This is a genomic window from Pantoea allii (genome assembly GCF_002307475.1).
Classification (GTDB): Bacteria; Pseudomonadota; Gammaproteobacteria; order Enterobacterales; family Enterobacteriaceae; genus Pantoea; species Pantoea allii.
In genome coordinates this window covers 1-753,529 of sequence record NZ_NTMH01000040.1, presented here as the reverse complement: position 1 = coordinate 753,529, position 753,529 = coordinate 1, and the positions used below count along the sequence as shown (strand labels likewise).

The window sequence follows — 753,529 nt, the reverse complement described above, 5'->3', positions numbered from 1 at the left end:
TCCTCATCTGTCATTAAAATACAAAACGCCTGATGAGGTACATCAGGCGTTTTAAAAGATAAAAAAAGTGTCAACCTATGCCAGGACTAGTCATTCCGCTTCTTTAAACTTCTCAGCGGTTTCTTTCACCAGCGGCTGCAGTTCGCCGCGCTGGAACATCTCAACAATAATGTCGCAGCCGCCGACCAGTTCACCATCCACCCACAACTGCGGAAAGGTTGGCCAGTTGGCAAATTTTGGCAGCTCTGCGCGAATATCCGGGTTCTGCAGAATATCCACGTAAGCGAAGCGCTCACCACAGGCAGACAGCGCCTGAACCGCCTGAGCAGAGAAACCGCAGCTTGGCAGTTTCGGCGAACCTTTCATGTACAGCAGGATCGGGTTTTCTGCGATCTGGCGCTGAATTTTTTCTACAGTACTCATTATTGCCTTCCTTAATTCGTCACTTCGTGTTTCTTTATTGTAGCGACTTCCCTCCAGGACTGAAAACGAGATTTTGTACCGGCCAGGGGGAAATCGCCATGTTTGTTAAGTCTGCTGGGGGTTTACTTCCGGGACAAGAATGATAGCCGGAATGAACTCATTAATAATTTGCAATAATTTTGCTGACTTAAGCTACTGAAATTGCTTATTTATGCCTGATTTTTACCCAAGTCATTAATTAATAAAAAAAGGACTTACTGTTTTAAAAAAAACTGGACTAGAATGTCTTCGGCACTGATCCTTGATCAGATTTTTCTTACCCTTGTCAGACACCTGTTGGATCTGACAGCTTAACCAGTAAACGGACTATGCGTTCAATTATTACGCTTCTTATTCTGGCTTTTGCGCAACTGTTCTTTAATGTCGCCGCGGCATCACCGCAGGCGCCGGTTAAGGCCAGCTTGCATAAGGTAGAGAAAAAAAGTGCGCGCGAAGATGAGCGGCGCAAACGACGCACGGTTAAAGCCTCGGCGAAAAAGAGCCGTCCCTCTACAGTGCAAAAAGCCAGTAAAACACTTAAAACCAGTAAAAATGCCACTCACACGGTTCCCTCTCATAAAACCCTCACCAAAACAGCGAGTTCACGTAAGGCGCTAACGAAGAAAGTCGCGGCCAACGCCACCAGTAAAAAACGTTACGGTCATCAACGTGCGGTGAAAGTGGCCAGTGCCGACAGCAAAGAAACCGGCACCATCAAAATGAGCAGTGCACACCGCCAGCGTTATCAAAAAGCGCGTGAAACCGCGATGGCGAAGCTGATGGGCCAACTGGGTAAGCGCTATCAGTGGGGCGGTAAATCACCCCATACCGGTTTTGATTGCAGCGGATTGGTCTGGTACGCGTACAAAGATGTCGTGAAGTTTAAAATCCCACGTACCGCTAACGAAATGTATCATCTGCGTGATGCTGCGCCGGTGAATCGTGAAGCGCTGGAGAAAGGCGATCTGGTGTTCTTCCGCATTAATGGACGAGGCACCGCCGATCACGTTGGGGTTTACCTGGGCAACGGTAAATTTATTCAGTCACCGCGTACCGGTAAAGATATTCAAATCAGTGCGTTAAGCGAAGATTATTGGCAGCGCCACTACATTGGTGCGCGTCGGGTTATGACGCCAAAAACCGTTCGCTAAACGTCATTATTTAAAAAGCCGGGAAAGGGAAACCTTCCCGGCTTTTTTATTAGTTCAGAATAGCGGTAAAGCTAAACGCGATAATCATCAACAGTGCTGCTGCCGTTGTCATTAATGACAGTTTCAAATCGGTACTCATCACAACTCCTTAGCCATGCGTTTTGTAGGGTTAAGGGATTTTCCCATACGCGCGGGTAAAAATCTCGTTTTATCCGTGCAGCCTTGTTAGAATCCCCCCTTTGTTGCGCAACAGCGCGCAACATCGGTTGCACCAGCACTTTTTTCAGACGTTATTTCCTGCCCCGATATCCCATTACCGGCCAGAAAAACGCTTTTTTTGCAGAAATAACCGTCCGCTGACGCAAACGTTTAACAACATGCTTATCAACATGTTAGGTAAGCCCGGGAGTTTGATTTTCATGGCAACAATTAAAGATGTGGCGAAACGCGCAGGTGTATCCACCACAACCGTTTCTCACGTGATTAATAAAACCCGCTTTGTTGCGGAAAATACTCGCGAAGCAGTATGGGAAGCGATTCGGGAATTACATTATTCGCCAAGCGCCGTGGCACGCAGCCTGAAGGTGAATCACACCAAAACGCTGGGCTTGTTAGCGACGTCCAGCGAAGCGCCCTACTTCGCCGAAATTATCGAAGCCGTTGAGAATCACTGCTTTGAAAAAGGCTATACCCTGATTCTGGGTAACGCGCATAACGACCTGCAAAAACAGCGCGCCTATCTGTCGATGATGGCGCAAAAACGCGTTGATGGGCTGCTGGTGATGTGTTCGGAGTATCCGGATGATTTGCTGCAAATGCTGGAAGCCAACCGCAATATTCCTATGGTGGTCATGGACTGGGGCGAATCACGTGCCGACTTTACCGATACCGTACTGGATAACGCTTTTCAGGGCGGCTACCTGGCCGGTCGCTATTTGATTGAGCGCGGGCATCGTGACATTGGCGCGATTCCGGGGCAGATGGAGCGTAATACCGGCGGCGGTCGTCATGCGGGTTTCCTTAAGGCGCTGGAAGAAGCTGGTATTCAGCCCCGTTCAGAATGGATTGTGCAGGGTGACTTTGAACCAGAATCCGGTTATCAGGCTATGCAGCAAATCCTGTCGCAAAAACAACGGCCCAGTGCCGTCTTCTGCGGAGGCGATATTATGGCCATGGGCGCTATCTGTGCGGCAGATGAAATGGGCCTGCGCGTTCCCCAGGATATTTCGGTGATTGGTTACGACAACGTGCGCAATGCGCGCTACTTCACGCCCGCACTGACAACCGTACATCAGCCCAAAGCGCAGTTAGGCGAGAAAGCGCTGGAGATGCTGCTGGACCGCATCACCAGCAAGCGCGAAGAGTCACAAACTATCGAAGTCCACCCGACGCTGATTGAGCGACGCTCTGTGGGCTATGGCCCTTACCGCGATTACCGTCGTTAATCCTCGCTTAACCACTCCTGATTTAGCGTTTGCGCATCACCCAGGTAATTGAGAAGCCAGCCCAATGCCGGTGATGCGCGATCTTCCGCCCAGCTGACGCAGCAAGGGCTTTCAGGAAAAGCCTGAGGCAAGGCAAGTTCGCTCACCTCGCCGCTATCCAGCAGCGGACGGGCTAAATGCCCGGGCACCATCGCCACGCAGAGTCCGGCACGGACGCAGTCCAGCCCGGTCTGCCATTCAGGCACCACCAGCCGACGTTGATTATCCAGCGCCCAGGTCATGCGGCGCGGTAAAGCACGCGAGGTGTCTTCCAGCACCAGCGACGGCCAGTTGCGCAACGCATCATCATCCAGTCTGCTCACCTGGGTTAACGGATGCTGTCGCGCGACAATACAGCGCCAGTTCAGGGTGCCCATATCGCGAAACGCAAACCGACCGCCCACCGGAATAGCCTGCGTTGCCCCTATCGCCACATCGACCCGTCCGTCTGCCAACGCATCCCAGACACCGTTAAATACTTCATAACTGATGTGCAGCTCCATATCGGGAAAGTGGCGATAGAAATCCCTGACAAATTGCCGGGTCCGCTGCGGTTTGACAATACAGTCCACGGCTATGCCTATCTGACCACGCCAGCCATTGGCTAACTGCTGACACTGTCGCCGGGTGGCATCCATTTTTTTGATGACGCTGCGCCCTTCGCGCACAAAATGTTCTCCCGCAGGGGTTAAAACCACCTCACGGTGCTGACGTTCAAACAGCGGCACGGCCAGCCAGGTTTCAAGCTGACGGACGGTATAGCTGATAGCAGAAGGCACACGGTGCAACTCCTGTGCGGCGGCACTGAAACTGCCACCGCGCGCGACGGCATCGACCACTTCAAGCGCATATTCAGACCACATATTCTGCCTTCAAATTTTTTAACAGCAACAGGCAAATTTTACCGTTTCACAGCATGAAGTACAGCTTTTACACTCCCCCGCGTTTATCCTGCAAAAAAGAGAATCAGATGTCAGCTTCAAAAGGATTCATTCCCTATCTTGCCGTGCTCAGTATGCTGGGCTTTCTGGCGACCGACATGTATCTGCCTGCCTTCGGGGCTATGCAGCAAAGTTTCAACACTTCTGCGGGTATGATCAGCGCCAGCATGAGCCTGTTTCTGGCGGGTTTCGCCTGCGGTCAACTGGTATGGGGCCCGCTGTCTGACCGTATTGGGCGTAAACCGGTATTGCTTGCCGGTCTGAGCTTGTTTGCCCTGGGTTGCGCAGGGATGCTGTGGGTGGAGGATGTGGTGCTGATGCTGGTGCTGCGCTTTATCCAGGCCATTGGCGTCTGCGCGGCCGCCGTCAGTTGGCAGGCACTGGTGGTCGATCGCTATCCTCCGTCCCGTGCCAATAAAGTCTTTGCCACCATTATGCCGCTGGTCGCGCTGTCTCCTGCGTTGGCCCCTTTGCTGGGTGCCTGGCTGATTGGTCATTTTCACTGGCGTTCGATTTTCGTTGTGCTGACCTTAATCGCGGCAGCCCTGATTGTGATCACGCTGCGCCTGCCTTCGGTGCAAAAAACAAGCCGTGCAACACCCTCACAGCCCGGGTTTATCACGCTGCTGCGTTCACGCGCCTATAGCGGCAACGTGCTGATCTATTCCGCCTGTTCCGCCAGTTTTTTTGCCTGGCTGACCGGATCGCCGTTTATCCTGGCGGATATTGGCCTGTCGCCCGCCGATATTGGCTTAAGTTACATCCCGCAGACGATTGCCTTTTTAATCGGTGGTTTTGGCTGCCGCGCGCTGCTTAATCGTTTTAACGGCGCTCGGCTACTGCCGTGGCTGCTGCTCGTCTACAGCCTGAGCGTGCTGGCGCTGTTCGCCGTCGCACTCTCAGGCAGCGTTTCACTGGCCGCGTTGCTGGTGCCGTTTTGCGGCATGGCACTGGCTAATGGCGCGATTTATCCCATCGTGGTGGCCAGTGCCCTTCTCCCGTTCCCGCATGCCACTGGCAAAGCCGCCGCACTGCAAAACACATTGCAGCTTGGCCTGTGTTTTATCGCCAGCCTGGCCGTATCGGCGGGACTGAGCCACGCGCTGTTGACCACCACGCTCATTATGGCGATAACGATTGTACTGGCGCTGATGGGCTATCAGTTCCAGCGTCGCGTCTGCGCACAAACTGATATTGCCTCCGCGGCGCATCCCTGCCAGGATAATCACTGAGGCAACGACTTTCTGTCGTCGCAGTGATCAACACGTGATGGGCCCGCCAGCGCCTCCTGTGCCGGGCCCTGACTCGCAGTATCATCATAATAAATAGTGAATCGCAGCGTCGTTGCTGTGACGGTGTCGGTGTGGGCAATGCCCTGTGCGGACATCGGCTTGATGTCATTTCTCTGTACTCTTTTGTTGTCTGGCGCAAGGCGTCATCTGTGACTTTTCTCATAACCCTGAGAAACGGCTCCTGCTTTTCCTCAGGTTCTGACAGTTCTGGTGATGGAGTGGCTATGAGTTCATCATGTGTAGCAGAAGTGGATATTGAACGAAACCATTGGTACCGCATCGTTCATGAGTTACTGCAAAAAGCAGATATCGACATTAACGGTTCGCGTCCGTGGGATATTCAGGTTAAACATCCCGATTTTTTCAAACGCGTCCTGCAAAAAGGCTCTCTCGGGCTGGGCGAGAGTTATATGGATGGCTGGTGGGAGTGCGAACGGCTGGATATGTTTTTTCATCGGGCGCTGAAACATAAACTGGATGAACAACTCCCCCATCACATCCAGGATATCGCCCGCATTGCGCTGGCGCGTCTGATTAACCTGCAGTCAAAAAAACGTGCCTGGCAGGTGGGCAAAGCCCACTATGACCTTGGTAACGATCTTTTTACCCTGATGCTCGATCCCTACATGCAATATTCCTGCGGCTACTGGAAAGACGCCACCACGCTTGAAGCGGCGCAGGAAGCAAAACTGGATATGATTTGCCGCAAGCTGGCGTTGAAACCCGGTATGACGCTGCTGGATATTGGCTGTGGCTGGGGCGGTCTGGCGGCCTTTGCGGCGAAAAATTATGGCGTCAGCGTACAGGGCGTGACCATTTCTGCAGAGCAGCAAAAGCTGGCGCAACAGCGCTGTGAAGGGTTGGATGTTACCATCCTGCTGCAGGATTATCGGGATTTAAATCAACAGTTTGACCGCATCGTGTCGGTGGGCATGTTCGAACATGTCGGCCCGAAAAATTACCCCACGTATTTTGCAACGGTCGATCGCAACCTTAAACCTGACGGCATCTTCCTGCTGCACACGATTGGCGCGATCAAAACCGATATGCATGTTGACCCGTGGATCGGGAAGTATATTTTCCCTAACGGCTGCCTGCCTTCTTTGCGCCATATCGCCGACGTCAGCGAACCGCATTTTATCATGGAAGACTGGCATAACTTTGGCGTCGACTACGACACAACCCTGATGGCCTGGCATGAACGTTTCCAGCGCGCCTGGCCAGCGCTGGCTGAACGCTATGAAGAACGTTTCCGGCGGATGTTCTCGTATTACCTGAACGCCTGCGCGGGGGCGTTTCGCGCGCGTGAGATTCAGCTCTGGCAGATCGTGTTTAGTCGTGGCGTCGAAGGCGGATTGCGTGTTGCCCGCTAGGACCGATAAAGGCGGACTGCGGCGAATGCGGTGAGGTTGTGGGCAAGTGCCGCGAGCGGCCCGGTCATACCTGTTGATCGGTTTACCGGGTGCCTCGTCCATCGCGTTCAGGACGACGGCGACGACAAACCGCTGCCGGGCGGCGGTAAAGTTTCCGTCTCCCGGCACCGCCTTATGGTTGGCTCATCCATAAGTTAGCCGTCCCGAAAGACGGCTTTTGACAGTTCATCATCGGGTCACTGGCCGTATGTCGCAAACGGCTTAGCGGCTGCTATTCATCCCGTTCCTCGTCGGGCTGATCGGCCTGATCGGCCAGCGCCTTCACTGCGGCGTTTTCACGCTGCGCCAGAACACGTTCAACCGTATCGACTATCGCCTGGGTATGAGGATCGATTTCGATATTGACCCGGTCGCCGAAGGTTTTGGCACCCAGCGTTGTTCGCTCCAGTGTCTCGGGGATCAAATGAACGCAGAATTTGGTTTTCGTCACATCACCCACGGTCAGGCTGATGCCATCAATGCCCACAAATCCCTTGTGCAGGATGTACTTCATCTGCGCGGCATCCTGGATTTTAAACCAGATTTCACGGTTGTTTTCAGAACGGATAATTTTGCAGATTTCGGCCGTGGTCATGATATGACCGGACATCAGGTGTCCCCCGATTTCATCGCTAAATTTAGCCGCACGCTCGATATTCACCACATCGCCCTGACTCAGGTCGCCAAGATTGGTCACGCGCAATGTTTCTTTAATCAGATCAAAACTAACCCGATCGCCATTAATGTCGGTTACGGTCAGACAGCAGCCGTTATGGGCGACGGATGCGCCCAACGCTAAGCCCGGCAGCAGTTCGGCGGGAAGTCTCACAACGTGAGTACGGAACAGACCTTTATCTTCAATGGACACGATTTCTGCGGTGCCCTGCACAATACCGGTAAACATAGTCTTTGCCTCTGCGAAGTTTGTGTCAGTTTACCACAGCCCTGCTTAAGTGTTAGGTTTCAACGGCCTGAGTAGCAGGCCGCAAAGGATGAAACCGCATTGCGTGACAAAGATTGGAGAAATCAGTCGCGCCAGTTACACTAGGGCTTGCTTCCGCTGAAGCATTCCTCATTTCTTTATTAATCAGACAAGTCAGGTGTTTACGTGCAGAAGTATTTAACAGAAGCGCGTCAATTGCTGGCCCTCGCGATCCCCGTTATCCTGGCTCAGGTGGCGCAAACCGCGATGGGATTTGTAGATACCATTATGGCCGGCGCAGTCAGCGCCACGGATATGGCCGCCGTCGCTGTTGGCACGTCCATTTGGCTTCCCGCCATCCTGTTTGGTCATGGTGTTTTACTGGCATTGACGCCCACCATTGCGCAACTCAATGGTTCAGGTCGCCGCGAGCGAATCGCTGAACAGCTTCGTCAGGGCTTTTGGCTGGCGTTTTTCCTCTCGCTGCTCATCATGCTGGTGCTGTGGAACGCCGGGTATTTTATCCGCTCCATGCATGACATCGATCCGCTACTGGCGGAGAAAGCCGAAGGCTATCTGCATGCCCTGCTGTTTGGTGCGCCGGGTTACCTGTTTTTCCAGGTCATGCGTAACCAGTGCGAAGGGCTATCCAAAACCAAACCCGCTATGGTGCTGGGTTTTCTTGGGCTGATGCTGAATATCCCGCTGAACTATATCTTTATCTACGGTCACTTCGGCATGCCGGCACTGGGCGGCGTGGGCTGTGGCGTAGCAACCGCTTCGGTCTACTGGGCGATGTTTTTCTGTATGCGCTTTTGGGTACGGCGGATGCGCAGCATGCGGGACATCCGCGTGGAGAGCCGCTGGTCGGCACCCTCACGCGCTATCCTGCAACGTCTTACAGGATTAGGTTTGCCGGTCGCCCTGGCACTGTTTTTTGAAGTGACCCTGTTTGCTGTGGTGGCGCTGTTAGTGTCGCCGCTGGGCATTGTTAATGTTGCCGGGCACCAGATTGCCCTGAACTTTAGCTCGTTGATGTTTGTTCTGCCGCTGTCGTTGGGCGTGGCCGCCACCATTCGCGTGGGTTATCGCCTTGGGCAGGGTTCGACAGAGCAGGCGCGCGTGGCGGCCTGGACCGCGCAAGGCGTCGGTGTCGGCATGGCGGTAATCACGGCGATCTTTACCGTGACGTTTCGCCATCAAATCGCCCTGCTTTACAACGACAATCCCGCCGTGGTGACGCTGGCTGCGCAACTCATGCTGCTGGCGGCCATTTATCAGATTTCAGATTCTATTCAGGTCATTGGCAGCGGGATTTTACGTGGTTATAAAGATACCCGTTCGATTTTCTTTATCACCTTTATTGCCTACTGGCTGCTGGGTCTGCCGTCGGGTTACATCCTGGCGTTGACCGACTGGGTTGTCCCGCGCATGGGGCCGGCGGGGTTCTGGTGCGGGTTTATCGTTGGCCTGACCTCGGCCGCCGTGATGATGCTGTGGCGGGTACGACGTTTACAGCAATTACCTGCGGCGTTGATCCTGACACGCGCGTCTCGCTAACTGACTGAACGGGCCGGAAAAGGCCCGTTACGTTCAAAAAAACGGCGCATCGTGCAGATGATGTTCATTCATTGGCAAATTTGTATTTTTCTCCTTGCCAGCCTCTTACGCTGCCGTTAATATTCGTCCCCGCTGTCGCCCTGACAGCATGTTGCGCTCTTAGCTCAGTTGGTTAGAGCACCACCTTGACATGGTGGGGGTCGATGGTTCGAGTCCATTAGAGCGCACCAAGTGCGTCCGTAGCTCAGTTGGTTAGAGCACCACCTTGACATGGTGGGGGTCGGTGGTTCGAGTCCACTCGGACGCACCAAATTTGATATGCGCTCTTAGCTCAGTTGGTTAGAGCACCACCTTGACATGGTGGGGGTCGATGGTTCGAGTCCATTAGAGCGCACCACTCTTTTACGTCCTTTCTTCTTTTGCGCAACAACCCCTTTCTTGATTTACATTACCTTTAGTGACTGTTTTTCGATTGGTTTTCGCATACTTAGTGATTATACTGGCGGCGTTGTTTACTTGAAAGGTTTCAGCGACTACGTGCTTATGACGATAACTAAGATTGTTTGCGCAACAACGTCACGGTGGTTAACCCGGCTAACCACGCAACTTCCCTGCACGCCTGGCCTTCGTCACCTATTCTTATCTTGTACCGCCCTTATCGCTTTCAACCAGAGTTCTCATTTCGGTGCGCTGTCATCGAAATCCTGTTTCTCATCCATCACAACTTACAGATAACCCGTCATGAAAAAGACTAAGATCGTTTGTACTATCGGCCCAAAAACCGAATCCGAAGAGATGCTGACCCAGCTGCTTGAAGCAGGCATGAACGTTATGCGTCTTAACTTCTCTCACGGTGACTATGCAGAACACGGCCAGCGTATTACTAACATGCGTGCCGTGACGAAAAAAACCGGTATTCCTGCGGCTATTCTGTTGGATACGAAAGGCCCGGAAATCCGCACCATGAAGCTGGAAGGTGGCAACGATGTGTCCCTGAAAGCCGGTCAAACCTTTACCTTTACTACCGACCAGAGCGTGATTGGTAACAGCGAGCGCGTTGCCGTTACCTACTCAGGTTTTGCCAACGATCTCAAAATCGGTAACACCGTGCTGGTCGATGATGGTCTGATCGGCATGCAGGTCACCGAAGTCACTGAGAACAGCGTCGTCTGTGAAGTCCTCAACAACGGCGATCTGGGCGAAAACAAAGGCGTTAACCTGCCTGGCGTTTCTATTCAGTTGCCTGCACTGGCGGAAAAAGACAAACGCGACCTGATTTTTGGTTGCGAGCAAGGCGTTGATTTTGTCGCGGCGTCGTTCATCCGTAAACGTTCAGACGTGCTGGAAATCCGTGAGCACCTGAAGCAGCACGGCGGCGAACACATTCAAATCATCTCTAAAATTGAAAACCAGGAAGGCCTGAATAACTTCGATGAAATCCTCGAAGCCTCTGACGGCATCATGGTTGCGCGTGGCGATCTGGGCGTGGAAATCCCGGTTGAAGAAGTGATCTTCGCGCAGAAGATGATGATCAAAAAATGTAATAAGGCCCGTAAAGTCGTGATCACCGCGACACAGATGTTGGATTCGATGATTAAGAACCCACGTCCAACCCGCGCTGAAGCCGGCGACGTGGCTAACGCCATCCTTGATGGTACTGATGCCGTTATGCTTTCCGGAGAGAGTGCTAAAGGTCGCTATCCGCTGGAATCGGTAACGATTATGGCCACTATCTGTGAACGCACCGATCGTGTGATGAAGCCGCGTATCGACGGTCAGAATGACAGCCGTAAGCTGCGCATTACTGAAGCTGTCTGCCGTGGTGCCGTTGAAACAGCGGAAAAACTGGAAGCGCCCCTGATTGTCGTCGCAACGGAAGGCGGTAAATCAGCCAAGGCCGTGCGTAAGTACTTCCCGAACGCAACCATCCTGGCATTGACGACTAATGCCACCACCGCCCGCCAGTTGATTCTGAGCAAAGGTATTGAGACACGTATGGTCAGCGAAATCGCCTCTACCGATGATTTCTATCATCTGGGTAAACAAGCGGCGCTGGAAAGCGGTTTCGCTCAGAAAGGTGATGTTGTGGTGCTGGTTTCCGGTGCGCTGGTCCCAAGCGGAACTACCAATACGGCGTCGGTGCACGTTCTGTAATAGCGCATTTAACGCCTCTTTTTTAAAAAGCGCCTTAAAAGGCGCTTTTTTATTGGCTAAACAATTACGATTCTGGAAAACCTCAGCCTAAAGTCACAATAAAAATGCCCTTAAAATTAAGGTTAATCCGATTAAATCTCTCTGTTTTAGCTAAATTTTTTTACGTTCCTCTTCAATTCGCTGTTTCTTTGAGCGAACGATCATGTTTAAGCATGTTCTTATCAAAAAATTATTCTCAAGTTAAAAAGCTTTGTGTAATACTTGTAACGCTACATGGAGATTAACTCAATCTAGAGGGTATAAATAATGAATCGTACTAAACTGGTACTGGGCGCGGTAATTCTGGGTTCAACTCTGCTGGCTGGTTGCTCAAGCAACGCTAAAATCGACCAGCTGTCTTCAGACGTTCAGACTCTGAACGCTAAAGTTGACCAGCTGAGCAACGACGTGAACGCAGTGCGTTCTGACGTTCAGGCTGCTAAAGACGACGCAGCTCGCGCTAACCAGCGTCTGGACAACCAGGCTCACTCTTACCGTAAGTAAGAGTTCTGGTTTTAAAAATGGTGCCCTTGTGGCACCATTTTTTTTGCCTGCTATTCAACGGTCAAGGCTCGCGCGCTCCCCTCTCCAGCCGTCTCAGGGCGACGATAAGACCGCAGCCTCATTCTGCACCGGCTCTCCTGCACTGACCAGTACAGGCATCCCTGAGCGACGTGTCAGGGTGGCTTTGATCAATGCCCCGTCACTCTGCTCGCTTTTCATAAACGTCCTGTAGCCACCACTGAGCGCGATTGGCGCGGTTTGCGGATCATCCTTCTCACTGTGCGACAGCGGCTGATGCACCTCGACATAACGTTTACCATCGGGTTCAACGCTGTATTTCACCGGCTGATTGATAATTTGTACCCGCGTGCCAACCGGCACTGCATTATAGAGCGCCTCGATATCCTCAGTACGTAAGCGAATGCATCCTGAACTCACGCGCATGCCGATACCAAAGTTCGCGTTGGTGCCGTGGATAAGGTACTGCCCCGTACCACGGGCCATACGCAGCGCATGCAGCCCCATAGGGTTATCCGGGCCAGCCGGGAACACGGCGGGCAGCGTGATGCCCTCTTTGGCGTAACGCTTGCGGATATTCGCCGTTGGCGTCCAGGTGGGATTGGGGATTTTCTGACTGATACTGGTCACCATGATGGGCGTCATTATCCCTAACTGGCCAATGCCAATGGGATACACGATGACTTTGTTTTCGCCTTTCGGATAGTAGTACAAACGCAGTTCGGCCATGTTAACCACGATGCCTTCGCGCGGCGTATCCGGCAAAATCATTTGTAGCGGAACGGTGAGTTGGGTGCCCGGCTTCGGTAACCAGGGATCGGTGCCGGGATTCGCTTCTAACATCCCCAGCAAGCCCACCTGGTAGCGCGCAGCAATGTCTTCCAGCGGGCGTTTGTTATCCGGCACCTGCGTCAGAACATTTTCACCTATCAGGCGACTGTCAGGTGGCGGTAACGGGTATTCCGTGGCAAAAACGGGTGCAGAGAGCCCAAAACAGGTCAGCAGCAATGCACCGGCTAAACACAAAGCAGGTTTCATGCGGTTTTCTCGTCAGATAGTAAAAAGACGCCGGATGGCGTCTTTGGAGTGTATCTTAGCTGAGGTTCTGAGCGGTATGGCGAATTGCCTTAATCATCGCTTCCAGCCCCTGCGAACGCGTTGGCGTGAGGTGCTGAACAAGGGCCAGTTCGCCGAACCAGTGGCGAACATCCAGTGCCACGATCTCAGCGGGTTGCAGATTTTGATAGAGACTAAATACGATAGCTATCAATCCCTTAACAATAGCTGCATCACTGTCACCTTCAAAGCCGATGGTGCCATCTGCCTGCGGGGTCATTTTGATCCACACCTGGCTCTGACAGCCGGTAATGGCATGTTCAGGCTGGTGCAGTGTTTCAGATGATTCCGGGAGTTTGGCACCCAACTCAATGATGTACAGATACTTCTCTTCCCAGTTGGCGCAACGATTGAAGTTGCGCACCAGTTTCTCTTTTTCTGGCAACGTCGCCATTAATCACTCCGTTTACTCTGCTCAACCGCCCAGCAGACGATGAATACGCGTCAACCCAGCCGCCAGACGATCGACCTCTTCTTCACTGTTATAAAAGGTGAACGACGCGCGGCACATCGCCGGGACCTGATAGTGGCGCAGTAGCGGCATAGCACAATGATGTCCGGTACGAATCGCAATACCGTACTGATCAAGGAAGCTGCCGACGTCAAACGCGTGGTGTTTGCCAAGGTTAAAGGCAATCACGCCTGCGCGCTGCTGCGGACCGTATATCTGAATATCAGGCACGGATGAGAGTTTATCAAGGGCATAGTTCATCAGGGCCGTTTCGCGCTGATGGATGGTATCCAGACCCAGCGCTTGCACGTAGTCCAGCGCCGCACCCAGCCCGATGATTCCGCCGGTGTTTGGCGTACCGGCTTCAAAACGCCAGGGCGCGGTATTCCAGGTGGTGCCGGTGGGCAGCAGCACTTCACCAATCATCGATCCCCCGCCTTCCCAGGGTGGCATCGCATCCAGAAGGGCCTTACGACCATAAAGCACGCCAATACCATTTGGGCCATAGAGCTTATGGGCGGAGAAGACATAGAAGTCGCAGTCGATATCCTGCACGTCGACCTTGTCATGCATCACGGCCTGAGCGCCATCAATGAGCGTAACCAGACCAGCGGCCTTCGCCTGCGCAACGATAGCTTTAACCGGGTTTACGGTGCCCAGCACGTTTGAAACGTGCGTAACCGCCAGCAGCCGGGTCCGGCTGTCAATTAATCCAGCCAGTTGCGCCAGGGCCAGCTCACCGTTGTCAGTGAGCGGCAGTACCCGGATCTCTGCTCCACAGCGCTCTGCCACCATCTGCCAGGGCACGATATTCGCGTGGTGTTCCATCTGGGTGATGATCAGATTATCACCAGGCTGGAGCTGACTGCCGCCCCAGCTGTTCGCGACCAGGTTGATGCCTTCCGTCGTACCCTTTACAAAGACGATCTCTTCCGACGACGATGCATTGAGAAAACGTGCCGCCTGTTCGCGAACGTTTTCCATGTCGCTGGTCGCCTGCTGGCTGAGCGTATGGATACCACGGTGCACGGCCGCATAGCCGTGCTGGTAAAAATGACTTTCGGCATTGATGACCGACAAAGGGCGCTGTGCGCTGGCCGCGCTGTCAAGATAGGCCAGCGGATGACCGTTGACCTCACGCTTCAGAACGGGGAAATCCGCCCTGATACGCTCGAGATCGAAGTGCATCATGAGTCGTCTCCTGGAAAGCGCTGCGCAATGCGCTGCAGCACAGCCTGTCGCAGCACCGGGTTTTCCAGCGTTTCGGTCAACTCGGCAGCAAAGGCATGAATGATCATGGTTTGCGCCGCGTCCTGATCAATACCGCGCGAGCGCAGATAGAACATCTGTTCGTCATCAATACGGCCCACGGTCGCGCCGTGGCTGCACTTCACATCATCCGCATAAATTTCCAGCTGCGGTTTGGTGTCGACTTCTGCCAGACGGCCTAATAACAGGTTGTTATTGGTCATCTGTCCGTCTGTTTTCAGCGCATGTTGAGCCACTTTGATATGGCCGTTAAATACGGCACGCCCTTTATCACGCACGATGGTTTTGTGCATCTGACGACTCAGGCAGTGGCCTTTGTTGTGTTCAAGATAGGTGCGGGTATCCGCCACTTCCTGATTCACCGGCAGCACCAGGCTGTTCAGGGACAGCTGAGTATTTTCACCATTGAGCTGCGTACTGGTATTGTGACGGCTTAAGCCGGCACCCAGTAAGAAGCTGGTACTGGTGACTTGCGCATCACGATTAATGACGATGTCGTTATGGGCAAAGTGATAGCTTTTGGTGCTTTCAAAGGCCAGCTTGGTGTGCTTGAGCCGGGCATTGTCCGCGACGGCAAACGTAAAACGGGCACCGGTAAAATGCGCGCTGTCGTTCAGCGTCACAAAGTGCTCGATCACTTCAGCTTCAGCGCTCTCTTCCAGTTGCAGATGGTGACGATGATGCACGGTATTCATGCCGTCGTCTTTGCCGCTGGTGATGTGCAGCAGATATAGCGGACGTGCTGCCGCCTTTCCGCGCGCCAGGCGAATACAGGTCACTTCTTCAGCCAGGCTTTCGGTCAGATGCAGGAAAATTTCTGGCTGAACAGCCGCAGGCAAATCACGACGTTCGGCCGCTACGCTGTGCTGAATCTCAAACAGTTCAGTATCACGCGTACTCAGCGCAGGCTGGAATTTACCGTCAACAAACACCAGACGGATCGCATCCAGCGCCAGGGCCAGTTCGTCAACCTGCGAGGCGCTGAGTTCATGCGCGTCGGGCAACACAAAGTGCTGCGTCAGCAGGCCATCCAGCGGGGTGTATTTCCAGTTTTCATGTTTGCGGGTGGGCAAACCCAAACGCATTAGCTGCTGCCAGTGTTGCTGAGCCTGCATTGAACGCATTTCACCGCGTGATTCAAACAGGTGGTGCCACTGTTGCAGCGCAGAATCACTCTTCGTCGGTAAGCCAGCCATAGCCCTGCTCCTCCAACTGTTTCACCAGCGAGAAGTCGCCAGATTTTATGATTTTGCCCTGATACAGCACGTGCACGAAGTCAGGCTTGATGTAATCCAGAATACGCTGGTAGTGCGTCACGATAATGAATGCACGCTTTTCGTTGCGCAGGCTGTTTACGCCGTTGGCCACGATTTTCAGGGCATCAATGTCCAGACCAGAGTCGGTTTCATCGAGAATGCACAGATCGGGTTCCAGTGCGGCCATCTGCAGAATATCGTTACGCTTCTTCTCACCACCGGAGAAGCCAACGTTAACGGAACGCGTCAGCAAATCTTCTGGCATCTGCAGTAGATCAATTTTTTCTTCAATGAAGTCCTGGAAATCAAAGCGATCCAGCTCGTCCTGCTGACGATATTTGCGCACCGCATTCACGGAGGTCTGCAGGAAAAACTGGTTGCTGACGCCGGGAATTTCAACCGGGTACTGGAAAGCCATAAAGATGCCTTCGCCTGCACGTTCCTCAGGTTCCAGCTCCAGCAGGTCTTTGCCCTTAAAGGTGACTGAACCGCCGGTCACTTCATAGTCTTCACGGCCGGCTAAGGTCGCAGACAGCGTACTTTTACCCGAACCGTTTGGTCCCATGATGGCGTGAACTTCACCAGGTTTAATCTCAAGGTTCAGACCACGTAAAATCGCTTTGTCTTCAACGCTAACCTGTAAATCTTTGATACTTAACATGCTTATTCCTTCACATTGCTTCCGGCAACGCGTGTGACGGCGTCAATCAGCCCACACTGTGCTCAAGGCTGATGGCTAACAGTTTTTGTGCTTCCACTGCAAATTCCAGCGGCAGCTCAGAGAATACGTCTTTACAGAAACCGTTCACGATCATTGAGATAGCATCTTCTTCACTGATGCCACGTTGCAGACAGTAGAACATCTGATCTTCGCCGATACGTGAGGTGGTCGCTTCGTGCTCCAGCTGGGCGGTATTGTTACGGGTTTCAACATACGGGAAGGTATGTGCACCGCAATCCGGGCCAATCAGCATGGAATCACACTGGGTAAAGTTACGTGCGTTGGTTGCCGTGGGCATGATTTTCACCAGGCCACGGTAGGTGTTCTGGCTTTTCCCGGCTGAGATACCTTTAGAGATGATGGTCGACCTGGTGTTTTTGCCGATGTGGATCATCTTGGTACCGGTGTCCGCCTGCTGGCGGCCGCTGGTCAGTGCCACCGAGTAAAATTCGCCCACCGAGTTATCGCCACGCAGAATACAGCTTGGGTATTTCCAGGTAATGGCCGAGCCGGTTTCCGACTGGGTCCATGACATTTTACTGTAGTCACCTTCGCAAAGCGCGCGCTTGGTCACGAAGTTGAGAATACCGCCCTCGCCTTCGCCACCCGGGAACCAGTTCTGAACGGTGGAATATTTTACTTCCGCGTTCTTATGAATAATGACCTCGACCACCGCCGCATGAAGCTGGTAAGTATCACGCACGGGCGCAGAGCAGCCTTCGATATAACTGACGTAGCTGTCTTCATCTGCAATCAGAATCGTACGTTCAAACTGACCAGTTTTCGCGGCATTGATACGGAAATAGGTCGACAGCTCCATCGGGCAACGCACCCCTTTCGGGATGTAGACGAAGGTACCGTCAGACGCCACGGCAGAGTTCAGTGCAGCAAAGAAGTTGTCGTTGGGTGGCACCACGGTACCCAGATACTTTTTCACCAGTTCGGGATGATCGTGGATGGCTTCGCCAAACGAACAGAAGATAATCCCCTGCTCTGCCAGCTTGCCACGATAGGTGGTCGACACGGAGACGGAGTCAAAAATGGCGTCAACCGCCACTTCTTTGCCTTCACGTACCGGAACGCCTAACTGATTAAACGCGTTCTCAACTTCCTGCGTCAGATAATCACTGGCAGGTGCGCTACCGGATGCCTGAGTCGCGCCGGGTTCGGACGCGCAGGTGTCATCGCAGTTTCCGCACGATGGCGCGGAATAGTAGCTGTAATCCTGATAATCAAGCTTTTCGTAATGGGCTTTCAGCCAGTGTGGCTCTTCCATTTCCAGCCAGGCACGAAAGGCTTTAAGACGAAACTCCAGCATCCACTCTGGCTCGTTACGCTTAGCCGAAATTGCCCGCACCACATCTTCATTGATGCCGTTGGCAAATTCTTCGGTTTGCAATTGGGTAAAGAAGCCCTCTTTGTAATTGAGCTTACCTTCCCACATTTGTACATCGTCAGATGTTTCGCTGTGTCGTGACATATTTCACTTACTCGACGCCAAAGCTTTCACCGCACCCGCAGGCGTGCTGAGCTTTAGGGTTATTGAATTTAAAAATCTGATTCAGGCCTTCGCGGACATAGTCCACTTCGGTGCCATCGATAAATGGCATTGCCTGAAGCGGCACAAACAGCGTTGCGCCGTAGTAGGAAAACTGCAGATCATCATCTTCTGGCTGCTTCACCAGATCCATCACATAACCAAAACCGGCACAGCCGGATTGTTTAATTGCTAAACGCAGGCCCTTGACTTCTGGGTTTTCTGCGGCCAGATTTAGAATTTGTTTCGCTGCGGTTTCAGTCAGCGTTAACCCTTTCCACACATAATCGTCGGGTGAGAAAGAGTCTGCATTCACGGATGACATGTTGATACCTCTTGAGTCCGGACCTTTTCAGGCTATCCCCCTATGGTAGTGATCTGACAAATCACTTCAACCTCTTGTTTTGCAGGGATAATCATAAGGTGCTGTTTTTGACAGCGCATTTATTAAGCATAGTCGTTTCAGGCAGGCTTGCAGTGGCAAGCGCTGGACGAAATACGGTGCTGTAACCTGTTAATAATTCGTGAATTTTTAAATAACCACTTTAGGATAACGCCCTTATTGATAGGTTACGCCTTTCTGGCTTGTAAACAGATTGTTATTTCCGATTATACCGACAGGTGAGATAAATCGAAAAAAATTTCTTCCCGGGTGATTGCAATCCCGTCATGGATGAATATGATAATCATTATCATTCAATATTGAGGCGCGTTATGTCGTTATCCGTTTCCGCCTGGCTTCAGCATAAACTTGATGAATACCGATTTTCGGTACGCGATCTCACCGTCGATTTCTACCTGGCTCAGGCCAAACTTAACCGGGCTGAATGTACCCTTCAGCAACTGCGTCAGTTTAATGATACCTGCCTGGATATGGCAGAGATCTGCCAGCTAAATGGCGATGACCAGAGTTATCTGCATGCGATGGGCAAACTTCACCACCGACTGGTGGACGAAATGCAAAACCCCGACCGCGATCGCCTGTTTCGTCTTCAGGCTTACCAACTGGCAAGGCTGTCTCTGACTCAGCTTTGCCACCAGCTTGCCCGCTGCGGTGAATGGGAACAGGCCACCCTGTTGCAGCGTGAATTTGTCCGTCACGCAGGCTGGATATTCTAATCCAACCTGCGATCGGCGTCGCCTACCCGTTTTACACTAATTCAAGCAGTGCCTGAAGCGGATGACGCATCCCGTTGCCCTCTACCCGTTTGACCTGACTGCGGCAGGAAAAACCGGTTGCCAGACAGCGTTGACGCGGGAGTTTTTGCAACTGTGGATGCCATGACAGCGCATAAATCCCCAGCGAATTCTCCAGATTCTGGCTTTCGTGACCATAGGTGCCTGCCATTCCGCAGCAACCCACGTTAATGTTTTCGAGCTTTGCGCCGAAGCGCGAGAAAATCGCCTGCCACTGACCGGGCGTTGCCGGAAGGGCCGTGACCTCCGTGCAGTGGGCAAACAGATACCATGATTCCCCGCCGGTGACCTGTACCTCACGTTCCTGCAGCGCATTCTGCAGCCACTCATGCACCAGCAACACAGTAAAGTCACCGCGGGCCTCGCCCAGCGTCTGACGATACTCATCGCGGTAACACAGCACCGTTGCCGGATCGATCCCCACCATCGGCATCCCCAGCTTTGCCACGCGATTCAGGAAATCGGCAGTTTTACTGGCCGTGCGGGCAAAGCGTTGTAAAAAGCCTTTCACGTGCTGCGCTTTGCCGTTAGGCGTGAACGGCAGCAGAACCGGCTGATAACCCAGTTTTTCAATCAGCGTAATAAAATCGTGCACCAGCCTGGCTTCATAGAAGCTGGTGAAGGGGTCCTGCACCACCAGCACTTTTTTGGCTCGCTGTGTGTCACTGAGCGCTTCAAGCTGCTCCAGCGTCATATTCATGGCCGGGTGCCCGCTCAACTGCTGCTTGAGCGTCGGCGATGACAGTAACGGCAAGTCGACCATGCCGATGTGCGTTTTACTGAAGGAAGAGGCCCAGGGCTGCTTCAGAAAAAAGTTAAACACGCCCGGCGCTTTTGCCATGAGTGGCGCATAGCTTTCGACCGCTGCGACCAGGTGGTCGCTGATCGGGCGCAGATAGCGCGTATGGTAGAGCTGTAAAAAGCGGGAACGAAAATCCGGGACGTCAATCTTAATCGGGCACTGGGTGGAACAGGCTTTACAGGCCAGGCAACCTGACATCGCCTCCTTCACCTCATGTGAAAAGTCATATTCCCCTTTATTCGCATACCAGGTATTGCGCATTCTGCTTATCAGCGCGCGGAGCGACAGAGTATTTTCCGGCAGCTTTTTCTCCAGCATCAGCGGATCAACCCCCTGCTCCGCCAGTAAACGCAGCCATTCCCGCGTTAAGGTCGCGCGCCCTTTGGGCGAGTGAATGCGGTTACGGGTGATTTTCATGGAGGGGCACATCGGGCTGCGGGCATCAAAATTAAAGCATAGCCCGTTGCCATTACACTCCAGCGCGCCACGCCAGGTTTCACGCACCTGAAGGGGAATCTGGCGATCGTAGCTGCCACGCTTGGTCGCATCGACCTGCATCATTGCCGCATCGCTGTCGAACGGTGTACAAATCTTGCCGGGATTAAGTCGGTTATCGGGATCGAAGGCGGCTTTAATGCGGCGCAGCTCATTAAACAGCGTTTCACCAAAAAACGCCGGGCTGTACTGTGCGCGGAAGCCCTTGCCATGTTCGCCCCAAAGCAGGCCACCATAGCGTGCGGTTAAGGCAACTACCTCATCGGAAATTTGCTTCATCATCATTTCCTGATGAGGATCGCACATATCCAGTGCCGGGCGGACGTGAAGCACGCCGGCATCCACATGACCAAACATGCCATAACTCAGGCCATGGCTGTCCAGAAGCGCACGGAACTCGACGATATAATCGGCAAGATGTTCAGGTGGAACGGCCGTGTCTTCAACAAACGGGATCGGCTTGGCACGCCCTTTGGCATTGCCAAGTAAGCCCACGGCTTTTTTACGCATGTTGTAGATGCGCTCGATCCCATCAAGATCGTCACAGAGCTGGTAGCCGATAACGCCGCCCTGCTGCGCTGCCATTAAGGTATCCAGACGGGCACAAAGCTGCGTCATTTGCCGATCGATCTGCTGGGCATCATCTCCGGCAAACTCCACAATATTCAGCCCCAGCATCTCTTTATCCGGAATATCCGTAATCAGCTCGCGAACGGAATGCCAGACAATGTCTTCCCGCGCCAGATTCAGGACTTTGGAGTCAACCGTTTCTACCGACAGCGCCTGGGCTTCTACCATCAGCGGCGCGTTACGTAGCGCGGAATCGAAAGCGTCATACTTGATATTGACGATGCGCCGCACCTTGGGCAGAGGCGTAATATCCAGACGGGCTTCAGTGATAAACGCCAGCGTCCCTTCCGCGCCACATAACAGCCGCGTCAGGTCAAAGGTCTGCATATCATCGCTAAACACATGGCGCAGATCGTAACCGGTCAGGAAACGGTTAAGTTTGGGAAACTTTTCCAGAATCAGTTCGCGATGTTCACGGCAACGACTCAGTACCTGCTGATAAATCCGGCCTTCGGGGGTTGGCGTTTGCGCCAGATGCTCTGCCAGCGCGGTGGGTACCGGCCGGGTATCCAGAATATCCCCGCCGAGCAGCACGGCCCGCAGGCCCAAAACATGGTCAGAGGTTTTGCCGTAGACCAGCGAACCCTGCCCGGATGCATCGGTGTTAATCATCCCGCCGAGCGTGGCTCGGTTACTGGTCGATAACTCTGGCGAAAAGAAGAAGCCAAAAGGTTTCAGGTAAGCATTAAGCTGGTCTTTTACCACGCCGGCTTCAACGCGTACCCATCCCTGTTCGGTATTGATCTCCAGGATGCGGTTCATGTAGCGCGACATGTCGACAATAATGCCCTGATTCAGCGACTGGCCGTTGGTGCCGGTGCCACCGCCGCGCGGGGTAAAGACCAGGCCTGAAAAGGGCGCTTCACCCGCAAGCCGTGCTATCAGGGCAACGTCTGCCGTGGAACGCGGGAAAAGCACCGCATCGGGCAGAAGCTGATAGATGCTGTTGTCGGTGGAAAGCGAAAGTCTGTCGGCGTAACTGGTGGCGGTATCGCCAGTGAAACCCTGCGCTTTGAGGGTTTCAAGAAATGTCAGCACCCGCTGGATAAGACCTGGTGCCTGAGAAATCTGTGGGATCATTATTATGTGACCAAAGATGTTGGGTAGGTTTGCGTCTGTATCTTGCTTTACGCCTCAGTTTTATCACATTTCCAACGGCGCTGTCGTTTTTTCAGGGGAAGCTGAAACCATTTCTTTACAAGCCTGTATAAACACCATGAAATGGCTCATGATTATGGGGCACCGTTATCCCCTGAGTTGACGGATTCCAATGAGGTAATGCCTAAGATGAAAAGCCTGGAACGGCAGATAGATCTTCCCCAGATGTTATTCACGTTGATGTTCATTTTACTCTTAATCGCCGCCTGTTTATGGGTGGTTCAGCCGTTCATATTGGGTTTTGCCTGGGCAAGCATGGTGGTCATCGCCACCTGGCCACTGATGCTGAAAATTCAGCGGCTGCTCTGGGGACAGCGCTTTCTGGCGGTGATTGTTATGACCATTCTGCTGCTGCTGTTGTTTATTATTCCGGTTGCCCTGCTGGTTAACAGCCTGATCGATAACAGCGCACCGGTTATCGCCTGGGCGACCCAGGGACATATGTTGCCAACCCTGAGCTGGCTTAACGATATTCCCATGGTGGGCGAGAAGCTGTATGCCAGTTACCAAAAACTGGTGGCGGGCGGCGGCGCGGCCATCATGGCAAAACTGCAGCCCTATGTGGGCCGCACCACCGGCTTCTTTGTTGCGCAGGCCGGACACTTTGGCCGCTTTATGATTCATCTGGCCGTGATGCTGCTGTTCAGCGTGCTGCTGTACTGGCGCGGTGAGCAAGCGGCGCTGGGTATCCGTCATTTTGCCTGGCGCATGGCGGGCAGACGGGGTGATGCCGCGGTTTTGCTGGCCGGACAGGCCGTACGCGCCGTCGCGCTCGGCGTGGTCGTTACCGCGCTGGTACAGGGCGTTCTGGGCGGCATCGGGCTGGCAGTTTCTGGCATCCCCTATGCCACCCTGCTGACCGTGTTGATGATTCTCTGTTGCCTGGTGCAAATCGGTCCTCTGCTGGTGCTGGTTCCCGCCATTATTTATCTCTACTGGAGTGGAGATACCACCTGGGGCACGGTACTGCTGATCTGGAGTTGCGTGGTCGGTACGCTGGATAACATTCTGCGTCCGGTGCTGATTCGTATGGGCGCGGATCTCCCCCTGATTTTGATTCTGTCCGGCGTCATCGGGGGATTAATCGCCTTCGGTATGATTGGTCTGTTTATTGGACCGGTTGTGCTGGCCGTTTCTTATCGACTGGTCTCCGTCTGGATGCATGAAGTGCCTGCCCCGAGCGCCGATCCCCTGCGGGTCGCAAAGGAATCACCGGAAGAACAGCCCTGATTCTTGATTTTATATGATTAGTAGTCGTTAAGTTGGCTGGCTGATTAAGATATCGCCAGCCATTTTTTCATTAGCGGATTTTAAGATAAAACGCATATTTCACGTCTCTGGCCCATTCCTCACGCTAAAATGATTACTTTCTAAACATAATAACGGTCCGAAACGCTCTAGCCAGTCGTCAAAATATTATTTCTTTTAAACTAATAAGAGGATTCTTAAAGACGCCAGCGAGCCGTGTGAATAACATATTTCCTATGTTGGAAATCAACTTACTGGTTTCTAAACACCCTAATTTCCCCTGAGTAGCGTAAAGAATTGCTGTGTGTAGTCTTTGCCCATCCCCTGTGATGGGCTTTTTTTTGCCTGTCGAAAAGTGAAACCAAAAAGGCCAGCATTCGCTGGCCTTCAGGCAGTAATCTTACTAATAACCTCAGGCGGTTTTGTTCAGGGCCGCCAGGCTTAACCAGGTTTCAACAACGGTATCCGGATTCAATGACAGGCTGTCAATGCCCTGCTCCATTAACCAGGCAGCAAAATCCTGATGGTCGGAAGGTCCCTGACCACATATCCCAACGTATTTCCCCTGTTTTTTCGCCGCCTGAATCGCCATGGACAGCAACGCTTTTACCGCCTCATTCCGTTCATCAAACAAAGCTGAGACGACCCCGGAATCGCGATCCAGCCCCAGCGCCAGCTGAGTCATGTCATTAGATCCAATGGAGAAACCGTCAAAGTGTTGTAAGAACTGCTCGGCCAACAGCGCATTCGACGGTATTTCACACATCATAATGACCTTAAGCCCGTTCTCTCCGCGCTTCAGCCCCTGGCGACCTAACTCCTCCACCACCGCCTGAGCCTGATCGACCGTACGTACAAACGGCACCATGATCTCGACGTTGGTCAGTCCCATCTCGTTTCGTACCCGCTTCACCGCTTCGCACTCCAGCGCAAAACAGTCACGGAAGCTTTCGGACACGTAACGGCCCGCGCCACGGAATCCCAGCATCGGGTTCTCTTCTTCCGGTTCGTAACGTTCCCCACCCACCAGATTGGCGTATTCATTAGTTTTAAAATCCGACAGGCGCACAATCACCCGTTTTGGTGCGAAAGCCGCGCCCAGCGTCGCGATCCCTTCGGTCAGACGCGCAATGTAGAACTCAACCGGATCGTCGAAGCCTTTCATCAACTGACGAATTTGCTTCTGCAACTCGGGGGTTTGCTGATCAAACTCCAGTAACGCTTTGGGGTGCACGCCAATCATGCGGTTGATGATAAATTCCAGACGCGCCAGCCCGACACCTTCGTTCGGCAGGCAGGCGAAATCAAAGGCGCGATCCGGGTTACCCACGTTCATCATGATCTTAAGCGGCAAATCCGGCATGGTATCGACCTGCGAACTGGTGACATCGAAGTCGAGCAGTTCGTCATAGACATAGCCAGTATCGCCTTCTGCACAGGAAACGGTGACGTTGTGGCCTTCTTTGAGGCGCTCTGTGGCATCGCCGCATCCCACCACCGCTGGAATACCCAGCTCACGCGCGATAATCGCAGCATGACAGGTACGGCCGCCGCGATTGGTCACAATGGCTGAGGCCTTTTTCATGATCGGTTCCCAGTCGGGATCGGTCATATCCGTCACCAGCACGTCGCCTTTTTCAATGCGGTTCATCTCGCTGATATCATGAATGACCTTAACCGGACCAGCACCAATACGGTGACCGATAGCGCGGCCCTCAATCACCACATTACCCTGCCCTTGCAGGCTGTAACGCTCCATCACCTGACCATTGGAACGCACAGTTTCAGGGCGCGCCTGGACGATAAACAGCTTGCCGGTATGGCCGTCTTTAGCCCACTCGATATCCATCGGCCGTTTGTAGTGTTGCTCAATCAGCACCGCCTGATGGGCCAGCGCCTCAACTTCGGCATCGCTCAGACAGAAACGGTCGCGCTCGGCTTCCGCAACGTCTTCGATGCGCACCTGCTCGCCATGTTCCCGTGAGTCGGCGTAAACCATCCGCACTTTTTTCGAGCCCATGTTGCGACGCACGATGGCAGGACGTTTCGCGGCCAGCGTCGGCTTGTGCACATAAAACTCGTCCGGATTCACCGCTCCCTGCACCACCATTTCGCCCAGGCCCAGCGCGGCGGTAATAAACACCACCTGATCAAAGCCTGATTCCGTATCAATGGTGAACATCACACCGGATGAGGCCAGGTCAGACCGCACCATGCGCTGAATCCCCGCCGACAGCGCCACGCCACGATGATCGTAGCCCTGATGGACGCGGTAAGAGATGGCACGGTCATTAAACAGCGAGGCATAAACGTGTTTGACCGCTACCATGACTGACTCAATGCCCTGCACGTTCAGGAAGGTTTCCTGCTGTCCGGCGAAGGACGCATCAGGCATATCTTCAGCGGTGGCGGATGAACGCACGGCGAAGGACGCGTCTGCATCATCCGCAGACAGTTGGTCATACGCCGAAAGAATGGCGGCTTCGAGTTCAGGCTGGAATGGGGTTTCGACCACCCACTGGCGTATTTGTTTACCCGCTTTCGCCAGTTGATCAACATCATCAATATTGGTGCCATCCAGCAAAGCATAGATACGCTGGTTCAGACCGCTCTGCTCAAGAAACTGATTAAAGGCCCAGGAAGTGGTGGCAAAACCATTCGGTACTGACACACCTAAAGATGACAAATTGGTAATCATCTCACCCAGAGAGGCATTTTTGCCCCCCACCCGATCAACATCATGCATGCCAAGCTGGTTGTACCAAAGTACTAAGGGCTGTTCGCCTTTATTGGACATTGAACTGATCCTTTATTAATGAATGGGCACATGGAAAATCCTGCTATTAACACATTCAGCCTGGCATAACGTCTGACGAAACACGATCTGTTGAATCGTTAAAGCAGATTCTCTGAGGCAGTTTCAGAATTGCGCCTGGTTTTTTGCAACGTTGCGCAAGGCAATCGTTTCTCAATAAAATATTGATAATAAATCACTTATTATTTTTACCGTCGCGTATGCCGCTTTTGTTGTTGCGCAACACACGCCGCCCGTGTTTATCGCCAAAGGCTAGCAGGTGAGGAAATATGCAGGCAGGAACAGGGATAGCCTTAGGGCGAAAAGGGAAAAGCGGCTGGCACAGAATGAGAGAGCTACACTTGCGCCTGAAGGCATGGTTATATTGACTGAATCATCCAATTCTTATCACGACTTCTCTGCCCGAGGCACGACTCATGACCACTGACAGAAGCGTTTTCTATATTTCCGACGGCACAGCAATTACAGCCGAAGTGCTGGGCCACGCCGTGTTATCTCAGTTTCCGGTAAATACCACCAGCGTCACCCTGCCGTTTGTTGAAAACGTGCAGCGTGCGCAGGCCGTTAAGGCGCAAATCAATGCGCTTTACCAGCAAAGTGGCGTGCGCCCGTTGGTATTTTTTTCCATTGTGACGCCTGAAGTACGCGACATCATTGTTCAGAGTGAAGGCTTTTGTCAGGACATTGTCCAGGCGCTGGTCGCTCCACTTCAGCAGGAGCTGGGCCTGTCACCGGCACCGGTCGCGCACCGAACGCACGGGCTTGATGCCAGCAATCTGGGTAAATATGACGCCCGTATCGCGGCGATCGATTACACCCTGGCGCACGATGACGGCATCTCTCTGCGCGGCCTGGAAGATGCGCAGGTGATCCTGATTGGCGTTTCCCGCTGTGGCAAAACGCCAACCAGCCTGTATCTGGCGATGCAGTTTGGTATCCGTGCTGCTAACTATCCGTTTATCGCCGACGACATGGATAATCTGAAATTGCCCCCGGCCCTGCGTCAGCATCAACACAAACTGTTTGGCCTGACAATCGACCCGGAACGCCTGGCGGCTATCCGACAGGAACGTGCGGAAAATACCCGTTATGCTTCTCTGCGCCAGTGTCGGCTCGAAGTGGGCGAAGTCGAAGCGCTGTTTCGCACTCACCAGATTCGCTATCTCAACAGTACCAATTATTCCGTGGAAGAGATCGCCACCAAAATCCTCGACATTATGGGCCTGACGCGCCGCATGTATTAATGATCCCCAGGCGGCGGGGCTGTAACGCGCCGCTGCCGCAATTTTACCGTGCATTGTCACGTTGTGGCTTGAATTCACAGGCTAATGGTTTATTGTGACCATCATCACTTCCCGGTATTTCACCGCTGCGAAGACAAAGCTTAGAGAACAACATGAATAAAACTGACGAACTGCGCACGGCGCGCATTGGCAGCCTGATTTCCCCTGCCAGTCTGGCAGCAGAACATCCGCTTTCACCTGCCATGGCCGACAACATCACCGCCGCACGCAAACGTATTGCCCGCATCCTCACAGGCGACGATCCCCGTTTACTGGTTGTCATCGGCCCCTGCTCCCTGCATGATCCGGTCGCCGCGCTGGACTACGCTCAGCGTTTAGTTGCCCTACGTGAACGTTATCAGGATCGGCTGGAAATCGTGATGCGCACCTATTTCGAAAAACCGCGTACGGTGGTCGGCTGGAAAGGCCTGATTTCCGATCCCGACCTGGACGGCAGCTTTGATGTGAATCGCGGCATCAGTATTGCCCGCAAGCTTCTGATTGATATCAACGCGCTGGGCTTGCCGACCGCCACCGAATTCCTGGATATGGTGATCGGCCAGTTTATTGCTGACCTGATTAGCTGGGGCGCCATTGGTGCACGCACCACAGAAAGCCAGATCCACCGTGAAATGGCGTCGGCGCTCTCCTGCCCGGTCGGTTTTAAAAACGGTACGGATGGAAACGTGCGTATCGCCGTGGATGCCATTCGTGCATCCCGTGCCAGCCATATGTTTCTGTCGCCGGATAAGGAAGGCCAGATGACCATTTACCAGACCAGCGGTAACCCGCATGGCCATGTCATCTTACGAGGCGGTAAGCAGCCCAACTATCATGCCAGCGACGTAGCCGACGCCGCTGCCTGTTTAAATGAATTTGGTCTGTCGCCACAGTTGGTCATCGATTTCAGTCACGGCAACTGCCTGAAGCAACATCGCCGCCAGCGTGACGTCGCCATCGACGTCGCCGAACAGATTAAAAGCGGTTCGCGCGCGGTCGCCGGCGTGATGATTGAGAGTTTTATCGAGGAAGGCAATCAGAAAGTGGTGAGCGGTGAACCCCTGACCTACGGCCAGTCGATCACCGATCCCTGCCTGAACTGGCAAGACAGCGAAGACGTGCTCGCGCTGTTAGCGGACGCCGTTTCTCACCGTCTGTAAATCAGCTGGAGCAGCTTACCTCCAGCGTTTTGCCCCAGTCCGGCGGCCGTTGACGATATTCAGCGGCCGTCGCGTCACTAAAAGGCTGTTGAAGCGCCTGATGTAAACGCGCCAGTGCCCCGCTTTCGCCCTTTTCCGCCTCGTCTATGGCCTGTTGAGCAAGATAGTTACGCAGCACCACGGCGGGATTGGCCGCTTTCATCGCCTGCTGCCGTTCAGCATCGCCGATCTGCTCCTGCAATAAGCGGTTACGGTAATGCTGATACCAACGGTCAAAGGCGGGACGATCGATGAATTCATCTCGCAGCGGCGAACGGCTCTCAGCCTGCTGGGTCTCACTCAATAAACGAAACGTCAGCGTATAATCGCTGCGTTCCTGACTCATCAGGCCGAGCAAACCGGTCAGAATGTCATTATCGCCGGCATCTGCTGTCAGCAAGCCCAGTTTTGCCCGCATCCGCTCTCCCCATTCGCGCATCAGCTCATTTTCATAACCGCTCAGCGCCTGCCGGAGCTGTTCAGTCGTCAGCAACCCTGACAGCGCATGGGCCAGACGATTAAGATTCCACAAGCCAATCATGGGCTGATTTTCGAAGCTGTAGCGCCCTTGATAATCGCTGTGATTGCAGATGTAGTATGGCTGGTAGTCATCCAGGAATCCGTAAGGACCGTAGTCGATGGTCAGACCGAGGATCGACATATTATCGGTATTCATTACACCATGAGCGAAGCCCACGCTTTGCCACTGAGCAATCAGCCGTGCAGTGCGCAGCACAATATCGGAAAACCACAGTTGATAACGATCGGCTTCGTCGACCAGGTGCGGCCAGTGATGACGAATGGCATAGTCCGCCAGCTGCCTGACCTGTTCAGGTTGCTGGCTATAGAAGAAGTGCTCAAAATGACCAAAGCGTAGATGGCCTGGTGCAATGCGCATCAACATCGCGCCGCGTTCGGCGGTTTCGCGGTAAACGGGTTCATCGCTGATGGCAACGCTCAGCGCGCGTGTGGTAGGAATGCCCAGATGATGCAGCGCCTCAGAAGCCAGAAACTCGCGCACCGTTGACCGTACAACAGCCCGGCCATCGCCCATTCGTGAATACGGCGTCAGCCCTGCGCCTTTCAGATGCCAGTCGAGCCGGCGGCCGTCGTCCAGGTATTGTTCACCCAGTAACATACCGCGGCCATCGCCCAGTTGACCTGCCCAGACGCCAAACTGATGCCCGCTGTAAACCTGAGCCAGCGGTTGCATGCCAGGCAACAGCGCGGCACCATACCAAACGCCATGCCCCTGCCCGGCAAAAAGATCGCTGTCCAGCGCCATCTCATTCGCCAGGGCTGCGTTGTGGTACAACAGTCGACCGCCTGCAAGCGGCGTAGGATGTAACGCGGTGTAGCTGCCCGGAAGCTCACGGAACCAGCTATTGTCAAAGACCATTATTTCTCCCCAACGACACCGGGTATCGTGTGATAAAACCCACAGTGTAGCGTTGATGGCCAGGATTGGACAGGCGACAGTCGTGCGGGTATCAGGGCGTGTGCAGGAATTGTTCGGAGTAGATTAAGGTCTCGAAGGCGTCTGATTTTACGACCGGAAACAGCGTGCCCTGGAGATGGACATTGCTGAGTTGACTCACCTTATCCAGTAACATTTCATCATCCACACCGCAAATAATCATCCGATCACAATGGGGCCGGAAATTATCGATGATGCTTTGCATAAATGGTAAAAAAGAAGCACGTTTAGAAAGGGCGTGAATAAAGTGTTTATCCAGCCTGATGCAGCTAAACAGATTATCGTAAACCGCTGTTGTCGATGATTTCCCTGCGCCAAAGTGGGACAAGGACAATTTAAACTCACGATTTAATGCCGCGATTAATGGATTATTTTTTCCCAAATTTAGCGAGAGAAACGTTTCGCTGATATCGAGCATTAAAAAAGGAAGCTGTTTTATTTTACGGGTCAGAAACTCACTTTCGAGAAGGGTGTTCGCCATGCCTTCATCCACAGGCATAAAAGCCAGTAGGTGATGGCTTTCGAAAAACGTCTGGTGCTTTTCCAGCAGGGAAATCTGACGCTGCAGCAGGCGCAGGCGCTGTGTTTCATCGAGCTGAGGCAACAGGACATCCTGCGGCAACGTGATCGGCGCACTCTCATGCACGAACTGTGTAGCCAGCTCAATAGCGGTTAAGTGCCCTTCCTGAGAGCAGGCAGCATAAAACCAAATTTCCGACTGATAGTCGGCAGATAGGTGAATTTTCATTTTACAGCCAGAATATGTGGCGATAGTGCATCGTATATGATTAAAAACAGGCTGGCAATAGTAGCAAAGGACTGATGAGATGGATATTTTTATCGATTCATTATCGTTAGGCTAAAAAAATAAACCTTAAGCCAAATAAATTCCCAAATAATTCTGTTAACGATGAAAAACATTCTTAGGTCCGGCGGTATAAATAAAAAGAGTAAGTTAAATCCGAATGAGTAATAATTTTTCAGGTCCGCTATTTTTCTGATTTAACCCCTACAAATCTGCTGGACTTGCAGGCAGAAAATTAGATGCGGCGCGCCTGCCAAAATACTTTTCGCCAGTAGACATTATCCAGCGAAGAGCGAATCACCCCCTGGCTGGTGGAGGCATGAATGAACGCGTTATCCGTATCATAAATGCCTACGTGCAAGCCATTCTCGCCGCTGCCGGTTTTGAAGAACACCAGGTCACCGGGCAAGAGGTCATCTTTGCTGATGCGCGTCCCAATGTCGCTTTGTGCCGCGGTGGTGCGTGGGAGTTGCAGATCAAACTTATCGCGGAATGTCAGGTAAACAAAGCCAGAGCAGTCCACGCCACCGCGGCTCATCCCGCCATAACGGTAAGGCGTTCCTCGCCAGTTACCCAGTTGATCGTTAAGTTGCGCTATTACAGTGATGGAGTCAGAGAGGCGACCATTAATGGGCGGCGCATGATGGCTACAGCCCACCAACAGCAAAACGAATAACAGCAACCCCGTGCGCATCACAGCTCATCCTTAATAAATAATAACCAAATTACTGTAGCGGCAAAGCGCGCCAGGTGGCAAGTATCAGGGCAAAACAGTCAGCAGAGGCCGACCGTCTAACATTAACTGGCGGAACGGAATGCCATACAGGGGCGAAAGCTGTTCCGGCCGAAGGACGTCTGCTGGCTCACCCTGTAATACCACCTGGCCCTGATGTAACAACCAAACCTGCGTTGCGTGCCATAAACTGTGGTTAAGGTCGTGGCTGCTGGCGACCACGCAAACGCCAGCCTGGCAGAGTTCACCAATCAGATCATCGACCGCTTTCTGCTGCGCAATATCCAGCGCCGTCATGGGTTCATCCAGGATCAGCAACTGACCATGGGCGTTGATCTGCGGATCGATTTGCATCATGACCGCAGCAATCCGCACCCGCTGCCACTCTCCACCGGAGAGCCGGGTCAATGGCCAGGTTAATTTGTCATCCAGTTGCAGCCGCGACAGTATTGAGGCTAACCGAGCGTCGTGAGGTAAAGCGGGAGACGGGAGATGCAGGCGAAGATAGTGATAAACCGGCATCTGTCCCGGGGGCAACTGTTGCTGGGGCAGCCAGCTGCGCACCCTGGCCAGCGCCGGGCCTTTCCAACTGGACAGCGGGTTATTCAGAAGCGTCGCCTTGCCGGTAACGGGTTCCAGTCCGGCCAGCGCGGAGAGCAAAGTGCTCTTCCCTGCGCCATTCGGCCCCACCAGATGCACCCACTGCCCGGCCTGCAGGGTGCCAGTTACCGGTTGCAGCCGTCCGGGAACGGCTGCATTTTCCAGGCTCAGCAACATTTATTTTGCCAGTGCCTGCTTGATGGTTTCGAGAATAATCGGATCTTCTGGTGACATATCCGGAGAGAAACGCTGAATGACACTGCCATCCCGACCAATCAGGAATTTTTCGAAGTTCCACAGGATATCGCCTGGGACTTTGGGCGCACGTCCTTTACTTTCCATGCGCTCATAAAAACCACTCTCTTCCGGGCGAACCGCCTCAGGTTTTGCCGCCACCAGCTGTGCATAAAGCGGGTGACGATGCTCACCATTGACGTCACACTTTTCGAACATCGGAAAGGTCACACCATACGTGGTGCTGCAAAAGGTTTTGATCTCTTCACTACTGCCCGGCTCCTGCTCCAGAAACTGGTTGCAGGGGAAACCCAGCACGCTGAAGCCCTGCTCATGCCAGGCTTTATGAATGTTTTCCAGCGCTTCATATTGTGGCGTTAAGCCGCACTTAGAGGCCACGTTAACGACCAGCAGCACCTGTCCCTGCCAGGATGACAGCGAGGTTTTCTCACCATCCAGTGTAACCAGTTCAGTTTGATAAATGCTCATACGGAGTTCCTGTGGTTAATGCAAGTATGCCAGCTAAAGCTGACGCGACGATTTGACTAACAGTACGATAAACAGCGGTGCGCCCAGGGTTGCCGTGACGACACCGATAGGTAACTCGGCAGAAGCCAGCACCAGGCGGGCAATAATATCGGCGCCAAGCAACACGCTGGCTCCCGCCAGCGCGGAGGCTGGCAACAAGGCACGGTGATCGTTCAGGCCTGCCAGCCGCAGCAGATGGGGAATCACCAGACCGACAAAGCCGATTGCCCCGGCAAGGGCAACGCTGACCCCGACCAGCCAGCCCATCGCTAATACCAGTAAATTACGCCAGTAAAACAGGGACAGCCCCAACTGGCGGGCTGAGGTTTCCCCCAGCGCTAACAGGTTGAGTACCCTGGCCGCCGAGGTTAACGCCAGGATAACCGGCAGCAGCGCCAGCATCATCCAGCCATAGCGCCAGTCGATGCCGCTGAAGCCGCCCATCATCCAGTACATTAACTGTCGCAGGTCGAGGCTGCTGCTGAAATACACCGCCCAGGTCATGATAGCGCTGCAGATAATGCCCAGCGCCACGCCAGTAAGCAGCAAACGCGTGACGGATAAGTGACGATGGGCAAAGTGCAGCAGGATAAGCGTGATCACCAGCGCGCCGGTCATCGCCGAAACGCTGAGGCTCCAGAGTGAACCGCCGCCAAACAGCACCGCCGCCACCAGACCAATGCCCGCGCCGTTGGAGACGCCAAGCAGCCCCGGTTCGGCCAGGGGATTAGTAAACAGCGCCTGCATGACAACGCCGCTCAGCGCCAGCGCCGCGCCAACCAGTATGACCGCAAGGCTGCGCGGCAGGCGAAGCTGACCGACGAACAGTCTGCCGCTGTCGCTAAACCACTGGGATGGGCTTATCCAGCTTTCACCCGCACACAGGCTGATCATAAATAAGACAAGCAACGTGCCACTCAGACCCAAAAGCCAGGTCCTGCTGCGACGATCGCGTTGAAGCGCAAGTTGTTCAAGCTGGGACATAAGCCGGATTAGCCAGGATAACAGAGGGTTGATTGTAAAAGGATTGCAAAAAAAAGAAATGAAAAAGGCCGCTTGCGCGGCCTTTTTAAAACACTGGGATCAGTCACTGTCTTTTGGTGTGGCGTTCTCAACGCGACTTTTAAGCTTCTGCCCTGGACGGAATGTCACTACGCGACGCGCAGTAATTGGAATATCCTCTCCCGTTTTTGGGTTTCTGCCTGGACGTTGGTTTTTGTCACGCAGGTCAAAATTACCAAACCCCGACAGTTTAACCTGTTCTCCATTTTCCAAAGCGCGGCGAACCTCTTCGAAAAACAACTCCACTAACTCTTTTGCATCACGTTTGCTCAGCCCGAGTTTTTCAAACAGGTATTCTGACATCTCAGCTTTTGTAAGCGCCATAGGTTCAATCCCTCAAGGTTGCCTGGAATCGCTCTTTTAATGCCGCAACGCATTTGGCAACCGTCGCGGCAATCTCCTCTTCTTCGAGTGTCCGGCTGGTATCCTGCAAAATCAGGCTGATTGCGAGGCTCTTATAGCCCTCGGAAACACCCTTACCTCGGTACACGTCAAACAAGTTTACGCCAACTACCTGATTTACGCCAACTTTCTTACACTCCGCGATGATATCTGCTGCAGGCACGTTTTCGGCCACAACAACAGCGATATCACGGCGGTTTGCCGGGAAGCGTGAAATCTCTTGCGCATCAGGCAGGACGCGGTCTGCGACCTTATTCCAAAGCAGTTCAAAGACTAAGGTACGACCGTTGAGATCCAGCTTACGTTCAAGTTCGGGATGAACCACTCCGATAAATCCGATTCGTTCATCGTGTAAATAAATTGCCGCACTTTGTCCAGGATGCAACGCCGGATTAGCTTCAGCGCGGAAGCTAATCGCATTCATCTTGCCGGTTAAATCCAGCAGCGACTCTAAATCGCCTTTCAAATCATAGAAGTCAACGGTCTGGCGCGCCAGGTCCCAATGTTCTTCATAGCGGTTGCCACTCAGCACGCCTGCCAGCATCAAATCCTGGCGAATACCGAGATCCGCCTGCGTATCAGGCACAAAGCGCAGGCCGCTCTCAAACAGGCGCACGCGGCTCTGCTGACGGTTCTGGTTATACACCACCGCGCTAAGCAAACCGGTCCACAGGGACAGACGCATCGTCGACATATCGCTGGAGATCGGACTTGGCAGCAGCAGTGCCTCTTCACCCGGATGCAGCAACTGCTGCACCTTCGGGTCCACGAAGCTGTATGTGATCGCTTCCTGATAACCTTTGTCTACCAGCAGCATCTTCGCCCGTTTCAGCGACAGGTTCGCTTCACGGTGCTTCGTCATCACCAGGCCAGCATGGACAGGCACATCCGGGATGTTGTTGTAACCATAAATACGGGCGATCTCTTCCACCAGGTCTTCTTCGATAGCCATATCGAAGCGCCAGGTCGGTGCCACTGCACGCCATTCACCGTTACCTACGCTGACCTGACAGCCCAGGCGCGTTAAAATGTCGGTTACCTGCTCATCGCTGACCACATGACCAATTAACCGATCCAGCTTTTCACGACGCAGCGTGATAGTCGCGGGCTGTGGTAACGCGTCCGCCGACGTCTGATCGATAACCGGCCCCGCTTCACCGCCGCAAATGGTCAGCAGCAACTGGGTGGCGCGCTCCATCGCCTTATGCTGCAGCGCGGCGTCCACACCGCGCTCGTAGCGATGGGAGGCATCGGTATGTAAGCCATGGCGACGAGCACGGCCCGCAATCGCCAGGGGTTCAAACCAGGCGCTCTCCAGTAAAACATTTTGCGTTTCCGCGTTTACACCGGAATGTTCACCGCCGAAAATGCCGCCCATCGCCAGGGCTTTCTGGTGATCGGCAATAACCAGCGTATCGCTGCTGAGTTTAACCGCGGTGCCATCCAGTAACGTCAGCGCTTCACCGTCTTTCGCCATGCGTACCACGATTCCGCCGTCAATGCGGTCGAGATCGAAAGCGTGCATGGGCTGACCCAGCTCAAGCAATACATAGTTAGTGATGTCGACCACCGGATCGATAGAGCGAATACCACAACGACGCAGTTTCTCTTTCATCCACAGCGGTGTGGCAGCGGCAACGTTAATGCCTTTAACGACCCGGCCTAAATAACGTGGACAGGCTGCGGTCGCCTCTACATTGATCGGGACAGTATCAGAAATCGTCGCCGCAACCGGCTCAATGCCAGGTGCGTTAAGCGGCAGGCTGTTCAGTACCGCCACATCACGGGCAATACCAATAATTCCCAGGCAGTCGGCGCGGTTAGGCGTGACGCTGATTTCAATGGTGTTGTCGTCCAGCTGCAGGTAGTCACGAATATCTGTGCCAACCGGTGCATCGGCGGGCAATTCGATAATGCCACTGTGATCGTCGGAAATACCCAGCTCCGAGAACGAACACAGCATGCCTTCCGACGGTTCGCCACGCAGCTTGGCCGCTTTAATTTTAAAATCGCCCGGCAGCACAGCACCCACGGTAGCGACCGCAACTTTCAGACCCTGACGGCAGTTTGGTGCGCCACAGACGATATCCAGCAGACGATCGCCGCCGGTATTAATTTTGGTCACGCGCAGTTTGTCAGCATTAGGATGCTGACCGCACTCCACGACTTCGCCAACCACAACACCGTGAAACGCGCCCGCGACCGGCTCAACGCCGTCCACTTCCAGGCCGGCCATGGTGATCTGTTCAGATAAGGCTGCACTGTCAAGGGCGGGATTTACCCATTCGCGTAACCAGAGTTCACTGAATTTCATTGGATAACCTGCCCTTACTTAAATTGTTTGAGGAAACGTAAATCATTTTCGAAGAATGCGCGCAAATCGGTCACGCCGTAGCGCAGCATGGTCAGGCGCTCCATGCCCATGCCAAAGGCGAAGCCTGAATAGATTTCCGGATCGATACCGACATTACGCAGGACATTCGGATGCACCATGCCGCAACCCAGCACTTCGAGCCACTTGCCATTTTTACCCATGACATCCACTTCCGCGGACGGTTCGGTAAATGGGAAATAGGAAGGACGGAAACGAATCTGCAAGTCTTCCTCAAAGAAGTTGTTCAGGAAATCGTGCAGCGTGCCCTTCAGGTTGGTGAAGTTGATATTTTTATCAACGATCAGACCTTCCATTTGATGGAACATCGGCGTGTGCGTCTGATCGTAGTCGTTACGATAAACTCGGCCCGGTGCAATAATGCGCAGCGGTGGCTGCTGGTTCTTCATGGTACGGATTTGCACGCCAGAGGTTTGGGTACGCAGCAGACGCGTGGCATCAAACCAGAAGGTGTCATGATCGGCGCGCGCCGGGTGATGGCCTGGGATATTGAGTGCATCGAAGTTATGATAATCGTCTTCAATTTCCGGCCCCGTAACGACCGCGAAGCCCAGTTCGCCAAAAAAGGTTTCAATACGATCGATGGTACGGGTAACCGGATGCAGACCGCCGTTCTCGATACGACGTCCCGGCAGGGAGACGTCGATGGTTTCTGCCGCCAGACGCGCGTTGAGCACCGCTGACTCCATCTCTTCTTTACGCGCGTTCAGGCGTTCCGTTACCTGCTGTTTGGCTTCGTTAATCACGGCACCTGCGGCAGGACGCTCTTCCGCTGGCAGCTCGCGCAGTGTGGTCATCTGCAGTGTCAGATGCCCTTTCTTCCCCAGATATTCGACGCGCACCGCGTCAAGGGCGGCGATATCGGTCGCCCCATCGATGGCCGCCGTGGCGTTCGCCACCAGTTCTGCTAGTTGGGACATGTTTTCCTCTTTTTCCAGTCAGGCTGGTTAGTACGTGTTGGGACCTGGCGGTCCAATATGCCAGCGCCAAAAACAAAAAAAGCCTCCACGTGGGAGGCTTTCAGCGCGATTTTTCGTTTCTTTTCTTATGCGCAAAAGCCCCTGGTTGTCAGGCGCTAAAGTAAAAAAAGAAACGGAAAATAGCAGCATTCATGCTTGCGTTACCTTGTCGTGATTCTCAACGGCACTATTGAAATGCGCAGCGGTGAAAAAGTCAATCTTTTGCTCAGGTTACAGATAATAAAAAAGGGAGCAAGCTCCCTTTTTCAACTGACTTACGCCAGCGCTGATTTCGCTTTTTCTACCAGTGCAGTAAATGCCACTTTGTCGAATACGGCGATGTCGGCCAGGATTTTACGGTCAATTTCAATGGCTGCTTTTTTCAGACCATTGATGAAACGGCTGTAAGACATACCGTTCTGACGCGCCGCTGCGTTGATACGCGCGATCCACAGCTGACGGAACTGACGCTTACGTTGACGACGGTCGCGGTAAGCATACTGACCAGCTTTGATAACAGCCTGGAAGGCAACGCGGTAAACACGTGAACGTGCACCGTAGTAACCTTTAGCTTGTTTTAAGATTTTTTTGTGACGTGCGCGAGCAACTACACCACGTTTTACACGAGCCATTTAGCTCTCCTGTTTAATATTCTGAATTAATTAAAAAATTTACTTATGCGTACGGCAGGCAGGCGATAACCAGACCCAGATCGCCTTTAGACACCATGCCTTTCGGACGCAGGTGACGTTTACGCTTAGTAGATTTTTTAGTCAGAATATGACGCAGGTTTGCGTGTTTACGCTTGAAGCCGCCAGAAGCGGTCTTCTTGAAGCGCTTAGCCGCGCCACGTACAGTTTTAATCTTTGGCATTTTTAAAAATATCCACTTCGCATTGTTGATAACATGACCCAGACAGGCGAACAACAAACCGCGCAACGCAAGCGCTGCGCGGCCATTGCTACTTGAATGCCTACTGTTTCTTCTTAGGAGCGAGCACCATGATCATCTGGCGGCCTTCGATCTTCGAAGGGAAGGATTCGACAATGGCCAAATCCAGATCTTCACACAGGTCTTTACGGACGCGGTTAAGCACTTCCATACCGATCTGCTGGTGCGCCATCTCACGACCGCGGAAACGGAGCGTGATTTTAGCTTTATCGCCATCTTCCAGAAAGCGAATCAGGTTGCGTAGTTTGACCTGATAGTCGCCATCATCGGTTCCAGGACGGAATTTGATTTCCTTAACCTGAATAACTTTTTGCTTCTTCTTCTGTTCCTTAGAAGATTTGCTTTTTTCATAGAGGAACTTGCCGTAATCCATAATTCGGCAGACCGGCGGTTCGGCGTTCGGGCTAATTTCGACTAAGTCGCCACCCGCTTCCTCGGCTTTTTCCAAAGCTTCGCGTAATGTGACAATGCCAATCGGCTCACCATCCATGCCTGTTAAGCGCACTTCGGTCGCGCGGATTTCACTGTTAATTTTGTTCGGACGCGTAGGTAGTACTCGTTTTCCGCCTTTAATACTTTATTCCTCCAATTGTTGAAGATTTCGGCTGCGAACCTCTTGTTGCAACTTCTCAACAAACACATCGACATCCATCGACCCAAGGTCTTTTCCACGGCGGGTGCGAACGGCAACTTTGCCAGCTTCCACCTCTTTATCACCGCAGACCAACATATAAGGGACGCGACGTAATGTGTGCTCGCGGATTTTAAAGCCTATCTTCTCATTTCTCAAGTCTGCTTTCACACGAATGCCAGCATTCTGCAATTTACGTGTCAAAGTCTCAACATATTCTGCCTGACCGTCGGTAATATTCATTACCACAGCCTGCATCGGTGCCAGCCAGCTTGGGAAGAAACCCGCGAACTCTTCGGTCAAAATACCGATGAAGCGCTCCATCGATCCCAGAATCGCACGGTGAATCATCACCGGGGTCTGACGATCGTTGTTTTCACCCACGTAGGTAGCATCCAGGCGTTTAGGCAGGGAAAAGTCTAGCTGAACTGTTCCACACTGCCAGGCGCGGTCAAGGCAATCGTATAGTGTAAATTCAATTTTAGGGCCATAAAACGCACCCTCACCCGGCTGATATTCAAACTCAATGTTGTTTTCATTGAGCGCCGCAGCCAGGTCTTCTTCTGCACGATCCCAGGTTTCATCAGAACCGATGCGCTTTTCAGGACGCGTGGACAGTTTCACCACGATCTTTTCAAAGCCAAAGGTGCTGTACATGTCGTAAACCATGCGGATACAGCTGTTAACTTCAGTACGCAGCTGGTCTTCAGTACAGAAAATATGGGCATCATCCTGGGTAAAGCCACGAACACGCATCAGACCGTGCAAAGCACCTGAGGGTTCATTACGGTGGCAGCTACCGAACTCAGCCATACGCAGCGGCAAATCGCGATAGGATTTTAACCCCTGGTTAAAAATTTGCACATGCCCCGGGCAGTTCATTGGTTTGATGCAGTACTCACGGTTCTCAGATGAGGTCGTGAACATCGCATCTTTGTAGTTTTCCCAGTGACCCGTTTTTTCCCACAGGACGCGATCCATCATAAACGGACCTTTAACTTCCTGATACTGGTACTCTTTTAGCTTACTACGGACGAACACTTCCAGCTCGCGGAAAATAGTCCAGCCGTCATTATGCCAGAAAACCATGCCCGGCGCTTCTTCCTGCATATGGTAAAGGTCGAGTTGCTTACCAATCTTACGATGGTCGCGCTTCGCCGCCTCTTCCAGACGCTGCAGGTAAGCTGCCAACTGTTTCTTGTCTGCCCATGCTGTACCGTAGATACGCTGCAGCATTTTGTTATCGCTGTCACCGCGCCAGTAAGCACCCGAAATTTTCTGCAGTTTGAAATGATGGCAGAAACGCATATTCGGCACGTGCGGGCCACGGCACATATCGACGTATTCTTCATGATGATAGAGCCCTGGGCGATCATCATGACTGATGTTCTCATCCAGGATGGTGGTCTTATAGACTTCACCGCGCGCAGCAAAGACATCACGCGCTTCCTGCCAGCTGACTTTTTTCTTCACCACATCGTAGTTGGTCTCGGCCAACTGATGCATGCGTTTTTCCAGCAGCTCGATATCTTCCTGCGTCAGGGTACGATCGATATCGACGTCATAATAGAAGCCGTTGTCGATAACTGGACCAATCGCCATTTTCGTATCGGGCCACAGTTGCTTAATGGCATGGCCTAACAGATGCGCGCAAGAGTGGCGAATAATCTCAAGACCCGCTTCGTCTTTTGCTGTGATAATGGCAACAGACGCGTCTTCGGTGATGGGATCAACCGCATCAACCAGTTCACCGTTAACCCGTCCAGCGATACAGGCTTTTGCCAGACCGGGACCAATATCAAGCGCGATGTCCATAACGCTGACAGGGCGATCGTACGAACGCTGACTGCCATCAGGAAGCGTAATTACAGGCATAGAATGTCCTTAGTTGCAGTGGTAAGCCACACGAAAGCTTACATACAAAATTGAGTAGTTTTATTGACCTGGCGGTATATCAGACCCACATTGTCGGAATGTCGCCAGGAGTGTAATGCGGGACGGATAATAGCAGTTTTCAGGCGCGAGCAAAACCCATGCGTTTTACGCTAACCCTCAGAGAGATCAAAAAAAAGCGGCCGGGCACTCTGCCAGACCGCGATTGATTAGTCATTCTGAACGCGCATTACATTGCGTAGGACAGCATGACTGAGGTTCGGGTATCGGTACGGTCTGGCGCAGAAGCCGGTGGGTTGTTGTTCCAGGTCACGTTATAAGCCAGTTTCAGGGCAAAGTGATCGTTGATGGCAACCTGCAAACCGGTTTCTGAGTTGACCGTGGTATCTTCGCCCAGTGAACTCAGCACAGATACGCCCTGAATAAACTTGGTCGTATCGGTCAGTTGCCACTGGTAGCTTACCGCACCGTAGGCCAGACCTTGGGTTTTGTGATCGCCGCCGCGGTAATCGTCGTAACGTACGCCCGGACCGAATTCAGCACGCAGCGAATGCACCGGACCATTCAGAATCTGACGACCGTAACCGGCGGTCAGCACATCACGGGAATCATAGCCGTTGTAACGGTCGCTTAACCAACTCGCCTGACCGAACAGATAGTCATAGGCGCTCATGTTGTAACGGGAACGTGCGCCAACGTTATAGGTTTCAGAAGAGCGCTCATCGTTAGCAGAGGTGTTTGCGGCATTGCCCCACAAGCTGTAGGCCATTGATTCTGTGTACCAGGTCATATTGCTTTGTGCGGTCAATGATGAACTGGTGGTGTTACCACTTTGTGCCAGGTAACCCGCAGAGGCAGAACCTTCAAAAGGCTTTTTAGCCGTGGATGGGTCATCCATTGCGGTAAAGACAGCATTATCGGCCAGCGCCTGGTGACAAAACGCTCCGGCAGAGAGCAAAAGAACAGCAGACAGCTTGTTAAAGGCTTTCATTAAATGTGATCCGTGCGGCAGTTTTAAAAACGAAGATTCTGAAGGGTTTCCCAATGCGATCAATGCAATTTACGGTAACTTTTGTAAAAAAACATGAATTCGCTCAGAACGGCATACATTAGCGTAACGCCGTGCATTCACTGGGCGTTAACCTGATTTCGGCGCGCATTATAGAGCCATTTTTACCAAATGGCATCTGTTCATTTACAAGATTTACATTGGGTTTCTTTCGCACCCCCACCGTGACTTGCGCACAGATTGATCTGATTTTAAGGCTCATCTTCTTCATTATTCGCCTGTTTTTTCGCCATGTACTACGCTGTGTGTTATTTAACCATGTCGAGGTGCAAAATGAGTAACGGGGATTTACACCGCTATGTCGTCACGTTTCATTATCGGGAAAGCGGACTCGCTGACGTTCTGACACTAACCGGCGCGCTGACATCAGGCGGCTTCTCTACCACGTTGATGGATGATAAGGGGAACCCCCACGAGCTTGGCACCAACAGTTTTGGCATCGTCACCACGCTTACACACGAAGATTTAAAACAGCAAGCCATTGCTGCTGGCGAAAGCGCGCTGGGACAGAAACCCGACGTTACGTTGACCACGCTTGAAGATTTTCTGCGCGACGCTGCCCGTTCGCCAGAATAGTCTGTGCGCAAGCGCAGATTTTCGAGAGAGGTTACAGGTTACAATCGAACTCAGGCAGCGAATAAAGAGGATAACCCGATGTGGTCAGCCATTAGTCGTCTGTTAAACGAGCCATTTGGTCATGCCGATATTACCCAACGTCTTGAACTTCCCGGTGGGGACGTACATCCTGCCTGGCTGATTCGCTATGGCGACCAGGATGTATTTGTGAAATGTAACAGCCGCGACAAGGTGACGCTTTTCAGTTGGGAAGCCGATCAACTCGCCCTGCTGCGCCGAACGCAGACCGTCCGCGTGCCAGAAGTATACGGCGTCGGCAGCGATCGGGATTACAGTTTCATTCTGCTGGAGTACATCAAGCCTGAGCCTCTCGACGCGCACAGCGCGCATCAGTTAGGACAGCAGCTGGCGCGCCTGCATCAGTGGAGCGAACAGCCCCAGTTCGGTCTTGATTTTGACAATAACCTGACGACCACGCCGCAACCTAACAGCTGGCTACGGCGCTGGTCTGCTTTTTTTGCAGAACAGCGCATCGGCTGGCAGCTGCAAATCGCCGCAGAGAAAGGCATTCTGTATGGCGATACCGATCTGATTGTCGACTGCGTGCAGCGAACGCTGGCATCACATCATCCCCAACCTTCTCTGCTCCATGGCGATCTGTGGCCCACCAATTGCGCAGCCAGCCAGAGTGGGCCATGGATTTTTGATCCGGCCTGCTACTGGGGAGATCGGGAATGTGACCTGGCCATGCTGAGCTGGTTTAACGATCTGCCCAGAGAAATCTTTGACGGTTATAACCAGACCTGGCCGTTACCGGATGGCTTCTCACAGCGCCAGCCGGTCTATCAGCTTTATTATCTGCTAAATCGGGCGAACGTCTTTGGCGGCAACTGGCTGGGAGCCGCGCAGCTTGCCGTAGGTCAGCTACTGGATGATGATGCACTGGCGGCCGGTCAGGCTAAACCGGCCTGACCGGTTACAGAAAACCCAGCAGAGAAAGCAGGAAATATCCCGCGATGGCAATCACCACCGGCAGAATATAGAGCGGGAAAATCTGCAGGAAAATGGTGTGGCGAGGTACGCGCACCTTCTCTTCTAACTGCTGACGTGTGCGCCCTTCACTGCCCTTAGCCTGTTCAAGAATCATCTGGTCTTCAATGCCTTCCCGCACGTGGCGCGCCTGGCGTCCCATGCGGGAACCTGAAGCTTCCAGCGCCAGGCCGACGAAGATCAAAATATAGACAAGCCAGAATCCCAGATTCATCTGCCCGTTAAAGTCCGGCACAGGTGAGTTATGCCAGAAAACGTTCAGGAACGGCGTATTAAAACGAATCATGTCGACCATAACATGAATAAAATCAAGCATAACGGCATCAATGCCAGGCTTCTTTTCACTGTGCTTAAATAAAAAACTCAGCAGTGAGATTATTGTGGATACTAACGCCAGTAAAAAAACTATCCAGCCGACGACACGCTTAAGGATGGCAATGCGGCCAGCCTGTTGATAGGTCATGATATCTCCTGAACCCAAAATCCTGTTAGCCTCTAGTCTACCTGCCCTTAAGGCGTTTTCCCAAAAAAAAGCGCGGGCTGCGCCCGTAATGCCTCTCCTGAGCGAGCCTCCCCTGTTCGTGATAAAGTAGGCCGTCATGTTTACGGGAGAGCCTCATGCCTTACCACCGCCCTGTTTATGCTGCTTTATTTGATATGGATGGATTGCTGATCGATTCGGAACCGCTTTGGGACAGAGCCGAAATGGATATCTTTTCAACCCTGAATCTCGATCTGACGCGCCGCCATGAGCTCCCCGATACGCTGGGGCTGCGCATCGACCAGACCGTGCGCATGTGGTACGAAACCCTGCCCTGGTCAGGACCGAGCCAGCAAGAAGTGACTCAGCGCATCATCGCCCGTGCGATGGAACTGATCGCCACGCAGCGCCCGCTGCTACCCGGCGTTGAATCCGCACTGACACTGTGCAAACAGCACGGCCTGAAAATCGGCCTTGTCTCGGCTTCGCCACTGTTTATGCTGGAAGGCGTGCTGGAAATGTTCAACCTGCGCCACTATTTTGACGTGCTGTCATCGGCGGAGAATCTGCCCTACAGTAAGCCGCATCCGCAAGTGTATTTACATGCTGCCGACGCGTTGCGAATCGATCCGCTTCACTGCGTTGCCCTGGAAGACTCTGTCAACGGAATGGTCGCGAGCAAAGCGGCGCGCATGCGCGCGGTTGTCGTCCCGGCTGCCGCGCATCAGGACGATGCCCGCTGGTCGCTGGCCGATGTTAAGCTGAGCAGCCTGACACAGTTGACGCGCGCGCATTTGCTGGGTTAATTGTGGCTACGCTGTAACCTGTTGCACAACCTTAAAAAATTAACGCTTCGTTACAGCGTCACGGGTTCTCATTTACTGGATAAATCCCTATACTGGATGCATCGACAGTTTTTCTTGCAGCCAGGTTTTATCATGACGGCCGAGGGCCATATCTTTTTTGCTGTTGCCAGCGCTATTTTCGCTAAACGGGCCGAACTTACCCCAGTGATGGCGCATGCCGACTGGTGGCATTTGATTCCGGCCACGCTACTGACCTGCCTGCTTCCCGATATCGACCATCCTAAATCCCTGTTAGGACAGCGGCTGCGCTGGCTGTCGCACCCTATTGCGCGGGTGTTTGGCCATCGCGGATTTACCCACAGCCTGCTTGCCGTGGCAGCCAGCCTGTGGTTGTTCCAGATCAACGTGCCGAAAAGCTGGCCTGTCCCGGCGGATGTGTTGCAGGGCATGACGCTCGGTTATCTGAGCCATATTGTGGCTGATATGCTCACCCCCGCCGGCGTTCCCCTGCTCTGGCCCTGCCGCTGGCGTTTTCGCCTGCCAGTGCTTAACAGTCAGAAAGGCAATCAGCTGGAGCGTACGCTTTGTCTTTGCCTGATTGGTTACGCCTTATGGTTCCCGCTGGGGATGCCGTCGTTTGGCGAAAATGGCTGGCCGGCCCAGGTATTTGATACGCTGCAAAACGGCGTCAGTCGTCTCATTTCTGCGCAATCGGAACGCTAAGCCGGGAGCAAAACAGTCCCGGTTATAAGCTATTCCATTTGGATATAAGATTGCGCCATTTCTAACTGTTACCATTTCCGAATACGTATCTTTACGATCACTATCTTTGCCGCTCTCCTACCAGGGAATGCTGCATAACTTCGGAGTTGCTATGGATATTCCTCTTACGCTTAACGTCGTAGCATTTGTCGTGCTGCTGCTTTTATTGTCACGCATGAGCCGCGCAAACTGGAGCCTGTCAAAAAAAGTGCTGACCGGTTTAGTGCTGGGTGTGCTTTTTGGTCTGGCACTACAGCTGATTTACGGCGGCAACAGCGATATCGTTAAAACCTCAATTAGCTGGTTCAACATCGTGGGTAACGGCTATGTACAACTGCTGCAGATGATTGTGATGCCGCTGGTGTTTGTATCCATACTCAGCGCCGTGGCCCGTCTGCACAATGCCTCTTCGCTGGGGAAAATCAGTTTTCTGACTATTGGCGTACTGCTGTTTACGACGGCCATTTCCGCCCTGGTCGGCGTTTTCGTAACCGGTTTGTTTCATCTTAACGCCACCGGCCTGGTACAGGGCGCACAGGAAACCGCTCGCCTGAGCGCGATTCAGAGTAACTACGTCGGTAAAGTCGCCGATCTGACCGTACCGCAATTAATCCTGTCGTTTATTCCTAAGAATCCGTTTGCTGATTTAACAGGGGCCAGCCCGACCTCGATCATCAGCGTGGTCATTTTCGCCGCCTTCCTTGGCGTCGCTGCCCTGCAGCTCCATAAAGACGATGAGGTTAAAGGCCAGCGCGTCCTGACCGCCATCGATACCCTGCAGTCGTGGGTGATGAAGCTGGTGCGCCTGATTATGAAACTGACACCTTATGGTGTGCTGGCGCTGATGACTAAAGTGGTGGCCGGTTCTAACCTACAGGACATCATTAAGCTGGGCAGCTTTGTGGTGGCGTCCTACTTAGGACTGACCATCATGTTTGTGGTTCATGCCCTGCTCTTATCGGTCAACGGCATCAATCCTATGCGGTTTTTCCGCAAGGTCTGGCCGGTACTGACCTTCGCCTTTACCAGTCGCTCCAGCGCCGCCAGCATTCCGCTGAATGTTGAAGCCCAGACTCGCCGTCTTGGCGTGCCCGAATCGATTGCCAGCTTCTCGGCCTCGTTTGGTGCCACTATTGGACAGAACGGCTGTGCCGGTCTTTATCCGACCATGCTGGCAGTGATGGTGGCCCCAACGGTCGGCATTAACCCTTTTGATCCGCTGTGGATTGCCACACTGGTCGGCATTGTGACGTTGAGTTCCGCAGGCGTGGCCGGTGTCGGCGGCGGTGCGACCTTTGCCGCCCTGATTGTGCTGCCCGCAATGGGGCTGCCGGTTACTCTGGTGGCACTGTTGATCTCCATTGAGCCCCTGATTGATATGGGCAGAACAGCGCTGAACGTCAATGGTTCCATGACCGCAGGTTCCCTGACCAGCCGCTGGTTGGGCCTGACCAATAAACGCGTTTTAGAACGCAGCGAACACGGTGAATTAGAACACAGTTAATCACTGCAGACCTGGCGCCAGCCGCCAGGTCTTTCCCCTCTTTCTGTCTTATCTTCTCCATATTTCTTCTTGATTATCGTGGTGCCGTTAAGAAAACGTTAAGCGTGGTAAACGGGCAATAATACAGGGTATTTCTGCTTGTCTTTATGCGGCAAAAAGAGAATTCTGCAGGTAATAACTGCAGGAGAACACTCATGAAAACGGTTATCGCCTCATTACTGGCGTTAGCGATAGTTGCGCCAGCTCACGCTTTTGGTCGTCCCGGTGACTGGGGCCCTGGCCCGCACTGGCGACCCGGCCCAGGCTGGCATGGCCCGGCACCGCGCTGGCACGGTCCCGACCACTTCCACGTTTTGCCACTGGCCGCGACGGCGGTGTTGATCGGTGGATTAACTTACTACCTGCTTAACGGCAGTTATTATCAGCGTCACGGAGAAGAATACGTGGTGGTGGAACCGCCCGTGCAAACCTATGAAAGCGGCATGCGGGTTCTGGATTTTAACGGCAGGCGTTTCTACGTGCAGGACGGTCATTATTATCAGCGGGAAATTAACGGCAGCTATATTGAAGTCCCTCGTCCGGCGGGATTATAGGCATAAAAAAACGGCTCGTCTGATGGCGAGCCGTTTCTTGTTAAAGCGGGTAGTTACTGCTTAACCTGCGGGTCAGTATCGTACTCAGCACAACTCTGGAAGCCATAGTTCATCACGCGACCGGTATCGTTATAGCTAACGAAGTAAGTCTGTGGCTTGCCTTCACGCTCGCCAATGACGTAGCTCTGGCAGGTACCACGTGCATGCACCATCGTGATTTCAGTGGCTGCAGGGCCAGCAATCTGACGAACCTGTTCGCGAGTCATGCCTTTTTTGACATCCTTAACCACAGGCTTAGTCACGAAGCTTTCCGCACGATCGTAAGTCGTACAACCAGAGAGCGCAGCCAGCGTCAGCGCTGCAGCGATACATCCCATCACTTTATTCATCTTGTTGTTCCTCGTTTTTTTGTCCATGTGCTGAGAAGCCTGGAACATAAAACGGTTTTTTTCAAGTTAATGACGTACTTAAACTCAATCTGCCCTGAAAGATTTGATAAAATGCGCCGCACTGGCCTTAACGCAGCGGTTATTCAGGCGAATAGTGGCGCTGACCGGCCTGCCTTAATGGCTAATGGCCCGCGTTTCAAGGCGGGCGAACAACACAAGTGACGTTGTCACCAATAAGCATTCTGGTTCCAGAGGATTAATGACGCTTTCATCACCAAACCGACGGGTTTACGCCATCACCCTGGGATTACTGGCTGCGTTGGGGCCGCTCTGTATTGACCTGTACCTGCCCGCCCTGCCGCAACTGGCGCAGGATCTCCAGACCTCGACCTCAACGGCTCAGCTCAGCCTGACTGCCGGACTACTCGGATTGGGTGCCGGACAGCTGTTTTTCGGGCCAATGAGCGACAAATTCGGCCGACTGCGCCCGCTAACCTTATCCCTGGTGCTGCTGTTTATCGCCTCGATAGGCTGCGCCCTGGCACAGGACATTCACCAACTGTTACTGGCCCGCCTGTTTCAGGGCTTAGCGGGCGCAGGTGGCGCCGTCCTGTCGCGGGCCGTGGCGCGTGACATGTACAGCGGCCATGAACTTACCCGTTTTTTTGCCCTGCTGATGCTGGTCAACGGCCTGGCCCCTATCGGCGCACCAGTATTAGGTGGCGCACTTATGGCCGTGCTGAACTGGCGCGGTATTTTTGTGGTATTGAGCTGTATCGCCGTTTTACTTATCCTGCTGGCGCGCTGGAAGCTGCATGAAAGCCTTCCTGCCGAACGTCGTAGTCAGGGCTCTGTATTTTCAGCCTATGCTGCGCTGGGTCAGGTTATTACCCATCGCCCTTTTATGGGATTTTGCCTCACACAGGGGCTGATGATGTCTGGCATGTTTGCCTACATCGGTGCCTCACCCTTTGTGTTGCAACAACTTTACGGCTTGTCTCCGCAGGCGTTCAGCTTCTGCTTTGCCGCAAACGGTATTGGATTAATCATCGCCTCACAGACCAGCGCCCGGCTCTGCCCACTGTGGGGAGAGTACCGCGTATTGAAAGGCGGTCTGACGCTGGCCTGTGTCGCATCGAGTGCGTTGCTGATTGCCGGGCTCAGCCATGCGCCTCTGCCGTTGGTGCTACTCGCCCTGTTCTTTACCATTGCCAGTAACGGGGTGATTGCCACGACGGCGTCGTCGCTGGCGATGCAAAGTCAGGGACAGCGCGCTGGCAGCGCCTCGGCGGTGATTGGCGTCACCGGCTTTACCCTGGGCGCTATTGCCGTGCCGGTAACGGGCATTGGCGGGACATCAGTAATCAGTATGACGCTGACGATTTTTGGCTGCTACATGCTGGCTATACTGACGTTTACCGTTCTGGCGAAAAAACCCGCAGCCGAAGTAAAAAGCGTCTGATTCTGCCCGTCTCAATAAAAACAGCGGTCGCTTTGGCTTGTTGTTTCCCGGGATGCGCGTTAGCTTTAAAACATGCTTTGTATTGTGCCAACGGGCTACAGACTTAAGGAGATGTTGATGTCACTGCAGCAGGAAATCATTACCGCACTTGGCGTTAAGCCAACTATCGATCCACACCAGGAGATCCGTACCAGCGTTGATTTCCTTAAAGCCTACTTAACGCGCCACAGCGGCCTTAAGGCGTTGGTACTCGGTATCAGCGGCGGACAAGATTCCACCCTGACCGGCAAGCTGGCTCAGATGGCGATAACGGAGCTTCGGCAGGAAACAGGCGATCACGACTACACCTTTATCGCGGTGCGTTTACCTTACGGCGTACAGGCAGATGAGCAGGATTGTCAGGACGCTCTGGCCTTTATCCAGCCGGATCGTTCGCTGGTGGTCAATATCAAAGAAGCGGTGCTGGCCAGCGAGCGGGCGCTGAAAGAAGCGGGGATCGTGCTGTCCGATTTCGTGCGCGGTAATGAAAAAGCCCGCGAACGGATGAAAGCCCAGTACAGCATTGCCGGTATGTCCAAAGGTGTGGTGGTCGGTACCGACCACGGCGCAGAAGCGGTAACCGGCTTCTTCACCAAATATGGTGATGGCGGCAGTGACATTAACCCTATCTTCCGCCTGAATAAACGTCAGGGGAAACAGTTACTGAAAACGCTGGGCTGCCCTGAACATCTTTATCTGAAGAAACCCACGGCCGACCTGGAAGATGATCGCCCTGGCCTGCAGGATGAAGTCGCGCTGGGTGTCACCTACGATATGATCGATGACTATCTGGAAGGCAAAACCATCGCGCCGGACAGCGCGAAGATTATTGAAGGCTGGTATCTGAAAACCGAGCATAAGCGTCGTCCGCCTATCACTGTTTTCGACGACTTTTGGAAATAACATCCTATAGCCTTTATCCGGCTTTAACATCGCGCCCGGTCAGCTCAGTGGCCGGGCGCGACTGCGTGATACGTCCCCCGATCAAAAACGCTGCCAGTCAGCTTCACCCGCCGCTGCCATCGGGCTGCGGACAGGCATCTGAATACGGTCTGCACGTCCGATCATGCTGCTTTGGATCGGTGCCTGGCGCTGCGTTTTGGCGAGCGTGAAGGTCGCAACCAACTGGTTAAGGGTTGAGGCCTGATCCATTAATGAACGGGATGCAGAAGATGCTTCTTCAACCAGAGAGGCATTTTGCTGCGTCACATCATCCATCTGGTTTACGGCCAGGTGCACCTGATTAATTCCCTGCGACTGTTCGTTTGCAGCAACCGAAATCTCATCGACCAAATCGGTCACCTGACGGACCGCGTCTGTCATGCGCGTAATATTATTACCCACGCCCTCGGCCTGGTTCGAGCCAGCTTCTACATGGAGCATAGAAGCTTCAATAAGCGCTTTGATCTCCCTGGCAGAAGAAGACGATCGCTGAGCCAGGTTGCGCACCTCGCCAGCTACCACGGCAAAACCGCGCCCTTGTTCACCTGCCCGCGCCGCTTCAACCGCCGCGTTAAGCGCCAGGATATTGGTCTGGAATGCAATACCTTCAATCAACGCAATGATATCAGTAATTTTTGTCGAGCTCGTCCGGATATCACCCATGGTCATCAGCATCGCCTTCACGCGTGACGCACTGTCTTCAGATATATCACGCGCGTTTTGGGCAAGCTGGCTGGCAAGTCGCGTATTTTCTGCCGTCTGACGCACTGTTTCACTCAACTCAGACATGCTGGCAGCCGTCTGCTCCAGGGAGGCAGCCTGCTCTTCCGTACGAGATGAGAGATCTTCGTTGCCTACAGAAATCTGTGCGGAAGCCGTACTGACCGACTGAGCCGCGCTTTCTACTGCGCTGAGGGACAGTGCAACATTTTCCACCAAATGATTAAATGCCTTTGCCGTCAGACCGATTTCATCTCCGCGAGAGTCATCTGCACGTAATGTCAGATCCAGATTTTCGCTCGCGGTTTCCATTGTGTGGCGCATGGTGTTGAGCTGACGACGAATAGCAAAAATTGTTTTAAGCGTAAAAAAGCCTAACAGCAATATGGCTGAAACAGAACCGGCAATCAGAATGAGTAAAGTATGACGATAGGTGCTGTCATTCTCTTTACGAAGTTGATTACCAATATCCACATTCAGTTGCAGCTGTTTCTGATAATCGTCAATCAGCTGTCGTGTTAGCGCACCAATACCGCTATTACCCTGTAGCATCGACAAAGAAATCGCGTCGTTCTGTGCGCGTGAGGCCGTGAGAAAAGCAGGCAGATCCGCCTCAATCTTTTTAATGGTGACAAATGCCTTTTCGGTCATCTGTCGATCTTCCTCACTGGAAATATCATTCTTAAGGTAATTCTGGTTGAGCATCGAAATATGGTTTAAGACGCCCTTGATTTCTTTCTCAATTTGCATCTGCTCAGCGGGATCGGTCATGCTCTGATGATGATAGAGCGCGATGATAATGGCATTGCTACCGTCAACCATTTTGGCGATATCAGTAATAGAAGGAATGGTATTTTCCTGCACATACTGGAAACGGTACTGAAAACCGTCCGCTACGGAAACCGCCACGATAACCATGGCTATCAGCGCCATGCAAAGAAGGGAAAAGGTCAGTAAAAGCCGCTGTGTTATAGTCATATTTTTCACCTGGTTCTTATTAAAAAGTTAATTCGTCTGAAAATTTCAGACGCAGACCTTAACTATCGACATAAAAATGTGATAACAGCGCCAAAAACAAGCATTGTTTATTAAGCATTTAACGTTGATTAATTTCTAAAAAAACAACAACTTATCATTATAATGATGTATAAAAAAACACATCCTTACTCACTGCAATAAATCGCTAACTAATCCTTAACACTTCACTCTGTTCCACCGCATGTGGGTGGAAAGCCATAAGACGTAATACTGTGGGCATCCCCCTTTGCCTACGCGTGGCTGATAAGCTTGCGAAGCTCGTCAACAGAGGTAAAGCCCTGACAGGTTGGATTGCGGTCGGTAAAGGGCGTTAAGCAACCTGATGATCAGGCCTTTCATGAGGTGCGTTGAGGGAAAAACGTTGCTCAGCACACAGCCCATTACAGCAAACTCAGCCTCTACCCAGACGGAATACCTGATGGACAGGGTACAGGCTTACCGTTAGCATATTTCGCGCTCGCTGCCCGCTGGCGGCCCTTTTAGACATTGAGTTTCCATGCCTGCTAACTTACCACGCGCGACCTTAGTCGGTTTGAGCGCGATTTTGCTCTGGAGCACCACTATCGGCCTGCTGCGCAGCGTCAGCGAGGCGTTTGGCCCGACTGGTGGTGCCGCGCTTATCTACTCCACCACGGCTGTTTTGCTGTGCCTCACTCGCGGCGTTCCTAACCCACGTAACATGCCGGGCCGCTATCTGCTTACAGGCGGCGTGCTGTTTGTCGGGTATGAAATTTGCCTGGCGCTGGCGGTCGGCCTTGCCCGCGATCGTCACCAGTCGCTGGAGATGGGGATGATCAACTATCTTTGGCCCTGCCTGACAATCGTGCTGGCGATTCCGTTTAACCAGCAGCGTTTTCGCCTGTGGCTGTGGCCCGGACTGCTGCTTTCACTCAGCGGTATTATCTGGGTGATGAAAGGCGCTAACGGGAATGTGACAGGTAAGATGGCGCAGAATATTGCCAGCAATCCAACAGCCTACCTGCTGGCGTTTATCGCAGCGATTGCGTGGGCGCTCTACAACAACATCACGCGCCGCTATGCTCGCGGCAGCAACGGCGTCACCCTGTTTTTTATGGTGACGGCCCTGGCGCTATGGCTCAAATTCGTGTTGTTCACGCAGCATGAAACGCTGCAATTTAGCGTGACCGCTGCAGCAGAAGTGCTGTTTATGGGCGCGTCAACGGCGGTTGCCTACTCTGCCTGGAATTACGGCATCCAGCATGGCAACCTGACGCTGTTGGCGACGGCATCTTATTTCACGCCGGTACTCTCGGCGTTGCTGGCCTCGCTATGGCTGGGGCTGACGCCACCGATAAGCTTCTGGCAAGGCGTTGCTATGATCACCGCTGGCTCTCTGATTTGCTGGCTGGCGACAAGGCGTTGATGAATCTCTGACTGGCGAACCTTTAACCTGCCTGTTACACTGTATGGACAACCAGTACAGGAGTCCGTTTTGGTCAGACGTGCAGCCACTCATCGCCTCGAATTTGACGCGGCAACCATTTATGAATACCCGGAACATTTGCGTGAATGGCTCGAAGGCCTGCCAAATCAGCCCGGCGTTTATACTTTTCATGGCGACAGCGATACCTTGCCGCTTTACATCGGCAAAAGCGTTAATCTGCGTTCGCGCGTGATGTCCCACTTTCGTACACCCGATGAAGCAAAAATGTTACGCCAGTCGCGGCGCGTCAGCTGGATTCCCACAGCAGGCGATCTCGGTGCGCTGCTGCTGGAAGCGCAAATGATCAAAACGCAGCAGCCCCTGTTTAATAAACGCCTGCGCAAAAATCGTCAGCTTTGTTCTCTGCAAATTACCGCAGAGGGTAAACCGGAAGTGGTGTATGCCCGTGATGTCGATTTTAGCCAGTCGCCGAACCTGTTTGGTCTTTATCGCAGCCGTTTTGCCGCGCTGGAACGTCTTAAGCAGCTTGCCGATGAATATCAGCTGTGCCACGGCTTGTTAGGGCTGGAAGCGTTGAGTGCTAACCGGGGCTGCTTTCGCTCTGCCCTGCGCCGCTGTGCCGGTGCCTGCTGTGGCAAGGAACCTGTGAGCGATCATCAGGACCGACTGCTCGCCGCGCTGGAAAACGTCCGGGTATTCTGCTGGCCATGGCAAGGTGCGGTGGCACTGGTAGAAGAAGGTAAACACCTGACGCAAATCCACGTTATCGATCACTGGTTCTATCTGGGTTCCGTGCAAACGATGGACGAGGCAAAGTCCCTTAAACGCGGCAAAGGCGGGTTCGATCACGACGGCTACAAAATTCTCTGCAGTCCGGTATTGTCTGGCCATTACCCCATTATTCCCCTTTAGAATAAAAAAAACCGCCGACACTGCCCACGCCAGGTGGACAAGGTCGGCGGTCTTCAACCGTCTTTACTGATTAACGTGCGGCTTATTGAGCGGGTGCAGGTGCAGGCGCCATCTTGCCGTGCATCGGACGTTTTTCAGTCAGGTGCTTTTCAAAATTCGCGTTGTACTGTTTTTTCTGCTCCGGCGTCAGCACGTTATACAGTTTATTTTGGGTTTCCATCATGGTCACCGCGTTGGCTTTGGCATTCGCGGTCATTTTATCTGCCTGCGCTTCAGCCTGGGCTTTGTCGAAGCTGTCAGAGGCGATGATGGCGTGCGTCGCACGACGTTCATCCTGTGACGGGCGCTGCATTTCATCGCGGCGCTCTTTCATAATTTCGTGCATTTTGGTTTTCTGGTCTGGGGTCAGATTCAGCCCGCCAAACATCATATCCATACCGTGACGCATCGGTTTATGCATCGGCTTTTCCGTGCCTGCCGGTGGTGGCGTCAGATTGTCGGCTTCAGCATGAACAACCGTTGCCGCGCCGAATGCCAGAGTTGAAGCCAGTAACAGAGAAGTTAATTTACGCATAACAGTGTCCTTTTTATTCACTTGTTCAGTTTCGTAACGACAGCACTCTGTCGCGTCTTCGGAAACAAGCATACGACGTTGAACGTCAATTACTGCGAGCGAGAGTAAAAGCGTGAAAGCGCAAAAGCCACAATTCAGGCAATCATGGAGGGATTAAGAAGAAAGGCGTCAGAAATTGAAAAAGAGTATGAATAATCAGGAGATTTCGGATAAATCGTGGAGAATTGTAATGCCTTTAGCAGTAAAGCGGAAGGTGTCTTCCGCTATTTTGTATCGATAACGTCAAAGGGGCAAAGCCTGGGTTTGCTCACTCTCTTCGATCAGCATGAGTCCAGCCCGCAACCCCAGAGCCACACGGGGATTGGGGAACAACACATATTCCCGCGCCTGCTGCACGAAATAGCGCCTTTCCCCGTCTTCCGCTAGCAAAGCGCCCTGCGGAAAGGCGGTAAAGTTCTTGGTGTCGTCGCTCATATGAAGCTGAAACTTTTCACTGTGGCGGGTGATCTGCTGGCTTACCCGATAGCGACGCGGAACAGATTGCGCTTCCGGCAAGGACTCGCCATACAGCAATGCTGCCAGTGCCTGAGAGACAGCGCTGAACTGCGTCAAATCGTTTTCGCCAAAAGGCCGCGCCTGACCCAGCTCCAGGGTACAGCTGGCTGCATCAAAGTGTTCACAGCTAAAATGGGTAAAGGTGCCCGCGGGCGAACGGTGAAAGACCAGCGCCTCAAGCCCGGCAACCGCCAGCCAGTGCAAAAAGGGCTCTGGCCATGGCCGATCATTCAGCGGCATTACGCCAAAACGCGTGTGGTAAGAGCCACGCAGCGCCGTGTGCATATCCAGGTGCCAGCGGGTTTCATCGCACTCACCCAGTTGCCAGAAGTTCTCCAGCATCTGTTCCAGACGGAGAACCCGGCGCGCTTCATCACCGTCGTCAATCTGCTGCCAGCGACCGCCAAACAGCCGGTTGATGTCATATCCCACATAGCGTTTTCCCGCACGCAGCGCTGAAGGATTACCTAATACCACCAGCATTCGCTGCTGAAGTGGCTTTTCGCCCTGAAGTAAAGGCGTAATAAGCTGGTTAAGGATTTCTACCGGGGCGGTTTCATTACCGTGAATCCCTGCCGAAAGTACCAACGCCTGTTTCACAGGCGTCTTTGGCTCCATGAGCAGAATACCGTGATACAACCACTGCCAGCGAAGATGCGCTGTCTCACCTCTACGCATACGCGGTGCGTCACCAGACAGCGTCTGCTGTAAAAAGTCCTGCATCGTTCCTCCTAAGACCGGAAGCAGGCAGCCCTCATGGCAACGCCTGCTTCACTGCTGAAATGCATACACATTTCCTAAGTCTAGCAGCCTGGTCAATTCATCAAGGGCAACCCGCCCTTCTTGCAGCAATTGCGGATCGCCTAAATCGTCTTGCGTTAATCTGTCACGGTAGTGGCGATCGACCCACTGATTTAGCGAAGTAAACAGGCGATCGTTCATCAGTACCGCAGGGTTAACGGCCCGTTGCTCATCTGGCGTTAATACCACGCGCAGACGCAGGCAGGCAGGGCCACCGCCATTATGCATACTTTCACGCAGATCAAACACCTGTAATGACTGTAAGGGTCCCTCGCTTTCCACCTGCTCACGCAGATAATCCCAAACGCCCTGATGCTGGCGTGACTCTTCAGGCAGCACCAGCATCATACTGCCGTCGGCACGGGTAAGAAGCTGGCTGTTAAACAGGTAAGTATTGACCGCATCCTGAACGGAAACACGTGCGCTGGGCACTTCAAGGGCGACAAAGCCCGGAACACGTTCACGAAGACGGTTCAGCAACCCGGGCTGATCGACAAAGGCCTGCTGATGGCAGAACAGCATCTGCTGATTGCTGACCGCAATCACATCATTGTGAAAAACACCCTGATCGATGACCTGGGGATGTTGCTGAGCGAAAATCACCTGGTCAGGCGCAAGCTGGTGTAAACGTGCGACGGCTTCGCTAGCCTCACGGGTTTGCCGCGCAGGATAGCGCTGCGGGGCCGCGCCAGACGAGTTATCACGACCGTAGATAAACAACTGTATTCCGGCATCGCCATAGTCCCCGCCAAGGCGGTTATGATTAGCGGCCCCCTCGTCGCCGAACATGGCCACCTGGGGCAGCGCCTCATGGACGGTGAAGTGATGGGGATCGCGAAATATCGCACGCAACAATGCCGCCGTTTCAGGCGCTTCAATTGCACGGTGAAATTTATTATTGAGATTCGCCACGGTGAGATGAACGCGGTGGTCGGCGCTGTCGGCAGAAGGCGAAACCGTGGCGGCGTTAGCCACCCACATCGCCGAGGCCGAGCTGGCCGCTGACAACAATGCGGGTGCGGTTCTCCCGGCTTTTTCCAGTACCTGCGCATCACTGCCGCTAAACCCCAACTGGCGCAGCACCGCGATATTGGGCCGCTCATGAGGCGGGATCACGCCCTGAACAAAGCCCATATCCGCCAGGGCTTTCATTTTCAGCAAGCCCTGCTTTGCCGCCAGGCGTGGATTTGAGGGCTGCCGCTGGTTGCGCGTCGAGGCTTCATTACCAAACGACAGCCCCGCATAATGGTGCGTCAGCCCGACCAGCCCGTCGAAATTCGCTTCAATGGCTTTCATGAACGCGCTCCTTGCGGCGAAAAGTCCAGGCCCGGTGACAAAACATCAGGCAACGTAAGCTGAGACGATTCCAGCGAAGCCATCGGCCAGGCGCAGTAATCGGCCGCATACCAGGCACTGGCACGATGGTTACCCGATGCACCGATACCGCCGAAGGGTGCTGTGCTGGCAGCGCCCGTCAGGGGCTTATTCCAGTTCACGATCCCGGCACGCGCTTCCAGCAGCAGCTGTTCAAACTGCGCGCGAGACGGCGAAATCAACCCGCATGACAGCCCATAGCGTGTCTGGTTGGCTAGACGAATGGCCTGCGGATAATCGTCATAACGAATCACGCCCAGCAACGGCCCGAACACCTCTTCATCGGGCATATTGTCTACCTCGGTCAGGTCGATAATCCCCGGCGTTAACAACGCCTGTTGACGATCGGGCCAACGCATCTCCAGCAGCACCTTGCCGCCCATCGCCACGCGCTGCTGCCATTCGGCATAAATCTTTTCGGCAGCGGCGCAGGAAATCACACTGCCCATAAAGGGTTGCGGATCGGCATTCCAGGCGCCGGGCTGCAGCCGGGCGGTCACCTCGACCAGACGTTGCAGAAAAGCATCGCCCGCCGCACCGCGCCGCACCAGCAGACGGCGGGCGCAGGTACAGCGCTGACCTGCCGTAATAAATGCCGACTGAATGGCGATATGTACTGCACCATCCGTGTCCGCAGGGTCCTCAACGATCAAGGCATTGTTGCCGCCCATCTCCAGCGCCAGCATTTTTTCCGGTTGCCCGGCAAACTGACGATGTAACTGATAACCGGTGTGCGCGCTGCCGGTAAACAGCAGTCCGTCAATGTCCGGTTCCGCCGCCAGTGCCTGACCCGTTTCACGACCGCCCTGAAGCAGCCCAATGACACCGGCAGGCACGCCCGCCGCCAGCCACAGCTGCAGGGTTTTCTCTGCGGTAGCTGGCGTCAGTTCACTCGGTTTAAACACCACGCAATTCCCGGCCAGTAAGGCAGGTACGATATGCCCGTTGGGCAAATGCCCCGGAAAGTTATAGGGGCCAAAGACCGCCAGCACGCCATGAGGACGGTGGCGCAGGGCGCTCTCACCCTGCTGCTGTTCACCGGTGCGCTGATGGTAAGCTTTCACTGAAATGGCGATTTTATTGATCATCGCCGTGACTTCCGTCAGGGCTTCCCAGCGTGGTTTTCCCGTTTCCTGGGCGATGATCTCGGCCAGCGCCGTTTTGTGCGCCTCAAGTTGTGCCGCAAAGCGTTCCACAATGGCCTGACGCGCGGTAAAAGGCTGTCGTGCCCATGCCGGAAACGCCGCCCGCGCCGTCTGACAGGCCGCGCTTACCTGCTCTGACGAGGCGGCTAACCCTTGCCACAGCAGGTCGCCACTCACCGGGTCCTGTTTTGTAAAGCGCCCTGACTCGCCGTTGATCCAGTGTCCGTTGATAAGGTGCGTCATGCTTTTTTCTCCTCACTGCACAGCGTGACCACGCGCAGGCTGTCGCCCGGCTGGCACTGTAATGCCTGCAGTTGTTCATCATTGAGCTGAATACGTTGCGCGGTCGGATCGACCGGTAAAAGTGCCACGCGAAACTGGTGATAATCGGTATTTGCCACTAAACAGAGCGGCGCATCCTGCTGTACATCGCCTTTTTGTACGGTAAGCAACCGGCTCTCGCGTACTGCACGAATGTCATCGATATCGCACTCCAGCGTCGGGCCGCCATCGAAGATGTCGATATACTGGCGATAGCGAAAGCCTTCGGCTTCCAGCACCTTACGCGCGGGTGCAGTTTTAGGATGTACCTGACCGATCACAGCCTGCGCTTCCGGCGTGAGGTAGTGCAGATAAAGCGGATGTTTTGGCATCAGTTCGGCAATAAAGGCTTTTTGCCCGGTGCCACTGAGAAAATCGGCTTTGCGGAATTCCATAGAGAAGAAGTGGATGCCTACGCTGTCCCAAAACGGTGAGTGTCCCTGCTCATCACTCACGCCGCGCATTTCGGCGACCACCCGCGCCATAAAGTGTTCGCGGAAATTCGCCATAAACAGAAAACGTGACTTCGACAACAGGTAACCGTTTTTGCCATCGCGGTAGTCGGCATCCAGGAACAACGTGCAGAGTTCGCTGCTGCCAGTATGATCGTTACTTAGGGATAAGGTCGGTAAGGCGGCGTAAACATTCAGCTCTTTCGAGGCGTGCACCTGCGTCCCCACGCGAAAGTTATACCAGGGTTCCTGAAGCCCAACCGCCACCTCAATGGCGCAGATCCCCACCGCGCGGTTATCGTGACTGTCGGCCAGCACAAACACATAGCCCTGCTCGGCACGCGGCAACGTGCCCTGCCAGGTTTGTAGCGAGCGTTCGATTCGTGCCTGTAAGGTGGCGCTGTCAACCGGCAACGAGGTCAATCCTCCACCCGTTTTCGCCGCCAGTTCCATCAGTTGGCTGAGATCGTCCCGCTCAACCGGACGGATCACCATCATGATGCGTTTCCCTGTAGCAGGTGTTCACAGGCCAGGGCAAAGCGTGCCATACCGGTCTTCACTTCCTGTTCGCTGATGTTCAGTGCAGGCGCGAAGCGCACCACGTTAGCACCAGCAATCAGCACCATAACGCCCTGCTCGGCAGCCGCGAGATTGATCTGTTTCGCTTTACCGGCAAAGTCGTCGCTGAGCACGGCACCAATCAGTAAGCCCAACCCGCGAACCTCTTTAAACAGGTGCAGGCGTTGATTGAGGTCGTCCAGTGCTGCCACAATCCAGGCATGACGCTGCGCGACGCCGTCCATCACTTCAGGCCGGTTAATCAGTTCCATGACTTTTCCGGCCACCGCACCCGCCAGCGGATTGCCGCCATAGGTGGTGCCATGAGTGCCTACGCCCATCACCTGAGCCAGATCTTCTCGCGTCAGCATGGCACCAATAGGGAAGCCACCGCCCAGTGCCTTGGCGCTGGTCAGCACGTCTGGTGTTACGCCATAGTGCATATAGGCGTACAGCGCGCCGGTGCGTCCCACGCCGCTCTGCACTTCGTCAAAAATGAGCAACGCCTGATGTTTATCACACAACTCACGCAACCCACGCAGGAACGCGGGTTCAGCCGGCACAACGCCCCCTTCCCCCTGGATTGGCTCAACAATCACGGCGCAGGTGCTGTCGTTAATCTGGGCAGCCGCAGAGGCAAGGTCATTAAATGTGGCATGCTGAATGTCAGCAGGCAGCGGCGCAAAATCGTTGGAATAGGCTGGCTGACCGCCTGCAGAAACCGTAAACAGGGTGCGCCCATGAAAGGCATTCTTAAACGCCACGATGCCGCTTTTATGCATTCCAACCCTGTCGTGTGCCACCTTGCGGGCCAGCTTAAGCGCCGCTTCGTTGGCCTCGGCACCGGAGTTACAAAAGAAAACCCGGTCGGCAAAGGTGGCGTCAATCAGCTGTTTGGCCAGGCGTAAAACGGGTTCATTCGTATAACCGTTGCCGGTGTGCCACAGCCGTGAGGCCTGATCCTGAAGCACCTGCTGGAGCGCCGGATGCGCATGCCCGAGAGCGTTGACCGCAATGCCGCCTGCGAAGTCGATATAGTCTTTCCCCTGCTGATCCCAGACGGTAGATCCCTCAGCACGTACCGGTACGAAACTCGCGGGTGCATAAACGGGCATCATCCATTGATCAAAATCATGACGCGAAACCTGCAGTGACATAACCCTTCTCCTGTTCCCCAGCGGGTAACGTAATTGTTTGTTAATTGTTAAAAATGTAATGAATCTGGCCCTACTCTAGTTTGCAGATAGCGTGCCAGCCAAGGACTAAAATGCATAAAACGGATTGCCTGACGAAATATCAATAGGTTACAAAATGCCATCATTCACTTTATTTGCATAAATAGTGAATAATTATCTTAGCGGGGGCCGATAGCAGAGCTTTTTAAAGCGGAATTATGCAATGGCGGGATGAAATATCGCTTTTGTGATCGCTGATAAATTATCTGCTCAAAAACGTGCAGAAACCGCCTCAAAATGGGGCAGTTGCCTGTGTGTAGTGCAGGCTGTGATCAATATCCGTAGAAAAGTAAACGCAATAAGCCGAGTAATAACCCAGGTTATTACTGGCGGGTGATTAAAATATGCTCTCTTTATTTGTTTAAATATACTTATGCGAAGCCATTAATATTGTTTCCCGGGTTATCATCAGAACATTAATAAATTATTTAGCGCTGAATAAATTATTAATAAGCGCGCTAATGATTAGATGAAAAATCTTTATTGTTTATTTATCATACAAAATGCGTTTATTATTCAAGCAAGATGGCTGGTGTTATCATTTTTTTGCCATATTGCTTTATCCCTTCCCGATGAAATCAACAATCCCCTGTTTTATATGCCTTTTTATCCTTTACATTGCTAACGGGGTCATAAGAAAAAACACTGACAGGCGCACGATGGCCGCCGAATTGGCTTTATTGAGATTTAGTTCCCCTGGGCACACATTTAGTTACACTTATTGCGCTAGGCTGAATTAACAATTTGTGTCATTTTCTTTTCACCCCAAAAGAGGGGAAATAATAATATAACCACAGGGTAAATAATAAATGATGAAGCGCACATTAGTGGCGGCATTAATGCCGTTACTGATCGGTCTGTCTACTGCTCAGGCCGCACAGATTTATAATAAAGACGGGAATAAGCTGGATTTACAGGGCAAGGTTAACGTTTCGCACTTCTTTTCTGACGATCAGTCAAATAACGGCGATATCAATTCCTATGCCCGTATCGGTTTTAAAGGCGAAACCGCCATTACCGATAAACTCACGGGTTACGGTTTCTGGCAGTACCAGTACAGCCTGAAAAACTCTGAAGGTGCGGATGCAAATACTGGCAACAAAACCCGTTTGGGTTATGCCGGTCTGAAATATGGCGAGCTGGGTTCACTGGACTACGGCCGTAACTACGGTCTGGTCTATGACGCATTAAGCTATACCGATATGTTGCCGGTGTGGGGCGGTGATTCTGCCTACAACGACGCCTTCCTGACTGCTCGCTCAGGTGGTGTGCTGACGTGGCGCAACAAAGACTTCTTTGGTCTGGTCAAAGGCTGGAACATCGCGGCGCAGTACGAAGGCAAGAACGATCGCACCACGACCAACAATGCGGGTCTGCAAGTCAGTCGTGCGAATGGCGATGGTTATGCGCTGTCTACCTCTTATGACTTTGATTTTGGTCTGAGTTTTGCTGGTGCTTACGCCAGCCTGCAACGTACTCAGGCACAAAACGCAGCCACCTTCGGTCGCGGCGACAAAGGTCAGGTATGGGCAACGTCTGTCAAGTATGATGCCAACCAGATTTATCTGGCGGCGATGTACGGTGAAACGCTTAACGCCACACCAATGCCAACAAGTGCTACTGGCTTTGCCAACAAAGCGCAGAATATGGAATTTGTTGCACAGTATCAGTTCCTGAATGGCTTGCGCCCTTCTGTAAGTTATGTGACCTCTAAAGGCAAAGATATTGAAGGGATCGGTGATGCCGACCTGTATAAATACTCTTCTGTAGGTGCGACTTACTACTTTAACAAAAACATGTCAGTGTACGGTGAATACCGTATCAACCTGCTTAAGAAAAATAATCCGTTGGGTCTGGCGACAGATGACATCACGGCAGTGGGCCTGACTTACCAGTTCTAATCGCTTTCCCTCATTGTTCAACGGCCCGGCCTGTGTCTGACGGGCCGTTTTTCTTTAGAACACGGCATATCAGCGGCAATCGATAAAAGCGATTCGGCTGCATCGGCCCGCTCCCCCCGCCTTTCACGCCTTTCACGCAGGTAGATTTCAATATCGATGCAGATTGTTCCATCGGCAGAGGGTGATTTTATCCCCAAACGGCATCCCCGGTCGTCTGCCTGCGTAGCCAGCGACAAAACAAGCAGGAAATAAACCTCGCTTCCTGTGGCGTCATCAGGTGCAGGTCAGGTGCCAGAGCAACAGGCGGCTCACCCAGAGATCGGGTAGATGACGAATCTTGTTATGCAGACAGGTCGTGTTTTTGCCGCTTCTGTGAAGGCTAGTGCGTAGTGTCCAGCAAAAAAAGCATGACGCAAATCACACTTTATTTTGCCGTTATTCCGTGAAACTCAGCCCGCTGGCGGAGGACGACATTGTTCCGCCAGGCGGTTCATCCATCGACAAAGGCGGTTTCACTTGCAGGGTGATCCAGTTTGACGTTACGCGTTGCTGTTTACTGTCTTCCACCGTGACCGACAAACGGTACTCATTGCTGGCACCTGGCGTGCTGTCCCAGGGCGGAACAATCACGCTCCAGCCGTCGGTCGCATTATTATTTGGCGGCGATGTCAGGCTCAGCGCCTGGGTGTCCCCTTGCCAGCTAAGCGACTTAATCGCGTTACTGGCGCGCAGCTGAAGCTTAAGCGGTACGCTTTCGCCAGGATTGAGCTGCCAGGGTGGCGTCGCCAGGAAAACCGATAACGTCTTACGCTGCCGGTAAGCCATCACCGGGTTTTGGCTACGCGTAACGGTGTCGTAGCGACTGCCGCGCAACGAACGCACTTCGGCCACGTTGTTGGCATCCAACTGCTTGCTCAGCGCCACACCAAAGCGATAGTTAAGCTTCAGGCCAAGCTGGTCCTGGCTCTCACCGGCACTGCTGGTTTTATGGCTGGCCGAGAAGGTCACCAGCGGCACCGGCGTATAAGACAGCCCAAGCGAAAGCGCGGCCGGATTATGGTAGCGATTGCCGCTGTTAAACAGGTCAACCTTTTCGCCAAGGTATTGCTGATAACTGAATGACACACCCAGTTGACGGTAAAACGGCAAATAGCTTTGGCTGGTGATGTCGTAGCCTTCGGCCATGCGATATTGCTGGCTGTCACCGCGATTACGCCATCCCGACAGCGGATGATAGTAGTTAGCAGACAACCGCAGATTGCTGCTCCAGGCCTCGGTGCCGACTGACGCTCGCTGAAGTCCACTGCGAAAACTGCGATCGATAAAACCGTTATATCCCACCAACCAGTTGCCCGCGTCCCAGCGCTGACCCAGCCCCGCATTGCCTACCACACCTTCAATGGAGTCATGAAGCCCGAGCTGACTGAACGTCAGAGAGTGATTTCTGTCGGCGAGCGGGCTAAACAGATTGCCGCCGGTGCCCTCAAAGTTACCGTCCATATCGACGTTTAAGTTGAACTCGGCGTTGCCATAAGGTGACAGTAGAGACTGGCCTTCATTCTCAACCCGCGTAGCCACTTCATCGCGCAGTCGTTCAAAAGCCCACTGCCCGGCCTGCTCGCCCAGGGTTAAATCACTGCTGCTTTCGCTGGCTTCCGCGATGCTTTTGGCCGCCTTCGCCAGCCTTTCGCTCCATTCGTTGTTATCTTCGACGTTGCCCAAAGAAGGAAGGTCGTCCAGTGAATGTTGAAAGCGCGCAGGATCGCCAAAGGGGGTTTCTGGCACCTGATTGTCCGTTTGCAGCGCACCGGCAGGCAGCGCTGCAAGCGTGGTCAGTGAAGCCAGAAAGAAAGTCACAGGTTTAAGCATCAAATCATTACGTCCGGGCAGAAAAATCATCAGGTGGTTTTCTGAAAGAAAAACAAAACCAGCGCTGATTATTTTAGCATAATGTGACCCAGATTCATGACTTGACTCGATATTTGTGCTGAAGGCAGCCACCGACCCTGTGCACAGCGGGCCGGTGGCGTCCCGGTTTCAGGAAAATATCAGCCCGCCATCCACATTCACGGTTTGCCCGGTAATGTAACGCGCATCATCCGATGCGAGAAAAGCCACCAGCCCTGCGACGTCCTGAGGTTGCCCGGCCCGCTTAAGAGGAATGTTCTCCACCCACTCCGCCATCAGCTCGCCTTTAGCGTAGGTTTTATGCTCCGTGCTGAGAATTTCGCCCCAGACGCGATCGTTGTAATCCCACATTTCACTTTCAATGATGCCAGGGCAAAACGCATTGACCGTAATATTCCAGCGCGCCAGCCCCAGCGCCAGACTTTGCGTAATGCCAATCACCCCCATCTTGCTGGCAGCGTAGTGCGGCGTATAGATAAAGCCTTTGCGCCCCTGGCCTGAAGAGGTATTAATCAGGCTGCCGCCGTTTTGCTGCACCATGTATTTGGCGGCTTCACGACAGCACAGCCAGACACCGGTGGTGTTCACAGCCAGCACACGTTCGAAATCGCTTTTGGGCATGTTGTCGACCGTATCAATGGTAATCACGCCTGCATTTTGAATGGAGACGTCGATCCGGCCAAAGCGCTCAAATGCCTGCTGATACACCTGCTGCACTTCGCCTTCGTCGGTTACATCCACCTGCAGGGCCAAAATCGAGGCGGCAAGGGGACGCAGACTGTCGGCGGTGGCAAATACGCGTTCGGAATTGGACAACATCACCAGGTTTGCACCCTCGCGGGCAAAGCGGGCAGCAATGCCTGCGCCGATACCGCGGCAGGCACCGGTGATCACTACCGTTTTTCCATTGAAATCTCGGGTCATTGTTCTCTCCTGTTATCCATGACGGATGTCAGCTTGCGGCGTCACTGGCTGCTTTTTTTCATGACGGCGCAGTAATATCACTTTGCTTTGTAAACGCTGCTGGAACTGGTCAATCACCACGGCGGTCACAATCACCACGCCCTTGATCACCATCTGCCAGAAATCACTGACGCCCATCATCACCATGCCATCGGCCAGAAAAACGATAACGAAGGCACCAATAATGGAACCTGATACGCGCCCGCGTCCCCCGGCCAGCGCCGTTCCGCCGAGCACCGTGGCACCGATGGCGTCCATCTCAAACATGTTGCCCGTCATGGGATGCGCGGTCTGTAACTGAGAAGCCACCACCAACCCCACTAATCCCGCGCACAGCCCGGAAAAGGCATAAACAAACACTTTCACTTTGATAATGGGCACGCCCGCCAGCCGCGCTGCCGACTCATTACCGCCGGTGGCATAGATATAGCGCCCAAGCGGCGTTTTACGCGTCAGGTACAGGCCAAGAAGTAAAAAGCCAATCATCAGCCAGATGGGAATAAACACCCCGAGCACGGTGCCAGAACCCAGTAACGAGAAGCCGGTATTGCCCAGCGCCGGAATGCCCACCAGATTGGCGTAGGTCGCACCATCGTTAAACAGCAGCGCCGCGCCGCGGGCGACATACATCATGCCCAGTGTGCAGATAAAGGGTGCTACGCCAAGCCGGGTAATCATCGCGCCGTTAACCATGCCGACCAGCATCCCGAACAGCGCCACGACGAGAATCACTTCCGGCACGTTAAGAAACAGCCGATCCCCGCCCCACAGCGGCACGCCCACAGTGAGTAAGGCACCCGCCACCATGCCACAGATCCCGGCAACGGCCCCGACCGACAGGTCGATGCCACCGGTCAGGATCACCAGCGTCATACCAATTGCCAGCAGCCCGGTAATCGCCACATGCTGGGTCATAATCAGCAGGTTCGACGGCGTAAGAAAATTAGGCACCATTACGCTAAAAAAGCCGACCACGATCAGCAGCGCAATAAAGGTGCGCGCCTTGAGTAAGTACATGTACAGCAGATATTTTTGGTTCATCTTATTCTCCAGCAACCTCAGGCTTGCGGGGTGGACGCGCTAATCAGTTTTTCGCGCGTTGCATCGGCACGGGGCAGATCGGCAGTAATGCGACCGTCGGCCATCACCAGAATCCGGTCAGCAAGCGCCATGACCTCATCCAGTTCCGACGAGGAAAACATCACCGCCAGCCCCTGCTGCGCCAGTTTGCCAATCAGGTGATAAACATCGGTCTTGGCACCCACATCTATGCCGCGGGTAGGCTCATCCAGCAGCACCACTTTTGGCCCGGTCATCAAGGCTTTTCCCAGTACCACTTTCTGCTGGTTTCCGCCGCTTAACGCACTGATGGGTAACTCGCTGTCGCTGACTTTAATCGCCAGGTGCTGAATCATTTCATTCACACGCTGCCGCTCTTTGTCAGGATGCACGATGCCCAGTGCGCGTCGAAAGCCGCGCAGGCTGAGACTGGAGAGCGTCATGTTAGCGGTGATCGACATCAGTTCGATAACGCCTTCACCTTTACGATCCTCAGGCACCAAGGTGATACCGCGCTTAAGGCGCTGCTGAAAACTGCAGTTGTCCAACCGCTGACCGCTTAACTGGATATCCCCGCTCTGACAAGGCAGTAATCCTGTAAGTCCCTTGAACAGCTCGGTTCGCCCGGCCCCCAGCAGGCCATAAATCCCTATCACTTCCCCCTTGTGCAGGCTAAAGCTCACCGCGTTGAGCCGGTAGCCACCGTTTTGATGCAGGGCGGTCAGGCCATTCACCTGCAGCACCCTGTCGCCCTGAGGAGCGGGTTGATAGTCAAAATGTTTTTTCTTGTCCCCGACCATTTGCGCAATGATCCAGGGCACGCTGACGTCGCGCACTTCACGCGCGGCGATAAAACGGCCATCCCGGAAAATCGTAATGTGGTCGCCAATCTCCATCAGCTCCTCCAGCCGATGCGAGATATAGATGATGGTGACGCCGCGTCGTTTGAGCTGTTCAATGACGTTGAACAGCACTTTGACCTCTGACTGACTCAGGGCGCTGGTCGGCTCATCCATAATCAGCACGCGTGTATCTTTCGACAGCGCGCGGGCAATCTCGACCAACTGTTGATGACCAATGCCCAACGCATCCAGCGCAGCATAGGGATCGACGTCCAGCTCAAGCCGTTCCAGCAAGGCTTTTGCCAGCTGATACTGATACTTTTCGTTGATAACGCCGCGCTGGAAGAACTCGTTGGCGATAAAGATGTTGTCCATCACATTCATATTCGGGAACAGGTTCAGCTCCTGAAAGATGATGCTGATGCCCAGTTTTTCGGCCTGTTGGGTGGAATGCAGCCTGACAGGTTTGCCATCCAGCAAAATGTCGCCAGACGACGGACTTTCCACCCCTGCCAGCATCTTCATCATGGTGGATTTACCGGCGCCGTTTTCCCCGATGAGCACATTGACCTTGTTGCGATAAACCCGATAGTTAACCTGATCAAGGGCGGTCACGCCCGGATAGACCCGCGACAGGCCCCGCGTCTCAATAATGACGTCGTCTTGCTGCTCAGTAACCTGCATGATCAACTCCTTACTGACGCGTGATGTGGGCTGGCGTGATATCGGGTAGCGTATGCGGGATATCCCAGCTGCTAAAAACGCCCACCACGTTAACCCGGTCACCGGGTTTTACCCCGGCGTTGTGCATCATGGTGACCGCCTGCTGATTGATCGCTTTGCCAAAGTCGCTGAACAGCACCTGATCGTTAAAGTCCTGATAGCTGGCCCCTTTGTAGGCATCCCGCAATGCCGTTCCGCGAATGATCGGCCCAACCTGAACCGTGACAGTGTCACCTGATGCGTCTTTAATTTTCATTTTGCCGTTGCGCGAGGCGGTATCCAGCGCGGTGACTTCCCCGCTCACGCTGACGCTAAATATGCAGGGATTCTCGCTCTGCGCCCGATAGCCCAGCGCGCGACAGGCGCTGTCCAGATCCTTCTCTGACTGCAGGCGCTGTGTGAACTCACTCAGCGGTTTCGCCTGCGCGACGATTTGTGGCACTAACGTCTGCTGCCAGAGTTGATTGATATGGGCCATATGGGGATTGGGTGGGTTCTTAAGATCCGCCAGTTCCTGCTGCGACACAATGCGACAGCCACCGAGCGCCATCACGATCGGTATCAGCCAGAGTCGGTTGTACATGACATTCTCCCTGGCGCCCGTCAGTACGGGCGCGACAACGATGGATTACGACTTGTAGTTAAAGTCCTGTACGTTTTTTGCATTTTCCGGTGTGATCAGAATGCCGCGAAACATCACGCGCTGTTTCTCCGGTTTCGTGCCTTTCTGGATATAGTTATCCAGGTCTGTCACGCCCTGAGCCGCTATCGCCTGCGCCTGTAACATCACAGTGGCTTTTAACGTTCCGGCCTGTACCGCATCGCGTTCATCGTTGCTGCCATCAATTCCCACTACTACCACGTCGTTGCGTCCGGCCGCTTTCAGGGCGGCAATCGCGCCTAGCGCCACCGGGCCGTTACCGCAGATAACCCCTTTCACATCCGGGTGAGCCTGCAGAATACTGTCCATAATGCGCTTGCCATCGATGAGTGTGCCTTTGGCATCCTGGCGCGCAACGCTCTGCATATCGGGATACTGTTCCAGCACCTGGTGAAAGGATTTTGAACGGGTGACGCAGTTGTTGTCCGCGAGGTTGCAGGTCAGCTCGGCGTATTTCCCTTTTTCCCCCATCTTCTCGACAAACACGTTGGCTACATCGGAACCGGCCTGGAAGTTATTGTGGGTAATTTGCTCCAGCGCCACATCATCCACCGGAATTTCACGGTTGATCAGCACCACTGGAATACCGGCCTGTTTGGCTTTTTGGATGGCTGCCACGCTGGCCGTGGAGTCCGCGTTGTCCAGGATAATGCCCTGCACTTTTTTGCCAATAGCCGCATCAATCAGTTCATTTTGCTTCTTCACGTCTTCCCCGTGAGAGAGCACCGAAGTCTTGTAGCCCAGTTCCTGAGCTTTCATATTTGCGCCCTTCGCCTCGGAGGCGTAATAGGGGTTGTCCAGTGAGTTAACCAAAATCATGATGGTGCCTTTTTCAACCGCCAGCGCGGTGTGAGAAAACAAACAGGCGGCAAGCGTGGTGCAGAGCAACGTCGTTTTTTTCATGGTGTGTCTCGCTATTGTCGTTATGGCAGGGGGAAACGGGCGCCTGGTGGTGGCCTTACCAGATGGTAAAGCCACCGTCGATCATCAGATCGGCACCGGTGATCATGTCGCTGCCGTTGCTGGCAAAAAACAGCACGGCAGCGGCAATCTCGTCGGTATAGGCAAAGCGACCTAAAGGGATCAGTTTTTTCATTTCGGTGCCCTTCTCGCCGCGCCAGGCTTTTTCGCCCATGGGGGTGAGCACCACGGTGGGCGACAGGGTATTAACGTTAATCCGGTGCGGGGCGAACTCTTTCGCCATCACTTTGGTCATGCCCAGCAAACCGGCTTTGGCAGAGGTGTAAGCGACGTGGTTGTCGATGGCGATGGACGCCGCCTGTGAGGCGATATTAATGATTTTGCCGCCGTTTCCGGCGTTGACCATACGTTTGCCCGCGGCCTGTGAGCAGAGAAACGGCCCGGTCAGGTTCACGGCGATCTGTTTTTGCCATTCGGCAAAATCGGTTTCCAGCACCGGCTGAAGCATCACGTAGCCGGCACAGTTCACCAGAATGTCGAGATGACCGTAGTGTTCAACAATGGCATCGAAAGCCTGCTCAACGTCGGCAGGATCGGTTACATCGCAGCAAATAAACTGCACCTGTCCGGCCAGGGCTGCGCGCGCACTGTCGACCTTATCCGCTTCAAAGGGCGGATAAAGCAGCGCCAGGCTCGCCCCTTTCTCCAGCAGCATCTGATTACTGGCCATGGCGATACCGCCCAGCCCGCCCGTTACCACGGCCACTTTGCCGCTCAGATTCATTGTGGTATCTACGCCATAGCGCAGGTTAACGTCATATTCACCGCTCATCCGCCTGTCCTCTTTGGTATTTTATTTGCCGCATTCATTTTCGAACAAAAATATAAGCTATCGAATTGATGGTTAATGTGGCTAAGATCAAATTTCGCAACACTGCCTGTCTGACGGCGTTATTCGGTTAAAAGCGCGTGATCGCGGTTGCAAACAGGCAGAAAGAGAGGGATTGCACTGCTGTAACGGATGCAAAAGTCATGAAAAGTGACGCGTCTATACTTTCGAACGAAAATAAACATCTTTATTTGCCGACTCGCAAAGGCGAAACCTGCGGGTTAAACTCTGCGACAACGCGTTATCGCCATAAGCCCGATGCGATTAAAAGAGGGAGCGTTTCGATTGAAAAGCAAAACTGAGCAGTTAGCTGAAATGCAACAGCGCCGTGAAAAGATCCTGGAGATGATTCGGGAAGACGGGACGGTGACGGTGAAAGCCCTGACGAAGACGTTCGGACTGACCGAAGCCACGCTGCGCACCGACCTGCGAATGCTGCAAAAGCAGGGCTTTGTGCAGCGTTATCACGGCGGCGCGACCCTGATGACGGGCAAGCAGAATACCGGCCTGCTGCAGCTGGAACGTCAGACCCACATGGAAGAAAAAGACGCGATTGGACGCCTGGCAGCCCAGCATATCGAAAACGGTGATACGGTGATTTTCGATTCCGGCACCACCACCACGGCTATCGCCGATGCCATCAGCCATATCCGGCGTTTATCGGTGGTGACGACCGCCGTGAATATCGCCCTGAAGCTGGGCGGCGAGCCAGGGATCAATGTGCTGCTGACGGGCGGTACGTTTAAATTTCCGACGCTTTCGACCTCCGGTGACAAGGCCGCCAGCTTCTTTGAGAATGTGCTGTCGGAGAAGCTGTTTCTCGCCACCGCCTGTATCTCGCCACGTCTCGGCCTGAGCTTTCCCAGCGAAACCGATATCAAAGTGAAAATGGCGATGATCAAATCCGCCAGCACCGTCTACGTGGTGGCCGACTCCAGTAAGATTGATAAAGTGTCGATGTTTGCGCTCCCCTGCGACTGGAGCCATATTCACTACCTGATTACCGACAGCGGGATCAGTCAGGCCCACATCAGCGCGTTTGAAGCGCTGGGCGTGAAGGTTCTGGTCGCCCCGCTACCCGCTCGCCGCGCCCCCTGATGTCACCGCGCATCCGGTCACAACCTGGCTATTACGCCTGGCGGATAGCCGCCTCTGTACAGTGTTGGGCAAGCAGATCGGCACGGTAGTAGCGGACGACATCGCCAACGATCAGCAATGAGGGGGAAACCGGTTGTTGCTGCGCAATAGTCTCCGGCAGCCCTGCCAGCGTGGTGATCAGCACCCGCTGATCCTGGCGCGTGCCGTTTTCAATAATCGCTACCGGCGTATCCTCCCTGCGACCGTACTCACACAACCGGGCGCTAATCACGCTGCTCCAGCTCAGCCCCATGTAAAACACCAGCGTCTGGTTAGTGGCTGAGAGTGCGGCGGCATCCAGTTGAGGCTCTCCGCTGCGTCCGTGTCCGGTGATAAAGCGCAGTGACTGAGCACAATCCCGATGCGTAAGCGGAATCCCGCTTGCGGCGGCGCACCCCACGGCGGCGGTGATACCAGGCACCACTTCGCAGACAATGTTGGCCTGCTGCAGGCTCACCATCTCTTCACCACCGCGACCAAAAATAAAGGGATCGCCGCCCTTCAGTCGAACGATGTTGCGCCCGCTGGTGGCCAGATCGACTAATAGTTGATTGATCTGTGCCTGTTTCAGGCCGTGATGACCGGGCCGTTTGCCGACGTCAATACAAAGCGCGCTGTCTGGCACTTCTGCCATGACCGCCTCACTGACCAGGCGATCATAGACCACCACTTCAGCACGGTGCAGCAAACGTAGCGCCTTCACCGTGAGCAGATCGACATCCCCCGGTCCGGCACCCACTAACCAGACGCGTCCTGCGCTGGACGCCTTCTCAGGCGCCAGCAGTTTATCTAAAGCGTGTATTGCCAGCGTCATAATTCCTCCGGGACAGAGACGGAAAGCAGAAGGTGTTTTAGCTCCGGCAAGCAGGAGCCGCAGTTGGTGCCGCACTGGAGCGTTTTGCCCAGAGCCTGGGTGCTGTGGCAACCCTGGCTAATGGCATGCAATATCGTTTGTTCGCCTACGCCAAAACAGCTACAGATAAGGCGGCCAGTCGCAGGGCTCTGCGCCGCCTGCCCCGCCAGCAAGGCATGACGTTCAGCCGCGTCCGCGGGGGCCTGACGAAAGGCCAGGGCAACCAGATCGTGATCTACCTCGGGTAAACGCCGATCGGCATAAAATGCCAGTTGCAGCTCGCCCTCGCGCCATGCCAGCAGCCGGTAGCTGTGATCGCCCCCGCTGGCAGTTTGCAGCTGATAGCCTTCGAGGTTGAACTGAGACGCCAGCCAACGCTGCGGCGTGGCCTCTCCGGCCACCACAAAACGTTGCGAACCGGCGTACGGCGTGCGCGCCCAGTAGCGCAGTGCGGCGGGCGCGGTACTGTCGCGCTGCCAGAGCCAGCCCTGCCAGCAGGTTACTAACGGCTGGATGCGCACTGCCGTTTGTTTAAAGGCGGGCTGGGCCGAAACCGGACAACGGGTCGATGCGACGACGCCACCGACATTGCCTTGCAGGCTGAACTGGCGGTTCCAGTGCATCGGCACAAAGAGTTCACCGCGCCGCAGGCCGCTGTCCAGCGTCACGCGCACCACCATCCATCCCCATTCTGACTGCACGCGCGCCAGCGCCCCGGCAGACAAGCCATAACGACGCGCCTCTTCGGGATGCAAGGCGGCAAAAGGCTCGTCACAGTGCTGCATCAGGCGAGGCACCAGCCCGGTGCGCGTCATGGTGTGCCACTGATCGCGTATGCGCCCCGTGTTCATCAGTAAGGGATAACGGGCATTGCGCACCAACGGCGACGGCGTGACCGGTGGCAGCAGCCGTGCCTTGCCATCGGCATGATAAAAACGCCGGTCGCTGAACAGCCGGGCACAGCCTTGCGGATGTTGAGCATTGATCGGCCACTGAACAGGCGTCAGCGCATCCCACTCGGCATCGCTGAGCTGCGCCAGACCGCTGATGTCGAAGGCGCGTTCGCCGTGGTTCTCAAAGCCGGACAGCGCTGCGTGCTCGCGGAAGATCGCCGCCGGATGGGTCCAGTTAAATGCCTGGGCGAAGCCGAGCCGCTGCGCCACCTGCGCCAGTAGCCACCAGTCGGGTTTGGCCTCCCCGGCGGGTGCAACAAATGCGCGCTGGCGGGAAATACGTCGTTCAGAATTGGTCACGGTGCCGTTTTTTTCGCCCCAGCCCTGGGCAGGTAACAGAATATGGGCAAAGGCTGTGGTATCCGTTTGCGCCAGCACGTCGGAGACGATCACCAGCGGACAGTTGGCCAGCGCCCGCGCCACGCGGTTGCCTTCCGGCATTGACACCGCCGGATTGGTTCCCATGATCCAGACAGCTTTCACCTCACCTCGCTCAATCGCGTCAAACAGCGCCACCGCGGTCAGTCCGGGCTGGCGCGCCATGGTCGGGCTGTGCCAGAAACGCTGTACACGATCGCAGTCCGCTTCGTTAAAGCTCATGTGCGCCGCCAGCTGGTTGGCTAAACCGCCCACTTCACGTCCGCCCATCGCATTGGGCTGGCCGGTGAGTGAAAATGGCCCACAGCCGGGACGGCCTATTTTTCCGCTGAGAAGATGCGCATTAATTATCGCATTGTTATTGTCACTGCCGCTCTGTGACTGGTTGATGCCCATGCACCACAACGTCAGGACACGGTCACGCCGGGCAAACAGCTGATAAAAGGCCACCACCTGCTCCTCGGTCAGATCACAGTGTTCAGCGACCTCGGCAATGCCCCACTGGCTGGCGGCCTGCAGGGTGGTTTCAACGCCGTCCAGATGTGGCAACATCGTCGCATCTATTCCCTGATGCTGCGCCAGCCAGTGCAGTAAGCCCGAAAACAGCGCCGGATCGCTGCCCGGGCGCAGCGGCAGGTGGACATCAGCGATGTCACAGCTGGCGGTGCGACGGGGATCGATCACCACCACCTGCATCTCAGGCCGTTGCTGTTTTGCCTGTTTCAGGCGCTGAAAAATCACCGGATGTGCCCAGGCTGCGTTAGAGCCGACCATGACGATCGCATCGGCCTGATCCAGATCCTCATAACAGCACGGCACCGCATCCGCTCCGAGCGCGCGCTTGTAGCCCACCACCGCAGAAGCCATACACAGTCGCGAGTTGGTGTCGATATTTGCGACGCCAAGAAAGCCTTTCATCAGCTTGTTCGCCACATAGTAATCTTCCGTGAGCAGCTGGCCTGAGCCGTAAAAAGCCACCGCCTCTGGGCCATGCTCCGCGATAATCTGCCGGAGTCCATCGGCGGCGGCATCCAGCGCTACCGCCATGCTGACCGGCTGTTGGTTAATTTGGGGATGCAGTAAGCGTCCTGTCCGGGTCAGGGTTTCCCCCAGCGCCGTCCCTTTAACGCACAGCCTCCCGAGATTGGCCGGATGCAACGGATCGCCACTCACCTGTGCAGATTCGCTGTGATTCAGTGTCACCTCGACGCCACAGCCCACGCCGCAATAGGCACAGGTGGTTTTCATGATGCCTGCGCCATGAGGTTCAGTGGACGGTTGGCGACCCAGACCTGACCGGCTTCCAGTTTCACCGGCCAGCAACGCAGCTGGTGCTGCGGGTTATCCAGACTTTGCCCGTCACGCAGGCGCACGCGCTGTTTGTAGATCGGTGAAATGACCACAGGTTCACCCGCCACATCGCCAAGGATGCCACGGGACAGGACGCTGGCATCGCTGCCTGGCTCGCGATCTTCCAGTGCGTAACAGTCGCTGCCAAAGCGGAACAGCGCAATACGGACGCTGCCAAGCCGTGCACCGATTCCCGCACCGGCGGGGATCGCCTCCAGGGAACACACCGCGCTCCAGGGGTCAGCGGGCAGATGCATCAGCGGAATGCCGGTCGCCGTATGCGGCTGACGCTGACCGCGTACGCGGGCATAGTGCAGCGTTTCATCCGGATGATCGCTGTTCACCGTCGCGGTAAACAGCGCCCGCCGCGAGGGTTCAGCCAGCGTGGTCTGCCATTCACACTGGTAGGTGTCCACGACCTGCTGCATCTCCTGCTCCAGCTGCGCCGCGATACCGAGGCTGTCGCTGATCACCACATCGCGCAGGTAATCCAGTCCGCCTTCCATGTTATCCATCCAGACGCTGGTGCGCTGCAAGCGATCTGCCGTCCGCACGTAGAACATCAGAATGCGATCGACATACCGGATCAGGGTTTCATCATCCAGATCGCTGGCAAACAGCTCCGCATGGCGCGGCTTCATGCCGCCATTGCCGCAAACATACAGATTCCAGCCCTTTTCCGTGGCGATCACCCCAATGTCTTTGCTCTGCGCTTCGGCACATTCGCGGGTACAACCCGAGACGGCCATCTTGATTTTATGCGGTGCGCGCAGGCCCTTATAACGGTTCTCCAGCGCGATGGCGAAGGCCGTCGAATCCTGTACGCCATAGCGACACCAGGTGGAGCCCACGCAGGATTTTACCGTACGCAGCGATTTACCGTAGGCATGGCCGGTTTCAAAGCCTGCCGCCAGCAGGGTTTCCCAGATGTCGGGCAGTTGATCCAGTCGCGCGCCAAACAGGTCGATACGCTGACCGCCGGTGATTTTGGTGTAGAGGTCGTAACGCGCCGCCACTTCGCCAATGGCGATCAGCCCCTGTGGGGTGATCTCACCACCCGGTACGCGCGGCACGACCGAATAGGTGCCATCTTTCTGGATATTGGCGAAGTAACGATCGTTGGTATCCTGAAGCGGCAGATGGGCCGGTTTCAGTAAATAATCATTCCAGCACGAGGCCAGCAGCGACCCAACCAGCGGTTTACAGATCTCGCAACCACAGCCACGTCCGTGGCTCGCCAGCAGATCATCAAAGGTTTTGATTTCATTGATGCGGATCAGGTGGTACAGCGCCTGACGTGAATAGGCGAAGTGTTCGCAGATATCTTTTTTCACCTCAACGCCCAGGTTTTCCAACTGGAACTCCATCACCTGCTTCACTAATGCCGAACAACCCCCACAGCCCGTTGCGGCTTTCGTGCAGCTTTTAATGCTGGCCATATCGCCACAGCCGCTCTGCACCGCGCTGCAGATATCGCCTTTACTCACATTGTGGCAGGAGCAAACCTGGGCGCTGTCGGGCAGCGTGGCCACGCCCAGCCCTTTGACCGGAGCGCCGTTCAGCGCAGGCAGAATCAACCCTTCAGGGGAATCCGGCAGCGGCATGGCGTTTAACATCATTTGCAGCAGCGTGGCGTAGTCGCTGCTGTCGCCGACCAGCACCCCGCCCAGCAGCAGTTTGCTGTCGGCGCTGACCACGATTTTCTTGTAAATGCCCTTCGGACCATCGGCCCAGTGATAGCTCAGGCTGCCTGCCGTTTTGCCGTGCGCATCACCAAAGGAGGCGACATCCACGCCCAGCAGCTTCAGTTTGGTGCTCATATCGGCACCGCTGAACCGGGCCGGCTCGTCCGCCAGATGCCCGGCCAGCACGCGCGCCATCTGATAGCCCGGCGCCACCAGACCAAAAATCTGTCCGTTCCACAGGGCACATTCGCCGATGGCATAAATGTCATCGTCGCTGGTCTGGCAGACGTCATTGATCTCAATGCCGCCGCGCGGGCCAACACCGATCCCGGCACTACGGGCCAGCTCATCACGCGGTCGGATGCCCGCCGAGAACAGCACCAGATCGGTCGCCAGTTCGCCGCCATCGGCAAAGCGTAGCACCAGGCTCCCGTCGGGCTGGGTCTCAATCTGTTCGGTCTGCTTCGAGGTGTGAACCGTCACGCCCAGTGCGTCAATTTTCTGCCGCAGCATCAGCGCACCGCCCTCGTCCAGCTGCACCGCCATCAGGCGTGGCGCAAACTCAACCACATGGGTTTCCAGCCCCAGCTGTTTCAGCGCGTTGGCCGCTTCCAGCCCCAGCAGGCCGCCGCCGATGACCACACCGCGCTGACTTTTGTCGGCACAGGCCGCTATCGCATCCAGATCGTCCAGCGTGCGGTAAACAAAGCAGCGCTCGCCCTCATGCCCCGACACTGGTGGCACAAACGCCCGTGAACCGGTCGCCAGCACCAGTTTGTCCCAGCACAGTGCTTTGCCGTCGCTGTCGCGCAGGCTGCGCTGTTGCCGATCGATCGCCTCTACCCGGCAACCGCTGCGCAGTTCAATGTCGTGTTGGGCAAAAAAGTCCTCAGCGACCAGCGAGAGCTGCGCGGCATTTTTGCCGGTGAAGTATTCAGAAAGGTGCACCCGATCGTAGGCCGAATGGCGCTCTTCACCGTACACCACGATGTGATAATGCTGATGCAGGCCACGCGCCACCAGCTGTTCAAGAAAATGGTGACTGACCATGCCGTGGCCCACGACGGCTAATACAGGTTTAGAGTGATTCATCACGGAGTTTCCTGCAGCCTGCGGCTGCGTTTCAGGTTCATCAAGGCCAAACAGGGTATTCATTGAGACCTGCCTGGCGTTATGCAGTGTGTTAAGCAACGCGGCACCCTGCTGGCTGTCGCCATACAACAGCACCCCATTCAGCCGTCCGTGCTGCAGAAAAAGACGTCGATAGTGTCCGGAAAGCGGATCGAAACTGGTGATTGACGGGGCTTCACGAATATCGCCCGCGCTGAACAGCGAAATGCCGCTGACCTTGAGACGCGTGCCGGTGGCTTCGCTGTAGAAATCGGCCTGCGGACAACCGGCCAGCTGCGCTGCCAGTACCTCTGCCTGCGCCAGACAAGGCGCAACCAGACCAAAGGTTTCTCCGCTGATTTCACAGCATTCGCCTACCGCATAAATACCAGCGTGCGCGCTGCGTAACTGTCGGTCCACCAGGATGCCGCGCTGGCAGGGAATGCCCGATGCCTGCGCCAGCGCGGTTTCTGGCTGCACGCCAATCGCGATAACGACCTGTTGCGCTGCCAGTTGACGCCCATCGTTAAGCAGCACGGACTGCGGGCCAATTGCGGCGATACTGCTATTCAGCTCACAGCGGATACCGCGCGCGCTGAGCTGAGCCAGCAGTAATTCTCCCGCCCTGGCGTCCAGTTGCCTGTCCAGTAAACGCGACTGACGATGCACCAGCGTCACCTGGCGTCCCTGCGCCAGAAGCGCTGCCGCGGCCTCAATGCCCAGAAATCCGCCACCGGCTACCACGACCGGACCGCTGCCGGCCAGCAGTGCATCCACATCCTCCAGCGTGCGGAAAGCCGTGACGTGAGGCAGATCGATACCTGCCACCTGCGGCATGCGCGGCTGCGATCCGGTCGCCAGAATCAAACGATCCCAGTGCAGCAGGCGCTGTTGGGTCCGCAAGGTGCGTCCAGCCACATCGACCTGCTCCGCTGTTTCTCCGGTCAGTAAGCGAATGCCATGGCGTGCGTACCAGTCAGGGTCGTGAATCAGGATTTGCTCAACGGTTTTTTCGCCGGCCAGCAGCGGCGACAACAGCACCCGGTTATAGTTACCCTGCGGTTCACGGCCAATGACCGTAATGTCATAACGCGTCGGCGCCAGCTGCAACAGCGTTTCCACCGTGTGCATGCCCGCCATCCCATTACCGACCACCAGCAGCCGTTGTCTCATGGTGTAATCCTTACGCCGCCGACGTCTGTTTTTCGTAGAGAAAATGCAGCACTTTCTGGCGCAGCTGGTGATAACGCGCATCCTCTGCCAGCGCCACCCGCGAACGCGGTCGCGCCAGATCGACCTTAAGGATGTCGCCAACCTGGGCGGCCGGGCCATTGGTCATCATCAGAACCCGATCAGAGAGCAGCACCGCTTCATCCACGTCGTGGGTAATCAGTACAATGGTGGTATTCAACTCCTGCTGAATACGCATCACGCTGTCCTGCAGGTGCGCGCGCGTTAAGGCATCCAGTGCACCGAAAGGCTCGTCGAGTAATAAAACACGCGGCTTCATTGCCAGGGCGCGGGCGATGCCGACGCGCTGCTTCATCCCGCCGGAGATCTCACCGGGGCGCTTGTGCATGGCATGGCTCATTTGCACCCGGTTCAGGTTATGCTCGATCCAGTCGTGCATCTCCGCCTTGTGCATTTTGCCTTTGAAGACCTGCTGCACCGCCAGCTCCACGTTCTGAAACGCCGTCAGCCACGGCAGCAGAGAGTGGTTCTGAAACACCACCGCCCGCTCAGGGCCAGGGCCGGTCACTTCACGGTTATCACACAGCAGCACGCCGCTGGTGGGTCGGGTTAAGCCCGCAATCAGGTTCAGCAGGGTTGATTTACCGCAGCCGGAATGACCGATCAGGCTCAGGGTTTCCCCCTGATGGATATCGAAACTGACGTTATCGAGCGCCAGGAAATCCCCGCCGGAGGTGGTAAAGCGCTGGCTGACCTGCTGTACGCGAATGATAGGTTGCATGGTGTTCTCCTTATTTATCCCAGCTAAAACGACGCGCCAGCAGCATCAGTCCCTGCTCAAGCAGCAGGCCAACCACGCCAATCAGCAGAATGGCAATCAGGATGTTTTCCACGTTCAGATTGTTCCATTCGTTCCAGATCCAGAAGCCAATCCCCAGACCACCGGTCAGCATCTCGGCCGCAACAATCACCAGCCAGGCAATGCCAATGGAGAGGCGCACGCCGGTAAGCACGGCAGGCAACACGGCAGGAAACAGGATGCGGCGCATAACAGTCCATTCGGAGAGCTGCAGCACGCGCGCCACGTTGAGGTAATCCTGCGGGATGCGCTGCACGCCTTCAGCGGTGTTGATGATCATCGGCCAGATCGAACAGATAAAAATGGTCCAGCTTGAGGCCGGTTCCGCGCGCTGGAACAGCAGCAGGCCGATAGGCAACCAGGCCAGCGGGCTGACCGGGCGCAGCAAGGCGATGATGGGATTGAACATCCGCGCGACAAAGGTGAAGCGACCCAGCAGAAAGCCAGCGGGAATACCCACCAGCGCCGCCAGACCAAATCCAACAGCCACACGTTGCAGCGAGGCCAGGACGTTCCAGCCGATGCCCTGATCGTTGGGGCCGTTGTTATAAAAGGGATCGGCGAACAGAATTTTAGCCGCCTCCCAGGTGGCGTAAGGCCCGGGAAAGCCCTGGCTGTATAGCGCGGCGATCTGCCACACCAGAAGCAGGAGCAGAACGCCGCACAGCACCGGAATCGCGCGCTGTAACAACGGACGTAAGCGCGCAGGCGGTCGTACTTTTTTAGGCGTAACCTGAAGGGGAACTACCGTTGCCTGGCTGGGCGCGGTTACCGGCTGCGCCAGTGGACGAGTCTGGGTTTTCATCACGGCCTCTCTTAACGTTTAATAGCGAAGCTGGCAGCGTAGGCGGCTGGATCGCTGCCATCCCATACTTTGCCATCGATTAAGGTGCTGCTGCGCATGTCGCTGCCGGGCAGCGTGACGTTGCCGACCGCGCTGGCAGCCTGTTTGTAGATATCAATACGGTTGATCTGCTTTGCGACCGCCAGGTAATCCGGATCGTTGTTCACCATCCCCCAGCGCTTCAGTTGAGTCAGGAACCACATGCCATCAGAGAGATAGGGAAAGCTGACGCTGCCGTCGTGGAAAAAGCGCATGGCGTGGGGGTCCTGCCATTTTTGACCCAGCCCGTTTTCGTACTGACCCAGCATGCGTCCTTCCAGCGTTTCGGATTTGGTGTTGATCCAGGCCCGCCCGGCCAGCACCTGGGCCGTTTCACGGCGGTTATCGTCCGAGGCATCGATCCAGCGGGCGGCCTCCAGCACCGCGGCAGTGAGCGCACGGGCCGTATTCGGGTTGGCGTTGACCCACTCAGCGCGGGTGCCCAGGATTTTTTCAGGGTGATCCGGCCAAATCTGCTGGCTGGTAGCGGCAGTAAAGCCGATATTGTCGCTGATGGCGCGTTGGTTCCACGGCTCGCCGACACAGAAGCCGCTCATGTTGCCAATCTTCATATTCATCACCATTTGCGGCGGCGGCACCACGACGGTGCGCACATCGTCAAAGGGGTTGATTCCGGCGTTGGCCAGCCAGTAATAGAGCCACATGGCGTGAGTGCTGGTGGGAAAGGTATGGGCGAAGGTGAAGCTGCCTTTCGCCTGGCCGTCGATGGCCTTTTTCAGGCTTGCACCGTCGGTTACCTGCTGGGCTTTAAGCTGGTTCGACAGAGAGATGGCCTGACCGTTGTTGTTCAACGTCATCAGGTTCGCCATATCATGCTGGGGACCGGCGACGCCCAGTTGCAGGCCATAGATCAGACTGTAGAGCACATGTGCGGCATCCAGCTCACCCGAGGTGAGTTTGTCGCGCACTGCCGCCCAACTGGCTTCTTTGCTGGCCTGCAGCGTCAGACCATATTTCTTGTCAAACCCTTTAACCGAGGCCATCACCACCGGCGCACAGTCGGTGAGGGGAATAAAGCCGACGCGCACGGTCGGTTTTTCTGGGGCATCGGAACCCGCCGCCCACACTGCGTTGCGCAATCCCGGCAATAGCCAGAGTCCACCGACGGCTGCGCCGGATAACAGCAGTTGACGACGAGAAAGTGAAACTGGCGATTTGCTCATCTTTGCCACCCTGAAGAGATAAAAAAAAGGCGTCCTCCCCACTGCTCTCACAGGGGGATGGACGCCTTTATCCAAAGCACTCGCTCTACCGCCGTTGGCAAAGCAAATACACATACTCATTAAGGTAAAGCAAACCGCGTGCCAGAGTGAGGAGTGCGGTCAAAACAGCCTTGCGCGGGCCTGTGCGATGGTTTTTTAACCGTTTTTGCACGGTAGTGACGCAGATCACGCACAAGCGTTGTGCAGCTAATACTTTCGGGTTAGCGCTTCACCGTGGCGGCAACCGTTACGATCGCCTGGGCGATTTCCGGTAAGCGTTTGTTCTGGTCCATCGCGCTTTTGCGCAGCATTTGCCACGCGTTTTCTTCACTCAGGCCATGCTGCTGCATTAACCAGTTTTTAGCCTGGTCGAGTAGCTTGCGCTCTTCCAGCGTGGCGCGCATCGCGGCCAGCTCGTTAGCCTGGCGCTGCAGACGTTGGGACTGTTCACCAATCAACGACAGTAACGATCGCCCGAGCTGGGGAGCGAGGCCCTCGCTGTTGAGGGCAGCAGGCTGATTCTCCAGCCAGTCTGCGCCTGAGACATAGAGGGTAAAATTGCAGCCTGACTGCGCCACACTTAAGGGTTCACCGGCCTGATGCTGTGCCAGGGCGATAGCGTCACGGCAGCGCGACATCAGCACGGCAGAGAGTTGATCCTCCAGCGACTTCATCTGATCGAGGCGCTCCGAAAGCAGTGAGAACCAGTGCAGTGCACCGCTGTCGTCGCGTCTGCCATCGGTGCAGGCGATGCGCCGTAGCCGTTCGATTTCCCGACCTGGCTGGGCCAGAGGCTGCCAGCTGAGAAGCACCGCCTCATCCGCAAACTGCTGAAAGGTTTTGAAGTTTTGTTCCTGCGCTTCGATTAATGCCACCATCGTACTGCGCTGTTCGGCACTAAACTGCCCGGCCGCAAATCCGGCGGCACCCTGTGCCCGCTCCTGTCCGGTCAACTCCTTGCCCTGCATAAAGCTAAACAGGGCAATGAGTGCCCGGGTAATTTCCGGGTGGCTGGATGTGTCGGCGGCTTCAAAGACCAGATTGAGCAAACTTCGGATAACCGGGCTAAACGCCATCATGGCCTGCGCGTGGGTAATCTTAAGGCCAGCGATCTGCTGGCGCAGCGCGGGCAATTCTGCCAGTGCCTGCAAGGCGGCGGCTATCAGGTTGCAGAACCGGCTGTATCCCGGCTGTGCCTCCGCCCTGGGTAGTGCCTGACAAAAGGCAAGCTGACTGCGGCTGACATCCTGTTCACTCGCCTCACGCTCCTCGCCATACAGCCGCCCCTGTGAGCAAATCCACAGGTTGCTGGCACCGCGTTCGCGCTGTAGCTGATGAACTAATTCACTCACCGTGGTAATTAATTTACCGGTCTGGCGAAGTCGCTCCAGACTGGCGATATCGCTTTGCCGTGAGGCCTGCAACCAGCTCAGTGCGTCATCCATTGCTCATCTCTCTCAATGCAAAAAAAGAATAAAGCAAAAGCCATGCCGCTTCCGGTTCACCGTCCCTAAAGATTGTGACGCGTAAACAATGACCGTTTTCATTACCGGCCAGGCATTGCGTGCCATTAAGTCGTTAAGAACGCTTACTCTTTTTTTGCCTGTCATCTGAATGTGACATTATGCAACCGGCTTGTCAGGCGGCCCTGACAGCGTCCGCTTTCTCTGCGATTCAGGGGCGGCGGAACCGGCGCATCAGGGCGGTGGGATAAGAAGATGATGAACGCGCATTACCATGCTATATCATTGGGTGCAATGGTTTGAATTCTCAAAAGTCTTAGGTAGACTGAGCGCGGTACAGGATGAATGTCATTTGCCCGTTTATCTTACCGGCTTGCCTACCCTTTTGCGCTTCCCCCGTGAAGGTGAACGGTCGTGTTCTGATGAACAACATGCAGGTATATTGATAATATCGTGAGGAAAATGGTGAAAAATAATTTAGCGTTTATCCTGTCAGTGGGACTGTTATTGTCCGGCTGCAAAACGCCACCGCCCTCGGTGAATGATGACACGCTGGTCACCAGTGATATTCAAGGCGTGAAGCTGGTACACCGCCATGCGGTAGCTGCCCCGACAACCTTTACGCCCGTCAATCAAACCTGGCGCGCCCTGTATAACGCGTCGGTGATGACCCAACCCGACTACGGCGGCAAGGTCGTCCGTTATCTTGAGGCTGGAAAACCTTTTGAGGTCCTCGGCAGCGTCGAGAACCACTGGCTGGCCATTGCCGATAAACCGGACGGGATGTTAACCGGTTACGTGCCGTTAAAGGCGGGCGTGGAAACGCATCGTTACGATGACACCTTACGCAATGACCGTCCGCGTCCGCGGAAAACGAAACAAGTGTGCGTTGACGTCGGGGGCGACAGCAAAGCCTGCCGTAATACCGCGACGGCGACCTGGATTCTGAACTAATGAAATTTAACACCTGCCGTGCTGGGCACTCTGCCAGAAACGCTACCTGTCGCGGGAAAAACACACAGTAATGAGAGTGGAATCATCACCGCGAGAGGTTACGACCTCGGGTACCGAAAATCTTTTACTTAACGCTGCCGCGCCACTGCTGAATGCGGTGGTGCAAATTCGTCAGGCCGCCACTCATGACGACCCCGCGGGTTTACGTCAGTCGCTGATGGATGAGGTGCGCGTATTTGAGCAACGCTGTAAGCAGGCGGGCCTGCCGTTTGAAATGATCATTGGTGCGCGTTACTGCATCTGCAGCGCTCTGGATGAGGCCGCCGCGCAAACGCCCTGGGGCACGCGCGGCGTCTGGTCCGGAAACGGCATGCTGGTTACGTTTCACAATGAAAGCTGGGGTGGTGAAAAATTCTTTCAGCTGCTGTCCCGTATCTCGCAAAGCCCGCAGCAGCATCTCTGGCTGCTGGAAATCATTCATTACTGCCTGTTATTAGGTTACGAAGGTCGCTACCGGGGCAGTGAAAAAGGCCGGGCACAGTGCGACAGCCTGCGGGCACGGTTAAAAGTCCTGATCGATGAAACCCGCGCCCAGCAGAGCACCGATTCCCCTCCGCTGGTGCAGGTGCATCCACTGGTCAGCACGCTTGCACGTCCGATGGTGCCGCTCTGGGCCTGTGCAATGCTCGTCGCCCTGATTGGCTGCCTGATTTACAGCGGGCTAAACTGGCGGCTGGGCAATGCGGCCGAGCCGCTGCTGCGCAGCCTGTATAACATGCCGTTGCCGCAAATCACGGTAAATCGCCGCCCTTCTTCGCCTCAGGCCCTGCTCGATTTGCGCCAGCGGCTCAATGATGTGATCGCCGCCGGCCAACTGGAAGTCAGTGACGGTGCCTTTGGCAGCAAGGTCATTATTCCTGCGGACAAGCTGTTTGCCGAGCAAGGCACGGTGATCAATCCGGTGGGCCGGGCCATTCTGGCGCGGGTCTCCAGCGCGATGAAAGATGTTAAGGGCACGATTCTGGTGTCGGTGTTTACCGATGATAAACCCGTGGACGGCAGCCGTTTTGCCTCCAGCTACGAATTTTCTTTTGCCCGGGCGCGTGCCGTCAGCCAGCTGCTTCAGGTTCAGCTTGCCGATGCGCATGTGATCCGCTCGGAAGGACGCGGTGACAGCGATCCCCTGCTGCCCAACGACAGCAGCGAAAACCGAACCCGTAACCGACGGGTTGAAATCACGCTGTTTGCCGCACCTGAAACACTGAGCACTCACCAAGGAACACACTGATGCGCGCTTCATTTCGCTTATTTTTAACGCATCGGCTGCTGTGGAGCTTTATTGGCGTCACGGCACTGAGTTGCCTGCTGTGGATGCTGGGGCCGCTTATTGCATGGGATGAAACCCGCCCGCTTGAGCCAGCCCTGCACCGCGAGATCGCGGTGAGCACCCTTTATCTGCTTTGGATCGTGCTTCAGCTGATCCCTGCGGTTTACCGTGCCTGGTATAACAGCCGTCTTCTGGATCGGCTGCAAGTCGTAGAAAGCGACGATCCCGCCGAGCGTCAGGCGACTGAAGCGCTGCTGAGCCAGCGTTTCAGCGACGCGGCCATGCGCCTGAAACGCACCCATTTTGGTCGCCGTCAGGGCAGCCTGTGGGCACGCATCAATGCCAACTATCTCTACCAGTTGCCCTGGTACCTGATGATTGGCGCGCCCGGTGCCGGTAAAACCACCGCGCTGCTGAATGCCGGACTGAAGTTCCCTCTTACCGATACCTTTGGTCACGAGGCGGTGCGCGGCGTCGGCGGCACACGTCATTGCGACTGGTGGTTTACCGACAGTGCTGTACTGATCGATACCGCCGGGCGCTATGCGCTTCAGGAAAGCCAGCGCGCCCGCGACGCCAGTGAGTGGCAGAGCTTTATTAATTTGCTGAAGCGCTATCGTGCCCGGCAGCCGATTAATGGCGTCATCATGACCATCAGCGTGGCAGATTTGCTGAGCGATTCCGCCGAGGCGCGTTTTGAGCAGGCCAACGCCCTGCGCGAACGCCTGACCGAACTGCATCAGCACACCGGCATTCACTTCCCCGTGTATATCATGCTGACCAAAACCGACCTGCTGAAAGGCTTCATGAGCTACTTCGGCACGCTGGATAAAGCCCGACGCGATGCTATCTGGGGGTTCACCTTCCCCTGGGACGCCGGCAAGCCGAATAAGCAGGACTGGCATCCGCATTTTGACCTGCAGTTTACGCAGTTAGCCCAGAAGCTTCAGTTGCAGCTTGCCGATCAGATGACCCACGAGCGCGATCTGAATGAGCGGGCAGAGTGTTTCCTGTTTCCGCAGGAGTTCTCGTCTCTGCGCCCGCTGCTCAGCGAATATCTGGATATCGTGTTTTCTCAGCGTGCTGACACCGTTGCCTGGAATCCGCGCGGCCTGTTTTTTACCAGCGGCACTCAGGAAGGATTACCTTTTGACCGTGTCATGGGCGAGTTGAGCCGCAAACTGCAGCTGCGCCAGGCCGGTTCCCATTCTATTGCCGCCTGGGATCGCGTTAACCGCAACAGCCCCATTCCCGGCAATAAAGGCCAGAGCTTTTTTATTCGCGATCTGCTGAGTAATCTGGTGTTTAAAGAGAGCGGCCTGGCGGGCAGCAACCGCCGCTGGGAATACCGTAATCAGCTTTTACACTGGATTGGCTACGGCATGCTGGCCGGTGCGCTGGTGATCATGAGTGGGTTATGGTTGGTGAGCTACTATCAAAACCAACATTATCTGCAGCAGGTTTCGGCACGAATGCCGGTTATCTCACAACAAAGTCAGCAGGTGATACATCAGCCTGCTGATAATATTTTTGATCTGCTACCCTTTCTGAATAACCTGGTGAAGTTGCCTGTGTCCGATCAGTTTTCTCTCGATAATCCGCCGTTTACTATGCGAGCGGGGTTATACCGGGGAAATCAGGTCAGCGATGCCGCCTGGGCGCTTTATCAAAATGCGCTTAAGTCTTTATTACTGCCGCGCGTTGCCCAGCAGATCACCAACCTGCTGCGTAACGACCCAGGTGATGATAACGAATACAGCCGTAACGCGCTGCGGGCCTATCAGATGCTGTACCAGCCACGAAATTATGATGGGGAATTTCTCCGCGCCTGGCTGCTGCAGAATCTGCAGCGTTCGTTACCGGATAAGGTCAGCGCCCGTGATTTGCAGCAGCTGGACTGGCATTTGAGTCAGTTGCTGGATCAGCAAATTCAGTCTTCGCCTTATGCGCGCGATAACGCGCTGATGTTGGGCAAGCTGGCTGATAATTTAAACCATGCAGGTGACAGCAATACCCTGCTGGCCGTCGCGCCCCGTAAAGCACAGCGCCTGACGACGCATAACCCATAATGGCGAGGTGAACATGCCTGCATCTCTGGCCCCTGGCTGGTACGGCAAATTGCCCTCGACGGGGGACTTTTTGCATCATCGGTTAACCGAGCAGCTTATTGCCCCCTGGAACCACTGGTTTCAGCAAGGCCTGGTGCACTGGCATCACCAGGACGGTGCGGTCAATGCCGACTTTTTACGCGCGCCGGTATGGAATTTCGTATTACCGATCACCCCAACCCGCAATCAGGTGCAGATGGGTTGTCTGCTGCCCTCCTGCGATCGGGTAGGACGCGCCTGGCCGCTGCTGGCGCTGCTGAGCTTTCCCCTGGCCCAGTGGCATCCGGCGCAGCTGACCATCTCTGGCGACTGGTTTCAGGAACTGGGTGCCACGCTGCTGAGCGCCGTGACGCAGCGCCTTACGCCGGCCCAGCTGGAGCAGCAGATTCAGGCGCTGACGCCGCTGATGATCCCGGTACAGCAGCACTCCGATATTATGGATGTAATCGGTTTCCACGATTTGCCTTGCACCCTGAGCTGGCAGGAAGTCGCCGAACGTTTCGACCCTCAGCAACACATTAGTTACTGGTGGAGCAATCGCAGTGACGGTTTCGTTCATGCCACACACAAGCATAGCGGCAACCTCACAGCGGAACTGTTCTCATTACTGTTTAATCCGGCGGCAGGTGCACAGCCGGGACGCAATGGCCTCTATCCACCGATGTTTGAGTGAGGCGTTGCTACTGTCCTCCATGACGGGATAACTCATGCAATTTACCATCGTACAATGCACGTCTGATATTCCGGTGAAAACCGTCACCTTTCATCCGCCGGGCGGCACCATTGGCCGCAGCCAGGATAACGACCTGGTGTTACCGGATGAAGCCCGTTCTATTTCGCGTCTGCAGGCGCTGGTGCACCTGTCAGGCGAAGGCGAATGCCGTTTGACCAATCAGGGCAGCGTTACGCCTGTCGAACACAACGGTGTGCCGCTTAAGCGCGGCATGCAGGTGCACCTCAAGCACGGTGACGCCCTGCGCATTGGTGACTACGCCATCGACGTGCGCGATCCGGCGTATCACGGCGTGAACAGCGATCCTCTGGCGTTTTTTTCCCATGCCGCCACACGTAGCAATCCGCTGGATATTCCCGAGCATGCGGAGGTAGAGGAAGTCACGGAAGAGCCTGTACCGAAGCGTCCTGAACGTCGCGGCGACGCCAGGCTGGCGATCGATCCCCAGATTAGCGAAACTTTTCATGCGCCCTTTGCCGCCGGGCTGGATCAGGACAAGCTGGTGGCGGCGCTGCTGGACGGAATGGGGCTGAAAAACGGCCACAGTACGGTGATCAGCGAAGAGCAAATGCGCACTACAGGCCGGATGCTAAGCCTGTTCTCTCAAGGTACGGTTGCCCTGCTGTCGTCGCGTTCCATTCTGAAACGTGGCGTCAAAGCCGAAATGACGATGATCCTGAACGAGGCCAACAATCCCTTCAAAATTCTCCCCTCAGGCAAAACCGTCTTGATGCAGATGTATCAAAGCCAGATGCCGGGCTTTATGCAGCCCGAACAGGCCGTGCGCGATGCGTTGGTCGATCTGCAGGCGCATCAGTTGGGCATGATTGCCGGAATCCGCGCGATTATCGCCGCGATGCTGCAGTCGTTTAATCCTCAGGGGCTGGAAGAACAGGCACGCGCGGACGGCGCGGTGTCGAAAACCCCCTTTTCCCCCTTTAAAAAAGCTGCCCTGTGGGACTATTTTACCCGCCGCTACCAGCGTACCGCCGGGGAAATCGAAGACGATTTCCACACGCTGTTTGGGGAAGCCTTTCTTCATGCCTATGACATGGAAGTGAATCAGTACAAAGACTCACAGACGCGCACGGATGACGCATGAATATCGCCTTTGCCAGTCAGTATCAGCAGGGGCTGCGCGCTGAGAATCAGGATCGAACCGGCGTCATAGTGGATGAACGCAAAGCCTGCTTTGTGGTGTGCGACGGCGTGGCTGGCTTGCCCGGCGGCGACCAGGCGGCGCAGCTGGTGTGCGATGTTCTGATTGAACAATTACTCACCTGCGACCAGGTGACGCCAGCCCTTACCCGGCAGGCGGTTGAAAAGTGCCGATCATTACTTGAAATAGCCCAGGGTAATAATCCGAATTTTTCCACCATGTGCACCACGCTGGCAGGCCTGTTTATCGACCGTACGCGACAGCGCGCATGGTGGGCGCACGCGGGTGACAGCAGGGTTTATCACTTCCGTCACGGGGTGCTGAATGAGGTCACGCGTGACCACAGTCTGGCGCAAAAGTTAAGCGATGCGGGCTATGAAAATACCGGAATTAACAGTAATTTACTCTATAATGCGCTCGGCATAGAACCTGCCCATCCGGTGAGCTTCTCAGAAGAAATCATGCTGGAAGATGGCGATGCGTTTTTAGTCTGTAGCGACGGTTTCTGGCTCAACCTGACCACCACGGAAATGGAGCAGGCGCTGCGCATGGTGAATGCCTGTGACGAGTGGCTGATGTTAATGGAACAGGCGGTGAGCCGCGACGTAAAGAAAGACAACCTTAGCGCACTGGCCGTATGGATTGGTGAGCCGCAAGATGCCACCCTGCTTTATACGCTGGCCGATTCAGCGCGTTTTCTGCCATCAGGTTATTGATTAAAGGAATTCTATGAAATTGTGGTTGCCCGCTATAGCCACGTTGTTTATGGCCTTTACTGCGCAGGCGGAAAATTATCGCGTGGTGTATTCACCCAGTCTTGAACTGGAAGTGTATATCGACAACGTTGCGGGCAAAACGCCGGATGAGTGGTGCCAGGAAACACTGCCGCTGCGTATTGTGTCGGGTAAAGGTCAGGATGCTGAGGTTTTAAAAACGTTTTTGCCGCGCGTGGGCACGCTGTTAGCCAATCAGTGTAACGATCTGGACGTGCTGCCCTGGCAAATGACCAATAGCGAGGGCCACGTGCTGGCCAGCGGCAGCGCCAGCAAATTGCAAAACTGGCGACTGATTGTGAATACCGATGCCAAAGCCACTGCCCCGGCACAGAGTGCGGTCTCGCCCAGCCTGTCGCGTCCGGCAGACGGCACGCCGCTGCAGCATTTCGCCTTACCAAACGGCTGCCGTTTTCGCACGGCCTGGGACGCGCGTGGGCTGGCCATGTTTGTGCCTGACATCGGTAAACAGCAGTGCTCCGCCGAGGGCTGGCTGGAAGGTAAAAGTGACATAACCCTGAGCGGTAGCGCGCAACCACAGACGCTTGCGATCAGCTTTTATCAGGGCTATCCCATTGCCAACCTGACGCTATCCGACCAGCATCTGCAAATTGTGGACGTCAATAACCAGCGCATGATTCTGGCCCGTTCCGATGCGCCAGACAGCTGGATGGTCTTGCCCTTTGATGTACAGCAGCATCTGTGGCGTTTTGACGGAACCTTATTGATCAAAGCCGATAAAACGGCGGCACAGCAGAATGCCAGCGCGCTGACCTCGCGCATTACTGCCCTGCGCAGCCGCTGGGCGACCGGTATGACATCGTCGCAAAAAGTGAATGTGTTACTTGTCGACGCCTTACGCGCGGATCGGGTCGATCCTGCTGAAGGTGCATGGCGTAACATCCATTAATTACCGCGTAGCCTGACAAGCAGGCCCCGTTCAGAGAGTCTATTATGTCGGCAAATGACAGTCAGAAAACAATACCGAATGCCTTGCCTGACGGATATCGTTTTAACGAGTTCGAAATTAAAGAGGTGATTGGCGGCGGCGGTTTCGGCATTGTCTACCGCGCATGGGATCACCAACTCGAACGCACGATTGCGATTAAAGAGTACATGCCGGTGTCGCTGGCGGTAAGAACCGAAGACTTATCACTGGCGCTGCGCGGTGAACGGTTTCAAAAGCTGTTTAACGCGGGCCTGAACAGCTTTATTCAGGAAGCCCGACTGTTGGCGCGTTTTAACCATCCTGGTTTACTTCACGTCCTGCGCTTCTGGGAACAGAACGGCACTGCCTACATGGGCACGCTCTACTACAACGGCATGACGTTAAAAGAGTGGCAGGTCACCAGCCATGAGGCGATTTCAGAAGCCTGGATACGTCGTCTGCTGCCGCCGCTGTTAGGCGCTATCAACACCATTCATCAGGCGGGCTACCTGCATCGGGATATCTCGCTGGATAACATCCAGATTCAGGAAAATCAGCTGCCGGTGCTGCTCGACTTTGGCTCCGCCCGTAAAGAGATTGGCAACCTTTCCGACGAAACTGAAATCATGCTCAAACCGGGTTTTGCGCCCATTGAGCAGTACAGTGAAGAAGGCGAAAGTGAACAGGGTCCGTGGACGGACATTTATGCGCTGGGCGCCGTGTTGCATACGTTGATTACAGGCTCTCCGCCGCCGGTCAGCGTGGTGCGCTGCATTGAAGATAATTACCAACCGCTGGTGGCACGTAAACCGCAGGGCTACTCGCTGCCGCTGCTGCACGCGATTGACTGCGCGCTGACGATGAGGCCCCACGATCGCCCGCAGAACATTGATGAGTTTGCCGCGCTGATTGATTTGCCCGTCAGCGACGTTGAGGCGGTGGTGAACAGCCTGCAACAGCGTAATGATGAGCAGTCTATCAGCGACGCCGCGTCAGCCGAGACCGTGCCGCCGGTCGTGTTAGCCATGAATCACGGTGCCACGATGGCCGAGCCGTTAACCGGACGCAACGTACGTCTCCTGTCGCCGGGATTACTGGCGCTGGCTGGCGTCGCGATGATTGCGGTGGCGGTAGTAGTCTGGATTGAGAATACGCGTACGCCTGCTGCTTCGCTCGTCGATAAGAGCCATGCGTCGTTACCGGCTACCGGCACGGTACCCGCCGGTCTGGCGATGGTCTATCTTAAGCTCACCAGCGACGAACAGGTGGTGCTGAACGGTCAGCCCGTTGCGGTGCATGCCAGCAGCAACGGTTTTGCGGTGTTGAATCTGGCCGCCGGGCAGTACCGTATTGACGTGCGGGCCGGGAACCGGCTTCGCAGTCAGTCACTTCTGATTGATAAACCCGGCACCTGGCTGATTAATCCCACCAATTAATTCGGTGCCAGCCTGGATCGGTGCATGGTTCAGGCCTGCTTCAGCCAGTCTTGTTGCAGCGCACGTACCTGATGCGCCAGGCGGATCAGATCGTCCTCTTCCATTCCGCGTTTGGTCAGCTCTTCTTCCAGCGAGAAGAGATACTGGGCATTCGAACCCAGCGGCCCGGTCGCCGCAGCAATTAACGGCGCAACCGCCTGCGGGCAGGTATCATCCTCATACAGCGGATGGCGGGGGTCCATAATAAACACCAGGGCAGAAACGCGACGTCCGTCTTCCAGCGTCAGCTCACACCAGGTAGGCAAATAGCATCCGGTGATCATTTCACGTTTCCACAGCAGTTCCAGTTCGTCATGCAGACGTTCTTCCGGCAGGCGAAACGCCAGCCCGCGGGTAATACCGCCCTCTTTCAACGCCAGCATACGTCCCGGATGCGAAGCCGTGCCGCGCCCGGCAGTCAGGCGTAAGCAAAAGGCGCGATGCCAGCCGTCCAGCGACGCCGACGCAACTTCATCAGCTTCAAAAACAGGATTCCACATCAGAGAACCGTAGCCGAAGATCCATACCGGGCTGTGATCGGGCCGACAGGCCAGGGTTGCCGCCAGCGATGCCGCGCGCTGTTCACAACTCCACAGGAGTGTCTCCTCAATATCACCAAATGATGTTTTACAATCCGCTTTTAATAAGAATTCCCGGGTTAGCAATGCGACCTCCTCGACTTTCACCACGTCCTGTGTAAGTGGCTCCTCTGCTTTGTTATGTTCAACATTCACTAATTTACGCTCTGTTCATTAAACTGACATTAATTATTAACACAATCAGTTGCAAGCAAGAGTAGGAGTAGAAAGTAAAAATTTGCCTATATTGCGGTATTAACAGAAAGGTTAATTGCACACCAAAAGGATATTTTAAAAAAACAGGAGATGTAACAGCCCGTTATTACAGGTTGCTTGCGCGCCGTCTGAATGGCTTAGCGGATGAAAAATAACGTAAAAAGGGTTACCCGCTAATGACCGTATATAGCCAGATTAACGAGCAAGGTTGTTGCGTTAAATGACCGTTTCGGCGTGAAATAAAGCCGTAAATGCCTGCACGCACCAAGACAGAAAAATGCCTTCCCGTCCATGGGAAAGACTACAGGACGACGCGGAGTGACCTGACGTTCGCGTGATAATGGCGCTGGGCACTACTTTTTAGGATGCCATTTATCATCATCGCCTTTCTGGTATTGATGTTTTACCGCCGACCAGGCCACCTTGTGCGCCACCTCTTCACGGGATTCATCACCGCGACGGTCATCGGGATGCTTGTACTCTGTCCAGGCGTGGTTAAAAGCCTGCTGATAGATGTCCTGAGCATGTGCAGGCAAAACGTTTTTCACACTCTCGGGAAGGTCGTTTCGGTTAGCGTAAGGCATCATGTCTCCTCAGTTAACAAGCGAATTTATAAGCATGGCGTAGATGAGTGAAAATGCAAACCCGCACTTATTACCGCTTTTACGGATTTTGCCTTCAATGGCAGCTTAACGACAACCTTCCCTGAACTTTTATCTTGATAAAATCCAGGATAACGCCACAGCCGTTTGATGCTTGTTACTGATTTAGTGAATAAAATACCCAATAAGATAAAGTTATCCGCCTTTCAGGCAAAATCCCTTTAAAAGTAAAAAGCGGTAAATTTTTACATTAGGTGCCATTGAAAAGTTAAACTGCGTAACCTATAAGTTTCAATGTAATGGTGGGTAAATGAATTACCCCTTTTATTCAGCAGAGAGGATGGTGAATGCCTTCACATGAAAAAACACGTCACAAAGAGTTTTCACTGATACTTCCCCTTATTGCCCTTGGCATACTCTATTTTTTTAATGCACAAACCTCACTGCCCATTGTGGTTGGTATTAACTTACTCGCGCTGGTGGCGATTCTTAGCAGCGCCTTCAGCGTGGTGCGCCATGCGGATGTTCTGGCGCATCGTCTCGGTGAACCCTATGGCTCGCTGATTCTCAGCCTGTCGGTGGTCATTCTTGAAGTCAGCTTAATCTCGGCGCTGATGGCAACCGGTGATGCCGCGCCCGCCCTGATGCGCGATACACTTTATTCCATCATCATGATCGTGACCGGTGGTCTGGTCGGCTTTGCGCTACTGCTGGGCGGGAATAAGTTTGCCACGCAGTACGTGAATCTGGCCGGGGTAAAACAGTACCTGATTGCCATTTTTCCGCTGGCCATCCTGGTGCTGGTGTTCCCGAATGCGTTACCCGGTGGGAACTTCACGACGGCCCAGGCACTGCTGATTGCCGCGATCTCCGCTGCAATGTATGGCGTTTTCTTGTTAATCCAGACCAAAACCCATCAGAGCCTGTTTGTGTATGAGCATGAAGATGAAAGCGATGATGGCGATCCCCATCACGGTAAACCCTCTGCCCACAGCAGCGTCTGGCATGCTATCTGGTTGATTATCCATCTGATTGCGGTCATTGCCGTGACCAAGATGAATGCCAACCCGCTGGAGCATTTACTGAGTGAGATGAACGCGCCTAAGCAGTTTACCGGCTTTCTGGTGGCGTTATTGATTCTGTCGCCAGAAGGACTGGGGGCGATCAGAGCCGTGTTGATGAATCAGGTACAGCGCGCCATGAACCTGTTCTTTGGCTCGGTGCTGGCGACCATTTCACTCACCGTACCTGCCGTCTCTATCATCGCAACCCTGACCGGACAAGAGTTGGTATTTGGCCTGGAGCCACCGCAGATGGTGATTATGATTGCGTCACTGATTCTGTGTCAGCTCAGCTTCTCTACTGGCCGAACCAATGTCCTGAACGGCGCGGCCCATCTGGCCCTGTTTATCGGTTACCTGATGACAATCATGCTGTAACCCGCTGACCTGAGACGAAAAAAAAGAGCGAATTGTCGCTCTTTTTTATTTTGTGCAGACAGCTTAGTTACTGGTGTCCAGCGCCGGGAAGCTCTTAACCAGATCATCAATGGCTTTCATCTGCACCAGGAAAGGCTCCAGCTTATCCAGTGGCAGCGCCGACGGGCCATCACACTTGGCACTGTTCGGTTCCGGGTGGGCTTCGATAAACAAGCCGGCAATCCCCACAGCCATACCGGCACGGGCCAGTTCGGCCACCTGAGCACGGCGACCACCGGAGGCGGCACCGAAGGGATCGCGGGTTTGCAGCGCGTGCGTTACGTCGAAAATGACCGGCGAGTTCTGAGTCACGTTCTTCATTACGTTAAAGCCCAGCATATCCACAACCAGGTTGTCATAGCCAAAGTTACTGCCACGATCGCACAGAATCACTTTGTCATTTCCGCCTTCGGCAAACTTATCGACGATGTTGCCCATCTGGCTCGGACTGACAAACTGTGGCTTCTTCACGTTAATGACCGCACCGGTTTTCGCCATCGCCTCAACCAAATCGGTCTGACGCGCGAGGAAGGCTGGCAGCTGAATCACATCAACCACATCAGCAACGGGCTGCGCCTGCGCTGCTTCATGAACGTCCGTGATGATTTTCACGCCAAACGCCTGCTTCAGCGCCTGGAAAATCTTCATGCCCTCTTCCAGGCCAGGACCACGGTAAGAGTGAATAGAGGAACGGTTAGCTTTGTCAAAAGACGCTTTGAACACGTAAGGAATGCCGAGTTTGTCGGTCACTTTTACATAGTGCTCGCAGATGCGCATGGCGAGATCGTAGGATTCCAGCACGTTCATGCCGCCGAAGAGAACAAATGGCAGATCGTTTGCGACCTTGATATCACCGATACTGACGACTTTCTGTGTCATGCCCTTTCCTTATCTGGGGTGACGCTTAATGCAGCGTCACGCGTTTTTGTTCGATTGCGTGAATCTGAACTTTGATCATCTCGCTGACCGGGTCTTCAGGACACTGTTCAACGAAGTAGGTTAAGTCATTTAACGCGATATGCTCGCACTCAAGCTGAGCGTAAATTAAACCACGGTCGCGAATCTCATAGGGATCATCTGGATCAATCCGCAGTAACACCTGGCTGACGTTCAGCGCCAGTTCCATCTGCTTCTCTTCCATCAGCGCCGCTTTCAGCGTATCCAGCATCTTGCGCATGACGCTCTCGGTTTTGGCTTCGTCCAGATCGTCATCATACAGACGCGCCAGCGGACTGATATTGCCTTTTAGCCACACTTCCAGCGTGTGCGTGTCCAGCGTGTCCCCGTTAAAGGGATTAATCAGCCATTTATCCCCGTCGAGCCAGTCGGCACGCAGAATCAACTGGGTCGGGAAAATAACCGGCATCAGGGGCAATTCGAGTTCAGCCGCGATATGCAGCAAAATCACGCCCAGCGACACAGCCGTGCCCTGACGGGTTTTCAGGACCTTATCCAGCCAGAGTGCATCTGACAGGTTATAAACCCCGCTGGCACCGCCAAATTTCCACTGTTTGTAAAACAGCTCCAGCAGCTTTTCGAGCTTTAAATCGGCATCCTGTTCCTGACTGACGTAGTCACGGGCTTCTGCCACTAACGCAGCTAACTGTGCTTCAACCGACAGCGCCGGAAAGTCAGTGCGGATGGCCATCGTGGCACCAATCACTGCCTCACACAGCGGCGTCTCACTGTAATCAAGTTGTTCGGTGGAGCTCATACTATCCCCAGTAACGGCATTTTACTCAGTGCCAGCTTAATGATCGTCACCAGCGCAATCAATGCCACGATAAAGGCGATCCAGCGGGTGCGGTCAGAACGAGGGCGGCGACTTAATGCCACCGACCCAAGGGCAATATAGATAATAACGCCTAACAGCTTCTCAGTCAGCCAGCTTCCCTGAGGCGAAAACGGATAGAAATGGGTGATCATCACCAGCGATGCGCCGCTCAGGAGCAACAGCGTGTCATTAATATGGGGAAGAATGCGCACCCAGCGCTGTTGCAGCATGGCAGAGCCCACGCGTTGCCAGTAAAAACGCAGCAAAAACAGCGAAATGGTGACTGCCACGGTCAGCAGGTGCAGATTCTTAATTAGCGGATAGTAAGCAAACATCGTTCATCCATGTTGTTCTTCAGTATTCAGTCGCGCGCTTAAGCCGGACCGGAGGCTGCCTGCCCAAACGTGACCCGGGGATGACCGCCATAATCCTTCGCCGTCGCCACGGACAGATAATGGTGCTGTTGCATCAGCTGACGCACGGCTTCATCCTGTTGCCAGCCGTGCTCAAGCAGCAGCCAACCGCCAGGCTGCAGCCAGTTGACCGCCTGTTCAATTAGCAGCCGTAAATCCGCCATGCCCGCCTCGTCCGCCACCAAAGCGCTGCGCGGTTCGAAGCGCACATCGCCCTCGTTAAGATGACGATCGTTGGCGTCGATATAGGGAGGATTACTGACGATCAGGTCGAAGCGGGCAGGCGTGAGCTGCGCAAACCAGTGGCTGTGTAAAAAAGTGGCGTTAGGGATGGCCAGATAATCGGCATTGCGTTTTGCCAGTTCTACCGCCGCAGGAATGCGATCGATGCCAATAATGTCACAATCCGGACGTTCACTGGCGATCGCCAGGGCAATCGCCCCGCTTCCGGTGCCAAGATCCAGCACCCGCGAAGGTGACGCGGGCAGATGCGCCAGCGCCTGTTCCACCAGTATTTCCGTGTCGGGCCGTGGTATCAGCGTGGCGTCGTTCACCTTTAGCGGCAGCGACCAGAACTCCCGTTCGCCCACCAGATGGGCAATGGGTTCGCCCCGGGCGCGACGCGCCAGCAGAACCTCTAGCTGTTGCAACTGGGCATCCGTGAGCAGGGTTTCATCAAAGGCCACCAGCCAGCTGCGGGATTTGCCGGTGACAAACCCCAGCAGGATCTCGGCGTCTCGTTTCGGACTGTCGCCCCCGCATAAGGTGGCGACCGCCTGCTTGAGCCAGTGACGGATATCCATTAATCCTGACCGGCCAACGCTGCCAGTTGGTCAGCCTGATATTCCTGCACGATAGGCTCAATCAGACTGTCCAGCTTGCCTTCCATGATTTCGTCCAGACGGTAGATCGTCAGGTTGATACGATGGTCGGTTACGCGGCCCTGGGGGAAGTTGTAGGTGCGAATACGGTCGGAACGATCGCCGCTGCCGAGCAGATTACGGCGCGTGCTGGCTTCGACTTCGTGACGTTTTGCCATTTCAGCCGCATGAATACGTGCGCCCAGTACGGACAAGGCTTTGGCTTTGTTTTTATGCTGAGAACGTTCGTCCTGGCACTCCACCACGATACCGGTTGGCAGGTGGGTAATACGGATCGCGGAGTCGGTGGTGTTAACGTGCTGACCACCGGCACCTGAGGAGCGGAAGGTGTCGATTTTTAAATCCGACGGATTGATTTCCGGCAGCTCGGTTTCCGGCAGTTCTGGCATCACCGCCACCGTACAGGCGGAGGTGTGGATACGGCCCTGGGATTCGGTTTCCGGTACACGCTGAACACGGTGTCCGCCTGACTCAAACTTCAGCCGACCATAGGCACCGTCGCCCATCACGCGGGCGATCACTTCTTTGTAGCCGCCGTGTTCGCCCTCATTGGCACTGACGATTTCTACCCGCCAGCGACGTGCTTCGGCGTAACGGCTGTACATGCGGAATAAATCACCGGCAAAGATGGCTGCTTCATCGCCGCCGGTACCGGCGCGCACTTCCACAAAGCAGTCGCGCTCATCGTCGGGATCTTTCGGCAGCAGTAACAGCTGCAGTTGTTGCTCCAGCAATTCGCTTTTTTCGCGCGCTTCCAGCAGCTCTTCCTGCGCCATATCGCGCATCTCTGGATCGTCGAGCAACATTTTAGCGGTTTCGATATCTTGCTGGTTCTGCTGCCAGTCGCGGAAACAGCGAGTGACATCGGTCAACTGAGCATATTCCCGCGACAAAGCACGAAAGCGGTCCTGATCGGCAATCACGCCGGCATCGCCCAGCATCGCTTCCACTTCTTCGTGGCGCTCCTGCAGCGCTTCCAGTTTAGCAACAATAGAGGTTTTCATTTAACTGTGGGATTCCCGTAACAGATGACGACAGCAGTGTGCCTAATCGAGACCCAGGCTGTCGCGTAAAATCTGCAGGCGTTCGCTATCGCCGTCGCGGGCGGCCTGCTGAAGAGATTTGGTTGGTGCATGAATTAAACGATTGGTCAGCTTATGGGCCAGTTCCTGCATCACTTTTTGCGGGTCGGCACCCTGCTGTAGCGCCTGTAGCGCACGGCCTTCCAGCTCTGCGCGAATATCCTCTGCCTGAGAGCGATACTCGCGAATGGTGTTGACCGCGCCTTGCGAACGCAGCCATGCCATAAAATCACTGCATTCCTGCACGACGATGCTTTCTGCCTGCACCGCAGCGGCTTTACGCTGGGCGAGGTTTTGCTCAATGATGGCCTGCAGGTCATCGACGCTGTAGAGATAGGCGTTGGCTAACTTGCCCACTTCCGGCTCCACGTCGCGTGGAACCGCAATATCGACCAGCAGCATCGGCTGATTACGGCGCGCTTTCAGCGCACGTTCCATCATCCCTTTACCAATAATGGGCAACGGGCTGGAGGTAGAGGTAATCACAATATCGGCGTCGGCCAGACGGGAATCGATATCGGCCAGACTGATCACTTCGGCGCCCACTTCATTTGCCAGCACTTCCGCCCGTTCACGGGTACGGTTCGCGATGATCAGCTTTTTCACCTGATGCTGGCTCAGATGACGAGCCACCAGCTCAATGGTTTCTCCCGCGCCAACCAGCAACACGTTTACCGTGGACAGCGATTCAAAGATTTGACGCGCCAGCGTACAGGCGGCAAAGGCTACGGACACGGCGTTCGCGCCAATATCGGTTTCGGTACGGACGCGTTTGGCAACGGAGAACGTTTTCTGGAACATGCGTTCCAGCTCGCTGCTGAGCGCATGGCCGCGCTGAGAGTCGGCAAAGGCTTTTTTCACCTGGCCCAGAATCTGAGGCTCACCTAACACCAGGGAGTCCAGCCCGCTGGCAACGCGCATCAGATGGCTCACCGCCTCATTATCCTGATGCCAGTACAGGCTGTTACGCACATCCGCTTCATCAAGCTGATGATATTCGCACAGCCAGCGCACCAGACGCTCCTGGAGATCGACCTGTTGCTCTACACTCAGGTACAGCTCGGTTCGGTTACAGGTGGAGAGCACGACGCCACTCTGCACCATAGGCTGAGATAACAGGCTGTTTAAGGCCTGCTCCAGCGACTCCGGCCCGAACGCAACGCGTTCGCGCAGAGCAATGGGTGCAGTTTTGTGATTGATTCCGAGTGCGAGCAGCGTCATAGCGTTTTAGTTGGGTTGTCCCAATAAATGTCAGGTTTTTGTGAAGCGCATTCTACAAGATGCAGCAGATCAAGAAAAGCCATACAAAGGCTATGACTGTAATAAGATTAAGCCGATCATAGCGTTTTTGCCGTATAACAGCATTGACGGTTAAAACGCGGATGGTTAGCGTTACCTGTTATCAATTAAAAATGTGTCCGAGGAGATGACCACTTGATGCTGACTTCTACACGCAACCTGTTGCGCCTTTTACCCCTTGCCAGCGTTCTGCTGGCTGCCTGTAGCATCAATAAACCACAAGGCCCTGGCCCAAGCGTCACCGCGCCACAGTGGCAACAGCATCAGCAAGCCGTCAGCCACGTCACGCAGTATCAGACGCGCGGCGCGTTCGCCTATCTGTCGGATAAACAGAAAGTTTATGCCCGCTTTAACTGGCAGCAGACCGCAGCCGATCGCTATCGCCTGCTGTTAACGAACCCATTAGGCAGCACCGAGCTTCAGCTGGATGCTCAGGGTTCGGTGGTGCAGATTGTGGACAATAAAGGCAAACGTTATGTCAGCAACGATGCGCAGAAGATGATCTCGCAGCTGACCGGTATGGATATCCCGCTGACCAACCTGCGCCAGTGGATGATGGGCCTGCCGGGCGATGCGACCGATTATCAGCTCAACGAGCAGTATCAGTTGCGCAGTCTGAACTATAAGCATGACGGCCAGAACTGGCAGGTGACCATTGCTGACTATGACAACAAGGTCAACCCACCGCTGCCCGCCAGCCTGGAATTAAAAGAAGGCGATCAACGTATTAAATTACGCATGGATAACTGGACGCTGAAATGATCACCACCTGGCCTGCTCCGGCAAAACTGAATCTTTTTTTGTACATCACCGGGCGTCGGCCAGATGGTTACCATAATCTGCAAACCCTGTTTCAGTTTCTGGATTATGGCGACAGCCTGGACATCACGCCCGACCAGAGCGACGACATCAGGTTGCTGACGCCGGTGCCAGGCGTGCCGGATGCGCAGAATTTGATTGTGCGTGCGGCCGAAATGCTCAAGGCGGCGGCGCGCGAAAACGGCAGCCTGCCTGCCCGGGCCGGTGCGCGCATTGCCATTGAAAAGCGTCTCCCCATGGGCGGCGGACTCGGCGGCGGCTCATCCAACGCCGCTACCGTACTGGTGGCGCTGAACCACCTGTGGCAAACGGGTTTTTCACCCGAGGCGCTGGCGCAAATGGGCGTGAAACTGGGTGCCGACGTGCCGGTTTTTGTGAAAGGCTATGCCGCCTTTGCCGAAGGCGTCGGTGAGGTGCTTTCTCCAGCATTGCCTGCGGAAAAATGGTATCTTGTTGCACATCCAGGCGTTAGCGTGGCAACACCGCTGGTCTTTAATGACCCGGCGCTCACCCGTGACACGCCCGTGCGCACTTTATCGGCACTTTTACAGGCTCCGTTCATCAATGATTGCGAATCAGTAGTAAGAAAACGTTTTCGTGAGGTTGATGAGCTTGTTTCATGGCTGCTAGAATACGCGCCGTCGCGCCTGACGGGTACAGGTGCTTGTGTGTTTGCTGAATTCGACACCGAGCATGCTGCTCGCCAGGTGCTGGAGCTTGCCCCACCATGGGTGCGCGGTTTTGTAGCCCGAGGCCTTAACGTCTCGCCGTTACAGCGCACTCTGCAAGGCGATTAGCGATAGCGTGACTGTGTCACCCCGTTCCAGACACAGCACGTTTCGCACTCACATACCCGTGTGAACGTTCACGACAGTATTCGCCGGTTACTGTCATGACGTTCATTCTCTGGACGCAAAGCCTGAGGTTCTTCTCGTGCCTGATATGAAGCTTTTTGCTGGTAACGCCACCCCGGAACTAGCACAACGTATTGCCAACCGCCTTTACACCAGCCTGGGAGACGCCGCCGTTGGTCGTTTCAGTGATGGCGAAGTAAGCGTACAGATTAATGAAAATGTACGCGGTGGTGATATTTTCATCATCCAGTCCACCTGTGCTCCCACCAATGATAATTTGATGGAACTGGTCGTGATGGTCGACGCGCTGCGTCGTGCTTCAGCTGGTCGTATTACCGCTGTTATCCCCTACTTTGGCTATGCCCGTCAGGACCGCCGCGTGCGTTCTGCCCGTGTACCTATCACGGCCAAAGTGGTGGCTGACTTCCTTTCCAGCGTTGGCGTTGACCGTGTTCTGACGGTTGACCTGCACGCGGAGCAAATCCAGGGCTTCTTCGACGTCCCGGTTGATAACGTATTCGGCAGCCCGATTCTGCTGGAAGATATGTTACAGATCGGTCTGGAAAACCCGATTGTTGTGTCTCCGGACATTGGCGGCGTGGTGCGCGCCCGCGCCATTGCCAAACTGCTCAACGACACCGATATGGCGATTATTGATAAGCGTCGCCCACGGGCGAACGTTTCTCAGGTGATGCATATCATTGGTGACGTTGCTGGCCGTGACTGTGTGCTGGTCGACGACATGATCGACACCGGCGGCACACTGTGCAAAGCCGCGGAAGCGTTAAAAGAGCGCGGTGCCAAGCGCGTCTTCGCTTACGCTACGCATCCTATCTTCTCTGGCAATGCGGTGGAAAACCTGCGTAAATCTGTGATCGATCAGGTTATCGTGTGTGACACCATTCCGTTATCTGAAGAGATGAAGTCGCTGCCAAACGTACGTACCCTGACCCTGTCAGGTATGCTGGCCGAAGCCATTCGCCGCATCAGTAACGAAGAGTCCATTTCGGCAATGTTCGAACATTAATCTTCGCAGGCCGGGTATCATGCCCGGCCTTTTCTTTTTCCCTCGCCGTTCCCCTCCGACAAAGCTGCTTGATTTACAGAAATTTTCGTTATGAGTCACCTCTGTTATTGTCACGCTCACTACGAAAAACTCTTTCGCTAAAATTATGTTATCTGGCCTTTTGCCTTTTTACGTTGAGTGGTAATTTGCCCGCACTTTTTATTGCGATCTCCGTCCACTATGAACCTCGACGTCTTTACGTTATTTATTTGCGAACTCTACGTACTGGGGTTTATGAGTCTGATTATGCTCTTTGCCTGGGTCGGTTCACACTATGACCGTATTCTGGGCTATGTCTGTGCCGCCATCGTGCTGACGCTGATCGCCTTTTTCCTCAGTAGCCTGCGCAGTCAGGGATACCATTTCTTGCCGGTGGCCGTGAGCAATGTGCTGGTCATGCTGGCTTACGGCGGATTACTCAGCGCCTTTCGGACATTTTGCGGTAAATCACCGGGGATGGCTGGCCTGGCTGGGGCGGCCTTGTGGTCACTGCTCTGCCTGATCCCGGCCTTCTATGACAGCTTATCCCTGCGTGTTCTGGTGCTCTGTCTGCTCTGTATCGCTTACACCGCTACATTCATTTACTTACTCTGGCTGGCACGCCGCGATATGGATGCTACCTTCTGGCCTGCACAATTATTGCTCTGGACACATCTGATTTTTCATGTCGCCCGCTTATTTCTGGATAACGCCCGTCCCATTGGATTACAGGGGGCGATCAGCGGTTCTGATTTTTCGGTCTATGTGATTATCGAATCGATGCTCTTTGTGATTGGCTTCACCGTAACCATTCTGGCGATGGTGAATGAACGCACGCGTAATGCATTAAAAAATGCCTCACTTCACGATCCGCTGACCAATATCTGGAATCGTCGTGCGCTGTTTTCCGGCGCGGATAATATGACCCGGCAGTGCCTGAAACAAAATAAGGCACTAACGGTCGTCTTATTCGATCTTGATCATTTCAAAGGGATTAATGATCGCTACGGGCATCAGCAAGGGGATCAGGTATTAATTGATTTTTGTCACAGGGTTTCAGGGATGTTGCCACAGGAGGGTCACTTTGCCCGACTGGGCGGTGAGGAGTTTGCCGCGCTGCTGCCCTTACCTTTTGAGCCGGCCAGAGACTGGTGCGAAGCGGTGCGCCATACCGTTCAGCTTTCGCGTCCTGGTCAGATCGACTATTCGGTCAGTATTGGTTTTGCCACCGCCGATGAGCGTTATATTGATTTTGGCGAGCTGATGGCTCTGGCGGATAAAGCACTTTACCGCGCCAAAGCCAAAGGCAGAAACCGAACAGAACCTTATCGGGTTATGTCAGAAAATCTAATGTGACGAATGATGGGTTCGGCGGCAGCGTTTATCGCCGTAATGACGGACCCAGTAATAGCGATCTTCGACTTTTTCACGACCGCTGATACAGGCACCCACCAGCCACAGTAGTGCGCCAAAGAAAATGCCGAACATTGCACTTTGAGCCAGTATCTGCGGCAGATTAAGCGACGGCAGTTGGTTAACAATCGAAAAACCGACGCCGAGAATCATGGTCATTAAACCTATGACCATCAGGGCATTACCTGCCATGCGTGAGTGATGACGTTTCATCTTTCACCTCCTGTGTGTGCGGTCGGATGAGCGCACACAATGTTAAACTGCTGATAGTGTAGGCAATGCCGTCAGGCTAATTTGTGAACTTAATCACATAAATACCAGATGATTTGTGACCAACACGTTATTCCAGCTTATTGATTTAGATGAAAAATAATTAATCACTGACACTAATAAATTCTCTGGCACAGTCTTTGTGATCCACGTCCCGGCACAGTAAACTATCGCCCTTTGGTTATAACAGCAGGATATTCCTTGTGAGCAGCATAAAACTGATTGTGGGCCTGGCGAATCCCGGCGCTGAATATGCCGCCACGCGCCATAACGCGGGTGCCTGGTATCTGGATTTGCTGGCTGAGCGTCATAATCAGTCGTTAAAAGAAGAAGCCAAATTTTATGGCTACACCGCACGACTGGCTTTAGCCGGTGAAGACGTGCGCTTGCTGGTGCCGACCACCTTTATGAACCTGAGTGGCAAAGCCGTGGCGGCCATGGCGACCTTCTATCGCATTGCACCCGAGGAAATTTTAGTGGCCCATGATGAACTCGATCTGCCACCGGGCATTGCGAAATTCAAACAAGGCGGCGGTCATGGCGGTCACAACGGCCTGAAAGACATCATCAGCAAGCTCGGCAACAACAATAACTTTCATCGCCTGCGCATTGGCATCGGCCATCCTGGCGATCGAAATAAAGTGACCGGTTTTGTGTTGGGCAAGCCCCCGGCCAGCGAGCAAAAACTGATTGATGATGCCATTGATGAGGCCGCGCGCTGCACCGAACTGTGGCTAAAAGAAGATCGCATCAAGGCGATGAACCGCCTGCATGCCTTTAAGCCTGTCTAATCGCCCAGATTGTCGCGAATCTGTGTATAATGCGCGAAAATTATCTTACGTTTCCGGTGGAGCCTGCCTAATGGCTCTGCCCATCCAGCTATAAAGGGTACTAAACCATGGGATTCAAATGCGGTATCGTGGGCCTGCCAAATGTCGGTAAATCCACTCTTTTCAACGCGCTGACGAAAGCGGGTATTGAAGCGGCTAACTTCCCCTTCTGCACAATTGAACCCAACACTGGCGTCGTCCCTATGCCAGACCTGCGTCTGGATCAGCTGTCTGAGATCGTTAAGCCGCAGCGTGTCGTACCGACCACCATGGAATTCGTTGATATTGCCGGTCTGGTGAAAGGCGCATCCAAAGGTGAAGGCCTGGGCAACCAGTTCCTGACCAACATCCGTGAGACCGAAGCGATTGGTCACGTGGTGCGCTGCTTTGAGAACGACAATATTATTCACGTAAATAATAAGGTCGATCCGGCGGATGATATTGAGACCATCAATACCGAGCTGGCGCTGGCAGATCTGGATACCTGTGAACGTGCTTTACAGCGCGTACAGAAAAAAGCCAAAGGTGGCGACAAAGACGCCAAGGCTGAGCAGGCCGCCCTGGAAAAATGCCTGCCGCATTTAGAAAACGCCGGTATGCTGCGTGCGCTGGATCTGACGGAAGAAGACAAAGCCGCCCTGCGCTACCTGAGCTTCCTGACGCTGAAGCCGACCATGTATATCGCCAACGTCAACGAAGACGGTTTTGAGAACAACCCGTACCTGGATAAAGTGCGCGAAATCGCCGAGAAAGAAGGCTCGGTGGTCGTGCCGGTTTGTGCCGCCGTGGAGTCCGACATCGCCGAGCTGGAAGATGAAGATCGCGATGAGTTTATGGCCGAGCTGGGCATTGAAGAGCCAGGTCTGAACCGCGTGATTCGCGCCGGTTATTCCCTGCTGAACCTGCAAACCTATTTCACCGCTGGCGTGAAAGAAGTTCGGGCATGGACCATCCCTGTCGGTGCCACCGCGCCGCAGGCGGCCGGTAAAATCCATACCGACTTTGAGAAAGGCTTTATTCGCGCGCAGACTATCGCGTTTGAAGACTTTATTGCCTATAAGGGCGAGCAAGGTGCGAAAGAAGCTGGAAAAATGCGCTCAGAAGGGAAAGAGTACATTGTTAAAGATGGCGACGTGATGAACTTTTTGTTTAACGTCTAAATAAAATGTGTTGTCTCATGAGGCTTCATTGAATCTCATGAGTTTCACAAAAAATGATTAAATCCACGCACTTGCGTGGATTTTCGTTTCATAGCGTCTCAAATGATTTCGTAGAAGCGCAGTCAAAAATGAGTACGCAGGTGAGTACATCAAACTTCCATCTTTATTTTTAGTGAGTACAATAACGGTATAATAAATATACAAGGAATCGTTATGCTCACTGATACTCAATGCCGCACAGCAAAAGCGAAAGAAAAGCTCTATCGTCTCAACGATTTCAATGGCTTATACCTTGAAGTTAAACCTAATGGCAAAAAGGCGTGGCGCTATCGGTTTAAACTTAACGGTAAATCCAGCATGTTTGCGCTGGGTGAGTACCCGACGGTTAAACTTGCCGAAGCTCGCGAGAAATGCGAGCAAGCGCGTAAACAAGTCGCGAATGGAGTTAGCCCTACTCAGGCTCGCCAGTTAGATAAGATCCGCAAGGTCAATGACGCATCCAACACCTTTGAGCTAGTCGCCAAAGAGTGGTTGCAGATGAAAGACTGGGCTGAAATCACCAAAACTCGCCGCCTTGATATGCTTGAGCGTGTAGTTTTCCCCGCCATCGGCAAACTTCCTATCAGGGAAATCACCCCGCATCACATTCTTAAAATTCTTCAGGAAACGGCTAAGCGCGGCGCTCCGACTGTTGCCGCTGAAGCACGTAGAACCATTTCATCGGTTTTCGAGTTGGCAGTAGCGACACTTAGAGCTGATAGTGATCCTGTCTGGCCTGTGCGCAAGGCCCTTCCGGCTAATAAGACACAGCACAAACAGGCACTAAATCCTCAGCAAATCGGGAAGCTATTAAGCTGTTTTGATAACAGCCGTGGCTCGTATCAGGTTAACTATTGCATGTGGCTGATGTGGTGGACGCTGGCGCGACCAGCCGAAGCCACCGAGGTTGAATGGGCAGAATTCGATCTTGGTAATGCACTGTGGACCATTCCGGCTGCGCGCATGAAAGCTCGCAGAGAACATGTTATTCCCCTTCTCTCACAAGCGGTCAACATGCTCAGAACACTACAGGGATTAACCGGGCATCAACAGCATATCTTCCCGGGGCGAGATAACCCGCGTGGCCCGATGACACCGCACTCACTGCGCCAGCTACTGAAAAACCTCGGCTGGAGCGGAACGTATAGCCCACATGCAACACGAACCACAGGCAGTACCCGTTTGAACGAAATGGGTTATCGACCTGATGCTATTGAGGCACAATAAATCGCCACAGGTTTAACAGACACCTCAGAGTCATTTAAGATGGCTTAAAGAGAGGTGCCCATGAGTGGTAAGCGTTATCCCGAAGAGTTTAAAATTGAAGCAGTCAAACAGGTTGTCGATCGTGGTCATTCTGTTTCCAGCGTTGCAACACGTCTCGATATCACCACTCACAGCCTTTACGCCTGGATAAAGAAGTATGTTCCGGACTCATCCACTAATAAAGAACCGTCAGATGCTCAGGCCGGGATCCGCCGTCTCCAGAAAGAACTGAAGCAGGTTACCGACGAACGGGACATATTAAAAAAACCACGACGTACTTCGCAAAGCTGTCCGACTGAGGTACGTCTTTATCCGTGACAACACCGGTAGCTGGCCTGTTCGCCTGCTCTGTCGGTTGCTGGATGTTCATCCAAGTGGCTTTTACGCCTGGCTTCAGCAACTGCATTCACAACGCTATCAGGTAGACCTGAGACTGACGGGACAGATCAAACAGTTCTGGCTGGAATCGGGATGCGTCTGTGTTTATCGCAAGATCCACCTGGATCTGCGGGACAGCGGGCAACATTGCGGAGTCAACAAAGTCTGGCGACTTATGAAACCTGCCGGGATAAAAGCTCAGGTCGGATACCGAAGCCCGCAGGCACGTAAAAGCGAGGCCAGTATCGTGTCGCCCAACAGGCTCCAGCGACAGTTCAATCCGGGTACTCCGGATGAGCGTTGCGTAACGGACATAACCTATATCAGGACTCACGAAGGCTGGCTGTATCTTGCCGTGGTTGTTGATCTGTTCTCACGCAAAATTATCGGCTGGTCAATGCAACCCCGGATGACAAAGGACATTGTCCTGAACGCATTGCTGATGGCTGTATGGCGGCGTAATCCCCAAAAACAGGTGCTGGTTCGCTCGGGTCAGGGCAGTCAGTACACAATCGTTCCTGAAATCACACGGCCTGGAAAGCAGCATGAGCCATCGCGGTAATTGCCATGATAATGCGGTTGCAGAAAGCTTTTTCCAGTTGCTGAAGCGTGAACGGATAAAGAAAAAGATCTACGGAACGCGGGAAGAAGCCCGCAGCGATATTTTTGAATACTACGAAATGTTTTATAACAGTAAGCGTCGGCATGGTTCTGGCGATCAGATGTCGCCGGCAGAATATGAAAACCAGTATTACCAACGACTCGAAAGTGTCTAGATTATCCGTGGCGATTCAATTTTGTAACCCCATCCACTGTTTATTACTTTAGGACATAATAACCTCTGTTTGTAGGGTGCAGGGGTCCCGTTTATTCCGGCCCCTGATGTTATAAGGATGTCATTACTGATTATGACGTCTGAAGCATTCTGGCCGTTTGCTGTAAGCGCTGGTACTTTTCATAGCGACGCTGATGGGTTGCGCGGTACGTTTCGCTTACCAAATAAGACTGATCTTTATGAGTAAATTGTTTCATCGCACTTACGACGGATGGTGCAATATTTGCTGCCACGGCCCCCAGAATGGCAGAACCAAGCAGAACGGGTTCGCTGCACGTGGTTGAGATGACCGGTAATTCGCATGCATCTGCCAGAATCTGACGCACCAGTGGATGACGTCCAGCCCCGCCGCTAATGACGATGCTGTCCGTTTTTATGCCCTGTGCTTCTTGTGTATCGACGATCTGGCGCAGGCCATAGCCGATACCACAAAGGCCGGCGACATAAAGCGCAACCAGACTATCCAGATCGCGTTCCATCCCCAGTCCGGCAATGATGGCGCGGGCATGTGGGTCGGCGAACGGCGCGCGATTTCCCAGAAATTCAGGCACAACATAAATGCCTTCAGCCAGCTCAACGGCAGCAGAAGTCGTCACAGATTTCTCCTGCGCCAGATTGGCGAGAAATACCGGTAATGATATGCCTGCTTTCGCGGCCATTTCCGTTGCTTTAGCCCCTATAGGGTGCATCGCCACTAGTTGATCTATTGCTGCCCCCGCAGAGCTTTGACCACCTTCATTCAGCCAGTAACCGGGAACCATTGCAGAGTAGTAAGGCCCCCACACGCCTGGTACGGCAACCGCCTCCCGGGTGCTGGTCATGGTGCAGGAAGAGGTACCGAAGACATAGGCCAGATTGCTTAATGCCCCGCCAGCAACGCCGACCGTACCGATCCCTCCCGCATGCGCATCAATCATGCCAATGGCAACCGGAGTACCGACCAACAGTCCCATTTCACGGGCCGCGTCTTCAGTCAGACCATCACCACAAGGCATACCTGGCGCGGACATTTTTTGGCCGATACGTCTGAAATCTTCATCAGCCAAATCGCCCAGTCCAATCGTACGGAAGTAGTCAGGGTCCCATCGGTTTTCATGGGCAAGCCATGTCCATTTGCAGGTGACGGTACAAATGGAGCGCGTCAGATCGCCTGTAGCGCGCCAGGTCAGATAGTCTGCCAGGTCGAAAAATTGCCAGGCGTTATCGTAAACCTCGCGGCGATTTTCTTTCAGCCAGAGAATTTTGGGTGTTTCCATCTCCGGTGAAATTTTCCCCCCCACATATTTCAGTACAGAATGTTGGGTGGCATTGATTCTTTCTGCCTGCCGGGTCGCCCGGTGATCCATCCATACGATGACATTTTGATCGGCATTACCGTCAGCACTGGTGGCGAGTGGGCGGCCATTTTCACCGACCACAACCAGAGAGCAGGTCGCATCAAAACCCAGTCCTGCCACGTTTTCAGCGCGTATTCCGGTCGTTTCAAGGGATTGTCTGACGCAATGGCAAATCGCCTGCCAGATTTCTGTGCTGGACTGCTCCACGCGGTTGCCTGAACGGCGAAAGACATTAATTTTCTGAACAGCATGCGTCAGTAGCCTGCCCTCCAAATCGAAGATGCCTGCACGAACGCTACCTGAACCGACATCGATGCCAATAACCGCTTTATTCTCGTTATTCATACTTTCTTCACCTGAAAAAATTGTTGCTGTTTGCCGGCTATGCCTGGCTCAGAGGTCGACACTGTTTGGCAGAATGACTAAATCGCGTACGGTGACTCCTTTAGAGCGTGTCACCATAAACAATACGGATTCTGCAACTTCAGTTGGTTGCATCAGGCTGCCATTAGCTAGTGCTTCGTCCATTTTGGCTTTCGGCCAGTCATCAAGCAGAGCCGTTACCACAGGACCCGGCAGCACCGCCCCGACACGAACGCCGTACTGTGCAACCTGACGACGCGTGGTGTGCACAAACGCCTGCACGGCAAATTTAGATGCGGCATAAATAGGTTCCCAGATAACAGGAACAACGCCGGCAATAGAACTGGTAAAGATGATGTCACCAGATTTTTGTTTGATCATTTCAGGCAGGACTGCGCGGACGCAACGGAAAGCAGCATTAATGTTCAGACAGAGCACCCGATCCCAGACATCAGGATCGCCTTCCGCTACGGGTCCGCCAACATAGGCCCCTGCATTGGCATGGAAAATATCCAGACGCCCAGTCAGGTTAATAATGTCGGAAAGCATATTGTCAATCTGCTCCGGTTTCATTAAATCAACCTGCAGGGCAAATGCGTTGTCGCCCAGTTCAGTAACCAGCTTGCTCAGCTTTTCGCCGTCGCGATCGATGAGAACAACTTTTGCACCTGCGGCCAGCAATGTTTTTGCACAGGCCAGACCGATGCCGGAAGCTGCACCGGTAATGGCAGCCACCTTACCTTCAAGGGAAGTAGTAATGGATGAATTTGATGAGGTCATTTTATAATCCTTTTATATGTCAAAAATCAGGTTTCTGTACGCCCATTAAGGGTGCAAAAACCGGGGGCGTACTGTTTTTTACTCGCTCAACCGATGAAGCTGTGGTATCACTTTAAAAAAAAGTGGGCAAGAGTCTTCAAAAAAATGGGGTTGGATTTGTGACACGAACAGAAAAAATCAAGAAAACGACTATCTATGATCTGGCGAAACTTACCGGCGTATCGGCTAGTGCCGTGAGCGCAATTTTGAACGGGAGCTGGGAAAAACGGCGGATCAGTAAATCACTGGCGGACAGGGTAAAAAAAATTGCCGAAGAGCAGGGCTATGCGCTGAATCGGCAGGCAAGCCTGCTTCGTAGCCAAAAATCCAACGTTATTGGTATGCTGGTTCCCAGGTACGATAACCGCTACTTTGGTTCGATAGCCGAGCGCTTTGAAGAAATGGCACGAGAGCGCAATATGCTGCCGATTATTACCTGTACTCGCAGGGATCCAGAACTGGAGCTGGAAGCAGCCCGGGTTATGCTTTCGTGGCAGGTGGACTGGATTGTGGCTACCGGGGCGACCTTTCCGGACAAAATCACCGGGCTTTGTCAGCAGGCAGGAGTGCCTGTAATTAATCTCGACTTACCCGGGACACTGGCTCCGTCGATTATCTCTGATAATTATACTGGCGCAAAAAAATTAACTGAAACCATTCTGGCTCAGAGTACTGCCCGTTACGGTACAACATCACCCCTGTACTTTATTGGGGGGCGTAAAACAGATCATAATACTGCTGAGCGTCTCAGGGGGTTTATTGATGCTCATGCAGCCCATGGACTCTGCGTGCCGGAAGAAAACCTGCTGGTAAGAGGCTATTCTCTCGGCAACATTGCCCTGACCCTGGAAGATGCTTTTGATAATAGTGAAATTCACCTGCCGGGTATCTTTATTAATTCAACTATCTCTCTCGAAGGCGTGGTAGGTTGGCTGGCGCAGCGTGGACTGATTAACAAAAAACAACCGCCATTGGGCTGTTTTGACTGGGATCCGTTTGTATCACTGCTTGGGCATAATATTTCTATGATTCGTCAGGATGTACCGGCAATGCTGGATGCTGTTTTTAAAATCATTGATACCGGAGAAGTATCTTCAGGAACGATTGAAATCCCCCCACTATTGGTGAAAGGGTGATTTTAACGAAGGAAATAGGAATAAGTTATTGGTAAGAGTTACCAATGGCGAAAGTCAAATAATTTCCGAGAAGTAAATCTCATATCTATCGTGCACAACCTCATTGATAATGCGAATAAAAAAATAAACAAAGGCGTTATTAACTTAAATATAAAATTATTAAACAACACTCTATTCATACGTGTTAGCGATACAAGTCAGGGTTTTGATATAAAGAAATTAGATTTACTTTTCTGGCCTTTTAATCAGGGAGTAAAGGAAGATACACTGCAGGGATTGGAACTGGGCCTGACCATCATAAAGCTATATTAAATCGTTACATGGCAATATCAGGATAAGATCAGTTATTGAAAAAGGATCAACATGTTTAGTCATCCTTCCTGTAAAAGGTTTACCTGATTACTGAAAATTACACCGTCTGATATAGGCGGTGAAGATAATTTTAATTCACTCTTCTTGCAGGAAATGTTTAGTTGACGCCTTGTCTTTTGCATCATTAACCTCTGACAGATTTCTGTCCAGAATTGTCTCCAGCGCCTCTTCGTTTTTTTCTCCGCGCATATTCAGGTAGATTTCTTAGACCATTGCCATTAAAATACTTATTCCTTCCCTTGTTCCTGAAACTTTACGTATGAGGTCACGGTTAAACCCCTCAGTGTCAAACTTACTGCTCTCACCCTGATGGTTCTTTACCATCAGACCGAATCCGAGAAGCTCATTGACCATTGACGAGAAATTTATCTCACAGTGTGTCGCCTCGTTCTGAACTTCCATTTCGACCAGTTCCTGTACTCCAATGTTTTAAATAAATAAAAATGCAAAATAAAATCTTGCGCGAGGTGTGATGAAAGAGAAACTCTAAAAGTGGCTTGTTGAATATGTGTCTTAAGTGGAATTTAAATAACCTCATACAGGTACTGGCAACATGCTCAAAGCGCATAGTGCGCGTCTGTAACAACTTATCTTGCACGGGATGCCTGAGAAGGTATTTTTATGCACAGACACAGCACGTCGTATTTTACGCAAACACATGAAAATTGATAAATATGAAATGGTTACCCGCCTCCGTGTTTTTTGCGACATTCACCGTACATGCTGAGCCAGAAATACGCTTCACGAAAGCCGGGCATGATTGCGGTATTTATCCACGTTTGCTGATGACTCGCTCAATTCAATAATCACGCATGCGTAATAACGCAACAAACAGCAAAACCGCACGAAACAGCACAGATGTATGCAATATGAAAATTAACAGTTCTAACTTCAATTCGTCAAAAATATTCAATATTACGCGGGAACGTTTACTGGCCGATCAGTGTAAACACAGGCGCCCCGGAAACGGCGTTGCCCCTTACATCCCGCCGTGTGTACTGGCGGGGTGCGTGGAGCGCCGCAAACGGCGCGACTGCGCGGCGCAGCCAGGACGGCTGCTGCAAGCGAAAGGTGTTGCGTCAGGATGGAAACCCGCTGCCCCGGAACGGGCCCGGGCAGAGACGGCGAGACGGCTCTGTGCGGAGCATGACAGCCGACAGCACGCCCGCATAACCGGCTATTCCGGTCACGCACCACGACAAAAAAACTGGAATGAATGGCGGTAAAAGCACCACGGAAGAATACCGTTATCAGAGGCGGTGCGGTGATCGCGCCGTCAGGCGCGCGCCCTGCCGTTCCGCCGCCGAAGGCGCAGGTTTTGGCAGGCTGACAGGCGGGCCGCAACCGCCTGAACGTTACTGATTAACCTTTGCCGCTCTGCAAAATAAAGTGGCCGCTAATATATACGGCACACTGACAGGTCATGTAATGGCAGATTTCATCTATGATCTCTTCCGTCCTGAGTTCTCTCTGACCACAGAAACGGCTGCGCTCGTTTATCAGGGCTTTGTACTGGCAAAGGATGCTGCGGTTCTGCGGTGACAGTTTCATTTTTCTTCTTATCTGTTCAGTGCCATTCTCGCCTGAGCAACAGCCTGCAAAATCGTACTGGGGTCGTCTTCTCCTCCGGTCTGGACTAAACGCCCTGCTGCTTCGGCCAGCGTCTGAAGGCTTCGTGCATCAAAGCTGACTTCGCGTACCTGATGCATCATCGCCCGAATATTACTGAGATGCTCCCATACGGTCTGTCCGTTGATACCGTGCTCAATGTAGTTTTCATCCAGTGAGATGCGTCTGAGCACCTCGACAGACTCTTGTTCGGTAATGCCCATTTCTTCGCTGCAGACTTCCACATCTTCGATTGTCCACACCAGAACGGTCAGGGTGCACCCAGGGATATAGTTTTCCAGCAGCCAGGCGCAGACTTCATTTACGTTGCCATGCATGTTTTTTTCTCCTGTAAGGGACGGTCTCACCGCCCCTGATCAATCAGTCCAGTGCGCGGAACAGCGCGCCGCCCTCGGTGTGCGTATCTGCATACGCCATCAGTTGCTCGTAACGTTCACAAAAGTGGGCGCAGAGTTCTTCCTGATCATGGTGGCTGTGCATCCAGCTACGGTGATTAAGCACCAGTGCAGTCAGAATGATGCCCGCCACCTCCGCTGAAACGATCATATCCGTCCAGTTTTCAGGGTTACGGAAACGGTACTCATCGCCAGGCGACTGCATGAATCCTCCGCCATTGGGTAACTGCACAAACTCCCAGAAACCGCCGTTGTAACCTTCCAGAAAGCGTTCTGCCTAGTGATAAACGTTGAGTTCTGAGCGCAAAAAGTCGCTGGAAAACAGCATGGGTAAAAAGCGCATTCGTGCGTCCCCGTCGACGAAACGGGCTTGATTCATTTCCTGCATACAAACGCCTCGCTTAAGGGGATGACAGATACGGCCTGTGCCGTGCCTGAATGACAGCCCGACGAAAAGCGGAGTGATCAGGAGCGACGACGAGGCCGCAGCGCAATCGAGCGGAGCCGTGATTATGCACGCGATGACGCGAAGACTGAGCGGAAGCGCGACGGGAGTAAGCCCCGTGGAGGGAGTGCGAACTGGGGAGGAGGCGAGCGAAGCGATCTCTTGATCACGCAGTGGTCGGGCTAAAGTGAAGGCACGGCAACGGCCGCAGACCGCACGGACCGGGTTTTCTGCCTTCTCCCGCGAGAGGCGGAATAAAGCGGCGCACAGCAACATCCTTGTTCTCTGTTGTCCACAGCCCGGGTGCATATCCGGCACCTAACCCTGTGGATAAACGCCCACCGGCGGCAGCATAAGCGACATTAAAAGGAGTGATCAGAAAACAACCACTTCGACATCTTAATTCAGGTGACTGCGCATCAGCGCGGCCCGCCGGTGAAGGTCGATGAGCTGTAAATCAATGTCCTCAATCAGCACCGCCGCCATTTTCTGCGCCGGCGAGGCACTGCGATAGGCCTGATGTGTTAACGCCAGTTCCGATGAGGGAATACTCACATAGTCTGCATAGGCACTGCTGCCATTCATTATCCCCTCCGGAAAGCGCACCATTGAATAGACCTCATCGCCTGGGCTGAACAGAGAGACGTTATTGCCGGCCGCTGCAACGACTCCGGATACATCAGTTCCCAGGATGAGCGGGAATGTTGGGTTTGGTCGCCTTTCAAGTGGATTAAGGCTGGCGGCGTGCACTTGAACAAGTACTTCGTCACTTCCAACAAGCTAAAAGCGAACGTTACTGGACCAATTTCAGTTGCTTTTATGAACCCTGATAACAATCAGTAATGTACCAGGCCGCCGTCTACCGCATATTGGCTGCCGGTAACATAAGATGCGTCATCGGACAGGAGAAAAAGGGCAACTGCAGCGGCCTCTGCTGCTGTTCCTGAGCGGCCCAAAGGAACCTGTTTTACCACAAAATCTTCAAACTGCTGACGCGACTCTTCTGGCAAAAAGTGCCTGAAGTTGGTTTCAATCGGACCTGGCACCAACGTGTTGGCGCGTATACCGCGTTCAGCCAGAGCAGAAGCCCAGCTTTTGACCATAGCGATAACAGCGCCTTTCGTCGATGCATACAGGCTTGTCATCGCCGCACCTTCATATACAGATGAGGATGACGTCACCAGAACGGATGCGCCTGAATTAAGTGATTTGGAGAGCGCTGCCAGCTGTAGCATTGGGCCGCGCACATTAGCGTTCATCATGCGATTAAATGAATCTGCTGTTACAGATCCCGGAGAGCTTAGTTCCGCGAAACCAGCATTAAGCCATAATCCATCAAGTTTACTCCAGCCATCAATAGCTTCCTGCAGCACATTTATGTCAGTTTCGCTTGCAGCATCGCTTTTCAGAACAAGCGATGCCACAGGAAGGATACTGCGTGCGCGTTCCAGCCTTTCTTCATTAAGCCCCGTAATAGCTACATGCCCACCTTCAGAGACAATTCGCTGAGCGCCTGCCAGCCCCATGCCGCTTGTCCCACCCGTGATCAATATACGTTTACCCTGAAACCTTCCCATGCTTACTCCCTTTATTTGGCTGTGGAATCAGCATTTACCTTGCGTAAAAAAACTATTCGTCATCTTTTTTATTATGCAACGATGGCATTGCTGTTTAAATGTCCTCTCGTGGCATAAAGCAGACTGATGTCATCCTAATCTCCCATATGAGCGAGGAGCGGACAAGAGACTTTCATGAATAGTTACGATAACTGCTCATGTATTTCAGAAAATGCTCGGCTGCTTCGAAAGAGAAAATATTGATATCAGAGGCATCACCACAGGTGCTCCGATAATGGCGGATGAGAAAGACCCGCCGCTTACCGTTGCCGGCGACAACCCCGCTCCAGCTTTTTCTGGAGACGGCGGATCCCGGCCTGAGCATCTGACGGTTCTTTATTAGTGGATGAGTCCGGAACGTACTTCTTTATCCAGGCGTAAAGTCTGTAGGTGATGATATCGAGACGTGTTGCAACGCTGGAAACAGAATAACCACGATCGACGACCTGTTTGACTGCTTCAATTTTAAACTCTTCGGGATAACGCTTACCGATCATGGGCACCTCTCTTTAAGTCATCTTAAATGACTCTGAGGTGTCTGCGATTCATATCTCCCTTTCCTCTCAAGTCGTAAAATGCTAAGAACACAACAGGGATTAACCGGGCATGGCAGCACCAAGGTCCAATGACATCGCACTCCCTGCGTCAGCTACTTAAAAGCATTGGCTGGAGTGGTATTTAGCCCACATGCTACCAGAACCAGAGGCAGTACTCGTTTAAACGTGATGGGCTATCGATCAGATGCTATCGAGGCCCAACTTGCACATGCTGACACCAACAATGTCCGCCGCACTTACAACCATGCGGCCTATATTGATGAACGTAAAGTGATGATGCAGGAATGGGCTGATATGTTGGATAAAAGTTTACACAACGTCCCCCTTTGATTAAGGATCGCGTTGCACCGCCCCCATTGAACTCACAGCTCAAACCGAATCTTACGATTGAACCGGACTGGCCTGCGCCGGTAAGAATATTTAGGCCGCAAATACCATTTAACGGATAAACATAGATCGTCAGACAGAGACATGATGGCTGCTGAGATTCCCCTGCTCATATCGGTGAATCATCATTAGGTTTTCCCTTACGAACTGAATACTCACTGACCCAGACCATAAAGCACTGGCTTGACAGACTGAACCACAGATATGAACGAGAGTCCGTACAGTTGCGGAACGGCAGTTATATGCCTGGTGAAGCCGTAAGGAAAACGCAAGGCTCTAATATGAATATTAAATTCCCTGAAGCGTATTAAGCGGACCTTAATTTTTCCAGCCCCTAAGTGCCCTGTTCTTATGGAAGTTTGCGCCGGAACCCCATATGATTGATTAAGAATGTTCAAGTAAAGGAAACTCTGATGCAACTTATAAAAACTGAATACTCCCTCAGTTCCGGGTATCCGATTGTCAGGCGCACGCTGGAGGACAAAAAGAATTTGGTGAAACAGCCTGGTTTCGGTCCTGAGTCCTGCTGTGCAGTAGTCCAGTACAGGCTACGGGGTAATATTCGTTATGCGTTCGGAAACAGTCGGATGCAGATAAGCATGCCACCAGGAATCTATACCCATAATTGGGTCAGGCTGCATGGCGAAATGGCGGCTCTCGTTGCCGCGATAAACCGCATCGAGCGCTATTCCACCGATGATGTAATACCAATCACGGCTGCCTATATTGAATTGCGGCCCTGTGAGGCCAACTGCATGCAGGCACTGCGTAATATTCTGCCTGAGGATGCTTGCGTTTATTACTCTTTTGACCACCCCACTCAGGTTGACGAATGGAAATTACGTGCTAATGAGCTTTGTAGCGTTTGAAACTTTTCACCACAACATTTTCCCAGGCAAATTAGAAGTGATATCCCCCAAAATTTAGGTGATGTGGTGAATGAATGGAAACGCAGAAACTCCCTTTAAAAGTTACCCAGCTGGTTGCTATCAGCTTAAATTGCACTGTGTTCATGTCCGTTACGAGCCAAGAGCGAACGTGGAGATCGACAGTCTCAGTTGATTTAAGGGAAGCACTTTAGTGGTTGTTGTCAAAGCTACGTTTTAAAGGTTTAAATATTGCATTACAAATATTATGGATTCTACACATGAAAAAACGATTGTTACTGCTTATATTACTCATTACTTCCCAATCGTGGGCTAGTCAGCCCTCCCCAAATGAGCAAGCTAAACAAATGGCTGAAGCAGTATGCCTATACCAATACAATGTCATTAATTCTCACTTTACTTTGGGTTTTTCTGAGGAAAAAGCAATTCAAGCATCGTCTAAAATACTAACTAATTATTTAAAGAGCCATAAATAAAATGCTGGGGATTTTTTTCTCTCATCGATTCGTAGAAGCACAATTGCACAGTTACGGGAGTTAGAAGGAAATAAAGATGCAGTACAGCGACTACACTCTCCCCCACCAGATTTTAAAGATAATTTTTTATCCTCTTGTAATGGAATGAAAAAAAAGCAGTTGGAAGCTATGCATGTTTTTGGTTAAATTCAACATACATACATACATACATACATACATACATACATACATACATACATACATACATACATACTGATGTGATTACTTTGGGGCCATCGCAATTATTATCTTTTATCCTCGCTCATAGCTGCCAGAGTCCTACTAAAGCAGCAGGCTCTTGCTAAAAGTGAAAAATGCTAAACGCATGATATGTTACTCTTTTGGGTGCTGGGCATAAAAATAATTAATAGTAACTTTTAGGCGAATCTGAGTGGATATCGGTGTCTTAGACTTGCCGCTTGTAGGTTTGTTTTGTGCTTGTGCCTTGACCTTCCCCCTGTAAACCGATCCATTCTATTTCAGAGTGCTTCCGACATACTGTTATGTACTCGGAATTGATTGCCATACGTAAAGCCCGACTCACCGAACACCAGATCATTGCCGTTCTGAAGTCCGTCGAAACCGGACGTACCGTTAAGGATGTCTGCCGCGAAGCGGAAATAACTGAGTATTCGTATTACAACTGAAAAGCGAAGTTTGGCTATATGAAAGCCTCTGATATCGAAAAGATGAAAGCTCTTGAGGAAAAAAACGCCGCTTCAAAGAGATGTTTGCCGACCTGAGTCTGGAAGATTGAGCGTTAAAAAACTCATCGAAAAAAACGTTAAAAACAATGATACAGCGTGAGCACGTCGGTTACCTGACCGCACAATTAATGGTGTTTATCCCCTTTCAACCCTCTTCATCACGAATCTCATCCCGCGCCGCATGACGGGTGGCTCTGGCGACCGTCCCTCCATCCATAAGGATTCCCTGCAACAGCAGATTATAAACCGGTGCCTGGGGACGATTCAGGCGGTTCTGCAGTAGCTGAATCGCCTCGTAGCCCAGTTCACGACAGGGCACGGCAAAGCCAGTGATGGATGTGTCTGGCGGCCCGGCTAACCGGCTCGCCAGATCGGTAGTCATCAACGACATATCCTCGGGAATACGCAACGATCGGGCACGCAACACATTTTGTACCCCGGTGATAATGCCTTTACCTACCGGCAAGATAACATCTGGCCACGCTTCACGTGGATGACTATCCAGCCAGCGATTAAGCGCGTCCTCGGTCTCACCAGAGGAATAGGCTTCGATCACAATCAGGTCTTTCTGCGGACTAAACGGAATATGAAAATGGCGGTAAGCATCTTTAATGCCTTCCAGGCGCAGAAACAGCGTCTCACGGCTCAGACAGGTCACGGTCAGCACGCGACGATGGCCCTGTTCAAACAGATGCTGCATAGCCCCAAAACCAATCGCATGGTGATCGGGTGAAACCGCATCCAGCTTCATGTCTTTGTCTCGGGAATTAATTAACACGCAGGGCTTATTGAGTGTCGCTGCCAGATTGAAAATCGCCTGGTCGTCAGTCCCGATGATAATGATAGCGTCGTTACTTTTTGCACCCGCCTTTTCAAGAAACAGCTTCACATCGGCACGCTGTTCCTCAAGCGGATAGTAGCTGATATGAACGTCGTGCGTTGCACAGGCTTCTGCGATGCCGCGCGTCACTTCGAGATAAAAATGATCGCCACGCGGGGTAAAGGTGCGCGCTGGGGCAAACACAATAAGGCTGTTGATCAACAGGCGGCTGCTTACCATTTCATGCAATACGCCAAGACGACGCGCACAACTGACGATAGCCTCACGTGCTTTATCACTGGTGTAGGATTTACCGCTCAGCACGCGCGAAACCGTACTGACGGAATAGCCCGTTTCTGCTGAAATTTCGTCCATTCTGAGCTTGCCAGCCATAATGTGATCCCCATCCCAATCATTTTTTGCAATTTTTTGCAGCTATAGTGGATTGATAATACGGTGATTTTACATTCCGTTCACAAACATCCGCCTCGCTCTGCGAACATTCTCACAAAAACAGTTTGTCCCCTCTCCAGCGCTTTTTTATGGTCTTCCGCAGGCACCACAACCCAGCGAACCAATGGAGAATAAGCATGCTAAAAATTGCAATAGTGGGCATGGGCAACATTGCCAATTTACATATTCAGGCATTTTTGCAATTTCCTGAACGCGGCAAAATTGTCGCCGTTGTTGATGTTTATCCTGACAAAGCCCGCGATAAATTACAGCGTTATGGCCTGCAGGATGTGCGCGTTTACAGCGATCATCATGCGATGCTGGCAGAAGGCGCAGATATTGATGTCGTTGATGTCTGCACCCCACCCTATGTGCACGCAGAAAACACCATTGCGGCACTACAGGCGGGAAAACATGTGTTATGCGAAAAGCCAATGGCGGCATCACTCGAAGAGTGCGATGCCATGATGGCGGCGCAAAAGGCCAGCGGAAAGGTCCTTTCCGTGGTGGCACAGAACCGTTTTACCGATGCCTTCTGGCGCTTAAAAGCCGCTGTTGATTCGGGGCTGGCAGGGAAAATCTGTCACGCACAGGTCGATTCATTCTGGTGGCGGGGCCACTCTTATTATGACCTGTGGTGGCGTGGCACCTGGGAGAAAGAAGGCGGCGGTTGTACGCTTAATCATGCGGTGCACCATATCGATGCCATGCAGTGGATGCTCGGTGCCCCCAGTGAAGTGGTTGCCATGATGGGCAACGTGGCCCACGACAACGCCGAAGTCGAGGATCTCAGCGCCGCTATTTTCCGCTTTCCGAATGGAACTCTTGCGCAGCTAACGGCCTCGGTTGTGCATCACGGAGAAGATCAAAAAATCATCCTACAGGGTGAAAAAGCGCGCCTCTCTGCGCCCTGGAAAACCGTGGCTAACCAGGCCGCGGAGAATGGCTTTCCGGAAAAAGATAACAATATTGCTCTGGAAAGCGAGCTGGAGCGCTTATATGCCGATGTGCCACCTCTGAACTGGACGCTGCATGCCGGGCAGGTGAATGACTTTTTCTGCGCCATTGAGCAACAGTGTGCGCCATTAATCGATGGCGAGCAGGGTAAACGGTCGCTGGAATTAATTACCGCCATCTATAAATCGGCCATCACCAAAAGTACGGTCTCGCTACCTATTCCTGAAGATGACGCCTTCTATTGTACCGGCGGACTGATTGCCAGTGCGCCCCATTTCTACGAAAAGCAGGCTTCAGTAGATAACTTCGCTGATGTCGACGACATCCCGTTGGGTAAAAATTTTGCGTGAGGAAACAACCATGAATAAAAAGGATGGCATGAATTACGCGCCGAAAGGCAAGCCGCAGCACGTAGTCAATCCAGGCGAGTTTATCTTTGCCGCCACAGGGCTCGATCATGGACATATTTATGCCATGTGCAATGGCCTTACCGAGGCCGGTGCAACCCTGAAGTGGGTTTATGACGCGGATGCGGCCAAGGTCGATAAATTCGTCCAGCAGTTTCCGCACGTACAGATTGCCGATTCACTCGATACGATCCTTGCCGATCGGCAGGTGCAGTTAGTGGCAGCCGCCGCTATTCCCTCACAGCGCTGCGCGCTGGGGCTGAAGGTCATGGCGGCCGATAAAGACTATTTTACCGATAAGGCTCCCCTGACCACTCTGGAACAACTCGACGATGCCAGAGCGATGTGTGTCAAAACCGGCCGTAAATATGCCGTTTATTACAGCGAGCGTCTGCATGTGGAAAGTGCGGTATTCGCCGGGCAACTGGTTGAACAAGGCGCAATTGGCCAGGTCGTCCAGACACTAGGCACGGGTCCACATCGGGAAGGCACGGGCCGACCAGACTGGTTCTACCAGCGCCGTTATTTTGGCGGCATCCTGTGTGATATCGGCAGCCACCAGATAGAGCAGTTCCTCTATTACACCGGCAACCGCGACGCCACGGTGGTCGCCAGTCAGGTCCGCAATTTCAGTCATCCTTTCCACCCGCAGTTTGAAGATTTCGGTGAGGCAATGCTGGCGGGCGAAAACGGCGCGACGGGTTATTTTCGCTGTGACTGGTTCACACCTGATGGCTTATCAACGTGGGGTGACGGACGCATGACGTTACTTGGCACCGAAGGATACATCGAAATCCGCAAATACACCGATCTGACGCGCGATGAGCAGGACGTAGTGTACCTGGTTAATAATGACGGCGAATTTCGTTACAGCGTTTCTGGCACCGTGGGGTTTCCGTTTTTCGGCCAGTTAATTAATGACTGTCTGCATCGCACTGAACAGGCTATGACGCAAGAACATGCATTTAAAGCCGCCGAATTATGCATTAAAGCACAGATGTTAGCTAACGCGGGATAACCTACCGCTGACCGACTTTATTTCCACTTCTGTCTATAACAGAGACGGCAGCATCGCGCACCTCTGCCGTTATAAAACACCTACCAGAACAGGAATTTTATCGATGGTTAAACCCACTCAGCGTCGCGTAGGTTATGGCGTGGCAATCGGCTACGGCTTAACGGATTTATTTGGCGGAGGCGCTTTTGCCGTTATCGGTGCCTGGCTATTATTTTTTTACACCACTTATTGCGGATTATCGGTATTTGAAGCGGGATCTATATTTGCCATTGCCCGCGTCATCGATTCTGTTTTAAGCCCGATAATGGGTTACATCACCGATAATTTCGGCAATACATGGGCGGGCCGTAAATTTGGCCGCCGCCGCTTCTTTTTATTAATGTCGTCACCCTTGATGCTGCTGTATGGCGCACTGTGGGTGACGGACATGAGCTACTGGTATTATCTCGGTACGTACCTCACTATTGAATTACTCTCTGCAATGGTGCTGGTCCCGTGGGAAACCCTGTCATCTGAGATGACCAACCGCTTCAGCGAGCGTACGCGTCTGTCCGGCGTGCGCCTGATGTTCTCTTCGCTCGGGAGTTTTCTGGCTGTCTCCGTGCCGGGGCTGCTCATGACCTACACCGGCAAAGATAACGCCATCACTTACACGCTGACGGGGATCATTTTTTCGGTCATTTATTGTGTTGCCGTCTTTATTACCTGGCTCACGACCTGGGAAGCGAAAGATATACAGACCGGGCAGCCTGATGAGATCCACCCGGTCAGGAAAGGTCATTTCCTGGCGCATTTTAAATATTTGTTTGTGGACCTGATTTCATCATTCAAAATCAGAGCCTTTCGCCAGCATCTGATGATTTATATCTGCTCATTTACCGCAATGGATGTCTTCCTGGCCGTTTTTACCTACTTTGTGATTTACGGTCTGAAACAGGACGCCTCACTGGCCTCTCTGTTACTGAGCAACATGATGTTTATGTCTATCCCGGGTACGTTTGTATTTATGATGCTGTTAGGCCGGTTAAATATGACGCCCTCAACCGCACTGAGAATTTCTTATCTCAGTATTCTGGTGATCTTATTCTTTCTGTTTGCCGTTTATCTCTGGCACTGGCAGGTACCGGCCCTTCTGTTCAGCGCGATATTTCTTTTTATGGGCATCGCCCGTGCCGGGTTGTTCTACATTCCCTGGAACATCTACAGTTTTATTCCTGATATTGATGAGATGGTCACCTGCAAGCGTCGGGAGGGAATCTTTGCTGGCGTAATGGTGTTAACCCGTAAAAGCTCTGTCGCCATTGCCATCTTTATGATTGGGGTCGTCCTGCAGGAAAGCGGTTTTACGAAAGGAAATGGCGCCCAACCCGAGAGTGCGATTAATGCCATTGTGGTATTGATGGTGTTTGTGTCTGGCACACTACTGGCCATCAGTTTCTGGCTGACCTATAAGTTCAAGCTGACCCAGAGCAGTCACAGGTTGCTGATCAAAGAAGTCGCACGTCGTAAGCTTGGCGGCGCACCTAAAGACTGCGATGCAGAAACGCGCAAAGTGATCAAATCGCTGACCGGGTATGAATATGACGAAGTCTGGGGCGTCACACCGGCGAAAAAAACTAACGATACCGCCGTGAATTCACCCCTGTAGGCGGAGGGTGACGGATGCGTAACCCGCCTGCCAGTGGGTTACGCATCCGTTAGCCGTTAAAGCGGCGATCGGAATAATGCGACACCAGTAAAGACACCGTTGAAATTCAGTAAGCCGTTCAGGGGTTAAACATCGGGCTTACGAGCGAACAATTCTTCTCTGTCTTCTGGCCGTAGTCTTAAGCTGTGCCCGGTATTAAGAAAATAACGCCTGTTCTGCGGGCGCGGATCTTTCGATAACTCACTCCAGCCCAGCCTTAACGTCGGATAACGGGCTCGGCGCGCCCACCTCGTCGCTTTTCCTTTGCACCCTTTTTACACCGCATCAGATTTTTTTTACGCCACTTTTACACGCCGGGCGCTTAAATCTACAGCACCGGGCGCAGATGCGTCCATGTACAAGGAAGCCGTTGATGAAATGCGTGAATGCGTCCTCTTTCCTGCCGGTTTGTGGTGATGCCGTGGTGGCGGATCTTGCCGAGCAGCAGCGCCTTCGCCTGATGTCTCCCCGTAAATGGTTCAGAGAGACGATGGAGGTTAATACCGATCCGGCCATGCTCAACCCGCGGCTGATTGCCCAGTGGCTGGGTGCGGCGATCCCTGATGCGCGCTTTCTGACGCTGGCACTGAACAGCAGTCTCTGTTTTGGGCTTTATCGCCATGCCCGCCAGATTGGCTTTGCGCGCGTGATCACCGATATGGCCGAAACCTGGATAATACAGGACCTGTTTATCTCGCCGGAATATCGCTATGTCGGGCTGGGCTCCTGGCTGCTGCACTGTTGTATGACACATCCCGGTGCCAGTGGCTGCCAGCGCATTATTGCCCTGAGTGACAGCGCGCCGGCTTTTCTGGAACGTAACGGGTTTATTTGTCATGACGCGCTGCCGGGCATTTATCTCAGGACGGTTTCACCTGATGGCCTGGGTGATTCGGTGCGTGCTGACCGCACCCAACACCATTAAGCGAACAGGACGCCTTGCCATGTGCGGCCTGCTGCAGTTTCTCATCCGACCTCCACACGACGACTGTTGGACATCGGGCACGGCGACTGATGCCCTGCCCGCCCATAAGGAAAACACCATGTCAGGTTTTATCCTGGTATCACACAATCATTCACAACGTTCCACCCTGTCCGCCATTTATGAAGGTCTTCTTTCCCGCAACGGCGGACTCTGGATCAGCTGGGATGGCGAGACGGCGGTTCTGCCTCCTGATGCGCCGAGGCCGCTGAGCGCTCAGCAGAAAGGCGCTTATGCAACCCTGACCTTTCCTCTGTCCAGGGACGAGGTGAATGAAGGTTATCACCAGTATGTTCATAAAGGGATGTGGCCGGTTTTCCACCAGCGTCCGGACCTGGCCCGCTTCTCTGCTGACGGCTATCGGGAATATAAAAAAATTAACGAAGCCTACGCACAGGTCATCAGTGAAAACGCCATGCCCGACGACGCCATCTGGATACAGGATTACCACCTGTTAGGCTGCGCCCACTACCTTCGAGAGGCCGGACTGACCAACCCGGTGGGCTTTTTCCTGCATCAACCTTTTCCCTCGGGCAAGATGTTTGAGGCGATTCCCGACTGGCGCTGGCTCACAGAATCGCTGCTGTGCTGTGACCTGATTGGCTTTCAGACCGTTCAGGACATGAACAACTTTATCGTCTGGCTGGAGAGCGAATGTCGTACCGAGCGCCTGAGCGCCGACAGCATTCGCGTGCAGGGACGGATTGTGAAGCTCGGCGTCTTTCCTGTCGGGATTGATCTTGATGATGTGCGCTGTCTGCGTGACAGCAACAGCTGTGCCTTTATGGAAATGCAGTGCCGTGAAAGCTTAGCGGAAAACACCGTACTGAGCGGCGGCCATCTTGATGAAAGCGCCGGACTGCCTTACCGCATCAGCGCGATAGAGGTGCTGCTGCGCAAACATGCGGTTTATCAAAAAAATATCACCCTGCTACAGCTGGCACCGCACGCTGCGGGCTACGCAGACCGGGCACCGGGCATCGCGCACACGTTAGAAACCCTTTGCGGCGAATTTAACGGCGTACACGGCATGATGAACTGGTATCCCGTTAACTGTCTGACTCATGCCTACAGCCGTGAGGAACAGGCGGGCATTTATCGCGCCTCACGCGTAGCGCTGGTCACGCCGCTGATGTCGGGAATGAGTTTAATGGCAAAAATGTATGTGGCGTTGCAGGACCCGGATAACCCAGGCATGCTGATTCTGTCGCAGTTTGCTGGCGCGGCAGAGCAAATGGACGGTGCGCTTATCGTCAATCCTTACGATCCGGATGCCATGGCCGATGCCATTCACAGCGCCCTGCAGATGCCATTGCGTGAACGGCGACATCTGCATGCGCGCCTGATGAAGGGCTTGCATCTGCATGACAGCCATCACTGGGCACAGGCATTTTTGTCGATGCTGAACGGCATGCCGGTGATCCCTGGCCCGGTCATGTCAGCCGTGCCCAACTTGCGCCTGGGCAGCAGCCGGGTTCGCTACTGAGGTTGTCGCCCTCCGCAGCGCCATTACGCAGGTCGGCGGTGACGCCAGAGCACCACCGCCGCAACCCTGCGCAGGACAGGGCCCTTTTCATCCGGCCCTGTCGCCCGATAACGGCCTAAGGCAGATAGAACATGGGCTGTAATGGTTCGCTGACCGGGCTGTTATCCGCATTCGTCACCATCACATCCTGCATGGATGCCCACCAGCGCTGGCACACCGCCGTCTGCGCCACCGCCAGCCAGCGCGCCTCTGATTCGATCTCCACGCTGGCAAAGAGCAGGTGGCGCGTCGTATCCAGCCAGATGGCATAGTGATGCGCACCGTGCGCTTTAAGCGTTTGTTCCAACTCAGGCCAGATGGGCGAATGACGGCGCAGATACTCATCGTGGCAGTCCGGATGCACCTGCATCACAAACGCCTTACGCAACATCACTGCGCACCGCCTGAAGCGCCGCCGGCCAGGGCTTGACATTAAAGCGTTCACCCAGCGCGATTAACTGCGCCGTCGTGATGCTCTGACGTATGCCGCCCATCGACAGGGCTTTCACGACCACTTCAGACGACTTCTCCGCGGTATCGATCAGGCCGAAGGTGTCATCCAGCGTCGGTCCTGCACCAAAGATCCCGTGGAACGGCCACATGACCAGGCTGTGAGTGGCCATTTCGTCAGCGGTCGCCTGACCGATGTCATCCGTGCCGGGCACCATCCAGGGCAGAACCCCGACGCCATCCGGAAACACCACCAGGCATTCGGTACTGCCTTCCCACAGCAGGCGAGTGAAGCGCGCGGCGTCGAGGTTGACGACATAGCTCAGCGCCATAAAGTTTGTGGCATGGCAGTGCATAATCACCCTGTCGGCCCCTTGCGTAACGCGTTTGCGTACAGCGTGCGACTGGAAATGGGACGCCAGTTCTGATGTCGGCATTCCACCGTTACTCAGCCCCCAATGGATGCGATACGACAAGCCTTTGTCATCCACCTGCAGCAGGACCAGGCTGTCCGCGGCATCAAGCTGAACGTTGCGAAAGAACTTGCCCGAGCCCGTGACCAGAAACCAGTCGTTGGCCAGGTCCGGGACAGGCTGACTTAACTCAACACAGCGCGGCTGCGCGTAAAAATCGGCAGCAAAAGGGGCTACCTCTTCCGGTAACAGGCGCAGGCTGACATTGCCGCCATTACGCTCATCCCAGCCTTTCAGCCACATATCACTGGTGACTTTCACCATCCCCTGCACAAACTCAGCGTTCAAAATAGTTTGCATAGCCTTTTCCTTAGCGTTGACGCAATGTGTGGTGTTCATAGTGACGAACCTCGCTCAGCCAGCTGGCATCGGCCGGCACATCATGGCGCAGGCACCAGGCTTCCCAGACCGCCTGCCACGGCAGAGATTTTTGCTCTTCGAGCAGTGCCAGACGCGCGGTGTAATCCCCTTCACGTTCCAGCGCTCTGAGCTGATCGCTCGGTTCCAGCAGGGCACGCAGCAAGGCTTTTTTGGTATTGCGTGTGCCAATCACCCAGGCGGCAATGCGGTTGATTGAGGCGTCAAAAAAGTCGAGACCGATATGCACTTTATCGAACAGCTTCTGGCGTGCGATTTCATGGGCAATGGCCTGGGTTTCATCATCCAACAGGACCACATGATCGCTGTCCCAGCGCACCGGACGGCTGACGTGCAGCAGCAGCCGCGGGACAAACAGCATCGCTGTCGAGATTTTGTCGGAGATCACTTCGGTAGGATGGAAATGGCCCGCATCCAGTGTCAGCGCAATCTGGCGACTGGCGGCGAAGCCCAGGCAGAATTCGTTGGAGCCTACCGTATAACTCTCTGCACCGATGCCAAACAGCTTGCTTTCAACCGCATCGATATGGTGTTGCGGGTTGTATTTTTCGCTGATAATCGCATCCAGTGAGCTGACCAGACGCTGGCGCGGTGCCGCACGATCGACCGTGAGATCTTTCATCCCATCCGGTACCCAAATATTCATAACGGAAGGCGTGACAAGCTGCTCACCAAAGTAAGCCGAAATGCGGCGGCTGGCTTTGCAGTGATCGATCCAGAACTGACGGATGCCCGCATCGGCGTGCGCCAGCGTGAAACCCTCCGCGCTGTGCGCATGGGAAAAACAGGTCGGGTTAAAATCCAGCCCGAGCTGGTTTTGCTTTGCCCATTCGACCCAGTGACGGAAATGCTGCGGTTCAATTGCATCGCGCTCAACCGGCTGATCACTTTCCAGATAGATAGCATGCAGATTGACTCTTTTCGGGCCGGGAATTAACGACATGGCTTTATCCAGATCGGCACGCAGCTCAACCGCATTGCGCGCCCGACCGGGATAATTGCCGGTTGCCTGGATACCGCCCGTCAGTTGGCCGTTGGGATTTTCAAATCCACGCACGTCGTCGCCTTGCCAGCAGTGCATGGAGACCGGGATCTCATCCAGTTGCGTCATTACCTGGTCGACATCGACGCCAATAGCAGCGTAACGGTGTTTAGCCAGCTCAAAAGCCTGTTCAATCAGCTTTGTCATAAGCACATTCCTTAGCGGGTTGGCACAGCGCGGCGAAGCGAGCCTGATGGGCTGCAAAGGCGCTGTGATTCTGCGGAGTAAAAGTTTCTAACGGGAAATTGCGGCTGATGCAGCGGCGGAGTTCAGCGACATCGCGCAGTTCTCCCAGTGCAATCAGCTGGCAGCCGACATTGCCGAGCGTGGAGGCCTCAACCGGCCCCGCCAGCACCGGCAACTGGCAGGCATCGGCGCACAGCTGGTTCAGCAGCGGGTTCTGGCTGCCGCCGCCGACAACATGCAACTGGCGCAATGGCGTGCCGCGCAACTGGCTGAGCTCCTCCATCGTCTGGCGGTAGAGCAGCGCCAGGCTGTCAAAAATCGTGCGGGCCAGTGCGGCGTCGGTATGCGGAACCGGCATTGCCTGTTCTGCACAGGCATGTTGAATGGCCTGCACCATATTTTCAGGATTGATGAATCGGGCATCGTTGGGATTGATCAACGCCTGGCAGGCTGGTTGACGGGCGGCGGCGTCAATCAACGCGCACAAATCGTGGATGCCACGTTCCGAGCAGACGCGCTGCAGCAGCCATAATCCCATAATGTTTTTCAGTACCCGGTAGCCTTCCGCGCCGCCTTCATTGGTGACGTTGGCATTCATCGCCGCGTCACTCACACAGGGTTGCAGGCTTTCAATCCCCATCAGCGACCAGGTGCCCGAACTGAGGTAGGCGGTGTTGTCCGCCAGGAGCGGCGTCGCCAGAACGGCGCTGGCCGTATCGTGGGTGGCCACGGCGATGACCGGAATCGGTTTACCGCTCGCGCTGATAAAGTGACCGACCCTGTTGCCCGGAGGCTGGGGTTTACCGAACCACGCGGGATCGACGCCCGCCCAGGCCAACAGGTCAGTATCCCACTCACCGCTGTGGATGTTCAGCAACTGCGTCGTGGTGGCATTGGTGTATTCCCAGTTCATCACGCCCGTCAGGCGATAATGCAGATAGTCCGGGATCATCAGCGCATGTTTGACCCGCGCCTGCCAGTCCGGCTGTTGCAGATGCAGAGCACGCAGCTGATATAAGGTATTAAAAGGCAGGAACTGAATACCGGTACGTTGATAAATGGCCTGCTGCCCCAGGTCCTCGATGGCCTGTTTCATCAGGCCTTCGGTGCGCGGGTCCCGGTAGCTCACCGCCTCACCGACGCGTGCTCCCTCGGCATCCAGTAACACCAAATCCACGCCCCAGGTATCAATGCCGATGCTGTCGGGCACAATGCCCTCTTCATCCAGTTGCGCCAGCCCAGCCCGGATCTCGTGCTCCAGCCTGTCCAGATCCCAGCAGTCATAGCCGGCCTGGCAAACGCGTTGATTGGTAAAGCGGCGCACTTCGCGCAGCCTGATCTGCTGGCTGGCGGCCGTCCACTGTGCAAGCATCACGCGTCCGCTCGATGCGCCTAAATCAATCGCCACACTATTACGCATGCTCATCGCCTGTTCTTCCTGAAATGACATGGCGACAGGATACGCAGCGCGCCCTGCTGTGACCTTAGCGGCACTGCCAGACGGTTAGCGGCACTGGCAGGGTGACAAAGGTGTTCGTGAGGAAGCTCACAGAACTCCCTAACGGCAGAGTTGTGAGCTTTCCCGCATTTTTATCAATCACTTAAGCGATCTTGAAAATTTCACGCATTTCCTGCGCTGCGCGGTTCAAAATTCAAGGTAAGCTGCACATCGCCTGCGTAGACTCGGTTGCAGTTTTGTTAAACGAGGGCGAATCATGACTGTTCTGCATAGTGCTGATTTCTTTCCGGCTGGCGATTACGCCATTGCCATTGAGCCGCGTGTGCCCCAGCAGGCGTTTCCTGAACATCACCATGATTTTCACGAAATTGTGCTGGTCGAACAGGGTTCAGGCATTCATGTGTTCAATGGTCAGGCGCAGACATTAAGCGCCGGTTGCGTCTGCTTTGTGCGCGATCACGATCGTCATCTGTATGAGAAAACCGACAACCTGTGCCTGACGAACGTGCTGTATCGCAGTCCGGTGGCGTTTCGTTTTCTGTCGGGCTTACAGGCGTTGCTGCCCCTGGAGGATGAGCGTGGGTGCGCGTCTCACTGGCGGATTAGTCAAAAAGCGATGGCGCAGGCCCTGCTCCTGGTGGAACAGATGACGCCGCAAGCGGTATGGTCGCTGGAGCGTCAGGCGCATCAGGAAAGGCAGTTTTTACAGTTACTCGTACTGCTGCGTGAAGCGGCGCACAACCCCAACGCGCAGGATCAGGAAGCCAGGCTGCACCGGTTGCTAGACTGGTTGAATGATCACTACAGTGAGGAGATTAGCTGGGAAGCACTGGCCGATCGCTTCTCGCTGTCACTGCGTACACTGCATCGCCAGATGAAGCAGCAAACCGGTAGCACGCCACAGCGATATCTTAACCGGCTGCGTTTATTGCAGGCTCGCCACCTGCTGCGTCACAGCGATATGCGCATAACGGACATCGCCTATCAGTGTGGATTCGGTGACAGTAACCATTTTTCTACCCTGTTCAGACGGGAATTTGGCTGCGCGCCCCGAACGGAGCGCCAGCCTATGTGGTAAGCGGAGCATTAACTATGTCACTGATCCTGTCACGTAAGGACTACTTCCCGGCCAGCAACTTGCCCATTGCTGTGGCTGAACGTATGCCACAGCCCTCCTTTCCGCCGCACCAGCATACTTTCAGCGAGATCGTTATCGTCTGGCGCGGTAACGGCCTGCATATCCTTAACGATCGCCCGTGGCTGATTACCTGCGGCGATGTTTTTTATATTTGCGACAGCGACTGCCATAGCTATGACAGCGTGCACGATCTGGCCCTTGATAACATTCTGTATTGCCGGGACCGTTTTCATCTTGCGCTTGACTGGGGCCAGCTGTTACCGCCCCAACAAGAAACCATGCCCAGTGGCTGGCGGCTCACGACTCGTGGTATGACGCTGGCACGGGGCGTCATTAGCCAGCTGGAGCGCGAGAGCCGCAAAAGTGATGCGCTCTCCGTGCAACTGTCCGAAGCGCTTTTTTTGCAGCTGGCGCTGATTTTACGTCGCCATGGTTATGCTCCCGAACGTGCCGGCTCCCTGCCTGAAGGCGAGCAACTGGATCGGCTGATGTCGGCGCTGTTAGTGGACATCAGTCGCCCCTTGAATCTGGCAGACTTTTGCGAGCAGCATCAGCTGAGTGAACGCTCGCTTAAGCAGCTGTTCCGCCAGCAAACCGGCATGACAATTGGCCACTATTTACGTCAGTTACAGCTGTGTCAGGCCAAACATTTATTGCGCACCCAGTCCGGTTTAATCAGCGAGATTGCGGCGCAGTGTGGGTTTGACGACAGTAACTATTTTTCTGTGGTATTTACGCGAGAAACCGGCCTGACACCCAGTGCCTGGCGGCAGCGCTTTCTGCCACAACGCCTGCGCACCGATAATGAAAAAGCCTGACGTCAGCGTCAGGCCTGATTTCTTTTGTTTCAGGAAGCCATGCCAAGCCCGACGATGTTGGCCGCGATAATGATAACCACACAGCCAATCGACAACACCCGAACCGGACGGCGTCCCACGTCCTTCCACTCTTTCAGCACCAGCCCTACCACGCCGCCACACAGCACATACAGACTCATATGCAGCATCCAGCTGACAAAGTCATACTGCGGCGGGATTTTGGCGTGCCCCCAGGCATAGAAGAAAAACTGCAAATACCACATGGTTCCACCCAGAATGGCGAAGGCGATATTGGCGAACAGTAGCGGTTTCGCGATGGAAAAGTCCTGCCGCACTGACAGCTCTGGCTTCAGTGCCAGCCGCACAAAACAGTACGCCAGGTTAATCACCGCCCCGCCGCCCATGATGACCACATAGCTGGGTAACGCCACGTAAAGAGGATTAATGCCCAGGCTGGCGGCCGCCTCATGCATGGGTTTCGCCGCATCCATTGCGAACGACATCCCGGCTGAAAAAATGCCGCAGATGACGGCCAGCACCAGCCCTTTCTTCAGGTTGAACTCTTCTGCGTTAATCCCTAGCGCCCGCTCTTTCAGTAACCCCGCACGCGTGACGATGGCCACGCCCACCAACGCCACCAGCACACCCAGCAGCGTCATGCGGCCGCCGGGCGAGTTGAACAGCTCGACGAACCGGCCCTGCAGCAGCGGCGTCATCAATGTGCCGACGACAAGCGTAATCCCAATCGCGATCCCGATGCCCATCGACATGCCCAGATAGCGCATGGTGAGCCCGTAGTTAATATTGCCCACGCCCCACATGGCACCGAACAGAAACACCGGCAGCAACTGCGAGGCGCTGAAGCTGGTGTAATAAGCCCAGAAGTTTGGCAGCAGTACCGCACTGACCGCCCATGGCAAGATCAGCCACGACATCACACCGCCCACCGACCACATGGTTTCCCATGACCACTTTTTCACCTGCTTAAACGGAGCATAAAAACAGGCGGCACTGGCGGCCCCCACCAGATGCCAGAAAATACCTGCAATAATGGCGCTGTTCATTGTTATTCCTTTTTCAGGTTGAGGCCAAACAGGAAACCGATGTTTCCCGATTAGCAGCAGTCTAGAGGGAGCTGCTTTCTCTCAGCCTTTGAATGGCTGCCGGGAAAATAAAGTGGCTGGCAAAATCCAGTGAGTCGTCAACATAAGGATCACAAATTCGCATTTGCCGATCTTTCGCAGGTTGTTAATTATAAGTTATTTATTATTCGGGTAATTTTCCTTTTTTGTTAAGTGAAACAGCAAAACCATCACGACACTGCCGGGATGTCCTTTAACGTGGCATTCACATCAAGTGACGCAGCCTCTGACTGCCTCGCAGCGTGAACGGCAGACAAGAACACATGCGCGGGCCAGGGAATGAACAACACTATGGATAGTCAGGAGGGAAAGCTCAGGTACGCAGTGGTCAGCGCGGTTTATTCGCGGGCTGTCTGTCGCGACAGGACAGGGTTTTCTCTCGTCATCTCATCAAGCGGGTTTATGGTAGCGCGTACAGCCACAGCAGATAGTGCGCCCCGGTGTTGAACGCGGTCTTCACACGTAAGTTCTGCACGTCAGGTTTACAGGATTAAACAGCGCGAGGTTTCGGATAGATGGCATCGGGTATTTTTACCCGATGCCATGAAAAGCAGAGAAAGCCATTGCTGACATGCACATTTTATTCTGTTCACCGTGCGTCATCTTAACGAAGTTGCACGTCTTACGCGTCCGTTGAAAAATCGCGCCTGCGTGTCATCCCAGCCCTGAGCGAAGGAGAAAACATCATTAAAAAAGCGTTTCGCTAATACATATTTCCTCGACCCGAATAATATTCGCCACAGGAAACCCGGCCATATCGTCGCGGAATGCCTGGCTACGCATATATTGCTCATTCAGATGTTGAACATGACATCCCTCCGGTAAGGTGACCACAGCCATCACCTGATTTTGCTGGTCATTTCCCCCCAGAAACACCTTGTCCACCTCTATGCCAAACTTCAGCAAACTGACCCTGTGTTTTGGCCAGCACTGTCTGAAATACTCCACAGCGCTCGCTTTATCCTTCAGTGTATAAATTCTTAACTGCTTCATAAAACCACGCCTCGCTGTCATGACCGGGAAATGAGGAGCCATAGTAAAAAACGGCGTTGGCGAAATTTATGCAAAAAAGCACATTCACGCTTTGCTTACATTTTGCTGTGACGGGTTTCGGGCGCTGAAACCTCAACCAGCGTGACGTTGGATAACGGCGGTGCCTGCGTCTGGTAGCGAGTCGGCATGGCGTCGTTCCCCTGCTGCTTCTTAATATGATTAAATCGTGTGCGATACATGTTTAAAGGCGCGAACATGACACAGACGCATCCGGGGCTGTCAGGGCCGCAGGGGTGACAGAAACGCGCTAAGCTGGATGACACCTGAACACGGTGCCTGAGATAAAGACATTTAAGCCGAAAGGATAAGGAAGAAGATGAACGAGGTGACCCGAGTACCAGATGGTACTTTGTATGATGCAAACCATGATGAACGCATTCTTCAACGCCGGGGGCTCGCTAAGATGCTTTGTTATGACTATAACCTGAGTCGGCCTGATAATAATGAAACACGCCTTGCGCTGCTCACCCGGCTGCTTAAAAAGTGTGGCAGCAATCCCGTTATCGAACCCCCTTTTTACTGCGACTATGGCGTTAACATTACGATTGGCGACAATTTTTACGCTAACCATAATCTTATTATTCTTGATGGGGCTGACGTGGTGATCGGTGATAACGTCTTTCTCGCACCCAACGTAGGTATTTATACCGCAGGCCATCCTCTTGATGCCGAACGCCGAAATCAGGGACTGGAATACGCGAGCCCTGTGACCATCGGCAATAATGTCTGGATTGGTGCGGGTGTCAGCATTGTTCCGGGCATAACAATAGGTAACAACGTTGTCATCGGGGCGGGAAGCGTAGTGGTCAAGGATATTCCGTCAGGCGTTCTGGCGGTGGGTAATCCTTGCCGCGTCCTGCGTGAAATAACCGAAAAAGATCACGCCCGCACCTCATTTTGAAAGGAGGAGCTTGTAACCTGCTGCGCCTCAGTAGAATGCTCAGGCATCAGGCTGGACGCTTCCGCTTTTTTCACAGCCACGCGGGTCGATTCATTTGACTCAGCAGCGCGCCCAACCCCGGGCGCTGGCTCTGCATTTACCTTACATGCAGAGCCGCTAAGTCAGTCCGCTTTGTGACAAAGCGGATTTGCGCCAGTCAATGATGAGCGCCGTCAGGGCATTCCGCTGAGACGCCATTCAGCCCCTCAGTCTCGTGAGAAAACGATTTGAAATGCTGCTGGTCGTCAATTTTCACAACATACAGTGAATCAAAATCTGCCGAGGGCCAGTCAGGGATTTGCCCGGCATCACCTCCCGTTTTTTCAACCAGCGTTCGGGCTGCCGTGACCAAATTTTTATGTTCCCAGGCGATAAATGTCAGCGGAACCTGTTTTTCTGAAAGCAGGTCAGAGACCAGTTTACCCGGTTTGTCAGCGTGAAAACGCAGTATCACAGGCTTCGAAATCTGGACCGCCAGGGGAATAATGGTGGAAAGTGGGCGCAGTGAACTTCCTGTTTTATCCTCTTTAGGTGCAGAAGCATAAAGCGCATCCGGGTTTCCATAGCGGCTAAGCAACACAGCAGGAAGCTTCAGGGCGCGGTTCAGCCCTTTGCAAGTCAGTTGCCCACTGGTGTTATCGGGTTTCTCCCCATGACGGAAGAAAACATACGTGTTGTCCGCGTCGGCACTCAATGGGATCATGATGGTCAGTCCAAACAGCAGCACAAAAATTTTCTTCATCCGTATTTCCTGTCAGCGTTAAAAACAGATCTTATAGCTTATTTTATGCTCATCTATGATGACAACGCGTAAATGACAGGTATTTAGTGAATTGCAGAATCTGGACCTTAAAAGCTTCTTTTACTGGCGATGCAACAATTTGCTCTTAGTTTACGCTCTTTGAATTCCAGGCAAATATAGGCCTGTTCATTTCACCAGGGCCGCCTCCCTTCCTGAAAGCGTAACGCGCCACACCCAGCTGAAACTACATGCTTAACTTCTGCAATGACTTTCACCTCTGACGCTGGAAAAGTCTACGCAATGAATTCAACGATTTCATGACCGGCACAAGTGATCGTAAGCCACTCCCCGTAGGAGTAAAATCATCCAGACGGGAGAAGTACCTGGGGGAATACAAGGACATTCTTCTCTGGGTCTCTGTTTATCGATCTGTTTTATCTTCCCCCCCGCGTTTCGCAGAATGGGAATCGGTTCAGAGATCCTTACTCGTTTCGAAAATGAAGGGCGAAAAAGAGGCTGCTCAGCTGGATTTGTGTATACGATATGCTTTCAGGCACCTGATTTTTATAAAAAGCATGGCTGGGAAGAATTTGGTCGTATCGACCGTAAAGCGGAAGGAACAAGCCGCATATTTATGAAAAAGTCGCTTTACATTTTCAACGCCATTGCAAAAAAAGAGCAGTGTGAGTTTACTGCACTTCAGGTTTTACATTTAAGGTAAAAACGCACATATGGAATTAGTGACAGAACGATGCCCCCCAGAAGAATGGGAATCCATGACGGGTATTTTTACAGAAATGGAAGAACACTATTATGGTAAAGGCATTATTCAGGAGGCGTTGATGAAGAATTATCTTCGCAACCAATTGTTTAGCCAGCTCTCAGGTACTCTGGTGCTAAGAGCGCGTTGTAATGATCAAATCACCGGGCTGGCATGCTGCAATATTCTTTACCCCTCCCCCCGATACAGCGGTCAGTTGCATATCAAAGAACTCTATGTTTCCCAGGCTGAGCGCGGCAAAGGTACTGGGAAATCCCTTATGCGATTTATCGCGCAACTTGCTTTCAAGCACCAGTGCACCAGTGTTAGCTGGCACGCCGAGAAAGCTAACGCTGATGCAAACCGATTTTATCAGTCGCTAGGTGGGAAAATAAATGACAGCATTTGGAGTTATTATCTCCATGGTGAGAATCTGAAACAACTCGCTTTCAGCTCAGAATAAAAAGTCGTTCACTCATATCAGCGCCAGGGTAATGCCAGCACATACGGCCTGATGAGAAACTGACTCACTATCGTTAATGGGGGGAAATTTTAGCACTGCAGAAAACAGAGGAAATCGGCACTCTGTGTGACGACGACTCATTAAACCGACCTGACTGAGGCCATCGCCGTTAAGGTTGCATTACTGTCAGCTTCACTGCTGGCATGGCGTTTGGCTAAAGAGGAAAGGATTTGAGTAGTGTTCTCTGTAGGTCTGCAACCGCCTAAACCTGGCTACCGACAACATTTGGTCAATTCACTCTGTGGCAAACACCATAACTGGAGCCTCCATGCCGATAAAGCGACATTTTGTGGTAGGTAAACGCTCAGAGCAGACTCTCACAGCTATGAACCGTTGCTAAGTATAAAGATTTTGCTCTGGCTAACTTTTACACAACAATTTCTGGCTGATTAGCTGCGGTTTAAGGTTTAATATAGCTCAAACAGGGAGGAGAGATAAATGCGCTACCATAAACCACGAGTATACCGCCTGAAAGATACGGTTGGTGTCTGCGGTACCAATAATCCTGAAGACGTAAAAGAATTACAGCAAATGATAATAGGTGCCGGGTATCAGTTAGCTACAGGAAGGACCATCAGTGAAAATGGCATATGCGGACCCCAAACTGAACAAGCGATAATATGGTATCAGCGTCTTTTATCACTATCTCCCGACGGGTTGGTTCATCCAACGGACAGTTTCTTTATCCAAGCTATGGAAAATGCTTATTCACCGGGGTGGAGACCACAACATACCTCCGGCTCACTGCAAGTAAGTGAAGGACAGGTAACTTTTGATTCAGAAGGCATTGATTATATCACCGCAGTGGAGCCTTTCAGACAACAACATTATCCTGCTTTTTCCAGAATTTTACACTGGCCACCAAAATTCTCATCAGGTGTAACTCTCGGAAGAGGATACGATATGGGAAGTCGTAGCAGTGGCGAGATAATGGCAACGCTCAGCCAGGCAGGTATCGAAGAGTATAAAGCTGTTATATGCTCTAAAGCAGCACACATTAAAGGTCGACATGCTGGTCAGTTCGTGAAAGTCTATGGTCCACTTGTAGGCGAGATTACTCACGCCCAGCAAATCAGGCTATTTGAAATTGTATATCGGGAAAAGCTCAATTACGCAAAGGGTGTATATTCACGAAATTCGCGTCATGTAAATAATGCTCTTACATGGGATAAGATTGATAAAAAAATACGTGATGTTTTTGTAGATACAATATACCAAGGTAATAGAACAGCACCTGAAATGGTAAAAATCATGGCGCAAGGAGATAAGCGAAATGAAATTATAAGATACCTCAAGAATGAGCCAATTTTAAATGGGGATAGACGAAGAAATGAAATCAGAATAAGGAGCCTGAGCAAATGATTAAATTCCACCCACGCAGTGTGTTTTTTGTGCTGACCTTAACCTATTCATTAAGTTCATATGCAGAATCGAATATACAGAGCATTGTGGAAAGTAAAGAGGTTACCGCATGCACTGAAAAGTATGGAGATAATAACAGTGAGTGTCTAACTTCTGTGAGTGAAGCTGCAGAAAAAAAACTGAATACAGTATACCAAGATAAGTTAAAAGAGATTTCAAATTATGATTACAGTCAGTGGTGGATGGGTGAAAAGAAGCAGAGGGAAGATATGAAAAATGCTTTTATCAGAAGCCAAGAGCTATGGTTGAAATATCGGCAGGATTACTGCAAAGCAGCCAGCGCCGGTGCAGAAGGCATTGATGGCTATAGTTCAGTAGCGCTAAGCTGTCAGATAAACATGGGTATAAGGCGTATTGAGGAAATTAAGATGGTACACCCAGATCTTTCAGACGGTTAAACCCACCAAAAAAGTCAATTATAACTATTAATAACAATAGTAATAGCGGATATCATTTTGACTTAATTACGTTGAGTTTAAGCCGTGTAGATGGCTTAAACGACTCACAGTGTACTGCGTGCCTTCCCCTTTGTGCTGGCATAAATGAAATAGCTAGCATGCATTCTATTTAGATGGTTCATGACTGGAGGTCGGCTTGCCGAGGCTCAGTACGTAACACCAGACAGATGCCAATTTTCGGGAAACGGGTTCATTGAACACAGCCCAAGCCCATAACATGGTGAACAGATTAACGGACTGCAAGATGGTGTCATTCTCTGCGGCCAGCATACCGTCATTAACATTCGAAACGTCAGTAACACATCGCGTTTTACGCCTGTATTAGTCGTCAGTACCGCGAAGTAATAAAGTCTGCTCTCACAATACCTGTTTGGTATCGTCGCCCTAATTATCTGCATCAGGTGGCAGCGTGAAACTGTCTCTTTCCAGCGGGCGCAGCTTTACTACATGTATACTTTTGAAATCAACAGGAGCAAGTCATGTTGAAAATGAATGCGCTGATTCCAGAGCTGATCGTTTCTGCTCTGCAACAAAGTTTGTGATTTTACTGCCAGATTCTGGGCTTCAGAATTGAGTACGATAGGCAAGAAGAGAAGTTTGCATTTATTTCATATTGCGGTAGCCAATTGATGCTTGAGGAAGACTACCCGAATGAGTCGCCTTGGCGGGTGGGTCCTTTGGAGCGCCCATTTGGCAGAGGTTTGAACCTGTCGATTGAATGTCCCAACAGCGCGCTTCTGGTTGCAGCAATTGAAGATGCCGGTCTCCATTTGCATAAACCTATCGAGGAACGTTGATATCGCGACCACGATCTTCTTCATGGTCAACTCAATTTCTTGGTGCTTGATCCAGATGGCTATTTATTGAGGTTCAACCAAAGCTTAGGTTCAAAGCCGCAATAAGAATTGTAAAGGTCCTCTTCGGGCACGAAGCGGACCTTTAGCCTGAATGAAGATCAGACATTAAGACTCACCAGGATTGGGGCTGGAAGCGGGTAAATATTGCTTCGGCGACTAAGCGGTGGCTAATTTGTTTCCGTCTTTCTTCATTTTCTTCTATTGAACCTTCGAAAGGGCTTGAACCTGAATCATAGATTTCTATTGAGTGTGGTAGCACCCCAAATTTAGTCATCACGTCTCTTAATTCAGAGGGATCGTTTTTCAATCCTTGACGTCACTTTCCTTAACCCGTAACACCCGGCAGTCGTCGTCACAGAAATATAAAGCGTTTGGTTCGCATTACAAATTAAAAAAGGGCTAATCTGCTGTGGGTGTACCGTGTAGCTGACGAATACCAAAATGGTGCCCGAAGGCTTTCCAGCCTGAGGGGGTTATTTTGAGCGCTCTGGATTTACCCAGACGACTCAGCCATTTCCATGAGATAAAAGCATCAAGAAGTGCAAAACCGAGTGGACCAGCAAGGTGATACTGACGCTCGGTCCAGTCGAGGCACATACGATGATTTCCTTCCCATTCTTCAGGGATTTCTATTCCCTGTTGCTCTAACCAGTGGTGCCCTGAATCGGTCAACACATAGCGCTGGCTTTCCCCGATGGCGAACAGTCCACGATTAAGCATCCCCTGCGTAATCGCTACGCCGATTTGCCCGGCCAGATGGTCGTAACAACAGCGCGCAAAACGCAGTTCACGGGCTAAACTGCTTGGTATGGTCTTCCACTGCTGACTCACCGTTCCGACTAAGGCCAAATTTTCCAGAAGCTGTGAAATGTGTGGCCCTGCCAGCCGGTAATAACGATATCTCCCAACAGATTCAACGGATATCAGTCCGCCATCACGCAGTTTAGCGAGGTGAAAACTGGCGGTCTGTGCGGTAACGCTGGCAGCCCTGGCCAGTGCACTGGCAGAAAGTGCTTCTCCTCCAGCAAGGTTAATCAGCATTATTGAACGCACCGGCTCTGCGATGAGATGCGCCACGACTGAAATGTGAAACTGGTTCATAACGTGCGCCATAAAAAGTGAAATCAGTCTAATGGTGGGATTTAACAGTTCGATACGGCTCGAAGCATTATTCAGATCGCCCAGGATATAGTCAATCCCCCTCAGAACAGACAATAACCCCGACCAATGGACATGACTTCTTCAGCTCAAAAATGGTTGTTAGCTGCTATCAGTATCAGTTACATCATCGTAATCCTCGACACTTCGATTGTGAACGTTGCACTTGCACCAGTGGCTGCCGCGCTGCACCCCGACATTAGTGGGCTACAGTGGATTGTCAGTTCCTACACTGTTACTTTTGCCAGTCTGCTGCTCAGCGGAGGTACGCTTGCCGATAAGCTTGGGGCAAAAAACGTTTACCTTACCGGCATGCTGCTTTTTGCTCTTGCTTCGGCGGGATGCGGCTTTTCTACAACGTTATCCATTATGATCGGATCGAGGATCTGTCAGGGTATTGGAGCAGCCCTGCTGGTTCCCTCGTCCCTGGTATTAATAAACAACGCATATCCGCAGCCTCAACAGCGCGCTAAAGCCATCAGTGTCTGGTCAGGTTGTGGTGGGGTTGCAATGGCAGCCGGACCGTTATTAGGGGGCGTACTGATAGAGTTTTTAGGCTGGCGAAGCATTTTTCTGGTCAATATTCCCGTCGTATTAATCGGGGTTGCGCTGGCACTGCGCATTCCTGTAAGAAATATCTCTGCCAGAGAGACATCAACAGATTTTGCCGGGCAGTTAATGGCCATTGTTGCGATGGGTGCATCTGTTGCCGTAATGATTGAAGGCTTTCATCTGGGATGGAGTGACCCGTGGATATGCAGAGGAGCGCTGGTGGCTGTAATAGCATGGGGGGCGTTTGTTTTTAACGAGTGCATAGTGAATCAGCCGGTGCTGCCGCTGAAATTGTTTCGCCTTGCTGATTTTTTAGCCTCGGTTATCGTATCGCTCATTTCAGGATTAGTGTTTTACGGACTGTTTTTTCTTCTGAGCCTTTACTTTGGCACGTTGCGCAACTGGCCATCACTAAATGTTGGTCTTGCTTTTCTTCCACTAACCCTGATGGTTACATTAGGCAGCTTTAGTGCCGGAAAGCTCAATAGCCTGTTCGGCCCTTTTAGGCTGATAGCCGGATGTTATGGGCTCTACGCTGCAGGATTCGCAGGACTCATGATACTAAATGAAAATGCATACTACTGGCAGATCGCGCTTTGCTTTCCGCCTCTCGGCCTTGCTGCCGGCATCATTACGCCAGTCGCTACAGCAACAGTCATGAATGCTGTTGTCAAAGAACAATCGGGACTTGCTGCCGGTGTACTCAATGCCAGCCGGCAAGCTGGTTCTGCGCTGGGCGTCGCCATCTTTGGTGGTCTCCTTGGTGATATAAAAACCCTCGCAGAGAATCCAGATACAGCTATTTATATCGGTACCGCTTTCTCACTTCTTGGCGGCCTGGTATGGATCATTTGCATGGGCAGACATTCTGCCTCTGTAAAAACTTAAAAAATCTGATTATTGAGATAATGTCCGCTTTATATGAGAAACGGACATTGACTTATATAACGTCCTACTCAGAACACCACTATGTATCAATGATCAATTAAATAAATTCTGCTAAATAAACCGGAACTACGGCTTCATAAAAATATTCTTTCGAGTAAGCAGCAACGTCCCGCTTGATTAAGGATAGCGTTGCATCGACCCGTTGAACTCGCAGCACGAGGCGGACTTTAGAAGGGGAACGGTTCGCTTTGAGCGAGAAGCGAAAGATAACTATTCCCTGCGTATAGCCACGATAATGTCCTTTTACAGGTCTATAGAAGCCATGGCGATTCAGTTATTAAGGGTTGTGCGTCTTTTCTATAGATATTTAACTGGCGTCTACAAAGTAGCCTTTTACAACGGATTGATTTTAATGCAGTAAGTGTTTCCCTTATACAGATACTGCATCAGTGAGACGCCACCCGCACTCTTTAACTCAAAGGTGTTGCCAAAAATTCCGGGCGCTGTTCGGCCAGCAATGTAAACCCGGTTACTTCCGGATACAGCTCACGGCTGAGGGTATCTGGCAACATCAATTCTGTAAAACTCCAGGCCACTGCGATGCTGATACCGGCCACGGACAGTATGTCAGGATGACTTTCTCGCAGCTCGTTCTCCAGCGTCTGCCATGCACCATGAAGTTGTTGAGTTACCCGATTCAACCAGGGCTGATACTGTTTTTCTTCCGGCCTGAGACGCTGTTCGTACACAATCTGCACCGCTTTTTCGCAGGCTGCCAGGGCGAAGCCGGTAAGATGCAGATCCCGGAGTTCTTCCACTCCGGACTTTGCTGTGGGTGCAGTCGAATGACCGCAATATCTCTCAAGGTAATGAATGATTAGTGTGGAGTCTATCAGCACCTGATTATCATCTGTGATAAGCGTTGGAACTTTGACAGCCGGATTAATTTTCGTTAAGACATCAAAATCGCCGAATACCGAAAGCGGCCGATGCTCGAATTGAATACCCAATACTTTCATGTAAATAGCAACCCGTCTGACATAGGGTGAATCCAGCATTCCGATCAGGATCATGGCTCTACCTCATATTATGTTGATTAACAAAATCAATTAACTGTGCGGCAACAGGCAAGGGAGCATCTTCCATTAAAAAGTGTCCGGCCTGTTCATAGATATGCAGCGAGGAAGAGACGATGTCGCGCTGCAAACGCCTTCCATACTCAACGGGTTGCCATTCATCTTCGGCGCCCCATAAAACCTGCACAGGCAGCCGGAGTTGCGGCAATTTTTCTGCAAAGTCACTGGTGTAACAGGCATTATAGTGCGCAACCTGATGCTGGTAAAATGAAGGTTGCCCTACCACACCACAAAGCGGTGCGAGATAACTTTCCAGCCGCTGCTCTGTCATCAGATGCTTATTAAAAACAGCCATCTTTAACTGGCGAGACATCGCGCGGTAATGCTCAGTGGCGGGGATCAGCGCATAATCCGCATAGTTATCCCGCATATCTTTCCATGTGGGTGAAGGCCAGGAGTCGTAGCTGGGAATATCGGCAATCGTAAGCGTCTTCAAAAGGGATGGGTTATCGAACGCCAGTCTGAGTGAAATGGCCCCGCCGATATCGTGTCCAAAAAGATGTGTTTTTTTGAGCTGCCAGTGTTCAAGCAGTTTCAGCAGAAAACCGACTTGAGCGGCAACCGAGGTATCAGCCGTCAAAGGGCGCTCTGATGCGCCAAACCCAGGCAGGTCATACAGATGAACATGAAAACCCGCATCGACAAATACCGGCACCAGTGACTGCCAGATCACTGAGTGTGCGGGCGTGCCATGAACCAGCACCAGAGGTGTTCCTGAACCATGGACCCCGGTTGCAATGCGACAACCCTGGATCAGAACGTGGTCATTCATTAATGCGTTATTAGCGGACATCAGCTTTTTCCGTTGTGTTTGTTTCAGTCAGGCTATCCGTTGACTGCATATGACACCAGTGACATTCTTTCCCGCTGTAAACCCACTTTTGTCATATAAAAATGAATAAACGACTCTCCGTTGACTCACTCAGAGTGTTCCGGACCGTGCTGCAAACGGGCAACATGAGTAAGGCCGCATTACTTCTCAACCTGAGCCAGTCCGCTGTAAGCTGGAAGCTCAGACGGCTTGAGGATCAACTTAAATGCCAGCTACTTACGCGCATCGCCGGAAAAGCCGTTGCGACAGAAAAGGGCAGCGTTCTGCTGCAACATGCGGAAAAAATACTCACTGAACACGATCTCGCCGTGGCCTATTTTTCGCCTTCGTCGCTACGTGGCAAGCTGCGAATAGGGGTTACTGAACACATCTCAATGACTGAAATATGCGAGGTGATTTCAACCTTCACTCATCACCACCCAGAGGTGGATATACAACTGGTGGTGGAGCAAAGTCATCTCCTGCGTCAGCATTTTGCTGAAGGCGGTCTGGAGATCATTTTACATCAGGATTTCACGGGCACGGCATCGACGGAAGATAAGGTATTGTGGAGTGAAAAATTAAACTGGTACGCAACGCCTGCCTGGCGGCATGAATCGGATAAGCGCCTGAAGCTTATTACCTGGGGACCGGATTGCTATTACCGAAACCTGGCTGAGGAGAAACTTCGGCAGGCAAAAATTCCATTTACTGTGATGCTGGAGTGTCCTTCAGTGGCTGGTATGCTTGCGGCGATAACCTCGGGACTGGGGATAGGAATACTCAATCAATACAGCGTTGAGAAAACAATTTGTAATGCGCATGAACTTGAGACATGGATGCCTCTGCCGTCGGTTGATTGCCTGCTACGCCTGAATAAACACCGCGTTAATCCAGCAAGCGAGGCCTTCTGCGAGATGCTGACCAGGCTGATACATAAACATTGATAGTGAATTGGCTGCAATTAATTGATGAAAATAACGTGTTGTTAGTCATGTCCGCTTCTGGCACAAAGCGGACATGCTGACTGAGCTGGAGGTCCGCTATGAGCGAAAAGCGGACCATACATAAGTACTAGCATCATCCTTAAGTAAAATGGCCGACTGTCTGAGCGGCCATACCAGATTGTCCAGTCAATTCCCGCGGTCAGAGACGGGTTAGCCATCAGTCGAAAGCGTTAATTTTTCCCATTTTTCTATTTCCCTAGACAAATCAGTGAGCTTTTGCCGCACCAGACTCAGAGCATCACTGCCTAACAACAGGTGTGTGGGTGGGTTCTGACTTTCAATCAATGTCAGGATGGCCTGCGCCGCTTTTACGGGATCACCGGGTTGATTTCCGCTTTTTTCCTGACGCGCCTTGCGAATGGGGTCAAAGAACGCGTCATAGTCTGTGATGGTTCGAGCACTGCGTGACATTGAGCGACCTGCCCAGTCGGTGCGAAACGAGCCGGGTGCGACAGCGGTGACTTTTACGTTAAACGCGGCCAGTTCCTTGCTTAAGGTTTCTGATATGCCTTCCAGCGCAAATTTGCTGCCGCAGTAATAGCTGATACCGGGCAGGGTGATGAAACCGCCCATCGACGTGATATTGATGATGTGCCCGCTGCGTCGCTCTCGCATGACCGGCAGTACTGCTTTTGTCATCGCTACTGCGCCAAACACATTCACGTCAAACTGGCGACGCATGTCTTCAAGAGAGGATTCTTCCAGAATACCTTCATGGCCGTAACCGGCATTGTTGACCAGAACATCAACAGGACCGACAGTTTCCAGAATTTCTCTGACCACCTCATCGACACGTTCAGTGTCAGTCACGTCAAGCAGACGGCCGAATGCCCGCTGCGCATCAAGCGCTTCAAAAGCATCAATGGATTCACAGTTGCGTAAAGTGCCGATAACCCGATGGCCCGCAAGCAGAGCTTCCTTCGCCAGGGCAAGACCGAAGCCGCTACTCACACCAGTGATAAAAATCGTTTTTGCAGATGTCATAATTAATTCCCATGCAGTAAAAGCTGCATGATATTGTCTGTACTGATGGATTTTCAGGCCAAATCTTATGGTTTTATTGCCTGATTTTATGAGGCTCTATAATGTCCGACATGATTACACGGGTGAAAACACTGGCAATTCAGGAGGGATATAACCTTACTGCATTGCCCGACGTGAGAATTTTGCGCGCCAACCGACCGCTTGCAAGAACGCCAGTGCTGTATGATCCCGGAATTGTTTTTGTCTTTCAGGGCAGTAAACGAGGTTACTTCGGCAAAAAGACCTATTTGTATGATGAACAGCACTACCTTGCCGTCTCAGTGCCCGTGCCTTTTACAATGGAGACTGACGCATCAGCAGAGCATCCGTTGCTGGCCGTCTATATTCATCTTGATTTTCAACTGGCCGCTGAACTGATGCTACAGATCGAACAGTATGGCGCTCTGCCCCCTTCCGCCGCGCCTGAGAGCATGATATCAAGCCCGATGGATGACACGATAAAAACAGCGGTATGGCGCGTGCTTGAGGTTCTGGACAATCCGACTGAAGCTGCAATTCTGGGGCCAGCGAGGATGCGTGAACTCTATTTCCGTGTGTTAACCGGCGCGCAGGGCAATGCAATGCGCGCGGCGCTGGCCTTGCAGGGGCAGTTCGGCAAAATTGGGAAAGCGTTACGGCGCATTCATGCCACATATGCTGAGCCTGTAACGCTCACCGAACTGGCGAAGGAAACCGGCATGAGCGTGCCGACATTTCATCACCATTTTAAAGCGATAACCAGCATGCCTCCGATGCAGTATGTAAAATCGGTCCGCCTGCACCAGGCGCGAATGCTGATGGTCCGCAAGAAGCTTACTGCTGCTGCCGCAAGCTACGCTGTTGGCTACGAAAGCCCACCGCAGTTTAATCGTGAGTTTAAACGGCTGTTTGGCCTGCCGCCGGCAGAGGAAGTAAAACGTATGCAGCGTAACTTCGCGTTTCCCTCTTTGCAGCAAACATCGACATTTGTTTCGTCGCACTGAGGTTTGGATGATATTTTGAAAATAAACTGATCAATGCAATGTCCGCTCCTGGCACAAAGCGGACAGGCTGACTGAGCTGAAGGTCCGCTATGAGCGAAAATCGGACATAGTGCTGAACTTAAATAATTATCCCTTACTAATCTTTGCGAAAAAGGCCGTTAACCCTGACCAGTAAAGACAAGGCAAAATCACGCATCCGGTCATTCAGTCGCGTCTGGTCAAGATATGATATCCTCTAGGATACTTACAGCATTGAAAGGTGAGTCCGGATGGAAAAGACCTTCACTCCTGAACAAATTGACATTATCAATCGTGTTGTCTTCAACCATATAGATAAAATGACTGAGGAAGTGGCTAACATAGTTGAAAAAACAGAGAAAGCCGCGCACCAGCAACTATCAGATCACGGTATAAATATGGCAGATTTTTATCCTGCCAATCAGCTATTTCTAATGATGACAATCGTACAAACATTGATAGACCGGGTGCATGGTGGGGACATGGCTCTTGCTCAAAAAATGATAACTATGGAAGCGAAAAGACTGAATGTCAGCGTCAGTGTCAAGGCTGTTAAATCAGGCGGACGGGCTTGAACGATTAAATTGCTAATCATGTCCGCTTCTGGCACAAAGCGGACATGATGTTCACATCCTCATTACGACGGATCGCGCTGAATGCTAAGTTCATAAACGACGCAGGGCACATCATAATGCTGTTCTGTTGCTTTGTACGTCATGCCTAATCGCTGCATCACTCGCTGAGAGGGCGCATTTTCAGGGTCGGCAACAGCCACTAAATATGTTGCGCCCATCTGCTCTGCTGCGAAATCAATAATCGCTTTAGCCGCTTCTGTTGCATAGCCTTTGCCATTGTGTTCTGGGACAAGCCGCCAGCCAATCTCTAAGGGTGCACCTTCAACGTTTGCCAGGTACTGGAGGCATGCTGCTCCAACAATGGCCCCAGAAGCCTTCTCTTTGATAGCCCACCACGAAAATCCATATTTCTGCCATCGGGCCTGAACACGCCTGATATTTTCCCACGTCTCTTCTGGTGTTTTAACAATACCGTTGCTGATATACCGCATCACGCTGGCATCGCTTTCCATTACCCTTAAGCCTTCGTAGTGTGAGTCATCATAAGGTTCAAGCCTTAAACGCACAGTTTCTAAATTCATCTGACACTCCTTTTACCTGAAGGCATTACTTTCGCTGAACTTCTCCACATAAACCACCATAGCACGATGTAAGCAGCGTCCGCTTCTGGCACCCAGGCGAACATCTGCACAGAACTGTATCCGCGATGAACCCGTTGCGGTGATGATATTAACAGCAGATTACTGCCCTTTTAGCGCGGATGATCGGCGGTCAGGTCGGCACCGGCGCCGGGCTCTGAAAAAAGAATGTCTGGTAGCACTTGTGTCAAAAAATCATAAGGACAAGTGCTCCCCTCTATGCGAATACGTATCATAATCCCTTCGTAACTGTGAATAACCAGCTTTGCCGCGCTTTCCGGCGTCATCCCTGGCGAAAGCGTCTGGGCATCATTAAACACGGTAATCAGATCGCGTTCCCAGCTGGCAAAAATTGCCCGCAGCTTTTGCCGAATCTTTTCACTGTGTACGGCCCCCGTCTGTCCAATAATCCCTGCCAGACAGCCCGCGACCTCAGGTTCACGCTCAATATACAGGCTGTGCCCGTTTAGCCAGCTGATGAGACGCAGGCGGGGATGCAGGGAGCGGTTCAGTAACGTCTCTGCCCGGAGTGCGTCAAACGTCTCGATATAAGCGTCAAGAGCGGCGCAGGCAAACTCTTCCTTACTCGGAAAGAGATTATAAAACGATCCTTTAGGCATGCCTGCCTCACTCAGAATCGTTGTTATCCCTCCCCCTTCGTAACCTTCTCTCATGAAAACCCGTATACCGGCACTCAAAAGACGTTTGCGCGTATCATTCTTTGCCATAATAATTAGACCGTTCTACTTATTTTGTCAGACTATAAGGGATAAGGATAAACGATGCCACCGATAAAGACCGCCAGCAGACACGCGTTGGGACTGATTATGGTGTTTCTTTCGGCCATCATGTGGAGCTCCGCAGGCTTCTTCGTGAGGATGCTCGATATGAACACGTGGGCGATGGTTGCATGGCGCTCGCTGTTTGCTTTTCTGTCGCTGGTTCTTCTGCTCATGGGGAGCGGCTATCTGCGCCGCTTTTCATTCCGTCATGATGTGGGCTTAAAAGGCCTGATAACCGCCACTGTTATGGCGATTTCCATGTTTTGCTACGTCGCAGCGCTGAAACTCACCAGCGTCGCAGGCGTGATGACCGTTTATGCAACAATTCCCTTTTTTGCGATGGGGCTGGGCTGGCTGATACAGAAGAAGGAAATTACAAAACGTGCGCTTATTTCCGCAGCAGTGAGCCTCACAGGGGTGATTGTTATGGCAGCCTCTGCCTCAGGGAAAGGCGATATGGCGGGTAACACACTGGCTCTGGTGATGACGGCCGGGTTTGCCGCCAGCATAGTGATGTCAGGAAAGTGGCCAGAAATGAACCTGCCGGCTGTTACGGCTCTCGCATGTGCCCTCTGTGGTGTCTTCTGTTTTGCGATGATGCCACAAGACCTTCCCCTTCCCGGTTTGCATGACATCTTATGGTTGTTCGCTTTTGCGCTGGCGACGCAAAGTATGAGCTATCTGCTGTTCATGGCAGGAAGCCGATATGTTAACCCCGCTGAGGCCAGCCTGATTGCACAAACAGATATCCTCCTCGGGCCTTTGTGGGTCTGGATATTCTTCAGTGAATTACCGACCAGCAATACACTCCTGGGTGGGGGAATCACCTTTGTTGCGGTAACGGGTTATCTGGCAGCGGAGTATTACCTGAAAAGAAAATCAGCCCGGAATAACTGAGGGCTTGCACCGCTCAAAAGCAAACCCGATGCTGAACACATCACAGCATTGACAACCTCCGCGTCTGGCCCAGAACGCGCTGCGTGCAGGCTGAACAATGATGCCTGCTATAAGCCAACAGCGGATATCTGCTGTTTTCCGGCGGCAAACAGAGGAGGGGCGTTCAGTGATTATGAATGCCTGCCTTATGCATCCTTTTGCCTCCCTGCAACGCTTTCACCTGGACGTCAGCCTGCATCCAGTTGCCGACACAGTCTACCACCATGAAACAGATGAAACTGTCGGCGTAAGCAGATGAGTTTTGATGGAAACCTCCCCGCCTTGCGCAAAGGCATAGTGGTCGAGGTAAAACATGTCGACAGCGACGTCATGGGCCAGGCGGTACAACCGCACAAATTACACATTTACAAATTTAAATGTATAAATATAATGCCGCCTTTATTTCTTCTCACAGGATAGTTGTTATGACGTCTCTTTTCGCGCCCCTGACGCTGGGTGATCTCACATTACGTAACCGCATTGCGCTCCCTCCCCTGACCCGTTGCCGCAGCGAGCAGCCGGGCAACGTCCCCGGTACGATGATGGTGGACTACTATCGCCAGCGTGCCAGTGCCGGTTTTATGGTGACCGAAGGGACACAAATTGAGCCTCGCGGACAGGGTTATGCCTGGACGCCGGGCATCCACAGCGAAGCACAAATCGCGGGATGGCGAAACGTCACCGATGCCGTTCATGCCGAGGGCGGAACCCTCTTTTGCCAGCTCTGGCACGTGGGACGCGTCTCGCACAATGAACTGCAGCCCGGGAAACAGCCGCCTGTTGCCCCTTCAGCTGTTGCCGCCAGCGGCGTACGGGTGTTTATCGAAACCGGGCCTGGTGCCGGTGTGCTGACGGACCCCAGCCTGCCGCGCGCGTTGACAACCTCAGAAGTGAAAGAGATTGTGGCGATGTACCGTACGGCGGCGGAGAATGCCAAAAAAGCCGGTTTCGACGGTGTCGAACTGCATGCGGCCAACGGTTATCTGATCAATCAGTTTATTTCTGAACACACCAACTTCCGCACCGATGAATATGGTGGTTCGCTGGACAACCGCCTGCGCTTCCTGCGCGAAATCATCGAGGCGGTGAGTTCAGTGTTTGGCAGTCACCGAGTCGGGGTACGTTTCGCGCCGCTGTTCTCAAGCACAGAGGAAGAGCGCGTTTATCTGGGGCTGGTTGAAAGCGATCCCCATGCCACTTACCTTCGTGCTGCCGAGATGCTGAACGCGCTCGAAACAGGCTATCTGTCTATCGCCGAAGCGGACTGGGACAACAGCCCGGAACTGCCCGAACGTTTTCGTATTGCGCTGCGCGAAACCTTCCGTTCACCCATTATGTATTCCGGTCGTTACACCAAGGAAAAAGCCGAACGCATGCTGGAAAAGGGATGGGGCGACCTGTTTGGTTTCGGACGTACGTTTATCGCTAACCCGGATTTACCGACACGTTTTAAAATGGGCTATCCGCTGAACGAGGTGGATGCTGGCTCGCTGTATGGCGGAAGCGAGAAAGGCTATACTGACTATCCTTTTTATCCTGCTTGAGGTTCGAAGACGGCATGACACCCGAAAATGCCATTAAATTACTGGCCAATCCAACGCGGGTTGCGGTGCTCAAATGGCTTAAAAACCCTGACGAAGCCTTTGCTGATTATGCTCAGCTCTATCCCTTCGATCAGTACGGTGTCTGTGCCAGTCTCATTCAGGACAAGGCGGGCCTCTCACAGCCCGCGACATCCTTGTGTCTGAAAGCGCTGCATGATGCCGGTCTGCTTGAGGCCAGTAAGGTGGGAAAATGGACCTACTATCGCCGGCGCGAACAGGCGGTGTACGAGATGAATGAGGCAATCATCAAGTCTCTCCAGCAGCTGTAGGCCGTTCCTCCGAGAGGATAGCCTCTTTTAAAGCCGGGCATCAGCCATCACAATCACCAGCAAAGGCTACTGTCTGCTTCTGGCACCAGACAGACAGTAGCCTGATCACTGTCCAGCATGCGCAACATGCGAGCCATGCTCATTTTACCAGGTCGATCTGAAGTGTAGTCCTTGCGACCTCGCCTGAGGTCGGTTTTCAGGCCGCGAAAGTCAGTAAACTCAACCAATTAATGTTTTTCAGCCCTGTTTAACAGGGTGAGTCCAGACTTTTTATGGCAGAGATTTCAGCACTCTACCCACACCGAACCGGCGTCGGCTGAACGTACACAGTTTTCCACCCATCTGACGCCCGCCAGGCCCGCATGCACATCGGGATACCAGAAATTGTTCAGGAAGGCATCGTCACCGCGATCGGTGGCATCCATCGCCAGCGCAAAACGTCTGTAGAGATTCGACCATGCTTCGAAAAGTCCTTCCGGATGTCCCCCGCCTATGCGGTCATCTTCACGGGCAACTGGATGAAGATAGTCCATGCCTCTCTCCAGAATGCGTACCGGCTCACCCTGAACTTCGAAGCGGAGCTGGTTCGGCTGCTCATCCCACCACTCAATACTGGCTCTGGAACCGACGATTCGGACTTTCTGTCCATGCATTGAGCCGCAGTTAACAGCCGAGGCCCACAGACTTCCTACCGCACCATTCTCATATTCCATCAGAACAAACGCATTGTCTTCAAGAGGAGCACGGCTTTTCACAAAACTCTGGCGTGAGCAAAGCAGCCGCCTGATTTTCATGGCAGGTGCCATGGTTTCAGCGATACATAATGGATGGGTCGCCAGGTCACCCAAAACGTAGCTGGGCCCGACAAAGCGTGGGTTCACGCGCCAACTGGTACTGGCGTTATTCTGTTCAACCGATTCGTTGTGAAAACCGTGTGCAAACTGCATGTTGATGATGCGGATGTCACCCAGTAATCCCTCCGCAATCATTTCCCTGGCCTGATGGATAAGCTGATGACCGGTATAACCATAAGTCACGCCGACGATCTTCTTTTTCTCCCGGCTCAGTGTCGACAGATGCTCCGCCTCTTCGACCGTAAAACACAGCGGCTTCTCACAGATCACATGCAGACCGGCCTCAAGGGCTGCGCAGCAGACGGCAAAGTGGGTGTTGTTCGGTGTGGCGATCGAGACGGCCTGAATACCATCATCGCGTTTTGCTTCTGATGCAAACAGGGTTTGATAGTCGGCATAGCACCGGTCCGGGCTAAGGCCCAGTGCTTCACCAAACGCGCGTCCCCGTGCAGCATCAATATCAAAGGCCCCGGCAACCAAAGTGAAGGTGTTATCGCGTAGCGCCGATGAGCGGTGGATGTAACCGATTTGGCTGGTTCCGCCACCGCCTACCATGCCCCACCGCAGTGATTTTTCGAGCGGTTTAATACCGTTAATCATGATTTTCTCCTCAGAAACCGACTGAATGCAGATACTGCAGACTTGCCGTGACGTCACGCAGGCTGGTATCCGCATCACGCGGGTCCCTTTCCTGTTCAATGGTTATCCAGCCCTGATAATGCCGCTGGCGCAGAAAGGCGTGGACTTGTGGATAGTCGATGGCACCGCGGCCAAGTGGGCACATAACGCCCTGCGCACAGGCGGTGAAAAAATCCAGGCCTTCGTTGATGGCACGACGCCAGACAACCTCGTTGACGTCCTTGAAGTGAAGATAATCAATGCGGTCCCAGTAACGATCCAGCGCAGCAACCGGGTCCATGCCCGCGTAATACAGATGGCCGGTATCCAGGCACAACCCGGCTACTGTATGGGGAATATCCTGAACCAGCTTTTCCAGCTCATCGGCAAACTCAATGCAACCACCCGCATGGGGATGAATGACCGGCCTGACACCATATTCTTTCCAGGCAATCTCACTCAAAACAGTGATGTGTCTGATCATTCTCTGCCAGTCACTATCCTTAAGCCGTGGGGCTTTTTCTGACTGGCCGGCGGTGGCGGCACGTTCAGGATCACCGAAGTCAATAATCACAAGATAAGGTGCAGGTTTATCCTGACCGACAGGCTCGCCTTTTTGGTAAAGGGCACTCAGGTTGTGACAGATTTTGTGAGTCAGCGCGATCATTGCCGGGAAGTTCTCTTCACTCACCAAATCGTCGAAAAGGGTGCCCGCCACGACGGTCAGCTGAAACCCGTCAAGCGCCGATTTCAGCGCATCTGGCTGGACTGGCAAATACCCCCACGGCCCCAGTTCCAGGCTTTTGTAACCTGCAAGCCGGGCCTCTTTGAGGACATTCTGCCAGGGGGGAAGAAAGGGATTCTTCGGATCGTCCACGCCCCAGCTACAGGGCGCAGTTGCGATGGACATGGTCATGATTTTTCTCCTGATGCGGCAACACTGATGAACACAGACAGGTCAGACGGCAAGCGCCTGACTCACTGCGCGCAGTATTGCGCCGGTTTTTTATTACCGGCAATCATTCGGAGTGAGTTATTTGATAGCGATCATGATTTTTTTATATCATTATTTTGATAGTTTTAAATCAAATCCAGACAGCACAAGCCTTTGCCTGATGGCCAGGGGATTTAGATATTTTCCGGAGTGATGAGATCGAAAGGCAGTGTCACGTAGACAGGATTGCGATCGGTTTCCTGATGCCTGCTGATAAAAAGTGAGACGATCTTTTCAGCCACTGCATCGATACGGTGACGTAGCATGATTTCGACATGGGCTTCGATGAGCGCCATCTCATCACCGATAAAGGGGCCATGACAGAGCATTTTTATATCCTGCCGCTTACTCTCGACGATGGCCTTAATTACGCCCTCAATGCCACCGCATGGCGCATAGATCATCGTAATCATGGGATTATTTTTTAGCAGCTGAGAGGCAGCCGAATAGCCCCCATTGATACTTTCGAGCGTCTGTAAAGGCTCCAGAACCACGACATCTTTTCTGTTTTCACGCAGATACGAACGGAAGCTTATTTCACAGCTTTCCTGACAGTTAAAACGGTGGTCACCAAGCAGAACGCCAATCACACTGTCTTTTTCAGCCATGCGTTCGGTAAACCATCCCGCCGTGCGCCCTGCTTTAAGGTTATCCAGCCCTATATAGCCAGCCTGGCCGCAGGGAGACAGATCGGAAAACAACGTGAAAATTTGCACGCCTGAAGCGGAAAGCTGCTTAATGGTATGCCGTATAAGAGGATGATCGAGCGCAACAACGCCAATAATATCAACGCGTTTTGCCAGTGACTCAAGAGAGGATACTACTTTCTCAATATCATGAATATCCGCCCACAGAAACACCGGTTCCGTTGTCAGTTTTCCCTGTGCACAGCGACTGATTTCGTCCGAAAGCACCTGATAAAAAGAATAATCATTGGGAAGAAGAATGAAGCCGGTGCGCACAGCGCTTTTGACCGCCGCGGCTTCATGGGTCATCACCTTGCGGAGGTCTTCCCGGTAGCCGAGCGCGTCAGCAGCACGCAGAACCCGATCCCGGGTTTCCTGCCTGACCGAGGCTCTGTTGTTTAACACACGATCAACCGTAGCGACGCCGACACCCGCCGCTCTGGCCACAGCTGACATAGATATTTTTTTCATTGCGCCGCCTGGAATGATAGATTTCTATCATTTTAAACACAGAAACCGTGCAGCGGCAAAATACTTGATCGCATTCTGCTGTCTCATCAGGTTTTTTATGAGATTGCTCTCTCAAAAACCTGCGCCCGAAACCCTGAGTTTTTCATCTCCATCTTCATCACATCGCCTCTCATCGATCCATAAAAGGCTGCCGGGCCTTGTTCAGCACGATGCGCCAGAGACCTGCAATCTGTACCTTGCTGTCAGTTCACTTCTGGCACAAAGCGGAGATATGTGCATCAGGTCAATGCTTGCCGTTGTTCTGTCGCAGATAACGGGGTTGCTGACGCCGCGGCGTGTATCCAGCAGGGCGCAAGCTCCGTGCTGAATAAACCTTCACACGGAGATAACCCGGTTAGCGCAAACGCTTTCAGGATGGGCTAGCGCAACACGTGGCTTTCAAGAGCGGTCAGGATGGTGGCTTCCATTTTCTCCGGGGTAGCGATCGGTGCAAAACGCTTGAGCGGTTTGCCGTCGCGTCCAATCAGAAACTTAGTGAAGTTCCATTTGATCCGCCCGCCCAGCACGCCGGGCAATTCAGCTTTCAGGTAACGAAACACCGGATGCGTTGCGGCGCCGTTGACCTCCACTTTCTCAAACATCGGGAAGCTCACACCATAATTGATGTGACAAGTCTGGGCGATGTCATCGGCACCGCCGGGTTCCTGCTTACCAAACTGGTTGCAGGGAAAACCCAGTATCATCAGTCCCTGGTCGGCGTACTTCCGGTAGAGCGCTTCAAGGCCGGCGTATTGTGGCGTGAAGCCACAGTGGCTGGCGGTATTAACCACCAGCACCAGTTTGCCTGCGTAATCACCCATAGAAATGCGTTCGCCACGCAGGCTGGTGGCATGAAGTTGATAAAAAGGGGTCATCGCGTCATCCTCAAAGTAAAACCCGGTCTGTGGCGGCATTGCCAGGCATCGCACAGGGCCAGATAGTGTGGCGCAGGGCCAGCAGGCTTACATCCCGTTCAGCGCTCACGGCTTTGCCGCAGAACGTCGTTCCATGATGTTTTTCGCATAAAGTTCTATACCGATGTGATGTTCATGACTGACTTGCGCAATGAATGTCTGCAGGCATTCTGGCGTTGAGTGAAGCGTGTTCGCAATAAGGTCATCGAAATCGTGCGGGGTAAAGCGGTCATAGCCCTTTAACGTCGAACGCTGAAGCAGCGTATGTGCCGTAATTTCGAGAACGGCGCGTCGGTAATCATCGGACAGCAGGACATCAAGATCGTCCCGGCTAATCTCAAAGGCAAATTCATAGGTGATAAAGCCGGAATCGACAGGGAGGGAGTAGATCAACGTATCCCCTTTCTGTTCGACATAGGGTTCATATCCGTCACCCATGAGGTGGACTGACTGCATATCACGCTCCTTCTTTTTCCAGCCATTCAAGAGTACAAATTCACCAAACGCGCTGGTTGCCGCTGCGGGCGAATGTCCGCCATTCGCCCAAAGCCACCGACATCACGCGCCTGTTCAATAAGGCGATGACGCAGACATGGCCCGCTTAGCCGCTATGACCAGGCTGACCATGCCGATCAGCCCTGACAGAAACGGAGCCGGTTGCCAAAGGGATCATGCACTTCCATCACGCGCCCCCAATCCTGCTCAACAATGTCCGGGCGACCGTAGCCGTACTTTTTCTCATGCAGCTCATCCCGGAATACCTGAATATTCTGCACAGGAATAAATACCGTTGCGCCAGGGCTGGCATCGCCATGATGCTCAGAGAGGTGCAACTGTAAGCCATTTCTGACTATCCCCATATACAAGGGCAAACCGGGTTCGAAACGGTGTTCGAATTCGGCACTGAAAGAGAGAAAATCCAGATAGAATTCTCGCGCCTTGCGCTCATCAAAAATTCTTAATATCGGGATGGTTTTACTGAAAGAAACGGCCGAAGGCGGGATTTGCGCGGGCAATGTGGCGGATGCCGTATTCCAGTCTCTGAAACCCAACTGATGTGCCACTGTTTCCAGGGCGGCTGAGTGAGAAAGCGTGAGGTCACGCTGCGCCAGAGAAGATTTGAGTTTTGTCGCCATTTGTTTGGCTTGTTCGATAGATAACATGGGTTCTCCTGTCGTCAAGGCTCGATGGCGCTCGCATTACCCTGCCCCGACTCTCAAGAGTTGTTAGCTATTTGATATCAGGAAACACCATGCTTTCACCTTATCCTTGCGGACGCGAGCGGCAGGCAGCATTGGCCCTGGGTGACAGTATAGCGCAACGGCGTAAGACGCAAGTTCGGGTCCTTCTGTAAAGTGTGCAGCATCTGGCGTGCCATTAACGGTTTGCCTTAGCCGCGCGAGGGTTGCCATCAATAAGAAACCGGCGCACAGCCCGCGTTTGCAGACAGCCGATCTGCGTCAACGAGCAGCTGAAGCGATCACATGGCCAGGCCAGGCAAACGATAAAGACTGGCTGGCGCAGCGCGTTTATAACCGCTGCGCCAGCGCTGCCTTAACGAGAGGTGGACAGGGTTTGCAGGACTTTCAGCTCGGCCACCGCTTCCTGCATGGCATCCATGCCCGCAGTTAAGGTGCGCAGACTATCCAGCTGCTTTGCCATACCTGCCCGTTCATGCCGGGTGCGATCACTCATCACCGCAATCGCATCGGCAGCGTGAATGCTCCGGTCAGCCATATCCGTGGCGGTTTGTACAGTGTTTGTCGCAACGTCGCGAATGCGTGAAATCGTACTCACTGCATCGTTGATATTGCTTGCCGTAGCTTCCGCCTGCTCTTTGGAGGACTGCGCCAGACGACGCACTTCTCCGGCAACCACGGCAAATCCCCTGCCCGCTTCGCCCGCCCGTGCGGCTTCCACCGCCGCATTGAGCGCCAGAATATTGGTCTGGAAAGCGATATTGCTGATGCCATGCGTAATAACGTTGATGCCATTGGAAATCGCTTCCAGATCGTCCAGCCCCTCGCCCAGGCGACTCTGCGCCTGCTGGCTCTCTTTGGCGATATCGCTGATGGCGCGGATGCTGCTTTCGGCCATCGTCAGTGCTTCGCCCTGGCTCTGGGTTGCCGCCTCAAGCACCGGCAGCGCCTGCACGATGGGCGCTAACTCCTGCTGATAGTTCACCACGCGGGCCAGCACGCCCGACTGCACTCGGTTGAGCGCCTCCCAGCGACGCAACGCGCGCTGAGCGTAATGCGCGGCATAGCTCGCATATTCCACTGGAAATTGCGCCATGGCATTGACGCTGTGATTAAAGAACACCAGCGCAGAGAGCGTCTGGTTGATCGGCACGCCAAGAATCTCACCAAAGCTGGAGAAGCCTGCGGCAGGAATCCCTTTAAAGAAATGCGCATCGTGCAGCTTATCGGCATTGCCTGCGCGACGCAGTATGCAGTCGTTCATCAGAACAGCCGCCGGTTTGCCGTGACGCTGGGTAAACGCCTGCCAGTCACGCTGCGTGGCCTGTTTAAAATCGGTCTCGCGCATTAAATAAAGCCGATCGCCAAACTCCAGATCGCAGAAAAACTGCACACTCTGGCTGTCCATCTTCGCCACTGAGCGAATAAAAAACACCTCGCCCACCTTAACGGCAAATGTCAGCCCTTTCAGCTTCTCGGTTAGCTGCTGTTCGTTGCAGCCAAGATGTTCGGCCAGTGCCTGGGTGAAAGGCTGCTGCTGCCCCTGCGGGTTGAACACCGAGGTCAGCGTACGCTTAACGGGATCGGCTTCTGCAATGAGCCAGCTTTTATTCAGCGGCTCAAAGTTCTGACTCTTGAAGGGCGAAAAAGATTTACCCGCTGCCATCTGGCAGAAAACGATAACGGCTTTGCCCTGCAGCACCCGACCACCCACGCCAATCCATGTACCGTCAAAGGTTGCGCGTCCGCCTGCGGAGCCACCAATCGCCAGGCACGGAAAACGGCCGGTGTTATACCAGGCCTGCATCAAAAATCCTTCCGATGCTGACAGGCCGTCACAGTAAATCATGGCAAAGGTGCGGTCAGCAGAGAGCGGCATACGCAACTTCAGCGCGGCCAGTTCATGTTGAATGGCGCTGATGCGATCGCTTGCCGTGTGGGTGTCATGAAGATGCAGATCGACGATGTGCGTTTCATGCTCCGCAATCAGATTGCGCGGTAGCCAAAGCCAACTGCCTTCCTGCCCTTCTCCTTTGCAGTAAGTGGTCTGCTTACCGCTGGCGCTGAGTGCGCCGTTCGAAGAGAGCGTAATGACGGTCAGATCCGCCGATGTAAAACGTTGCCATACCTGACTGACCTTCTGAAAATCTGCCTCTGGCGGCACAAACGTCAGCAAAATACCCGCAGCACGATTGCTGAGGCCTGCTGCAGAGAGCGATGTTGGTAAGCTTTCACAGTTGAAAATCCCGTCGGCGGGCTGAGCGGCCCCTGCAAAACGGGAACCGGTTAAGCTTCTGGTCATTGTCTTGATGACAGACATAGTGTTATTTCCGTTGTTATTAAAAGGAATGCACGTACTGGTGTTGTAAAAAAAAGAGGGCTACATGCCGATCCGTTCGCGATCGGTATTCGTGAGCCCTCCTCGGCACTAAAAATGAGCCGAGCAAGCGTTATCGACTCATGCGGCCATAGCTTCAGCGATTGCTGTGATTATTATTTTCGATGGGTGTAAACGGGGGCGCTGGGAAGGATGTCTGCTGACAGTCAGAAGCAGACAGCGGCTGAAGAAATGCGCTCACAGGCTTTACATGCAGGGATTGAGAGGAGGCTCGGAAAGGCAGTCGCCATTTCATCTTTTAATTGCGACTGTTGGTTGTCAGCGGTGTGCGTTTTAACCGGTTTAATCTCGCTTAAAGTAATGTTTTTGCGGTTGCTAAAGCCTCTTCTTTTGAGGGGACCATCAATAAAGGATAGCCCCAAAACTTTTCATATATCACGGCGAAAGGTCTGGCTGCCGTCCTTTTGACAATGTTTGGCTCAATCATTATGGAGGCTTTAACAAAGGTTCTTAATTCATTTTTGTGAGCTTTCATCCAGCGTGTTGTGAGCTTCATCTCATCGGCGGAATGCTCATGTTTGCTTTCAGTAAAACCTTCATCGTTAAGCAATACGAAGGGTGTCTTACGCGCCAGTAACGCTTCGAATTCACTAAACGGAGACGCAACCGGGTCCTTGCCCGAAGCATTCATGTTTATCCATACAATAGGAAAATGAGCATCATCAATTCGCATAGCAATAATCCTGTCAATCAGTTAATTAAATTTTTCAGAGCTGATGTCGCGCCGATAAACAGCCACGTCAGTGACGTGGCGCGCAGCACAGAAAGAAACCAAAACTCTTATTTAATAAAATTATCTAAATACCCCTTAGACTGCATTGCGAATGTTGGTCATAATGTTGTTTAAATCCGCCAAAAAACGCTTCGCTCAACCTTAAGGCTGAATGTATGTCCCTGGGACCGTCGCTAAATTCTGTTGTTATGCCTGATATTGACAGCATTCCGCGCGCCGTTTTTGCCATGAGCGCATCCATGGTTTCACGCGGCTGGGAAAATAAAACACACCAACATCGTAAGTCGCAATTACTCTATTCCGTCCGGGGCGTGCTCAATTGTGAGGTAGACGAGGGGATGTGGATTGTTCCACCGCAATGTGCCGTGTGGATACCGGGCAACATGCCACATTCTGCACGTGGTTCTGGAAATACAGAATGCTATTGCCTGTTTATTGAACCCGAAGCGATGCCTGGGCTGCCGAAAACCTGCTGCACACTCTCAGTGAACCCACTCATGCGTGAATTATTGCTTAAAGCAGCGAGTTTACCGAGGCTCTATGCGACAGAAGGGCCTGAAAGCCGTTTGATAGCAACCCTACTTGATGAATTATCTATAGCGCCTGTAGAAGACCTGCATCTGCCAATGCCACGTGATCGAAGGCTGCGCCAGCTTGCTGAAATGATGCTGGCCGATCCCATTAACAAATCCTCTTTAAGCGAATGGGCTCATCGCATTGGTATGAGTGAAAGAAGCATGAGCCGGCTGATGCTGCAGGAAGTCGGCATGAGTTATGGCCGTTGGCGTCGGCAGCTACATGTCATTCTTTCACTTCAGCGCCTAACCCGCGGTGAAAGCGTTCAGACCGTGGCGCTGGAACTTGGCTATGAGAACGCCAGCGGATTTATCACCATGTTCCGAAAAGCAGTCGGCAAGCCGCCAGCACGCTACCTTTTTGAAAGAACAGAGAAATTTGCAGCAGGTGTTATGCCTGGCAAAATTTATCTGGATTAAACGCACAGCCTGATCCGTCATCCCTTGCTCGTTCAGTTCGCCCAGACAACAGACGTTCCCCCCTTTTCTTGACAGATTGTTCCACCGGGGGGTTGTTGTTTATCACACTTCATTCATACCCAGTGGCATGACGCCCTGGCGGAAAAAAGCCGGCCTTTAACCGTCGTTGACGCCAAGAAACATTCAGGTGTTTCTCTGATTTCGTTGTAGCGATATTGCCGGTGAAGGCGACATCAACCACATCATTTCTGACGTTAAGTCTGGATTCCCCCCCGCTGAAAAGAAAAACTCGTCACTTTTGGCTGAAATGAAAAATTTTATGTCTGGGTTTCGCTATCGAAAAAATCATTCTCGCTATTAAATGAGAATGATTTTTATTTGTGTTGGATGTTTTACGACTGAAACGTTATGAATCCGCGTGCTGAACAGCGATAACGGCTGCGTTCCCACCGATGCGCAGCCTGAGTGGCGTTGCCTGACAACAGGGTCACAGAAGGCGCAGATGCCGCTGTTCAGGGCCGGTTTACCGTCATGGAAAGCAGACTTCTTTTTTAGAAAGTGGCGCGCGCGGGCCTGGCGCTTATTCGTTTCAGTCAAATGTATTTTATTCAAACCCTACGAGTGCATACAGACATGAAAGTACGAAGAGTCCTTGTTCCACGTTACTGTGCGGTCATCATTAGCGCATTAATGAGTTCACTGTCATTTCCCGCCCTGTCAGCAGACAGCGACGGGGCTTCACCTAAGCAGGATACACTTACGGTAACAAGCGATGGGCAGAGTAACGCTGCAGAAAATGCCTGGGGACCAGTAGGTTCCGTGGTGGCAAAACGAAGTGCGACAGCCACTAAAACAGATACGCCACTCCGTAAAACCCCCCAGTCAATTACCGTTGTCACGCGTGAAGAAATGGATTTGCTCGGCCCACAGACACTGAAAGATGCTTTTCGTTATTCAGCCGATGTGATGGTTGACAGTCGCGGTTCAGTAAGCGGGTTTAATTCAGTTAATATCCGGGGGTTCAGCCAGGTCGGCGATAATATTTATCTTGATGGACTCAAACTGCAGAGTGACAGTTTCACTTCATTCCAGGTCGATCCTTATATGCTGGAACGCGCTGAATTGCTGCGTGGTCCTGCCTCTGTCCTGTATGGCCTGAGTGACCCCAGCGGCATTATTGCATTGGTCAGCAAGCGTCCGACACCGGAAACCCTTCGCGAAGTGCAGTTTAAAGCAGGCAACCATAATCTTTTCCAGACCGGTTTTGATTTTGGCGGCGCGGTTGATGACGACAATAAGTTAACTTACCGACTGACAGGCGTGGCCAGCGATCAGGATCAGCAACAGACGGGTGAAAAAGCCAAGCGTTATTCTATCGCGCCGTCCTTCACATGGCGTCCCAGCGACAAAACCCAGTTTACTTTTTTAAGCAGTTTTCTCGATGAACCCGATACAGGATGGTTTGGCTACCTGCCTAAAGAAGGAACGGTAACCAGTGGCGCGGGTGGAAAATTACCCACCAGTTTTAACGATGGTGAACCGGGCTATAATAAAATTTCCCGTAAACAGAAGTTAGTCGGCTATGCCTTCGACCATCAACTCAATGACAGTTGGACAATACGACAGAACCTGCGCTACGGAACGGTAGATATGGATTACCGAACAATCTTTGGAAGCCAGATTTCCCCCTTTGATCCGTCGCAACTGACCCGAGGTGCGCTTAACGCTAAAGAGCATTTGTCGACCTTCGCCGTTGATACTCAGGCGCAACATACGTTTTCCACCTATGCGGTAGACCACACGTTGCTTATGGGCGTGGATTACCGGCGCACGCGTAATGATGTATGGCAGGCGCTGGGTATAGCGTCCAGTCTGAATCTGGTCAATCCTGTATATGGTAATACGGCGGTGCAGTATTTCGGTTACCGGGATCAGGTCGATCATCTGCAACAGACGGGCCTGTACTTGCAGGATCAGGCGGAGTGGAATCACTGGGTATTCACACTGGGTGGGCGTTATGACTGGTCTGAAGTAGACAGCGTCAATCGTCTTACTAACAATACCGCCGCCGGACAGGATGATAATGAATTTACATGGCGTGGAGGCCTGAACTACCTGTTTGATAACGGTATTTCACCTTACATTAGCTACAGTGAATCCTTCCTGCCAACCGCGGGATCAGACTATACAGGTAAAATGTTCCAGGCATCTCGCGCCAAACAATATGAAGCCGGGATAAAATATATTCCTGACAATCAATTGATTTCCGCAACCTTGTCGGTATTTCAGTTAACAAAAGATAAAAATCTGAGTTCAGATCCTGAGCATATTTTATATTCAATACAAAATGGCGAGCAACGCTCCCGAGGTATTGAGCTTGAGACAAAAGCAGCGCTGACAGAAAATGTCGATATTATCGGCAGCTATTCCTACACGGATGCAGAATATACCAAAGACACGTTGTATCAAGGTAATCGCCCTGCTGAAATTCCAAAAAATATGGCGGCATTATGGGGAAACTATACTTTCCATGAAACGTCCCTTAGCGGATTGACGGTAGGATTAGGCAGTCGCTATATCGGGTCAACGGAAGGTGATAACGCAAACTCCTTTAAAGTGAAGCCCTACACGATCTGGAATGCCGTCATACAGTATGATTTGGGCAGATTCAGTATGCCGGGGTCAACCATAGGGCTGAACGTTAACAATCTCTTTGATAAGAATTACGTCGCAGGATGTTACGCCACAACAGCGTGTTTTTACGGCGCGGAGCGACAGATTACCGCAACCGCTACGCTCAGGTTCTAGAGCGCACGTCCTGGAGTACATTTTTTCCGCCATCACACAGGGTTAATATTGTCCGCTTGTGGCTCATGGCGGACAGTTTTCCTGGTTCAGTCTGTTTTGTGCAGCAGCGGACGTTAATCAATAAGCGTCCATATTATATGGACGCAATAGATGAGATCTGTCAGCAAAAGCGTGAGGCTATGCAGAACGCGCTGGAAGCTGGCGATAAATATCAATGAATTCCTGGACCATTTCCCGGACTAACATCGAATTCATAATATGATCCTGCGCATGAACCAGGACCAGATTTACCTGAACTTTGCCGCATCCCTCGTCCATACCAATAAGCATTGTTTGTACGTCGTGAGCCCGCTTAGATGCGGCAAAAGATTCATTCATTTGCGCTTCGACCTCATGCCAGTCACCCTTTTTTGCAGCGCTAAGGGCCTGCATGGCACAGCTACGGGACTCACCTGCATTGATGATGAGTTCCATTACCGTTGATTCCATATCCATTTGCTACCTCAATTCTGTTATTGCTGATGATTACCGTTCGTTATTCAAAAAGAGCCAGTGCATCATTGAGGATTTTCTCTCCGCGCATCATGCCGTAATCCATGCTATTGATTACCGCTATTTTTTTTCCCGCTGATATGGCTTTAGCCTGAAACTCCTCAAATTTATACTTGATCTGTGGTCCCAGAAGACAACAGTCATACAGAGCCAGAGTCCGATCAAAATCTTCCATCGAAACCGCAACGATATCGACTTCGATGTTGTTCTTTTCTGCAGCCTGTTTCATTTTTTTCATCACCATGCTGGTAGACATACCGGCAGCACAACATAAAAAGATACGTTTCAAGTTAACTCCCTATTTTTTACAATCGAGATTTTCACTGAACCAGTGAAATAATCCCCAGAATATGTTCAATTCAATAGTGCAACTGACCTGCAATTCGTTTTTATCACGGGAATGATCCGGCATTACCCGTAGTTATTTTTTGTCCTTCAAATGGGTATCCAAAAAATTAATGATGATCTTGGTTATCTCAGGCTGATACCACATCAAACCAGCATGGTCGGCCCCCGCGACGATATAACGCGTTGAATCACGTCCATGTGCAATAAGCGCCTCATGCAAGATACCTGTCTGGCCTGGCGACACCACATTGTCGGCATCGCCGTGCATCAGTAAAAATGGCGGGGTTTTGTCGGAGATATAGGTTATAGGATTTGCCGCTTTAGCCTTGCCTGGGTTAGAAAGAATAGACCCTCCGCCCTGCCGTGGAATGCCGTTGACCAGCATTGCTTCCGGAATAGCGGGAGACTTGTGCGCCTCTATAATTTCATCAGAAAAATCTTTCCCGACCGTGGTGAGATCAGATAAGCCATACAGATCAATCGCTGCCTGCACATCGCTGCTTTGCCCGGAATATTCGGTCGTATCGAACGTCTTGATGCCGTTAGTGGTGGCGACCATTGCAGCCAGATAGCCGCCGGCTGACTCACCCATCACGGCGATCCGGGAAGGGTCAATACCCAGTTTGTCAGCATTGGTGCGTAAGAACCTGACGGCCGTTTTAGCATCTTCAAGCAGGCCTGGAAAGACCATTGTCGGGACTACCCGGTAGTTTATGCTGGCCACCACATAACCCGCCCGTGAAATATCGACACGTTGGCCAATGAACTTTGATTTCGGTGCATCAATAAATCCCCCGCCGGTGATAAATACCACTGCAGGAAGCGGTTTTGGGGAATAAGGCTTAAGAACGTCCATTGACAGTTGCAGAGGCCTGCCCATGGTATTCTGTGTAAATGAGTAAGTAATATCAGGGATCATTTCAACAGCCAGTGCATTTGGCGTTAATTTGATATTTTTACTTTCTGCTACCTGACCGGCTGCGGAAACAGATAAGGTAAAGAATGCGGTCAATGCCACAATTGATTTTCTATACATTTTTTACTCCTGAATAGCGTTAAAGACAGACACCGTCAGAACCAGACTTCCATGCGATAGCCCACTCGCCATTCAGATGCTTTCGGCAACAGGGTCACTTCACGATCTCCCCCGGCGTAGGTCAATGTCAGACTGGCAAGTGGTGCGATATAAGGGAGCACGTCCAGTTGTAGAGCCGGACCTACTGAAATTTTGTAGGCATTGCCATTAGCGCCGGCGACCCCATTCTTGTTTCTGGTATTGTTTACAATAAATTCATAGAGCATTGAAATGTTCTGATGATGAAGGTTTTGTTTTACCGTTACGCCACCAAAAATCCCCGTTTCATTTTCGTAGCCATAAATCATATCGCCACCAGAATAAGCCAGGTCGGGTATAACCGTGGTTCGGTCTGCAGACTTATCACGTTTGGTATATTCATATATAAAAGCGGGATTTACGGTAAAATCTTCAAATTGTGAAATGCTTCCATCGACAGTAAATCTGACAGATGAATCCCCTTTCTCACTGAGTACACTTATTCGGCTGGTATTCAGGTATTGCGCTATAACGCCTTTACCATACTGAATTTGTAGTGAGGATTGACCTTTAATCAGGCCCAGGTAGTTTGGCATAGTGTATTTAGCTGAGAAACTTGTGGCCTGCTGTACACCGGTACCAAGTGGGTTATCCAGTTCTTTGACATAAGTAATGCCCCACTCTGTTAATCCGAGCCGATAAGTGAGGTCGAAAATCCGGCGTGAACCTTCTGCGGCCATCGGCGCGCCAGAGCTTGACCAGTCAATCTGAGCGGTCCCTACAGCAAAATCAAAATTTTTACTGCTGTAACCTATTCCTGAATCAATGTGAACTTCTTTAGTATTATAGGCAAACACATTGATCCGCTCGTCCAGATAGCGGCGGCCCGCCCAGATATTCGACTCATCTGGCAGGAAATTCAGTCCACCAAATCTCCCATAGTTTTGTGCAGTTTCAAGAGCTTTATCTCCGTACCCTACAACCTGATAAGTGTAATCAGCCCACTGTTCAGGCGCGCCGATCCCTGTCCATTTCTTGGTAACGGCAAGAGACGTATAATAATCGTGCCAAAAGCTGTTACCGAGATCCCCCATTTTTCCTCGCGGGTCCTGATTCGGGCCAGTGGGATCTGCATGAAGCGTCATGTTTTTGGGTCTGTTGTATTCGCTCTGAAAATCGCCGGCAACCATTCCATAGCCATTTAATTGAAACGAGCCATCCTCAGAAATATTTGCAGAATAGCTTTCATTTATACAACTACAAAACAGCAATAAATAAAGCGTTATTTTATTTAAACACATTATTATAGCTCCACTGGTAATGGTAGGGTAATTTTTTAATAATAAAAGAAATCACAACCATTATATTTGACCGCCAAAGTAGAGTTATAACCAGGCTTGTGTTTTTGTATGTCGAATTTTGCATTCAATATTAAATTTAAAAAAAGCCAGACAAAAATGCCTGACTTTTCCGAACAGGGAAAGAGGGTTAGTTAAAACTATTGCGATATTCCTTGATACTCATGCCGTATTTATTCTTGAATATTTTATAGCAGTGAGTGGCATTTTCATAACCGGACATGTTGATTGCGTCAATTATTGAATAATTTGTGTTTTTTAGTAAATGCGTTAGGATATCCAACCTTTTTTCAATAAGGAGTTCACTAAAGTTCTTTCCGGTGAAGTCTTTGAGTAATTTGCTTACCTTATAATTCGGCTGATTTAACCTGCGAGAAATGTCGTTAAGTGTCGCAACCTTATAATTCTCATCAATATATCTGAGGACAGATGTTGATATCGAATTATTGTAAGTTCCATTAATGTGATAGTCACTACACTCAATATTTGCAAGTAATTCGGTCAGCAACAAACCCACTAAAAAATTAACGCGCACCTCTCTAAGTTTATTTGCGCTATAAATCTCAGTAATGATGATGTGCATAATGTTCTGGATAGAATCTATTTCACCGACTTTGAAATGAATATGTTCCCCATAACGACGCTTACCATTTATTGACGCGAGAATGAAATCCGATATCAGGTTATCCTCATCAAACAACGACATTAATTTGCCAAAAAACTCCGTTTTGATGATGAAGTTGATGATGATGTCGTTATGGCCGGCAGAATCAATTTCGTGTTTAGCAAACTGGTTGAGGAGCATAATTTCCCCTTCCTGTAATGTCATGGGCACGCCATTGACATTTTGACGCATACTTCCTTGATAGATATAGATGAGTTCTATAAAATCATGTGAATGCAAGGACACTTTTGTGAAACGAGTCTGTTTTTCAATATAAATATAGTTATCTTTAAAAAACCTACGCTCCATGCGGTTCTTAAACTTATGACTCAGCTGATAGTTAGCACGTAAAATCTCAAGTTCTCTCTCTGTATATGCTAACAGACTGTCATGTATTTCAGGATTGATCATAAAACACCTACATGGAGCTTTTAATTAATGAAGCGTTCAGGTCAGTAACACGCTGACCTCACCAGCATTTCGTATATCAAAGTATTGATTAACACCATCGGAATACTGAGGTTCATGGATGTTACCCGTGACATTATACTCTTCTGAGATAACCAGAATGCATTTTTTTAAATTAAATGGAATATTGATCACTATTTCAATACCTTTTGCAAGACGTTGCCATTTGCAAGAAATGTATCCCCTCACAGTGTGATGTGTACAGTCGACGAACTGTAATGAATCCAAAAATGCAGGTTGTATTCTTACAGTATCACTACCTCTTGCATTATCCTCAATAATAATACCTCCTGGCCCTTGAGTCATCCAGCTAGTATAAGAACTGAACATCGCATGATTGCATGAGCCATTCTTATTATCACCAAAAAATTCTTTCAGGGTAGTATCCTCGTCATGAAGCATACTTTTGAATCCCCCACAGGCGTGAAGCCATTTCATGATTACTTCATTTTCATCATAATGACGGAGAACTTCATACAGGAAGCTTTGCCCAAAAATTCCGCAGGTTACCAGGTAATTATTATCGCGGATAGCATTAGCCAGTTCACTGGCTAACTTTTTGGGGTTATCACTTAATTCCATATAGAGTGCAAAAACATAGCTTGTCTGACTTTTATCTGCAAAGCTGTCATCAGCATTTCGAAAATCAGTAATAATACGATCCCTGATTTCAAGTGTTTGTTTCGCATAAAATTCAGACTTACCGCTCAGTTTAAGAATAGTGCTGAATTTATGGAGTAGCTTTACATGCAGATAATAGATACATGCGGTCGTGAAATTGCGAGCGGGCGAACCAGACTTATAGTCAACGGCACCAGAATCTCGACTCCCCCAATCCCCGAGGCAGCAGTCGAGAAGCCCTTCATACCCGACACTGTTAAGGTGTTCAAGCTGACGCTCCAGGAATGGAAAAAACGCACGTGCGAGATCCAGCGTTCCATAGTGCTGGTAATGAATGTTAAGCAAAAAGGGAACAACAAGCTGCCATCCCAAAGGGCCGGCTGTTTCCCCGGTTCCGTTTGTTTTAATTCCCACAAATGGTGCCGTTTCAGGAAAACCACCATTTTTCCGCGTGTCGTTGATAAAGTCTGAAAGGGTTTTTTCGTACATCTTTGCAGAATTAAACTGATAAACCTGAGATTTTGCCAGAGCAACGATGTCCCCACCATACGCGAACCGCTCCCGCGCGCAATCACTGAACACGGAGTGAATATTGTTTAGTTTGGTATTACGCGCAATCTCATACAGCCGGTTTAAATACAAGTCTGAGCAAAGAAAATCGCCGGCGCTTTCGAGTTTGCTGTATGCCTTGTGCGCCATAATGCAGAGTAACTGATCCAGGTTCATTCCACTCACTTTCACATAGCGAAAAGAATGATAGGTATACTTATTAACCAGATGATTGATGCCACTTCGACAAATGAGCTGGTCGATTTGCTCTGCACGACCGGGTGATGACTCTCCACCATTTATAACAATGCCGGGTGCTACCTCTTTTCCAATGAAGCCAGCCAGCGTTGACCCGGTATTCAACGTGTAATCATCGTCGAGACACTCAGCATATGTCAGAGTGATAACTTGTCCTTCGGAGGCGCTCACCGAAAGGTCAATAAGCCCTGAAAGGGTTTCCCCAAAATCTACGATGAATTCTGATTCATTCAGAACATGGATTTCTTTAAAGTCCACACACTTAATTTTTTCTATCTTGGGGATATAACTGGACACCATCTGCCCTTGTGGCCCTTTCGCCAGGAGGACGTTATTCCATCTGGGTGATACCAGTTCTGTGGTATTGCGACCACTGAACAATCGGGAGTCTACGGTTTCGCCCAGGTAGATATTGTTGGTAAAATATGCGCCTTCAGTGCATTCCCATGTCTCATCCGTCGATAGACGTACTGACAGGCCCTCACCCTGTATAAAAATATCAGCGATCGCCTGAGTCACCCCTGAACATAACATGTCGCGAAGATTATACTTCCCGAATAGTTTCATTTCGGAGGGAGCATACCACCCATTCCCCAGTTCAATGATTAAAGTATTGCTACCCGTTTTTAAGTAATCTTTTATCTCATAGGTATCGTAATAGACGGTTTTCGAGTAATTAGTCCAGTCGGTATTAAGTTCATTCCTTGATACTTTATCCCCATTTATATATAGATTATAGAATCCAAGGCCAGCAATGTTTATTACAGCCCTATCGATTGCATTTTGGATAGGGAAACATTTCCTGAGAACCGTGTTTCGCGTACTGCTATCTTCTGGTTTATCTTTAATGTTCTGAAAAGATTTTGCTATCCAGTTGCCGTGGAAGTTACCCAGATTACCCGTAATGAATGAATTAGTCAGTGAAACCATACTACCAGCACTGTTGCATGAATTAATCCTCACAGTATATGTGCCGTATTCACTCAACTCAAAGCCAGTTAAAAGGAGATCTGTGCTATCGCCAACCCCAGTAAGTTCATGCACCACGGAATCGTCTTTTAAAATTGTTACATGGTACGATGTTTGTATATGCTTAACGCTCCAGTGACATGCAACAGGGAGTCTGTCGACAACAATTCGACTGGTCTGATAATTAATTTGCAACATTTAACCCACCGTGGCGTAGTGTATTTCTCATGGTCAACTTCCAGATTTTGATTATCTAACTCGCACAGATTTCATCCGTTTCTTCTTTACAGGCTAACGCATCAGCTATCTTGAAGAAGAAGTACCAGGCTGAAAATCTTACAAACAACCCAATAAACTGGAATGCCGCTATTTTCCAGCTACCCTGCATGAATCCTGAGATTATGATAGGCATCCCCGCAGGCGTGCTGACGCCAGCGACCCTCGGCAATATTCCAGTTACAGTTAGATAATATGCGATGCCCAACATAATCCCGTTGATAAGGATGTAGGGAATAGCTAAAGCAAAGTTCATGACCAAAGGTACACCGTAGGCCATGGGTTCACCAATTGTGAATACCGCGGGAGGAAGGGCTATTTTACCTAAAGTTTTATATCGACTACTCTTTGCAAAAAAAGCCAACATAATCGCTAATGGTAATAAATCGCCCGCAACACCATAGGTCATAAAGAATGCAAAACCTGTGATGTTAGGTAATTCAATGCCTGCAGCATACGCAGCCAGTTGCTGTGCATCCATAGCAAACCATATAGGGGCTACAATGCCTAGCGTTATGGCGTGCCCGTGAAGACCAAAGAACCAGAGCAACTGAGCAAGCACTGCAACAAAAATAATAGATCCAATGCCTGATCCAAGAGATGTGAGTGGCGACTGGATGAGTTTATAGATGATTTGATGGATGCTACCATAACCATTAATCGTTATAACCGCAGATATAACAGTAAATGTTGTCAGGATTACAATACCAGGAATGAGCGATGAAAAGGATTTTGATATAAAATCCGGGACATTCTCTGGCATTTTAATAATTAATCCCTTTCGGGTAATGCCTGTAAAAATACGGGTTGATACAATGGCAACCAAAATCCCCGTAAACAACCCCATGGCACCTAACCATTGGCTTGGAATTAAATATGATTGCCCCAGTGGACCGATCTCTCCAGGGTTATAGGGTGTAAGTATAAAGAATGAAATCATTGAAAGCAGACCGGCCATGAAGCTATCAACATTGAGGTTTTTAGCCAGCGTGTAAGCTACCGAAAATGAAACAATGACTGCCAGAAAGTTGTTGGTGAAATTGATAGGTATATCAAAAAACCTTACTAGTTCGTAGCGAACAAGAAAATCCTGGTAGGGCTGGAAAGGGAATACCTTAAGAAGCGTGGCGACGGAACTCATGATGGTTGCTGGTAACACGAGCATCATGCCGCTCATCACTGATTTCAGGTAGATATTTTGACCAACGCTTTGCATGATACTTAATAGTTTTTCTTGCATGGCAGCTGTATTTATTGGCATGTGATATTCCATCAGTGTCTATTTTTAAGTGCGTTCAAAAACTTAAATGAGATTAAACTGTCCGGCCATCATAGTAATGGCATATTAAATTGCGAGGCATGTCGGCTGTTGTCATTTAGAATGACCTTTTTTGCGAAACGGAATATTTAGTGACACAAATCACAATACTATATTTATGACTTGAATTTCTGGCCACATTTTAAGCATGGCCTGAGAAATACAGCGGAGTTTCCCCTTCTGAACTCAACTATATGCGGCAGCGGGAAGAGGAATATCTGCGGCTAAAGAGTCTGGTGCCCCGAAAAGGCGATGCTGCAGGATGTACTGGCAAAAAAGAGCTGACGCTGGCACGACTGCGGGATTGGGTCAGGGATTTACAGGCCCGATACGGTGCCAGCGAAAGACAAATTTGAGTCCTAATGGGGATGTGAACACAATGTCTGCTTAGTGCAGAAGCGGACGTTGCCAACATACGCATGAATCAGTCGATTATTAGCGTTGTTCAGCTTCAGGCTGGAGTGAAACCCTATAGCTGATTACTCGTTTTCGACCGCACTACGCGTTCTTATACTGGCAATAAAATTATCGCGAATGACATTCTCCGTGCCTGCGTTCCAGGCTATGCCAACATTCCAGCTTATTGACTTGCCTTCTAGCGGAATAATAACCCGTTCCGGTGGCGCGATATGCAGAACACTATAGGGCAAAATTGCAACGCCTGTACCCGCGATCACCAACGCGACAATAGTTTGTATATCATCAGCCAGTTGGGTGGATGATATAAAAAGACCGTTATCATGCAAAAAGCGGTCAATCTGCGCATTTAAACCCTGCCCTCGTTCAGTATGAAGACGAAATAAAGGATATTTTTTTAGCCATTCAGCAGCAGACAATGATAACGACGGCGTTGCAGGTGCTATCAGAACCAGCCGATCTGTAAATAATGGCAGGTAATCAAGCGCTATCGGTGGAGGTACCCTGACAAATCCTACCTGAAGCTCATCATTTTGCAGTAGCTGGTACTGTAAGAAGGAGGGAAGATCCGTTAAAGACATCTCTATTCCCGGACAATCTCTGCGAAAATCAGCAATACAGCGTGGTGCCAGATAAAAGCTTGAGAGGCCAAACCCGACGGCTATATGGCCCTCAATACCGACTGATACACGCTCTGCGTGTTGCATAAACAACTGAGCTTGCCTGACCACTTTTTCAGCCTCTGGCAATAAGCGTCTCCCGCCGGCGGTCAGCATTGCGCCGTGACGCCCGCGTGAAAAAAGTGACACCTTCACCGTCGACTCAAGAAGATTAATTTGCTTGGTCAATGCGGGTTGCGAAATACACAGTGCCCGTGCCGCATCGGCATAATTTCCTCTTTCAGCCAGTATCAAAAAAGCTTTTAACAAACGGATATTCAATTTTTTCATTCCAAAAGGTTATCGGAAATGGAAATCATTTGATTATACAGTTATCGGAAAGCGTTATGTAATTCAGTTTCGACAACAACTGGAGAAGCATCATGCGCGAGCCTACATTCTTAAAGGCTGCAACCGTACAGTTTCAGCATCAGGCCAATAACAAAAAATATAATCTGCTGATAATTGAGAAATTTATTGAACAGGCAGCCATCCAGCAGGTGAAGATCCTCTCGTTTCCAGAAATGTGTATCACAGGCTATTGGCATGTACCCAAGCTCACCACCGCAGAGGTTTCTGCTCTTGCAGAACCGATTGCAACCAGCCCTTCCCTGATGTTAGTTCGCTCTTTGGCGATAAAACATCAAATGCTTATTGGCGTAGGGCTCATTGAAAGAGCCGAAGATGGTCGCCTTTATAATGCGTATGTTGCCTGTATGCCGGACGGATCAATGCAGACGCATCGTAAACTTCATGCCTTCGAGCATCCAGCCATCAGCAGCGGTGACAGCTTCACCGTTTTTGATACTCCCTGGGGGGTAAAAGTAGGGATCCTGATTTGCTGGGACAACAATCTGGTGGAAAATGTGCGCGCTACGGCATTGCTTGGTGCAGATATCCTTCTTGCACCACATCAAACAGGCGGTACCGATTCCCGCAGCCCCTATGCGATGAAACCCATTCCGCTGTCACTGTGGGCAGAACGGAAAACGCGAAAAGAAGAAATTACTGCTGCATTTAAGGGGGCAAGCGGTCGGGAATGGCTGATGCGATGGCTACCTGCCCGTGCTCACGACAACGGGTTATTTCTTCTGTTTAGTAACGGCGTAGGCGCTGATGATGACGAAGTCCGAACAGGCAATGCCATGATCCTGGATCCTTATGGAAGAATCATTAATGAAACCTGGGCTTTTGAAGATGTTATGGTGAGCGCTGAACTGGATTTAAGCCTGCTTGCCATGAGTACCGGACGTCGCTGGATCCACGGTCGTCGTCCTGATTTATACCAGATTCTGACACAACCGCAGGGTTATGAACGTGATGCGATCACCGCACGATTTTCGGATGAGATACCTTAGGGATGCCTTGTCGAATGTGGTGTCAGGCATTTTGAACGAAACGTCAGCTGTTCACTCATAGCTGACATCACCTACCCACAGTCCGCTTTGTGCCAGAAGCGGACTTAGCAGACATAACTGGCGAACCCACCGTCATGGTAACTACTGGGATTTAAGCGTTTGTTTCCAAAATCCGCAGTCTGAATTGACCCTGAGTTCATCTATCAGAGGAGTTAGTAGAAATAAGGTGGCAGGACATGGGCGTTATATAGAGGAAGTTAAGCAGGACAACAGGACAGCTTGCAACGGTGCATGGAGCAGTGAAGAAAATATGCTTTATCACGTAATACTGGACAAGTCTGCAGCATCTGCATGCGCTAATCTTAGCCTTTACCCTGAACTAACTCACTGATTCAAAAAATGGAAATGAACCACTCAGAGGGGGCAAGTAAACGTCTGCCGCCATTCTTTGATATGGTCAATCAGAGCACGGAGCTTTGGCGCAATATTGCGGCGCTGGGGAAAATACAGATAGAAGCCTGGAAATTGTGGAAGATACTCATCCAGCACTGACACAAGCTGACCGCCTTTTATATATGGCCTGAATGTTTCTTGAGTAGCCATAGTGATGCCGCCACCAGCCAGAGCCAGTCTTAACATCAGACGCAGGTCATTAGTCGTAATATGCGGTTCAATCGCCAGATCGAAGGCTCTCCCGTTTTCTTCAAATGGCCAGCGATAGGGCTCAACATCCGGGGATGAGCGCCAGCCGATACACTGATGATGAACCAGCTCACGAGGATGATAAGGGCGACTATTGGCTGCAAGATAGGAAGGGGAAGCAACCACCATTTCACGTTGATCACCCGTAAGCGGAACAGCAATCATGTCTTTTTCAATCACTTCTCCGAGCCTGACACCGGCATCGTAGCCTGCAGCCACAATATCAAACTCTTTATCAGTGACAACAATATCAAGCTTCACACTGGTGTTAGCTGCCGCGAAGGAAGCGATTAACGGGCCTGAAAGAAATTCTTCCGCTATCGAGGTCACCGCGATTCTGAGAAGTCCTCTTGGCTTACTGTCAGGAGCAATATTGTCGAATGCAGCTTCGAGACTGGTTAAAGGCAATGAAAGAGATACACGCAACTGTTCTCCCGCTTCCGTCAGATGAACCGAGCGAGTCGTCCGCATGACAAGCATTGTGCCGAAAGCATCCTCGAGCCTTCTTATTCCCTGACTGACCGCCGAACGGGTCACGCCCAGCCGTGCTGCAGCTTTACTAAAATTATGCTCTTCTGCAACCGCAATAAAAACAGGTAAAAGATTGAGATCAATTTTCATTGTTTAGCACTGCTAACCACTGAGTCCAGTGAAAGCAGGATACTGCAACTTATCGTAAAGTTCTATTCTCTCTCCGAAATCAATGACAGGAGAACATCATGGACAAAGTTATATTAATCACGGGTGCATCAAGTGGCATCGGGGAAGGTATTGCCAGAGAACTTGGAACTGCAGGTGCGAAGGTATTACTGGGAGCACGTAGAGTGGAACGTATCGATGCCATTGCAGCAGACATTTGCAGCGCGGGCGGTATTGCTGATGCGCGGGCTTTGGATGTTACCGATCGACAATCCATGTCTGACTTCGTCCAGACAGCACTGGACAGCTGGGGCCGTATTGATGTCCTTATTAACAATGCAGGCATTATGCCGCTTTCACCCCTTGCCGCTGGCAATCAGGATGAATGGGAACGAACAATAGACGTTAATATTAAGGGCGTGCTTTGGGGTATTGGCGCTGTGCTACCCGTGATGGAAGCACAGAAATCGGGTCAGATAATTAATATCGGCTCTATTGGTGCCTTTACTGTCGTACCAACAGCTGCTGTCTATTGTGCATCCAAGTTTGCGGTGCGGGCTATTTCTGAAGGGTTACGACAGGAAAGTCCTAACATACGTGTAACCTGCTTAAATCCCGGCGTTGTAGAAAGTGAACTCGCGTCAACAATTACCCATGAGGAAACCATGGCGCTGATGGATGCCTACCGTTCTGTCGCACTTAAACCCGCTGACATTGCCCATGCTGTAAAGCATGTCATTGAGGCGCCTGAAACCGTTAATACATCTGAAATAACCATAAGACCTACAGCGTCTGCAAACTAGCGTTTCGGCATGGCTTCATGGTCACTTGAAGCAACGACTAAATTCCGCTTTTCGCGCATAGCAGACATTAACCTGACATCAGTCCGCTTTGCGCCATAAGCGGACGTTACCAGCATGGCTTACCCTTCACCGTTATGGCGCAACCACCTGATAAAATCCAGGCGGCGAGAAACGCCAATCTGATTGGCTATAGTGAAAGCATCAGCCTTGTCCATCTGCAGCAGAATTATTTTACCTGCCAGGCGCTGTATAAAAACCCTGCCCCGGCAATCAACAGCATGTCGTGTATCAGTAATGGAAGATGTGCCACCGTGAATCTTCGTACCAAAGCTTTACTGCTGAGGGTTCCGAGCATAATGCCACCACCGACGAAGCGTCCCATAAGGGCAATGTGGATCGAAAGCTCATCAAGAAGCTGGCAGCCGAAAACGACTTTTCGGGAACAGACGTGATGCGCCGGGTATTCAGCCGCCTGACCGGTATTACGCCTGCCGCATATCGGAAGATGATAAGCCAGGCATAAACGTCCCGTCAGCGTGATCACCTAAGAGCAATGTGCAGCACAATGGGTTACTCTTTCACCCCGTTTTACATGAGGCAAGCGAATGAGCATTGACTGGCACAGCGCGGAACTGACTCGCATGACGATGGTTGATAAAAACTATAAGAACACGCAAAACGTGCGTCGTTTTATGGTTGCGCAATGCGGGGAGACGTTCCGGTTTGATCGGGAGTTCATGGCGTGGATACGCAATGATATTGCCAAAAATCTGGGAGACGTTGTGGATGAGTGGAAGCGCAGGAAAGGCCGCTAGCCCTTATCGCCTTTACGCAGCCTGCCGCTGGGGAGGCACAACCTCGCCCGGTGAGTAAAAAAAAGACCCGATCACCGATCAGGTCTCCGTTGATGTGCTTTTACCTAACCGACGACTGGCGCGATTATTTAGACAGCAGTTCTTTGCGGACGATTTCAGCACCGGCACTTAAGGCACTCAGCTTGCCCCGGGCAACCTGGCGGGATAAAGGCGTCATGCCGCAGTTGGTCGACGGATAAAGTTTATCGGCATCCACAAACTGAAGGGCTTTACGCAGCGTATCAGCCACTTCTTCTGGCGTTTCGATAGCATTGGTTGCCACATCAATGGCCCCGACCATCACCTTTTTACCGCGAATGAGTTCGATAAGATCCATTGGAACGCGAGAGTTTTGGCATTCCAGCGAAATGATATCGATGTTCGACTTCTGCAGTTTAGGGAACACTTCTTCATATTGACGCCACTCGGTTCCCAGCGTCTTTTTCCAGTCGGTGTTGGCTTTGATGCCGTAGCCGTAGCAAATGTGCACAGCGGTTTCGCACTTAAGACCTTCAACCGCTCTTTCCAGCGCGGCAATGCCCCAGTCATTCACCTCATCGAAAAACACGTTAAATGCCGGCTCATCGAACTGGATAATATCGACACCCGCCGCCTCAAGTTCTTTGGCTTCCTGGTTGAGAATTTTGGCAAATTCCCAGGCCAGTTTTTCGCGGCTCTTGTAATGGCTGTCATACAGCGTGTCGATCATGGTCATGGGGCCAGGCAGCGCCCATTTGATCTGCTTATTGGTTAGCTGACGTAAAAATTTGGCGTCTTCAACAAATACCGGCTTCTGGCGCGCCACCTCACCGACAACGGTTGGAACGCTGGCATCATAGCGATTACGGATTTTAACGATCTCGCGTTTTTCAAAATCCACACCGCTGAGGTGTTCAATAAACGTGGTCACAAAGTGTTGGCGCGTTTGCTCACCATCACTGACGATATCGATACCTGCGCGATCCTGATCGTCAAGAATCAAACGCAGCGCGTCTTTTTTGCCATCGATGAGTTCTTCATTTTCCAGTTTCCAGGGCGACCACAGCGTCTCAGGTTGCGCAAGCCATGACGGTTTAGGCAGGCTTCCCGCCGTCGAAGTCGGTAACAAAATTTTCATAACAGATAACCTTATACTGAGTTAATCAAAGAACGTAATTAGCAGACCATTGCTCAAGAACATGTTTGTAGGGTTTGATGAAGTTCTTCTCAGTAAACTTCCCTTGTTCAATAGCCAGATGGCTACGTTCTTCTCGGTCGTAAACAATTTGCGTTAATGAAAAATCCCGATGGCTCAGGCTCGGTTGATATTCGATACCTGCCGGAGAATTTGCATTATAAATCTCAGGACGATAAATCTTCTGGAACGTTTCCATCGTGCTGATGGTACTGATGAGTTCAAGATTGCTGTAATCACGCAGCAAATCACCCGTAAAATAAAACGCTAAAGGTGCAACGCTGTGTTCAGGCATAAAGTAACGTGCATGCAGGCCCATCTTGCTGAAATATTTATCGGTCAGTGAATATTCATCCTGCTGGTATTCAATGCCCAGTACCGGATGACGGTTGCCGGTGCGCACATAGGTGTTTTTGCTTGAAACGCTCAGGCAAATCACCGGTGTTTTGCTAAAATTCGCTTTGTACGCTTCTGATTTTATGAAGGATTTAAAGATATTGCCATGCAGCTCACCAAAGTTATCCGGGATGTTAAACACGGGATTATTTTTGTTATGCTCTGACAGCAATACGCTGAAGTCGTAATCGCGCACATAAGAGGAGAAGTTATTTCCGACAATGCCTTCAATGCGTTCATCGGTTTTTTTATCGACAATATTGGTTTTTAATATTTCGATTACCGGGAAGGCATCACGATTATTTTCGACATTGATATTCATTTCGACAGAAATGATCTCAAGCTCGACAGAATAACGGTCCCCTTTTGGGTTGTCCCAATGCGCCAGGGAATTGAAACGATTATCAATCATCACCAGGGCGTTGTGCAGGTTATCCTGACGGTTCTTACCACGGGCCAGGTTAGCAAAGTTGGTGGTGATGCGCGTATTTTCTGATGGGTTGTAATTCTCATCAAAAACACTGCTCTTAATCGTAAATGTGAAGTTGTTATTCATCGTGTTTTAGATCCTGAATTCTGATGTGAAAACTGCATTGTTCGCCAGAACGGCCTGCTTTTGTCTTGTGGCTTGCGTGTTCGGCAGTCTTCAACGCGTCGGTAATCAATAAGCATATTTTATGCCAGAGTCATGGCATGAGTGAAAGCGACTTAATTTCACATCAACATGAGCCTTCTTCATATCGTCCTGCGGGTGCTGTACGCGCCGCTTTCCCAGCAGAGCGACCGGGGCAAAGCGGGCAACAATGCCCTGCATGAAAAAGAGGCAATAAAGGCTCGCCGCCTGCCCTGTTTGCACGGCAGACGGCCTTTCACCTGCCCCGCTCACGGCGTGGGACAGGTTTCACTTTTCGCTGATAACGACGGCCGAAATCTGTCCGCAGAGGATGTACCCAGCGTTATTTCTTTTTGGTAAGCATCGACTTTAAATCAGCAAAAGGATTGTAGGTGGCTGCACCCACATCGTCCTGCGCATCCTCGCCCGCCACAACGGAGGTGCCGTACTGATCGGCTTCCGTGTACTTCGAGTGTTCGTGGTCGTGGCAGTACAGGCACAGTAACTCCCAGTTACTGCCGTCTTCCGGATTATTGGTGTGGTCGTGATCGATGTGGTGAACCGTTAATTCACGCAGGTTCGAATACACAAACTCCCGCGAGCAACGCCCACAGACCCACGGATAGATTTTTAACGCTTTCTCACGGTAGCCACTTTCCAGACGCGTATAGTTTTTGGGGATCAAAGCCATGACCGACGTTACCTGTATGATGAGATATTTTCACTTGTGATAGAGCAGGCTGACCTGCCTGCCGGACTACTTTAACGGGATCTGGGGCCGTCTGGCGATGTAAGTCTGCCAGAACGGGTAAAATATCTTCCTGAAGAAAGAAACGGCCTTCGGTCTGGCCCGTCATATCCGCTTTGCCGCTTCACCGGCAAAAAGCACCCATGTTAATCTTTTTCATCTTCCGCAGGCGGCATAACCTCTGTCGAATCAGCCGTTCGTTCGGCCTGGGATGTTTTTCCTGTCCAGGCGTGAAACGCTCTGGCAAAGGAGTTGTCGTCTTCAAAACCGAGCAGGAACAAAATTTCCGCACCCGACATAGCGGTACTGCGCAGATAATGTATCGCGAGAGATTCCCTTACCTTGTCGAGGATCTGCTGAAACGAGGTGCCTTCATTCTGCAGTTTGCGCTGCAGCGTCCGGGAGCTGACTGCCAGCTTGCGACAGACCGTCTGCATTGCGGTTTCGCCAGCAGGCAAACTCTCCAGCAAGATGCAATGTACCCTTTCAGCCATACTCGCCGTTTTATCAAGGTCCGCCAGCCGCTGGCGCAGCGACGGCTCAAAAAACTGCCCGCCGCACGTCCGCAATATGTAGTGATTATGCAGACCTTTTCGTGCAGCAAGCATTCAGCGGCAGGATGCGATCCTTTCCCCTTCAGTGCGCCTACAGACCGGCTTTTTCTGACGTTCCCTTTTAAAGGCCAGGATATATCAGTCAATTCTCCCTGCAAGGGCTGAGGTGCGACGAGATGAATATGACCTGCTCACCCTGACAAAATATCAAGACCCTGCGCTGGACGAGCCTGTCTTCTCTGGCTTTTATCATATCCCTGTCAGTCTGGGTGAAACGTCGAGCCGATGATTACCCCCGAAGTTAAGCCTGACGAGATTGTCATCTGTAAAAGCGCGTGTGCGGGTTATGCAGTAGCGGTTATCGCTGTCAGGGTGAGCTGGACTTTGGGGTTTTGTTTAACTCGGCCTCAACAGAGTGAAACGATCCCAACAGAAAAAGGGGGCCGTTTATGGTAAATGTCTTTATCGGGCAACTTCACCTGAAATCTGACGGAGCAAAAAATGAGAACCCAAAAACGGTGCCTGGGTTATGTCGCCATTGTGGTTGATGACTACGATCGCGCCATTGACTATTACACTGACAAGCTGGGCTTTACGCTTGTGGAAGACACACCGCAGCCGGGTAAACGCTGGGTAGTCGTCACGCCCAATCCGGAAAGCGATTGCAATCTTCTTCTGGCCCGTGCTTCCAATGAGCGCCAGGAGAGCGCTATTGGTAATCAGTGCGGTGGCCGCGTTTTTCTGTTCCTGCAGAGCAGCGATTTTTGGCACGACTACAATGCCATGAAAGCCAAAGGTGTGACGTTCTGTGAGGAACCGCGTGAAGAAGAGTACGGCACCGTGGTGGTATTTGAAGATATTTATGGCAACCGTTGGGATCTTTACCAGAACAAGTAAAATCCAAACTGTTTGCCTGTTAAACATAAAACACAGGGTCAGAAATTAATAATAATGACTCACTCATCCGAACTAAGCGCGGTTGGTGAGTCAACGAAATGGCTGGACATTAATAACAGTAGCCTTAAAGATTGCTGGTTTTAGATCCCAGACATTCAACAGATAAAATCATATGGAAGAAAAGCTCAAATTCATGATGTTGGCGCTTGAATATTCCCGCCGGGCATTGCCAGAATGCAGACCTAATCCCCCTGTCGGCTGCGTTATTGTTCATAACGGCGTTGTCGTTGCTAAGGGTTTTACACATCCACCAGGCCACCACCATGCCGAAATCGATGCGCTCACAAAGCTTACATTCCCCATTAGCGAATGCGAAGTATATGTCACTCTTGAACCCTGCTCTTTTCAGGGCAGAACGCCCTCTTGTGCTTTAATGCTTGCAGAGCTAAAGCCGGGGCACATTTATATTGCCATGGAAGATCCGCACCCTAAAAACAGAGGCGCGGGACTCAATATTTTAAAAAATGCGGGTATCAGCCTTACATCAGGTATCGGAAAACAGGCGGTCGAGACGTTTCTTTTCCCCTATCTGGATAAGTCTTCATGATAAACACCACTTTGTGGTGGCTCACTGTCTGGTTGACCTGGACAGTACTGCCTTCTCAGTAGCAATCGACCTTTTCAATAACTACGCCCATCACGCTTGATCCAGCGCTTCCCCCCTTTTCCGTGCCTGGCCACACATATGTAAACAAGCTCATGCCCATGTGCTACTGACTTTTCCGCCCCAACAGCGCTAACTGGCAGAAAAATCGCTATATGAATGATATGATTACCCCATTCGATTCAGTCAAAAAATACAGGTCGTCACCCTGAGGGCAAGATATGAACAATGAAGTCTCACTGAAATATTATGACATTGCCGATGAGTATTCGTCGGAAACGGAAATGCCGGTAAGCGAATCGGAACGTGACGCGCTGGCGCACTATTTCCAGTTGCTGATTGGCCGTTTAATGAATAATGAAGAAATCAGCGAAGACGCGCAGAAAGAGATGGCCGTTGAAGCGGGCATTAATGAACAGCGCATTGATGAGATAGCGACCTTCCTGAATCAGTGGGGCAACGAGGACTAATTTCGATACATGATGCGCGCTAAGCCGTGCATCATTTTTTGCCTATCCACGGCCTGTCCAGTCTGCTTCCTTACACCAGCTCATCCCCAATATCGTCACTCGTGGAATCCCCCGTTCCCATCGCTAACCGGGTTGATGCGCAGGTATTTTGATCATAGCGATAATGCGCCCTCTGCATGTACACCACGTTATCCGCCTTCTTTCTGCCAAACAGGACTGCGCCATGCCCGGCAAGTGCCGACACGCGCCAATGCGGTCTCCCGGCGCGCGGGAAAGCACCTGTGCCAGGGCACAGGTGCAGGCGATAAACATTATTATGCGTGTTTGCCAAAGGAGGCGGACTCATCGTCCTCATCAGTAATGTTAGGTTTCGACAGGCTGGCTTTAACGCCCCAAAAGTAGCAGACCAGAGACGCGACAATGATGAGGATCATATCTAAGGGTGCACCAATCGCCCCGCTTCCGCCGTAGGTACCGAGCATAGAAATCACCATTACCGCGATGTAATAAGCCAGCAGCCACCATGCGCACCGTAAATCCTGACTGAACTGGCTGTTCTTTTTACCAAAAATCGCATAAGCGACCCAGGCAACAATCAGAATCGGAATGAGGATCTCATTCACGGACCAGCCGCTCCAGTAAATCAAAAGTGTACTGGCTACAAACGCCAGCGGACTGAGAAACGCCGCGACAGGCAGACGGAACGGACGCTGCATATCGGGCAGGTGATTACGGAACGCGCCAAGGGTTATCGGGCCGGGCATGTAGGTAAAGACCGTTGCCGAGGTTACTGCGCCAATTAATCCGCCCCAGACCTGAAACTCAGAGGGCAGCGTCCAGGCAATGGCCAGCACCAGCGATAGCCATAACGCGCCACGAGGTACGCCAGATTTTGCATCCACTTCACCAAACACTTTGAACAGATGACCGTTACGCGCCCAGGCAAACAGCACGCGTGCGGCTCCTGCCAGATAGATGTTGCCGGTCCCGGCAGGCGAAATCACCGCATCGATGAGAATCAGGTTAATCAGCCAGGTCAGCCCCAGGCTGCGCGCCAGGTCGGCATAGGGAGACTGGAATACCTCCTTCAACCCTGCCCAGCCATGTTGTGACAGCAAATCGGCCGGTACTGCCCCCATAAAGGCATATTGCAGGGCCAGGTAAATCACGAAGCTGACAGCAATGGCAATACCAATTGCCAGAGGCACGTTGCGCTGTGGATCTTTGGCTTCACTGGCAAAATCCACGGCCTGACGAAAGCCGAGGTAGGCAAAGACAATCCCAGCCCCCGTCAGCGAGCTGAAAACGCCATGTGCACCGCCAGGTGGTGACGGTGGCACATCAAGGTTCGGCGCATGGAAGTAAAGCAGGAGCGTGATGATAGTCAGTAACGGCACGATAAATTTGAAGGTGGTGACAATGGTGTTAACGCGACCAAAGAAGCTGACGCTCCAGTAGTTAAGCAGGAAAAACACCACCAGCAGCCCAATCTGTACAACAAACCCTAACCCCGTAGGGCTGCCGTCCGTGTGCCCCAGCGCGGGCCACCAATAGATTGCATACTGACGCACGGCCTCCACTTCGACGCCGGCAGTGCTGGTATAAGCCAGCAGAGAACTGACACCAATCACGAAGCCGACGATGTTGCCGTGGGAATAATTGGGATAGCGAACAAAACCCCCTGCGCGCGGCAGTGCCGAGGACAGCTCGGCGTAAACCAGGCCAATCATCAGCACGATCACGGCACCCAGCACCCATGCCCAGCCGGTATGGCTGCCCGCATAACCAGAGCTGTTAAGCGCGGCATATAACCAGCCCGAACCGATCATTGAGCCGATGCCAAGTAATGACAGATCGACCAACCCTAATTTCTTTTTGAGACCTGTAGATGCCATGATATGCCCTTATCTGATTATTAGATGTTGTACGTGGGAATAAAGCATATTGTGTGCCAGCACTATTTTACTGTCGTAACTGTTTATGTAAGAAACATTCTGGATCACAGAACCTGACAGATAAGGGTTTCAGGAAGGCGTTTAAACAGAAATAAAAATATCCGTCGATGTTTATGGCGATATTAAGCATGAGATCAGGGTGCAATGCGCACTGCAATGATCCAGAAAATACAACGCGACGCTATTTGAAACATTCCGTCACCAGTGCAAAAGTTGTGACATATATTCGGGCCGGGCCGCTGTCAAAACCGTGGCAAAAAAACGCGGTAATACGGCCATCCTCTGAACAGATACCGGCATTTCGTGGGTCTGCATCGCCAAAGACCCGATAGATGACATCATGCAAAATAACGCACGCGGCTTTTACCCTCCGCCACCGCTGCTCACAGGCTGTCCGCCCAGGCGCAGGCGTTACCGTGGAAGCGACCGGTTCCGGCTGTTCTGTCACACCACTGAGCGATGTCTTCGCCCATGCCAGTCACCTGATTCATGCAAAATTCGCTACCACTGAACAGGTGATTACTGAGAGCTCCGGCTCACGCCAGCAGCGTTTAAACGAATGGCTGGAGACACAGGCACACCTTGATGGCGCGGCGGCAAAAGCCATCCTCTCTGATCAACATAACGCTGCCCTGCCCATTTATCGTCTGTCACCCGACGATCCGGATGAAGAGAACACGCTTGCGACGGCCGTGTTTATTCTGGATAACGAGAAAACGACCTTGCAGGTTTTTACGCTGGATCGGCACCATGCGGCGCGACAGTACTGCATTGAATGACAGGCTGCGCCCGGGCTGGCAGCACGCGAGATAATGCGAGGTCTGACGGCAGGCAAAGTGTGGCACTGGCGACTGAGCGTTTTAAGCAACGTCGATGGATCAATGTTGCCGCTGTATTCGCGCCATCAGCAGGCTGAACATCAAGGTTAGTAGAAGCTTGATGGAGTGAAACTGACGGCGGCGACAGATAGCGTTAACGCCAGGGATAGTCGGAGCCACCGCGCCGTCCCTGTTCGGCGCGGTGGCTGGTCCCCTTCTCTCCGCACACCGCCAGAGCCGGTCAGAAAGGCGCATTGGCGATCGCGCCACAGTCAGCGGCCTTGCCGACCAAAAAGGGCCACAACCACGGCTTTTGTCAGGGCGGCACGCCGTGGGACAACATCGTCAGGTCTGTCTCTTCTCCGACACCGATGTCCGACGAGCGCGAGGCGGCTGTCACGCTGAAAACCACGATTATCAGCCAAGCACATCCTGCACGCAGGCTTTAAACACTTTCACCCCAAGCGCGAGCGCGTCGCGGTCAAAATGCATCTCCGGATGATGCAGGCCGGGCGTCAGGTTAGCGCCCAGCCCCCAGAAGCCGCCTTTGATCTGCGGACGAAGACGCAAATAGTGGAAGAAATCTTCACTGCCCGGCGTTGATTTCGGCGCTGTGAGGCCGGTTTCGCCAAACACACGGCGAATACCTCGTGCGATCACCTCGGTTGCCTCGTCATGGATAATGGCGGCGGGCATCTCTTTCAGAACGCGGATGTCCGCACGCGCGCCATACGCAGCGGCGCTGCTCTCAATTGCGCGCAGCACCTGCGGCTTGAGGACATCCATCGCTTCGTTTTCTGCGGCACGCAGATCCCAGCACACCTGCGCTTGATCCGGGATCGAATTGGTGACGCCCGCATCGCAGAGAAAACGCGTCGCTTTCGCGCTCCATGTCAGCGACGGTGCAAGATGAATGCCGTTCACCGCCTGCACCGCATGGGCAGCGGCATCCAGCGCATTGACGCCTAAGTGCGGGCGCGCAGCATGGGCCGCTTTGCCATGGAACATCACTTCAACGGTGGCGGACGCCGAGTAGTACATCGCTGGCACGGCCTGCCCCATCGGGCACTCCTCCAGCGGACGCAGGTGGAAGCCGAGCAACATATCGACATCATCCAACACGCCACCTTCGGTAAGGGCAATCGCCCCGGTGCCCAACTCTTCGGCTGGCTGGAAGATAAACTTCAGCTTGCCGTTTTTCACCAGCCCCTCCGCCATCACCTCCTGGGCAGTAGTCAATACGACCGTGGAATGGCCGTCGTGCCCACAGGTGTGGCGCGCCACATGTTGGCCGTCAATGATATGCCCCAGCGCATCCATATCGGCGCGCAGCGCCAGCGTCGGACCAGGCTTACCGCTGTCCAGTACGGCAACAATACCGGTGGTGTTATTCACCTTGCGCGTAACCTGGTAGCCCGCCGCCGCCAGCACGTCCGCGATATAGGCGGATGTTTTGTACTCTTCGAACCCCAGTTCCGGGATTTGGTGCAGGTAATTAAAGTGCTCAAGTGTACGTGACACGTCTTACTCCTTAGTGCTCAGGCAATAACGCGCATAATCAGCATGGCGATTACGGCATTGAGAATGCTGACCGCCATCAGTAACGGCCAGTACTTCTTCGGCACATCGGCCACGCCCAGCAGGCGCCCCATGTACTGGAGTTGCGATCCCATCAAAAAGATGGCGGGCGCGAGAATGGTGATCTGCCCCACATCAAGTTGGCCTTTGCTCAGCAGGCTAACGGCCACGCCGGTTCCGGCAGAGGAAGAGAGCCAGGCGGTTAACAGTACGGTGATCGCTTCGCCCGGCAGGCCGAAAAGCCCCATCAGCGGTGCGCAAACGTGTCCAATAATCTGCATCACGCCCAGTAAATTGAGCATTTCGGCGATCACATAGGCCATTAATACATTCGGCATCAAATTATTAATGGCGATATGAAAACCCTTGCGCGCGCCAATAACGAAAATATCAAACGGATTACTGGAGACTTTTGCTTGATTACTCATTGTCGAAATCTCGCTTATAAACAGTATTTAATGCCAGGCGAACCACGGCTGCGCCAACGAATTTCAGGACAAACATTAAAACCAGCGGAATAATGATCGGGATGGTTAAGGAAGCAAACATTGCCGATCCGATGGAAAAATAGTTATTAATCAACCCGGCACCGGAATACTGCCATGACCCCATAATCACCACATCTTTGCGGGTGATCTTTTCGCTGTCATAGAGTTCTTTCGTTAATGCCGCACCGGCATCGGTACTTTGCAGATCGGTAATTAATGCCAGACCGGTGTAACCTGGAATGCCGAGCAGCGGTTTTAACAGCGGCGTGAGTAATTTATGCGCCGCACGGATCGCACCGTAATGGGTGAATATTTCCAGCAGGCCGAGCGCCAGCATCACCGTTGGCACCAGCGAGAGCGCAAAAAGAAAACCGGCTTTGGCGCTCAGGCCGCCGCTGCCGATAAAGGTGTTGGTTTCCGGCGTCTTCATCGTGCCGAACGCGCCGCCAAGCGTGGTGAAATCGAACGCGCCCAGCCAGGCCATGTCATCCACTTTAAAAAAGAAGCCGGAGAAGACCAGCAGCACAATGACCAGTGAAATCCATGCGCCAGGCCCCACTTTCCACTCCTCTGCTGCCTCTTTTTCTGGCTGCTTCAGTGTTTTTGATTCGCTCATATCATCTCTCTTTACATGTATAATGGAAAAGTCCTGATACTAAGCAGGATCCATGCCTGAATAGCCCAGCCGTAAAATAAACGCCTTTCACCAGGCTGATTTTTGCAATAAAAACCCTTCCCGAAAAATAGCGAGAAATTCAAGCGCATTAGCGGGAAAATTATTTCATTGTGCGTGTGTAAAAGCGCAATGAAATACGTTATCCCCTTTTCTGGGCGCACTTTTGGTGCAGTGAGACTGATTTCCTTTTTCTTTTTTACTGACGCACCAAATTTGGCGGTTAATTTGATTATCACTATTTAAACGGCTTGATAAATAGCCATCAAGTGATGTTATTGTTGCTCTCAGGTCAACAGTAATGAGGGAATGCGGCAGATGTTCCAGGATAAACAGGTGGGTTACCTGTATGAAGTGGGTAACCAAGGCGGCATTCGCCGCGCGGCAGATATCCTTGGCGTTAACGCGTCGGTGGTCAGCCGCCAGATCGCCCAACTTGAACGTGCGCTACAGCTTCCCTTGCTGGAACGGCGCGGGCGTAATGTGGTATTGACCGAAGCGGGACGGCTGCTGGCGGAGGACTATTTTGCCAGCCGCCAGCGGCGCGAAAAGCTGGAGAGCCAGCTTAAAGATCTGCGCCATATGCGCGGCGGAACGCTTTCGGTGCGCATTGGCGGCGGACTGATCACCGCGTTTATCGAAGGGGTCATGCGCGAGTTTGCCCAGTCTTACCCGATGGTGTTTGTCGATATTGTGGTCGGCAGCATGCAGGAGATGATGAACGATATTGTCAGCGGCGAAGCCGATATGGCGCTCGCCTTTGGCCCGATTGGCACACCGGAACTGAAGCGCCACAGTTTCCAGTGGGGGCCGATTTGCGCCGTGGTCGCGCCACAGCATCCTGTCGCCGGTCACGCCAGCATCACTATTGAAGAGTTGAACGCTCATCCGCTTATCGCTCTGACGGAGAACTTTGGCTTGCAGCGCCACATGAACGCCATGTTCAAAAGCCAGGGTTTGCAATTTCACCCGGCCTACCGATGCAACCTGTTCTCCACTGCCATGAACCTCAGCCAGGCGGGGCTAGGTGTCTCATTTATGACTGCCTATGCCGCCGCCGACCCCATTCGTCAGGGGACACTTGTCGCCGTCCCGCTCGACCACCCGATCGCCAGTAGCGCCCAGTGTCACCTGTTACGGAACTCAGACAGGCGCTTTACCCCAGCCGCCCATCATATGTGGCGACTTCTGCATAATGCGTTTCGCGACAGATAAAAATAGCGACTCCCGTAAGCGTTGAGCGGCGTGATTTTTTAAATGTCGTCATGCGGGATGGGTAAATCCTGAGCGTAGCCTGTAACAGAGATGCGCTCACAAGGCACGGCATCGCCAGTGGTGTGAGCGTCGGGCCTGACAAAGACCGGTTGGCGGTCAACTTTCTGCTGAAGGTGGAACAAAATGCCTGTGTGCATAATCTCAGCCTGTTGATGAATCGAGGCTTCGGCATCAGTATGACGGGCTGACATCAGCCAGAAGATGGACTTATCGGCATTTAAAGTCGCGGTGAGCGAGGAGCGGACGTGTCACTTATGATATGTATCCAACACCTTGAGCATAACTTTCCTGAGTAGCATAAAAAACGTGAAGTTAAGAAAGGTCTTTGCACATAAACACACTCAACGGATCTGCTGCATACGGGGGGAATGCATCGCATATTTCGTACCCGCACTTACGATAAAGTGCGATGGCCGGTTGCTGATTAATCCCCGTTTCAAGCCGTAATAAGCACGGAGTCTTCTCTGAGGCCATCGTCTCGATTGCGCTGATTATCCGCTCTCCGAGCTTCCTGCCCCGGTATTCCGGTCGAATATAAACCCGTTTAATCTCAGCTGAGCCATTTTCCTGAAACAGCAAAGCACCACAACCCGCAGGTGCGCCGCCTTCATCACGTACGATAACGCAGCGGAGCTGCTCGTCATTAACGGTTGAAAGATCCAGACAGTGATTACTTTCTGCAGGATACAGTTCGCGCTGAAAGGCATCGAGCTCGCTGACCAGCCACGCCAGGTCAGAATCACTTTTATCCACTTCTGAAATGCTGAACATTCACTATCCTCGATTTAGTTTTAACTGCTAAATCTACCATGCCTGTTCACCTGGGACGGCTTTCTGTATTTAACAGAGAACCCATTTGCGGCTTAGGCTTTTGGCGCTAAGCGGACTGTCCGTAGGTGATGCCAGCTATGAGCGATCAGCGGACTAAATTCTGTCTGACAAGATCAAATGCCCAATACCTTTTCCGCGTTGTTCTGTATCCACAGATAGCATTTCAATACGTTTTTTGCTTACCCCTGTACAACCCAGGATAGAGTCGTCACAGCATCCACGAGCAATACTAATAGTTAAACCAGGAAAATAGCTATGGAGTATCAGCGGGCGCAGCACTTGAATATCCTGTTCTTGTAAAAATCATGCGTCGCACATACGGATGATTCCCAGACCTTTAGTAAAATCGGTAATGAATTTGCATACCTGCTTCAATCGTTATCGTGATTTTCCTTAGCCATTAATTACCCTTGCATCATCATGATAGCGGTGGGTTATTATTTGTCACATTGTGGCGAGTCAATGTCCGCCATGAGCGAAAAATGCCCGTTTAAATGTTTGTGTAACACCACTGGATTTCAGCTACTACTTTTCCAGGTCTTCGCGGGTGGGTCCCTGAAAGTAGATTGTACTTATATGACAACTACGAGGTTGTTTCAGCACAAAGTGAATCGTCTCCCAAACAGATCGTCCATTCATCAGACGCTCCCCCATTCTGGATTGATCATCGACAAACGTATCTAACCCAGTCAGCTCGAAATCTGGTGGGTACAGCCCGGTAACACGTATATTTTCTTCTGATAGCTGCTGGGACAGTTTTGTTGTAAACCCACTAAGACCATGTTTACTGGCGAAAAAAGCGGGATGCGCAATTGAATCTGTAAAATTCGGAATGCCACATGAAGATATTATTGAGACGATATCAGCACTGTCCGAACGTCTTAATGCAGGCAGTAATGCCTGAGTCAGTAGAATAGAACCTGTCAGGCCTGAACTGACGGTATTGATAATTTCTGTAACTGGTTGATTGTCTAATGTCCCTGACAGCCACTGAGCAGCATTGAGGATTAAAATGTCTACAGGCTTATCTGAATTTAACAGTTGTGAAGAAAACTGAGAAAGAGATTCAGGACGGGTTAAATCACAGATATACCCGTTTGCCGTGCCGCCTTCAGCACTGATGATGCTGCAGGTATCTTGTATCTCCTCTGCACGTCGTGCGCTAAAGTGCACCTCGACTCCCTCTCGCGCCAACCATACGCATAATGCCTGACCGAATCCCTTGCCTCCACCTGTAATAACCGCTCTTTTACCTCTCAGCATATTTGTGCATCCCTTTACTAATGATTATGTGGTTCAAGCTATACATGAGGAGGCGAAGTGACATCTTTCCATTAGTGCTATTTTTATCTCAGGAATACAAAAAACAGTACTACGAACTGTTGAATAGTTTGCCCGAGGGATTTGCAATCGAGCATGTCAGCATAGTGAGGCCCACTATGAGTGAACAGCACACATTTACTCATCGCGACTGAATATGTCCATCCTGGTAAACATCACATCCCTGCCGTCTCCCGCGCATGCGCGCTCAGTGTGCTTCTGACGCGAGTCGTCTTTTTCCGGCACGCTTCCTGTCCGTATACCCAGCACTACACATGGTGATTTCTGCGTCGCTGCGTGGCTGTGCACAGTGCAGTAGTGTTATGCCGTTCTGGACGTCGGAAAGTGCAGGTTTCTGCGGGCGATAAACTGATTTTTTATCGCTTATCGCGTTACCTGATTTCAGCACGTTACTCAGAAACCGAAAAGGAACTTATCGAAACTGCAGCAATTCCTGGCAATATCAGCAATATGAGGAATGATGCCTTGTTCACGATCGGCACGATAAATTGCGCTGTATCTGACAAGAGGCAGCCTGGGTTTGAAATCGAGCTCCCTGAGTATCCCTTTTTCCAGCAAAGGCATTAAAGGTTTTCGGGGAAGATAGGTAATACCCATACCGGCAACCGTCAGCCCAATCTGGGCAAAGAGATTGTTACAGACAATATTCCGGTCAAATTTAATGCCGCGCATTGAAAAATAGCGTTCATATATCAGACCTGTGCCGGACGTGGGACCCTGCACAAAAAAGGAATATTTTGCTGCTTCGTCAATATCAATTTTCTCTTCAGCGGGTATAAGTGCTGTCGACGACATCCAGGAATTTTCGACACTGCTCAGAAGGCACGCGTTGAGGCGAACGTCGTCGTACATGTCAGGTGCAATAATCAGATCGAGCTTGTCATTCTGGACGGAATCATACAGAACGGGAGAGGCATCCACGGTAGGCACTATCTGTACCCTGGGATAGACTTCACGGATTTGCTGAATCAGCTCGGGTAGCCAGGTAAGGGATGTCAGCTCAGTTACACCCAGCCGGAGTTGTGAAATCAGAACCTTCCTGTCGCTGATCCTCTCAAGCAGGTGGTTTCTTTTCTCTACCAGCTCCTGACTGTAAAAAAGAAGCTCTCTTCCCTTCTCAGTCAGCCGCGCATTTCTGCTCGACCGGTCAAATACCTCAATATCAAAAGAGACTTCAAGTTCATGTATGCGCTTTGATATAGCAGACTGCGTCATATTGAGCTTCTCCGCGGCCGCTTCAAAACTGCCGAGATTAACTATCCATATCAGCGCATCCATTTGTTTGAATGTTATCACCTGGGTTACCTCTTAAAACGACCGATAAAAAGTCCAGAATGTTGCGAAAGCCGCACCCCGTCTCTGGTGGGGCCTCGCTATAGGTGAAAAGAGACCTTTAATAGCAGGGGCGAGAAATTCCTGCTCAGATCACAGAACTGACATAGGAAATTCGTATGCCTTCGTCGAAAAGCGCCTTTATTCCCATAAAAGAGGCGAGCTTACTGCTTTTACATTCACCGCTTAATGCCATATGTTTTTGATATTTATCAAATTTATAGCTGAAGCATCTTTCTTTCATGAAAAAAAGGACTGATTAACTATATCAAAATATCGCTAAAAACAATCTTTCATGGCCGATAGTATCAAACATAACCAGTTTGTTAATTTAATGTTAAAAATCACTGAGGCCATTTATGTCCATCCCAGGAAGCCATATCAATCCGCCCGCCAGACCACTGACACGCGCTGAACGTGAATCTTTCAGAGACGTTGTGACCCCACATCTCAGCGACAACATGTCGCGAAATATCGGTATTAGCGGTCTGCAGCGCTTCAATAAAACCGGAAAACTTATCGGTACCGCATTGACCGTAAAGGTGCGCGGCGGAGACAACCTTATGGTTTACCGGGCGATGACCATGATTGAAGAAGGCCATGTGCTGGTCATTGACGCACAAGGCGATACGAATAACGCCATCATCGGCGAGCTGATTAAACTTGAGTGTCTTCGCAAGGGATGCGCAGGATTTGTTGTCAATGGCGCCATCCGTGATGTTGCCTCTTTTGAACATACCCCTCTCTATGCAAAAAGCATCATTCACAAAGGACCTTTCAAAACCGGCCCCGGTGAAATAAACGTGCCTGTGAGCATCGGCGGTCAGGTTATCTGCCCCGGGGACATCATCATCGGGGACGAAGATGGCATCGTGAATTTTGCATACGAATTTAAGGATGAACTTCTTAGGCTGGCGGCAAAACATGCGCAGAAGGAAGAGGCTGTAAAGGAAATGATTGCTTCAGGCCAGGAAGATCAAACCTGGTACACAGACCTGCTTCGTGAAAAAGGATACCTGTGATGAAACTGAATCAGCGAGTGTCTCAACGATTAAAAAGCATCAAGCCATCACCCAGCATTGCCGCGAACGAGCTTGTCACTCAGTTGCGATCCGAAGGTTTTAATATTATCAATTTCACCATCGGAGAGCCTGATTTTGATACGCCCGAACATATTATCAAAGCGACCGTTGACGCCCTTAGAAACTCGGAAACGCATTACACTCCCGCAGCAGGAACGGTGGTTCTGCGTAAGGCAATCTGTGAAAAACTGGCGCGTGATAACGGGCTTCGCTATGAGTTAAACGAAATTGTCTGTGGTAGCGGCGGAAAGCACATCATTTTTCACGCTTTCGCTTCCACGCTGGATAAAAATGATGAAGTCATTATTCATGCTCCTTACTGGGTATCTTATCCGGACCTTGCCATTCTGAATGAAGGCACACCGGTTATCGTAGAGGGTGATGAATCCAATGACTTTAAGCTCACGGCTGAGCAACTGGAAGAGAGCATAACGGCAAACACCCGCTGGGTGGTGCTTAATTATCCGAACAATCCCACCGGTGCGGTATACCGTGCTGAAGAACTCATGGCGCTGGCCGACGTGCTGCGAAAATATCCTGACGTGCTGATTATGCTTGATGAGATATATGAGCACTTTGTATACGAAGACGCTACACACCTTTCACTGGCCGCTGTCGCGCCGGATCTGAAAGAGCGGATACTTATTATTAACGGCGCCTCAAAGGGATATGCAATGACCGGATGGCGTCTTGGATTTGGCGCGGGTCCACAGTGGCTGACCAGCGCTATTACCAAACTGATTTCCCAGACAACCACCTGCCCGAGTTCGGTAAGCCAGGCGGCTGCAGTCGCGGCGTTCGCAGGTGATCAGCAGCCCGTAAAGGAGATGCTCGCCATCTATACCGCGCGCAGAAAGCGCATTGTCGAACTGCTCAGCACTTTGCCAGGCCTTAGTTTTAACCCACCAGCAGGTGCATTTTACCTTTTCATTAATGTGTCCGGGCTGATCGGTAAAATAAAACCCAATGGAAGCCGTATAACCTCTGACGATGACGTCGTGGAGTATTTTTTACGTGACGCAGGCGTCGCAACCGTTACAGGCAAAGCATACGGGCTTTCTCCTTACTTACGCATTTCTTTCGCAAGTTCAGTTGACGTCATTGAAGAAGGATGCCGGCGACTCAAAACGGCCATTGCATTGCTTCGTTAGCAGATTCTTTATTATTAACCAACACCAGGTACGAACTAAATGAAAAAGCCAGGAATCCCCCTTGTATGGCAGATTGTTGTCGGCCTTGTGGCAGGCATTGTAATAGGTTACCTACTTAATCTATATCCCGCGCACAGTGCGTGGCTTATAGAACAGATATTTAAGCCTGCCGGCGATATTTTCATTAAATTAATGAAAATGATCGTTATTCCGGTTGTTTTTTCGTGCCTGGTGGTGGGTATCGCAGGCCATTCTGACAGTAAAGCGGTGGGAAGAATGGGCCTGAAAACCATTTTTTATTTCCTGTGCGTGACAACCACCGCCATTATCGTGGGCTTGATTGTAGGAAACATGGTGAAGCCCGGCGCAGGGGCCGACCTGTCTTCGATGGTGCAGCATCAGGTCAGTGTCGCTACGCCCGCGTCAGCGAATCATGGGCTTGGTCAGGTGATCCTGAGCATTATCCCTGAGAATATTGTTGATGCTATGGCCAAAGGCAATCTGTTGCCCGTGATCTTCTTTGCCGTCATGTTTGGCATTGGTATTGCCTCGCTTGAAAATGAAAAAAAGGCGAATGTGGTCAATTTCTTTTCTGCCATTGCTGATGGGATGTTCAAAGTTACAGGCATGATCATGGCCTATTCCCCTATCGGGATATTTGGCATGATAGCGGTAACGGTGACCGATTTCGGCGTCGCGTCTCTTCTGCCGCTGGTGAAACTGATTGCCACAACTTATATTACCGCCATTCTGTTTGTTATTATTGTTTTTGGACTCATCGCCCGATCCGTCGGCATTAATATTTTTACCATTATCCGCATTATCAAAGATGAATTGATACTTGCTTTTTCAAGCGCCAGCTCAACATCTGTTCTGCCACAGCTGATTCAGAAAACACAAAAGTTCGGCGTCGATAAAACGGTTTCAGGGTTTGTCATTCCTACGGGGTATTCATTTAACCTTGACGGTGCCTCTCTTTTCCTTGGCATCGGAACGCTGTTTATCGCGCAAATCTATGGCATTCACCTGACCCTTGCCGATCAGATGATGCTTGTTGTGACGATGGTCATCACCTCTAAGGGCGCAGCCGGTGTTCCTGGTTTTATGTTCGTCATTCTTTCCGCCACGCTCTCTAGTGCTGGTATCCCGTTAGAAGGTATTGCTTTCATTGCCGGCGTTTACCGCTTAATGGATATGCCTAATACGGCGCTTAACGTTCTGGGAAATACGCTGGCCCCTATTGTCATAGCCAAATGGGAAAACAAGTTCAGCGATAAACGCTACGCTGAAACTGTGAAACAACTTTAGATTTCAGTCTTTCAGACAGGTTTACGGCGTATTTTGCTAAGTAAACATTCATACATCGACGATAAAGAGGGAACGGCGTACAGCACAGACCTTAAATTAGCTCAAACTACGCCGTCAGCATTTACCGAATGGCCGGGCGATGCGGGTGCAGAACATTCCCTATAAAGGTTGTGTAACGCACCGCCCGGCACGCCTGTCAGTATGGCCGTCAGTTATCAGGACAGCAATTGACGGGAGCTTTGCCTTAATGGCATCCCTGAAAAGAAGGCATGTGTTTTTTGTTATCGATCCCTCAGGCATACACGCTCCTTCCAGTTAAAGCCTGACCCGCGGCGCAAAATGTAAGCGCCGCCGGCAGGTTCTGATAAGGGCAAAGACTTCACTTCTGAATCCAGTAAGGCCCCGGCCTGCCAAAGAGATATCCCTGTAGCAGAGGACATTCATATTTTCTGAGCCACTCAGCCTGTGCAGGTGTCTCCACGCCCTCTGCGGTAACTTCAACCTTTAGTTGACGACAAAGTGAAAGAACGGAACTGACGATAGCTGCCGCTCCGGCATCCCGGTGCAGGTCGCTGATAAATGACTTATCTATTTTTATCCTGCTGAAAAGTCCGGAGCTGAGGTGGCTCAGGGAAGAAAAACCGGTACCAAAATCATCCAGCACCATATCAATGCCTGTCTCCCTGAATTTCCGTATCACTTCATAACTGAACTCAGGGTTGTCGAACAGCGCGGACTCGGTAATTTCGAGTTCCAGCCTGTTGGGATGCAGCCCACTATGAATCAGGACGTTTTTCACTCTGTTCGCCAGTTGCGGGTCTCTGAACTGTCGGGGCGAAATGTTTACTGCCACCCGCGCCTGTCCCGACCAGCCTGCCATGTCAGTACAGGCACGCGTAAGCGCAAATGCGCCGATATCATGGATAAGTCCGGTTTTTTCAGCAAGCGGTATGAAAACGTCAGGCGGAACGCTTCCCCTTACAGGATGATGCCAGCGCAGCAGGGCTTCATATGACACGACTTCTTCACTTACGCTGCACACAACGGGCTGATAAAAAAGCTGAAGCTCACCGTTCTCCAGCGCACCACGCAGGTCGTTTTCCAGACTGAAGCGCTCTTTCGCTGAACTGGCAAGCTCATCTGTAAAGATGACCCAGCCGTTACGTCCGGCTGACTTGGCAGCATACAGGGCGATATCTGCTGCCGATAACATGCTTTCAGCATCCCGTGCGTAGCCCGGAAAAAGACATACTCCGAAGCTGCAACCCGACGTGACCTTGCGGCCTTTCAGCATGAAGGGTTCCTTCAGCACTGCGGTGAGGCGTGATACCGTTTCGCTTGCTTCTGCTGCTGAGCTTATGCCCGGTAAGACGGCAACAAACTCATCGCCGCCTGTGCGGGCCAGGATATCTTCAGGGCGCAGGACGGACTGAAGCCGCGCTGAAACATCAATAAGCAGTGCATCCCCTGTGGGATGGCCCAGAACGTCATTGATGCTTTTAAAGCGGTCAATGTCAGAGACCATGACGGCAAAGGGGCTGTCGCCACTCAGAAGCGTCTCCAGCCTGGGCATCAGGCCACGGCGGTTAAGCAGCCCTGTCAGTGGATCATGCAGTGCCAGGTGATTAGCCCTTGCCGCTGCCTGATACTCTGCGGTGACATCCAGTATGGTATAGAGAAGATAGTCCTCTCCTCCGCCCGAATTCAGCCTTTCTGCAGAAATCCGCAGTGAAAATTCCGGTGCGGTATCGTCTGAAGAGACAGTTTCACTGAACCCTTCATCGGGAAGGAGATCATAGGCTTGCCTGAACACAGCACTCAGATCGGCTGGCAGCGCCTCAGGGATACCGGTCAGGGTATTACCGCTCAATACCAGCGCCTGCAGATGGGGCGAATTCATGGCTGTCGGGTTCGCGCGTATTATGCCACCCGATTTTACGTCACACAGAATGAGGGCGCAGGGCGTGTGGCAGAACACAGCGTCGAGCACCTTATTGGTGTCTGATAACTCCGTTTCCCTTTTCTGGATAACCTGTTGAGCGATGCGTAGCGCCGCCCTTTCCTGATAATCATGCGAAACGTCCCGCACGATTTTAATAAAAGCAGCGTGTTCTTCCTCAGATGGGTTGAGAAATTCTATTTCGACTGATGCACGGAATGTGCTGCCGTTTTTCCGGAGGCGCCAGCCCTCGCCTGTAAACTTGCCATGCTCACGTGCATACCCCAGATCGGCCTCAGGTATGTTCCTGGCCTGTTCATCTTCATCGTAAAAAACCGAAATATGTTGCCCTCTGATATCACGGCTTTCCCAGCCCTTAATTTCACGGCATCCAAGGTTCCAGCTCATCACCTCTCCGGTTGAAGAAAGAAGGTATATTGCGCAAAGCGACGTTCTGGCCACGGCGGCCCCCAGTTGGTCATTGGTTACGGATTTCATGCGGCTGTCCTTGATGAGTTCATCGACCTGCTCAGAGATGATCCTGCCTGTAAAATGAGTATCGGCCTCGCTCACCTGATATCGAGAAACAATTTTGTAAAACTTTAGCCTGAAGCATAAAGACTACCGTTAATTCACTTCTGTTTAGCCTTAGCCAGTACCAGGCTTCATGACACCACCTATGGCTCTACCTGTCGGCACCTGCGCGATTGCTACAAACATACCTTCAAATTTTGGGTTTAAGCGCTTTTTATCTCTGAGTATGTAAATAATCGAATTACGCTTTTTAAGGCAACTGTTATGCATGCCCGTCATTTTGAGTAAATAACCCACTGTCAGGAACCCTGCACCGTTAATTAACACGGACTGACGTCAGGTACATCTGTGCCTGGTACACATCTGTATGACAAAACCATATTGATTATTCAGGATTTTTACGCTCTGCAAATGGCTTATGCGCTGAGCTGATGCCCTGGCCACAGGTTATGGCAGGACGGCCCGCCGAGTTCAGCCACACCGCTGCCATTTTGAGATTTTTCTGCCTTAAAGGCTATCCGGCTTAAATACTCACTTCACCTTTCAGAGGCAGCCCGGCGCCTGCCGGACCGGTGATGCAGAAGACAATGAGCATAAATAACGTCACCAGACTCAGACGAATTTGTTCCGGTACAGGTTAGATATCTAACAGGGCTGACCAGCCCCCGCCGATGAGCACATCCCGATTTGAGCAATATGCGCTTCTTGCTCATAGCGGACTTTCTGCTTAGTCCGCTCGTCTGCTTCGTGCCAGGAGTGCACAAGGTAGTTGTGAATTTTGATAACGCTACGACTGGCGTTCGCGCGCGAGGTGACAGGACCGATTAGCCCCCTGCTGGAGGCTGCTCTTAATGGAGGTTTTCTTTAGCGCTGGCGCAAGCTGTGGGGCGCTGAGAGTAAAGGTACTCATACAGCAGCAGCATGCCTACCGGATTACCTTCGAGATTTTCGAAATCAACATGCGTTTTCTCCAGAAGATACTTTCTCAAATCCTCTGGAGAGATATTTTTATGGGAAGCCAGTGCCCGGCACAGTTGTGTCACTATCTCGCATTTTACTGCATAGGGCACTTCAGGATTATAAATTTCCGGAACAGAGTGGGTCTGATTCATTAAAATACCCTCTATAAGCGCTTGAAATGACTAGAGAGGCCAGAGTGCACGCCGATGTGAGATAAGATATAGCAAGTATCGAACCTCGTGTAAATGATCAAACTTATTGCTGTCAGGTCCGGACTCAGGACCTGGCTAGTCATCGTTTTATACCATAGAGAAGGTGCAGTAAAAAAAGTAGCTTTTGAGGCTGATTGCCCGCTTTCCGCTCACAGCGGAGGGCCACCTGGAGCTATCTGATGTCCGCTGAGTGCCAGAAGCGGAAGTCACCTAAGTAATATGACTATGCAACGCCAGCGTGCTGTAGGCATATACATTACATCAGAGAAGTTTTGGCTGGTTCAAACCAGGCAGATCGTATTTCTGGCTCATCCGTCATGTTTTATTCATAGAACTCGTGCAAATTTGTCATTTTGAATGAAGGGAGCTTTAGGATGATTTATAAAGACATGGTGGTAAGAGATACTTTTGAGTTGGACAAGCTTTACGACGCTGTAGCCAAACCTTCCTTAATGAAAGTTACTGATCATATTCATCAGGCATACCGCCCTTTTATAGAGGCATCATCTTTTGTCGTCCTTGCAACTTCAGGGCCTCATGGGCTGGATATATCCCCAAGAGGCGATCCGGCCGGCTTTATGCATATTCATGATGCGAAAACCGTTTTTCTGCCTGACCGCCGGGGTAATAATCGTCTTGACAGTCTGCGTAATATTTTAACAGACAACAGAGTAGCGCTTCTCTTCCTGGTGCCGGGAATTGGAGAAACGATACGTTTAAACGGCACTGCTGAAATCTCAATAGACCCAACCCTACTGGAAAAATTTGAAATGAAAGGCCAGTTGCCTAAAACAGTGTTACGTATTTCAGTACAGAGTGTAATGTTTCAATGCAGTAGGGCTATCATCCGCTCGAAATTATGGGATCCTGCCATTCAGATTGACAGGAAAACCCTACCCAGCACTGGCACTATTCTGAAGATGATTTCACAATCAGAAATCGATGGAGATGCATACGATAAGGCCTTGCCGGACAGGCTGAAAAACACGCTTTATTGAACATTGACTAAAATTACCACTGGTGGATTCACTGATTTCACGGCAGGTCCGCATATTTACGTTCTGAACGGTAAGCGACGACAATAAGCCCCACCTCACTAAACTTACGCTTATCAGGCCGCCCTGGTGCCTTTCTCATCAGAAAGCACCCTTCCCCAACAAGTTAATCTACGAAACCGCGCTTCAATCTCCCTATCGCATGAAAAATCCATCCCACCCGCAATAAGGCTACCAATCCCATCAGTCAACGATAAACAGGGTTGCTCCCGCCGTGGTCGTTGAACGATGTGCTTCAGCATCGTCGGCAACCTGATAACTCACACCGGGCGTTAATACAAACGTCCGTCCGTCATCCAGCTCTGTCACCAGCTCCCCTTTCAGGCACAGAAGAATATGCCCTTTTATACACCAGTGATCGGCAACGTAGCCGGGGGAATACTCGACCATTCTGACCCGGATATCGCCAAACGTTGCCACGCGCCAGAGCGCGAATCCGCTTTCCCCCGGATGCCGTTCTTCCTCGATCTGTGACCAGTCGGTTATCCCAAAGGGGATGTTTTCCATCTTCATTTTTATGCCTTATTCGCGAGGTTGAGTGGCTTAACAAACTTAAACCTTAAAAATTAAAAACCTTTCTTATCTTTTCACTTAATAAAAACCCTCATTAATACTCATTTTTTTGCCTTCTCTTAATATTTCTTAAGAGATTTATTATTTACCTTAACAACCGCACGGAATTGCGCTGCGCTAACGTAACGATCTGGCGCAGCCCTTCCAATTATCCCCGCACATCCGGGTTGATCACATGGCTTGTATCACCCTCAAAAAAGCGCACCACGTTGTCGAACGCGGTTTTGAAATACAGCCTGTAACTGTCCTTCTCGACATAGCCGATATGCGGCGTGCAGAGCACATTGGACATCGATAATAACGGATGCGCCGGGTCGTAAATCGGCTCCGCCTCAAAGACATCAAGCGCCGCAAAGCCCGGATGGCCCTGCTGGAGCGCACTCAGCAACGCATCGGCGGCCACCAGCTCTGCCCGGCTGGTGTTCACAAACAGCGCATCGGGCTTCATCTGCAACAGATCGACGAGCGTAACGTTGCCCTGAGTTTCTGCCACTAAGCGCTGATGAACGGTTATCACATCGCTGGTGGCAAAAAACGCCTCACGGCTGGCAGGCACGATCAATCCCTCCTGCTGCGCTTCCTGCCTGGCGCGATCGCTGCCCCAGACCTGCACCTGCATACCAAAGGCGTTAGCGTAAGCCGCAATGCGCTTGCCGATTTTTCCGTAGCCCAAAATCCCTAACCTTTGATTGTGCACGCCCTGCCCCAGTTCCGCCTGCCAGTGTCCGGCGCGCATGGCGTTAACGGCCTGCACGAACTTTCTGCGGGCCGCCATGATCAACAGCCATGTCAGCTCCGCCGGGGCAACGGGCGAACCCACGCCTTCTACCACGGCAACGCCAGCCCGTGAACAGGCCGCGAGATCGATATTGCGGGCGATTTTGCCGGTCTGGCTGATGAGCTTCAGATTTGGCGTGCGCTGTAAAAAGGCGTCGTCGACGGTGGTGCGCTCACGGATCAGGATCAAGGCCTGGGCACTTGCCAGCGCGTCATCCGCGCCGGAATCCCGGCTGATATCCCCAACGGCAGTGCAGTGAAATTGGGGAAGGTTTTGCAGGCAGTCGAGGCCCGTCGTGACCAGCTGATAATCATCGGGAATGCAAACCTGTATCGTCATGGGAACGCGCCTTAAGAGTGGATTTGGCTTTTAACAACCGGGTGATAACTGCCCTACATCATTAAAACACCCTCCCGATGACGTCAATGTCCTTTCGCAGGATGCGCATCATCCGAATAGCTCACCGGCAACCAGAACATACCTGTGACGGCGCATGGCACGACGTGTACTGAAATGGGTAACGATTGCAGGCCGGGCAGTTCAGCCGTTTTCTTGCCCTTCCTCTGGTGAGTGACCTCACCCAAACGCAGCGCGTTAAAAAAATATCGAATAAAAATCCGCACAGATACGTTCACTCATCATAAACCTGACTGAGAGATCGCAAGCCATGATTCAAACACAAGCCAAAAAACCCCGACAGCGCTACGACAGCATGACCCTGGCGCTGCACTGGATTACCGCTGCCAGCGTCATCTTTTTGTTTGCCAGTGCGCACATCTGGGAATGGCTGGAGCGCGGGACACCGCTCCGCAAGGGATTACAGTCGGTGCATATTTCCTGCGGGATCATCCTGGCACTGGTGATGGTGGTCCGGCCGGTCTGGCGGCTGATGAGTCAACGCTCACCGCGTTACGCGATGCCTGCCGCGGCCATTTCTCGTCCGGCAAAATTCCTTTCACACTGCGTGCACGGTGCGCTCTATCTGCTGCTGTTCACACAAATTGTATTGGGCTTTATGTTTCGCTGGGCGCAGCAGGAACCCTTTGGTTTTTTTGGCCTGTTCGATCTGACCGGGCTGGTGCATGTCGATCCCCTGCTCAAACATGCCCTGGGGGAATTACACAACAATGTCGCCTGGGCGCTGATTATTCTGGCCTCGTTCCATGCGCTGGCCGCCCTTATCCACCACTACGTTTTACGCGATAACGTGCTACGCCGCATGCTGCCCGTTCGCACCTACCGTTAACTGGAGCACTACCATGAAAAACACCTCTTCACTGCTGCGTGCCACAGGCCGTAAGCTGCTGATTCCGGCCCTGCTGTTTGTTATCCATGCCAACCCGGCCCTGGCCGCAGGCGATGACAGCACCAACAGTAACATTCCCGACTGTCCGCGTGGGCAGGTTTACGACAGCAAGAGTAAACAGTGCGTTCCCGACAAGACGGCACGCCTGAGTGACGAAGACAAGACCAACTATGCCTATCATCTGGCAAAAAAAGGCGAATATCAGGCCGCACTGACGCTGCTGGATAGCCTGAAACAGCCCAATACCGCAGAAGCCTGGAATTACCGGGGTTATGCCACCCGAAAACTCGGGCGTACCGACGAAGGTATCGGGTATTATCAACGCTCGCTGGCGCTTAACCCGCGCTATGCGAAAGTGCGCGAATACCTGGGCGAGGCGTGGCTGATTAAAGGCCGGCCCGATCTGGCAAAAGCGCAGTTGAAAACCATCGCCAGCCTGTGCGGTACAGGATGCGAAGAGTATCGTGATTTGCAGGCCGCCATTGATGGTCATCCGGAATCCTGATACGTACCATGAGGACAGTCACATCACTACCAGCGAAGTTCGTCAGCAGCTTGCTGCCCATCTGACGCGCCTGTGGCGCTACGGGCTGGTGCTGTCCCGAAACCACGACGTTGCCGAAGAACTCGTGCAGTCTACCTGTGTTCGCGCGCTCGAAAAGAGCGCGCAGTTTACGCCAGGTACCCGGATAGATCGCTGGCTGTTCTCGATTCTTCACTCCATCTGGATTTCCGATCTACGCGCCCGCCGCGTGCGGTTAGGACAGGGTTTTGTGGAAAGCGATGACCTGCTGGCCCCTGATACGCAGGAACGTGACGATGAACGCCTGCATTTTCAGAAAATCATGCAGCGCGTCAGCGCATTGCCAGAAGCCCAGCGCAATACCGTATTTTTAGTGTATGTCGAAGGATTCACCTATCAGGAAGCCGCAGAAACGCTGGCCGTGCCCATCGGCACCATTATGAGCAGGCTGGCAACCGCGCGTTCGGCGCTGGCAAAATCATTTGATGCTCAGGCCGCTGCGAAGGAGAAACGCTCATGAACAGGCTGCATTTTTCGCCCCCTTACAGTGACGAAGCCTTAGTTGCCTGGCTGGATGGCGAGATGGACCCCGAGGATGCACGCCAGTTTGCGTCGCTGCTGGAAAACGATGCGGAGCTGGCTGAACGCGTTGGTGAACTGATGAAAAGCCAGCTCGACTTTGACGCGGCCTTTGCGCCCTTACTGGATAAGGCACCGGAAGCCAAACTGCAGCGCCAGCTCGACACGCTATTAGCCGCGCCAGGGCAGGAACCCGCTGCTGCTGCCGTTGCCGCCACATCGGGCGTCAGCCGTCGTTCGCTGATTGCGGCCTCGCTGAGTTTTCTGGTGATCGGATCGGGCCTGGGCTACCTTGCTCGCCCGGCTAAAACCAGGCTGAGTGAGAGCGAGAAAATTCGCGATCTCGAAGCGCAGTACATGTCACTGTACAGCGCAGAAACCCTGCTGGATGCGGATAACTCCCCTGCCGCGCTGCAGCATGGCCTGGCGCGAACGGCGCAGGACATTGGCCTGCGTCTTCATGCCCGGCAGCTTGCCTTGCCGGATGCGGAATTAAAGATGGTGCGCATGCTGCGCTATGACAGCACGTCCATTGCACAGATTGCGTGGATTCATGCGGAATACGGCCCGATGGCGCTGTGCATTTCCCCGGACGAGCAGCCTGCCACGAGCGGCCTGCAGCGTGAACAGCGCCATGATATGCGCCTGGTCTGGTGGCATCATGGCGGCTACCAGTTTGTTCTGATAGGCCGCAACCCGGACGGGGAACTGGCCGCCAGTGCTGACGCCCTGAAAAAATCCCTCAACGCTTAACGGCCAGCGGCCTTGCTGTCTGTAACGCCGTTTCACGGCACGTGGCTGGCCTCTGCCTGGATATCAATATTGATGGTCACCGTATCATCCACCAGCGCGGTAAAGCGATCCATATGGTAGGCCGAGCGGGAAATCGTGGTCATCGCATGCAGTGATATCCTGTCCTCGCTCTGCGCAGTGCGATCGTGCTCTTCCATCGTGGCCTCCAGAATCACCGGCCGCTGCACGTCCTTGACCGATAACGAACCAAAAATTCTGAAATGGCCGTTGCCCTGCGCCACGATCCGGCTGCTGGTAAAAACGATATTGGGATAGCGCGGCGCATCAAAAAACATGCTGCTTTTCAGTTGATATGTCAGCAGATTGTTTGAGGCGATCAGCGTGGAGACTGGAATACTGACCTTCACATGATTATCCATTTCATTCGTCGGATTCAGCGCGACCTCGCCGGTCACGCCCGTTAATTTCGCATGTGAAATACCGCCAAAGGCGCGCCATGACAGCCCTATCGCGGTGTCAGGGGTGGAAATCGTGTAATAAAGTGAGGCGGCGTGGGATAACGGACTCAGCAGCAACCCAGCAACCAGAAAAGTAACAGCGCGCGTCATAACGGGATTCTCCAGTGAACAGACAACGCATAAACGCGCCAGGTAACAACTTTATTCGATTAATACTTACAGTTATATAACATTCATGGGGATGGGGATCTCGCCCGGATGTGGAAACGGCATGATGGTGTAAGAGGTGGACTTAGCATGCTGGGGAGATGAGCGGCTTTTACTGATGCTGGCGCGCGAGCGCCGTTCAGCTTATCGCGGGCTGGAGGGGGGAGTTTGCTGCTCCCCACATCCTGAAAGTGGATGCCGCTGTTCCTCGCTTGTGATAAGAAATAAAAATAACCTGTGCACGGGAGATTTAATATGTATCTGGATGATATTCCTTTACATTTTCGGCAGCATAAAAATTTTTATCTGATTGCCCCTGACATGAGCCGTACAGAAGAAATGCAGCAGAAACTGAATGCGTTCAGTTCTCTTCATCATGAATTCTTGCTCTGGTCTCCGGGATTTCATTCTCTTGATTCTGTTAAGAAAAACATGGCGGAGGCGGCTGATAATTTTCTGAATGACAGAGAAGAATATAAATTTTTAATTATTGATCGTCAGTCAGATGAACTCGTGGGCTGTATTAGCTTATTCATCAGAAATCGCGCGATTCCTTACTATGAAATCGGCTACTGGCTCGCTACCGATGTGTTGGGGAAAGGCATAATGTCTGAAGCATGCAAACAGGTCACAAACATGGCCTCAGCATTTTTGCAGGCAAAGAGACTCGAAATTCGTACGGCAGGACGTAACCTGCGCAGTCAGTCGGTTGCGTTGAAATGTGGTTTCAAACGTGAAGCCACTCTCGTGAACGAGCGCCTCGATGGCCTGGGGAGGATTGACGATACCTTTATCTACAGATATGACTGTTGACTCAAACCGCAACGCTCTCAGATCGGGCTCTTGCGCCTTATCACCTTTCAGGACGGCGACTTTTTGTTGCCGGAATTGCGTTTGATCTTGTCTCTGTCATGTACAGTTTCACTGTAAATTACCCCGAATACAGGGATGCGGGTTTGGCTTTGATTTATGCGCGGTTGGGACAATCTTGAGATTGTTATCTTGCTCTACCACCCGGAAGGTCGAGACATAGGCTTTTCTTGTAGCCTTTTTATTCTCATCCTCTGCTTTTTATTTACTTCAATATAAGTGAAATATTCTTGCCCGTTTTCAAATCTAAATTTTGCAGGCTGAATACAAAAAAGACCTGCTTTTGGTTGTTTTTCAGCCGGGAAAATGACCTGCTTATTATACGTCAGTGCTGATACAACGTCTTCGCAATACCAGTCCCGGAAATAAAGCTCGCCGTCAGGACTCATTGTGGTATTTCTTCCCTGAAGTTTGAAGGGAAAGTCACTGGCATGATGAATCCAGACGCGAGGATAAACGATGGAAGGACTAAAAACCGATCTTGCCAACGCTATCTCACCCAGTGTCATAAGCCTCTGACGCCCTTCATTATCGCTCCTGCAATCCTCCATAATTTTTCGTTTCACACGCTTAATGAGAGTTTCCGACTGGCAGCGTCTTAAGAGAACGTCCCCGATTCCTAACCTTTCGTGGACTTTAGCAAAAACAGCCAGCGTCTCTGAGATTCATCACTCTCTTCCAGCAGCGCGTTTCGGATAGCCGTTCAGCCTTCTGAACGTTCAAATAGACAGAAAAATAAAGGGTTTGCAAAATCCATTTCGCTGTGTCTTAATAGCGCATCGGTTTGGAACACAGACCTTATGAAGCAGTTTTAGTAAAGCAGTCCTCAGTTAAAGCGTTATCCAAAGATACCTTTCTTCGAGAGCCTCCTCCTAAGTGCCCAATAAGTAAATCTCAATGACAGGCCATAACCGCCGCACCTAGTGGCTCATCAATTAAGGAAATATCTATGTCTAACAAAATGACTGGTTTAGTAAAATGGTTCAACTCAGATAAAGGTTTTGGCTTCATTACTCCAGACGACGGTAGCAAAGATGTATTCGTACACTTTTCTGCTATCCAGAGTGATAACTACAAAACGCTTGATGAAGGACAGAAAGTTTCCTTCACCATTGAAAATGGCGCTAAAGGTCCTGCAGCTGGCAACGTTACGCCGCTCTAACCTGCCTTCGTTATCAGCGGCGCTGACAACCGCGAGAAAGACACTGGTCTGCTCAGAACAGCTCTGCCGATAACAAAAAAACCCGCCTTGTGCGGGTTTTTTATTGCCTTGATGTCGTCCGCCCTCTGTTCTGCTTGTCCCCGCGGTCATCATTTAGCAGGCAATCCTGTAGGTAACATTCACGCCATTCCCCATCCCGTCATCTGGTAATGTCCTGCCCTACTCGTGTTCTTGTTTTTCTCACCATCGCCCTTACCGGTCCAGGCAGGATTAACAGAGATCGCTTTATAAAGCGGTATCTTCCGGGCATGCGCCATCACCCCGTAAGCGGCACGAAGCTGTCCAGAACAGTAACCGATTTTCATGACCAGGCCAGACGAGCAGCCAGCCGGATGAATCAGATGTCCTGAGGTGCGATAACATTGTGCGCATAAGGAATCAGGCGACTCTGCCGCCTGACATAGTGAGACCAGGATTCTCCGGCAGGCTCGGGATAACGTCTGTGTCTCATTGCCCTGAGCGTTTCGGCTATCAATCCCACTGATGCAGGATGATCGTATACGCACAGTGGTGATACATCCGTCCGGCAGGTGTGGATACGTAAACATGCCCCGTCCTGTTCACATTTCACCCAGTCATCCATGGTCAGCGCCACCACATCAGTGGTGTCCCTGTTCACCCTGCGAATGTAAAGCAGGGTGCCGCGATCGGTGTCCACGCCAAAATACTGACCTCGTTTTGTATCTACCACCTGATGCGCACGTGGGCTGAAACGATGGGGACAACTCAGAAGCGCAACCATGTGGCCGAGCACCTTACGGTGACGTAATTTGCTTAATCCGGCTGAAATCAGCGGCACGGCAAAGGCAACCCAGATGGCAACGAAAAGCGACAGCGTCAGATAATCACCTTTCCTGAGCAGTGACGGGATAATGAATACTGAAGGTAAAGTGATTAACAACGCGCAGGGAAAACACGTCATCATGTAGATCCTGAATACCTTTTGCCATAGGGGCTCTTTAACAGGATTTACCCTTTCAACCTGACTCATTATGACCTCTTCTACACCTGTCAAATTGTTCGCCGGGTTACCTAACGCCCGGCAGAGAGAGTTCGGGATACTGTGAGCCAGAAACCACATCGTCTGGCCGCTTCATCACACGCCGGGAGCACGGAATGAAGCCTGACTGAGTCACTCACTGCCAACAACAGTCTCCGTATTAACAAAACGCTGCACTGCTGTCACCCTTTGACAGCTGAGCATTCAGATCATCGGCGCTTTCCACGGGCGAAAAACCACCGGCACCCGAATCGGGTCATTCTGCCCTGCTCCTGTTTCCAGGCTACGACCAGTAGCGTTTTCATGGTGATGATTTTTCCATATATTTTTCCAGATACGCAATATAACTTTCTTATTTCGTCCTTAACCGATGTCAATGAAAGGCGATAAGTCCCCGGCTGAAGAAAATAATGAGCGACGCACTGGAATGCCGGCTTCTGAAAGAATTTGATTGATGTCAAAAAAGCATCCGCCATTTTTCAGTGACGTTCGCTCTGGCCCACAGAAATAAAACATTGGGAGCATTCTTAAAGGGAGGTTTTCTATGTCACTGATAATTTAAACATGTTTTTAAAAACAGTATTGACTCGGAGAATAAAACCCGTAGATTAGGTTCCTAACAGCACAGAGAAACGAGCATCATTGTTGTACTAATTGGGGTAAGCCATTTTGCATTAAAGGCCATGAAGTCTGTAGTTTGGGATGCAGTTCGCTTTAAGGCCATGTAGTGACAGTGCTGTGCAGCAAAATGGTAGTAAAAGCGCGACGATGTAAGGCCTTGATTTACCCATCTCGTTGCTTCCCTGGATTCAGGTGAAAGCAACTGTAGTCAGGCAACGCATCAAAGAGTATATGTCGCGATGGGGAATGTACTTGTTTAAGACGCCATGCTTTAGTCATTAATAAAGATGGCAAGTGATATACCAGGATAACTAATGGGAGGTCTTCACGTTTTAATGCCCAATATTATCTGTAGCAAACGGGTGCATTTATACGCAGTATAAATTGCAGTAGTCATTTAGTAAGTTCATTAATGTCAAATCTGAAGTCTGAAGTACCTTAAAAGCCCTGACTGCAATGGTCAGGGCTTTTAACATTTCTCAGGATAGTAACCTCATCCATTTACAACCCGGCGCAGGTTTACATCAGCACCCTCGTAAAAAACGCTCAGGTGCGCGCCTTGAATATGCTTATAGCGCGAACAGCGTGATCCCCCAGACAGAATAAATCTCAGGATGCCGACCTTCCTCCTGACCTTTTTAAAAAGCTCTACAACAGTATTTTCAATAAGCTGCATGGCTGTAAGTGAGCGCATAGCTTGCTCACTCACGGATAAACTGCGCTTCGCACTGGCGGGCAATCTCCCACAGTCTGTTACGAATGACCTGCTTAAGTTGCAGCGTGGACTGCGATTGGGGGCAATCACGACGGCTGATCAGCATGACTTCAAACGGCAACGGTTGTGCGACAGGGAGCAATTTTAACTGTCCGGCATAACGGCAAGCCGTGAACAGATCCACGACACCCACGCCACCGCCCGCCAGTACCATATCCGCAATCACCGAGTAGGTTTTAATCGACAGCGACACGGCGGGATTCAGTTTTTTATCGCGCAGCGCACGGTGCAGTACGCGCCCAAGCGGGTCCTGTGTCTGCATCATCAGCAGGTTATTACTGCATAACCATTCCAGCGTAACAGGTTCGTGCTGGGGATGATTAAGTGGCAGCAGCGCCACCATCGAAGACTGAAACAGCGGTTCGGCCAGCAGATCGGCGTCCACCTGCTGACCAAAGACCAGCGCGAAATCCAGCTGATTATCCAGAATCATCTGGCACAGGGTATTAAAGTGCTCCGTGACCAGTTCGACACTGACCGAGGCCACCTGTTGCCGCCAGGTGACCAGGGCGGGAGCCAGTACCATTTGACCAAAAGCGTGAGCCGCACCGACGCGGACTGTCTGTCCTTCGCCGCGCCGCAGTTGTTCGGTGAGTTGGGTGATGGATTGTAAGCGTTGGTAGAGATCTTCCACCTCCGGCAGCAGCCGTCGCCCTTCTGCCGTGACGCTCATGCCCTGTATACGCCGTTCGAACAGCGCAAATCCCAGTTGCTGTTCCGCGTGATTCAGCACCCGGCTGACATTCGGTTGCGACACGTTAAGCAAGCGCGCGGCTGCGCTAATGCTGCCGGTCTGAACGATGGCCTGAAAGACTTCTATGTGGCGGAGCCGCATCATTATTTACCCTAAGTGGATTCATCTGCCCGCAGGCCGTTGTCAGAAGCCTTTATTAACTGTTCGCGCGCAGAACCGCCAATGTCTGAATCACAGTGTACACCTGTAACATTGTTTATCTCGTCAGGCCTACCGGCAAACCGGACCGGCGCGCTCTGTTACGCGGTTCTCCGTTCCCTGCCCTGGATGGCGCGCAATCAAATGTGTCGTGATCGCGGCATGGCAATCCCTGCTCTGTTCCTGCTTTATTGCAAAAATTGTACCGTAACGCTGGCGAAGCTACTGACTGTCGCCTTTAGCTGCCGATCGGGGTGATGTTGCCTGTATGCGCGGAAAATAATGGGGAAAGGGAGCCAGACCGGGCCGGTTTTTGCCCATCCCGGCCGACCGCACCCGTGTTGGCAATCTGGCAGGACAGGTATTCGCACCACGAGGGTGCAACGAAAGGCGCATGGCGGGAGCAACGGTGTTCAGGCGCTGTTGTGCTGCAGCGTGGCTGGCCCGGCGGTCATCCGCGTGTGCGCGTGATTAGCAGGCACGGCCTGGCGGTCGCCAGACCGTGGGGTTGCAGGAAACAGTCCAGGTGAGCGCCAGAGGGACGAACATCGTCTCTGCCCTGACGTCACGAACATCCTTCTCTACGATTGGGTACTCGCCAGATAAGAAAACGCGCTGAGCAGGCTGATCACCGTATCCATTCGCTCCGCCTGATATTCCACAGTCACCGCATCAATGCGCGTAACGCCCGGAATCAGGCTAAACAGATCGGCCAATACGGGTTTGCTGGCCTGAAGCTGCATGCAATAAGGTGCCGTCAGGCGCGTCGTGCTGACCGAAGGTTGCTGTTGTAGCGCAGCCCTTGCAGCGGCGCATATCGCACGTTGTGCCGCTTTGGGACTGATGGACTCCGCGCAGGTATGGGAAATAGCGCGTTTTACACAGACATAATCAACCGTGGGATAAAATTCTGCTATCCAGTGCTGGAGCTGATCGTCGCCCGTGACCAGCAACAGTGGCGTGCCATGCTCGGCGGCGGCGGCGGCATAAATGTCGGTTTCCCCCATCACCAGGCCATTGATATGGATACGCCAGAATGCACGGCCATTAATGGTGTGCGCCAGTACGCCAGATTCGCCTGCCGCGCTGTGATAGCCCACCAGAAATAATCCATCGAAGGTTTGCTGCTCTATCCCTTCAACCATCGAAAGGCCGCGAGGTTTGCCCTGCACCAGTCGGGCGCGCGGGTCAATATTTTCCGCACGCAGATTGGTCATTTGCGCATGGCTGTCGGCAACCACCACCTCCGTTGCGCCCCCCGCGAACGCCCCCTCAATCGCAGCATTCACTTCCTGTTCCATCAGTCCCCGGGCCAACTGATATTCCGGGTTGCCAGGCGTGCATTGCTCCGGGCGCATCACGCCCGCAATACCTTCAATATCAGCAGAGATAAAAATTTTCATGCGGTTAATTTATCCAGAATCTGAGTCAGTGAGGGGCGATGGTGACCACGAAAGCCGGTAACAGCCTCCGCGCTCAACAACGCATCCAGTACAGCCTGTTCGGTTGCATCGGCGGCGGCGGCAAGCAGCGGCTCCAGCGTGTCGTCCTGCGGCGGTTGCGGCAGAGGGTACGTTGAAAATGCCAGCGCAATATCACCCGATCCATGGCCCCAGTAACTGCCCAGCCGTCCAAGGCCGGCACCGGCACGCTTCGCGATGCGCTTCAACTGGCGCGCATCCAGCGGCGCATCCGTGGCCATAATCACAATGACAGAACCGGCATCACGCTGCGGTGCGTCACCCGCCAGTAGCGGCGCAATCCTTTCACCCAGCCGCACACCGTCAAGCGTGAGTGCGCTAAGCGTGCCAAAATTCGCCAGCACCAGCACCCCGAGCGTTGCGTTGAGCGACGGAATAACACGCGAGGCCGTGCCAATCCCGCCCTTAAGGTTAAAACAGCTCATTCCGCGCCCAGCACCGACGCTGCCGCGCGCAAAGTCTGCCGCAGCCGTGTGCAGCGCCTCCTGCGCCATCGCCTCGCTGATGGCCAGCGCCTGGATATCATTGAGCCAGCCATCGTTGCACTCCAGCGCCAGGGGATTCACCGTGGGTAACGTCCGCCCCAGCTCCGGATTACGACTAATGGCATCCCGTACCAGCGTGGTAAACAGGGTGCCCACCGCCAGCGTGTTACTGAGCAAAATCGGCGTCTGCAACACACCAAGCTCTTCGACCTGGACCAGCCCGACCGGTTTCGCAAAGCCGTTCAGGACGTCGGCCCCGCATGGCAACGGCGTGAGAAACAGATTGTCGCCCGGCGGTACGATAGCCGTTACGCCAGTCTGCCTCTCTCCGTCATTCAGCGTGTAATGTCCAACGCGCACACCAGCAACATCGCTGATTCGATTGGTGGGCCCACATGCGCTGCGCGGCTGCCCTAACGTTCGCGCATTACGCCAGCGATCCAGCAGCAGATCGCACTGCAATCGTTGAAAATCCATGGTTAGCCCTTGAGTTTCGGGTCGAGCGTGTCGCGCAGCGCGTCTCCGAGCAGGTTAAACGCCAGCACGGTGATAAAAATCGCCAGTCCCGGAAACACGCTCATGTGCCATGCGCCCGCCATCATCATGCTACGGCTCATTGCCAGAATATTACCCCATTCAGGGACATCCGGTTCCGGCCCAAGGCCAATAAAGCTTAAGCCCGCCGCGGTGAGGATACTGGTGCCAATGCGCATAGTGAAATAGACAATCACGCTGGAAAGCGTGCCGGGCAGAATATGGCGCAGGATAATGATTCTGTCTGGTGCACCGGCACAGCGCACGGCTTCAACATAGGCAGCCTGTCTTAATGAGAGCGTTGAAGCACGTACAATACGGGCAAACACGGGAACGCTAAATACCGCGACCGCGATAATCACATTGTTCAGGCCCGTACCAAGAAGCGCCACCACCGCAATGGCCAGCAACATGCCTGGGAACGCGAACAACACGTCGGCACCACGCATGATCAGCATATCAACCCAACCGCCGTAATAGCCTGCCAGTAAACCCAATACGACCCCGACAATCATGCCAAGCGTCACGGACAACACGCCAACATAGAGTGAGATTCGCGCCCCATAGATAATGCGACTGAGCAGGTCGCGCCCCAGTTCGTCGGTTCCCATCCAGTGTGCGGCGCTGGGCGGCGACGATAACGCCATCCAGTCCGGTGCCATCGGGTCCCAGGGTGCCAGCCAGGGGGCAAAGATCGCCACCAGGATCAGCAGCAGCACAAATCCGCCCGAAACCAGCGCCAGAGGGTTACGCACAAAGGCATGCAGGAAATCACGCCACGGCGAACGGATGACCTGAGGCGGGTTTTCAGTCAGCGATTGCATACTCATCTTGGCTCCTGTCGCAGACGAATGGCCGGATTGACGACCGCATACAGCAGATCGACCAGCAAATTAATCACAATAAATTCGAACACGAACAGCATCACCAGCGCCTGAATGACCGGTTGATCCTGCGCCTTGATCGACTCAATCAACAGCCAGCCTAACCCCGGCCAGTTGAAGACGCTTTCCACGACAATGGAGCCGCCCAGCAGAAAACCGAACTGCAAACCCAGCATGGTAATCACCGGGATGAGTGCATTGCGCATCACATGTTTCCACGTCACCAGGCGGTTACGCAGTCCCTTGGCTCTTGCGGTGCGCACGTAATCTTCCTGCGCCACTTCAAGAAAGGCCGAGCGGGTAAACCGCGCCATTACCGCCGCCACAGAAGCCCCCAGCGTAATGGCAGGCAGGACAATATCGCTGGCCTTGTTAAAGCCGCTGACGGAAAACACCCCAAAGGGCATCGCGACGAACTGGATAAGCAACAGCCCCAACCAGAAAGCGGGCATGGAAATACCGCCAACCGCCATGCTCATCAGCGTCCAGTCTTGCCATTTACCCCGCTTCAGTGCCGCCAGCACGCCAAGTATCAGGCCGAGAATCACGGACCAGGCGAAACCCGCTAAGGCCAGCCACAGGGTTGGCATGAAGCCCTGCTTAATCACCTGCAGCACCGGTTGCTGGGTTCGGTACGTCGTGCCCAGATCGCCATGCAACAGGCTATCGATCCAGTGGACATACTGCTGCGGTAGAGAATCGTTCAGCCCGAGATGCTGTCGCGCCGCTTCGACGGCCTCAATGGGCGCATCCGGTCCCGCGTAGATGCGCGCCGGGTCGCCCGGCAGCAGCTTGATAAAACCGAAAACCAGCAGCGAGACCACCAGCAAAACCGGGATCATCTCCAGTAATCGGCGAATGATGTATGCAAACATGCCATTCCTTGAAATGAGGTGCGACGGGCACCCTCAGGTTCCTTGCCCGCACAGGGCAAAGAACCTGAGGCGATCCGCGTCTTATTTAAACGACGCCTGAGTGAAGAGCAAATTGCCATCCGGCAGCATCGAAACGCCGTTCAGGGTGCTGCGTTTGCCAACCAGATTGTCGGGTGTGCCAAGGAAGGCCACTGGTGCATCCTTCCATAACAGCGTCTGCGCTTGCGCATAGGCAATGCCACGCTTTGCCGGATCGGCCGTCGCCAGCCCGGCGGCAATCGCTTTATCGACATCAGGATTGCTGAAATAAGAGACATTGTACGAGGTGGGCACCCAGGATTCTGTGGCAAACAGCGGACGCAGCGCCCAGTCGGCATCGCCTGTGGACGTCGACCAGCCGCCATAATAGAGGTCAAACTCTGCCTTTTTCGGGTCCTGTACGCCCCACAGCTTAGCGTTGCGCGTCCCCGAATCCATTGGTGTCACCGTGGCACGAATGCCCACCGTGGCCAGTTGCGCTTTCAGCACCTGAGCGGCGCGCACGCTGGCCGTGGCATTGGTGACCCAGAGCTTAAGGTCCAGGCCATCAGGATAGCCCGCCGCTTTCAGCAACGCTTTGGCCTTGTCCGGTGCATAGTGGTAATCCGGATCGGTTTGTTTCTGATAGAACTGAACCCCTTCCGGCATCGCGGATGTGGCCGGTTTGCCCAAACCGGCAAAGGCCACCTTCAGCCACAGATTACGGTCAATTGCATAGTTGATTGCCTGACGCACGCGAACATCCGCCAGCGGCTTGTGCTGCGTGTTAATCGCCATGTAATAAAGATAAATGCTGGGATCGCGCTGAATCGAAAGCTTGCTGTCTTGCTTCACGGCAGCGATCAGATCGGAAGGCAACGGCCAGATGGCATCCACCTGACCCGATTTTAACGCTGCCACCCGTGTGGCATCTTCCGGGCTGGGTGAAAAGATGACATGGTCGACTTTTGGCCATCCCTGCTGCCAGTAACCGTCATACTTCGCCAGCGTCACCGCTTTGCCCGGTGTCCAGTTAACAAATTTAAACGGGCCGGTTCCCACCGGATGCAGTCTAAGTTGAGCTTCGTCCGGATACTGCTTCAGAATCGACGGGCTCCACATCACCGCAGAAGGATGCGCCAGCGTGTTGATAAAGGCACCAAACGACTGATTAAGATCGATTTTGACCTGGTCGGGTGCCAACACCGTGACCTTGGCGATCATTTTGTACAGGCTGTTGCGCTTGAGCCCTTTTTTCTGGTCGGCGAGGCGATCAAGATTGGCTTTGACGGCGTCGGCATCAAACGGCGTACCGTCCTGGAAGGTAACGCCTTTACGCAGCGTCAGCGTAAATTCCGTTGCACTGTCGTTGGAGGTATAACCGGTCGCCAGCCAGGGCTGCAGCTTCATGTGGGCATCAAACTGGAACAGGCGCTCAAAGATGCCGCTCTGCACCGAGTAGCTGACATTATCGGAGGTATCGTGCGGGTCCAGTCCCGTAATATCGGCATACATTGAAATACGCAGATCCTGGGCCTGCGCAGTCATGACCAGCGTCGTCGTCAATGCGAGGGCGAGCGAAGTACGGCGAAACAGTGTTTTCATAAAATCTCCTGGTCGTTGAGGATTATCGCAATGCAATGCCGTCAGCAACCCAGTGCTGGGGCGCAACCTGCCGATAACGGGGTTTAGTGACCGTTTCACCCACCTTTCGCAACGGCGAAGGGATTTCGCTGTCATCGAAAATACGGGGCTGACGGTTCTCGGGGTCCGCTACCGGCACGGAGGCCAGCAGACGTTGGGTATAAGGATGTTGCGGCTGATTAAATACCGACTGGCGCGGCCCAAGCTCCACAATCTGGCCGAGGTACATCACCGCCACGCGATTGGCAATACGCTCAACGACCGCCATATCGTGAGAAATGAAAATCCATGCCACGCCGGTTTGCTGCTGGAGGTCCATCATCAGATTGACCACCTGTGCCTGAATCGAGACATCAAGGGCCGATACCGCTTCATCAGCAATAATCACTTTCGGTTTCAGCGCCATCGCGCGGGCAATGGCGATACGCTGGCGCTGGCCGCCAGAAAATTCGTGCGGATAACGACGCGCGTGCTCGGGCAACAGGCCGACACTTTTCAGCAACGCATCGATTTGTGAAGAAGCCTGCTCCAGCGAGGACACCATGCCATGTAACAGCAACGGCTCGGCAATGGTGAACCCCACGGTCAGGCGCGGATTCAGTGAGGCATAAGGGTCCTGAAACACCATCTGAATTTCACGGCGGAGCGGCTGGAAGGCCGCCTCTTTCAGGTGCGAAATTTCCTTTCCTTCGAAGTGAATGCTTTCGGCATCACTGTTGATCAGGCGCATCAGCGCACGCCCGGTGGTCGATTTGCCGCAGCCGCTTTCACCCACGATCGCCAGGGTTTCACCCGGCCACAGGCTGAAATCAATCTGCTCAACCGCATGCACATGATGTGTATGGGTCGAGAAAATGCCGCTGCGAATGGGATAGTAGACTTTCAACCCGCGCACATCCAACAGCGGCGCACTGTCGTAGCGAGCGGTATGCTGCTCGTCTTGTGCCGCATGCTGGGCACCGAGCAGGGGAAAGCGTTGCGGCCACGCATAGTCGCGCATATCGCCCAGTTTCGGCACGGCCGCCAGCAGCGCTTTGGTGTACGCGTGCTGCGGGGCGGCAAAAATCTCTGATACGGTGCCCTGCTCGACCACTTCGCCCCGCAGCATGACTACGACGCGATCCGCGATTTCAGCCACAACGCCCATATCATGGGTGATAAACAGAACGGCCATCTGCTTCTCGCGTTGCAAATCACGCAGAATATGCAGAATGCGCGCCTGCACGGTAACATCCAGCGCCGTAGTGGGTTCATCGGCAATAAGAAGTTGCGGATCACATGCCAGTGCCTGCGCAATCATCACTCGCTGGCGCATACCGCCGGAGAGCGCGTGCGGATAGCTCTTCATCACACGATCCACATCGGCGATACGCACCTGTTGAAGCAATTCACGCACGCGCGCATGGGCCTGTTTCTTGTCGTACTGTTGATGATCGCGTAAGGCTTCAGTGAGTTGATCATCGATGCGCAGCACCGGATTCAGCGAGGTCATTGGCTCCTGAAAGATCATCGCCATTTCACGACCACGCAACGTGCGGCGCTGAGCATCATCCAGTGTTTCTAACGCATGCACTTTCCCGCCGCGATCGCGAAACTGCATACTGCCGCGATCGATACGGCCGCTGTTCGCCAGCAAGCCCATCACGGCGAGCGAAGTGACTGATTTACCGGAGCCGCTCTCACCCACTACGGCGACAATTTCTCCCGGATTAATGGCGAAAGTGATGCCTTTCAGTGCCTGGTTCTCACCACTGCGCCCACGAAATGATACGCTGAGATCCCGAATGTCAAGCACCGGTGCTGAACAGGCGGCATCTGCAACTGGGGAAGTGTGTCGTGTGTCCGTCATGGTAGCCTCGTCGCGTTATAGCCAGATACGGCCTTCGGAGTAGTTCAAAAAGGGAGAGCTGTCGGCGGCAAGCCAAATAGGCCCATCTAAGTCGACGTGCTCTGCGTTGACCGCCACGGGCAATGCGGCTTCCATCGCCAGTGATGAGCCCAGCATGCAGCCGACCATAATGCGCATATTCTGCTTTTGCGCTTCATCGACCATCGCCAGCGCTTCCGTCAGGCCACCGCACTTATCCAGTTTGATGTTGATCATCTCGTAACGATTACGCAGTCCGGCAATATCCTCCCGCGTATGGCAACTTTCATCAGCACAGACGGGAATCGGATGATGGAAACGTTGCAGGTCATGATCCTGACCGGCGGGAAGCGGTTGCTCGACCATCGCGATGTTGTAAGCCTGAAGCGCCAGCAGCAGGCTTTCCAAATCCATACCTGACCAGGCTTCGTTGGCATCGATAATGAGCGTGGCGCGCGGTGCCGCAGCGCGAATTGCCGCCACTTTTTCCAGCACCGCATCACGGCCGAGTTTAATTTTGAGCAGGATGGCACCACGAGATACGGCATCCGCCGCCGCCAGCGCCATATTTCCCTGGGTATCGAGGCTGAGGGTTTCCGCCGTGACCACCGACGATGGCTGAGAACAGGCACTGATTTGCCACAGCGTTTGACTGGCGCGTGCGGCATCCAGGCGCCACAGCGCACAATCCAGCACGTTGCGCGCGGAACCGGCGGGTAAACGGTGTTGCAGATCGTGGCGGCTCAAGCCTGCTTCAACGTCAGCGCGTACCGCTTCAAGCTCGGCCTGAACGCTGTCTGGCGTCTCATCGTAGCGCGCCGTCGGCGTACATTCGCCTTGCCCAATGAAGCCGTTTTGCTCAAGCGTGACACGGATAACCGTTACGCTGGTACGCACACCGCGCGAGATAGCAAAGGGCCGCGCCAGCGGCAGCGCTACCACGTCAATCTGCAACTGTCTCATCTCAACCACGCTCCTGCAGCAGCGCGGCGATCTCGTCAATACCAAAACGCACCGGGTCCGTTGCCGGTAAACCAAACTCGGCGCTGATTTCGGCGCAATAGGCACGCGCTTCTTTTTCAGGGTAATTAGAGGTGTTAATGGCAAAGCCAGCCAGCTGGACAGACTCACTGGTCACCTGCGCGGCACGCAGATTGGCTTCAACGCACGCTTTCAGGCTGACCATGGGCTGATGGGGCAAATGGCGCATATGGGGGCGACCCATTTCATGACACATGACCAGCCAGTGCGGTTGTGCACCGTGCATGAGTCCCATACTGACGCCCGCATAAGAGGGATGGAACAGCGAACCCTGGCCTTCAACGATGTCCCAGTGGTCATCATCATTAGCCGGGGACAGCGCTTCCGCCGCACCGGCAATAAAATCAGCGATAACCGCATCCACCGCAATCCCTTCGCCCGCAACCAGAATGCCGGTCTGCCCCGTAGCGCGAAAATCTGCTTTCATTCCGCGCTCGCGCATCGCCGCTTCCAGCGCCAGTGAGGTGTACATTTTGCCCACTGAACAGTCCGTCCCCACCGTGAGTATCCGTTTACCCGTGCGCTTCTTACCGCTCCCCACATTGAGCTTCGGACGCATATGACGTAAGTCAAAAAGCTCCACACCAAACGTCTTTGCAAGCGTTACCAGTTCAGGTTCGTCCACCAGACGATGATGTAATCCACTGGCAACGTTCATGCCCGCTTCGATGGCACTTTTAACCGTCGCCAGCCAGTGTTCTGGCAGATAACCTCCTGCGTTGGCGGTACCCAGCACCAGGGTTTTTGCGCCGCGCGCTTTGGCGCGGGGGATGTCGAGCTCATCCAGACCCAGGCTGACAGTGCAGCCCGGCAGTTTAATTTCGCCAACGCACTGTTCCGGCCGCCAGATATGAATACCGCGCGCCGTTTTCGCCGCGAGTGGATCGGTAACATCACCAAGAAAAAGTAAATAAGGTTGTGGGATTAGCATGAGATTTCTCGTTTCAGACAAAGGTAAGGTTCTGAAACCACTATTTCATGCGTTTTGAAAGGTGACGAATGCTTGTTTAGTAGCAGGGTATAACGGCAGGCTATAGTCAGATAAAAAAGTGATGGTAACTCTGTTATTTCAACGTATCAGGATATAATTCGTTCCCAATAAAGGGCGAGCTATAGGAAAATCATCAGCCAGACCTGTGCGAAACACTCGCTATGTTCATCACCAAAGTGTCGTCCAAAAATGTTTTAGGTATTTCATCTTATTGAGGACTTAACCGAGGCAAAGAGGTTAAGCCTGATATACAGACAGGCTAAATCATGGTGAAAGCGAGGGTCTTTTTTCAACCCTGTAAGAGATTCTCTGCGATGATGTCTGCTTTGTGCCAGGAGCAAACGTTGCTGACCCAAGAATGTACTAATCTGCGGAGAGCAAGCCAGAGTGTATAGCAATGGAGTGAAACTTATGAGAATTGTTGAGATATTGCAGTACAGCCTAAAACCCGGTACCGGTCAGAAGTTTCATCAAGTCATGGTAGAAATAAGTGTTCCTCTGCATCATGAGGCGGGTATCGATGTCGTTGTATTCGGTTGCTCACTGCATGACGAGGATTCGTACTACCTGATTCGGGCATTTGATGACATTGAGCATATGGAGGCATCGCAGGAAGCATTTTACGGGAGTGAGGCTTGGCAGAATGGACCTCGAACAGCAATCATCGAACGGATCAAAACTAGCGTGAAGGCAGTCATAACTTTGCCTGAAACGGTGATTGAAGGACTGAGAAATCAAGTAACGACTGGCTTTTATTAAATACGAGCGAATGGCAAAATCGCGGCAGAAGCGCTACTCAATGTACTGGCTGAAACGCAGAAGATAACCATCCGGATCCTGCACAAGAAACTCTCGCTGGCAGGCAATTTTTTCTCCGATGTTGCAGTGATTATCACAGAAGTAGCCATAATAACACTGGGAGACATCAGAGAATTTAAACGTGAAGATGTCCTCCCCGCGTGCGCATCTTATCATGAAGACGGTTGGTTAGCCTGGGAGATAAAAACCGTCCAGAAAATCGAGAACCCTTTCTCAATCCGGGCAGCCCGGAAGCTTTACGACGTGGATGATTCAATGCTTACTTCCGCTCGCCTGATAAAGATTCGGTAAAACGCCCATATTACCGAATTCCTCCGCTGCGTCGCGGAACGCTACATGTTGTATCTCACTCGGCTGATAATACTACTATATGCCGTGCCGGACGGGGCGTTACACCTTCCCGGAGGGGCGTTGTTCTGCACCCGCGCCGTCCGGCCCATTCGGTAAAACTCCGGCACGGGCGGGTTTCCTCGGATACGATTTACCGCCAGCAAAGTTTTTTTCTCGCTTTTTACAGAATTCACAATCGCAAGTTAGAGTTAAAAATGTCATTTAGATGTCCGCTTAGTGCCAGGAGCGGACATTACTAACATCGCGGTGTGTTAATCAACGGTGAGCAGGTCAGGGGTTGTAAAGAACATCGTGCGTTACGCGAGTTTGGCCGCATATGCCGCAAGTCTTGTCAGTTACAAGGTCCCATTCCCATGATAGGACCTTCTGGTCCCACACCAATAGGCACATAGCATTCCTGTTGCTGGGCGGCTGGCGCGGTGGCTTCTGTGTGGAATCCCTCCGCCCTTGCTGAAGCAGCGTTGTCATAAGCACGTTGAGCTGCGGGGAGTTTTACATTGTAGAGTTTTTCAGAGAGATGCACATACCGGGTTCGCCATGCCGGGTACTTTGCCCAGTCCCCGGTTTTCAAAATCCGCTCGCCTTCAGGCATCATGGCGGCGATATCCTGATCAATCCTAAGCACTTCTCTTGGAAAAGCACCTTCTCCTACGAGTAATTGATCAGCTTTCATATTACCAGCCCAGCCATCAACAAGACCGACAGACCTACCTACGTCGCCAATTCCAACATCGGTAAGCCCTCTGGCACGTGCCTGATCCATGCATTTTGCAAGATTTTCGAAATTATCGCATGTTAACTGAGCTACATGTCCTCTATTTAAAGTACATCCAGTTATCATCAGAAACGTTGAAAGCACAACAATCTTCGATTTCATGTAACATATCCTTAACATGGAGAGTTCAGGAAATGTACTACACATAAATAAGTTTGCAAATTTCAGCTAAACATATGGATACAAAATCATGATTGATGCATTCAGTGATGATTTTAGTCTGGCGTTTTCTCTTTTAGTAGCCCTGGCCTGAAACAATGCGCCATACAGAAACAACAACGCTACTTGCAATTTGAGAATCTGGCTCAGGAATAATCGCCAGTTTTTCATGTAGCGCTATGTAATGTCACCGGAAAGTGCGGCAAAGCTGCTAATTAATAGTTATAGAACGAAGCACGTCTCCTTTTGACTTTCTGACGCAGACATTACCAGATTTGATTTTTCCATATCCGCTTCTTGATTCACACCATGCTAAGGAGATAAGAAAGTCCGCTCCTCGCTCATAGCGGACCTTCATCTCAGTCAGCCTGTCCGCTTTGTGCCAGAAGCGGACGTCAGTGTCCATGTTGGATAGTCGTTACCATCTCGCAGAATCTCACCGATTTTCGGGCTCCTTTAACATGTCCTTAATTTTATTGTGTCTGACCATCCAGAGGATGTTTGGCTTCAGGCACCAAAGAGTGTCAAATGCTGGCCCGGATACCATGAAAAACGTCGGTGGAAAGTCTTTTAAGCACTTCTCGCAGCGAGTCCACAAATGCGACAGAAGCGGGTGACAGGCTGGCATTTTTGAGGCGCAGAATGCAAATACTTTCCAGAGAAAGAGGTTGAAAAGTGGGCAGGCAGATAAGCTGAGAATGATGTTCTTCATTAAAGATAAATGAACCTGGCAATATACCGAGAATATCTCTTCTTTTTAATAACCCTAGCGTATTAAAGAAAGATGCAGTCTCAACAGCAGGTAACGGAGCCCTGAGGTTTTTTCGATAAAATAGATCATCAAACTGTTTACGTAGAGACGTTTCAGGCGGGGGAAGTATCCATGACTGCAACCTGAAATCCTCAAGGCTAATATTTCTCTTTGAGACCAAAGAATGGTTAGGACGCGCCACAACCAACGCCTTTTCATTAAATAAAACGTCCTTATGAAGCAGGCTATGAACGCTGACATCGGTCTGCCTGCCCAATATAAAATCAAGCTCACCTGAAATAAGGCGTGACAATATCTCACTATTAACACCTTCTACAATTTTAACCTGAATTGAGGGGTTCAGGGACAATAAATAGTCAACAGCAGCTGGCACCAGATAGCTTGAGCTGGTCTGCATCACTCCTATAGCAATATGTCCGTGATTACCCTTACCCAGTAACTCAATAGTTTCAGACATGCTTTCAATCTGGGCGAGCACTATTTTACCACGCTCAGCGAAAGCACGACCTAATTCCGTTGCGGTAACACCTCTGCGGTTGCGGTTAAAAAGCGGAGACCCTATAGCCTGTTCAAGTTCATTTAGCAATTTGCTTGCTGTGGGTTGCGAGATGTTGAGCGCACTCGCGGCATGCAGAATGCTACCGAATTCTACTAGCGCGACAGCTAAGCGAAAATGCTTAACTGTCGCCCAACTCTGCCTGTTTTTCATTTTCATCAGATATTCCATTTTCGCATACCACAGTAAATATAATTTTCATTTACGAAATTTATAAAAATTTATAGAATCGATTTTTCCTGCATTGATTCAGTTTAACAAAATCTTGAGCCACTAACGTATTTGCAGGAATCTGAATGTTTACATGAACTCCCGGAGAAAGAGAATAATCAAATTTTATGACTGAAAAAAAAGAGCTTAGCGATATTCATTTTAACAGTTGGGTTGACCGCCTCCTTCCCGCCGGGTGGAGGCCTTATGCACGCCTCGCCAGACTTGATCGCCCGGTTGGCACATGGCTGACTTTACTTCCCTGCATTGCTGCACTTGTTCAAGCCTCGCACGGCGTGCCCGATATAATTCGTCTTGGTATATTTTCTCTTGGGGCATTGATTATGCGAAGCGCTGGCTCAACAGCCAATGACATCGCCGACAGAAATTTTGATGCTCATGTTGAGCGTACACGTTTTCGGCCTTTAGCGAGTGGAGAACTGAAAGTAAAACAGGCTCTGGCATTCCTGTTTTTTGAGTTGATACTGGCAGCCTCACTTCTCATATTTTTAAATCCTCTTTCGCGCTGGCTTGCTGTTGGATTAGTACCTGTGGTTTTGATATATCCCCTATGTAAAAGATTTACATACTGGCCACAGGCTCCACTCGGCATGGCCTTTAACTGGGGGATGCTTATGGCCTGGTCAGACACAAATGGGATTGTGCCTGCTGGAGCAATTGCTATGTGGCTCGGTGCCGTCTGCTGGCAGGTTGGTTATGACTCTATTTATGCTTATGCCGACATTGCAGACGATGCTAAACTTAAACTAAAATCTACGGCATTATTATTTTCAGATAAAGGTCGCCAATGGATCGGTTCTTTTTATGCTGCCACGATAGCGCTGTGGAGTTTTGGCGGAATGCATCTTCATATGTCCACAGCTTACTTCATCGTAATTTTCCTGATAACTTTACACTTTTCCTGGCAAATAAAAACATTCAGCATCCATCAGCCAAATCAAAGCTTGAATTTATTCAGAGCGAATGTTTTAGTGGGGGTGTTATTGCTTCTTGCAGCTATATTCGGTAGCTTTTGATAAGTTAAAAAACTTTTCATATTCAGTTCCGTCTGTGAAGTGTCATGGTTTAACAGCGAGAAGACGATAAAAACTTTACACTGCATAAGCCATAAATTCAGGATCGTTATATTACGTTGGCTGCACTACCGACGCTCATAATCTTGACTGATTTATATCGCAGGAAAAAGAACGCGATTCAAAAATTGAGAAATCTGAGAAAACATTAGATCCGCGCAGCATAGTGGATTACCGCCGTTAAACAAGAGTCGTGCAATAGTCTCTTTTACGGGCTATCAGTCAGCCATTTCTGAAGAAGACGTAGTGTAGATTTCTTCATACTATTCCTGTGCCAGACCAGATAGCAGGTATGGTTGCCGCAGTCCAGCTGGCCGTTTTCCATCTCAATCAGGATAGGTATTTTGACGGCAGTCGCAGTTTTTCTATTACGAAAGAAACAGCCCTGGCATTGACTAAGTCCGCTTGTCGCTCACAGCGGACATCTTCCATTTAAACAAACAAGCATTTAAGCAAGTTCAAGACTGGATATTACGTGTTTCAGCTCAGCAACTTTGTCACCCCGGATAGGTAATAGTGGACGCGGAAGGCAGTTTTCGTCAGCCAGTCCAAGAATACTGGCCGCAGCTGAGATAATTCTAAAACCACCTCCTTGCTGATGAAAAAGCTCCCAGAGTGGGCTGAGGCGTTTGTGATTTTCCCGAATTGCAGCGTGGTCTCCCGCCGCTGCCGCATCTGTTATTTTCTTTGCCACATCAGGGAAAAGACCACCAAATACAGAATACCAGACCTCACAGCCAGCTATAAGACCGTTGGCAGCAGAGCCGTCACCACTGATACCGATTGTCACTTCAGCAGGCAGTTTGCTGCGCAGGTTTCTGACCATGGAAACTGCAGCTTCCCTGTCTGAAGGAACGGGCGGAATTTTAATCGAATGTACAGCTGGCAGCGTTGCAATTTTACAGAGCAGGTCATCTGAAAAGCTAAAATGGGTTTTTCCGGGATTGTCATAGACACAGAGGGGGACGGTGATTTGACGGGCTACCATTTCAAAGAGTTCGTATACTTCGTCTTCGTGCAGTGCCTGGTAAGAAAGCGGAGGCAGTAGCAGAGAACTTGCACCAGCTTTCTGTGCATCATCAGCCAGCCGCAGCACTTCATCTGCGCTGACTGCTCCAACACACACCATTACCGGAATATTGTCTGCATTATCTACAGCCAGTCGTGCTATTCGCTCACGTTGTTCACGAGTCATATAGGCGTAACTGCCCGTCGATCCGAGTACGCCAAGAGAATCGACTTTCGCATCTGTCAGTCTTCTCAGTATTCTCAGAAAGCTTTTCTCATCAGGAGAGCCTGATATAAATGGAGTGAGTGGAAATGCACTTAGACCTTTAAACATGATTTTTCCTCTTTAATCTGGCTTGTAGACGGATTGCCCTGCTCCCCGTTGATTCACTCATATGCTGTTAGCAATGTCCGCTCCTCGCTCATAGCAGATATCACCTACCCACCGTCCGCTTCGTGCCAGAAGCAAACATAAAAAGTCAAAAAGCCCCCCTCTTCCACTCTGCCCTTATCTAAACAGTCTGGCTGCTGCTTTTAACGTCGCCTGTCGCCTCTTTTCAATAAAAGGCGCGGCCTGCTCCTGGGCGTTTTTTAACTGTTCTTTAGATGCGGTACGGGGTGAGCCGCAGGTAAAGGGAGGTTCGGGGTCATATTCCAAATGCAGTTGAATAGTCTGAGCAATATTGCTTCCGTGAATTTCTGACACAACGTTGAGCGCAAAATCGATACCTGATGTTACGCCTGCGCCGGTGATACGATTACGGTCACGAACTACGCGCTCATTGACCGGCTCCGCACCTAACAACGCGAGTTGATCCAGAGAAGCCCAGTGCGACGTTGCTTTATATCCATTCAGAAGCCCTGCTGCGCCCAGAACCAGCGACCCAGTGCAGACAGACGTCACCAGCCTGGCGTGTTCACTTTGGGAACGGATAAATGAAAGGACGTCGTCATCGTCCATCAGGTTTATCTGTCCTGGCCCACCGGGAACACAAATTACATCCAGTTGTGGACAGGTTTTAAATGTGGTCGTTGGCTGTATAGCCATCCCACGATCGGACACGACAAGATCCCGGTTTTTCCAGATGAGATGAACCTGTGTGTTAGGTGCCCTGGCAAAAACTTCATACGGGCCAGTAAGATCAAGCTGAGTAAGCGCCGGAAACAGGAGCAGCCCGATGGATGTGCAGACAGAATCACTCATAGAAAATCCTTCTATCTTAAAAAGATATAATGGCTTTTCCTTTAATAAAGACAACCCTTTGCTTAAAAAACAGACGCGCGCCGAATTCATGTCATGCTCAACTCAGCGGTATTATGCTGGCGTTAAACGATGTCTTGCTGGCCTGACATCATGACGGCGACGACGGTCAATCATCAGCCTGCTGGCCGCAGGCTGTTCATGATCGCTCTCCGCGTCGTAGCCGTCTCAATGCCGCGTTCGTCAGGCGCAACGTCATCCGAAACATGACAAGATTTATCCGCTCGTTTTTTCACGCTTAGCCATTGGTAATAACGAGCCGCCCTGTCACATGGCCCTGCGCGCTGAGTTCGTGCGCAGCCGAAACCTCCTCAAGCGTGAAGGTTCGCTCCACCGGCAACGTGAACGCACCCGCGACAAACAACTTTGCGGCACGCTCCAGGGCTGGTGTGGCGTTACTGTCCTCAAACAACGTTCTCACCCCATACTTGGGCGCCTGGAGGTCGGAGATTGAGACAACGCTTGACGGCGTACCGGTGATCGCCACCAAATCAGGTATGACACCGGAGCCGGCGATGTCGACGGCCGCCTGTACACCGCCCATAGCTAGCGCGGCAACCCGTTCGGGAAGTCCGGGGCCGTAGGTCGTCGGAATCGCTCCCAACGATCGCAGATAGGGGTGCTTCGCCGCGCTAGCCGTGCCAATGGTATGTATGCCCGCTGCCCTGGCCAGTTGAATGACCGCAGAGCCCACCCCACCGGCGGCACCGCTGACTAAAGCGTTTCACCGGCTTTCAACGCTAACGCCTCAATGATTCGGGTGGCCGTCTCGACAGCCACCGGAAACGCCGCCGCCTCTTCAAACGAAAGGGTTGCAGGCTTGTGTGCCCATTCATAAAGGATCGCATATTCGGCCATTGTCGCATGGCCTCTGCCAAAGACCGGATCGCCGACTGAAACGCCGGTCACCTCTTTCCCCACAGCGTCGACAACGCCCGCCGCGTCGTAACCCACGCCAGCCGGAAGCTCAAGCGGCATCATCTCGCGCATATATCCCGCGCGAAGTTTCCAGTCGATCGGATTGATGCCAGCCGCTTTGACTGCGATGCGTATCTGGCCAGGGCCGGGTTCAGGTAGATCGATATCTTCTACCTTCAGGACCTCTGGGCCGCCATATTCATAAAAACGGACTGCTTTCATTTGATAACTCCTTACCCTGTGATGAGAGGCCCCATCTTCCACTGAACCATAAATGGCGTATAGTGCTTAAAAACAAAACAGTTTGTCTCAAATATGGAACGAAATATGGATCTTAGTGCACTCGCCGATTTCAATCTCGTTGCCACTCATGGCGGGTTTGGGCGTGCCAGCCGCGCGAGTGGAAGGCCGAAAGCGACCCTGTCGCGCCATGTCAGCGCGCTGGAAGAGCAGATGAAAGTAAGGCTGATCGAACGTGGTGGGCGCACGCTTCGTCTGACGCCGGAAGGCGCGATCCTGCACGCGCGTACCCTTGACCCCTTCGACGAAATTACGCAAGCGGTGGCAGAACTAAAAGCGGGCATAGGCCAGCCGCGTGGCGTATTGCGCGTTAGCGTGCCGCTGTTATTCGCCGATGTCTCGGTTGGACGCTTAAGCGCGGCCTTCTACGCCGCCTACCCCGAGATACGGCTTGATGTCATCGCGGAAGATCGCCTCGTCGATTTGGTGAGCGATGGCTACGATGTGGTGGTGCGCTTCAATCCCCGCCACGACGACACATTGGTCGGTCGCAAGTTTTTGAACGATCGCCTGGTACTTGTTGCGCCTCCACACCTGCCGCAGCAGCATTACGACGAGGAACCGCTGAAGCTGCCAGCGGTTGTACGCGCGGGTCGCGCCGTGGTTCCCGAATGGTCCATCATCGATGCTTCGGGCCGCGTGCGCACTTATCTCCCACAGCCAGTCATGTGCCTGTCGACGCCCTTTATGGCGCGCGATGCGGTACTTGCTGGCGCTGGCGTGGCCGTATTACCTCGCTCTGCCGTTGCTGACGCGTTAGCCTCGGGCCGGTTGGTCGAGTGGGGCACGGCGCAGGTGCCTGCTATCGAAGGTTGGGTACTGCACGCGTCGCGCCGACTGGTGAGTCCTAAGGTGAGCGCGTTCGTGACGTTCCTGTGCGAGCACTTCGCCTGATGCGCGCATCGACGCCGGTGGCTGTGTCCGCCCAGCCCAGACGTACTAAACTCAAGCCAGCCACGCCCCGATGGCGCGGCGTTGACGTCCGCAACCTTTTGCGCACGTCAACGCAGAAGTCACGCGTGCAGAAGCTGTCCTGAAACAGGCCGCCGCGGCATGTGTTCCGCCTACTGATCGGGAGGGATACGGCGTCAGGCACTCTCCAGATGCATCGGGAGCCAGCGTCCGTGTTCATAGCGCAGCAAACCGGATGCCTCAAAGCGCCAGAGGTGAAGCCAGCCGTTATCCAGCAGTTGCCGGATGACCTCATGCTTTGCGATTACCGCTTCAATGGCAGTTTGCGGTGCATCGATGACCACGGTCAGACGCAGCGGCTCGTGCATCCAACGCTTGCCGTCATGGAGCGACTGCCGTGACAGACCGATGCGCAGATCGCCGCCGTTGCCCTCGAAGACGCCGATGCGTCCACCTACGACGTTATGCAACACCTTGTTGCCGCTTCCCAGCCTCTGCGGATCGCAAGTGGACGCGTGATACTGCCAGTTGATCCAGTGTGTGACCAGCATCGGGGCGGTCATCAGACCTTCCAGCAGGCTACCGTCAACATCCTGACTGGCATCGTAGTCATGCAGGAAGCTGCGTCCGCTCAGGACTACGCCACGGCTGCGCTGACGAGGCGCGATCAGAAAGGCGGCGTTGCCAGCAAGCCCCCATTCAGGCCGGGTTTGTGCACCGTCGTTAGCGCGACGACGTAACTGCCCCAGTAACTCATCTTTAGGCGCTCGCGGGTCCAGTTGAAGATCAGGCGCGCGGGCGCGGCGAACCTGGTCACAGGCTTGATTAACAATGGGTTGCAACCACGCGCAGCGCTCACGCGCACCTTGTGGCAACAGGTCGAGATCAAACCACTCGATTTCATCGGTGGTGGTATTGTGCAGCGCCGCCACAAACGCCGTGGAATCCGGGACGTTCACCCCCTGCAATTTCAGCCCCTGGCGAACCGCTGGCTCGTTGAGCAACTGCGCCAGGCTGCGCGCATTCACTTCGCCGGTCTGACCACAGCATGCACCGCAGTCCAGTGCCGCTGCGTGGGCATTGTTGGCTGACTGACTGCCATGCCCAACGAGAAGCACTATCGGTGCCAGACGTTGTGTCAGGCCCATGGCATGAAGAATGCCTGCCGCCAGCTTAACTTTGGCCGCTGTATCCAGCCCAACCAGTTGAGGACGGCAGATCTCGCGGTAGCGCGCGGGCAAGCCATCCAGGTCGTCCCGGGGACGTGCTTTTTTGCCTGGCAGTAACCTGTTCATCAGCTTGACGGAGTAGCTTAACCCGGCCGCTTCCACAAAAGAGAAAGCGGCACCCGGCCAGTGGCTAATGGCATGCCACTGATCGGCCATGGCAAACCGGGTCTGACGCGATCTGCTGGCTGCGTTTTGCCGTGCGGTATCGGCTTCGCACTGCGACGAATCAGCACAGACAATACGGTCGTTGACCTCTATGGAAGGCGCAAGTAAGCCAGGTAACTGGGGACGCCGGGCTTGCGTAGCCAGCGGCGTGTAGGCAACCGGAAGGCCGAAGAATCCTGCACAGCCGATGGTCTGCACGCCAGGACTGGCGGCCTCCAGGGCGCGGCGCATCGGTTCACTACGCACATCAATGCAGAAGGCGGCCTGGACGTCGACAGCCTGCGCGCCCACCTCCTGGCCCTTTATCGAAGTCAGCCGATGCGCCAACTCACGCTGATAGCCGGTTTCCAGAGCCAGCTGCCAGACTTCGTCAACCAGCATGGCCTGTTCGGCCTCTTCCAGCACCTGAGGGGCTTGTGTCCAGGCGTGCTGAAGCGAGATAAATGCCTGCCGGGTAGCCGCATCATCTTTGCATTCTAAAAGGATCATGCCCCAGGCTAAACGAATAGCCAGCAACTCGCGCAGGTGCGTATCCTTGCCGCCCGCCAACTCAGCCTGCCAGCCCAGATATGCGCACCAGGATGCCCACCCATTGACGGTAAGTAACACCGATTCCAGATAATCTGCCCACACCGTTTCAGGCAGGCCCAAACGCTCGATGACCCAGTGCCCGGCATCCATGGCGTTATCCGGCAACGTCTTGATAGCCTTGTGGATGTTCGGTAAGCCCATTAACAAACCAATGCCATGGTCATGCTTCAGAGTATCTCGCCAGAAGGTATACAACCCCTGGTGGCGATCGGGCTGCCAGCTCGCCTGATGTTCGTCGAAGTAAGCGGCGCAGGTCTGGCTAACCTGATGCGTGATCGCTTGCCGCCAGGATAACCTTTTGTGGCGATGAGGATCGTTGTCGAGCATATCGATGAGTAGCGGTAATTGTCCCTGCCGGGCGCTTGCGTGCAGCGCCTGGGTGCACTCTTCAGTCGTCAGGCCAGCCGCTTGCGCCTCAGGTAGCTGACGCAGCGCCTGGGTCAGATCGGCCATGCTAATGCGACCTTCGCGCCAGGCCAGGCTCTGCCGATCTCGCGGTGGGAAGACCTGAATACCGCCGAGCACCGCCATCCGGGCAGCCACCTTGCGCACCGGCATGCCGATACGCGACCAATGCGGATTGACCGCGATAGCGCGATCCAGTGGCCATGCAGGTGCAATCGCATGGCAGGCCTGCTGGCAGGCTTGCTCGATCGCAACCTGCCGTGAATCTGCATTGGCTGCGGATTGCGCCAGGCTCGCCGAAACGGGTTTCTCTTTGTGGGTCAGTGTATCCATCAGGAAACTCTCCAGTTTAATGGTGTTATTCAGCGCGGCCTGTCGGCAACAGGCGCATCAGGGACATCAGGCTCAGCGGGCGTGGACGTTGCGGAAACCCCGTTCGCTGGCCATAGAAGCAGCGTCAGACGCGTATAGGCTTCGTCCAGGTAAAAACCCGCGTAGCTCCACCGACGCCAGCGCGACAAGCGTTGTGGCTGCTTTTGCAGCAACACCTGACAGACATACAGTGCTGCCATACCTGCCAGCGCGATCAGGCCCAGACGATCATCAGGAGCGTCCTGCAAACCGAGCGGCAGCGTATGCAAAGCCAGGGCAATCATCGTCAGGCCGATAACCGTGAAGAGTCCGAAGAGAGATTGCAGCGTTCGTGTCGAGCCGTCTTGCGCGTCAGGCAACCACAGCAAGGGCGCCCACGCCATGCCCAGCACAACACTCCACCACCAGGGCCAGGCGGCAAGACCTGCCAGCATCAGCACCAGAAATACCGCTGAAATCGTTAATACCGGGGCAAGAAACACGCTCACCGTGCCGGGCAAGGAAACCCGGTGCAGCGCCTGCTGGCGAGTGTGTCTTACGCCTTCTGACGCGGACAGAAAAGCATGTGCTTTGTAGAGCGAATGACCAATGAGATGCAGAGCCGCCAGGGTAGTCAGGCCAAGTGCGCACTCAAGCAGCATAAAGCCCATTTGCGCGACGGTAGACCAGGCCAGGCGTACTTTTATGCTGATGCGCGTCAACATGACCATGCCTGCCAGCACCGCGGTCGTCAGCCCAAAAACCAGTAACAAGACTCGCGCAGCACTGGCCTGTTCTACCATCGGTGCGAAGCGAATCAGCACAAAGCCACCAAGATTGACGACGCCGGCATGCAGCAGCGCAGATACCGGCGTTGGGGCTTCCATCACCTGTATCAGCCAGCCATGCACGGGCAGTAAGGCTGTGCGGAGAATAACTGCCATCACCAGTAATACGGCGCTCGCCTGCAAAGACACAGACGCACCCTGCTGGGCGATGTGCATCCACAGGGCTGACAGCGAGAAACTGCCAACATCCCACCAGGCCAGCGCGGAAGCGCCGAGCAACATCACGTCAGCCATCCGATCGGCAATGTACTTTTTGTGTGCCGCAAACAGGGCAAAGGGGCGATCCGGGTAAAAGCAAAGCAGGTGTTGCAGCGCTATGCCTACAGCGGCCCAGGCCGCGATGAGCAGCAGCCAGTTATCGGCCAGCAAGAGCAGATGGACACTGCCCAGAACAGCGGTCAGTGCGCCCATGTAGCGTCGCTGGTTGGCTTCCCCTTCAAGATAACGCGCAGAAAACGACGCGATGACGTTGCCGAGCAGCTGCACCAGCAAAGCCAACACCAGGCCAAACGTCGTGGCTTTTACTATGCCGGGCCATTGCTCGACACGGATGTCCGCGGTAAGAGACAGTCCGGTGAAGACAATGGAGCCATACGACAGAATCTGCAAAACACGCCAAAGCGTCGGTGTAGGCACCCCGCCCAACCGCGTCAGTGCCGTTAACCCGAACATTAAAATTGCCGGTGCTAAAAAACAAACCAGGTAAAAAGCTTCAAGGATATTCATCGCATAGCCCTTATGAATGTGACTGAGGGTATGTTCCTTGACGCAAACTATTCTGTAAAATATATTTATTTGATTAATTAAATACTTAAAAACGAACGATGAATCTTAACCAGTTAAATTTCCATCACCTTTTTTATTTTTGGCGCGTCGCCAAACTCGGACACCTGACGCGGGCTGCCGAAGAGTTGGCGACCTCTCAATCGGCCGTTTCGGTACAAATCCGACAGCTTGAGGAACGGCTTGGCGAAAGTTTATTAATCCGCAAAGGCCGCCGCCTGATCCTCACGGACACAGGTCAGCTGGTCATGGCCTATGCCGACAATATTTTTGGACTTAGCCAGGAGATGCTGGGACGCTTAAAAGGCCGTTCAGCCGGTGTCACACGGTTACGTGTGGGCAGCGTGGCAACCCTGTCGCGCAATTATCAGGAAAACTGGATTCGGCCTGCACTTACCGACCCTACTGTCGTGCTGACACTGGAGTCGGGATTGCTGGAAGGCCTGCTGGTCAGGTTGATGCAACATCAGCTCGATGTGGTGCTGGCCAATGAGACCGTTCCCGTGGACCCCGATCGTCCTTTGCACTTCGTGTATCTGGGCAGTCAGTCCATCTCTTTAGTCGGCCCGGCCAGCAAATGGGCATCGCGCCGTCTGCGCATCCCGGAAGATCTGGATAACGTGGAAATTGCCTTGCCCGGCCCACGTCATGCCTTGCGCGCGCAGTTTGATGTGCTGTGTTCTGCGGCGGGCGTAACGCCCAGAGTGCGCGCTGAAGTGGACGACATGGCTATGCTGCGTCTGATCGCTCGCGACAGCGGCTGGCTCACCGTATTGCCCGAGGTCGTGGTTCAGGATGAACTGCGTACCGGTATCCTTGTCACCGTAGGCCAATCGGCGGAGTTGCAGGAGCGCTTCTACGCCATTACCACGCCACACCGGCACCGTATCGACGTGCTGGAGCAACTCCTGACGGGGGCGCAAAAACGCCAGGCAGAAGGCTAAGCATCGCGCCGAGACAGGCAGCCTGACCGCTTGCAGTTGACAGGCAACCTGCGCGCGATGATCTCGCCCTTGTTTAGCGTGTTTCTCTGCCGGAAGCGGTCCGCTTCGTGAAAAAGGGTGATTTCATTTGGGATTCCCCTATTGCGTAACAGCTTGCTGTCATGCTTTTCGCAAAGCGGATCACAAATCGGCGCGTCAGATAACCCACTGCACAATTTAATATTGAATCTCCATTTTCACAGTGCCAGGATAAATCGGCATCACGCTTGTTACCGATTATCGGGCAAAACCTGAATGCAGGCTGGGGGATATTCCCTTCACCGCTGTATTTATGTTTTGCCCGATTTTGTTTCAGGAGTGAGCGATGCTGGTCAGACAAATACTGAATAATAATGTGGTCAGTGCGATTGATGATAACGGCCTTGAAGTTATTTTGACCGGACGCGGTCTGGGATTTAATACGCACAACGGTGCCAGTATTCATCCTCACGAGGCAGAAAAAATATTTCGCCTGGAAGATTCATCGATCTCTGCACGCTTTAAAGATCTGGTCAGTGAAGTGCCTATCGATATTCTCCAGCTTACCGCCGATATTGTCAGCCTGGCGCGCGAACAGCTGAATCATAAATTAAGTGAAGGGCTGTATGTTACGCTGGCCGACCATCTTCATTTTGCCCTGGAACGTCATAAAAATAACGCGTTGCTCGCGAATCCACTGGAGTGGGAAGTGCGCCACTTCTACACCACTGAGTATGCGATTGGCCGTCAGGCGCTGGGCATGGTGGTCGCCCGCACCGGCATGCTGTTACCGGAAAGCGAAGCCTGCAGCATTGCACTGCATATCGTTAACGCCGGGCTTAACGACACACTGGGAAAAACCGCAAAAATTACCCAACTCCTTTATCAGCTGCAACAAATCGTAAAATACTTTTTTACCCTTCATACGGATGAACACAGCCTGAATTACCAGCGTTTTATTACGCACCTGAAGTTTTTTGCCCAGCGGGTCATCGATGGCGAGGTGTTAAATAATAACGATGACGAGTTTTTTGCGCTGGCGCAGCAGCGTTACGCGCGCACCCTTAAATGCGTTGACGCCATTAATGAGTTTGTTAAAAAACATTATCACCACAGCATGAGCAACTCTGAAAAACTCTATTTGACAGTGCACATCGAAAATATTGTGCAGCGCAGCGCGCCCGAGGTTTTACCCCCTAAAACGTGATGAAAAACCCATTCCGGCTTGTGACTGTTCAATCAGGCAAACCCCAGAAGCCTACCCACCCGGTTAACCCCGGTCATTGTGGATGACGTCATATTGACTTCAGTCTGGAGGGATTTATGAATTATCAGGACACCGCACAGCAAATCATTACACTGATTGGCGGGAAAGATAACGTACTGTCTTTATTTCACTGCATTACTCGCCTGCGTTTTTTACTTAAAGATAACAGCCTGGCCGACCGTCCAGCGCTTCAAGCGCTGGACGGCGTGATGGGCGTTAACCTTTCTGGCGATCAGTTTCAGCTAATCATTGGCAATGAGGTTGACCCCTTGTGCAAGGCGCTGCTGAGCCAGTTGCCGTTACAGGATACCCCGCAGCGCGCCACGTCGCGCAGCCATCCCGTTTCGGCGCTGCTGGAGGGATTATCCAGCATCTTTTCGCCCATTATTCCCGCCATTGCCGGTGCCGGTATCCTCAAGGGGATACTGGCACTGTTGGTGGCGTTTCACTGGCTTGAAGCGCATAACCAGAGCTATCAGGTGCTGTTAGCCATCAGCGACGGCGTATTTTATTTCCTGCCGCTGGCGCTGGCGTTCAGTGCGGCCAGGCGGTTTGGTGCCAATCCTTACGTCGCCGTGGCGCTGGCGGCCTCGCTCTTTCACCCTGCCCTGCAAACCCTGTTCAACGCCGGTGAGCCGATCCACTTTCTGGGATTACCCGTGCCCGCGGTGAATTATGCCTCGACGGTGATTCCGGTGCTGCTGTCGATATGGCTGCTGAGCTACGTGGAACGCCTGATCGACAGCCTGATGCCCGCGGCGCTGAAAACCATGTTTGTTCCGCTCCTGAGCCTGCTGATTGTCACACCCATTACGCTTATCGCCATCGGCCCGTTGGGGATCTTTGCCGGTAATGCGCTGACCGGCGGTATTATCTGGCTGGTGGAAAACATGGGGATTGTCGCCGGCATTGTAGTAGGCGGGACATTATCGCTGATTATTATTACCGGTATGCACTATGTGCTGGTGCCCGTGATGATCCACAACATCAGCCAACTGGGTTTCGACCCGTTTAAAATCCTGTTTTATGTTGCCAATCTCGGTCAGGCAGGTGCGGCATTCGGCGTATTCCTGCGGGCCAGAGATAAAAAACTCAAGTCACTGGCGCTCACCACCAGCTTCAGCGCCGCAATGGGCATTACCGAACCCGCGATGTACGGTATCAATATTCGTTACAAACGGCCGTTTGCTGCTGCCCTGCTCGGCGGGGCCTGCGGCGGCGCGTTTGCGATGGCAATGGGCGTAAAAACCTATGCGTTTGCGCTCAGCGGACTGCCCGGCATTCCCGCGCTGGTCGGCCCGACCTTTATGTATGCCCTGCTCAGTCTGGCAATCGCCTTTGGCAGCGCCGCGCTGCTCACCGTGCTGCTGGGTTTTGATGAGTCGACCCAGCAGTCCGCCACTGATGTGACGTCCGCACCCGGCCTTCATCGTCACGATCCCGAAAAGCTCTTTGCGCCCGTGAGTGGTGAGATTACGCCGCTGAGTGCGCTGGCCGATCCGGTTTTTGCCGACGAGATTTTTGGTAAAGGACTGGCTATCTACCCGACGGTTGGCGAACTGCGTTCTCCGGTGGACGGCCGAGTCGAGTCGCTGTTTGAAACCCACCATGCGCTGGGGCTGAAGAGCGACACCGGTGCGGAAATCCTGATCCACATTGGCATCGACACCGTCAAACTCGGCGGCCTCCACTTCACCAGCCATATTCAGCCCGGGCAGTTTATCGGCACGGGCGATCTGTTAGTCACGTTCGATCTGGCCGCGCTTCAGGCCGAAGGCATCGACCCGAGCGTAATTGTGATTGTGACTAACAGCGAGCGCTATGGCGCTATCCACCCGGTCAAAGCCACCGGGAACATCGCCTGTCGCGATGCCTTTCTGACACTCACCGCCGCAGCGGTTTAAGGAGCAAAATATGACGTATCCAACAGCCTTTCCTGAGGGATTTTTGTGGGGCGGTGCAACCGCCGCGAATCAGCTTGAAGGTGCCTGGGATGTCGGTGGCAAAGGATTATCGGTTTCCGATGTGTATACTTTTGACACGGCTACCCCGCAATCACAATGGCTGGATCAGTGGCTCAGCATGACGCATGCTCAGGTCGCAGAAGCCCAGAACCCAGACAGTAAAAAGTATTATCCCAAGCGCAAAGGCAACGGCTTTTACACCCATTTCAAAGAGGATATCGCGCTGTTCGCCGGTATGGGATTTAAATGCTTTCGTATGTCGATTGCCTGGACGCGCATCTTTCCGCGCGGCGATGAGGCGGAACCCAACGAGGCGGGCCTGCAGTTTTATGATGAGGTACTGGATGCCCTGCTCGCACAGGGTATTGAACCCATTGTCTCGCTGTCGCATTACGAGATGCCGCTGGCGCTGGTGACAGACTACGGTGGCTGGCCAAACCGCCAACTGGTGGACTTTTACGTCCGCTTTGCCACCACGGTATTCACCCGCTATCGCAAAAAAGTGAAGTACTGGATGACCTTTAACGAGATCAACTGCGTGAAGCACCATCCGTATGTGAGCGTGGGCGTGATTGAGGAAGGTCATCCTCACCTGGAGCAAGCTAAATATCAGGGCGCGCACCATCAGTTTGTCGCCAGCGCGCTGGCCACCAAAGCGTGCCACGCGATTATCCCCGGTTCTCAGGTGGGCTGTATGATCAGCTATCAGATCCTCTATCCGCACACCTGCCATCCGGATGACGTACAGGCCTGTGAAGAGATGCAGCGCGTGTCGTTATTTTTTAGCGATGTGCAGGCGCGCGGTTATTATCCGGCTTATGCCGACAGAATGCTGGCGGAGAAAGGCGTGCAGCTCATTAAGGCCGTGGGCGACGATGAGATCCTGCGGCAACATCCGGTGGACTTTGTTTCCTTCAGCTATTACATGTCCAGCACCGTCAGCGCCCAGCCGGAAAAACTGACCGGCGCGCAGGGCAACCTGATTACCGGCGGGATTCGTAACCCGCATCTGGCGACCAGTCAATGGGGTTGGCAAATCGATCCCAAAGGCCTGCGGCTGGCCCTGAATCAGCTTTATGACCGCTATCAAAAGCCGCTCTTTATCGCCGAAAACGGTCTGGGTGCGGTGGATACCGTCAAGGCTGACGGCAGCATTGATGATGATTACCGTATCGACTACCTGCGCCAGCATGTGGCACAGATGAAAGAAGCGATTGCCGACGGCGTTGCACTGTTTGGCTACACCTGGTGGGGGCCGATCGACGTCGTCAGTGCCGGCACCGGGCAGATGTCCAAACGCTATGGTTTTATTTACGTGGATCAGGATGATATGGGCAACGGCACCCAGACGCGTTCATTGAAAAAGAGCTATCACTGGTATAAAAAGTTGATTGCCTCTAACGGTGAAGACACCGGCTGCTGATCCGGTTTATCGCCATGATCATGACCTGCAGGCAGGCGCTGTCGGCAGGTCATGTTATTTCAGCCTCTGCCATGCTGATGCGGCAGACAGACTGACTGCCATCTGAACCCCAAGGAGAAGGTTGATTTGAACACCCTGCATCTGGTCGATCCCGAACTGCTGCCCGCCCTGGCAAACAGCGCGCCGCTTGAGCTTACCCCGGAAACCATTATGGCGCTGCGCCGCGAACGCCAGGACGCCGCCGTAAAACAGGTTCAGACCTACCGTGACGGCGGACTGTACATTGAAGAACACAGCATCGATTCCCCCGACCATCCGCCCGTCAGAGTCTGTGTGATTACCCCGGTGAGCGCGACCCCAAGACGAATGGGCATTTTGCATATTCATGGCGGCGGTCATCTGTTTGGCAGCCCGGAGCAATCCCTTTCACTGACCAGCGTAACGGCACTGCGCCACAACTGCGTCGTGGTCTCAGTAGACTATCGTCTGTCACCGGAAACGGTTTTTCCCGGTTCGCTGGAGGACTGCTATGTGGTGCTGAACTGGATGGTGCGTCAGGCCGACATGCTGGGCATCGATCCGGCACACATTGGTTTAATGGGCGACAGCGCCGGTGCCGGACTGGCCGCCTCGCTGGCGCTGCTGGCAAGGGATCGCGATGGCCCCAAACTGGCCTTCCAGAATCTGATGTTCCCGATGCTGGATGACCGCACGGTGACGGAAACGCATCCCAATCCCGTGACCGGCGAGTTTGCCTGGACGCGCGAATATAATCGTATTGGCTGGACCGCACTGCTGGGCGAGGAACCCGGCAGCGAAACGATCTCGCCTTATGCCGCACCGGCACGCGCCAGCAACCTCGCCGGGCTTCCGCCCGTCTGGATAGGTGTAGGAACGCTGGACCTGTTTCTGGATGAGAACCTCGACTACGCACAACGGCTGATCCGTGCCGGTGTCGCCGTGGAGCTGCACGTCTGGCCCGGTGCCTTTCATGGCTTTCATGCCAGCGACACGGCGGCAGTGTCGCGACAGGCCAGGGAGCTGCGCCAGCGCTGGCTGTCGCGCTTTAACCCCTGTCCATGACGCCAGGATCAGCCCGGTCTGGCAATTGGCCTGCCCGGATTTACGACAGCCGTTAACTTACCCGGAGTCATCAATGCAAACGCTGCACATCGTGCCCCGCCTGATGAAAGCACTGCGGGCGGGGAAAAAACGCCATACGATACGCTGGCAGGAAGCCAAAATCACCCCAGGACCGCTGCGCTATATCAGCAGCGAAGACCCGGAATCCGTCGTCATCGTTAACGTTGAACGCGTGGTCACTCTGCCGCTGTCCTCCGTGGCGCAGTATCTGGGTAAAGACGATGAGTGGCCCGATGCGGTGCTGTTAGCAGGAATGCAGGCGCATTATCCGGCGATTCAGCTCGGGTCAGAGGTTGAGGTTATCCATCACTCAGCGCCGCTTGAGGATGAAACCTGACGACGCTGTTTTCACCGGAGAACGTCATGCTAGATGTGCTTAAACAGCTGGAATGCAGCCTGCATCATGAAAAGCGCCACGATTTAGCGTGGCTTGAACAGAGACTGCATCCCGAATTTAAAGAGATCACCCTTTCAGGCACGCTGCTGAACCGTGAGCAAATCATCGCGGCGCTCATGAATGAAGAGAACGCACAGGCCATTATCAGCAGCGACTTTCAACTGATGGAGGTCGGAACCCAGCATGCCATTTTGCTTTACCGCACCTCACAGCCGGACGGCAGCCGTGCCGCATTACGTTCGTCCCACTGGGTGTTATCCGCAGCGCATGGCTGGCAGATGATTTTTCATCAGGGCAGCACGGCAGCCGTCGGGTCATAGTTTGGGGTTTGGGAAAAAAGCGTGGGCTGTCCACACAGCCGTAAAACAGACCCACAACCTGTGGCAATCATGGCCGACAGGCGGCCAAGCGCGTTATTTCACCACAGGATTTTTCTGCAGCGACAGCGCATCCATAAATGCGTCATCTAACTGGAGATGCGCTTTTACCAGCTCACGCGGCGTACCGGCCAGCCACTGATTGAGTGAGATATCGGCGTAATAGTCACTTTTGAATAACTCCAGGAAACGCAGCGGCCCCTTGCCGGTGTTTTCAACATAGTGGCCCATGGCGAAGGGCACATAGCCGACATCCCCTGCCCGATAATCAAATGTTCTTGCCTGACCCGATGAGGCAAAAACGCCCATGCGTCCTTCCCCTTCCAGGTAGTATTGCCATTCATCGTTATTCGGGTGCCAGTGCAACTCGCGTAATCCGCCGGGGGCGATTTCAACCAGGGCTGCCGCGATAGTTTTGGACACCTTAAAGGTTGAGGAGTCGGTGATTCTGACCGTGCCGCCCGGTGCCTTTATGGGTTCCTGTGCCAGCATGTGGTGGGTAAAGGTGCGTTTGGCTTTGGTTGCGCCTTTCACCGCCACTGACTCCAGGCTGCCGGGCACCTTCGCGGCAAAAATATATTCATCCGCTGGCGAAGGCAGGTGGTCGAAGGTGGATACCGGGACGTTGAAGTTTTTCGCCAGAATGTCCGGCGGGATATGTTTGAACCAGTCGGATAACAGAAACGTGCTGTCCTCATCAAATCCGCCATCGTCGAAGGCCAGCAGAAATTCGCATCCATCAGGCCCGATGCCCTGAATTGAGTGCGGGATGCCCGGCGGGAAATACCATAAGTCTCCCGGGCCAATATCATCGATAAACCAACTGCCATCGGTATCAAACGCGGTGACGCGGGCGTTGCCATAGGTCATGTAGGCCCATTCGCCCTCTTTATGCCAGTGTAATTCGCGGATGCCGCCGGCATTCAGGCGCATGTCCACACCGGCAATGGTGGTCGAAATGGCTAATTCACGCTTGGTGACCTGGCGCGTCCATCCGCCGCTGCTTTTGCGCACGTGCGCATCACTGAATGAAAAACGCAGGTTCGGTAACGTCCCGCTGTCGGTCGAAGGTGGATTAACAATGTCCGGATTTTCTGCTTCGCGGATGGGATCGTGCGGCCCGGGATCGCGACCACCGGTCGGAAAGGACTGAATGCTGTCATGCGCATGAACCTGTCCAGCCGCCAGCGCCACCGTCCCGCCTGCGGCAAACGCCATAAAACTTCTTCGGGTTAATTTACTCATTAATAAAATACCTCATTCCTTGCTGATAAAATCGCCGACATGCGCTGTCATAAGGAATGTATAGCGGGCTAAGTTAAATTTTTTTAATGGTATATGTAAATTTTGATAACATCCGCACGCCCGATCTGGCGCAGAAATTATCAACCGGTGCTAACTCTTTTCAGCTGGTTGATGAAAGGTTAACTTTTCTTATCGATATCAGCCCGCAACTGGCACAAAAGGGTAATTTTCGCGCGTAATGTCAATATCGACGCCGATCATACTTCGTTACAGGCCCGCTCCGTTTCAGCCACGCTTGCGGGTTGATTGCTGGCATGGCGCAGTGCCGCAGGAAAGTATTAACCCGGTCAGGCTGACAACCGCGCACGGGAATGATTGGGGGATATTCAGGCAGGCGTCAACATCGCCGGGGTGCGGGCTAATGCATGACCGGGAAGAGGTAAAAGCCGGGAATCATACGGCGGGATTGCTGGGCTACGCAGGGGCGCTGTGCGTCCGGCCAGGCCGCATCTGCGCCAGCCAGACGACAGGGACAGGCTGTCAGAACAGGACATCCTGACGCGGCGATGAGGCTGCGGACTGCGGCGCGCGGGCTGAGAATGCTGCACCTTCAGCCTGCTGCGGACAAATCGGGTAAGCGCGGTGGCGCTCTGGCAAATTCACAATAATGATGCTGTCTTCAGGTCCATCAAGCACATCATCCATCAGGCTCAAATATTCATAAGGATTTTGCATAAATCGTCTCTGTTCCGTTATCCATAGTGAAGCAGGTCATACAGCAAACACAGGCACGATATGATCATTGCCAGGGATCGATAATAGCTGCTGAGCACCATGTCACAAGCAGATTACGCTTATATGACAGCCAACAGGCGAAAACAGCGGCGTGCGCCAGGCACGCCGCACCCGGTTAGAAGAAGCCCAGCGGCTGAATGCTGTAGCTCACCAACAGGTTTTTGGTCTGCTGATAGTGATCGAGCATCATCTTATGTGTCTCGCGCCCAATGCCTGATTTTTTATAGCCTCCAAAGGCGGCATGAGCGGGATAAAGGTGATAGCAGTTGGTCCAGACGCGACCGGCTTTAATCGCCCGTCCGACGCGATAGGCCCGGTTGATATCACGTGTCCAGACACCCGCGCCCAGGCCATAGATGGAGTCGTTAGCAATGGCGATGGCCTCTGCTTCGTCCTTAAAGGTGGTAATGCCTACCACCGGACCAAAGATCTCTTCCTGGAACACTCGCATGCTGTTGTTGCCTTTCAGCAACGTGGGCTGGATGTAGTAACCGCTGGCAAGCGAGTCATCGAGCTTCTCAACGCCCCCGCCGATCAGCACCTCGGCACCTTCCTGACGGGCGATTTCCAGATAAGAGAGGATTTTATCGAACTGCTGCTGAGAGGCCTGCGCGCCCACCATCGTCTCCGTATCCATGGGATCGCCGCGCTTGATGGTTTTGATACGTTTGAGCACCGCCGCCATAAAGGGTTCGTAAATCGACTCCTGCACCAGCGCCCGTGATGGACAGGTACAGACTTCGCCCTGATTGAGGAAGCCGAGCACAACGCCTTCCGCCGCTTTCTCAATAAAGCTCTCTTCGGCCTGCATAATGTCTTCGAAGAAGATGTTTGGCGATTTACCGCCCAGCTCAACGGTAGACGGAATCAAGCTTTTCGCGGCCAGTTCCAGGATATGGCCGCCCGTGGCCGTCGATCCGGTAAAGGCCACTTTGGCAATGCCCGGATGTGAGGCCAGCGCCTCACCGGCTTCTTTACCATAACCGTGAACCACGTTAAGCACGCCCGGAGGAAGCAGATCTTTGATCAGGTCAACAAACAGGGTGATCGACAGCGGCGTCTGCTCTGCGGGCTTAAGCACTACGCAGTTACCTGCCCCCAGTGCCGGTGCCAGCTTCCACGCCGCCATCAGCAGCGGAAAGTTCCACGGGATGATTTGCGCTACCACGCCCAGTGGCTCATGGAAGTGATAGGCGGCGGTAAATTCGTCGATCTCTGCAGCGCTGCCCTCCTGCGCTCTGACGCAACCGGCAAAATAGCGGAAGTGATCCACCGCCAGCGGCATATCAGCGGCCAGGGTTTCCCGCACCGGTTTGCCGTTGTCCCAGGTTTCATTCACCGCCATATATTCCAGCTTCTCTTCCAGCCGGTCGGCAATCCTGAGCAGCACCAGCGCGCGCTGTTGAGGCGAGGTTTTCCCCCATGCGTCCGCCGCAGCCGCCGCGGCGGCGACCGCGTTATCGACATCGGCCTTGTCTGAGCGGGGAAAGGCGCCGGCGTCAGAGCCATTTACCGGCGAGGTATTGCTGAAGTAGTTGCCATTGACCGGCGCAACGAACTCACCGTTGATGAAATTGCCATAGTGCTTTTGCAACGTGATGAGAGAACCGGGTTCTCCTGGCGCGGCATAACGCATGTTGAATCTCCTTACGCAGTAGGATGTGAAACAACTTTGAAACCTATTGTTAACATATTAGATCAGCGTCAGCCTGACAGGTTTGTTATCCCTAAACTGTGACCGCGACGAAGGAAAATCCGCGATGGGTGCACTACAGATAATTCCGACTTTTTGCCGCTTCGCCAGTTAACTGGAAACTTTTGAGCACGATGGGGTCAATATGGGGATATGTTCACTCTGGAGGTAAGTAAGCATGTTAGCTTCGGCTTTCACCTTAATGCGCGCTAAAGCAGATTTCGTCCACCAGTTCATCCGTAATCCGCGCAAAATGGGCAGCATTACTCCTTCCTCTGATGCGCTGTGCCGCACCATGGTTGAATCGGTGGAATGGAACAGTCAGTTGCGGATTGCCGAGCTGGGTGCGGGAGACGGTGTGTTAACGCGTCGCCTGCTGGCTCAGATGGCCCCGAACGCGACGCTGGATGTGTTTGAAATCAGCAGCACCCTGGCGCAAAAGCTGAGCGCGCTGGATGACGCGCGAATGACGGTGCGCACCTGTTCAGCGGAGTACCTTAACGGCAGCTATGACGCCATCTTTTCTGGCCTGCCGCTGTTGTCGTTGTCGCCGGAACTGCGCGATGCCATTCTGCAGGCGGTTTATCACGCCCTGGGACCCAACGGCGTCTTTGTGCAGTTCCAGTACACCTCACTGACCCAGCCCGATCTGTCACGTTACTTTACCTGGGAACGCCGACGGGTATTAAAAAACGTCCCGCCAGCCTGGGTTTATCGCTGTACCCGCCACTATGCGCCCTGAGCGCTGTTAACCGCCGGGCGCGTTTGTAACCAGAAATGGTATAAGACGCTGCGCGCCCAGTCCGCGCCCTGCAGTTCTTCCCCGTCGCGCTCACAGGCTTCCGGCAGGCACGCGTCCATAATGCGGCGGTCAAACTCCGGATGAAACTGCACCGACAGCGCACAGGATGAATAGCGCAATATCTGGCAGCCATCCTTTTCCGATACGGCCAGCACCTTCGCGTGAGCTGGCGGCGTAATCACCGACTGACGATGTGAAAGCCAGGCCTCAAAGGTATCTGGCAAGGTGGCCAGCAGGGGATCGTGGCGGGCCTGCGGCGTCGTGGTTAACCTAATCAGCCCGCGCTCCCAGTCATTGGGGTTATCGTCCACCTTCCCCCCTAATGCATAAGCCATAAGCTGGTGTCCGTAGCAGACGCCAAGCAGCGGTAAACGCGCCTCCATTGCTGCCCGAATCCAGGCCGCCGTGCGTTCACTCCAGTCCGCATGATCGGTCACCATCGCCCACGAACCGCTCAACACCGCACCCGAGATTTCAGTAAACTGCGGCAGCGTTTCGCCCAGATGGGGACGGACAATAAGGTAATCGTCGGGTTGTAAATTCAGGGCCTCGATAAACCATACCGGTTGTTCACCGATTTTCTCGACCACGTTGGCGGGAGGAACATCTAACTGGATAAGGGCAAGGGGCAATACAGGCGTGGAAATCATACCGAATCGAATCCTCAAAAGGGTTGGCGTTTCGGAAGATCAGTCTGACAGTAACGATTGTAAAAGTCTTATGAATTTTTTTGGCGTTATTTTCTGCTTAACTAAATAAAAAATGTTAATCATTGCCAGAACGGCGCAGGTTCGTGCCATGATTAGCAGGTATCGGGTTTATTTTTAAAGGATGACATTGTGGCAGTGCGGCATTTCTTTATGGTTCTGATGGTGGTTTGCATCTGGGCCTTTAATAACGTGGCAGTAAAATGGGGATTAGTTGAGTTACCGCCGTTGTTTCTCACGTGGATGCGTTTTGCGGTGGTGGCGATTGTGCTCGTCCCGTTTTGCCGTATTAACCGTCAGCAGCTCCCCTGGTTAGTGCTGCTGGCCTTCACGTTTGGTTTTATGCATTTCTCACTGCTGTTTGTCGGCATGCGTTATACCGATGCCGGAACGGGTGCCATTGTGGTGCAGTTGGGTACGCCGATTGCCATGCTGTTGGCGATGGTGGTGCTGAAAGAGAAGCTGCGGCTGATTCAGCTGTTCGGCATTATGATCTCGCTCAGTGGCGTGGTGGTGCTGTCCGGTAGCCCGACCATTCCTGCCTGGTGGGTGCTGTGTATACTGCTGTGCAGCGCCACCGGCTGGGCCATCAGCAACCTGATTGTGAAAAAATCGCCGCCGATTAAGCCTCTGACGCTGACAGGGTGGATCGCTTTCCTTGCCCTGCCGATTGTCGGTGCCGCCAGCTTTATGCTGGAGTCCAATCAGCTCTATGCGCTGCAGCATGCGGGCTGGCGCGGCTGGTTTGCCATTCTCTATAGTGCTATCGCCTCCTCGGTTGTGGCGTACACCTTGTGGTATGCGTTGCTGAAGAAATACAACGTTAACCTGATCATGCCCTACTCGCTGCTAACGCCGGTTCTCGCGGTATTAATGGGCATCGTGGTGTTGGGTGACAGCCTGAACAGCTTCAAAATCATTGGTGCCTCGCTGGTCATCCTGGGAACCACCATTGCGGTGATTAACCTGCGCAATCTGCGAATGCACGCCCGGTTCCCGCGCCTGCGACGCCGTTAGTTCAGGCTGCTATGCTTCAGAGAAGGTGTTAACTCTGGAGCCTGTTGCATGAATACGTTGACCAGCTCGCTGTGGCAGCAGATGTGGCAAGGATTGCATGGCAATCATGCGCCGCAGCCGCTGCCCTTATTGACCGATCCCGCCACTTTTTCTTCCGCTTATGCCGTCAGTGAACTGGCGGCGACCAGCCTGGGCTTAGCCATGCAGGGCGTGGCCGATCTGCTTAACCGCCCTGCCCGCGCACAGGTTAACGTCCGGCTGGCATCGCGCTGGTTTCAGCACAGCTTTATGCCGCTTAATCGCAGTGCGCCCGCACTGTGGGACCCTTTTGCGGGGGATTATGCCTGTCAAAACGGCTGGATTCGCCTGCATACCAATGCACCCCATCATCGCCTGGCAATGGAAAGTGTCCTTGGCCGTCACCCGGATCGGGCGGCGCTGGCGCGTGAAGTGGCTCACTGGCAGGCCGCCGAACTGGAACAGGCGGTGATTGAGGCCGACGGCTGCGCGGCGGAAATGCGCAGCGCCGACGCATGGCAGCAGCATCCCCAGGGGATGGCCGTCATACATGAACCGCTGTTCGCCCGACAAACCCTGGCCGACGGTCCCGCCGTCGCGTGGGCATTGCCCGAGGCGCGCCCGTTACTCGGCATTAACGTCCTGGATCTGACGCGCATTATTGCCGGTCCGGTGGCGACGCGGTTTCTTGCCAGCCTGGGCGCCAACGTCTTACGGATCGATCCGCCCGGCTGGCAAGAGCCCGGAGTGGACGAGGAGCTGGCCTGCGGCAAACGTCGGGCAGTGCTGGATTTAAAACAGCCTGCCGACCGGGCGCAGTTTGTCTGGTTGCTGAAACACGCGGATGTGATTGTTCACGGCTACCGCGCCGACGCACTGGAAAAGCTGGGATTAGATGCGGCATCACGACAGGCGCTCTGCCCCGGCCTGGTCGACGTCAGTTTAAACGCCTGGGGCTGGCAGGGACCGTGGCGTAACCGGCGCGGTTTCGACAGTCTGGTGCAGATGGGTTGTGGCATTGCCGAACAGGGAATGCGATGGAAACAGCATGATGCGCCGCTACCGCTTCCGGTACAGGCGCTGGATCATGCCACCGGCTACCTGATGGCCGCCGCAGTGCTGGCGGGACTGCGTCAGCGACGCCAGCACGGCAACGGCAGTCAGATGCGCCTGTCGCTGGCGCGCACCGCCTGGCTACTTGAGCAGCACCGCTACGGCGCGAACGCGCAGCAGACCGGCATTACGCCGCAGCGCAGGGACAATCAGCCCTGTTTAGAGCTGACGCCGTGGGGCATTGGTATCAGGTTGCGATCCGCCGCCTGGCTGCCTGGCACCACATTACAGTGCGCCACGCCAGGAAACCCGCCGGGTACGCATCCGGCGCAATGGTGAATCAGGCGTCGTCGCCCTGCTCGCTGGCGCTCTCCACCAGCTCATCGTACATGGCCTGAATCGCCTCACGGCTCAGTAGCGCCAGGGTACGATAAAACGCCGTGGTGGCATGGGCTTCAACTTTGCCGAGAAACGCGCCGCACCATGGCATCAGGTACTCGTCAAACAGCGCCAGCTGAGCCGCGTTTTCATCCGCTGCCGACTGATCTTCCAGCCATGACGCCGCCAGCAACAGGCCACCAAAGTGGTCGGCCGGTGCATCACCCAGCGGCATGCCGCGCGCGGTCAAAAACGCGCGGATGTCGGACTCCGGCTTTCCTTCCGGCCAGTCAGACGCAAACGGCGACACCTTGCAGTCGCTGCCAACAAACAGGGCATCGTAGTCTGCCGCCAGCGCCTGCGGATCGCTGTTTTGCTGTAAGCGCGTCAACAGCTCATCCTGCTCCAGCGGCCACTGCGCCGCCAGTTTACCTTCACGAATCAGCGTAAACAGCGGGGCCAGCAGCGCATCCTGTGGATGGCGGTTAAACAGCGAACCGATAATACGGCACAGAATGGAAAACTCATTCATGCATCAACATTCCTTGAGGGAGAGAAATTAAAAGTCCGCCAGCTCGGCGATAGGTTTGCCGGTTCGCATAGCCAGAAAGTCCAGCAGACGGCGCGGCGTGACATTTAACACGCGATCCTCGGGAAAATCCACTTCTCTGGCGATGCGCAGGCAGTGCTCGAAGTTGCCGAGGGTGAAGGCCGTGTGGGAATCGGAGCCAAAGGCCAGCCGCCCGCCCGCTTTGCCGACTGCCTCGGCAATCGCCCGACAGTTGGGTTCACTGCCGGGACGGGAATGGGTAAAGGAGGAGTTGTTGAGCTCCAGCGCCACATCGTAGTGCGCGGCGGCTTCGGCGATAGCGGGAATGTCGACGGGATATTTTGGGTTGCCGGGATGGCTGATGATGTGAACCAGTCCACCCGCCATCGCGGCAATCATCGCCTCGGTATTCTGCGTCAGATCGCGCGGGGCATAAACCGGTTCGTGAAAGCCCGCGACAATCAAATCCAGCGATTCCAGCATCGGTCCGGAGCAGTCAATCTCGCCCTGCTGGTTCTTAATATTGGCCTCGATACCGCGCAGAATCGCCACGCCATCAATGATCCGAGGCCAGATGCGCATATTGACGAAATGCCAGTAGTGCGGTGCATCGGCCATGTCCGGGCCGTGATCGGTAATGGCAAACAGCTTCAGGCCATTTAATTTAGCCTGCGCCACATAGTCATGCAGCGTGCTGTAGGCGTGGGTACTGGCAACCGTGTGCATATGGAGATCTACCGGATACATTATCTGCTCCTGCAAAAAGCCGGTTAAGGCATCAGTGATTAATAGCCACGCTGGCGATCGACGTAGCCCTGAGGATGTCCACCCGCTTCGAGCTGACCGATGGCACGGGCAATAAAGTCCATCGCTTCTTCTTTCAGCGTGACCGCCGCATTATGAGGCGTAATTGTTACGCGCGGATGGAACCATAAGGGATGATCGGCAGGCAGCGGCTCGGTCTGAAACACATCCAGTGCGGCGCCCTTCAGCTGTCCGCTATCAAGGGCGGCGAGTAAATCCGCTTCCACCACCTGATCCCCACGGGCGAGGTTAAGGAAAAACGCCCCCTGCGGCAACTGCTGTAACAGCTTATGATCAATCAAATTGCGCGTTTCCGCTGTGCTGGGCAGCAGGTTGATCAGCACCCGGGTTTCACGCAAAAAATCATCCCGCGCCGCCGGTCCGGCAAAGCTGGTCACGCCGGGGATCTGCTTCGCAGAGCGGCTCCAGACGCGCAGCGGAAATCCAAGGGCGCTAAGACTTTCGGCGACCTGTTGCCCAAGCACGCCTGCGCCTAAAATGCCGATGTGAAAGGTTTCACGCGGATATGACGGCAAAGGCTGCCACTGCGCCGACTGCTGCTGCTGTTGATAGTCGTCAAAGCGTCGGAACCAGCCTAATACGCGGCACAGCGCGTACTCCTGCATTTGCCGCGCCATGCCGGTGTCTTCCAGCCGATAGAGCGGAACGTTGTCCGTTAGCATATCCGGGTACTGTTGCAGCTGACGCAAGATCTCATCCACACCCGCGCCAAGGGCAAAAACGCCCTTAAGATCGTGGCGGCCGCGCAGCATCTCTGGCGGCGGCGAGCGCACCAGCGCATAGTCTGCCGGGGCGTTATCCCCTGGAGCCCACAGGCGCACGCGGGCCTGGGGCAAACGTTGCTGCAGGCCATGTATCCAGTCCGGTGCGCTCTGCGACGGATGAAACCAGACGATCTCCATACTGCTCTCCTTTTATTTCAGCTTCGGATAAATGTGCACAAGGGCAAGCGGTGCCCTGTAAAAGCATCTTTTTTCTAACATACCGCAAATAAATAATTCCTGCCGCTTCACATTTCCGTCGCACTGAAGGGTGAAAATTGCGGTTAAGGTCTAAAGTTGTTGGGTGGTCAATGCGTTACACAGGGCCGCATTTCGGACAAGGAGAAACACCGATGATGAACACTGAGGTAAAAACGAATAAACGGCCTCAACGCCATGCACCCATTCTGCTTAGCGTGCTACTGAGCGCCAGCGTATTCAGCACCTGGGCAGCAGAGGATTCCCGATTACTGAACACGCAACCGCAGCCGCCGGATGTCCGTTTAGGGCCGCTGTTTAATGCCGTGCAACAGGCAAAATTCTACCCCGATCAAAAAACCTTTGCCGACGCGGTACCTAAGTACGATCCCTCGTCAATTCTCGCCGACTGGCAGATGCAGAAAAACCAACGCGGCTTTGATTTAAAACGTTTTGTCGCAGCAAATTTCACCCTGCCCACCGATGGCGATAAATACGTGCCACCAGCAGGCCAGAACCTGCGCGACCATATTAATGGCCTGTGGCCGGTGTTAACGCGTACCACCAACAGCGTGGGAAAATATGACTCGCTGCTGTCGCTGCCTAAACCTTATGTGGTGCCGGGCGGGCGCTTCCGTGAGGTCTATTACTGGGACAGCTATTTCACCATGCTGGGCCTGGCAGAAAGCGGCCACTGGGACAAAGTGCAGGATATGGTCGATAACTTTGCTTCCCTGCTGGATCGCTATGGCCACATTCCTAATGGCAACCGGACTTACTACCTGAGCCGGTCACAACCGCCGTTCTTTAGCCTGATGGTTGACCTGCTGGCAACACATGAGGGCGACAAAGCCTACACGCGCTATTTGCCCCAGTTGCAAAAAGAGTACGACTACTGGATGGCAGACAGCGACAGCGTTGCGGCAGGCAATGCCAGCAAACGGGTGATCAAGCTGGCCGACGGCACGTTGTTAAATCGCTACTGGGATGCGCGCGACGTTCCGCGCACGGAATCCTGGATGGATGATATTACGACGGCGAATAAAGCCCCGCAGCGTAATAAGGCAGAGATGTACCGCGAACTGCGTGCCGGTGCCGCCTCGGGCTGGGACTTCAGTTCACGCTGGTTTACCGACGCGCACAATCTTTCCACTATCCGCACGACGCAGCTGGCACCGGTGGATCTCAACAGCCTGATGTTCCATCTGGAAAAAACCCTGTCTACCGCTTACCGCCTGAACAAGCAGGACGATCGGGCGAGGTTTTTTGCTGACCGGGCAGAGAAACGTCAGGCGGCGATCAACCGTTACCTGTGGGACAGCAAACAGGGCTGGTACGCGGACTATGACTGGAAGAAACGCCAGATCCATCCACAGCTCACCGCTGCCACGCTGTTTCCGCTCTATATGCAGATCGCCAGTGATAAACAGGCTGACAGCACCGCCAGCGCAGTGGAAAAACAGCTGCTGAAACCGGGCGGTCTGGTGACCACCACGGTGAACAACGGTCAACAGTGGGATGCGCCTAATGGCTGGGCTCCGCTGCAGTGGGTTGCGGTAGAAGGCCTGGAGCACTATAAAAAGCCCCAGCTTGCACAGCAGGTGGGCTTACGCTTCCTGCGTAACGTACAGCTGACCTATGACAAGGAACATAAGCTGGTCGAAAAATATGTGGTGGAGGGTGCGAACCTGGGCGGCGGCGGCGGCGGTGAATATCCGTTGCAGGATGGCTTTGGCTGGACCAACGGCGTCACCCTGAAACTGCTGGATAAATATTGCCCGAAAGATAAAATCTGTAACAGCGCACACGATATTCCCGAGGCGCAAAGCAACGCGAAGTAACCGATAGCTGGCCTTCGCCACGATAAAAAAAGGGCCCGCAGTCACCTGCGGGCCCTTTTTTACGTCAAGTTCTGCGTTAACTGCGCACTTTGCGGTAGATAAACAGCACAACGATGGCGCCAATTACCGCGACAACGAAGCTACCGAAGTTGAACCCGTCCACACGGCCAAAGCCGAAGAAGGTACTGATCCAACCACCGACTACGGCACCGATAATACCCAGAATCACGGTAATGATGAAGCCACCACCATCTTTACCTGGCATGATCCACTTCGCCAGGATACCGGCGATTAAACCAAAGATGATCCATGAAATAATACCCATCCGTTACTCCTTCCTTTTGTTAGTCAATGGCGATCGCCTGATTAATCAAGCGGTTCACTGCGCATAGTATAGACATGTTTTTTAAAAATGTAGCGCAAGCAGCTAATGATATTGGTTATTGTGTTAAAGCTTTATTATTCTCCGCCGATAACGTACGGGTAGTAACAGGATAATTACATGAAAAAGCGTTGCTCATCTGGAGCCAGCAAGTGAAAGAAACCGATAAAGAACAGTACCTGAAACGTGGCACGCTGGCCGTGCTTGGCGTGATGAAGGACCTGCTTCAGTTACAAACACCTTTGCTGGTGAATTTTTCACGCGGGCAGTTTATTAGCCGTATGCTCGCTGCCGATGAAACACGTATCGTTTTTGATCTGGGGAGCAATAACCTGGATAACGACTACGCGCTGCACTGCAATGAAATCACGATTTTTGCCGAAACCCACGGTGCCAAAATTGAATTCGCCCTGGGAACACTGGAAAAAACCGACTTTGAGGGACTGCCTGCTTTTCAGGCCGCCCTGCCGGACGTCCTTTGGCAAATCCAGCGCCGGGAATTTTTCCGTATCAGCGCCCCGATGGACCCGGAGTTTTGGTGCCATTGCCAGTGGCCTGACGGCTCGCCGGCTCGCCTGCGCTTGCAAGATCTGTCCCTGGGCGGGATTGGCGTGCTGGTCGAAGAGGCAATGCCGGAGGGGTTAAAAAGCGGGGATGATTTTAGCAGCCTGCAGGTCGAACTGGGTGAATTCGGTCAGTTCAACGTCAGCGCTAAGCTGATGCACATTGGTGAACGCAGCATTATTACCAATAAAAATGAGACGAAAGTGACCCCTCGCCTGAGTTTCCGTTTTACCGCGCTTGAACCCCATCAGGAACGGCAGTTACAGCAAATTATTTTTGCCTTAGAGCGCCAGGCGCGCGACAAAGCACAACGCTTCCAGTAACCCGCGATTCACCCTGCGCCGCACACCGACGGCGCATCCAGGCTATGCTTTCCCTTGCTTTCTCGTTTAACCGGAACCAGCAAGGAGAACATCCCCAATGGAAAACTGGCTCAATTCGCGTCATTTTCAGTCAATTTTTTTCAATCAAACGCTCTGGATCAACAGCGCTGTCGTCATCGTTGCCACCCTGGTCATTTACTGGTTGCTGCGCAGCCTGATTCGTTTTACCTCTAACCGTATTGCCCACTACAGCGAAGCACGCCACGTCCGTTTTACCGGCATTCTGGTCGAGATCTTACGCAGCACCAGCCAGTTGCTGCTGCTGATTTTTTCCCTGCTCATTGCCCTGCGCTTTATCGATTTACCCGACGCCTGGCGCGCCACGATCTCTCACAGTTGGTTTCTGGCCTTGATTGTGCAGATCACCCTGTGGATCGACGGCGGTATTCGTCTGTGGTTAAAAAGCCTGCTGCGCGATCCGCTGCATGTGCGCAACCCTGTCACCACCGTGATTCTGGGGATTTTGCTGCGCATGCTGGTGTGGGTGATGATGCTGTTGGCTATTTTGTCGAACATGGGCATCGACATTACGGCGCTGGTTGCCAGTCTGGGCGTGGGTGGTATTGCTATTGCCCTGGCGATTCAGACGGTACTGAGTGACGTATTTGCCTCGCTGGCGATTGGTTTCGATAAGCCTTTTGAACACGGTGATTTTATTGTGTTTGGCGACATCGCCGGGACAATTGAACACATTGGCCTGAAAACCACGCGACTACGCAGCCTGAGCGGCGAACAGATTGTCTGTTCAAATACCATTCTTCTGCAGCAAACGATCCATAACTACAAGCGCATGCAGCAACGCCGCATCGTGTTTAAGTTTGGTATCAGCTATGCCACCTCTTCTGAGCAGGTGCGCGAGATCAGCGAGCTGGTGAAAACCATCATTCAGGGCATCGAGATGACGCGCTTCGACCGCGCGCATTTTCTGGCGTTTGATGATTCAAAGCTGACGTTCGAAGTGGTCTATTTTGTGTTGAGTGCCGACTACAACCAGTACATGGATATTCAGCAGGAAATCAACCTGCAGCTAATGGCGGCGCTCGAAGAACGCAATGTACGCTTTGCCTTCCCTATCCGTCAGGTCGAATTCAGCGGGGGCAGTTTGCCGCCGGTCGATCTCAAGCCGGTTCCCGATGATGACGCGGCCCAGCTACGCCGCGCGAATCGTTAAGCGCCGGGACGAACGGAGGATCGCGGCACGCTGTCCGATCCTCCGCCCTTACCCAGGCTGATAGCGACAGCGGGCGACGGCCTGAAGCCAGCCCTGATAGCTGTCCTGCATTTTCTGCGCCAGCTGCGGGCGCGGCATCACGGCGTTACCGCCCTGTAATGCCTGCATATCACCGCCCTGCTGCCACCATCCCAACTGTTTACCTGCCAGCAGTGCCGCCCCCAGCGCCGACGCTTCAGCGGTGGGCGCGCAATGCAGCGGACGCTGCAGAACGTCAGCCTGAAACTGCATCAGCCAGCGGTTTTGTGTCGCACTGCCGTCGACGCACAGCGCAGGCAGCGGCTCACCGCTCGCCTTTTCCATGGCGAAAAAGACATCGGCAATTTGCCAGGTAATCGACTCCAGCGCCACCCGCGCCAGCACTGTCGGGGTCGCCGCATCGGTGAGGCCACAGAGCATGCCGCGAGCTTTTAAATCCCACCAGGGCGCGCCCAGTCCGGACAGTGCCGGGACAAAATAGCAGCCCTGATTATCATCACAGCTTTCTGCCAACGCCGTTAACTGCTGTGGGTCCGTCACACCCAGCATTTTTCCCAGCCAGGCCGCGCCTGAGCCGGTGTGGGTAATATTGCCTTCAAACGCAAAGCGCGGTTGCCCGTCGTGCCACGCCACGGTAGTGCTGAGGCCATTGTCGGTCAGGATTGGCGTTGCCATTGACATCATGAGCGAGGAGCCGGTGCCATAGGTTGCCTTGACCACTTCGGCCTCGCCACGCCGCTGGGCATAGAGCGCCGCGTGGGAGTCGCCAATACGTGCCAGAATTGGGGTGCCTGGCGTCAGACCGGCCATATCGGTTAAGGCGACGACGCCTGCATGACCGGCTGACGCGCTAATCTGTGGCAGCGCGGCGCGCGGCAGACTGAACAGGGACAACAGTTCATCATCCCAGTCGTTACTATGCAGACTGTAAAGCTGCGTGCGTGCCGCATTCGCATGGTCGGTGACGAAGCTTTCTCCTGCCGTCAGTTGCCAGGTCAGCCAGCTGTCCACTGTGCCAATGCATAATTCGCCCGCCGCTGCTCTGGCGAAGCCATCAGGCAAGGACACCAGCATACCGGTCAGCTTGGCGGCAGGAAACATGGGATCGACCGCCAGTCCGGTCAAGGCGGTAATCGTCGCGGCGCGGCCTGACAGATGAAGATCGCGGCAAAACGCTTCCGAACGTCGGTCCTGCCAGCTTACCAGCGGGGTTAACGGCACGCCGTCGCGGCGCTGCCAGATCAAAACGGATTCGCGCTGATTACTGAGGGCGATCGCCGCCACCGGCGATCCGGCGCACTGGGCCAGGCAGTCGGTTATCGCCTGCCTGACCGCCTGCCAGATAGCCATCGGGTCCTGCTCGGCCAGGCCGGGCTGCGGGTGCAGCAGCGTCAGGCCCTGACTGCCCCGCGCCACCACCTTTCCCTGCCGATCCACCGCCACCGCTTTAGCGTTGGTAGTGCCTTCATCGATAGCAAGAATCACCGGCTCATGCATCGTCAGCCTCCTGTGCAGAGGCGCAACGCCTGGGCCGCTACGCTGCTGGCGTCAATGCCATGACAGGCCCGGGTTGAGGCGCGATCGCCCGCTATGGCGTACTCCCCATCGGCAATGCCCAGGCGCAGCAGCCTGACCGCTAAACCATTTTCAGCCAGTACCTCTGCAACCAGGCTGCCCACGCCGCCATTCACGTTATGCTCTTCAACCGTAATCACCGCACGGTAGTGGCTCAGCAGATTATGTAACTGCTGAGTATCACAGGGACGAATGGAAGGCACGGCGATCACCGCGGCGGAAACGCCCTGAGTTTTCAGTTGCTCTGCTGCGGTAACGGCTTCGTGTACCGTCGAGCCCATGGCAACAAGGGCGATGTCATGGCCTTCGCGCAGCACATCGATCTTGCCGGGTTCAAAGCGGTAATCCTCAGCGTGGAGCTGCGGCAATGCTTTTCCATCCAGCCGGATGTAAACCGGCCCGACGTGATCAAGGGCATAGTCGATGATTTGGCGGCACTCCACCGGACAGGAAGGCGCGTAAATTTCAATATTGCCAAACCCGCGCAGGATGGCGATATCGTCAATACTGTGGTGCGTGCTGGCAAGTGGGCCATAGCTGGTCCCCGCATTCAGCCCAAACAGCTTGACGTTGGTATTGTTATAACAGACGTCGATCTTCACCTGTTCGTTGGCGCGCGAGATCAGAAACGGCGCGGCGTTGCAGGTCACGGCCACTTTTCCGCCCAGCGCCAGACCGGCAGCCGTGCCCACCAGCGCCTGCTCGGCGATACCTACGTTGACTAACCGGCCGGGAAAGGCCTTGATGAACGGCGCAATTTTGGCCGTTGAGGTGGAGTCAGCCACCACAGGAACCACATCGATACCGCGTTCAACGGCCGCCATCAGTGCCTCTACCATCACCTCAGCCAGATGTTGTGCATTACTCATCGTTTAACTCCTCCAGTGCCCGGTCGATTTCTTCCCCCTTGGGCACCCGGTGGTGCCATTCAGCTTTGCCCTGAATAAAGGAGATGCCAAAACCTTTTTCCGTGTGCGCGATAATCACCTGCGGCTTGCCATTTACCGCTGGTTGTTCCAGGGCGCTGACCACCGACGCCATGTCATTGCCGTTGCATTCACTGACCGCCAGGCCAAAGGCGCGCCATTTCTCTGCCAGCGGGTCGGTATTCATAATGTCACGTGTCGATCCCGCCAGCTGTAGCTTGTTTTTGTCGTTAATCACAATCAGGTTATCCAGCCCGTAATGGGCAGCGACCAGCGCGGCTTCCCAGTTACTGCCTTCTGCCAGCTCGCCGTCGCCGGTGACGACAAAAATACGCCGCCGACTGTTGCTCTTCTTCGCCGCCAGCGCAATGCCCACAGCCACGGGCAATCCATGTCCCAGCGCACCGGTGTTGAGCTCCACGCCGGGCGTTTTTTGCCGCACCGGATGCCCCGGTAAAGCCGAATTCGCCTGTTGATAGGTTGCCAGCCAGTCCAGTGGAAAATAACCGGCCTCCGCCAGCACGCAGTAATACCCGCCTACCGCGTGCCCTTTTGACTGAATGTAGATATCACGCTCGTCATCTTTCATACGGTCTGGTGCGCAGTTAAGGATGCGGAAGTAGAGCGCGGTCAGGATCTCCACCTGCGACAGGTCGGCCCCGGTATGGCCGCCTGCCGGGCTGCCGGCATTAAGCTGAATAATGCGACGGCGCACTGACCGCGCCCGTTTTTCAAGCTCATCTACTGAAAGCGTAAAAGGATTCATATCTCACCTTTTGAATTTTAAGTCGACACCAAATATATATTCAGACTGGGCGCAAAACGCCCATCGCTGACAGCGAACACATGCACCGATCAGCGCGATCGGAGCTGTCAGGTGAATACCCTTTCCCTTTATGAATATATATTCAATAATGATTTTATATTCATTGCCACTATGCGCTTTGCGGTCAGTCACGTCTACGGATGAAGTGATAAAAAGCGAAAAGGATCACAAATTGCCGTGGATTGTGATTTTCACGCGAGTGGTTAACAATGACGGCCAGGACACGAGAGGAAAAACTGATGGCGAAACAGGATGAACAGCGGCTCATGGTAAAAATTGCCACGCTTTACTATGTCGAAGGCAAGAAGCAGTCCGACATTGCACAGTTACTCAAGCTGTCTCAATCGTTTGTGTCGCGCATCCTGAACCGCAGCGTGAAAGAAGGCGTGGTTAAAATCAGCGTCGTTCCCCCTGCCAATGTCTTTCCGGAACTGGAAAAAGCCCTGGAGCAACGTTATCAACTGCCGCAGGCCATCGTGGTGGACGTGCCTGAACACGCCTCCGCCGGAGAGATCAAACAGGCGATTGGTTCGGCGGCGGCCCACTATCTGGAAACCCGGGTGCGCGCGGATGAACTCATTGGCATCTCCTCATGGAGCGGCACCATTCGCTGTATGGTGGACGCCTTGCATCCCCTTAATACCTCATGTAAAGGCGTGATTCAGTTGCTGGGCGGCGTGGGTGCCAACGGAAACGTGCAGGCCACGATACTGACGCAAAACCTTGCTGCACTGCTGAATTGCCCGGCCTGGCTGCTGCCCTCTCAGTCGATTGAGCACTCAGTGACAGACCGCCAGCGGCTGGCCGCCAATGCGGATGTCGCCGAGGTGCTGAATAAATTTAATGAGGTGGATTTAGCCATTGTCGGGATTGGCGATCTTGAACCCTCTGCGCTGCTACGTAATTCGGGTAACTATTACGATGCGACCATGTTACGTACCCTGGCCGGGCGCGGGGCAGTCGGCGATATTTGTCTCCACTACTTCGATGAGCAAGGTCAGCCTGTACTGGATGCCGATGAAGATCCGGTGATTGGTATGGAACTGGAACAGGTCCGACAGTGTGCGCAGGTTGTGGCGCTGGCGGGCGGTAAAGAGAAGGCGCAGGCGATTCGCGGGGCGCTGCGTGGCGGCTATGTGAATGTGCTTATCGTGGATTACCCTACCGCAAGGCTGCTGACAGCTTAACGGTTCTCTCCTCACGTGCCGGAAAGGAAGGTGAGGAGAGAACACGGGGTCAGCTGTTTGCGCGGTAAGCCGTGGTGACTTTCCACAAGTAACGGGGTGCCTGGGCGGCAGGATGTTTATTTTGCACGTGCTGATAAAACTCGTCCGGCGTCATAGAATTAATCATGGCGATTGCCCGGTCACGATTGCTGGAGAAAGTGCGCAGTAAGGCACCGGCGCCATTAGCATAGGAAACGATGGTGGCGTAACGCAGCGTGAGAGGATCGCGAATCCCTGAAAGCGCCGACTGCTGCAGAATTTTGATGTAGGCAGTACCAATATCAATATTTCTGGCCGGATCGCGCAGCTCTGCGTTGCTCGGCTGACCGTGGCGGCCCTGGGTGCGGTACACTTCCCGGCCTGCGGTCGATGCTTTGATCTGCATTAATCCCACCGCATTGGAACGGCTGACCACGCCGGGGTTTCCACCGGACTCCACATTAATAATGGCGCTGATCAGTTTTTCGTCCACACCATACTGGTTGGCGGCCGTTTCGGTAAAGAGTGACCAGGTTCCGCTGATGCGTGAAGGCGCGGCCTGAGTTAACGGCGTATTCTTCTCTTTAACGTAGGTATGCGGCGGTTCACTGGCACAGCCCGTCAGCAGCAAGGCTGAAATGACAAAGTAGCGAATTTTAAGCAATTTTTTATCTCGTCGCAGAAGTGGCGGAAGCTATCATACCGAGCCGGCAGAATTGCAAAATTACCGTTTATCCTAATTACAGCAGTCTGATGACATATTTGCGGTTTTTCGCCATTATCGTGATGTCTGTCACTGACTAATTTCAGGAATTTACTATGACGTCACGTTCCATCCGTCTTATTGCCCCTTCAGGCTATTGTCATAATCAGCCCGCTGCCCTGCTCGGGGTGGAACGCCTGCGTGCGGAAGGACATCGCGTCGACAATGACGCCGTTATCGCGCGTCGTTTTCAGCGCTTTGCCGGCACCGACGATGAGCGACTGGGTGATATTAATGAACTGGCTGATTTAGCGACCTTACCCGATATTGTGCTGGCGGTGCGCGGCGGCTATGGCGCGACTCGCCTGCTGCCGTCGGTGGACTATGCGGGCCTGAAGCGCCGTTTTGCGCATCAGCCGCTGGCGCTCTGTGGGCACAGCGATTTCACCGTACTCCAGTTAGCCCTGCTACAACATGCTGGCGTCATCAGCTTCAGTGGACCGATGCTGGCGGGCAATTTTGGCGCTGAGGTTTTATCCGAATTTACGCTGCAGCACTTTTGGCATGCGCTGACATCACCTACAGTCAAGGTGGCCTGGCAGAGCACGACGCCCGATCAGGGTCGCTGGCAGGGGACGCTGTGGGGCGGGAATCTGGCGATGATCAGCTCATTGATTGGCACGCCGTGGATGCCGCAGATTGAGAACGGCATTCTGGTAATTGAAGATGTTAACGAGCATCCGTTCCGCATTGAACGCATGCTGCTTCAGTTACATCAGTGCGGCATTCTGGCCCGGCAGCAGGCGATTATTACCGGCAGTTTCACCAGCACCGCCCTGTCTGAGTACGACAACGGATTTGATTTTTCCACGGTCTGGCAGCGCATTCGTGACATTAGCGGTCTGCCGGTCATCAGCGATCTGGATTTCGGTCACGGTCCGGATACCGTCACGTTACCTTTGGGTGCCACGGCAACGTTGCAGGTGAATCAGGGTCAGGTGGCGTTACAGGCAAGCGGACATCCCGTATTGCACACATAGCTGAAGTTGCAGGAGATCGACATTGAAGCCGCTGTATGACGATTTGTGGATCTCAACGCCGGAATTCCCGGAAGAAGATACCGAAGGCATAATGATGCATGGTTTTTTACTGCGTCATCCGCGCGGCAATTTACTGATTGGCCGGGTTGAAAACCCGCTGGATCATGAGGTGCTGGCCGATGATAACGGTGTGATCCGGCATTATCTGACCCACTGGCACGAATCCGCGCCCGGTGCGGCGCGCATTCAGCAACGCTTTAACAGCGCGCTCTATTGTCACAGCCGCTCACTGGGGCAGATTAGCCGTTTTGTGGAGCCGGACGACACCTTTACCCAGCAGGAAACCCATTTCGGTGATTTTCATCTGTTGCCGACGCCCGGTCATACGCCGGGCAGTTGCAGCTACCTTTACCATTCACCTGGCGGTCTGACTTACTTATTTGTTGGCGATACGCTGACGCGTCATCATGACCGCTGGGTCACTGTACTCGTGCCCGAGAGTAATCCTGCCGAATTAGCCGCTTCACTGGAGCTTTACCGCACCCTGCGCCCGGATGTGGTGCTGATGAGCACCACACGCGGTCACCTGTCCTGGCAGAAAGTGACCCTGCCCGGCTGGCTGGCTGCTATCGATGAGGCAGAGTTGCAACCGCTGGATCTGCGCCAGCAGGTGCTGCTGTAATCACAGGACTTTGGTCAGATAGTGACGCTGATGATGACGGATATACTGGTCGAGCGTTAAACGAACGCCGTAACCCAACTTTTCATAAAACGGCCGCGCCTGAAAACTGCCGGTATCCACCTGGGCAAAACGACATCCTCGCTGGCGCGCTTCCTGCTCGGCCGCCAGCACCAGACGGCTGCCGGTGCCCTGCCCACGAAGTGTATGACTGACCCAGAGTAAATCGATACGTAGCCAGTTACCGGTCGTAGTACCGGTCAGTCCTGCCAGCTTCTTTCCCTGCGGATCGCAGATAAACAGCCCCAGCGGTTGAATTAACGCCGCATCATAAAACTTGCTGTTATGGGCATTCAGGCCCAGCCGGAGTTCATCCAGATCTTTACTGGTCACCTTGTCAGTAACGGTAATCTGCATTGGCCTTCCTTATCGCGGCGGATCAAGAGTCGTTACGCTGGCTGTCGTCATAACGTTCCAGGCTCAGGGCGTCCACATCACGCATCGCGCTGCGGCTGCATGGCACCAGCTTGTCGCTGTCATGGTAAACGAAGAAGGTATCGAGGTTGCTTTTGTTGACGATAAGCTGGTCGCCGTTGCGAAAGCGCGTAATGGCAACATTATCGCCCCCATTAATACGGGTGTGCAGCTGTCCCGCCGCAATCTGGAAATGCTGTTGAGGCCAGGAAAGGGTACTCAGGCCATATTCCGCCCGTGAAATGGTCATGGTGGGTCGTCCGGGACAATGAAGCTGGAATTCGCTTTCGCTCCACGCTGACGCGCTGTAACAGGCCAACAGGCACAGGGCAAGACGGGCTGCTTTCATCTGATTCCTCCGCTGAATAGGTGATTCCACACAGTCAGAGGAGTTTACCACAGACAAAGCCAGGCGAAGAAAGAGCGGAAAGATTACCGCAGTGGATGGGGCATAGCGGATGGCTATGCGTTCAGATGCGCTTTGCAACAACGAAAAACGGAACCGGCGGCAGGGTAGCTGTCAGGCCACCAATGCCCTATTCTGCCGCAACTTCAGCCGCGACCAGCATCAACGCCAGACCGGCCTCTTCGCTGTCGAAGCTGCTCATGACGTCGCGAATGTCAGATGCACAGGCAATCACCTGCTGCCTTTTTTCTGCATCCAGTGCTTCGATGGCGTGGCGAATAATCATCAGGCTGGCTTCTTCTTCTTTCATCATTTATCCCTGAATTTGCTTAAGCGATACGCAAAGATGGCAAGAATAACGTTTATTCGACCTCAAAGTCATCTTTTGCATTTCTGTTGCTTAACGATTGAACAAAGCGCAAATCAGCCTGTGTAGCAGAACTGCTATGATCATGTTATTTGTGGCGTTACACGATAGAATCGTTCACCGCTTTCATGGACTCGGGCAGGAACAGGATATGTTGCGATCGCTGGTTTTCATTTTTATGGCACTGCTCACGGGCTGCTCATCGTCGCCGAAAGGCGTGGACTGTCCGGGCGAAGTCAGTACCCTTTATGGGCAGTCGCTGGGCCAGACCCAGGGCACTATTTTCGATCTGGTGACATCCTTTCGCGTCAGTCGTGACGGCGCCAGCGTGCAGAGCGGCCCGCTGCAGTCGCAGGATCGCTTTCAGTACATTCCTTCCGCCGTGACGCGCGAAGGTTACTACGCGCAACGTCTGTCGGATAAACAGTTCCGGTTGATCAATCCCTATCAGGACACCCTGATCACCTGGACCTGCCAGTAAAGGGGTGATTCCTGTCACGGGATGATATAGTGTCAGGAAACGTCAAGCGACAGGTCATCCTTCACATGGAAAAGCGTCTGGATAACAACGGCTATATCGATTTCCCCTTCCCTGCGACCCGCAATGAAGACGGCACCCTGAACCCGTGCGGCATCGATTTAACGCTGGAGACGGAACGCCTGGAAGAAATTCTTGTGCTTCGCCATTCCGCTAACCTGCAGCGCCTGGTCGAAGAGGTGAATCTTCAGGACGGGTTATTTATGACGCTGGCCTGCGACTGGCAGCAGCAGGAAAACGCCGTGTGCGGTTTTATCGATGTTGCCTTTCGTCCCGAATTGCCTGGCCATCCCCATGATGAGGCGCTGCAGCTGGAAGCCGCGTTTTATGCCTACCTGAAAGAACAGGCGCAACAGCATGCGCTGGCAGAGGATGCCCTGGTTAACTATGCCCGATCCGTGCTTGACTGGGGCTGGTCACCGCTGCAGCAACGCCAGCGCCGCTACGAAAAAATCACCATCCAGTATTACTGCCCGCAGTCTGATGATGCGGAATGGTGCTTTGACCATCTCCGCCACTTTCTGGTGAGCTGGTATCCCAAACACATCGCTTCACCCCATCGTCTCGTGGAATGAAACAGCTGGTAATGATTTTTCTCCGCCCCCATTCGCGCGGCGTTGGTCATCGCGTTTTCCCGCTTCATGCCCCTGCCTGAGCGCCTTGTGGGGTAAAAAAGGGCCCTTGCGACCGGTGTTTTCATCTGGTCATCGCGCACTCAACAGAAGATTAATGCGCCCTGGAGCAGCACGACGGCAAAGGTTTGCTACGCTTTAAGTGACTGTGATAACCAAGGAGATGAAGCATGTCAGGAAAAATTGAAGATGCAGTAAAAGAAGTCGCCGGTGCCGCAGAGCAACAATGGGGTGAGTTTACCGACTCCCCGCGTCATCGTGCCCGTGGTGCAGCTCGCCGCTACACCAACCAGGCATCCTACGCCGCTCGTGATGCCGCTGATTGCATCAAAGATCAGGTACAGTCTAACCCGTTTGCGGGTCTGGCCGTGGCCGCCGGTGTTGGCGTGGTGCTTGGCTTCCTGCTGAGCCGCAAATAAGTATCAAAAACGGGAGCGCTTGCTCCCGTTTTACCCTCACGCCAGATCCCGCAGATGATCGTCTTTATTTAACGTCATCAGTGCCGGTATAGAGACCAGCGCGGTCGCCATCATATACCACGCCGGAATATCCAGATTTCCCGTCTGCTTAATCAACCCGGTAATAATCAGCCCGGCACAGCCTGAAAAAACGGCATTCGAGAGTGAATACGCCAGCCCCAGTCCGGTATAACGCACCCGCGTAGGAAACATTTCAGCCAGCATCGCCGGCCCCGGCCCTGCCAGCAAGCCCACCACACCGCCAGCCATAAATACCACCAGCGCTTTGCTGTATAGTGTGGCCGTTTCCGCCTGCAGCACTTTCAGCAGCGGCATCGCTAATACCAGTAACAGCACACTGGCCACCACCATCACCCGACGTCGCCCCACTCTGTCACTCAACATGCCCGCCGGAATAATGGTGACCGCGAATCCCAGATTCGAGATTACGGCAATCAGCAACGCCTGATGCTGCCCGGTGTGCAGCGCGGACTGCAGATAGGTTGGCATAATTACCAGGCAGGTATAACCCGCCGCTGACCACAGCATCACGCGCGCAATCGCCAGCAGAATGCTTTTTAATGTTTGTCCCCGGTCCGCGTGAATGAACTGCTGCTGTTGCTGGCGCACAAAGCCCGGTGTTTCGTCCATAGCCAGCCGCAACCAGAGCGCGACCATCCCCAGCGGCAACGCCAGGATAAAGGGAATCCGCCAGCCCCAGACCAGCATGGCTGGCGGACTGAGCGTATACGACAGCAGCGCCACCAGCCCGATCCCTGCCAGCAGGCCGAGTGCGACGGTCAGCGACTGCCATGCGCCATACAGGCCGCGCTTGCCGCGCGGCGCAAACTCGGTCATCAGAGACACCGCGCCGCCGTATTCGCCCCCGGCAAAAAGCCCCTGCAGGATGCGCAGCCCGGTCAGCATCAGCGGTGCCGCAATGCCCACCGAGGCATAGGTGGGCACGAGGCCGATGGCCGCGGTCGCCAGCGTCATCAATACCAGCACCATAATCAGCGTGGGTTTACGACCGATACGATCGCCAATTCGACCAAACACCAGCGCGCCCAATGGCCGAAAGAAAAACGCGACCGCAAATAAGGCCCAGGTCAGAATCAGCCCGCTCAGCGCCGACTCGCCCTGTAACTGAAAAAAATTCTGGGCAATCAGCGTGGCGAGAAAGCCATAAATGGCGAACTCATACCATTCAATAAAGTTGCCCACCGAACCCGCAACCAGTGCGCGTCGGTGTTGCTTTACCTGGGGTGAAGCGGTTTCCATTTGACTCTCCTCACGTTGCCGCCTGCAAAACCAGTACGGTGATAAGAGAGATAGTATAGAATTCCAGCAGATAAGGTTATGTATCCCAGACGAGAATAATGACATCACAACATCACGCCCTTTTCAGCCACCTGAGTCGCGTGCTCAGCGCCGAGAGCAATACTCCGCTCTATAAACGTTTTACGCAGGTCATTAAAGATGCCGTGCGCGACGGATTGCTGCGTAATGAAGAGGTGCTGCCCAGCGAACGCGACTTTTCTCAACAACTGGGTATTTCACGCATCACGGTGCGTAAGGCGATGGATGCGCTTGCTCAGGAAGGGATCGTTCACCGCTCGCGTGGCTATGGCACGCAGATTTGTAGCGCACTGGAATACTCGCTGAAAGAGCCACAAGGGTTTTCACAACAGGTGGTCTTGCGCGGTAAAAAGCCCGACACGGAATGGCTGCAAAAGCATCGCATCCGCTGTGAACATGCGATCGCACAAAAGTTGCAGTTGCCGCCGGGCAGCGAGGTGTATTTGCTGAAGCGGCTGCGTTATGTCGATCAGCAGGCTGTGTCGGTGGAAACCTCCTGGGTGCCGTGCGAATTAATCAACGATGCCAGCGACATCGGCATTTCGCTGTACGACTACTTTCGCCGCCATCAGATTCAGCCGGTAAAAACGCAAAGCCGCGTCAGCGCGCAGATGCCGGATGCTGAATTACAGCGCCTGATTGCCCTGCCCGAGCTGATCCCGGTGCTGGTGATTAAGCAGTTGGCGCTGGATGCACATGAGCGCCCACTGGAATACAGCATCAGCTACTGCCGCAGTGATATGTACGTGTTTATTGCCGAGTAAGGCACTGCTGCCAGTGGCGGATCAGGGCTGCCCGATCGGGAGCGGTATCGCCGCCACGCTGCGACACCACAAAGGATGCGACCGCGTTGCCCAGCGCCACGGCGTTTTCAAGTGGCCAGTCAGATGCCAGCGCGGCCAGTAAGCCCGCGCTATGGCTGTCGCCGGCACCGATGGAATCGACCACCGTTGTTTTGAATACCGCTCGCCAGCCATGCTGTCCGTGATGGCTGAACCCGGCACCTTCACTGTCCAGCCGCACCACCAGCGGGCTGGAAAAATAGTCAGACCACCGGGCGATCAACGCCTGCGCACTAAAACGCTCAGATATCGCTAAACGCTGGTGCCAGACGTGTTCCGCTTCCTGTCGGTTAAGGGTAATCACGGGCTGCAGCGCCATCAGCCGCTGCCAGTGATGTTGGCTGATATGCGGCAGACGCGGGCCAAAATCGATCAGCAGCCGTTGCCTGTTCGCCACTTCCTCCAGCCACGGCACCAGGATTTCTGCATTTTTACCGCTGAGTTGATAACCCGACACATACAGCCAGCCGTCCCTTTGCAGGGGGACAGACGCCAGCATCGCCTCATCCCACTGGTTTTCCACCCCGGCCATCGACAGAAACGTCCGCTCACCGTCGGGTTCGACCAGCGCCAGGCACCAACCGTTGTCGCCCTTACGGGTTTCCGTGACGCTGGTCAGTCCACAGGACGCCAGTTTTTTCCGCACCTGATCGGCCCAGATGCCCTGGCCCAGCGGTAACGCGTTTACGGCATCCAGCCCCAGCCGGTGCAGGGCCAGCGCCACGTTCAGCGCGCAGCCACCCACGCTCAGGCTTTGCTGCTGAAGCTCGCTGTCACCGCCGCGCTGGGGAAGCTGTTCGGTGCGTGCGATGACATCCACGACGGCCGCGCCCAGTACACAGATTGCGGCCTTATTATGTAATGTCGCTACGCTGTGCGGATCAAGCATATGCCGCCTCCCGCTTCTGGCGAAAAGCAGTAAACGCACGGCTGTACGCTTCAAAGTCCAGTTGATTGACGCTGTCCAGCTGCTGCCTCAACGCGGGATCGATAGCGTCGATACCGTTAAGCGCGCCACAGATGGCAACGGCCATTGCACCAATGGTGTCCGTATCTCCGCCAAGGTTCGCGCAAAGAATGGCACAGCGATTGGGATCGGTCTTTGCCAGCTCGACCATGGCAATGGCGGCGGGCACCGACTCGATGGTGCTGGTGCCCGTTCCCACCAGCGCATAGATTTGATCCATAGTGGATTCAATACCGCGTCCCTGCTCAACCACCGAAAACGCCAGTTCCAGACGCGCGGCCATCGACGCACTAAAGGTGGTTATCTGCCGTTCCTGTGCCGCCCGGGCAACGGCCGGCAGCGCGTCGCGTATTTGCCCCCAGCCTGCGCCCTCCACGGCACGTGAAACAGCCCAGGCAATTACGGTCGCCCCGGCAATCGCCACATCGGCCTTGTGCGTTGGGCTGGATGCCAGCGCGACCGCATCAATAAAACCCGCTAAATCACGCGCGGGCAACAGGCAGCCCAGCGGAGAAATGCGCATGGCCGCACCATTCGTCAGGCCGTTATTTTCCAGCGCGCTAATCGGCTGACCGGCCTGTAAGGCACGCAGGGCAATTTTTGAGGTTGGCCCCAACACATTTTTATTAAAAGCATCAAACCCTTCCGCCCAGCGCAGGATATTCATCCCAATCGTTTCAGCGACGATCTCGCCATCGTGGCTGATGATGGCATCTGCCAGCGCCAGCGCCATGGAGGTATCATCGGTGAATTCGGCGCGGCCAAAATAGCAGGCTGCGTTGTTCTCCGCCGGGCCGGGCAAAAAGCGATCTATCCAGCCAAAGTGCTGTTTCACGCGGCTACGCGGCCACAGCTCTGACGGCATGCCCATGGCATCGCCAAGTGCCTGACCATAAAACGCGCCGGTAATCCGTTGTTGTGGGGTAATCATTTTTTCTTCCTTATTTTTGGCTTTCCGTCACGGCGGCAGGATCAACCACGTTGAGCTCATCGCTGCGCTTTTTGGCATCGCGGAACAGCAGAATAAACGCCACGGTGATCAAGACGATCATCACGCAACCAAACAGCCACATCCCTGCCCAGTTGAACGTCAGGCCGTTGCGCGGCTGACTATAGGCAAACATCTCCTGCATCAGGTAACCGCCCAGACGATAGCCCAGCAGGCTGCCTATTCCCTGACAGGCCAGGGTAATTAATCCCTGCGCAGCATTACGCATGCTGACCGGGGATTTTTTATCGACGTAGATGTAGGCGGTAATAAAGTAGAAGTCATAGCTGACACCGTGCAGCAGGATGCCCATAAATAACAGGCCATAGGTGAGCAGGTTCTGGTCGCTGCCGAAGACAAAAAACAGATAGCGCAACGCAGCCGTTACCAGGCCCAGCAGCAGCACGTTTCCGATCCCAAAGCATTTGATAAAAAATGGCAGCGCCAGTAAAAACAGAATTTCGGACATCTGCCCCAGCGTCATCCAGCCGGTGGCATGGGCCAGGCCGACCTCGGTCAGATATCCTTCCGCAAAGATGTAATAAAATGCCAGCGGCATGCTGAACAGGAAGGAACAGACAAAAAAGACGAGGAAGCTGCGATCTTTCAGCAGATGCAGGGCATCCAGTCCCAACGCCGTTCGCAGACTAAACCTGCCCGTGCTTTTAGGCTGGGTGGCGGGCAGCATAAAGGCGAACAGGCCCAACAATAGTGAGCTGGCGGCGGTGATCAGCAAAGGAATATTACTGGCGGAGATATCGCCAAAGCCCAGTAGTGACGGCAGAAAACCACAGACGATACCGGATGCGATCCAGCCAAGCGTACCCAGTACGCGGATGCGTGGATAATCGCGCTCGACATCTGCCACGTGTGAAAACGCAATACTGTTAGTGAGCGCAATGGTGGGCATATACGTCAGCGCATAAAGCAGCAACAGGGGAAAGAAACCACTGAAGTGCGTTTGCTGCGCCGCGAAATACATCAGCCCTGCGCCCACGATCATCAGCACGCCCAGCACCTTCTGCGCCTGAAAGAAACGGTCTGCCAGGGAACCCACCAGAATCGGTGACAGGATGGCGGCAAGGGAGGTACAGGCATAGCACCACGCAATTTCGACGGGCATGAAACCATTTTTGCTGAGAAAGGCCCAGAGCGGGACAAACCACGCGCCCCAGATAAACCATTCCACAAACATCATAAATGACAGGCTGGCCGTTTTCGTTTTCATTATAGTGTGTTCCCCGGTGTTGGTAAGGCCAATCTAACACCACGTACATAACCTTTATAATACCTTTAGCTGAAATTTTGAGCTACATCGCACTATCTTTCCTGCCGTTGGCGACCTTATACGCTGTTAAAGACGTCCTCTGGGTGAGGCGAAACATGACGGCTGATTCCGTCAACGGGCTTTGTTGCATCAGGACGCAAGCGGCGCGCGGGTCAAAGCGGTTATCCGTGAGTATGGTGCGATTAGCAGTATAAACGCTAAAACGATGGGCGATGAGTGGTAAGCAGTGGGCTGTGGGCTGTGGGCTGTGGGCTGTGGGCTGTGGGCCGTAAACATTTCACATAAAGCCCAGCCCACGCCTGGCTTCAGGCTGATGGCGGGACTTGTCAGGCTCCAGGGAAGCACCGGGTGCGGTAAAGCGCCGTCATCCACGACAGCGCCGCATCCCAGAATCAACACACCTTCAGTTGTGAAATCTGCGTGGCTTTTCCATACGGAATCCCATCCCGATGAGTCGGCCAAAAATAAAGCGCAGAAAGGGATACTTACGGATGATGTCAGGCATTTTACTTTTGCCCTCACTGCCCGGTTTCTTTTTACTGCTCATTTTGATTTGCAGGAACTGCGTTGCAACGGTGGGAAACTGGCGACGCTTCTGCACTTTTTCCAGATCCCTTAACGTGATCTTTCCCTTTAGCAACGGCCGGGTCAGCAGGTTTGCCGTGGCAACGGCATCCTGGATAGCAAGATTAACGCCAACGCCACCAATCGGAGACATGGCATGAGCCGCATCACCGATACAGAGGACGCCCGGCTTCGCCCACTGGTTCAGCCTGTCGATCCGGATAGACAGCAGTTTGAATTGATCCCAGCTGTCAATTTCCGCCAGGCGCGCAGGACGAAAGGGAGACACGCTGGCAATCTTGTGTTTCATCGCCTCAAGCCCCTCGGCCTGGAGCGCATCAAACTGCCCTTTCTCGATGGTTAGCCCGCACTGCCAGTAATCGCCCCTGTCGATGACGATAAAGTTGTTGCGCGGCCCGGTATGGCCCATGCCTGACTGGGGATCGTCAGACTTTTTGTCCAGACGAAACCACACCACATCACGCGGCGAGCCAAAATGCTGACTCACCAGGCCGGCCTGTGCACGTACGTTAGAGTTACGACCGTCAGCACCAATCACCAGACGGGTACGGATCTCAACCGGCTGGCCTGCCTGTGACGCGACAACACCGCTTACCTCACCCTCTTCTGTTAGCAGCTGCTTTAAGGTTGTGGATTTCAACAGGGTAAAGCCGGGAAACTGTGCGCTGCGTTCCGCCATGAAATTCAGGAAATCCCACTGTGGCATGAATGCGATAAAACGACACTGGAGTGGCAGACGCGAAAAATCGGCCATCGTCACCTCCTGGCCGCCCATTTCCGCCTGCAGCTTTTCTGCGCGCTGGTGAGGCAGTTTCAGCAGGTCATCCAGCAGACCCAGATGGTGCATCACCTCAAGGGTGGAAGGGTGAATAGTGTCACCACGGAAGTCGCGGAGAAAGTCGTCATGCTTCTCGATCACCACAACCTGCAAACCGGCACGCGCCAGTAAATAACCCAGCATCAGACCGGCCGGGCCGCCGCCGACAATACAGCAGTCAGACATAATGTGTTCAGTAGATGACATGGCTTACCCCTTAAAATGTACGTTGTCAGTGTAGGCCAGCACGGATGATTTAAGTACCGAGGGAGTACAGGGATATTGCACAGGTCGCAGCCAGAAACCGCGCGCTGACGCTGTCAGCCGGGGTATTCTTCTTTTATTTCAACCAGCACCAGCGGGCATTTTCTGACCTTACAGGCGTGATGGTAAGCCATGGAGCACACCGAACAATAGTCGGCAGAATCGGACTGGTATTCATACTCCTGAAAATAGCGGAAACCGCCGCTGTCCGCGTTGGCGCGTGCGCTGTAAAACGCGTGGTCAGCAAGCTGCTCATCCAGTTGCATGAACGTCAGTGCTGAAGGGTTGTGGTAACCCACTTTAATGCGATATGTCGTCATACCTCCATAATTACCCTGATGGAACCGGGTAGCAAATTGTTATCATTGTTGATTGTGATAGACAGCGGTTATCAGAACATCCCTTATCAGAGGCAGATGCACAGCTATAACATTTTAGCTGAGCAATTATCACAATAGTTACGAAGCTGCTGGGTAAGTGCGTCTTATTATGTTATTCCCTCGTTCGACCTCCATCAAAATTGATAACTTATTGTTGTTAACCTGAAAAAAATGGCGTTTAGCTCTTACATTTAGCGATCAAATAACATCTCGATAAATGACAACATTGTCAAAAAGATTAAATAAATTTCATTGAATTGTAAGTGAACACGCAAAGATCAAATCCCGTTGACTATCTCGTGCATCATTGCGTAAAAATTAAGCAAGCAACATATTGCTATCATATTTAAAATACACCATTAATATTATGATCATAATTCAAATTTAGCCTCACAGGAATTAACAGCACATTAACGCCACCTGTTATTGACATGTTGTTTTTACAAAAATTTAATCAATGGACCGTTTTTATCTTAAAGTGCGATAATTTTATTGATCGCATCCTTAATATTAATAGAAAAATCCTGGGGAGGATGAAATTATCTGAATTCATAAAAAGTACACTGTCTTTTTAAGTTCACAATAAATGGCACTGTTGTGGGATAAATTTCATTTTTGCGTTAAAAATAAATGAAACATAACACTTTAGGATTATTCCATGTCCATTGCGCCATGCAATCACCCAACGCGTTGAATTAGAAGGTTTAATAATGCTATGTTTATCTCACCTTCCTTAACGAGCAGCAAAACAAGCTTATGAGAAGGATTACGAGAGAAAGTATATATTGCTTTAGTTGTCGCTACCGATGTGAATTAGCCAATGAGCTAACAGAAGAAATTAAACGGTGCCCGATACAAAAAGTGGTTATTTGGCCAGCGCGGAACTACTACTTAATTAATGGCATTCTTTCCGTCGTTTCTGGTCGATATGAAAGCTTATTTACAAAAGGTTGTATATTTGTGGATTTTTCAACACACAACATACGCTTTTTTACCAGTCATAACTGGCTGGATTATTTGAAATCGCAGAGTTTAATTATCATCCTGGTTTGCGACCGCAGACTGGCATCCTTAGCTGCTTTCTGGAAAAAACAGGATAAAAGTATTAATACGGTCATTTACCCAGGAACAGCCATCGTCGATATTAAAAAATCAATTAACGCATGTTACTACGGTTTAAAAGGAGGTGAAAAAAAAGGGATTAATCCGTTAACCACTGATGAGGTTAAGTTTCTTGATCTGGTCAATCACGGATTTTCTCTGAGTGAAATATCAAAAAAAATGGAGCTTAGCGTTAAAAAAATTTACTGCATCAAAGATTCGGTTCGTAGGAAGACGGGAAGCAGCCTGAATCAGTTGTTCTCCAGTTAAAAATGTAAAAGGAAAATACCTCATGTTAAAAACCAAAGCTATGGCCTTATCCCTGTTAATCAGTGCGACGCTGGTATCAGGACAAGCATTCGCGAATTCTGATAACACCATTAACTTTCAGGGTGAAGTGAGCGATGAAACTTGCTCAGTCAACGTGAATGGTAATAACAGTGCACCGCTGGTGTTGATGCCGACAGTGGGCGTGAACGAACTGGATGCAAGCGGAAAAGTCGCGGGCAAAACGGACTTCTCCGTCGCTATCAGTGGCTGTACCGGCTCGACTAATTCAACGCGTGTATCCACCGTATTTATTGGTAACAACGTGAGCGACACCGGTAATCTGAAAAACAGTGGTAATGCTGAAAACGTCGAAATTCAGTTACTGGACCCCACCGGTGCAGAGATTAATTTAACCAGTACCTATATCGGTGATGGTGATTTAACCCTGAGCTCCGGCGAAACCGAAAAATCGGCCACCTATGCCGCGCAGTATCTGGCGACCGACGTAGCAACGGCGGGTACCGTTAGCGCTTCACTTCAATATGCGGTGACTTACCAGTAATACTGATCCGGTGCACGTCAGTTGTCTGGCGTGCACCATAAACTATTGAGAACTGATTTATGTTTATTCGCAGACTGTTATTGGCGTTGACGCTCTCGCTAGCAGTAATCCCCGCATTAACATTGCCCTTTTACGCAAACGCCAGCGTGACGATTATGGGCAGCCGTATTATTTACCCTGGGCAGGCGCGTTCTGTGGATGTGCAATTTAAAAATAACGATGCCATTCCCTATGTTATTCAGAGCTGGTTTGATAACGGTGACGAAAACTCACAGCCAGAAAATCGCGTAAATACGCCTTTTATCATTACACCGCCGGTATTCCGCATTCAGCCGAAGGCAGGTCAGGTCGCGAAGGTTATGGTGAATAACACCGTTGCACAGCCTCAGGATCGTGAATCTGTTTACTGGTTTAATACCCTGCAAATTCCGCCATCAAATATAAATCAGGATAAGACACAGAATGTCATGTTGGTGGTATTGCGTAATCGCATGAAGGTTTTTTATCGCCCTGAGCGTATTGGCGCACCAAAAAATATCCTGAAAGGCATAACAGTCACTCCCCTGTATCAGGCGAATAAAGGCAATGGGATTGAAATTGACAACCCACAACCCTGGCATGCTTCCCTGGTGGATGTTGTTTTAAAAGTAGGGAATCACACTTTTAAAAGTGAGGCCGATATGGTCTCGCCCTTTGCAAAGCAAACCTATTGGTTTAACAACAGCAAACGTTTGCAGGGTGCAGGCGTAGTTTCAATCTCGGCAGTTAACGATCAGGGAGCTAAAATCAGTGAAAACTTTACGGTTGACGTTAATTAGCCCGAAACTTATTGCTTTTACCGTCTCGGCCTGTTTTTCGTGTTATGCCTGCAGTGAAGATTATTATTTCGACGCCTCACTGTTTAAAGGGGCGACATTTGGGAAAAACATTGAACAATTCAACCAAAATGCAATTCCTGAAGGAAGTTATCTTGTTGATATTTACCTCAACGATAAAATAATTAAATCCGGCGTCAAAATTAACTTCAAAAAATTCAGTGACGAGGGAGAGGTGGAACCTTGCCTGCCGGAAGAGATCATCAGGTTAATGCAGTTAAAAAACCAGCGGGTGGAACAAACGACAGCCCACTGTCAGCCATTATCAGACTGGACGGAAGCAGGCAGCTGGCGTTTCGACCAGGCTTCACTTCGTTTGCAGTATATGTTCCCCCTTGCCAGCCTGAATCGGGTTCCCCGTGGCTATATCCCCGTTTCTGAATGGGATGAAGGCATTACGGCGTTATTTCTGCGTCACAACACTAACTTCACCTGGTCGGAAAACCGATCGTCTGATTATCGTTATCAATATTTGTGGAGCGGCATTACCGCAGGCACGAATCTGGACAAGTGGCAGTTTCGTCATCAGGGCAATATGCGCTATCTGCGCAACAGTCATAGCGGAAGCCGTTATCAGTATAATCAGGTGAGAAGCTGGGTGCAGCGTCCTGTGGAGAGCATAAACAGTCAGCTCTCATTAGGTGACAATTATACCAACAACTCGCTGTTCGGCAGTCTTGCCTTTAACGGCATTAAACTCGCCTCAGAAGAACGGATGTGGCCGCAGGGTAAACGGGGCTATGCGCCGGAAGTCCATGGTGTTGCCACCTCTGATGCCCGCGTTGTCGTTCGGCAGCTCAACAACGTGATTTACGAAACCAGCGTTCCCCCCGGCCCCTTTGTTATTGATGACTTATATAACACCAGCGGTCAGGGCGATCTTGACGTTGAGATTATTGAAGCCAACGGCAAGCGGTCCACTTTTACAGTGCCCTACTCGTCCGTGCCGGACTCTGTTCGTCCAGGAAACTGGAAATACGCGCTGGCGCTGGGGCGAGTGCGTCAATATTACAGCGTGGAAAACACGTTTTTTGAGGGGGTTTTACAGCGCGGCATCAGTAACCGTTTTACGGCAACGATCGGCTCGCGGCTGGCGAAAGACTACCAGGCCTGGCTGGCGGGCGGCGTATGGGGTTCACCGATGGGCGCCGTGGGGATGAACACCATTTTTTCACAGGCGCGCGTTGAGCAAAATAAAAACACCTCGGGCTGGCGCGCGGAGTTGAGTTACAGCAAAACGTTTGAAACTGGCACTAATCTGGTGTTGGCGGCCTACCGTTATTCCACCAGCGGCTTCCGCGATCTGCAGGACGTGTTGGGCGTCAGAAGGCAGAATGATACCGGCATCAGCTACTACTCCGATTCGATGAATCAGCGCAATCGGTTATCCGCCACCCTGAGCCAGTCATTTGATAACCTCGGCATGATCAGCCTGAGTGGCAGCACGGCTGACTACTATAACAACAAGTCACGCATCACCCAGTTACAGCTCGGTTATAACAATAGCTGGAAAAAGATCAGCTACGGTTTCAATGTTGCGCGTCAGCGCACCACATGGAATACGACGCGCGCCGAGCTAAACGTCTTCGATCAGCCGGATGACAGCCGCCAGCAGCGTTACACAGAAAATACCTTTTCATTTACGGTTTCGATGCCTCTCACCTGGCACAACACCGCTTCTGTTTCCTATCACTACAACCAGTCGAAGCAGACACAAAGCTCATCACTCTCCCTGTCGGGCTCAGCAGGTGACAACCGCGATATCGCCTATTCCCTTTATGGCGGTAGCGAGCACTACCGCAACGGCAACAGTGGACATGCACTGAACGTCGGTGGAAATGTTCAGCAGAATACCCGACTTGGGGCGTTCCGGGCCAATTACGGCCAGGGCGAAAGCTATCGCCAGGCTGGACTGGGTGCTTCCGGCAGCCTGGTTCTTCACCGGGGAGGCATCACACTTGGCCCTTACAGCAGTGATACTTTCGCCCTGGTGCAGGCCGATGGCGCACAGGGCGCACGCGTGCGCAATGGTCAGGGCGCCGTTATCGATCGCTTCGGCTATGCCATTCTCCCCTCCCTGAGCGCGTATCGCGAAAACAACATTAGCCTGGACACGCTGGATATGAACGCCGATGCCGAGCTAAGCGGAGGGAGTCATCGGGTTGTGCCTTACGCTGGCGCGGTGGTGCAGGTGAACTTCGCCACGATCAAAGGCAAAGCAGTCTTGATCTCGCTCACCAGTAATGAGGGGGAAACGCCACCTATGGGCGCGGAAGTCCGTGATGCGGATAACACCGTCATCGGCGTTGTTGGCCAGGGCGGCCAGCTGTACGCACGCGTACCTCATGACTCCGGCACGCTCAAAGTCATCTGGGATAACGACGGTCAACAAACCTGCCTGGTGAATTATCAAATTACCGGAAAGCACAACGATCACATGATCCATCTTCCCGGCTTGTGTAATAAGGAGTAACGCGTGTTGCTGATAATAACGCTTTTGTTGATCGCCACCGGACTGATTCCGCTTCCGTTACTGGCAAACTGTACGGTCGTATCCAGTCAGAGTCAGCTTTCTACGGCGGCTAAAAATGCTGGCTATACCGCGAAGTTATGGACCGGTGCCTGTGATGAATGCACGGGGAAACTGCCGTTACCTGCAATAATTAATATCAATACAGGTAGCCTGTTTCAGCCGGCAGGCACATTACTGGCCAGTGCGGTGGGTGATCCCGTCAACACGCCCATGCGGGATGCTTTTACGCCGAATCAGATTCTTTTCCGCTGCGATGCGGGCGATGTAGATAAACTCTATGAAATGTATTCCACCAATGGCGATTGGGATACAGCGGGCAAATATGCCACGAATGAAGTTGAAGGCGCTTATTATGATAAGGCCAAAAACGTGGCGGTCAGAATGACCAACCTCTCTACGGGGGAATATTACAGTCGCTACTGGAAAGCACGACAGCTTAATGCCAGCGACTGGTATTCTGACGGGGATAAAATCTATATTCCTGCCAGCGCGTTCAGCCGTGTGCTGTACGAAATGTTTAAAATTGATGGAACTGAGCGTTTCATGAATAGTGAGGCGTATTATCCTGATAAGAACAACCAACCTCGTGGCTATATCGCGTTTAAAGGTCCTGGACTACAAAGCGATGATCTGAAACCCGGTGACGACCATAGCACTAAGTATAGTGGATGGCATTTTAACTGGCCTGTTGGCTGGAGCTCCTTCAATACGGTCACCTACGTTCGCGGCGCTGCCTGCGAGGTGCAGGATTATCCTGCTGTAGTATCCCTGCCGGTGATCAGTGTAGGCGCTCTGGCTGATGGTGGCAGTAGTCAGGCGCCTTTTTCTGTCAATTTGCGCTGTGAGGCCGGGGCGATCTCCAGTATCAACAACTCCACCAAAACATCAGCCAACGTCGCGATGGGGTTTCTGGTAAACCAGCCCCGGGCCGTTACGATGGCCAACACACTCGGCCTGACCACCAGCAGCGGCGGATTAACCTGGCTGCTCGACACAAACTATGGTGATGACAATGACAGCGCCGCCTCGGGCGTGGGGATAAAAATTTATAACAGCGCTGGTGCCGCACTCAACCTGTTACCGGATATGACCAGCACCGGCACAGGCAATGCACGCGGGTGGTATGCCTATAAAGATCTGACCACGCTTGCGTCATCAGACAACGGCGAGATCTACAGCGGCGATTTTACTGCCTCTCTTGAGGCTATTCCCGGACAAGTTATCACTTCAGGAACCGTTAATGCACAGTTACAAGTGGTGGTCAGCTTTCAGTAGCAGCCTGTTTTTCCTCACGGCGATGCTGTCAGCCCAGGCAACGGCCGTTGTGAACATTGATAAAACACGTATTGTTTTCAACGCTAACGAAATGGCGCAGTCCATTAACCTGGTCAATAGCGAGAGCAGCCCTGCCGTTTTGCAAATCTGGACGGACGATGGCGACATTCATGCTTCGCCGGATAAGAGTCAAACACCGGTCATGGCCATACCGCCGGTATTGAAAATGCTGCCTGGCGAATTACGCTCACTTAAGCTGATGCTGACCTCGCGGGCGAAACTAAGAGCGGGTAAAGAGACGTTGTACTGGTTGAATATTTACCAGATACCCGCGCTCAAAAAATCGGATAACCCGAGCGAGCAAAAAGTGATTCTGCCGCTGCGTTTGCGCCTGAAAGTGTTTATACGGCCGACAGGGCTTGGTGCGCCTCAACCGGAAGATGCACAAAAGCTACGCTTTACCCGACAAAGCCAGCAAATCATGATTTCTAATCCTACGCCCTGGTATATGAGCCTGAACGTCAAAGTAGAAAAAGAGGTGCTGAGAGATATTATGGTAGAACCACAGTCTTATGTTGCGGTACCAGTCACCACACCGCTTAATCCTGGGGCAAACGTGGAATATGAAGTGATTGATGACAGGGGTAATGCTGATAAATATTACAGCATGCTTCACCCTACACCTGGGACGCAGGTGAATTAAGTATTTTTGGCACAAAGTTATATTATATAGAATTATAATGAGGCACTGAGACGCGGTGCCTCTAACAAGGTACGGTCCTCAAGGAAGCGCAGGTTTCATCTGATTAACTTTTCGTAAGCGGACAGAGCACAGCATTTAACCGGAAAGCATCATATTCGATATTATCTCTCTGATCCTCTTCATTTTCATACACCATGATTTCCATGACTGCCTCGGTAAATAGATAGCCATTAATTGGCAAAATAAACATATTTTCATTAATTATCCCCTGTTCAACGAGATTATGGTAAATTTTAACATTCTCCTTTTGATATTCCAGAAAATCGCCGACAGTGTCGAGCTTGTCAACCGAAGTCCCATAAGTTAAAATATTTCGCGTACCGTTGTAGTTAATGAATACATATCCGGGGCTAACAAATGGACCTCCGTGCCAGTTTATTATTCCAGTATCACATCCAACGTTTTCAAGTCGCATTGCTACTTTATATTTTTTTTGCTCTTCTGTAACGTCAGGATTGATTTCTACTGCACCTATCGAAAGAGTCTGTCCAGGAATGTTGTCGGTCAAGCTCCATGGGATCATTTTAGCATTTCTGAAAAACCACATGTATTGCTCCTTAATGTAATAATAAATCCTATTTTATAAAATTTTTACAACGACAATGTTCAACATCTCTCAACCTCATATAACCCTTTAAGTTCATATAGCGCATAAGAAATAATTATTACTTAGTCGTTTAAAATATAATTTTTTAGATAAAAAACCTCCTAATTATTACAGTTTAGCCATCCACTCTGGATGCGATTAATGTATGAATTAAATAACTGGTTAAACCTCTCTGTCTTTTACAGACGTTAAGAAGCGAAACCGTCAACATTTCATCTAACCAACATACATCATCATTTAAATTTTTTATTGTTCAAAATCAGTAAAGCCTTGTAATGATGGAAAATAAAAATGACACCCAATGATGAAAGTGGCATGAAGTACCCCCCTAAATTACTTATCCACCAGACTATCTATACAGATACCGGTATAACCAAGAAAAATCAAAACAGTCATATTGCATAGCGCAAAAGTAATGCAAATACATCACTTTTATTTGAATAAATTCTTTATAATTTCCAAAAAAAAATTCAAGATGGTAAATTGGTTTTATAGAGGTGGACTGACATTAAGCGATTAATGGGTATACAATATAGAGTGAACATGACAGATATAAAGGCTTTAGATAATCGGTCAGGACTTTACTCATGCTCGATTATAGTATTACCGGCGCATCATTTTACTCCCCTAGATGTCAATATTTCCTGGAAAGATGTAGTTAAAAAACCAATCTCCACATTCCGTTAGCTGCGAGCGCTGACCGGATAAACTGGTATATGAGCCTAAACGTTAAGTGAGTGATAACGTGCTGAAAGATCTTATGGTCGCACCTTGCGCATCCATATCCATCCCCGGTCGCGACTCTCATCACCCCAGCGATACTATTATGTGTCACGTAAGACGTGGTTGATAACTGCGATAATACGATGCATCAACAATAGGGGCTCAGACAGCGTCGTAAAGCTGATGGGGCCAGGCAGCGGGATGAACCGACCATGCCTGGCACTCAAGAGAAATTAGTGCTCAGAAAGATTACGCTCAACGGCCTCATATACCTCATTGCAGCTTATCGCACGTAATCCTGCCTGCTCTTCTGCGGGGCGCAAAACCTGATGGAGATGCGGATCTTGCAAAGGAGCTGCACCATCGATGGTGCTCTGGTTACTGAACAAGGCCACCGTCGGTGTTTGCACCGCCACGGCCAGATGCAAAGGCCCCGTGTCTCCCACCACTAACGTCGCAAAACCGGATATTTTTTCAGCCAGCTGGATCAGGTTGGTGGTACCCGCGACGTTGATGACGCGATCGCTGGATATCCCCATACCATCAATGATCCGTTGATTCAGCGCCTTTTCTCCCGGTGCCCCGATGAGTTCAATAATGAGATCGTCATGCCGGGCTATTAATTTCTCAATAAGCTGCGAATAGAAGGCTTCTGGCCAGCACCGTTCGGAACTGGACGCGCCAGCATGAATGCCAATAACCGGGACGGTATTCTGTTGACGTTTGAAGGGCGCAGGAATAAACATGGCGTCCGATGGCACATCAATACCGACCGCGGTGAGCATGTCTTTTTTCTGACGAATGAGATGAATGTTGCCGTTCTTTCTGTTGTCATAAAATGCAGATAAACAGCCGGCCAGAATAAAGTTTTCTTTGCCCTGGTAATCCGCATAGTAAACGTCTTTGAATATGTATTTTGAACGTGCCAGTGAGGCGGTGACAATGTCGTAAGGCGTGCGGGAGTGCAGGATAAAAGTAGCATCCACCTGATCTTTCCTTAAGGCCCGGGCCAGCGACAACATGCCGGGAAATTTTCCATCCCAGTACAGGACCTTATCGATCATTTCACTTTCTGCCACCAGGGCATGATTTCGCGGCTGAATAACCAGTATGATTCTGGCATCAGGCCAGCGTTTTTTAATCGCACCAATTGCTGGCGTGTTAAACAAAAAGTCGCCAAGCGCCGTATTCGAAATAATAGCGATATTTTTCAGGTCATCCTGTTCAGAAAAACGGTCAATCTTTTTGACGCGATAACCTGTCACCTGCCACAACGAAAGGAATAATCTGGCGGCTAGTTGTTTTGCAATTTTACTCATAGTAGTCCTGACTGACGCCTCATTATCCTTACTTTTTGTCACTGGAAAACCCGTTTATCACGCCGTTAAGCCGGCAACAACACGGGGGTTTTCGTGGTCACAGGCGAAAACTAAGGGCGCAGTATATATGATAAATCGCCAGGGGCGAAGCCACCCCGTCGGTGCCAGAAACCGGCCTGCTATCATTGACTGGCATTCTCAGCAAACCACACCGCCTGTGATGTCCTTAAGCAACCTTCACACACAAGCGACCGCACGATAACATCCTCATTCTGGAATTAGCCCAGGGTCAATTCAGCCTGTCTTTTTCTAAAAATTCATGGCGAGATTTACTGATAAAACACAGGAAAGAACTTTTGTTAGGGATGCGGGATGATCCCATGATGTCTGAAATCCAGCGAGCTTCCCCCCTGATTCCAAATAGGATGGGTGCATATCTTAATCAGAGGTTCAATTATCACTGTCAGGCAGAGGCTCTTAAGCGCGCTATTATTATGTAAAACAAGCGCCGCAGGATGTGCTAAGAAACGGGTCAACGAACCTGACATTTTTTGGCCTCTTCCCCCTATGATGCTGATACGATCTTCTATCGTATATTTAACCCAGAGGTGATTATTAATGCCATTAGGGGATTTTTAAATGGCTCAACGAAAAGATCCACGCAGTAGCCTGATGAGAGCCAAAAGCCAGCCCCTCAAATCCAGCTGTCTATCTTAATCCCCCATCCAGCCTCACCAGGCCGCTTCAATAAATCCTTAGGCCATCATAAATTCAGTGTGGATCACTCTCTTCGATAGCATTACTTTGCGGCCCGAGGCGCTAAAATGTACCTTTAATATAATGATCTACGAGTAACCTATGCTCATCCGCACACTTCTGCTTGAGAATGCTACGCAGGTATGGTGACCAACCAGGTAAAAATTGATGTCCGAAAAATGCCATCCTGCCTGTTCTTTACGTCACAGTCTGGCATTGACTGAAGGAAACGTGGGGAAGCTTCAGGGCTGAAGAAGTGTTTTTTCCCAGTCGGTGATTTTATCTTTACGGTAGTAGTATTCGCGTAAGTGCATGCGATTTTCACGGAAAGTTAAAAACTCTATCGATACGGGTATTACTTTGTAGCCGCCCCAGCGCGCCGGTTTCTCTACGGGTCCGTCAGCCGTCTCAGCCTGTGCTCGACGGTACATATCATAAAGTTCATCTTCCGAATCAAGAGGCTGGCTTTGTTTAAAACAAAGGGTAGCAAGCTGGGCGTCACGTGACCGCGAAGCCCATTCCTTTTTTGACTCCTGCTCACTGACCTGTTCAACCGTACCTTCAACTCTTACCTGCCAGCCTTTTTCTTCCCACCAAAAGGTTAGCGCGATTTTTGGGTTCTGGTTCAAATCCTTACCTTTGGGAGAATCAAACCACGTGCAAAATACGAACCCATCCTCATCAGCAGATTTGAGACCGACGAACCGGGCGCGCGGCGCGCCACTTTCTGAAACCGTTGATACGCATACTGCGCCCGGATGGGCAGGAGACACATCTCGTTTGTACTCTGTCCACCATTGATGAAACTTTGCCATAGGATTTTCTGCCATAACGCTTATCTCCTGACTTTTCGGGATGTTGATGTAGGTATTAGTTGTTATCTGACAGTCTGTCAGCTATTCCCTGCAGTTCCCTGTTCAGGGTTTCACTGATAGTTTCAATAACAGAGCCTTCAGCCACTGAATTGTTATATCTGATATCAATATGCAGTGCGTCCTTGTAGGAACAGTAGAAAAATGAAAGTGCATTTTTCGCGATCACCGGCCCTGCTAAATCAACCTCATGAACACCGTGTCTGCTGTCACTGAAGAGCTTAGGGCTTTCAGCCACAATCAGCGAGATTCTTCTGCGCCCGGTCAAATCAGCGGTCTCCCCCCAACTGAGCTGACATAAACGGATGTGTTCAGCTATGGCTTGTTCCATTGCAATCAACTGACGGAGGAGGCTTTCCTCAGCAGGCAGGCTGATACTGAAAGGTACTATCGTAATCATATTTGCAATGACGGCATGGTTCTCGCGATTACGGTTACCTATTGGTGAGTGAAATTCCAGCCGGTCCAGCGTGCAGAGTGCCTGATGCGCGCGCCATACTGCATAAGACACCAAAGCATGCAGCGAAATATTCGTATCCGTTAGCAGCCGGTTTAGCAGTGAAGCAGGTAGATAATCGCACACAAGCACTTTAATCATTCCTTCTGTACACCCTGACGAAACCGTGGCAGGAATCATCCCAAAAAGCATGGACGGCCTTTCAAGCACAGATTGCTGAGCCCAGAACTGTTTTATACCAGTTTGCTCATCCGGCTGCTGTTGCCAGACGCGGTTAGCATATGCATGAAGGGGGGTTACCGGAGGTGACGCCTGTCCGTCAAGTAGAGCCAGCAGTGCATTTATCAACCACCTGCATGCGTAACCATCCGCAATCACGTGTGCAAAATGCAGCATGAGTTGAGGGCCTTTACTTCCACTTTTGAGCTGGAAATAGAACAGTTTGCCTTCTTCAAAATCAAAATCCTGTGACAGTAGACTTGTAGAAGAATCCTTCAATTCATAGTTATCTACTTCGTCATGGATGTGGGCATCATATTGCCAGACGTCACCATCCTGTTCACGGATTTTCAGATGAAGAGAAGGAACATCCTGGAGCAGACTCCAGACGCCTTTTCTCAGGGATTCCTCGGAATACCGCTCGGAAAACTGTAAGGTCACAGACACCGCATCTCGGCGTATCTGATATCTAAAATAATTGTCACAGTAGTATCCCTGCGATGGCAGTGTCCGGCTGAACGTCGGTATTTCAGGGGCACCATCAGACTGCTCAACGGCAGATGTGGGTAATGTTTCACACGCTTTAGCCAGGCTATGCAGCAACTGTTTTTTATCAGGGGTGGGTAGCCTGATCCCATAGGCCATTTCCAGCTCAATTATCAGCTCAACAATCTCCAAAGAGGTGAGATGCAGGTCTCCAAGCGTATAATGTGACGGAAAGGCGTAAGCCTTGATACGTCTGGCCATCAGGCGCAGGTTTTTCTCTTCGAGCGCCTGTTCATAGTGCTTACGGAGTGCATGTTCATCAGCTTTTCCGTTGGGATTCAATGGAAGGTTATCGACCTGACAGATGTGATTAGGCAGTGCATATTCAGGCAAATGGTTTGCGAGGTGCTCATAGACCTTTTCGGCAACATCGGGTTGAGTGGACGTCACGAAAGCCACAATATGCTCAGTACGCTCATTATTTAATACTGATACATGAACATCCCGGATATGATCGACTGCTGAAATGTTCCGGGTAATTTCATCAAGATCGATACGAAAGCCTCTTACTTTTACCTGATTATCGCCACGCCCTATTATAAAGAACGAGCGACCTTCCCTATAAACGATGTCTCCTGTGTCATAGCGTCGTGTCGTGCCCTCACGACTGAAACGTTCATCCGTTGCCGCGTTCAGATAGCCGAGTGCCACAGACCTTCCCTCGACCACCAGTCGGCCAGGCTGCCCGTCTGAGGTCATCTTCTGGTTATTCTCATCCACGATATGGAGCGAATTATCTCCAAATGCCTCGCCCACTTTAGCCGCAGGACACAGGGTATCTGCGTCTGTCACCTGATGCCATGTGACAAAAACGCTACACTCAGTTGGTCCATAAATGTTGAAAACCTCGCAGCCTTGTTCAGCCACAAACGCCTCCCACCAGGGTTTCAGGGTGGCATAATTGATTTTTTCTCCGCCAAAAATGATTTTTTTATGCACACGCTCATAGCTGCCATTCTGAAGTGCGAGCATCTGGCGCCCCACTTCATAAAACCAGGAGGGGGTCATGGCCACGACTTCTGCCGGTGAGTCGAGGATGGCTTCTGCCAGCAGCCGGGGAACATCACGAGTTGACTGATCAATGATGTGCAAAAGCCTGCCATGGTAAAGATAAGGCAACGTTTCAATCACAGAAAAGTCAAAACTGCATATGCGATTTGCCATTGATGAAGACCCGAACATCGGGGTTTCAGTAAAAGCCTTGACCACACTGGCAATATTATCCCAACTCAGCGCAATGGCTTTTGGCACACCAGTACTTCCCGAGGTATGAAGTATCAGGCATTCCGCGCCAGGCTCAACATCGGCAGGGATAACCAATTCATCATTATCAATGAGATTTTCGAAAAGCTGATCAATGTTAACGCCAGGGATATCATCGGTGTGTAGATCAGTAATAATAAGGTCCAGCGCAAGCGTGCGGGTAATCTCTTCAATACGTGTTTTCGGCAAGCTTTTTGCCAGAGGGACACAGGTGATACCGGCATGATGAAGTGCCAGAACCGTTATCTGCTGACGTGGTGAAGGATCAACGAGCATTGCCACCCTGCTGAGCGTTACAGGCCAATGGTTGAGTAATTTATCTGCAAGACAGTGCGTAAGGTATCGTACTCTGTCGCGTGACAGGATCTCATTTTTATAGATGATCGCAGTGTCCTGTCCCTGCGGAAGTCTGAAAAAACGCATTCATTACCTCACTTTACTTCATTGAATATTTTTGCCTTGTTATCGACCTGAATCCTGCTAAAAATGCATGACGCGATTATCAGCGCTGCGACTGTAATCAGATACCAGCGGTCACCGATACCGGCGTGAATAAAAGCGCCCCCCAGGAGCGGGGCTAAAGCCATGCCGGTCATATATATGTTGTAAAAAGAGAAATATCCGCCCTTGAATTCGGAGGGCGTGAGTAACTCCATTGCAAAATTGGAGGTAGAGATAGCGACCAATTCGCCCAGGGTAAATATCAGAGCAAAAACCGCAACGGTAAATTCACTGTTCAGCAGATTAAAAAAAACCATCAGTTGGCTCACTATCATCACGCCTAGTGCAGCTTTCAGGCGAAAGGACAGTGTAAGATGCCTTAAGGCATGATTAAGCGGGAAATAGGCAATCAATACCATGAGCGTGTTGATTACCTGCACAGTTGCATAGTAGTGCAAGGCTGTTTTCTGAGATAACTGCTGGCTCAGCAACATCAGTAAAACAGTATCGTTACTGGCCATGACCATATAAAAAAGAACGCTGAACACACACAACATCATGAATGAACGGTCGCGAAAGATCCGTTTCAGGCTTGCTGACATGGTGGGGCTGTTGGTGTTTCGTCTTGTCTCTTGTCGGCAGTAAAACGTATATAACGCTATCAAGAGTGCCATGGCGAGAGAACCGTACAAAAGGTAGGTTCGTCCCTGTAGTCCCAGTAGAGCGACCAAAGCAGGTGCCAATGCTCCACCCACGTTGACATAGTAATATCGGGCATTGTGTGCACTCTCGGCGAGTTCACGTGTCGCGCTATTACTGAGGTTGACTTTAAAGCCCGTTTCCAGACAGCGCGTAGAGAGAACCAGAAGGTTCAGGCCGGCGACGGCTGCCGGAAGGCTCTGAACTAACAGCAGAGACAGCCCTGCCATCAGTGTCAAACTGGCTGTAGGGAATACGATATTAAGATGACCGCGGTCAATTGCCGTTCCCGCTAATTGTGTCGAAAAGAACGCCGTGAGTGTGGCAAGGAAAAGCAAGAGGCCAGTGTCAAGTGTATTGAGTCCGTAATCTTGCTGAAAGACCAAAACCATATAAGGCCATGCGATAAAATAGATTAGGCGAATAAAAAATGTTCCTGCTAACTCTTTACCGCAGCGCTTATGAACGGCAATGACAGGCTTTAGAAATGATAGTGAATTAGCTTCCATACGATTCCTGAAATTTGATGTCTTCATAGCCCGATGAGAAGAAGTGAAGCACTGCACCACCACCGGATGATGTGAATGAGAATGTCTCCGTTTCTGTCAGCGTGTCTCCTCCCATGAAAAGTCCCTGTATCCCCTTTCTTTTTAGAGCCCTGTATGCCGCATGGGCATACTGACTACCGGGCACACTGAGCGGACCTGCAGCGAAAAAGGAAATGCCATCAGGACCCGTTACATCTGCCAGAAACTCCTCGCTGAAGATAAAATCCACTATCCTGTCTCTGTCACGGACCTGCAGTAGAGGTCGTCGCACCATCCTACCTTGAGCATCAGAGACGATCAGGACCTCTGGTATGTATAAGGGCAGATTAAACGACACATTTTCAGGTAAGGGAAAACAGTCAGACTGCCCGATCTGGATACCACGCGCTTTGAGTAGACTGTTCAGAACGGCGCCTCCTGCAATGACGCGGTCAACATAAGGAAGCCGGGGATGATGGAAGAGAAACTGCAGCTTCTCCTTTTTATTCCCCCCCAGCAGCAGTATGGTGGGCCTGTGGCGGTAAAGAGCAGAATGTATCTGCTCAAGCTCCTCAAGCTGCGACAGCACCCCCTCTGAGTAACACCACGGAATGAAAGCTTTGATCGCGCAGTTCGACGCATTTTTCCTGTGTAATTTAGAAAAACCGCCGATCACCAGTCGATCTCCCGGCTTTGCCAGATCTGCTGCAAACGTCGCGTCGTTCTGTTGCTCCTCAGGATAAAAACGTGTATTTCCCATGAGCGCGACTTCGCCTTCTGACAGTCGGGCAATAAAGTCTTGCGCCTTCCGGCCCACACAGTCAGGGAAATAATGGACATGCTGCTGCAAACGTTCGCTCAGAAGGGATGCAATCCACGGGGTAGGTTCTGCTGTTTTCTTGAAATAATCTCCCTGATGGTTATAGATCAGAATGGACTGTTGGCCATTCATGAGCGATTTGATCGACTCAGCATCTTCGTTAATTCTGGGGTGCGTTCGCACCCCAGAGGAAATATTGATGCCGGCGCTGTACAGGATCACCGGTGCTCTCCTCATACCAGACGACTCATGACACGACTGAAGCGCCCCACCAGTTCATCCATCTCTTTTTCAGAAATAATGAGTGGCGGCGTGAACAGAAAGGTCAGTGCTTCTCCATCCTTACCTGATGACCGGCACGGATAAAGATTAATGCCCTCCTGGTGACCGACTTTCACAAACTCCTCTGCTCGCTGACGGCTGAGCGTTGTCTCCACAGCCCAGAGCAGTCCCTGCCCTCGGATTTCAGCCACCACGTCCTCCTTGCCAACCATCTCCTGCAGCAAACGGCCAAAATATGCCCCTCTGGACCTGACTGACGCCATTCCGATTTTATTTTCCAGCGTATCAAGCACCGCAAGTGCCACGCCTGCCGATAAAGGGTTTCCGGAATAGGTATGTCCGACGAAATGGGGGGGAGACAGGGAGGCCAGCGCATCCCCTATCTGCCTTGAAATCATGACGCCTGAGATGGGGGTGAAACCTGCTCCCAGCCCTTTGCCAATAATGGTTATATCAGATTCTGTTTTCCATGTTTTCATGCTGAACCATTCGCCCGTACGGCCAAGTCCGGTGACAATTTCATCTGCAATCAGCAGAATATCCCGTGCCTCCAGGCCTGCTTTAAGTTTTCGGAAATAGTCAGGATGCGGGATCAGCACCCCACCCGAAGACGCGGTGACAGGCTCTGCATAAACGCATGCAATATGTTCTGCGCCTACTCTGTCTATGGTTTCAAAGGTTTCATTCAGGCAAATGTCTAACCATTCATCGGATGAAATGCCTTCAGGCTTGTGCAGGTCATAATAAGGTGGTAGCCGTAAGTCGCTGATAGCAGGATCGATGACCTTATTCAGCAGGTTAACTTTTCGGGCGCGATCGTCGCCGTAAGTCAGTGACTGTATGGTATTGCCGTGGTTGGATATTCTTCGTCCTAACGCAAGCGTCTTTTTGTTATTACCCCGGCTACGGAAGTAATCAAGGGCAATACGGTACGCTGCTTCCGAAGCCTCAGAACCGCTGTTCATAAAAAACGCATAGCCTTTGTTATCATCAGAAAGTTCAACTAACCTGGTAGCCAGTAACTCCGCCTCCTGACTGCGGAAATGAAAGCGGTAGGCAAAGTGAAGTCGCTTAAGTTGATCCTCCATGGCCTCGATAATATCAGGATGGCAGTGACCCAGATTCACGGTCATGGGTCCGGATGTAGAATCAATATAATCTTTGCCATTTTCATCAAAAAGCCATATGCCTTTGCCATGAGTGACCTTGGGAACATCGGGCTGATACCCGGTAAACGGATACATATACATATTAACCGCCTTAATGAGATTGTCAGGAAAAACCGTAAATTTCACTGTTGATAATGCGTCAGTGGGTCAGAGTGGCATCCTCCTCTTGCTTGTGCAGAAGGCCCTTGAGCTCATTTTTGACCGCAGTCATGCATGCAAGCAGGTCATTGGCAACATGGTGATTGACATTGGGGCGTATAGAACCGTTCTGAAAGAACATGATCCCTTCTGAAGGCTGTCCTACGCAGAAAAAGCGCTCGCGTTTACCATCGCGGTTAATAAACTGGAAATTTCGAGTGATATTAAATCCCGAAGCCGCACACTCAACGCCACGGGTATCCTTATGTACCCAGTAACTGGCAATACCGGCGTCAATGAGATCGCGGAAAAGGCTGTTTTTGGCTTTGCGGACACTAAAATTGTGTAATTTGGCATCAATCATGGCATCAACACGGGTATATTCTCCGGCCTGGCTCAGGCTGTGTAACCAAACCTGTTCGTCATGAACCTGAATATTTGACTGCGCATAAGTGACATCCACAACCTCGGCTTCGATTAACGCTTCCATCTTTTCCATCAGCGCTATGCAGTTACCGTTAGCAGCCCGGTTATGCACGGCATAAAAATCCTTGAGCATGTTGTTATAGGAGGCGGGTGTAATACCCCCAAAATCAACTGCATAAACAACAGTTTGCCGCAAGTCGCGAAACACGTCATCACAGGCACCCTTATAGGGGTTGTCCAGATTACCCTGCTCAGATTGACGGCGATCCCAGTGCATGAATGCCAACAAACGTTCGCGCCAGGCGGTACCCGGTGCAAAATCCATATTCCGGATAGGGTTGACAACCATATCCCAGTTAAACAGGTGAGCCTCAGGCTCTGCCTTGTGCTCCCAGGGGCTTGGCCCGGAGAGTGCGGACAGAGAAAATTGCTGCAGATCGTGCTCTTTTCCTGGCTGCTGGGCGCTAATGACATAAACGTAACGTTTCACAATGGCTTCAACCGGAACCCCGTGGAAAGATGACGTAGCCCCTTCATTAAGAAAACGACGGGTAAGGAAAATGACCTCACGAGCAAGCCTGTCAGTAGCCTGCGTCAGCCAGTTAAGAGCACTTTCTTTCTGTGAATTTACGGCCCGGTTACCGGTAATGAACTGCTCAACAAGAGGGCGGCTCTCAGCAATCATGATACTCAGCACCTCGGGACCAAAAAGAATGCGGTAATAGCAAAGCTGGAGCTCTAGCATCAGAAGAGGGAATACGTGTACGTCGAAATCAAGCTGCAGAGAATGATTTTCCGGCGAACTGTCCGGGTGCGCCGGAGTGCCGAGGTTCTGTCGCATCTGATCGATTAATGAACGGGTGAAAAAATATCCCTGATGCTCATATTTTGCGAGATCAACCTCTTTGGCATTATGCGGGCGGCTGTAGGTAAAATAGCCGGAGCGGCTCAGCGCATAGAGTTTCTTCGGTTCATTTCCACTCGCGTGATAACGTAGTTTCCCTTTATCGCGAAAGAACGTACCTCCTTTGTTTTCCGTGTAGTAAAGCAGCGTATCAATCGCTGTCAGGCCCATCCCAATTACAGCAATGCTTTTCTTCTGCCAGTCAGGAACGTCAAAAAGTGGGTAAGCAAAATTATAGTACTCGGTATATTTTTTGAGTGTTCCGGCCAGATAGAAATTATCTTTTGATTCCTGATGGCCTGTCGCGAGAAGAACGATATCAAATTCAGCTGGCTGAGAATAAAATTCCCCGATCAGTTGGTATTTACCCTGAGATTTACTGATCTGCTTAATAGTATCTTTAATCAGCGATACGCCGACTCCAGCCTGTCTGACTTCATTGACCAGCGCGTCACAGATCTCAACAAGCGACTCACCATAAAGTTCACGAGTCGGGAAGTCATCAGCATTCAGCTTATATCGTTCACTGTGCGTAGCTTTATACTTTTTCTCCAGCCATTCACTGAAAGTTATGCGTGTACTTTTTGGAAAAGAATCGCTGGCATTATTGGTTTTATCAGGTGCAAAAGAAAGCTGACCTACAATCCTGTTCAGCATACTCGTTTTAGCCTGAGCAGGAGAATGAGGCCAGCCTGAACCGAAATAGCCATGACGATCATACATTGTTACGGATACATTATCGCGCACATTCAGTTCTTTAAAAATACTGTGCAGACCGTTTAAAAAATACATTCCATTTGGGCCGCCGCCCACGATAGCTATTTTGATCATTGTTTTCTCCAATATATATTACCCTCAGCATTAAGCTGATTAATAATGAGATACAACGTTAATAAATTATGTAGGATACAGAGAGTGCAATTAAATTTTATGAATTATATTTAGCCTCCAGTTCATCCATATAGCGTTCAGTGGTTAGTGAAAACAATTCATCAAGAGAAGATACATTTTTTTCAACATTGATAAGGGATTTCTCTTTGTAGATTCTGTCAGCCGTTTCTTTCATGCTACGAACTGAACTACGGATGAGATGATTTGCCCAGATAAGGTTGGTTACTCCATGTTTAACAAACTCCTGATATTCTGTGTTGTAATACTTAGTCGGGACTGCGAAGAGTGGTAATTTACCGCCCCATCGTTCAGAAAAAGTAAATACCTCTCCGGCATCCGATTTTTTTGAATGGATCAAAATGGCATCTGCTCCCGCATCTTTATAAGCTTCAGCACGTTCTAGTGCTTCTTCCATTGGATGTCCGGAGATTAAAGCTTCGATACGCGCAACTACGGTAAACTCATCACCGCCGGTGTCTTTCGCCGCTCTTATTTTATTGCAGAACTCACTCACGGGCGCGAGTGCCTGATTTTCACCAATAAAAGAATTTACTTTTGGGAACATTTTATCTTCAATGCACATAGCATTGATATTAATCTGTTTGAGTTTTTTTACAAACCGCATAACGTTCAGGTAATTACCAAAGCCAGAATCGCCGTCGACGAGAATGGGTATGCTGGTATTGTCCGCCATCTGCTCAAGAGCATTAATGACCTGAGACCACGAGGCTTCATTCCTGTCTGATAACCCCATAGCGGCGCTTATTGACAATCCAGATGCCCATATAGCTTCAAAGCCGGCATGTTCAACGATTTTAGCGCTGAGCCCGTTATGAGCTTCCATGAACTGTGTATATTCTCCACGGGCAAGACGTTTCTGAATACTCATATATTACCTCTCATGTTACTGTTGAATAAAATCAGTTTGTTAATGCATGACTGCGGGATTTTTTTATCATGTTACTGCTCTGCTGATGCTGAAGATAATCAATAATCAGCTCGGCAATTTTTTCCTGAGATTCATGGGACATTGCGCCAATGTGTGGCGTGCCAATAAAATTATTTAATGTAAAAAGCGGGGAGGGTTTTCTCTCGTGTTCAAATACATCACTGGCTGCGCCTAAAAAGGTATTTTCACTTAGCGCATTATATAAAGCTGATTCATTTACCACTCCGCCACGTGCAACGTTTATCAAAACAGCCTGCTTGCCGAGGAGTGAGAGTTCTCTTGCGTCAATCAGGTTGCGGGTTTGCTGATTATAAGGACAGCAGACCACGATAATATCGCAATGCGCCAGCAGACTGTTTAATTCACTGTGCAACGTGATGTTTCGGCTGCTCAGCTCTGTTGCCCGCTCTGAAGAGTAATCGGATACCGTGCAGTGTATACTCATATGATAACCAGCTGAAATATCGGCTATTTCTTTTCCAATGCTACCAAAACCAACCAGGCCCAGTTTTTTATTCGAAAGCTCATAACCTAGAAGGGATTTCTTATCCCAGATATTGTCACGGATTTCGTTTCCGGCACGTAAAATATGCCGATACAGGCAGTGCATCATGCCGAAGCTGAGCTCTGCTACTGCTCTGGCATTTGTGCTGGGTGTATTGTAAAAGTGGATATTTTTTTCATGTACTTTTTCCAGATCTATGTTGTCCGTCCCAGTTCCGGCTCTTATGATTGTGTGAACATTCGTTGCTTTTTCAAGCAAAAATGAATCAACCTTTGCCCCACTTCTCAATACCAGCATGTCATACCGATCGATTACCGAAATAAGTTTTTCCTGCGTAACAGGATGTTTTACTGTGACATCGTAGTTTTCTTCCAGAAATGAAAGAAGATGTTTATGCACAGGATCAACAATAAGTACTTTCTCTTTAGATTCCATAGCGACTCAACCCCGTTTCTTCGTCAAAGCCCATCATGATGTTCATATTTTGAATGGCTGTGCCGGCGGCACCTTTTACAAGGTTGTCAATGACACTTACAATGCGCAGCTCCCTTCTTTCAGGCACAACGTCTACCGAAATATGGCAAGCATTAGATCCAATCACCTTGGAGAGCTGTGGATATATACCGTAATCTTTATCTATGCCAACCGAACCTTTATGCTGTCCTGTTATTGATACGAAAGGATAGTCAGCATAGTATTCGTTAAGAATTTCAAGTATTCTTCCTCTGTCTGCTGGAATATTCTCTTGAAGCTTTGCGGCGATTAACATAAAAATGCCACGTGCAAAATTACCATGTGAAGTCATTAATGAAATTTCTGCTTCTCTGCCAGTTATTACTTTGATGAGTTGCTCAATTTCCTGTGTGTGACGGTGCCCGTTAAGGGAATAAGCAAGCATGTTGTTTGTCATGTTATAATGCAGCAATTCTTTTTTATCATTACTCCCGGCACCGGAGGTTCCGTTCACTGCGCTTATAAAAATACCATCTGTTTTTAAAACATTATTTTTAATCAGCGGTATCAGTGCACAAAGCGCTGCGTTAACGTAACAGCCGGGGTTAGCAACGTAACGACTCCTGGCAATGTTTTCGCGAAATGCTTCTGGATAGCCATACTGAAACTTATTCTGAAGCTCAGGCGCTTTATGTGGCTTGCCGTAAATTTTTTCAAAATTTTCGGGAGAACAGAAGCGAAAATCAGCACCAAGATCAATTATGCGGGCTCCGCCCTTGGCAAAATGTGCAGCCACTTCCTGAGCCTTGCCTGATGGCAGTGAAATAAATACCACGTCCGGGCTGCTGTCGGGAAGGGAATCCAGGGACCAGGTTTTCTTATTGATTCCCTGCAGATTGGGATGAACACTGTCTAGTGAGACACCGCCATCCCGTGAAACTGGATATATCTCACCAATTTCAGGATGATGCGCCAGGAGTCGAATAATCTCAGCGCCCGTCCATCCCGTTGCTCCAATAACATAAGCATTTAATTTCATGATAATACTCCAGGTTTATCGATCAACACTTTACCTTTGCTGGTTTTATTCAGCATAAAGTCACTTAGTTCAGTGAAAGTGATGAAATCGGTTATCATTTCTTTGAGTCGGGAATCTTTTATTTTTGATTGCTCAATAATCTGTATTGCTTTCGCCAAATCTTTCTGGTCACTCAAAAAAGAACCCTGAAGCGTAATTTCTTTTCTGACTATCATATTCATGTCCACCACCACGGGCGTATCAAAATAGGAAATCAGTACTATTTGGGCACCAGGTCTGAGTAAGCCGATGTAGTCATTAACATTCAGGGTTTCACCACCAGCGATCACCAAAATATCAGTCTCTGAGGGAGTCATGTCTGACATGTCCGTTCTGGCGGAGAAACCTAGCGAGTGCGCAAACGCACACCGGTCGGGTGTCTTATCGATGAGCTCCACTTTCTCAATATTTTTCACTTCACGGCAGAAGATAGCGCTGAGCAGTCCCATTGATCCGGCTCCGATGACTGTCAGGCATGGATCATTAGAAATATCAAGATTATCAAGGGCATGCACTACAATGCTTAAAGGCTCAGATAACACAAACTCATAATCATCTGCCGTTCTGCCCGGCGGTAAGGGCGCGAGAGAGCTGTGATGAACCGTCATGCTATGTGTAAATGCGCCACTGCTTCCGGCCGTGTTATAGGTGACTTTTTTCAGGCAGTGATTATTCATCCCGCGTTTGCAGTAAATGCAGTTACCACAGGAGCCATACGAAAGCCCTGTCACCCACTGCCCTTTCTTCAGATCACCTGAACCTGCGTCATCAGAAATTTTCCCGATAAATTCATGACCCAAAATTGCCGGGTACTGTTTGTAGGGGTGCGTCTGGTTCAACACCATGTAATCCGATCCACAGATGGTCGCTTTTAGGATTTCAATATGCATGAAGTCCGCAGGGGCAGGTGCGATGACTTCAGGTTCATAAGTCTGGTGGCGTTTGTCGTGACACATCAGTGAGTAAAACATGATCATTCCCCGGTTATTTCGTTCAGAAGCGCATTAACAATGCCGTTCCCGGCTTCGTTAACGAGCGGATCGTTGGCGATATTTCCCGTCACGTTCTTAATGACATTCTTACTGGACAGCTTCAGGGATGTGAGCTGTTGAGCGGCACTATCCAGTTTGATTTTCCGTAATATCGATGCCAGGTATTCTGATGCATTCAGGCCATTGCTTACCTGAGTCAGAAGAGGAGAGACTTTACCGTGAGCCATCAGCGAGTTTACCCATGTGGGATAGATCGCGGCTAAACCCCGCCCGTGGGAGAATGAATAAAACGGAGCCAATGCCTGTTCAAAGCGGTGAGGCAGACAGGTACTGTTGTGGCAGATGCAAATCCCCCCCAGTAAGGCGCTGTATGAGGCTTCGGTATAGAAGTGTTCGTCCAGCTTTCCTGCTACATAGCGGTCAATATTAATGTTAATACGTTGCAATGACTGTATGGCGAGTGACTCGGTTACAGGATTAGATTTAACGGAGTGGAGTGCTTCGAAAACATGCGTAAAACTGTCAAAAAGTGTCTCGCGCAGCACAGCATCCGGCATGGTAACGCCTAGCTCCGGATCAATCAGGGCAACATCGGGGAAAACAGAATCGCCACGCACACCATCTTTAGTCTTTGACGCTGTATCAAGAATGATGGCTCCCTTCGTCACTTCAGAACCAGTTCCGAAAGTGGTGGGAACGGCAACATGGAAAATCTTGCTCTGAATATTGTCATAGCTTTTAGCGAACAGATTATCTAAATCAACGGATTCGTCCATACTGATAGCGGCAGCTTTTGTAAAATCAATGATATTCCCTCCCCCAACTGAAACAATTGAATCATATTGTTTTCTACGAAGGTGGGACTGAATTTCACGTAAGGAATCCGTTGTGGCCTTAAAATCACTTTGGACAACCCACGGATCATATTTAAGCTGCCCAGATTTATCCGCAATCAGTTGCTGAAGTACAGGTGAACGTTCCGCTGTTGACTGGCTCATCACCAGCAAAGCATTTCTTTTACCGCCTGATAAAAGATATTCAGATAGTTTTTTCAGCGCCCCCTTTTCAAAATGTATTTTTACAGGCAATGAAAAACTGAAATTATCCAGACCTGGAAAAACTGTTTCACCAGTCATAGGTTATATCTCCTTTTAAGAAAAACCTTTAAAATCGAGATCTTTATATCCACCAGATTCATGTCGGGTAGTATTCGCCACATGTGCACAACTTGAGAGGGATAAATTGCAATCTGGTTATTGTTAACATAACTTATCATTTAATGTGTCATAAAAACATAATTTAACTTAAACACTAAAGCAACACTTATGTGATCAATGAATGATCAATTCATAACACATTGAATTACATGAATATAAATAGCCGCTTTGCTTTTTTTAGGTGATTTTGAGGCTTTTTTTAAGATTAATCCCAAGAAAATGCTTATGATTAATGCTGGACTCAGATACAGATATGTTAAATTATATTAATAAGTGTATGAAATGATTCATAAACGAAAACTTTTCAACAAAATATATATTTAAATAAAACTTTTTCCGGATAAAATAGCGCCACCATCTGTTTTTCAGCACAGAGTTAAAACTAACACTTTATTACAATTACTGGCTTGATGGCTTGCACCTTACCGTCTAAATTCCTTTTTGCCTCTCTGAACTGATTTTTACCATAGCTATAACTTTACCCATAAGTTTCAATTTTTATCAGGGATAGACAGGCTTATAGTTCCACTTTTTTATTGAAATCGATTACAAGAACACAGTTCAAAAGATATTCCCTAAGTAAACACAAATACTACACCCCCCCATGCTTTATGATTTTACTGGCTGCCATAGCCTCAGCGGCATTTTCTTTCGATTAAAAAGTGACATACGTCACCATTTGTTTAAATGGCTATAACGCCTGTCTCTTCAATGCACTTTCTTTCTCCTAAAATAGAGCATAAGAATAGTAATAAAATATTTTGATGATATCCTTTTTTTTAAATTTTTACTTTTAACGACAAAGCTGAATTTATGGATATTGATGTTATTGGCTTCGTGCCAGCGCTCTTACCCGTCGCGCTTTCTCCTGGGGCAAGCTTCACACTTGTCATGAGCAGTGCACTCGCTGGTGGACGTAGCGGTCTTCTGCGAACGCTCGCCGGTACCGCTGTGGGAATATATATTCATGCACTCCTGATTGGTCTCGGACTTACCGCCATCATTATTTCTTTACCCGGCGTTTATAACCTGCTTGAAATGGCCGGCACGGTTTATTTACTCTGGTTAGGCCTGATGCTTATCAGAAGTGGCGTGAACGCGCAGCGGGATAATACTCTGTGCAGGACCCGTTCCATTTCGGTCGGTGAGGCGTTAATGGTTAACCTACTGAATCCCAAAGCTATTGTTTTCTATCTCACAGTCGTTTCCAGATTTGCTGGCCAGCATGGCGGTGTGGGGAATTATCTGATTCTGGCATCCCTCCACGTGGTGGTGATGGGCCTGTGGCTCTGCATCGTCAGCCATATCTTGATATTTTCTGCTAAAGGTAGAAATCCGCAGAGGCTTAAAAAATATGTCAATATTTCAGGCGGTGGACTGTTAATAGTTTTCACCCTCTTCACCCTCGCGAAACGTTTTTTAAATCAGCAGGGATAGCGTTGATTTGCTGCGGTTCGTAAGCGCCTTTACCTTGATGGTAAAGGCCCGTGTCAGGTCACGTGCTGTGATTTTATAAGCGTTTCTGGCGTGCCATGTGTATAACTGTCGCCTTAGCCATATAGGGTGTTCACATCACACCTGTTCTGGACAGTATTGCGTTATTCCGTGGCTATCCGGCTGCAATAAGAACCCACCATGGCCCGGAGTTTATCTGCCGGTCAGTGGGTCAATGGGTCAGTGGTTTTTTGAGTATGGCGTGGAGCTTCGGCTGATTCAGCGGGCGAGCTAACACAGAACGGCTAATTGAGAGCGTTAACGGACAATGTCGCGATGAATGGAATAAACACGGGTTCAGCGATATTGTTGATGCCAGGAAAATCATTAACGACTGGCGGCAGCATTATAACGAGCGTCGCCCACATTCAGCACTGACTTATCAGACGCCATCAGAGTTTGCAGCACAGTGGCGAAGCGGGAAATGTGACAGTAAGAGAACAGGTATTACTAACTGACCGTTGTCGTTAATCCTGCGGGATTTCAGTCAAAAAAAGACTTAACGTTCAAGGGTGGTAGCGTAGTTTTGATAAATAATTTTGATAAACGCCAGAGCGCTCATAAAAAAACGGGAACCAACAGGCTCCCGCTCTTATTCAGTCCATAGACTAAATTACATATTCGCGATAATCGCGTCACCAAACTCTGAACATTTCAGCAGTTTAGCGCCATCCATCAGACGTTCGAAGTCATAGGTCACGGTCTTGGCAGCGATTGCGCCTTCCATGCCTTTAACAATCAGGTCTGCGGCTTCGAACCATTCCATATGACGCAGCATCATTTCCGCTGACAGGATTACGGAACCTGGGTTCACTTTATCCTGACCGGCATACTTAGGTGCTGTACCGTGGGTCGCTTCGAACAGCGCGCATTCGTCACCGATGTTTGCGCCAGGTGCAATACCGATACCGCCAACCTGCGCCGCCAGGGCGTCGGAAATGTAGTCACCGTTCAGGTTCATACAGGCAATAACGTCGTATTCAGCCGGACGCAGCAGGATTTGCTGCAGGAAGGCATCAGCGATCACGTCTTTAACAACGATCTCTTTACCGGTGTTTGGATTTTTGAACTTCATCCATGGGCCACCGTCGATCAGCTCGCCGCCGAACTCTTCTTTCACTAGCTGGTAACCCCAGTCTTTGAATGAGCCTTCGGTGAACTTCATGATGTTGCCTTTATGAACCAGGGTCAGTGAATCACGATCGTTGGTGATGGTGTATTCCACTGCCGCACGCACCAGGCGCTTGGTCCCCTCTTCCGAACATGGCTTAACGCCAATGCCGCAGTTCTGTGGGAAGCGAATTTTCTTCACGCCCATTTCTTCGCGCAGGAATTTGATCACTTTGTCCGCTTCAGCCGTGCCCGCTTTCCACTCGATACCTGCATAGATATCTTCGGAGTTTTCGCGGAAGATCACCATATCGGTATCTTCAGGACGTTTAACCGGGCTTGGTGTGCCGGTGTAGTAACGAACCGGGCGCAGACAAACGTACAGATCAAGTTCCTGACGCAGCGCAACGTTCAGAGAACGGATGCCGCCGCCTACTGGCGTTGTCAGTGGACCTTTGATCGCTACGCGGTATTCTTTGATTAAATCGAGGGTTTCTTGCGGCAGCCAGACATCCTGACCGTAAAGTTCAACCGATTTCTCACCGGTATAAATCTCCATCCAGGAGATTTTACGCTCGCCGTTGTAGGCTTTTTTCACAGCGGCATCAACCACTTTCAGCATCACTGGTGAAACATCAACACCGATACCATCCCCTTCGATGTAAGGGATAACCGGGTTATTTGGCACATCCAGTTTACCTTGATTCAGGGTGATTTTCTGACCTTCCGCCGGAACAACTACTTTGCTTTCCATTAACCTCTCCTTCGAGCGATTTTTTGTTAATGATTTGTAAGATGCGCGTCAATACTACTTGAATATTGACGCTACGCCAATCACCGCAATTTCGCGTTATAATGCGCTGAATGTTTCAGACTGCAAAGCGTATGCGAAAAACTACTCAGACTTCTCAACCAAATAAACGATTCAGCCGACAAACCCGTCCCGTACAGCGCAAGGCTGTATCCCCCCCTGCCGTCCGGCGCGTGCTCCTGTTCAATAAACCCTTTGATGTGTTGCCGCAGTTCACCGACGAAGCCGGCCGCCGCACGTTAAAAGATTTTATTGATGTCAGCGAGGTTTATGCCGCGGGTCGCCTTGACCGCGACAGCGAAGGACTGATGGTGCTGACCAACGACGGCACCTTGCAGGCCGCGCTGACCCAGCCCGGCAAGCGCACCGGCAAGGTGTATTTTGTGCAGGTCGAAGGCGTGCCGGAAGAGCAGGATCTGCAGCCACTGCGGGATGGGGTTACGCTGAAAGATGGCCTTACGCTGCCAGCCGGCATTGAAAAAGTAGTGGAGCCTGACTGGCTATGGGCACGCCAGCCGCCCATTCGTGAGCGCAAAGCGATACCGACGCAGTGGCTGAAAATCACCCTGTTTGAAGGGCGTAACCGTCAGGTCAGACGCATGACCGCCCATATCGGCTTCCCGACATTGCGCCTGGTGCGCTATGCGATGGGTGACTTTGTACTGGATAATCTGGCCCCTGGCGAATGGCGTGATATCAGCACCTTAGTCCAGGCACTGTTATCATTTCCATAACTTCAAGTTAACAATTCCGGAGGATTGATGTTTAAACCGCATGTCACCGTAGCCTGTCTGGTCCAGGCTCAGGGTAAACTGCTCGTTGTTGAAGAACGGGTGAACGGCGTGGCAACCTGGAATCAACCTGCAGGTCATCTGGAAGCGGACGAAACCCTTCTGGAAGCCGCGCAGCGTGAACTCTATGAAGAGACCGGTATCGAGGCCGCTGTGGAGTATTTTATTGGTATTAACCAGTGGATTGCCCCCGATAATACGCCTTTTGTGCGGTTTCTGTTTGGTCTGGATCTGGACACCACCCTGCCCACCGCACCGCAGGACAGCGACATTGATTGCTGCTGGTGGCTGGCGCCAGAGCAGATACTGACGGCGTCTAACCTGCGTTCGCCGTTAGTGGCAGAGAGCGTGCGCAGATGGCAACAGGGCGTGCGCTACCCGTTAGACCTGATCAGCCCGTTCAACTGGCCGTTTCATGCAGGTGCGCACCCGACTTCAGCGTGATAGAATGCGCCGCCTGTTTTATTGTTTTGCGAGCTTGTGATGTCTGATAACTGCCAGAAAAAAGTGATCGTCGGGATGTCCGGCGGCGTCGATTCTTCCGTTTCCGCCTGGTTACTGCAACAGCAGGGCTATCAGGTAGAAGGCCTGTTCATGAAGAACTGGGAGGAAGACGATGGCGAGGAGTATTGTACCGCCGCTGACGATCTGGCGGATGCACAAGCCGTGTGCGACAAACTTGGTATTAAACTGCACAAGGTAAATTTTGCTGCAGAATACTGGGATAACGTCTTTGAGCACTTCCTTGAAGAGTACAAGGCGGGTCGCACGCCAAACCCCGATATCCTGTGTAATAAAGAAATTAAATTCAAAGCGTTTCTGGAGTTTGCTGCAGAAGATCTCGGCGCAGACTTTATTGCCACCGGACACTATGTCCGCCGTCAGGATATCGACGGACGTAGCCATTTGCTGCGCGGCCTGGACGGTAACAAGGACCAGAGCTACTTCCTCTACACGCTCAGTCATGAACAAATTGCCCAAAGCCTGTTTCCGGTGGGCGAGCTGGAAAAACCCGAAGTGCGCCGCATTGCTGAACAGCTGGAATTAATCACGGCAAAGAAAAAAGACTCTACCGGCATTTGTTTCATCGGTGAACGCAAATTCCGCGAATTCCTGGCACGCTATCTGCCCGCTCAACCGGGTGAAATCGAAACCGTTGATGGCCAGATTGTCGGTGAGCACCAGGGGTTGATGTACCATACGTTGGGCCAGCGCAAAGGGCTGGGCATCGGCGGCATGAAAGAAAGCAAAGACGATCCCTGGTACGTGGTTGATAAAGATGTCGCGCGTAACCGCTTAATCGTGGCGCAGGGCGGCGATCATCCGCGTTTGATGTCGGTGGGCCTGATTGCTCAGCAGCTGCACTGGGTGGATCGTCTGCCGGTTAACGCCCCGCTGCGTTGTACGGTTAAAACCCGCTACCGCCAGACCGATATCCCCTGCGAGATTATTCCGCAGGGCGATGACAAAATTGAAGTGCGGTTCGACGAACCGGTTGCCGCGGTAACACCGGGGCAGTCTGCGGTGTTCTACCTTGGTGATGTCTGCCTGGGTGGCGGCATCATTGAAGAACGTTTGCCTTGGGTTGCCGCATAATACCGGCGCTAATAACGCGTAAACTGGAGTGACCGTGGCAAAAAACTATCAGGAAATTACCCTCGCGCTGGCGGGCATTTGCCAGGCTGCCCATCTGGTTCAGCAGCTCGCGAATCAGGGGCACTGTCAGCCTGAAGCGCTGACGGTTTCCCTGCGCAGTGTACTGGATCTTAATCCGGCATCCACGCTGGCGGTGTTCGGTAACAATGAAGCCAACCTGCGCCTTGGGCTTGAAACCCTGATGGCGGTGCTGAACAGCAGCAACCGTAAAGGTGCCAGCGCCGAGCTGACCCGTTACACGTTGAGCCTGATGGTGCTGGAGCGTAAGCTCAACGCCAACAAGCAGGCCATGACCACGCTGGCCCAGCGCATCAGCCAACTCGATCGCCAGCTGGCGCATTACGAACTGGAATCAGACACCATTCTGAGCGCGATGGCGGGCATTTATGTCGATGTCATCAGCCCGCTCGGCCCACGTATTCAGGTCACCGGCTCGCCGGCCGTCCTGCAGAATTCCCTGTTACAAAGCAAAGTTCGCGCCACGCTGCTGGCCGGTATTCGTGCCGCCGTACTGTGGCAGCAAGTTGGCGGAGGCCGACTGCAACTGATGTTTTCGCGCCAACGCTTACTGCGCGAAGCCAAAGCCCTATTATCCCGCCTGCCACTGACTTACTGAGTCCGTGCGGCAAACACCGTTAAATAAATCAGGAGTTGCACTGATGGAATTATCCTCTCTGACCGCCGTCTCACCTGTCGATGGTCGTTACGGCGATAAAGTCAGCCCGCTGCGCGCGATCTTCAGCGAATTTGGTTTGCTGAAATTCCGCGTTGAGGTTGAAGTTCGCTGGTTACAAAAACTGGCTGCGACCGCAGAGATCAAGGAAGTTCCTGCATTTGATGCGGACGCAAACGCTTTCCTTGACGGAATCGTTGCCAGTTTCAGCGAAACGGATGCGGCGCGCATTAAAACCATCGAGCGCACCACCAACCATGACGTAAAAGCCGTTGAATATTTCCTGAAAGAAAAAGTCGCTGACGTGCCTGCACTGCATGCGGTGTCTGAATTTATTCACTTTGCCTGTACCTCTGAAGACATTAACAACCTGTCTCACGCCTTAATGCTGGAAACGGCGCGCCGCGATGTCATCCTGCCCTACTGGCAGCAGTTGATCGCCGCAGTAAAAGGTCTGGCACAGGAATACCGTGATATCCCTCTGCTGTCACGCACCCACGGTCAGCCCGCAACGCCCTCTACCATGGGTAAAGAGATGGCTAACGTGGCCTACCGCATGGAACGCCAACTGCGCCAGCTGTCGCAGATTGACGTGTTAGGGAAAATCAACGGTGCCGTCGGTAACTATAACGCCCACATCGCCGCTTACCCGGAAGCGGACTGGCATCAGCTGAGCGAAGAGTTTGTGACCTCGCTGGGCATTACCTGGAATCCTTATACCACCCAGATTGAGCCGCACGATTATATTGCCGAGCTGTTTGACTGTATCGCCCGCTTTAACACCATCCTGATCGACTTCGATCGCGATATCTGGGGTTATGTGGCGCTCAACCACTTCAAACAGAAAACCATTGCGGGCGAAATTGGTTCATCGACCATGCCGCATAAAGTTAACCCGATTGATTTTGAAAACTCAGAAGGCAATCTGGGCCTGGCAAACGCAGTGATGCAGCATCTGGCAAGCAAACTGCCGGTTTCACGCTGGCAGCGCGATCTCACCGACTCTACCGTCCTGCGTAACCTTGGCGTGGGCGTCGGTTATGCGCTGATCGCCTATCAGGCGACCCTGAAAGGCATTTCTAAGCTGGAAGTGAACCGCGATCGCCTGCTCGACGAACTGGATCACAACTGGGAAGTCCTGGCAGAGCCGATTCAAACCGTGATGCGCCGCTACGGTATTGAAAAACCGTATGAGAAGCTGAAAGAACTGACTCGTGGCAAACGCGTTGATGCGGCCGGTATGCAGGCCTTTATCGACAGCCTGGCGCTACCGGAAGAAGAAAAAATTCGCTTAAAACAGATGACCCCGGCAAATTATATTGGCCGCGCGATACAGATGGTTGACGATCTGAAATAATATCCTCTTTGCAGACCGGTTCCCGCCGGTCTGCGTTAACCTGCTGTTTAGTTCATTTCGCATATACTTATTAAAATTCGTTTCGATCTGATGCTAAAGGAAATCCTATGCGTGTTCTGGTTGTGGAAGATAATGCCCTGCTGCGCCACCATCTTTCGGTACAACTGCGAGAAATGGGTCATCAGGTTGATGCTGCTGAAGATGCCAAAGAAGCCGATTATTTCCTCCAGGAACATCTGCCCGATATTGCGCTGGTTGATCTGGGATTACCCGACGAAGACGGCATGTCTTTAATTCGCCGCTGGCGCAATGACGCGGTGCGTCAGCCTATTCTGGTGTTGACCGCGCGTGAAGGCTGGCAGGCGAAAGTGGAAGCGCTGGAAGCCGGTGCAGATGATTATGTGACGAAGCCTTTTCATATTGAGGAAGTCGCCGCTCGTTTGCAGGCATTAATGCGCCGCAACAGCGGTCATGCCTCGCAGATTATTGCTATGGCCCCTTTTCAGGTCGATTTATCCCGTCGCGAACTCACCATTAACGACCATCCCGTTAAGCTGACCGCGTTTGAATATACGATTGTCGAAACATTAATTCGCAATGCGGGCAAAGTCGTGAGTAAAGATTCCCTCATGCTGCAGCTTTATCCCGATGCAGAATTACGTGAAAGCCACACGATTGATGTATTAATGGGACGCCTGCGTAAAAAAATTCTTGCGCTGCATTCTGATGAAGTTATCGCTACCGTTCGCGGCCAGGGCTACCGCTTTGATCTCTGATGATGTCGTGGTTTAAACGCTATCGCCCTGTCTCGCTGCGGACGCGCTTCTTACTGGCCTCCGCAGCCATTGTATTAATCCTCTCCCTTTCTTATGGCATGGTTGCGGTCATTGGTTACGTGGTAAGTTTTGATAAAACCACCTATCGCGTCATGCGCGGCGAGAGCAATTTATTTTTTACCCTTGCACAGTGGAAAGATAATAAGCTCACTATCGCCCAGCCTGAGCGCACTATGCTCAATTTCCCCACCCTGGTGTTTATTTACGATGAACATGGCAAGCTGCTCTGGCAACAGCGCGATGTGCCGGAAATTCGTGAAAAGATCCAACCCGAATGGCTGTTAAAGCCCGATTTTTATGAGATAGACACCAGCACCAGTACCAGCCGGGCCGCCATGGGCGATAACCTTAGCGCGCAGCAGCAGCTTCATGCCTGGGATAATGACGACGACGATCAGGACACCTTTACCCACTCGGTGGCGGTAAACCGTTATGACGCCACGACAAACCTGCCCGCCTTAACCATTGTGGTGGTCGATACCATTCCGCAGGAGCTTCAGCATTCCGATGTGGTCTGGTCATGGTTCAGCTATGTGCTGGCGGCTAACCTGATTTTAATCGTGCCGTTACTCTGGCTGGCGGCACACTGGAGTTTGCGTCCGATTGGGCACTTAACGCTTCAGGTGCGCGAGCTGGAAACCGGGCAGCGTGAAAACCTGGACGATAATCCGCCGCAGGAGTTACGCTCGCTGGTGCGCAACCTTAACCTGTTGCTGACCAATGAGCGTCAGCGTTACACCCGCTACCGCACGACGCTGGCTGACTTAACCCACAGTCTGAAAACCCCGCTGGCGGTGTTACAGAGTACGCTGCGTTCGCTGCGCGGGGGTAAAGAGCTGACGGTGGAAAAGGCCGAGCCGATCATGCTGGAACAGATCAGCCGCATTTCGCAGCAGGTAGGATATTACCTGCACCGTGCCAGCATGCAGGCCGATCACAATCCCCTGCAGCGCGATCTGCATTCGGTATCAGGTTTGCTGGACAGCCTGTGTTCGGCTCTGAACAAGGTTTATCAGCGCAAAGGCGTGGAAATCACCCTGGATATCTCGCCGGAAACCACCTTTTTTGGCGACCAAAATGATTTTATGGAAGTGCTGGGTAACGTGTTGGATAACGCCTGCAAATACTGTCTGGAATTTATCGAAGTCAGCGCCCATCAAACCGAGCACGCCTTGCACCTTTATATTGATGATGACGGTCCGGGCATTCCTGAGAGCAAACGCGACATGATTTTTGTGCGCGGGCAGCGAGCGGATACCTTGCGTCCCGGTCAGGGGCTGGGGCTGGCGGTGGTGCGCGATATTCTCGAACAGTACGCCGGTAAGGTTATCGCCTCCAGCAGTCCGCTGGGCGGTGCCCGCATGGAAGTGGTGTTTGAGCGTCAGGAAATGGAACATCGCCGCGAGTAGTTCAGGCTGTGGGCTGTTATACTGGCAGGTATTTACAGCCCTTAGCGGAATCTCTTTATGGATTATCAGCTCGATCTCAACTGGCCCGATTTTATTCAGCGTTACTGGCAAAAGCGCCCGGTGGTGCTGAAGCGTGGCTTCAAGAACTTTATCGATCCCCTCTCGCCTGATGAACTGGCGGGATTAGCCATGGAAAATGAGGTCGACAGCCGTCTGGTCAGCCAGCAAAACGGCAAGTGGCAGGTCAGCCACGGTCCGTTTGAAAGTTATGATCACCTCGGTGAAAACAACTGGTCACTGCTGGTACAGGCGGTGAATCACTGGCATGAGCCTTCCGCCGCGCTGATGCGTCCTTTCCGCTTTCTGCCGGACTGGCGTTTAGACGATCTGATGATCTCCTTCTCGGTACCCGGCGGTGGCGTTGGCCCCCACTTTGACCAGTATGACGTCTTTATCATTCAGGGTACCGGCCGTCGCCGCTGGCGGGTCGGGGAAAAAGTGCCGCTGAAACAGCACTGTCCTCATCCAGACCTGCTTCAGGTCGAGCCATTTGACGCCATCATCGATGAAGAGATGGAACCGGGCGATATTCTGTATATTCCACCGGGGTTCCCGCATGAAGGCTACTCGCTGGAAAATGCCCTGAATTACTCGGTCGGTTTCCGCGCACCAAGCGGGCGTGAGCTGATTAGCGGCTTTGCCGATTACGCGCTGGCCAATGAACTGGGCAGCCTGCGTTACAGCGATCCGGATGTGCCCACGCGTGATTGCCCGTCGCTGATTCTGCCGCAGGAGGTTGAAGGCCTGCGCAAGGTGATGCTGGATGTCGTGAATCAGCCGGAACACTTTGAGCAATGGTTAGGTGAGTTTATTTCACAGTCCCGTCATGAACTCGACGTGGCACCGCCAGAACCGCCTTACCAGCCGGATGAGATTTACGATGCGCTGCAGCAGGGTGATGTCCTGTCTCGCCTTGGCGGCTTACGTGTTCTGACGCTGGGCAATGCCGTTTATATCAACGGTGAACGAGTTGAGTGCGCGCACCCGGCCGTGATGACCGTGCTGGCACATAACCATGAAATCGCCCTTGCGGATCTGGGTGATGCGCTGGACGATCCTGCCGTGCTGGCACAGATCGCTGGCCTGGTGAACGCCGGTTACTGGTTTTTTAGCGCCGAATAAGCCCTCGTCCGTTACGACTGATGTAAAGGCCGCATTGTTCCATTCAGGACAGCGCGGCCTTTTTTATTCAGGCTTTTTTCTGTCCCGCCAGCTCGGCCAGACGGACAATCACATCCACCGACTGCGCCATAATATTCAGCGAGGCAAATTCATGTTTGCCGTGATAGTTGTAGCCACCGGTAAACAGGTTAGGACAAGGTAGCCCTTTCCATGACAGCGACGAACCGTCTGTGCCGCCACGAATCGGTTTCACCACCGGCTCGATGCCACAGTCGCGCATCGCCTGCAGCGCCAGCTCAATGATATGCGGGAAAGGTTCGACTTTTTCGCGCATGTTGCGATAGCTGTTGCTGATCTCCACGGTAACAGAGCAGTCCGGATGTAATCCCTTGTTAATGTCAGCCGCCACCTGTTGCAGCGTGTTTTTGCGCTGTTCGAAGGCTTCAGTATCGAAGTCACGGATGATGTAGTGCATTTCAGCATGCTCGACCGTGCCTTTCATCTGGTGCAAATGAAAGAAGCCCTCATAGCCGTCCGTGCACTCCGGTTTCTCGCCAGCAGGCAGCGCGGCATTGAAACGGGTTGCCAGCTCCAGCGCGTTAACCATCACGTTTTTAGCAGAGCCGGGGTGGACGTTATTACCGACCACTTTGACCAACGCCGAGGCGGCATTGAAGTTTTCGTATTCGAACTCGCCCACATCGCTGCCGTCAACGGTATAAGCCCAGTCAGCCGCAAAGCCTTCGACATCGAAATGCGATGTCCCACGGCCAATTTCTTCGTCCGGCGTAAAGGCGACTCGAATCGCACCATGCGGAATAGCGCTTTCTGCCAGCCGCGCCATCGCCGTCATAATCTCTGCAATACCGGCTTTGTCATCGGCACCCAGCAGCGTTTTACCGTCGGTGGTAATCAGCGTGTGTCCGATCAACTTATGCAATACCGGAAACATCACCGGCGACAGCACTTCATCGCCATTCCCCAGCGCAATATCGCCGCCCCGGTAATTTTCGATGATCTGCGGATTGACATTTTTCGCGGTGAAATCCGGCGACGTGTCCATGTGTGAAATAAAACCGATAACCGGCGTTGGCCAGTCAACGTTTGCCGGTAATGTGCCCATCACACAGCAGTGATCGCTCAGGCTCACATCCACAAAGCCCAACGCCAGTAGCTCTTCCTGCAGCTGACGGGCCAGCATCCATTGCCCTTCGCTGCTGGGCACCTGACGCGCCTGAGGTTTCGCCTGAGTTTCCACTGCCACATAACGCAAAAAGCGTTCAAGTAATTGCTTCATATATCATCCTTAAAAATTGCCGCCAATTATTATTAACAGACGGGCAAGAGGTCGCGTTGCGTCAAATCATTATCGTTCAGGTTAGCCCTGCTGCGGCAAATTAAGAATGCCAACGGGCATAAAAAAGCCTGCAATGGCTGTTTTTTTGCGGCACGTTGCTCAGGTTTTCCCTCGCCGCAGCCTGTTGAGTGCCAACTGTGCGAAAACAGGGCCGGTTGCACCGCGGGCAGAACGTGAGCTGAACAGGGACAGGTTAAGCACGGCGTAAACCGAATCATCGCGAGCGATAACAACATGATATGGCGGTATCGCTGAGGCGATCAGGAAAACAGAGAATGACGGAATGCTACCGGAAACGGAATAAACAGCGGGCGAACGGTCCGCTGTTTATTCCGTGGCGTGGTGCTTTATTTGTGTAGCCCGTGCAACAGTTTATGTACAAAGGCAGGCACCACGTCGCTGGCCAGCCCATAGTGACTTTCGGCAAATTCATTGCCAACCAGGCTGGGCTCCAGGTTCAGCTCTACCGTATGGGCGCCCTGCAGTTTTGCCTCGTGGACAAACCCGGCGGCCGGATAGACATGACCCGAGGTGCCAATGGCGATAAACAGGTTCGCCTGCTCCAGCGCCTGGTAGATCGCTTCCATGCCGAGCGGCATTTCACCAAACCAGACGACGTGCGGACGCAGCATCGAGGGAAACTGACAGCAGGTGCAGCGATCGTCTGGCGTCACATCTTCCTGCCAGTCGATAACCTGACCACTGCTGGCACAGCGCACTTTTAACAGTTCACCGTGCATATGCAGCACGCGGCTGTTGCCCGCGCGCTCGTGCAAATTATCGATATTCTGCGTGACCAGCAGAAAGTTATCGCCCAACACCTGCTCCAGCTCGGCCAGCGCCAGATGGGCGGCATTGGGTTGAATTTCCGGCTGCTGTAACTGCTGGCGGCGAGCGTTATAAAAACGCTGGACCAGGGCCGGATCGCGCCGGAAGCCTTCTGGCGTGGCGACATCTTCAACCCGGTGTTCTTCCCACAATCCGTCGGCGGCACGAAACGTGTTGATGCCCGATTCTGCAGATATCCCAGCACCCGTTAAGACAACGATTCGCGGCAACGGGTGCGCCGCCAGCTCGGCCTGGCGATCGCGTTCGAAAATACGCTGACGAAAGCGCTGATGCACTTTCCGGCGCGTTTTCTTCAGGCGGGCAAGTCGTAAACGGCGACGAGGTGTACGCATAAAGTCTCCTGGTGCGGTCGCAAAAAAAAAAGCCACCGCGGGTCAATATATTTAGGGCAATCGGGCCCGGTGATCGGTGTAACGTTAATTCGCCCTGCTGTCAGCGCGGATCAGTCATGCGACGCCCGGGGTGCCGCATGACGCGCTTACTGTCCGCTCAGCACGCGAGCGGGATCGATACGACTGGCGCGCCGCGCCGGATACCAACTCGCCAGCAGGCTTAGCACAATAGCGGTAATCAGCACCGAAAACACGTCCAGCCAGTGTAATTCAGACGGCAGGAAGTCGATGAAGTAGATATCGCCCGCTAACAAATGGTGACCGGTCAGGGATTCCAGCCCTTTCATCAGCGAAGTGAGGTTGAGCGCCACCAGCACGCCGACCACCACACCGCTTACGCTACCCAGTAAGCCTGCCAGCAGGCCGTACCAGATAAAAATGGCGCGGATCAGCCCGTCTTTGGCACCCAGCGTGCGCAGTACGGCAATGTCGCTGCTCTTGTCTTTCACCGCCATAACCAGCGTGGAAACGATGTTGAAACAGGCAACGCCAATCACCAGCACCATCGCCAGATACATGATGGCGCGAATCATTTGGATATCGCGGTACATATAGCCGTAGGTGCCAATCCAGCTTTTGATATAGACGTAAGAGTGCGTCACTTCTCCGGCCGCCCGTACCAGTTTTGACGCCTGGAAGGGATCGTTCATTTTCAGGGCAATGCCGGTGACGCTGTCGCCCATATCCAGATATTGCTGTGCGTCAGCAAGCGGCACTAAGGCCAGGCTGTGATCCAACATGCCGCTCAGCTGCAGAATGCCGCTGACCTGCAGCCGGATACGCTTGGGCTGCAGGAGCTTATTATCGCCATCATTGTTCGGAATCATGATGGTGATCCAGTCGCCCTGCTTGACGTTAAGCGCCTGCGCAATGCCACCACCCAGGATGATTTGCTTTTTACCCGGCGCAAAGGTCGACCAGGCATTGTCAGTGACAAACTGCGGAAGCGCGCTTAAACGCGGCTCCTGCGCGGGATCAACCCCTTTAACCTGCAGCGCTTCCATCTTTGCGCCACTTTCAATCAGTCCGGTAAAGTTAATGTAGGGTGCTGCTGCCGCAATGCCGGGAACCTGCTCAATGGGCGCAATCATCGACTGCCAGCGCTGAAAAGGCTGATTGACGGCTTCGATTTCACCGTGCGGCACGACGGCCAGAATGCGCTTGTTTAGCTCACGCTCAAATCCGTTCATGGCGCTGAGACCAATGATCAATACCGCCACGCCCAGCGCAATCCCGATGGTTGAAATAACGGAGATCAGTGAAACCATTCCTCCCCGACGGCGGCCACGGCTAAAACGCAGCCCCAACAGCAGCGATAACGACGATCCCATCAGACAGCTCCTGCAAGGATGATCCGGTCGCTTAACTGACCGTCACGCATCTCCATCTGCCGCGACATGCGTTTCGCCAGATGCAGATCGTGCGTCACCACCAGAAACGCGGTTCCCTGACGCACATTCAACTCACCTAAGAGTTCGAAAATAGCATCGGCGTTACGGGCATCCAGGTTACCGGTCGGCTCATCGGCCATGACCAGGCGCGGGCGGTTAACCAGTGCCCGGGCGATAGCCACGCGCTGGCGTTCTCCCCCGGAAAGTTCTGACGGGCGATGCGCCGCGCGATGTTCCAGCCCCACGGCCGCCAGCATCTCCCGCGCGCGGGTTTGCGCTTCGCCTTTGGTCACTTTGCCAATCAGTAACGGCATCGCGACATTTTCCAGCGCGGTAAAGTCCGGCAGCAGATGGTGGAACTGATAGATAAACCCGAGTTCGCGGTTGCGCAGCTCCGCTTTGGCAGACGATGACATACCGTTCAGTGAGCGACCGTCAAACACCACTTCGCCCGAGGTGGGCGCATCCAGCCCGCCCAGCAGGTGCAACAAGGTACTTTTCCCTGAACCCGAACTGCCGACAATCGCCATCAGTTCACCGGGTTGCACATCAAAGGTCACATTGCGCAGCACGTCGGTCTGCACGCTGCCTTCCTGATAGCGTTTGCACAGGTCACGGCACTGCAACAAAGGAGAGTTACTCATAGCGTAAAGCCTCAGCGGGTTGGACGGCGGCAGCGCGCCATGAAGGGTAAAGCGTAGAAAGCAGCGCAATAATCATTGCACTAAAGGCGATAGTGACGACCTGCCACACATTGATATCGACGGGCAGCGCCGCGCCATCCAGGAACAGGCCAATGACCGGCATCAGATGATTAAGCTGGCTGGCTAACAGCACGCCAAGCAGCGCACCGAGCAGCGTGCCGATGATGCCGGCGCTGGCACCCTGCACCATAAAGACGGCGACAATCTGACGGCGGGTTAATCCCTGCGTTTGCAGGATAGCGACTTCGCCCTGCTTCTCCATAATCAGCAGGCCCAGCGAGGTAATAATGTTAAAGGCGGCAACGGCAATGATCAGGCTCAGCAGCAGCCCCATCATATTTTTCTCCATGCGCACGGCCTGGAACAGGTCCCCTTTGCGTTCGCGCCAGTCCTTCCACACCATGCCAGGCGGTAAGGCCTGCTGAGTGACGCTGTCAACCTGTAACGGTTTATCCAGCCACAGCCGCCAGCCCGTAATGTTCCCCGCCGGATAACGCATGATGCGTGAGGCATCCTGCTGATTAACCAGAATCTGGTAACCATCGACTTCACTGTTAGCCGCATAGGTTCCGGCAACGGTAAACAGACGCTGGCTCGGTACCCGGCCCATCGGTGTAAACTGACTGACGGACGGCACCATCAAGCGCAGCATGTCACCCCGTTTGACGCCCAGTTGCGCGGCCAGCTGTTCACCCAGAATCACCTTGTATTGCCCCGGCTGTAGCACGCTTTGCTGCGTGTTCACGAGGTAAGGCGTCAGCGGATCTTTTTCATCCGGCTGAATGCCTAACATCACGCCAACCGAAACGCTGTGTGAGCTTTGCAACACCACGTTCGCCGTGGTTAACGGCGCAATGCGGTTAATCCCCTTAAGCTTCAGGTCGGATGCCGGGAATTGTTGAGGAGTAATGCTGCCTTTGTCGCTGGTCACCAGCGCCTGCGGCATCAGGCCCAGGATGTTGCCCTCAAGCTCTCGCTCGAAACCATTCATCACAGACAGCACAGTAATCATTGCCAGCACGCCAAGCGTGATACCAATGGTGGAGAGCCAGGAGACAAAGCGACCGAAACGGTCTGCAGCTCTTCCGCGCATGTAGCGCAGACCGATAAATAGCGCGACAGGTTGATACATGGAATCCAATGTACAGTTGCTGGAAAATAAGTAGAGAGGATGATAAAGGAGCGGCTCACTTTATGAAACCTCTAACCCTCTGAGTCTGCTGCAAAGTTGTATCAGAATAGGTTATCAGCGGGTTGATGCACAGGATTAGCCTATAAAGATGATGTTAATCGTACGATGATGCAGCGTAAGAGCCGATATAATCATTACCGTAAAGAGATGACGGCAATGAACGTTACTCTGATGTACCCGTTTGACTTTCCTGCGAACGTTGTTCGCAAAAAAGATTTACACACAGCAACCCTTTAGTCACGCCTGCTTTAAGGCGAAGCGGTAGAAAAAATCTCCCGCAGAGGTGATCCCCATGGCGTATTATGGAATGATTACGCCCTGGTAAAAATGGAGCAACCTCGAGATCTCATGTCCGAACCGACTCGCTATACCCTGCCCGTGAAATCTGGCGATCACCGCCAGCTCGGCCAGCTGACTGGCGCTGCGCACGCGGTTGAGTGTGCCAGCATTACCGAGCGCCATACTGGTCCGGTGTTAATGATCACACCCGATACACAAACCGCCCTGCATCTGCTGGACGAGATCCGTCAGTTTACCGACTTGCCGGTCGCGCATCTCGCGGACTGGGAGACGCTGCCCTACGACAGCTTCTCGCCGCATCAGGACATCATTTCGGCACGCCTTTCCACCCTGTACCAACTGCCCACCCTGCAGCGCGGCATGCTGATTATGCCGGTGAACACGCTGATGCAGCGCGTTTGTCCGCACAGCTACCTGCACGGTCATGCACTGGTCATGCAACAGGGCCAGAAACTGTCACGCGATCGCCTGCGCGATCAGCTTGAGCAGGCGGGTTATCGCCATGTGGATCAGGTGATGGAGCACGGTGAGTACGCAACCCGTGGTGCTTTACTCGATCTGTTCCCAATGGGCAGCGAGCAACCTTACCGCATTGATTTCTTCGATGACGAAATCGACAGCCTGCGCCTGTTTGACGTCGACAGCCAGCGCACGCTGGAAGCCGTTCCCGCGATTAATCTGCTGCCGGCCCATGAATTTCCCAGCGATAAGAACGCCATTGAGCTGTTCCGCAGCCGCTGGCGTGAAATTTTTGATGTGCGCCGTGAGGCCGAGCATGTTTATCAGCAGGTGAGCAAAGGCACCCTGCCCGCCGGTATCGAGTACTGGCAACCGCTGTTCTTTGAACAGCCTTTACCTTCGTTGTTTAGCTATTTGCCCGACAACACCCTGATTGTTAACTGTGGTGATCTGGAAGGCGGTGCAGAACGATTCTGGAATGATGCCAACGCGCGCTATGAAAATCGCCGTGTTGATCCCATGCGTCCGCTACTTGAGCCTGCCACGTTGTGGCTGCGCCCGGATGCATTAATGGGTGAGCTGAAAGCCTGGCCGCGCATCCGTATGACCCACGACGTTCTGCCAGCGAAAGCCGCCAATACCAACCTTGGTTATGAATCCCTGCCGGATTTATCGGTTCAGGCGCAGGCGAAAGCCCCGCTGGATAACCTGCGCCAGTTCCTGGAGCAGTTCAGCGGCGGTGTGGTGTTCTCCGTGGAAAGCGAAGGTCGCCGCGAAAGCCTGCAAGAGCTACTGGCGCGGATTAAAGTGCGCCCCAAGCCGATTCATCATCTGAATGAAGTCAGCGCTGGGCAGCATACCCTGATGATCGGTGCCAGCGAGCGTGGCTTTGTGGATACACAAGGCAACCTGGCGCTGATTTGTGAAAGCGATCTGTTGGGCGAGCGCATCATCCGTCGCCGTCAGGATACGCGTCGCACCATTAATCCGGACATATTGATCCGCAACCTTGCGGAGCTGCACCCCGGTCAACCGGTGGTGCACCTTGAGCATGGCGTGGGGCGCTATATCGGCATGACCACGCTGGAAGCGGGCGGCATACAGGCGGAGTACCTGATGCTCTCCTACGCCAACGATGCCAAGCTGTATGTGCCGGTTTCCTCGCTGCACTTAATCAGCCGCTATGCGGGCGGTGCCGATGAAAACGCGCCGCTGCATAAGCTGGGCAGTGATGCCTGGTCACGCGCCCGCCAGAAAGCCGCCGAGAAAGTGCGTGACGTCGCCGCCGAGCTGCTGGATATTTACGCGCAGCGCGCGGCAAAAACCGGCTATGCGTTTAAGCACGACCGCGAGCAGTACCAGCTCTTCTGCGAAAGCTTCCCGTTTGAAACCACGCCCGACCAGGCCCAGGCTATCAATGCCGTGCTGAGCGATATGTGCCAGCCGCTGGCGATGGATCGTCTGGTGTGCGGCGATGTGGGCTTCGGTAAAACGGAAGTGGCTATGCGTGCCGCCTTCCTGGCTGTGGAAAACAATAAGCAGGTTGCCGTGCTGGTGCCGACCACGCTGCTGGCGCAGCAGCACTATGATAACTTCCGCGACCGTTTCGCCAACTGGCCCGTGCGTATCGAAATGCTGTCCCGCTTCCGCAGCGCCAAAGAGCAGAATCAGATATTGCAGGACGCCAGCGAAGGCAAGATTGATATTCTTATCGGCACCCATAAGCTGCTGATGAGCGATATCAAGTGGCACGATCTGGGCCTGCTGATTGTGGACGAGGAGCATCGGTTCGGCGTTCGCCACAAAGAACGCATTAAGGCGATGCGCGCCGATGTCGATATCCTGACGCTGACCGCCACGCCCATTCCGCGTACGCTGAATATGGCGATGAGCGGGATGCGCGATCTGTCAATTATCGCCACACCGCCCGCGCGCCGGCTCGCGGTAAAAACCTTTGTGCGGGAATATGACGATCTGGTCATCCGTGAGGCGATTCTGCGTGAAGTCCTGCGCGGCGGGCAGGTTTATTACCTGTATAACGATGTCGAAAATATTGAGAAAGCCGCTCAGCGGCTGGCGGAACTGGTGCCAGAAGCACGGGTTGCCATCGGTCATGGGCAAATGCGCGAGCGCGACCTGGAGCGGGTGATGAACGACTTCCATCATCAGCGTTTCAATGTCCTGGTGTGTACCACCATCATTGAAACCGGTATTGATATCCCAACCGCCAATACCATTGTGATTGAGCGTGCTGACCACTTCGGGCTGGCGCAGCTGCACCAGTTGCGCGGGCGCGTAGGCCGCTCACACCATCAGGCTTATGCCTGGCTGCTGACCCCGCACCCAAAAGCCATGACAACCGACGCGCAAAAACGTCTGGAAGCCATCGCATCACTGGAGGATCTGGGCGCAGGCTTTGCACTGGCCACGCACGATCTGGAAATTCGTGGTGCCGGGGAACTGTTGGGTGAAGAGCAAAGTGGTCAGATGGAAACCCTGGGCTTTTCACTCTATATGGAACTGCTGGAAAATGCGGTTGATGCCCTGAAAGCGGGCCGGGAACCGTCACTGGAAGATCTCACCAGCAACCAGACGGAAGTCGAATTGCGGATGCCCGCGCTGCTGCCGGAAGACTTTATTCCGGACGTCAACACTCGCCTGTCACTGTATAAACGCATTGCCAGTGCCGAAGCAGAAGATGAGTTGCAGGAGCTGAAGGTAGAAATGATTGACCGCTTCGGGCTGCTGCCCGATCCGGCCCGTAATCTGCTGGATATTGCCGTATTGCGAATGAAAGCCAAGGCCCTTGGCGTGCGTAAAATCGAAGCCAGCGATAAAGGTGGCTATTTCGATTTCGCGCCGCAGAACTGCGTGGACCCGGCCTGGCTGATCGGCCTGCTGCAAAAAGATGCGCGGCAGTGGAAGCTTGAAGGCCCGACGCGCCTGCGCTTCACCCGTGAACTGGCAGAACGCAAGGTGCGGATGGAGTGGGTGCAGTCGTTTATGTCCCAGCTAATGGAAAACCGTATCGCCTCCTAGCCCGCCACATGGCGAACAGCACCGCAGTGCGTGCATAAAGCCGCCTTAATGAAAGGCGGCTTTTTTTTGCCTGAATTCCCGCGTAATTATTAAGCCTGTGCGGCTTTCACAGAAATTGCGCGTGTGAGGCGCTGCCCGAATCTTCTTTATCGGGCCAGCGGCGGGGCAAACTGCAGCGCACCTGCGATACGGTTCCAGGCATTGATGGCCCCAATTGCCGAGGTCAGGAACATCACCTCCTGCGGTGTAAACAGGGTGCTGAGGTTATTGTACAACGCGTCCGGCACCGGCTGCTGTGACATGAGGGTTAACGCCTCGGTCCATGCCAGCGCCGCCGCTTCACGCTCGGTGTAAATGCCTGCATCACGCCAGGTTGCCACCAGATCGATTTTAGCCGCAGCCAGCCCTGTTTTACGCGCTATGTTGAGATGAAACTGCAGGCAAAAGGCACAGCCATTAAGCTGTGACGCCCGGAGCTTAATCAATTCAGTCAATGACTTATCCAGGCCAGCGTTGTCAACCGCCTTGCCCAGCATGCTCAGGGCAGCGACAACTTCCGGCGCCGCCCGCTCAAACGTGGACCAGTCACTTCGGTTGTGAGAATGCGATGTCATAAATAATCCTGTCTGTTAATATAAGAACTCGAACAACAATATAAGAGTTCTTATATTATGCGCAAGTCAGGATCGCACAATCTGCCGCTGCCAGGCCCCGGAGAAGGTATGCGAGGCACGAAAGGCCACATTGGCTACCTGCTCCGCCAGGCACATGCTGTTCACAAGATACGGATGGAAAATGCCTTAAAAGCCACCGGCCTTACCCTGCCCCAGTTTTCGGTACTGACCATGCTCGCCGCCTATCCGGGCGCATCGGGCGCGGAACTGGCCCGGCTGTCGCTACTGACGCCGCAGACAATGAGTGTGATTGTCAGCAACCTTGAGCGGGCAGGCATGATCCACCGTCGTCCTCACGACGAGCATGGCCGAATCCAGATCATTGGTCTTACGGATGACGGATTGCAGGTGCTGGCACGCAGTAAAGCCGCCGTGCAGTCGGCAGAGGCCGGTTTGCTGTCCGGGTTGTCCCATGAGGATGAGGTGGCCGTGCGGCGCTGGCTGGTTAATGTTGCGACCTTGCCGACTAAAGAGGAGTGAAAGCTGTGTTATCCCGGCTGATCCCGCTTCGACTTATCGCAGAACCGTGCTGGCAACGGTTTTTTAACGCGCCGTGAGGCTGGCGAATCAGGCAACCTTTTCGGTTAACGTAAAATCCTCAGCCATAAAAAAAGCGCATCCAGGGATGCGCTTTTGGGTTTCATACTGTGCTGTGTGACCGCAATGCGGCAATCTTTGCCCTTGTCCCTTATGCTTTATCGCCGTTCAGGATTAACTGTCCGTTACGGTCTACCGGGATACGCGTACCGGGATCGTTTTCCATCCGGATTTTACCCTGCTGGTCGCCGATCTTGTAGGTGACGTCATAGCCCAGCATTTTTTCTTGTTTGTCGTATACGGTTTTACAACGCTGTTCAGAGGTCGTGTAAGTATCACGATCCTGCATACCGCTCTGAACCTGGTTGCCCGCATAACCGCCCGCAAGCGCACCGGCTACCGTTGCGACGTCGCGTCCACGACCACCGCCAAGCTGATGGCCCAGAACACCACCGGCTACCGCACCCAGTACTGAACCGGCGATACGGTTTTCATCCTGAACCGGACGACGGTGCGTCAGCGTCACGTTACGACACTCCTGACGCGGTTGTTTAATCGATTCTTTAATAGGTGTTGCTGACAGCACCTGTGCGTATTGAGGACCGCGATCAAACACGTTAATGCTTGCTACGGCGGCAACACCCAGTGCCGCTGCCACGCCAATACCGATACCCGCTAACATTGATTTATTCACAGGAAGTTCCTCCTGAAAGTGTTACCGCGCATTCCTGCCGCTGGGATATCCCTTACAGCTCTGGCAGAACCGACGTGCGCGACTCGCCGTTTGGTTGAGATAAGTTTTACAGATGTAAAGCTTTTGCAATATCAGATAATGGGAAGAAAATCGTGCAGGAGGGCTTAGTGCCACCTTTTAGGAGAGTTCTGAGCAGTCGATAGAGGCTAAAATACCGCGCTGATTTCATTATTTTCAGGAAAGTTAATAGTGAAATCAGCGGGTTAAATACAATCTTACTGGTGCGTTTAGTGAAGTTTCAAACGGGGACGAATGACCCGGTTAAGGCTGCCTACCACCATCATCAGCCCGGTTTTGATATAACCGTGCAACGCCACCTGGTGCATACGGTAGAGAGAGATATAGACGAACCGGGCAATGCGCCCTTCTATCATCATGGAACCTCGCATCAGATTCCCCATCAGACTTCCAACGGTGCTAAAGCGTGACAGGGACACCAGCGAACCATGGTCTTTGTAGACATACGCTTTAAGTGGCTTGCCCTGATACTGCAACAGGATGTTATGCAGCGCACAGGAAGCCATCTGATGAGCGGACTGGGCGCGCGGCGGCACAAATCCCCCACCGGGTAAGGCGCAGGAGGCGCAATCGCCGATAGCGTAGATATCTTCATCCAGGGTGGTCTGGAGCGTCTCTTTCACCACCAGCTGGTTGATGCGGTTGGTTTCCAGTCCGCCGATCGCTTTCATAAAGTCAGGGGCTTTTATGCCCGCCGCCCAGACCATTAAGTCCGCTTCGATAAACTCGCCGCTTTTGGTATTCAGGCCCAACTTTTCCGCGCTGGTCACCATCGTTTGTGTCATTACGCGCACGCCAAGTTTGGACAGCTCCTGATGTGCCGCGGACGAAATGCGCGGCGGCAGGGCTGGCAGAATACGTTCGCCCGCTTCCACCAGCGTGACGTTCAGCGCCTCACTGCCCAGCGCTTTGTAGCCGTAGCTGTGCAGTTGCTTAACCGCATTGTGCAGTTCTGCCGAGAGTTCAACGCCGGTTGCGCCTCCGCCGACAATGGCAATGTTAACCTTCTCTACCGCACCTTCGCTGGCAGAGAATTTCAGGAACAGGTTGAGCATTTCATTATGGAAACGGTGCGCCTGCTGGGGGCTGTCGAGGAAGATGCAGTGATCTTTAACGCCCGGCGTGCCGAAGTCGTTTGAGGTACTGCCCAGCGCCATCACTAACGTGTCGTAAGCTAGCTCGCGCTCAGGCACTAACACTTCGCCCTGAGCGTTGACGACTTCGGCCAACTGGATGACTTTTTTCTCACGGTTGATGTTGGTCAACGAGCCCAGTTGGAACTGAAAACCGTGGTTACGGGCATGCGCCAGATAGCTCAGGGCATCAATGCCTTCATCCATTGATCCGGTCGCCACTTCGTGCAGCAGCGGCTTCCACAGATGGCTGTGGTTACGGTCGACCAGGATAATCTCGGCTTTCTTTTTACGTCCCAGCTTATGCCCTAACTGCGTGGCCATTTCCAGGCCGCCGGCACCACCGCCCACAATAACAATTTTCTTAACAGATGTAGTCAACAAAGACCCCCTTAAATTGTGAACCAAAAGTTAATCAATGGTTAAATTAAACCTTAATAAACATAGGGTTGGCGACATAATTTCGCTATCTGCAGGCAGAATAGCATGGCGGGCAGAGCGGAGCCTCAGAAAATTGATGTACATCAAATTTAGCAGACAGTTCCTGGCAGAACCGGTCAGGCGATCGGGCACCGCCTGGGTGCCTGATACGTTAATCCGCAGTTTTGAAGGCTTTCAGACGTTGCAGATGCGGCGAGATGTTGCGGAACTTGTGGCTTTCGCTTTCGTCCCAGACAATCGGATAGTAAGGATCTAACAAGGCAGCGGTGCGCTGGCTGTCGAGAAGCTCATCATGGCGGGATAAAATCGTCAGGCAGCGGTCACGGTTGCGTTCACGAAAGTCACTCACGCACTTGGTGGCGATATCCTGGTACTCTTCCGGCCGGTCTATTTTGCCTTCCATGTTTTCATGCGGGAACAGATTGGGATTGAAAACGGCCTGGCGAATCGCACATAAAAAACCAATCCGCTCTGACCAGTATCCGCCCAGTCCGACACCACAGATAAGCGGGCTTGGGTCATCGCTCAGGCTGAGGATTTTATCGGTTTCTTTGAGCAGAAACTGCATGTCATGTTTGGGATGACGCGTACTGTAACTAATGAGCCTGACATCGGGGTCAATAAACTGCAGTTGCAGCACTTTTTCATGGTTGCCCGGACTTGAGGAGTCAAAACCGTGGAGATAAATAATCATGGTTATCCTTAAGGGTCATCATGCCGGGCAACCTGTGTTTACCGCCTGGCGTTACAAGGCTGCTTTATGCGCCAGCCAGCGTTCCTGCAGTGCACTCAACTGCTGTGCATTGTGTTTCCAGCGGCTACTGGCCTTCAGGCTGTCCCGGCTAAAGGTGCCCCGATGGTACAACTGCACAACCGGTTCCGCCTCGATCAAGGTCAAATTATCCATTACGCTCACCGCGCCCTGGCGATCGTTACAGACCAGAATCATGTCGCAGCCAGCAGACAGCGACTGCTGTGCACGTTCAGCATAGCTGCCCATTACCGCCGCGCCTTCCATTGAGAGATCGTCAGAGAAAATCACGCCCTTGAAACCCAGCTCCTGACGTAGCACCGTTTTCAGCCAGTAAGGCGAGCCGCTGGCAGGCAGCGGATCGGCTTCTGTATAGATCACATGCGCGGGCATAATGGCGTCCAGCGCCTGTTCACTAATCAGCGTGCGGAATATCGCCATGTCGTGCTCACGCAGTACGGCTTCACTGCGGTCATCACGCGGCGTCTCTTTATGGGAATCTGCGCTGACCGCCCCGTGACCGGGAAAATGCTTCCCGGTGGTTTTCATCCCCGCCTCATGCATACCGGCAATAAAACGTCGCGCCATCGCCAGCGCAATAGCCGGATCTTCATGGAAGGCGCGGTCGCCGATGGCGGCGCTGATATGGCCGATGTCCAGCACCGGGGCAAAGCTGATATCAATATCCATGGCGATCATTTCGGCCGCCATCTGCCAGCCAGCCTGCTGAGCCAGCTCGCCTGCCGTGGTCATATCATTGAGCGCCGCAAAAGACTGCATGGCTGGCAATTGAGTAAAACCGTCACGAAAACGCTGTACGCGTCCGCCTTCCTGGTCCACCGCCACCACCAGACGTGTGTGCGAGGCCGCACGAATCTGACGCACCAGTTCCGCCAACTGAGCGGGATCGTGATAGTTACGGGCGAATAATATCAGTCCCCCCACCAGCGGATGGCGGAGGATCTCGCGCTCTTCCGCATCCAGTTCGAAACCTTCAACGTCCAGCATTAAGGGGCCGGGAAAACGTGTTGTCATAACCTGAATCCTGTCTCTCGGCGTAACGCCGTTAAATCTGTGACCAGCTCTGTTGAGCCAGCTGTTGTAAATGCTCATCGCCACTCTGTTCAGCGCGCAGTTGATACCAACTGGCCATTAACAGATGCAGCCAGGGCTGCCAGCGTGAAACCTGCCGCTGCAGTGAGGCCAGCGGTAACTGCATGAGCGCCGCATAGTCACGCAGCCAGTAGATCTGTTGAGTCGGGTCCGACAAACAGACGGCGGCCAGCTCAAGCGCCACATCGCCGTCTGCGGCATATTCCCAGTCAATGAGGTGCAGCCCCTGTTCTGACTGAATCAGGTTAGCGGGATGCACGTCCATATGCAGAGGAGCAAGCCGTAATGGCCGCGGCTCGCCTTGCTGCGTTAGCCGTTGTAGCTGACGCAGCCAGCGATGATGTCGCTGCTGGCAACGCTGCCAGTATTGCCAGAGCAAGGGCAACAGAGATAAACGATAACCGGTGAGCGGCTGCTGATGAAGCTGTTGCAGTAGCGCAAGGACCTGACGCCGCCCGGCACGAAACCCGGCATCGCTCATGACCTCTCCCTCCTGCCATGGCAGAATAATGCCATGGCGGTTGGCTGCCAGCGGAGCCTGCACCAGACCGCTGGGCCGTAATTTACGCAGTAGCCGCCCTTCGCGCTGGCGATTAACAAAAGGTATCGGCGGCTGTGGCGCCGGACGGAGAAGACGTCGTCCCTGCTGGGTGACGATGTGACAGCTCTGCCCGGTTAATCCCGCTAACGGCGTTACAGTGACCTGTTGCTCACCGATAGTTGCCGTGATCAGTTGCAGAAACGCCGCATTAATTCTGGGCGACACCGTCACCAGACCAGATAATTTCGCCCGTCTGTACCAGCATGAGCTGCATCTGTAAGGTCGGTGCTTTTACATCGCCCTTCGCCGTGCTGTACAGCACGTACTGTGCGTTCAGGTTACGGGCCAGGCCAATCGCTTTACTGCGCGAGTTCAGGCTGTCGTCCGGCGACAGCCCCAGCGTTTGTTTCGCCTGCGCCAGTTGTTCTGATGACACCAGGCTGAACTTACCGTTGTTATTCAGCGCGTTCTGAATAGCGTTCGTTGCCTTTTCACCCTGCAACGCACCATTGGTGCTGTTTTTGATGCGATCGACCAGTAACACGCTGCCCGGTGTAACGGTGGCGGCACGAACCATCTGCGCAACCAACGGCTCAACGCTGGCATCCCAGTTAATGGTCACCAGCTTAGGCGGTTGTGGAACAGGTTGCGGTTGTTGTACCGGTTGTTCCGGCTGAGGAACAGGCTGAACCGGCTCCACAGGCTGAGTGGGTTCAACGGGTGCAGGTTGCTGCTGTTTTAGCACGCAGCCAGAAAGAATAAGCGCCATCAACAGCGCGCCAGTACGATTAACACTGCGAATCACGTAACAGTCCTCAGAGATAGATATAGAGACGAACCTTGCTGGCCGTCAGGTTACCCAGTTGCGAGACGGCAGCAATGCTTCCGTTCGGGGGAACCGTGACGATCTGTGCGGGTTCACGCGGCGTTATTTCAAGCCCTTTGTCGTCGTACCAGTAATAACGATAATGCACAACCACCGGCGTTTCACGCTGATTGTAAAGTACGCTGCTGGCGCGTTTCTGACCGTCGTGGTCATCCAGCGTCGGCTCGTCAGTAATAATGCCCGCCGAGAGCACCGAGGACTCCATCACCAGCGACTGCGACGTATTAATCATCGGTTTATCGCTGCTGCAACCGGTAAGGCTCAGCAGCACAACAGGCAGGCAGATCAACCATGAACGCATAGCAAGGTTCCCTTAAGGGATCAGTGTGACAGCATCGGGCCAAGCGGCTTGCCGCCCACCAGATGCATGTGGATATGGTAAACTTCCTGACCGCCATGTTTATTGCAGTTAACGATCAGGCGATAGCCCTGCTCGTCAATGCCTTCTTCACGGGCTATCTTCGCGGCAGCCGTGAACATCCTTCCCAGTGCCTGCTCGTGTGCCGCCTCAACATCATTGGCGGTCGGAATCAGAATATTGGGCACAATCAAGATATGCGTGGGCGCCTGAGGTGAAATATCACGGAAGGCCGTGACCAGTTCATCCTGATACACCACGTCGGCGGGAATTTCACGACGGATAATTTTACTGAAAATCGTTTCTTCAGCCATAGAGCAATTCCTTTAGCCTGGAGGGTAATACCTCAGTATGCGGGAGAAATTCGTTTTCTTTCAACCTCAGGCTGTTTTTTCTTATACCAACTGGCTGTGTTTAACGCATTCCGCGGTTTGCCTGGGCGCGAAAACTATTCCCCCCCTTTTCTCGCCGCCTTCCGCCCTAATTTTCACACTTTCTTTTATTGCCTGCCTGGCCGCTTATTGCTGTCGCGCAGATGGACAGCGATACACAGCAAAATGCGGCGCGGGTGGAAGAAACAGCGACGGCGACCGCAAATTTGCAACTGTTATCGGACCAGCTATTGCAGACCACGGCAAAATTTGTGACTCGCGAAGCCCTCTGATGCCTCTGAGAGCCGGTTAGCACGGCCTTCTTTCAGATCTGTCGCGCTTCCAAATGGCAAAAAAAACCGCGTTGAGCAGTGACTCAACGCGGTTCTCGCGGTGCAAAACGGCGCTATGCCTTTTTACATACTACGGATGTAATCATCCATATCGGTTTTCAGGTTGTCGGATTTTGTGCCGAAAATCGCCTGAACACCTGAACCTGCCACCACGACGCCACGCGCACCGAGGTTTTTCAGTTCAGTTTGATCCACTTTGCTCACATCGGCGACGCTGACGCGCAGACGCGTGATACAGGCGTCAAGGTTAGTAATGTTCTCTTTACCACCGAATGCAGCCACCAGTTTGCCCGCCATTTCACCGCCGGTCGCTGAAGAAGACTGTTCGCTTGCGCTGTCTTCACGTCCTGGCGTTTTAAGGTCCAGCTTAACAATCAGGACACGGAAAACGGTGTAGTAAATTGCGGCATAAATCATACCGACGATAGGGAACAGCCAGATTTTGCTGCTGTTACCACTGAGGACGATAAAGTCGATCAGACCGTGCGAGAAGCTGGTGCCATCACGCATACCGAGCAGGATACAGATAGGGAATGCCAGACCTGCCAGAAGCGCGTGAATGACATACAGGATTGGCGCAACGAACATGAACGAGAACTCGATTGGCTCGGTAATACCGGTCAGGAACGAGGTCAGCGCAGCGGAGATCATGATACCGCCCACTTTGGCACGGTTCTCAGGTTTGGCGGAATGCCAGATTGCAATCGCCGCGGCAGGCAGGCCGTACATTTTGAACAGGAAGCCACCGGAAAGTTTACCCGCAGTCGGATCACCCGCCATATAGCGTGGGATATCACCGTGGAATACCTGACCTGCGGCATTGGTGTACTCACCAATCTGCATCTGGAAGGGAACGTTCCAGATATGGTGCAGACCAAATGGCACCAGCGCACGCTCAACTACACCGTAAATACCAAATGCCACAACCGGGTTTTGGTACGCCGCCCACTGGGAGAAGTCCTGAATCGCGGAACCGACCGGAGGCCAGATAAACGACAGCACCAGACCCATCGCAATCGCCGCCAGACCGGAGATAATCGGTACAAAGCGCTTACCGGCAAAGAAGCCCAGATATTCAGGCAACTTGATGCGATAGAAACGGTTGAACATATACGCGGCAATGGAGCCGGCAATGATGCCGCCCAGCACCCCGGTATCGGCAAGGTGTTTCGCCTCAATTTCCGCCGCAGGAAGATGCAGCACTAAAGGTGCTACCACCGCCATGGTTTTCACCATGATGCCGTAAGCGACAACCGCGGCCAGGGCTGAAACCCCGTCGTTGTTGGTAAAGCCCAGTGCCACACCAATGGCAAAAATCAGGGGCATATTGGCAAAGACCGATCCACCCGCTTCCGCCATGACCTGCGAGACCACCGCAGGTAACCAGATGAAATTGGCTGAACCCACACCTAATAAAATACCGGCGATCGGCAGAACCGATACCGGTAGCATTAGCGATTTACCAACTTTTTGTAAGTTGGCAAAAGCGTTTTTAAACATAGCGTGAAACTCCTGAGTATGTGTGCGTTTTTCGCGCAGCGCGCGTGGTAAAGAGGGAGGTGCTTTACCGGTTGGCGTTATCCGCCATTTTGATTTATTACGAAGGGTAAAATAAATTACCCTTCGTTACTTTGACGGCTATCACGTTTCGCAAATCAGAACGCTAAAGCACGTAACAATAGTGATTTTATTGAGTATTTTTCAGGCAAAAAAATTGACCCTGTATAAAAAAAACAGGGTCAACCAATAATATTTCGTATTTATTACAGCACCTGAAATAAATCAGGATGCGCTGGTCAGGCGGCTCATTGGAATATGAAACAGCTCAGAGAAGTTCTGTGTGGTGGTTGCCGCTAAGGTTTCAATGTCCACGCCCTTTAGCACCGCTACATAGTCAGCAACATCTCGCGTGTAAGCAGGCTGGTTCTCTTTACCCCGGTACGGCACGGGGGCCAGATAAGGGGAATCCGTTTCGACCAGAATGCGATCGAGCGGTACATAGCGCGCCGCGTCACGAATCTGCTCTGCATTGCGGAAAGTAACAATGCCTGAGAAGGAGATGTAGAAACCCATATCCAGCAGCTTTGCCGCTGTCGCCTGATCTTCCGTAAAACAGTGTAGTACACCGCCACAACGTTCGACCTGTTCTTCCTTCAGGATGGCCAGCGTGTCTTCACGTGCATCACGCGTATGCACGATAATGGGCTTGTTCAGCGCAATCCCGGTACGGATGTGTTCACGAAACGATCGCTGCTGCTGCGCTTTGGTTTCCTGCTGATAGTAGTAATCCAGCCCGGTTTCGCCCAGCGCAACCACCTGAGGGTCGGCGGCCAGACGACGGAATAACTCGACATCATACGGCGCTTCCTGGTTCAGCGGATGCACGCCGCAGGAGAGCGCGATATTTTCACGCTCGCCTACCAGCGCTTTCAGGGTGCTAAAGCCGGGTAAGGTCGTGGCAATCGCCAGCATAAACCGGACGTCACGCGCCGCCGCTTTGGCAATAACATCATCGAGATCGTGATGGTTTTTTTCATAATCCAGGCCATCGAGATGACAATGGGAATCAACAATAAACATATTTTTCTCAGTAAATTAGCCAGGTACGTGGGGCTTCAGATGGTCCGCCCAGCTCAGTAACCGGTCAGTTAACAGGAGTTCACGATTCACTGCCGTAACCTGTAACAACGTTTCACGGCAGCGCATCCAGTCATGGGCGCTGTTATTGAGCGCCGTTTGCGAGAAATGCTGCGCCAGCATCGCCACCACGTCCTGGCGATCCACGTTGGTGAGCCACTGGCTCGCGCCCTGTTGCCATTTCATCGCATCCAGTATTAATGACAGCAGCCAGCCGATACGCGCCGCACCGTTGTCAGCGTTCAACGCTGGCAGCAATTGCAGAATGTCCTGTTGCAGGGCACTCGCCAGGGAATCGCAGAGTTTTTGCCGTGCCTGCCAGAGTCCGTCCTCCAGCAGGGCCAGCGCCGCACCGGGTGCACCGGCGCTCAGTCGCAGCGCCGCCAGTAAGTTCGCCTCATCATGCGCGCCTTGCTTTCTGAGCCAGGCCAGACTCACGTTTTCGTCCGGCGGTGGCAACGTCAGCACCATGCAGCGGCTTCGTAGCGTGGCCAGCAGGCGGGACGGTTCCCGGCTGCTTAAAAAAAACCAGCTATTCGCTGGCGGCTCTTCCAGGGTTTTCAGTAAGGCATTGGCCGCCGCTTCACTGAGCTGTGCCGCATCCGGTAGCCATACCACTTTGGCCCCGCCCTGCTGCGCATAGTGATACATTTTTTCCGTTACCTGCCGCACGGCATCAATGCCCAATGTGGCTTTGCCTTTTTCTGCTTCCAACCGGTACCAGTCAGGATGGGTATTTGCCTGCATCAGTTGGCAGCCATGGCAGTGGCCACAGCTTTTTAATCCGTCACGATGCAGACACATCAGCCAGCGGCTTATTCCCCACACCAGCGCGTCATCACCCATGCCATCAATCGCCTTAACTAACAGCGCGTGATGGGCACGGCCATCCTGATGCTGACCAATCACCTGGCGATAAGGCTGATTTAGCCAGGGATACCAGTTCATGCCTGCTGTTCCGCCAGCCAGGCCGTCAGGGTGGATTGCAGCGCGCGGGTCACCTGCTCAAGCGGCTGGGTAGCATCGATCGTCAGGATGCTGTCGTCCGCAGCAGCCAGCGCCAGATAGCGATCACGTGTGCGTTCAAAAAAGCGCAGTGACTCCTGCTCAATCCGATCTAATTCCCCGCGAGCGCGGGCACGCTGTAATCCGGTTTCCGGCGTGACATCAAGATACAGCGTCAGGTCAGGACGAAAATCCCCCAGCACCGTATCACGTAAGGTACGCATCAGTTCGGCATCCAGCCCGCGACCACCGCCCTGGTAAGCCTGGGACGAGAGATCGTGGCGGTCCCCTACCACCCAGGCACCGCGCGCCAGTGCGGGTTTAATCACCGTTTCCACCAGCTGTACGCGCGCGGCATAAAGCATCAACAGTTCCGCTTTATCGGTGACCTGCTCGCCCGCTATGCCCTGCTTGACCAGCACGCGCAGCTGTTCTGCCAGCGGTGTGCCACCGGGTTCGCGGGTAAAGACAATGTCCTCTATGCCACTGGCGCGCAGTGTTGCGACAACCGCATCGCGCGCTGTGGTTTTCCCTGCGCCTTCCAGGCCCTCAATAACGATAAACTTACTGTCCATTTTTTTCCTTTAACTCAAGCCGGTAGGCCTGCACGGCCTTGTTGTGGCTGGCAAGATTAGTGGTGAAGGTATGCCCACCTTTGCCATCCGCAACAAAATAGAGATAGTCGGTTTTTTCAGGATGGGCGGCCGCGATTAAGGAAGCTTTGCCTGGCATCGCGATGGGGCCCGGCGGCAGGCCACTGATGATATAGGTATTGTACGGCGACGGCGTCTCCAGATCTTTACGCGTCAGCGTGCCAGTATAGGCCGCTCCCATGCCGTAGATCACGGTAGGATCGGTTTGTAAACGCATCCCCACGCGCAGACGATTAATAAACACAGAGGCCACTTTGGCCCGCTCTTCGCTGACGCCAGTCTCTTTTTCGATAATCGACGCCATAGTGACCATCTCCTGCTCATTTTTATACGGCAGGTTATCCATCCGGCCCTGCCAGACTTCATCAATAGCCTTTTTCATCCGTTGATGCGCGCGTTCCAGTAAGGCGACATCGCTGGTATTGGCGGTATAAAGGTACGTGTCCGGGAAGAAGCTGCCTTCGAGTTCGTTTTCGTCCAGCTTGAGCGTGCTGGCAACGGTCGCGTACTTGTCGTCCTGCAGCGTATGTTTCACATAGGGCGCTTTGCGTAATTCACTCAGCCACTCTTGCAAACGCTGACCTTCAACAAAGCGTAGCGGGAATTGCGCCTCTTTACCGCTGGCCAGTAGCTCCAGCGAGCTGCGTACCGTCATCGACGGCTCAAGGCGATAGGTTCCGGCTTTAAATTTGGCCAGCTCTGGCTCAAGTTTAAGCAATGCACCAAACCAGATGCTGTGAGGAATGATGTGCTGGCTTTCCAGCTGCGCTTCTAAGGCGACGCGACCGGTCCCTGCCGGCAACGTATAGATCTGTTCCTGGGAAAGGGTTAAGCGGCTGGCAGCGAGTTGTTTCACCTGCCAGTAGCTTACGGCTGCCGCGATGAGCAGGATGACCAGCACGCTCACCAATATTTTTTTGCTTCGGCTCATTATGCTTCCATTATCTTTCTACAGCTTGCCTGTAGCTGGTTAAACAAGGTGCGCTGGTTGAATTCCACCGCATCAAGTTGTCGAACGGATAATACCGGCATCAGCGCATTGCATATGACGATTTCATCAGCTGCCAGTAGCTGCGCTAATCCCGCCTGTACCACCTGACAAATTTGGCCTGCGGCACGCATTTCCGCTATCAGACTCCGCCGCATAATGCCGTCAACGCCCGCCTGATCCAGCGCCGGAGTAAAAAGCGTACCGCCGCTTCGCCAGAATAAATTAGCCGCACAGCATTCCACCACCCAACCTTCAGTGTCAAGCACCAGCGCCTCATCAGCGTCTGTCTGCTCAAGATGGGCACGAATCATCACCTGCTCCAATCGGTTCAGGTGCTTAAGACCGGCAAACTGTGGCTGCCGAGCCAGACGTACCGGGCTGACGGCCAGTTTGACGCCGGTTTGCTGTAACCTTGCATAATGCGCTGGCCAGGCGGATACCGAGACGATTCGCGTGGGGCCGCTACAGCCTGTGCGGCTGTAGCCGCGCCCACCGCTGCCGGCGCTGAGGATGACTTTAAGCACTGCCCTGTCATGTCCGCTCGCCGCCTGTTGCATCTCCTGCGCCAGCGCAGACCAGTCAACACCACTCAGCCACAACCGTTCACAGCTTTGCTGCAACCGCTGCATATGCATGTCAAACAGGACGATTTTGCCCTGGCAGACGGCGGCGGTGGTAAAGCAGCCGTCGCCAAACTGTACGGCGCGATCGCTGGCCGCCAGATGGGGTTGTTCAGTGCCGTTTATCCACATTGCCCTTACTCCGGTGTCAGCATGTTGTTCAGCGATGGCCGTGATTTTATCGTTTTTTCTGGGCCACTGAATAGAAAAAAGGCCCGCATTGCGGGCCTTTACAGCAATCATAAACGCGATGTTTAGATTTTACGGAAAATCAGCGAGCCGTTGGTGCCGCCGAAGCCGAAGGAGTTACAGAGTGCGTATTCCAGTCCCGAAACCTGACGTGCGGTATGCGGTACGAAATCAAGATCGCAGCCTTCGTCAGGGTTATCCAGGTTCAACGTCGGTGGAACCGCCTGATCGCGCAGGGCCAGAATCGAATAAATCGACTCAACCGCGCCCGCCGCACCCAGCAGATGGCCGGTCATGGATTTGGTCGAGCTGACCATCACCGTCCTGGCTGCTGCACCAAAAACCGATTTCACGGCCTGGGCTTCTGCTTTGTCACCCGCTGGCGTTGAAGTACCGTGTGCATTGACGTAACCAATCTTGTCTGGCGTCATCTGCGCATCACGCAACGCGTTGATCATTGCAGCGGCTGCACCTGAACCGTCTTCCGGCGGTGAGGTCATGTGATAAGCATCGCTACTCATCCCAAAGCCCACGATTTCCGCGTAGATTTTTGCGCCACGTTTCTTAGCATGCTCGTACTCTTCCAGTACGATAATGCCCGCCCCGTCACCCAGTACAAATCCATCACGGTCTTTATCCCAGGGACGGCTTGCCGCCTGAGGGTTTTCGTTGCGCGTCGACAGCGCACGCGCCGCGCCGAATCCACCTACGCCAAGTGGCGTACTGGCTTTTTCCGCACCGCCCGCCAGCATCACGTCAGCATCGTTATACGCGATGATACGTGCAGCATGACCGATATTGTGCACGCCAGAAGTACAGGCGGTCGCAATGGAAATGCTGGGGCCTTTTAAGCCATACATGATGGTGAGATGACCCGCCACCATATTGACTATCGTGGAAGGCACAAAGAATGGGCTAATTTTACGCGGGCCGCCGTTCACCAGAGAAGTATGGTTGTCTTCGATCAGACCCAAACCACCGATGCCCGAACCAATTGCTGCGCCAACCCGGCCTGCATTTTCATCGGTCACAACCAGACCGCTGTCCTGCATGGCCTGAATGCCTGCCACGATGCCGTACTGAATGAAGTCATCCATCTTGCGTTGATCTTTACGAGAGATAAAGTCATCGCAATTGAAATCTCTTACCAGACCTGCAAAACGTGTTGCATAGGCGCTGGTATCAAAATGGTCGATCAGGTTAATGCCGCTCTGACCGGCAAGGAGAGCACTCCAGGTAGACTCTACGGTATTGCCGACAGGAGACAACATGCCAAGACCAGTCACAACTACACGACGCTTAGACACGTTCGTCCTCCAGGGAGGGATAAAAATGACTATTGAGGGGCAAACATAAAACTCAGGCGGTCAATTGACCGCCTGAAGATATTCATTAGCCTTTATGGCTATTGATATAGTCGATCGCTGCCTGAACGGTAGTGATTTTCTCAGCTTCTTCGTCTGGAATTTCAGTATCAAACTCTTCTTCCAGAGCCATTACCAGCTCAACGGTATCAAGAGAATCGGCACCAAGGTCTTCTACGAAAGATGCAGAGTTGGTCACTTCTTCCTCTTTCACACCCAGCTGCTCACTGATGATTTTCTTAACGCGTTGTTCGATATCGCTCATACTATTTAATTTCCTATCAAAACTCGCTTTCGCGATGGTTTTCGTAGTGTATAAAATGTTGAAAAAGATGCAACAAAATCCCGGCTGGTCGAACCACGATTTTACGCTATTGTGCGGTTTTATCCGCAAATAATGCAAATGATTTCGTAATTATCAGACCATATACATGCCGCCATTGACGTGCAGCGTCTCACCCGTGATGTAGGCTGCTTCGTCAGAGGCTAAGAATGCAACGGCATTAGCAATTTCCTGCGCTTCGCCTAAGCGACCCGCTGGGACCTCCGCCAGAATACCGGAACGTTGATCTTCGTTCAGTGCCCGCGTCATGTCGGTCTCTATGAAGCCCGGAGCCACGACGTTGACGGTAATGCCACGTGACGCGATTTCCCGCGCCAGTGATTTGCTAAAGCCAATCAAACCTGCTTTTGCTGCAGCGTAGTTTGCCTGACCCGCATTGCCCATGGTTCCAACAACAGAACCGATGGTGATGATACGACCCATGCGCTTTTTCATCATGGCACGCATCACCGCCTTAGAAAGACGGAATACCGATGTGAGGTTGGTATCAAGGATATCCTGCCACTCATCGTCTTTCATACGCATCAGTAGATTATCACGCGTAATGCCTGCATTATTGACTAAAATGTCCACTTCGCCAAATTCCGCGCGAATTTTCTCTAAAACACTGTTTACAGAAGCGGCATCCGTCACGTTTAACAGCAGACCTTGTCCTTTATCGCCAAGGTAATCACTGATAGCATCGGCACCACTTTGGCTGGTTGCAGTACCGACCACTTTCGCACCGCGTGCGGCCAGGGTTTCTGCAATCGCACGGCCGATGCCGCGGCTTGCGCCAGTTACCAGCGCTACTTTACCTTCAAAGCTCATGATTTTCCTCTTATTCCTGTGCAAGCGCCGCAGTCAATGACGCAGTATCGTTCACCGCTGCTGCGGACAGGCCGTCTACAATGCGTTTTGTCAGACCGGTAAGGACTTTACCTGGTCCCATTTCAAACAGCTGAGTGACGCCCTGAGCGGCCATGGCCTCGACGCTTTCTGTCCAGCGTACCGGGCTGTAAAGCTGACGAATCAACGCATGACGAATCGCGTCTGCGTCCGTTTCTGCTTTTACATCCACGTTATTAATAACCGGTACCACTGGCGCATTAAAGGTGATGTTTTCCAGCGTCAACGCCAGTTTATCGGCTGCTGGCTTCATCAGCGCGCAGTGGGAAGGAACGCTCACCGGCAACGGGAGCGCACGTTTTGCACCTGCCGCTTTGCAGGCTGCACCCGCGCGTTCAACCGCATCTTTGTTACCGGCGATCACCACCTGGCCTGGCGAGTTGAAGTTTACCGGCGAAACGACTTCGCCCTGCGCACTCTCTTCACAGGCTTTTGCAATGGCTGCATCATCAAGACCGATGATCGCCTGCATAGCGCCGGTGCCTTCTGGCACGGCTTCCTGCATCAGTTTACCACGCAGTTCAACCAGCTTGATCGCGTCCGCAAAATCCAGCACGCCTGCGCAGACCAGCGCTGAGTACTCACCCAGGCTATGACCTGCCATCAGGGCAGGCTGTTTGCCACCCTGTTGCTGCCAGACACGGTAGATAGCTACCGAAGCCGCCAGTAGCGCAGGCTGTGTCTGCCAGGTTTTATTTAACGCTTCAGCAGGTCCCTGGCTGACTAACTGCCACAGATCATAACCGAGGACGTCAGAAGCTTCACGAAACGTGGCTTCAACGGCCGGATAAGCAGCAGCCAGTTCCGTTAACATGCCCACGGTCTGTGAGCCCTGACCTGGGAAAACAAAAGCAAATTGCGTCATTTTCAGTTCCTGTCAATCAAAAGCGAACCAGCGCAGAACCCCAGGTGAATCCACCACCAAAGGCTTCCAGCAAAATAAGTTGTCCGGGTTTGATGCGGCCATCGCGCACGGCCTCATCCAGCGCACTCGGCACAGACGCGGCTGACGTATTACCATGACGATCCAGTGTGACCACCACTTTTTCCATGGTCATGCCCAGTTTTTTCGCCGTGGCGCTGATAATACGCAGGTTAGCCTGATGCGGCACCAGCCAGTCCAGCTCTTCACGCGCAATGTTATTTGCCTGCAACGTCTCATCAACAATGTGCGCTAGCTCTGTTACCGCCACTTTGAAGACTTCGTTGCCTGCCATCGTCAGATAAGCGGGTTGATCCTGATTCGCACGATCCTGATAAGGCAGGGTCAGCAATTGGGCATAGCGGCCGTCCGCGTGCAGGTGGGTTGAAATGATCCCCTGCTCTTTGCTCTGACCCAGCACCACGGCACCCGCACCATCACCAAACAGGATGATCGTACCACGATCGTCAGGATTGAGCGTACGCGCCAGGACATCAGCTCCGATGACTAACGCATGCTTTACCGCACCATTTTTAATATATTGATCGGCCACGCTTAACGCATAGGTGAAGCCAGCACAGGCCGCTGCAAGGTCAAACGCCGCACAATCTTTGATGTCGAGCATCTGCTGAATCATGCAGGCAGAGCTTGGGAAGGCATGACTGGAAGACGTGGTTGCGACAATAATCAGCCCCACATCATTGGCGTCGACGCCTGCCATTTCCAGTGCACGCTGTGCAGCCTGATGTCCCATGCTTGCGACAGTCTCATCCGGAGCAGCAATACGGCGCTCACGAATGCCGGTACGGGTAACAATCCACTCGTCCGAGGTCTCCACCATTTTTTCCAGATCGGCATTGGTGCGGATCTGGCTGGGCAAATAACTGCCCGTACCGATAATTTTGGTAAACATCTAGGCTTTGTCACTCCTGGCTAATACAGCGTCCAGACGGGCGGCAATGCGTTCAGGAACCTGCCGCCTCACCGTCTGCTCGGCCTGATTGATCGCCACGGCAAAAGCATGTTGATTTGCTGCGCCATGGCTCTTTATCACTGTCCCGCGTAATCCTAACAGACAAGCGCCATTGTACTGGTCGGGGTTGAGATGCCCGAAGCGCCTGGCCAAACGCTTTTTAATCCAGCGCCCCAGCAACGTCAGCCACCACGACCGCTTTTCACCTTCCCCTGACGACTTGAACAGGGAAAGAAACATTCTTACTACGCCTTCCATGGTCTTCAGTGTGATGTTTCCAGCGAAACCATCACAGACCAGCACATCCGTTTTGCCAGTCAGTAAATCGTTACCTTCGAGATAACCAATGTAGTTAATCTGCGGCAATGCTTTGAGACTTAACGCCGCATCGCGGATGCTTTCAAGCCCTTTGTGCTCTTCATGACCAATATTGAGAAGTGCCACACGCGGATTCGCAATGCCCAGCACTTCTTCCGCCATAACTGAGCCCATCACCGCAAACTGCACCAGCATCGCACTGTCAGAGTCGACATTGGCACCTAAATCTAAAATGACCGTTTTTCCCTTCTGCTGATGGGGTAAAACGGTCATAAGCGCCGGACGTTTAATGCCGTCCAACGGCTTAAGTAATAGTGTCGCCAGCCCCATCAGCGCGCCCGTGTTGCCGCTGCTGACGCAGGCCTGGGCCCGCCCTTCTTTGACCAACTCTAACGCCACTCGCATTGAACTGCCGCGGCTGTTACGGATGGCTTGTGCGGGTCGCGCATCACTTGCAATAACTGATTCGGCAGGCACAACCTGCAGTCGCTCCAGTAAGGAGGAATCCGCTTTGGCAAGCAATGGCGTGAGAATGTCGGGATCTCCGACAAGAAGAAGGATAATTTCCGAATGAGAGGCCAGTGCCTGCAATGCTGCAGGCACCGTCACGCAGGGGCCGAAGTCCCCGCCCATGGCATCGATAGCCAGGGTCAAACGTGCCAAGGTATCGCCTTGCTAAGCAAAGAACTTACTTAACGATAACCTTGCGACCGCGGTAGTAACCATCCGCAGTGATGTGGTGACGCAGATGAGTTTCACCAGAAACTTTATCTACTGACAGAGTGGCAGTGGTCAGAGCATCGTGCGAACGACGCATACCACGCTTAGAACGGGTGGGTTTATTCTGTTGTACGGCCATGGACCTTACTCCTATTACTTACGCTTTAAACTGGCTAATACGGCAAATGGGTTTGGTTTTTCTGCCTCTGCAGGCAACTGACCAAACACCATGTCCGCCTCGGACACTTCACAGTGTTCAGAATCGTGCACCGGAACCACAGGCAGCGCGAGAATAACTTCATCCTCGATAACTGCCAGCAGGTCGATCTCACCAAACTCGTTGACATCAACCGGCTCGTACGCTTCCGGCAACGCCTCGGCCTGCTCGTCAGACGACACAGGGCTGAAGCAATAGCTTACGTGTACATGATGTGGAAAAACCTGGTTGCAGCGTTGACACCGCAGCGTAACTTGTACTTCAGCAGTACCCGTCAGTACTGCCAGACGCTGGTTATCAACCGCAAACGACATGACACAATCTACATCACTGTCCACACTAACGACCGACTCAGCGACACGCTCAACCTGTTGAGAGGTATAAACACCTTGATAATCGAGGCGTTTCTGAGCGGTGCGGACTGGGTCCAGCGTTAGGGGTAATTTTACCTTTTGCATAGGGCGCGCATATTAACTTTGTAATCACATAGAGTCAAAGAAAAAGGCCGTTAAACAGCATCTTTCAACCACTATTCGCATCCAGTGCGGCGCACAGTTTAAAATGACTGTCACCAATTCGCTATCAATATTGAAAAAAAATGACAGCATCGATTCTTTTAGCATCAACCTCCCCCTTTCGTCAGGCGCTCCTGGCCCGGCTGGGCTTGCCTTTTACGGTCGCCTCTCCCCAAACAGATGAGACGCCGTTAGAGAATGAACGCGCAGAGGCACTGGTGACGCGACTCGCCATCGCCAAAGCACAGGCGCTGGCCGGGAGCTACCCCGACCACTGGATTATTGGCTCTGACCAGGTGTGCGTACTGGATGACGTGATAACCGGTAAGCCCCATACCGAGGCAAACGCGGAAGCACAGTTGCGTGCCGCCAGCGGTAACCGCGTCATCTTTTATACCGGGCTGGCGTTATATCACCCTGCCAGCCAGCGCTTAATGCACTGCTGCGAACCTTTCACCGTGCATTTCCGGACCTTAACCCAGCAGGAAATTCGTGCGTATATAAAGAAGGAGCAACCGCTGCAGTGCGCGGGCAGTTTTAAAAGCGAAGGACTGGGGATTTGTTTGTTTGACCGCCTGGAGGGACGCGATCCGAATACGCTGGTGGGCTTACCGCTGATTGCGCTGACCAACATGTTGCGCGAAGCAGGCATCAATCCATTAGAGGACTGATGCCCCGTGCGTCAGCTCTTCTGCTGGCGCAGCTTCGTCAGGCAGTGCTGTAACTTATCATCCAGCGGCGCTTCCATGCGCAGCGTTTCACCGCTGTTGGGATGAGTAAAGGTCAGCGCGGCCGCGTGCAGGAACAAGCGGTTAAGCCCCGTGGGAGCCAGTTGGCTGTCAAACGCCCGATCGCCATAGCGGTCATCAAACGCAATCGGATGACCGGCATGTAAGGTATGCACACGAATCTGATGGGTGCGCCCGGTAACCGGGCTGGCTTTGACCAGCGTGGCACCGTCAAAGCGCTCTTCCACTTTAAAACGGGTTTCTGAAGGTTTGCCTTCTCCGCTCACCCGCACCATGCGCTCACCGCTTTGTAGAATATTTTTCAGCAGCGGAGCCTGAACCACTTTTAAATGTGAAGGCCAGTTGCCCTGTACCAGCGCCAGATAATCTTTCTGCATGCCCTTCTCGCGCAGCTGTTCGTGCAGCGAGCGCAAGGCAGAACGTTTTTTAGCGACCAGTAAAACACCGGATGTGTCCCGGTCCAGACGGTGCACCAGCTCCAGAAAACGGGCTTCGGGACGCAACGCGCGCAGCCCTTCAATCACGCCAAAGCTTAGCCCACTGCCGCCGTGTACCGCCGTCCCGGAGGGCTTATTCAATACCAACAGGTGGTCATCTTCAAAGAGGATGGCGTTTGCCAGCGAAGCCACTTTTGCCAGCTTCGGCGACACGGCTTCGTCATCCCGTTCGGCCACGCGCACCGGCGGAATGCGGACCTCATCGCCCTCTTCAAGCTTGTACTCCGGCTTAATGCGTTTCTTGTTCACCCGCACCTCGCCTTTACGCACGATGCGATAAATCATGCTTTTTGGCACACCTTTTAAATGGGTGCGCAAAAAGTTATCAATACGCTGTCCGGCATTTTCAGCCGTGATGGCGACAAATTGTACGCCGGGATTCTCTGTTTTCATGGCGGCGATTCTAAATAGTGTCCCCTGATAGCGCCACCCCTTTTTCTGTGCTTAACTCTCTGCGTCCCCTCAGAACGGGCAATGTGATTGCTGTGATTTACAGCAGCACTGGCGCACTTTCTGTCGCAGGGTTCTTAAAATGTAAAGAAAATTGATCAGTGAGTTAAAGTCGCCTTGCTATATGAAGGTTAGCAGTGGAATAATGCTTAGGTTTCTTAGCTGAAGATTCAGAGAAGAAAACAGCGAAATTAGTTATTTTGTCGGATTGAGCAGACACGCAGCAATGGCGTAAGACGTAATGCGAAATCAGACAGTTAGCGGGCTGCGGGTTGCGGCCTGGACATGAGATGGAGTGCTCGGGTTTACTGAATTATCTCTCGCATTTCCACTATCTGGTGCTGTTGTTCCTTATGAAAAACAGGCCACCGACGTTATTTGCGCCCCTCGCGCGGTCGATAACCGTGAGGTTGACGACATTGCACTAAGTCACGGGGCCATCGGTTGATACTCGTCCAGGGTAACTATGCCCGCAGCTTTAATCACTCATGAAAGAATAACGAGTACGTCACGATGAAAAGAATGTTAATTAACGCAACTCAGCAGGAGGAGTTGCGCGTTGCCCTGGTTGATGGTCAACGTCTGTACGATCTGGATATCGAAAGCCCAGGACACGAACAGAAAAAAGCCAACATCTACAAAGGTAAAATTACCCGTATCGAACCCAGCCTTGAAGCGGCCTTCGTCGATTACGGTGCAGAACGTCACGGTTTCCTCCCCCTGAAAGAAATTTCCCGCGAATACTTCCCTGCTCACTACAACTCTCACGGTCGTCCGAATATTAAAGACGTGCTGCGTGAAGGTCAGGAAGTGATTGTTCAGATCGATAAAGAGGAACGCGGCAACAAAGGCGCGGCCCTCACTACCTTTATCTCTCTGGCCGGTAGCTACCTGGTATTGATGCCAAACAACCCGCGTGCGGGTGGGATTTCACGTCGGATTGAAGGTGATGACCGTACCGAGCTGAAAGAAGCCTTGTCGGCACTGGAACTCCCGGATGGCATGGGGCTGATTGTTCGTACCGCTGGCGTCGGCAAATCTGCCGAATCCCTGCAGTGGGATCTCAGTTTCCGCCTGAAGCACTGGGAAGCCATCAAAAAAGCCGCTGACAGCCGCGCTGCGCCTTTCCTGATTCATCAGGAAAGCAACGTAATCGTGCGCGCGTTCCGCGATTATTTACGTCAGGATATCGGTGAGATTCTTATTGATAACCCGAAAGTCCTGGAGCTAGCTCGTCAGCATATCGCTGCCCTGGGTCGTCCGGACTTTACCAGCAAGATTAAGCTCTACACCGGTGAGATCCCGCTGTTCAGCCATTATCAAATCGAATCGCAAATTGAATCCGCTTTCCAGCGCGAAGTCCGCTTGCCTTCCGGCGGGTCGATCGTTATCGACAGTACCGAAGCGCTGACTGCCATCGATATCAACTCCGCACGTGCGACTCGCGGCGGTGATATTGAGGAAACCGCCTTTAATACCAATCTTGAAGCCGCCGATGAGATTGCCCGTCAGTTGCGTCTGCGCGATCTCGGCGGTCTGATCGTTATCGACTTTATTGATATGACGCCCGTTCGTCACCAGCGCGCGGTTGAAAACCGTCTGCGTGAAGCCGTACGTCAGGATCGCGCTCGTATTCAAATCAGCCATATTTCACGTTTTGGCCTGCTGGAAATGTCCCGCCAGCGTCTCAGCCCATCGCTGGGCGAGTCCAGCCATCACGTCTGTCCGCGCTGTAGCGGCACCGGCACCATTCGTGATAACGAATCCCTGTCATTGTCTATTCTGCGCCTGATTGAAGAAGAAGCGCTGAAGGACAACACCAAAGAAGTGCATGCCATTGTGCCGGTTCCGGTTGCCTCTTATCTGCTGAACGAAAAACGTGAAGCAGTGAATGCTATCGAGAAACGTCAGGGCGGCGTGCGTGCGGTCATCGTTCCTGACGACAGAATGGAAACGCCGCACTACTCCGTTTTACGCGTGCGTAAAGGTGAGGAAACCCAGACGCTGAGCTACCACCTGCCGAAGCTGCATGAAGCTGAGATGGCGATGCCATCAGAAGAGGAACATGCCGAACGTCGCCGTCCGGAGCAACCTGCGCTGGCAGCGTTTGTGATGCCTGATGCGCCGCCGGCACCTGCGGAAGCCTCTCCGGATGTGGTTACCGCTGCTCCAGCGTCGGTTACTGAGACCGCCCCTGCTGCTTCGGCAGCACCTGCCAGTGCGGGCCTGGTAAGCCGTTTGTTAGGTGGATTGAAAAAACTGTTTGCTGGCGAACCTGCTCCAGCTGCTGCCGAGCCTGTTGCTGAGGTTTCTGAACCGCAGAAAGCCAGCGAAGAAGAAAATGGCAATCAGCGTGGCGATCGTCGTAACAACCGCCGCAACAACAATCGTCGCGAGCGTACGCCACGTAATGGCGACAGCACGCAGCAGCGTGAATCCCGTGATAACCGCGAATCTCGTGACAACCGTGACGCTCGTGATAACCGCGAGCCTCGCGACAGCCGCGAACCGCGTGAAGACAATCGCCGCAACAAGCGTCAGGCACAGCCGAATGAAGCGCGTGACGATCGTCCGGTACTGAGCGACGAAGCCCGTCAGCAACGTGATGAGCAGCAGCAACAGCGCCGCGAACAGCGTGCTGAACGTCAGCGTCGCCGTCAGGAAGAGAAACGCGCCCAGCAGGATGTCAGCACCACGGTTGAAGAAGCCGTTGAGGTTGTAGCCCCGGTCGCTGTGGATGCGCAGGAAGATGAGCGCGTGCAGGTAATGCCACGCCGCAAACCACGTCAACTGACGCAGAAAATCCGCGTTGGCGAAAACACTGACCAGCCTCAGGTGGCGGCTATTGAGTCAGCTGAACCTGTTGAAGCTCGTCAGGTTCAGCCTGTTGTTGAAACCTCGCAGGTTGAGGAGACGGAGGAACATGACGGTCGCGATAATGCCAATATGCCGCGCCGTTCACGCCGTTCGCCTCGTCATCTGCGTGTCAGTGGTCAGCGTCGCCGTCGTTACCGTGATGAGCGTTACCCGACGCAGTCCGCCATGCCGTTAGATGCCGCCTCGGCTTCTCCTGAAATGGCCTCGGGCAAAGTCTGGGTTCGTTATCCGGTCGCGCAAACGAATGAAGAGCAAACCCTTCAGGACACAGCGAAAACGACGCCAGATTACCACCGCGAAGAAACGGCACCAGCCATTGCACTGCCTGTCGTGACTGATGAAGCCCCTGCTTCCCAGGCTGCACCGGTGCAAATTGCTGAACCGCAGGCTGAAACTCCGGTTACTGTGGTGAATACTGATGATACCCACGCGATTGATGCGCCGGTGAATCATGAACCCGCGGTAATTCCAGCGGCCGTTGAAGCCCGTGCTGAAGAGATTGCGCAACAGGCACAGCCTGCTGACGTTGCCGAAGAACCTGAGGTTAACGCACCAACCGCAGTAGCATCCGCCGCAGTAGAAACGGCGCAATCTGCAACGGCAGAACATGCCGGCACCGACGTGAGCGCAGCGACCGAAGCCCAGGTGGAAGAGGTCTTAAACGCGCCTGTCGCCGCTGAGGAAACCCTCACTCCGGTTAGCGAACCTCATGCGCCGGTTGCCGCACGCGATGTTCCTGTAGAGGCGGTTAACGCCAATGTCGAAACGCGCTGGAAGCATTTTGCCTCTGCGCCGATGACTAAGGCACCTGCACCTGCATGGCAACCCGAGCCTGCGCCTCAGAGTGACTGGCAGCGTCCTTCTTTCCAGTTTGATGGCAGAGGATCGGCGGGCGGCCATAGCGCCACCCATCAGGCCACTGCACCTGCTACCAAGCCGTAAGGCCAGGTAACGGTATCGACAAACCCGGCTCCGGCCGGGTTTTTTATTGCCTGTTGTCTGCTGTATTACGAAGAGAAAGCCACTTTTGTGCCCTGGCGACTGCATGTGGAAACTCCGGGCTTTGTCGCCAGACAGTCAACCCCTCTGCCAGCCTTCGTAGCCGTCCATTGCCTGTCCCCTGCTAGCAGCCTTACCTCTTCATCGTCGGCGAGCCAGCTTTCCCCCTTATCCCACCACCAGCGTGTCGTTATGCCGGGCAGAGTATTTAGCCTCAGCCCTGACTGATACGCCACCGGACGCATCAATACCGACCTCCGTGAAAGGGCGAATATCCAGGCAAAAAAAATCCCACCATCCCTTATCGGGAAGGTGGGAAAAACTAAGCGCACCCGGTTAAAGTACGCCCAAATTTCGTTTTATGAATTTAACTGAAACAGTGACATCTGAGACATATCGGTAAAGGTCTTGTAAGAAGCCTGCAGCGCCTGCTGTTGCATGGTGTAGCTGGAGATCGCCTGGGTGTAATCAACGTCCACCAGGCTGCTCATCTGGGAATCATAAATTACCTTGCGATCGTCCCCCTGCGCATTCAACGTATCTAACTCTTTCAGCTGGGTACCGATCTCGGAACGGACGCTGAGCACGTTGTTAAGCGAGTTGCTCAGGCCACGGCTGGTTTTATCCATTGCCGCAGAAAACGTGGCTTTCGTCGCATCGTCCGCGCCGTTTTGCGGCACTTTCAGCGCACTGATGGCGCTGTCCAGCATGTTAAACACGTTCGTTTCACTGGTACCGCCGTTAGGCTCTTTCACCGCATTGCTGGTAATCGACATCACGATGCTGTTGCCGGTGTGACCGATGGTCATTGTACGGTCAGTGTCCACTTTCTGGGTAATCGCATCGGTTCCGCCCTGATAAGTGACGCCGCCCGCACCATCCACAAACGGTGGGCTATCCGTTTTGTAACCTGCAAAGATATAACGTCCGTTGGCATCTTTGCTGTTTACCTGATTGAGTAACTGCGCACGAACCCCTTCCAGCTGCGTGGCATAAGAAGCACGGTCGTCGTCGCTTAAGGAACCATTAGCGGAGGCCACAATCATCGACTGCGCGCTCATGATGCTGTTCGTGACGCCATTAAGGGTGTTTTCTTCCAGCGATAATCCCTGGTCGGCAAAGGTACGCGCGACAGAATACTGGCTTGCCTGCGCCTGCGTTTGCGACAGCACGACCGCACGAGACGCGGCAATCGGGTCGTCTGAAGGATTAGACACTCTGAGTCCGGTGGAAAGCTGTTTTCCCGCATTTAACCAAGAGGACTGCGCATCGCTAACGCCGCGAACCTGCTGGTCAAAAATCATATTTGTACTGAGTCGCATGATGTCCTCTGCTTTTAGTTGATGCTAAGCAGGGCGTCAAAAACGGTGCTGGCCGTTTTTAAAACCTGCGCATTCGCCATGTAATATTGTTGGTATTTCGTCAGGTTCGCGTACTCTTCATCCAGGTTCACGCCAGAAACAGATTGCTGGCGGTTGGTTAGCTGCGTCACCACGTTTTGCTGCGTCGTGCTGGCGGTTTTGAGTGCCTGGGTTTTGTTGCCGATGGTACTCACCATCGCGCCGTAAGCCTGGGAAATCGTCGCGTTGCCGTTAACGACTTTGGCATCCTGCAATGCCAGCAGCTTTTGCGCATTGCGGTTATCACTCTCACCGCCGGTCGCGGCCGCCGCGGCGATTTGTGATCCGCTGGTAATAGCAACCGACATGCCGTTAACCACGTTCTGAACCGGTTTCACCAGGAAACTGTCTTTGGCGTTTGGCGTGCCGTTGACCGTCAGGCTCATCCCATCCAGGTTAAGCGTCGTAGCGCCGCCCGAGGTAGTGGGTGTGAGCGTGGTTTTGGTGTTATCTGACAAACGTGTCGCTGACCAGTTTGTCCCGTCATAGCTGACGGTATAGTTTGATGCCTGCAGGGCACTGGTGTCAGTCCACGCTGCCGTCAGGGTGGCAGAAGAGGTATTTTTGCTGTTCCCCTGCACCGTAGGACTGCCGATATTAAAGAAGTCGACGCCCTGATTACCGTTGCTGTCGAAGCCTTGCTTGTGCACGGTGTTAAAACTGGTCGTAAAGGCAGCCGCTAACTGGCCCAGTTGGTTTTGTGCCAGGTCCAGATCCTGCGAACGGAAGCTCAGCATACCGCCCAGCGACCCCGTGGTCAGAGACGATTCCGGAATCTCCACGTTGCCAGCCTGAGGGTCGACATAACCTACTGTGGTGCGCGTCAGGTCACTGCTGGACGGCATGGCCACCAGCTTGGTGGACTGAAAACCATTCACCAGTGACGTGCCGTTCGCCATCGAAACCGTATAGCTGCCGTCTTGCTGTGACACTGTCACACCAACGATATTATTCAGGCCGTTCACTAACTGATCGCGCTGATCAAGCAAATCATTCGGTGTTGCACCGTTAGCCGTGCTTAGTTTGGCAATTTGCTGGTTAAGATTCGAGATCTGCGTGGTGAAGGTATTAATCTGATCGACGTTAGAGGCAATATTGGTGTTCACGCTGTTTTGCATGTTGGTCAGGTACTGCGCCTGAGTCTGGAACTGGTTAACCAGCCCCTGCGAGTTGCTGAGCATCGACTGGCGCGCCGCCGGATCGTTGGCGTTACTGACCACGTTTTGCATGTTGCTGAAGAAGCCCTGAATCGCCGTTGACAGGTTAGTGGTCGACGTCGACATCAGATCATCAATATTAGATACCTGCGAATACTGGGTATTCGCCGCATTATAATTGGCCGACGATCCGCGCAGCTGAGCGGCGATAAAACCGTCATATTCACGCTGAACACCGGTGACGTTAACACCATTGCCGTAATAGCTTTTCCCCTGCAGGGTACTGTTTGCTTCGGCCAGAATGGTGGTCTGACGCGAGTAGCCCGCGACAGTGTAATTACTGATATTGTTACTGGTCGTGCTTAAGGCGGCCTGTGCGGCACTGAGCCCGCTCATTGCGGAGTTAATTATGCTGGACATCTCGGTTCCTTACATTCCCCCGTTGAACGGGTGGCTGTCATCAGTGTGGTCGCCAACGTACGCTGGCGCGCCTGGCTCTTGTTGTTATTATCGGCATGCTTAAGTGAAACTTGAGGCCGAATAATCAGAACAGGGTGCTTAAATCCTGGCTATACGCTTTAACCACTTTTTCACCCATGCTCTTGAATTGCTGAATCATTCCAACCAGTTTCTGTGCATATTTTGGATCGGTCGCATAACCGGCAGCCTGCAATGCCTGTGCGCCCTGCTCCGCGCTCTGCGCATTCGTTACGGCCGCATAACGTGGATTGTTTGAAATCAGTTTGACGTAGTCATTCAACGCTTCGAAATACGATCCGTAAACGCGGAAGCTGGCGCGCACTTTTTTTGCTTCGCCATGCTCGTATTCCGTGGTCATGATATCGGTTGTTTCACCCTTCCAGTTGGCGCTGGCTTTAATGCCGAAGACGTTGTAACTCGGCTTACCGTCACGGGTCAGGATTTGACGTTGCCCCCAGCCGGACTCCAGCGCAGCCTGCGCCAGAATCAGGTGGTGCGGAATCCCGCTCTGCTGGCTGGCGGCCTGAGCAGGCTGCGTCAGTTGGGCAATAAAATCGCGGCTGTCGCCGGGCAGTCCCGTTGGCGAGGCTGGCGGCAGACGCGGCATGGCTTTACGCACCATCTGCTCCAGTGGCGTTGCCCCGATATTGCTCATAATGAAACTGTTATCCAGTTTCATCGGAACGGTGCCGGCGGTCTCATCCGGGGCTTTGGCGGGTTCCATCTGTTTCACGATGATATCCGCCAGGCCCAGGCCACGTTTTCCGATGTCTTGCGCAATCTGCTGATCGTACATTGAAGTAAAAAGTTTGGTCTGTTCATTGCTGAGTACGCCGTCCTGCGGTAACGCATCGCGCATACTCTTTAGCATCATCTGAACAAACATCCCTTCGACCTGCTGTGCCACCTGCAGCGCTTTTCCTTTCGGATCGGCGGTGACCTGGCGTTTAAGGTCGTTCAGTGAGCGGCTGTCAAAAGCCGCATTCATCAGCGATTGCGCATCATTCATCAGATAATTTCCAGTTTAGCGCGCAGGCAACCCGCGCTCTGCATTGACTGCAAAATAGACATCAGCTCGATAGGCGATGCGCCCAGGGCATTCAGTGCACGTACCACGCTGTTCAGGTTGGCGCTGGAATTCACCCGTTGCAGGGCACCGCCGCTCTGACGCAGGTCGATCTGTGTATTGGTGGTTGCCACGGTTTGTCCACCCGCCAGCGGTGTATCAGGCTGGCTGACGTTCTGCTGCTGATTAACCGTCACAGACAAGTTGCCCTGCGCCACTGCACAGGTGTTCAGTTTCACTTCACGATTCATCACGACAGAGCCGGTACGCGAGTTGATAATCACTTTGGCATCTTCAACCGGGACAGACACGTCGATGTTCTGAATCTCGGCCAGCAAGCGAACCTGTGCACCGTTGTTAGGTGATACGCGTACCTGAACGGTGCGGGCATCCAGCGGCTGCGCAGAGCCGTAGCCACCACGTCCATTGATCGCATCCGCAATACGTTGCGCCATAGAGAAATCGGCGGTGTTGAGCTGCAGGTTAATGGTGTTTTGCGAGCCAAAGTTGCTCTGCAATTCACGCTCAACCGTCGCGCCTTCGGTAATACGTCCGCCGTTCAGTTGGTTAACCTGAACACTACTTCCCCCGGCAGAAGCACCCGCACCACCGACCAGGATATTCCCCTGAGCCAGGGCATAAACCTGGTTATCCACGCCTTTCATCGGTGTCATTAATAAGGTCCCGCCGCGCAGGCTTTTGGCATTACCCATGGATGAGACAACCACATCCAGCGTCTGTCCCTGACGGGCAAACGAGGGCAATTTAGCCGTGACCATTACAGCCGCTACGTTTTTGAGCTGCATGTTAGTGCCGGGCGGCACGGTGATGCCCAACTGGGACAACATGTTGCTGACAGTCTGCGTCGTAAAGGGTGTCTGAGTGGTCTGGTCACCCGTACCATCCAGACCTACCACCAGCCCATAGCCCAGCAGTTGGTTGTCGCGCACACCTTGTACGGTGGTTAAATCGCGGATCAGATCGGCGTGAGCCATCAGACTTACGCCTAACAGTAACCCCAGACCGACACGCCATAATGCTAACTTTTTCATTGAAACCTCTTAGAACGGCGAGATGTTCAGGAAGAAACGCTGCAGCCAACCCATGGTTTGCGCTTCATTGATATAACCATTTCCGATGTACTCAATACGTGCATCGGCGACGGCCGTTGACAACACCGCGTTACTGGCGCTAATGGTGCGTGGGTTAACCACGCCCGAGAAGCGGATAAACTCGGTGCCCTGATTAATGGCAATCTGTTTTTCACCGACCACGTGCAGGTTGCCGTTCGACAGAACCTGATCCACGGTCACGGTGATGGTGCCGGTAAAGGTGTTGTTGGCAGACGCGCCGCCTTTACCTGCGAAATCATTTTTGCCACCTGCCGCAAAGTTGGCTTTTTCACCTGCAGCGCCTGCCAGACCGGCAAGGCCCGTAGGTACGGCGGTAATGCCCAGGCTACCGCTGCCGTTTCGGCTGGCGTTAGAGGACGAACTTTTGCTGGCGCTGACGTTTTCTTGCAGCGTGATGGTCAGCGTATCGCCGATATTACGTGGGCGACGATCCTCAAACAGCGGCTGATAACCGTAGTTGAGCGGCGCGACGCCCTGAAAAATTGAACCGTTCACCACCGGTGGTGCAGATGGCAACGGCTGAGCCGTGGTCGCCCCTTGCACCAACGGCGTGCGCGGTACCAGTGCACAACCGTTAAGAGTGAGTAGCAGGCTTGCTACTAACCAATGTCCAGGCTTGAGAATATGTTGCATCGCCACGGAGTCACGACCTTATAAATGACTATTCTTCAGGCCAGCCTGAGCCGGCCCTGTTCGCATTACAGCTGCGTTAACTTCGCCAGCATCTGATCGGAGGTGCTGATCGCTTTGCTGTTAATTTCATAGGCGCGCTGCGTCTGGATCATGGTGACCAGTTCTTCAGCAACGTTAACGTTGGAGGTTTCGGCATAGCCCTGATACAGCAGACCTGCGCCGTTCTGGCCAGGCGTGCTGTCAGTCGGTGCACCGGATGCCTGGGTTTCTTTGTAAAGGTTTTCACCTACGCTATCGAGACCGGCGTTGTTGATAAAGGTGCTCAGGGTTAACTGCCCGACCTGCGCGGCCTGAGTTTGCCCCTGCTGCGTGACACTGACGACACCATCACGCGACACGGTAATGCTGGTGGCGTTGGCTGGAATCGTAATGCCTGGCTGTACCGGGAAACCGGAGTTGGTCACTAACTGACCATTCTGATCCACCTGGAACGAACCATCACGGGTGTAAGCAGACGTACCATCTGGCATCTGGATTTGGAAAAAACCCTGCCCGTTAATGGCAATATCTTTCGAGTTGTTGGTCTGCGACAGGTTGCCCTGTGTATGCAAACGCTCAGTCGTCACCGGACGCACACCGGTACCAATTTGCAAACCTGATGGCAGCGTGGTTTGTTCTGATGACTGGGTACCCGGTTGACGCATTGTCTGGTACATCAGATCTTCAAATACCGCACGTGAACGCTTAAAGCCATTAGTACTGACGTTTGCCAGGTTGTTGGCGATAACGTCCATGTTCATCTGCTGTGCATCAAGACCGGTTTTCGCGATCCATAAAGAACGAATCATGTATTTATCCTCGTGCCTTAGCTGCCGATGCTCAGCAACTGATTGGCTTTTTGTTCGTTTTCGTTGACGTTAGAAATGACCTTCATCTGCATCTCAAAACGTCGGGCATTGGCGATCATATCGACCATGGTCTCGACCGGTTTAACGTTACTGCCTTCCAGAACGCCAGGCATCACCTGCATGGTGGGATCGGCCTGCAGCGCGGCGCCGCGTGTAGCCTGCGTCGCGGCGGTTGGACGGAACATGCCATCATCCCCGCGCTGTAACTCTTTACCTGTTGCCTGAACCAGCTTCAGACGACCCAACTGCACCGTGGCATTCGGTGAGTCGCCTGCGTTAAGTCCGGTAATAGAACCGTCAGCCGCAATGGTGACCTCTGTGCCTTGTGGGATCACAATCGGACCACCGTCGCCCATGACGGGATTGCCCTGCACCGTCAGCGTGCCGTCCGAACGGATTTGCATATTACCGTTGCGGGTATAGGCTTCGCTGCCGTCTGCCGTTCGTAGTGCAAGCCAGCCGTCCTGCTGCATCGCCACATCCAACGGACGTTCGGTGTAGTCCATTGCACCCTGACTCATATCGGCGCCCGGCGTGGACGCCGTTACCAGCGTACGCGTTGGCAGCGACCAGCCAGTAACCGGTACAGCACGCAACGCGTTCAACTGCGCCCGGAAACCGGGCGTTGATGCGTTGGCGAGGTTGCTGGCGGTAACCGCCTGCTGATCCAGTGTCTGACTGGCCGCGCCCATCGCGGTATATATCGCGTGATCCATAGAGCAATCCCGTTAGCGAATTAACGTAAGTTGACCAGGGTGTTAAGGATCTGGTCCTGCGTTTTGATGGTCTGCGCGTTCGCCTGGTAGTTGCGTTGCGCGACGATCATGTTGACCAGCTCTTTACTCATATCAACGTTCGAGGACTCCAGCGCACCGGCGGTCAGTGAACCAAATGTTCCGGTGTTCGCCAGGCCAACTGCAGCCTGTCCAGACGCATTGGTTTCCGACCAGACGTTGTCACCCTGAGATTTCAGGCCTTCCGGGTTAGAGAAGCTCGCCAGAACGATTTGTCCCAGCAACTGAGTACGTTGGTTGGAATAACTGCCGGTGATGGTGCCGTCATTGTTAATGGCGTAGCTGGTCAGGTCGCCTGGGGCATAACCGTTTTGCGTGGCGTTACCAAAGGTGGTCGCACCGGTGTTTTGCTGCAGGCTGCCCACAAAGTTCAAGGCCACGGTCGTGCCATTTGCGCCATTGACACCAGGAATGGTGATACTGGCTGTGCTTGGCGTGGTTGAACCCGCGACAACGGCGCCTGTCGCATCCAGGCTGGACACACCGGTCATTTGACCGTTGGCATCGTAGGACATCTGGTAGTTACCCACAGCGGAACCCGCGGTTGAGTCAATGCCATGAATCTTCCAGGTGTTGTTTGCCGTCTTAACAAAATACATGTCAAGCGAGTGGGCGTTACCCTGCGTGTCGTACATGGTAATCGTGTTTTTAGCACTGTACGTTGTCGGGTCAGTGGCTGAAAACTTGGTGTCATCCAGCGTTGCAGACGTTGAGTTCAGCTTTGCCACCTGGTTAGCCGTGGTGGTCGCGTTCGCAGACATCTGCGTGGTTGGGATTTTAATCGCAACCGGGTTGGCACCGCTTTGAATCGTTGGCGGCACGCCTGATGCCGGATAACCGGTTACATTCAGACCCTGGGTATTCACCAGGTTACGGTTCTGATCGAGTGTGAACTGGCCGTTACGTGAATAGGAAACCGCGCCCGCAGAGTTGGTCAAACGGAAAAAACCGTTTCCGCTCAGCGCAACATCCAGTCCACGGCTGGTGGTGGTGGTTGAACCATCGTTAAAGTTCTGGATAACGGCGGCAACTTTTGTACCCAGACCTACGTTAGAGCCGGCGAACATGTCGGCAAACGCGATGGTACTGGATTTGAAGCCCGCTGTGGCGGAGTTAGCGATGTTGTTACCGATAACGTCCAGGTTACTTGAGGCAGCGCCGAGACCGCTGACCGCTTGTGAAAATGACATTTAAACCTCTCCTGTCTACAGGTGAATCAGAGAATCTGACGTACGTCGTCAAGGGTGGCGGAGCCCATGGTGCCGAGATCCAGTGTTGCGGTATTACCCGCCGTGCTTACGCCATTGACGTAGGCATAATTAAGTGGCTGTGCTACCTGTTGACCGCTGCTGTTACTGGCAGCAATCGCAACTTTGTATTTACCGTCTGGCGCAACGCTGCCATCAGGTAATTTTCCGTCCCACGAAAAGGTGTGTACGCCCGCAGTGAGTGAACCCAGGTCCTGGGTACTGACCACATTGCCTTGTGCGTCACTGATCGTCGCCGTGGCGGTGGTCGCTGCGTTAGTCAGCTCAACGCCAAACGGTGTCGTGGTGCCTTTGCCTACCAGGATCTGGGAGCCATTGACCATCACCCCATGTCCAATCAGCGTGGAGCTCTGCAGAGACTGGCTGGTGCTGATCTGGCCGGAAATCGATCCCAGCGTGGTATTCAGTTTTTCAATACCGCTCAGGGTGTTAATCTGTGCCAGCTGCGTCGTCAGCTGACTGTTATCCATTGGATTTGTCGGGTCCTGGTTTTGTAACTGTGTGACCAGCATGGTCAGGAACTGGTTTTGCAGGTCCTGAGAACTGTTCCCCGTGCCGGTGCTGGACGAACTCAGTACCGTGGGGTCCAGCTTTTCATTAACGCCTACCGAGATAGCCATTATTTTTCTCCGTTACTGACCCAGGGTCAGCGTTTTCATCATCATCGACTTCACGGTGTTCAGTACCTCGACGTTAGCCTGGTAGCTGCGTGACGCCGACATGGTGTTCACCGTTTCGGCTACCACATCCACGTTAGGCATTTTCACGTAACCTTTGTTGTCTGCCATTGGGTTACCTGGGTCGTAGACCAGTTTTGCCGGTGTAGGATCGTCCACGACCTGCGCCACTTTCACACCACCTGTCGCGGCACCGGGAGCAGCATCGGTCTGAAAAACGACCTGTTTTGCCACATACGGCTGTCCGTCCGGGCCGGTCACGCTGTCGGCGTTAGCCAGGTTACTGGCGCTGACGTTTAATCGCTGTGATTGCGCGGTCATTGCTGAGCCGGCAATGTCAAAAATATTAAGCAAGGCCATAATTATTGCCCTTGTAACACGCTCATCATGCCTTTGATTTGGCTACTGATAAGCGTGAGGTCGGTTTGATATTTCAGGCTGTTATCCGCGAACTGCGTACGTTCGCGGTCCATATCCACGGTGTTACCGTCGGCAGATGGCTGATCCGGAATGCGATACAGCATATTCATTGACGGTGCCGAGTTCGTCTGCGCTTCAATGTGACGCGACGAAGTGACTTTGAGCGCCAGGCTACTGCCTTCAGCACGTCCATTCGCCATTGCCCGATTCAGCTCGCTGGCAAAGTCGATATCCCTGGCCTGATAGCCCGGGGTGTCGGCGTTGGCAATGTTAGATGCCAGAATCTCCTGACGTTGAGCTCGCAGGTTAAGGGCTTCGGTACCGAAATGTAGCGCCGCATCGAGTTTGTCGAGCATGCTTCCTCCGCAAATGAGAATTTCGAGTTGGCAGCTTAATCGGGAAAAAGCAAGAGTCATCGTCTGAATAACGCCTCAAATCGTCGCTATTTTTGCTCTTGAGTTTTTTTTTAAGCGCGTACACTCGTTGACATCATCAGTGAGGAAAAGCACATGCGTGGATATCCAGCCCTGTTAGCCGGCCTGCTGGCCCTGTTTGCCTTACCCGTTATGGCAGGCGATTTCAGTGCCCAACTGAACCAGTTTTTTAAGGCGCGTGATCCCCAACACGCGGCAGGCATGAATGTGGTTATCCGCACGCCGCAGACGCAGTGGCCAGCGTGTGACGCGCCACAATTTACCCTGCCGGGCAACAGCCGGGCATGGGGCAACATGAGTGTGGCGGCTAACTGCGGTGAGAATCGCCGTTATATTCAGGTGCAGGTACAGGTCACTGGGGCGTATGTGGTCGCTAAAAACGCCATTCCCCGTGGCAATACCGTTAGCAAAGATGATTTCCGCATTGAAAACGGACGTCTGGATACGTTGCCTCCGCGCACGTTGCTCAACGATGAGTCAGTAGCGGATGCGGTGGTCTTGCGTGATATCCAACCGGGGCAACCTGTAAGTCAGTCTATGTTGCGCCAGCCATGGCGCGTTAAAGCAGGCCAGGATGTGATGGTGGTGGCCAGCGGAGACGGGTTTGACGCTAGCGGTGAGGGCAAAGCGTTGAACAATGGCACGATATCGCAGTGGGTTCGGGTACGTATGGGAAATGGTCAGGTTGTGAGTGGTCGTGTGAGCGATGATGGGAAAATTCTTATAACACTATAAAACATTAAAGAAGCCTGTTTATCTGCCGATAGAAGAATCAGCTAAGCGATTACGCTATTATGATTCAGGTGGCAGACTCCCCTGACCTCACAGGAGCCCGAATATGAGCATCGACAGAACACAACCGTCTAAGCCCGCAAGCACCGTGCAAACACGTGACAGCAGCGAGCAACAAACTGCCCGAGTGCGTCAGAGCAGCAGTACTACTGCAACCACGCCTGCAGCCGCCCAGGTTAACCTGAGCAGTGCACAAGCACAGCTTATGCAGCCCAGCAGCCAGGACATTAATGTCCAGCGCGTAGAACAATTGAAAACCGCCATTCGTAATGGCGAGTTGAAGATGGATACTGGCAAAATCGCCGATGCGCTAATTGCCGACACTAAGGCGTATTTAGAGGGTAAATAATCCCCATGAGTAATTTGCTGACCACGTTAGATAAGATGCAGGAAGTGCTGGTGTCTCTGGCCACCGTGCTGGATGAAGAGCAACAACAGCTGTCGTCTGGAATGATCAACAGCAACAACTTGCAGCGCATTACAGAAGATAAAAGTGCGCTACTGAGTACGTTGAATTATTTAGACGAAATGCGTCGTAGTAACGAGAAAAGCCTGGGTACATCTGCCCCTTATCGTGGTCAGAGTGACATGGCGCGCCGCTGGGAAGGTATCCAGCAGCACACGCGTCGGTTACACAATGCAAATACTCACAACGGTATTTTGTTGCAGCATCAAATTACCTTTACCCATGACGCTTTAGACGTTCTGAAACCTCACCAGACGCAGGCGTTTTATGGCCCGGACGGGAAAGGACAAGGGCAGGCAACGCTAAGCCGTAAAGGCTGACCGGTGTTGCTGTCACTCCCCAGAGACAACCTGTTGTCTCTGCCGGGTGATGACAAACCTTAAGTCATCCGTCTTGAAAAGACCGTCATCTCACAGGGATGACGGTTTTTTTATATCCCAACGCCCGGGTCTGAACCCGCCTGCGCGCTGCCGTATCGATTCTTTCGGCGCGGGCGCCTCGCCATTTATGAAATTGCAGACTGATATCAGGCTTGCCTGAGACGTGGCAATAAACACAGGCAATTCCGTCTGATCATGGCGGCTTCACCCGCCATGTCCTTCGCGCTGGAGATAATAGCCGCTTAAGCCTGACGTGCATCTCACCTAAAGAGAAAACACGCATCCCGTCGGCCACTCTTGCTCCTGCTTAAAAGGCCTCCCAGTTTTCATGTCCGACGTCAGGCACAGTCAATACTGCGTCAACGGATTTGGCTACCGCAGAGAAAGGGGGAAGGGAATGAGTTACAGAGTGGTTTTCGATTTTGAAAACTGAAACGGCCTGGGTCAGTTTATCGGCCTGATCTTCGAGCGAAGCCGCCGCCGCCGAGGCCTGTTCAACCAACGACGCATTCTGCTGTGTCACAGCATCCATTTCGGTAACAGCCTGACTAACCTGCTGAATGCCCTTGCTTTGTTCATCGGAGGCCGCCGCGATTTCAGAAATAATGTCATTCACCCGGCGAAAAGATTCAACTGTTGCCATCATAGTACTGCCCGCGTCGCTGACAAGCGCAGTGCCGCCGTTAATCAGCCCGACAGAAGCCGAAATCAGTGTTTCGATTTCTTTTGCCGCCTGCGCGCTGCGCTGCGCCAGGTTGCGCACTTCACTGGCAACAACGGCAAAACCACGGCCCTGTTCCCCTGCCCGCGCGGCTTCTACCGCCGCATTCAGCGCGAGTATATTGGTCTGGAAAGCAATGCTGTTAATAACGCCAGTGATTTCTGCAATCTTTTTCGAGCTCCCGGAAATGTCGTCCATCGTTTTTACAACGCGGTTCACAATGTCGCCGCCCGTCTGGACTTTACCCGACGCGTCAGATGCCAGCTGACACGCGTGATGAGCATTGTCTGCGTTTTGCTTCACCGTCGCCGTCAGTTGCTCCATGCTCGCCGCCGTCTGTTCCAGTGATGCGGCTTGCTGTTCTGTCCGGGACGAAAGATCGCTATTGCCGGAAGAAATTTCTCCCGCACTCTGGAGAATCGCGATTGCGCCAGTGCGCACCGAGCCGACCGTATTCGACAAGGAGGACTGCATCAGTTGAAGACTGGACAGCAGCCGGCCCGGCTCGTTGCGTCCACAGGCGGAAGGCCTGGCGGTCAGGTCGCCATGGGCGATCAGGTCAATACGGAACAGAGACTGCCGTAACGGGGTAATCACCACCCTTTTGAGTAACACAAAAGCGAGTAGCACAACCAAAACTGACGACACAAAAGCCGCTAACATGGTGATATAACCTGTCTTAACCTGCTCTACGGCCTGCTGTTTTATATCCTGAGAGCGCTGATTCCGCATCTGAATCGCTTTCATCAGCACATCTTTATAGGCCCTGTCGAGGGTGTCGGCCTCGGTTTCATCTGCAATGATCTCTTCAAAACTGCCCTGTTTGGCCGCCTCGATCATCGGCAGCAGTCCCTTATGAAGATAATCGTTAAATCGGGACTGAAGCTGCGCATCAAGATCGATCCCGGCTTGCGTCTTAACGGCGCGGCTAAGATAAATGTTGAGTCCTTTCTCGGCCTTCTTAACGCTGGCATCGGTGGCGAGTAAAAACGCGTTATATTTGTCGGTGTCCGCAATGCGCGTGGCAGCACCCGCCTGAATGATATTCAGCCTTGCTGAACGCATGTGCGTTGAACTGTCAAGCAGCCCCTGCCGAACCTCAATTTCATCAGTCGAAACGTCAAGCGAATGCCTGCCCTGGCTCAGAAACCAGGCGGAAATACTGCTGCTTAATACGAACAGAAATAAGATGCTGCCGAAGATCAGACTGAACAATGGAATAAGCTTGAGGTTGTGCCAGAGACTTAGCTTTTCGTTTTCAGTGGCGTTGGTGTGCATTTCCCTTCTCTCCTGTTGATGATTGACTGACTGTATTCATCGGCAGTACGGGAAAGGGTTTTATGCAAAAATCTACTTTTGAATCAATTTATTACAACATTAGCATTTTCACGATCCCGCTTTTCCAGATACGAAAGATCAACGAATAAACCGTGAATTATTGATGACAAATCTCAGTGAAACGCTTTTTTCTCGCTACATCACAGGTTGTACCTTCATCACAACGCTTTATTCATCAACCCTTGCCATAACATGAGCCGGTATCACCTGCGCTTAATAGCGCAACCAGGAGCGTTGCATCATGGCTGTCATTGAGTGAGGCCGAGGGAACGCCGTACCTCACCTTGCTCTGCGCCTGGGCAGTAAAAAGCCGCAACGTGATCCGTTGCGGCTTGCATAAAGGGTTAACACATCACGCTACGCTCAAGGCATTGTTACATTCAGACGGTCGTGCGTCGCGCATAATCGCGCAGGCGAAAGCCCATCAGCCCAAGCGCCAGGAAGTAAGCGCCACCGCCAACGGCACAGACCAACGCCAGCCGCAGCAAACGCCACAGCATGTTGCCCTGCTCCCAGACAGGCATCCAGTAGAGCATCGCAAACAGCGCGGCAGCCATTATCACGACAGCCACCAATAAACGCAGTAAAAAACCTACCCATCCCGGTTGCGGCTGGAAGATTTTCTTTTTACGCAGTTGCCAGTAAAGCAGCGCGGCATTCAGACAGGCACCCAAACCAATTGAGAGCGCCAGCCCGGCATGCTTAAGAGGGCCGATAAAGGCCAGATTCATAAGCTGGGTCACAATCAGCGTTACAATAGCAATTTTGACTGGGGTTTTAATGTCCTGACGTGAATAGAATCCCGGTGCCAGTACTTTCACCACAATCAGGCCCATCAGGCCGACCGAATAGGCGATCAGGGCGCGCTGGGTCATCGCCGCATCAAAAGCGGTAAACTTGCCATACTGGAACAAGGCGATAGTCAGAGGCCCGGACAACATGCCTAACGCCACCGCACTGGGTAACGCCAGCAAAAAGCATAAGCGCAGGCCCCAGTCCATTAAGCGTGAATATTCATCATGATTGCCACTGGAGAAACTTTTCGCCAGTGACGGCAACAAAATGGTTCCCAGCGCAACGCCCAGTACGCCGGAAGGAAACTCCATCAGGCGGTCAGCATAATACATCCAGGAAACGGAACCAGACACCAAAAAAGAAGCAAAAATGGTGTTGATGATGAGCGAGATTTGACTGACCGACACGCCCAGAATCGCGGGTCCCATTTGACGCATAACGCGCCATACACCGGCATCACGCAGGTTGAGACGCGGCAGGACCAGCATCCCCAGTTTTTTGAGATGGGGTAACTGGTAGCCCAGTTGTAACACGCCGCCCACCACTACGGCCCACGCCAGTGCCATAACAGGCGGATGAAAGTGCGGTGCGGCAAAAAGGGCAAAACCAATCATGCTGACATTCAGCAAGGTTGGCGCAAATGCGGGAACGGAGAAACGGTTCCAGGTGTTCAGTATCGCCCCGGCGAGTGACGCCAGGGAGATCAGCAGAATATACGGAAAGGTCACGCGCAACAGCGCGCTGGTGAGGGCGAATTTATCTGCGGTGTCCGCAAACCCCGGCGCGGTCACCAGAATGACCCAGGGCGCGGCAACCATTCCTGCCACGGTCACCAGGGCCAGAGCCAGGGTAAGCAGCCCCGATACGTAGGCCACAAACAACCGGGTGGCTTCTTCTCCCTGCTTACTTTTGTATTCCGCCAGAATGGGGACAAAAGCCTGCGAGAACGCGCCTTCCGCAAAAATACGTCGCAGCAAATTGGGCAGTTTAAACGCCACAAAGAAGGCGTCAGTGGCCATGCCGGCGCCGAATACACGCGCCACAATGGCATCACGGGCGAAGCCCAGCACGCGGGAAAACAGAGTCATAGAACTGACCGCTGCCAGCGATTTCAACAAATTCATAATTGACGGGGCATCCTGAAAAGAATCGGCTAAATGCGTGACTTAGCACGGGTTAGGTCACAGCTCGGGCGATAGTCTACTGCCATCGTACGAAATGACCAGCGCTGAGTGTTACAAGGCATTATTCCCGTTCGGCATCGCGCCACATCGATTCGACCACGCGTTGCGCCAGCAGGGCCTGCTCGCCGCTGGTCTCCGGCTTTGTCTGATTTTCGACACATTGAATAAAATGTTCTGCCGCCCCGACAAAACCGCGTTGGGCAAGATGGCTCTGCCATGGCGCAGGCGGTGTGATGATCACGCCCGCCCCGCGCTCCTCCTGCCAGTCGCGCATATCCAGAATATCAATGCACTTGCCCTCCCCTACCGCGCTGATGCGTTCACGCTGGCTTCCTGCACGACGATGCATGCTGGTGGTTACCTGCACCTGACCGGCATTGAAATGGTGCTCAGCATAGAGCATTTGTCCCTGTTCATTGGTGGCGATATGTCCCTGCCGGGGAAGCCTGCGCCCTCCGGTCAGCCACAGCGCGGTGTCGACGACATGAAGGTAATCATCCAGTAAGGTGAAGCGAAGATCATGCGGCCCTACGCTGTCGCCGCGATGTTTCTCAATGCGCAGTGAGGCAACGGCGTCCATCTCCGCCTTGAGCTGCTGATAGCGGGGCGCAAAACGGCGGTTAAAAGCCACCATCAACCGGCGCTGTTTCTTTTCGGCCAGCGTCACCAGCATTTCAGCCTGGTTAAGGGTTTCCGCCAGCGGTTTATCCACACACACATCCTTTCCTGCCAGCAGCAGCGCATGCACCACTTCGTAGTGGCTGGCGGTACTGGTATGAACAAACACGGCATCACAGGCGGCAGCAAGATCATTCAAAGACCCGAAACACGGAATACGATAACGTTCACAGACGACCTGCGCTTTTGCCTGATTAGGGGAAAAGGCACCGACCAACTGCCAGGATTGAGCCTGAGACAGAACCGGCAGCCAGGCCTTTTGTGCAATACCACCCAACCCGACTACACCAATGCGAATCGTCATCTATTGTTCTCTTTCCAGTAAAAGCGCCAGTTGCGCCTGTAAGTCTGCAACAGACTGCTCCAGCAACGTCACGCGTTCCAGTAGCGCAGCATCATCCGGGACGGCATCAGCCTGAGAGGGTATTTGCTCCACGTCGCCGGCAAACAGGTGCATAAAACGGCTTTCACGTTTGCCGGGTTCGCGGGCCAGGCGCACCACCATCGCACCGTCCTCGCGCGATGCCAGCCCTTCCAGGGTCTGTTCGACTTCGGTGACATCTACAAACTCATGCAGGCGACCACTTCGCGTGCGCAGTTCGCCCGGGGTTTGCGCCCCGCGCAGGAACAGTAATGTGAGTACGGCGACTTCTGCACGACTCAGTTGCAAATGACCAAAAGCTGAATTGCAGAAACGCTGTTCGTATTTAACGACCCGTTGACCGAAGCCGCTGTTAGACGTGACCAGGTGTTTTTTTACCAGTAGATCGAGTTCAGCCTGCACGTCGCTTTCGCTCAGCCCCATAACCGGTTCGCGGTTTGATTTCTGATTACAGGCGGTCACTACGCCGTTTAATGAGAGCGGATACTGTTCCGGTGTAGTGATTTGCTTTTCCAGCAGGCAACCCAGAACGCGCAGGGCCTGCGCTGATAAGGCCATCTTCATTCAGCATTCCTCTTCTTACCCACGACGATTAGGTGTCCATTCTTTGCAGGTTAACGCCGTGAGGACATGATCCTGCCACTGGCCGTTAATCATTAAATAATTTTTAGCATATCCCTCTTTTTCAAAGCCCAGGCGCGCCAGCAGATCACCACTGCGCTGGTTGTGCGGCATATAGTTAGCCATGATGCGATGAATATATTGTTGCCGCTGCATGTACGGGATCGCCGACTGTAGTGCCTCAAACATCATGCCCTGCCCCTGCCACTTCTCACCGAGGGAATAGCCGAGATAGCAGGCATGAAACGCCCCACGCAGGACATTGCTAAAGTTCGCCACGCCGCGGACTTCCGTTTCGTTGCTGTCCATCAAAACAAAGTAGAAAGCTGAACCCTGTTTGTGCATCTCTGCAATCAGGCCCAGCCGGGCCTGCCAGCCAGACGGATAGCAGTGGCTGTCATCACGTACCGGTTCCCAGGGTCTGAGAAAATCGCGATTTTCAGCATAGTAGTCCGCTAATCGCCACGCATCACGTTCGTGAACCAGTCTTACCACCAGCCGCTCGGTGGTGAGTCGCACCCTCAGCGCGGCAGAACGATAGCCAAACATCATCTCTCCTGAAATCCATGGCGGGAAGGAAATGCCAGTCTTTGATAACATTCACTATAACCGCCGCCAGGTCTGCGGTAAAACGTTACACACACAATGGCCGCCGGGCTGTTTGTTTATCATCCGACACGCTGACCGATTAGGTGATCGGAATGGTTTTACGCTGACCGGCATGATAAAGGCCGCGTCTGATGTCGCCGTGGTTTTCATCCCCTCCTTGCTTTGCCTTGACAGCATCAGCCCCTGACAAAGCCGCCTGACTTGCGCCAGAAGGCGCATTTACCGGACAAGCTCAGGCCGTGCATTTATGCCTGTGGGACCTCCAGCGCCCTGGCTGAAAGGCACATACGGCAACGCCATCTCAGCCCATTCCTGATGACAGACTGCCTGCATTCAGGCAGGCTATGGCGTGATCTACTTTTTCATTTAAATGAGGGAAATATGAAGAAGGCTTTTTACGGGCTGATTGCCCTGTTTTTAGCGGTATTGCTGAGCGGCTGTAATCAGTTAACCCAATACACCATCAGCGAACAGGAAGTGAATCAGGCACTGCAAAAACACAATAATTTCGAAAAAGACATTGGTGTGTCGGGACTGGTTAATGCCCATATCGTGCTGAATAACCTCACCAGTCAGATTGGTCGTGAGGAGCCGGGTAAGGTCACGTTATCGGGTAATGCCAAGATCAATGTGTCCTCGCTGTTTGGCCCACAGCAGGCCGATATGCAACTCAAGATGCGCGCCCAACCTGTGTTCGACCAACAGCAAGGTGCCGTCTACCTGCGTGATATGGAAATCGTGGATGCGCAGGTTCAGCCAGACAAGATGGCTTCTATCATGAAAACGCTGACGCCCTACCTGAATCAGTCGCTAAAAAGCTATTTTGACCAGCAGCCTGCGTATGTGCTGAGCGCCGACCGCAGTAAAGCTGAATCGCTGGCGAAAAAATTTGCTAAAGGTCTGGAAGTTAAACCTGGCGAACTGGTGATTCCGTTCACCGATTAATGCTTTACCGATGTCTTGATCCCGCTTCAACTCCGCGCTTTTCGGCGCGGATTTTTTTTGAGATGCAAAAACAGGTGCAAACGGTTGCCTGAGTCCTTATGCTTATAACCCGGCCCAAACACGCCATTCGTTTATCCTTCATGCCGGAGCCGTATTAATGACCGCACAACCTCAGCAACTTACTATCCGCCGCCCAGATGACTGGCATATCCATCTTCGTGATGACGATATGCTTAAAACCGTGCTGCCTTATACCAGCGCGGTCAATGGTCGTGCCATCGTCATGCCTAATCTGGTTCCGCCGGTGATAAGCGTCGCAGCGGGCGAAGCTTATCGCGATCGCATTCTGGCCGCGTTGCCTGATGGTCATGCTTTTACGCCGCTGATGACCTGCTATCTCACTGACTCGTTAGATCCTGAAGAACTGACACGCGGCTTCCGTTCCGGGTTGTTCACGGCAGCCAAGCTCTATCCTGCTCATGCGACCACCAATTCCAGTCATGGCGTCACCAATATTCAGTCAATTGCCTCGGTGCTGGAGCGGATGCAAACGCTGGGCATGCCGCTGTTGGTGCACGGTGAAGTCACCGACGCGCATATTGATATCTTTGATCGCGAAGCCCGCTTTATTGAAACGGTAATGGAGCCGCTGCGTCAGCAATTTCCTGCGTTGAAAGTCGTGATGGAGCACATTACGACTAAAGACGCGGCGGAATATGTGGAAAGTGCCAATGAAAATCTGGCCGCCACCATCACCCCTCAACACCTGATGTTCAATCGTAACCATATGCTGGTCGGCGGGATTCGTCCTCATCTTTACTGCCTGCCGATCCTGAAGCGCAATACACATCAGCAGGCTCTGCGTAAGGTGGTAGCCAGCGGTCATCCACGCGTCTTCCTGGGGACCGACACGGCACCGCACTTAAGTCATCTGAAAGAGAGCAGTTGCGGCTGTGCAGGCGTCTTTAATGCGCCAACGTCCCTGCCCGCTTACGCGACGGTATTTGAAGAGCTCGATGCCCTGCAGCATTTTGAAGCGTTCTGTTCTGAGAATGGTCCACGCTTCTATGGCCTGCCGCTTAATCAGGACCAGATCACGCTGGTGCGTGAGCCGTGGACAGTGGCAGAAACCATTGAGATGGGTTCACATCAGCTGGTGCCTTTCCTTGCCGGTGAAACGCTGAACTGGCGCGTAAAATAATTTCACTTGCCTCCCGATTAATAATACTGTAGTTATATACAGTATCTTATACGGAGGCTTTTATGCGTGTTGAAATTACCGTTGCCAAGACCCAACCTCTTCCCGCTGGCGCGATGGAAGCTCTGAGCCAGGAGCTGTCGCGCCGCATTGATGAACACTTTCCGCAATTCACGAACCACGTCAAGGTGCGTTACGCCACGGCTAACCAGTTAAGCGTTCTGGGTGGTGATAAAGATACGCGTGATCAAATCAGCGAAATCCTGCAACAAACATGGGAAAGCGCTGACGACTGGTTTATTACCGATTAACCGCTACTGTGCTGTTTTTTGCCGGGTTTCGCCACCCGGTTTTTTTATCTTCATTTAAAGTCTGACTAACCGCTCGCCCCATCTGGACTCCGAATGATCAATGCCCTATGCTGGCGCTGATCATGCATAAAAGGAGTTGCATCCCATGACTACAGACAAACCAGAAGAAGCGATGACCTTTGGCGAGCTGTTAACGCTTATCGGTGAACAGCAGCGTCGTTTAACGGTGCTGGAAAATGCATTCTCCAGCCTGATTTTCTGTCTTGATGACCGGGCCAGTCAGTTACTGGTGCATAATCTTTCTCTTGAAGCGCAAAATCAAAACCATGATGAGCAGCTGCAGCAGCAGTTTGCCCGCCTGGCAGAGACGTTACAAAAGCGCAGCGGCACGACAGGCGCTGAAACCTCGCTTATCTGACGTGGTGTCAACGAGGGATAATAGGCCATTTTTATTGTTCAATTAGGACGATTACTGCCCCAGCATTCAGGTATTATATCTTCTCAGCCTTACCGTTTTAGAAACAAATATTCTGCTTTCAGGCGTTCCGTGATACGTTTAATCAGTAAATCGCTATTTTGCTGTTATAATTGTTTCGCAGTGGAAATTAAAAAGCCGCATTGAACCTCATCATGCACTTCGTTTAACGAGTAATAAGGAGGTTATAATGGACAGTCGCAAAGATGTAATTCAGACCCATCCACTGGTGGGCTGGGATATTAGTACTGTTGACAGCTATGATGCGATGATGATCCGTCTGCACTCCCTTTCGTCGCAAGATCAAACTGAAGAAGACGCAGACGTTGGCCCTACCTACTGGCTGACGACTGATGTAGCAAAGCAGTTCATCTCCATTCTTGAAGCGGGTATCGCTAAGATTGAATCTGCCGAGCAGATAGAACGACTACTAAAGAAGCATTAATACTGCTGCATCAGCAAGGCACCCTCCAGGGTGCCTTTTTTATTGGGCTTTCTGGTATGCTGTTGATTATGTAACCCTTTCAGGAGTTCCATTTTCATGATTTACGATCTTATTGTGGTCGGTAGCGGTTCCGTTGGCGCAGCCGCAGGCTATTACGCCACACAAGCGGGCCTCTCCGTGCTGATGATTGACAGCGCACATCCGCCCCATACTCAAGGCGCTCACCACGGCGAAAGCCGCCTCATCCGTCATGCTTACGGAGAAGGCGAACGCTATGTCCCTTTGGTTTTGCGGGCACAAGCATTATGGGATGCGCTGGAACAGCAGGCTGGCGAACGCATCATGCACCGTTGCGGCGTCTTAAATATCGCGCCCGCGCATTCCGAATTTATCCAAAACGTCATCAATAGCGCAAAAACCTGGCAGCTTGCTGTCGAGGTATTACAGGCCGAGGAAGTCCGAAAACGCTGGCCACAGTTTACCGTTCCCGATGGTTATCTGGGCGTCTTTGAACCTCAGTCCGGCTTTTTAAAAAGCGAACAGGCCGTACGAAGCTGGATTCAGCTGGCCGAAAAACAGGGCTGCGCGCAGCTGTTTAACTGCCCGGTGACGCAAATCAGCCGCGAAGGCGATTTACAGCAGGTCACCACTCTTGACGGCATTTATCGCGGTCGCAAGATGCTGGTGAGCGCAGGCACATGGGTGAGCAAACTGATACCTGACCTGCCGGTATCACCAACACGTAAAGTCTTTGCCTGGTATCAGGCGGATGGGCGCTACAGTGAAAACAATGCGTTTCCGGGGTTCACCTGTGAAATGGCCGATGGCAGCCAGTATTACGGCTTCCCCGCCGATAACAACGCCCTGAAGGTAGGCCGCCATGACGGTGGTCAGCTGATGACCCAACCGGAAGACCGCAAACCTTTCGGCAGCCTTGCCGCCGATGGCAGTGAAACATTTCGCTTTTTACGCCAGTTCTTGCCTGGCGTGGGCGTATGTCTGCACGGCGAAGCCTGTAGTTATGATTTCAGTCCCGATGAAGATTTTATTATCGATACCTTGCCGGGCGAACCCAATCGTCTGGTGATAACCGGCTTAAGCGGCCACGGATTTAAATTTGCCAGCGTGTTAGGTGAGCTCGCCAGTCAGTTTGCTCAGAACCAGCCTTTTGAATTTGATCTCTCACCGTTCAGGCTGTCACGTTTTCATTAAAAACGGTGCGGCGAACGGGATTAACCTGGCGCCGCGCTGACATAAATTTACACTCAGCGATTTTTTACGTTTTATTCCCTCGTTATCTCTCCATTACCGGCCAGTTTTGTCCCCTTTTTGACTTTTTCATCCATTCTGGAATTTTCTCATTCAATAATATTGTGCTTACCCGATTCACTTCGCGAGTCGATTTCATCAGTACACAAGATATTTATAGAAAAGTAAGCATTATTGCTTTTGTGTTTCATTCTGTAGATTCTTATTTCCACTTATTCTTAAGATGCCGCTGCAAAATGTCGCTAAATAATTCATCCAGCCATTATGGATTGCTCTCTGTTTTCTTACACTGGTCAATGGCATTGGTCATTTATGCCATGTTCGCACTGGGTTTATGGATGGTCGGTCTGAGCTATTACGATACCTGGTATCACAATGCGCCAGAGATCCATAAAAGCATTGGTGTCATGCTGATGCTGGCCCTGATTATTCGTCTCCTGTGGCGCGTGATTTCCCCGCCGCCCAAACCCCTGAGCAGCTATTCTGCCGCCGTACGTATCAGCGCGGTCGTCGCGCATTGGTTACTTTACAGCCTGCTTATCGCCATTTTATTCAGCGGTTATTTAATCTCTACCGCCGACGGCAAACCCATTTCCGTATTCGGGTGGTTTTCCCTGCCTGCTCTACTGACCGGCGCGGGCGAACAGGCAGATTTAGCGGGAGATATTCATTTATGGCTGGCATGGAGCATTGTGATCCTTTCAGGCTTACATGGCCTGGCCGCGTTAAAACACCACTTTATCGATCGCGATATCACCCTGAAAAGGATGCTGGGTCTGCGCATCCGATCAACCTCTGAAAAGGAAAAGTAATATGTTTAAGAAAACGCTTCTGGCCATCACAAGCGCCGGTTTACTGCTGGGTTCACTGACCGCCAACGCGGCTGATTATAAAATTGATAAAGAAGGCCAGCACGCCTTTGTTCAGTTCCGTATTCAGCATTTAGGCTACAGCTGGCTGTACGGCACCTTTAAAGACTTTGATGGCTCATTCAGCTTTGATGCCAATAACCCCTCGGCGGATAAAGTGGATGTCACCATTAACACCAACAGCGTGGACACCAACCATGCCGAGCGTGACAAACACATTCGTGGCCCGGAATTCCTGAATGTCGCAAAACATCCGACGGCGACGTTTAAGTCCACGGCAGTGAAAAAAGAGGGCGACAAGCTGGCCGTAACGGGTGATTTAACGCTGAACGGCGTGACAAAACCGGTGACGCTGGAAGCCAAAATGATGGGCGAAGGTAAGGACCCATGGGGCGGCTATCGTGCCGGCTTTGAAGCCGAAGGCGAGATTGCGCTGAAAGACTTTAACATTACCCAGGATTTGGGCCCTGCTTCTCAGAAGGTTGAATTAATCATCTCAGTGGAAGGCGTGCGTAAGTAATAACAAGCCGCCTGAAGCCAGGCTTCAGGCGGCGGCGACTATTTGCGGGTTGGCGCTGGAATAGTCATATTCAACAAACCACGCGACTTATTGAAGATTTTATTCCCGTTCTCACGTCCGGCGCGGCGGGCACGTTGTTCTTCAGGTGACAGGCGCGCTTCCTCCTGGCACAGCGGGCTACAGCAGTGCTCGTACTTTTCCGCACAACTTTCACACTGGATGAACAACAGGTGGCAACCGTCATTGACGCAGTTTACGTGGGTGTCACAAGGCGTACCGCACTGATGGCAGTTAGATAACACATCATCTGAAATGCGCTCACCCATACGTTCATCAAAAACAAAGTTTTTACCTTTGAAGCGTACCGGTAAATTTTGTTCACGTGCACGGCGGGCATATTCAATAATGCCGCCCTCGACATGGTAGACATCCTCAAAACCGTTATGCCGCATCCAGGCGCTGGCTTTTTCACAGCGAATTCCGCCCGTGCAATACATCACGATTTTTTTATCTTTCTTGTCCTTGAGCATGTCCACAGCCATGGGCAGTTGCTCGCGGAACGTATCGGCGGGCACCTCAAGCGCATTGTCAAAACGCCCCACTTCATACTCGTAGTGATTTCGCATATCGACGAAGACCGCATCAGGATCGTCGAGCATGGCGTTCACGTCTGCCGCCTTCAAATAGTTGCCAACATCGCTGGCATCAAAGGTCTCGTCATCGATGCCATCGGCAACAATGCGGTCACGCACTTTCAACCGCAGTACCCAGAATGATTTGCCATCGTCGTCGAGCGCAATATTCATTCGCAGGTTATTCAACGCCGGATCAAAGCCGTACAGAAAAGCTCTCATCGCCTCGTACTGGCTGGCGGGAACGCTGAGCTGTGCATTGATACCTTCGTGCGCGACGTAAATACGGCCAAACACCTTTAACGCGGTTAAACCGAGGTACAGTTCGTCACGAAACGCTTTTGGATCGGCAATAGTGAAATACTTGTAAAAAGAGACTGTGGTGCGCGGCTCGGTTTCAGCCAACATACGCGCCTTCAGCTCTTTATTGGAAACAAGGTTATGTAACACTGGCATGGTGTTCGTTCCTGTTATCAATAGAAGAAATTTAGCGCGCACATGATACCTGAATTGATAAAAATGCGAAGCGTATAAGAAAAATTGATAGTTAAACCTGTACATTTTCGGTGGCCCGAGTACTTATATCTCTCTTTTTTCACTCCCGGCAACAATCTGCGAAATGTTGTAACATTTCAGCAGTGGGAAAAAAAATGGCACAATAACCGCAACTGACGAAAAACAGCACCGCTGGTGCACGACGCAGGATAATAATATTTAAGATGACCCAATTGCCTCAATTTTCACGTGCGCTTCTTCATCCCCGCTATTGGTTTACCTGGCTGGGTGTCGTTTTACTGTATATCCTGGTATTGCTGCCCTATCCGCTGCTCTATGCGCTGGGTAGCGGCATTGGTCGCCTTGCCAGACGATTTATGAAACGACGCGTTGCCATTGCTCGCCGTAATCTTGAACTCAGCTTCCCGGATATGCCCGATGTCGATCGCGAAGCCATGATCAAGCATAACTTTGAATCGGTGGGCATGGGACTGATTGAAACCGGCATGGCCTGGTTCTGGCCCGACTGGCGGATTCACAAATGGCACAAACCTTCTGGTCTGGAACACATCCAGCAGGCGCATGACACCCAGCGTGGCGTGTTGTTAATTGGCATGCATTTTTTAACGCTGGAGATCGGCGCACGGATGTTTGGCATCCACAATCCCGGCATCGGCGTTTATCGGCCCAACGACAACAAACTCATCGACTGGCTGCAGACGCGAGGCCGCATGCGATCAAACAAAGGGATGTTAGATCGCAAGGATCTTAAAGGCATGATTCGGGCGTTGAAGCGTGGCGATATTATCTGGTACGCACCCGATCATGATTATGGCCCGCGCAGCAGCGTATTTGTGCCCTTCTTTGGCGTCGAAAAGGCGGCAACCACCGTGGGTACGCATATGCTCATTCGTACCGGTAAACCGGCGGTTATTCCCTTTGTACCGCGTCGTCTGCCTGAAGGGCGCGGCTACGAGTTGATTATTTTGCCTGACGTGAGCGCTGACTTTCCGCTGACCAGCGATGAAGACACCGCACGGCGCATGAATAAGGTGGTGGAAGACGGTGTGCTACTGGCACCTGAGCAGTACATGTGGCTACACCGTCGTTTTAAAACCCGTCCAGAGGGGGAACCCTCCCGCTATTGAGTCCACTGCGGCGTCGCGGTCCGTGCCTGTAGCGGACCGCGACGCCGCTGCGATGGCGCAGCCGATGACGATGACGATGATAAACGACAGTGACATAAGAGTGACATCAGCCCCAAGGGTTGTGTACGCTCTGATTCAGCAGTAGAGATCGTGTTAGCATCCTTAAGCATGGTGTTCCACCGGAAACCACGCTGATAACACCGCGAGCGCTGCCGCTTAACTGATTCATTACGGAAAAATTCATGCTCTGGCTTATCTCGAAATATGCGATCACCGCCCTGATGGTGGTGATTATTTCTGAAGCGGCCAGGCGCAGCGATCGCCTGGGTGGACTGCTGGCGGCGCTGCCGCTTGTCACTATCCTTGTGCTGATCTGGATGAAAATTGAAGGACAGACCCAGGCGAAAATTGCCGCTCATGCCTGGTATACGTTTTGGTATGTGGTTCCGACCCTGCCGATGTTTATCCTGTTTCCTTTTCTGTACCAACGCACCGGCTTCTGGCTCACGCTGGGACTCAGTTGCCTGATCACCCTCGTCCTGTTCGTGCTGTGGGCGTTATGCCTGAAAAGGTTTGGTATCGACCTGCTTTAGCCCGTCGTTCCCATCTGGTACTCAACCCAGCAGGCTTGCATACAGAGCCGTTATTCAGCCAGTAAACGCCTCTTATGGTGCAGTTTATGGCCCGAATTTCTGACCTGCGCAGCGTCCTGACTTTCCCTCCTGAAATTTTGGTCTATTCTTCACTGAAATCACGTTAATCAGGCAAGGAGAGAAGCATGAGTATGTTCACTACACTGGAAGAAGCGATTGAGGCTGCACGTGAAGAATTTCTCGTCAGTCATCCGGATATTGAGCAAGACGATGCCTCAATCAACCAGTTTGGCCTGCAAAAATATGTGATGCAGGATGGCGACATCATGTGGCAGGCAGAGTTTTTTGAAGATGAAGGGGATTCTGGCGAGTGTTTACCGGTGCGCAGTGGTGAAGCCGCTCAGGCTATTTTCGACGGCGATTTCGATGAAATTGAACTGCGTCAGGAGTGGTTAGCGGAGAATACACTGCATGAATGGGATGACGGTGAGTTCCAGCTTGAGCCCCCGCTGGACAGCGAGGAAGGTAAAGCCGCTGCACAGGAATGGGAAGACGACAACAGCGACTCTGACCGCAGTTACTCATAAGGTCCGTGGCTGGCATCCACCGGTATCAGTAAAGTATCGACCACCAGCGACAGCGGCAGGTCGAGAATCGTGATCACCCGCCATGCGCCATCCCGGATATCCCACTTTACGCCAGAATAAAACTGATTACCGTGTCCCTGTCCGGGCACGGTACGGCTGATAATACTGCCGCAGCCGCTCAGGGTGACAACAGCCAGGGATAACGCGGTTAATTTAGCGAATTTATTCACAGTTGTGACCCAGATTAAACAGCCGCTATTTTAATCACGAGTGAGGCTGGGTTGCCATCCCATTTCGGTAAAAGTGCAAAATAATGTTGCTGTCTGTAACCTGACGACAGGCATAAAAAAAGCGGCATCTCTGCCGCTTTTTAAGTATTACGCCTGATGCGGTAGCGCATCGGGGTTGAGAGGGAGTTTTTGATAACTCTCTACCCACTGATGATACTTCTCACCGTTTTCCCACAAGCGAGTATGCACACGAGCCAGCACCACCGGATCGCTGATCAGCTGCAGACGCTGCTCCCGACTCAGTTTTTCCGGTGCATCACTCAATGCCTGATCAACCCGGCGATCGCGCGCATAATCCAGCAACTGACTCTGCTTATGACGTGAGGTGGCCAGTGCCGTCGCCAGGGCGTTAAACGCCGGATGGAACAGCGCATGCATAAAGCCATTTTTCAGCGCACGTTGACGGTTCAGCTCCACATAGCGGTCTGTGTCTAACAGCTCCTTCGGCGGATCGTACTCCTCCGGTATCAGGAACAGCTTCGCGTTCTTACTCTTAATGCCAAGGCCTGAGCGGCTCGACATCACCGATACAAAAGGTGACAGAATAAGCGAGAACACGATAGGTGCCAGCCACCACAGGAAGTTGAGATCCAACCAGCCCATGCCGGCGGCCCAGACGATACCTAACGCCATTTGTGAACCGTGGCGCTTAAAGGCTTCGCTCCATGGCGTTGCATCATCGTCACGCTGTGGCGAGTTCCACACCACTTCCCAGCCCAGGAACGCGCTGACCACAAAAACGGTGTGGAACAGCATACGTACCGGCGCCAGCAGTACCGAGAACAGCATTTCCAGCAGCAGAGACACGAACAGACGCAGTGCACCACCGTAAGGTTTCGCCCCTTTGCACCAGATCAGCACGACGCTCAGCAGTTTCGGCAGGAACAACAGTACCAGCGTGGTTGAGAACAGGGCTATCGCCAGTTCAGGACGCCACTGCGGCCACACCGGGAACAGCTGTCTTGGCTGCAGGAAGTAGGTCGGCTCCATCAGCGTATGTACCACCTGAAGCGCGGTGGACAGTGCCAGGAACAGAAACCACAACGGTGCTGACAGATAGGACATCACGCCCGTCAGGAAGACGGCACGGTGAACCGGATGCATTCCTTTCACCAGGAACAGGCGGAAGTTCATCAGGTTACCATGACACCAGCGGCGGTCACGTTTAAGCTCGTCCAGCAGGTTTGGCGGAAGCTCCTCATAGGAGCCCGGCAAATCATAGGCGATCCAGACGCCCCAACCGGCACGGCGCATCAAGGCCGCTTCAACGAAGTCATGCGACAGGATGGAGCCGGCAAACGAACCTTCGCCAGGCAACGGTGCCAGCGCGCAGTGCTCGATAAAGGGTTTCACACGGATGATGGCGTTATGGCCCCAGTAGTGCGACTCACCCAACTGCCAGAAGTGCAGACCGGCGGTAAATAACGGCCCATAAACCCGGGTAGCAAACTGCTGGCAACGCGCATACAGCGTGTCCATGCCCGACGCTTTTGGCGATGACTGAATGATACCGGCATTAGGATTCGCATCCATCATGCGCACCAGCCCCGTCAGACATTCCCCGCTCATGACACTATCGGCATCCAGCACCACCATATAGCTGTAGTTGCTGCCCCAGCGGCGGCAGAAGTCATCAATGTTGCCGCTTTTACGCTTCACACGACGACGACGACGACGGTAGAAAATCTTGCCTGCGCCACCGACGTCACGGACCAGTTCCATCCAGGCTTTCTGCTCAGCAATGGCGATGTCGGCATCATAGCTGTCGCTCAGGATGTAAACATCAAAATGCTCAGCATTACCCGTGCGTACCACGGATTCCCAGGTCGCCCGTAAACCGGCGAAAACGCGTCCCACGTCTTCGTTACAGATCGGCATGATCAGTGCGGTACGGTGCTCAGGATTAAGCGGTTCATCCCCGACGGTAGAGTAAGAAATACTGTATTTATCCCGGCCAATCAGCAGCTGCAGAAAGCCCATCAATGCCGTCCAGAAGCCCGCCGACACCCAACAGAACAGAATCGCAAACAGGAACAAAATCCCGGTCTGCAACACATAAGGCAGGATCTGCATGACAGACTGCTGCCAGTTCTGGTTGATCATGTCCATGGGGTCCAGCAACGTCCAGCCCTGGTAAGGCAAAATGGTTTTCATATACCAGGTGGCGACCACGGTCTGCATGATGGTGAGGATCAACAGGATATAGCGGCGAATGGAGCCAACGTGACGCCACTTTTCTTCGGCGCGCTGCTCTTCGACCGTCGCATAACGGGGCACAGACTTATGGCCACGTAATGAGTCCCAGGCACGTGCCAGCGGATTTGTTCGCCAGGCTTCGGGGAACATCAATGAACGCTTCACTTTCGGCATCGCCTTAAGCGTGGTGCGATCAAGATAATCCTTGCCCAACTGCTGGCCGTCAGCGAGAGAATCGGACCAGGCCATTTCCACGCGTGACGATACCGACTTTAAGGGTGCATCGTCAGGACGATCGCTGGCAGCCACATCCCGGCCCAGCGATTCGTGTAACTGGTGAAACGTCTGCGCGTTTTGTAATGACGCAGCCAGACGCATTTTTCCTGCCGCATCCAGCGGCAGGGCTTCTACATAACGTTGAGGTGTAAAAGTCAGATTATTCATTGGCAGGTAACTGATAGCTCCAGGTTTCCGTCAATGTTTTGTCACCGCTCACCAGCGCTGCGCGCATCTCCGTGGCCTGCTTGTTATCTTTAACACGCAGACGCAGTACCAGACGCCAGCCTTTGGTCACCGGATTGTAGCGAACGCTTTGTTCCACCACTTCACCGTTTTTACCTACGCTGACCTGCGGTGCAACCTGGCTGTCGGCAGGCATTTCACTCATGTCTTTCCCAACGAAATCGATGGTGAAGGCCACGGTGCCATCCGGTTGACGGACTAAATTTGACTGCTTCACGTCGCCGGCTGAACGCAGAGTATCTTTCACCCAGGCAACATCGTCAGAATGCAGTTTGTTTTCATTACGGCCAAAGTGCAGACGATAGTTGAAATCCATCGCTTTGCCCGGTTCTGGCAGGTTTTCCGGTGTCCAGAAAGCCACGATGTTATCGTTCGTCTCGTCGGCGGTTGGAATCTCCACCAGCTCAACGCGCCCTTTGCCCCAGTCACCGAGTGGCTCAACCCAGCCGCTCGGGCGCAGGTCGTAACGGTCATCCAGATCCTGATAGTTATTGAAATCACGGCCGCGCTGTAACAGCCCGAAGCCTTTAGGATTTTCAATCGTATAGGTGCTCACGGCCAGATGGCGTGGGTTATTCAGCGGACGCCAGATCCACTCACCGTTGCCGCTGTGAATCGACAGACCGTCTGAATCATGCAGTTCAGGGCGGAAATTAGACACTGGCGATGGCTGGTTGCGGCCAAACAGGAACATACTGGTTAACGGTGCAATGCCCAGTTTACCGACGCTGTCGCGTAAATAGACTTTGGTCTGCACATCCACCGTGGACTCCTGGCCCGGGTGAATCGTAAAGCGGTAAGCACCGGTTGCGCGTGGCGAATCCAGCAGCGCATAGATCACCAGCTGCTTGTCCTGCGGTTTTGGACGCTCAATCCAGAACTCTTTAAAACGCGGGAACTCTTCGCCTGAGGGCAGCGCAGTATCGATTGCCAGACCACGGGCAGACAGACCATAGACCTGGCCTGCACCAATCACGCGGAAATAGCTGGCGCCGAGGAAGCTGGCGATTTCGTCATCTTTCTTGTTCTTACTGTTCAACGGATACAGGACTTTGAAACCGGCAAAGCCAAGGTTTTTAACCGCATCGGCATCGTGTTTCACATTGCCGAAGTTGAAATAATCAGGACTGTATTTGATTTCACGTACCGTATTGGCGGTGATCTCGTTAATTTTCACCGGCAGATCGAAGTACATCCCCTGATGATAGAATTCGAGTTTGAACGGCGTACGCAGTTTGCCCCAATACGCTTTATCGTGGTTGAACTGAATCTGCTGGTAGTCAGCAAATTTCATATCACGAAATTGAGAGGGTAAATTACTTTTTGGCGCTTCGAAGCTTTTTCCAGACAGATCTTTGGCTTGTTTAGCCACATCATCAAAGTTAAACGCCCAACTGTTGTTGGCATACAAAGCCAGCAGGACTGCCGCGCCAATCCAGCGCATTTTCGTCAGCCCAACATTATTTTTTACTTTAGTCAGCACATCCCCCCCTTTCGTGTGCTTAATACAAACCCGCTTATCTTAATGGATAATTCGGCTTTCCGACAGCTTATGCGCAACAATGTTCCCGATAATCCGCTACTCAGGGGGTGATTTTAGGACAATTAAACGTTACGGGCTCAACTGAGATTCAACTGATAGTAAACTCTGTTATCTGCAGCTAGAATTTCCTTCCGACATAATACGGTTTCAGGGCGAAACCGGCTAAAACGTACTAACGAACTGGAACTTTATGAGTACAATAAAAACTGAGCGTGAATATTTTCTCGACTCCATTCGGGCCTGTTTAATGTTATTGGGCGTGCCGTTTCACGTTTCCCTGATCTATTCGTCACAGAAGTGGGCCGTTAACAGCAGCGAAGCCTCGCTCTGGCTCACCACCCTCAATGATTTTATTCATGCGTTCCGCATGCAGGTCTTTTTTGTCATCTCCGGCTACTTTTCTTACATGCTCTATCTGCGCTATCAGCCTCAGCGCTTTCTGAAAGTGCGTTTAGAGCGGGTTGGCATCCCGATGCTGACAGCTGTGCCACTCATCACGCTTCCGCAGTTTTTTATGCTTAAGGCATGGACAACAAAGTACGCGGACTGGGGCACGCTTCCCCTGTACGACAAATTCAACAACCTGATGTGGGAGCTGATCTCGCACCTGTGGTTTTTACTGGTGCTGTTGATTCTTACCACATTGGGGATGATAACCTTCCGCTGGCTGCGCGATCAGAAGCGTAACATTGATTATCAGCAAGTGGGATGGAGTAAGCTGGCGCTCGGCCTGGTGGTCTGGTGTCTTCTCTGGGGCGGCTTTCGTCGTATTGTGTTTTACACTCACCCTGCGCTGTTAAGCGACGCACTGTTTAATTTTGTCGTGATGCAGACCCTGTTTTACCTGCCCTTTTTCATGTTGGGTGCGCTCAGTTGGAAACATCAGGCATTAAAACAGCTGTTTGTGCGAGTGAATCCGGTGCTGTTTATCGGCGCTGTGCTGCTGCTGGTGGCTTATATCGTCAACCAGCGGACGAGCAGCGGTGAGGGCTGGTTGTATGAGCTGGACGCGTTAATCAGCAGCATGATGGGCCTGTGTATGCTGAACGTCTGTTACAGCCTGGGGCATAAACTGCTTAACTCGCATTCTCCACGCATCATGTACCTGGTGAACGCCTCGCTGTTTATTTACCTGGTGCACCATCCCCTGACGCTGTTATACGGGATCTACGTTACGCCAGTGCTGCATAATAATACGCTGGGCTTTCTGCTGGGCCTGGTCATGGTGTTTGGTGTCTCATTTACGTTGTATGAGTTGCACCTGCGTGTTCCTGTACTGCGCTTTCTGTTTTCCGGTAAACCATAGAAGCGATAACAAAATAAGGCGATCGCTGACGATCGCCTTATTTTAGAGCAGCCACTCGATAGGTAAGCGCCACACGAGTCGAACTTGTAAACGCTGCCACCATGAGCAGCCCGGTTCATGCTTGTGAATCACCTGCTGCGCCTCGCCTGGATACTCCAGCCAGTTCACCCTGCCCCACTTATCCAGTTGTAAGGTCCAGGCGCGATCGCGCATTGAGTCGCTAAACCGCTGGTGCGTGTCGGCGGCCAGCTTTTCACTTTCGATCACCAGCCCCATTTCGGTATTGAGCACTGCGGAGCGCGGATCGAAGTTAAACGACCCGATAAACAGTATCTTTTCATCTACCGAGAACGTCTTCGCATGCAGGCTTGAACCGGAGTTACCGGTTAAGCCGCGATCGTGCGGCGCGTCGTTCAGCCCGGCCTGAGGTTTTAACTCGAACAGCGAGATACCGTGCCGCAGCAGCTTTTTCCGCCATTTCGCATAGCCCGCATGCACAATGGATACGTCGTTTGCCGCCAGCGAGTTGGTTAAAATAGCAATCTTCACACCTTTGCGCTTTAAGGCCAGCAACTGGGCAACGCCGGCGCGGGTTGGCACAAAGTAAGCGGAAATAATGTCAAACTGACGCTGGGGCGTGCCGATCACTTCCAGCATACGCTGTGGCAGGAGTGACCTACGGCGGGCTTTCCCTAGCCCTTTGCGTGGATCATCGCTTAACAATCGCGTCTTTGCCCAGACAAAGGGTAAGGTGTCCTGCGTCAGTTGGTTAATCAGCGAAGAGTGATCCAGCCGGTCAAGATAATGCTGTACTGCCTCGCTGTCTCGCCATTCCGGTGGCAGCACCACATCAGGATGCTCCATGGCCTGCTGTTCCAGTACCTCGTTCAGCGGCGAAACCGGTTTACTGTTCCAGTACCGTTCAAAGTCGTCTGCCACCTCGTTAACCACTGAACCGATAGCCAGCACGTCAAGATCGGCAAAAAGCGGCTCATTGCCTGTACCAAAATATTCGTCGCCAATATTGCGTCCTCCCACGACCGTGGTGACGCCATCTGCTGTGAAGCTTTTGTTATGCATACGCCGGTTAAGGCGAGCAAAGTCAGTGAGATAACCCAGGGCACGTAAGGTACGAAAGGAGAACGGATTGAACAGTCGGACGGTGATATTGGGATGATGATTAAGCTGGGCCAGGGTATCGTCCAGCCCCGGCGTATTGTTATCGTCCAGCAACAACCGCACGGTGACACCGCGATTCGCGGCCTCCAGCATGGCGCTAAACAGCAGCCTGCCAGACATATCGTTTTGCCAGATATAGTATTGTATATCCAGCGTCTTCGCGGCTTTCTCCATCAGCAGGAAACGGGCGGCAAAAGCATCGAGTCCGTCGCTGAGCGGATGAATACCGCTCAACCCCGGATGCTGCTGACAAAGTGGAACAAGCCGTTGTTCAAGCCAGCTCTGCTGTGATGGGCTCTGGGGCAGTTCAAACGCTTCGGTCATGGATATTCCCTAAATCATCCTGTCATTTATTATTATTCCTCCGCGCGACAGCGTATGCCAGCGTCGGTTGCACATCAGACATGCTGATGGCAGCGTTTTTTAGTCTAGACTTAGTCGAACGATCTGTGACTGAGATTTGTCTGGCAGGAGAGGAATATGAGTAACCCGCCCTTAACTGACGACCGATTACGCCATCATCCCCGCCTGTTCCAGAGTTTTTTTCAGGGCAGCTTCCCCTGTTCCACCGCCTGCCGTACACCGGGCAAACGGCTGGATATGGTGATCAGCAGTGGGCACGATATGCTGCTCAGGAAAGACTATGCCGCGCTGGTCGACCTGCGTGTGTTAACCGCGCGGGACGGCGCACGCTGGCACCTGATTGAAAAAACACCCAACCAGTATGACTGGAGTAGCTTTCTGCCCATGGTCGAAGCGGCTCGGGATAATCAGTTACAGGTTATCTGGGAACTGGCCCACTTTGGCTATCCCGACCACATTAATATCTGGAAAGCGGGCTTTGTCGACCACTTCGAACGTTATGCCCGGGAAATGGCAAGGGTGATTCTCGATCAGGGTATCCAGCAGCCTTTTTTCACCCCCATTAACCAGATCTCATTCTGGTCATGGGCAGGCGCAGACGTTGCCTGGTTTAATCCGCATGCCAGCCAGCGCGGTAAAGAACTGAAGCGGCAACTGGTTCGCGCATCCCTGGCCGCCATCCAGGCTATTCGCGAAGTGATCCCTGATGCCCGTTTTGTGCTTACCGATCCACTGGTACAAATTGCCCATCATCCTGACAATCCAGACAGCAAACCCGGGGCTGATGCACAGCACCAGGCGCAGTTTGAAGCCTGGGATATGTTAGCCGGTCGGCTTGATAAGGAACTGGGTGGGCGCGAAGATTGCCTGGATATTCTGGGGCTGAATTACTATCCCGATAACCACTGGTTCTTCCCCGATCAGCCGATGGATAAAGACGATCCCGTACGCGCCCCGCTTCATCTTCTCCTGGCCCAGTACTGGCAGCGTTACCAACGCCCGATGCTGATAGCCGAAACCGGTGACGAAGGCGAAGCCCGCGCGAGCTGGTTACAGGAAGTCAGTGAAAACGTTGCCGTCGCGCTGGACCAGGGCATTGCTATGGAAGGGATTTCGCTTTACCCGGTGGTGGAATACCCGTCATGGGCAGATGACAGGCGTTCGCCGGGTTCACTGTTGGGCCTGGCCGATCCCAATGGCAACCGCACCGTGCATGAGAACCTGGCACTGGTGCTGCGGAGCCAGCAGATAAAATTCAGTAAACGCGATCAGACCTGACGCGACGGGGGTTTGGGATAGCAGGTCTGCGTGTCAACGCCTTCCAGCGGTGGGGCCTGATGGCTGTCGTTTAGCCACGTCACCACAAACAAGAAAGTGACACCGATCAGGCAAGCCGTCAGCAAGCCAATAATTGCAATCAGTTTATCATCTCTCGATTCCATCCCTCACTCCTTTCAGGTCCGGTTGATAAACACTAGCTCATCCAAAGCGTGACGATCAGAACAAAAATGATCAGCGTTACCGACGTCACCGCAAGCACCACAATCGCAAAGTGAGCATCGGCAAGCGGCTGAACCACGGGTTCATCGTGCTCTTCTGGTGGGCTGGGTAACAACATGCTCTTCCTGGTTAACGCGTGACGCAAGGCTACATTTGCGGGTTACAGTGTAGAGCAATCTTATTCAGTAATCCGTTCTTTTACAAACCTACGCAGAGGAGACGATACGGCCAAAAAACGTTGACCGCTAATCACTGCTTCACCGGCTCGCGCGAAGACGCGTTTTCGGCAGACCAGCCGCCGCCCAATGCGCGATACAGCTCAATTTGCGCCTGCAACAGATTATTTTTGACCGTGACCAGATTCAACTGGGTTGCAAACAGGGTACGTTGTGCATCCAGTTCATCCAGATAAGAGGCATAACCGTTTTGGTAACGGTTGGTCGCAATGCGCAGCGCCTCGGCAACAAACTGTTCCTGCTTCTGCAGCGCCGCCTGCTGAGCTTCCCCCTGACGGATCGCATCCAGTGCATTATTCACCTCGGAAAACGCGTTACGCACCACTTTCTCATAGCTGTACAGGGCCTGATTCCGCGAGGCCATGGAAACATCGACCTGAGCGGTCAAGGCTTCACGATTCAGTAACGGCGCCAGAATACTGCCCCCTACACTCCACAGGCGGAAGGGATCGTCCACCAGCTGGTGCAACACGGAACTCTGCAGCGTGCCGGATGCGGTCAGGTTAATCCCCGGCAGCAGCTTCGCTTTGGAAGAAGCCAGCGTGGCATCGGCGGCCAGTAGCTGACGCTGCGCCTGCACAATATCAGGACGGCGATTTAGCAAGGCAGAAGGCAGCACGCCCGGCATGACCTGCGGCATAATGGCAGTGAATTCGCGCTGGCGAGCGATTTCTCGTGGGTTCATGCCCACCAGGATGCTGAGCGCATTTTCCTGTTGCGCAATTTGGTGCTGGAGCTGCGGCACCTGGGCTTTGGCAGATTCATATTCTGATGACGCCTGCATCCACTCAAGCCGTGACGTGTAGCCCGTTTCGAACTGGCGTTGCGCCAGCCTGAGCGAGTGACTCCGCGTTGCCAGTGTGTCCTCGGTAACGCGCAGCTGCTCATCAAGCGCGCACAGCGTCATATAACCCGATGCAATGGAACTGGCGATGGTCAGTTCGGCTGCCGAGGCGGCGGCCTGTTGTGCTTCCAGCGTTGCCTGCGACGCATCGATCGAACGGCTGCGTGCGCCCCACAAATCCACATTGTAGCTGGCCTGCAGCTGTCCCTGAAAAACGGAGGTGTCATTAGGCTGACCGGTTGCCGCGGACAGCGCACGCTGACGCGTTGCAGCCACGCCCCCGCTCAGCGTCGGGAAGTCGTCCCCCTGGGCTGCACGCAACTGGGCCCGGTATTGATCAACCCGCGAGCGGGCAATCAATATGTCTGGATTATTGCGTAATGCCTGGCTCACTAACCGATTGAGGTCTGGCTCGCCAAACGCCTGCCACCATGCCGCTTCCGGCGGCGCAGAAGGCCCAACCTGCTCACGCCATTGTGGCGGAATCGGCAAAGATGCCGGGGCTTTGTCGACCTGGGTACTGCATCCCGCAAGGACGATCGCCAGCAGGCCTGCGGCTACGCGATAGCCCATCATGGCGTTTTTTCTCCGTCTGTGCTTGCAGCCGTATCAATACTGACTTCAACCGACATGCCGGGACGAAGCTGCTGCTGAACCTCCGGCGCGACATCAATACGTACCGGAATACGCTGCGCGATTTTGACGAAGTTACCGGTCGCATTGTCCGGCGAGATGGCGCTAAATTCTGATCCCGCTGCGGGTGAGAGATATTCGACGTGACCGTGGAATGTTTTACCGTCCAGCGCATCAACACGAATCGTCACCGGCAATCCGGCACGAATATGGGCCAGTTGGGTTTCTTTGTAATTGGCGATAATCCATTTATGGTTCGGCACCACCGACGTCAGGCGCGTCCCGGCCGTCACGTAGGCACCTTTACGCACCGATAACTGCCCCAGCTGTCCTTCATCAGGTGACGTAATGCGCGTGTTAGCCAGATCGATCTCTGCCAGTTCCAGCGCCGCGTTTGCACTGGCCACATCCGCCTCCAGCGAGGCGCGGTTAACAATGACCGTTTGTAAGTTCTGCTGGGCGACGGCAACCTGTGCTTCGGCCTGATGCAACTGCGCCAGGCCCTGTGCATTTGCCGCCCGCGCCGCATCGCGCTCGCGAACCGAGAGCGAACCGTCAGCAGCCAGATTTTCGACACGTTTAAGGTCCAGGCCGCTTTTCACCGCCTGTGCTTTGGCGTTTTCCAGCGCCGCTTTATTACTTTGAATGGTTGCCTGCGCGCTGAGACGCTGCTGCTGATTATTACTCAGCGCCGCCTGCTTCATTGCCAGTTGGGCCTGGGCCTGGTGCAGGCGCTGACGATAAATACGGTCGTCAATCGTCATCAGTAACTGGCCTTTTTTTACCGGCTGCAGGTCAACCACATTCACGGCCGTCAGATAACCGCTGACCTGCGGGCTGATAAACGTGACCTGCCCTCGGACATAGGCGTTTTCCGTGCTCTGCACGGAACTGGTGAAGGGCCAGAGCTGCCAGGCATACAGAATCACCAGCACGCCAATCACCACAATACCGCTGCCTAAGGCAATGGAGAGAATACGACGGCGATTTGCCCGGTCGCGCTCTGCTGCCTGAAGTTCATCCTGCTGACTCATTATTGCTCCGTTCGTTCTTGTGCGGCGGCAAGCTGACGCTGCTCTGCCAGATTGAATGTGGCCTGTCGCCAGTCGAGATAGCGCCGGCGGGTTAAGCGCCACAGCACCCACATCAGGGTGATCAGCGCCAGCGCGGCCGTCAGCAGATAGGTGTCGTTATAGGCCAGCACGTTGGCCTGTAAGGTTGCGACTGACTGAAGCTGGCTGATGCTTTGCGCACTCAGCAGCGCACTGTCGCTGATTTGACTGTTAAACAAAGCACCATATTGATTAAGCCGTTCGCTGACATTGGGGTCCAGTAACGACAATTGATCGCCGAGCAGGCTGGAGTGATATTTTTCACGCCACGTCTGAAAGGTCCCCAGAATAGCCGAGCCGATTAAGCCGCCCAGGTTTTGGCTCATGCCGAACAGCACCACAAAACTGACCAGGTTTTTAGGCTGGGTCACTACGCTGCCGATCCCCATCAACATCGCCGGGGCCATAAAAAAGGCGCTACCAAATCCCAGTAAAAACTGACTCAAGTACATGTTATTGGCACGAGTGACCGGACTGGACTGCGCATCCATCAGAGAGGCGATGATCATCACGATGAGCGACACCACAATCGGCCAGTTAAGATGGGTAGGTTTAATGGTCAGCGCACTGGCTGCAATCCCGGCAATGACACCGGCGATGATGGCAAAGGCCAGGCCGTGCATCTGATCATTCTGTAGACCCATCTGCTGTAAAAAACCTATCGCACCGGTATTCTGCTCCGCCAGCACGATACGAATCATGATCATCACAATGCCTAAACGCACGATCGACCCGTTGCTGAGCCAGCGCGTGTTGATCAGGGGATTGCGGCGGTTATGCTCAATCACAAATGCGGAGACGATCAGCACTAATGCCAGCGCAGCGCATATCCCCAGCCACGGTGTGCTAAACCACCATTCAATGCGGCCAAGCGACAACACGCCGCACAACAGCGCCATGCCCGGAGCCAGCAGCATAAAGGTGACGAAATCCATCTTTTCGAACGCCTTGATGCGATCGCCCGGCGGCAACTTAACCACCAGCACCGCGCCCAGGGCAATCAGGGCTAAGCCCAGCTCAAACAGGTAAAGCCCGCGCCACTCTTCAAGCTGGAGCAATTCGCTGGAAAAGAGCCGGGCCAGCGGAATCGCTAACTGAGAAACGGTCAGGCCGATGACCAGCGCTTTCAGGCGATGTTTCGCTGGCCACGCCTGGACCTGATAATAGATGCCCAGCGAACTCAAAGCAGCCCCCACCATGCCATGTGCCGTGCGCACAATAATCGCCGAGCTGAGATCGTTGGCAAAGAGATGGAAAAAGGCGACCAGCACGTAAAGCACCAGAAAAGCTTCGGTAAACACCCGCAGTCCGAACTGCTGGCGAAATTTCACCAGCAGCAGGTTGATGGAGATATTCCCCATCACATACACCGCCGGTAGCCAGGCGATTTCATTCGAATAAGCCGCAAAGGTGCCCTGCAGATTCGTCAGATTGGCGCTGACCAGCGCATTGCTTAAGGCACCTGTCAGGGAGATCAACAGGCCGATTAAGCCAAATGCCAGGCGTTTAGGCGTTGAATGCAGCGGGGTGGAAGGTGACCCCGGCAGCATGGGTTTTTCATGTGGCAACCATTCACGCGCAGCGTAGGGATTGCGCCGGGCCATAATTACATCGTTCCCATTCGGGTCAGAAGCGTCTCTAACACGCGCTCAACAATCACCAGCTCCTGAGGATCGATCTCAGCCAGCAATTCAGTACGCAATGCATCGGCGTGCGTTTTGACATTCACAAAGGCTTCGTTGCCCTTTTCAGTCAGAACCAGATGGCGTTTGCGACGATCTTCAACGGGCTGTACGCGCATCAGCAGATCCTGTTTCACCAGGCGGTCTATTAGCGGCACCATGCTGGCATCCTCCAGCCCCATCCGCTGCGCCAGCTCAGTTTGCGTAAGCCGCTGAGGCTCGCTGGCGATCAATCCTATCGCCATCCAGCTGCTGGTGCTTAATCCGCTGTCTTTTAAGTGACGATCAACGGCCAGGCGCCAGGCATGGGCGGTAAGATGCAGTAAATGCGTAAAGGTACGGTTAGATGACATTTAAGTAGCAACCTAATGATTAGAGTTCTAATTAGTTGAATAAGTTATTATACGCAAAGCAAATTGCGAATGAAAAGTGCCTAATCTGTTAAATAATGGATAATCGCGGCAGAATGTTCAGGTTGATACTCTCGTAAAAGTCCTCTGGAGTAAAATGCGTGTGAAAGATTCATCAGACTGCTGGGTTGATTTACGTCGCGATCCGAACAGCGGCATTGAATCCATACGGGCGCATTTTACCGGCCATGCCTACGATCCTCACTGGCATGACAGTTATTTAATTGGCGTGACGGAACAAGGGGTGCAGCAGTTCCATTCACGACGTCAACGTCACCAAAGTCGCCCCGGCACTGTCTTTATGTTGGAACCTGAAGAGCTTCACGATGGCGATGCGATTGATGCGCAGGGCTTTACCTACCGTATGCTGTATCTGTCACCTCATCATCTGCATCAGCATCTTGCGCCCGCCAGTCTTGATGGCCCGCCTTGCGGAGAACTGCGTTTTGCCACCACGCTGCAGGATGATGGTCAACTTTCCTGGGCAGTCTGGCATGCGTTTGAAGCGCTGTGGCACGATCATCCCCAACTCATTAAAGATGCGGCGCTGGACCGTTTATTCCGGCAACTTCGTCACTATCCTGTCTGGCATGGTGCGAAAACGGATGCGGCTCTGTCGCTGGCGCATCAGGCTCGCGACTGGTTGATCGCTTATCACGCGGACAATCCCGGGATTGCACAGCTGGCACAGGCCCTCAACGTTGATCGCTTTCGTCTTTCCCGGCTGTTTCAGCAGCAATGGGGCTTACCGCCGCACGCCTGGTTAGTACAGTGGCGGCTCAGCCAGGCACGACGTCGGCTGGCTATCGGTGAATCGCCTGCACAGGTTGCAGCCGAACTGGGTTTTGCCGACCAAAGTCATCTGGGCCGCTGGTTTAAGCGTGCCTGCCAACTGACTCCCGCCCGTTACCAGCAGCTGTGCACAAATCTTCCAGACGCCTGAAAAGAGCCTTGCCACAATGGCTTTTTGTCTCAGGAGAAGAACATGACAGAATCACGATGTGTAATGATATTGAACAGCGCGCTACCCACAGGTAAAGCGGCAAATGCCGCAGCCGTCATCGCTCTGACGGTGGGCCAGCGTCATCCTTCTCTGACAGGTGAAGCCCTTGAGGATGCCGACACGCGGCGCTTTCCCGGTCTGATTCCCGTAGGTATTCCCGTGCTGGCTGCAGATGTACACCAGCTCAGTGCCTTATGGCATCAGGCTGAAGAGGCGGAATGCGACATTGTGGTATTCCCGGAAGAAGGCCAGTCGACCACGGATTACGGCGCGTTCACGGCCGCAATGAAGACACTGCCGGCGGCAGAATGGCGTTTACTGGGTATTGCGGTAGTCGGTGACAAGAAAAAGGTGCGTAAGCTGACGGCAAAACTCAATCTGTTTGGTTAACGCTGTCGGGGAATGCTGTTTTCGTGAAGAAATTGTTAGTTTGTACACATTTTGTTGTACACATTGCCTGCAAAAAAATTATCTAACCTATTAATTAATAGGCGTTAGCATTTTTTGTCTAATAATTTACTTGTACAATTAAAGTTTCATTGTATAACTTTACAGCCAACGAGTTGTGATCACGACTCTGTAACGAATGATGCATCTGCGTCGCCTCTGAAGGTGTAATGGATTTCCACCCTCAGAGGTTTCTTTTTTGACCATCTGGACCTGTTTACGGCGTTGGGTTCCATTGTATTTTATGCGATGGCTTTTAGGTCTGTTTGTCCTGCTGTCCGCCCGGATAGCTGGCTATTTGAAAGGCTAACACATGCAAAACACACTGCCCCAAACTGATAAAGAGATTGCTGAATATTTTACCGTTGCGGCACATAAGCCTGACAGTGATATGGAAATTCTTGGAATGGTGGTCGCAGAAATTCTGCAGTCAGGGATGGCCGTTAATAACAAAGCGATTATTTCTAAACTGATTCATCGTCTTGAACTGGAACGTGACGAAGTTTCACTCGATGTTTATCGTCACCTGCTGGAGCTGGTGGTCTACAAAACACCTGACGACTTAACGGTATAATCCCTGCTCCATGGATGGAGTCATTTCTCTTTCTCTGGCTTCTTCGTTTATCGATCGGTAACATCTGCCCCTCATTATATCCAGTCTGCCTTGCCTTTCGCGCAAGATGAAAATAAAAGAGCCTGCACAACATTATGATTCAACAAAATGATGTCGCCACCGCTGCGGTTGTGGAAAACGATATCAGTGTGAGGCGCGTATTGCGTTCGCCTGCACTGCTTACCCGAGAATGTCTGGCTGGCGTGATTACCGCCCTGGCATTGATCCCGGAAGTCATCTCGTTTTCTGTTATCGCGGGTGTCGATCCTAAAGTCAGCCTGTTCGCCTCGGTGGTGCTTTGCCTGACGCTGTCCATTCTTGGCGGCCGCCCTGCCATGGTGACCGCGGCAGCGGGATCGGTGGCGCTGGTGATTGGCCCGATGGTACATGTACATGGCGTGGCCTATATCCTGCCTGCGGTGGTGATGGCCGGACTGATTCAGATTCTGTTTGGTGTGACAGGCATGTCCCGGGCGATGCGCTACATCCCACGTTCCGTGATGATAGGTTTTGTTAATGCCCTTGGGGTTTTGATTTTCTTTGCCCAGGTGCCTCATGTCTGGGGCCAGTCACCCTTGGTATGGGCGCTCTTCGCCGTCACTCTGGCGATTGTGCTGCTACTGCCACGCGTGCTTAAAAGTGTTCCTTCTCCTCTGGTCGCCATTGTTGTCGTAACTGGCGTGGCGCTGTTGATGGGCTATCGCGTACCTGATGTGGGAGATGAAGGCCCGATGAGTGCCGGGCTGCCCGATTTCACGACCTTAGCCGTACCGCTCGATCTGCACACGCTGCAGATCATCTGGCCCACCGCCCTGAGTATTGCGTTTGTCGGTCTGATGGAATCGCTGCTAACGGCCAAGTTAGTTGATGACCTCACAGACACGCCTTCCAGCAAACGCCGTGAATCATGGGGACTGGGCATAGGTAATATTCTTGCTGGCTTTTACGGCGGAATCGCGGGATGTGCGATGATCGGGCAGACGATCGTTAACGTGGAATTAGGCAAAGCGCGCAGCCGGGTTTCGACGGTGGCTGCAGGCCTGGTCCTGTTACTTCTGGTCACCGGTCTGAGCCATGTTATGGCTAAAATTCCCATGGTGGTGCTGGCCGGAATCATGATGGTCGTCGCCGTGAAAACCGTCAACTGGCATAGCCTGCAACCTGCGACGCTGAAACGGATGCCCTGGTCGGAAACCCTGGTGATGGTGTTGACGGTCGGCATAACGGTGTTGACGGGTAATTTGGCTCTCGGGGTACTGGCCGGCGTTATCGTTGCGATGCTGTTATTTGCACGCCGCGTGGCGCATGTAATCCATGCCGAAAGACAGCTAAGCGAAGATGGCCAATCAGTGCGCTACTTCGTGCGCGGACCGCTGTTTTTTGCCAGCAGCAACGACCTGTTTGAGCACTTTGATTACGCGCACGACCCGCAATCTGTCACCATCGATTTAACCCATGCACAAATCTGGGATGCATCAACCGTGGCGGCACTGGACGGTATCGAATACCGTTACCAGCGCTATGGCACCCAGGTCACAATTGAAGGCCTGGATATGCGTAGCAGCGACTTTCATCGGCGCTTAACCGGCAATCTGGGCTAAGTGCCTGGCCTGCTGCTTCCGGGCAGCAGGCCGACGGTCAGGCTTGCTGCCGCCGTGCTCTGTAGCGGGCAACCATGGTGATCAGCGCCTGATAAAGCAGTCCGGCATAAAGACTCATTAAAATCGCCAGCCCAATCTCTTTACCCTGCTGCTGCCATGACATAAACCACATGAAGACGCCCCACAGAACCGAAAAAATCAGCCAGCCTCGGACGAATTTCAAAATGCCATTCATAACATCACTCCTCTTTATTGATGCGCTACCTTAGCGGGAGTTGTGGTAAAAAACCGGATCACTGTCGCGAGATGAGAAGTATCTCAAAAAACAAACAAATGGGCTTCGTCGCTTCGCTTTTATCCTCCGCCACCCTATTTTAATAACGGTCGTCTACAATTAGCTTACTGTTAATTTCATAAGGGAAATAGCATGAATCGTCGTCTGACCTTTTTCGCTGCTGTTTTTGTAACATCCACGCTCACCGCCTGCGCGCCACCGCTGCCAGGTCCGGGTTGTGCTGCGCCGCCACCACCACCGCACGATCGTCGTCCTCCGCCACCGCCTCCTGCACCGCCAGGACAGGCATTCGCGCCGCCGCCGCCCGGACAAGCTGAAGCGCCACCACCACCACCGCCTACCACGGGTCAACAGACGCCGCCGCCACCAGCGCGCACCTGGTAATCCGGCAGCAAACCATCACACAATTTATCTCTAAATCACGCATAGCCTGACCGCAGCGTACAACCATTCGGTCAGGCTGATTTACCTGAACAGAAGTGATCAGGCTGAGGAAAACGGCCTTAAATCATTCCTGATTTACTGACTGTGAGCGATAAACGCGCCTGACGTGGACGAGTTCCGCCAGGGTTATCGCCGGACGTAACAGCAACTGAAGACTGCCGACCACAAATAACCAGGTGCCGCCGGTCATCAGCGAATCGAAGAAAAAAAGAATGCTCCCCGTCAGAAACCAGATAGCGATAAAAAGATCGTTGAGTGCGCCAAGGGCGCGGTAGCGACGTTCTATTATGATGTGGTCTGAACCGAAATCGATTTCTGCTTGATGTCCGGGCACGGCCTGTCCTTATCTTTTACTGGTAAAAACGACTTATGATAAGGTTAGTGCATCGAAAGCCACAATAAATGCATCATTCCCAATATCTGCATCTTACCCTGGAAAACAGAAACCTTCGCTCGTGAAAAGTAAAGATAAGCAGCCCCCACACTCCCCTATTCTGATCTGAAAATCAGCACGAGATTGACCTGAATTTTATGTCGTTCATCATAAATAGGGAAAACTCCTGTAAAGAAACGATTAGCAGACGCATTCGAAAATGCGTCTTAAGATAGTCTCTCATAAGGAGGAAAATCTGTTCTTTACTGAATTTTATCCGCCTGAATGGTCACATTGCCTGTATTATCCGCACAGTTGTTATCGCCAATATAAGCGATGAGATAATAATTACTTCCAGCCACGTTGATCTGTTGTGAAGTGCTGCTGATCGAAGAACCCCACCTTGCCGTGCTCATTCCACCAGCCATGTTTACGTGGTCAATCTGACAAGACGTGCCAGAAGCACAATTGGCGCTGTTTGAGGTCAGGTAAATGTTATATGTACCCGCATCAAGATTGAATTTCAGTGGTGAACCGCTTTGAACTTTGCTGTTAACAGCTTCAGGATCAAAGCAGTTGTTTTTTGCATCTACGACAAAAGATGCAGCCTGACTACCAAACGACAGTGATACTAAACTTAATGCGATGAGAGTTTTGAATTTCATTGTTGTGACTCCAGTTTAATTTGACGTGAATGCCTGAGCACTGTTTGGTCTGCATTACACGGACCTTGCGCTCCATTTCATACTGCATTCAGGCTTATGCGATTGCCACGGACATACGTCCGGCTATCGATAGCACGTCACTGGGATTGGCAGGCATGACGCAAAGTACCAACCTCACGCTTCTTCTAGTGGGTTTGTTTGCGGCTTTTTTAAACCGGTTTCGGCGCTACATTACGTGGTGAAGAAATTATGTCAGGCAGGTGTTGTAAGGTCAGGCGTTGATCCGATCAACTTTCGTTTCCATTGGATGATTTAACGATAAGCATAACGTGGAGTGAAACCTGGATGACTGAGATGTGAACGCGCAACGGCAATCGAAAAACGTAACACCAATAATAAAACAGGGAATGGATAGGCGATCCTGCCGCTGTACTGCAACTGAAGCATTTGCGTTATTAGCAGAAAATTGTCACGACCTGATTAGCACGCCAGGAACAGCTGAGGGCCGGTCCACAGACCTCGGCGTAACGCTCCACAATGCGAACGTGATGAGTGTACTGAAACACACATCAGAATCAGATTTTTTTAGACAGAAAGAGAAATGGCGTCAAGAGGGGATGTCGGGACTCAGGGACTCAGGGACTCAGGGTGATACTTGAGGCACATATCCATAGCAAAACCACTTGAAATTATAGGAAATAGTAAAAATCATCGTCATCTCGCGTTTTATTATGGTCTGAGGCTTAAGCTTTCAACGTTCCTGCCGATAATCAAAATGTAATTGATAGTACCTTATATTTATAGCCCGTTTCGCTATGCCCACATCCGAGTGGGCTTTTTTATGCCTGCCGCATGCACATCGTGCCTTTTACTGATCAAAAGTCATTCAGTTATATCTAAAAGACAGGATCACTGTATGCTTGCACAGTCAGTCGAGACTGACTGCTGGATTTTCCCTTGTAACAGTTTCTGCCTGTGTAACGCAGGCCTTTTTAATTTATTGCCTTGCCTGCTCTGACAAATTCAGCTGCCATTCTGTAGACCTCAGCCTGAAGCGGATTAGTTTCCTTTTCCATCCACTCTTCAAGTATTTCAGCAAGTTCCAAATCAAAAAAATTATCTTGCACATCAAGCAGTTCTAGTACGGCTTTACCGATAGCGGTGAAGATGACATAGGGCCGTTCATCATAGTCGTCCATGTGTGCCTAAGTTGTGAAACGGATGTGCATCATAGCACATTAAATGAACAATTAATTTTATTCCTGGCATCACGGCTGCGGTGCTTTTCTGGTTCACTCCTGCTGACGCTAAACGTTATCGTTTATGCATCTGGCTTTATCCTTAACGCCTCGCACCAGTGTCTTCCGTTTCCGTTCCGGCACAGCCTGACTAAGCCTTCCACCGCGACATTTCCATGCAGCAGACCATTTACGAACGGCTCTGTGATCGATACCAAAGCGCGTTGCCGTAACCTTATGCCCTCCCACCCCGGAAAGATAATGCTGTACGACCTGAACCTTAACGCTGAGAACATACTTGTTCATAAAACTGCACCTTACTAAGTCGCGTTTCAAACTGTTGGGGTGCAGTTCACGTCTAAACCCTGGTTTAATTTTTGTATCTTTTTCGATGTTCTTTGCATACGTCGATCACTGTCCCCATAGACTTCCCAGGATAAGGATGATCTCTTACTTCAGTCTGAAACCCAGCATCTTTAGGGGGCACCAGGTGATCAACGGTAATGTTTTCCAGCTTCGTCCACATAGGCAGGCTTAACCCATCATGCTCAATAATGGCCTCGATAAACGCGACAGCAAACACAATCTCACCAGCTTCGTCCTGAATGATTTCGTACTTGAAGTATTTATCGTCCACATTGTTGATGTAGATAGTTTTAGCAACAGATAAACAAGTCATGAGCGCCTCATTTCATAAAAAAAATTAATAGATTAGCTCAACATCCATGACATGGTGAGCCTTGAACCTATCTTTTGAACTTTTTTTTATAAAAAATGTGAAAAATCACTAATGTGTATCAGTTCATAGCCAATATCGTTTCTGTAGCGCTATCTGATGGTTTTAACAGCTCTGGCTTAAAGCCAGGCAAGAAGCAAAAGCTGCTTTTCCTGGACCAGATTTCAATTTCACTTTTCGTGACTTACAAGCAAAAGGGATATCGCATCTCGATGGCAACATTTATACCAAACAGGAAATTTCAGAGCATAAGAACGTGAAACAAACCGCACGTCACAGCAGGAAGATCGTGGTTGTGCTGGTTGTCGGAGGTCAGAAACAGGATTGATATATTAGGAAGACATATTAGGACGTGGGACTTTAAAAACAAAAAACCGCCCAAAGAGGCGGCTTAAACGACATTGCTACTACTTGATTTTATTGGTGTTTCAATATGGTGCCCGGGCGGGACTTAAACCCGCACGACCTTGCGATCGAGGGATTTTAAAAGCTATTGAGGCTTCTTATCAATCATAATCTCATGATACATAGCGACTTTTAACGTAACTATGCCAGCGCATTACTGCTACATAATTTGTTTTTACCGCCACGAAAATCACCAGTCGCCAGGGCTTTCATCGTATATTTTTCGCACGGCAAACTTAAAGATATAGTACCCAATAACCAGCCCCATTAAACTCGCTACGGCAAGGTAATATTTGTATACGTTATGAGAAAAAAACAAATACCAACCCACATAGATGAGCGATAGACCACATATGCCGATACCGATGCCTTGAACAATGCGAGATATAGCAGCAAGCAGAAAATTTTTCATATTTTTACTTTCTCAAAAAAAAAGCAGCACGTTTGGTGAAATTTTTTTCTATCTGTTACCCAAAGCTGTGCAGCGTCTTCAAAGGGTCTGGTTTTATCAGCCACTAAAAAATAAAGGAGATCCATATCACCCATGCGCCTTAAGGTGTCATAGATTGAAGGGTTTCTTCGTTGTAAATCTCTCGATACGTAAATCGCACGCGACATTGCAGCCCCTAGAGACATGATACTGCCGATAGTTAGCCCGGAGGCAATACGAGGAATTAAACGTGAAGAGAAAAGATAACCCATGTTGGCAGTAGCCAATTGGTTGAATGTCATGCGGCCAACAAAATTCCCGCCTCCCTTAGCGGAAATCTCTTTCATCTTAGTGAAATCAACGTGTTGAAAAAAATTATCCATAAAAATTTTAATAACTTTTTCAAGATTATGCCTGGACGCCATCCCATGCTTTACTAATCGTATAAGTCTTTCTTTATCAAGAGAATTTACATATCGATCATCAGTATGGAAGAAATCATTGCCCAGGTAATAAAAATCGACGGGCAAGCTCATAAATCCCTGTATAAACCCCCGAAACATGTTGCTGTCCAAGTGAATAGCTTCTGCCATTTGATCAGCCAGCTTTCGCGCACTTATCATCGTTACCTCCATGTTTCCGACATAAATGACTATCTTCAAAGAAGATTATCTTAACTTTTTTATTAATAGTTTTCACACTTACGCTGACTATAAAATCATTAAAACTATAAACGCTGCTTGTTAAGCATAACCTAATGAAATATAAATTATTTTTCCTTTGAATACATCAGCGTTTGGCTAGCATGGCTCATTCGAGGTTTGTTAGCTCGAATCAAATACGTGCGCTGTAAAATTACAACCACCTCGATCCGTATTGTGCAAAAGATTGCAATGTTCTTATCATCTTTCTTATGCACCCTAGCCTCCCGCTTTTGGGCCGGAGACACAAACATCTGTAAATTATAAAGCCGCCTGCGTCAGTCAGATCCTTACGGTAATCATTTAGATCATTTTTACATCATAAGTTTATCTGCTCAGTTTACTGACGCTCGGACGCTGACTTTTGCAAACGCTTGTAAAACTGTCTAACCGTCTAAAGACAGATTATAAAAATGCCATCGCCAAGTCATCGCCATTTTGCTGCCACTGCCGAATTTCAGGCACAAAAAAACCGCCCAAAGAGGCGGCTTAAACGACATTGCTACTACTTGATTTTATTGGTGTTTCAATATGGTGCCCGGGGCGGGACTTGAACCCGCACGACCTTGCGATCGAGGGATTTTAAATCACTTTTTTTAACATTAAAAAACATAAGCTTAAGCCACTATTTCATAACTAAACAGTAATTTCCCAACCTTTAAAATCATTGACTTATGAGTTAAGTTTCGCCTAAATTATGAAAATATTTAAATATTTTCTTGGCGATATCCTGTGGATTCCTTAACCTTTCTCTCCTCAATTATTAAATCACTTGCCTGGCCATCAGTAGTAATTTTTATACTCTATTTTGGCAGAAACGATATCCTTAAACTTGTCAGAGATCTCAAATCACTAAAATACGACAAATTTGAGCTTTTATTCGAACAAAGAGTAGAAGAGGCTGCTTCCCAAGCTGATGTAATAGCAGAAGAAAACCCTGAAATACCAAACGAGGACTATCAAGAATTCAGTTTCCTTAGCCCTTTTGAGGCTGTGATGAAATCTTATAATAAACTATTTGAAGCTTCTTACTTAGCTTTTGACAGGTTATCTGACTCTGGTAGAATTCCTAATAATATATCCACTTCATTAAGAAGAAGACCTGCTTATTTATCTCGCATAGCTAAAACGTTTCGTGATTCTGATTTGATCGGTGAAGACGAATTCATATTGTTCCATGAATTGCAATCAGTTAGAAACATGGCTGCTCACAGAACAGATTTGAAGATCACGCATGAAAGCGCAAAAAGCTATGTTAAATCGGTATTCACATTAATAAATAAAATTAAGAATTTTTCTTAAAACACTGTCATGGGGTGTCAGGGGTCGGAGGTTCAAATCCTCTCGTGCCGACCAAATTACCCTTAAAAAGCAGCCTGTTACGGCTGCTTTTTTATTGCCTGCGATTTTCGATGGTAAAACAATGGCAAAATGATGGTAAAACTCTCCCTCATTTTACCACTGGCAGATCTGCAAAACGGGTCGTATAAGCAGGTGAAAGCATCTCGCGTTTCATGTCCCAGGACTTTTCAATTCCCTGCCCTGCAAAAAATAAATTAGCCTTGCCGCTCTGGTTGAGCCCATCAACAACACGCATCAGGGCTTCGCTGTTGGGCTGTGGCCTGTATTCATCAAACAGATTGAGCTGAGACACTCCCTGGCTGAAAAAGTCGCCCAGCATCACTCCTGCTTTCATATAGCGATGACCGTCGAGCCATATCTGATCCAGAGCGTCCATAGCTACCCGGATAATGTCACGGGTATCGTTAGAAGGTGTGAGCAATTTTCCGTTGGCCTGATTGCCATAAAATACTTCTCCCTCTGCATGCGGGCTGGTACGGACAAATACGGCTATCTGTTTGCAGTACTGCCTTTCTTTCCTCAGCTTTTCTGCGGCTCGTTCTGCAAAAGCACACACGGCCTGACGCATATCCATGTATTCGGTGATACGCGAACCAAACGAACGTGAGCACACTATCTGCTGTTTAGTTGGTGCGAACTCTTCAAGCTCTAAGCAGGGCTCTCCACGCAGCTCCCGGACGGTGCGTTCAAGCACAACGTTAAAATGCTTGCGAATGATATACGTGCTTTGGTCAGCCAGGTCTTTAGCCGTGGTGATACCCATGGCATTTAGCTTTTTACTGATACGGCGACCAACTCCCCAGACATCCTCAACCGGCACAAGCGCCAATAATTTTTTTTGCCGGTCTGTGTTGGACAAGTCCAGAACGCCCCCTGTCTTACTCCACTTTTTTGCGGCATGGTTAGCGAGCTTCGCAAGCGTTTTGGTTTGCGCTATGCCAACGCCGACAGTAAGGTGGGTTTCCTTTTTAATTCTGGCGCGAACCCTTCGCCCCAGAGCATCTAATGAGGTCAGGCGTTGCATGCCATCCAGGCACATGAAAGCCTCGTCAATTGAGTATATTTCTACAGCTGGAGCCATGTCCTCCAGGGTCGTCATGACGCGATTACTCATATCGGCGTAGAGCGCATAATTGGAACTGAAAACCTGCACACCATGACGTCTGAACTCATCCTTCAGCTTGAAATAGGGTGCCCCCATAGGTATCTGCAATTTCTTGGCTTCGGCAGAACGGGCTATTACGCAGCCGTCGTTGTTACTCAGAACGACAACCGGCTTTCCTTTCAGGTCTGGCCTGAATACCGTTTCACAACTGGCGTAAAACGAATTAACGTCAACCAGGGCGAACATCAGAAGCCACCATTAGGATTAAAAACCTGAAACACGCGCTCTTCGCCTTCAGAGGTTGAGATGTCGCGGAAGGTTGTTGTGTGCGTTTCTACCCACTTGTTGGCGGCGCGAAGCGTGTAATGCCAGTTAAGGAGATCTAGCTCGCGGACAAAGTCGAGTGTGCTGAGTGTGTAGCGCCCTTGGCTGTCGCGCTTAATGGCCTGGCGAAAGGCAATCATGATTTCGTAGTCACGGGGCATTGTTTTACCCTCCGATTTTTACTGTATATAATCACAGTAATATCAACCCGTGAAATTGATCAAGCCGATGTGGATGTGAGATTTGTAAAGGTGTTGGTAGGAAAGGGATTTTATTTTGAAGGGTACAGGGCGAGTGACTAAGCTTTAATCACCCACCCCGTAAACCTGCTGAGACAGGAGCGGCTGAGTCATTGCCCGGTCGCCGGGCTTTTTTACGATCCTGTTTCTTCGTTGTTGACCGGTTCTTCATTGGTAGGGACATCAAATACAGGTGGCTTCTCTTTACGGGGAGACTCCTGTTCAATACTGATATTTTTGATTTCTTCCGCCCTCTTGCGGATAACTTCCAGAGTTTTCAGTGCCTCGTCGGGTGATTCTGCAAGCTGGTAAAGAATCTCAAAAATAGTCTTGATGGCTTCAGTGTGATAGGCAGCCGCAGCGCCGGCTGTGTTGAGGTATTTGAAATCAGGGATAACTGTGCCGTCCATGAATTTTCTGTCACCATTATTGGTAATAGCCTCAGGACAAATTTTTTCCACATCCTGTGCAATAAGGCCAACCTCTCTTACTCCATCCTTTTTATCGTATGTTGTTCCTCTCCACGACAGTACCGCTGAAAGAGGATCGCTGACAGTCTTGATTTTAGTCTTATGGCGCTCATCTGAACCGTTAACCCATGAGCCAGGAGCCGACGCGTTGCCCGAGCGCTGGAATTCCCAGGAGCCCACATTCGACATCGCCATGAAGTATGACTGAATACTCGTATCACCTGCGCGTCGAATACCTGTTTGAACAAGCTCGTCATACCAGCGATAAACTGTCCAGCCCACAGGCGTACCGGTATTCCCGCCAGAACCTACGTTGTTTAATTCTACACGGTTTCTTTCTCCTGCCCCTACAGCAAGACCACCTGTAGCAGGGCCGGTGATAGGTCCTGTTGTAGTTATGGCTCCGTTTACAGTGCCGCCGGACTTTTTGTCCAGAGTATTAAGCCGTACGTCATTTCCTTGCGCCACCGTATTAGCGGAAGTTCCGTAGCCAACACCAATATTGTCTCGGGCAGCCGGTATATTAGGTAAATCAGCAAGGTTACTTGATTTATCGAGTTTATTTTTGTACTGATTCGCCATGTAACCCCAACTCGGGCCAGTGAACACAGTTCTGTCCGGGCGGATTACATCTACTGACTGCACGTCACTGTAAATTTTTTGCCAGTTCTGGAAATCGAGAATGCGTCCACGCGCTACACTGGCAAAGTCATTAAGGATTTTTTGCGTAATAGCAACCAGCAAAGAGGCCGCTACAGAATTCCAGGCTAACCCGCTGGTTGTCGGGCCATCGAAAGCTACGGCAAGCGTCATTTGGGTGTCTGATGTGATGCTAGCAGCTACCAGTGTGTATGGTGCGCCGCCTACCGTGACGTAAACGAAATCGCCCGTCTTTAGCTCTGTAGTAAAGCTGGTACCGCTTCCGTTTACTGTTGCTGAGTTGTTGGTTAATGCGATAGTGCCTGCTGCCATGGCGATCTCCGGGCAATAAAAAACCCGGCTCAGTGGCCGGGTTATTTGTGATTGGTTTGTTGCTTATTTTTCGCAAGTAGACTGCGTAAAGTTGGTTTTTGATACCCACTTCCAGCCGAAAGGGTTTCCGGCGTAATACTGTGTCTGGTTGGCCTGCTTTCTGACGCCGTAAATCTGAACAGTGGTATCCTGACCACCGATGCTGGCAGTTGCAGTGCACTGTACAGGCGGCAAAGTCTGACATCCAGAGATAAATAATAAAGTAAATAAAACAGCAATTAATTTCATTTTTTCTTCCTTAAACTGGTTTCCAGTGTTTTAATTCATTATGTATATTATTTCAAACAGAATATTCAATCATGACGATCTAATATTAATACCTTGACATATCCACAGCAAAAACTCTGTTTCGAAAGTTGGAATACGTAACATTGCTTACACCACCGGTGGGAACACCTTTGTCTAATATTGAAGCAATAGCTGAACTATTTCCATCATAAAGTGATCTGGCATAAAAAACTGACTGAAAAGGATAGGCCTGCCCACCCTGATTGATCACACCGGTAATTAATCCTGTCATTACCGGGCTTACGGCCCACCGCCCTGAGAGATTTACCGAAATTTTGTAGCCAGCATTCTCATCCCCTTCTGTTCCGAGATTCTGAACATTACTGAGTACTTTAGACTGATTATGAATGATGCAACGACGCGGAGAGGCATTATCAAAAATACCTATGCCGAATTTAGGAGGATTTTGATACTGGTATCCAAATGTGTATAGGGTTATAACGCATGATCTGTTATTGCCTCCGTATGTAAGGACTCCTCGATTTTGGGTGTCTCTGGAATAGAAAGCATAACCATCACCTCCAGATGCATCATAGTAAAACAACCTTAGAACGTTATCGTTCTCATGCACCACCGCCGATCCTAACCCACCTGAAGGTATAGAAAAAGTTTGTTTTCCCATCAGTGTTAATGGCATGGTCCCTTTAATGTAAAAGGGATTACCAGAATTATCAGAAAGAGCAACCCCGAAATCCATATTCTATTTCCTGACAAAAAAAAGAAATGTTCCTGCATAGGCCTGTAGCGTTCCTGTTGAGTAATCAGAATCGCCTGCGGAACTGATGCTGAAATTATTGCCTGAGATACTTACCCTTCGCCTTCCCTTGGGCGAAGTACCCATATTAGCCTGAAAGGTATAATCAAGATAATAGCCAGCCGGAACCTGAAAGGAAAATGATCCGCTTTGTTGACCATTTGCCACTTCGAGGGTCCCGGCTACCAGAATTCTCACTATTCCGGTATTTGTATCTCGGCCCTGAGCATCCCACGTTCCAAAACCCCAATTAGCCATCAAAACTCTCCAGTTAAACGCCCAACCTGAACCAGCGAACCATCAGCAGACAAAACTGATATTCCGGTATTTGTCTGTTTATACTTTCCTTCGCCAGAAACGGATCCATAGTTTTCAATAACACCGGTCTTGAAATTGATGCTGAGGCCCACCTGATTCTGAACGTAATTATCAGACTGGAGCACATCAGTAATATTCCCCCTTCCTATCCATGCAGTACCTATGAACGCCTGGCTGATAAGCACCTGACCGTCTTTTACAACGAAGGGTGAATACACGTTATTTCCACTGCCATTGATAACGACGAACTGGTTAGCATTGACTGCAAAACGCGTGTTGACCTGAGAGCCGTTGATGGTCACAGCAACAGACATACCCGCGTCATAGTTCACGCCCCCATAGCTGATACCCGCCTTCAGCGTGTAAATGGCCGATCCGCCGTTAGCATCTGCATATGCGGTCATTTTTTGCTGAATGGCTGCTGAATTATCCGCGATTGCCTGATTAGTGGATTTGAATCCGGCTGTAACGGTTGTGTTCAGATCAGCAACAGAGCTCTGCGCATCAGCAGCAACCTTTCTGGCCTCAATGATTCCGGCACGGTTCTCTCCGTAGTTCGCCCACTGCTGCTCTACATCGTCATAGTTGGCGAGAATGCTTTCAGCGAGTGCTTTCGGGTCGGTAATGAGCGGCGTCAGCAGCGCCTTGCCGTCTTCAGACTGAAGGTATTCTTCAACCACGCTACCTATCAGCTCGTCAGCGTTGACGTTGGACATACCCGCTTTAAAACCTGTCCAGTCACCGGTATTCCCGATTTTGTCCACCAACCGGGCGCGGTACCAGCGACGAACGCCAGCAGACATCGGTCCGTGCTGATAGCTCACACCCGGATAGGGTACATAAGCAAGGAACTGTGGATTCTGTCCATCAGCGGTTGTGGCAACCTGAATCTCGGTGTAAGCCGTGTCGCCTGAGCCATCAGGAAAGCCCCATGTGACATCAATAGCCCATACCACATTGTCTGTGGCCATCAGGTTAACCGGCGTTCCCGGTTTGCCCGCCTTGCCCGTGATTGTCGTGCTGTCGGAAAATCCCCAGGGTGAAGAGACCTCAGCGGCATTCACCGCCCTGACACGCACGTCATAAACACCGCTGTAAACGCCCCGGATGCTGAAGCTCTGTGCGCTGGTCTGGCTGACGTTAACCCAGTCGCCCTTGTCCTTGCGCCACTGAGCCACGTAGCTGATTGCACCCTCTACCCTGTCCCATGTGGCCTGCATGGAGGCAACAGACAGCCCCTGCTCAACGTAGCTGACCTCTGCCAGTTTGATATTAGCCGGAGCCTTGAGAACATTTATGGGGGTGACGGTGATCGGCGCTGGCTCAATTCGAACGCCATCATCAATATAGCGGTACTTGTTCGGGTCGTGCTGGACGCCCGCGACAGTAAACGTGCCATCGTCATTGCTGGAGATAGAAGTGACGCGGAAATACTGGATAGCCAGATTGTCACTGTCTATCGCCCAGACTGCACCGGCAACAGGCTGGGTTCTGAACGCCGTAGCAACCGTTACTGTTTTTTTATCATCACTGACGGCAGATATTGTGCGTGTCTGTGCCGTTCCGTCTGGCAGATTCGCCACAAGCCTGTCGCCGGCGGCGTAGTCAATGGCGCGGTCAAGTCCGAAGCTACGCCCGTTAACCGAACTCAGCCGCCCGCCGTTTTGCCTGCCGCTTCGGAACGGATCAGCAACGCCGATTATTTCAGCCGGAACCGGAATATAACCGTCCAGGCCAACGCCGAAGGATACCGTGCCGTCTTTGGCGTTCGACAGAATAGCCCAGCGGCCACGGCGGTGCGCTTCACTCTGTGACGTACAGCCAATCGCCGTCAGGCTCATCTCCCGGACGTCATAGCGCTGCACCAGCTCTGAATCGTAAACACCCTCAACCGTATCGGAATAATGGTTGACCGGGTCTGACCAGCTAACCTGACAGGATGAATAGCGGTTCTTGTAACTGCCTCCGGCGTAGCTGAACATGCCGTCAATGACGTTTGCGGCGTGATAGACAAAATCCACATCAACGTTGCCGTTTGAGTCCACCTGCGGCACGTCTGCGTTAATGAATATCTGGTTATTTCCCCAGAAGGTAATGCCACGAAAAATGGCAGCAATATCCTTCAGAACGGTGTAGGCGTCCTGCTGGCTCTGGATGAATACATTACAGGTAAAGCGCGGTTCTGTGCCTCCTGCGCCGTTTGAAACCGGCTCATCGCAGTACTGCGCAATGCTGTAAAGCTCCCACTTATCAATCATGGACGCATCAACGCGGTTACCCATGCCGTAAATTTTATCCAGCACCAGGTCGTAGAAAATCCATGCAGGATTGTTGGTATAAGCGTATTTAAAATCACCAGACCAGCTACCGCTGTAAGTGCGGCTTACAGGGTCATACGTGGTCGGAACGCGCACCAGCTTGCCTTTGGGCTTGCAGGTTACTTTTGGGGCCTGACCGTTGAACTGCTGCGCATTAACTTCAATATAAAGCAGGGCAGTATTGGGATAGCGCAGCTTGCTGTCGATGACCTCTGCGAACGAAAAAACTTTGAAAGCGTTAATGAGCTTTGAGGAATTCGAATCTGCAGTGATACGGCGCACGCGCACCGACCAGCCGCTTGTTGCACGCGGGAGGGTGATGCGGTGATCGCGCTGGTATTCCGATGTGGTTTTGCCGCTGAAACGACCATCCACAACCTGCACCCATGACCCGCCATCGGTTGACAGGTCGATTGCATACTGCGTCACCGTGCCGACCATGTCGCCGTTGTCTTTGTACTGATACTGCAAGGGAAGGCTGAGTTTGATGCGCACGGCATCCAGCGACAGGTTGGTATACTGGCGCGTCCAGGGCACAGACTGTGTGACGGTCACGCCAACGGACAGCTCGTTATCCACTTCCGGCATGCCCGGAATGTAGGTCTGGTCCTGCGTGCCCTTCCTCCAGTCCCACACCACGCCAGTGAAATTATAGGTGCCGTCATCATTGGCAAGCTGCGTGTCGTTCAGGTAAATCTGCTGCGCCGTTAAGTCTCCCTGAATTTCGCCTTCAGAGATTGCAACCAGCAGTTTTAATTTGGCGACGGAAAGCAGGTCGTCTGGCTGCTCAACGGGCGTGTGCGCTTCACCGCCGCCACCGCCCTTGTTACCCTGGTATATGATTTCGCCGTCAAGAAGCCGCATATTTCACCCATAAAAAAAGCCACCCGGAGGTGGCCTGTCTGATTCTGAATTTTACTGCTGATCGCTGGTAAAACTGCCCGCGCTGATGATCGCACCGCCAATTTCCCGCTGGCCGTAAAGCACCGGCACCGGATAACCCATTGCAACGGTGTTGACCGGTGCGCCAAAGGCATAGTTGGGTTTGTTATCGGTGCTGGACGATGCGCCTACGTTGTACTTCGGCTGCGGGGTCAGCATCTGCACCACGCCGCCCAGCAACATACTGATACCCAGCCCGGTTAATGCCGTGGTCACACCGGTTGCCGCTGCGGCGCTCAGTCCAAAGGCCGCCAGTGATGCGCCTGCCGTGAAATAAGCAGCAACGAGCGCAACAGCGCCGATAACGACCTGAAGCATGCCCCCGCGCTTGGAGCCTTCAATAATGGGTTCCATCTCAAACTCAGCAGACGCTGAGCACATATCAAACTCCTGTAGCGAGATATTGTCTCTGCCACTGAAAAAAGCAAAACGGACACCGTTAAGATGCGCGTTAGATACGTACTTTTTGAAGCCCGGCACCTGTGAACACATAGCGCGGATAAGTTCGCGCAGGTCTGCAACGTGGAAACGGTGAACCGGCCCAAACTTTTTTGCCATGATCCCTTTTAAACGCATCGTTTTAAGCATCAGCCAGCTCCTTTCGGCGCACGACACGCACGGTGCGGTTACGCCAGTAATCGCCATAGGGAACGCGCGTGGATAAATTGCCCGAGTTATGATGAAGAATGAGGTTGTTACCCAGATATATTGCCGCGTGGTTGGTGACGGGCGACTGAATGCGCATCATGATCATGTCGCCTTCGCGCATGTCCTGAAGTGGCACCTCGATAAAGCCCTCAGCCTGCCAGTTATCGTCATAACGGTTTTCTTTGCCGTTCAGCCACCATTCATAATCCACCGACCAGTTATTCAGCGTGATGCCGTGTTCCTGACGGTAGTAATCCATGATGAGCGTCCAGCAGTCAGCAAAGCCCAGCACCCACTGACGCCCGACCAGCTCACGTTCCCCCCGCGGGCTGATGGTGCAGAAATCGCCGTCCGGCCACGACATGATCCCCCACTCCACGCCGGAGTAATCACACTGCACACGGTCACGTTCAGACGGGATAAGCTGAGGCACATCCGGGTGAGAGTGAATAACCATCAGAACTGAACCCTGCTGCTCAGCCTGGCGTTTTTCCTCTGGAGAGATTGCAAAATGCTCGGTTGGATTATCTGAAATATTTTTGCAGGGGATGTATCTCTGCGCCCTGCCTGACTGAACCACCAGCCCGCAGGCTTCTTTCGGATATTCAGCGGCCACATGCTCGGTAATTGCCGCCATGATTTTTTCGCGCATCGCTATTTCCCCTGAAGGTTAGCAGCGGGGAAGCCGCCGAATGGCAGCGGTTCACTGTCACCAAAACGCGCCTTGCAGTCAGCCAGGCGACCACCGCAAACGTCCTTTGACGGGTCTGATGTTGCCGAACCGTCTTTGCCGAAATAACGGGTGCCTGCATAGTCACAGCCGGTTCCGGTACGGTACCAGCCACGCATACACCAGGTGCAGACAGGCGTAATCTGACGCGAAGGTAGCTGCAGGCTCTGAATGTCAAATGGAGAACAGAGCTCAAAATCGACCTGATTGCGGTTTTCGGCGGTCTTGGAATTGATGTAGAAAACCTGAAGCCGCTCTTCCTGTGGATTGGCGTTGGCGTTGCCCTCTGTCCAGTTGGCCGCATCAAGGTATTTCACCATCGTTGTGTGAATTTTTACCTTTGCCTTAACCATATCGTCGAACTGAAGGCAAAGCGCAGTGACGTAGTTACCCACGTTGCCGACAGAAAGTTTTGGCGTGGGCTGAGAACCGGAGCTGGTCATTTCAAGCCCGGTCAGCTCGTAAGGGTGTGGATCGTACTCGTTGCCCTGCCAGATGATGGAGGGCAGGTTTTCCGTAGCAAAAGATTTCCAGCCCTCGGCTGAGATGTTGTAGGCATGGAAGCGGAGAACGGTATCTAGCCCGAAGGCCGTACCGTCAATTTCTATCAGATGCACCAGGCTTCCCGGCTCCAGCGTCTGAATATCCTGATTAAAGCTCATTTTTCACCCATAAAAAAAGGACGCCGGAGCGTCCTGTTGATGCGTGACATGTCACGGCGCGAAAGCCTGCTCAAACGTGAAGGCGATCTCCGCAAAGCTGCCGTTAACAAATTTTGGATTGATGGAGTCAGCCTTAACGCGATAAAGGTTTTTCTCTCCCCAGGGGTTAGTCCACCAGAATGACGCTGTAACGTGGCTGCGTAGAAAAGTGCGAACCTCTGCCATAGCTGTTTTGTTACCGTTACACGTCAGCGACCATGATTCTGACTGATCGTTAATCCCCCGGCCTGCCACCTGTTTGTAGCCGTCTCCGAACTGCGCCTGTATGACTGAGACTGCAACCTGCTCACTGGCTTCTACCCGTGCGCACCAGGTAAATGTGTCTGTAGCCATAAATTCCCCTTAAGCGGGCCTGTAGAGCAGACCACCCGGTGATATTTCCTTTTTAATCCGTTCAGTCAGCGTGGTTTCAACGATGCCTTTAAGCTGTTTCGCCGCACTCAGGGTACCGCTGGCTGATGCATCACCCGAAGACTCGCCCTGGACGACACTCACCGATGCATTTACAACAATACCGCCGCCATTACTGCCAGCGCGATCAACGCCTGATGAGAATGCAGGTGTGCCATTACCCACCACGCCGCCATCGGCGTAGCCTTTCATCATGGAGTAAAGGTTGGAAACGCCAATGCGTTCAGTGGCTTCTTTGGTAAACACGAACTCGCCTTTATGCACCACGCCAGCAGGCTCATGTTTTCCACCCCATCCGGTAAATCCGCCACCGTCATAGCCGGTATAGCTGGTTGCAAGCCCCATGGCCCCGGTAGATGCTGCCCCTGCTGAGCCAGCCGCCACGCCGCCGAAGCTTCCCGCCACCGAGCCCAGAATACTGCCCAGTGACGAACCGCTGCTGCCGACTGCATTGACAATCGCAATCTGAAGCGCGACCTTCGATATCATCTGAAGCACAGACAGGCCCCACGACTTCCAGTCGGCTTTACTGCCAACCAGCATGGAAGACATGTTATCAAGCGCACTGCTCATGGTACTGGTAATGCCCTGGGAAACTGTGCCGGCCACATTACTGACGCTCTCAAGCCAGTTTTCGTAACCTTTACTGATACCTGAGCGCCAGTCTGCATCAGCCGCCGCGATGGCTTTATATTTGGCGTCCAGCTCATCCAGTGCGGCTTTCTGAGCGGCAACCGCCTGTGTCCCTTTGTCGGTCTTGTCGAAAAACCGGTTAATCTGCTGGGTTTCATCAAAACGGGAACGTTGACGATCGCTCAGCCCGCGGGTTTCAGTCGTCAGCGTCGATTCGTCACGAAGCTTTCTGGCGGCCTGCGTTAAATCCTTTAACGCTTCAGCCTGCTCATTCTGCTTTTTAACGTTTGCATCGGCCTTCTGCGTCCAGCGCTCAAGCTCTGTCGCATTGTCACGGATGCTTTTACGCTGCTCTTCTGTCCATTTGGTGCCTGCCTGATGAGAAGCAGCATAAAGCTCTGAGGCTTTTTCACCCTGTGTTGCCCTGACCTTCTGCACCTCAATGGCTACGCTCAGATCGGCAATTTTCCGGCTGTACTGTTCAGCGGTTGTGGCCGCTTCACGCTCTGCCTTGTTTTTTGCGTTGGTCGCGGAAGTGTCAGATTTTTTGGCTTCTGAAACTTTCTGCGTATTGTTGTACTCATCCTCCAGCGCCTTGACGTACTGCATGGAGTACTTAGCATTTTCAACGCCAGTACGTCCCATTTTTTCCAGGTCAAACTGAGCCTGTTTCCTGACTTTCGCCAGGCCAGTTAATCCGGCCAGCTCAGCGGCCTGTTGCTTCTGCTGAAGTGTCTGCTGATCCGGCGCACTCACTGCCGCCTGTGGCACAGCCATTGGTGACCTGACCAGGCCATTACGTGAGGCCAGAAGCTGGTTACCCAGCGAAAGCAGACGGTTAAACTCGGTGTTTTCGCCGTTCATGCTCACCAGCGACTGGTAAGCGGCATTCTGCCGCCATGCCTGTTCGCGTATCAGATCATTACGGCGGCGCTCAATCGCCTCCAGCGCCTGCTGAATGTCAGCAGAGCGGCCGCGAAGCTGATAAAGCCGCTCCTCCTCTACCCTGAGATTGCCCGTGAGGATCGCCATTGCACGGGTTATGTTGGCCTCATTTTCGCTGCTGAGTCCGGTACTGCCCCGTGCGCTGCTGAGGTCGGCCATCTGCTGCTTAACTTCGGCAACTTTGGCCTTCTGCTCGTCAATCAGGCGGTTTTGTTCGTTCAGCGCCTCAATGGTTTTGCCCCGGTTTTCATCGACCTGTGGCAGCGCCAGCGACTGTGCCTTTTTTCTGACCTCATCAATCGTGCTGCCGTATTCCTGCGCGGACTTTCTGGCCTGCTCCTGATTCTGATACATCGTGTACCAGGCACCGGCACCGAGCAGCACCAGCCCCGGAATGCCGCCAACCAGCGACAGCAGACCAGCACCCGCCGTTTTCATCAGCCCCACTGCCGATGTGGCGGCGTTAAGCGATTCCTGTGACGTGGTGACGGCACGGTTTGACAGCACCAGTTTCGCGTTGGCCGCAATCATCGCACTGCGCTTTTCGGTCAGGTTCTGCGTGGCGAGTGCGGAGGCGTTGGTGTTTTTGGCCACGTTAGCTTCGGCCAGCGCCAGATTAAAATCAGAGCGGGCTGCTTCGGCATTCGCCAGCGCCTTACGCTGTGCCTGCACGGCGGCAACCGCCTGGGCATCGGCAAGCGCTATCTGGTTTCTGCGGTTTTCAAGCAGCGCGGCGGTAGCACTGGCAACGCCGGCAGTCATCCCACCAAAATAGCGGGCAACGCCTACGGCAACCAGCACGCCAGCGGCGGTTGCCACGTTATTGATGTTGCCCGCAAGACCGTCAAGGGTGCGGGCCAGCGCGGCTGATGCGCCGGTTGCCTCGTTGGTGCCGCCCACCCACGCCATAAAGGCGTTTTCCACTTTCTGAGCGGAGCCGCTTACGGAAGCAGGCAGCGTGTCAAACTCTTTGCGCAGCAGTTCGACATTGGTCAGGATCGGAATAAGCTTGTCGGTCGTCAACTGACCGTTGTTCGCCATGTTGCGCAGACCGCCAATCGTGGTGTTCAGACCGGTAGCCAGCAACTTTGCCAGCCTGCCGCCGTTTTCCATGATGGCATTAAATTCTTCACCGCGCAGGACGCCGGAGCCCAGCGCCTGACTGAGCTGTGTAATAACAGAACTGGCTTCTTCCGTACTGGCACCGGAAAGCTTAAGCGAGGTCGCTACGGTTTCGGTTACTTTCGCAACGTCCTGTGACGCATACCCCGCATCACGCAGTGATGACGCGATACGGCTGTAAAGGTTGGCGTTGGCCTCAAAAGACGTACCTGTCCGCTGGCTGACGTCCATCAGCGTTTTCTGTGCGCTGGTAAAATCCTCTGTTGAGGTAGATGCCAGCTTAAGGCGACCGCTGAGCTGATTCCAGGTATCGGCATAATGGATAAGCTGGCCGGTTGCAAATGCACCGGCAAAAGCACCCGCCATGCCGGTAGCAGTGGCCCGCACTGAGGCAAGCTGTGAATTAAGTTCTGTCAGCGCCCGCTGTGATTCACGCGAGGACGCCGCTGCCCTGCGCCCTCCCTGCTCCATCGTCTTGTAATAATCGGCACCCATACGTGAAGCGCGCGAAATCTCAGACTGAAACGAGGATGAGTTTGCAGAAATTTTGATAATGAGTTCGCGGAGCGTAGCCATTTTTTACCCTTTATGTCCGGTTACGCACAGAGTTCGCCGAGAAAGTTTTCCAGCCCGTCAGATTCTTCCTGCTGCTGATCGCTGTGGCCCCACCTGAGCAGGAGATCGTCAATGCTGAACTTGCCGCCCTGAGCGTTAAGCGTGGCAGCAGCAACCTGCGCCGCCTGAATGTCGCCGCGCCTGTCACCAATCGGGCTGATGCGGTCAAACTCGATCCACATTCTGAGTTCTGAAGCCGTCAGTGAAGTCTTGAGTTCGTGCAGCGTGCGCCCCAGACGGAGCGCAAGCGTCATCAGGAAGAACATGCCGGGCGATTTTACTTTGCTTCTGCGTCTGCCTGTGACGTGCTGAGCTGAAGGGCCTGCTTCAGAAGGCGGGCATGAACGGGACCGTAAATGCCCTGAACCTGCTCACGGTCTTCAGGCAGGAATACCGGCATCATGTCTTCATCCAGGACCACGTCAATAAACAGCATCACATCGGCTTTGATGTTGCGGTGTGCGATCTGCGCCGGAGTCAGCGCGTCTTCTTCTTCGCCTTCTTTAAGAGCAGGGCGAATGACGGATTCCCACTCAAGCCACGCCTGTGACGAGGGTTCGCGGATGTTTACACGCACACCCTGCCATTCTGGCACGGTGACGCTGGCAGTACGGAAACCGGACGATGGAGCAAGCGCCAGAGCGCGAAGTGAAGCCGGTGATGCTTTGTTCTGTGCTGTTTTGGACATTTCATAATTCCTGCTGGCGTCGATGCCATATATAAAAGATGAAAAGCGCCCGCAGGCGCATCAGTGGAAATTAAGAACCGGGCTGACTGGCCTTGATCGGAACCGGCTTGCCTTTCACACGCAGGGAATAGGTCGCACTGACCACCGCCGATGTGCCCGCCGTCCAGGAACTCTGACGGACCTCAACCAGTACGTAAAAGCCGTTACCGGACGGGAACAGAATCCGCAGGGCGCGGAGTTCGTCGTTTTCATAGGCGGTCTGGAGTGACATCTGCGCCTCTTCATCGCCCACCCAGTTACGGGAAATGGACATTTCAGCCGGTGCAGCCAGGCCGTTAGTCTGCTCCTGCTCGGTCGAGCAGAGCGTGGTCACGTCAATATCTGACTTCTGACCGCCCGTGTAGGTGATCTCCTTCGTCGCACAGGCGGCTTCCAGCCACTGCGCATTGACTGGATTGGCAACCGTCACCGGGCCAGATGACACGCCAAAGGTCATCCCCTTCGTTTTTTCATACTTACTGGACATGCTTTTCTCCAAAATAAAAAAGCCACCCGAAGGTGGCATGGTGATTTGGTGTGGATCAGTTGATAATGCGCACGTCGAGCATGGCGCGGTAAAGTGCCGTGTCCGGCTCGTAGCCGTTAGTGTCGCTCATGTCGCTGTAACCGAGCGGCTCAAGCGCACTGCGGACCTCTTCACGAATTAGCCTGGCCTCATCGATACTGCTGGCGTAAACATCCACCTGAAGCGAAGCGGTTTTCTCTGCCGGACCGCACAGCACATCCGCTGAAACTTCAGTGATGATGGAAAAAACCACCCACGGCGCGGTGACTGTCGGTTCGCCCTGCGGATTGAGTGGCACAACGTAGGGATAAACCCTGCCACCTGCTATACCAGCCAGCAGCGGGTAAACGTCTGCCTCTTTCATTTTGCCAGCACCTTATCGATTGACCGGTTCGCCACCTCAAAGGCCGCTTTCGCCGCATCTTCCTGTCGGGCGTCATAGGCCGGGCGCAGAAACGGCACAGGCGGCATCTTTGACGTGCCCAGTTCCAGAAAGCGCCAGTAATAAGCATTATTGCGGTCACCCGTTTTCATCTTACCGTCACTTTTACCCGTAACCGGGTTAGTGCCGCGCACATGTACACCAGAAGCAATACCGCCATCGCGCTCCCGGAGCGTGGCCACAACGATATTACGGGCCAGCCGACCGGTTTTGCGTGGGGCGCGCTTTTTGGCTTCGTCACGGACCACCGTGGCGGCGGCGCGTGTCGCGTCACGAAGAACTTTACGATTTTCGGCTTTACTGAGCGTATTCAGGTCATCTGACAGGTCAATAAGGCCGGAAAAGTCGAGTCGCGTGTCGATCATGGTTCAACTCCCTGCTTACACAAAATTTCCAGCCTGACACCCTTGCTGTCTGGGATTGGTGGACCTGAAACGTTCAGGACCTTTCCTTTAAATGGCCCCGTCAGACATAAAATCCTTGATGCTGCTGTGATATCGCTGCGATAGCGCATCCAGACCCTGATCGTGGATTCTGCCCTTTCGGCATCGGCGGTCATCATTTCCCGCCCGCTGATACCCTTTACCTCTGCCCTGACCGTTGCAACATCAATCCACAATTTCTGCGGTTGCCCGGACAGTGAGCGTGATGTTGTGAAGTTCTGAATTGTTACGCGGTCCCTTAACCGGCCTGCCTGCATAATCCCCCCTACAGACCGTAGATGCGGTATGGCTGAAGCAGTGATTCAACCGCCAGAGGCAGCGTTGACACCGAAACACCCGTCACGCTGGCCTCACGGTTTTCGTACCAGTGACCGACAAGAAGCAGCACCACCAGCCGGATATCATCATCAAGAAGAAGGCCGTTTTCGTCGGTGGAAAATCCAGGGTCGGCGTTGGTTTCGTAAATATTACGGCGTGTCCACCGTTCAATGTGACGTTTTGCAGCACCGATATAGATGGTCAGCAGCGAATCTTCGCTGGTATCGTCAGTATCAATACGGCAATGCTCCCTGACGGTATCGATTGAAACAATCATGGCTGAATCCGTTAAAAAGCGGCCCGGAGGCCGCGTTGATATCAGCTACCTGAACCGCTCAGGCTACCCCAGACAAACGCTTCAGGACGATACACCGCCAGAGCAAGGCGCTCCTCGCAACGGATGGTGATCATGTTTTTCTCAAAGTCGTCCTGGTTTTCGCTGGAAACCACTACGTTTGCGTCTTCACGATCAAAGAGCTGCGCACCTGCATTAAAGGCACCTGTCAGAAACTTGCCCAGGAATTGCGCGGCCTCGGTCGCCACAACTGGCAGACCCCACAACGTTGGCGAGGTAAGCTGAGCCGGGTTAGCCAGGATGTAGCGGCCCAGATCGTCTTTGCTCAGTTCAATGCCAGCCCAGTCGGTAAAATGCAGGACGTGACCGGTTGCCGGGAAGCGGGCAAGCTGCGCCTGAAGCATGGCAAGACGCAGAACGTCGATGCTGGTCTGTTTTTTTACGGCAAAGGCCTGTTTGAAAGTCACCGCCTGCGGGATGATGCCTTTCAGGTGTGCGCCGGTACCGTCACCGAACAGAATTTCCTGTTCTTCGACATACTGAAGGCCGTAGCGCATTTCGGCATCCACAGTTGACTGAAGCTGTGCAAAGTCGTCCAGAATCTGCTTTGACGCCTTGAACATATGCGCAATGGTGCGAACCGGCGTAGTTTCTTCAGCAAATTTGATATCGCTGTAGGGCTTGGTGGTGTTTTCCGGCACTACGGCCGCGTTATTCGTGAATCCGGTCTGTTTCACGTAATAAATAGTGTTGGACTGCGTGCGGCCCGGCGCAATCAGGTCGCGGATGAACAGTCGCTGTTTCGGTGCGGTATCGATACCTGGCAGACGCTGTGGCGCCACAATCTGGCCCGGTACGTCAACGGTTGTCAGCGCAGCTTTTACCGGAACCGAAATGCGCTTGCTGCCTTCCAGGCTGGAGCGAATATCCTTCATGGCCTCAGCAGATACAAACTGCTGTCCCACGGACTGGATCACTTCTTTAGCTGCGTTAAGCGGCATACTGGCTACGTGCTGTTCCAGTTCGCCTACAGAAGATTTCAGGGTTTTAAACGCATCATTGAGCGCATTATGCTCAAGTGCGATTTTATCCACAGCAGCTTTGGTTTCGGTAGAAAGCTGACCTGAGTTTTTCGCTTCATTCAGTGCACTTTCGGCTTTCTGGCTGAATTCAGCAGACACTTTTTCCAGCTTGTTTGAGACTTTCGTCAACAGATCGTTTACATCAGACATGCTTTTTCCTTATTCGCCGAGCGAAGCCAGCGCGTTTTTGAGTGAGTTAAGTGCTTCAGGGTGGATTTCATCGACAGCGCCCGGCTTGTCGTTCTCTTAGGTGGCAGCGCCCGGCTTGCCACCTAAAGCCTTGAGGTGCTTCCGGCGCTCAGAGCGGGGCATCCCGCCCTTAGCCAGAAAAGCATCAATTTTTCTCAGCGCGGCGGCGGGGCTTTCGTCGTCGCTGGTAATTTCATCGGCTGACAGCAGTGAATCAGCAAAACCTTTATCAATAGCATCGCTGCCGGAAATAAAGGATTCGTTATCCATCAGGGTTTGTACTTCGCTCAGCTTCAGCCCGGAGCGGGCGGCGTAAATATCTGCCATTGCCTTATCAAAAGGCTCAAGCGAGTCCGCATAAGCGCGAAAGTCGTTGCGGTTTCCGGCTGCAATCGTCCAGCAGTTGTGGATCATCAGGAACGCACCTCGCCCCATCTGAATCTCATCACCAGCCATTGCGATTATTGACGCCGCTGAGGCCGCAATGCCCAGCACCTTGACAGTGACCTTGCCTTCATAGGTGACAAGAAGGTTATAGATAGCCAGCCCTTCCCACATGTCACCGCCTGGAGAGTTGATGTTAACCGTCACATCACCGCCGCCAATGCTTCTCAGCGCACCGGAAATCCGGCTGGCCGTAACGCCATCGCCAAACCAGTCCTCGCCAATGGTGTCCAGAATGGAGATCGTGTTATCACCAGACTGGCCCGCTGCACGAATGCCACCGTCCCACCGTTCAAAGGCTGCTGTGGGAAGCTCTGTATTCTGACGTGCAAAAGGACGCCCCTCCGGTGCAACCGGAAGCGTTTTAATCGTCATCTGGGGTTCTCCTAAGCCGCTTTTTTAAGCGGTGAATGTTCCGGTGGAATATCCGGGAAGAGGAAAGCGTGAAGCTTCATCAGGTTACTGGCCTGAACACCAGCGTTGTTTTCACGTAACTGATCCAGCGGTGTGAGGTTAAGCTGCACGGTGTAGATATCGCCACCCTCAATCGGTGGAAGATTTTCCAGACGGCGCACATCGTTACGCGACATCCAGCCATTCTGTAGCGCGGTGGTGTAGTACGCCGAGCGGCCTGCCGTGTCTGCCCGGAGCAACCCTTCAACAGAGAATTCAGCAAACACATCGTCGCTGCCGTCGAGCAGACAGCGTGATATCTCCTGCTCAATGTTGACCAGCAGCGGGCGAAGCGTGTTGGTTAGGAACAGCAGGTTCATCCCCTCAACGCTTGAAGCCCAGCTACTCTGCTTGGTGGTATGCCCGACCATGAAAGGTGGCACGCGGAACCATCGACAGATTTCTTCTATACTGAAAGAGCGCGACTCCAGCATCTGAGCAGCTTCAGGATTGATGGTTACGCCCTGATATTTCATTCCGGCTTCAAGCACCATCACCTTTCCGGCGTTTTTCGAACCGATGAATCGCTCTAAATAACCTCTAAGCCTTTCACGCTGTTTATCGTCCAGGGCGGCATCTGAAGAAAGAAAGCCGGAACTCTGCAATCCGTTTTCAAATATTTTTGCTGCCGCTTCTTCTACCGACATCGCTGCGCCGATCACATCCCGTCCGGTCATCATTGGCATCAGCCCGCAAACGCCGTCCAGGCCAAACCCACGGATATGCATAATGTTCTGAACCGGAATCTCCCGCTGCGTTTTCACTTCCGTGTAGGTGTACTGAAGACTGCCATTGTCGAGCCTTTTTACGACCATGTTTTGAGGAAGCAGAGGCACCAGCGACACCAGCTTTTTACCAATCATCTTTTTCTCAATGAAAGCGTTGCCGCGCAAACATATCGACGCAACGACTGACAGCATGAATCGCGATGGTGTCATTTCAAGGTTTGGGCGGCGGCACAACACCTGATATACGGGGTTATCCAGCGCCAGCACTCGCGATCCGTCAGGCTGACGCTGATAAACCTTAAGCGGAAGCGTGGAAACTGACTCGCTCAGCAGGCGGGTGCATGCCCAGACTGCTGACAGGCGCATTGCTTTATCTGCGGAAACCGTTTTTCCGCTGCTGCTTTTACCCCACCATTCCTCCCAGAACGTGCCGGTAGTCAGGCTGATGGGCACACCCAGCCAGTTCAGGAGCGCACTTTTAACGCGCCCCGGATGCCTGTTTTTTTTCATCAGAAACCTACCATGATCGGGTTATCAAAGAACCCCGTTAAGTCGGGTTTGTCTTCCCCACCGTTCAGTATGAGGCGGCTAAGTCCTGTAAACATGGCTACCGGACCGTCTATCTTCGCCTCCGGCGTGGACTTGTTGGGGAAAATATTCTCGTTTCTGTCAGGCTTTACGGTGACGTTACTCATCATCCAGTTCATAACCGGGTGATTGTCATGATGAATTTTTCCGGCAAAGGTCATGGCCTCGGTTTCTTTCATCGCTTCTGACAGGTTTTTTACCGTCTGTGCGACCTCAACCATTGGCACTCCTTCATCACGCATCGCGAGGCTGAACTGAACGGCTCCCCATGGGTCAAAACCTACCTCACGAAGATTTTCGCCGCTTAGCCAGGCAATCAGGTCTTCTTTAATGACGGCGTGATCCACAACGTCACCATCGGTTAGCGTCAGTGCACCGGTTTCGCTCCAGTCCCGGTAAAGCTCTGCCATCTGACGAGAACAACGCTCCAGCCGCCCTTCAGGAAGCCAGAATTTAAAGTCTGCATGAACGTGACCGCCTGGCGCACGCCAGATTTTCACTGCGGCACAGATATCAATCTTGTTGGCAAGGTCAACACCCACCCAAAGCGGGTAGGTTTTAAGCTCATGCTCAGGAGCCAGTGGCGGGCAGGCCTCCCACTTCATCATGTCAATCCACGCGGATTCAGCCGTGACCCATATATTGAGGTGCTTTGTCAGAAAGTTATTTCGTGCAGAAACCTGCTCTCTGGCTTTTTTTGCCAGGCGACGCATATCGTCCCAGCGTTTGCACACCCCCAGACCCGGATTGGCCTTCTGCCATACCGACTCATCAAAGGGATCGTCTTCATCATCCAGCGTATAAATGATGGCAAAGAAAGAATCATCCTCAACGATACCGTTAAGCACCTTAGTGGCGTAGTCGCGGGTGTCGTAACAGATTCCCTCTTTATTAAATCCGGCTGTCGTGATGGCAAACAAAAGTGGCTGTGAGCGTGCGCCGGTTGCCGTTTCAAGCACATCCCATACCGCACGGGTGCGGTGTGCGTGAAGTTCATCCACGATTGCGCAGTGAATATTCAGGCCGTCGAGATTGTTGGCATCGCTGGAAAGTGGCTCAAATTTGGAAGCTGTGCGCTCCTGAAAAATCGCCATCTTGTTAAATTCCATCAACCTGCCCAGGGCGGCTTTTGACTGCTTGATCATGTTAACTGCATCGTTAAACACGATTCGGGCCTGGTCGCGAGTCGTGGCCGCAGAATAAACCTCTGCGCCACCTTCGCCATCAGCACCTGCCATATAAAGCCCAATGCCGGAAGAAACTGTCGATTTGGCATTTTTACGCGCTACCTCGTTGTAAGCTGTACGGTAACGCCTGACCATAACCGGCCGGTTTTTTTCGTTAATAACCGGCTTTCCCGTCTGTTCGTTGATTAATGGAATTACGAAGCCAAAAATATTTATCAGAATAAAGATGTGCCAGTCCATCAGGTCAATGGGCTTACCAGCCAGATCGCCTTTGACGTGAGGCACAAATTTATAAAAGTTGAGAATATGCTGCGCACGGCTCTCACTGAAAAAGATATTGCGCTGCTCACCGTCTTTCAGGTCATTGAGGAAACGGGTGCAGGCCTGCTTTACGTATTTTCCGGCAACAATTTCCCCCGCCACAACCCTTTCGGCGTAGCGTATTCCGTCACTGACCTTTGCCATTATTCTCTCGCTTTAAGAAATTCGTCGAACGGGTCAACCTCTCCGGTACCGCCCGTATTCACTTTGCTGCGTGATGCGGGTGTCATACCGAATTCCGACATCATGCCCCTGAGCCGTTTCCACGCATCAGCCATCATGGCAACGCGGGGGTGAGCTTTTATCAGCGTGTCGCCCGTCTGTGTTTTGGTGGTGTACGTCTCGCCTTCTTCATCGAGATAATCACGATGTGTGCGCCATTCAATATAAGCCCCGATCAGAAGTTCCAGCGCCATGCCATCCAGCTTGGTAATTACGCCCATGCAGTCGAGTTCGTCACCCAGCCGCTTGAACCAGTACTTTTCCTGCTTGCTGAAATGCTTCGGAGTTGTGGGTACCCCAGAGGGCGGTTTAGGCTCGTTCTTGTTGACGGCCCGTTTCGAAGGGTTACCCCTCACCAATTGCAGATGGGTAGGGGTTTTCGGCGGTCCTGGCATAATCGAAAACTCCTATCAATCGATGCTTGGGGGAGCCCATAAAAAAGTTTTCTAACCTGCGGCGATGCGGAAAAAGGTTAGGCGGCGGTCCTTAAAGGCGAGAGGGGTGAACTTTCGACCCGCCCTCCCCCTGATAAATGATAATGGCTCTCATTTGAGGTGAGATAGTTACATTTGAAACCACTTTGATGATATTGATTCTCATTTAAGCCTTTCTTTTGCGGTTTTTCTGCGGTGGCAGGGCCAGCACAGGGCCTCAAGGTTGGTGTCATCATCGGTACCCCCATGTGCTTTGGGTACGATGTGGTCAACGGTCTTGGCTGCTGTTGGCCTTCCGCTTCTCAGGCAGTTCTGGCAGAGATGCCGATCACGCTGCAGGACGCGGGCCCTTATCGCATCCCACTTGCTGCCATAGCCGCGATCATGCCTGCTCTGCCCCTGCTGATGCTGCTCCCAACCATGATTGCGGTGAGCTTCACAGTAACCTGAGCGGTCAGTTGTGGTCTTAGCACAGCCGTGCTTCCTGCATGCTCTTGGGATCAATGCTGGCATCAAGCCTCCACGCCCTGCGGCGCTGTGTGCGTTGCTCATTGTCCGGGTGCCGCTCAACGGTGTTCGAGTCTGCATGGTCAACAAGTGAATAGCATGGATAGATAACGTCGCCGCCATAGGCATCACCAACGGCGTAGTCTGCTGGCTTTGCGCTGTCCCACCTTGTAAGAACATCACTGATACGATGTTGCGGTATGCTGTAACAGACGCCGTGTATCAGCCTGCTCATGATTATGTAGTCTGTCTGCCGCTGGTCGCTTTCAATAAGCTTTGTTGCCACCTCAAGCTGATACTGTGGTGGCCTGCCGGTGCCTAAATAGAAAGACAGCAAATCATCAGGGAATCGGTCAAGCCAGGCTGCTACCTTTTCGGTGAAGCAACCTACCAGCAGCGCATCGTCTTCCAGTATCACTACAGGGCAATCCTGCTGGCTGGCCCACTCAATGGCGCGGCGGTGATTCCAGTTTGCGCCGTGCTGGCCTTCATCAATCAGCAGGTGAGCACGCAGCGACCACGCCAACTGTTCTGCCTGATGGCGGCGCGAGTGATGGCCGACGACGACCAACTTTACATCACTCATAGTTGACCTTTTTCGCAAGCAATAAAAAAGGCCGCCGAAGCGACCTTAATGTATTTTGGTTAAATTAGAGATGCTGAGGCACTTTCATTTCATCAATTGTTTTTTCAGTTATCTCGAAATTGTCATCGGTATATTTACCACCCAATGCATCTAATGGGTGCTCAGTTAAAAATTCTTCCTTCGCAGCAGACGCCTTTTCCATCGAGGTGAAAATACCTAAAACGTGGAAGTCGTCGTAGTTAACATATTCCAATACGTAAACTTTCATAGAACCTCTACTTGTGCCGCCACCAGGCATAATCCTTACCCACACCTTCAGATTTAAACACGGTATGCACGCGCGGGCCAGTCACAAGCCTGTCAGTGTATCGATGAGCGACTATGCCGAAAGCGATCATATCGCCAACGGATGCCGCTGAGTGCTCTTTGCCCCAGAACCGCAACGATTCGATGTGGTAATACAGCCGGACAATGCCATGCGCTATTGCCATCACATCATCGCGGGTACCACCAAGCAGTCCAGCGTTTAACATCACATCATTGCGATGCTCATCAATGAATGCCTGACAGATAGCTTCGGGATGATTCTGCTTAGCCCATGTGTCGGCGTAAGTCTTGGGTTCAGAGCCAACGTAAATCTTGCCCTCTTCCATTTCCTGCCATGGCTGCTGAAGCATTTCTACATCAGTGCCATCGGTACACCAGACAAAGTGATATTCAGGGTGATCGCGTAAGTGCTGCCAGATATGCAGCCAGCGCCGGAAATAGACATTCATCTTCACATCAGGCACACGAAATAACTCCGTATCAGCCGGAACAGTGTCCAACTCATCAGCCAGTACGATGCGGCCACAACCACTGAGCGATGCCGCCCACTTAGCCAGCAGGTCATGTGAAGGTGTTATCTTTGTTCCGCGCTGTGGGTCCGGCTGGCTAGTCAGTAACGTGGTGATGACGACATTGCGTTTATCGCGGTACTCAGCATATCCGGTGTAGCCGCTATTACGGCGCTCATTGTGGATAGTCACATTGCGCTTAACCTGAGCTTCACGGTCTGGCTTTGGTACAGAACGCTCAACAGCCTGATGCTCATCAAGCGAGTAAATTAACTTTTCCGAACCAACTACATCAGCGAACGCCCATGACGTGAGCCCGGCATTGTGAATGCGTAACGCTAAATCTGAATGCTCATACATGCCGCGCTGATAGATGGGGTCAAACCCACCTACCTTTTCAATCACGCTGCGATGGTAGTAAAGCATCACGCCGCGCTGCCCCGTATAGGCAACGTGCTTATCGTCGCGGTATAACACGGCTATGTCGTTAAGCTTCTGACCTGTCGCTAAGTCCTGAAACTGATAGGCAAGATGCGGCTCAGGTGAATCGATATAGGGCAGTTCCCAACCACCAGCTACAGGGTGAGCATCGTCATCCCACAAAAATAAATGCTCGCAGCCCGCATCCATCAGCGCCTTAAGGCTGGCGTTCTTTGATGCCACGATGCCGCGTGACACGTCACGTCGAATAACTCTGACGCCAGAGGGAACAGTTACCGGAATGTTAGAACCGTCATCAATAACAACCACCAGCGCACCAGCAGGAAGAAACTTAAGCTGATGCTCGAGGGCGCGGGATAAAACGTCATGTCGGTTGTGTGTGCTGACGGCGATGCCAATATTCGATACGCGTTCAGTTATGGGCGCGTACTCAACGCCATCAATGCACACTTTCATCCAATCACCTGATTTATATTGATTACTTAATGTATGAATTTATTTCAATTTGAAATATAAGATTTCATTAATAAAATCTTATGGCCTCAATCTTGTGGCAATTCCCTTAAGGGGGTTTTATGTCTTTAAAGCCTGGTCAGAACAGTGGTAAAGATGGCGGTGTATACCAACAGATTGGCCCTCGTGGAGGTAAAACCGATAACTACACTACTATTCCTGACAATCACACAGCTCCACCAACCAGCAAACCCGGCGCAACATGGGAGCCGGTAAAGCGCACCCCTGATAGTAAGCGTTAAATATATATAACCGGTCGATAGGCCGGTTATTTATGGGGCGATAGGTGGTTGATAAAACAATTTCAGGAGAAGACTAATGGTTAGAGTCGAAATCGCCGGTATCTTTTACGACATTGGTAAAGAGAATGGCATCTACTTTGCGCGAGCCTCATCAGGTCAGTCACCTGTTGGAATGACACTTGAAGAACTCAGCAAAGGACTGGCAAACGTAACCGGGCTTAAAGAGGAAGACGTGTATCAATATTTACTCAGCCTTGACATCTAATTTCCTCATCGGGCGCATCTTTTGAGCGCCTTTTTTAAATACTCAGCAATCTGAATCAGGACGAGCAACAGCACGACAGGCATACATACATGCTTTCTTCATTGCGGCTTCCGCTTCACGGCACCATTCGTATGCATCGTAAGGATAGTCATCACGTGGAAGCTGGCTGAGATCGCTACCATGCTCGCGCATCAGGGAGATAAACTGGCGGCTCAGTTCTTTAAACTGATTCATCTTGCCAACTTCACCATGCGATAAAGTTCGGTAGCCTTTAACTGTGCTTCCGTCCTACTGTTTAGCCTCACTCATTTTTTCACTTGTAATGATTGGAATCTTGGAAGCCAACATCAAATTGTTCTTAATGGTATAATCCCTGATGTCAATTTTGACTTAACCTCCGGGACATAAAAAATGAAAATTGAAGATAAAAAAAAGTTATTAGTTTTGACAGCCCTTGCAGATGTGTTCCCCTCACCTCTTTCTGACTGGGAAAAGTTAGATGAGTCTATCGGAGATCATCTCGAACTTACTGGTTACTTAGTTTATCTGAATGATTATGGCTACATTGTTGGGGACATTAAGTTCACTCCCTATGAAACTAATTACCCATGGCACTTAGACTTGCCCACCATCCGCATTACAGCAAGCGGACTTGATCATCTTGAGCAATTGGATAACGAAGAAAAAGCAACTTCTTCAGGCTCGGGCTTGATTAGAAGAGAACGGCGCTACTAGTTTTTAATAGCCAGTTTGATAACTGGCTAATTTTCAATTTTCCGAATAGCAGCTCTATCTATAATTCCTTGGGCACAATGCCGTATAGCTCTGGATTGAGGTTTAAGCTGTCACCGAACGCTATCGGCACTGCTCTAAGATGTACCTCTGCAGATATCTTACTTTTGACTGGTCGCTGATAATTCCGGCTCGGATACTGAGAACGTTTGATCCAGCAACTGGAGAGAGTTCGACGGTTCCTGCATTGCCCATGCTGCCGGAGGTGGTGGATTGCGGTTTACATTCGCCTGTGACCCGCACCCGGCCACCAGCAGCCAGCTTAGCGCGAAGCCTGTCATTTTCAGCGTTCGCATCATCTAACTCCTTGGTATATTTCGCATCGAGGGCAGCAACGTCTCGCTGACGCACCTGCATGTCATTAATCGTGGCATTTGCCAACTTTAGTTCGCCGGAGGCCTTATCCCGCTGCGATTTAAAATCAATGGCATTGCCGCGATAATAAAAAGCCGTGCCAGAGGCTGTCAGTAACGCAATCACAAGCAGGACAATTAAAGCTATGGCTGTCTTAGATATCATCAGGACCGTCCGCCAGGCACATCGAGCGCTCCATATCGCGGCGGTTCATCAACCCGCGCCATTTCATCCCGCCCGCATAAACCCATCGGCGCAACTCTTCGCAGGCACCAACCTGATCGCCCGCGTTCATCTTTTTGAGTAGCGTTGATTTTGAAAACGCTGAAATGCCTACGTTGTAAGTGAAACTGTAAAGCGCCGCCTGCTGGTAATCATTGAGAGGCACTTTAACCATCTCATTCACAGCCTTTTCTACAGGCTTAAGGTCACGAATAAGCAGACGATCACATTCCCTGTCCGTATAGCGCTTGTTCTTAATGATGTCTGAGCCCGTATGACCATCACAGACTGTCCAGACGCCAGCAACATCCTTGTAAGGCTCGTATACCCGCCCTTCAACACCGTCTTTACCGCCAATAAAAACTGTCGCGATTAACATGGCACCGCCACCAGCAGCGGCTATCAGCTTATTACGCAGACTGCCTGATATAGCCATGCTTATTCCTCCCCAAGTTTTTCTGACGGGATGTAACCGCGTTGCTCAAGGGCTTTGATTTGGGCCAGAGAAACTTTTCTTTTGAAGTAGACGTTTATGGCAAAGGTCAGAATTGCAACCACGATGCCTGATATCACTCCTACAGCACTCCACTCATCAGGGCTAAGCCGGGTGAGCAACCCGTTAGCCACTGTTCCAGCAGAAGCGCCATAAGCAACGCCAGTTGCAAGTTTGCTCATATCGATACTCATGCTCACCTCCGCTATTACGGTCGGTGCTGTGTGGGGTTTAAAAGATTGCGCATCGCCACTGCGTCAAAGGGTAAGTGGTTGCTGATTGGCGAGCGCAAAAACGAAAAAAGGCCGCACGATGGCGACCTCTTGGATTTTGATCGGGCACAAAAAAAGCTCACATATGTGAGCTTAAATGTTTCCAAACTGTTTATTTTATCTAACCAATCCGATATGTTGGTATTGGATTTTCCCTGTGTTCGCTACTTAGCATCTCCAACTTCAGATATCTTCGCAGGATGGTGAAGTTGGGGACTTTTTTTCTAGACAGAGCCTCGAATCTTCACTTAAGAGCCATCAAGGAATCATTCAGCAAAACTAATGCTTTACCCCAACCAGAACAACTAACCTTAAGTGCAACTATAGCTATACTAAAGTTTAGTAAACTAAGAGTAAGTCATTACTTTTCAATAAGCTAAAAACGTATTCTTTCGTAATCCATCCATCATAAATCCCTGACGCATTCCGCGATAGTTTCTTTGCCCGTCGGCAACAGGGTTAATCTTGCTGTGAATATCACAATATGAAAGGCGCTACAGGTTTGCAGTCCTGGACAGAGCGGTTTAACCGTCTGCGCTCAGTGCCTTTGGTATTGTGTGGAAATGAAAAAACCCCGCCAGTTGGCGAGGTTTCTAATTTAAGAAGCTATGCGTTGTTACCACTCTTAACAGATTACACAGAGAAATTCGTAACGAAAAGCAGATTAAGCGGTTTTTTGAAAAATAGTTTTCTGAGTCGATTCATCCATCTCAAGCCGGGCATCTGTCATCAGTATGCAGGCATCAATAAACGTCTCTGCGATCATCAACTTTTGACGCACTTTCCCCTCTGAGCATTTAAGCCATCGGGCAATCGTCGATTTGGAAACGTCATAACGGTAGTGCGCCATAATCAAATCCAGTTCATCCAGGCGACCAACCTTTTTGAGCATTCCCACAGCGGTATCAATAATCATGCCGTCATTGTCACAGCACGAAGGACGGCTACTGGTGCTCTTTGGCAGCAGTGTAATAAACATGGGGCTTGTTGGATTCCAGCCCACCTGAGTACCCTCACATGCAGCCCAGCCACCCCAACGCTCTAATACCAGTTGAATGTCACGCATATTAAATCTCCTCCACACACTTTATTTTTTATCTGTCCCAATAACGCCAACTGCAATAGCGTGATCAAGAAACCGGAATAACAGTTCGATCTGACTGCCGTAATTCGACTCAAAAAGTTTTGGGTCGCGGTGTAACTCGTCGTGATGCGCCCTGCAAAGCGGAATCACGAATAAATCATGTGCCTTTGTTCCCATACCTCCCTGACCGTGTCCAATGATGTGATGCGGATCATCTGCCTGATTAGCGCAGCATGCACATTTCTGCGCCTTAACCCACTGTGTGTATTTCTGGCTCTCCCAGCGCTTACGCTTAGGCCGCCTCATGAATGACTCAGGCGATTCAGGGTCAGCGACGAGAGTGATTATCTTTTTGACCTGCTCAGCGGCCCTCTGAATAACCTGTTGAGGCTGGCTTTCTGGAGCAATATGCGATTCTTTAAGCTCACCTGAGATAATCTTTACTGGCATACGCAAAACACGTCGTGCCGGTGCTTCAGGTATCAGGTCGATAAGGTCATTCAGTGAGGCCCACCAGCACAGCTCGGGCAGAGTAAGCTGATGCTCCCCATGCAAACCGAGTTGGCTGCAAACCATCCTGATTATCCACAGCGCTGTGTTTCCTTTAGCGATGTTGTCCAACTTGCCGGGTGTGCCATGCTCCCTGAACTGATTATCGTGGCTGTAGCACAATGAAACCAGGCCGGATTCAGTTTCGTGAAGCGTGTATTCATGGTGATGCCATGTTGCATCGTCATGCCACTGGCAGCAGCCAAAGCTACGAACGAACCCAGCCAGGCCATTAGGTCCACCAGCGGCAGCTATAACGCGATCATGGCTGAAGAACGGGGTAAGGGATGGCTCGTCAAGTAGCGGCTGTGTGCCGTCATTGATCCTGCCTGATGGAAGGTCAGCCATATCCGGTGTAGGCGTGCTCACCAGAACGCGGCCACGAAACATCCCCATCAAGTCTGAGCCAGGCTTGAGCAGCACTATCCCTGTGCGCGGAGCAACCTCAGGCGTTAGCAGTGCTCTCACTCATCACCCCTTTCCGCTTTGTGAGCCGTCCACAGCCCGCCAATCCACTGAACGCCTTTGGCAGTGAAGCGTGACTGACTGAAGGCATAATTTGAATCGGTAGTGGTGCCGGTTCTGACTTCAAACCGACCGGCTTCGATGTGCTGGCTATAGGGGGTCATGACACCATTGAGTCGGTACATGATCCGGCTATCAAGCAGGAACAGACGAAGCTCTGGCTCTTTGGCCTCAAGAAGTTTTGCTACCTGACGGAATGTCATTGAACCAGTAGCCGTGACGTAACGATCCACGAAAGCGACCTTTGGCGCGGCTTCGGTAAGCTGTAGCTGCAGGCGCTCCTTCTCCTCTTCCATTTCGGCGGCCAGGCGAAGTGCCTCAGCAAAGGTCTGCGGGATTTTAGCTGGCTGGCTTTGCTCTAACTCATGCAGCCGCTTAATCACTTTCATGCGGAGAATGGCACTGTAACCGGTGATGAGGCATTCGGTATGCTCACGGTCGAGGTGATACTCAGTCTGCTGGCGGTTCATGGTATCAAAATAGATACGCTGAAATTTCAGCGCATCTTCCCCCAGGTCATCTAGCATACGGCGAATATCAACAGTGACATTCTTGTGTTCTTTGCCTGTAAGGTCGGCAATCTCACGGCTGGTCATGATTGGGGCTTGAATGGCACTGACTACAGGCGCATTAGCGCCCGCTGATTGATTTAGCATTTTGAACTCTCCACACACTTTACACGCATTATTTTTAAACGGCCCCGCCCCATCACCTGCAAGTGAACGGGACCAACCTTTACCAGAGGCATCTGCAACATATCCCCGGTATTTGCACTATAACCGCTATTTAAATTCATTTCTCCCAAAGTTGAACGGGCTGATAGTCACCTCTGCTTTGCCCTGTTTAACCTGCTCTCCCCACTCTACAGTGAATCGCTTTATCTGCCTGTCATCCACCCATACGCCAGCATGCGTAAGGCTGTCGAACAGCGCTTTCTGGTAGTTATCCAGGTCGCGATTGCGCTTGTCTGGCGGGTACAGCAACACGGAAACTTCCACGTTCACTGTAATGGGCTGAGGGCGGCGCTTGAGCTGCGTAAGGATGGCTGCGATTGCGTTGGAACGAAAAGAGCGCCCGGAGGCGCTAATTTTCATACCCGTATTCGTAGCCCGCCAGTAACCGTTAACGCTTGGTGGAAATGGCAGGGTTAATTTCATGCAGCAGTACCCTCTTCGCCTAAAAGCTCTTTGACGGCTCCACGCAACAGGCGGACGTTTTCCCAGCAGTTCGGGTCTGTCTGCTCCACCAGCTCAATGAACTCACCAACGGTGCAGGGTTTAACAAGGCGGGTTTCAACCAGCACTGAATGGAAGCGGCGGAATCGGAAGCTCTCTTCATCAGGCCCCTCAAACTTTTCAGCAACCCAAAGTTTTAATTCAAGATCGTCATGGTGCTCCTGAATGAGTCGCTTTGCCTTCTGGACGGTTTCAGGCGGAACAACCAACATCTCTGGGCTTTCAACTGAATCTGAGGCCCACACGTGCGCGTATTTTGACTCACTGAAGCTGTATTCGTGCTTCATGCCGAACGCAGCCACAACGCAGGCCATCGTCTCAACGCCGCTATGCTCAAGAATATCAACACGCTTAAGCGGTAACTCTTCGCCGCCCTGCTGCTCCTGCACCAGCTCTGGTTCCGAAGTTTTTTCAGCGCCGGGGATGCCTTCACGGTATTCCGCCAGGATAGACATGATCTCATCGGTATATCTGGAATTGTGATACAGCGCTGTCAGGCCGTCTTCATCATCTCCCGACTGCGCATCGCATAGTAACTCGACCAATCGGCGTGCCTTCTCTGCGTTAAACTTTGGCATCGCGGCGCTTTTGGTCAGTTTCTTTTTGCCCGCGGCTTTGGCCTTTTCCATCTGCTGTTGTGCAACGCTGGAAGCCTTTGCACCATGCTCACGCTGAAGGGCTAATGCAGTGGTCGCTGCTACTTCGCCAGACCTGACCATATCAATCAGCCCATCGCCAACAGTCAGAAGCTGCAGGTGCTGTTCAACGTCAGTGACCGAGCGCTTAACCTTCTTCGCTATCTCTGCAGGTTCCCAGCCCTGATTGACCAGGCGCTGATAGGCAGCGGCACGTTCAAGCGGAAGTAATGCTCTGCCCTGGCTGCTTGTCACCATGAAGGCGATGCGGTCTGCTTCACTGCCAACGAAGTCTTTGCACTCAAGGCGCAGCTCGTGACCAGCTTCCTGAGCCAGCTTTGCACCGAAGTAACGGTGATGACCGTCGATAACCTTGATGCCCTGCTCGGTGACCTGAACGGCAAGCGGCGGCACATGCTCACCAGCGATAAACGCATCACGGAATTCTTCAACGTGGGTTTGGTCGATCTCGCGGACGTTGTAGCCAGGCTCGACGTAAAGCTCATTAACGCTCAGCAAATAGGTTTTGCGGGTAGTGATGTTGGTGCCTTTTTCGTCTTTGCCTTTATAAACCTGAGATAAGTTAGTCATACTGTGTGTAACTCCATAACCAGAGAGATAATCAGTAACAGGATGATTACCAGCACTTCCGGCAATGACCTGTAGAAATATTCGTGTTCTTCAAAGTGGCGTTTAAGGGCTGGTTTCATCTGTGAACCTCCCACTGCCAGTAATCGCTGACTTTCCCACTATTGATGCCGCTATAGTTGCTGCAGCGTATAGCGCCTCTGGCCGCGCACTTGTCGCTTTTGACTTTTGCGACCTGCCGGTTGTGTTCGAAGGTTGCTGTCATCATGGCGTTCAACCAGTTATGGCTGGCGCGAAGCCACAGGCCCTTGCTCTCAAGCTCATTCGCTGTCTGAACGGCTTTGAGATAGTCACCGTTCTCTTCAGGCCGTGGTGCGGTGTTTACCGTAAAGAGCCACTTCTGATTGCGAATCAGGATGAGCTGCTCGCACATCTGAAAAACTGCATCGCGGGCTGTTGCGTACTTAATGCCTGTCTTTTCGCTGATGCGCTTCATGCTCATACCGCCATGAGTGCGGAGGCATTCAAGAATAATTTCGGCGTTGTCCATGAATCCCCCTTAAGCGCCACGGAAGCCCGGAGGCGTCTGGCTGTCTACTGGTGGCAAAGCGGTTACGTCACGCATCCACTTGCCGTTGATGCATGGCGGGCGACCGGCGCGGTCCCACTTTTGTGCTGAACTCAGATAACCGGGAAACTTTCCAGGACGGAAAATGGTTTCTGGCCGAACGAACTCGCTCATCTTCGGGTCTTCAGACCACTTGGCAATGGTGTAATCCACGGTCAGGATCAGCTCATCAGCGCTGAAGTCTTCACTAAGACGACCACGGATAGGACCAAGTGACGATTTCGATTTCTGATAACGCAATCCAGCGGCGCGATTAAGATGCTCAAGAACACGGAAAGCATCCTCGGAACAATCACTGTCGGGTTTCGCAGAAACCTGACAAGAGTCTTTACCTGTAATCTCTGTAGTATTCTCTGTTGTATTCTCTGTAAGATCGGGACAAGTTGACCCGATGGATGGGGACATGTTGGCCTTATCCATGGGGACAGATTGACCTTTTCGAGCAGGACAAACTGACCTTGTCGATGGGGTCAATTTGTCCCCATCGGTCAATAAAGGGTTTGCGTGGTTAATCGCGTAATAATTAGTCCTGTCATGCTGCGTTTTTTTAAGCTGCTCAACATAAATCAACCCCCTGCTTTTTAAGGAAGTTAAAGCCCTCTTTACCGTCTTTTCTGACCAGAACGGGAATTGCTCTGTCCACTCTTCAATGGTGTTATAAACCCAACGTTTGCCGTCATATTCGACGCCAGATGTGGTGTCTTCCAGCCAGTAGCAAATCTGTTGAAGCACAATGGCTTCATTGAGGCCAATGCGGCTGGCAAGCTCAGGGCTCACCACAAGCGGCTTGACCTTAAGCAGTAAACTCATGGTGATACCTTCCTGAACTTCTGGCTGAACAACACACGCGGCAGCATGCAATCATGGGGATAACCAGGACGGCGGAAGATCACACGGTGATTAACCGTATCAACGCCGACAGTTGTGACTGAAACTCCACGCGGATCGGTGTAGCGCTCAACCCATGGCTTAATGACTTCAGTTTCCATGATTCACCCCGGCATCTACGGGCCGACGATAAAACTCTGCCCAGGCTGATTCGACTACCAGACGAGGCACGCACTGGTAGTTGTGGGCCTTGCCTGCTGAGGATATGATTTGCTCATAGACAGGAACGCCAGCCTTATAACGGCAGCGGAATTGCCCTGACAACGGTTTCTGATTTACAATGCTCATGCGATGAGTCTCCACACACGTTGATTTACTCGCACCGAACGCCCTAGGCTGCAACCCGGGGCGTTCACCTTTTATGACCCCTGCTAAATCTGTTTTCATTTCAAATGTCCTGCGCTTCGAACTGCATACCGGCAACATCAGCCTTTCTCCCACTTGATACGAACATGTCCACGGCGTGATCCGCTGTGCCTGCGCTAAACAGTGCGATAAGGCCAAAGAAACCGTGAACCTGATGACTGATTTTCTTACGGAACAGCGCTGACAGGGTTTTGCTTTCGTGATGGTCGATGACGCCATCTGCCATAGCTGCAAGCTGTGCTGTTGCTAACTCACCCTCAGCGGCTTTCACCTTCAGTTGGGTATCAAACAAATCAACCTTGTCCATTTCGCCAGCGGCCTTGATGTCCACCAGCAGCATTCCGTGACGAACGGCCATGAACTCTGCTACGCAATGGGTGCCGGACATAACCTCCATTTGCATCAGCTCATCCAGGGTGAAAAAGCGACTGCCACACTTCTTGTAGAGATGGTTGTGGAACTGATCGATACTCATGCCTAAATCAGCAGCCATGCCTAAGCGACCGTGCTTATGTGCCTTGCACATCTGGCGTACTGCCTGGTTAATCGTGTCTACCATTTTGCTTTTCCTTGGGTAGTTAAATTATTTGTTTTCTCGGGATATCGTTGTGAATCTCTTAGGGTAAAGAATCTGCATTTCAGTGATTTTCCCTTTGAAATAGGTAGTTAGCCTTTCTGCTACATCGACAGATGCGACTTGGATTCCTCTCTCAATTCGACTCAGGTTTCCTACGTCAAGCTGAACTGCAACTGCTACCTGGCTTAAAGTCAGTCCATTCTCAAGCCGGACGGCTCGCAAAGGCGTTTGCGGGATTTGCATTTTTACCTCCTTAATTGCGTAATTCGCATATTATTAGAATGCATTAATTTGCGCAAGATAATTTGCGTATTTTGCAAATGAGATTTGTAATTGGCCTATGAATATAGGAAATAAAATTAGAAGCCTGCGTAAAGCTCGCGGCATGAAAATCGAAGAGCTTGCTGAAGCCGTTGGAGTTGACGGTGCAAATATCTCACGCCTTGAAACGGGAAAACAAAAATCATTTACGGAACAGTCAATTAACAAAATCGCCAAAGCTTTATCTGTGGATGTGAGTGAGCTTTTTTCAACTGGCACTGCTGAAACGACTGTATATAATGACAGTAGGAATATTCAAAAGCAGGAGCCAAACACTATGTATCGTGTTGAAGTCCTTGATGTGAGTGCCAGCGCTGGGCCTGGTGCATTTGCATCGGGTGATGTCATAGATGTAATTCATTCAATCGAATATGTGAGCGAGCACGCGAAGACTATTTTTGGCGGACGCCCCGCATCCTCGATAAAAATGATTAATGTTCGCGGTGATAGTATGGCCGGGACGATCGAGCCGGGCGACTTAGTTTTTGTGGATGTATCGGTACATAGCGTTGATGGTGACGGAATTTATGTGTTTGGTTTTGATGAAAAAATACACATAAAAAGACTTCAGTCTGTGCCTGATAAGTTACTGGTTCTTTCTGATAACCCCCAATACAGAGAATGGCAAATAGACAGGGAAAATGAACATAGGTTTTTTGTCTTTGGTAAAGTCATGATCAGCCAATCTCAAGCTATAAAGCGCCACGCATAACCTTCCCTCCTCAAAGTAAGAAGATGTCGTCACGCTAGGCGATGTCTTTTTTCACACTCAAAATTTGCGATTTACGCATTTTATAATTGCGTATCATGCAATTTTGTTTTAATGTTACTTCATCAGTAGCGGACAGGCAGGACGCCCACGAAGTAGCCGCCCGAGGCTTAAGAAGATCGGGATGATTCGCAAATCAGCAAAAGTTTAGGAAAGAGAGCGTGTCGTACTTGGCGGTTACTCCGGGGCTTTCATCCCATAAGGAGAGCGAAGGTAATGTTCACCCGGTTTAGCCGCACTTTTTTGCACAACGATGAGAGCATTTGGCGGGCGCATAAGGCCGCGCCGCAGAGGCGCTGAGTGTTCTCTTCGTTGTGGCATGTCACAACATCCTTCCAGTGTGTGGAGGCCCGGCTCTGGGTTGTTGCAGTAACCCAGCAGCCAATTAACTAAACCCCAAAAGTTTTATTGCCATCTAAGGCAAGGGATTAGTGCAAACAAAAATCGTGTGTGGAGTATTCATGGAAAAGTCAGACGACCCTATCACCGTTGCCCGTATCACCCTGCCCTATAGCCATCTGCTCAATGGCTGGCTGATGCCTGACGGTACCGTTATCAAAAATCCTATCAAGGCGCAGAACGAAGCTGAGCGCCTTAACTGCAACATCGTTTTTCACTGAGGGCCACCAGCATGTTATCGAATAAATCAAACAAAGAGCTTGTTGAAGCCGGCCATCAGTTCGCTAAAGCGCTTGATGCTGATATTCCACTTACTGAAATTGCAAAGCTCGTCTCTGCCCTTTCTACTCGTCTGGATTGCGCCATCGTCCGTGGTAATGAGTTGCAGCAGAAACTGGACTCAATGGCTGCGGAGAATGCGGCGCTGAAGAAAGCATTAAATCCTGCAGAAATCCCTGAAGAAGCAATCACAGCCTTTGAAGATACAGTTGAGTTTGACCACGACTTTAAAGAAGGCAATAGCTGGACGTGGGTTGATAATGAAAATGAAGTTATCCGGGCAGTATTAGCAGCGATGAGCTTGCCAGAAACCCCAGCGACCGATGCTTACCTGAACTCGGTGCGGGCGGAAGGCATTCACTTTGCAGCTAACCGCATTTTGGCAGCCTGGGAGTGCGGCTTCATCAATGATACCCCGGAGCAAGCCCACGACATTTCAGGCGCGGTATTGAGTGCTCTGGAGTTCCTGCCCAATGCCTCGCCAGAAGAGTTTAAGCGCGATTATGCCGATGAGGTGCGCGCCAGTATCGAAGCCCGCCTACGCTCCGGCACCCATGACACTGCGGATAAGGCGGGTGCCAAATGAAAGAGCACCCAATCCTCCTAAACGCCGAAATGGTTCGTGCAGTTTTGGACGGCAGGAAGACTCAGACGCGCCGGGCTATGCGTATTCAACCTCATGCCGGTGTTCGGAACTCAGTATTCGTTAAATCTGGATTTGAAGACGGGCATGGTAAAGAGCTGGTTTGCCCGTTCGGTGCAGTAGGTGATCGCCTGTGGGTGCGTGAGACATTCGCAACTCTTGGTAACGAAGATGGTTGCCCTATCGATTGGAACAACAATCTGGCCAAAGGTGGAGGCCAAGAGGCGGCGCGTATTTATCGCGCCAGTTGTGAGCAGCGCCCTGGCAATTATGGCCTATGGTCTATCCCTGACGATGCATTCTGGAAGCCTCACACCGAAAACATGCACTACGAAGGTACATGGGTGCCATCCATCCACATGCCGCGATGGGCTTCCCGCATTACGCTGGAGATTACCGGCGTTCGGGTGGAGCGGCTAAACAGCATGACGGAGCGAGATGCTATTGCCGAGGGCTGCGTTGGAGGACATAACTCAATACCCGGATATCACTACAGCGCCACGCCACATGAGCACTTCCATCATGTCTGGCAATCCATCTATGGCGATGACAGCTGGCAGGCTAACCCTTGGGTGTGGGTCATTGAGTTTAAGAGGCTCGATAATGCGGATAAGGCGGGTTGATATGGTTGTCGGCGGTTATACGCTTGATTTGTATTGCGACTGTGAGGTCTGCATACAGCAGACCCTATCAACCGAATACAGGTCAGAGCAGGAAGGATTCAGAACCTTTGCCGGGCAAACTAACGGTGAATGCGTTAGGGCAGCCAAGAAAGCAGGCTGGCTATTTTACAGCAACAGGAGCAAATGTTTCGCTCCAGGTCACAAGGTGGGTTAACCATGACAAATAATTCCCCCAATCCAGTTGATGGTGATGTGCAGGTGCTGACAGAAAGTCAGCGTGATGTAGTAATGCGCGCCTGTCGTGACACGATTAAATACGCAGCCGATTTTAACGAATTAGATGTGCTGATGGCACGTGTTGCGCTGGCAGCACTCACAACCCCACCCGCTCAGCTTTTGCGCCCGGTGGAGTTGCCAGATTGTGTCGATGACTTACACGGCATTGGGCCTGTTATGTCCGCAGATGCGGTAGTTGAAGCATTGCGCCAGCAGGGCTACGAGGTGAAAAATGATTAATTTGCCTAAGAAATGCCCGCCTGAATTTTATAAATTGATTTACGACCAGTTCGGCGGATTTGTTGATTGCCATGCAAATCCACAAACTATTTGGAACGCCGCTATCGCCGAAGTCCAGCGCCTTAACGCCACCGCACAGCCTGTAAGCGCGCCAGAATGGACCAATGAGCAATGTCTGGAGTTTCTTAGCATTGCATTCAGGCACGCTAATATCAGCGGCGATATTGAGATGGATGATATCCGAATGGGTATCAGAATGGTGAATGCAGCAGGTTCGGAGGGTCAATGAATGAGCTGGCTCTTTTCGCAGGCGCTGGCGGAGGAATACTCGGCGGGCACCTGCTTGGATGGCGCACAGTTTGCGCAGTTGAACGTGATGCCTACGCCGCACAAGTTTTGGCGCAGCGACAAAACGATAGAGCACTCCGACCTTTCCCGATTTGGTCTGACGTGTGCAGCTTTGACGGAACAGCATGGCAAGGAATTATTGACGTCATTTCTGGCGGGTTTCCATGCCAGGACATTTCAGGTGCCGGCAAGGGAGCTGGAATCGACGGAGAACGATCAGGCCTCTGGAGAGAAATGGCAAGAATCGTCGGTGAGATTCGACCTGAATACGTGTTCCTGGAAAACTCACCTCTGCTTGTGGGAAGAGGACTTGCCGTGGTTCTCGGTGACCTTGCCAAAATGGGGTTTGATGCTGAATGGTGTTGTGTTTCAGCATCAGACCTCGGAGCGCCCCATCAACGTGACCGTATCTGGCTTGTTGCCTACCCCGCGGGCCAGCATGGGCTCTCACGGAGTGGCATGGTGCAGAGCGAGAACAGGCGATCACCGGCACAACCTGGAGGACTGGTTAGCCCATCAGCACATTCAAAATGGCGGAGAGGAAACGCCTGGCCTGAATGTGAACCCAAACTATGCAGAGTGGCTGATGAAGTGGCCTGCGGGGTGGACAGACTTAAAGCCCTTGGAAATGGACAGGTTCCGCGAGTGGCAGCAAGAGCATTCAGCATTCTCAACAGTAATGGAGTGACTAATGCCTAAATCCCCCGCCGAACGCAAAGCAGAGCAGCGAGCCAGACAGGCCGCTGCCGGTGTCAGAAAGCTGGAGATTGTTCTCGATGAGCAGGAACTGGCAATGCTTGAGCAGAACTGCACCGCTCGCCGTCCGGGGCGTGAGCCCTACGAAATAGCAGAGTATATCGCTCTGCTTATTCGCCAGGACGATGCGCGGGTCCGTAGTCGGATCAAGTCGATGAGTAAGCGCAAGTGCGGTAAGTGTGGTGATTGCCTGCCTGTGCAGGATTGCCCATTGAAAGAAGAGTCGGCCTGTTGGGTTAGCCTGGGCTGGCATGAAACTAAATTGGTTATAGCGCCGTGACCTGTCACGGCTTTTCAAACCTGTTGCAGCGGGAGTGTGTGGGGTATGAATCAGAGCAATAACGAAATTATTTCCGATGCCGACATTGAACAACTGACAGGCTATAAAACGCCTTCAAAGCAATGCCAGTGTCTTAAAAATGCAGGAATATTTTTTATGGTGCGAAGGGATGGCAGACCGCGAACCACATGGCAGCACTTCAATGATCCACTGGCATCGCGTAAGCAGACCACTAATGATATGAATGAGCCAGATTTTGGAGCGTTAGACTGATGGCAAGAGTCAGACAGAACAAGGAAGATAACTGGTTACCGCCCCGCGTTTATCGGGGCCGTTCTGCTTACGAATTTAAGCCTAAAAACGGCGGCACAGTTCGGCTTTGCGACATAGACAGTACGAAGGCTCAGGTCTGGATAGCATACGAAGCACTTATTAACGAACGTAAGCGTGAAGATGCATTCGAAGGCCTGGCAGAATCCTTTTTTAATTCTCCAGATTTTTTCGAATTAGCCAAAGAAACGCAAAAAGACTACCGAAAATACTCGGTTAAAGTTTTGGCCGTCTTTGGGAAGATGCCCCCTGACTCTATTAAACCGGAACACATCCGAAAATATATGGACAAGCGCGGCTTGAAAAGCCGTGTTCAGGCCAACCGTGAGAAGGCGTTTATTTCACGTGTTTTTCGTTGGGGATATGAGCGTGGACTGGTGAAGGGAAATCCTACGAAAGGGGTAAAACAGTACAAAGAGAAGTCTCGTGATCGTTATGTAACACATGAAGAATATGCAGCCTTGTATAGCCTTGCTTCGCCTGTTGAGAAGATAGCTATGGAGCTGGCCTATTTATGTCTGGCGCGGCAGGCTGACGTTCTTTCAATGAAGAAAACCCAGCTTGTTGAGCAAGGGATATTGATCAAGCAAAGCAAAACTTCAGTTGCTCAGATAAAGGGCTGGAGTGAAAGGCTCCGTTCTGTCATTTCCTTGGCAGAGTCATTACCACTGAATAAAGGAATGAGCAGTATTTTTATCATCCACCAGCCTTCCGGTGCCGGTTATACAAGAGATGGTTTCAATGCTAGATGGAGGAAACTTAAGCAGGAAGCAAAGGAGAAATTCCCTGACATCGATTTCAATTTTACGTTTCATGATTTGAAGGCAAAAGGGGTTTCAGATTTGAATGTTGATATTTACGAGAAGCGGGCAATTTCGGGTCACAAGAATGTCGAACAGACGGCACGATATGACAGGAAAATCGCTGTGGTTCCGGTGGTTGGGGCAGAGCTGGAAGCGCTTCATATTCTGAAGCCATATTCTGAAAAGCAGAAATAAAAACAAAAAACCGCCCAAAGAGGCGGCTTAAACGACACTGCTACTACTTGATTTTATTGATGTTTCAATATGGTGCCCGGGGCGGGACTTGAACCCGCACGACCTTGCGATCGAGGGATTTTAAATCCCTTGTGTCTACCGATTTCACCACCCGGGCGAGGTATAACTGGAGGCGCGTCCCGGAGTCGAACCGAGGTACACGGATTTGCAATCCGCTGCATAGCCACTCTGCCAACGCGCCTAAAACTGATATGCTGCCAGGTTGTCCTGACCTGCTAATTTGGAGCGGGAAACGAGACTCGAACTCGCGACCCCGACCTTGGCAAGGTCGTGCTCTACCAACTGAGCTATTCCCGCATCATCTCACCATTCAGTTTGCTGCCTGCTGAAGGGGTCGATTTTTACTACGTTTCATCGAACTTACTGATTTTTCTTAGCTTCTGCAGCAGTGCTGCCGTTCGATGCGATGCATTCTACTGAGATGACGCGATGAGTCAATAAAATTATCCCCACATTGCGTCCGTTTGCTGCTTTTTAAATCGTATCGATCACGGTTCGAGCAAATCCCCACGCGCGGCACTCAAATACTGGAACATTGACCAGAAAGTCAGCACTGCAGCAATGTATAACGCAACAACACCTACGCCGACGACCATGCTGTCCGGACGCCACAGCAAGGCAAAAAGTGAGAACATCTGGGCCGTCGTTTTCACTTTACCAATCCAGGATACGGCGACGCTGCTGCGTTTGCCAATTTCCGCCATCCACTCGCGCAGCGCAGAGATAATGATCTCTCGCGCAATCATCGTTGCAGCCGGCAGGGTGATCCACCAGGCGTGAAAGTACTCCGCAACCAGCACCAGAGCAATGGCTACCATAACTTTATCGGCAACAGGATCGAGAAACGCACCAAAGCGCGTGGTCTGCTTCCAGCGGCGCGCCAGAAAGCCGTCGAACCAGTCAGTTACGGCTGCGACAATAAAGATTAACGCGGTAACCAATGGCGCCCAGTGGAACGGCAGATAGAAAGCCAGCACAAAGAACGGAATAAGAACGACGCGAAACAGGGTAAGACAGGTCGGAATGTTAAATTGCATATGCTGGTAACTGTCTGGATTGGGTGGTGTTTGGCATATGTTCCTACATTGCCCACCCTGTTTCAATGCTAGTGTTTCAACGAGTAGTAGATTTTTTCTGCCAGGGCATGCGATATGCCCGGTACATTTGCGATCTCCTCCACCGATGCATTCATCAGTGGCTGCAGGCCGCCCATGTACTTGAGCAGCTGCTGACGTCGTTTTGGCCCCACACCTTCAATGCTTTCCAGCGCACTGGTGTTTTTGACTTTAGCTCGTTTTTTGCGGTGGCCCGAAATTGCATGATTGTGAGCATCATCACGAATATGCTGGATCACGTGCAGGGCTGGTGCGTCGGGTGACAGCGAAACGCCCTCACCTTCTGCCTCAAAAAATAACGTTTCAAGTCCGGCTTTACGATCGCTGCCTTTTGCCACGCCCAGTAAAATCGGACGTGTTTTGTCCCAGGAAACGTCCAGTTCGGCAAACACCTGCTTTGCCTGGGCCAGTTGACCTTTTCCGCCGTCAATGAGAATCACATCGGGAATCTTGTCCTCCTCGATAGCTTTTCCATAACGACGACGCAGCACCTGATTCATCGCGGCATAGTCATCCCCGGGCGTAATGCCGGTAATGTTGTAGCGGCGATAGTCGGCGCGCAGGGGGCCGTTTTGATCAAATACGACACAGGACGCGATGGTCTGCTCTCCCATGGTATGACTAATATCAAAACACTCCATCCGGCTAATCTTATCCAGCTCCAGAAACTCGGCTAACGCCGTCAGACGCTGATGAATCGTCGAGTGCTGGGACAGCCGCGTTTTTAATGCCGAACCGGCATTGGTTCGTGCCAGCTTGAGATAGCGTGCACGGTCACCGCGAGGCTTACTTTGAATATTCACTCTACGCCCGGCTAATTCCGTCAGGGAGTCGGACAGCAGTTCGCGCTCAGGTAAGGTGAAATCAAGCAAAATCTCGCTGGGCAACGAGCGCATCTCACTGCCCTGCAAATAAAACTGCCCGACAAAGGTTTGCACGACTTCCGCCAGATCGGTATCGGCAGGGACCTTGGGAAAATAGCTTCGGCTACCCAGCACTTTACCCTGACGGATAAACAACACGTGCAAACAGGCCATCCCGGCGTCATAGGCCACGCCAATCACATCCAGATCGTCGCCCTGGTTAGACACAAACTGCTTCTCGGTGACGCGCCTGACGGCCTGAATCTGGTCACGCAGACGGGCCGCTTCTTCAAACCGTAGGTCGTTGCTGGCATCTTCCATGCGGCTGACCAGTAAATTCAGCACCTGATCGTCTTTGCCTGCCAGAAACAGCCGCACGTAATCCGTCTGCTGTGCGTACTCTTCCTCGCTGACCAGCCCGGCTACACAAGGCCCAAGGCAGCGCCCAATTTGGTATTGCAGACAGGGACGTGTACGGTTGCGGTAGACGCTGTTCTCGCATTGGCGAATCGGAAAGACTTTTTGCAGCAACGCCAGCGTTTCACGCACGGCATAGCCATTGGGAAAAGGACCGAAGTACTCCCCTTTTGCGTGTTTCGCGCCCCGGTGCATAGCCAGACGGGGATGGGCATCGCTGCTGAGAAAAATATAGGGATAGGATTTATCGTCACGCAACAGAACGTTATAGCGTGGTTGATAGAGCTTGATGTAATTGTGCTCAAGCAACAACGCTTCGGTTTCAGTATGGGTTACGGTGACATCAATGTGATGAATGTTACTCACCAGCGCTTCGGTTTTTCGGCTGCCTACGTTCGTACGAAAGTAGCTCGTAAGCCGCTTTTTCAGATCTTTGGCTTTGCCGACATAGATAACCGTTCCGGAGGCATCATACATCCGATAGACACCTGGCTCGCTGGTGACCGTACTCAGAAAAATTTTAGGATTAAAGAGGTCACTCACTACTGATTAACGGCTCCGCATTATACAGGCCATGTCTGATGGCCAGATGCGTTAACTCTACATCGCCACTGATATTCAGTTTACTGAACATCCGGTAACGGTAACTGTTAACGGTTTTAGGACTGAGATTAAGCTGCTCGGAAATTTCCGTCACCTTTTGTCCCTTGGTGATCATCAGCATAATCTGCAATTCCCTTTCCGACAAACAGCTAAAGGGAGATTCGGCTTTTTGCGGCTCAATCTGGCTAAGTGCCATTTGTTGAGCAATGTCCGATGCAATATAGCGCTGGCCTGCTTTGACCGAGCGAATTGCGTTCACCACTTCCTGTGGAGCGGCGCCTTTACTCAGATAGCCCGCAGCACCCGCCTGCATCACTTTCGCAGGCAGCGGATTTTCAGTATGAATGGTGAGCATGATAATTTTGATATCGGGATTGTAGCGCACGATTTTACGCGTGGCTTCCAGCCCACCGATACCGGGCATATTCATATCCATTAAAATGACATCGACCTGGTTGGCACGACACCATTTAACGGCATCTTCGCCACAACAGGCTTCTCCAGCAATCACCAGACCTTTAATATCTTCCAAAATACGGCGGATACCGGCACGTACCAGTTCATGGTCATCGACAAGAAGGACAGTGATCAACGCGAAGCACTCCGCAGCTAATTAAGAGGTAGCATTTAACGATTGCAAGCGGCAATCATACCCGTTTTTGCATTAAAAGCCCATATACAAGGTGATGTAAGGAAAGTATTCAATGATTTATATCAACTCATATGGCGGGAGATCGGTTCACAGCGATGAGAAAATGGCTGACAAGATTAAAAATTTAAAAAATATTCATTTTCAATAAGTTAAATAATATCTGATTGATTCAAATAGCACTTTTTTTCACAAAACTCAGCGCCATCACCCTCAACTATTCCCGTCCGTTATTTATTAATTTACCTGAACAAAACGGAGGCGGCATCCTTGGTTTTGTGATGCGCTCAGCAAGCTGTATCCCCTGTGATATACTCTCGGATTGCTATGCGTACAGATTGAAAAGACGACGTTAACCACCAAGGAGACATTCATGAGCGATGAAGATTTCGCTACCTCGCAGGAAACGCAAAAATTATCCGATGAAGTGGCTTGCCTGAAGATGATGATCACATTGATTCTAAAAGGAATGGGCCAGGCAGATGCCGGTAAAGTGATTATAAATATGGAACGCTACGTTAAAACCTTAGGTGACATGCCGCAGGCAGAAGTGTTTAGCAACACCATCAAACAGATCAAAGCCGCCTATCGCCAGTAACGCTAAGCTGCCCCCGTATCCGGGGGCACACATCTAACCATGCGGATGCCAGTTAACCGATACGCCGAGAGAAGGAAGCACCTCTTCCGGGCTGAATCGTCGTGTACCGCGATATTTTTCTGCCAGTGCCGGCTGGGTGACCGGAATACGAATGGCAAAAAGGTTGTCCTCAGACTGAATCAGACCCGGCGTTAATGGCTGATACACGACCTGATGCTGTTCGAACATTTTTTCCAGCATTGGCGTGGCCGAACTGATAATAAATTCAATACCGTTAAGCTCTGCAAGCTGAACGGCATGCCAGAGAATATTAAGCGGCAACTCAGGGTCCACTTCCAGCCGCGCCGAGAAACGCGACATCTCCCATACCTTTTCATGATTAAAGGGTAATACGATACCCTCGGTTTGCTCGGGTTCAGTCCAGGGCATCAACCGCGCACAGCCACTGATGCCACTGCGCACACTCCATGCAATCAACCAGGTTACATCAGAGCGATCAAAACGATCATACTCTTGACCAGGCGTGCTCAGACGCGGTGGAATCGACCAACCTTCACCCCGTGCAAACACGCTGTAACGGTAACTGCCAAGCTCGGCAAGCAAGGAGGATGGCATATCCTTTAATTGCGTTTGAACTATTTTCATCATGCGCCTCTGACATCCCCATGTTTGCAATGATTTCTTTGCGTCTGCCCAAGAACGCATCAGCGCAGGGTAGACAAGTGACCTCAACGAGGGAACTACTAAAGTTGGCAGTTGCTTTTCATTTAAATCAGTCCAATTGCTGCGGCATAGCAGGCAATTTGAGTTTTATTAGAAACATTAAAACGTTTTTTCATATTTTTTTGGTAAAAATTTACGGTGTGCTCAGAGATCGATAAAATAACTGAAATTTCTTGTGAGGTTTTTCCTTCAGCAGTCCATTTCAAAATTTCCAGCTCACGCTGACTAAAATCATTTCCCTGAACCATCAGCGCTTCATCATTCAGGCGTTCGAGCAAGTATAAGCTTTGTTCAGCCAAAAAATGCAGCCTGGCCTCGAGCTCAACTCGCCGACAGTCAGTAATAAAGGGACGCTTTGATCCTATAGATAATATACCAACGGCTCGATTTGATGCCATTGCAGAACACGAAAATCCGCTCAGTAGCCCAAAATTACATGCGTCCTGCCACATTTCTTTTGCGCAACTAAACAGTTCCGCCGTCCATTCGACCCCTCTTCCTGAGCGCTGACAAAGCTGTAGCACGGGATCGATGGCATAATAATTCTGTTCTTTATAACGTTTAATCCATAATTTAGGATAAGTATCGTGCAAATAAACGCGTGGCCGGGTAAAGGGGACGCGGTGCTGGATGAAAAAAGCGAAAAAATCAAAACCCAGTGACTGGATATAATCCTGCAAAAGCCCCTTTAATTCTTGGGTCGTGGCTAATGCCTGAAATTTATTTTCAGTTTCAGCCCGCCAGGAAAAATAATCTTCACTTGTCATATTGCCTCAAATCCCACTGCATGCTTGATATTTTTTCAACAAAAATAATTTACCCTGTGTCATGGCATCATAAAAAGCTTTATTTTCATACACTCTTCAGGTCATTTTACAGGCAAAAAGGTGAAAACAGAGTGTAGAGGAATGCCTCAGGCGATTTGAGTGGCTCGCAACAGACCAAATAATAAGATTTTTCTTATATTTTTTCAATCTTTTAACACGGCGCCTGTTAAGAAATAATACTCAATAAGTTACGATCCGCAACTTATTATCCGTCCTGAGGGCGCTATGACATCGGCGCAAATGCATGTACACATTTTCCGCATCAGCCTGACTGAGGACAGTTTTCACTCAAGCCCAAAACGTGGTATTGCCCCTAATAACAGCCAAACCCAGAGCGCTGTTTTTTACTGTACTGAGACAAGAAGAGGCTGGCTAAAAACTATTCACCGGCGCGCAAAAACACCTGCTGGCGATGCTACGGGTCAGGGTTTTAGTGGGAAGCCTCACATTAGGGGAAGGCAGAATGCCCGACAACATTAATAAGCCTGTCAGGCTCTCACTGTGTTTATAACCTAACGTGCAGCTTTAACAGAAAGGATATTTTATTGAAATAATAGCCTGTTATTATTGTCATATGAAATCCACGCCGGCAGCGATTATTTTAAAGAAAAAAGAAGATATCAACTATCAGGAAAAGCTGTAATTGTTAATCACAACTAACAAGTCACCACTGTGACGCTTTTTCATCTTCATCAATATCACAGCACGACCGTAACACACAAAAAAGCTGCGACGGAAAGTATATTTTTAAATATAAGAAAAAGAAATCAATATAATCATTAACGATTTCATCCGAAAAAAGAGATAATGCATTTTATTAAAAATAAAAAATCAGCAATTAGCATCGGCATTCGTCAGCACACTATCTGCAGAAACCCGCTCCGCGCATGCCTAAATGAAAGTGTGTGGCATGAGCCGTATTATAATCTGGCCCAAGCGCATTGCCAAAAAAGTCACAACCAGACCGCCATAATCCATGAAGCAATAAGGCTTTATCGTCGGGTTGCTGCCAGTTTTTACTCACCACCAGCCGTTGACCATTGGTCAGTCGATAGGCAGTGATATCCCAGGCATCAGCGCTGGCATGTTCACTTAATCTTCCCTGAGTACGATGATAGACATTGCGACACGAATAGCTGCCAACATGCTCAATACCCGCCAGCTTGCTGCCCGATTGCTGCAGAATCTGCTCACTGCTGTGAACGACATACATAGTCGCTGCAACGGCCATCGGACAACTGGCCAGAAAACTGCTGTTGAGAGAAACGGTGCCAAATTTTTGCACCCGGAGCGGATGCTCAAGCGGGCACCGGCCTGTAATGGGCGGCGGTTGACGAAAGTTAACGAATCCCGACTGCTCTGCGCGACGCATCACGTCCAGACAGGCTGCGGGATCATTTTGCAGCCGCTTTAATTTCAGGCGCGTCATCCAGCCAGGTGCGTCGGTCACCGAAAGGGGCGTAAACGGATTAAACTGTGCGGGTAAATGCTCTTTCAACCAGGGCAGACTCATCCACCCTAGCCCGATCAATACGAAAAGCAGGACAAGCGTGCGCATAGTGCCTCTGATGGCGAAACCAAGAATAATGAGCAAGTGTAGAAGCGCGCTGCCTTATCTGCCCTGCCGATGACACAAGGTGATGAAAGATTACCTAATCTGACGTAAAAAACGCCTGCATAAGACAAAAATGCCGCTTTGATGAGAATGTTGTCTGATATTGTTAAAAAATCATTACCGTTTTCATTCCTACTTCCTCTATCTTATGCCAAATTATTTCAGGCAGTCATCCTCAACAGCCATCAGAGCTGACACAACATCAAGACAGGAAAGACAATTTCATGGTTGATCAATCTAATCACACGCAGAGCCCACAAGGCTCAGACACCTTGCGGCGTAATCTGCATAACCGGCATATCCAGCTCATTGCTATCGGTGGCGCTATCGGAACGGGTCTGTTTATGGGCTCGGGTAAAACCATTAGCCTGGCCGGACCTTCGATCATCTTCGTCTATATGATCATTGGCTTTATGCTGTTTTTTGTCATGCGCGCGATGGGCGAATTACTGCTGTCGAATCTGGAATACAAATCTTTCAGCGACTTTGCAGCTGACCTACTTGGGCCGTGGGCGGGATACTTTACTGGCTGGACATACTGGTTCTGCTGGGTAGTCACCGGAATAGCCGATGTGGTGGCGATCAGTGCTTATTTCCAGCTCTGGTTCCCCGGCTTTTCAATCTGGATGAGTGCGCTGCTGTGCGTGTTTGTCTTCCTGGCGTTGAACATTGCCACGGTGAAAATGTTTGGTGAGATGGAATTCTGGTTCGCCATTATCAAAATTGTGGCCATCGTCGCGTTGATTATTACCGGAATTGTATTGGTTTCCATGCACTACCCTTCGCCAGGTGGCGGCACTGCATCCCTGAGTAATATCTGGGATCATGGTGGTATGTTCCCTAAAGGACTCAGCGGATTCTTTGCCGGTTTCCAGATTGCGGTCTTTGCCTTTGTCGGCATTGAACTGGTCGGTACGGCTGCGGCTGAAACACACGACCCGCACAAGGTTTTACCGCGTGCGATTAACGCCATCCCGCTACGCGTCATCATGTTCTATGTTCTGGCCCTGATGGTGATTATGTCGGTCACGCCATGGACAGAGGTGATGGCCGATCGCAGTCCCTTTGTGGAAATGTTTGTCCTGATTGGTCTGCCCGCTGCCGCCAGCATCGTTAACTTTGTGGTATTAACATCCGCTGCCTCATCCGCCAACAGCGGGATTTTCTCAACCAGCCGCATGCTGTACGGCCTGTCACAACAGGGCGTGGCCAGCCGTGCTTTTGGACGTTTATCTGCACGCGCCGTCCCCACGACGGGCCTGTTCTTTTCCTGCTTCTGTTTGCTGTGCGGCGTGGCGCTGATTTATCTGATCCCCAATGTGATGACGGTATTTACCCTGGTCACAACGGTTTCCGCCATTCTGTTTATGTTCGTCTGGACCATTATCCTGTGCAGCTATCTGGCCTATCGCAAAAAATTCCCGGAACGCCATGCGGCCTCGAACTTTAAAATGCCGTTAGGTAAATTCATGTGCTGGGTTTGCATGGCTTTCTTCGTGTTCATCCTGGTCTTACTGACGCTACAGGACGATACTCGCCAGGCATTAATGGTGACGCCATTGTGGTTTATCTTGCTGGCCGTGGGCTGGCAACTGCGCCGACGCAAACACCGTTAAGCGCCGTTAAAAACGCAAAAGCCCGACACGTGTCGGGCTTTTTTTATAGCTGGTCAGCGATATGACTGAAACTGCGTTTTAACGCGCGTTCAGTGGTCGGCAGGCGTTGCGGATGAGCATCCGGTTGTTGTGCCGTGCCCAAACCGAACGTAAAGGTGTAGCGGTTATCTTCACCCATCCGCAAATCGGCGATAGTAACCTGCCCATCATGCTCGCCCATGGCATAAAAGCCGTGACTAAACCAGGCGATGCGTTCTGCAAACGCGTTACCTTTAAATGATGAAAATAACGCAGGATGACGTGGCCGCCATGTGACCTTCACAGGGCGACCGGGCGACAGCAAAGACCAGTAAGCCTCGCCATAACGGTCCGGTATGATAATCACGCTACGCCAGACAACCGTATTTAAGGCCGTTGGCGTTACCAGCACCTTATTCGTCGCAATGCCCTGCTGTTGAAGCGACTGTTTGATTTGGCCGTCTGCGACCTGCTGAATCACAACACTCCAGACCAGATAGGCCGAACTGAATGCCAGACCTGCGCAGTTCCAGCGTAATCCCCGATCGCTTCGCCGCCATAACGCCACACATAACCCCACGATCAGCGGTAAGGTATACAGCGGATCGACGATATAGATGCTGCCAATGGCGTAAGGATGATCGGTAAGCGGCAATCCAAGCTGGGTGCCGTATACCGTCATCAGGTCGAGAAGAGGATGGGTAATAAGCGCCAGCCAGACAGCAGGCCACCAGGTTATCCATGTCGCTCCTGCACGGCAAAGCCGCGCGACCAGCCAGGCCAGTAACGGGGAAATCAGCGTCAGATAAAGCAGCGCGTGACTTTCAGTGCGGTGCAGCGTCATATTGCTGATGGCATCACCGTGATCGATAAAGACATCCAGATCGGGCAATGTTCCCGCTATCGCTCCAACAAGGGCTGCCTGCCAGGCCGGAACGCGGCGTCCCATCACCGCCATGGTGACTGATGCGCCCAGTACGCATTGTGAAACAGAATCCATCAGGCTACTCCGTTGTTTGTTCCTGTATTCAGTATGGCCGCGTTCTCTTAGCGCACCCGAATCCCTTCAATAATAATGCGCTGAACGTTCTCCACCGTCTCTTCGAAAAACAGGGGATTGCTGAGCTTGCTTCCCGTGATGGCTTCGACCTGGCTGGCAAAATCAGCATAGTGCTGTGTGGTTGCCCACAGCATAAAAATCAGGTGTTGAGGCTGAATACCCGCCAGCCGGCCTTCGGCTATCCAGCGCTGTATGATCGCTGTTTTATCGTCCATCAGCTTTTTTAAATCCCCTGCCAGCTCACCTTTTAGCAAGGGTGCGCCCTGAAGCATTTCGAGGCAAAACAGCCTTGATGCCTGGGGATGATCGCGGGACACTTCCAGTTTCAGACGAATATAATGACGAATGGCTCTTAAAGGTTCCTGATCGTGACTGAGTGCGCGCAAAGGTGCCAGCCAGACATCCAGGATCTCTTTTAACACGGCGATATAGAGCGCTTCTTTCGAGGGATAGTAATACAGCAGATTCGTTTTGGAGACGCCGGCATGTTCGGCCACTTTTTCCAGCCGCGTACCGTGAATGCCAAACTGGGAAAAAAAGCTCAGTGCGGCATCCAAAATAGCCGCCCGTTTGGCTGCAACAGCCACTGCGCGGCGCGTGGGCACTGATGTTTCCTTTTTCATAGGCTTTCCCCTTCACGTTAACTGTACGCATCATAGCAACGCACTGATTTTACGCCACTTGTGACGGTACACTTCCCTAAGCGTTAGCACAGGGCGGTAACGCTTAGAGAGCGAGCGCCGAGCGAATCCCGGCCTCTGCGGCTCTTGCAGCAGAAGATGCATTGCTTCAGGCGGTTTGCGCACTGCCCTTCGTCGCCTTCAATCATCCCGCGCGGAGGAAGGGGGAAACGCTTTGCGGCGTTTTAAACGCAGTTCACTCATTATTACGCCGCATACGATAAAGGCCGCACCGAGTATCGCTGTGGCGGGTAAACGTTCTCCCGCGATGCGCCCAACGACGCCCGCCCATACCGGTTCTCCGGCATAGATCACCGTCGCCCGCGTGGGCGACACGCTACGTTGTGCCCAGTTCATCGTCACCTGTATCAGTGCGCTGGCCGCCCCCAGGCCGATCGCACTGAGTAATAACGGTGTCGACAGTGCTGGCAACGTTTCTCCATTGGGAAGCATAAAGCAGAAGGCACACAGTGAAGCGACCGTGAGTTGAACAAAGGTCACACGACGAACATCAACATGCCCGGCAAAGCGGCTGATAAGAATAATTTCGCCCGCGATCGCCAGCGTACTGAGCAGCGTGGCAATCTCGCCCTGATTCAGCGTAACGCGTCCATCCTGCGGTCCCGCGACCAGTATTAAACCGCAAAATGCCAGTAAAATACCTAACCACGCCATTAACCGGGGTGGTCGACGCAGAAACAACCACTGCAGGAGCGGCACAACCGGAACGTACAACGCAGTAAGAAAGGCTGACTGGCTGCTGGAAATGGTCTGCATTCCCCAGGTCTGTAAACCGTAACCACCGGCGATGGTCAGGCCGATAAGCGTCCCCGCCTTGATTTCGCTTCCACTCATGGCGGTGAGATGACGGCGAAAAAAGAGCGCCAGTAATACCGCTGCCGTGGCAAAACGCAACCCGACAAAGAAAAAAGGGCCGGAATGCTGCATCGCCCGATGCACCACTAAAAAAGTCCCGCCCCAGATAACCGTAATGAAAATAAGTACCCATTCCTGACGCGTTATGCGCAGAGTCAGTCTGCGCGTCGTATCCGACATAGTTCACCTGCCTGGTTGATTCAGGCGCTATTGTGGTAAGTGATGCCGGGTAATGCAATCTCATCCGCCATCGGGCTATGAATGAAGGCCAGCAAACGGCGAATCAACCTGTTGCATTAGGTCGTGACAGGCTTTGTTCCTGCGGGGCGAACGCGTCAAGGATTTCAACATGCCACTGCGGGCCAGCATCTGACTACTTTGGCTCGCTCAGCATGCGCTGTTACGTAGCCGGGTTCGCCAGGGCTGTCAGATACCTGACTAATGAGTGTTACCCACAGATAGTGTCATAAAACGTATACCACAAGCGTCAAAATGGCTAAATAACAACCCAAATAGTGATTTTTTAGCCGGGAAGTTACATTTAGAAACAGAGTTATCACTAAGAATAGCCCTGGAAATAGAACAATAACCCCACCAAAAGCCCATTTTCAGCGTTTTTTAAACCGTTACGCTTGCGGCTCTCCAGCAGTTGCTCAAAGCTCTTCTATACTTTTGGGTGTGTTGAATAACCCCCCGGAGAGATCAATGGCTAAGATTCTGGTGCTTTACTATTCAATGTACGGACACGTTGAAACCATGGCTAACGCCGTGGCCGAAGGTGCCCGCAAGGTCCCGGATGCGCAGGTAGACCTTATGCGCATTCCCGAAACCATGGACGCCGAGCGCTTTGCAGAGGTCGGCGGCAAAACGCAGCAATCTGCGCCTGAGGCCACGCCAGAGATACTGCCGCAATACGACGCCATTATTGTCGGTACGCCTACCCGCTTCGGTAACATGTCTGGTCAGATGCGCACCTTCTGGGACCGCACCGGTGGCCTGTGGGCATCCGGGGCGCTCTACGGCAAAATCGCCAGCGTATTTGCCTCCACTGGTACAGGCGGCGGACAGGAACAAACAATTACCTCTGTCTGGACCACCCTCGCCCATCACGGCATGGTCATCGTTCCCATCGGTTATGGCACCAAAGAGATGTTCGATATTTCGCAAGTCCGTGGTGGAACACCTTATGGTGCCACCACGCTGGCGGGCGGAGATGGTTCGCGTCAGCCTTCGGAAGAAGAATTGATCATTGCTCGTTTTCAGGGCGAACACGTTGCCGGGCTGGCAACAAAACTTAAGGACTCATCTTCCTAAAGGAGATCGCTATGTCGAATAGTCAGGCAAAAGCACATCATGTTGGCGAATGGGCCAGCTTGCGCCACACCTCGCCAGAAATTGCCGAGGCCATTTTTGAAGTCGCAAACTATGACGAGCGCCTTGCTGAAGAAATCTGGCGTCAACAAGGCAGTGACGATGTTTTAATCCGCGCATTTGAAAAAACCGATGCGGATGTCCTTACCTGGGACGACAAACCCGTAGAACGCAAAAACGTCTGACAGTATGGCGGGTTATCCCGCCATGCTTTTTTTACTCGCTGACCAAGGAGAGCTGCATGTCTTCCTATCAAAGCATCAACCCTGCTAACAACCAGTTAATGAAAAGCTGGCCTTCCCACGACAGCGCGGCAGTTAGCCATGCGCTGGAAACGGCCGATCACCTGTACCACTCAGACTGGAGCAAAGGCGATATTCAGCCACGCCTCCAGGTGCTGAAAAAACTGGCTGACCTGATTGATGACCGAGTGGAAGAACTGGCAAGCATCGCCAGTAAAGAAATGGGCAAACTGATTGGCCAGAGCCGCGGTGAAGTACAAATTTGTTCTCAGATTGCCCGTTACTATGCCGAGAATGCTGAACGCATTCTTAAGCCACAGCCTTATAACAGTGAACTCGGGGAAGCCTGGGTTGAATATCACCCTATCGGTGTTCTGGTGGCCGTTGAACCCTGGAACTTCCCGTATTATCAGTTAATGCGCGTACTGGCACCTAACCTGGCGCTGGGAAACCCTGTCCTGGCTAAGCATGCCAACATTGTTCCGCATTGTGCTGACGTGTTTGAAAAACTGGTCAGGGAAGCAGGTGCGCCCGAAGGGGCCTGGACTAATCTGTTTATCTCAACCGATCAGGTGGCAGAACTCATTGCCGATGACCGTGTTCAGGGCGTGGCGCTTACGGGTTCCGAACGTGCCGGGAGTGCTGTTGCAGAGCAGGCAGGCAAACATCTGAAAAAATCGACGCTTGAGCTGGGTGGCAATGATGTTTTCGTTGTGACCGAAGATGCTGATCTTGATGAGGCGGTGCGTCAGGGCGTACAGGCGCGACTGAGCAACTGCGGTCAGGTTTGTACTGCCGCTAAACGCTTTATCCTCAATGAGAAAATTGCGGACACTTTTATTGATAAGTTCAGCGCGGCGCTGAATGCAGCAACCCTGGGCGATCCACTGGATGAGAAAACGACCCTCGGCCCCCTTTCCTCCGCGGATGCACGCGATCGTCTGGTAAAACAGGTTGATGAAGCGGTGGCGAATGGTGCGCGGCTGATTACCGGCGGCAAAGCCGTGGCGGGTGTAGGTTGTTTCTACCAGCCGACTGTATTGACCAACATTACGCGCGATAACCCGGCGTACTTCGAGGAATTTTTTGGCCCCGTCGCGCAAATGTACGTGGTGGCTAACGATGCTGAAGCGGTGGCGCTGGCCAACGATTCACATTACGGCTTAGGCGGTTCGGTGTGGACCCAGGATATTGCCCGCGGTCGTAAGCTGGCCTCTGCCATTGAAACAGGCATGGTGTTTATTAATTCGCAAAGCGACACGTCCGCTGAGCTTCCGTTCGGCGGAGTAAAACGTTCCGGTTATGGACGCGAACTTTCCGACCTTGGCATTAAAGAGTTTGCTAACCAAAAGCTGGTTGTGGTTGCAGGCTGAGCATAGCGTTGCCATAAAAAAACCCCGTATTGACGGGGTTTTTTATTTTCAGGTGCTGAACAGGATCAGTTCGCTGCCGCAGGTTGCTTCGCATCACCATTTTCAGTTTTGGCTGGCGCAGTATTGGCGGTGGCATTATTGCTTCCCGCCTGTGGTGCAGCACTGTCAGCCTTAGCCTTATCATCAGCCGCTTTCTGCGCTGCCGCCTTATCTGCCCTGGCTTTTTCGTCAGCCGCCTTCTGAGCAGCGGCCTTCTCTGCCGCCGCCTTGTCAGCATTAGCCTTATCATCGGCTGCTTTTTGAGCAGTGGCTTTGTCAGCAGCGGCTTTATCCGCTTTGGCCTTTTCATCAGCCGCTTTATCGGCAGCGGCCTTGTCAGCCTCCGCCTTTTGCGCTGCGGCACTATCGGTTGCCGCTTTGGCATCGTCAGGTTTCGCCGCTGCAGCGGGCTGTTCCGGCGCCGCAGGCTGCAGTGCTGTGCCCTGAAGCGAGCTGTTTAATACCTGGGCAAACTGATCCCAACTGCAGTAACCGTTAGCGTCTGTCTGGCAACCTGCCAGTTGCAGCGTCACGCGCTTAGGTGGCTTCTTCAGGCTCAGTACTTCTGCATCGCGCAGTTGATCGGCTGTTTGATAAACGTATTCGATTTTCAGCAAATCTTTGTTGTTTTTCGCATCGTGCCAACGCTCAAACACCACCTGCCCGCCGATCGGCGTTTTTTCGTAGGTATCAGGTAATTCATAAGGCTTAACCTGTAACGCACTCAGCAGTGACGCAATGTTGGAATCATGCCCAACCATCAGCGTGACTTTTGGCGAGTCTGACTTTTCCTGATCGATAAGCTGGCTGCGAATGTAGTCCACCAGCGGCGCAGCGACATCGCGTGCCACATCTGGCGTGGTGAACAGCACATCCTGATAGCCATTTTTAATGGCTGAAAGCGCCTGCCACTGTTCAGGCGTTTTGATTTGTCCCCAGGCAACCTGATCCAGCGGGAAGCCTTCGTAATATTGCAGCGTAAAGGCATCCATGAGTGAATTGCCCACTTTAAGTGGCCCGTTCACGCCAGGCTCTTTGCCGTTTTCCGCGATAAATGTGTTCTGACCCGTGCTCAAATCGCACTGCTTTTTGTTGTTACAGGCGGGAGACGATTTGTAATCAACAATCTTCTCAAGACGCTGGAATGCAGGTTTCAGTGACAGTTTTTCATTGGCTGCGGTCATGCCCGCCAGCGCTTTTTTGATGAATTCTTCATTACCCTCAGTGATAACCGGATTAAATACCGGGTCCATGCTACCCATTTCATCCTGATGGGTAACAGCAATATCACAACCTGGGAAAGCACCATTCACAAAGAACTGCGCCGTCGCCACGGTGCGCTGCAGACTGTTTGCATAAACAAAGACGCTGTTGCTGTCCGGGCAGACGCCGTTCTTAACCAGTCCCTGCTGCGCAAGCCACTGACGCGTATAATTACCCATATACACTTCCAGCACACCGCCTTTCGTGGTCAGTTGTCCACCCGGAACATCCCATTCCGGCCAATTTTTTTTCGTGGACTGTGCCAGCACGCTGCCGTTATCCGCAAGCGGTGCACGCAGGTTATGGCGGCTGAACATCAGCACCTGTTGTAACTGCATATCGTTGTCAGCGGCGTGTGCCAGCGTCCCAAGCGGTAATGCAGCAAGTACCGACAATGCGCAAAGACTCAGTTTCTTGATCATTGTGCCTATTCCATTCATTCAGTAAAAAAACACTCTGGCTATCAACCGATTAGCACGCATCAGAGCGACGTGGCGAATAGTGTAACTCAGCTTGCCCCCGAAAAGCGCCAGGCAACAGTAAAAACAATTAATGGACTATAGCAGAGATGCTGGACGCCGTTCAAAACCGTACAGTTTGCTGAAAACGAAGAGATAATTAATGACAGGTGGGGAGGAAGGAATAAAACGAAACAGGCCAGCACGCTGTGCTGGCCTGTAAAATGTGGCGGAGGAAGAGAGATTCGAACTCTCGGATGGTTTCCCATCGGCGGTTTTCAAGACCGCTGCCTTAAGCCGCTCGGCCATCCCTCCGGATTGTAACACTACTGCAAAGGCAAGATGCTATTACTCTGTCTTGCCGCTTCATGCCTGACTGGTCAATGAAGTGGCGGAGGAGGAGAGATTCGAACTCTCGGATGGTTTCCCATCGGCGGTTTTCAAGACCGCTGCCTTAAGCCGCTCGGCCACCCCTCCGCAATGACGCGCACTATAAACATCCCCTATGGAGATGTAAAGCCTGTGATAATCCGTTCGCCTGAAAAACAGCCAAATTCGCGTTATTCGTTGGCTAAATCGCCATTCTGCTCAAAGAATTAACGCGTTAACGCGTAAAGAAGGGTAAAACGGCTTTTCCCTCTCTATAGTGCTGCGTATTCTCAGCACATATTTGGTGTTCTGCCTTACAGGAGCGCAACATGGACAGAATAGTTTCTTCATCATCGCGACAGTCATTACTCAGCACACATAAAGTGCTGCGTAACACCTATTTTCTGCTGGGCCTTACGCTTGCCTTCTCTGCGCTAACGGCTACCGCCAGTACGCTACTGGCATTACCGGCTCCCGGCTTGATTCTGATGCTGGTGGGCTTCTATGGTCTGATGTTCCTGACCTATCGCCTGGCTGACAGCCCTATGGGCATTTTAGCCGCGTTTGCCTTTACAGGCTTCCTGGGTTACTGCCTGGGGCCCATCTTAAGTTCCTTCCTGACCGCGGGAATGGGTGACGTGATCGCGCTGGCATTAGGGGGAACGGCGCTGGTGTTCTTCTGCTGTTCAGCCTACGTGCTGACAACGGGTCGTGACATGTCCTTCCTGGGCGGCATGATGATGGCGGGCTTCGTGGTGTTGCTGGTTGCCGTTGTGGCTAACCTGTTCCTGCAACTTCCGGCGCTGCACCTGGCGATCAGTGCGCTGTTTATCCTGTTCTCTGCCGGTGCGATTTTGTGGGAAACCAGCAACATTATTCATGGTGGCGAAACCAACTATATTCGTGCCACGGTAAGCCTCTATGTTTCCCTTTATAACATCTTTGTTAGTCTGTTAAGCATATTAGGTTTTTCCCGCAGCAATTAATCGCCGCAGTTGAAGCGATGAAAACCCCGCCCCGGCGGGGTTTTTGCTTTTTCTGCGCTGTCAGTTTGGTAAACTGCAGCCCAAATAACGATGAGGAAGCACGATGAACTACAACGGTGACGAAATCGCTGTCGATGCCGAAGGCTATTTGAAAAACCACCATGACTGGAGTGAAGGGCTGGCCCGGCAGATTGCGGAAAGTGAGGCTATCGTGATGACTGATGCCCACTGGGAAGTGGTGCACTTTGTGCGTGACTTTTATCTGGAATTTAATACCTCGCCCGCCGTACGTATGCTGGTAAAAGCCATGGCGAAAAAGTATGGCGAAGAGAAAGGGAACAGCCGCTATCTGTTTCGCCTGTTCCCGGAGGGCCCAGCTAAACAGGCGACAAAAATTGCCGGCCTGCCCAAGCCCGCAAAATGCCTTTAATCAGCCAGTGGTAAAACGCTGTGGGATGTCGGCGGGCTGATGCGGCTCCACCCACACGTTTTCCACCTGTGCCGTGCGCGGCCCTCCGGCCTTTAACCAGGCCACTAAAGCCTCCACCTGCTCTGCTTCACCACTGGCCAGCACTTCAACGCGGCCATCATCGAGATTACGCGCATAACCCTTTACGCCGAGCGCATTGGCTTTCGCCTGCGTGCTGTAGCGGAAACCCACGCCCTGCACGGTGCCCTGTACCCAGGCTTTGTAACACACCATCGCCATGGTTCTCTCCTGCTGTTCGTTGCAATTTGCCGTTATCCACTGGACAATAGCGCCTCATTTTTTCAGGTAAGCATAGCAAACTATGACAGTTCGATTGATTCTCGCCAAGGGACGTGAAAAGTCCCTGCTCCGTCGTCATCCCTGGGTTTTCTCTGGGGCGGTCGCCCGTCTTGAAGGTAAAGCCCAGCAGGGGGAAACCATTGATGTTTGTGACAGTAATGGTAAATGGCTGGCGCGTGCCGCTTATTCACCTCAGTCACAAATTCGCGCTCGCGTCTGGAGCTGGCAGCAGGACGAATCTATCGATATCGCTTTCTTTGTCCTCCGTTTTCAGCAAGCACAAATCTGGCGCGACTGGCTGGCGGCACGCGACGGACTGGACAGCTATCGCCTGATTGCCGGCGAGTCCGACGGCCTGCCTGGCGTAACCATCGATCGCTTTGGCCACTTTTTGGTGCTTCAGTTGCTGTCTGCCGGGGCCGAGTATCAGCGCCCTGCCATTATTTCAGCGTTGCAGCAGTGTTTTCCGGATTGCGCTATCTACGATCGCTCCGACGTCGCGGTTCGTAAAAAAGAAGGGCTGGAGCTGACGCAGGGAACCGTAACCGGTGAACAACCTCCCGCGCTGTTGCCGATTACGGAACATGATATGAAGCTGCTGGTGGATATCCAGGGCGGCCATAAAACGGGCTATTACCTGGATCAGCGCGACAGCCGCTATGCAACACGACGCTATGCAAAAGACGCTCGCGTGCTGAACTGCTTTTCGTATACCGGGGGTTTTGCCGTCTCGGCGTTAATGGGCGGTTGTAGAGAAGTGATTAGCGTTGATACATCACAGGATGCGCTGGATGTGGCACGTCAAAATGTTGAGCTGAACGGATTAGATGTTTCCCGTGCTCAGTTCCAGCGCGATGACGTCTTTAAACTGCTGCGCCGCTATCGTGATAATGGTGAGAAATTCGATCTCATCATCATGGACCCGCCAAAGTTTGTTGAAAATAAAAATCAGCTTATGGGCGCCTGCCGTGGCTATAAAGACATCAACATGCTGGCGATTCAGTTGCTGAATCCCGGCGGAATGTTACTCACGTTCTCCTGCTCGGGCTTAATGGCTACTGATCTGTTCCAGAAAATCATCGCCGATGCCGCACTGGATGCAGGCCGTGACGTACAGTTTGTTGAGCAATTCCGTCAGGCTGCGGATCACCCAGTGATTGCCACCTATCCGGAAGGCCTTTACCTGAAAGGTTTCGCCTGCCGCGTCATGTGACTTGAAAAGACTGTTCTCGCCCCCATCTATGATGCAGGACAGTATTTTTCGGAGGTCATCATGATTGCCAGTAAATTTGGTATTGGTCAGCAGGTTCGTCATCGGTTATCCGGCGTGCTGGGTGTGATTGTCGATGTCGATCCTGAATACGCGTTAGATGAGCCACAGTTGGATGAGATCGGAGCAGTCGATACCATGCGTAGCGCGCCCTGGTACCATGTCGTGATGGAAGATGAGCAAGGCAGTCAGGTACATACCTACGTCGCCGAAATTCAGCTTGCTGGAGAAACCAGCCCGGAACATCCCGAGCAGCCGTCGATGGATGAACTGGCTGCATCTGTGCGTCAGCAGCTTCAGGCGCCGCATTTGCGTCACTAACAGCAGGCGGCAATCTGTTTGCCGCCGCTGCATTTAATGCCCCAAACCCAGCCGTGGGATCTCAATTTTGGGGCAGCGATCCATAATAACCGTCATCCCCGCATCCTGGGCCAGCACCGCAGCCTGCTCATTGATCACACCCAGCTGTAACCAGAGCGTATCTGCTCCCACTGCAATGGCATCCTGCGCCACGCCCCAGGCCGCTTCTGAATTGCGGAACACATCCACCATATCAATTTTTCCAGGGACTTCCGCCAGTGAACCATAGGCGGTTTGTCCTAACAGCGTTTGGCCTGCCAGCTTAGGACTTACCGGAATCACCTCATAACCCTGGTCGAGCAAATACTTCATTACGCCATAACTGGGACGTTCCGGGCGATCGCTGGCACCGACTAAGGCAATACGCTTTGTCCGGGTCAATACGTCGCGAATAGTCTGATCATTCATGCGCTTCTCCTTTGAGTCTGCTCTTCATTGTAGATGAGCCTTGATACTCATGACGTGAGTTGCAAAGACATATTGTGCCGCTTCGTTAGAATAAATATGTATAATTGTAAACTTAATGCCATAATGTAAGAATTTGCTACATCCATCCACTGTCAACCGGAGTCGAAATGAAGCTGTCAATGGCTGTAACGGGGTTCATTGCTCTCCTCGTTTCGGCATCCTGCTCTGCAATTACCCTGAAACTTGATCCCCAGATCACCTTGATGGTTTTAGATGGTCGGAAGATTTCTGGTTCACTGCTGAAAGGGGCTGACAGTTTAGAACTGGAGCGTGGTCAACATCAGTTTTTATTTCGGGTAGAACAACAGCCGGGTGACAATAAAACCGTTGCGCAACGCTATCAGTCTGTCCCGATGATTGTGACCTTCTCAGCCCAAGCAAAAACCATTGCCATCCGCCTGCCGCAGCTCAACAATCCAAGGGAACGTCATAATTTTGACCGTTCACTGGCCTTCAGGCTGGTGGATGAAAAAGGCAAAGAGGTTTTTAGCGTGCGCGACCGTCTGCCTGTCACAGCCGGTGCGGATGTTGAAAAAGCGATGGTCGATTACAATCGTATGGGATTAGCGGCTTCTGTACCGCAATTTGCCAATCTCGCCTCGCCATCCCCGTCTGCACAACTCACCGCCGACCTTGCCTGGTCTGTTGACACCACGACTCCGTCACTTCAGCACTGGTTTCAGCGTTTCGATGAGGCCACTCGTCAGCAGTTTATAAATCTGGTCAAAATGTTGCGGGCAAGTTGATAGTCTGAAATAGCACGAGGTAAACTGCTGCAACGGGCGATTTGCTCCTTTGCATCAGGATGCTGTTATGGAATACACCCTACGTACCCTTGGAAAACAAAAACATATCGCGCTGGTCGCCCATGACCACTGCAAAGCCTCTCTGCTGGACTGGGTCACACGTAATCAGCCAGCGCTCGAACCCCATATTCTCTATGCGACAGGCACCACGGGTAATCTGATAAACCGTCACACCGGCCTGAACGTCAATGCGATGCTGAGTGGCCCAATGGGCGGAGATCAGCAGGTTGGCGCATTGATTGCCGAGGGTAAAATTGACGCACTAATGTTTTTTTGGGATCCGTTAAATGCGGTTCCTCACGATCCTGACGTCAAAGCCCTGCTGCGTCTGGCCACGGTATGGAATATTCCGGTTGCAACCAATCGGGCAACTGCCGATTTTATTATTCAGTCGCCGCTGTTTGCTCAGTCCGTCGATATACGCATTCCAGACTATGAACGCTACCTGGCTGAACGTCTGAAATAACTCAGGCTTTGCGCAGCACCGGCACGTCCAGTTCACGAAATGCCTCGACAAAGACCGACGGTTGCTGCTTATCGAAGAGCAACCAGACCTGCTGTCGCGCGCGCGTGAGCGCGACGTAAGCCAGCCTGCGCTCTTCTGCATCGGGAAAGGCTTCAGGCTGAGGCAGCAAGCCTTGCTCAATAATTGACTCGCGCTGAGCCGCGGGAAAGCCCTCTTTGCCTTGTTGAAGCCCCAGCAGAATCACGTAATCGGCCTGCTGGCCTTTGCTGGCATGAATAGTCAGAAAGTCGATGTTTAATTTTGGCCAGCGGGTTTTGGCTTTATCCAGTAAATCCGGGCGCAAATAGTGATAGCGTGCCAGTAGCAGCACTCGCTCATCGGGTTTTGCATAACCACTCAGTTTATTCAGCAGCGCCTCCAGCTGATCCTGGGGCAACAGCGCTATAGACTTTTTATTGCCTTTAATCAGGCTGTTTAAGGGCTTACGCAACTGATGCGGATTTTGCTGAATAAAGCGATTGGCAATCTCGCCAATACGATCGTTGAAGCGGTAAGTGGTGTCCAGCACGCAGCGGTCGCCCTCACCGAAATAGTGATGAAACGCCGTTGTCAGGCTCATTTCAGCCCCACTGAAGCGATAAATCGCCTGCCAGTCATCCCCCACAGCAAACAGCGTGGTACGCTTGTTTTGCTGGCGCAGTGCGCTCAGTAAGGCCGCGCGTTGCGGGGAAATGTCCTGGAACTCATCCACCAGAATATGCTTCCACGGGCTGATAAAACGGCCCTTTTCCAGAATCGCGACGGCCTGGTGAATCAGCCCTGAAAAATCGACGGCGCCCTCATCCTTAAGTGCACTCTTCCAGGCTTTGAGCAGCGGTGCCATCAGTTTGATCCGTTTACTGAACAGGTCGCGTAGCGCGTCAGGGACATCCGCAATCATGGCGGCCTGCGCGCCGCCGTGCATGCGCATCAGACTCAGCCAGCGTTCAAGGCGGGGAGCCAGGCGCTCAGCTAACCGATCATCTTGCCAGAATGCACCTTCGCTGATCTCCCACTCCAGTTCATCACGCAGCCATTGCCGCCAGCCATTGGCCTGAGCCTTCTTTTCGTTACACTGTTGCCGCCAGTGCTCGACCAGCAACGCCCGGCGTGCGCCGGCGTCGCTTTCCAGTTTACTGATAACAGGCTGTTTATTGCTGCCTTCGCGAATGATATGCAAGGCCAGGGAATGAAAAGTACGCGCCTGCATATCGGCCACATCTAGCCGACGTTGAATGCGGTCATTCATTTCTTCAGCCGCGTGACGGCCAAACGCCAACAGCAGAATTTGATCGGCGGAGGCGAGCCTGCGCGCTAATAACCAGCCCGCGCGGGCAACCAGCACGGACGTTTTACCGCTGCCCGCACCGGCAAGCACCAGCACCGCATCTTCACCATTGACCACGGCTTCGGCTTGTGAGGTATTAAGTGGTGTGGACTCAACCGTGGCGAAGAAATCCTGATAGCGGGTTAACATCGCGGCCGTCCAGTCGCGGTTGCGCTGGCCGATTGCCGCGTCACCCTGCTGTAACCAGTGTTGGCAAAATGCCCAGTTTTCACGGCAGGAATCAAAACTCTCAATGCGGGATAGCGGCAGGGGTAAGGCATCGAACTGCTTAAGTATCTGGTTCTTAACGGCCTGCAGTTCACTGCGCTTTAACCAACGGTCCTGCTCGCTGAAACCTTGAATTTCCTCACGCAGATCCTGTAATACCGCCGCGCATACCTCACTCATTTCATGGCTCCATGCCTGCCATGACTGCATAAGGTAGTGGTAGAAACGTTGGGTCTCCTGCCATTCGGTACCATGCAAACGCACAACTTTACCGTCCGCCAGCAAAAACTCCAGCTCTCCCCAGACCATGCCACGCTTACAGGTAATGTCGGACAGTTGGTTAAAGGGGAGCAGATATTCGTGTTTATCACCGCTGACTTCAACGCCAGCGGCCAACAGGCGAACCCGATTGTAGGGATGCTGGGCAAGCCGTTTGCCCATGGATGTTGCTTTAAGTTCCACGCCGACACCAACGACCGATATAAAGAGTAATCGGAGTTTACCTGTCAGACTCTTGACGCTCCAGCCTTAAAACACGGTAAACTGCGACATATCTTGCGGAGTGCAAAAGGAAAAGCGGGTTATGCGCACTGTTTTAAATATTCTCAATTTTGTTTTAGGTGGATTCTTCACCACGCTCAGTTGGTTGTTCGCAACGCTTATCAGCATTGTACTGGTATTTACCCTGCCGTTGACGCGCTCCTGCTGGGAAATCACCAGGCTCTCGTTTCTGCCGTTTGGCAATGAAGCGGTGCATGTGGACGTCCTGCGCCCCGACAGTAAAAGTCACATCATGAATACGGGGGGAACCTTCCTGAATATCTTCTGGCTGATTTTTTTCGGCTGGTGGCTGTGCCTGTCCCACATTTCAGTCGGTATTGTGCAGTGCATCAGCATCATTGGCATTCCAGTAGGTATCGCAAACTTCAAGATTGCCGCCATTGCACTCTGGCCGGTAGGTCGTCGGGTTGTCTCTGTCGAAGAGGCGCGTGCCGCGCGTGATGCCAATGCCCGTCGCCGCTATTAATATTCTGTCTGGATGGCGCAAGTATTTTTTTAACAGCACCTGGCGTTACCTGCTGCGTATCCTGTTCGCCTTGAGCGGATGCGCAGCGGTTCCCTGGTTACTGCAGCAGATTGACTGGACCATTCCTTTGACCCTTGGCGTGGTCGCCGCCGCGCTGGCCGATCTGGATGATCGGCTGGCTGGGCGTTTAAAAAATCTGTTAATCACCCTGTTGTGCTTTTGTATCGCTTCGGTTTCAGTAGAGCTGTTATTCCCTCACCCGCTGGCCTTTATTGTCGGCCTGGCCATCTCCACCTGGGGTTTCATTCTGCTGGGCGCGCTGGGGCAGCGCTATGCCACCATTGCTTTCGGCGCATTGTTGATTGCCGTTTACACCATGCTGGGCATCGGACTTTTTTCACAGTGGTATATGCAGCCCATGCTGCTGCTGGTCGGCGCGCTCTGGTATAACCTGCTGACGCTGCTGGGGCACATGATGTTTCCCGTTCGCCCGGTTCAGGAACAACTGGCAGCCAGTTTTTCTCAGTTAGCGCACTATCTTGATGCCAAAGCCAACCTGTTTGATCCTGATGCCGATGACCAGGACGATGCGACTTTTGTTGAGGCGGCCATGGTGAACAGCCAGCTTGTCGCCCAGCTCAACCTGACCAAAACAACCCTGCAGAGCCGTTTACGTGGCGACAGGGGTTCGCGTGGCACCCGACGGAGCCTGCACTACTATTTTGTCGCCCAGGACATCCACGAACGCGCCAGCTCGTCTCATCTTCAGTACCATTTACTGCGCGGCAACTGGCGTTATAACGAAATTCTGTTTCGCTTTCAGCGCCTGCTTAACATGCAGGCTCAGGCATGCCGGCAACTGGCCCGCGCGCTTTTACTGCGCGAACGTTGGGAACATGACAGTCGTTTTGAGCGCGTTTTTGAGCGTTTACACAACGCTATTCAACGTCTTGAACAGAGCCATCCGGATGCAGCCCATACCGGCGCGCTGTTTTGGTTATTACGTAACCTGCAAGCGATTGATGCGCAACTGGCCTCTATTGAGTCTGAGCAGGCACTGGCGGACGATCCGCAGCACAGCGACAATATGCTGTCGCGCGAGGAGCTCAGTGGCTGGAGCGACATTAAGCTGCGCCTGAGCCGCCATCTGACGCCCGCCTCTGCGCTGTTTCGTCATGCTGTCAGGATGTCAGTGGTGATGTGCGTCGGATATGGATTTATTCAGATTACCGGTCTGGAGCGCGGCTACTGGATCCTGTTGACCAGCCTGTTTGTTTGCCAGCCCAACTACAGTGCGACCCAGCGCAGACTGGCACTGCGCATCGGGGGAACGCTGGCAGGCATTGCTATTGGCTTGCCTTTACTGTGGCTGGTGCCCTCTGTGGAAGGCCAGCTGTTTTTGATTGTCGTGACCGGTGTCCTGTTCTTTGCGTTTCGCCAGGTGCAATACGCCCAGGCAACCTTGTTTATTACCCTGCTGGTTCTGCTTTGTTTTAACCTGCTGGGTGAGGGTTTTGAAGTGGCATTACCCCGGGTCGTTGATACGCTGCTGGGCTGCGCGCTGGCCTGGCTGGCGGTCACCTTTATCTGGCCTGACTGGCGCTTTCGCCAACTTCCGGCCGTTGCCACCCGAACGTTGAATGCCAACTGTCGCTATCTTGATGCCATTATGGAGCAATATCATCAGGGTAAAGACAATCGTCTTGCTTATCGTATTGCCCGTCGTGACGCGCACAACGCTGATGCCGAGCTGGCATCGGTAGTATCCAATATGAGCAGTGAGACCCGCACCAGCCTTAAACTTCGGGAGTCGGCGTTTCAGTTACTGTGCCTGAATCACTCCTTCCTGAGCTATATCTCTGCGCTGGGCGCGCACCGAGACAAAGTGACGCAGCCTGCCCTGCTGGCGCTGCTCGACGATACGGTATGTTATGTCGAGGATGTGCTGCAGACGGATGTGGTCAGTGACAGCCGGGCAGAAAAAATGCGTATTGAACTGGTGCAGCGCATCGCGCAGCTCACTACCGAGCCGGACCCACGTGCGCCGCTGGTGCTACAGCAACTGGGTTTACTGGTCGCGCTGATGCCCGACATTGCACGCCTGCGACGCACACTGGGCAAACGCTAACGGCCTTTTTCTTTCCCCTCCGACATCATCAGTGCGGCCTGATACCACTCGCCTAACTCGGTTTTAATGGTTTGCGGCAGCGCCGCCTGATGATGACCGGAAATCGCCCCTTCAAGCGCTAACAGCGTTTTGAGGCCAAGATGATGGTTGTTGCGTCTCAGTTTTAACCAACACTGTTTGGCCCCTGCTTCATGCAAGTGTTTTACGGTACAGATACCTATCTCATGCAGCATCATTTCCAGTCGCAGACTGACATTCGGCAGGTCTTTTAAACGCACCTTGCCCTGGCGGTCATCTTGTTCACGCCGGGCGGTTTCCAGTGAAGCGGCAGACAGCGCGACCAGATGCTCTGGGTGAGCCCACAGGTTGTCATCGACCTTATAATAATTCAGGCTGACCGCTATCCCGCGTTTGCGAAACGTAAGCGGTTCCAGCGGCTGTTCTGCCACATATTCCCGTAATTCTTCACTGGCGCGTAAATAGAGCTGATCTTCCTTTATCAGTGCAAAAACGACCCGTTCAACCGCCAGGGCATAGCCACCAAACTGGGTACGGGATTGAACATGACCCAACGGGGCCAACTGCTGTATTGAGCGCAGGATGACCCGCTGCTGTTTCTTCATATCATCACCTCCTTGTAACAAAAACCTGTTAAAAACGTTACTATTCAGACGGTTAGAAGATAAGTAAATTCAGTAACAGGTTCAATGAATAAATCCGTTTAAACACAACCTTGTGCAAATTTTGCGAGGCATTTTCAGAAATTCAGGTTGATCTTTATCCAGGATGTCATTACTGTATATCCATACAGTCAACTGCTGAGTGATTAATTTATGCGCACCCAACATACCAGTAATGTATGCTCTGCTCACCGTTACGCCTTGTCCTCTGTTCCGGCAACGCACGGAGGCTGGATCACTGAATTACGTTACAGCGAACAGCCTGGCATGATGCAGATGCTGTTGTTACCGCTGCTACAGCAATTGAGTCAACAATCTCGCTGGCAACTGTGGTTAACGCCTGCCCATAAGTTGAGCCGGGCCTGGATGCAGGAATCGGGTTTGCCACTTGAGAAAAGTATGCATATCGCCGATGCTGAACGTTACAATGCTGTAGAGGCCATGATTAAAGCGTTACGCACAGGAAATTACAGTGTTGTTTTGGCCTGGATTCCCTACGAACTGGATGAAGATGAACGTCGTGAACTGGAACTTGCGGCGGCGGAAGGGAAAGCCCTGGGGCTCATTTTGCGGTCGGGTGAAACTCCCAAAACGGCAGTAAGACCAGAAAGTTCGCTAAAAATTCAGTCTGATTTGTTTCATTAAGTAAAAAATGAGATTTATCTCAACAGCTTTTTTATCTGACTAAAGGCTAAGACACTGATTCTGCTCCCCCCAGTAATGACAACGGCTTAGCCCCCTTTTTGTGGGGTAAGCACCCCACAGAAGTTCAGGCTAAATTGTTAGAAATTATGTATAAAACACTGTTTTTTTACATAAGTGCCTCACATCACACTTGTAAGTTTCCAATCTCGTTGTAGACTTTATCTCGCCAGGGTGCTCAATAACCTCCGTTTTTTGCGGTAGAGTCATAAGCGAGCGTTTTGACCCGGCGAAGGATTAAACCAAGAGCAACCTTTATGCTCATTGCCTATTTGGATGATAACGAGGCGCAAAATGAAAAAGACAGCTATCGCAATTGCAGTGGCACTGGCTGGCTTCGCTACCGTAGCGCAGGCCGCCCCAAAAGATAACACCTGGTACACCGGTGCTAAACTGGGCTGGTCTCAGTATCACGACACTGGTTACTACGGTCACGGTTACCAAAACAACGACGGCCCAACTCATGAAAGCCAACTGGGCGCGGGTGCGTTCGGTGGTTACCAGGCTAACCCATACCTGGGTTTTGAACTGGGTTATGACTGGTTAGGTCGTATGCCTAATAAAGGCAACCAGGTGAATGGCGCATTTAAAGCACAGGGCATCCAGCTGGCTGCCAAACTGAGCTACCCAATCGCAGACGATCTGGACATCTATACCCGCCTGGGTGGCATGGTATGGCGTGCAGACTCTACTCAGCAGAACGTAGCTACTGGCACTCGCATCAGCGACCACGACACCGGTGTTTCTCCACTGGCAGCTGTTGGTGTTGAATATGCGCTGACCAAAAACTGGGCAACCCGTCTGGATTACCAGTGGGTTAACAACATCGGTGATGCACAGACCGTTGGTGCTCGTCCAGACAACGGCATGCTGAGCCTGGGTGTTTCTTACCGCTTCGGTCAGGATGATGTTGCTGCACCAGCTCCGGCTCCAGCACCAGCGCCAGCGCCAGTGGTTCAGACCAAGCGCTTCACTCTGAAATCAGACGTCCTGTTCACGTTCAACAAGTCGACTCTGAAGCCAGAAGGTCAGCAGGCTCTGGATCAGCTGTACAGCCAGCTGAGCTCAATGGATCCTAAAGACGGTTCAGTAGTTGTTCTGGGCTTTACCGATCGCATCGGTTCAGAGCAGTACAACCAGAAACTGTCTGAGAAACGTGCTCAGTCAGTAGTAGATTACCTGGTATCTAAAGGTATCCCTACTAACAAGATCTCTGCTCGCGGCATGGGTGAATCTAACCCAGTTACTGGCAACACCTGTGACAGCGTGAAAGGTCGTAAGGCCCTGATCGACTGCCTGGCGCCAGACCGTCGTGTAGAAATCGATGTTAAAGGCATCAAAGACGTTGTAACTCAGCCACAGGCTTAAGTTATACGTGATAAAAAACCCCGCTAATGCGGGGTTTTTTTTGTCCTGAATATGAGATGGCTCATGGGGTTTTTGCTCTGAAGCGGCTGTCCAGATGGTACGCCCACTACTCTTTTTCAGAACCCGAGTTGCCTAATATCGCCTGCAGATCCTGCTTCAGCGTCGACATTTGGCTGGCGTACTTCTCTTTGCGTTCGGCATCTTCGATGAGCTGTACGATGGTTTCGGACAGCGTACTGTTGCGGCGCTGCGCTAATCCCGCCAGCCGTTGCCAGACCAGGTATTCCAGATCGATTGATTTTTTACGTGTGTGCTGATGCTCAGCATTGAAATGGCGCTTTCGCCGGGCACGGATAGTTTGCTTAAGTCGGTTGTCCAGATCGGGATGAATATGCTGGTTGATCCAGTCGTTAATTTCTACCGGATTATTTTCCATCACCAACAGCTTATCGACCGCGGCCTGCGCAGCACTGAGTTCCAGGTGACGCGTGATCAGCTCACCTTCCCGATGTTTTTTCACCAGGTATTTCCACTTCCATCCACTTTCAAGATTTTCGAGCTGCTGGTATTTCATCGGAATCTCATCGTGATCACGTAACGAACTAAGAATAACAGCTTTTTTACCGGATGCAGCAACGAAAAACATGCTGCCAGCGTCACAACATCTGATTGAACTCTGCAGTGCTTAAGCAAGGTGAATCCTGTATAATCTCGCTTTTCTCAAAACAGACAAATGCGATTATTTTGACCAGCACTCAACTTACGTGGCAAACCTTACAGCCGGATAGTACGCAATATCAATCCGTTTTCTCCCGAATTGCTGACGAAGAGACCGATGCCTTAGCAACGGTACAGCCCCGACTGCTGAACGCGCTGGCCCATTTACATCATCAAAGTCAGGGTTTCCCACTGCTGCTGGTTCGCAGCCAGGAAAACCGTGACTATCTTGCGTTGATAGCTGATGCAGCACAACGCGTTATGGGCCATTCGTCAGCACTGTCCGGTGGTGACTACCACATCATGGCCGACAACGTTACCTTGCAGCCGCCAACCGACAGCCAGCGCCCGTTTACCAGCCAGGGTGGCATTCACTATGCTGACTGGATCGAGCAGGAAGCGCTGTTTGGCTGTGTTCGGATGCACAAAGATCGTATTCAGCTTGAGCCGGGCCTTATTCATCGTGCTAACGGCGGAACACTGGTACTTTCACTGCGCGCATTGCTCACTCAGCCGCTGCTGTGGCTGCGGCTGAAAAAGTCTATTGAACAAGGCTACATTGAGTGGTTGTCGCAGGACGAACGTCGTCCCCTGCCGGTTTCCGTTCCCCCGCTTCCGCTTCAGCTGAATCTGGTGCTCTGCGGTGAACGTGACACACTGGCTGATTTTCAGGAGCTGGATGCTGAAGCTCACGAAATGGCGATTTACACTGAATTCGAAGAAAATATTCAGATCCTGGATGAAGACGACATGCTCGCATGGTGTCGCTGGACAGTCGATCTTGCCAGCCAGGCGGATATCGCCGTCCCCGATGAAGACTTCTGGCCAGAACTGATCAAAGAAGGCGTCCGTTATAGCGGCGATCAGGAAACCCTTCCGCTCTGCCCACGCTGGCTGCTGCGCCAGCTGCGTGAAACCACCCTGATGGGTGACACGCTCAGCGCCGAAGCACTGCGTGACGCGCTGGAAGCACGGCTGTGGCGTGAGAACTACCTCAACGAACGTTTGCGTGATGAGATTCTGCAGCGCCAAATTTTGGTCGAAACAGAAGGTGAAGTCGTTGGTCAGATAAACGGCCTGTCAGTGGTGGAATATCCCGGTCATCCGCGAGCCTGGGGCGATCCCTGCCGTATTACCTGCGTGGTGCATCCCGGTGACGGTGAATTTACCGATGTCGAACGCAAAGCGGAGCTAGGTGGCAATATTCATGCTAAAGGCATGATGATTATGCAGGCCTACCTGATTGCTGAACTGGAGCTGGATCAGCAACTGCCGTTTTCAGCGTCGCTGGTGTTTGAACAATCTTATTCCGAGGTGGATGGCGACAGCGCGTCGCTGGCAGAACTGTGCGCCTTGATTAGCGCCCTTGCCAGCGAGCCCTTGAATCAGCAGGTTGCTGTCACCGGCTCGGTCGATCAGTTTGGTAATGTGCAACCGGTTGGCGGACTGAATGAAAAGATCGAAGGGTTTTTCGATATCTGCCATCAGCGTGAACTGACCGGACAGCAGGGCGTCATTATTCCTGCCTGTAACGTTCGTCACCTCAGTCTGAACCAGCAGGTGGTCAGCGCGGTCGAAGAGGGACGTTTTCATATCTGGGCAATCGATCGTGCTGATGAAGCGCTGCCTCTGCTGACAGGTAAAATATGGAATACGGAAGATGGCGAAGGCGAATGTCTGCTGCGTACGATTCAGGAACGCATCAGTCAGATGAACCAACCAGAGCCTTCACCACGATTCTGGCCGCTGCGATGGCTTAACTGGTTTAACCACCGCTAATCCCATTTGCTCAGCATACAACTGTTCGCTAATATTCGAGATTCACTAAAAGAAGGCTTATTGAGAACATGGTAGATAAACGCGAATCCTATACCAAAGAAGACCTGATCCTGTCTGGTCGCGGTGAACTGTTCGGCGAAAATGGTCCGCCGCTTCCATCCGGCAATATGCTGATGATGGACCGCGTGGTCAAAATGACGGAAGACGGTGGTAAATACGATAAAGGCTTCGTGGAAGCTGAGCTGGATATCAATCCGGACCTGTGGTTCTTTGGTTGCCACTTTATTGGCGATCCGGTTATGCCTGGTTGCCTGGGTCTTGATGCAATGTGGCAGTTGGTGGGCTTTTATCTCGGCTGGCTGGGTGGCGAAGGCAAAGGTCGTGCGCTGGGTGTAGGCGAAGTAAAATTCACCGGCCAGGTTCTGCCAGAAGCAAAAAAAGTGACGTATCGCATTCACTTCAAACGTGTCATTAACCGTAAGCTGGTGATGGGCGTTGCCGATGGTGAAGTGCTGGTTGATGGTAATCTCATTTATACCGCCAGCGATTTGAAAGTGGGTCTGTTCAAAGATACCGCAGCATTCTGATACGTTCCCCGCAGAAATGAAAACCTCCGCTTGATGCGGAGGTTATATCCCTTTTCAGTGACATCCGGCTACGCAGCAGCCGACCTGTCCTCCATGGCTTGTCGCCAACCTCCCAACCAGTGAGACTTAGCGTCTATCATTTGATACGGACACATCTCTTTAGAGCGTCCTGTAATGCCAGCTTGATAACCACGTGAGTGGGCGCGCTCAAGGCGGTCTCGTTTCTGTCTCTTCATACTCCGTGTCCCTCATGTAAGGTATGTGGAATCTGGTGGAAAGAAAAAGATGGCTAATAAATGTTCAGCCACCCTTTTGTTTTACTCGCTCTGTATGAAAAGATCAATGCGCAATCTTCACGCCAATGTCACAAATGTGACCTGAACCGGACATAAATTTTCTGTTTCGTGATGTAAGCCTATTGCTTTATCCGTATGATTTATATAGAAACCTTTGATAACGTCAAAAAACTTATACGATTCGAAACAATAAGTTAACTAAAAGCCCGTCCCCGCTGAATGGGCTGTGGCAGCGTTACGCGCAATCTGTTGAGCTATCTGCTGCCAGCCCTGGGCAAGGGTTTTGACTAACGCATCATAGCCATCTTCTCGCTGTGGCAGTACCAGACTGAACGCTTGCTTTGTGAAGCGTCCCTGATGTTCCAGCGTCCACTGCCCGCTAATCACCACCTTGCCGTCATACCTGCCCTGGAAGTCGTTTACCGTCACGTTCAGCGTATCGTGTTCTTGCCCGATTAACGTCTGAGTGACCAGACGACCCGGCAAGGCTTTGGTGAGATTGGTAATTAACGTTTGCTGGAGTTGCTGATCAAGCGGACTGGCCCACAAATTATTGGCGGCTATAACGTATTTTACGTCACTGGTTTGATAAACCAGGCCGTTACCCGCCAGATAATCCGGTACGACCACCTGCTGCACCCACAATGTCGGCTGTGCGTTTGCCTCACTGCTGATCACCTGCATCGAGGCTGCCCCTGAGGGCAGCTGATAGTAAGTGGTATTCACCGTGCTGCTACAGGCACTCAGTGCGAGAGCGGCCAAAAAAACGAGTCCTTTTTTCATTGTTTCGCCCTCTTCGGCTGGGGATCCTGTCCCGGTTTTGCTTCAAACACTAACGCATTACTTTTGGCATTTAGCGTCTTCAGCACTGGCTGCAGTTCACGCAGCACCTGATCAAGCCGTTGCATATCGCCCACCAGCTTGCTGTAGGCAGGTGAACCTGGCTGCAATCCTTTCATACTGCGGTTAAGCTCACGTAGCGTCTGCTGGGTCTCTTCGGGCAGTGTTTTCATCGCCGGACTACTGGTAACGACGTTGATATTATCAATGGTACGTTGCAGATCGCGCAGGGTTTTCTGGCTCTCCTTCAGCGTTCCGGTTGCTTCCGACACCATATTGTTTAGCGGTAAACCGTTAATTTTATCCAGCGCAGCCATCAGTTTCTGCTGAATCTGGCTCAAGCCGCCGCTCACCGTCGGGATCACTTCATAACCCGCCACTTTATCCGGGCCTTTATACACCGGTGCATTGTCATAGAAGTCGATATCGACAAACAGCGCGCCAGATAACAGGTTGCCGGTCTTCAACGTGGCGCGCAGGCCGTGTTTCTTACCATCCTGGAGATGCTGTTCAATGTCGAAGTTTTCACCCAGACGGCTAATGAAACGGTCAGGTTCAATGCGAATCAACACCGGCACGCGGTAGTCGTTATTCAGCGCCTGCGCAGTGCCTGCATTCATAAACGGCACTTCTGAAACCGTACCCAGACGAATGCCGCGGAATTCCACCGGCGCACCGACCTGCAGTCCGCGAATCGAATCCGAGAAGAACAATAAGTAGTCGATATGCGTGGTATACAGAGAGTCCTGAATACTGCGTTGATCGTCAAACAGATGATAATCCGCATGATTTTGCGCCGCTTTGCCTAAATCCCAGCCATCTGGCACATCAAAGCTGACCCCGCCGCTGAACAGCGTGGTCAGCGATCCCATTTCAACCCGCATGCCTGACGCCGACATATCAACGGCAATCCCGCTGTCTTTCCAGAAGCGCACATTGGTGGTCACCAGGCGGTCGTAAGGGGCGGCGATAAACAGCTGATAGGTCATCATGCGTTTATCGGTATCAAAACTGCTGGTTTCAACGGTGCCAACACGATAGCCCCGGAACAGCACCGGATCACCCGCGTTAAGCTGCCCCGCTTTTTTACTGTCGAGGATAATGCGGATGCCCTTCGCATCAGGCGGCGCTAAAGGTGGCGCATCCAGCAAAGTATACTGATCCAGGGGTTCTTTTTTGGTACCCGGCTGGAGCTCAATATATGCCCCGGACAGCAGCGTACCTAAACCGGTAATGCCTTCACGACCCACCTGGGGTTTAACCACCCAAAATGCGCTGTCGCTGTGTAGCAGCTTTTCCATACCGGCATTCAGTCGGGCTTTAATCTCAACATGGTGAAGATCGTCTGTCAGTACCGCACTTTCAACCACACCCACGTTAACACTGCGGCTTTTTATGGTGGTTTTACCCGCTTCAATGCCCTCGGCGCTCTCGGTAATCAACGTGACTTCCGGTCCCTGATGGCTAAAGTGATAAAAAAGAATCCAGCCGCCAATTAACAGCGTAACAATAGGGACGATCCATACCGGAGACCAACGCTTGATCTGATCCACTTTGGCATGACCGTGATTATTTTCCGTCAAGATGCGGCTCCTTCATGTTTTTTTCACCAGCACGATCCCAGGTTAAGCGCGGGTCAAACGTCATTGCTGCAATCATGGTCAGAATCACCACCAGCGCAAACAATACGGCTCCCCATGCCGGGTAAACTTTCATTAACTGCCCCATACGCACCAGCGCGGAGAGCACTGCAATCACAAAGACGTCAATCATTGACCAACGTCCAACAAATTCAACCACCTCATAGATCAGGTGCATTTTATGGCTGTCACGCTGCCCGCGCCCGCTGGCATCCCAACACAGCCAGCCAATCGCCAGCATTTTCAGGGACGGGACCATAATACTGGCGATAAAAATAACTAACGCCACCGGATAAGAACCATCGCCCCAGAGTAAAATCACCCCGGCCATAATATTGGAAGGCATCGCCGACCCCAGCGTTTCGGTAATCATAATCGGCAGCAAATTGGCGGGGATATAAAGCATAACGGAGGTGATCAGCAGGGCCAGCGTCCACTGCAGGCTGTGCTTGCGGCGCGCATCGGCAACCACGCCACAGCGCGGACATTCCCGCTGCGTCACCGGCAAGACCGCAGTACAGCACGGGCAGGAGCGCAGGCCCTGTTTTAATCCACTGACACCGGCTTGTGGGGCATGAGGCAAAGGCGGCATGGGTTCAATGTGCTGCCACAGCCAACGGCGATCCAGGCACTGAAACGCCCGTAGCTGTAAGAGACAAAACAGGCACCACGGCCAGAAGCTGGTTTCGAGACCGATTTCACCATAAGCCATTAACTTCACGAAACTGACCAGCACGCCAGCCATAAAGATTTCTGCCATGCCCCAGTTGCGCATATGGAAAAGACTTCGCGCCAGCCCCAGTTTCAGGCTGACAGGCATTCTGACCTGATTGACCAACAGGACAATCGTGATCATGCAAAAGGCGGGAATGGCCTGGACAAACAGCAGGAACAACGTGGCCAGGCTGGCGTAATCATCGGCCACCATCACCCTGGGGATTTGCATCAGGCTAATCTGGCTGGACAGCCCGGCGACTTTCATGGTGATAAACGGAAACAGATTCGCGAGCACCAACATAAACAGTGCAGCCAGTGCATAACCGGTCGGACGTTTACGCGGCTCCGACCAGTTCACGGTCAGGGAAGTATGGCAGCGCGGACATGACGCACGTCTGCCAACGGGAATGTCCGGCAGTTTTACCATTAAGTCGCACTGTGGACAAAGCATCCACGCGTTCGTTTTCTCTGCAGAACACATTCCCGGACCCTTAAGCTATGCGCCGTTTCTCATAGATTCCAGCTCTTCCCAACGCGCAAAAGCGGTTTCCAACTGCTGTTCGACGTCAGCCAGTTCATCTAACACCGGCTGCGTTTTATCGTGTGGCTGACTGAAAAAATCCGGATGACTCATCCTGGCCTGCAGCTCGCCAATACGCGCCTCTAACTGTTCCAGTTTTTGTGGCAACTGTTCCAGTTCACGCGTGAGGTTATAGCTTAGTTTGTTCGCGTTACGTTTGGCAGCGTCATTTTTAGCATCGGCTGGCTTAAGGGCACTATTTGCCCCTTTTACTGCGCCCTGCCCCTTTTGCTGTTTATAAGCCGCACGCTGCTGCTGCGCGTCATGGTAGCCGCCGACAAAGGTCCCTATCTCACCGTTACCTTCAAAGATCCAGCACTCGGTGACGGTATTGTCAACGAACTGACGATCGTGGCTGACCAGCAGCACGGTGCCCTGGTAGCCATCGATGAGCTCTTCCAGCAGTTCCAGCGTTTCCACATCAAGGTCGTTGGTCGGTTCATCAAGAATCATCAGGTTACTGGGGCGCAGGAACAGACGCGCCAGCAGCAGGCGGTTACGTTCCCCACCCGACAGCGCCCTGACGGGGGTCATCGCGCGTTTTGGATGGAACAGGAAGTCCTGCAGGTAGCCCAGCACGTGGCGCGGTTTACCATTGACCAACACTTCTTGCTTGCCTTCCGCCAGGTTGTCCATCACTGTCCGATCGGGATCGAGTTCGGCACGGTGCTGATCGAAATAGGCGACCTCAAGCTTGGTACCCGAATGCACACGACCGTGATCGGCCTTCAGCTGTTGCAGCATCAGACGCAGTAAGGTGGTTTTTCCACAACCGTTCGGCCCAATCAGGGCAATCTTGTCGCCGCGCTGCACCTGGGCAGAGAAATCTTTTACCAGTTGCTTGCCGTCCACGGCGTAATCCACATTTTCCAGTTCAAAGACAATTTTACCAGAACGTGATGCTTCACCGACCTGCATATTGGCTTTGCCCATGACTTCACGGCGCTCTGAGCGCTCGCGGCGCAACGCTTTTAACGCCCGCACGCGGCCTTCATTACGCGTACGACGCGCCTTGATGCCTTGACGAATCCACACTTCTTCCTGCGCCAGCTTGCGGTCAAACTCGGCGTTTTGCATCTCTTCAACGCGCAAGGCTTCTTCTTTGCCTTCCAGATAGGTGTCGTAGTTACCCGGCCATGACACCAGCTTGCCACGGTCCAGATCCACAATACGGGTGGCCATATTGCGGATAAAAGATCGGTCGTGAGAGATAAAGACGATGCTGCCGCTGAAGGTTTTCAGGAACGTTTCCAGCCAGTCGATCGTTTCAATATCAAGGTGGTTAGTTGGCTCATCCAGCATCAGCACGCGGGGATTACTGACCAGCGCACGTCCCAGCGCGGCTTTACGCAACCAGCCGCCGGATAAAGAGGACAGTTCGGTGTCCGGCGACAGACCAATCTGCTGCAGCACGTCCATGATACGGCTTTCCAACTGCCACAAATTGTGATGATCCAGAATCCCCTGCAGGCGCGCCATCTCGTTGAGATTTTTATCACTCGGATCGTCCATCACCTGATGCGAAATCGCATGGTAGGCTTTAAGATGCTCCGCCTGCTCTTCTACGCCTTCGGCCACAAAATCATACACCGAACCGCTGATATTACGCGGTGGGTCCTGCTGAAGCCGTGCCACGACCAGATCGGTTTCATAAATAATGCGACCGTCATCCAGCGGCTGCTCGCCATTAATGATTTTCATCAATGTGGATTTTCCGGCACCGTTACGGCCCACCAGACACACGCGCTCATTTTCTTCGATGTGCAGTTCGGTATTGTCTAACAGCGGCGCATCGCTAAAGGACAGATAAGCGCCGTGGATACTAATTAATGACATGTAACTTATTCCTTACCAGCATGAGTAATCAGCCAGCAGTTATGAATTTGGCGGTTACGCGCAAAATCCTGTGACAGGGTTTTCTGAGTGATGTCCTGAGCCTGGAGCCCCAATGCCTTAAGGCCATCCAGATCCATTTTGAAACCACGTTTGTTATTCGAGAACATGATGGTACCGCCTTTACGCAACAGGCGTTTCAGGTTACGCATCAGCATCATATGATCGCGCTGCACATCGAAACTCTCTTCCATACGTTTTGAGTTGGAAAATGTAGGCGGATCGATAAAGATCAGGTCGAAATTCTCATCGCTCTCGTTCAGCCAGCTCAGGCAGTCGGCATGAAGCAGGCGATGTTGACGGCCGGTCAGGCCGTTGAGCCGCAGGTTACGCTCGGCCCATTCCAGATAGGTGCGCGACATATCCACGGTGGTGGTGGAGCGCGCGCCGCCCAGACCCGCATGTACGCTGGCAGAACCGGTGTACGCAAACAGATTCAGAAAATCTTTGCCCTGGCTCATCTGGCCCAGCATCTTGCGGGCAATGCGGTGATCGAGGAACAATCCGGTATCCAGATAGTCGGTCAGGTTCACCAGGAAACGGGCGTTAAACTCCTGCACTTCAAAATAGTCGCCCTTCTCGCTCAGCTTTTGATACTGCGCTTTGCCCTTTTGACGTTCGCGGGTCTTAAGAATTAAGCGGTTTGATGGCAATTCAAGCACGCTCAGCGTAGCGCTAATCACATCAAACAAACGCTGACGGGCTTTGTTCGCGTCGATGGTTTTGGGTGGTGCATATTCCTGCACGACCACCCAGTCCGCATAGCGATCCACGGCCACATTATAGTCCGGCAGATCGGCGTCATAAATGCGGTAGCACTCGATGCCTTCCTGACGCGCCCACTTATCCAGCTTCTTGAGGTTTTTGCGCAGACGGTTCGCGTAATCTTCAGCAATCTGATTACCGCGCTCAGCGCTGCTCGCCGACAGCTGATAGTTTTTCTGTACACAGTCCAGCGGGCCGTTTTTGGCTTTGAACTGACGGTCGGCACGCAGTTGCAGGCAACTCAGCAGCTCGGGAGACGCGCTAAACAGCGACAAATTCCAGCCAGCAAAATGCTGCTTCATCAACCGACCAAGCTGACTGTGCAGGGCAATAAGCGCAGGCTCGCTTTCCAGACGTTCACCGTAAGGTGGGTTACTGAGTACCGTGCCCAGCGTTTCTGAATTAACGGGATTCTGCAGCTTCAGCAGGTCCTGTTGTGCAAAGGTGAAGTGTTCAAAGACACCGGCGCGGCGCGCGTTCGATTTTGCCCACTCCAGCACCCGGCCGTTATTGTCATAACCAAAAAAACGCGCCTGACACGCTGCGGTGCCGACACGCGCCCGCGCCTGCGCGTCGCTCTTAACCTCTTGCCACAGGCTTTCGTTAAAACCAGACCAGGCGGTGAAGCCCCACTGATTACGCAGTAAACCCGGTGCGCGGTCGCAGGCTATCAGCGCGGCCTCAATCAGCAAGGTCCCGGAACCACACATTGGATCAATAAGCGGCGTGGTGGGCTGCCAGCCTGAACGCATCACAATCGCTGCGGCCAGGTTCTCTTTCAGCGGCGCCTGTCCGGTTTGCTGACGATAACCGCGCTGATGTAAGGCACTGCCGCTTAAGTCCAGCGCAATGCTGGCGCGATCGTCGTCAAGCCACACGTTGATGCGGATATCAGCCTGTTCGCGATCGACGTCCGGGCGTGCCAGATTACGGCGGGTAAAGCTGTCGACAATCGCATCTTTCACGCGCAGTGCGCCAAACTGGCTGTTGCGAATCTCATCGTTGGTGCCGTTAAAATGCACGACAAAGGTTTTATCGCTGCCGAACATGGCTGGCCAGTCGATGCCCTGCACCCCAAGGTAGAGATCGAGATCGCTGTAAACGCCAACCTCAGACAAGGGCAGCAAAATACGCGAAGCCAGACGACTCCACATCAGGCTTTGGTACATAACGCGGTCATCGGCTTTGAAGTGAACGCCTCCCTGTACCACTTGCAAATCCTGCGCGCCCAGCGCGTCCAGCTCATTTTTTAACAGCTCTTCGAGCCCACGCGCCGTGCTGGCAAACAGAGAATTCATATCGTCACTTTTTTACTCTTGAGAAAATTGTTGCGCATTATAGCGAATCGCAGACCTATGTCATAAAGTTAGCTTCTTTTGTCTTGCGCGCCTGCTCCTGGAGACCTTCATGATTACGCTTTCCCGCCTGTTTATCCATCCTGTCAAATCCATGCGCGGGTTACAGGTATCACATGCCTGGGTTGCCAACAGCGGGTTAACCTATGACCGTATCTTTATGGTGACCGAACCTGACGGTACCTTTATTACTGCGCGTCAGTTCCCAGAGATGGTGCAGTTTACGCCGGCCATTACGCCAGAGGGCTTGTTTTTACAAGCGCCCGACGGCAGCCAGTCGCTTATCCGTTTCGTAGACTTCACCCAGGATGAGCAGCCGACGGAGGTCTGGGGCAACACCTTTACCTCACGCATCGCGCCAGACAATATTAACCAGTGGCTGAGTGGTTTTTTTCCACGAGCGGTACAGTTGCGCTGGGTCGGGCCGCAGCCCTCACGTCGCGTGAAGCGCTTTACAGAGGTGCCACTGAGTTTTGCCGATGGATATCCCTACCTGTTAGTGAACAACGCGTCGTGGCAGGATTTACAGCAGCGTTGTCCAGCCAGCGTGCGGATCGAGCAGTTTCGCCCAAACCTGGTGGTGAGTGGTGCACCCGCCTGGGATGAAGACAACTGGGCTGAAATAGCTATCGGTCAGGTAAACTTCTCCGTTCCTAAGCCTTGCAGTCGCTGTGTTTTTACCACGGTTGGCGTTGAAAGCGGCCAGAAACATCCGGATGGCCAACCTTTGGCCACGCTCCAGGGATTTCGAACGGCGCAGGATGGCAGTGGGGACATTGATTTTGGCCTGAATCTGATTGCGCTCAACAGCGGTATTATTCGTGCCGGAGACGAGGTCAGGATAACCAAACGCCAGCCGCCGCGCGCGTACGGACCGGGAGAGGTGGTCGAAACGCTTAAGCCGCAACGGCAAGCGCCCCAGCAGGTCACGATCACCTGGCAGGGCCAGCGCTTCAGCGGCGACAATCAGCAGGTTTTACTTGAGCAGCTCGAAGCGCAGGGCTTCCGCATTCCTTATTCGTGTCGGGCTGGCTTGTGCGGCAGTTGTAAAATAACGCTGGTTGAGGGAAAGGTAAAAGCCTTAAAGCAGAGCGCCATCCGTGATGATGGCACTATATTGAGTTGCAGCTGTATTCCGGCGGGTGATATCGACGTGGTATGAGTTACACCGCGCGCGCATAGCGCGTGGCTTTTTCCTGCTTGTGGGGTTGCAGCCGATCGTTCATCACTTTAATCGCATCGCCAAGAACCATTCCCTTGCCCGCCAGCGTCAGCGCGGGCTGTGCCAGCAAGCAGAGCGCGGCGTTGTCGCCATTTTCGACCACCAGCAAACGCGCCTGTTCGCCATTTTCAGCCAGCGTGACCTCGACCATTTCGCCCACAGCAGGCTGCATTGACTGACGGTGCGCCGAGAAATGCCAGCTTTTTGGCATCAGGGGTTTCAGAAAACGCGCAGCAACCAGCGCATTTAATACCAGTTCAGCGCGTTGATCGCTGTTGAGCGGGCTTTGACGACATTTCTCTTCAAAGGTGAAATAGAGTGCAGCATCATCAACACAAAATCCGGATTCGGTGAAAGCATCCGGCGTCAGCATTTTACGTGCATAGCGGGAACGAAAAAGCATACCGTCAGCCAGATCGAGCATCATTCGGTCGTGCTCTGCGTCGTAATACCAACGCCATTTGTCATCGGGTTTAATTTTCATCATGTGCCCTGTATTTACCGCTACGCTAAAAGCAAAAAATCCATCAAATAAAAATGAATGCTGAAAAATCGTGCAACAGGACAAAATATAAACGAGCCGGAGGGATAAATAAACCCCCCAGCGCATTATTATGACGAATGTCTTAGATATGGCTCACGATATCTTTAATTAAGCCCGGCCCTTTATAAATAAAACCAGAATAAATTTGAACCAGCGTGGCGCCTGCCGCTATTTTTTCACGCGCCGCGGTAAGCGAATCAATGCCGCCCACGCCAATAATTGGCAATCGTCCCTGTAATTCTTGTGACAGCCGCTGAATGACGGCGGTGCTGCGAGACTGTACCGGACGACCACTTAAGCCACCGATTTCTTCGCCATATTTCAGACCATTTACCAGCGACCGATCGAGCGTGGTATTTGTCGCAATAACGCCATCGATCTGGTGCCGTATTAAACTGTCAGCCACCTGGATCAATTCTTCCTCAGAAAGATCCGGCGCGATCTTTACCGCCACCGGCACATATTTGAGATGCCGTTTTTCCAGCTCTTTTTGTTTCGCTTTAATGGAAAAGAGCAGATCGTCCAGTGCCTCGCCATATTGCAGCGAGCGTAAACCTGGCGTATTAGGAGACGAAATATTGATAGCGATATAACCCGCATGGGCATACACCTTCTCCATGCAGATCAGGTAATCATCTTTGCCCTGCTCTACCGGCGTATCTTTATTTTTGCCAATATTGATCCCCAGTACACCTTTAAAACGGGATTTTTTCACGTTTTCCACCAGATTATCGACACCGAGGTTATTGAACCCCATGCGGTTAATAATCCCTTCTGCTTCGACTAAGCGAAACATGCGCGGCTTGTCGTTGCCCGCCTGAGCGCGTGGCGTAACCGTTCCCACTTCAACAAAGCCGAATCCCATGGCACCAAATGCATCGATACACTCGGCATTCTTATCCAGGCCCGCGGCAAGGCCAAGGGCATTGTCGAACGTCAGCCCCATACAGCTAACCGGACGCGAGGGTAAATTCTGGCGAATGAACATTTCCAGCGGTGTACCGCTCATAAAGCGCAGCTGCTGAAAGGTGAGATGGTGCGCACGTTCAGGATCGAGCCTGAACAATGCCGGTCGGACAATTGAGTAAAACATGCACTCTCCTGGAAGACGGAAGCGATGGTGAAAATCAGTGCACAGGAAATTGTGCGCCAGAATGGTAAGGTGCTCTGGCGCAAAAGTAAATCGCGGGGCGTTAAGCCAGGGGACTGTTTAAAGCAGTTTTGATCTTACACAACGGAATCGTTTGCTGTACGTGAATTCAACCTGTCGGGGAACGCATAGTCACGCCAGATTTTGTGCCGCACCATGATGCCGAAAATGCCGATGCAGACCAATACTTCGGCCAGCACCATCGACCAGGCCGCGCCGACGGCACCAAATTTCCACGCCAGCAGGCAGCAAACCGGGACGTTAATCACGCCCGCGACCATCATCACCATCATGCGTTGCCGTGCCAGCCCATGGGGGATCAAAATCTGCAGGCCCGCCGGATACGCGATATTGCCAAACAGGAAGCAAAGTACAAAGACGCGCAGCACATCGGCTGAGGGCAGGAAGTCTTTACCTAACAGCAACGCGACAACCTGATCGGCAAACAGCCAGGTAAAGATCACGATAGCCAGGCTCAGCGCAAACGACAGCATCAGGCTTTTCCGTGTTGCTGCGACCGCCGCCGCTTTGTCGCGGCCAAACAGGTGACTGACGCGGGGGAAAAACGCGCTACCAATCTGCTCTGGCACCGAGTTCGCGGCCTTGCGTAACCGATCCGCACCGTTGTAGATCCCCACCATGTAATGGGAGGTAAAAGAAGCCAGAATCACAACGTTAACACTGTTAAACAGATTGGCGCCCGCGATAGCAATAAACACATCGGCACTGTCGGTGATGCGCTGTTTGATTTCGCGTGGCTCAAAGCGATACGCGCCAATCACCTTCATTTCCAACACAAATTTCAGCGTGATGATGGCGTTGATAATCGACACCGCACCCGGTATCAGGGCAGCCAGCCAGGTATCCTCTGGCGTTTTCACCAGTAAAAACGTCAGTGGAATGGCACAAAAATTACCAAAGGTCGCGATGACAGCCGTTTTGCCCAGCTTTTCGAACCCCTGCATTAACCAGCCGAATGAAAACAGAGAGCCGATTAAGGTGGTGCAGTTAGCCAGGATAATGAAGAACAGAGAATGCCAGGACGGATTAAACCAGGTCGCCGTGAGTAACGTGCCGCTGGTCACCAGCAGCAGCATCAGCTTGGCGTTGAAGGTCGACCAGAAAAGCTGGGTGACACGCGTTTTATCGTCCCGGTGATGGGCAATGTCCTTGGTGGTAAAAACATTGAATCCCCAGTCAGAGATGGTACTGCAGTAAAGGACGCAGGCAATCGCCAGCGCCAGAATCCCCATATGATCCACCCCAAGCACACGCGCCAGATAGGGTAAGGTCGCCAACGGAAACAGGAAGGAGGCTCCCCGGTAGGCCAGTAAAGATAAGATATTGACTACTAAACTTTTGTCGAGCACTTTTGCCATGTCACAACAACCTTATACACATTGCATGTCTCACCTTCTCATTTCGTTCAGGTGCAAACAACATCAGGGTCCACTTTTAGGAATTACGGAACGCGTTTGAGTTCTTTTTTCACTTTATGGCTTTGCAATAAAATGAAGGTTTCCGGACTGTTTAACAGCAGCCATTCTTTAAGGCTGCTGGCTTTAATTCGGCGGCCCAGATAACGAATCGCATTCAGCACATATTCCGGTACGGGCGTTTGGTTGTAGAGCGACAGATAGATCATTAAACGAAAAGAGTGAATAAGGTAGGCTTTTTCCAGTGCCTTCTTTAATTCACCTTCTGCCCGTGAACTGCACAAGGTGTTGAAAGTGGCAATAAAAGCATTGTAGCGCTGAAAGAAAAAGGTAGGACTTTTACTGCTGTTGGTCAGCGACCCACTACGAATGCGCTGTTTGTAATACGTCTGCTGGGTTACCCATGCCTGTTTGCATTTCATAAATACCGATAAGGTAAAATTATGATCTTCATGCACGCGATCGACAAAGCGCAAATGATGCTGCTGGATAACGGTTTTTCTCAGCACGTAATTCCAGGCTGCAGAGGTATAGGAGCCGTTATGAAGCAACGCTAACAGCACATCCTGTGGCCGCTGAATGCCAGACAGGCTGTGCCTGACTTTAGGCCAGGTGATGTGCGGTTTATCTTCCCGGTAGGCGCTGGAATTAAAACAAAATAAATCGGTATCCGGATAATTTTCGACGACCTGAGTAAGCTCACTCACTAATCCGTCCGCCACCACATCATCAGGATCGCAAAAGAAAACGAACTGCCCTTGCGCCACTTCTACGCCTTTATCGCGCGCATTGCCTGCACCGCCGTTGGCTATTGTGATCATTTTCACCTGAGGAAGATGACCATAGTGCTGTTCAACTAAGGCTACCGTTCCATCGGTAGAGCTGTCGTTAACAATGATAATTTCGTTTGGCGCGCTAATTTGCCGTAATAATGAATCAACGCATTCGACAATATATTTTTCAACATTGTAAGTGGGAATAATGACCGATAACAGGATGTCAGACATACGAGATTTCTCTGCTGTTAGAAAATGACAAATAAAATCCACCAGCCTGAGACAGGCACTGACCAAGGGCGAATAGTAATTTTTAAAATAACAGGCGCTTACATTGAGCAGAGACATTTTACTGCCTGAATCAATAAAATGCCTGTCTCAATGTCGGCAGGAAAAGGCGATCAAAAAAAACATCGTTAGCGGTTCTAAAGAATAACTGACAGATAATCACGCCCCTGTTTAGAAATCATTTAGAAATCATTATCTCATCAGGACGTTTTGGCTGCGCTATCTGTAACCAAACATGAATTACCGTTAAAAAATTCATGTAAAATGCCCGTAATCCCCATCCCTTCCATGCAACTAATCCTAATACTTCGCCGGGAGCCAAACGAAATCACGTTGAATCATCGACATTTTTTACCCTTTCTTTTTTTGTATCGCGTAAAAAACAACAACACCGTTTTTCGTTTCATTCTTTTGTTTCATTATTTTGATATTCAAGTAACCAAATGTACGGATTCTGGGGATTTCATGGCGTTTATTCACCCGGATTAATGTATCAATGCCCCCTCCCTGCTTTTTTTAAGATTTGTCGTATCGGTTTTATCTCTCAGTCCTGACGTTTTTATCTGAAATCCTTTTGCAATTTTTACCTTTAGATTGTCAGAAAAATCATTTAAGCCCTGCCGTTGCCTCTGCCAGGATGAAAGCCTCAGTTCTCAACAAAAGATAATCAATAACTTTCAGTTATAAGGAGTCGTAAATGAGAGTGCTTACCCTGGCAGGTAGTCCGCGGTTTCCTTCACGGTCCACGTCGTTGTTAGCGCTATGCCAGCGCAAACTGGAAGCATCCGGCGTTGAGGTCATTCCGTGGAACATCCATAACTTTCAACCTGACGATCTGATCAATGCACGCTTTGACTCCCCGGCGCTTTTAGCCCTGAGCGAAGATCTGGCTCAGGCTGATGGCCTGGTCATTGCCACGCCTGTCTATAAAGCCTCTTTTTCGGGGGCGCTAAAAACCGTTCTCGACCTGTTACCTGAACGCGCGCTGGCTCATAAAGTGGTGCTCCCGTTGGCCAGTGGTGGAAGCGCCGGTCATATGCTGGCCCTGGATTACGCGCTTAAGCCAGTTTTAAATGCCCTTAAAGCTGAAGAAGTGCTTCACGGGGTTTACGCCGAAGATAATCAAATCAAACATTACGACCGCCAGCCAGAACTGGACCCGGTGCTGGCAAGCCGTCTGGATGAAGCGGTGCAATCGTTCTGGCTGGCGTTGTCACGACGTCATCAGCCCGTTGCCCTGGCCGTGTAAGGATACAGAGATGAAACGACTAGTCAGCGCGTGGTTAATGGCAGGGATGTTTGTAGCAGGGGCACAGGTTCACGCCGCAGAAGCGCCGCCCGCCCAGGTTCGCATCGGCTATCAGAAGGGGTCGGTCAGTATGGTGCTGGCAAAAGAGCACCGCCTGCTGGAGACGCGTTTCCCCCACACGACAATTCAGTGGATTGAATTTCCGGCCGGACCGCAAATGCTGGAAGCGCTGAACGTGGACAGCATCGATATTGGCAGTACCGGCGATATCCCGCCGATCTTCGCACAGGCCGCAGGAGCAGACTTACTGTATATCGGCTCCGAACCGCCGAAGCCCAAAGCTGAGGTCATTCTGGTCAGCCAAAACAGCCCGTTAAAATCCGTTGCCGATTTGAAAGGCAAAAAGGTGGCCTTTCAGAAAGGCTCCAGTTCCCATAACTTGCTATTGCGCGCGCTGGAAGAAGCGGGTCTGAGTTTCAAGGATATTCAGCCGGTTTATCTGACGCCTGCTGATGCCCGAGCAGCCTTCCAGCAGGGCAACGTTGACGCCTGGGCGATATGGGACCCCTATTATTCCGCCGTCCTGCTGCAGGGTAATGTCCGCGTATTGAAAGACGGCACCACGCTGAATCAAACCGGGCCGTTCTACCTTGCGACGCGCAGTTTTGCACAGGACCACAATGACTTCGTCTTAGCGACGTTAAAAGCCTTCAGTGACGCAGAAGCGCTGACGCGTAGCGAACGCGATCAGAGTATTCATCTGCTTTCTACATCGATCGGTCTGCCTGAGGCCGTCATTGCCAGCAACCTTGACCATCGCCCGCCCAGCCCGGTCAGCCCGGTGAGTGCGCACACGGTCGCTTTGCAGCAGAAAACCGCCGATCTGTTTTATGCCAATCATCTGATTCCCGTGAAAGTATCGATTGCCGAGCGCATCTGGCATCCCCATGCCGTGACGCAATAAGGAGAGAAAAATGAGTGTTTCCGTATTTTGGTTCCTGCCAACCCATGGTGACGGACATTACCTTGGCACAGCTGAAGGCGCTCGCCCGGTTGACCATGCTTATTTACAACAGGTGGCACAGGCTGCCGACCGGCTGGGCTTTGGTGGCGTTCTGATCCCGACGGGCCGCTCCTGTGAAGATGCCTGGCTGGTGGCGGCATCGTTAATCCCTGTGACTCAGCGTCTGCGTTTTCTGGTGGCCCTGCGTCCCGGTGTGATTTCGCCCACCCAGGCTGCGCGTCAGGCTGCAACGCTCGATCGCCTTTCCAACGGACGTGCGCTGTTCAACCTGGTGACCGGGGGCGATCCCGAGGAGCTGGCTGGTGATGGCGTATTTCTCGATCACCGCGAGCGCTATGCAGAATCGGCCGAGTTTACCCGCGTCTGGCGGCGCGTGCTGGAAGGCGAAACGGTAGATTACGAAGGCAAGCACGTTCATGTGCGAGGCGCTGGTCTGATGTTTAAGCCGGTACAGCAGCCTCGTCCGCCGCTGTGGTTCGGGGGTTCTTCAGAGCCCGCTCAGGATCTTGCCGCCGAACAGGTTGATGTTTACCTCACCTGGGGTGAACCACCTGCCCTGGTTAAAGAGAAAATTGAGCAAGTGCGGGCGAAAGCCGCAGCACAGGGTCGGCAGGTTCGGTTTGGTATTCGCCTTCACGTGATCGTACGTGAAACCAATGAGGAAGCCTGGCAGGCAGCCGACAAGCTGATCGCCAACGTGGATGATGCCACCATCGCCAAAGCACAAAGCGCCTTTCAACGCACCGACTCGGTGGGTCAACAGCGCATGGCTGCTCTGCACGGCGGACGCCGCGATAAGCTGGAGATCAGCCCTAACCTCTGGGCCGGCGTCGGACTGGTGCGCAGTGGCGCAGGCACGGCGCTCGTTGGCGATGCGCCTACCGTGGCGGCACGGATGAAAGAGTATGAAGCCCTGGGCATTGAAACCTTTATCCTGTCGGGATATCCGCATCTGGAGGAAGCTTATCGCGTCGGTGAGCTGCTGTTTCCTCATCTGGATCTGAATATTCCTCAGGTCCCGCAACCGCGGGTAGTTCAGGCGCACGGTGAAGCAGTTGCGAATGATTTTACGCCTGAGAAAAAAGCCGCCCGGGCCTGAGGAGATAACGATGACCAGACTACGTAAATCATTCTCAGCGGCGCTGGTGCCCTGGCTGCTGCCGGTGTTACTGGTGGTGGTCTGGCAAATTGCATCACAGACCGGCTGGCTGTCTACACGTATTCTGCCAGCACCGGAAAAGATTGTGATCACCTTCTGGCAGTTGGCCGCCAGTGGCGAGCTCTGGCAGCATCTCGCCATCAGCAGTTGGCGGGCATTGCTAGGCTTCAGCATTGGCGGTTCCCTCGGTCTGCTGCTGGGATTGATCACCGGCACCTCGCGGCTGGGTGAGCGCCTGCTGGATACCTCACTACAAATGTTACGCAACGTGCCCCATCTGGCGCTAATCCCACTGGTTATCCTGTGGTTTGGCATCGATGAATCCGCCAAAATTTTTCTGGTGGCGCTGGGCACGCTGTTCCCTATTTACCTGAATACCTACCACGGTATTCGCAACGTGGACCCAGGCCTGGTTGAAATGGCGCGCAGCTACGGTCTATCCGGCTGGAGCCTGTTTGTTCAGGTGATCTTACCCGGCGCGTTACCGAGCATCATGGTAGGCGTGCGCTTTGGACTGGGATTAATGTGGCTAACGCTGATTGTGGCCGAGACGATTTCGGCTAACGCCGGTATTGGCTATCTGGCAATGAACGCCCGTGAATTTCTGCAAACGGATGTGGTGATGGTTGCCATCATTCTTTATGCCCTGCTGGGAAAACTGGCTGATGTCAGCGCATTACTGCTGGAGCGTGTCTGGTTACGCTGGCATCCGGCTTATCAACGTAAGGAGCAAACCGCATGATTAACTCCGCTATCCCGGCGCGTCTCAACGCGGGTACGCCCGTCGGTGTGAAGGGCGTCAGTAAGAAGTACGGCGAGCGCACCATTCTGAATCACATCGACCTGCATATTCCTTCCGGCCAGTTTGTTGCCGTAGTGGGCCGCAGCGGCTGTGGTAAAAGCACCCTGCTGCGCCTGTTGGCCGGGCTGGAAAACAGCACCCAGGGCCAACTGCTGGCAGGTAATGCGCCGCTGCAGACTGCGCGCGACGAAACCCGGTTGATGTTTCAGGATGCCCGACTGCTGCCGTGGAAAAAAGTCATTGATAATGTCTCGCTGGGTCTGCGTGGCAACGCATGGCGTGAGGCCGCACGTGACGCGCTGGAGGCTGTCGGACTGGCTGACAGAGCACACGAGTGGCCTGCCGCGCTCTCCGGTGGTCAGAAACAGCGTGTGGCGCTGGCTCGGGCGCTGATTCACCGTCCCGGCCTGCTGCTACTGGATGAGCCGCTGGGGGCGCTGGATGCCTTAACGCGGATCGAGATGCAGGAGCTGATCGAATCGCTCTGGCAGCAGTACCACTTTACGGTTCTGTTGGTTACCCATGATGTCAGTGAAGCGGTCGCGATGGCTGATCGGGTGTTACTGATAGAGGAAGGTCAGATAGGACTGGATTTGCTGGTCGATCTGCCCCGCCCCCGGCGACGGGGTTCAGCGCGTCTGGCAGAGCTGGAAGCGGAAGTGCTGGATCGGGTTATGCGTCGCGGCGCAACAGACAAACCGCCACGCTATGCGCAACAGCGTTAATCAAACGGCGGGCTGTTAACCCGCCGTTTTTTATCAGGCGTTCAGTGCCTTGGTAATTTTCTCGTACAGATCGCCAGACAGTTTATCCAGACCTTGCAACTGCTCCAGCGCCTGACGCATCAGCGCCTGGCGGTTAGCGTCATAACGTTTCAGACGAATTAATGGCTCAATCATACGCGAGGCCACCTGCGGATTGCGGGTATTAAGATCCGTCAACATCTCCACCAGGAAGCGATAACCACTGCCATCTTCGGCATGGAACGCCGAGGGATTACCTGAAGCAAACGCACCAATCAACGAGCGAATACGGTTGGGGTTACCCATACTGAAGGAACGGTGCGACAGTAAACGACGCACGTTGAGTAACGCATTTTGCGCCGGGCTGGTAGCCTGCAAGACAAACCATTTGTCCATCACCAGGCCATCCTTGTGCCAGCGCTCATCATAGTCCGCTAACAACGCATCACGGCACGGTAACTGTGCAGCCACCGCAGCAGTGAGTGCGGCCAGGGAGTCCGTCATGTTATTGGCATGCTGGTATTGCGCCTGCACCAGTTTATTCGCCAGATCCATGTCCCCGAAGGCCAGATAGTAAAGACAGATATTCTTCAGCGAACGTTTACCAATGTCTGCATGATCTACATGGTATTCGGCCTGCTGATTCGCATGGTAAACGGCAAAGAACTCATCGGCCAGCTCACGGGCCAGCGTACGCACCAGCGCCTCACGCACCAGCGCAATGGCCTGCGGATCGATAATTTCAAACAGCTCGGCGATTTCGTTTTCACTTGGCAGCGATAAAATCAGGGCGGTGAGCGCCGGATCGCTGTCGGCATCCAGCAACACCGTGCGGAAGGCATCTGCGACATGCAGTGGCAATGACAGATGCTGGCCTTGCTGATGACGCGCCACGTTGAGGCGCAGGTAAGTGGCTAACAGGCTTTGTGCGGCATCCCAGCGTGAAAAGTCGTTGCGTGCATGGCGCATCAGGAAAGTCAGCTGCGCATCGCTCCACTTATAATCGAGCTTCACCGGCGCGGAAAACTCACGCAGCAGTGACGGCACTGGCTGGAAATAGACATTATCGAAAACAAAGGTCTGGAACTCTTCCGTTACGTTCAACACGTTATGCACCGGATGGCCGTCACGCTGAAGCGGAATCACCTTACCCTGCCCGTCATAGAGTTCGATATCCAGCGGGATATGCAGTGGCAACTTCTCTTTCTGCTCGGCCGTCGGCGGCGTGTGCTGGGTAACATGAAGCGTGTACTGTTCCAGTTCCGGATTGTAGTCATCGCGCACCGACAGCGTTGGCGTGCCCGACTGACTGTACCAGCGACGGAACTGAGAGAGATCGATATTAGAAGCGTCTTCCATAGCCTGAACAAAATCATCGCAGGTGGCTGCGCTGCCGTCGTGGCGTTCGAAATACAGCTGCATCCCTTTCTGGAAATTCTCTTCACCCAGCAAGGTGTGCAGCATGCGGATCACTTCAGAGCCTTTTTCATACACCGTTAAGGTGTAGAAATTGTTCATTTCGATCACCTGATCCGGGCGGATCGGATGCGCCATTGGGCTGGCGTCCTCGGCAAACTGCGCGCCGCGCATGATGCGCACGTTATCTATGCGGTTAACCGCGCGCGATCCGAGGTCGGAGCTGAACTCCTGATCGCGAAAGACGGTCAGGCCCTCTTTCAGGCTCAGTTGGAACCAGTCGCGACAGGTTACGCGGTTGCCGGTCCAGTTATGGAAATACTCATGACCAATGACCGCTTCAATCCCCAGATAATCTTTATCGGTGGCGGTTTCGGCTTTTGCCAGCACGTATTTGGAGTTGAAAACGTTCAGGCCTTTATTCTCCATCGCGCCCATATTGAAGAAGTCCACGGCAACAATCATAAAGATGTCGAGGTCATACTCCAGGCCAAAGCGCTCCTCATCCCACTTCATGCTGTTCTTCAGGGAGGTCATCGCCCAGTCGGCACGATCCAGATTGCCGCGATCGACAAAGATCTCCAGCGCAACATTGCGACCAGAACGCGTGGTAAAGCTGTCACGCAGTACATCAAAGTCACCTGCCACCAGCGCAAACAGATAGCACGGTTTAGGGAAAGGATCCTGCCACTTTACCCAGTTACGGCCCTGATCATCTTTACCGCTGTCAATGCGGTTGCCGTTTGACAGCAGGTAGGGATAACGGCTGCCGTCAGCGATAATGGTAGTGGTAAAGCGCGCCAGCACGTCGGGGCGATCCAGATACCAGGTGATATGGCGGAAACCTTCGGCTTCGCATTGGGTGCAGAGCGCTTCACCGGATTTGTAGAGCCCTTCAAGGGCGCTGTTACGGTCAGGATGGATATCATTGACGATTTTAAGCGTGAAGCTGTCCGGTAACTGACTTAATACCAGCGAACCCGCGTCTTCATGCCAGGCTGTCCAGGCCTGACCATTGACTTCCAGCGACACCAGCGTCAGATCTTCGCCATCCAGACGCAGTTCAGCCTGGTGGTCTCCCTGACGTTTAACCTGACTCACCGCCGTCACCCGCGTCGTCGTTTCATCCAGTTCAAAGGTTAAATCGATATCGGTGATGGTGTAGTCCGGCGCACGATAATCGTGTCGATATTTTATTTGTGGCTGCTGCGTCATATTCCGTCTCGCATGTAGTAGTTATTCGTCAAAGTCTACGCATTCGTCGCTAAAGTAAAAGTATAAGCATTACTCGTCAAACATCTAAGCATGATGCGCCGAGCTTAGCATGCACAATGCATGTATCAGATAAAATGGCTACAATTTGTTAACAATGACACATTTCGTCCTCGACTCGCTATCCTCAAATATGCTGTGATCGCTCTCTGTTAGTGATTTATACTTTTGCGTCTTTTACGACGTTAAACACACCGGGCTCTGCGCCACCGAACAGGATGCTGAAACGCGCCATGACAGGACATGCTTCCCCGATACTGACTTCGCTGCTGGATACGGATGCTTATAAGCTTCATATGCAGCAAGCCGTATTTCACCGTTACCATGATGTCACGGTGGCCGCGGAGTTCCGCTGCCGTAGCGACGAGCTGCTGGGTTTTTATGCTGACGAGATCCGTGCGGCAATAGATGCCATGCAGGCGCTGGCACTCACCGAGGCTGAATATGTCTGGTTATCTGACCTGCCCTTTTTTGCTGATGACTACCTTGGCTGGCTGCGAAACTTTCGCTACGACCCACAACAGGTCGAAGTCCAGAATCACCATGGCAAGCTGGCTATCCGCATCCAGGGCCCCTGGCGGGAAGTCATCCTGTGGGAAGTCCCACTGCTGGCGCTGATCAGCGAAGTGGTTCACCGTCACCGCACACCCGCCATCAGCAGCCAGCAGGCCGTGGAATTTCTGCATCAGAAACTGGACAGGTTTCAAACCCAGGTGGCCGACACCGATATGTCACGTTTCCGATTGATGGATTTTGGCACCCGACGCCGTTATTCACAGGACGTGCAGGAATCGATTGTCAGCACCCTGAAACAGGATTTTCCGTGGCTGATGGGCACCAGTAACTATGATCTGGCACGCCGCCTTGAACTTACGCCAGTAGGTACTCAGGCTCACGAGTGGTTTCAGGCTTTTCAGCAAATCAGCCCGGTGCTGGCGAACAGCCAGCGCGCGGCCTTACAGGCCTGGCTGGATGAATATGATGACAAGCTGGGCATTGCTTTGACCGACTGTATTGCCATGGATGCCTTCCTGCGCGATTTCGGTCCGGTCTTCGCCCGGCGTTATCAGGGACTGCGCCACGACTCAGGTGACCCGGTTGAGTGGGGCGAAAAAGCCCTGGCGCACTATCAGCAGTTGGGTATCGATCCGCTCACGAAAACGCTCGTGTTTTCGGATAATCTCAACCTGGAGAAATCGCTGGCGCTCTATCGTCATTTTGGCCAGCGTACCAACGTTGTATTCGGCATCGGCACGCGCCTGACCTGCGACATTCCCGGTGTTACGCCACTCAATATCGTGATCAAGCTGGTGCAATGTAATGGCAAGCCGGTCGCTAAGCTCTCTGACAGCCCAGGTAAAACGATCTGTCAGGACAAAGCGTTTGTTAAAGCCCTGCGAAAAGCCTTTGACCTGCCGCTGGTTAAAAAAGCCAGCTAGCCTCTTTGTTATCGGGGCGTTAACGCGCCCCGCCTTCCTGGCATTAAATCTGATATTCCCCTGAATTTTGCTTGTTTCCTGTTGACTCACAAGTAACATAGCTAAACCCCAGTCTGGGGAATTCATTCACACACTTCTTCTATATAGAGAGATATTTATGAGCGTAGTGCCTGTAGCGGATGTACTGCACGGTCGCGTCGCGGTTGACAGTGACGTCACCGTACGTGGTTGGGTGCGTACCCGAAGAGATTCCAAAGCCGGTCTTTCCTTTATCGCTGTCTATGACGGCTCCTGCTTTAATCCCGTTCAGGCTGTCGTCAATAATTCTCTGAATAATTATCAGGACGAAGTGCTGCACCTGACCACTGGCTGTTCCGTCATTGTCACCGGTAAGGTGGTTGCGTCGCCGGGTCAGGGTCAGGCATTCGAAATCCAGGCGACAAAACTGGAAGTGGTGGGCTGGGTAGAAGATCCCGACAGCTACCCGATGGCGGCAAAACGCCACAGTATTGAATACCTGCGTGAAGTCGCGCACCTGCGTCCGCGTACCAACCTGATTGGCGCTGTAGCCCGGGTGCGTCACACGCTGGCACAGGCGCTGCATCGCTTCTTCCATGAGAACGGTTACTTCTGGGTCTCCACGCCGCTTATTACCGCCTCCGATACCGAAGGAGCCGGTGAGATGTTCCGCGTCTCAACCCTGGACATGGAAAACTTACCGCGCAACGATCAGGGTAAAGTCGACTACTCCGAGGATTTCTTCGGTAAAGAAGCCTTCCTGACGGTGTCCGGTCAGTTAAACGGTGAAACCTACGCCAGTGCCCTGTCGAAAATCTACACCTTCGGCCCGACTTTCCGCGCGGAAAACTCCAACACCAGCCGCCATCTGGCAGAATTCTGGATGCTGGAACCGGAAATCGCTTTCGCCTCATTAGACGATGCGGCAGCCCTGGCGGAAGCCATGCTGAAGTATGTCTTCCAGGCCGTTCTGAATGAGCGTGCGGACGATATGGCGTTTTTTGCCGAACGCGTAGACAAGGATGCGATTAATCGCCTGGAGCGTTTTGTTACTACCGATTTCGCCCAGGTCGATTATACCGATGCCGTCGATATCCTGATGAACTGCGGTCAGACCTTTGAGAACCCTGTGTCATGGGGCATCGATCTGTCCTCTGAACATGAACGTTATCTTGCCGAGAAGCATTTCAAAGCGCCGGTGGTGGTTAAAAACTATCCGAAAGATATCAAGGCGTTCTATATGCGCCTGAACGACGACGGTAAAACCGTGGCCGCGATGGATGTGTTAGCACCGGGCATCGGTGAAATCATCGGGGGTTCTCAGCGTGAAGAGCGTCTGGATGTGCTGGATGCGCGTCTGGAAGAGATGGGTCTGAAAAAAGAAGATTACTGGTGGTATCGTGATCTGCGTCGCTATGGCACCGTGCCACATTCAGGTTTTGGATTAGGTTTCGAACGTTTAATCGCCTATGTCACCGGCGTACAAAATGTAAGAGATGTTATCCCCTTCCCACGCACGCCTCGCAACGCGAGCTTCTGATTTTCAGCATTAAATATAAGAAATTCATATATATAAAGAGGTCGGCATCGCCGGCCTTTTTTTATTTTTGTAAATTTTGATATGTCTCACAAAGTTCCGTTATTTTTACATTTTGTAATACATATTTTATATTTGAAACAAGATTACGACTTTTGTAGCATTTTCGCAGTAGAATTACCCGGTGGGGGATGGAAAGATGCGTGCAGACACAGGAGACACCAAACTTCTTTCAAGGTTCACGTAAAGTTTTCTTGACGGCAGTGGCAGGTGTCCAAATAACTCCAATGAGGGTAATAAATAATGATGAAGCGCAACATTCTGGCAGTGGTTATCCCTGCTCTGCTCGCCGCCGGCGCAGCTAACGCAGCAGAAGTTTATAACAAAGACGGCAACAAGCTGGACCTGTACGGTAAAGTGGATGCGCGTCACCAGTTCTCTGATAACGCAGGCGATGACGGCGATCAGACTTATATTCGCTTCGGCTTCAAAGGCGAAACCAAGATTAATGACCAGATGACCGGTTACGGTCAGTGGGAATACAACATTCAGGGTAATAACTCTGAAGGTTCTGACGCGCAAAGCGGTAACAAAACCCGTCTGGGCTTTGCCGGTCTGAAATTCGGTGATGCAGGTTCAATCGACTACGGCCGTAACTACGGTGTGGTTTATGACGCAATCGGCTGGACCGATATGTTGCCAGTATTCGGTGGCGACTCAGGTTACTCAGACAACTTTATGAACGGTCGTAGCGGCGGTCTGCTGACCTACCGTAACACCAACTTCTTTGGTCTGGTAGATGGCTGGAACTTTGCGCTTCAGTATCAGGGTAAAAATGATCGTACCGATCCTCGCCGTGCGAATGGTGATGGCTACGGTATTTCAACCTCGTACACCTCTCCGATCGGAGTCGGTATCGTAGGTGCTTACAGCAGCAGCGATCGTACTAATAGCCAGGCTAACGGTTCAGTCAGTAATAACAACGTTGTAACCTCTCAAGGTGCTGGCGTTGGTGCTGGTAAGCGTGCAGAAAACTGGGCAACTGCTCTGAAATATGACGCTAACAACGTTTACCTGGCAGCAATGTACGGTGAAACCCGTAACTCTACGCCAATCAGCGGAACTTTTAACGTCAATAATACAGTAATTAGCGGCGACGCTTATGCTAACAAAACTCAAGAAATCGAGTTAGTAGCACAGTACCAGTTTGACTTCGGTCTGCGTCCATCTCTGGCCTACGTTCAGTCTAAAGGCAAAGATATCGAAGGTATCGGCGATGCTGATATCTACAAATACTTCGATGTGGGCGCAACTTACTACTTCAACAAAAACATGGCCACCTACGTTGATTACAAAATCAACCAGCTGGACAAAAACAACCCACTCGGTCTTCCTGATGATGACGTAGTTGGTGTTGGTCTGGTTTACCAGTTCTAAGTTTGTTGATGCAGTACAAAAAACGGAGCTTCGGCTCCGTTTTTAATGCCGTTTTCTTGCCCTCTCCCCGGTTATTTCCCCCCAACAACATAAGAACGGGTAATTCTGGCGCACAGACGATGAATTTTATCGCAAACGGTTGGCATTTCGCCGTGCTGACGTTAACCTGATGGTTCATTTGCTAAAGTTCACGCTACTGGACCCGACTCATGTTTGAATCGATCTCTGCTGCACCCGCTGATCCTATCCTTGGCCTGGCCGATCTCTACCGTGCCGACGACCGCCCAAATAAAATCAATCTTGGTATTGGTGTTTATAAAGATGAAACCGGGAAAACGCCGGTGCTCACCAGCGTTAAAAAAGCAGAACAGTACCTGCTTGAAAACGAAACCAGTAAAAATTACCTGAGCATTGACGGTCTGCCGGATTTCGCGCATTGCACGCAGGAATTGTTATTTGGCAAAGGCAACGCCCTGATCGCGTCGGGCAGAGCCCGTACGGCGCAGACGCCGGGCGGTACGGGTGCACTGCGCGTCGCCGCAGATTTCCTGTCCACCCAGACCGCCGTTAAGCGCGTGTGGGTGAGCAACCCGAGCTGGCCAAACCACAAAAACGTGTTCAATGCCGCCGGGCTTGAGGTGTGCGAGTACCAGTATTACGACGCGGCTAACCATACGCTGGACTTTGACGGCATGCTGGCCTCGCTGAAAGAGGTGAAAGCTGGTGATGTGGTGCTGTTCCACGGCTGCTGCCATAACCCGACCGGTATTGATCCAACAGCAGAGCAGTGGCAACAGCTGGCACAGCTCTCCCAGGCCAACGGCTGGTTGCCCCTGTTCGACTTCGCCTACCAGGGCTTTGCCCGTGGTCTGGAAGAGGATGCGGAAGGGCTGCGCATTTTTGCTGCCAGCCATCAGGAACTGATTGTCGCCAGTTCTTATTCCAAGAACTTTGGCCTGTATAACGAACGTGTTGGTGCGATTACATTGGTTGCCGGCGACGCCGCGACGGTCGAGACCGCGTTTAGCCAGGTGAAATACACTATTCGCGCTAACTACTCTAATCCTCCGTCACACGGTGCCGCCGTCGTTGCCACCATCCTGGGTAATGACGCGCTGCGTACTATCTGGCAGCAAGAGCTGTCTGATATGCGTCAGCGCATCCAGCGCATGCGTCAGCTGTTTGTGAACACGCTGGCGGATAAAGGCGCACAGCAGGATTTCAGCTTTATCATCAAGCAGAATGGGATGTTCTCATTCAGCGGACTGACCAAAGATCAGGTCATCCGCCTGCGCGAGGAGTTTGGGGTTTATGCCGTTAATTCGGGCCGCGTGAACGTTGCCGGTATGACGCCAGATAATATGTCTGCACTGTGTGAGGCAATTGTCGCCGTACTTTAGGCTGATACCGCATAAAAAATGGGCCGCTCTGGCCCATTTTTTATTGCAGGAAAGGATTGGTCAGACGTTCACGTCCCAGCGTTGACACAGGACCGTGACCGGGTAAAAACGTGACATCGTCGCCTAGCGGCAGCAGCTTATTTTTTATCGCATCGATGAGATGCTGATGATTGCCCTGCGGGAAATCAGTGCGCCCTACACCACCGCTAAAAATCACATCACCCGAAATCAGTAAGCGACCTTTGGCATCAAAAAATACAATGTGGCCTGGCGTATGTCCCGGGCAGTGCAGTACGTCAAGCGTGACCTGGCCGACCTGAACAGTGTCACCTTCCTCCAGCCAGCGATCCGGCGTCAGTGGCGCGCAGTACTCAAGACCAAACATTTGGCTTTGCGTGGGTAATGATTCCAGCCAGAATGCATCCTGCTTTTGCGGACCGACCAGCGGCACCTTCCAGAATGCAGCCAGTTCCGCCGCCGCCCCAACGTGATCGAGATGACCGTGCGTAAGCAGGATCTGTGCGGGCTTTACCTCAAGCTGTGCCAGCGTTTGCTTGATGGTCTCAGCATCGCCACCCGGGTCCACAAGGGCGGATTCGCGCGTGGTTTCACACCAGATAACCGAACAATTCTGCGCAAAGGCGGTGACGGGGATAATGTGATAGTTCATAACGCTCCATGGTCGGCACCCGCAGCGTTGCCGACGTTACTACCAGTGCCTGACGGGACCGGTATCAATATGTACAAAGTTGCTGCTGGGGTAATATCCTACACCACCGGCTCGCATTTTTAATGCGGCTTTGCGAACATTCGCCAACGTCACCCCTTCAATATGAAAATCCATCGCCTGGCCTTTGGTGTGGTAACTGTGTTTTGCCACACCAGGTCCCGATTCCCGCAGCATATTGTTTGTCGCCAGTGAGCGATAGCCGGAGACGAGCTGAACGGGTTTGCGCGTTTCTAACAGCGCCTGAAGGCGATAGAGCTGGTCAAACAGATGGGGATCGATACTTTTTGTTTTATTGGCACGGTAGTCGCGGAAAAAGTGGTTCAGGCGTGACAATTCACTTTTGTCGTAACTTTTACCGTTAAAAAATTCAGTTTTAAGGGTTTCGCCAGTGTGAAGATTATTGAGCGTTAAAATCCGTGGACGTGAAGTGGAGAGTGAAGCCATCGCGGTCTCTGGCAGTAAGGCCAGACCGGCAGCGGCACTTCCGCAAAGCAGCAGTTTGCGACGTAAAGAATCGATTGTAGACATGGAGCGGTTTACCTGAAAACAGAGTCAAAGACATGTGCAAAAAACGTACTGGCGGAACCATAACTTCCTGGCGCTAGCACGTCAACCCATTATGGGCAAGTTTGGAAGGCGGCTCCAGATAAAGCCGCCTTAATGACAGGACTGAATCACGCAGAGGCCGTGCGACTAACGATTAAAAATCAACCATTAGAGCAACAACTGTTGCGCACGACTTAAGACCTGGCTGGCTGAACGCGCCGTATTATCATAATTGTAAATATCTGTACGGAACTGCGTTTTACCGTCATCCGCGACCCAGGCCGTTAAATAATACAGGTTGACCGGGATGCGATGGCGAATAGGCACATAGCGCGTGTCACCCTGCTTAAGCGTGTCAGAGATACGGGCATCGTTCCAGCCGACATCCTGCAACAGAATACCCGCCAGTTCTGAGGCTTTATTGACGCGCACGCAGCCCGAGCTTAGCGCACGAATATCGCGCTGGAACAGGTTGTGGTTCGGCGTATCATGCAGATAAATCGCATCCGAGCTTGGCATATTAAACTTATAGCGACCCAGCGAGTTGGTTTGACCCGGTGCCTGACGTATGCGGTAAGGGAAAGAAGACGCGGACACCATGCTCCAGTCAATCATGCTGGGATCGATGACTTCAGAATCGGCACTCCAGCCAGACAGCAGGGTATAACCGTGCTTATACAGATAGGTGGGGTCCTGTTTCACCTTAGGAATAATGTCCTGACGCACCAGGTTGGTCGGCACATTCCACGGCGGATTCAGCACCACATTATTCAGTGCGCTTCGCATCAACGGCGTTTTACGATCTGGCCGGCCCACGATAACCCGGGAGGACAGAACTTTTGTGCCGTTGTTGTAATAGTTCAGCGAGTAGTTGGGGATGTTAACCATAATGCCGTTGTGCATATCATCCGGCAGCAGGCGCAGGCGCTGAATATTCAACGCCAGTAAGGCAGCACGCTGCTGGGGTGAGACATTCAGCCATTCACGTGTGCGCAGGCCAATCGCCCCATCGGCGTCAAGTCCCTGCCACTGCTGAAAGCGTTTTACCGCCGCCACCAGGTTGTCATCATAGACGTTCACACCGCCCGGTGCCGCGGGGGCATTTTGCACATTGCCTGAAACATCGGGCGTGGTGGCGGGTATATCATTAACCGTCACTGCCGAAGGACTCACGGCGACAGGCTGCTCGCTATGGCTGGCAGGAACGGGCGCGGTGGGAACGGCATCCTCATTGGGCGCAGGTACGGCAACCTGAGCGCTTAACATACCGCTGCGACGTAATATTTCGCGTAAGGCCGGCACATCGTCACTGACCTGTCCAGGTCGTAAGGTGTCACGATTTTTAATTTGCGGCCAGGGCTGTTTATCTTCAAGCAGACTCTTCAGCGCCTTGTGCATCAAGGGATACTGCGGATGCTGCGGCACCAGTGAATTGACAAAGGCCAGCGAACTGCCCGCATTCACCGCATTCTGCCATGCATTGATCACGGACACCGACGGTACCGCCAGCTTGTAAGGGACGGTGCTGTACAGCCAGGTTTCCCCCTGAACAGGCACCGTTGACACAAACTGCAAATAGCCCAGCATCGCATCGGACAGCGTTACGTCGCGGGCAAAATCTTTAATCGTCGGATCGGTCAGGCGATCGACCCAACGGGTAAACTGCGGCTGGACACCGGAAAGCGCAACCTCCGCCAGCTGCTGCTGAAACTTTTGCACAGCGTCAGGATCTTGCCAGATCGGCTGCATATTTCGCGCAGCATACAGGGCAGCCAGTGAAGCGCCATAAAAAGGCTGGTTATCGCCTGAAAAAGCCTGTCGGATCTTCTGCTGGCTCTCGCTGACGGACAGGGCTGCATGCGTCATTTGCGTGCCCGGCATGGCAGCGATGATAGCGGCCTGAGCCATGGCACAAGGAATCAGCGTTAGTGCCAGCGCAAGCCACGAACTAACCTGATGAATTTTTAAGCTTTTATTCAGTAACATCCCTGCCCCCTTCATTAATCTACCGCGCAGCATGTCAGGAAACGGCTGCGATCGGGCTGTTACCCATATTATTGAGTATACGAATAAAAACGGCATTTGCCTCCTGTGACAAATGCCGTTACCAGATTAACCAATGGCGCTGTTTTTGACTATCTCTGCATCATGAATATTATGTCGTGGTTTCGCTTGCTGGATCGGCTTCGCTACTGCGTTTCGCAGGCAGCGGATCGGCGGCAAATCCGCGTAATCCCACCACGTGAACGTGCTCGGTATTATTAAATACTTTACGCATCAGTTTATAAGTGGTGCCCTTCTCCGGACTGATATTCTCTGGTGCCGCAATAACCAGCTGCATCTCCAGACGCTCACAGAGTTCAAACAGCGTCGCGATAGAGCGTGCATCCAGACGTGCGGCTTCATCCAGGAACAGCAGACGGCAAGGTGAAATATCTTTACCACGCAGGCGGCGTGATTCCTCTTCCCAGCTCTGAACGACCATAACCAGAATCGACATCCCGGTACCAATCGCCTCACCGGTAGACAGCGCACCACTTTCTGCGCGCAGCCAGCCGTCCGAACCACGATTGACCTCGACTTCCATCTCCAGGTAATTACGGTAGTCCAGCAGCTCTTCACCAATGGTCTGCGGCGTGCGCTGGCCCATATCAATATGCGGATTCAGACGTTGATAGAGCTTCGCCAGCGCTTCCGAGAACGTGAGTCGGTTGCTGTTAAACAGATCCTGATGCTGTTCATGCTCTTCAGACAACGTATCCAGCAGCATCGCGTGGGTTTCCCGCACGTTAACGTTAAGCCGAACGCTGCGCACCTGACCAAAGCTAACGGTTTGTAACCCCTGGTTAAGCTGGCGAATACGGTTCTGTTCACGCTGAATCGTTTTACGAATAATGTTCGCCACGCTGCGTGAACTGATCGCCAGAGTTTGCTCACGGGCCGTCAACTCCTCCGTCAGCCGATTGAGTTCAATCTCCATCTGCTCAATGGCTTCAACCGGATCGTCGGTGCGAATAATATCCTGACGGATACGTTCGCGCAGATGTTGATACACGGCGATGAAAAACTGAATCTTACGTTCCGGACGTTTAGGATCTTCAGACAAACGCAGCACGTCGCGCAGATGTTCGTTATCCGCAACCGCCAGGCGCAGTGCGCCCAGTGCCTTATCCGACATGGAGCGCAGTTCATCGCCACTGAGATAAGCCAGTTCACGGCGATGCAGACGGCGTTCCACCCCGTTGTCTTTAACCAGACGCAGTACCAGGCACCAGCCCGCTTTGGCGCTGACCACCTGTTCACGGTTCTGGTGATAGTTACGTTCAAGCTGGCGCAGCTTTTTCTGCAGGTTGTCCATCTCTGCTTCGCAGAAGGTGAGCTGTTTCTCCAGCTGATTGCGGCGGGCGCGGTTGTGGCTCAGCGCCGTATAAAGCTCGTCACGGCGGATTCGCGCGCGTTCTTCCGCGCTGGCATCGGCCTGAACACCAATGTCCTGCATTTCCTGCTGCAGCTCTTTCAGCATGTCGCGCTTGGCATCATAAGCACTTTTTAACGATGCCAGCACCTGCGAATACTGCGTCAGCTGCGACTGATGCGCGCGCAGGCGTTCACGCGTGCGGCTCCGTTCGGCTTCGGCCTGCTCCAGGCGCTGCCGCAGTTTATCGCTCAGGTCGTTGTTGCCGCCCAGCATGCCAGCCGAATCGTCATAACTAAAATGCGCCCGGCGCTGTACCACTTCCGTCAGGGCAAACGCCTGCTGACGCGCATTGCGCTGCTGTTGCTGCGCCTGCTGGTAATCCGCCTGCAGCTGTTCATGCTGTTCAGGATCGCTTTGCAGTACCGCAATCATCGGCTCAAGTTTGGCCAGTTTCGTCCCATGTAAATGCAGGAAACGTGCGGCCTCCTGCGCCTCTTCGACCTGCTCGCGAATCTCTTCACAACGATCCGCCAGGGTTTCATCCAGCAACAGGTTAATGCGCGGCAACAGGCGGTTAAGCTGTGCAACGCCCTCTTTCGCCAGCTCAAACTGCTGACGCTGCTGCTGATTGTTGCTTTCATGTTGATTGAGCGCACGTTCCAGCTCACCGCGACGGGCGCCGAGCTGACGGATTTGCGCTTCAGGATCGTCATCAAAGGCCACCGCAAGGTGACTGCCGATAAAGCGGCTGAAAGACTGGTGTAAACGTTGCGTCTTCTGAACGTCAAAAGATAACGTGGCATAGCGTTCCGCCAGGCGATCGCGCTCATTGTTAAGCAGCTCGAGTTGGTTTTCGCGTGCCGCCCGACCAAATAAAGGAATTTTTGGGAAGCGGGAATAGCGCCACTGACGCTCGGCGACTTTCACTACGACCGCGTTTTGTAGCTCGTCCACGCTGAACACGCTGTCATCGAACGACTGGGGATCCCCTTCGATCAGGTACAGATCTTCCGGGCACTCTTCTAAGCCATCCAACTGCTCGCGCACCAGCGACAGGTCGGGCACCACAATGGCGTGGCGCGACGGGCCATACAGCGCGGAGAAGTAAGGTGCATCGTTCAGCGTCACGTCATCATAAATTTCTGACAGCAGTACGCCGCCAAACCGTTCGGCAAGCTGATTCAGGCGAGGATCTTCGGCACCGCCCGGCTGGCTGAGACGTTCAATTTGCTGCTCAATTTCACGTTTGCGCGCCGCCACTTCGTCACGTTCAACGGTGGTTTCACGCTCGCGTTCCAGCAACTGCTGCATGTATTCGGTCACGTCCTGGCTGCTGGCCAGTTCCTGACCGGTTTGCTCACTGAGCTGAGTCAGGATTTCTTGTGCTGCCAGCCAGTGCGGCGCGCGCGCGGTCAGCGACGTGATGCGTTCGCGCAGCTGCTCAAGTTCCTGGCGCATCATCATGCGCTGTTCGCCCGCGTCAGCCACGCTGCTGTTGAGCTGCTCGATTTGCGCTTCGAGTTCACGCTGCAACCCTTCCAACGCATCAGGCTCGTAATGCTGGCCCTGGCGTTTACAGAACTCTGCCAGCAGACGTTCGGCTTCCTGTTGTTCACGCAGACGCTGTTCAAGCTCATTCAGGCGCAGGCGCAGTGAAGAAAGCTGATCGGCATGGTGACGCTGATTGCTGGCATCGCGCAGCAGATCGCGACCGACTTGCCACGCCTCTTTGCGGCTGACGTCACCGGCAATGCTGGTGACCAGCGACAACGCCTGCTCAAACTGGCTGTGAGCCGCTTCCGCTACGCTCAGCTTCTGCTCAAGATGCAACAGTTGCCCCGTGGCTTCTTCTTCTTTCGCCTGGAAGCTGGCCTGCCATTCGGCAGCATTTTCAATATTCAGATCCGGCAGCTGGCACAGCGATCGCGCACGTTCCAGCGCCTGTAATGCCTGTTGGTACTGGATCGCCCGGGTTTGTTGCACATCCAGCGCCTGCTGAAAATCGGCCAACTGACTTTTCAGCTCATCGACTTCCAGTTCGGCCGCCTCAGCACGGGCCTCATTTTCTTCCTGGATTTCACGCGCTTCGGCAACCACTTCGCTCTGCTCTTCCAGACGCAGCGTAAGATCCTCGATATCGCTGTCATACCGGGTAATCTTCTCTTGCTGGCGCATCGCCGTTTGCACCAGATTCAGGTGATCGCTGGCCGCCTGATAATCGATTTCGAGATCGCTTTCCGCCCCGCTGTGTTCGGCCAGCTCACGCGCCATTTCCACATGACGGAACTGTTCAGAGGCCAGCTGTTTGCGGCTGCTGAACAGCTCATTGCGCAGTTGTAAGGCGCTATCAAGATGAATGCGTCGCTCATTGGCGTGACGCATGTAGTCTGCCGAAACGTAGCTGGTGGCTTCAGAAATCAGATGCTTGAACAGGTCACGATCGGACTGTGTCACGCGGATGGCTTCCAGCGTCATGCGGTTTTCGCGCAGTGCCGCTTCCATATCCTGAAACGCTTTGCGCACGCCGCTGTTTTCCGGCAACAGGTAATCGCGCAGAGAGCGGGTAATCGCACTGGAGATACCGCCGTAAAGTGACGCTTCGATCAGGCGATAAAACTTGCTGCGATCGCTGGCTGAACGCAGGCGACGCGGCACGACACCGAGATCAAACATCATGGCATGGTAGTCGGTGACCGAGCTGTACTGACGGAACTGGACGTCTTCCAGTGCCTCAACGCGTTCTTTTACCTCGTTAAGCGGTAAAACACGTGCCTGACGGCTGTTAAGGATTTCCGTGAGCATATCGGTAGGCAGCGTATCCGTGGGCAGCCCATGAATACTGAAAGGCTTGATATCGACCTTCTTATCACGTCCGGCGATCTGCTGCAGTCTGACACCCACGACAACGCGTTGATGACGGGAATTGACCACGTCCAGCATGGCATAGCAGACGCCGGCGCGAAGTTTACCGTGCAGGCCTTTATCGCGTGAACCCGAGGTGGCGCCGGCTTCGGTAGTGTTACGGAAGTGCAACAAGGTTAAGTCAGGAATCAGCGCCGTGACAAAGGCCGCCATGGTGGTTGACTTACCTGCCCCGTTCCCACCCGACAGCGTGGTGACCAGTTCATCAAGATCAAAGGTTCGGGCAAAGAAACCGTTCCAGTTGATCAGCGTTAGCGAACGAAATTTGCCGCGTTCAATCATGCCTGTTCTTCCTCCGCGATATCACCCGCATCGCTGTCATTCTCTTCACTGTCTTCCGCCTCAGTCGTGGCCGTTGCGTTGTCCAGCAACATTGCCTCGCCGTCACGAATCAGGCGCAACTGCGCTTCCCGCGGATCATCACCGCTGCGCACATCGGCACCAAAGCGAAAAACAGACTCGATAATACGAAACTTGCTGCTGTCATTGCCAAAGAACCACACCATACCAAGACGACGCAGGCGGCTTAAGGAAGCCCGCATTTTTTCCTGCAGCTTGGCACGATCGAGATCCGAGCCGGTTGAGCGCTGGTTAACCAGCTTCAGCAGTTTGCTTTCATCAGCCAGGGACAGCAGCTCGTCATACAGCTCCTGCTGGGTAAAAATACCTTCGTTCGCCAGACGTTCCGGGCTGAGATAGAGATAGCACAGGATTTTACCGACCATCATATCCAGCTCAGACAGGACAGAGCGAGGAATCAACGTGGTTGAGCGTGGACGCAGATAGAAGAATCCCTCTGGCGCGCGGATCAGCTCAACGTTATAGCGCGTATAAAATTCTTCCAGATACTGCTGGTAATCCATCAGAAAAGCGTGGTTATCCAGCTCTTCAATACCAATGTGGCGTCCGGCACGCAACTGACTGTCCAGCGCCGGAAAAATCGGATTTGCCAGTGCCTGTGCCAGTTTAACCGGCATCACTTGTTCAATATTTGTCGATGACATGTGCCTGCACCTTGGCTCCGTAATCATTAATGGCTTGCCATTCCACAGGCAAACCGGCTAAATCGGCTTCCGCTACGCCGAGTCGCACCGCCTGATCCACTACGATGCGCGCAAGGTCAAAGTGACGCGCGCGTGGGTATTGGGCCAGATAGTCGCGCATTACCACGGCGAGGTTGAGCGGTTTTTGCTGCGTTTTGTAACTCTCTAAGGCTTCTTCAATCATGGCCGCCAGTTGCTCGCGAATTTCATTAAATTCTTCAAATTCCAGCTCGGCAGGCAGTTCGCCCATAACTTCGTCATTACGCAGCGTCAACTCGTCATCACGCATATCGTAAAGACGTTCGGCGTTGGCATAGGTCAACGCCCAGGGCGCATCAAAATAGTTCTGTACGGAAACCCGCAACCGCTGAGCAAAAACGCGGTTTTTGTCCATATCGATGGCAGTACGAATAAATTTGTGGACGTGGCGATCGTAGCCAATCCACAGGTCGATGGCCTGCTGCCCCCAACTGGTAATGCGGTCGAGTTTGCTTTGCAAATCGAAGACCAGTTTATCGACGAAGCCCAGATCCGGGCTATCCAGCGTCGCATCCTGAATACGCAGCAGATTTTCCTGCAGCTTGTCGCCCGCCGCCTCAAGCGTATCCTGCAGCTCGCGCAGTGTGCCTGAGGTTTCCGACAGCAACATTTCACAGCTTGAAATTGCGGCTCGCCAGTCTTTGTTCAGCAGTTCAGCAATATCGGATTTCACCGCCTGCTGTTGCTCATCCATCAGGCGCTGTGTCATATCAATGCTGTCGAAGATTTCAGCCACCGAGTATTTCAGCGGCGCGAACACGTTGCGGTGCCAGTGAAATTCGTCGCCATTTTCCTGAGCGGCATCCGCGGCACGCTTCAGTTCCGCAGCAACAATGGAAAGTTGCATAGACAGGCGCAGCGTGGAGAACTCACGCTGGCGGATATAGTAATCGGTGATGCCGATGGCCAACGGCGTCAGGCGATAAATGGCATTGCCCTCGGTTAACTCACTGGTAAAGCGGTTTAACAAGCGCTGACGCACCATATCGTTGATGGCGTTGTTGGCACGCACCAGGACGGTTTCACTGGTTTGCTCAAAGGCTTTGCTGACGTGACGAAACGCATCAATCAGATCGCCTTCGCTCATCTCTCCGTCCATGCGCTCGCCGTTTAGCGTGGCGATAGCCAGCAAAAAAGCCAGACGTTCAACTGGCAGCGCAAGGGAGAAGTCATTCTTGCGCGCCCAGGATACCAGTTCCGGTACCGTCTGGGAAAATTCACTCATAATTCGTCCTTCTGCCCGGGTTTGCGCGCGGTCACGTGGATGTAACGCCCTAAGCTTAAAAAGGGTTCCTGGCGGCAAAAGCGCCGCTCCATCTCAATAATTTCGTCGTCACTCTTTGGCTCGCCTTTAGGCGGCTTCATATAATCACTGAATACACGAATCCCGGCACGCCGTTCAATCTGGAAACCACAGGCTTCCAGCCAGCGATACACATCATCGGGATCGCGAGGATAATCCGGTGACAGCGTGCGCTTCTTGCGTTTGGTTAAGTTGGTACGCAGATAGCCAAAATTACCCAACGTCAGGGTGCGTAATGTTAAACCATGCAGGTTGTAAAACATCAACGACAGCACGCCGCCGGGCCGCAGTGTATCAAACAAGGCTTTTAACACGGCTTCAGGTTCAGCAACCCACTCAAGCACAGCGTGAAACAATACCAGATCCACCGGCTTAACCAAATGTTCACCGACCTGCTGCGCGCTAATTTGTTTGAATTGCATGTGGTGGCTCACACCCAGCGCCTGGGCATTTTCCTGCGCGCGGCGTAACATTTCACCTGACAGATCGCACAGCACGACCTGATGGCCCCGCGCCGCCAGCCCGCTGGAAATTTGCCCTATACCGCCGCCCGCATCCAGCACGCTCAGGGAAGAGGAGGACAGGCTGGGAAGAATCGTTTCCAGCTCATCCCACAAGATGGCCTGACGCACCTGGCCTTTGGTTGTGCCGTAAATATTTTGCGAAAATTTATCCGCGAGATCGTCAAAGTTACGATCCTGCATGGCGTGGACTCCGGTATGCTGCGGTGAAACATATGCTATTTTGTCACAGGTACAGTAAGAATGAAGCTTTCATCCCATTCTTGTGCTCTGGCTGCTGTTTTTTCGGACAACAAGAGGTTTTTTAAATGTTTTTTATGCTGAAAAAGGCAGTGGGTAACGTATTACTTCCCCTGCCTTTTCTGCTTTTACTTATGGCAGTGGGCATTTTACTGCTTTGGTTCAGCCGCTGGCAGAAAAGCGGCAAAATAATCATCTCAACCAGCTGGCTGGTGTTATTGCTGATTAGCCTACAACCCGTTGCAGACCGCCTGCTGCTGCCGGTGGAGTCGCACTATCCGACCTGGAATGGCAGCCAGAAAGTGGATTACATCGTGGTACTGGGCGGAGGTTATACCTATAACTCTGCATGGGCACCCAGTTCAAACTTGTTGAATAACAGTTTGCCCCGGGTGACAGAAGGCGTGCGCCAGTGGCGGCGTAACCCGCAGGCAACAATGATATTTACCGGTGCCGCTGCAGGGCATAACCCCAAAAGTAATGCGTGGGTGGCCGCACAGGTCGCCGAAAGCCTTGGCGTACCTTCATCACATATCCATACATTGGATCAGCCCAAAGATACTGCGCAGGAAGCCCAGGCGGTCAGCGCCCTGATCGGTCATCAACCCTTCCTGTTGGTCACATCAGCGAATCATATGCCGCGTGCCATGCGTTTTTTCCAGCAGGCAGGACTCGACCCGACGCCCGCGCCGGCTAACCAACTGGCGATTACCTCCCCGTTAAACTGGTGGGAGCGTGCTTTCCCTTCTCCTCTGTGGATGGGCCACAGCGAGCGCGCTATCTATGAAACGCTGGGCAGCCTGTTACAGCGCTTTAAAACCTCTGCTGAGGACACTGGCCCGTAAACATGCTGAGTGATACGCCCAATAACGCGCGTATCACTCAACCATGGTTTTCTGTTTGGGGCCATATCTGGACGGGTGCATCCTCAGGCAAGCGCCGCGAGGGGTAAAGCGCGACGGCTCGACTCAGCCGTGCATGGCAGCACGAACGCGGATCAGATCCTCTGGCGTATCGACGCCAACGCCCGGTACCGTTTTTGCTACCGCGACATGAATCTTTTCGCCATACCACAGCACGCGGAGTTGCTCGAGAAGTTCGATCTGCTCAAGTGGACAAGGTGCCCAGCCTACGTAACGACGAATAAACCCTGCGCGGTAGGCGTAAATGCCAATGTGACGTAACAGCGTATCGCCGATCCGATCGCGCGATTCAGCATAGCGCTCACGGTCCCAGGGAATGGTCGCGCGTGAGAAATACAGCGCGTAGCCTTTTGCATCCATAACGACTTTAACGGCATTGGGATTAAATGCTTCTTCCGCATCGGTAATCGGCACGGCCAGCGTCGCCATACCTGCTTCAGAATGCGCCAGGTTGGTCGCTACCTGATGCACGATTTCCGCCGGGATCATGGGCTCATCGCCCTGAACATTGACGATAATTTGATCGTCTGCAAACTGATACTTCTCAATCACCTCGGCAAGACGTTCCGTGCCTGAATGATGGTCGGCGCGCGTCATGCAGACTTCGCCCCCTGCCGCTTCGACAGCGCTGGCTACATCAGGGTGGTCGGTCGCCACGATCACCCGGCTGGCACCGGATTCTCGTGCGCGCTCCATCACATGTACCACCATCGTCTTGCCATGAATATCGACCAAGGGTTTACCGGGTAAACGGGTTGAGGCATAACGAGCAGGAATGATGGCAATAAAACTCATGGATGGATCTCTTCAACCGATAAGGTACGGGCTTCATTTTCCAGGAGAACCGGAATGCCATCGCGCACAGGGAAAGCCAGCGCATCCGGCTTGCAGATCAGTTCTTGCTGTTCGTTGTTGTAGTACAGCTTGCCATTGCAAACCGGGCAGGCAACGATTTCGAGTAAACGGTGATCCATATTTCCTCCATCACGGACCGAGAGCGTAAGCGCTAAAGCATATCACAGCGCTGACAAGAGCGGGTAAACCGCACCGGGTGCGGCATCACGGATTATCCAGTTGCCACAACGTTGGCCAGTGCGCCAGTAACGCTGAGGGTGCCTGCTGAATCGCGACCGTCTCTGCGCCCTGCCAGCGCGCAAAGCGGGTTATTGCGCGTTGGGCATCCTGCAAAAATGACGCAGTGACCGGGACGTTTTGTTCCAGCCAGATATTTTTGATTTCAAGCTGGCGCGACGCGCGGAGCATCCGTGCATCAAGCCGGGCTTTAATTTGGCCGCGATGCAGTAAGGGTAAGACAAAGTAGCCATATTTACGCTTAGCGGCTGGCGTATAGCATTCAATACGGTAGTCAAAACCAAAGAGTTCCAGCGCCCGTTTCCGATCCCAAACCAAGGGATCGAACGGGGATAACAGCGTGGTATGTGTCGCTTTCAACGGCGTCGCTAATCCGGGCAGCGCACTCTGATGCAGCCACATTTCTCCCATACCATTAACCTCGACCGGAATAATTTCTCCGGCCTCCTGCGCCCATTGCATAAACACGTTGACGGGTGCACGTTTCAGCCGGTAATAATCCGCCAGCCACTCGCGGCGAAAAATCCCCAGGCTGCGTGCGCTGTTTATAAGCATTAATCGGGTTGCTTCGTCCTCGCTGATGGCATGGATCGCATCCTGCCAGTCAGGCATCACGCGGGCGCGTAAATCGTAAACACGCTGAAAATTTCGCCGTTCCGACACCATCAACTCACCGGCACTAAACAGGTTTTCAAGATGCCGCTTGTGCGGTTTCCAGGCCCACCATCCGGGTTTATGATTTTTTCCGCTGGCAAAATCGGCCGATCTTACCGGTCCGTTATCGCGGATATACGTCAGTAACTCGGCGATCTCCTGCTGATATTCGGCAGCCCACTGCGCACTGTATTTCCAACCCAGACGTTCAGGCGACAGCATGCGATGTCGCAGTAGTTTGTAATCGTTGCGCGGAATAAAGCAGGCTTCATGGGCCCAGTACTCAAATATCTCGCCCTGAGCAAGAGCCTCATCTAGCCAGGAGGACGGATAGTCGCCTAAACGACTAAACAGCACCAGATAAGGGCTTCGGGCAACCACATTGATGGTGTCGATTTGCAGCAAAGACATCTGGGTAATACAGTCTGGAATGTCCTCACGGCGTGCCCGGCGGGCAGCGGGACGAAGCAGGCCCTGTGCCGCGAGTTGAATATTGCGGGCCTGCTGTAGCGAAAGTGAATGTGTGCTCATTCTCTTCCTTATCTGAAGGGGATTTTAGTGCGATGCCCGGTGTGAATACGTGCCGCAAAGGCGTTCTAAATCGTCTAACAGTGCCATTGCCGCTTCAGCTTGCAGATGAGCATCTACCGGTAAATACCACCAGGCAGGTTGCGCGAATGCGCGACACTTTACTGCATCTTTTTCGGTCATCAGCAGCGTCTGCTCCGGCAGCAGCAGACGTGAAAGTTCGTCTTCGCTATAGGCATGGTGATCGGCGAAGGCGATTTCCGCCACGGGCGTTAAACCCTGCTGTTTTAAGGTGTTAAAAAAGCGAGGTGGATGACCGATTCCCGCCATCGCAACAACGTCTTGAAACGCGCTGAGTGGACGTTGCTCACCGCTAAGAAGGTGGGTCGCCATGCCCGGGCGCAGTTGCATGGCAATTTCACCCTGCTGCGGTTCGCCGCCGTTGACGATAATGGCATCTACCGTATTCAGGCGCGAAGCACGTTCACGCATCGGACCCGCGGGTAGCCACCAGCCATTACCAAAACGGCGCACACCATCCACCACCACGATTTCCCGATCGCGCTGCAATGCGTAATGCTGCAGGCCATCGTCGGTGACAATCAAATCCAGTGAGTGATGTTCCAGGAGCGCCTCAATGGCATCACGACGACGAGGGGCGACGGCCACTGGCGCAGACGTGCGCTGAGCGATCAGAACAGGTTCATCCCCTGCCTGTTCGGTCGCCGTGTCGGCCGTAACCCGCAACGGATAACTGTCTGCTTTGCCGCCATAGCCGCGCGAAATCACACCCACCCGTAATCCGCGCTGTTGCAGGGCTTCTACCAACCAAATCACCACTGGCGTTTTACCGTTCCCACCAGCAGTCAAATTACCCACCACGACCACAGGCAGCGGCGCGCGCCAGCTTTTACGCCAGCCGCGTTGAAAACTGAAGCGAATCAATGCCGTGATAGCACCGTACAGCACACTGAGTGGCCATAGCAGTAACCACAGGGGCGATCGGCCACTCCAGATGCGCTCAATCATTGGCCAAATTGCATTTTATGAAGTTGTGCATAAGCGCCTTTTTCCGCCAGCAACGCTGCATGCGTGCCGCGCTCAATGATTTTGCCCTCTTCCACCACCACAATTTCATCCGCTTTTTCGATAGTAGACAGGCGGTGTGCAATAACCAGGGAGGTACGGTTTTTCTGTAACTCGTCCAGCGCTGACTGGATGGCACGCTCAGATTCCGTATCCAGCGCAGAGGTCGCCTCATCAAGAATCAGGATTGGGCAGTCGCGCAGCAGCGCGCGAGCAATGGCGATACGCTGGCGCTGACCGCCAGACAACAGCACGCCGTTCTCACCGATCACGGTATCCAGGCCTTTATCCATTTTATTGATAAAATCCATGGCATGGGCCATGGTCGCCGCCTTTTCAATTTCCGCGCGGCTGTACTGCTCGCTTCGCGCGTAGGCGATGTTATTGGCGACGGTATCATTGAACAGGTGCACATTTTGCGACACCAGTGCCACCTGATTACGTAATGAGGATAAGGTGTACTCGCGCAGGTCGTGACCATCCAGCAAAATGTCGCCCTGCTGAATATCATAAAAACGCGTCAGCAGGCTTGCAATGGTGGATTTACCCGAGCCTGAGCGACCAACCAATGCCACCGTTTTTCCTGCTGGCAGCATCAGATTAATGTCTTTCAATGCTGGGGTTTCACGACCGGGATAGGTAAATGTCACATTACGGAACTCGACATCGCCTTTGGCGCGGGTAATTTCACGCTTACCGGTGTCAATTTCCTGTTCGCTGTCCAGGATTGAGAACAGCGTCTGGCAGGCTGCCATGCCGCGCTGGAACTGAGCATTGACGTTAGTCAGCGACTTCAGTGGGCGCATCAGGGCAATCATCGAGGAGAACACAACCGTTATGGTACCAGCGGTCAACGTATCCATTACGCTTGGGAAACTTGCCGCATAGAGGACGAAGGCCAGGGCCAGAGAGGCGATCAGCTGAATGACAGGATCGGAGATCGAAGACGCTGAAACCAGCTTCATGCCCTGCTGGCGCATACGGTTGCTGACCTTAGCAAAGCGCTCAGATTCAATTTCCTGACCACCGAAAATCAGCACTTCTTTATGCCCTTTCAGCATTTGCTCAGCGCTGGTCGTCACCTGCCCCATGGTGTTTTGCATCGATTTGCTGATGTTACGGAAACGTTTTGACACCATGCGAATGGCAAATGAAACGATGGGGGCCAGCACAATCAGGATCAGTGACAGCTGCCAGCTGTAATAAAACATCATGATAAACAGGCCAATAATCGATGCACCCTCACGTACCACCGTCACCAGCGCACCTGACGACGACGAGGCAACCTGCTCAGAATCATAGGTGATGCGCGAGAGTAGCGTGCCCGTGGACTGTTGATCGAAGAAGGCTACCGGCATGCCCATCATATGACTGAAGAGGCGGCGACGCATATTCATGACTACATTGCCCGACACCCATGAAATGCAGTAGCTGGAGATATAGCTGCTCACGCCACGAATCAGCATCAAGCCAATGACTGCCAACGGCATCCACAGCATTACGGACCTGTCCGCTTTACCAAAGCCGTCATCCAGCAAAGGCTTCAACAGGGAGAGCATTAACGTATCGCCTGCGGCATTAATAATCAGGGCCGTAGCCGCCACAATTAAGCCAGCTTTGTTGGGTGCGATCATCGGCCAGAGTCGACGGAATGTCTGCCACGTTGAGAGATCTTTATCTTGATGCATTATTTATTCACGTTGTTGGAAATAGCCGGTCATTCTACCTGGATTCGCGTTTGACGCCAAACCACTGATGATACCAACGGGGCATTAATTGCTCTCTGAGGGTAAAAACCTGTATTTTTCCCTTATTAACCCTGATGCTTATCTGTCCGGATTGCCCCGTATCGAGCCAGTCATAGCCATATTCATGGTAATGCCGCAACACAGGTTTCGCCGGCATCCGCCATGCATTATAGCGTGCCAGCGACGCCATCGCGGTGCTACCGGCGACGCTGCGCAGCAGTAAGCGAGACGACGAGGTACGGCTGCCATGGTGAGGAACCTGCAGGATATCAGCCTTAAGCTGCTGCTTTTCCAGCCTGACCAGTTGCTTTTCAGCCGGGCTTTCAAGATCGCCGGTCAATAACAGCCGGACTTTTCCATCATCCACCCTCACCACGCAGGAGTCGTTATTTTCGCCCGCGTTCGGCGCGGTGAGCGGCCAGAGCACCGTAAAATTTAGCTGTTTCCAGCGCCATGCGGCACCGCGAACGCAGGGTAAATGCTGGTGGCCCGCTAAACCGCTACGGACCTTCATTGTGGGCCAGTGTTGCAGAATGGCAGATAACCCACCGATATGATCGAGGTGTTTGTGGCTCAGTATGACCTGCTGCAATTTAAGACCTTTGCGTTGCATCCAGGGAATAATAACCCGTGTTCCCGCATCACTGTTTTGCCAGCGCGGCCCCGTATCGTACAAGACAGCCTCACGGCCCTGACTGATGACCACGCTCAAACCATGCCCGACATCCAGCATATCAATGCGCCATTCCCTGTCCGGTTTATCGTGGCGGGAGAACATCAGGGCCAGTGCGACAGCACTGCAGCTCCACGGCAGGCTGAATAGTACGCCAGTGCGCCAGACAAGCAGACCGCCCCAGACGATGAGCATATAAAAAGTCGCCCCTTGTAGCGGCCACCAGCCTGGCGGCAACAGAGCCAGGCCGGTTAACAGAAGACGAAGCGACACATCTGCCGCCAGCCAAAGCCACATGGATAATTCCGCTACCGGCAGCAGCATCGCAAGCAGTATCAACGGCACCGTGATGAATGACACCACCGGGATGGCCAGCAGATTCGCGATTAACGCCGTCATACTGATGCCATTAAATAAGCTCGCCTGTAGCGGCAGCATCAAAATCATCATCCCCAACTGTAGGTGGAGGAGCTGTATCGGCAACCAGCGGCGTGCGTGGCGAAAGCGCGCCACCAGTGGAAACCAGTGATACCAGGTCAACAACATGCCAACGGCCAGCACCGAGAGCCAGAAGCTGTCCGAGAGCACCGTCAGCGGATCGATAGCCAGCAGTGAGCCTACGCACAGCGTCCAGACCTGCCAGCCACTTAACTGCACGCCAATGAATCGTGTTACGGCCCAGAGAGTCAGCGCCAGCAATGCCCGCTGCGCAGGTGCATGAGCCCCCGAGAGCCAGGTATACAGCGCGGCAAAAATCCAGCTAATGACCACGGGATACCGATAACCAATACGGCGGGCCGGAAACAGAATCTGGCTACCTCGGGCGAGTAACCATCCCGTCCCTGCTGCCAGTGCGATGTGCATGCCTGAAATAGCCATCAAATGTGCGGTGCCCGTGTCACGCAATAATTGCCGGGTAGCTTCACTCAGGTTGTCCCGGATACCAAACGCCAGTGCTTCAAGCGTGGCGGAGGCAGGCAACAAACCGTTTTGCTGGCGATGATAATGTATAAAACGCCAGCGCCAGCTGCAGGATGGATGCGTGATGACCTGCGAAATAATGCGTCCTTGTACAGGTGCATGGTTCGCCATGGCGAAACGCTGTGCATCAAAATCGCCTTCGTTGAGCCGGGCATGCACCGCCCTCAGCCTGAGCATCATTTTCCAGCGCTGACCCGGGCAATATTCACTGCTGTCACCCGGCACCGAGAGCCAGGCAAAGCGAGGTGGGAAAAACCTCTGGTTGCCCTCTTTGAGCAGTCTGACTCTGATGCGGGAATGGGTCTGATGTACATCCTCAATTTGCACATCGAACATCGCTGGCCGGGCAATCATCTTTTCGGTGTCGTTTACCAGAGATTGTGCATTGAAAAGCGACCATGCAGCGAGCAGCAGCGTCACCCCTGTCATACGCACGTAGCGGAGAGGCAACTGCATCAGGCAACCGCCACTCAGGAGCAACAGCACCGTTATTAACGGTGGTGGAAGCCGGGGTAATAGCAGTAAAGGTAAACTGCTCACTGCAGCGATTCTTGCCAGTGCAATCCATGTCAACATAATGCATCTCGCTCTTGTCGTAGCGCGAGTATGCCGCAGGGCTATTCTTGATAAAGCACGCTATGGGCAAAATGAGGGAAGCGTCGAAGTGAATATCGGCGGTTGCAGTCGTGCGGCTTTTTTCTGGAAGACAGGTTCAGTGTCAAAATCAGGCAAAAAAAAACGACATCCGGAGATGTCGTTTAGGCGGTTCGGTATCGGCTTAGCCGTAAATGTTGGCACGATCACGCAGCTCTTTACCTGGCTTGAAGTGGGGAACGTATTTACCTTCCAGATCCACTTTGTCACCCGTTTTCGGGTTACGGCCAGTGCGCGGAGCGCGATAATGCAACGAAAAGCTGCCGAATCCCCGGATTTCAATGCGTTCGCCCTGTGCCAGCGTAGTGGCCATGTGCTCAAGCATCTCTTTGACTGCATCCTCAACGACTTTCGCCGGTATATGAGTGTGCTGTCCCGCCAGCCTTTCAATCAGTTCTGACTTGGTCATGTAACCTCCGGTTAATCCCTACAGGAATGTATGACAGCTTTTACCGAAACCGGGCGAATAAATCCGCCCGGTGCAAGGTCGATTACTCGCCTTTAGCCGCTTTGAACGCTTCAGCCATAGCGCTAGAGAAGTTGCCTTCTTCCTGTTTGGTGTTAACAGTGTTGATGGCTTCTTTCTCGTCAGCCTGGTCTTTCGCACGAACAGACAGGCTAACAACGCGGTTTTTACGGTCAACGCCGGTGAATTTAGCTTCAACGTCGTCGCCTACGTTCAGAACCAGCGTAGCGTCTTCGATGCGGTCCAGTGAAGCTTCAGAAGCGCGCAGGTAACCCTCAACGCCGTCTGCTAATTCAACTGTAGCACCTTTAGCATCAACTGCAGTCACTTTACCGGTGACGATGGCACCTTTCTTGTTCAAAGTGATGTAGTTGTTGAACGGATCTTCTGCCAGCTGTTTCACGCCCAGAGAGATACGCTCGCGCTCTGCATCAACCTGCAGTACAACGGCAGCGATTTCGTCGCCTTTTTTGTACTCACGAACGGCTTCTTCGCCAGTCGCGTTCCAGGAGATGTCAGACAGGTGAACCAGACCGTCGATGCCGCCGTCCAGGCCGATGAAGATACCGAAGTCAGTGATTGACTTGATTTTACCTTCAACGCGATCGCCTTTGTTGTGGGTCTCGGCGAACTGCTGCCATGGGTTAGATTTGCACTGCTTCAGACCCAGGGAGATACGACGACGCTCTTCATCGATGTCCAGAACCATAACTTCAACCACATCGCCTACGTTTACAACTTTAGACGGATGGATGTTTTTGTTGGTCCAGTCCATTTCTGAAACGTGTACCAGACCTTCAACGCCTTCTTCGATTTCCACGAAGCAGCCGTAATCAGTCAGGTTGGTTACACGACCAGTCAGCTTGGTGCCTTCTGGATAACGCTTAGCGATAGCCACCCATGGATCTTCGCCCAGTTGCTTCAGACCCAGTGATACACGGGTACGCTCGCGGTCGAATTTCAGCACTTTAACGTTGATTTCATCGCCAACATTCACGATTTCGCTTGGATGCTTAACGCGCTTCCAGGCCATATCAGTGATGTGCAGCAGGCCATCAACGCCGCCCAGATCAACGAATGCACCGTAGTCAGTAAGGTTCTTAACGATACCTTTAACTTCCATGCCTTCCTGCAGGTTTTCCAGCAGCTGATCGCGCTCTGCGCTGTTCTCAGATTCGATAACCGCACGACGTGAAACCACGACGTTGTTGCGTTTCTGATCAAGCTTGATCACTTTGAATTCAAGCTCTTTGCCTTCCAGGTGCAGCGTGTCACGCACTGGACGCACATCAACCAGTGAACCTGGCAGGAACGCACGGATACCGTTCAGCTCAACTGTGAAGCCACCTTTGACTTTGCCGTTGATAATACCGGTAACAGTTTCAGCTTCTTCGTAGGCTTTTTCCAGCGTGATCCAAGCTTCATGACGCTTAGCTTTCTCACGGGACAGCAGAGTTTCACCGAAGCCGTCTTCCACTGCGTCCAGAGCAACGTCAACTTCGTCACCAACCTGGATTTCCAGTTCGCCGGCTGCGTTTTTGAACTGCTCTGCAGGAATTGCAGATTCAGATTTCAGGCCCGCATCAACCAGAACAACGTCTTTGTCGATAGAGACAACGACGCCACGAACGATGGAACCCGGGCGGGTTTCGATTTCTTTCAGGGATTCTTCAAATAGTTGAGCAAAAGATTCAGTCATATTGATAATCTTAGGATTCTTCAATTTAACGTCCATCTGACTTCATGTCGGATGGGGTTGTTTCACATGCCCTGCACCGGGTCCATGGCACAGGGTTAATAAATTCGTTTACGCCAAAATATCAGATGCCCAGCGTCTTTCGGGCATAATTCAGCGCCTTATCAATAACTTGCTCGATAGACATCTGTGTTGAATCCAACACTAATGCGTCTTCAGCAGGCACCAATGGCGCTATAGCGCGGTTGCGATCGCGATCATCGCGCTCTTTTATCTCGGCTAAAAGGCGATCAAAGTTAACATTAAAGCCCTTATCCTGCAACTGTAGCATACGTCGCTCTGCACGCACTTCCGGGCTGGCATCAAGGAAAATCTTGACGGGGGCGTCGGGAAAAACAACGGTGCCCATATCACGGCCATCGGCGATTAAGCCGGGGCCTTCGCGAAAAGCACGCTGGCGGCGCAATAGAGCCTCACGGACGCGGGGAAAAGCGGCAACGCGCGAGGCGGTGTTGCTGACTTCCTGGGTCCGAATTTCGCTGGTGACTTCTTCACCTTCCAGAATGACCTGCATCTCGCCGTTCTGAGAGATAAAGCGCACATCCAGGTGAGCAGCAATGGGAACCAGTCCCTCTTCAGACTCAATATCGACCTGATGATGTAATGCGGCTAAGGCCAAAACACGATAGATCGCGCCGGAATCCAGTAAATGCCACTGCAAGGCTTCCGCCATCGCTTTGCACAGGGTGCCCTTTCCCGCGCCACTTGGCCCATCAATAGTTATGACCGGGGCAGTTGCTGTCATCATTCCCTCCTGTTGCTGCGCGCATTTTGGCCAGTTGGCCGTCACAAATGTCGGGCATTATACGCTGCCCTGCGACGCTTCGTTACCCTTTAGAGGGAAGGTGATGCGAAATTTCGCCAGAAAAAGGACTTTTCTGGCCTGCTGAATGGGAATGAGAAACAGGCCCGGCGAAATACTCACCGGGCGAGGAGATCAGGCATTCTGGCTGATTTTTGCCAGTTGCTCGAAATAATCAGGGAAGGTTTTTGCAGTACAGCCAGGATCCAGAATGGTAACGGGCGTCTCTGATAACGCCACCAGCGAGAAACACATTGCCATACGGTGATCGTTATAAGTTCCGATCGCGGCATGCGTCAGCTGAGCCGGGGGCGTAATACGGATATAATCGTGCCCTTCTTCGACTTCAGCCCCGACTTTACGCAATTCTGTTGCCATAGCCGTCAGGCGATCGGTTTCTTTAACCCGCCAGTTATAGATGTTACGCAGTTGGGTGGTGCCCTGAGCAAACAGTGCAGCAGTCGCGATCGTCATAGCCGCATCAGGAATGTGATTCATATCCATATCGACAGCCTGCAGTTTGCCCGCTGTACAGGCGATGTAATCATCACCCCACTCGACGGATGCGCCCATTTTTTCCAGAACATCAGCAAAGCGAATATCGCCCTGTACGCTGTTACGACCAATACCGGTCACGCGCACGGTGCCACCTTTAATCGCTGCCGCCGCAAGAAAATAGGAGGCAGAAGATGCATCGCCTTCCACCAGATAATCTCCCGGTGACTGATACTGCTGTTTTCCTTTAATCAGGAAGTGCTGGTAGTTTTGATTTTCAACCTCAACGCCAAAGCAGCGCATCAGGTGCAGCGTAATATCGATATAAGGCTTAGAGACCAGATCGCCTTTAATGCTGATTCGCGTGTTCTCTTCAGCTAAAGGGGCCATCATCAGTAACGCGGTCAAAAACTGACTGGATACGCTGCCGTCTACGGTGACTTCACCGCCAACAAAGCCACCACGCAGGCGAACAGGCGGATAATCTGTATTCTCAAGGTAATCAATCTGGGCGCCCCCCTGACGTAACGCATCGACCAGATGCCCAATCGGCCGCTCTTTCATTCGCGGCTCGCCCGTGAGCACCACATCCTGCGCCCCAAGGCAGAGCGCCGCTGCCAGCGGGCGCATGGCCGTGCCAGCATTGCCCAGGAAAAGCTCAACCGGTTGTGCAGCCAAAAGAGGGCCGCCCTTTCCTGTCACTTCGCAAACGGTACGATCGTGGGAAAGGGTGAAATCCACGTCCAGAGCCTTGAGCGCATTAAGCATGTGCTTAACATCATCACTGTCCAGCAGGTTAGTGAGTCGGGTTTTACCCTTCGCTAATGCGGCCAGCAGCAACGCACGGTTTGAAACACTCTTGGAACCGGGCAAATTAACCGTGCCATTAACGCGAGCAATGGGCTGAAGGGTCAGGGAATCTTGCATGTGAAACTCAATCCTCAAAAAAACGACAACTCCGCCGGATGGCGGAGTCGGGTGTCAGCAGTCCCGCTGACTGGGGAATAATCAGCCGTGGCGACGTTCGAAATCAACCATGAAGTCTGTCAGCGCTTTAACGCCTTCCAGCGGCATGGCATTGTAAATGGATGCCCGCATGCCGCCGACAACGCGGTGGCCTTTTAACGCGTGCAAACCGGCTTTTAATGACTCGTCCAGGAACAGGCTGTCGAGTGACGCATCCGCCAACTGGAAAGGAATATTCATTCGCGAGCGGTTTTGCAGCGCAACATCGTTACGATAGAAATCACTCTTGTCGATCAGATCGTAAAGCAAGCCCGCTTTTGCCTGATTAATCTTCTCAATTTCGGCCACGCCACCTTTCTGCTTCAGCCACTTAAACACCAGTCCACTCAGGTACCAGGCGAAGGTGGGCGGTGTATTGAACATCGAATCATTTTCTGCCAGAACGCTGTAATCCAGGATAGAAGGCACGCTCTTATGGGCTTTACCTAACAGATCGTCCCGGACAATGACCAGGGTAATCCCCGCCGGGCCAATATTTTTCTGCGCACCCGCGTAAATCACGCCATAGCGACTGATATCGATAGTGCGGGATAAAATCGTGGAGGAGAGATCGGCAACGACGACTTTGTTGCCAAAATCAGGTTCTTCATCAATGGCAACGCCGTCGATGGTTTCGTTAGGACAGAAGTGCAAATAGGCGGCCGTGTCACTGACATCCCACTCACGCATCGGCAGAATGGCACGCTTACCCTCAAGGGTGGTTTTGACATCCAGGGTACGTGGCGAGCAATATTTAGCCGCTTCTTTAATAGCGCTGTGCGCCCAGTAGCCGCCGTCGGCATAATCTGCACTGGTGGCGCTACCCAGCAGGTTACCCGGTACCGCAGCAAACTGCGCGCGTGCGCCACCATGGCAGAATAAAACTTTGTAATTAGAGGGTATTTTTAGCAGATCGCGGAAGTCCGCCTCTGCTTCCTCAGCCACCTGAATAAATTCTTTACTGCGGTGACTGATCTCCATTACGGAAGTTCCCAGGCCGTGCCAGTTTGTCAGTTCTTGTTCTGCACGGCGGAGCACTTCGCTCGGCAGCATCGCTGGCCCAGAGCTAAAATTATAAATTTGCGTCATTTCCCTCACCACTGTCATATAAAACGGTTATGAATAACGATTCGGTTTTATCACTGCATTCTGGTGGCTGCAATCATAAATCTAACACCGGTCACATTTTTCCAGCACATCGCACCGAAGGTTATATTACCAATGCAATCCAACACGAAATATTGTGAGGCGAGTTCCTTTCGTTCAGTCTCGGCATTGGCAGATAAACCAGGGTATGAGAAAACGTCCGGTAAAATTGCCGCGCCTTGATAGCGAACAGGCAGCAAAAAACGTATCATTGCGCGCTTTACGCACCCTATTTTACAGAGAGAGCGGCACCATGACGCAAACTTTTATCCCGGGCAAAGATGCCGCCCTGGAAGACTCCATTACGCGTTTCCAGACCAAACTGCAGGATCTGGGCTTTAATATAGAAGAAGCCTCCTGGCTTAATCCCGTTCCACACGTCTGGTCTGTGCATATCCGCGACCGCGACTGCCCACTCTGCTTTACCAACGGCAAGGGTGCCAGCAAGAAAGCCGCCCTGGCTTCGGCGCTGGGTGAGTATTTTGAACGTCTGTCCACCAACTACTTCTTTGCCGATTTCTGGTTGGGTAACAGCATCGCTCAAGGCGATTTTGTCCATTACCCCAATGAAAAGTGGTTCCCCCTGCCTGAAGATGACAGCCTGCCAGAAGGCATTCTGGATGCGCGTCTGCGCGCCTTTTACGATCCTGAAAATGAAGTGGCTGCGTCAGATTTGATCGATCTTCAGTCGGGTAACCACGAGCGCGGTATTTGCGCCCTGCCTTTCACGCGCCAGTCCGATCAGCAAACCGTTTATATTCCGATGAACATCATTGGCAACCTGTACGTATCGAACGGCATGTCAGCCGGTAATACGGCCAATGAGGCACGGGTTCAGGGATTATCTGAAGTCTTTGAGCGTTACATTAAGAACCGTATTATTGCGGAGTCTGTCAGCCTTCCCACCATTCCTGAGTCGGTGATGGCACGCTATCCTGCCGTGGTGGAAGCCATTGCTCGCCTGGAGGCGGAAGGCTTCCCAATCTTTGCTTATGATGCGTCATTAGGCGGTAAGTACCCGGTTATTTGCGTCGTGCTGTTTAATCCTGCTAACGGTACCTGTTTTGCCTCTTTCGGCGCGCATCCGGACTTTGGCGTGGCGCTGGAGCGTACCGTCACTGAGCTGCTTCAGGGCCGTAGCCTCAAGGATTTGGACGTCTTTACGCCGCCTACCTTTGATGATGAAGAAGTGGCTGAACACGCTAACCTGGAAACACACTTTATTGATTCAAGCGGCCTGATTTCCTGGGATATGTTCAAAGAGACGGCTGATTATCCGTTTGTGGACTGGAAATTTGATGGCACTACCGAGCAAGAATTCAGCACGCTGATGGCGATTTTCGCGGCCGAAGGTCAGGAAGTCTATATCGCGGACTACGAGCACTTAGGTGTTTATGCATGCCGCATTATCGTGCCTGGCATGTCAGATATTTATCCGGCTGAAGACCTGCTGCTGGCTAACAACAGCATGGGCGCGGGCATACGTGAAACGCTGCTTGCCCTGCCTGGAAGCAACTGGAATCCGGAAGAGTATCTCGATCTGATTTCTCAGCTGGACGAAGAAGGTTTTGATGACTTCACCCGCGTCCGCGAGCTGCTGGGTCTGGCAACGGGTAAAGATAACGGCTGGTACACCTTACGCATCGGCGAGCTTAAAGCGATGCTGGCGCTGGCCGGTGGTGACCTGGATCAAGCGTTAATCTGGACAGAATGGACCATGGAGTTTAACGGCTCCGTTTTCAGCCCAGCACGTGCAAATTACTATCGTTGCCTGCAAACCTTGCTGCTTCTGGCCATGGAAGATGAGCGTAATCCACTGGAATATCATGCTGCCTTTGTACGCATGTATGGTAGTGAGGCTGTAGAAGCAGCCTCTGCGGCGATCAGTGGTGAAGCGGCCTTCAACGGGCTCCAGCCGGTGGACAGCGATCTCACCGCTTTCCCTGCCCACCAGGCGCTACTGGCGGCTTATGAGAAACTGCAGCGTGCTAAACGTCGCTACTGGGAAAACGCATAATTATTTGCGGCATTTTGTCAGATTAAGTTTGCGATAAACGCAAAGGCACTAATACTCATTAGTGCCTTTCTTTTTTACCCATTAAGCATTTCAGTTATTAATAGATCATCGTTTTTATTATCCAGAATAAAAACAACACAATAGAGATATTTTGTTAACAGCAAAGTGACATCGACAGGTGCAGCACCTCGTCAATTAAACAAAATCTGTATTATTTAAAATAAATTTAATTGTTTATTTTCAATAATTTATTCAAAAAAACATTCTTTTTTGTCAAGATTTTTCCGCCATTGCCCGGCCGAACATGATCTAAATCAACTTCTACCTCTGTTGCCTTTGTTATTATTTTTTCAGACAACTTTTGGAGTGAGTTAGTGTGAAAGCTGACAATCCTTTTAACCTGTTATTACCCGCCGCGATGGCGAAAGTTGCTGAAGACGCTGGCGTTTATAAAGCAACCAAGCATCCCCTGACAACGACCTTTCTCGCGTTTACTGCGGGCATGTTCATCTCTATCGCTTTTGTGTTTTACATTACGGCCACCACCGGCAGCGGTGAAATGGCCTACGGTATGGCGAAACTCATCGGCGGTATCTGTTTCTCACTGGGCTTAATCCTTGTCGTGGTCTGCGGTGCCGATCTGTTCACCTCTACCGTGCTGATTGTGGTCGCTAAAGCGAGTGGCCGTATCACCTGGGGGCAACTGGCACGTAACTGGATTAACGTTTATTTAGGTAACCTGGCCGGTGCACTGTTTTTTGTGACACTGATGTGGTTTTCCGGTGAGCATATGGTGGCCAACGGCGCATGGGGTTTAAACGTGTTGCAAACGGCCGACCATAAAATGCATCACACGTTTATCGAAGCCGTTTGTCTGGGCATCCTGGCAAATTTGATGGTCTGTCTGGCGGTCTGGATGAGCTATTCAGGGCGCACCTTAACAGATAAAAGCCTGATTATGATTTTGCCGGTGGCGATGTTTGTTGCCTGTGGTTTTGAACACAGTATCGCAAATATGTTTCTGATTCCTTTCGCCATCATTATTCGTGATTTTTCTGGCCCTGAATTCTGGCAGGCCGCTGGCACGACCGCAGCCCAGTTCCCGGCCCTCTCTGTAAAAAACTTTATTTTCGACAATCTGATTCCGGTCACGCTCGGCAACATCATCGGCGGCGGCCTGTTAGTTGGATTGACCTACTGGGTAATTTACTTACGCGGTGGGCACGAAACGCACTAATCCTGTCTCGACGGTGCATCACAACCCGATATACCCGAGAGCAAAAGTCTCCTTAAATAAGGCAGGTATAATATGACCGAACTTAACGCAAAACTCGCCTCAGCCTGGCAAGGTTTTACTGAAGGCGAATGGCAGAACAGCGTCAACGTACGCGACTTCATCCAGAAAAACTATACGCCGTATGAAGGCGATGAATCTTTTCTGACAGGTGCCACCGAAGCCACAACCAAACTCTGGGAAAGCGTGCTGGAAGGCATTAAAGTTGAAAACCGCACTCACGCCCCCGTAGATTTTGATACCGATCTTGCTTCTACCATTACGTCCCACGATGCCGGTTACATCAACAAATCGCTGGAAAAAATTGTTGGCCTGCAAACTGAAGCCCCATTAAAACGCGCCATTATTCCCTTTGGCGGTATCAAGATGGTCGAAGGCTCATGCAAAGTTTACGGTCGTGAACTTGATGCCGCGCTGAAAAAAACCTTCACTGAATATCGTAAAACCCATAATCAGGGTGTGTTTGATGTTTATACCCCAGACATTTTACGCTGCCGTAAATCGGGTGTATTAACCGGCCTGCCAGATGCCTACGGCCGTGGGCGCATCATCGGTGATTACCGTCGCATCGCGTTATACGGCATTGACTATCTGATGGCCGATAAGTTTGCTCAGTTTACTTCCCTGCAGAGCGATCTGGAAAATGGCGTAAACCTGGAAGCCACTATTCGTCTGCGTGAAGAAATTGCTGATCAGCATCGTGCGCTGGGACAGATTAAAGAGATGGCAGCCAAATATGGTCACGATATCTCTGGCCCAGCCACCAATGCCGTGGAAGCGGTTCAGTGGACCTATTACGGCTATCTGGCCGCAGTAAAATCGCAAAATGGCGCGGCCATGTCGTTTGGTCGTGTTTCAACCTTCCTGGATGTGTTCATCGAGCGCGATCTCAAAGCAGGCAAACTGAATGAAGAGCAGGCTCAGGAACTGATTGACCATCTGGTGATGAAACTGCGTATGGTGCGCTTCCTGCGCACGCCTGAGTATGATGAACTGTTCTCTGGTGACCCTATTTGGGCTACTGAGTCGCTGGCCGGTATGGGTGTTGATGGTCGTACGCTGGTGAGCAAAACCACCTTCCGTTTCCTGAACACGCTGTACACCATGGGGCCGTCACCCGAACCTAATATGACCATTTTGTGGTCTGAAAACCTGCCGGTTAACTTCAAAAAGTATGCGGCGAAAGTGTCTATCGATACCTCGTCACTGCAGTATGAAAATGACGACTTAATGCGCCCTGACTTTGACAACGATGACTACGCGATTGCCTGCTGCGTCAGCCCGATGATCGTCGGCAAGCAAATGCAGTTCTTTGGTGCCCGCGCGAACCTGGCGAAAACCTTGCTCTACGCAATCAACGGCGGCGTGGATGAAAAACTGAAAATGCAGGTGGGTCCAAAAGAAGCCAAAATCACCGACGATGTGCTTGATTTCGACATCGTGATGGCACGTCTGGATCACTTCATGGACTGGCTGGCAAAACAGTATGTCACTGCATTGAACATCATCCACTTCATGCATGATAAATACAGCTATGAAGCGTCGCTGATGGCACTGCATGACCGTGATGTTTATCGCACCATGGCATGTGGTATTGCTGGCCTGTCTGTCGCTGCGGACTCACTGTCTGCAATCAAATACGCGAAGGTGAAACCGGTACGCGACGAAGACGGTTTGGCCATTGATTTTGATATTGAAGGTGAATATCCACAGTTCGGTAACAACGACCCACGCGTTGACGACCTGGCTTGCGACCTTGTTGAACGCTTTATGAAAAAAATTCAGCAACTCGAAACCTACCGTCACGCAGTACCGACCCAGTCAGTGCTGACCATTACCTCTAACGTGGTTTACGGTAAGAAAACCGGTAATACGCCAGACGGTCGCCGTGCAGGCGCGCCTTTTGGTCCAGGCGCTAACCCGATGCACGGTCGCGATCAGAAAGGTGCGGTGGCATCCCTGACCTCGGTCGCTAAACTGCCGTTTGCTTACGCAAAAGATGGTATTTCCTATACCTTCTCTATCGTTCCAAACGCGTTGGGTAAAGATGACAACGTGCGTAAAACCAATCTGGCAGGATTGATGGACGGTTACTTCCATCATGAGACCAGCATTGAAGGCGGTCAGCATCTTAATGTGAACGTCATGAATCGGGAAATGTTAATGGATGCGATGGATAACCCTGAAAAATATCCTCAGTTGACCATTCGCGTCTCCGGTTACGCCGTACGCTTTAACTCGCTCACTAAAGAGCAACAGCAGGACGTGATTACCCGTACCTTTACACAGTCCCTGTAAGTACGTTAGCCACTACGCTTATCTGAGGCTCCTTCATGGAGCCTCTTATTCAAAGTCTGCTTTGGTGGTTGTCTGAGATACGGATAACAACCAGAATCGATTTCCTGTTCAGAGCACGCCAGAGAGTGTGCCACCTGCTCCGCAGGCTTACCTGGAGAATACATCGCAATGTCAGCCATTGGTCGCATCCACTCATTTGAATCATGCGGAACCGTAGACGGTCCCGGTATTCGGTTTATCACCTTTTTCCAGGGCTGCCTGATGCGCTGCCTTTACTGTCATAATCGTGATACCTGGGACACGCACGGCGGTAAAGAAATCACCGTTGAGGCGCTGATGGCGGATGTTCTGTCCTATCGTCACTTTATGAATGCATCAGGTGGCGGGGTTACCGCATCGGGTGGCGAAGCGATTCTGCAGGCCGAGTTTGTGCGCGACTGGTTTCGCGCCTGTAAAGCAGAAGGCATTCATACCTGCCTTGATACCAATGGCTTTGTTCGCCGCTACGATCCGGTTATTGATGAATTACTGAACGCGACGGATTTGGTCATGCTGGACCTCAAACAGATGAATGATGAGGTTCACCAGATCCTGGTCGGCGTGTCCAATCATCGCACGCTTGATTTCGCCCGCTATTTACAGAAAAAAGGGAAACGTACGTGGATCCGTTTCGTCGTGGTGCCCGGCTATTCTGACGATGATGACACCGTCCATCGCTTAGGCGCTTTTACTCAGGATATGGAAAACGTTGAGAAGATAGAGCTGCTGCCTTATCACGAACTGGGTAAACACAAATGGATTGCGATGGGTGAAGAGTACAAACTTGATGGGGTGAAGCCGCCCAGTAAAGAGACAATGGAGCGGGTAAAAAACATTCTCGCCAGCTACGGGCATGAAGTGATGTATTGATGACGATGCCGGGAATAGTCACCCCGCTCAATTCACCCCACTCACAGAAACGAATCACCCAACCCTCGGGCTGCGATGTGCCAACGAAGCACAGGGCAGCCCTCTGAGAAGTCGGTCAGGCATGCGCCACGGGCGTGGCATGGTGATCGGCTTTACGCAACAGCATAACCAGGTAAACCAGCGCCACTGCCGCAATCATTACAAACAGCACGCGGTCAGAATAACTCTGCATCAGCATCGCGGTCATGCTTGGACCGGCCAGGCTGCCCAGCGTATAGCTCAGCAACAACGCCTGATTCATTGCCACCAGTTCGTGGTGTGCAACGGTTTCACAGGCCCACGACATCGCCACGGGATAAAGCGTAAAACCGGCCAGCCCCAGTACAAACAATGCGGGTGCCATCGCGGCATTGGTCAGCATCGCAATAGCGCCCAGGATCACCACAAATACCTGCACACGCAGCACCATCATGCGACCAAAGCGATCGGCCAGACGACCAATCGGCCACTGCCCGACAATGCCTGCACTGACCAGTAGCGCCATCCAGTAGCCAACGTTCGCGTCACTCATGCCTTGGTGGGAAAGATACAGCGGCATCAAACCATACAGCGAACCCAAAACAATACCTGAGATGATGCAACCGTTGATGCCAAGGCGAGAACTGCGGCGACGCAGCATAGGTAAAATGCGTCCACCCGGCAGCGCTTCAGCTGGGTCGCTGTGGGTGGCAACCTGAGTGAAGATGAGCGGTAAAATGGCACAAATCACCGTCGCGGTTACCCAGGGGATCACACTTAACAACGCAGTCGAAAGCTTGCTTACCAGCAGTTGGCCGGCAACCGTGCCCAGGTAATACACGATCATATAAGCAGCCAGCAGTTGTCCACGGTTGCGTACCGTGCCGCTACATAATAAAGCGCTTTCAACCACGACCCAGACTAACGCGCAACCGATGCCCGCCGTAAAGCGTAACAGCGTCCATGACCAGAATCCCGACATCATCATCATGCACAGCGTGGCCCCGGCAAACAGACCGGTAGCCAGATAATAGCTACGGTTAAATCCATAATGTTTGATCAACCAGCCCGCCGTTAAGGTCCCGAGCAGATTGCCGGTATAATATGACGAACTCACTACGCCCACCTGCCAGGTAGCAAGAGCATCATGCGTCAGCCAGAGTGGAACCAACGTATTCAGCACAGCAATAGAAACTGTCATTAATAACAGGCCGCAAAGCAGCAATATCACAGGACGTGACCAGGTCGACATAGGGATTAAAAACCAAAAGAAATGAAGGAAATTGCGCGCAGTTTGCCATTGCGTTTTTTAAAGTCAACGGGGAGAAACAAACCTCAGCACATTTTGCTGCCCGACAATTTAATTTATTTATCTTCAGTAAGTTAGCGGAATATTTTACGCCGAGGAAAATAAAGCTATCTCTATGATAATGTAGATTTTTACGCTTCCGGCAGCGCGATACATCGATAACGTTTATTTGTGATAAATGCTTATGCGGTTCGTAGACATCGTTCCGCCATTTGGACCAAAAAAAAACCCAGCGGGCGCTGGGTTTTTCAGAGGATAACGGGCGATTAACCAATAAATTCCAGGCCCTTCATATAAGGGCGCAGTACCTCTGGCACGGCAATGCGGCCGTCTTGCTGCTGGTAGTTTTCCAGCACCGCCACCAGGGTGCGGCCCACAGCCAGACCGGAACCATTTAATGTATGGACCAGACGCGGCTTTTTATCCTGCTTATTACGGGTGCGGGCCTGCATACGGCGGGCCTGGAAATCCCCCATATTTGAGCAGGAAGAGATTTCACGGTACGTATTCTGCGCCGGTAACCACACTTCTAAATCGTAGGTTTTAGTGGAACCAAAGCCCATATCGCCCGTACACAGCAGCACTTTACGGTAGGGCAAATTCAGCAGCTGTAAGACTTTTTCGGCATGACCGACCAACTCTTCCAGGGCATCCATTGAGGTTTCTGGCGCGACGATCTGTACCATCTCGACTTTATCGAACTGGTGCATACGGATAAGTCCGCGCGTATCACGGCCATAGGAGCCCGCTTCAGAGCGGAAACACGGCGTATGAGCCGTCAGCTTCAGCGGCAGGTTCTCTTCCTCGACGATTTCATCGCGTACAAGGTTGGTCAATGGCACTTCTGCGGTAGGAATCAGCGCATAGTGGCTGCTTTCTGATTCTTCTTCCAGTGGTCGGGTATGAAACAGATCTTCACCAAACTTAGGTAGCTGTCCTGTTCCGTACAACGTCGCGTGGTTAACCAGATAAGGCACGTAGGTTTCCAGGTAGCCATGCTGCTCGGTGTGCAGGTCAATCATAAACTGGCTAAGCGCACGGTGCAGGCGGGCAATCTGGCCTTGCATCACGACGAAGCGTGAACCGGTAAGCTTTACTGCCGCGGCAAAATCCAGCCCTTTCGCGGCTTCGCCCAGCTCAACATGATCTTTTACCTGAAAATCGAACTGGCGTGGCTCACCCCAGCGGCTGACTTCCTGATTCTCGCTGTCGTCTTTGCCCAGCGGCACTTCATCCGCAGGAATATTCGGCAGCGCCAGGCTAAAGTCGCGGATCTGATTTTGCAGTTCATCCAGTTCTGCTTTGGCAGCATCCAGGCGTTCGCCCAGGCTGTTCACTTCCTGACGCAGTGGCTCGATGTCTTCCCCACGTGCTTTGGCCTGACCGATGGATTTGGATCGGGAGTTACGCTCGGCCTGCAGGTTTTCGGTTTCTACCTGCAAGACTTTGCGACGCTCTTCGAGCGAACGCAGCATTTCCACATCCAGTTTGAATCCTCGGCGTGCCAGTTTTTCTGCGACTGCGTCTGGCTCATTACGCAGCAGATTGGGATCGAGCATGCTTATCCTGTGTATTTATGAGTTAAAAGAAGGGACGCATTCCTGCTGGAATGCGTTGAAAACATTGACCACATTACCGCAACGTCTGTTTTAGCGGTAGCGTTTTGTCTGGCTATTTTGATCGAGTTCAGTAAGCCAGGCCAGCTTTTCGCCAATTTTGCCTTCAAGACCACGTTGTGTTGGATGATAGTAACGTGTTTGTGCCATTTCAGGGGGGAAATAGACCTCGCCAGCCGCGTAAGCGTTGGCTTCATCATGGGCATAGCGGTAACTTTCACCCAAGCCCATCTCTTTCATTAGTTTAGTGGGCGCATTGCGCAAATGGTCGGGGACATCAAAATCGGGATGGTCGCGCGCATCACGCATCGCGGCCTTAAACGCGTTATAAACGGCGTTACTTTTTGGCGCGCAGGCCAGATAAACAATGGCTTGTGCAATCGCCCGTTCCCCTTCCGCGGGCCCGACGCGGGTAAAACAATCCCAGGCCGAAATCGCAACCTGCATACCGCGAGGATCGGCGTTGCCGACATCTTCAGAGGCAATCGCCAGCAGGCGACGTGCCACATAGAGCGGATCGCCACCTGCGGTAATAATCCGTGCGTACCAGTAGAGGGCAGCATCGGGTGCCGAACCGCGAACTGACTTATGTAACGCAGAAATAAGGTCGTAAAAACGGTCGCCCTTGTTATCAAAGCGGGCAGAACGCTCACCGGCCACCTCGGTTAACAGCTGTGGCGTTAATTCCCTTTTCCCGTCCGCGCGTGTTTCGGCCATATCCGCCATCATTTCCAGCGTGTTCAGCGCACGGCGCGCATCGCCGTTCACCAACTCAGCGATCATGCGCCGCGTATTATCCGGTAACAGGATATCGCTGTTGCCATAGCCTCGATCGGCGTCCTGCATAGCCTGGTCAAGTACCTGCTCGATGTCCTCTGTGGTCAGGGACTTGAGCAAATAAACGCGGGCGCGTGACAACAGGGCGGAATTAAGCTCGAAGCTGGGGTTTTCGGTCGTTGCACCAATAAAGGTGATTGTGCCGTCTTCAATATGCGGCAGGAAGGCATCCTGCTGGCTTTTGTTGAAACGGTGCACCTCATCCACGAAAAGAATCGTGCGACGGCCGGCCTGCTTGCTCAGGCGCGCACGTTCTATCGCTTCACGAATTTCTTTGACGCCTGATGTGACGGCAGAGATACGTTCAACGTCCGCGTTACCGTAGTGCGCGATAATCTCGGCCAGTGTGGTTTTGCCTGTTCCTGGCGGTCCCCAGAGAATCATTGAATGCAAATGGCCAGCCTCAATCGCGCGCGGCAGCGGTTTACCCGCAGCCAACAGGTGTTGCTGACCAATATAGTGCTTCAGGGTTTCTGGCCGCATACGCGCGGCCAGTGGTTTAAAATCTTCGCTGGAGAAATCCAGGGACAGGTTACTCACTACCACCTCACTGACGTTGATCATCCACCGTGACGCCTTTAGGCGGGGTGAAAGTGAATTTATCCGGGCTGATAGGGCCGTTTTTCTGGCTCTTTAACTGGTAGTTACTGCGCTGCCCATCCTGCTCTATGGCGCTGAACTGATTGATGGTGCCGTCTGGCGTCACATCAATCGTGAACTGCTTGAGATTGCCATCGCTTTTCTTCGGCGTCAGTTCAAATTTGTCGCCCTGCTGCTTGACGTTATATTGCTTCCAGTCACTCGACTGATTACGGGCAATCAACATAAATGGCGTATTACTGGTGGCATTTTTTAACAGGCTTACCGTGGCCTGTTCTACAAACGGGTTGTAGAACCATAACGATTTTCCGTCAGAGATAATGACGCTCTCGTCAGGCGCGGTCATGTGCCAGTTGAACAGGCTGGGGCGTTTAACCCACAGCTCACCTTCCCCGTCCTGCACGTTAGCACCGCTGCCATCGGTAACCTTTTGAGTAAAGCTGGCGTGGAAGCTGTTTACTTTATTTAAACGCTGTTGCAGGTCAGTCGATGCATCAGCGAAAGCGCTGGCTGAACCCAAAGCGGCCATCAGGCCGAAGGCGATTACGCGTAATTTCATCTGCTTAAATCCTTATTAAATCGTTTCCCGTTGATAACGATACTAAGCCTGGTCGCTGTCCTGCATTTAATACAGGAGAAAAAACCGAAAGCCTAATCAACTATGGGGGTTAACCGCTAAAAAACAATGAGCCAGCAAGAACTGGCTCATTGATTTATGTTTCAAAGCTTATCGCTCAGGCTCTACATATCATGTGGCGGTGGTGACAGAACTTCGCGGTTACCGTTATGACCCGGCGCCGAGACAATCCCTTGTGCTTCCATCTGCTCAATGATGCGCGCGGCGCGGTTATAGCCGATACGGAACTGACGCTGAACCCCCGAAATAGAGGCGCGACGCTTGTCTACCACAAAGCCCACCGCCTGATCGAACAACGGGTCCAGTTCTTCATCGCTGTCGATACCGCCTGCACCTTCGCTCTCTTCACCCGCTGTAATGCTCTCAATGTATTGCGGACGGCCACGCGCTTTCCAGTCCTGCACAACGGCATGAACTTCCTGATCGCGCACGAAGGCACCGTGAACACGGACCGGCATGGAGGAGTTTGGCGGCATATAGAGCATGTCACCCATCCCCAGCAACGACTCCGCGCCGCCCTGGTCGAGAATAGTACGCGAGTCAATTTTACTTGATACGGTAAAGGCAATACGGGTCGGGATGTTCGCTTTGATCAGACCGGTAATCACATCCACCGAGGGACGCTGGGTTGCCAGCACCAGGTGGATACCTGCCGCACGTGCTTTCTGCGCCAGGCGGGCAATCAGCTCTTCCACTTTTTTACCCACGGCCATCATCAGGTCGGCGAACTCATCCACCATCACCACAATGTAAGGCAATTTTTCCAGCACCGGTGGCGTCATGTCCATACTGTCGCCCGGTTTCCAGAACGGATCGGGAATTGGACGGCCCATCGCCTCCGCCTGCTCAACTTTCTCGTTGTAGCCCGCAAGATTACGCACGCCAAGCGCCGACATCAGTTTATAGCGGCGCTCCATCTCACCGACGCTCCAGCGCAGCGCATTCGCCGCATCTTTCATATCGGTGACGACTTCGGTGAGTAGATGCGGAATGCCTTCATAGACCGACAGCTCAAGCATTTTCGGGTCGATCATAATAAAGCGCACTTCTTCCGGCGTGGCTTTATACAACATGCTGAGAATCATGGCGTTCACACCGACTGACTTACCCGAACCGGTGGTACCCGCTACCAGTAAGTGTGGCATTTTCGCCAAATCGGCCACTACCGGCTGACCGGCAATGTCTTTACCCAGTACCACGGCCAGAGGTGAAGGATTGTCACGGAATTTTGGACAATCCAGCACTTCACGTAAGTAAACGGTCTGACGATGCTTATTCGGTAATTCCAGTCCGACATAGGGCTTACCGGGAATCACTTCAACAACGCGCACTGCCGTGGTCGACAGTGAACGGGCCAGATCGCGTGACAGGTTAGAAATACGCGCGGCTTTCACGCCAGGCGCCAGATCCAGTTCAAAGCGGGTAATCACCGGGCCTGGAGAAATGCCGACGACTTCCGCCTTAACACGATAATCGCCCAGGCGTGATTCAACCAGACGTGCTGTCTGCTCCAGCGCAAACATATCAACCGGCTCCTCTTCGACAGGCGGCGCGGTTAACAGATCCAGCGAAGGCAATGGCGTGGAGGGTTTTTCCAGCGGCTGCTCATGACGCATCAGGAAAGGGTGAATCAGGCTATCATGCAGCGACGGTTTTGTGTCTTCGACGGGTTCTGGCTGTTGAACAGGTGCCACGAAGGTATCCGACACCACGCTCTGTGTCGGCACCGTTCTCTGGGCTGCCGCCTGTTCTGGTGCGGCCTGCATTTGCTGCCACGGCTCATGTTTTGCCGCCACGTCATCCGTTTCAGGCGCAGCCGCAATGGTGAACAGCGGCTCAACAGGTCCATCGTCGACCAAATCTTTCATCGGTGAGAAATCAAAAGCCGCCGAGGTATCCAGATTGAAAACCGGTGCGTTGTTGTCGGGCTCCGCCTCATAGCGCTGTTGCTGCTGTTCGGCGAACTGACGTGCCAGCGATGCCTGTTGCAGTGCCAGTTCATCGTCCTCGTGCTGCTCATCCTGTTGCCAGCGCTCGCCATAACGCTGTTGCTGTTCCGACTGAAACGCGTGGCGTAACTCGGCCTGTTGCAGCGCGTCTTGCTCCTCTGCAGACCAGTCCGGGTTGTGCGTATCCTCAGGCACTGGCTGAGACGCGGGGCTTTCAGACAGCTTCGCTTTCTCTTCCGCCATGCGCTGCGAAGGCAGTTTGATCCCATAGGAGGCCAGTTCGCGTCGGGTCGGTAATTTCACCGGATTCGGCCGGGGCAGCGCCGGGCCAATCCCCTGCTTCACCTGCGGATTCGCCTGATTCTCAGGTACCGGTTCAAACAGGGGCGACATCGATGACGCCTGCTTTGCGGCAACGGCTGATGTCACCGCGCTGCTCAGCGTCGCGGCAGAGGCTGCCTCGCGCCAGTTGCCCATTTTCGGCTCATCATCCTCATAAGCCGTAAAGGGGCTTGAGGATGCAGGCGTTTCATCCGGCATTTCAAAACGGTACAGAGGCGGTTCGCTCACCGGTTTATCCTGCGGAACAGGATCAAGCGGCGCAGCATTGCGCACGGGAGTAGAATAATGTGCTGCCGATTCCTGCGCGGACGCGGCGGAAAAATGGGCGGATTGTGCAGGTACAGCGCCCACTGGCTGAGCGACAGGGGCTACTGACTGTGCGGTCGCCGCATTGGACAGCGCCGGGGCAACGGCAGGCTGCTGGGTCGGCACCGCAGCGGACGCCACCGGCATATCGGAAGCATCGACGGTTGCGGCGACGGCGGCGCGAGTGGCTGTTGCCGCCTTAGCCAGCAGCGGATCGTGCTCATCCAGATCGGGCTGAGCTTTACGCGGTGCGGCAAGCAAAACGTCATCGTCTTCATGCGGCTGAGCGTGAAGGACAGGCACAGCCTCTTCATGATGTTCTGCCTCATCCTCTTCCTGCCAGGGTTCATCATGGCGTGAACGGTTGCTGGCAAAGGTCAGCACGCCCATAACAACGCCGCCGATTCTTTCCGCAATGGTTAACCATGACCAGCCGGTATAAAGCGTAATCCCGGCAGCCCAGATGCAGAGCAGCGTCAGCGTTCCGCCTGCTGGACTAAACCAGGGCGAAATCGCATTACTGACAAGACTGCCGATGACGCCACCCGAGGCAAAATACCAGATGTCGTCAGCATTGAGTGCCGCCATACCGCAGGTGGTCACCACCAATGCCAGTACGCCGATTAAGCGTAAACCGATGGCGAAATAGTCAAAGTAGTCCTGATTATCGCGCTGGCGAAACGCTATCCAGCACAGCCCCAAAATAACCGGCGGAATGGCGTACGCCATCACACCAAAGATGAACAGTAAGGTATCAGCCAGCCACGCGCCTACCTTGCCACCAATATTATGGATAGGTTCATGCCAGGCCGTCTGCGACCAGCTCGGGTCGGAAGGATTAAAACTGACGAGGGAAACCATCAGATAGATGGCAAACAACGCCACCAGGATGAGCAACGCTTCCAGCAGACGGCGTCCACTGCTCAGCGACTGTAACGAAACGTCTTTATCTTCTGTGTATTCCTGGCTCAAGAGAACTCTCCAGGTGCCTGTAAAGTAAGAAACAACAGCGCCGGGCTCACCCGACGCTGGTCCTGTATGTATTCACAGGAGTGTACCGAAATTTCACAGGCTTTGCACCTGCCACGCATCAGCGCGTTTTGATCACCAGACGGTTACTCTGTTTGACCTCTTCCATCACCACGTAAGTCCGCGTGTCGTTTACACCTGGCAGGCGCAGCAAGGTTTCACCCAGCAGCTTGCGGTAGGCGGACATATCAGGCACGCGCGTTTTAAGCAGGTAGTCGAAATCACCAGAAACCAGGTGACACTCTTGAGTTTCCTCAAGTTTTTGTACGGCGGCGTTAAATTGTTCAAACACATCTGGCGCGCCACGATTCAGAGTAATCTCAACGAATACCAGTAATGAGGCGTCCAGGTAGTGAGGGTTAAGTTGCGCAGTATAACCAAGGATGAATCCCTGGCGTTCAAGACGACGTACACGCTCAAGACAAGGTGTAGGCGATAATCCTACACGTTTGGAAAGTTCCACGTTTGAGATGCGACCGTCTTTCTGCAATTCATTCAGAATGTTTCTGTCGATCCTGTCGAGGTCTTTACCGGGGCGTTTCTTATTATCTACCATTATTATTGTCTCTCTTAATTCCTTCCCTTTACCTGCCATCCCCTGAAAACGCTCATTGTTCGGGGCATTTTTTGAAGTGAAATAACAAAGTCTGAGTGCGTTCGCACCTATGTGTATGACGCATATTGCCTGTCCACATCATGCGTCATGACCCATATCAGACGACAAAATTCGTTCGGCACATTGCCCAAAACCCGGCGGCAAAACCCGTTTTGTTCCGAAGATGTCATTCGCTTCTTACACTGTTTTCGCAAATGCGCAGGCGATTGTCAAAGTAAAATGTCTAAATTCAGGACAAGATGCCAGACACTTCGCTGGGTCACTGTTTTTAAATGAGTATTTTCGTGCGGCATGGTGCAACGAAATGAATTTTTGCCCCCTTTTGGCACAAGTGACAGGCGAAAAACGTATTCATCGTCTACGCCGTTTACAGCAATCGCCAACAAAAGCGCGCAAGTGTTGTCAATGATGCGGCTTATTCCCTACAATCGCAGACTATGTCAGGCGAATGAAACTGAGGAACGCATGAGTACGGCTAAACACAGTAAGTTGCTCATTCTGGGCTCTGGTCCAGCAGGTTATACCGCAGCCGTCTATGCTGCACGCGCAAATCTGAATCCGGTATTGATTACCGGGCTGGAAAAAGGCGGACAGCTGACCACCACGACGGACGTGGAAAACTGGCCGGGCGACCCGCACGATCTGACAGGTCCGTCGTTAATGGAACGCATGCACGAGCATGCTGAGAAATTTAACACTGAGATTATTTTTGACCACATTCATAGCGTTGATCTGCAGAATCGTCCGTTCCGTTTAACCGGTGACAGCGGCGAATACACCGCAGATGCGCTGATTATTGCCACGGGCGCGTCGGCGCGCTATCTCGGCCTGCCGTCAGAAGAAGCGTTTAAAGGCAAAGGCGTTTCAGCCTGCGCCACCTGCGATGGTTTCTTCTACCGTAATCAGAAAGTCGCCGTTATCGGCGGCGGTAATACGGCGGTAGAAGAGGCACTTTATCTGGCCAATATTGCCGCTGAAGTGCATTTGATTCACCGTCGCGACAGCTTCCGTGCGGAGAAAATTTTAATTGATCGCCTGATGCAAAAAGTCAGCAACGGCAACATCGTGCTGCACACTCATCGTACGCTGGAAGAAGTTGTGGGCGATCAGATGGGCGTGACCGGGCTGACGCTGCGTTCAACGCTGAACGATGAAACGGAAGCGCTGGAGGTTGCTGGCCTGTTTGTGGCCATTGGCCATAGCCCAAACACGGCGATTTTCGACGGTCAGTTAGCGCTTGAGAATGGCTATATCAAGGTGCAGTCAGGACTGCACGGCAATGCCACCCAGACCAGTATTCCGGGTGTGTTTGCCGCGGGTGACGTGATGGATCATATCTATCGCCAGGCCATTACCTCTGCGGGTACTGGCTGTATGGCTGCCTTAGATGCAGAGCGTTATCTTGATGGTCTGGTTAAGAACGATAAGTAAGTTGTTAATAACCTGATCTTAATTGTTTGAGGCGACTGTTTTTCAGTCGCCTTTTTTATTATCACCATGCTAAATTCATGCGCCAGGCGTGAGGGACTTGCCTCATTTCATTTGTCTTCGCCACAGTGGGTTTCGCATGAACAAATCGCGGCAGCAGCACCTTACCCGTTGGCTTCGTCAACAGCGCCATCATGCCGGTCCCTGGCTACGACTTGCCTCACTCTTAGGTTCAGCAGGCGCACTACTGATTATCATGCAGGCCTGGCTGCTGGCTTCGTTACTGCAGGCACTTATCGTCGAGCAGCAAGCGCCGCAATCCCTCCTGCCCCGCTTTATGTTACTGCTGTTGTGCTTTGTGCTGCGCGCGGTGCTGAACTATGCCCGCGAGCAGGCAGGCTTTCGGGCCGGTCAGGCCATCCGCCAGGCACTGCGTAAACAGGTGTTGGATCGTTTATCCGATCTGGGGCCCGCCTGGATACAGGGCAAACCCGCAGGCAGTTGGGCAACACTGCTTCTGGAACAAACCGAAGATATGCAGGCGTACTATGCGCGCTATCTGCCGCAGATGACGCTGGCAGCGGTAATCCCTTGCTGCATTCTGATTACCCTGTTCCCCCTGAACTGGGCCGCCGGATTGATTCTGCTGGCTACGGCACCGCTGATTCCGCTCTTTATGGCGATGGTGGGCATGGGCGCGGCCGATGCTAATCGCCGCAACTTCCTGGCCCTGGCACGCCTGAGCGGTGACTTCCTTGATCGCTTACGCGGGCGGGAAACGCTGCGGCTGTTTCACCGGGCTGATGCAGAGAAGCAGGCAATTGCCGCCACGACGACAGATTTTCGTCAACGGACGATGGAGGTTTTACGCCTGGCCTTTCTCTCCTCCTCAGTGCTGGAGTTTTTTGCCTCATTAGCCATCGCCGTGGTGGCGGTTTATTTTGGTTTCTCGTACCTGGGCGAGCTGCATTTTGGCGATTACGGTAAAGGCGTCACGCTGTTTGCCGGTTTCCTGGTGTTGATTCTGGCCCCCGAATTCTTTCAACCTCTGCGCGATCTTGGCACCTTCTATCATGCTAAGGCACAGGCAATCGGCGGTGCCGATGCCCTTGAGCGGTTTATGCAGGACACACCATCGTCAGACAGGGCTTCAGGTAATGTCGCGTTTAGCGCCACTTCGCCGCTGGAGCTGGTTGCTGACAACCTTGTGGTATGCGCCCCCGACGACAAGGTTCTGTGCGGCCCTTTACATTTCACCCTACGGGCAAGCGGGCGCGTGGCGCTGGTCGGCAAAAGCGGTGCAGGAAAAACCGCGCTGTTAAATGCCCTGCTGGGGTTTTTACCCTATGAGGGTTCGCTCAAAGCCAATGGCATTGAGCTTCGCGACATAGCACGACGCGACTGGCATCAGCATCTTGCCTGGGTTGGACAAAACCCACAGTTACCGGCCGCAACGTTGCGTGAAAATATCGTCATGGACGCGCCCCTGGATACTGAACGACTGGACAGGTTAACCGCAGCCTGTGGCATCAACGAATTCCTCCCCCGGCTGCCTGAAGGGCTGGATACCGCGCCTGGCGATGCCAGTAACGCGTTGTCCGTGGGACAGGCACAGCGTATTGCGGTAGCGCGAGCGCTGTACAAACCGGCTCAGCTATTGCTACTGGATGAGCCTGCCGCCAGCCTGGATGCGCTAAGTGAACATCACGTTATGCTGGCGTTAAATCAGGCTGCAACGCAGCAAACCACCCTGATGATTACGCATCAGATTGATTCGCTGCAAGACTGGGATGAAATCTGGCTCATGGAGGAAGGAAAACTGGTGCAGCAGGGCCACTGGCAGCAACTTACCTCACAGCCTGGGCCGTTCCGTGAATTGCTACAACATCGTCGTCAACAGGAGTGCATCTGATGTCTGCTCTGCGTCCTTTTATGCGATTGTGGCTGCGTCATCCCTTCCGGCTGACGCTGGGAATGGTTCTGGCCATCGTCACGCTGTTAGCCAGCATTGGCTTGCTGACCTTATCCGGGTGGTTTCTGGCGGCCTCGTCTGTCGCTGGCGTTGCGGGACTGTACAGTTTTAACTATATGCTTCCCGCAGCAGGTGTGCGCGGCGCGGCAATTATCCGCACGGCGGCCCGTTACTTTGAACGGCTGGTCACTCACGACGCGACGTTTCGGGTGTTGCAACATTTACGCGTTTTCACCTTCAGTCGTTTGATTTCGCTGGCACCCGCTCAGCTTGCAGCCTTTCGTCAGGCGGATCTGCTCAACCGTTTTGTCGGTGATGTCGACACGCTGGATCATCTCTATCTGCGGGTAATCTCACCGCTGCTGGGTGCGTTTATCGTCATTGTGGTGGTGACGGTCGGTTTAAGTCTGATTGACCTGCAGCTGGCTCTCACCCTGGGCGGTGCCCTGCTCGCCCTGCTCTGCATCTTGCCACCGCTCTTTTACCGCCTGGGCGCACCGGCGGGCGTTGCGATTACCCGTCAGCGCTCGCACTGGCGCGTGCAGTTAATGCACTGGCTGGCAGGCCAGGCTGAACTGACGTTATATGGTAATGCTGCAGTCTGGCGTACCAGACTCGACAGCAGTGAACAACAGTGGCAGGAAGCACAGCGTCAACAAGAACGTTTACAGGCGCTGGCGCAAAGTCTGTTACTGATATGCAGCGGCATGACGGTTACTGCGCTGCTCTGGCTCAGCGCAGAGAGCATTGCGCAGCAGCAACTTCCCGGGCCATTCATTGCGCTGGTGGTATTTTGTGCCCTGGCCGCTTTTGAAGCCCTGGCCCCGGTCGCGGGCGCATTTTTGCCACTGTCTCAGGTGATAACGGCGGCCCAACGCGTCAATGAAATTATCGAACAAACACCGGCGATTGTTTTTCCCTCTAAAACCGTTATCCCTTCTGGTGCATTACACGTAAGCCTACAGGCGCTTGATTTTTGCTATCCGGGACGCCCTGAAAAAGTGTTGAATCAGTTTTCATTAAGCATTGAGGGGGGAGAACACGTTGCGCTGCTCGGACCGACCGGCTGTGGAAAATCGACATTGCTTGGGCTGCTTACGCGCGCCTGGGATAGTCAGCAAGGTGAGATTAGGTTAAACGCAGTTCCCCTTACTGAGTGGGATGAGGCGCAACTCCGGCAACGCATCAGCGTTGTCACCCAGCGTGTTCATCTGTTCAGCCAGACCCTGCGTGACAATTTATTGCTGGCCTGCCCCAACGCCAGCGACGAAACCCTGACTGCGGCATTAATGCAGACTGGTCTGCAGACCCTGCTGGATAACGAGGAAGGATTAAATGCCTGGCTGGGCGAAGGCGGTCGTCCGCTGTCTGGGGGCGAACTGCGACGTCTGGCGCTTGCCCGTGCCCTGCTGCATAACGGCGACCTGTGGCTATTGGATGAGCCAACGGAAGGCCTTGATGCGGCGACCGAGCAGCATATTCTCGCCTTGCTGCAGCAGCTTACGGCAGGCAAAACCGTCATTATGGTCACTCACCGTCTGACAGGCCTGGCACAAATGGACAGAATTTGCCTTATGGACAGCGGCCGAATCATTGAGCAGGGAAATCATTCCGAATTAGTCGCAAAAGGTGGACGTTACTGGCGTTTCCAGCAACGCTTTGCGTTATAGTTTCGTGCAAAAGCTGATGGATAACGTAACGCGATGAGACTGGTTCAACTGTCACGGGAATCGTTGCTGTTTCCTCCCCCGGAAATGGCCCTGCGCGAGCCCAATGGTCTGCTGGCCATGGGCGGCGATCTTTCGCCTGCCCGTCTGCTCAGCGCCTATCAGCAAGGTATTTTCCCCTGGTTTTCGCCGGGCGATCCGATTCTGTGGTGGTCACCCGATCCCCGTGCGGTGTTGATCCCTGAACATTTTCATCTTAGCCGCAGTATGAAACGCTTTCATCAGCAATCGCCTTATCGCGTCACCATGAATGAAGCCTTTGCTGATGTCGTTGAGGGCTGTGCCATGGGCCGCGAAGAAGGAACCTGGATCACCTTTGAAGTGAAACGCGCATGGCTGAAACTCTATGAGCTGGGTCATGCTCACTCCATTGAAGTCTGGCGCGGGCAACAGCTGGCAGGCGGCATGTACGGGCTGGCGCTGGGCCAGATATTTTGTGGTGAATCCATGTTCAGCCTGCAAACCAATGCTTCAAAAACCGCACTATGGGTTTTTTGTCAGCATTTCATTAAGCACAAAGGACACCTGGTGGATTGTCAGATACTTAATCCCCATACGGCATCGTTGGGCGCGGTCGAAATCCCGCGTGAGGCTTACCTGGAATCGGTAAAAAACCTGTCATCTCAACCCGTTGACAGCGGCTGCTGGCTCAACCAGACCCTTTTTTAAAGCTCGCGCAGATGTTTTGCACACACAAAGTCGGTTAAGTGCTATAATAGCGGCGTTTGGTATGTCGTCCGCGCTTGAATTTCAAGCCGGAATTGCCAGGCTGGGAATCTCATCGCACTCTCGGGACTGTTTCAATCGTGCGCGTGTTACCGGTTGATTCAGATTCTTAGCCCGCTAATCCCCCGCAGACGTCACATAAACACCCTAATTTAACCGACATGCTCGCGTTATAAGCGAAGCACGGCGATGCGTTGGCTTTATTGCCGACGGTTCTTTACATAACTCGTTGAATTGGGCATTATCTTGCCGGTTCAACTGAAAGGTAGTACACCCAGAGGATTCGATGGCCAAAGAAGACAATATTGAAATGCAAGGTACCGTACTGGATACGTTACCTAACACCATGTTCCGCGTAGAACTTGAGAACGGACACGTGGTTACCGCTCATATCTCCGGTAAAATGCGTAAAAACTACATCCGCATCCTGACGGGCGACAAAGTGACTGTCGAGCTGACCCCGTACGACCTGAGCAAAGGCCGCATTGTCTTCCGTAGTCGCTGAGTTGCGTTGATGCTATTGCCTCCAACCGAGGCAATAAAAAAAAGGCCGGATAATATCCGGCCTTTTCTCTTTCCGTCACACAGTGCTTAGTGCACAGTGCCTTCCGCTTTACGTTTTTGCGCACTCAGGAAGTGATAAGTTAACTGGCCTTTCTCTTTATCCAGTGCAACCGATACTGAACCCCCTTCCACCAGCGAACCAAACAGCAGTTCATTGGCCAACGGTTTCTTCAGGCTTTCCTGAACGGTACGCGCCATTGGACGGGCACCCATCGCTTTGTCGTAGCCTTTCTCTGCCAGCCAGTCACGCGCTTCATCACTGACCTCGAGTGAAACGCCTTTAGCATCCAGTTGGGCCTGCAGTTCAACGATAAACTTGTCCACCACCTGATGAATGACTTCGGCCGACAAGTGGCTGAACCAGATAATGTTGTCCAGACGGTTACGGAATTCAGGCGTAAAGATTTTTTTAATCTCTTCCATTGCGTCAGTGCTGTTGTCCTGATGAATCAGGCCAATAGATTTACGCTCGGTTTCGCGCACGCCAGCATTGGTTGTCATCACCAGTACCACGTTGCGGAAATCCGCCTTGCGGCCGTTGTTGTCGGTCAACATGCCGTTATCCATTACCTGCAGCAACAGGTTAAACACATCCGGATGCGCTTTCTCAATCTCATCCAGCAGTACGACGGCATGAGGATGTTTGATCACCGCATCAGTCAGCAGACCACCCTGATCAAAGCCAACATAGCCCGGAGGCGCACCAATCAGGCGGCTGACGGTGTGACGCTCCATGTACTCGGACATGTCAAAACGCAGCAGTTCAATCCCCAGCGCTTTCGCCAGTTGAACGGTAACTTCGGTTTTACCGACGCCCGTTGGACCAGCAAACAGGAATGAACCCACCGGTTTGCGATCCTGTCCCAGACCTGCACGGCTCATCTTGATCGCTTCGGTCAAGGCTTCAATGGCATTATCCTGACCAAACACCAGCATTTTCAGGCGGTCGCCCAGGTTTTTCAGCGTATCGCGATCGGTGGCGGACACGCTCTGCTCCGGAATACGCGCGATACGCGCGACCACGGTTTCAATATCAGCCACATTTACGGTTTTCTTGCGTTTGCTGGCTGGCATCAGGCGTGCACGGGCACCCGCTTCATCGATAACGTCAATGGCTTTATCTGGCAGATGGCGATCGTTGATATATTTCACCGCCAGTTCGACTGCCGCACGCACGGCTTTCGCGGTGTAACGAACGTCATGGTGCGCTTCATATTTGGTTTTCAGGCCGTTAAGAATCTGTACCGTTTCTTCTACCGACGGCTCGGTAATGTCGATTTTCTGGAAACGGCGCGCCAGGGCGCGATCTTTTTCAAAGATGTTGCTGAATTCCTGATAGGTCGTGGAACCCATCACGCGGATTTTACCGCTAGAAAGCAGTGGTTTAATCAGGTTGGCGGCATCGACCTGCCCACCCGATGCTGCACCCGCACCGATGATGGTGTGAATCTCATCAATAAACAGGATGCTGCTGTTATCCTGCTCCAGCTGTTTTAACAGGGCTTTGAAACGTTTCTCAAAGTCGCCACGGTACTTGGTGCCCGCCAGCAGAGAGCCGATATCCAGAGAATAGATGGTGCAGTCCTTCATCACCTCAGGCACGTCACCCTGCACAATGCGCCAGGCTAAACCTTCCGCAATGGCTGTTTTACCGACACCGGATTCCCCCACCAGCAACGGGTTATTTTTACGGCGGCGACACAGAACCTGAATAGTGCGTTCCAGCTCTTTGTCGCGACCGATCAGCGGGTCAATTCCGCCAACGCGAGCAAGCTGATTAAGATTGGTGGTGAAGTTTTCCATACGTTCCTCCCCGCCTGCTTGCTCTTCGTTAACCGGGTTTTCAGCACCAGGTGCCTGGCCAGGTTCGTCTTTACGCGTGCCGTGAGAGATGAAATTCACCACATCAAGGCGGCTGACTTCGTGTTTGCGCAGCAGGTAAGCCGCTTGCGACTCTTGCTCGCTGAAAATAGCAACCAGTACGTTCGCACCGGTAACTTCACTGCGTCCGGATGACTGAACATGGAAAACCGCACGCTGTAGTACACGTTGGAAGCTGAGCGTCGGTTGCGTATCACGCTCTTCTTCGCTGGCAGGCAGCACAGGCGTGGTCTGTTCAATGAAGGCTTCGAGTTCCTGCCGTAGAGCCACAATGTCCACCGTACAGGCTTCCAGTGCCTCTCTGGCCGACGGGTTACTGAGCAACGCCAGTAACAGATGCTCGACGGTCATAAACTCATGACGGTGCTCACGCGCTCTGGCGAAAGCCATGTTTAAACTGAGTTCCAGTTCTTGATTGAGCATTAGGCACCTCCTCCAGTTAATCGCTCTGACCTGCTTCCTGTATGGAGAGAGGCTCAGGCTTTTTCAAGCGTACACAGCAACGGATGATGATTGTCCCGCGCGTAATTATTCACCTGCGCCGCTTTGGTCTCAGCGACCTCTGCGGTAAATACACCACAGATTGCTTTACCGTGGTAGTGAACTTTCAGCATCAGTTGCGTTGCACGTTCAATATCATAAGAAAAGAACTTTTGCAGAACGTCAATAACAAATTCCATAGGTGTATAATCGTCATTATTCAGAATGACTTTATACATGGAAGGCGGTTTTAACCCTTCGCGTACTTTTTCGTCGGCTAAGTGTTCAAAATTTAGCCAGTCATTTGTGTTTGCCATAGTGTTCCGTTGTGATTCTGTGCATCGTCATCAAATCCAGGGTCATCTGTAGAGTTTAACACGTGTGTCAAGTGCACTGCCGCTAATGCATTCTCAGGCAAAAAACCCTGCACGCGACCTGTATCACAAAATTTCAAATAGCGTTAACTACCTCAAATTTTGATGATTTTTTCCCCACGTTGCCCGGTGCTTTGCTTGACGACAGTGGCAGTTTCTCTACATTCTACCTTCATAAGCTGATTGAGTTTTAATCAAACCCGACTCACGGCTTCAGTGACCTCACCTACTTATAAAATGTCTTGCGAGGGAAGTAAAAGCATGGAGACAGGTACCGTTAAATGGTTCAATAACGCCAAAGGTTTCGGCTTTATCTGTCCAATCGGGGGCGGAGAAGATATCTTCGCACACTACTCAACAATACAGATGGATGGTTACAGAACGCTAAAAGCGGGCCAGCAGGTTCATTTTGACGTTCATCAAGGCCCTAAAGGCAACCATGCCAGTCTGATTGTACCTGTTGAAGTGCAACAGGCCGTAGCCTGAGATCCCCCCAACGTTGGACCGCTCCGTCAACAATGCCAGCCTGCCGCGCTGGCATTTTTACGCTGTAACCCCTATCCCGCTTTGCCCTGCGCCAGGGTAATCACCTGGGAAAACATCTCCCGTAGGCGTTCCGGGATTGCCTCGCTGCCGCGTTCGGCTGCTGCCATAGCGACCGTGATAGCCAGTTCAGGTTTTGATGCACGATGAATAGCTTTGGTAATAATACGCCTGGGATTGACAGGTACGTTTAACGGCAGGTGCGCTGCCTCATGATACACATCACTAAAGCCATGTTGGTAAAGGAACTGCTCCATATCCGCCGCCGGGAGCTGCGTCAGGTGATGCTTCTCGACATCATGAGGCTGGAGCTGGCTGCGCGCCGTGGCTGCATATTTTTTCCCTGCCATATCCCCGTCAGTCAGCACATGCCAGGCAATGCCCATACGTCGGGCAAATTTTAACAACGGTTTTAGCCCGGACTGTGCAAACTCAATGACTTTAATTCCTTCAGCGGCGAAGTGAAAACCGCATTGTCGCGCCATTTCGTTGATGATCCAGACTTCGGTTTCACCTTCAACCAGAAGCCAGCAACGGGCAAACAGGGCTGAAGGCCGGTTGACTTTGATATGGAAGCCGATGCGGCGGCTCTCTTCCGCACTCAGCCCTTCGGGACCAATGCGCCATGCCGCCACGCGCGTTGGCTCACGCACCAATCGGCAAACGTTCTCCACCGCGACCTGAGAAAGCAGCTCTCCAGAATTGGTCGTCGCAATCTTCTGTAACGGGAGCAGCGTGAGAAGGTTCCATGCTACGGATAACATGATGGGATGCAGCCGGGTTTCCGGATCTTCAATCAGCAACAACGGCCGGGCGCCCGGTGCCAAAGGTTCGCTTCCTCGCGCCTGGACCAGCAAGCTAAACATGCGCAATAAAATAAGTTGGCGGCTGCGGACGTCCGTGGCGGCAATCAGATGATTCAGCTGGTCCAGTGAACGCCAGCCCTGAATACCGTCACGTGATTGTGGATCGACGCGGTGCATCTGTCCGCCATTCTCAGGATGCTGGACCAGAAAGTAGTGTTCCATCAGCTGCTGCATGGTCTGTAATCCCTGACGCAGCATGTCATTACTCAATTGCTGTGGATGCTGTTCCAGATCCCGAGTCAGTTTATCCAGCTCTTTCGCCAGTTGATTCAGGGTGGAAAGACGGGCATCAATACCGCTTTCGACCGGGCGAACACGTCGGCTAAAACGTGCATCGCGCAGCCGTAATACTGGATTCATGCGCAGCAGATAACTTATCGCCGCCGCACTTCCCTCTTCCGCTAGCACATGACCATGGCTATCGATAAAGCGCCGTGTTGAGGTGATCTGGCCGTCACGTCGCCGGGCGTGCACGCTGTAACTCAGTCGGCGTTGTCCCTGTTCGGCGGGTTGCCAGAACGGCTGTAGCAGGTCGCTGTTTTCCGCGTCGTCATCCGTGAAGTGGAAAACGACCGACAGGCGATGAACCCGATCGTCGACCTCGCCCGGCGTAAAGTGAAAATCGTCAGGAGAAAACACATACTCACGCGAGTGGGGCGACAGCAGCAGGCTGAGCGCGTCCAGCAAACTGGATTTACCCCAGGCGTTTTCGCCAATCAGCAGGTTTATACGCGTCAGGGGTAAAGAGAGCTGATTAATGCCGCGAAATCCCCGGATATCGATATGTTCCAGAATCATAGCGTTTTTATCCTCTTTGTTGTCCGCAGAATGAAGCGGCTTCATCAGGCGGTCAAGTCACTTTGTTGTAAGGGTTTACTCACCTGGGCTTTTTCGCTAGCGTGTCGAGACTTTCGACATGGACGAACCGATCAATATGTATTCCGGACTCTTAATTATCCTGTTGCCCCTGCTGGCAGGCTGGCTGTTACCGCTTCGACACGTGACGTTTCTCAAGGCCGTCAACCGACTGTTAGGCTGGATGGTCTACGTCATTTTGTTTTTTATGGGCATCAGCCTGGCCTTTCTCGATAATCTCAGCAGCAATCTGCTTACGGTGTTTTATACCGCGGCAGTTACAGCGACATGCATTCTGCTATGTAACCTGCTGGCGTTGCATTGGCTGGAGCAACGGCTGCCCTGGCAGCACAGTCACAAACCGCAAAAGCTTCCTTCACGTCTGCATATGGCGCTGGAATCACTCACGTTATGTGGTGTGGTTGTCGTAGGCTTTGCGCTGGGCCTGACCCAATGGCCCTGGCTGCATCATGCCGCCGCCGCCAGTGAATATGCATTAATCTTTCTGCTCCTGCTGGTGGGCATTCAACTGCGCGGTAGTGGGATGACGTTGCGCCAGATGGTCTTAAACCGTCGTGGCATGATGGTCGCGCTCGCGGTGCTGATCAGTGCGCTGCTGGGGGGAATGATCGCGGCTCTGGTACTGGGACTGCCGCTGAAAACCGGGCTGGCCCTGGCCAGTGGCTTCGGCTGGTACTCTTTATCGGGGATTCTGATGACGGAAGCCTTCGGCCCGGTAATTGGCAGCGCCGCCTTCTTCAACGATCTGCTGCGAGAGCTTATCGCGATTATGTTGATCCCTGCGCTGATCGCCCGTCACCGCAGCACTGCACTGGGCTTATGCGGCGCAACCTCTATGGATTTTACCTTACCGGTTTTGCAACGGGCAGGCGGTACAGAAATCGTCCCGGCCGCGATTGTGCACGGCTTTGTCATGAGCCTGCTGGCACCGGTACTCATCGCCCTGTTCTCCGCCTGACCGCCCAATTCAACTTTTGATGCAATTTTTTACGGTTGAGTTGAATCAGCGTCGTCTACGCTTCTTTGAGTTGTTTGATTCTGCTATCCCCTGGATGGCGACGGATTACCAAGGAGAAGAAGATGAAACAAACCGTAGCGGCGCTGGTGGCCAAAACCCTGGAAAACGCCGGCGTAAAACGTATTTGGGGCGTCACAGGTGACTCACTAAACGGCCTGAGTGACAGTCTGAACCGAATGGGCACCATTGAGTGGATGCCAACCCGACATGAAGAAGTGGCTGCCTTCTCGGCAGGCGCAGAAGCGCACGCCAGTGGCGAACTGGCGGTGTGCGCCGGCTCCTGTGGTCCCGGTAACCTGCATTTAATTAACGGGCTTTTTGACTGCCACCGCAACCGGGTGCCCGTACTGGCGATTGCCGCGCATATTCCCTCCAGCGAAATCGGCAGTGGTTATTTTCAGGAAACCCATCCTCAGGAGCTGTTCCGCGAATGTAGCCACTACTGCGAGCTGGTGTCGAATCCCGAGCAACTGCCACAGGTGCTGGGCATTGCCATGCGCAAAGCCATTCTGAATCGCGGCGTATCCGTGATTGTGCTGCCCGGTGATGTGGCGCTGCAGCCAGCACCGGAATCCGCACGCGCAGACTGGTATCCGCCGCAGTTGCCGGTCGTGCTACCGTCCGCCGATGAGCTGTCTACCCTGGCGCAAACCCTGAACGGCGCGACCAATATTACGCTGATGTGCGGCAGTGGTTGTGCGGGTGCACATCGTGAAGTCGTCGAGTTGGCGGCGATGCTGAAAGCGCCAGTTGTGCATGCGCTTCGCGGTAAAGAGCACATCGAATACGACAATCCCTATGATGTCGGCATGACCGGGCTGATTGGTTTCTCCTCAGGCTTTCATGCCATGATGAATGCGGATACCCTGGTGCTGCTTGGTACCCAGTTCCCTTACCGCGCCTTCTACCCTGAAAAAGCGAAAATCATTCAAATCGATATTAACCCCGGCAGCCTGGGCTCGCACTGCCATGTGGATCAGGCCTGTATCGGCGATGTCAAAACCACGCTGCGTGCTCTGCTGCCCAAACTGCAGGTCAAAACCGAGCAGCGTCACCTGGACAGTGCACTGAAGCATTATGCCGAGGCGCGTAAAGATCTGGATTCGCTGGCAACAGCCAATGATGACCAGCCGATTCATCCGCAATATGTGGCACAGCAAATCAGTGAGCTTGCCGCCGACGACGCGATTTTCACCTGCGATGTGGGAACCCCAACCGTGTGGGCAGCACGCTATTTGAAAATGAACGGTAAACGCCGCCTGCTGGGTTCCTTTAACCACGGTTCAATGGCAAACGCGATGCCACAGGCGATGGGCGCACAGTCACTTAACCGTGACCGCCAGGTCGTGGCGCTATGCGGCGACGGCGGATTCAGTATGCTGATGGGCGATTTCCTGACTGTTGCCCAGTTGAAGTTGCCGGTAAAACTGGTGATTTTCAACAACAGCTCTTTGGGCTTTGTCGCCATGGAAATGAAAGCTGGCGGTTACCTCACCGATGGCACCGACTTGCACAATCCTGATTTTGCCGCCATTGCTCAGGCCTGCGGCGTGAAAGGCATTCGGGTGGAGAAAGCCTCCGAGCTGAATGGCGCGCTGGAACAGGCCTTTGCTCACGATGGCCCGGTTCTGGTGGATGTGATTACCGCGAAAGAGGAACTGGCGATGCCGCCAGAGATTAAGCTGGAGCAGGCCAAAGGGTTCAGCCTGTACATGTTGCGCGCCATCATAAACGGTCGCGGTGACGAAGTACTTGAACTGGCAAAAACTAACTGGCTGCGGTAAAACAGATGGATGTTACAGGCGGGCTCTCCGCCCGCCTGGCTTTCCGCTGCCCAGGAGCACAATGTGATTGATCTACGCAGTGATACCGTAACCCGTCCCAGCGCTGCCATGTTACAGGCGATGATGACGGCTGAAACCGGCGATGACGTTTATCGGGACGATCCCACCGTTAACGCACTTGAAGCCGAAGCGGCACGACTGAGCGGCAAAGCCGCTGCGCTGTTTTTGCCAACCGGTACCCAGGCCAACCTGGTGGCGTTAATGAGCCACTGCCAGCGTGGTGAAGAGTACATTGTGGGCCAGCAGGCACATAACTATAAGTACGAAGCAGGCGGCGCAGCGGTGCTGGGAAGCATTCAACCCCAGCCCATTCTCGCTGCCGCCGATGGCAGCTTGCCGCTGGATGTGGTGGCCGAATTTATCAAACCCGACGATATCCATTTTGCGCCCACCCGACTGCTTAGCCTTGAGAACACCCATCATGGCAAAGCCCTGCCCGCAGCCTATCTGGAGCAGGCGTGGCATTTCACCCGCGAGCATAAGCTGGCGCTGCACATTGACGGGGCGCGTATTTTTAATGCCGTCGTGGCGCAGCAAACCACCCTTGAAAACCTTGCCCGCTATTGCGATACGTTAACCATCTGCTTGTCGAAAGGCCTGGGCGCGCCCGTGGGTTCGCTGCTCTGTGGCGATGCGGATTATATTGAACGTGCGCGCCGCTGGCGCAAGATGACAGGCGGCGGTATGCGCCAGGCTGGCGTGCTGGCCGCGGCTGGGCTGTATGCGCTGCAACATAACGTTGCGCGTTTGCAGACCGATCACGAGAATGCCGCCTGGCTGGGACAGGAGTTGCAGAAAATCGGTGTCGAGGTGACCGAGCAGCAGACAAATATGTTGTTCGTGCGCGTGCCGTCAGACCAGGTTAACGCGCTGGGCCAGTGGATGAAATCCCATGATGTCCTGATGAGCGTTGGTCCCGTCACCCGAATCGTCACCCATCTGGATGCTGAGCGCCCGGTGCTGGAAAAGGTACTGGCCTACTGGCGGGCGTTTTTAGCGCAGCATCGTCCCGATGCCGCCGTCAACATATCTACCCTGCCGGCGTCCCCTTACGCGGGTCGCTAGATTGGAAGCGCAGTAACCGCCGGTTATTGCGCTTCCCCATATTTTTCCAGCAGCGCCTCCGCAATCGCCAGCGTTTCAGCATCCGCGAACCCCTGATAGTGAGCAGGACGGAAATGCATCTGAAAAGCCGCAATCAGGTTCTGTTGCTCACGCGCCGTCATCCCTTCGGTTACCTGATAACCGTAACGCTGCAAACGATCAAGCAGGAGGGGAACCGGAACGGCTGCTTCACGATCTTGCCCGGCTAAGTAAAAAGCGACGCGTTGCGGATCGGGCCAGGCCCCGATGCCCTGTTCAGCCAGCTGCTGCCACGGAAACTGCGGGCCTGGGTCCTGTTTACGCTGAGGAGCGATATCACTGTGGCCCACGATATTTTCCGGCGCAATACCATAACGTCGGGTGATGTCGTTGATGAGGGCGATGAGGGCGCGGATTTGCCCAGGCGGAAAAGCTTGCCACGTCAGCCCGGTGAGCGTCCGGCGATAGCCGTTATTGACCAGCTCGATACCGACGGATGTGTCATTGATGCGGGTTGCGCCGCGCCAGAAACTTGGCCCGGCGTGCCAGGCCAGATCCGTCTCCGGTACCAGTTGCCAGATAATGCCCTGGCCCTTACGCTGCGGCGGCTGACGGGGAATAAGATAATGGACGCTGACCTCACGATCGGTCAGCGTCGCCAGAGAAGAGGAAAAATCCTCGGCGGTATAATGTATCACCACCACTTTAACCCGTGGTCGCGCGCCCTGTGCAGGGTGACGCAGATCGACCCAGTAGCCTGGTCGCGATTCTATGCCCGACTGACAGCCCACCAGCAGCCAGACCGTCAACAGCAGTAGCAACCGTTTCAACGAATAATAACCGCCGTGCCCGTCACGCTCACCATCAGCATACTGCTGTCTTTACCCACGGTTTCGTAATCGATATCTATACCGACCACCGCATTGGCCCCCAGCGCGTTGGCCTGCTCTTCCAGCTCTTTGAATGCGATCTCCCGCGCCTTGCGCAGTTCTTTTTCATAAGCGCCCGAGCGGCCGCCAACGATATCGCGGATACCGGCGAAAAAATCGCGGAAAATGTTAGCACCGAGAATCGCTTCCCCGGTCACTACGCCACAGTAATCCGTAATGCTGTGGCCTTCCAGCGTGGGCGTCGTCGAAAATTTCATCCTGTTCTCCCGTTGCGTAAACCGACCAAAGGCTCTTTCACCTAAAAGCAGAACTATACTCTATGTTAAAAAGGCACCTTGCCAGAGAACAATAAGGAAATCGAGATGAGAAACAAAGGTTTTGCGCTTTTGCTCCCGGCCGCGCTACTGCTGAGTGCCTGTACGACAGTAGAGCCGGTAACCAAGGATAATGGCCCACGAACCGCCCCTTGCATTGAAGGCGGCCCGGATACCGTGGCACAAAAGTTCTATGATATGCGGATTGAACATCCTACCTCCGGTCTGCCTGATAGCACGACACTGGCAAACTATCGTCCCTACCTGAGCGAAGGGCTTTATCATTCGCTTCAGGAAGCGAGTCAAAGCCAAAATGCCGCCAAATGGCGCAACGGCGATGTGTTCTCCAGCCTTGCTCAGGGGCCCGCTCAGGCTGACGTTGCCGATGCATCAACCATCCCGAACCGGGATGCCCGCAATATTCCGCTACGGGTAAAAATGAGCCGCGACAATAAGCAGTGGCAGGATGAAGTGCTGATGATCCACCAGGGCAGTTGCTGGGTGGTGGACGATGTGCGCTATGTCGCAGAGGGATCGCATCCCGAAGGCGGTTCGCTGAGCCAGATGCTTGAAAAGGCGAAAAAATAAACCCTGTTCGTTCTCACGTCTGATTCACTTTAACGTCTGAAAGCGCCGGCCTGAAGGCCGTGCGTTTTCAGACGGCATCCTGTCTGCTTTCCAGAAACGCCTGCCGGTCACCTCACAACATCTTGTGCTAATCTTTTGGGTGTTTACCGCTTATTCGTAAATTTTAAGCCACCTTAATTGCATAACTATTTTGGTGACGTTAAAATCCGCAAAACTAATAGCTATTCAAAATTGGCGCATGAGTATTCAACTAAACGCGATTAATTGTTTCTACGGTGCTCATCAGGCGCTGTTTGATATCAACCTGGACTGTCCGCAGGGCGAAACGCTGGTGCTGCTTGGCCCAAGCGGCGCAGGCAAAAGCTCGCTGTTGCGTGTGCTGAATCTGCTTGAGCATCCCCGCTCCGGTCAGTTGCACATTGCAGGTAATGATTTCGACTTCAGCAAAACCCCTTCTGAGGCCGCGATACGTGAACTGCGTCAAAACGTGGGAATGGTTTTCCAGCAGTACAATCTCTGGCCGCACCTGACCGTGCTGCAAAACCTGATGGAAGCCCCCTGCCGTGTACTGGGTTTAAGCAAAGCCGATGCCCGGGCCAGAGCCGACAAACTGCTCGATCGCCTGCGTCTCACCAGCTACAGCGACCGCTTTCCTCTGCACCTTTCTGGTGGACAGCAGCAGCGCGTTGCCATTGCCCGCGCGCTGATGATGGAGCCGCAGGTGCTGTTATTTGATGAACCTACCGCCGCGCTGGATCCCGAGATCACCGCACAGATCGTCAGTATCATTCGCGAACTGGCGCAGACCCAGATTACTCAGGTGATCGTCACCCATGAAGTGGAAGTGGCACGTAAAACGGCCAGCCGCGTGGTGTACATGGAAAACGGTCACATTGTGGAACAGGGCGATGCCAGCCGCTTTACACAGCCGCAAACCGAGGCGTTTGCACACTATCTTTCGCACTAAGTCAGGATGCTAACAATGAAAAAAGTCGTACTTGCTGCACTGCTTGCCGGATTAAGCCTGAGCGCTTCCGCTGCCGAAACCATTCGTATTGCTACCGAGGCTTCCTATCCTCCTTTTGAGTTTGTTGATGCGAATAACAAAATTCAGGGCTTTGATGTCGATCTGGCTAATGCGCTGTGTAAAGAGATGGATGCGACCTGTACGTTCACTAATCAGGCGTTCGACAGCCTGATCCCCAGCCTGAAATTTCGCCGTTTTGATGCGGTGATGGCCGGCATGGACATTACGCCTGAACGTGAAAAGCAGGTGCTGTTCAGCAAACCTTACTATGACAATTCTGCCACCTTCGTTGCGCAAAAAGGCAAAGTCGCCAGCATTGAAGCGCTGAAAGGCAAGCGCGTTGGCGTACAGAACGGGACGACCCATCAAAAATACCTGACTGATAAGCATTCGGATATTACCGTGGTGCCCTACGACAGCTACCAGAATGCGGTGCTGGATCTGAAAAATGGCCGCATTGATGCCGTTTTTGGCGACAGCGCAGTCGTCAACGAGTGGCTTAAGCAGAACGCTAACCTGGCCCCGGTGGGTGAGAAAGTGACCGATAAAGACTATTTCGGAACCGGTCTGGGCATTGCCGTTCGTCAGGGAAATACTGAGCTGCAAAGCAAATTCAATGCCGCGCTTGATAAAATCAAAGCCGATGGCACCTACAAAACCATCTACAGCAAATGGTTCCAGCAGTAATTTCTGATGAATGAAATAATCCCGCTTGCAAGCGCCGCCGGCATGACCGTCGGCCTTGCTGTTTGTGCCCTCATCGCTGGCCTGGTGCTGGCGATGATTTTTGCCGGCTGGGAGTCGATGCGGCTGAAGCCGCTGGCATGGATCGGTACCGCTCTGGTCACGCTGATTCGCGGCCTGCCGGAAATCCTGGTTGTGCTGTTTATCTACTTTGGCGCATCACAGGTGTTACTGACCTTATCCGATGGCGTTGTCCTGAACTTCGGCTTTTTCAGGCTGCCGGTTCAGATGCAGATTGAAAATTTTGACGTCAGCCCGTTTCTCTGTGGCGTGATTGCGCTGGCGATGCTCTATGCCGCCTATGCGTCGCAAACGCTGCGCGGCGCGCTGAAAGCCGTGCCGATTGGGCAGTGGGAATCAGGCCAGGCGCTCGGCATGAAAAAGTCAGCGATTTTTGTCCGCCTGATCATGCCGCAAATGTGGCGTCATGCGTTGCCAGGCCTGGGAAACCAGTGGCTGGTGTTGCTGAAAGATACCGCACTGGTGTCGCTGATTAGCGTTAACGACCTTATGTTGCAGACCAAAAGTATCGCGACCCGAACCCAGGAGCCATTCACCTGGTTTTTAGTGGCGGCGGCCATTTACCTGCTGATCACGCTATTCAGTCAGGCCGTGCTGCGTCGAATTGAATTGCGCACTACCCGTTTTGAGCGGGGGGACCGCTGATGCTGCACTATCTACCCGAACTGCTGAAAGGGCTGAATACCAGCCTGAGCTTAACCGCCGCTTCCCTGGTCATCGCGCTGCTGCTGTCGCTGATGTTTACCATCGTGCTGGCCTTGAAAACGCCGCTGTTTTCGCCGCTGGTAAAAGGCTTTATTACCCTGTTTACCGGCACGCCGCTGCTGGTGCAGATCTTCCTGATCTATTACGGACCGGGGCAGTTTCCCAGCCTGCAAACGGTGCCCTGGTTATGGCATCTGCTGTCGCAGCCATGGCTGTGCGCCATGCTGGCGTTGTCACTCAACAGCGCGGCCTATACGACGCAGCTGTTTTACGGTGCCGTTCGGGCGATTCCTGCGGGTCAGTGGCAGTCCTGTGAAGCGCTGGGCATGACGCCCCGGCAAACCCTGCGTGTTCTGCTGCCTTATGCGTTTAAGCGCGCGCTGTCTTCCTACTCCAACGAAGTGGTGCTGGTGTTTAAAGGCACATCACTGGCGTTTACTATTACGCTGATGGAGGTGATGGGGCATGGTCAACTGCTGTATGGCCGAACCTATGACGTCACGGTTTACGCGGCTGCCGGGCTGATTTACCTGTGTGTTAACGGTCTGCTTACCCTCATGATGCGCCTGATTGAGAAACGCGCCCTGGCGTTTGAACGGCGGAATTAATCCTTCGGCAGGGCAACCTGCCTGATTAATTTTATAATCATATTTATTGAATAAAAATTCATTTACTGGCATCGTGTGGCGCATTCACTTGCTGTGTTATTGATGGCTAACGGGAGCCTGTAATGAAAAAATGGATGATTGCCGCCGTACTGGCAAGCCTGGCGGTAAGCGCCCAGGCAGCTGACAAGATTCGCTTCGCCACCTCTGCTACCTACCCTCCTTTTGAATCGCTGAACAGCGACAACCAGATTGTGGGTTTCGACATTGACCTGGCGAAAGCGCTGTGTGCGCAGATGAAAGCGGAATGCTCATTTACTAATACGGCGTTTGACAGCCTGATCCCTTCGCTCAAGTTCCGCCGCTATGACGCCGTCATTGCAGGTATGGACATCACTGCTGAACGCAGCAAGCAGGTTGATTTCACCCAGCCCTATTACGCGAACTCCGCCATCGTGATTGCGCCGAAAGGGAAGTTCAGTTCTGTCGATGCGTTGAAAGGTAAACGAATTGGCGTTGAGAATGGTACGACGCACCAGAAATATCTGCAGGACAAGCACCCTGAAATTACAGTCGTGGCGTATGACAGCTATCAGAATGCCATTCTGGATATGAAAAGCGGTCGTCTTGACGGCGTATTTGGTGACAGCGCAGTCGTCAATCAGTGGTTAAAAAGTAACAGCGAACTGGCCAGCGTCGGTGAGCACGTAACGGATGCAGATTACTTTGGTACCGGCCTGGGCATTGCGGTACGCAAAGGTAATGACCCACTGCGCGATAAATTTAATCAGGCTCTGGCGGCGTTAAAAGCGAACGGTAGCTGGCAGAAAATTAATCAGAAATGGTTCCCTGAATAAGTATTATGGGCCAGCGGCGTGTTCTGCTGACCGGTTCTGCACTGTCCTCAGTTCAGCAGATTACCTGACTGGCCCACCCAGCCGTTGATGCGTCAGTAGCGTCAGCACTTCAAAATGCGCCGTATGCGGGAACATATCGAACAGCTGTACCTGTGTCACATCGTAATCGCTTAGCCGGGCAATATCCTGCGCCATCGTCTGCGGATTACAGCTTGAATAGAGCACATAGTCAGGCGCCATCGTGCGGAGATAATCACACAGCCCCTGTCCAATCCCCCGGCGCGGCGGATTCACCAGCACCAGCTGCGGCACCGCATCACGCTCAGTGGCAAAGGCGGTGGAATCGAGTGCGGCAAAACTGACGTTATCCAGACCCAGCATTTGTGCTGAGCGTTGCGCGCAGGCAATGGCTTCAGCACTGATCTCGATCCCGGTCAGCTGTATCTCTGGTGAAGCGCAATGCAGGCCAAATCCTCCCACGCCGCAAAACAGATCCCACATGCTGGTAATCGGCAGCTGACGCACCCAGTCGCGCGCCGTCGCGTACAGCGCACTGGCCACCTGGGGATTGGTCTGGAAAAAACTTTGGGGCCGTATCCACAGCGGAACACCGTTAAAAACGTCGGCCAGCGACTGCATTGGCGTCAGCGCGATCTCCTCATCCCCTTCCAGAATGGCCATATGCACCGGCTGGATGTTGACTGAAATCACTCTCAGCTGCGGCAACTGCTGCTGTAGCCAGGGCAGTGCGTTTCGCAGTTGCTCCAGCTTGGTGTGCGATCGCAGAACAAAGCGCAGCATCATCCCGCCCTGGGTACTTTCGGTCAGCAGCAAATACTTGAGTTCACCGCGCTGCCGTTCGATGTTGTAAGGGGTTAAGCCTGCGCGCGCGATAAAGGGTTTTAAGCTCGCCAGTACCGGGGAAAAGCTGTCGGGATAGAGCGGACAGGCGCAAAGATCCGTCGCCTCACCGTTACGCTGTACGATACCGAAAATCGGACGCTCAACGCTGCCGCTCACCACCATCTTTGCCTTATTACGGAATCCTTGCTGGGCCGACGTGACCGGCGGCAGCCAGTGTTTAACCGGAAACGCGGCCAGCAGCTGAGTCAGCTGGGACTGTTTCTCATCAAGCTGCTGGGAATAGGGTTTTTCGAGCCACTGGCAAGAGCGGCAACGGTTAGCGTCATAGAGCGCGCAGTGCATGGTAAAGCCTGTGTTAACGGTCGGAAGGGTTGGCGGAGCGCGATTGTATCACCGCTTACGGAAAAATGCGCGGCTGCTGGCGGGGAGAAAAAGCAGCAACAGCACCACCAGATCGGGCAGTTTTTGCAGCAGCGTGCGATGGATAATCTGCAGGTTATTATCCCCTTGAATGCTGAAGATTTCCGGGTAGATCCAGCCGGTGGAAGCCATGAGCATATAAAACAGCACCACGATTTGCGCTACGACAAATCCCCAGCGCCCCCGGTTGCTGCCGCGCATCAGGGTAAAAGCACAACGCAGTTCAAATAAGAAAATGACCTGACTGGCGATAAAGATCAGCGTGGAATCCCATGACTGCGCACTGCGGTGCACAAAGTTGGCTATTTCGGCGTAACCCAGCGCATTAGCCAGCATCAGCACGCTCAGACAGCGCGTGGCAATAATCGCCACGCCAGCCACCGTGACGGGCACCGGGGCTGAGGGTAAAACAGAGCCGTGCTTAAGGGTTTCCGACATGCCTTTTACTCCACCATGACGATAAAGAGGCTGGATTAACCAGCCTCGTCACAGAATGGCAAAAGTCGGCGGTTTTAGCCACGTTTCGCTTTCTGAATATCGCTTATACGCTGCTTTTCTTCATGAGCCATCACGCGCCAGGCAATAAAGCCCACGATGCCCACGACGAACAGGATCAGGGAAGCCAGCGCGTTAATCTCCGGATTCACCCCACGTCGCACCGTGGCGAAAATAGCCATCGGCAAAGTGGTGGCACCCGGCCCGGTCACAAAGCTGGCAATCACCAGGTCATCCAGTGACAGCGTAAAGGCCAGCAGCCAGCCCGTCACAATCGCTGGCGCAATCATCGGCACCGTAATCACAAAGAAGACTTTCAACGGCGTCGCGCCCAGATCCATCGCCGCCTCTTCGATAGATCGGTCCAGCTCCCGCAGGCGCGAGTTAATCACCACCGCCACATAAGCGGTACAGAACGTCACGTGTGCCAGCCAGATGGTGAGCGTACCGCGTTCCGTTGGCCAGCCCAGCGCATTCCCTAAGCCGACAAACAGCAGTAACAGCGACAGCCCGGTGATCACATCAGGCATCACCAGCGGTGCGGTCAGCATAAAGGCAAAGCCGTTATGACCACGAAAGCGCCCAAACCGCACGATAATCACCGCCGCCATCGTGCCCAGCACCACCGCCATCGAGGCTGAAAGCCCGGCAATGGTCAGGCTCAGCAGCACCGCATCGATCATGGCATTGTCCTGAAACAGCACCCGATACCAGTTGAATGAAAACCCTTCCCAGACCGTCACCAGCTGCGAACTGTTGAAGGAGTAAACCACCAGCAGCAGCATCGGCGCATAAAGAAACAAAAAGCAGCAGGCTAAAATCGCCGTACGCCAGGGAGAGCGGATCGTTGGCAGATTGTTCATCCCTTCTCTCCCATTTCACGGTTTTGATGTTTGTGGAACCAAATAATCGGCAGAATCAAAATCAGCAAAATGATCACCGCCAGCGCAGAGGCCACAGGCCAGTCACGATTGTTAAAGAACTCCTGCCAAAGAATACGGCCAATCATAATACTGTCCGGACCGCCCAGCAGTTCGGGGATCACGTACTCGCCCACCGCCGGGATGAACACCAGCATGGAACCGGCAATGATACCGCCCTTTGTCAGGGGCACGATCACGCTGAAGAAGGTTTTCAGCGGGCGCGCGCCCAGATCCAGTGAGGCTTCCACCAGCGAATAATCGATTCGCGTCAGCGCGGTATAAATAGGCAGCACCATAAAGGGCAGATAGCAGTAGACAATCCCGATATAGACCGCCGTATTGGTATACAGAATCACTAACGGATGGTCGATCACGCCCGTCCACAACAGAAAGCGGTTGAGAATACCATTGTTGTTCAGCAGTCCCATCCAGGCATAAACCCGCACCAGAAACGACGTCCACGACGGCAGGATCACCAGTAACAGCAGGACAGAACGCATTGAAGGCTTGCTGTGCGCCACGGCCCACGCCAGCGGATAACCAATCAGCAGGCAGATCACGGTGGAGATAGCCGCCACTTTTAACGACTGTAAATAGGCGTCGATATACAGCGGATCGTCGCTCAGCGTGACATAGTTGCCCAGATTCAGCACCAGGCTGAGTTGATCGTCAGCCCAGTTGACCAGCTCGGTATAAGGCGGAATCGCCCGGGCAATATCCGCGAAGCTGATTTTCAACACAATCAGGAACGGCAGCAGAAAAAAGAGAATCAGCCACAGGTAAGGTAATGCAATGACGAGCTTGCGCCCGTGCTGCATCTTTATGCGCGTTGCCCAGCGCTGCAACGGCGTACCGAGCAGCTTAGCCGGGGCTTTCGTGCGTTGAAAAATCTGGTTCATCGCGCCTCCTTAAACCGTCAATACCACGCAGCTGTCACTGTCCCAACACAGACGCACTTGATCGCCCCAGGTCGGTAACCCTTTGCGGTAGCGATGTGCATTTTGTAGCTGGGCACTGAGCATCTGGCCACTGTGCAGGCGAACATGGTAAATGGAGAGATCGCCCAGATAGGCAATGTGGACCACCTCACCGTCAGCAAAGTTACAACCATCGGCAGGCACGTCTTCGCACAGCATCACTTTTTCAGGGCGCAGGGCGACGTGAACCGGCACGTTATCCACCACCGATACATCTGAATCGACTTTAAGAGGATGCTTCAGGCCGGGGCTGTCAATCACCAGACCGTCTTCCTGACGTTCGCGCAGCAGGCCTTCAAACACGTTTACCGAGCCGATAAACTCGGCGCTGTAGCGGCTGGTAGGATGCTCGTAAATCTCTTCCGGCTCACCGATCTGCACGAATTTTCCGCGGTTCATGATGGCAATACGTCCTGCCATCGTCATGGCTTCTTCCTGATCGTGCGTCACCATTACACAGGTCGCCCCAACGCGCTCCAGAATGTCCACCACTTCCAGCTGCATGCGGTCGCGTAGCTTTTTGTCCAGCGCCCCCATAGGTTCATCCAGCAGCAGCAGTTTCGGCCGCTTCGCCAGGCTGCGCGCCAGCGCCACGCGCTGACGTTGACCACCCGAAAGCTGGTGCGGTTTGCGTTTGGCAAATTCCTGCATGTGTACCAGCGACAGCATTTCTTCGACGCGTTGGGTGATTTCCCCTTTTGCCAGTTTGTCCTGCTTCAGGCCAAAAGCAATGTTCTGCTCTACCGTCATATGGGGAAACAGCGCGTAGCTCTGGAACATCATATTAATAGGACGTTGATAGGGCGCGACATGCGACAGATCGTGACCATCCAATACAATCTGGCCGCTGGTGGGCTGTTCAAACCCTGCCAACATGCGTAACAGGGTTGATTTGCCACAGCCGGACGCGCCGAGCAGGGCAAAAATCTCGCCTTTATAAATGGTCAGGCTGACGTCGTCCACGGCATGCTGGCCGTCAAAGGATTTGGTCAGATTACGAATTTCCAGCAGCGGCGTTAACGCTTTTGCTGTTTTATTTTGCGGGCGAGGGATGGCATCGTTCACGAATGTAGTTCTCCGGAGCCAGGCGGAACAACGCGGCAAACAGTGCCGCTAAAAATGGCACAACAGAGGCCTGTACTGCGCCTCTGTTGCTGTTGCATAACATATGCTGTCGAATTACTTACCGCTTTTAACCTTAGTCCATGCACGTGTGCGCACGCGATCCAGTTTCGGGTCCTGAATCTTCAGCACAAACAGTTTGGCCATCGCATCCGGTGTGGGGTAAATACCCGGGTTGTTACGGATATCGGCATTAATTAACGGCAGTGAGGCTTTATTGCCGTTGGCGTAATTCATTTTATTCGACACGTCAGCAATGACTTTCGGATCCATGATGTAGTTCAGCCAGGCGTAAGCCGCATCAATATCTTTTGCGTCTTTAGGAATCGCCATCATATCGAAGAACGCGAGTGCGCCCTCTTTCGGTACGCTGTAACCAATGTTGACGCCATTCTTCGCTTTCTCCGCGCGGTTTTTCGCCTGAAGAATATCGCCCGACCAGCCAATGGCCACACAGATATTGCCGTTCGCCAGGTCGTTAATATATTGCGAAGAGTGGAAGTAACGAATATTGGGACGCAGCTTCAGCAAGAGATCCGTCGCGGCACCGGAATAATCTTTCGCATCGCTGCTGTTAGGATCTTTGCCCAGGTAGTTAAGTACGGTGGCAAAGATCTCTTCGGGCGCATCCAGGAAAGAAACGCCACAGCTTTTCAGTTTTTCCAGGTTTTCTGGCTTCATCACCAGATCCCAACTGTTTACCGGCGCATCAGCGCCCAGCGCGGCTTTAACTTTTTCGACGTTATAACCAATTCCGGTGGTGCCCCACAAATATGGAATGGCATATTTATTATCCGGGTCATGCTGGGCGACTTTCGCCATCAAGGCAGGGTCCAGATTTTTATAGTTTGGCAGTTTGCTTTTATCCAGCGGCTGAAACACGCCAGACTGAAGTTGACGTCCCAGGAAACTCGATGAAGGCACCACGATGTCATAGCCGGTGCTACCAGCCATCAGTTTGCCTTCCAGGACTTCATTGGAATCAAACACGTCATAGACCACTTTAATACCGGTCTGCTTTTCAAAATTAGGCACGGTATCTGGCGAAATATAATCCGACCAGTTATAAACGTGCAGCGTCTTATCTTCCGCCATGGTACTGGCTGAAGCAGCCATCAGCACCCCAGCCACCACACCTGACAACCATTTTTGACGTTGGTTGAACATGCTTTTAATCCTCCTGAGCGGGTTATAACAACGCTGCACATCAGTGATTCGGTTTTGCGTTTAGTGATTAAAAATCAGTTACACAATGAATCATTATTCAGTGGACGTTTAATAGTAAAAACCTATACCTGCACGGCATTCTCACTGTTGTCGCCGCCCCGCAAGCATAGCCCCCCCGTTCAGGGTTAACCAGATCTCAGCGTAAAAAACGCCTGAACTCAATATTTTATGCATGTTTAAGCTATGAGGTTCGGCTTTTATGGCATAAACAACGTCATTAATCTGGCAATTAAGGGCTTAATGCAGAATAAAACATTACGGTTATAAATTAACCTGTGTTGTTCACAATTGATAACATTAAGAATTACAGGCGCGGAACCGCAAAAATCGTCGTTGTGGCGTCAGCCAGGAGGGGAAATACGTGGCAGGTAACAAAGGGCGCGTCGGAAATAAAAAAGCCGTCAATGATGACGGCTTAATCAACGCAGGGGTTTAATGCAGGACAGAATGCATGGCGCTGCTTGCAACATGCTCTTCATCTTCACCTATCATCAGCAAATTATTGGCAAAGGCTTCCATGATGACCATGGAAATCTCTTCTTCACTCTGCTTCATAAAATGCGAGAACTGACCGAAGGTTAACCCGGCCGTGGTCATCATTGACTGGCAAACAATAAGCTTAGGCAGATTGTCATCCTGTATATCGATGAACGCCTTAACCGTCAACGAACTGGCGTTGATTTGCGATAAGTCACCCACCAGCGGAATTAATGCGGTCGGTTTGACTTCCGCCAGTGCTGAAAACAGAATGACGTTATCGACCAGGTCGATTTTAGCGTCAAACACCCCGTCGAAGTTTTGCATATGCGGCAAATGAAGCGCCTGGCAAGCATCACATTCAAACCAAGTGATATTTTGCTGATCCAGCCAACGACGCAGCAGGTCGATATCCGGAACGACAAGAGAATCCATTGTAAAATCCCATGGGGTGATAAATAAGCGACCTAGCTTACGGAAAAACCGGGTGAGATTCCACGAAAACCACTGGAAAACGCGGGTCAACCCGCGGTTTTAGGACGGAGCCCGGGGGTAGCATGCCGTTCAATGTGGTCGATCATCATGCCTGCAATGTCCAGACCGCTTGTGGTTTCAATGCCTTCCAGGCCGGGAGACGCATTTACCTCCATGACCAACGGGCCACGTTTTGAGCGCAGAATATCCACGCCTGCCACATCCAGTCCCAGTACAGCGGCAGCTTTTACCGCCATCTCACGTTCCTGCTCGCTGATGTCAACCGTACAGGCGGTACCGCCTCGATGTAAATTCGAACGGAAATCCCCTTCTTTCGCCTGACGCTCAATGGCTGCCACGACACGATCGCCGATCACCAGGCAACGCACATCGCGCCCACGCGCTTCCTGGATAAACTCCTGCACTAAAATATGTGCATTAAGCCCGCGAAAGGCATCAATGACGCTTTCTGCCGCCTGGCGCGTCTCGGCCAGTACGACGCCAATGCCCTGGGTTCCCTCGACCAGTTTCACCACCAGCGGTGCACCGCCCACCATGGCGATCAGGTCCTGAGTATCATCCGGAGAAGAGGCAAAACCCGTTACCGGCATATCTATCCCGTCCCGGGCCAGCAGTTGCAGGGAACGGAGTTTGTCGCGCGCGCGGGTCACAGCGGCGGATTCGTTTAACGGATAACTGCCGCACATTTCGAACTGGCGTAACACCGCGGTGCCATAAAAGGTAATACCGGTGCCAATGCGCGGAATAACGGCATCGAAATGCCCCAACAGCTCGCCGCGGTAGTGAATACCGGGCGAGGCGGGGTTAATGTTCATATAACAAGAGAGAGGATCAATGATCTGCACAAAATGACCGCGCTGTTCGGCGACGTCACGTAAACGGCGACAGGAATAAAGCGTTCCATCGCGCGACAGAATGGCCATTTTCATCCATCAAAATCCTTGCGTTAAATTAGCGTGTTGCCCAGCCCTGCTGATGCAGGTAATCCAGCATAAACGGGCGGGTTTCTTTGATGATCAGGCGCTGAATCAACTGGCTCCAGGTTTCGCTACGCTGATTGCTGTCGCGTTGTTCATAGTAGATCGCCGTACGGCTATCGTAATCAGCCAGCACTGCCGGGTCCACAGGTTGATAACGATTTTCATGTACCAGCATCGACTGCGGAATACGTGGTTTCACATCCGGCACGGATTCAGGATAGCCCAGGCAGAAACCAAACAGCGGCAGCACAAACTTTGGCAGCCCCAGCAGCTCGGTTACCTGGGCGATGTTGTTACGAATACCACCAATAAATACGCCGCCCAGCCCCAGGGATTCTGCTGCTACCATGGCATTCTGCGCCATCAGTGCTGTATCCACACAGCCGAGCAGCAGCTGTTCTGCCCGGCCTAACTGGGCATCCGGGCAGATTTGCAGATGACGATTAAAGTCCGCGCAAAATACCCAAAATTCCGCCGCATCGGCCACCCACGTCTGGCCGCCCGTCAGGGTAACCAGTTGATCGCGTAACGCCGAATCGGTCACGCGTACAATGGATGAGCACTGCAAAAAGCTGGATGTGGACGCCGATTGCGCCGCAGCAATAATCGCGTCACGCTGCTCAGTACTCACCTTCTGGTCAGTGAAAGAACGGATTGAACGGTGGCTGCACAGTAAATCGATAGTCGGTGTCATAAAATCTCCAGCTAATTATCTTTTTTTTCAGATTGGTTGAACAACTGCGGCGCCAGTGCTTTGGCACAGCGCCACATCAACAGCCAGGCGGCAGGTATCATCAGCATAATGCCGATGATAAACAGCGCGGTCGCTAAGTGCTTACTTCCGGCACCGTTGGGCAGGCCAGGTAACCAACGGTTAACCACGACCAGCGCGCCGACAATAAGCAAACCGCCCAGCGCTTCCATTGCCAGTATGGTCTTAGGCAACGTTGCGATGTTCCGCATAGCTTTCTCCTGCCTCAAGGCTAATTGACTCTCAATTATGGATAACATCCCTTAAATTGCACATCAGTGGTTTCAGCTCGCGCCCTGACTCACTTTGTGGATTCATAGGATGCAGGCATCAGACTAACAGGTAAATCCTGCTTTCTTTAAGCGCGACGAGCGGGCATCATTATCGGCTTTCCTGACTTTGTCGTGTGATCATCATCACACAACGTACCTCGCAAGGAGTTCTCAATGATTGCTGTTATTTTTGGTCGTCCCGGCTGCCCTTACTGCGTTCGCGCCAAAGAACTGGCGGATAAACTGCAGGCCGATCGTGATGATTTCAACTACCAGTATGTTGATATTCAGGCGGAAGGCATCACCAAAGCCGATCTCGAAGCCAGTGCGGGCAAACCGGTCAGCACCGTACCGCAGATTTTCCTGGACGATCAGCATATCGGTGGCTACACCGAGTTTGCGGCGTGGACAAAAGAGAATCTGGGATTTGTTGCCTGAGCAACAGAGGCGATAACCTGAATGTGCGCGCTGGCGTGATGCCAGCCGCGCCTTAATGAAATGGCTGACCTGACTCAACAGGATAACGGGCAGTACATAACCCCGTATAAGCACTTAACGTCTGGACGCGGCGATCAGTCGCAGCAACCGCACGAGTAGTGCACCGCATCCCGCCCAAAACATGCCGCTCAGGCTCCAGATAGCAATATAATCCCATCGGGTAGGCTCAGCGAAAACGCCATGCAATAACAGCGCGGCCAGTAGCGTCCCGGTAAACGCCATAATCAGCGTGCTTTTTAGCGGTGCTTCTTGCTGCATCAGCGCCATTAATGCACCAGGTAGCAAAAAAAGCAGCAGTTCAGGCTGGCCGTGTAACACCTGCTTATCTAACAGCCGGAAATCCTGGGTAAACATAAAGATTAAACAATAAAACACGCCACCTGACAGGCAGGTTGCCCAGAAATAATAACGCTGCGGCATAACTCCCCACTCATTAAAAACTCGCCAAAACATCGTCTGTGACCTTGCTGAGCCCGGTGGAAATAAAAATAAACAGCCGTTTGCCATACGAATGAAAGTCGCCAATGGCTGAGAATGGTTTTTCTGATTAGAATATTGGCCTCGTTACCTTTTCAGAAATCGATGATCGCTGAAGGTAATCTTACGGCTTGCTCAAGATAGCGAAAAACAAGCCTCTCTTCAATAGGTTACAAGTAAACAAGAAGTTAAAATGTTGAATGTTAACATCGCAGAATTGTTAAGAGGTAATGACATTCTGTTATTATTTTTCGTGCTGGCTCTGGGACTTTGTCTGGGGAAATTACGTTTTGGCTCGGTGCAACTCGGCAATTCCATTGGCGTATTAGTGGTTTCGTTATTATTAGGCCAGCAGCACTTCTCGATGAATACGGATGCCCTAAGCCTGGGCTTTATGTTGTTTATTTTTTGTGTCGGTATTGAAGCGGGTCCCAACTTTTTTTCTATTTTCTTTCGGGACGGCAAAAACTATTTCATGCTCGCCATCGTGATGGTGGTCAGCGCCCTGCTGTTGGCCCTGGGATTTGGCAAATTCTTTGGCTGGGATATCGGGCTGACCGCGGGCCTTCTGGCCGGTTCCATGACCTCTACGCCGGTGCTGGTCGGTGCAGGCGATACGTTGCGCCAGAGCATCAGCGATCCTAAACAGCTCAGCATGATGCAGGATCAACTCAGTCTGGGCTATGCCGTTACCTACCTGATAGGGCTAGTCAGCCTGATTTTTGGCGCTCGCTATCTCCCCCGTCTGCAACATCAGGACTTACCCACCAGCGCACAACAAATTGCACGTGAGCGCGGCCTTGACGCTGACAGCCAGCGCAAAGTGTTTCTGCCGGTGATTCGTGCTTATCGTGTGGGCCCGGAGCTGGTGGCATGGAGCGGCGGTAAGAATCTACGTGAGCTCGGGATCTATCGCCAGACAGGCTGCTATATCGAACGTATCCGCCGTAATGGCATCCTCGCCAGTCCGGATGGCGATGCGGTGCTGCAACTGGGGGATGATATTTCGCTGGTGGGCTATCCGGATGCGCACGCGCGACTGGATGCCAGCTTCCGTAACGGAAAAGAAGTCTTTGACCGCGATTTGCTGGATATGCGGATTGTGACCGAAGAGATTGTGGTAAAAAACCACAACGCCGTAAACAAGCGGCTGAGCAAACTCAATCTTACCGATCACGGCTGCTTTTTAAACCGCGTGATTCGCAGCCAGATTGAGATGCCAATTGACGACAATATCATGCTCAATAAAGGCGATGTGTTGCAGGTCAGTGGTGAGGCGCGGCGGGTAAAAAGTGTGGCGGATCGCATTGGCTTTATTGCGATTCACAGCCAGATAACCGACCTGCTGGCATTCTGTGCCTTTTTTATCATCGGCCTGATGGTCGGGTTGATTACGTTTCAATTCAGCAACTTCAGTTTTGGCATCGGTAATGCCGCTGGGTTACTGTTTGCCGGCATTATGCTGGGCTTCCTGCGCGCTAACCATCCCACCTTTGGCTATATTCCGCAAGGTGCGCTGACGATGGTTAAAGAGTTTGGGCTGATGGTGTTTATGGCAGGCGTTGGCCTGAGTGCCGGGAGCGGTATCGACCATGGCATATCGGCTAACGGCGCGCTGATGCTCTTGTGCGGTCTGTTGGTCAGCCTGTTACCGGTAGTGATTTGCTACCTGTTTGGCGCTTATGTTTTACGCATGAACCGCGCGCTGCTTTTCGGGGCCATTATGGGTGCACGCACCTGCGCACCGGCTATGGAGATTATCAGCGATACGGCGCGCAGTAATATCCCTGCGCTGGGCTATGCCGGCACCTACGCCATCGCGAACGTTTTGCTGACGCTGGCGGGCACATTAATCGTTATTATCTGGCCGTTACTGTCCTTATAAAATTTTTTTACTGACGTCCAGAACTTTTTTTACCGACCACAGTCTGAATAAGTGCCACTGCTTTTCTTTGAAATCCCCAAATTGTGGAGCCCGCTGGTCTTTTTCCCAGCGGGTTTTTTTATGCCTTGCATCCTGCCCGCCCCACTTCAACATTAAAACTTCACCAAACTTAAACCATTTTGCAACCTTAGTGCAGATTAAGAACCTTGTGATGGACTCTCTGCCCGTCTGCACGCAGGATAGGTAGCTTATTTTGTTAGCAACATGTGCTAGCAGATGCGACAGACTCAATCTGCTTTTGCCCGTTGGCTTAAGCCCTTTTTCCGGGATTGAGAGAATCTGAACATCAGTAAGAGGAAACGACCACGTAATGGAAGAATTGAACCGCACCCTGTTTATGGCGATTAACGCTACCTCAGACTCACCTCACTGGTTATTGCAGCTTGCCCTCTTCATAGCCAAAGACGTCATTGCCATTGTCCCGCTGCTGATTGTGGCATTGTGGCTGTGGGGACCGCGCGATCAGGTGGCGTCACAGCGAGTGCTGGTGTTAAAAACCGGCATCGCGCTGCTCTATGCATTAGCCATTTCCTGGTGCGTGGGACAACTGTTCCCTCATCCGCGTCCGTTTGCGATCAACTTCGGCCATCAGTTTCTGGCACACGCTGCCGACGACTCGTATCCCAGCGATCACGGCACCACGATTTTCACCTTTGCGCTGGCTTTCCTGTTCTGGCACCGGCTCTGGTCGGGCATTATCCTGATGGTGGTCGCCACTGCGATTGCCTGGTCACGTGTTTATCTTGGCGTGCACTGGCCAATGGATATGCTGGGCGGTTTTCTGGTGGGAATGCTGAGTTGCCTGGCGTCGCACCTTGCCTGGCAGCTGTATGGCGAACGTCTGCTTAATATCATTAACCCGTTCTATCGGGCGCTGTTCGCTTTACCGATACGTAAAGGCTGGACACAAGGTTGACTGGCCCCGGCATAGGTTGACACGTTATGCTTTTTGAAGCGCCTGACGCACTGCATCAGGCGCTTTGTATTTCAGCGACAGGTGGGGGCGCTGACCGTTGCAGATTTTACCGATTCCTCCACGGGCGCTACGCTGCTTTGAAGAGTGCCAGTCAGGTTGGTCATATTTAAGCAGCCAGTTCAGGACGGTGGAGCAATCCTGAAGACCATAGCGTTCCTGAGCCTGAGTGTATGTCATTCCGCCTTTTTCAACCTCCTCAACAACAGTCAGTTTAAAGGACCGAGAGTCGTCCCGTTATATACGTTTAATAAACGCATCACATTCTGCTGAAAACCCAGGGAAACCGTGTCAACGCTATTCAGGACGGTTCAACCGTATAATTTAATCAACGGCATAAAGAACAGAGGTCTGCCTGTGAAACCGAAAATATGCTACGCCAAACCTCACGTTAAGTGTCCGGTAAATGCCATTTTTCCATTAAAAAGACACCATTTTTAGCGTGTTTGTAACTGTCCATAATATTCGTATTTATAGGGGAAAAAAGTTGAGCGTGTGAAATCGTTCAGTTGAGTCTCAAATCCTGTCTATATTCTCTTTAAACTTTCGGCTGTTAGTTATAACTGATAAAGCTGCCCGTCTCTGAAACCAAGATTCTGTCAAATCAATATAAAAAAGTGCAAGTGCATGGATCATTTTACTCGTTGGCTTTACTTCGTTATTCAGCCTCGAAAAAAAGACCCGACCGCCGCCAGTCATAGGCCTGTCATGATGGATAGAACTGATAAATGAATATTTTCTTAACAGGTGTTCAGTTAGTACAGCCGTAACAGTAAGAGAAAATGTTTTCGCAGGGCACATGCGTTTGCCAACGCCAAAAGGTATATAGCAATTGTCAGAGGTACTTATGTTATTCCACCTGTCCGGATCAAATCTTTCAGGATCAGTAAATCCCACTTGATGTAGCTTAACGAAGTCAAAAATTAAATTAGTCCCTTTATCAATCGTTAATCCGTTCACCATAAACTGTTTTTCTTCTGTGACTCTGTTAGTCACGCCGAAGAGAGGATACAACCGCAGAGATTCGTTCAATACATTTTTCATTGATGCTTTGTCAAAGTTTCGCCGTCGTATCTTTTGCTGCTCAACGGGGTTTTGAGCAAGACTCACAATGGTATGTGCAACAAACTCTGCAATCTGTAGCACCCCGGTATGAAAAAACGCCCCCATTAATATTTTGGCGACCTGTTCATTGGTCACATCCTCAGATACTTTGCCGCGCAGGGTAGTGATAATATCAGGTGAAAATTGAGCAGTGATATGTCTGAGGACCTTTGCTCTGAGCTTTTCATCAGGCATTTTAATAAATGAAATACTTTCTTTAAAAGAGATAACATTTTGACTAAGAAAATCACGCTCTTCAGGTGATGGTAACCTGGCGAAGAGTTTAAGATGAAAAAAATCGACCATCAGCATTATTATTTCATTCCTGATAATAGCAAACCCATATTTCTTTTCTGATAACAGGCCAGAACCGCGCTGACGTATAATATCAGTGATACACTCTTCAATATCAGCCCTTGTCATCATTAATTTCGGATAAACTATTTTCAGCAGTTCAGTGTATAATGGCGATTCATCCATATTTTCCACATGCCAGTCTACCGGCATATGAAAGTATTCAATAAGCTTGCGGGTTGTACCTTTTCCTTTATACGAATTATTCTTTAGCAGTAATTTAACCTCATCGCTGCTAATCTCTGAGCAGGGCAGCCGGATGCATTTACTGGATTCAATGAAGACTTTTTCCCTCTCTCTTATAGCCTTATCTTTGATATTTTTGTAAAGCCAATGCATAATAAAAACCCTCAGAATATGATCAATGAAAAGTGAGTCTACAGATTATCAGGCTACATCAGGGGAGAGGCCATACAGGTTCATAATCGTCGAAAAAAGTGTGCAATCCAATTTCGCTCATTTCAAGTGGCGGACGATCATCCTTTATAGGTTTGAATGCCGGGAGTTTGTCACCCCATTCGATAGCACGCTGAATGCATTCTGCTGCCCACTCATAATGTGGTTCGAAATAGGTTCGGCGTGGAATTGCACATCGAATTAATTCGTAGGGTGCTTTGAGCCGACTTGCCGCATCCATGGGTTTACTGACATCAATGCGACCTCGTTGCAGAGAATCCATAGCCGTTGAAGCAAATCCTCCCTCAATAAAAGCCTGGGCAGATAAACACGTTGCTGGTCCCTGCGTATAATCAAGATGAGGAAGGCAGCGACCAGCGTCAATATATACCGCAAAGCAGCTGGCGGGTTCCAGAATATGAATACCTCTTTTTTTACAGGCATTGGCAAAGTAATCGACCTGGCGCTGTCGATCCTGGAGATAATGATCGTTAACCCCTTCAAGCAACCCGACTGCAAGACATTCAAGGTCACGCCCGGCAAGCCCACCATAGGTAATATAACCGTCAGTACGAATAGTTTTAGGGTGCATTTTTTGCCAGTAATATTTGTTTCTTAAGGCAATGAAACCACCCATGTTAACCAGCCCCCCTTTTTTTGCACTCATATGGCAGCCATCAGCATAGGAAAGCATCTCGTTAACAATATCCAGACAACTCCTGTCGCTATAACCTTCTTCATGCTGTTTTATTATCCATGCATTCTCCGAAATCCTGGCGATATCAAGATATAACTGTGTGTCTCTTTTATTATATTTATCAATGATTTTACGAACCTTTTTAATATTATCCATTGAGACACATTGCCCACCATTAAGATTATTAGGGACAACCAGTTCCACCAGAGGTATTTTTTCAGCATGTTCAATAAAGTACTGTTCAAACTTTTCAAGATCCATATTACCTTTGAACCAGCCGGTATTTTCCCGGTCAAGGTAGTCGGGGCAGAGAAAATCGACAGGTTCAGCACCTCGCTGAAATGTCCACGCGCTGGTAGTGGTGAAATGAGTGTTCGATGGCACCTTATCACCGGGATTGACAAAAATTTCATAAATTGGCGCTTCTGCTGAACGCCCCTGGTGAGAAGGGATGATATAGGGCATGCCCGTAAAGCGCTGGCATACCTCTTCTAAATGCTCATAGCTCCTGCAGTTAAAATAAGATTCATCACCCTCCATCATTGCTGCCCATTGCCTGTCGCTCAACGCACCTGTTCCGGAATCTGTCACCATATTGATGAACACATATTTTGCAGGTAATAATCTCCCTGAATACCCGTACTGCTGCATGATTTCTTTTCTTTTTTCTCTGGTGGTAGGGATAGAATATTCAATCGTTTTGATTCTGTAAGGAGGAGCCTTATCAAAAGGTAAATCGGTCTGGAGCAGCATGTCTTGCGCACTTATTCTCATTTTATTCTCCGATTAAAAAAGGGATATTAAGGATGATCAAACAGGGGTTCATACTCATCGAAGAAAGCCCGTAGACCGATATCCTTAGGATCTAAAGCGGGTCTGATATCACTCATTTTTTGACGAACATAGGGCGGAATTTTCTCTCCCCAGCACATCGCTTTGTAGAGTGATTCAGCGCACCACTCATAATGCGCATCGGTATAAACCCTTCTGGGAAAGGCGCAGCGAATTAATTCATAAGGCGCCAGCTGTATTTTTTGTGTATTAGTCGGATCTTTACTGTCTTCACGCCCCCGATGCAGCGAGTCCATAGAGGTAAAGCCGACACCGCCTTCAATAAAGGCCTGTACACACAATGCCGTACCCGGCCCATTTTCTTTTCGTATATGCGGCAGGCAATGCTCCGCCATTATCCATACGCCCAGCGTACATGCTGGATTATACGTCGCGACACCTCTGGTCCTGCACGCATTGGCAAACAGGTCACACTGCCTTTGTTTATCCTCCAGATAATAATCATTGACGCCTTCTACCAGCCCAACAGCCAGGGCTTCGAGATCGCGTCCTGCCATGCCGCCATAAGTCATGAACCCATCAATACGTATGAGCTTTGGCTGCAAACGTTGACAGTCCGTCTTATTTCTTAATGAGATGAATCCCCCCGTATTAACGAGCCCTGCTTTCTTCGCGCTCATATGGGCGATATCGGCGTAAGACATCATTTCACGTACAATTTCCTTACAGCTTTTATGCCCATAACCCTGCTCATGTTTCTTTATTATCCAGGCATTTTCTGATATTCGGGCAGAGTCAAGACATAGCAAAACATCTCTTTTTTTGTACTTATCGATGATATCCCTGACTTCTCTTATATTTTGCATCGAGACAGGTTGCCCTGCACACAAGTTATTTGGCACCACAAGCTCAACCAGGCCAATGCGCTCACCGTGCTCAATAAAAAGGGCTTTCATTTTTTCTGTATCGATATTACCTTTAAACCATGAAGAATTATTCTCATCGAAATATTCAGGGCAGGTTAAATCTACCGGCTCGGCTTCCTGGTAATAGCAATGGGCGCGGGTAGTTGTGAAATGACAGTTTGAGGGTACAAGATCGCCTTTTTTCACAAAGGCCTCGTAAATTATTGCCTCACCAGAGCGTCCCTGATGGCAGGGCATAACAAAATCCATACCTGTAAATTTTTGCAATACATCCTGCAGAGGATACCAGCTCTTTGAGTTGAAATACGACTCATCCGCCAACATCATGGCAGACCACTGGCGATCGCTCATCGCATTCGTACCCGAATCGGTACACATATTCACATACACATACTCAGCAGGCAGATTTGGTACCGACCAGTTGAATTGCTTAATAAGTTCTTTGCGCTGAACTCGGGTCGTTGGAGTAACATATTCAACAACTTTGACTCTCCAGGGCGGGACTTTGTCATATGGGATATCGCTGGGGAACAACATCTCTTCATCTGTTATTTTCATTGCTTATTATTCCATTAAGTTAAGCAGACAAATTAAATTCATCTAAAATGCAAAGCCATGATTCAGTATTTAAACTAGAAACGACGTTGGCCAATACAGGTGAGCATTCCGGGTGAGAGCGTGATGAACTCTCCATTTTTTAACTTAGTTAAAACCTCATCAAAAACACGCTCTTCCAGACTGCTTCCCTGAAGGATATGGTTTCTCAAATCATTTAATGTTAAATACCAGAACTCACTCATTGGCGTGTTGCGACTTATCGGGGGAAAGAATACTTCTTCTTGAATATTGACTATTCCTGACGATTTAAATTGAGACTTAAGGCTTTTGGACCAGTTAACATCGGTTCCAATTGAGTCGATTAAGACTCTCCACATTACGGACATAAGTTGATGGAATGCTTGCTCTTCCGGATCTGCTGCAGGGGCGACAATATCAGAAACAACGAGCCAGCCTCCGGGCTTTAACAATTCGTATATCTCTTTTAAAATTCGCTTCCGCTCGCGCAAATGCATCAATACAAACCTGACATTAATGATATCAAATTTTTCGATATCCATGACCTCGTTAATATCATGCTGGATTACTTTTACTTTATCAGAGAGAATAAATTTCTCTTCAAGTAAATCAACCAAATGATCAACAGCGACAACCTCGCTAACGTTTGGTTGTTCGGCCATCCATTTAACTATACTCCCGCTTCCTGAACCTATATCGAGGCATCGCATTCCCGGACGGGTAGTTATTTTTGAAAGCTGCTTTTTGGTTAGAAAATCATAGGTTTTTGAAACCAACTCAAGGCGATGCATCTCCTTAAGATTATCCTGCCGAAAAACATGCTGACCGTAGTTTCCTTTCATATTTTCGTCCATATAAAATCTGCCTCAGGATATTATCTGCGATTCATATGCGTTGCTGTTAGTGGTATCGATTACAGTTTTAAATGCTAGTTAAGTTTTTTTGGATAATAAAGTTAAAGAACCTACTTTTCTTTATTTCGTGATTAACATCCCAAATCTGCTCTTTAAAACCAATATCACCTGTTACCAATATAAATTATTTTTATTTATTAAATATAAAATAAGTGAAAGCAAAGTGTTGCTTTGAGTGCCGAGCGAAAAACAGGCGTTAATTGCTACGTTATCAGCATGTCAATATGACGTTAGAATGATTGAGTTACGTGATGGTTATACTTTATCTGGAATTGCAGAAATTTGTTGCTGCTATGTGAGAAATAGCTATCGCAGGCAGGGAACAGGTAGTTATTTACTCACTTTTGCTAACACAGTTTGTTGGCGGCAACGATATAACACCTTATATAGCGATCACTATTTTTAGTTTGAAAAAATTAAATCGAGCATAAATATTGATCAACATCAATAAATTATCATTTAAATTTATATTATTCATGTATACGCACTTGATAAGCAACTTGCATATAATTGTTTGTATTTTATTACTAACTTAATATGGCATTTATTCACACAGTGGGTTATTTCCAGCGTGATGATTTACACAGGTGCAGGCGGTTGCATGTATAGCCGTTGCTCTACGCAACATAACCCATTCATAAGCATCAACTGCATTAATGTACACTTGCCCCAGAAAAAGGACAGGGCCCTGAAATGAGGTTGTAAGATTTTCGCCGTGATCGCGCGAGCTTAGCGATTTTGTCAATGGTGCTGTACTGGCCGTTTATCAGGGCTCGTACTGAGCACGTCGAACGTCTTTCCACAATCTGACCGGCGGACTTTCATCCGGGTATGAAACAGAAGATATGGAGATTGAAAATGCAGCGTCGGATGTTCCGACTGGCTGCACTATGGAGTGTACTGGCGATATCACCTGCGATGAAGACAGATGCCCGGCCAGCGCAACAGGCGCCAGCCGGTCAACCCGTTCTGCCAGGCCCCGCTGATGAAGATGTTTTTACAGCCATGTCAGTGCAGCCCTACTGCAGTGTTCTGCGATTGCATGATCCGGAATGACGGTATAACAACAATCAGCAGGAAAGCACTGCTGTAGCGTTTTGCTGCCAGAGCAGGTCCGTAAAACTCACCCAGCCATCGGGTGGAATACGGATTTACCGGTACAGAACAGCACAGATATCATCAATGGCAGTTTCTTATGTCCAGATTCAAGATGCCTCTGCATGGCGGCCACCGCATATGATGAGGCGAAATGCCCTGTGTTTATCGAGTGACGACTGATGCGCAATGAGCAGGTGGACGTAACCATCACCTGCGTTAGCTGAACCACTTCCCGAACCAGCCGTTAAACTTCATCATCACAAAATCAATGATACGGTTAAAGAAGCCGCCTTCCGGCACATCCTGCAGCACCACCAGCGGACGCTGTTCAATCGTTTTGCCGTCCAGTTGAAAATCAATGGTGCCGACCACCTGGTTTTTCTTCAACGGCGCCTCTAGCTGCGGCGATGTCAGGCTGTAGCTGGCTTTCAGGTTTTTCATCTGCCCTTTAGGAATGGTCAGTGCCGCGTCTTTTTCCACGCCAAGATTGACCTGATTCTGTTCGCCAAACCAGACGCGCTGCTGGGCAAAAGGGGCATCCGCTTTAATTGGGGTCACGGTTTCAAAAAAGCGGAAACCCCACGTCAGTAATTTTTCACTCTCGCGGAAGCGAATGGCATCGCTGGCGGTTCCCAAAACAACCGAGATCAGCCGCATATCGCCTTCGGTGGCGGAGGCCACCAGATTATTACCGGCACCTGAGGTGTGACCGGTTTTGATACCGTCCACCTTCAGATTGCTGCTCCAGAGCAGACGGTTACGGTTTATCTGACGGATGTTGTTAAAGGTAAACTCTTTTTCCTTGTTCAGGGCATACTCTTCCGGCACATCGCGAATCAACGCCTGACCAATCAGCGCCATGTCGCGCGCGGTACTGTACTGCCCCTCGGCATCCAGGCCATGCACCGTCATAAAATGGGTGTTTTTCAGGCCAAGCGCGTTGACATAGTTATTCATCAGGCCAATAAAGGAATCCTGACTGCCAGCCACATAGTCCGCGAGTGCGATGCAGGCATCGTTCCCGGACTGGATCACAATGCCTTTGTTCAGCTCATGCACCGGAATGCGGTCACCGGGCTTAAGAAACATCAGCGAAGAACCGCGCAGTTTGGGGTTGCCGGTAGCCCAGGCATCCTGCCCCACCGTCACCATATCATCGGGTTTAATTTTGCCGGATTTGATTGCCTGCCCGACCACATAGCTGGTCATCATTTTTGTCAGGCTGGCAGGATCGAGCCGCTGATCGGCATTCGACTCTGTCAGAACTTTACCGCTGGCGTAGTCAATTAAGATCCAGGCCCTGGCATCAATTTGAGGCGCGGCGGGTGCCTGTTCAGCAAAAACAGCCATCGGCGCGATGAGTAACAACGAGGTCGCAGCGATGCGCCGCAGGGGAGATGAAAAGCAAGTATTTGTCATGGGCTTGGCCGGATTGTCCTTTGTAAAACGAAAGTCAAAGGCTTAACACCTTCTGTGAGAACGCTACCCGCTGGCGTCAATGAAAAAAACCGCTTAATCGTAAAGTTTTATAGATTTTAGTAGATTAACCCTGGTCTGAGCGCCGCGCGCGTGCCATTTTCCCTCACGAATGTCGCACATAAAAATGCGCTAAATTCTGATTTTTTAATCAAAAAGTTAAGGCCGTCACAAAACTGGGTTAACCTGACTTTATTCAATCGAGGAGAACCCCCTATGGATTTAGCCCTGTTTGATCTGGATGAAACGCTGATTAGCGAGGACAGTACCGGCCTGTGGCTGCGCTGGCTGGTCTCACAAGGCTTCGCCTCCAGTGACCTGCTTGATGAAGAACAGGAATTAATGCGTCAGTACTATGCCGGAACGCTGTCCATTGACGAGTATATGCGTAAAACCCTCTCCCCTTTAGCCGGGATGGCAACGATGACGGTGGAAGGATGGGTTCGGCGCTTTATTCACCGCGATATTATGCCGCGCGTCTTTCCTGAAGCGCGGGCGCGTCTCGACTGGCATCAGGCGCGCGGAGACAGAATTATCGTCATTTCCGCCAGCGGCGAGCATCTGGTGAATCCGATTGCCAGCCAGCTTGGTGCCTGTGGCGCGCTGGCTATCGGCGTGGAAGTGGTGGATGAGCGCTACAGCGGCAATACCTATGGCACCATGACGTTTCAGCAGGGCAAAGTGAAACGGGTGGAAGAATGGAAGGCTGAGCGCCCTGCGGAACAGTACGCACATACCTGGGCCTACAGTGACTCCATGAATGACCTGCCCATGCTGGCGCAGGCCGATTATGCACACGTGATAAACCCGGCCGAGCCACTGCGCCAGGAAGCCGAAAAACGCGGCTGGCAGGTCTGCCACTGGGTCCGCTAATTTAACCGCGGGACGCGCTGGCGTCCTGCTTCAACCCTACCTTCAGCAATTTACCCTCGGCTTCATCTGTTAAGACATAAAGATAGCCATCTGGCCCCTGGCGGACATCGCGGATGCGTTCATTTCGCCCGTCCAGTAAGCGTTGCTCTTCCACCACTTTCTCGCCGTTAATGTGCAACCGAATCAGGTTCTTCTCTTTCAGCGCCCCGATAAACAGGGAGTTTTTCCACTGCGGGAAACGCGCGCTGTTATAAAAGGCCATACCACTGATCGCCGGTGAGACTTTCCAGTAAAACGCGGGCTGTTCCGTGCCCTCAACGTGCGTGCCTTTAGATTCCGGGACCTTACTGCCGTTGTAATCAATACCGTAGGTGGCCAGCGGCCAGCCATAGTTTTTGCCCTTCTGGATGATATTCACCTCATCTCCACCGCGCGGACCGTGTTCACTTTCCCACATCGTCTGTGTCCAGGGATTCAGCGCCAGCCCTTGCGGATTGCGCAGACCATAGGCCCACATTTCTGGCCGCGCGCCCTGCCTGTCAACGAAAGGATTATCTTTTGGCACGCTGCCGTCCGCGTTCAGGCGCAGCAGTTTGCCCTGAAGTTTATCGAGGTCCTGTGCGGCGCTGCTGACAAAGTTGTCGCCAAAGGCAATCCATAAAAAGCCCTGACGATCAAAGGCCAGCCGGGTCCCGATGTTGTTACCGCTTGAGAGGCGCGGCGTTTGCTGAATTACCTCATGAAAATCGGTTAACTGGCGATTATCGTTACTGAGTTTGCCGTAGCCCACCACGGCGCCGGCCTTGCCGTTGCTGTCCGCTTCGGTATAGCTGAGCCAGACGCGGCGGCTCTGCGCAAAATCGGGTGCCAGCACCACGTCCAGCAGTCCGCTCTGACGCTGCGCCCAGACCTTCGGCACGCCCTGAATCGGTTCGGACAAGCCGCTGTCTGGCCGCCAGCTGCGCAGCTGACCGGATCGTTCGGTGATCAGCAGGGTTTGATTATCCGGCAAAAACGCCACTGACCAGGGATGATCCAGCTTATCCTGGAGCACCTCAACCTTGAGTTCATCAGCCCACAGCGGGCTGGAAAAGAGTAGCGCGCCACTGAATAACAGCGGGATCGAAACACGAGACATAGCCTTCTCCTCACAGGGTGCAGTGTTGTTAAGCGTAGTCAGCGGGTCGGGGATGCTGTTAAGGATTTACAAAAGATTAAACAAGGTGTTGGCAGCAGGATGCGCAATGGCAGGCGCGGGAGAAGCCGACCGAAAAGGTATCGTGAAGAGAAGAGACCGCCCGCAGTAAGATAGCGGGCGGAAGCGGTTATTCGAAACAGGTGTCCGGGTTTTCCGCCAGTGAGATAAACTCTTTACCGCCTGGCGTCAGAGCCAGAATCGTGCCGCTTTCAATATCGTACACCCAGCCGTGCAGCCGCAGCTTACCCTGGCGTAACCCGACCGATACCGACGGGTGAGTTTTCATGTTGTTTAGCTGGGCAATCACGTTTTCCTGCACCATTTCGTTGAGTTTTTTCTCAGGCGAATCATATTCACGCTGCTCAACCACCGCTTTTGCCGCATCGGCATAACGCAGCCAGTGCTCAACGGCTGGCATCGAATCCATACAGGCACAGGAGGCGATGGCGTTCATTGCGCCACAGTTGGAGTGACCACAGATGATGATGTCAGAAACGCCCAGCGCCATGACCGCGTACTCAATGGTCGCTGACACACCGCCCGGCTCCGGGCCAAAAGAGGGCACAATGTTGCCCGCATTGCGGATAACGAACAGCTGCCCAGGTTCCTGCTGCGTCACCAGTTCCGGCACCAGACGGCTGTCTGAGCAAGAGATAAACAGCGCTTTTGGATTCTGGTTTGATGCCAGACTTTTAAAAAGCGCTTTTCTTTCGGGAAAGACTGTCTGCTGAAAACTCAGAAACCCGTTGATGATCTCTTTCATTATTTCGCTCTCACATTATCCACGTCATGATCTGAAGAAACGGTGCCTTCAGTACTTGTTAAGCGATTCATTATTAATGAAAACAAGCAAATATCAACCGAGAATCTGGGCAAAAGCCCCCAGTAAAGTCAGGATTGTTAAATATTTATTCCCTCCAGTTATTAGGTGTTTATTGGAATTTCTTTTACAGAACGGTGAGTTAGTGCTTTCCCCCCGCCCGCCTGCTCTGCCGTTTCGTCAACGGCAACCGCGCCTGACCTTTACCGGTTTTTGCGTTACTTTACGCTTAACCAATCCCTTACAGATAACGCTACAATTTTCATCACAACACAGGTAAAATCGCGCGCCATTGCTGTGCTGAACCGGAAACCACCTTATGTCCACTACGAATACACTGCCGCCGCGCGTAGGATTTGTCTCGCTTGGCTGCCCAAAAAACCTTGTCGACTCCGAGCGCATCCTGACGGAACTGCGCACCGAGGGCTATGAGGTGGTGCCACGCTATGACGATGCTGAAATCGTTATCGTCAACACCTGCGGATTTATCGACAGCGCCGTACAGGAATCTCTGGAAGCGATCGGTGAAGCCCTGAACGAAAACGGCAAGGTCATTGTGACCGGCTGTCTGGGCGCTAAAGTCGACCAGATTCGTGAGGTGCATCCAAAGGTGCTGGAGATCACCGGCCCACACAGCTATGAACAAGTGCTGTCGCATGTCCATCGCTACGTGCCAAAACCGCAGCATAACCCGTTTCTGAGCCTGGTGCCGGAACAGGGCGTGAAGCTGACGCCGCGCCATTACGCCTACCTGAAAATTTCTGAAGGCTGTAATCATCGCTGCACCTTCTGCATCATCCCTTCAATGCGTGGCGATCTCGACAGCCGGGCCATTGGTGAAGTGCTGGATGAAGCGAAGCGCCTGGTTGAAGCCGGCGTCAAAGAACTGCTGGTGATTTCGCAGGATACCTCTGCCTATGGGGTGGATGTGAAACACCGTACGGGCTTCTGGAACGGTGCGCCGGTTAAGACCAGCATGGTGAGCCTGTGTGAGCAGTTAGCGAAACTCGGCGTTTGGGTTCGCCTGCACTATGTTTACCCTTATCCGCACGTTGATGACGTCATTCCACTGATGGCGGAAGGCAAAATTCTGCCGTATCTGGATATCCCGTTACAGCATGCCAGCCCGCGCATCCTGAAGCTGATGAAACGCCCTGGCGCGGTAGAACGTACGCTGGAGCGCATTAAGCGCTGGCGTGAAATTTGTCCTGAATTAACGCTGCGCTCAACCTTTATCGTCGGCTTCCCCGGTGAAACCGAAGAAGACTTCCAGATGCTTTTGGACTTTATTAAAGAAGCCCGTCTGGATCGCGTTGGTTGCTTCCAGTACAGTCCGGTTGAGGGCGCAACGGCTAACCAACTGCCCGATCCGGTCGATGAAGCCGTTAAGCAAGCACGTTATGACCGCTTTATGCAGTTGCAGCAGCAGATCTCTGCCGAACGCCTGCAGGAAAAAGTGGGACGTGAAATTATGGTCATCATTGATGAAGTGGATGAAGAAGGCGCGATTGGTCGTAGCATGGCAGATGCGCCTGAAATCGACGGCGCCGTCTACCTGAATGGTGAAAGCAATGTTAAGCCGGGCGACGTCCTGCGCGTGAAGGTTGAACACGCGGACGAATACGATTTGTGGGCCAGCCGCGCTTAACCGTACTTCTGCTGGTGCGCTTTCTTGCGCGCCAGATAGTCATCGTCTGCACGTAACCTGTCCCAGTACGCTTTGAAAATGGCCGCCGCAGCGGCCTTTTCTTCGTCCCTGCCTCGGGGCAGCTCCTTGCCATCCGCAGCGTATTTACGGCCGCCTTTGTGGTTGCTGTAGCGACGGGCGCGGGTATAACCCATCTGGATAAATTTGCGCGCCATGTCCATCCCCACAAAGTCATCCTGCTGACGATAGGCTTCGAACAACGTCATGATTTCTTCTGCAGACGCTTTCGCCACCTCAACGGTGCGAAAACGCCAGTGCGGTAAGATTTCGTCTTTATAGGGCTGGACCATGAGCACGCCCTGCTCCCCGCGGCCAACCTGATAACGTTCAGGCTGTTTGCGAAAATCGATGGTGCTGAAGTCTTGTTCGTAATCAAAAGGTTTCATGTCTTGAGTTTAGGATCAAGTGCGTCACGTAGCCCGTCGCCAAGCAAATTAAACGCTAAAACAGTGAAAAAAATCGCCAGCGCCGGAAAAACCGCCACGTGAGGGGCGATCACCATATCGGCTCGCGCTTCGTTCAGCATCGCGCCCCACTCGGGTGTCGGCGGCTGCGCGCCCAGCCCCAAAAACGACAGGCTCGCCGCCGTGATAATCGAGGTGCCGATGCGCATGGTGAAATACACCACAATGGACGATACCGTGCCGGGTAACAGGTGGCGCAGAATGATCGTCCAGTCGGAGGCACCAATGCTTCGTGCGGACTCAATATAGGTTTGATGTTTCAACACCAATGTATTGCCGCGCACCAGACGGGCAAAGGCCGGAATACTGAAGATTGCCACGGCGATAATCACATTGCTGATACCGGTGCCCATAATGGCCACCACAGCAATGGCGAGCAGAATACCGGGGAAGGCAAACAGCACATCGCATACGCGCATGGTTATCCTGTCCCACCAGCCTTCGTAGTAGCCCGCCAGCAGGCCCGCCAGGGTGCCAATAAACGCGCCTATCGCCACGGAAACAAAACCGGCAATCAGCGAAATTCGGGTGCCCACCAACACACGACTAAAGATATCGCGCCCCAGTGAATCCACCCCAAACCAGTGCATAAGCGAAGGGCCGTCGTTCAGGCGGTCATAGTCAAAGTAATTTTCTGCGTCGAACGGCGCAATAGCCGGAGCCGTAAAGGCCAACACAATCAGCACCAGCACGAAGACGCCAGCCAGCAATGCCACGGGTTGATGGCGAAAACGCCGCCAGAATTCCCGCCACGGTGTTCTTACCCGGTTGCCGTTTAACAGCGGCATCGTTTTAAGTGCCGCTTCCCGTCGCCAGTTTTTCATCAGGTGTCCTTAAAGCGAATCGCCGGGTTAATGACGGCATATAACATATCGACAAACAGGTTAATCAGGATAAACTCCAGCGAAAACAGCAGTACCTCCGCCTGAATAACGGGATAGTCGCGCATCTGCACCGAATCCACCAGCAGACGACCCAGCCCCGGCCAGTTGAATACCACCTCGACCACAATCGAGCCGCCAAGCAGGAAACCAAACTGCAGGCCCATCATGGTGACAACCGGAATCATGGCATTACGTAACCCGTGTTTAATCACCACACGCGACTCACGCACTCCCTTGGCTCGCGCGGTGCGCATGTAATCTTCCTGCATCACCTCAACAAACGAGGCGCGGGTAAAGCGCGCCATCACGGCGGCGACCGCGGCACCCAGGGTAACAGACGGCAAAATATAGTGCTGCCAGCTATCGGCACCCACCGTGGGCAACCAGCCCAACTGCACCGAAAACACCTGCATCAGCAACATGCCCAAGGCAAACGCCGGAAAGGAAATGCCCGACACGGCCAGCGTCATTCCCAGGCGATCCGGCCAGCGATTGCGCCATACCGCAGAAACAATACCAATCTCCATCCCCAGAATCACCGCCCATACCATGCTGACTAATGTCAGCCACAGGGTCGGCATAAAACGCGCGGCAATCTCCTCTGATACCGGCCGTCTTGACACCAGCGACTGACCAAAATCCCCCTGCAGGGCATTCACGATAAAATGCCAGAACTGCAGCGGCAGCGGCTGATCCAGTCCCAGTTCCTGTCGCACCAGCGCCACAACCGTGGCATCCGCGTCCTGACCCGCAATCAGGCGCGCCGGATCGCCTGGCAGCAAGTGCACAAACATAAACACCAGCACCGCCACGATAAGCAGGGTGGGAATCAGGCCCAACAGTCGTTTAAGAAAATAGTTAAACATGTCACATCCTACACAGCAGCCAGCCGTCGTGGCTGACCTGCCCGGTATCGTCAGCGCAGCTTCAGCACGCACTGAAACAGCGGGCATCAAAAAACCCGCTCAGGTTCCAACTTTGGGCAGCGCCCAGCTGTCGACAACCTGAACGGGCGCGCCGGATTACTTCAGCTCGGCATCGTCAAAACTGAATGACGTATCCGGCATCACATAAAAGCCACTCAGGTTTTTGCTGTGGGCTGAAACCAGCTGCTCCACCACCAGTGGAATCCACGGATGATCGTTCCAGATAATATCCTGCGCATCTTTATAGCGTTCGGCTTTTTGCTTGCTGTCGGTGGTTTTCAGCGCATCCGCTAAATCTTTATCCACTTTAGGGTTGCTGTAGAAGGCCGTATTAAAGATCGCCGGTGGCCAGGCAGCCGTGGCAAACAGCGGCGTTAATGCCCAGTCAGCCTCGCCTGTAGAGGCTGACCAGCCGGTATAAAACATGCGTACGCCGCTCTCTTTCTGACCTTTGCCTTCCACTTCCGCCGCACGCTGTCCCGCATCCATCGCCGTCACTTTCACCTTAACGCCCACCTGCGCCAGCTGCTGCTGAACAAACTGCAGGACTTTCTGTGCTGTACTGTGATTGTGAGATGACCAGAGCGTGGTGTCGAACCCGTTCGGATAGCCCGCTTCTTTCAGCAAGGCTTTCGCTTTGGCGGGATCGTAAGGAATGGGTGGATAGGTTTGTGCGTACTCAATTGACGGCGGTACCACGCCGGTGGCCGGGGTGGCATAACCGGCAAACGCGACTTTGACTAATGCCTGACGGTTAATCGCGTATTCCAGCGCTTCTCGCACCTTGGGGTTATCAAACGGTTTTTGCGTCACATTCAGGCTGATATAACGCTGCATGATCGATGGCGTGGTGACAACATCAAGCTTGCTGTTTTTCTCCAGCAGTTTGGCCTGCTCATAAGGCACAGGAAAGGCAAAGTTCGCCTCGCCCGTTTGCAACATAGCCGCACGGGTATTGTTATCCACCACCGGACGCCAGGTGATGCTGTCGAGTTTTGGATAGCCTTTTTTCCAGTAGCCATCCCATTTTTTCACCTTAACAAAATCGGTCTGGTTCCAGGTCACAAGCTCAAACGGCCCGGTTCCCACCGGATGGAAACCAATGTCTTTGCCATATTTTTTCAGCGCTGCAGGCGAGATCATCACCGCGGCAGGGTGCGCCAGGTTGTTAATAAAGGCTGAAAAAGGCTGCTTGAGTGTGATTTTCACCGTCGTAGGATCGACAGCTTCAGTGCTGGCGATGTATTTGAACAGGTTATAGCGTTTTAGATGATTATCAGGATTGCTGGCGCGATCGAGGTTGGCTTTAACCGCCTCGGCATTAAAGTCGGTGCCGTCCTGAAACTGCACGCCTGAATGCAGCTTAATCGTATAGATCAGGCCGTCTTCGCTCACCTGGTAGCTGTCGGCCAGCACATTGATGCGCTTCATATCTTTATCGAAGCCGAACAGCCCCTGATAAAAGGATTTCGCTACCGCCTGTGACAAGGTGTCATTGGCATCGTAGGGATCAAGCGTGGTGAAATTAGAGGCAACGGCAATCACTGCATCCTGTGCTGCCCACGCGGGTAACGCCATTGCGCTGCTCAGTACGCCCGCAGCCAGTAACCCTTTACGCATCGTTATCTGCATTGTCTTCTCCTTGTAATCCCTGTCTGATTTGTCGCCGCAGCGACCGCTTAATTATTCAGCTCGCGCTCAGGGCGTGACGCGCCACAAAATGGCCGGGGGCCACTTCCCTGAGCGAAACCGTTTCGGGTTCATCGCCCAATGAACGAATTGGGCTGGGAATCTCATCGACTAATAAACTACGCTCGCGCTGTCGGTGCGAGGGATCGGCAATCGGCACCGCCGCCATAAGCTTTTGGGTATAGGGATGCTGCGGATGTTCAAACACCGCCTGACGCGGCCCCATCTCGACAATTTGTCCCAGATACATCACCGCCACACGGTGGCTGATGCGTTCAACGACCGCCATATCATGGGAAATAAACAGAAAGGCGATGCCAAACTCGCGCTGTAAATCGAGCATCAGGTTGATGATCTGCGCCTGAATGGAAACATCCAGCGCAGAAACCGATTCATCGGCAATCACGACTTTGGGATTGAGCGCCAGCGCCCTTGCAATGCAAATACGTTGACGCTGACCGCCGGAAAATTCATGGGGATAGCGCCTTGCGTGCTCCGGTAATAATCCCACTTTCTCCAGCAGCCACGCGACGCGCTGTTCCGCCTCACGGCGCGGCATGACCTTGTGCACCAGTAACGGCTCCATAATCGAGAAGCCGACGGTCAGGCGCGGGTCCAGCGACGCATAGGGGTCCTGAAAAATAAACTGAATATCGCGCCGTAGATGCGCCAGCGCGGGGCCTGACAGATCGTTGATACGTTGACCGTTAAAGGTGATGCTGCCGCCCTGGCTGGCAACCAGCTTCAACAGGGAGCGTCCGGTGGTGGATTTACCGCATCCGGATTCCCCTACCAGCGCCAGGGTTTCGCCCGCATAGAGGTCAAAACTGATATTTTCGACCGCGTGTACCCGCCTTGTCACCCGATTCAATAAACCTGAGCGGATATCGAAACGGGTGACCAAATTACGCACCTGTAAAATCGGTGGCTGGTCATGGCGTACGGTATTTTGCGGCTCGTCCGGCTTTTCATCACTGTCAATCAGGGGAAACTTCGCAGGGAGCGGCTGGCCCCGCATCGCCCCCAGCGCCGGGACAGCGGCAAGTAAAGCACGGGTGTAAGGCTGCTGCGGCGCGCTGAACAGCTGCACCGTCTCGGCATTCTCGACCACTTCACCGCGATACATCACCTGCACGCGGTCAGCCATTTCAGCCACCACGCCCATATCATGGGTGATAAAAATCACCCCCATCTGCATCTCTTTTTGCAGTTCACGAATCAGCTGCAGAATCTGCGCCTGAATCGTCACGTCAAGCGCCGTGGTCGGTTCATCAGCAATCAACAGCGCAGGTTTGCACGACAGCGCCATGGCAATCATCACACGCTGACGCATACCGCCTGAGAGCTGGTGAGGAAAACGCCCCAGAATATTTTGCGCGTCGGGGATGCGCACCCGATCAAGCATGCGCCGCGCTTCTGCCAGCGCCCCGGCGTGGGTTTGGCCTTGATGTAAACGAATGGATTCGGCGATCTGTTCACCCACCGAGAACACCGGATTCAGCGAGGTCATGGGTTCCTGAAAGATCATCGCCATATCGGCCCCGCGCACCTGGCGCATCTGGCCGCGCGGCAGACGCATCAGATCCCGTACCTCGCCGTTGCGGCGACGCAACATAATCTCGCCACTCACCTCACCGCCGGCCTGCTCAATCAGGCGCATCAACGCCAGCGAGGTCACGGACTTGCCCGAGCCGGACTCTCCCACCAGAGCCAGCGTCTTTCCCCGGTAAACGTCGAGTGAAAGGTGGCGCACCGCTTCCGTCACGATGCCATCGTTCTGAAAACGCACGTTGAGATCGCGTACGGCCAGTACCTGATCGTCAGTTAACAGTGTTGCGCCGGGCGGCGTGTTCTGGGCGGTCTCGCGGTCAGCTTTCACGGTAAATTGCCACCTCTGCGGCCTCATCTGCGCGGGCGAAAGCCCGGTACATGCCTTCACTGTTGAAGGGCAGCGCCACGTTGCCATCACGATCGATCGCAATCAACCCACCGCTGCCGCCTAACTCCAGCACGCTGTCGTGAATAACATTCACGCTGGCCTGTTGTAACGAGCGCCCGCCATAACGCATTTGTGCCGCCACATCGTAGGCGGCCAGCGTGCGAATAAACACTTCACCGGTGCCGGTACAGGATACGGCCACGCTGTCGTTGCTGGCATAACAACCTGCACCGGGTAACGGCGAGTCGCCAATCCGGCCCACGTGTTTATTGGTCATACCGCCGGTTGAGGTGGCGGCGGCAAGGTTACCCTCATTGTCCAGGGCGACGGCTCCCACCGTGCCGAACTTACGATCCGGATCAAGCGGATCGCCACTTTGCGCCGCGCCATCATGATCCAGCAGCGCGGTGTCGCTGCCGAGCGCGCGCTGCAGCTGCTCCCAGCGTTCGGGCGTAGAAAAGAAATCAGGTTCAACCTGTTCAAGGCCTTGCGCGCGGGCAAAATCTTCCGCGCCCGCCCCCGTTAACAGAACATGAGGGCTGTTATCTAACAGCGCACGCGCCGCCAGTATTGGATTACGAATCCGGGAAACGCCTGCGACGGCTCCGGCCTGTAACGTCCTGCCATCCATGATGCTGGCATCCAGCTCATGCGTCCCCTGCTGCGTAAACACCGCACCTTTACCGGCGTTGAATAATGGGCACTCTTCAAGCCGACGTACCGCCTCCGTCACCGTATCCAGCGCAGATGCGCCTTGAGCCAGCATGTTCTGCCCATGCGTTACAATCTCGTAAAGCGCCTGACGGTATGCCTGCTCTTTTTCTGCGCTCATCGCCGCACGGGTTATTGCCCCCGCACCACCATGAATGGCGATCGCTGCTTTAGCCATAGCGTTACCCTGTGGTTGCATCAGAAGGAAAAACACTGATTTTGAATGGTTTTAAGTCAATTTAGACCATTTTTGAATATAGAAAGCCCGCTAAAGGTTGTAAAGCGGAAACTGACATTGCGCTAATAACCTTTCGTTGTGGCTTATGCCGATGTGACTCTGAAAGGAAAAGTCACCATAATAGACAGCCATTGCAACAGACAGGCTAAGAATAGAATGGAAAGCTTTACTGCCGGACTGATTTCCCTTGAGGACGCGCAACATAAGATGCTGGCGCAGCTGACGCCCATCACAGAGTCGCTTGAGCTGACCCTGCCAGAAGCCGCCGGGCGCATCACAGCCTGCGCCATCACTTCACCGATAGACGTACCGCCCTTTAACAACGCCGCTATGGACGGTTACGCCGTCAGGCTGGCGGAGGTTGCCAGCGGACAGCCTTTGCGGGTGGCCGGTAAGGCTTTTGCCGGCGCGCCGTTTAGCGGAGAGTGGCCAGCGGGAAGCGTCATCAGAATTATGACGGGCGCGCCTGTTCCTGCCGGTTGTGACGCGGTCGTCATGCAGGAGGAAACCCGCCTGCAGGACAATAATATTGTCATCACCGCGCCGGTCAACGCCGGACAAAATATTCGACTGACGGGTGATGATATCCGTGCCGGTCATCAGGTTCTGGCGGCAGGCGTGCGCCTGGGCGCGGCCGAACTGCCCCTGCTGGCTTCGCTGGGCATCGCCACGGTAAAGGTTTTGCGTAAACTGCGCGTCGCTATTTTTTCAACTGGGGACGAGCTGCAACCTGTGGGCCAGCCCTTAGCGGCCGGGCAGATCTACGACACCAACCGCTTTGCGATTTCGCTGATGTTGCACAAGCTGGGATGCGAGGTCATCGATCTCGGCATTATTAAAGACGATCCCACTGCACTGCGTAGCACCTTTACTGAAGCCGATCGCCAGGCTGATGTGGTCATCAGCACCGGCGGCGTCTCGGTGGGTGAAGCCGACTTTACCAAATCGATGCTGGAAGAGCTGGGGGTGATTAGCTTCTGGAAGCTGGCGATGAAACCCGGTAAACCTTTTGCTTTTGGCCGCCTGGCGAACAGTTGGTTCTGCGGCCTTCCCGGCAATCCGGTTTCTGCCGTCGTGACCTTTTATCAACTGGTGCAACCGCTGCTGGCCACCCTGACGGGGCAAACCGCCTCTGCTCTGCCCGCTCGCCTGCGCGTACGTACGGCGACCGCGTTGAAAAAATCGCCCGGTCGACTGGATTTTCAGCGCGGCGTTCTGCGTCAGAATAGCCAGGGTGAGCCAGAGGTGATCAGCACCGGTGCGCAGGGCTCCCACGTTTACAGTTCTTTTTCTCAGGCCAATTGCTTTATTGTACTGGAACGCGAGCGCGGCCCGGTTGCAGCAGGTGAATGGGTGGACGTCGAACCCTTTAACCCGCTGCTGGAGGGATAATGTTGCCCGAACTGAGCCACGACGAGATGCTGCGCTACAACCGACAGATTGTGTTGCGTGGTTTTGACTTTGACGGTCAGGAAACCTTAAAGGCCAGCCACGTGCTGGTCGTGGGGATGGGCGGTTTAGGCTGTGCAGCCTCGCCCTATCTGGCAGCGGCGGGCGTGGGGAATCTTTCGCTACTGGACTTTGATACGGTATCACTCTCTAATTTGCAGCGACAGATTTTGCATCATGATGCGGATATTGGTCGCAACAAGGTGGAATCGGCCCGTGAAAGCCTGGCGGCCATTAATCCTCACTGTCAGCTGCATCCTGTGCACGGCCAACTGGACGATGAGGCACTCAAGGCGCTTATCGCCCAGCAGCAGGTGGTCGTGGACTGCACGGACAATGTGGTGGTGCGCGAGCAAATCAACCGGTTGTGTTATCAGTTGAAAGTGCCGCTCGTATCGGGTGCGGCGATCCGTATGGAAGGTCAGCTCAGCGTGTTTGACTGGCAACCCGGTGCGCCCTGTTACCGCTGCATCAGCCGTTTGTTTGGATCTCAGGTGCTGAGCTGTGTGGAAGCGGGCGTCATGGCGCCGCTGGTGGGCGTGGTGGGTGCAATGCAGGCGATGGAAACCCTCAAGCTGCTGACGCACTTCGGCTCTCCTGCTCGCTCACGTTTGCTGATGTACGATGCGCTGAGCGCTGAGTTTCGCACCATGAAGGTATCGCAGGACCCCGAGTGTGAAGTGTGCGGTCATCATGATTGAGCCGTTAATTGATAGGGTTCATGCGTAAAGCGGAGGGGGCTGCAGGTCAGGTAAAGAAAGGATGTTAAGCCGGATCGTCGCAGGCAATCCCACCTGACGCACAGACCCAAACGATAACGGGGTAGCTATCGCTACCCCGTTATGTTTATACGATGCCCTGACTGCGCAGGTAATCTTCGTAATTACCGGTGAAGTCCACAATACGATCGGCTTTCATCTCTATCACGCGCGTCGCCAGTGAACTCACGAACTCACGGTCGTGAGAAACGAAAATCAACGTTCCTTCATACATTTCCAGCGCCATATTTAATGACTCAATGGATTCCATATCAAGGTGGTTGGTTGGTTCGTCCATAATCAGGATATTGGGCTTTTCCATCATCAGCTTGCCAAACAGCATGCGCCCTTTCTCACCCCCGGACAGCACTTTGGCGGGCTTTTTAATATCGTCCTGTGAAAACAACAGACGGCCAAGGATGCCACGTACGGCCTGCTCATCATCGCCCTGCTGTTTCCACTGGCTCATCCAGTCAAATACCGTCAGGTCGTCGGCAAAATCGTCTGCGTGATCCTGGGCGTAATAACCAATCTTGGCATTTTCAGACCATTTAACGCTGCCGCTTTCCGGCGTCAGTTCGCCGACCAGGGTTTTTAACAGGGTGGATTTACCAATACCGTTAGCCCCTAATATCGCCAGTTTTTCACCGACTTCCAGCAGCAGATTTAAATTTTTAAACAGTGGACCATTATCAAACCCTTTGGTGATCGCTTCGACTTCCAGCGCATTACGGAACAGTTTCTTGTCCTGCTCAAATCGAATAAAGGGGTTCTGACGACTGGAGGCTTTGACCTCTTCCAGCTTTATTTTGTCCATCTGTTTGGCACGTGATGTCGCCTGGCGCGATTTAGAGGCGTTAGCACTAAAACGGCTGACAAAGGATTGCAGATCGGCAATTTGTGCTTTTTTCTTGGCATTGTCCGATAACAGTCGCTCGCGCGCCTGGGTGGCAGCGGTCATATATTCATCATAATTACCGGAATAAACACGCAGCTCACCGTAGTCCAAATCGGCCATGTGGGTACAGACCATATTGAGGAAGTGACGGTCATGCGAAATGATAATCATGGTGCTGTCGCGTTCGTTTAACACCTGCTCCAGCCAACGAATGGTATCGATATCCAGGTTGTTGGTCGGTTCGTCCAGCAGCAAAATATCAGGATTAGAGAACAATGCCTGTGCCAGAAGAACACGTAATTTAAAGCCCGGTGCAATTTCGCTCATCGGGCCATAATGCTGCTCTACCGGAATACCCACACCAAGTAATAACTCACCCGCACGCGGTTCAGCACTGTAACCATCCATTTCACCATACAGGACTTCAAGGTCAGCGACTTTGTAGCCTTCCTCTTCCGTCATTTCGGGTAACGAATAAATACGGTCACGTTCCTGCTTCACTTCCCATAATTCATGGTGCCCCATGATTACCGTATCCAGCACGCTATATTCTTCGAAGGCAAACTGATCCTGGCGTAATTTACCAATACGTTCATTGGGATCGTAAGAGACATTGCCGCCCGATGGCACCAAATCGCCACCCAAAATCTTCATGAAGGTGGATTTTCCGCTGCCGTTCGCACCGATTAAACCGTAACGATTACCGCCGCCAAATTTTACGGAGATATTTTCGAACAGTGGCTTGCTGCCAAACTGCATGGTGATATTGCTGCTAACTAACACGGCATTGACCTTAGTGAAGAGAGTGGATGGAAAAACGGCGGCTATTATGCCAGATGTGACGTAGCGCACGCCAGCCTCCGGCAAGGATTGCCTGAATGCCCCTTGAAAACGCGACGCTTTTAATTATTGCCCCTGCCGATTTTCGCCTGCTCAGCACCGCGCAAACGCAAGCTGCGGTGGCATTCGTTGACGGCACGGCTTCTGCCTGGCCCAACAGGCGATTAATTAACAGGCCGATGCCAGAAATAGTCAGAGAGTACAAAGGGGTTTTTTAAATAAAAAAAGCCGGAGACATAAATGTCTCCGGCTACCGCTTACAAGGATTGTGTCGATTAATCGATCAGGAAACTGTCCAGGCTTTTACCTTCATCCAGCGCTTTTTTAATTGCCGCTGGGGTACGGCCCTGGCCGGTCCATGATTTCTTCTCACCGTTTTCATCGGTATAAGAATATTTAGCCGGACGTGGCGCACGCTTAGTGCGTTTTTTACCCTGCTCCAGGGCACCTAATAATTCATTAGGATCGATGCCGTCAGCCAGCAGCATTTCGCGATATTTAGATAACTTCTCTTCTTTTTCACGATTCTGTTGTTCTTCAGCATGGGCTTCTTCACGGCGTTCAGTTACAACGACCGTCAATTTCTCAAGAATTTCTTCCAGATCGCTCAGTGGCAGTTCACGAGCCTGGGCACGTAATGTGCGAATGTTGTTTAGAACTTTAAATGCGTCACTCATCACAATATCCTTGATTAAGGGGGTTTAATTAAACTGTAGCGACAAGATTACCTAATTCAAATAAAAAAATAAATTAATTTATTACTACAGATAATTCCGATAGGTTTTTTAAATGCCCGTGAAGTATTCAGGATGCTTATGTGGAGAGATTATTAACCACTAATTAACACTAAATAGCGGCTATCCCCGCACAATGTAAACGATTTCATTGATTACGCTTACTGCATGAATCATGCCTCAGATTTTATAACGTTCTTGCCGGTTATTTTTATCATCCTCAACGAATTTGGATTAAATGCCTTGCCCGGCTGCCCGTTTTTCTTGCCGTCGCCAGAGTGAATTCCACTGAAATAGCCAGCGTATAACGGGGGATTTATCCCGTGGCTCGCGGATAATAGCGGGGTTAATTTTTCTAACTACGTTGATTATGCCGCCCTTCTCTGGCGTGTTGCTGACATAAAAGCACGTGGGCGCGTCAGACAGAAGATAAAGGGCTGGCAGGTCTGGCACTCACACCCGCCGCGCATTTTTTTGCTGGGTAACGTTGTAAAGATAAATAGCAGAGGCTATTTCGGATGCGGATTATCACGGGACTGCACAGGGAAGTTTGATGATTTTTATTTGACGATGTAACGCATAAATAATACATCGCGGGTATCAGTACGGCTTTTTTCCGGCCGTGTCCCGTTACAGGGCCACGGCCAGACCGGTTAATTCACCTGCGTTGCCGGACCAAATACGTCGTACTGCGGCAGTTGCACGTTCTGGTAGGTTTCCCAGCCACCGCCTAACGCTTTGTACAGGGCGACAAGATCCAGTCCACTTTGCATGCGCGCCTGAGTAGCCTGTTCCTGCGCCTGCGCCAGTTGGCGCTGGGCATCAAGTACCTCAAGGAAAGTCGATAATCCCTGGCGATAGCTGTCACTGGCGAGATCGAAGGTGCGTTGCAGCGCGCCAGTGGTTTCATCCAGTGCGGTGACGCGCTGCTGGTCGGCACGGTAACTGACCAGGGCATTTTCCACATCCTGCAGAGCCGTCAGCACCGTCTGACGATAGTTGAGTGCCGCGTTGGCCTGCTGAGCACGCGCCAGCTTCACGCTTGAAACCAATCTTCCACCCTGGAAAATGGGAATGGATAACGATGGCCCCACGCTGTAGAAATGGCTGCTCCAGTCGTCAAGGTAACTCACGTCAGTGTTACGGACACCCAACTGACCGGTCAGCGACAGACTGGGGAACAGCTGGGCGACAGAAACGCCAATCTCGGCGGTTTGAGCATGAAGTGTGGCTTCTGCCTGACGAATATCAGGACGACGTCGTGCCAGCGTAGACGGAATGCCGACAGAGACAAACGCGGGTAATGTGGGCAGCGCTTTCGGCTCACTCAGTTCGGCATCCAGCGCACCCGGCGTTTTACCCAGCAGTACAGCGAGACCGTTCATCGCCTGGCGCGTTTGTGCCTGATACTGCGGCAACTGCGCCTGCAGGCTGCTTAACTGCGCCCGGGCATTTTCCACATTGGTCACCGGTGCCAGGCCGTTACGCTGCTGGCTTTCCGTCAACTGCCAGGTCTGATCGGCCACGGCAATCTGTTGTTGCAGCGTGTTTACCGTTGCCTGCGCGCCGCGCAGTTGAAGCCATGCGCGCACCACTTCCGCTTCGAGCGACACCAGTGCGTCGTTGCGCTGCTCAATAGCCGCCTGCTGCTGGGCATTGGCTGACTCCACCTGGCGCCGCACTTTGCCCCACAGATCCAGTTCCCAACTGGCGTCGAAACTGCCCTGATACAAGGTGACCGGTTGCGTCAGCCCGTTCAGCTGGCTGGCAACGTTGCTGTCGAGCTGGTCGGCACCGTTCGCTTTCAGCAGCCCTTCCAGCCCCAGTTGCTGTCGCGTGACCTTGGCTGAACCGTTAAGGCTGGGAAATAATCCGCCCTGCGCCTGCGATAGTTGCTCACGCGCGCCGGCAATCCGCAATACCGTCTGTTGTAAGGACAGATTACCTTCGATAGCGCGTGCAATCAGGCTGTCGAGTTGCGGGTCCTTAAAGTTATGCCACCAGCGTGAATCCACCGCTGACGTTTGTGGCTTCGAATTTTCCTGCGAATCCAGGGCATGATAGCTGCCCGGCATCTGGGGCTTAGGTGCCTGATAGTCCGGGCCGACACTGCAGCCCGCCAGCGCTAACACCAGCATCAGGTTGAGCGGATTCAGGCGATGCGTACTCATAACTTTCATGTCAGTGTGCTCCTGCACTGCCTTCGCTTTTGACAGGCGACAGCAGCCAACAAAATGGAATCAAAATCAGGGCAACGATACTTAAGCCTGAAAAGACGTCGATATAAGCCAGAATGCGTGACTGGACAATCATCTCTTTATAGAGCTGACCGGTTGCCAACGTGACGGGATCGCCCACCGCAGAGGTGAAGTCGCGGATCGCCTGTGCCCAGTGCTGAACCGTAATATTGAACTGTTCATTCAGCGGCGTCATGTTGTGCACCATATGAGCCGAGCGCGCCTGCTCTCGCTCTGTAATCGCCGCTGTGGACAACGAGATGCCAATCGACCCCGCGACATTACGGAACATGGTAAACAGCGCCGAGGCGTCCGCATTTAACCGTTGGGGGATCGTAATAAAGGCAATGGTGGTCAGCGGCACAAACAGGAAACCCAGGCCAATGGACTGCGCACTGCGCATCAGCACCAGCGTGGTGAAGTCCACATTCGGCGTTAAGCTCGCCGAATAGAAAAAGGCTAATGCCAGGCAGCTAAAACCAAAGGCAATAATATAGCGGGTCTGCACCACCGGCATCAGTTTCAAGACCAGCGGAATGGTCAGGACAATCAACACCGCGCCAGGGGACAGCACTAATCCCGACCAGGTGGCGGTATAGCCAAGATCCTGCTGTGCCAACTGCGGCAAGACCACCGAGCTGCCGTACAGTATCATCGCCATCCCGGCCATTAATAAGCCTGCGACCCAGAAATTGCGATCCTTCATCACCAGAATGTCGACCACGGGCTTGCGGGCATACATCAACCAGTAAATAGCCCCGACGATGCCAACAAGCGCCAGCACGGCAAACAAAACGATAAAGTGCGAGGCGAACCAGTCTTCGTCTTCACCGCGATCCAGCATGACCTGCAAACAGCCCAGGCCCAGCGTAATCAGGCTGATGCCGATATAGTCGATCTTGAGTTTACCCTTGGCCCATTTACGCTCCCACGGCGGATCTTCCAGCAAAGGTAAAATGGCCATGATGGTCAGCACGCCGACCGGGATATTGATAAAGAAAACCCAGCGCCAGCTGTAATTATCCGTAATCCAGCCGCCCAGCGTCGGGCCAATAACCGGTGCCACGATAATGGCGATAGAGGAAAGGCCAAAGGCTTTGCCGCGATCTTCCGGTTTGAAATAGTCGAGCAGCACCGACTGTTGTACAGGCTGAAGGCCACCGCCAAAAAAGCCCTGCAGGATGCGAAACAGAATGATCTGCCAGAGTTCAGTGGCGATACCACACAGGAATGAACAGATGGTAAACATCACGATGCAGATTAAAAAAAACTGTTTACGGCCAAACAGACGGCTGAAAAAGGCAGAGATGGGCAGCACGATACCGTTCGCCACCAGATACGACGTCAACACCCAGGTCGATTCATCGTAACTGGAGGAGAGTGAACCCGCGATATGCGGCAGGGCCACGTTTACGATGGTGGTATCGAGGATTTCCATAAATACCGCCAGCGTGACCGTAATGGCCACTAGCCAGGGATTACTGGCGGGTTTCCAGCTCTGCGATTCGCTCATTCCACGGTTACCTTCGGTTCAACCGATAATCCCAGTGGCAGCGGCCGGTTTGGATCCAGTCCTTTATCAATCACGATTTTTACCGGTACGCGCTGAACAATTTTCACGTAGTTCCCGGTGGCATTCTCAGACGGGAAGGTTGAGAAACGCGATCCTGTGCCCATCTGAACGCTGTCGACGTGGCCTTCCAGCTTCATATCCGGCCAGGCATCAACGCTGATCGTCACTTTGTCACCCGGATTCATCCGCTCCAACTGCGACTCTTTAAAGTTGGCGGTAATCCAGATATCCGGAGAAACCAGCGAGAACAAGGCGCTGCCTGCCTGCACCAGGGTGCCCATCTGCACGTTGCGCTTCGTCACAAAGCCATCGTAAGGCGCACGAACCTGGGTATAAGAGAGGTTTAGCTCCGCCACGTTGAGCTGGGCTTTTGCCTGCTCCACCTGTTCCTGACGTGCTTCAACATTGGTTTCCTGCTGGCGGATTTGCAGCGCAACCTGCGAGGCAACTTCCACCTGCGCTTTGGCACTCTGCAACTGGGCCTGCGCAGAACGCAACTGAGCAGAAGCCGAGTCAATATTGCGTTGGCTGGTAGCGCGAGGATCAACGCCACGCTGACGACGGTAGTCAGCCTGCGCATTCAGGTAATTTGCTTCGGCTTTCGCCTGGTCTGCCAGAGCCTGATCGCGCTGGGCCGGATACTGAACACGTGAGAGCGCGAGCTGCGCCTGGGCCTGGTGCAGTTGTGCCATTGCCAGACCAAGTTGAGCTTTAGCCTGGGCGCGCTGGGCTTCGTTGTCGCTGGGGTCGATTTCTACCAGTAAATCGCCCTTCTTCACCCGTTGGTTATCTTTCACCAGTAACTTGACGACATAGCCAGACGCTTTAGCGGCGATAGTTACCGCATTGCCTTCAGTGAAAGCATCGTCAGTGGTTTCTTCGTTACGGGTGGTAAACCAAAAGAAAAAGGCCACGATCAACATCACCACCACGATAACGGCCAAAATAATTAACGGTTTTTTACCGGGGCGTTTGCGCGGTTTTTCATCGTTATTACTTGGGTTGTCGTGGGACTGGCTGTTGTTATCCGGCGCGTGTTCTGCGTCTTCCTGATGTGAATCGCGGTTGTTGTTCTCGCTCATAGTTTCCGTCGCTGGCTAAGGCCCTCTATCCTGGGCGTAGAAAGTCCACTAAACATTAGATCGAAAACTGACAAAATCCAGTACAACTTTACGTAACTTGAGAAAGGCAGCACATCCTGCACCGTGGCAGGATGTGTCTGGATCAGGCGACGAGTTTTAACAACAGCCAGCCGGTGAGCATGGACCAGGCGAGTAAAGGAACGGAGAACAGGTGGAAACGCCACCAGATGGCGCGATCTTTGGCCATACGTAACGCAATAAGGTTAGCAAGTGAGCCGGGTAACAGACCGAACCCACCGATATTAACTGCCCAGGCGAGCGCTTCCGTTGGCGGCACTTTTTGCAACAGCAGGATCGTCGCAGGGACATTACTGATGATCTGCGACAAGCCGATAGCCAGCAGATAGAGTTCCCCTTTGCCAAGATGGGTAATGGCATCGAAATGTGCCTGCATCACCGGTAAACGCGTCAGCAAGAAAACATCCAGGAACATCACGATGAAGACCACCAGCAGGCTCCAGTCGATATTCAGCAATACCTGACGTGCCATAATCAGGAAACACACCAGAATCAGCAACAGCGCCCAGCCGGTGACATGCCATTCCAGCGCGGCAATAAACAGCAGATACAACACCACACTCACGGCAAACAGGGGTTTATGCCAGCTGTGCTGTTCACTGTTGTCATGCTTTTCAATGGTGCGTTTGGCAAAGCTGAACCAGGTGACGACCAGCAGGCTCAGCAGAAGCCACACCGCCAGCGGTGTCATTTGCAAAATAAAACCGCCCACGCTCAGTGAGCCGTGGCTCCACAACAAAATATTCTGTGGATTGCCCACCGGCGTCAGCAGCGATCCGGCGTTTACCGCCAGGGCTTCAAAGATAATCAAGCGCGAGATAGGTAAATGCGAAAATTTGCGTAACGTCAACGTGAGTGGCACCAGAATAAACAGCGCCACATCGTTGGTTAAAAAGGTCGACAGCAGGGCCGCCGCCAGCACCATAAACAGCGCCAGCGTACGTTCATGCTTGAAGCCCGCAATTAATCGGCCACCCAACACATCAAAATAACCGCTGGTTTCCAACCCCTTCGTCAGGATAAGTAATCCACTCAGGGTAATGATGGTATGCCAGTCCACCGCGGCGGGAAGATCCGGCCAGCGATAATCAGCAAGAAACAGCAGAACAACCCCAACAACGACTAACAAGTGCAATATATGGTCATGCAAAAATGAGCGAAGCACGATGGGCATGATGTCCGGCGCCTTAACTAAGGGTTAATTGTTTTCGTAAAATTTCTGGAATACAGCCAGCGTTTCATCACTCACGTGATGTTCAATGCCTTCTGAATCGCGACGGGCCGTTTCCGGACTGATACCAAGCGCTAACAGGAAGGTTTCAACAATATGATGGCGGGCGCGGCTCTCTTCAGCCAGCTTTTCCCCCTCACGTGTTAAAAAGACACCGCGATAAGGCACCTGCTCAACCAGTCCGGCAGTACCTAATCGCTTTAACATTTTTGCTACGGTAGGTTGCGAAACACCTAAACGTGCGGCCATATCGACCTGACGTGCTTCACCAAATTCACCAATTAAATCAGAGATTAGCTCAACATAGTCATCAATTAGCTCACGACGATGCGCCTCGCGCACCTGCCGAAAACCTTCGACATGCTCTTCAATATCTTTCAGTGGTCCTTGCGGGGCAGAAACCACGCTTTTGGCACGACGACTCATTCAGCTTCCTCTTTATTTTTTCCACACCAGGCCTGCCATGTGGTTTTAGCTGCGCTCATTGTAAACCAGGCGCAAATAAGCTCAAATTTTTCGTCGTTAGCCTTGGCTAAATGATATAGCCAATGCTATATTTGTCGATAATGTAAACAGAGTGATGCATTAAAGCACGATTAGGCCGCTCTGCTTACCGTTGCGTTAAATTTATTGGGAGGTGATGTTATGAGCACCCTGAAAAGCTGTGTTGACTGCAGCAAATGCTTCCAGGCAGAAAAATCAACTTCAGGTATGAAATCCTGGTGGTGCCTGCTGACCCGTTCCCCTTTTACACTGCGCCTGATGTTGATCAACAAACTTCTGGGTAATGAACCGGAAGAACGTCACTGTCAAAAACTGATCTGGCGCGGCTGAAAGCTGATATCGCCTTTTGGCTGACCGCCTGAAGGCGCGGGCTTCTTCTGTTGCCGCGCTGACCCCGCCTGCCGTTTATCTGTGCTACCCACGTACTTCTGTACTGCTTCCGTCCCCTGAATCATCCCTTATCTGCGCCCTTTTTAACAGGCAGAGACCGTCGCCTGCGGTAGCGCGCCCTTCTCTGGCATCGGCGAAGTCCAGTTGCGGATGACGGTTGCGCAAGCGGCAGATTTCTCCGACGGGGCAGCACTCATGGGCAGGCAATCAGCCACTGTGATGCTGTGGCATCTGCGAGCAGGTCTTTACGCCCTATCCGTGCCTCTAAGGCTACAGTGATGCTGTGGTATCTGCGCGCAGGTCTTCACACCCGATCCGGCATTACCCGATGGCTACTCAGATACTCTCTGACGGCTTATTTTTCGTTACCAATAAAAACGGCCCTGAAAAGGGCCGTTTTTTAAAACTCGACTACGCTAACTTAGAAGCTGTAACCTACGCCAGCGATCCAGGTGCCAACGTCAACGCTACGGATGCGGCTCTGCTCATAGCCAACGTCCAGTGCAACGTTTTCCATTGGGTTGAACTGCATACCCGCGCCGTAAGAGAAACCGTAATCGCTGGTGTCTGCTTTGTCGCGTGACGTGGTGTCGTTAGCCTGGTATTTACCGTAGCCAACACCAACCACACCGTAGATGCTTGCCCAGTCATTCAGACGGAATGCTGGACCACCGGTGATACCGTAGTACTGGCCTTTATTGTAGATGCCATCTTCGGTACGATCTTTCTCGGTGTAGGTGAATGAGCCGATCCAACCCAGTGGGTTAGAACCGTCTTCATAACGATATTTCAGGTTGAAGCCGTTTGCTTTGTTAGCAACGCCCTGGTAGTCGCTCTGTGCGTAGCCACCGGTTACGGTGCTCTGTGCCATGGCGGAACCTGTTGCTACTGCTAACACACAGGCTAATGCTGAAAGACATGCAATTTTTTTCATAACCACCTCAAATGTGAAAGTACTTCTCTCCTGACAACGCTGAAAATATAACAAAAAATAGCGAGAAACTCTGCCCGCATTTTGTTGTCTAACACATAGTTTGGTGTAACAGGAAGTTAATGAAGTATCCTATGTCATTCTTTTTTCTTATAAAATACGTCATATGATTGCAACAAACCTCTTAAACAAATTTTCATGCTTTAAGTTAATTCCTAAAAAATCCTGACATTAATTTACTTATCTGCCCGTAATTTTGCTCAAAAACCAACCAAACAGAAAAAATTAAAATCACTTTGCGCCCTCTTTTTGACCTGCATTTCCATTACACTGGTCATCTTGTTAGCTAAATTGATCGGGAAGCGCCTACAGGATGTCAGCCACTTCGTTAAAGTCATTTACGCCAGTCTTCATTCCTGTCGTCGTTCTGCTCATCTCTATGCTGTCACTCCAGGGCGGCGCTTCTTTGGCGAAAACCCTGTTTCCCACTGTCGGTGCCACCGGCATTACTGCCCTGCGTCTGGGATTTGGCACGCTCATCCTGTGCGTCATATTTAAACCCTGGCGGTTGCGTTTTAGTCGGGAACAACGCACGCCACTCATTATTTATGGCTTGTCGCTGGGGGCAATGAACTTCCTGTTTTATCTCTCTATCCGCACCGTCCCGTTGGGCATTGCCGTGGGGCTGGAGTTTGTTGGTCCATTGACGCTGGCGCTGCTCGGCTCACGCCGTGCGCTGGACTTTATCTGGGTCATCCTTGCCGTGGCGGGACTCTGGTTTCTGCTGCCGTTTAGCACCGGCATTGCCTCCGTTGATCCGGTGGGCGCGCTGTTTGCGCTGGGTGCGGGTGCCTGTTGGGCGTGCTATATCTTATCGGGACAGCGGGCGGGCGCAGAGCACGGTGCTGCCACCGTTGCCATCGGCTCCTTGATTGCCTCCCTGGTGTTTGTCCCCGTCGGGCTGACATTTGCGGCAAGTGGCATCTGGCAGTGGAGCGTCATTCCCGTCGCGGTTCTGGTGGCGTTTCTTTCCACGGCGCTGCCCTATTCGCTGGAGATGATTGCACTAACGCGCCTGCCAGCGCGGATCTTTGGCACGCTGATGAGCCTTGAACCCGCAGTGGCGGCCCTGTCGGGCATGATGTATCTGAACGAGAGCCTGTCGGGAACGCAGTGCCTGGCGTTACTGGCAATTATCCTGGCGTCTGCAGGTGCAACCCTGACGATGCGTCCCAGAAAGAGCCAGCTGAATGAGATTGCAGTGGCGGATAACGCCAAGAAATAATGCGCGCCAGCCTGTTGAAAAACAGGCTAAATAACACTAAAAATCATCCTGATAATTATTTTCATCTAAAATGTAATAGAAAGTTAATATTTAGAACATCTACAACCTGCTCATTGAATAATTATTTAACCTTATGATTTTATAATACTTTTACTTGCTGGTAAATTTAACACTTTATTAACTCATTTACGCACTGTCTGACCGTTGCGAAGGCGAATACTATTTCAGCCATTGATTAAGCCAATCCTGCAAAGCCCTGAATCACTGCTATACTCAATCTCGTACTTGATTAGGACAACCATTGAAAGAGAGGACCGAAACAATGAGTACCGCTAAACTGGTTAAAACAAAATCTTCTGATCTACTTTACACCCGTAATGACGTGGCAGATGACGAAAAGAGAGCCACCATTGAGGTGCTCAATCGCCTGGTAGTGGAGTTCATTGATCTGTCACTGATCACTAAGCAAGCCCACTGGAACATGCGTGGCGCAAACTTTATCGGTGTGCACGAAATGCTGGACGGCTTCCGCACCGCGATTACCGATCACCAGGATACCATCGCAGAGCGCGTGGTACAGCTGGGTGGCGTCGCACTGGGTACAACCCAGGTGGTGAACGACAAGACGCCACTGAAAAGCTATCCGCTGAATATTCACAGCGTTCAGGATCACCTGAAAGCGCTGGCCGATCGCTACAGCGTTGTCGCTAACGACACGCGCAAAGCCATTTCTGAAGTGAAAGATGAAGATACCGCAGATATTTTCACTGCCGCATCGCGTGATCTTGATAAATTCCTGTGGTTTATCGAGTCCAACATTGAATAATGTCAGACAGTAGACTGTAAACAGGCGGGGAAACCCGCCTTTTTTACGTCTGTGTTATTATAATTTTATGACTTTGTTAACAGTTTTCACTTCCTGCTCTTCCTGTTTTTCCCTTCTGATGCACACTACCTCTGCACCACCGTAGCACTATGCACCACCATGAAGCACCCAATTAGTGCAAACTCACTTCCCCGTGCAGAATCGTGTCAGCGATTTTGTGTCAGGCAGTCGATTTTATGTATTTTGCAAAGTTGGCATATTTTTTTCATATGATAGCTCGCAAACCTGGGCCTTGACGCCTGGTCGTAATAAGGAAAAATGATGAAATCGTTGTTTAACATCTCTGTGGCCGCGCTGGCGCTGGCCTTCTCCCTCTCTGCTACCGCCGCCGAAAAGAAACTCATCGTCGCCACCGATACTGCATTTGTCCCTTTTGAATTTAAACAGGGTGATAAGTATGTTGGTTTTGATGTGGATTTGTGGGATGCAATCGCAAAACAATTGAAACTGGATTATACCCTGAAACCGATGGACTTTAGTGGCATCATCCCTGCACTACAAACGCGCAACGTTGACCTGGCGTTAGCCGGTATCACCATTACGGATGAGCGTAAAAAAGCGATCGAATTTTCTGATGGCTACTATAAAAGTGGTCTGCTGGTAATGGTTCGCAACAATGAAAATGACATCAAAAGCATTAACGACCTGAATGGTAAAGTGGTCGCAGTGAAGAGCGGCACGGGTTCAGTGGATTACGCTAAGAGCCACATCAAAACGAAAGATCTGCGTCAGTTCCCTAATATTGATAACGCCTATATGGAACTGGGTACCAACCGTGCTGACGCGGTACTGCATGATACGCCAAACATCCTTTACTTCATTAATACTGCCGGTAAAGGCCGCTTCAAAGCGGTAGGCGAATCGATTGAAGCACAACAGTACGGTATTGCCTTCCCGAAAGGCAGTGACGAACTGCGTGAAAAAGTAAACGGCGCGCTGAAAACACTGAAAGAAAACGGAACCTACAACACGCTTTATAAAAAGTGGTTTGGCACCGATCCTAAATAATAACTGAGTCTGCGTTCATTTTTCAGCAGGGAATATTTCCCTGCTTTTTTCCATCGCAACACAAGTGGAGTTTCACCATGGAGTTTGACTGGAGCGTCATTTGGCCAGCCATGCCAGCGCTGCTCGAAGGCGCGAAAATGACCTTAATTATTTCCATCATTGGCCTGGTGGGCGGGTTAATTATCGGTCTGGTCGCGGGTTTTGCGCGCGCGTACGGCGGCTGGATAAGCAATCATATTGCCCTGGTCTTTATTGAAATTATTCGCGGCACGCCTATCGTTGTGCAGGTGATGTTTATTTACTTCGCCCTGCCAATGGCCTTCCCGGATTTGCGTATCGATCCTTTCACCGCCGCCGTGGTGACCATCATGATTAACTCTGGCGCTTATATTGCCGAAATTACGCGCGGTGCGGTGCTGTCGATCAATAAAGGTTTTCGCGAAGCCGGACTGGCGCTGGGCCTGTCGAGCCGTGAAACCCTGCGCTATGTGATTATGCCCTTAGCGCTGCGCCGTATGCTGCCCCCGCTTGGCAACCAGTGGATTGTCAGTATTAAAGATACGTCCCTGTTCATTGTGATTGGTGTGGCCGAACTGACGCGTCAGGGCCAGGAAATTATTGCCGGTAACTTCCGTGCACTGGAAATCTGGAGTGCGGTCGCGATTATTTATCTTGTGATTACGCTGGTGTTGAGCTTTGTGCTGCGCCGCATTGAGAAAAGGGTGAAAATCCTGTGATTGAATTTAAAGACGTCTCAAAGCATTTTGGCAAAACCCAGGTGCTACACAATATCGACCTGAATATTAAGCAGGGCGAAGTGGTGGTGATTATTGGTCCATCCGGTTCCGGTAAGTCTACCCTGCTGCGCTGTATCAATAAATTAGAAGAGATTACCAGCGGCGAGCTGATTGTTGATGGATTGAAAGTTAACGATCCTAAAGTCGACGACCGTCTGATTCGTCAGGAAGCAGGCATGGTATTCCAGCAGTTTCACCTCTTCCCACAGATGAGTGCCCTGGATAACGTTGCATTCGGCCCGATTCGGGTGCGCGGTGCCAGCAAAGAAGAGGCGCATAAACTGGCGCAGAGCCTGCTGGCTAAAGTAGGCCTGGCCGAGCGCGCCCATCACTTTCCTTCAGAGCTATCCGGCGGCCAACAGCAGCGTGTGGCGATCGCGCGCGCGCTGGCGGTCAAGCCCAAAATGATGCTGTTCGATGAGCCGACCTCGGCACTGGACCCAGAGCTTCGTCATGAAGTATTGAAAGTGATGCAGGACCTGGCTGAAGAAGGCATGACGATGGTTATCGTCACGCATGAAGTCGGCTTTGCGCAGAAAGTGGCATCACGGCTGATCTTTATCGATAAAGGCCGTATTGCCGAAGACGGTGATCCTGACAGCCTGATCAGTCACCCTCCCAGCGAACGTCTGCGCGAATTTTTACAGCACGTCTCCTGAGTGATTAACACAGCAGCCCGTTGCGGGCTGCTGTGTTAGCGAGACAGCCGTTGCGCGCGCTGGGCGGCGGGCATAAAGCTCCACGCCAGAAAACGGCTCTGCTTCTGCCCCTGCGCCATATTCACCACGCGCACGACTTCGGTGTCCAGTGCTTTTAGTTGTTTTTCCAGGGCAGGCAAATGCTCTTTACGCGATACCAGCGAGGTAAACCACACCACCTGGTTCGCCATGCCGGCGCTTTCCGCAATCATTTTCCCCACGAAGGCTTTTTCACCGCCTTCACACCACAGCTCATTGTGCTGACCGCCAAAGTTAAGCGGTGCGGCAGGCTGTAAACCCAGATTACGCGATTTGCGCTGGGAACCTGCCGCCGCCTCTTCGGCCGACGCATGAAACGGCGGGTTACAGATGACCGCATGGAAAAACGCATCTTTATTCACCACGCCATTCAGCACCGCCTGCGGATTTTTTTGTCGGCGTAAGCGGATCAGGCGCTGCATACCGGCGTTGGCGGCAACAATTTTACCGGCAGCTTTCAGCGCGGCTTCATCAATTTCGGTCCCGGTAAAACGCCAGCCATACTCAGCGGCCCCAATCAACGGATAAATGCAGTTTGCCCCGCACCCAATATCCAACACGTCCGCCGAAGGGATCTTGCCTTGGTTATCCAGTGCCAGTAAATCTGCCAGATAATGCAGGTAGTCAGCACGTCCCGGCACGGGTGGACAGAGCGATCCCGGGGCCAGTTGCCAGTCAAGTCCGTAGAAAAGTTTGAGTAGCGCCTGGTTCAGCAACATCACCGCCTCAGGATCGGCAAAATCAACCGACATCACGCCATAACCATTTGGCCGGACTTTTGCGGCCAGCGGCGGATGTGCCGCCGTGAGGGCAGCAAAATCATATTCACCTTGATGGCGGTTTCGGGCGTGGAATAGCGACGGGCTGGCTGACTTTTTCATACGTTCTCTCATGTTTTCAGGCGCGCGTACAATACGCTGTGGCTGGCAGAAAATAAACAGCATTCTCGGCTGCATGAAGACAGGGTGGCGGATAAGTTAATGTGCCCTGTGCGGTGGAATCGCCTGTTTGCGGTATCAATGACAGGGAATAAAAGCGCAGGCAAAGAAGGAAGACGTTAGCTTAGCAATAAAAAATGCGCCACCAGCAAACGTGCTGGTGGCGCATCATAAGCCTGCGGGATTATTTAAAATCGACGCGCATTAAATCCTGGATTGGCATACCTTTCGTGGTTTCTACGCAACGATCGATATAGCTGGTAAAGCCTGGCGGTGAACTCATACCCAGGCGCAGCAATTTGTCGTTAGAGAACACCACATTCAGGCGGGCGAACTCACCGTACAGGCGCATCGCGCGCAGCATCAGGCGTTCATTACAAGGCCCATAAATCTTTTTGAAGTTCTTGCGCTCTTTAACGATCTCGCTGAAATCAACCTGCAGATAGTTAGGTGCCAGCGGTGCACTTTTTTCTGCTGTGGCAAACGCCGAATCAATTTCAGAGAAGGTATTGCTGCTGCGTTCACCGGCAGAAATGTGATAAACCATCTCTTTGGTACAGCCATGATCCAGCAGGAAAACCAATGATTTAGCACAGTAATCCACGGGAATCACATCGACGCGGTCGTCAAGTGAGCAGAGGAATTTTTCCAGCTTCATCACCATCTTGAATACCCAGAAAATACTGCCTGACGGCGTACAACCTTCCTGAGAATGACCAACCACGATGGATGGACGGGCAATGACCAGCGGCAGGTGAGGCAGTTCCTGCTTGATCTTGTTTTCAATGTAGGATTTGGAATAGGTGTAATCGACAATGTGATCTTCACGGGAAGACAGCACCAGATCCTCTTTTACGATTTCACCCTGATCCGGCGCGGAAGACATGGCCGTACCAACGTGGACAAATTTCACGAACGCAGGCAGTGCTGCCATTCTGGCGGCCAGTTTGAAGGTTCCTTCAACGTTAACCCGCCAGATATCGTTATTTTCACCAAATGACGCAATCGCCGCGCAGTTAATGACGTGGCTGACCTGATCGATGCGCGCATCATCCAGAAACAGTTCAGGCGCCAGGAGATCGCCGACCAGAATCTGATCTGCGGTCAGGCGCTGAATAGCCTGTGCCGAACATGAAAACTTAGATAAATTATCTTTAACCCTCTCCAGTCCCTGGGTAGCATCGCTGGCTCTGACAAGCAGCAGCAACTCAACATCCTGGCGCATCAGCAATTCTGCCACGACTGCACCACCAACGAATCCAGAAGATCCTGTAACAAGAATTTTTTTCATATCGACCACGAGAACAATTGATGAGGTTGTATATTGCGCTATTTTCGTTAAACAAATACGAAACCTTTGCTAGCACGAAATGTATAAAATGTACTCGTTTACTTTTCGTTTACTTTTGCACCACCTGTTTTCAGTAGCAAAATCGGTAAATAATATTTAACTAACTGATATAAATAAAAATTCATCCGTTAGCACAGAAAGTAACGGCTGTTATTATTCAGGAATAATCCGGTGCCTGATCGAGGCCTTTTTACAGGTTTGCCACGGCAACAGCCATTTACCCACTACGCTTGAATCAGCTTTTACAGGGAGACAACCATGAACAAACGTTATTCTTATCAGCCTCGCGCCGGACATGGGCTGCCGCACGATCCACTCAACGCCATTATCGGCCCACGTCCCATTGGCTGGATTAGCTCCATCAGCGCCAAAGGCATCCGCAATCTTGCGCCTTACAGTTTTTTTAACTGTTTCAATTACCAGCCACCCATTATTGGTTTCGCCAGTAGCGGCTGGAAAGACAGTGTGCAAAATATTGCTGAAACCAAAGCGTTTGTCTGGAATCTGGCAACCCGGCCGCTGGCCGACGCCATGAACGAAAGTTCCATTTCTGCACCCGCCGATCAGGATGAGTTTGCCCTTGCCGGTTTAACGCCCCTTGCCGCCTCGCAGGTTGAAGCCAGTCTGGTGCAGGAAAGTCCGGTGAATTTTGAGTGTAAACTGACGCAGCTTATTCAGTTGCAGGATGCGCACGGCAACGCCCTCGACAGCTGGCTGGTGCTGGGTGAAGCCGTCGCCATCCACATTGATGAAACGCTACTGGAAAACGGCATTTATCAGACGGCGAAAGCCGAACCGATTTTACGCGCTGGCGGCCCCAGCGCTTATTACGGTATCAGTGAGGCGCAGCGCTTTGATTTGGTGCGCCCGGATGCGCGTCGGGGGTAAGCATCAGATTGCATCCGCGGGATGCGCGCGGATGACATTTACTGCGCAGGCAATCTCTGGTGCCAGCCAGCGATCGTCCTGCCAGCTCGGCACCACCTGACGCAGTTGGCACCAGGCCTGAAGGGTTCTGCGTGCCAGCTGTGCTTCACCATGAAACTCCAGCGCCTGGGCGGCCAGCAGGTATTCAATCGCCAGAATTTGATAAACGTTATTCACGGTCTTGAGCAATTTCAGTGCCGCACCGGTCCCCAGACTCAGGTGATCTTCCTGTAGCCCGGACGTAATGTAGTTATCCAGCACGGCGGGCTGCGCCAGCTGGCGGTTCTCAGCACAGAGTGAGGCTGCCACGTATTGCGCAATCATCATGCCGGAGTTGACGCCGGGTTGGGCAACCAGAAAAGGCGGTAAGCCGCTGACCAGTGGATTCACCAGACGGTCCAGACGTCGCTCCGCAATACTGCCCAGCTCTGCCAGCGCAATCGCCAGCAGATCGCAGGCCATGGCAACGGATTCACCATGTGGATTGGCTTGCGAGACCACGCGCCAGGCCTGCGGTGTGCCCAGTACCAGTGGATTATCGGTGCAGGCGTTCAGTTCGGTTTCTATCTGACGCTCTGCATGTGCAAACTGATCGCGACAGGCACCGTGCACCTGCGGCATGGATCGCAGGCTCAGTGCATCCTGCGTCCGAATGCCACTGCTTACCTTTAACAGCGGGCTGTCGCCCAGTAACCGCCGTAACCGCTCGCCACTGCGCTGGATACCCGGACTGGCTTTCAGGGACAGCACCTCTTCGTCAAAAGCCACCAGTTGCCCTCTTAACGCTTCAAAACTCATGGCGCCCGTGACATCGGCCCAGTCCAGCAAACGCCGAGCATCGTCCAGCGCCAGGCAGGCCAGTCCGGTCATGCACGGCGTACCATTAACCAGGCTGAGTCCCTCTTTTGCTCCGGGTCGATAAGGCGTGAGTCCGGCGCGCGTCAGGGCCTCACTGGCGGGCAGGATCTGCCCTTCGCATTCCGCCTCACCTACGCCAATCAGCGTCAGGCTAATGTGTGCCATATGGGTCAAATACCCCACCGACCCCTGTGAGGGCACCTGAGGAGTAATGTGCTGGTTCAGCAACGCCAACAGCCGTCGCACCAGTTCAACCGACACGCCGGATTTTCCGTGGCTGTAATTCGCTATCGCGGCGCATACGATGGCGCGGACTTCCTGCTTCGCCAGCAGCGGCCCGACGCCGCAGGCATGACTTAATAAGGTATTGCGTGACAGCTGACTTAATTCTTCTTCCGCCAGCATGATATTGCACAGCGCACCCAGCCCTGTGTTAATGCCGTAGGCTATCTGACCACTCGCGACGATGTGTGTCACAATCTCCCGGCCCTGGGCAATGCGCTGCCAGGCATGCTCGCTCAGCACCAGTTCGGCATCATGGCGGGCCACCGCGACCACCTCCTGCCAGGTTACGGGTGCATCCCCCCAGATAACAACGCGACTCATAACACAGACTCCGGTGTATGGTGGCTGGAGATAAACTGCCTGAAGCGCGCCGAGCCGCCCTCGCCGAACATCTCATCTGGCGTGCCCTGGCAGTCAATGGTGCCCTGATGCATAAACACCACGCGATTAGACACGTGACGGGCAAACCCCATTTCATGCGTCACCACTAACATGGTGCGCCCCTCTTCTGCCAGACTGCGCATGACCTTCAGCACTTCCCCCACCAGCTCCGGGTCAAGCGCCGAGGTCGGCTCATCAAACAGCATCACTTCCGGGTCCATGGCTAGCGCGCGGGCAATGGCGACGCGCTGCTGTTGCCCGCCTGACAGTTGGGCCGGATAAAAGCCTTTGCGATTAAGCAGGCCGACGCGATCCAGTAATTGCTCAGCCTGGGCGATGCAGGTTTTCTTATCGCGTTTCAGGACATAGTGCGGCCCTTCAATCACATTTTGCAGCACGGTCATATGCGACCAGAGATTGAAGCTCTGAAACACCATGCCAAGGCGTGAGCGCAAACGTTCGACCTGTTTGGGATTAGCGGCCAGTTGATGCCCGCGCGCATGGCGCTTCATTTCAATGGTTTCCCCGCCGACGCTCACCACGCCGGAATCGGGTGTTTCCAGCAGGTTAATGCAGCGCAGCAAGGTGCTTTTTCCCGATCCACTGGCCCCGAGAATAGAAATCACATCGCCTTTATGGGCCTGTAATGAAATCCCTTTCAGCACCTCCATGGTGCCGAATGATTTATGAATATCGCTGGCGGACAGCGTAACGGTGGATGAATCCTGCATCTCATTCCCCTCCAGTGATGGGCTTAACGGCCGCTAACGGCTTCTTTGCGGGCTGATGAACCGGCGTCAGACGACGCTCCAGCAGGGCATACAACTGCACGATAATAAAATTAAGGATCAGATAAATCGCGGCGGCACACAGGAACACTTCCATCGTGCGGTAGGTGCGCTGGATAATCTGCTGCGCCACCCCGGTGACATCCCACACGGTGACCAGACTGGCAAGTGCGGTGGATTTGACCAGCAGAATGGCTTCCGTCGAATAGGCGGGCAAGGCATAGCGCAACATGACCGGTGCAATAATGCGCCTCAGTAGCAGCCAGCGCGACATACCACATGCCATACCGGCTTCCACCTGCCCGGCTGGCACCGCCAGCAACGCACCACGCAATATTTCTGCCGTATACGCTGCGGTACAAAGCGATAGCGCCAGCACGGCACAGCTGAACGGCTCTCGTAAAAATGGCCAGACAAAACTGTGCCGAATCACGCCAAACTGCCCCAGGCCGTAATAGATTAAAAACAGCTGGATCATTAAGGGCGAGCCCCGAAATACCAGAATATAGCCACGGGCAAAACCGCTCAGGATACGCCAGCGGCTCATCCGCAGTGCCAGAATGCCCACCGCCAGCACCCCGCCGCACAGGAATGAACTGATGAACAGGCCGAGCGTGACCGGCAGTGCGGCGCTTAACCTAAGAAAGGTATCAGCAAGAAAGGCAAAATCGATCATGGTGCAGTTCCTTAATGCTGTGCCGCTGTCCGGCTTTGCCAGGCACGGCCCAGCCGGGCTTCCGCGCGCAGAAAAGCCCGATTCGACAGTATGGTTAACAACAGATAGCATCCCCCGCCAATCAGATAAAAGGTGAAGTAGTCACGCGTCGACCCGGCCGCTATCTGACTGGCGCGCATCAGTTCCACGATGCCGGTCACCGAGACCAACGCAGAGTCTTTCAGGCTCATTTGCCAGACATTAGATAAGCCCGGCAGCGCATAGCGCGCCACCTGAGGCAGCAGGATGCGCTGGCGAATACGCCAGCGTGACATGCCTATCGCCAGCGCCGCTTCCACTTCACCGTGGGAGAGCGCCAGCCGAGCGGCACGATAGACTTCTGCCTGATAGGAGCCTGAAATAAGCCCGATCGCCAGAGCACCGATCAGAAACGGCGGCGCTTCAATAAACCCTTCCGCACCGAATAACTGACCGATCTGCGTGATCAGGCCCGATCCACCGAAGTAGAACAGGTAGATCACTAACAGCTCCGGGATGCCGCGAAAAATCACCGAATAGCCCTCGCCTAACCAGCGTAAAGGGCGATGAGACGACAGTTTCGCGGCGGCGATGGCTGAGCCCACGATGGCACCGACCATTAGCGCGACCAGCGACAACAGCAACGTGGTAAGCGTTGCGCTGACAATCAGCCATCCCCAGCCCTCTGCGCCAAAACCCAGCAGGTTCATCATGCTCGACCTCACTTATGGCGTAACGTCAGTTTTAAACCATTTTTCGCTAAGTTCTTTTACCGTGCCGTCAGCCAGCGCAGCCTTAATCGCGTCGTCCAGTTTGGTCTTCAGGTCGTTGTCCGCCATGCGCACACCCATGGCTTCGCCTTCACCCCAGATGGGACCGCCGAGCTGTGGACCGCTGAAGGTCAGGTTGCTGTTGTCTTTGCGTGTCAGCATCGATTTGGCAAAGGTCACATCATCAAACACCGCGTCAATACGTCCGGCCTGCAAATCCAGAATGGCATCGGCGGAGGTGGTGTACTCGCGTATGTCAGCCACGCCCTTGAAATATTTGTCGATAAAAGGCGTATATACCGTGCCGGAAGCAATACCGATGGTTTTGCCTTTCAGCGCGGCTTTTAACGGTGCCAGCGCGGCTTCAATCTCTTTCTCATCGTCGTGCAACTTCGTCACGCCCTTGCCCGGCGGCAACAGCGTGCCTTTGACGGTAATAAAGGTCGCGGGTGTGGAGGCGTAAGGCAGTGTGAAATTGACCACTTTTTTACGATCCGGCGTGATCACGATGGCATCCATGATGACGTCATATTTGCCGGCATTCAGCCCGGCAATCATGCCATCCCAGTTCTGAACCACCAGCTTGCACTCGATGCCCATACGTTTGCACAGGTTGGCCATCAGCTCAGGCTCAAAACCCCCAAGTTTGCCGCCGGGCAGCGTCAGGTTCCAGGGTTCATAGCTGCCTTCGGTGGCTATCGTGATCGATTTCCACTCTTTAGCCTGCACCGCAACGGTGCTGAGCAGCAGGCTGGAAAACAGGGTCGTGAGGCAAAAACGGCGAAACGCTACGTGGTGCTTCATACGGCTTCTCCTGGATGAAAAAGGTTTTAACAGCATCGATGTTGTTTTAACAAAAAACTCACAAGATGATGAGTCATGTATATACAAGTTAACGTTATCGAGTTCATTGTCGGCTTGATGTTTTTGTGAGCCAGACACGATAAATAACAACAGGGTTTCGTTCAGAGGTTACTTGTACATACAAGCTAGCAAAGGCCGTGCCAGATTGGTCGTTATTCTCCCCAGCAGCACAAGGGTTGTGTGTTGCAACAGCCGACAGACGGATGCACAACAAACGTGCAAAGGCTGCACGAATTTAGCGCAAAAACCGTCTGGCGGCAGGTTGTGGGTTCATGTTAAGCGGCGCGGATAAGCACCCTGGGTTTCTGTCAGCCCTTCATAGGGTTTTTGGGGAACCGCCTCAGGGTTTAACCTGACCGCTCAGGCCACCCGCCACCTGCAGACAGCACCTGAACGGGCGGTATCCCACGTGCAGCACGCTGTGCTGAGCGTCATGGTTCCGCGTTATCGGGAAAGGCGTAAAAAGCGGCTGCCGGTAGGCGCGCGTCACGCCCGGCGAGGCAATGCCATGACAATGGGACTGGCGTGACAGACACACATCACGCCCGTTAGTCTCATGTCGCCGAAACAACCCGCCTGGCTGTTTCGGTTGCTCGGATTACGTCTCAGCCCATTTTTCCCTGTTCGAGAAAGCTATGCAGCAGCGGCTTTAACACCTTCTTCAGCTGCGCAGCGCGCGCTTCATGCCAGGTAAACGGCGGGCTTTCATCCATATAGTTGATTTGCGACAGCTCCAGTTGCACAGCCTGAACCTGCTGCTGTGGCTGGCCGTAGGCGCGCGTGATATAGCCACCTTTGAAACGGCCGTTCACCACCCAACTGAACTGATCCTGCGCACTGCACACCGAGGTCAGCCCGTTAATAACGGCGCTGCTGCAGCTGGCCCCGTCGTTCGTGCCGATATTGAGATCCGGCAGTCGGCCCTCAAACAGACGCGGGATTTCACTGGCAATGGAATGCGCATCAAACAGTAAGGCGTAACCAAACTGCGCTTTAATTTGCGCCAGCGTCTGCTGGATCTGCTGATGGTAAGGCTGCCAGATAGTCTGAACGTAGTCCTGGCGCTGCGCCTGCGTGGGGGTTTTACCTTCAGCAAAGGTGGGCGTACCGTCGAACAGGGTTTCGGGAAAGAGCCCGGTCGTGGCGGTGGTATAGAGCGGTTGATTATCGGACGGGCGATTGAGGTCGATAACAAATCGTGAGTAGCGGCCAATGATAATACTTGCCCCCATATCACGGACAAAATCATAAAGTTGAGGAATGTGCCAGTCGGTGTCAGGTAAACTGCGGGCGGCCTCGCTCAGTCCGTCCTCAACGTCCGGCGTCAACAGCGTACCGGCATGGGGAATGCTGACCAGTAAGGGAATGCTGCCCTGCGTGAAATGAAAAGGGGTCATTGTGTTTCTCCGCGATAGATGACGGTACAGGGCAGTTCGCCGCCCAGCCAGTAAACGAGTTCCGCCGGACGTGCCAGCGGCCAGTGGACAAAACTGGCCACTTTGCCCGCTTCAAGCGAGCCGTGACTCGCCTCCAGTCCCAGAGCCTTCGCCCCCCACAAGGTGACGCCTGCCAGCGCCTCTTCCGGTGTCATGCCAAACAGGGTGCAGCCCATATTCAGCATTAAACGCAGCGACAGGGCCGGAGAGGTGCCCGGATTGGCATCACTCGCCAGCGCCATGGGCACGCCATAGTGTCGAAACAGCGCCACAGGCGGACGCTGCGTTTCCCGCAACAGGTAAAATGCACCGGGCAACAGCACCGCGACAGTTCCCTGTTCAGCCATCGCCTGAACATCCTCTTCGGTGGCATATTCCAGATGATCGGCTGAGAGTGCGCCATAGCGCGCGGCCAGCGCCGCACCGCCCAGCGCAGACAGCTGCTCCGCGTGAAGTTTTACCGGTATCCCCAGTGCCTTAGCCCGCTCAAACACCTGCGCAACCTGCTGAGGTGAAAAAGCCAGATGTTCGCAAAAGGCATCAACTGCATCAGCCAGGCCTTCGGCTTTGACCTGAGGCAGAAGGCGTTCGCAGATAATTGCTATCCAGCCATCAGGATTCTGTTTAAATTCCGGCGGGAAAGCGTGCGCGGCAAGGCAGGTTGCCTGCACATCTGCGGCCACCGTGTTACGCAACTGACGAATAGCGCGCAGCATGCGTAATTCACTCTCTTCATCCAGACCGTAGCCGGATTTGATCTCGACGGTGGTCACGCCCTCGGCCAGTAAGCGATTCAGCCGCCAGCGGGCCGATGTAACCAGTTCCGCTTCACTGGCTGCGCGCGTGGCCCGAACGGTAGAGAGAATCCCTCCGCCCTGTGCCGCAATGTCCGCATAACTGACTCCGTTGAGACGTTGTTCAAATTCCTGACTGCGGTCCCCACCAAAAACCAGGTGAGTATGGCAATCGACCAGTCCCGGTGTGATGATACCGCCCGCCAGCCGGTGATGTTTTTGCGCGATAAAGGCAGGCATATCGGCTGCGGCCCCTACCCACATCAGCTTGTCTGCCTTCACCGCCAGCGCGCCCTGCTCAATAATCGCGTAGCGGCCGCCGCGCATGGTCACCACATCGGCACCGGTCCACACACTGTCTACCTGGAGTTCTTCTGCCATTCCTGCCTCTCGTTGCTCTCGCCGTTTACAGTCTGTTTTAAAGTATGTATATGTATATACAACCACATCCCTTGAGGATCAACTATGGCAATTTTTTTTGCGCCCCGCGCACTGCTGGCGGATGGCTGGCATAAACAGGTCCGCATCAGCGTCAGTCCCGCTGGATTGATTGATGCCATCACGCCCGACAGTGATGACAGCCAGGCAACATGTCTGGACGGCGAGGTGATCCCCGCTATCGCGAATCTGCACTCCCATGCGTTTCAGCGCGCCATGGCCGGCCTGGCGGAAGTGGCGGGCGATCCGCAGGACAGCTTCTGGACCTGGCGTGATCTAATGTATCGCATGGTACAGCGCCTGACGCCACAACAGGTCGGCGATATTGCCGCCCTGCTGTACATCGATATGTTAAAAGGTGGCTACTGCCAGGTCGCAGAGTTTCACTACCTGCATCACGACGTTAACGGCCAGCCCTATGCGGATGATGCGATGCTGCAGCACCTGATTGCCGCTGCCGATACCGCAGGGATTGGTCAGACGTTACTCCCGGTGCTTTACAGCTACAGCGGTTTTGGCGCGCAGCCTCCTGTGGCGGGACAGAAACGCTTTATTCAGCAGACCGACCGCTACCTGCAACAGCAGTCGCGCCTGCAGGCGTGGGTGAAAGACAAGCCGCTGCACAACGTGGGCCTCTGTTTCCACTCGCTGCGGGCAGTGAGCGAGGCGCAAATGCACGAGGTGTTAACCGCCAGCGATCGCTCGCTACCGGTTCACATTCACATTGCCGAGCAGGAAAAAGAGGTGAACGACAGCCTGGCCTGGAGCGGCGAGCGTCCGGTGAGCTGGCTGATGAATCGTTTTGAGGTCGATGCACGCTGGTGCCTGATTCACGCCACGCATCTTGATGACAGCGAAGTCACGCGCCTCGCTGACAGCGGTGCGGTAGCCGGGTTGTGCCCGACCACCGAAGCCAATCTTGGCGACGGCATTTTCCCGGCGGTGGACTATATCGCCCAGGGCGGCCGCTGGGGAATTGGCTCTGACAGCCATGTTTCGCTTAGCGTCCAGGAAGAGCTGCGCTGGCTTGAATACGCACAGCGTCTGCGCGACCGCCGCCGCAACCGCATTACGCTGGCAAACCAGCCCTCGGTTGGCGATCTGCTGTGGCAGCAGGCGGCGGCGGGCGGCGCTCAGGCCTGCGGGATTAAGAGTGGTTCCCTGGCCGTCGGGCAGCGCGCCGACTGGCTGGTATTACGTGATGCGGCCTGGCTGGGCAGCGTGGATGAACGCGCCCTGCTCAACCGATGGTTGTTTGCGGGCCAGCGCGATCAGATTCGCGACGTGTATGTGGCGGGCAACCGGGTGATTAGCGACGGGCATCATGCTGCAGAAGACGCCTGCGCGGCTCGTTTCGCCCAGGCAATGGCGGCCCTGCGATGAGACGTGTTTTTTCCCTGCAAAGTTTACCCGTTAGCCGCTGGCGCAACGGCGGGGGCGAAACACGCGAAATTATCCGCTTTCCCCCTGATGCCGCCGACTTCGCCTGGCGAGCCAGTATCGCGACCATTGCCTGCGACGGCCCGTTTTCGACCTTCAACGGGGTGGATCGCACTATTACGCTGCTAAACGGCAGCCCGGTCCTGCTTCACGGCGCGACATGCGAACACCGCTTGCTGCCTGAAGCCCCTTGGGCTTTCGCGGGTGAATGGGCGCTGGAGGCCAGTCTGCAAGGCAACGAGCCGAGTCAGGATTTTAACGTGATGACGCGGCGGGGTGAATGGCGGGCGCAGGCCGACGTCGTGACGGAAGCTGTGGTGAGCGAGCACGGCGTGGCATGGGTTTTAGCCGGAAAATGGCACATCGCAGGTGACACGCGGTTAGACGCACAGCAGGGTGCATGGTGGGTGGATCACACCACCCTGTTACAACCCGACAGCAGCGATGCCAGGCTGTTGTTCGTACGCCTTACCCGTGTGCTTTGAAGCGCCCAAGCAGCTTGTACCGCGAGCCTGGATAAAGCAAGCGCGCGTAGGTCACAATCTTATTGTCGCTCCAGGTCTGGCGACGGATCAGGAGGCACGGCTCATGCTCATCAATCGCCAGGTGTTTACGTTGACGCGCATCTGGCATCACCGCCTCAACAATGTGTTCGCCTGCCGTTAACGGCGCAGCCCGCATCAGGTAGGTATAAGGCGTGAGCGTATGGTAATCCTGGGCCAGATAGTCCGGGGCCAGCTGCGGATTGACCAGACGGTCCTCTAACTGCACCGGCAACTCGTTTTCGTAATGCACGATGAGCGAATGAAACAGCGTTTGCCCGGTGGTCAGCCCCAGCAAAGAGGCCTGCTCAGGATCGGCTTTGTTCTGGCCCATCGTCAGGATTTTGCAACTGTGCTGATGGCCGCGCTGGGCAATTTCATCGGCGATGTTGTGGACTTCGAGCATCGCCGTATAGCCTTTCATTTCGGCGACAAACGTCCCCACGCCCTGCATACGCACCAAAAACCCTTCGCTGGTCAGCTCACGTAAAGCACGATTGATGGTCATTCGGCTTACGCCAAGCTCATTGACCAGCTCGCTTTCGGAGGGGACCCGCTGATTGGCTTTCCAGTGTCCTTCACGAATCTGGCTGACGATGGCCTGCTTGACCCGCTGATAAATGGGCGCCGGTTCATCGCTCATGGCGGCCGCCAGTTGTGCAATTGCCGTATGCTCGGCCATAACGTCTTCCTTTCACTGATAATGCTCAGAGTTTACTGCCTGAAGGGCTGGATGTATATACATTCAGGCGCGCCATCAGCACTTTATCCGTGCACCTGTTGCCTGATAAAGGTGCAGGAATAACGGTGATCGTTTGTCCTCCCCAGAACTGACGCCCGATCATTTTTGTGATCGGTTTGGCACGCCGCTTGCAACTTGTATAGACAAGAATAGACAGTTATGTTTCACTCGCTTTATTCAGTTGATCAGGGTCAATAAAGATGCCCTGTGGCAACCCAACCCTTGTATAGACAGGAGCAGGTTATGTCAGGTTCGACTCAGGTATTACACCTGGTTCCAGGTAACGTCGATCTCGCGACGTTACGCGCAATTTATCACGGCAACGTCACCCTCAGCCTTGACGATGATGCCCGCCGCGCCATTGCCGAGGCGCACCGTACCGTCGAAGCGATCGTTGCTTCCGGCAGTGTGGTTTACGGCATTAATACCGGTTTTGGCAAACTGGCACAGACACAAATCCCTGCGGCTCGTCTTGCAGACCTGCAACGTAACCTGGTGCTGTCTCACAGCGTGGGGTTAGGGAATTTACTGCCCGATAGTGTGACGCGGCTGGTTGTGGCAAGTAAAATTATCAGCCTTTCGCGGGGTCATTCCGGCGTGCGCATTGAACTGGTCGACGCCCTGTTGGCTCTGTTTAATGCCGGCATCATGCCCTGCATTCCAGAAAAGGGCTCGGTGGGCGCCTCGGGCGATCTCGCGCCGCTGGCACATATGTCGCTGATGCTGCTTGGTGAAGGTCAGGTGCGGGTCAAGGGCGAACTGATCCCCGCCACAGAGGGCCTGGCCAGCGTCGGCCTGACGCCTTTTGTACTTGGCCCTAAAGAAGGCCTGGCATTGCTTAATGGCACCCAGGTTTCTACGGCCCTGGCGCTGCGTGGCCTGTTTGAAGCCGAGAACCTGTTTGCCGCAGGCTTAATGGCGGGCGCGCTATCGTTAGAAGCCATCAAGGGGTCGTTAAAGCCTTTCGATGCGCGTATCCATCAGGCGCGCGGCCAGCAAGGCCAGATTGCCGTCGCCGCCGCGGTCACCCACCTGATTGAAGGAAGTGAGATCCTGGGATCGCATACACACTGTGGCCGCGTACAGGACCCCTACTCTATCCGCTGCGTACCGCAGGTGATGGGCGCCTGCCTGGATAATCTCACGCATGCCGCCCGCGTCCTGCAAATTGAAGCCAATGCCGCCTCTGATAATCCGCTGGTATTCAGCGAAACCGGCGAGGTGATCTCCGGTGGCAACTTCCATGCTGAACCGGTGGCGTTTGCGGCTGACATTATTGCGTTAGCCATTGCCGAGGTTGGGGCGATTTCTGAACGTCGGCTGGCCCTGCTGCTGGATACCGGCCTGTCCGGGCTGCCGCCTTTCCTGGTGCGCGACGGTGGCGTCAACTCCGGCTTTATGATTGCCCAGGTTACCGCAGCGGCGCTGGCATCCGAAAACAAATCACTGGCCCATCCCGGCAGCGTAGACAGCTTACCGACCTCGGCCAACCAGGAAGATCACGTTTCCATGGCGACCTATGCCGCTCGCCGTCTGGGCGAGATGTGCTTTAACAGCGCCGCCGTGGTGGGCATTGAAGCGATGGCGGCCGCACAGGGCATTGAGTTTCATCGTCCCTTGCAAAGTTCTGCCCTGATAGAGCAGGCCATCGACAGCATCCGCGAACGCGTGGCCTTCCTTGAGGAAGACCGCCTGCTGGCTCCGGACATCGAGGCGATGCGTCAGTGGGCAAGCCGCTGCGACTGGCCGCAGGCACTCACCGCATTGTTACCCAGCATGGGCACACATTCAGTTAAATAAGGAATCCGTAATGAGCGAAACCCTGACAAAAGCGGTGGCACGCGAGATTCGTGCGCCGCGTGGAAATGAACTGCACTGCGCCAACTGGTTAATTGAAGCGGCTTACCGCATGATCCAGAACAACCTGGACCCCGACGTGGCAGAACGCCCGGAAGACCTGGTGGTGTACGGCGGTATCGGTAAAGCCGCGCGCAACTGGGAATGTTTTGAGCAAATTTTACGCTCGCTCCAGCTGCTGCAGCCGGACGAAACCCTGTTGATCCAGTCGGGCAAACCCGTGGGTGTATTCCGTACCCATGCCGATGCGCCCCGCGTCCTGCTGGCCAACTCCAATCTGGTTCCCCACTGGGCCAACTGGGATCACTTCCATGAGCTGGATAAAGCCGGGCTGATGATGTATGGCCAGATGACCGCTGGCTCCTGGATTTACATCGGTGCCCAGGGGATTGTTCAGGGTACTTATGAGACCTTTGTCGAGGCAGGACGGCAGCATTACAACAATGATTTAAGCGGACGCTGGATCCTGACCGCCGGTTTAGGCGGCATGGGCGGCGCACAACCCCTGGCAGGCGTGCTGGCGGGTGCCTGCGTGCTGGCGATAGAGTGCCAGGAGTCGCGTATCGATTTCCGTTTACGTACGCGTTACGTCGATCATAAAGCCACCTCGCTGGATGAGGCGCTGGCCCTGATTGACGCCGCCACCCAAGCGAAAAAAGCGATCTCCGTTGGCCTGCTGGGCAACGCCGCAGAGATTCTGCCAGAACTGGTGAAACGCGCGAAAGCTGGCGGACCTAAGCCCGATATCGTCACCGACCAAACTTCGGCCCACGATCCCATCAATGGCTACCTGCCACTGGGCTGGGACGTTGCACGCTGGCAGCAGGAGCGGGAAACAAATCCCAAAGCCGTAGAAAAGGCTGCTCGCGCGTCCATGGCGGTACATGTACAGGCGATGCTCGACTTTTGTCATATGGGCATTCCTACTGTGGATTACGGCAATAACATTCGCCAGGTGGCGCTGGATGAAGGCGTCAGCAACGCGTTTGACTTCCCCGGCTTTGTGCCTGCCTATATCCGCCCTCTGTTTTGCGAAGGCAAAGGGCCGTTCCGCTGGGTAGCGCTGTCTGGCGATCCTGAAGATATCTACAAAACGGATGCCAAACTCAAAGAACTCTTTCCTGAGCATAAGACGCTGCATCGCTGGCTGGATATGGCGCAGGAACGTATCGCCTTTCAGGGCTTACCGGCTCGCATCTGCTGGCTGGGGCTGGGTGAGCGCCATCTTGCCGCGCTGGCGTTCAATGAAATGGTACGCACTGGCGAGCTGAAAGCGCCGATCGTGATTGGTCGCGATCACCTGGACTGTGGCTCCGTCGCTTCGCCAAACCGTGAAACCGAGGCTATGAAAGATGGGTCGGATGCGGTGTCAGACTGGCCGCTGCTCAACGCTCTGCTCAATACGGCGGGCGGCGCGACCTGGGTGAGCCTGCATCATGGTGGTGGCGTGGGCATGGGGTTCTCACAGCACTCCGGTGTGGTCATTGTGTGCGACGGTACGGAAGCGGCTGATGCCCGCCTTGGCCGTGTACTGTGGAACGATCCCGCGACTGGCGTGATGCGTCATGCCGACGCGGGCTACGAGCTGGCACAGACTTGTGCGACAAAACATGGTCTGAACTTACCCATGCAATAAACCACAACGCCGGTATTTTTTGGATACCGTTAAGCTGAAAAAACGCTGTTCCGGGGCGTGCATGTCCGGAACAGCGGAGCGAAACGCATGAACAGGTTTACTCAGACTTAGCGGAGTTCAGCGTAATACGATCTAAAGGCCCGACAATAAAGGTAGGTGGGGAACCAGGTCAGAAAGAACCCGGTAAGTGAGGTTACGCAGAACGGCCCAATATAACCCCCTATCATCATGCGGTTGACACAAACGTTTTTGAACTGGGCCAGCGTGATTTTCTCTGAGACTTTTTTGCCGCCAGCAATCGGCCTGCCATCACCACCATTAGCGTCGATCGGGTGGCTATGGGTCAACGCGCCGCGACTCTACTGGCTGACCGTATCGAGCAGCGCCCGGTTGAAGAGAGCATTATTGATATCGGCTTTCATTTAATAAAACGCGCGTCGGCATAAAATCTGCCACGCCTGCACGCTTGTTTATTACTTATTCCTTTTTGATTTAGCGCATTGTCCATTTTATCGCTTCTGGCGATAGACGCGCTGTCGCGCGGCCTCTAAAGTGAAGCTTCCTGAATGATATGGAGCGCGATACTGCATGACTCTTTCCTCTGCCCTACTCGATGATGCGCTGCGCTGGCGCCACCAGTTTCACCGCGAACCCGAACTGGGCTATCAGGAACATCAGACCAGCGACAAAGTTGCTCATGAACTTGAGCAGGCGGGCTTACAGGTGTTTCGCGGTCTTGCGGGTACGGGTGTGATTGGCACGCTGGAAAATGGCACCGGGCCGGTTATCGGCCTGCGGGCGGATATGGACGCACTGCCAATTAACGAAAAAGGCGATACCGCCTGGCGCTCCAGTAAACCCGGCGTGATGCATGCCTGCGGGCATGATGGTCACACCGCCATTTTGCTGGCGGCTGCGAAACAACTGGCGGCCACGCGCCAGTTTAGCGGCACAGTTCATTTTATCTTTCAGCCAGCGGAAGAGAACCTTGGCGGTGCCCGCAAGATGGTTGAAGAGGGGTTGTTCACACGTTTCCCTATGGATGCCGTTTACGCCATGCACAACTGGCCGGGCTTACCGCTGGGTTCGCTGGCGGTGAACGCCGGTGCGATGATGGCCTCGCTGGACGCCTTTGAAATTACCCTGAGTGGTAAAAGTTGCCATGCTGCTATGCCGGAAAGCGGTGCCGATCCAATGGTGGTAGCAGCTGAGCTGATCCTGGCCCTGCAAACCATTCCGTCACGTCGCCTGTCGCCCCTGTCTTCTGCCGTGGTGAGCGTCACCCAGATTCACGGCGGCGAAGCGATTAACGTCATTCCAGAACAGATTGTTCTGCGCGGCACCGTGCGTTGTTTGCAAGACGATGTACGCAATCGGGTTCATACGCTTATCGATGATTTTGTGACGACGCTGCCGAAACCCTTTGGCGTTTGCGGGGCGATTCGCTGGCTGCCTGGCTATCCGGTGACCACCAATCATGCCGGCCCGGCTCAGCAGGTGCATGACGTCGCCGTCAGGACTTTGGGCGAAGAACAGGCGCGCTGGCAGGTGAATCCCTCTATGGCTTCGGAAGATTTTGCCTGCATGCTGGAAGCCTGCCCCGGTGCCTATTTCTGGCTTGGCGCAGATGGTGCAACCCCATCCGCACCGCTACACAATGCCCACTACGATTTCAACGATGCGCTGATTCCCACCGGTATTCGCTTTTGGCAAAACCTGGTGGAACACGCACTGCCGCAGGATCGCGGTTAAAAACCGGCCGCCGTCAGTCTTTCCAGACCCGCTTCCAGCGACGCACACTGAGCGCTGGCGCGCAGGCAGCAGGCAATTTGCAGTCGGAGAGCCTCAGGAAGAGGACGCTGATGATTCAGCACCTCTTGCGTCCAGCGGGCCGTTTCGGCTGCGGATTTGTCAGTTGGCAACGACACGGCGACTTCCGGCTGTCTCTCCACCCAGACTTCGGCCTGCTGCCCGTCGCCACCCACATAGCTGATGGCCGGGCAGCGCTGCGGATTAGCATAAACCTCGCCTTCTGTCCCGTTCAGCAGAATCGCCGGGGCATCAATCGCGCTAAAAAAGGTTGCGACGCGCGGTACATACTCCGGGTGAGACACGCTCGACAGGCGCAGTGCCTCGCGTTCAGCAAACGGCGTTGCCAGCTTCGCCAGCGTATGGGCGCTGTTACGTACGCCCATCCGCCAACGTAACGACAGCTGTTTTGCCATGGGCGGACAGAGGTTATCGATGGTGATAAAGACCAGCTCACCGTTGTCGAGTTTTGACTGGGCCTGCTCAGCCGTGGCGACCGGCGCGATGCCCAGCGCCGCAAAGACGGCTTCACTGGTGACACGCGTTGCATCCTCACTCACACCATGAACCAGCACGGGAAAACCGAGCCTGTTCAGCACCAGCGCCAGTAATGGCGTCAAGTTGCCCTGACGCCGCGCGCCGTTATAGCTGGGGATGACGATGGGCATCGGCCGACCGGCTGGCGCATGCAGGCGCATCACCCGCGACTGCATCGCCTGATAAAACCCGCGCATTTCCGCTTCGCCTTCGCCCTTGATTCGCAGAGCGATTAAAATGCTGCCCATTTCAAGATCCGGCACTTCGCCGTCCAGCATCGCGCCGTAGAGTGCCACAGCACTGTCGAAATCAATATCACGGGCGTGATTCTTACCCCGCCCCACTTCTTTGATAATTTTATTCAGTTCCATCACGCATTTCCGGTCAGTGGCAACGACTTAACGCCGCTTCGCACGCGGTTTACGCGTGCCGGTATGGGGTTTGGTGCTTATGGCCTCGGGTTCGGGCGTTACCGGCTGCTCAATCGAAAACACCGGCAGCGCCGCTAACAGTCGGCTCCCGTAAGCTTTACTCAACAGGCGGCGATCGTAAATAACGATCTCACCGAAACACTGATGGCTGCGGATCAAACGTCCTACCTGCTGAATCAACGTAAAAGAGGCACTGGGTAAACTTTGCACCTCAAACGGATAACGCTTTAGGCTCTTCAGCCATTCACCCTCGGTTAAAATTACCGGACTGTCTATGGGTGGAAAAGCAATTTTATGAATATGGACCTGGCTAAGCAGCTCGCCTTTTAAATCCAGCCCTTCTGCAAAGGACTGCAGGCCGATCAAAATGCTGGTATCGCCCTGTTCTACCCGTTTACGGTGCAGCGCGATCAGGCGACTGCGCGGCTGATCGCCCTGTACCAGCATCGTCAGACGGAATTCCGGTAGCGCCTCGACAAACTGCTGCATGGCGCGTCCGCTGGCAAACAGCACCAGCACTCCTTTGTGCTTTTCAGCCTGCATTTGCTGGCGAAAAAAAGCCGCCATTTCCGCGATATGTTCCGCTTCATTTGCCATCAGAGGTTCGTAGCGCATCTGCGGGATTACCAACTTGCCTTGATCGACATGGCTAAACGGCGACTCCAGCGCCACAAAACGGTCGCCCGCCTTTTCATTTAGCCCGGACATCTCCTGCAGACGGCTAAAGCTGTTTAATGAGCGCAGCGTGGCGGAGGTCACGACGACATGGGGGATTTTACGCCAGAGCATTTTTTCCAGCTGATCGCAGACGCGAATCCCCGCGCAGTGGAACAACAGATGTGCCTGACCGTCACGCAGTTCCCGGGTAATCCATTTTGAAACTGGCGCACCAGAGGCTTTTTCCATGGCGGCCAGCCGCCACAGTTTGCTGATGGACTCAAACCAGCCAAAGTGGCGATTAAGCTGTAATAAATTGCGGTGTAAACGCACCAGATCGACGCTCCCGGTTTGTTCACTCAGGGCGTTAATCAGCCCTTCACTCAGCCCGCGTAGCCCGTCGCTCAGCTTGAACAGCCGCGCACACAGCGCCAGCAGCTCGTCAGGTAATGCGCCCAGGACAAAGCGAAATTCGCCCGGCTGATTGTGCGGCGGGAGTAACGGGTTTAACGCCTCACCGATGGTCGCCAACAGTTCGCGGAGTTCATCGCAATGGGCTTTAAGACGTTCGGGGTTGGCCAGCGGTGGCGGCGATTTGGGCCGCATCTGGCTCATTATCGCCTCCACCAGCTTCACAAACAGATCAAGCTGCAGGCTGGTCCAGCCCGGCGTGATATCTGCGCTCATCTCCAGCGCATCACGCGCCACTTCCGGCAGATGGTGCCCTTCATCCAGGACCAGCATCAGGTTTTTGGCCGGGGGCAGCACCGATTCGTTTTCCATGGCCGCCATCACCAGCGCGTGGTTAGCGACCACCACATCGACCTGCTCGATTTCCCGACGCGCAATGAAGAACGGGCATTCGCGGTACCAGCGGCAGTGCACGCCAAGACAGCTGGCTTTGTCAGTGGACAGACGTTGCCACAGGCTGTCACTGACGTTTTCCTCGCTGTGATCGCGCAGGCCGTCCCACTGGTAGCGGTCCAGTGACTTTTGCAGCCGTCCGCACTGGACCTGTTCTTCTTTGGTGCTGCTGATCGCCTCATCATCCAGGTAGAAAAGCAGGTCGGCCTGCTGATTATCGTCTGCCACCAGCGCAGCCAGATTACGCGGGCAGACATAGCGCCCGCGCCCAAAGGCCGCAGTAAAGGTTAAATCCGGAATGATTTTCTTGAGCAGCGGCAGATCTTTGCTGAAGATTTGATCCTGCAACGCCACGTTTGCCGTGCTGATCACCAGCCGCTTCTCTTCTGCGCGGCTGACGGCGATGCCGGGAATAAGATACGAAAGGGTTTTGCCCACGCCCGTTGGCGCTTCTACTGCCAGATGGCGGCCGTCATCACCCGACAGGCATTTCGCGACCTCCGCGATCATCTGCCGCTGGGCCGGGCGAGGAATAAAGTCTGGCACCTGTTGCTGCAGCGCTTTATACCACTGTGCTATCTGGCTTTTTAATGCTGCTGTCAGGGCCATGTTAAGATTACCGCTTTACTAAATGGCCTGTATTTTTACACAGTATCGCAGTGCCGTCAGCTTTCAGGTCTGTTTTTTCGTGCTGGCTTCCGAAACGGCGGCGCATGTTGTTGGCTAAACGCCAGGATGCACACTGCCGGTGAGCGTTGCCCAGGGCTTCAGACTGCACGATGCTGACGCACCCGTTCCGGGCGCAGGCTTTTATTGCAGCAGCTTAAACATCACCGTTGTCGCGTCCAGTTCACCGTGAATGGACTGTGCATAGGATGGAATCGACCCCGCGACCTGCCAGTGCAGGGCACGATAAAGATCGCTGGCGACATCGCCCGTTCGCGTATCCAGTACCAGTAAATTTTTCCCCTGCTGGCGTGCCCGTTGTTCGGCCTGCTGCATTAGCCTGCGCGCAATCCCTTGCCGTCGCGCCTGTGGGTGCACCAGCAGCTTGCTGACTTCGGCCCGATGGCCCCCATTGGGCATGGCGCTGTAGTTGAGCATAACGGTCGCCACGACGCGGTCATGCTGGCGGGCGACCAGCAATTCACTTTGGCCTTTTTCCAGCCCATCAAGCTGTCTCTGCCAGAAAAGCTGCATGGCCGCAGTGTCGTCAGGATCGATAAAACCCACGCTGGCCCCGTCGGCGACACAGGCCTGTAAAACCTGCACCAGTTCGGGTAAGACCTGCAGTGCTTCACCGGCACTGAGTTGCTGATATGTCATCATGATTTACACACCACCAGTAAGTAGCGAGCGCCTTCGGTAAGATGCGCCTGAAAAGCAGACGCGCCGGTCAGATGGAAGCGCAGGCTGTCGCCCGGCCCCAGTAACCAGCTCTGGGCACCCATCGTTATGGTCAGTTGCCCCTGGCGCATCCAGATATGTTGCTCCATGCCCTGCAGCGGTGGGGCATCATATTCGATGCGCGCGCCGGGCCGCAGCGTGCCTTCTATAAGTTCACAGCGAAAATTATGGGCGGGCGGTGAAACGTTGCGGCGGCTAAACCCTGTCGCTTCATCGTTCCATACCGGCTGATGTTCACGGGGGATCAGCAGATCGCTGCCCTCTTCGACTTCGCTCAGCAGGCGCGACATCGTCAGGCTATAGGCAACGCACAACCGGTTAAGCAGTGCGGCCGTTGGGCTGGTTTCCCCGCGCTCGATACGCGATAATGTTGGCCGGCTAATGCCCGTGGCGGTAGAGAGTTCATCCAGTGACCAGCCCTGTTTGAGACGCAATTCTGCCAGGCGAGCCGCTAACCGCTGTTCCGTATTATCAAAAGACATTCTTATCTCACTTATGAAAATAAAATCTCATAATTGAGATAGAACAACATTTAAGCGCAGCCGTCAAGTTGTACACCTAAAAATTGGTTGTACAACTTAACAGGCTTCGTTATGGTGGTCTCACTCAGGTCAGTGAAAGAGGTAAATATGACCGTATACAGTATCGGCGATGTCGCCGAACGCTGTGGCATAAACCCGGTTACCTTACGCGCCTGGCAACGACGTTATGGGCTCTTGAAGCCACAACGCACCGAAGGCGGTCATCGACAGTTCGATGAAGAAGATGTTCAGCGTATTCAGGAAATTATGCGCTGGATTGAAAGTGGAGTACCAGTGGGCAAAGTCAAAGCGCTACTGGAAGGTGGAGATGTTGACGCCCATGATGGCTGGACGGCCATGCAGGACGAACTCATCAGCATACTGCGCCATGTAAGGCCGGCTAAGCTACGCAATAAAATCGCCTTAATTGGTCGCGAATATGCGGTCGATGCCCTAATCGATCATGTTTTTATGCCTATAAGGCAGAAGCTCAGTCTTGATCAAAATACCGCACGCACCATGTGCAGCCTGCTGGATGGCATTTTGATCGACTATGTGGCGTTTTGTCTGGCTTGCAATCGTAAAAAAGCCGGTCAGGAAGCGCTGATTATTGGCTGGGGCATTGAAGATCGTACGCGCATCTGGCTGGAAGGCTGGCGTTTATCCCAGCATGGCTGGCGCATTGATGTGCTCGCAGAACCCCTCGACGTTCCCCGTCCGGAGCTGTTCCCGGGGCTGAATATGTTTGTTTTTACGGGTAAAAGACTGACGCGCCGCCAGCAGGAACAGTTGGCACACTGGCAGGAACAGGGATTCTCTGTGCGTTTGCACGACGTACACTGAGACAAAAACGCACGCTCGGCACTATGACGGCTGCCTTGCGCGCGCTATCATCCCCGCCTCGACGTCATCACCCTCAGGTTATTTATGAACTGGAAAAAAACCTTTTTTGCCACGCTGTTCGCCATTATGGCTATCGGCGGCACCAGTGGACTTATGCTGGTTGGCTATTCACTTATCGTTCATTCACGCTAAAACGGCGCTGGAGCCGCTCAAAAAGCCGATCGCTAACGATGGCCAGCAGCGCCACCAGCAACGCTCCCTGAATCACGTAGGCCGTATTAAAACCACTTAAACCGATGATGATGGGCGAGCCCAGGCTTTTTGCCCCGACCGTGGAGGCAATCGCGGCCGTGCCAATGTTGATAATGACGGCGTTGCGTATCCCCGCAATAATCACCGGCGCCGCCAGCGCAAGTTCCACCTGCCACAAACGCTGCCAACTGCTCATGCCTACACCGACCGCGATCTCACGGCTGCTGGCAGGGACACCATCAAGCCCCGCTAAGGTTCCCTGCAAAATCGGCAGTAACCCATAAAGCAGTAATGCCACAATAGCAGGCCATGCGCCAAACCCCATGACGGGCACGGCAATCGCCAGCACCGCGACCGGCGGGATCGTCTGTCCGGCAGCGGCAAGGGTTTCCAGCAGCGGCCGGAAAGCCCGCCCCGCGTGGCGAGTCACCAGTACGCCACTTCCCACGCCGAGCATAATGGCCATCAGGCTGGCGGTCACCACAAGAAACAGGTGCGCCAGGGTGAGCTGCCAGAAGCTGTCCTGCTGATAGAGCGGACGGGCAAGATCGGGAAACCAGGCAGCAAACAGCGGACCGCTGTAAGGCATTGCCGCCAGCAGTCCCAGATAGAGCAGCACCAGCCACAGCAGAGGATCGGCTAACCGTCGCATCACTGGCCCTCTGAATGATGAAGCAGGTCGCTAAAGTAGAGAACGCCCAGGGGTTGCTGATGCGCATCCACCACCGGCAGTTTATCCGTGCCGCGGCTGATAAATTGCGATAGCGCCTCACGTAGCGTCAGTTCAGCGGTGACCGGCTCGGCCTCCAGCCATTCCCCACGGCGCACCGCACTTCCCACTTGCCCAAGCGCCAGCCGCCGCAGCCCCATTTCACTGCGCCCCAGAAAATCACGCACAAAGTCATTGCCTGGCTGGGTCAGCAGTTCTATCGGTTTGCCCTGCTGTACAATCTCACCATCGTGCATCAGTACGATGTTATCGGCCAGGATCAGGGCCTCATCGATATCGTGCGTGACCAGCACGATAGTGCACCCTGAGAGATGGTGAATGCGCAGCATCTCCTGTTGCAGGGCACTGCGCGTCACCGGGTCCAGTGCGCCAAAAGGCTCATCCATCAGTAGCACCTCCGGATCGGCCGCCAGCGCCCGCGCGACACCAACGCGCTGCTGCTGTCCACCTGAAAGCTGATGCGGATAGCGGCTGAGTAAGGCAGGATCTAAATTCAGTAGTGCGATCAGCTCGGCAATACGTTCACGCCGCCGCGCTTTTGACCAGCCCAGCAAAGCGGGCACGGTGGCAATATTCTTTTCAATCGTCCAGTGTGGAAACAGACCAATCGACTGAATGGCATAGCCCATACGACGGCGCAATGCCTGCGCATCCAGTTGGCGAATCGACTGGCCCGCAAAACGGATGTCTCCCTGGTCATACTCCACCAGGCGGTTAATCATTTTCAGTGTGGTCGATTTACCGGAGCCTGAGGTGCCCAGCAGCACGCTAAAGGTGCCCTGTTCGACGGTCAGCGACAGGTTTTTCACCGCGGCTTTACCGGCAAAAAACGTGGTGACGTTATCAAATTGAATCATCTTTTCTCTCCAGCAGGGAAATCAACAGTCGAAATAACGCATCCAGCGTCACCGCCATCGCGATAACCGGTATCACGCCCAGCAGCACTAAATCCAGTGCGTTGCTCAGCAGCCCCTGGAAGATAATCGCGCCGAATCCGCCGGCACCGATAAGGGCTGCCACCACCGCCATGCCCAGCGTCTGCACCACCACCACTCGCACACCTGCCAGCCATACCGGCAGGGCCAGCGGCACATCCACCGCGAAAAACTGTTGTCTGCCAGTCAGCCCCATGCCGCGCGCACTTTCGCGCACCTCCGGCGGCACCTGTTGCAGTCCGGTGACTACGCTGCGTACCAGCGGCAACAGCGCATACAACACTAGCGCAATCAGCGCGGGCGCCATGCCAATGCCGCTGATTCCCCACGTGCCTGTCCATGGAAAGCGTTTTGCCAGCCCAGCCAGCGGGGCGATTAATAAACCAAACAGCGCCACGGAGGGCACCGTCTGAACCACATTCAGCACGCCGAATACGCTGCTTTGCCAGCCAGGATAGCGGTAAAGTGCACTCCCCAGCGGGAAGGCGATCAGCAAAGCAGGCAGCACGGTCGCGGCTAATAGCGTCAGATGACGCAGTAAGGCCGCATCAAACACCGCCTGGCGATTGGCATACTCTTTCAGTAAGGAAAGATGGGCCAGTTGGCCGCTGAACAGCAGCCAGAGGGGAAGAAGCCATACCAGGAGATTCAGTAACAGCTGCCACACTTTATAACGGGTTAACGCCCGTGCGGTGTCCGTGATCAGCAACAACGTGACGGCACTGGCGCACCACATGCCGCTTGCAAAACGGGTGCGTGCTAACTGGCTGCCCTGTTCGGCCAGTATCCTGGCCTGATCGCCGCTGAGCCAGATCATCGCGGCCAGCAGCAGGGCTGCGCTCATTAACTGCAGCGCAAAACGGACACGCGTTGGTCTGGCCCACACCAGCAACCACAGCAAAGCCAGCAGGGGCAGAATCACCATGCCATGCGCCGTTTGCCAGAACATCAGCGGCTGCCCTGCCACCAGACGATTGGCGGCAAAACTGACAAACGGCAGGCAGCTCAGCATCAGGCTCAGTAACAGAACCAGCACCAGGGCCACCGGCTGTCGCCTTGAGCGGTTTAGCGCTTCCTGCGATAGCAACATCGGCTACAGCAGCTTGTTCTGAACTAACCACGCTTTCGCCACGCTGTTGGCATCCTGGCCCTCGACTGCGATTTTGGCGTTCAACTGCTGCAATGTTTTTTCATCCAGCGCGCTGAAAACGGGCTTTAGCCACGCGTCCATTTGGGGGTAAGCCTTGAGGACCGCTTCACGCACGACCGGTGTGGGAGCATAAATGGGCTGAACGCCTTTAGGATCGCTCAGGGTTTTCAGACCCAGCGCGGCAACCGGGCCATCGGTACCGTAAGCCATGGCGGCGTTGACGCCGGAGGTTTGCTGCGCGGCGGCGCCAATAGTGACAGCAGTATCGCCTCCCGCCAGCGACAGCAACTGATCCTGCTTAAGCGTAAAGCCATAAGCTTTTTCGAATGCGGGCAGTGCATCGCCGCGTTCGATAAATTCCGCTGAAGCCGCCAGCTTAAAGGTGCCGCCTTTTTTTAAATAGGCGCTGAGATCGTCCAGGGAGTTAAGCTGGTTTTTCTCGGCTACATCATTGCGCACCGCGATGGTCCAGGTGTTGTTAGCCGGTGCGGGCGTCAGCCACACCAGATGGTTTTTCTCGGCATCCAGTTTTTTGACTTTTTCATAGCCTTCCCGGGCATTTTTCCAGGCACTGTCTTTTTCGTCGTTAAAAAAGAAGGCGCCGTTGCCGGTGTATTCCGGATAGATATCCAGCTCTCCTGCGGTAATTGCCCCCCGCACCACCTGAGTGGCACCGAGCTGGATTTTATTGACAGTTTTGACGCCGTGCTTCTCCAGCACCAGCAGAATGACATTGCCCAGCAGGGAACCTTCCGTATCAATCTTGGAGCCCACCCGTACCGGATCGGCAGCGTGCGCCATCCCCAGACTAAGCAGTAAAACGCTGATGCCGACCAAACCGCGCATGTTTGCCATGTTACTTTCCTTATTAAATCATTCACCTGGAGTAGCGGTTGGCCGTGTGAATACCGTAACAGGCGCGCCCACCGTTTTTATTCGCTGCAATATTTTATTCGCTGCAATAAAAGCGTAGCCTGGCAATCGCATTGCGCGACCTGTTTTGTCCTGAAATCAGATACCGCTAAACCCTGACCGCACTGGTCAGGGTGCGCAGGTTAGGCCGGGAAGTTGAAACGGTCGAGATAGGCAGGAATACGGGGAAACGTATGGAGGAACCAGGGCGTAAACTGCTGCGGCTGCTGCTGCATTTGCTGTGCAATGTCCTGCATCGAGCGATAATCAAATGCGTCCGCCTCTTGCGGATTAAGCTGTGGCAGCTCGTCGCTGACCGCGAAAAACACATGACCGTACTCATGCTCTGTCAGCCCGTTACTGAGCGGCAGGTTATAGCTCAGCTCAAAGATGGGGGAAAGCGACAGCATCATCCCCATTTCTTCACGCAGGCGACGTTCGGCCGCATCTTTGGTGGATTCATGAGGATAAGGATGTCCACAGCAGGTATTACTCCACAATCCGCCGCAGTGATATTTATCACTGGCGCGACGCTGAAGCAGTAGCTCTTGCCGGGCGTTAAAAACGTACACCGTTACCGCGCGATGCAGTAATCCTTTTTCATGCACTTCCAGCTTTTCCATTTTGCCGGTGGGACGATCAAGATGGTCGACGAGGATAACTTCAATAGCAGACATGAGGATTCCTTGAGTTTATTCCTCATTATTCTGGCACAAGATCGGAGGGGTTGAGGGGAAAAAATTGTGCTGTTTATGCACAAATCTGTCAGAGGACGGCCCTTACGGCAGAAAACGTCAGGCCAGCCGAGGCTGGCCTGACTGTCGATTACAGTTTGAAACTCTGTACGACCTGTTCCAGTTGAAGACTCTGCGCTTCCATCGCCTGAGCGGCAGAAGACACCTCTTCCACTAACACGGCGTTCTGCTGAGTCGTCCCGTCAAGCTGTGTGATCGCGACGTTAACCTGCTCGATGCCCATGCTCTGCTCACGGCTGGCGGCCATGATCTCGCTCATCAGCGTCGTCACGCTGCTTACGCCCTGCACCAGTTCGTCCATGGTCTGGCCTGCCTGTTCAACCAGTTGACTGCCTGCATCGATATTAGCGACTGACTCTTCAATCAGTTTTTTAATTTCGCGGGCTGAGTTGGCTGAGCGCTGCGCCAGGTTGCGCACTTCCGATGCGACCACGGCAAAACCCCGGCCTTGTTCGCCAGCACGTGCCGCTTCAACAGCGGCGTTCAGGGCCAGGATATTGGTCTGGAAGGCGATACTGTCGATGACGCTGATGATATCGACCACCTTACGCGAAGAGTGGTGAATCTCGCCCATGGTCGTTACCACCTGACGGACAACCTCCGTTCCGCGCGCCGCAACCTTCGAAGCTTCACCGGCCAGTTGGTTAGCATGGGTGGCATTGTCGGCGTTCTGGCGGACGGTGCCGGTCAGCTGCTCCATTGAGGCCGCCGTTTCAACAATCGAACTGGCCTGATCTTCCGTTCGTGACGAAAGGTTGGTGTTGCCGCTGGCAATTTCACGCGACGCTGCGGATATGGCCAGCGCGCTGCTGCCCACCTGCTGCATTAACCCCTGTAGATAACTGATAAAGTGGTTAAAGCTCTGCGCTACCGCATTAAACTCCGGGCTGTTACTGGCTGGCAGACGCTGGGTTAAATCGGCACCGCCGGTCGACAAGGCTTCGATATTTTGGTTGAGCATGCTCAAACGCTTCATCATTGCGCGCATAAAACCCAACAGTACCAGCAACAGAATAATGGCCAGTGGGATCTGCACCAGACCCAGGCGCATCAGCATATTGTGAGACTGGGCTTTCAGCAGGCTGGACGATACGCTACTGGCCAGATACCACGGGCTGCCCGGAATGGCCTGCAGAAACAGCGTTTGCTCGCCGTCATTGCCGCTGTAAGTGGATTCCGTTGACTTCGTTCCCGCATTAGCCAGCATCGCTTTCAGCGGTGCCGCCATCGGATTTTGCAGATCGCTCAGGTTTTCGAGTTTTGGCGTGCCGTTAACCAGCGCCGCGTTACCCACGACTTTGCCGTCGGCCTCAACGATCAGTACGTCTCCATGAATCGCCTCGCCCATTTTTTTAGCCAGTTGGTTGAAGAAACCCAGCGTAACGTCGATGGTTGAAACGCCCCAGACGGAGCCGTCGCGGTAGATTGCCATGGCGCAGTTGGTACGCGGCTGTGGGCTGGCGGCGTCCTGATAGGCTTTAGCCCAGGCGCACTGCCCTTTTGGTGCCGCCATACCGTCTTTATACCAGGGCTGCTCCCAGTATTTGTCGGCTGCATCAGAGTTCCAGTAGGTATTAACCTGCAGCTTGTTGCTGGTATCGCGCGCAAAAAAGCTGCTGTCTTTCTCTTTACCCGCCTCCCGACGATTGGGTAAAGGCCAGATCCCGCCGCCGAAGACGTTACTGTCCTGATACTGGTTGACCAATGCTGGTAATAAGGTGTCGATGGCGGCGCTGTCGATCACCGACGCGGCCTCGGTGATGGCACGTTGCTGTGCCTGCACACGGTTCATTTGCTCAACAATGCCCGTTGCCAGGGAATCCACCTGATAGCGAATCAGGCGGCTTTCATTGTCGACCAGTTGCGGTGCGACAAACTGGTTGATCACCCAAACAGTGATTAACACTAGCGCAACAAAAAAGCCGATGAGTGTTGCTGTGAAGCGGGATTGCGTGGTCTTTAACATCATTGTTCCCCTGGACCTTTCGTGGCGCTATTGCCTGATCGGGGTTAACGGCACGGCAAAGGGGAACTTGAGTAGACCAGATCACAAATTTAACAAGTCATTTAACAATAAAGAAATTTAATTACGCCAGGTCAGTAACTTTTTTTTAAGCCAGGCGGTATCACCGCCCTGTCTGCGGTGATTATTCTGTCTTCACGACCTGCTCGCGCGGGCGGAATATATGGGTATTCCCGCTGGCGGAGAGCCGCTCACGCAGGTGCTGCCCGCCCTGGGCTTCGCTCTGGGCAAACTGGCGTTCCGCTTCGGTGACAGGCGTGGCCCACAGCAGCGTTGGCCGGTCACCCTCGCGCCGCGGCAACGAAAACTGGGCACTTTCCGGGGCCAGTTCGTTCGCTAACAGGTAACTTTCAAACCCCACCGGTGCCACCTCGGACGCCAGCGTATGTCCCTCACCCAGCCAGGTCAGTCGCGCCCAGGGCAGATGCACAAATTCCGCCAGTGCACTGGCCATCTGTACCGCATTGCTTTCAGTCATCACTTCGCCATCGACCGCCATCGCCAACTCTGCGCGGCGATACTGTGGTGCCAACTCATCAAACAGAAAATCGACCTGCGGCATGGGACGAATACTCATACCCAGCGTCAGGAAATACCAGATGCCCTGGTGATAGTGCTGAGACAGGGCCATGGGCGGCCAGTTACCCTGATCGATAGCATAGTATTTTACCGACTCACCAAACTGCGCCTGATAGCAGGCCAGTAAATCCTGTTGCACCTTGTCCCATTCACTTCCGTCGTGCCATTCACGCCAGAACTGGCGCTGCTGTTCGGCAAGCGCATAGTAATGATTGGTGGAGGCAGACCCGAGCGGTGCGGTAAGGCGGTTCTTTTTGATACAGCCCGCTGAAAAGCTGACCTGTTTATCCTGATACAGGCTCCAGCCTGGGATCACCGCCAGCAGTTGCCCGTAGTACCACAGTGCCGCACCCGCATCGCCCGGTTCCCAGAGTATTTGCAGGCCCGCCGCATCCAGTGGCGGTTCAGCGTCCAGATTACGGCAGTATTCCGCACTCAGCAGAGGGGCAATGCCCTGCTCCATGGCCTGATGATCTTCCTCGACAGGGGCAGGTAGCAGGTTACGTAACCAGCAGCCACGCACCGCAAACTGGCTACGAAACAGATCGGTGGGCCAGATATAGAAATAAGCAGTGCGCGCATCCTGTTCGACAATGGCCGTCAGGGTGCGCTGCTGATTGTGGACTTCAGCAATCAGTGATTGATACGTCATAGCGCCTCGTCAATACTTGAGGAATCCATTTTCCCCGAGGTTAGAGCAGGATCACGTCTGTCGCTATGACAGGCAAGGGTAAAACTCTCAAAGTGGAAGTGTTCAGGCAGGATGAGAAGCAGAGGGGTAAGAACCGCTCCCCCGAAGGGGAAACGGTTCTTACACCCGCACGGCCAGGGACGCTGGCCGTACTGAGGATTACTGGTAGGTAAACTGGGTGTTTTGCGTACGGACAGAGTCCAGACCAATCATCACGTTGAATTTGCCCGGCTCGGCAACCTGCTTCATCTGCTGATTCCAGAACTTCAGCGCATCAACGTCAATCTTGAAGGTGACCTGCTGGGATTCACCCGCTTTCAGCATAATGCGTTTAAAGCCGTGCAACTCTTTTACCGGACGGCTGATGCTGGCAACCGGATCGTTCAGGTAAAGCTGAACTACGGTTGCACCATCCACTTTTCCGCTGTTAGTCACGGTGACGCTGGCATCAATGCTGCCGTTGTGCGCCATTGTTTCTGATGACAGCGTGACCGGCGATACGGTGAACGTGGTGTAGCTCAGACCATAACCAAACGGATAAAGCGGGCCGTTTTCCGCATCATAATAGTGTGATGTGTACTTGTTCGGCTTGGCAAAATTGTAAGGACGACCGGTTGGAAGATGGTTGTAATAGATCGGAATCTGTCCCACTGAACGGGGGAAGGACATCGGCAGTTTACCCGATGGGTTGTAATCGCCAAACAGCACATCCGCGATAGCATTGCCCCCTTCCGTGCCGCTGAACCAGGTTTCCAGCATGGCATCGGCCATTCTGTCTTCATCAACCAGCGTCAATGGGCGACCATTCATCAGCACAATCACCAGCGGCTTGCCTGTGGCTTTCAATGCGGCTAACAGCTTCTGTTGCGAAGGTGGGATCATCAGATTACTGCGGCTGGACGCCTCGTGCGCCATGCCCTGCGCTTCCCCTACCGCCGCCACGATCACATCAGCCTGCTTCGCCTTTTCGACGGCCTCATCAATCATGGCCTGCGGCGAACGCGGATCGACGGCTACGGCCGGTTCATACATGTTGAGGAAGTCCTGAATGCCTTTGTTATCTGACACATTGGCACCTTTGGCATACAGCAGCGTGGCTTTGCCTTCCGTCGCGTTTTGCATGCCCTGCAGCAGCGAAACTGACTGTTTGGCGACGCCCGCCGCCGACCAGCTTCCCATCACGTCACGCTGGCTGTCGGCAAGCGGTCCGATTAAGGCAATGGTGCCGGATTTCTTCAGCGGTAAGGTATCAAGGCGGTTTTTCAGCAGCACCATACTTTTGCGCGCCACGTCACGGGCTTCAGCACGGTGTAAACGGCTTTCCGCGTTAGTGTCCTGCGGATCGCTCTCTTTCGGTCCAAGGTGACTGTAGGGATCGTTAAATAATCCCATATCGTATTTCACGTTTAATACGTGCCGTGCCGCATCATCGATTTCGGCTTTGCTGACGACGCCACGCTTCACTAAGTCGGGCAAATACTGGCTATAGTATTCATCGCTCATACTCATATCGACGCCAGATTTAATGGCGATACGTACCGCGTCCTGCGGATCGCTGGCCACACCATGCTTGATCAACTCTTTAATAGCACCGTGGTCGCTGATGGTGATCCCTTTGAATTTCCATTCATGACGCAGCAGATCTTTTAGCAGCCAGCTGTCGGCCGTGGCGGGCACGCCATTAATTGAATTCAGCGCGACCATCACGCCGCCGCTGCCGGCATCCAGCGAGGCTTTATACGGCGGCAGGTAATCCTGGAACATGCGCTGCGGGCTCATATCCACGGTGTTGTAATCCCGTCCGCCTTCCACCGCGCCGTAGAGCGCAAAGTGTTTCACGCTGGTCATAATGTTGTAGCGGTCCGCGGGGCTTTTGCCCTGCATCGCCTGCACCATGGTGCGCCCCATGGCAGAGGTTAAATAGGTATCCTCACCGAAGCCTTCTGAAACCCGGCCCCAGCGTGGTTCCCGGCTGACGTCAACCATCGGTGCCCAGGTCATATTTAACCCATCGTCCGCCGCTTCATAGGCGGAAATACGGCCCACATCGTGCACGGCGTCGAGATCCCAGCTTGATGCCAGTGCCAGCGGGATAGGGAAAATCGTTCGCTGCCCGTGTACCACGTCATAAGCAAAAAACAGGGGAATTTTCAGGCGACTCAACTGCATGACCTGATCCTGCATCGCGCGAATATCCTGACGCGTTACGGTATTAAAAATGGCGCCAACCTGACCTTTATGGATCATCTCACGCACGGCTTCTTTTGGCGTATCCGGCCCCACGCTGATTAACCGTAGCTGGCCGATTTTCTCGTCCAGGGTCATTTTTTTCAGCAGGTTGTTCACGTAGGCATCACGCGCCTGTTCGGTCATAGGATGGTGAGCGGTGGGCTCCCCGGCAAATGCAGGTTGCATAGCAAGGGAAACAGCGAGGCTAACAGAGCAAATCCATTTCATCAGGTTGGGTTCTCTTAAGTAACTGCGCAATATCGACTAAATGCAGGATGCCATCTTCAGAGCATAGCATGTAGCCTGCCGCTATCACACTGCGCCCAATGCAACTCACGTGCTACAGTAATGACGCATGCATAAGACAAGGGAATTGCCCATGATGACACCTTCTGCCCTGATCGCCGATCTCCGCCGCCTGGTCGGCTCTGGTAACCTACTTACCGAGGCTGCTCACACCGCCCGCTATCGCAAAGGCTTCCGTTCTGGTGACGGAGATGCTCTGGCCGTGGTCTTTCCTGCGACGCTGCTGGAACTGTGGCGCGTACTGCAAACGCTGGTTAATGCGGATGCCATTATTCTGATGCAGGCAGCCAATACCGGCCTGACTGAAGGATCGACGCCACAGGGGAACGACTACGACCGCCCGCTGGTGATTATCAGTACTCTGAGGCTGGATAAGCTACAGCTGATCGATAAGGGCAAACAGGTGCTGGCTTTTCCGGGCAGTACGCTGTATCAGCTGGAAAAAATGCTTGCGCCGCTGGGCCGTGAACCGCATTCCGTGATTGGATCATCCTGCATTGGCGCGTCGGTGCTGGGCGGCATCTGCAACAACTCCGGCGGTTCGCTGATCAAGCGCGGCCCGGCGTACAGTGAGATGGCGTTGTTTGCCCAAATTGATGCCCAGGGACGGCTGAAGTTAGTCAACCATCTCGGTATCGATCTGGGTACCTCGCCGGAAGAAATTCTGGGACGGCTGGACGATGACCGCTGGCAACCGAACGACGTTTTGCATGACGGCCGCCATGCGTCCGACCACGACTATGCCGAACGCGTGCGCGACGTCCATGCCGATACGCCCGCCCGCTTTAACGCCGATGCCCGCCGCCTGTTTGAGGCGTCCGGCTGCGCAGGTAAGCTGGCGGTGTTTGCGGTGCGCCTGGATACATTTGCGCGCGAACCCCAGCAGCAGGTGTTTTATATCGGCACCAATGATGCCAGCGTACTGGGCGATCTGCGCTGTCATATGCTGGCGAATTTTAAAAACCTGCCCGTCGCCGCTGAATATATGCATCGGGATATTTACGACATCGCCGAAGTGTATGGCAAAGACACCTTCCTGATGATTGATAAGCTCGGCACCGACAAGATGCCGCTGTTTTTCACGCTCAAAGGCCGGGTTGATGGCTGGTTAAGTAAAGTATCGTTTATCAAACCCCATTTAAGCGATCGACTGCTGCAACGCCTCAGCCGTCTCTTTCCTGCCCATCTTCCCAGGCGCATGAAACAGTACCGTGATAAATACCAACATCATTTGATGCTGAAAATGTCGGGCGACGGCATTGCGGAAGCACGCGACTACCTGCGTGAGTTTTTTCGCGAGGGCGGTGGCGAGTTTTTCGAATGTGAGGGCAAAGAGGGAGCGCACGCCTTCCTGCATCGGTTTGCCGCAGCAGGCGCGGCGGTGCGTTATCACGCGGTTCATGCTGATGAGGTGGAAGATATTCTGGCGCTGGATATTGCTCTGCGTCGTAACGATAAAGCGTGGTTTGAAAACCTGCCTGATGAGATTACCCAGTCATTAAGCCATCGCCTCTATTACGGGCACTTCTTCTGTCATGTCTTCCATCAGGATTACATTGTGAAAAAAGGCGTTGACGTGCATGCGTTAAAAGAAAAGATGTTGGCCATTTTGCATACTCGCGGCGCGGAATATCCGGCAGAGCATAACGTCGGGCATCTTTATGAAGCCCAGCCGCAGCTGGCCTCGTTTTATCGCAAGCTCGATCCGACAAACAGCTTTAATCCGGGAATTGGTAAAACCAGTAAACTGAAAGGCTGGGCGGTAAAGCAGCCCTGATTGCGCAAAAAGCATATCTACACAGAGAAATACGGGCGGCTGGCAAAAACGGCCGCCCGTTTATTTAGCGAGGCTGCTCGTCTGACGTCAGGTCAGAAGCCGCGTCAGCAGCAACCAGCTGGCGGCGCTCAATAATCATGGTTTGCGGCGTAGACAGCACAATGCCCTCTTTGCGTAAGCGGGTCAGGATATCGAACAGCAGATCGCTCTTTGCCCCGGCGATCTGGCGCTGACTGGCGACGTTGCCGGTGACACTCAGCACAATGCCCTGGGACGTAAGATCTTTGAAAGACACCGAGGGTTCCGGGTTCTCCAGGATGCGCTCGTTTTCCTCATATACTTCCAGCAGGATCTCCCGTACCCGCACCGGATCAATATCCAGCGGGAACGTGAGCGTAATGGTCACTACGCCCTGGGCATTGCCCATGGTGGCGTTACGCACGTTCTGAGAGATGAACTGCGAGTTAGGTACGATCACTGTCGATTTATCCCCTAACTGAATTTCGGTGGCACGCACGTTGATGCGGCGAATATCCCCCTCAACCCCGCTGATCGTCACCAAATCCCCAACTTTGACCGGGCGTTCGGTCAGCAAAATCAGACCGGAAATAAAGTTTTTAACGATTTCCTGTAGACCGAAACCAATACCTACCGACAGGGCACTGACGATCCAGGCCAGTTTGTTCCACTGTAGCCCCATGATTGACAGCGTCAGCAAAATAATCAGGACATAGCCTACGTTGCTGAACAGCGTCACCAATGACATGCGCATGCCGCTGTCCATCGTGGTCTTTGGCAGGAAGTCGTTATCAAGCCAGCGACGTACCGAGCGCAGGATGTAAATGCCGACGATCAGGCACAGCAGCGCGTTAACCAGGTGCGCCGGGACAATATTCAGCGACTCAAGGCCCTTACCGCCCCAAAACTCAATCGCCTTTTGCAGCAGCTCAATCGGGGTTGAGGAGGCAAAAGTGCCGTTCAGCAACGCCAGGGCCACGAACAAGATCAGAAAGGTTTTGCCGATCGCCGCAAGAATGATGGCAACCTGCTGCAGGTGGCGCTCATCTATATTCAGTGAGCCCTGAATGCGCTTGCCCGTGGTGTTATTGACTGAGAAGAGACTTTCACAGCCGTCATTAATCAGATGACTAAGTATGTAAAACGAACCAAACAAAATGCCACACCACACCAGCTCGTAGCTTAAAAACCGCGCCAGCGTGACGTAACCAATCACCAGCGACCCCAGAATCGTCAGGGAGGTCAGCGTCAGGGCCATCTGAATCAGCCCGACCAGCGTAGAGCGCGCTTCCGGCGGCGTTCCTTCCTGGGCCAGACGCCGACGTACGCGCTTGGTGCGCATGCTGATTGCCAGCGCCGTGCTGCCGATGAGCAAGGCGGTCAGGCCATTGGCAAAAATACTGGTATTCAGGCTGGTACCGGCGGTGTAGTTAAAGGACTCCACCGTCTGGAAAATAAACACCAACAGTGCGGTAATCGGCGGGAAAGGTTTCAGGGCCAGCGCCACCTCATTGGAAATGGTGGGTAAACGCCAGCTTGGGCGACGCGTGGACAGGAAGGCACGCCCCAGCCCGGCAATCAAACCGCTATAAACGCTTAATTCGACCAGGCGGTAGATAAAATCCTGCACGTCGCTGGACACTTCATCACGGCGGGTAAAGGCCTGGGACACAAACGCAAAGGTCAGTACCACCGCCGCCAGGCTGGTCAGGGCCACGGCGGTCGCTAAAAAGCTACGGCGCAGGCGTCCTTCCGGCAATTTGTTGATGCTGACCCAGGCTAAAAACTCTTCACCATAGCGGCGTCCCAGCGTCATCACCAGCACGGCGGCCAGCAACCAGCCAATCGTGCCAAGACGCCAGCCCGATTCCCAGGACAACGAGGCGGTATTCTTGAGCTCACTTAAGAAATCGCCAATTTTTTCATCGTCAAGATCCTGGCTGCTAAATACCGGCGACCAGAAACGCGGCCCAAAAATGCTGCCGGAGTTAAGTGCCAGTTTGTTTTTTAGCTGATCGCGACGCAGGTTGACGATTTGCGATGACAGCATCAAGGCGCTGTTTTTAATGCCTTCCGCCTGCTTAATCTGATCGTCGAGCTTACTTTTCTGACTTTCCAGCGCGCTGCGTTTGCGCGTGACGTCTGCCGTCTCTTTTACGCCACTCTCCGGCTTGGGTGCCGGACCAAGCACCGCCAGCTGAGCTTCGAGCTGCTGACGATCGGGCTGCAAAGCCTGAGCAAGCGTATCGGTATTGCCTGATAGCTCCAGCGCCATTTCATTAAGTCGGCTGAGCTTGTTCTCGTCACTTTCAACGGACACCTGGCTCTTAATTTTGTCGAGGATTTTCTGCATTTTGGGCAGATCGACTGACGCGTTGACCTTGGGCTTGTCATCGGGCTGCTGCGTCGCGGGGGTCGCCTGAGCCGGATCATCCGCGGCAACGCTTAACGCAGGCGCAAGGGTGAACGACGCTAAAAATATCAGAACAATAAACGATCGTAACGTAAGCATATGAATGAGATTCCGGCACAGTAATCAGGCGAATCACCCTCGCCATTTGCGGGTAGTTTAGGTGGTCGCCTGCCATGAAACTATAGGAATACCGATCAATATCGACCGGGCCGCCAGCAACGACCCGGCGAGGTTTTATTCTTCAGTAGAACCGCTGGCGGCGTTGCTGGCAACCTCACCCGCTTTCTGTTTTTTGTAGGCCAGCGCAGCAGCCGGAACCGGGGCAGCTTTGCCCGTTTCCAGCCAGTCACGCAGACGATTAGCATCGGCAAAATGAGTATATTTACCAAATGCGTCCAGTACCACCAGCGCGACCGGCCGGTTTTTAATCATGGTGCGCATGACCAGACAGTGTCCCGCTTCATCGGTATAGCCCGTTTTGGTCAGCTGAATGTGCCAGCCATTTTTATAAACTAAATGGTTGGTGTTACGGAACGGCAACGCATAGCTGGGGTGCGTAAAGACGGCGGTTTCTTCTTTGGTGGTACTCAGTTCGCCCATCAGAGGATACTCGCGCGTGGCTTTTAACAGCTTCACCAAATCCTCTGCGCTGGAAACGTTCTGGATCGACAGCCCCGTGGGTTCCACGTAGTGCGTATGGTTCATCCCGAGCGCGCGCGCCTTGGCATTCATCGCCTTAATAAAGGCATTGTATCCGCCGGGATAAGCATGGGCCAGGCTGGCCGCCGCACGGTTTTCTGATGACATCAGCGCCAGCATAAGCATGCTCCGGCGGCTGATCTGGCTGTTCAGCTTCACGCGTGAAAACACCCCGCGCATCTCCGGCGTCTGACTGATATCAACCTTGACCATCTCGTTCATTGGCTGATGTGCATCCAGCACCACCATCGCCGTCATCAGTTTCGTGATCGAGGCAATAGGCCGCACCCGGTCGGGGTGGCTGGAGAATAAGGTTTTGCCACTCGTCAGATCGACAATCAGGGCACTGCCTGAGGCGATTTGCGGCTGAGCAATGGGGGCCATTTGCGACAGCGTGGTGGTCGCCTGTGCTGGAAGTGAGAAAACCTGCCCGGAAACGAGCAGCGCCAGCGTTAACAGTGAAAAGCGAATTTTTGCAGGCATCGTGGAAAAAAGACCCGGTTAAGATTGTGCGCTGTGAAAACACAGGCCGCCGACGACTGAGCAGGCAGAGCGCGGGCTGGCCGCAGCATCATACGCTGAAGCCGTGAACTTTTCCTGGTGAGATTGTTTCTGAGCGTTAAAAAGATGTTGCCGCTGGTGAAGCGGCAACAGGGTGCTAAAACAGGTTCGGGCCGTAGCCCCACAGAATCACCGTCAAGGCCAGTAAAACTTCAAACACCAGTACGCCGATGGCCAGCGTGGAACTGGAAAACCGCAGGCTCTCATCCCGGTCGATATTCAGAAACAGCGGAATGCCCACGTACAAGAGATAACCGGTATACAGCAACGCCAGCGCGCCCGCAAATACACACAGCCATACCAGTGGATAGAGCGCCACCAGGCCGCTTAAAAACAGCGGTGTCGCCACGTAGCCCGCAAACACGGTACAGCGCTGGACGCCGGGACGCTGAGGATAGTCACGCGCCATCCAGTGGATAACCCGCCCCATCACCGCCACGCCGCCCAAAATCAACAGATAAAACAGAATACCTAAGCCCAATGCTGTCAGCATATTCAGCTGTACATACTGCCCCTCACCCAGGTTCCAGCCTGACTGCGTGGTTCCGATCATGGCGCAGATGACCGGAATGGCCGCCATCAACAGAACGTGATGAGTGTAATGGTGCGAAACCGTTTCGTTCTCTTGCTTGATAGTGCGCATTTCCTGATTAGGATGCGCTAACAAACCCCAGACATGGTTCATACGCTTACTCCTCTGATGCAGTTGGGCTACCCCGTTCTGATGCAGGAACCACGTAAGGGCAGCATTGCTTACAGTATAAACGGCAAGGCAATTTCTGTGGACTTTGTGCAAAAAAACGGCAAAAAAGATCGCTTATTAACGCGTAAACGGATGACGTAACAAATCAGGTATAAACTGAAAGAAAATGTCTTCACACAGGGAGTGCATCTTGCATTTGGATATCAACGGATTAATTACGCAGTATGGCTATCTGGCACTGTTTATCGGCTGTATTGCCGAAGGAGAAACATTCTTATTGCTGGGCGGCGTGGCCGCTCATGAGGGGTTACTGCATTATTCCGGCGTGGTGCTGGCGGCAATGGCGGGCGGCATTATGGGCGATCAGCTGCTGTACTGGGTTGGCAGACGCTTTGGTACCCGTATTTTACGGCGCTTTAAAAAGCATCAGGACAAAATTGTTAAAGCCAACCGGTTGATCAAGCGCCGCCCCAGCCTGTTCGTGATTGGCGCGCGCTTTATGTACGGCTTTCGCCTGATTGGCCCGATTATTATTGGTGCAAGCCGCCTTAATCCGCTGAAATTTCTGGTGCTTAACATCATCGGGGCGGCTATCTGGTCACTGCTGTTTGTCACGCTCGGCTATTTTGCAGGCGGCATTATCGCCCCCTGGCTGCACAAGCTCGATCAGCACTTTAAACACCTTTTATGGCTGGCTGCCGCCGTGGTGTTTGCCTTCGTGCTGCGCTGGGCGATTCGCCACTGGAATAACCGTCGAGCTGACGATCAGTAACCCTTGAACTGCGGGTTCGCCAGCATAAAGCCACCGTCAATAATAAAGGACTGACCGGTGGTATAGGTGGCCCATTCGGAGCTAAGCCAGGCCACCATACTGGCAATTTCATGGGTATCACCCGGGCGGCCCGCAGGAATCTCAGGCATTTTGACGTTATGAGCATCGGCATCGGTCATTTTATTCATCGGCGTGGCAATCGCGCCCGGTGCCACCGCATTCACCAGAATATTGTGCGGCAGCAAACTTAACGCCATCGACTTGGTTAATCCGCCTGCCGCATGTTTTGCTGCGGTGTAAGCGACGGAACCCGGCAGCGGCGTATGTTCGTGCACGGAGGTGATATTAATGATGCGTCCGCCCTGCCCCTGCTTAATCATGTTGCGTGCCGCCACCTGCCCGCAGATAAAAACGCCATCCACATCCACGCTAAAGGTCTTACGCCAGTCTTCCCAGGTCACGTCCATAAAGTCGGCTTTGAAATTTGCTCCGGCATTGTTGACCAGAACGTCGATGCGGCCCAGCTTATCGATCAACTGCTGCAGCACTTTGCCTCCGGCGGGTGGATCGGCCAGGTCGAGCTGGATCATCTCGGCGCGTTGCCCACTATCTTCCACCCGTTTTGCCGTTCGCAGTGCGCCTTCTTCGTCCGACCGCCAGGTGATGCCAATATCGAATCCCTGCTCTGCTAACATTTCAGCACAACGACTGCCAATGCCTGAATCCGACGCGGTAACGATTGCCACTTTTCGTTGTGGTGTAGTCATGACGGTCTCCTCTGGAAGTGTATGAAAAGTATATACCGCAATGAAAATTGTGCCCTTAGCGGGCGGAGCAGCGGGCAGGTTAACGATCTGTGCCAGAACGAAGCGGTATGCAGGCACCCGGCTATAGTTAAGGCTGACACTGACAGGGAGAAACCGATGAGTAAGGTTAAACGTAAGATTGACGATCATGGCGTAATAGGCGATTTACGCACCTGCGCGCTGGTCGCAAACGATGGCACTATTGACTACCTCTGCTGGCCGGAACTGGACAGCCCGTCAGTGTTTTCAGCCTTACTGGACAGCGATGAGGCAGGCCTGTTTTCCCTGGCACCCGACTGGCAAAACGCCCGTCGTCAGCAAATTTATCTTCCTGATACCAACATTTTACAGACCCGCTGGCTGTCTGAAGAAGGCGTGGCTGAAATCACCGATTACATGCCGATCTGCGATCGCCAGGATAAGCTGCCGCGTATCATCCGTCGGGTAAAAATGGTACGCGGCCGGGCGCGCTTTAACATGGTCTGTTCCCCGCGTCATGATTACGCCCGTGCAGACACGCGCGCTGAGGTACAACGTGGCTGTATTGATTTTCACGCCACCGATCAGCCGTCGCTGCGCCTGGCGGCGACGGTGGTGATGACGCTGGAAGGCAATCACGCCACCGCCAGCTTTGAGCTTAAAGCCGGTGAACATGCCGAATTCGAATTTGGCAGCGTACGCGATGCCCACATCGAAAAGCTGGCCACCGCGAACTGCTTTGAAGAAACGCTGAGCTACTGGCGTGAATGGAGCAGCCGCAGCACCTATCACGGTCGCTGGCAGGAGATGGTACAACGCTCTGCACTGGTACTTAAACTGTTGACCTCCTGGCAACACGGCTCCATCGCTGCGGCTGCCACCTTTGGCCTGCCCGAGGAACTGGGCGGCGAACGCAACTGGGATTACCGTGCCTCCTGGATACGCGATGCCTCATTCAGCATGTACGCCTTGATGCGGCTGGGTTACGTGGACGAAGCCAGGCACTTTACGGAATGGGTCGGTCGCTGTGTAGAGAACAGCCACCATGATGAAATGCGGCTGCAGGTGATGTACCGCCTGGACAGCAGTACGGATCTTCAGGAGATGTCGCTGCTTAACCTGTCCGGCTATGCCAACTCCAGTCCGGTGCGCATTGGTAACGGTGCCTGGCGGCAAAAACAGTTAGATATTTATGGCGAACTGATGGATGCCATCTATCTTTCAAATAAATACGGCGAAGCCATTTCTCAACGTGGCTGGAACCATGTGTCAGAGATGCTGGACTGGCTGTGCGATAACTGGCATCAGCCGGATGCGGGGATCTGGGAAATGCGCGGTGAGCCCGAGCACTTCCTTCATTCCCGCTTGATGTGCTGGGTTGCCCTGGATCGTGGCCTGCGCCTTGCGATGAAACGTTCACTGCCGATGCCCTATGAGCGCTGGGACAAAACCCGTCGCGAGATTCGTGATGATATCTGGAAAAATTTCTGGAACAGCGAACGCGGGCATTTTGTTTCTACCCGTCACGGTGAACACCTTGATGCCTCAATGCTGTTGATGCCGTTAGTCCGCTTTGTCGGTGCGACCGATCCCGACTGGATCGCAACGCTGGATGCCATCCAGGTGAACCTGGTGAGCGATGGCATGGTACGCCGTTATAACATCCATGAAACGCCAGCAGATGGGCTGACGGGCGCAGAGGGCTCTTTCGGTGCCTGCTCGTTCTGGTATGTGGAATGTCTGGCGCGTGCCGGACGCATTCGCGAGGCACATTTTGAGTTCGAGAAATTACTGAGCTACGCTAATCCGCTGGGTTTATATGCTGAAGAGTTTGACAGTCATGGCCAGGCATTAGGCAATACGCCCCAGGCGCTGACGCATCTCGCGTTGATCAGTGCCGCGTTTTTTCTCAACCGTAAGCTGAACGGGGACATTACCTTATGGCAACCATAAGGGCCTGTTTCCGCCCAAAATGGTAAAGAACAACGGCGGATAACGCAGGTGAGTCAGGTAAAGTATTTCAAAGTGGTTAAAATCCTGATTCACAACATCAGTTTAATGAACATATAATGCGCAGCAGGTCATAGTGACCAGCATGGGTTCGATACATTGACAAGCCTGAAACATGGCGATAAAGACTTGTAAAATATGAAAAAAAGCATTCGCGCGTTCGCTTCACTTGCATTGGCTTTGGCGGCATTCAGTCAGTCAGCCCTTGCTGTTGTTTACCCTTTACCGCCGGCTAACAGCCGTCTGACCGGGCAAAACGTTGAAATTACCATTCCTGAGGACAGTAAATTGCCTCTGGAAGCTTTTGCAGCACAGTTTCAAATGGGCCTCAGCAATATGCTGGAAGCCAATCCGGGCGTTGACGTTTATCTGCCTAAACCTGGCAGCAAACTGATCATCCCACAGCAGTTACTGTTACCTGACGCACCGCGTGAAGGCATTGTGATTAACAGTGCTGAAATGCGGCTTTACTACTATCCGAAAGGCAGCAAAACGGTTGTGGTGTTGCCTATCGGTATTGGTGAACTGGGTAAAGACACGCCGCTGAACTGGACAACGACCGTTCAGCGTAAAAAAGATGGTCCAACCTGGACGCCAACGAAAGCGATGCATGCTGAGTACGCGTCTCGGGGTGAGAACCTGCCTGCTGTCTTCCCGGCTGGCCCGGATAACCCAATGGGGCTGTATGCGCTCTATATCGGTCGTCTTTACGCCATTCACGGTACCAACGCCAACTTCGGTATTGGCCTGCGTGTGAGCCACGGCTGCGTGCGTTTACGTGCCGACGATATCAAGTGGTTGTTTGACCACGTGCCGGTTGGCACGCGCGTGCAGTTTATCAACCAGCCGGTAAAAGCCTCGGTTGAGCCAGACGGTTCACGTTGGATGGAAGTCCATAATCCACTGTCTACCACGGAAGAGCAGTTTAACTCTCGTGAGCTGGTGCCGATTACGCTGACCCAGGCCGTTGGCAAAGTGCTGGTCGATGGCAGCATCAACCAGTCTCAGGTGGATAAAGCCATTCAGAACCGCTCTGGTATGCCCGTTCAGGTTAACGCACCCGAAAACAACGTCGTGCCCGCGCCCGTTCAGATGACCGAAGGTGAAGATGCCGAGCCGAAGGAAGGGCCAATGACGCCGCTGACGTCACAGCCTGCTAATCCGGCCGCTGTACAGCAGGAACCTGCACCTCAACAGTCGCAGCCTGCAGAGCAACAGCAATCTGCTCCGCAGCAGCCTGTACAGCCGCAGTCACAGCCTGCCCAGCAACAGCCCGTACAACCGTCGCAACCGGCTCCAGCGGGTAACGGTAGCCTGTAAGGCTGTCCGTCTTCAGGTTGTTAAAAAGCCAGCGCAGGATAATCCGCGCTGGCTTTTTTTATGACGTCACCCCGGCCCGATCTTACGCGCTCAGGCCGCTACGCCGAGGGTCGTCGAAAGGTCAGCCAGCCTGCCAGCAAGGTAAAAACGAATACGATCAGCACCAGCAGTAAAAAACCGTGCGGATTCGAGGCCAGCGGAATCCCGCCCACGTTCATACCAAAAAACCCCGCCACGATATTAATCGGCAGCGCCAGCACCGTAATGACGGTTAACAGGTAAAGCGTCCGGTTACTCTGCTCCATCAGGCGAGCCGCAATCTCTTCCTGCAGAAGCCGGATGCGCTCCATCAGGCTGGCAAGATCGTTAAGCACCACGCTGAACTCTTCCGTAAACGCACGCAGCTCGCGAAGCGTGTCGCGGTTTAGCCAGGCCGGAGGCCGGTTGAGCAAGCGAAACAGTGCCGCCGGTTCCGGTGCCAGAAGACGCTGAATTCGCAACAGCATACGTCGGTAATGCCCCAGCTCACTGCGGTTAGCTTTAATCGCCGTACTTAATAAGCGCTCTTCTATGCTGTCGACTACCTGACTGATACGCCGCACCACCTGTTCCAGCTGTAACTCCTGCTCGCCAAGAAGATAAAGCAGCAAGGCTTCTGCACTGGGAAAGCTGTGTCGGGTTAACCCCTGCTGCATCTTTTCAATCATCACCGACGGGCGATAACGGGCGCTCACCACCAGATTGCGCCGACACCAGATCCACAGGGTCGCATTTTGCGTACTGCGGTTTTCCTGATTGAGCGTGACATCGTTTAGCACCGCCAGCAACGCGCTACTTTGCTCCGCCAGTCGGGTACGCGGTGAAGCAGAGTGAATTTCGTCGAAGAAGTCATCATCCACCTGGAAGTGACTCTGCACCCAGTTCTGCGCGCGGGCATGATTCAGGTTGATATGCAGCCAGAGAAAGCCGTCGTCAGGCAGCGCCTCCCCGAGTTTGACCGCTTCACGGGCATTCAGGCGGACAGGGAGAGCGTCGGGAGAAAAGAGATAACCATGGATGAGTCCGGCCACATCATCATCAAAATCACGTTTTTGTGGGGGAAGAACAACGTCTGTCGCCATGGCAATCCTGTCAGCATCATCAATAAAGACTCTCAGCCTGCTGCAGTTTTGTTACAGCAAAATGACCTCGCACGGCGTAGATCATTTTTTTGTCACAAAAAGCGGGTATCAAACAGCGTTAACCAGATGTAAATCCGCATCTGCATCCGCTAAGAGGTTTTGCATGAGCGAAAACAGTTTACCCTCTTCAGGTTCGACTCATGGACGCCCTGATTTCAATGGCAAAGGTAGCCGCTTCACAAAAACGATCTTCATTGTTCTGCTGATCGCCGGTCTGGCTTTTGCCGGGTTTAACCTGTTCCACGATGTAGAAAAAACCAATACGCCCGTCACCAGTTATTTGCCGTTCTTTCTGCTAGGCCTTGCGTTGCTGATTGCGCTGGGCTTTGAGTTTGTGAACGGCTTTCACGATACCGCCAATGCGGTCGCCACGGTCATCTATACCCACTCTCTGACGCCCGGTGTTGCCGTGGTCTGGTCAGGGCTGTGTAATTTTCTTGGCGTGATGCTCTCCAGCGGCGTGGTCGCCTTTGGCATTATTTCATTGCTGCCCGTCGAGCTGATATTGCAGGCCAGCAGCGGTAACGGCTTTGCCATGATTTATGCCCTGCTGTTCTCGGCGATTATCTGGAACCTGGGGACCTGGTATCTCGGCCTGCCCTCCTCCTCCTCGCACACCTTAATTGGCTCCATTATCGGGGTCGGCGTCGCGAATGCCATGCTGCACGGTCGCAGTGGCTTGAGTGGCGTTGACTGGGAGCAGGCCCTGAAAGTCGGTTATGCCCTTCTGCTGTCGCCGGTGGTGGGATTTGTCTGCGCCGCCCTGCTGCTGTGGACGATGAAGCTGTTTATTCGTAACCGCCAACTTTATCAGGCTCCGCAGAGCAACGAGCCGCCGCCCGTCTGGATTCGTGGACTGCTGATTCTGACCTGTACCGGTGTTTCGTTTGCCCATGGGTCGAACGACGGACAAAAAGGCATGGGGCTGATCATGCTGATTCTGGTCGGCACCATGCCGATCGCCTATGCCCTGAACCGTTCTCTGCCGTCCGACCAGATACCCCGCGTTGCCGCACTGACCGAAGTCACGGCACAACAGCTGTTGCATATTCAGCCTGCCGCCACGCCCGCGCCTGTTCCACGCGACGTGTTAACCGCGTTTGTCAGCAGCGGGAAACCCAATCCCAACGTTCTGCCTGCGCTGGCCATGACACTGCACGACGTGGGCGATCAAATTCGCCGTTACGGTTCCATGGAAAACATTCCGGCGCAATCCGTAACCAATACCCGAAATCAAATGTATCTGGCTTCGGAGTCCATTAAGCATTTGCAAACCGCTAACGTCGCCCTACCGGATCAGACGCAACGTAACCTGAAAGCCGTCAAGACCGAGCTGGACAGCGCCACGCGCTTTATTCCGATGTGGGTGAAGGTGGTCGTTGCTATCGCGCTGGGGCTGGGCACCATGGTTGGCTGGCGACGAATTGTGGTCACCGTGGGCGAGCGGATCGGTAAAACACATCTGACTTATGCCCAGGGTGCCAGCGCCGAAATGGTGGCGATGGTGACCATCGGTGCGGCCGACGCATTCGGTTTGCCCGTGTCCACCACGCACGTTCTCTCGTCCGGCGTAGCAGGAACCATGGCGGCAAACCGCTCAGGCCTGCAAATGTCCACGCTGCGGAATCTGGCTGTGGCCTGGGTATTAACGCTGCCGGTTTCCGTCTTACTTTCGGCCCTGCTCTACGGGCTGTTTATCCACATCTGACCAGGTGAATCGTCATGGCAACACACGATAACAGTTTCAACCGCGACGCGTTTAATCAGCGTTTATTGCAGGAGTTCTACGACAGCTACGATGAAGAACTGGAGCTGGAACTCGACGATCTGCGTTTTGGCGATACCACGCCAGCCGGAACGGATGAAAAGGCCTGGCGTCGTCACTATTTTCGCGAACTGCTGCGCCTGCAGGGTGAACTGGTTAAGCTCCAGGACTGGGTGATGCGCACCGGTCACCGCCTGGTTATCCTGTTCGAAGGCCGCGATGCTGCCGGTAAAGGTGGCGTGATTAAACGCATTACGCAGCGCCTGAACCCGCGTACCTGCCGGGTTGCCGCACTGCCAGCGCCTAACGATCGCGAAAAAACGCAATGGTATTTCCAGCGTTACATTGCGCATTTACCTGCTGCGGGCGAAATGGTGCTGTTCGACAGGAGCTGGTACAACCGGGCAGGCGTGGAACGCGTAATGGGCTTTTGTAATGAGGCGGAGGTCGAGGAGTTTTATCGCAGCGTGCCGGAGTTTGAAAAAATGCTGACTCGCAGCGGTATTCAAATCGTCAAATACTGGTTTTCCATTACTGACGAGGAGCAGGAGTTGCGCTTTATGAGCCGCATCCACGATCCGCTCAAACAGTGGAAACTCAGCCCGATGGATCTGGAAAGTCGCCGCCGCTGGGAAGACTATACCGAAGCAAAAGAAGAGATGCTGAGCCGCACCAATATCCCGGATGCGCCCTGGTGGGTCGTTCAGGGCGTGGATAAAAAGCGTGCGCGTCTGAACTGCATCAGCCACCTTTTGCAACAGGTGCCTTATGAAGACTCTCCCCATGATGAAATCGTTCTGCCACCGCGCGAACGGTCTGAGGATTACCGTCGTAACGACGTGCCGGACAATATGATCGTGCCTGAAAAGTATTAATGGTCTGCGCGGCAGGACGCTGCGCTACCCGTTGTTGACGCCAAAAAACGCCGCACGATTAATGACAGGTCTGCCCGTGCCATTCGGCATAACGGTTAATCGCTGTGGCAATCTCCTGGGAAGATTTTAACGCGCGAATCTCTCCGAACAGCTCGCCGGCCTCACCGTAGGCTTTGCGCAAATAACCCAACCACTGTTTGATACGTGCCACATGGTACATGCCGGTATCGCCCTGCTTTTCCAGCCGGGTGTACTTTTGCAACAGCGCGACCACTTCCGGCCAGGGCAGCGGGGCTTCATTGTACTTGATGACCCGACTCAGGTTAGGCACGTTGAGCGCACCACGACCAATCATCACGGCATCACAGCCGGTCGTCTGCAGGCAATCCTGGGCCGTTTGCCAGTCCCAAATCTCACCATTGGCGATGACCGGAATACGCAGGCGCTGACGGATTTCCCCGATGGCCTGCCAGTTAATCGCCTCGGCGCGGTAGCCATCTTCTTTGGTACGGCCATGTACCACCAGCTCGCTGGCACCGGCCTGCTGCACCGCATCGGCAATTTCCATGCTGCGTGCGCTGGAATCCCAGCCAAGACGGACCTTCACCGTGACCGGCAAAGCGTCAGGCACAGCGGCGCGCATGGCTTTCGCCGCGCGATAGATTAAATCGGGATCTTTTAACAAGGTGGCACCGCCGCCGCTGCCGTTGACCAGCTTTGACGGACAACCGCAGTTGAGATCGACGCCCCAGGAACCCAGCGTGACCGCGCGGGCGGCATTTTCCGCCAGCCAGTCAGGATGCTGTCCGAGCAACTGCAGACGGACCAGCGTGCCCGATGGCGTCCGGCTGGCATGGTGCAGTTCTGGACAGAGACGATAGAAGGATTTTACCGGCAGGAGCTGGTCAACGACACGCAGAAACTCTGTAATGCACAGATCGTAGTCGTTGACCTCCGTCAACAGCTGGCGTACCAGGGAATCCAGTACGCCTTCCATTGGTGCCAGCAAAACCCGCATTGTCAGGCGTTTCCGCTACGCTTAGGCGCAGGGCGACGTGGGCGAGCAGCAGGCTTATCAGACTGGCTCGTTGCCGGTCCCTGACGACGCGGCTGGGAACGTTTATCCCCTTGTGAACGCGCACCACCCGCACCCTGTCCACCCTGGCTACGACCACGGGGTTGCTGCGACTGACGGCCATTCACAATAGGCTCAGCTTTGATGCTCGGATCGGGCTCATAGCCAGGCACGGCAAGACGCGGAATCTCACGCTTAAGCAGACGCTCGATATCACGCAGCAGCTTGTGTTCATCCACGCACACCAGTGACAACGCGACGCCAGTAGCCGCGGCACGACCGGTACGACCAATACGGTGCACATAGTCTTCAGCCACGTTGGGGAGCTCGTAGTTCACGACGTGTGGCAGCTCTTCAATATCCAGGCCACGGGCCGCAATATCGGTAGCAACCAGTACGCGAATCGAACCGGACTTAAAATCGGCCAGTGCGCGCGTACGTGCTCCCTGGCTCTTGTTACCGTGAATCGCCGCTGCGGTAATGCCGTCTTTACCCAACTGCTCGGCAAGGTGGTTAGCACCATGCTTGGTTCGGGTAAACACCAGTACCTGCTGCCAGTTACCTTCACCGATCAGCTGCGACAGCAATTCCCGTTTGCGTTTCTTATCAACAAAATGCACCTGCTGAGAAACCTGCTCAGAGGCGGTGTTGCGGCGTGCCACTTCCACCTGCTCTGGGTTATGCAGCAGTTTTTCTGCCAGGGTTTTAATCTCATCTGAGAACGTCGCCGAGAACAGCAGGTTCTGACGTTTGGCAGGCAGTTTTGCCAGCAGGCGACGAATGTCATGGATAAAGCCCATGTCGAGCATGCGATCGGCTTCATCCAGTACCAGCACTTCGACCTGGGAAAGGTCAACCGCGTTCTGATGGACCAGGTCCAACAAACGGCCTGGCGTTGCCACCAGAATATCGACCCCGCCGCGCAGCTTCATCATCTGCGGGTTAATGCTTACCCCACCGAAAACCACCAGTGAACGAAGCGGTAAATACTTACTGTATTCAACCACGTTTTCACCGACCTGGGCGGCCAGTTCACGGGTTGGCGTCAGGATCAGGGCACGCACAGGACGGCGTCCACGCACCGCGCCCGCATTTGCTGACAGCTTCTGCAATAAAGGCAGCGTAAAACCGGCCGTTTTGCCGGTGCCGGTCTGCGCGCTTGCCAGCAGATCGCGACCGGACAGCACCACAGGAATAGCCTGGCGCTGGATAGGAGTGGGTTCGCTGTAGCCTTGCTCAGCAACCGCACGCAAAATATCGGCACTCAGGCCGAGAGAGTCAAAAGACATGACGAGTATTACTCCGGTCCACTCTGACCGTGTTTCACGGTGTAGTTTTCAGAGGGATAGTGACGCCAGCTGACGCTGACGCGTGAAAAGGGTGCAAACTACGATGCATAAGCGGCGGAGTGTAACAGCTTTAACGTCTCTGTGCGAGATAGCTCACAATTGATTACATAACCCCTTAAACAAGAAAGCCACCTTGCGGTGGCTTTTCATTGGGCGGCTAACTTAGCTGCGTTTTTTCTCAATACGTCGTGCGGGCTCTTTCACCAGCAGAGAAACCAGCGCCGGGCCCAGCAGCATAACCATGCCAAGGCTGGCTAACAGCAGGTTGTTGTGGAAGATGCGCGAGACCAGGAACAGCATCATCATGGCGGCGCCAAAATAGTAGGTGGTGGTCGCCTCTTCCAGGTAATCACCGAGGGTGCGTAAACGGGCACTACGCTGCGTGATCAGCATGGCGATAAACACCCCTGCATACGTCACCACCAGGGTACTGCACACTTCGACCAGTGCTTTATGTTTCCAGCCCCATACCAGCGCGGCAATCACCAACACGTGCATAGCGATGTGGGCCCAGGTTTGACCGGTAATAATTTGAAAGCGATTAGACAATTTCATATTTTTCTCCTGCAGACCTGGCGAGTTGCTCAAATGCAACCGAATCCGGCCAGGGACGGTTTCCTCAATGTAAAGCAAATTTCAGATAACGCCTTAATTATTCCTCTTCTTCACCCTCCATTTGTGACAAAGACTACACTTTGTCGTTAACGAAGATGAAAAGGAGCGCGTCGCGAGTATGCCACAAATTAAGCAAGGATTTTCAATTAAAGTCCTGACGATCAATACCCACAAAGGTTTTGCCCCGTTTAACCGACGCTTCATCTTGCCTGAATTGCGCGACGCGGTACGTGCAACATCGGCAGATATCGTCTTGTTACAGGAGGTGATGGGAACACATGATATCCACCCACTGCAACATGAAAACTGGCCCAACACCTCACATTATGAGTTTCTGGCTGACACCATGTGGAACGATTTCGCCTATGGCCGCAACGCCGTTTATCCGGAAGGACACCACGGCAACGCCGTGCTGTCGCGCTTTCCTATTGCTGACTATGAGAACCGCGATGTCTCTGTTGCCGGGAGTGAAAACCGTGGCATGTTGCACTGCAAAATCGCGCTTCCCGAGCCTTACGGCACGCTGCACGTCATCTGTGTCCATCTCGGCCTGAAAGCGGCCCACCGTCGCGCTCAAATGGCGATGCTGAACGAGATGGTGAAGGCGCTGCCGCCCGATGCTCCGGTTGTGGTGGCCGGCGATTTCAACGACTGGCAGGGCCGGGCCAATAAAATATTGCAAAAAGGGGCGGGACTGAAAGAGGTGTTTAGCCTCAAAAATGGCCGACCGGCGCGCACCTTTCCGGCACGTTTCCCCCTTCTGCGACTGGATCGTATTTACGTCCGCAACGCCACGGTGAGTCATCCCTGGGCGCTGCCGCGTAAACCCTGGTCACACCTTTCCGATCACGCGCCGCTGGCGGTGGAGATCCATCTATGAATTTTGAATGGCAGGAAGGCAACAAACTGCGCTTGCTGGAAAATGGCGATACGTTTTTTCCTCGGGTGTTTGGCGCCATTCAGCGCGCCGAACGCAGCGTGCTGCTGGAAACCTTTATCCTGTTTGAAGATGATGTGGGCAATGCCTTGCACCGTGAACTGCTGGCGGCAGCAGAGCGCGGCGTAAAGGTTGAAATGATGGTGGATGGCTACGGGTCTTCCGAGTTGTCAGACGACTTTGTCAACAGCCTCACCCGGGCAGGTGTCCGCTTTATCTATTACGATCCGCGTCCGCTGGTGATGGGCATGCGCACCAATGTCTTCCGCCGCCTGCATCGAAAAACCGTGGTGGTTGATGGGGTTATCGCGTTTGTCGGTGGTATCAATTTCTCTGCCGAGCACAACACGGATTACGGTCCTGAAGCGAAACAAGACTACACCGTGGAGGTGAAAGGCCCGGTGGTGGCCGATATTACCCGCTACCTGCAAGAAGCGATTGGCAGTGAAGCCACTACGCGCCGCTGGTGGGGACAGCGCTCACATCGCCCGGCGAAAAATGCCCTGCCCGGTGACGCGCAGGTGCTGTTCGTTTATCGCGACAATAACGAGCACCGGGACGATATCGAACAGCACTACCTGGACATGCTGCGCAGCGCCAAACAGGATGTGATCATTGCTAATGCTTACTTTTTCCCCGGCTACCGGTTGCTACGGGAAATGCGCAATGCCGCGCAGCGCGGGGTTCGGGTCCGTTTAATTGTGCAGGGCGAACCGGATATGCCGATCGTTAAAGTGGGCGCAGAACTGCTCTATAACTATCTGGTGGATGCGGGCGTTGAAGTCTACGAATATTGCCGTCGGCCCCTGCACGGTAAAGTGGCCGTGAAAGATCAGCAGTGGGCGACAGTGGGTTCCAGTAACCTTGATCCCTTAAGTTTGTCGCTGAACCTCGAAGCCAACCTGATCATTCACGATCGCCACTTTAACGAGACATTACGCGACAATCTTGAGCATTTACTGGCAGAAGACTGTCAGCGTGTTCAGGAGGACAAACTGCCGCCGCGCACCTGGTGGCAACTGACCAAAAGCGTGGTCGTGTTCCACTTCCTGCGGCATTTCCCTGCTATCGCCGGATGGCTTCCTGCGCATACCCCTAAGCTGGCCCAGATTGATCCGCCTGTTCAGCCTGAAATGGAGACGCAAGACCGCGTCGAAACCAATAACGAAGGAGCGAAATCCTGATGGCAAATACGCATCCGCGCTGGAAGCTGGCGAAAAAGATTCTTACCGGCCTGTTCTTTGTTGCCGTCATTGTGCTGCTGGTCATCTATGCACGTAAGGTGAACTGGGGTGACGTTTATGACGTCATCGTTAACTATAACCGCTACGTGGTGCTGACCGCGGCCGCCCTGGTCATTGTCAGTTACCTTGTTTATGGCTGTTACGACCTGATTGGCCGGGCCTACTGCGGCCATAAACTGGCAAAGCGTCAGGTGATGTTGGTGTCGTTTATTTGCTATGCCTTTAACCTGACGCTCAGTACCTGGGTTGGCGGTGTGGCGATGCGTTACCGGCTCTATTCGCGCCTTGGCCTGGACAGCGGCACTATTACGCGCATTTTCTCACTCAGCATCGCCACCAACTGGCTGGGCTATATCCTGCTGGCGGGCGTGGTATTCAGCGCTGGCATGGTTTCCATTCCCAGCGGCTGGTTTATTGGCGAAACCACGTTGCGACTGATTGGGGTTGTCCTGCTGGTGCTGGTGGCGTTCTATCTCTGGTCCTGTGCCTTTTCTAAACGTCGCCGCTGGACGGTCAAAGGCCAGACGCTGCAACTGCCTTCATTGCGCATGGCGCTGTTTCAGTTTGCCGTTTCCTGTGCCAACTGGATGGTGATGGGCACCATTATCTGGCTGCTGCTGGGTCAGGATGTCGGCTATCCGATGGTGCTGGGCGTTCTGTTGATCAGCAGCATTGCGGGGGTGATTATTCATATTCCGGCGGGGATTGGCGTGCTTGAAGCGGTGTTTTTAGCGTTGTTGAGCGGCGAAGATCTCTCTCACGGTACGATTATTGCGGCCCTGCTGGCCTACCGGGTGCTCTATTTTATTTTGCCCCTGCTGCTGGCACTGGTGCTGTATCTGGGACTGGAGAGCCGCGCGAAACATATGCGCCATAAAAACGAGCAGAAACTGCAGAAGTCATAACCGAGGAGCGGCTGCTCTGGCAAACCAGAGCAGCCTGTTTTATTAACGGCGGTTACCGAAAATACGCAGCAGCATCAGGAACAGGTTGATGAAATCAAGATAGAGCGTCAGCGCGCCCATGATCGAGTAGCGACGCAGGTTTTCCGTGTCGCGTGCATCAATTTGCTCACCAATATTTTTCAGTTTCTGCGTGTCATACGCCGTCAGACCTACAAACACCACCACGCCGATGTAAGTAATCGCCCACATTAACGCCGGGCTTTTCAGCCAGAAGTTCACCAGTGATGCCAGCAGGATACCAATCAGCGCCATAAACAGCAGGCTGCCCAGGCGACTCAGATCGCGTTTCGTGGTGTAGCCATAAAAACTCATGGCACCAAACATCCCCGCCGTCACAAAGAACGTACTGGCGATAGACGAATAGGTATACACCAGGAAGATACTGGCCATGGTTAACCCGGTCAGCGCCGAGTAGAGCATGAACAACCCGGTCGCCACGGCACCGCTCAGGCGATGTACCATGCCGGAGAGGAAGAACACCAGTGCCAGTTGCACAATGATCAAGCCGAAAAAGGTTATCCGGTTTGCAAAAACCAGCTCCATGACCGCTGGCGTGCGGGCGGCAAACCAGGAAACGAACGCGGTAAGTAATAATCCGCAGGTCATCCAGCCATAAACCTGTGCCATGTAAGCCTGCAACCCGCGAGATGCAGGCTGAACTATTGAATCATTCTGTGGATATCGGTCCATGATGCACCTCTTGTTAAACGAATGGGTTATTCCCCTGACAGGGGAGCCTGGTTAAGTGTGGCACAGCTCTGTTCAACTGCGCCACAACGCCGTGCTTATCGACGTGACATGCACTGCTGATACCGGCTGTCGACGCGCTGTGCGAACCACGCCGTGGTTAAATTGCGGGTGATTTTGGGACTTTCAAGCTTGATTCCCGGCAATATTTCACGTGGCAATCGCCGTCCGGCCATTTTATCCGCCAGCGCAAAGACCTGCTTCCACACGTCGCTGTCGCTGAATTCGGCCTTTTCGCCCAGCTCAAGATCGTCTCGAATTTCGCTGTTGCTCATATCGAGGCGCTTCGCCAGGGTACGCACCGCCAGTTCCGTCGATCCCGCGTTGTCGGAGCCATACTGAATCAGATCGCCATCCAGCGCCAGTTTCATGCCTGTGGCGCGGGACACCGCCGCCTGGAAAGCGGCATTGCGGCTGGCGAACCAGCCCGCGTTATAGTCCGCGAAACGGTAAAGCGGCTTGCTGTAATCGGCGGGATAGCCCAGCAGGTGCATCGTGCCGAAGTAAACCCCGCCATGACGGGTGAACACTTCACGTCGTATCGATCCCTCTACCGGCCACGGATAGCCTTTGGCATGTGCCTCAGCAAAGGCAATGCTGACCTGCATCGGCCCGCCAGTGTGCACAGGATTGAGGTTGCCAAACAGCGTTTGCCCCATGGGCACCATCTCAATAAAATCGTCGAAAATATCGCTCAGATCTTTTTCACTTTTGGCTTTATCCAGCCGCGCGGCATAGCTTTCGCCGTTGGTGGACTTAATTAACAACGCGGTGCGCACTAAAAACGCCGGAACATGGACGTTAGCCGCCCGACGGTCAATCTCATCCCAGGCGATTTTTGACATCCCGGGTACATTCCCACTGGCATCAAAACCTGACTCCTGCCCCGCGACGGCAATAACCGCGCACAGGTTGCTGTCGCTGGCCTCAAGCCCCTGGGTACGGAACGAGGTATAGATATCATCAGCCCAGCCTGATTTGTTGCTGACGTTGGCAGGCAGCAGGCGCTGAATCTGTGCTTTCACATCCTCAGGCTGCGTTGCAGGCGCTTCCGGCGTTTTTTTACTGCTACAGCCCGCCAGGATCAGTATGGCGAGCAGCGTCAGACGTTTTGGTAATGAAGTGAATGACATACCTGTCCTCTGAGGGGGAAAAAACCTAGCTTAACACTGCCCCGCTTCGCAGGGCAGGTTTGATTATCTGAACTAAGGTTATCTCTTTTAGCGAAATTAGCGAAAAAGGGATGCTTTATGTCAAAACTCTGGACAGTTACCCTACTCAGCCTGTTACTGGCCGGTTGCGGCGGTAACACAACGCCCGCGCAGGTCCGTTCGCCTGGCGCCCCAACCTCTCCTGGCCTGAAAGCGCTGGACAGCGGTGCCGCCCTGCTGCAATCACGACCGCCGATTGACGCGATCAATGCCTATCTGGATGGTTTTCACTTCTATAACGGCGACAAAAACGGTCAGATGGAAGCGCATCACTATGTCACGGTCTTAAATGATGACGTTATGCAGGCGGTGATTTATGACGGCAACACGCGCGATGCGCGCCTGATGGGCGTGGAATATATCATCAGCGAACGGCTGTACCGGACCTTGCCCAACGAGGAAAAGAAGCTGTGGCACAGCCATCAGTACGAGGTGAAGTCCGGTTCGCTGGTCGCACCCGGCCTGCCTGCCGCCGCGGAACATGCGCTGATGACGCGCATCGTCAACACCTACGGTAAAACGTGGCATACCTGGCACACTGACCGTGACAAACAGTTGCCGCTGGGGATTCCGGCGTTGATGATGGGCTTTACTGCCGATGGGCAAATGGACTCGCGCTTACTGGCCGATCGCGATCGCCGTTTTGCTCTCGACAGTCACAAAATTCGTGCTGAACGGGCCGATATTGACGCGCACCCGGTGGTTCCCGGTGCCAACGCCTGGCAGGACGGTGACGTCATTCAGTTGCAACGTGGCAAGGGCGGAGGCGAACACGCACACGGAAAGACCCAGTTTGCCCCCGCAGAACAGCTTTCAACGCCTTAATCCCAGCGCTGAGCGGCCTCGCGGTCGCTGTTGCGCGCATCGACCCAGCGATCGCCCTGTCCGGTGGTTTCACGTTTCCAGAACGGCGCGCGGGTTTTCAGGTAATCCATAATGAACTCCGCGGCGGCAAATGCACTGCCGCGGTGTGCACCGGTGACGCCGACAAACACAATTTCATCGCCGGGGAAGAGTTCACCGATGCGGTGAATCACTGAAACGCGCTGCAGCGGCCAGCGCTGGCGTGCCTCATCGACGATTTCCTTGAGTGCCTTTTCCGTCATGCCGGGATAATGTTCCAGCGTCAGGGCGGCGACATCATCACCCAAATTATGGTTGCGCACTTTGCCGGTAAAGGTCACCACGGCGCCGTCTTCTTTACATGCCGCCAGCCACTGGTACTCCTGGGCCATTTCAAAAGCAGCCGGGCCCACCCGAATTTGCGTTTCCATTTATCCTCCGGTGACCGGTGGGAAAAAGGCCACTTCATCCCCGTCCTGCAAGGGATGACTCATCGCGGTCAACGTCTGGTTAACGGCGGCGAGTAAACGTTCGCTGTCCAGCGCCAGCGCCCAGCGATCGCCCTTCTGCGCCAGCGCCGCGCGCAGCGCCGCCACGTTGGGGTACTCCGCAGCCAGGGTGAGCGAATCGGTTCCCACCAGTTCCCGCACCTGGGCAAAAAACAGCACCTTAATCATGGGCAACCGCCTGAAAATCGCCGCTTTTGCCGCCGCTTTTATGCAGCAAACGCAGTTGATCGATCACGATGTCTTTTTGTACGGCCTTGCACATGTCATAGATTGTCAGTGCCGCAACGGAAGCTGCAGTCAGGGCTTCCATTTCCACGCCGGTTTTCCCGCTGAGCCGACACAGGGACGTAATGCGCACCCGGTTCGATTCCGGTTCCGCCACCAGTGCGATTTCCACTTTGCTCAGCATCAGCGGATGGCAAAGCGGGATCAGCTCCCAGGTGCGTTTTGCTGCCTGAATGCCTGCGATGCGCGCCGTCGCGAACACATCCCCTTTGTGGTGACTGCCCTCGATGATCATCTGTAACGTTTCTGGCTTCATCAGCACCAGCACTTCAGCCTGGGCTTCGCGTACGGTGTCATTTTTAGCGGAAACATCCACCATGTGGGCTTCACCGGCGGCGTTAATGTGTGTGAGTTGTGACATGCTTAACGTTTCTTTAAATGGGTGACAAAGTTGCAGGGACGCGTACGGGCATCCAGTTGATCGGCGATGATGCGCTCCCAGGCACTGGTGCAGGCCGACGTCGAGCCGGGAACGGCAAAAATCAACGTCTGGTTTGCCAGGCCGGCGACCGCACGGGACTGTAAGGTCGATCCGCCAATCTCTTCATAGGAAATCATGCGAAACAGCTCGCCAAAGCCTTCGATTTCCCTATCGAACAGGGGAAGCAGCGCGTCGGGTGTGCTGTTTTTCAGGTTAAAACCGGTTCCGCCGTTAACGATCACCACCTGCACGTCTTCACTGGCGATCCAGCGTGACACAATGGCCCGGATACGGTAGAGATTGTCTGGGACGATGGCGTGGTCGATAACGCTGTGTCCGGCTTCGATCGCGGCTTCACGCAGATAATCACCGGATGTATCGTTGCTGGCATCGCGGCTGTCTGAAACCGTTAACGTAGCAAGCTGTAACGGTTGAAACGCGCTGGCTGGTTTACCCATATTTGCTCCTGCAATTAACCGCCAATATAAGAAAGATTCTGTGTAATACCGGTATTCCCTTGTAACAGGAAATGCGTCTGTTTCTTCTGTCCCAGACTGCTGGCAATACGCGCCTGCAATTCCTGCTGCTGATCGTCTGACGCGAGCAGATCCCGTAACGGAATCCCGCCGTCACCAAACAGGCAGAGGTGCAGATTGCCCTGCGCGGAAACCCGCAGGCGGTTACAGCTGGCGCAAAAATCTTTGGAATACGGCATGATCAGCCCGATTTCACCCACGTAATCGGGGTGATAAAACACCTGGGCCGGGCCATCGCTGCGACCGCTGATGCGGCGCTGCCAGCCCTGCGCGATCAGTTTATCGCGGATCACCTCGCCGGACACATGCTGCTCGCGAAACAGCGCACCGCCGTCACCGGTTTCCATCAGCTCAATAAAACGCAGCTGAATGGGACGGGTACGAATCCAGTCAAGAAAGGTCGTCAGATTATGGCTGTTCACATCGCGCATCAGTACGCTATTGACTTTGACCTGGCTGAACCCAGCCTCAAACGCCGCGTCAATGCCCGCCATCACCTGATGGAATTTATCCTGGCCGGTAATGGCGTGAAACTGGCGTGCGTCAAGGCTGTCTACGCTGACGTTAAGGGCGGTAAGTCCGGCATCGCGCCATTGCTTAACGTCACGCGCCAGCCGGTAACCGTTGGTGGTGACGGCGATATGACGAATCGCCGCGTTTTCCCTGACCGCCGCAATGATGTCGGTAAAGTCGCGGCGCAGGGAAGGTTCGCCACCGGTCAGGCGCACTTTTTCTGTGCCCGCCGCCGCAAAGGCGCGGGTGACCCGACGAATTTCATCCAGCGAGAGAAAGCTTTTATTGCGGATACCGTTTGGCTGGTAGCCATCCGGCAGGCAATAGGTACAACGGAAGTTGCAGACATCCGTGACCGACAGGCGCAAATAGTAAAATTTGCGCGAAAATGCATCAGTAAATTGTGACACCAGAACACCTTTCCAGTTCGGGAGATGCAGTCATTTCTTCCTGCACCCTGGCAGCGCGAAGGCTACGGCCTGAATCCCCTATCCGCAGACGTAGGCATTCAGGCTTGAGTGTACGTTAACCGGCTGGTCAACGCGGTCTACAGATGGTAGCGCGATTAGTGATTATGCGCCATCCACGGCTTTTACTCTCTGTGCTCCAGTAACGTTAACTTTCACCGTATTTCGCCCACAGGATAAGTTAACATGGCCGGTAAGCATTGACGTAAATCACCCTCGTCTGCATCAATAGTACGCATAAGCGCCGCAGACGCGAAAAAGGAGAAGTATGAATCGAACACTGGCGGACCTTGATCGCGTGGTGGCCTTAGGGGGCGGACACGGATTAGGACGCGTGATGTCTGCCCTGTCTCCCCTGGGTTCACGCCTGACAGGCATTGTCACCACCACCGATAACGGCGGCTCCACAGGCCGCATTCGTCGCGCCGAAGGCGGTATTGCCTGGGGCGACTTGCGTAACTGTATTAACCAGTTGATTACCGAGCCGAGCGTGGCATCCGCCATGTTCGAATACCGCTTTACCGGCAACGGTGAACTGGCCGGACACAACCTGGGCAACCTGATACTCAAAGCGCTGGATCACCTTAGCGTACGCCCGCTGGAAGTGGTCAACATCATCCGGAACCTGCTAAAGGTCGACGCCTTTTTAATTCCTATGTCTGAACAGCCGGTTGATTTAGTGGCAACCGATGTCGAGGGCAATGCCGTTTACGGTGAAACCGCCATCGACGAGATGAAACTTCCGCCTCAGGAACTGATGCTGCACCCTGCCGTACAACCCACCCGGGAAGCGCTCGACGCCGTTGCAGAGGCCGATCTGATCCTGATTGGGCCTGGCAGTTTTTACACCAGCCTGATGCCCATTCTGCTCATGAAAGAGATGGCCCAGGCGTTACGGCGCACTCCCGCCAATATGGTGTTTATCGGCAATCTGGGCCGGGAGTTGAGTCCTGCGGCGGCCACACTTACCGTGGCCGATAAACTGGCGATGATGGAACACTACATTGGCAAGCGGGTGATTGACGCCATCGTGGTTGGCCCGTCCACGGATGTCAGCCGGGTGGAAAACCGCCTGATTATTCGTGAACCGCTGGAGGCGGCCGATATCAAGTATCGTCACGACCGCCAGCTGCTCCGCGCCGCGCTGGAACACGCTATTCAGGGGTTTAACTGAATTACGACACCGCAATAAATAACGTGCGCAATTCTTGCAGTTGATCGCGCAGGCCAGCCGCCTGTTCGAACTCCAGGTTTTGCGCATGTTGCTGCATCTGCCCTTCCAGCTCGTGAATCTTTTTCTGCAATGCCTGCGGCGATAACGCCAGGTAATCGGCGTTGCTTTCGGCCGCACCGCGTTTGCTGGGTTTGGCTTTGCCGCGGGTTTTCACCACGTTATTGCCCAGTTCCAGGATATCGGTGATTTTCTTATTCAGGCCCTGCGGCACAATGCCGTTTTCTTCATTGTGGCGCTGCTGCTTTTCACGGCGGCGATCGGTTTCTTCAATCGCTCTCGCCATTGAAGGCGTGATTTTATCGCCGTAGAGAATCGCTTTACCGTTGATGTTACGCGCCGCACGACCAATGGTCTGAATCAGCGAGCGTTCCGAACGCAGGAAGCCCTCTTTGTCCGCATCCAGAATCGCTACCAGCGACACTTCGGGCATATCCAGCCCTTCTCGCAACAGGTTAATCCCCACCAATACGTCAAATTTACCCAGACGCAGGTCACGGATGATTTCCATTCGCTCCACGGTATCAATATCCGAGTGCAGATAGCGCACTTTTTCGCCGTGCTCTTCCAGGTACTCGGTCAGGTCTTCCGCCATGCGTTTGGTCAGGACGGTAACCAGTACGCGTTCATTGACGGTGACGCGTTTGCGGATCTCTGACAGCAGATCGTCAACCTGGGTCGCGACGGGCCGCACTTCGAGGATCGGGTCCAGCAGGCCGGTCGGTCGCACCACCTGGTCAATCACCTCGTCGCCGGATTTTTCCAGCTCGTATTTGCCCGGCGTCGCCGACACATAAATCGTTTGCGGTGCCAGTGCCTCGAACTCTTCAAACTTCATTGGGCGGTTATCCAGCGCCGAGGGCAGACGGAAACCGTATTCCACCAATGTCTCTTTACGCGCCCGGTCACCACGGTACATGCCGCCAATTTGCGGAATCGTCACGTGGGACTCATCCACCACCAGCAGGCCATCCGCCGGAAGATAGTCAAACAGGGTCGGCGGCGCTTCTCCAGGCCCGCGGCCCGAAAGGTAACGCGAGTAGTTTTCGATGCCGGAGCAGTAGCCCAGCTCCCCCATCATCTCCAGATCAAACTGGGTACGCTGGGTGATACGCTGCTCTTCCAGCAGTTTGTTATTTTCCAGCAGGTTTTTACGCCGGTCGGCCAGCTCGACTTTGATGTCTTCCATGGCCTGTAAAATGCGCTCACGCGGTGTGACATAGTGCGTCTTAGGATAGATCGTAAAGCGCGGCACCACTGACTCAACCTGGCCAGTGAGCGGGTCAAACAGTGACAGGCGCTCCACCTCTTCATCAAATAATTCGATCCGTAGCGCAATGTCGTCGGATTCCGCAGGGAACACATCGATAACCTCGCCGCGCACCCGGAAGGTTCCGCGCTGGAACGCCTGATCGTTGCGGGTGTACTGCAGCTCTGACAGGCGGCGCAGGATGCTGCGTTGATCGATGATCATGCCGCGCGTTAAGTGCAGCATCATTTTCAGATAAAGATCGGGATCGCCCAGACCATAAATCGCCGACACCGATGCGACGACGATAACATCGCGCCGCTCCAGCAAGGCTTTTGTGGCGGAAAGACGCATTTGCTCAATGTGTTCGTTAACCGAGGCATCCTTTTCGATAAAGGTGTCGGAACTCGGCACATAGGCTTCAGGCTGGTAGTAATCGTAGTAGGAGACAAAAAACTCCACGGCGTTGTCCGGAAAGAACTCTTTCATCTCACCATACAGCTGCGCCGCCAGGGTTTTGTTGGGCGCTAATACCATGGTGGGCCGATTGAGATCGGCGATTACGTTAGCGACGGTAAAGGTTTTACCCGATCCGGTGACGCCTAATAACGTCTGGTGCGCCAGTCCATCTTCCAGTCCGGCTTCCAGACGACGAATCGCTTCCGGCTGATCGCCAGAAGGCTTGAAAGCGGAGTTCAGTTTAAAATCTTTACTCATGAATACGGTTCCTGCAGAAGAAAGACGGCGGGCAGCCCATTATTTTACTCTGCTATGCCGATTTTGCCAGAAAAAAATACTGGATATAATAACAGTAATGATGCACAGTAACGGACATCACTTTCCGCTTGACTCTTTGGCTTTATCCCTTGCTGTCAGCTGTTTTTGTTGCGCCAGGTTATCCCCAAGCCAGGCCCTGATTTAACATTTGTCAAGCATGTGTCATAAAATTGCAGTTTGATGAATCGGCACCAATCCGGCAGGCTTGTTTTTTGATAACCCATTGATTTATAGCCGCTACTTTAAAAAGCCCAGATTCTCATCATCCAGTTACCAGGCCCCGTATTTCCTCGCTTCTAACCTGTTTTCATTATCTAATGCACAAGGTTATCCACAGGAATAGTGGATAACTGATGACAGCCCTTTGCACATCAGCTGTGTATAATTTTTTTCGTCGTCATGGCGGCCCTAAAAAAAAATTTTTTTTCGCTTAATTTCTGACACTAACTGGCAGGATTGAGCTACCGCAGCGGCGCTCGCCTTGATCTGCGACAACCCCTTTTCTTTTTTTTATTTTTTTGTGGTCTGGCACCTGCCCCATTAGCGAGCAGACGCACTTCATCACGCCTTTCGCCTGCACCGCCGTTGCACCGCGCCTTAAGCTAAGGCTGGCATTGTTCATTTTTCTTTATCTTTAAATGATGGTATTTCCGCAGGTTAAGCCAGCCACAGGGGGCAATAATGACTCTGGCCTGGGAATTGCATAACGTTTTACCAGCGTAGTACAGGCAATAGCGGTGTTGAAGATCCCGCTATCTCATTAGAGCGATTTACCAGAGATGAACGGCGAAAGCATTCAGGTTAATTATCTGGAAGGAGCGCGTCAGATGTTAAGTTTACGGTCGGTGAATCAGTTTTACGGTAAAAATCATATTCTCTGGAATGTGGATCTGGACCTGCCTCCCGGCACCTGCACCGGCATACTGGGACGGCCAGGCATGGGGAAAACCACCCTGGTCAACTGCATTATGGGGAAGCTGCCTATAAACAGCGGGACCATTAGCTGGCAGCAGGATGGTTCGCCGCCTGAAGACCTGTTGTCGCAGCCTGCAGAGCTGCGCGCCCGTCAGGGCATTGGCTATGTTCCGCAGGGGCGACATATTTTTACTCAGATGAGCGTCGAGGATAATTTACTCATTGCTTTACTGGCAGGCGCACAACCGCGTGACGGCTATCGGGCTATCCCGGAAATGATATTCGACCTGCTGCCGGCGCTTTATTCGTTGCGTCAACAGCGTAGCGGCGATTTGCCCGTCTATCAGCAGCAGCAACTGGCGCTGGCCCGTGCGCTGGTCTTACAGCCGCGCCTGCTGATTCTGGATGAGCCTGCCGACGGTATGGCGCCCTGGCTGGAAGAAGAGATGGGGAATCTGATTCGTCGCCTGAACCGCGACTATGGTCTGACGATTTTGCTGCTTGAACAGCGGGTTTCATTGATTCGCCGCGTGGCTGACAACTTTTTACTGCTGCATCGCGGCCGCAATGTTGCTCAGGGCAACGTCACCCAGTTGGATGACGGTACCCTGGATAAATGGTTAACCGTGGCCTGATTCGCCAGGCAGCGTCAGGTACTGACCACAGTCAGCCTGCTGGTCCTCATCCGTTAACCAGGGAATCACACCCAGACAAGGTGCCGGAAGGCGCTGTGTTAAGGCCGTGAGGTATTCCTGATAGCGCCGACCGGGCGGCTGTACCGTATTGGCGATCCAGCCCGCCAGTCGCAGACCGCGTGCGCGGACAGCATCGGCCGTCAGCATGGCATGATTAATACATCCCAGCTTAACGCCCACCACCAAAATCACCGGCAGTTGCTCCGCCTCTACCCAGTCTGCATAGGTTTGCGTCTCAGAAAGCGGCGTGTACCAGCCGCCTGCTCCCTCGACCAGAATCCACTCGGCCAGCGGCTCAAGTTCACGCAGCCCCGCCGACAGGGTGGCAAACTCAATCGGTCTACCCTCATCCGCGCTGACGATATGCGGCGAGGTTGGCTCCATAAACGCCAGCGGATTCACCTGCTCGTAGCGCAGCGCAACGTTGCTGTAACGCTGTAACGCCAGCGCATCGCTGTTACGCACGCCTGACGCAGTTAACTCGCAGCCCGAGGCAACAGGTTTATAGCCTGCACAACGATAACCTGCAGCCGTGGCAGCCTGCAGCAGCGCCGCACTGGCCACCGTTTTACCGACTTCGGTGTCGGTGCCGGTCACAAACCAGCGTTTCATGATTTCGTCACTCCAAACATCACATGGTAACTGAGGCGAAAACCCTGCTCATCCCGGGGCCAGTGGGCTTCGAGTTGAGCAAGACGTTGACGCGTCAACAAACAAGCGGATCGCCCGCTATGCAAATGGGTTGCCCCGATGCCTTTCAGAGAGCGCATCGCGCTGAGGGCATCGGGGAAATGCAAGATAAAGGTTTGTGCATGGCAGTGCAGATGCTGAGCTTCACAGGCGGCGGCAATCTCCTGCGCGGGCAGGAAGCGATTAGCGTGCAGGCTGCCATCCAGGTGCGACCAGGCCTGATGGACTTCGTGCAGAGAGCCCGCGCTCAGGGTGGAAAACAGCAAACAGCCGCCAGGCTTTAGTACCCGGTTAAACTGCGTTAGCGCCCCCTGCAAATCTTCGCTCCATTGCACCACCAGGTTGCTCCATACCAGGTCAACGCACTGGTTTGCCAACGGCAGCGCATCGATATCCCCTGCCAGATAGTGATGCGCGACGCCATTTTGCCGGGCCTGGTGCAACATCTGCGCTGACAGATCCAACGCGGTGACCTGTTTGCCCCGCTCGTGCCATATCCGGCTGTACCAGCCGGTCCCACAACCGGCATCCAGCACCTGCAGGCCAGTGCGCGCGGGTGCCCACGCCAGCAGTGCATCACCGCTCAACCGTTGGAGTTCGGCATGGTGATCATACTGGGAGGCCGCGCGACCAAAGGCTCTGGCAACGGCGCGTTTATCAATCTGCAGCGTCATGCAGCGCCTCCAGTAAGACGTCAATATCGTCTGGCTGATGGGCGGCCGTCAGCGTAATACGTAAACGCGCTGTACCCGGTGGCACCGTTGGCGGACGAATCGCACTGACCCAGCATCCCGCACGGGCTAAGCGCGCAGACAGCGCCAGCGCCTGCCCGTTATCGCCGACGATCAACGGCTGAATCGCGCTGGACGAATCCATGAGCGCCCAGGGCAATGAGGCTGCCCCGCGACGAAAATGGGCGATATTGTGAGCAAGGCGTTGGCGATGTTCATCGCCCACCTGCACCTGTTTAAGCGCGGCTAACAGCGCGCTGGCCTGGGCCGGCGGCATCGCGGTGGAGTAAATCAAATGGCGGGAAAATTGCAGAAAATAATCGGCGGTAGCCTCATCACACAACAACGCGGCGCCACTGACGCCGAAGGCTTTGCCAAAGGTCACCACCAGCAGGTCAGGTTTGATGCCCTGCGCCCAACAGCTGCCCCGCCCCTGTTCGCCGGTGACACCAATACCGTGCGCATCATCGACCAGCAACCCCGCGCGGGCCTGTTTCGCCTGAGCAGCAATCGCCTGTAAGGGCGCGCTATCGCCATCCATACTGAAAATGCCTTCGGTGACCACCAGCGTTTGCCCCTCGCAGGGTGCATCCAGCCGGGCAGCCAGGCTATGTGGATCGTTATGTGTAAAACGGCGCAGCTGCGCCGGGCTGTGGCTGGCGGCCTCCAGCAGCGAAGCATGAGTGAGTTTATCGGCCAGGATGCGGTCATTTTTCTCGGCTAACAGGTGAATGATCGCCTGGTTGGCCGCAAAGCCCGAAATAAACAGCAGTGCGCGCGGATAGCCCAGCCAGTCCGCCAGTTGGGCTTCCAGCTCGGCATGGAGCCGATGATAGCCGGTGACATGGCTTGATGCACCCGCGCCAGCTCCCGCCTGCGCCGCGCCCTGTTGCCAGCCCGCGATCACCGCAGGATGCTGGCTCAGTCCAAGATAGTCGTTACTGGAAAAGTGGCGATACATCTGACCGGCATGGCGGATCAGGCGCGTTTGGTTCTCCTCAATCACCCGCCGTTCACGCCAGCCATCTTCAGCCCGGCGCTGCGTCAGCGCCTGCTGCATGCGTTGCTGCCAGCTCATTACAGCGCCGCGTTATAGAATTTTTCTGTATCGGCGTGAAGCAGTTGCTCCGTTAGCTGCTGCTGTTGTGCATTGTCGCCGTTGTCAGTCTGGGTATGTTCAGGATTCAGCCCCAGCTTGCGGAACAACAGCATATCTTTATCTTCTTCCGGGTTCGGCGTGGTCAGCAGTTTGCATCCGTAGAAAATGGAGTTCGCACCTGCCATAAAGCACATCGCCTGGGTCTGTTCGCTCATCTGCTCACGGCCCGCCGACAGGCGAACATGCGAGGTCGGCATCATGATACGGGCGACGGCGATGGTGCGGATAAAGTCGAACGGCTCAACGTCATCATTCTCTGCCAGCGGAGTGCCTTTGACCTTCACCAGCATGTTGATCGGCACGCTTTCCGGCGGCGTAGGCAGGTTCGCCAGTTGCACCAGCAGGCCCGCGCGATCGTTCACCGTTTCACCCAGGCCCACAATCCCGCCGGAACAGACTTTAATGCCCGCCTGGCGCACTTTACCCAGCGTATCCAGGCGTTCCTGATAGCTACGTGTGGTAATGATATTGCCGTAAAACTCCGGCGAGGTATCCAGGTTGTGGTTGTAGAAATCGAGTCCGGCACTGCCTAAACGCTGGACCTGGCTGTCGCTCAGCGTGCCAAGCGTCATGCAGGTTTCCATGCCCATCGCTTTAACGCCTTCCACCATTTTTTCCAGGTAAGGCATATCGCGGTCACTGGGGTTTTTCCACGCGGCACCCATGCAGAAGCGGCTCGAACCGGCAGCTTTGGCCTTTTGCGCGGAACGCAGTACCTCATCCACTTCCATCAGGCGCTCCGATTCCAGACCGGTCTTGTAACGGGCGCTTTGCGGGCAATATTTGCAGTCTTCAGGGCAGGCCCCGGTTTTGATCGACAGCAGCGTGCTGACCTGAACCTGACGGGGATCGAAGTGCTGGCGATGCACCTGCTGTGCCTCAAACATCAGTTCAAGAAAAGGCCGATCGAACAGCGCCTGCGCCTGGGCTATAGTCCAACGTTGTGACATTACATACTCCAAAAAAGGTGTCATCCCGACAGTTAACGTGGTTATACTTGTAAACTAAATCTTTTTATTTTGGTTTACAACTCCAATGTTTACTCCACAGGACGCTGAATTTGATCGCCAGCATATCTGGCATCCCTATACCTCAATGACGCAGCCACTGCCCTGCTATCCGGTTGTTGCGGCTCGGGATTACCATCTGCAACTGGCAGATGGTCGCGAGCTGGTGGACGGGATGTCGTCGTGGTGGGCGGCGATACATGGCTATAACCATCCGCGCCTGAATCGGGCGCTGCAACAGCAGATGGCGCAGATGTCCCATGTGATGTTCGGCGGCATTACCCATCCTGCCGCCGTGGCCCTTTGCCGCCAGTTAGTCACCATGACGCCAGACGCGCTGGAGTGCGTGTTTCTGGCGGATTCCGGCTCCGTTGCCGTCGAAGTGGCGATGAAGATGGCGCTGCAATACTGGCTGGGGCGAGGAGAAACGCGTCAGCAGTTTCTGACGCTCAAACGGGGTTATCACGGCGATACTTTTGCCGCGATGTCGGTATGCGATCCGGATAATTCCATGCACAGCCTGTGGCGCGGCTACCTGCCCGAGCACCATTTCGCTGAAGCACCGCAGTGCGGGTTTGATGATGAGTGGGAGGCGCGCGATGCTGAGGATTTTGTCCGGCTGATCCAGCAACATCAGAGCCAGTTGGCGGCGGTGATTCTGGAACCCGTGGTTCAGGGCGCAGGCGGGATGCGTTTTTATCATCCGCGCTATTTGCAGGTCGTGCGCGAATGTTGTGACCGCTATGGCATCCTGCTGATCGCCGATGAAATCGCCACCGGCTTCGGCCGCACCGGTAAGCTGTTTGCCTGCGAACATGCGGCGATTACGCCGGATATGATGTGTGTCGGAAAAGCCCTGACCGGCGGCACCATGAGCCTGGCCGCCACCCTCACGACGCGGGAGGTGGCCGATACCATCAGCCACAGTCCGGCGGGCTGTTTTATGCACGGCCCCACCTTTATGGCGAACCCGCTGGCCTGCGCTGTCGCAACAGAAAGCCTGGCGATAGTGCAGGAAGGCGACTGGCGTCATCAGGTTGCCGCAATAGAACGTCAGCTACGTGACACGCTGCTGCCCCTGCGCCACGCCCCCGAAGTGGCCGATGTTCGCGTGCTGGGAGCCATTGGCGTTGTGGAAACCCATCGCCCGGTCAACATGGCAACCTTACAGCAATTCTTTGTCAGCCAGGGCGTCTGGATTCGGCCCTTTGGTCGCCTGATTTATCTGATGCCACCTTATATCATCACGCCTGAGGCGCTGAATACGCTGGTCAATGCGATAGGTGCGGCGCTTGAGAAGCCGGCACACTTTCTTTCTTAATGTTTCAACGGCTGGACGTAAACCGGCTTTTGGTTAAGATGAAAAGGCAGTGACCATTAACGCAAGGAGATGTGATGCGAGTTTACAGCCAGGATTTACATGACGGCGACAAAATGCCGGAAAAACACGTTTTTAACGGAATGGGTTATCAGGGCGATAATCTTTCACCCCACCTGGCCTGGGAAGACGCGCCAGAGGGCACCAAAAGTTTTGTGATCACCTGCTTCGATCCGGATGCGCCTACAGGCTCAGGCTGGTGGCACTGGGTGGTGGCGAATATTCCGGCCGACACGACATCGCTGCCGCAGGGAGCGGGTTCCGGTAAAGCCGCGCTGCCAGCCGGCGCGCTGCAGACACGCACCGATTTTGGCCAGGCCGGCTACGGCGGCGCGGCACCACCCACCGGTGAAACCCATCGTTATATCTTCAGCGTTCATGCGCTGGATGTGGATAAAATCGAGGTTGATGAGGGTGCCAGCGGCGCGATGGTTGGGTTTAACGTGCACTTTCACGTGTTAGCCAGCGCAGCGTTAACCGTTCATTACGTCTGATCGTCGCCTGACAATGCCGCTTCCGGTTAAACGTCTTACCGGAAGCGGCCATCCTGAACGTTACCCTGCCAGTTGATGAACCACCACCCACATTGGACCTTGTCCAACGGCGTAGCGGCCTACCGGCTTCAGTAATCCCTGTGGCGAGGTAATGTTATACACCTCAATGTGGTGCGACTTCTGCCCTGCCGCCACCAGGTACTGACCCGTATGATCGATATTGAACCCGCGCGGCTGGGTTTCCGTAGGCTGGAACCCTTCCCGCGTCAGAACGGCGCCGTCTTCGCTGATGCTGAACACCGTTAACATGCTGCTGGTGCGATCGCACGCATACAGGAAACGGCCATCTGGCGTCAGATGAATATCCGCAGCCCAGCGCGTACCGGTAAAATCTGGCGGCATGATATCCAGCGTTTGCACCGACTCGACCTTGCCATGCGCATTGTTCAGCGCCCAGACCTCGACCGTGCTGTTGAGTTCATTGACGCTGTAGGCGTACTGTCCGTTGGCATGAAACGCCATGTGCCGCGGCCCGGCCCCTTCCGCCGTCGTGACCTGCTCTTGTGCATGCGGGGTTAACTGACCGTCAGCGCCAAGATCAAACAGGCAGATGCGATCCTGCTTCAGCGCAGGTACGTACAACGTGCGATCGGCATTGTCGATGTTGGCGGAGTGGCATCCCGCCAGACCGTCAATCACCTGGCTCGGTGCCTGTGGCACGCCGTCCTCGCCTATTGGGCTGATACTGACGCACGCATCGTTATAGGAACCACAAAACAGGAACCGGCCAGCATGGTCGGTGGAGATATGGGTCGGGCTTCCCGGCAGCGGTGCCTGTCCGGCTTCGGTCAGCGTGCCGTCCGGGGCGATGCGAAACGCCAGTACGCGGAAGTCGGGACGCACGCCTACATACAAGAAATCTTTTTTCGGACTCACCACCATAGGCTGAACCTGACCCGCAACGTCCGTAACCTGTAGTAGCGTCAAGGTGCCATCTTCATTCAACTGCCAGACATGGATTTGTTGACTCTCAGGACTGGCGGTGTAGACAACTTGCTTCATGTATTCTCCTTTTTCGCTGACTCATGTTGTTCTGCAGGTCACTGTAGCGCGTTTTTTTCTGTCTCGCTGGAATGATTTGTGCCCTGATTTTTGTTTCCGTACCCAGGTCGGGTGTAGACTTGCTGCTCTGCTAACCCATTCCGATGAGAGGATTAATGAGCTATCGTGTAATCGCCCTCGACCTTGACGGCACGCTGTTGACCCCGACGAAAACCATTCTGCCACAATCCGTGGAAGCGATTACGCAAGCGCGCAAGGCTGGCGTCAAGGTGATTATCGTGACCGGACGTCACCACTGCGCCATTCATCCTTTCTATCAGGCCTTAAATCTGGATACGCCCGCCATCTGCTGTAATGGCACCTATCTGTATGACTATCCGGCCAAAAAAGTGCTGGCTTCTGACCCGCTGGATGCGCAGGTTGCGCTACGCGTGATTGAGATGCTGGACGAACATCAGATTCACGGCCTGCTGTATGTGGACGATGCGATGCTGTATCAAACCCCGACCGGTCATGTGATTCGCACGCTGAAGTGGAGTGAATCGCTCCCGCCGCACCAGCGCCCCGTATTTACGCAGGTGGACAGCCTGGCGCAGGCCGCCAAAGAGGCGCAGTCGATCTGGAAGTTTGCCCTTTCCCACGAGAACACCGCAGAACTGCAGCAGTTTGCCCAGCGCGCAGAAGCCGAACTGGGGCTGGCCTGCGAGTGGTCATGGCACGATCAGGTTGACGTTGCGCGCGGCGGCAACAGCAAAGGGAAGCGTCTGGCGCAGTGGGTCGAATCTGTGGGGCTGACGATGGATGACGTGATTGCGTTTGGCGATAACTACAACGACCTGAGCATGCTGGAAAACGTCGGGCTGGGCGTGGCAATGGGCAATGCGGACGACGTCATTAAGTCGCGGGCAAAAATGGTGACTGGCACCAACCTTGAAACCGGTATCGCCGACACGCTTTATCAGCACGTTCTGTCATGATGTCTGCCCCGGTGAGACAACATGCCACCGGGCACCTCAGGTCGTGACCGACACGCTTTTAATCTGCGCATACAGCCACTGTTGGGGCCGGATATTAAGCTCGTCGCGCGCCCAGGGCGAGATACGCGCCCACAGCTCACTGATGCCAATACGCAGCTTCACTTCAACCTGATCGCCTACCTCAATAAGCTCGACGACCTGCGCAGGCAGCACATTTCGGATGGAGCTGTTTTGCGCGGGTTGCAGCGTCAGTGAAACATCCGCCGAGGCAATGCGTATCCGCAACGGCGATTTAACCGGCAAATTGACCCGGCTGACCCAGATATGTTGATCGCCCAGAGACAGCGCCGACATGGGATAGTCCGGATGATGCTCCAGTACCTGCACCCGCAGCACACTGGTCAGATCGCTTGCGGGCAGCCATGGCCGCATCGCGCTGCTGCTCCAGACGCGTTCCAGGGGACCAAAGGCTTTTACCTTTCCCTCATCCAGCACCAGCACGTTATCCGCCAGCTGCAGTATCTCCTCCAGGCTATGGGAAACATACAACACGGGAATATCGACCTGCTTCGCCAGCGTCTGCAGGTAAGGCATCAGCTCACGCTTACGCGGCAAATCCAGTGACGCCAGCGGTTCATCCATGAGCAGGATGTCGGGTGCGCTGAGCAAGGCGCGTCCGATGGCAACGCGCTGCTTTTCTCCGCCCGAGAGCGACAGCGGGAAACGGTTCAGTAAGGGGTTAAGGCCTAATAACGCCACCAGCGAATCGAACTGGCTTTTCATACTGGTCGAGAGGCCGTAGCGTAAATTGCCCCGCACGCTGTAGTGCGGAAACAGCCGTGCGTCCTGAAAAACATAACCAATGTTGCGCTTTTCCGGCGGCAAGGCGACCTGCTGTTCTGCATCGAACAGTATCCGGTCATTAAGCTGAATGCGTCCACGCTGGGGCCGGGTTAAGCCGCCGATGGCATTAATCAATGAGGTCTTGCCCGCACCGGATACGCCGAATATCGCGGTGATGCCGCTGGCGGGAATCGTCACGTCAATCTCAAGCTGGTGTTCGCCCAGCCGTTGAGCAAAATTAAGCGTCAGCATCAGGAGCCCATCCGTTTCCGGCCCCACTGCGCCAGCCATTCAGAAATCAGTAACGAGGCCAGCGCCAGAACGATCGCGATCACGCACAGACGTGCGGCGGCGCCTTCGGCACCCGGCGTTTCAATCAGCGTATACATGGCCAGGGGAATCGTGCGGGTTTCGCCAGGAATGTTAGACACAAAGGTGATAGTGGCACCAAACTCGCCAAGGGAACGGGCAAAGGCCAGCACCGTACCGACGATGATACCGGGCAGGGTTAAGGGCAGCGTAATGGTAAAAAAAACCCGCCAGCGCCCGGCACCTAACGTCCGCGCCGCCTGCTCCAGCCGGATATCCACCGCCTCCAGCGCCAGACGAATGGCCCGCACCATGAGTGGAAAGGCAATCACCGCCGAGGCCAGCGCCGCTCCACGCCAGCTGAACGCGAAGCTAAAGCCAAACCAGTCATACAGTTTTTCACCGATGATGCCGCGTCGGCCCAGACCTATCAGCAACAGATAACCCACCACCACCGGTGGCAGCACCAGGGGTAAGTGGATCACACTGTCGAGGATGGCTTTGCCGGGGAAGCGGCAACGTACCAGCACCCATGCCATCAGGATACCGAATGGCAGACTGCACAGCACGGCTATGCCTGACACCTGCAGACTGAGCATGACCGCCTGCCATTCAACATCGCTGAGTATCATTTTTTAGGCGTGAATCCGTATTGTTTGAACACTGCGGCCGCTTCCGGCCCTTTCAGGTAGTTATAGAAAGCCTTAACGGCCGCGTTGTCGCGATCTTTAACAATCGCCACAGGATATTCGACCGGTTTGTGACTGTCTTCCGGAAAGGTGCCCACCACCTGGACTTTTTTACTGGCCACAGCATCTGAGCCGTAAACAATGCCGTACGGGGTTTCATTACGCTCGACCAGTGCCAGTGCGGCACGCACATTATTGGCGCGCGCCAGTGACGGGGACAGGGAAGACCAGGCACCCAGTTTCTGCAGCGCCTCTTTGGCATAGATGCCGGCCGGTACATGATCAGGGTCGCCCACGGCCAGGCGTTCACCTTTCAGCAGGCTTTTCCAGTTGGTGTTATCGTTAATCGTCACCGGCTTGGCACCGTCGCTGCGCGGTGCAATCAGCACCAAATCATTACCCAGCAGCGTATAACGGGTGGTGTCGATCATACTTTTTTTGGCAACGGCATCGTCCATCCACTGCTGATCGGCTGAGATAAACAGATCGGCTGGCGCGCCCTGCTCAATCTGACGCGCCAGCACAGAAGAAGAAGCAAAAGATGACACCACCTCCGTGCCGTGCGCTTTTTTGTACTGTGCGGCTATCTCTTCCAGCGCGTTGGTTAATGAAGCGGCGGCAAAAACAGTAACTTTTTCGGCGGCCAGCGCCTGGCTGCTCAGGGAAACCGTCAATACTGCCGCCATACTCAAACGATAAAATGCGAAACGCATGATTTCTCTCCAGTGATCGTTATATATCGGATAATACAACGCATTATCTGACACCAGGACCAAATTAGCAAAAGCGGAGAGGAGACGTGATGCGGGGTAAAAACCACAACGTCCGCGCTGAGGCGGACGTTGCAGGAGAATTAATGCTGAGAGCGGGTCTTGTTATCGTCGCGGCGACCCGTTTTAGAGATGAGGTTGAACACTTCACCCAGGCCGTAAATCAGGCCTAACATGATTGCCATAACCACAGGTACCATGATCACCGCCACGGCGAGGCTTTTAATAAGTTCCAGCATGGAAAGTCCCACTTTGCGTATAAAGATGGGATTGTAACGGCTCAGTAAAATTTTGCGCAGTCCTTTTCGTGCTTTTACTTTGAGACGGAAAGCTCGCTATCATCTGCCCGATAACGCGATTCACTCTTTGCCGGAGCCACCATGCAAGCCGAACTCACCCTTCATATCCGCCTGCAGCAAAAACTGTTTGCCGATCCACGCCGCATTGAACTGCTAAAACGCGTGCAGCAAACCGGTTCGATCAGCCAGGGGGCGAAACTGGCGGGCATCAGTTACAAGAGCGCCTGGGATGCCATCAACGAGATGAACCAGCTGGCTGAACAGGAAATCGTGGCGCGCGCAACCGGCGGAAAAGGCGGCGGCGGCGCGCAGTTAACCCGCTATGGCGAGCGCCTGGTTCAGCTGTTTGGTTTGATGGAAAAGATTCAGCAACATGCCTTTGATGCTTTGCAGCAGGACAGCCTGCCGCTGGACAGCCTGCTGGCCGCTATCGCCCGCGCTTCGTTGCAAACCAGCGCGCGTAATCAACTGTTTGGCACGGTAACAGACAACGACGCACAGCACGTTGTGCAGCACCTGACCATTCTGCTCTCCGACGGCCTAACCCGGCTCAAGGTCGCCCTCACCGAGCGCAGTGCGGAACGCCTGCAGCTCAAGAGCGGTAAAGAGGTGCTGGTGCTGATCAAAGCCCCCTGGATCAGCCTTCATACTCAACCCACTCAGGCGGAGAATCAGCTTGCCGCCACGATAAGCGCTATCGAGCGTGGCGAGCAGGTCAGTGAAGTCCTGATGCGCCTGCCAGGCGGTGAAACGCTGTGCGCCACGCTGGATAACAGTGAAATCGAACGGCGGCAGTGGCAGCCCGGCAACGCCGTGATCGCCAGCTTCAGCGCCAGCCATGCCATCGTCGCGTCGTTGCGTTGATCTGTTATCCTGGTTTGACTTCATCCGATGCAGTGGCTAAAACAACGGTTAACGCTGCAAAAAATGGAACGAATCATGGCTTCATTGCAAATTTCGCAAGGCATATTTCATCTTAATGATACCCGGGTGCTGTCTCTGGCCGATGTTCATCTGCAACGCGGTGAACGCTGGGCCTTTGTTGGCGCCAACGGCAGCGGCAAATCGTCGCTGGCCCGCGCCCTGTCAGGTGAGCTACTGCCGCTGTCAGGTGAGGTTACGCGTGATTTCCAGCGTCCCAGCCGCCTGTCTCTGGAGCAACTTCAACAGCTGGTCGCCGATGAATGGCAACGAAATAATACCGATCTGCTGAGTGAGGGTGAGGATGACACCGGCCGTACCACGGCTGAAATCATTCAGGATGAGGTCAAAGACAGGACGCGCTGTGAACACCTGGCGGCGCAGTTTGGTATCACCGGCCTGCTTAACCGCCGTTTTAAATACCTGTCAACGGGTGAAACGCGTAAAACGTTGCTGTGCCAGGCGTTAATGAAGCAGCCTGACCTGCTGATCCTGGATGAGCCTTTTGACGGTCTGGATGTGGATTCACGCGCCAACCTGACAGCCACCCTGAATAACCTGCAGCAGGCAGATTTTACCCTGGTGCTGGTGCTTAACCGCTTTGACGATATTCCGGATTATGTTGACCAGGTTGGCGTGCTGGCCGAATGCAGCCTGACGCACGTTGGGCCGCGCGAGGCGATTCTGGCGCAGGCGCTGGTCGCACAGCTGGCACGCAGTGAGCAGTTGGACGGGATGGCACTGCCAGAGGCCGATGTCGCGGATGCACTTCCCCAGTTGGCCGATAATGCGCCACGGGTCATCCTGCGTAACGGCGTGGTGTCCTATAACGACCAGCGCATTATTGACGGGCTTAACTGGCAGGTTAATGCTGGTGAGCACTGGCATATTATTGGGCCAAACGGCGCGGGCAAATCGACATTGCTCAGCCTGGTCACCGGCGATCATCCGCAGGGCTACAGCAATGATTTAACCCTGTTCGGCCTTCGCCGCGGCAGTGGGGAAACCATCTGGGATATCAAACAACATATTGGCTATGTCAGCAGCAGCCTGCATCTTGATTACCGGGTGAGCGCCAACGTGCGCACCGTGATTTTATCCGGCTTTTTTGACTCTATTGGGCTTTATCAGGCCGTCTCCGATCGACAAATGGCCCTGGCGCGTCAGTGGCTGGCGCTGCTGGGGATGGATTCAGCGATGGGCGATATGCCCTTCCACGGTTTATCCTGGGGACAACAGCGGCTGGTGTTAATCGCCCGGGCGCTGGTTAAACATCCCACCCTGTTAATACTTGATGAACCGTTACAGGGATTAGATCCGCTTAATCGTCAGTTAGTGCGACGTTTTGTCGATATCTTAATTGGTGAAGGACGAACCCAGTTGCTGTTCGTGTCCCACCATGCGGAAGATGCTCCCCAATGTATTACTCACCGGCTGCATTTTGTGGCGCAGCCTGAAGGTGGTTATCGCTACCGACAGGACAGCGTTTGACCTTATCAACGCCGTCACCCCGGCGTTGTTTCCCCTACAATGTAAGCGTTACCATTTAAACCCACTTTTTATGTGCGCAATGTGCCACTTCGCCTTTAAATAAGAATATTCAGCTTGTGTAAACGATACCACTTATCCAGACTGGATCACGTTTTCAACGCGGCTGATGTGCTACGTTTTATCGATGCCTTTTTTTATTTTGACGCTGACCAGGATGCAACATGGAAAAATTTAACCCGGCCGATCATCCCCATCGCCGTTACAATCCCCTGACTGACCAGTGGATTTTGGTTTCTCCTCATCGTGCCAAACGTCCCTGGCAGGGTGCCCAGGAAACGCCTGCGGTGAATACGCTGCCGTCGCACGATGCTGACTGTTTTCTGTGTGCGGGCAACACGCGCGTTACAGGTGATGTGAATCCTGATTATCAAGGCACCTACGTTTTTACCAATGACTTCGCGGCCTTGATGACGGATACGCCAGACGCGCCAGAAAGTGATGACATGTTGATGCGCTGCGAAAGCGCGCGCGGTACCAGCCGTGTCATCTGCTTTTCGCCCGATCACAGTAAAACGCTGCCAGAAATGTCCCTGAGCGCACTGAAAGAAGTCGTCCGCACCTGGCAACAACAAACGGCAGAACTGGGTCAGCACTACCCATGGGTACAGGTCTTTGAGAACAAGGGCGCCGCCATGGGCTGCTCCAATCCCCATCCACATGGACAAGTCTGGGCCAACAGCTTTCTGCCTAATGAAGCCCAGCGTGAAGACGATCTTCAGCGCCGCTACTTTGCCCAAAAGGGCTCGCCGATGCTGATGGATTACAGCGCGCGTGAACAGCAGGATGGCAGCCGTACCGTGGTAGAAACGGACCACTGGCTGGCCGTGGTGCCGTGGTGGGCAGCCTGGCCGTTTGAAACCCTGCTGTTGCCAAAAACCCATGTTAAGCGCCTGACCGACTTGACCGATGCGCAGCGTGACGATCTGGCTAACGCCATCAAGCGCCTGACCAGCCGTTACGACAACCTGTTTCAGTGCTCTTTCCCCTACTCCATGGGCTGGCACGGCGCGCCATTCAACGGTGACGACAATGAACACTGGCAGTTGCACGCCCACTTTTATCCGCCGCTGCTGCGTTCAGCAACGGTGCGCAAATTTATGGTCGGCTACGAGATGCTGGCTGAAACCCAACGCGATTTAACCGCAGAACAGGCAGCAGAACGCCTGCGTTCCGTGAGCGATATTCATTTCCGTGAGGCACAACAATGAGCTTAAAAACCATCACGCAGCAGGTTTTTACTGAAACCTTTGGCTATGCGCCAACCCACGCGATTCAGGCCCCAGGCCGCGTCAATTTGATTGGCGAGCACACCGATTACAACGACGGTTTCGTGCTGCCTTGTGCCATCGATTACCAAACGGTTATCGCCTGTGCGAAGCGTGACGACTGCCAGGTTCGTGTTGTCGCCGTCGATTACGATCAGGCGCAGGACACCTTTGCGCTGGATGCACCGATTACCAGCGTAAAAGAACCCATGTGGGCGAACTATGTTCGCGGCGTCGTGAAGCATTTACAGCAGCGCGCGCCAGATTTTAGCGGTGTCGATATGGTGATCAGTGGCAACGTGCCACAGGGTGCGGGCCTCAGCTCTTCTGCCTCGCTGGAAGTGGCTGTCGGGACGGTTTTCCAGCAGCTGTTTAACCTGGCGCTGGACGGTGCGGCGATTGCGGTGAACGGTCAGGAAGCTGAAAACCAGTTCGTGGGCTGTAACTGCGGCATCATGGATCAGCTGATTTCCGCGCTGGGTCAAAAAGATCATGCCATGCTGCTGGATTGCCGGACGCTCGGCACCCGGCCGGTTTCTATGCCGGACGATATTGCCGTGGTTATCATTAATTCCAACTTCCGCCGGAGTCTGGTGGGCAGCGAATACAATGTCCGCCGTGAGCAGTGTGAAACCGGCGCGCGCTTCTTTAACAAAAAGGCGCTACGGGATGTCGAACTCGCTGAGTTTAACGCCGCGGAATCTCAGTTAGATCCCCAGGTCGCTAAGCGCGTACGTCATGTCATCACCGAAAATGCCCGTACGCTGGAGGCCGCCGAGGCGCTCTCTCGTGGTGATTTAGCGCGCATGGGCGAACTGATGGCCGAATCTCACGCATCAATGCGTGATGACTTTGAAATTACCGTGCCACCGGTCGATACGCTGGTCGAGATTGTTAAAGCCGAGATCGGCGATCGTGGCGGTGTCCGTATGACCGGCGGCGGTTTTGGCGGTTGTATTGTTGCTTTGATGCCGCTTGAGCTGGTGGATCAGGTGCAGGCCGCCGTCGCCAGCCAGTATGAAGCCAAAACGGGCATCAAGGAGACCTTCTACGTTTGTAAAGCATCAGAAGGAGCAGGCCAATGTTAAGCGATGTCAATTCCCATGCGCCGGACGGTCAGCCGTGGCGCATCACCGTGCTGCGCAATGCCAATGGCATGATTGCCACCTTTATGGACTGGGGCGCGACCTGGTTATCGGCGCGGGTGCCGTTGCAGGATGGTCACGTACGTGAAGCATTGCTTGGCTGCGCAACGCCTTCCGATTACCTGCATCAGGATGCCTATCTGGGTGCCACGGTAGGCCGTTATGCTAACCGTATCGCCAGCGCAAAACTGGCTAAAACAGGCCGGCAGTTGGCCGCGAATCAGGGCGACCACCAGCTACACGGTGGCCCTGAGGGGTTTGATAAACGCCGCTGGCAAATCGTCAGCCAGTCAGAAAGTGAAGTGCATTATCGACTCGACTCGCCCGATGGCGATCAGGGCTATCCCGGCAATCTTATTGCTGATTTACGCTATGTCCTGGATGACGATAATTGCCTGTCGATTCACTATCAGGCGAAGTGCGATCAGCCCTGCCCGGTCAATCTGACCAATCATGCTTACTTTAATCTTGACGCGCATCATGGCGATGCACGTCAGCATCGATTACAACTGCACGCCGATCGTTACCTGCCCGTGGATAGCGAGGGGATTCCCAACGGACCACTTAAGGCGGTGGACGGCACCAGTTTCGATTTCCGTCAGGCCAAAAGCATTGAGCAGGATTTTCTTGCCGATGACGACCAGAAGGCGGTTAAAGGCTATGACCATGCTTTCCTGCTCAACAGCGCAGGCGATGACAGTCAGCCTGCTGCTGAGTTGTGGTCGCAGGACGGTAAACTGCAGTTAAGCGTCACCACCTCGGCGCCGGCATTGCAGTTCTACAGCGGTAACTATTTGGCCGGTACGCGCGCCCGGGAGCAGGAACGCTATACTGCGTTTCAGGGGATCGCGCTGGAGAGTGAATTTTTACCGGATTCGCCTAATCATCCCGAGTGGCCACAGGATGATTGCTGGTTACAGCCGGGAGATCGTTGGGAATCCGTCACGCGCTATCGCTTTACGCCACGCTGAGCAACCGGGTGAAAAACGCGCAGTGCGTCACAGACAGACTTACGCAGTGCGCTGTTTTCCGCTATGGTAGAACGCAATTGGTCAGCCAACGGGCTGGCGACAGCAGGTTTCCATTATCTCAGAAACATCAAGTATTAAGGAGTTAAGCTATGGCTGTAACTAAGCTGGTTCTGGTGCGACACGGCGAAAGCCAGTGGAACAACGAAAACCGCTTCACCGGATGGTATGATGTAGACCTTTCTGACAAGGGCCGTACCGAAGCTAAAGCAGCCGGACAGCTGCTGAAGAAAGAAGGTTTCGTGTTTGATTTCGCGTACACCTCCGTGCTGAAACGCGCCATTCACACCCTGTGGAATGTGCTGGATGAGCTGGATCAGGCCTGGCTGCCCGTTGAGAAATCCTGGCGTCTGAATGAACGTCACTATGGCGCGTTGCAGGGTCTGGATAAAGCAGAAACCGCCGCCAAATACGGCGACGAGCAGGTAAAACAGTGGCGCCGTGGCTTCGCGGTAACCCCGCCAGAGCTGGATCGTAGCGATGAGCGTTTCCCTGGACACGACCCGCGTTATGCTTCACTGAAGCCTGAGCAGCTGCCGACCACCGAAAGTCTGGCCCTGACCATCGAACGCGTCATTCCTTACTGGAACGAATCCATTCTGCCGCGTATCAAAAGCGGTGAGAAAGTGATTGTTGCTGCACACGGCAACTCACTGCGTGCCCTGGTGAAATACCTGGACAACCTGAGCGAAGATGAGATTCTTGAACTCAATATTCCGACCGGCGTACCGCTGGTTTATGAGTTCGATGAAAACTTCAAACCGATCAAACGCTACTACCTGGGTGATGCTGACGAGATCGCAGCAAAAGCCGCAGCCGTGGCGAATCAGGGTAAAGCGAAGTAAGTTTTGCTTCTCTGTAAAAAGGGCCAGACACTGTCTGGCCCTTTTTTATTGCGCCCTGTTAACCGCGACGCTGTTTGACCGCATCGGCCAGTTGACGCAGCACCTTCTCGGTATCGTCCCAGCCAATACAGGCATCCGTCACGCTCTTGCCGTATACCAGCGGTTCGCCGCTTTCCAGGCTCTGATTCCCTTCAACCAGATGGCTTTCAATCATCACGCCGATAATGCCGCGCTCGCCATTGATCATCTGTTGCGCCACATCATCTGCCACCAGCATCTGTTTCTGAAACTGCTTGCTGCTGTTGGCATGGCTGAAGTCGATCATCACCTGCTGCGGTAAACCAGCTTTTTCCAGACCGGCTTTAACTGCACTGACGTGCGCGGCGCTGTAGTTCGGTTCTTTACCACCACGCAGAATAATATGGCAGTCGCCGTTGCCGCGGGTTTCCACGATCGCAGAGTGCCCGTATTTGGTGACTGACAAGAAACAGTGCGGTGAACTGGCGGAGTTAATGGCATCAATCGCCACTTTGATGGTGCCGTCCGTGCCGTTTTTAAACCCGACCGGGCAGGAAAGACCAGAAGCCAGTTCGCGGTGAACCTGTGATTCAGTGGTGCGCGCGCCGATCGCGCCCCAGCTCATCAGATCGGCAACGTACTGCGGCGTGATCATGTCCAGAAACTCGCCAGCGGCAGGCAGACCAGAATCGTTAATCTCTACCAACAGCTTACGCGCCAGACGCAGGCCGTCGTTCAACTGGAAGGAACCATCCATATAAGGATCGTTGATTAGCCCTTTCCAGCCGACGGTGGTACGCGGTTTTTCGAAGTAAACGCGCATCACGACTTCCAGTTCACCCTTAAGCTGTTCCCGCAGGGTTAACAGACGCGCAGCATAGTCTTGTGCGGCTTCGGTATCATGAATGGAGCAAGGCCCAATCACCACCAGCAGACGATCGTCTTCCCCTTTCAGAATCTGGTGAATCGCCTGGCGAGCCTGCGAAACGGTCTGCGCAGCACGGTCGGTTGCAGGGAATTTTTCCAGTAAGGCTACGGGTGGCAGGAGTTCTTTGATCGCTTTAATGCGTAAATCATCGTTCTGGTAATTCATACTCATTCCATATAATTTCTGGCCCGGCGCCCGCCGGACACAACCCAGCCAATGTAGCCCGAAGCGCACGGGGTGTAAATTCCTGATGAACGTATAATGTATGCGTGAAATTTGCATAAATGGGTTATGCGTCTAGACTTTTAAAGGTAACCACTGAGGAACGGTGACTTACTTTTATTAATACCTGTCTTTAAGCTAACCAGCGAAATTTTATTTCGCTCAGGGCGCTTTTTCTCTGAACCAAACATCGCAGCGGGTTAGAGACAGCAAATATCATTTATTAACGGGAGCATAATGATGAATAAGTTTGCAATAATTTTTCTGACGGCAGCAATGACTCTGGGCAGTGGCGCAGCAATGGCTGCTAACGGAAACTCTAACCAGGCCGCCGCCGCAGGCGCAGTAGCTGGCGGTGCTAACGAGAACCTGCCACCGAACAAAGTCGATAACAGCAAAATTAATAACACAGGCACCGAGAAATCGTCTCCGACCGCTGACAGCACGTCCAGCAGCAAACATATGACGGCTGACGAGATTGATAAGAATAGCCAGTGTAAAGACGGTAAATGCCCTGATATGAACAAAAAAGTTCATACCAAAAAAGGTGGCGGTCACGTTAATACCAAAACCGACGGCACCACGCAGTAAGACCGGACGGTTGAGTTGATAAGGAGAGCCTGGCTCTCCTTTATTTTATCCTGCCGTAACTTCCGCTATGCTGAGCCTGTTAAATTAACAGGGAAATGTTCATGGCCTCACTGCTTCTGATTGACGATCATCCACTGGTTGAAGTAGCACTTGAAGCTGCGTTGGCTAAATCACCGATTCCCATGCAACTTTTTTCCGCCAGCAGCGAACAGTCCGCCCGCCCTTTTCTGCAATTGCCACCCGATATTATCGTGCTGGACATCGGCTTACCCGATGGTGACGGGCTGGAGATCTTGCGCCGCCTGAAAATCCATTTACCCAACTGCCCGGTTCTGATTTATTCAGCCCAGCAAACCCGCCACTACGTCAGGCGAGCCCAGGCGCTGGGTGCCGCTGGCTATGTGGTGAAGAGCCAGCGCATGGAGCAGTTGCTGAGTGCGATTCTGGCGGTGCTCGGTGGACATGCCACCTTCCCCGACTGCCCTGATGAGCCGGAACTGCCGTTAACCAGTAAAGAACGTCAGATACTGGCTTTGCTGGCCAGTGGATTATCCAACCTGCAAATTGCCGAGCGACTGCATATCAGTAACAAAACCGTCAGCACCCATAAAAAGAACATCCTGGAAAAGACCGGTGCCCACTCTGTGGTTGAGTTAGCCGATTTGTGGAAAGCACAGCAGTGATACGCTGGCTGCTGCTCCTGCTGCTCTTTACCTCGCTGGCCTACGGCGACGTGCGCCCGGTCAGCAGCATCAACTTGCCCATGATGATGCCGGTGAAAGGTGCCGAGCTGATGCAGGGCAAAGTGCTGCGAGTCGGTCTGCTGGAGGAGAATAACGCCCCCTGGACGATGCTGGTCGGTAAAGACCTTTATGGCATCGATGCCGATTACCTGGCGGCGCTGCATCAGTTAACCGGTGCGCAGTTCACGCTCCGTTTATATGCCACTCAGGCAGACTTATTGCGCGCGCTGCACGACGGACAGATTGATTTTGCGTTGGGAATGATAGCCCCGCCTTTACCCATGAATACGCTGGCCAGTGACAGCTGGTTTAGCAGCCCGTTGCGTATTTATCGTAACCAGCAGAACCAGCGTGCCGTGATGTTCAACAGTCATAATGCCCAACTGGCAATCAGCCAACTCACGCTGGCACAACTGCCACCGGCGCTGGCAGCCCGCCATCAGTGGCGCACCTACGGCAGCGATCTTCAGGCGCTCTATACGTTGCTGAATCAGCAGAACGATTATGTGGTGGCAGATGAAACCAGCGCCGGTTTCTTGCTAAGCCAGTTACAGCAGGGGCAAATTTATCAGATTGCCTCCGGTATCGATGCCGGACAGCTCAACCTGCGCGCCGTCGCACGTGATCCGGCGCTTATCGAATGGCTGAATCAAAGCCTGCGCCAGCTTCCCGCCGAGCTGATGAGCACCCTGCAGGCGCGCTGGAGCAGCAACCTTCCCCGCTATCAGGACACGCAGACCCTGATGCTCAGCGCCAGCGAGCGCGAGTGGATGACGAACCACCCGATCGTTGCCTACGCGGCTGAAGCGGATAACTATCCCTGGAGTTACCGGGACAGTAACGGCACTGCCCGCGGCTACGGGATCGACCTGCTTAACGCCATCGCCCAAAGCACCGGATTACGTTTTACCCCGCGCTGGGTCAGTAACCCTCAGCAGGCTGCCAGCCTGCTGGATCAGCATCAGGTTATGTTGCAGCTGATGCAGCCGCTTAACGGCGAAACCCAAAGCACCAGCCTGCCCGTCTGGCGCGCGCTGTGGGGCATTTATATCCGCCAGCCAGCTGGCTGGTCGCACTGGAGCGATGTGGCGGGCAAGCGCATAGGTATTCTGCAGGATGACCTGGCGCAACGCCTTATCCCTGAGAATATGCAGGTTCAACGTTATGTTGACCGAAACAGCCTGTACGATGCGCTGGCAGCCGGTCAGATTGACGCCTTAGTCGATAACGTGCTGTCCGCGCGCTGGCGGATTGCCAGTCGTAACGATCCGCAGATTCATCTGGCCTTTGCCGCCAGCGATATTGCCTGGCCCATTGCGGTTGGCATCGCATCCGATCAACCCGTACTGCGTTCACTGCTGGATCGCGCGTTGCAGCAGATCCCCGTCGAGACACAAAACCAGATGCGCGATCGCTGGTCAATGCCACCTCAGCCTGGCAGCGTTACCGCCATGCGCGTCCTGCCGGTAGCCGTTCTGGTGGCGGCCGGTGTTGCCATCATTATTTTGCTATTGCTGCTTGCCCGACGTTACTGGCAGCAGCGGCGCGATCGCCAACAGCGTGAGCAGGCCGAACGCGCCAACGCCATGAAAAGCCAGTTTTTAGCCACGGTCAGTCACGAGCTGCGCACGCCCATGCAGGCGATACTGGGCTTGCTGGAGCTGGAAAAACAGCAGCGATCCAGTGAAAATCTGCAGCTTTTGCACCGTAGCGCGCAGTCACTGATGACGCTGCTTAACGATCTTCAAGATCACGCCCGTATTGAAAATAACAGCTTTACCCTGTCGCCGCGTCCGCTGGCGCTGGCCCCCTGGCTGGCGCAGCAGCGCCATTTTTATCATCCGTTGATGCGCCCGGACGGCCCGCGTCTGCAGGTTGAAGCGCTGACGCCACTGCCTGACGCGGTGATGATGGATGCCGATCGCCTGCAGCAGGTGGTGAACAATCTCATCACCAACGCATTTAAATTTACCCGTCAGGGCCTGATTCGTCTGACGCTATCGGCCACGGACATGCTGCAGCTAACCGTCAGCGACAACGGCAGCGGAATCCCGCTGGAGGAGCAGCCTAAACTGTTCGATCCCTGGTATCAGGCACCCTCGGGTAAAACCGTATCGGTCCAGGGCAGCGGTTTAGGGTTGTTTATTTGTCGGGAGATGGTGCAACGCATGGGTGGCGATATTTCCCTGCATTCTGTGCCTGGCAAAGGCACGGAGGTGACCATCACCCTGCCGCTGATCCCCTGCGATCGGCTTCCGGATAGCGATCCAACTGCCCTGCCGGGCTTTCCTGGTCTGCGCGTGGCGGTGGTAGACGATCATCCTACGAACCTGATCGTGATGGAGCAGCAGCTTGCCCGCTTCGCGATTCAGGCGGATTGTTTTGAACAGGGTCGCGACCTGCTGCTGGCCGACGCGCAGCGCCCTTACGACCTGCTGTTTATCGATCAGATGATGCCGCGCCCTGATGGCACGCTCCTGTTGCGCCTGTTGCGTCGTCGTCAGCGTCAGCGCGGCGGCGTGCAGTTACGGGTGCTGTGTTCAGCCGACGCCCAGTTACTTAACGTGCAGTTGGGTGAACATGAACGCGTGCTGATTAAACCGGTACAGCTACAGGATATCGGCGAGGTGCTGACGGCCTTTCATGACGATCCACTGGCGTCACTGGATGACAACCTGTGGCAGCTGGCGCAGCAAAACGAGAAATTTCTTAACCGCCTGGGCAAAACGTTACGTGATACCCTGGAGAAGGACCTGGCACAACTGCACGCCGCACATCAGGCAGGTGACGCTATGCAGTTAGCCGAGTCAGCACACCGTATGAAAGGAAGCTGGCTTTTGATAGGTATTGAAGAAGGGGCAACGCTTTGTCAGCAGCTGTCGGACAAGGCGAAGCAACATCAGGCTCTCTCCGCTGAGTGGCAATTGCTGATATCATTGACCGACAGGTTATTACTCAAACTGGAAACATATGGCACACACGCACTCTCATAGCGGTCAGGACACCAACCGTAAGCGCCTGATGGCGGCCTTTGCCGTGACGGCCCTCTTTATGGTGGCAGAAGTCATTGGCGGCTGGATTTCTGGCTCACTGGCCCTTCTGGCCGACGCCGGTCATATGCTGACCGATGCCGCTGCGCTGCTGATGGCCTTACTGGCAGTCCAGTTCGCTAAACGCAAACCCAGCGACCGTCATACTTTTGGTCTGCTGCGGCTCACCACACTGGCAGCCTTTGTTAACGCCATTGCCCTGATCCTGATCACCCTGCTGATCGTCTGGGAGGCCATTGAGCGCTTTTCCCATCCGCAGCCAATCACCGGCGGCCTGATGCTGGGCATCGCCATTGGCGGTTTGCTGGCTAATATTCTCTCGTTTTGGCTGCTGCATCACGGCAGTGAAGAGAAGAACCTGAACGTGAGGGCGGCAGCCTTACATGTGATGGGCGACCTGCTGGGTTCGGTAGGTGCCATCATTGCCGCGGTGATCATTCTGCTCACGAACTGGACGCCCGCTGACCCCATTTTATCGATTCTGGTGTCACTGCTGATACTGCGTAACGCCTGGGCATTGCTGCGGGAAAGTTTTCACGAGCTGCTGGAAGGCGCACCTGATTCACTGGACGTGAATCAGCTCAGACGCGATCTGAAGCGTCAAATCGCCGAAGTGCGCGATGTTCATCATGTGCACGTCTGGCAGGTAGGTGAGAAGCCGGTATTAACGCTGCACGTGCAGGTTATCCCGCCACGGGATCATGACGGCCTGCTGCGCCGCATTCACACTTACCTGCACGACCATTACCAGATTGAACATGCGACGGTACAGATGGAGTTTCAGCCCTGTGTCGGACCGGATTGCGCACTGAACACGCCGGTAATTGAGGGTGCTCACCACCATCACGAGCACGGTGAGCACGCGCATCATCACTGAGCAGACAGCGCACGAGAACCCTGTTTTCGTGCGCTGATTATCCACATCCTTGAGCCGTTCAGCGCAATCAACGTCAAAATGGCATATTCCAGCGCCATGGCGTAAACCCCCTGGCGGGCAAAAATCATCACGCTAATCACGTTGATAATCACCCACAGCAGCCAGTTCTCCACGTACTTCCGCGTCATCAGCACCATGGCCACAATCGACAGCACCATCAGGCAGGAATCCCAGAACGGAAACGCATCCGGCTGCAGTGTCGGCATGGCCACGGCAAAGCCCGCCGCGTTCATAATGGCGACCGTAATTCGGGTAAGAAATGCAAATACCGGGTCGATATACACCGTCATTAAGGCCACCGCGATGACGCAGCCAACAGCCCAGCCGATGGCTTTTGTCCGCGGCAGCCAGCGTATGGTTAACGCCGCCTGATTGTCAGATGTTTGTCGACTCCAGGCGTACCAGCCATAGACATTGGCCGCGAAGAAGAACAGCTGTAGCAGCAGGCTGGCGTAGAGTTGGATCTGAAAAAAGATCACCGCAAACAACGTGACGTTGATCAGACCAAAGGCGTAGTTAACGATCTTTTCCAGGCTGGCCAGCCAGATGCACAGCAGGCCAGCGAGCGTTCCGACGGCTTCGATCCATGACAGATCGTACCCCGTGGCGCCAAGAGGGATGTGAACCAAAATATTCTGCGTGCTAAAAAAATCCATATGAGGCACCTGTTAACGACGCGCGTTACGCGTTTCCTTTCACGTTATGTTTAAGGTCTGCTGCAAAGGATAGCATACGGTTAAGCGGCACCAGCGCGGCTTCCCGCAGGGCCGCCTCCACCTGAATCTCATGAGCCTGACCACCGGACTCCAGCGCATCGGCGATGGCTTTCAGGCCGTTCATCGCCATCCAGGGGCAGTGCGCACAGCTGCGGCAGGTGGCGCCCTCACCGGCTGTTGGCGCTTCCAGCAATATTTTGTCAGGCACCGCCTGCTGCATCTTATAAAAAATGCCGCGATCGGTGGCGACGATCATCTGGGGATGGGGCAAGGTTTTAGCGGCCTGAATCAGCTGGCTGGTTGAGCCAACCGCATCGGCCAGATCCACGATGGCCTGGGGCGACTCGGGATGAACCAATACCGCTGCATCGGGATACAGCGCTTTCATCCGCTGGAGCGCCTGGGTTTTGAACTCGTCATGGACAATACAGGCACCCTGCCAGCATAAAACATCGGCGCCGCTTTTCTGGGTGACGTAGCGCCCCAGATGCCGATCGGGTGCCCAGATAATTTTTTCCCCCAGGCTATCCAGATGTTCTATCAATTCCACGGCAATGCTGGAGGTGACCACCCAGTCGGCGCGCGCTTTTACCGCCGCCGAGGTATTGGCATACACCACCACCGTACGATCGGGATGGGCATCACAAAAAGCGTTAAATTCGTCAATCGGGCAGCCCAGATCAAGCGAGCACTCGGCTTCCAGCGTGGGCATCAGTACCGTTTTTTCCGGGCTGAGGATTTTGGCCGTTTCCCCCATAAACCGCACCCCGGCCACCAGCAGCGTACTGGCGGTGTGATGGCTGCCAAAACGCGCCATTTCGAGCGAGTCAGAGACACAGCCGCCGGTTTCTTCTGCCAGGGCCTGAATCTCCGGATCGGTGTAGTAATGCGCTACCATCACGGCATTGCGGGCTTTAAGCAACGCTTTGATTTTTTCCCGATAAAAGGTTTTTTGCTCGTCGTTCAGCCGGGCAGGCTTGGGCGGAAAAGGATAAACCGCGTTTTCAGGATCGAAGATTGTACTCATGACACCGCTCTCGTTCTGTAAAATTAACGAAAATCGCCAGTTATGGCTTAACAGGACGTAAATACTGCCATCGTGTTTTATATGCTAAACACGATAGCGGAAAAGCGGCGGAGTGTCGTGTTTTATTTCGCGGTCATGTTGAAGAGAGCCCCACCAGGCCCGGCTGTGGTGCTTCCAGCTGGAGTAAAAACGCTTTTACTGCCAGCCCGCCTGCAAAGCCGGTCAGTTTGCCGTTGGTCCCAATGACACGATGACAGGGCGCGACAATCGACAACGGGTTTCGACCGTTTGCTGCCCCCACCGCGCGCACCGCGGCAGGATGACCAATCTGCTCGGCAATTTGCCGATAGCTGCGCGTTTCACCAAAAGGAATGTTCAGTAATGCCTGCCACACTTTTATCTGGAATGCCGTGCCGGCGAAATCCAGTGGTAACGTAAAGCGCTGGCGCGTCCCCGCAAAATATTCGCGCAACTGGGTTTCCGTTTCCTGAAGCACCGGATGGTTATCGTCCCGCTCTACGGGCGATAAGCGAGGATGCCTGCGTACTTCGTCTTGCCACAAAATAGCCGCCAGGCCACGATCGCTGGCAATCAGCGTCAGCTCTCCCACCGGGGTTGTTACAGGTTTGCAGTAATACATGCGGTTCCTCCCATCACAATTCTGTCTGGCATTATCGCATTTTTTTAGCGCTAAACTGGCTGTTTTCGGTCATTACAATAAACTGATGTGCTGTCCGAAAACAGCCAGTCAATCCTTTCTGCCAGCGCTACGCTGTCGCTATTTGCCGGAGAGAAACCATGTTTGATCCAGATACGGCTTACCAGGCGCTAACGTCGCGGGATACGCGTTTTGACGGCGTATTTTTTGTTGGCGTAACCTCAACCGGCATTTACTGTCGCCCGATATGTCCGGTTAAGCCGCCGATGAAAAAAAACTGTCTGTTCTTCAGCAGCGCGGAAGCCGCAGAGAAAGCCCGTTTTCGCCCCTGCCTGCGCTGTCGTCCTGAGCTGGCACCGGGCAATGCGCCCGTAGACAATGCGCACAGAGTGGCCGATCGCCTGGTGCAGCGCATCGAAGAAGGTTTGCTGGAAGAGCATACAGGGCTGGACGATATCGCCACCGAGTTTGGCATCAGCGCACGTCAACTGCGCCGGATTGTGCACCAGGAGCTGGGCGTTACCCCGCTAGAGCTTAAACAGACACGTCGCATGTTACTGGCTAAACAGCTGCTGACCGAAACCACCCTGTCGGTGACCGATATTGCCTATGCCAGCGGTTTTGGCAGTTTGCGGCGCTTTAATGACGTATTCCAGGCCCGCTATCGTATGACGCCGGGTGCTTTACGTAAAACGGCTGCGCAGTCCGTTCAGCAGCCTGGCGATACCATGCAGTTACAGCTCAGCTATCGTCCGCCTTACGACTGGCAGGCGATGCTGGATTTTTTGCAGTTACGGTTGATGAAAGAGATCGAGAGCGTTGAGGGGCAAACCTATCGACGGACCGTCGTGCTGGGTCAATATCGTGGCTGGGTCAGCGTGTCGAACCTTCCGGCTAAGCAGGCGCTCAAGGTCGAGTTCACCCCGTCTCTGACGCCTGTACTTCCAGCACTATTGCGCCGCCTGCGCGATCTTTTTGACCTGAACGCCCAGCCACAACGCATTGCTGCCCACCTGCAGCAAGACCCGCTGCTGGCACAAAGCCTTCATGACTTTCCCGGCCTGCGCGTGCCCGGTGCGTTCGACAGCGTTGAAATGGGCGTCCGCGCCATTCTGGGCCAGCAGGTCACCGTTAAAGCAGCGACAACCCTCAGCAGCCGCTTTGCCCAGGCGTTTGGTGAGCCTTGCTCGACGCCTTTCGCGGACCTGTCTCGCTACTCTGCCCAACCGCAGCGCATTGCGCAGGCGACGGTCGATGAGATTGCCAGCCTTGGCATTGTCAGCGCACGCGCCAGAGCAATTCTGGCCTTCGCTGACGCCTGTGTGGCGGGCAGCTTACGGTTTAACGCCACGCTCACGCCTGATGACATCATGGCGCGTCTGGTGGCACTTCCGGGCATTGGTCCCTGGACGGCCCATTATATCGCCATGCGCGCTCTGCGCTGGCCGGATGCGTTTCCAAAAGAAGATATCGCCATACGGAATAACCTGGGTGGCCTGACGCCCAAGGCCGCAGAAGCGCGTTCACAGCAATGGCGTCCCTGGCGCAGCTATGCTGTGATGCATATCTGGAAAAGCCTGTGATGATCGCACAGCGATTTTGCGATTACGCATAATCAGAAAAATAACCGCATCCTCACTAAACTCCTGCGCCGGACAACCGATAACCAATTTGGCTTAACATCGTTGACATGGGCAGGAGGCAGCAGTCATGGCGTTGCGGTTAGAAAATACAAAAATAGCGCATAAACTCAGTTTGGGATTTGGACTCGTTTTATTGTTAGTCGTGGGATCGGGCAGTATTAGCGTATTACGCTTTAAAAACATCCATGACGTTTATGAACAGAGCAACGTGATTTACGACATCAACATCGATGTATTCCAGGCAAAAATAAACCGGCTGAAGCTGCTGTATGGGGATGAAAAAGCGGGAAAAGTCATGGCAGATTACATTGCTCATGCCTCTCTGCTCACCCAGGATGCTCAGCAGTACCCGTGGCAGCCGGAACAGCAAACCCAGCTTCAGGATATCGCCAGCCAACTCAGCCACTTTCAGAACAGTATCACCGCGATGACGCAAGCCATGCAGGCGCTGGCAGCAACGGGAAAACAGCTCGATCAAGGCAACATACAAAGCCAGTCAACACTGTATGAAGCGTTGATTAAGACCCAGGTGACTGATGCCAGCGTGCTGTTCCAGCAACTTCTTGCCATCAGCCAGTTACGCGACCAGCTTCAGTTACTCCGTTACGATCCCGCTAATGCTGCCGCGCTAGACGTGCAGCTTCAACAGCAATCCAACGCGATTCAGTCCAGCATCACGGCCTTGTTACCGCAGTTGCCGCCAGAAGCACAGACGCAGCTGAACGCATTGTGGAGCGCGACTCTCGACGTGAAGCAACTCAGTGAGCGTTATGCAGCGGGCTTTCGTGCCCTCAACGTGGCGGAGAGCGCGGTTAAAGTAGACGGCGATAAAAGCAGTGCCATTATCAAAAATATTCTGCAGCAGATGAAATCGCAAAACAGCAGCCTGACCAACGGCGCTATCAACCTGACGCTACTGACGGTGAGCATTGCGGTGCTGCTGGGCATCCTGATCGCCTGGCTGATTAGCCGCCAGATTACACATCCGGTGAGAAGAAACCTGATGCTGGCAGAGCGCATCGCCAGCGGTGATTTAAGTGCCACTATCACGCCTGGCGGCCGTGATGAGCTGGGCAAGCTGGCGGGGGCAATGGGGGCAATGAATCACCGTCTGCGGACGATTATTCAGGAAGTGCGCGACAGCGTCTTCACCGTCTCCCAGGCGGCGAGCAGTATCAACAGCGACAATCACAACCTTTCTTCACGGACTGAGCAACAGGCCGCGGCCGTGGTGCAGACCGCGGCCAGTATGGAGCAGTTGACTGTTACCGTTAAGCACAACGCCGACAACGCCCGCCATGCCAGTCAGATAGCGGCTGAAGCCTCTCTGCAGGCTGAACAAGGCGGTGCCGCGGTCAGCGAAGTCGTGCAAACCATGGGCGACATCTCGGCCAGTTCAAAGAAAATTGCCGAAATCACCGCCGTCATTAACAGCATCGCGTTTCAGACCAACATCCTGGCGCTCAATGCGGCAGTTGAAGCGGCGCGTGCCGGTGAACAGGGACGCGGATTTGCGGTGGTGGCCAGTGAGGTACGCAATCTTTCGCAGCGAAGCGCTCAGGCAGCGAAAGACATTGAACGCCTGATCAGTGAGTCAGTCGGTCAGATTACCGAGGGCAACAATCGTGTGGCGCGTGCGGGTGAAAGAATGGGACAGGTGGTGAATGCCATTTCCCGCGTCAATCACATTGTCGGTGAGATCTCTTCTGCTTCTGACGAGCAAAGCCGCGGTATTGAGCAGATTGCCCGTGCAGTATCGGAGCTGGACAGTACCACGCAGCAAAATGCCACGCTGGTCTCCGCGTCTGCCCTGTCCGCTACGGCGTTGGAAGATCAGGCACTGCGGCTTGAAACGCTGTTAAAACAGTTCAATCTGGAGCCGGGTCAAGCGATACAGCGCTAAGCGACTCGCAGTAACACCACGATTACAGGCGCCCGTTGGGCGCTTTTTTTATGGCATTAACGGTAAGGTCGCCCACTGGGTAAGGCTGACGCATCAGACTGAATCGCTTTGCGATTCAGTTGACCCTGCACGTTTTACGCATAGCAAAAAGGCGCCTTTAGGGCGCCTTTCAACATTGGTGGGTCGTGCAGGATTGCCTCGGCCCGTCCGGGCCTCGCCCTTCGGGTGATGCTGGCGCATCAGCCTGAATCGCTTTGCGATTCAGTCGACCCTGCAGCAGGTTCTCATCCTGCACGTTTGACTGCGCAGCCTACAAACGAAAAGAGCGCCCAGTGGGCGCTCTTTTCTGTATTGGTGGGTCGTGCAGGATTGCCTCGGCCCGTCCGGGCCTCGCCCTTCGGGTGATGCTAACGCATCAGCCTGAATCGCTGCGCGATTCAGTCGACCCTGCAGCAGGTTCTCATCCGGCACGTTTGACTGCGCAGCCTACAAACGAAAAGAGCGCCCATTGGGCGCTCTTTTCTGTATTGGTGGGTCGTGCAGGATTCGAACCTGCGACCAATTGATTAAAAGTCAACTGCTCTACCAACTGAGCTAACGACCCGCTCGGGGCTTACAACCGCTCAAACACATTCACCAATGATGCCTGAGATTAAGATGGTGGGTCGTGCAGGATTCGAACCTGCGACCAATTGATTAAAAGTCAACTGCTCTACCAACTGAGCTAACGACCCATCTTAATGGTTGTGAAGCAATACTGAAGGTTCTCTTGGGGAACAACGTCCTGCGGGAGATGGTGGGTCGTGCAGGATTCGAACCTGCGACCAATTGATTAAAAGTCAACTGCTCTACCAACTGAGCTAACGACCCATCTTCAGGCTTGCCAGACACATCTGCAATGTGTCCCGGCAACGGCGGCATATATTACTGATTTACCGAGGTAGCGCAACCCTTATTTTCTGTTAAGGGGTTCAATTGCCTACCTTTCATGCGGCAAGACCAGAAATCACACGATATCCGGTCAAACCTGCACAAATTACATACCAGACAAACGTTTTTGCGCCTGCTTAGCAGATTCGGTATCCGGGTAAAGTTTGATCACCTGTTGATAAACGGCTTTGGCTTTCGCCGTGTCGTTTTTCTCCTGCATGATCACGCCAACCTTTAACAACGCTTCAGCAGCCTTGGGGGATTTTGGATACTGCTTCACCACCGTGGCGTAATAATACGCCGCGTCGTCTTTCTTGCCTTTGTTATAAAACAGTTGTCCCAGCCAGTAATTGGCATTCGGCTGATACGTCGAATCCGGGTAGCGCTTCACCCACGCCTGTAGCGCAGTGATCGCCTGGTCGTACTGTTTTTTCTCCAGAATAAGCGCGACAGCAGCATTGTAATCGCTGTTGGCATCGCCGCTCTGGACCGGCGCACTACCACCGGCTGCCGCTGCACCAGACTCCGTGCCAGAGGCTGCAGCACCCGCACCGGCGCTATCGCTGGCACCGGCGGCTGGCTGACTGGCATTGCTGTTGTTGCTGCTCAGACTGTCGATCTGCTGATAGATCTGCTTCTGGCGCTCAACAACCTGGTTCAGCTGATAGGTATTTTGCTGGATTTCCCCACGCAATGAGTCGATATCCCGCTGGTTATCACTCATCTGCTGCTGCAGTTGCTGCATCAGCTGTGCCTGGGCATTTGAGATTCTTTCAAGACTGGTGACACGGTCTTCGACCGAGCCGGAGCCAACGCTACTGATTGACGCTTGGGCATTAGCGGCCCAGGGGGCCGCTACGCCAATCAGTAACGACAGACTCAACAGGTGATGTCTGAAGTTACTAACCATGTGATTCTCTTAGTATACCAGTACGGCACGACGGTTTTTAGCGTAAGCCGCTTCGTCGTGGCCCAGAACGGCCGGTTTCTCTTTACCGTAAGAAACGATAGACATCTGATCGGCTGACACGCCTTTACCTTGCAGGTACATCTTAACGGCGTTAGCACGACGTTCGCCCAGGGCGATGTTGTACTCTGGCGTACCGCGCTCATCCGCATGACCTTCGATAGTCACTTTGTATGATGGGTTGCTACGCAGGAAGTTAGCGTGCTGATCCAGCATCTGAGCGTAGTCAGACTGAACATCAAATTTGTCCAGGCCGAAGTAAACGATGTTGTTCTGTTGCAGCTGTTGCATCTGCAGACGCGCCTGCTCATCAGAAGACATGTTACCGTTGCCGTTCATGCCTGAGTTCGCACCGTAAGCGCCATCAGCACCTGCGCCAGACTGGTCGTTGTTGTTATTTTTGTGTGAGCTACACGCCGCAACTGCCATGATTGGCAGAGCCAGCATTAAACCCTTCAGTACTTTGTTCAGTTGCATTTGAAAATTCCCATTATTGTTTATTTTTTTGTAATGTCAGAAAGCTCAAACATTACAGGTACGGCGACCAGGCAGGAAATTTGACCTGTCCATCAGTTGCCGGAAGACGCGCTTTGAAACGACCGTCAGTAGAAACCAACTGCAACACAGAACCCATACCCTGAGTAGAGCTGTAGATTACCATGGTGCCATTGGGTGCCATGCTCGGCGTTTCATCCAGGAACGTGTCCGTTAACGTTTGAACGGCTCCCGTTACCAGATCCTGTTTGGCGACGTGTTGAGCACCGCCACTGGTGCTAATCATCACCATTGATTTACCATCGCTGGCCACATCAGCATCCTGGTTTTGAGCACCTTCCCAGGTAATACGCTGTGGTGAACCACCATTGATACCAATCTTATAAATTTGTGGTGCGCCAGCCTGATCAGAGGTGTAAGCCAGAGTCTGGCTATCCGGGAACCAGGTCGGTTCAGTACTGTTGTAGCGACCGTCGGTGATCTGGCGAATCTGACCCGAGCCCAGATCCATCACGTACAGGTTGAGGCTGCCGGTTTTCGATAACGCAAACGCCAGCTTAGTGCCGTCAGGCGAGAACGCCGGTGCACCGTTGTGACGTGGGAATGAGGCAACCTGACGTACCGCGCCGTTAGCGAGCGTCTGGATAACCAGCGCTGACTTACCGCTTTCAAAGGTCACATAGGCCACTTTGCTGCCGTCTGGCGACCAGGCTGGTGACATCAACGGCTGCGGTGAGCGATGCACGACAAACTGGTTATAGCCGTCGTAGTCGGCAACGCGCAGTTCGTAAGGGAACTGACCACCGTTGGTCTGCACGACATAGGCGATACGGGTACGGAACGCACCTTTAATGCCCGTCAGCTTCTGGAACGCTTCATCACTGACGGTGTGCGCCGCATAGCGTAGCCACTGTTTAGTGATTTTATAGGAGTTTTGCGCCAGCACGGTGCCCGGTGCACCTGCAGTATCGACCAGTTGATAAGAAACCTGATAGCTGCCGTCGGCGTTTTGCTGAACCTGTCCTACCACGACAGCATCAATACCCAGCGCGCTCCATGCAGCAGGCTGCACTTCCTGGGGGCTGGTCGGCTGCTGTGGCAGACGAGAGCGGTCGAGCGGATTGAATTTACCGCTGTTACGCAGGTCAGCCGCGACGATGCCACCGATATCTTCCGGTGCCGCGCCTGAGCCAACCCACTTGAACGGAACCACACCGATTGGACGCGCGCTGTTTACGCCCTGGGTGATTTCAATGCGAACCTCTGCATGCAGCATCGCTGCCCACAACAGGATAAAAAAGCCTAACGTTACGCGAAGAGCTTGCTTCATTTTATCTCCCTTATCTGAACCTGAGTCCGCGATAATTGGCACTGTTCCTGAAAACCACGAGTACAACTAGAGTACGGCAAGCTAACCATAGATCAACCTGCCGCAGGTTACTGCATTATTGCGGTCTGAAACGCATCGGTGCGTTTTTAAACACTTCGTACACCGCTTGTGAAGGCGGTTTCGGAATGCGTGCCTGCTTCGCCGCTGCGATTGCGGCCTGGCAGAGAGCCGGATCGCCCCCTTCTGATTTCACATCAATCAGCATACCGTCAGGCGCTAGTTTAATACGTAAGTCACAGCTTTTACCGCTATAAAGATCCGCATCGTAAAAACGGCTCTGAATAGCACTGGTAATCTGCCCAAGATAAGCATTCACCTCGGCCCCAGAGGCACCCGCTTTTTTCTGGTTGCCCTGTCCGGCTGCTCCACCGGACGCCCCGCTTTTCGGCGCATTCTTACCGGACGCTAAGCCGCCCAGCAGATCATCAACGTCGCTGTCATTGGCTGCATCCGCTGCGGCTTTGGCTTTGGCCTCCGCTTTGGCTTTCGCGTCTGCTTTCGCTTTCGCCGCAGCATCGGCTTTGGCTTTTGCTGCGGCTTCCGCTTTTTCTTTCGCTGCTTTTTCTTTGGCTTCCTGAGCGGCCGCGGCTTTGGCTTCCGCGGCAGCTTTGGCTTCTGCGGCCTTGGCTTCTTTAGCCGCTTCCGCTTTAGCCTGCTTCGCCGCTTCCGCCTTGGCCTGTTTAGCGGCCTCGGCCGCTTCGGCTTTGGCCTGCTGTTCAGCCTGCTTCTTCGCTTCTGCTGCCGCGGCTTTCGCCTGTTGCTCGGCCTGCTTCTTCGCCTCTGCTGCGGCCTGCTTAGCGTCTTCCTGAGCCTTTATTTTCGCGTCAGCGGCCGCTTTGGCCTGCGCATCGGCTTCCGCTTTAGCATCCGCTTTGGCTTTCGCTGCAGCCGCTTCTGCGGCTTTCTGTTGTGACTCGGCCTGTTTCGCGGCGGCTTCCGCCGCCTTCTGCTGTTCAGCCTGGGCTTTCGCCTGCTGTTTCGCGTCTTCCTGTGCCTGTAAGCGCTCTTTTTCCAGCTCTTTCAGCCGCTGCTGTTCAGCCGCCTGTTTCTGCTGTAGCTCTTCGGCCTGCTGCTGTGACTGTTTCTGGCGCTGCTGTTCCGCGCGCTGACTGTCACTTTGCTGATTCTGCTGACGATTATATTGATCAACCACCGCACCGGGATCGACCATCACCGCCTCGATATCGCTACCGCCGCCACCGCCGCTGGCTTCGATATGCTCATTAAACGAGCTCCATATCAGCAGGGCAATCAGCACGATATGCAGAATCACCGAAATGATTATCGCGCGCTTTAACTTTTCGTTTTGCTCGGTTGCCTTCGACACACTCGGTTCCCAAAAACGGTTCGACTTTAAATCGGCTGCGTCATCAAACCGACAGATTTAACCCCAGCCTGATGCAACAGGTTCAGCGCCTTAATGATTTCATCATAAGGCACCTCTTTCGCACCGCCGATCAGGAAGACAGTTTTCGGATTCGCTTCCAGACGACGTTGCGCTTCACTAATCACCTGTTCCGGTGGTAGCTGCGATAAACGATCGTGATCCACCACCATGCTGTATTGGCCGACACCCGACACTTCTACAATCACGGGAGGATTATCATCGCTGGAAACCGTTTTAGAATCCGTCGCATCCGGCAAATCCACTTCCACGCTTTGGGTTATGATTGGGGCTGTCGCCATAAAGATCAGCAACAACACCAGCAGAACGTCCAGCAGCGGAACAATGTTGATTTCCGACTTTAGCTCGCGGCGACCGCGACCACGCACTCGGGCCATCATTTACCTCTGTTTACTTAGCGCTGTCGCTGGAAAAGGCCTGACGATGCAGGATAGCCGTGAACTCTTCCATGAAGTTGTCATAGCCCTGTTCCAGTTTATTCACGCGCTGGTTCAGTCGGTTATACGCCATCACCGCTGGAATCGCCGCGAACAAACCGATGGCAGTAGCGATCAAGGCTTCTGCGATACCTGGCGCAACCATCTGCAACGTTGCCTGTTTTACCGCTCCGAGGGCAATAAAGGCATGCATGATCCCCCACACCGTACCAAACAGACCGATATACGGGCTGATGGAACCGACGGTGCCAAGGAAAGGAATATGGTTTTCCAGCGCTTCCAGCTCACGATTCATGGAAATGCGCATTGCCCTGCTCGCCCCTTCCACTGCGGCTTCAGGTGCATGGTTGTTGACTCGATGCAGACGCGCAAATTCTTTGAAACCGGCGTAAAAAATTTGCTCTGAGCCTGACAGCTCTTCGCGACGCGCCTGGCTTTCCTGATAAAGGCGAGAAAGCTCAACGCCGGACCAGAATTTGTCTTCAAAGGCGTCAGCTTCCCTTCCCGCCGCATTCAGAATACGCGTGCGCTGGATGATGATTGCCCATGAAGCAATCGAAAAGCCGATCAAAATCAACATGATAAGTTTGACCAGAAGGCTCGCCTTCAGGAACAAATCAAGAACGTTCATGTCAGTCACTGCTTGAACTCCGCGACAATAGACTTGGGAAGCGCAATCGGCTTCATTAGGTGTGGGTTGATGCAGGCAATCAGGACCTCTGCCTCATTGAGCACTTTGCCTTCTGCATTCACGATACGCTGGGTGAATGTCATCGTCGCCCGGGTCATTGATGTCACTTCGCTCTGAATTTCCAGAAGATCGTCAAGACGCGCCGCCGAAAGATAGTCCACCGTTATGCGCCGTACCACAAAAGCAATCTGCTGTTCTAACAGCGTCTGCTGATTGAAATGATGCTGACGCAACATTTCGGTACGTGCTCGTTCATAAAAAGCGATATAGCTGGCGTGATAAACCACACCACCGGCATCGGTATCTTCATAGTAGACCCGAACCGGCCAGCGAAACAGCGTTGTACTCACTCTACATCCCGGCCTCGTTTTAAACGTTGCTACTATACGCAAGACAATTGGGGTTGGGAATGGGCTGCCAGGGCCAGGAGAAAATAATTATCAGTTGGTTACAACCGGAAGGCTTTAATGGAGGCTTCTTGACCAGACGCTGAAGTAAACTCACGTTTCAGCGCGTTATGCTGCCAGGCAGTCAGAGATAAAACCGGCTCACCCCCCACAAGAGTACCACCAGGGCAGGTAAAGGGGTAAAAAAAGCGCGCCAGCGCAATCGTCGCGGCTGAAACCCGGTGCCGTGAATAACGCCCGTGCACACCGCCCAGATAAGCAACATCCCCTGCCACAGCAGAATGCCGCCTGAGCCACTGGCAAAGCGCGCGGGATTCCATAACAGGCATCCCGCCAGCCAGAGTGCCAGAATCAGTGAAAGGGCCCGGAACGGACCCTTATCCATCAGACGATACGCCGTCTGAATCAACCGGCCCATCAGGGTTGCCGATCCGACGTCGCGCCGTCTTCAATATGCTCTATGGCCAGCGCCGTGATGATACCAAAGGCGCACGCCAGCAAGGTGCCAAGAATCCAGGCAAAATACCACATGTGTTGACTCCTTAATCAGTACAGTGAGTTGCTGTTGCTTTCAACATGCTCTTTGGTGATGCGGCCAAACATCTTCCAGTAACACCAACTGGTGTAGAGCAGGATGATGGGCACAAAAATTATCGCGGCAAAGGTCATGGTTTTCAGCGTCAGCAAACTGGATGTCGCATCCCACATAGTCAGACTGGTGCCCGGTACCGTGCTGGAAGGCATAATGAACGGAAACATGGCAATACCGGCCGTCATGATGACGCAGGCAAGCGTCAGTGAAGAGAACACAAACGCCCATGCGCTTTTGTTCATCCGTGAGCACAGCACCGTCAGCAGGGGCAGCACAACGCCCAGCAGTGGGAACAGCCACAACACAGGATGCTGCTGGAAATTCACCATCCAGGCACCGGCTTCACGCACCACGGTTTTGCCCAGCGGATTAGAAGCGGCATAGTGATCAAGCGTGCTGGTCACCACATAACCCGCAATACCGTACTTCACCCACAAACCAGCCAGCGCAAAACACACCATCATTACCAGTGTGGCGATCTGTGCGGTGGTACGTGAACGCAGATAGAGTTCGCCGGTTGTCCGCATTTGCAGATAGGTTGCCCCCTGCGCCAGTATCATCGCCACGCTGACCACACCGGCCAGCAGGCCAAACGGGTTCAGCAACTGGAAGAAGTTTCCGGTGTAGTAAAGGCGCATATACTCATCGGCGTGAAACGGCACGCCCTGCAACAGGTTGCCAAAAGCCACGCCAATCACCAAAGGCGGTACGAAGCTGCCGATAAAAATGCCCCAGTCCCAGGCCCCACGCCAGCGCTTGTCTTCAATCTTTGAGCGGTAATCAAAGCCTACCGGACGGAAAAACAGCGAAGCCAGCACCAGGATCATCGCCACATAAAACCCTGAAAACGCGGCGGCATAAACCATCGGCCAGGCAGCAAACAGCGCACCACCTGCGGTAATTAACCAGACCTGGTTGCCGTCCCAGTGCGGCGCAATAGTATTAATCATTACCCGACGCTCGGTATCGGTTCGGCCTAACAGACGCGTTAACATGCCGACGCCCATATCGAAGCCATCAGTGACGGCAAAGCCTACCAGCAAAATGCCGATCAGCAGCCACCAGACAAAGCGCAGAACTTCATAATCAAACATGGCGGTTCTCCTTATCCACGTACCGGCTGAACATTTTTCGCCATCTGCTCATGGTGATAACGACCCGTTTTCAGGCTGCTTGGCCCCAGGCGGGCAAATTTAAACATCAGATACATCTCGGCCACCAGGAACAGCGTATAGAGGCCGCAAATCAGCCCCATTGAGAACAGAATATCCCCAACGGTGAGCGACGAATTCGCCACGGCCGTAGGCAGCACCTCACCTATCGCCCAGGGTTGACGGCCATATTCTGCGACAAACCACCCTGCCTCAACCGCAATCCACGGCAGCGGAATGCCATACAGCGCGGCTTTAAGTAACCAGCGATTTTTGCCGATGCGATTACGAATGACGCTCCAGAACGACAGCGCGATAACGCCGAGCAACAGCACCCCACAGAGCACCATGATACGGAAAGCAAAATACAGCGGTGCCACGCGCGGAATGGAATCCTGCGTTGCCTGTTTGATTTGCGCCTCGCTGGCATCAGAGACGTTTGGCGTATAGCGCTTCAACAGCAGGCCATAACCCAGATCTTTTTTACTGTGATTAAACGCCTCACGCACGGCCGGGTCGGTATTGCCGCTGCGCAGCGCGTTTAGCAGTGCATAGGCTTTCATGCCGTTTCGAATGCGCACTTCATGCTGGGCCATCAGTTCTTTCAGACCGGTTACGGGCGTATCCGTTGAGCGGGTAGCAATCAGCCCCAACAGATAGGGAATCTGAATGGCGTAATGATTCTGCTGCGATGCCTGATCGGGCAAACCGAACAGGGTAAACGCGGCCGGTGCGGGCTGGGTGTCCCATTCGGCTTCAATGGCAGCCAGCTTGGTTTTCTGAACATCCCCCATCTCGTAACCTGACTCATCACCTAGCACGATGACGGACAGTATGGCTGCCATACCAAAACTGGCGGCGATGGCAAAAGAGCGTTTAGCAAAAGCCAGATCTCGCCCTTTCAGTAAATACCATGCGCTGATGCCCAAAATGAACATCGCACCTGTGGTGTAACCCGACGCGACAGTGTGAACAAATTTCACCTGGGCAACCGGATTTAACACCAGCTCCGAGAAGCTCAGCATCTCCATGCGCATGGTTTCAAAATTAAACTCAGAGGCGATGGGGTTCTGCATCCAGCCGTTTGCTACCAGAATCCACAGTGCAGACATGTTGGAGCCCAGCGCCACCAGCCAGGTGACAGCCAGGTGCTGAACTTTACCCAGACGATCCCAACCGAAAAAGAACAGGCCAACAAAGGTAGACTCAAGAAAGAATGCCATTAATCCTTCAATGGCCAACGGCGCACCAAAAATATCGCCGACATAATGAGAATAGTAAGACCAGTTGGTGCCGAACTGAAACTCCATCGTCAGCCCGGTTGCCACGCCCAGCGCAAAGTTAATACCAAATAACTTGCCCCAGAATTTCGTCATATCCTTATAAATTTGTTTACCGCTCAGCACATAGACCGTTTCCATTATTGCCAGCAAAAACGCCATACCGAGCGTTAATGGGACGAAAAGGAAATGGTACATCGCCGTTAAGGCAAACTGTAAACGCGACAGCTCGACAATATCTAGCATAATGACTCCTTGCTCCTCACCTTAACTCTGTATCCGTACAGACTGAATAAGAGTCAGGAACGACTGATTATTGATTCCAGTTTTGTCATCGACAGGACAGATCTGTGTGCGGCCTGGGATGAGGGCGTAACGGTTAACAGAAACCTGTGAAACACCAATGCAGCAGCGTGGCTCAAACGTTTAACGAGTAATAAATGAAAAATTGATGCTTTCCCGTATTTGTACAAACGTATGAATATTTTTTTAAAAGGCTGGATTGATGCAGCGCAATTTAAGCGCTTAACCGCATCCTTTGCTAGCAGTAAAGTTTGTTATAAATGACAGAAAATTGATTTGGAATAATGAAATGAGATGGGAAATATGTTCTCACGAAGACTTTGTTAAAAAACTGTCATCGGGTAATTTGCTTTTCTATAAATATTTAACTTTATATCTTATTGAATAACTTTTTTTGCGGCCAGGAGGAAATCCTGAGCCAAATTAATAATAGCAAACATCACAGGAATACTTAAGATTATTTTATGTTATTTATGGGCGGTACTAAAATTAACCACGCGGTGCCGTGGATTATTCAATGCAAAGACGTAAAAAAGCCACCCGAAGGTGGCTCTGTGATAATACTCAGGCCTGTTATTTGGCTGGCAGGACGGCTTTAACGGCATCGCCGATATCAGCCAGACTGCGTACGGTTTTCACGCCTGCCGCTTCCAGCGCAGCAAACTTCTCGTCTGCTGTACCTTTACCACCGGCAATGATGGCGCCAGCGTGGCCCATACGTTTGCCTTTCGGGGCCGTTACGCCAGCAATGTAGCCGACAACCGGTTTAGTCACGTGCTCTTTAATAAAAGCAGCGGCTTCTTCTTCAGCGCTACCACCGATTTCACCGATCATGACGATCGCTTCCGTCTGTGGATCGTCCTGGAACATTTTCAGGATGTCGATGAAGTTAGAACCTGGGATCGGGTCACCGCCAATACCAACGCAGGTTGACTGACCGTAACCGATATCGGTGGTCTGCTTAACGGCTTCATAGGTCAGGGTGCCTGAACGCGATACGATACCAACACGGCCCGGCTGATGAATGTGGCCTGGCATGATACCGATCTTACATTCGCCTGGGGTGATCACACCTGGGCAGTTTGGACCGATCATGCGTACGCCCGCTTCATCCAGCTTCATCTTCACGGTCAGCATGTCCAGCGTCGGGATGCCTTCGGTGATGGTGATGATCAGCTTGATACCGGCATCGATGGCTTCCAGGATACCGTCTTTGCAGAACGGTGCCGGAACATAGATGACGGTTGCCGTTGCGCCGGTCGCTTCCACCGCTTCACGTACGGTGTTAAAGACTGGCAGGCCCAGATGCGTGGTGCCGCCTTTGCCTGGCGTAACGCCGCCAACCAGTTGCGTGCCGTATGCCAGCGCCTGCTCAGAGTGGAAAGTCCCTTGTCCGCCGGTGAATCCCTGGCAAATGACTTTGGTGTTTTTGTCGATCAAAATGGACATTATTTACCCTCCGCAGCAGCAACAACACGCTGTGCCGCGTCTGTCAGACTGGTTGCTGCAATGATGTTCAGACCACTGTCCGCCAGTTTCTTAGCGCCCAGTTCAGCGTTGTTACCTTCCAGACGTACCACGACCGGTACGTTAACACCCACTTCTGCTACTGCACCGATGATGCCGTCTGCGATCAGGTCGCAACGTACGATGCCGCCGAAGATGTTAACGAATACCGCTTTCACGGCGTCGTCAGACAGGATGATTTTAAAGGCTTCGGTTACGCGCTCTTTGGTCGCGCCGCCGCCCACATCCAGGAAGTTCGCTGGCTGGCCACCGTGGTGCTTAACGATGTCCATGGTACCCATTGCCAGGCCTGCGCCGTTAACCATACAACCGATGTTGCCTTCCAGCGCAACATAGTTCAGTTCCCACTGTGTCGCGTGCGCTTCACGAGGATCTTCCTGGCTTGGATCGCGCATTTCACGCAGCTCTGGCTGACGGAACAGGGCATTGCCATCGGCACCCAGTTTGCCATCCAGACAGATCAGGTCGCCCTGCTTGGTGATCACCAGCGGGTTGATCTCAACCATCGCAAGGTCACGCTCCAGGAACATGGTGGCCAGACCCATGAAAATTTTAGTGAACTGGCTGACTTGCTTACCGGTCAGGCCCAGTTTAAAGGCTAACTCACGGCCCTGATAAGGCTGTGGACCGGCTAAAGGGTCCAGCGCCATTTTGTGGATCAGGTGTGGCGTTTCTTCAGCCACTTTCTCGATTTCCACGCCGCCTTCGGTCGAGGCCATAAAGATGACACGACGCGTCGCACGGTCAACCACGGCGCCCAGGTACAGCTCCTGATCGATATCGGTCGCGGCTTCAACCAGAATCTGGTTTACCGGCTGACCATTGGCGTCAGTTTGGTAGGTTACCAGACGTTTGCCCAGCCAGTTTTCGGCAAAAGCACGGATGTCTTCTTTACTGTTAACCACCTTCACACCGCCCGCTTTACCGCGGCCACCGGCATGAACCTGACATTTAACTACCCACGGGCCTGCACCGATTTTCGATGCTGCTTCTTCTGCTTCACGTGGTGTAGTACAGGCGTAGCCGGTCGGTGCTGGCATGCCATACCGTGCAAACAGCTGTTTAGCTTGGTATTCGTGTAAGTTCATGATGTTCTATCCATTCAGATCTGAAAAGAGTATTGAGGTTGGGCACGCAACGCGTGCCCAGTGATGAATCAGACATCCAGCAGCAGACGCGCCGGATCTTCCAGCATCTCTTTCACTGCGACCAGATAGCCGACAGATTCACGGCCATCGATTAAACGGTGATCGTAGGAGAGAGCCAGGTACATCATTGGCAGGATCACAACCTGACCATTGACCGCCATTGGACGATCTTTGATGGCGTGCATGCCCAGAATCGCGCTCTGTGGCGGGTTGATGATTGGCGTAGACATCAGTGAACCAAACACACCACCGTTGGTGATGGTAAAGTTACCGCCAGTCAGATCCTCAACCGTCAGCTTGCCGTCACGGCCTTTTAGAGCCAGTTCTTTAATTTTCTTCTCGATGTCAGCCATGCTTAACGCATCAACATCACGCAGTACCGGTGTCACCAGGCCACGTGGCGTAGAAACGGCAATGCTCACATCGAAGTAGTTGTGGTAAACCACATCTTCGCCATCGATAGAGGCGTTGACTTCAGGGTAACGCTTCAGCGCTTCCACGACGGCCTTGATGTAGAACGACATAAAGCCCAGACGCACACCGTGACGCTTCTCGAACGCATCGCCGTACTGCTTACGCAGGTCCATAATGGGCTTCATGTTGATTTCGTTGAAGGTCGTCAACATGGCGGTGCTGTTCTTGGCTTCGAGCAGACGCTCCGCAACACGCTTACGCAGACGCGTCATCGGTACACGTTTTTCGCTGCGGTTAGCCACTGGCTGCTGAGCAGCAGGTGCCGACGCGGGCGCTGCGGCTTTATCTGCCTGCGGTTTGTTCGCCAGATGCTTTTCAACATCTTCACGGGTTAAACGTCCACCCACGCCGGTGCCTTTGATCTGCGAAGCATCAAGATTATGCTCGGCAATCAGGCGGCGGATAGCCGGGCTCAGTGCGTCACTGCTCTCTTCTTCCAGAGAAGCCGTCTGACGCTGAGATGGCGTCGATTCATTGCTTTCCGCTTTGGCACTGCTTTCTTTGCCAGCACTGTTGCCTTCTTTCAGGCGACCCAGGATCTGACGGGAGGTAACCGTTGCCCCTTCGTCTTCCAGCACCGCTTCCAGCACGCCATCGGCAGAAGCTGGCACTTCCAGCACGACTTTGTCAGTTTCAATTTCGACGATGACTTCATCGCGACTTACTGCATCGCCTGGTTTCTTGTGCCAGGTTGCTACTGTGGCATCTGCAACCGATTCAGGCAGGTCGGGAACGAGAATATCTACGCTACTCATTATCTTTCCTTTTAATTAATTGACGTTCAGAGCGTCATTAACCAGGTCTTGCTGCTGTTGTTGGTGTACGGACATATAACCCACGGCCGGTGAAGCCGATGCCGGGCGACCTGCATAGCGCAGCGTGGCACCGAACGGCACGACATCACGGAAATGATGCTGGCTACAGTACCAGGCGCCCTGGTTCAGCGGCTCTTCCTGGCACCAGACAAAATCCTGTACGTGAGAATAAGCTTTTAATGCTTCCTGTACCGCCTGATGCGGGAACGGGTAAAGCTGTTCGATGCGCACGATGGCAACATCGTTTTTCTCGTCTTTACGACGCTGTTCCAGCAGATCGTAGTAAACCTTACCGGAACACATCACGACGCGCTTAACGCCTTGCGGGTCCAGATCGTCGACTTCGCCAATCGCAGGCTGGAAACTGCCATTCGCCAGTTCTTCCAGAGAAGAGATAGCCAGCGGGTGACGCAACAGCGACTTCGGCGACATCACCACCAGCGGACGACGCATACCACGCAGCGCCTGACGACGCAGCATGTGATACACCTGAGCCGGTGTTGAAGGGACACAAACCTGCATGTTCTGCTCGGCGCAGAGTTGCAGATAGCGTTCCAGACGTGCAGAGGAGTGCTCCGGGCCCTGACCTTCGTAGCCATGCGGCAGTAACATCACCAGGCCACACATACGGCCCCACTTCTGTTCACCAGAGCTGATGAACTGGTCAATAACAACCTGAGCACCGTTAGCAAAGTCACCAAACTGCGCTTCCCAGATGGTCAGCACGCGTGGCTCTGCAGTGGCATAGCCATATTCAAACGCCAGCACCGCTTCTTCAGACAGGACCGAGTCCCACACTTTGAACTCGCCCTGGCTGTTATGAATATGATGCAGCGGCGTATAGGTTGAGCCGTTCGCCTGGTTGTGAACAACTGCATGGCGATGGAAGAAGGTACCGCGACCGGAGTCTTCACCCGAGAGGCGAACCGGAATCCCTTCATCAACCAGGGTTGCGTAGGCCAGATTTTCTGCTCCGCCCCAGTCGAACGCTTTCTCGCCTTCGGCCATCAGCTTACGATCGTTGTAAATCTTGGCAACGCGTGCCTGTACTTCAATCTGTTCAGGGACCTGGCTGATGCGTAATGCCAGTTCCTTCAGGCGTTTCATGTCAACCTGTGCCGGGTAAGGCTCATCCCACTCGTGGTTCAGGTAAGGCGACCACGTGAACGAATGCAGGCTCATTGGACGCCATTCAGGCACCACGCATTCGCCCGCATCGAGCGCATCGCGGTACAGATTCACCATTTCGGTGGCATCTTCCTGAGAGGCAACACCTTCACCTTCCAGACGATCGGCGTAGATTTTACGCGGCGTCGGATGCTTTTTGATTTTCTGGTACATCAACGGCTGCGTTGCACTTGGCTCATCCGCTTCGTTGTGACCATGACGGCGATAGCACACCAGATCGATAAACACATCGCGTTTAAAGGTATTGCGATAGTCCAGCGCCAGACGTGTTACAAAAGCCACCGCTTCCGGGTCGTCAGCATTGACGTGGAAAATCGGGGCCAGCACCATTTTGCCGATGTCAGTACAGTACGGGGTTGAACGCGCGTCTTTCGGGTTGGAGGTGGTAAAACCAACCTGGTTGTTAATGACGATGCGAACCGTACCGCCGACTTCATAGCCGCGCGCCTGAGACATGTTCAGCGTTTCCTGAACGACGCCCTGGCCAATAACCGCAGCATCACCGTGAATGGTGATAGGCAGCACTTTATTACTGACCGGCTCAGCCAGACGATCCAGACGAGCACGCACCGATCCCATGACCACCGGGCTGACAATTTCCAGGTGAGACGGGTTAAACGCCAGCGCCAGATGCACCAGGCCGCCTTCGGTTTCAATATCCGAAGAGAAGCCCATGTGATATTTCACATCACCAGTGCCCAGATGCTCTTTGTGCTTGCCAGAGAATTCGTCAAACAGATCCTGTGGCTTTTTACCCAGTACGTTAATCAGTACGTTAAGACGGCCACGGTGCGCCATCCCCAGTACCACTTCACGTGTGCCGTTTTTGCCCGCATGACGAATCATTTCACGCAGCATCGGCACCAGCGCATCACCGCCTTCCAGCGAGAAGCGTTTCGCACCCGGGAATTTCGCGCCCAGATATTTTTCAAGGCCTTCTGCCGCGGTCAGCTCTTTCAGGAAACCTTTTTTCTCTTCGCCACTGAATGAGGTCTGGCTCGCACCGGATTCAATACGCTGTTGAATCCAGCGTTTCTCTTCGGTGTTATTGATGTGCATGTATTCTGCACCAATAGAGCCACAGTAAGTCTGCTTCAGCGCGTCGAACAGATCGGCCAGCTTCATGGTTTCTTTGCCAATGGCAAAAGAACCTACGTTAAAGCTTTCCTGAAAATCGGCGTCGGTCAGATCGTGAAAGGCGGGATCGAGATCGGCAACACGGTCCTGTTTCCACAGGCCAAGCGGATCGAGATTGGCTTCCTGATGTCCGCGAAAACGAAACGCGTTTATCAGTTGCAGCACTTTCACTTGTTTGGAGTTGGTTGCCGGATCGGTGACTGAGGAGGTGTAACGAGATGCGTCTTTCGCCAGGCGACGGAAATATTCGCGAGTCGCGGAGTGGAACTGCTCAGGTTTCACTCCCGTGCCTGGTAACTGTTGGAACATCGAGCGCCACACTGCATCCACAGAGTCAGGATCGGTCAGGAAATCCTCATAGAGTTGCTCTATGTAAGACTGATTCGCGCCGGCCAGCCAGGAGGAGTCCAGCCAGGGCTTCATCGCGCTGTTCTGCATTGTGATCCCTTAAGCAATGTTATGCTTTTTTGAGGTTTCATTTGTTGCCGCTTTCGCGGTTAGCCGTAGTGAGTTCAGCGATACGAGCACTGTGCGCAGCGCGCGCCCGGCCCGTAAGGGAACCTTTGTAAACGTGGTCGGAACCGCGTTTACAGAGGCTTCCGTAAAACACCGGGAACCTGAGGTTCCCGGTGGTACAACTAGGCGCCGCGTTGCAGCAGCATCGACTTGATATGGCCGATAGCGCGTGTCGGGTTAAGCCCTTTAGGACAAACACTTACACAGTTCATGATGCTGTGACAGCGGAAAACGCTGAAGGCATCACTCAGATTATCCAGACGCGCATCGGTTTCGGTGTCGCGGCTGTCAATCAGGAAACGGTAAGCGGCCAGCAGGCCCGCAGGGCCGATGAACTTGTCCGGGTTCCACCAGAACGACGGGCAAGAGGTGGAGCAGCAGGCGCAGAGGATGCACTCATACAATCCATCCAGATGTGCACGCTCGCCCGGCGACTGCAGATGCTCACGCGCTGGCGGGTTTTCACCGTCGTTTAATAAGAAAGGCTTAATTTTCTCATACTGGGCATAAAACTGCCCCATGTCCACCACCAGGTCGCGCACGACAGGCAGGCCCGGCAGAGGACGGATAACGATTTTCTGCTTGCCGTTGCCCAGTGCCGAGACCGGCGTGATGCAGGCCAGGCCGTTTTTACCGTTCATGTTCAGACCGTCTGAACCGCACACGCCTTCACGGCATGAGCGACGGAACGCCAGCGTAGGATCTTTCTCTTTCAGGCGGATCAACGCATCCAGCAGCATCATGTCACGGCCGTCTTCCGCTTCCAGGGTATAGTCCTGCATCCGCGGTTTGTCATCGACATCCGGATTGTAACGATAGATCGAAAATTCAAGTCTCATGATGATCTCCGCAATTAGTAGGTACGCGCTTTAGGCGGGAAGGCCGCACGCAGTTTCGGTTGCATGTTCACCTCACGGCGCGTCATGCTTTCCGTTTGCGGAACATAGAGGCTATGGCACAGCCAGTTTGCATCATCACGTTCCGGATAATCGAAACGGCTGTGTGCGCCACGGCTCTCGGTGCGGTAGTTGGCCGCCACAGCAGTGGCGTAAGCCGTTTCCATCAGGTTGTCCAGCTCAAGGCACTCAATACGTTGGGTATTGAAGTCAGGTGAACGGTCATCCAGACGGGCTGACTTCAGACGCTCACGGATCTCTTTCAGCTCAGCAAGCCCTTCACGCATCGCATCGCCTTCGCGGAAGACCGAGAAGTTGTTCTGCATACAGCGTTGCAACGCTTTACGGATTTCAACCGGATCTTCACCCGTCGTGTTGTTTTCCCAGCGATTGAAGCGCGCCATCGCAGCATCAATGTTTTCCTGGTTGGCTTCGCGCAGTTCGCCCTGCTCTTCCAGACACTCAAGCAAATGCACGCCAGCCGCACGGCCGAATACCACCAGATCCAGCAGCGAGTTACCGCCCAGACGGTTGGCACCGTGTACTGATACGCAGGCGATTTCGCCCACGGCGAACAGGCCCGGGATCACTTCATCTTCGCCCTGCTCGTTAACGCGCAGCGCCTGGCCCGTCACTTTGGTCGGCACGCCGCCCATCATGTAGTGGCAGGTTGGAATGACCGGAATCGGCTCTTTAATTGGGTCAACGTGAGCAAAGGTACGGGACAGCTCAAGGATACCTGGCAGACGGGATTCCAGCACTTCCGCGCCCAGGTGATCAAGTTTCAGCTTGATATGCGGGCCCCACGGACCTTCACAACCGCGACCTTCACGGATTTCCACCATCATCGAACGCGCCACAACGTCACGACCGGCGAGGTCTTTGGCGTTAGGGGCATAGCGCTCCATGAAACGCTCACCGTGTTTGTTGAGCAGATAACCGCCTTCACCACGACAACCTTCTGTGACCAGTACACCTGCACCGGCAATACCGGTCGGGTGAAACTGCCACATTTCCATGTCCTGCACGGGCACGCCAGCGCGCAGCGCCATGCCGACACCGTCGCCGGTATTGATGTGGGCGTTCGTGGTGGACTGATAAATACGTCCTGCACCGCCGGTCGCCAGAATGGTGGCTTTCGCTTTGAAGTAGACCGTTTCGCCGGTTTCCATGCAGATTGCTGTACAGCCTACAATCGCACCGTCGTCATTCTTCACCAGATCCAGCGCATACCATTCGGAAAAGATCGTCGTTTTATTTTTCAGGTTCTGCTGATACAGCGTATGCAGCAGAGCGTGGCCAGTACGGTCGGCCGCTGCGGCAGTTCGCGCCGCCTGCTCACCGCCGAAGTTTTTCGACTGGCCACCAAACGGACGCTGATAAACGCGGCCGTCATCAAGACGGGAGAATGGCAGACCCATATGCTCCAGTTCCAGAATCGCTTCCGGGCCGACGTGACACATGTATTCAATGGCGTCCTGGTCACCGATATAGTCGGAACCTTTGACGGTATCGTACATATGCCATTCCCAGTTATCTTCATGGGTATTACCCAGCGCAACGGTGATACCGCCCTGTGCGGATACCGTATGAGAACGGGTCGGGAAGACTTTAGACAACAGGGCACAGGTCTGGCCCGATTGGGAGATTTGCAGTGCAGCGCGCATACCTGCGCCGCCTGCGCCGATTACCACGGCATCAAATTCTCTGATTGGTAAACTCATTTACACACCCCACACCACAACAAATCCATAAATAGCATATGACAACAGCGCCACTACGATAACCAACTGTAACAGCAGACGCGCCGCCACGGATTTAACGTAGTCCGTTAACACCTGCCACATACCAATCCAGCCGTGGATCAGAATGGAAAACAGCGTCAGGAGCGTGAACACTTTTGTAAATGCAGAAGCGAAGAAGCCACGCCAGATGTCATACGTTAGCGTGTCTGTCATCACCACGAAACCAAGGATGTAGATGATGTAAAGCGTAATGAGGATTGCCGACGCGCGCAGCAACAGCCAGTCCTGAATGCCATTGCGACCCAACGCGGATGCATTGCTTACCATACGAGGACTCCTGCTAAAATTGAAAGCACGACAGTAATACCAAACGTCACCTGCGCAGAAAGCTTGCCCGCTTCCAGCGTTTCGGCCAGATAACCAAAATCCATTAACATATGACGTATCCCGCCCACTGCATGATAGGCCAGCGCAGTTAAAATGCCCCACATGATAAACTTCGCAAAGAAGCCATTCATGATAGACGCTGCGTGCTGGAAACCTTCAGGAGAAGAGAGAGAAAGACCGAGAAGCCATAACAGGATGCCGAGAGCAACCAGAGTGATGACGCCGGAGACGCGATGAAGAATGGACGATATTGCAGTAACGGGAAACCGGATCGTCGAGAGATCCAAGTTGACAGGTCTTTGTTTTTTCACGGTTTTGCCCACACAGCTCTTTTTTATTTTGCTTCCTCCGGACATAAGACCCGAACCGCAACGCTGTTCAGACTTTATCCGTCACCAAAATAGCAACATCCAGTGTTAAATGACGTGGTACAAACGCTGGGTGGCTCCTGGTGTCAGGGTATTCCGGAGACCTGGCCGGAAGTATAGGACGATCACATTCTGATTACAATTCCCCTACAAACTCTTTGGAGAATTTTGGGTAGAACAGTGATCATTCTCACGTTTTTCACAATTCATACAAATTTAATTATCTGATTTGACAATAGTTCAACAATTCAGTTACAAACTAATCCGATAAAATCCTATGATGCACAAAAGTTATGGGGATACACTTTCTCCTAAGCTTAAGTTATGTAACATTGCCAGTAACAGTTTTTAAAACCATCAGGTTATTGGTTACAAAGAAGTTATGTCCTGACCGGATCTTTAACAACCGCGATATGCACATGTCACGGCTTTACATTTCCTGTGGAACGCGCCTCTCACTCTGTACCCTTCACTGCTTATAATGCAGAGTGACACCGTGAAGTACTGCCTAAATGCAACATGCACGCGTTTCAGGTGTCGAAAGATCCTTACCTGCCCAAGGCGCTATGGAGACGAAAATGACAGATAAAAAAGTGACGCTAACCCTACCCGACGAAAAGCCTATTGAACTGAGTGTGTTACAAGGCACGCTGGGCCAGGATGTCGTTGATGTCCGCGAACTGGGTTCTAACGGCCTGTTTACCTTCGATCCTGGTTTCACGTCTACAGCGTCCTGCGAATCAAAAATTACCTTTATCGATGGCGATGAAGGTATCCTGCTTCACCGTGGCTTCCCAATCGACCAGTTGGCAACCCACTCAAACTACCTTGAAGTGTGTTATATCCTGCTGAATGGTGAAGCACCGTCTCGGGAACAGTTCGAAGACTTTAAAGTCACCGTTACCCGCCACACCATGATTCATGAGCAGATTACGCGTCTGTTCCACGGCTTCCGCCGCGATTCGCACCCAATGGCCGTGATGTGCGGCGTGACCGGCGCACTGGCGGCGTTTTATCACGACTCGCTGGACGTGAACATTGAACGCCATCGCGAAATCGCCGCGTTCCGCCTGCTGTCGAAAATGCCTACCATGGCAGCGATGTGTTACAAGTATTCAATCGGTCAGCCGTTCGTTTATCCACGTAACGACCTTTCTTACGCGGGTAACTTCCTGCACATGATGTTTGCGACACCTTGCGAAGAATACAAGGTTAACCCTGTGCTTGAACGCGCCATGGATCGCATTCTGATTCTGCATGCCGATCATGAGCAGAACGCATCCACCTCTACCGTGCGTACCGCCGGTTCGTCTGGCGCTAACCCGTTTGCCTGTATCGCTGCAGGTATCGCCTCCCTGTGGGGACCGGCGCACGGTGGCGCAAACGAAGCCTGTCTGCGCATGCTGGAAGAGATCAGCACCGTTGAGCACATTCCAGAATTCGTACGTCGTGCAAAAGACAAAAACGACTCCTTCCGCCTGATGGGCTTTGGTCATCGCGTTTACAAAAACTATGACCCACGCGCAACCGTCATGCGTGAAACCTGTCATGAAGTGCTGAACGAGCTGGGCATGAAAGATGACCTGCTGGAAGTGGCGCTGGAGCTGGAACACATTGCGCTGAACGACCCGTACTTCATCGAGCGTAAACTCTATCCAAACGTGGACTTCTACTCCGGTATTATCCTGAAAGCCATGGGCATTCCGTCTTCCATGTTTACCGTGATTTTTGCCATGGCACGTACCGTTGGCTGGATCGCCCACTGGAAAGAGATGCACGACGAAGGCATGAAAATTGCCCGTCCTCGTCAGCTGTATACCGGTTATACCGAGCGCGACTTTACGTCACAGCTGGATAAATAAGCCTGTCGCCCGGGCGAATATCGCACCGGGCCATCGACGACAAAACGGCTATGCTGACAACGCATAGCCGTTTTTTTGTGCGCGAAGGATGCAGGTTCCGTTGAGGGCGGACAGGTTTAACCTTATCGCTAAAGATGCTGTCGGATCACGGCAGAATGTTACTTTTTCGCGGCTGTTTCGCCAGCCTGAGCCGCTCTGAATTTGCGCCACTCATCCCGCGTCACCTCCCAGAGTTCTGAGTCATGTTCGCCTGAAACATAGCGTTGCTTTTCCGTTCTGATACAACGCATACCGCTTTTAACCGAGATAGCGACCGAACGCTGATTTGGCGCGGCTTTGGGTGTTCTCAGTACCGTTTTTTGCAGCACATTGAACCAGAAATCAGTAACGGCATTGCTGGCCTCGGTCATATAACCCTGCCCCTGCCATTCCGGTACCAGCCAGAAGCCGCGATGATTGTCCGGCGTGTCCATCAGGGAGATCGCCCCAATCATCAGTTGTTCCTCTTCCCGGCGACGTAATGTCCAGTACCAGCCTTTTCCCGCGGCGACGGCGGGTAATGCCACATTGGCGATATAGTCTCTGGCGGCCCCGTCCGGATAAGGCCAGGGAACCGAATCGATCAGGTAGCGGACGATTTCCCATCGGGGAAACGTCGCTTGCATCGCGTCAGCGTCCAGCAATGTCAGCGGTTTTAATATCAGTCGTTCAGTTACAATTTCAGGCGTCATCGTGATGTCCTGCAACAGAAACCTGTGAATTAACCTGAGCCATCGTTTTGCTGCCGCGCTGTCGATCAGACCCGCCTGGCGTTTACATCTGACAGCCCGGGCACCAGTAAAACGGCCGGGAGGATAACACTCCCTTTTCAATCGTCTCACCGCAGCGCCGACACCGCTTACCCTGACGGTGGAACACCTCAAAGCGAAAGGCCGCTTCGCTGTGATACTTTTTCATTGTCCCGCGCATACGATAGGCATGACGCGGCACAGAGAGCAACGCATCACTGAAGGCAGCAAGCTGTGACCCGGTCAGTGACTGCGCGTTGTGGTGCGGCAGCAGCTGTGCCAGCCAGAGGATTTCCGCACGCAGATAGTTACCCAATCCAGCCAGAAACGCCTGGTCCAGTAATAAGCCGCTAAACTGGCGACGACGAAACCGCGCTGAAAGCAGCCGCTGTGTGACGTTCTCCACCGTCAGCGCGTGGCTTAACACATCTGGCCCAATGCGATTGAGAAACGGATGGCTGGCCAGCGTTTCCGCATTCAGCAACGCAATATCTGAGGCGCTGTACAACAATATCGCCTGGTCTGCTGTCGCCAGACGCACGCGTAACTGTCGCCGGGTCTCTGGCTGCACGTCGGGCGGCACAATGCGCCAGACGCCGTAAAGCTGGTTGTGAGAATAGAGCGTCAGACCGTTGCTGAAGTGTGTCAGCAGCGCTTTGCCGCGCGTCTCAATTGACGCCACCTTCTCCCCCACTAATGCTGGCTCGTAGGTTTTTAACGCAGGAAAAGCAAACCAGACGTCGGTTAAAGGCTGACCGACAATGGCAACTTCAAGCTGATCCGCCACGCGGCGGATCTCCGGTCCTTCTGGCATCACTCGTCCTCTTAATGGGTTGCGCCACCCGCTTCCTTGAGATCCTGGGTGGTTTCCAGCGTGGTGTGTACAGCAATTTTCAGCGCCTCGATCACGGTTGCGGCGGCCATGCTGGGTTGGGCTGGATGATGCGCTGCCTGCTCAGGCAGGTAAGGAATATGGATAAATCCCGCCCGTGCCGCACTGCCGTGTTGGTGCAGCCAGTGCAGCAAACCGTACATCACCCGGTTACAGGTGAAGGTGCCGGCGGTTTGCGACACTGAGGCCGGAATTCCGGCTTTGCGCACAGCAGCCACGATGGCTTTGATCGGCAGGCGTGAGAAATAGGCAGCCGGTCCATCCTGCACAATCGGCTCATCCACGGGTTGATGACCCGCGTTATCGGGGATGCGTGCGTCATCAACATTAATGCCAATGCGCTCGACGGTGATATCGCTGCGCCCACCGGCCTGTCCGACGGAAATAATGGCATCCGGCTTAATCTCATCCAGCGCCTGATACAACACGTCCAGCACCTCGCTGAACACGACCGGTAACTGGCGCGTGATAATACGCGCACCGGCAATCTGCTGGCCTTCCAGCGCACTCACCGCCTGCCATGATGGATTAATGGATTCGCCACCAAAGGGTTCAAACGCCGTTATTAATACCGTTTTCATGCTGCCTCACAGAAACATCAGGAAATAGAGTAAAAATACGTTAACGATTAACAGTAGCACACCGGTCGGGACCTGAGCTTTGATAACCGCATTACGATCTGGCAACTCCAGCAGCGCGGCAGGCACGATATTAAAGTTGGCCGCCATCGGGGTCATTAGCGTACCGCAGTAGCCTGAAAACATACCGATTGCCGCCATCACCGCCGGATTACCACCATGCTGCAGCACCAGAATGGGAATACCGATGCCCGCCGTAATAATCGGGAAGGCAGCAAAGGCGTTCCCCATGATCATTGTCAGCAGCGCCATACCGACCGCGTAAACGGTTACCGCAATGAAGCGGTTGTCCACCGCCAGATACTGTTCGGTAATATGGGAAATGGCACCGCCCACACCTGCAGCAGTAAATAACAGCCCCAGCGTGGCCAGGATTTGCGGTAAAAGAAAGGCCCAGCCCACACAATCCAGCAGGCGTCGGGTTTCCTGCATCGACTGCACCGGCTTTTCATGGGTCAGTTTCATGGCAATCAGCCAACCCAGCAGGCAGCCCACCGTCATGGAAAACAGCGTGACCAGCGTAGAGTGGTTGCCTGGTCCAAATAACCCGCTCTGTAAACCGGGAATATTATTAAAGGCCAGGACACCAATAACCGTTACGACAGGAATCGCTAAGGCGGGCAGAAAGAGTTTATTTTTGAGGCGTTGTGCGCTGGCCTGCTTTTCCTCTTCGCTGCGCTGATGATAGCGCCCGAGCTTTACGCCCCCACATCCGGCAATCAACCCCATCAGCACGACCGCAACGCCGACGGTAATATGCAGGGTGCGCGTACCGCTCTCTGTTGACCCCATGAGCTGTGACATCCAGCGCGTGGTCCAGTCACCCACCAGAAAAATCAGGCCGTACAGTCCCCAAAACAGTCCGGTAGTAAAACGGCGCGGGTTCGCGCTGTCGCGCCAGGACAACAAGGCCACCACCAGCAAGATAACGCCGGCCAGCCACATCAAATACTGTTGCTGGAACATTAGCGAGCTCCTTTGGCTTTACTGGTCTGACTGTTAATAGCGCTCAGTTCACGTGCCAGTTGACGATCCAGCCTTAACAGACGCGCGGAGTGAATCAAAAAGGCAGCGACAGCCGTCGGAATGCCCCATAAGGCGATATGCAGCGGCTCGGTCTGAATACCGGCGGATTCCTGCATAAAATTGTGCATGAAGATGATGGCACCGAAAGCGACAAAGATGTCCTCGCCAAAGAATAAACCGACGTTATCCGTTGCGGCAGACATGGCACGCAGGCGGTGGCGTATCTCAGGAGACAGCGCGCCGTACCGGCTTTCGCTGGCACCTTCGGCCATCGGGGCCAGCAATGGCCGCACCATTTGCGGATGCCCACCGAGGCTGGTCAGCCCCAGCGCCGCAGTTATTTCGCGCACAAACAGATAGACGATAAGCAGTCGCCCCGCCGTCGCGGTTTTAATCTGAGCAATCCACGTCTGGGCACGCTGTTTCAAACCATGGCGTTCCAGTAAGCCGATCACCGCCAGCGGCAACAGCAGGATAAGCGGCAGGTTGCGGGTATTCAGAAAACCTTCACCCAGTTTTTGCAGAATATCGCCCAGCGGCATCATGGCGGCAAGTCCGGTGACAAAGCCCGCGACGATCACCACCAGCACCGGATTAAAGCGCAAAACGAAGCCGACTACGATGGCAGCAATGCCCAGAAGTGGCCAGAGATTCACTACGCTATCCATATTTTCCCCTCGTAAGATATGAAAAAAAGCCTGAGCTTATCAGCCCGGCTGTGCCGCTTTATTGACTGGTTACAGCAATATTGTTATTGGCGAAGCTGGCACGTAATCGTTGCGCAAACTGCAGGGCATGTTCCCCATCACCGTGCACACAGACGGTTTGAGCATTGACCGCAACCCACTCACCACTCAGGCTTTTTACCCGCCCCTGCTGCACCATCGCCAGGGTCTGGTCGATAGCCTGCGCTTCCTCTTCAATTAGCGCGCCAGGTTGACCCCGAGGCACCAGGGCACCGCTACTGAGATAGCCGCGATCGGCAAACACTTCTTCGCGGGTTTTCAGGCCGTAGTGGGCCGCCGCCCGAATGGATTCGCTGTTCGCCAGCCCCACGACAATCAGTCCGGCATCGACGGCCTTAACGGCACGGGCAATGGCGTCCGCAAGCACGGCGTCGGCGGCAGCCTGGTTGTACAACATTCCATGGGGCTTTACATGGACCAGCGATTGCCCTTCGCTCTCCGCCAGGCTTTTCAGCGCGCCCACCTGGTAGATAATTTGGGCGTAAACAGTTTCGGGCGGCAGTTGCATGGCGCTGCGGCCAAAATTCTCACGGTCAGGAAAGCTGGGATGCGCGCCTATTGCCACACCAAATGCGCTGGCCCAGCGCACGGATTGCAGCATCGTCTGGGCATCGCCCGCGTGAAACCCACAGGCGATATTGGCGGAGCTCACCAGTTGCAACAGCGCACGATCGCTGTCGCCGCCCTCCCCCAGATCGGCGTTTAAGTCAATTTTCATTAGCCAGTCCCCATGCTATTTGATCCAGTGCGTGCTGCTGTTGCCGTTTTGCTGCCCGCGCCTCCTGTGTCGTACAGGGCACAAAATGGATCGGTTCCCCCAGACGGATCTGCGCCAGATGGTAGAGATCGCTCTCTATAATGCAGGCAATGCGCGGATAGCCGCCGGTCGTTTGTGCATCGGCCAGCAATACGATAGGTTGCCCGCTACCGGGCACCTGAATGACGCCCGGCACCAGGCCATGGGATAACAGCTCGCGTGAGGTTTCACGTTGCAAGGCAGGCCCCTGCAAACGGTAGCCCATGCGGTTACTTTGTGGATTGAGTGTCCATGCTGCTCGCCACAGCTTTTGCTGGGCCTCCTCACTGAATTCGTGATATTCCGGCCCCGGCAGCGCGCGAATGCGGTTGCCCCACAGCAACTGCTTTACACCTTTTTTATGGGTGAAAGGCTGCCCCGGCTGGCCTAAAGGAAGACGATCGCCATCCTGCAAGGTGCGCCCCTGAAAACCGCCAAATCCGGCTTTCAAATCCGTGCTGCATGAACCCAGCACGTCCGGCACATCGAACCCGCCCTGTATTGCCAGATAACTGCGCATCCCGTGGACCGGTTTCTTTAGCACCAGCACCTGACCTTTTTTGACCGGCAGCCGCCAACCGGTCCAGACGGGCTTGCCATCCAGTTCGGCCTGACAGCCGGCCCCCGTTAAGGCGAACCAGCCATTACGTCTGAATTCTGCTTTGAACTGACCCAGGACAATTTCCAGCACAGCGCTGCCCGGTGGATTACCGACCAGTAAATTTGCCGTGATCATGGCGGGCTGATCCAGAACGCCACTCACGCCGATACCGTATTGCCGCCAGTCATTGCGGCCGAAATCCTGAATACTGGTTGCCAGCCCCGCCCGAAGAATTGTTAACATATGCCTTCCTTTTGCGGAACAAAACGGACTTTATCACCCGGATGCAGCAACGTGGGTGGCTGCTGCTGTGGCGTGAAGAGCGCCAGCTGGGTTTGACCAATGAGCTGCCAGCCGCCGGGCGAAGCTAACGGATAAACCCCCGTCTGACTCCCGCCAATCCCTACCGAACCGGCAGGGACGACAACGCGGGGTTCCGCACGGCGTGGGATGTGCAGACGAGGATCAAGCCCGGCCAGATAGGGAAATCCTGGCTGGAAACCAATAAAAAAAACGTCGTAATCGCGACTGCTGTGCAACTCCACCACCTGTGTTACTGACATGCCGGCGTTTTCCGCCACCAGCGTCAGGTCTGGCCCCACCTCACCGCCGTAGATAACCGGTATCTGCATCACACGGGACTCGATGGCCTGTGCCTCACTTTCCTGCCACCAGTGGTTGAGCTGATCGATCGCCTGCTGCGCATCAGCGGGCGCATCGTGCAGCAGCAAGGTGAGATTGTTCATCCCGGGAATCACGTCCCGTATCGCATCATGTGACTGCACGCGGTGACTCAGGTGCCATATTCGCTGCTGGCTTTCCAGTGAAACCGGCGGTGCCAGTTCCAGCACCACCGCACGTTCGCCCAGCATATAGCATCGTGTTTTTTGCAACACGCACCTCCCGGTAAACTGAATGATTGCGCTCAGGCATCATGCTGGCGTCCAAAAGCAGGCCCTGGTGTTGTGGCCTGAAGAAGGTAGTTATGCGAAAGTGACAGAGATGTGTCAACAGATTTGGGTTCTGTCGCGTTATACAGAACCCACAGGATCAGGCAGGATTAGGGATATCAATAAAGGTCACATCAAGGCCATGCTCTGCCGCCAGCCACTCACCCAGCGCCTGGATGCCGCACCGTTCGGTCGCATGGTGACCGGCGGCGAAAAAGTGCAGGCCCTGCTCGCGTGCGCTGTGAATGGTTTGCTCAGACACTTCACCCGTTATAAAAGCATCCACCCCAAAGACAGCCGCACTGTCGATAAACCCTTGACCGCCACCACTGCACCAGGCCACGCGGCGGATTTCAGCAGGCGCATTATCGCCGCAGTGCAGCGGCTCACGCCCCAGCACCTCGGTAATACGCTGGGCCAGTTGCTGACCTGTCACTGGCTGGGTAAATTCGCCCCAGGGCACCAGCGGCATGATCTCGCCCATCACCTTGATGTCCAGCAGTTTAGCCAGCTGCGCGTTATTACCCAGTTGAGGGTGCGCATCCAGCGGTAAGTGCCAGCCATAGAGATTAATATCGTTAGTCAACAGGGTACGCAGCCGTTGGCGCTTCATCCCTTTAATGACCGCAGGCTCGTTTTTCCAGAAATAACCGTGATGCACCAGCACCGCATCGGCATGACGGGCCACGGCTTCATCCAGTAACGCCTGGCAGGCGGTGACGCCGGTGATCACCGTTTTTACCTCGGCGCGCCCTTCTACCTGAAGGCCGTTTGGCGCGTAATCGCTGAAGCTGTGGGTGTCCAGCTGCTGGTTGACGATGCTTTCTAACTCATGATGATTCATTTCTGCTCCTTGCCGCCTCAGGCCGCGTTCTTCGCGCGCTCAAAGGCGTCGAGTGTCTTTTTACGTGCGTCTTTATGTTCCACGATTGGCGCTGGATAATCGAGTGTCTTGTTATTTTTCTGCGCCCATTGATGCGGCTGATGAATATCACTATCAGGGACCGCGCTCAGCTCAGGCAGATAGCGGCGGATAAACTCACCCGCTTTATCAAAGCGCTCGCCCTGGGTGGTCGGGTTGAAAATGCGGAAATAGGGGGCAGCATCCGTTCCGGTTGAGGCCGCCCACTGCCAGCCGCCATTGTTGGCAGCCAAATCACCGTCTATCAGTTGCTGCATAAAGTAACGCTCGCCTTCCCGCCAGTCGATAAGCAGATCTTTAACCAGAAAACTGGCCGTAATCATACGCAGTCTGTTATGCATCCAGCCAAGCGTATGCATCTGGCGCATGGCCGCATCCACGATGGGATAACCGGTTTTACCCGCTTTCCAGGCCTCGAAATGCGCACTGTTGCGTTGCCACTCCACATTGCGCGTCCAGTGGACAAAGGGCTGATGTTTACACAAACGCGGGTGCGCCACGATGAGATGGCGATAGAACTCACGCCATATCAGTTCATTGATCCATACGGTAGCCGGGCTGTTATCCAGTGCTTTCGGCTGTTCATGGAGGATGCGATGCAGGCATTGCCGTGGCGAGAGCACGCCGACAGCGAGATAGCCCGACAGACGACTGGTACTGTCCAGCGCAGGCAGATCGCGCTGCGTTGAATAATCGAGAACCGCTTTTTTGGCGAACTCGCGTAACCGCTTAATCGCCGCCTGTTCACCGGGCGGAAACAGCGACGCGTCAATATCGGCGTGGGGATAATCGAAAGGCGGGATGCTTTCTTGTCCGCTAAGCGGCGCACCTGCGCGGGCTTTAGGGGCGGGTACGCACTCAGGTAGCCCCTGCTGTAACCGACGGAGAAAGGCGCGGCTGAACGGCGTAAACACTTTGTACATCTCACCATCACCGGTTTGAATACTCCCCGGCGACAGCAGTACGCTGTCATCAAAGCCCTGACAAACCACGTCCACTTCATGCAGCCGTTTTTCAGCCCTGGCGTCCCGCTCACGTTCGTTAACTTCGTACTGATAGTTATAAAACAGCTGATCAACCTGCTGCTTTTGGCAGAATTCGACCAGGAACCCGATGCTGGCCGCAAAATCATCACACTGATGAAAATGCAGCGGAATGCCCCGCTCCGCCAGGGAAGACTGAAGTATACACAGATTCTGGTGAATGAAAGCGGCCTGCCGGGGTGCCATCTCATGTTGCTGCCACTGTCCCGGCGTTGCGATAAACAGCGCAATCACGTTGGCATCAGGTTGATTGCAGGCCGCGTGCAGTGCCAGATTATCATTAATGCGCAGATCGTTTCGCAGCCAGACTAAATGGGTGGTCATAATGCTCCTGAATCATTGTCCATATCGCAGGCGCAGGGCTTCGGGATATGGATCGAAGTAACGCTGCTGCGTCAGCCACGGATGTGGGTATTCCGCCATGTAGTGTTTGAGGATGGTGATGGGCGCTAACAGGGGTTGCGTTCCCTGGCGGTAGCAGTCAATCAGCGACGTCAGCTCTTTACGCTGAGGCGAGCTTAACTGACTACGGAAATATCCCTGAACGTGCATCAACACATTGGTGTGGTTGGTGCGAGAAGCGGGCTGAGACATCAAATCCATCAGCCGGTTGCGGTACTCAGAGGCAAAAGCCTCCAGTGATTCCCACTGGTTCATTGAGGCGACAAAGGGCCCCAGCTCACGGTATTTTTTTTGCGAATGGGCCAGCAGCAACAGCTTGTAGCGGCTGTGAAAGGCAATCAGGCTGTGGCGCGTCAGGCCCGCTTTCCACATCTGATAAAACTCATGGAGCGCGCAGATGCGACCAATAAAATTTTCGCGCAGCGCCGGATCGTTCAGGCGTCCATCTTCTTCAAGCGGCAACCAGGGCATTTCACGTTGCAGAAATTCAGTAAAAATACCGGTCCCCGCTTTGCGGTTATTGTTCGTGGCCGGTTCATAAATGCGTACGCGTTCCATCCCGCAACTGGGTGATTTTGCACACAGAATGTAGCCGCAAAGATGATGGAGAGATTTAACCCGGTTTTCGGACCAGTTGCGCATTTTATCGGTGATATCTTCCCCGCCTTCTTTGCTAAAGCACAGGTGAAGATCGTCATCATCGCCGGTTTTAACGAGGCGAAGCGCTGGACGAGGCGTAGGAAGGCCAATCGCCATTTCAGGGCAGACAGGTTCAAAACGCACGAATGGGGTAAGTTGCTCAGTGGCGAAGGCCAGGCGTTTGTGGCCGCCATCAAATCTGACGCTCTCACCCAGCAAGCAAGCGCTGATTCCAACCGGAATTTTTTCGCTCATACTTGTACAACCTCCGAAAACTTGTAGAGGTTTAAGTGTAGCTCAAAAAATAACGGAAATCAGCCTTCACCATGAAGCAGAGTGCGATAACGCCTAAAAAAAAGCCCGTTCCCTTCGAGTCAAGCAAGAGAACAGGCCTGTCGGTGAGCAGATGGATGCGGTTAGCGCAGCCTGCTTACCAAAAAATACCGGCTGCGGCCTCAGACTGCGCCAGCCAGACCGGTTTTGCGCTGGTTTTACACCACATACGATGCAGATAGCTGTAAAAACGTGCGCGATCCTGGCGAAACAGCATGACCGGCAGTGCCAGCAGGCCCAACAGGATAACCAGCGTACGGCGCAAAATGATTTTATGGCGTGAATAGGTCCGGTACATGGATTTCTCCTGGCGCGAAATCGGGGTTAAATGTGATCTGCGTCTAATATTACGCCTGATTGTGTAATTTTACTACTCATCTGACCACTAAATTTGACTCTTTTTTGTTCTTCCTGCGGCAATTTGAAAATTAGTTACATTTTGGTTAAATAATGGTTGTAGCGATGATCTTTGAGGCAGGTTTATGGCAACACGGACGAACGACTGAAAAGTTGGTACAGTGTGTTTTCCCTTTTCAGGCAATGGCAGGCTTGGTGTGACCACGGTTTTAATCATTGAAGATGAGAAAGAAATTCGCCGCTTCGTGCGCATCGCGCTGGAAAGTGAAGGCCTGAAGGTTTTCGATGCCGAGACGCTGCAGCGCGGGCTGATCGAGGCAGCGACGCGAAAACCCGATCTGGTCATTCTCGATCTCGGGCTGCCTGACGGCGACGGCAAAACCTTTATTGGCGAACTACGCCAGTGGAGCGCGCTGCCCGTGATTGTTCTGTCGGCCCGAATCGACGAGCAGGATAAGATCGATGCGCTGGACGCAGGCGCTGATGATTACCTGACGAAACCCTTTGGCATTGGTGAACTGCTGGCACGGGTGCGCGTTGCTTTGCGTCGCCACGCCGGGCAACATGCCGATCCAAAAGTCAGCTTCGCCGATGTCACCGTGGATATTGCGGCGCGCAGAGTGCTTCGCGGCGGAGAGGAAGTTCATCTCACCCCGATAGAGTTTCGCTTGCTGACGACCCTGCTGAACAACGCGGGTAAAGTGTTGACCCAGCGTCAGCTGTTAAGTCAGGTCTGGGGGCCGAACGCCGTCGAGCACAGCCACTACCTGCGCATCTATATGGGACACCTGCGACAGAAACTGGAGGCGAATCCTACTCAGCCAGTACATCTGTTAACGGAAACCGGCATCGGCTACCGCTTTATGCCATAAAAAAAAGCGCCAGCGGCGCTTTTTTCATTTAACTGACTTATCAGGCGTTTTTCAGCACTTCGCTGACAATCTCTACCGCTTCTTTTTCGATCTGTGCACGGTGCTCTGCGCCCAGGAAACTTTCACAATAGATTTTGTACGCATCTTCGGTGCCCGATGGACGGGCAGCAAACCAGCCGTTTTCCGTCATGACTTTCAATCCGCCGATAGACGCGCCATTACCTGGCGCAGCCGTCAGGCGCGCGGTAATCGGATCGCCCGCTAACGTATCCGCACTGACCATCTCAGGTGACAGCTTAGACAGCGCCGCTTTCTGCGCCGAGCTGGCGGATGCCTGCAGACGGTTATAGCTTGGTGCACCAAAACGTGCGGCCAGTTCGTCATAGTGCTGCTGCGGGTTCTTGCCGGTAACGGCCGTAATTTCCGCTGCCAGCAGGCACATGATGATGCCGTCTTTGTCAGTTGACCATGGCGTACCGTCAAAGCGCAGGAAGGATGCGCCCGCGCTCTCTTCGCCACCAAAGCCAAAACTGCCGTCAAACAGGCCATCGACAAACCACTTAAAGCCAACCGGCACTTCCACCAGCTTGCGGCCGATGTCGTTAACCACGCGGTCAATCATGGCACTGGATACCAGGGTTTTACCCACGGCAACGTCTTTGCCCCACTGTGGACGATGCTGGAACAGATAGTTGATCGCCACCGCCAGATAATGGTTCGGATTCATCAGCCCGGCAGGCGTAACGATACCGTGGCGGTCATAATCCGGATCGTTACCAAAGGCCAGATCGAATTTGTCTTTGTACGCCAGCAGGCCCGCCATGGCACATTCGGACGAGCAGTCCATGCGCACCACGCCATCTTTGTCCAGATGCATGAAGCGGAAAGTCTGGTCAACTGCGTCATTCACCAACGTCAGGTCAAGTTTGTAGTGCTCCGCAATACGCTGCCAGTAGGCAATACCGGAACCACCAAGCGGATCGACGCCAATTTTCAGGCCGGCTTTTTGAATCGCCGGAAAATCGATGATCTGTGAAAGCCCTTCAACGTAAGGCTGGATCAAATCTTTCTCGACCACGCGACCGCTGGCCCAGGCCTGGTCCAGTGGCAGACGTTTGACGTCTTTTAAGCCGTCTTTCAACAGCTGATTGGCGCGGTCTTCGACCACTTTGGTGACGTTGGTATCGGCAGGTCCACCGTTCGGCGGATTGTATTTAATCCCACCATCTTCGGGGGGATTGTGCGACGGCGTAATCACAATACCATCCGCGAGCTGACCACCCGATTTGTTGTGCTCAAGGATGGCGTTTGAAATCGCCGGCGTTGGCGTGTAGCCATTGTCCTGCTGAACAATCACGTCCACACCGTTTGCGGCCAGCACTTCCAGCACGGACAGCAGCGCAGGTTCAGAAAGCGCATGCGTGTCTTTGCCTACGTAGCACGGACCGGTGATCCCGTTCTTGCTACGCTCTTCCGCAATCGCCTGGGCAATCGCCAGAATGTGCTTTTCGTTAAAGCTGTGGCGTCCTGCGCTACCGCGATGGCCTGATGTGCCAAATTTCACCGCATGTTCTGGGTTCGCCACATCGGGCTGCAGGACATAATATTGTGATGTTAATTGTGCAACGTTAATCAAATCGCTCTGCTGGGCAGGCTGCCCGGCACGGGGGTGATTGGCCATTGGCGCTTCTCCCTGACGCTTCAGTTTAAATGGTGCCGCAAACTTTCTCTGTCAGTTCCGAAGGGAACTGCATCGACAGCATGATGTGTTCGACCATGCTGCGTTTACGACCGGTATTGGTATTGGTGATGACCCAGTACGGCGTGCCGGGTACGTGCTTCGGCTTAGTATGGGTACCGCCTTGTAGCAGCGTGTGTTCATCGCCCGCGAAATAGATGCGCGTGCGGCCCTGCAGCGACGTTGTCGCCTCGGCAAACGCCGCCGTATCCAGACGATAGAGCGTTGACAAGATTAGCATAAAGCGATTAACCGCCCGCTTCTGCTCAGCATATTCATCAGAAAGCAGTAATTCACGCACCGCACGCACACGATCCTGGGGACGCGATTCATTACCCGCCGACTGTGCCGCTTTTGAGGGTGCCGATGCGGCAACAGGCTGCGCGTCAGTCACAGTCGCTAACTGACCGGCCGTGAACTTCAGCATACGGCGCAGAATATCGGATGCACTTTCGCCAATATGTTGCGTGTGGCTGGCAATATAACGGTAGAGCTCTTCGTCAACTTCGATCGTTTTCATCTTATTCCGTACGGTTTTTTTGCTCACGACAGAACCAGCGATTTTCTGAAAATCCCGACGTGCTCGCAGGCATTTCAGAAAGGGGGCAGGTTCTAACATGAAGATTATAAAGTTAAATTCAGACAGGCTGATAGCATTCAAACGGTTTATGGGCAAAAGTCAGAATATGTCCTAATGCCGCTGGAAGCAGCGCGCCTGAAAAGGTGAAACCATGATAACCTAAGCTCAGGTCTCACACTTAAGAACTTTGCTATGATTTTGAATGCCCGTCTGCAAACTGAACAATCTCCTGCTGATTCCACGCCTGTCCTGCTTATTCACGGTCTGTTTGGCAGTCTCGATAACCTTGGCATACTGGCCCGTGGGCTTAAAGATGATCGCCCCTTGATTCAGGTTGATGTGCGTAATCATGGGTTATCGCCGCGCGCTGACGAGATGAACTACACTGTCATGGCGCAGGATATGCTGGACACACTGGATGCGCAGGGGATCGCTCAGGTTTCAGTCATCGGTCACTCCATGGGCGGTAAAATTGCCATGACGATGAGCGCACTGGCACCGGAGCGCATAGAACAGATGGTGATGATCGATATCGCCCCGGTTGACTACCAGACACGTCGGCACGATGAGATCTTTGCCGCTATCCGTGCGGTCACGGCGGCGGGCGTCACTTTGCGCAGTGAAGCCGCAGAGGTCATGCGTACGCATATCCATGAAGACGGCGTGATTCAGTTCATCCTGAAATCCTTCAGCAACGGCGAATGGCGTTTTAATGTGCCAGTATTGTGGGACAACTATGCGTTGATCGCCGGCTGGCAAGACGTGCCGGCCTGGCCCCATCCTGCGCTGTTTATTCGCGGTGGCGATTCGCCCTATCTGGATAACCAGTACCGTGATGCGATACTCCGGCAGTTTCCCTCCGCCCATGCGCATGTTATCGGCGGTGCCGGGCACTGGGTGCACGCTGAAAAACCGGATGCGGTTTTACGCAGTATTCGACGCTTTTTTGCACTTTAAAACGGCTTAACTGGCTGTAAAAGTTTAAGATTGGCGTCCGTGGTTAGCCTGGAGTATGATGGCGCGCTAAATTTTTGCCGTGGGGCAACTTACCCGCGGGAAGAGTCAATAATTTAATCTGCGCAGCGGAAACGCCTCGTTCGCGCCCATTCAGTTGTATTAAGTCATGGCAAAAGAACACACTGACCGCACCACGCTCGATCTGTTCGCTAACGAGCGTCGCCCTGGTCGCCCCAAAACCAGTCCGCTCACGCGCGATGAACAACTGCGTATCAACAAACGCAATCAACTGAAACGTGACAAAGGGCGCGGGCTTCGCCGTGTCGAACTCAAAATGAACAGCGACGCGGTGGAAGCGCTGAACATGCTGGCTGAACAGCGTAATCTCAGCCGCAGCGAATTAATTGAACAAATGCTGTTGGCACAGCTCAAACTGGACTAACGCGCGTAAACCGCACACAGAAACAAATGTCGCGGCTTTACACGTTCCGCCCGTTTGCCCGGTCTGCTATTATTTGCTGAATAGGCTTCGGCATTCATTCTATCATCAGGATTTAAGAGGTTATTTTACCCATGGCAATCGTAGGCATCTTCTTTGGCAGCGATACCGGTAACACCGAAAACATTGCAAAAATGATCCAGAAACAACTGGGTAAAGACGTTGCAGAAGTTCACGACATCGCGAAAAGCACTAAAGAAGACTTAGAAGCCTTTGACATCCTGCTGCTGGGCATTCCCACCTGGTACTATGGCGAAGCACAGTGCGACTGGGATGACTTCTTCCCTACTCTGGAAGAGATCGACTTCAACGGTAAGCTGGTTGCGCTGTTTGGCTGTGGCGATCAGGAAGACTACGCAGAATACTTCTGTGACGCCATGGGCACCATTCGTGACATCATCGAACCTAACGGTGCCATCATCGTGGGTCACTGGCCGACCGAGGGCTACCATTTCGAAGCCTCAAAAGGTCTGGCAGACGATAACCATTTCCTTGGCCTGGCCATTGACGAAGATCGTCAGCCAGAGCTGACCAACGAACGCGTTGAGAAATGGGTGAAGCAGATCTTTGATGAGCTGCAGCTGAAAGAAATTATTGAAGCCTGATCGCGCTGAGCTCAGTGTGGACGCAGGTTCACACTGGGCGAATGTCTTTTTCTATAAAAATAATAGCTACATTTTTGTAACTTTCCCCATTTAATCTGTAGAATACCCGCATCGATCATCTGCTTATTTCCCTGGAACTGAGATGACAAAACGCGAAATGCCAGCATCCGCTCTCCATGCCATGTGCAGCGAACATCGCCGCTGGCGCACCGCAGGAGCATCGGTTTTCATTTCAGCGCATCAGTTCTATAATGAGACGCAAATGAGAATGGCGGTCGATCGACATACAGGCTACGTGCCACAAGAGTGACTAAAGTAACAGGACAATATCCGCATGACTGACAACAATACCGCATTAAAGAAGGCTGGCCTGAAAGTCACATTGCCCAGACTTAAAATTCTGGAAGTGCTTCAGGAACCTGCATGCCATCACGTCAGCGCGGAAGATCTGTATAAACGCCTGCTCGACATGGGCGAAGAGATCGGACTGGCCACGGTTTACCGTGTCCTTAACCAGTTCGATGATGCAGGCATCGTAACCCGCCATAACTTTGAAGGCGGTAAATCGGTGTTTGAGCTGACACAGCAGCACCATCACGATCACTTGATCTGCCTGGATTGCGGTAAAGTGATTGAGTTTAGTGATGAATCTATTGAGACGCGTCAGCGTGAGATCGCGACGCGTCACGGTATTAAGCTCACCAACCACAGCCTGTACCTGTACGGTCACTGTGCACTGGGCGACTGCCGTGAAGACGAAACACTGCACGACAAATAACCTCTTTCCGTTTTGAAGTAAAAAAGCCGATGCTTGCATCGGCTTTTTTATGCCTGTCAGTCAGGCCACCAGCGTTTCCTGCAGATAGCGCCAGCGAGGAACAGAGGTGGTGCAATCCAGAATCGCCAGCGAAATACGGCTTTTGTTTTCTCCGTTCATCATTTGCAATTCACGGTACTGAATCGTCACTTCGTTGGCGTGCTCTGAAAGAATCACGTGTTCGCTGGTCGCGATGCGCATCCCCTCCCTTGCCCCCTGCAATCGACGAAACAGATCTTCGACCTCATTCAGATTCAGCTGCTTTCCCTGGGGCGTGACCATGCGAAAGTCAGGATGAAAGTGAGAGAGCAGCAGATGAAAGCTGTCGCCACTGGCATGACGATGATTAAAAATATGTTCAATAAGCTGATGTAACACGACAACGCTGTGTTTAGCTTCCTGTGCGAAAACCGTCATTTTTTCCTTTTAAACCCGCAAACTGAGACTTCAGAGGGTTAGCGTACCTGAAAAAAAAGAATTAACATCTGGAAATTTATTAAAAAAATTAATCTGAGAGCGGTTCCACAAAAATAAAATTAATGACTGTTGATGTGCTCAGAAGAAATGTCGGCGTTAAAAAAAATATCCATAACAAAAAAGGGCGATAAGTCGCCCTTTTGATTATCCATGTCCCGTCCTGAATAGCGTTGACACATTTTCCACTGGTTTTGAGGAGAATGTGATGAAACAGTATGTTAAACGCACTCAGCGGGATTACTCTCTGTCTTTTAAGCTGGCAGTCGTGGAGCAGGTTGAAAAAGGCGAGATGACTTACCGCCAGGCTCAGGAACGCTACGGCATCCAGGGATGTTCCACCGTGCTCATGTGGTTACGTAAATACGGTCATCTGGACTGGCAGTCATCCCGGCAGCGCACCACCCGTGGAGGAAACATGACAAAATCTCTCCCCCTCACACCTGAACAGCGAATCAAAGAGCTTGAGCAGCAACTGGCTGAATCCGAAGTTAAAGCGCAGTTTTTTGAAGCTGTCGTGAAGGTGATGAACACCGAATTCGGTGCCACACTCACAAAGAAGCAGTTAGCGTCCTTATCGCGAAAGCACAGACACAATCCCTGAAACTGACTGTCGTCAGGGTCTGCCGGTATTTAAAGATAAGCCGTCAGGCCTGGTATCAGGGATGCCGGCGTGAAATGCGCAGGGCTGAAAAGGCACACCGCATTACTGAAGAAGTCAGACTTATCAGGTTACAGCAGCCCCGCCTGGGTACCCGGAAACTGCAGCATATTCTTAACGAGCGGGAAGATGCCGCATTGCATATCGGGCGGGACAGTCTGTTCGCTGTGCTGCGGGAAGCCCGGTTACTGGTTCATCCGGCAAGGGCTTATCATAAAACAACGAACAGCCGTCATCATTTTTACAGACATCCGAATCTGCTGAAAGCGGGGCCGGAGCAGACGGTAATCTCCGGTCCGGAGCAGGTATGGGTTGCCGACATCACCTGGCTTCCGGTAAGAACAGGTATGGCCTACATCAGTCTGGTAACGGACGCTTTCTCACGAAAAATCGTGGGGTATCATGTTCATGAAAGTCTGCATACGGAACACGTTATTAAGGCGCTGCAAATGGCACTGAGGGAGCGGCAGGGAAAGGGCCGCCTGATCCACCACTCAGATCGCGGACTTCAGTACTGTTCGGCAATGTATCAGTCAGTGCATAAAAAACACGGTCTTGTCTGTTCAATGACGGACGGCTACGACTGCTATCAGAATGCGCTGGCAGAAAGGGTTAACGGCATACTGAAAAATGAATTACTGATTACGCGTCCGGCAGACGTGGTGCAGGCAGGCAGGATGGTCAGTGAGTCAGTCAGGATCTATAACAGCCAGCGTCCTCATCTGTCATTAAAATACAAAACGCCTGATGAGGTACATCAGGCGTTTTAAAAGATAAAAAAAGTGTCAACCTATGCCAGGACTAGTCA

The 753,529-nt window shown here is 53.0% G+C and carries 707 protein-coding genes, 11 tRNA genes, 3 other RNA genes, 18 pseudogenes, 1 riboswitch and 1 other annotated feature; of the genes and pseudogenes, 271 read left to right on the top strand and 468 right to left on the bottom strand.

Translation table 11 applies throughout. The features are described from left to right. Positions 1-90: 90 nt before the first annotated feature. Positions 91-426 (bottom strand): Grx4 family monothiol glutaredoxin, encoded by a 336-nt coding sequence (locus tag CMR03_RS20725; protein WP_172823923.1) that lies wholly within the window; start codon positions 424-426, stop codon positions 91-93. Positions 427-791: 365 nt separating this feature from the next. On the opposite strand from CMR03_RS20725, the gene CMR03_RS20720 reads away from it, so the two are divergent. Next, complete coding sequence (locus tag CMR03_RS20720; protein ID WP_063879397.1) at positions 792-1,613, top strand: C40 family peptidase; 822 nt, start codon at positions 792-794, stop codon at positions 1,611-1,613. 49 nt (positions 1,614-1,662) lie between these two features. Here CMR03_RS20720 and cydH read toward each other — a convergent pair whose 3' ends face one another. Then, positions 1,663-1,752 (bottom strand): cytochrome bd-I oxidase subunit CydH, encoded by a 90-nt coding sequence (gene cydH, locus CMR03_RS20715; RefSeq protein WP_019105306.1) that lies wholly within the window; start codon positions 1,750-1,752, stop codon positions 1,663-1,665. Positions 1,753-2,032: 280 nt separating this feature from the next. On the opposite strand from cydH, the gene purR reads away from it, so the two are divergent. After that, positions 2,033-3,058, top strand: a complete 1,026-nt coding sequence (gene purR, locus CMR03_RS20710) for an HTH-type transcriptional repressor PurR (RefSeq protein ID WP_063881167.1) — start codon at positions 2,033-2,035, stop codon at positions 3,056-3,058. Here purR and punR read toward each other — a convergent pair. Continuing rightward, positions 3,055-3,960 (bottom strand): DNA-binding transcriptional activator PunR, encoded by a 906-nt coding sequence (punR, locus tag CMR03_RS20705; protein ID WP_063879396.1) that lies wholly within the window; start codon positions 3,958-3,960, stop codon positions 3,055-3,057. The genes purR and punR overlap by 4 nt on opposite strands. A gap of 107 nt (positions 3,961-4,067) precedes the next feature. Here punR and punC point away from each other — a divergent pair, with 107 nt between their 5' ends. Both punC and cfa read left to right on the top strand, forming a co-directional pair. Then, a complete protein-coding gene (gene punC, locus CMR03_RS20700; protein WP_096012540.1) occupies positions 4,068-5,270 on the top strand; it encodes a purine nucleoside transporter PunC in 1,203 nt (400 codons plus the stop codon). A gap of 284 nt (positions 5,271-5,554) precedes the next feature. Beyond that, positions 5,555-6,703: a cyclopropane fatty acyl phospholipid synthase gene (cfa, locus tag CMR03_RS20695; RefSeq protein ID WP_063879395.1), complete on the top strand. Its 1,149-nt coding sequence runs from the start codon at positions 5,555-5,557 to the stop codon at positions 6,701-6,703. 271 nt (positions 6,704-6,974) lie between these two features. On the opposite strand, the gene CMR03_RS20690 is transcribed toward cfa, so the two are convergent. After that, complete coding sequence (locus CMR03_RS20690) at positions 6,975-7,646, bottom strand: riboflavin synthase (protein WP_063879394.1); 672 nt, start codon at positions 7,644-7,646, stop codon at positions 6,975-6,977. A 204-nt stretch (positions 7,647-7,850) separates the two neighbouring features. Between CMR03_RS20690 and CMR03_RS20685 the strand changes: the two genes are divergently transcribed. The 6 genes from CMR03_RS20685 (at position 7,851) to CMR03_RS20660 (ending at position 11,921) form a co-directional block, all read left to right on the top strand. Next, positions 7,851-9,224 (top strand): MATE family efflux transporter, encoded by a 1,374-nt coding sequence (locus tag CMR03_RS20685; protein WP_063879393.1) that lies wholly within the window; start codon positions 7,851-7,853, stop codon positions 9,222-9,224. Between the two features lie 153 nt (positions 9,225-9,377). Next, positions 9,378-9,454: transfer RNA gene (locus CMR03_RS20680), tRNA-Val, on the top strand. Positions 9,455-9,457: 3 nt separating this feature from the next. After that, positions 9,458-9,534, top strand: a tRNA-Val gene (locus CMR03_RS20675). A 10-nt stretch (positions 9,535-9,544) separates the two neighbouring features. After that, a tRNA-Val gene (locus CMR03_RS20670) sits at positions 9,545-9,621 on the top strand. A gap of 344 nt (positions 9,622-9,965) precedes the next feature. After that, complete coding sequence (gene pykF, locus CMR03_RS20665; protein WP_063879392.1) at positions 9,966-11,378, top strand: pyruvate kinase PykF; 1,413 nt, start codon at positions 9,966-9,968, stop codon at positions 11,376-11,378. Positions 11,379-11,684: 306 nt separating this feature from the next. Then, positions 11,685-11,921 (top strand): major outer membrane lipoprotein, encoded by a 237-nt coding sequence (locus CMR03_RS20660; RefSeq protein WP_006118977.1) that lies wholly within the window; start codon positions 11,685-11,687, stop codon positions 11,919-11,921. Between the two features lie 93 nt (positions 11,922-12,014). Here CMR03_RS20660 and CMR03_RS20655 read toward each other — a convergent pair whose 3' ends face one another. The 7 genes from CMR03_RS20655 to sufA are packed head-to-tail and all read right to left on the bottom strand — an operon-like array spanning position 12,015 to position 18,614. Further along, complete coding sequence (locus CMR03_RS20655) at positions 12,015-12,977, bottom strand: L,D-transpeptidase family protein (protein WP_096012519.1); 963 nt, start codon at positions 12,975-12,977, stop codon at positions 12,015-12,017. A gap of 55 nt (positions 12,978-13,032) precedes the next feature. Beyond that, a complete protein-coding gene (sufE, locus tag CMR03_RS20650) occupies positions 13,033-13,449 on the bottom strand; it encodes a cysteine desulfuration protein SufE (RefSeq protein WP_063879390.1) in 417 nt (138 codons plus the stop codon). A 21-nt stretch (positions 13,450-13,470) separates the two neighbouring features. Beyond that, on the bottom strand, positions 13,471-14,694 hold the full coding sequence (gene sufS, locus CMR03_RS20645) for a cysteine desulfurase SufS (RefSeq protein WP_063881165.1): 1,224 nt from the start codon (positions 14,692-14,694) through the stop codon (positions 13,471-13,473). Continuing rightward, positions 14,694-15,971, bottom strand: coding sequence for a Fe-S cluster assembly protein SufD (sufD, locus tag CMR03_RS20640; RefSeq protein WP_096012518.1), 1,278 nt, complete (start codon positions 15,969-15,971; stop codon positions 14,694-14,696). Before sufD ends, sufS begins: the two co-directional genes overlap by 1 nt. Further along, positions 15,946-16,692, bottom strand: coding sequence for a Fe-S cluster assembly ATPase SufC (gene sufC / locus CMR03_RS20635; protein ID WP_063879388.1), 747 nt, complete (start codon positions 16,690-16,692; stop codon positions 15,946-15,948). Before sufC ends, sufD begins: the two co-directional genes overlap by 26 nt. A gap of 46 nt (positions 16,693-16,738) precedes the next feature. Beyond that, positions 16,739-18,232, bottom strand: a complete 1,494-nt coding sequence (gene sufB, locus CMR03_RS20630) for a Fe-S cluster assembly protein SufB (RefSeq protein ID WP_096012517.1) — start codon at positions 18,230-18,232, stop codon at positions 16,739-16,741. 7 nt (positions 18,233-18,239) lie between these two features. Further along, positions 18,240-18,614, bottom strand: a complete 375-nt coding sequence (sufA, locus tag CMR03_RS20625) for a Fe-S cluster assembly scaffold SufA (protein ID WP_063879386.1) — start codon at positions 18,612-18,614, stop codon at positions 18,240-18,242. Positions 18,615-19,003: 389 nt separating this feature from the next. Here sufA and CMR03_RS20620 point away from each other — a divergent pair, with 389 nt between their 5' ends. Then, complete coding sequence (locus CMR03_RS20620) at positions 19,004-19,408, top strand: hypothetical protein (RefSeq protein ID WP_063879385.1); 405 nt, start codon at positions 19,004-19,006, stop codon at positions 19,406-19,408. Between the two features lie 31 nt (positions 19,409-19,439). On the opposite strand, the gene ydiJ is transcribed toward CMR03_RS20620, so the two are convergent. Beyond that, entirely contained in the window at positions 19,440-22,493 is a 3,054-nt protein-coding gene (gene ydiJ / locus CMR03_RS20615; RefSeq protein ID WP_096012516.1) for a D-2-hydroxyglutarate dehydrogenase YdiJ, read from the bottom strand. 207 nt (positions 22,494-22,700) lie between these two features. Here ydiJ and ydiK point away from each other — a divergent pair, with 207 nt between their 5' ends. Continuing rightward, on the top strand, positions 22,701-23,801 hold the full coding sequence (ydiK, locus tag CMR03_RS20610; protein WP_063879384.1) for an AI-2E family transporter YdiK: 1,101 nt from the start codon (positions 22,701-22,703) through the stop codon (positions 23,799-23,801). Between the two features lie 254 nt (positions 23,802-24,055). Then, positions 24,056-24,164, top strand: an RNA gene (gene rprA / locus CMR03_RS20605) — antisense sRNA RprA. Between the two features lie 67 nt (positions 24,165-24,231). Here rprA and ppsA read toward each other — a convergent pair. After that, positions 24,232-26,616, bottom strand: a complete 2,385-nt coding sequence (gene ppsA, locus CMR03_RS20600) for a phosphoenolpyruvate synthase (protein ID WP_096012515.1) — start codon at positions 26,614-26,616, stop codon at positions 24,232-24,234. A gap of 434 nt (positions 26,617-27,050) precedes the next feature. Between ppsA and ppsR the strand changes: the two genes are divergently transcribed. Both ppsR and CMR03_RS20590 read left to right on the top strand, forming a co-directional pair. Beyond that, positions 27,051-27,878, top strand: coding sequence for a posphoenolpyruvate synthetase regulatory kinase/phosphorylase PpsR (gene ppsR, locus CMR03_RS20595; protein ID WP_063879382.1), 828 nt, complete (start codon positions 27,051-27,053; stop codon positions 27,876-27,878). 152 nt (positions 27,879-28,030) lie between these two features. Then, positions 28,031-29,077, top strand: a complete 1,047-nt coding sequence (locus CMR03_RS20590; RefSeq protein ID WP_063879381.1) for a 3-deoxy-7-phosphoheptulonate synthase — start codon at positions 28,031-28,033, stop codon at positions 29,075-29,077. A 1-nt stretch (position 29,078) separates the two neighbouring features. Here the strand turns inward: CMR03_RS20590 and CMR03_RS20585 are convergent, their stop codons facing one another. From CMR03_RS20585 to CMR03_RS20520, 15 genes are all read right to left on the bottom strand, one after another. Further along, entirely contained in the window at positions 29,079-30,515 is a 1,437-nt protein-coding gene (locus tag CMR03_RS20585) for a protein adenylyltransferase SelO (RefSeq protein ID WP_096012514.1), read from the bottom strand. Between the two features lie 91 nt (positions 30,516-30,606). After that, positions 30,607-31,341: an EAL domain-containing protein gene (locus tag CMR03_RS20580; protein WP_063879379.1), complete on the bottom strand. Its 735-nt coding sequence runs from the start codon at positions 31,339-31,341 to the stop codon at positions 30,607-30,609. 292 nt (positions 31,342-31,633) lie between these two features. Beyond that, positions 31,634-32,092 (bottom strand): NlpC/P60 family protein, encoded by a 459-nt coding sequence (locus CMR03_RS20575; protein ID WP_063879378.1) that lies wholly within the window; start codon positions 32,090-32,092, stop codon positions 31,634-31,636. A gap of 66 nt (positions 32,093-32,158) precedes the next feature. Beyond that, the gene (gene btuD, locus CMR03_RS20570) at positions 32,159-32,908 is read right to left on the bottom strand and encodes a vitamin B12 ABC transporter ATP-binding protein BtuD (RefSeq protein WP_096012513.1); all 750 of its coding nucleotides are present in this window, start codon (positions 32,906-32,908) and stop codon (positions 32,159-32,161) included. After that, positions 32,909-33,454, bottom strand: coding sequence for a glutathione peroxidase (locus CMR03_RS20565; RefSeq protein ID WP_063879376.1), 546 nt, complete (start codon positions 33,452-33,454; stop codon positions 32,909-32,911). 33 nt (positions 33,455-33,487) lie between these two features. Continuing rightward, positions 33,488-34,477, bottom strand: a complete 990-nt coding sequence (gene btuC / locus CMR03_RS20560; RefSeq protein ID WP_096012512.1) for a vitamin B12 ABC transporter permease BtuC — start codon at positions 34,475-34,477, stop codon at positions 33,488-33,490. Between the two features lie 99 nt (positions 34,478-34,576). Next, positions 34,577-34,879: an integration host factor subunit alpha gene (gene ihfA / locus CMR03_RS20555; RefSeq protein ID WP_006118960.1), complete on the bottom strand. Its 303-nt coding sequence runs from the start codon at positions 34,877-34,879 to the stop codon at positions 34,577-34,579. A 4-nt stretch (positions 34,880-34,883) separates the two neighbouring features. Further along, the gene (pheT, locus tag CMR03_RS20550; protein ID WP_096012511.1) at positions 34,884-37,271 is read right to left on the bottom strand and encodes a phenylalanine--tRNA ligase subunit beta; all 2,388 of its coding nucleotides are present in this window, start codon (positions 37,269-37,271) and stop codon (positions 34,884-34,886) included. 14 nt (positions 37,272-37,285) lie between these two features. Further along, entirely contained in the window at positions 37,286-38,269 is a 984-nt protein-coding gene (pheS, locus tag CMR03_RS20545) for a phenylalanine--tRNA ligase subunit alpha (protein ID WP_063879373.1), read from the bottom strand. A gap of 72 nt (positions 38,270-38,341) precedes the next feature. Continuing rightward, positions 38,342-38,467 (bottom strand) — a sequence feature (Phe leader region). After that, on the bottom strand, positions 38,418-38,462 hold the full coding sequence (gene pheM / locus CMR03_RS25320) for a pheST operon leader peptide PheM (protein ID WP_106120997.1): 45 nt from the start codon (positions 38,460-38,462) through the stop codon (positions 38,418-38,420). Its footprint overlaps the feature before it by 45 nt. Positions 38,468-38,583: 116 nt before the next feature. Beyond that, on the bottom strand, positions 38,584-38,940 hold the full coding sequence (gene rplT / locus CMR03_RS20540; RefSeq protein ID WP_006118956.1) for a 50S ribosomal protein L20: 357 nt from the start codon (positions 38,938-38,940) through the stop codon (positions 38,584-38,586). 43 nt (positions 38,941-38,983) lie between these two features. Beyond that, complete coding sequence (gene rpmI, locus CMR03_RS20535) at positions 38,984-39,181, bottom strand: 50S ribosomal protein L35 (RefSeq protein ID WP_004157374.1); 198 nt, start codon at positions 39,179-39,181, stop codon at positions 38,984-38,986. A gap of 100 nt (positions 39,182-39,281) precedes the next feature. Continuing rightward, entirely contained in the window at positions 39,282-39,833 is a 552-nt protein-coding gene (infC, locus tag CMR03_RS20530) for a translation initiation factor IF-3 (protein ID WP_033732471.1), read from the bottom strand. A 3-nt stretch (positions 39,834-39,836) separates the two neighbouring features. Continuing rightward, positions 39,837-41,765: a threonine--tRNA ligase gene (thrS, locus tag CMR03_RS20525; RefSeq protein WP_063879372.1), complete on the bottom strand. Its 1,929-nt coding sequence runs from the start codon at positions 41,763-41,765 to the stop codon at positions 39,837-39,839. Between the two features lie 247 nt (positions 41,766-42,012). Further along, on the bottom strand, positions 42,013-42,774 hold the full coding sequence (locus tag CMR03_RS20520) for a DUF481 domain-containing protein (protein ID WP_096012510.1): 762 nt from the start codon (positions 42,772-42,774) through the stop codon (positions 42,013-42,015). A gap of 351 nt (positions 42,775-43,125) precedes the next feature. Here CMR03_RS20520 and ghoS point away from each other — a divergent pair, with 351 nt between their 5' ends. Further along, complete coding sequence (gene ghoS, locus CMR03_RS20515; protein WP_096012509.1) at positions 43,126-43,428, top strand: type V toxin-antitoxin system endoribonuclease antitoxin GhoS; 303 nt, start codon at positions 43,126-43,128, stop codon at positions 43,426-43,428. A 78-nt stretch (positions 43,429-43,506) separates the two neighbouring features. Continuing rightward, positions 43,507-44,400 (top strand): fructosamine kinase family protein, encoded by an 894-nt coding sequence (locus CMR03_RS20510; protein WP_096012508.1) that lies wholly within the window; start codon positions 43,507-43,509, stop codon positions 44,398-44,400. Positions 44,401-44,404: 4 nt separating this feature from the next. On the opposite strand, the gene CMR03_RS20505 is transcribed toward CMR03_RS20510, so the two are convergent. Beyond that, positions 44,405-44,941, bottom strand: a complete 537-nt coding sequence (locus CMR03_RS20505) for a YniB family protein (RefSeq protein WP_096012507.1) — start codon at positions 44,939-44,941, stop codon at positions 44,405-44,407. A gap of 155 nt (positions 44,942-45,096) precedes the next feature. On the opposite strand from CMR03_RS20505, the gene hxpB reads away from it, so the two are divergent. The 4 genes from hxpB (at position 45,097) to CMR03_RS20485 (ending at position 48,624) form a co-directional block, all read left to right on the top strand. Then, positions 45,097-45,765: a hexitol phosphatase HxpB gene (hxpB, locus tag CMR03_RS20500; protein ID WP_063879367.1), complete on the top strand. Its 669-nt coding sequence runs from the start codon at positions 45,097-45,099 to the stop codon at positions 45,763-45,765. Positions 45,766-45,897: 132 nt separating this feature from the next. Next, on the top strand, positions 45,898-46,488 hold the full coding sequence (locus CMR03_RS20495; RefSeq protein WP_063881164.1) for a metal-dependent hydrolase: 591 nt from the start codon (positions 45,898-45,900) through the stop codon (positions 46,486-46,488). Positions 46,489-46,639: 151 nt separating this feature from the next. After that, positions 46,640-48,031: an L-cystine transporter gene (locus CMR03_RS20490; RefSeq protein WP_096012506.1), complete on the top strand. Its 1,392-nt coding sequence runs from the start codon at positions 46,640-46,642 to the stop codon at positions 48,029-48,031. A gap of 194 nt (positions 48,032-48,225) precedes the next feature. After that, positions 48,226-48,624, top strand: a complete 399-nt coding sequence (locus CMR03_RS20485; RefSeq protein ID WP_096012505.1) for a DUF6515 family protein — start codon at positions 48,226-48,228, stop codon at positions 48,622-48,624. Between the two features lie 53 nt (positions 48,625-48,677). On the opposite strand, the gene osmE is transcribed toward CMR03_RS20485, so the two are convergent. After that, on the bottom strand, positions 48,678-49,013 hold the full coding sequence (gene osmE, locus CMR03_RS20480) for an osmotically-inducible lipoprotein OsmE (protein WP_096012504.1): 336 nt from the start codon (positions 49,011-49,013) through the stop codon (positions 48,678-48,680). A gap of 259 nt (positions 49,014-49,272) precedes the next feature. Here osmE and CMR03_RS20475 point away from each other — a divergent pair, with 259 nt between their 5' ends. Both CMR03_RS20475 and nadE read left to right on the top strand, forming a co-directional pair. Then, positions 49,273-50,475 (top strand): multidrug effflux MFS transporter, encoded by a 1,203-nt coding sequence (locus CMR03_RS20475; RefSeq protein WP_096012503.1) that lies wholly within the window; start codon positions 49,273-49,275, stop codon positions 50,473-50,475. Between the two features lie 117 nt (positions 50,476-50,592). Then, positions 50,593-51,417: an ammonia-dependent NAD(+) synthetase gene (gene nadE, locus CMR03_RS20470; protein WP_096012502.1), complete on the top strand. Its 825-nt coding sequence runs from the start codon at positions 50,593-50,595 to the stop codon at positions 51,415-51,417. 81 nt (positions 51,418-51,498) lie between these two features. Here the strand turns inward: nadE and CMR03_RS20465 are convergent, their stop codons facing one another. Further along, on the bottom strand, positions 51,499-53,154 hold the full coding sequence (locus CMR03_RS20465; protein WP_096012501.1) for a methyl-accepting chemotaxis protein: 1,656 nt from the start codon (positions 53,152-53,154) through the stop codon (positions 51,499-51,501). A 556-nt stretch (positions 53,155-53,710) separates the two neighbouring features. On the opposite strand from CMR03_RS20465, the gene yddG reads away from it, so the two are divergent. Together yddG and cho are read left to right on the top strand one after the other, a co-directional pair. Next, on the top strand, positions 53,711-54,598 hold the full coding sequence (gene yddG, locus CMR03_RS20460; protein ID WP_096012500.1) for an aromatic amino acid DMT transporter YddG: 888 nt from the start codon (positions 53,711-53,713) through the stop codon (positions 54,596-54,598). Between the two features lie 69 nt (positions 54,599-54,667). After that, complete coding sequence (gene cho / locus CMR03_RS20455) at positions 54,668-55,531, top strand: excinuclease Cho (RefSeq protein ID WP_063879359.1); 864 nt, start codon at positions 54,668-54,670, stop codon at positions 55,529-55,531. Between the two features lie 82 nt (positions 55,532-55,613). Here cho and spy read toward each other — a convergent pair whose 3' ends face one another. From spy to CMR03_RS20425, 6 genes are all read right to left on the bottom strand, one after another. Continuing rightward, a complete protein-coding gene (gene spy / locus CMR03_RS20450) occupies positions 55,614-56,105 on the bottom strand; it encodes an ATP-independent periplasmic protein-refolding chaperone Spy (RefSeq protein WP_063879358.1) in 492 nt (163 codons plus the stop codon). A gap of 282 nt (positions 56,106-56,387) precedes the next feature. Further along, positions 56,388-57,383, bottom strand: a complete 996-nt coding sequence (gene astE, locus CMR03_RS20445) for a succinylglutamate desuccinylase (RefSeq protein WP_096012499.1) — start codon at positions 57,381-57,383, stop codon at positions 56,388-56,390. Positions 57,384-57,431: 48 nt separating this feature from the next. Beyond that, positions 57,432-58,757: an N-succinylarginine dihydrolase gene (gene astB, locus CMR03_RS20440; RefSeq protein WP_096012498.1), complete on the bottom strand. Its 1,326-nt coding sequence runs from the start codon at positions 58,755-58,757 to the stop codon at positions 57,432-57,434. Then, positions 58,754-60,223 carry a succinylglutamate-semialdehyde dehydrogenase gene (gene astD, locus CMR03_RS20435; protein ID WP_096012497.1) on the bottom strand — a complete coding sequence of 490 codons (1,470 nt, stop codon included), beginning with the start codon at positions 60,221-60,223 and terminating at the stop codon, positions 58,754-58,756. Before astD ends, astB begins: the two co-directional genes overlap by 4 nt. Beyond that, positions 60,220-61,251: an arginine N-succinyltransferase gene (astA, locus tag CMR03_RS20430; protein ID WP_096012496.1), complete on the bottom strand. Its 1,032-nt coding sequence runs from the start codon at positions 61,249-61,251 to the stop codon at positions 60,220-60,222. The genes astD and astA overlap by 4 nt, the downstream gene beginning before the upstream one ends. Beyond that, the gene (locus CMR03_RS20425) at positions 61,248-62,468 is read right to left on the bottom strand and encodes an aspartate aminotransferase family protein (RefSeq protein WP_096012495.1); all 1,221 of its coding nucleotides are present in this window, start codon (positions 62,466-62,468) and stop codon (positions 61,248-61,250) included. The genes astA and CMR03_RS20425 overlap by 4 nt, the downstream gene beginning before the upstream one ends. 887 nt (positions 62,469-63,355) lie before the next feature. On the opposite strand from CMR03_RS20425, the gene CMR03_RS20420 reads away from it, so the two are divergent. Beyond that, entirely contained in the window at positions 63,356-64,447 is a 1,092-nt protein-coding gene (locus tag CMR03_RS20420; RefSeq protein ID WP_096012494.1) for a porin, read from the top strand. Between the two features lie 435 nt (positions 64,448-64,882). Here the strand turns inward: CMR03_RS20420 and CMR03_RS20415 are convergent, their stop codons facing one another. The 7 genes from CMR03_RS20415 to CMR03_RS20385 form a co-directional block, all read right to left on the bottom strand. After that, entirely contained in the window at positions 64,883-66,346 is a 1,464-nt protein-coding gene (locus CMR03_RS20415; protein WP_096012493.1) for a YchO/YchP family invasin, read from the bottom strand. Between the two features lie 138 nt (positions 66,347-66,484). Continuing rightward, entirely contained in the window at positions 66,485-67,279 is a 795-nt protein-coding gene (locus tag CMR03_RS20410) for an SDR family oxidoreductase (RefSeq protein ID WP_096012492.1), read from the bottom strand. A 12-nt stretch (positions 67,280-67,291) separates the two neighbouring features. Beyond that, a complete protein-coding gene (locus tag CMR03_RS20405) occupies positions 67,292-68,359 on the bottom strand; it encodes an ABC transporter permease (RefSeq protein WP_096012491.1) in 1,068 nt (355 codons plus the stop codon). A gap of 17 nt (positions 68,360-68,376) precedes the next feature. Next, complete coding sequence (locus CMR03_RS20400; RefSeq protein ID WP_063879348.1) at positions 68,377-69,903, bottom strand: sugar ABC transporter ATP-binding protein; 1,527 nt, start codon at positions 69,901-69,903, stop codon at positions 68,377-68,379. Positions 69,904-69,913: 10 nt separating this feature from the next. Further along, positions 69,914-70,525: a DUF2291 family protein gene (locus CMR03_RS20395; RefSeq protein WP_096012490.1), complete on the bottom strand. Its 612-nt coding sequence runs from the start codon at positions 70,523-70,525 to the stop codon at positions 69,914-69,916. Between the two features lie 45 nt (positions 70,526-70,570). Continuing rightward, on the bottom strand, positions 70,571-71,506 hold the full coding sequence (locus tag CMR03_RS20390) for a D-ribose ABC transporter substrate-binding protein (RefSeq protein WP_063879346.1): 936 nt from the start codon (positions 71,504-71,506) through the stop codon (positions 70,571-70,573). A gap of 55 nt (positions 71,507-71,561) precedes the next feature. Then, complete coding sequence (locus CMR03_RS20385) at positions 71,562-72,356, bottom strand: GolD/DthD family dehydrogenase (RefSeq protein WP_063879345.1); 795 nt, start codon at positions 72,354-72,356, stop codon at positions 71,562-71,564. A 342-nt stretch (positions 72,357-72,698) separates the two neighbouring features. On the opposite strand from CMR03_RS20385, the gene CMR03_RS20380 reads away from it, so the two are divergent. Next, on the top strand, positions 72,699-73,511 hold the full coding sequence (locus CMR03_RS20380) for a DeoR/GlpR family DNA-binding transcription regulator (RefSeq protein ID WP_063879344.1): 813 nt from the start codon (positions 72,699-72,701) through the stop codon (positions 73,509-73,511). A 31-nt stretch (positions 73,512-73,542) separates the two neighbouring features. On the opposite strand, the gene cobA is transcribed toward CMR03_RS20380, so the two are convergent. The 7 genes from cobA to CMR03_RS20345 form a co-directional block, all read right to left on the bottom strand. Continuing rightward, entirely contained in the window at positions 73,543-74,364 is an 822-nt protein-coding gene (cobA, locus tag CMR03_RS20375; protein WP_096012489.1) for a uroporphyrinogen-III C-methyltransferase, read from the bottom strand. Continuing rightward, a complete protein-coding gene (locus tag CMR03_RS20370; protein WP_096012488.1) occupies positions 74,361-76,982 on the bottom strand; it encodes a nitrate reductase in 2,622 nt (873 codons plus the stop codon). Before CMR03_RS20370 ends, cobA begins: the two co-directional genes overlap by 4 nt. Continuing rightward, positions 76,979-81,052: a nitrite reductase large subunit NirB gene (gene nirB / locus CMR03_RS20365; RefSeq protein WP_096012487.1), complete on the bottom strand. Its 4,074-nt coding sequence runs from the start codon at positions 81,050-81,052 to the stop codon at positions 76,979-76,981. The genes CMR03_RS20370 and nirB overlap by 4 nt, the downstream gene beginning before the upstream one ends. Positions 81,053-81,062: 10 nt before the next feature. Beyond that, positions 81,063-81,851 carry an ABC transporter ATP-binding protein gene (locus tag CMR03_RS20360; RefSeq protein ID WP_063879341.1) on the bottom strand — a complete coding sequence of 263 codons (789 nt, stop codon included), beginning with the start codon at positions 81,849-81,851 and terminating at the stop codon, positions 81,063-81,065. Positions 81,852-81,861: 10 nt separating this feature from the next. Further along, on the bottom strand, positions 81,862-82,734 hold the full coding sequence (gene ntrB, locus CMR03_RS20355; protein WP_063879340.1) for a nitrate ABC transporter permease: 873 nt from the start codon (positions 82,732-82,734) through the stop codon (positions 81,862-81,864). An 11-nt stretch (positions 82,735-82,745) separates the two neighbouring features. Continuing rightward, on the bottom strand, positions 82,746-83,996 hold the full coding sequence (locus CMR03_RS20350; protein WP_096012486.1) for a CmpA/NrtA family ABC transporter substrate-binding protein: 1,251 nt from the start codon (positions 83,994-83,996) through the stop codon (positions 82,746-82,748). A gap of 260 nt (positions 83,997-84,256) precedes the next feature. Next, positions 84,257-85,480 (bottom strand): nitrate regulatory protein, encoded by a 1,224-nt coding sequence (locus tag CMR03_RS20345; protein ID WP_096012485.1) that lies wholly within the window; start codon positions 85,478-85,480, stop codon positions 84,257-84,259. 480 nt (positions 85,481-85,960) lie between these two features. Between CMR03_RS20345 and CMR03_RS20340 the strand changes: the two genes are divergently transcribed. The 8 genes from CMR03_RS20340 to CMR03_RS20305 all read left to right on the top strand — a co-directional run bounded on the left by CMR03_RS20340 (position 85,961) and on the right by CMR03_RS20305 (position 94,916). After that, positions 85,961-86,452 carry an SH3 domain-containing protein gene (locus tag CMR03_RS20340; protein WP_063879337.1) on the top strand — a complete coding sequence of 164 codons (492 nt, stop codon included), beginning with the start codon at positions 85,961-85,963 and terminating at the stop codon, positions 86,450-86,452. 70 nt (positions 86,453-86,522) lie between these two features. Then, positions 86,523-87,740 carry a type IVB secretion system protein IcmH/DotU gene (gene icmH, locus CMR03_RS20335; RefSeq protein ID WP_096012484.1) on the top strand — a complete coding sequence of 406 codons (1,218 nt, stop codon included), beginning with the start codon at positions 86,523-86,525 and terminating at the stop codon, positions 87,738-87,740. Next, entirely contained in the window at positions 87,740-89,848 is a 2,109-nt protein-coding gene (gene tssM, locus CMR03_RS20330) for a type VI secretion system membrane subunit TssM (RefSeq protein WP_096012483.1), read from the top strand. The genes icmH and tssM overlap by 1 nt, the downstream gene beginning before the upstream one ends. A gap of 13 nt (positions 89,849-89,861) precedes the next feature. Further along, positions 89,862-90,560 (top strand): type VI secretion system-associated protein TagF, encoded by a 699-nt coding sequence (gene tagF, locus CMR03_RS20325; protein ID WP_063879334.1) that lies wholly within the window; start codon positions 89,862-89,864, stop codon positions 90,558-90,560. 34 nt (positions 90,561-90,594) lie between these two features. Further along, the gene (gene tagH / locus CMR03_RS20320) at positions 90,595-91,722 is read left to right on the top strand and encodes a type VI secretion system-associated FHA domain protein TagH (RefSeq protein ID WP_096012482.1); all 1,128 of its coding nucleotides are present in this window, start codon (positions 90,595-90,597) and stop codon (positions 91,720-91,722) included. After that, entirely contained in the window at positions 91,719-92,495 is a 777-nt protein-coding gene (locus CMR03_RS20315) for a PP2C family protein-serine/threonine phosphatase (protein WP_096012481.1), read from the top strand. The genes tagH and CMR03_RS20315 overlap by 4 nt, the downstream gene beginning before the upstream one ends. A gap of 13 nt (positions 92,496-92,508) precedes the next feature. Then, a complete protein-coding gene (locus tag CMR03_RS20310) occupies positions 92,509-93,462 on the top strand; it encodes a hypothetical protein (RefSeq protein WP_096012480.1) in 954 nt (317 codons plus the stop codon). A gap of 44 nt (positions 93,463-93,506) precedes the next feature. Continuing rightward, positions 93,507-94,916: a serine/threonine protein kinase gene (locus tag CMR03_RS20305; RefSeq protein WP_096012479.1), complete on the top strand. Its 1,410-nt coding sequence runs from the start codon at positions 93,507-93,509 to the stop codon at positions 94,914-94,916. Between the two features lie 29 nt (positions 94,917-94,945). Here CMR03_RS20305 and CMR03_RS20300 read toward each other — a convergent pair whose 3' ends face one another. Then, entirely contained in the window at positions 94,946-95,620 is a 675-nt protein-coding gene (locus CMR03_RS20300) for a gamma-glutamylcyclotransferase (protein WP_164484284.1), read from the bottom strand. A gap of 482 nt (positions 95,621-96,102) precedes the next feature. Further along, positions 96,103-96,333 (bottom strand): putative cation transport regulator ChaB, encoded by a 231-nt coding sequence (chaB, locus tag CMR03_RS20295; protein WP_063879328.1) that lies wholly within the window; start codon positions 96,331-96,333, stop codon positions 96,103-96,105. A 365-nt stretch (positions 96,334-96,698) separates the two neighbouring features. Here chaB and chaA point away from each other — a divergent pair, with 365 nt between their 5' ends. Next, positions 96,699-97,790, top strand: a complete 1,092-nt coding sequence (chaA, locus tag CMR03_RS20290; protein ID WP_063879327.1) for a sodium-potassium/proton antiporter ChaA — start codon at positions 96,699-96,701, stop codon at positions 97,788-97,790. Between the two features lie 63 nt (positions 97,791-97,853). On the opposite strand, the gene kdsA is transcribed toward chaA, so the two are convergent. The 6 genes from kdsA to hemA are packed head-to-tail and all read right to left on the bottom strand — an operon-like array spanning position 97,854 to position 103,200. Continuing rightward, positions 97,854-98,708 carry a 3-deoxy-8-phosphooctulonate synthase gene (kdsA, locus tag CMR03_RS20285; RefSeq protein ID WP_096012478.1) on the bottom strand — a complete coding sequence of 285 codons (855 nt, stop codon included), beginning with the start codon at positions 98,706-98,708 and terminating at the stop codon, positions 97,854-97,856. 25 nt (positions 98,709-98,733) lie between these two features. Then, on the bottom strand, positions 98,734-99,543 hold the full coding sequence (gene sirB1, locus CMR03_RS20280) for an invasion regulator SirB1 (protein WP_063879325.1): 810 nt from the start codon (positions 99,541-99,543) through the stop codon (positions 98,734-98,736). Next, complete coding sequence (locus CMR03_RS20275; RefSeq protein ID WP_063879324.1) at positions 99,540-99,938, bottom strand: SirB2 family protein; 399 nt, start codon at positions 99,936-99,938, stop codon at positions 99,540-99,542. The genes sirB1 and CMR03_RS20275 overlap by 4 nt, the downstream gene beginning before the upstream one ends. 38 nt (positions 99,939-99,976) lie before the next feature. Beyond that, entirely contained in the window at positions 99,977-100,819 is an 843-nt protein-coding gene (gene prmC / locus CMR03_RS20270) for a peptide chain release factor N(5)-glutamine methyltransferase (protein ID WP_096012477.1), read from the bottom strand. Continuing rightward, positions 100,819-101,901: a peptide chain release factor 1 gene (prfA, locus tag CMR03_RS20265; RefSeq protein WP_096012476.1), complete on the bottom strand. Its 1,083-nt coding sequence runs from the start codon at positions 101,899-101,901 to the stop codon at positions 100,819-100,821. Before prfA ends, prmC begins: the two co-directional genes overlap by 1 nt. A 42-nt stretch (positions 101,902-101,943) precedes the next feature. Further along, positions 101,944-103,200, bottom strand: coding sequence for a glutamyl-tRNA reductase (gene hemA / locus CMR03_RS20260; protein WP_063879321.1), 1,257 nt, complete (start codon positions 103,198-103,200; stop codon positions 101,944-101,946). Between the two features lie 216 nt (positions 103,201-103,416). Between hemA and lolB the strand changes: the two genes are divergently transcribed. The 4 genes from lolB (at position 103,417) to CMR03_RS20240 (ending at position 107,352) form a co-directional block, all read left to right on the top strand. Next, positions 103,417-104,040, top strand: coding sequence for a lipoprotein insertase outer membrane protein LolB (gene lolB, locus CMR03_RS20255; protein ID WP_063879320.1), 624 nt, complete (start codon positions 103,417-103,419; stop codon positions 104,038-104,040). Beyond that, a complete protein-coding gene (gene ispE, locus CMR03_RS20250; protein ID WP_063879319.1) occupies positions 104,037-104,894 on the top strand; it encodes a 4-(cytidine 5'-diphospho)-2-C-methyl-D-erythritol kinase in 858 nt (285 codons plus the stop codon). Before lolB ends, ispE begins: the two co-directional genes overlap by 4 nt. A 136-nt stretch (positions 104,895-105,030) precedes the next feature. After that, a complete protein-coding gene (gene prs, locus CMR03_RS20245; RefSeq protein WP_006118899.1) occupies positions 105,031-105,978 on the top strand; it encodes a ribose-phosphate diphosphokinase in 948 nt (315 codons plus the stop codon). Positions 105,979-106,197: 219 nt separating this feature from the next. Beyond that, positions 106,198-107,352, top strand: coding sequence for a GGDEF domain-containing protein (locus tag CMR03_RS20240; protein WP_096012475.1), 1,155 nt, complete (start codon positions 106,198-106,200; stop codon positions 107,350-107,352). Here CMR03_RS20240 and ychH read toward each other — a convergent pair. Continuing rightward, the gene (gene ychH, locus CMR03_RS20235) at positions 107,344-107,622 is read right to left on the bottom strand and encodes a stress-induced protein YchH (protein ID WP_063879317.1); all 279 of its coding nucleotides are present in this window, start codon (positions 107,620-107,622) and stop codon (positions 107,344-107,346) included. The two genes, CMR03_RS20240 and ychH, sit on opposite strands and share 9 nt — an antisense overlap. A 260-nt stretch (positions 107,623-107,882) precedes the next feature. Between ychH and pth the strand changes: the two genes are divergently transcribed. From pth to CMR03_RS20215, 4 genes and pseudogenes are all read left to right on the top strand, one after another. Further along, positions 107,883-108,470 carry an aminoacyl-tRNA hydrolase gene (pth, locus tag CMR03_RS20230; RefSeq protein WP_014606001.1) on the top strand — a complete coding sequence of 196 codons (588 nt, stop codon included), beginning with the start codon at positions 107,883-107,885 and terminating at the stop codon, positions 108,468-108,470. Between the two features lie 107 nt (positions 108,471-108,577). Next, positions 108,578-109,669 carry a redox-regulated ATPase YchF gene (gene ychF, locus CMR03_RS20225; protein ID WP_063879316.1) on the top strand — a complete coding sequence of 364 codons (1,092 nt, stop codon included), beginning with the start codon at positions 108,578-108,580 and terminating at the stop codon, positions 109,667-109,669. Positions 109,670-109,882: 213 nt separating this feature from the next. Then, a pseudogene (locus CMR03_RS20220) lies at positions 109,883-110,932 on the top strand (tyrosine-type recombinase/integrase); the annotation flags it as partial. A gap of 63 nt (positions 110,933-110,995) precedes the next feature. Next, a pseudogene (locus CMR03_RS20215) lies at positions 110,996-112,128 on the top strand (IS3 family transposase). 130 nt (positions 112,129-112,258) lie between these two features. On the opposite strand, the gene CMR03_RS20210 reads toward CMR03_RS20215, so the two are convergent. Both CMR03_RS20210 and CMR03_RS20205 read right to left on the bottom strand, forming a co-directional pair. Continuing rightward, positions 112,259-113,869, bottom strand: a complete 1,611-nt coding sequence (locus tag CMR03_RS20210; protein ID WP_063879292.1) for an FGGY-family carbohydrate kinase — start codon at positions 113,867-113,869, stop codon at positions 112,259-112,261. A gap of 48 nt (positions 113,870-113,917) precedes the next feature. Further along, the gene (locus CMR03_RS20205) at positions 113,918-114,667 is read right to left on the bottom strand and encodes an SDR family oxidoreductase (protein ID WP_063879291.1); all 750 of its coding nucleotides are present in this window, start codon (positions 114,665-114,667) and stop codon (positions 113,918-113,920) included. Between the two features lie 158 nt (positions 114,668-114,825). On the opposite strand from CMR03_RS20205, the gene CMR03_RS20200 reads away from it, so the two are divergent. After that, positions 114,826-115,842 carry a LacI family DNA-binding transcriptional regulator gene (locus CMR03_RS20200; RefSeq protein ID WP_063879290.1) on the top strand — a complete coding sequence of 339 codons (1,017 nt, stop codon included), beginning with the start codon at positions 114,826-114,828 and terminating at the stop codon, positions 115,840-115,842. Between the two features lie 27 nt (positions 115,843-115,869). Continuing rightward, on the top strand, positions 115,870-116,154 hold the full coding sequence (locus CMR03_RS25940) for an ATP-binding protein (RefSeq protein WP_096012474.1): 285 nt from the start codon (positions 115,870-115,872) through the stop codon (positions 116,152-116,154). A 264-nt stretch (positions 116,155-116,418) separates the two neighbouring features. Here the strand turns inward: CMR03_RS25940 and CMR03_RS26000 are convergent, their stop codons facing one another. From CMR03_RS26000 to CMR03_RS20150, 7 genes and pseudogenes are all read right to left on the bottom strand, one after another. After that, the gene (locus tag CMR03_RS26000) at positions 116,419-116,625 is read right to left on the bottom strand and encodes a relaxosome protein TraM (protein ID WP_436971931.1); all 207 of its coding nucleotides are present in this window, start codon (positions 116,623-116,625) and stop codon (positions 116,419-116,421) included. A gap of 951 nt (positions 116,626-117,576) precedes the next feature. After that, the gene (locus CMR03_RS25695; protein WP_096012473.1) at positions 117,577-117,765 is read right to left on the bottom strand and encodes a hypothetical protein; all 189 of its coding nucleotides are present in this window, start codon (positions 117,763-117,765) and stop codon (positions 117,577-117,579) included. 8 nt (positions 117,766-117,773) lie between these two features. Then, complete coding sequence (locus CMR03_RS20175; protein WP_063879289.1) at positions 117,774-118,160, bottom strand: DUF1380 family protein; 387 nt, start codon at positions 118,158-118,160, stop codon at positions 117,774-117,776. Between the two features lie 43 nt (positions 118,161-118,203). Further along, positions 118,204-118,626: pseudogene (locus tag CMR03_RS25690) on the bottom strand (antirestriction protein). 582 nt (positions 118,627-119,208) lie between these two features. Continuing rightward, positions 119,209-119,460, bottom strand: a pseudogene (locus CMR03_RS20160) (alcohol dehydrogenase catalytic domain-containing protein); the annotation flags it as partial. A 59-nt stretch (positions 119,461-119,519) separates the two neighbouring features. Further along, positions 119,520-120,260 (bottom strand): SDR family oxidoreductase, encoded by a 741-nt coding sequence (locus tag CMR03_RS20155; RefSeq protein ID WP_096012472.1) that lies wholly within the window; start codon positions 120,258-120,260, stop codon positions 119,520-119,522. A gap of 320 nt (positions 120,261-120,580) precedes the next feature. Then, a pseudogene (locus tag CMR03_RS20150) lies at positions 120,581-120,796 on the bottom strand (transposase); the annotation flags it as partial. Positions 120,797-120,961: 165 nt separating this feature from the next. Here CMR03_RS20150 and CMR03_RS20145 point away from each other — a divergent pair. The 4 genes and pseudogenes from CMR03_RS20145 to CMR03_RS25680 form a co-directional block, all read left to right on the top strand. Then, positions 120,962-121,186, top strand: a complete 225-nt coding sequence (locus CMR03_RS20145; RefSeq protein ID WP_371559308.1) for a hypothetical protein — start codon at positions 120,962-120,964, stop codon at positions 121,184-121,186. Positions 121,187-121,656: 470 nt separating this feature from the next. Next, on the top strand, positions 121,657-122,112 hold the full coding sequence (locus tag CMR03_RS20140) for a hypothetical protein (RefSeq protein ID WP_063879286.1): 456 nt from the start codon (positions 121,657-121,659) through the stop codon (positions 122,110-122,112). Positions 122,113-122,390: 278 nt separating this feature from the next. Continuing rightward, positions 122,391-122,606, top strand: a complete 216-nt coding sequence (locus tag CMR03_RS25685) for a hypothetical protein (RefSeq protein WP_244181405.1) — start codon at positions 122,391-122,393, stop codon at positions 122,604-122,606. A 563-nt stretch (positions 122,607-123,169) separates the two neighbouring features. Beyond that, a pseudogene (locus tag CMR03_RS25680) lies at positions 123,170-123,468 on the top strand (transposase); the annotation flags it as partial. A 29-nt stretch (positions 123,469-123,497) separates the two neighbouring features. On the opposite strand, the gene CMR03_RS20130 reads toward CMR03_RS25680, so the two are convergent. After that, positions 123,498-124,565, bottom strand: coding sequence for a LacI family DNA-binding transcriptional regulator (locus CMR03_RS20130; protein ID WP_063879285.1), 1,068 nt, complete (start codon positions 124,563-124,565; stop codon positions 123,498-123,500). A gap of 197 nt (positions 124,566-124,762) precedes the next feature. Here CMR03_RS20130 and CMR03_RS20125 point away from each other — a divergent pair, with 197 nt between their 5' ends. The 5 genes from CMR03_RS20125 (at position 124,763) to CMR03_RS20105 (ending at position 131,162) form a co-directional block, all read left to right on the top strand. Then, a complete protein-coding gene (locus CMR03_RS20125) occupies positions 124,763-125,932 on the top strand; it encodes a Gfo/Idh/MocA family protein (protein ID WP_096012471.1) in 1,170 nt (389 codons plus the stop codon). A 10-nt stretch (positions 125,933-125,942) separates the two neighbouring features. Beyond that, positions 125,943-127,007, top strand: a complete 1,065-nt coding sequence (locus tag CMR03_RS20120) for a Gfo/Idh/MocA family protein (RefSeq protein WP_096012470.1) — start codon at positions 125,943-125,945, stop codon at positions 127,005-127,007. Between the two features lie 103 nt (positions 127,008-127,110). Beyond that, positions 127,111-128,655, top strand: a complete 1,545-nt coding sequence (locus CMR03_RS20115) for an MFS transporter (RefSeq protein WP_096012469.1) — start codon at positions 127,111-127,113, stop codon at positions 128,653-128,655. A gap of 412 nt (positions 128,656-129,067) precedes the next feature. After that, the gene (locus CMR03_RS20110) at positions 129,068-129,619 is read left to right on the top strand and encodes a GNAT family N-acetyltransferase (RefSeq protein WP_096012468.1); all 552 of its coding nucleotides are present in this window, start codon (positions 129,068-129,070) and stop codon (positions 129,617-129,619) included. A gap of 118 nt (positions 129,620-129,737) precedes the next feature. Continuing rightward, positions 129,738-131,162 (top strand): alpha,alpha-trehalose-phosphate synthase (UDP-forming), encoded by a 1,425-nt coding sequence (locus CMR03_RS20105; protein WP_096012538.1) that lies wholly within the window; start codon positions 129,738-129,740, stop codon positions 131,160-131,162. 115 nt (positions 131,163-131,277) lie between these two features. Here the strand turns inward: CMR03_RS20105 and rhaM are convergent, their stop codons facing one another. From rhaM to rhaB, 4 genes are read right to left on the bottom strand one after another with little or no spacing between them, the layout of a single operon-like run. Continuing rightward, on the bottom strand, positions 131,278-131,592 hold the full coding sequence (rhaM, locus tag CMR03_RS20100) for an L-rhamnose mutarotase (protein ID WP_096012467.1): 315 nt from the start codon (positions 131,590-131,592) through the stop codon (positions 131,278-131,280). Continuing rightward, positions 131,582-132,424, bottom strand: a complete 843-nt coding sequence (rhaD, locus tag CMR03_RS20095) for a rhamnulose-1-phosphate aldolase (protein WP_063879278.1) — start codon at positions 132,422-132,424, stop codon at positions 131,582-131,584. The genes rhaM and rhaD overlap by 11 nt, the downstream gene beginning before the upstream one ends. 10 nt (positions 132,425-132,434) lie before the next feature. Next, positions 132,435-133,691 (bottom strand): L-rhamnose isomerase, encoded by a 1,257-nt coding sequence (locus tag CMR03_RS20090; RefSeq protein ID WP_096012466.1) that lies wholly within the window; start codon positions 133,689-133,691, stop codon positions 132,435-132,437. Further along, a complete protein-coding gene (rhaB, locus tag CMR03_RS20085; protein WP_096012465.1) occupies positions 133,675-135,156 on the bottom strand; it encodes a rhamnulokinase in 1,482 nt (493 codons plus the stop codon). Before rhaB ends, CMR03_RS20090 begins: the two co-directional genes overlap by 17 nt. 289 nt (positions 135,157-135,445) lie before the next feature. Between rhaB and rhaS the strand changes: the two genes are divergently transcribed. Both rhaS and rhaR read left to right on the top strand, forming a co-directional pair. Next, positions 135,446-136,267 (top strand): HTH-type transcriptional activator RhaS, encoded by an 822-nt coding sequence (gene rhaS / locus CMR03_RS20080; RefSeq protein WP_096012464.1) that lies wholly within the window; start codon positions 135,446-135,448, stop codon positions 136,265-136,267. Positions 136,268-136,281: 14 nt separating this feature from the next. Further along, on the top strand, positions 136,282-137,145 hold the full coding sequence (gene rhaR, locus CMR03_RS20075) for an HTH-type transcriptional activator RhaR (protein ID WP_063879275.1): 864 nt from the start codon (positions 136,282-136,284) through the stop codon (positions 137,143-137,145). A 29-nt stretch (positions 137,146-137,174) separates the two neighbouring features. Here the strand turns inward: rhaR and rhaT are convergent, their stop codons facing one another. Together rhaT and CMR03_RS20065 are read right to left on the bottom strand one after the other, a co-directional pair. After that, positions 137,175-138,209 (bottom strand): L-rhamnose/proton symporter RhaT, encoded by a 1,035-nt coding sequence (gene rhaT / locus CMR03_RS20070; protein WP_096012463.1) that lies wholly within the window; start codon positions 138,207-138,209, stop codon positions 137,175-137,177. A 765-nt stretch (positions 138,210-138,974) separates the two neighbouring features. Then, complete coding sequence (locus tag CMR03_RS20065) at positions 138,975-139,280, bottom strand: hypothetical protein (RefSeq protein ID WP_096012462.1); 306 nt, start codon at positions 139,278-139,280, stop codon at positions 138,975-138,977. Between the two features lie 376 nt (positions 139,281-139,656). Here CMR03_RS20065 and CMR03_RS20060 point away from each other — a divergent pair, with 376 nt between their 5' ends. Next, on the top strand, positions 139,657-140,241 hold the full coding sequence (locus CMR03_RS20060; RefSeq protein ID WP_096012461.1) for a sugar O-acetyltransferase: 585 nt from the start codon (positions 139,657-139,659) through the stop codon (positions 140,239-140,241). A gap of 196 nt (positions 140,242-140,437) precedes the next feature. Here the strand turns inward: CMR03_RS20060 and CMR03_RS20055 are convergent, their stop codons facing one another. Next, the gene (locus CMR03_RS20055) at positions 140,438-141,022 is read right to left on the bottom strand and encodes a histidine phosphatase family protein (protein ID WP_096012460.1); all 585 of its coding nucleotides are present in this window, start codon (positions 141,020-141,022) and stop codon (positions 140,438-140,440) included. A gap of 460 nt (positions 141,023-141,482) precedes the next feature. Here CMR03_RS20055 and CMR03_RS25820 point away from each other — a divergent pair, with 460 nt between their 5' ends. From CMR03_RS25820 to CMR03_RS20035, 4 genes are all read left to right on the top strand, one after another. Further along, positions 141,483-141,743: a GNAT family N-acetyltransferase gene (locus tag CMR03_RS25820; protein ID WP_306822215.1), complete on the top strand. Its 261-nt coding sequence runs from the start codon at positions 141,483-141,485 to the stop codon at positions 141,741-141,743. A gap of 121 nt (positions 141,744-141,864) precedes the next feature. After that, positions 141,865-142,245, top strand: a complete 381-nt coding sequence (locus CMR03_RS20045; RefSeq protein ID WP_425270633.1) for a GNAT family N-acetyltransferase — start codon at positions 141,865-141,867, stop codon at positions 142,243-142,245. 498 nt (positions 142,246-142,743) lie between these two features. Beyond that, entirely contained in the window at positions 142,744-143,667 is a 924-nt protein-coding gene (locus CMR03_RS20040; RefSeq protein WP_096012458.1) for a peptidoglycan-binding protein, read from the top strand. After that, a complete protein-coding gene (locus CMR03_RS20035) occupies positions 143,664-144,125 on the top strand; it encodes a lysozyme inhibitor LprI family protein (RefSeq protein WP_096012457.1) in 462 nt (153 codons plus the stop codon). Before CMR03_RS20040 ends, CMR03_RS20035 begins: the two co-directional genes overlap by 4 nt. Positions 144,126-145,441: 1,316 nt before the next feature. On the opposite strand, the gene CMR03_RS20025 is transcribed toward CMR03_RS20035, so the two are convergent. Then, on the bottom strand, positions 145,442-146,143 hold the full coding sequence (locus tag CMR03_RS20025; RefSeq protein WP_096012537.1) for an ArsR/SmtB family transcription factor: 702 nt from the start codon (positions 146,141-146,143) through the stop codon (positions 145,442-145,444). Between the two features lie 126 nt (positions 146,144-146,269). Here CMR03_RS20025 and CMR03_RS20020 point away from each other — a divergent pair, with 126 nt between their 5' ends. Continuing rightward, positions 146,270-147,640 (top strand): MFS transporter, encoded by a 1,371-nt coding sequence (locus CMR03_RS20020; protein ID WP_096012456.1) that lies wholly within the window; start codon positions 146,270-146,272, stop codon positions 147,638-147,640. Positions 147,641-148,110: 470 nt separating this feature from the next. On the opposite strand, the gene CMR03_RS20015 is transcribed toward CMR03_RS20020, so the two are convergent. Together CMR03_RS20015 and CMR03_RS20010 are read right to left on the bottom strand one after the other, a co-directional pair. Beyond that, complete coding sequence (locus tag CMR03_RS20015; protein ID WP_096012455.1) at positions 148,111-148,713, bottom strand: glutathione S-transferase; 603 nt, start codon at positions 148,711-148,713, stop codon at positions 148,111-148,113. A 4-nt stretch (positions 148,714-148,717) separates the two neighbouring features. Beyond that, positions 148,718-149,569, bottom strand: coding sequence for an alpha/beta fold hydrolase (locus tag CMR03_RS20010; protein ID WP_244181404.1), 852 nt, complete (start codon positions 149,567-149,569; stop codon positions 148,718-148,720). A 101-nt stretch (positions 149,570-149,670) separates the two neighbouring features. Between CMR03_RS20010 and CMR03_RS20005 the strand changes: the two genes are divergently transcribed. Then, entirely contained in the window at positions 149,671-150,534 is an 864-nt protein-coding gene (locus tag CMR03_RS20005; RefSeq protein WP_096012454.1) for a LysR family transcriptional regulator, read from the top strand. Between the two features lie 210 nt (positions 150,535-150,744). On the opposite strand, the gene CMR03_RS20000 is transcribed toward CMR03_RS20005, so the two are convergent. Then, positions 150,745-151,578, bottom strand: coding sequence for an oxidoreductase (locus CMR03_RS20000; RefSeq protein WP_096012453.1), 834 nt, complete (start codon positions 151,576-151,578; stop codon positions 150,745-150,747). Positions 151,579-151,679: 101 nt separating this feature from the next. Here CMR03_RS20000 and CMR03_RS19995 point away from each other — a divergent pair, with 101 nt between their 5' ends. Both CMR03_RS19995 and CMR03_RS19990 read left to right on the top strand, forming a co-directional pair. Then, complete coding sequence (locus tag CMR03_RS19995; protein ID WP_063879265.1) at positions 151,680-152,600, top strand: AraC family transcriptional regulator; 921 nt, start codon at positions 151,680-151,682, stop codon at positions 152,598-152,600. Positions 152,601-152,869: 269 nt separating this feature from the next. Next, positions 152,870-153,193, top strand: coding sequence for a hypothetical protein (locus CMR03_RS19990; RefSeq protein WP_063879264.1), 324 nt, complete (start codon positions 152,870-152,872; stop codon positions 153,191-153,193). Positions 153,194-153,255: 62 nt separating this feature from the next. On the opposite strand, the gene CMR03_RS19985 is transcribed toward CMR03_RS19990, so the two are convergent. Together CMR03_RS19985 and CMR03_RS19980 are read right to left on the bottom strand one after the other, a co-directional pair. Then, entirely contained in the window at positions 153,256-153,774 is a 519-nt protein-coding gene (locus CMR03_RS19985; protein ID WP_096012452.1) for a GNAT family N-acetyltransferase, read from the bottom strand. 170 nt (positions 153,775-153,944) lie between these two features. Then, complete coding sequence (locus tag CMR03_RS19980) at positions 153,945-154,559, bottom strand: TetR/AcrR family transcriptional regulator (RefSeq protein ID WP_096012451.1); 615 nt, start codon at positions 154,557-154,559, stop codon at positions 153,945-153,947. An 87-nt stretch (positions 154,560-154,646) separates the two neighbouring features. Between CMR03_RS19980 and CMR03_RS19975 the strand changes: the two genes are divergently transcribed. The 3 genes from CMR03_RS19975 (at position 154,647) to CMR03_RS19965 (ending at position 157,422) form a co-directional block, all read left to right on the top strand. Then, entirely contained in the window at positions 154,647-155,510 is an 864-nt protein-coding gene (locus CMR03_RS19975; RefSeq protein WP_244181402.1) for a DMT family transporter, read from the top strand. Positions 155,511-155,974: 464 nt separating this feature from the next. Beyond that, complete coding sequence (locus tag CMR03_RS19970) at positions 155,975-157,093, top strand: alkene reductase (protein WP_096012449.1); 1,119 nt, start codon at positions 155,975-155,977, stop codon at positions 157,091-157,093. A 14-nt stretch (positions 157,094-157,107) separates the two neighbouring features. Next, positions 157,108-157,422, top strand: coding sequence for an ArsR/SmtB family transcription factor (locus CMR03_RS19965; RefSeq protein ID WP_063879259.1), 315 nt, complete (start codon positions 157,108-157,110; stop codon positions 157,420-157,422). 284 nt (positions 157,423-157,706) lie between these two features. On the opposite strand, the gene CMR03_RS19960 is transcribed toward CMR03_RS19965, so the two are convergent. From CMR03_RS19960 to CMR03_RS19925, 8 genes are all read right to left on the bottom strand, one after another. Beyond that, on the bottom strand, positions 157,707-158,876 hold the full coding sequence (locus CMR03_RS19960; protein WP_096012448.1) for a Gfo/Idh/MocA family protein: 1,170 nt from the start codon (positions 158,874-158,876) through the stop codon (positions 157,707-157,709). A 10-nt stretch (positions 158,877-158,886) separates the two neighbouring features. Then, positions 158,887-159,810, bottom strand: coding sequence for a TIM barrel protein (locus tag CMR03_RS19955; protein ID WP_096012447.1), 924 nt, complete (start codon positions 159,808-159,810; stop codon positions 158,887-158,889). Between the two features lie 212 nt (positions 159,811-160,022). Beyond that, the gene (locus CMR03_RS19950) at positions 160,023-161,045 is read right to left on the bottom strand and encodes a LacI family DNA-binding transcriptional regulator (protein ID WP_096012446.1); all 1,023 of its coding nucleotides are present in this window, start codon (positions 161,043-161,045) and stop codon (positions 160,023-160,025) included. A 419-nt stretch (positions 161,046-161,464) separates the two neighbouring features. Then, entirely contained in the window at positions 161,465-161,959 is a 495-nt protein-coding gene (locus tag CMR03_RS19945) for a glutathione peroxidase (RefSeq protein ID WP_096012535.1), read from the bottom strand. Positions 161,960-162,064: 105 nt separating this feature from the next. Continuing rightward, complete coding sequence (locus tag CMR03_RS19940; protein WP_096012445.1) at positions 162,065-162,454, bottom strand: hypothetical protein; 390 nt, start codon at positions 162,452-162,454, stop codon at positions 162,065-162,067. Between the two features lie 176 nt (positions 162,455-162,630). Further along, entirely contained in the window at positions 162,631-163,161 is a 531-nt protein-coding gene (locus CMR03_RS19935) for a glyoxalase superfamily protein (RefSeq protein WP_096012444.1), read from the bottom strand. A gap of 391 nt (positions 163,162-163,552) precedes the next feature. Continuing rightward, positions 163,553-165,517, bottom strand: coding sequence for a methyl-accepting chemotaxis protein (locus tag CMR03_RS19930; protein ID WP_096012443.1), 1,965 nt, complete (start codon positions 165,515-165,517; stop codon positions 163,553-163,555). 370 nt (positions 165,518-165,887) lie between these two features. Next, positions 165,888-166,268 (bottom strand): hypothetical protein, encoded by a 381-nt coding sequence (locus CMR03_RS19925; protein ID WP_096012442.1) that lies wholly within the window; start codon positions 166,266-166,268, stop codon positions 165,888-165,890. 215 nt (positions 166,269-166,483) lie between these two features. Between CMR03_RS19925 and CMR03_RS19920 the strand changes: the two genes are divergently transcribed. Together CMR03_RS19920 and fhuA are read left to right on the top strand one after the other, a co-directional pair. Beyond that, positions 166,484-167,323 carry an AraC family transcriptional regulator gene (locus CMR03_RS19920; RefSeq protein ID WP_063879250.1) on the top strand — a complete coding sequence of 280 codons (840 nt, stop codon included), beginning with the start codon at positions 166,484-166,486 and terminating at the stop codon, positions 167,321-167,323. Positions 167,324-167,956: 633 nt separating this feature from the next. Then, complete coding sequence (fhuA, locus tag CMR03_RS19915; RefSeq protein WP_096012534.1) at positions 167,957-170,131, top strand: ferrichrome porin FhuA; 2,175 nt, start codon at positions 167,957-167,959, stop codon at positions 170,129-170,131. A 177-nt stretch (positions 170,132-170,308) separates the two neighbouring features. Here the strand turns inward: fhuA and CMR03_RS19910 are convergent, their stop codons facing one another. From CMR03_RS19910 to CMR03_RS19875, 8 genes are all read right to left on the bottom strand, one after another. Next, positions 170,309-170,626, bottom strand: coding sequence for a PTS lactose/cellobiose transporter subunit IIA (locus CMR03_RS19910; protein ID WP_063879249.1), 318 nt, complete (start codon positions 170,624-170,626; stop codon positions 170,309-170,311). A gap of 40 nt (positions 170,627-170,666) precedes the next feature. After that, positions 170,667-170,972 carry a PTS sugar transporter subunit IIB gene (locus CMR03_RS19905; RefSeq protein WP_063879248.1) on the bottom strand — a complete coding sequence of 102 codons (306 nt, stop codon included), beginning with the start codon at positions 170,970-170,972 and terminating at the stop codon, positions 170,667-170,669. Positions 170,973-171,104: 132 nt separating this feature from the next. Next, a complete protein-coding gene (locus CMR03_RS19900) occupies positions 171,105-172,067 on the bottom strand; it encodes an alpha/beta hydrolase (protein WP_096012441.1) in 963 nt (320 codons plus the stop codon). Positions 172,068-172,102: 35 nt separating this feature from the next. Beyond that, the gene (locus CMR03_RS19895) at positions 172,103-173,386 is read right to left on the bottom strand and encodes a carbohydrate porin (RefSeq protein ID WP_096012440.1); all 1,284 of its coding nucleotides are present in this window, start codon (positions 173,384-173,386) and stop codon (positions 172,103-172,105) included. A 187-nt stretch (positions 173,387-173,573) separates the two neighbouring features. Beyond that, positions 173,574-174,518 carry an AraC family transcriptional regulator gene (locus CMR03_RS19890; RefSeq protein WP_063879246.1) on the bottom strand — a complete coding sequence of 315 codons (945 nt, stop codon included), beginning with the start codon at positions 174,516-174,518 and terminating at the stop codon, positions 173,574-173,576. 36 nt (positions 174,519-174,554) lie between these two features. Continuing rightward, the gene (locus tag CMR03_RS19885) at positions 174,555-177,170 is read right to left on the bottom strand and encodes a family 78 glycoside hydrolase catalytic domain (RefSeq protein ID WP_096012439.1); all 2,616 of its coding nucleotides are present in this window, start codon (positions 177,168-177,170) and stop codon (positions 174,555-174,557) included. Positions 177,171-177,225: 55 nt separating this feature from the next. Then, complete coding sequence (locus CMR03_RS19880) at positions 177,226-178,464, bottom strand: PTS sugar transporter subunit IIC (protein WP_162287592.1); 1,239 nt, start codon at positions 178,462-178,464, stop codon at positions 177,226-177,228. A 581-nt stretch (positions 178,465-179,045) separates the two neighbouring features. Beyond that, entirely contained in the window at positions 179,046-179,924 is an 879-nt protein-coding gene (locus CMR03_RS19875) for a LysR family transcriptional regulator (RefSeq protein ID WP_096012533.1), read from the bottom strand. Between the two features lie 101 nt (positions 179,925-180,025). Between CMR03_RS19875 and CMR03_RS19870 the strand changes: the two genes are divergently transcribed. Then, positions 180,026-181,000, top strand: coding sequence for a nitrilase family protein (locus tag CMR03_RS19870; protein WP_096012437.1), 975 nt, complete (start codon positions 180,026-180,028; stop codon positions 180,998-181,000). 414 nt (positions 181,001-181,414) lie between these two features. Here the strand turns inward: CMR03_RS19870 and CMR03_RS19865 are convergent, their stop codons facing one another. Further along, entirely contained in the window at positions 181,415-182,323 is a 909-nt protein-coding gene (locus tag CMR03_RS19865; RefSeq protein WP_063879242.1) for a LysR family transcriptional regulator, read from the bottom strand. Positions 182,324-182,421: 98 nt separating this feature from the next. Here CMR03_RS19865 and CMR03_RS19860 point away from each other — a divergent pair, with 98 nt between their 5' ends. Then, positions 182,422-183,144, top strand: coding sequence for an SDR family oxidoreductase (locus tag CMR03_RS19860; RefSeq protein WP_096012436.1), 723 nt, complete (start codon positions 182,422-182,424; stop codon positions 183,142-183,144). Positions 183,145-183,370: 226 nt separating this feature from the next. Here CMR03_RS19860 and CMR03_RS19855 read toward each other — a convergent pair whose 3' ends face one another. Next, positions 183,371-183,688 (bottom strand): hypothetical protein, encoded by a 318-nt coding sequence (locus tag CMR03_RS19855; RefSeq protein ID WP_096012435.1) that lies wholly within the window; start codon positions 183,686-183,688, stop codon positions 183,371-183,373. A gap of 61 nt (positions 183,689-183,749) precedes the next feature. On the opposite strand from CMR03_RS19855, the gene CMR03_RS19850 reads away from it, so the two are divergent. Then, positions 183,750-183,959 (top strand): DUF6434 domain-containing protein, encoded by a 210-nt coding sequence (locus CMR03_RS19850; protein WP_096012434.1) that lies wholly within the window; start codon positions 183,750-183,752, stop codon positions 183,957-183,959. Positions 183,960-184,083: 124 nt separating this feature from the next. On the opposite strand, the gene CMR03_RS19845 is transcribed toward CMR03_RS19850, so the two are convergent. The 4 genes from CMR03_RS19845 to CMR03_RS19825 all read right to left on the bottom strand — a co-directional run bounded on the left by CMR03_RS19845 (position 184,084) and on the right by CMR03_RS19825 (position 187,423). Then, positions 184,084-185,115 (bottom strand): methionine synthase, encoded by a 1,032-nt coding sequence (locus CMR03_RS19845; protein WP_096012433.1) that lies wholly within the window; start codon positions 185,113-185,115, stop codon positions 184,084-184,086. Between the two features lie 25 nt (positions 185,116-185,140). After that, positions 185,141-186,124, bottom strand: a complete 984-nt coding sequence (locus CMR03_RS19840; RefSeq protein ID WP_096012432.1) for a DUF1852 domain-containing protein — start codon at positions 186,122-186,124, stop codon at positions 185,141-185,143. 400 nt (positions 186,125-186,524) lie between these two features. After that, on the bottom strand, positions 186,525-186,872 hold the full coding sequence (gene yajD, locus CMR03_RS19830) for an HNH nuclease YajD (protein WP_063879236.1): 348 nt from the start codon (positions 186,870-186,872) through the stop codon (positions 186,525-186,527). 203 nt (positions 186,873-187,075) lie between these two features. Continuing rightward, positions 187,076-187,423, bottom strand: coding sequence for a helix-turn-helix domain-containing protein (locus tag CMR03_RS19825; protein WP_244181401.1), 348 nt, complete (start codon positions 187,421-187,423; stop codon positions 187,076-187,078). Between the two features lie 561 nt (positions 187,424-187,984). Between CMR03_RS19825 and CMR03_RS19820 the strand changes: the two genes are divergently transcribed. The 3 genes from CMR03_RS19820 to CMR03_RS19810 all read left to right on the top strand — a co-directional run bounded on the left by CMR03_RS19820 (position 187,985) and on the right by CMR03_RS19810 (position 189,514). Beyond that, on the top strand, positions 187,985-188,380 hold the full coding sequence (locus CMR03_RS19820) for a VOC family protein (protein WP_063879234.1): 396 nt from the start codon (positions 187,985-187,987) through the stop codon (positions 188,378-188,380). Between the two features lie 172 nt (positions 188,381-188,552). Beyond that, a complete protein-coding gene (locus CMR03_RS19815) occupies positions 188,553-188,987 on the top strand; it encodes a bifunctional diaminohydroxyphosphoribosylaminopyrimidine deaminase/5-amino-6-(5-phosphoribosylamino)uracil reductase RibD (RefSeq protein ID WP_063879233.1) in 435 nt (144 codons plus the stop codon). A gap of 278 nt (positions 188,988-189,265) precedes the next feature. Then, a complete protein-coding gene (locus tag CMR03_RS19810) occupies positions 189,266-189,514 on the top strand; it encodes a DUF2543 family protein (RefSeq protein WP_096012429.1) in 249 nt (82 codons plus the stop codon). Positions 189,515-189,584: 70 nt separating this feature from the next. Here the strand turns inward: CMR03_RS19810 and CMR03_RS25315 are convergent, their stop codons facing one another. Both CMR03_RS25315 and CMR03_RS19805 read right to left on the bottom strand, forming a co-directional pair. Next, positions 189,585-189,758: a hypothetical protein gene (locus CMR03_RS25315; protein WP_158086990.1), complete on the bottom strand. Its 174-nt coding sequence runs from the start codon at positions 189,756-189,758 to the stop codon at positions 189,585-189,587. Positions 189,759-189,828: 70 nt separating this feature from the next. Then, the gene (locus CMR03_RS19805) at positions 189,829-191,409 is read right to left on the bottom strand and encodes an APC family permease (protein WP_096012428.1); all 1,581 of its coding nucleotides are present in this window, start codon (positions 191,407-191,409) and stop codon (positions 189,829-189,831) included. Positions 191,410-191,882: 473 nt separating this feature from the next. Between CMR03_RS19805 and CMR03_RS19800 the strand changes: the two are divergent. Then, positions 191,883-192,248: pseudogene (locus tag CMR03_RS19800) on the top strand (carcinine hydrolase/isopenicillin-N N-acyltransferase family protein); the annotation flags it as partial. A 456-nt stretch (positions 192,249-192,704) separates the two neighbouring features. On the opposite strand, the gene CMR03_RS19795 reads toward CMR03_RS19800, so the two are convergent. Genes CMR03_RS19795 through CMR03_RS19785 form a run of 3 tightly spaced genes read right to left on the bottom strand, consistent with a single transcriptional unit; the run spans position 192,705 to position 194,969 of the window. Then, positions 192,705-193,808: a M20 peptidase aminoacylase family protein gene (locus tag CMR03_RS19795; RefSeq protein ID WP_096012426.1), complete on the bottom strand. Its 1,104-nt coding sequence runs from the start codon at positions 193,806-193,808 to the stop codon at positions 192,705-192,707. Positions 193,809-193,825: 17 nt separating this feature from the next. Then, a complete protein-coding gene (locus CMR03_RS19790) occupies positions 193,826-194,293 on the bottom strand; it encodes a YjiG family protein (protein WP_063879222.1) in 468 nt (155 codons plus the stop codon). Then, entirely contained in the window at positions 194,286-194,969 is a 684-nt protein-coding gene (locus CMR03_RS19785; RefSeq protein ID WP_096012425.1) for a nucleoside recognition domain-containing protein, read from the bottom strand. The genes CMR03_RS19790 and CMR03_RS19785 overlap by 8 nt, the downstream gene beginning before the upstream one ends. Positions 194,970-195,344: 375 nt before the next feature. On the opposite strand from CMR03_RS19785, the gene CMR03_RS19775 reads away from it, so the two are divergent. Then, entirely contained in the window at positions 195,345-196,241 is an 897-nt protein-coding gene (locus tag CMR03_RS19775; protein WP_096012423.1) for a LysR family transcriptional regulator, read from the top strand. A 38-nt stretch (positions 196,242-196,279) separates the two neighbouring features. Here CMR03_RS19775 and CMR03_RS25310 read toward each other — a convergent pair whose 3' ends face one another. The 4 genes from CMR03_RS25310 to CMR03_RS19755 form a co-directional block, all read right to left on the bottom strand. Continuing rightward, positions 196,280-196,438, bottom strand: a complete 159-nt coding sequence (locus CMR03_RS25310; RefSeq protein WP_158086991.1) for a hypothetical protein — start codon at positions 196,436-196,438, stop codon at positions 196,280-196,282. A 175-nt stretch (positions 196,439-196,613) separates the two neighbouring features. Further along, the gene (locus tag CMR03_RS19770) at positions 196,614-197,072 is read right to left on the bottom strand and encodes a GNAT family N-acetyltransferase (RefSeq protein ID WP_096012422.1); all 459 of its coding nucleotides are present in this window, start codon (positions 197,070-197,072) and stop codon (positions 196,614-196,616) included. Between the two features lie 585 nt (positions 197,073-197,657). Next, on the bottom strand, positions 197,658-198,395 hold the full coding sequence (locus tag CMR03_RS19765) for an SDR family oxidoreductase (protein WP_096012421.1): 738 nt from the start codon (positions 198,393-198,395) through the stop codon (positions 197,658-197,660). Between the two features lie 471 nt (positions 198,396-198,866). Next, a complete protein-coding gene (locus tag CMR03_RS19755) occupies positions 198,867-199,769 on the bottom strand; it encodes a LysR family transcriptional regulator (protein WP_063879212.1) in 903 nt (300 codons plus the stop codon). Between the two features lie 395 nt (positions 199,770-200,164). On the opposite strand from CMR03_RS19755, the gene CMR03_RS19750 reads away from it, so the two are divergent. The 3 genes from CMR03_RS19750 to CMR03_RS19740 are packed head-to-tail and all read left to right on the top strand — an operon-like array spanning position 200,165 to position 203,346. Further along, the gene (locus CMR03_RS19750) at positions 200,165-200,827 is read left to right on the top strand and encodes an RraA family protein (protein WP_096012419.1); all 663 of its coding nucleotides are present in this window, start codon (positions 200,165-200,167) and stop codon (positions 200,825-200,827) included. After that, a complete protein-coding gene (locus CMR03_RS19745; protein ID WP_096012418.1) occupies positions 200,827-202,038 on the top strand; it encodes an aminotransferase class I/II-fold pyridoxal phosphate-dependent enzyme in 1,212 nt (403 codons plus the stop codon). The genes CMR03_RS19750 and CMR03_RS19745 overlap by 1 nt, the downstream gene beginning before the upstream one ends. A gap of 39 nt (positions 202,039-202,077) precedes the next feature. Beyond that, positions 202,078-203,346, top strand: coding sequence for a cation:dicarboxylate symporter family transporter (locus CMR03_RS19740; RefSeq protein WP_096012417.1), 1,269 nt, complete (start codon positions 202,078-202,080; stop codon positions 203,344-203,346). 379 nt (positions 203,347-203,725) lie between these two features. Here CMR03_RS19740 and CMR03_RS19735 read toward each other — a convergent pair whose 3' ends face one another. Further along, positions 203,726-205,783: a sensor domain-containing protein gene (locus CMR03_RS19735; RefSeq protein ID WP_063879208.1), complete on the bottom strand. Its 2,058-nt coding sequence runs from the start codon at positions 205,781-205,783 to the stop codon at positions 203,726-203,728. 884 nt (positions 205,784-206,667) lie between these two features. After that, positions 206,668-206,931 (bottom strand): hypothetical protein, encoded by a 264-nt coding sequence (locus CMR03_RS25305; RefSeq protein ID WP_158086992.1) that lies wholly within the window; start codon positions 206,929-206,931, stop codon positions 206,668-206,670. 434 nt (positions 206,932-207,365) lie between these two features. Here CMR03_RS25305 and CMR03_RS19725 point away from each other — a divergent pair, with 434 nt between their 5' ends. After that, positions 207,366-207,989 (top strand): pyridoxamine 5'-phosphate oxidase family protein, encoded by a 624-nt coding sequence (locus CMR03_RS19725; RefSeq protein WP_063879205.1) that lies wholly within the window; start codon positions 207,366-207,368, stop codon positions 207,987-207,989. 240 nt (positions 207,990-208,229) lie between these two features. On the opposite strand, the gene CMR03_RS19720 is transcribed toward CMR03_RS19725, so the two are convergent. Further along, positions 208,230-208,559 carry a DHCW motif cupin fold protein gene (locus CMR03_RS19720; protein WP_063879204.1) on the bottom strand — a complete coding sequence of 110 codons (330 nt, stop codon included), beginning with the start codon at positions 208,557-208,559 and terminating at the stop codon, positions 208,230-208,232. 208 nt (positions 208,560-208,767) lie between these two features. Then, positions 208,768-209,736 (bottom strand): D-2-hydroxyacid dehydrogenase family protein, encoded by a 969-nt coding sequence (locus tag CMR03_RS19715; protein WP_063879199.1) that lies wholly within the window; start codon positions 209,734-209,736, stop codon positions 208,768-208,770. A 328-nt stretch (positions 209,737-210,064) separates the two neighbouring features. Here CMR03_RS19715 and CMR03_RS19705 point away from each other — a divergent pair, with 328 nt between their 5' ends. Genes CMR03_RS19705 through CMR03_RS19690 form a run of 4 tightly spaced genes read left to right on the top strand, consistent with a single transcriptional unit; the run spans position 210,065 to position 212,558 of the window. Next, positions 210,065-210,643: a cytochrome b gene (locus CMR03_RS19705; protein WP_096012414.1), complete on the top strand. Its 579-nt coding sequence runs from the start codon at positions 210,065-210,067 to the stop codon at positions 210,641-210,643. Between the two features lie 13 nt (positions 210,644-210,656). After that, on the top strand, positions 210,657-211,208 hold the full coding sequence (locus CMR03_RS19700) for a tetratricopeptide repeat protein (protein WP_096012413.1): 552 nt from the start codon (positions 210,657-210,659) through the stop codon (positions 211,206-211,208). Continuing rightward, complete coding sequence (locus tag CMR03_RS19695; RefSeq protein ID WP_096012412.1) at positions 211,189-211,746, top strand: sigma-70 family RNA polymerase sigma factor; 558 nt, start codon at positions 211,189-211,191, stop codon at positions 211,744-211,746. The genes CMR03_RS19700 and CMR03_RS19695 overlap by 20 nt, the downstream gene beginning before the upstream one ends. After that, positions 211,743-212,558, top strand: a complete 816-nt coding sequence (locus tag CMR03_RS19690; RefSeq protein ID WP_096012411.1) for an anti-sigma factor family protein — start codon at positions 211,743-211,745, stop codon at positions 212,556-212,558. The genes CMR03_RS19695 and CMR03_RS19690 overlap by 4 nt, the downstream gene beginning before the upstream one ends. Before the next feature lie 32 nt (positions 212,559-212,590). Here the strand turns inward: CMR03_RS19690 and CMR03_RS19685 are convergent, their stop codons facing one another. Then, positions 212,591-213,166 carry a YceI family protein gene (locus CMR03_RS19685; protein WP_096012410.1) on the bottom strand — a complete coding sequence of 192 codons (576 nt, stop codon included), beginning with the start codon at positions 213,164-213,166 and terminating at the stop codon, positions 212,591-212,593. Between the two features lie 312 nt (positions 213,167-213,478). Between CMR03_RS19685 and CMR03_RS19680 the strand changes: the two genes are divergently transcribed. Then, positions 213,479-214,036: a GNAT family N-acetyltransferase gene (locus tag CMR03_RS19680; RefSeq protein ID WP_096012409.1), complete on the top strand. Its 558-nt coding sequence runs from the start codon at positions 213,479-213,481 to the stop codon at positions 214,034-214,036. 194 nt (positions 214,037-214,230) lie between these two features. On the opposite strand, the gene CMR03_RS19675 is transcribed toward CMR03_RS19680, so the two are convergent. Next, positions 214,231-214,602 carry a hypothetical protein gene (locus CMR03_RS19675; RefSeq protein WP_096012408.1) on the bottom strand — a complete coding sequence of 124 codons (372 nt, stop codon included), beginning with the start codon at positions 214,600-214,602 and terminating at the stop codon, positions 214,231-214,233. Positions 214,603-215,042: 440 nt separating this feature from the next. Here CMR03_RS19675 and cspE point away from each other — a divergent pair, with 440 nt between their 5' ends. Continuing rightward, entirely contained in the window at positions 215,043-215,255 is a 213-nt protein-coding gene (gene cspE, locus CMR03_RS19670; RefSeq protein WP_063879191.1) for a transcription antiterminator/RNA stability regulator CspE, read from the top strand. Positions 215,256-215,434: 179 nt separating this feature from the next. On the opposite strand, the gene CMR03_RS19665 is transcribed toward cspE, so the two are convergent. From CMR03_RS19665 to dgcN, 11 genes are all read right to left on the bottom strand, one after another. Then, complete coding sequence (locus tag CMR03_RS19665; RefSeq protein ID WP_096012407.1) at positions 215,435-215,620, bottom strand: hypothetical protein; 186 nt, start codon at positions 215,618-215,620, stop codon at positions 215,435-215,437. Between the two features lie 32 nt (positions 215,621-215,652). Further along, positions 215,653-216,306, bottom strand: a complete 654-nt coding sequence (excA, locus tag CMR03_RS19660; protein ID WP_257469620.1) for a plasmid IncI1-type surface exclusion protein ExcA — start codon at positions 216,304-216,306, stop codon at positions 215,653-215,655. A 1,331-nt stretch (positions 216,307-217,637) separates the two neighbouring features. Beyond that, positions 217,638-218,546 carry a LysR family transcriptional regulator gene (locus CMR03_RS19655; RefSeq protein WP_096012532.1) on the bottom strand — a complete coding sequence of 303 codons (909 nt, stop codon included), beginning with the start codon at positions 218,544-218,546 and terminating at the stop codon, positions 217,638-217,640. A 638-nt stretch (positions 218,547-219,184) separates the two neighbouring features. After that, on the bottom strand, positions 219,185-220,006 hold the full coding sequence (locus tag CMR03_RS19650; protein ID WP_096012405.1) for a M55 family metallopeptidase: 822 nt from the start codon (positions 220,004-220,006) through the stop codon (positions 219,185-219,187). After that, positions 220,003-221,046 (bottom strand): DmpA family aminopeptidase, encoded by a 1,044-nt coding sequence (locus CMR03_RS19645; RefSeq protein ID WP_096012404.1) that lies wholly within the window; start codon positions 221,044-221,046, stop codon positions 220,003-220,005. The genes CMR03_RS19650 and CMR03_RS19645 overlap by 4 nt, the downstream gene beginning before the upstream one ends. A gap of 2 nt (positions 221,047-221,048) precedes the next feature. Then, positions 221,049-221,933, bottom strand: a complete 885-nt coding sequence (locus CMR03_RS19640) for an ABC transporter permease subunit (RefSeq protein WP_063879186.1) — start codon at positions 221,931-221,933, stop codon at positions 221,049-221,051. After that, positions 221,930-222,862, bottom strand: coding sequence for an ABC transporter permease subunit (locus tag CMR03_RS19635; protein WP_096012403.1), 933 nt, complete (start codon positions 222,860-222,862; stop codon positions 221,930-221,932). Before CMR03_RS19635 ends, CMR03_RS19640 begins: the two co-directional genes overlap by 4 nt. 81 nt (positions 222,863-222,943) lie before the next feature. Then, on the bottom strand, positions 222,944-224,485 hold the full coding sequence (locus CMR03_RS19630) for a glutathione ABC transporter substrate-binding protein (RefSeq protein ID WP_096012402.1): 1,542 nt from the start codon (positions 224,483-224,485) through the stop codon (positions 222,944-222,946). Positions 224,486-224,507: 22 nt separating this feature from the next. Further along, entirely contained in the window at positions 224,508-226,373 is a 1,866-nt protein-coding gene (locus CMR03_RS19625) for an ABC transporter ATP-binding protein (RefSeq protein WP_096012401.1), read from the bottom strand. A gap of 15 nt (positions 226,374-226,388) precedes the next feature. Beyond that, a complete protein-coding gene (dgcA, locus tag CMR03_RS19620) occupies positions 226,389-227,354 on the bottom strand; it encodes an N-acetyl-D-Glu racemase DgcA (protein WP_096012400.1) in 966 nt (321 codons plus the stop codon). 1 nt (position 227,355) lies between these two features. Then, a complete protein-coding gene (gene dgcN / locus CMR03_RS19615; RefSeq protein ID WP_096012399.1) occupies positions 227,356-228,363 on the bottom strand; it encodes an N-acetyltransferase DgcN in 1,008 nt (335 codons plus the stop codon). A gap of 471 nt (positions 228,364-228,834) precedes the next feature. Here dgcN and CMR03_RS19610 point away from each other — a divergent pair, with 471 nt between their 5' ends. Then, entirely contained in the window at positions 228,835-229,182 is a 348-nt protein-coding gene (locus CMR03_RS19610) for an NIPSNAP family protein (RefSeq protein ID WP_096012398.1), read from the top strand. Positions 229,183-229,215: 33 nt separating this feature from the next. Here the strand turns inward: CMR03_RS19610 and CMR03_RS25675 are convergent. The 3 genes and pseudogenes from CMR03_RS25675 to CMR03_RS19595 form a co-directional block, all read right to left on the bottom strand. Further along, positions 229,216-229,317 (bottom strand): annotated as a pseudogene (locus CMR03_RS25675) (VOC family protein); the annotation flags it as partial. Between the two features lie 607 nt (positions 229,318-229,924). Continuing rightward, the gene (locus CMR03_RS19600) at positions 229,925-230,470 is read right to left on the bottom strand and encodes a hypothetical protein (RefSeq protein WP_096012396.1); all 546 of its coding nucleotides are present in this window, start codon (positions 230,468-230,470) and stop codon (positions 229,925-229,927) included. A 581-nt stretch (positions 230,471-231,051) separates the two neighbouring features. Further along, a complete protein-coding gene (locus CMR03_RS19595; protein WP_167385762.1) occupies positions 231,052-232,014 on the bottom strand; it encodes a LysR family transcriptional regulator in 963 nt (320 codons plus the stop codon). Between the two features lie 179 nt (positions 232,015-232,193). Here CMR03_RS19595 and ubiA point away from each other — a divergent pair, with 179 nt between their 5' ends. Then, positions 232,194-233,102, top strand: a complete 909-nt coding sequence (gene ubiA, locus CMR03_RS19590) for a 4-hydroxybenzoate octaprenyltransferase (RefSeq protein WP_096012394.1) — start codon at positions 232,194-232,196, stop codon at positions 233,100-233,102. 505 nt (positions 233,103-233,607) lie between these two features. Here ubiA and CMR03_RS19585 read toward each other — a convergent pair. From CMR03_RS19585 to CMR03_RS25935, 3 genes and pseudogenes are all read right to left on the bottom strand, one after another. Next, entirely contained in the window at positions 233,608-234,501 is an 894-nt protein-coding gene (locus CMR03_RS19585; RefSeq protein ID WP_096012393.1) for a dihydrodipicolinate synthase family protein, read from the bottom strand. Between the two features lie 174 nt (positions 234,502-234,675). Then, a complete protein-coding gene (locus CMR03_RS19580; RefSeq protein ID WP_096012392.1) occupies positions 234,676-235,371 on the bottom strand; it encodes a DJ-1/PfpI family protein in 696 nt (231 codons plus the stop codon). A gap of 295 nt (positions 235,372-235,666) precedes the next feature. Continuing rightward, positions 235,667-236,568, bottom strand: a pseudogene (locus CMR03_RS25935) (NADP-dependent oxidoreductase). 105 nt (positions 236,569-236,673) lie between these two features. Between CMR03_RS25935 and CMR03_RS19570 the strand changes: the two are divergent. Beyond that, positions 236,674-237,540 carry a LysR family transcriptional regulator gene (locus CMR03_RS19570; RefSeq protein ID WP_096012391.1) on the top strand — a complete coding sequence of 289 codons (867 nt, stop codon included), beginning with the start codon at positions 236,674-236,676 and terminating at the stop codon, positions 237,538-237,540. Between the two features lie 194 nt (positions 237,541-237,734). On the opposite strand, the gene CMR03_RS19565 is transcribed toward CMR03_RS19570, so the two are convergent. Together CMR03_RS19565 and CMR03_RS19560 are read right to left on the bottom strand one after the other, a co-directional pair. Beyond that, a complete protein-coding gene (locus CMR03_RS19565) occupies positions 237,735-240,281 on the bottom strand; it encodes a YbcC family protein (RefSeq protein WP_096012390.1) in 2,547 nt (848 codons plus the stop codon). Between the two features lie 29 nt (positions 240,282-240,310). Next, positions 240,311-241,819 carry an NADH-quinone oxidoreductase subunit L gene (locus tag CMR03_RS19560; RefSeq protein ID WP_244181399.1) on the bottom strand — a complete coding sequence of 503 codons (1,509 nt, stop codon included), beginning with the start codon at positions 241,817-241,819 and terminating at the stop codon, positions 240,311-240,313. A gap of 152 nt (positions 241,820-241,971) precedes the next feature. Between CMR03_RS19560 and CMR03_RS19555 the strand changes: the two genes are divergently transcribed. From CMR03_RS19555 to CMR03_RS25295, 7 genes are all read left to right on the top strand, one after another. Then, entirely contained in the window at positions 241,972-242,874 is a 903-nt protein-coding gene (locus CMR03_RS19555) for a LysR substrate-binding domain-containing protein (protein WP_096012388.1), read from the top strand. Between the two features lie 364 nt (positions 242,875-243,238). After that, positions 243,239-244,099, top strand: a complete 861-nt coding sequence (gene licT / locus CMR03_RS19550; protein WP_096012387.1) for a BglG family transcription antiterminator LicT — start codon at positions 243,239-243,241, stop codon at positions 244,097-244,099. 116 nt (positions 244,100-244,215) lie between these two features. Continuing rightward, positions 244,216-246,063 (top strand): beta-glucoside-specific PTS transporter subunit IIABC, encoded by a 1,848-nt coding sequence (locus CMR03_RS19545; RefSeq protein ID WP_096012386.1) that lies wholly within the window; start codon positions 244,216-244,218, stop codon positions 246,061-246,063. A 10-nt stretch (positions 246,064-246,073) separates the two neighbouring features. After that, positions 246,074-247,546, top strand: a complete 1,473-nt coding sequence (locus CMR03_RS19540; protein ID WP_096012385.1) for a glycoside hydrolase family 1 protein — start codon at positions 246,074-246,076, stop codon at positions 247,544-247,546. Positions 247,547-247,672: 126 nt separating this feature from the next. Next, a complete protein-coding gene (locus CMR03_RS19535; RefSeq protein WP_096012384.1) occupies positions 247,673-248,629 on the top strand; it encodes an alpha/beta hydrolase in 957 nt (318 codons plus the stop codon). A gap of 73 nt (positions 248,630-248,702) precedes the next feature. Next, a complete protein-coding gene (locus CMR03_RS25300; RefSeq protein WP_167385761.1) occupies positions 248,703-249,026 on the top strand; it encodes an ASCH domain-containing protein in 324 nt (107 codons plus the stop codon). Between the two features lie 26 nt (positions 249,027-249,052). Beyond that, entirely contained in the window at positions 249,053-249,406 is a 354-nt protein-coding gene (locus CMR03_RS25295; protein WP_167385760.1) for a nuclear transport factor 2 family protein, read from the top strand. A 93-nt stretch (positions 249,407-249,499) separates the two neighbouring features. Here CMR03_RS25295 and CMR03_RS19525 read toward each other — a convergent pair whose 3' ends face one another. From CMR03_RS19525 to exaC, 3 genes are all read right to left on the bottom strand, one after another. Next, complete coding sequence (locus CMR03_RS19525) at positions 249,500-250,708, bottom strand: oxalate decarboxylase family bicupin (protein ID WP_063879164.1); 1,209 nt, start codon at positions 250,706-250,708, stop codon at positions 249,500-249,502. A gap of 540 nt (positions 250,709-251,248) precedes the next feature. Next, complete coding sequence (locus CMR03_RS19520) at positions 251,249-251,443, bottom strand: hypothetical protein (RefSeq protein ID WP_063879163.1); 195 nt, start codon at positions 251,441-251,443, stop codon at positions 251,249-251,251. Positions 251,444-251,618: 175 nt separating this feature from the next. Next, positions 251,619-253,139 (bottom strand): acetaldehyde dehydrogenase ExaC, encoded by a 1,521-nt coding sequence (gene exaC, locus CMR03_RS19515; RefSeq protein ID WP_063879162.1) that lies wholly within the window; start codon positions 253,137-253,139, stop codon positions 251,619-251,621. Positions 253,140-253,374: 235 nt separating this feature from the next. On the opposite strand from exaC, the gene CMR03_RS19510 reads away from it, so the two are divergent. Beyond that, positions 253,375-253,938 (top strand): class I SAM-dependent methyltransferase, encoded by a 564-nt coding sequence (locus tag CMR03_RS19510; protein ID WP_063879161.1) that lies wholly within the window; start codon positions 253,375-253,377, stop codon positions 253,936-253,938. Here the strand turns inward: CMR03_RS19510 and CMR03_RS19505 are convergent. After that, the gene (locus CMR03_RS19505) at positions 253,926-254,648 is read right to left on the bottom strand and encodes a glutamine amidotransferase (RefSeq protein ID WP_063879160.1); all 723 of its coding nucleotides are present in this window, start codon (positions 254,646-254,648) and stop codon (positions 253,926-253,928) included. The two genes, CMR03_RS19510 and CMR03_RS19505, sit on opposite strands and share 13 nt — an antisense overlap. 189 nt (positions 254,649-254,837) lie before the next feature. On the opposite strand from CMR03_RS19505, the gene CMR03_RS19500 reads away from it, so the two are divergent. Further along, positions 254,838-255,722 (top strand): DMT family transporter, encoded by an 885-nt coding sequence (locus CMR03_RS19500; protein WP_096012383.1) that lies wholly within the window; start codon positions 254,838-254,840, stop codon positions 255,720-255,722. Between the two features lie 48 nt (positions 255,723-255,770). Next, entirely contained in the window at positions 255,771-257,132 is a 1,362-nt protein-coding gene (locus tag CMR03_RS19495) for a CoA transferase (protein WP_096012382.1), read from the top strand. A gap of 1 nt (position 257,133) precedes the next feature. On the opposite strand, the gene CMR03_RS19490 is transcribed toward CMR03_RS19495, so the two are convergent. From CMR03_RS19490 to ghrA, 3 genes are read right to left on the bottom strand one after another with little or no spacing between them, the layout of a single operon-like run. Continuing rightward, on the bottom strand, positions 257,134-257,703 hold the full coding sequence (locus tag CMR03_RS19490; RefSeq protein ID WP_063879157.1) for a TorD/DmsD family molecular chaperone: 570 nt from the start codon (positions 257,701-257,703) through the stop codon (positions 257,134-257,136). 27 nt (positions 257,704-257,730) lie between these two features. Continuing rightward, entirely contained in the window at positions 257,731-258,468 is a 738-nt protein-coding gene (locus CMR03_RS19485) for a phosphatase (protein WP_096012381.1), read from the bottom strand. A gap of 38 nt (positions 258,469-258,506) precedes the next feature. Further along, positions 258,507-259,448, bottom strand: coding sequence for a glyoxylate/hydroxypyruvate reductase GhrA (gene ghrA, locus CMR03_RS19480; protein ID WP_096012380.1), 942 nt, complete (start codon positions 259,446-259,448; stop codon positions 258,507-258,509). Between the two features lie 212 nt (positions 259,449-259,660). On the opposite strand from ghrA, the gene treA reads away from it, so the two are divergent. Continuing rightward, the gene (gene treA, locus CMR03_RS19475; protein WP_096012379.1) at positions 259,661-261,346 is read left to right on the top strand and encodes an alpha,alpha-trehalase TreA; all 1,686 of its coding nucleotides are present in this window, start codon (positions 259,661-259,663) and stop codon (positions 261,344-261,346) included. Between the two features lie 76 nt (positions 261,347-261,422). On the opposite strand, the gene CMR03_RS19470 is transcribed toward treA, so the two are convergent. Then, complete coding sequence (locus CMR03_RS19470; protein ID WP_063879150.1) at positions 261,423-261,671, bottom strand: GlsB/YeaQ/YmgE family stress response membrane protein; 249 nt, start codon at positions 261,669-261,671, stop codon at positions 261,423-261,425. A gap of 209 nt (positions 261,672-261,880) precedes the next feature. Here CMR03_RS19470 and CMR03_RS19465 point away from each other — a divergent pair, with 209 nt between their 5' ends. Next, the gene (locus CMR03_RS19465; RefSeq protein WP_096012378.1) at positions 261,881-262,615 is read left to right on the top strand and encodes a flagellar brake protein; all 735 of its coding nucleotides are present in this window, start codon (positions 261,881-261,883) and stop codon (positions 262,613-262,615) included. Positions 262,616-262,712: 97 nt separating this feature from the next. Continuing rightward, complete coding sequence (locus tag CMR03_RS19460) at positions 262,713-263,846, top strand: mechanosensitive ion channel family protein (RefSeq protein WP_063879148.1); 1,134 nt, start codon at positions 262,713-262,715, stop codon at positions 263,844-263,846. A 48-nt stretch (positions 263,847-263,894) separates the two neighbouring features. On the opposite strand, the gene CMR03_RS19455 is transcribed toward CMR03_RS19460, so the two are convergent. From CMR03_RS19455 to CMR03_RS19445, 3 genes are read right to left on the bottom strand one after another with little or no spacing between them, the layout of a single operon-like run. Continuing rightward, the gene (locus tag CMR03_RS19455; RefSeq protein WP_096012377.1) at positions 263,895-265,382 is read right to left on the bottom strand and encodes an FGGY family carbohydrate kinase; all 1,488 of its coding nucleotides are present in this window, start codon (positions 265,380-265,382) and stop codon (positions 263,895-263,897) included. A gap of 2 nt (positions 265,383-265,384) precedes the next feature. Next, positions 265,385-266,329 carry a transketolase family protein gene (locus CMR03_RS19450; protein ID WP_063879146.1) on the bottom strand — a complete coding sequence of 315 codons (945 nt, stop codon included), beginning with the start codon at positions 266,327-266,329 and terminating at the stop codon, positions 265,385-265,387. Continuing rightward, on the bottom strand, positions 266,322-267,152 hold the full coding sequence (locus CMR03_RS19445) for a transketolase (protein WP_063879145.1): 831 nt from the start codon (positions 267,150-267,152) through the stop codon (positions 266,322-266,324). The genes CMR03_RS19450 and CMR03_RS19445 overlap by 8 nt, the downstream gene beginning before the upstream one ends. 299 nt (positions 267,153-267,451) lie before the next feature. On the opposite strand from CMR03_RS19445, the gene CMR03_RS19440 reads away from it, so the two are divergent. Beyond that, complete coding sequence (locus CMR03_RS19440) at positions 267,452-268,399, top strand: sugar-binding transcriptional regulator (RefSeq protein WP_063879144.1); 948 nt, start codon at positions 267,452-267,454, stop codon at positions 268,397-268,399. Between the two features lie 49 nt (positions 268,400-268,448). Here the strand turns inward: CMR03_RS19440 and emtA are convergent, their stop codons facing one another. Continuing rightward, the gene (gene emtA, locus CMR03_RS19435; protein WP_096012376.1) at positions 268,449-269,081 is read right to left on the bottom strand and encodes a membrane-bound lytic murein transglycosylase EmtA; all 633 of its coding nucleotides are present in this window, start codon (positions 269,079-269,081) and stop codon (positions 268,449-268,451) included. A gap of 155 nt (positions 269,082-269,236) precedes the next feature. Here emtA and ldcA point away from each other — a divergent pair, with 155 nt between their 5' ends. Beyond that, positions 269,237-270,160, top strand: a complete 924-nt coding sequence (gene ldcA / locus CMR03_RS19430) for a muramoyltetrapeptide carboxypeptidase (protein WP_096012375.1) — start codon at positions 269,237-269,239, stop codon at positions 270,158-270,160. A 22-nt stretch (positions 270,161-270,182) separates the two neighbouring features. Beyond that, complete coding sequence (locus tag CMR03_RS19425; protein WP_096012374.1) at positions 270,183-270,842, top strand: MBL fold metallo-hydrolase; 660 nt, start codon at positions 270,183-270,185, stop codon at positions 270,840-270,842. Here CMR03_RS19425 and CMR03_RS19420 read toward each other — a convergent pair whose 3' ends face one another. The 3 genes from CMR03_RS19420 to CMR03_RS19410 form a co-directional block, all read right to left on the bottom strand. Beyond that, positions 270,843-271,256, bottom strand: coding sequence for a GNAT family N-acetyltransferase (locus CMR03_RS19420; RefSeq protein WP_063879141.1), 414 nt, complete (start codon positions 271,254-271,256; stop codon positions 270,843-270,845). 22 nt (positions 271,257-271,278) lie between these two features. After that, complete coding sequence (locus CMR03_RS19415) at positions 271,279-271,662, bottom strand: hypothetical protein (protein WP_096012373.1); 384 nt, start codon at positions 271,660-271,662, stop codon at positions 271,279-271,281. A 187-nt stretch (positions 271,663-271,849) separates the two neighbouring features. After that, a complete protein-coding gene (locus CMR03_RS19410; protein WP_063879139.1) occupies positions 271,850-272,029 on the bottom strand; it encodes a hypothetical protein in 180 nt (59 codons plus the stop codon). A 208-nt stretch (positions 272,030-272,237) separates the two neighbouring features. Between CMR03_RS19410 and CMR03_RS19405 the strand changes: the two genes are divergently transcribed. From CMR03_RS19405 to CMR03_RS19395, 3 genes are all read left to right on the top strand, one after another. Then, positions 272,238-272,567 carry a hypothetical protein gene (locus tag CMR03_RS19405; RefSeq protein ID WP_096012372.1) on the top strand — a complete coding sequence of 110 codons (330 nt, stop codon included), beginning with the start codon at positions 272,238-272,240 and terminating at the stop codon, positions 272,565-272,567. Positions 272,568-272,632: 65 nt separating this feature from the next. Then, positions 272,633-273,199 carry a hypothetical protein gene (locus CMR03_RS19400; RefSeq protein ID WP_096012371.1) on the top strand — a complete coding sequence of 189 codons (567 nt, stop codon included), beginning with the start codon at positions 272,633-272,635 and terminating at the stop codon, positions 273,197-273,199. A 227-nt stretch (positions 273,200-273,426) separates the two neighbouring features. Continuing rightward, positions 273,427-273,675 carry an ElaB/YgaM/YqjD family protein gene (locus tag CMR03_RS19395; RefSeq protein WP_096012370.1) on the top strand — a complete coding sequence of 83 codons (249 nt, stop codon included), beginning with the start codon at positions 273,427-273,429 and terminating at the stop codon, positions 273,673-273,675. A gap of 36 nt (positions 273,676-273,711) precedes the next feature. Here the strand turns inward: CMR03_RS19395 and CMR03_RS19390 are convergent, their stop codons facing one another. After that, entirely contained in the window at positions 273,712-274,995 is a 1,284-nt protein-coding gene (locus CMR03_RS19390) for an MFS transporter (protein ID WP_096012369.1), read from the bottom strand. Between the two features lie 98 nt (positions 274,996-275,093). On the opposite strand from CMR03_RS19390, the gene CMR03_RS19385 reads away from it, so the two are divergent. Further along, on the top strand, positions 275,094-275,837 hold the full coding sequence (locus CMR03_RS19385) for a GntR family transcriptional regulator (RefSeq protein ID WP_096012368.1): 744 nt from the start codon (positions 275,094-275,096) through the stop codon (positions 275,835-275,837). On the opposite strand, the gene CMR03_RS19380 is transcribed toward CMR03_RS19385, so the two are convergent. The 5 genes from CMR03_RS19380 to CMR03_RS19360 form a co-directional block, all read right to left on the bottom strand. Next, positions 275,824-276,804 (bottom strand): PfkB family carbohydrate kinase, encoded by a 981-nt coding sequence (locus tag CMR03_RS19380; protein ID WP_096012367.1) that lies wholly within the window; start codon positions 276,802-276,804, stop codon positions 275,824-275,826. The two genes, CMR03_RS19385 and CMR03_RS19380, sit on opposite strands and share 14 nt — an antisense overlap. Beyond that, on the bottom strand, positions 276,797-277,813 hold the full coding sequence (locus CMR03_RS19375; RefSeq protein ID WP_096012366.1) for an ADP-ribosylglycohydrolase family protein: 1,017 nt from the start codon (positions 277,811-277,813) through the stop codon (positions 276,797-276,799). Before CMR03_RS19375 ends, CMR03_RS19380 begins: the two co-directional genes overlap by 8 nt. Before the next feature lie 10 nt (positions 277,814-277,823). Continuing rightward, the gene (locus CMR03_RS19370) at positions 277,824-279,098 is read right to left on the bottom strand and encodes a nucleoside permease (RefSeq protein ID WP_096012365.1); all 1,275 of its coding nucleotides are present in this window, start codon (positions 279,096-279,098) and stop codon (positions 277,824-277,826) included. A gap of 463 nt (positions 279,099-279,561) precedes the next feature. Next, positions 279,562-280,767: an FAD-dependent oxidoreductase gene (locus CMR03_RS19365; RefSeq protein WP_096012364.1), complete on the bottom strand. Its 1,206-nt coding sequence runs from the start codon at positions 280,765-280,767 to the stop codon at positions 279,562-279,564. Between the two features lie 113 nt (positions 280,768-280,880). Next, positions 280,881-281,144: a hypothetical protein gene (locus tag CMR03_RS19360; protein WP_096012363.1), complete on the bottom strand. Its 264-nt coding sequence runs from the start codon at positions 281,142-281,144 to the stop codon at positions 280,881-280,883. A gap of 816 nt (positions 281,145-281,960) precedes the next feature. Between CMR03_RS19360 and CMR03_RS25655 the strand changes: the two genes are divergently transcribed. Genes CMR03_RS25655 through CMR03_RS19330 form a run of 6 tightly spaced genes read left to right on the top strand, consistent with a single transcriptional unit; the run spans position 281,961 to position 288,523 of the window. Continuing rightward, positions 281,961-282,575: a LuxR family transcriptional regulator gene (locus tag CMR03_RS25655; protein ID WP_241536735.1), complete on the top strand. Its 615-nt coding sequence runs from the start codon at positions 281,961-281,963 to the stop codon at positions 282,573-282,575. A gap of 22 nt (positions 282,576-282,597) precedes the next feature. Beyond that, a complete protein-coding gene (locus CMR03_RS19350; protein ID WP_096012362.1) occupies positions 282,598-283,137 on the top strand; it encodes a fimbrial protein in 540 nt (179 codons plus the stop codon). Between the two features lie 59 nt (positions 283,138-283,196). Continuing rightward, complete coding sequence (locus CMR03_RS19345; protein ID WP_096012361.1) at positions 283,197-283,955, top strand: fimbria/pilus periplasmic chaperone; 759 nt, start codon at positions 283,197-283,199, stop codon at positions 283,953-283,955. Beyond that, positions 283,927-286,485 carry a fimbrial outer membrane usher protein gene (locus CMR03_RS19340; RefSeq protein ID WP_096012360.1) on the top strand — a complete coding sequence of 853 codons (2,559 nt, stop codon included), beginning with the start codon at positions 283,927-283,929 and terminating at the stop codon, positions 286,483-286,485. Before CMR03_RS19345 ends, CMR03_RS19340 begins: the two co-directional genes overlap by 29 nt. A gap of 3 nt (positions 286,486-286,488) precedes the next feature. Further along, positions 286,489-287,820 (top strand): fimbrial usher protein StbD, encoded by a 1,332-nt coding sequence (gene stbD, locus CMR03_RS19335; protein WP_244181398.1) that lies wholly within the window; start codon positions 286,489-286,491, stop codon positions 287,818-287,820. Further along, a complete protein-coding gene (locus CMR03_RS19330) occupies positions 287,786-288,523 on the top strand; it encodes a fimbrial assembly chaperone (protein WP_096012359.1) in 738 nt (245 codons plus the stop codon). Before stbD ends, CMR03_RS19330 begins: the two co-directional genes overlap by 35 nt. A 103-nt stretch (positions 288,524-288,626) precedes the next feature. On the opposite strand, the gene CMR03_RS19325 is transcribed toward CMR03_RS19330, so the two are convergent. The 13 genes from CMR03_RS19325 to CMR03_RS19265 form a co-directional block, all read right to left on the bottom strand. Beyond that, the gene (locus CMR03_RS19325) at positions 288,627-289,130 is read right to left on the bottom strand and encodes a hypothetical protein (RefSeq protein ID WP_096012358.1); all 504 of its coding nucleotides are present in this window, start codon (positions 289,128-289,130) and stop codon (positions 288,627-288,629) included. Positions 289,131-290,146: 1,016 nt separating this feature from the next. Next, positions 290,147-291,232, bottom strand: coding sequence for a glycosyltransferase family 9 protein (locus tag CMR03_RS19320; RefSeq protein WP_096012357.1), 1,086 nt, complete (start codon positions 291,230-291,232; stop codon positions 290,147-290,149). 998 nt (positions 291,233-292,230) lie between these two features. Next, entirely contained in the window at positions 292,231-292,827 is a 597-nt protein-coding gene (locus CMR03_RS19315) for a pyridoxine/pyridoxamine 5'-phosphate oxidase (protein WP_279627546.1), read from the bottom strand. Positions 292,828-292,858: 31 nt separating this feature from the next. After that, positions 292,859-295,768: an AMP-binding protein gene (locus CMR03_RS19310; RefSeq protein WP_096012355.1), complete on the bottom strand. Its 2,910-nt coding sequence runs from the start codon at positions 295,766-295,768 to the stop codon at positions 292,859-292,861. Between the two features lie 8 nt (positions 295,769-295,776). Then, complete coding sequence (locus CMR03_RS19305) at positions 295,777-296,994, bottom strand: MFS transporter (RefSeq protein ID WP_063879119.1); 1,218 nt, start codon at positions 296,992-296,994, stop codon at positions 295,777-295,779. Beyond that, positions 296,984-298,054 carry a phosphoglycerate kinase gene (pgk, locus tag CMR03_RS19300; protein ID WP_158086995.1) on the bottom strand — a complete coding sequence of 357 codons (1,071 nt, stop codon included), beginning with the start codon at positions 298,052-298,054 and terminating at the stop codon, positions 296,984-296,986. The genes CMR03_RS19305 and pgk overlap by 11 nt, the downstream gene beginning before the upstream one ends. Positions 298,055-298,065: 11 nt before the next feature. Further along, positions 298,066-299,364 carry an aminotransferase family protein gene (locus CMR03_RS19295; protein ID WP_096012353.1) on the bottom strand — a complete coding sequence of 433 codons (1,299 nt, stop codon included), beginning with the start codon at positions 299,362-299,364 and terminating at the stop codon, positions 298,066-298,068. 58 nt (positions 299,365-299,422) lie between these two features. Continuing rightward, on the bottom strand, positions 299,423-301,582 hold the full coding sequence (locus CMR03_RS19290) for an FAD/NAD(P)-binding protein (protein ID WP_063879116.1): 2,160 nt from the start codon (positions 301,580-301,582) through the stop codon (positions 299,423-299,425). 97 nt (positions 301,583-301,679) lie between these two features. Then, positions 301,680-302,531 carry a phosphoenolpyruvate mutase gene (gene aepX, locus CMR03_RS19285; RefSeq protein ID WP_063879115.1) on the bottom strand — a complete coding sequence of 284 codons (852 nt, stop codon included), beginning with the start codon at positions 302,529-302,531 and terminating at the stop codon, positions 301,680-301,682. Positions 302,532-302,562: 31 nt separating this feature from the next. Further along, positions 302,563-303,531, bottom strand: coding sequence for an NAD(P)-dependent oxidoreductase (locus tag CMR03_RS19280; RefSeq protein WP_063879114.1), 969 nt, complete (start codon positions 303,529-303,531; stop codon positions 302,563-302,565). Continuing rightward, a complete protein-coding gene (gene argC, locus CMR03_RS19275; RefSeq protein ID WP_063879113.1) occupies positions 303,521-304,588 on the bottom strand; it encodes an N-acetyl-gamma-glutamyl-phosphate reductase in 1,068 nt (355 codons plus the stop codon). The genes CMR03_RS19280 and argC overlap by 11 nt, the downstream gene beginning before the upstream one ends. Further along, positions 304,585-305,598: a zinc-dependent alcohol dehydrogenase gene (locus CMR03_RS19270; protein ID WP_158086996.1), complete on the bottom strand. Its 1,014-nt coding sequence runs from the start codon at positions 305,596-305,598 to the stop codon at positions 304,585-304,587. Before CMR03_RS19270 ends, argC begins: the two co-directional genes overlap by 4 nt. Before the next feature lie 2 nt (positions 305,599-305,600). Next, complete coding sequence (locus CMR03_RS19265; RefSeq protein WP_096012351.1) at positions 305,601-306,755, bottom strand: iron-containing alcohol dehydrogenase family protein; 1,155 nt, start codon at positions 306,753-306,755, stop codon at positions 305,601-305,603. 894 nt (positions 306,756-307,649) lie between these two features. Between CMR03_RS19265 and CMR03_RS19260 the strand changes: the two genes are divergently transcribed. Together CMR03_RS19260 and CMR03_RS25650 are read left to right on the top strand one after the other, a co-directional pair. Continuing rightward, positions 307,650-308,273: a LysE family translocator gene (locus CMR03_RS19260; protein ID WP_063879110.1), complete on the top strand. Its 624-nt coding sequence runs from the start codon at positions 307,650-307,652 to the stop codon at positions 308,271-308,273. A gap of 125 nt (positions 308,274-308,398) precedes the next feature. After that, positions 308,399-308,788, top strand: a pseudogene (locus tag CMR03_RS25650) (integrase core domain-containing protein); the annotation flags it as partial. Between the two features lie 155 nt (positions 308,789-308,943). On the opposite strand, the gene icd reads toward CMR03_RS25650, so the two are convergent. Next, positions 308,944-310,194 (bottom strand): NADP-dependent isocitrate dehydrogenase, encoded by a 1,251-nt coding sequence (gene icd / locus CMR03_RS19250; RefSeq protein ID WP_063879109.1) that lies wholly within the window; start codon positions 310,192-310,194, stop codon positions 308,944-308,946. A 110-nt stretch (positions 310,195-310,304) separates the two neighbouring features. Here icd and rluE point away from each other — a divergent pair, with 110 nt between their 5' ends. The 8 genes from rluE (at position 310,305) to CMR03_RS19210 (ending at position 318,155) form a co-directional block, all read left to right on the top strand. Continuing rightward, entirely contained in the window at positions 310,305-310,985 is a 681-nt protein-coding gene (rluE, locus tag CMR03_RS19245; protein ID WP_096012350.1) for a 23S rRNA pseudouridine(2457) synthase RluE, read from the top strand. 27 nt (positions 310,986-311,012) lie between these two features. After that, positions 311,013-311,486: an NUDIX domain-containing protein gene (locus CMR03_RS19240; protein ID WP_063879107.1), complete on the top strand. Its 474-nt coding sequence runs from the start codon at positions 311,013-311,015 to the stop codon at positions 311,484-311,486. Between the two features lie 39 nt (positions 311,487-311,525). Beyond that, entirely contained in the window at positions 311,526-312,638 is a 1,113-nt protein-coding gene (gene mnmA, locus CMR03_RS19235; RefSeq protein WP_096012349.1) for a tRNA 2-thiouridine(34) synthase MnmA, read from the top strand. A 34-nt stretch (positions 312,639-312,672) separates the two neighbouring features. Further along, positions 312,673-313,314, top strand: a complete 642-nt coding sequence (gene hflD / locus CMR03_RS19230; RefSeq protein ID WP_096012348.1) for a high frequency lysogenization protein HflD — start codon at positions 312,673-312,675, stop codon at positions 313,312-313,314. Positions 313,315-313,357: 43 nt separating this feature from the next. Continuing rightward, positions 313,358-314,728, top strand: a complete 1,371-nt coding sequence (gene purB, locus CMR03_RS19225; protein ID WP_096012347.1) for an adenylosuccinate lyase — start codon at positions 313,358-313,360, stop codon at positions 314,726-314,728. A 107-nt stretch (positions 314,729-314,835) separates the two neighbouring features. Beyond that, complete coding sequence (phoP, locus tag CMR03_RS19220) at positions 314,836-315,504, top strand: two-component system response regulator PhoP (protein ID WP_063879103.1); 669 nt, start codon at positions 314,836-314,838, stop codon at positions 315,502-315,504. Positions 315,505-315,506: 2 nt separating this feature from the next. Beyond that, a complete protein-coding gene (gene phoQ, locus CMR03_RS19215; RefSeq protein WP_096012346.1) occupies positions 315,507-316,973 on the top strand; it encodes a two-component system sensor histidine kinase PhoQ in 1,467 nt (488 codons plus the stop codon). 57 nt (positions 316,974-317,030) lie between these two features. Continuing rightward, the gene (locus CMR03_RS19210) at positions 317,031-318,155 is read left to right on the top strand and encodes a ribosomal protein uL16 3-hydroxylase (protein WP_063879102.1); all 1,125 of its coding nucleotides are present in this window, start codon (positions 317,031-317,033) and stop codon (positions 318,153-318,155) included. A 67-nt stretch (positions 318,156-318,222) separates the two neighbouring features. Here CMR03_RS19210 and pepT read toward each other — a convergent pair whose 3' ends face one another. The 5 genes from pepT to lolC form a co-directional block, all read right to left on the bottom strand. After that, the gene (pepT, locus tag CMR03_RS19205; RefSeq protein ID WP_096012345.1) at positions 318,223-319,452 is read right to left on the bottom strand and encodes a peptidase T; all 1,230 of its coding nucleotides are present in this window, start codon (positions 319,450-319,452) and stop codon (positions 318,223-318,225) included. A gap of 407 nt (positions 319,453-319,859) precedes the next feature. After that, entirely contained in the window at positions 319,860-320,693 is an 834-nt protein-coding gene (gene cobB, locus CMR03_RS19200) for a Sir2 family NAD+-dependent deacetylase (RefSeq protein WP_096012344.1), read from the bottom strand. A 146-nt stretch (positions 320,694-320,839) separates the two neighbouring features. Further along, positions 320,840-322,084 carry a lipoprotein-releasing ABC transporter permease subunit LolE gene (gene lolE, locus CMR03_RS19195; RefSeq protein ID WP_063879099.1) on the bottom strand — a complete coding sequence of 415 codons (1,245 nt, stop codon included), beginning with the start codon at positions 322,082-322,084 and terminating at the stop codon, positions 320,840-320,842. After that, positions 322,084-322,788: a lipoprotein-releasing ABC transporter ATP-binding protein LolD gene (lolD, locus tag CMR03_RS19190; protein WP_063879098.1), complete on the bottom strand. Its 705-nt coding sequence runs from the start codon at positions 322,786-322,788 to the stop codon at positions 322,084-322,086. The genes lolE and lolD overlap by 1 nt, the downstream gene beginning before the upstream one ends. Next, positions 322,781-323,980, bottom strand: a complete 1,200-nt coding sequence (lolC, locus tag CMR03_RS19185) for a lipoprotein-releasing ABC transporter permease subunit LolC (RefSeq protein ID WP_096012343.1) — start codon at positions 323,978-323,980, stop codon at positions 322,781-322,783. The genes lolD and lolC overlap by 8 nt, the downstream gene beginning before the upstream one ends. Before the next feature lie 408 nt (positions 323,981-324,388). Between lolC and mfd the strand changes: the two genes are divergently transcribed. After that, positions 324,389-327,838, top strand: a complete 3,450-nt coding sequence (gene mfd / locus CMR03_RS19180) for a transcription-repair coupling factor (RefSeq protein WP_096012342.1) — start codon at positions 324,389-324,391, stop codon at positions 327,836-327,838. 146 nt (positions 327,839-327,984) lie between these two features. On the opposite strand, the gene CMR03_RS19175 is transcribed toward mfd, so the two are convergent. After that, complete coding sequence (locus tag CMR03_RS19175; protein WP_096012341.1) at positions 327,985-328,452, bottom strand: carboxymuconolactone decarboxylase family protein; 468 nt, start codon at positions 328,450-328,452, stop codon at positions 327,985-327,987. A 108-nt stretch (positions 328,453-328,560) separates the two neighbouring features. On the opposite strand from CMR03_RS19175, the gene CMR03_RS19170 reads away from it, so the two are divergent. Next, positions 328,561-328,992: a MarR family winged helix-turn-helix transcriptional regulator gene (locus tag CMR03_RS19170; RefSeq protein WP_244181397.1), complete on the top strand. Its 432-nt coding sequence runs from the start codon at positions 328,561-328,563 to the stop codon at positions 328,990-328,992. A 208-nt stretch (positions 328,993-329,200) separates the two neighbouring features. On the opposite strand, the gene CMR03_RS19165 is transcribed toward CMR03_RS19170, so the two are convergent. The 22 genes from CMR03_RS19165 to yceD all read right to left on the bottom strand — a co-directional run bounded on the left by CMR03_RS19165 (position 329,201) and on the right by yceD (position 348,066). Next, the gene (locus CMR03_RS19165; protein ID WP_063879093.1) at positions 329,201-329,743 is read right to left on the bottom strand and encodes a glycine zipper 2TM domain-containing protein; all 543 of its coding nucleotides are present in this window, start codon (positions 329,741-329,743) and stop codon (positions 329,201-329,203) included. Positions 329,744-330,030: 287 nt separating this feature from the next. Then, positions 330,031-331,335: an NAD(P)/FAD-dependent oxidoreductase gene (locus tag CMR03_RS19160; protein WP_074181004.1), complete on the bottom strand. Its 1,305-nt coding sequence runs from the start codon at positions 331,333-331,335 to the stop codon at positions 330,031-330,033. Positions 331,336-331,546: 211 nt separating this feature from the next. Continuing rightward, a complete protein-coding gene (gene ycfP / locus CMR03_RS19155) occupies positions 331,547-332,089 on the bottom strand; it encodes an alpha/beta hydrolase YcfP (protein ID WP_063879092.1) in 543 nt (180 codons plus the stop codon). A 51-nt stretch (positions 332,090-332,140) separates the two neighbouring features. Then, positions 332,141-333,181, bottom strand: coding sequence for a beta-N-acetylhexosaminidase (gene nagZ / locus CMR03_RS19150; protein ID WP_063879091.1), 1,041 nt, complete (start codon positions 333,179-333,181; stop codon positions 332,141-332,143). Positions 333,182-333,212: 31 nt separating this feature from the next. Next, a complete protein-coding gene (thiK, locus tag CMR03_RS19145) occupies positions 333,213-334,025 on the bottom strand; it encodes a thiamine kinase (protein WP_063879090.1) in 813 nt (270 codons plus the stop codon). Further along, complete coding sequence (lpoB, locus tag CMR03_RS19140; RefSeq protein WP_063879089.1) at positions 334,009-334,605, bottom strand: penicillin-binding protein activator LpoB; 597 nt, start codon at positions 334,603-334,605, stop codon at positions 334,009-334,011. Before lpoB ends, thiK begins: the two co-directional genes overlap by 17 nt. A 10-nt stretch (positions 334,606-334,615) precedes the next feature. After that, positions 334,616-334,987, bottom strand: coding sequence for a YcfL family putative periplasmic lipoprotein (locus CMR03_RS19135; protein WP_063879088.1), 372 nt, complete (start codon positions 334,985-334,987; stop codon positions 334,616-334,618). 20 nt (positions 334,988-335,007) lie between these two features. Beyond that, positions 335,008-335,358, bottom strand: coding sequence for a purine nucleoside phosphoramidase (hinT, locus tag CMR03_RS19130; RefSeq protein ID WP_063879087.1), 351 nt, complete (start codon positions 335,356-335,358; stop codon positions 335,008-335,010). Positions 335,359-335,831: 473 nt separating this feature from the next. Further along, positions 335,832-337,268 (bottom strand): PTS glucose transporter subunit IIBC, encoded by a 1,437-nt coding sequence (ptsG, locus tag CMR03_RS19125; protein WP_096012339.1) that lies wholly within the window; start codon positions 337,266-337,268, stop codon positions 335,832-335,834. A gap of 282 nt (positions 337,269-337,550) precedes the next feature. Next, entirely contained in the window at positions 337,551-338,348 is a 798-nt protein-coding gene (locus CMR03_RS19120; protein WP_096012338.1) for a metal-dependent hydrolase, read from the bottom strand. Positions 338,349-338,363: 15 nt separating this feature from the next. Beyond that, positions 338,364-339,353 carry a DNA polymerase III subunit delta' gene (gene holB / locus CMR03_RS19115; RefSeq protein WP_063879084.1) on the bottom strand — a complete coding sequence of 330 codons (990 nt, stop codon included), beginning with the start codon at positions 339,351-339,353 and terminating at the stop codon, positions 338,364-338,366. Further along, the gene (tmk, locus tag CMR03_RS19110) at positions 339,350-339,985 is read right to left on the bottom strand and encodes a dTMP kinase (protein ID WP_063879083.1); all 636 of its coding nucleotides are present in this window, start codon (positions 339,983-339,985) and stop codon (positions 339,350-339,352) included. The genes holB and tmk overlap by 4 nt, the downstream gene beginning before the upstream one ends. Beyond that, entirely contained in the window at positions 339,975-340,994 is a 1,020-nt protein-coding gene (gene yceG / locus CMR03_RS19105; protein WP_096012337.1) for a cell division protein YceG, read from the bottom strand. The genes tmk and yceG overlap by 11 nt, the downstream gene beginning before the upstream one ends. Then, positions 340,994-341,806 carry an aminodeoxychorismate lyase gene (gene pabC, locus CMR03_RS19100; RefSeq protein WP_128604122.1) on the bottom strand — a complete coding sequence of 271 codons (813 nt, stop codon included), beginning with the start codon at positions 341,804-341,806 and terminating at the stop codon, positions 340,994-340,996. The genes yceG and pabC overlap by 1 nt, the downstream gene beginning before the upstream one ends. A 122-nt stretch (positions 341,807-341,928) precedes the next feature. Beyond that, positions 341,929-343,170, bottom strand: coding sequence for a beta-ketoacyl-ACP synthase II (fabF, locus tag CMR03_RS19095; RefSeq protein WP_063879080.1), 1,242 nt, complete (start codon positions 343,168-343,170; stop codon positions 341,929-341,931). An 85-nt stretch (positions 343,171-343,255) separates the two neighbouring features. Next, positions 343,256-343,492 carry an acyl carrier protein gene (gene acpP / locus CMR03_RS19090; protein WP_003849865.1) on the bottom strand — a complete coding sequence of 79 codons (237 nt, stop codon included), beginning with the start codon at positions 343,490-343,492 and terminating at the stop codon, positions 343,256-343,258. A 153-nt stretch (positions 343,493-343,645) separates the two neighbouring features. Then, positions 343,646-344,380 carry a 3-oxoacyl-ACP reductase FabG gene (gene fabG, locus CMR03_RS19085; protein WP_014593428.1) on the bottom strand — a complete coding sequence of 245 codons (735 nt, stop codon included), beginning with the start codon at positions 344,378-344,380 and terminating at the stop codon, positions 343,646-343,648. Positions 344,381-344,390: 10 nt separating this feature from the next. Further along, positions 344,391-345,323 carry an ACP S-malonyltransferase gene (gene fabD / locus CMR03_RS19080; protein WP_063879079.1) on the bottom strand — a complete coding sequence of 311 codons (933 nt, stop codon included), beginning with the start codon at positions 345,321-345,323 and terminating at the stop codon, positions 344,391-344,393. Between the two features lie 16 nt (positions 345,324-345,339). Beyond that, positions 345,340-346,293 (bottom strand): beta-ketoacyl-ACP synthase III, encoded by a 954-nt coding sequence (locus CMR03_RS19075; RefSeq protein WP_063879078.1) that lies wholly within the window; start codon positions 346,291-346,293, stop codon positions 345,340-345,342. Then, entirely contained in the window at positions 346,294-347,334 is a 1,041-nt protein-coding gene (plsX, locus tag CMR03_RS19070; RefSeq protein WP_063879077.1) for a phosphate acyltransferase PlsX, read from the bottom strand. It lies immediately after the preceding gene. A gap of 25 nt (positions 347,335-347,359) precedes the next feature. Beyond that, positions 347,360-347,530, bottom strand: a complete 171-nt coding sequence (gene rpmF, locus CMR03_RS19065; RefSeq protein WP_013025362.1) for a 50S ribosomal protein L32 — start codon at positions 347,528-347,530, stop codon at positions 347,360-347,362. 14 nt (positions 347,531-347,544) lie between these two features. Further along, a complete protein-coding gene (gene yceD / locus CMR03_RS19060) occupies positions 347,545-348,066 on the bottom strand; it encodes a 23S rRNA accumulation protein YceD (RefSeq protein ID WP_063879076.1) in 522 nt (173 codons plus the stop codon). A gap of 140 nt (positions 348,067-348,206) precedes the next feature. Here yceD and CMR03_RS19055 point away from each other — a divergent pair, with 140 nt between their 5' ends. Next, positions 348,207-348,794, top strand: a complete 588-nt coding sequence (locus CMR03_RS19055) for a Maf family protein (RefSeq protein ID WP_096012335.1) — start codon at positions 348,207-348,209, stop codon at positions 348,792-348,794. A gap of 11 nt (positions 348,795-348,805) precedes the next feature. Here CMR03_RS19055 and rluC read toward each other — a convergent pair whose 3' ends face one another. After that, positions 348,806-349,762, bottom strand: a complete 957-nt coding sequence (gene rluC / locus CMR03_RS19050; RefSeq protein ID WP_063879074.1) for a 23S rRNA pseudouridine(955/2504/2580) synthase RluC — start codon at positions 349,760-349,762, stop codon at positions 348,806-348,808. Positions 349,763-350,332: 570 nt separating this feature from the next. Here rluC and rne point away from each other — a divergent pair. Beyond that, positions 350,333-353,638 (top strand): ribonuclease E, encoded by a 3,306-nt coding sequence (gene rne / locus CMR03_RS19045; RefSeq protein WP_096012334.1) that lies wholly within the window; start codon positions 350,333-350,335, stop codon positions 353,636-353,638. Between the two features lie 416 nt (positions 353,639-354,054). Here rne and flgL read toward each other — a convergent pair whose 3' ends face one another. From flgL to flgB, 11 genes are all read right to left on the bottom strand, one after another. Continuing rightward, positions 354,055-355,017, bottom strand: coding sequence for a flagellar hook-associated protein FlgL (gene flgL / locus CMR03_RS19035; protein ID WP_063879072.1), 963 nt, complete (start codon positions 355,015-355,017; stop codon positions 354,055-354,057). A gap of 14 nt (positions 355,018-355,031) precedes the next feature. Further along, positions 355,032-356,672, bottom strand: coding sequence for a flagellar hook-associated protein FlgK (gene flgK / locus CMR03_RS19030; protein ID WP_096012332.1), 1,641 nt, complete (start codon positions 356,670-356,672; stop codon positions 355,032-355,034). 124 nt (positions 356,673-356,796) lie between these two features. Beyond that, complete coding sequence (gene flgJ / locus CMR03_RS19025; RefSeq protein WP_063879070.1) at positions 356,797-357,741, bottom strand: flagellar assembly peptidoglycan hydrolase FlgJ; 945 nt, start codon at positions 357,739-357,741, stop codon at positions 356,797-356,799. After that, positions 357,741-358,850 carry a flagellar basal body P-ring protein FlgI gene (locus tag CMR03_RS19020; RefSeq protein WP_096012331.1) on the bottom strand — a complete coding sequence of 370 codons (1,110 nt, stop codon included), beginning with the start codon at positions 358,848-358,850 and terminating at the stop codon, positions 357,741-357,743. The genes flgJ and CMR03_RS19020 overlap by 1 nt, the downstream gene beginning before the upstream one ends. A gap of 9 nt (positions 358,851-358,859) precedes the next feature. Continuing rightward, entirely contained in the window at positions 358,860-359,564 is a 705-nt protein-coding gene (locus CMR03_RS19015; RefSeq protein WP_172823921.1) for a flagellar basal body L-ring protein FlgH, read from the bottom strand. A 65-nt stretch (positions 359,565-359,629) separates the two neighbouring features. Beyond that, positions 359,630-360,412: a flagellar basal-body rod protein FlgG gene (flgG, locus tag CMR03_RS19010; RefSeq protein ID WP_063879066.1), complete on the bottom strand. Its 783-nt coding sequence runs from the start codon at positions 360,410-360,412 to the stop codon at positions 359,630-359,632. A 17-nt stretch (positions 360,413-360,429) separates the two neighbouring features. After that, entirely contained in the window at positions 360,430-361,188 is a 759-nt protein-coding gene (locus CMR03_RS19005) for a flagellar basal body rod protein FlgF (protein ID WP_063879065.1), read from the bottom strand. 20 nt (positions 361,189-361,208) lie between these two features. Then, positions 361,209-362,456: a flagellar hook protein FlgE gene (flgE, locus tag CMR03_RS19000; RefSeq protein ID WP_063879063.1), complete on the bottom strand. Its 1,248-nt coding sequence runs from the start codon at positions 362,454-362,456 to the stop codon at positions 361,209-361,211. Between the two features lie 26 nt (positions 362,457-362,482). After that, complete coding sequence (gene flgD, locus CMR03_RS18995; protein ID WP_063879061.1) at positions 362,483-363,154, bottom strand: flagellar hook assembly protein FlgD; 672 nt, start codon at positions 363,152-363,154, stop codon at positions 362,483-362,485. A gap of 12 nt (positions 363,155-363,166) precedes the next feature. Next, on the bottom strand, positions 363,167-363,571 hold the full coding sequence (gene flgC, locus CMR03_RS18990) for a flagellar basal body rod protein FlgC (protein ID WP_063879059.1): 405 nt from the start codon (positions 363,569-363,571) through the stop codon (positions 363,167-363,169). Between the two features lie 2 nt (positions 363,572-363,573). Then, positions 363,574-363,987, bottom strand: coding sequence for a flagellar basal body rod protein FlgB (flgB, locus tag CMR03_RS18985; protein ID WP_063879057.1), 414 nt, complete (start codon positions 363,985-363,987; stop codon positions 363,574-363,576). A gap of 153 nt (positions 363,988-364,140) precedes the next feature. Between flgB and flgA the strand changes: the two genes are divergently transcribed. The 3 genes from flgA to flgN all read left to right on the top strand — a co-directional run bounded on the left by flgA (position 364,141) and on the right by flgN (position 365,643). After that, positions 364,141-364,800 carry a flagellar basal body P-ring formation chaperone FlgA gene (gene flgA / locus CMR03_RS18980; protein WP_096012330.1) on the top strand — a complete coding sequence of 220 codons (660 nt, stop codon included), beginning with the start codon at positions 364,141-364,143 and terminating at the stop codon, positions 364,798-364,800. A 103-nt stretch (positions 364,801-364,903) separates the two neighbouring features. Beyond that, positions 364,904-365,206 (top strand): flagellar biosynthesis anti-sigma factor FlgM, encoded by a 303-nt coding sequence (gene flgM / locus CMR03_RS18975; protein ID WP_063879053.1) that lies wholly within the window; start codon positions 364,904-364,906, stop codon positions 365,204-365,206. A 5-nt stretch (positions 365,207-365,211) separates the two neighbouring features. After that, positions 365,212-365,643 carry a flagellar export chaperone FlgN gene (gene flgN, locus CMR03_RS18970; RefSeq protein WP_063879051.1) on the top strand — a complete coding sequence of 144 codons (432 nt, stop codon included), beginning with the start codon at positions 365,212-365,214 and terminating at the stop codon, positions 365,641-365,643. A 367-nt stretch (positions 365,644-366,010) separates the two neighbouring features. Here flgN and CMR03_RS18965 read toward each other — a convergent pair whose 3' ends face one another. The 5 genes from CMR03_RS18965 to rimJ all read right to left on the bottom strand — a co-directional run bounded on the left by CMR03_RS18965 (position 366,011) and on the right by rimJ (position 371,971). Then, positions 366,011-367,702 carry a methyl-accepting chemotaxis protein gene (locus CMR03_RS18965; protein WP_096012329.1) on the bottom strand — a complete coding sequence of 564 codons (1,692 nt, stop codon included), beginning with the start codon at positions 367,700-367,702 and terminating at the stop codon, positions 366,011-366,013. 440 nt (positions 367,703-368,142) lie between these two features. Next, positions 368,143-369,681, bottom strand: a complete 1,539-nt coding sequence (gene murJ / locus CMR03_RS18960; RefSeq protein WP_063879048.1) for a murein biosynthesis integral membrane protein MurJ — start codon at positions 369,679-369,681, stop codon at positions 368,143-368,145. A gap of 121 nt (positions 369,682-369,802) precedes the next feature. Further along, positions 369,803-370,723 (bottom strand): Gfo/Idh/MocA family protein, encoded by a 921-nt coding sequence (locus CMR03_RS18955; RefSeq protein ID WP_096012328.1) that lies wholly within the window; start codon positions 370,721-370,723, stop codon positions 369,803-369,805. Further along, complete coding sequence (locus tag CMR03_RS18950) at positions 370,724-371,365, bottom strand: DUF480 domain-containing protein (RefSeq protein WP_096012327.1); 642 nt, start codon at positions 371,363-371,365, stop codon at positions 370,724-370,726. A gap of 15 nt (positions 371,366-371,380) precedes the next feature. Next, the gene (rimJ, locus tag CMR03_RS18945) at positions 371,381-371,971 is read right to left on the bottom strand and encodes a ribosomal protein S5-alanine N-acetyltransferase (RefSeq protein WP_063879045.1); all 591 of its coding nucleotides are present in this window, start codon (positions 371,969-371,971) and stop codon (positions 371,381-371,383) included. 441 nt (positions 371,972-372,412) lie between these two features. Here rimJ and CMR03_RS18935 point away from each other — a divergent pair, with 441 nt between their 5' ends. From CMR03_RS18935 to CMR03_RS18900, 8 genes are all read left to right on the top strand, one after another. Then, the gene (locus CMR03_RS18935; RefSeq protein WP_096012325.1) at positions 372,413-372,976 is read left to right on the top strand and encodes a lipoprotein; all 564 of its coding nucleotides are present in this window, start codon (positions 372,413-372,415) and stop codon (positions 372,974-372,976) included. Between the two features lie 157 nt (positions 372,977-373,133). Then, the gene (pyrC, locus tag CMR03_RS18930; protein ID WP_063879042.1) at positions 373,134-374,177 is read left to right on the top strand and encodes a dihydroorotase; all 1,044 of its coding nucleotides are present in this window, start codon (positions 373,134-373,136) and stop codon (positions 374,175-374,177) included. Between the two features lie 62 nt (positions 374,178-374,239). Continuing rightward, a complete protein-coding gene (dinI, locus tag CMR03_RS18925; RefSeq protein WP_096012324.1) occupies positions 374,240-374,485 on the top strand; it encodes a DNA damage-inducible protein I in 246 nt (81 codons plus the stop codon). A gap of 145 nt (positions 374,486-374,630) precedes the next feature. Next, positions 374,631-374,903 carry a hypothetical protein gene (locus CMR03_RS18920; RefSeq protein ID WP_063879040.1) on the top strand — a complete coding sequence of 91 codons (273 nt, stop codon included), beginning with the start codon at positions 374,631-374,633 and terminating at the stop codon, positions 374,901-374,903. A 247-nt stretch (positions 374,904-375,150) separates the two neighbouring features. Beyond that, positions 375,151-375,405 (top strand): biofilm formation regulator BssS, encoded by a 255-nt coding sequence (bssS, locus tag CMR03_RS18915; RefSeq protein ID WP_063879039.1) that lies wholly within the window; start codon positions 375,151-375,153, stop codon positions 375,403-375,405. Between the two features lie 96 nt (positions 375,406-375,501). Next, on the top strand, positions 375,502-376,617 hold the full coding sequence (gene solA / locus CMR03_RS18910; protein ID WP_096012323.1) for an N-methyl-L-tryptophan oxidase: 1,116 nt from the start codon (positions 375,502-375,504) through the stop codon (positions 376,615-376,617). A 293-nt stretch (positions 376,618-376,910) separates the two neighbouring features. Next, positions 376,911-377,486, top strand: coding sequence for a cytochrome b (locus CMR03_RS18905; RefSeq protein ID WP_096012322.1), 576 nt, complete (start codon positions 376,911-376,913; stop codon positions 377,484-377,486). Position 377,487: 1 nt separating this feature from the next. Further along, entirely contained in the window at positions 377,488-378,063 is a 576-nt protein-coding gene (locus tag CMR03_RS18900) for a YceI family protein (protein ID WP_063879036.1), read from the top strand. A gap of 38 nt (positions 378,064-378,101) precedes the next feature. Here CMR03_RS18900 and trhO read toward each other — a convergent pair whose 3' ends face one another. Next, entirely contained in the window at positions 378,102-379,151 is a 1,050-nt protein-coding gene (gene trhO / locus CMR03_RS18895; RefSeq protein ID WP_063879035.1) for an oxygen-dependent tRNA uridine(34) hydroxylase TrhO, read from the bottom strand. Positions 379,152-379,414: 263 nt separating this feature from the next. Here trhO and CMR03_RS18890 point away from each other — a divergent pair, with 263 nt between their 5' ends. The 3 genes from CMR03_RS18890 to CMR03_RS18880 all read left to right on the top strand — a co-directional run bounded on the left by CMR03_RS18890 (position 379,415) and on the right by CMR03_RS18880 (position 381,518). Continuing rightward, positions 379,415-380,338: a Kdo(2)-lipid IV(A) acyltransferase gene (locus CMR03_RS18890; RefSeq protein WP_063879034.1), complete on the top strand. Its 924-nt coding sequence runs from the start codon at positions 379,415-379,417 to the stop codon at positions 380,336-380,338. 242 nt (positions 380,339-380,580) lie between these two features. After that, positions 380,581-380,931 (top strand): DUF3147 family protein, encoded by a 351-nt coding sequence (locus CMR03_RS18885; RefSeq protein WP_063879033.1) that lies wholly within the window; start codon positions 380,581-380,583, stop codon positions 380,929-380,931. A gap of 185 nt (positions 380,932-381,116) precedes the next feature. Continuing rightward, positions 381,117-381,518, top strand: coding sequence for a MysB family protein (locus CMR03_RS18880; RefSeq protein ID WP_063879032.1), 402 nt, complete (start codon positions 381,117-381,119; stop codon positions 381,516-381,518). Here the strand turns inward: CMR03_RS18880 and CMR03_RS18875 are convergent. The 3 genes from CMR03_RS18875 to CMR03_RS18865 all read right to left on the bottom strand — a co-directional run bounded on the left by CMR03_RS18875 (position 381,509) and on the right by CMR03_RS18865 (position 385,979). Next, positions 381,509-381,748, bottom strand: a complete 240-nt coding sequence (locus CMR03_RS18875; RefSeq protein ID WP_063879031.1) for a YceK/YidQ family lipoprotein — start codon at positions 381,746-381,748, stop codon at positions 381,509-381,511. The two genes, CMR03_RS18880 and CMR03_RS18875, sit on opposite strands and share 10 nt — an antisense overlap. Positions 381,749-381,895: 147 nt before the next feature. Then, positions 381,896-384,448 carry a glucans biosynthesis glucosyltransferase MdoH gene (mdoH, locus tag CMR03_RS18870; RefSeq protein ID WP_063879030.1) on the bottom strand — a complete coding sequence of 851 codons (2,553 nt, stop codon included), beginning with the start codon at positions 384,446-384,448 and terminating at the stop codon, positions 381,896-381,898. Then, entirely contained in the window at positions 384,441-385,979 is a 1,539-nt protein-coding gene (locus CMR03_RS18865; RefSeq protein WP_172823920.1) for a glucan biosynthesis protein G, read from the bottom strand. The genes mdoH and CMR03_RS18865 overlap by 8 nt, the downstream gene beginning before the upstream one ends. Before the next feature lie 280 nt (positions 385,980-386,259). Between CMR03_RS18865 and mdoC the strand changes: the two genes are divergently transcribed. Continuing rightward, a complete protein-coding gene (mdoC, locus tag CMR03_RS18860) occupies positions 386,260-387,375 on the top strand; it encodes a glucans biosynthesis protein MdoC (protein WP_096012321.1) in 1,116 nt (371 codons plus the stop codon). Between the two features lie 42 nt (positions 387,376-387,417). Here the strand turns inward: mdoC and CMR03_RS18855 are convergent, their stop codons facing one another. After that, positions 387,418-388,878: a phospholipase D family protein gene (locus tag CMR03_RS18855; protein ID WP_096012320.1), complete on the bottom strand. Its 1,461-nt coding sequence runs from the start codon at positions 388,876-388,878 to the stop codon at positions 387,418-387,420. A gap of 156 nt (positions 388,879-389,034) precedes the next feature. On the opposite strand from CMR03_RS18855, the gene CMR03_RS18850 reads away from it, so the two are divergent. Further along, on the top strand, positions 389,035-390,195 hold the full coding sequence (locus CMR03_RS18850) for a glycoside hydrolase family 1 protein (protein ID WP_096012319.1): 1,161 nt from the start codon (positions 389,035-389,037) through the stop codon (positions 390,193-390,195). Here the strand turns inward: CMR03_RS18850 and CMR03_RS25290 are convergent. From CMR03_RS25290 to CMR03_RS18830, 6 genes are all read right to left on the bottom strand, one after another. Further along, a complete protein-coding gene (locus CMR03_RS25290) occupies positions 390,186-390,359 on the bottom strand; it encodes a hypothetical protein (RefSeq protein WP_164484302.1) in 174 nt (57 codons plus the stop codon). The two genes, CMR03_RS18850 and CMR03_RS25290, sit on opposite strands and share 10 nt — an antisense overlap. A gap of 32 nt (positions 390,360-390,391) precedes the next feature. Further along, positions 390,392-390,535, bottom strand: a complete 144-nt coding sequence (locus CMR03_RS25285) for a hypothetical protein (protein ID WP_014606152.1) — start codon at positions 390,533-390,535, stop codon at positions 390,392-390,394. 131 nt (positions 390,536-390,666) lie between these two features. Continuing rightward, the gene (locus CMR03_RS18845) at positions 390,667-392,073 is read right to left on the bottom strand and encodes an efflux transporter outer membrane subunit (RefSeq protein ID WP_096012318.1); all 1,407 of its coding nucleotides are present in this window, start codon (positions 392,071-392,073) and stop codon (positions 390,667-390,669) included. After that, positions 392,070-393,164 carry an HlyD family secretion protein gene (locus CMR03_RS18840; RefSeq protein WP_096012317.1) on the bottom strand — a complete coding sequence of 365 codons (1,095 nt, stop codon included), beginning with the start codon at positions 393,162-393,164 and terminating at the stop codon, positions 392,070-392,072. The genes CMR03_RS18845 and CMR03_RS18840 overlap by 4 nt, the downstream gene beginning before the upstream one ends. Then, the gene (locus tag CMR03_RS18835; RefSeq protein WP_096012316.1) at positions 393,164-394,846 is read right to left on the bottom strand and encodes an MFS transporter; all 1,683 of its coding nucleotides are present in this window, start codon (positions 394,844-394,846) and stop codon (positions 393,164-393,166) included. Before CMR03_RS18835 ends, CMR03_RS18840 begins: the two co-directional genes overlap by 1 nt. Before the next feature lie 2 nt (positions 394,847-394,848). Beyond that, on the bottom strand, positions 394,849-395,277 hold the full coding sequence (locus tag CMR03_RS18830; RefSeq protein WP_096012315.1) for a MarR family winged helix-turn-helix transcriptional regulator: 429 nt from the start codon (positions 395,275-395,277) through the stop codon (positions 394,849-394,851). 154 nt (positions 395,278-395,431) lie between these two features. Here CMR03_RS18830 and CMR03_RS18825 point away from each other — a divergent pair, with 154 nt between their 5' ends. From CMR03_RS18825 to CMR03_RS18810, 4 genes are all read left to right on the top strand, one after another. Continuing rightward, entirely contained in the window at positions 395,432-396,277 is an 846-nt protein-coding gene (locus CMR03_RS18825) for an AraC family transcriptional regulator (RefSeq protein WP_096012314.1), read from the top strand. A 42-nt stretch (positions 396,278-396,319) separates the two neighbouring features. After that, positions 396,320-396,727 (top strand): DUF2000 domain-containing protein, encoded by a 408-nt coding sequence (locus CMR03_RS18820; RefSeq protein WP_164484303.1) that lies wholly within the window; start codon positions 396,320-396,322, stop codon positions 396,725-396,727. Between the two features lie 370 nt (positions 396,728-397,097). Further along, a complete protein-coding gene (locus CMR03_RS18815; protein ID WP_063879020.1) occupies positions 397,098-397,358 on the top strand; it encodes a biofilm/acid-resistance regulator YmgB/AriR in 261 nt (86 codons plus the stop codon). 134 nt (positions 397,359-397,492) lie between these two features. After that, positions 397,493-398,998 carry a SulP family inorganic anion transporter gene (locus tag CMR03_RS18810; protein WP_063879019.1) on the top strand — a complete coding sequence of 502 codons (1,506 nt, stop codon included), beginning with the start codon at positions 397,493-397,495 and terminating at the stop codon, positions 398,996-398,998. Positions 398,999-399,035: 37 nt separating this feature from the next. On the opposite strand, the gene CMR03_RS18805 is transcribed toward CMR03_RS18810, so the two are convergent. Further along, positions 399,036-399,233, bottom strand: a complete 198-nt coding sequence (locus CMR03_RS18805; protein ID WP_063879018.1) for a DUF6404 family protein — start codon at positions 399,231-399,233, stop codon at positions 399,036-399,038. A gap of 192 nt (positions 399,234-399,425) precedes the next feature. Between CMR03_RS18805 and CMR03_RS25075 the strand changes: the two genes are divergently transcribed. Continuing rightward, the gene (locus CMR03_RS25075) at positions 399,426-399,677 is read left to right on the top strand and encodes a hypothetical protein (protein ID WP_128604200.1); all 252 of its coding nucleotides are present in this window, start codon (positions 399,426-399,428) and stop codon (positions 399,675-399,677) included. Positions 399,678-399,801: 124 nt separating this feature from the next. Here CMR03_RS25075 and CMR03_RS18795 read toward each other — a convergent pair whose 3' ends face one another. The 7 genes and pseudogenes from CMR03_RS18795 to CMR03_RS18760 form a co-directional block, all read right to left on the bottom strand. Continuing rightward, complete coding sequence (locus tag CMR03_RS18795) at positions 399,802-400,071, bottom strand: YrhK family protein (protein WP_063879017.1); 270 nt, start codon at positions 400,069-400,071, stop codon at positions 399,802-399,804. A 302-nt stretch (positions 400,072-400,373) separates the two neighbouring features. Beyond that, a complete protein-coding gene (locus CMR03_RS18790) occupies positions 400,374-400,775 on the bottom strand; it encodes a hypothetical protein (RefSeq protein ID WP_096012312.1) in 402 nt (133 codons plus the stop codon). 992 nt (positions 400,776-401,767) lie between these two features. Next, positions 401,768-401,974 (bottom strand): hypothetical protein, encoded by a 207-nt coding sequence (locus tag CMR03_RS18785; RefSeq protein ID WP_063879015.1) that lies wholly within the window; start codon positions 401,972-401,974, stop codon positions 401,768-401,770. 201 nt (positions 401,975-402,175) lie between these two features. Further along, positions 402,176-402,319, bottom strand: a pseudogene (locus tag CMR03_RS25930) (IS3 family transposase); the annotation flags it as partial. A gap of 64 nt (positions 402,320-402,383) precedes the next feature. After that, positions 402,384-402,692 (bottom strand): hypothetical protein, encoded by a 309-nt coding sequence (locus CMR03_RS18775; protein ID WP_096012310.1) that lies wholly within the window; start codon positions 402,690-402,692, stop codon positions 402,384-402,386. A gap of 652 nt (positions 402,693-403,344) precedes the next feature. Beyond that, the gene (locus tag CMR03_RS18765) at positions 403,345-403,566 is read right to left on the bottom strand and encodes a hypothetical protein (RefSeq protein ID WP_063879013.1); all 222 of its coding nucleotides are present in this window, start codon (positions 403,564-403,566) and stop codon (positions 403,345-403,347) included. After that, positions 403,563-404,177: a hypothetical protein gene (locus tag CMR03_RS18760; RefSeq protein ID WP_082875231.1), complete on the bottom strand. Its 615-nt coding sequence runs from the start codon at positions 404,175-404,177 to the stop codon at positions 403,563-403,565. Before CMR03_RS18760 ends, CMR03_RS18765 begins: the two co-directional genes overlap by 4 nt. 840 nt (positions 404,178-405,017) lie before the next feature. On the opposite strand from CMR03_RS18760, the gene CMR03_RS18745 reads away from it, so the two are divergent. Continuing rightward, on the top strand, positions 405,018-405,587 hold the full coding sequence (locus CMR03_RS18745) for a hypothetical protein (RefSeq protein ID WP_096012309.1): 570 nt from the start codon (positions 405,018-405,020) through the stop codon (positions 405,585-405,587). Positions 405,588-405,735: 148 nt separating this feature from the next. Here CMR03_RS18745 and umuC read toward each other — a convergent pair whose 3' ends face one another. The 28 genes and pseudogenes from umuC to CMR03_RS18605 all read right to left on the bottom strand — a co-directional run bounded on the left by umuC (position 405,736) and on the right by CMR03_RS18605 (position 430,488). Further along, entirely contained in the window at positions 405,736-406,998 is a 1,263-nt protein-coding gene (umuC, locus tag CMR03_RS18740; protein ID WP_096012308.1) for a translesion error-prone DNA polymerase V subunit UmuC, read from the bottom strand. Then, the gene (locus CMR03_RS18735; RefSeq protein WP_096012307.1) at positions 406,998-407,237 is read right to left on the bottom strand and encodes a DNA polymerase V; all 240 of its coding nucleotides are present in this window, start codon (positions 407,235-407,237) and stop codon (positions 406,998-407,000) included. The genes umuC and CMR03_RS18735 overlap by 1 nt, the downstream gene beginning before the upstream one ends. Positions 407,238-407,449: 212 nt before the next feature. Next, a complete protein-coding gene (locus tag CMR03_RS18730; protein WP_096012306.1) occupies positions 407,450-408,757 on the bottom strand; it encodes a tail fiber domain-containing protein in 1,308 nt (435 codons plus the stop codon). 63 nt (positions 408,758-408,820) lie between these two features. Continuing rightward, positions 408,821-409,045, bottom strand: a complete 225-nt coding sequence (gene cor, locus CMR03_RS18725; protein WP_096012305.1) for a phage exclusion lipoprotein Cor — start codon at positions 409,043-409,045, stop codon at positions 408,821-408,823. A gap of 85 nt (positions 409,046-409,130) precedes the next feature. After that, positions 409,131-409,802: a hypothetical protein gene (locus CMR03_RS18720; protein WP_096012304.1), complete on the bottom strand. Its 672-nt coding sequence runs from the start codon at positions 409,800-409,802 to the stop codon at positions 409,131-409,133. 3 nt (positions 409,803-409,805) lie between these two features. Next, entirely contained in the window at positions 409,806-410,117 is a 312-nt protein-coding gene (locus tag CMR03_RS18715) for a hypothetical protein (protein ID WP_096012303.1), read from the bottom strand. After that, positions 410,117-413,359: a TipJ family phage tail tip protein gene (locus CMR03_RS18710; protein WP_096012302.1), complete on the bottom strand. Its 3,243-nt coding sequence runs from the start codon at positions 413,357-413,359 to the stop codon at positions 410,117-410,119. Before CMR03_RS18710 ends, CMR03_RS18715 begins: the two co-directional genes overlap by 1 nt. Before the next feature lie 51 nt (positions 413,360-413,410). After that, a complete protein-coding gene (locus CMR03_RS18705) occupies positions 413,411-414,025 on the bottom strand; it encodes a tail assembly protein (protein WP_096012301.1) in 615 nt (204 codons plus the stop codon). Beyond that, positions 414,018-414,737: a C40 family peptidase gene (locus tag CMR03_RS18700; RefSeq protein ID WP_096012300.1), complete on the bottom strand. Its 720-nt coding sequence runs from the start codon at positions 414,735-414,737 to the stop codon at positions 414,018-414,020. The genes CMR03_RS18705 and CMR03_RS18700 overlap by 8 nt, the downstream gene beginning before the upstream one ends. A gap of 2 nt (positions 414,738-414,739) precedes the next feature. After that, a complete protein-coding gene (locus tag CMR03_RS18695) occupies positions 414,740-415,477 on the bottom strand; it encodes a phage minor tail protein L (RefSeq protein WP_096012299.1) in 738 nt (245 codons plus the stop codon). 51 nt (positions 415,478-415,528) lie between these two features. After that, entirely contained in the window at positions 415,529-415,870 is a 342-nt protein-coding gene (locus CMR03_RS18690) for a phage tail protein (protein ID WP_096012298.1), read from the bottom strand. A 9-nt stretch (positions 415,871-415,879) separates the two neighbouring features. Next, positions 415,880-419,224, bottom strand: a complete 3,345-nt coding sequence (locus CMR03_RS18685) for a phage tail tape measure protein (RefSeq protein ID WP_096012297.1) — start codon at positions 419,222-419,224, stop codon at positions 415,880-415,882. A 20-nt stretch (positions 419,225-419,244) separates the two neighbouring features. Continuing rightward, positions 419,245-419,517 (bottom strand): phage tail assembly protein T, encoded by a 273-nt coding sequence (locus CMR03_RS18680; protein WP_096012529.1) that lies wholly within the window; start codon positions 419,515-419,517, stop codon positions 419,245-419,247. Positions 419,518-419,540: 23 nt separating this feature from the next. After that, positions 419,541-419,951 carry a phage tail assembly chaperone gene (locus tag CMR03_RS18675; protein ID WP_082999227.1) on the bottom strand — a complete coding sequence of 137 codons (411 nt, stop codon included), beginning with the start codon at positions 419,949-419,951 and terminating at the stop codon, positions 419,541-419,543. Between the two features lie 70 nt (positions 419,952-420,021). Further along, entirely contained in the window at positions 420,022-420,477 is a 456-nt protein-coding gene (locus CMR03_RS18670; RefSeq protein ID WP_082999270.1) for a phage tail tube protein, read from the bottom strand. A 55-nt stretch (positions 420,478-420,532) separates the two neighbouring features. Further along, positions 420,533-420,880 (bottom strand): tail completion protein gp17, encoded by a 348-nt coding sequence (gene gp17, locus CMR03_RS18665; RefSeq protein ID WP_096012296.1) that lies wholly within the window; start codon positions 420,878-420,880, stop codon positions 420,533-420,535. Beyond that, positions 420,877-421,323, bottom strand: a complete 447-nt coding sequence (locus CMR03_RS18660) for an HK97-gp10 family putative phage morphogenesis protein (RefSeq protein WP_096012295.1) — start codon at positions 421,321-421,323, stop codon at positions 420,877-420,879. The genes gp17 and CMR03_RS18660 overlap by 4 nt, the downstream gene beginning before the upstream one ends. After that, on the bottom strand, positions 421,320-421,658 hold the full coding sequence (locus tag CMR03_RS18655) for a phage head closure protein (RefSeq protein WP_096012294.1): 339 nt from the start codon (positions 421,656-421,658) through the stop codon (positions 421,320-421,322). The genes CMR03_RS18660 and CMR03_RS18655 overlap by 4 nt, the downstream gene beginning before the upstream one ends. Positions 421,659-421,666: 8 nt before the next feature. Then, positions 421,667-421,996, bottom strand: a complete 330-nt coding sequence (locus CMR03_RS18650; RefSeq protein WP_096012293.1) for a head-tail connector protein — start codon at positions 421,994-421,996, stop codon at positions 421,667-421,669. Positions 421,997-422,037: 41 nt separating this feature from the next. After that, positions 422,038-423,246, bottom strand: a complete 1,209-nt coding sequence (locus CMR03_RS18645; RefSeq protein ID WP_096012292.1) for a phage major capsid protein — start codon at positions 423,244-423,246, stop codon at positions 422,038-422,040. Positions 423,247-423,255: 9 nt separating this feature from the next. Continuing rightward, positions 423,256-424,104: pseudogene (locus tag CMR03_RS18640) on the bottom strand (head maturation protease, ClpP-related). A gap of 11 nt (positions 424,105-424,115) precedes the next feature. Beyond that, positions 424,116-425,420, bottom strand: a complete 1,305-nt coding sequence (locus CMR03_RS18635; RefSeq protein WP_096012290.1) for a phage portal protein — start codon at positions 425,418-425,420, stop codon at positions 424,116-424,118. Next, positions 425,420-427,150: a terminase large subunit gene (locus CMR03_RS18630; protein ID WP_096012289.1), complete on the bottom strand. Its 1,731-nt coding sequence runs from the start codon at positions 427,148-427,150 to the stop codon at positions 425,420-425,422. Before CMR03_RS18630 ends, CMR03_RS18635 begins: the two co-directional genes overlap by 1 nt. Continuing rightward, on the bottom strand, positions 427,150-427,623 hold the full coding sequence (locus CMR03_RS18625; protein ID WP_096012288.1) for a phage terminase small subunit P27 family: 474 nt from the start codon (positions 427,621-427,623) through the stop codon (positions 427,150-427,152). The genes CMR03_RS18630 and CMR03_RS18625 overlap by 1 nt, the downstream gene beginning before the upstream one ends. Before the next feature lie 201 nt (positions 427,624-427,824). Beyond that, positions 427,825-428,175: an HNH endonuclease gene (locus CMR03_RS18620; protein WP_096012287.1), complete on the bottom strand. Its 351-nt coding sequence runs from the start codon at positions 428,173-428,175 to the stop codon at positions 427,825-427,827. Further along, positions 428,129-428,755: a hypothetical protein gene (locus CMR03_RS18615; protein WP_096012286.1), complete on the bottom strand. Its 627-nt coding sequence runs from the start codon at positions 428,753-428,755 to the stop codon at positions 428,129-428,131. The genes CMR03_RS18620 and CMR03_RS18615 overlap by 47 nt, the downstream gene beginning before the upstream one ends. A gap of 64 nt (positions 428,756-428,819) precedes the next feature. Next, entirely contained in the window at positions 428,820-429,023 is a 204-nt protein-coding gene (locus tag CMR03_RS18610; protein WP_096012285.1) for a DUF7336 domain-containing protein, read from the bottom strand. 7 nt (positions 429,024-429,030) lie between these two features. Further along, a complete protein-coding gene (locus CMR03_RS18605) occupies positions 429,031-430,488 on the bottom strand; it encodes a glycosyltransferase family 2 protein (protein WP_096012284.1) in 1,458 nt (485 codons plus the stop codon). A gap of 119 nt (positions 430,489-430,607) precedes the next feature. Here CMR03_RS18605 and CMR03_RS25640 point away from each other — a divergent pair, with 119 nt between their 5' ends. Together CMR03_RS25640 and CMR03_RS18595 are read left to right on the top strand one after the other, a co-directional pair. Beyond that, entirely contained in the window at positions 430,608-430,787 is a 180-nt protein-coding gene (locus CMR03_RS25640; protein ID WP_096012283.1) for a hypothetical protein, read from the top strand. A gap of 76 nt (positions 430,788-430,863) precedes the next feature. After that, on the top strand, positions 430,864-431,052 hold the full coding sequence (locus CMR03_RS18595) for a hypothetical protein (protein WP_096012282.1): 189 nt from the start codon (positions 430,864-430,866) through the stop codon (positions 431,050-431,052). 42 nt (positions 431,053-431,094) lie between these two features. On the opposite strand, the pseudogene CMR03_RS18590 reads toward CMR03_RS18595, so the two are convergent. Next, a pseudogene (locus tag CMR03_RS18590) lies at positions 431,095-431,361 on the bottom strand (Acb2/Tad1 domain-containing protein). Between the two features lie 102 nt (positions 431,362-431,463). Here CMR03_RS18590 and CMR03_RS18585 point away from each other — a divergent pair. Then, the gene (locus tag CMR03_RS18585; protein WP_096012281.1) at positions 431,464-431,787 is read left to right on the top strand and encodes a hypothetical protein; all 324 of its coding nucleotides are present in this window, start codon (positions 431,464-431,466) and stop codon (positions 431,785-431,787) included. A gap of 120 nt (positions 431,788-431,907) precedes the next feature. On the opposite strand, the gene CMR03_RS18580 is transcribed toward CMR03_RS18585, so the two are convergent. The 13 genes from CMR03_RS18580 to CMR03_RS18510 form a co-directional block, all read right to left on the bottom strand. Continuing rightward, positions 431,908-432,363, bottom strand: coding sequence for a lysis protein (locus CMR03_RS18580; RefSeq protein WP_096012280.1), 456 nt, complete (start codon positions 432,361-432,363; stop codon positions 431,908-431,910). Further along, positions 432,353-432,856, bottom strand: coding sequence for a lysozyme (locus tag CMR03_RS18575; protein WP_058707567.1), 504 nt, complete (start codon positions 432,854-432,856; stop codon positions 432,353-432,355). Before CMR03_RS18575 ends, CMR03_RS18580 begins: the two co-directional genes overlap by 11 nt. Before the next feature lie 2 nt (positions 432,857-432,858). Then, positions 432,859-433,107: a class II holin family protein gene (locus CMR03_RS18570; RefSeq protein ID WP_033774448.1), complete on the bottom strand. Its 249-nt coding sequence runs from the start codon at positions 433,105-433,107 to the stop codon at positions 432,859-432,861. 742 nt (positions 433,108-433,849) lie between these two features. Further along, a complete protein-coding gene (locus tag CMR03_RS18560) occupies positions 433,850-434,251 on the bottom strand; it encodes an antiterminator Q family protein (protein ID WP_096012278.1) in 402 nt (133 codons plus the stop codon). A 21-nt stretch (positions 434,252-434,272) separates the two neighbouring features. Continuing rightward, positions 434,273-435,286 (bottom strand): DUF968 domain-containing protein, encoded by a 1,014-nt coding sequence (locus tag CMR03_RS18555; RefSeq protein WP_096012277.1) that lies wholly within the window; start codon positions 435,284-435,286, stop codon positions 434,273-434,275. Next, the gene (locus CMR03_RS18550; RefSeq protein WP_096012276.1) at positions 435,283-435,999 is read right to left on the bottom strand and encodes a phage antirepressor KilAC domain-containing protein; all 717 of its coding nucleotides are present in this window, start codon (positions 435,997-435,999) and stop codon (positions 435,283-435,285) included. The genes CMR03_RS18555 and CMR03_RS18550 overlap by 4 nt, the downstream gene beginning before the upstream one ends. 126 nt (positions 436,000-436,125) lie before the next feature. Beyond that, positions 436,126-436,500, bottom strand: a complete 375-nt coding sequence (locus CMR03_RS18545) for a RusA family crossover junction endodeoxyribonuclease (RefSeq protein WP_096012275.1) — start codon at positions 436,498-436,500, stop codon at positions 436,126-436,128. Next, the gene (locus tag CMR03_RS18540; protein WP_096012274.1) at positions 436,497-437,804 is read right to left on the bottom strand and encodes a ParB/RepB/Spo0J family partition protein; all 1,308 of its coding nucleotides are present in this window, start codon (positions 437,802-437,804) and stop codon (positions 436,497-436,499) included. The genes CMR03_RS18545 and CMR03_RS18540 overlap by 4 nt, the downstream gene beginning before the upstream one ends. 115 nt (positions 437,805-437,919) lie before the next feature. Continuing rightward, positions 437,920-438,351, bottom strand: coding sequence for a PerC family transcriptional regulator (locus tag CMR03_RS18535; protein ID WP_096012273.1), 432 nt, complete (start codon positions 438,349-438,351; stop codon positions 437,920-437,922). 9 nt (positions 438,352-438,360) lie between these two features. Continuing rightward, on the bottom strand, positions 438,361-439,239 hold the full coding sequence (locus CMR03_RS18530; protein WP_096012272.1) for a conserved phage C-terminal domain-containing protein: 879 nt from the start codon (positions 439,237-439,239) through the stop codon (positions 438,361-438,363). Then, positions 439,236-439,418 carry a DUF4222 domain-containing protein gene (locus CMR03_RS18525; RefSeq protein WP_096012271.1) on the bottom strand — a complete coding sequence of 61 codons (183 nt, stop codon included), beginning with the start codon at positions 439,416-439,418 and terminating at the stop codon, positions 439,236-439,238. Before CMR03_RS18525 ends, CMR03_RS18530 begins: the two co-directional genes overlap by 4 nt. Positions 439,419-439,705: 287 nt before the next feature. Next, positions 439,706-440,242, bottom strand: coding sequence for a YmfL family putative regulatory protein (locus tag CMR03_RS18515; protein ID WP_096012270.1), 537 nt, complete (start codon positions 440,240-440,242; stop codon positions 439,706-439,708). A 24-nt stretch (positions 440,243-440,266) separates the two neighbouring features. Continuing rightward, entirely contained in the window at positions 440,267-440,503 is a 237-nt protein-coding gene (locus tag CMR03_RS18510) for a helix-turn-helix domain-containing protein (RefSeq protein ID WP_096012269.1), read from the bottom strand. 97 nt (positions 440,504-440,600) lie between these two features. On the opposite strand from CMR03_RS18510, the gene CMR03_RS18505 reads away from it, so the two are divergent. From CMR03_RS18505 to CMR03_RS18455, 10 genes are all read left to right on the top strand, one after another. After that, entirely contained in the window at positions 440,601-441,293 is a 693-nt protein-coding gene (locus tag CMR03_RS18505) for an XRE family transcriptional regulator (RefSeq protein WP_096012268.1), read from the top strand. 518 nt (positions 441,294-441,811) lie between these two features. Next, positions 441,812-441,970: a DUF1317 family protein gene (locus CMR03_RS18500; RefSeq protein WP_096012267.1), complete on the top strand. Its 159-nt coding sequence runs from the start codon at positions 441,812-441,814 to the stop codon at positions 441,968-441,970. Between the two features lie 11 nt (positions 441,971-441,981). Further along, positions 441,982-442,614, top strand: a complete 633-nt coding sequence (locus CMR03_RS18495) for a hypothetical protein (protein WP_096012266.1) — start codon at positions 441,982-441,984, stop codon at positions 442,612-442,614. Further along, the gene (locus CMR03_RS18490) at positions 442,611-443,294 is read left to right on the top strand and encodes an ASCH domain-containing protein (RefSeq protein WP_096012265.1); all 684 of its coding nucleotides are present in this window, start codon (positions 442,611-442,613) and stop codon (positions 443,292-443,294) included. Before CMR03_RS18495 ends, CMR03_RS18490 begins: the two co-directional genes overlap by 4 nt. A 216-nt stretch (positions 443,295-443,510) precedes the next feature. Continuing rightward, positions 443,511-443,810: a hypothetical protein gene (locus CMR03_RS18480; RefSeq protein WP_096012263.1), complete on the top strand. Its 300-nt coding sequence runs from the start codon at positions 443,511-443,513 to the stop codon at positions 443,808-443,810. Continuing rightward, the gene (locus tag CMR03_RS18475; protein ID WP_096012262.1) at positions 443,803-444,099 is read left to right on the top strand and encodes a hypothetical protein; all 297 of its coding nucleotides are present in this window, start codon (positions 443,803-443,805) and stop codon (positions 444,097-444,099) included. The genes CMR03_RS18480 and CMR03_RS18475 overlap by 8 nt, the downstream gene beginning before the upstream one ends. Next, positions 444,096-444,857, top strand: a complete 762-nt coding sequence (locus CMR03_RS18470; protein WP_096012261.1) for a DNA cytosine methyltransferase — start codon at positions 444,096-444,098, stop codon at positions 444,855-444,857. The genes CMR03_RS18475 and CMR03_RS18470 overlap by 4 nt, the downstream gene beginning before the upstream one ends. Continuing rightward, on the top strand, positions 444,850-445,194 hold the full coding sequence (locus CMR03_RS18465; RefSeq protein WP_096012260.1) for a hypothetical protein: 345 nt from the start codon (positions 444,850-444,852) through the stop codon (positions 445,192-445,194). Before CMR03_RS18470 ends, CMR03_RS18465 begins: the two co-directional genes overlap by 8 nt. A gap of 45 nt (positions 445,195-445,239) precedes the next feature. Then, complete coding sequence (locus CMR03_RS18460) at positions 445,240-445,467, top strand: DUF4224 domain-containing protein (protein ID WP_019106213.1); 228 nt, start codon at positions 445,240-445,242, stop codon at positions 445,465-445,467. Further along, positions 445,467-446,522 carry a tyrosine-type recombinase/integrase gene (locus CMR03_RS18455; RefSeq protein ID WP_096012259.1) on the top strand — a complete coding sequence of 352 codons (1,056 nt, stop codon included), beginning with the start codon at positions 445,467-445,469 and terminating at the stop codon, positions 446,520-446,522. Before CMR03_RS18460 ends, CMR03_RS18455 begins: the two co-directional genes overlap by 1 nt. Before the next feature lie 70 nt (positions 446,523-446,592). Here the strand turns inward: CMR03_RS18455 and CMR03_RS18450 are convergent. The 6 genes from CMR03_RS18450 to uvrY form a co-directional block, all read right to left on the bottom strand. Next, positions 446,593-446,679, bottom strand: a tRNA-Leu gene (locus tag CMR03_RS18450). 10 nt (positions 446,680-446,689) lie between these two features. Beyond that, positions 446,690-446,763 (bottom strand) — tRNA-Cys (locus tag CMR03_RS18445). Between the two features lie 40 nt (positions 446,764-446,803). Continuing rightward, positions 446,804-446,879: transfer RNA gene (locus CMR03_RS18440), tRNA-Gly, on the bottom strand. Positions 446,880-447,070: 191 nt separating this feature from the next. Further along, positions 447,071-447,619 carry a CDP-diacylglycerol--glycerol-3-phosphate 3-phosphatidyltransferase gene (gene pgsA, locus CMR03_RS18435; RefSeq protein ID WP_063879010.1) on the bottom strand — a complete coding sequence of 183 codons (549 nt, stop codon included), beginning with the start codon at positions 447,617-447,619 and terminating at the stop codon, positions 447,071-447,073. 68 nt (positions 447,620-447,687) lie between these two features. Beyond that, on the bottom strand, positions 447,688-449,520 hold the full coding sequence (gene uvrC / locus CMR03_RS18430) for an excinuclease ABC subunit UvrC (protein ID WP_096012258.1): 1,833 nt from the start codon (positions 449,518-449,520) through the stop codon (positions 447,688-447,690). Further along, positions 449,513-450,172 carry a UvrY/SirA/GacA family response regulator transcription factor gene (gene uvrY, locus CMR03_RS18425; RefSeq protein WP_063879008.1) on the bottom strand — a complete coding sequence of 220 codons (660 nt, stop codon included), beginning with the start codon at positions 450,170-450,172 and terminating at the stop codon, positions 449,513-449,515. The genes uvrC and uvrY overlap by 8 nt, the downstream gene beginning before the upstream one ends. Before the next feature lie 430 nt (positions 450,173-450,602). On the opposite strand from uvrY, the gene CMR03_RS18420 reads away from it, so the two are divergent. After that, a complete protein-coding gene (locus tag CMR03_RS18420; RefSeq protein ID WP_013025302.1) occupies positions 450,603-450,827 on the top strand; it encodes a DUF2594 family protein in 225 nt (74 codons plus the stop codon). Positions 450,828-450,860: 33 nt separating this feature from the next. On the opposite strand, the gene CMR03_RS18415 is transcribed toward CMR03_RS18420, so the two are convergent. The 3 genes from CMR03_RS18415 to CMR03_RS18405 form a co-directional block, all read right to left on the bottom strand. Further along, positions 450,861-451,472 (bottom strand): acyl-homoserine-lactone synthase, encoded by a 612-nt coding sequence (locus tag CMR03_RS18415; RefSeq protein WP_063879007.1) that lies wholly within the window; start codon positions 451,470-451,472, stop codon positions 450,861-450,863. Between the two features lie 122 nt (positions 451,473-451,594). After that, a complete protein-coding gene (locus tag CMR03_RS18410; RefSeq protein WP_063879006.1) occupies positions 451,595-452,317 on the bottom strand; it encodes an autoinducer binding domain-containing protein in 723 nt (240 codons plus the stop codon). A 922-nt stretch (positions 452,318-453,239) separates the two neighbouring features. After that, positions 453,240-453,935, bottom strand: coding sequence for an extensin-like domain-containing protein (locus tag CMR03_RS18405; protein WP_096012257.1), 696 nt, complete (start codon positions 453,933-453,935; stop codon positions 453,240-453,242). 281 nt (positions 453,936-454,216) lie between these two features. Between CMR03_RS18405 and cycA the strand changes: the two genes are divergently transcribed. Further along, the gene (gene cycA, locus CMR03_RS18400; protein ID WP_096012256.1) at positions 454,217-455,608 is read left to right on the top strand and encodes a D-serine/D-alanine/glycine transporter; all 1,392 of its coding nucleotides are present in this window, start codon (positions 454,217-454,219) and stop codon (positions 455,606-455,608) included. A 43-nt stretch (positions 455,609-455,651) separates the two neighbouring features. On the opposite strand, the gene CMR03_RS18395 is transcribed toward cycA, so the two are convergent. The 3 genes from CMR03_RS18395 to CMR03_RS18385 all read right to left on the bottom strand — a co-directional run bounded on the left by CMR03_RS18395 (position 455,652) and on the right by CMR03_RS18385 (position 458,422). Beyond that, positions 455,652-456,626: a metal-dependent hydrolase gene (locus tag CMR03_RS18395; RefSeq protein ID WP_096012255.1), complete on the bottom strand. Its 975-nt coding sequence runs from the start codon at positions 456,624-456,626 to the stop codon at positions 455,652-455,654. A gap of 47 nt (positions 456,627-456,673) precedes the next feature. Then, positions 456,674-457,309, bottom strand: a complete 636-nt coding sequence (gene rutR / locus CMR03_RS18390) for an HTH-type transcriptional regulator RutR (protein WP_096012254.1) — start codon at positions 457,307-457,309, stop codon at positions 456,674-456,676. A 198-nt stretch (positions 457,310-457,507) separates the two neighbouring features. Further along, positions 457,508-458,422, bottom strand: coding sequence for a DMT family transporter (locus CMR03_RS18385; protein ID WP_063879001.1), 915 nt, complete (start codon positions 458,420-458,422; stop codon positions 457,508-457,510). A gap of 525 nt (positions 458,423-458,947) precedes the next feature. Here CMR03_RS18385 and wrbA point away from each other — a divergent pair. From wrbA to CMR03_RS18370, 3 genes are read left to right on the top strand one after another with little or no spacing between them, the layout of a single operon-like run. Next, a complete protein-coding gene (gene wrbA / locus CMR03_RS18380; RefSeq protein WP_096012253.1) occupies positions 458,948-459,556 on the top strand; it encodes an NAD(P)H:quinone oxidoreductase in 609 nt (202 codons plus the stop codon). Between the two features lie 11 nt (positions 459,557-459,567). Then, positions 459,568-459,798 carry a YccJ family protein gene (locus CMR03_RS18375; RefSeq protein WP_063878999.1) on the top strand — a complete coding sequence of 77 codons (231 nt, stop codon included), beginning with the start codon at positions 459,568-459,570 and terminating at the stop codon, positions 459,796-459,798. 56 nt (positions 459,799-459,854) lie between these two features. Next, positions 459,855-461,228 (top strand): NAD-dependent succinate-semialdehyde dehydrogenase, encoded by a 1,374-nt coding sequence (locus tag CMR03_RS18370; RefSeq protein ID WP_096012252.1) that lies wholly within the window; start codon positions 459,855-459,857, stop codon positions 461,226-461,228. Between the two features lie 65 nt (positions 461,229-461,293). Here CMR03_RS18370 and agp read toward each other — a convergent pair whose 3' ends face one another. The 3 genes from agp to CMR03_RS18355 form a co-directional block, all read right to left on the bottom strand. Beyond that, complete coding sequence (agp, locus tag CMR03_RS18365; protein WP_208625035.1) at positions 461,294-462,952, bottom strand: bifunctional glucose-1-phosphatase/inositol phosphatase; 1,659 nt, start codon at positions 462,950-462,952, stop codon at positions 461,294-461,296. 263 nt (positions 462,953-463,215) lie between these two features. After that, positions 463,216-463,303, bottom strand: a tRNA-Ser gene (locus tag CMR03_RS18360). A gap of 74 nt (positions 463,304-463,377) precedes the next feature. Beyond that, positions 463,378-463,465: transfer RNA gene (locus tag CMR03_RS18355), tRNA-Ser, on the bottom strand. A 221-nt stretch (positions 463,466-463,686) separates the two neighbouring features. Here CMR03_RS18355 and yccA point away from each other — a divergent pair. After that, a complete protein-coding gene (gene yccA, locus CMR03_RS18350) occupies positions 463,687-464,343 on the top strand; it encodes an FtsH protease modulator YccA (RefSeq protein WP_063878996.1) in 657 nt (218 codons plus the stop codon). A gap of 103 nt (positions 464,344-464,446) precedes the next feature. Then, positions 464,447-464,773 (top strand): TusE/DsrC/DsvC family sulfur relay protein, encoded by a 327-nt coding sequence (locus CMR03_RS18345; protein WP_063878995.1) that lies wholly within the window; start codon positions 464,447-464,449, stop codon positions 464,771-464,773. Here CMR03_RS18345 and yccX read toward each other — a convergent pair whose 3' ends face one another. Continuing rightward, positions 464,774-465,052 carry an acylphosphatase gene (gene yccX, locus CMR03_RS18340; RefSeq protein ID WP_063878994.1) on the bottom strand — a complete coding sequence of 93 codons (279 nt, stop codon included), beginning with the start codon at positions 465,050-465,052 and terminating at the stop codon, positions 464,774-464,776. It abuts the gene before it with no gap. Between the two features lie 82 nt (positions 465,053-465,134). On the opposite strand from yccX, the gene rlmI reads away from it, so the two are divergent. Together rlmI and hspQ are read left to right on the top strand one after the other, a co-directional pair. Beyond that, the gene (rlmI, locus tag CMR03_RS18335; protein WP_096012250.1) at positions 465,135-466,325 is read left to right on the top strand and encodes a 23S rRNA (cytosine(1962)-C(5))-methyltransferase RlmI; all 1,191 of its coding nucleotides are present in this window, start codon (positions 465,135-465,137) and stop codon (positions 466,323-466,325) included. A gap of 60 nt (positions 466,326-466,385) precedes the next feature. After that, the gene (gene hspQ, locus CMR03_RS18330; RefSeq protein ID WP_063878992.1) at positions 466,386-466,703 is read left to right on the top strand and encodes a heat shock protein HspQ; all 318 of its coding nucleotides are present in this window, start codon (positions 466,386-466,388) and stop codon (positions 466,701-466,703) included. A 33-nt stretch (positions 466,704-466,736) separates the two neighbouring features. Here hspQ and CMR03_RS18325 read toward each other — a convergent pair whose 3' ends face one another. Continuing rightward, positions 466,737-467,150: a CoA-binding protein gene (locus CMR03_RS18325; RefSeq protein WP_063878991.1), complete on the bottom strand. Its 414-nt coding sequence runs from the start codon at positions 467,148-467,150 to the stop codon at positions 466,737-466,739. Between the two features lie 167 nt (positions 467,151-467,317). Between CMR03_RS18325 and CMR03_RS18320 the strand changes: the two genes are divergently transcribed. Both CMR03_RS18320 and mgsA read left to right on the top strand, forming a co-directional pair. Then, positions 467,318-467,956: a YccT family protein gene (locus CMR03_RS18320; RefSeq protein WP_096012249.1), complete on the top strand. Its 639-nt coding sequence runs from the start codon at positions 467,318-467,320 to the stop codon at positions 467,954-467,956. A gap of 67 nt (positions 467,957-468,023) precedes the next feature. Continuing rightward, positions 468,024-468,482 (top strand): methylglyoxal synthase, encoded by a 459-nt coding sequence (gene mgsA, locus CMR03_RS18315; RefSeq protein WP_063878989.1) that lies wholly within the window; start codon positions 468,024-468,026, stop codon positions 468,480-468,482. A 1-nt stretch (position 468,483) separates the two neighbouring features. Here the strand turns inward: mgsA and helD are convergent, their stop codons facing one another. Then, positions 468,484-470,538, bottom strand: a complete 2,055-nt coding sequence (helD, locus tag CMR03_RS18310; RefSeq protein ID WP_096012248.1) for a DNA helicase IV — start codon at positions 470,536-470,538, stop codon at positions 468,484-468,486. A 121-nt stretch (positions 470,539-470,659) separates the two neighbouring features. Between helD and CMR03_RS18305 the strand changes: the two genes are divergently transcribed. Then, on the top strand, positions 470,660-471,103 hold the full coding sequence (locus tag CMR03_RS18305) for a YccF domain-containing protein (RefSeq protein ID WP_096012247.1): 444 nt from the start codon (positions 470,660-470,662) through the stop codon (positions 471,101-471,103). Next, positions 471,084-473,231 carry a YccS family putative transporter gene (gene yccS / locus CMR03_RS18300; protein ID WP_096012246.1) on the top strand — a complete coding sequence of 716 codons (2,148 nt, stop codon included), beginning with the start codon at positions 471,084-471,086 and terminating at the stop codon, positions 473,229-473,231. The genes CMR03_RS18305 and yccS overlap by 20 nt, the downstream gene beginning before the upstream one ends. Here the strand turns inward: yccS and CMR03_RS18295 are convergent. Next, positions 473,228-473,854, bottom strand: coding sequence for a TfoX/Sxy family DNA transformation protein (locus tag CMR03_RS18295; RefSeq protein ID WP_063878985.1), 627 nt, complete (start codon positions 473,852-473,854; stop codon positions 473,228-473,230). The genes yccS and CMR03_RS18295 overlap by 4 nt on opposite strands. 210 nt (positions 473,855-474,064) lie before the next feature. On the opposite strand from CMR03_RS18295, the gene sulA reads away from it, so the two are divergent. Continuing rightward, entirely contained in the window at positions 474,065-474,556 is a 492-nt protein-coding gene (gene sulA, locus CMR03_RS18290; RefSeq protein WP_063878984.1) for an SOS-induced cell division inhibitor SulA, read from the top strand. Positions 474,557-474,907: 351 nt separating this feature from the next. Further along, entirely contained in the window at positions 474,908-475,981 is a 1,074-nt protein-coding gene (ompA, locus tag CMR03_RS18285; RefSeq protein WP_063878983.1) for a porin OmpA, read from the top strand. Positions 475,982-476,087: 106 nt separating this feature from the next. Here the strand turns inward: ompA and matP are convergent, their stop codons facing one another. Continuing rightward, positions 476,088-476,555, bottom strand: coding sequence for a macrodomain Ter protein MatP (matP, locus tag CMR03_RS18280; protein ID WP_141248571.1), 468 nt, complete (start codon positions 476,553-476,555; stop codon positions 476,088-476,090). A gap of 95 nt (positions 476,556-476,650) precedes the next feature. On the opposite strand from matP, the gene CMR03_RS18275 reads away from it, so the two are divergent. Beyond that, entirely contained in the window at positions 476,651-478,477 is a 1,827-nt protein-coding gene (locus CMR03_RS18275; RefSeq protein ID WP_063878980.1) for an AAA family ATPase, read from the top strand. 68 nt (positions 478,478-478,545) lie between these two features. Further along, positions 478,546-479,064: a bifunctional 3-hydroxydecanoyl-ACP dehydratase/trans-2-decenoyl-ACP isomerase gene (gene fabA / locus CMR03_RS18270; RefSeq protein ID WP_008925876.1), complete on the top strand. Its 519-nt coding sequence runs from the start codon at positions 478,546-478,548 to the stop codon at positions 479,062-479,064. Positions 479,065-479,132: 68 nt separating this feature from the next. Here the strand turns inward: fabA and rmf are convergent, their stop codons facing one another. The 6 genes from rmf to rlmKL form a co-directional block, all read right to left on the bottom strand. Further along, positions 479,133-479,300 carry a ribosome modulation factor gene (gene rmf / locus CMR03_RS18265; RefSeq protein ID WP_006118662.1) on the bottom strand — a complete coding sequence of 56 codons (168 nt, stop codon included), beginning with the start codon at positions 479,298-479,300 and terminating at the stop codon, positions 479,133-479,135. Between the two features lie 258 nt (positions 479,301-479,558). Then, positions 479,559-480,143 (bottom strand): membrane integrity-associated transporter subunit PqiC, encoded by a 585-nt coding sequence (pqiC, locus tag CMR03_RS18260; protein ID WP_096012245.1) that lies wholly within the window; start codon positions 480,141-480,143, stop codon positions 479,559-479,561. After that, positions 480,140-481,783 carry an intermembrane transport protein PqiB gene (gene pqiB, locus CMR03_RS18255; RefSeq protein ID WP_063878977.1) on the bottom strand — a complete coding sequence of 548 codons (1,644 nt, stop codon included), beginning with the start codon at positions 481,781-481,783 and terminating at the stop codon, positions 480,140-480,142. Before pqiB ends, pqiC begins: the two co-directional genes overlap by 4 nt. Then, on the bottom strand, positions 481,770-483,038 hold the full coding sequence (gene pqiA, locus CMR03_RS18250; protein WP_096012244.1) for a membrane integrity-associated transporter subunit PqiA: 1,269 nt from the start codon (positions 483,036-483,038) through the stop codon (positions 481,770-481,772). The genes pqiB and pqiA overlap by 14 nt, the downstream gene beginning before the upstream one ends. Before the next feature lie 15 nt (positions 483,039-483,053). Continuing rightward, complete coding sequence (locus CMR03_RS18245; protein ID WP_096012243.1) at positions 483,054-484,973, bottom strand: ABC transporter ATP-binding protein; 1,920 nt, start codon at positions 484,971-484,973, stop codon at positions 483,054-483,056. Positions 484,974-484,978: 5 nt separating this feature from the next. Beyond that, positions 484,979-487,093 (bottom strand): bifunctional 23S rRNA (guanine(2069)-N(7))-methyltransferase RlmK/23S rRNA (guanine(2445)-N(2))-methyltransferase RlmL, encoded by a 2,115-nt coding sequence (gene rlmKL / locus CMR03_RS18240; RefSeq protein WP_096012242.1) that lies wholly within the window; start codon positions 487,091-487,093, stop codon positions 484,979-484,981. 109 nt (positions 487,094-487,202) lie between these two features. Between rlmKL and CMR03_RS18235 the strand changes: the two genes are divergently transcribed. Further along, positions 487,203-488,312 carry a YcbX family protein gene (locus tag CMR03_RS18235; protein WP_096012241.1) on the top strand — a complete coding sequence of 370 codons (1,110 nt, stop codon included), beginning with the start codon at positions 487,203-487,205 and terminating at the stop codon, positions 488,310-488,312. Between the two features lies 1 nt (position 488,313). On the opposite strand, the gene CMR03_RS18230 is transcribed toward CMR03_RS18235, so the two are convergent. The 4 genes from CMR03_RS18230 to CMR03_RS18215 form a co-directional block, all read right to left on the bottom strand. After that, positions 488,314-488,856, bottom strand: a complete 543-nt coding sequence (locus CMR03_RS18230) for a cell division protein ZapC (RefSeq protein ID WP_063878971.1) — start codon at positions 488,854-488,856, stop codon at positions 488,314-488,316. 142 nt (positions 488,857-488,998) lie between these two features. Continuing rightward, on the bottom strand, positions 488,999-490,009 hold the full coding sequence (gene pyrD / locus CMR03_RS18225; protein WP_063878970.1) for a quinone-dependent dihydroorotate dehydrogenase: 1,011 nt from the start codon (positions 490,007-490,009) through the stop codon (positions 488,999-489,001). Between the two features lie 134 nt (positions 490,010-490,143). Then, positions 490,144-491,445 (bottom strand): flippase, encoded by a 1,302-nt coding sequence (locus tag CMR03_RS18220; RefSeq protein WP_063878969.1) that lies wholly within the window; start codon positions 491,443-491,445, stop codon positions 490,144-490,146. Between the two features lie 83 nt (positions 491,446-491,528). After that, positions 491,529-492,509, bottom strand: coding sequence for a glycosyltransferase (locus CMR03_RS18215; protein WP_096012527.1), 981 nt, complete (start codon positions 492,507-492,509; stop codon positions 491,529-491,531). 754 nt (positions 492,510-493,263) lie between these two features. Here CMR03_RS18215 and ssuE point away from each other — a divergent pair. Genes ssuE through ssuB form a run of 5 tightly spaced genes read left to right on the top strand, consistent with a single transcriptional unit; the run spans position 493,264 to position 497,525 of the window. Further along, positions 493,264-493,815 (top strand): NADPH-dependent FMN reductase, encoded by a 552-nt coding sequence (ssuE, locus tag CMR03_RS18210; RefSeq protein ID WP_063878968.1) that lies wholly within the window; start codon positions 493,264-493,266, stop codon positions 493,813-493,815. 10 nt (positions 493,816-493,825) lie between these two features. Further along, positions 493,826-494,779: a sulfonate ABC transporter substrate-binding protein gene (locus CMR03_RS18205; RefSeq protein WP_096012240.1), complete on the top strand. Its 954-nt coding sequence runs from the start codon at positions 493,826-493,828 to the stop codon at positions 494,777-494,779. A 10-nt stretch (positions 494,780-494,789) separates the two neighbouring features. After that, complete coding sequence (gene ssuD, locus CMR03_RS18200) at positions 494,790-495,938, top strand: FMNH2-dependent alkanesulfonate monooxygenase (protein WP_096012239.1); 1,149 nt, start codon at positions 494,790-494,792, stop codon at positions 495,936-495,938. A 10-nt stretch (positions 495,939-495,948) separates the two neighbouring features. After that, positions 495,949-496,740, top strand: a complete 792-nt coding sequence (ssuC, locus tag CMR03_RS18195) for an aliphatic sulfonate ABC transporter permease SsuC (RefSeq protein ID WP_096012238.1) — start codon at positions 495,949-495,951, stop codon at positions 496,738-496,740. Next, positions 496,737-497,525 carry an aliphatic sulfonates ABC transporter ATP-binding protein gene (ssuB, locus tag CMR03_RS18190; protein ID WP_063878964.1) on the top strand — a complete coding sequence of 263 codons (789 nt, stop codon included), beginning with the start codon at positions 496,737-496,739 and terminating at the stop codon, positions 497,523-497,525. Before ssuC ends, ssuB begins: the two co-directional genes overlap by 4 nt. 33 nt (positions 497,526-497,558) lie before the next feature. Here ssuB and pepN read toward each other — a convergent pair whose 3' ends face one another. Further along, positions 497,559-500,174, bottom strand: a complete 2,616-nt coding sequence (gene pepN, locus CMR03_RS18185; protein ID WP_063878963.1) for an aminopeptidase N — start codon at positions 500,172-500,174, stop codon at positions 497,559-497,561. Between the two features lie 290 nt (positions 500,175-500,464). On the opposite strand from pepN, the gene pncB reads away from it, so the two are divergent. The 4 genes from pncB to CMR03_RS18165 all read left to right on the top strand — a co-directional run bounded on the left by pncB (position 500,465) and on the right by CMR03_RS18165 (position 506,062). Beyond that, on the top strand, positions 500,465-501,670 hold the full coding sequence (gene pncB, locus CMR03_RS18180; protein WP_096012237.1) for a nicotinate phosphoribosyltransferase: 1,206 nt from the start codon (positions 500,465-500,467) through the stop codon (positions 501,668-501,670). A gap of 157 nt (positions 501,671-501,827) precedes the next feature. After that, positions 501,828-503,228 carry an asparagine--tRNA ligase gene (asnS, locus tag CMR03_RS18175; protein ID WP_063878962.1) on the top strand — a complete coding sequence of 467 codons (1,401 nt, stop codon included), beginning with the start codon at positions 501,828-501,830 and terminating at the stop codon, positions 503,226-503,228. A 300-nt stretch (positions 503,229-503,528) separates the two neighbouring features. Then, positions 503,529-504,662, top strand: coding sequence for a porin OmpF (gene ompF / locus CMR03_RS18170; protein ID WP_096012236.1), 1,134 nt, complete (start codon positions 503,529-503,531; stop codon positions 504,660-504,662). A gap of 209 nt (positions 504,663-504,871) precedes the next feature. Next, positions 504,872-506,062 carry an amino acid aminotransferase gene (locus CMR03_RS18165; RefSeq protein WP_096012235.1) on the top strand — a complete coding sequence of 397 codons (1,191 nt, stop codon included), beginning with the start codon at positions 504,872-504,874 and terminating at the stop codon, positions 506,060-506,062. Between the two features lie 40 nt (positions 506,063-506,102). Here the strand turns inward: CMR03_RS18165 and CMR03_RS18160 are convergent, their stop codons facing one another. From CMR03_RS18160 to cmoM, 7 genes are all read right to left on the bottom strand, one after another. Continuing rightward, on the bottom strand, positions 506,103-506,732 hold the full coding sequence (locus tag CMR03_RS18160; RefSeq protein ID WP_096012234.1) for an MBL fold metallo-hydrolase: 630 nt from the start codon (positions 506,730-506,732) through the stop codon (positions 506,103-506,105). 39 nt (positions 506,733-506,771) lie between these two features. After that, positions 506,772-507,320: a peptidoglycan L,D-endopeptidase MepK gene (gene mepK / locus CMR03_RS18155; protein WP_013025254.1), complete on the bottom strand. Its 549-nt coding sequence runs from the start codon at positions 507,318-507,320 to the stop codon at positions 506,772-506,774. Positions 507,321-507,506: 186 nt separating this feature from the next. After that, complete coding sequence (gene ldtD / locus CMR03_RS18150; protein ID WP_096012233.1) at positions 507,507-509,324, bottom strand: L,D-transpeptidase; 1,818 nt, start codon at positions 509,322-509,324, stop codon at positions 507,507-507,509. A 169-nt stretch (positions 509,325-509,493) separates the two neighbouring features. Further along, positions 509,494-513,960, bottom strand: coding sequence for a chromosome partition protein MukB (gene mukB, locus CMR03_RS18145; protein WP_096012232.1), 4,467 nt, complete (start codon positions 513,958-513,960; stop codon positions 509,494-509,496). After that, a complete protein-coding gene (mukE, locus tag CMR03_RS18140) occupies positions 513,957-514,682 on the bottom strand; it encodes a chromosome partition protein MukE (protein WP_063878956.1) in 726 nt (241 codons plus the stop codon). The genes mukB and mukE overlap by 4 nt, the downstream gene beginning before the upstream one ends. Then, positions 514,663-515,985, bottom strand: coding sequence for a chromosome partition protein MukF (gene mukF, locus CMR03_RS18135; protein ID WP_063878955.1), 1,323 nt, complete (start codon positions 515,983-515,985; stop codon positions 514,663-514,665). The genes mukE and mukF overlap by 20 nt, the downstream gene beginning before the upstream one ends. After that, positions 515,982-516,767: a tRNA uridine 5-oxyacetic acid(34) methyltransferase CmoM gene (gene cmoM, locus CMR03_RS18130; protein ID WP_063878954.1), complete on the bottom strand. Its 786-nt coding sequence runs from the start codon at positions 516,765-516,767 to the stop codon at positions 515,982-515,984. Before cmoM ends, mukF begins: the two co-directional genes overlap by 4 nt. Positions 516,768-516,892: 125 nt before the next feature. On the opposite strand from cmoM, the gene elyC reads away from it, so the two are divergent. Continuing rightward, the gene (gene elyC / locus CMR03_RS18125) at positions 516,893-517,669 is read left to right on the top strand and encodes an envelope biogenesis factor ElyC (RefSeq protein WP_096012231.1); all 777 of its coding nucleotides are present in this window, start codon (positions 516,893-516,895) and stop codon (positions 517,667-517,669) included. Between the two features lie 123 nt (positions 517,670-517,792). On the opposite strand, the gene kdsB is transcribed toward elyC, so the two are convergent. The 11 genes from kdsB to serC form a co-directional block, all read right to left on the bottom strand. Continuing rightward, complete coding sequence (gene kdsB, locus CMR03_RS18120; protein WP_096012230.1) at positions 517,793-518,542, bottom strand: 3-deoxy-manno-octulosonate cytidylyltransferase; 750 nt, start codon at positions 518,540-518,542, stop codon at positions 517,793-517,795. Beyond that, a complete protein-coding gene (locus CMR03_RS18115) occupies positions 518,539-518,721 on the bottom strand; it encodes a Trm112 family protein (protein ID WP_013025246.1) in 183 nt (60 codons plus the stop codon). The genes kdsB and CMR03_RS18115 overlap by 4 nt, the downstream gene beginning before the upstream one ends. Positions 518,722-518,806: 85 nt before the next feature. Next, positions 518,807-520,024, bottom strand: a complete 1,218-nt coding sequence (locus CMR03_RS18110; protein ID WP_096012229.1) for a winged helix-turn-helix domain-containing protein — start codon at positions 520,022-520,024, stop codon at positions 518,807-518,809. 24 nt (positions 520,025-520,048) lie between these two features. Then, positions 520,049-521,050 carry a tetraacyldisaccharide 4'-kinase gene (gene lpxK, locus CMR03_RS18105; protein WP_096012228.1) on the bottom strand — a complete coding sequence of 334 codons (1,002 nt, stop codon included), beginning with the start codon at positions 521,048-521,050 and terminating at the stop codon, positions 520,049-520,051. Continuing rightward, the gene (msbA, locus tag CMR03_RS18100) at positions 521,047-522,795 is read right to left on the bottom strand and encodes a lipid A ABC transporter ATP-binding protein/permease MsbA (RefSeq protein ID WP_063878949.1); all 1,749 of its coding nucleotides are present in this window, start codon (positions 522,793-522,795) and stop codon (positions 521,047-521,049) included. Before msbA ends, lpxK begins: the two co-directional genes overlap by 4 nt. Before the next feature lie 34 nt (positions 522,796-522,829). Beyond that, positions 522,830-525,085: a DNA internalization-related competence protein ComEC/Rec2 gene (locus CMR03_RS18095; RefSeq protein WP_096012227.1), complete on the bottom strand. Its 2,256-nt coding sequence runs from the start codon at positions 525,083-525,085 to the stop codon at positions 522,830-522,832. A gap of 202 nt (positions 525,086-525,287) precedes the next feature. After that, positions 525,288-525,572 carry an integration host factor subunit beta gene (gene ihfB, locus CMR03_RS18090; RefSeq protein WP_003849360.1) on the bottom strand — a complete coding sequence of 95 codons (285 nt, stop codon included), beginning with the start codon at positions 525,570-525,572 and terminating at the stop codon, positions 525,288-525,290. A gap of 82 nt (positions 525,573-525,654) precedes the next feature. Then, positions 525,655-527,328, bottom strand: coding sequence for a 30S ribosomal protein S1 (rpsA, locus tag CMR03_RS18085; protein ID WP_026021040.1), 1,674 nt, complete (start codon positions 527,326-527,328; stop codon positions 525,655-525,657). 121 nt (positions 527,329-527,449) lie between these two features. Then, positions 527,450-528,130 (bottom strand): (d)CMP kinase, encoded by a 681-nt coding sequence (gene cmk / locus CMR03_RS18080; RefSeq protein WP_063878948.1) that lies wholly within the window; start codon positions 528,128-528,130, stop codon positions 527,450-527,452. A 192-nt stretch (positions 528,131-528,322) separates the two neighbouring features. Beyond that, complete coding sequence (gene aroA, locus CMR03_RS18075) at positions 528,323-529,609, bottom strand: 3-phosphoshikimate 1-carboxyvinyltransferase (protein WP_096012226.1); 1,287 nt, start codon at positions 529,607-529,609, stop codon at positions 528,323-528,325. 81 nt (positions 529,610-529,690) lie between these two features. Beyond that, positions 529,691-530,776 carry a 3-phosphoserine/phosphohydroxythreonine transaminase gene (gene serC, locus CMR03_RS18070; protein WP_063878946.1) on the bottom strand — a complete coding sequence of 362 codons (1,086 nt, stop codon included), beginning with the start codon at positions 530,774-530,776 and terminating at the stop codon, positions 529,691-529,693. Between the two features lie 310 nt (positions 530,777-531,086). Between serC and ycaO the strand changes: the two genes are divergently transcribed. The 4 genes from ycaO (at position 531,087) to pflA (ending at position 537,351) form a co-directional block, all read left to right on the top strand. Then, positions 531,087-532,850, top strand: a complete 1,764-nt coding sequence (gene ycaO, locus CMR03_RS18065; protein ID WP_096012526.1) for a 30S ribosomal protein S12 methylthiotransferase accessory factor YcaO — start codon at positions 531,087-531,089, stop codon at positions 532,848-532,850. Positions 532,851-533,226: 376 nt separating this feature from the next. Next, a complete protein-coding gene (gene focA / locus CMR03_RS18060; protein ID WP_063878945.1) occupies positions 533,227-534,087 on the top strand; it encodes a formate transporter FocA in 861 nt (286 codons plus the stop codon). A gap of 72 nt (positions 534,088-534,159) precedes the next feature. Further along, positions 534,160-536,442 carry a formate C-acetyltransferase gene (pflB, locus tag CMR03_RS18055; protein WP_096012225.1) on the top strand — a complete coding sequence of 761 codons (2,283 nt, stop codon included), beginning with the start codon at positions 534,160-534,162 and terminating at the stop codon, positions 536,440-536,442. Between the two features lie 168 nt (positions 536,443-536,610). Further along, positions 536,611-537,351, top strand: a complete 741-nt coding sequence (gene pflA / locus CMR03_RS18050) for a pyruvate formate lyase 1-activating protein (protein ID WP_096012224.1) — start codon at positions 536,611-536,613, stop codon at positions 537,349-537,351. Between the two features lie 115 nt (positions 537,352-537,466). Here the strand turns inward: pflA and CMR03_RS18045 are convergent, their stop codons facing one another. From CMR03_RS18045 to lrp, 7 genes and pseudogenes are all read right to left on the bottom strand, one after another. After that, positions 537,467-538,621, bottom strand: coding sequence for an MFS transporter (locus CMR03_RS18045; RefSeq protein ID WP_096012223.1), 1,155 nt, complete (start codon positions 538,619-538,621; stop codon positions 537,467-537,469). Between the two features lie 323 nt (positions 538,622-538,944). Further along, positions 538,945-540,237: a serine--tRNA ligase gene (serS, locus tag CMR03_RS18040; RefSeq protein ID WP_096012222.1), complete on the bottom strand. Its 1,293-nt coding sequence runs from the start codon at positions 540,235-540,237 to the stop codon at positions 538,945-538,947. Positions 540,238-540,327: 90 nt separating this feature from the next. Continuing rightward, on the bottom strand, positions 540,328-541,671 hold the full coding sequence (locus CMR03_RS18035) for a replication-associated recombination protein A (protein WP_063881143.1): 1,344 nt from the start codon (positions 541,669-541,671) through the stop codon (positions 540,328-540,330). Between the two features lie 7 nt (positions 541,672-541,678). Next, complete coding sequence (lolA, locus tag CMR03_RS18030) at positions 541,679-542,290, bottom strand: outer membrane lipoprotein periplasmic chaperone LolA (protein ID WP_063878940.1); 612 nt, start codon at positions 542,288-542,290, stop codon at positions 541,679-541,681. Positions 542,291-542,472: 182 nt separating this feature from the next. Beyond that, positions 542,473-544,770: pseudogene (locus CMR03_RS25925) on the bottom strand (DNA translocase FtsK); the annotation flags it as partial. Between the two features lie 654 nt (positions 544,771-545,424). Further along, positions 545,425-545,826, bottom strand: a pseudogene (locus CMR03_RS25920) (DNA translocase FtsK 4TM domain-containing protein); the annotation flags it as partial. A gap of 229 nt (positions 545,827-546,055) precedes the next feature. Then, positions 546,056-546,550, bottom strand: coding sequence for a leucine-responsive transcriptional regulator Lrp (lrp, locus tag CMR03_RS18020; RefSeq protein ID WP_006118610.1), 495 nt, complete (start codon positions 546,548-546,550; stop codon positions 546,056-546,058). Positions 546,551-547,075: 525 nt separating this feature from the next. On the opposite strand from lrp, the gene trxB reads away from it, so the two are divergent. The 5 genes from trxB to infA all read left to right on the top strand — a co-directional run bounded on the left by trxB (position 547,076) and on the right by infA (position 552,968). Further along, on the top strand, positions 547,076-548,041 hold the full coding sequence (gene trxB, locus CMR03_RS18015) for a thioredoxin-disulfide reductase (protein ID WP_063878938.1): 966 nt from the start codon (positions 547,076-547,078) through the stop codon (positions 548,039-548,041). A gap of 136 nt (positions 548,042-548,177) precedes the next feature. Next, positions 548,178-549,950 (top strand): heme ABC transporter permease/ATP-binding protein CydD, encoded by a 1,773-nt coding sequence (cydD, locus tag CMR03_RS18010; protein WP_096012220.1) that lies wholly within the window; start codon positions 548,178-548,180, stop codon positions 549,948-549,950. Beyond that, the gene (gene cydC, locus CMR03_RS18005) at positions 549,950-551,680 is read left to right on the top strand and encodes a heme ABC transporter ATP-binding protein/permease CydC (protein ID WP_096012219.1); all 1,731 of its coding nucleotides are present in this window, start codon (positions 549,950-549,952) and stop codon (positions 551,678-551,680) included. The genes cydD and cydC overlap by 1 nt, the downstream gene beginning before the upstream one ends. 33 nt (positions 551,681-551,713) lie before the next feature. After that, positions 551,714-552,406 carry a leucyl/phenylalanyl-tRNA--protein transferase gene (gene aat / locus CMR03_RS18000; RefSeq protein WP_096012218.1) on the top strand — a complete coding sequence of 231 codons (693 nt, stop codon included), beginning with the start codon at positions 551,714-551,716 and terminating at the stop codon, positions 552,404-552,406. 343 nt (positions 552,407-552,749) lie between these two features. Beyond that, a complete protein-coding gene (gene infA / locus CMR03_RS17995) occupies positions 552,750-552,968 on the top strand; it encodes a translation initiation factor IF-1 (RefSeq protein WP_002211347.1) in 219 nt (72 codons plus the stop codon). Positions 552,969-553,054: 86 nt separating this feature from the next. Here infA and clpA read toward each other — a convergent pair whose 3' ends face one another. After that, on the bottom strand, positions 553,055-555,331 hold the full coding sequence (gene clpA, locus CMR03_RS17990) for an ATP-dependent Clp protease ATP-binding subunit ClpA (protein WP_063878934.1): 2,277 nt from the start codon (positions 555,329-555,331) through the stop codon (positions 553,055-553,057). Between the two features lie 53 nt (positions 555,332-555,384). Beyond that, complete coding sequence (clpS, locus tag CMR03_RS17985) at positions 555,385-555,705, bottom strand: ATP-dependent Clp protease adapter ClpS (protein WP_063878933.1); 321 nt, start codon at positions 555,703-555,705, stop codon at positions 555,385-555,387. 318 nt (positions 555,706-556,023) lie between these two features. Between clpS and cspD the strand changes: the two genes are divergently transcribed. Continuing rightward, positions 556,024-556,248 carry a cold shock-like protein CspD gene (cspD, locus tag CMR03_RS17980; protein WP_024470922.1) on the top strand — a complete coding sequence of 75 codons (225 nt, stop codon included), beginning with the start codon at positions 556,024-556,026 and terminating at the stop codon, positions 556,246-556,248. Positions 556,249-556,319: 71 nt separating this feature from the next. Here cspD and CMR03_RS17975 read toward each other — a convergent pair whose 3' ends face one another. Beyond that, positions 556,320-557,969, bottom strand: coding sequence for an ATP-dependent nuclease (locus CMR03_RS17975; protein WP_096012217.1), 1,650 nt, complete (start codon positions 557,967-557,969; stop codon positions 556,320-556,322). Positions 557,970-558,105: 136 nt separating this feature from the next. Here CMR03_RS17975 and CMR03_RS17970 point away from each other — a divergent pair, with 136 nt between their 5' ends. The 3 genes from CMR03_RS17970 to ltaE all read left to right on the top strand — a co-directional run bounded on the left by CMR03_RS17970 (position 558,106) and on the right by ltaE (position 561,974). Then, entirely contained in the window at positions 558,106-559,005 is a 900-nt protein-coding gene (locus tag CMR03_RS17970; protein WP_096012525.1) for a LysO family transporter, read from the top strand. A gap of 122 nt (positions 559,006-559,127) precedes the next feature. After that, positions 559,128-560,849: a ubiquinone-dependent pyruvate dehydrogenase gene (gene poxB / locus CMR03_RS17965; protein WP_096012216.1), complete on the top strand. Its 1,722-nt coding sequence runs from the start codon at positions 559,128-559,130 to the stop codon at positions 560,847-560,849. A 63-nt stretch (positions 560,850-560,912) separates the two neighbouring features. Continuing rightward, entirely contained in the window at positions 560,913-561,974 is a 1,062-nt protein-coding gene (gene ltaE / locus CMR03_RS17960) for a low-specificity L-threonine aldolase (RefSeq protein ID WP_244181396.1), read from the top strand. Positions 561,975-561,997: 23 nt separating this feature from the next. Here ltaE and CMR03_RS17955 read toward each other — a convergent pair whose 3' ends face one another. Together CMR03_RS17955 and CMR03_RS17950 are read right to left on the bottom strand one after the other, a co-directional pair. Then, a complete protein-coding gene (locus CMR03_RS17955) occupies positions 561,998-562,822 on the bottom strand; it encodes an N-acetylmuramoyl-L-alanine amidase (protein WP_063881141.1) in 825 nt (274 codons plus the stop codon). After that, positions 562,819-563,139, bottom strand: a complete 321-nt coding sequence (locus tag CMR03_RS17950; RefSeq protein ID WP_096012214.1) for a heavy metal-binding domain-containing protein — start codon at positions 563,137-563,139, stop codon at positions 562,819-562,821. Before CMR03_RS17950 ends, CMR03_RS17955 begins: the two co-directional genes overlap by 4 nt. Before the next feature lie 105 nt (positions 563,140-563,244). Here CMR03_RS17950 and CMR03_RS17945 point away from each other — a divergent pair, with 105 nt between their 5' ends. The 6 genes from CMR03_RS17945 (at position 563,245) to artJ (CMR03_RS17920) (ending at position 567,743) form a co-directional block, all read left to right on the top strand. After that, positions 563,245-563,784, top strand: coding sequence for a lipoprotein (locus CMR03_RS17945; RefSeq protein WP_096012213.1), 540 nt, complete (start codon positions 563,245-563,247; stop codon positions 563,782-563,784). A gap of 238 nt (positions 563,785-564,022) precedes the next feature. Then, complete coding sequence (gene artP, locus CMR03_RS17940; protein ID WP_096012212.1) at positions 564,023-564,751, top strand: arginine ABC transporter ATP-binding protein ArtP; 729 nt, start codon at positions 564,023-564,025, stop codon at positions 564,749-564,751. A 15-nt stretch (positions 564,752-564,766) separates the two neighbouring features. Further along, a complete protein-coding gene (artJ, locus tag CMR03_RS17935) occupies positions 564,767-565,498 on the top strand; it encodes an arginine ABC transporter substrate-binding protein (protein ID WP_063878927.1) in 732 nt (243 codons plus the stop codon). A 6-nt stretch (positions 565,499-565,504) separates the two neighbouring features. Continuing rightward, positions 565,505-566,221 carry an arginine ABC transporter permease ArtQ gene (gene artQ, locus CMR03_RS17930; protein ID WP_096012211.1) on the top strand — a complete coding sequence of 239 codons (717 nt, stop codon included), beginning with the start codon at positions 565,505-565,507 and terminating at the stop codon, positions 566,219-566,221. Then, positions 566,221-566,889, top strand: coding sequence for an arginine ABC transporter permease ArtM (gene artM / locus CMR03_RS17925; RefSeq protein WP_096012210.1), 669 nt, complete (start codon positions 566,221-566,223; stop codon positions 566,887-566,889). The genes artQ and artM overlap by 1 nt, the downstream gene beginning before the upstream one ends. A gap of 122 nt (positions 566,890-567,011) precedes the next feature. Next, the gene (gene artJ, locus CMR03_RS17920; RefSeq protein ID WP_096012209.1) at positions 567,012-567,743 is read left to right on the top strand and encodes an arginine ABC transporter substrate-binding protein; all 732 of its coding nucleotides are present in this window, start codon (positions 567,012-567,014) and stop codon (positions 567,741-567,743) included. 60 nt (positions 567,744-567,803) lie between these two features. Here the strand turns inward: artJ (CMR03_RS17920) and rlmC are convergent, their stop codons facing one another. From rlmC to CMR03_RS17870, 10 genes are all read right to left on the bottom strand, one after another. Then, complete coding sequence (rlmC, locus tag CMR03_RS17915) at positions 567,804-568,949, bottom strand: 23S rRNA (uracil(747)-C(5))-methyltransferase RlmC (RefSeq protein WP_096012208.1); 1,146 nt, start codon at positions 568,947-568,949, stop codon at positions 567,804-567,806. 48 nt (positions 568,950-568,997) lie between these two features. Next, positions 568,998-569,465 (bottom strand): YbjO family protein, encoded by a 468-nt coding sequence (locus tag CMR03_RS17910; RefSeq protein ID WP_063878922.1) that lies wholly within the window; start codon positions 569,463-569,465, stop codon positions 568,998-569,000. A gap of 74 nt (positions 569,466-569,539) precedes the next feature. Next, positions 569,540-570,385, bottom strand: coding sequence for a putrescine ABC transporter permease PotI (gene potI, locus CMR03_RS17905; RefSeq protein ID WP_096012207.1), 846 nt, complete (start codon positions 570,383-570,385; stop codon positions 569,540-569,542). Further along, the gene (potH, locus tag CMR03_RS17900; protein ID WP_063878920.1) at positions 570,382-571,344 is read right to left on the bottom strand and encodes a putrescine ABC transporter permease PotH; all 963 of its coding nucleotides are present in this window, start codon (positions 571,342-571,344) and stop codon (positions 570,382-570,384) included. Before potH ends, potI begins: the two co-directional genes overlap by 4 nt. 9 nt (positions 571,345-571,353) lie before the next feature. Beyond that, a complete protein-coding gene (gene potG, locus CMR03_RS17895; RefSeq protein ID WP_063878919.1) occupies positions 571,354-572,487 on the bottom strand; it encodes a putrescine ABC transporter ATP-binding subunit PotG in 1,134 nt (377 codons plus the stop codon). Positions 572,488-572,601: 114 nt separating this feature from the next. Next, positions 572,602-573,711 (bottom strand): spermidine/putrescine ABC transporter substrate-binding protein PotF, encoded by a 1,110-nt coding sequence (gene potF / locus CMR03_RS17890; protein WP_063878918.1) that lies wholly within the window; start codon positions 573,709-573,711, stop codon positions 572,602-572,604. A 492-nt stretch (positions 573,712-574,203) separates the two neighbouring features. Beyond that, positions 574,204-574,683, bottom strand: coding sequence for a type III secretion system chaperone family protein (locus CMR03_RS17885; RefSeq protein WP_063878917.1), 480 nt, complete (start codon positions 574,681-574,683; stop codon positions 574,204-574,206). Between the two features lie 86 nt (positions 574,684-574,769). After that, on the bottom strand, positions 574,770-575,672 hold the full coding sequence (gene rimK / locus CMR03_RS17880) for a 30S ribosomal protein S6--L-glutamate ligase (protein ID WP_063878916.1): 903 nt from the start codon (positions 575,670-575,672) through the stop codon (positions 574,770-574,772). Between the two features lie 22 nt (positions 575,673-575,694). Next, positions 575,695-576,417, bottom strand: coding sequence for an oxygen-insensitive NADPH nitroreductase (gene nfsA / locus CMR03_RS17875; RefSeq protein WP_096012206.1), 723 nt, complete (start codon positions 576,415-576,417; stop codon positions 575,695-575,697). A gap of 11 nt (positions 576,418-576,428) precedes the next feature. Further along, positions 576,429-576,686 (bottom strand): DUF1418 family protein, encoded by a 258-nt coding sequence (locus CMR03_RS17870; RefSeq protein ID WP_096012205.1) that lies wholly within the window; start codon positions 576,684-576,686, stop codon positions 576,429-576,431. A gap of 234 nt (positions 576,687-576,920) precedes the next feature. Here CMR03_RS17870 and CMR03_RS17865 point away from each other — a divergent pair, with 234 nt between their 5' ends. Continuing rightward, positions 576,921-577,184 carry a GrxA family glutaredoxin gene (locus tag CMR03_RS17865; RefSeq protein ID WP_063878913.1) on the top strand — a complete coding sequence of 88 codons (264 nt, stop codon included), beginning with the start codon at positions 576,921-576,923 and terminating at the stop codon, positions 577,182-577,184. Positions 577,185-577,298: 114 nt separating this feature from the next. Here the strand turns inward: CMR03_RS17865 and ybjM are convergent, their stop codons facing one another. Beyond that, positions 577,299-577,664, bottom strand: a complete 366-nt coding sequence (gene ybjM / locus CMR03_RS17860; RefSeq protein WP_096012204.1) for an inner membrane protein YbjM — start codon at positions 577,662-577,664, stop codon at positions 577,299-577,301. A gap of 253 nt (positions 577,665-577,917) precedes the next feature. Here ybjM and CMR03_RS17855 point away from each other — a divergent pair, with 253 nt between their 5' ends. Continuing rightward, positions 577,918-579,606, top strand: a complete 1,689-nt coding sequence (locus tag CMR03_RS17855; RefSeq protein ID WP_063881139.1) for an aspartate:alanine antiporter — start codon at positions 577,918-577,920, stop codon at positions 579,604-579,606. Here CMR03_RS17855 and CMR03_RS25280 read toward each other — a convergent pair. Next, entirely contained in the window at positions 579,601-579,759 is a 159-nt protein-coding gene (locus tag CMR03_RS25280) for a hypothetical protein (protein WP_156506656.1), read from the bottom strand. The two genes, CMR03_RS17855 and CMR03_RS25280, sit on opposite strands and share 6 nt — an antisense overlap. 217 nt (positions 579,760-579,976) lie before the next feature. Between CMR03_RS25280 and ybjG the strand changes: the two genes are divergently transcribed. After that, a complete protein-coding gene (ybjG, locus tag CMR03_RS17850) occupies positions 579,977-580,582 on the top strand; it encodes an undecaprenyl-diphosphate phosphatase (protein WP_063878911.1) in 606 nt (201 codons plus the stop codon). A 24-nt stretch (positions 580,583-580,606) separates the two neighbouring features. On the opposite strand, the gene CMR03_RS25915 is transcribed toward ybjG, so the two are convergent. The 5 genes from CMR03_RS25915 to CMR03_RS17825 form a co-directional block, all read right to left on the bottom strand. Beyond that, on the bottom strand, positions 580,607-580,819 hold the full coding sequence (locus CMR03_RS25915; RefSeq protein ID WP_096012203.1) for a hypothetical protein: 213 nt from the start codon (positions 580,817-580,819) through the stop codon (positions 580,607-580,609). A gap of 336 nt (positions 580,820-581,155) precedes the next feature. Then, positions 581,156-582,436, bottom strand: coding sequence for a cytochrome P450 (locus CMR03_RS17840; RefSeq protein WP_096012202.1), 1,281 nt, complete (start codon positions 582,434-582,436; stop codon positions 581,156-581,158). Positions 582,437-582,494: 58 nt separating this feature from the next. Continuing rightward, positions 582,495-583,964 carry a tryptophanase gene (locus CMR03_RS17835; protein ID WP_096012201.1) on the bottom strand — a complete coding sequence of 490 codons (1,470 nt, stop codon included), beginning with the start codon at positions 583,962-583,964 and terminating at the stop codon, positions 582,495-582,497. A 26-nt stretch (positions 583,965-583,990) separates the two neighbouring features. Further along, on the bottom strand, positions 583,991-585,466 hold the full coding sequence (locus tag CMR03_RS17830; RefSeq protein WP_096012200.1) for a tryptophanase: 1,476 nt from the start codon (positions 585,464-585,466) through the stop codon (positions 583,991-583,993). Positions 585,467-585,540: 74 nt separating this feature from the next. Continuing rightward, positions 585,541-586,326, bottom strand: coding sequence for a class I SAM-dependent methyltransferase (locus CMR03_RS17825; protein ID WP_167385759.1), 786 nt, complete (start codon positions 586,324-586,326; stop codon positions 585,541-585,543). A gap of 307 nt (positions 586,327-586,633) precedes the next feature. On the opposite strand from CMR03_RS17825, the gene CMR03_RS25910 reads away from it, so the two are divergent. Next, positions 586,634-586,804 (top strand): GNAT family N-acetyltransferase, encoded by a 171-nt coding sequence (locus CMR03_RS25910; RefSeq protein ID WP_128604176.1) that lies wholly within the window; start codon positions 586,634-586,636, stop codon positions 586,802-586,804. A gap of 456 nt (positions 586,805-587,260) precedes the next feature. On the opposite strand, the pseudogene CMR03_RS17820 reads toward CMR03_RS25910, so the two are convergent. Both CMR03_RS17820 and CMR03_RS17815 read right to left on the bottom strand, forming a co-directional pair. Further along, positions 587,261-587,711 (bottom strand): annotated as a pseudogene (locus CMR03_RS17820) (Rpn family recombination-promoting nuclease/putative transposase); the annotation flags it as partial. 1 nt (position 587,712) lies between these two features. Then, complete coding sequence (locus tag CMR03_RS17815) at positions 587,713-588,915, bottom strand: serine hydrolase (RefSeq protein WP_063878905.1); 1,203 nt, start codon at positions 588,913-588,915, stop codon at positions 587,713-587,715. Between the two features lie 273 nt (positions 588,916-589,188). On the opposite strand from CMR03_RS17815, the gene CMR03_RS17810 reads away from it, so the two are divergent. Next, positions 589,189-589,845 (top strand): HAD family hydrolase, encoded by a 657-nt coding sequence (locus CMR03_RS17810; protein ID WP_063878904.1) that lies wholly within the window; start codon positions 589,189-589,191, stop codon positions 589,843-589,845. A gap of 1 nt (position 589,846) precedes the next feature. Here CMR03_RS17810 and CMR03_RS17805 read toward each other — a convergent pair whose 3' ends face one another. Continuing rightward, positions 589,847-590,983, bottom strand: coding sequence for a PQQ-dependent sugar dehydrogenase (locus tag CMR03_RS17805; RefSeq protein WP_096012198.1), 1,137 nt, complete (start codon positions 590,981-590,983; stop codon positions 589,847-589,849). A 187-nt stretch (positions 590,984-591,170) separates the two neighbouring features. Next, positions 591,171-591,806: a carbonic anhydrase gene (locus tag CMR03_RS17800; protein WP_013025190.1), complete on the bottom strand. Its 636-nt coding sequence runs from the start codon at positions 591,804-591,806 to the stop codon at positions 591,171-591,173. Between the two features lie 376 nt (positions 591,807-592,182). Here CMR03_RS17800 and rimO point away from each other — a divergent pair, with 376 nt between their 5' ends. Next, complete coding sequence (gene rimO, locus CMR03_RS17795; RefSeq protein ID WP_063878902.1) at positions 592,183-593,511, top strand: 30S ribosomal protein S12 methylthiotransferase RimO; 1,329 nt, start codon at positions 592,183-592,185, stop codon at positions 593,509-593,511. Here the strand turns inward: rimO and CMR03_RS17790 are convergent. From CMR03_RS17790 to gsiC, 3 genes are read right to left on the bottom strand one after another with little or no spacing between them, the layout of a single operon-like run. Continuing rightward, a complete protein-coding gene (locus tag CMR03_RS17790; protein ID WP_063878901.1) occupies positions 593,508-593,957 on the bottom strand; it encodes a DUF4385 domain-containing protein in 450 nt (149 codons plus the stop codon). The two genes, rimO and CMR03_RS17790, sit on opposite strands and share 4 nt — an antisense overlap. Further along, a complete protein-coding gene (gene gsiD, locus CMR03_RS17785) occupies positions 593,954-594,859 on the bottom strand; it encodes a glutathione ABC transporter permease GsiD (RefSeq protein WP_063878900.1) in 906 nt (301 codons plus the stop codon). Before gsiD ends, CMR03_RS17790 begins: the two co-directional genes overlap by 4 nt. Then, positions 594,859-595,785: a glutathione ABC transporter permease GsiC gene (gsiC, locus tag CMR03_RS17780; RefSeq protein WP_096012197.1), complete on the bottom strand. Its 927-nt coding sequence runs from the start codon at positions 595,783-595,785 to the stop codon at positions 594,859-594,861. Before gsiC ends, gsiD begins: the two co-directional genes overlap by 1 nt. On the opposite strand from gsiC, the gene CMR03_RS25275 reads away from it, so the two are divergent. Next, a complete protein-coding gene (locus CMR03_RS25275) occupies positions 595,784-595,927 on the top strand; it encodes a hypothetical protein (protein ID WP_167385758.1) in 144 nt (47 codons plus the stop codon). The genes gsiC and CMR03_RS25275 overlap by 2 nt on opposite strands. A gap of 14 nt (positions 595,928-595,941) precedes the next feature. Here the strand turns inward: CMR03_RS25275 and gsiB are convergent, their stop codons facing one another. The 3 genes from gsiB to CMR03_RS17765 are packed head-to-tail and all read right to left on the bottom strand — an operon-like array spanning position 595,942 to position 600,362. Next, entirely contained in the window at positions 595,942-597,477 is a 1,536-nt protein-coding gene (gsiB, locus tag CMR03_RS17775; protein WP_096012196.1) for a glutathione ABC transporter substrate-binding protein GsiB, read from the bottom strand. 55 nt (positions 597,478-597,532) lie between these two features. Further along, a complete protein-coding gene (locus CMR03_RS17770) occupies positions 597,533-599,440 on the bottom strand; it encodes a dipeptide ABC transporter ATP-binding protein (RefSeq protein ID WP_371873583.1) in 1,908 nt (635 codons plus the stop codon). Further along, positions 599,403-600,362, bottom strand: a complete 960-nt coding sequence (locus tag CMR03_RS17765) for an isoaspartyl peptidase/L-asparaginase family protein (protein ID WP_096012195.1) — start codon at positions 600,360-600,362, stop codon at positions 599,403-599,405. The genes CMR03_RS17770 and CMR03_RS17765 overlap by 38 nt, the downstream gene beginning before the upstream one ends. A 216-nt stretch (positions 600,363-600,578) precedes the next feature. Between CMR03_RS17765 and moeA the strand changes: the two genes are divergently transcribed. Beyond that, a complete protein-coding gene (gene moeA / locus CMR03_RS17760) occupies positions 600,579-601,814 on the top strand; it encodes a molybdopterin molybdotransferase MoeA (protein WP_096012194.1) in 1,236 nt (411 codons plus the stop codon). Beyond that, complete coding sequence (gene moeB, locus CMR03_RS17755) at positions 601,814-602,572, top strand: molybdopterin-synthase adenylyltransferase MoeB (protein ID WP_096012193.1); 759 nt, start codon at positions 601,814-601,816, stop codon at positions 602,570-602,572. Before moeA ends, moeB begins: the two co-directional genes overlap by 1 nt. A 145-nt stretch (positions 602,573-602,717) precedes the next feature. On the opposite strand, the gene CMR03_RS17750 is transcribed toward moeB, so the two are convergent. The 7 genes from CMR03_RS17750 to mntR form a co-directional block, all read right to left on the bottom strand. Further along, on the bottom strand, positions 602,718-604,310 hold the full coding sequence (locus CMR03_RS17750; RefSeq protein WP_063878894.1) for an ABC-F family ATPase: 1,593 nt from the start codon (positions 604,308-604,310) through the stop codon (positions 602,718-602,720). 332 nt (positions 604,311-604,642) lie between these two features. Further along, a complete protein-coding gene (locus CMR03_RS17740) occupies positions 604,643-605,044 on the bottom strand; it encodes an H-NS family histone-like protein (RefSeq protein ID WP_014606234.1) in 402 nt (133 codons plus the stop codon). A gap of 710 nt (positions 605,045-605,754) precedes the next feature. After that, a complete protein-coding gene (locus tag CMR03_RS17735) occupies positions 605,755-607,281 on the bottom strand; it encodes an efflux transporter outer membrane subunit (RefSeq protein WP_096012191.1) in 1,527 nt (508 codons plus the stop codon). 1 nt (position 607,282) lies between these two features. After that, positions 607,283-608,851 (bottom strand): DHA2 family efflux MFS transporter permease subunit, encoded by a 1,569-nt coding sequence (locus tag CMR03_RS17730; RefSeq protein ID WP_063878891.1) that lies wholly within the window; start codon positions 608,849-608,851, stop codon positions 607,283-607,285. Continuing rightward, positions 608,848-609,993 (bottom strand): HlyD family secretion protein, encoded by a 1,146-nt coding sequence (locus tag CMR03_RS17725; protein ID WP_096012190.1) that lies wholly within the window; start codon positions 609,991-609,993, stop codon positions 608,848-608,850. The genes CMR03_RS17730 and CMR03_RS17725 overlap by 4 nt, the downstream gene beginning before the upstream one ends. A 142-nt stretch (positions 609,994-610,135) precedes the next feature. Beyond that, entirely contained in the window at positions 610,136-611,245 is a 1,110-nt protein-coding gene (locus CMR03_RS17720; protein WP_063878889.1) for an SLC13 family permease, read from the bottom strand. 24 nt (positions 611,246-611,269) lie between these two features. Beyond that, positions 611,270-611,728: a manganese-binding transcriptional regulator MntR gene (gene mntR, locus CMR03_RS17715; RefSeq protein ID WP_013025174.1), complete on the bottom strand. Its 459-nt coding sequence runs from the start codon at positions 611,726-611,728 to the stop codon at positions 611,270-611,272. 219 nt (positions 611,729-611,947) lie between these two features. On the opposite strand from mntR, the gene CMR03_RS17710 reads away from it, so the two are divergent. Beyond that, on the top strand, positions 611,948-612,136 hold the full coding sequence (locus CMR03_RS17710) for a hypothetical protein (RefSeq protein ID WP_063878888.1): 189 nt from the start codon (positions 611,948-611,950) through the stop codon (positions 612,134-612,136). A 481-nt stretch (positions 612,137-612,617) separates the two neighbouring features. Here CMR03_RS17710 and ompX read toward each other — a convergent pair whose 3' ends face one another. Beyond that, a complete protein-coding gene (ompX, locus tag CMR03_RS17705) occupies positions 612,618-613,130 on the bottom strand; it encodes an outer membrane protein OmpX (RefSeq protein ID WP_033737684.1) in 513 nt (170 codons plus the stop codon). Between the two features lie 370 nt (positions 613,131-613,500). Between ompX and rhtA the strand changes: the two genes are divergently transcribed. The 5 genes from rhtA to glnQ all read left to right on the top strand — a co-directional run bounded on the left by rhtA (position 613,501) and on the right by glnQ (position 617,762). Further along, complete coding sequence (gene rhtA, locus CMR03_RS17700) at positions 613,501-614,412, top strand: threonine/homoserine exporter RhtA (protein ID WP_096012189.1); 912 nt, start codon at positions 613,501-613,503, stop codon at positions 614,410-614,412. A 322-nt stretch (positions 614,413-614,734) separates the two neighbouring features. Next, positions 614,735-615,238: a DNA starvation/stationary phase protection protein Dps gene (gene dps, locus CMR03_RS17695; protein WP_063878886.1), complete on the top strand. Its 504-nt coding sequence runs from the start codon at positions 614,735-614,737 to the stop codon at positions 615,236-615,238. A gap of 321 nt (positions 615,239-615,559) precedes the next feature. Further along, on the top strand, positions 615,560-616,306 hold the full coding sequence (glnH, locus tag CMR03_RS17690) for a glutamine ABC transporter substrate-binding protein GlnH (RefSeq protein ID WP_063878885.1): 747 nt from the start codon (positions 615,560-615,562) through the stop codon (positions 616,304-616,306). Positions 616,307-616,383: 77 nt separating this feature from the next. Further along, complete coding sequence (gene glnP / locus CMR03_RS17685) at positions 616,384-617,043, top strand: glutamine ABC transporter permease GlnP (protein ID WP_014593272.1); 660 nt, start codon at positions 616,384-616,386, stop codon at positions 617,041-617,043. Beyond that, positions 617,040-617,762, top strand: coding sequence for a glutamine ABC transporter ATP-binding protein GlnQ (gene glnQ, locus CMR03_RS17680; RefSeq protein WP_096012188.1), 723 nt, complete (start codon positions 617,040-617,042; stop codon positions 617,760-617,762). Before glnP ends, glnQ begins: the two co-directional genes overlap by 4 nt. A gap of 35 nt (positions 617,763-617,797) precedes the next feature. On the opposite strand, the gene rlmF is transcribed toward glnQ, so the two are convergent. Both rlmF and CMR03_RS17670 read right to left on the bottom strand, forming a co-directional pair. Further along, the gene (gene rlmF, locus CMR03_RS17675) at positions 617,798-618,721 is read right to left on the bottom strand and encodes a 23S rRNA (adenine(1618)-N(6))-methyltransferase RlmF (RefSeq protein WP_167385757.1); all 924 of its coding nucleotides are present in this window, start codon (positions 618,719-618,721) and stop codon (positions 617,798-617,800) included. A gap of 241 nt (positions 618,722-618,962) precedes the next feature. Beyond that, positions 618,963-620,069, bottom strand: coding sequence for an SDR family oxidoreductase (locus CMR03_RS17670; RefSeq protein ID WP_096012187.1), 1,107 nt, complete (start codon positions 620,067-620,069; stop codon positions 618,963-618,965). A gap of 318 nt (positions 620,070-620,387) precedes the next feature. Here CMR03_RS17670 and CMR03_RS17665 point away from each other — a divergent pair, with 318 nt between their 5' ends. Continuing rightward, positions 620,388-621,017, top strand: coding sequence for a flavin reductase family protein (locus CMR03_RS17665; protein WP_096012186.1), 630 nt, complete (start codon positions 620,388-620,390; stop codon positions 621,015-621,017). Positions 621,018-621,020: 3 nt separating this feature from the next. On the opposite strand, the gene CMR03_RS17660 is transcribed toward CMR03_RS17665, so the two are convergent. From CMR03_RS17660 to hutI, 8 genes are all read right to left on the bottom strand, one after another. Beyond that, on the bottom strand, positions 621,021-622,520 hold the full coding sequence (locus tag CMR03_RS17660; protein ID WP_096012185.1) for an HAL/PAL/TAL family ammonia-lyase: 1,500 nt from the start codon (positions 622,518-622,520) through the stop codon (positions 621,021-621,023). Further along, entirely contained in the window at positions 622,517-623,311 is a 795-nt protein-coding gene (locus CMR03_RS17655; protein ID WP_096012184.1) for an ABC transporter ATP-binding protein, read from the bottom strand. The genes CMR03_RS17660 and CMR03_RS17655 overlap by 4 nt, the downstream gene beginning before the upstream one ends. Position 623,312: 1 nt before the next feature. Next, positions 623,313-624,044, bottom strand: coding sequence for an ABC transporter permease (locus CMR03_RS17650; protein WP_063878880.1), 732 nt, complete (start codon positions 624,042-624,044; stop codon positions 623,313-623,315). A gap of 11 nt (positions 624,045-624,055) precedes the next feature. Beyond that, a complete protein-coding gene (locus CMR03_RS17645) occupies positions 624,056-624,775 on the bottom strand; it encodes an ABC transporter permease (RefSeq protein ID WP_096012183.1) in 720 nt (239 codons plus the stop codon). Positions 624,776-624,787: 12 nt separating this feature from the next. Beyond that, positions 624,788-625,636 (bottom strand): transporter substrate-binding domain-containing protein, encoded by an 849-nt coding sequence (locus CMR03_RS17640; RefSeq protein ID WP_096012182.1) that lies wholly within the window; start codon positions 625,634-625,636, stop codon positions 624,788-624,790. Positions 625,637-626,036: 400 nt separating this feature from the next. Next, a complete protein-coding gene (locus CMR03_RS25060) occupies positions 626,037-626,234 on the bottom strand; it encodes a hypothetical protein (RefSeq protein ID WP_128604178.1) in 198 nt (65 codons plus the stop codon). Positions 626,235-626,301: 67 nt separating this feature from the next. After that, a complete protein-coding gene (hutG, locus tag CMR03_RS17635) occupies positions 626,302-627,093 on the bottom strand; it encodes an N-formylglutamate deformylase (protein WP_096012181.1) in 792 nt (263 codons plus the stop codon). Beyond that, on the bottom strand, positions 627,090-628,307 hold the full coding sequence (gene hutI, locus CMR03_RS17630; RefSeq protein WP_096012180.1) for an imidazolonepropionase: 1,218 nt from the start codon (positions 628,305-628,307) through the stop codon (positions 627,090-627,092). The genes hutG and hutI overlap by 4 nt, the downstream gene beginning before the upstream one ends. A gap of 84 nt (positions 628,308-628,391) precedes the next feature. Between hutI and CMR03_RS17625 the strand changes: the two genes are divergently transcribed. Beyond that, complete coding sequence (locus CMR03_RS17625; RefSeq protein ID WP_096012179.1) at positions 628,392-629,747, top strand: formimidoylglutamate deiminase; 1,356 nt, start codon at positions 628,392-628,394, stop codon at positions 629,745-629,747. After that, a complete protein-coding gene (locus CMR03_RS17620) occupies positions 629,744-630,289 on the top strand; it encodes a HutD/Ves family protein (RefSeq protein ID WP_096012178.1) in 546 nt (181 codons plus the stop codon). Before CMR03_RS17625 ends, CMR03_RS17620 begins: the two co-directional genes overlap by 4 nt. Here CMR03_RS17620 and hutC read toward each other — a convergent pair. After that, on the bottom strand, positions 630,273-631,028 hold the full coding sequence (gene hutC, locus CMR03_RS17615) for a histidine utilization repressor (protein ID WP_063878873.1): 756 nt from the start codon (positions 631,026-631,028) through the stop codon (positions 630,273-630,275). The two genes, CMR03_RS17620 and hutC, sit on opposite strands and share 17 nt — an antisense overlap. Positions 631,029-631,331: 303 nt before the next feature. Between hutC and hutH the strand changes: the two genes are divergently transcribed. Both hutH and hutU read left to right on the top strand, forming a co-directional pair. Then, positions 631,332-632,888, top strand: a complete 1,557-nt coding sequence (hutH, locus tag CMR03_RS17610) for a histidine ammonia-lyase (protein WP_096012177.1) — start codon at positions 631,332-631,334, stop codon at positions 632,886-632,888. A 10-nt stretch (positions 632,889-632,898) separates the two neighbouring features. After that, positions 632,899-634,581, top strand: coding sequence for a urocanate hydratase (gene hutU, locus CMR03_RS17605; RefSeq protein WP_096012176.1), 1,683 nt, complete (start codon positions 632,899-632,901; stop codon positions 634,579-634,581). 146 nt (positions 634,582-634,727) lie between these two features. Here hutU and CMR03_RS17600 read toward each other — a convergent pair. Next, positions 634,728-634,895, bottom strand: a pseudogene (locus CMR03_RS17600) (MFS transporter); the annotation flags it as partial. Between CMR03_RS17600 and CMR03_RS17595 the strand changes: the two are divergent. Next, positions 634,866-635,027, top strand: a pseudogene (locus tag CMR03_RS17595) (substrate-binding domain-containing protein); the annotation flags it as partial. The pseudogenes CMR03_RS17600 and CMR03_RS17595 sit on opposite strands and share 30 nt — an antisense overlap. 142 nt (positions 635,028-635,169) lie before the next feature. After that, positions 635,170-636,333, top strand: a complete 1,164-nt coding sequence (locus tag CMR03_RS17590) for a M20 aminoacylase family protein (RefSeq protein WP_096012175.1) — start codon at positions 635,170-635,172, stop codon at positions 636,331-636,333. Here the strand turns inward: CMR03_RS17590 and ybiB are convergent. The 4 genes from ybiB to CMR03_RS17570 form a co-directional block, all read right to left on the bottom strand. After that, positions 636,330-637,298, bottom strand: a complete 969-nt coding sequence (ybiB, locus tag CMR03_RS17585) for a DNA-binding protein YbiB (RefSeq protein WP_096012174.1) — start codon at positions 637,296-637,298, stop codon at positions 636,330-636,332. The genes CMR03_RS17590 and ybiB overlap by 4 nt on opposite strands. Positions 637,299-637,325: 27 nt before the next feature. After that, positions 637,326-639,488, bottom strand: a complete 2,163-nt coding sequence (gene dinG / locus CMR03_RS17580; RefSeq protein WP_096012173.1) for an ATP-dependent DNA helicase DinG — start codon at positions 639,486-639,488, stop codon at positions 637,326-637,328. Between the two features lie 201 nt (positions 639,489-639,689). After that, positions 639,690-640,208, bottom strand: coding sequence for a GNAT family N-acetyltransferase (locus CMR03_RS17575; RefSeq protein ID WP_096012172.1), 519 nt, complete (start codon positions 640,206-640,208; stop codon positions 639,690-639,692). After that, entirely contained in the window at positions 640,205-640,768 is a 564-nt protein-coding gene (locus tag CMR03_RS17570) for a helix-turn-helix domain-containing protein (protein ID WP_063878865.1), read from the bottom strand. The genes CMR03_RS17575 and CMR03_RS17570 overlap by 4 nt, the downstream gene beginning before the upstream one ends. Positions 640,769-640,915: 147 nt before the next feature. Here CMR03_RS17570 and CMR03_RS17565 point away from each other — a divergent pair, with 147 nt between their 5' ends. Further along, a complete protein-coding gene (locus tag CMR03_RS17565; protein ID WP_063881135.1) occupies positions 640,916-641,650 on the top strand; it encodes a MerR family transcriptional regulator in 735 nt (244 codons plus the stop codon). A 172-nt stretch (positions 641,651-641,822) separates the two neighbouring features. On the opposite strand, the gene CMR03_RS17560 is transcribed toward CMR03_RS17565, so the two are convergent. The 8 genes from CMR03_RS17560 to bglX form a co-directional block, all read right to left on the bottom strand. After that, positions 641,823-642,554 carry an ABC transporter permease gene (locus CMR03_RS17560; RefSeq protein ID WP_096012171.1) on the bottom strand — a complete coding sequence of 244 codons (732 nt, stop codon included), beginning with the start codon at positions 642,552-642,554 and terminating at the stop codon, positions 641,823-641,825. Next, positions 642,554-643,489: an ABC transporter ATP-binding protein gene (locus tag CMR03_RS17555; RefSeq protein ID WP_063878863.1), complete on the bottom strand. Its 936-nt coding sequence runs from the start codon at positions 643,487-643,489 to the stop codon at positions 642,554-642,556. The genes CMR03_RS17560 and CMR03_RS17555 overlap by 1 nt, the downstream gene beginning before the upstream one ends. Next, positions 643,476-644,657, bottom strand: coding sequence for an ABC transporter permease (locus CMR03_RS17550; RefSeq protein ID WP_096012170.1), 1,182 nt, complete (start codon positions 644,655-644,657; stop codon positions 643,476-643,478). The genes CMR03_RS17555 and CMR03_RS17550 overlap by 14 nt, the downstream gene beginning before the upstream one ends. A 3-nt stretch (positions 644,658-644,660) precedes the next feature. Further along, positions 644,661-645,563 (bottom strand): glycine betaine ABC transporter substrate-binding protein OsmF, encoded by a 903-nt coding sequence (gene osmF, locus CMR03_RS17545; protein ID WP_241567315.1) that lies wholly within the window; start codon positions 645,561-645,563, stop codon positions 644,661-644,663. Between the two features lie 209 nt (positions 645,564-645,772). Beyond that, a complete protein-coding gene (gene idi, locus CMR03_RS17540; RefSeq protein ID WP_096012169.1) occupies positions 645,773-646,306 on the bottom strand; it encodes an isopentenyl-diphosphate Delta-isomerase in 534 nt (177 codons plus the stop codon). A 148-nt stretch (positions 646,307-646,454) separates the two neighbouring features. After that, positions 646,455-648,350, bottom strand: a complete 1,896-nt coding sequence (locus tag CMR03_RS17535; RefSeq protein ID WP_096012168.1) for a methyl-accepting chemotaxis protein — start codon at positions 648,348-648,350, stop codon at positions 646,455-646,457. A 181-nt stretch (positions 648,351-648,531) separates the two neighbouring features. After that, complete coding sequence (locus CMR03_RS17530) at positions 648,532-649,638, bottom strand: suppressor of fused domain protein (protein WP_096012167.1); 1,107 nt, start codon at positions 649,636-649,638, stop codon at positions 648,532-648,534. A 198-nt stretch (positions 649,639-649,836) separates the two neighbouring features. After that, positions 649,837-652,134: a beta-glucosidase BglX gene (gene bglX, locus CMR03_RS17525; RefSeq protein ID WP_096012166.1), complete on the bottom strand. Its 2,298-nt coding sequence runs from the start codon at positions 652,132-652,134 to the stop codon at positions 649,837-649,839. Between the two features lie 151 nt (positions 652,135-652,285). On the opposite strand from bglX, the gene dld reads away from it, so the two are divergent. Next, positions 652,286-653,989 carry a D-lactate dehydrogenase gene (gene dld / locus CMR03_RS17520; RefSeq protein WP_096012165.1) on the top strand — a complete coding sequence of 568 codons (1,704 nt, stop codon included), beginning with the start codon at positions 652,286-652,288 and terminating at the stop codon, positions 653,987-653,989. Between the two features lie 64 nt (positions 653,990-654,053). On the opposite strand, the gene CMR03_RS17515 is transcribed toward dld, so the two are convergent. From CMR03_RS17515 to CMR03_RS17505, 3 genes are all read right to left on the bottom strand, one after another. Beyond that, entirely contained in the window at positions 654,054-656,519 is a 2,466-nt protein-coding gene (locus CMR03_RS17515; RefSeq protein ID WP_096012164.1) for a DUF3772 domain-containing protein, read from the bottom strand. A gap of 135 nt (positions 656,520-656,654) precedes the next feature. Beyond that, positions 656,655-657,602, bottom strand: a complete 948-nt coding sequence (gene pbpG, locus CMR03_RS17510; RefSeq protein ID WP_096012163.1) for a D-alanyl-D-alanine endopeptidase — start codon at positions 657,600-657,602, stop codon at positions 656,655-656,657. 175 nt (positions 657,603-657,777) lie between these two features. Next, complete coding sequence (locus CMR03_RS17505; RefSeq protein ID WP_063878853.1) at positions 657,778-658,365, bottom strand: Yip1 family protein; 588 nt, start codon at positions 658,363-658,365, stop codon at positions 657,778-657,780. A gap of 208 nt (positions 658,366-658,573) precedes the next feature. Here CMR03_RS17505 and CMR03_RS17500 point away from each other — a divergent pair, with 208 nt between their 5' ends. After that, positions 658,574-659,155 carry a DedA family protein gene (locus tag CMR03_RS17500; RefSeq protein ID WP_063878852.1) on the top strand — a complete coding sequence of 194 codons (582 nt, stop codon included), beginning with the start codon at positions 658,574-658,576 and terminating at the stop codon, positions 659,153-659,155. Here the strand turns inward: CMR03_RS17500 and CMR03_RS17495 are convergent. Continuing rightward, entirely contained in the window at positions 659,149-659,922 is a 774-nt protein-coding gene (locus CMR03_RS17495) for an SDR family oxidoreductase (RefSeq protein ID WP_096012162.1), read from the bottom strand. The two genes, CMR03_RS17500 and CMR03_RS17495, sit on opposite strands and share 7 nt — an antisense overlap. A gap of 156 nt (positions 659,923-660,078) precedes the next feature. Here CMR03_RS17495 and CMR03_RS17490 point away from each other — a divergent pair, with 156 nt between their 5' ends. Together CMR03_RS17490 and CMR03_RS17485 are read left to right on the top strand one after the other, a co-directional pair. After that, complete coding sequence (locus CMR03_RS17490; RefSeq protein WP_096012161.1) at positions 660,079-661,893, top strand: glycoside hydrolase family 15 protein; 1,815 nt, start codon at positions 660,079-660,081, stop codon at positions 661,891-661,893. Positions 661,894-662,088: 195 nt separating this feature from the next. Then, positions 662,089-663,270, top strand: a complete 1,182-nt coding sequence (locus tag CMR03_RS17485) for a L,D-transpeptidase family protein (protein WP_096012160.1) — start codon at positions 662,089-662,091, stop codon at positions 663,268-663,270. Between the two features lie 98 nt (positions 663,271-663,368). Here the strand turns inward: CMR03_RS17485 and CMR03_RS17480 are convergent, their stop codons facing one another. Beyond that, on the bottom strand, positions 663,369-664,391 hold the full coding sequence (locus tag CMR03_RS17480) for a transporter (protein WP_063878848.1): 1,023 nt from the start codon (positions 664,389-664,391) through the stop codon (positions 663,369-663,371). A 163-nt stretch (positions 664,392-664,554) separates the two neighbouring features. Between CMR03_RS17480 and CMR03_RS17475 the strand changes: the two genes are divergently transcribed. Both CMR03_RS17475 and ppk2 read left to right on the top strand, forming a co-directional pair. Next, entirely contained in the window at positions 664,555-666,159 is a 1,605-nt protein-coding gene (locus CMR03_RS17475) for an inorganic phosphate transporter (protein WP_063878847.1), read from the top strand. A 14-nt stretch (positions 666,160-666,173) separates the two neighbouring features. Then, positions 666,174-667,091: a polyphosphate kinase 2 gene (ppk2, locus tag CMR03_RS17470; protein ID WP_096012159.1), complete on the top strand. Its 918-nt coding sequence runs from the start codon at positions 666,174-666,176 to the stop codon at positions 667,089-667,091. Positions 667,092-667,149: 58 nt separating this feature from the next. Here the strand turns inward: ppk2 and dusC are convergent, their stop codons facing one another. From dusC to CMR03_RS17455, 3 genes are all read right to left on the bottom strand, one after another. Continuing rightward, positions 667,150-668,109 (bottom strand): tRNA dihydrouridine(16) synthase DusC, encoded by a 960-nt coding sequence (gene dusC, locus CMR03_RS17465; protein WP_096012158.1) that lies wholly within the window; start codon positions 668,107-668,109, stop codon positions 667,150-667,152. Between the two features lie 2 nt (positions 668,110-668,111). Further along, complete coding sequence (gene rhlE, locus CMR03_RS17460; protein ID WP_063878844.1) at positions 668,112-669,455, bottom strand: ATP-dependent RNA helicase RhlE; 1,344 nt, start codon at positions 669,453-669,455, stop codon at positions 668,112-668,114. 222 nt (positions 669,456-669,677) lie between these two features. Next, a complete protein-coding gene (locus tag CMR03_RS17455; RefSeq protein WP_063878843.1) occupies positions 669,678-670,070 on the bottom strand; it encodes a YbhQ family protein in 393 nt (130 codons plus the stop codon). 178 nt (positions 670,071-670,248) lie between these two features. On the opposite strand from CMR03_RS17455, the gene CMR03_RS17450 reads away from it, so the two are divergent. From CMR03_RS17450 to CMR03_RS17440, 3 genes are read left to right on the top strand one after another with little or no spacing between them, the layout of a single operon-like run. After that, complete coding sequence (locus CMR03_RS17450; protein WP_063878842.1) at positions 670,249-671,010, top strand: endonuclease/exonuclease/phosphatase family protein; 762 nt, start codon at positions 670,249-670,251, stop codon at positions 671,008-671,010. After that, positions 671,007-672,251 (top strand): cardiolipin synthase ClsB, encoded by a 1,245-nt coding sequence (gene clsB, locus CMR03_RS17445; protein ID WP_063878841.1) that lies wholly within the window; start codon positions 671,007-671,009, stop codon positions 672,249-672,251. Before CMR03_RS17450 ends, clsB begins: the two co-directional genes overlap by 4 nt. Beyond that, the gene (locus tag CMR03_RS17440; protein ID WP_063878840.1) at positions 672,251-673,216 is read left to right on the top strand and encodes a lysylphosphatidylglycerol synthase domain-containing protein; all 966 of its coding nucleotides are present in this window, start codon (positions 672,251-672,253) and stop codon (positions 673,214-673,216) included. The genes clsB and CMR03_RS17440 overlap by 1 nt, the downstream gene beginning before the upstream one ends. A 42-nt stretch (positions 673,217-673,258) precedes the next feature. On the opposite strand, the gene CMR03_RS17435 is transcribed toward CMR03_RS17440, so the two are convergent. Both CMR03_RS17435 and CMR03_RS17430 read right to left on the bottom strand, forming a co-directional pair. Continuing rightward, positions 673,259-673,966: a Bax inhibitor-1/YccA family protein gene (locus tag CMR03_RS17435; RefSeq protein WP_014593230.1), complete on the bottom strand. Its 708-nt coding sequence runs from the start codon at positions 673,964-673,966 to the stop codon at positions 673,259-673,261. Between the two features lie 95 nt (positions 673,967-674,061). After that, positions 674,062-675,156: a DUF1615 domain-containing protein gene (locus tag CMR03_RS17430; RefSeq protein ID WP_063878839.1), complete on the bottom strand. Its 1,095-nt coding sequence runs from the start codon at positions 675,154-675,156 to the stop codon at positions 674,062-674,064. Positions 675,157-675,273: 117 nt separating this feature from the next. Here CMR03_RS17430 and CMR03_RS17425 point away from each other — a divergent pair, with 117 nt between their 5' ends. Next, the gene (locus tag CMR03_RS17425) at positions 675,274-676,059 is read left to right on the top strand and encodes an OBAP family protein (RefSeq protein WP_096012157.1); all 786 of its coding nucleotides are present in this window, start codon (positions 675,274-675,276) and stop codon (positions 676,057-676,059) included. Here CMR03_RS17425 and moaE read toward each other — a convergent pair. From moaE to moaA, 5 genes are all read right to left on the bottom strand, one after another. Further along, positions 676,056-676,508: a molybdopterin synthase catalytic subunit MoaE gene (gene moaE / locus CMR03_RS17420; RefSeq protein WP_096012156.1), complete on the bottom strand. Its 453-nt coding sequence runs from the start codon at positions 676,506-676,508 to the stop codon at positions 676,056-676,058. The genes CMR03_RS17425 and moaE overlap by 4 nt on opposite strands. Then, positions 676,509-676,754 carry a molybdopterin synthase sulfur carrier subunit gene (moaD, locus tag CMR03_RS17415; protein ID WP_063878836.1) on the bottom strand — a complete coding sequence of 82 codons (246 nt, stop codon included), beginning with the start codon at positions 676,752-676,754 and terminating at the stop codon, positions 676,509-676,511. After that, positions 676,747-677,232: a cyclic pyranopterin monophosphate synthase MoaC gene (gene moaC / locus CMR03_RS17410; RefSeq protein WP_063878835.1), complete on the bottom strand. Its 486-nt coding sequence runs from the start codon at positions 677,230-677,232 to the stop codon at positions 676,747-676,749. Before moaC ends, moaD begins: the two co-directional genes overlap by 8 nt. A gap of 2 nt (positions 677,233-677,234) precedes the next feature. Beyond that, a complete protein-coding gene (gene moaB / locus CMR03_RS17405; protein WP_096012155.1) occupies positions 677,235-677,750 on the bottom strand; it encodes a molybdenum cofactor biosynthesis protein B in 516 nt (171 codons plus the stop codon). A gap of 14 nt (positions 677,751-677,764) precedes the next feature. After that, on the bottom strand, positions 677,765-678,754 hold the full coding sequence (gene moaA / locus CMR03_RS17400) for a GTP 3',8-cyclase MoaA (protein ID WP_164484295.1): 990 nt from the start codon (positions 678,752-678,754) through the stop codon (positions 677,765-677,767). After that, positions 678,741-678,874, bottom strand: a riboswitch (molybdenum cofactor riboswitch). Its footprint overlaps the gene before it by 14 nt. 202 nt (positions 678,875-679,076) lie before the next feature. Between moaA and CMR03_RS17395 the strand changes: the two genes are divergently transcribed. Then, the gene (locus CMR03_RS17395) at positions 679,077-679,982 is read left to right on the top strand and encodes a gluconeogenesis factor YvcK family protein (protein ID WP_063878832.1); all 906 of its coding nucleotides are present in this window, start codon (positions 679,077-679,079) and stop codon (positions 679,980-679,982) included. Between the two features lies 1 nt (position 679,983). On the opposite strand, the gene uvrB is transcribed toward CMR03_RS17395, so the two are convergent. Further along, positions 679,984-682,005, bottom strand: coding sequence for an excinuclease ABC subunit UvrB (uvrB, locus tag CMR03_RS17390; RefSeq protein WP_096012154.1), 2,022 nt, complete (start codon positions 682,003-682,005; stop codon positions 679,984-679,986). Positions 682,006-682,892: 887 nt separating this feature from the next. On the opposite strand from uvrB, the gene CMR03_RS17385 reads away from it, so the two are divergent. After that, positions 682,893-683,615: an ABC transporter ATP-binding protein gene (locus tag CMR03_RS17385; RefSeq protein ID WP_096012522.1), complete on the top strand. Its 723-nt coding sequence runs from the start codon at positions 682,893-682,895 to the stop codon at positions 683,613-683,615. Here the strand turns inward: CMR03_RS17385 and bioD are convergent. Genes bioD through bioB form a run of 4 tightly spaced genes read right to left on the bottom strand, consistent with a single transcriptional unit; the run spans position 683,601 to position 687,205 of the window. Continuing rightward, positions 683,601-684,287, bottom strand: a complete 687-nt coding sequence (gene bioD, locus CMR03_RS17380) for a dethiobiotin synthase (RefSeq protein WP_096012153.1) — start codon at positions 684,285-684,287, stop codon at positions 683,601-683,603. The two genes, CMR03_RS17385 and bioD, sit on opposite strands and share 15 nt — an antisense overlap. Then, the gene (bioC, locus tag CMR03_RS17375; RefSeq protein ID WP_096012152.1) at positions 684,284-685,039 is read right to left on the bottom strand and encodes a malonyl-ACP O-methyltransferase BioC; all 756 of its coding nucleotides are present in this window, start codon (positions 685,037-685,039) and stop codon (positions 684,284-684,286) included. The genes bioD and bioC overlap by 4 nt, the downstream gene beginning before the upstream one ends. Next, a complete protein-coding gene (bioF, locus tag CMR03_RS17370; RefSeq protein WP_096012151.1) occupies positions 685,023-686,174 on the bottom strand; it encodes an 8-amino-7-oxononanoate synthase in 1,152 nt (383 codons plus the stop codon). Before bioF ends, bioC begins: the two co-directional genes overlap by 17 nt. Then, complete coding sequence (gene bioB, locus CMR03_RS17365; RefSeq protein ID WP_096012150.1) at positions 686,174-687,205, bottom strand: biotin synthase BioB; 1,032 nt, start codon at positions 687,203-687,205, stop codon at positions 686,174-686,176. Before bioB ends, bioF begins: the two co-directional genes overlap by 1 nt. 85 nt (positions 687,206-687,290) lie before the next feature. Here bioB and bioA point away from each other — a divergent pair, with 85 nt between their 5' ends. Both bioA and CMR03_RS17355 read left to right on the top strand, forming a co-directional pair. Beyond that, on the top strand, positions 687,291-688,583 hold the full coding sequence (bioA, locus tag CMR03_RS17360; protein ID WP_096012149.1) for an adenosylmethionine--8-amino-7-oxononanoate transaminase: 1,293 nt from the start codon (positions 687,291-687,293) through the stop codon (positions 688,581-688,583). A 74-nt stretch (positions 688,584-688,657) separates the two neighbouring features. Further along, entirely contained in the window at positions 688,658-689,134 is a 477-nt protein-coding gene (locus CMR03_RS17355) for a kinase inhibitor (RefSeq protein ID WP_096012148.1), read from the top strand. 60 nt (positions 689,135-689,194) lie between these two features. On the opposite strand, the gene pgl is transcribed toward CMR03_RS17355, so the two are convergent. Next, entirely contained in the window at positions 689,195-690,196 is a 1,002-nt protein-coding gene (pgl, locus tag CMR03_RS17350; protein ID WP_096012147.1) for a 6-phosphogluconolactonase, read from the bottom strand. Positions 690,197-690,351: 155 nt separating this feature from the next. Here pgl and CMR03_RS17345 point away from each other — a divergent pair, with 155 nt between their 5' ends. After that, a complete protein-coding gene (locus CMR03_RS17345) occupies positions 690,352-691,173 on the top strand; it encodes a pyridoxal phosphatase (RefSeq protein WP_063878822.1) in 822 nt (273 codons plus the stop codon). Positions 691,174-691,209: 36 nt separating this feature from the next. Here CMR03_RS17345 and modC read toward each other — a convergent pair whose 3' ends face one another. The 4 genes from modC to CMR03_RS17325 form a co-directional block, all read right to left on the bottom strand. Next, positions 691,210-692,268: a molybdenum ABC transporter ATP-binding protein ModC gene (gene modC / locus CMR03_RS17340; protein ID WP_096012146.1), complete on the bottom strand. Its 1,059-nt coding sequence runs from the start codon at positions 692,266-692,268 to the stop codon at positions 691,210-691,212. Further along, entirely contained in the window at positions 692,268-692,957 is a 690-nt protein-coding gene (gene modB / locus CMR03_RS17335; RefSeq protein WP_063878820.1) for a molybdate ABC transporter permease subunit, read from the bottom strand. Before modB ends, modC begins: the two co-directional genes overlap by 1 nt. Continuing rightward, positions 692,954-693,727 (bottom strand): molybdate ABC transporter substrate-binding protein, encoded by a 774-nt coding sequence (modA, locus tag CMR03_RS17330; RefSeq protein WP_063878819.1) that lies wholly within the window; start codon positions 693,725-693,727, stop codon positions 692,954-692,956. The genes modB and modA overlap by 4 nt, the downstream gene beginning before the upstream one ends. 140 nt (positions 693,728-693,867) lie before the next feature. Further along, positions 693,868-694,023 carry an AcrZ family multidrug efflux pump-associated protein gene (locus CMR03_RS17325; protein WP_074181002.1) on the bottom strand — a complete coding sequence of 52 codons (156 nt, stop codon included), beginning with the start codon at positions 694,021-694,023 and terminating at the stop codon, positions 693,868-693,870. A 141-nt stretch (positions 694,024-694,164) separates the two neighbouring features. Between CMR03_RS17325 and modE the strand changes: the two genes are divergently transcribed. From modE to gpmA, 6 genes are all read left to right on the top strand, one after another. Further along, entirely contained in the window at positions 694,165-694,947 is a 783-nt protein-coding gene (modE, locus tag CMR03_RS17320; protein WP_096012144.1) for a molybdenum-dependent transcriptional regulator, read from the top strand. A gap of 75 nt (positions 694,948-695,022) precedes the next feature. Next, complete coding sequence (gene modF / locus CMR03_RS17315; protein WP_096012143.1) at positions 695,023-696,495, top strand: molybdate ABC transporter ATP-binding protein ModF; 1,473 nt, start codon at positions 695,023-695,025, stop codon at positions 696,493-696,495. Between the two features lie 221 nt (positions 696,496-696,716). Beyond that, positions 696,717-697,763 carry a galactose-1-phosphate uridylyltransferase gene (gene galT, locus CMR03_RS17310; protein WP_096012142.1) on the top strand — a complete coding sequence of 349 codons (1,047 nt, stop codon included), beginning with the start codon at positions 696,717-696,719 and terminating at the stop codon, positions 697,761-697,763. After that, entirely contained in the window at positions 697,760-698,908 is a 1,149-nt protein-coding gene (galK, locus tag CMR03_RS17305) for a galactokinase (protein WP_096012141.1), read from the top strand. The genes galT and galK overlap by 4 nt, the downstream gene beginning before the upstream one ends. Next, complete coding sequence (galM, locus tag CMR03_RS17300) at positions 698,902-699,936, top strand: galactose-1-epimerase (RefSeq protein ID WP_096012140.1); 1,035 nt, start codon at positions 698,902-698,904, stop codon at positions 699,934-699,936. Before galK ends, galM begins: the two co-directional genes overlap by 7 nt. 149 nt (positions 699,937-700,085) lie before the next feature. Then, positions 700,086-700,838: a 2,3-diphosphoglycerate-dependent phosphoglycerate mutase gene (gpmA, locus tag CMR03_RS17295; RefSeq protein WP_063878813.1), complete on the top strand. Its 753-nt coding sequence runs from the start codon at positions 700,086-700,088 to the stop codon at positions 700,836-700,838. 58 nt (positions 700,839-700,896) lie between these two features. Here gpmA and aroG read toward each other — a convergent pair whose 3' ends face one another. Beyond that, positions 700,897-701,949 (bottom strand): 3-deoxy-7-phosphoheptulonate synthase AroG, encoded by a 1,053-nt coding sequence (gene aroG, locus CMR03_RS17290; RefSeq protein WP_096012139.1) that lies wholly within the window; start codon positions 701,947-701,949, stop codon positions 700,897-700,899. A gap of 294 nt (positions 701,950-702,243) precedes the next feature. Between aroG and CMR03_RS17285 the strand changes: the two genes are divergently transcribed. The 4 genes from CMR03_RS17285 to zitB all read left to right on the top strand — a co-directional run bounded on the left by CMR03_RS17285 (position 702,244) and on the right by zitB (position 707,267). Continuing rightward, positions 702,244-702,597 (top strand): YbgS-like family protein, encoded by a 354-nt coding sequence (locus CMR03_RS17285; RefSeq protein ID WP_096012138.1) that lies wholly within the window; start codon positions 702,244-702,246, stop codon positions 702,595-702,597. Between the two features lie 101 nt (positions 702,598-702,698). Then, positions 702,699-703,280: a LuxR C-terminal-related transcriptional regulator gene (locus CMR03_RS17280; protein WP_096012137.1), complete on the top strand. Its 582-nt coding sequence runs from the start codon at positions 702,699-702,701 to the stop codon at positions 703,278-703,280. Further along, positions 703,262-706,333 carry an ATP-binding protein gene (locus CMR03_RS17275; protein WP_096012136.1) on the top strand — a complete coding sequence of 1,024 codons (3,072 nt, stop codon included), beginning with the start codon at positions 703,262-703,264 and terminating at the stop codon, positions 706,331-706,333. Before CMR03_RS17280 ends, CMR03_RS17275 begins: the two co-directional genes overlap by 19 nt. Continuing rightward, positions 706,311-707,267: a CDF family zinc transporter ZitB gene (gene zitB, locus CMR03_RS17270; RefSeq protein ID WP_096012135.1), complete on the top strand. Its 957-nt coding sequence runs from the start codon at positions 706,311-706,313 to the stop codon at positions 707,265-707,267. The genes CMR03_RS17275 and zitB overlap by 23 nt, the downstream gene beginning before the upstream one ends. Here zitB and pnuC read toward each other — a convergent pair. The 3 genes from pnuC to CMR03_RS17255 form a co-directional block, all read right to left on the bottom strand. Next, on the bottom strand, positions 707,261-707,983 hold the full coding sequence (gene pnuC / locus CMR03_RS17265) for a nicotinamide riboside transporter PnuC (RefSeq protein WP_063878807.1): 723 nt from the start codon (positions 707,981-707,983) through the stop codon (positions 707,261-707,263). The two genes, zitB and pnuC, sit on opposite strands and share 7 nt — an antisense overlap. A 25-nt stretch (positions 707,984-708,008) precedes the next feature. Next, positions 708,009-709,070: a quinolinate synthase NadA gene (gene nadA / locus CMR03_RS17260; protein WP_063878806.1), complete on the bottom strand. Its 1,062-nt coding sequence runs from the start codon at positions 709,068-709,070 to the stop codon at positions 708,009-708,011. Between the two features lie 133 nt (positions 709,071-709,203). After that, the gene (locus tag CMR03_RS17255; protein WP_096012134.1) at positions 709,204-709,710 is read right to left on the bottom strand and encodes a methylated-DNA--[protein]-cysteine S-methyltransferase; all 507 of its coding nucleotides are present in this window, start codon (positions 709,708-709,710) and stop codon (positions 709,204-709,206) included. Between the two features lie 158 nt (positions 709,711-709,868). Here CMR03_RS17255 and CMR03_RS17250 point away from each other — a divergent pair, with 158 nt between their 5' ends. Together CMR03_RS17250 and CMR03_RS17245 are read left to right on the top strand one after the other, a co-directional pair. Then, on the top strand, positions 709,869-711,311 hold the full coding sequence (locus tag CMR03_RS17250; protein ID WP_096012133.1) for an AlkA N-terminal domain-containing protein: 1,443 nt from the start codon (positions 709,869-709,871) through the stop codon (positions 711,309-711,311). 127 nt (positions 711,312-711,438) lie between these two features. Then, positions 711,439-713,274, top strand: a complete 1,836-nt coding sequence (locus tag CMR03_RS17245) for a methyl-accepting chemotaxis protein (RefSeq protein WP_096012132.1) — start codon at positions 711,439-711,441, stop codon at positions 713,272-713,274. A gap of 176 nt (positions 713,275-713,450) precedes the next feature. Here CMR03_RS17245 and CMR03_RS17240 read toward each other — a convergent pair. The 24 genes from CMR03_RS17240 to sdhC all read right to left on the bottom strand — a co-directional run bounded on the left by CMR03_RS17240 (position 713,451) and on the right by sdhC (position 733,511). Further along, positions 713,451-713,583, bottom strand: a non-coding RNA gene (locus CMR03_RS17240) — RtT sRNA. A 43-nt stretch (positions 713,584-713,626) separates the two neighbouring features. Beyond that, positions 713,627-713,759: non-coding RNA, RtT sRNA (locus CMR03_RS17235), on the bottom strand. A gap of 43 nt (positions 713,760-713,802) precedes the next feature. Continuing rightward, positions 713,803-713,878 (bottom strand) — tRNA-Lys (locus tag CMR03_RS17230). 54 nt (positions 713,879-713,932) lie between these two features. Further along, positions 713,933-714,008 (bottom strand) — tRNA-Lys (locus tag CMR03_RS17225). Positions 714,009-714,068: 60 nt separating this feature from the next. Next, positions 714,069-714,144: transfer RNA gene (locus CMR03_RS17220), tRNA-Lys, on the bottom strand. A gap of 166 nt (positions 714,145-714,310) precedes the next feature. Further along, on the bottom strand, positions 714,311-715,114 hold the full coding sequence (gene cpoB, locus CMR03_RS17215) for a cell division protein CpoB (protein ID WP_096012131.1): 804 nt from the start codon (positions 715,112-715,114) through the stop codon (positions 714,311-714,313). Positions 715,115-715,123: 9 nt separating this feature from the next. After that, positions 715,124-715,648: a peptidoglycan-associated lipoprotein Pal gene (gene pal, locus CMR03_RS17210; RefSeq protein WP_063878801.1), complete on the bottom strand. Its 525-nt coding sequence runs from the start codon at positions 715,646-715,648 to the stop codon at positions 715,124-715,126. Positions 715,649-715,700: 52 nt separating this feature from the next. Then, a complete protein-coding gene (tolB, locus tag CMR03_RS17205; RefSeq protein ID WP_063878800.1) occupies positions 715,701-716,996 on the bottom strand; it encodes a Tol-Pal system beta propeller repeat protein TolB in 1,296 nt (431 codons plus the stop codon). 115 nt (positions 716,997-717,111) lie between these two features. Next, the gene (tolA, locus tag CMR03_RS17200; protein ID WP_096012130.1) at positions 717,112-718,383 is read right to left on the bottom strand and encodes a cell envelope integrity protein TolA; all 1,272 of its coding nucleotides are present in this window, start codon (positions 718,381-718,383) and stop codon (positions 717,112-717,114) included. Between the two features lie 26 nt (positions 718,384-718,409). After that, complete coding sequence (gene tolR / locus CMR03_RS17195; protein WP_014606291.1) at positions 718,410-718,838, bottom strand: colicin uptake protein TolR; 429 nt, start codon at positions 718,836-718,838, stop codon at positions 718,410-718,412. A gap of 13 nt (positions 718,839-718,851) precedes the next feature. Next, positions 718,852-719,538, bottom strand: coding sequence for a Tol-Pal system protein TolQ (tolQ, locus tag CMR03_RS17190; RefSeq protein ID WP_063878797.1), 687 nt, complete (start codon positions 719,536-719,538; stop codon positions 718,852-718,854). Beyond that, the gene (gene ybgC, locus CMR03_RS17185) at positions 719,535-719,939 is read right to left on the bottom strand and encodes a tol-pal system-associated acyl-CoA thioesterase (RefSeq protein WP_063878796.1); all 405 of its coding nucleotides are present in this window, start codon (positions 719,937-719,939) and stop codon (positions 719,535-719,537) included. Before ybgC ends, tolQ begins: the two co-directional genes overlap by 4 nt. Positions 719,940-720,120: 181 nt before the next feature. Beyond that, on the bottom strand, positions 720,121-720,414 hold the full coding sequence (ybgE, locus tag CMR03_RS17180; protein WP_096012129.1) for a cyd operon protein YbgE: 294 nt from the start codon (positions 720,412-720,414) through the stop codon (positions 720,121-720,123). Next, positions 720,414-720,527 carry a cytochrome bd-I oxidase subunit CydX gene (gene cydX, locus CMR03_RS17175; RefSeq protein WP_063878794.1) on the bottom strand — a complete coding sequence of 38 codons (114 nt, stop codon included), beginning with the start codon at positions 720,525-720,527 and terminating at the stop codon, positions 720,414-720,416. The genes ybgE and cydX overlap by 1 nt, the downstream gene beginning before the upstream one ends. Before the next feature lie 15 nt (positions 720,528-720,542). Beyond that, positions 720,543-721,682: a cytochrome d ubiquinol oxidase subunit II gene (cydB, locus tag CMR03_RS17170; protein ID WP_063878793.1), complete on the bottom strand. Its 1,140-nt coding sequence runs from the start codon at positions 721,680-721,682 to the stop codon at positions 720,543-720,545. An 11-nt stretch (positions 721,683-721,693) separates the two neighbouring features. Continuing rightward, on the bottom strand, positions 721,694-723,265 hold the full coding sequence (gene cydA / locus CMR03_RS17165) for a cytochrome ubiquinol oxidase subunit I (protein ID WP_063878792.1): 1,572 nt from the start codon (positions 723,263-723,265) through the stop codon (positions 721,694-721,696). Between the two features lie 630 nt (positions 723,266-723,895). Continuing rightward, positions 723,896-724,771 carry a succinate--CoA ligase subunit alpha gene (gene sucD, locus CMR03_RS17160; RefSeq protein ID WP_013025067.1) on the bottom strand — a complete coding sequence of 292 codons (876 nt, stop codon included), beginning with the start codon at positions 724,769-724,771 and terminating at the stop codon, positions 723,896-723,898. Beyond that, complete coding sequence (sucC, locus tag CMR03_RS17155) at positions 724,771-725,937, bottom strand: ADP-forming succinate--CoA ligase subunit beta (RefSeq protein ID WP_013025065.1); 1,167 nt, start codon at positions 725,935-725,937, stop codon at positions 724,771-724,773. Before sucC ends, sucD begins: the two co-directional genes overlap by 1 nt. Before the next feature lie 68 nt (positions 725,938-726,005). Continuing rightward, on the bottom strand, positions 726,006-727,226 hold the full coding sequence (gene odhB / locus CMR03_RS17150) for a 2-oxoglutarate dehydrogenase complex dihydrolipoyllysine-residue succinyltransferase (RefSeq protein ID WP_096012128.1): 1,221 nt from the start codon (positions 727,224-727,226) through the stop codon (positions 726,006-726,008). A gap of 15 nt (positions 727,227-727,241) precedes the next feature. Further along, complete coding sequence (gene sucA, locus CMR03_RS17145) at positions 727,242-730,049, bottom strand: 2-oxoglutarate dehydrogenase E1 component (protein ID WP_063878790.1); 2,808 nt, start codon at positions 730,047-730,049, stop codon at positions 727,242-727,244. A gap of 200 nt (positions 730,050-730,249) precedes the next feature. Continuing rightward, on the bottom strand, positions 730,250-730,966 hold the full coding sequence (locus tag CMR03_RS17140; protein WP_063878789.1) for a succinate dehydrogenase iron-sulfur subunit: 717 nt from the start codon (positions 730,964-730,966) through the stop codon (positions 730,250-730,252). 14 nt (positions 730,967-730,980) lie between these two features. After that, complete coding sequence (gene sdhA, locus CMR03_RS17135; protein ID WP_063878788.1) at positions 730,981-732,747, bottom strand: succinate dehydrogenase flavoprotein subunit; 1,767 nt, start codon at positions 732,745-732,747, stop codon at positions 730,981-730,983. Then, on the bottom strand, positions 732,748-733,095 hold the full coding sequence (sdhD, locus tag CMR03_RS17130; RefSeq protein WP_063878787.1) for a succinate dehydrogenase membrane anchor subunit: 348 nt from the start codon (positions 733,093-733,095) through the stop codon (positions 732,748-732,750). Continuing rightward, a complete protein-coding gene (gene sdhC / locus CMR03_RS17125) occupies positions 733,089-733,511 on the bottom strand; it encodes a succinate dehydrogenase cytochrome b556 subunit (protein WP_162287606.1) in 423 nt (140 codons plus the stop codon). The genes sdhD and sdhC overlap by 7 nt, the downstream gene beginning before the upstream one ends. A 590-nt stretch (positions 733,512-734,101) precedes the next feature. Here sdhC and CMR03_RS17120 point away from each other — a divergent pair. Further along, a complete protein-coding gene (locus tag CMR03_RS17120; RefSeq protein ID WP_096012127.1) occupies positions 734,102-735,385 on the top strand; it encodes a citrate synthase in 1,284 nt (427 codons plus the stop codon). Between the two features lie 158 nt (positions 735,386-735,543). Here CMR03_RS17120 and CMR03_RS17115 read toward each other — a convergent pair whose 3' ends face one another. The 12 genes from CMR03_RS17115 to CMR03_RS17060 all read right to left on the bottom strand — a co-directional run bounded on the left by CMR03_RS17115 (position 735,544) and on the right by CMR03_RS17060 (position 745,459). Continuing rightward, positions 735,544-736,116, bottom strand: coding sequence for a GNAT family N-acetyltransferase (locus CMR03_RS17115; RefSeq protein ID WP_096012126.1), 573 nt, complete (start codon positions 736,114-736,116; stop codon positions 735,544-735,546). 82 nt (positions 736,117-736,198) lie between these two features. After that, on the bottom strand, positions 736,199-736,987 hold the full coding sequence (nei, locus tag CMR03_RS17110) for an endonuclease VIII (protein ID WP_096012125.1): 789 nt from the start codon (positions 736,985-736,987) through the stop codon (positions 736,199-736,201). An 11-nt stretch (positions 736,988-736,998) separates the two neighbouring features. Beyond that, positions 736,999-737,646 (bottom strand): pyroglutamyl-peptidase I, encoded by a 648-nt coding sequence (gene pcp / locus CMR03_RS17105; protein WP_096012124.1) that lies wholly within the window; start codon positions 737,644-737,646, stop codon positions 736,999-737,001. Positions 737,647-737,652: 6 nt separating this feature from the next. Next, positions 737,653-738,669 (bottom strand): DUF979 domain-containing protein, encoded by a 1,017-nt coding sequence (locus tag CMR03_RS17100; RefSeq protein WP_096012123.1) that lies wholly within the window; start codon positions 738,667-738,669, stop codon positions 737,653-737,655. Then, positions 738,669-739,397, bottom strand: coding sequence for a DUF969 domain-containing protein (locus tag CMR03_RS17095; RefSeq protein WP_063878781.1), 729 nt, complete (start codon positions 739,395-739,397; stop codon positions 738,669-738,671). Before CMR03_RS17095 ends, CMR03_RS17100 begins: the two co-directional genes overlap by 1 nt. Positions 739,398-739,455: 58 nt before the next feature. After that, a complete protein-coding gene (pxpA, locus tag CMR03_RS17090) occupies positions 739,456-740,193 on the bottom strand; it encodes a 5-oxoprolinase subunit PxpA (protein ID WP_063878780.1) in 738 nt (245 codons plus the stop codon). After that, the gene (pxpC, locus tag CMR03_RS17085; protein ID WP_096012122.1) at positions 740,183-741,115 is read right to left on the bottom strand and encodes a 5-oxoprolinase subunit PxpC; all 933 of its coding nucleotides are present in this window, start codon (positions 741,113-741,115) and stop codon (positions 740,183-740,185) included. Before pxpC ends, pxpA begins: the two co-directional genes overlap by 11 nt. After that, complete coding sequence (gene pxpB, locus CMR03_RS17080; protein WP_096012521.1) at positions 741,109-741,765, bottom strand: 5-oxoprolinase subunit PxpB; 657 nt, start codon at positions 741,763-741,765, stop codon at positions 741,109-741,111. Before pxpB ends, pxpC begins: the two co-directional genes overlap by 7 nt. A gap of 157 nt (positions 741,766-741,922) precedes the next feature. After that, the gene (locus CMR03_RS17075) at positions 741,923-742,666 is read right to left on the bottom strand and encodes a type 2 GTP cyclohydrolase I (protein ID WP_096012121.1); all 744 of its coding nucleotides are present in this window, start codon (positions 742,664-742,666) and stop codon (positions 741,923-741,925) included. A gap of 17 nt (positions 742,667-742,683) precedes the next feature. After that, entirely contained in the window at positions 742,684-744,111 is a 1,428-nt protein-coding gene (gene phrB / locus CMR03_RS17070) for a deoxyribodipyrimidine photo-lyase (protein WP_096012120.1), read from the bottom strand. Positions 744,112-744,123: 12 nt separating this feature from the next. After that, positions 744,124-745,083, bottom strand: coding sequence for a YbgA family protein (locus CMR03_RS17065; protein ID WP_063878776.1), 960 nt, complete (start codon positions 745,081-745,083; stop codon positions 744,124-744,126). A gap of 175 nt (positions 745,084-745,258) precedes the next feature. Next, complete coding sequence (locus tag CMR03_RS17060) at positions 745,259-745,459, bottom strand: DUF2517 family protein (protein WP_063878775.1); 201 nt, start codon at positions 745,457-745,459, stop codon at positions 745,259-745,261. Between the two features lie 256 nt (positions 745,460-745,715). Here CMR03_RS17060 and kdpE point away from each other — a divergent pair, with 256 nt between their 5' ends. Next, the gene (kdpE, locus tag CMR03_RS17055) at positions 745,716-746,390 is read left to right on the top strand and encodes a two-component system response regulator KdpE (RefSeq protein WP_063878774.1); all 675 of its coding nucleotides are present in this window, start codon (positions 745,716-745,718) and stop codon (positions 746,388-746,390) included. A gap of 40 nt (positions 746,391-746,430) precedes the next feature. Here kdpE and pgm read toward each other — a convergent pair whose 3' ends face one another. Both pgm and seqA read right to left on the bottom strand, forming a co-directional pair. After that, positions 746,431-748,071, bottom strand: coding sequence for a phosphoglucomutase (alpha-D-glucose-1,6-bisphosphate-dependent) (gene pgm, locus CMR03_RS17050; RefSeq protein ID WP_063878773.1), 1,641 nt, complete (start codon positions 748,069-748,071; stop codon positions 746,431-746,433). 25 nt (positions 748,072-748,096) lie between these two features. Continuing rightward, complete coding sequence (gene seqA / locus CMR03_RS17045) at positions 748,097-748,648, bottom strand: replication initiation negative regulator SeqA (RefSeq protein ID WP_096012520.1); 552 nt, start codon at positions 748,646-748,648, stop codon at positions 748,097-748,099. 252 nt (positions 748,649-748,900) lie between these two features. Here seqA and ybfF point away from each other — a divergent pair, with 252 nt between their 5' ends. The 4 genes from ybfF (at position 748,901) to fur (ending at position 751,547) form a co-directional block, all read left to right on the top strand. Beyond that, the gene (gene ybfF, locus CMR03_RS17040; protein ID WP_096012119.1) at positions 748,901-749,665 is read left to right on the top strand and encodes an esterase; all 765 of its coding nucleotides are present in this window, start codon (positions 748,901-748,903) and stop codon (positions 749,663-749,665) included. 166 nt (positions 749,666-749,831) lie between these two features. Next, on the top strand, positions 749,832-750,107 hold the full coding sequence (gene ybfE, locus CMR03_RS17035; RefSeq protein ID WP_063878771.1) for a LexA regulated protein: 276 nt from the start codon (positions 749,832-749,834) through the stop codon (positions 750,105-750,107). 131 nt (positions 750,108-750,238) lie between these two features. Next, positions 750,239-750,769 (top strand): flavodoxin FldA, encoded by a 531-nt coding sequence (gene fldA, locus CMR03_RS17030; RefSeq protein WP_063878770.1) that lies wholly within the window; start codon positions 750,239-750,241, stop codon positions 750,767-750,769. 334 nt (positions 750,770-751,103) lie between these two features. Continuing rightward, entirely contained in the window at positions 751,104-751,547 is a 444-nt protein-coding gene (fur, locus tag CMR03_RS17025; RefSeq protein WP_063878769.1) for a ferric iron uptake transcriptional regulator, read from the top strand. A 60-nt stretch (positions 751,548-751,607) separates the two neighbouring features. On the opposite strand, the gene CMR03_RS17020 is transcribed toward fur, so the two are convergent. Then, entirely contained in the window at positions 751,608-752,003 is a 396-nt protein-coding gene (locus tag CMR03_RS17020) for a hypothetical protein (RefSeq protein ID WP_096012118.1), read from the bottom strand. Positions 752,004-752,268: 265 nt separating this feature from the next. Here CMR03_RS17020 and CMR03_RS17015 point away from each other — a divergent pair. After that, positions 752,269-753,491 (top strand): IS3 family transposase gene (locus CMR03_RS17015; RefSeq protein ID WP_425270632.1). Its coding sequence is split into 2 segments (ribosomal slippage): positions 752,269-752,613 and positions 752,616-753,491, totalling 1,221 coding nucleotides; the frame shifts between segments, so codons are not numbered across the junction. Positions 753,492-753,529 lie beyond the last annotated feature (38 nt).

Bases quoted from the DNA above. Each gene is read 5' to 3' on its own strand.
- CMR03_RS18775 (WP_096012310.1), bottom strand. From the start codon at position 402,692: ATGACTTGTTTATCTGTTGCTAAAACTATCTACATCAACAATGTGGAC.
- CMR03_RS20420 (WP_096012494.1), top strand. From the start codon at position 63,356: ATGATGAAGCGCACATTAGTGGCGGCATTAATGCCGTTACTGATCGGT.
- CMR03_RS20205 (WP_063879291.1), bottom strand. From the start codon at position 114,667: ATGACCTCATCAAATTCATCCATTACTACTTCCCTTGAAGGTAAGGTG.
- phrB (WP_096012120.1), bottom strand. From the start codon at position 744,111: ATGACCACCCATTTAGTCTGGCTGCGAAACGATCTGCGCATTAATGAT.
- CMR03_RS17395 (WP_063878832.1), top strand. From the start codon at position 679,077: ATGAATCGAACACTGGCGGACCTTGATCGCGTGGTGGCCTTAGGGGGC.
- rhaR (WP_063879275.1), top strand. From the start codon at position 136,282: ATGTCACTGATCCTGTCACGTAAGGACTACTTCCCGGCCAGCAACTTG.
- fur (WP_063878769.1), top strand. From the start codon at position 751,104: ATGACTGACAACAATACCGCATTAAAGAAGGCTGGCCTGAAAGTCACA.
- cor (WP_096012305.1), bottom strand. From the start codon at position 409,045: ATGAAATTAATTGCTGTTTTATTTACTTTATTATTTATCTCTGGATGT.
- ghoS (WP_096012509.1), top strand. From the start codon at position 43,126: ATGAGTAACGGGGATTTACACCGCTATGTCGTCACGTTTCATTATCGG.
- CMR03_RS18700 (WP_096012300.1), bottom strand. From the start codon at position 414,737: ATGCGCGAAAAAATCATGGCGGCAATTACCGAGCATGTGGCCGCTGAA.
- rhaM (WP_096012467.1), bottom strand. From the start codon at position 131,592: ATGTTGCGTAAGGCGTTTGTGATGCAGGTGCATCCGGACTGCCACGAT.
- ompF (WP_096012236.1), top strand. From the start codon at position 503,529: ATGATGAAGCGCAACATTCTGGCAGTGGTTATCCCTGCTCTGCTCGCC.
- astB (WP_096012498.1), bottom strand. From the start codon at position 58,757: ATGAAAGCCATTGAAGCGAATTTCGACGGGCTGGTCGGGCTGACGCAC.
- CMR03_RS20305 (WP_096012479.1), top strand. From the start codon at position 93,507: ATGTCGGCAAATGACAGTCAGAAAACAATACCGAATGCCTTGCCTGAC.
- CMR03_RS18465 (WP_096012260.1), top strand. From the start codon at position 444,850: ATGCCTAAATCCCCCGCCGAACGCAAAGCAGAGCAGCGAGCCAGACAG.
- bioC (WP_096012152.1), bottom strand. From the start codon at position 685,039: ATGACGCTGCAGATTGATAAACGCGCCGTTGCCAGAGCCTTTGGTCGC.
- cydD (WP_096012220.1), top strand. From the start codon at position 548,178: ATGAACAAATCGCGGCAGCAGCACCTTACCCGTTGGCTTCGTCAACAG.
- CMR03_RS18720 (WP_096012304.1), bottom strand. From the start codon at position 409,802: ATGGATTTCGGGGTTGCTCTTTCTGATAATTCTGGTAATCCCTTTTAC.
- exaC (WP_063879162.1), bottom strand. From the start codon at position 253,139: ATGCGTTATGCCGCGCCAGGAGAACCCGGTTCTCTCATCACGTTGCAA.
- CMR03_RS18845 (WP_096012318.1), bottom strand. From the start codon at position 392,073: ATGATGGGCTATCGCGTAGCCGCAGGCCTGCTGGCGATCGTCCTTGCG.
- flgL (WP_063879072.1), bottom strand. From the start codon at position 355,017: ATGCGACTCAGTACAAATATGATTTTTGACCAGCAGGTTCGCGGCGTT.
- CMR03_RS19940 (WP_096012445.1), bottom strand. From the start codon at position 162,454: ATGCAGTCAGTCCACCTCATGGGTGACGGATATGAACCCTATGTCGAA.
- sucC (WP_013025065.1), bottom strand. From the start codon at position 725,937: ATGAACTTACACGAATACCAAGCTAAACAGCTGTTTGCACGGTATGGC.
- CMR03_RS18500 (WP_096012267.1), top strand. From the start codon at position 441,812: ATGGAAAAGTCAGACGACCCTATCACCGTTGCCCGTATCACCCTGCCC.
- CMR03_RS18685 (WP_096012297.1), bottom strand. From the start codon at position 419,224: ATGGCTACGCTCCGCGAACTCATTATCAAAATTTCTGCAAACTCATCC.
- flgM (WP_063879053.1), top strand. From the start codon at position 364,904: ATGAGCATCGACAGAACACAACCGTCTAAGCCCGCAAGCACCGTGCAA.
- CMR03_RS18305 (WP_096012247.1), top strand. From the start codon at position 470,660: ATGCGCACTGTTTTAAATATTCTCAATTTTGTTTTAGGTGGATTCTTC.
- CMR03_RS20490 (WP_096012506.1), top strand. From the start codon at position 46,640: ATGGATATTCCTCTTACGCTTAACGTCGTAGCATTTGTCGTGCTGCTG.
- CMR03_RS17840 (WP_096012202.1), bottom strand. From the start codon at position 582,436: ATGCATTGGCTTTACAAAAATATCAAAGATAAGGCTATAAGAGAGAGG.
- CMR03_RS25300 (WP_167385761.1), top strand. From the start codon at position 248,703: ATGCAAACGCTGCACATCGTGCCCCGCCTGATGAAAGCACTGCGGGCG.
- prfA (WP_096012476.1), bottom strand. From the start codon at position 101,901: ATGAAAACCTCTATTGTTGCTAAACTGGAAGCGCTGCAGGAGCGCCAC.
- CMR03_RS20020 (WP_096012456.1), top strand. From the start codon at position 146,270: ATGGACATGACTTCTTCAGCTCAAAAATGGTTGTTAGCTGCTATCAGT.
- CMR03_RS19735 (WP_063879208.1), bottom strand. From the start codon at position 205,783: ATGAAATCCGTAACCAATGACCAACTGGGGGCCGCCGTGGCCAGAACG.
- CMR03_RS18835 (WP_096012316.1), bottom strand. From the start codon at position 394,846: ATGGCCCGGCGCAATCCCTACGCTGCGCGTGAATGGTTGCCACATGAA.
- lpxK (WP_096012228.1), bottom strand. From the start codon at position 521,050: ATGATTGAGCGCATCTGGAGTGGCCGATCGCCCCTGTGGTTACTGCTA.
- potI (WP_096012207.1), bottom strand. From the start codon at position 570,385: ATGAACAATCTGCCAACGATCCGCTCTCCCTGGCGTACGGCGATTTTA.
- CMR03_RS19810 (WP_096012429.1), top strand. From the start codon at position 189,266: ATGAACAATGAAGTCTCACTGAAATATTATGACATTGCCGATGAGTAT.
- CMR03_RS18655 (WP_096012294.1), bottom strand. From the start codon at position 421,658: ATGCAGGCAGGCCGGTTAAGGGACCGCGTAACAATTCAGAACTTCACA.
- CMR03_RS20130 (WP_063879285.1), bottom strand. From the start codon at position 124,565: ATGGCTGGCAAGCTCAGAATGGACGAAATTTCAGCAGAAACGGGCTAT.
- CMR03_RS20370 (WP_096012488.1), bottom strand. From the start codon at position 76,982: ATGAAAACCACCTGTGCCTATTGCGGCGTGGGCTGTGGCGTCGAGGTG.
- CMR03_RS19740 (WP_096012417.1), top strand. From the start codon at position 202,078: ATGAAAAAGCCAGGAATCCCCCTTGTATGGCAGATTGTTGTCGGCCTT.
- ydiK (WP_063879384.1), top strand. From the start codon at position 22,701: ATGAAAAGCCTGGAACGGCAGATAGATCTTCCCCAGATGTTATTCACG.
- CMR03_RS19540 (WP_096012385.1), top strand. From the start codon at position 246,074: ATGACGTATCCAACAGCCTTTCCTGAGGGATTTTTGTGGGGCGGTGCA.
- CMR03_RS18420 (WP_013025302.1), top strand. From the start codon at position 450,603: ATGAGCGATGAAGATTTCGCTACCTCGCAGGAAACGCAAAAATTATCC.
- CMR03_RS19845 (WP_096012433.1), bottom strand. From the start codon at position 185,115: ATGAAAATTTTGTTACCGACTTCGACGGCGGGAAGCCTGCCTAAACCG.
- CMR03_RS20655 (WP_096012519.1), bottom strand. From the start codon at position 12,977: ATGAAACCTGCTTTGTGTTTAGCCGGTGCATTGCTGCTGACCTGTTTT.
- ghrA (WP_096012380.1), bottom strand. From the start codon at position 259,448: ATGGAGATCGTCTGGTTTCATCCGTCGCAGAGCGCACCGGACTGGATA.
- ybfE (WP_063878771.1), top strand. From the start codon at position 749,832: ATGGCAAAAGAACACACTGACCGCACCACGCTCGATCTGTTCGCTAAC.
- ldcA (WP_096012375.1), top strand. From the start codon at position 269,237: ATGACGTCACGTTCCATCCGTCTTATTGCCCCTTCAGGCTATTGTCAT.
- pgl (WP_096012147.1), bottom strand. From the start codon at position 690,196: ATGAAGCAAGTTGTCTACACCGCCAGTCCTGAGAGTCAACAAATCCAT.
- CMR03_RS18490 (WP_096012265.1), top strand. From the start codon at position 442,611: ATGAAAGAGCACCCAATCCTCCTAAACGCCGAAATGGTTCGTGCAGTT.
- CMR03_RS19495 (WP_096012382.1), top strand. From the start codon at position 255,771: ATGAATACGTTGACCAGCTCGCTGTGGCAGCAGATGTGGCAAGGATTG.
- ppk2 (WP_096012159.1), top strand. From the start codon at position 666,174: ATGGCAACACACGATAACAGTTTCAACCGCGACGCGTTTAATCAGCGT.
- CMR03_RS19265 (WP_096012351.1), bottom strand. From the start codon at position 306,755: ATGACTGGTGAAACAGTTTTTCCAGGTCTGGATAATTTCAGTTTTTCA.
- CMR03_RS17950 (WP_096012214.1), bottom strand. From the start codon at position 563,139: ATGAAATTTTCGACGACGCCCACGCTGGAAGGCCACAGCATTACGGAT.
- CMR03_RS18160 (WP_096012234.1), bottom strand. From the start codon at position 506,732: ATGAACTATCACATTATCCCCGTCACCGCCTTTGCGCAGAATTGTTCG.
- sdhD (WP_063878787.1), bottom strand. From the start codon at position 733,095: ATGGTAAGCAATGCATCCGCGTTGGGTCGCAATGGCATTCAGGACTGG.
- moaB (WP_096012155.1), bottom strand. From the start codon at position 677,750: ATGGGTAAACCAGCCAGCGCGTTTCAACCGTTACAGCTTGCTACGTTA.
- CMR03_RS19610 (WP_096012398.1), top strand. From the start codon at position 228,835: ATGAGAATTGTTGAGATATTGCAGTACAGCCTAAAACCCGGTACCGGT.
- CMR03_RS25915 (WP_096012203.1), bottom strand. From the start codon at position 580,819: ATGACATACACTCAGGCTCAGGAACGCTATGGTCTTCAGGATTGCTCC.
- chaB (WP_063879328.1), bottom strand. From the start codon at position 96,333: ATGCCTTACGCTAACCGAAACGACCTTCCCGAGAGTGTGAAAAACGTT.
- clsB (WP_063878841.1), top strand. From the start codon at position 671,007: ATGAATTTTGAATGGCAGGAAGGCAACAAACTGCGCTTGCTGGAAAAT.
- CMR03_RS17440 (WP_063878840.1), top strand. From the start codon at position 672,251: ATGGCAAATACGCATCCGCGCTGGAAGCTGGCGAAAAAGATTCTTACC.
- CMR03_RS19775 (WP_096012423.1), top strand. From the start codon at position 195,345: ATGTTCCAGGATAAACAGGTGGGTTACCTGTATGAAGTGGGTAACCAA.
- CMR03_RS18635 (WP_096012290.1), bottom strand. From the start codon at position 425,420: ATGAAAAAAAACAGGCATCCGGGGCGCGTTAAAAGTGCGCTCCTGAAC.
- excA (WP_257469620.1), bottom strand. From the start codon at position 216,306: ATGAGTCAGGTTGAAAGGGTAAATCCTGTTAAAGAGCCCCTATGGCAA.
- CMR03_RS18710 (WP_096012302.1), bottom strand. From the start codon at position 413,359: ATGCGGCTTCTTGACGGCGAAATCATATACCAGGGTAACAAGGGCGGT.
- elyC (WP_096012231.1), top strand. From the start codon at position 516,893: ATGTTTTTTATGCTGAAAAAGGCAGTGGGTAACGTATTACTTCCCCTG.
- mfd (WP_096012342.1), top strand. From the start codon at position 324,389: ATGTCCGAACCGACTCGCTATACCCTGCCCGTGAAATCTGGCGATCAC.
- CMR03_RS20395 (WP_096012490.1), bottom strand. From the start codon at position 70,525: ATGTACAACCGACTCTGGCTGATACCGATCGTGATGGCGCTCGGTGGC.
- CMR03_RS20055 (WP_096012460.1), bottom strand. From the start codon at position 141,022: ATGAAGAAAATTTTTGTGCTGCTGTTTGGACTGACCATCATGATCCCA.
- CMR03_RS19950 (WP_096012446.1), bottom strand. From the start codon at position 161,045: ATGAAAAAAATATCTATGTCAGCTGTGGCCAGAGCGGCGGGTGTCGGC.
- pheT (WP_096012511.1), bottom strand. From the start codon at position 37,271: ATGAAATTCAGTGAACTCTGGTTACGCGAATGGGTAAATCCCGCCCTT.
- CMR03_RS17640 (WP_096012182.1), bottom strand. From the start codon at position 625,636: ATGAAGCACCACGTAGCGTTTCGCCGTTTTTGCCTCACGACCCTGTTT.
- CMR03_RS18675 (WP_082999227.1), bottom strand. From the start codon at position 419,951: ATGTCCAAAACAGCACAGAACAAAGCATCACCGGCTTCACTTCGCGCT.
- CMR03_RS17485 (WP_096012160.1), top strand. From the start codon at position 662,089: ATGAAAAAAAGCATTCGCGCGTTCGCTTCACTTGCATTGGCTTTGGCG.
- dld (WP_096012165.1), top strand. From the start codon at position 652,286: ATGATGACACCTTCTGCCCTGATCGCCGATCTCCGCCGCCTGGTCGGC.
- CMR03_RS19920 (WP_063879250.1), top strand. From the start codon at position 166,484: ATGTCCCTGGGACCGTCGCTAAATTCTGTTGTTATGCCTGATATTGAC.
- yccA (WP_063878996.1), top strand. From the start codon at position 463,687: ATGGACAGAATAGTTTCTTCATCATCGCGACAGTCATTACTCAGCACA.
- CMR03_RS18825 (WP_096012314.1), top strand. From the start codon at position 395,432: ATGCGTGTGAAAGATTCATCAGACTGCTGGGTTGATTTACGTCGCGAT.
- CMR03_RS17490 (WP_096012161.1), top strand. From the start codon at position 660,079: ATGAGTAAGGTTAAACGTAAGATTGACGATCATGGCGTAATAGGCGAT.
- CMR03_RS19955 (WP_096012447.1), bottom strand. From the start codon at position 159,810: ATGACCATGTCCATCGCAACTGCGCCCTGTAGCTGGGGCGTGGACGAT.
- CMR03_RS17385 (WP_096012522.1), top strand. From the start codon at position 682,893: ATGTTAAGTTTACGGTCGGTGAATCAGTTTTACGGTAAAAATCATATT.
- CMR03_RS25275 (WP_167385758.1), top strand. From the start codon at position 595,784: ATGTCACATCCTACACAGCAGCCAGCCGTCGTGGCTGACCTGCCCGGT.
- CMR03_RS20040 (WP_096012458.1), top strand. From the start codon at position 142,744: ATGCGCTACCATAAACCACGAGTATACCGCCTGAAAGATACGGTTGGT.
- CMR03_RS20125 (WP_096012471.1), top strand. From the start codon at position 124,763: ATGCTAAAAATTGCAATAGTGGGCATGGGCAACATTGCCAATTTACAT.
- CMR03_RS25295 (WP_167385760.1), top strand. From the start codon at position 249,053: ATGCTAGATGTGCTTAAACAGCTGGAATGCAGCCTGCATCATGAAAAG.
- rimO (WP_063878902.1), top strand. From the start codon at position 592,183: ATGTCCACTACGAATACACTGCCGCCGCGCGTAGGATTTGTCTCGCTT.
- CMR03_RS20310 (WP_096012480.1), top strand. From the start codon at position 92,509: ATGAAATTGTGGTTGCCCGCTATAGCCACGTTGTTTATGGCCTTTACT.
- cydX (WP_063878794.1), bottom strand. From the start codon at position 720,527: ATGTGGTATTTTGCCTGGATTCTTGGCACCTTGCTGGCGTGCGCCTTT.
- serC (WP_063878946.1), bottom strand. From the start codon at position 530,776: ATGACGCAAATTTATAATTTTAGCTCTGGGCCAGCGATGCTGCCGAGC.
- CMR03_RS19945 (WP_096012535.1), bottom strand. From the start codon at position 161,959: ATGACCCCTTTTTATCAACTTCATGCCACCAGCCTGCGTGGCGAACGC.
- ompX (WP_033737684.1), bottom strand. From the start codon at position 613,130: ATGAAAAAAATTGCATGTCTTTCAGCATTAGCCTGTGTGTTAGCAGTA.
- lolB (WP_063879320.1), top strand. From the start codon at position 103,417: ATGCTGACTTCTACACGCAACCTGTTGCGCCTTTTACCCCTTGCCAGC.
- thrS (WP_063879372.1), bottom strand. From the start codon at position 41,765: ATGCCTGTAATTACGCTTCCTGATGGCAGTCAGCGTTCGTACGATCGC.
- CMR03_RS20390 (WP_063879346.1), bottom strand. From the start codon at position 71,506: ATGAAAAAAACGACGTTGCTCTGCACCACGCTTGCCGCCTGTTTGTTT.
- CMR03_RS18705 (WP_096012301.1), bottom strand. From the start codon at position 414,025: ATGCTTAAAACGATGCGTTTAAAAGGGATCATGGCAAAAAAGTTTGGG.
- CMR03_RS18405 (WP_096012257.1), bottom strand. From the start codon at position 453,935: ATGCGCACGCTTGTCCTGCTTTTCGTATTGATCGGGCTAGGGTGGATG.
- CMR03_RS19490 (WP_063879157.1), bottom strand. From the start codon at position 257,703: ATGAATGAGTTTTCCATTCTGTGCCGTATTATCGGTTCGCTGTTTAAC.
- CMR03_RS18410 (WP_063879006.1), bottom strand. From the start codon at position 452,317: ATGACAAGTGAAGATTATTTTTCCTGGCGGGCTGAAACTGAAAATAAA.
- CMR03_RS19405 (WP_096012372.1), top strand. From the start codon at position 272,238: ATGTTGCGATCGCTGGTTTTCATTTTTATGGCACTGCTCACGGGCTGC.
- mdoH (WP_063879030.1), bottom strand. From the start codon at position 384,448: ATGAATAATCTGACTTTTACACCTCAACGTTATGTAGAAGCCCTGCCG.
- pgm (WP_063878773.1), bottom strand. From the start codon at position 748,071: ATGGCCAATCACCCCCGTGCCGGGCAGCCTGCCCAGCAGAGCGATTTG.
- CMR03_RS19410 (WP_063879139.1), bottom strand. From the start codon at position 272,029: ATGAAAGAAGAAGAAGCCAGCCTGATGATTATTCGCCACGCCATCGAA.
- CMR03_RS19770 (WP_096012422.1), bottom strand. From the start codon at position 197,072: ATGTTCAGCATTTCAGAAGTGGATAAAAGTGATTCTGACCTGGCGTGG.
- pheS (WP_063879373.1), bottom strand. From the start codon at position 38,269: ATGTCCCAACTAGCAGAACTGGTGGCGAACGCCACGGCGGCCATCGAT.
- CMR03_RS25910 (WP_128604176.1), top strand. From the start codon at position 586,634: ATGATTGAGTTACGTGATGGTTATACTTTATCTGGAATTGCAGAAATT.
- CMR03_RS19325 (WP_096012358.1), bottom strand. From the start codon at position 289,130: ATGTGGTTTTTCAGAAATGCTAAAATGATCCCATGGAGCTTGACCGAC.
- phoQ (WP_096012346.1), top strand. From the start codon at position 315,507: ATGTCGTGGTTTAAACGCTATCGCCCTGTCTCGCTGCGGACGCGCTTC.
- CMR03_RS18620 (WP_096012287.1), bottom strand. From the start codon at position 428,175: ATGCCAGCATTGATCCCAAGAGCATGCAGGAAGCACGGCTGTGCTAAG.
- CMR03_RS18805 (WP_063879018.1), bottom strand. From the start codon at position 399,233: ATGAATGGCATTTTGAAATTCGTCCGAGGCTGGCTGATTTTTTCGGTT.
- CMR03_RS18475 (WP_096012262.1), top strand. From the start codon at position 443,803: ATGATTAATTTGCCTAAGAAATGCCCGCCTGAATTTTATAAATTGATT.
- CMR03_RS18115 (WP_013025246.1), bottom strand. From the start codon at position 518,721: ATGGATCACCGTTTACTCGAAATCGTTGCCTGCCCGGTTTGCAATGGC.
- CMR03_RS19885 (WP_096012439.1), bottom strand. From the start codon at position 177,170: ATGTTGCAAATTAATTATCAGACCAGTCGAATTGTTGTCGACAGACTC.
- pqiA (WP_096012244.1), bottom strand. From the start codon at position 483,038: ATGTGTTCTGCAGAGAAAACGAACGCGTGGATGCTTTGTCCACAGTGC.
- CMR03_RS20015 (WP_096012455.1), bottom strand. From the start codon at position 148,713: ATGATCCTGATCGGAATGCTGGATTCACCCTATGTCAGACGGGTTGCT.
- CMR03_RS17570 (WP_063878865.1), bottom strand. From the start codon at position 640,768: ATGTCTTTTGATAATACGGAACAGCGGTTAGCGGCTCGCCTGGCAGAA.
- glnP (WP_014593272.1), top strand. From the start codon at position 616,384: ATGGAGTTTGACTGGAGCGTCATTTGGCCAGCCATGCCAGCGCTGCTC.
- CMR03_RS17140 (WP_063878789.1), bottom strand. From the start codon at position 730,966: ATGAGACTTGAATTTTCGATCTATCGTTACAATCCGGATGTCGATGAC.
- rmf (WP_006118662.1), bottom strand. From the start codon at position 479,300: ATGAAGAGACAGAAACGAGACCGCCTTGAGCGCGCCCACTCACGTGGT.
- CMR03_RS19510 (WP_063879161.1), top strand. From the start codon at position 253,375: ATGTTAGCTTCGGCTTTCACCTTAATGCGCGCTAAAGCAGATTTCGTC.
- CMR03_RS20090 (WP_096012466.1), bottom strand. From the start codon at position 133,691: ATGACAAAGCTGATTGAACAGGCTTTTGAGCTGGCTAAACACCGTTAC.
- CMR03_RS17475 (WP_063878847.1), top strand. From the start codon at position 664,555: ATGAGCGAAAACAGTTTACCCTCTTCAGGTTCGACTCATGGACGCCCT.
- CMR03_RS18765 (WP_063879013.1), bottom strand. From the start codon at position 403,566: ATGAAAAATTTTCTGCTTGCTGCTATATCTCGCATTGTTCAAGGCATC.
- mdoC (WP_096012321.1), top strand. From the start codon at position 386,260: ATGAGTACAATAAAAACTGAGCGTGAATATTTTCTCGACTCCATTCGG.
- CMR03_RS18235 (WP_096012241.1), top strand. From the start codon at position 487,203: ATGATTACGCTTTCCCGCCTGTTTATCCATCCTGTCAAATCCATGCGC.
- CMR03_RS20590 (WP_063879381.1), top strand. From the start codon at position 28,031: ATGAATAAAACTGACGAACTGCGCACGGCGCGCATTGGCAGCCTGATT.
- licT (WP_096012387.1), top strand. From the start codon at position 243,239: ATGCTGGTCAGACAAATACTGAATAATAATGTGGTCAGTGCGATTGAT.
- rluE (WP_096012350.1), top strand. From the start codon at position 310,305: ATGTTTCAGACTGCAAAGCGTATGCGAAAAACTACTCAGACTTCTCAA.
- CMR03_RS19280 (WP_063879114.1), bottom strand. From the start codon at position 303,531: ATGGAATCTAAAGAGAAAGTACTTATTGTTGATCCTGTGCATAAACAT.
- clpA (WP_063878934.1), bottom strand. From the start codon at position 555,331: ATGCTCAATCAAGAACTGGAACTCAGTTTAAACATGGCTTTCGCCAGA.
- ldtD (WP_096012233.1), bottom strand. From the start codon at position 509,324: ATGTTACTGAATAAAAGCTTAAAAATTCATCAGGTTAGTTCGTGGCTT.
- modF (WP_096012143.1), top strand. From the start codon at position 695,023: ATGGCTTCATTGCAAATTTCGCAAGGCATATTTCATCTTAATGATACC.
- CMR03_RS19815 (WP_063879233.1), top strand. From the start codon at position 188,553: ATGGAAGAAAAGCTCAAATTCATGATGTTGGCGCTTGAATATTCCCGC.
- aat (WP_096012218.1), top strand. From the start codon at position 551,714: ATGAGACTGGTTCAACTGTCACGGGAATCGTTGCTGTTTCCTCCCCCG.
- rlmI (WP_096012250.1), top strand. From the start codon at position 465,135: ATGACAGTTCGATTGATTCTCGCCAAGGGACGTGAAAAGTCCCTGCTC.
- tolR (WP_014606291.1), bottom strand. From the start codon at position 718,838: ATGGCCCGAGTGCGTGGTCGCGGTCGCCGCGAGCTAAAGTCGGAAATC.
- ychH (WP_063879317.1), bottom strand. From the start codon at position 107,622: ATGAAACGTCATCACTCACGCATGGCAGGTAATGCCCTGATGGTCATA.
- CMR03_RS19545 (WP_096012386.1), top strand. From the start codon at position 244,216: ATGAATTATCAGGACACCGCACAGCAAATCATTACACTGATTGGCGGG.
- ihfA (WP_006118960.1), bottom strand. From the start codon at position 34,879: ATGGCGCTTACAAAAGCTGAGATGTCAGAATACCTGTTTGAAAAACTC.
- CMR03_RS19505 (WP_063879160.1), bottom strand. From the start codon at position 254,648: ATGATTTCCACGCCTGTATTGCCCCTTGCCCTTATCCAGTTAGATGTT.
- CMR03_RS20575 (WP_063879378.1), bottom strand. From the start codon at position 32,092: ATGCGCACGGGGTTGCTGTTATTCGTTTTGCTGTTGGTGGGCTGTAGC.
- CMR03_RS20620 (WP_063879385.1), top strand. From the start codon at position 19,004: ATGTCGTTATCCGTTTCCGCCTGGCTTCAGCATAAACTTGATGAATAC.
- CMR03_RS20510 (WP_096012508.1), top strand. From the start codon at position 43,507: ATGTGGTCAGCCATTAGTCGTCTGTTAAACGAGCCATTTGGTCATGCC.
- CMR03_RS18320 (WP_096012249.1), top strand. From the start codon at position 467,318: ATGAAGCTGTCAATGGCTGTAACGGGGTTCATTGCTCTCCTCGTTTCG.
- CMR03_RS20385 (WP_063879345.1), bottom strand. From the start codon at position 72,356: ATGAGCGGTGAATATGACGTTAACCTGCGCTATGGCGTAGATACCACA.
- ssuE (WP_063878968.1), top strand. From the start codon at position 493,264: ATGAGAGTGCTTACCCTGGCAGGTAGTCCGCGGTTTCCTTCACGGTCC.
- CMR03_RS17945 (WP_096012213.1), top strand. From the start codon at position 563,245: ATGAGAAACAAAGGTTTTGCGCTTTTGCTCCCGGCCGCGCTACTGCTG.
- CMR03_RS20240 (WP_096012475.1), top strand. From the start codon at position 106,198: ATGAACCTCGACGTCTTTACGTTATTTATTTGCGAACTCTACGTACTG.
- CMR03_RS19785 (WP_096012425.1), bottom strand. From the start codon at position 194,969: ATGAGCGAATCAAAAACACTGAAGCAGCCAGAAAAAGAGGCAGCAGAG.
- CMR03_RS19895 (WP_096012440.1), bottom strand. From the start codon at position 173,386: ATGTGTTTAAATAAAATAACGCTTTATTTATTGCTGTTTTGTAGTTGT.
- gp17 (WP_096012296.1), bottom strand. From the start codon at position 420,880: ATGAAAGAGGCAGACGTTTACCCGCTGCTGGCTGGTATAGCAGGTGGC.
- CMR03_RS17970 (WP_096012525.1), top strand. From the start codon at position 558,106: ATGTATTCCGGACTCTTAATTATCCTGTTGCCCCTGCTGGCAGGCTGG.
- CMR03_RS18905 (WP_096012322.1), top strand. From the start codon at position 376,911: ATGTCGCTAAATAATTCATCCAGCCATTATGGATTGCTCTCTGTTTTC.
- CMR03_RS17710 (WP_063878888.1), top strand. From the start codon at position 611,948: ATGAGCACCCTGAAAAGCTGTGTTGACTGCAGCAAATGCTTCCAGGCA.
- cobA (WP_096012489.1), bottom strand. From the start codon at position 74,364: ATGACGCTGGCAATACACGCTTTAGATAAACTGCTGGCGCCTGAGAAG.
- hxpB (WP_063879367.1), top strand. From the start codon at position 45,097: ATGCCTTACCACCGCCCTGTTTATGCTGCTTTATTTGATATGGATGGA.
- CMR03_RS17735 (WP_096012191.1), bottom strand. From the start codon at position 607,281: ATGAAAGTTATGAGTACGCATCGCCTGAATCCGCTCAACCTGATGCTG.
- ycfP (WP_063879092.1), bottom strand. From the start codon at position 332,089: ATGATTATTTATCTCCACGGTTTTGACTCCTCAAGTCCGGGCAACCAT.
- CMR03_RS17725 (WP_096012190.1), bottom strand. From the start codon at position 609,993: ATGAGCGAGAACAACAACCGCGATTCACATCAGGAAGACGCAGAACAC.
- CMR03_RS18455 (WP_096012259.1), top strand. From the start codon at position 445,467: ATGGCAAGAGTCAGACAGAACAAGGAAGATAACTGGTTACCGCCCCGC.
- CMR03_RS17250 (WP_096012133.1), top strand. From the start codon at position 709,869: ATGTTTGATCCAGATACGGCTTACCAGGCGCTAACGTCGCGGGATACG.
- acpP (WP_003849865.1), bottom strand. From the start codon at position 343,492: ATGAGCGATATCGAACAACGCGTTAAGAAAATCATCAGTGAGCAGCTG.
- CMR03_RS18570 (WP_033774448.1), bottom strand. From the start codon at position 433,107: ATGAGTATCGATATGAGCAAACTTGCAACTGGCGTTGCTTATGGCGCT.
- sirB1 (WP_063879325.1), bottom strand. From the start codon at position 99,543: ATGAGCTCCACCGAACAACTTGATTACAGTGAGACGCCGCTGTGTGAG.
- CMR03_RS19390 (WP_096012369.1), bottom strand. From the start codon at position 274,995: ATGGAAACCGCTTCACCCCAGGTAAAGCAACACCGACGCGCACTGGTT.
- CMR03_RS19585 (WP_096012393.1), bottom strand. From the start codon at position 234,501: ATGTTTAAAGGTCTAAGTGCATTTCCACTCACTCCATTTATATCAGGC.
- tolB (WP_063878800.1), bottom strand. From the start codon at position 716,996: ATGAAGCAAGCTCTTCGCGTAACGTTAGGCTTTTTTATCCTGTTGTGG.
- CMR03_RS18045 (WP_096012223.1), bottom strand. From the start codon at position 538,621: ATGTCGACCTGGTCACGTCCTGTGATATTGCTGCTTTGCGGCCTGTTA.
- CMR03_RS20000 (WP_096012453.1), bottom strand. From the start codon at position 151,578: ATGACATCTGCAAAAACGATTTTTATCACTGGTGTGAGTAGCGGCTTC.
- CMR03_RS18575 (WP_058707567.1), bottom strand. From the start codon at position 432,856: ATGGCTATATCAGGCAGTCTGCGTAATAAGCTGATAGCCGCTGCTGGT.
- CMR03_RS17720 (WP_063878889.1), bottom strand. From the start codon at position 611,245: ATGCCCATCGTGCTTCGCTCATTTTTGCATGACCATATATTGCACTTG.
- CMR03_RS17430 (WP_063878839.1), bottom strand. From the start codon at position 675,156: ATGTCATTCACTTCATTACCAAAACGTCTGACGCTGCTCGCCATACTG.
- CMR03_RS17115 (WP_096012126.1), bottom strand. From the start codon at position 736,116: ATGACGCCTGAAATTGTAACTGAACGACTGATATTAAAACCGCTGACA.
- CMR03_RS17425 (WP_096012157.1), top strand. From the start codon at position 675,274: ATGTCAAAACTCTGGACAGTTACCCTACTCAGCCTGTTACTGGCCGGT.
- sufC (WP_063879388.1), bottom strand. From the start codon at position 16,692: ATGTTAAGTATCAAAGATTTACAGGTTAGCGTTGAAGACAAAGCGATT.
- pal (WP_063878801.1), bottom strand. From the start codon at position 715,648: ATGCAACTGAACAAAGTACTGAAGGGTTTAATGCTGGCTCTGCCAATC.
- CMR03_RS20345 (WP_096012485.1), bottom strand. From the start codon at position 85,480: ATGGATGACGCACTGAGCTGGTTGCAGGCCTCACGGCAAAGCGATATC.
- CMR03_RS20360 (WP_063879341.1), bottom strand. From the start codon at position 81,851: ATGCAACCTATCATTCGCGTACAGCAGGTCAGCCAGCGCTTTACCACC.
- osmE (WP_096012504.1), bottom strand. From the start codon at position 49,013: ATGAATAAAGTGATGGGATGTATCGCTGCAGCGCTGACGCTGGCTGCG.
- agp (WP_208625035.1), bottom strand. From the start codon at position 462,952: ATGATCAAGAAACTGAGTCTTTGCGCATTGTCGGTACTTGCTGCATTA.
- sufA (WP_063879386.1), bottom strand. From the start codon at position 18,614: ATGTCATCCGTGAATGCAGACTCTTTCTCACCCGACGATTATGTGTGG.
- CMR03_RS18935 (WP_096012325.1), top strand. From the start codon at position 372,413: ATGAAGAAGGCTTTTTACGGGCTGATTGCCCTGTTTTTAGCGGTATTG.
- murJ (WP_063879048.1), bottom strand. From the start codon at position 369,681: ATGAATTTGTTGAAATCGCTGGCAGCGGTCAGTTCTATGACTCTGTTT.
- astD (WP_096012497.1), bottom strand. From the start codon at position 60,223: ATGACGCACCTTATCAACGGACACTGGATCAACGGCGAGTCAGGGCGC.
- CMR03_RS20350 (WP_096012486.1), bottom strand. From the start codon at position 83,996: ATGAGCAAATCGCCAGTTTCACTTTCTCGTCGTCAACTGCTGTTATCC.
- CMR03_RS18615 (WP_096012286.1), bottom strand. From the start codon at position 428,755: ATGAGTGATGTAAAGTTGGTCGTCGTCGGCCATCACTCGCGCCGCCAT.
- CMR03_RS19525 (WP_063879164.1), bottom strand. From the start codon at position 250,708: ATGAGTAAATTAACCCGAAGAAGTTTTATGGCGTTTGCCGCAGGCGGG.
- CMR03_RS19890 (WP_063879246.1), bottom strand. From the start codon at position 174,518: ATGATCAATCCTGAAATACATGACAGTCTGTTAGCATATACAGAGAGA.
- CMR03_RS18375 (WP_063878999.1), top strand. From the start codon at position 459,568: ATGTCGAATAGTCAGGCAAAAGCACATCATGTTGGCGAATGGGCCAGC.
- CMR03_RS25310 (WP_158086991.1), bottom strand. From the start codon at position 196,438: ATGCACACAGGCATTTTGTTCCACCTTCAGCAGAAAGTTGACCGCCAA.
- CMR03_RS19825 (WP_244181401.1), bottom strand. From the start codon at position 187,423: ATGGCTGAAAGGGTACATTGCATCTTGCTGGAGAGTTTGCCTGCTGGC.
- asnS (WP_063878962.1), top strand. From the start codon at position 501,828: ATGAGCGTAGTGCCTGTAGCGGATGTACTGCACGGTCGCGTCGCGGTT.
- pflB (WP_096012225.1), top strand. From the start codon at position 534,160: ATGACCGAACTTAACGCAAAACTCGCCTCAGCCTGGCAAGGTTTTACT.
- CMR03_RS18580 (WP_096012280.1), bottom strand. From the start codon at position 432,363: ATGATATCTAAGACAGCCATAGCTTTAATTGTCCTGCTTGTGATTGCG.
- CMR03_RS20175 (WP_063879289.1), bottom strand. From the start codon at position 118,160: ATGCATGGCAACGTAAATGAAGTCTGCGCCTGGCTGCTGGAAAACTAT.
- ssuD (WP_096012239.1), top strand. From the start codon at position 494,790: ATGAGTGTTTCCGTATTTTGGTTCCTGCCAACCCATGGTGACGGACAT.
- ydiJ (WP_096012516.1), bottom strand. From the start codon at position 22,493: ATGATCCCACAGATTTCTCAGGCACCAGGTCTTATCCAGCGGGTGCTG.
- flgG (WP_063879066.1), bottom strand. From the start codon at position 360,412: ATGATTCGTTCTTTATGGATCGCGAAAACCGGTCTTGATGCACAGCAG.
- argC (WP_063879113.1), bottom strand. From the start codon at position 304,588: ATGAAATTAAATGCTTATGTTATTGGAGCAACGGGATGGACGGGCGCT.
- moaC (WP_063878835.1), bottom strand. From the start codon at position 677,232: ATGTCACAACTCACACACATTAACGCCGCCGGTGAAGCCCACATGGTG.
- lolE (WP_063879099.1), bottom strand. From the start codon at position 322,084: ATGGGATCGTCGTTATCGCTGCTGTTGGGGCTGCGTTTTAGCCGTGGC.
- astE (WP_096012499.1), bottom strand. From the start codon at position 57,383: ATGCAGGACTTTTTACAGCAGACGCTGTCTGGTGACGCACCGCGTATG.
- cmoM (WP_063878954.1), bottom strand. From the start codon at position 516,767: ATGCAGGATCGTAACTTTGACGATCTCGCGGATAAATTTTCGCAAAAT.
- bssS (WP_063879039.1), top strand. From the start codon at position 375,151: ATGGACAGTCGCAAAGATGTAATTCAGACCCATCCACTGGTGGGCTGG.
- CMR03_RS17645 (WP_096012183.1), bottom strand. From the start codon at position 624,775: ATGATGAACCTGCTGGGTTTTGGCGCAGAGGGCTGGGGATGGCTGATT.
- CMR03_RS19900 (WP_096012441.1), bottom strand. From the start codon at position 172,067: ATGTATAGAAAATCAATTGTGGCATTGACCGCATTCTTTACCTTATCT.
- CMR03_RS19965 (WP_063879259.1), top strand. From the start codon at position 157,108: ATGACACCCGAAAATGCCATTAAATTACTGGCCAATCCAACGCGGGTT.
- CMR03_RS18760 (WP_082875231.1), bottom strand. From the start codon at position 404,177: ATGGCAGAAGCTATTCACTTGGACAGCAACATGTTTCGGGGGTTTATA.
- yceG (WP_096012337.1), bottom strand. From the start codon at position 340,994: ATGAGCCGAAGCAAAAAAATATTGGTGAGCGTGCTGGTCATCCTGCTC.
- bioD (WP_096012153.1), bottom strand. From the start codon at position 684,287: ATGAAACGCTGGTTTGTGACCGGCACCGACACCGAAGTCGGTAAAACG.
- pykF (WP_063879392.1), top strand. From the start codon at position 9,966: ATGAAAAAGACTAAGATCGTTTGTACTATCGGCCCAAAAACCGAATCC.
- prmC (WP_096012477.1), bottom strand. From the start codon at position 100,819: ATGGATATCCGTCACTGGCTCAAGCAGGCGGTCGCCACCTTATGCGGG.
- CMR03_RS17075 (WP_096012121.1), bottom strand. From the start codon at position 742,666: ATGAATCATCATGAGTTAGAAAGCATCGTCAACCAGCAGCTGGACACC.
- CMR03_RS17765 (WP_096012195.1), bottom strand. From the start codon at position 600,362: ATGGCTAAAGCAGCGATCGCCATTCATGGTGGTGCGGGGGCAATAACC.
- treA (WP_096012379.1), top strand. From the start codon at position 259,661: ATGATGAACACTGAGGTAAAAACGAATAAACGGCCTCAACGCCATGCA.
- CMR03_RS18535 (WP_096012273.1), bottom strand. From the start codon at position 438,351: ATGGACAACGCCGAAATTATTCTTGAATGCCTCCGCACTCATGGCGGT.
- idi (WP_096012169.1), bottom strand. From the start codon at position 646,306: ATGTCTGCTATTGAAGTTATCCTCGTCGACCATCTTGATCGTCCCACC.
- dps (WP_063878886.1), top strand. From the start codon at position 614,735: ATGAGTACCGCTAAACTGGTTAAAACAAAATCTTCTGATCTACTTTAC.
- CMR03_RS19625 (WP_096012401.1), bottom strand. From the start codon at position 226,373: ATGACGGACACACGACACACTTCCCCAGTTGCAGATGCCGCCTGTTCA.
- CMR03_RS19675 (WP_096012408.1), bottom strand. From the start codon at position 214,602: ATGACACTGGGTGAGATAGCGTTGGCAAGATCGGTTTTTAGTCCTTCC.
- CMR03_RS19415 (WP_096012373.1), bottom strand. From the start codon at position 271,662: ATGAAAGCAGCCCGTCTTGCCCTGTGCCTGTTGGCCTGTTACAGCGCG.
- CMR03_RS17535 (WP_096012168.1), bottom strand. From the start codon at position 648,350: ATGTTAAAGACCACGCAATCCCGCTTCACAGCAACACTCATCGGCTTT.
- CMR03_RS20520 (WP_096012510.1), bottom strand. From the start codon at position 42,774: ATGAAAGCCTTTAACAAGCTGTCTGCTGTTCTTTTGCTCTCTGCCGGA.
- flgJ (WP_063879070.1), bottom strand. From the start codon at position 357,741: ATGAATGATGCGCAATCGCTGATGAATGCGGCTTTTGACAGCCGCTCA.
- CMR03_RS19310 (WP_096012355.1), bottom strand. From the start codon at position 295,768: ATGCGTTTTTTCAGACTTCCGCAGGGACAGGACACTGCGATCATCTAT.
- CMR03_RS19930 (WP_096012443.1), bottom strand. From the start codon at position 165,517: ATGTCTGTCATCAAGACAATGACCAGAAGCTTAACCGGTTCCCGTTTT.
- cspD (WP_024470922.1), top strand. From the start codon at position 556,024: ATGGAGACAGGTACCGTTAAATGGTTCAATAACGCCAAAGGTTTCGGC.
- lrp (WP_006118610.1), bottom strand. From the start codon at position 546,550: ATGGTAGATAATAAGAAACGCCCCGGTAAAGACCTCGACAGGATCGAC.
- rne (WP_096012334.1), top strand. From the start codon at position 350,333: ATGAAAAGAATGTTAATTAACGCAACTCAGCAGGAGGAGTTGCGCGTT.
- galK (WP_096012141.1), top strand. From the start codon at position 697,760: ATGAGCTTAAAAACCATCACGCAGCAGGTTTTTACTGAAACCTTTGGC.
- CMR03_RS19805 (WP_096012428.1), bottom strand. From the start codon at position 191,409: ATGGCATCTACAGGTCTCAAAAAGAAATTAGGGTTGGTCGATCTGTCA.
- bglX (WP_096012166.1), bottom strand. From the start codon at position 652,134: ATGAAATGGATTTGCTCTGTTAGCCTCGCTGTTTCCCTTGCTATGCAA.
- sufS (WP_063881165.1), bottom strand. From the start codon at position 14,694: ATGCACTTCGATCTCGAGCGTATCAGGGCGGATTTCCCCGTTCTGAAG.
- ppsR (WP_063879382.1), top strand. From the start codon at position 27,051: ATGACCACTGACAGAAGCGTTTTCTATATTTCCGACGGCACAGCAATT.
- CMR03_RS20155 (WP_096012472.1), bottom strand. From the start codon at position 120,260: ATGGGAAGGTTTCAGGGTAAACGTATATTGATCACGGGTGGGACAAGC.
- nadE (WP_096012502.1), top strand. From the start codon at position 50,593: ATGTCACTGCAGCAGGAAATCATTACCGCACTTGGCGTTAAGCCAACT.
- CMR03_RS18585 (WP_096012281.1), top strand. From the start codon at position 431,464: ATGAAAATTGAAGATAAAAAAAAGTTATTAGTTTTGACAGCCCTTGCA.
- pncB (WP_096012237.1), top strand. From the start codon at position 500,465: ATGACAGGACATGCTTCCCCGATACTGACTTCGCTGCTGGATACGGAT.
- CMR03_RS20105 (WP_096012538.1), top strand. From the start codon at position 129,738: ATGTCAGGTTTTATCCTGGTATCACACAATCATTCACAACGTTCCACC.
- cydC (WP_096012219.1), top strand. From the start codon at position 549,950: ATGTCTGCTCTGCGTCCTTTTATGCGATTGTGGCTGCGTCATCCCTTC.
- CMR03_RS19400 (WP_096012371.1), top strand. From the start codon at position 272,633: ATGGAAAAGCGTCTGGATAACAACGGCTATATCGATTTCCCCTTCCCT.
- gsiC (WP_096012197.1), bottom strand. From the start codon at position 595,785: ATGTTTAACTATTTTCTTAAACGACTGTTGGGCCTGATTCCCACCCTG.
- moaE (WP_096012156.1), bottom strand. From the start codon at position 676,508: ATGGAAACGCAAATTCGGGTGGGCCCGGCTGCTTTTGAAATGGCCCAG.
- mukF (WP_063878955.1), bottom strand. From the start codon at position 515,985: ATGAGTGAATTTTCCCAGACGGTACCGGAACTGGTATCCTGGGCGCGC.
- serS (WP_096012222.1), bottom strand. From the start codon at position 540,237: ATGCTCGATCCCAATCTGCTGCGTAATGAGCCAGACGCAGTCGCAGAA.
- CMR03_RS20425 (WP_096012495.1), bottom strand. From the start codon at position 62,468: ATGTCACTGCAGGTTTCGCGTCATGATTTTGATCAATGGATGATGCCC.
- spy (WP_063879358.1), bottom strand. From the start codon at position 56,105: ATGCGTAAATTAACTTCTCTGTTACTGGCTTCAACTCTGGCATTCGGC.
- potF (WP_063878918.1), bottom strand. From the start codon at position 573,711: ATGTTCAACCAACGTCAAAAATGGTTGTCAGGTGTGGTGGCTGGGGTG.
- CMR03_RS18625 (WP_096012288.1), bottom strand. From the start codon at position 427,623: ATGCCAGGACCGCCGAAAACCCCTACCCATCTGCAATTGGTGAGGGGT.
- holB (WP_063879084.1), bottom strand. From the start codon at position 339,353: ATGAACTGGTATCCCTGGCTAAATCAGCCTTATCGCCAGGTGATTGGT.
- rutR (WP_096012254.1), bottom strand. From the start codon at position 457,309: ATGAAAAAGGAAACATCAGTGCCCACGCGCCGCGCAGTGGCTGTTGCA.
- tssM (WP_096012483.1), top strand. From the start codon at position 87,740: ATGCGCGCTTCATTTCGCTTATTTTTAACGCATCGGCTGCTGTGGAGC.
- CMR03_RS19565 (WP_096012390.1), bottom strand. From the start codon at position 240,281: ATGGATACACTGACCCACAAAGAGAAACCCGTTTCGGCGAGCCTGGCG.
- CMR03_RS19005 (WP_063879065.1), bottom strand. From the start codon at position 361,188: ATGGATCACGCGATATATACCGCGATGGGCGCGGCCAGTCAGACACTG.
- ompA (WP_063878983.1), top strand. From the start codon at position 474,908: ATGAAAAAGACAGCTATCGCAATTGCAGTGGCACTGGCTGGCTTCGCT.
- rhaS (WP_096012464.1), top strand. From the start codon at position 135,446: ATGACTGTTCTGCATAGTGCTGATTTCTTTCCGGCTGGCGATTACGCC.
- CMR03_RS17665 (WP_096012186.1), top strand. From the start codon at position 620,388: ATGAACAAACGTTATTCTTATCAGCCTCGCGCCGGACATGGGCTGCCG.
- CMR03_RS19385 (WP_096012368.1), top strand. From the start codon at position 275,094: ATGACATCACAACATCACGCCCTTTTCAGCCACCTGAGTCGCGTGCTC.
- ntrB (WP_063879340.1), bottom strand. From the start codon at position 82,734: ATGAAAACCCAGACTCGTCCACTGGCGCAGCCGGTAACCGCGCCCAGC.
- dinI (WP_096012324.1), top strand. From the start codon at position 374,240: ATGCGTGTTGAAATTACCGTTGCCAAGACCCAACCTCTTCCCGCTGGC.
- CMR03_RS17730 (WP_063878891.1), bottom strand. From the start codon at position 608,851: ATGAGCGAATCGCAGAGCTGGAAACCCGCCAGTAATCCCTGGCTAGTG.
- CMR03_RS25285 (WP_014606152.1), bottom strand. From the start codon at position 390,535: ATGTTGTTACCCAGCCCACCAGAAGAGCACGATGAACCCGTGGTTCAG.
- CMR03_RS20415 (WP_096012493.1), bottom strand. From the start codon at position 66,346: ATGATTTTTCTGCCCGGACGTAATGATTTGATGCTTAAACCTGTGACT.
- CMR03_RS18650 (WP_096012293.1), bottom strand. From the start codon at position 421,996: ATGATTGTTTCAATCGATACCGTCAGGGAGCATTGCCGTATTGATACT.
- CMR03_RS18735 (WP_096012307.1), bottom strand. From the start codon at position 407,237: ATGCCCCGTGACTACGAAATCATGATTGCCTTTCGCCAGGCCATTAAG.
- mepK (WP_013025254.1), bottom strand. From the start codon at position 507,320: ATGTCTACAATCGATTCTTTACGTCGCAAACTGCTGCTTTGCGGAAGT.
- CMR03_RS19820 (WP_063879234.1), top strand. From the start codon at position 187,985: ATGAGAACCCAAAAACGGTGCCTGGGTTATGTCGCCATTGTGGTTGAT.
- CMR03_RS18900 (WP_063879036.1), top strand. From the start codon at position 377,488: ATGTTTAAGAAAACGCTTCTGGCCATCACAAGCGCCGGTTTACTGCTG.
- CMR03_RS20405 (WP_096012491.1), bottom strand. From the start codon at position 68,359: ATGAACCAAAAATATCTGCTGTACATGTACTTACTCAAGGCGCGCACC.
- CMR03_RS19600 (WP_096012396.1), bottom strand. From the start codon at position 230,470: ATGAAATCGAAGATTGTTGTGCTTTCAACGTTTCTGATGATAACTGGA.
- wrbA (WP_096012253.1), top strand. From the start codon at position 458,948: ATGGCTAAGATTCTGGTGCTTTACTATTCAATGTACGGACACGTTGAA.
- CMR03_RS19655 (WP_096012532.1), bottom strand. From the start codon at position 218,546: ATGCGGCTCCGCCACATAGAAGTCTTTCAGGCCATCGTTCAGACCGGC.
- CMR03_RS18810 (WP_063879019.1), top strand. From the start codon at position 397,493: ATGATTCAACAAAATGATGTCGCCACCGCTGCGGTTGTGGAAAACGAT.
- rpsA (WP_026021040.1), bottom strand. From the start codon at position 527,328: ATGACTGAATCTTTTGCTCAACTATTTGAAGAATCCCTGAAAGAAATC.
- CMR03_RS17480 (WP_063878848.1), bottom strand. From the start codon at position 664,391: ATGGCGACAGACGTTGTTCTTCCCCCACAAAAACGTGATTTTGATGAT.
- CMR03_RS19305 (WP_063879119.1), bottom strand. From the start codon at position 296,994: ATGGAAGCTAATTCACTATCATTTCTAAAGCCTGTCATTGCCGTTCAT.
- pyrC (WP_063879042.1), top strand. From the start codon at position 373,134: ATGACCGCACAACCTCAGCAACTTACTATCCGCCGCCCAGATGACTGG.
- nadA (WP_063878806.1), bottom strand. From the start codon at position 709,070: ATGAGTACAATCTTCGATCCTGAAAACGCGGTTTATCCTTTTCCGCCC.
- moeB (WP_096012193.1), top strand. From the start codon at position 601,814: ATGTTGCCCGAACTGAGCCACGACGAGATGCTGCGCTACAACCGACAG.
- hutG (WP_096012181.1), bottom strand. From the start codon at position 627,093: ATGACCCCTTTTCATTTCACGCAGGGCAGCATTCCCTTACTGGTCAGC.
- CMR03_RS17255 (WP_096012134.1), bottom strand. From the start codon at position 709,710: ATGTATTACTGCAAACCTGTAACAACCCCGGTGGGAGAGCTGACGCTG.
- hemA (WP_063879321.1), bottom strand. From the start codon at position 103,200: ATGACGCTGCTCGCACTCGGAATCAATCACAAAACTGCACCCATTGCT.
- CMR03_RS19580 (WP_096012392.1), bottom strand. From the start codon at position 235,371: ATGAGTGATTCTGTCTGCACATCCATCGGGCTGCTCCTGTTTCCGGCG.
- CMR03_RS19365 (WP_096012364.1), bottom strand. From the start codon at position 280,767: ATGTCATCTACTGAACACATTATGTCTGACTGCTGTATTGTCGGCGGC.
- kdsB (WP_096012230.1), bottom strand. From the start codon at position 518,542: ATGAGTTTTATTGCCATCATTCCTGCTCGTTATGCCTCAACCCGTTTA.
- rimK (WP_063878916.1), bottom strand. From the start codon at position 575,672: ATGAAAATGGCCATTCTGTCGCGCGATGGAACGCTTTATTCCTGTCGC.
- flgK (WP_096012332.1), bottom strand. From the start codon at position 356,672: ATGTCCAGCATAATTAACTCCGCAATGAGCGGGCTCAGTGCCGCACAG.
- tmk (WP_063879083.1), bottom strand. From the start codon at position 339,985: ATGGACAGTAAGTTTATCGTTATTGAGGGCCTGGAAGGCGCAGGGAAA.
- CMR03_RS17885 (WP_063878917.1), bottom strand. From the start codon at position 574,683: ATGGATTCTCTTGTCGTTCCGGATATCGACCTGCTGCGTCGTTGGCTG.
- CMR03_RS17550 (WP_096012170.1), bottom strand. From the start codon at position 644,657: ATGTTGCTATCGCAGGAAGCGCTAAACCGCTCAAGGCGACAGCCGGTG.
- CMR03_RS19295 (WP_096012353.1), bottom strand. From the start codon at position 299,364: ATGTATATGTATCCGTTTACCGGGTATCAGCCCGATGTTCCCAAGGTC.
- CMR03_RS17910 (WP_063878922.1), bottom strand. From the start codon at position 569,465: ATGTCGGAAACCCTTAAGCACGGCTCTGTTTTACCCTCAGCCCCGGTG.
- CMR03_RS18480 (WP_096012263.1), top strand. From the start codon at position 443,511: ATGACAAATAATTCCCCCAATCCAGTTGATGGTGATGTGCAGGTGCTG.
- dgcA (WP_096012400.1), bottom strand. From the start codon at position 227,354: ATGAGACAGTTGCAGATTGACGTGGTAGCGCTGCCGCTGGCGCGGCCC.
- ptsG (WP_096012339.1), bottom strand. From the start codon at position 337,268: ATGTTTAAAAACGCTTTTGCCAACTTACAAAAAGTTGGTAAATCGCTA.
- btuD (WP_096012513.1), bottom strand. From the start codon at position 32,908: ATGTTGCTGAGCCTGGAAAATGCAGCCGTTCCCGGACGGCTGCAACCG.
- btuC (WP_096012512.1), bottom strand. From the start codon at position 34,477: ATGTCCCAGCTTGAACAACTTGCGCTTCAACGCGATCGTCGCAGCAGG.
- flgA (WP_096012330.1), top strand. From the start codon at position 364,141: ATGCGTGGATATCCAGCCCTGTTAGCCGGCCTGCTGGCCCTGTTTGCC.
- flgN (WP_063879051.1), top strand. From the start codon at position 365,212: ATGAGTAATTTGCTGACCACGTTAGATAAGATGCAGGAAGTGCTGGTG.
- CMR03_RS20120 (WP_096012470.1), top strand. From the start codon at position 125,943: ATGAATAAAAAGGATGGCATGAATTACGCGCCGAAAGGCAAGCCGCAG.
- CMR03_RS19745 (WP_096012418.1), top strand. From the start codon at position 200,827: ATGAAACTGAATCAGCGAGTGTCTCAACGATTAAAAAGCATCAAGCCA.
- CMR03_RS17810 (WP_063878904.1), top strand. From the start codon at position 589,189: ATGGATTTAGCCCTGTTTGATCTGGATGAAACGCTGATTAGCGAGGAC.
- yccS (WP_096012246.1), top strand. From the start codon at position 471,084: ATGCCCGTCGCCGCTATTAATATTCTGTCTGGATGGCGCAAGTATTTT.
- CMR03_RS18460 (WP_019106213.1), top strand. From the start codon at position 445,240: ATGAATCAGAGCAATAACGAAATTATTTCCGATGCCGACATTGAACAA.
- CMR03_RS19450 (WP_063879146.1), bottom strand. From the start codon at position 266,329: ATGAGTAATGCACAACATCTGGCTGAGGTGATGGTAGAGGCACTGATG.
- CMR03_RS19635 (WP_096012403.1), bottom strand. From the start codon at position 222,862: ATGTTTGCATACATCATTCGCCGATTACTGGAGATGATCCCGGTTTTG.
- gsiD (WP_063878900.1), bottom strand. From the start codon at position 594,859: ATGAAAAACTGGCGACGGGAAGCGGCACTTAAAACGATGCCGCTGTTA.
- CMR03_RS19320 (WP_096012357.1), bottom strand. From the start codon at position 291,232: ATGAGTAAAATTGCAAAACAACTAGCCGCCAGATTATTCCTTTCGTTG.
- CMR03_RS18785 (WP_063879015.1), bottom strand. From the start codon at position 401,974: ATGGACGACTATGATGAACGGCCCTATGTCATCTTCACCGCTATCGGT.
- CMR03_RS20585 (WP_096012514.1), bottom strand. From the start codon at position 30,515: ATGGTCTTTGACAATAGCTGGTTCCGTGAGCTTCCGGGCAGCTACACC.
- hspQ (WP_063878992.1), top strand. From the start codon at position 466,386: ATGATTGCCAGTAAATTTGGTATTGGTCAGCAGGTTCGTCATCGGTTA.
- CMR03_RS20505 (WP_096012507.1), bottom strand. From the start codon at position 44,941: ATGACCTATCAACAGGCTGGCCGCATTGCCATCCTTAAGCGTGTCGTC.
- mukB (WP_096012232.1), bottom strand. From the start codon at position 513,960: ATGATTGAACGCGGCAAATTTCGTTCGCTAACGCTGATCAACTGGAAC.
- osmF (WP_241567315.1), bottom strand. From the start codon at position 645,563: ATGCGCGGTTTGGTCGGCATCAGCGTTTTACTGCTTAGTCTGGGGATG.
- CMR03_RS19375 (WP_096012366.1), bottom strand. From the start codon at position 277,813: ATGATTACCCCACAACAACGGATTACCGGCGCGTTTTATGGTCAGGCA.
- CMR03_RS18660 (WP_096012295.1), bottom strand. From the start codon at position 421,323: ATGATCGACACGCGACTCGACTTTTCCGGCCTTATTGACCTGTCAGAT.
- CMR03_RS18815 (WP_063879020.1), top strand. From the start codon at position 397,098: ATGCAAAACACACTGCCCCAAACTGATAAAGAGATTGCTGAATATTTT.
- CMR03_RS20720 (WP_063879397.1), top strand. From the start codon at position 792: ATGCGTTCAATTATTACGCTTCTTATTCTGGCTTTTGCGCAACTGTTC.
- gsiB (WP_096012196.1), bottom strand. From the start codon at position 597,477: ATGCAGATAACGATGCGTAAAGGGTTACTGGCTGCGGGCGTACTGAGC.
- CMR03_RS17805 (WP_096012198.1), bottom strand. From the start codon at position 590,983: ATGTCTCGTGTTTCGATCCCGCTGTTATTCAGTGGCGCGCTACTCTTT.
- CMR03_RS18230 (WP_063878971.1), bottom strand. From the start codon at position 488,856: ATGAAAATTAAACCCGATGACAAATGGCGTTGGTATTACGACGCAGAG.
- fhuA (WP_096012534.1), top strand. From the start codon at position 167,957: ATGAAAGTACGAAGAGTCCTTGTTCCACGTTACTGTGCGGTCATCATT.
- CMR03_RS19980 (WP_096012451.1), bottom strand. From the start codon at position 154,559: ATGGCAAAGAATGATACGCGCAAACGTCTTTTGAGTGCCGGTATACGG.
- CMR03_RS17975 (WP_096012217.1), bottom strand. From the start codon at position 557,969: ATGATTCTGGAACATATCGATATCCGGGGATTTCGCGGCATTAATCAG.
- CMR03_RS19680 (WP_096012409.1), top strand. From the start codon at position 213,479: ATGTATCTGGATGATATTCCTTTACATTTTCGGCAGCATAAAAATTTT.
- aepX (WP_063879115.1), bottom strand. From the start codon at position 302,531: ATGAGTATTCAGAAACGTCTTGCCCGTGGAGAATATACACAGTTCATG.
- CMR03_RS19175 (WP_096012341.1), bottom strand. From the start codon at position 328,452: ATGACATCGCATTCTCACAACCGAAGTGACTGGTCCACGTTTGAGCGG.
- CMR03_RS18415 (WP_063879007.1), bottom strand. From the start codon at position 451,472: ATGAAAATAGTTCAAACGCAATTAAAGGATATGCCATCCTCCTTGCTT.
- trhO (WP_063879035.1), bottom strand. From the start codon at position 379,151: ATGCCAGTGTTACATAACCTTGTTTCCAATAAAGAGCTGAAGGCGCGT.
- CMR03_RS17530 (WP_096012167.1), bottom strand. From the start codon at position 649,638: ATGACGTATCAATCACTGATTGCTGAAGTCCACAATCAGCAGCGCACC.
- ispE (WP_063879319.1), top strand. From the start codon at position 104,037: ATGATCACCACCTGGCCTGCTCCGGCAAAACTGAATCTTTTTTTGTAC.
- punR (WP_063879396.1), bottom strand. From the start codon at position 3,960: ATGTGGTCTGAATATGCGCTTGAAGTGGTCGATGCCGTCGCGCGCGGT.
- cfa (WP_063879395.1), top strand. From the start codon at position 5,555: ATGAGTTCATCATGTGTAGCAGAAGTGGATATTGAACGAAACCATTGG.
- CMR03_RS19860 (WP_096012436.1), top strand. From the start codon at position 182,422: ATGGACAAAGTTATATTAATCACGGGTGCATCAAGTGGCATCGGGGAA.
- CMR03_RS17435 (WP_014593230.1), bottom strand. From the start codon at position 673,966: ATGGACCGATATCCACAGAATGATTCAATAGTTCAGCCTGCATCTCGC.
- ychF (WP_063879316.1), top strand. From the start codon at position 108,578: ATGGGATTCAAATGCGGTATCGTGGGCCTGCCAAATGTCGGTAAATCC.
- CMR03_RS18525 (WP_096012271.1), bottom strand. From the start codon at position 439,418: ATGGAAACTGAAGTCATTAAGCCATGGGTTGAGCGCTACACCGATCCG.
- CMR03_RS19350 (WP_096012362.1), top strand. From the start codon at position 282,598: ATGTTAAAAACCAAAGCTATGGCCTTATCCCTGTTAATCAGTGCGACG.
- artJ (WP_096012209.1), top strand. From the start codon at position 567,012: ATGAAAAAATGGATGATTGCCGCCGTACTGGCAAGCCTGGCGGTAAGC.
- CMR03_RS18345 (WP_063878995.1), top strand. From the start codon at position 464,447: ATGAACTACAACGGTGACGAAATCGCTGTCGATGCCGAAGGCTATTTG.
- CMR03_RS19595 (WP_167385762.1), bottom strand. From the start codon at position 232,014: ATGAAAATGAAAAACAGGCAGAGTTGGGCGACAGTTAAGCATTTTCGC.
- kdsA (WP_096012478.1), bottom strand. From the start codon at position 98,708: ATGACACAGAAAGTCGTCAGTATCGGTGATATCAAGGTCGCAAACGAT.
- ybjG (WP_063878911.1), top strand. From the start codon at position 579,977: ATGGAAGAATTGAACCGCACCCTGTTTATGGCGATTAACGCTACCTCA.
- pgsA (WP_063879010.1), bottom strand. From the start codon at position 447,619: ATGCAATTTAACATTCCGACCTGTCTTACCCTGTTTCGCGTCGTTCTT.
- CMR03_RS19995 (WP_063879265.1), top strand. From the start codon at position 151,680: ATGTCCGACATGATTACACGGGTGAAAACACTGGCAATTCAGGAGGGA.
- pepT (WP_096012345.1), bottom strand. From the start codon at position 319,452: ATGAAGCAATTACTTGAACGCTTTTTGCGTTATGTGGCAGTGGAAACT.
- CMR03_RS19685 (WP_096012410.1), bottom strand. From the start codon at position 213,166: ATGACGCGCGCTGTTACTTTTCTGGTTGCTGGGTTGCTGCTGAGTCCG.
- CMR03_RS17870 (WP_096012205.1), bottom strand. From the start codon at position 576,686: ATGCGGAACATCGCAACGTTGCCTAAGACCATACTGGCAATGGAAGCG.
- sufD (WP_096012518.1), bottom strand. From the start codon at position 15,971: ATGGCTGGCTTACCGACGAAGAGTGATTCTGCGCTGCAACAGTGGCAC.
- aroG (WP_096012139.1), bottom strand. From the start codon at position 701,949: ATGAATTACCAGAACGATGATTTACGCATTAAAGCGATCAAAGAACTC.
- rhaT (WP_096012463.1), bottom strand. From the start codon at position 138,209: ATGAACAGCGCCATTATTGCAGGTATTTTCTGGCATCTGGTGGGGGCC.
- CMR03_RS20400 (WP_063879348.1), bottom strand. From the start codon at position 69,903: ATGCAGGTTACTGAGCAGCAAGACGACGTCATTATTGAGACGCGGGGC.
- rimJ (WP_063879045.1), bottom strand. From the start codon at position 371,971: ATGTTTGGCTATCGTTCTGCCGCGCTGAGGGTGCGACTCACCACCGAG.
- CMR03_RS25280 (WP_156506656.1), bottom strand. From the start codon at position 579,759: ATGTTGAAGTGGGGCGGGCAGGATGCAAGGCATAAAAAAACCCGCTGG.
- gpmA (WP_063878813.1), top strand. From the start codon at position 700,086: ATGGCTGTAACTAAGCTGGTTCTGGTGCGACACGGCGAAAGCCAGTGG.
- zitB (WP_096012135.1), top strand. From the start codon at position 706,311: ATGGCACACACGCACTCTCATAGCGGTCAGGACACCAACCGTAAGCGC.
- CMR03_RS17660 (WP_096012185.1), bottom strand. From the start codon at position 622,520: ATGAGTCGCGTTGTTATCTGGGGGGATGCACCCGTAACCTGGCAGGAG.
- dgcN (WP_096012399.1), bottom strand. From the start codon at position 228,363: ATGCTAATCCCACAACCTTATTTACTTTTTCTTGGTGATGTTACCGAT.
- CMR03_RS18515 (WP_096012270.1), bottom strand. From the start codon at position 440,242: ATGGTAGACACGATTAACCAGGCAGTACGCCAGATGTGCAAGGCACAT.
- CMR03_RS17655 (WP_096012184.1), bottom strand. From the start codon at position 623,311: ATGCAGGATTCATCCACCGTTACGCTGTCCGCCAGCGATATTCATAAA.
- pnuC (WP_063878807.1), bottom strand. From the start codon at position 707,983: ATGGATTTTTTTAGCACGCAGAATATTTTGGTTCACATCCCTCTTGGC.
- CMR03_RS19170 (WP_244181397.1), top strand. From the start codon at position 328,561: ATGCGAGGCACGAAAGGCCACATTGGCTACCTGCTCCGCCAGGCACAT.
- rlmC (WP_096012208.1), bottom strand. From the start codon at position 568,949: ATGCACTGCGCGCTCTATGACGCTAACCGTTGCCGCTCTTGCCAGTGG.
- clpS (WP_063878933.1), bottom strand. From the start codon at position 555,705: ATGGCAAACACAAATGACTGGCTAAATTTTGAACACTTAGCCGACGAA.
- CMR03_RS19395 (WP_096012370.1), top strand. From the start codon at position 273,427: ATGTCAGGAAAAATTGAAGATGCAGTAAAAGAAGTCGCCGGTGCCGCA.
- CMR03_RS17770 (WP_371873583.1), bottom strand. From the start codon at position 599,440: ATGAGGCCGCAGAGGTGGCAATTTACCGTGAAAGCTGACCGCGAGACC.
- CMR03_RS18610 (WP_096012285.1), bottom strand. From the start codon at position 429,023: ATGAAAGTTTACGTATTGGAATATGTTAACTACGACGACTTCCACGTT.
- CMR03_RS19700 (WP_096012413.1), top strand. From the start codon at position 210,657: ATGAAAAACACCTCTTCACTGCTGCGTGCCACAGGCCGTAAGCTGCTG.
- CMR03_RS19075 (WP_063879078.1), bottom strand. From the start codon at position 346,293: ATGTTTACCAAAATTATCGGTACGGGCAGTTATTTGCCCAGCCAGATC.
- CMR03_RS19910 (WP_063879249.1), bottom strand. From the start codon at position 170,626: ATGGATATGGAATCAACGGTAATGGAACTCATCATCAATGCAGGTGAG.
- CMR03_RS20660 (WP_006118977.1), top strand. From the start codon at position 11,685: ATGAATCGTACTAAACTGGTACTGGGCGCGGTAATTCTGGGTTCAACT.
- dusC (WP_096012158.1), bottom strand. From the start codon at position 668,109: ATGCGGGTTTTGCTGGCACCAATGGAAGGCGTACTGGATTCCCTGGTA.
- CMR03_RS19695 (WP_096012412.1), top strand. From the start codon at position 211,189: ATGGTCATCCGGAATCCTGATACGTACCATGAGGACAGTCACATCACT.
- CMR03_RS18540 (WP_096012274.1), bottom strand. From the start codon at position 437,804: ATGACTAACTTATCTCAGGTTTATAAAGGCAAAGACGAAAAAGGCACC.
- hutH (WP_096012177.1), top strand. From the start codon at position 631,332: ATGTCAGGTTCGACTCAGGTATTACACCTGGTTCCAGGTAACGTCGAT.
- chaA (WP_063879327.1), top strand. From the start codon at position 96,699: ATGCCTTCACATGAAAAAACACGTCACAAAGAGTTTTCACTGATACTT.
- CMR03_RS18920 (WP_063879040.1), top strand. From the start codon at position 374,631: ATGACTACAGACAAACCAGAAGAAGCGATGACCTTTGGCGAGCTGTTA.
- tagF (WP_063879334.1), top strand. From the start codon at position 89,862: ATGCCTGCATCTCTGGCCCCTGGCTGGTACGGCAAATTGCCCTCGACG.
- sucA (WP_063878790.1), bottom strand. From the start codon at position 730,049: ATGCAGAACAGCGCGATGAAGCCCTGGCTGGACTCCTCCTGGCTGGCC.
- CMR03_RS18605 (WP_096012284.1), bottom strand. From the start codon at position 430,488: ATGAAAGTGTGCATTGATGGCGTTGAGTACGCGCCCATAACTGAACGC.
- CMR03_RS17285 (WP_096012138.1), top strand. From the start codon at position 702,244: ATGATGAATAAGTTTGCAATAATTTTTCTGACGGCAGCAATGACTCTG.
- rhtA (WP_096012189.1), top strand. From the start codon at position 613,501: ATGTCAGCCACTTCGTTAAAGTCATTTACGCCAGTCTTCATTCCTGTC.
- mukE (WP_063878956.1), bottom strand. From the start codon at position 514,682: ATGTCATCGACAAATATTGAACAAGTGATGCCGGTTAAACTGGCACAG.
- rlmF (WP_167385757.1), bottom strand. From the start codon at position 618,721: ATGAAAAAGTCAGCCAGCCCGTCGCTATTCCACGCCCGAAACCGCCAT.
- CMR03_RS17670 (WP_096012187.1), bottom strand. From the start codon at position 620,069: ATGAAAAAAATTCTTGTTACAGGATCTTCTGGATTCGTTGGTGGTGCA.
- CMR03_RS25695 (WP_096012473.1), bottom strand. From the start codon at position 117,765: ATGAAACTGTCACCGCAGAACCGCAGCATCCTTTGCCAGTACAAAGCC.
- artJ (WP_063878927.1), top strand. From the start codon at position 564,767: ATGAAAAAAGTCGTACTTGCTGCACTGCTTGCCGGATTAAGCCTGAGC.
- CMR03_RS17060 (WP_063878775.1), bottom strand. From the start codon at position 745,459: ATGTACCGGACCTATTCACGCCATAAAATCATTTTGCGCCGTACGCTG.
- CMR03_RS18220 (WP_063878969.1), bottom strand. From the start codon at position 491,445: ATGGCAAAAGTGCTCGACAAAAGTTTAGTAGTCAATATCTTATCTTTA.
- rluC (WP_063879074.1), bottom strand. From the start codon at position 349,762: ATGAAAACAGAGAATCCCGGCGTACAATTTGTCGCCATCACGGCTGAA.
- CMR03_RS20005 (WP_096012454.1), top strand. From the start codon at position 149,671: ATGAATAAACGACTCTCCGTTGACTCACTCAGAGTGTTCCGGACCGTG.
- purB (WP_096012347.1), top strand. From the start codon at position 313,358: ATGGAATTATCCTCTCTGACCGCCGTCTCACCTGTCGATGGTCGTTAC.
- icd (WP_063879109.1), bottom strand. From the start codon at position 310,194: ATGGAAAGCAAAGTAGTTGTTCCGGCGGAAGGTCAGAAAATCACCCTG.
- CMR03_RS18470 (WP_096012261.1), top strand. From the start codon at position 444,096: ATGAATGAGCTGGCTCTTTTCGCAGGCGCTGGCGGAGGAATACTCGGC.
- CMR03_RS19560 (WP_244181399.1), bottom strand. From the start codon at position 241,819: ATGTTCGGGTTAACGGCACTGACGCGGTTGGGCGGGGTGCCTACACCG.
- pxpC (WP_096012122.1), bottom strand. From the start codon at position 741,115: ATGTTAACAATTCTTCGGGCGGGGCTGGCAACCAGTATTCAGGATTTC.
- cycA (WP_096012256.1), top strand. From the start codon at position 454,217: ATGGTTGATCAATCTAATCACACGCAGAGCCCACAAGGCTCAGACACC.
- CMR03_RS18950 (WP_096012327.1), bottom strand. From the start codon at position 371,365: ATGAAGATGGCCTTATCAGCGCAGGCCCTGCGCGTTCTGGGTTGCCTG.
- CMR03_RS19470 (WP_063879150.1), bottom strand. From the start codon at position 261,671: ATGGGTATTATTTCATGGATCATCTTTGGTTTAATCGCCGGTATCCTG.
- CMR03_RS17565 (WP_063881135.1), top strand. From the start codon at position 640,916: ATGACCGTATACAGTATCGGCGATGTCGCCGAACGCTGTGGCATAAAC.
- CMR03_RS17345 (WP_063878822.1), top strand. From the start codon at position 690,352: ATGAGCTATCGTGTAATCGCCCTCGACCTTGACGGCACGCTGTTGACC.
- ssuB (WP_063878964.1), top strand. From the start codon at position 496,737: ATGATTAACTCCGCTATCCCGGCGCGTCTCAACGCGGGTACGCCCGTC.
- CMR03_RS17830 (WP_096012200.1), bottom strand. From the start codon at position 585,466: ATGAAAATAACAGATGAAGAGATGTTGTTCCCCAGCGATATCCCATAT.
- CMR03_RS17515 (WP_096012164.1), bottom strand. From the start codon at position 656,519: ATGCTTACGTTACGATCGTTTATTGTTCTGATATTTTTAGCGTCGTTC.
- flgD (WP_063879061.1), bottom strand. From the start codon at position 363,154: ATGGCTATCTCGGTAGGCGTTAATGAAAAGCTGGACCCCACGGTACTG.
- CMR03_RS19935 (WP_096012444.1), bottom strand. From the start codon at position 163,161: ATGTTATCTATCGAACAAGCCAAACAAATGGCGACAAAACTCAAATCT.
- CMR03_RS25685 (WP_244181405.1), top strand. From the start codon at position 122,391: ATGAAAAAACGATTGTTACTGCTTATATTACTCATTACTTCCCAATCG.
- CMR03_RS19210 (WP_063879102.1), top strand. From the start codon at position 317,031: ATGGATTATCAGCTCGATCTCAACTGGCCCGATTTTATTCAGCGTTAC.
- ybiB (WP_096012174.1), bottom strand. From the start codon at position 637,298: ATGGAACTGAATAAAATTATCAAAGAAGTGGGGCGGGGTAAGAATCAC.
- umuC (WP_096012308.1), bottom strand. From the start codon at position 406,998: ATGTTCGCCCTGGTTGACGTTAATTCGTTTTACGCCAGTTGTGAAACG.
- infA (WP_002211347.1), top strand. From the start codon at position 552,750: ATGGCCAAAGAAGACAATATTGAAATGCAAGGTACCGTACTGGATACG.
- CMR03_RS25075 (WP_128604200.1), top strand. From the start codon at position 399,426: ATGAATCGTCGTCTGACCTTTTTCGCTGCTGTTTTTGTAACATCCACG.
- yddG (WP_096012500.1), top strand. From the start codon at position 53,711: ATGCCTGCTAACTTACCACGCGCGACCTTAGTCGGTTTGAGCGCGATT.
- CMR03_RS18820 (WP_164484303.1), top strand. From the start codon at position 396,320: ATGACAGAATCACGATGTGTAATGATATTGAACAGCGCGCTACCCACA.
- astA (WP_096012496.1), bottom strand. From the start codon at position 61,251: ATGATGGTGATCCGTCCGGTTGAGCGGGACGATCTCAGCCAACTGATG.
- CMR03_RS18095 (WP_096012227.1), bottom strand. From the start codon at position 525,085: ATGTTGACATGGATTGCACTGGCAAGAATCGCTGCAGTGAGCAGTTTA.
- lolC (WP_096012343.1), bottom strand. From the start codon at position 323,980: ATGTATCAACCTGTCGCGCTATTTATCGGTCTGCGCTACATGCGCGGA.
- artM (WP_096012210.1), top strand. From the start codon at position 566,221: ATGCTGCACTATCTACCCGAACTGCTGAAAGGGCTGAATACCAGCCTG.
- CMR03_RS19705 (WP_096012414.1), top strand. From the start codon at position 210,065: ATGATTCAAACACAAGCCAAAAAACCCCGACAGCGCTACGACAGCATG.
- CMR03_RS17560 (WP_096012171.1), bottom strand. From the start codon at position 642,554: ATGCGACGGTTAGCCGATCCTCTGCTGTGGCTGGTGCTGCTCTATCTG.
- mnmA (WP_096012349.1), top strand. From the start codon at position 311,526: ATGTCTGATAACTGCCAGAAAAAAGTGATCGTCGGGATGTCCGGCGGC.
- CMR03_RS20315 (WP_096012481.1), top strand. From the start codon at position 91,719: ATGAATATCGCCTTTGCCAGTCAGTATCAGCAGGGGCTGCGCGCTGAG.
- CMR03_RS20065 (WP_096012462.1), bottom strand. From the start codon at position 139,280: ATGAAGCAGTTAAGAATTTATACACTGAAGGATAAAGCGAGCGCTGTG.
- CMR03_RS19630 (WP_096012402.1), bottom strand. From the start codon at position 224,485: ATGAAAACACTGTTTCGCCGTACTTCGCTCGCCCTCGCATTGACGACG.
- CMR03_RS19990 (WP_063879264.1), top strand. From the start codon at position 152,870: ATGGAAAAGACCTTCACTCCTGAACAAATTGACATTATCAATCGTGTT.
- CMR03_RS18505 (WP_096012268.1), top strand. From the start codon at position 440,601: ATGAATATAGGAAATAAAATTAGAAGCCTGCGTAAAGCTCGCGGCATG.
- sufB (WP_096012517.1), bottom strand. From the start codon at position 18,232: ATGTCACGACACAGCGAAACATCTGACGATGTACAAATGTGGGAAGGT.
- CMR03_RS17865 (WP_063878913.1), top strand. From the start codon at position 576,921: ATGATTGCTGTTATTTTTGGTCGTCCCGGCTGCCCTTACTGCGTTCGC.
- CMR03_RS19570 (WP_096012391.1), top strand. From the start codon at position 236,674: ATGGATCTTAGTGCACTCGCCGATTTCAATCTCGTTGCCACTCATGGC.
- CMR03_RS18840 (WP_096012317.1), bottom strand. From the start codon at position 393,164: ATGAGTCAGCAGGATGAACTTCAGGCAGCAGAGCGCGACCGGGCAAAT.
- fabG (WP_014593428.1), bottom strand. From the start codon at position 344,380: ATGAGCTTTGAAGGTAAAGTAGCGCTGGTAACTGGCGCAAGCCGCGGC.
- CMR03_RS19640 (WP_063879186.1), bottom strand. From the start codon at position 221,933: ATGAGTATGCAATCGCTGACTGAAAACCCGCCTCAGGTCATCCGTTCG.
- CMR03_RS18165 (WP_096012235.1), top strand. From the start codon at position 504,872: ATGTTTGAATCGATCTCTGCTGCACCCGCTGATCCTATCCTTGGCCTG.
- pbpG (WP_096012163.1), bottom strand. From the start codon at position 657,602: ATGCCTGCAAAAATTCGCTTTTCACTGTTAACGCTGGCGCTGCTCGTT.
- lolD (WP_063879098.1), bottom strand. From the start codon at position 322,788: ATGAGTAACTCTCCTTTGTTGCAGTGCCGTGACCTGTGCAAACGCTAT.
- CMR03_RS19290 (WP_063879116.1), bottom strand. From the start codon at position 301,582: ATGATCAAAATAGCTATCGTGGGCGGCGGCCCAAATGGAATGTATTTT.
- fldA (WP_063878770.1), top strand. From the start codon at position 750,239: ATGGCAATCGTAGGCATCTTCTTTGGCAGCGATACCGGTAACACCGAA.
- yccX (WP_063878994.1), bottom strand. From the start codon at position 465,052: ATGGCGATGGTGTGTTACAAAGCCTGGGTACAGGGCACCGTGCAGGGC.
- moeA (WP_096012194.1), top strand. From the start codon at position 600,579: ATGGAAAGCTTTACTGCCGGACTGATTTCCCTTGAGGACGCGCAACAT.
- CMR03_RS19715 (WP_063879199.1), bottom strand. From the start codon at position 209,736: ATGACGATACAGGTTTGCATTCCCGATGATTATCAGCTGGTCACGACG.
- cpoB (WP_096012131.1), bottom strand. From the start codon at position 715,114: ATGGTTAGTAACTTCAGACATCACCTGTTGAGTCTGTCGTTACTGATT.
- flgB (WP_063879057.1), bottom strand. From the start codon at position 363,987: ATGCTCGACAAACTCGATGCGGCGCTACATTTCGGTACCGAAGCCCTT.
- CMR03_RS18880 (WP_063879032.1), top strand. From the start codon at position 381,117: ATGAGTATGTTCACTACACTGGAAGAAGCGATTGAGGCTGCACGTGAA.
- CMR03_RS19880 (WP_162287592.1), bottom strand. From the start codon at position 178,464: ATGCAAAGCGTTGGTCAAAATATCTACCTGAAATCAGTGATGAGCGGC.
- pyrD (WP_063878970.1), bottom strand. From the start codon at position 490,009: ATGTTTTACTCAATTGTCCGACCGGCATTGTTCAGGCTCGATCCTGAA.
- rpmI (WP_004157374.1), bottom strand. From the start codon at position 39,181: ATGCCAAAGATTAAAACTGTACGTGGCGCGGCTAAGCGCTTCAAGAAG.
- lolA (WP_063878940.1), bottom strand. From the start codon at position 542,290: ATGAAATTACGCGTAATCGCCTTCGGCCTGATGGCCGCTTTGGGTTCA.
- cydH (WP_019105306.1), bottom strand. From the start codon at position 1,752: ATGAGTACCGATTTGAAACTGTCATTAATGACAACGGCAGCAGCACTG.
- poxB (WP_096012216.1), top strand. From the start codon at position 559,128: ATGAAACAAACCGTAGCGGCGCTGGTGGCCAAAACCCTGGAAAACGCC.
- yajD (WP_063879236.1), bottom strand. From the start codon at position 186,872: ATGGCTTTGATCCCCAAAAACTATACGCGTCTGGAAAGTGGCTACCGT.
- mgsA (WP_063878989.1), top strand. From the start codon at position 468,024: ATGGAATACACCCTACGTACCCTTGGAAAACAAAAACATATCGCGCTG.
- CMR03_RS20025 (WP_096012537.1), bottom strand. From the start codon at position 146,143: ATGAACCAGTTTCACATTTCAGTCGTGGCGCATCTCATCGCAGAGCCG.
- sucD (WP_013025067.1), bottom strand. From the start codon at position 724,771: ATGTCCATTTTGATCGACAAAAACACCAAAGTCATTTGCCAGGGATTC.
- CMR03_RS17575 (WP_096012172.1), bottom strand. From the start codon at position 640,208: ATGATGACATATCAGCAACTCAGTGCCGGTGAAGCACTGCAGGTCTTA.
- CMR03_RS25640 (WP_096012283.1), top strand. From the start codon at position 430,608: ATGTCTTTAAAGCCTGGTCAGAACAGTGGTAAAGATGGCGGTGTATAC.
- modB (WP_063878820.1), bottom strand. From the start codon at position 692,957: ATGATACTCAGCGATGTTGAATGGCAGGCGGTCATGCTCAGTCTGCAG.
- CMR03_RS19270 (WP_158086996.1), bottom strand. From the start codon at position 305,598: ATGTTTTACTCACTGATGTGTCACGACAAACGCCACCAGACTTATGAA.
- CMR03_RS19455 (WP_096012377.1), bottom strand. From the start codon at position 265,382: ATGCATGAGCCGGTGATTCTTGCTATCGATGAAGGCACTACCAACGCT.
- CMR03_RS20010 (WP_244181404.1), bottom strand. From the start codon at position 149,569: ATGTCCGCTAATAACGCATTAATGAATGACCACGTTCTGATCCAGGGT.
- galT (WP_096012142.1), top strand. From the start codon at position 696,717: ATGGAAAAATTTAACCCGGCCGATCATCCCCATCGCCGTTACAATCCC.
- CMR03_RS25305 (WP_158086992.1), bottom strand. From the start codon at position 206,931: ATGAATCAGACCCACTCTGTTCCGGAAATTTATAATCCTGAAGTGCCC.
- CMR03_RS19650 (WP_096012405.1), bottom strand. From the start codon at position 220,006: ATGAAAATTTTTATCTCTGCTGATATTGAAGGTATTGCGGGCGTGATG.
- yceD (WP_063879076.1), bottom strand. From the start codon at position 348,066: ATGCAAAAGGTAAAATTACCCCTAACGCTGGACCCAGTCCGCACCGCT.
- CMR03_RS18955 (WP_096012328.1), bottom strand. From the start codon at position 370,723: ATGACGATTCGCATTGGTGTAGTCGGGTTGGGTGGTATTGCACAAAAG.
- CMR03_RS19970 (WP_096012449.1), top strand. From the start codon at position 155,975: ATGACGTCTCTTTTCGCGCCCCTGACGCTGGGTGATCTCACATTACGT.
- flgE (WP_063879063.1), bottom strand. From the start codon at position 362,456: ATGTCATTTTCACAAGCGGTCAGCGGTCTCGGCGCTGCCTCAAGTAAC.
- CMR03_RS18205 (WP_096012240.1), top strand. From the start codon at position 493,826: ATGAAACGACTAGTCAGCGCGTGGTTAATGGCAGGGATGTTTGTAGCA.
- glnH (WP_063878885.1), top strand. From the start codon at position 615,560: ATGAAATCGTTGTTTAACATCTCTGTGGCCGCGCTGGCGCTGGCCTTC.
- CMR03_RS18550 (WP_096012276.1), bottom strand. From the start codon at position 435,999: ATGCTAAATCAATCAGCGGGCGCTAATGCGCCTGTAGTCAGTGCCATT.
- CMR03_RS17790 (WP_063878901.1), bottom strand. From the start codon at position 593,957: ATGAAACCTTTTGATTACGAACAAGACTTCAGCACCATCGATTTTCGC.
- CMR03_RS20475 (WP_096012503.1), top strand. From the start codon at position 49,273: ATGACGCTTTCATCACCAAACCGACGGGTTTACGCCATCACCCTGGGA.
- CMR03_RS17505 (WP_063878853.1), bottom strand. From the start codon at position 658,365: ATGAACCATGTCTGGGGTTTGTTAGCGCATCCTAATCAGGAAATGCGC.
- CMR03_RS18545 (WP_096012275.1), bottom strand. From the start codon at position 436,500: ATGAAATTAACCCTGCCATTTCCACCAAGCGTTAACGGTTACTGGCGG.
- CMR03_RS19135 (WP_063879088.1), bottom strand. From the start codon at position 334,987: ATGCGTTCATGGTTGATCTGCCTGCCTGTTGTGCTGCTGAGCCTTACC.
- CMR03_RS18885 (WP_063879033.1), top strand. From the start codon at position 380,581: ATGCTCTGGCTTATCTCGAAATATGCGATCACCGCCCTGATGGTGGTG.
- CMR03_RS18245 (WP_096012243.1), bottom strand. From the start codon at position 484,973: ATGTCATTAATTAGTATCCACGGCGCTTATCTGTCCTTTAGCGATGCG.
- CMR03_RS17620 (WP_096012178.1), top strand. From the start codon at position 629,744: ATGAGACGTGTTTTTTCCCTGCAAAGTTTACCCGTTAGCCGCTGGCGC.
- CMR03_RS18560 (WP_096012278.1), bottom strand. From the start codon at position 434,251: ATGCGTGACATTCAACTGGTATTAGAGCGTTGGGGTGGCTGGGCTGCA.
- CMR03_RS17740 (WP_014606234.1), bottom strand. From the start codon at position 605,044: ATGAGTGACGCATTTAAAGTTCTAAACAACATTCGCACATTACGTGCC.
- CMR03_RS20275 (WP_063879324.1), bottom strand. From the start codon at position 99,938: ATGTTTGCTTACTATCCGCTAATTAAGAATCTGCACCTGCTGACCGTG.
- seqA (WP_096012520.1), bottom strand. From the start codon at position 748,648: ATGAAAACGATCGAAGTTGACGAAGAGCTCTACCGTTATATTGCCAGC.
- CMR03_RS18715 (WP_096012303.1), bottom strand. From the start codon at position 410,117: ATGGCTAATTGGGGTTTTGGAACGTGGGATGCTCAGGGCCGAGATACA.
- CMR03_RS20210 (WP_063879292.1), bottom strand. From the start codon at position 113,869: ATGAATAACGAGAATAAAGCGGTTATTGGCATCGATGTCGGTTCAGGT.
- CMR03_RS19960 (WP_096012448.1), bottom strand. From the start codon at position 158,876: ATGATTAACGGTATTAAACCGCTCGAAAAATCACTGCGGTGGGGCATG.
- ybfF (WP_096012119.1), top strand. From the start codon at position 748,901: ATGATTTTGAATGCCCGTCTGCAAACTGAACAATCTCCTGCTGATTCC.
- icmH (WP_096012484.1), top strand. From the start codon at position 86,523: ATGAGAGTGGAATCATCACCGCGAGAGGTTACGACCTCGGGTACCGAA.
- punC (WP_096012540.1), top strand. From the start codon at position 4,068: ATGTCAGCTTCAAAAGGATTCATTCCCTATCTTGCCGTGCTCAGTATG.
- fabA (WP_008925876.1), top strand. From the start codon at position 478,546: ATGGTAGATAAACGCGAATCCTATACCAAAGAAGACCTGATCCTGTCT.
- bioB (WP_096012150.1), bottom strand. From the start codon at position 687,205: ATGTCACAACGTTGGACTATAGCCCAGGCGCAGGCGCTGTTCGATCGG.
- rhlE (WP_063878844.1), bottom strand. From the start codon at position 669,455: ATGTCTTTTGACTCTCTCGGCCTGAGTGCCGATATTTTGCGTGCGGTT.
- CMR03_RS18790 (WP_096012312.1), bottom strand. From the start codon at position 400,775: ATGAAATTCAAAACTCTCATCGCATTAAGTTTAGTATCACTGTCGTTT.
- nei (WP_096012125.1), bottom strand. From the start codon at position 736,987: ATGCCAGAAGGACCGGAGATCCGCCGCGTGGCGGATCAGCTTGAAGTT.
- CMR03_RS18325 (WP_063878991.1), bottom strand. From the start codon at position 467,150: ATGAATGATCAGACTATTCGCGACGTATTGACCCGGACAAAGCGTATT.
- CMR03_RS19240 (WP_063879107.1), top strand. From the start codon at position 311,013: ATGTTTAAACCGCATGTCACCGTAGCCTGTCTGGTCCAGGCTCAGGGT.
- CMR03_RS19840 (WP_096012432.1), bottom strand. From the start codon at position 186,124: ATGAATAACAACTTCACATTTACGATTAAGAGCAGTGTTTTTGATGAG.
- cobB (WP_096012344.1), bottom strand. From the start codon at position 320,693: ATGCGTACACCTCGTCGCCGTTTACGACTTGCCCGCCTGAAGAAAACG.
- fabD (WP_063879079.1), bottom strand. From the start codon at position 345,323: ATGACGCAATTTGCTTTTGTTTTCCCAGGTCAGGGCTCACAGACCGTG.
- modE (WP_096012144.1), top strand. From the start codon at position 694,165: ATGCAAGCCGAACTCACCCTTCATATCCGCCTGCAGCAAAAACTGTTT.
- CMR03_RS18830 (WP_096012315.1), bottom strand. From the start codon at position 395,277: ATGTCATCTAACCGTACCTTTACGCATTTACTGCATCTTACCGCCCAT.
- sufE (WP_063879390.1), bottom strand. From the start codon at position 13,449: ATGGCGACGTTGCCAGAAAAAGAGAAACTGGTGCGCAACTTCAATCGT.
- mntR (WP_013025174.1), bottom strand. From the start codon at position 611,728: ATGAGTCGTCGTGCCAAAAGCGTGGTTTCTGCCCCGCAAGGACCACTG.
- CMR03_RS17590 (WP_096012175.1), top strand. From the start codon at position 635,170: ATGACTCTTTCCTCTGCCCTACTCGATGATGCGCTGCGCTGGCGCCAC.
- CMR03_RS17555 (WP_063878863.1), bottom strand. From the start codon at position 643,489: ATGATTCAATTTGATAACGTCACCACGTTTTTTGCCGGTAAAGCCGCG.
- CMR03_RS18370 (WP_096012252.1), top strand. From the start codon at position 459,855: ATGTCTTCCTATCAAAGCATCAACCCTGCTAACAACCAGTTAATGAAA.
- CMR03_RS19015 (WP_172823921.1), bottom strand. From the start codon at position 359,564: ATGCAACATATTCTCAAGCCTGGACATTGGTTAGTAGCAAGCCTGCTA.
- CMR03_RS19750 (WP_096012419.1), top strand. From the start codon at position 200,165: ATGTCCATCCCAGGAAGCCATATCAATCCGCCCGCCAGACCACTGACA.
- CMR03_RS19865 (WP_063879242.1), bottom strand. From the start codon at position 182,323: ATGAAAATTGATCTCAATCTTTTACCTGTTTTTATTGCGGTTGCAGAA.
- rhaB (WP_096012465.1), bottom strand. From the start codon at position 135,156: ATGAGCATGCGTAATAGTGTGGCGATTGATTTAGGCGCATCGAGCGGA.
- CMR03_RS19260 (WP_063879110.1), top strand. From the start codon at position 307,650: ATGGATATTGATGTTATTGGCTTCGTGCCAGCGCTCTTACCCGTCGCG.
- CMR03_RS19460 (WP_063879148.1), top strand. From the start codon at position 262,713: ATGGAAAACTGGCTCAATTCGCGTCATTTTCAGTCAATTTTTTTCAAT.
- CMR03_RS18295 (WP_063878985.1), bottom strand. From the start codon at position 473,854: ATGAAGAAACAGCAGCGGGTCATCCTGCGCTCAATACAGCAGTTGGCC.
- cspE (WP_063879191.1), top strand. From the start codon at position 215,043: ATGTCTAACAAAATGACTGGTTTAGTAAAATGGTTCAACTCAGATAAA.
- moaD (WP_063878836.1), bottom strand. From the start codon at position 676,754: ATGATTAAGGTGCTGTTTTTTGCCCAGGTGCGGGAACTGGTGGGAACC.
- CMR03_RS20110 (WP_096012468.1), top strand. From the start codon at position 129,068: ATGAAATGCGTGAATGCGTCCTCTTTCCTGCCGGTTTGTGGTGATGCC.
- sdhA (WP_063878788.1), bottom strand. From the start codon at position 732,747: ATGAGTTTACCAATCAGAGAATTTGATGCCGTGGTAATCGGCGCAGGC.
- pabC (WP_128604122.1), bottom strand. From the start codon at position 341,806: ATGTGGATAAACGGCACTGAACAACCCCATCTGGCGGCCAGCGATCGC.
- CMR03_RS18530 (WP_096012272.1), bottom strand. From the start codon at position 439,239: ATGAGTTTACTGCTTAAGGTCAAGCCGCTTGTGGTGAGCCCTGAGCTT.
- CMR03_RS19370 (WP_096012365.1), bottom strand. From the start codon at position 279,098: ATGAAAACGAAAACGGCCAGCCTGTCATTTATGATGTTTGTGGAATGG.
- CMR03_RS19925 (WP_096012442.1), bottom strand. From the start codon at position 166,268: ATGCGAATTGATGATGCTCATTTTCCTATTGTATGGATAAACATGAAT.
- dinG (WP_096012173.1), bottom strand. From the start codon at position 639,488: ATGGCCCTGACAGCAGCATTAAAAAGCCAGATAGCACAGTGGTATAAA.
- CMR03_RS18510 (WP_096012269.1), bottom strand. From the start codon at position 440,503: ATGCAAATCCCGCAAACGCCTTTGCGAGCCGTCCGGCTTGAGAATGGA.
- phoP (WP_063879103.1), top strand. From the start codon at position 314,836: ATGCGTGTTCTGGTTGTGGAAGATAATGCCCTGCTGCGCCACCATCTT.
- CMR03_RS19420 (WP_063879141.1), bottom strand. From the start codon at position 271,256: ATGCAGATTACCGTTACTGACAAGGTGACCAGTAAAGATCTGGATGAA.
- CMR03_RS17650 (WP_063878880.1), bottom strand. From the start codon at position 624,044: ATGATCGATTTTGCCTTTCTTGCTGATACCTTTCTTAGGTTAAGCGCC.
- rhaD (WP_063879278.1), bottom strand. From the start codon at position 132,424: ATGCAAACTATTTTGAACGCTGAGTTTGTGCAGGGGATGGTGAAAGTC.
- trxB (WP_063878938.1), top strand. From the start codon at position 547,076: ATGAGTACGGCTAAACACAGTAAGTTGCTCATTCTGGGCTCTGGTCCA.
- CMR03_RS17835 (WP_096012201.1), bottom strand. From the start codon at position 583,964: ATGAGAATAAGTGCGCAAGACATGCTGCTCCAGACCGATTTACCTTTT.
- bioF (WP_096012151.1), bottom strand. From the start codon at position 686,174: ATGAGCTGGCAGCAACGCATGCAGCAGGCGCTGACGCAGCGCCGGGCT.
- rlmKL (WP_096012242.1), bottom strand. From the start codon at position 487,093: ATGAATTCTCTGTTTGCCAGCACGGCGCGTGGGCTCGAAGAGCTGTTA.
- CMR03_RS20690 (WP_063879394.1), bottom strand. From the start codon at position 7,646: ATGTTTACCGGTATTGTGCAGGGCACCGCAGAAATCGTGTCCATTGAA.
- CMR03_RS19790 (WP_063879222.1), bottom strand. From the start codon at position 194,293: ATGAGTAATCAAGCAAAAGTCTCCAGTAATCCGTTTGATATTTTCGTT.
- hinT (WP_063879087.1), bottom strand. From the start codon at position 335,358: ATGGCTGAAGAAACGATTTTCAGTAAAATTATCCGTCGTGAAATTCCC.
- CMR03_RS20035 (WP_096012457.1), top strand. From the start codon at position 143,664: ATGATTAAATTCCACCCACGCAGTGTGTTTTTTGTGCTGACCTTAACC.
- CMR03_RS18495 (WP_096012266.1), top strand. From the start codon at position 441,982: ATGTTATCGAATAAATCAAACAAAGAGCTTGTTGAAGCCGGCCATCAG.
- aroA (WP_096012226.1), bottom strand. From the start codon at position 529,609: ATGCAAGATTCCCTGACCCTTCAGCCCATTGCTCGCGTTAATGGCACG.
- hutC (WP_063878873.1), bottom strand. From the start codon at position 631,028: ATGGCCGAGCATACGGCAATTGCACAACTGGCGGCCGCCATGAGCGAT.
- CMR03_RS19725 (WP_063879205.1), top strand. From the start codon at position 207,366: ATGATTTATAAAGACATGGTGGTAAGAGATACTTTTGAGTTGGACAAG.
- cydA (WP_063878792.1), bottom strand. From the start codon at position 723,265: ATGCTAGATATTGTCGAGCTGTCGCGTTTACAGTTTGCCTTAACGGCG.
- CMR03_RS19380 (WP_096012367.1), bottom strand. From the start codon at position 276,804: ATGCTTGATCCGCACAGCGTAGCGACATTACATAATAAGGCCGCAATC.
- modC (WP_096012146.1), bottom strand. From the start codon at position 692,268: ATGCTGACGCTTAATTTTGCTCAACGGCTGGGCGAACACCAGCTTGAG.
- CMR03_RS17355 (WP_096012148.1), top strand. From the start codon at position 688,658: ATGCGAGTTTACAGCCAGGATTTACATGACGGCGACAAAATGCCGGAA.
- CMR03_RS20140 (WP_063879286.1), top strand. From the start codon at position 121,657: ATGCAACTTATAAAAACTGAATACTCCCTCAGTTCCGGGTATCCGATT.
- CMR03_RS17825 (WP_167385759.1), bottom strand. From the start codon at position 586,326: ATGAAAGGAAACTACGGTCAGCATGTTTTTCGGCAGGATAATCTTAAG.
- odhB (WP_096012128.1), bottom strand. From the start codon at position 727,226: ATGAGTAGCGTAGATATTCTCGTTCCCGACCTGCCTGAATCGGTTGCA.
- hutU (WP_096012176.1), top strand. From the start codon at position 632,899: ATGAGCGAAACCCTGACAAAAGCGGTGGCACGCGAGATTCGTGCGCCG.
- CMR03_RS19120 (WP_096012338.1), bottom strand. From the start codon at position 338,348: ATGTTTATTGTTGATTCCCATTGTCATCTCGATGGCCTGGATTATGAA.
- CMR03_RS18855 (WP_096012320.1), bottom strand. From the start codon at position 388,878: ATGACCGAAGCGTTTGAACTGCCCCAGAGCCCATCACAGCAGAGCTGG.
- artQ (WP_096012211.1), top strand. From the start codon at position 565,505: ATGAATGAAATAATCCCGCTTGCAAGCGCCGCCGGCATGACCGTCGGC.
- rplT (WP_006118956.1), bottom strand. From the start codon at position 38,940: ATGGCTCGTGTAAAACGTGGTGTAGTTGCTCGCGCACGTCACAAAAAA.
- CMR03_RS20580 (WP_063879379.1), bottom strand. From the start codon at position 31,341: ATGAAAATTCACCTATCTGCCGACTATCAGTCGGAAATTTGGTTTTAT.
- CMR03_RS20565 (WP_063879376.1), bottom strand. From the start codon at position 33,454: ATGAGCATTTATCAAACTGAACTGGTTACACTGGATGGTGAGAAAACC.
- CMR03_RS19720 (WP_063879204.1), bottom strand. From the start codon at position 208,559: ATGAAGATGGAAAACATCCCCTTTGGGATAACCGACTGGTCACAGATC.
- purR (WP_063881167.1), top strand. From the start codon at position 2,033: ATGGCAACAATTAAAGATGTGGCGAAACGCGCAGGTGTATCCACCACA.
- matP (WP_141248571.1), bottom strand. From the start codon at position 476,555: ATGAAATACCAGCAGCTCGAAAATCTTGAAAGTGGATGGAAGTGGAAA.
- msbA (WP_063878949.1), bottom strand. From the start codon at position 522,795: ATGCATCAAGATAAAGATCTCTCAACGTGGCAGACATTCCGTCGACTC.
- pepN (WP_063878963.1), bottom strand. From the start codon at position 500,174: ATGACGCAGCAGCCACAAATAAAATATCGACACGATTATCGTGCGCCG.
- CMR03_RS19555 (WP_096012388.1), top strand. From the start codon at position 241,972: ATGAATCTTAACCAGTTAAATTTCCATCACCTTTTTTATTTTTGGCGC.
- CMR03_RS19665 (WP_096012407.1), bottom strand. From the start codon at position 215,620: ATGAAAATCGGTTACTGTTCTGGACAGCTTCGTGCCGCTTACGGGGTG.
- CMR03_RS20495 (WP_063881164.1), top strand. From the start codon at position 45,898: ATGACGGCCGAGGGCCATATCTTTTTTGCTGTTGCCAGCGCTATTTTC.
- CMR03_RS17280 (WP_096012137.1), top strand. From the start codon at position 702,699: ATGGCCTCACTGCTTCTGATTGACGATCATCCACTGGTTGAAGTAGCA.
- CMR03_RS18395 (WP_096012255.1), bottom strand. From the start codon at position 456,626: ATGGATTCTGTTTCACAATGCGTACTGGGCGCATCAGTCACCATGGCG.
- CMR03_RS19330 (WP_096012359.1), top strand. From the start codon at position 287,786: ATGCACAGTTACAAGTGGTGGTCAGCTTTCAGTAGCAGCCTGTTTTTC.
- artP (WP_096012212.1), top strand. From the start codon at position 564,023: ATGAGTATTCAACTAAACGCGATTAATTGTTTCTACGGTGCTCATCAG.
- sulA (WP_063878984.1), top strand. From the start codon at position 474,065: ATGCGCACCCAACATACCAGTAATGTATGCTCTGCTCACCGTTACGCC.
- sdhC (WP_162287606.1), bottom strand. From the start codon at position 733,511: ATGTCCGGAGGAAGCAAAATAAAAAAGAGCTGTGTGGGCAAAACCGTG.
- CMR03_RS19345 (WP_096012361.1), top strand. From the start codon at position 283,197: ATGTTTATTCGCAGACTGTTATTGGCGTTGACGCTCTCGCTAGCAGTA.
- CMR03_RS18215 (WP_096012527.1), bottom strand. From the start codon at position 492,509: ATGTCTGACATCCTGTTATCGGTCATTATTCCCACTTACAATGTTGAA.
- CMR03_RS17495 (WP_096012162.1), bottom strand. From the start codon at position 659,922: ATGACTACACCACAACGAAAAGTGGCAATCGTTACCGCGTCGGATTCA.
- CMR03_RS18385 (WP_063879001.1), bottom strand. From the start codon at position 458,422: ATGTCGGATACGACGCGCAGACTGACTCTGCGCATAACGCGTCAGGAA.
- pqiC (WP_096012245.1), bottom strand. From the start codon at position 480,143: ATGAAAAAAGGACTCGTTTTTTTGGCCGCTCTCGCACTGAGTGCCTGT.
- CMR03_RS18890 (WP_063879034.1), top strand. From the start codon at position 379,415: ATGACCCAATTGCCTCAATTTTCACGTGCGCTTCTTCATCCCCGCTAT.
- CMR03_RS17095 (WP_063878781.1), bottom strand. From the start codon at position 739,397: ATGGATAGCGTAGTGAATCTCTGGCCACTTCTGGGCATTGCTGCCATC.
- potH (WP_063878920.1), bottom strand. From the start codon at position 571,344: ATGAACCAGATTTTTCAACGCACGAAAGCCCCGGCTAAGCTGCTCGGT.
- CMR03_RS18690 (WP_096012298.1), bottom strand. From the start codon at position 415,870: ATGGCTACAGACACATTTACCTGGTGCGCACGGGTAGAAGCCAGTGAG.
- CMR03_RS19440 (WP_063879144.1), top strand. From the start codon at position 267,452: ATGGCGAAACAGGATGAACAGCGGCTCATGGTAAAAATTGCCACGCTT.
- nfsA (WP_096012206.1), bottom strand. From the start codon at position 576,417: ATGACACCGACTATCGATTTACTGTGCAGCCACCGTTCAATCCGTTCT.
- CMR03_RS17455 (WP_063878843.1), bottom strand. From the start codon at position 670,070: ATGAAATTGTCTAATCGCTTTCAAATTATTACCGGTCAAACCTGGGCC.
- CMR03_RS19765 (WP_096012421.1), bottom strand. From the start codon at position 198,395: ATGCTGAGAGGTAAAAGAGCGGTTATTACAGGTGGAGGCAAGGGATTC.
- CMR03_RS18695 (WP_096012299.1), bottom strand. From the start codon at position 415,477: ATGAGCTTTAATCAGGATATTCAGACGCTGGAGCCGGGAAGCCTGGTG.
- CMR03_RS18965 (WP_096012329.1), bottom strand. From the start codon at position 367,702: ATGCACACCAACGCCACTGAAAACGAAAAGCTAAGTCTCTGGCACAAC.
- galM (WP_096012140.1), top strand. From the start codon at position 698,902: ATGTTAAGCGATGTCAATTCCCATGCGCCGGACGGTCAGCCGTGGCGC.
- hutI (WP_096012180.1), bottom strand. From the start codon at position 628,307: ATGGCAGAAGAACTCCAGGTAGACAGTGTGTGGACCGGTGCCGATGTG.
- ybgE (WP_096012129.1), bottom strand. From the start codon at position 720,414: ATGGGCCGGTTGATTCAGACGGCGTATCGTCTGATGGATAAGGGTCCG.
- CMR03_RS20340 (WP_063879337.1), top strand. From the start codon at position 85,961: ATGGTGAAAAATAATTTAGCGTTTATCCTGTCAGTGGGACTGTTATTG.
- CMR03_RS17815 (WP_063878905.1), bottom strand. From the start codon at position 588,915: ATGACAAATACTTGCTTTTCATCTCCCCTGCGGCGCATCGCTGCGACC.
- CMR03_RS19445 (WP_063879145.1), bottom strand. From the start codon at position 267,152: ATGAATCCTTTTACGCTTTCAGTAGATGAGCTTGAAAAACGGGCGCGG.
- CMR03_RS17065 (WP_063878776.1), bottom strand. From the start codon at position 745,083: ATGAGCGAAAAAATTCCGGTTGGAATCAGCGCTTGCTTGCTGGGTGAG.
- nirB (WP_096012487.1), bottom strand. From the start codon at position 81,052: ATGAGACAACGGCTGCTGGTGGTCGGTAATGGGATGGCGGGCATGCAC.
- CMR03_RS18850 (WP_096012319.1), top strand. From the start codon at position 389,035: ATGAGTAACCCGCCCTTAACTGACGACCGATTACGCCATCATCCCCGC.
- uvrB (WP_096012154.1), bottom strand. From the start codon at position 682,005: ATGAGTAAAGATTTTAAACTGAACTCCGCTTTCAAGCCTTCTGGCGAT.
- bioA (WP_096012149.1), top strand. From the start codon at position 687,291: ATGTTTACTCCACAGGACGCTGAATTTGATCGCCAGCATATCTGGCAT.
- CMR03_RS20485 (WP_096012505.1), top strand. From the start codon at position 48,226: ATGAAAACGGTTATCGCCTCATTACTGGCGTTAGCGATAGTTGCGCCA.
- CMR03_RS19020 (WP_096012331.1), bottom strand. From the start codon at position 358,850: ATGAAAAAGTTAGCATTATGGCGTGTCGGTCTGGGGTTACTGTTAGGC.
- CMR03_RS19485 (WP_096012381.1), bottom strand. From the start codon at position 258,468: ATGTATCCGGTAGATCTCCATATGCACACGGTTGCCAGTACCCACGCC.
- CMR03_RS17245 (WP_096012132.1), top strand. From the start codon at position 711,439: ATGGCGTTGCGGTTAGAAAATACAAAAATAGCGCATAAACTCAGTTTG.
- ubiA (WP_096012394.1), top strand. From the start codon at position 232,194: ATGACTGAAAAAAAAGAGCTTAGCGATATTCATTTTAACAGTTGGGTT.
- CMR03_RS20045 (WP_425270633.1), top strand. From the start codon at position 141,865: ATGAAGAATTATCTTCGCAACCAATTGTTTAGCCAGCTCTCAGGTACT.
- ycaO (WP_096012526.1), top strand. From the start codon at position 531,087: ATGACGCAAACTTTTATCCCGGGCAAAGATGCCGCCCTGGAAGACTCC.
- CMR03_RS17325 (WP_074181002.1), bottom strand. From the start codon at position 694,023: ATGCTGGAACTTATTAAAAGCCTCGCCGTGGCGGTGATCATGGTACCT.
- rpmF (WP_013025362.1), bottom strand. From the start codon at position 347,530: ATGGCCGTACAACAGAATAAACCCACCCGTTCTAAGCGTGGTATGCGT.
- CMR03_RS19360 (WP_096012363.1), bottom strand. From the start codon at position 281,144: ATGACGACATATCGCATTAAAGTGGGTTACCACAACCCTTCAGCACTG.
- CMR03_RS20410 (WP_096012492.1), bottom strand. From the start codon at position 67,279: ATGACCCGAGATTTCAATGGAAAAACGGTAGTGATCACCGGTGCCTGC.
- CMR03_RS20465 (WP_096012501.1), bottom strand. From the start codon at position 53,154: ATGACTATAACACAGCGGCTTTTACTGACCTTTTCCCTTCTTTGCATG.
- modA (WP_063878819.1), bottom strand. From the start codon at position 693,727: ATGCGTTTCGCATTTTATCGTTTGAGTATGGCGGCAGTATTGACGGTT.
- CMR03_RS17800 (WP_013025190.1), bottom strand. From the start codon at position 591,806: ATGAAAGAGATCATCAACGGGTTTCTGAGTTTTCAGCAGACAGTCTTT.
- ybjM (WP_096012204.1), bottom strand. From the start codon at position 577,664: ATGCCGCAGCGTTATTATTTCTGGGCAACCTGCCTGTCAGGTGGCGTG.
- flgC (WP_063879059.1), bottom strand. From the start codon at position 363,571: ATGGCCTTGCTTAATATTTTTGACATTGCCGGCTCAGCAATGACCGCG.
- pflA (WP_096012224.1), top strand. From the start codon at position 536,611: ATGTCAGCCATTGGTCGCATCCACTCATTTGAATCATGCGGAACCGTA.
- CMR03_RS19870 (WP_096012437.1), top strand. From the start codon at position 180,026: ATGCGCGAGCCTACATTCTTAAAGGCTGCAACCGTACAGTTTCAGCAT.
- pcp (WP_096012124.1), bottom strand. From the start codon at position 737,646: ATGAAAACGGTATTAATAACGGCGTTTGAACCCTTTGGTGGCGAATCC.
- CMR03_RS18730 (WP_096012306.1), bottom strand. From the start codon at position 408,757: ATGGCAGCAGGCACTATCGCATTAACCAACAACTCAGCAACAGTAAAC.
- CMR03_RS25820 (WP_306822215.1), top strand. From the start codon at position 141,483: ATGGGAATCGGTTCAGAGATCCTTACTCGTTTCGAAAATGAAGGGCGA.
- ssuC (WP_096012238.1), top strand. From the start codon at position 495,949: ATGACCAGACTACGTAAATCATTCTCAGCGGCGCTGGTGCCCTGGCTG.
- nagZ (WP_063879091.1), bottom strand. From the start codon at position 333,181: ATGACAACACGTTTTCCCGGCCCCTTAATGCTGGACGTTGAAGGTTTC.
- CMR03_RS19985 (WP_096012452.1), bottom strand. From the start codon at position 153,774: ATGAATTTAGAAACTGTGCGTTTAAGGCTTGAACCTTATGATGACTCA.
- tagH (WP_096012482.1), top strand. From the start codon at position 90,595: ATGCAATTTACCATCGTACAATGCACGTCTGATATTCCGGTGAAAACC.
- CMR03_RS18630 (WP_096012289.1), bottom strand. From the start codon at position 427,150: ATGGCAAAGGTCAGTGACGGAATACGCTACGCCGAAAGGGTTGTGGCG.
- CMR03_RS17625 (WP_096012179.1), top strand. From the start codon at position 628,392: ATGGCAATTTTTTTTGCGCCCCGCGCACTGCTGGCGGATGGCTGGCAT.
- CMR03_RS18595 (WP_096012282.1), top strand. From the start codon at position 430,864: ATGGTTAGAGTCGAAATCGCCGGTATCTTTTACGACATTGGTAAAGAG.
- CMR03_RS17450 (WP_063878842.1), top strand. From the start codon at position 670,249: ATGCCACAAATTAAGCAAGGATTTTCAATTAAAGTCCTGACGATCAAT.
- CMR03_RS25290 (WP_164484302.1), bottom strand. From the start codon at position 390,359: ATGGAATCGAGAGATGATAAACTGATTGCAATTATTGGCTTGCTGACG.
- CMR03_RS19850 (WP_096012434.1), top strand. From the start codon at position 183,750: ATGAGCATTGACTGGCACAGCGCGGAACTGACTCGCATGACGATGGTT.
- CMR03_RS17120 (WP_096012127.1), top strand. From the start codon at position 734,102: ATGACAGATAAAAAAGTGACGCTAACCCTACCCGACGAAAAGCCTATT.
- CMR03_RS19690 (WP_096012411.1), top strand. From the start codon at position 211,743: ATGAACAGGCTGCATTTTTCGCCCCCTTACAGTGACGAAGCCTTAGTT.
- CMR03_RS19055 (WP_096012335.1), top strand. From the start codon at position 348,207: ATGACAGCATCGATTCTTTTAGCATCAACCTCCCCCTTTCGTCAGGCG.
- CMR03_RS18110 (WP_096012229.1), bottom strand. From the start codon at position 520,024: ATGAGCACACATTCACTTTCGCTACAGCAGGCCCGCAATATTCAACTC.
- ihfB (WP_003849360.1), bottom strand. From the start codon at position 525,572: ATGACCAAGTCAGAACTGATTGAAAGGCTGGCGGGACAGCACACTCAT.
- ppsA (WP_096012515.1), bottom strand. From the start codon at position 26,616: ATGTCCAATAAAGGCGAACAGCCCTTAGTACTTTGGTACAACCAGCTT.
- CMR03_RS17020 (WP_096012118.1), bottom strand. From the start codon at position 752,003: ATGACGGTTTTCGCACAGGAAGCTAAACACAGCGTTGTCGTGTTACAT.
- cmk (WP_063878948.1), bottom strand. From the start codon at position 528,130: ATGACAGCAACTGCCCCGGTCATAACTATTGATGGGCCAAGTGGCGCG.
- CMR03_RS18645 (WP_096012292.1), bottom strand. From the start codon at position 423,246: ATGTCTGATGTAAACGATCTGTTGACGAAAGTCTCAAACAAGCTGGAA.
- CMR03_RS19520 (WP_063879163.1), bottom strand. From the start codon at position 251,443: ATGCAAAATCCTTATGAATATTTGAGCCTGATGGATGATGTGCTTGAT.
- pxpA (WP_063878780.1), bottom strand. From the start codon at position 740,193: ATGAAAATTGACTTAAACGCCGATCTGGGGGAGGGCGGCGACAGCGAT.
- solA (WP_096012323.1), top strand. From the start codon at position 375,502: ATGATTTACGATCTTATTGTGGTCGGTAGCGGTTCCGTTGGCGCAGCC.
- CMR03_RS19645 (WP_096012404.1), bottom strand. From the start codon at position 221,046: ATGGATTTTCAACGATTGCAGTGCGATCTGCTGCTGGATCGCTGGCGT.
- CMR03_RS25655 (WP_241536735.1), top strand. From the start codon at position 281,961: ATGAGAAGGATTACGAGAGAAAGTATATATTGCTTTAGTTGTCGCTAC.
- CMR03_RS17100 (WP_096012123.1), bottom strand. From the start codon at position 738,669: ATGTTCCAGCAACAGTATTTGATGTGGCTGGCCGGCGTTATCTTGCTG.
- CMR03_RS18670 (WP_082999270.1), bottom strand. From the start codon at position 420,477: ATGTCCAGTAAGTATGAAAAAACGAAGGGGATGACCTTTGGCGTGTCA.
- cydB (WP_063878793.1), bottom strand. From the start codon at position 721,682: ATGTTTGATTATGAAGTTCTGCGCTTTGTCTGGTGGCTGCTGATCGGC.
- CMR03_RS18680 (WP_096012529.1), bottom strand. From the start codon at position 419,517: ATGACGCTTGCGCTCCGTCTGGGGCGCACGCTGCACGAACTCAAGACT.
- CMR03_RS20060 (WP_096012461.1), top strand. From the start codon at position 139,657: ATGAACGAGGTGACCCGAGTACCAGATGGTACTTTGTATGATGCAAAC.
- CMR03_RS20115 (WP_096012469.1), top strand. From the start codon at position 127,111: ATGGTTAAACCCACTCAGCGTCGCGTAGGTTATGGCGTGGCAATCGGC.